Source organism: Streptomyces sp. R41 (assembly GCF_041053055.1).
Lineage (GTDB): Bacteria > Actinomycetota > Actinomycetes > Streptomycetales > Streptomycetaceae > Streptomyces.
Genome location: NZ_CP163443.1, coordinates 6,319,977 through 7,235,861 on the forward strand (window position 1 = coordinate 6,319,977; position 915,885 = coordinate 7,235,861).

803 protein-coding genes, 3 tRNA genes, 17 pseudogenes and 2 riboswitches (1 of these 825 cut by a window edge) are annotated in these 915,885 nt (G+C 70.1%); of the genes and pseudogenes, 487 read left to right on the forward strand and 336 right to left on the reverse strand.

The features are described 5' to 3' along the window. The 27 genes from rplB to truA form a co-directional block, all read left to right on the forward strand. A protein-coding gene (gene rplB, locus AB5J53_RS29020; RefSeq protein WP_099500625.1) for a 50S ribosomal protein L2 crosses the window boundary here: on the forward strand, window positions 1-821 show its 3' portion. It extends 16 nt beyond the left edge of the window; the window shows 821 of its 837 coding nt (coding positions 17-837); its start codon lies beyond the left edge, outside the window; it ends in the stop codon at window positions 819-821. Between the two features lie 12 nt (window positions 822-833). Further along, a complete protein-coding gene (gene rpsS, locus AB5J53_RS29025; RefSeq protein ID WP_010986346.1) occupies window positions 834-1,115 on the forward strand; it encodes a 30S ribosomal protein S19 in 282 nt (93 codons plus the stop codon). A gap of 41 nt (window positions 1,116-1,156) precedes the next feature. Further along, window positions 1,157-1,504 (forward strand): 50S ribosomal protein L22, encoded by a 348-nt coding sequence (rplV, locus tag AB5J53_RS29030; RefSeq protein WP_003974262.1) that lies wholly within the window; start codon window positions 1,157-1,159, stop codon window positions 1,502-1,504. Next, window positions 1,504-2,346 carry a 30S ribosomal protein S3 gene (rpsC, locus tag AB5J53_RS29035; RefSeq protein ID WP_369248583.1) on the forward strand — a complete coding sequence of 281 codons (843 nt, stop codon included), beginning with the start codon at window positions 1,504-1,506 and terminating at the stop codon, window positions 2,344-2,346. The genes rplV and rpsC overlap by 1 nt, the downstream gene beginning before the upstream one ends. 5 nt (window positions 2,347-2,351) lie before the next feature. Further along, on the forward strand, window positions 2,352-2,771 hold the full coding sequence (gene rplP, locus AB5J53_RS29040) for a 50S ribosomal protein L16 (RefSeq protein WP_099500627.1): 420 nt from the start codon (window positions 2,352-2,354) through the stop codon (window positions 2,769-2,771). Further along, window positions 2,771-2,995 (forward strand): 50S ribosomal protein L29, encoded by a 225-nt coding sequence (rpmC, locus tag AB5J53_RS29045; RefSeq protein ID WP_003998824.1) that lies wholly within the window; start codon window positions 2,771-2,773, stop codon window positions 2,993-2,995. The genes rplP and rpmC overlap by 1 nt, the downstream gene beginning before the upstream one ends. Then, window positions 2,995-3,279 (forward strand): 30S ribosomal protein S17, encoded by a 285-nt coding sequence (gene rpsQ / locus AB5J53_RS29050; protein WP_037626988.1) that lies wholly within the window; start codon window positions 2,995-2,997, stop codon window positions 3,277-3,279. Before rpmC ends, rpsQ begins: the two co-directional genes overlap by 1 nt. Before the next feature lie 100 nt (window positions 3,280-3,379). Beyond that, window positions 3,380-3,748, forward strand: coding sequence for a 50S ribosomal protein L14 (rplN, locus tag AB5J53_RS29055; RefSeq protein WP_003998823.1), 369 nt, complete (start codon window positions 3,380-3,382; stop codon window positions 3,746-3,748). 2 nt (window positions 3,749-3,750) lie between these two features. Continuing rightward, window positions 3,751-4,074, forward strand: coding sequence for a 50S ribosomal protein L24 (gene rplX, locus AB5J53_RS29060; protein ID WP_053674523.1), 324 nt, complete (start codon window positions 3,751-3,753; stop codon window positions 4,072-4,074). Next, on the forward strand, window positions 4,074-4,631 hold the full coding sequence (gene rplE / locus AB5J53_RS29065) for a 50S ribosomal protein L5 (protein ID WP_019329632.1): 558 nt from the start codon (window positions 4,074-4,076) through the stop codon (window positions 4,629-4,631). The genes rplX and rplE overlap by 1 nt, the downstream gene beginning before the upstream one ends. Before the next feature lie 5 nt (window positions 4,632-4,636). Next, window positions 4,637-4,822: a type Z 30S ribosomal protein S14 gene (locus AB5J53_RS29070; RefSeq protein ID WP_003956452.1), complete on the forward strand. Its 186-nt coding sequence runs from the start codon at window positions 4,637-4,639 to the stop codon at window positions 4,820-4,822. Between the two features lie 210 nt (window positions 4,823-5,032). Next, entirely contained in the window at window positions 5,033-5,431 is a 399-nt protein-coding gene (gene rpsH / locus AB5J53_RS29075) for a 30S ribosomal protein S8 (RefSeq protein ID WP_004984520.1), read from the forward strand. Window positions 5,432-5,455: 24 nt separating this feature from the next. After that, the gene (rplF, locus tag AB5J53_RS29080) at window positions 5,456-5,995 is read left to right on the forward strand and encodes a 50S ribosomal protein L6 (protein WP_369248584.1); all 540 of its coding nucleotides are present in this window, start codon (window positions 5,456-5,458) and stop codon (window positions 5,993-5,995) included. A gap of 3 nt (window positions 5,996-5,998) precedes the next feature. After that, complete coding sequence (gene rplR, locus AB5J53_RS29085) at window positions 5,999-6,382, forward strand: 50S ribosomal protein L18 (protein ID WP_369248585.1); 384 nt, start codon at window positions 5,999-6,001, stop codon at window positions 6,380-6,382. 40 nt (window positions 6,383-6,422) lie between these two features. Beyond that, entirely contained in the window at window positions 6,423-7,028 is a 606-nt protein-coding gene (gene rpsE, locus AB5J53_RS29090; RefSeq protein WP_006376045.1) for a 30S ribosomal protein S5, read from the forward strand. Then, complete coding sequence (gene rpmD, locus AB5J53_RS29095) at window positions 7,028-7,210, forward strand: 50S ribosomal protein L30 (protein WP_129307387.1); 183 nt, start codon at window positions 7,028-7,030, stop codon at window positions 7,208-7,210. Before rpsE ends, rpmD begins: the two co-directional genes overlap by 1 nt. A gap of 2 nt (window positions 7,211-7,212) precedes the next feature. Then, on the forward strand, window positions 7,213-7,668 hold the full coding sequence (gene rplO, locus AB5J53_RS29100; RefSeq protein ID WP_003974249.1) for a 50S ribosomal protein L15: 456 nt from the start codon (window positions 7,213-7,215) through the stop codon (window positions 7,666-7,668). Window positions 7,669-7,912: 244 nt separating this feature from the next. Further along, window positions 7,913-9,226 carry a preprotein translocase subunit SecY gene (gene secY, locus AB5J53_RS29105; RefSeq protein WP_369248586.1) on the forward strand — a complete coding sequence of 438 codons (1,314 nt, stop codon included), beginning with the start codon at window positions 7,913-7,915 and terminating at the stop codon, window positions 9,224-9,226. Further along, a complete protein-coding gene (locus AB5J53_RS29110) occupies window positions 9,226-9,882 on the forward strand; it encodes an adenylate kinase (RefSeq protein WP_369248587.1) in 657 nt (218 codons plus the stop codon). Before secY ends, AB5J53_RS29110 begins: the two co-directional genes overlap by 1 nt. A gap of 191 nt (window positions 9,883-10,073) precedes the next feature. Then, on the forward strand, window positions 10,074-10,913 hold the full coding sequence (gene map, locus AB5J53_RS29115) for a type I methionyl aminopeptidase (protein WP_369248588.1): 840 nt from the start codon (window positions 10,074-10,076) through the stop codon (window positions 10,911-10,913). A 190-nt stretch (window positions 10,914-11,103) separates the two neighbouring features. Then, window positions 11,104-11,325, forward strand: a complete 222-nt coding sequence (gene infA / locus AB5J53_RS29120) for a translation initiation factor IF-1 (RefSeq protein ID WP_003948620.1) — start codon at window positions 11,104-11,106, stop codon at window positions 11,323-11,325. A 70-nt stretch (window positions 11,326-11,395) separates the two neighbouring features. Further along, the gene (gene rpmJ / locus AB5J53_RS29125; protein WP_003998809.1) at window positions 11,396-11,509 is read left to right on the forward strand and encodes a 50S ribosomal protein L36; all 114 of its coding nucleotides are present in this window, start codon (window positions 11,396-11,398) and stop codon (window positions 11,507-11,509) included. Between the two features lie 189 nt (window positions 11,510-11,698). Next, complete coding sequence (gene rpsM, locus AB5J53_RS29130; RefSeq protein WP_369248589.1) at window positions 11,699-12,079, forward strand: 30S ribosomal protein S13; 381 nt, start codon at window positions 11,699-11,701, stop codon at window positions 12,077-12,079. Between the two features lie 98 nt (window positions 12,080-12,177). Next, window positions 12,178-12,582 (forward strand): 30S ribosomal protein S11, encoded by a 405-nt coding sequence (gene rpsK, locus AB5J53_RS29135; protein ID WP_003956432.1) that lies wholly within the window; start codon window positions 12,178-12,180, stop codon window positions 12,580-12,582. Between the two features lie 140 nt (window positions 12,583-12,722). Next, window positions 12,723-13,745 (forward strand): DNA-directed RNA polymerase subunit alpha, encoded by a 1,023-nt coding sequence (locus AB5J53_RS29140; RefSeq protein ID WP_003966937.1) that lies wholly within the window; start codon window positions 12,723-12,725, stop codon window positions 13,743-13,745. 159 nt (window positions 13,746-13,904) lie between these two features. Next, complete coding sequence (gene rplQ / locus AB5J53_RS29145; protein ID WP_369248590.1) at window positions 13,905-14,423, forward strand: 50S ribosomal protein L17; 519 nt, start codon at window positions 13,905-13,907, stop codon at window positions 14,421-14,423. 175 nt (window positions 14,424-14,598) lie between these two features. Then, on the forward strand, window positions 14,599-15,456 hold the full coding sequence (gene truA / locus AB5J53_RS29150) for a tRNA pseudouridine(38-40) synthase TruA (protein WP_369248591.1): 858 nt from the start codon (window positions 14,599-14,601) through the stop codon (window positions 15,454-15,456). Window positions 15,457-15,498: 42 nt separating this feature from the next. On the opposite strand, the gene AB5J53_RS29155 is transcribed toward truA, so the two are convergent. The 6 genes from AB5J53_RS29155 to AB5J53_RS29180 all read right to left on the reverse strand — a co-directional run bounded on the left by AB5J53_RS29155 (window position 15,499) and on the right by AB5J53_RS29180 (window position 24,401). Next, complete coding sequence (locus tag AB5J53_RS29155; protein ID WP_369248592.1) at window positions 15,499-17,829, reverse strand: acyltransferase family protein; 2,331 nt, start codon at window positions 17,827-17,829, stop codon at window positions 15,499-15,501. Next, window positions 17,807-18,952 (reverse strand): sugar phosphate nucleotidyltransferase, encoded by a 1,146-nt coding sequence (locus AB5J53_RS29160; protein WP_369248593.1) that lies wholly within the window; start codon window positions 18,950-18,952, stop codon window positions 17,807-17,809. The genes AB5J53_RS29155 and AB5J53_RS29160 overlap by 23 nt, the downstream gene beginning before the upstream one ends. A 57-nt stretch (window positions 18,953-19,009) precedes the next feature. Next, complete coding sequence (locus tag AB5J53_RS29165) at window positions 19,010-20,260, reverse strand: hypothetical protein (protein WP_369248594.1); 1,251 nt, start codon at window positions 20,258-20,260, stop codon at window positions 19,010-19,012. A 19-nt stretch (window positions 20,261-20,279) separates the two neighbouring features. Continuing rightward, entirely contained in the window at window positions 20,280-21,641 is a 1,362-nt protein-coding gene (locus AB5J53_RS29170; protein WP_369248595.1) for a glycosyltransferase family 2 protein, read from the reverse strand. Window positions 21,642-21,982: 341 nt separating this feature from the next. Then, on the reverse strand, window positions 21,983-23,374 hold the full coding sequence (locus AB5J53_RS29175; RefSeq protein WP_369248596.1) for a glycoside hydrolase family 26 protein: 1,392 nt from the start codon (window positions 23,372-23,374) through the stop codon (window positions 21,983-21,985). Window positions 23,375-23,513: 139 nt separating this feature from the next. After that, window positions 23,514-24,401, reverse strand: a complete 888-nt coding sequence (locus AB5J53_RS29180) for a hypothetical protein (RefSeq protein WP_369248597.1) — start codon at window positions 24,399-24,401, stop codon at window positions 23,514-23,516. 74 nt (window positions 24,402-24,475) lie between these two features. Between AB5J53_RS29180 and AB5J53_RS29185 the strand changes: the two genes are divergently transcribed. The 4 genes from AB5J53_RS29185 (at window position 24,476) to glmM (ending at window position 28,478) form a co-directional block, all read left to right on the forward strand. Beyond that, window positions 24,476-25,684 carry a glycosyltransferase family 87 protein gene (locus AB5J53_RS29185; RefSeq protein WP_369248598.1) on the forward strand — a complete coding sequence of 403 codons (1,209 nt, stop codon included), beginning with the start codon at window positions 24,476-24,478 and terminating at the stop codon, window positions 25,682-25,684. A 250-nt stretch (window positions 25,685-25,934) separates the two neighbouring features. Then, the gene (rplM, locus tag AB5J53_RS29190; protein ID WP_362511239.1) at window positions 25,935-26,378 is read left to right on the forward strand and encodes a 50S ribosomal protein L13; all 444 of its coding nucleotides are present in this window, start codon (window positions 25,935-25,937) and stop codon (window positions 26,376-26,378) included. 42 nt (window positions 26,379-26,420) lie between these two features. Then, window positions 26,421-26,942, forward strand: a complete 522-nt coding sequence (gene rpsI, locus AB5J53_RS29195; RefSeq protein ID WP_369248599.1) for a 30S ribosomal protein S9 — start codon at window positions 26,421-26,423, stop codon at window positions 26,940-26,942. Between the two features lie 177 nt (window positions 26,943-27,119). Further along, the gene (gene glmM, locus AB5J53_RS29200; RefSeq protein ID WP_369248600.1) at window positions 27,120-28,478 is read left to right on the forward strand and encodes a phosphoglucosamine mutase; all 1,359 of its coding nucleotides are present in this window, start codon (window positions 27,120-27,122) and stop codon (window positions 28,476-28,478) included. Window positions 28,479-28,557: 79 nt separating this feature from the next. On the opposite strand, the gene AB5J53_RS29205 is transcribed toward glmM, so the two are convergent. Then, window positions 28,558-29,505 carry a DUF389 domain-containing protein gene (locus tag AB5J53_RS29205; protein ID WP_369248601.1) on the reverse strand — a complete coding sequence of 316 codons (948 nt, stop codon included), beginning with the start codon at window positions 29,503-29,505 and terminating at the stop codon, window positions 28,558-28,560. Window positions 29,506-29,521: 16 nt separating this feature from the next. After that, complete coding sequence (gene coaA / locus AB5J53_RS29210) at window positions 29,522-30,511, reverse strand: type I pantothenate kinase (RefSeq protein WP_369248602.1); 990 nt, start codon at window positions 30,509-30,511, stop codon at window positions 29,522-29,524. A gap of 167 nt (window positions 30,512-30,678) precedes the next feature. Between coaA and glmS the strand changes: the two genes are divergently transcribed. Further along, window positions 30,679-32,526: a glutamine--fructose-6-phosphate transaminase (isomerizing) gene (gene glmS, locus AB5J53_RS29215; protein ID WP_369248603.1), complete on the forward strand. Its 1,848-nt coding sequence runs from the start codon at window positions 30,679-30,681 to the stop codon at window positions 32,524-32,526. A 54-nt stretch (window positions 32,527-32,580) separates the two neighbouring features. Here glmS and AB5J53_RS29220 read toward each other — a convergent pair whose 3' ends face one another. Both AB5J53_RS29220 and AB5J53_RS29225 read right to left on the reverse strand, forming a co-directional pair. Continuing rightward, window positions 32,581-34,302, reverse strand: coding sequence for a M16 family metallopeptidase (locus AB5J53_RS29220; protein WP_369248604.1), 1,722 nt, complete (start codon window positions 34,300-34,302; stop codon window positions 32,581-32,583). Further along, window positions 34,299-35,276 carry a hypothetical protein gene (locus AB5J53_RS29225; protein WP_369248605.1) on the reverse strand — a complete coding sequence of 326 codons (978 nt, stop codon included), beginning with the start codon at window positions 35,274-35,276 and terminating at the stop codon, window positions 34,299-34,301. The genes AB5J53_RS29220 and AB5J53_RS29225 overlap by 4 nt, the downstream gene beginning before the upstream one ends. A 154-nt stretch (window positions 35,277-35,430) precedes the next feature. Here AB5J53_RS29225 and AB5J53_RS29230 point away from each other — a divergent pair, with 154 nt between their 5' ends. The 7 genes from AB5J53_RS29230 (at window position 35,431) to AB5J53_RS29260 (ending at window position 42,089) form a co-directional block, all read left to right on the forward strand. Beyond that, the gene (locus AB5J53_RS29230; protein ID WP_369248606.1) at window positions 35,431-35,802 is read left to right on the forward strand and encodes a holo-ACP synthase; all 372 of its coding nucleotides are present in this window, start codon (window positions 35,431-35,433) and stop codon (window positions 35,800-35,802) included. Window positions 35,803-36,134: 332 nt separating this feature from the next. Beyond that, window positions 36,135-37,565, forward strand: coding sequence for an NAD(P)H-hydrate dehydratase (locus AB5J53_RS29235; RefSeq protein WP_369248607.1), 1,431 nt, complete (start codon window positions 36,135-36,137; stop codon window positions 37,563-37,565). Window positions 37,566-37,806: 241 nt separating this feature from the next. Beyond that, window positions 37,807-38,685 carry a L,D-transpeptidase family protein gene (locus tag AB5J53_RS29240; protein ID WP_369248608.1) on the forward strand — a complete coding sequence of 293 codons (879 nt, stop codon included), beginning with the start codon at window positions 37,807-37,809 and terminating at the stop codon, window positions 38,683-38,685. Window positions 38,686-38,762: 77 nt separating this feature from the next. After that, complete coding sequence (gene alr, locus AB5J53_RS29245) at window positions 38,763-39,920, forward strand: alanine racemase (protein WP_369248609.1); 1,158 nt, start codon at window positions 38,763-38,765, stop codon at window positions 39,918-39,920. A 55-nt stretch (window positions 39,921-39,975) separates the two neighbouring features. Continuing rightward, window positions 39,976-41,211 carry an alpha/beta fold hydrolase gene (locus tag AB5J53_RS29250; protein ID WP_369248610.1) on the forward strand — a complete coding sequence of 412 codons (1,236 nt, stop codon included), beginning with the start codon at window positions 39,976-39,978 and terminating at the stop codon, window positions 41,209-41,211. Then, entirely contained in the window at window positions 41,177-41,710 is a 534-nt protein-coding gene (gene tsaE / locus AB5J53_RS29255) for a tRNA (adenosine(37)-N6)-threonylcarbamoyltransferase complex ATPase subunit type 1 TsaE (RefSeq protein WP_369248611.1), read from the forward strand. Before AB5J53_RS29250 ends, tsaE begins: the two co-directional genes overlap by 35 nt. Before the next feature lie 199 nt (window positions 41,711-41,909). Beyond that, entirely contained in the window at window positions 41,910-42,089 is a 180-nt protein-coding gene (locus AB5J53_RS29260; RefSeq protein WP_369248612.1) for a hypothetical protein, read from the forward strand. Between the two features lie 3 nt (window positions 42,090-42,092). On the opposite strand, the gene AB5J53_RS29265 is transcribed toward AB5J53_RS29260, so the two are convergent. Continuing rightward, the gene (locus tag AB5J53_RS29265) at window positions 42,093-42,647 is read right to left on the reverse strand and encodes a hypothetical protein (protein ID WP_369248613.1); all 555 of its coding nucleotides are present in this window, start codon (window positions 42,645-42,647) and stop codon (window positions 42,093-42,095) included. A gap of 110 nt (window positions 42,648-42,757) precedes the next feature. Here AB5J53_RS29265 and tsaB point away from each other — a divergent pair, with 110 nt between their 5' ends. The 16 genes and pseudogenes from tsaB (at window position 42,758) to AB5J53_RS29345 (ending at window position 61,071) form a co-directional block, all read left to right on the forward strand. Next, window positions 42,758-43,405, forward strand: a complete 648-nt coding sequence (gene tsaB, locus AB5J53_RS29270; RefSeq protein ID WP_369248614.1) for a tRNA (adenosine(37)-N6)-threonylcarbamoyltransferase complex dimerization subunit type 1 TsaB — start codon at window positions 42,758-42,760, stop codon at window positions 43,403-43,405. A 17-nt stretch (window positions 43,406-43,422) separates the two neighbouring features. Then, window positions 43,423-43,920 carry a ribosomal protein S18-alanine N-acetyltransferase gene (gene rimI / locus AB5J53_RS29275; RefSeq protein ID WP_369252527.1) on the forward strand — a complete coding sequence of 166 codons (498 nt, stop codon included), beginning with the start codon at window positions 43,423-43,425 and terminating at the stop codon, window positions 43,918-43,920. After that, window positions 43,913-45,022: a tRNA (adenosine(37)-N6)-threonylcarbamoyltransferase complex transferase subunit TsaD gene (tsaD, locus tag AB5J53_RS29280; protein WP_369248615.1), complete on the forward strand. Its 1,110-nt coding sequence runs from the start codon at window positions 43,913-43,915 to the stop codon at window positions 45,020-45,022. The genes rimI and tsaD overlap by 8 nt, the downstream gene beginning before the upstream one ends. Next, on the forward strand, window positions 45,019-45,270 hold the full coding sequence (locus tag AB5J53_RS29285) for a hypothetical protein (RefSeq protein WP_369248616.1): 252 nt from the start codon (window positions 45,019-45,021) through the stop codon (window positions 45,268-45,270). The genes tsaD and AB5J53_RS29285 overlap by 4 nt, the downstream gene beginning before the upstream one ends. A 121-nt stretch (window positions 45,271-45,391) precedes the next feature. Further along, window positions 45,392-46,408, forward strand: coding sequence for a LacI family DNA-binding transcriptional regulator (locus tag AB5J53_RS29290; protein WP_369252529.1), 1,017 nt, complete (start codon window positions 45,392-45,394; stop codon window positions 46,406-46,408). 159 nt (window positions 46,409-46,567) lie between these two features. After that, window positions 46,568-47,863 (forward strand): extracellular solute-binding protein, encoded by a 1,296-nt coding sequence (locus AB5J53_RS29295; RefSeq protein WP_369252531.1) that lies wholly within the window; start codon window positions 46,568-46,570, stop codon window positions 47,861-47,863. An 8-nt stretch (window positions 47,864-47,871) separates the two neighbouring features. Then, entirely contained in the window at window positions 47,872-48,903 is a 1,032-nt protein-coding gene (locus AB5J53_RS29300) for a carbohydrate ABC transporter permease (protein WP_369248617.1), read from the forward strand. Window positions 48,904-49,025: 122 nt separating this feature from the next. Further along, window positions 49,026-49,790, forward strand: coding sequence for a carbohydrate ABC transporter permease (locus tag AB5J53_RS29305; RefSeq protein ID WP_369252533.1), 765 nt, complete (start codon window positions 49,026-49,028; stop codon window positions 49,788-49,790). 43 nt (window positions 49,791-49,833) lie between these two features. After that, window positions 49,834-52,377: a glycoside hydrolase family 3 N-terminal domain-containing protein gene (locus AB5J53_RS29310; RefSeq protein WP_369248618.1), complete on the forward strand. Its 2,544-nt coding sequence runs from the start codon at window positions 49,834-49,836 to the stop codon at window positions 52,375-52,377. Between the two features lie 171 nt (window positions 52,378-52,548). Beyond that, entirely contained in the window at window positions 52,549-53,628 is a 1,080-nt protein-coding gene (locus AB5J53_RS29315; protein WP_369248619.1) for a LacI family DNA-binding transcriptional regulator, read from the forward strand. A gap of 143 nt (window positions 53,629-53,771) precedes the next feature. Further along, window positions 53,772-55,127, forward strand: coding sequence for an endo-1,4-beta-xylanase (locus AB5J53_RS29320; RefSeq protein WP_369248620.1), 1,356 nt, complete (start codon window positions 53,772-53,774; stop codon window positions 55,125-55,127). A 157-nt stretch (window positions 55,128-55,284) separates the two neighbouring features. Further along, a complete protein-coding gene (locus AB5J53_RS29325; RefSeq protein WP_369252535.1) occupies window positions 55,285-56,289 on the forward strand; it encodes an LCP family protein in 1,005 nt (334 codons plus the stop codon). A 487-nt stretch (window positions 56,290-56,776) separates the two neighbouring features. Beyond that, window positions 56,777-57,199: pseudogene (locus AB5J53_RS29330) on the forward strand (MFS transporter); the annotation flags it as partial. 42 nt (window positions 57,200-57,241) lie between these two features. Further along, window positions 57,242-57,598, forward strand: coding sequence for a YciI family protein (locus AB5J53_RS29335; RefSeq protein ID WP_369248621.1), 357 nt, complete (start codon window positions 57,242-57,244; stop codon window positions 57,596-57,598). 47 nt (window positions 57,599-57,645) lie between these two features. Then, complete coding sequence (locus AB5J53_RS29340; protein WP_369248622.1) at window positions 57,646-58,935, forward strand: RNA polymerase sigma factor; 1,290 nt, start codon at window positions 57,646-57,648, stop codon at window positions 58,933-58,935. An 87-nt stretch (window positions 58,936-59,022) separates the two neighbouring features. After that, window positions 59,023-61,071, forward strand: a complete 2,049-nt coding sequence (locus AB5J53_RS29345; protein ID WP_369248623.1) for a cell wall-binding repeat-containing protein — start codon at window positions 59,023-59,025, stop codon at window positions 61,069-61,071. On the opposite strand, the gene AB5J53_RS29350 is transcribed toward AB5J53_RS29345, so the two are convergent. After that, window positions 61,061-62,242 carry a methyltransferase domain-containing protein gene (locus tag AB5J53_RS29350; RefSeq protein WP_369248624.1) on the reverse strand — a complete coding sequence of 394 codons (1,182 nt, stop codon included), beginning with the start codon at window positions 62,240-62,242 and terminating at the stop codon, window positions 61,061-61,063. The two genes, AB5J53_RS29345 and AB5J53_RS29350, sit on opposite strands and share 11 nt — an antisense overlap. Window positions 62,243-62,333: 91 nt before the next feature. On the opposite strand from AB5J53_RS29350, the gene AB5J53_RS29355 reads away from it, so the two are divergent. The 4 genes from AB5J53_RS29355 to groL all read left to right on the forward strand — a co-directional run bounded on the left by AB5J53_RS29355 (window position 62,334) and on the right by groL (window position 66,402). Then, on the forward strand, window positions 62,334-63,341 hold the full coding sequence (locus AB5J53_RS29355; protein WP_369248625.1) for a polysaccharide deacetylase family protein: 1,008 nt from the start codon (window positions 62,334-62,336) through the stop codon (window positions 63,339-63,341). After that, window positions 63,338-64,129, forward strand: coding sequence for a polysaccharide deacetylase family protein (locus AB5J53_RS29360; RefSeq protein ID WP_369248626.1), 792 nt, complete (start codon window positions 63,338-63,340; stop codon window positions 64,127-64,129). Before AB5J53_RS29355 ends, AB5J53_RS29360 begins: the two co-directional genes overlap by 4 nt. A 224-nt stretch (window positions 64,130-64,353) precedes the next feature. Further along, window positions 64,354-64,662 (forward strand): co-chaperone GroES, encoded by a 309-nt coding sequence (groES, locus tag AB5J53_RS29365; RefSeq protein WP_077796719.1) that lies wholly within the window; start codon window positions 64,354-64,356, stop codon window positions 64,660-64,662. A gap of 111 nt (window positions 64,663-64,773) precedes the next feature. After that, window positions 64,774-66,402: a chaperonin GroEL gene (gene groL / locus AB5J53_RS29370; protein WP_369248627.1), complete on the forward strand. Its 1,629-nt coding sequence runs from the start codon at window positions 64,774-64,776 to the stop codon at window positions 66,400-66,402. Between the two features lie 100 nt (window positions 66,403-66,502). Here the strand turns inward: groL and AB5J53_RS29375 are convergent, their stop codons facing one another. From AB5J53_RS29375 to AB5J53_RS29385, 3 genes are all read right to left on the reverse strand, one after another. Beyond that, complete coding sequence (locus AB5J53_RS29375) at window positions 66,503-67,210, reverse strand: ester cyclase (RefSeq protein WP_369248628.1); 708 nt, start codon at window positions 67,208-67,210, stop codon at window positions 66,503-66,505. Window positions 67,211-67,340: 130 nt separating this feature from the next. Continuing rightward, window positions 67,341-68,114 (reverse strand): SDR family NAD(P)-dependent oxidoreductase, encoded by a 774-nt coding sequence (locus AB5J53_RS29380; protein WP_369248629.1) that lies wholly within the window; start codon window positions 68,112-68,114, stop codon window positions 67,341-67,343. Between the two features lie 97 nt (window positions 68,115-68,211). Then, window positions 68,212-68,880 carry an MOSC domain-containing protein gene (locus AB5J53_RS29385; protein ID WP_369248630.1) on the reverse strand — a complete coding sequence of 223 codons (669 nt, stop codon included), beginning with the start codon at window positions 68,878-68,880 and terminating at the stop codon, window positions 68,212-68,214. A gap of 80 nt (window positions 68,881-68,960) precedes the next feature. Here AB5J53_RS29385 and AB5J53_RS29390 point away from each other — a divergent pair, with 80 nt between their 5' ends. Then, window positions 68,961-69,857 carry a LysR family transcriptional regulator gene (locus AB5J53_RS29390; RefSeq protein ID WP_369248631.1) on the forward strand — a complete coding sequence of 299 codons (897 nt, stop codon included), beginning with the start codon at window positions 68,961-68,963 and terminating at the stop codon, window positions 69,855-69,857. Window positions 69,858-69,965: 108 nt separating this feature from the next. On the opposite strand, the gene AB5J53_RS29395 is transcribed toward AB5J53_RS29390, so the two are convergent. Next, window positions 69,966-70,295, reverse strand: a complete 330-nt coding sequence (locus tag AB5J53_RS29395; RefSeq protein WP_189190278.1) for a WhiB family transcriptional regulator — start codon at window positions 70,293-70,295, stop codon at window positions 69,966-69,968. 390 nt (window positions 70,296-70,685) lie between these two features. On the opposite strand from AB5J53_RS29395, the gene AB5J53_RS29400 reads away from it, so the two are divergent. From AB5J53_RS29400 to guaB, 3 genes are all read left to right on the forward strand, one after another. Continuing rightward, window positions 70,686-71,297: a response regulator transcription factor gene (locus tag AB5J53_RS29400; protein WP_003948568.1), complete on the forward strand. Its 612-nt coding sequence runs from the start codon at window positions 70,686-70,688 to the stop codon at window positions 71,295-71,297. Between the two features lie 268 nt (window positions 71,298-71,565). Further along, entirely contained in the window at window positions 71,566-72,141 is a 576-nt protein-coding gene (locus AB5J53_RS29405) for a sigma-70 family RNA polymerase sigma factor (protein ID WP_060901477.1), read from the forward strand. Window positions 72,142-72,578: 437 nt separating this feature from the next. Further along, entirely contained in the window at window positions 72,579-74,087 is a 1,509-nt protein-coding gene (gene guaB, locus AB5J53_RS29410; protein ID WP_369248632.1) for an IMP dehydrogenase, read from the forward strand. Between the two features lie 130 nt (window positions 74,088-74,217). Here guaB and AB5J53_RS29415 read toward each other — a convergent pair whose 3' ends face one another. After that, window positions 74,218-74,424: a helix-turn-helix transcriptional regulator gene (locus AB5J53_RS29415; protein WP_369248633.1), complete on the reverse strand. Its 207-nt coding sequence runs from the start codon at window positions 74,422-74,424 to the stop codon at window positions 74,218-74,220. 52 nt (window positions 74,425-74,476) lie between these two features. Between AB5J53_RS29415 and tnpB the strand changes: the two genes are divergently transcribed. The 3 genes from tnpB to AB5J53_RS29430 all read left to right on the forward strand — a co-directional run bounded on the left by tnpB (window position 74,477) and on the right by AB5J53_RS29430 (window position 77,843). Beyond that, window positions 74,477-75,931 (forward strand): IS607 family element RNA-guided endonuclease TnpB, encoded by a 1,455-nt coding sequence (tnpB, locus tag AB5J53_RS29420; protein WP_369248634.1) that lies wholly within the window; start codon window positions 74,477-74,479, stop codon window positions 75,929-75,931. Between the two features lie 81 nt (window positions 75,932-76,012). Further along, window positions 76,013-77,137, forward strand: a complete 1,125-nt coding sequence (locus AB5J53_RS29425; protein WP_369248635.1) for a GuaB3 family IMP dehydrogenase-related protein — start codon at window positions 76,013-76,015, stop codon at window positions 77,135-77,137. Window positions 77,138-77,402: 265 nt separating this feature from the next. Then, window positions 77,403-77,843 (forward strand): hypothetical protein, encoded by a 441-nt coding sequence (locus tag AB5J53_RS29430; protein ID WP_369248636.1) that lies wholly within the window; start codon window positions 77,403-77,405, stop codon window positions 77,841-77,843. A 92-nt stretch (window positions 77,844-77,935) separates the two neighbouring features. Here the strand turns inward: AB5J53_RS29430 and AB5J53_RS29435 are convergent, their stop codons facing one another. Beyond that, complete coding sequence (locus tag AB5J53_RS29435; protein WP_369248637.1) at window positions 77,936-79,144, reverse strand: nucleotide sugar dehydrogenase; 1,209 nt, start codon at window positions 79,142-79,144, stop codon at window positions 77,936-77,938. 270 nt (window positions 79,145-79,414) lie between these two features. Between AB5J53_RS29435 and AB5J53_RS29440 the strand changes: the two genes are divergently transcribed. Beyond that, entirely contained in the window at window positions 79,415-81,121 is a 1,707-nt protein-coding gene (locus tag AB5J53_RS29440) for a glycerol-3-phosphate dehydrogenase/oxidase (protein ID WP_369248638.1), read from the forward strand. A 72-nt stretch (window positions 81,122-81,193) separates the two neighbouring features. Here AB5J53_RS29440 and AB5J53_RS29445 read toward each other — a convergent pair whose 3' ends face one another. Further along, a complete protein-coding gene (locus AB5J53_RS29445) occupies window positions 81,194-82,270 on the reverse strand; it encodes a serine hydrolase domain-containing protein (protein WP_369248639.1) in 1,077 nt (358 codons plus the stop codon). 184 nt (window positions 82,271-82,454) lie between these two features. Here AB5J53_RS29445 and AB5J53_RS29450 point away from each other — a divergent pair, with 184 nt between their 5' ends. The 3 genes from AB5J53_RS29450 (at window position 82,455) to AB5J53_RS29460 (ending at window position 89,503) form a co-directional block, all read left to right on the forward strand. Next, window positions 82,455-84,677 carry a serine/threonine-protein kinase gene (locus AB5J53_RS29450; protein ID WP_369252537.1) on the forward strand — a complete coding sequence of 741 codons (2,223 nt, stop codon included), beginning with the start codon at window positions 82,455-82,457 and terminating at the stop codon, window positions 84,675-84,677. Between the two features lie 170 nt (window positions 84,678-84,847). Then, window positions 84,848-87,715: a protein kinase gene (locus AB5J53_RS29455; protein ID WP_369248640.1), complete on the forward strand. Its 2,868-nt coding sequence runs from the start codon at window positions 84,848-84,850 to the stop codon at window positions 87,713-87,715. Window positions 87,716-87,880: 165 nt separating this feature from the next. Further along, window positions 87,881-89,503 carry a serine/threonine-protein kinase gene (locus AB5J53_RS29460; protein WP_369252539.1) on the forward strand — a complete coding sequence of 541 codons (1,623 nt, stop codon included), beginning with the start codon at window positions 87,881-87,883 and terminating at the stop codon, window positions 89,501-89,503. Window positions 89,504-90,038: 535 nt separating this feature from the next. On the opposite strand, the gene AB5J53_RS29465 is transcribed toward AB5J53_RS29460, so the two are convergent. Together AB5J53_RS29465 and AB5J53_RS29470 are read right to left on the reverse strand one after the other, a co-directional pair. After that, window positions 90,039-90,452: a hypothetical protein gene (locus AB5J53_RS29465; protein WP_369248641.1), complete on the reverse strand. Its 414-nt coding sequence runs from the start codon at window positions 90,450-90,452 to the stop codon at window positions 90,039-90,041. Between the two features lie 201 nt (window positions 90,453-90,653). Then, a pseudogene (locus AB5J53_RS29470) lies at window positions 90,654-90,782 on the reverse strand (IS5/IS1182 family transposase); the annotation flags it as partial. Between the two features lie 159 nt (window positions 90,783-90,941). Between AB5J53_RS29470 and AB5J53_RS29475 the strand changes: the two are divergent. Both AB5J53_RS29475 and AB5J53_RS29480 read left to right on the forward strand, forming a co-directional pair. Further along, window positions 90,942-92,573: a protein kinase gene (locus AB5J53_RS29475; RefSeq protein ID WP_369248642.1), complete on the forward strand. Its 1,632-nt coding sequence runs from the start codon at window positions 90,942-90,944 to the stop codon at window positions 92,571-92,573. Between the two features lie 91 nt (window positions 92,574-92,664). Continuing rightward, on the forward strand, window positions 92,665-94,335 hold the full coding sequence (locus AB5J53_RS29480; RefSeq protein WP_369248643.1) for a protein kinase: 1,671 nt from the start codon (window positions 92,665-92,667) through the stop codon (window positions 94,333-94,335). A gap of 19 nt (window positions 94,336-94,354) precedes the next feature. On the opposite strand, the gene AB5J53_RS29485 is transcribed toward AB5J53_RS29480, so the two are convergent. Beyond that, window positions 94,355-95,185 carry a hypothetical protein gene (locus AB5J53_RS29485; protein ID WP_369248644.1) on the reverse strand — a complete coding sequence of 277 codons (831 nt, stop codon included), beginning with the start codon at window positions 95,183-95,185 and terminating at the stop codon, window positions 94,355-94,357. Between the two features lie 406 nt (window positions 95,186-95,591). Here AB5J53_RS29485 and AB5J53_RS29490 point away from each other — a divergent pair, with 406 nt between their 5' ends. Both AB5J53_RS29490 and AB5J53_RS29495 read left to right on the forward strand, forming a co-directional pair. Next, entirely contained in the window at window positions 95,592-97,391 is a 1,800-nt protein-coding gene (locus AB5J53_RS29490) for a succinic semialdehyde dehydrogenase (protein WP_369248645.1), read from the forward strand. Window positions 97,392-97,433: 42 nt separating this feature from the next. Continuing rightward, window positions 97,434-99,239 (forward strand): GMC oxidoreductase, encoded by a 1,806-nt coding sequence (locus tag AB5J53_RS29495; protein ID WP_369248646.1) that lies wholly within the window; start codon window positions 97,434-97,436, stop codon window positions 99,237-99,239. Between the two features lie 156 nt (window positions 99,240-99,395). On the opposite strand, the gene AB5J53_RS29500 is transcribed toward AB5J53_RS29495, so the two are convergent. Continuing rightward, window positions 99,396-100,382 (reverse strand): LAETG motif-containing sortase-dependent surface protein, encoded by a 987-nt coding sequence (locus tag AB5J53_RS29500; RefSeq protein ID WP_369248647.1) that lies wholly within the window; start codon window positions 100,380-100,382, stop codon window positions 99,396-99,398. A 215-nt stretch (window positions 100,383-100,597) separates the two neighbouring features. Between AB5J53_RS29500 and AB5J53_RS29505 the strand changes: the two genes are divergently transcribed. Beyond that, complete coding sequence (locus AB5J53_RS29505; protein ID WP_369248648.1) at window positions 100,598-101,749, forward strand: hypothetical protein; 1,152 nt, start codon at window positions 100,598-100,600, stop codon at window positions 101,747-101,749. Window positions 101,750-102,329: 580 nt separating this feature from the next. On the opposite strand, the gene AB5J53_RS29510 is transcribed toward AB5J53_RS29505, so the two are convergent. Continuing rightward, the gene (locus tag AB5J53_RS29510; RefSeq protein ID WP_369248649.1) at window positions 102,330-102,614 is read right to left on the reverse strand and encodes a chorismate mutase; all 285 of its coding nucleotides are present in this window, start codon (window positions 102,612-102,614) and stop codon (window positions 102,330-102,332) included. Window positions 102,615-103,066: 452 nt separating this feature from the next. Between AB5J53_RS29510 and guaA the strand changes: the two genes are divergently transcribed. Next, window positions 103,067-104,647 carry a glutamine-hydrolyzing GMP synthase gene (gene guaA, locus AB5J53_RS29515; RefSeq protein WP_369248650.1) on the forward strand — a complete coding sequence of 527 codons (1,581 nt, stop codon included), beginning with the start codon at window positions 103,067-103,069 and terminating at the stop codon, window positions 104,645-104,647. Window positions 104,648-104,656: 9 nt separating this feature from the next. Here guaA and AB5J53_RS29520 read toward each other — a convergent pair whose 3' ends face one another. Both AB5J53_RS29520 and AB5J53_RS29525 read right to left on the reverse strand, forming a co-directional pair. Beyond that, window positions 104,657-105,130, reverse strand: coding sequence for a pyridoxamine 5'-phosphate oxidase family protein (locus AB5J53_RS29520; protein WP_369248651.1), 474 nt, complete (start codon window positions 105,128-105,130; stop codon window positions 104,657-104,659). Between the two features lie 65 nt (window positions 105,131-105,195). Next, window positions 105,196-105,714 carry a hypothetical protein gene (locus tag AB5J53_RS29525; protein WP_369248652.1) on the reverse strand — a complete coding sequence of 173 codons (519 nt, stop codon included), beginning with the start codon at window positions 105,712-105,714 and terminating at the stop codon, window positions 105,196-105,198. Window positions 105,715-105,878: 164 nt separating this feature from the next. Between AB5J53_RS29525 and AB5J53_RS29530 the strand changes: the two genes are divergently transcribed. After that, window positions 105,879-106,673, forward strand: coding sequence for a class II aldolase/adducin family protein (locus tag AB5J53_RS29530; protein ID WP_369248653.1), 795 nt, complete (start codon window positions 105,879-105,881; stop codon window positions 106,671-106,673). Between the two features lie 134 nt (window positions 106,674-106,807). Here the strand turns inward: AB5J53_RS29530 and AB5J53_RS29535 are convergent, their stop codons facing one another. Then, entirely contained in the window at window positions 106,808-107,689 is an 882-nt protein-coding gene (locus tag AB5J53_RS29535; protein WP_369248654.1) for a DUF4429 domain-containing protein, read from the reverse strand. A 214-nt stretch (window positions 107,690-107,903) separates the two neighbouring features. Between AB5J53_RS29535 and AB5J53_RS29540 the strand changes: the two genes are divergently transcribed. Then, a complete protein-coding gene (locus tag AB5J53_RS29540; RefSeq protein WP_369248655.1) occupies window positions 107,904-109,229 on the forward strand; it encodes a hypothetical protein in 1,326 nt (441 codons plus the stop codon). 785 nt (window positions 109,230-110,014) lie between these two features. After that, window positions 110,015-110,545 carry a DoxX family protein gene (locus tag AB5J53_RS29545; RefSeq protein ID WP_369248656.1) on the forward strand — a complete coding sequence of 177 codons (531 nt, stop codon included), beginning with the start codon at window positions 110,015-110,017 and terminating at the stop codon, window positions 110,543-110,545. On the opposite strand, the gene AB5J53_RS29550 is transcribed toward AB5J53_RS29545, so the two are convergent. Further along, the gene (locus AB5J53_RS29550) at window positions 110,542-110,766 is read right to left on the reverse strand and encodes a hypothetical protein (RefSeq protein WP_369248657.1); all 225 of its coding nucleotides are present in this window, start codon (window positions 110,764-110,766) and stop codon (window positions 110,542-110,544) included. The two genes, AB5J53_RS29545 and AB5J53_RS29550, sit on opposite strands and share 4 nt — an antisense overlap. Then, a complete protein-coding gene (locus tag AB5J53_RS29555; RefSeq protein ID WP_369248658.1) occupies window positions 110,753-112,210 on the reverse strand; it encodes a PspC domain-containing protein in 1,458 nt (485 codons plus the stop codon). Before AB5J53_RS29555 ends, AB5J53_RS29550 begins: the two co-directional genes overlap by 14 nt. A 251-nt stretch (window positions 112,211-112,461) precedes the next feature. Here AB5J53_RS29555 and AB5J53_RS29560 point away from each other — a divergent pair, with 251 nt between their 5' ends. Further along, entirely contained in the window at window positions 112,462-113,787 is a 1,326-nt protein-coding gene (locus tag AB5J53_RS29560) for a PspC domain-containing protein (RefSeq protein WP_369248659.1), read from the forward strand. Then, window positions 113,784-114,557 (forward strand): LuxR C-terminal-related transcriptional regulator, encoded by a 774-nt coding sequence (locus tag AB5J53_RS29565; protein ID WP_369248660.1) that lies wholly within the window; start codon window positions 113,784-113,786, stop codon window positions 114,555-114,557. The genes AB5J53_RS29560 and AB5J53_RS29565 overlap by 4 nt, the downstream gene beginning before the upstream one ends. Here the strand turns inward: AB5J53_RS29565 and AB5J53_RS29570 are convergent. Continuing rightward, entirely contained in the window at window positions 114,554-115,384 is an 831-nt protein-coding gene (locus AB5J53_RS29570) for an L-histidine N(alpha)-methyltransferase (protein ID WP_369248661.1), read from the reverse strand. The genes AB5J53_RS29565 and AB5J53_RS29570 overlap by 4 nt on opposite strands. 28 nt (window positions 115,385-115,412) lie before the next feature. Between AB5J53_RS29570 and AB5J53_RS29575 the strand changes: the two genes are divergently transcribed. Next, window positions 115,413-116,975 (forward strand): PLP-dependent aminotransferase family protein, encoded by a 1,563-nt coding sequence (locus AB5J53_RS29575; RefSeq protein ID WP_369248662.1) that lies wholly within the window; start codon window positions 115,413-115,415, stop codon window positions 116,973-116,975. Window positions 116,976-117,007: 32 nt separating this feature from the next. Here AB5J53_RS29575 and AB5J53_RS29580 read toward each other — a convergent pair whose 3' ends face one another. After that, the gene (locus AB5J53_RS29580; RefSeq protein WP_369248663.1) at window positions 117,008-118,072 is read right to left on the reverse strand and encodes an NlpC/P60 family protein; all 1,065 of its coding nucleotides are present in this window, start codon (window positions 118,070-118,072) and stop codon (window positions 117,008-117,010) included. 397 nt (window positions 118,073-118,469) lie between these two features. On the opposite strand from AB5J53_RS29580, the gene AB5J53_RS29585 reads away from it, so the two are divergent. Continuing rightward, window positions 118,470-118,823, forward strand: a complete 354-nt coding sequence (locus AB5J53_RS29585; protein ID WP_369248664.1) for a hypothetical protein — start codon at window positions 118,470-118,472, stop codon at window positions 118,821-118,823. Here AB5J53_RS29585 and AB5J53_RS29590 read toward each other — a convergent pair. Further along, the gene (locus AB5J53_RS29590) at window positions 118,801-119,817 is read right to left on the reverse strand and encodes a tellurite resistance/C4-dicarboxylate transporter family protein (RefSeq protein WP_369248665.1); all 1,017 of its coding nucleotides are present in this window, start codon (window positions 119,815-119,817) and stop codon (window positions 118,801-118,803) included. The genes AB5J53_RS29585 and AB5J53_RS29590 overlap by 23 nt on opposite strands. Window positions 119,818-120,032: 215 nt before the next feature. Then, window positions 120,033-121,211 carry an NlpC/P60 family protein gene (locus AB5J53_RS29595; RefSeq protein ID WP_369248666.1) on the reverse strand — a complete coding sequence of 393 codons (1,179 nt, stop codon included), beginning with the start codon at window positions 121,209-121,211 and terminating at the stop codon, window positions 120,033-120,035. 7 nt (window positions 121,212-121,218) lie between these two features. Continuing rightward, window positions 121,219-121,392, reverse strand: a riboswitch (cyclic di-AMP (ydaO/yuaA leader). A gap of 255 nt (window positions 121,393-121,647) precedes the next feature. Between AB5J53_RS29595 and AB5J53_RS29600 the strand changes: the two genes are divergently transcribed. After that, entirely contained in the window at window positions 121,648-122,730 is a 1,083-nt protein-coding gene (locus AB5J53_RS29600; RefSeq protein ID WP_369248667.1) for a ScyD/ScyE family protein, read from the forward strand. A 164-nt stretch (window positions 122,731-122,894) separates the two neighbouring features. After that, the gene (gene pcrA, locus AB5J53_RS29605; protein ID WP_369248668.1) at window positions 122,895-125,387 is read left to right on the forward strand and encodes a DNA helicase PcrA; all 2,493 of its coding nucleotides are present in this window, start codon (window positions 122,895-122,897) and stop codon (window positions 125,385-125,387) included. A gap of 39 nt (window positions 125,388-125,426) precedes the next feature. Here pcrA and AB5J53_RS29610 read toward each other — a convergent pair whose 3' ends face one another. Both AB5J53_RS29610 and AB5J53_RS29615 read right to left on the reverse strand, forming a co-directional pair. Beyond that, the gene (locus tag AB5J53_RS29610) at window positions 125,427-127,001 is read right to left on the reverse strand and encodes a M23 family metallopeptidase (RefSeq protein WP_369248669.1); all 1,575 of its coding nucleotides are present in this window, start codon (window positions 126,999-127,001) and stop codon (window positions 125,427-125,429) included. 209 nt (window positions 127,002-127,210) lie between these two features. Next, on the reverse strand, window positions 127,211-128,077 hold the full coding sequence (locus AB5J53_RS29615; protein WP_369248670.1) for an esterase/lipase family protein: 867 nt from the start codon (window positions 128,075-128,077) through the stop codon (window positions 127,211-127,213). Between the two features lie 643 nt (window positions 128,078-128,720). Between AB5J53_RS29615 and AB5J53_RS29620 the strand changes: the two genes are divergently transcribed. Beyond that, window positions 128,721-129,137 carry a cobalamin B12-binding domain-containing protein gene (locus tag AB5J53_RS29620; protein WP_369248671.1) on the forward strand — a complete coding sequence of 139 codons (417 nt, stop codon included), beginning with the start codon at window positions 128,721-128,723 and terminating at the stop codon, window positions 129,135-129,137. Window positions 129,138-129,310: 173 nt separating this feature from the next. Here the strand turns inward: AB5J53_RS29620 and AB5J53_RS29625 are convergent, their stop codons facing one another. Beyond that, window positions 129,311-130,933, reverse strand: coding sequence for a DUF5691 domain-containing protein (locus AB5J53_RS29625; RefSeq protein ID WP_369248672.1), 1,623 nt, complete (start codon window positions 130,931-130,933; stop codon window positions 129,311-129,313). A 78-nt stretch (window positions 130,934-131,011) separates the two neighbouring features. Then, a complete protein-coding gene (locus AB5J53_RS29630) occupies window positions 131,012-132,367 on the reverse strand; it encodes an SWIM zinc finger family protein (protein WP_369248673.1) in 1,356 nt (451 codons plus the stop codon). 133 nt (window positions 132,368-132,500) lie between these two features. On the opposite strand from AB5J53_RS29630, the gene AB5J53_RS29635 reads away from it, so the two are divergent. The 7 genes from AB5J53_RS29635 to sucD all read left to right on the forward strand — a co-directional run bounded on the left by AB5J53_RS29635 (window position 132,501) and on the right by sucD (window position 142,569). Continuing rightward, window positions 132,501-133,655, forward strand: coding sequence for an AAA family ATPase (locus AB5J53_RS29635; protein WP_369248674.1), 1,155 nt, complete (start codon window positions 132,501-132,503; stop codon window positions 133,653-133,655). Next, window positions 133,652-136,093 (forward strand): DUF5682 family protein, encoded by a 2,442-nt coding sequence (locus tag AB5J53_RS29640; RefSeq protein WP_369248675.1) that lies wholly within the window; start codon window positions 133,652-133,654, stop codon window positions 136,091-136,093. Before AB5J53_RS29635 ends, AB5J53_RS29640 begins: the two co-directional genes overlap by 4 nt. Next, window positions 136,090-137,304, forward strand: a complete 1,215-nt coding sequence (locus tag AB5J53_RS29645) for a VWA domain-containing protein (RefSeq protein ID WP_369248676.1) — start codon at window positions 136,090-136,092, stop codon at window positions 137,302-137,304. The genes AB5J53_RS29640 and AB5J53_RS29645 overlap by 4 nt, the downstream gene beginning before the upstream one ends. A gap of 130 nt (window positions 137,305-137,434) precedes the next feature. After that, the gene (locus AB5J53_RS29650; RefSeq protein ID WP_369248677.1) at window positions 137,435-138,283 is read left to right on the forward strand and encodes a hypothetical protein; all 849 of its coding nucleotides are present in this window, start codon (window positions 137,435-137,437) and stop codon (window positions 138,281-138,283) included. Between the two features lie 148 nt (window positions 138,284-138,431). Continuing rightward, window positions 138,432-140,057: a hypothetical protein gene (locus tag AB5J53_RS29655; RefSeq protein ID WP_369248678.1), complete on the forward strand. Its 1,626-nt coding sequence runs from the start codon at window positions 138,432-138,434 to the stop codon at window positions 140,055-140,057. A gap of 426 nt (window positions 140,058-140,483) precedes the next feature. Beyond that, a complete protein-coding gene (gene sucC, locus AB5J53_RS29660; protein ID WP_369248679.1) occupies window positions 140,484-141,662 on the forward strand; it encodes an ADP-forming succinate--CoA ligase subunit beta in 1,179 nt (392 codons plus the stop codon). A 22-nt stretch (window positions 141,663-141,684) separates the two neighbouring features. Further along, complete coding sequence (gene sucD, locus AB5J53_RS29665; protein ID WP_369248680.1) at window positions 141,685-142,569, forward strand: succinate--CoA ligase subunit alpha; 885 nt, start codon at window positions 141,685-141,687, stop codon at window positions 142,567-142,569. A 146-nt stretch (window positions 142,570-142,715) separates the two neighbouring features. Here the strand turns inward: sucD and AB5J53_RS29670 are convergent, their stop codons facing one another. Continuing rightward, window positions 142,716-143,834, reverse strand: coding sequence for a sigma factor-like helix-turn-helix DNA-binding protein (locus AB5J53_RS29670; RefSeq protein ID WP_369248681.1), 1,119 nt, complete (start codon window positions 143,832-143,834; stop codon window positions 142,716-142,718). 108 nt (window positions 143,835-143,942) lie between these two features. On the opposite strand from AB5J53_RS29670, the gene AB5J53_RS29675 reads away from it, so the two are divergent. Beyond that, window positions 143,943-145,559 carry a DUF6350 family protein gene (locus tag AB5J53_RS29675; protein WP_369248682.1) on the forward strand — a complete coding sequence of 539 codons (1,617 nt, stop codon included), beginning with the start codon at window positions 143,943-143,945 and terminating at the stop codon, window positions 145,557-145,559. A gap of 274 nt (window positions 145,560-145,833) precedes the next feature. Here the strand turns inward: AB5J53_RS29675 and AB5J53_RS29680 are convergent, their stop codons facing one another. Continuing rightward, window positions 145,834-146,685, reverse strand: coding sequence for a hypothetical protein (locus AB5J53_RS29680; RefSeq protein WP_369248683.1), 852 nt, complete (start codon window positions 146,683-146,685; stop codon window positions 145,834-145,836). A gap of 620 nt (window positions 146,686-147,305) precedes the next feature. On the opposite strand from AB5J53_RS29680, the gene purN reads away from it, so the two are divergent. Together purN and purH are read left to right on the forward strand one after the other, a co-directional pair. After that, on the forward strand, window positions 147,306-147,926 hold the full coding sequence (gene purN, locus AB5J53_RS29685; protein WP_369248684.1) for a phosphoribosylglycinamide formyltransferase: 621 nt from the start codon (window positions 147,306-147,308) through the stop codon (window positions 147,924-147,926). After that, window positions 147,923-149,485, forward strand: coding sequence for a bifunctional phosphoribosylaminoimidazolecarboxamide formyltransferase/IMP cyclohydrolase (purH, locus tag AB5J53_RS29690; RefSeq protein ID WP_369248685.1), 1,563 nt, complete (start codon window positions 147,923-147,925; stop codon window positions 149,483-149,485). The genes purN and purH overlap by 4 nt, the downstream gene beginning before the upstream one ends. A 121-nt stretch (window positions 149,486-149,606) precedes the next feature. Here the strand turns inward: purH and AB5J53_RS29695 are convergent, their stop codons facing one another. From AB5J53_RS29695 to AB5J53_RS29705, 3 genes are all read right to left on the reverse strand, one after another. Then, window positions 149,607-151,160: a protein kinase gene (locus AB5J53_RS29695; RefSeq protein WP_369248686.1), complete on the reverse strand. Its 1,554-nt coding sequence runs from the start codon at window positions 151,158-151,160 to the stop codon at window positions 149,607-149,609. Beyond that, entirely contained in the window at window positions 151,157-151,903 is a 747-nt protein-coding gene (locus AB5J53_RS29700; RefSeq protein ID WP_369248687.1) for an FHA domain-containing protein, read from the reverse strand. The genes AB5J53_RS29695 and AB5J53_RS29700 overlap by 4 nt, the downstream gene beginning before the upstream one ends. A 168-nt stretch (window positions 151,904-152,071) precedes the next feature. After that, window positions 152,072-152,725 (reverse strand): hypothetical protein, encoded by a 654-nt coding sequence (locus tag AB5J53_RS29705; protein ID WP_369248688.1) that lies wholly within the window; start codon window positions 152,723-152,725, stop codon window positions 152,072-152,074. Window positions 152,726-153,080: 355 nt separating this feature from the next. Here AB5J53_RS29705 and AB5J53_RS29710 point away from each other — a divergent pair, with 355 nt between their 5' ends. The 8 genes and pseudogenes from AB5J53_RS29710 to AB5J53_RS29745 all read left to right on the forward strand — a co-directional run bounded on the left by AB5J53_RS29710 (window position 153,081) and on the right by AB5J53_RS29745 (window position 160,931). After that, window positions 153,081-153,935: a bifunctional methylenetetrahydrofolate dehydrogenase/methenyltetrahydrofolate cyclohydrolase gene (locus AB5J53_RS29710; protein WP_369248689.1), complete on the forward strand. Its 855-nt coding sequence runs from the start codon at window positions 153,081-153,083 to the stop codon at window positions 153,933-153,935. 88 nt (window positions 153,936-154,023) lie between these two features. Next, window positions 154,024-154,491 (forward strand): DUF3017 domain-containing protein, encoded by a 468-nt coding sequence (locus AB5J53_RS29715; protein ID WP_369252541.1) that lies wholly within the window; start codon window positions 154,024-154,026, stop codon window positions 154,489-154,491. Between the two features lie 438 nt (window positions 154,492-154,929). Next, window positions 154,930-155,511 carry a helix-turn-helix domain-containing protein gene (locus tag AB5J53_RS29720; protein ID WP_369248690.1) on the forward strand — a complete coding sequence of 194 codons (582 nt, stop codon included), beginning with the start codon at window positions 154,930-154,932 and terminating at the stop codon, window positions 155,509-155,511. 372 nt (window positions 155,512-155,883) lie between these two features. Continuing rightward, window positions 155,884-157,135, forward strand: a pseudogene (locus AB5J53_RS29725) (XRE family transcriptional regulator). A gap of 902 nt (window positions 157,136-158,037) precedes the next feature. Next, entirely contained in the window at window positions 158,038-159,027 is a 990-nt protein-coding gene (locus AB5J53_RS29730) for a malate dehydrogenase (protein ID WP_369248691.1), read from the forward strand. 208 nt (window positions 159,028-159,235) lie between these two features. Then, window positions 159,236-159,649, forward strand: a complete 414-nt coding sequence (locus tag AB5J53_RS29735; RefSeq protein ID WP_369248692.1) for a hypothetical protein — start codon at window positions 159,236-159,238, stop codon at window positions 159,647-159,649. Beyond that, complete coding sequence (locus tag AB5J53_RS29740) at window positions 159,646-160,005, forward strand: hypothetical protein (RefSeq protein ID WP_369248693.1); 360 nt, start codon at window positions 159,646-159,648, stop codon at window positions 160,003-160,005. Before AB5J53_RS29735 ends, AB5J53_RS29740 begins: the two co-directional genes overlap by 4 nt. Window positions 160,006-160,034: 29 nt before the next feature. Beyond that, complete coding sequence (locus AB5J53_RS29745; protein ID WP_369248694.1) at window positions 160,035-160,931, forward strand: hypothetical protein; 897 nt, start codon at window positions 160,035-160,037, stop codon at window positions 160,929-160,931. Window positions 160,932-160,949: 18 nt separating this feature from the next. Here the strand turns inward: AB5J53_RS29745 and AB5J53_RS29750 are convergent, their stop codons facing one another. Continuing rightward, window positions 160,950-161,852: a GNAT family N-acetyltransferase gene (locus AB5J53_RS29750; RefSeq protein ID WP_369248695.1), complete on the reverse strand. Its 903-nt coding sequence runs from the start codon at window positions 161,850-161,852 to the stop codon at window positions 160,950-160,952. A 70-nt stretch (window positions 161,853-161,922) separates the two neighbouring features. Further along, window positions 161,923-162,684, reverse strand: a complete 762-nt coding sequence (locus AB5J53_RS29755) for a hypothetical protein (RefSeq protein ID WP_369248696.1) — start codon at window positions 162,682-162,684, stop codon at window positions 161,923-161,925. Window positions 162,685-162,888: 204 nt separating this feature from the next. Between AB5J53_RS29755 and AB5J53_RS29760 the strand changes: the two genes are divergently transcribed. The 5 genes from AB5J53_RS29760 (at window position 162,889) to AB5J53_RS29780 (ending at window position 170,212) form a co-directional block, all read left to right on the forward strand. Next, window positions 162,889-164,400, forward strand: coding sequence for an aldehyde dehydrogenase family protein (locus AB5J53_RS29760; protein WP_369248697.1), 1,512 nt, complete (start codon window positions 162,889-162,891; stop codon window positions 164,398-164,400). A gap of 131 nt (window positions 164,401-164,531) precedes the next feature. Beyond that, window positions 164,532-166,061, forward strand: a complete 1,530-nt coding sequence (locus AB5J53_RS29765; RefSeq protein ID WP_369248698.1) for a GMC family oxidoreductase — start codon at window positions 164,532-164,534, stop codon at window positions 166,059-166,061. Continuing rightward, a complete protein-coding gene (locus AB5J53_RS29770; protein ID WP_369248699.1) occupies window positions 166,061-167,293 on the forward strand; it encodes a glycine betaine/L-proline ABC transporter ATP-binding protein in 1,233 nt (410 codons plus the stop codon). Before AB5J53_RS29765 ends, AB5J53_RS29770 begins: the two co-directional genes overlap by 1 nt. Continuing rightward, window positions 167,293-169,251 (forward strand): ABC transporter permease, encoded by a 1,959-nt coding sequence (locus tag AB5J53_RS29775; RefSeq protein ID WP_369248700.1) that lies wholly within the window; start codon window positions 167,293-167,295, stop codon window positions 169,249-169,251. The genes AB5J53_RS29770 and AB5J53_RS29775 overlap by 1 nt, the downstream gene beginning before the upstream one ends. Window position 169,252: 1 nt before the next feature. Continuing rightward, window positions 169,253-170,212: an ABC transporter substrate-binding protein gene (locus AB5J53_RS29780; RefSeq protein WP_369248701.1), complete on the forward strand. Its 960-nt coding sequence runs from the start codon at window positions 169,253-169,255 to the stop codon at window positions 170,210-170,212. Window positions 170,213-170,317: 105 nt separating this feature from the next. Here AB5J53_RS29780 and AB5J53_RS29785 read toward each other — a convergent pair whose 3' ends face one another. From AB5J53_RS29785 to AB5J53_RS29795, 3 genes and pseudogenes are all read right to left on the reverse strand, one after another. After that, the gene (locus AB5J53_RS29785) at window positions 170,318-171,070 is read right to left on the reverse strand and encodes an isocitrate lyase/phosphoenolpyruvate mutase family protein (protein ID WP_369248702.1); all 753 of its coding nucleotides are present in this window, start codon (window positions 171,068-171,070) and stop codon (window positions 170,318-170,320) included. A 17-nt stretch (window positions 171,071-171,087) separates the two neighbouring features. Then, window positions 171,088-171,249, reverse strand: a pseudogene (locus tag AB5J53_RS29790) (carboxymuconolactone decarboxylase family protein); the annotation flags it as partial. Window positions 171,250-171,305: 56 nt separating this feature from the next. Further along, entirely contained in the window at window positions 171,306-171,854 is a 549-nt protein-coding gene (locus AB5J53_RS29795; protein ID WP_369248703.1) for a carboxymuconolactone decarboxylase family protein, read from the reverse strand. Window positions 171,855-171,901: 47 nt separating this feature from the next. Between AB5J53_RS29795 and AB5J53_RS29800 the strand changes: the two genes are divergently transcribed. Beyond that, window positions 171,902-173,320: a PLP-dependent aminotransferase family protein gene (locus AB5J53_RS29800; protein WP_369248704.1), complete on the forward strand. Its 1,419-nt coding sequence runs from the start codon at window positions 171,902-171,904 to the stop codon at window positions 173,318-173,320. 161 nt (window positions 173,321-173,481) lie between these two features. On the opposite strand, the gene AB5J53_RS29805 is transcribed toward AB5J53_RS29800, so the two are convergent. Next, a complete protein-coding gene (locus AB5J53_RS29805; protein WP_369252543.1) occupies window positions 173,482-174,306 on the reverse strand; it encodes a hypothetical protein in 825 nt (274 codons plus the stop codon). A gap of 185 nt (window positions 174,307-174,491) precedes the next feature. Here AB5J53_RS29805 and AB5J53_RS29810 point away from each other — a divergent pair, with 185 nt between their 5' ends. The 3 genes and pseudogenes from AB5J53_RS29810 to AB5J53_RS29820 all read left to right on the forward strand — a co-directional run. Beyond that, a complete protein-coding gene (locus tag AB5J53_RS29810; protein ID WP_369248705.1) occupies window positions 174,492-174,842 on the forward strand; it encodes a hypothetical protein in 351 nt (116 codons plus the stop codon). A gap of 58 nt (window positions 174,843-174,900) precedes the next feature. After that, a pseudogene (locus tag AB5J53_RS29815) lies at window positions 174,901-175,546 on the forward strand (glutathionylspermidine synthase family protein); the annotation flags it as partial. Between the two features lie 351 nt (window positions 175,547-175,897). Beyond that, window positions 175,898-176,071, forward strand: a pseudogene (locus tag AB5J53_RS29820) (glutathionylspermidine synthase family protein); the annotation flags it as partial. A 19-nt stretch (window positions 176,072-176,090) separates the two neighbouring features. Here the strand turns inward: AB5J53_RS29820 and rocD are convergent. Continuing rightward, window positions 176,091-177,305, reverse strand: coding sequence for an ornithine--oxo-acid transaminase (gene rocD / locus AB5J53_RS29825; RefSeq protein ID WP_369248706.1), 1,215 nt, complete (start codon window positions 177,303-177,305; stop codon window positions 176,091-176,093). Between the two features lie 363 nt (window positions 177,306-177,668). On the opposite strand from rocD, the gene AB5J53_RS29830 reads away from it, so the two are divergent. Next, entirely contained in the window at window positions 177,669-179,114 is a 1,446-nt protein-coding gene (locus AB5J53_RS29830; protein ID WP_369248707.1) for a glycine hydroxymethyltransferase, read from the forward strand. Between the two features lie 23 nt (window positions 179,115-179,137). Here the strand turns inward: AB5J53_RS29830 and AB5J53_RS29835 are convergent, their stop codons facing one another. From AB5J53_RS29835 to AB5J53_RS29850, 4 genes are all read right to left on the reverse strand, one after another. Further along, window positions 179,138-179,797 carry a hypothetical protein gene (locus tag AB5J53_RS29835; RefSeq protein ID WP_369252545.1) on the reverse strand — a complete coding sequence of 220 codons (660 nt, stop codon included), beginning with the start codon at window positions 179,795-179,797 and terminating at the stop codon, window positions 179,138-179,140. A 156-nt stretch (window positions 179,798-179,953) separates the two neighbouring features. After that, window positions 179,954-180,682, reverse strand: coding sequence for a hypothetical protein (locus AB5J53_RS29840; RefSeq protein ID WP_369248708.1), 729 nt, complete (start codon window positions 180,680-180,682; stop codon window positions 179,954-179,956). 162 nt (window positions 180,683-180,844) lie between these two features. Beyond that, on the reverse strand, window positions 180,845-181,711 hold the full coding sequence (locus AB5J53_RS29845; protein WP_369248709.1) for a hypothetical protein: 867 nt from the start codon (window positions 181,709-181,711) through the stop codon (window positions 180,845-180,847). Next, window positions 181,704-182,318, reverse strand: coding sequence for an RNA polymerase sigma factor (locus AB5J53_RS29850; protein WP_369248710.1), 615 nt, complete (start codon window positions 182,316-182,318; stop codon window positions 181,704-181,706). Before AB5J53_RS29850 ends, AB5J53_RS29845 begins: the two co-directional genes overlap by 8 nt. A gap of 100 nt (window positions 182,319-182,418) precedes the next feature. Here AB5J53_RS29850 and trpS point away from each other — a divergent pair, with 100 nt between their 5' ends. Then, window positions 182,419-183,432, forward strand: coding sequence for a tryptophan--tRNA ligase (trpS, locus tag AB5J53_RS29855; protein ID WP_369248711.1), 1,014 nt, complete (start codon window positions 182,419-182,421; stop codon window positions 183,430-183,432). Window positions 183,433-183,687: 255 nt separating this feature from the next. After that, a complete protein-coding gene (locus AB5J53_RS29860) occupies window positions 183,688-184,269 on the forward strand; it encodes a 2'-5' RNA ligase family protein (RefSeq protein WP_369248712.1) in 582 nt (193 codons plus the stop codon). A 97-nt stretch (window positions 184,270-184,366) separates the two neighbouring features. Here the strand turns inward: AB5J53_RS29860 and AB5J53_RS29865 are convergent, their stop codons facing one another. Beyond that, window positions 184,367-185,122 (reverse strand): decaprenylphospho-beta-D-erythro-pentofuranosid-2-ulose 2-reductase, encoded by a 756-nt coding sequence (locus tag AB5J53_RS29865; protein ID WP_369248713.1) that lies wholly within the window; start codon window positions 185,120-185,122, stop codon window positions 184,367-184,369. A gap of 168 nt (window positions 185,123-185,290) precedes the next feature. Further along, window positions 185,291-186,640: an FAD-binding protein gene (locus AB5J53_RS29870; RefSeq protein WP_369248714.1), complete on the reverse strand. Its 1,350-nt coding sequence runs from the start codon at window positions 186,638-186,640 to the stop codon at window positions 185,291-185,293. 190 nt (window positions 186,641-186,830) lie between these two features. On the opposite strand from AB5J53_RS29870, the gene AB5J53_RS29875 reads away from it, so the two are divergent. The 4 genes from AB5J53_RS29875 (at window position 186,831) to AB5J53_RS29890 (ending at window position 189,836) form a co-directional block, all read left to right on the forward strand. After that, entirely contained in the window at window positions 186,831-187,337 is a 507-nt protein-coding gene (locus AB5J53_RS29875; RefSeq protein WP_369252547.1) for a phosphatase PAP2 family protein, read from the forward strand. Further along, window positions 187,334-188,278, forward strand: a complete 945-nt coding sequence (locus tag AB5J53_RS29880) for a decaprenyl-phosphate phosphoribosyltransferase (RefSeq protein WP_369248715.1) — start codon at window positions 187,334-187,336, stop codon at window positions 188,276-188,278. Before AB5J53_RS29875 ends, AB5J53_RS29880 begins: the two co-directional genes overlap by 4 nt. A gap of 203 nt (window positions 188,279-188,481) precedes the next feature. Continuing rightward, window positions 188,482-188,880: a GtrA family protein gene (locus tag AB5J53_RS29885; RefSeq protein ID WP_369252549.1), complete on the forward strand. Its 399-nt coding sequence runs from the start codon at window positions 188,482-188,484 to the stop codon at window positions 188,878-188,880. Then, window positions 188,868-189,836: a YihY/virulence factor BrkB family protein gene (locus AB5J53_RS29890; RefSeq protein WP_369248716.1), complete on the forward strand. Its 969-nt coding sequence runs from the start codon at window positions 188,868-188,870 to the stop codon at window positions 189,834-189,836. The genes AB5J53_RS29885 and AB5J53_RS29890 overlap by 13 nt, the downstream gene beginning before the upstream one ends. On the opposite strand, the gene AB5J53_RS29895 is transcribed toward AB5J53_RS29890, so the two are convergent. Further along, window positions 189,790-191,070 (reverse strand): D-alanyl-D-alanine carboxypeptidase family protein, encoded by a 1,281-nt coding sequence (locus AB5J53_RS29895; RefSeq protein WP_369248717.1) that lies wholly within the window; start codon window positions 191,068-191,070, stop codon window positions 189,790-189,792. The two genes, AB5J53_RS29890 and AB5J53_RS29895, sit on opposite strands and share 47 nt — an antisense overlap. A gap of 112 nt (window positions 191,071-191,182) precedes the next feature. Here AB5J53_RS29895 and AB5J53_RS29900 point away from each other — a divergent pair, with 112 nt between their 5' ends. The 5 genes from AB5J53_RS29900 to AB5J53_RS29920 all read left to right on the forward strand — a co-directional run bounded on the left by AB5J53_RS29900 (window position 191,183) and on the right by AB5J53_RS29920 (window position 196,547). Further along, complete coding sequence (locus tag AB5J53_RS29900) at window positions 191,183-191,425, forward strand: SCO4848 family membrane protein (RefSeq protein WP_362021718.1); 243 nt, start codon at window positions 191,183-191,185, stop codon at window positions 191,423-191,425. A 31-nt stretch (window positions 191,426-191,456) separates the two neighbouring features. Then, on the forward strand, window positions 191,457-192,914 hold the full coding sequence (locus AB5J53_RS29905) for a metallophosphoesterase (RefSeq protein ID WP_369248718.1): 1,458 nt from the start codon (window positions 191,457-191,459) through the stop codon (window positions 192,912-192,914). 61 nt (window positions 192,915-192,975) lie between these two features. Beyond that, the gene (locus AB5J53_RS29910; protein WP_369248719.1) at window positions 192,976-193,641 is read left to right on the forward strand and encodes a hypothetical protein; all 666 of its coding nucleotides are present in this window, start codon (window positions 192,976-192,978) and stop codon (window positions 193,639-193,641) included. Between the two features lie 844 nt (window positions 193,642-194,485). Beyond that, a complete protein-coding gene (locus AB5J53_RS29915; RefSeq protein WP_369248720.1) occupies window positions 194,486-196,042 on the forward strand; it encodes an ABC transporter substrate-binding protein in 1,557 nt (518 codons plus the stop codon). Between the two features lie 103 nt (window positions 196,043-196,145). Then, window positions 196,146-196,547 carry an ATP-binding protein gene (locus AB5J53_RS29920; RefSeq protein ID WP_369248721.1) on the forward strand — a complete coding sequence of 134 codons (402 nt, stop codon included), beginning with the start codon at window positions 196,146-196,148 and terminating at the stop codon, window positions 196,545-196,547. 25 nt (window positions 196,548-196,572) lie between these two features. Here the strand turns inward: AB5J53_RS29920 and AB5J53_RS29925 are convergent, their stop codons facing one another. From AB5J53_RS29925 to AB5J53_RS29935, 3 genes are all read right to left on the reverse strand, one after another. Beyond that, window positions 196,573-198,648, reverse strand: coding sequence for a sulfatase-like hydrolase/transferase (locus AB5J53_RS29925; protein ID WP_369248722.1), 2,076 nt, complete (start codon window positions 198,646-198,648; stop codon window positions 196,573-196,575). Window positions 198,649-198,917: 269 nt separating this feature from the next. Then, entirely contained in the window at window positions 198,918-200,285 is a 1,368-nt protein-coding gene (locus AB5J53_RS29930; protein WP_369248723.1) for an ATP-binding protein, read from the reverse strand. A 155-nt stretch (window positions 200,286-200,440) separates the two neighbouring features. Continuing rightward, window positions 200,441-201,130, reverse strand: coding sequence for a response regulator transcription factor (locus tag AB5J53_RS29935; protein WP_369248724.1), 690 nt, complete (start codon window positions 201,128-201,130; stop codon window positions 200,441-200,443). A 164-nt stretch (window positions 201,131-201,294) separates the two neighbouring features. On the opposite strand from AB5J53_RS29935, the gene AB5J53_RS29940 reads away from it, so the two are divergent. Continuing rightward, window positions 201,295-203,700, forward strand: coding sequence for an MMPL family transporter (locus AB5J53_RS29940; RefSeq protein ID WP_369252551.1), 2,406 nt, complete (start codon window positions 201,295-201,297; stop codon window positions 203,698-203,700). A 79-nt stretch (window positions 203,701-203,779) separates the two neighbouring features. Here AB5J53_RS29940 and AB5J53_RS29945 read toward each other — a convergent pair whose 3' ends face one another. The 4 genes from AB5J53_RS29945 to AB5J53_RS29960 all read right to left on the reverse strand — a co-directional run bounded on the left by AB5J53_RS29945 (window position 203,780) and on the right by AB5J53_RS29960 (window position 205,992). After that, entirely contained in the window at window positions 203,780-204,556 is a 777-nt protein-coding gene (locus tag AB5J53_RS29945; protein WP_369248725.1) for a TetR family transcriptional regulator, read from the reverse strand. Between the two features lie 10 nt (window positions 204,557-204,566). After that, window positions 204,567-205,082, reverse strand: coding sequence for a thiol-disulfide oxidoreductase DCC family protein (locus AB5J53_RS29950; RefSeq protein WP_369252553.1), 516 nt, complete (start codon window positions 205,080-205,082; stop codon window positions 204,567-204,569). 5 nt (window positions 205,083-205,087) lie between these two features. Next, window positions 205,088-205,495 carry a hypothetical protein gene (locus tag AB5J53_RS29955; RefSeq protein ID WP_369248726.1) on the reverse strand — a complete coding sequence of 136 codons (408 nt, stop codon included), beginning with the start codon at window positions 205,493-205,495 and terminating at the stop codon, window positions 205,088-205,090. A gap of 86 nt (window positions 205,496-205,581) precedes the next feature. After that, entirely contained in the window at window positions 205,582-205,992 is a 411-nt protein-coding gene (locus AB5J53_RS29960) for a VOC family protein (protein ID WP_369248727.1), read from the reverse strand. Window positions 205,993-206,137: 145 nt separating this feature from the next. On the opposite strand from AB5J53_RS29960, the gene AB5J53_RS29965 reads away from it, so the two are divergent. Next, window positions 206,138-206,779 (forward strand): Uma2 family endonuclease, encoded by a 642-nt coding sequence (locus AB5J53_RS29965; RefSeq protein WP_369248728.1) that lies wholly within the window; start codon window positions 206,138-206,140, stop codon window positions 206,777-206,779. A 695-nt stretch (window positions 206,780-207,474) separates the two neighbouring features. Continuing rightward, window positions 207,475-208,215, forward strand: a complete 741-nt coding sequence (locus tag AB5J53_RS29970) for a hypothetical protein (protein WP_369248729.1) — start codon at window positions 207,475-207,477, stop codon at window positions 208,213-208,215. On the opposite strand, the gene AB5J53_RS29975 is transcribed toward AB5J53_RS29970, so the two are convergent. The 8 genes from AB5J53_RS29975 to AB5J53_RS30010 form a co-directional block, all read right to left on the reverse strand. Next, entirely contained in the window at window positions 208,168-208,869 is a 702-nt protein-coding gene (locus tag AB5J53_RS29975; protein WP_369248730.1) for a hypothetical protein, read from the reverse strand. The genes AB5J53_RS29970 and AB5J53_RS29975 overlap by 48 nt on opposite strands. A 48-nt stretch (window positions 208,870-208,917) precedes the next feature. Continuing rightward, window positions 208,918-209,238 carry a hypothetical protein gene (locus AB5J53_RS29980; RefSeq protein ID WP_369248731.1) on the reverse strand — a complete coding sequence of 107 codons (321 nt, stop codon included), beginning with the start codon at window positions 209,236-209,238 and terminating at the stop codon, window positions 208,918-208,920. Then, the gene (locus tag AB5J53_RS29985; protein ID WP_369248732.1) at window positions 209,235-209,816 is read right to left on the reverse strand and encodes a hypothetical protein; all 582 of its coding nucleotides are present in this window, start codon (window positions 209,814-209,816) and stop codon (window positions 209,235-209,237) included. The genes AB5J53_RS29980 and AB5J53_RS29985 overlap by 4 nt, the downstream gene beginning before the upstream one ends. Before the next feature lie 155 nt (window positions 209,817-209,971). Then, a complete protein-coding gene (locus tag AB5J53_RS29990; RefSeq protein WP_369248733.1) occupies window positions 209,972-210,751 on the reverse strand; it encodes a succinate dehydrogenase iron-sulfur subunit in 780 nt (259 codons plus the stop codon). Further along, complete coding sequence (gene sdhA, locus AB5J53_RS29995; protein ID WP_369248734.1) at window positions 210,751-212,505, reverse strand: succinate dehydrogenase flavoprotein subunit; 1,755 nt, start codon at window positions 212,503-212,505, stop codon at window positions 210,751-210,753. The genes AB5J53_RS29990 and sdhA overlap by 1 nt, the downstream gene beginning before the upstream one ends. A 23-nt stretch (window positions 212,506-212,528) precedes the next feature. Next, complete coding sequence (locus AB5J53_RS30000) at window positions 212,529-213,020, reverse strand: succinate dehydrogenase hydrophobic membrane anchor subunit (protein WP_369248735.1); 492 nt, start codon at window positions 213,018-213,020, stop codon at window positions 212,529-212,531. A gap of 5 nt (window positions 213,021-213,025) precedes the next feature. After that, entirely contained in the window at window positions 213,026-213,406 is a 381-nt protein-coding gene (gene sdhC / locus AB5J53_RS30005) for a succinate dehydrogenase, cytochrome b556 subunit (RefSeq protein WP_369248736.1), read from the reverse strand. Between the two features lie 254 nt (window positions 213,407-213,660). Next, window positions 213,661-214,206, reverse strand: coding sequence for a 2-oxo-4-hydroxy-4-carboxy-5-ureidoimidazoline decarboxylase (locus AB5J53_RS30010; protein ID WP_369252555.1), 546 nt, complete (start codon window positions 214,204-214,206; stop codon window positions 213,661-213,663). A gap of 359 nt (window positions 214,207-214,565) precedes the next feature. Here AB5J53_RS30010 and AB5J53_RS30015 point away from each other — a divergent pair, with 359 nt between their 5' ends. From AB5J53_RS30015 to AB5J53_RS30040, 6 genes are all read left to right on the forward strand, one after another. After that, window positions 214,566-216,143: a glycoside hydrolase family 20 protein gene (locus AB5J53_RS30015; protein WP_369252557.1), complete on the forward strand. Its 1,578-nt coding sequence runs from the start codon at window positions 214,566-214,568 to the stop codon at window positions 216,141-216,143. Between the two features lie 158 nt (window positions 216,144-216,301). Next, the gene (locus tag AB5J53_RS30020; protein WP_369248737.1) at window positions 216,302-217,099 is read left to right on the forward strand and encodes a DUF4328 domain-containing protein; all 798 of its coding nucleotides are present in this window, start codon (window positions 216,302-216,304) and stop codon (window positions 217,097-217,099) included. A gap of 113 nt (window positions 217,100-217,212) precedes the next feature. Next, entirely contained in the window at window positions 217,213-217,713 is a 501-nt protein-coding gene (locus AB5J53_RS30025) for a hypothetical protein (protein WP_369248738.1), read from the forward strand. Between the two features lie 85 nt (window positions 217,714-217,798). Next, complete coding sequence (locus tag AB5J53_RS30030) at window positions 217,799-218,371, forward strand: hypothetical protein (protein WP_369248739.1); 573 nt, start codon at window positions 217,799-217,801, stop codon at window positions 218,369-218,371. Between the two features lie 188 nt (window positions 218,372-218,559). After that, window positions 218,560-218,895 (forward strand): hypothetical protein, encoded by a 336-nt coding sequence (locus AB5J53_RS30035; RefSeq protein WP_369248740.1) that lies wholly within the window; start codon window positions 218,560-218,562, stop codon window positions 218,893-218,895. A 91-nt stretch (window positions 218,896-218,986) separates the two neighbouring features. Continuing rightward, entirely contained in the window at window positions 218,987-220,459 is a 1,473-nt protein-coding gene (locus AB5J53_RS30040; protein ID WP_369248741.1) for an MFS transporter, read from the forward strand. A 228-nt stretch (window positions 220,460-220,687) separates the two neighbouring features. Here the strand turns inward: AB5J53_RS30040 and AB5J53_RS30045 are convergent, their stop codons facing one another. From AB5J53_RS30045 to AB5J53_RS30055, 3 genes are all read right to left on the reverse strand, one after another. After that, window positions 220,688-223,405, reverse strand: coding sequence for an FG-GAP-like repeat-containing protein (locus AB5J53_RS30045; RefSeq protein ID WP_369248742.1), 2,718 nt, complete (start codon window positions 223,403-223,405; stop codon window positions 220,688-220,690). 198 nt (window positions 223,406-223,603) lie between these two features. Next, window positions 223,604-226,030, reverse strand: coding sequence for an FG-GAP-like repeat-containing protein (locus tag AB5J53_RS30050; RefSeq protein ID WP_369248743.1), 2,427 nt, complete (start codon window positions 226,028-226,030; stop codon window positions 223,604-223,606). Continuing rightward, window positions 226,030-226,593, reverse strand: a complete 564-nt coding sequence (locus tag AB5J53_RS30055; protein ID WP_369248744.1) for a hypothetical protein — start codon at window positions 226,591-226,593, stop codon at window positions 226,030-226,032. The genes AB5J53_RS30050 and AB5J53_RS30055 overlap by 1 nt, the downstream gene beginning before the upstream one ends. A gap of 428 nt (window positions 226,594-227,021) precedes the next feature. On the opposite strand from AB5J53_RS30055, the gene AB5J53_RS30060 reads away from it, so the two are divergent. From AB5J53_RS30060 to AB5J53_RS30095, 8 genes are all read left to right on the forward strand, one after another. Next, complete coding sequence (locus tag AB5J53_RS30060; RefSeq protein ID WP_369248745.1) at window positions 227,022-235,727, forward strand: DNRLRE domain-containing protein; 8,706 nt, start codon at window positions 227,022-227,024, stop codon at window positions 235,725-235,727. 83 nt (window positions 235,728-235,810) lie between these two features. After that, the gene (locus tag AB5J53_RS30065) at window positions 235,811-236,359 is read left to right on the forward strand and encodes a hypothetical protein (protein WP_369248746.1); all 549 of its coding nucleotides are present in this window, start codon (window positions 235,811-235,813) and stop codon (window positions 236,357-236,359) included. 60 nt (window positions 236,360-236,419) lie between these two features. Continuing rightward, a complete protein-coding gene (gene lepB, locus AB5J53_RS30070; RefSeq protein WP_369248747.1) occupies window positions 236,420-237,151 on the forward strand; it encodes a signal peptidase I in 732 nt (243 codons plus the stop codon). A 440-nt stretch (window positions 237,152-237,591) separates the two neighbouring features. Continuing rightward, entirely contained in the window at window positions 237,592-238,062 is a 471-nt protein-coding gene (locus tag AB5J53_RS30075; protein ID WP_369248748.1) for a DUF5959 family protein, read from the forward strand. Window positions 238,063-238,510: 448 nt separating this feature from the next. Further along, window positions 238,511-239,212: a hypothetical protein gene (locus AB5J53_RS30080; RefSeq protein ID WP_369248749.1), complete on the forward strand. Its 702-nt coding sequence runs from the start codon at window positions 238,511-238,513 to the stop codon at window positions 239,210-239,212. A gap of 3 nt (window positions 239,213-239,215) precedes the next feature. Next, window positions 239,216-239,578: a DUF4241 domain-containing protein gene (locus AB5J53_RS30085; RefSeq protein ID WP_369248750.1), complete on the forward strand. Its 363-nt coding sequence runs from the start codon at window positions 239,216-239,218 to the stop codon at window positions 239,576-239,578. A gap of 9 nt (window positions 239,579-239,587) precedes the next feature. Continuing rightward, on the forward strand, window positions 239,588-240,301 hold the full coding sequence (locus AB5J53_RS30090) for a hypothetical protein (RefSeq protein WP_369248751.1): 714 nt from the start codon (window positions 239,588-239,590) through the stop codon (window positions 240,299-240,301). A gap of 50 nt (window positions 240,302-240,351) precedes the next feature. Further along, window positions 240,352-241,695, forward strand: a complete 1,344-nt coding sequence (locus AB5J53_RS30095) for a hypothetical protein (protein WP_369248752.1) — start codon at window positions 240,352-240,354, stop codon at window positions 241,693-241,695. A 211-nt stretch (window positions 241,696-241,906) separates the two neighbouring features. On the opposite strand, the gene AB5J53_RS30100 is transcribed toward AB5J53_RS30095, so the two are convergent. Both AB5J53_RS30100 and AB5J53_RS30105 read right to left on the reverse strand, forming a co-directional pair. Then, the gene (locus AB5J53_RS30100) at window positions 241,907-243,136 is read right to left on the reverse strand and encodes a DUF4241 domain-containing protein (protein ID WP_369248753.1); all 1,230 of its coding nucleotides are present in this window, start codon (window positions 243,134-243,136) and stop codon (window positions 241,907-241,909) included. 383 nt (window positions 243,137-243,519) lie between these two features. After that, window positions 243,520-243,828 (reverse strand): hypothetical protein, encoded by a 309-nt coding sequence (locus AB5J53_RS30105; protein ID WP_369248754.1) that lies wholly within the window; start codon window positions 243,826-243,828, stop codon window positions 243,520-243,522. On the opposite strand from AB5J53_RS30105, the gene AB5J53_RS30110 reads away from it, so the two are divergent. The 6 genes from AB5J53_RS30110 to AB5J53_RS30135 all read left to right on the forward strand — a co-directional run bounded on the left by AB5J53_RS30110 (window position 243,794) and on the right by AB5J53_RS30135 (window position 248,911). After that, window positions 243,794-244,375, forward strand: a complete 582-nt coding sequence (locus AB5J53_RS30110) for a L,D-transpeptidase (protein ID WP_369248755.1) — start codon at window positions 243,794-243,796, stop codon at window positions 244,373-244,375. The genes AB5J53_RS30105 and AB5J53_RS30110 overlap by 35 nt on opposite strands. Window positions 244,376-244,606: 231 nt before the next feature. Further along, entirely contained in the window at window positions 244,607-245,056 is a 450-nt protein-coding gene (locus AB5J53_RS30115; protein ID WP_369248756.1) for a hypothetical protein, read from the forward strand. Between the two features lie 183 nt (window positions 245,057-245,239). Continuing rightward, window positions 245,240-245,857: an RNA polymerase sigma factor gene (locus AB5J53_RS30120; protein WP_369252559.1), complete on the forward strand. Its 618-nt coding sequence runs from the start codon at window positions 245,240-245,242 to the stop codon at window positions 245,855-245,857. Between the two features lie 60 nt (window positions 245,858-245,917). Next, window positions 245,918-246,760, forward strand: a complete 843-nt coding sequence (locus AB5J53_RS30125) for a hypothetical protein (RefSeq protein ID WP_369248757.1) — start codon at window positions 245,918-245,920, stop codon at window positions 246,758-246,760. 427 nt (window positions 246,761-247,187) lie between these two features. Then, window positions 247,188-247,850, forward strand: coding sequence for an RNA polymerase sigma factor (locus tag AB5J53_RS30130; protein WP_369248758.1), 663 nt, complete (start codon window positions 247,188-247,190; stop codon window positions 247,848-247,850). Next, a complete protein-coding gene (locus AB5J53_RS30135; protein ID WP_369248759.1) occupies window positions 247,850-248,911 on the forward strand; it encodes a hypothetical protein in 1,062 nt (353 codons plus the stop codon). Before AB5J53_RS30130 ends, AB5J53_RS30135 begins: the two co-directional genes overlap by 1 nt. A 418-nt stretch (window positions 248,912-249,329) precedes the next feature. Here the strand turns inward: AB5J53_RS30135 and AB5J53_RS30140 are convergent, their stop codons facing one another. After that, window positions 249,330-250,145: a L,D-transpeptidase family protein gene (locus AB5J53_RS30140; RefSeq protein WP_369248760.1), complete on the reverse strand. Its 816-nt coding sequence runs from the start codon at window positions 250,143-250,145 to the stop codon at window positions 249,330-249,332. Window positions 250,146-250,392: 247 nt separating this feature from the next. Between AB5J53_RS30140 and AB5J53_RS30145 the strand changes: the two genes are divergently transcribed. The 3 genes from AB5J53_RS30145 (at window position 250,393) to leuE (ending at window position 253,349) form a co-directional block, all read left to right on the forward strand. Then, window positions 250,393-251,973 carry a methylmalonyl-CoA mutase gene (locus tag AB5J53_RS30145; RefSeq protein ID WP_369248761.1) on the forward strand — a complete coding sequence of 527 codons (1,581 nt, stop codon included), beginning with the start codon at window positions 250,393-250,395 and terminating at the stop codon, window positions 251,971-251,973. A 92-nt stretch (window positions 251,974-252,065) separates the two neighbouring features. Beyond that, window positions 252,066-252,647 carry a Uma2 family endonuclease gene (locus tag AB5J53_RS30150; RefSeq protein ID WP_369248762.1) on the forward strand — a complete coding sequence of 194 codons (582 nt, stop codon included), beginning with the start codon at window positions 252,066-252,068 and terminating at the stop codon, window positions 252,645-252,647. A gap of 51 nt (window positions 252,648-252,698) precedes the next feature. Then, complete coding sequence (gene leuE / locus AB5J53_RS30155; RefSeq protein ID WP_369248763.1) at window positions 252,699-253,349, forward strand: leucine efflux protein LeuE; 651 nt, start codon at window positions 252,699-252,701, stop codon at window positions 253,347-253,349. On the opposite strand, the gene AB5J53_RS30160 is transcribed toward leuE, so the two are convergent. Further along, the gene (locus AB5J53_RS30160; RefSeq protein ID WP_369252561.1) at window positions 253,330-254,772 is read right to left on the reverse strand and encodes an FAD-dependent oxidoreductase; all 1,443 of its coding nucleotides are present in this window, start codon (window positions 254,770-254,772) and stop codon (window positions 253,330-253,332) included. The genes leuE and AB5J53_RS30160 overlap by 20 nt on opposite strands. A 105-nt stretch (window positions 254,773-254,877) precedes the next feature. On the opposite strand from AB5J53_RS30160, the gene AB5J53_RS30165 reads away from it, so the two are divergent. Continuing rightward, complete coding sequence (locus tag AB5J53_RS30165) at window positions 254,878-255,528, forward strand: TetR/AcrR family transcriptional regulator C-terminal domain-containing protein (protein ID WP_369248764.1); 651 nt, start codon at window positions 254,878-254,880, stop codon at window positions 255,526-255,528. A gap of 326 nt (window positions 255,529-255,854) precedes the next feature. Here the strand turns inward: AB5J53_RS30165 and AB5J53_RS30170 are convergent, their stop codons facing one another. The 4 genes from AB5J53_RS30170 to AB5J53_RS30185 form a co-directional block, all read right to left on the reverse strand. Further along, a complete protein-coding gene (locus tag AB5J53_RS30170; protein WP_369248765.1) occupies window positions 255,855-256,778 on the reverse strand; it encodes a class I SAM-dependent methyltransferase in 924 nt (307 codons plus the stop codon). Window positions 256,779-257,151: 373 nt separating this feature from the next. Then, on the reverse strand, window positions 257,152-258,333 hold the full coding sequence (locus AB5J53_RS30175) for an acyltransferase family protein (RefSeq protein WP_369248766.1): 1,182 nt from the start codon (window positions 258,331-258,333) through the stop codon (window positions 257,152-257,154). Then, window positions 258,330-259,664, reverse strand: coding sequence for an alpha-2,8-polysialyltransferase family protein (locus tag AB5J53_RS30180; RefSeq protein WP_369248767.1), 1,335 nt, complete (start codon window positions 259,662-259,664; stop codon window positions 258,330-258,332). Before AB5J53_RS30180 ends, AB5J53_RS30175 begins: the two co-directional genes overlap by 4 nt. After that, complete coding sequence (locus tag AB5J53_RS30185; protein ID WP_369252563.1) at window positions 259,661-260,641, reverse strand: glycosyltransferase family 2 protein; 981 nt, start codon at window positions 260,639-260,641, stop codon at window positions 259,661-259,663. The genes AB5J53_RS30180 and AB5J53_RS30185 overlap by 4 nt, the downstream gene beginning before the upstream one ends. Before the next feature lie 198 nt (window positions 260,642-260,839). Between AB5J53_RS30185 and AB5J53_RS30190 the strand changes: the two genes are divergently transcribed. The 20 genes and pseudogenes from AB5J53_RS30190 to AB5J53_RS30285 all read left to right on the forward strand — a co-directional run. Continuing rightward, window positions 260,840-262,153, forward strand: coding sequence for a DUF6716 putative glycosyltransferase (locus AB5J53_RS30190; protein WP_369248768.1), 1,314 nt, complete (start codon window positions 260,840-260,842; stop codon window positions 262,151-262,153). Between the two features lie 74 nt (window positions 262,154-262,227). Beyond that, entirely contained in the window at window positions 262,228-263,526 is a 1,299-nt protein-coding gene (locus AB5J53_RS30195) for an NTP transferase domain-containing protein (protein ID WP_369248769.1), read from the forward strand. 14 nt (window positions 263,527-263,540) lie between these two features. Next, window positions 263,541-264,479: an N-acetylneuraminate synthase family protein gene (locus AB5J53_RS30200; RefSeq protein ID WP_189191654.1), complete on the forward strand. Its 939-nt coding sequence runs from the start codon at window positions 263,541-263,543 to the stop codon at window positions 264,477-264,479. A gap of 38 nt (window positions 264,480-264,517) precedes the next feature. After that, window positions 264,518-265,633 (forward strand): hypothetical protein, encoded by a 1,116-nt coding sequence (locus AB5J53_RS30205; RefSeq protein ID WP_369248770.1) that lies wholly within the window; start codon window positions 264,518-264,520, stop codon window positions 265,631-265,633. Between the two features lie 180 nt (window positions 265,634-265,813). After that, window positions 265,814-266,908: a phosphate ABC transporter permease subunit PstC gene (pstC, locus tag AB5J53_RS30210; protein WP_369248771.1), complete on the forward strand. Its 1,095-nt coding sequence runs from the start codon at window positions 265,814-265,816 to the stop codon at window positions 266,906-266,908. A 1-nt stretch (window position 266,909) separates the two neighbouring features. Further along, complete coding sequence (gene pstA / locus AB5J53_RS30215; protein WP_369248772.1) at window positions 266,910-268,211, forward strand: phosphate ABC transporter permease PstA; 1,302 nt, start codon at window positions 266,910-266,912, stop codon at window positions 268,209-268,211. Further along, on the forward strand, window positions 268,211-269,992 hold the full coding sequence (locus tag AB5J53_RS30220; protein WP_369248773.1) for a substrate-binding domain-containing protein: 1,782 nt from the start codon (window positions 268,211-268,213) through the stop codon (window positions 269,990-269,992). Before pstA ends, AB5J53_RS30220 begins: the two co-directional genes overlap by 1 nt. Window positions 269,993-270,051: 59 nt before the next feature. Continuing rightward, window positions 270,052-272,736: a hypothetical protein gene (locus AB5J53_RS30225; RefSeq protein WP_369248774.1), complete on the forward strand. Its 2,685-nt coding sequence runs from the start codon at window positions 270,052-270,054 to the stop codon at window positions 272,734-272,736. Window positions 272,737-272,893: 157 nt separating this feature from the next. Further along, entirely contained in the window at window positions 272,894-274,888 is a 1,995-nt protein-coding gene (locus tag AB5J53_RS30230) for an Ig-like domain repeat protein (protein ID WP_369248775.1), read from the forward strand. 91 nt (window positions 274,889-274,979) lie between these two features. Continuing rightward, the gene (locus AB5J53_RS30235) at window positions 274,980-275,888 is read left to right on the forward strand and encodes a sortase (protein ID WP_369248776.1); all 909 of its coding nucleotides are present in this window, start codon (window positions 274,980-274,982) and stop codon (window positions 275,886-275,888) included. Between the two features lie 318 nt (window positions 275,889-276,206). Then, window positions 276,207-276,971, forward strand: a complete 765-nt coding sequence (gene pstB, locus AB5J53_RS30240; RefSeq protein WP_369252565.1) for a phosphate ABC transporter ATP-binding protein PstB — start codon at window positions 276,207-276,209, stop codon at window positions 276,969-276,971. A gap of 339 nt (window positions 276,972-277,310) precedes the next feature. Beyond that, a complete protein-coding gene (locus AB5J53_RS30245; RefSeq protein WP_369248777.1) occupies window positions 277,311-278,531 on the forward strand; it encodes a M20 family metallopeptidase in 1,221 nt (406 codons plus the stop codon). A 306-nt stretch (window positions 278,532-278,837) separates the two neighbouring features. Then, on the forward strand, window positions 278,838-279,893 hold the full coding sequence (locus AB5J53_RS30250; protein WP_369248778.1) for a BMP family protein: 1,056 nt from the start codon (window positions 278,838-278,840) through the stop codon (window positions 279,891-279,893). A gap of 296 nt (window positions 279,894-280,189) precedes the next feature. Then, window positions 280,190-281,239 (forward strand): BMP family protein, encoded by a 1,050-nt coding sequence (locus AB5J53_RS30255; RefSeq protein WP_369248779.1) that lies wholly within the window; start codon window positions 280,190-280,192, stop codon window positions 281,237-281,239. A 287-nt stretch (window positions 281,240-281,526) separates the two neighbouring features. Next, window positions 281,527-283,194, forward strand: coding sequence for an ABC transporter ATP-binding protein (locus AB5J53_RS30260; protein WP_369248780.1), 1,668 nt, complete (start codon window positions 281,527-281,529; stop codon window positions 283,192-283,194). Continuing rightward, window positions 283,194-284,318: an ABC transporter permease gene (locus tag AB5J53_RS30265; RefSeq protein ID WP_369248781.1), complete on the forward strand. Its 1,125-nt coding sequence runs from the start codon at window positions 283,194-283,196 to the stop codon at window positions 284,316-284,318. Before AB5J53_RS30260 ends, AB5J53_RS30265 begins: the two co-directional genes overlap by 1 nt. Then, window positions 284,315-285,580, forward strand: a complete 1,266-nt coding sequence (locus tag AB5J53_RS30270; protein ID WP_369248782.1) for an ABC transporter permease — start codon at window positions 284,315-284,317, stop codon at window positions 285,578-285,580. The genes AB5J53_RS30265 and AB5J53_RS30270 overlap by 4 nt, the downstream gene beginning before the upstream one ends. Continuing rightward, window positions 285,577-285,990, forward strand: a complete 414-nt coding sequence (locus AB5J53_RS30275) for a cytidine deaminase (protein ID WP_369248783.1) — start codon at window positions 285,577-285,579, stop codon at window positions 285,988-285,990. Before AB5J53_RS30270 ends, AB5J53_RS30275 begins: the two co-directional genes overlap by 4 nt. Before the next feature lie 70 nt (window positions 285,991-286,060). Further along, window positions 286,061-287,344, forward strand: a complete 1,284-nt coding sequence (locus tag AB5J53_RS30280) for a thymidine phosphorylase (protein WP_369248784.1) — start codon at window positions 286,061-286,063, stop codon at window positions 287,342-287,344. Between the two features lie 75 nt (window positions 287,345-287,419). Then, window positions 287,420-287,659 (forward strand): annotated as a pseudogene (locus tag AB5J53_RS30285) (STAS domain-containing protein); the annotation flags it as partial. 39 nt (window positions 287,660-287,698) lie between these two features. On the opposite strand, the gene AB5J53_RS30290 reads toward AB5J53_RS30285, so the two are convergent. Both AB5J53_RS30290 and AB5J53_RS30295 read right to left on the reverse strand, forming a co-directional pair. Continuing rightward, window positions 287,699-288,721, reverse strand: coding sequence for a sigma-70 family RNA polymerase sigma factor (locus AB5J53_RS30290; protein WP_369248785.1), 1,023 nt, complete (start codon window positions 288,719-288,721; stop codon window positions 287,699-287,701). A gap of 280 nt (window positions 288,722-289,001) precedes the next feature. Next, entirely contained in the window at window positions 289,002-290,306 is a 1,305-nt protein-coding gene (locus AB5J53_RS30295; protein ID WP_369248786.1) for an MFS transporter, read from the reverse strand. 62 nt (window positions 290,307-290,368) lie between these two features. On the opposite strand from AB5J53_RS30295, the gene AB5J53_RS30300 reads away from it, so the two are divergent. Beyond that, on the forward strand, window positions 290,369-291,331 hold the full coding sequence (locus AB5J53_RS30300) for a LysR substrate-binding domain-containing protein (RefSeq protein ID WP_369248787.1): 963 nt from the start codon (window positions 290,369-290,371) through the stop codon (window positions 291,329-291,331). Between the two features lie 76 nt (window positions 291,332-291,407). Here the strand turns inward: AB5J53_RS30300 and AB5J53_RS30305 are convergent, their stop codons facing one another. After that, on the reverse strand, window positions 291,408-292,169 hold the full coding sequence (locus AB5J53_RS30305) for an alpha/beta hydrolase family protein (RefSeq protein WP_369248788.1): 762 nt from the start codon (window positions 292,167-292,169) through the stop codon (window positions 291,408-291,410). Between the two features lie 113 nt (window positions 292,170-292,282). Between AB5J53_RS30305 and AB5J53_RS30310 the strand changes: the two genes are divergently transcribed. Together AB5J53_RS30310 and AB5J53_RS30315 are read left to right on the forward strand one after the other, a co-directional pair. Further along, on the forward strand, window positions 292,283-293,437 hold the full coding sequence (locus AB5J53_RS30310; protein WP_369248789.1) for an adenosine deaminase: 1,155 nt from the start codon (window positions 292,283-292,285) through the stop codon (window positions 293,435-293,437). Window positions 293,438-293,579: 142 nt separating this feature from the next. Continuing rightward, a complete protein-coding gene (locus AB5J53_RS30315; protein ID WP_369248790.1) occupies window positions 293,580-293,933 on the forward strand; it encodes an ATP-binding protein in 354 nt (117 codons plus the stop codon). Window positions 293,934-294,013: 80 nt separating this feature from the next. On the opposite strand, the gene AB5J53_RS30320 is transcribed toward AB5J53_RS30315, so the two are convergent. From AB5J53_RS30320 to afsQ1, 5 genes are all read right to left on the reverse strand, one after another. Further along, window positions 294,014-294,217 (reverse strand): PspC domain-containing protein, encoded by a 204-nt coding sequence (locus tag AB5J53_RS30320; protein ID WP_362032264.1) that lies wholly within the window; start codon window positions 294,215-294,217, stop codon window positions 294,014-294,016. Window positions 294,218-294,347: 130 nt separating this feature from the next. Continuing rightward, the gene (locus AB5J53_RS30325) at window positions 294,348-294,899 is read right to left on the reverse strand and encodes a VanZ family protein (protein WP_369248791.1); all 552 of its coding nucleotides are present in this window, start codon (window positions 294,897-294,899) and stop codon (window positions 294,348-294,350) included. 244 nt (window positions 294,900-295,143) lie between these two features. Then, complete coding sequence (locus AB5J53_RS30330) at window positions 295,144-295,722, reverse strand: hypothetical protein (protein ID WP_369248792.1); 579 nt, start codon at window positions 295,720-295,722, stop codon at window positions 295,144-295,146. Window positions 295,723-295,955: 233 nt separating this feature from the next. Beyond that, complete coding sequence (locus AB5J53_RS30335; RefSeq protein WP_369248793.1) at window positions 295,956-297,581, reverse strand: ATP-binding protein; 1,626 nt, start codon at window positions 297,579-297,581, stop codon at window positions 295,956-295,958. Beyond that, entirely contained in the window at window positions 297,578-298,255 is a 678-nt protein-coding gene (gene afsQ1, locus AB5J53_RS30340) for a two-component system response regulator AfsQ1 (RefSeq protein ID WP_099505496.1), read from the reverse strand. Before afsQ1 ends, AB5J53_RS30335 begins: the two co-directional genes overlap by 4 nt. Window positions 298,256-298,552: 297 nt before the next feature. Between afsQ1 and AB5J53_RS30345 the strand changes: the two genes are divergently transcribed. Further along, window positions 298,553-299,332: a SigE family RNA polymerase sigma factor gene (locus tag AB5J53_RS30345; protein WP_369248794.1), complete on the forward strand. Its 780-nt coding sequence runs from the start codon at window positions 298,553-298,555 to the stop codon at window positions 299,330-299,332. A 179-nt stretch (window positions 299,333-299,511) separates the two neighbouring features. On the opposite strand, the gene AB5J53_RS30350 is transcribed toward AB5J53_RS30345, so the two are convergent. Then, entirely contained in the window at window positions 299,512-300,531 is a 1,020-nt protein-coding gene (locus AB5J53_RS30350; RefSeq protein WP_369248795.1) for a hypothetical protein, read from the reverse strand. A 215-nt stretch (window positions 300,532-300,746) separates the two neighbouring features. Between AB5J53_RS30350 and AB5J53_RS30355 the strand changes: the two genes are divergently transcribed. After that, a complete protein-coding gene (locus AB5J53_RS30355; protein ID WP_369248796.1) occupies window positions 300,747-301,154 on the forward strand; it encodes a peptidase inhibitor family I36 protein in 408 nt (135 codons plus the stop codon). A gap of 28 nt (window positions 301,155-301,182) precedes the next feature. On the opposite strand, the gene AB5J53_RS30360 is transcribed toward AB5J53_RS30355, so the two are convergent. Beyond that, window positions 301,183-301,821: a uridine kinase gene (locus AB5J53_RS30360; protein ID WP_369248797.1), complete on the reverse strand. Its 639-nt coding sequence runs from the start codon at window positions 301,819-301,821 to the stop codon at window positions 301,183-301,185. A 403-nt stretch (window positions 301,822-302,224) separates the two neighbouring features. Here AB5J53_RS30360 and AB5J53_RS30365 point away from each other — a divergent pair, with 403 nt between their 5' ends. Beyond that, on the forward strand, window positions 302,225-302,635 hold the full coding sequence (locus AB5J53_RS30365; RefSeq protein ID WP_369248798.1) for a hypothetical protein: 411 nt from the start codon (window positions 302,225-302,227) through the stop codon (window positions 302,633-302,635). 91 nt (window positions 302,636-302,726) lie between these two features. Here AB5J53_RS30365 and AB5J53_RS30370 read toward each other — a convergent pair whose 3' ends face one another. Genes AB5J53_RS30370 through deoC form a run of 3 tightly spaced genes read right to left on the reverse strand, consistent with a single transcriptional unit; the run spans window position 302,727 to window position 306,052 of the window. Continuing rightward, window positions 302,727-303,629 (reverse strand): aldehyde dehydrogenase family protein, encoded by a 903-nt coding sequence (locus AB5J53_RS30370; RefSeq protein ID WP_369248799.1) that lies wholly within the window; start codon window positions 303,627-303,629, stop codon window positions 302,727-302,729. Beyond that, a complete protein-coding gene (locus tag AB5J53_RS30375; protein ID WP_369248800.1) occupies window positions 303,630-305,087 on the reverse strand; it encodes an aldehyde dehydrogenase family protein in 1,458 nt (485 codons plus the stop codon). Window positions 305,088-305,092: 5 nt separating this feature from the next. Next, window positions 305,093-306,052: a deoxyribose-phosphate aldolase gene (gene deoC / locus AB5J53_RS30380; RefSeq protein WP_369248801.1), complete on the reverse strand. Its 960-nt coding sequence runs from the start codon at window positions 306,050-306,052 to the stop codon at window positions 305,093-305,095. Window positions 306,053-306,312: 260 nt separating this feature from the next. On the opposite strand from deoC, the gene AB5J53_RS30385 reads away from it, so the two are divergent. Together AB5J53_RS30385 and AB5J53_RS30390 are read left to right on the forward strand one after the other, a co-directional pair. Further along, window positions 306,313-306,990 carry a PH domain-containing protein gene (locus AB5J53_RS30385; RefSeq protein WP_369248802.1) on the forward strand — a complete coding sequence of 226 codons (678 nt, stop codon included), beginning with the start codon at window positions 306,313-306,315 and terminating at the stop codon, window positions 306,988-306,990. 229 nt (window positions 306,991-307,219) lie between these two features. Further along, window positions 307,220-307,345 (forward strand): hypothetical protein, encoded by a 126-nt coding sequence (locus AB5J53_RS30390; RefSeq protein ID WP_369248803.1) that lies wholly within the window; start codon window positions 307,220-307,222, stop codon window positions 307,343-307,345. A 181-nt stretch (window positions 307,346-307,526) separates the two neighbouring features. On the opposite strand, the gene AB5J53_RS30395 is transcribed toward AB5J53_RS30390, so the two are convergent. The 4 genes from AB5J53_RS30395 to AB5J53_RS30410 all read right to left on the reverse strand — a co-directional run bounded on the left by AB5J53_RS30395 (window position 307,527) and on the right by AB5J53_RS30410 (window position 312,586). Continuing rightward, the gene (locus tag AB5J53_RS30395; RefSeq protein ID WP_369248804.1) at window positions 307,527-308,639 is read right to left on the reverse strand and encodes a hypothetical protein; all 1,113 of its coding nucleotides are present in this window, start codon (window positions 308,637-308,639) and stop codon (window positions 307,527-307,529) included. 317 nt (window positions 308,640-308,956) lie between these two features. Next, window positions 308,957-310,591, reverse strand: a complete 1,635-nt coding sequence (locus AB5J53_RS30400; protein WP_369248805.1) for a phospho-sugar mutase — start codon at window positions 310,589-310,591, stop codon at window positions 308,957-308,959. A gap of 360 nt (window positions 310,592-310,951) precedes the next feature. After that, window positions 310,952-311,776: a purine-nucleoside phosphorylase gene (locus AB5J53_RS30405; protein ID WP_369248806.1), complete on the reverse strand. Its 825-nt coding sequence runs from the start codon at window positions 311,774-311,776 to the stop codon at window positions 310,952-310,954. 372 nt (window positions 311,777-312,148) lie between these two features. Further along, entirely contained in the window at window positions 312,149-312,586 is a 438-nt protein-coding gene (locus AB5J53_RS30410; protein WP_189191684.1) for a gamma-glutamylcyclotransferase, read from the reverse strand. A gap of 53 nt (window positions 312,587-312,639) precedes the next feature. On the opposite strand from AB5J53_RS30410, the pseudogene AB5J53_RS30415 reads away from it, so the two are divergent. Both AB5J53_RS30415 and AB5J53_RS30420 read left to right on the forward strand, forming a co-directional pair. Then, window positions 312,640-314,142: pseudogene (locus AB5J53_RS30415) on the forward strand (NAD(P)H-quinone dehydrogenase); the annotation flags it as partial. Between the two features lie 167 nt (window positions 314,143-314,309). Then, window positions 314,310-315,278 carry a DeoR/GlpR family DNA-binding transcription regulator gene (locus tag AB5J53_RS30420; RefSeq protein ID WP_369248807.1) on the forward strand — a complete coding sequence of 323 codons (969 nt, stop codon included), beginning with the start codon at window positions 314,310-314,312 and terminating at the stop codon, window positions 315,276-315,278. Window positions 315,279-315,371: 93 nt separating this feature from the next. Here AB5J53_RS30420 and AB5J53_RS30425 read toward each other — a convergent pair whose 3' ends face one another. Further along, a complete protein-coding gene (locus AB5J53_RS30425) occupies window positions 315,372-315,917 on the reverse strand; it encodes a TetR/AcrR family transcriptional regulator (RefSeq protein ID WP_369248808.1) in 546 nt (181 codons plus the stop codon). A 298-nt stretch (window positions 315,918-316,215) separates the two neighbouring features. Continuing rightward, window positions 316,216-317,988 carry a biotin carboxylase N-terminal domain-containing protein gene (locus tag AB5J53_RS30430; RefSeq protein ID WP_369248809.1) on the reverse strand — a complete coding sequence of 591 codons (1,773 nt, stop codon included), beginning with the start codon at window positions 317,986-317,988 and terminating at the stop codon, window positions 316,216-316,218. Window positions 317,989-318,343: 355 nt separating this feature from the next. Here AB5J53_RS30430 and AB5J53_RS30435 point away from each other — a divergent pair, with 355 nt between their 5' ends. Beyond that, the gene (locus AB5J53_RS30435; RefSeq protein WP_369248810.1) at window positions 318,344-318,838 is read left to right on the forward strand and encodes a hypothetical protein; all 495 of its coding nucleotides are present in this window, start codon (window positions 318,344-318,346) and stop codon (window positions 318,836-318,838) included. On the opposite strand, the gene AB5J53_RS30440 is transcribed toward AB5J53_RS30435, so the two are convergent. Next, window positions 318,839-319,459, reverse strand: a complete 621-nt coding sequence (locus AB5J53_RS30440) for a nucleoside triphosphate pyrophosphatase (RefSeq protein WP_369248811.1) — start codon at window positions 319,457-319,459, stop codon at window positions 318,839-318,841. It abuts the gene before it with no gap. 22 nt (window positions 319,460-319,481) lie between these two features. Then, window positions 319,482-319,610 (reverse strand): morphogenic membrane protein MmpB, encoded by a 129-nt coding sequence (gene mmpB / locus AB5J53_RS30445; RefSeq protein ID WP_268240534.1) that lies wholly within the window; start codon window positions 319,608-319,610, stop codon window positions 319,482-319,484. 175 nt (window positions 319,611-319,785) lie between these two features. Between mmpB and AB5J53_RS30450 the strand changes: the two genes are divergently transcribed. Next, window positions 319,786-320,919, forward strand: a complete 1,134-nt coding sequence (locus AB5J53_RS30450; protein ID WP_369248812.1) for an SGNH/GDSL hydrolase family protein — start codon at window positions 319,786-319,788, stop codon at window positions 320,917-320,919. Here the strand turns inward: AB5J53_RS30450 and AB5J53_RS30455 are convergent. Then, window positions 320,916-321,125 carry an acyl-CoA carboxylase epsilon subunit gene (locus AB5J53_RS30455; RefSeq protein ID WP_369248813.1) on the reverse strand — a complete coding sequence of 70 codons (210 nt, stop codon included), beginning with the start codon at window positions 321,123-321,125 and terminating at the stop codon, window positions 320,916-320,918. The two genes, AB5J53_RS30450 and AB5J53_RS30455, sit on opposite strands and share 4 nt — an antisense overlap. A gap of 36 nt (window positions 321,126-321,161) precedes the next feature. Beyond that, complete coding sequence (locus tag AB5J53_RS30460; protein ID WP_369248814.1) at window positions 321,162-322,754, reverse strand: acyl-CoA carboxylase subunit beta; 1,593 nt, start codon at window positions 322,752-322,754, stop codon at window positions 321,162-321,164. Window positions 322,755-322,890: 136 nt separating this feature from the next. Between AB5J53_RS30460 and AB5J53_RS30465 the strand changes: the two genes are divergently transcribed. Together AB5J53_RS30465 and AB5J53_RS30470 are read left to right on the forward strand one after the other, a co-directional pair. Continuing rightward, window positions 322,891-323,757 (forward strand): biotin--[acetyl-CoA-carboxylase] ligase, encoded by an 867-nt coding sequence (locus AB5J53_RS30465; RefSeq protein WP_369248815.1) that lies wholly within the window; start codon window positions 322,891-322,893, stop codon window positions 323,755-323,757. 461 nt (window positions 323,758-324,218) lie between these two features. Further along, a complete protein-coding gene (locus AB5J53_RS30470) occupies window positions 324,219-325,301 on the forward strand; it encodes an adenylate/guanylate cyclase domain-containing protein (protein WP_369252567.1) in 1,083 nt (360 codons plus the stop codon). A gap of 92 nt (window positions 325,302-325,393) precedes the next feature. On the opposite strand, the gene AB5J53_RS30475 is transcribed toward AB5J53_RS30470, so the two are convergent. After that, window positions 325,394-326,083 (reverse strand): hypothetical protein, encoded by a 690-nt coding sequence (locus AB5J53_RS30475; RefSeq protein ID WP_369248816.1) that lies wholly within the window; start codon window positions 326,081-326,083, stop codon window positions 325,394-325,396. 204 nt (window positions 326,084-326,287) lie between these two features. Between AB5J53_RS30475 and AB5J53_RS30480 the strand changes: the two genes are divergently transcribed. The 5 genes from AB5J53_RS30480 to AB5J53_RS30500 all read left to right on the forward strand — a co-directional run bounded on the left by AB5J53_RS30480 (window position 326,288) and on the right by AB5J53_RS30500 (window position 332,382). After that, window positions 326,288-327,094: an enoyl-CoA hydratase/isomerase family protein gene (locus AB5J53_RS30480; protein ID WP_369248817.1), complete on the forward strand. Its 807-nt coding sequence runs from the start codon at window positions 326,288-326,290 to the stop codon at window positions 327,092-327,094. 262 nt (window positions 327,095-327,356) lie between these two features. Beyond that, window positions 327,357-328,508, forward strand: coding sequence for a diguanylate cyclase (locus AB5J53_RS30485; RefSeq protein WP_369248818.1), 1,152 nt, complete (start codon window positions 327,357-327,359; stop codon window positions 328,506-328,508). 116 nt (window positions 328,509-328,624) lie between these two features. After that, on the forward strand, window positions 328,625-330,163 hold the full coding sequence (gene hutH, locus AB5J53_RS30490) for a histidine ammonia-lyase (RefSeq protein ID WP_369252569.1): 1,539 nt from the start codon (window positions 328,625-328,627) through the stop codon (window positions 330,161-330,163). A 239-nt stretch (window positions 330,164-330,402) separates the two neighbouring features. Next, window positions 330,403-330,606, forward strand: coding sequence for a cold-shock protein (locus AB5J53_RS30495; protein ID WP_369248819.1), 204 nt, complete (start codon window positions 330,403-330,405; stop codon window positions 330,604-330,606). Window positions 330,607-330,729: 123 nt separating this feature from the next. After that, window positions 330,730-332,382, forward strand: a complete 1,653-nt coding sequence (locus tag AB5J53_RS30500; protein ID WP_369248820.1) for a DEAD/DEAH box helicase — start codon at window positions 330,730-330,732, stop codon at window positions 332,380-332,382. 123 nt (window positions 332,383-332,505) lie between these two features. Here AB5J53_RS30500 and AB5J53_RS30505 read toward each other — a convergent pair whose 3' ends face one another. Together AB5J53_RS30505 and AB5J53_RS30510 are read right to left on the reverse strand one after the other, a co-directional pair. After that, window positions 332,506-333,255, reverse strand: coding sequence for a DUF2625 family protein (locus AB5J53_RS30505; protein ID WP_369248821.1), 750 nt, complete (start codon window positions 333,253-333,255; stop codon window positions 332,506-332,508). A gap of 37 nt (window positions 333,256-333,292) precedes the next feature. After that, window positions 333,293-333,613 (reverse strand): hypothetical protein, encoded by a 321-nt coding sequence (locus tag AB5J53_RS30510; protein WP_369248822.1) that lies wholly within the window; start codon window positions 333,611-333,613, stop codon window positions 333,293-333,295. 110 nt (window positions 333,614-333,723) lie between these two features. On the opposite strand from AB5J53_RS30510, the gene AB5J53_RS30515 reads away from it, so the two are divergent. The 6 genes from AB5J53_RS30515 (at window position 333,724) to AB5J53_RS30540 (ending at window position 342,459) form a co-directional block, all read left to right on the forward strand. Further along, window positions 333,724-334,068, forward strand: coding sequence for a hypothetical protein (locus AB5J53_RS30515; RefSeq protein ID WP_369248823.1), 345 nt, complete (start codon window positions 333,724-333,726; stop codon window positions 334,066-334,068). 207 nt (window positions 334,069-334,275) lie between these two features. Next, window positions 334,276-335,544: an Ig-like domain-containing protein gene (locus AB5J53_RS30520; RefSeq protein WP_369248824.1), complete on the forward strand. Its 1,269-nt coding sequence runs from the start codon at window positions 334,276-334,278 to the stop codon at window positions 335,542-335,544. 199 nt (window positions 335,545-335,743) lie between these two features. Then, window positions 335,744-337,201 carry an ABC transporter permease gene (locus tag AB5J53_RS30525; protein WP_369248825.1) on the forward strand — a complete coding sequence of 486 codons (1,458 nt, stop codon included), beginning with the start codon at window positions 335,744-335,746 and terminating at the stop codon, window positions 337,199-337,201. 204 nt (window positions 337,202-337,405) lie between these two features. Next, a complete protein-coding gene (locus AB5J53_RS30530; RefSeq protein ID WP_369248826.1) occupies window positions 337,406-338,089 on the forward strand; it encodes an ABC transporter ATP-binding protein in 684 nt (227 codons plus the stop codon). Between the two features lie 204 nt (window positions 338,090-338,293). Further along, window positions 338,294-341,587, forward strand: a complete 3,294-nt coding sequence (locus tag AB5J53_RS30535; protein WP_369248827.1) for a S8 family serine peptidase — start codon at window positions 338,294-338,296, stop codon at window positions 341,585-341,587. 101 nt (window positions 341,588-341,688) lie between these two features. Further along, window positions 341,689-342,459: a group II truncated hemoglobin gene (locus AB5J53_RS30540; RefSeq protein WP_369248828.1), complete on the forward strand. Its 771-nt coding sequence runs from the start codon at window positions 341,689-341,691 to the stop codon at window positions 342,457-342,459. A 155-nt stretch (window positions 342,460-342,614) separates the two neighbouring features. Here the strand turns inward: AB5J53_RS30540 and AB5J53_RS30545 are convergent, their stop codons facing one another. Next, on the reverse strand, window positions 342,615-343,529 hold the full coding sequence (locus AB5J53_RS30545) for a helix-turn-helix domain-containing protein (RefSeq protein ID WP_369248829.1): 915 nt from the start codon (window positions 343,527-343,529) through the stop codon (window positions 342,615-342,617). A gap of 175 nt (window positions 343,530-343,704) precedes the next feature. Here AB5J53_RS30545 and AB5J53_RS30550 point away from each other — a divergent pair, with 175 nt between their 5' ends. Then, window positions 343,705-344,745 (forward strand): NAD(P)-dependent alcohol dehydrogenase, encoded by a 1,041-nt coding sequence (locus tag AB5J53_RS30550; protein ID WP_369248830.1) that lies wholly within the window; start codon window positions 343,705-343,707, stop codon window positions 344,743-344,745. Between the two features lie 375 nt (window positions 344,746-345,120). Continuing rightward, entirely contained in the window at window positions 345,121-345,507 is a 387-nt protein-coding gene (locus tag AB5J53_RS30555) for a VOC family protein (RefSeq protein WP_369248831.1), read from the forward strand. A gap of 4 nt (window positions 345,508-345,511) precedes the next feature. Here AB5J53_RS30555 and AB5J53_RS30560 read toward each other — a convergent pair whose 3' ends face one another. Both AB5J53_RS30560 and AB5J53_RS30565 read right to left on the reverse strand, forming a co-directional pair. Beyond that, window positions 345,512-346,360: a hypothetical protein gene (locus AB5J53_RS30560; protein WP_369248832.1), complete on the reverse strand. Its 849-nt coding sequence runs from the start codon at window positions 346,358-346,360 to the stop codon at window positions 345,512-345,514. 815 nt (window positions 346,361-347,175) lie between these two features. Continuing rightward, window positions 347,176-347,829 carry a hypothetical protein gene (locus AB5J53_RS30565; protein WP_369248833.1) on the reverse strand — a complete coding sequence of 218 codons (654 nt, stop codon included), beginning with the start codon at window positions 347,827-347,829 and terminating at the stop codon, window positions 347,176-347,178. A 182-nt stretch (window positions 347,830-348,011) separates the two neighbouring features. Between AB5J53_RS30565 and AB5J53_RS30570 the strand changes: the two genes are divergently transcribed. Further along, on the forward strand, window positions 348,012-349,643 hold the full coding sequence (locus tag AB5J53_RS30570; RefSeq protein ID WP_369248834.1) for a S8 family serine peptidase: 1,632 nt from the start codon (window positions 348,012-348,014) through the stop codon (window positions 349,641-349,643). A 75-nt stretch (window positions 349,644-349,718) separates the two neighbouring features. Here the strand turns inward: AB5J53_RS30570 and AB5J53_RS30575 are convergent, their stop codons facing one another. From AB5J53_RS30575 to AB5J53_RS30585, 3 genes are all read right to left on the reverse strand, one after another. Further along, a complete protein-coding gene (locus AB5J53_RS30575; RefSeq protein ID WP_369248835.1) occupies window positions 349,719-350,312 on the reverse strand; it encodes a DUF4291 domain-containing protein in 594 nt (197 codons plus the stop codon). A 189-nt stretch (window positions 350,313-350,501) separates the two neighbouring features. After that, complete coding sequence (locus tag AB5J53_RS30580) at window positions 350,502-352,937, reverse strand: SpoIIE family protein phosphatase (protein WP_369248836.1); 2,436 nt, start codon at window positions 352,935-352,937, stop codon at window positions 350,502-350,504. 375 nt (window positions 352,938-353,312) lie between these two features. Next, window positions 353,313-354,533, reverse strand: a complete 1,221-nt coding sequence (locus tag AB5J53_RS30585; protein ID WP_369248837.1) for a PP2C family protein-serine/threonine phosphatase — start codon at window positions 354,531-354,533, stop codon at window positions 353,313-353,315. 160 nt (window positions 354,534-354,693) lie between these two features. On the opposite strand from AB5J53_RS30585, the pseudogene AB5J53_RS30590 reads away from it, so the two are divergent. Both AB5J53_RS30590 and msrA (AB5J53_RS30595) read left to right on the forward strand, forming a co-directional pair. Continuing rightward, window positions 354,694-354,982: pseudogene (locus tag AB5J53_RS30590) on the forward strand (hypothetical protein); the annotation flags it as partial. 80 nt (window positions 354,983-355,062) lie between these two features. Then, window positions 355,063-355,575, forward strand: coding sequence for a peptide-methionine (S)-S-oxide reductase MsrA (gene msrA, locus AB5J53_RS30595; protein ID WP_369248838.1), 513 nt, complete (start codon window positions 355,063-355,065; stop codon window positions 355,573-355,575). Window positions 355,576-355,708: 133 nt separating this feature from the next. Here the strand turns inward: msrA (AB5J53_RS30595) and AB5J53_RS30600 are convergent, their stop codons facing one another. The 3 genes from AB5J53_RS30600 to AB5J53_RS30610 all read right to left on the reverse strand — a co-directional run bounded on the left by AB5J53_RS30600 (window position 355,709) and on the right by AB5J53_RS30610 (window position 358,045). Beyond that, entirely contained in the window at window positions 355,709-356,173 is a 465-nt protein-coding gene (locus AB5J53_RS30600; protein ID WP_369248839.1) for a hypothetical protein, read from the reverse strand. Between the two features lie 11 nt (window positions 356,174-356,184). Further along, on the reverse strand, window positions 356,185-356,853 hold the full coding sequence (msrA, locus tag AB5J53_RS30605) for a peptide-methionine (S)-S-oxide reductase MsrA (protein ID WP_369248840.1): 669 nt from the start codon (window positions 356,851-356,853) through the stop codon (window positions 356,185-356,187). A 73-nt stretch (window positions 356,854-356,926) separates the two neighbouring features. Beyond that, a complete protein-coding gene (locus AB5J53_RS30610) occupies window positions 356,927-358,045 on the reverse strand; it encodes a hypothetical protein (protein WP_369248841.1) in 1,119 nt (372 codons plus the stop codon). A gap of 143 nt (window positions 358,046-358,188) precedes the next feature. Between AB5J53_RS30610 and AB5J53_RS30615 the strand changes: the two genes are divergently transcribed. After that, entirely contained in the window at window positions 358,189-359,343 is a 1,155-nt protein-coding gene (locus tag AB5J53_RS30615) for a cystathionine gamma-synthase (RefSeq protein ID WP_369248842.1), read from the forward strand. A gap of 13 nt (window positions 359,344-359,356) precedes the next feature. On the opposite strand, the gene AB5J53_RS30620 is transcribed toward AB5J53_RS30615, so the two are convergent. The 3 genes from AB5J53_RS30620 to AB5J53_RS30630 form a co-directional block, all read right to left on the reverse strand. Continuing rightward, window positions 359,357-359,605 carry a hypothetical protein gene (locus AB5J53_RS30620; protein ID WP_369248843.1) on the reverse strand — a complete coding sequence of 83 codons (249 nt, stop codon included), beginning with the start codon at window positions 359,603-359,605 and terminating at the stop codon, window positions 359,357-359,359. Next, on the reverse strand, window positions 359,602-360,099 hold the full coding sequence (locus AB5J53_RS30625) for a sigma factor-like helix-turn-helix DNA-binding protein (RefSeq protein WP_369248844.1): 498 nt from the start codon (window positions 360,097-360,099) through the stop codon (window positions 359,602-359,604). Before AB5J53_RS30625 ends, AB5J53_RS30620 begins: the two co-directional genes overlap by 4 nt. 218 nt (window positions 360,100-360,317) lie before the next feature. Further along, window positions 360,318-360,824, reverse strand: a complete 507-nt coding sequence (locus AB5J53_RS30630) for a MarR family winged helix-turn-helix transcriptional regulator (RefSeq protein WP_369252571.1) — start codon at window positions 360,822-360,824, stop codon at window positions 360,318-360,320. 164 nt (window positions 360,825-360,988) lie between these two features. Here AB5J53_RS30630 and ilvA point away from each other — a divergent pair, with 164 nt between their 5' ends. The 3 genes from ilvA to AB5J53_RS30645 all read left to right on the forward strand — a co-directional run bounded on the left by ilvA (window position 360,989) and on the right by AB5J53_RS30645 (window position 364,261). Continuing rightward, window positions 360,989-362,218, forward strand: a complete 1,230-nt coding sequence (ilvA, locus tag AB5J53_RS30635) for a threonine ammonia-lyase (protein WP_369248845.1) — start codon at window positions 360,989-360,991, stop codon at window positions 362,216-362,218. Window positions 362,219-362,396: 178 nt separating this feature from the next. Continuing rightward, window positions 362,397-363,407, forward strand: coding sequence for an ATP-binding cassette domain-containing protein (locus tag AB5J53_RS30640; RefSeq protein ID WP_369248846.1), 1,011 nt, complete (start codon window positions 362,397-362,399; stop codon window positions 363,405-363,407). Beyond that, entirely contained in the window at window positions 363,404-364,261 is an 858-nt protein-coding gene (locus AB5J53_RS30645) for an ABC transporter permease (RefSeq protein WP_369248847.1), read from the forward strand. Before AB5J53_RS30640 ends, AB5J53_RS30645 begins: the two co-directional genes overlap by 4 nt. Window positions 364,262-364,325: 64 nt before the next feature. Here AB5J53_RS30645 and greA read toward each other — a convergent pair whose 3' ends face one another. Both greA and AB5J53_RS30655 read right to left on the reverse strand, forming a co-directional pair. Continuing rightward, complete coding sequence (gene greA / locus AB5J53_RS30650; RefSeq protein WP_369248848.1) at window positions 364,326-364,823, reverse strand: transcription elongation factor GreA; 498 nt, start codon at window positions 364,821-364,823, stop codon at window positions 364,326-364,328. A gap of 223 nt (window positions 364,824-365,046) precedes the next feature. Then, complete coding sequence (locus tag AB5J53_RS30655) at window positions 365,047-365,448, reverse strand: DUF4307 domain-containing protein (RefSeq protein WP_369248849.1); 402 nt, start codon at window positions 365,446-365,448, stop codon at window positions 365,047-365,049. Window positions 365,449-365,642: 194 nt separating this feature from the next. On the opposite strand from AB5J53_RS30655, the gene mca reads away from it, so the two are divergent. Then, window positions 365,643-366,503 (forward strand): mycothiol conjugate amidase Mca, encoded by an 861-nt coding sequence (mca, locus tag AB5J53_RS30660; RefSeq protein WP_369252573.1) that lies wholly within the window; start codon window positions 365,643-365,645, stop codon window positions 366,501-366,503. 1 nt (window position 366,504) lies between these two features. Next, window positions 366,505-366,762: a hypothetical protein gene (locus AB5J53_RS30665; RefSeq protein ID WP_369248850.1), complete on the forward strand. Its 258-nt coding sequence runs from the start codon at window positions 366,505-366,507 to the stop codon at window positions 366,760-366,762. Window positions 366,763-367,505: 743 nt separating this feature from the next. On the opposite strand, the gene AB5J53_RS30670 is transcribed toward AB5J53_RS30665, so the two are convergent. Together AB5J53_RS30670 and AB5J53_RS30675 are read right to left on the reverse strand one after the other, a co-directional pair. Continuing rightward, a complete protein-coding gene (locus AB5J53_RS30670) occupies window positions 367,506-370,709 on the reverse strand; it encodes a tetratricopeptide repeat protein (RefSeq protein ID WP_369248851.1) in 3,204 nt (1,067 codons plus the stop codon). Window positions 370,710-370,801: 92 nt separating this feature from the next. Continuing rightward, entirely contained in the window at window positions 370,802-371,185 is a 384-nt protein-coding gene (locus AB5J53_RS30675; RefSeq protein ID WP_369248852.1) for a hypothetical protein, read from the reverse strand. 93 nt (window positions 371,186-371,278) lie between these two features. Between AB5J53_RS30675 and AB5J53_RS30680 the strand changes: the two genes are divergently transcribed. From AB5J53_RS30680 to AB5J53_RS30705, 6 genes are all read left to right on the forward strand, one after another. Next, complete coding sequence (locus tag AB5J53_RS30680; protein WP_369248853.1) at window positions 371,279-371,878, forward strand: ArsR/SmtB family transcription factor; 600 nt, start codon at window positions 371,279-371,281, stop codon at window positions 371,876-371,878. Next, window positions 371,859-373,892 carry a thioredoxin domain-containing protein gene (locus tag AB5J53_RS30685; RefSeq protein ID WP_369248854.1) on the forward strand — a complete coding sequence of 678 codons (2,034 nt, stop codon included), beginning with the start codon at window positions 371,859-371,861 and terminating at the stop codon, window positions 373,890-373,892. Before AB5J53_RS30680 ends, AB5J53_RS30685 begins: the two co-directional genes overlap by 20 nt. Before the next feature lie 184 nt (window positions 373,893-374,076). Beyond that, window positions 374,077-375,339, forward strand: coding sequence for a glycosyltransferase (locus AB5J53_RS30690; protein WP_369248855.1), 1,263 nt, complete (start codon window positions 374,077-374,079; stop codon window positions 375,337-375,339). Beyond that, on the forward strand, window positions 375,336-376,976 hold the full coding sequence (locus AB5J53_RS30695; protein WP_369248856.1) for an ArnT family glycosyltransferase: 1,641 nt from the start codon (window positions 375,336-375,338) through the stop codon (window positions 376,974-376,976). Before AB5J53_RS30690 ends, AB5J53_RS30695 begins: the two co-directional genes overlap by 4 nt. Then, complete coding sequence (locus AB5J53_RS30700) at window positions 376,973-378,178, forward strand: glycosyltransferase (RefSeq protein WP_369248857.1); 1,206 nt, start codon at window positions 376,973-376,975, stop codon at window positions 378,176-378,178. The genes AB5J53_RS30695 and AB5J53_RS30700 overlap by 4 nt, the downstream gene beginning before the upstream one ends. Beyond that, the gene (locus AB5J53_RS30705; protein WP_369248858.1) at window positions 378,175-380,586 is read left to right on the forward strand and encodes a galactose oxidase-like domain-containing protein; all 2,412 of its coding nucleotides are present in this window, start codon (window positions 378,175-378,177) and stop codon (window positions 380,584-380,586) included. Before AB5J53_RS30700 ends, AB5J53_RS30705 begins: the two co-directional genes overlap by 4 nt. 22 nt (window positions 380,587-380,608) lie before the next feature. Here AB5J53_RS30705 and AB5J53_RS30710 read toward each other — a convergent pair whose 3' ends face one another. From AB5J53_RS30710 to AB5J53_RS30725, 4 genes are all read right to left on the reverse strand, one after another. Continuing rightward, window positions 380,609-381,334 carry a Mut7-C RNAse domain-containing protein gene (locus AB5J53_RS30710; protein WP_369248859.1) on the reverse strand — a complete coding sequence of 242 codons (726 nt, stop codon included), beginning with the start codon at window positions 381,332-381,334 and terminating at the stop codon, window positions 380,609-380,611. A 4-nt stretch (window positions 381,335-381,338) separates the two neighbouring features. Beyond that, window positions 381,339-382,034 (reverse strand): TetR/AcrR family transcriptional regulator, encoded by a 696-nt coding sequence (locus AB5J53_RS30715; RefSeq protein ID WP_369248860.1) that lies wholly within the window; start codon window positions 382,032-382,034, stop codon window positions 381,339-381,341. Further along, a complete protein-coding gene (locus AB5J53_RS30720; RefSeq protein ID WP_369248861.1) occupies window positions 382,031-383,659 on the reverse strand; it encodes an MFS transporter in 1,629 nt (542 codons plus the stop codon). The genes AB5J53_RS30715 and AB5J53_RS30720 overlap by 4 nt, the downstream gene beginning before the upstream one ends. A 329-nt stretch (window positions 383,660-383,988) precedes the next feature. Continuing rightward, the gene (locus AB5J53_RS30725; protein ID WP_369248862.1) at window positions 383,989-384,702 is read right to left on the reverse strand and encodes a hemolysin III family protein; all 714 of its coding nucleotides are present in this window, start codon (window positions 384,700-384,702) and stop codon (window positions 383,989-383,991) included. Between the two features lie 323 nt (window positions 384,703-385,025). On the opposite strand from AB5J53_RS30725, the gene AB5J53_RS30730 reads away from it, so the two are divergent. The 7 genes from AB5J53_RS30730 (at window position 385,026) to AB5J53_RS30760 (ending at window position 392,634) form a co-directional block, all read left to right on the forward strand. Continuing rightward, window positions 385,026-386,849: a phosphoenolpyruvate carboxykinase (GTP) gene (locus tag AB5J53_RS30730; RefSeq protein WP_369248863.1), complete on the forward strand. Its 1,824-nt coding sequence runs from the start codon at window positions 385,026-385,028 to the stop codon at window positions 386,847-386,849. Between the two features lie 350 nt (window positions 386,850-387,199). Further along, window positions 387,200-388,186: a serine/threonine-protein kinase gene (locus AB5J53_RS30735; RefSeq protein ID WP_369248864.1), complete on the forward strand. Its 987-nt coding sequence runs from the start codon at window positions 387,200-387,202 to the stop codon at window positions 388,184-388,186. Then, window positions 388,173-388,637, forward strand: a complete 465-nt coding sequence (locus AB5J53_RS30740) for a hypothetical protein (RefSeq protein ID WP_369248865.1) — start codon at window positions 388,173-388,175, stop codon at window positions 388,635-388,637. The genes AB5J53_RS30735 and AB5J53_RS30740 overlap by 14 nt, the downstream gene beginning before the upstream one ends. Window positions 388,638-388,753: 116 nt before the next feature. After that, a complete protein-coding gene (locus tag AB5J53_RS30745; protein WP_369248866.1) occupies window positions 388,754-389,821 on the forward strand; it encodes a hypothetical protein in 1,068 nt (355 codons plus the stop codon). Between the two features lie 42 nt (window positions 389,822-389,863). Next, window positions 389,864-390,625 carry a hypothetical protein gene (locus AB5J53_RS30750; RefSeq protein WP_369248867.1) on the forward strand — a complete coding sequence of 254 codons (762 nt, stop codon included), beginning with the start codon at window positions 389,864-389,866 and terminating at the stop codon, window positions 390,623-390,625. A 51-nt stretch (window positions 390,626-390,676) separates the two neighbouring features. Beyond that, window positions 390,677-391,474 (forward strand): PP2C family serine/threonine-protein phosphatase, encoded by a 798-nt coding sequence (locus tag AB5J53_RS30755; protein ID WP_369248868.1) that lies wholly within the window; start codon window positions 390,677-390,679, stop codon window positions 391,472-391,474. After that, window positions 391,471-392,634 (forward strand): hypothetical protein, encoded by a 1,164-nt coding sequence (locus AB5J53_RS30760; protein ID WP_369248869.1) that lies wholly within the window; start codon window positions 391,471-391,473, stop codon window positions 392,632-392,634. Before AB5J53_RS30755 ends, AB5J53_RS30760 begins: the two co-directional genes overlap by 4 nt. A gap of 7 nt (window positions 392,635-392,641) precedes the next feature. Here AB5J53_RS30760 and AB5J53_RS30765 read toward each other — a convergent pair whose 3' ends face one another. The 6 genes from AB5J53_RS30765 to AB5J53_RS30790 form a co-directional block, all read right to left on the reverse strand. Further along, the gene (locus AB5J53_RS30765; protein ID WP_369248870.1) at window positions 392,642-393,247 is read right to left on the reverse strand and encodes a hypothetical protein; all 606 of its coding nucleotides are present in this window, start codon (window positions 393,245-393,247) and stop codon (window positions 392,642-392,644) included. Next, window positions 393,234-394,838 (reverse strand): substrate-binding domain-containing protein, encoded by a 1,605-nt coding sequence (locus tag AB5J53_RS30770; RefSeq protein WP_369248871.1) that lies wholly within the window; start codon window positions 394,836-394,838, stop codon window positions 393,234-393,236. The genes AB5J53_RS30765 and AB5J53_RS30770 overlap by 14 nt, the downstream gene beginning before the upstream one ends. Then, entirely contained in the window at window positions 394,835-396,010 is a 1,176-nt protein-coding gene (locus tag AB5J53_RS30775; protein WP_369248872.1) for a toxic anion resistance protein, read from the reverse strand. Before AB5J53_RS30775 ends, AB5J53_RS30770 begins: the two co-directional genes overlap by 4 nt. Before the next feature lie 13 nt (window positions 396,011-396,023). Continuing rightward, on the reverse strand, window positions 396,024-397,097 hold the full coding sequence (locus AB5J53_RS30780; protein ID WP_369248873.1) for a substrate-binding domain-containing protein: 1,074 nt from the start codon (window positions 397,095-397,097) through the stop codon (window positions 396,024-396,026). A 255-nt stretch (window positions 397,098-397,352) separates the two neighbouring features. Further along, complete coding sequence (locus tag AB5J53_RS30785) at window positions 397,353-397,775, reverse strand: hypothetical protein (RefSeq protein WP_369248874.1); 423 nt, start codon at window positions 397,773-397,775, stop codon at window positions 397,353-397,355. 103 nt (window positions 397,776-397,878) lie between these two features. Continuing rightward, window positions 397,879-399,090, reverse strand: a complete 1,212-nt coding sequence (locus AB5J53_RS30790; RefSeq protein WP_369248875.1) for a pyridoxal phosphate-dependent aminotransferase — start codon at window positions 399,088-399,090, stop codon at window positions 397,879-397,881. A gap of 126 nt (window positions 399,091-399,216) precedes the next feature. On the opposite strand from AB5J53_RS30790, the gene AB5J53_RS30795 reads away from it, so the two are divergent. From AB5J53_RS30795 to AB5J53_RS30805, 3 genes are all read left to right on the forward strand, one after another. Next, complete coding sequence (locus tag AB5J53_RS30795) at window positions 399,217-399,912, forward strand: hypothetical protein (protein WP_369248876.1); 696 nt, start codon at window positions 399,217-399,219, stop codon at window positions 399,910-399,912. A gap of 46 nt (window positions 399,913-399,958) precedes the next feature. Beyond that, window positions 399,959-401,713, forward strand: coding sequence for a P-loop NTPase fold protein (locus AB5J53_RS30800; RefSeq protein ID WP_369248877.1), 1,755 nt, complete (start codon window positions 399,959-399,961; stop codon window positions 401,711-401,713). A 111-nt stretch (window positions 401,714-401,824) separates the two neighbouring features. Beyond that, window positions 401,825-402,700 (forward strand): serine protease, encoded by an 876-nt coding sequence (locus AB5J53_RS30805; RefSeq protein ID WP_369248878.1) that lies wholly within the window; start codon window positions 401,825-401,827, stop codon window positions 402,698-402,700. 18 nt (window positions 402,701-402,718) lie between these two features. Here AB5J53_RS30805 and AB5J53_RS30810 read toward each other — a convergent pair whose 3' ends face one another. After that, window positions 402,719-404,329: an amidohydrolase family protein gene (locus AB5J53_RS30810; protein ID WP_369248879.1), complete on the reverse strand. Its 1,611-nt coding sequence runs from the start codon at window positions 404,327-404,329 to the stop codon at window positions 402,719-402,721. A gap of 9 nt (window positions 404,330-404,338) precedes the next feature. Continuing rightward, window positions 404,339-405,616 carry an amino acid deaminase gene (locus AB5J53_RS30815; protein ID WP_369248880.1) on the reverse strand — a complete coding sequence of 426 codons (1,278 nt, stop codon included), beginning with the start codon at window positions 405,614-405,616 and terminating at the stop codon, window positions 404,339-404,341. A 290-nt stretch (window positions 405,617-405,906) separates the two neighbouring features. On the opposite strand from AB5J53_RS30815, the gene AB5J53_RS30820 reads away from it, so the two are divergent. From AB5J53_RS30820 to AB5J53_RS30845, 6 genes are all read left to right on the forward strand, one after another. Further along, on the forward strand, window positions 405,907-407,073 hold the full coding sequence (locus AB5J53_RS30820; RefSeq protein WP_369252575.1) for a sugar kinase: 1,167 nt from the start codon (window positions 405,907-405,909) through the stop codon (window positions 407,071-407,073). After that, window positions 407,070-407,828, forward strand: a complete 759-nt coding sequence (locus AB5J53_RS30825; protein ID WP_369248881.1) for an IclR family transcriptional regulator — start codon at window positions 407,070-407,072, stop codon at window positions 407,826-407,828. Before AB5J53_RS30820 ends, AB5J53_RS30825 begins: the two co-directional genes overlap by 4 nt. A gap of 9 nt (window positions 407,829-407,837) precedes the next feature. Continuing rightward, window positions 407,838-408,248, forward strand: a complete 411-nt coding sequence (locus AB5J53_RS30830; RefSeq protein WP_369248882.1) for a RidA family protein — start codon at window positions 407,838-407,840, stop codon at window positions 408,246-408,248. A gap of 273 nt (window positions 408,249-408,521) precedes the next feature. Further along, entirely contained in the window at window positions 408,522-410,006 is a 1,485-nt protein-coding gene (locus tag AB5J53_RS30835) for a GntP family permease (protein WP_369252577.1), read from the forward strand. A 112-nt stretch (window positions 410,007-410,118) separates the two neighbouring features. Further along, on the forward strand, window positions 410,119-411,375 hold the full coding sequence (locus AB5J53_RS30840) for a serine/threonine-protein kinase (RefSeq protein WP_369248883.1): 1,257 nt from the start codon (window positions 410,119-410,121) through the stop codon (window positions 411,373-411,375). Between the two features lie 112 nt (window positions 411,376-411,487). Further along, the gene (locus tag AB5J53_RS30845; protein WP_369248884.1) at window positions 411,488-412,054 is read left to right on the forward strand and encodes a hypothetical protein; all 567 of its coding nucleotides are present in this window, start codon (window positions 411,488-411,490) and stop codon (window positions 412,052-412,054) included. Window positions 412,055-412,197: 143 nt separating this feature from the next. Here the strand turns inward: AB5J53_RS30845 and AB5J53_RS30850 are convergent, their stop codons facing one another. Beyond that, the gene (locus AB5J53_RS30850; protein WP_369248885.1) at window positions 412,198-413,568 is read right to left on the reverse strand and encodes a M14 family metallopeptidase; all 1,371 of its coding nucleotides are present in this window, start codon (window positions 413,566-413,568) and stop codon (window positions 412,198-412,200) included. Between the two features lie 249 nt (window positions 413,569-413,817). Between AB5J53_RS30850 and AB5J53_RS30855 the strand changes: the two genes are divergently transcribed. After that, on the forward strand, window positions 413,818-415,167 hold the full coding sequence (locus AB5J53_RS30855; protein WP_369248886.1) for an Nramp family divalent metal transporter: 1,350 nt from the start codon (window positions 413,818-413,820) through the stop codon (window positions 415,165-415,167). 22 nt (window positions 415,168-415,189) lie between these two features. On the opposite strand, the gene AB5J53_RS30860 is transcribed toward AB5J53_RS30855, so the two are convergent. The 3 genes from AB5J53_RS30860 to AB5J53_RS30870 all read right to left on the reverse strand — a co-directional run bounded on the left by AB5J53_RS30860 (window position 415,190) and on the right by AB5J53_RS30870 (window position 419,144). Next, window positions 415,190-416,455 (reverse strand): hypothetical protein, encoded by a 1,266-nt coding sequence (locus AB5J53_RS30860; protein ID WP_369248887.1) that lies wholly within the window; start codon window positions 416,453-416,455, stop codon window positions 415,190-415,192. 58 nt (window positions 416,456-416,513) lie between these two features. Then, window positions 416,514-417,029, reverse strand: a complete 516-nt coding sequence (locus tag AB5J53_RS30865; protein WP_369248888.1) for a SigE family RNA polymerase sigma factor — start codon at window positions 417,027-417,029, stop codon at window positions 416,514-416,516. Window positions 417,030-417,449: 420 nt separating this feature from the next. After that, window positions 417,450-419,144, reverse strand: coding sequence for a chitinase (locus tag AB5J53_RS30870; RefSeq protein WP_369248889.1), 1,695 nt, complete (start codon window positions 419,142-419,144; stop codon window positions 417,450-417,452). Between the two features lie 366 nt (window positions 419,145-419,510). Between AB5J53_RS30870 and AB5J53_RS30875 the strand changes: the two genes are divergently transcribed. The 13 genes from AB5J53_RS30875 to AB5J53_RS30935 all read left to right on the forward strand — a co-directional run bounded on the left by AB5J53_RS30875 (window position 419,511) and on the right by AB5J53_RS30935 (window position 431,555). Then, window positions 419,511-420,398 carry a hypothetical protein gene (locus tag AB5J53_RS30875; protein WP_369248890.1) on the forward strand — a complete coding sequence of 296 codons (888 nt, stop codon included), beginning with the start codon at window positions 419,511-419,513 and terminating at the stop codon, window positions 420,396-420,398. Window positions 420,399-420,601: 203 nt separating this feature from the next. Further along, a complete protein-coding gene (cpaB, locus tag AB5J53_RS30880; protein ID WP_369248891.1) occupies window positions 420,602-421,315 on the forward strand; it encodes a Flp pilus assembly protein CpaB in 714 nt (237 codons plus the stop codon). A 39-nt stretch (window positions 421,316-421,354) separates the two neighbouring features. Next, complete coding sequence (locus AB5J53_RS30885) at window positions 421,355-422,971, forward strand: CpaE family protein (RefSeq protein WP_369248892.1); 1,617 nt, start codon at window positions 421,355-421,357, stop codon at window positions 422,969-422,971. A 440-nt stretch (window positions 422,972-423,411) separates the two neighbouring features. Next, window positions 423,412-423,939 carry a TadE family protein gene (locus tag AB5J53_RS30890; RefSeq protein WP_369248893.1) on the forward strand — a complete coding sequence of 176 codons (528 nt, stop codon included), beginning with the start codon at window positions 423,412-423,414 and terminating at the stop codon, window positions 423,937-423,939. Window positions 423,940-423,968: 29 nt separating this feature from the next. Continuing rightward, entirely contained in the window at window positions 423,969-425,309 is a 1,341-nt protein-coding gene (locus AB5J53_RS30895; RefSeq protein WP_369248894.1) for a CpaF family protein, read from the forward strand. Between the two features lie 40 nt (window positions 425,310-425,349). Next, window positions 425,350-426,291, forward strand: a complete 942-nt coding sequence (locus tag AB5J53_RS30900; RefSeq protein ID WP_369248895.1) for a type II secretion system F family protein — start codon at window positions 425,350-425,352, stop codon at window positions 426,289-426,291. A gap of 13 nt (window positions 426,292-426,304) precedes the next feature. Further along, window positions 426,305-427,195 carry a DUF5936 domain-containing protein gene (locus AB5J53_RS30905; protein WP_369248896.1) on the forward strand — a complete coding sequence of 297 codons (891 nt, stop codon included), beginning with the start codon at window positions 426,305-426,307 and terminating at the stop codon, window positions 427,193-427,195. Beyond that, on the forward strand, window positions 427,195-428,670 hold the full coding sequence (locus tag AB5J53_RS30910) for a sensor histidine kinase (protein WP_369248897.1): 1,476 nt from the start codon (window positions 427,195-427,197) through the stop codon (window positions 428,668-428,670). The genes AB5J53_RS30905 and AB5J53_RS30910 overlap by 1 nt, the downstream gene beginning before the upstream one ends. Then, the gene (locus AB5J53_RS30915; protein ID WP_369248898.1) at window positions 428,663-429,394 is read left to right on the forward strand and encodes a response regulator; all 732 of its coding nucleotides are present in this window, start codon (window positions 428,663-428,665) and stop codon (window positions 429,392-429,394) included. Before AB5J53_RS30910 ends, AB5J53_RS30915 begins: the two co-directional genes overlap by 8 nt. A 102-nt stretch (window positions 429,395-429,496) precedes the next feature. Further along, the gene (locus AB5J53_RS30920) at window positions 429,497-429,703 is read left to right on the forward strand and encodes a hypothetical protein (RefSeq protein WP_369248899.1); all 207 of its coding nucleotides are present in this window, start codon (window positions 429,497-429,499) and stop codon (window positions 429,701-429,703) included. Continuing rightward, entirely contained in the window at window positions 429,700-430,308 is a 609-nt protein-coding gene (locus tag AB5J53_RS30925) for a pilus assembly protein TadG-related protein (RefSeq protein ID WP_369252579.1), read from the forward strand. The genes AB5J53_RS30920 and AB5J53_RS30925 overlap by 4 nt, the downstream gene beginning before the upstream one ends. A 15-nt stretch (window positions 430,309-430,323) precedes the next feature. Then, a complete protein-coding gene (locus tag AB5J53_RS30930; RefSeq protein WP_369248900.1) occupies window positions 430,324-430,911 on the forward strand; it encodes a hypothetical protein in 588 nt (195 codons plus the stop codon). 2 nt (window positions 430,912-430,913) lie between these two features. Beyond that, a complete protein-coding gene (locus tag AB5J53_RS30935; RefSeq protein WP_369248901.1) occupies window positions 430,914-431,555 on the forward strand; it encodes an OmpA family protein in 642 nt (213 codons plus the stop codon). A gap of 65 nt (window positions 431,556-431,620) precedes the next feature. On the opposite strand, the gene AB5J53_RS30940 is transcribed toward AB5J53_RS30935, so the two are convergent. Further along, complete coding sequence (locus AB5J53_RS30940) at window positions 431,621-432,433, reverse strand: hypothetical protein (protein ID WP_369248902.1); 813 nt, start codon at window positions 432,431-432,433, stop codon at window positions 431,621-431,623. Window positions 432,434-432,437: 4 nt separating this feature from the next. Further along, window positions 432,438-432,632: a hypothetical protein gene (locus AB5J53_RS30945; protein ID WP_369248903.1), complete on the reverse strand. Its 195-nt coding sequence runs from the start codon at window positions 432,630-432,632 to the stop codon at window positions 432,438-432,440. Between the two features lie 232 nt (window positions 432,633-432,864). On the opposite strand from AB5J53_RS30945, the gene AB5J53_RS30950 reads away from it, so the two are divergent. Then, window positions 432,865-433,869, forward strand: coding sequence for a LuxR C-terminal-related transcriptional regulator (locus tag AB5J53_RS30950; RefSeq protein ID WP_369248904.1), 1,005 nt, complete (start codon window positions 432,865-432,867; stop codon window positions 433,867-433,869). Here AB5J53_RS30950 and AB5J53_RS30955 read toward each other — a convergent pair. The 3 genes from AB5J53_RS30955 to AB5J53_RS30965 all read right to left on the reverse strand — a co-directional run bounded on the left by AB5J53_RS30955 (window position 433,804) and on the right by AB5J53_RS30965 (window position 436,860). After that, entirely contained in the window at window positions 433,804-434,805 is a 1,002-nt protein-coding gene (locus tag AB5J53_RS30955) for a DMT family transporter (RefSeq protein ID WP_369248905.1), read from the reverse strand. The genes AB5J53_RS30950 and AB5J53_RS30955 overlap by 66 nt on opposite strands. Before the next feature lie 39 nt (window positions 434,806-434,844). Further along, window positions 434,845-435,573 carry a 2OG-Fe dioxygenase family protein gene (locus AB5J53_RS30960; RefSeq protein ID WP_369248906.1) on the reverse strand — a complete coding sequence of 243 codons (729 nt, stop codon included), beginning with the start codon at window positions 435,571-435,573 and terminating at the stop codon, window positions 434,845-434,847. An 81-nt stretch (window positions 435,574-435,654) separates the two neighbouring features. Beyond that, a complete protein-coding gene (locus tag AB5J53_RS30965; RefSeq protein WP_369248907.1) occupies window positions 435,655-436,860 on the reverse strand; it encodes an argininosuccinate synthase-related protein in 1,206 nt (401 codons plus the stop codon). Between the two features lie 90 nt (window positions 436,861-436,950). Here AB5J53_RS30965 and AB5J53_RS30970 point away from each other — a divergent pair, with 90 nt between their 5' ends. Genes AB5J53_RS30970 through AB5J53_RS30985 form a run of 4 tightly spaced genes read left to right on the forward strand, consistent with a single transcriptional unit; the run spans window position 436,951 to window position 439,577 of the window. Continuing rightward, the gene (locus tag AB5J53_RS30970) at window positions 436,951-437,562 is read left to right on the forward strand and encodes a hypothetical protein (protein ID WP_369248908.1); all 612 of its coding nucleotides are present in this window, start codon (window positions 436,951-436,953) and stop codon (window positions 437,560-437,562) included. A gap of 21 nt (window positions 437,563-437,583) precedes the next feature. Beyond that, entirely contained in the window at window positions 437,584-438,159 is a 576-nt protein-coding gene (locus AB5J53_RS30975; RefSeq protein ID WP_369248909.1) for a dihydrofolate reductase family protein, read from the forward strand. A gap of 40 nt (window positions 438,160-438,199) precedes the next feature. Continuing rightward, window positions 438,200-439,072 carry an LLM class flavin-dependent oxidoreductase gene (locus tag AB5J53_RS30980; protein ID WP_369248910.1) on the forward strand — a complete coding sequence of 291 codons (873 nt, stop codon included), beginning with the start codon at window positions 438,200-438,202 and terminating at the stop codon, window positions 439,070-439,072. 49 nt (window positions 439,073-439,121) lie between these two features. Beyond that, complete coding sequence (locus AB5J53_RS30985) at window positions 439,122-439,577, forward strand: GNAT family N-acetyltransferase (RefSeq protein WP_369248911.1); 456 nt, start codon at window positions 439,122-439,124, stop codon at window positions 439,575-439,577. Between the two features lie 675 nt (window positions 439,578-440,252). Here AB5J53_RS30985 and AB5J53_RS30990 read toward each other — a convergent pair. Further along, window positions 440,253-440,765: a DinB family protein gene (locus tag AB5J53_RS30990; protein WP_369248912.1), complete on the reverse strand. Its 513-nt coding sequence runs from the start codon at window positions 440,763-440,765 to the stop codon at window positions 440,253-440,255. Between the two features lie 86 nt (window positions 440,766-440,851). Here AB5J53_RS30990 and AB5J53_RS30995 point away from each other — a divergent pair, with 86 nt between their 5' ends. Continuing rightward, on the forward strand, window positions 440,852-441,649 hold the full coding sequence (locus AB5J53_RS30995) for a class I SAM-dependent methyltransferase (RefSeq protein ID WP_369248913.1): 798 nt from the start codon (window positions 440,852-440,854) through the stop codon (window positions 441,647-441,649). Between the two features lie 3 nt (window positions 441,650-441,652). Here AB5J53_RS30995 and AB5J53_RS31000 read toward each other — a convergent pair whose 3' ends face one another. Next, the gene (locus AB5J53_RS31000) at window positions 441,653-442,804 is read right to left on the reverse strand and encodes a winged helix DNA-binding domain-containing protein (protein WP_369248914.1); all 1,152 of its coding nucleotides are present in this window, start codon (window positions 442,802-442,804) and stop codon (window positions 441,653-441,655) included. 95 nt (window positions 442,805-442,899) lie between these two features. Between AB5J53_RS31000 and AB5J53_RS31005 the strand changes: the two genes are divergently transcribed. Then, a complete protein-coding gene (locus AB5J53_RS31005) occupies window positions 442,900-443,262 on the forward strand; it encodes a winged helix-turn-helix transcriptional regulator (RefSeq protein WP_369252581.1) in 363 nt (120 codons plus the stop codon). 204 nt (window positions 443,263-443,466) lie between these two features. On the opposite strand, the gene AB5J53_RS31010 is transcribed toward AB5J53_RS31005, so the two are convergent. Together AB5J53_RS31010 and mgrA are read right to left on the reverse strand one after the other, a co-directional pair. Continuing rightward, window positions 443,467-443,802, reverse strand: coding sequence for a DUF192 domain-containing protein (locus tag AB5J53_RS31010; RefSeq protein ID WP_369248915.1), 336 nt, complete (start codon window positions 443,800-443,802; stop codon window positions 443,467-443,469). A gap of 431 nt (window positions 443,803-444,233) precedes the next feature. Continuing rightward, a complete protein-coding gene (gene mgrA, locus AB5J53_RS31015; protein ID WP_369248916.1) occupies window positions 444,234-445,271 on the reverse strand; it encodes an L-glyceraldehyde 3-phosphate reductase in 1,038 nt (345 codons plus the stop codon). Between the two features lie 144 nt (window positions 445,272-445,415). Here mgrA and AB5J53_RS31020 point away from each other — a divergent pair, with 144 nt between their 5' ends. The 4 genes from AB5J53_RS31020 to AB5J53_RS31035 all read left to right on the forward strand — a co-directional run bounded on the left by AB5J53_RS31020 (window position 445,416) and on the right by AB5J53_RS31035 (window position 450,488). Then, the gene (locus AB5J53_RS31020) at window positions 445,416-446,189 is read left to right on the forward strand and encodes an isoprenyl transferase (protein ID WP_369248917.1); all 774 of its coding nucleotides are present in this window, start codon (window positions 445,416-445,418) and stop codon (window positions 446,187-446,189) included. Window positions 446,190-446,487: 298 nt separating this feature from the next. Further along, a complete protein-coding gene (locus tag AB5J53_RS31025) occupies window positions 446,488-447,813 on the forward strand; it encodes a PhoH family protein (RefSeq protein WP_369248918.1) in 1,326 nt (441 codons plus the stop codon). A gap of 427 nt (window positions 447,814-448,240) precedes the next feature. Next, window positions 448,241-448,936, forward strand: a complete 696-nt coding sequence (locus AB5J53_RS31030) for a transglycosylase SLT domain-containing protein (protein WP_369248919.1) — start codon at window positions 448,241-448,243, stop codon at window positions 448,934-448,936. A gap of 136 nt (window positions 448,937-449,072) precedes the next feature. Then, on the forward strand, window positions 449,073-450,488 hold the full coding sequence (locus tag AB5J53_RS31035; protein WP_369248920.1) for an AI-2E family transporter: 1,416 nt from the start codon (window positions 449,073-449,075) through the stop codon (window positions 450,486-450,488). 213 nt (window positions 450,489-450,701) lie between these two features. On the opposite strand, the gene AB5J53_RS31040 is transcribed toward AB5J53_RS31035, so the two are convergent. Beyond that, on the reverse strand, window positions 450,702-451,235 hold the full coding sequence (locus AB5J53_RS31040) for an alkyl hydroperoxide reductase (RefSeq protein ID WP_369248921.1): 534 nt from the start codon (window positions 451,233-451,235) through the stop codon (window positions 450,702-450,704). A 6-nt stretch (window positions 451,236-451,241) separates the two neighbouring features. Next, complete coding sequence (locus AB5J53_RS31045; RefSeq protein WP_369248922.1) at window positions 451,242-451,796, reverse strand: peroxiredoxin; 555 nt, start codon at window positions 451,794-451,796, stop codon at window positions 451,242-451,244. 158 nt (window positions 451,797-451,954) lie between these two features. On the opposite strand from AB5J53_RS31045, the gene AB5J53_RS31050 reads away from it, so the two are divergent. From AB5J53_RS31050 to AB5J53_RS31065, 4 genes are all read left to right on the forward strand, one after another. Then, window positions 451,955-452,932, forward strand: coding sequence for a LysR substrate-binding domain-containing protein (locus AB5J53_RS31050; RefSeq protein WP_369248923.1), 978 nt, complete (start codon window positions 451,955-451,957; stop codon window positions 452,930-452,932). Between the two features lie 182 nt (window positions 452,933-453,114). After that, on the forward strand, window positions 453,115-454,449 hold the full coding sequence (locus AB5J53_RS31055) for a hypothetical protein (protein WP_369248924.1): 1,335 nt from the start codon (window positions 453,115-453,117) through the stop codon (window positions 454,447-454,449). Window positions 454,450-454,532: 83 nt separating this feature from the next. After that, the gene (locus tag AB5J53_RS31060) at window positions 454,533-454,913 is read left to right on the forward strand and encodes a roadblock/LC7 domain-containing protein (RefSeq protein ID WP_369248925.1); all 381 of its coding nucleotides are present in this window, start codon (window positions 454,533-454,535) and stop codon (window positions 454,911-454,913) included. Between the two features lie 4 nt (window positions 454,914-454,917). After that, complete coding sequence (locus AB5J53_RS31065; RefSeq protein ID WP_369248926.1) at window positions 454,918-455,346, forward strand: hypothetical protein; 429 nt, start codon at window positions 454,918-454,920, stop codon at window positions 455,344-455,346. 81 nt (window positions 455,347-455,427) lie between these two features. Here the strand turns inward: AB5J53_RS31065 and AB5J53_RS31070 are convergent, their stop codons facing one another. The 5 genes and pseudogenes from AB5J53_RS31070 to AB5J53_RS31090 form a co-directional block, all read right to left on the reverse strand. After that, window positions 455,428-457,761, reverse strand: a complete 2,334-nt coding sequence (locus tag AB5J53_RS31070; protein WP_369248927.1) for an ABC transporter permease — start codon at window positions 457,759-457,761, stop codon at window positions 455,428-455,430. Beyond that, window positions 457,758-458,447 (reverse strand): ABC transporter ATP-binding protein, encoded by a 690-nt coding sequence (locus tag AB5J53_RS31075; protein WP_369248928.1) that lies wholly within the window; start codon window positions 458,445-458,447, stop codon window positions 457,758-457,760. The genes AB5J53_RS31070 and AB5J53_RS31075 overlap by 4 nt, the downstream gene beginning before the upstream one ends. Then, on the reverse strand, window positions 458,444-458,971 hold the full coding sequence (locus tag AB5J53_RS31080) for a PadR family transcriptional regulator (RefSeq protein WP_362031506.1): 528 nt from the start codon (window positions 458,969-458,971) through the stop codon (window positions 458,444-458,446). The genes AB5J53_RS31075 and AB5J53_RS31080 overlap by 4 nt, the downstream gene beginning before the upstream one ends. A gap of 237 nt (window positions 458,972-459,208) precedes the next feature. Then, window positions 459,209-459,457, reverse strand: coding sequence for a hypothetical protein (locus tag AB5J53_RS31085; RefSeq protein WP_369248929.1), 249 nt, complete (start codon window positions 459,455-459,457; stop codon window positions 459,209-459,211). Then, a pseudogene (locus tag AB5J53_RS31090) lies at window positions 459,454-459,573 on the reverse strand (SPFH domain-containing protein); the annotation flags it as partial. The gene AB5J53_RS31085 and the pseudogene AB5J53_RS31090, both read right to left, overlap by 4 nt. A 345-nt stretch (window positions 459,574-459,918) precedes the next feature. Between AB5J53_RS31090 and AB5J53_RS31095 the strand changes: the two are divergent. Both AB5J53_RS31095 and AB5J53_RS31100 read left to right on the forward strand, forming a co-directional pair. Next, window positions 459,919-462,276 (forward strand): transglycosylase domain-containing protein, encoded by a 2,358-nt coding sequence (locus AB5J53_RS31095; protein ID WP_369248930.1) that lies wholly within the window; start codon window positions 459,919-459,921, stop codon window positions 462,274-462,276. Window positions 462,277-462,824: 548 nt separating this feature from the next. Continuing rightward, window positions 462,825-463,499, forward strand: coding sequence for a peptidase inhibitor family I36 protein (locus AB5J53_RS31100; protein ID WP_369248931.1), 675 nt, complete (start codon window positions 462,825-462,827; stop codon window positions 463,497-463,499). A gap of 66 nt (window positions 463,500-463,565) precedes the next feature. On the opposite strand, the gene AB5J53_RS31105 is transcribed toward AB5J53_RS31100, so the two are convergent. From AB5J53_RS31105 to AB5J53_RS31135, 7 genes are all read right to left on the reverse strand, one after another. Continuing rightward, a complete protein-coding gene (locus AB5J53_RS31105; protein ID WP_369248932.1) occupies window positions 463,566-465,029 on the reverse strand; it encodes a catalase in 1,464 nt (487 codons plus the stop codon). A 185-nt stretch (window positions 465,030-465,214) separates the two neighbouring features. Continuing rightward, window positions 465,215-467,404 carry a SpoIIE family protein phosphatase gene (locus tag AB5J53_RS31110; RefSeq protein WP_369248933.1) on the reverse strand — a complete coding sequence of 730 codons (2,190 nt, stop codon included), beginning with the start codon at window positions 467,402-467,404 and terminating at the stop codon, window positions 465,215-465,217. A 371-nt stretch (window positions 467,405-467,775) separates the two neighbouring features. Next, the gene (locus tag AB5J53_RS31115) at window positions 467,776-468,468 is read right to left on the reverse strand and encodes a DUF402 domain-containing protein (protein ID WP_369248934.1); all 693 of its coding nucleotides are present in this window, start codon (window positions 468,466-468,468) and stop codon (window positions 467,776-467,778) included. A gap of 116 nt (window positions 468,469-468,584) precedes the next feature. Next, the gene (locus tag AB5J53_RS31120; protein WP_369248935.1) at window positions 468,585-469,988 is read right to left on the reverse strand and encodes a class II fumarate hydratase; all 1,404 of its coding nucleotides are present in this window, start codon (window positions 469,986-469,988) and stop codon (window positions 468,585-468,587) included. A 197-nt stretch (window positions 469,989-470,185) separates the two neighbouring features. Then, window positions 470,186-470,983, reverse strand: a complete 798-nt coding sequence (locus AB5J53_RS31125; protein WP_369252583.1) for a DUF2690 domain-containing protein — start codon at window positions 470,981-470,983, stop codon at window positions 470,186-470,188. A 231-nt stretch (window positions 470,984-471,214) separates the two neighbouring features. Further along, a complete protein-coding gene (locus AB5J53_RS31130; RefSeq protein ID WP_369248936.1) occupies window positions 471,215-471,736 on the reverse strand; it encodes an SH3 domain-containing protein in 522 nt (173 codons plus the stop codon). 156 nt (window positions 471,737-471,892) lie between these two features. Further along, window positions 471,893-473,560, reverse strand: coding sequence for a fumarate hydratase (locus AB5J53_RS31135; RefSeq protein ID WP_369248937.1), 1,668 nt, complete (start codon window positions 473,558-473,560; stop codon window positions 471,893-471,895). A 207-nt stretch (window positions 473,561-473,767) separates the two neighbouring features. On the opposite strand from AB5J53_RS31135, the gene AB5J53_RS31140 reads away from it, so the two are divergent. Together AB5J53_RS31140 and AB5J53_RS31145 are read left to right on the forward strand one after the other, a co-directional pair. Further along, window positions 473,768-474,478, forward strand: a complete 711-nt coding sequence (locus AB5J53_RS31140) for a DUF1707 domain-containing protein (protein ID WP_369252585.1) — start codon at window positions 473,768-473,770, stop codon at window positions 474,476-474,478. Window positions 474,479-474,677: 199 nt separating this feature from the next. After that, window positions 474,678-475,049 (forward strand): WhiB family transcriptional regulator, encoded by a 372-nt coding sequence (locus AB5J53_RS31145; protein ID WP_099499641.1) that lies wholly within the window; start codon window positions 474,678-474,680, stop codon window positions 475,047-475,049. 174 nt (window positions 475,050-475,223) lie between these two features. Here AB5J53_RS31145 and glpX read toward each other — a convergent pair whose 3' ends face one another. After that, window positions 475,224-476,258, reverse strand: a complete 1,035-nt coding sequence (gene glpX / locus AB5J53_RS31150; RefSeq protein WP_369248938.1) for a class II fructose-bisphosphatase — start codon at window positions 476,256-476,258, stop codon at window positions 475,224-475,226. Window positions 476,259-476,385: 127 nt separating this feature from the next. Between glpX and AB5J53_RS31155 the strand changes: the two genes are divergently transcribed. Continuing rightward, the gene (locus tag AB5J53_RS31155; protein ID WP_369248939.1) at window positions 476,386-476,904 is read left to right on the forward strand and encodes a DUF4245 domain-containing protein; all 519 of its coding nucleotides are present in this window, start codon (window positions 476,386-476,388) and stop codon (window positions 476,902-476,904) included. Window positions 476,905-476,973: 69 nt separating this feature from the next. Here the strand turns inward: AB5J53_RS31155 and AB5J53_RS31160 are convergent, their stop codons facing one another. The 4 genes from AB5J53_RS31160 to AB5J53_RS31175 all read right to left on the reverse strand — a co-directional run bounded on the left by AB5J53_RS31160 (window position 476,974) and on the right by AB5J53_RS31175 (window position 481,079). Further along, entirely contained in the window at window positions 476,974-477,564 is a 591-nt protein-coding gene (locus AB5J53_RS31160) for a malonic semialdehyde reductase (RefSeq protein WP_369248940.1), read from the reverse strand. A gap of 195 nt (window positions 477,565-477,759) precedes the next feature. Beyond that, window positions 477,760-477,999: an exodeoxyribonuclease VII small subunit gene (locus AB5J53_RS31165; RefSeq protein ID WP_369248941.1), complete on the reverse strand. Its 240-nt coding sequence runs from the start codon at window positions 477,997-477,999 to the stop codon at window positions 477,760-477,762. A 9-nt stretch (window positions 478,000-478,008) separates the two neighbouring features. Continuing rightward, entirely contained in the window at window positions 478,009-479,217 is a 1,209-nt protein-coding gene (xseA, locus tag AB5J53_RS31170; RefSeq protein ID WP_369248942.1) for an exodeoxyribonuclease VII large subunit, read from the reverse strand. Between the two features lie 482 nt (window positions 479,218-479,699). Further along, complete coding sequence (locus tag AB5J53_RS31175; protein ID WP_369248943.1) at window positions 479,700-481,079, reverse strand: APC family permease; 1,380 nt, start codon at window positions 481,077-481,079, stop codon at window positions 479,700-479,702. Between the two features lie 96 nt (window positions 481,080-481,175). Between AB5J53_RS31175 and AB5J53_RS31180 the strand changes: the two genes are divergently transcribed. Both AB5J53_RS31180 and ppgK read left to right on the forward strand, forming a co-directional pair. Next, on the forward strand, window positions 481,176-482,204 hold the full coding sequence (locus AB5J53_RS31180) for a 4-hydroxy-3-methylbut-2-enyl diphosphate reductase (RefSeq protein WP_369248944.1): 1,029 nt from the start codon (window positions 481,176-481,178) through the stop codon (window positions 482,202-482,204). A 29-nt stretch (window positions 482,205-482,233) separates the two neighbouring features. Next, window positions 482,234-482,983, forward strand: coding sequence for a polyphosphate--glucose phosphotransferase (gene ppgK, locus AB5J53_RS31185; protein WP_369248945.1), 750 nt, complete (start codon window positions 482,234-482,236; stop codon window positions 482,981-482,983). An 81-nt stretch (window positions 482,984-483,064) separates the two neighbouring features. On the opposite strand, the gene AB5J53_RS31190 is transcribed toward ppgK, so the two are convergent. Next, window positions 483,065-483,661, reverse strand: coding sequence for a DUF6542 domain-containing protein (locus AB5J53_RS31190; protein ID WP_369248946.1), 597 nt, complete (start codon window positions 483,659-483,661; stop codon window positions 483,065-483,067). A 175-nt stretch (window positions 483,662-483,836) separates the two neighbouring features. Between AB5J53_RS31190 and ychF the strand changes: the two genes are divergently transcribed. Both ychF and AB5J53_RS31200 read left to right on the forward strand, forming a co-directional pair. Next, window positions 483,837-484,925 carry a redox-regulated ATPase YchF gene (gene ychF, locus AB5J53_RS31195; protein ID WP_369248947.1) on the forward strand — a complete coding sequence of 363 codons (1,089 nt, stop codon included), beginning with the start codon at window positions 483,837-483,839 and terminating at the stop codon, window positions 484,923-484,925. Window positions 484,926-485,312: 387 nt separating this feature from the next. After that, the gene (locus AB5J53_RS31200) at window positions 485,313-486,731 is read left to right on the forward strand and encodes an ATP-binding protein (protein WP_369248948.1); all 1,419 of its coding nucleotides are present in this window, start codon (window positions 485,313-485,315) and stop codon (window positions 486,729-486,731) included. A 303-nt stretch (window positions 486,732-487,034) separates the two neighbouring features. Here AB5J53_RS31200 and AB5J53_RS31205 read toward each other — a convergent pair whose 3' ends face one another. Continuing rightward, window positions 487,035-487,484: an SRPBCC family protein gene (locus AB5J53_RS31205; RefSeq protein ID WP_369248949.1), complete on the reverse strand. Its 450-nt coding sequence runs from the start codon at window positions 487,482-487,484 to the stop codon at window positions 487,035-487,037. A 110-nt stretch (window positions 487,485-487,594) separates the two neighbouring features. Between AB5J53_RS31205 and AB5J53_RS31210 the strand changes: the two genes are divergently transcribed. Beyond that, window positions 487,595-489,928 carry a DEAD/DEAH box helicase gene (locus tag AB5J53_RS31210; RefSeq protein WP_369248950.1) on the forward strand — a complete coding sequence of 778 codons (2,334 nt, stop codon included), beginning with the start codon at window positions 487,595-487,597 and terminating at the stop codon, window positions 489,926-489,928. Window positions 489,929-489,935: 7 nt separating this feature from the next. On the opposite strand, the gene AB5J53_RS31215 is transcribed toward AB5J53_RS31210, so the two are convergent. After that, the gene (locus tag AB5J53_RS31215) at window positions 489,936-490,919 is read right to left on the reverse strand and encodes an SMP-30/gluconolactonase/LRE family protein (RefSeq protein ID WP_369248951.1); all 984 of its coding nucleotides are present in this window, start codon (window positions 490,917-490,919) and stop codon (window positions 489,936-489,938) included. A gap of 149 nt (window positions 490,920-491,068) precedes the next feature. Between AB5J53_RS31215 and AB5J53_RS31220 the strand changes: the two genes are divergently transcribed. Further along, window positions 491,069-491,515, forward strand: coding sequence for a MarR family winged helix-turn-helix transcriptional regulator (locus tag AB5J53_RS31220; RefSeq protein ID WP_369248952.1), 447 nt, complete (start codon window positions 491,069-491,071; stop codon window positions 491,513-491,515). A 167-nt stretch (window positions 491,516-491,682) separates the two neighbouring features. Here the strand turns inward: AB5J53_RS31220 and AB5J53_RS31225 are convergent, their stop codons facing one another. After that, window positions 491,683-492,789, reverse strand: a complete 1,107-nt coding sequence (locus tag AB5J53_RS31225; RefSeq protein ID WP_369248953.1) for a threonine synthase — start codon at window positions 492,787-492,789, stop codon at window positions 491,683-491,685. A gap of 274 nt (window positions 492,790-493,063) precedes the next feature. Between AB5J53_RS31225 and AB5J53_RS31230 the strand changes: the two genes are divergently transcribed. Then, on the forward strand, window positions 493,064-494,644 hold the full coding sequence (locus AB5J53_RS31230) for a S8 family serine peptidase (protein WP_369248954.1): 1,581 nt from the start codon (window positions 493,064-493,066) through the stop codon (window positions 494,642-494,644). A 35-nt stretch (window positions 494,645-494,679) separates the two neighbouring features. Here AB5J53_RS31230 and AB5J53_RS31235 read toward each other — a convergent pair whose 3' ends face one another. Next, the gene (locus tag AB5J53_RS31235) at window positions 494,680-495,879 is read right to left on the reverse strand and encodes a serpin family protein (protein ID WP_369248955.1); all 1,200 of its coding nucleotides are present in this window, start codon (window positions 495,877-495,879) and stop codon (window positions 494,680-494,682) included. Window positions 495,880-495,971: 92 nt separating this feature from the next. On the opposite strand from AB5J53_RS31235, the gene AB5J53_RS31240 reads away from it, so the two are divergent. The 6 genes from AB5J53_RS31240 to AB5J53_RS31265 all read left to right on the forward strand — a co-directional run bounded on the left by AB5J53_RS31240 (window position 495,972) and on the right by AB5J53_RS31265 (window position 502,587). Further along, a complete protein-coding gene (locus tag AB5J53_RS31240) occupies window positions 495,972-497,168 on the forward strand; it encodes a DUF4190 domain-containing protein (protein ID WP_369248956.1) in 1,197 nt (398 codons plus the stop codon). 147 nt (window positions 497,169-497,315) lie between these two features. Then, window positions 497,316-498,068 carry a GntR family transcriptional regulator gene (locus AB5J53_RS31245; protein ID WP_369248957.1) on the forward strand — a complete coding sequence of 251 codons (753 nt, stop codon included), beginning with the start codon at window positions 497,316-497,318 and terminating at the stop codon, window positions 498,066-498,068. Window positions 498,069-498,497: 429 nt separating this feature from the next. After that, on the forward strand, window positions 498,498-498,680 hold the full coding sequence (locus tag AB5J53_RS31250; RefSeq protein WP_055618615.1) for an SPOR domain-containing protein: 183 nt from the start codon (window positions 498,498-498,500) through the stop codon (window positions 498,678-498,680). 87 nt (window positions 498,681-498,767) lie between these two features. Beyond that, complete coding sequence (locus AB5J53_RS31255) at window positions 498,768-499,175, forward strand: (deoxy)nucleoside triphosphate pyrophosphohydrolase (RefSeq protein WP_369248958.1); 408 nt, start codon at window positions 498,768-498,770, stop codon at window positions 499,173-499,175. 129 nt (window positions 499,176-499,304) lie between these two features. Further along, window positions 499,305-499,736, forward strand: a complete 432-nt coding sequence (locus AB5J53_RS31260) for an ATP-binding protein (RefSeq protein ID WP_369248959.1) — start codon at window positions 499,305-499,307, stop codon at window positions 499,734-499,736. A 244-nt stretch (window positions 499,737-499,980) separates the two neighbouring features. Continuing rightward, entirely contained in the window at window positions 499,981-502,587 is a 2,607-nt protein-coding gene (locus tag AB5J53_RS31265; RefSeq protein WP_369248960.1) for a SpoIIE family protein phosphatase, read from the forward strand. A 178-nt stretch (window positions 502,588-502,765) separates the two neighbouring features. Here the strand turns inward: AB5J53_RS31265 and AB5J53_RS31270 are convergent, their stop codons facing one another. Continuing rightward, entirely contained in the window at window positions 502,766-504,358 is a 1,593-nt protein-coding gene (locus AB5J53_RS31270; RefSeq protein WP_369248961.1) for a hypothetical protein, read from the reverse strand. Between the two features lie 1,381 nt (window positions 504,359-505,739). Between AB5J53_RS31270 and AB5J53_RS31275 the strand changes: the two genes are divergently transcribed. Genes AB5J53_RS31275 through AB5J53_RS31290 form a run of 4 tightly spaced genes read left to right on the forward strand, consistent with a single transcriptional unit; the run spans window position 505,740 to window position 507,766 of the window. Then, window positions 505,740-506,765 (forward strand): hypothetical protein, encoded by a 1,026-nt coding sequence (locus tag AB5J53_RS31275; RefSeq protein WP_369252587.1) that lies wholly within the window; start codon window positions 505,740-505,742, stop codon window positions 506,763-506,765. Beyond that, the gene (locus AB5J53_RS31280) at window positions 506,762-507,046 is read left to right on the forward strand and encodes a hypothetical protein (RefSeq protein WP_369248962.1); all 285 of its coding nucleotides are present in this window, start codon (window positions 506,762-506,764) and stop codon (window positions 507,044-507,046) included. Before AB5J53_RS31275 ends, AB5J53_RS31280 begins: the two co-directional genes overlap by 4 nt. Window positions 507,047-507,092: 46 nt before the next feature. Beyond that, on the forward strand, window positions 507,093-507,413 hold the full coding sequence (locus AB5J53_RS31285) for a hypothetical protein (protein ID WP_369248963.1): 321 nt from the start codon (window positions 507,093-507,095) through the stop codon (window positions 507,411-507,413). Further along, the gene (locus AB5J53_RS31290) at window positions 507,410-507,766 is read left to right on the forward strand and encodes a hypothetical protein (RefSeq protein WP_369248964.1); all 357 of its coding nucleotides are present in this window, start codon (window positions 507,410-507,412) and stop codon (window positions 507,764-507,766) included. The genes AB5J53_RS31285 and AB5J53_RS31290 overlap by 4 nt, the downstream gene beginning before the upstream one ends. On the opposite strand, the gene AB5J53_RS31295 is transcribed toward AB5J53_RS31290, so the two are convergent. From AB5J53_RS31295 to AB5J53_RS31310, 4 genes are all read right to left on the reverse strand, one after another. After that, the gene (locus AB5J53_RS31295; protein ID WP_369248965.1) at window positions 507,747-508,517 is read right to left on the reverse strand and encodes a succinate dehydrogenase/fumarate reductase iron-sulfur subunit; all 771 of its coding nucleotides are present in this window, start codon (window positions 508,515-508,517) and stop codon (window positions 507,747-507,749) included. The genes AB5J53_RS31290 and AB5J53_RS31295 overlap by 20 nt on opposite strands. After that, entirely contained in the window at window positions 508,514-510,481 is a 1,968-nt protein-coding gene (locus AB5J53_RS31300; protein WP_369248966.1) for a fumarate reductase/succinate dehydrogenase flavoprotein subunit, read from the reverse strand. The genes AB5J53_RS31295 and AB5J53_RS31300 overlap by 4 nt, the downstream gene beginning before the upstream one ends. After that, entirely contained in the window at window positions 510,481-511,302 is an 822-nt protein-coding gene (locus AB5J53_RS31305; protein WP_369248967.1) for a hypothetical protein, read from the reverse strand. The genes AB5J53_RS31300 and AB5J53_RS31305 overlap by 1 nt, the downstream gene beginning before the upstream one ends. Before the next feature lie 109 nt (window positions 511,303-511,411). Then, window positions 511,412-511,699 (reverse strand): hypothetical protein, encoded by a 288-nt coding sequence (locus AB5J53_RS31310; protein WP_369248968.1) that lies wholly within the window; start codon window positions 511,697-511,699, stop codon window positions 511,412-511,414. 481 nt (window positions 511,700-512,180) lie between these two features. On the opposite strand from AB5J53_RS31310, the gene AB5J53_RS31315 reads away from it, so the two are divergent. The 7 genes from AB5J53_RS31315 to AB5J53_RS31345 all read left to right on the forward strand — a co-directional run bounded on the left by AB5J53_RS31315 (window position 512,181) and on the right by AB5J53_RS31345 (window position 523,567). Then, window positions 512,181-514,400, forward strand: a complete 2,220-nt coding sequence (locus AB5J53_RS31315; protein WP_369248969.1) for an ABC transporter family substrate-binding protein — start codon at window positions 512,181-512,183, stop codon at window positions 514,398-514,400. A 419-nt stretch (window positions 514,401-514,819) separates the two neighbouring features. Next, window positions 514,820-516,727: a translational GTPase TypA gene (typA, locus tag AB5J53_RS31320; protein WP_369248970.1), complete on the forward strand. Its 1,908-nt coding sequence runs from the start codon at window positions 514,820-514,822 to the stop codon at window positions 516,725-516,727. 608 nt (window positions 516,728-517,335) lie between these two features. Beyond that, the gene (locus tag AB5J53_RS31325; RefSeq protein WP_369248971.1) at window positions 517,336-518,364 is read left to right on the forward strand and encodes an ABC transporter permease; all 1,029 of its coding nucleotides are present in this window, start codon (window positions 517,336-517,338) and stop codon (window positions 518,362-518,364) included. Between the two features lie 114 nt (window positions 518,365-518,478). After that, window positions 518,479-520,275, forward strand: coding sequence for an ABC transporter substrate-binding protein (locus AB5J53_RS31330; RefSeq protein WP_369248972.1), 1,797 nt, complete (start codon window positions 518,479-518,481; stop codon window positions 520,273-520,275). A gap of 81 nt (window positions 520,276-520,356) precedes the next feature. Then, window positions 520,357-521,334 (forward strand): ABC transporter permease, encoded by a 978-nt coding sequence (locus AB5J53_RS31335; protein ID WP_369248973.1) that lies wholly within the window; start codon window positions 520,357-520,359, stop codon window positions 521,332-521,334. Between the two features lie 20 nt (window positions 521,335-521,354). Beyond that, complete coding sequence (locus tag AB5J53_RS31340; protein ID WP_369248974.1) at window positions 521,355-522,419, forward strand: ABC transporter ATP-binding protein; 1,065 nt, start codon at window positions 521,355-521,357, stop codon at window positions 522,417-522,419. Window positions 522,420-522,466: 47 nt separating this feature from the next. Continuing rightward, a complete protein-coding gene (locus tag AB5J53_RS31345; RefSeq protein WP_369252589.1) occupies window positions 522,467-523,567 on the forward strand; it encodes an ABC transporter ATP-binding protein in 1,101 nt (366 codons plus the stop codon). A gap of 101 nt (window positions 523,568-523,668) precedes the next feature. Here the strand turns inward: AB5J53_RS31345 and AB5J53_RS31350 are convergent, their stop codons facing one another. Beyond that, a complete protein-coding gene (locus AB5J53_RS31350; RefSeq protein WP_369248975.1) occupies window positions 523,669-524,406 on the reverse strand; it encodes a class I SAM-dependent methyltransferase in 738 nt (245 codons plus the stop codon). Between the two features lie 178 nt (window positions 524,407-524,584). Beyond that, entirely contained in the window at window positions 524,585-525,625 is a 1,041-nt protein-coding gene (locus AB5J53_RS31355; protein ID WP_369248976.1) for an amidohydrolase family protein, read from the reverse strand. Between the two features lie 104 nt (window positions 525,626-525,729). Here AB5J53_RS31355 and AB5J53_RS31360 point away from each other — a divergent pair, with 104 nt between their 5' ends. Together AB5J53_RS31360 and AB5J53_RS31365 are read left to right on the forward strand one after the other, a co-directional pair. Beyond that, on the forward strand, window positions 525,730-526,233 hold the full coding sequence (locus AB5J53_RS31360; protein ID WP_369248977.1) for a DinB family protein: 504 nt from the start codon (window positions 525,730-525,732) through the stop codon (window positions 526,231-526,233). Between the two features lie 3 nt (window positions 526,234-526,236). After that, on the forward strand, window positions 526,237-526,629 hold the full coding sequence (locus tag AB5J53_RS31365; RefSeq protein ID WP_369248978.1) for a VOC family protein: 393 nt from the start codon (window positions 526,237-526,239) through the stop codon (window positions 526,627-526,629). A gap of 12 nt (window positions 526,630-526,641) precedes the next feature. On the opposite strand, the gene AB5J53_RS31370 is transcribed toward AB5J53_RS31365, so the two are convergent. The 6 genes from AB5J53_RS31370 to AB5J53_RS31395 all read right to left on the reverse strand — a co-directional run bounded on the left by AB5J53_RS31370 (window position 526,642) and on the right by AB5J53_RS31395 (window position 533,556). Next, window positions 526,642-527,226, reverse strand: coding sequence for a Uma2 family endonuclease (locus AB5J53_RS31370; RefSeq protein WP_369248979.1), 585 nt, complete (start codon window positions 527,224-527,226; stop codon window positions 526,642-526,644). Window positions 527,227-527,412: 186 nt separating this feature from the next. Further along, window positions 527,413-528,447, reverse strand: a complete 1,035-nt coding sequence (locus tag AB5J53_RS31375) for an ABC transporter ATP-binding protein (protein WP_369248980.1) — start codon at window positions 528,445-528,447, stop codon at window positions 527,413-527,415. Between the two features lie 26 nt (window positions 528,448-528,473). After that, window positions 528,474-529,511 carry an ABC transporter ATP-binding protein gene (locus AB5J53_RS31380; RefSeq protein ID WP_369248981.1) on the reverse strand — a complete coding sequence of 346 codons (1,038 nt, stop codon included), beginning with the start codon at window positions 529,509-529,511 and terminating at the stop codon, window positions 528,474-528,476. Window positions 529,512-529,571: 60 nt separating this feature from the next. Beyond that, a complete protein-coding gene (locus AB5J53_RS31385; protein WP_369248982.1) occupies window positions 529,572-530,552 on the reverse strand; it encodes an ABC transporter permease in 981 nt (326 codons plus the stop codon). Between the two features lie 169 nt (window positions 530,553-530,721). After that, window positions 530,722-532,482, reverse strand: a complete 1,761-nt coding sequence (locus AB5J53_RS31390; protein WP_369248983.1) for an ABC transporter substrate-binding protein — start codon at window positions 532,480-532,482, stop codon at window positions 530,722-530,724. 84 nt (window positions 532,483-532,566) lie between these two features. Beyond that, window positions 532,567-533,556 carry an ABC transporter permease gene (locus tag AB5J53_RS31395; protein WP_369248984.1) on the reverse strand — a complete coding sequence of 330 codons (990 nt, stop codon included), beginning with the start codon at window positions 533,554-533,556 and terminating at the stop codon, window positions 532,567-532,569. 529 nt (window positions 533,557-534,085) lie between these two features. On the opposite strand from AB5J53_RS31395, the gene AB5J53_RS31400 reads away from it, so the two are divergent. The 9 genes from AB5J53_RS31400 to AB5J53_RS31440 all read left to right on the forward strand — a co-directional run bounded on the left by AB5J53_RS31400 (window position 534,086) and on the right by AB5J53_RS31440 (window position 545,967). Continuing rightward, window positions 534,086-535,717 (forward strand): ABC transporter substrate-binding protein, encoded by a 1,632-nt coding sequence (locus tag AB5J53_RS31400; RefSeq protein ID WP_369248985.1) that lies wholly within the window; start codon window positions 534,086-534,088, stop codon window positions 535,715-535,717. 57 nt (window positions 535,718-535,774) lie between these two features. Beyond that, the gene (locus AB5J53_RS31405; RefSeq protein ID WP_369248986.1) at window positions 535,775-536,698 is read left to right on the forward strand and encodes an ABC transporter permease; all 924 of its coding nucleotides are present in this window, start codon (window positions 535,775-535,777) and stop codon (window positions 536,696-536,698) included. 100 nt (window positions 536,699-536,798) lie between these two features. Further along, window positions 536,799-537,719: an ABC transporter permease gene (locus AB5J53_RS31410; RefSeq protein ID WP_369248987.1), complete on the forward strand. Its 921-nt coding sequence runs from the start codon at window positions 536,799-536,801 to the stop codon at window positions 537,717-537,719. A gap of 5 nt (window positions 537,720-537,724) precedes the next feature. After that, entirely contained in the window at window positions 537,725-538,744 is a 1,020-nt protein-coding gene (locus tag AB5J53_RS31415) for an ABC transporter ATP-binding protein (RefSeq protein ID WP_369248988.1), read from the forward strand. Then, complete coding sequence (locus tag AB5J53_RS31420; protein ID WP_369248989.1) at window positions 538,737-539,798, forward strand: ABC transporter ATP-binding protein; 1,062 nt, start codon at window positions 538,737-538,739, stop codon at window positions 539,796-539,798. The genes AB5J53_RS31415 and AB5J53_RS31420 overlap by 8 nt, the downstream gene beginning before the upstream one ends. 364 nt (window positions 539,799-540,162) lie before the next feature. Further along, entirely contained in the window at window positions 540,163-540,699 is a 537-nt protein-coding gene (locus AB5J53_RS31425; protein ID WP_369248990.1) for a hypothetical protein, read from the forward strand. A 273-nt stretch (window positions 540,700-540,972) separates the two neighbouring features. Next, window positions 540,973-545,010, forward strand: coding sequence for an SGNH/GDSL hydrolase family protein (locus AB5J53_RS31430; RefSeq protein ID WP_369248991.1), 4,038 nt, complete (start codon window positions 540,973-540,975; stop codon window positions 545,008-545,010). Window positions 545,011-545,062: 52 nt separating this feature from the next. Further along, entirely contained in the window at window positions 545,063-545,584 is a 522-nt protein-coding gene (locus AB5J53_RS31435) for a hypothetical protein (protein WP_369248992.1), read from the forward strand. Window positions 545,585-545,667: 83 nt separating this feature from the next. Further along, complete coding sequence (locus AB5J53_RS31440) at window positions 545,668-545,967, forward strand: hypothetical protein (protein WP_369248993.1); 300 nt, start codon at window positions 545,668-545,670, stop codon at window positions 545,965-545,967. 16 nt (window positions 545,968-545,983) lie between these two features. Here the strand turns inward: AB5J53_RS31440 and AB5J53_RS31445 are convergent, their stop codons facing one another. Next, window positions 545,984-548,101 (reverse strand): prolyl oligopeptidase family serine peptidase, encoded by a 2,118-nt coding sequence (locus AB5J53_RS31445; protein WP_369248994.1) that lies wholly within the window; start codon window positions 548,099-548,101, stop codon window positions 545,984-545,986. Between the two features lie 187 nt (window positions 548,102-548,288). Between AB5J53_RS31445 and AB5J53_RS31450 the strand changes: the two genes are divergently transcribed. From AB5J53_RS31450 to AB5J53_RS31485, 8 genes are all read left to right on the forward strand, one after another. Then, window positions 548,289-548,483, forward strand: a complete 195-nt coding sequence (locus AB5J53_RS31450) for a hypothetical protein (protein WP_369248995.1) — start codon at window positions 548,289-548,291, stop codon at window positions 548,481-548,483. 48 nt (window positions 548,484-548,531) lie between these two features. Further along, on the forward strand, window positions 548,532-549,440 hold the full coding sequence (mshB, locus tag AB5J53_RS31455; RefSeq protein ID WP_369248996.1) for an N-acetyl-1-D-myo-inositol-2-amino-2-deoxy-alpha-D-glucopyranoside deacetylase: 909 nt from the start codon (window positions 548,532-548,534) through the stop codon (window positions 549,438-549,440). Window positions 549,441-549,498: 58 nt separating this feature from the next. Then, window positions 549,499-549,891: a DUF6113 family protein gene (locus tag AB5J53_RS31460; protein WP_369252591.1), complete on the forward strand. Its 393-nt coding sequence runs from the start codon at window positions 549,499-549,501 to the stop codon at window positions 549,889-549,891. A 160-nt stretch (window positions 549,892-550,051) separates the two neighbouring features. Continuing rightward, window positions 550,052-552,322 (forward strand): hypothetical protein, encoded by a 2,271-nt coding sequence (locus AB5J53_RS31465; RefSeq protein WP_369248997.1) that lies wholly within the window; start codon window positions 550,052-550,054, stop codon window positions 552,320-552,322. A gap of 176 nt (window positions 552,323-552,498) precedes the next feature. After that, on the forward strand, window positions 552,499-553,446 hold the full coding sequence (locus AB5J53_RS31470) for an ABC transporter ATP-binding protein (RefSeq protein ID WP_369248998.1): 948 nt from the start codon (window positions 552,499-552,501) through the stop codon (window positions 553,444-553,446). Next, window positions 553,443-554,183 carry an ABC transporter permease gene (locus AB5J53_RS31475; protein ID WP_369248999.1) on the forward strand — a complete coding sequence of 247 codons (741 nt, stop codon included), beginning with the start codon at window positions 553,443-553,445 and terminating at the stop codon, window positions 554,181-554,183. The genes AB5J53_RS31470 and AB5J53_RS31475 overlap by 4 nt, the downstream gene beginning before the upstream one ends. A gap of 5 nt (window positions 554,184-554,188) precedes the next feature. After that, the gene (locus tag AB5J53_RS31480) at window positions 554,189-555,397 is read left to right on the forward strand and encodes a sensor histidine kinase (RefSeq protein WP_369252593.1); all 1,209 of its coding nucleotides are present in this window, start codon (window positions 554,189-554,191) and stop codon (window positions 555,395-555,397) included. Next, window positions 555,394-556,008: a response regulator gene (locus AB5J53_RS31485; RefSeq protein ID WP_369249000.1), complete on the forward strand. Its 615-nt coding sequence runs from the start codon at window positions 555,394-555,396 to the stop codon at window positions 556,006-556,008. Before AB5J53_RS31480 ends, AB5J53_RS31485 begins: the two co-directional genes overlap by 4 nt. A gap of 141 nt (window positions 556,009-556,149) precedes the next feature. Here AB5J53_RS31485 and AB5J53_RS31490 read toward each other — a convergent pair whose 3' ends face one another. Further along, window positions 556,150-557,052, reverse strand: coding sequence for a tetratricopeptide repeat protein (locus AB5J53_RS31490; protein WP_369249001.1), 903 nt, complete (start codon window positions 557,050-557,052; stop codon window positions 556,150-556,152). A 17-nt stretch (window positions 557,053-557,069) separates the two neighbouring features. Next, the gene (locus tag AB5J53_RS31495; protein ID WP_369249002.1) at window positions 557,070-558,215 is read right to left on the reverse strand and encodes a GNAT family N-acetyltransferase; all 1,146 of its coding nucleotides are present in this window, start codon (window positions 558,213-558,215) and stop codon (window positions 557,070-557,072) included. Window positions 558,216-558,355: 140 nt separating this feature from the next. On the opposite strand from AB5J53_RS31495, the gene fdxA reads away from it, so the two are divergent. Both fdxA and AB5J53_RS31505 read left to right on the forward strand, forming a co-directional pair. Continuing rightward, window positions 558,356-558,676: a ferredoxin gene (gene fdxA, locus AB5J53_RS31500; RefSeq protein WP_018089397.1), complete on the forward strand. Its 321-nt coding sequence runs from the start codon at window positions 558,356-558,358 to the stop codon at window positions 558,674-558,676. Between the two features lie 115 nt (window positions 558,677-558,791). Continuing rightward, the gene (locus AB5J53_RS31505; RefSeq protein ID WP_369249003.1) at window positions 558,792-559,889 is read left to right on the forward strand and encodes a bifunctional succinyldiaminopimelate transaminase/glutamate-prephenate aminotransferase; all 1,098 of its coding nucleotides are present in this window, start codon (window positions 558,792-558,794) and stop codon (window positions 559,887-559,889) included. A gap of 272 nt (window positions 559,890-560,161) precedes the next feature. Here the strand turns inward: AB5J53_RS31505 and AB5J53_RS31510 are convergent, their stop codons facing one another. Together AB5J53_RS31510 and AB5J53_RS31515 are read right to left on the reverse strand one after the other, a co-directional pair. After that, a complete protein-coding gene (locus AB5J53_RS31510) occupies window positions 560,162-560,608 on the reverse strand; it encodes an ATP-binding protein (RefSeq protein ID WP_369249004.1) in 447 nt (148 codons plus the stop codon). A 341-nt stretch (window positions 560,609-560,949) separates the two neighbouring features. Further along, window positions 560,950-561,945, reverse strand: a complete 996-nt coding sequence (locus tag AB5J53_RS31515; protein ID WP_369249005.1) for a heavy metal transporter — start codon at window positions 561,943-561,945, stop codon at window positions 560,950-560,952. 149 nt (window positions 561,946-562,094) lie between these two features. Here AB5J53_RS31515 and dapE point away from each other — a divergent pair, with 149 nt between their 5' ends. Together dapE and AB5J53_RS31525 are read left to right on the forward strand one after the other, a co-directional pair. Beyond that, entirely contained in the window at window positions 562,095-563,174 is a 1,080-nt protein-coding gene (gene dapE / locus AB5J53_RS31520) for a succinyl-diaminopimelate desuccinylase (RefSeq protein WP_369249006.1), read from the forward strand. A gap of 108 nt (window positions 563,175-563,282) precedes the next feature. Next, window positions 563,283-564,041 (forward strand): TIGR00730 family Rossman fold protein, encoded by a 759-nt coding sequence (locus AB5J53_RS31525; protein WP_369249007.1) that lies wholly within the window; start codon window positions 563,283-563,285, stop codon window positions 564,039-564,041. Window positions 564,042-564,221: 180 nt separating this feature from the next. On the opposite strand, the gene folP is transcribed toward AB5J53_RS31525, so the two are convergent. Then, entirely contained in the window at window positions 564,222-565,082 is an 861-nt protein-coding gene (folP, locus tag AB5J53_RS31530) for a dihydropteroate synthase (RefSeq protein ID WP_369249008.1), read from the reverse strand. 152 nt (window positions 565,083-565,234) lie between these two features. Between folP and AB5J53_RS31535 the strand changes: the two genes are divergently transcribed. After that, on the forward strand, window positions 565,235-565,585 hold the full coding sequence (locus tag AB5J53_RS31535; protein WP_369249009.1) for a DivIVA domain-containing protein: 351 nt from the start codon (window positions 565,235-565,237) through the stop codon (window positions 565,583-565,585). Continuing rightward, entirely contained in the window at window positions 565,582-566,163 is a 582-nt protein-coding gene (locus AB5J53_RS31540) for a DNA-3-methyladenine glycosylase I (protein WP_369249010.1), read from the forward strand. Before AB5J53_RS31535 ends, AB5J53_RS31540 begins: the two co-directional genes overlap by 4 nt. A 105-nt stretch (window positions 566,164-566,268) precedes the next feature. Here the strand turns inward: AB5J53_RS31540 and AB5J53_RS31545 are convergent, their stop codons facing one another. Continuing rightward, a complete protein-coding gene (locus tag AB5J53_RS31545; protein ID WP_369249011.1) occupies window positions 566,269-567,072 on the reverse strand; it encodes an enoyl-CoA hydratase/isomerase family protein in 804 nt (267 codons plus the stop codon). 363 nt (window positions 567,073-567,435) lie between these two features. Between AB5J53_RS31545 and AB5J53_RS31550 the strand changes: the two genes are divergently transcribed. Then, the gene (locus tag AB5J53_RS31550; protein WP_003966491.1) at window positions 567,436-567,603 is read left to right on the forward strand and encodes a DUF3117 domain-containing protein; all 168 of its coding nucleotides are present in this window, start codon (window positions 567,436-567,438) and stop codon (window positions 567,601-567,603) included. Window positions 567,604-567,758: 155 nt separating this feature from the next. Here the strand turns inward: AB5J53_RS31550 and AB5J53_RS31555 are convergent, their stop codons facing one another. Continuing rightward, window positions 567,759-568,457 carry an O-methyltransferase gene (locus AB5J53_RS31555; protein ID WP_369252595.1) on the reverse strand — a complete coding sequence of 233 codons (699 nt, stop codon included), beginning with the start codon at window positions 568,455-568,457 and terminating at the stop codon, window positions 567,759-567,761. Window positions 568,458-568,684: 227 nt separating this feature from the next. Between AB5J53_RS31555 and sigE the strand changes: the two genes are divergently transcribed. From sigE to AB5J53_RS31580, 5 genes are all read left to right on the forward strand, one after another. After that, complete coding sequence (gene sigE, locus AB5J53_RS31560; protein ID WP_362031899.1) at window positions 568,685-569,383, forward strand: RNA polymerase sigma factor SigE; 699 nt, start codon at window positions 568,685-568,687, stop codon at window positions 569,381-569,383. Then, entirely contained in the window at window positions 569,380-570,363 is a 984-nt protein-coding gene (locus AB5J53_RS31565) for an anti-sigma factor (protein ID WP_369249012.1), read from the forward strand. Before sigE ends, AB5J53_RS31565 begins: the two co-directional genes overlap by 4 nt. Window positions 570,364-570,502: 139 nt before the next feature. Beyond that, complete coding sequence (locus AB5J53_RS31570) at window positions 570,503-572,431, forward strand: trypsin-like peptidase domain-containing protein (RefSeq protein WP_369249013.1); 1,929 nt, start codon at window positions 570,503-570,505, stop codon at window positions 572,429-572,431. A gap of 191 nt (window positions 572,432-572,622) precedes the next feature. Beyond that, the gene (locus AB5J53_RS31575; protein ID WP_369249014.1) at window positions 572,623-573,072 is read left to right on the forward strand and encodes a sec-independent translocase; all 450 of its coding nucleotides are present in this window, start codon (window positions 572,623-572,625) and stop codon (window positions 573,070-573,072) included. Window positions 573,073-573,343: 271 nt separating this feature from the next. Continuing rightward, window positions 573,344-574,000, forward strand: coding sequence for a hypothetical protein (locus AB5J53_RS31580; protein ID WP_369249015.1), 657 nt, complete (start codon window positions 573,344-573,346; stop codon window positions 573,998-574,000). 145 nt (window positions 574,001-574,145) lie between these two features. On the opposite strand, the gene AB5J53_RS31585 is transcribed toward AB5J53_RS31580, so the two are convergent. Genes AB5J53_RS31585 through AB5J53_RS31595 form a run of 3 tightly spaced genes read right to left on the reverse strand, consistent with a single transcriptional unit; the run spans window position 574,146 to window position 577,174 of the window. Further along, on the reverse strand, window positions 574,146-575,279 hold the full coding sequence (locus tag AB5J53_RS31585; RefSeq protein WP_369249016.1) for an Mrp/NBP35 family ATP-binding protein: 1,134 nt from the start codon (window positions 575,277-575,279) through the stop codon (window positions 574,146-574,148). Window positions 575,280-575,322: 43 nt separating this feature from the next. Next, on the reverse strand, window positions 575,323-575,907 hold the full coding sequence (locus tag AB5J53_RS31590; RefSeq protein ID WP_369249017.1) for a DUF1003 domain-containing protein: 585 nt from the start codon (window positions 575,905-575,907) through the stop codon (window positions 575,323-575,325). Beyond that, the gene (locus AB5J53_RS31595; protein ID WP_369249018.1) at window positions 575,897-577,174 is read right to left on the reverse strand and encodes a CBS domain-containing protein; all 1,278 of its coding nucleotides are present in this window, start codon (window positions 577,172-577,174) and stop codon (window positions 575,897-575,899) included. Before AB5J53_RS31595 ends, AB5J53_RS31590 begins: the two co-directional genes overlap by 11 nt. A gap of 289 nt (window positions 577,175-577,463) precedes the next feature. Here AB5J53_RS31595 and AB5J53_RS31600 point away from each other — a divergent pair, with 289 nt between their 5' ends. Next, window positions 577,464-578,171 (forward strand): hypothetical protein, encoded by a 708-nt coding sequence (locus AB5J53_RS31600; RefSeq protein ID WP_369249019.1) that lies wholly within the window; start codon window positions 577,464-577,466, stop codon window positions 578,169-578,171. Between the two features lie 9 nt (window positions 578,172-578,180). Here AB5J53_RS31600 and AB5J53_RS31605 read toward each other — a convergent pair whose 3' ends face one another. Beyond that, window positions 578,181-578,723, reverse strand: a complete 543-nt coding sequence (locus AB5J53_RS31605; protein ID WP_369249020.1) for a hypothetical protein — start codon at window positions 578,721-578,723, stop codon at window positions 578,181-578,183. Between the two features lie 25 nt (window positions 578,724-578,748). Then, window positions 578,749-579,861, reverse strand: a complete 1,113-nt coding sequence (locus tag AB5J53_RS31610; RefSeq protein WP_369249021.1) for a magnesium and cobalt transport protein CorA — start codon at window positions 579,859-579,861, stop codon at window positions 578,749-578,751. 563 nt (window positions 579,862-580,424) lie between these two features. On the opposite strand from AB5J53_RS31610, the gene AB5J53_RS31615 reads away from it, so the two are divergent. Further along, the gene (locus tag AB5J53_RS31615; protein WP_369249022.1) at window positions 580,425-581,009 is read left to right on the forward strand and encodes a suppressor of fused domain protein; all 585 of its coding nucleotides are present in this window, start codon (window positions 580,425-580,427) and stop codon (window positions 581,007-581,009) included. Window positions 581,010-581,076: 67 nt separating this feature from the next. On the opposite strand, the gene AB5J53_RS31620 is transcribed toward AB5J53_RS31615, so the two are convergent. Then, window positions 581,077-582,330, reverse strand: a complete 1,254-nt coding sequence (locus AB5J53_RS31620; protein ID WP_369249023.1) for an MFS transporter — start codon at window positions 582,328-582,330, stop codon at window positions 581,077-581,079. Between the two features lie 184 nt (window positions 582,331-582,514). Between AB5J53_RS31620 and AB5J53_RS31625 the strand changes: the two genes are divergently transcribed. From AB5J53_RS31625 to AB5J53_RS31635, 3 genes are all read left to right on the forward strand, one after another. Then, entirely contained in the window at window positions 582,515-583,156 is a 642-nt protein-coding gene (locus AB5J53_RS31625) for a DUF6758 family protein (protein ID WP_369249024.1), read from the forward strand. Window positions 583,157-583,315: 159 nt separating this feature from the next. Beyond that, the gene (locus AB5J53_RS31630) at window positions 583,316-584,173 is read left to right on the forward strand and encodes a PHP domain-containing protein (protein WP_369249025.1); all 858 of its coding nucleotides are present in this window, start codon (window positions 583,316-583,318) and stop codon (window positions 584,171-584,173) included. A 202-nt stretch (window positions 584,174-584,375) separates the two neighbouring features. Then, on the forward strand, window positions 584,376-584,981 hold the full coding sequence (locus AB5J53_RS31635) for a MarC family protein (RefSeq protein WP_369249026.1): 606 nt from the start codon (window positions 584,376-584,378) through the stop codon (window positions 584,979-584,981). Between the two features lie 119 nt (window positions 584,982-585,100). Here the strand turns inward: AB5J53_RS31635 and AB5J53_RS31640 are convergent, their stop codons facing one another. Beyond that, window positions 585,101-585,253, reverse strand: a complete 153-nt coding sequence (locus AB5J53_RS31640; RefSeq protein ID WP_105968294.1) for a hypothetical protein — start codon at window positions 585,251-585,253, stop codon at window positions 585,101-585,103. Between the two features lie 226 nt (window positions 585,254-585,479). Between AB5J53_RS31640 and AB5J53_RS31645 the strand changes: the two genes are divergently transcribed. Further along, complete coding sequence (locus AB5J53_RS31645) at window positions 585,480-586,376, forward strand: NYN domain-containing protein (protein WP_369249027.1); 897 nt, start codon at window positions 585,480-585,482, stop codon at window positions 586,374-586,376. 53 nt (window positions 586,377-586,429) lie between these two features. Here the strand turns inward: AB5J53_RS31645 and AB5J53_RS31650 are convergent, their stop codons facing one another. Together AB5J53_RS31650 and AB5J53_RS31655 are read right to left on the reverse strand one after the other, a co-directional pair. Then, window positions 586,430-587,296, reverse strand: a complete 867-nt coding sequence (locus tag AB5J53_RS31650; protein ID WP_369249028.1) for an alpha/beta fold hydrolase — start codon at window positions 587,294-587,296, stop codon at window positions 586,430-586,432. Window positions 587,297-587,539: 243 nt separating this feature from the next. Then, window positions 587,540-589,864 carry a DEAD/DEAH box helicase gene (locus AB5J53_RS31655; RefSeq protein WP_369249029.1) on the reverse strand — a complete coding sequence of 775 codons (2,325 nt, stop codon included), beginning with the start codon at window positions 589,862-589,864 and terminating at the stop codon, window positions 587,540-587,542. Between the two features lie 471 nt (window positions 589,865-590,335). Here AB5J53_RS31655 and AB5J53_RS31660 point away from each other — a divergent pair, with 471 nt between their 5' ends. Then, window positions 590,336-591,097 (forward strand): ferritin-like fold-containing protein, encoded by a 762-nt coding sequence (locus AB5J53_RS31660; RefSeq protein WP_369249030.1) that lies wholly within the window; start codon window positions 590,336-590,338, stop codon window positions 591,095-591,097. Between the two features lie 63 nt (window positions 591,098-591,160). On the opposite strand, the gene AB5J53_RS31665 is transcribed toward AB5J53_RS31660, so the two are convergent. The 4 genes from AB5J53_RS31665 to AB5J53_RS31680 form a co-directional block, all read right to left on the reverse strand. After that, the gene (locus tag AB5J53_RS31665; protein ID WP_369249031.1) at window positions 591,161-591,430 is read right to left on the reverse strand and encodes a hypothetical protein; all 270 of its coding nucleotides are present in this window, start codon (window positions 591,428-591,430) and stop codon (window positions 591,161-591,163) included. A gap of 292 nt (window positions 591,431-591,722) precedes the next feature. Further along, window positions 591,723-591,950, reverse strand: coding sequence for a DUF3107 domain-containing protein (locus AB5J53_RS31670; protein WP_095852722.1), 228 nt, complete (start codon window positions 591,948-591,950; stop codon window positions 591,723-591,725). A 135-nt stretch (window positions 591,951-592,085) separates the two neighbouring features. Next, window positions 592,086-592,727 (reverse strand): TetR/AcrR family transcriptional regulator, encoded by a 642-nt coding sequence (locus AB5J53_RS31675; protein ID WP_028801994.1) that lies wholly within the window; start codon window positions 592,725-592,727, stop codon window positions 592,086-592,088. Window positions 592,728-592,960: 233 nt separating this feature from the next. After that, the gene (locus AB5J53_RS31680) at window positions 592,961-593,179 is read right to left on the reverse strand and encodes a hypothetical protein (protein WP_369249032.1); all 219 of its coding nucleotides are present in this window, start codon (window positions 593,177-593,179) and stop codon (window positions 592,961-592,963) included. Between the two features lie 157 nt (window positions 593,180-593,336). Here AB5J53_RS31680 and AB5J53_RS31685 point away from each other — a divergent pair, with 157 nt between their 5' ends. The 12 genes from AB5J53_RS31685 (at window position 593,337) to moeZ (ending at window position 608,812) form a co-directional block, all read left to right on the forward strand. Continuing rightward, the gene (locus AB5J53_RS31685) at window positions 593,337-594,326 is read left to right on the forward strand and encodes an alpha/beta fold hydrolase (RefSeq protein WP_369249033.1); all 990 of its coding nucleotides are present in this window, start codon (window positions 593,337-593,339) and stop codon (window positions 594,324-594,326) included. Beyond that, a complete protein-coding gene (locus AB5J53_RS31690) occupies window positions 594,323-596,014 on the forward strand; it encodes a DUF3152 domain-containing protein (protein ID WP_369252597.1) in 1,692 nt (563 codons plus the stop codon). Before AB5J53_RS31685 ends, AB5J53_RS31690 begins: the two co-directional genes overlap by 4 nt. A 56-nt stretch (window positions 596,015-596,070) precedes the next feature. Then, entirely contained in the window at window positions 596,071-596,163 is a 93-nt protein-coding gene (locus tag AB5J53_RS31695; protein ID WP_324608112.1) for an Ms4533A family Cys-rich leader peptide, read from the forward strand. Window positions 596,164-596,355: 192 nt separating this feature from the next. Beyond that, window positions 596,356-598,074, forward strand: coding sequence for an ABC transporter substrate-binding protein (locus tag AB5J53_RS31700; protein WP_369249034.1), 1,719 nt, complete (start codon window positions 596,356-596,358; stop codon window positions 598,072-598,074). A gap of 4 nt (window positions 598,075-598,078) precedes the next feature. After that, window positions 598,079-599,176 carry an ABC transporter permease gene (locus AB5J53_RS31705; protein WP_369249035.1) on the forward strand — a complete coding sequence of 366 codons (1,098 nt, stop codon included), beginning with the start codon at window positions 598,079-598,081 and terminating at the stop codon, window positions 599,174-599,176. After that, the gene (locus AB5J53_RS31710; RefSeq protein ID WP_369249036.1) at window positions 599,173-600,171 is read left to right on the forward strand and encodes an ABC transporter permease; all 999 of its coding nucleotides are present in this window, start codon (window positions 599,173-599,175) and stop codon (window positions 600,169-600,171) included. The genes AB5J53_RS31705 and AB5J53_RS31710 overlap by 4 nt, the downstream gene beginning before the upstream one ends. Beyond that, entirely contained in the window at window positions 600,168-601,763 is a 1,596-nt protein-coding gene (locus AB5J53_RS31715) for a dipeptide ABC transporter ATP-binding protein (protein WP_369249037.1), read from the forward strand. The genes AB5J53_RS31710 and AB5J53_RS31715 overlap by 4 nt, the downstream gene beginning before the upstream one ends. Window positions 601,764-602,016: 253 nt before the next feature. After that, complete coding sequence (locus AB5J53_RS31720; protein ID WP_369249038.1) at window positions 602,017-603,840, forward strand: DUF3492 domain-containing protein; 1,824 nt, start codon at window positions 602,017-602,019, stop codon at window positions 603,838-603,840. Then, window positions 603,840-605,312 carry a hypothetical protein gene (locus AB5J53_RS31725; RefSeq protein WP_369249039.1) on the forward strand — a complete coding sequence of 491 codons (1,473 nt, stop codon included), beginning with the start codon at window positions 603,840-603,842 and terminating at the stop codon, window positions 605,310-605,312. Before AB5J53_RS31720 ends, AB5J53_RS31725 begins: the two co-directional genes overlap by 1 nt. Before the next feature lie 561 nt (window positions 605,313-605,873). Continuing rightward, window positions 605,874-606,833 carry an NAD-dependent epimerase/dehydratase family protein gene (locus tag AB5J53_RS31730; protein ID WP_369249040.1) on the forward strand — a complete coding sequence of 320 codons (960 nt, stop codon included), beginning with the start codon at window positions 605,874-605,876 and terminating at the stop codon, window positions 606,831-606,833. Beyond that, window positions 606,821-607,570, forward strand: coding sequence for a spherulation-specific family 4 protein (locus tag AB5J53_RS31735; protein ID WP_369249041.1), 750 nt, complete (start codon window positions 606,821-606,823; stop codon window positions 607,568-607,570). Before AB5J53_RS31730 ends, AB5J53_RS31735 begins: the two co-directional genes overlap by 13 nt. 63 nt (window positions 607,571-607,633) lie before the next feature. Then, window positions 607,634-608,812, forward strand: a complete 1,179-nt coding sequence (moeZ, locus tag AB5J53_RS31740) for an adenylyltransferase/sulfurtransferase MoeZ (RefSeq protein ID WP_189189389.1) — start codon at window positions 607,634-607,636, stop codon at window positions 608,810-608,812. Window positions 608,813-608,997: 185 nt separating this feature from the next. Here moeZ and AB5J53_RS31745 read toward each other — a convergent pair whose 3' ends face one another. The 3 genes from AB5J53_RS31745 to AB5J53_RS31755 form a co-directional block, all read right to left on the reverse strand. After that, window positions 608,998-610,554, reverse strand: a complete 1,557-nt coding sequence (locus AB5J53_RS31745) for an alpha/beta hydrolase (protein WP_369249042.1) — start codon at window positions 610,552-610,554, stop codon at window positions 608,998-609,000. A gap of 115 nt (window positions 610,555-610,669) precedes the next feature. After that, window positions 610,670-612,214, reverse strand: a complete 1,545-nt coding sequence (locus AB5J53_RS31750; protein WP_369249043.1) for an alpha/beta hydrolase — start codon at window positions 612,212-612,214, stop codon at window positions 610,670-610,672. A gap of 141 nt (window positions 612,215-612,355) precedes the next feature. Continuing rightward, window positions 612,356-615,181, reverse strand: a complete 2,826-nt coding sequence (locus tag AB5J53_RS31755) for a lysylphosphatidylglycerol synthase domain-containing protein (RefSeq protein ID WP_369249044.1) — start codon at window positions 615,179-615,181, stop codon at window positions 612,356-612,358. A gap of 186 nt (window positions 615,182-615,367) precedes the next feature. Between AB5J53_RS31755 and AB5J53_RS31760 the strand changes: the two genes are divergently transcribed. The 5 genes from AB5J53_RS31760 (at window position 615,368) to nudC (ending at window position 625,764) form a co-directional block, all read left to right on the forward strand. Further along, window positions 615,368-615,733, forward strand: coding sequence for an MGMT family protein (locus tag AB5J53_RS31760; protein WP_369249045.1), 366 nt, complete (start codon window positions 615,368-615,370; stop codon window positions 615,731-615,733). A 302-nt stretch (window positions 615,734-616,035) separates the two neighbouring features. Beyond that, window positions 616,036-619,539 (forward strand): ATP-dependent helicase, encoded by a 3,504-nt coding sequence (locus AB5J53_RS31765; RefSeq protein ID WP_369249046.1) that lies wholly within the window; start codon window positions 616,036-616,038, stop codon window positions 619,537-619,539. A gap of 158 nt (window positions 619,540-619,697) precedes the next feature. Next, on the forward strand, window positions 619,698-623,273 hold the full coding sequence (locus tag AB5J53_RS31770) for an ATP-dependent helicase (protein ID WP_369249047.1): 3,576 nt from the start codon (window positions 619,698-619,700) through the stop codon (window positions 623,271-623,273). Window positions 623,274-623,283: 10 nt separating this feature from the next. After that, window positions 623,284-624,696, forward strand: a complete 1,413-nt coding sequence (locus AB5J53_RS31775) for a dipeptidase (RefSeq protein ID WP_369249048.1) — start codon at window positions 623,284-623,286, stop codon at window positions 624,694-624,696. A gap of 120 nt (window positions 624,697-624,816) precedes the next feature. After that, complete coding sequence (gene nudC / locus AB5J53_RS31780; protein ID WP_369249049.1) at window positions 624,817-625,764, forward strand: NAD(+) diphosphatase; 948 nt, start codon at window positions 624,817-624,819, stop codon at window positions 625,762-625,764. A gap of 12 nt (window positions 625,765-625,776) precedes the next feature. Here the strand turns inward: nudC and AB5J53_RS31785 are convergent, their stop codons facing one another. Further along, window positions 625,777-626,019, reverse strand: coding sequence for a mycoredoxin (locus tag AB5J53_RS31785; RefSeq protein WP_081219297.1), 243 nt, complete (start codon window positions 626,017-626,019; stop codon window positions 625,777-625,779). 193 nt (window positions 626,020-626,212) lie between these two features. Here AB5J53_RS31785 and AB5J53_RS31790 point away from each other — a divergent pair, with 193 nt between their 5' ends. The 5 genes from AB5J53_RS31790 to AB5J53_RS31810 all read left to right on the forward strand — a co-directional run bounded on the left by AB5J53_RS31790 (window position 626,213) and on the right by AB5J53_RS31810 (window position 630,102). After that, window positions 626,213-628,408 carry an ATP-dependent DNA helicase UvrD2 gene (locus AB5J53_RS31790; protein WP_369249050.1) on the forward strand — a complete coding sequence of 732 codons (2,196 nt, stop codon included), beginning with the start codon at window positions 626,213-626,215 and terminating at the stop codon, window positions 628,406-628,408. Window positions 628,409-628,571: 163 nt separating this feature from the next. Continuing rightward, window positions 628,572-628,895 (forward strand): hypothetical protein, encoded by a 324-nt coding sequence (locus AB5J53_RS31795; RefSeq protein WP_369249051.1) that lies wholly within the window; start codon window positions 628,572-628,574, stop codon window positions 628,893-628,895. Window positions 628,896-629,069: 174 nt separating this feature from the next. Next, on the forward strand, window positions 629,070-629,438 hold the full coding sequence (locus AB5J53_RS31800) for a WhiB family transcriptional regulator (RefSeq protein ID WP_099499760.1): 369 nt from the start codon (window positions 629,070-629,072) through the stop codon (window positions 629,436-629,438). Next, on the forward strand, window positions 629,435-629,758 hold the full coding sequence (locus AB5J53_RS31805) for a hypothetical protein (RefSeq protein ID WP_369249052.1): 324 nt from the start codon (window positions 629,435-629,437) through the stop codon (window positions 629,756-629,758). Before AB5J53_RS31800 ends, AB5J53_RS31805 begins: the two co-directional genes overlap by 4 nt. A gap of 119 nt (window positions 629,759-629,877) precedes the next feature. Further along, window positions 629,878-630,102, forward strand: coding sequence for a hypothetical protein (locus AB5J53_RS31810; protein ID WP_369249053.1), 225 nt, complete (start codon window positions 629,878-629,880; stop codon window positions 630,100-630,102). Window positions 630,103-630,120: 18 nt separating this feature from the next. On the opposite strand, the gene AB5J53_RS31815 is transcribed toward AB5J53_RS31810, so the two are convergent. Both AB5J53_RS31815 and AB5J53_RS31820 read right to left on the reverse strand, forming a co-directional pair. Further along, complete coding sequence (locus AB5J53_RS31815) at window positions 630,121-631,485, reverse strand: ABC1 kinase family protein (protein WP_369249054.1); 1,365 nt, start codon at window positions 631,483-631,485, stop codon at window positions 630,121-630,123. Next, window positions 631,478-632,683, reverse strand: a complete 1,206-nt coding sequence (locus AB5J53_RS31820) for a TOMM precursor leader peptide-binding protein (protein ID WP_369249055.1) — start codon at window positions 632,681-632,683, stop codon at window positions 631,478-631,480. The genes AB5J53_RS31815 and AB5J53_RS31820 overlap by 8 nt, the downstream gene beginning before the upstream one ends. A 218-nt stretch (window positions 632,684-632,901) precedes the next feature. On the opposite strand from AB5J53_RS31820, the gene AB5J53_RS31825 reads away from it, so the two are divergent. From AB5J53_RS31825 to AB5J53_RS31840, 4 genes are all read left to right on the forward strand, one after another. Next, window positions 632,902-633,498: a M48 family metallopeptidase gene (locus AB5J53_RS31825; protein ID WP_369249056.1), complete on the forward strand. Its 597-nt coding sequence runs from the start codon at window positions 632,902-632,904 to the stop codon at window positions 633,496-633,498. A gap of 122 nt (window positions 633,499-633,620) precedes the next feature. Beyond that, entirely contained in the window at window positions 633,621-635,351 is a 1,731-nt protein-coding gene (locus AB5J53_RS31830) for a TerD family protein (RefSeq protein ID WP_369249057.1), read from the forward strand. An 11-nt stretch (window positions 635,352-635,362) separates the two neighbouring features. After that, window positions 635,363-636,043, forward strand: a complete 681-nt coding sequence (locus AB5J53_RS31835; RefSeq protein ID WP_189189372.1) for an AIM24 family protein — start codon at window positions 635,363-635,365, stop codon at window positions 636,041-636,043. Window positions 636,044-636,059: 16 nt separating this feature from the next. Then, the gene (locus AB5J53_RS31840) at window positions 636,060-636,815 is read left to right on the forward strand and encodes an AIM24 family protein (RefSeq protein WP_369249058.1); all 756 of its coding nucleotides are present in this window, start codon (window positions 636,060-636,062) and stop codon (window positions 636,813-636,815) included. Window positions 636,816-636,895: 80 nt separating this feature from the next. Here AB5J53_RS31840 and AB5J53_RS31845 read toward each other — a convergent pair whose 3' ends face one another. Both AB5J53_RS31845 and AB5J53_RS31850 read right to left on the reverse strand, forming a co-directional pair. Further along, window positions 636,896-637,411: an NUDIX hydrolase gene (locus AB5J53_RS31845; RefSeq protein WP_369249059.1), complete on the reverse strand. Its 516-nt coding sequence runs from the start codon at window positions 637,409-637,411 to the stop codon at window positions 636,896-636,898. Continuing rightward, the gene (locus AB5J53_RS31850) at window positions 637,408-638,844 is read right to left on the reverse strand and encodes a zinc-dependent metalloprotease (RefSeq protein ID WP_369249060.1); all 1,437 of its coding nucleotides are present in this window, start codon (window positions 638,842-638,844) and stop codon (window positions 637,408-637,410) included. The genes AB5J53_RS31845 and AB5J53_RS31850 overlap by 4 nt, the downstream gene beginning before the upstream one ends. A gap of 191 nt (window positions 638,845-639,035) precedes the next feature. Between AB5J53_RS31850 and AB5J53_RS31855 the strand changes: the two genes are divergently transcribed. From AB5J53_RS31855 to AB5J53_RS31870, 4 genes are all read left to right on the forward strand, one after another. Further along, on the forward strand, window positions 639,036-640,148 hold the full coding sequence (locus AB5J53_RS31855; protein ID WP_369249061.1) for an SDR family oxidoreductase: 1,113 nt from the start codon (window positions 639,036-639,038) through the stop codon (window positions 640,146-640,148). 212 nt (window positions 640,149-640,360) lie between these two features. Then, a complete protein-coding gene (locus tag AB5J53_RS31860) occupies window positions 640,361-640,822 on the forward strand; it encodes a molybdenum cofactor biosynthesis protein MoaE (RefSeq protein WP_369249062.1) in 462 nt (153 codons plus the stop codon). A 174-nt stretch (window positions 640,823-640,996) separates the two neighbouring features. Continuing rightward, window positions 640,997-641,200: a hypothetical protein gene (locus tag AB5J53_RS31865; protein WP_369249063.1), complete on the forward strand. Its 204-nt coding sequence runs from the start codon at window positions 640,997-640,999 to the stop codon at window positions 641,198-641,200. A 119-nt stretch (window positions 641,201-641,319) separates the two neighbouring features. Continuing rightward, window positions 641,320-642,417, forward strand: coding sequence for a PDZ domain-containing protein (locus AB5J53_RS31870; protein ID WP_369249064.1), 1,098 nt, complete (start codon window positions 641,320-641,322; stop codon window positions 642,415-642,417). A 72-nt stretch (window positions 642,418-642,489) separates the two neighbouring features. On the opposite strand, the gene AB5J53_RS31875 is transcribed toward AB5J53_RS31870, so the two are convergent. Continuing rightward, entirely contained in the window at window positions 642,490-643,032 is a 543-nt protein-coding gene (locus AB5J53_RS31875) for a PPA1309 family protein (protein WP_369249065.1), read from the reverse strand. 163 nt (window positions 643,033-643,195) lie between these two features. On the opposite strand from AB5J53_RS31875, the gene AB5J53_RS31880 reads away from it, so the two are divergent. The 4 genes from AB5J53_RS31880 to AB5J53_RS31895 all read left to right on the forward strand — a co-directional run bounded on the left by AB5J53_RS31880 (window position 643,196) and on the right by AB5J53_RS31895 (window position 648,642). Continuing rightward, window positions 643,196-646,120, forward strand: a complete 2,925-nt coding sequence (locus AB5J53_RS31880) for a UPF0182 family protein (protein ID WP_369252599.1) — start codon at window positions 643,196-643,198, stop codon at window positions 646,118-646,120. Between the two features lie 43 nt (window positions 646,121-646,163). Further along, window positions 646,164-646,237: transfer RNA gene (locus AB5J53_RS31885), tRNA-Met, on the forward strand. Window positions 646,238-646,466: 229 nt separating this feature from the next. Next, window positions 646,467-648,326 carry a sel1 repeat family protein gene (locus AB5J53_RS31890; RefSeq protein ID WP_369249066.1) on the forward strand — a complete coding sequence of 620 codons (1,860 nt, stop codon included), beginning with the start codon at window positions 646,467-646,469 and terminating at the stop codon, window positions 648,324-648,326. A 242-nt stretch (window positions 648,327-648,568) separates the two neighbouring features. Then, window positions 648,569-648,642: transfer RNA gene (locus AB5J53_RS31895), tRNA-Met, on the forward strand. Between the two features lie 144 nt (window positions 648,643-648,786). Here the strand turns inward: AB5J53_RS31895 and AB5J53_RS31900 are convergent. After that, the gene (locus AB5J53_RS31900; RefSeq protein ID WP_369249067.1) at window positions 648,787-649,203 is read right to left on the reverse strand and encodes a Fur family transcriptional regulator; all 417 of its coding nucleotides are present in this window, start codon (window positions 649,201-649,203) and stop codon (window positions 648,787-648,789) included. Between the two features lie 125 nt (window positions 649,204-649,328). Here AB5J53_RS31900 and AB5J53_RS31905 point away from each other — a divergent pair, with 125 nt between their 5' ends. Further along, window positions 649,329-650,807 (forward strand): catalase, encoded by a 1,479-nt coding sequence (locus tag AB5J53_RS31905; protein WP_369249068.1) that lies wholly within the window; start codon window positions 649,329-649,331, stop codon window positions 650,805-650,807. A 111-nt stretch (window positions 650,808-650,918) separates the two neighbouring features. Here AB5J53_RS31905 and AB5J53_RS31910 read toward each other — a convergent pair whose 3' ends face one another. Together AB5J53_RS31910 and hisN are read right to left on the reverse strand one after the other, a co-directional pair. Next, window positions 650,919-651,320, reverse strand: coding sequence for a cyclic nucleotide-binding/CBS domain-containing protein (locus tag AB5J53_RS31910; RefSeq protein WP_369249069.1), 402 nt, complete (start codon window positions 651,318-651,320; stop codon window positions 650,919-650,921). A gap of 367 nt (window positions 651,321-651,687) precedes the next feature. Further along, window positions 651,688-652,488, reverse strand: a complete 801-nt coding sequence (hisN, locus tag AB5J53_RS31915) for a histidinol-phosphatase (RefSeq protein ID WP_369249070.1) — start codon at window positions 652,486-652,488, stop codon at window positions 651,688-651,690. A gap of 384 nt (window positions 652,489-652,872) precedes the next feature. On the opposite strand from hisN, the gene AB5J53_RS31920 reads away from it, so the two are divergent. After that, window positions 652,873-653,484: a TetR/AcrR family transcriptional regulator gene (locus tag AB5J53_RS31920; protein ID WP_369249071.1), complete on the forward strand. Its 612-nt coding sequence runs from the start codon at window positions 652,873-652,875 to the stop codon at window positions 653,482-653,484. 27 nt (window positions 653,485-653,511) lie between these two features. Next, on the forward strand, window positions 653,512-653,640 hold the full coding sequence (locus tag AB5J53_RS31925) for a hypothetical protein (protein ID WP_369249072.1): 129 nt from the start codon (window positions 653,512-653,514) through the stop codon (window positions 653,638-653,640). Between the two features lie 30 nt (window positions 653,641-653,670). Here the strand turns inward: AB5J53_RS31925 and AB5J53_RS31930 are convergent, their stop codons facing one another. From AB5J53_RS31930 to AB5J53_RS31945, 4 genes are all read right to left on the reverse strand, one after another. Continuing rightward, window positions 653,671-653,994: a multidrug efflux SMR transporter gene (locus AB5J53_RS31930; RefSeq protein WP_189189358.1), complete on the reverse strand. Its 324-nt coding sequence runs from the start codon at window positions 653,992-653,994 to the stop codon at window positions 653,671-653,673. Between the two features lie 138 nt (window positions 653,995-654,132). Beyond that, window positions 654,133-655,143, reverse strand: coding sequence for a ribosome small subunit-dependent GTPase A (gene rsgA / locus AB5J53_RS31935; protein WP_369249073.1), 1,011 nt, complete (start codon window positions 655,141-655,143; stop codon window positions 654,133-654,135). Between the two features lie 16 nt (window positions 655,144-655,159). Beyond that, window positions 655,160-656,500 carry a 3-phosphoshikimate 1-carboxyvinyltransferase gene (gene aroA, locus AB5J53_RS31940; RefSeq protein ID WP_369249074.1) on the reverse strand — a complete coding sequence of 447 codons (1,341 nt, stop codon included), beginning with the start codon at window positions 656,498-656,500 and terminating at the stop codon, window positions 655,160-655,162. Between the two features lie 157 nt (window positions 656,501-656,657). Then, complete coding sequence (locus AB5J53_RS31945) at window positions 656,658-657,380, reverse strand: M50 family metallopeptidase (protein WP_369249075.1); 723 nt, start codon at window positions 657,378-657,380, stop codon at window positions 656,658-656,660. Between the two features lie 50 nt (window positions 657,381-657,430). Between AB5J53_RS31945 and AB5J53_RS31950 the strand changes: the two genes are divergently transcribed. From AB5J53_RS31950 to AB5J53_RS31995, 10 genes are all read left to right on the forward strand, one after another. Further along, the gene (locus AB5J53_RS31950) at window positions 657,431-658,246 is read left to right on the forward strand and encodes an SOS response-associated peptidase (protein WP_369249076.1); all 816 of its coding nucleotides are present in this window, start codon (window positions 657,431-657,433) and stop codon (window positions 658,244-658,246) included. A 179-nt stretch (window positions 658,247-658,425) separates the two neighbouring features. Beyond that, a complete protein-coding gene (locus AB5J53_RS31955) occupies window positions 658,426-659,001 on the forward strand; it encodes an alpha/beta family hydrolase (RefSeq protein ID WP_369252601.1) in 576 nt (191 codons plus the stop codon). 254 nt (window positions 659,002-659,255) lie between these two features. Then, window positions 659,256-659,939 carry an RNA polymerase sigma factor SigR gene (gene sigR / locus AB5J53_RS31960; protein WP_189189352.1) on the forward strand — a complete coding sequence of 228 codons (684 nt, stop codon included), beginning with the start codon at window positions 659,256-659,258 and terminating at the stop codon, window positions 659,937-659,939. Further along, window positions 659,936-660,238 carry a mycothiol system anti-sigma-R factor gene (gene rsrA, locus AB5J53_RS31965; RefSeq protein WP_369249077.1) on the forward strand — a complete coding sequence of 101 codons (303 nt, stop codon included), beginning with the start codon at window positions 659,936-659,938 and terminating at the stop codon, window positions 660,236-660,238. The genes sigR and rsrA overlap by 4 nt, the downstream gene beginning before the upstream one ends. 237 nt (window positions 660,239-660,475) lie before the next feature. Further along, the gene (locus AB5J53_RS31970; RefSeq protein WP_369249078.1) at window positions 660,476-661,822 is read left to right on the forward strand and encodes an HD-GYP domain-containing protein; all 1,347 of its coding nucleotides are present in this window, start codon (window positions 660,476-660,478) and stop codon (window positions 661,820-661,822) included. Beyond that, a complete protein-coding gene (locus AB5J53_RS31975; protein ID WP_369249079.1) occupies window positions 661,819-663,117 on the forward strand; it encodes an HD-GYP domain-containing protein in 1,299 nt (432 codons plus the stop codon). Before AB5J53_RS31970 ends, AB5J53_RS31975 begins: the two co-directional genes overlap by 4 nt. Before the next feature lie 153 nt (window positions 663,118-663,270). After that, the gene (locus AB5J53_RS31980; protein ID WP_189189349.1) at window positions 663,271-664,251 is read left to right on the forward strand and encodes a hypothetical protein; all 981 of its coding nucleotides are present in this window, start codon (window positions 663,271-663,273) and stop codon (window positions 664,249-664,251) included. Between the two features lie 144 nt (window positions 664,252-664,395). Continuing rightward, a complete protein-coding gene (def, locus tag AB5J53_RS31985; protein ID WP_369249080.1) occupies window positions 664,396-665,046 on the forward strand; it encodes a peptide deformylase in 651 nt (216 codons plus the stop codon). Between the two features lie 374 nt (window positions 665,047-665,420). Continuing rightward, entirely contained in the window at window positions 665,421-666,506 is a 1,086-nt protein-coding gene (gene cyc1, locus AB5J53_RS31990) for an epi-isozizaene synthase (RefSeq protein WP_369249081.1), read from the forward strand. Next, window positions 666,503-667,873, forward strand: coding sequence for a cytochrome P450 (locus AB5J53_RS31995; RefSeq protein ID WP_369249082.1), 1,371 nt, complete (start codon window positions 666,503-666,505; stop codon window positions 667,871-667,873). Before cyc1 ends, AB5J53_RS31995 begins: the two co-directional genes overlap by 4 nt. Window positions 667,874-667,897: 24 nt before the next feature. On the opposite strand, the gene AB5J53_RS32000 is transcribed toward AB5J53_RS31995, so the two are convergent. Then, a complete protein-coding gene (locus AB5J53_RS32000) occupies window positions 667,898-668,863 on the reverse strand; it encodes a GlxA family transcriptional regulator (protein ID WP_369249083.1) in 966 nt (321 codons plus the stop codon). A 94-nt stretch (window positions 668,864-668,957) separates the two neighbouring features. On the opposite strand from AB5J53_RS32000, the gene AB5J53_RS32005 reads away from it, so the two are divergent. Beyond that, complete coding sequence (locus AB5J53_RS32005) at window positions 668,958-669,164, forward strand: hypothetical protein (protein ID WP_369249084.1); 207 nt, start codon at window positions 668,958-668,960, stop codon at window positions 669,162-669,164. On the opposite strand, the gene AB5J53_RS32010 is transcribed toward AB5J53_RS32005, so the two are convergent. From AB5J53_RS32010 to AB5J53_RS32055, 10 genes are all read right to left on the reverse strand, one after another. Next, window positions 669,125-669,586 (reverse strand): hypothetical protein, encoded by a 462-nt coding sequence (locus AB5J53_RS32010; RefSeq protein ID WP_369249085.1) that lies wholly within the window; start codon window positions 669,584-669,586, stop codon window positions 669,125-669,127. The genes AB5J53_RS32005 and AB5J53_RS32010 overlap by 40 nt on opposite strands. A 100-nt stretch (window positions 669,587-669,686) precedes the next feature. Next, complete coding sequence (locus AB5J53_RS32015) at window positions 669,687-671,765, reverse strand: putative Ig domain-containing protein (protein WP_369249086.1); 2,079 nt, start codon at window positions 671,763-671,765, stop codon at window positions 669,687-669,689. Window positions 671,766-672,121: 356 nt separating this feature from the next. After that, on the reverse strand, window positions 672,122-673,135 hold the full coding sequence (locus AB5J53_RS32020) for a ribonucleotide-diphosphate reductase subunit beta (RefSeq protein ID WP_369249087.1): 1,014 nt from the start codon (window positions 673,133-673,135) through the stop codon (window positions 672,122-672,124). After that, window positions 673,135-675,474, reverse strand: coding sequence for a ribonucleoside-diphosphate reductase subunit alpha (locus tag AB5J53_RS32025; RefSeq protein WP_369252603.1), 2,340 nt, complete (start codon window positions 675,472-675,474; stop codon window positions 673,135-673,137). The genes AB5J53_RS32020 and AB5J53_RS32025 overlap by 1 nt, the downstream gene beginning before the upstream one ends. Before the next feature lie 230 nt (window positions 675,475-675,704). Beyond that, window positions 675,705-675,798: riboswitch (cobalamin riboswitch) on the reverse strand. A gap of 87 nt (window positions 675,799-675,885) precedes the next feature. Beyond that, a complete protein-coding gene (locus AB5J53_RS32030) occupies window positions 675,886-676,404 on the reverse strand; it encodes a GNAT family N-acetyltransferase (RefSeq protein WP_369249088.1) in 519 nt (172 codons plus the stop codon). A gap of 528 nt (window positions 676,405-676,932) precedes the next feature. Beyond that, window positions 676,933-678,543 carry a monocarboxylate uptake permease MctP gene (mctP, locus tag AB5J53_RS32035; RefSeq protein ID WP_369249089.1) on the reverse strand — a complete coding sequence of 537 codons (1,611 nt, stop codon included), beginning with the start codon at window positions 678,541-678,543 and terminating at the stop codon, window positions 676,933-676,935. Further along, window positions 678,540-678,803: a DUF3311 domain-containing protein gene (locus AB5J53_RS32040; protein ID WP_369249090.1), complete on the reverse strand. Its 264-nt coding sequence runs from the start codon at window positions 678,801-678,803 to the stop codon at window positions 678,540-678,542. The genes mctP and AB5J53_RS32040 overlap by 4 nt, the downstream gene beginning before the upstream one ends. Before the next feature lie 126 nt (window positions 678,804-678,929). Then, window positions 678,930-679,130: a YbdD/YjiX family protein gene (locus AB5J53_RS32045; RefSeq protein ID WP_369249091.1), complete on the reverse strand. Its 201-nt coding sequence runs from the start codon at window positions 679,128-679,130 to the stop codon at window positions 678,930-678,932. Continuing rightward, entirely contained in the window at window positions 679,102-681,240 is a 2,139-nt protein-coding gene (locus tag AB5J53_RS32050) for a carbon starvation CstA family protein (protein ID WP_369249092.1), read from the reverse strand. The genes AB5J53_RS32045 and AB5J53_RS32050 overlap by 29 nt, the downstream gene beginning before the upstream one ends. A 190-nt stretch (window positions 681,241-681,430) precedes the next feature. After that, window positions 681,431-682,195 carry a GntR family transcriptional regulator gene (locus AB5J53_RS32055; protein WP_189189334.1) on the reverse strand — a complete coding sequence of 255 codons (765 nt, stop codon included), beginning with the start codon at window positions 682,193-682,195 and terminating at the stop codon, window positions 681,431-681,433. 406 nt (window positions 682,196-682,601) lie between these two features. Here AB5J53_RS32055 and AB5J53_RS32060 point away from each other — a divergent pair, with 406 nt between their 5' ends. From AB5J53_RS32060 to AB5J53_RS32075, 4 genes are all read left to right on the forward strand, one after another. Next, a complete protein-coding gene (locus tag AB5J53_RS32060; RefSeq protein WP_369249093.1) occupies window positions 682,602-683,879 on the forward strand; it encodes an extracellular solute-binding protein in 1,278 nt (425 codons plus the stop codon). A 97-nt stretch (window positions 683,880-683,976) separates the two neighbouring features. Further along, a complete protein-coding gene (locus AB5J53_RS32065) occupies window positions 683,977-684,966 on the forward strand; it encodes a carbohydrate ABC transporter permease (protein ID WP_369249094.1) in 990 nt (329 codons plus the stop codon). After that, window positions 684,963-685,793, forward strand: a complete 831-nt coding sequence (locus AB5J53_RS32070; protein ID WP_369249095.1) for a carbohydrate ABC transporter permease — start codon at window positions 684,963-684,965, stop codon at window positions 685,791-685,793. The genes AB5J53_RS32065 and AB5J53_RS32070 overlap by 4 nt, the downstream gene beginning before the upstream one ends. A 10-nt stretch (window positions 685,794-685,803) precedes the next feature. Beyond that, window positions 685,804-687,378 (forward strand): glycoside hydrolase family 3 protein, encoded by a 1,575-nt coding sequence (locus AB5J53_RS32075; RefSeq protein WP_369249096.1) that lies wholly within the window; start codon window positions 685,804-685,806, stop codon window positions 687,376-687,378. A gap of 260 nt (window positions 687,379-687,638) precedes the next feature. On the opposite strand, the gene nagB is transcribed toward AB5J53_RS32075, so the two are convergent. Further along, window positions 687,639-688,424 (reverse strand): glucosamine-6-phosphate deaminase, encoded by a 786-nt coding sequence (gene nagB / locus AB5J53_RS32080; protein ID WP_369249097.1) that lies wholly within the window; start codon window positions 688,422-688,424, stop codon window positions 687,639-687,641. Between the two features lie 274 nt (window positions 688,425-688,698). On the opposite strand from nagB, the gene AB5J53_RS32085 reads away from it, so the two are divergent. From AB5J53_RS32085 to AB5J53_RS32095, 3 genes and pseudogenes are all read left to right on the forward strand, one after another. Then, the gene (locus AB5J53_RS32085; RefSeq protein WP_369249098.1) at window positions 688,699-689,781 is read left to right on the forward strand and encodes an SIS domain-containing protein; all 1,083 of its coding nucleotides are present in this window, start codon (window positions 688,699-688,701) and stop codon (window positions 689,779-689,781) included. A gap of 3 nt (window positions 689,782-689,784) precedes the next feature. After that, window positions 689,785-689,979: pseudogene (locus AB5J53_RS32090) on the forward strand (TetR/AcrR family transcriptional regulator); the annotation flags it as partial. 477 nt (window positions 689,980-690,456) lie between these two features. Then, window positions 690,457-691,923 carry a sensor histidine kinase gene (locus AB5J53_RS32095; RefSeq protein ID WP_369252605.1) on the forward strand — a complete coding sequence of 489 codons (1,467 nt, stop codon included), beginning with the start codon at window positions 690,457-690,459 and terminating at the stop codon, window positions 691,921-691,923. Window positions 691,924-692,122: 199 nt separating this feature from the next. Here the strand turns inward: AB5J53_RS32095 and AB5J53_RS32100 are convergent, their stop codons facing one another. After that, a complete protein-coding gene (locus AB5J53_RS32100) occupies window positions 692,123-692,380 on the reverse strand; it encodes a WhiB family transcriptional regulator (RefSeq protein WP_006380970.1) in 258 nt (85 codons plus the stop codon). A gap of 319 nt (window positions 692,381-692,699) precedes the next feature. Then, on the reverse strand, window positions 692,700-693,668 hold the full coding sequence (locus AB5J53_RS32105) for a diacylglycerol kinase family protein (RefSeq protein ID WP_369249099.1): 969 nt from the start codon (window positions 693,666-693,668) through the stop codon (window positions 692,700-692,702). Between the two features lie 148 nt (window positions 693,669-693,816). Between AB5J53_RS32105 and AB5J53_RS32110 the strand changes: the two genes are divergently transcribed. After that, the gene (locus AB5J53_RS32110; RefSeq protein WP_369249100.1) at window positions 693,817-694,269 is read left to right on the forward strand and encodes a hypothetical protein; all 453 of its coding nucleotides are present in this window, start codon (window positions 693,817-693,819) and stop codon (window positions 694,267-694,269) included. A gap of 16 nt (window positions 694,270-694,285) precedes the next feature. Here AB5J53_RS32110 and AB5J53_RS32115 read toward each other — a convergent pair whose 3' ends face one another. From AB5J53_RS32115 to AB5J53_RS32125, 3 genes are all read right to left on the reverse strand, one after another. Continuing rightward, window positions 694,286-695,449, reverse strand: coding sequence for an RNA polymerase sigma factor SigF (locus tag AB5J53_RS32115; protein WP_369249101.1), 1,164 nt, complete (start codon window positions 695,447-695,449; stop codon window positions 694,286-694,288). Further along, complete coding sequence (locus AB5J53_RS32120) at window positions 695,446-695,859, reverse strand: anti-sigma regulatory factor (protein ID WP_054228129.1); 414 nt, start codon at window positions 695,857-695,859, stop codon at window positions 695,446-695,448. Before AB5J53_RS32120 ends, AB5J53_RS32115 begins: the two co-directional genes overlap by 4 nt. Window positions 695,860-696,166: 307 nt before the next feature. Further along, complete coding sequence (locus AB5J53_RS32125; protein WP_369249102.1) at window positions 696,167-696,427, reverse strand: UBP-type zinc finger domain-containing protein; 261 nt, start codon at window positions 696,425-696,427, stop codon at window positions 696,167-696,169. Window positions 696,428-696,488: 61 nt separating this feature from the next. On the opposite strand from AB5J53_RS32125, the gene AB5J53_RS32130 reads away from it, so the two are divergent. Further along, on the forward strand, window positions 696,489-698,084 hold the full coding sequence (locus AB5J53_RS32130; RefSeq protein ID WP_369249103.1) for a Na+/H+ antiporter: 1,596 nt from the start codon (window positions 696,489-696,491) through the stop codon (window positions 698,082-698,084). Here AB5J53_RS32130 and AB5J53_RS32135 read toward each other — a convergent pair. From AB5J53_RS32135 to AB5J53_RS32145, 3 genes are all read right to left on the reverse strand, one after another. Continuing rightward, window positions 698,066-699,049 carry a 1-aminocyclopropane-1-carboxylate deaminase/D-cysteine desulfhydrase gene (locus AB5J53_RS32135; RefSeq protein ID WP_369249104.1) on the reverse strand — a complete coding sequence of 328 codons (984 nt, stop codon included), beginning with the start codon at window positions 699,047-699,049 and terminating at the stop codon, window positions 698,066-698,068. The two genes, AB5J53_RS32130 and AB5J53_RS32135, sit on opposite strands and share 19 nt — an antisense overlap. 36 nt (window positions 699,050-699,085) lie before the next feature. After that, window positions 699,086-699,676: an N-acetylmuramoyl-L-alanine amidase gene (locus tag AB5J53_RS32140; protein WP_369249105.1), complete on the reverse strand. Its 591-nt coding sequence runs from the start codon at window positions 699,674-699,676 to the stop codon at window positions 699,086-699,088. 136 nt (window positions 699,677-699,812) lie between these two features. Then, on the reverse strand, window positions 699,813-700,046 hold the full coding sequence (locus AB5J53_RS32145) for a hypothetical protein (protein WP_369249106.1): 234 nt from the start codon (window positions 700,044-700,046) through the stop codon (window positions 699,813-699,815). Between the two features lie 188 nt (window positions 700,047-700,234). On the opposite strand from AB5J53_RS32145, the gene AB5J53_RS32150 reads away from it, so the two are divergent. The 3 genes from AB5J53_RS32150 to AB5J53_RS32160 all read left to right on the forward strand — a co-directional run bounded on the left by AB5J53_RS32150 (window position 700,235) and on the right by AB5J53_RS32160 (window position 703,919). Beyond that, complete coding sequence (locus tag AB5J53_RS32150; protein WP_369249107.1) at window positions 700,235-701,641, forward strand: family 2B encapsulin nanocompartment shell protein; 1,407 nt, start codon at window positions 700,235-700,237, stop codon at window positions 701,639-701,641. 217 nt (window positions 701,642-701,858) lie between these two features. Beyond that, entirely contained in the window at window positions 701,859-702,905 is a 1,047-nt protein-coding gene (locus AB5J53_RS32155) for a family 2 encapsulin nanocompartment cargo protein polyprenyl transferase (protein WP_369252607.1), read from the forward strand. 411 nt (window positions 702,906-703,316) lie between these two features. After that, window positions 703,317-703,919, forward strand: coding sequence for a GNAT family N-acetyltransferase (locus tag AB5J53_RS32160; RefSeq protein ID WP_369249108.1), 603 nt, complete (start codon window positions 703,317-703,319; stop codon window positions 703,917-703,919). 38 nt (window positions 703,920-703,957) lie between these two features. On the opposite strand, the gene AB5J53_RS32165 is transcribed toward AB5J53_RS32160, so the two are convergent. After that, window positions 703,958-704,548: a TetR/AcrR family transcriptional regulator gene (locus tag AB5J53_RS32165; RefSeq protein WP_369249109.1), complete on the reverse strand. Its 591-nt coding sequence runs from the start codon at window positions 704,546-704,548 to the stop codon at window positions 703,958-703,960. A gap of 185 nt (window positions 704,549-704,733) precedes the next feature. Here AB5J53_RS32165 and AB5J53_RS32170 point away from each other — a divergent pair, with 185 nt between their 5' ends. The 4 genes from AB5J53_RS32170 (at window position 704,734) to AB5J53_RS32185 (ending at window position 707,288) form a co-directional block, all read left to right on the forward strand. Continuing rightward, complete coding sequence (locus AB5J53_RS32170) at window positions 704,734-705,321, forward strand: dihydrofolate reductase family protein (protein WP_369249110.1); 588 nt, start codon at window positions 704,734-704,736, stop codon at window positions 705,319-705,321. Between the two features lie 26 nt (window positions 705,322-705,347). Further along, window positions 705,348-705,545 (forward strand): hypothetical protein, encoded by a 198-nt coding sequence (locus AB5J53_RS32175; RefSeq protein ID WP_369249111.1) that lies wholly within the window; start codon window positions 705,348-705,350, stop codon window positions 705,543-705,545. Window positions 705,546-705,642: 97 nt separating this feature from the next. Next, window positions 705,643-706,056, forward strand: coding sequence for a YciI family protein (locus tag AB5J53_RS32180; protein ID WP_369249112.1), 414 nt, complete (start codon window positions 705,643-705,645; stop codon window positions 706,054-706,056). Between the two features lie 5 nt (window positions 706,057-706,061). Continuing rightward, window positions 706,062-707,288, forward strand: a complete 1,227-nt coding sequence (locus tag AB5J53_RS32185) for an RNA polymerase sigma factor (RefSeq protein WP_369249113.1) — start codon at window positions 706,062-706,064, stop codon at window positions 707,286-707,288. Window positions 707,289-707,531: 243 nt separating this feature from the next. On the opposite strand, the gene AB5J53_RS32190 is transcribed toward AB5J53_RS32185, so the two are convergent. The 6 genes from AB5J53_RS32190 to sodN form a co-directional block, all read right to left on the reverse strand. Beyond that, entirely contained in the window at window positions 707,532-708,287 is a 756-nt protein-coding gene (locus AB5J53_RS32190; RefSeq protein WP_369249114.1) for a VOC family protein, read from the reverse strand. Beyond that, window positions 708,284-709,156, reverse strand: a complete 873-nt coding sequence (locus tag AB5J53_RS32195) for a hypothetical protein (RefSeq protein ID WP_369249115.1) — start codon at window positions 709,154-709,156, stop codon at window positions 708,284-708,286. The genes AB5J53_RS32190 and AB5J53_RS32195 overlap by 4 nt, the downstream gene beginning before the upstream one ends. A 73-nt stretch (window positions 709,157-709,229) precedes the next feature. Then, window positions 709,230-709,646, reverse strand: a complete 417-nt coding sequence (locus tag AB5J53_RS32200) for a VOC family protein (RefSeq protein WP_369249116.1) — start codon at window positions 709,644-709,646, stop codon at window positions 709,230-709,232. Between the two features lie 72 nt (window positions 709,647-709,718). Beyond that, window positions 709,719-710,099 carry a helix-turn-helix transcriptional regulator gene (locus tag AB5J53_RS32205; protein WP_369252609.1) on the reverse strand — a complete coding sequence of 127 codons (381 nt, stop codon included), beginning with the start codon at window positions 710,097-710,099 and terminating at the stop codon, window positions 709,719-709,721. 340 nt (window positions 710,100-710,439) lie between these two features. After that, the gene (locus AB5J53_RS32210) at window positions 710,440-710,919 is read right to left on the reverse strand and encodes a hypothetical protein (protein WP_369249117.1); all 480 of its coding nucleotides are present in this window, start codon (window positions 710,917-710,919) and stop codon (window positions 710,440-710,442) included. Window positions 710,920-711,119: 200 nt separating this feature from the next. Further along, a complete protein-coding gene (sodN, locus tag AB5J53_RS32215) occupies window positions 711,120-711,515 on the reverse strand; it encodes a superoxide dismutase, Ni (protein WP_023546844.1) in 396 nt (131 codons plus the stop codon). 145 nt (window positions 711,516-711,660) lie between these two features. Here sodN and sodX point away from each other — a divergent pair, with 145 nt between their 5' ends. Further along, window positions 711,661-712,095, forward strand: coding sequence for a nickel-type superoxide dismutase maturation protease (gene sodX, locus AB5J53_RS32220; RefSeq protein ID WP_369252611.1), 435 nt, complete (start codon window positions 711,661-711,663; stop codon window positions 712,093-712,095). Here sodX and AB5J53_RS32225 read toward each other — a convergent pair. Continuing rightward, the gene (locus AB5J53_RS32225) at window positions 711,999-712,628 is read right to left on the reverse strand and encodes an ABATE domain-containing protein (RefSeq protein WP_369249118.1); all 630 of its coding nucleotides are present in this window, start codon (window positions 712,626-712,628) and stop codon (window positions 711,999-712,001) included. The two genes, sodX and AB5J53_RS32225, sit on opposite strands and share 97 nt — an antisense overlap. A gap of 101 nt (window positions 712,629-712,729) precedes the next feature. On the opposite strand from AB5J53_RS32225, the gene AB5J53_RS32230 reads away from it, so the two are divergent. From AB5J53_RS32230 to AB5J53_RS32240, 3 genes and pseudogenes are all read left to right on the forward strand, one after another. Further along, complete coding sequence (locus AB5J53_RS32230) at window positions 712,730-713,488, forward strand: trans-aconitate 2-methyltransferase (protein ID WP_369249119.1); 759 nt, start codon at window positions 712,730-712,732, stop codon at window positions 713,486-713,488. A 146-nt stretch (window positions 713,489-713,634) separates the two neighbouring features. Further along, window positions 713,635-714,123 (forward strand): annotated as a pseudogene (locus AB5J53_RS32235) (sigma-70 family RNA polymerase sigma factor). 118 nt (window positions 714,124-714,241) lie between these two features. Continuing rightward, window positions 714,242-714,889: a hypothetical protein gene (locus tag AB5J53_RS32240; RefSeq protein WP_369249120.1), complete on the forward strand. Its 648-nt coding sequence runs from the start codon at window positions 714,242-714,244 to the stop codon at window positions 714,887-714,889. 63 nt (window positions 714,890-714,952) lie between these two features. Here AB5J53_RS32240 and AB5J53_RS32245 read toward each other — a convergent pair whose 3' ends face one another. From AB5J53_RS32245 to AB5J53_RS32255, 3 genes are read right to left on the reverse strand one after another with little or no spacing between them, the layout of a single operon-like run. Next, window positions 714,953-715,753, reverse strand: coding sequence for an amino acid ABC transporter ATP-binding protein (locus AB5J53_RS32245; protein ID WP_369249121.1), 801 nt, complete (start codon window positions 715,751-715,753; stop codon window positions 714,953-714,955). After that, complete coding sequence (locus AB5J53_RS32250) at window positions 715,750-716,679, reverse strand: amino acid ABC transporter permease (RefSeq protein WP_369249122.1); 930 nt, start codon at window positions 716,677-716,679, stop codon at window positions 715,750-715,752. Before AB5J53_RS32250 ends, AB5J53_RS32245 begins: the two co-directional genes overlap by 4 nt. A 33-nt stretch (window positions 716,680-716,712) precedes the next feature. Then, the gene (locus AB5J53_RS32255) at window positions 716,713-717,678 is read right to left on the reverse strand and encodes an ABC transporter substrate-binding protein (protein ID WP_369249123.1); all 966 of its coding nucleotides are present in this window, start codon (window positions 717,676-717,678) and stop codon (window positions 716,713-716,715) included. Between the two features lie 540 nt (window positions 717,679-718,218). Between AB5J53_RS32255 and AB5J53_RS32260 the strand changes: the two genes are divergently transcribed. The 4 genes from AB5J53_RS32260 (at window position 718,219) to AB5J53_RS32275 (ending at window position 721,607) form a co-directional block, all read left to right on the forward strand. Beyond that, window positions 718,219-719,442 (forward strand): NADP-dependent malic enzyme, encoded by a 1,224-nt coding sequence (locus AB5J53_RS32260; protein WP_369249124.1) that lies wholly within the window; start codon window positions 718,219-718,221, stop codon window positions 719,440-719,442. Window positions 719,443-719,757: 315 nt separating this feature from the next. Then, window positions 719,758-720,723, forward strand: coding sequence for a zinc-binding dehydrogenase (locus AB5J53_RS32265; RefSeq protein WP_369249125.1), 966 nt, complete (start codon window positions 719,758-719,760; stop codon window positions 720,721-720,723). Window positions 720,724-720,825: 102 nt separating this feature from the next. Then, entirely contained in the window at window positions 720,826-721,035 is a 210-nt protein-coding gene (locus AB5J53_RS32270; protein ID WP_121405930.1) for a helix-turn-helix domain-containing protein, read from the forward strand. Continuing rightward, the gene (locus tag AB5J53_RS32275; protein ID WP_369249126.1) at window positions 721,035-721,607 is read left to right on the forward strand and encodes a Clp protease N-terminal domain-containing protein; all 573 of its coding nucleotides are present in this window, start codon (window positions 721,035-721,037) and stop codon (window positions 721,605-721,607) included. Before AB5J53_RS32270 ends, AB5J53_RS32275 begins: the two co-directional genes overlap by 1 nt. A 182-nt stretch (window positions 721,608-721,789) precedes the next feature. Here AB5J53_RS32275 and AB5J53_RS32280 read toward each other — a convergent pair whose 3' ends face one another. After that, window positions 721,790-722,872 (reverse strand): helix-turn-helix transcriptional regulator, encoded by a 1,083-nt coding sequence (locus tag AB5J53_RS32280; protein WP_369249127.1) that lies wholly within the window; start codon window positions 722,870-722,872, stop codon window positions 721,790-721,792. Window position 722,873: 1 nt separating this feature from the next. Then, window positions 722,874-723,833: a DUF4097 domain-containing protein gene (locus AB5J53_RS32285; RefSeq protein WP_369249128.1), complete on the reverse strand. Its 960-nt coding sequence runs from the start codon at window positions 723,831-723,833 to the stop codon at window positions 722,874-722,876. 164 nt (window positions 723,834-723,997) lie between these two features. Here AB5J53_RS32285 and AB5J53_RS32290 point away from each other — a divergent pair, with 164 nt between their 5' ends. Continuing rightward, entirely contained in the window at window positions 723,998-724,825 is an 828-nt protein-coding gene (locus AB5J53_RS32290) for a hypothetical protein (protein ID WP_369249129.1), read from the forward strand. 150 nt (window positions 724,826-724,975) lie between these two features. Here the strand turns inward: AB5J53_RS32290 and AB5J53_RS32295 are convergent, their stop codons facing one another. After that, window positions 724,976-725,158: a DUF6104 family protein gene (locus tag AB5J53_RS32295; RefSeq protein WP_005312030.1), complete on the reverse strand. Its 183-nt coding sequence runs from the start codon at window positions 725,156-725,158 to the stop codon at window positions 724,976-724,978. 152 nt (window positions 725,159-725,310) lie between these two features. Here AB5J53_RS32295 and AB5J53_RS32300 point away from each other — a divergent pair, with 152 nt between their 5' ends. From AB5J53_RS32300 to AB5J53_RS32340, 9 genes are all read left to right on the forward strand, one after another. Further along, on the forward strand, window positions 725,311-725,808 hold the full coding sequence (locus tag AB5J53_RS32300) for a CU044_2847 family protein (protein ID WP_369249130.1): 498 nt from the start codon (window positions 725,311-725,313) through the stop codon (window positions 725,806-725,808). Continuing rightward, entirely contained in the window at window positions 725,805-727,919 is a 2,115-nt protein-coding gene (locus AB5J53_RS32305) for a trypsin-like peptidase domain-containing protein (RefSeq protein ID WP_369249131.1), read from the forward strand. Before AB5J53_RS32300 ends, AB5J53_RS32305 begins: the two co-directional genes overlap by 4 nt. Window positions 727,920-728,106: 187 nt before the next feature. Beyond that, window positions 728,107-729,135 carry an AAA family ATPase gene (locus tag AB5J53_RS32310; protein WP_369249132.1) on the forward strand — a complete coding sequence of 343 codons (1,029 nt, stop codon included), beginning with the start codon at window positions 728,107-728,109 and terminating at the stop codon, window positions 729,133-729,135. A gap of 7 nt (window positions 729,136-729,142) precedes the next feature. Then, on the forward strand, window positions 729,143-732,517 hold the full coding sequence (locus AB5J53_RS32315) for an SAV_2336 N-terminal domain-related protein (RefSeq protein ID WP_369249133.1): 3,375 nt from the start codon (window positions 729,143-729,145) through the stop codon (window positions 732,515-732,517). Between the two features lie 89 nt (window positions 732,518-732,606). Next, entirely contained in the window at window positions 732,607-732,819 is a 213-nt protein-coding gene (gene fxsA, locus AB5J53_RS32320; RefSeq protein WP_369249134.1) for an FxSxx-COOH cyclophane-containing RiPP peptide, read from the forward strand. Between the two features lie 211 nt (window positions 732,820-733,030). Then, window positions 733,031-734,233, forward strand: coding sequence for an FxsB family cyclophane-forming radical SAM/SPASM peptide maturase (locus AB5J53_RS32325; protein WP_369249135.1), 1,203 nt, complete (start codon window positions 733,031-733,033; stop codon window positions 734,231-734,233). Beyond that, window positions 734,230-736,029, forward strand: a complete 1,800-nt coding sequence (locus AB5J53_RS32330) for an HEXXH motif-containing putative peptide modification protein (protein ID WP_369249136.1) — start codon at window positions 734,230-734,232, stop codon at window positions 736,027-736,029. Before AB5J53_RS32325 ends, AB5J53_RS32330 begins: the two co-directional genes overlap by 4 nt. Window positions 736,030-736,283: 254 nt before the next feature. After that, on the forward strand, window positions 736,284-739,295 hold the full coding sequence (gene fxsT / locus AB5J53_RS32335; protein WP_369249137.1) for an FxSxx-COOH system tetratricopeptide repeat protein: 3,012 nt from the start codon (window positions 736,284-736,286) through the stop codon (window positions 739,293-739,295). Between the two features lie 376 nt (window positions 739,296-739,671). After that, complete coding sequence (locus AB5J53_RS32340; RefSeq protein ID WP_369249138.1) at window positions 739,672-740,235, forward strand: tetratricopeptide repeat protein; 564 nt, start codon at window positions 739,672-739,674, stop codon at window positions 740,233-740,235. A gap of 91 nt (window positions 740,236-740,326) precedes the next feature. On the opposite strand, the pseudogene AB5J53_RS32345 reads toward AB5J53_RS32340, so the two are convergent. From AB5J53_RS32345 to AB5J53_RS32360, 4 genes and pseudogenes are all read right to left on the reverse strand, one after another. Then, a pseudogene (locus AB5J53_RS32345) lies at window positions 740,327-744,146 on the reverse strand (multifunctional oxoglutarate decarboxylase/oxoglutarate dehydrogenase thiamine pyrophosphate-binding subunit/dihydrolipoyllysine-residue succinyltransferase subunit). A gap of 291 nt (window positions 744,147-744,437) precedes the next feature. Next, the gene (locus tag AB5J53_RS32350; RefSeq protein WP_369249139.1) at window positions 744,438-745,568 is read right to left on the reverse strand and encodes an ATP-binding protein; all 1,131 of its coding nucleotides are present in this window, start codon (window positions 745,566-745,568) and stop codon (window positions 744,438-744,440) included. 40 nt (window positions 745,569-745,608) lie between these two features. Then, window positions 745,609-746,346 carry a response regulator transcription factor gene (locus AB5J53_RS32355; RefSeq protein WP_054236710.1) on the reverse strand — a complete coding sequence of 246 codons (738 nt, stop codon included), beginning with the start codon at window positions 746,344-746,346 and terminating at the stop codon, window positions 745,609-745,611. Between the two features lie 113 nt (window positions 746,347-746,459). Beyond that, the gene (locus AB5J53_RS32360; protein ID WP_369249140.1) at window positions 746,460-747,155 is read right to left on the reverse strand and encodes a spermidine synthase; all 696 of its coding nucleotides are present in this window, start codon (window positions 747,153-747,155) and stop codon (window positions 746,460-746,462) included. A gap of 340 nt (window positions 747,156-747,495) precedes the next feature. On the opposite strand from AB5J53_RS32360, the gene AB5J53_RS32365 reads away from it, so the two are divergent. Continuing rightward, window positions 747,496-748,689, forward strand: coding sequence for a rhomboid-like protein (locus AB5J53_RS32365; RefSeq protein ID WP_369249141.1), 1,194 nt, complete (start codon window positions 747,496-747,498; stop codon window positions 748,687-748,689). Window positions 748,690-748,702: 13 nt separating this feature from the next. Here AB5J53_RS32365 and AB5J53_RS32370 read toward each other — a convergent pair whose 3' ends face one another. Both AB5J53_RS32370 and AB5J53_RS32375 read right to left on the reverse strand, forming a co-directional pair. Further along, complete coding sequence (locus AB5J53_RS32370) at window positions 748,703-750,244, reverse strand: sulfatase (RefSeq protein ID WP_369249142.1); 1,542 nt, start codon at window positions 750,242-750,244, stop codon at window positions 748,703-748,705. A 146-nt stretch (window positions 750,245-750,390) separates the two neighbouring features. Further along, on the reverse strand, window positions 750,391-751,284 hold the full coding sequence (locus AB5J53_RS32375) for a hypothetical protein (protein ID WP_369249143.1): 894 nt from the start codon (window positions 751,282-751,284) through the stop codon (window positions 750,391-750,393). A 220-nt stretch (window positions 751,285-751,504) separates the two neighbouring features. Between AB5J53_RS32375 and lon the strand changes: the two genes are divergently transcribed. Continuing rightward, complete coding sequence (gene lon / locus AB5J53_RS32380; RefSeq protein ID WP_369249144.1) at window positions 751,505-753,922, forward strand: endopeptidase La; 2,418 nt, start codon at window positions 751,505-751,507, stop codon at window positions 753,920-753,922. A gap of 180 nt (window positions 753,923-754,102) precedes the next feature. Here the strand turns inward: lon and AB5J53_RS32385 are convergent, their stop codons facing one another. Further along, window positions 754,103-754,927 (reverse strand): lysozyme, encoded by an 825-nt coding sequence (locus AB5J53_RS32385; RefSeq protein WP_369249145.1) that lies wholly within the window; start codon window positions 754,925-754,927, stop codon window positions 754,103-754,105. 282 nt (window positions 754,928-755,209) lie between these two features. Here AB5J53_RS32385 and AB5J53_RS32390 point away from each other — a divergent pair, with 282 nt between their 5' ends. Beyond that, window positions 755,210-755,707, forward strand: coding sequence for a MarR family winged helix-turn-helix transcriptional regulator (locus AB5J53_RS32390; RefSeq protein ID WP_369249146.1), 498 nt, complete (start codon window positions 755,210-755,212; stop codon window positions 755,705-755,707). A gap of 268 nt (window positions 755,708-755,975) precedes the next feature. On the opposite strand, the gene AB5J53_RS32395 is transcribed toward AB5J53_RS32390, so the two are convergent. Beyond that, window positions 755,976-756,764 carry a protein phosphatase 2C domain-containing protein gene (locus tag AB5J53_RS32395; RefSeq protein WP_369249147.1) on the reverse strand — a complete coding sequence of 263 codons (789 nt, stop codon included), beginning with the start codon at window positions 756,762-756,764 and terminating at the stop codon, window positions 755,976-755,978. Window positions 756,765-757,123: 359 nt separating this feature from the next. On the opposite strand from AB5J53_RS32395, the gene AB5J53_RS32400 reads away from it, so the two are divergent. From AB5J53_RS32400 to AB5J53_RS32420, 5 genes are read left to right on the forward strand one after another with little or no spacing between them, the layout of a single operon-like run. After that, window positions 757,124-760,108, forward strand: a complete 2,985-nt coding sequence (locus tag AB5J53_RS32400; RefSeq protein ID WP_369249148.1) for a nitrate- and nitrite sensing domain-containing protein — start codon at window positions 757,124-757,126, stop codon at window positions 760,106-760,108. Further along, window positions 760,105-760,608: a roadblock/LC7 domain-containing protein gene (locus AB5J53_RS32405; protein WP_369249149.1), complete on the forward strand. Its 504-nt coding sequence runs from the start codon at window positions 760,105-760,107 to the stop codon at window positions 760,606-760,608. The genes AB5J53_RS32400 and AB5J53_RS32405 overlap by 4 nt, the downstream gene beginning before the upstream one ends. After that, on the forward strand, window positions 760,605-761,006 hold the full coding sequence (locus AB5J53_RS32410) for a DUF742 domain-containing protein (protein WP_369249150.1): 402 nt from the start codon (window positions 760,605-760,607) through the stop codon (window positions 761,004-761,006). Before AB5J53_RS32405 ends, AB5J53_RS32410 begins: the two co-directional genes overlap by 4 nt. After that, entirely contained in the window at window positions 760,987-761,625 is a 639-nt protein-coding gene (locus AB5J53_RS32415; RefSeq protein ID WP_369249151.1) for an ATP/GTP-binding protein, read from the forward strand. The genes AB5J53_RS32410 and AB5J53_RS32415 overlap by 20 nt, the downstream gene beginning before the upstream one ends. A gap of 24 nt (window positions 761,626-761,649) precedes the next feature. Next, window positions 761,650-762,903: a styrene monooxygenase/indole monooxygenase family protein gene (locus AB5J53_RS32420; protein WP_369249152.1), complete on the forward strand. Its 1,254-nt coding sequence runs from the start codon at window positions 761,650-761,652 to the stop codon at window positions 762,901-762,903. Window positions 762,904-762,989: 86 nt separating this feature from the next. On the opposite strand, the gene AB5J53_RS32425 is transcribed toward AB5J53_RS32420, so the two are convergent. Continuing rightward, window positions 762,990-765,302 (reverse strand): FdhF/YdeP family oxidoreductase, encoded by a 2,313-nt coding sequence (locus tag AB5J53_RS32425; protein ID WP_369249153.1) that lies wholly within the window; start codon window positions 765,300-765,302, stop codon window positions 762,990-762,992. Window positions 765,303-765,491: 189 nt separating this feature from the next. Between AB5J53_RS32425 and AB5J53_RS32430 the strand changes: the two genes are divergently transcribed. Further along, entirely contained in the window at window positions 765,492-766,430 is a 939-nt protein-coding gene (locus AB5J53_RS32430; RefSeq protein ID WP_369249154.1) for a Dyp-type peroxidase, read from the forward strand. A 31-nt stretch (window positions 766,431-766,461) separates the two neighbouring features. On the opposite strand, the gene AB5J53_RS32435 is transcribed toward AB5J53_RS32430, so the two are convergent. The 5 genes from AB5J53_RS32435 to AB5J53_RS32455 form a co-directional block, all read right to left on the reverse strand. Further along, window positions 766,462-767,097, reverse strand: coding sequence for a DUF1345 domain-containing protein (locus AB5J53_RS32435; protein ID WP_369249155.1), 636 nt, complete (start codon window positions 767,095-767,097; stop codon window positions 766,462-766,464). A gap of 117 nt (window positions 767,098-767,214) precedes the next feature. Then, complete coding sequence (locus tag AB5J53_RS32440; protein ID WP_369249156.1) at window positions 767,215-768,366, reverse strand: C40 family peptidase; 1,152 nt, start codon at window positions 768,364-768,366, stop codon at window positions 767,215-767,217. A gap of 102 nt (window positions 768,367-768,468) precedes the next feature. Then, entirely contained in the window at window positions 768,469-768,786 is a 318-nt protein-coding gene (locus AB5J53_RS32445; protein WP_369249157.1) for a hypothetical protein, read from the reverse strand. A gap of 34 nt (window positions 768,787-768,820) precedes the next feature. Continuing rightward, window positions 768,821-769,546, reverse strand: a complete 726-nt coding sequence (locus tag AB5J53_RS32450; protein ID WP_369249158.1) for a TetR/AcrR family transcriptional regulator — start codon at window positions 769,544-769,546, stop codon at window positions 768,821-768,823. 198 nt (window positions 769,547-769,744) lie between these two features. Further along, on the reverse strand, window positions 769,745-770,680 hold the full coding sequence (locus AB5J53_RS32455) for a diiron oxygenase (RefSeq protein WP_369249159.1): 936 nt from the start codon (window positions 770,678-770,680) through the stop codon (window positions 769,745-769,747). Window positions 770,681-770,820: 140 nt separating this feature from the next. Here AB5J53_RS32455 and AB5J53_RS32460 point away from each other — a divergent pair, with 140 nt between their 5' ends. After that, the gene (locus AB5J53_RS32460) at window positions 770,821-771,936 is read left to right on the forward strand and encodes a ferritin-like domain-containing protein (protein ID WP_369249160.1); all 1,116 of its coding nucleotides are present in this window, start codon (window positions 770,821-770,823) and stop codon (window positions 771,934-771,936) included. Between the two features lie 187 nt (window positions 771,937-772,123). Here the strand turns inward: AB5J53_RS32460 and AB5J53_RS32465 are convergent, their stop codons facing one another. Beyond that, entirely contained in the window at window positions 772,124-772,639 is a 516-nt protein-coding gene (locus tag AB5J53_RS32465) for a DUF3291 domain-containing protein (protein WP_369249161.1), read from the reverse strand. A 165-nt stretch (window positions 772,640-772,804) separates the two neighbouring features. On the opposite strand from AB5J53_RS32465, the gene AB5J53_RS32470 reads away from it, so the two are divergent. Further along, window positions 772,805-774,760 carry a nitrate- and nitrite sensing domain-containing protein gene (locus tag AB5J53_RS32470; RefSeq protein ID WP_369249162.1) on the forward strand — a complete coding sequence of 652 codons (1,956 nt, stop codon included), beginning with the start codon at window positions 772,805-772,807 and terminating at the stop codon, window positions 774,758-774,760. Between the two features lie 2 nt (window positions 774,761-774,762). Here AB5J53_RS32470 and AB5J53_RS32475 read toward each other — a convergent pair whose 3' ends face one another. The 6 genes from AB5J53_RS32475 to AB5J53_RS32500 all read right to left on the reverse strand — a co-directional run bounded on the left by AB5J53_RS32475 (window position 774,763) and on the right by AB5J53_RS32500 (window position 781,434). Further along, complete coding sequence (locus tag AB5J53_RS32475; protein ID WP_369249163.1) at window positions 774,763-776,235, reverse strand: penicillin-binding transpeptidase domain-containing protein; 1,473 nt, start codon at window positions 776,233-776,235, stop codon at window positions 774,763-774,765. Window positions 776,236-776,254: 19 nt separating this feature from the next. Then, a complete protein-coding gene (locus AB5J53_RS32480) occupies window positions 776,255-777,616 on the reverse strand; it encodes an FtsW/RodA/SpoVE family cell cycle protein (protein ID WP_369249164.1) in 1,362 nt (453 codons plus the stop codon). A 110-nt stretch (window positions 777,617-777,726) separates the two neighbouring features. Further along, window positions 777,727-778,146, reverse strand: a complete 420-nt coding sequence (locus tag AB5J53_RS32485; RefSeq protein ID WP_369249165.1) for an SH3 domain-containing protein — start codon at window positions 778,144-778,146, stop codon at window positions 777,727-777,729. A gap of 146 nt (window positions 778,147-778,292) precedes the next feature. Next, complete coding sequence (locus tag AB5J53_RS32490; protein WP_369249166.1) at window positions 778,293-779,573, reverse strand: ATP-binding protein; 1,281 nt, start codon at window positions 779,571-779,573, stop codon at window positions 778,293-778,295. Then, window positions 779,570-780,634 (reverse strand): sortase, encoded by a 1,065-nt coding sequence (locus tag AB5J53_RS32495; RefSeq protein ID WP_369252613.1) that lies wholly within the window; start codon window positions 780,632-780,634, stop codon window positions 779,570-779,572. Before AB5J53_RS32495 ends, AB5J53_RS32490 begins: the two co-directional genes overlap by 4 nt. A gap of 290 nt (window positions 780,635-780,924) precedes the next feature. Continuing rightward, a complete protein-coding gene (locus tag AB5J53_RS32500) occupies window positions 780,925-781,434 on the reverse strand; it encodes a dual specificity protein phosphatase family protein (RefSeq protein WP_369249167.1) in 510 nt (169 codons plus the stop codon). A 105-nt stretch (window positions 781,435-781,539) separates the two neighbouring features. On the opposite strand from AB5J53_RS32500, the gene AB5J53_RS32505 reads away from it, so the two are divergent. Next, window positions 781,540-782,343 (forward strand): nuclease-related domain-containing protein, encoded by an 804-nt coding sequence (locus AB5J53_RS32505; protein WP_369249168.1) that lies wholly within the window; start codon window positions 781,540-781,542, stop codon window positions 782,341-782,343. Between the two features lie 177 nt (window positions 782,344-782,520). On the opposite strand, the gene ligD is transcribed toward AB5J53_RS32505, so the two are convergent. Genes ligD through AB5J53_RS32525 form a run of 4 tightly spaced genes read right to left on the reverse strand, consistent with a single transcriptional unit; the run spans window position 782,521 to window position 785,938 of the window. Beyond that, window positions 782,521-783,402: a non-homologous end-joining DNA ligase gene (ligD, locus tag AB5J53_RS32510; RefSeq protein WP_369249169.1), complete on the reverse strand. Its 882-nt coding sequence runs from the start codon at window positions 783,400-783,402 to the stop codon at window positions 782,521-782,523. A 39-nt stretch (window positions 783,403-783,441) separates the two neighbouring features. Continuing rightward, complete coding sequence (locus tag AB5J53_RS32515) at window positions 783,442-784,539, reverse strand: sigma-70 family RNA polymerase sigma factor (RefSeq protein WP_369249170.1); 1,098 nt, start codon at window positions 784,537-784,539, stop codon at window positions 783,442-783,444. A gap of 31 nt (window positions 784,540-784,570) precedes the next feature. Continuing rightward, the gene (locus tag AB5J53_RS32520) at window positions 784,571-785,458 is read right to left on the reverse strand and encodes an alpha/beta hydrolase (protein ID WP_369249171.1); all 888 of its coding nucleotides are present in this window, start codon (window positions 785,456-785,458) and stop codon (window positions 784,571-784,573) included. Window positions 785,459-785,506: 48 nt separating this feature from the next. Then, entirely contained in the window at window positions 785,507-785,938 is a 432-nt protein-coding gene (locus tag AB5J53_RS32525) for an SgcJ/EcaC family oxidoreductase (protein WP_369249172.1), read from the reverse strand. Window positions 785,939-786,119: 181 nt separating this feature from the next. Between AB5J53_RS32525 and AB5J53_RS32530 the strand changes: the two genes are divergently transcribed. Beyond that, a complete protein-coding gene (locus AB5J53_RS32530; protein ID WP_369249173.1) occupies window positions 786,120-787,211 on the forward strand; it encodes a Ku protein in 1,092 nt (363 codons plus the stop codon). Window positions 787,212-787,406: 195 nt separating this feature from the next. On the opposite strand, the gene AB5J53_RS32535 is transcribed toward AB5J53_RS32530, so the two are convergent. The 4 genes from AB5J53_RS32535 to AB5J53_RS32550 all read right to left on the reverse strand — a co-directional run bounded on the left by AB5J53_RS32535 (window position 787,407) and on the right by AB5J53_RS32550 (window position 790,208). Next, on the reverse strand, window positions 787,407-789,167 hold the full coding sequence (locus tag AB5J53_RS32535) for a beta-ketoacyl synthase (RefSeq protein WP_369249174.1): 1,761 nt from the start codon (window positions 789,165-789,167) through the stop codon (window positions 787,407-787,409). Between the two features lie 159 nt (window positions 789,168-789,326). Next, a complete protein-coding gene (locus tag AB5J53_RS32540) occupies window positions 789,327-789,527 on the reverse strand; it encodes a hypothetical protein (protein ID WP_369249175.1) in 201 nt (66 codons plus the stop codon). Between the two features lie 56 nt (window positions 789,528-789,583). Beyond that, on the reverse strand, window positions 789,584-789,745 hold the full coding sequence (locus AB5J53_RS32545; protein ID WP_369249176.1) for a hypothetical protein: 162 nt from the start codon (window positions 789,743-789,745) through the stop codon (window positions 789,584-789,586). A 7-nt stretch (window positions 789,746-789,752) separates the two neighbouring features. Further along, window positions 789,753-790,208 (reverse strand): MarR family winged helix-turn-helix transcriptional regulator, encoded by a 456-nt coding sequence (locus tag AB5J53_RS32550; protein WP_369249177.1) that lies wholly within the window; start codon window positions 790,206-790,208, stop codon window positions 789,753-789,755. Window positions 790,209-790,364: 156 nt separating this feature from the next. Here AB5J53_RS32550 and AB5J53_RS32555 point away from each other — a divergent pair, with 156 nt between their 5' ends. Further along, window positions 790,365-791,831: an MFS transporter gene (locus AB5J53_RS32555; protein ID WP_369249178.1), complete on the forward strand. Its 1,467-nt coding sequence runs from the start codon at window positions 790,365-790,367 to the stop codon at window positions 791,829-791,831. A 519-nt stretch (window positions 791,832-792,350) separates the two neighbouring features. Here the strand turns inward: AB5J53_RS32555 and AB5J53_RS32560 are convergent. The 3 genes from AB5J53_RS32560 to AB5J53_RS32570 form a co-directional block, all read right to left on the reverse strand. Continuing rightward, complete coding sequence (locus AB5J53_RS32560; RefSeq protein WP_369249179.1) at window positions 792,351-793,271, reverse strand: hypothetical protein; 921 nt, start codon at window positions 793,269-793,271, stop codon at window positions 792,351-792,353. Between the two features lie 2 nt (window positions 793,272-793,273). After that, complete coding sequence (locus AB5J53_RS32565; protein ID WP_369249180.1) at window positions 793,274-793,819, reverse strand: hypothetical protein; 546 nt, start codon at window positions 793,817-793,819, stop codon at window positions 793,274-793,276. Between the two features lie 468 nt (window positions 793,820-794,287). Further along, on the reverse strand, window positions 794,288-794,854 hold the full coding sequence (locus AB5J53_RS32570; RefSeq protein WP_369249181.1) for an ATP-binding protein: 567 nt from the start codon (window positions 794,852-794,854) through the stop codon (window positions 794,288-794,290). Window positions 794,855-795,017: 163 nt separating this feature from the next. On the opposite strand from AB5J53_RS32570, the gene AB5J53_RS32575 reads away from it, so the two are divergent. Next, complete coding sequence (locus AB5J53_RS32575; protein ID WP_369249182.1) at window positions 795,018-795,614, forward strand: TetR/AcrR family transcriptional regulator; 597 nt, start codon at window positions 795,018-795,020, stop codon at window positions 795,612-795,614. Window positions 795,615-795,627: 13 nt separating this feature from the next. Here the strand turns inward: AB5J53_RS32575 and AB5J53_RS32580 are convergent, their stop codons facing one another. The 3 genes from AB5J53_RS32580 to AB5J53_RS32590 all read right to left on the reverse strand — a co-directional run bounded on the left by AB5J53_RS32580 (window position 795,628) and on the right by AB5J53_RS32590 (window position 799,890). Beyond that, window positions 795,628-797,100: a long-chain fatty acid--CoA ligase gene (locus AB5J53_RS32580; RefSeq protein ID WP_369249183.1), complete on the reverse strand. Its 1,473-nt coding sequence runs from the start codon at window positions 797,098-797,100 to the stop codon at window positions 795,628-795,630. A gap of 17 nt (window positions 797,101-797,117) precedes the next feature. Further along, the gene (locus tag AB5J53_RS32585) at window positions 797,118-798,824 is read right to left on the reverse strand and encodes an aldehyde dehydrogenase family protein (RefSeq protein ID WP_369249184.1); all 1,707 of its coding nucleotides are present in this window, start codon (window positions 798,822-798,824) and stop codon (window positions 797,118-797,120) included. A gap of 142 nt (window positions 798,825-798,966) precedes the next feature. Continuing rightward, window positions 798,967-799,890, reverse strand: a complete 924-nt coding sequence (locus tag AB5J53_RS32590) for a TauD/TfdA dioxygenase family protein (RefSeq protein ID WP_369249185.1) — start codon at window positions 799,888-799,890, stop codon at window positions 798,967-798,969. A gap of 362 nt (window positions 799,891-800,252) precedes the next feature. On the opposite strand from AB5J53_RS32590, the gene AB5J53_RS32595 reads away from it, so the two are divergent. Continuing rightward, window positions 800,253-801,602, forward strand: a complete 1,350-nt coding sequence (locus tag AB5J53_RS32595; RefSeq protein ID WP_369249186.1) for an MFS transporter — start codon at window positions 800,253-800,255, stop codon at window positions 801,600-801,602. Window positions 801,603-801,706: 104 nt separating this feature from the next. Here the strand turns inward: AB5J53_RS32595 and AB5J53_RS32600 are convergent, their stop codons facing one another. Both AB5J53_RS32600 and AB5J53_RS32605 read right to left on the reverse strand, forming a co-directional pair. Next, window positions 801,707-802,312, reverse strand: coding sequence for a TetR/AcrR family transcriptional regulator (locus AB5J53_RS32600; RefSeq protein WP_369249187.1), 606 nt, complete (start codon window positions 802,310-802,312; stop codon window positions 801,707-801,709). Between the two features lie 136 nt (window positions 802,313-802,448). After that, a complete protein-coding gene (locus tag AB5J53_RS32605; RefSeq protein ID WP_369249188.1) occupies window positions 802,449-803,318 on the reverse strand; it encodes a WD40 repeat domain-containing serine/threonine protein kinase in 870 nt (289 codons plus the stop codon). Window positions 803,319-803,669: 351 nt separating this feature from the next. Between AB5J53_RS32605 and AB5J53_RS32610 the strand changes: the two genes are divergently transcribed. Continuing rightward, a complete protein-coding gene (locus tag AB5J53_RS32610) occupies window positions 803,670-803,924 on the forward strand; it encodes a hypothetical protein (protein WP_369252957.1) in 255 nt (84 codons plus the stop codon). A 24-nt stretch (window positions 803,925-803,948) separates the two neighbouring features. Here the strand turns inward: AB5J53_RS32610 and AB5J53_RS32615 are convergent. After that, window positions 803,949-804,155 (reverse strand): annotated as a pseudogene (locus AB5J53_RS32615) (helix-turn-helix domain-containing protein); the annotation flags it as partial. Between the two features lie 539 nt (window positions 804,156-804,694). Here AB5J53_RS32615 and AB5J53_RS32620 point away from each other — a divergent pair. Beyond that, the gene (locus AB5J53_RS32620) at window positions 804,695-805,966 is read left to right on the forward strand and encodes a glycoside hydrolase family 3 N-terminal domain-containing protein (RefSeq protein ID WP_369249189.1); all 1,272 of its coding nucleotides are present in this window, start codon (window positions 804,695-804,697) and stop codon (window positions 805,964-805,966) included. 591 nt (window positions 805,967-806,557) lie between these two features. After that, the gene (locus AB5J53_RS32625) at window positions 806,558-807,025 is read left to right on the forward strand and encodes an SAM-dependent methyltransferase (protein ID WP_369249190.1); all 468 of its coding nucleotides are present in this window, start codon (window positions 806,558-806,560) and stop codon (window positions 807,023-807,025) included. 689 nt (window positions 807,026-807,714) lie between these two features. Here the strand turns inward: AB5J53_RS32625 and AB5J53_RS32630 are convergent. The 3 genes from AB5J53_RS32630 to AB5J53_RS32640 all read right to left on the reverse strand — a co-directional run bounded on the left by AB5J53_RS32630 (window position 807,715) and on the right by AB5J53_RS32640 (window position 810,582). Next, entirely contained in the window at window positions 807,715-808,266 is a 552-nt protein-coding gene (locus AB5J53_RS32630; RefSeq protein WP_369249191.1) for a GNAT family N-acetyltransferase, read from the reverse strand. 526 nt (window positions 808,267-808,792) lie between these two features. Then, the gene (locus AB5J53_RS32635; RefSeq protein ID WP_369249192.1) at window positions 808,793-809,485 is read right to left on the reverse strand and encodes a hypothetical protein; all 693 of its coding nucleotides are present in this window, start codon (window positions 809,483-809,485) and stop codon (window positions 808,793-808,795) included. Between the two features lie 299 nt (window positions 809,486-809,784). Further along, window positions 809,785-810,582, reverse strand: a complete 798-nt coding sequence (locus AB5J53_RS32640) for a maleylpyruvate isomerase family mycothiol-dependent enzyme (RefSeq protein ID WP_369249193.1) — start codon at window positions 810,580-810,582, stop codon at window positions 809,785-809,787. Between the two features lie 1,048 nt (window positions 810,583-811,630). Between AB5J53_RS32640 and AB5J53_RS32645 the strand changes: the two genes are divergently transcribed. Then, window positions 811,631-812,893 (forward strand): PQQ-binding-like beta-propeller repeat protein, encoded by a 1,263-nt coding sequence (locus tag AB5J53_RS32645; RefSeq protein ID WP_369249194.1) that lies wholly within the window; start codon window positions 811,631-811,633, stop codon window positions 812,891-812,893. A gap of 300 nt (window positions 812,894-813,193) precedes the next feature. Here AB5J53_RS32645 and AB5J53_RS32650 read toward each other — a convergent pair whose 3' ends face one another. The 4 genes from AB5J53_RS32650 to AB5J53_RS32665 all read right to left on the reverse strand — a co-directional run bounded on the left by AB5J53_RS32650 (window position 813,194) and on the right by AB5J53_RS32665 (window position 816,757). Beyond that, complete coding sequence (locus tag AB5J53_RS32650; protein WP_369249195.1) at window positions 813,194-814,264, reverse strand: MBL fold metallo-hydrolase; 1,071 nt, start codon at window positions 814,262-814,264, stop codon at window positions 813,194-813,196. A 102-nt stretch (window positions 814,265-814,366) separates the two neighbouring features. Continuing rightward, window positions 814,367-814,897 (reverse strand): carbonic anhydrase, encoded by a 531-nt coding sequence (locus AB5J53_RS32655; RefSeq protein WP_369249196.1) that lies wholly within the window; start codon window positions 814,895-814,897, stop codon window positions 814,367-814,369. Window positions 814,898-815,507: 610 nt separating this feature from the next. Then, a complete protein-coding gene (locus AB5J53_RS32660; protein WP_369249197.1) occupies window positions 815,508-816,131 on the reverse strand; it encodes a hypothetical protein in 624 nt (207 codons plus the stop codon). Between the two features lie 554 nt (window positions 816,132-816,685). Next, window positions 816,686-816,757, reverse strand: a tRNA-Arg gene (locus tag AB5J53_RS32665). A gap of 219 nt (window positions 816,758-816,976) precedes the next feature. Here AB5J53_RS32665 and AB5J53_RS32670 point away from each other — a divergent pair. The 26 genes from AB5J53_RS32670 to AB5J53_RS32795 all read left to right on the forward strand — a co-directional run bounded on the left by AB5J53_RS32670 (window position 816,977) and on the right by AB5J53_RS32795 (window position 845,496). Beyond that, window positions 816,977-817,516 (forward strand): response regulator, encoded by a 540-nt coding sequence (locus AB5J53_RS32670; RefSeq protein ID WP_369249198.1) that lies wholly within the window; start codon window positions 816,977-816,979, stop codon window positions 817,514-817,516. A gap of 483 nt (window positions 817,517-817,999) precedes the next feature. Continuing rightward, window positions 818,000-818,977 (forward strand): ArgS-related anticodon-binding protein NrtL, encoded by a 978-nt coding sequence (gene nrtL, locus AB5J53_RS32675; RefSeq protein WP_369249199.1) that lies wholly within the window; start codon window positions 818,000-818,002, stop codon window positions 818,975-818,977. A 7-nt stretch (window positions 818,978-818,984) separates the two neighbouring features. After that, on the forward strand, window positions 818,985-820,376 hold the full coding sequence (gene lysA / locus AB5J53_RS32680) for a diaminopimelate decarboxylase (RefSeq protein ID WP_369249200.1): 1,392 nt from the start codon (window positions 818,985-818,987) through the stop codon (window positions 820,374-820,376). 144 nt (window positions 820,377-820,520) lie between these two features. After that, window positions 820,521-821,813 carry a homoserine dehydrogenase gene (locus AB5J53_RS32685; RefSeq protein WP_369249201.1) on the forward strand — a complete coding sequence of 431 codons (1,293 nt, stop codon included), beginning with the start codon at window positions 820,521-820,523 and terminating at the stop codon, window positions 821,811-821,813. A 6-nt stretch (window positions 821,814-821,819) separates the two neighbouring features. Beyond that, on the forward strand, window positions 821,820-822,878 hold the full coding sequence (gene thrC, locus AB5J53_RS32690; protein WP_369249202.1) for a threonine synthase: 1,059 nt from the start codon (window positions 821,820-821,822) through the stop codon (window positions 822,876-822,878). A gap of 461 nt (window positions 822,879-823,339) precedes the next feature. Then, window positions 823,340-824,269 carry a homoserine kinase gene (gene thrB, locus AB5J53_RS32695; RefSeq protein ID WP_369249203.1) on the forward strand — a complete coding sequence of 310 codons (930 nt, stop codon included), beginning with the start codon at window positions 823,340-823,342 and terminating at the stop codon, window positions 824,267-824,269. Between the two features lie 388 nt (window positions 824,270-824,657). Further along, window positions 824,658-826,679 carry a transcription termination factor Rho gene (gene rho / locus AB5J53_RS32700; protein ID WP_369249204.1) on the forward strand — a complete coding sequence of 674 codons (2,022 nt, stop codon included), beginning with the start codon at window positions 824,658-824,660 and terminating at the stop codon, window positions 826,677-826,679. Between the two features lie 160 nt (window positions 826,680-826,839). Continuing rightward, window positions 826,840-828,639, forward strand: coding sequence for a trypsin-like serine protease (locus AB5J53_RS32705; protein ID WP_369249205.1), 1,800 nt, complete (start codon window positions 826,840-826,842; stop codon window positions 828,637-828,639). A 209-nt stretch (window positions 828,640-828,848) separates the two neighbouring features. Further along, window positions 828,849-829,988, forward strand: a complete 1,140-nt coding sequence (locus tag AB5J53_RS32710) for an LCP family protein (RefSeq protein WP_369249206.1) — start codon at window positions 828,849-828,851, stop codon at window positions 829,986-829,988. A 169-nt stretch (window positions 829,989-830,157) separates the two neighbouring features. Continuing rightward, entirely contained in the window at window positions 830,158-830,379 is a 222-nt protein-coding gene (gene rpmE / locus AB5J53_RS32715) for a 50S ribosomal protein L31 (protein WP_352052736.1), read from the forward strand. 135 nt (window positions 830,380-830,514) lie between these two features. Further along, window positions 830,515-831,591: a peptide chain release factor 1 gene (gene prfA, locus AB5J53_RS32720; protein WP_369249207.1), complete on the forward strand. Its 1,077-nt coding sequence runs from the start codon at window positions 830,515-830,517 to the stop codon at window positions 831,589-831,591. A 50-nt stretch (window positions 831,592-831,641) separates the two neighbouring features. Continuing rightward, complete coding sequence (gene prmC / locus AB5J53_RS32725) at window positions 831,642-832,487, forward strand: peptide chain release factor N(5)-glutamine methyltransferase (protein ID WP_369249208.1); 846 nt, start codon at window positions 831,642-831,644, stop codon at window positions 832,485-832,487. A gap of 53 nt (window positions 832,488-832,540) precedes the next feature. Next, window positions 832,541-833,188 carry an L-threonylcarbamoyladenylate synthase gene (locus AB5J53_RS32730; protein WP_189189183.1) on the forward strand — a complete coding sequence of 216 codons (648 nt, stop codon included), beginning with the start codon at window positions 832,541-832,543 and terminating at the stop codon, window positions 833,186-833,188. Then, on the forward strand, window positions 833,185-833,850 hold the full coding sequence (locus AB5J53_RS32735) for a protein-tyrosine-phosphatase (RefSeq protein WP_369249209.1): 666 nt from the start codon (window positions 833,185-833,187) through the stop codon (window positions 833,848-833,850). The genes AB5J53_RS32730 and AB5J53_RS32735 overlap by 4 nt, the downstream gene beginning before the upstream one ends. Window positions 833,851-834,090: 240 nt before the next feature. Next, window positions 834,091-835,359 (forward strand): serine hydroxymethyltransferase, encoded by a 1,269-nt coding sequence (gene glyA / locus AB5J53_RS32740; RefSeq protein ID WP_369249210.1) that lies wholly within the window; start codon window positions 834,091-834,093, stop codon window positions 835,357-835,359. A gap of 129 nt (window positions 835,360-835,488) precedes the next feature. Further along, complete coding sequence (locus AB5J53_RS32745) at window positions 835,489-836,841, forward strand: MraY family glycosyltransferase (protein WP_369249211.1); 1,353 nt, start codon at window positions 835,489-835,491, stop codon at window positions 836,839-836,841. A 293-nt stretch (window positions 836,842-837,134) separates the two neighbouring features. Beyond that, complete coding sequence (locus tag AB5J53_RS32750; RefSeq protein WP_369249212.1) at window positions 837,135-837,572, forward strand: hypothetical protein; 438 nt, start codon at window positions 837,135-837,137, stop codon at window positions 837,570-837,572. Between the two features lie 225 nt (window positions 837,573-837,797). Beyond that, window positions 837,798-838,619, forward strand: a complete 822-nt coding sequence (atpB, locus tag AB5J53_RS32755; RefSeq protein WP_369249213.1) for a F0F1 ATP synthase subunit A — start codon at window positions 837,798-837,800, stop codon at window positions 838,617-838,619. 74 nt (window positions 838,620-838,693) lie between these two features. Next, complete coding sequence (gene atpE / locus AB5J53_RS32760; protein ID WP_028804225.1) at window positions 838,694-838,924, forward strand: ATP synthase F0 subunit C; 231 nt, start codon at window positions 838,694-838,696, stop codon at window positions 838,922-838,924. A 41-nt stretch (window positions 838,925-838,965) separates the two neighbouring features. Next, on the forward strand, window positions 838,966-839,508 hold the full coding sequence (locus AB5J53_RS32765; RefSeq protein ID WP_369249214.1) for a F0F1 ATP synthase subunit B: 543 nt from the start codon (window positions 838,966-838,968) through the stop codon (window positions 839,506-839,508). Next, window positions 839,505-840,320: a F0F1 ATP synthase subunit delta gene (locus tag AB5J53_RS32770; RefSeq protein ID WP_369249215.1), complete on the forward strand. Its 816-nt coding sequence runs from the start codon at window positions 839,505-839,507 to the stop codon at window positions 840,318-840,320. Before AB5J53_RS32765 ends, AB5J53_RS32770 begins: the two co-directional genes overlap by 4 nt. Before the next feature lie 122 nt (window positions 840,321-840,442). After that, window positions 840,443-842,035 (forward strand): F0F1 ATP synthase subunit alpha, encoded by a 1,593-nt coding sequence (atpA, locus tag AB5J53_RS32775; protein ID WP_369249216.1) that lies wholly within the window; start codon window positions 840,443-840,445, stop codon window positions 842,033-842,035. 20 nt (window positions 842,036-842,055) lie between these two features. After that, complete coding sequence (locus AB5J53_RS32780; protein WP_369249217.1) at window positions 842,056-842,973, forward strand: F0F1 ATP synthase subunit gamma; 918 nt, start codon at window positions 842,056-842,058, stop codon at window positions 842,971-842,973. Next, window positions 842,973-844,409, forward strand: coding sequence for a F0F1 ATP synthase subunit beta (atpD, locus tag AB5J53_RS32785; RefSeq protein ID WP_369249218.1), 1,437 nt, complete (start codon window positions 842,973-842,975; stop codon window positions 844,407-844,409). Before AB5J53_RS32780 ends, atpD begins: the two co-directional genes overlap by 1 nt. 127 nt (window positions 844,410-844,536) lie before the next feature. Next, on the forward strand, window positions 844,537-844,911 hold the full coding sequence (locus AB5J53_RS32790; RefSeq protein WP_369249219.1) for a F0F1 ATP synthase subunit epsilon: 375 nt from the start codon (window positions 844,537-844,539) through the stop codon (window positions 844,909-844,911). A 138-nt stretch (window positions 844,912-845,049) separates the two neighbouring features. Beyond that, window positions 845,050-845,496 carry a DUF2550 domain-containing protein gene (locus AB5J53_RS32795; protein ID WP_369249220.1) on the forward strand — a complete coding sequence of 149 codons (447 nt, stop codon included), beginning with the start codon at window positions 845,050-845,052 and terminating at the stop codon, window positions 845,494-845,496. A gap of 50 nt (window positions 845,497-845,546) precedes the next feature. Here the strand turns inward: AB5J53_RS32795 and AB5J53_RS32800 are convergent, their stop codons facing one another. The 3 genes from AB5J53_RS32800 to AB5J53_RS32810 all read right to left on the reverse strand — a co-directional run bounded on the left by AB5J53_RS32800 (window position 845,547) and on the right by AB5J53_RS32810 (window position 849,305). Then, window positions 845,547-847,373 carry a glycosyl hydrolase family 18 protein gene (locus tag AB5J53_RS32800; RefSeq protein WP_369249221.1) on the reverse strand — a complete coding sequence of 609 codons (1,827 nt, stop codon included), beginning with the start codon at window positions 847,371-847,373 and terminating at the stop codon, window positions 845,547-845,549. Between the two features lie 106 nt (window positions 847,374-847,479). Then, window positions 847,480-848,121, reverse strand: a complete 642-nt coding sequence (locus tag AB5J53_RS32805; protein ID WP_369249222.1) for a response regulator — start codon at window positions 848,119-848,121, stop codon at window positions 847,480-847,482. Further along, on the reverse strand, window positions 848,118-849,305 hold the full coding sequence (locus tag AB5J53_RS32810; RefSeq protein WP_369249223.1) for a sensor histidine kinase: 1,188 nt from the start codon (window positions 849,303-849,305) through the stop codon (window positions 848,118-848,120). The genes AB5J53_RS32805 and AB5J53_RS32810 overlap by 4 nt, the downstream gene beginning before the upstream one ends. A gap of 152 nt (window positions 849,306-849,457) precedes the next feature. On the opposite strand from AB5J53_RS32810, the gene AB5J53_RS32815 reads away from it, so the two are divergent. After that, the gene (locus AB5J53_RS32815) at window positions 849,458-850,072 is read left to right on the forward strand and encodes a hypothetical protein (protein WP_369249224.1); all 615 of its coding nucleotides are present in this window, start codon (window positions 849,458-849,460) and stop codon (window positions 850,070-850,072) included. Here the strand turns inward: AB5J53_RS32815 and AB5J53_RS32820 are convergent. Genes AB5J53_RS32820 through AB5J53_RS32830 form a run of 3 tightly spaced genes read right to left on the reverse strand, consistent with a single transcriptional unit; the run spans window position 849,989 to window position 852,117 of the window. Then, window positions 849,989-850,561 carry a cob(I)yrinic acid a,c-diamide adenosyltransferase gene (locus AB5J53_RS32820; RefSeq protein ID WP_369249225.1) on the reverse strand — a complete coding sequence of 191 codons (573 nt, stop codon included), beginning with the start codon at window positions 850,559-850,561 and terminating at the stop codon, window positions 849,989-849,991. The two genes, AB5J53_RS32815 and AB5J53_RS32820, sit on opposite strands and share 84 nt — an antisense overlap. 13 nt (window positions 850,562-850,574) lie before the next feature. After that, entirely contained in the window at window positions 850,575-851,324 is a 750-nt protein-coding gene (locus AB5J53_RS32825) for an ABC transporter permease (protein ID WP_369249226.1), read from the reverse strand. A 10-nt stretch (window positions 851,325-851,334) separates the two neighbouring features. Beyond that, complete coding sequence (locus tag AB5J53_RS32830; RefSeq protein ID WP_369249227.1) at window positions 851,335-852,117, reverse strand: ABC transporter ATP-binding protein; 783 nt, start codon at window positions 852,115-852,117, stop codon at window positions 851,335-851,337. A 79-nt stretch (window positions 852,118-852,196) separates the two neighbouring features. On the opposite strand from AB5J53_RS32830, the gene AB5J53_RS32835 reads away from it, so the two are divergent. The 4 genes from AB5J53_RS32835 to AB5J53_RS32850 all read left to right on the forward strand — a co-directional run bounded on the left by AB5J53_RS32835 (window position 852,197) and on the right by AB5J53_RS32850 (window position 857,164). Beyond that, a complete protein-coding gene (locus AB5J53_RS32835) occupies window positions 852,197-852,838 on the forward strand; it encodes a TetR/AcrR family transcriptional regulator (protein WP_369249228.1) in 642 nt (213 codons plus the stop codon). Between the two features lie 124 nt (window positions 852,839-852,962). Further along, window positions 852,963-853,811: a 3-hydroxyacyl-CoA dehydrogenase family protein gene (locus tag AB5J53_RS32840; protein WP_369249229.1), complete on the forward strand. Its 849-nt coding sequence runs from the start codon at window positions 852,963-852,965 to the stop codon at window positions 853,809-853,811. Between the two features lie 214 nt (window positions 853,812-854,025). Beyond that, a complete protein-coding gene (locus AB5J53_RS32845; protein ID WP_189189161.1) occupies window positions 854,026-854,349 on the forward strand; it encodes an STAS domain-containing protein in 324 nt (107 codons plus the stop codon). A 271-nt stretch (window positions 854,350-854,620) separates the two neighbouring features. Beyond that, a complete protein-coding gene (locus AB5J53_RS32850; RefSeq protein ID WP_369249230.1) occupies window positions 854,621-857,164 on the forward strand; it encodes an ATP-binding protein in 2,544 nt (847 codons plus the stop codon). A gap of 68 nt (window positions 857,165-857,232) precedes the next feature. Here AB5J53_RS32850 and nucS read toward each other — a convergent pair whose 3' ends face one another. Further along, window positions 857,233-857,904 (reverse strand): endonuclease NucS, encoded by a 672-nt coding sequence (gene nucS, locus AB5J53_RS32855; RefSeq protein WP_369249231.1) that lies wholly within the window; start codon window positions 857,902-857,904, stop codon window positions 857,233-857,235. Window positions 857,905-858,261: 357 nt separating this feature from the next. Between nucS and AB5J53_RS32860 the strand changes: the two genes are divergently transcribed. Further along, on the forward strand, window positions 858,262-858,654 hold the full coding sequence (locus AB5J53_RS32860; RefSeq protein ID WP_165340641.1) for an SCO5389 family protein: 393 nt from the start codon (window positions 858,262-858,264) through the stop codon (window positions 858,652-858,654). A gap of 145 nt (window positions 858,655-858,799) precedes the next feature. Here the strand turns inward: AB5J53_RS32860 and AB5J53_RS32865 are convergent, their stop codons facing one another. Next, window positions 858,800-859,828 (reverse strand): LLM class flavin-dependent oxidoreductase, encoded by a 1,029-nt coding sequence (locus tag AB5J53_RS32865; protein ID WP_369249232.1) that lies wholly within the window; start codon window positions 859,826-859,828, stop codon window positions 858,800-858,802. A 221-nt stretch (window positions 859,829-860,049) separates the two neighbouring features. Here AB5J53_RS32865 and AB5J53_RS32870 point away from each other — a divergent pair, with 221 nt between their 5' ends. Beyond that, complete coding sequence (locus AB5J53_RS32870; protein ID WP_369249233.1) at window positions 860,050-860,382, forward strand: ATP/GTP-binding protein; 333 nt, start codon at window positions 860,050-860,052, stop codon at window positions 860,380-860,382. A gap of 48 nt (window positions 860,383-860,430) precedes the next feature. Here AB5J53_RS32870 and AB5J53_RS32875 read toward each other — a convergent pair whose 3' ends face one another. From AB5J53_RS32875 to AB5J53_RS32885, 3 genes are all read right to left on the reverse strand, one after another. Beyond that, window positions 860,431-861,276, reverse strand: a complete 846-nt coding sequence (locus AB5J53_RS32875; RefSeq protein ID WP_369249234.1) for an ABC transporter permease — start codon at window positions 861,274-861,276, stop codon at window positions 860,431-860,433. Continuing rightward, window positions 861,273-862,556 (reverse strand): ABC transporter ATP-binding protein, encoded by a 1,284-nt coding sequence (locus AB5J53_RS32880; protein ID WP_369249235.1) that lies wholly within the window; start codon window positions 862,554-862,556, stop codon window positions 861,273-861,275. The genes AB5J53_RS32875 and AB5J53_RS32880 overlap by 4 nt, the downstream gene beginning before the upstream one ends. Window positions 862,557-862,758: 202 nt before the next feature. Continuing rightward, entirely contained in the window at window positions 862,759-863,649 is an 891-nt protein-coding gene (locus tag AB5J53_RS32885) for a hypothetical protein (RefSeq protein WP_369249236.1), read from the reverse strand. Between the two features lie 332 nt (window positions 863,650-863,981). Between AB5J53_RS32885 and AB5J53_RS32890 the strand changes: the two genes are divergently transcribed. Next, on the forward strand, window positions 863,982-864,968 hold the full coding sequence (locus tag AB5J53_RS32890) for a hypothetical protein (RefSeq protein ID WP_369249237.1): 987 nt from the start codon (window positions 863,982-863,984) through the stop codon (window positions 864,966-864,968). Window positions 864,969-865,036: 68 nt separating this feature from the next. Here AB5J53_RS32890 and AB5J53_RS32895 read toward each other — a convergent pair whose 3' ends face one another. From AB5J53_RS32895 to mce, 5 genes are all read right to left on the reverse strand, one after another. Next, window positions 865,037-865,807: an ABC transporter permease gene (locus tag AB5J53_RS32895; protein ID WP_369249238.1), complete on the reverse strand. Its 771-nt coding sequence runs from the start codon at window positions 865,805-865,807 to the stop codon at window positions 865,037-865,039. A 2-nt stretch (window positions 865,808-865,809) separates the two neighbouring features. Continuing rightward, window positions 865,810-866,778 carry an ABC transporter ATP-binding protein gene (locus AB5J53_RS32900; RefSeq protein ID WP_369249239.1) on the reverse strand — a complete coding sequence of 323 codons (969 nt, stop codon included), beginning with the start codon at window positions 866,776-866,778 and terminating at the stop codon, window positions 865,810-865,812. Window positions 866,779-866,991: 213 nt separating this feature from the next. After that, a complete protein-coding gene (locus AB5J53_RS32905; RefSeq protein WP_369249240.1) occupies window positions 866,992-867,927 on the reverse strand; it encodes a cellulose-binding protein in 936 nt (311 codons plus the stop codon). Window positions 867,928-868,110: 183 nt separating this feature from the next. Beyond that, window positions 868,111-871,959 carry a polarized growth protein Scy gene (scy, locus tag AB5J53_RS32910; RefSeq protein ID WP_369249241.1) on the reverse strand — a complete coding sequence of 1,283 codons (3,849 nt, stop codon included), beginning with the start codon at window positions 871,957-871,959 and terminating at the stop codon, window positions 868,111-868,113. Between the two features lie 219 nt (window positions 871,960-872,178). Continuing rightward, window positions 872,179-872,619 (reverse strand): methylmalonyl-CoA epimerase, encoded by a 441-nt coding sequence (gene mce / locus AB5J53_RS32915; RefSeq protein WP_369249242.1) that lies wholly within the window; start codon window positions 872,617-872,619, stop codon window positions 872,179-872,181. Window positions 872,620-872,765: 146 nt separating this feature from the next. On the opposite strand from mce, the gene AB5J53_RS32920 reads away from it, so the two are divergent. The 3 genes from AB5J53_RS32920 to AB5J53_RS32930 all read left to right on the forward strand — a co-directional run bounded on the left by AB5J53_RS32920 (window position 872,766) and on the right by AB5J53_RS32930 (window position 876,545). Beyond that, a complete protein-coding gene (locus AB5J53_RS32920) occupies window positions 872,766-873,968 on the forward strand; it encodes an acetyl-CoA C-acetyltransferase (RefSeq protein ID WP_369249243.1) in 1,203 nt (400 codons plus the stop codon). Between the two features lie 43 nt (window positions 873,969-874,011). Continuing rightward, the gene (meaB, locus tag AB5J53_RS32925) at window positions 874,012-874,968 is read left to right on the forward strand and encodes a methylmalonyl Co-A mutase-associated GTPase MeaB (RefSeq protein WP_369249244.1); all 957 of its coding nucleotides are present in this window, start codon (window positions 874,012-874,014) and stop codon (window positions 874,966-874,968) included. 317 nt (window positions 874,969-875,285) lie between these two features. Next, complete coding sequence (locus AB5J53_RS32930) at window positions 875,286-876,545, forward strand: MFS transporter (protein ID WP_369249245.1); 1,260 nt, start codon at window positions 875,286-875,288, stop codon at window positions 876,543-876,545. Window positions 876,546-876,569: 24 nt separating this feature from the next. On the opposite strand, the gene AB5J53_RS32935 is transcribed toward AB5J53_RS32930, so the two are convergent. From AB5J53_RS32935 to AB5J53_RS32950, 4 genes are all read right to left on the reverse strand, one after another. Beyond that, a complete protein-coding gene (locus tag AB5J53_RS32935) occupies window positions 876,570-877,046 on the reverse strand; it encodes a MarR family winged helix-turn-helix transcriptional regulator (protein ID WP_369249246.1) in 477 nt (158 codons plus the stop codon). Between the two features lie 92 nt (window positions 877,047-877,138). After that, window positions 877,139-877,939: an AIM24 family protein gene (locus tag AB5J53_RS32940; protein WP_369249247.1), complete on the reverse strand. Its 801-nt coding sequence runs from the start codon at window positions 877,937-877,939 to the stop codon at window positions 877,139-877,141. After that, window positions 877,936-878,586 (reverse strand): AIM24 family protein, encoded by a 651-nt coding sequence (locus AB5J53_RS32945; RefSeq protein WP_369249248.1) that lies wholly within the window; start codon window positions 878,584-878,586, stop codon window positions 877,936-877,938. The genes AB5J53_RS32940 and AB5J53_RS32945 overlap by 4 nt, the downstream gene beginning before the upstream one ends. Window position 878,587: 1 nt before the next feature. Continuing rightward, complete coding sequence (locus AB5J53_RS32950) at window positions 878,588-879,220, reverse strand: AIM24 family protein (RefSeq protein WP_369252615.1); 633 nt, start codon at window positions 879,218-879,220, stop codon at window positions 878,588-878,590. A gap of 179 nt (window positions 879,221-879,399) precedes the next feature. Here AB5J53_RS32950 and AB5J53_RS32955 point away from each other — a divergent pair, with 179 nt between their 5' ends. The 8 genes from AB5J53_RS32955 to AB5J53_RS32990 all read left to right on the forward strand — a co-directional run bounded on the left by AB5J53_RS32955 (window position 879,400) and on the right by AB5J53_RS32990 (window position 885,207). After that, complete coding sequence (locus tag AB5J53_RS32955) at window positions 879,400-879,744, forward strand: DUF3817 domain-containing protein (protein WP_369249249.1); 345 nt, start codon at window positions 879,400-879,402, stop codon at window positions 879,742-879,744. Then, window positions 879,741-880,034 carry an MTH1187 family thiamine-binding protein gene (locus AB5J53_RS32960; RefSeq protein WP_369249250.1) on the forward strand — a complete coding sequence of 98 codons (294 nt, stop codon included), beginning with the start codon at window positions 879,741-879,743 and terminating at the stop codon, window positions 880,032-880,034. The genes AB5J53_RS32955 and AB5J53_RS32960 overlap by 4 nt, the downstream gene beginning before the upstream one ends. 149 nt (window positions 880,035-880,183) lie before the next feature. After that, on the forward strand, window positions 880,184-880,936 hold the full coding sequence (locus AB5J53_RS32965; protein ID WP_369249251.1) for a hypothetical protein: 753 nt from the start codon (window positions 880,184-880,186) through the stop codon (window positions 880,934-880,936). Further along, window positions 880,933-881,613 carry a DUF4166 domain-containing protein gene (locus AB5J53_RS32970; protein ID WP_369249252.1) on the forward strand — a complete coding sequence of 227 codons (681 nt, stop codon included), beginning with the start codon at window positions 880,933-880,935 and terminating at the stop codon, window positions 881,611-881,613. The genes AB5J53_RS32965 and AB5J53_RS32970 overlap by 4 nt, the downstream gene beginning before the upstream one ends. Next, window positions 881,610-882,242: a TetR/AcrR family transcriptional regulator gene (locus AB5J53_RS32975; RefSeq protein ID WP_369249253.1), complete on the forward strand. Its 633-nt coding sequence runs from the start codon at window positions 881,610-881,612 to the stop codon at window positions 882,240-882,242. Before AB5J53_RS32970 ends, AB5J53_RS32975 begins: the two co-directional genes overlap by 4 nt. 249 nt (window positions 882,243-882,491) lie before the next feature. Continuing rightward, window positions 882,492-883,001, forward strand: a complete 510-nt coding sequence (locus AB5J53_RS32980) for a MarR family winged helix-turn-helix transcriptional regulator (RefSeq protein ID WP_369249254.1) — start codon at window positions 882,492-882,494, stop codon at window positions 882,999-883,001. Between the two features lie 67 nt (window positions 883,002-883,068). Then, entirely contained in the window at window positions 883,069-883,407 is a 339-nt protein-coding gene (locus tag AB5J53_RS32985) for a DUF3817 domain-containing protein (RefSeq protein ID WP_369249255.1), read from the forward strand. Window positions 883,408-883,506: 99 nt separating this feature from the next. Next, a complete protein-coding gene (locus tag AB5J53_RS32990) occupies window positions 883,507-885,207 on the forward strand; it encodes a methylmalonyl-CoA mutase (RefSeq protein WP_369249256.1) in 1,701 nt (566 codons plus the stop codon). Between the two features lie 119 nt (window positions 885,208-885,326). On the opposite strand, the gene AB5J53_RS32995 is transcribed toward AB5J53_RS32990, so the two are convergent. After that, a complete protein-coding gene (locus AB5J53_RS32995; protein WP_369249257.1) occupies window positions 885,327-885,953 on the reverse strand; it encodes a TetR/AcrR family transcriptional regulator in 627 nt (208 codons plus the stop codon). Window positions 885,954-886,199: 246 nt separating this feature from the next. On the opposite strand from AB5J53_RS32995, the gene AB5J53_RS33000 reads away from it, so the two are divergent. From AB5J53_RS33000 to AB5J53_RS33015, 4 genes are all read left to right on the forward strand, one after another. Then, window positions 886,200-887,183, forward strand: a complete 984-nt coding sequence (locus AB5J53_RS33000) for a tetratricopeptide repeat protein (RefSeq protein ID WP_369249258.1) — start codon at window positions 886,200-886,202, stop codon at window positions 887,181-887,183. Between the two features lie 620 nt (window positions 887,184-887,803). Continuing rightward, window positions 887,804-888,436 carry a DUF6230 family protein gene (locus tag AB5J53_RS33005; RefSeq protein ID WP_369249259.1) on the forward strand — a complete coding sequence of 211 codons (633 nt, stop codon included), beginning with the start codon at window positions 887,804-887,806 and terminating at the stop codon, window positions 888,434-888,436. A 118-nt stretch (window positions 888,437-888,554) separates the two neighbouring features. Continuing rightward, window positions 888,555-889,121, forward strand: a complete 567-nt coding sequence (locus tag AB5J53_RS33010) for a DUF6114 domain-containing protein (protein WP_369249260.1) — start codon at window positions 888,555-888,557, stop codon at window positions 889,119-889,121. Next, on the forward strand, window positions 889,111-890,409 hold the full coding sequence (locus AB5J53_RS33015; RefSeq protein ID WP_369249261.1) for a hypothetical protein: 1,299 nt from the start codon (window positions 889,111-889,113) through the stop codon (window positions 890,407-890,409). The genes AB5J53_RS33010 and AB5J53_RS33015 overlap by 11 nt, the downstream gene beginning before the upstream one ends. A gap of 90 nt (window positions 890,410-890,499) precedes the next feature. Here AB5J53_RS33015 and pyk read toward each other — a convergent pair whose 3' ends face one another. From pyk to pta, 3 genes are all read right to left on the reverse strand, one after another. Then, the gene (pyk, locus tag AB5J53_RS33020; protein ID WP_369249262.1) at window positions 890,500-891,933 is read right to left on the reverse strand and encodes a pyruvate kinase; all 1,434 of its coding nucleotides are present in this window, start codon (window positions 891,931-891,933) and stop codon (window positions 890,500-890,502) included. Between the two features lie 95 nt (window positions 891,934-892,028). Next, on the reverse strand, window positions 892,029-893,240 hold the full coding sequence (locus AB5J53_RS33025) for an acetate kinase (RefSeq protein ID WP_369249263.1): 1,212 nt from the start codon (window positions 893,238-893,240) through the stop codon (window positions 892,029-892,031). Continuing rightward, window positions 893,237-895,327, reverse strand: a complete 2,091-nt coding sequence (gene pta / locus AB5J53_RS33030) for a phosphate acetyltransferase (protein ID WP_369249264.1) — start codon at window positions 895,325-895,327, stop codon at window positions 893,237-893,239. The genes AB5J53_RS33025 and pta overlap by 4 nt, the downstream gene beginning before the upstream one ends. Window positions 895,328-895,593: 266 nt before the next feature. On the opposite strand from pta, the gene AB5J53_RS33035 reads away from it, so the two are divergent. Next, window positions 895,594-896,619, forward strand: a complete 1,026-nt coding sequence (locus tag AB5J53_RS33035; RefSeq protein WP_369249265.1) for an ATP-dependent 6-phosphofructokinase — start codon at window positions 895,594-895,596, stop codon at window positions 896,617-896,619. 126 nt (window positions 896,620-896,745) lie between these two features. On the opposite strand, the gene AB5J53_RS33040 is transcribed toward AB5J53_RS33035, so the two are convergent. The 5 genes from AB5J53_RS33040 to AB5J53_RS33060 all read right to left on the reverse strand — a co-directional run bounded on the left by AB5J53_RS33040 (window position 896,746) and on the right by AB5J53_RS33060 (window position 901,026). After that, the gene (locus tag AB5J53_RS33040; protein ID WP_369249266.1) at window positions 896,746-897,459 is read right to left on the reverse strand and encodes a helix-turn-helix domain-containing protein; all 714 of its coding nucleotides are present in this window, start codon (window positions 897,457-897,459) and stop codon (window positions 896,746-896,748) included. A 197-nt stretch (window positions 897,460-897,656) separates the two neighbouring features. Further along, window positions 897,657-897,785, reverse strand: a complete 129-nt coding sequence (locus tag AB5J53_RS33045) for a hypothetical protein (RefSeq protein ID WP_369249267.1) — start codon at window positions 897,783-897,785, stop codon at window positions 897,657-897,659. Window positions 897,786-897,867: 82 nt separating this feature from the next. After that, a complete protein-coding gene (locus AB5J53_RS33050) occupies window positions 897,868-898,722 on the reverse strand; it encodes a carbohydrate ABC transporter permease (protein WP_369249268.1) in 855 nt (284 codons plus the stop codon). A 1-nt stretch (window position 898,723) separates the two neighbouring features. Continuing rightward, on the reverse strand, window positions 898,724-899,614 hold the full coding sequence (locus AB5J53_RS33055) for a carbohydrate ABC transporter permease (RefSeq protein WP_369252617.1): 891 nt from the start codon (window positions 899,612-899,614) through the stop codon (window positions 898,724-898,726). A gap of 41 nt (window positions 899,615-899,655) precedes the next feature. Next, a complete protein-coding gene (locus AB5J53_RS33060) occupies window positions 899,656-901,026 on the reverse strand; it encodes an extracellular solute-binding protein (RefSeq protein ID WP_369249269.1) in 1,371 nt (456 codons plus the stop codon). 118 nt (window positions 901,027-901,144) lie between these two features. On the opposite strand from AB5J53_RS33060, the pseudogene AB5J53_RS33065 reads away from it, so the two are divergent. The 3 genes and pseudogenes from AB5J53_RS33065 to AB5J53_RS33075 form a co-directional block, all read left to right on the forward strand. After that, window positions 901,145-901,701: pseudogene (locus tag AB5J53_RS33065) on the forward strand (hypothetical protein). A gap of 37 nt (window positions 901,702-901,738) precedes the next feature. Continuing rightward, on the forward strand, window positions 901,739-902,161 hold the full coding sequence (locus AB5J53_RS33070) for a hypothetical protein (RefSeq protein ID WP_369249270.1): 423 nt from the start codon (window positions 901,739-901,741) through the stop codon (window positions 902,159-902,161). A 70-nt stretch (window positions 902,162-902,231) separates the two neighbouring features. Beyond that, window positions 902,232-902,375: pseudogene (locus tag AB5J53_RS33075) on the forward strand (SDR family oxidoreductase); the annotation flags it as partial. Window positions 902,376-902,384: 9 nt separating this feature from the next. Here AB5J53_RS33075 and AB5J53_RS33080 read toward each other — a convergent pair. Both AB5J53_RS33080 and AB5J53_RS33085 read right to left on the reverse strand, forming a co-directional pair. Next, window positions 902,385-903,068: a response regulator gene (locus tag AB5J53_RS33080; RefSeq protein WP_369249271.1), complete on the reverse strand. Its 684-nt coding sequence runs from the start codon at window positions 903,066-903,068 to the stop codon at window positions 902,385-902,387. Between the two features lie 641 nt (window positions 903,069-903,709). Continuing rightward, window positions 903,710-905,296 (reverse strand): annotated as a pseudogene (locus AB5J53_RS33085) (ATP-binding protein); the annotation flags it as partial. Window positions 905,297-905,487: 191 nt separating this feature from the next. Between AB5J53_RS33085 and AB5J53_RS33090 the strand changes: the two are divergent. Next, window positions 905,488-906,903: a cation:dicarboxylase symporter family transporter gene (locus AB5J53_RS33090; protein WP_369249272.1), complete on the forward strand. Its 1,416-nt coding sequence runs from the start codon at window positions 905,488-905,490 to the stop codon at window positions 906,901-906,903. A gap of 183 nt (window positions 906,904-907,086) precedes the next feature. Here AB5J53_RS33090 and AB5J53_RS33095 read toward each other — a convergent pair whose 3' ends face one another. Then, on the reverse strand, window positions 907,087-907,704 hold the full coding sequence (locus tag AB5J53_RS33095; RefSeq protein ID WP_369249273.1) for a TetR/AcrR family transcriptional regulator: 618 nt from the start codon (window positions 907,702-907,704) through the stop codon (window positions 907,087-907,089). A gap of 149 nt (window positions 907,705-907,853) precedes the next feature. Here AB5J53_RS33095 and AB5J53_RS33100 point away from each other — a divergent pair, with 149 nt between their 5' ends. After that, window positions 907,854-909,572: an MFS transporter gene (locus tag AB5J53_RS33100; protein WP_369249274.1), complete on the forward strand. Its 1,719-nt coding sequence runs from the start codon at window positions 907,854-907,856 to the stop codon at window positions 909,570-909,572. A 157-nt stretch (window positions 909,573-909,729) separates the two neighbouring features. Next, the gene (locus tag AB5J53_RS33105) at window positions 909,730-910,503 is read left to right on the forward strand and encodes a DUF2127 domain-containing protein (RefSeq protein WP_369249275.1); all 774 of its coding nucleotides are present in this window, start codon (window positions 909,730-909,732) and stop codon (window positions 910,501-910,503) included. A gap of 56 nt (window positions 910,504-910,559) precedes the next feature. Here the strand turns inward: AB5J53_RS33105 and AB5J53_RS33110 are convergent, their stop codons facing one another. After that, window positions 910,560-911,000 carry a MarR family winged helix-turn-helix transcriptional regulator gene (locus AB5J53_RS33110; RefSeq protein ID WP_369249276.1) on the reverse strand — a complete coding sequence of 147 codons (441 nt, stop codon included), beginning with the start codon at window positions 910,998-911,000 and terminating at the stop codon, window positions 910,560-910,562. Between the two features lie 91 nt (window positions 911,001-911,091). On the opposite strand from AB5J53_RS33110, the gene AB5J53_RS33115 reads away from it, so the two are divergent. Continuing rightward, complete coding sequence (locus AB5J53_RS33115) at window positions 911,092-911,808, forward strand: maleylpyruvate isomerase family mycothiol-dependent enzyme (protein ID WP_369249277.1); 717 nt, start codon at window positions 911,092-911,094, stop codon at window positions 911,806-911,808. 29 nt (window positions 911,809-911,837) lie between these two features. On the opposite strand, the gene AB5J53_RS33120 is transcribed toward AB5J53_RS33115, so the two are convergent. Continuing rightward, complete coding sequence (locus AB5J53_RS33120) at window positions 911,838-912,848, reverse strand: Lrp/AsnC family transcriptional regulator (RefSeq protein ID WP_369249278.1); 1,011 nt, start codon at window positions 912,846-912,848, stop codon at window positions 911,838-911,840. A 656-nt stretch (window positions 912,849-913,504) separates the two neighbouring features. On the opposite strand from AB5J53_RS33120, the gene AB5J53_RS33125 reads away from it, so the two are divergent. Beyond that, complete coding sequence (locus AB5J53_RS33125) at window positions 913,505-914,881, forward strand: MFS transporter (RefSeq protein WP_369249279.1); 1,377 nt, start codon at window positions 913,505-913,507, stop codon at window positions 914,879-914,881. A gap of 51 nt (window positions 914,882-914,932) precedes the next feature. Further along, window positions 914,933-915,814, forward strand: coding sequence for an NAD(P)-dependent oxidoreductase (locus AB5J53_RS33130; RefSeq protein WP_369249280.1), 882 nt, complete (start codon window positions 914,933-914,935; stop codon window positions 915,812-915,814). Window positions 915,815-915,885: the final 71 nt, after the last annotated feature.

Below are 915,885 nucleotides of genomic sequence, written 5' to 3' on the forward strand. Positions count from 1 at the left end.
ACAAGCCGACTACGCCGGGCCGTCGTGGCTCCAGCGTCGCCGACTTCGTCGAGGTCACGCGGTCCACGCCGGAGAAGTCGCTGGTCCGCCCGCTGCACAGCAAGGGCGGCCGTAACAACGCCGGTCGTGTGACCGTTCGCCACCAGGGTGGCGGACACAAGCGCGCCTTCCGAGTGATCGACTTCCGTCGTCACGACAAGGACGGCGTGCCGGCGAAGGTCGCGCACATCGAGTACGACCCCAACCGCACCGCGCGCATCGCGCTGCTGCACTACGCCGACGGCGAGAAGCGCTACATCCTCGCCCCGCGCAACCTGCAGCAGGGTGACCGCGTCGAGAACGGTCCCGGGGCCGACATCAAGCCGGGCAACAACCTGGCCCTCCGCAACATCCCGGTCGGTACCACGATCCACGCGATCGAGCTCCGTCCCGGTGGCGGTGCCAAGTTCGCCCGCTCCGCCGGTACCTCCGTGCAGCTGCTCGCGAAGGAGGGCCAGATGGCCCACCTGCGCATGCCGTCCGGAGAGATCCGCCTGGTCGACGTGCGCTGCCGCGCCACCGTCGGCGAGGTCGGCAACGCCGAGCAGTCGAACATCAACTGGGGCAAGGCCGGCCGCAAGCGCTGGCTGGGCGTTCGCCCGACCGTTCGCGGTGTGGCGATGAACCCGGTTGACCACCCGCACGGTGGTGGTGAGGGCAAGACCTCCGGTGGTCGCCACCCGGTCTCCCCGTGGGGTCAGAAGGAGGGTCGTACTCGTTCGCCGAAGAAGGCTTCGAACAAGTACATCGTCCGCCGCCGCAAGACGAACAAGAAGCGCTAGGAGCGGGTTTAGATGCCGCGCAGTCTCAAGAAGGGGCCCTTCGTCGACGACCACCTGATCAAGAAGGTGGACGCCCAGAACGAAGCCGGTTCCAAGAACGTCATCAAGACCTGGTCCCGTCGCTCGATGATCATCCCGGCCATGCTCGGCCACACGATCGCGGTGCACAACGGCAAGACCCACATTCCGGTGTTTGTCACCGAGTCGATGGTCGGCCACAAGCTCGGCGAGTTCTCGCCGACGCGCACCTTCCGGGGTCACGTCAAGGACGACCGGAAGTCGAAGCGCCGCTAACGCGGGGTGGAATGACCATGACAGACACTGGAAGGACAACCATGGAAGCCAGGGCCCAGGCGCGGTACATCCGCGTTACGCCCATGAAGGCCCGCCGCGTGGTGGACCTTATCCGTGGCATGGATGCCACGGAGGCTCAGGCGGTCCTGCGTTTCGCCCCGCAGGCCGCGAGCGTGCCGGTCGGCAAGGTGCTTGACAGCGCCATCGCCAACGCCGCGCACAACTACGACCACACCGACGCCGACAGCCTCTTCATCTCCGAGGCGTACGTCGACGAGGGTCCGACCCTGAAGCGGTTCCGTCCGCGCGCCCAGGGCCGTGCCTACCGGATCCGCAAGCGGACCAGCCACATCACCGTGGTCGTCAGCAGCAAGGAAGGAACCCGGTAATGGGCCAGAAGGTTAACCCGCATGGGTTCCGGCTCGGCATCACCACGGACTTCAAGTCCCGTTGGTACGCCGACAAGCTGTACAAGGACTACGTCAAGGAAGACGTCGCCATCCGTCGGATGATGACGTCCGGCATGGAGCGCGCCGGTATCTCGAAGGTTGAGATCGAGCGCACCCGTGACCGCGTGCGGGTGGACATCCACACCGCGCGTCCCGGCATCGTCATCGGCCGCCGTGGCGCCGAGGCCGACCGCATCCGCGGTGACCTCGAGAAGCTCACGGGCAAGCAGGTCCAGCTGAACATCCTCGAGGTCAAGAACCCCGAGACGGACGCTCAGCTGGTTGCTCAGGCCGTTGCCGAGCAGCTGTCCTCCCGCGTCTCCTTCCGCCGTGCCATGCGTAAGAGCATGCAGTCGGCGATGAAGGCGGGCGCCAAGGGCATCAAGATCCAGTGTGGTGGCCGTCTCGGCGGCGCCGAGATGTCCCGCTCGGAGTTCTACCGCGAGGGCCGTGTGCCCCTGCACACGCTCCGCGCGAACGTCGACTACGGCTTCTTCGAGGCCAAGACGACCTTCGGCCGCATCGGTGTGAAGGTCTGGATCTACAAGGGCGACGTCAAGAACATCGCCGAGGTCCGCGCCGAGAACGCCGCTGCCCGCGCCGGCAACCGCCCGGCCCGTGGCGGTGCTGACCGCCCGGCCGGCCGTGGTGGCCGTGGTGGCGAGCGTGGCGGTCGCGGCCGCAAGCCGCAGCAGCAGTCCGCGCCGGCTGCCGAGGCCCCCAAGGCCGAGGCTCCCGCCGCCGCTGCCGCTCCGGCTGAGAGCACCGGAACGGAGGCCTGACCGACATGCTGATCCCCCGTAGGGTCAAGCACCGCAAGCAGCACCACCCCAAGCGCCGTGGTCAGGCCAAGGGCGGTACGCAGGTTTCGTTCGGCGAGTACGGCATTCAGGCCCTCACGCCGGCGTACGTGACCAACCGCCAGATCGAGGCGGCCCGTATCGCGATGACCCGCCACATCAAGCGTGGTGGCAAGGTCTGGATCAACATCTACCCGGACCGCCCGCTGACGAAGAAGCCTGCCGAGACCCGCATGGGTTCCGGTAAGGGTTCGCCCGAGTGGTGGGTCGCGAACGTGCACCCGGGCCGGGTCATGTTCGAGCTGTCCTACCCCAACGAGAAGATCGCCCGTGAGGCCCTGACTCGCGCAGCCCACAAGCTGCCGATGAAGTGCCGGATCGTCAAGCGCGAGGCAGGTGAAGCGTGATGTCGGCCGGTACCAAGGCGTCCGAGCTGCGCGAACTGGGTGACGAGGAGCTTCTTGCGAAGCTTCGCGAAGCCAAGGAAGAGCTGTTCAACCTCCGCTTCCAGGCGGCGACCGGTCAGCTCGAGAACCACGGTCGGCTCAAGGCCGTCCGTAAGGACATCGCGCGGATCTACACCCTGATGCGTGAGCGCGAGCTGGGCATCGAGACGGTGGAGAGCGCCTGATGAGCGAGAGCAACGTGACTGAGCAGAAGACCGACCGCGGATTCCGCAAGACCCGTGAGGGTCTGGTCGTCAGCGACAAGATGGACAAGACCGTCGTCGTCGCCGTCGAGGACCGCGTCAAGCACGCGCTGTACGGCAAGGTCATCCGCCGTACCAGCAAGCTCAAGGCCCACGACGAGCAGAACGCCGCCGGCGTCGGCGACCGTGTCCTCCTGATGGAGACCCGGCCGCTGTCCTCGACGAAGCGCTGGCGCATCGTCGAGATCCTCGAGAAGGCCAAGTAATTACCTCAGGGGTTTCCCTGAGGTTCGTTCCGCCAGGCTCGGGGTGGGGTCGCCGTAAGGCGCCCCGCCCCGGGAACCGGCAGACAATCAGGAGATAGACGTGATCCAGCAGGAGTCGCGACTGCGTGTCGCCGACAACACTGGTGCGAAGGAAATCCTTTGCATCCGTGTGCTCGGTGGCTCCGGTCGCCGCTACGCGGGCATCGGTGACGTCATCGTCGCCACCGTCAAGGACGCGATCCCCGGTGGCAACGTGAAGAAGGGTGACGTCGTCAAGGCGGTCATCGTTCGCACCGTCAAGGAGCGCCGCCGTCCGGACGGCTCGTACATCCGCTTCGACGAGAACGCCGCCGTCATTCTGAAGAACGACGGCGACCCTCGCGGCACCCGCATCTTCGGCCCGGTCGGGCGTGAGCTGCGCGAGAAGAAGTTCATGAAGATCATCTCGCTGGCTCCGGAGGTGCTGTAAGCATGAAGATCAAGAAGGGCGACCTGGTCCAGGTCATCACCGGTAAGGACAAGGGCAAGCAGGGCAAGGTCATTGCCGCTTACCCGCGCGACGAGCGCGTCCTGGTCGAGGGTGTCAACCGGGTCAAGAAGCACACGAAGGCCGGCCCCACCGCTCGCGGTTCGCAGGCCGGTGGCATCGTGACCACCGAGGCCCCGATTCACGTGAGCAACGTTCAGCTCGTCGTGGAGAAGGACGGCAACAAGGTCGTCACGCGCGTCGGTTACCGCTTCGACGACGAGGGCAACAAGATCCGCGTTGCCAAGCGGACGGGTGAGGACATCTGATGGCTACCACCACCACTCCGCGTCTCAAGACGAAGTACCGCGAGGAGATCGCGGGCAAGCTGCGTGAGGAGTTCTCGTACGAGAACGTCATGCAGGTTCCCGGCCTCGTCAAGATCGTGGTCAACATGGGTGTGGGCGACGCCGCCCGCGACTCCAAGCTGATCGAGGGCGCCATCCGCGACCTCACCACGATCACCGGTCAGAAGCCGGCCGTCACCAAGGCCCGCAAGTCCATCGCGCAGTTCAAGCTGCGTGAGGGCCAGCCGATCGGTGCCCACGTCACGCTCCGTGGCGACCGCATGTGGGAGTTCCTGGACCGCACCCTGTCGCTCGCGCTGCCGCGCATCCGCGACTTCCGCGGCCTGTCCCCCAAGCAGTTCGACGGCCGTGGCAACTACACCTTCGGTCTCACGGAGCAGGTCATGTTCCACGAGATCGACCAGGACAAGATCGACCGCGTCCGGGGTATGGACATCACCGTGGTGACCACGGCGACCAACGACGCTGAGGGCCGTGCCCTTCTCCGTCACCTCGGCTTCCCCTTCAAGGAGGCGTAAGCGAGATGGCGAAGAAGGCTCTGATTGCCAAGGCTGCTCGTAAGCCCAAGTTCGGTGTGCGTGCGTACACCCGCTGCCAGCGCTGCGGCCGTCCGCACTCCGTGTACCGCAAGTTCGGCCTGTGCCGCGTGTGCCTTCGTGAGATGGCTCACCGTGGCGAGCTGCCGGGCGTGACCAAGAGCTCCTGGTAATCCCCTACTTCGGGATTCCAGAGGCTCTCGGTAAGTAAAGGGCTCTGTCAGGTGCCCTGCTCTCCATGGCTTAGGCTAGGAGGGTTGGGCGCCTGACGCCCGTACGACTTACTACGCCGTAGGTCCCCGCACCGCACCCGTCCCGCCTCTGAGCGGGGAGAGGGATGGCGCATACAGGAAACCCCGGCGAGAGAGGCCGAAGGCCAATTCATGACCATGACTGATCCGATCGCAGACATGCTTACGCGTCTGCGTAACGCGAACTCGGCGTACCACGACTCCGTGGCTATGCCGCACAGCAAGATCAAGTCGCACATCGCGGAGATCCTCCAGCAGGAGGGCTTCATCACGGGCTGGAAGGTCGAGGACGCCGAGGTCGGCAAGAACCTCGTCCTCGAGCTGAAGTTCGGCCCGAACCGTGAGCGCTCCATCGCGGGCATCAAGCGGATCTCCAAGCCCGGTCTCCGGGTTTACGCGAAGTCCACCAACCTGCCGAAGGTGCTCGGCGGCCTCGGCGTGGCGATCATCTCCACGTCCCACGGGCTCCTCACCGACAAGCAGGCCGGCAAGAAGGGCGTAGGCGGAGAAGTTCTCGCCTACGTCTGGTAACGGAAGGGAACGGAGGAAACAGCTATGTCGCGCATTGGCAAGCTCCCCATCACGGTTCCCGCCGGCGTGGACGTCACCATCGACGGCCGTACGGTCCAGGTGAAGGGCCCCAAGGGCTCGCTCTCCCACACCATCGCGGCGCCGATCGAGATCGCTAAGGGCGAGGACGGCGTTCTGAACGTCACCCGCCCGAACGACGAGCGTCAGAACAAGGCCCTCCACGGCCTGTCCCGCACGCTGGTGGCGAACATGATCACCGGCGTGACCCAGGGTTACGTGAAGAAGCTCGAGATCAGCGGTGTCGGTTACCGCGTCCTGGCGAAGGGCTCCAACCTGGAGTTCTCGCTCGGCTACAGCCACCCGATCACCGTCGAGGCCCCCGAGGGCATCACCTTCAAGGTGGAGGCCCCCACCCGTTTCTCGGTCGAGGGCATCGACAAGCAGAAGGTCGGCGAGGTTGCGGCCAACATCCGCAAGCTGCGCAAGCCTGACCCGTACAAGGCCAAGGGCGTCAAGTACGAGGGCGAAGTCATCCGCCGCAAGGTCGGAAAGGCGGGTAAGTAAGCCATGGCATACGGTGTCAAGATTGCTAAGGGCGACGCTTACAAGCGTGCTGCCATCAAGCGTCGTCACATCCGGATCCGTAAGCACATCTCGGGTACGGCTGAGCGTCCGCGCCTGGTCGTGACGCGCTCGAACCGCCACATCGTGGCCCAGGTCATCGACGACGTTAAGGGTCACACCCTGGCGTCGGCGTCGACCCTGGACACCACGATCCGTGGTGGCGAGGCCGACAAGTCCGCGCAGGCCAAGCAGGTCGGCGCCCTGGTCGCCGAGCGTGCCAAGGCCGCCGGTGTCGAGGCTGTCGTATTCGACCGTGGTGGCAACCAGTACGCCGGGCGCATCGCTGCCCTGGCGGACGCCGCCCGCGAAGCCGGACTCAAGTTCTGAGCCGCTTCCGTAGCTAGCGGAAACAGAGAGAGGTAATCCAATGGCTGGACCCCAGCGCCGTGGAAGCGGTGCCGGTGGCGGCGAGCGGCGGGACCGGAAGGGCCGTGACGGCGGCGCTGCTGCCGCCGAGAAGACCGCGTACGTTGAGCGCGTTGTCGCGATCAACCGCGTCGCCAAGGTTGTGAAGGGTGGTCGTCGCTTCAGCTTCACTGCGCTCGTCGTAGTGGGCGACGGTGACGGCACCGTGGGTGTCGGTTACGGCAAGGCCAAGGAGGTGCCGGCCGCCATCGCCAAGGGTGTGGAGGAGGCCAAGAAGCACTTCTTCAAGGTCCCCCGCATCCAGGGCACCATCCCGCACCCGATCACGGGCGAGAAGGCCGCGGGCGTCGTCCTGCTCAAGCCTGCTTCCCCCGGTACCGGTGTTATCGCCGGTGGCCCGGTGCGTGCCGTGCTCGAGTGCGCCGGCGTTCACGACATCCTGTCGAAGTCGCTCGGCTCGTCCAACGCGATCAACATCGTGCACGCGACCGTGGCGGCCCTCAAGGGCCTGCAGCGTCCCGAGGAGATCGCGGCTCGCCGTGGTCTGCCCCTCGAGGACGTCGCCCCCGCGGCTCTTCTCCGTGCGCGTGCCGGGGCTGGTGCGTAATGGCGCAGCTCAAGATCACGCAGGTGAAGTCGTACATCGGCAGCAAGCAGAACCACCGTGACACCCTGCGCTCCCTTGGTCTCAAGGGCATCAACACGCAGGTCGTCAAGGAGGACCGCCCCGAGTTCCGCGGCATGGTGCGCCATGTCCGCCACCTCGTGACGGTCGAGGAGGTCGACTGATCATGGCGGAGAACAACCCGCTCAAGATCCACAACCTCCGTCCCGCCCCGGGCGCCAAGACCGCCAAGACCCGTGTGGGTCGTGGTGAGGCGTCGAAGGGTAAGACGGCCGGTCGTGGTACCAAGGGCACAAAGGCCCGCTACCAGGTTCCGGAGCGCTTCGAGGGCGGGCAGATGCCCCTCCACATGCGCCTCCCGAAGCTCAAGGGCTTCAAGAACCCGTTCAAGACCGAGTTCCAGGTCGTGAACCTCGACAAGCTGGCCGCGCTGTACCCGGAGGGTGGCGAGGTCACCGTCGAGGGTCTCGTCGCCAAGGGTGCCGTTCGCAAGAACAGCCTCGTCAAGGTCCTCGGCCAGGGCGAGATCTCCGTGGCGCTGCAGGTGACGGTCGACGCCGTCTCCGGCTCCGCCAAGGAGAAGATCACCGCCGCCGGCGGTACCGTCACCGAGCTCGTCTGATCTTTTCAGGTGTCTCGATGACTTGAGCGATCCCGACCGGGGATGCCCCACAAATGGGGCATCCCCGGTTGGTCGTTCCAAGGGGGGCAGTGTCGCCGGTAAGGTGGCCTGCACTGCAAATTTTCGTCCGGTGGGCCTCACGGGAACTCCGGACAGCATTTGACTGTTGGTTAGCTGTCAGTTATCCGTCGAACCTCAAGACCGTCACCTCTGACGCACTTGCGCGGGGGTCGCAGGAGGCACCGTGCTCACCGCGTTCGCCCGGGCGTTCAGGACGCCCGACCTGCGCAAGAAGCTGCTCTTCACGCTCGCCATCATCGTGGTGTTCCGGGTCGGTACGCACATCCCGATCCCCGGCGTCGACTACAAGTCTGTCCAGACCTGTATGGATGTGGCCAGCTCGAACCGCGGCCTGTTCAGTCTGATCAATATGTTCAGCGGTGGCGCGCTGCTCCAGATCACTGTCTTCGCGCTCGGCATCATGCCGTACATCACGGCGAGCATCATTCTCCAGCTGCTGACCGTGGTCATCCCGCGACTGGAAGCCCTCAAGAAGGAGGGGCAGGCCGGCACGGCGAAGATCACGCAGTACACCCGTTATCTGACGGTGGCGCTCGCGATTCTGCAGGGCACCGGCCTGGTGGCCACCGCTCGCAGCGGCGCGCTCTTCCAGGGCTGCCCCGTCGCGAACCAGATCGTGCCCGACCAGTCGATCTTCGCCACCATGACCATGGTCATCACCATGACGGCCGGCACCTGTGTCGTCATGTGGCTCGGCGAGCTCATCACCGACCGTGGCATCGGCAACGGCATGTCGATCCTCATGTTCATCTCGATCGCCGCGACCTTCCCGAGTGCGCTGTGGACCGTCAAGCTCCAGGGCAAGCTGGCCGACGGCTGGATCGAGTTCGGCACGGTGATCGCGGTCGGTCTGTGCATGGTCGGCCTGGTCGTGTTCGTCGAGCAGGCCCAGCGGCGGATCCCGGTCCAGTACGCGAAGCGCATGATCGGTCGCCGGGCATACGGCGGAACATCCACGTACATCCCGTTGAAGGTCAATCAGGCGGGTGTCATCCCCGTGATTTTCGCCTCTTCGCTGCTCTACATCCCCAGCCTGGTGGCCCAGTTCGCGGGCGGTAACTCCGGCTGGAAGACATGGATCAGCAACAACCTGACCAAGGGCGATCACCCGATCTACATCGCCACGTACTTCCTGCTGATCGTCTTCTTCGCCTTCTTCTACGTCGCGATCTCCTTCAACCCCGAGGAAGTCGCCGACAATATGAAGAAGTATGGTGGCTTCATCCCGGGCATCCGGGCTGGCCGACCGACCGCTGAGTATCTGAGCTACGTACTCAACCGGATCACCTGGCCGGGTTCGCTGTATCTGGGCCTGATCGCTCTCGTGCCGACGATGGCGTTGGTTGGTTTCGGGGCAAACCAGAACTTCCCGTTCGGTGGCACGAGCATCCTGATCATCGTGGGTGTCGGGCTCGAGACGGTGAAGCAGATCGAGAGCCAGCTCCAGCAGCGCAATTATGAAGGGTTCCTCCGCTGATGCGAATCGTCCTCGTCGGGCCGCCCGGTGCCGGCAAGGGAACGCAGGCCGCGTTCCTCGCCAAGAACCTGTCGATCCCGCACATCTCCACGGGCGACCTGTTCCGCGCCAACATCAGCCAGCAGACGGAACTCGGCAAACTGGCGAAGTCCTACATGGACAAGGGCGAGCTGGTGCCGGACGAGGTCACCATCGCGATGGCCAAGGACCGCATGGAGCAGCCCGACGCGGAGAACGGCTTCCTCCTCGACGGCTTCCCGCGCAACGTCTCCCAGGCCGAGGCGCTCGACGAGATGCTGCAGGCCGAGGCCATGAAGCTGGACGCGGTCCTGGACCTGGAGGTCCCCGAGGACGAGGTGGTCCGGCGCATCGCGGGCCGCCGCATCTGCCGCAACGACTCGTCGCACGTCTTCCACGTCGCCTACAAGGCGCCGAAGAAGGATGGCGTCTGCGACGTCTGCGGTGGCGAGCTGTACCAGCGCGACGACGACTCCGAGGAGACCGTCCGCACGCGCCTGGAGGTCTACCACACGCAGACTGAGCCGATCATCGACTACTACAAGGCCCAGGGCCTGGTCGTCACGATCTCGGCGCTCGGCAAGGTGGAAGAGGTCACGGGGCGCGCCATGGAGGCCCTGTCGCGTCAGGCCGCGTAAGCGGTAGCTGTACGTCGCTCCGGCCGCGGCACCCCGGGAGGGTGCCGCGGCCGAAGTGTGAGCCGGGCCCCTCCGCCCTGCCCGTCACCCTTACCCGTGACCGCGCGTTCGCCTCGCGCCGCGGGGCCGGTGGTGTCCCCCGTATCGTTGGAGAAGTCCGTACTCTCCGGTCCAGAAAGGCCGCAGCCGCCATGGTGCAGATCAAGACCCCCGAGCAGATCGCCAAGATGCGCGAGGCGGGGCTGGTCGTCGCCGCCATTCATGCGGCCACGCGTGAGGCGGCCGTACCCGGGGCCACGACCAAGGATCTCGACGAGGTCGCCCGCAAGGTGCTCGCCGAGCACGGGGCGAAGTCGAACTTCCTGGGGTACGGCGGTTTCCCGGCGACCATCTGCACCTCGGCCAACGCGGTCGTCGTCCATGGCATCCCGAGCGACGAGGTCGTCCTGAAGGACGGCGACATCATCTCCATCGACTGCGGCGCCATCGTGGACGGCTGGCACGGGGACGCGGCGTACACGGCGTTCGTGGGCTCCGGGCACGCTCCGGAGCTGATCGAGCTCTCCCGGGTGACCGAGGAGTCGATGTGGGCCGGCATCGCGGCGATGAAGCAGGGCAACCGGCTCGTCGACGTCTCCCGTGCCATCGAGACGTACATCCGCCGTCAGCCGAGGCCCGGCGGCGGGCGCTACGGGATCATCGAGGACTACGGCGGCCACGGCATCGGCACCGAGATGCACATGGACCCGCACCTGCTGAACTACGTCGAGCGCAAGCGCGGCAAGGGCCCCAAGCTGGTCCCCGGCTTCTGCCTCGCCATCGAGCCGATGGTGTCTTTGGGCACACCGAAGACCGAGGTCCTCGAGGACGACTGGACGGTCATCACGACCGACGGCACCTGGTCCTCCCACTGGGAGCACTCGATCGCGCTGACCGAACAGGGCCCGCTGGTGCTGACGGCTCCGGACGGCGGCAGGGCGAAGCTCGCCGAGTACGGGATCACCGCGGCCCCGGATCCCCTGGCCCACTGACGTCAGCCCGCCCCGCCCATCGCGCATACCGCGTCGATGGGCGGGGCATCGTCATGAGTGGCGAACAGGACCGGGGTAATTCGTCTTTCCGGGTGCGCTGACGTAGACTGACTCGTCGGCTCTCGTGCACCCGCATGTCTTCATGCGCTCGTGCGGAGTCGATCAAGGTAGTCGATTCGAAGGGCGAAGCGTGGCCAAGAAGCAAGGTGCCATCGAGATCGAAGGCACTGTCGTCGAGTCTCTTCCGAACGCCATGTTCAAGGTGGAGCTCCAGAACGGCCACCAGGTCCTGGCACACATCAGCGGCAAGATGCGTATGCACTACATCCGCATCCTCCCTGACGACCGGGTCGTGGTGGAGCTGTCTCCGTACGACCTGACGCGTGGCCGGATCGTCTACCGGTACAAGTAGATCTTGCCTTTACTCCGTGCTCCCGATTCCGGGACGCGGGGGGTGGCACTGACCCGGAGAACCTCACCTAATGAAGGTCAAGCCGAGCGTCAAGAAGATCTGCGACAAGTGCAGGGTGATCCGCCGTCACGGCCGGGTCATGGTCATCTGCGAAAACCCGCGCCACAAGCAGCGCCAGGGCTGACGCACGACCGAACCTTCTGCATCCGCAGATATTCGCGCGACGCAAGCAGTACATGTTCATACGCAGAATCCAGGGCTGAGTTTCAGGCCTGACACCCCCGGTCGGAGGCCGGGGACCCAGTTCGTACCTCATACGGCGGCTGGGAGCCGGTTCTGCGGAAGACCTCCGAACGACAACTGGAGCCATTGAATGGCACGCGTTTCCGGTGTTGACATCCCGCGCGAAAAGCGTGTGGAGGTCGCCCTCACCTACGTGTTCGGCATCGGCCGGACCCTTTCCCAGCAGACGCTGGCCGAGACCGGCGTGAACCCGAACACGCGCGTTCGTGACCTCTCCGAGGAGGAGCTGGTCAAGATCCGCGAGTACGTGGACGCCAATCTGAAGACCGAGGGTGACCTCCGTCGCGAGATCCAGGGCGACATCCGCCGCAAGATCGAGATCGGCTGCTACCAGGGTATTCGCCACCGCCGTGGCCTGCCCGTCCACGGTCAGCGCACCAGCACGAACGCCCGTACCCGCAAGGGCCCGCGTCGCGCCATCGCCGGTAAGAAGAAGCCGGGCAAGAAGTAGTCCTCAGCGGACGCTGCGGATTTTCCGGGTCTGCCCCGGAGCGCCGCAAACCAGCGGTCTTCGCTGTAGGACCGACCACCTCCCCGTAGGAGTAATAGATGCCCCCCAAGGGTCGTCAGGGCGCTGCCAAGAAGGTGCGCCGCAAGGAAAAGAAGAACGTCGCTCACGGGCACGCTCACATCAAGAGCACGTTCAACAACACGATCGTCTCGATCACGGACCCCTCGGGCAACGTGATCTCCTGGGCCTCCGCCGGCCACGTCGGCTTCAAGGGCTCGCGCAAGTCCACCCCCTTCGCCGCGCAGATGGCCGCCGAGTCGGCCGCCCGCCGCGCGCAGGAGCACGGCATGCGCAAGGTTGACGTCTTCGTGAAGGGCCCGGGCTCCGGTCGCGAGACCGCGATCCGCTCCCTCCAGGCCACTGGCCTCGAGGTCGGCTCCATCCAGGACGTCACCCCCACCCCGCACAACGGCTGCCGTCCGCCCAAGCGCCGCCGCGTCTGAGGCTCGGTTGTCTTGAGGATTCGGGCGGTACGGCTTTTCGGCCGTGCCGCCCGTACCCTTGCAATACCCGCACTGTGAAACGTGCGGTTCCGTCGGGCGTCAAATAGCGGGCGTCCACGAAAGAAGGATCTGATCCACACATGCTGATCGCTCAGCGTCCCTCGTTGACCGAAGAGGTCGTCGACGAGTTCCGCTCCCGGTTCGTGATCGAGCCGCTGGAGCCGGGCTTCGGTTACACCCTCGGCAACTCCCTGCGTCGTACGCTCCTCTCCTCGATCCCGGGTGCGGCGGTCACGTCCATCCGCATCGACGGCGTTCTGCACGAGTTCACCACCGTGCCGGGCGTCAAGGAGGACGTCACCGACCTGATCCTCAACATCAAGCAGCTGGTCGTCTCCTCGGAGCACGACGAGCCTGTCGTGATGTACCTGCGCAAGCAGGGCCCGGGCCTGGTCACCGCCGCCGACATCGCGCCCCCGGCCGGTGTCGAGGTGCACAACCCCGACCTCGTCCTCGCCACGCTCAACGGCAAGGGCAAGCTGGAGATGGAGCTGACCGTCGAGCGCGGTCGCGGCTATGTCTCCGCCGTTCAGAACAAGCAGGTCGGTCAGGAGATCGGGCGCATCCCGGTCGACTCGATCTACTCGCCGGTGCTGAAGGTCACGTACAAGGTCGAGGCGACCCGTGTCGAGCAGCGCACCGACTTCGACAAGCTGATCGTCGACGTCGAGACCAAGCAGGCCATGCGTCCGCGGGATGCCATGGCGTCGGCCGGTAAGACCCTGGTCGAGCTGTTCGGTCTGGCCCGCGAGCTCAACATCGACGCCGAGGGCATCGACATGGGCCCGTCCCCCACGGACGCCGCCCTTGCCGCCGACCTCGCGCTGCCGATCGAGGAGCTGGAGCTCACGGTCCGCTCCTACAACTGCCTCAAGCGTGAGGGCATCCACTCCGTGGGTGAGCTCGTCGCCCGCTCCGAGGCCGACCTCCTGGACATCCGCAACTTCGGTGCGAAGTCCATCGACGAGGTCAAGGCGAAGCTGGCCGGCATGGGCCTGGCCCTCAAGGACAGCCCGCCCGGATTCGACCCGACCGCCGCGGCCGACGCCTTTGGCGCCGACGACGACGCGGACGCCGGGTTCGTGGAGACCGAGCAGTACTAAAGGCTCCGCGAGGACCGTTTTGGCTGCGGGCCGGCTCCGGCCGGCCACGCGGTTCCCCGCGGCCCCTTACGGGGCGCGGGGTCTCCGACGGGCAATCGCCCGCTCGGACACTGACCTCGGTACCTGATACGGCCGGGGCAGACACCTAGGAGAAACACCATGCCGAAGCCCACCAAGGGTGCCCGTCTGGGCGGCAGCGCCGCGCACGAGAAGCTGCTCCTCGCGAACCTCGCGAAGTCGCTCTTCGAGCACGGCCGCATCACCACCACCGAGGCGAAGGCCCGTCGCCTGCGCCCGTACGCGGAGCGTCTGGTCACCAAGGCGAAGAAGGGTGACCTTCACAACCGCCGTCAGGTGCTCTCGGTGATCACGGACAAGAGCATCGTGCACACGCTCTTCACCGAGATCGGCCCGCGCTACGAGAACCGCCCGGGTGGTTACACCCGTATCACCAAGATCGGTAACCGTCGTGGCGACAACGCGCCCATGGCTGTCATCGAGCTGGTGGAGGCCCTGACCGTGGCCCAGCAGGCCACCGGTGAGGCCGAGGCGGCGACCAAGCGTGCCGCCAAGGACGCCGAGGCTCCGGCCGCCGAGGCCAAGACCGAGGCTCCGGCCGAGGTTGTCGAGGACGCGGCTCCGGCTGCCGCCGAGGGCGACGAGTCCAAGGACGCCTGAGCTTCGGCTCGCGTCTGAGCGGGTCCGCCCCCTTCGGGGCGGGCCCGCTTTCGCGTTCCGCGGTGGCGTGCTTCTCGCCGCCTGCGTCTGCGGGTCGGCTGTGCCCGCCCGTTACCGCCCCAGCGGAACGACTGCCCACAGCCGGTACGGCGTAAGGGCCTGAGAGGATCTAGGTGTGAGTGACGAAGTACAGCCCGGTTTTGTACGGGTGCGGCTGGACCTTTCCTACGACGGGACCCAGTTCTCCGGGTGGGCCAAGCAGGCCGGTGGGCAGCGGACCGTGCAGGGGGAGATCGAGGACGCCCTGCGGACGGTCACGCGGTCGAAGGACACCACGTATGAGCTGACCGTGGCCGGGCGGACCGATGCCGGGGTGCATGCTCGGGGGCAGGTGGCGCATGTCGATCTGCCGGTCGAGCTGTGGGCCGAGCATCAGGAGAAGCTGCTGAAGCGGCTGGCCGGGCGGCTGTCGAAGGACGTGCGGGTGTGGTCGCTCACCGAGGCACCCGAAGGGTTCAACGCGCGGTTCTCGGCGATCTGGCGGCGGTACGCCTACCGCGTCACCGACAACCCCGGCGGTGTGGATCCGCTGCTGCGCAATCATGTCCTGTGGCACGACTGGCCGTTGGACGTCGATGCCATGAACGAGGCCGCTCAACGGCTGGTCGGGGAGCACGACTTCGCCGCCTACTGCAAGAGGCGTGAGGGCGCGACGACCATTCGTATGCTCCAGGAGCTGAGCCTGGTGCGCGGTGACGACGGGATCATCACCGCCACCGTCCGCGCCGACGCCTTCTGCCACAACATGGTGCGTTCGCTGATCGGGGCGTTGCTGTTCGTGGGGGACGGGCATCGCGGGCCGGACTGGCCCGGGAAGGTGCTGGCCGCCGGGATACGCGACTCCGCCGTGCATGTCGTACGGCCGCACGGACTGACCCTGGAGGAAGTCGGGTACCCCGCCGACGAGTTGCTGGCCGCGCGCAACAAGGAGGCGCGGAACAGGCGGACGCTGACCGGGGGCGGCTGCTGCTGACCGCAGGAGCGGCGGCCGGGCCGGGCGCCCGGCCGCCCGGACTCACTTCTTCAGGGCCGTGGCCAATGACTTCTCCAGCCACGGGGTGACATAGCCCATGCCGACCTTGGTGAGATGCACGCCGTCACCGTCGGGGTAGAGGCGCTTGCCCTTGGCGTTGTACTGCACGCACTCGCCGTCGGGGCAGAGGAAGGCGTCGAGGTTCAGCAGGGAGACTTCGGCCGGGGCCGACTTCACGTACGTGGAGATCACGTCGTTGAAGCAATCGCCCCACTTCTCGATGATGGCGCCGTTGGCGCGTCGCTCGTTCATCAGCAGGATCTTGGTGTTCGGCGCCTGCTTCTGGACCACGGCGACGGCCGCCGTCAACTGCTTCAGATAGCGGGTGCGGTAGGCCGAGTCGCAGGAAGTCAGCCACCTGCCGCCGATCTTCTGCTCGGCGGCGTCCCATCCGACGTGGACGAGGACGGCGTCGGGCTGGGTGTTCTCCAACTGGTCGGCCCAGTAGTTCTTCCAGCCGATGCAGGAGTTCCAGTTCGTCAGGACCTTGCCGACGCGGTCGCGCACCGCCTGCGGGGACATGACGCCACAGCCGCCCTGGCCTCCGTCGATGACCGCGTAGCCGTTGCCGTGCTGGGCCAGGGAGGTTGCGAAGTCCTCCGCCATCGAGTCGCCCAGGGTCAGGACGAGCGGCTTGCCGTCCGGGCGCATCGAGTCGGCGACGTAGGTGGGCAGGTAGTACGAGCCGAGGCCGATGACCAGGGACGCCACGGTGAACACCGGGACGGCCCGCATGGGGCGCCAGTCGCGCACCCGATACTGCTCGATCGAGTAGTGCATGACCATCGACAGCAGCCAGGTGAGCCCGGCACCCAGCAGAAACAGGGCGTACGGCTTCATGTCCGGGTAGGCCATGAGCAGCACCCAGTACACCGGCAGGTGCAGCAGATACATGCTGTACGAGATCTGGCCGATCTCCATCAGCGGCTTCAGGCGCAGGGCCCGTGCCAGCGGGCCGCGGTCCGTGCTCAGGCAGGCGGCGGTCAGCGCGATCAGGAGGGCGACGACGGCCAGTCCGCCCTGGTAGAGCCAGGGCTCGTGGTAGGTGCTCACCTTGATGCTGAGGTACACCACCGCGGCCAGGGACACGATCGCCGTCAGCGAGGCGAGGTGGTACACGAAGCCGCCCCCGGACCCGCCGTCGCCACCGTCCTCGGAGGCGCGGCGGCTCTCCGCGGCCGTGCGCTGCACCAGGTACACGACGAACGCGGCCGCCGCGCCCGCCATGAAGGCCACCGCACGGGTGTGGGTGGCCAGGTACAGGAAGTCGGTGTCGTGGTTGCCGCCGCGCCACAGCACGGGTGCGACCAGCGCCGACGCGGCGAAGAGCAGCACAGCGAGGACGGCGACCGGCAGCACCCGGCGGCGGAAGACCGCGAAGGCGGCGACCAGGACCAGCGGCCACACGACGTAGAACTGCTCGGTGATGCTCAGCGACCACATCGCGGAGAGCGGCTGGATGGCTCCGAAGTGGTCCCAGTAGGAGTCGCCGCGGGCGATCTGGGCCCAGTTGCCCACCTGGAAGAGGGCGCCGAGCGCCTGCTGCGAGACCGCGCGGGACTCCTTCAGCGGGCTCGTGAGGTACGAGAGGGCCACCACCAGGGCCAGGGCCACCATCAGGCCCGGCAGCAGGCGCTTGAAGCGGCGGCGGTAGAACCGCCCGACGCGGATACGGCCGGTGCGCTGCACCTCGCGGATCAGCACGAGCGTGGTGAGGAAGCCGGAGAGTACGAAGAAGGCGTCCACGCCGAACAGACCGTTGCTGAACCAGTTGGTGTGGTACAGCAGCACGGAGAGGATGGCGATTCCGCGCAGGCCGTCCACGGCCTCGAAGCGGGACCGCATGGGCGCGGGCTTCGACGCCTTGTCCGCCGGGGGCTTCTCGCTTCGGGCGGGCTTCGGCGCCGGCTCGGGATCCGACGCGGATACGGCCGGTGCGACAGGGGTCTGGACGACCGCCGTGCCGTGGCCGCCGTACGGCTGGTCCGCCTGTGGCTGCCGGGGGATCTGGGGCGTGTACTGCTGCTGCGGCTGGGCCTGGGGCTGCCCCGGATGCTGCGGGATCAGCTGCCCGACGTACTGCTGGGGCGGCGCGGGCGGGCGGCCGTACTGCTGCCCGTATGCCTGCTGGTCGTACCCCGGGCGGCCCTGCCGGCCGTACGCCTGCTGCTGACCTTGCTGCCCGTACGGCTGCTGTTGCCCCTGCTGCCCGTACGCCTCCGGCTGTCCCTGCTGTCCGTACCCCTGCTGCCCGTAGGGCTGCTGTTCGTGGCCGTCAGGGCCCGGGTGTTCAGTGGGCGGCTGACGATGCATGGGGTACTCCAGAGTGAGCGACGGCCTGCGCGGTGCAGGGAGCGGGGGATGCGGAGGTGCGGACGCCGTGGGCGGGCAGGAAGGCCCCGCAGGCGATGCGCAGACCCGGCGGGAGTTCGTTGCCCTCGGCCACCCGGGCGCCGTCGCCGACGACCACCGCGTCCAGGACGCTGTCCTCGCCGATCACGGCGTGGCGTCCGACCACGGACGCGGACAGGCTGGCGCGGGCGGCGACCCGGGCACCGGTCAGCAGCACGCTGCCGTCGACCACCGCTCCCGCGCCGACCTCGGCGCCGGGGCCGACCACGGTGCCCCCGCTGAGCACGGCGCCGGGGTGCACCCGGGCGCCCGGCAGGACGAGGGACTCGCCGGTCGGGCCGGGCAGCGCAGGGGAGGTGACCCGGCCGCGCACGAGGTCCGCCGAGCCCTGGACGAACGCGGCCGGGGTGCCCAGGTCGAGCCAGTAGCTGTCGTCGACGACTCCGCGCACATGGGCGCCCGAGGCGAGCAGCTCGGGGAAGGTCTCGCGTTCCACGGAGACGTTCCGGCCGGCCGGGATCCGGTCGATCACCGAACGGGTGAAGACATAGCAACCCGCGTTGATCTGGTCGGTGGTGATCTCCTCGGGCGTCTGGGGCTTCTCCAGGAAGGCCCGGACGCGTCCTTCGGCGTCGGTGGGCACCAGGCCGAAGGCGCGCGGGTCGGCCACGCGCTGGAGGTGCAGGGTGACATCGGCCCGCGAGGCGACATGGCTGTCGCGCAGCGCGGCGACATCCAAGCCGGAGAGGATGTCGCCGTTGAAGACCAGCACCGGTTCGCCGGGGGCGCTGCGCAGTCGCTCGGCCGCGTTGCGGATGGCTCCGCCGGTGCCGAGGGCCACCTCTTCGGTGACGTACTCGAGTTCCAGTCCGAGGCGGGAGCCGTCGCCGAACTCCTCCGCGAACAGCTCGGCGAGGTAGGAGGTCGCGAAAACGATCCGGGTGATCCCCGCGGCCGCGGCCCGCGCCAGCTGGTGCGTGAGGAACGGTACTCCGGCCACGGGCAGCAGCGGCTTGGGAATGTGGCTGGTCAGGGGCCGAAGCCGGGTGCCCTGACCGCCGACGAGAAGGATCGCTTCAGTCATGTGGTGTCCGCCTTGGGTCGCGGGGACGGGTCATGGATGCGTGGGGGGATGTCTCCATTACTGGGCGGCCGCGCTGCCGGGCCCGGCGTAGTCGGAGGTGAAACAGGTCTTGACGGCTTTCTCACTCTTGGGGCGCCCGGCGAAGTCCAGGCGGGAGGCCGTTTTGTCGTCCGGTGGGGTGTTGGGGTCGTCGTCGAAGTAGATCGACCACCAATAGACGCCGCTCATTCGGCGTTCCTGGACGACCTTGCAGACGGCCGTGTACCAGTTGGCCTGCACCTGCGGGTTGACGGGATTCTTCGTGTAGAAGTCGCCGGGTGACTTGTACGCGCCGTTCATCGCGCCGATTCCGGCCTCGGCGAGGGTGATGTTGGGCAGGTCGCCCGTGGTCTTCTTGTCGAGCCAGGTGTTCCAGCCCTCCGCGAGCCGGTCGACGGAGGCGTTGTCGGGCACCTTGACGGGAAAGTAGGCGTCTACGCCGAGGTGGCTGACCGGCATGTTGATGCGGCCCGAGACGTAGTTGTCCCAGTTGGCGTCGTAGGCCACCTCACCGGAGAAGACCTTCTCCGCCGAGGCCACCAGAGAGTCCCAGCCCGGGGCGCCCTCCATGGAGTTCAGCTCGGTGCCGATCACGAAGGTGTTCGCCTTGTCCTGGTCGGCGACCTTGAGATACGGGGTGAGGAGCTTCAGGTAGGAGGCGAACCAGGCGGAGCGGGAGGCGGGCTCGATGTTGCCGCGCCAGCCGGTCGGCGGGTCGAGCGAGGCCTCGTCCATGATCGGCCGGACCGTGGTGCGGAAGCCGGCGTCCTCGAACACCTTCAGCACCTTCTGCAGGCGCTCCGCGGACGGCGTCTTCGCGCCGGCCGTCAGGGTGTTGGACGTACGGCCCCCGGTGTAGAAGGGGAACGAGATCGACACCGAGTTGGCGCCCAGGCTGATGAGGTACTTCGCGTGCTTGCGCGCCTGCTCGACGACGAAGTCGTCGGACCGCTTCTTGGTCTCCTCCTCCCAGTACAGCTGCACGCCCCACTGAGGCATGCCCTCCTTCCAGGCCTTGGCGACCTTGAGGGTGTCCTCGGAAGCGGAGCCGGAGGAAGAGGAGGAGTTCGGGGACGCGGACTTCTTGGTTCCGGTCGCCGAGGTGGAGTTCCCAGCGCCGGAGCCGTCGTTGCCGAAGACGAGCCTGGGCAGGACGGAGCCGGAGTCCCAGCGCACCGGCTGGTTGCCGATGAACAGGGGCGTGCCGACCACTACGGCGAGGACGGACAGGGGAAAGACGGCCAGCATCGGCAGTCGCGAGCGCTTCATCACGGGTGCTTTCGTGCGGTCAGGCGGGTTTGGCGATCACGACGAACTTGTTCTCCTCGCGCCGGAGGAACTTCAGGAAGCCCTTGAAGCCTCCGAGCCCTTCCAGTACGGAGAAGACGGGGATGAGGGCGATCACGACGACCGGCTCCCACCACTTGCGCCGGCCGCTCGCCGAGGCGATGGCGTTGAGGCGCAGCCCTTCCCAGTAGGTCCAGATGACGTAGGCGAAGTTGAGGGCCCACAGGATGACGACGGACTGGGTGACGGGCGAGGTGTTGAGGTCGCCGACGAGCAGTCCGATGCAGAGCACCGCGACGATGTGCTGGAGCGGACCGAGGATCCAGGTGGCCACGCACACGGAGAGGAACCAGCGGTAGCGCCACGGAATGGTGCGGTTGAAGCAGAGCGCCACCAGGCCCCAGGCCCAGCGGTCGCGCTGTTTGACGAAGTCCTTGGTGGTGGCCGGGGAGGCGCCGTAGCAGCGTCCGTTGAACCAGTCGCTGCGGCCGGGGTAGCGGCGGCAGAAGCTGAGGGCGAGTTGGGCGTCCTCGACGATCGCCTTCGGCCCGAAATCCCAGCCGATGGTGGCCTCGATGGACGCGCGGAGCACCAGCAGTTCGCCGTGGACTCCGGCCGCCGGGGTGCCCATGCCGGTCAGCGCCCGGAAGCGGGCGATGTCGTCGGCGGGTCGCACCGCGTCGGCGAGCCAGGTGAAGAGGTTGACCGCGTTCTCGCGGGGATACGTGAGGATGCCCTGGGCCATGTGCTTGGCCTCGTCGGGGTGGGCGCGGCGCTGGCGGTTGATGAACTGGGCGAGCGAGGCCGCCGTGTCGGGGCCGACGCCGGTGTCGTCGTCCATGTGCAGCACCCACACGTGGTCGAGGGCCTCGCCCTCCTCGATCCGCAGCTCATGCGCGTAGTTGTTGGCGCGAGCCTTGAAGCGGGTCCCGTTGGCGGTCACGTACGCCTTGGGCGTCTCCACTACGCGGATGAGCGGGTTCGAGGCGGCGAGCCGGTCGATCGACTGGGTGGCCTCGCAGCCCTCCTCGGTGAGGACGTCGACGCGCATGTAGGGGAAGTACTCGGGCAGGTGCTCGACATAGGAGAGCACCGAGCGCTCCAGCGCCGGGTAGGTGTCGTGCCGACCGATCGTCGGTACGAGGACGATCAGGAAGTCCTGGTCGACGGGGGCCGGCGGCACCATACGGTCGCTCTGCCGCACCCGGCGCCGGATGAGCAGGGCGCCCTGGATGCCCACCATCACACCGATCACCGGCAGCGACCAGACGACGGTGAGCGCCCAGCTCAGCGGAGAGGAGCTGGGGCGGTAGGTGTACAGCCCGAAGAACAGCAGCAGCACGAAAGGCAGGAGGAACGGCACGATGCCAGGTCTCCAGGCCTCAGTGCGCTTCGCCAGTTTCGCGTTGTGACGAGAGTGCGAGGCACCCCCGTCGACCATTGTCGACGCCATGACGACTGCTCAGCTCCCGTGAAATCAGTGGCGCGCTGGAGCAGTGGCGATTTCACGGCATGACACAAAAGGCGCGCGTCGGCGCGCCTTTGTTCCCGGGCCCCCACCCTCCAACACCTTCTTCGGTGCGTCGGCCTCTCAGATGCCCCCCCAGGCGCCCGAAGCTCAGGCCGAACAGAAACGTGATTCTGTCACGCAAGTAGTTGAGTATGGAACAGGTGTGAGCAGGATGTGTTCAAGAAGTAACAAACCTAGGGCTTGTGCAGTGATGTCCAGTCGACATCCGACTCAAGGGCCCTCCCACCGCCGGTGATGACCTTTGGTGAGCCGTAGGTCTGCTTCACGTCCGTGGCGGTGTTCTTGCCCCGGGGCGAGGACACGTTGTCGAACGTCAGCGCCTGCCCCCACACCGTCCACAGCACCCACGGAGTCCTGGTCAGGGTGTCCGGCCGGGCCGCGTTGAGCGGCACATGGAAGGACTCGGCCACGATCCGGGGCTTGCGGTACTCCTCCAGGCCGCGGTACCAGACCTCGGTCCAGGCACCGTCGCCGAACGGCTCGGCAGGGGAGTCGCTGTAGTCGTCGACGCCCACGACGTCGACGTAACGGCCGCCCGGGTAGTACGCCCGCGGCTGCCGTCCGTAGGCGCCGTCCCAGGAGTTGGGCGCCCAGACGAAGATCAGGTTGTGCAGTCCGCGGCGGTCCACGAGGTAGTCGTGGGTGAGCCGCCAGAGCTTCCGGTACGCGGACGGGTCCTGGCCCGCCCACCAGAAGCCGTTGCGGTCGGGCGCCGTGTTCATCTCGTGGTACGGGCGGAGCAGGACCGGCACCCCGTGGTCCGCGAGATAGCCCAGGTGATCGGCGAGGTAGTCGAGGTCGCGCAGCAGCTCCCGGTGTTCGGTGCTGCCCGGGGTGACCACCCGGCCGAACCAGCCCGGGTCCTTCGCCCCGGGGGAGTGGCGGCGCAGCGTCGCGTCGAAGCCCTTCACCGTGCTGCCCGGGTACGGCTGGTGGAAGGAGACCCCGACCAGGCCCGCCGGGGCGCCGCCGTTGTCCGGCAGGGTGACCTCGGTGCCGGAGGCGCAGTCCGTGTGCGTGCCGGAGGGGTGGTAGGAGCCGTCCGCCCCTCGGGGCAGGCCCGCCCAGACGCCGAGCGCGAGGTCCACGACGTCGTCGGCGTACCCCCAGTACTCACGGCAGCTCGGCCAGGAGCGGGAGTACGAGCGGGACTCGCCCACCGCCCAGCCCGGCCGGTCGTAGCCGGGACCGAGGTCCAGCTCCACGAAGCCGGGCAGCCGTCCGGTGATGTCGCGCACCTTGCGGTAGTAGTAGCCCGGCTGTTTGGTGCCCTTGTAGTCGCCGTACAGCGCGTTGTACCGCTCGTTGTGCAGCTCGACGTGCTGGCCGATCACGGTGCGGCCCGGGCGGCCCAGGCGCGCGCGGTTCTCCAGGCCCGCCAGCATCGCGTAGACCCGGCGCGCCGCGGGGGTCGCCGCCGGGTCCCGCTGGCGCAGATCGGTGGGGACGGTGCGGGGGCCGGGCGCCGGCTCGTCGCCCTTCGGCCAGGCCCATATCGCGAGCGGAGCCAGCAGCGCCGCCCCGGCCGCGGCCCCGATCAGCCGGACTCTCCCGCGCGCCCGCACGCTGCTACGCCGGTTCCACGATGAGCCGCCCGAAGGGAAGGTGGTGTATGGACGTGTGCTGAGTGGTCAAGGGCCGGTCCCCATGGACAGTTGATCGCTGACTGGCGATTGCCGACTGGGGGGAGAGTGTCACATGCCGCTACTCGTTGGCCGCCGCCGACGCCTGGGCCTCGCCTCGCCTGCGGATCTGCCGGAAGGCGAACTCGGCGATGTCGTCGCCGCTCGTGAAGACCTTGGTGTCCTTCGTCGTCACGTCCTTGCCGTTGGTGAACCCGGCGAGCGTGAAGTAGGCGTAGCGGCCGTAGGAGTTGGTGGTCGAGCGGCAGACGGCGGAGTTGCAGAAGGACTTGACGCCGTTGCCGGACAGGGAGGTGACGATGCTCTTCTTGTCCGCCGCGCCCTTGGCCTTGGCCGCCTGCGCCTCGGTGTCGAAGACGGCCACGCCGACCGTCACCGCGACACCGTCCTTGGTGTAGGTGACGCGCAGGACGCGTGTGCAGCCGTTCTTGGTGAGGACCGCGGGGAGGGTGCCCTTCGTGGCCGAGGCGCAGTTCTTCGTGTCCGCCGTCGGGCCCTTGCGGTAGACGCGGTCACCCATCGTCAGCTGCGTACCGGGGAAGAGGATGTCCGGGCTGAGCGGTGCCGTGTCCTTCTTCGCGCTGGATATGAAGTCCTTCGGATCCAGCGGGGGAGGCGCCGAGGTCGGCTCGAACGAGGGGGCCGGCGCGGTGGTCTCGCTCGGGATGTTCGCGGTGGCGGGCAGGTTCGAGGGCTGGTTCGAGGCCCGGCTGTCCCCGTTCGCGGACACCACGGCCACGGCGACGGCCGCGCCGACCGCCATCGTGGCGAGCGCTCCGCCGCCGATGAACAGCAGTCTGCGGCGTTTGTTGCGCGTCTCGGACGCCTCGGCGAGTGCCGCCCAGTCAGGAGTCCGATCGGCGGTCTGGTTGCCCCATTGAGGCTGCTGAGAACCCGGCTTCCAGGGATCCCACGGGGGCTGCCCCTGCCCACCCTGCCCATAACTCATGCGCCGCATCTTAGACGGGCGTCGGGGGGTGCCGTTCCGCATCACGGCGCACTCGAGCCCCTAGCGTGACCTGCATGAACGAGGGCAAAAGTGACATCTCCGGGTGGTTGGTGCGGCGGGCTTCCTGGCATGCGTGGGCGGTGTTGGCCGTGGTGCTGTGCGTCCCCGTCGTGAACGTCGCGCGCAGGAGCCCGGACGGCGGGATGGACAACGCGATCGTCGTCCGGGCGGCCCGGACCTGGCTGGACGGCGGCTCGCCGTACGCCGACCCGCACTTCCTCTATCTGCCCGGCGCGGTGCTCGCGGCGGTGCCGCAGGCGCTGCTGCCGCTCGCCGCGCTGCGGGTGCTCGTGCCGCTGGCGGTGACCGGGCTGCTGGCGGCGGGCTGGGGCTGTGCGCTCCGCATCCACGGGGTCGCCTGGCGCAGCCGCTTCGCCGTGCTCGGTCTCATCGGGCTCGCGCTGGGCTTCGCGCCCTTCGGGCATCTGGTGACGCTCGGCAACTGGACCGTGACGGCGGCGGTGGCGCTGCCGCTGGGGTTGCTGTGTGCGGTGCGGGGGCGGTGGGTCGCGGCGGGCGTGGTGATCGGTGCCGCGATCGTCCTCAAGCCGCTGCTCGCGCCGGTGGCGCTGCTCTTCGTTTTCGCCCGGCAGTGGCGGGGGCTGGGCTCCCTCGTGCTGCTGCCCGCGGTGGTCTCCGGTGGGGCGGCGCTGCTCATGCCCGACCCTGCGGGGTTTGTCACACGGACGTTGCCGTTTCTGCTGCGGGGGCACGACAGGTTCGTACGGCTGTACGAGGCTTCGCCGGGGGCGGTGCTGGCGCGGCTCGGGGTGCCGCAGGAGCTGGCTTCCCTTGCCGCCTTCGTGGCCGCCGGGGCGGGGGTGTGGTGCGCTTACCGGCGCTGGTGTCGTGCCGACGCCGGGCCATTGCGGGTCGTCGAGACCGCCGTGACGCTGATGCTCTCGGCGTTTGTGGTGTCCCGGCCGTCGTACGACCACTATCTGCTGGTCGTGGTGCCGCTGCTGGTCGCGGGTGTGCCGTTTCCTGGCGCGGTGGCCCGTAGCCCGTGGTTCTGGCTTGCGCTGGTGCCGCAGGTGCCCGGTTTCAGCTGGCCCTGGCTGGAGCCGGTGACCCGGCGGGCCTTTCGGGACTGCCTTACCTTGTGTGTGCTGGCCGCTGCGGTGGCCGTGCGGCCGGTGCTGCCCTTGGCGCGTGTCGCAAGGCGCCCTGCGCTGCAGGCTGTGCCCACCCGTCCCGCCCTGCGGGACGATTGCCCACAGTAGTAACGACAGTCGTAGCCGTACGTGCTCGACCCGCGTTTTGACCCACGCAGGTCGCCGCGGGTAGGCTTGCGGTTCGTTATGTGTATTGGCTTGCTCATTCTCACGTGAGGGGCCCTTACACCGGTCCACCGGGGCCGATGACCAGCGACCAGCACGCGGTATGCGTCACCGCAGTGCGGTCAGGGCTGTCGTGATCGTCCGTGGTGGCCTTGTCAGGACCCACTCACTGAAGAAGCGAAGGCTACGAACCGTGCGTACGTACAGCCCCAAGCCCGGCGACATCACTCGCCAGTGGCACGTCATCGACGCCCAGGACGTCGTCCTGGGACGTCTGGCGACCACTGCCGCCACCCTCCTGCGGGGCAAGCACAAGCCGATCTTTGCCCCGCACGTCGACGCTGGTGACTTCGTCATCATCATCAACGCGGACAAGGTGCACCTGTCCGGCAACAAGCGGACGCAGAAGATGGCGTACCGCCACTCCGGTTACCCGGGTGGTCTGCGCTCCGTCCGCTACGACGAGCTGCTGGACAAGAACCCCGAGAAGGCCGTCGAGAAGGCCGTCAAGGGCATGCTCCCCAAGAACACCCTGGGCCGTCAGATGCTCTCGAAGCTGAAGGTCTACTCGGGCGACCAGCACCCGCACGCTGCCCAGCAGCCGGTGCCGTTCGAGATCACCCAGGTCGCGCAGTAGTTCCGGCCACCCCCTAAGACGAAAAGAAATCTGAGGAGAATCGTGGCCGAGACCACCGTTGAGCAGCCGGTCGAAGAGACTGAGCTCGTCGACATCGACCAGTACACCACCGAGTCCGAGGTCCCCGTCGAGGGCGAGTACACCTCGGAGTCCCTGGCGTCCCGCTTCGGCGAGCCGCAGCCGGCCGCCGGCCTGGGCCGTCGCAAGAACGCCATCGCGCGTGTTCGCATCGTGCCCGGCACCGGCAAGTGGAAGATCAACGGGCGTACGCTCGAGGACTACTTCCCGAACAAGGTCCACCAGCAGGAAGTCAACGAGCCCTTCAAGGTGCTCGAGCTCGACGGCCGCTACGACGTCATCGCCCGCATCTCGGGTGGCGGCGTCTCCGGCCAGGCCGGCGCCCTGCGCCTCGGTGTCGCCCGCGCGCTGAACGAGGCCGACGTCGACAACAACCGCGGCGCCCTGAAGAAGGCCGGCTTCCTCAAGCGCGACGACCGTGCGGTCGAGCGCAAGAAGGCCGGTCTCAAGAAGGCCCGCAAGGCCCCGCAGTACAGCAAGCGTTAATCTTCGCTGCCTGCTCGTACGCGTAGTACGCGTAGTACGTCCGAACGCCCCGGCGGCACGCCACAGTGCCGCCGGGGCGTTCGTTTATCACAGCCATGGGCGTATAACGGCACAAGGTGCTCAAAGGCTCGTGTGATCGGATGACTTCCGAACTCTGAAGCTTCCTCAGGAGGACAAGTGGGACGACTCTTCGGCACGGACGGCGTGCGCGGTGTCGCCAACGCGGATCTGACGGCCGAGCTCGCGCTCGGGCTCTCCGTGGCGGCGGCGCACGTACTGGCCGAGGCGGGCACGTTCGAGGGCCACCGGCCGGTCGCGGTGGTCGGGCGGGACCCGCGCGCGTCCGGGGAGTTCCTGGAAGCCGCCGTGGTCGCGGGCCTGGCCAGCGCGGGCGTGGACGTCCTGCTCGTCGGTGTGCTGCCCACCCCCGCGGTGGCGTACCTCACTGGTGCGCTGGGCGCCGACCTCGGCGTGATGCTCTCCGCGAGCCACAACGCCATGCCCGACAACGGGATCAAGTTCTTCGCCCGCGGCGGCCACAAACTCGCCGACGAGCTGGAGGACCGGATCGAGGGCGTGTACGAGGAGCATCGCACCGGCGCTCCCTGGGACCGGCCCACAGGCTCCGGGGTCGGGCGCGTGCGCGCGTACGAGGAAGGGTTCGACCAGTACGTCGCCCACCTCCTCGGCGTACTCCCGAACCGCCTCGAGGGTGTGAAGGTCGTCCTCGACGAGGCGCACGGTGCCGCCGCCCGGGTGTCGCCCGAGGCCTTCACGCGGGCCGGCGCCGAGATCATCACCATCGGCGCGGAGCCGGACGGGCTCAACATCAACGACGGCTGCGGCTCCACCCACCTGGCCAAGCTCCAGGCCGCCGTCCTCGAACACGGCGCCGACCTCGGCATCGCGCACGACGGCGACGCCGACCGCTGCCTCGCCGTGGACCACACGGGCGCCGAGGTGGACGGCGACCAGATCCTGGCCGTACTCGCGCTGGCGATGCGGGAGCGTTCCGCACTGCGCTCCGACACCGTTGTCGCGACGGTCATGTCCAACCTGGGCTTCAAGCTCGCCATGGAGCGTGAGGGCCTGTCGCTCGTCCAGACGGCGGTCGGTGACCGTTACGTGCTGGAGGAGATGAAGGAGCACGACTACGCGCTCGGTGGCGAGCAGTCCGGGCACGTCATCATCCTCGACCACGCCACCACCGGCGACGGCACGCTGACCGGCCTGCTGCTGGCGGCCCGGGTCGCGCAGACGGGCCGTACGCTCCAGGACCTCGCCTCGGTCATGGAGCGGCTGCCGCAGGTGCTCATCAATGTGCCCGACGTCGACAGGTCGCGGGTGAGGACCTCGGCCGAGCTGGCCGCCGCGGTGGCCGACGCCGAGCGCGAACTCGGATCCACCGGCCGGGTGTTGCTCCGTCCGTCGGGCACCGAGCCACTCGTACGGGTGATGGTCGAGGCCGCCGACATCGATCAGGCGCGCTCGGTGGCCGCGCGGCTCGCGGACGCGGTGAAGTCGGCGCTCGGCTAGGCCCTGTCGTCACATTCCCGTCGTCCGCCCGGAGGGCGGGCCCGGCGTCGCGAGGCAGGCGGGAATGTGACGAAAGGGCCTAGAACCGGCTGAGTACGGCGGTGCGTTCACGCTGTCGGGCCCAGAGCCACTTCTGGGCCAGCAGCGTGAGCGTGCCGGCCATCACGATGCCCAGCAGGTTCAGCAGCAGCTGCTCGGCGGAGCCCCACGCCTGGTGGTATTCGGTGTAGCTGAAGGCGACGGCGGCGTTCGCGGCGGCCGGGACCGTGGTCACCGAGATCGCGACGCCCACCAGGGCGCCCGACTTGGCGGACGTCAGGGACAGCGTGCCCGCGCATCCGGCGAGGACGGCCACGACGAACGAGAACCAGTCGGGCCGGTAGATGAAGTTGGTGTTGGGGCGCTCGGCGTCCAGCTGCTTGGCGCTGAACAGGCCGACCGCGTCCATGAAGTAGCTGAAGGCCACCGTCACCAGCATCGCGACGGCGAAGCCCACGAGCAGCGCGGTCAGCGAGCGCCACGCGAGCCGCGGGGCGCGCCGCACCAGGGCCGTGCAGAAGCCGGCCAGCGGTCCGAACTCCGGTCCGACCGCCATCGCGCCCACGATCAGGATCGCGTTGTCGAGGACCACACCGCAGGCGGCGATCATCGTGGCCAGCGTGATGAACGCGACGTAGGTGACCGAGAGCGTGGACTCCTCGTGCGTCGCGTCCGTCAGGTGCTCCCACAGCACCGCGTCGGCGCCCTCGCCCGGCGCTTCCTCCTCCGCCTTGTCGGCCCGCTTCGACAGCGACAGGTCGATGTTCTCGACGGCGATCGAACCGGTCCGGTCGATCCCCAACTCCTGCAGCCCGGTGAGGAGTTCGTCGCCGGCCTCCCGGGCGACATCGCACATGACGACATCGCCGACGGGGTTGCGGGCCGCCCCCGGCAGCACGGCCAGGTGGGTCGTGCCGACCGTCCGCTCGATCAGTCGTACGACGTCATCGGTGCGGTCGGCGGGGGTGATCAGGCGCAGATGCAGCATGGCCGCAGCGTAATGGTCAGAGTTTGCGCAGGCTCAGGCGCTGCACCTTGTGGTCGGGGCCCTTGCGTACGACGAGGGTCGCCCGGCCGCGTGTCGGGGCCACGTTCTCCAGCAGGTTGGGCTTGTTGATGGTCCGCCAGGTCGTACGGGCGTAGTCGAGCGCCTCCTCCTCGGAGACCTGGGTGTACTTGCGGAAGTACGAGTGGGGGTTCTGGAAGGCGGTCTGGCGCAGCTTCTTGAAGCGGTTGAGGTACCAGCGCTCGATGTCCTCGGGCCGGGCGTCGACGTACACGCTGAAGTCGAAGTAGTCCGCGAGGCCGACGCGGGTGCGGCCGTCCTTGCCGGGCAGGGCCGGCTGCAGCACGTTCAGGCCTTCGACGATGAGGATGTCGGGGCGACGGACCGTGAGCCGCTGGCCCGGGACGATGTCGTAGATCAGATGCGAGTAGACGGGGGCGGTGACCTCGTCCTTGCCCGCCTTGATGTCGGCGACGAACCGGGTCAGGGCGCGGCGGTCGTACGACTCGGGGAAGCCTTTCCGCGACATCAGACCGCGCGCTTCCAGCTCCTTGGTGGGCAGCAGGAAGCCGTCCGTGGTGACCAGCTCGACGCGCGGGTGCTCGGGCCAGCGGGAGAGCAGGGCCTGCAGGAGCCGGGCGACGGTGGACTTGCCGACGGCCACCGAACCGGCGACCCCTATGACGAAGGGGGTGCCCGACTGGGAGCCCTTCTCGCCGAGGAAGGTGTTCAGAGCCCCTCTGAGTCCGTCCGTGGCGCCGACGTACAGATTGAGCAGTCTGGACAGCGGGAGATAGATGTCCCGCACTTCGTCGAGGTCGATGACATCGCCCAGACCGCGCAGCTTCTCGACCTCCTCGGCGTTCAGCGGGAGCGGCGTCTTTTCGCGCAGCGCGCTCCACTCGGCACGGGTGAGGTCGACGTAGGGAGTCGCCTCCGGCTTGGACCGGTGGGCGCTCCGGGATATCGAGGAGACCGGAGAGATCACAGTCCATTGTTACGGGAGTATGGACGGGATGGGGGGTGGGGTCCGTCACGCCGGGTTACACAGGGTCGCGTCGGGGGCTCCGGGCCGGGCGCCGAGGGCGGCTGGAATTTCCGATATCGGGCACGCAGTGCCGGGATCGGGCGGGTGCGGGCCCTTAGGCTGCGGCCATGTGCGGAATCGTGGGATACGTGGGGTCGCAGTCGGCGCTTGACGTGGTGATGGCCGGACTGAAGCGGCTGGAGTACCGGGGATACGACTCGGCGGGCGTCGCCGTGCCGGCGGACGGCGGGCTCGCCGCCGCGAAGAAGGCCGGCAAGCTGGTCAACCTGGAGAAGGAGCTGGTCGACCGGCCGCTGCCGACAGGGACGACGGGCATCGGGCACACCCGCTGGGCCACTCACGGCGGTCCCACGGACGCGAACGCGCATCCGCATCTGGACAACGCGGGCCGGGTCGCGGTCGTCCACAACGGGATCATCGAGAACTTCGCCCTGCTGCGCGCCGAGTTGGCCGAGCGAGGACACGACCTGGTCTCCGAGACGGACACCGAGGTCGTCGCGCATCTTCTCGCCGAGGAGTTCTCGTCCTGCGCCGACCTGGCGGAGGCGATGCGGCTGGTGTGCCGGCGGCTGGAGGGCGCGTTCACCCTGGTCGCGGTGCACGCGGACGAGCCGGATGTGGTGGTCGGAGCGCGCCGGAACTCGCCGCTGGTGGTGGGCGTCGGAGAGGGCGAGGCCTTTCTCGCCTCGGACGTCGCCGCGTTCATCGCCCACACGCGGTCGGCGATCGAGCTGGGTCAGGACCAGGTGGTCGAGCTGCGCCGGGACGGCGTGACGGTCACCGGCTTCGACGGCCGCCCCGCCGATGTGCGCTCGTACCACATCGACTGGGACGCCTCCGCGGCCGAAAAGGGGGGTTATGACTACTTCATGCTCAAGGAGATCGCCGAGCAGCCCAAGGCTGTCGCCGATACCCTCCTCGGCCGTATCGACGCGTCCGGCTCGCTGACGCTGGACGAGGTGCGCATCCCGGCGTCGGTGCTGCGCGAGGTCGACAAGGTCGTCATCGTGGCCTGCGGTACGGCCTTCCACGCCGGGCTGATCGCCAAGTACGCCATCGAGCACTGGACGCGGATCCCGTGCGAGGTGGAGCTGGCGAGCGAGTTCCGCTACCGGGATCCGATCCTCGACCCGCGCACCCTGGTCATCGCGATCTCGCAGTCCGGCGAGACCATGGACACGCTGATGGCGCTGCGGCACGCCCGTGAGCAGGGCTCCAAGGTGCTGGCGATCTGCAACACGAACGGCTCGACGATCCCGCGCGAGTCGGACGCGGTGCTGTACACGCACGCGGGTCCCGAGGTCGCCGTCGCGTCCACGAAGGCGTTCCTCACCCAGCTGGTCGCCTGCTACCTGGTCGCCCTGTATCTGGGCCAGGTCCGCGGCACGAAGTGGGGCGACGAGATCCAGGCCGTCGTCCGCGAGCTGTCCCGGATCTCGAGCGAGGTCGAGCGGGTCCTGGAGACCATGGAGCCGGTACGGGAGCTGGCGCGCTCCCTCGCCGACAAGGACACCGTGCTGTTCCTGGGGCGGCACGTGGGCTACCCGGTCGCGCTCGAAGGCGCCCTCAAGCTCAAGGAACTGGCGTACATGCACGCCGAGGGCTTCGCGGCGGGCGAGCTGAAGCACGGGCCGATCGCGCTGATCGAGGAGGACCTGCCGGTGGTGGTCGTGGTGCCGTCCCCGCGCGGCCGCTCGGTCCTGCACGACAAGATCGTGTCCAACATCCAGGAGATCCGGGCGCGGGGCGCGCGCACGATCGTCATCGCGGAGGAGGGCGACGAGGCGGTCGTGCCGTACGCCGACCACCTGATCCGCATCCCCGCGACGCCCACCCTCCTTCAGCCGCTGGTGTCGACGGTCCCCTTGCAGGTGTTCGCCTGCGAGCTGGCGACGGCTCGGGGCAACGAGGTGGACCAGCCGCGGAACCTGGCGAAGTCGGTGACGGTGGAGTGACCGACGGGTGGGTGCGGTCGCCCGCGGGCGACCGCACCCACCCACCCGGCCGGATCAGCCGCTTCTGCGGCGGCGGTACAGCCGCCACGTCAGGAAGAGGCAGGGCAGCTCCAGCACCCACAGGCCGATGATGGCCTCGGAGTCCGGGTGCGCCGCACCGGCCTCGTCGAGGGTGACGAGCACGCTGAGCAGGCCCCACACCGCGGCCACCGAGCCGACGAGCCAGAGCGCGAGGGTCCAGCCCCAGTGCGCCTTGCCCTGGGAGGCCGGAGCGGGCGTGGGTGCCTCGGGCCGCGGGATGCGGGAGGGGTCCCGCTGCGGCATGCGCACCACCGCCGCGGGCGGTACGGCCGCGTCCACCGCCGCGATCCGCTCGGGCGTCACGCTCCGGTACAGGGTCGGCTCGATGGTGACCGAGAAGCCGTCGTACCCGGTCAGCGTGCGGGCTCCGTCCGGGCGGGCGGTCAGCGCCGCGCAGGCGTCGTACCGGACGGTGACGGGACCGCCCGGGGTCGACAGGGACACCCCTTCCGTCCCGATCGTCAGCGTGACGCGCTCGTCCTCCAGCGAACGGTGCCGGGTGCCCTCCAGCGCGTGCGTCGAGTACTGCGGGGCGAGGAAGAATCCCGCCCAGTCGGCGCCCCGGCCCGGCACCTGGAGCAGCCCGGTCGACCACATCTCGCGGGCGACCTCGCGCAGATCCGCGACGGTCAGCGCGCTCAGCTCGGCCCGGTGCGCGTCCGGGGTCAGGATGCGGTGGCCGAGAAGCAGGCTGAGCGCGTACGAGGGCAGCGAGGCGGCGGCGAGCTCCGGAGTCTCGTACATCTTCAGGGCCTTGGCGCGCGCCGAGTCGAGCTCGGCCTGCTCGATGCGGCCCGCCCGCAGCCGGGCGAGGACGTCGACGAAGCCGCCGACCACCGCGTCCTGCTTCTGCGGCAGTGCGTCGGCGTACGCGGTGAGCGTGGCGAAGTCGGCGTCGCGCGGGGTGTAGTCGCAGTCGGCGGTGTACGAGTAGCCGCCCTTCTGGCGCAGGTCCTGGAAGAGGGCGCGGCCCAGGACGTCGGCGAAGACGGCGCCCGCGGTGGAGCGGCGCAGCACCGCGTTGAAGACGACATGGCCGTCGTCGCCGTGGATGTAGGCGGGGGTGACCGGCAGCGCGTTCGACGCGGCGGGGGCCGGGAGTCGGGTGCCCGCGGGCAGCGTCAGGTCCAGGCCGTCCGGCACGGATTCGCTGGTGATCCACAGCACCGCGTTGTCCCGGGTGAACCGGGTCTGTGCCCAGTGCCGCACCTCGTCCGGGGTCAGCCGCCAGGTGCCCAGCTCGCTGTAGCTCGACAGACCGTAGCCCTGTGCGCCGTAACGCCACAGCGGCATCTGGTGGTTGGGCCCGACACTGCGGCTCGACGCCTCGGTCCGCAGGATCTCCTTCTCGGTCTCCAGGCGGTCGAGCGGCAGGTCGCGCAGGGCGGCGCAGACGCTGTTGAGGTAGGAGACCACCTCATCCTCGCTGCCCGTGACGTGGAAGAGGGTGTACGCGTTCGCCGTCGTGCCGTTGTAGTGCAGATCGGACAGGCCCAGGCGGTGCAGTGCCAGGTGCTCGACGAGATGGGTGATCCCTGCGCTGGCGAGGGTCTCGTCGGCGCGTCCCACCCGGAAGAAGAGCCCGGCGGTGATCTCGCCCTGGCGGGGCGCGTAGAGGGTGGGGATGCCCTGGGTGGTGGTGTGGCCGACGAGCCCCGACAGCTGGGCCACGGGGTTGTTGAGCTCGGTGGTCATCGCGACTCCCCCCAGGCCGCCGACAGCGCGGCCTTGCGGTACTTGATGAAGGCGGCCGACGGGTCGGACATGTACTGCCACGGGAACTCGGCGGCCCGGTCCTCGAGTTCGAGGAAGTGCGGGATCGCGTCGTCGTGATGGCCGCCGAGCGAGAAGGCGAGGGCGAACGCGCTGTGCGCGCCGATGCCGTGGAAGCCGGGCCGGTAGTCCTTGTGCAGCACGGACACCTGGGCCGCGAACCGCAGGTCGTCACGGACGGTCAGACCACGCATGTACGCGGCGCCCTCCGCGCTCTCCAGCTCCAGCCAGTGCTCCAGGTGCGCGAGGGCGACCAGGGCGCCGGAGTGCGAGCCGTCCGGGGCGGCGGCCGCGCACTCGCGGGCGAAGCCGTGCGCCGCCTCCCAGGAGCCGCTCCACTTGGGGCACAGGTTCTGCAGCAGCTGCGTCTGCGCCGGGTAGTGGTGCGGGTGGTGGGCGGCCAGCCGGTCGTAGCGGCGCCGGGCCTCGGTCTGCCCGAGCTCCAGGCCGCGCGCGGTGGTCACGCGGACCGTCCAGGCATGGGCGTACGAAGGGTGCTCCGCGCACACCTCGATCAGCAGCTGCTCCGCCCGCCGCAGCCATTCGTGGAACCGGTCGAACTGGTCCCGCGAGACATGCTGCGCGCGGGCACCGCTGCGGATGTCCCAGCCGATGCGCAGATAGCGGTCGGCGAGCAGCGTACGGGGCAGCGGGTCGCCGGGCAGGGCGGCCGCGGCCTGCTCCAGATATCGCTCCACCCCGTCGATTCCGGCCAGCACGCCCGACGCGAAGGAGCGCTGCTCCTCCGTGCCGAGGCCCGCGAAGAACGCCGCGGTGGCGGGCCAGTCGCCGTACGTCGCCGCGGTGCGCAGCGCGACGAGTTCGGGCAGGGTGTCGAACGGGTCGAAACGGGGTGGCGCGGATATGCCGCCCGCGCCGCCAGTTGTGCTGGTCATGCCTCCGCCCCCATGGCGTACGTGAATGTGTCCGCGCACCGGCAGGCCCCCCGTGCCTGTGCGCTCGATGTGAAGTCGCCGCAGGCTAGCAGGGGGGTGAGACATTCCCGTCGTGCGGACGGGCACCCGTGCCCCGCCCCTTAGGGTGCGAGGCATGAGCATCATCGGGGTCGGTATCGACGTGGCCGAGATCGACCGGTTCCGGGCGTCGCTGGAGCGCACGCCGGGACTGGCCGAACGAGTCTTCCTCGAGCAGGAGTTGTACCTGCCGAGCGGTGAGCGCCGGGGCATCGCGTCCCTCGCCGCGCGCTTCGCCGCGAAGGAGGCGCTGGCCAAGGCGCTGGGCGCCCCGGCGGGTCTGTACTGGACCGACGCCGAGGTCTACGTCGAGGACAGCGGCCAGCCGCGCCTGCGGGTGAAGGGCACGGTGGCGGCCCGAGCAGCCGAACTGGGCGTGCGCGCGTGGCACGTGTCGCTGAGTCATGACGCGGGGGTGGCTTCGGCGGTGGTGGTGGCGGAGGGGTAGGACGGGGGCTGCTGGTTGGGCGGGGCGGTGGTGGAGGGGCGCTTCGGCGGGGCGGTGGTGGGTGCGGCTGTTGTGCCTGGCCGTGGGGGTGCGAGGCCGGCTGTGGGTGCGTGGGTGCTTTGTGCTGGGTGTCGGCGCGGTGGTCCCCGCGGGCTGTGCCGAGTTCGGAAGGGCGCTTCGGCGGGGCCGTGGTGGTGGGCGCGGCTGTGGCTGCTGTGCCTGGCCGCGGGCGTGTGGGCGCGTGGCGGCGTCGCACGCGCCGTGGTGGGTTCGGACCGGCGTCGGTGCCTCGAAGGCGGCACGGCGGGCGTAGGTACGGGAGACTCGGCGGTATGCGTACTGCGTACAGCGTGGAGACCGTAAGAACTGCCGAGCGGGAGCTGATGGCGCGGCTTCCCGAGGGGGCGTTGATGCAGCGCGCGGCCGCCGGACTGGCCGCGGCCTGCGCCGAGTTGCTGGGACGGGTGTACGGCAGCCGGGTCGTGCTGCTCATCGGCAGCGGCGACAACGGCGGCGACGCCCTCTACGCGGGGGCCCGCCTCGCCCGCCGCGGCGCGGGCGTCACCGCGGTGCTGCTCGCCCCCGAACGGACGCACGTCGGGGGGCTGGCGGCGCTGCGGCGGGCGGGGGGTACCTCGGCCGCACCGGCCGCCGCCGAGCGGCTCGTCCGGCGAGCCGACCTCGTCGTCGACGGCATCGTCGGAATCGGCGGCAAAGGCGGGCTGCGGCCCGATGCCGCGCCGCTGGCCGAGCTCGCCGCGGACTCCCGTGCCGCCGTGGTCGCCGTCGACCTGCCGAGCGGCATCGAGGCGGACACCGGGGAGGTCCTCGGCGCGGCGGTGCGAGCCGATCTGACGGTGACCTTCGGGACGCACAAGCCGGGGCTGCTCATCGATCCGGCACGCGGGTACGCCGGTTCCGTACGCCTCGTCGACATCGGGCTAGAACTGCCCGCCGAGGCCGAGCTGGAGGCCCTGCAGCACGCGGATGTCGCGGCGCGGCTGCCGGTGCCCGGGGCGGAGAGCGACAAGTACCGGCGCGGTGTCGTCGGGATCGCCGCCGGATCCGCCCGCTATCCCGGGGCGGCGGTGCTCGCCGTGTCCGGTGCGCTGCGGGGCGGGGCGGGTGCGGTGCGGTACGTCGGCCCCGCGGGGGACGCGGTGATCGCGCGCTTCCCGGAGACCCTCGTCTCCCGCCAGGGGCCCGCGCGGGCCGGGCGGGTCCAGGCGTGGGTCGTGGGGCCCGGGGCCGGGGACGACGCGTCGGCCGTCGCGGAGGTGCTGGGGGCGGAGGTGCCGGTGCTGGTGGACGCGGACGGGTTGCGGCTCGCGGACCGGGACGCCGTACGTGCGCGGAGTGCGCCCACGCTGATGACCCCTCACGCTGGGGAGGCCGCCGCGCTGCTCGGGGTTTCGCGTGAGGCCGTGGAGGGGGCTCGGCTGGCTTCCGCGCGGGAGCTTGCGGGGGTGTACGGGGCGACGGTGTTGCTCAAGGGGGCGACGACGTTGGTGGCCGACGCGGGGGGTGGGGCTGTGCGGGTGAATCCCACGGGGACGGCTTGGCTGGCCACCGCGGGGAGTGGCGACGTGTTGTCCGGTCTTGCCGGGTCGCTGCTCGCGGCCGGGCTGTCCGCGCTGGACGCGGGGAGCGTTGCCGCGTACCTCCATGGGCTCGCGGGGCGCTTTGCCGCGGACGGGGCGCCTGCCGGAGCCCACGACGTGGCCTCCGCCATCCCGGACGCGTGGCGCGACGTTCGCGACTGAACGCCCGGGAGTTTCTTCGCCCCCTCCGCCCCTACCCGTTCCCGTACCTGGGGGGCTTCGCCCCCCAGACCCCCTGGGTTGTTCTTTTGGTGCGGGTGCGTGGGGGCTTGTCGCGCAGTTCCCCGCGCCCCTTACGGGGCGGCAGATCTTAAAGCCTTGGCCGAACGGGGGACCCGGGCCGCGCGGCTCACCCGGATTCGGGGCCCCGTTGCGTATGGCTGATCGCATGATGATCAGACGTATGAGGTGCCGGAGCGCGGCGGCGGTGCTCGCGCTGGTGGCCGTGTTGCCCGTTGAGAGTGCCGTGGCGGAGAGTGGCCCCCCTGCCCCCGGTCCGGTGAGTGAGTTGGTGCCCGGCGTGGCCCCGGGTCCGCATCAGCCGTGGCAGATCGACACACCGGACCAGATGCTCGCGCCGAAGGTGTACACCCCCACCGCCGCGGAGGACGCCGTCGAGCCACGGAACGCGCCGGCCAGAACGGACGCGCTCATCGAGTACGTACCGCTCAGCGACGCCGCCGCGGGCAAGGCCGTGACGTGCAGCAAACGGACGGGGCCGTATCAGCGGCAGGTGGAGCGTTGGCTGAAGCGGAAGGTGGACGGGAAGCAGTCCTCGGCCGATTGTGTGGCGATTCGGGCGTTTCAGACGCGGTATGGGATCAAACCGAACAGCGGGTTCGCCGGGCCCGTCACCTGGGCCCATATGCAGCTGCTCGCGGCGAAGAAGAACCCGAACGCGGCAGGAAAGTGTCCCGTCCGGACGTACCGCGTCGCCTGCGTGGACCTGACCCGTCAGCTCGCCTGGGCGCAGAAGGGGAAGAAGGTGCTGTGGGGGCCGGTTCCGATGCGGAGCGGGCGGGCCGGGTACCGGACCCGTACGGGCTGGTTCAAGATCTACTGGAAGCACAAGAACCACTGGTCGTCGCTGTACAACAGCCCCATGCCGTACAGCCAGTTCTTCAGCGGCGGACAGGCCTTCCACGCCATCTACGGCAGCATCTACAACCCCAACGGCTCGTGGGGCTGCGTCAATCTGCGCCTGGCCGACGCCCGCAAACTGTGGAGCGTCACGAAGACGGGCGACCACGTGTACGTGTGGGGACGCAGGGCCGGCACCTGATGTCGGACGGCCAGACGGCCCCCTACGGGTACCGGCGCCGGGGCGCTGTCAGCCCCCTCTGAGACACTGGGGGCGCGATGAACGAGACAGCACCCCTGCGCGCCCGCGCCGAGATCGACCTGGCAGCCCTGCGGGCCAACGTGCGGACCCTGCGCGCCCACGCGCCGTCCGCGGCCGTGATGGCCGTGGTCAAGTCCGACGCGTACGGCCACGGGGCGGTGCCGTGTGCCCGCGCGGCGCGCGAGGCGGGCGCCACCTGGCTCGGCACCGCCACCCCCGAGGAGGCCCTCGCGCTGCGCGCGGCCGGACTCGAAGGGCGGATCATGTGCTGGCTCTGGACCCCCGGCGGTCCCTGGAGGCAGGCCATCGAGGCCGATCTCGACGTGTCGGTGAGTGGCATGTGGGCGCTTCGGGAAGTGGTGCGGGCGGCCCGGGAGGCCGGCGCGCCCGCCCGCGTCCAGCTCAAGGCCGACACCGGCCTCGGGCGCAATGGATGTCAGCCCGCCGACTGGCCCGAGCTCGTCGCACAGGCCCTGAGCGCCGAGGCCCAGGGGCTGATCACCGTCACCGGGCTCTGGTCGCACTTCGCCTGTGCCGACGAGCCGGGTCACCCTTCCATCCAGGCCCAACTCACCCGTTTCCGCGAGATGGTGGCGTACGCCGAGGAGCAGGGCGTCCGCCCCGAGGTGCGGCACATCGCCAACTCGCCCGCCACGCTGACCCTTCCCGAGACCCACTTCGACCTCGTCCGCACGGGCATCGCGGTCTACGGCATCTCGCCGAGCCCCGAGCTCGGCACCCCGGCCGACTTCGGGCTGCGCCCGGTGATGACGCTGAGCGCGTCGCTCGCGCTGGTGAAGCACGTTCCCGGGGGGCACGGCGTCAGCTACGGGCACCACTACACCACGCCCGGCGACACCACCCTCGGCCTCGTGCCCGTCGGCTACGCGGACGGCATCCCGCGCCACGCCTCCGGCACCGGCCCGGTGCTGGTCGGCGGCAAATGGCGTACGGTCGCCGGCCGGGTCGCGATGGACCAGTTCGTCGTCGATCTCGGCGGGGACGAGCCGGAGCCCGGCGCGGAGGCGGTCCTGTTCGGCCCGGGCGACCGCGGCGAGCCGACCGCCGAGGACTGGGCCCGGGCGGCGGGCACGATCGCATACGAAATCGTCACCCGGATCGGAACCCGCGTTCCGCGCGTCTACGTGAATGTGAATGAGGAACGAGACGGGTAACACCCACTGACAGAGCAGAACCCGGCGGCGAGCGAAGAACGAAGAGGAGCGGGACGTGAGCGAGAGCAGCGCGGAGGTCGTCGCGAGTGCGGCCTCGGCGGCCGCCGCCTCCGCCGGGAACTGGCGCAAGGCCGGTGTCGTGGGCGCCGCGATAGGCGTCGTCGCGGCGGGCGCCGCCGCCGGAGTCGCCATAGAGCGGCTCACGGTCGGCCGCGGCATGCGCCAGAAGGCCCGCCTCGCCCTCGACTCGGCGGGCCCGTACGGCTCGCTGCGCGGCACCCCCGGCAAGGCGTACGCCGATGACGGCACCGAGCTGTATTACGAGGTCGACGACGCCGAGCCGGAGGCCCCGCTCGCCCCGCGCCGCCGCCGGCTCTTCGGCCGCAAGGCCCCGGCCCCCGTCACCGTCGTCTTCAGCCACGGCTACTGCCTCAACCAGGACTCCTGGCACTTCCAGCGTGCCGCGCTGCGCGGTGTGGTGCGCACCGTGCACTGGGACCAGCGCAGCCACGGGCGGTCCGGGCGGGGCGTCGCCCAGACGGATGAGGGAAAGCCGGTCACCATCGACCAGCTCGGGCGTGACCTGAAGGCCGTCATCGACGCGGCCGTGCCGGACGGGCCGATCGTGCTGGTCGGGCATTCCATGGGCGGCATGACCGTCATGGCCCTCGCCGACCAGTTCCCCGAGCTGATCCGCGACCGGGTCGTCGCCGTCGCCCTCGTCGGCACGTCGTCGGGGCGGCTCGGCGAGGTCAACTTCGGGCTGCCCGTCGCGGGCGTCAACGCGGTGCGGCGCGTGCTGCCCGGCGTACTGAAGGCGCTCGGGCAGCAGGCCGCCCTGGTGGAGAAGGGGCGAAGGGCCACGGCCGATCTGTTCGCCGGGGTCATCAAGCGGTACTCGTTCGCCACCCGGGACGTCGATCCCGCGGTCGAGCGGTTCGCCGAGCGGATGATCGAGAGCACTCCGATCGACGTGGTCGCCGAGTTCTATCCGGCGTTCACCGAGCACGACAAGACCGCCGCGCTCACGCACTTCACCGAGATGCCCGTCCTCGTCCTCGCCGGGGTCAAGGACCTGGTGACCCCGAGTGAGCACAGCGAGGCGATCGCCGACCTGCTGCCGGACGCCGAGCTGGTGCTCGTACCCGACGCCGGGCACCTGGTGATGCTGGAGCACCCCGAGGTCGTCATAGACCGTCTCGCAGACCTCCTCATGCGCGCGGGCGCGGTCCCGGCAGGGGCTACCGTGGGTGGCTATGGAAGCACCAGCAGCACCGCACAACCCGGCTGAGTCCGCGCAGGACGGCGTCAGCCTGCAGATCACCGTCAACTCCCCCGAACAGATGCAGGAGTTGGGCCGCCGACTCGCCAAGCTGCTGCGCGCGGGCGACCTCGTCCTGCTGAACGGGGAGCTCGGCGCGGGCAAGACCACGCTGGCCCGCGGGCTCGGCGAGGAGCTCGGCGTCCGGGGCGCGGTCACCTCCCCGACCTTCGTCATCGCGCGCGTGCACCCCTCTCTCGGGGACGGTCCGCCGCTCGTCCACGTGGACGCGTACCGCCTGGGTGGCGGGCTCGACGAGATGGAGGACCTCGACCTCGACGTCTCGCTCTGCGACTCGGTGATCGTCGTGGAGTGGGGCGAGGGCAAGGTCGAGGAGCTGACCGACGACCGGCTGCAAGTCGTCATCCACCGGGCCGTCGGGGACACGACCGACGAGGTACGGCACGTCACGCTGACGGGGCTCGGCGAGCGCTGGGCGGCGGCCGATCTGAGCGTGCTGTCGGCCTGATCGGTGCGGCGTGCTTCCGGCTGCCCGGCCACCGCCTCCCGGCCTGGGCGTTCGTAGGTTCCGACCAGTTCTGCATGAAGGTTCCGACAAGACGTCGGCAAGATATTGCGTTCGGCATCCCGGCCGTGGTCACATGGACATCAGTCCGTAGTTAGGTCTACCTAACCACGCTTGGCCCCCGAAGCCCCAGGAGGCGTCCATGCCGGCTTCAGAACGTGACGTGCCGGCGCAGCCGAGCGTGATGGCCGGGGTGTCGATGCGGGATCTGCTGGCGTCGTGCGCCGCGGCCGAGGCGGTGTCGAGGCCGCCGCGCGAGCCCGCGCCCTGCGCGACGGAGCCCGTGGAGGCGCCGCGCGTACGGCGCCAGGAGGCGGCGTAACCGCTACTGGATGACGACGACCTTCACGCCGATCGTCGCGAACGCCCACATCGCGTTGCCGTCCGCGCGGGACTCGCGGATGCCGCCGAGCTTCTTCGAGGAGTCCGGCGCGGCCGTCGAGCCGTTCACCGCCGCGCTGAAGCCGATCGCCAAGCCGTCGACCAGCGTGAACCGTACGACGTGCTCGATCTCCACCCCGTCCGATCCGGTGACCTCACGGTTGCGCGACGTGACCGCGTAGGTGCCGGCGGCCGGGTCGACCGTGCCCGGGGTGACCTTGAAGGTGCGCTGGACCTTGTTGCTCGCGCCGACCAGCCACACGCGGTCGTCGTCGGTCGAGTAGACGACCCGCTCACCGGTGCCGGACCGGGCGGGCAGCGCCGCGGGGTTCTTCTTGTCCCGGGGGGCCTTGGAGACGGAGGCCTTGGGTGACGCGCTCGTCTGCGGTTTGCCCAAGGTGTCCGGCACGTTCGCGGACGCCTGGTAGGCGAGGAAGCTGACTGCGGCGATCGCCGCCACGGTGAGCCCGGCCACGAATCCCGAGCTGCTCCTAGCCACCTTGTGTGCCCACCTCTCGTACCGCGTACGTCTTTGTTGTGACGGTAGCAGCAGGGGAGCGGCGGACCTGGGCGGCCGTGCCTTGGCCTCCGGCGCCGTAGGCTGTTTGCGTGCTCTTGCTCGCTCTGGATACCGCCACCCCCGCCGTGACCGTCGCCCTGCACGACGGCACGTCCGTCATCGCCTCGTCGAGCCAGGTGGACGCGCGTCGGCACGGAGAACTGCTGCTGCCCGCCGTCGACCGGGTGCTCGCCGAGGCGGGCCTCGGGCTGGACGCCGTGACGGGCATCGTCGTCGGCGTGGGCCCCGGCCCGTACACGGGGCTGCGCGTCGGCCTCATGACCGCCGACACCTTCGGGCTCGCCCTCGGCGTGCCCGTGCACGGCCTGTGCACCCTCGACGGGCTCGCCTACGCCGCCGACATCGAGGGCCCCTTCGTCGTGGCGACGGACGCCCGGCGCAAGGAGGTCTACTGGGCGCGCTACGCCGACCGCCGTACGCGCGTGTCGGAGCCCGCCGTGGACCGCCCCGGCGACCTGGACCTCGGCGTCCTTCCCGCCGTCGGTGCGGGCGCGCTGCTCTATCCCGACACGTTCCCGGACGCCCGCGCGCCCGAGCACGTCTCGGCGGCCGCGCTGGCCGCCCTGGCCGCGGAGAGACTCGCCGCCGGCGAGGAGCTGGAGGCACCCCGGCCGCTGTATCTGAGGCGCCCGGACGCCCAGGTGCCCAAGAACTACAAGGTGGTCACCCCGAAGTGACGGCCGAGCTGCGCGAGATGCGCTGGTGGGACATCGATCCCGTCCTGGAGCTGGAGAAGGACCTCTTCCCCGAGGACGCCTGGTCGCGGGGGATGTTCTGGTCCGAGCTGGCCCATTCCCGCGGGGCGGAGGCGACGCGGCGGTATGTCGTCGCCGTGGAGGGCGGTCGGCTCGTCGGATACGCGGGACTCGCCGCCTCCGGCGACCTCGGCGACGTACAGACGATCGCCGTCGCCCGCGACCAGTGGGGCACCGGGCTCGGCGCCCGGCTGCTGACCGAGCTGCTGCGGGCCGCGACCGCGTTCGAGTGCGCCGAGGTGATGCTCGAATGCCGCGTCGACAACGTCCGCGCGCAGAAACTGTACGAGCGCTTCGGCTTCGAGCCCATCGGCTTCAGACGTGGCTACTACCAGCCGGGGAACATCGACGCCCTGGTCATGCGACTGCACACGGCATCCGACAGCGGCTCCGCCGCGGGCTCCACATCGGTACAAGGAAACGAGATCAATGGCTGACGAACCTCTCGTCCTCGGCATCGAGACCTCCTGCGACGAGACCGGCGTCGGCATCGTCCGCGGCACCACCCTGCTCGCGGACGCGGTCGCCTCCAGCGTCGACGAACACGCGCGCTTCGGCGGTGTCGTGCCGGAGGTCGCCTCCCGCGCCCACCTGGAGGCGATGGTGCCGACCATCGACCGGGCGCTGAAGGAGGCGGGGGTGAGCGCGAAGGACCTGGACGGGATCGCGGTCACCGCCGGGCCCGGGCTCGCCGGCGCGCTGCTCGTCGGGGTCTCGGCCGCGAAGGCGTACGCGTACGCGCTGGGCAAGCCGCTCTACGGGGTCAACCACCTCGCCTCCCACATCTGCGTGGACCAGCTGGAGCACGGGGCACTGCCGGAGCCGACGATGGCGCTCCTCGTCTCGGGCGGGCACTCCTCGCTGCTCCTCTCCACGGACATCACGTCCGACGTACGGCCGATGGGCGCGACCATCGACGACGCGGCGGGCGAGGCCTTCGACAAGATCGCGCGCGTGCTGAACCTCGGCTTCCCGGGCGGCCCGGTCATCGACCGGTACGCCAAGGAGGGCGACCCGAAGGCGATCGCGTTCCCGCGCGGGCTCACCGGGCCGCGTGACCCGGTGTACGACTTCTCCTTCTCCGGTCTGAAGACCGCCGTGGCCCGTTGGATCGAGGCCAAGCGGGCGGCGGGGGAGGAGGTGCCGGTGCGCGATGTGGCCGCGTCCTTCCAGGAGGCCGTGGTGGATGTGCTCACGCGCAAGGCCGTACGGGCCTGTCGCGACCAGGGCGTCGACCACCTCATGATCGGCGGCGGCGTGGCCGCGAACTCCCGGCTGCGCGTGCTCGCCCAGGAACGCTGCGAGGCCGCCGGGATCCGGCTGCGGGTGCCGCGGCCGAAGCTGTGCACGGACAACGGGGCGATGGTGGCCGCGCTGGGCGCGGAGATGGTCGCGCGAAACCGTGCCGCTTCCGACTGGGACCTGTCGGCGGACTCGTCGCTGCCGGTGACGGACCCGCATGTGCCGGGGCGCGGGCATTCTCACGATCACTCGCATGATCATGTGCATGAGGTCAGCAAGGAGAACCTCTACTCGTGACCGTCGCGCTGATGTGGGAGGCCCGGGCGGTCGCCGGGAGGGGCGAGGAGTTGCTCGACTGGGTGCGGCGGCAGCAGCCGGCGGCCCCGCCGCTGCGCCAGGAGATCTTGCGGGCTCCCCAGGACCGTGTGCTCGTCATCACGTGGTGGGACGCGCCGTACGACGCTGATCTGCCCGAACTGCCGGAACCGGATGGGGAGTTGGTGACCCGGGCCGTGCATCGCTGGCGGTTCGAGTCGGTCTCCTGACAACGCCGGTTCCGGCCGGACTTCCCGCCGACCTCGGTTTTCCGGAAGACTCCTGCAAAGTTTCGCTGGTGCGGGCGGCGCGGTAGGGGGAGTCTTGGACACGTCGACGGAGGTGGGCGCAGTGGCCCGGGAGAGCATCAAGAACAAGGTGACGATCACCGAGATCGCCCGGCAGGCCGGGGTCTCGGTGCCCACCGTGTCGCGTGTCGTCAACGGCCGCTCGGATGTGTCCCCGGAGACCCGGGCCCGGGTCGAGGACCTGCTGCGCCACCACGGCTACCGGCGCAAGTCGTCCGCGCCGGGCGACCGGGCCGCCCTCATCGACCTGGTCTTCAACGACCTCGACAGCCCCTGGGCCGTGGAGATCATCCGGGGCGTCGAGGAGGTCGCGCACGCCTCGGGCGTGGGCACGGTGGTCTCCGCGATCCACGGCGCGTCGGGTTCGGCCCAGCAGTGGATGACCAATCTGCGCGCCCGCGCCTCGGACGGGGTGATCCTGGTGACCTCCGTCCTCGAACCCCGGCTGCACGAGGAGCTGCGGCGCCTCGGTGTGCCGCTCGTCGTCGTCGACCCGGCGGGGTCTCCGTCCCTCGACGCGCCCACCGTCGGCGCCACCAACTGGGCGGGCGGCATGGCCGCGACGGAGCATCTGCTCGGCCTCGGCCACCGCCGTATCGGCTTCATCGCCGGACCACCGCGGCTGCTGTGCTCGCGAGCCCGCCTCGACGGCTACCGGGCGGCACTGGAGGGTGCGGACATCGCGGTCGACGACGCCCTGATCGTGCCGGGCGACTTCTACCACGCGTCCGGCTTCGACGGCTGCAACACCCTGCTCGACCTGGACGAGCCGCCGACCGCGCTGTTCGCCGCCAGCGACCAGATGGCGCTCGGCGCGATCGAGGCGCTGCGCCGCCGTGGCCTGCGGGTTCCCGAGGACATGAGCGTCGTCGGCTTCGACGACCTGCCGGAGGTCCGCTGGTCGGCTCCACCGCTGACTACGGTCCGTCAGCCACTGGCGGACATGGGGAAGCTGGCGACGCGGACGGTGCTGCGGCTGGCGCTGGGCGAGGAGCCGGCGTCGCCGAGGGTGGAGCTTGCGACGGAACTGGTGATCCGGGCGAGCACAGGCGCCCTTTAGGGGCGCGGGGAACGGCTCGACCGGCCAACCGCGACCCGCAGCCGAAGAACCACCCGATATTTGTCAGGAGCGTTGACATACCTGCCCCACGCCCGTAATTTCCGTGCGCACTCGACCGATAATTTTCGACACTCTTCCGGAAGGTGCGCGATGCGAGCGTTGGGCAACACCTCTCCTTTCTCCCGCCGAGGATTCCTGGCGGCTACCGCGGCGACCGGCCTCGGCGCGGCCGGGCTGAGCGCGTGCGGCTCCTCGGACGACAGCGGCTCGGGCAAGAAGACGATCGAGTGGTGGAACATCACCACGACCCAGCCCGCGAAGAAGCTGTGGGCCCAGCGCGCCAAGGAGTTCGAGGCCGCGCACCCGGATGTGAAGATCAAGGTCGTGACGCTGGAGAACGAGGCGTACAAGTCGAAGATGACCGCGCAGATCGCCTCGGGCAAGCTGCCGGACATCTTCCACACCTGGGGCGGCGGCGTCCTCAAGCAGCAGCTCGACGCGGGACTGGTCGAGGACCTGACGGACCGGGTCGCCTCGTGGACCGGCAACTACGTACCCGCCTCGATGGCGGCCTACAAGTTCGACGACAAGCTGTACGCCGTCCCCTTCGACATCGGCGCGGTCGGCTTCTGGTACAACAAGGCGCTCTTCAAGAAGGCCGGCATCACCGCACCGCCCACCACCTGGTCCGGCTACCTCGACGCCATCAGGGCCCTCAAGAAGGCGGGCATCACGCCCATCGCCCTGGCCGGCAAGGAGAAGTGGCCCGGCATGTACTACTGGGCGTACCTCTCGATGCGCGTCGCCGGTCTCGACGCGATGCAGAAGGCCTCCGACGACGCCGACTTCACCGGCGACGACTTCGTCAAGGCCGGCCAGCACCTCAAGGACCTCGTCGCGCTGCAGCCCTTCCAGAAGGGGTTCCTCGGCGGTGCCTACTCCGACCCCAACGGTGAGGCGGCCCTGATGGGCAACGGCAAGGCGGCCATGGAGCTGATGGGCCAGTGGGCGCCGATCGTCGAGGCCGACTCCGGCAAGGGCATCGGCAAGGACCTCGGCTTCTTCTCCTTCCCCGCGGTCGAGGGCGGAAAGGGCGCGCTCACCGAGGTGTTCGGCGGAGGCGGCGGTCACGCGCTGCGCAAGGGTGCGCCGCAGGAGGCGCTGGACTTCCTGAAGTTCTTCGCGGAGAAGGAGTTCGCCGAGAAGCTCATCAAGGAGACCGGCCTGATACCCGTCTCCAAGGACACGGCCGGCGCGCTCACCGACCCCAACCTCACCGCCGTCTCCGAGATGCTGACCAAGGCCACCGGCTTCCAGCTCTACCTCGACCAGGCGTACGCCCCCGCCGTCGGCCAGGAGATCAACGACAGCGTCGCCGCGCTCATCGCGGGCTCCAAGTCGCCCGAGCAGGTGACGCGTTCGGTCACCCAGGTCGCCAAGAGCGAGAAGAGCTAGCGCCGCCGATGACCCACTCGACTTCGACCTCCGCGACCTCTTCGGCGGGCTCGGCGCCGTATGTGCCCGAGGTCGGCAAGTATGACGACCAGGACTTCGCCGCCCTCGGCCCGGGGCGCCGCAGGTCGTCGCTGCGCCGGGTGCGCGACTGGCTGTCGGCCGTCGTGTTCACGGTCCCCGCCCTCGTCCTGTTCGGCATGCTCGTGCTGGTGCCGATGGGCTACGCGGTCTACGTCAGCTTCTTCAACTGGGGCGGATTCGGCTCGCCTTCGGACAGCGTCGGCCTCGACAACTACACACGGCTCTTCAAGGACCCGGTGTTCCTGGGCGACTTGGGGCGCGGCGCGCTGCTCATCGGCTTCTCCATCCTCGTGCAGCTGCCGTTCGCGCTCGCCATGGCCGTGCTGCTCAACCAGAAGCTGCGCGGCCGGGCCGTGTACCGGATGCTGTTCTTCGCCCCGTACATCCTGTCCGAGGTCATCACCGGCGTGCTGTTCAGCATGATCTTCGCGCCGGGGGAGGGGCTCGCCGACAAGGTCCTCGACAAGGTCGGGCTCGGCGGGCTGGGCGGCGACTGGTTCGCCGGTCAGCACAGCGTCCTGCCGACCCTTTTCATCGTCATGACCTGGAAGTACTTCGGCTTCCACATGATGCTCTACCTGGCGGGCCTGCAGGGCATCCCGGCCGAACTGCAGGAGGCGGCGCGCATCGACGGCGCCGGCACCTGGCAGCGCTTCTGGCACATCACGCTGCCGCTGCTCGCGCCGACCCTCCGGATCAGCGCGTTCCTCTCCGTTGTCTACTCCATCCAGCTCTTCGACCTGGTCTGGGTCATCACCACCGGCGGCCCTGACCACGCCTCCGAGACCATGGCGATCAGCATGGTCCAGTACGGCTTCAAGCGCTATCAGATGGGCTACGCCGGCGCCCTCAGCGTCGTGATGTTCCTGATCAGCCTGGTCTTCGCCCTCGCCTACCAGCGCTTCGTGCTGCGCCGGGACACCGAAGGAGCCATCACCACCATGCGAGGAAAACGATGAGCGCCACGACGGAGACGGAGACGCGGGAGGGCGCCGCGGCGGAGCTGCGGAAGAGCAGGCTGCGGCGCCGACGGCTGCGCAGCCTCCCCGTGTACGTGATCCTCTGGGTGGTCGGCGTCTTCATGGTCACCCCGCTGCTCTACGCCCTGATCTCCGGCTTCAAGTCCACCGACCAGCTTTCCTCCAACCCGTTCGGGCTGCCCTCGCCGTGGGTGACCTCGAACTACACCTCGCTGCTCGGCTCGGGCTCGTTCTGGCGGTCCATCGGCAGCAGCACGGTCATCGCGGTGGGCGCCACCGCGCTGACGGTGACGACGGCCGCCCTGGCGGCGTTCGCGCTCGCCCGGTTCGCCTTCCGTGGGCGGGAGTTGATGTTCACCCTGTTCACGATGGGGCTGATGTTCCCGTTCGCGGTGGCGATCCTGCCGCTGTTCATCCTGCTGCGCACCTTCGGGCTGCTGGACAACCCGTGGGGTGTGATCCTGCCCGAGGCGGCCTTCGGACTGCCGGTGACGATCATCATCCTGCGCGGCTTCTTCCGGGAGATCCCGGGGGAGTTGGAGGAGGCGGCGACCCTCGACGGCTGCACCCGCTTCGGGTTCTTCTGGCGCATCCTGCTGCCGCTGGCCCGGCCCGCGCTGGGCACGGTCTCCGTCCTCGCGATCGTGAGCAGCTGGAACCAGTTCCTGCTGCCGCTGCTCGTCTTCAGCGAACCCACCTGGTGGACGATCCCGGTCGGCATCCAGCAGTTCCAGGGCCAGTACGCCTCCGACGTGGCCCGCATCTTCGCCTACCTGGTGCTCGCCATGGTGCCCGCCCTCGCCTTCTACGCGGTCGCGGAGCGGCAGCTGATCGGCGGCATCACGCTCGGCGCGACCAAGGGCTGACCGATCTCCGGGGACCGATCCCCCTCTCCACGTGAGGAGTTACATGACCCACCCCTGGCAGGACCCCGCTCTGCCCGCAGGCGTCCGCGCCGCCGATCTGCTCGCCCGCATGACCCCCCAGGAGAAGATCGCCCAGCTCTACAGCGTCTGGCCCGGCTCGAACGAGACCCCGGGCGGTGACATGGCGCCGCTGCAGCACGCCCTGTCCGAGGAGATCGACCTGACGGAGCTGCTCCCGCACGGCCTCGGCCAGTTGACCCGCCCCTTCGGCACCGCGCCGGTCGATCCGTCGGAGGGCGCGGCCCGGCTCGCCTCCCTCCAGGAACGCGTACGCTCCGCGAACCGCTTCGGGCTGCCCGCCCTCGCGCACGAGGAGTGCCTCACCGGCTTCACCGCCTGGCAGGCGACGATCTTCCCGACCCCGCTCGCCTGGGGCGCGAGCTTCGACCCCGCCCTGGTGAAGGAGATGGCGTCCGCGATCGGCGCCTCGATGCGGTCGGTCGGCGTGCACCAGGGGCTCGCCCCCGTCCTCGACGTCGTACGCGATCCCCGCTGGGGCCGCACGGAGGAGTCGATCGGCGAGGACCCCTACCTCGTGGCGACCGTCGGCACCGCCTATGTGCAGGGCCTGGAGTCGGCGGGCATCGTCGCCACGCTCAAGCACTTCGCCGGGTACTCGGCCTCGCGCGGTGCCCGCAACCACGCGCCCGCGTCGATCGGCCCGCGCGAACTGGCGGACGTCATCCTGCCGCCGTTCGAGATGGCCGTACGGGAGGGCGGCGCGCGCTCGGTGATGGCCGCGTACAACGACCTCGACGGCCTGCCCGCCCACGCCCACCACCCCCTCCTCACCCAACTCCTGAGGGAGGAATGGGAGTTCACCGGCACGGTCGTCGCCGACTACTTCGGCGTGTCCTTCCTGGAGTCGGCGCACGGACTCACCGACTCCCCGGCGGGAGCGGCCGCACTCGCCCTCGCGGCGGGCGTGGACGTGGAGCTCCCGGCGGTGCGCTGCTACGGCGCCGGGCCTCTCGATGAGGAGTTCGTGGACCGGGCCGCCCTGCGGGTGCTGACGCAGAAGTGCGAGCTGGGGTTGCTGGACCCGGACTGGGCCTCGCCCGCGACTGCCTCCGGGATCGCAGCGGCCTCCGCTGCGGCCTCCGGTTTGGCTCTCGGCTCCGCCGATGGCTCCGGCTCCGCTGCAACGACTGCGTCCGGCTCTGGCGTCGTGACTGCAGCCGACCCCAGCTCCGCCCCTGGCCTCGGGTCGGACGCAGACTCCGCAGGCCGGGGTCCAGGGGGCGCAGCCCCCGGCGGGGTCCAGGGGCGGAGCCCCGGGCAGGGGACCCGGGAGCAGCGCCCCTTGGCGGGGTCTGGGGCGGAGCCCCAGGTGTCGGGAATGGGCAGGGGCGGCGGGGGCGAAGAAGACCCGCCCCGCCCCACCCCCTCGATAGACCTCGATCCGCCCCATATGCGGGCACTGGCACGGCAGTTGGCGGAAGAGTCGGTCGTGCTGCTGGCCAACCCCAGGGGTGCGCTGCCCCTCGCGTCCGGTGTGCGCCGGATCGCCGTTCTCGGCCCCCTCGCCGACGACCAGGCGGCCATGCTCGGCTGCTACACCTTCCCCCGCCATGTCCTGCTGGACTACCCCGAGGTCCCGACGGGGGTCGCCGTACCGACGCTGCTCGAAGCGCTGCGCACGGAGCTCCCGGACGTGGAGTTCACGGACGACCCGGCGGCGGGCGACATGTGCGTGGTCGCGGTCGGCGATCGCTCGGGCCTGTTCGGACGCGGTACGTCGGGCGAGGGCTGCGACGCGGCGGACCTCGAACTGCCCGATGGACAGGGCGAGTTGGTGGACAAGGCGCTGGCTTCCGGGACGCCGGTGGTGCTGGTCCTGCTCTCCGGTCGCCCGTACGCGCTCGGACGCTGGGCGGACCGTTGCGCGGCGGTGCTGCAGGCCTTCTTCCCGGGCCAGGAGGGCGGCCACGCGGTCGCCGGGGTCCTGTCGGGCCGGGTCAACCCGTCGGGTCGGCTCCCGGTGAGCGTGCCGCGCGACCCCGCCGGGCAGCCGTGGACGTACCTCGCCCCGCCCCTCGGGCAGCGCGGAGAGGCGAGCACCCTCGACCCCACACCACTGTTCCCGTTCGGGCACGGACTGTCCTACACGTCGTACGCCTGGCAGCCGCCGTCGGTCGACGACGGCGCGTTCCCGACGGACGGCGAGACGACACTGCGGCTGACCGTCCGCAACACGGGAGAGCGGGCCGGCACCGAGGTCGTGCAGCTCTATCTCCACGACCCGGTGGGCAAGGTGGCGCGCCCGGTGGCCCGACTGGTCGGCTACGCACGGGTGCCGCTGGAGCCGGGGGCGTCGACGGAGGTCCACTTCACGTTCCCGGCGGACCTGGCCGCGTACACCGGCCCGGACGGCGACCGGATCGTCGAACCGGGTGAGCTGGAGCTGCGGTTGGCGGTGTCCAGCGCCGCGGGCGACGTCCGGTACGCGGTGCCGGTGACGCTGACCGGAGCGGAGCGGGTGGTGGGGCGGGAGCGGCGGATGCGGTGCGAGGTGCGGTTGAAGTGAGACGGACCCTGCCCCCGGCGAGAGCGAGGCCGCTCCGGGGGGCAGGGAAGTCCCCACCCGGGGGCCGGGAGGAGTGGCCCGAATGTTTCGAGTCGCACGACGAATCTTCTGAAAGGAATGTGGCGTCAAAGGGGGTTCGACGCGCGCAGACGCAGGGCTACGATCACGCCCATGAATCCCGCGAAGCCGTCAAAACCCATGGGAACACAGGGAACACGCACGGCGTCGCGCTCGACCGCGCGGTCGACGCAGACCGCGACGCTCGCCGAGATCGCCCGCGAGGCAGGCGTGTCGGCTCCGACTGTTTCGAAGGTGCTCAACGGCCGCGCCGATGTGGCCCCGGCGACCCGCACCCGTGTCGAGGAGCTGCTGCGCGAGTACGGCTACCGGCGCCGCCGGGCCGAGGCGACCCGCTCGCCCCTCATCGACCTGGTCTTCCACGAGCTGGAGAGCGCCTGGGCGATGGAGGTCATCCGGGGCGTCGAGAACGTCGCCCGGGACGAGGGGCTGAGCGTGGTCCTCTCCGAGAGCGCGGGCCGGCTGACCCCCGGCCGCACCTGGGCCGACCAGGTCGCCGCGCGCCGCCCGTACGGCGTGATCCTGGTGCTGTCCGGGCTCGACGAGTCCGGGCGGGCGCTGCTGACCAGCAGATCCATCCCGTTCGTCGTGATGGACCCGGCCGGCGACCCGGGCGACGACGTGCCGTCCATCGGTGCCACGAACTGGCACGGCGGGCTGGCCGCGACGCGCCATCTCGTCGAGCTGGGCCACACCCGGATCGGCGCGATCAGCGGACCGTCGCGGATGATGTGCAGCCGCGCCCGGGTCGACGGCTATCGCGCCGCACTGGAGACGGCGGGGCTGCCGGTCGACCCGGCGCTGATCCGGCCGGGGAACTTCCACCACGACAGTGGGTATCGAGCAGGACTCGAGCTGCTCCGCCTGCCCGACCGGCCCACCGCCGTCTTCGCGGGCAACGACCTGCAGGCGCTCGGCCTGTACGAGGCCGCGCGCGAGCTGGGACTGCGCGTCCCGCAGGACCTGAGCGTCGTCGGGTTCGACGATCTGCCGGTGGCGCGCTGGGTCGGGCCGCCGCTGACGACCGTACGGCAGCCGCTGACGGAGATGGCGGAGGCGGCGGCGAAGCTGGTGCTCGAACTGGGGCGTGCGGAGGGGGCGTCGGCGGCAACCCGAGTGGAGTTGGCGACGACTCTGGTGGTGCGCAGCAGTACGGGGGCGCCTGCGGCGTAGGGCGCGGAATGGTGTTCCTGCATTGACGAGTTGCTGTTCCCGCGCAGACGGGTTGGTGTTCCCGTATTGACGAGTGGTGCGGGCAGCTCCACACTCTCCGAAGCCAATCGGTTGCACGACCGAAACTTTCGGAGGCACCCGCAATGAGATCCCTGAGATCAGGCTTATCCCTGGCGTCGCTGTTCACCGGTATCGCCGCCCTCGGCGCCCTGCTGGTCGCGGCCCCCGCCGCCCACGCCGCCGACACCCCCCTCCGCGACCTCGCCGCCGCCAAGGGCAAGGTCATCGGCACCGCCGTCACCGGCTCCAAGCTCACGGGTACGTACGGCGACATCGCCGGGACCCAGTTCAACTCGCTGACCCCGGGCAACGCCATGAAGTGGGGCTCCGTCGAGCCCACCCGGGGCAGCTTCAACTGGGCGGAGGCCGACCAGATCGTCGCCTTCGCCCAGGCCCACAACCAGCAGGTGCGCGGCCACACCCTGGTCTGGCACAGCCAGAACCCGAGCTGGCTGACCAACGGCACCTGGACGTCCGCCGAGCTGAGCGGCCTGCTCCAGGAGCACATCACCACCGAAGTGACCCGCTACAAAGGCAAGGTGGCCGCCTGGGACGTGGTGAACGAGCCCTTCAACGAGGACGGCACCTACCGCTCGACCCTCTGGTACAACGGCCTCGGCGCCGACTACATAGCCCAGGCCCTGACCTGGGCCCACGCGGCCGACCCGAGCGCCAAGCTCTACATCAACGACTACAACGTCGAGGGCGTGGGCGCGAAGAGCACCGCCCTGTACAACCTGGTCAAGTCGCTGAAGGACCGCGGCATCCCCATCGACGGCGTCGGCCTCCAGGCCCATCTGATCCTCGGCCAGGTCCCCGCGACCCTCCAGCAGAACATCCAGCGCTTCGCCGACCTCGGCGTCGACGTCGCGATCACCGAGCTGGACATTCGTATGCAACTTCCCTCGGACAGTGCGAAGTTGACGCAGCAGGCGGCCGACTACAAGGCCGTGTTCGACGCGTGCGTGGCCGTGTCCAGGTGCTACGGCGTCACCGTCTGGGGCTTCACCGACTCCGACTCCTGGATCCCGGACGTCTTCTCGGGGTATGGCGCGGCGACACCGTACGACGAGAACTACGCGCCGAAACCGGCGTACTACGCGATCGCGACCTCACTGGGCGGTACGTCGACGCCTCCTCCCACGGGCGCGTGCGCGGCGACGTACAGCGTCACGAGCCAATGGAACACGGGCTTCACGGGTCAGGTGAAGATCGCCTGTTCCGGGGCCGCGCTGGCGTCCTGGAAAGTGAGCTGGACGTACGGCGCGGGTCAGCGGATCACCCAGGCCTGGAACGCCACCTGCACCCAGTCCGCAGCCGCGGTGACGTGCGTGAACGCCTCCTACAACGCGGCGGTGCCGGACGGCGGATCGGTGACGTTCGGGTTCAACGCGTCATGGAGCGGGAGCAATCCGGTGCCCACGGTCACACTGGGCTGAGGTCTCCCTGAGAAGTCTGAGAATTTCCGAAGGAAACGCGAGAAGAGGTTCCTGCTCGTAATAATTCGGACTTACGTTCCTCCGCGTGACTGCTGAAGACGAGCACGGGGACGGCAACGAGGACGCCGCGATACGCGGTGGCCGGCGGCGGCGAGGCCTGCTGAAGGCCGCCGGCATCGCGTTCGCCGGCGTCCTCGTACTCTCCGCCGCGGGGGCGGGCTGGGCCTATTGGCACCTGAACCACAACATCAAGAGCGTCGACATCAACAGCGCGCTGGGCGACGACCGCCCGGCGAGGGCCGTGTCGACCCCGTCGGTGTCCGCGTCGGCCTCGGCCTCCGCCTCTCCGCTGCCGAGTGGCGCGCTGAACATCCTCGTCCTCGGCTCCGACTCCCGCAGCGGCAAGGCGAACGCGAAGCTCGGCGGCGGCAGCAGCTCCGGCGCCCGCTCGGACACGGCGATGGTCGTCCACATCGACGAAGGCCGTACGAAGGCGACCGTGGTGAGCATTCCCCGGGACACCCTGGTGACCCGCCCGTCGTGCCCCACGTCGTCTGGCGGGGCGACCTCGGTGGCGTACAACGCGATGTTCAACAGCGCGTACTCGGTGGGCGGCCCGGTCTGTGCGGTGAAGACGGTCGAGTCCCTGACCAATGTCCGCATGGACCACTACATCGAGATCGACTTCTCCGGTTTCGCGGACCTCGTCGACGCGCTCGGCGGCGTCACCGTCACGACGGACGAGGACATCGACGACGACAAGAGCCATCTGCACCTCACGGCCGGCGAACACCACCTCGACGGCACGAAGGCGCTGGCCCTGGCCCGCACCCGTCATGGCATAGGCGACGGCAGCGACCTGGGGCGCATAGGCCTGCAACAGAAACTGGTGAAGGCCCTGTTGAAGCAGATCGCGTCTACCGATCTGCTCACCGATCCCACCAAGCTCTACAAGGTCGCGAACGCGGTAACGGGCAGCCTGACGACGGACACGGGTCTCGACTCGCTGGGTGAGCTGATGAAGCTGGGCCAGAGCCTGAAGGGCCTGTCGTCCGAGGACGTCAAGACGGTGATGATGCCGGTGGTGACGGCTCCGTCGGACCGCAACCGGGTGGTGGCGAACGAGCCGGAGGCGAGCGAGCTGTGGGCGTCGCTGAAGTGAGCGGCGGCTTTGCCACCTCCGCACTGCCGTCGGGGTCTCGAAGCTCAACCCCACCGGCGACGTAACCGAGTTGACCGTCCCGCCTGCTGGGTGTGGCACACCTTCCGACGTGTCGGCCCGGCTCGGCCGTATCGATCCCCGGCTCACGCTGTCGGCGGGGGAGTGCGGGGCGCTGGAGGAGCAGGCCGCCGAATGGCCGGCCCCGGGGCGCGGGCGAGGCGCAGCTCGTGCAGGCGGTGACGGCGGGGCTCCCGGAGCGAGCGGCGCACGCGTATGGCTTCGTACGGGCCCGGCTGCTCGCCAAGCTCCCGCCCGAGCCGTCACAGCAGCCTCGCTACGGTGGGCTGTCGGGTGGGCTGTGCGGGGGCTGCTTGGGGCGGGCGGCCGGCGCCGGCGGCCGACCGGGTGCACGCCCATGCGGGGCGGGTGCGCGCCGCCCTGCGCACAGGGACACGTACCGAGAAAGACGCAGGCGCATGACGACCCTGCAGCCCGGGCCGCCCGTAACCGGGGCAGGCTCTCGGTGCTCGGGCCGAACGCCGTGGCGAGCGTCGGCACCGGGCTGTGCTTCGTGCCCCTGGGTACGGCGGCCACGACCGGGGTCGCCGCTCAGGAGACGGGGATGGCGCCCGGGCTCCTCAACAGCTCGCGGCAGGTGGGCGGGCCCGTGGGGCTCGGGGTGCTCGTCACGGTCGCGGCGGGGGTCGGCGGGAGCGGGGCCCAAGGGCTCGTCGACGGGTTCTCGGCGGCCTACTGGGTGGCGGCCGGACTCCTGACCGTGGGCACCGCGGCCGTCGGCGTTCTGTTCCGGACACCCGCGCTGCCTGCGGAAACGTACTCCTCGGAAAAATCTTCGAAGAAATCCGGTGAGCCTGTCGATCCGACCGGGTCTCATTCGACGCACAGGTGAAAGGCCGGAAAGCCCCGGCCCTCAACCCACCGAGGAGTCACCATGCCCCGCTATCTCTCCCTCGTCCAGATCGACCAGTCCACCATGCCCGCCGAGGGCCCCAGCCCCGAGCTGATGCAGCGCATGGGCGAACTGATCGAGGAGGTCACCAAAGCCGGGGTCATGCTCGACACGGCCGGGCTGACCCCGTCAGAGCAGGGCACCCGCGTGCACTGGAAGGGCGGCGACATCTCCGTCACCGACGGGCCCTTCACCGAGTCGAAGGAGGTCGTCGGCGGCTACGCGATCATGCAGTGCAAGGACAAGGCCGAGGCGCTGGAGTGGACCAAGAAGTTCCTCAAGGTGCACGAGGACTACTGGACGGTCACGTGCGAGGTGCGGGAGATCGCGGAGGGCTGAGCGCTCTTCCTTGGCCGCGCGCCGGTACGGGTGTCGAATGGGGGGCTGTGAGCAGCCCACAGCCCTCCGCCGACGCGCACGACGCCGCGACCGACCCCCGCCGCGCCATCGAAACCGTCTTCCGCATCGAGTCCCCCCGCATCATCGCCGGCGTCGCCCGCATCGTCCGCGACATCGGCATCGCCGAGGAGCTCGCCCAGGACGCGCTGGTCGCGGCACTCGAGCAGTGGCCGCGCGACGGGGTGCCGGACAACCCGGGCGCCTGGCTCATGGCCACCGCCCGGCATCGCGCCGTCGACCTGATCCGGCGCCGGGAGAACTACGCCCGCAAGCTGGCGGAGATCGGCCGCACCCTGGAGACGACGGCCCCGCCCGAGGAGCCCGCCGACCCGGACGACATCGACGACGACCTGCTGCGGCTGGTCTTCACCGCCTGTCACCCGGTCCTCTCCGCCGAGGCCCGCATCGCCCTCACTCTGCGCCTGCTCGGCGGACTGACGACGGCCGAGATCGCCCGCGCGTTCCTGGTCCCCGAGCCGACCGTCGCCCAGCGCATCGTCCGCGCCAAGCGCACCCTCGCCGCCAGGAACGTCGCCTTCGAGGTGCCCTACGGCCCCGAGCGCGAGGCCCGGCTCGGCTCCGTACTGGACGTCATCTACCTGATCTTCAACGAGGGGTACGCCGCCACGGCCGGCGACGACTGGCTGCGCCCCGCGCTGTGCGAGGACGCGCTGCGGCTGGCCCGCGTGCTCTCCGGGCTGATGCCCAAGGAGCCCGAAGTGCACGCCCTGGCCTCCCTCCTGGAGTTCCAGGCCTCCCGCGCCGCCGCCCGCACCGGCCCGAACGGCGAGCCCGTCCTCCTCAAGGACCAGAACCGCCGCCGCTGGAACCGCATGCTCATCGCCCGCGGGATCACGGCCCTGGACCGCGCCGACGCCACTGCCACCGGCGCCCCGGGCGCGTACGCCCTCCAGGCCGCCATCGCCGCCTGCCACGCGCACGCTTACACGTACGAGGAGACCGACTGGAAGAGCATCGCCACCCTCTACGGCCTGCTCGCCGCCCGCGCCCCGTCCCCGGTCGTCGAGCTCAACCGCGCGGTCGCGGTGTCGATGGCGCAGGGGCCGGCCGAGGCGCTGGAGATCGTCGACGCCCTCGCCGCGGAACCCGCCCTGCGCGACTACCACCTGCTGCCCAGCGTGCGCGGGGACCTGCTGGCGCGCCTCGGGCGTACGACGGAGGCGCGCCAAGAGCTCGCACGGGCCGCCGATCTGGCACGCAACGAACGGGAGCGGCAGCTGTTGCTGGCGAGACTCCATTCCCTTCCTGTTCAGTAAGGGTTTACAGTTGCGCGGCTGCCTCGCAACCGGCGTGACACCTTCCGCGGTGTGGGCAGCACTCCGATACCTGTGGGGGGTACATCCTTGCGATCTTCCAGATCCGTCAGATCCGTCAGATCGGCCAGATCGGCCCGATCTTCCGCGCGCCGCAGACTCGTCGCGCTCACCGCCGCCACGGCCCTGGCCGCCGGCACCGTGGCCCTGCTCGCGCCGGGCGCGTCGGCCGACACCCCCGGCTGGGCCGCGGCCAACGGCATCCTCACCGGCGACGTGGACGGCTCCGTCTCGCAGATGTACGAGAACGGCACCGCGCCCGTCCAGCGCCTCAAGAACGCGATGAAGCCCGACTGGTCGCCCGACGGCAGCCGCATGGCCTACGTCAACCAGACCACGGGCCGCGTCAACGTGGTCCGCCACGACTTCACGGGCGCCGTGGAGCTCCCGGTCAAGACGACCAACACGATCCTCGCCGACGACCCGACCTTCTGGGGGCGGGGCAGCCGGGTCGTGTTCACGCTGAGCGGGCGCCTGCGCGTGGCGCCGCCGGACGGCACGCGTGAGCAGCAGCACCTGTTCGCCACCGCGCAGGAGGGCTGCGACACCCAGCCCAGCGGCGCGATCGACGGCAAGCTGGTGTTCATCCGCTCGGGCAGCACTTGCAGCGGCGACTACCGCTTCGGCGCCGTATGGCTCTACGACGGAGCGACCGGTGCCTTCACCAAGCTGGTGGACGGCAAGGCCAACGGCCCGGCCATCTCCCCGGACGGCACCAAGGTCGCCTACACGGTCGGCGGCAAGCTGTACACCGTCGGCGTGGACGGCGCCGGCGCGACCCAGCTGGCGACGGACGAGACCGGCTACATCTGGAAGCCCGCCTGGTCGCCCGACGGCACCTGGCTGGCGTACCACCTGCAGACGCCCTCGCCCGACTTCGCGACGGAGGACCACGTCCTCGACGTCGACACCGGCACCGTCAAGGTCCTCTACGACACGCCCACCACGGCCAAGTGGGACCTCGCCTGGCAGCCGCTGCGCAAGAACGGCGTCGGCCGGGTCTGGGGCGCCGACGTCTACGGCAGCAACATCGCCGCGTCCCGCTGGACCTGGAACACCGTCGGCCAGAGCGAGTCGGGCCTGATGAACGCCTCGTCCGCCGTGCTGGTCTCCAAGGACAGCTCGTCGTACGCGCTGACGGCCCCCGCGCTCGCGGGCAAGAAGCACGGGCCGGTCCTGCTGACCTCGGGCAGCTCGCTGTCCTCGTCCGTGCAGAGCGAGCTCAAGCGGGTCCTCAAGCCCGGCGCGAGCGTCTACCTCGTCGGCGGTACGTCGATCCTGAGCAGCAGCGTCTCCTCGAAGGTCTCCTCGCTCGGCTTCACCCCGAAGCGACTGGCCGGCACGTCCCGCTACTCGACCTCGGTCGCCGTCGCCAAGTCCATCACCAGCGCGCCGGACTACGTCTTCATCGCCACCGGCACGGACTACCACTCGGCGCTCGCCGCCGCGGCGGCCGCCGGCGCGGACGGCACGAGCAGCAAGGCGGTCGTCGTGCTCAACGACGGCAACTCGCTGACCTCGTCCGTGAAGTCGTACCTCAACGGCCTGGACCCGCGCGACACGTACATGATCCCGGTCGGCGGCTCGGCGAAGTACGCCCTGACGCACACGTCGTTCTCCAACTGGCCGTCGACGTACACCTATTACCCGGTCACGGCGTCCACCCACGAGGGCACCGCCGCCGCGCTCGCCCGCTTCTGGTGGGGCGGCCCGGCCAACGCCGCGCTCGCCTCCGTCGACAGCTGGCGGGGCGGCACCTCGGCCGCCTCGGCGATAAACGTCTTCGGCCCCCTGCTGTGGACGAGCGTCGACGCCCTGCCCGCCGACACCAAGAACTATCTGGTCAGAGGCGCCGCGAACCTCAACTACCTGGCGGTCTTCGGCGGCACCGGCTCGGTGTCGACCGCGGCGCTGAACTCCGCGGGCGCGGCGATCAGCGCGAGCAGCAGCCAGTGGGACTACACGCCGTACTACAACGGCCTCGAGCCGACGGCGAGTTCGGCGTACTCGACGGCACCGTCCCCGGAGACCGGAGCTCGCCCGGACCTCGGGTCGCTGCGGACGACGGTCACCCGGTAGCCGACCGGGCGGGGGCGCCGACGAGCATGGTCGGCGCCCCCGCCACCCGCGTGAGGAAGACCGTGGCCGAGTTGGGCCCCTGCGGCTTGACCTTCCTGCGCAATTCCTCCGGCTCCACCGCCGACCCCCGCTTCTTCACGGTCAGCGTCCCGACCTCACGCTCCCGCAGCAGCGCCTTCAACTTCTTCACGTTGAAGGGGAGTTGGTCGGTGATCTCGTACGCGGTCGCGTACGGCGTCGGGCGCAGCTCGTCCGCCGTGACGTACGCGATCGTCTCGTCGATGAGCCCGCCGTCGAGGTCATCGGCCACCTCCGCGACCAGATGGGCGCGGATGACGGCGCCGTCGGGCTCGTACAAGTAGCGGCCCAGTGGCCGGACTCGAGGGTTCGGGAGCCCGCGGCCGCGCAGCTCGCGTGGTCCCGGCAGCAGCGTGGCCCGCACCAGACCGGGTTCGGTGCCGAACCACAGCACGGCCTCCTTCACATCCCCGCCGTCCGAGATCCACTCGGCCTCCGCCTCGGCGGGGACCGCCTCGTGGGGGATGCCGGGGGCGATCTTCAGCGCGGCGAGCGGCGCCTTCAGGGCCGCTGCGACCGCCCAGGACAGCGGGGGCGAATACGCCTCCGGGTCGAAGATCCGGCCACGGCCGCCCCGCCGGGCCGGGTCCACGAAGACCGCGTCGTACGGCGCGGTGTCCACCTCCGTGACATCCGCCTCGCGCACCTCGATGAGGTCGGCGAGACCGAGCGCGTCGGCGTTCGCGCGGGCGACCGCCACCGTCGTCGGATCGCGGTCGACGGCGAGGACCCGGATCCCGGCGCGGGCCAGCGCGATGGCGTCGCCGCCGATGCCGCAGCAGAGGTCGGCGACGGAGCGCATGCCCAGCGCCCGGAACCGCTGCGCGCGGTAGGTCGCCACGCTCGTCCGCGTCGACTGCTCGACCCCGTGCGGGGTGAAGAACATCCGCTCCGCGTCCTTCGCCCCGAACTTCGCCGCCGCCCGCTGGCGCAGCCGTGCCTGCCCGAGGGCCGCCGAGACCAGCTCGGCCGGATACTCGCGGCGCAGCCGGGTGGCGACGGCCAGTTCCTGTGCCGGTTCGGTGCCCCGCACCTCGTCGAGCAGGGCGCGGCCCTCGGGGGTGAGCAGGGAGGCGAAGGAGACGTCGTTCACCGGGCCATTGTGGGCCAGTCGGTGGATGGTGCGCGCTCCGGCGGCGGTGTCGGGGCCTGGTGCGACGCATGACCTGGGAGGATCCGGCGCCATGCGACCTGTACGACAAAATGATAAAAACAGGGCGAAGGGGACGCGGCTTCGCGGTGGATTCGGCGCCCGCGGGGGTGCCGGTTCCCGCGCGGGCGCCGGCTTTTGCGGGTGCGCCCGTTCCCGCGGCGCCGGTTTCCGCGGTGCGGTCGCCGTGCTCGCTCTCGCCGCACTCGTCTCCGGCTGCGCCGACGGTGACGGCGTGCGGCCGGCCCCCGGTCAGCAGGCGATGAAGGCGCCCCCCGCCCGCGCCCTCTACTCGTACGCCGCCAAGCTCCGCCTCGCGCAGGCCCAGCGGGCCGCCGCGGCCAAGCGCTGGGGACTGGCCAGGACGCCGCTGACGGCCCCGCCCGCGCCCGCCAAGAAGCCGGTGATCAGGGCCCGCGAGGGATTCGAGGTCGACGACCAGGAGGAGCTGGACCTGCCCCCGGTCTTCACCACCATCCCCACCAAGGACAAGGTCGTCTTCCTCACCATCGACGACGGCGAGGAGAAGGACCCGAAGTTCCTGCGGATGATGAGCGATCTGAAGATCCCGTACACCGCCTTCCTCAGCAACTACCTGATCAAGGACGACTACGGGTACTTCCGGAAGATGCGCGACCGGGGCATGACGCTGAACAACCACACGCTCCACCACCCCTACCTGCCCGGACTCTCGTACGCGGAGCAGAAGTACGAGATCTGTGGCATGCAGTCCGTGATGAAGAAGCAGTTCGGCAAGCGCCCGACGGTCTTCCGGCCCCCGTACGGCAACTACAACCGGGACACCCTGCGCGCCGCCAAGTCCTGCGGCATCAAGTACGCGCCCATCTGGGACGAGGAAGTCTTCGTCGACCACTGGGAGTACCGCGAGTGGGACCAGGACCTGCACCCCGGCGACATCGTCCTCACCCACTTCCGCGGCCGGAACGACTGGCAGGGCACCATGCCCGACATGGTCCGCCGCTTCATGAAGAAAGTGACGGACGAGGGATACGCGGTGGCCCGCCTGGAGGACTACCTGTGAGGGTGCGGCGACTGGTCGCGGGGCTGCTCGCGGCCGCTCTGCTGAGCGGCTGCGCGCAGTCCGTCGACCCGATCGAGCGGCTGGGCAAGAAGGCGGCGCAGAAAGTACGGCCGCGCGAGTCGGCGTACCGCCGCTGGGGGCTCGCCGCCCCGCTCGCCCGGGCGCCGAAACCACCCGCCCGGACCACCGCCCGCACCGCGGGTCCGGGACTGCCGCCCGTCGTGGACCATGTCCCCACCCGCGACAAGGTGGTCTTCCTGACGTACGACGACGGCGCCGAGCGCGATCCGCGGTTCGTCGACATGGTCCGTGAACTGCGGCTGCCGGTCAGCGTGTTCCTCACGGACAGTGTCGTCGGACCGGGGTACGGACACTTCGCGCAGCTGCGCGCGGTCGGCGCCGACATGCAGAACCACACCCTCGACCACGCCACCCTGCGCGGCCTGCCGTACCTCGGCCAGCGCGCCGAGATCTGCGGCCAGCAGGACAAGCTCAAACAGCGCTTCGGCATCCGGCCCCGGCTGCTGCGGCCCCCGTACGGCCGGTACGACAGCACGACGTTGCGCGCGGCGGGGGACTGCGGGGTCGCGGCGGTCGTACTGTGGCGCGCGTCGATGAGGGCGGAAGGGCTGCGGTACGCCGAGGGTGACCGGCTGCGGCCCGGCGACATCGTTCTCGCCCGTCCGGAGGACACCGACGATGTCACGCTCATCGATTCGACGACCCGGCTGCTGCGCCGCGTCCAGGCGCAGGGATTCACGGTGGCCCGCCTCGAGGACTACCTCTGACGGCGCACACATCCACCCGCGGCGAGCAGAATCCTCGCGGCGCGCCGGAGGCTTCTGGCACTCCGCTTGACCGAGTGCTAATCGCAGTCATAGTCTCAGGTCTGGCACTCCCCCCTGGAGAGTGCCAATAGCGACGGGCAGGTCCGGCACCCGCGACGACGGATCCACCGGTCGCCACCTCAGACAGTTAACCCCGTGAGATCTCCGAAGGGGGAGGTCGGATCGTGACGACCGCCAGCTCCAAGGTTGCCATCAAGCCGCTCGAGGACCGCATTGTGGTCCAGCCGCTCGACGCCGAGCAGACCACGGCCTCTGGCCTGGTCATCCCGGACACCGCGAAGGAGAAGCCCCAGGAGGGCGTCGTCCTTGCCGTGGGCCCGGGCCGCTTCGAGGACGGTAACCGTCTTCCGCTCGACGTCACTGTCGGCGACGTCGTGCTGTACAGCAAGTACGGCGGCACCGAGGTGAAGTACAACGGCGAGGAGTACCTCGTCCTCTCGGCTCGCGACGTGCTCGCGATCATCGAGAAGTAATTCACCCAGTTTTGCAGTGAACTGCGCCCCTGGCCCCCGCGACCTTATGAAGCCGGGCGCCGGGGGCGCAGTTCGTTCTCCCAAGATTTCCGAGAGGGCTGAACCGCTCCTATGGCGAAGATCCTGAAGTTCGACGAGGACGCCCGTCGCGCCCTTGAGCGCGGCGTCAACAAGCTTGCCGACACGGTGAAGGTGACGATCGGCCCCAAGGGCCGCAACGTCGTCATCGACAAGAAGTTCGGCGCTCCCACCATCACCAACGACGGTGTCACCATCGCCCGCGAGGTCGAGGTCGACGACCCGTTCGAGAACCTCGGTGCCCAGCTGGTGAAGGAGGTGGCGACCAAGACCAACGACATCGCGGGTGACGGTACGACCACCGCCACCGTGCTCGCCCAGGCGCTCGTGCGCGAGGGCCTGAAGAACGTCGCCGCGGGTGCCTCCCCGGCGCTGCTGAAGAAGGGCATCGACGCGGCGGTCAAGGCCGTCTCGGACGAGCTCCTCGCCACCGCGCGGCCGATCGACGAGAAGTCCGACATCGCCGCCGTCGCCGGTCTGTCCGCCCAGGACCCGCAGGTCGGCGAGCTCATCGCCGAGGCGATGGACAAGGTCGGCAAGGACGGTGTCATCACCGTCGAGGAGTCCAACACCTTCGGTCTGGAGCTGGACTTCACCGAGGGCATGGCCTTCGACAAGGGCTACCTGTCGCCGTACTTCGTGACGGACCAGGAGCGCATGGAGGCCGTCCTCGAGGACCCCTACATCCTCATCCACCAGGGCAAGATCAGCTCCATTCAGGACCTGCTGCCGCTGCTTGAGAAGGTCATCCAGTCCAACGCCTCCAAGCCGCTGCTGATCATCGCCGAGGACGTCGAGGGCGAGGCCCTGTCGACCCTGGTCGTGAACAAGATCCGCGGCACCTTCAACGCCGTCGCGGTGAAGGCCCCGGGCTTCGGCGACCGCCGCAAGGCGATGCTGGGCGACCTCGCCACCCTCACCGGCGGTCAGGTCATCGCCGAGGAAGTCGGCCTCAAGCTCGACCAGGTCGGCCTGGACGTGCTCGGCACCGCCCGCCGCGTGACCGTCACCAAGGACGACACCACGGTCGTCGACGGTGGGGGCAGCTCCGAGGAGGTCCTCGGCCGCGTCAACCAGATCAAGGCCGAGATCGAGAACACCGACTCCGACTGGGACCGCGAGAAGCTCCAGGAGCGCCTCGCGAAGCTGGCCGGCGGCGTGTGCGTGATCAAGGTCGGCGCCGCCACCGAGGTGGAGCTGAAGGAGAAGAAGCACCGTCTGGAGGACGCCATCTCCGCGACCCGCGCCGCGGTCGAGGAGGGCATCGTCTCCGGTGGTGGCTCCGCGCTCGTCCACGCCGTGAAGGTCCTCGAGGGCAACCTCGGCAAGACCGGCGACGAGGCCACGGGTGTCGCGGTCGTCCGCAAGGCCGCCGTCGAGCCGCTGCGCTGGATCGCCGAGAACGCCGGCCTGGAGGGTTACGTCATCACCTCCAAGGTCGCCGAGCTCGACAAGGGCCAGGGCTTCAACGCCGCCACCGGTGAGTACGGCGACCTGGTCAAGGCCGGCGTCATCGACCCGGTCAAGGTCACCCGCTCCGCCCTGGAGAACGCCGCCTCCATCGCTTCCCTGCTCCTCACGACCGAGACCCTGGTCGTCGAGAAGCCGGCCGAGGAGGAGGCCGACGCCGGTCACGGCCACGGCCACGGGCACTCCCACTGAGGCACCGCTTCATGAAGAAGCCCCCGTTCCGCAGGGAACGGGGGCTTCTTCATGCGTCGGGCCAGGCCTGTCGGGCTACGTCTCCCGGGCGTCGATCGAGTCACGTCTCCAGCGCGTCGAGCGCACCGAGTTGGGCCATCAGCCCCAGCCGGTCGTACTGCCACCAGCCCTCGGCGATCTTCCCGTCCTCCGCGCAGCGGAAGATGGTCGCGCCGGTCATGCCGACCTGCCTCCCGGTCGCGGGGATCCCCATGAAGTCGCCCTTGTGGGTGCCGCTCCAAGTCCACCGCGTGCAGACGCGATCACCCTCGGTGATCTGGTCGTCGAGCGTGAAGGTGAAGTCGAACCCGCCGCGCCACATCCCGATCTCGCGCTGCATCGCGTCGAGTCCGATGGTGTCCTGCTCGTTGGCGGGGTCGTGGTCGTGGTAGCTCTCCGCCATCAGGTCGTTGAGCGGCGGCAGCTCACCCTTGGTGGCCACCGTCTCGAAGAACCTGCGGATGTTGGCCGCGTAGAGCTGCTCGTCCCGGACCACGTCCAGGTCCGTGAACGTCGGCATCTCGTCGCAGAGCGCCACCATCTCCCGGAAGATCCTGTCGGTCTCGGGAAGATTCGAGTTCCGCATCGCCTCTTCGTACGAGGGGAACTCCACGATCTCCACGAAGTGGGTGGCGTCGGACCGGTCCTTGCCGATCAAGTTGTGCGTCGCGGTCCGCTTGCCCTTGGTCTGTTCGACCCATGTGTCCATCAGCCGGTTCATCTCATCGAACCGACTGGTCTTGCAGTCGATGAGCTGTACGAATGTCATGGCGCCGCCTCCGGCCCCCTGGGTCCGGTTGAACACCCTCATCTTCCCACCGGAGGGGCGACACCACCTACCTCATGTGTACTTCACACCGGCTCCCGCCGGACCGTACTTCCGCCTTCAACTTCCGCTGTCACTGCGGTCCGTACTTCCGTCCCGTCTTCGACGTGATTCCGCCCAGCAGCGCCCGCGGCGTCACCTTCACCAAGCCCATCAGCGCCTTGTAGCGCGGGTCCGGGATGGACAGCGACTTGCCGCGGGCCAGGTCCGCGAGGGCGGCCGCGACCAGCTTGTCGGCGTCGAGCCACATCCAGTTGGGGATGTTGTCCGTGCCCATGCCGGCGCGCTCGTGGAACTCGGTGCGCACGAAGCCGGGCGCCAGCGCCATCAGCCGTACGCCACTGCCCGCCAGGTCCTTCGCCGCGCCCTGCGTGAACTGCACGACCCACGCCTTGGACGCCCCGTACGTACCCCGCGGCACGAACGCGGCCACCGACGCGACATTGACGACCCCGCCCCGGCCGCGCTCCCGCATCGCCTCGGTCGCCGCCGAGGTCAGCCGCAGCACCGCCTCGCAGTGCACCTTGAGCATCTTCAGCTCGTCGGCCATCGGTACGTCGAGATAGCGGCCCTTGTTGCCGAAGCCCGCGTTGTTGACCAGCAGGTCGACCGGGTTCTTGCGGTCGCCGAGGCGGGTGGCCACCGCCTCGATGCCGTCGTCGGTCGCCAGGTCCGCCGTCAGCACCTCCGCCTCGATGCCGTGCCGGTCGTGCAGTTCGGTGGCCTGCTCGGCCAGCCGCTTCGTATCGCGTGCCACCAGCACGAGGTTGTGCCCGTCAGCCGCCAGACGCCGCGCGAAGGCGGCGCCGATGCCCGCGGTCGATCCCGTAATCAGAGCCGTTGTCATGGCGCAAGATTAGTGACCTGACCAGGCACCCGGCGCCCTGTGCCACCCAACGCCCGGCCTTGCTCCACGAGTTCTGCGCACGGCGATCGACCAGGTCCTACGCGCCGTACTTCGCCACGTACTTCTCCGCCTTCGCCAGCGACTCCGGATGCAGCGCCTCGCCCGCCGCCAACAGCCGTGGCAGCAGGGCCTGTTCGGTCGTGACGGCGCGGAACTGGACGGCGACCGTGACGTCGTGGTCCGGCCGGTGCACGACTTCGATCGGGTCGCCGGAGCGGATCTCGCCGGGCTCGATCACCCGCAGATACGCGCCGGGCGCGCCCTGCTCCGTGAAGCGCTTCACCCAGCCCTTCTCGCCGACGTGCCCCTGGAAGGTGCGGCAGGGGATGCGCCCGCAGGTGACCTCCAGGACGACCTCGGAGCCGATCCGCCAGCGCTCGCCGATCCGGGCGCCGGACACGTCGAGCCCCTGAGTCGTGAGGTTCTCGCCGAACACGCCGTTCGGCAGGGTCCGGCCGAGCTCACGCTCCCAGTCGTCGAGATCCTCGCGCGCGACCGCGTACACGGCCTGGTCATCGCCGCCGTGATGACGCGTGTCGCACACCGCGTCCCCGGCGAGACCGCTCGCGCCGACCCCCTTCGGCCCGGGCGCGGTCACCCGAACGGGCCCCTCGACCGGCTGTTTGTCGATGCCGGTGACGCCCTCCGGCTGGTCCGTGTACTCGACGGCCCGCGCACGACCCAGGTTCAGGGAAAGAAGCTTCATGCCCACCACGCTAGGCGACAGCCGCCAAAGGGACGACGCAATATTCGGTGCCGTCCCCAAGACTCGCTTATGCTCGCAAGGTGATCGAGGCCCGTCATCTCCGTGTTCTGCGTGCCGTCGCCGCCACCGGCTCCTTCTCGGCGGCGGGGCGCGAACTGGGCTGCACCCAGCCCGCCGTGAGCCAGCAGATGAAGGCCTTGGAGTCGTCCGTCGGCACGCCCCTGCTGATCCGCACAGGCCGCGAGATGCGCCTGACCCAGGCGGGCGAGGCCCTGGTCCGGCACGCGGCGGGCATCCTCTCCGGACTCACGGCAGCCGAGGAGGAGGTCGCCGCGATCGCGGGCCTGCGCGCCGGCCGGGTCCGGCTCGTCTCCTTCCCCAGCGGCAGCTCCACGCTCGTCCCGACGGCCCTCGCCGCGCTGCGCGCCGCCCACCCCGGCACCCGCGTCTCCCTGGAGGAGGCCGAGCCGCCGGAATCCGTCGAGAAGCTCCGCGGCGGCGACTGCGACATCACCCTCGCCTTCCGGTACGAGGGCGCGGCCGGCGTCGAAGAGTGGGACGACCTGGTCGTACGGCCGCTGCTGACGGACCGGCTCGTCGGGCTGGTGCCCGAGCGGCACCGCCTCGCGCGGGCGGAGTCGGTCGCGATCGGCGAGTTCGCCGGGGAGTCGTGGATCGCGGGCTGCCCGCGCTGCCGCGGACAACTGGTCGAGGTCTGCCGCAGTGCCGGCTTCGAGCCCCGCATCGACTTCGCCACCGACGACTACCCGGCCGTGGTCGGCCTCGTCGGCGCGGGTCTCGGGGTGGCCGTCCTTCCGGAGCTCGCCATCGAGTCCGTACGACCCAAGGGAGTGCGCACGGTGACGGTGGAGCCCGCGGTGCGACGGCAGATCGTCGCGCTCACGCTGCCGGATCTGGCCCAGGTGCCGGCGGTCGCGGCGACGCTGGACCGGCTGGCCCGGGCGGCGGCGCGGTAGCGAGGTACCCCTCGCCGTCCCTGTGGCCCGGGAAGCGTCCCTGCAGCGGGGAAAAATAGGGGCACGCGTGTGCGTGCCCGTGTGCGCCCACAGCGCAGAAACGTTCCTTCAGTTGTTCGAAGCGTGACCGCTTCCGGTGGTCGACGCCGAGACCAGCCGGTTGCGCGCCCGCCCCATGAGCTCTTCGCGCTCGTCCTCGGTCAGCCCGCCCCACACGCCGTACGGCTCTCTCACCGCCAGCGCGTGCGCCGCGCACTCCGCGCGTACCGGGCACCTCATGCAGACCTCCTTGGCCGAGTTCTCACGAGCGCTCCGTGCCGCACCGCGCTCGCCCTCCGGGTGGAAGAAGAGCGAGCTGTCGACCCCGCGGCAGGCCGCGAGGAGCTGCCAGTCCCAGAGGTCCGCGTTCGGGCCGGGAAGGCGGGAGAAATCTGCCATTGCGTGTCCCCTTGTTGCCGTTCTGGGCTGCTCTGTGCCCACCGACCGTACATCTACGATCTAAGGAGATGAAAATATGACTCATTGCGAATCTAGCCGCAGACACCAGCAAAGGGGAAGAAAACAGGCTAAATGGGGCATAGGTTGTGATGAAACGTTGAGGGTCCGTCGCGCATGTCTGCACCGTGTCCGTGCCCTCACGTACAGTGCCGATGACGACTGACTGCCCCGTAACTCTTTCGAGTGACCATCGTTGAGAGTGCGGAGGCGGTTGAAGGAACAAGCGCTCGGGCAGGCGGCAGTATCCGTCGGCGAGTGTCGACCGCACAGGTGACGATTCGTACCAGCCTGGAGGCTCAAGGTGACGCGCATCAGCTGCGGAGGGCGGCCATGACATCCGTCCTCGTCTGCGACGACTCCCCGCTTGCCCGAGAGGCGCTCCGCCGCGCGGTCGCGACCGTGCCCGGCGTCGAGCGTGTGACGACGGCGGCCAACGGCGAGGAAGTCCTCCGCCGCTGGGGTGCCGACCGTTCGGACCTGATTCTGATGGACGTACGCATGCCCGGACTGGGCGGCGTGGAGACAGTCAGGCGGCTGCTGTCCGCCGACCCCGGTGCGCGCATCATCATGCTCACCGTCGCCGAGGACCTGGACGGGGTGGCGCTCGCCGTCGCCGCCGGTGCCCGCGGCTATCTGCACAAGGACGCCTCCCGCGCGGAGCTGCGGGCGACCGTGACGCAGGCGCTCGCCGACCCCACCTGGCGGCTCGCCCCGCGCAGACTGCGCTCGGCCGAGATGGGCGCCGCGCCCACGCTCACCGCGCGTGAGATCCAGGTCCTGGAGGGCATGAGCCACGGCCGCTCGAACGCGGAGATCGGCCGTGAGCTGTTCCTCTCCGAGGACACCGTCAAGACCCACGCCCGGCGGCTGTTCAAGAAGCTCGGCGCCTCGGACCGAGCGCATGCTGTCGCGCTCGGATTCCGGTGGGGCCTGGTCCGCTAGGTGAGCCGCGTTGAGGGTATGACGGAAGTAGCCCCTGCCCGCCGTCCGGCGGGTGGGGCCGGGCCCTCAGAGAGAGCCTCTTCGGTGCCCGATCCCCGTTTCCCGGCGGATGACGCATCCTTGAGGTGTGGAGTTCCTCGGGGACAAGTCGGGCGAGCGGAAGGGGAGGGCGCAGGAGATGAGTTCCGGCGCACCTGCTCATAACGCTTCGGTGCACAACTACGGACGCGGTGCCACGGATCGGACGACGCCAAGGCACCATGGACCGATGCGCGACGACGAGACGACGGTGATCGGTGCGCTCGTCCATCGCGCGGTCGACGGCGACGAGCAGGCCACACATGACCTGCTCGCCCATGTACACCCACTCGCGTTGCGCTACTGCCGCACCCGTCTGTCCCGACTTCCGGGTGACGCGCGGCACTTCGTGGAGGACCTGGCGCAGGAGGTCTGCGTCGCGGTGCTCCTCGCGCTGCCGCGCTACAAGGACACCGGGCGCCCCTTCGAAGCGTTCGTCTTCGCCATCGCCGCGCACAAGGTCGCCGACCTGCAGCGCGCCGCGATGCGCCACCCCGGCTCGACGGCCGTCCCCTCGGACGAGATGCCCGAGCGCCCGGACGACTCGTTGGGCCCCGAGGAGCGCGCCCTGCTCAGCAGCGACGCCGAGTGGGCCAAGAAACTCCTGGCCAACCTCCCCGAAAACCAGCGCGAGCTGCTCCTGCTGCGCATCGCGGTGGGCCTCACGGCCGAGGAGACGGGCCAGATGTTGGGAATGTCACCCGGGGCTGTCCGGGTGGCTCAGCACCGGGCGCTGAGCCGGTTGCGGGCGCTGGCGGAGCAGTAGCGGGCCGCGCCGGGCGGCGACGTTTTCAGGGCCGGACGGTAGGTCTTTTTCCGCCGGGACGGCGGGTCTTTCCCGCCGCGACGGCGAGAAGCGAGACGGGCCGGTCCGGTGGTGCCGAGTCCGGCTCAGCCGGAACGGCAAGCTCTTTCCCGCCGCAACGGTGGGAACCGAGACGACGGAGCTCGGCGATGCCGAGCCGAGCTCAGCCAGGACGGCTGGTTTCCCTCCACCACGACGGCGGGGTGCCGGCCGACGAAGACCCACGCTCAGCGGCCCACGAGGGCCCTGGCGCCCCCGGGCACAGGGATGAACGGGGATGACACCAACCCCGTACGAACATACGAAGCCGAAGCCCACCCTCAACCGTGGAATGAGAGAGCCATGCTTCCCGTTAGCATGGACATCCGCACCGATCAAGGCCATTTGGGGAAGGTGTCATGACTGCCAACGTCGACGGAGTGCCCGCCAAATTCGCGACACTCGGGCTGACCTACGACGACGTGCTGCTGCTGCCGGGCGCGTCGGACATGGCGCCCGACCAGATCGACACCGCCTCGTACATCTCCAAGAACGTACGGGTGAACATCCCGCTGCTGTCCGCCGCCATGGACAAGGTCACCGAGGCCCGCATGGCGATCGCGATGGCCCGCCAGGGCGGCGTCGGCGTACTGCACCGCAACCTGTCCATCGAGGACCAGGCCAACCAGGTCGACCTGGTGAAGCGCTCCGAGTCCGGCATGGTCACCGACCCGATCACGGTGCACCCGGACGCGACGCTCGCCGAGGCCGACGCGATCTGCGCCAAGTTCCGCATCTCCGGCGTGCCGGTCACCGACGGCGGCGGCAAGCTGCTCGGGATCGTCACCAACCGTGACATGGCCTTCGAGACCGACCGCTCGCGCCAGGTGCGCGAGGTCATGACGCCGATGCCCCTGGTCACCGGCAAGGTCGGCATCTCCGGCACCGACGCGATGGGGCTGCTGCGCCGCCACAAGATCGAGAAGCTTCCGCTGGTCGACGACGCGGGCGTCCTCAAGGGCCTCATCACGGTCAAGGACTTCGTGAAGGCCGAGAAGTACCCGAACGCGGCCAAGGACGGCGAGGGCCGTCTGCTGGTCGGCGCGGCCGTCGGTGTGGCCGGTGACGCCTTCGAGCGCGCCCAGGCCCTCATCGAGGCGGGCGTCGACTTCATCGTCGTCGACACCGCGCACGGCCACTCCCGGCTGGTCGGCGACATGGTCGCCAAGATCAAGTCGAACTCCTCCGGCGTCGACGTCATCGGCGGCAACATCGCCACCCGTGACGGCGCCCAGGCGCTCATCGACGCGGGCGTCGACGGCATCAAGGTCGGCGTGGGCCCCGGCTCCATCTGTACGACCCGCGTGGTCGCCGGCATCGGCGTACCGCAGGTGACGGCCATCTACGAAGCGTCGCTCGCCGCCAAGCCGGCCGGTGTCCCGGTCATCGGCGACGGTGGCCTGCAGTACTCCGGTGACATCGCCAAGGCCCTGGTCGCGGGCGCCGACACGGTGATGCTGGGCTCGCTGCTCGCGGGCTGCGAGGAGTCCCCGGGCGAGCTGATGTTCATCAACGGCAAGCAGTTCAAGTCGTACCGCGGCATGGGCTCCCTGGGCGCCATGCAGTCCCGTGGCGAGCAGCGTTCCTTCTCCAAGGACCGCTACTTCCAGGAGGGCGTCGCCTCCGACGAGAAGCTCGTGCCCGAGGGCATCGAGGGCCAGGTGCCCTACCGCGGCCCGCTCTCCGCGGTCGTCCACCAGCTGGTCGGCGGTCTGCGCCAGTCGATGTTCTACGTCGGAGGCCGCACCGTTCCGGAGCTGCAGGAGCGCGGCCAGTTCGTACGGATCACCTCGGCGGGTCTCAAGGAGAGCCACCCGCACGACATCCAGATGACGGTCGAGGCGCCGAACTACAGCCGTAACAAGTAGTCGTACGGTGCCGTAAACGGCATCCACGCGCGCGTGGGGCACGTGAATGTGTGACTGAGGGCGGTCCCGGAAGTTCCGGGACCGCCCTCAGCGTGTCTGATGGGGCTGCAAAAGCCCGAGCCAGTGGATCTCAGGTGGATCCGCGGTGGCGTGCGGGGTGTGCGGCACGCCAGGCGTCGAGTTCTCCCTCTGGCCATAGGAGGGTGCGGCCGATTCGGATGGGCTCTGGGAAGCCGTCGAGGCGGCGGGCGAACGTGTATACCGATTCGACCTTGATACCGAGACGCTTGGCTGCCTGCTCGGTGGTGAGCAATCCGTCCATATTCACAGTCACCACGATAAAGCTGGTAGCCTATTCACAGTGACTACGAACAAGGGGGTTCGGCAAGGTGAAGAAGTTCAAGCCGCGCCCCGGCTTCGTTGTCCAGGCGTACCGGTTTGCCCTCGCCCCGAGCGCAGGTCAGGAGAGGGCTCTCGGGTCCCACTGCGGAGCTGCACGAGCGGCGTACAACTGGGCTGTGGCTCATGTGACCGCTTCTTGGTGCCAACGCAGGGCCGAGGAGACCTACGGCGTCCCCGAGGAGCAACTGACTCAGTGGCGCTCGTGGTCGTTGCCCGCTCTACGACGCGCGTTCAACGCGGCCAAGCAAACCGACCCACGGTTCGCATCCTGGTGGGAGGAGAATTCCAAGGAGGCGTACAACACGGGTCTGGCCAACGCGGCTGCCGCGTTCGACAACTATGCGAGGTCGAAGAACGGCAAGAGCAAGGGGCAGAAGGTGGGGGTGCCACAGCGGAAGTCGAAACGGGCGGCGCGCCTGTCCTGCCGGTTCACCACCGGGACCATCCGAGTCGAGGCCGACGGCCGGCACGTGACCCTCCCTCGGCTCGGCACGATCCGGATCCATGAACGCGCCGATGGTTTCCTGAAGCACCTGGTGTCTGGCGCAGCGCGGGTCTTGTTCGCGACCGTGCGATACGAGCGAGGCCGCTGGTTCGTGGCGTTTCAGGTGGAGCGGAAGCGTGACATTGATCGAGTCTCCCGGCCCGATGTCGCGGTGGGTATGGATCTCGGGGTGAAGAACCTCGCGGTCCTCGCGGACAGCATGGGCCAGGTCCGGCATGTCGACAACCCGAAGTACCTTGACGAGGCGCAAGGACTCCTACGCCACCACAACCGCCGTGTCTCCCGTCGGCAGGGCCCTGACCACCGGACAGGGCAGAAACCGTCGAAGCGGTGGGAGAAGGCCAACGCCGAGCGGAACAAGATCCTCCACCGGGTCGCGAACCTCCGGGATGACGCGGTACGCAAACTTACGGCCAGCGTGGCGGCCGAGTACGGCACCGTGGTCGTCGAGGACCTGAACGTTGCCGGGATGCTCAAGAACCGGCGCTTGGCACGTAGCGTCGCTGACGCCGGATTCGGTGAGATCCGCCGCCACCTCACCTACAAGATCCAGAGGAACGGCTGTCGCCTAGTGGTCGCCGACCGCTGGTACCCGTCGTCGAAAACATGCTCCCGGTGTGGCGCGGTGAAAGCCAAACTGCCGCTCAACGTGAGGGTCTTCGACTGCGACGCGTGCGGCCTTGTCCTGGATCGGGATGCCAATGCAGCGCAGAACCTCGCCGCCCTCGCGGCGGTCGCACTGACAGGTACCGGAGTGGCCGGAGACCTGGACGCGACCACGGTTGCGTCGAAGCCCCGTGGAGCCGACCGTAAGACCCGCATCGCCCACCCCGGTCGCAAGGCCGGGGTGGGGCGGGCAGGCGGCGAAAAACCCGCCCAGCGCGGGGAGGAATCGGGAGACCGTCGTCAGGGTGCAGCACGGCTTACGCTGTGGTGACAGCCGTCACGGACCATCCCGCCAGAAAAGCCGGGATTGCTGAGATCCTTTAAGGGTCTGAACAACGGAAAGGCCACACACGTGACTGAGATCGAGATCGGGCGCGGCAAGCGCGGCCGCCGGGCGTACGCCTTCGACGACATCGCCGTCGTCCCGAGCCGCCGTACGCGAGACCCGAAGGAGGTCTCGATCGCCTGGCAGATCGACGCCTACCGCTTCGAGCTGCCCTTCCTGGCCGCCCCTATGGACTCGGTCGTCTCCCCGGCCACCGCGATCCGCATCGGCGAGCTGGGCGGCCTGGGCGTCCTGAATCTCGAAGGCCTGTGGACGAGGTACGAGGACCCGCAGCCGCTGCTCGACGAGATCGCCGAGCTGGACGCGGACACCGCGACCCGCCGCCTCCAGGAGATCTACGCGGCTCCCATCAAGGAGGAGCTGATCGGGCAGCGCATCAAGGAAGTGCGCGACTCCGGCGTCGTCACCGCCGCGGCCCTGTCCCCGCAGCGCACGGCGCAGTTCTCCAAGGCCGTCGTGGACGCGGGCGTGGACATCTTCGTCATCCGCGGTACGACGGTGTCGGCGGAGCACGTCTCGGGCGCCTCCGAGCCGCTGAACCTGAAGCAGTTCATCTACGAGCTGGACGTCCCGGTGATCGTCGGCGGCTGCGCCACGTACACCGCGGCCCTGCACCTGATGCGCACCGGCGCGGCCGGTGTCCTCGTCGGCTTCGGCGGCGGCGCCGCGCACACCACGCGCAACGTACTGGGCATCCAGGTCCCGATGGCCACGGCCGTCGCGGACGTCGCCGCCGCCCGCCGCGACTACATGGACGAGTCCGGCGGCCGGTATGTGCACGTCATCGCCGACGGCGGTGTCGGCTGGTCCGGCGACCTCCCCAAGGCGATCGCCTGCGGCGCCGACTCCGTGATGATGGGCTCCCCGCTGGCCCGCGCCACCGACGCGCCCGGCAAGGGCCACCACTGGGGCATGGAGGCGGTCAACGAAGAGCTGCCGCGCGGCAAGAAGGTCGACCTCGGCACCGTCGGCACCATCGAGGAGGTCCTCACCGGCCCCTCGCACACCCCCGACGGCTCCATGAACTTCTTCGGCGCTCTCCGCCGCGCCATGGCCACCACCGGCTACAGCGAGCTCAAGGAGTTCCAGCGCGTCGAGGTGACGGTCGCGGACTCGCAGCACAAGCGCTAGCAGCGTCGGCTGAGCCGAGGGGCTCGGTCCGGTTCCCGATCGGTCCGAGCCCCTTGGAATCGAGTCTCTCGCGGCGCCAAGGCTCAAATGTTGATCAGATAATTCGATTAAGTTTTCTGGTGTGTCCCTGACATCGATAGTCTCGTTCTGCTGCTCGACCGGCAGCAGAACGAGGGGAAATCCGTTGCGATCAACCAGCCTTTCCATATCCCGCGGCGGACGAGCCGTAGCCGCTACCCTTGCTGTACTCACGGGCACCTTGGGTATGACCAGCGAGGCCAGCGCTGCCTCGAGGACACCGTGCCGGAGCGCGAGGCTTGACTTCAACCCGGCCTTCTGCGGCATCAATCACATCAAGGATCACGGGCTGGTGCAGGGCAAGAAGTCTATCGCCGTAGTTCAGGGACGAGGTCCTATGACTCTCACCCTGACCGCCATGGAAACCGTGAGCAATACGAAGAGCGCGTCGATCACGGTGGCCGCTGAGCCCGTGTCGGCGGCCGTCGGCTTCGATGTCACGAAATCGCGCACGAAGAGCATGGCGGGCAGCTGGAACGTTCCCAGGGGCAAGTTCGGGACTTTGAATGCGTACCCGCTCTACCAGGAGTACTCCTTCAACGTGTACAGCAAGATTACTGGCGAGAGCGTGGGCAAGGGGACTGCTCGTAAGGCGATCGGTTACCGCTACGAGCACTCGGCCAGGTAATTCAGTTGCTCGGTCAAACGGCCTGCCGGTTCAGCCGGTGGGCCGTTTCCGGCTCAGCGGGGTTCCCCGTGTGGGGATCTCACCGGTGACGCTTACAGCCGGTGCGCCGCCCCGGTCGGGGTCGCCCCCCGGGTGTCGAGCAGCAGCTGGGCCTTCACGGACAGTCCTTGCAGGTCGTACGTGCGGTGCTGCTGGAGCAGGATCGTGAGGTCGGCGTCGGCCGCGGCCTCGTAGAGGGAGTCCGCGCGCGGGACCGGATGCCCGAGGACGCGCCAGGCCGGGACGTGCGGGTCGTGGTAGCTGACGGACGCGCCCAGTTCCATCAGCCGCAGCGCGATCTCGTGGGCGGGGGAGCCCTGCTGGTCGGCGAGGTCGGGCTTGTAGGTGACGCCGAGGAGGAGCACGCGCGCGGCGCGGGCCGATTTCCCGTGCTCGTTGAGGAGCGTGGCGGCGCGCTGGATGACGTACTGGGGCATGTGGTTGTTGACCTGCTGGGCCAGTTCGACCATCCGCAGGGTGCGCCCCGAGTGGCCGGCCAGGTCCTGGGGGATGCCGTGGCCGCCGACGCCGGGCCCCGGACGGAACGCCTGGAAGCCGAACGGCTTGGTCTCGGCGCAACGGATGACGTCCCACAGGTCGACGCCCAGGTCGTGGCAGAGCACGGCCATCTCGTTGACGAGTGCGATATTGACGTGCCGGTAGTTGGTCTCCAGGAGTTGCACGGTTTCGGCTTCGCGTGGGCCACGCGCGCGTACCACCTTGTCGGTGAGCCGCCCGTAGAAGGCGGCGGCCGACTCGGTGCACGCGGGGGTCAGACCGCCGATGACCTTCGGTGTGTTGGCGGGAGCGAAGTCGCGGTTGCCGGGATCGACCCGGCTTGGGGAGTACGCGAGGTGGAAGTCGCGCCCGGCGCGCAGCCCCGAGCCCTCTTCGAGGAGCGGGCGGAGGAATTCCTCCGTGGTGCCGGGGTGCACGGGCGATTCCAGGATCACCGTGGTGTGCGGGCGCAGCCGCGCGGCCAGGGTGCGGGCGGCCGCCTCCACCTGGCTCAGATCGAGGCCGCCGTCCGCACCGCGTGGGGTGGGCGCGCAGATGACCGCCGTGCGTACCCGGCCGAGCTCTGCCGGGTTGGTGGTCGGCCGGAAGCCCCCCGAGAGCATCCGGCGCAGTTCGGCGGGGGTGAGGGAGCCGCCTTCCGGCCCCGTTTTGTAGCCGAGTGTGGGGATGCCGGCGGCGACGGCGGCCTGGGCCAGGGGCAGGCCGAGATGACCGAGTCCGATGACGGCGAGATCTGCGGGCATGGCGTGGGCCGTCCTTCCCAATAACCGAAGCGGGACAGGTGCGCAAGCCCTGTGGACAGGATGGACGAGCGCAATGTCAGACTAGGAGTAAATATGACCGATTTGCTGGATTGTTCGACCTTGATTCCTTGCGAGTCGCCGAGAGTTGTCCACAGGCTGAGGGCGGACGGTGGCCGAAGTCGGGCATGACGGTCAGACTTTGAGGAGGGGGATGCGAGCCGGGCCCAGCCGGACAGGTGCGGCCGGCGCGACAGACAGCGGGAGGCAGCGGTGAGGACAGCGACACTGGGGCCGGCGGAGCGCGCCGAGTCACTGGCGGGAATGGCCGAGCGCGAGCTGGACGTGCTGGTCGTCGGCGCGGGCGTGGTCGGTGCGGGTACGGCGCTCGACGCCGTGACACGCGGCCTGTCCACGGGCCTGGTCGAGGCGCGTGACTGGGCGTCCGGCACGTCGAGCAGGTCCAGCAAACTGATCCACGGTGGCCTGCGCTATCTGGAGATGCTCGACTTCGCGCTGGTGCGCGAGGCCCTGAAGGAGCGCGGGCTGCTTCTCGAACGGCTCGCACCGCACCTCGTCAAACCCGTCCCGTTCCTCTACCCGCTCCAACACAAGGGCTGGGAGCGGTTGTACGCGGGCTCGGGCGTCGCCCTCTACGACGCCATGTCGCTTTCGAGCGGCCACGGACGCGGACTGCCCACACACCGTCATCTGACCCGCAGCCACGCCCTGCGCGTCGCCCCCGCTTTGAAGAAGGACGCGCTGGTCGGCGCGTTGCAGTACTACGACGCGCAGATGGACGACGCCCGCTATGTGGCCACTTTGGTGCGCACGGCGGCGGCCTACGGCGCGAAGGTCGCCAACCGCGCGCGGGTGACCGGCTTCCTGCGCGAGGGCGAACGCGTTGTCGGTGCCAGGGTGCAGGATGTCGAAGGCGGCGGGGAGTACGAGATCCGCGCCAAGCAGATCGTCAACGCCACGGGTGTGTGGACCGACGACACCCAGGCGATGGTGGGGGAGCGTGGCCAGTTCCACGTACGGGCGTCCAAGGGCATCCACCTGGTCGTCCCGAAGGACCGGATCAACTCCTCCACGGGCCTGATCCTGCGTACCGAGAAGTCCGTGCTGTTCGTGATCCCGTGGGGGCGCCACTGGATCATCGGCACCACCGACACCGACTGGGACCTCGACAAGGCCCACCCGGCGGCGTCCAGCGCGGACATCGACTATCTGCTGGAGCATGTGAACTCGGTGCTCTCGGTTCCGCTGACCCGCGACGACGTACAGGGCGTGTACGCGGGGCTGCGCCCGCTGCTGGCCGGCGAGTCCGAAGCCACCAGCAAGCTGTCGCGCGAGCACACCGTGGCCCATCCGGTGCCGGGACTCGTCGTCGTGGCGGGCGGCAAGTACACGACGTACCGGGTGATGGCCAAGGACGCCGTGGACGAGGCGGTGCACGGCCTCGACCAGCGGGTCGCCGAATGCGTCACCGAGGACATTCCGCTGCTCGGTGCCGAGGGGTACCGGGCGCTGTGGAACGCGCGAGCGCGGATCGCGCAGCGCACGGGGCTCCATGTAGTGCGCGTGGAGCACCTGTTGAACCGCTACGGGGCACTCGCCGAGGAGATCTTCGACCTCATCGCCGAGAACTCGTCCCTGGGCGAGCCCCTGCCGGCCGCCGAGGACTATCTCCGGGCCGAGATCGTCTACGCCGCCTCGCACGAGGGCGCCCGGCACCTGGACGACGTGCTGACCCGGCGCACCCGCATCTCGATCGAGACCTTCGACCGCGGCACGCGCAGCGCCCGCGAGGCCGCCGAGCTGATGGCGCCGGTCCTCGGCTGGGACAAGGACCAGATCGAGCGCGAGGTGGAGCACTACGAGAAGCGGGTCGAGGCCGAGCGGGAGTCCCAGCGTCAGCCGGACGACCTGACGGCGGACGCGGCGCGGCTGGGAGCGCCCGACATCGTGCCGCTGTAGCCGGCCCCGCCCAGCTGGATGTCACTCGAACGGGTGTCGTGAGCTGGGATCTTTGCTCGGAACCCGTCCGTTCTACGGGGTGCGGGGGCAGAACTCGGCAGCGAGCAGGGCGGGTTCGAGGTCCGGATCTGCCATCCCGTCCGTGTTCACCCGGAAGGTGAGGACACGACGACCGTCGACGGTGGCCGCGGTGCGCACGTAGCTGCCGGAGATGCGGCCGTTGTGCCCCCACACCGTGGTGCCGCACGGCAGCTTCACGGGAAACAGGCCCATGCCGTACGAGCCATGTGCGGTACGGGTGTTGAGCATCTCGCGCAGCCAGCGCAAGGGCAGCAGATCGCCGCCGAGCAGGGCCGCGTAGAAGCGGTCCAGGTCGGCGAGCGTGCTGATGAGCTCGCCCGCCGCGCCGGCCACGCGCGGGTCGAGTTCGGTGACGTCGGATCCGTCGGCGGCGTAGGCACGGCCGTGCGGCCAGGGAAGCGAGGTGCGGGCGCCGGGGAACGAGGTGCTGGTCAGACGGAGCGGAGTGATGATGCGGCGCTCGGCCTCGACGGCGTACGAGTGGCCGGTGACCTGCTCGACAACCATGCCGAGCAGTACGTAGTTGGTGTTCGAGTAGGCGAAGCGGCCGCGGTCGGCCGGGGGGTGGGTGAGCGCGATGCGTACGGCCTGAAGCGGGGTGACGGGGACGGTGCCCTTGGTGTCCGCGGTGAAGTCGTACAGGCCGCTGGTGTGCGTGAGCAGGGCGCGCAGGGTCAGACGGCGCCCGTCATTGCCCGCGCCGCGCACCAGGCCGGGGAGGTGGTCGTCCACGGAGTCGGACAGGGACAGCCGGTGCTCGGCGGCGAGCTGCAGGACGACCGTCGCGATGAACGTCTTGGTGATGCTGCCCGCGCGGAAGTGGTCGGAGCGGGCTATCCCGTCACCGGCCCCGGCGAAGCGTGAGCCGGTCTCCTCGCGGGCCAGCAGGGCGGCGGCCGGGGCCTTGCCACGGGTGACGAGAAGGTCGAGGGCGGCGTCCGAGGCTGGGATGGTGGGGCCTTGGGAGGCGGCAGGGGTCAGGCCCAGCAGACCGGTCTGAGCCAGGCCGAGCAGCGCCAGGGACAGGGGTATGGACACAAGTGTCCGACGTGTCCGGGGTGCAGGCATCGGCGGTCCTTCCTTGTCGCGGCCCATCATGCGGGACGGCGCTGTGCGAACGCCGGGCGGTCCCCCGCGTGACGGGCGGCTCGAGGGTGGCCGGTTGTACGCGTGAAGGGCCCCCTGGGCGCTGAGCGCTTGTCGGGTGAGGGACAATGGAGGCTCTGTCAGGGCGGGTTGCATGAGGGGACGCATGTCGGAGGCGGAGCGGGCGGGAGCATCCCGTCAGGACAAGAGCGAACGTCTCCTCGCCGGGCGCTACCGGCTGGGGGATGTTCTCGGCCGCGGCGGCATGGGCACGGTCTGGCGGGCCCAGGACGAGACCCTGGGCCGTACGGTCGCGGTGAAGGAGCTGCGGTTCCCGTCGAGCATCGACGAGGACGAGAAGCGACGGCTGATCACGCGCACCCTGCGTGAGGCCAAGGCGATCGCGCGGATCCGCAACAACGGCGCGGTGACGGTCTTCGACGTGGTCGACGAGGACAACAGGCCGTGGATCGTGATGGAGCTCGTCGAGGGCAAGTCGCTCGCCGAGGTGATCCGCGAGGACGGCCTGCTCACGCCGAAGCGCGCGGCCGAGGTGGGCCTGGCGATTCTCGACGTGCTGCGTTCGGCGCACCGCGAGGGCATCCTGCACCGGGACGTGAAGCCGTCGAACGTGCTGATCTCCGACGACGGCCGGGTCGTGCTGACCGACTTCGGCATCGCGCAGGTCGAGGGCGACCCGTCCATCACCTCGACCGGCATGCTCGTCGGTGCGCCCTCGTACATCTCGCCGGAGCGGGCGCGCGGTCACAAGCCCGGCCCGGCGGCCGACCTGTGGTCGCTGGGCGGTCTGTTGTACGCGTCGGTGGAGGGCGTGCCTCCGTACGACAAGGGTTCCGCGATCGCGACGCTCACCGCGGTGATGACCGAGCCGGTGGAGCAGCCGAAGAACGCGGGGCCGCTGGAGAACGTGATTTACGGGCTGCTCGCCAAGGACCCCCAGCAGCGGCTCGACGACGCGGGCGCACGGGCGATGCTCAACGACGTGCTGCACGCGCCCGAGCCCAGGGAGACGGTGCCGGAGCCGGCGGACGCGACGAAGGTCGTGGCCTTGCCGCCGGTGCCGGACGAGGTTCCGGGCAAGGGGACTTCGGGCGGTTCCGGGGCCAGGCGGGGCGAGGAGGCGGCGGATCGTTTGCGCGGGGCGCTGCGTTCCGTGCGGAAGGCTGCCTCCGCGGCGGGGGCTGCCACGGCGGCGGCCACCGCGGCGGCGACGGCGCGCGCGAAGGCTGTCGGGTCGGAGGCCTCCGGGTCGGCGGGCGGTGAGGGGACGGGTTCCACGGGTGCGGGCGCCGCCACGGCTGCCTCGCCTTCGGCGCCGTCTCCCTTGGCGCCTTCGACGCATTCGTCCTCGGCGCCCTCGTCGCCTTCGAAGCCGTCGTCCTCGGCTCCTTCGACGCATTCGTTGAGGAAGGCTTCCGGTGCTGGTGCGGCTTCCTCCGGAAAGGCGGGGGTTCGTGACAGTGCGTCGGTGAACTCCAGTTCGGCGGGCGCCGCGGGCTCTGCGGGTGCCGGAGGTGCTGCCGGGTCGGCGGGCCGGTCCTCGGGGTCGGGGTGGCCGGTGGCTCCGGAGCGGCCGCCGCGGCCGGTGCCTCGGGCGCCGCTCACGGATGTGGTGCCGCGGCGGACGTTGGTGATCATCGCGGTGGTCGTGGCGTTGGCCGTGCTCGGCACCGTGCTGGCGCTCACGCTCGGCGGCGGGGACGACGGCGGGTCGAAGGACAACAAGAACGGCGACACCAAGGCGGCCGCATCCAGCGGGGCGACCACCGGCAGCGGTGGCAAGGACAAGGGCGGCAGCGCCCACACGGACAGTGGTGACAAGACGGGCTCCACCTCGGGTTCCGGCCCGGAGGAGACCGCCGGCGCCACGTCGGGCGCGAGTGCCAGTGCGAGCGCGTCGAGCGGTGCGGACAGCGGCGGCAAGGAGTCGGACTCCACCGCCGTGAACACGTACAAGGGCGGTCAGGGGTTCTCGATCGGGCTGCCGAAGGGGTGGAAGTACCAGTCCACGGATGCCGGGGGAGCCCGCTTCACCGGTCCCGACGGGCAGAAGCTCCTGATCGGCTGGACGACCACGCCCAAGGACGACCCGGTCGCGGACTGGAAGAACCAGGAGCGGTACATGACGCGCTCGCAGTACACGCGGGTGCGCATAGAGAAGGTGGACTACCGCGACTGGAACACGGCCGACTGGGAGTTCACGTACACGGACGGTGGCACGAAGTACCGGTCGATCGACCGCGGATTCGTCGTCAACTCGCATCAGGGATACGCGCTGATGTATACGGCGAAAGCGTCCGACTGGGACAGCGAGCTGCGCAAGGACACGTGGAAGACGCTGACCAAGACGTTCCAGCCGAAGTCGTGACGTACCGCTCGCCGATGTGACGTTCCGCCACGGATGGGGGCTCTGAGATCTCGCATCACCGCTTTGCGGGTTGCCTCCGGCACGTATCGTGAGTGGTTGCGGACCGTACGAAGCCACAACGGGACGCAAGGCGAACGGAATTGACCAACCGGTCGGCTGGGGGAGGCATCGTGGACGACTATGCGGGACGGGTACTGGCCGACCGCTACCGCCTGCCGCTGCCGCCGTCCGACGAGTACGAACTCGCCGAGAGCCGGGCCTTCGACACCTACAGCGGGCAGGAAGTCCTGGTACGGCAGGTGCCGTTGCCGGAGGTCGTCGAGGCCGAGGTGCTCGACGCGGACGGGCTGCCCGAGGGTTTCGTGGCACGCGACGGCGGGGTGCGGCGGCCGTCCGCGCGGACCACGCGCCGCCCCACCGAACCGGCTGTGCGGCGGGCGATCGAGGCCGCGCAGGCTGCCGCGCAGATACCCGACCATCCCCGGCTCGACCAGGTCTTCGACGTGTTCGCCGAGGGCGGGTCGCTGTGGATAGTGAGCGAGTTGGTGCCCGCGAGGCCGCTGGCCGCGCTGCTCGCCGAGAAGCCGCTGAGCCCCTATCGGGCCGCCGAGGTCGCCTCCGACGTGCTCACCGCGCTGCGGGTGCTGCACGCGCACGGGTGGGTGCACGGGAACATCACCGTGCGCACGGTGCTCGTCTGCGACGACGGCCGCGTGATGCTCACCGGCCTGGCGGCCGGGGCCGCGGAGGAGGCGCTGTGCGGGTACGACCCGGTACCGGCCCGGGAGGACTTCGGGACTGAGCCCGGGGGCGGGGCCGGGGCGGGCTCCGGTGGTGGCACGGGGCAGGCGGCGAACGGCGGTTCGCCCGGCGCGGGCGGAGGTGCTCAGCGGGGTGCTGGGGCCCGTGCGTCGGGCGGGCCGAGCGGTGCCGGAGTCCGTGGTCCGGGTGGGGCCGGGTTCGGCGGCGGAGGTTCGCATGGTGTGGCCGTGGCGGCCACGGCGCCCGGCGCCGATCCGGAAGCCGCGCGACGGGCCGCGATCGAGGCCCGGGCGGAGCGGGGGACGCCCGCGGGAGGCGCGGCGGGCGTAGGCCGACGTGCGCTCGAAGCGGGCGGAGCGGGCGGGGCAGGCGGCACGGAGGGAGTCGGCGGTGACATCCGCGCGGCGCGCGCCGGGGCCATCGCCGCGTACCGCGCCGGAGCGCGAGCCGCCGCCCGCGTACAGGAAGAGGAACGGAGCAACCAGGTCGCGCTGCCCGCACCCAGGCCCTCGGCACAGGGCGAACACGCCGCCGACGCCTCGGCACCCACGGCCCAGGTTCCCGGACACGGTGGCTCGCCCCTGCTGCCCGGGCAGGACGGTTCGCCCCATGTCACCGGGTACGGCGGCGCACCCCAAGTCACGGGTTACAGCGGCCCGCCCCAGCTCCCGGGCCACGGCACCGAGCAGCGCCCCCACACCGCACCTCCCGGCCAGATAGCCGACCCGTACGGGGTCGGGGGCGGCACCAGCTGGCATGGCGCCCAGCCGCGTACCGGAACCCCTGGTGGCGTCCATGGTCAAGGGCGTGCCGCGCTCCCCGGAGGCGTGAACGGCGCCTCGGCCGGAGGGAACGGCACCCCTGAGCTCGCGCCCGGGCAGCAGTCCGCGGGCGGGCATGGCGGTCCCGGTGCCTCAGCGGCCGTCGGTGGTCCGGACAACACCCAGGGCCAGGGCGGCCGTTGGGACGAGCTCGTCGCCGGGGCGCCGCCGCGCCGGGGACCGAGCACCGCGCTCGCGGCGGAGCGGGCCCGGCAGGCGCGGATGGCCGTGGTCGGGCCCGTGACCGAGCGGTGGGCGCCGGAGCAGGCCTATCCGGTGCAGGAGAACTGGCAGTTGGCGGCGCCGATCGGGTCCGCGACCGACCTGTGGGCGCTGGGCGCGCTGCTCTTCCGTGCCGTGCAGGGGCACGCGCCCTACCCGGAGGAGAACACCGCGGAGCTCGTGCAGTTGGTGTGCGCGGAACCGCCCGCGTTCGCCGAGGAGTGCGGGCCGCTCAGGCCGGTCGTGGAGTCGCTGCTGCGCCAGGACCCCACCGAACGACTCGACTTCGAGGAACTGCGCGGCTGGCTGCGCTCCCTCGTGCGGTCCGCGCCGGAGCCCGAGGCCGGGGCCCATGTCATCGCGGCGCCGCCCGTCGACCCGAGCCGGCTGCCGATCGTACGGCGTCGGGGTGAGCTCGTCCGCAGACGCCGCGCCGGGCTGCCCGCGACCAGCCCGCACGCCCGCCACAAGCGCGCCAAGCAGGAGAAGCCGGCGAGGCCCCGCCGCCTGGGCCGGAATCTGCTCCTGCTGGTCCTCCTTCTGCTGGCCGCGGCGATCACGTACGCCATGGTCTTCATGCCGAAGGCCGAGTCGAGCAGCGGCAGCGGTACGGACGGGGATCGGACCGGTGCCGCCGGAGACGTCAGCCCGGCCCCCGACACCAGCGGCGACAGCAAGGCGAGCAGCGAGCCGCGGCCCGACCAGACCTCCCCCGGCGAGAACAAGAGCCCGTCGGGGGCGTCCAGTTCGACGAAGTCGCAGACCGGCGACCCCGATGTCGCCCAGGGATTCAAGCTCCGCAAGGATCCGGAAGGCTTCAGCGTCGCGGTCGCCGACGGCTGGGACCGTTCGCCGAAGAACGGAAGCGGCCAGGTCGTGTACTCCCACGGGGACTTCGAGCTCATCGTCGTACCCGGCCGGGACAGCACGGCGACGTACGGCAGCGACCCGATGACGTATCAGCGGGAGAGCGAGAAGGAACTGCAGCCGTTCCGGGACTCGACCTGGGCCACGTCCAGCGGGATGCGGCGGATCGACGTGGGTGGACGGACCATGGCCGAGGGGCAGTTCACCTGGCAGGACTCCGCGGGGCGCTCGCTGTACGTGCGCAACCTCGCGATCCTCATCGGCGGGCGCTACCACGTGGTGCAACTGCGCGGTCCGGAGGCCGAACGGGACGAGGTGACGCGGCTGTACGAGCAGGCGTCGGCGACGTATCAGGTCACGGGCTGAGCCGTTCACCGTCCCATCCGGCCCTGAACACCGAATGGTTCCCTCCCGTACCCGGAAGGGAGAACCGTCACAGTGCGGTCTCCGTACGACCCCGCCGGTTCCCTGCGCGGGGGCCGCTCTTTAGTCTGACCCCTGTCAAGACCATTGCGGGGAAACGTGAATCAGATGCAGGGCCTGCTCCTCGCGGGCCGCTACCGGCTTGTCGACATCATCGGCAGCGGTGGCATGGGCCGAGTGTGGCGCGCTCACGACGAGGTGCTGCACCGCGCGGTCGCGGTCAAGGAGCTGACCGCCGCGCTCTATGTCGCCGAGGGCGACCTGGCCCGGCTGCTCGCCCGCACCCATGCCGAGGCGCGGGCCGCCGCCCGGATCAACCACGCGGCCGTCGTCACCGTGCATGACGTCCTGGAGCACGACAACCGGCCGTGGATCGTCATGGAGCTGGTCGAGGGCAACTCGCTGGCCGACGAGGTCAAGGAGCAGGGGCGCATCCAACCGGCCGAGGCGGCGCGCATCGGCCTGTGGGTGCTGCGGGCGCTGCGCGCCGCGCACGCCGCCGGCGTCCTGCACCGTGACGTCAAGCCCGGCAACGTCCTGCTCGGCGAGGACGGCCGTGTCCTGCTCACCGACTTCGGCATCGCCCAGATAGAGGGCGACACCACGATCACCCGCACCGGAGAGGTCGTCGGCTCGGTCGACTACCTCGCCCCCGAGCGGGTACGCGGCCACGACCCGGGCCCGGCCTCCGACCTGTGGGCGCTCGGCGCGACGCTGTACACGGCGGTCGAGGGCAGGTCGCCGTTCCGCCGCACCTCGCCCATCGGCACCATGCAGGCCGTCGTCGAGGAGGAACCCGCCGAACCGGTCAACGCGGGTGCGCTGGGGCCCGTCCTCGCCGCGCTGCTGCGCAAGGATCCGGCCGAGCGGCCCGGCGCGGCGCAGGCCGAGCACATGCTTGCCGAGGCGGCGGCGGGACGACTGTCGAGTGCGGCGCAGTCGTATGCGCCGACGGGGCAGGCGGGGTACGACACCACGGAGACGGGGACCGGCACCGGTACCCGCGCGCAGACGGTCGCCGCCACGCCGTATCCGCCGGTGACGATCGGGCCCGTGCCCGCGCCGCCGAAGCGGCACCGCCTGCGCACGTTCGCCCTGGTCGTCGCCCTCGCGGCGATCGTCGGCGGGGGTGTCGCGGTCGCGCTGCAGCAGTTCGGCACGGGCAGCCCCGGCGACTCCGCCTCTGCATCGTCGACTCCGAGTGTCAGTGCCAGTGCCAGTGCCACGCCGAGCGACGAGGGCGGTCAGGGGGCGGTTCCCGCCGGTTGGGAGCGGCGCAACGACCCGGTGGGCTTCAGCATCTCCCTGCCCAAGGGGTGGAAGCGGTCCGTCTCCATCGACCAGGACGGCCTCCGGCAGGTCGACTACTCGCCCGACAAGGGCAAGCACCTCGTGCGGGTCGCCGTCGACACCGCGCCGGACTTCCGCACCTCGTACGAGCACATGAGCTACCTGGAGCAGCGGGTCTCACAGCGGCTGCAGGACTACAAGCAGCTGAGCCTCAAGGAGGAGCTATTCCGCGACCTGCCGGGCGTCCGCTGGGAGTACACGTGGAACGCGCTGGCCAAGGACCCGCCGCACTACTTCCCGGGGCCCTACCGTGCGATCGACGTCGGGTACATGAACAGTGACGGCACCGAGTACGCCATCTACGCGGCCTCGCCGGCCGACGACTGGGCCACCACCAGAAAGCAGTTCGACTGGATCCTGCGGGGCTTCCAGGAGGGTTGATCCGAGTGGAACAGAAGGTTCCGCTGTCACTGTGGTAGCTCTCATCGCCCCGGAGCGGGTGTTGGGGAAGCGGCCGGGTCCTGCCTCCGATCTCTGGTCGCCCGGCGTGGTGCTGTACGCGGCGACGGAGGCGTCTCGCCGTTCCGTCGCAGCAACACCCCGGTGACCCTGCAGTCCGTCCGACTCCCGGCTGGGGACACCCTGCATACCGTCGGCGTCCTGATAGGGGACGACGACTTCACGAAACGCGGTCGCGTATCGGCCCATCCGAAAATCGCGTGGGCCGATACGTCAACGATTCGAAGTCGACCCCGAGCGCTTCCCGTCCACTCTTAGGTGAGCGAAGCTCGCTGGCGAATGACAGTACAGAGGGCGCCGACAACCACTGTGCTTCAGCGAGGGGTAATCCGCAGTCGGTCGGCGTCACCTTCATCGTTCGCACCGAGGAAGTTCCCGCTTTGGTTCTAACTATTCGATTCCGTGCCCCAATGGCACCTATCTGAATCGTAGTTACGGCGGGTCGTTGTGCGGGGGCTCAGGCATAGTCCGAGCAAGAACGGACTATCGTACTCCCTTCAATGACCGCCACCTGCGCGCCGATGTAGTCGAGATCATCGCCGGAGGGCGACGCGTAAGTGGTGAAGGAGGTAGTCGATCCGTTTCCGTCGTATTCAGAATGCCAGGGCCAATCCGTTACCCATCCAGTGCCGCCGTCTACGGAAAAGAGTCGAATGGCCACATGGTGACCATCGGCAGCGGTGTCCTTGACCCAACCGCTGATGTCCACATGGTTGGCTGTCCAGTTGGTGAACGTGAGACTCCCCGAGGCGCCGGTCACCGAGCACGCGGCTCCGCCACTCGCCGCGCTGGCATTGGTCACTGTGGTCGTAGCGAATATCGCCACCGCCGCGACGCTCGTGACGGAAAGGCGCTTCAATGTGTTTCCCATAAGGAAAATGTAAGGGTTCCATGATCCACGTGACAGCATGATTCAAGCCACTCGTTTTGCCCTGTGTGGCGTGTATACCTTGGTGATTTGCCATGCTTTGTGTCTTTTTCAAAACAGGTTGTGGCCGAAAATGATCGCCCCTGGTCGCCCGGCCGACCTGGTCACGCACGCCGACGAACTGGCCGAAACTTTGCCGGTGGCGAAGTCCGGATGGGCCTCGAGCAGGACCTTCAGCAGACCCGGCGCGCGTTCGGCGAGCAGGTGGATGACCGCGTGGGTGTAGGCGTGGGCGGTGGACTCGCTGATCCCGACCCCGGCAGCGAGCGTTGAGGCGCCGTTCCATCGCGGTGGCCTCGTCGATCCGGCCCAGCATGGTCCGCGCCAAGGCCTGAGTTCCCTGGAGTGTGCCACCGGCAGTCTTGGGGCGGCGGCACACTTGGCCGGTCGGCGCCCCGGAGCCGATCCGTCCGGTGCGGCATGATGGGGCGCATGGGGACCGAGGGGGAGAACGTCCGTGTGATCGCCGGCCGTTACCGGCTGGAGGCCAGGATCGGACGGGGCGGCATGGGCGTCGTATGGCGCGCCACCGACCAACTGCTCGGCCGCCGGGTCGCGGTGAAGGAACTCGCGGTCGACGACTCGCTCTCGGAGGACGAGGCCCGGCAGCAGCGCGAACGCACCCTGCGCGAGGCCCGCGCCGTCGCGCAGCTGCACCACCCGCACATCATCGTCGTGCACGACGTGGTCGTGGACGACGAACGCCCGTACATCGTCATGGAGTTGATCGACGGCGGCTCGCTCGCCGAGCGGATCTCCAGCAACGGCCCTGTCGACGCGCGCGAGGCCGCCCGCATCGGCATCGACCTGCTGGGCGCGCTGCGCCGCGCGCACGACGCGGGTGTTCTGCACCGGGACCTCAAGCCCGCCAACGTCCTGATGGAGGCGGGCACCGACCGTGTCGTCCTCACCGACTTCGGTATCGCCCAGGTCGCGGGTGCGACGACGCTCACCGAGAGCGGGGCGTTCGTCGGCTCGCCCGAGTACACCGCGCCCGAGCGGATGTCCGGGGTCAGGACGGGCCCCGAGTCCGACCTGTGGTCGCTCGGCGCATTGCTGTGCACGGTCCTGAGCGGCGAATCGCCGTTCCGGCGCGACTCGTTGGGCGGCATCCTGCACGCGGTCGTCGTCGACGAGATCCGTCCGCCCGCGCAGGCCGCGCCGCTGCTGCCCGTCGTACGAGGGCTGCTGGAACGCGATCCCGAACGGCGGCTCGACGCGGCGGAGGCGGAGCGGATGCTGCGCGCCTTCCGCGACACGGGCCGTACACCACGGCTGCAAACCCCGTACACGCCCACGCAGCGTGACGTACCCAGGCCGAAGCCCGTGCTCTCGCCGCCACCGCCTCCTGTCGCCGCGCCTGAGCGCCCGACGAGGCCTTCCACGCGGGGCGTCCTCGTCGCCGCCGCGCTGGTGGCCGCGATGGCCGGGGCGGGGGTGTCGGCGGCGGCGCTTCTGATGAACCACGGCGGGGGCGGTACGCCGTCCCCGGCGAGCACGTCCGCGTCCAGGTCCACGCCGGGTACGTCGCAGAGCGCGTCGGAGTCGACGCCGGCGTCCCCGAGCCCCGCGCCCACCGTCACCGTGACCCGGCAGCAGACGCCGACCACCACCGGTCGCAAGGCGCCTTCGGGTTACCGCCTCGCGCCGGATCCAGGCGGCTTCTCGCTCGCCGTGCCCGACGACTTCACGCGCGATCCGCAGGGCGAGCGCGTCTTCTACATGTCACCGGGGCAGACCTTCCGCCTCGGCATCAAGGTCGCCGATCCCGAGACGGGCGGCCCGCTCACGGTGATGCGGCGGGCGGACGCCAAGGGGCCCTCCACGAACCCGGGCTACCGCGACGGCGCCGTCACGAGCACCACGCACAACGGACAGCCCGCCGCGCTCTGGGAGTTCACCTGGAACGGCTTCACCAAGGCGGAGGGCGCCCGGCACACGTACGACCTGTGCTGGGAGGAGGGCGGCCGGATGTACGACGTGTGGGTCTCGGCGCCGGTCGGGAAGGTGACGGAGGCGAAGGAGTACTTCGACGTTGCGGTGGACACGTTCGTGGCGTCGTAACAGGAGATATGGGATGGCGCGCGTCACGGGTCTGTGACCGGAAAGCGATCGGGCTGGAAGCCGAAGCACTTGCCGCGATAGAGATGGACCTATGAGCAACAACGGGGGAGTCCCTTACGGAGCCGACCAGCCAACCAGTTTCGGTCTGCAACCGCCGCGGCCGGGTGTGCCCGCACAGCAGTCGGGCGTGCCGGCGCAGCAGCCCGGCGTCCCGTACCCGGGCAATCCGTATGCCGCGCCCACCCAGGCCGTGCCTGAGCAGCAGGCGCAGGAACCGGGAGCCGGACGACTGATCGCCGGCCGTTACCGGCTCCTCTCCAAGCTCGGCCACGGCGGCATGGGCACCGTCTGGCGGGCCAAGGACGAGACGGTGGACCGTGAGGTCGCCGTCAAGGAGCCGCGCGTCCCGGACCATCTTCCCGAGCGCGAACGCGCCAACGCCTTCGAGCGGATGCGTCGCGAGGCGCGCGCGGCGGCGCGGCTCGACCACCCGGCCGTCGTGAACGTCCACGACGTCGCGGTCGTGGACGGACAGCCGTGGATCGTCATGGAGTTGGTGCAGGGCCGCTCGCTGGGCGACGCCCTCCAGGAGGGCACGCTCGGCGTCCGCGAGGCCGCGCGCGTCGGCCTGGAGGTCCTGGGCGCCCTTGAGGCCGCGCACGCGGCGGGCATCCTGCACCGTGACGTCAAGCCCGACAACGTCCTGCTCGGCCGCCACGACCGCGTCGTCCTCACCGACTTCGGCATCGCCCAGATCGAGGGCGAGACGAACCTGACGGACACCGGCGGCTTCGTCGGCTCACCCGAATACATCGCCCCGGAGCGGGTGTTGGGCCAGCGCCCCGGCCCGGCCTCCGACCTCTGGTCGCTCGGTGTGGTGCTCTACGCGGCGACGGAGGGCGTCTCCCCGTTCCGCCGCAGCAACACGCCCGCCACGCTCCAGTCGGTCCTCAACTCCACGCCCGCACCGCCCGCTCCGGCGAACGGTTCGCTCGCGGAGGTGATCAACGGCCTCCTCGGCAAGGACCCGTCCCGGCGCCCCGACGCGGCCCGGGTCCGCCGGCTCCTGGAGGCGGCCGCGCAGCCGCCCGCAACGGCGCCGACGCAGGTCGTGCAGATCGCGGGGCCGGGCGGCAAGGGCCTGCGGGTCGGCCGTAAGACCCTGTTCGGCCTCGGCGCGGCGTTCGTCGCGGCGGCGGTGGCGGCATACCTGGTGATCGCGAACCCGTTCGCGGGACCGCTGCCGGAGGGCTGGAAGACGCGGCACGAGGCGGACGTCGCCGCGACGCTGGCGGTGCCCAAGGACTACCAGAGATCCACGCCGGACCGGAGTTCGGACAAGACGCACTGGGTCACCTACACCGACTGGAGCGGCAGCATCTGGATCGGCCTGACCCTCGCCAAGAAGTCCGAGGACGCGAGCAAGCAGATCAAGGACTCCGCGCGGGCCGAAATGTACGCCGACGACGGTGAGTTCAAAGACAGCGGTGCGTACCAGCTGAGCATGCCCGAGGGCCCGAGGACGACCCCCGAGGGGAACACGACGTACCACGGCAAGGAGTCCGCCGAGAACACGGTCGTCTACACGACCACCGACAGCCAGAACCCCCGCCCCCGCGAGCTGAAGATCTTCTACTACAAGTCCTCGGCGGGGGACATGTACAAGCTCACGGTCAGCTACCCGGGCAAGGGCGACTTCACGGCCCGGGGCCGTGAAGTCGCCAAGGCGGCGATCGCGAACTTGGACATCGACAAGCTGTAAGAAGCTTCTTCGGATGGGCTCAGGCGAGCTTGGCCGCCTGAGCCTTGATGATCTCGGCCGGGATGGTGTAGTCGCCGGCCGTGGCCTCGTCGGCGAAGGCCGCCAGGCTCAGCGTGTAGTACGTGGCGATGGTGCTGCCGTGGCGTACGACCTCGCCGTGCACCACGACCTTGTCGCCCTCCGCGTCTCCGGTCACGGCGAAGGCCAGCGAATCGTCACCGCTGCCCGAGGCCTTCTCCGCCTCGACCTTGGTGAACTTCTGCGTGTCGCCGTTCCCCGTGGCCTTGAAGCCGCTCGCGCAGCCCTTGATCGCGTCGGAGACGGAGGACATCGTCTCCTTGGCGCCGTCACCCTCGTACGAGGAGAGCGAGACGATCGTCACCGTCGCGCCGAGGGCGTCGGTGATCGACTTCATCGCGTCGTCGAGGTCCTCGTCCGTCATGTCCTCCAGGCTCTTGGTGGAGGACGCGCTGGGCGAGGCCGAAACCTCCTGGGTGGCCATGCGGTTGACGTACGCGGTCGAGTCGCCGGGCGCGAAACCGGTCACGACGTACGCGATCGGCGCGCACTTCTCGTCCACGACCTTCACGTCGTCCTTGGAGGACGTGAACGCCTCGGACTGGTCCGCCGGCCCGACCTTGTACCCGTCGACGTCACCCGCCGCGATGATCCGCTTCGTCAACTCCGCGTCGCTCAGGACCTTCGCGGCGGCGGTCGGCTTGTCGGAGCCCGCGGCCTTGTCGTCGTCCTTCGAGCCGGATCCGCTGTCGGAGCATCCGGTGGCCAGGGTGAGCGAAAGGGCCGACGCGGCCACTGCGATGCCGGTGCGCGACAGCGCGAATCTCTTCATGTTGAGGCTGTTCCTTCGGAGTTCGTGAGGTCAAGGGACTATGAGGCCAAGGTCAAAGAAACGTCAAGTTCTTATATGGTCGGCGTCCGACCCAAGGTCCCGCTCACGACAACTCGGCGTACGGGCCCCTCTGGCGTTGCTTGCTCCGCTGACAGTCGGCGCCGGACCCGACTGGAACTCGGCCTCGTGCGGACGGGCATGGACGGTCGCGTGCAGCCCCGCTCACCGACCGGCCGGGAGATGCCGCGGCGAGATCCGCTCGAAGTGACCAAGCCGTGATCGCCACACGCACAACGCCCTGATCAGCGCATTCGTTGCCAGCGATCACTGGCGCTGTGTGTGTACTCCGTGAAAGGCGATTACCGACGGGTACCCAAAGGGGCCGGGCAGGCATACCCTGCGGCTCATGACGGACTCGCAGGCCGCGGAGCAGGCCACGGAAACGACCAGCGCGGAAGAGGCCGGTACGGCCGGGACGGGTACGGCTGAGACGGGCACCCCCGAGGCGGGTACGGCTGAGACGGGCACCCCCGAGGCCGCTACGGTGGCCGAGACCGATGCGGCCACGGCCGGTACGGTGGCCGAGACCGATACGGCGGCGGCGACCGGTGCCGTCGCGACCGGTACCAACCCCCTCGCCCCCGCCCCCACCGGCGCCCGCACCGCCGTCGACGTCGTCACGCCCGAGCTGGTCGCGCAGCTCACGAAGGGTGTCGTCGGGTCCGGACGGACCGCCAACCACACGCCGTTCACCGGCGAGAAGCTGGCGGACCTGCCCGAGTCCACGCCCGAGGACGTCCAGAAGGCATTCGAGCGGGCCCGCGCCGCCCAGGTCGCCTGGGGAGCCACCCCCGTACGGCAGCGCGCCGCCGTCCTCCTCCGCTTCCACGACCTGGTGCTCGCCCGCCAGGCCGAGGTGCTCGACCTCATCCAGCTGGAGACCGGAAAGGCCCGCCTCCACGCGCACGAAGAGGTGCAGGCCGTCGTCGTGGCCGCCCGGCACTACGGACGCAAGGCGCCCTCGTACCTGCGTCCCAAGCGGCACACCGGCGCCGTCCCCACCCTCACCAAGGTCACCGAGCTCCGCCACCCGCGCGGCGTCGTCGGCCAGATCGCGCCCTGGAACTACCCCCTGGAGCTGTCCGTCGGTGACGCGCTCCCCGCCTTCGTCGCGGGCAACGCCGTCGTGATGAAGCCCGACACCGAGACATGCCTGACCGCCCTGTGGGCGCGTGACCTGCTCGTCGAGGCCGGGCTGCCCGCCGAGGTCTTCCAGGTGGTGATCGGCGACGGTCCGGTCGTCGGACCCGAGGTCGTCAAGCACGCCGACTACGTCTCGTTCACCGGGTCCACGCGGACCGGGCGCGAAGTCGCCCAGGGTGCGGCCGCGCGCCTCGTCGGGGTCTCCCTCGAACTCGGCGGCAAGAACGCCATGGTGGTCCTGGAGGACGCCGACATCGACAAGGCCGCCGCGGGCGCCGTCCGCGCCTGCTTCTCCTCCGCCGGCCAACTCTGCATCTCCATCGAGCGGTTGTACGTCCACGAGTCCATCGCCGACGCGTTCACCGAGCGCTTCGCCGCGCGGACCAAGGCCATGCGGCTCGGCACGTCCCTCGCGTACGGCGCCGACATGGGTTCGCTGGTCGGGGAGCGGCAGCTGGAGACCGTGACGCGGCATGTGGAGGAGGCCGTCGCCAAGGGCGCCAAGGTCGTGGCGGGTGGCGTGGCCCGGCCCGACATCGGCCCCTACTTCTTCGAGCCCACCATCCTCGACGGGGTGGAAGCCCCCATGGCCGTCTGCGCCGAGGAGACCTTCGGGCCCGTCGTCTCCCTCTACCGCTTCAAGACCGAGGACGAGGTCGTCGAGCTCGCCAACTCCACGCCGTACGGCCTCAATTCGTCCGTCTGGACGAAGGACGGCCGGCGTGGGCGCGCGGTCGCCGCCCGGCTGCGCACCGGCACCGTCAACGTCAACGAGGGCTACGCCCCCGCGTACGGCAGCGTCCAGTCGCCCATGGGCGGCATGAAGGACTCCGGTCTCGGCCGCCGCCATGGCTCCGAGGGCATCCTCAAGTACACCGAGGCGCAGACGGTCGCCCAGCAGCGACTGCTGCCGATGGCGCCGTCGCCGGGGATGGACGACGAGAAGTACGCGGCGTTCATGAGCCGCAGCCTCAAGGTCATGAAGGCGTTCCGCCTCCGCTGAGCCTCAACAGTCCTCGACAGTTCTCAATGAGGAGAGCAGCACGTGTCACAGGAGAACTCTGCCCAGAACCAGGGTGACGGCGCTTACGACTACGACGTCATCGTCGTGGGCTCCGGCTTCGGCGGCTCCGTCACCGCCCTGCGCCTGACGGAGAAGGGGTACCGCGTCGGCGTCCTCGAAGCGGGCCGCCGCTTCACCCGCGACGCGCTGCCGAAGAACTCCTGGGACATCAAGAACTACCTCTGGGCCCCGAAGCTCGGCATGTACGGCATCCAGCGCATCCATCTGCTGGGCAACGTGATGGTCCTCGCGGGCGCCGGTGTCGGCGGCGGGTCCCTGAACTATGCCAACACCCTCTATGTGCCGCCGAAGCCCTTCTTCGAGGACCCGCAGTGGAAGGACATCACCGACTGGGAAGGGGAGCTGAAGCCGTACTACGACCAGGCCCGGCGCATGCTGGGCGTGCGGCTCAACCCGACCATGACGCCGTCGGACGTGCATCTCAAGGCGGCCGCCGAGCGGATGGGCGTCGGCGACACCTTCCACATGGCGCCGGTGGGCGTCTTCTTCGGGGACGGGGAGGACGCCGACGGGGCGGTGAAGGCCAAGGCCGGTGACGAGGTCGCCGACCCGTACTTCGGCGGCGCCGGCCCCTCTCGCAAGGCCTGCACCGAGTGCGGCGAGTGCATGACCGGCTGCCGCCACGGCGCGAAGAACACCCTCAACGAGAACTACCTCTACCTCGCCGAGAAGGCGGGCGCCGTCGTCCATCCCATGACGACCGTCGTGTCGGTCACGGACGACTCGCAGGGCGGGTACGCGGTCCAGACCCTCCCCACGGACGAGAAGCGCAAGGGGCGGGGGCGGACCTTCAAGGCCCGGCGGGTCGTCCTCGCGGCCGGCACCTACGGCACGCAGACCCTGCTGCACCGTATGAAGGCGGGTGGCCAGCTGCCGTACATCTCGGGGAAGTTGGGCGAGCTGACCCGCACCAACTCCGAGGCGCTGGTGGGCGCGCAGACCGACAACCGCCGCTACCGCAAGGTGACCGGCGATCCGAAGGTCGACTTCACGCGCGGAGTCGCCATCACGTCATCCATCCACCCCGACGAGAACACCCACATCGAGCCGGTCCGCTACGGCAAGGGATCCAACTCGATGGGCGGCCTCTCCATCCTCCAAGTCCCGTACACGGAGGGCTCGTCGAGGGTCCTGGGCTGGCTGGCCAACGCCGCCAGGCACCCGCTCCTGGTGCTCCGCTCGCTCTCCAACCGCCGTTGGTCCGAGCGGACGATCATCGGGTTGGTGATGCAGTCGCTCGACAACTCCCTGACGACGTATCTGAAGCCCAAGGGCGCCGGAAAAGGCCTGTTGACGGCTCGTCAGGGGCATGGGGCGCCCAACCCCAAGCAGATCAAGGCGGCTTCGGAAGGCGCCTCCGCGATCGCCGCCGAGATCAACGGCTTCGCGGGCAGCAACGTGGGCGAGCTGATGGGTACGCCGCTCACCGCGCACTTCCTGGGTGGCTGCCCGATCGGTGCCAGTGCCGAGGACGGCGTCATCGACCCGTACCACCGGCTGTACGGCCACCCGGGCATCTCCGTCGTCGACGGCGCCGCGGTCTCCGCGAACCTCGGCGTCAACCCGTCGCTCACCATCACCGCCCAGGCCGAGCGCGCGATGTCGTACTGGCCCAACAAGGACGAGGCCGACCCGCGCCCGGCGCCGTGCGCGGCGTACGAGCGTCTCAAGCCGGTGGAGCCGCAACACCCCGCCGTCCCCGCGGACGCGTTCGGCGCGCTGAAGCTGCCGTTCCTGGGGATGCCTACGGTGCCGCCGAAGTCGTAACGCCGTACAAGCAGAGCAGGGCCGTACAAGCAAAGAAGGGCCGTACAAGCAAAGAAAGGCCGTACAGGCAAAGAAAGAAGGACCTGCGCCCCCCTCCGAGCGCAGGTCCTTCTCTTGTACGAGGCGTGATGCCTACGTGTGCTGTGTCCGGCCGCCTTACGCGGTCGCGTCAGCCGACTTGCGGCGACGGACCACGAACACCGCACCGGCACCGGCGACGACGGCGAGACCGCCGGCGAGGCCGATCATCGGCAGGGCGGAGCTGGAGCCGGTCTCGGCGAGGCTGCCGTCGACCTCCGGCGTGTTGCTCTTGTCGGCAGGCTTGTCCGAGACCGGAGCCTTGCCGCCTTCCGTCGGCTTGGTGCCGTCGGTGTCCGTGCCGGCGGCGACGATCTGGAACTTGTACGCCACCTCGCCGAAGCCCGTGCACTCGTCGTCGGCGTCGCCGTAGATGCTGGCACCGAGCGAGAAGCCGGCGCCGACCGGGGCGCTGGACTTGACGTTGATGCGGAGCGGGATGTTGACCTCGTAGTCGGGCTTGAGCTCGTCGGTGTAGCCGACGAAGCCGACCGCGTAACCCTCGGAGTCGACGTCCTCCCAGACCTTGTCGTCCGGGTTGTAGGCCTGGAGCTGGACCTTCTTGCTCTGGAAGAGGTCCTCACCCGCCTTGTCGGAGGACGCGCCGGCGAAGAAGCCGAGGTCACTCAGAGTGGACTCGGAGTTGTTGGCCACGTTCAGGGAGAACTTGTGCCAGCCGCTGCCCGCCGCGATCTTGCCGGGCAGGCCCGTGATGGACACGTCGACCTTGGAGTCCTCGCACTCGGACGGCTCCGGGTCCGGCGACTCCGACTCCTCGGGCGCGGAGGTGCTCGGCGCCGGGGTGGACTCGGAGGCCGACGCGGAGGCGCTCGGAGCCGGAGCGGTCTCGGTCGCGGACTCGGAGACAGAGGCGGAGGCGGTCGGCTCGGGAGTCGTCTCGGTCGCGGACGGGGACGCCGACTCGCTCGGAGACTCGGACGCGGACGCGCTCGCGGTCGGGCTGGGGCTCTCGTCCGTCGCGAACGCGGCCGGCGCCGACAGCAGCGCGAGCGGGGCTATGACAGCCGTCGCGGCCGCAACGGCCATGGCACGGCGAAGCTTCATGAAGACCTCGGAAAGTCCGGGTGCACCGCGGCTTCGCGGCGCTCGTATGGGTGAGGCCTCCGCGTGTGGGGCGCGGGTGTGGCCGTTGGTTCTGCAGGTGTGACCGGTGAAGCGCGTGAATGGTTGCGCCCCGCTTCACAGAATTCTTATGTGGGCTGAGTCACATCCGAGTGCGGCTTGTGGACAGCCTTTCGAACCGCTTAGAACTGACCCTCGTGTCTGACAAGCAGCCTGAGGAGACCGGGGAATCCGGGGAGCCCACCGTCCCTGACGATGTGTGGGAACGGTTCGCCCGCGACAGCGAACGCGACATCCGGCAGTCGGCCCCGAAAGAGCCGTCCGCGCGGGCGCGCATGGTGACGGAGCGGCTGCGGCAGCAGGAGGCGCGGGGCGCTCGGCCGGAGGGCTGGCGGACGGACTCCACGTGGCAGGAAATGAACGGTCGCGCGGCCCGTCGCCGTCGCCTGTGGGCGATCATCGGCGTACCGATCGCGATCGCGGTGGCGGTGGTGGCGATGAAGCCGTCGCTGCTGCCCGGCGATCCGTTCGGTACGTCGTCCGGCGGCCCCGCGGCGGCCGCCTCACTGCCTCCGGAAACGGCACCGCCGACCGCGCCGCCCTCCTCCGCGGCGCCCGACACACCCACCCTGGACCGGCCGTTCGCCGGATCGCCCGCCGAGGGCTGGGCCGACGGCGCGGCCGGCATCGTCGTACCGGAGGCCACGCCGGTCGGCTCGCTCACCCGGGCTCAGGTGGCGACCGCCCTGCGGCAGATGAAGGCCCTGCTCGTGGATGCGAACCTCAACCCGGCCACCCTGCGCGGCGATCGCCCCGAGGCCGCGCTCGCCACCCTCGACCCCGAGCAGCCCAAGATGCTCGCGGACGCGAAGAGCTGGCTGCGCGAACCGGGCAAGGAACACGATCCGCTGTCGCTCTTCAGCCGGTTCGATCCCGACGAGACACGACTGGTCGGGGACGTGGTCAAGACGCGCGGCCGTATGACGTTCAAGGCGGGCGAGCACGCGTCCGTCGCCGTCCACGTCGACTACACCTTCGTCTATCCGGTGGCCCCCGCCGACCGGGGCTCGACCGAGGTGACCCGCACGATCGTGCGCCGCGTCCTCGACGTGGAGGTCGCCGACCCGAGGAAGTACCGGGCCACCCCGGGCAAGTTGTGGATCCTCCGGCACGACCAGGATCTGGCCAACTCCGCCTGTGCCGTCTACGACGGTTTCCTGCACCCGCAGTTCGCCTCGTCCGCTCCCACGGGCGCGTCCCCGACCGGGCCCACCACCGATCCGTACGACCGCAGCCGCGACATCGAGCGCTCCGCCACGGACACCTGCGGGACGGTGTCCCGTACCTGAGCGCCGAAGGCGGCGAGTGACGGGCACGGCGAAGGGCCCCGCGGGATGGAGCCGCGGGGCCCTTCTTCGTCAGCACCGACGTCAGGGCAGCGCCGGTGCCTGGGAGCGGCGCCGGGGGGTGCGCCGCTGGGTCCGGGGGTGACCACCGGGTCGTGCGCCCCGGCGCGCGAAGGGTGCGCACGTGGTGTCGACCATTGGCAGTCGGGACTTGGGGCTGTTCTCATGAGCTGTTCTCGCATCGTGCTGGATGGGCAACGGCCTCCGCAACCGCCTGGACCACCTCTGAACAGATTCCGCCGGTCGGCCCCGGGCGTCCCCGGAGCCGACCGTTCTCTTGAGACCGGGCTGCTGTCCCCTGCCGTCCGGTCACAACCCTGGAGCGAGGTCCCACGACACACGGCACGATCCGTACGTCTCATCGCTCCAGCGGAGCCACGCGTGGTTCTTTCGGGCCCGCCCCTGGCTGACACGGACACCGGGACCAACGAAGCCCGCGGCGAGGCGGTCACGCGCCGTACGGGTGAGTCGGAATGCGTACGTGCGTGCGCCGTGTACGGGGTTCATGTGCCGTGCCGGGGGTTCAGATGCGGCCCCGGCACAGCTCCAGAAGCGTCATGGCCAGCGTGGTGCCCGGCTTGCCCAGCGCGTCCCTGAAGTGGCCGAGGATCTCCATCTCGCGCGAGAGGTTCACCCGGCGGCCGCCTGAGGAGATCCGGGCCTCCTGGATCACCGCCGAGACCGCCATCCGTTCCTGGACGAGGCCGATGATCCGGTCGTCGAGGGCGTCGATGCGCTCACGGGCGCCGGTGATCACGTCGGCGGCCTCGTCGGTGCGGGCGCCGGTCTTGTCGAGTACGTCGGCCATCGTGGGGCTCCTTGGTGGAAGGGGTGCCCCGGAGCGGCAGGGCCCGGAAACGGCAGACGCCCCGGGCCTTGTCGGCCCGGGGCGCCTGGGAAGTCGCTTGTCAGTTGCTCAAGCAGCACGACCATGGCAGCCGGCGGGCCGGTTGCCATAGGTAAACACGAAGGTCTGGTGCGTGAGCATGGGAGCAGTATGCCCGTGGGGGCGGACGGGGTCCAAGCGGGTTCGGATGCTGAGATGCGGGGCTGCGCCCCGTAAGGGGCGCGGGGAACTGCGCGACTGGCCCCCACGCGATCGCACCCAAAAAGAGAACCCGAGGGGGTCTGGGGCGCAGCCCCAGGTACGGGACGGGCAGGGGCGGAGGGGGCGAGAAAAACGGCCGTAGGCGGCCCCGCCCCAGCCCCCGGTAGAATCGGCAGCACACACACCCCTTGCTCACCGCCGGAAGGCAAACCGTGCCAGAAGCGTCCCCCGCCGCCCCCGACACCGTCCTGGTCGTCGACTTCGGTGCGCAGTACGCCCAGCTCATCGCCCGTCGCGTCCGCGAGGCCCGGGTCTACAGCGAGATCGTGCCGAGCACCATGCCGGTCCAGGAGATGCTCGCCAAGAACCCGGCGGCGATCATCCTCTCCGGCGGCCCCTCGTCGGTGTACGCGGAGGCCGCCCCGCGCCTGGACCGCGAGATCTTCGAGTCCGGTGTCCCCGTCTTCGGCATGTGCTACGGCTTCCAGCTGATGGCGACGACCCTCGGCGGCACGGTCGACAACACCGGCGCCCGCGAGTACGGCCGTACGCCGCTGCACGTCTCGAAGTCCGGCTCCACCCTCTTCGAGGGCACCCCGGACGAGCAGTCGGTGTGGATGTCGCACGGCGACGCCTGCTCCGCCGCTCCCGAGGGCTTCACCGTCACGGCCTCCACGGACGTCGTCCCGGTCGCGGCCTTCGAGAACGACGAGAAGAAGCTGTACGGCGTTCAGTACCACCCGGAGGTCATGCACTCCACACACGGTCAGCAGGTGCTGGAGCACTTCCTGTACCGCGGCGCGGGGCTCACCCCCTCCTGGACCACCGGCAACGTCATCGACGAGCAGGTCGCGCTCATCCGCGAGCAGGTCGGCAGCAAGCGCGCCATCTGCGGTCTGTCCGGCGGCGTGGACTCCGCCGTCGCCGCCGCCCTCGTACAGAAGGCCATCGGCTCCCAGCTGACCTGCGTGTACGTGGACCACGGTCTGATGCGCAAGGGCGAGACCGAGCAGGTCGAGAAGGACTTCGTGGCCGCGACCGGCGTACAGCTGAAGGTCGTGGACGCGGAGGAGCGCTTCCTCGCCGCGCTCGCCGGGGTCTCCGACCCCGAGGAGAAGCGGAAGATCATCGGCCGCGAGTTCATCCGGGTCTTCGAGCAGGCCCAGGCGGAGATCATCGCCGAGGCCGCCGAAGGCGAGGACGTCGCCTTCCTCGTCCAGGGCACGCTCTACCCGGACGTGGTCGAGTCCGGTGGCGGCACCGGCACGGCCAACATCAAGTCCCACCACAACGTGGGCGGCCTCCCCGAGGACCTCGAGTTCGAGCTCGTCGAGCCGCTGCGCAAGCTGTTCAAGGACGAGGTCCGGATGGTCGGCCAGGAGCTCGGCCTGCCGGACGAGATCGTCCAGCGTCAGCCGTTCCCCGGCCCCGGCCTCGGCATCCGTATCGTCGGCGAGGTCACCAAGGACCGGCTCGACCTGCTCCGCGAGGCCGACGCGATCGCCCGCGAGGAGCTGACCGGCGCCGGTCTCGACCGCGACATCTGGCAGTGCCCGGTGGTCCTGCTCGCGGACGTCCGCTCCGTCGGCGTCCAGGGCGACGGCCGGACGTACGGCCACCCGATCGTGCTCCGTCCGGTGTCGAGCGAGGACGCCATGACGGCCGACTGGTCGCGCCTGCCGTACGACGTCCTCGCCAAGATCTCGACGCGGATCACGAACGAGGTCGCGGACGTCAACCGCGTCGTCCTCGACGTGACCTCCAAGCCCCCGGGCACCATCGAGTGGGAGTGACGCTCCGGCTCACTTCCGCCTGAGAGCGCGCACCGGCTCTCCTGGCTTCCAGATCTCGACGACCAGATACGTGTCGTCCTCGACGTAGGTCCGTACGACCTCCGTCAGCTCGGTGCGGAAGAGGTGGAACGGCTGCGGCGGTTCCACCTCTTTCACGTACGCGGCCTTCGTCTTCGGATCGTCGACCTCGATCGCCCGCCCGCTGATCCGGACATCGCCTCCCGCCATCTCCGTGCCCGGCCCCGGGTTCGCCTGGAGCGCGAAGCGCGGGTCGCGGCGCAGGTCGAGCGCCTTGAGGGAGTCCGGCATCATGCCGAGCCAGAGATCGCCGTGCAGGAAACGGACTTCGAGGCCGGTGGTCCGCGGCGAACCGTCCTTGCGGAGGGTCGCGAGGACGTGGTGGGTGAAGCTTCCGAAGCGGTCCTCGATCTTCTTGGCGAGGTCGGGTTCGGCGGTGGTGAAGGCTGCCCAGTTCGACGTCATACGGAGAGTCTGGCGTGGATACCCGACATCTTCTGTCTGGATTTCCGGGCTGCGGTCGCCAATGCTCAGACCGCCGCGTGGACACGGCGGGCGAGTTTCCGGCGGCGGACGACCTCCGCATACAGGAAGCTCATGAAAAGGGCCTCCGCGCAGGTGAAGCCGGTGAGCGCCGCCCGCCAGCCGGAGACGAGAAAGCACACGGCGATGAAGAGGGCGCAGCCAGTCATGATCACCACCCGGGACCGCACGCTCGGATCGTCGGCCATGGCGTCGAGTTCGATCCGGTCCTTCAGTCGCCGGACCGCCTGCGCCGCCTCCGGCAGCGGTCTCAGGGTGCCGGGACGCAGCCCGGGGATCGAGGCGGAGTCCGGCGGGCCCGCGTCGGCCCGCTCGATGCGGATGAGCTGGACCTGCAGTGCCCGGCCCACCCGGTGCGCCTCCGCGTAGCGGAATCCGTGCTGCTCGGCGATGTACGTGAGCACGGCGAGCCGGCGCGGGGAGCCGCCGAGATCGCTGAGGACGGCGAAGTCCCGCTCCGCGAGCTGGCGGAGCAGGGCGAGGATCCGCCGCTCTGCGCGGTTCATGCGCGCCTCCTGGGATTCACCGGGTTCCAGGTATCGATTCATCCAGGCAGACAAGTGACCTCGGGCCACGGTTGTGCTCATCTCTTCACCGAACTGCTCTGTTCTCCTGCGCTGACCGGGGGTAACTTCCGCTCCGTACCGAACACGCCAGTGCTGGAGGACATATGCACGGGCCCACCCCGCCGCTGCCCCTGCCCACCGACCGGCTGCGGTTCGCCATGCCGCCGATGCACGAGTCGCCGGAGGACGAACGGCGGCACCGCAAGGAAAGGCTGGCCGGGGCGCTGCGGATCTTCGGGCGGCTCGGATTCGAGGACGGGGTCTCCGGGCACATCACGGCGCGCGACCCGGAGTACAGCGACTGCTTCTGGGTGAACCCCTTCGGGATGCCGTTCAAGCACGTCACCGTGAGCGACCTGGTCATGGCCAACCAGGACGGGCAGGTGATCGAAGGCCGCTACCACGTGAACCAGGCGGCGTTCACCGTGCACGCCCAGGTGCACGCCGCCCGTCCCGACGTCGTCGCCGTCGCCCACTGCCACTCCGTGCACGGGCGCGCCCTGTCCGCGCTCGGCGACCTGCTCGACCCGATCACCCAGGAGAGCTGCGCCTTCTACGAGGACCACGCCCTGTACGCCGCGTACACGGGTGTCGCCGTGGATGCCGACGAAGGGCGCCGGATCGCCGCCGCGCTCGACACCCGCAAGGCGCTCGTGCTGCGCAACCACGGGCTGCTCACCGTCGGCGACTCGGTCGACGCCGCCGCCTGGTGGTTCCTGTCCATGGAGCGGTCGAGCCAGGTCCAGCTCACCGCGAAGGCCGCCGGGCGGCCGATCCTCATCGACCACAAGCAGGCGGTCGCCACCCGCGAACAGCTCGGCGGCGACCTGGTGGCGTGGATCAACTACCAGCCCCTGTGGCAGGACATCAGCCGCAGCGAACCGGATCTGCTGTCCTGAGGGGCTATAGGGCCTTTCCGGCGGATCAGGTCGGAGGAGGCTGCGGTGCCTTATGAGCGCCGGTGAGCGGGGCCTGGTGCGTCCAGATGGGCGTGCCAGGCCCCGCGTCTGCGACGTGGTCCGTCGGACAGGCCCTAGAAGCCGCGCAGTACCGCCGCCTTCGTCGTCGCGAACTCCTCGTCCGTCAGCACGCCGTCGCGGTGCAGCTCGCCCAGCTCCCGCAGGCGGCGCAGGAGCACGTCGTGATGGTCGGACTGCGGCGGTACGGCGGAGGCGAGTCGGGGGTGGTCCACGTACTCGCCGGTGCGGGTGGACGGGTGCGGCAGGCGTGCGGTGACCGCGGTGGCGACGAGAGCCGTGAGGAGGTCGCGGCGGGCGCTGCCCCACAGGTCGAGGGCGTACGGGTCCTTCTCGGGCGGCAGTTTGGAGAAGACCGTCTCGCGCGTCACGAAGCGCAGAAAGCCGTCCTCGTAACCGGAGTTGGGCAGCCACTCCACCTGGACCAGGTCGCCCACGGCGATGATCCGCGGGCCCGTCGCCCGTTTGACCCTCTCGGAGGTGTCCGCCCAGTCGATCCGCACCTGCGCGCCGTCGAAGGAGACCGTGCCGTCGCTGGAACGGACGGACACCGGGACGGGCGGGCCGGACAGGAGATAGGTCTTCGCCGGCTCCTTGGGGATCTGGTCCAGCAGCAGCGCGCGGCGGATCTCCTCGGCGACGTACTCGGCGACCCCGGAACGGTCGATGTCGACCGTGAGTTTGTAGGGGTCCGCCGCCTCGGGCAGCCGGCCCCCGGTCGCCTGCAGGAGCGGGTCGGCGCCCTCGCGGAGCCTGAGGCGCAGGCGGCCGCGCTTGCGTTCGGGTTCGTAGACGATGCCTGATACCGCCTCCAGGGGAACGGCGATCTCTCCGTACGTCTGCCGGAACAGCGGCACGGAGCGGTGGAGTCCCGGCGTGATCCTGACCGTGTTGCCGTCGAAGGCCCAGGTCCCGTCGCGCTGGATGATCTCGGCCATAGAGAAATTCTCGCAGCCGGGTCAACACGGGGTGCTGTGCTTCACCCGCGCTGACCAGACCTGCCCGAAGCGGGCGGTGTTTCGTACGGCACAATGCGCTGTCATCGCGAGGCAGTTGTAAGGCAGTTGTACGGCAAGGCAGTTGTACGGCAGTCAGGCGTACGGAAGGTCTGGCCGCTCGGGAGTTCTCGGCGCGGGGAAGGCGGCAGCGGGCGTGGCGGTGCAGGAGGCGAGACACGGTGCGGGGCGGGGAGCCGGGGGCGGTTCCGGACGTGGTTCCGGGCAGGGGGCGGACCAGGGTGCCCACGAGGGCGGCTGCACCTGTGGGGACTGCCCGCACGGGGCGCGAGCGGGACACCGGCGCGCTGTCGCCGAATTTCTCGCGAAGCGCGACGAGTTGGCGTCCGGGCACGGGCTGCCCGCCGCCGTCGCGCACTCCGCGTCCGCGTCCCGGCAGTGGGTCTCCGACGAGCTGACCCAGTCCGCCGACCTCGTCGCCGAGCGCGGGCGGGTCGAGGGCGAGGCGTGGCTGGGGCGGTTGTGGCGGTACACCGCGTATGCGGTCTGGGGCGGTGCCGTGGCGTTGCTCCTGGTGCAGGCGCTGACCGCGATCGGTGCGGGGTGGACGGCCGCGCGGACGGCCGGGCTGCTCGCGGCGCTGATCATGGCCGGACTGCTGACGGGTGCGGCCTGGCTGCACCGGGCGCGCGGGGGCGCCCTCGCCCCCGTCATCGGCGAGGACAACCGTCTCTCCACCTCGCGTGCGGTGGCGGCCGGGTGGGTGCTCTTCGTGGTGTTCGCGGTGCTCGTGCTGGTGGGGCAGCTCGCGGCGGCCTCCGCGCACGGATCGCGGGACGAACTGATCGCCGGGCTCGATCTCGCCCGGGGCGCCGGTGTGGTCACCGTCGTCGCCGTGGTGTGTGGGATCGCGGTGCTGGTGCGGCGGGTGGTGGGGTTGCGGGTGCTGGGGCAGCGCCTGCAGAAGGTGCGTGCGGACCGGCCGCGCGCCGCCGATCTGCTGACCGACGACTCCGGGCGGGGCAGTTTCGCCGACATCCAGTACGTCGTGATCAGCTGGGTCGCTCTCGCCTTCGCGGCGGTGCGGCTGGCTCGGCGGCCCTCGCAGTTGCCGGATCTGCCGTGGGGGCTGGCTCTGCTGGTGCTGGTGTCGGCCGCCACGTATCTCGCCGGGAAGTACGCCGAGGGCGGGCGTCCCGTGATCCTCTCCGTCGTCCGCTCCCGCGAGGCGGGGGACCTGGACGCGCCGATCCGTACCGGGGACGACATCGAGATCCGGGGGGCCGGTTTCGTTCCGCCCGGCGCGCAGACGGCCGATCGGTTGTCGCGGATGGTGGTCCGGATTGGGGCGGTGCATGTGCATGTGCCGTTGGTGCCGGTGGCCGGGGGGTTCAGCAACCCCACGGATGCGGTGCTGACTGTGCCTGTGCCGGTGGATGTGGAGCCGGGGCGGGTGGAGGTGCAGGTGGTCACGGCTGCGGGGGTCGAGACGAACCGGGCCGCGATCGATGTGACGGACTGAGGGGGCGGGCGCCGGTTTCCGCCCGCCGTCCGGTCGGTGGGTTGGGTTTGCGCGGGTGGCTCCGCCATTCCGCCTTTCCGCCGGTGGGTGGCTCCGCCATTCCGCCCTTCCCCCGGTGGGTGGGTCGGGTTTCCGCCGGTGGGTGGCTCCGCCTTCCGCTGGTGGGTGGGTCGGGGCCGTGCCGGTACATCCGCCCCGTCGCCGGTGGCAGATCGCTTGGCTTGCATGGTCCTGCTTGTTGGCAACCACGTAAGCGACGGGGCATGTGATGTACCGGCACGGCCCCTTCCGTGCGTCGGCGGGTGCGGGTGAGTGGGGGCGTGCGTCCGCGGCTGCGGGTGCTTCCCCACTCCGGCGGTCAGTTCCACTGCGGCGGGCACCGATCAGTTCGTCCGGAGCTTGGTGCTCAGACGGCGACTTGTCCCCCCGGCCTCTCCTCTCCCCGCTCACCCGCCTGTCCGGCTCACCCCTACCCCTTGCCCGCTCACCTCCCACCCGCCCCGACAACCGCCTCCACTCCCGGGGGGTATCTCTCTAGCCCGTCCGGCGTTTGAGGGCGAGGCCGTTCAGGCCGAAGCGGGGGTCTGGGGGCGGCAGCCTCCAGGTACGGGACGGGTAGGGGCGGAGGGGGCGAAAAACGTCTTGGGGGGGCGGTGGTTGTGAAGGTGCGGTGGGATGGGGGAAGGCAGGAAATCGGGCGCCCGGGGATTGAGCGGGGGGCCGCTGTCGTACGTATGGTCTGTTTGAGGGGTCAACGGCACGTGGGCGAGAGGCGGCGGAGAGCGATGACTCACGGTATGCGGACGGATACCCACACCCCCTATCTCGACGAGAGGCGGGACTGGCGGGACTCCGCCACCCGTTACGCCCTGTTGCCACTGCGGGTCTTCCTCGGCGTCACCTTCATCTACGCCGGCCTCGACAAACTCACTGACAGCGCCTTCATGAAGGGCTCCGGCGCGGGCTCGATCGGGGACATGATGCGCACGGTGCGTGACTCCTCGGCCATCCCGGCCCTGGTCGACCTGTCCCTGAAGAACCCCGTCGGCTTCGGCTACGCCATCGCCTTCGGTGAACTGGCCGTCGGTATCGGCACCTTGATCGGCCTGCTGGCCCGCCTCGCCGCGGTGGGCGGAGCACTCATCTCCCTCAGCTTGTGGCTGACGGTGAGCTGGGCCTCCGACCCGTACTACTACGGCAACGACCTTGCTTACTTGATGGCCTGGCTCCCTCTCGTCCTCGCGGGTGCTTCGGTCTTCTCCGTCGATGCGGCCCTGCGAGCCCGGCGCAGGCAGCGCGCCGGGGGGTATCGCTAGGCGTTCATGGCCGGCGGCTTGGGTTCGGCGCGGCGTCTGCGCAGGCCATGGGTCAGCAAGGCGACCGCGCCCGCAAGGCAGAGGCCGCCCGTGACAACGGGGATCACCACGAACCAGGGGGTCTCCCAGGCGCCCCCGGCGTCACCGGCGTAGATGACGCCCGCGAGGGTGAGGAAGAAGCCCGCTACCAGCTTTCCCGGCTGGAACTCATGACGTAGCACGGGTCACCTCCGCCTGTCCCACGCCCACGTGCAGGTCGAGGTCGAGTGTGCCGCCGTTCTTGCTGGCGGTCGTGGGTGACAGCGTCACCTGCTTGGACTTGCCCGGCTCCACGTCCACGTCCTTCTTGTCGTCGCCCGGCAGCTGGATGTCTCCGACGCCCACGTCCACGTTCAGCTTCACCGTCGCGTCCTTGGGGATGACGACCTTGAGCCGGCCCACGCCCACCTCGGCGCTCGTCGTCATCGTCTGGCCCTTGGCCACGTTCAGATGGGTGAGGTCCAGGGTGCCGACGCCCGTGCCGAGGTCGTAGTTCTTCTGGAGCTGGGCTGTGGCAGTGGGTGTCCAGTCCTTTCGTATCCAGTGCGTGCTGATGTCCTTGGGGAGCGCCGCGGAGGCCGCCAGCAGGGCCGCCGTGAGAACCGCCAGGAAGATCGATCCCGCGCCCGTACGTCCGAGGAAGGCGCTGATGGCTATGCCGAGGCCGAACACGATCAGCGCGCAGGCCAGGCCGGTCTGCAGACTGGTGCCGAGCGCATGGTCGTGCCAGGTGAGGCCGGTGCCGAGGCCCCCCGCGAGGAGCGCGAGCAGGAAGACCCAGCCGCCGATCCAGCGGGGACCGCGCGGCTTCGGCCGGCGCGTCGCGCGGAGGTCGCGTATGTCCTGTCGCGTCGTGCCGCGGGCGATGTTGACCGCCGCCGCGACGTCCCGGTCCCGTGCGTCCTGGGGTCCCCACAGGTAGCCGGTGCCGCCCACGTGCGATCCGTCCTTGACGATCGGGTCGCGCCACCAGGAGGGGTAGGAGGCGGGCACGGGCGGTGCCTGCGCCTCGGGCGGGGCGTCGGCGACGGCCTGGGCGGCGAGCGGGTCGGGGTCGGGGGCGCCGCGCTGCTGCGACCAGTACCCCGCGCCGGCCAGGAGGAGGGAGAGGACGACGGCGAAGGTCAGCACCCCGCCGTTGTTGAGCATGGAGAGGAACACTCCGCAGCCGACCAGCGCGAAGAGCACGGCCGCCAGTGCCTGGCCGTCGACGCGGCCGGTGAGCAGCTTGCGTACCTCGTTCTCCTCCTCGTCGTCGTACGGGACGAACAGCCACACGAAGCCGTAGAAGATGAGGCCGATGCCGCCGGTCGCGGAGAGCACCGCGAGCACGATGCGGAAGATCACCGGGTCCATTTCGCAGTGCCGGCCGAGACCGGCGCACACCCCGCCCAGCATCTTCTGCCGGTGGTCGCGCCGGAACTTGCGCGGGACCTCGGGCGCGGCCGGGTCCGCGGGCGGGACCGAGTCGGCGGGCTCGGCCGGGTCCTCGTGCGCGCGCGGCTCCTCACCTCTGGCGGGGCCCGGTGCGGGCGGCACGGCGTCCCGCGGCCCGCTGCCCGGTGGTGGGGCGCCCGGGCCGGGGCCGGGATCCGGCTCCGCTGCCGCGTGCTGCTGATCTGTCATGCGTCCATGGTGACGGGCGAGGAGGCGCGGCGGGAGTCGGGACGACCCTGGCCGAACCCTGATATCGGCCCTGACGGGGACGGGGGGCTTCGACCACCGGCTTTCCGGGCATCGATCACCCGCCGCTTTTCTCGAGCATCGATCACCGGCTTGCGAGGATCGATCAGCGGCCCGCGAGGAGCAATCGCCGGTTTCCCGAGGATCGCTCGATGGTTTTCCGAAGATCAGGGGCGTCTCGGGGGTCGACCCTGATGCCCGGGCCCGCCAAGCGTGTGAACATCGATGGCATGCCGGAAGCCGCAGCCCTGCCCCTCGACGACCCGCGGCCCACGCGCAAGCTCTACCGCAGCAGCGACGGACGCTGGCTCGGGGGCGTGGCGCGAGGGCTCGCCGGGCACCTCGGGCTGCCCGTGATCTGGGTGCGGCTCGTGTTCGTCGGACTGTTCATGGCGGACGGGCTGGGGGCGCTGCTGTATGCCGCGTTCTGGTTCTTCGTGCCGCTCGGCGTCGGCGGTGTCGGCTCCGGGCGTACGCCGGCCTTCAGCACGGAGACCGCCCCCGACGGCCGCCGCAGACTGGTGGCCCGCAAGCCGGACAGGGGCCAGATCGTGGCCCTGCTTCTCATGGTCGTCGTGGCCATGGTCTTCGTCGGCAATGTGAACCTCGGCGGTGGAGCCAAGGCATATCTGTGGCCGACGGTCCTCGTCGGCGCGGGCGTCGCCCTGGTCTGGCGCCAGGCGGACAATGCGCGGCGGGCCCGCTGGGTGGAGGTCGGCCGCCGCCGCCGTACGCTCACGCTGCTGCGTTCCGCGGCAGGCGTCCTGCTGGTGACGGCCGGAGTCTCCGGAATATTCGTCCTCCAGGGCTCGGCCGCCCATCTCGGCTCGGTCCTTCAGGCCGCTCTCGCGGTCCTCGTCGGCATAGCGCTGCTCGCCGGCCCCTATCTCGTCCGTATGACCCAGGACCTCTCCGAGGAGCGCCTGATGCGCATCCGCGCCCAGGAGCGGGCCGAGGTCGCGGCCCACGTCCACGACTCCGTGCTGCACACCCTGACCCTGATCCAGCGCAACGCGGACAATGGCAACGAGGTACGACGGCTCGCCCGCGCCCAGGAGCGCGACCTGCGCGGCTGGCTCTACAAGCCGGAGGGGACAGGGAAGGACGAGGCCGAGGAGCCCGACACCCTCGCGGAGGCGGTCCGGCGCCATGCCGCCGAGGTCGAGGACAAGCACGGTGTCCCGATCGAGGTCGTGGTCGTCGGCGACTGTCCGCTCGACGAGGGCCTGACCGCACAGATGCAGGCCGCGCGGGAAGCGATGGTGAACGCGGCCAAGTACGGTGGCGAGGGCGGCGCGGTGCAGGTCTACGCCGAAGTCGAGGGCAGGACGGTCTTCGTGTCCGTCCGTGACCGCGGCCCCGGCTTCGACCTCGACGCGATACCCGCCGACCGCATGGGCGTTAGAGAATCGATCATCGGCCGCATGGAGCGCAACGGCGGTACGGCGCGACTGCGCGCGGTACCGGACGGCGGCACGGAGGTCGAGCTGGAGATGGAGAGGGCGGAGAAGACGTCATGAGCGACGCGAACAGGCCTGTGGAGTCCGGCAGTTCTGCTGAGGAGACCCCTTCGGCCGCCGCATCCGGAGAGGCCGTCGACGCGGCCGAGTCGGCCGGTGCCGGGGGCGGGCGTCGTGCGCGAGTCGTGCTCGTCGACGACCACCGGATGTTCCGTACGGGCGTGCAGGCCGAGATCGGGCAGACCGAGCGGACCGGCGTCGAGGTGGTCGGTGAGGCCGCCGACGTCGACCAGGCGGTCACGGTCATCACGGCCACGCGGCCCGAGGTCGTCCTGCTCGACGTCCATCTGCCGGGCGGCGGCGGTGTCGAAGTGCTGCGCCGCTGCGCCCCGTTGATGGCCGCCGCCGAGCAGCCGGTCCGCTTCCTCGCGCTGTCGGTGTCGGACGCCGCGGAGGACGTCATCGGGGTGATCCGCGGCGGCGCACGGGGATACGTGACCAAGACGATCACCGGCACGGACCTCGTGGACTCCATCTTCCGTGTCCAGGACGGCGACGCGGTCTTCTCCCCCCGCCTGGCCGGATTCGTCCTCGACGCCTTCGCCTCGACCGACGCCCCGCCCGTCGACGAGGACCTCGACCGCCTCACCCAGCGTGAGCGCGAGGTCCTCCGCCTCATCGCCCGTGGCTATGCGTACAAGGAGATCGCCAAGCAGCTGTTCATCTCCGTCAAGACGGTCGAGTCCCATGTCTCGGCGGTGCTGCGGAAGCTCCAGCTGTCGAACCGCCACGAGCTGACGCGCTGGGCGACGGCGCGGCGGCTGGTCTAGTCGACCGCATCACCGGGGTTCACGGCGAGGGCCTTGAAGAACGTGTAGTGGAAGGTGCCATCGGCGGTGGCCGTGCGGTGCAGGTCCGCGATGCCCCGGTCCCAGTCCGACGGGGTCATCAGGCCCGCGGCGAGGGCGTCTTCGCGTACGGACTCGATCATGGCGATGAAGGTGTTGCGGGTGAAGCCGTTCACCAGGGTGGGGCGGGAGCGGTCCGCGTAGACCGCGCGGGGGCGGACCACGACGTCCGCGTAACCGGCGCCGGTGAGGAGCGGGTGCAGCTCGCGGCCGATCAGCGCGTTGCCGCCCGCCGTGGACTGGAGCTGGACCTGGCAGTCGATCGCCGCGTGGGCGTACGCGCTGTCGGGGTGGAAGAACGTCGAGCCGTGGTCGCCCTCGATGACGGTGAGGGTGCCGCCGGGTCGCAGCACGCGGCGCAGGGCGGTGAGGGCATGACGCGGGGCGGCCAGGTGTTCCAGGACGAAGCAGACGAAGACATGGTCGAAGGAGGCGTCGGGGAAGGGCAGTTCGAAGAGGTTCGCCTGGTGCCAGGACACGTGCGCGTCGGGGTACTGGGCCGTCACGCGGGTGCGGGCCTGGGCGAGGGAGTCGGCCGAGATGTCGACGGCCGTGAAGTGCGCCTGAGGGCTCGCCGCCATCAGGTGCGCCGTCTGAGCGCCCACTCCGCAGCCGACCTCGAGAACCTTGCTGCCCGCTGGGTAGGCCGTGCCCGAGTGCAGCAGCGCGGCCAGCGTGTCGGCCTGGTCGCCGAGGCGGCGGGTCTCGTGGGCGGAGTAGCCGTGTACGTAGTCGATCGGCGTGGTCATGAGCCGAGCTTCGGTCGAGAATGGCTCGGTGAACAGGTCCAATGGTGACCCCGATGACAGGTCCATAGGCGGCGAATCGGCAGGGTCCGACTTTCTCCAACTCGACATCGGTGACGCCCCGTTCGGCGGTCGTGCCGACTGGCTTGCGCGGGAGCTGCGGCGGGCGATCTCCGACGGACTGCTGCCGATCGGGAGCCGCCTCCCGGCGACCCGGGTCCTCGCCGCCGAGCTGCACGTCTCCCGTGGGGTGGTGACAGAGGCGTACCACAGGCTCTCGGAGGACGGGCATGTGGCGGGCCGAGGTCGCAACGGGACGGTCGTCGTGGCGGCACCCGTGCTGCCGGCGGAGCCGGAACCGAAGCCGGCCCGCGCCCCGGAGCGGCGCGCATACCCTGCCGTCGACACCGACACCCTGCCCTCCGGAACCCGCCGACTCGCCGCCTCTGAAGGGGTGTTCGCCACCCCACCCGGCGACGACATCTTCGACCTGATCCGTGCCGCCCCCGCCCGTATCGACCTCTCGCCCGGCGTCCCCGACCTCACCGCGTTCCCGCGGGCGGCCTGGCTGCGTGCCGAGCGGGAGGTGTTCGGTGGGCTGTCCGCGTCGGGGTTCGGGTACGGGGATCCGCGGGGAACCCCGGAGTTGCGGCGGGCCGTCGCGCACTGGCTGGCGCGGAACCGGGGGATCAGGGTCGAGCCCGACGAGGTGATCGTCGTGGCGGGGACCGCGCAGGCGCTGGCGCTGATCGGGCAGGTGCTGCGCGAGGACGGGACCGAGGAGATCGCCGTGGAGGACCCCGGCTCGCTCGGGGTCCGGCAGCATCTGCGGCGCCAGGGGCTGCGTACGCCGCCCGTGTCCGTCGACGCCGAGGGCGTACGGGTGGACGAACTCGGGGCGCACCGAGCCGTGTTGCTCACGCCGGCGCACCAGTTCCCGACCGGGGTCGTGCTCGGGGGCGCGCGGCGCCGGGCGCTGATGCGATGGGCCGGGGACGGCGGGCTGATCGTGGAGGACGACTACGACGCCGAGCACCGTTACGACCGGCCGCCCGTGCCCGCGCTGAGGTCGATGCTGCCCGAGCGGGTCTGCTACGCGGGCAGCGTGTCCAAGCTGCTGGCCCCCGCGCTCCGTACGGGATGGGTGCTCGCGCCGCCCCGCCTCCACGACGCGTTGGTGTCCGCCAAACGCTTCGCCGACCTCGGCAACGCCGCCCTGCCCCAGCTCGTACTCGCCCGGCTCATGGAGTCGGGCGAGCTGGAGCGGCATCTACGGCTGTTGCGCCGTCGCCACCGGCGGCGGCGCGACACCATGATCACGGCGATCCGCGACCACCTGCCGGGGGCGGTCGTGCACGGTGCCGCGGCGGGACTCCACCTGCTGATCACCTTCGAGGAAGGCCCGGCCCCCACGTGGACGGACACCGACCTCGCCGCCGCCTCCCTGGCCCGCGGCGTCAAGACCCACCCGCTCTCCTGGCACCGCCGGCGCCCGGGCCCGTCCGGCCTGCTCCTCGGCTACGCCGCGTCCCCGGCCACGGCCATCGCCGAGGGCGTGGCCGCGATCGGCGACGCACTACGAGACCTCCACTGAGAGTCCACGCGGGGCACCTGGAGGCCCCGGGGTCACACCACCCGAGTAGCCCCCGCGAACGGCATCTCGTCGATCGGAGCCACCCGTACCGGAGCCGTCGGGTTCGGTGCGTGGATCATCATGCCGTTGCCCACGTAGATGCCCACATGGCTGATGCCCGAGTAGAAGAACACCAGGTCGCCGGGGAGGAGCTCGGAGCGTGAGACGCGCCGGCCGGCGTTGATCTGCGCATAGGTCGTGCGCGGCAGGGAGATGCCCGCGGAGCGGTACGCGGCCTGGGCGAGGCCGGAGCAGTCGAAGGCGTCGGGGCCCGTGGCGCCCCAGACGTAGGGGCTGCCGAGCTTCTCGTAGGCGTACGCGACGGCCGCCGCCGCACGGGAGTTGGGGGCGGCGACCGTGCCGGACGACGACGCCTGGGCGAGGTCGCGGGCCGAGGAGCGCGAGGCGTGCTGTCCGACGCCCCCGGACTCCCCGAGCCGCGCGCGCTGATCGGCGCTGAGCTGTGACATCAGCCGCCGTGCCGCGTCGAGCTTCCCGTTGATCGTCTTCTTGTGCCGCTTCAGCTCCGACTGCCGCGACTTGAGCGAGGCGAGCTCGACATGCGCGGCGCCGCGCAACTGCTCGATCTCCCGCAGTTGTTTGCGTACGCTCGCCACGGCCGCCGCCTGCCGGCTGCCCGCCCGCTCGGCGAACGCGGCCCCGTCCAGGTACTGGTCGGGATCGTCGGAGAGCGCGAGTTGCAGCGCGGGGTCGAGGCCGCCGCTGCGGTACTGCGCCGCGGCTATCGAACCCAGCGTGTCCCGCGCCGAGTTGAGCCGGTCCTCCTTGCGCGCCGCCTCGTCGCGCAGCGCGTTCAGCCGCTCCTCCGCCTGGTCGGCCTTCTCCTTGGCGCCGTTGTACTTCTCGGTGGCGACCTCCGCCTCCTCGTACAACTTGTCGACCTTGGCCTTCACCTGCGCCGGAGACAACTGCGGATCGGCGTGCCCGGTCCCGTCGAAGCCGGTCGCCGTCGCCGCGCCCGCGAGGGCGATCGTGGCGGCTGTGCGGGCCGTGTTTCCACCGAGCGAGCGCTGACTGGGCTTGCGGTGCGCTGCCACGAGGGCCCACATCCTTCCGTACGACCGCGAGGGGAGCGCGGTCAAGCGGTGACACGTCCGGCGGCGGCCCACACAGGGGGAGCGGGCCGCCGCCGGACCTTCTCGGCGGTGGTGGCCGACGGCCGCCCCTGGCCCGGGCGGCGGTGGGGAGCCGGTCACCTGGTGGAGGACGCTAAACCTGAGAGTGAGGGGTTGGTAACGCCATGTACGGAACTGGCGCCACTGGACCGCCCAGTGACCGTATGTGACCGTGATCCCGGCCCTGCGCCGCCGACTTCACGCAGTGCGATGACCGATGCGCCGAATCCGGGACAACCGGGGTTGCCCCGGTGCTATGGGTTACAAGGGATGGCCCGGTGACAAGAGGGACCTGGGCGTCCGATTAGGCTCCGGCCTCATGGACGTACTCATCCATCTCTTCGTCGGCCTGCACATCATCGGCATCGCCTCGCTCCTGGGCGGCTTCCTCACCCAGATGAAGGCGATGGGCCAGGGCACCGCCCGCTTCGTCCCGGCGATGCTGCACGGCGCGCTGACCATGCTGGTCACGGGCGTCGTCCTGGTCGGCCTCAACCAGGCCGACGACAACCCGGTCAACAACATCAAGATCGGCGTGAAACTGGCCCTGCTGATCGTGATCCTGGGGCTCGTCTATGTGAAGCGGGACGACGAGAAGGTGGACAAGGGCCTCTTCGGGCTCGTCGGCCTGCTGACCACCGCGAACATCTTCATCGCGGTGCTCTGGACCTGAGCGGGCCGGTCGGCCTGTTCGATCCCGGCGGGCGGTCCGATCCGGCCATGATCATCACGTGGACCGCTCCCGCCGCGACGGCCAGCCACGCCGCCACCGAGATCCATAGCAGCACCTGCCCGGGCCCCTTGAGCCAGAAGACGCCGACCGCGGCCGTGACCGACAGGGTCGCCACGGCCATCATCCCCATCGGGAAGACGGTCGCCCAGCGCCGTACGTCGTAGTCGAGCCTCGGCCACCCCAGCTCCGCGACGGCGAGGACGCAGCAGGAGGCGAAGGCGAGCACGAGGAGCGCGACGGTCGCGGCGCGCAGGACGCCGCTGTCGTCGTCGTTCCACAGGTACGGGTTCACGTGGTGCGCGGCGATGAGCTTGGCCCCGGCCAGCGCCGAAATCGCGAGCGCCCCGCCCGCGACCCAGTGGTCCCCGGGACCCCGGACCACCTCCCGGACGTCGAAGTGCGCGAACGCCACCCCGTACAGCACGATCCCCAGCCAGAACAGCACCAGCCCGGCATGCGCGAGCCACTCCGGGCCCACGGCCGCGGCGAGCGTGGCGCACAGCACCGAGAGCCCCTGCGTGGCCACACACACCAGGAACACCCCTCCCGGCATACGACGCTTCCACTGCCGTAGGACGACGAGGAGCAGCACCGGCCACAGCACGGCCGACAGCGCGAGGAGAGCCTCGGCCAGCTCCTGCCACCCCAGCGCGGACAGCCGAGTCCCCAGCACGGTGGTCGCCGCGACGGCGGTGAGCCCGGGAGGTGTGCACGCCTCCTCCACCCACCGCGCGCGCTCCCACACGAGCCGTGCGACGAAGTCCGCGGCGAGCGCGAGCCAGCCCACGCACGCCAGGGCCAGTGCGATACGAGACAGGGCCTCGTAGCCGGTCAGATGCAGCCCGACCGAGACGATGCCGGTGGCCATGACGGCGGCACCGGCGGCCGGCGGCCGCTGCGCCCACCAGGCGCGGAGCTGGGAGATGGCTGGCATGCGCCTGATGCTAGGGATCTTCGGACGAGTTGCCCGCGGGGCACGCGCGCGTGGAGCGTGAAAACGCCGGGCACGCGCGCGTGGAGCGTGAAAACGCCGGGCACGCGCGCGTGGAGTACGAAAACGGGATGCGAGCGCGCGTGGACCACGAAAACGCGGAGCACGAAAGGCCCCACGCGCGCGTGCCCCGCATCAAGCGTTGCTCGCGGAACGGCTTACGCCGGTCGCACCACACTGTGGATGATCGACTCGCCGGCGTAGTAGACCGACTCCTCGCGGACGTACGCCCCCGGCTTCGGCGCGTGGATCATCATGCCGTTGCCGATGTAGAGGCCGACGTGGCTGATGTCGTCGTAGAAGAAGATCAGGTCACCGGGCTGGGCGTCGGCGAGGGAGACCGTCGTGCCCGCGTTCACCTGGTCCCAGGTGGTGCGCGGGAGAGTGACGCCGGCGGCCTTCCAGGCTGCCTGGGTGAGACCCGAGCAGTCGTACGAGTCGGGACCTGTCGCACCCCAGACGTACGGCTTGCCGATCTGCTCACGAGCGAACGCGAGGGCCTTCGCCGCCTTCGTCGCATACGAGGAGTCCGTGGTCGTCGAGCCGGACGTGTCGCTCGTGGTGCCCGAGGAGTCGCTCGTGGTGTTCGACGACGCCTCCTGTTCGGCCGCCTTCTTCGCGGCCTCCGCGGCGGCCTGCTGCTGCGCCAGCTCCGCCGCCTTGCGCGCGGCCTCCTCCTGCTTCTTCTTCTCGATCGCCGCGAGCCGCGCCTTCTCCTCGGCGGTCAGCTTCGAGAGCAGTTCGCGCGCCTCGGTGAGCTTGCGCTGGACGTCGGCCTTGGACGTCTTGAGCGCGCTCTGCGAGGTGGTCAGCGTCTCCAGGCTCTTGGAGGCCTCCGCGCGCTTCTTGGTGGTGGCGGCCTGCTCGGTGATGTAGTCGTCGACTGCCGCCTTCTGGCGGGTGGTCAGACGGCTCATCAGCTGGGTCTGGTCGAAGTAGTCCTGCGGGTCGTCGGCGAGCAGGAGGGTCGCGGTGTCGGGGGCGGCGGCCCCGGTACGGTACTGCGCCGCCGCGAACGAACCGAGTTCCTCGCGCGCGGTGTTGAGCTTCTCGGTGCGCTTGGCGACGTCGTCGAGGAGGGTGTCGACCTGCTTGCGCTGCTTGGAGGTCTTCTCCTTGGCCGAGTTGTACTTCTCGGTGGCCGTCTCGGCTTGGTGGTAGAGGTCGTTGACCTTCTTCTCGACCTCTTCGAGGCTCGGCTTGGGTGCGGCCGAGGGCGCGGCGTTCGCCGTCTGGGAGAGCAGGGCGACGGAGGTGAGAGCCGCCGTCGCGAGGGCGGGGGTCCGTATGCCTGCTACGCGCGTACCCGTAGGACGCCATTTGCGATGCGACGCCAAGAGAGGCGACTCCTTCCGTCATCCGCCTACCGAGTTAGCTGTCGGGTTCGGGCGGGTGGATCCGGAAGGTTTGCCCTACGGTCCTTGCCTCATAGGGCAGTCGGACCGATTCACCCCAAGGTCGGTTGGGTCCCCGGCTCCGGCTGCCGCAGGGGCGCACCGGATTGAGCGGAGGCCGCACGGCCCGGCGTCGTTCGCCGGTGGGTGTCGAGCGGCCTGCCCGGCACGCTAGCCAACGCGTGGGGCTTCTGTGAAGTTTGATGTGCGATATGCCCGATACATTTTCGTGACCTTAGCCCTGGGCTTTACCCAACGCGGTCAATCCGGAGGGATCTGTGGCGAGTTGTCCGGAGTGGCGACGTCCGCCCTGTTCCGGGCGCTACCTTCCAGCCAGCCACGGTCGGATGCCGTGGAGGTGGGCAAAGGGGGGTACGGCATGAGGAAGCGCACAGCACTCGTCGTCGCCACGGGAGTCGCTCTCGCCGTCACCGGGGGCATCGCACCAGCGACCGCCACCGGCGGCCACGCCGGGGGAAAGCCGGTCGTCCGCGTGATCGCGACCGGTCTCGACAACCCGCGCCAGCTCTCGTACGACAACGGACATGTGTACGTCGCCGAGGCGGGCCGGGGCGGGAAGAAATGCATCGGCGCGGGGCCCGAGAGCGACGAGACGTGCATCGGCACCACGGCCGCCGTCACCAAGGTCTTCTGGGACGGCGGCTCCTGGAAGCACTACCGGGTGGTGGACGGACTGCCCTCGGCGGCGGCCAAGGACGGCGGCTTCGCGACGGGCCTGGACGGCGTCTCGGCACTGAACGGCAGCGTCTGGGGCGTCGAGACCTGGGCCCCGCCCGAGGCCGGGGTCCCCACGGGCAAGCCCTGGAACGCCCTCGGCAAGCTCCTGTGCATCGCTCCCGGCAAGGCGACGATCGCCGCCGACATCTCCGCCGTCGAGCTCAAGTACAACCCGCACAAGACCGCCGTCGACTCCAACCCGTACGCCGTCCTCGCGCTCCCGGACGGCCGCAGGATCGTCGCCGACGCGGCCGGCAACGACCTGGTGGTCGTCTCGCCCCGGGGCAAGGCCCGCCCGTTCACCGTCTTCCCGGACCATGACAAACACGAGTCCGTCCCGACCTCGCTGGCGCTCGGCCCCGACGGCAAGCTGTACGTCGGCGAGCTCAACGGCGAGGCCACGACGCCCACCGCCCGTGTCTGGAAGGTCGACCCGGCCACCGGGAAGATCCTCGGCTGGAAGAGCGGCTTCGGCTCGATCACCGGGATCGCCTTCAACCAGAGCGGCGACCTGTACGTCAGCCAGCTCTTCGCGGGCGCGGTGACCAAGGTCTCGCACGGGAAACGTACGAGCGTGCGGGTGCCGTTCCCGGCAGGCGTGGCCGTGGACCCGTACGACGGGAAGGTGTACGTCTCGGCCTGGTCGATCGCCGATCGTGACGGGACGGTGCTGGAGGGCAAGAAGACGCCGGGCGGCCAGCTCTGGAAGATCCTCGGCTTCTGAGCCGCTTCACGAGACCCGGTCAATGTCTGAGCCGCTTCACGGGCCGGGTCAAGGTCTGAGCCGCTTCACGAGATCCGGTCGCATTCCGATCCGCGTCACGAGATCCGGTCGAGTTTTCAGGGTGGCGGCGGGCTGTCAGTGGGGCGGCCTAGACTCGGAGAGCGATGAGCAGCCTCTTTGATGACAGCTTCCTGGCGGACCTCAAGCCCTCTCGGGCCCACGAGGAAGAGCCCCCGCCGCCGCCCGAGGACGATCACGTACCGGAGCCCGTTCCGGACGATCTGTTCGGCGGGAAGTTCGACGTGCCGCCGGACCGGGACGCGTACTACCGCGACGGCGCGCACCGGCCCGCCGTGGACCCGGCGGCACTGCTGGACGGGCTGAACGAGAATCAGCGCGCGGCCGTGGTGCACTCCGGCTCCCCGCTGCTCATCGTGGCCGGCGCGGGCTCCGGCAAGACCCGCGTGCTCACGCACCGGATCGCGTATCTGCTGGCCGAGCGGAGTGTCCATCCCGGCCAGATCCTCGCGATCACCTTCACGAACAAGGCCGCGGGCGAGATGAAGGAGCGCGTCGAGCACCTCGTCGGCCCGCGCGCGGGCGCGATGTGGGTGATGACCTTCCACAGCGCGTGTGTGCGGATTCTGCGCCGCGAGAGCAAGAAACTCGGCTTCACCTCCTCCTTCTCGATCTACGACGCCGCCGACTCCAAGCGTCTGATGGCGCTCGTCTGCCGTGATCTCGACCTCGACCCCAAGCGCTTCCCGCCGAAGTCGTTCAGCGCCAAGATCTCGAATCTGAAGAACGAGCTGATCGACGAGGAGGACTTCGCGGCCCAGGCCACCGACGGTTTCGAGAAGACCCTCGCTCAGGCGTACGCGATGTATCAGTCGCGTCTGCGCGAGGCCAACGCGCTCGACTTCGACGACCTGATCATGACGACGGTCAACCTGCTGCGCGCCTTCCCGGACGTCGCCGAGCACTACCGCCGCCGCTTCCGCCACGTCATGGTCGACGAGTACCAGGACACCAACCACGCGCAGTACGCCCTGGTGCGGGAGCTCGTCGGCCCGGCGCGCGGTATCCGCGCCGAGGACGAGCCGCCCCGCGAGGACGACCTCGGCCCCGCCGAGCTGTGTGTCGTGGGTGACGCCGACCAGTCGATCTACGCCTTCCGCGGCGCGACCATCCGCAACATCCTCCAGTTCGAGGAGGACTACACGGACGCGACGACGATCCTGCTCGAGCAGAACTACCGCTCCACGCAGACGATCCTGTCCGCCGCCAACGCGGTCATCGAGCGCAATGAATCCCGCCGTCCCAAGAACCTGTGGACCAACGCGGGCGCGGGTTCGAACATCACGGGCTATGTCGCCGACACCGAGCACGACGAGGCGCAGTTCGTCGCCGACGAGATAGACCGTCTCACCGACGAGGGGGAGGCCAAGGCGGGCGACGTCGCCGTCTTCTACCGTACGAACGCGCAGTCCCGTGTCTTCGAAGAGGTCTTCATCCGCGTCGGCCTGCCCTACAAGGTCGTCGGCGGCGTCCGCTTCTACGAGCGCAAGGAGGTCCGGGACGTCCTGGCGTACCTCAGGGTGCTGTCCAACCCGGAGGACTCGGTCCCGCTGCGCCGTATCCTCAACGTCCCCAAGCGCGGCATCGGCGAGCGCGCGGAAGCGATGATCGACGCGCTCTCGCAGCGCGAGAAGATCAGCTTCCCGCAGGCCCTGCGCCGCGTCGACGAGGCGTACGGGATGGCGGCGCGCTCGACGAACGCGGTCAAGCGGTTCAACACGCTCATGGAAGACCTCCGCACGGTCGTCGAGTCGGGCGCGGGCCCGGCCACGGTCCTGGAGGCGGTCCTCGAACGCACCGGCTATCTCGCCGAGTTGCAGGCCTCCACCGACCCGCAGGACGAGACCCGTATCGAGAACCTCCAGGAACTCGCCGCCGTGGCCCTGGAGTTCGAGCAGGAGGCCGGTGAGGGCGAGGCCGCGGGCGGGCTCTCCGACTTCCTGGAGCGGGTCGCGCTCGTCGCCGACTCCGACCAGATCCCCGACGAGGAGGACGGCAACGGCGTCATCACGCTGATGACGCTGCACACCGCCAAGGGCCTCGAATTCCCCGTGGTCTTCCTGACCGGCATGGAGGACGGCGTCTTCCCGCACATGCGCGCGCTGGGACAGGTGAAGGAGCTGGAGGAGGAGCGGCGCCTGGCGTACGTCGGCATCACGCGCGCGCGGGAGCGGCTGTATCTCACCCGGTCGTCCATGCGCAGCGCGTGGGGGCAGCCCTCGTACAACCCGCCGTCCCGCTTCCTGGAGGAGATCCCGGACGCGCACCTGGAGTGGAAGCGCACGGGCGCGACGGCTCCCGTGTCGTCGGGTCCGGTCTCGGGTGTCGCGGCGTCGCTGTCGTCCTCACGTTCGCGGTCCGCTGCCTCGGGTGCCTCCGGGTTCGCGACGCGCCGCGGTGTCTCCGAGAAGCCGGTGGTCTCGCTTGCGGTCGGGGACCGGGTCACGCACGACCAGTTCGGTCTCGGGACCGTCGTCGGTGTGAAGGGGACGGGTGCGAACGCGGAGGCGACGGTCGACTTCGGCGAGGCGAAGCCGAAGCGGCTGCTGCTGCGGTACGCACCGGTGGAGAAGCTGTAGCCGGTACGGGGGTGGTGGGGCCCGGCGGTCGATTACGTCTTACGTCGGGTCCAGGCCGTGGCTGCGCAGCCACGGCAGCGGGTCGATCGCCGAACCGCCGGCCGGGCGGACCTCGAAATGCAGATGCGGGCCGGTGGAGTTGCCGGAGTTCCCGGAGAACGCGATCGGGTCACCGGCCTTCACCGTCGTGCCCGAGGCGACCTTGTAGCTGGAGAGGTGGCAGTACCACGTCTCCGTGCCGTCCTTCGCGGTGACGATCGCCATGTTCCCGTACGCGCTGTTCCACTGCGTGCGGACGGTCCCGTCGGTCGCGGACATCACCGTCGTACCGTACGAGACCGGGAAGTCGATGCCTGTGTGCACGGACATCCAGTTGATGCCGGCCTGGCCGAAGTAGGCGCTGAGCCCCTTCTGCGCCACCGGGAGCGCGAACTTCGGGCGCAGCCGCTCCTTGCGGGCCGCCTCCGCCGCCGCCTTCTGCCTCTCGGCTTCCTGCTGGGCCTTGAGGTCGATACGCTCCTGCGTCCGGCTGGCCCGGTCGGCGAAGTCGTCGGCGCCCGCGGACAGACTCTGGAGCTGGGTGTCCAGCTTGTTGTTGGCGGCGGACGGTTTCACCGAGGTCGCGTCCGCCGCGCTGGCCGTCGTGTCCTTGCTGTCGTCCCCGCCGATGGTGCCCACGGAGGCGGCGGCGATCCCGGCGACCCCCATCACACAGGCCGAGGGCACGGCGACGGTCAGCAGAGCGGAACGTTTCGCGGGGCTGCGGCGACGGGAGCGGGAGCCGGCCCGCGACGCGGCGCGGGGAGCCGGGATGATCTCTTCCATGTCGTCGAGCAGCGGCGTCTCGTGTTCTTCGCCGCTGTCGTCCGCCATCTCGAACTCGTCCTCGGCGGCCCCGGGGTGCTCGTACGAGGTCTGCTCGAAGGTGGCGGTCGCGTGTTCGTCGAAGGGCTCGGGCTGGTGCTCGTACGACTCGGGTTGTGCGTGCTGCTCTTCGTACGACTCCGGTTGCGGGTGCTGCTGCGCGTACGCGTCGGGCTGCGGGTGCTCGTACGCCTGGTACGTGTCATGGCCCGTGTCGTGGCCGGCGGTGGTGTTCCACTGCGTAGCGTCGTACGCGCCCGTTTCCTGGGCCGGGATGCTCCACTGCTGGGTCCCGTCGAGCGACTGCTCGGGCTGGAGCCAGCCGGTCGCGTCCCACTGGCCCGAGGCCTCGGGGCCAGGATGCTGCGCGGGGATGTCGGCGAGCTGCTGGTAACCGGCCGCCCACGTGGTCGTCTCGTAGCTGCCGGTGTCGTACGCGGCCTGGTGCTGCACGGCGTACGGGTCGTAGTGCGGCGTCTGGTGGCTGCCGGTGTTCCACTGCGTGGCGTCGTACGAACCGGTGCTGTTGCCCGGCATGTCGCCGAAGAGGGGGTCGGTCTCGAAGCTCGCGGTCGCGTAGCTACCGGTACCGGTGGCGCCGGTGTCAAAACCGGTGGCGGCGTAGCCGTCGTACGTGGTGAAGTCGCCGTACTGGGCTTCCTGCCCGCCGTACGACGCATAGAGCGCCGAGGCGGCATCGGAAGCCGGAGCCGGGGGAGTTGCAGTCCCCGACGGGTGACGGTCGTTCACCAACTTCTCTTTCGCCTCGACAACAGGGGCTGGCAGAGCAGTGCGGTGACTGTACCCGGCGGTACGCGGGCGCGACAATCTTCGGCAGGTTTCCCCCTCGCAGGAAACGGGCATTCGGCCGTGTTTCGGGGGAGTGTGGGCACGGCCTTGGCCTGGCGTTCGATGAATGTTCGAAGTCGTGGGGGTGTCGGGCGGCTGTGCGGGGGCTGTTACGCCACTGTCAGGCCGCCGGTCTGGGTGGCGACGCCGACTCCTGTCTCCTCGATGTCGAGGGCCTGCCGTATCCCTGCCGCCACGGCGGGGTGCACGGGCAGGGCCAGATGGCCGACGCCGCTCACGCGGACGTTCTGCGCGAGCAGGTCCGGGTGGTCGATGCAGGCCGTCTCCAGCGGGTCCATCAGATGGTCGAGATCGCTCCAGAAACTGACGAAGTGCGTACGGCAGCCTGGTGCGGGCGTGCGCAGCTCCTCGATCACCTCGGAGCCGGGGCGCATCTGACGGACGATCGGGTGTGCGTTCATCAACGGGGCCACGCGGGTGCCCGAGTGCGGGGTGCCGAGTGTGACCAGGGTGCGCACGTGGGTGTCGCCGCCGAGGCACTGCACGTAATAGCGCGCGATCAGACCGCCGAGGCTGTGCCCGACGATGTCGACCCGGTCGTGGCCCGTGCGCTCGCAGATCTCCTCTATGTGCCGGCCGAGCAGCTCGGCGGCGGTGCGGATGTCGCACGTGAGCGGGGAGTAGTTGAGCGACTCTACGTGCTGCCTGCCGTGCTGCGCGAGGTTGCGGCGCAGCAGGAGGAAGACCGAGCGGTTGTCGATGAAGCCGTGCAGCAGGACGACCGGGGGCTTGGCCTCGGTGGGCAGCCGGGCGGCATCGGGTGAGGGAAGTGCGGGGGCGGTGCGGCGCTCCGGGGTGATGCCGGAGGGGTAGAGGAGGAGGTGCCCGGCGAGGATCGCGATCTCCAGGGCCGTCGCCTTCAGGAGAGCCACCGAGAGTCCTGCCAGTCTGCTCGGAATCGGAAACAGACGCTGACAGAGGGGGAGAAAGGGCAACGCTGCCCTGGTGACCTTCATGGCCGACCTCCAGTCGGCACGCGGGAGGACCGCTCTGTCCCCCGTGTGCCCTCGTGGACAGCCGCGGTGGCGGTGACGGCGATGACCGACAGCGCGTGTGCGGCGCGTGATGCGCCGATTACGCTACGGGGTGCCCTGCCGAGGGGTGCGACGCAATTCCAGGCCGTGGGCGGTAGGGCCCGGCGGCGGCCCGGAGTCGTCTTCGTCGTCCCGTCGTCCTTGTGCTGGCGTGGCTCCCCGCTGTCGTGGCCTCGCCGATGTGCCCCACCGTCACGGTGTCCCGCTGACGTCGCGGTGGTGAGGCCACCTGATCGCGGCTCTCCTTGCGCAGGCTCCGGCCGTGGCCCGTGTGCCGCAGGTCCATGCGGCGCGTGTGCCGCGGGACGCGGAACGGTGCGCGGCGAACTTGTCCCACTGTGTGATTTCCCCCTCGGTCTCCACCGTGAAACTGCCGGTTGCGGGATGCTGGCGATAACGTTCGTTCACTTCCCCGGCCGGTACGGCTCGGGGCGCCCGTGCCGCACGGCGCATCCGGTGCGGTGAGCAGCGGAATGTGCGATATGTGTCGTAGTCGTAGTCAAACGTCATGTATCGGTATTCGGTAGTCGGTACAGGTTGATGTAGTCGGTTCATGGAGGCAGTGATGGGTGTGGCAGCCGGTCCGATCCGCGTGGTGGTGGCCAAGCCGGGGCTCGACGGCCACGATCGCGGAGCCAAGGTGATCGCGCGGGCTCTGCGCGACGCCGGTATGGAGGTCATCTACACCGGGCTCCATCAGACCCCCGAGCAGATCGTCGACACCGCGATCCAGGAGGACGCCGACGCGATCGGCCTCTCGATCCTCTCCGGTGCCCACAACACGCTCTTCGCGGCCGTCATCGACCTCCTCAAGGAGCGCGATGCGGAGGACATCAAGGTCTTCGGCGGCGGCATCATCCCCGAGGCGGACATCGCGCCCCTCAAGGAGAAGGGCGTCGCCGAGATCTTCACGCCGGGGGCGACGACGCAGTCGATCGTGGACTGGGTACGGGCGAACGTGAGGCAGCCGGCCGGGGCGTAGCGCGGGCCCGGGTTTTTTGCCCCCGCCGCCCCAGCCCCCCCGCGCCCCGTAAGGGGCGCGGGGAACTGCGCGACAAGCCCCCACCGCCCCGCACCAAAAGAACAACCCAGGGGGTCTGGGGGCGCAGCCCCCAGGTACGGGAATGGGTAGGGGCGGCGGGGGCGATAAACCACTCACGGCACGGCCAGCTCCGAAGCCATGGCCGCGCGCAAGCGAAGCGTGGTGACGAGGCGCTGGAACGCCTCGGCCCAGTAGCCGCCGGCCCCCGGCGCCGCGTTCTCCGACTCGTCGGGAACCGAGGTGAGGCCATCGAACCGCACGGACTCCGCGGGGTCGAGACACCGCTCGGCCAGCCCCATCACCCCACTGAAGCTCCATGGATAACTCCCGGCGTCCCGCGCGATATTGAGCGCGTCCACCACCGCCCGCCCCAAGGCCCCGGCCCAGGGCACCGCACACACCCCGAGCAACTGAAACGCCTCGGACAACCCGTGCGTCCCGATGAACCCCGCCACCCACTCGGCCCGCTCACCGGCCCCCAACGTGGCGAGCAGCTTGGACCGCTCGGCCAGTGACACCGCCCCCGGTCCTCCGGCCTCCGGCGCGGAGGGCGCCCCGAGGAGCGCCCTGGACCACCCGGGATCACGCTGCCGCACGGCCGCCCGGCACCACGCGGCATGCAGCTCGGCCCGCCAGTCGTCGGCCACGGGAAGCGCCACGATCTCCTCCGGCGTACGCCCCCCGAACCGCTCCGGCCATGTCGCGAGCGGCGCCGCCTCGACCAACTGGCCGAGCCACCACGATCGTTCGCCCCGTCCGGCCGGAGCCTTCGCCACCACGCCGTCCCGCTCCATGCCCGCGTCGCACTCGTGCGGCGCCTCGACCACGATCGTGGGCGTGGCCTCCGTACGGTCGACGGACACGCAGGAACCGGCCCGGGCCGCCATCCGTGCCGCGAGCGCGGAACCCGGCAGCGCGGACAGCAGTTCCGCCGCCGTCGCCCGTACGTTGCGGCTCCGGTCGGCCAGCGCCCGCTCCAGGAACGGCTCGTCCGCCGGGCACAGCCCCGACCGCAGTGAGTCGAGGAACATCAGCCGGTCCTCGGCCCGCTCCGTCGCCCATGTGGTGGCCAGCAAGTCGCGTGCGGCGGCGGGGTCCTTGGCCCGTATCGCCGAAAGCAGCGCGACCCGCTCGGCGAACAACCCCTCCTGCCACAGCTGTTGTACGCGCTCCGCGTCCTCCGGGCCCGGCAGCGCGGCGCCGCCGCCCGGTGAGGAGCGCAGCGCGAACCGCCACTCCTGATTCAGCCGCGCCAGCCAGAGTGCCCGTGGCCCGGCGAAGGCCAGGGCCGCCGGCCGCAGATCGGTGCGTCCGCGGGCCGCGTCGAGGAGCGCGGGCAGGGTCTCCGGGGGCGCCGCGAATCCGCGCGCGTTCGCCAGGGTGAGCCACTGGGGCAGCAGCTCCATGAGGTCCGGCGCCGCCCCTCTGCGGCCACCGCCCCCCGTGCCGGGCCGGTCCGCCAGCAGCATCACCAGCCTGCGGGCCGCGGCGGGCGGCAGCGCCGGCCGGGGGTCCCGCGCGGCCGGCTCAGGCCGGGCCGCCGCCGGCGCCGGCCGCACTCCGGCCCGCCGCCGCAGTGTCTCCACTGCGGCCGCGTCCAACAACGCCACCGGAGCCTCCCGCCCCGGCACCCATCCCGGAGGCGTACGCCGCTCGGTCCCGAGCAACGCCACGGTGACGAGCTCCTCCCAGGAGCCACCGGCGGGCGCGCCCGCTGAGGCCGAGGTCGTATTCATGAGCGTCCTTTCCGTACGGAGATCGGCAGGCTGGTCGGTGCGGTCAGCGCGGCCATGGGTTCCCTGTGGTCTCAGCCGTCAGCACAGCGGCACCGCCTGCCCCCTGCCCTCCTCCGCCCAGGCCGTCAGCGGAGTGAATCCGCGGTGTCCGCACTCGCCGAAGACCGTGACAGGGGCTCCGCCGGAGAGGGCGACGAGACGCCACAGGTCGGGGCGGGACCGGGCGGAGGGGGTGAGGGGCAGCGCCAAGTCGCTTTCGGCATCCGCCAGTTGCCAGGAGTCGCCGTCCGGGGTGGGGACGACCCGGTCCAGGGTGACCGGGCAGGAGTCCAGCCAGGGGTCGGCCCGCAGCGCCGCTCCATAGCGGGCGGTCGCCTGCGATGTGGTCAGCCCCGGTGGCCGTATCGACGTGGGTGCGGGAGGCGTGAACTGCTCGCCCAGCGCGGACCGCAGCTGCCCGGCGCCCGGATACGCGGACATCTCCGCCTCGAAGGCCATCCCCACGGGCAGCGCCAGCTCCGGTGCACGGCCGGCCGCCCCGTAGGAGAGGAGCAGGACCGTGCGGCCGGACTCCGCGCCGTACAGCCAGATCCTGCGCGTCGTGAGGCGGGCGTCCGCCGTGTCGTACTGGGCGAGGACCAGCCAGCGGTCGCGCACCGGCGGGCCGTCCGCCGAACCGGAGAGCCCGACCCGTGAACGGACCGTCGCGGCAAGGCCGTCCGGCAGCCGCTCGCGTCGCAGCCAGCCCTGGTCGAGGAGGTGGAGCAGCGCGCACTCCTCAAGGAGCCGCGCCGGCCAGCCCGGACCGGACGACGGGATCGACCCCAACTCCCTTACCCGCGCGGCCAGACCGGGTGCCTGAGCGTCGACCATCCGGGCCGCCGTCTCCTCCCACAGTCCGTACCCCGCCTGCTCGGCCGAGGCGAGGCCGCCGCGCAGCAAGTCGGCCAGCCGCTGCTCCAACTCCGACACCCCCGCCGTGATCCGCTCGGCCCGGCGCTCCGCCCTGCGCCGAGCCGCCTCCGGATCGCCCGACGGCGCGGCTCCAGATGCCCCGCCCGCCGTCCTCTTCTCCGCGCGCTCTCTTCTCCCCTGTATCCACCGCTCCGCCCAGTCCGGTGCCTGCCCCCGCGGCACCGTGCCGTCCGCGCCCGCCCAGAGCAGCAGCAGCCCCAGCGCGTGCTTGCAGGGGAACTTTCGGCTCGGACAACTGCACTGGTAAGCGGGCCCGGCGGAGTCCGCGATGTCGATGACCGTCCGATACGGCTTGCTGCCACTTCCCCTGCACAGTCCCCATACCGTCCCCTCGTCCGAACTGCCCGCCTCCGACCACGGCCCGGCCGCGCCGAGTTTGCTCCCCGCCTTGCGTGACGCGGCGTCAGGCGCCAGTGCCAGCACCTGATCCGCCGTCCAGCGCACCGCCTGCTGAGTCATGCCATCGAAGGTAGATCCCGCCACTGACAATCGGCCCTCGCGAGCACATCTGCGCAGGTCAGCGCGCATTGTCAGTGGCGTGGTGCACGGTGGAACCAGATCCGAACCGGCCGAGCTGGAGGGGGACCGAGCCATGTCCGTGTCCGTTGAACCGACGTCCGTGCCTACGCCTGCGGGGGAGGGGACGGGAGCGACCGCCGACGCGTCGGCCGAGGCGCTGCGGCCGCATGCCGAAGACGCCTTCGCCGCCGAACTCGCCGCGCTGGCCGCGCAGGACGACCGGCCCCGCCCGGCCCGCTGGCGGCTGTCGCCGTGGGCCGTGGCGACGTATCTGCTCGGCGGCACCCTGCCGGACGGCACGGTGATCACACCCAAGTACGTGGGCCCGCGCCGCATCGTCGAGGTAGCCGTCACCACGCTCGCCACCGATCGCGCCCTGCTCCTGCTCGGCGTGCCCGGCACCGCGAAGACCTGGGTGTCCGAGCACCTTGCCGCGGCGGTCAGCGGCGACTCGACCCTGCTCGTGCAGGGCACGGCGGGCACCCAGGAGGAGGCGATCCGGTACGGGTGGAACTACGCGCAGCTGCTCGCGCACGGCCCGAGCCGCGACGCGCTCGTGCCGAGCCCTGTCATGCGGGCCATGGCCGAGGGCATGACCGCCCGAGTCGAGGAGCTGACCCGCATCCCGGCCGACGTGCAGGACACGCTGATCACGATCCTGTCGGAAAAGACCCTGCCCATACCGGAGTTGGGGCAGGAGGTGCAGGCCGTCCGCGGCTTCAACCTGATCGCGACGGCCAACGACCGCGACCGCGGGATCAATGAACTGTCCAGTGCGCTGCGCCGCCGCTTCAACACGGTCGTGCTGCCGCTGCCGGAGAGCGCCGACGCCGAGGTCGACATCGTCTCGCGCCGCGTCGACCAGATCGGCCGCTCCCTCGACCTGCCCGCCGTGCCCGACGGCATCGACGAGATCCGCCGCGTCGTCACCGTCTTCCGCGAGCTGCGCGACGGGGTCACGGCCGACGGGCGCACGAAGCTGAAGTCGCCCAGCGGCACCCTGTCCACCGCCGAGGCGATCTCCGTCGTCACGGGCGGCCTCGCCCTGGCCGCCCACTTCGGCGACGGCGTCCTGCGGGCGAGCGATGTCGCCGCCGGCATTCTCGGCGCCGTCGTCCGCGATCCGGCGGCCGACCGCGTCATCTGGCAGGAGTACCTGGAGGCGGTCGTCCGCGAGCGGGACGGCTGGAAGGACTTCTACCGGGCCTGTCGGGAGGTGAGCGCATGACGGTCTTCACCGCAGGGCCGTTGCTGCTGGGGGTGCGGCATCACGGCCCCGGGTCGGCGCGGGCCGTGCGGGCCGCGCTGGAGGCGGCGGCGCCCCGGGTCGTGCTGATCGAGGGACCCCCGGAGGCGGATGGGCTCATCCCGCTCGCCGCCGACAAGGAGATGCGGCCCCCGGTCGCCCTCCTCGCCCACGTCGTGGACGAGCCCGGCCGCTCGGCCTTCTGGCCGCTGGCCGAGTTCTCACCGGAGTGGGTGGCGATCCGGTGGGCCCTGGAGAGCGGAGTCCCGGCCCGCTTCATCGATCTCCCGGCGACCCACACGCTGGCGTGGGGCAAAGAAGAGCTCGATCAGGAGGACGAACCAGGGGATGCGCCGCCCGTCGATCCCAGTCGGCCCGTCGAGGCGGCCGTGCGGATCGACCCCCTCGCCGTACTCGCCCAGACGGCCGGTTACGACGATCCCGAGCGCTGGTGGGAGGACGTGGTCGAGCACCGAAGCGGGGCGGCGAGCGATCCGTTCGCACCGTTCACCGTGCTCGAGGAGGCGATGGGGGCGCTGCGGGAGGCGTACGGGGTCGGGGGACACGACCGTGACCTGGTGCGGGAGGCGTACATGCGGCTCCAGGTGCGGGCGGCGGAGCGGGAGTTCGGGGACGACGTGGCCGTGGTGTGCGGGGCCTGGCACGTGCCCGCGTTGCGGCAGAGGACGGCGGTCGGCACGGACCGGGCGCTGCTCAAGGGGCTGCCCAAGGCGAAGGCCGACATGACGTGGGTGCCGTGGACGTACCGCCGGCTGTCCCGGGTCAGTGGGTACGGCGCGGGCATCGACTCGCCGGGTTGGTACGGGCATCTGTTCAGTGCCCCCGACCGCCCGGTCGAGCGCTGGATGACCAAGGTGGCCCGGCTGCTGCGCGACGAGGACCGGATGATCTCGCCCGCGCACGTCATCGAGGCGGTGCGGCTGGCCGACACGCTCGCCGCGATGCGTGGCCGCCCGCTGCCGGGGCTGACCGAGACCACCGACGCCGTACGGGCCGTGATGTGCGAGGGCTCGGACGTGCCGCTGGCGCTGGTGCGGGACCGGCTCGTGGTCGGCGATGTGCTGGGGGAGGTGCCGGAGTCGGCCCCCGCGGTGCCGTTGCAGCGCGACCTCGCGCGGCTCCAGCGGCGGCTGCGGCTCAAACCGGAGTCACTGGAGCGGGAGTTGGAGCTCGACCTGCGCAAGGAGACCGACGCCGAGCGCAGCAGGCTGCTGCACCGGTTGCGGCTCCTCGGCGTCGAGTGGGGCGAGCCCGCCGTGTCGCGCGGCAGCACGGGCACCTTCCGGGAGACCTGGCGGCTGCGCTGGGAGCCGGAGCTGTCGGTGCGGGTCGCGGAGGCCGGCGTGTGGGGTACGACGGTACTGGCCGCCGCGACGGCCAGGGCCGAGGCGGACGCGGTCGCCGCGCACGCGCTGGCCGATGTCACGGCACTCGCCGAGCGCTGCCTGCTGGCGGAACTGCCGGACGTGCTGCCCGTGGTGATGCGGGTCCTCGCCGACCGGGCCGCCCTCGACGCGGACGTCGGCCACCTCGCCCAGGCCCTGCCCGCCCTGGTCCGCTCCCTGCGCTACGGAGATGTGCGCGGCACGGACACCCACGCCCTCACCGACGTCGCGGCGGGCCTCGCCGAGCGGATCTTCGTCGGCCTTCCACCGGGCTGCGCGGCCCTCGACACCGAGGCCGCCGAAGAAATGCGACGCCATGTGGACGCGGTGCACGGGGCCGTGGCGCTCCTGGGGGAGACGGCCGCGGCGTCAGCCGCCACCACATCACCCGGCGGTGCCGCGCAGGATGCCCGCCCTACGCCGTCCCCCGCCGGCATACGCGGCCGTTGGCACTCCGTGCTCCGGGTGTTGGCCGGGCGGGACGCCGTGGCGGGGGTGATCCGCGGACGGGCCGTACGACTGCTGCTGGACGAAGGGGAGTTGGCACAGGACGAGGCCGCCCGGCTCATGGGGCTCGTTCTGTCGCCGGGGACGGCACCCGGGGATGCGGCCGCGTGGATCGAGGGCTTCGTCGGGGGCGGTTCCGGGGGCGGGATGCTGCTCGTGCACGACGAGCGGCTGCTCGGGCTGGTGGACACCTGGCTGACCGGGGTGCCGGCGGAGGCGTTCACCGATGTGCTGCCGTTGCTGCGGCGGACGTTCTCGGCGTACGAGGCCGGGGTGCGCAGGACGCTGGGCGAGCTGGTCCGGCGTGGGCCGGGAGCGCGGGGGAGCACGGGGGTCGCGACCTGCGGAATACCAGGGTTCGCCCCCGACCTCGACCCCGAGCGCGCGGACGCCGTACTGCCGGTTTTGCGTCTGCTGCTCGGGCCGGACGGATTCGACGCCGGTGACGATCACGTGACTGACGATCATGTCGGCGACGGCAACGACCTTGTGGGGGTGGCCCGATGATCGCACCGGTGAACGCGAGCGAAGTGAGCGGCGCAACCGACGCAAGCGGCGCGCCCCGCGCAACCGACGCAACGAGCGAGCGGCTCCGGCGCTGGCGGCTCGTGCTCGGCGGCGACGACGCGGACGGCACCGGATGTGCGCTCGCCGGGCAGGACGCCGCGATGGACGGGGCGCTCAGCGCTCTCTACGGGAAGGGGAGCAAGGCGCAGTCGGGGCGGGACCGTTCGGCGGGGCTCGGGGCGTCGGCGCCGTCGGTAGCGCGTTGGCTCGGGGACATACGGACGTACTTCCCCTCCTCCGTCGTCCAGGTCATGCAGCGCGATGCCATCGACCGGCTCGGGCTGTCCACCCTCCTGCTGGAGCCCGAGATGCTGGAGGCGGTGGAGGCCGATGTGCACTTGGTGGGCACCCTTCTCTCCCTCAACAAGGCCATGCCGGAGACGACGAAGGAGACGGCGCGGGCCGTCGTGCGCAAGGTTGTCGAGGACCTGGAGAAGCGGCTCGCCACCCGCACCCGGGCCACGCTCACCGGAGCGCTCGACCGCAGCGCCCGGATCAGCAGACCCCGCCACCACGACATCGACTGGAACCGCACGATCGCGGCCAACCTGAAGCACTACCTGCCCGAGTACCGCACGATCGTGCCGGAGCGGCTGATCGGCTACGGCCGAGCCTCACAGTCCGTGAAGAAGGAGGTCATCCTCTGCATCGACCAGTCGGGGTCGATGGCGGCGTCCGTCGTCTACGCGTCCGTGTTCGGTGCCGTGCTCGCCTCGATGCGGTCCATCTCCACCCGGCTCGTCGTCTTCGACACGGCCGTCGTCGACCTCACCGACCAGCTCGACGACGCGGTCGACGTCCTCTTCGGCACCCAGCTCGGTGGCGGTACGGACATCAACAGGGCGCTCGCGTACTGCCAGTCGCAGATCACCCGGCCCGCCGACACGGTGGTCGTGCTCATCAGCGACCTCTACGAAGGAGGCATACGCAACGAGATGCTGAAGCGGGTGGCGGCGATGAAGGCGTCGGGGGTGCAGTTCGTGACGCTGCTCGCGCTGTCCGACGAGGGGGCGCCCGCGTACGACCGTGAGCACGCGGCGGCGCTCGCGGCCCTGGACGCACCGGCGTTCGCGTGTACGCCCGACCTGTTTCCCGACGTGATGGCGGCGGCGATCGAGAATCGTCCGCTGCCGATACCGGACACCAGGTGAGGGGGATGGAAAATCCGGACATGAATACCCATCGGTAACAGGGGACTTGCGCAACCTCGGGAGTCCCGTGCGAGGATCGACGCGGCCTCAGAGCCTTCTCTTGCCTTCGTACGGGAGGACCCTCCCCCTCTTGACCCCCTCAGTCGCACTGCCCGGTGCCGCTGTGCGCGTGATGCGTACGGCGGCCGGACGACGTGCGCTGCAAGTGGTGCTGCTGGTGGGCGGGTTGTTCGCACTCGGGTTCCTCTGCGGGGAGCAGGCGCAGGCGGCCGACGGAGCGCCGTCGACGACTCCGACGGGGGTCGTGCAGTCGGCGAAGAGCGCGGCGGACCGGGTGGTGACGGCGGGTACGTCGGCCCCCGAGGCCGGCACGAACCGCTCGAGCACTGTCACGCAGGTCACCGACACCGTTCGCCATGTCGCTCAGCCGGCCGCCGACACCGTCGTACGGCCGATCGGTGACGTGGTGAAGACGGTCACCGACGGACTGGGCGCAACCCCGCCGGACGTTCTGCCGTCCGTGCCGGGTTTCCCCGACCTGCCGGGGCTGCCCGCGCTCCCCGGTGCGGGTGCGCAGGCTCCGCCGGTCGGTTCGGCCCCGCAGCCGTCGAGCGGGGTGACGGAGCGGCCGAGCGTCAAGGGCGAGCACGACAAGGCGGTGCGTCGGTCGGACGCACCCGCTGACGCCTCGTACGGACCCAGCGGTCCCGCCTTCGACACCGGTGGTGTCGCCGTGCGCCGTGACCAGGGCGGCGTACGAGCGGGACAGGCGCCTGCTCGTCAGGCGCCCCCCGGCGACTCGACCGGCGCGCTGGGCAACCAGTCCGCGGTCGACAACGGCCCGCCGCGGCCCGGCGATCCGCATGCCGTCACTTCGAACCACCGGGCGCCGCTGCGGCTCGCACCCGGCGCTTTTGCGGTCGCGACCGCGGCCGAGACCCGGGACAGGTACCGGGACATTCCCGTTTTCCCCGGCTAGGGCAGCCCTTCCCCGCTGAGCGACCTGCCGCGCGGGGGCGGAACAGGTCTGCCCGCCGTCCGGACACCCCTCCGATCCCCGGACGGATGCCCCCGGAATTCACCGGAATGTCCCGAACTCTCGGAATCCCGAAGGATCTGACGTACGCATGAACAAGAACATCCGCCGTTCCATCGTCATAACCGCCGGCATCACCGGCGCGTGGGCGCTCGGCTCCGCCGTCGCCAGCGCGGACGAGCTGCCCGCGTCGTCCGTGTCCGCTCCCGACGCGAGCCTCGACATCGCTGACACCGTCGGCTCGGTCACCGGCACTGTCGACGGCGTCGTCGGGAACGTGACGAGCGACGTGCAGAGCACCGTCTCCCATGTCACCGAGGGCGTCACCGACGGCGCCGCTGTCGACGGCGCGACCTCGACCGTCACGGGTACCGCCGCCAAGGCGCAGTCCACGGCCGACGCCGCGACCGCCACTGTCGGGAAGACCGCCACCTCCACCGTCGAGAAGACCGCCACCACCACGACGACCAGGACCGCCGACCACGCCCGCCGCTACGTCGACGCGAAGGTCCCCTCCGTCGCCCACCTCTCGCAGGCGAAGACCGCCGTCGCGGACCGGGCGACGGGCAAGGCCAAGGAGACGGTCGCCGACGTCGGCGCTCCGCAGGACGAGATCGACTACCTCTTCGGCCCGCTCTCGGCCTTCGCTCCCGAGCTGGAGCAGGCCCTCGCGGGGGCGCAGACGAAGCTCGCCGCCGTCCAGCGCACCGCCGCCGGGGTGCCGTCCGCCGCGCAGACGAAGGCCCAGCAGACCGTCGCCACCGCGCAGAAGACCGCGGGCGCGACGGTCACCGGCGCGCCCGCCCGCGCCCAGGGCGCCGTCCAGGGCGCCGCCGGCACCGCCACGGGCATCGCGATCCCGGTCGTCGACGAGACCGCGGCCGCCGCGCTGCCGCCCGTCGCCGGCACCGCCGTCCACGGCGTCACCCAGGTCATGGACCACGCCGTCGGCAACGTGACCCCGCTGGCGTACGGCGCCGTGGGCAACGCGACCGCGCTGGCGTACGACGCCGCCGGTCACGCGGCGGCCCTGGCGCACGGTGCCACGGCGGACGCGACGACCCTGGCGTACGGCGCCACGGGCGACGCGAACACCTTGGCGTACGGCGCCGTCGGTGACGTACAGCCGCTGGCCGGAGGCCTCGCCGGCCAGGTCGTGGGCGACACGGCCGCCTCCGTCCTGCCGCCCGTCGCGGCGACCGCCGTGCACGGCGCCGTCCCGGTCGCCGGGCAGGCCGCCGGGGACGCGGGCGCGCTGGCGTACGGCGTGGCCGACGACGTCCAGCCTTTCGCGGGCGGCGTCGCGGGCCACGCGGGGACACTCGCGTACGGCGTCACCGGCCCGGTCGCCCCGTTCGCGCAGGGTGTCGTGACCGACGACCTGCAGCCCTTCGCCGGGGGCGTGGTCGGCGCGGTGCAGCCGGTCGTCGACTTCGTGCAGCCGGTCGTGGCGCGTGTCGAGGGCAGCGCCACCGGGTTGGCGTACGGCGTCGCGGGCGATGTGCGGCCGTTCGCCGACCACACCGTCGGCCAGGTCGACCCGTTCGCGAGCGGTGTCGTCGGCCAGGCCGGCCCGTTCGCACAGGACCTGAACGCAACCGTCGAGGCGACCGGCGGCCCCCTCGCGGGCAACGCCGTCAGTGGCGTCCAGGGCGTGGCCCAGTCGGTCGCGCCGAGCTACGTGCAGGACGCGCAGTACGGCACCTACAGCATCTGACGGTTCCCCCCTTTGCCGTACGGCGACATCCGGCGAAGCCGACGTACGGCATCCGACCGACTCCGCAGGGCGACGGCCCCGTACGGCCGAAAGCCGTCGGTCCGTGCGACCGGAACCCTGCGGTGGGGCCGGGTGGTCCCCATTGGGGTGGGGATCACCCGCCCTGAGCCCCTCACCAGGGGCTGTTCAAGGGGCCTCACCAGGCAAACCCCAGCCTGGTGAGGCCCTGCTCTGTGACAGGTATCACCGCTCAGGTGTGATCTGCGATTTAGAGACCCTCGTCCAGCGGCGATAACCTGCGAGACGGACATGCCGCGCGCTCGGACACCGTGTGCGCCACCCTTGTGACAGCGGACGTCACGTTGCCCTTCGCGGCACGCCCACGCAGACAACGAACCGCGAGATCACTGATAGGGACGGACGCGCGTGGACCTGTTCGAGTACCAGGCGAGGGACCTCTTCGCCAAGCACGGTGTACCGGTGCTGGCCGGTGAAGTCATTGACACGCCTGAGGCAGCCCGCGAGGCGACCGAGCGTCTTGGCGGCAAGTCCGTCGTCAAGGCCCAGGTGAAGGTCGGAGGCCGTGGCAAGGCCGGTGGCGTCAAGCTCGCCGCCACCCCGGACGAGGCCGTCGCCCGCGCGACGGACATCCTCGGCATGGACATCAAGGGCCACACGGTCCACAAGGTGATGATCGCCGAGACCGCTCCGGAGATCGCCGAGGAGTACTACGTCTCGTACCTCCTCGACCGCACCAACCGCACCTTCCTCGCCATGGCGTCCGTCCAGGGCGGCGTGGAGATCGAGGTCGTCGCGGAGGAGAACCCCGAGGCCCTCGCGAAGGTCCCGGTCGACGCCAACGAGGGCGTCTCGATCGAGAAGGCCCGCGAGATCGTCGCGCAGGCGAAGTTCCCGGCCGAGGTCGCCGAGCAGGTCGCCGAGATCCTGGTGACGCTGTGGGACACCTTCATCAAGGAGGACGCCCTCCTCGTCGAGGTCAACCCGCTCGCCAAGGTCGCCGACGGCCGCGTCATCGCGCTCGACGGCAAGGTCTCCCTGGACGAGAACGCCGAGTTCCGCCAGCCGGAGCACGAGGCGCTCGTCGACCACGCGGCGGCCAACCCGCTCGAGGCCGCCGCCAAGGCCAAGAACCTCAACTACGTCAAGCTCGACGGCGAGGTCGGCATCATCGGCAACGGCGCGGGTCTCGTCATGAGCACCCTGGACGTCGTCGCGTACGCCGGTGAGAACCACGGCGGCGTGAAGCCCGCCAACTTCCTCGACATCGGCGGCGGCGCCTCCGCCGCCGTCATGGCGAACGGCCTGGAGATCATCCTCGGCGACCCGGACGTCAAGTCCGTCTTCGTCAACGTCTTCGGTGGCATCACCGCCTGTGACGAGGTCGCCAACGGCATCGTCCAGGCGCTGCAGCTGCTCGCCGACAAGGGCGAGGAAGTCACCAAGCCGCTGGTCGTCCGTCTGGACGGCAACAACGCCGAGCTGGGTCGCAGGATCCTGTCGGACGCCAACCACCCGCTCGTGCAGCGCGTGGACACCATGGACGGCGCGGCCGACAAGGCCGCCGAGCTGGCCGCGGCCAAGTAAGGGACGAGGGAAAACCAAAGCCATGGCTATCTTCCTCAACAAGGACAGCAAGGTCATCGTCCAGGGCATGACCGGTGCCACGGGCATGAAGCACACCAAGCTCATGCTGGCCGACGGCACGAACATCGTCGGTGGCGTCAACCCGCGCAAGGCGGGCACGTCCGTCGACATCGACGGCCACGAGATCCCGGTCTTCGGCACGGTCGCCGAGGCGATCGAGAAGACGGGCGCCAACGTGTCCGTCCTCTTCGTGCCGCCGGCGTTCGCCAAGGCCGCCGTGGTCGAGGCGATCGACGCCGAGATCCCCCTCGCGGTCGTCATCACCGAGGGCATCGCGGTCCACGACTCCGCCGCCTTCTGGGCGTACGCGAAGGCGAAGGGCAACAAGACCCGCATCATCGGCCCGAACTGCCCCGGTCTCATCACCCCGGGCCAGTCGAACGCCGGCATCATCCCGGGCGACATCACGAAGCCGGGCCGTATCGGTCTGGTCTCGAAGTCCGGCACGCTGACGTACCAGATGATGTACGAGCTCCGTGACATCGGCTTCTCGTCCGCCGTCGGCATCGGTGGCGACCCGGTCATCGGTACGACGCACATCGACGCGCTCGCCGCGTTCGAGGCCGACCCCGACACCGACCTGATCGTCATGATCGGTGAGATCGGCGGCGACGCCGAGGAGCGTGCGGCCGACTTCATCAAGGCCAACGTGACCAAGCCGGTCGTCGGTTACGTCGCCGGCTTCACCGCGCCCGAGGGCAAGACCATGGGCCACGCCGGTGCCATCGTCTCCGGCTCCTCCGGCACGGCCGCCGCGAAGAAGGAGGCCCTTGAGGCCGCCGGCGTCAAGGTCGGCAAGACGCCGACCGAGACGGCGAAGCTTGCGCGTGAGCTCCTTGCGGGCTGAGCCTCTGCTGGGCTGAACGTCCGGTGGGCCCGCACCCCTTGCTGGGGTGCGGGCCCACCGGCGTTTCCTGGACCTCTGTTCGTAAGGCGCCCGGCGCTGGTGGCTGTGCCCACCTGTTCCGCCCCGCGGCACGATTGCCCACAGCACTAACGGTCTTCTGGCACCAGCCTCTCCGGGCCGCTTGCCGTCTCCGACTTGAGCTTGGCCTGGAGCTTCAGTTGGGTCGGGGAGAGGGGGCCCTGGGCGGCGCGGGGTGGTACTCCGTGGACCGTTTCGGCCGGGGACAGGGGGGCCTCGTAGTGGTCCGGGGCCGAGCGGAGCGTCAGGGCCGTGGTGCCGATGAGGAGGACCGTGAAGGCGATGGCCGCGCGGGTCCAGCGACGCGCGCGCTGTTCGCCGTACTGGCGGACGCTGTGGGGCTTCGCCGCCCGCAGCCGCTCCGTGCTCGCGAGTTCGGCGAGCCGCTGGTGCAGCTCCTCCGGCACCGCCAGCTCCGGCAGGCGGGCCGCGACGGCTTTGCGCGCGTGCAGCAGCCGGTTGGCCGCCGCGGGCGTGCTCGCCTCCGTCTCGGCCGCGGTCTCGGGCAGGTCGAGCCCGACACCGTCGTACAGCAGCAGCGTGCGCCGGTACACCGGCGGCAGCTTCAGGAGTACGTCGAGCAGCGCGCGGTCGGCAGCATCGGCGGGCGGTGTCTCCGGGTGCCGGTGGCGCAGGCGCATCCGGTGCCAGGGGGAGAGCGCGTACTCGTACGCGGCCGCCCGCACCCACCCGGCCGGATCCCGGTCCACGGCCACCTCGGGCCAGCGGTGCCAGGCCAGTTGGAAGGCCCGCTCCACGGACTCGCGCGCCAGCTCGCGCCGCCCGGTGAGCAGAAACGTCTGCCGTACGAGGGCGGGTGCGCAGAACGCGTAGAGGGCGTCGAATGCCTGAGCGGGCGTCAGCGCGGGAGTGGGGAGTTCGGGTTCCCCGTCCTCGGGCGGCTTCTCCTCGTAGGAGGGTGGCGCGCCGCCGCCCACCAGTGCGGGAGCGGTCGGCTCCAGACGGACGGTCACCTCGGTCTCCGCGGGCGCCGGCCCGGTCAGCAGCTCTGCGTACGCTTCCCGTTTGCGGCCGCGCGGCGTCGTACGGCCGGTCTCCCAAGAGCGCACCGTCTCACGGGTGACGCCCAGTCTGGAGGCGACCTCGGCCTGGGTCAGCGACTTGGCCTCGCGCAGACGGCGGCGCTCCTCGGGGGCCGGCAGCGGGGTGGTAGGGCTCTGTGTCATGCCGGACTCCACAGGGCGCCCCTTCGTACGAAAAAGTACATAGCTGCATATTGAGCGACACATCCGAGGTTCGCCTGTTACGACGAGAAAGCGCGTGTCGTTGGGAGCATGAGAGTCGTGACCCAAATGACCGACCGCAGGCTGTCGTTGTCGCCCCTGCTCACCCGGATGCGCGACCGATCCCCCGGACTGGCCGCCAGCCTCCTGGGTGGTGCCCTCGCGGCGGGGCTCGGGCTCGGCTCGTTCGCCGTCCTCGTCATGGTGCTGTGGATCAGCTCGCCGTACCCGGACAGCGGGCCGGGCGGAGCGCTGCACGTGGCCGCGGCCCTCTGGCTCCTCGCCCACGGTGTGGAGTTGGTGCGCACCGACACCCTGTCGGGCCTGACCATGCCGGTGGGGGTGACGCCGCTGCTGCTTCTCGTGCTGCCGTTGTGGCTGCTGCACCGGGCGGGGCGTGACGCGTCCGACGCCGAGTCTGAGGCAGGGCCGCGCACGGCGTGGGCGGGGGTCGTCGTGGGCTATCTGTCCATCGGCGCGGCCGCCGCGCTGTATACCTCGGGCGGCGACTTGCGACCGTCCTGGGTGTGGACCGCGGTGTGCCTGCCGCTGCTTGCCGCGGGGGCGGCGGGGGCGGGGGTGTGGACGGCGTACGGGCGTCCGCGGGGGCCGATGCCGTCGTGGGCGCGACGGACCCTGGCGGCGCTGCCTCTTTCCCGCGTACGTCGTTTCGTCAGCGCGTCCGATTCTGTGGCGCCGGAGGCTCCCCGGTTCGTCGGGGGCGTGGTGCGGGCCGCCGGGGCCGGGGTGGCGGTGCTTGTCGGGGGTGGGGCGTTGCTGGTGGCGGCGTCGCTGGTGTGGCACGGGGGGTCGGCCCGCGCGTCGTTCCTGCAGCTCACCGAGGTGTGGTCGGGGCGGTTCGCCGTGCTGCTGCTCTGCCTCGCCCTTGTGCCGAACGCGGCGGTGTGGGGGGCGGCGTACGGGCTCGGGCCCGGGGTCGTCCTCGGTGCGGGGCATGTGGCCGGGCCGCTGTCGGAGGCCGCGCCGGGGTCGCTGCTGCCCGCGTTTCCGCTGCTGGCGGCGGTGCCGGGGGCCGGGGGGCCGTTGAACTGGGCGACTGGGGTGGTGCCGGTGGCCGCGGGGGTGACGGTGGCGTGGTTCGTGGTCGCGGCGGCCGTGCCTGGTTCCGGGGCGGGGGATGCGGGGTGGTCCCGGGGGCGGACGGTTGCCGCGGTCGCGCTGGCCGCCGGGCTGTGCGGCGTTGCGCTTGCGGTGCTTGCCGGGCTGGCCGGGGGGCCGCTCGGGGTGGCGGCGCTCGCCCAGTTCGGGCCGGTGTGGTGGCAGGTGGGGCCTGCGGCGGTGGTGTGGACCGGGGTGGTGGGGGTTCCTGTGGCGGTGGGGGTGCGGGGGTGGCGGCTTCGGGGGGCTCGGGTGGGTGCGTCCGCTGGGCGGGTTCTTCGTGTGCCGCGGCCTTCGTGGCCCTCGTGGCTGTCCTGGCCGTCGCGGGCCCGGCGGACGCCGGCTGACGTGTCGACGGTGACGGTGCCGCCCGCTGCTGCTCAGCCCCAGCCCGGGGCGCTGGACTCCACGCTTGAGCCCGACGAGCCGTACGACTTCCTTCCGGCCGACGCCACGGGTTCGTCTTGGCACGAGGACGTGTCGCGGGAGGCCCGCTGGGCGGCGCTCAAGGAGGCGTCTACGCCTCCGGAGCCGCCGGAACCCGCGTGAGGTTCGTCCGGGGTGAGTTTTTCGCCCCCTCCGCCCCTACCCGTCCCGCCCCCTGGGGGCTGCCGCCCCCAGACCCCCGCTTCGGCCTGAAGGGCCTCGTCCTCAAACGCCGGACGGGCTGAAGAGTGCCGGCCGGCGAAGGATTGAGCCCCTCCGGCGTTTGGGAACGGGGGTCCAGGGGCAGCGCCCCCCGGCGGGGTTGAAGGGGCGGAGCCCCTGGTGACGGGAATGGGTAGGGGCGGCGGGGGCGAAAGACCACCCCCGGCGTCGGCCGTCAGCCGTGTGTTCCCAGCAGGCCCCGGAGGTCCTTCGGGAGGAGGTCGTTGCAGGACTGCTTCGCGGCGTTGGTGAGGGCGTCGTTCGTGCAGGCGTAGTAGTCGCTGTAGACCAGCTGCGCGGTGAAGGTCGCCGCGACCATGATGATGGCGAGCGAGGCGGTGACCAGCCCGCTCACCGCGGCGGTTGTCTGCGGACGGGCATTCTGATCCGGCGCCGGAGTGTCCGGATCCGGAGTCCGGGGCTTGGCGCGCAGGGCGCTGCCGCCCCAGTACAGGGCGAGCGCGCCGAGCAGCAGTGCCACGTACGGCCAGCTGAAGAGGGCGAAGAAGAACGCCCACATCCCGGAGAGCAGCGCATAGCGCGCGCGGCGCTGAGCCGGATCCGTCGGATCCCAGCGCATACCGCTGCTCGGACCACCGCCGGGTCCTTCCGGACCGCCCTGTCCCTGCGGCGCCCCCGGCCGGTCACCGAAACCGCCGCCGGACGAAGGCCCGGGCTGCCGGTCGCTCCACTGGCTGCCCCACGGGGACTGCCCGCTCTGGCCGGCCCCGTCGTTGCTGTCCGTTTCCTGCCCGTTGGCGGGCCGCCGCGGCTGCCAGGGCCGGTCGGGCGTCCCCTCCGGGGGCGGAGCGAACGGATTGTCGTCGGAGTTCGAGGGGTTGGAGGGGGGAGTGGCAGGAGCGTCGGGACCCCGTCCGTCCGAGGAGCCGTTCCCGCCCGCCGAGCCGCGTCCACCTGCGGAGCCGTTCCCGTCCGCGGGCGCGTCCCCGCTCGAGCGCGGCGGGGTGGGCGAAGGACGCTGCTCACGCAGCAGGAGCGGAGGGAGTCGGAGACTGCGGTCCGGCATCAGGTGTGCGTCTTCCCCTTGGTGGTTCTGGTGGGCGGCGTGTCCACACAGCATCGTGCTCGCGACGCGCGCCCCGAGCTTCTTCATCCCGGGCTCGCGGCCCAGGTCTCGAGCCCCGGGCTGACGCCCTGAGCTTCTTACCCCTGGGTTCGCACCCAGGCTTCAACCCTCCGGGCTCAAGCCCGGAGCGTCGTACCCCGGACTCACGCCCAGAGCTTTTTACCTCTGGACTCACGCCCAGAGCGTCGTACCCCGGGCTCGCACCCAGAACTGCTTGCCCCCGGGCTCGCACCCAGAGCGTCGGACCCCGGGCTCGCACCCAGAGCTTCTTGCCCCCGGGCTCATGCCCAGGATGTTCGTCCCCCAGGGCCCGCGCCCCGAGCGTTCGTACCCGTCCCAGGTCAACGTCCCGCGCGCGCAGGGCGTTCCCCCGTGGTGGACGGTGTTCCCGGGTGGATCCTCCCCAGACGCTACCTTCCGGCCACGCCCCCGTCCCGTGGGGGCCGCCCGGTGTGCCGGTATCGTTGCTGACGGTCGGCCGCTTCGTAGACTTCCCCGTATCCCGGGGCGCGAAGCATTCGTACGACCGTACAAACGCTCCCCCGAGAAAGGGCCCCGTCGTGGCCAAGGCCAAGCGCCTCGTCGTGCTGGTCTCCGGATCAGGTACGAATCTGCAGGCACTGCTCGATGCCATCGCGACCCACGGCATCGAGGCCTATGGAGCCGAGATCGTGGCCGTCGGGGCCGATCGGGACGGTATCGAGGGGCTGGCGCGCGCCGAGCGGGCCGGTATCCCCACCTTCGTCCGCAGGGTCAAGGACTACGACAACCGGGACGGGTGGGACCGCGCGCTCGCCGAGGCCGTCGTCGCCCACGAGCCGGACCTCGTCGTCTCCGCGGGGTTCATGAAGATCGTGGGGAAGGAATTCCTGGCTCGGTTCGGTGGGCGCTTCGTCAATACGCATCCCGCCCTGCTGCCCAGTTTCCCGGGGGCCCACGGCGTACGCGACGCGCTCGCGTACGGCGCGAAGGTCACCGGATGCACCGTCCACTTCGTCGACGACGGTGTCGACACCGGACCGATCATCGCTCAGGGCGTGGTGGAGGTCCGGGACGAGGACGACGAGAGCGCTCTGCACGAGCGCATCAAGGAAGTCGAGCGAAGGCTGCTCGTCGATGTCGTGGGGCGGCTCGCCCGCAACGGCTATCGCATTGAGGGACGAAAGGTAGTTATCCAGTGACCGCCGAGAGCAACAAGCGGCCCCTTCGCCGGGCGCTCGTCAGCGTCTACGACAAGACCGGGCTCGAGGAGCTGGCTCGCGGGCTGCACGAAGCCGGTGTCGAGCTCGTCTCCACCGGTTCCACGGCCGCCCGGATCGCCGCGTCCGGCGTCCCCGTCACCAAGGTCGAGGAGCTGACCGGCTTCCCCGAGTGCCTGGACGGCCGCGTCAAGACCCTGCACCCGAAGGTCCACGCGGGCATCCTCGCCGACCTGCGGCTCCCCGATCACCGGCGTCAGCTGGAAGAGCTCGGTGTCGAGCCGTTCGACCTCGTCGTCGTCAACCTCTACCCCTTCCGCGAGACCGTCGCCTCGGGCGCGACGCCCGACGAGTGCGTCGAGCAGATCGACATCGGCGGTCCTTCGATGGTGCGGGCCGCGGCCAAGAATCACCCGTCCGTCGCCGTGGTGACCAGCCCGGCGCGGTACGGGGACGTTCTCGCCGCCGTCAAGACCGGCGGCTTCGACCTCCGTACCCGCAAGCGGCTCGCCGCCGAGGCCTTCCAGCACACCGCCTCGTACGACGTGGCGGTGGCGAGCTGGTTCGCGGACGACTACGCCGCGGCCGACAACAGTGGCTTCCCGGACTTCCTCGGCCACACCTACACGCGCAAGAACACCCTCCGCTACGGCGAGAACCCGCACCAGGGCGCCGCGCTGTACGTCGACGGCACGGGCGGTCTGGCCGAGGCCGAGCAGCTGCACGGCAAGGAGATGTCGTACAACAACTACACGGACACGGACGCCGCGCGCCGTGCCGCGTACGACCACGCGGACCCCTGCGTCGCGATCATCAAGCACGCCAACCCGTGCGGTATCGCGGTCGCGTCCAGCGTCGCCGAGGCGCACCGCAAGGCGCACGCCTGCGACCCGCTGTCCGCGTTCGGCGGTGTCATCGCCGTCAACCGGCCGGTGACGAAGGAGATGGCGGAGCAGGTCGCGGAGATCTTCACCGAGGTGATCGTGGCGCCCGAGTACGAGGACGGCGCCCTCGAAGCCCTCACCAAGAAGAAGAACATCCGCGTGCTGCGCGCCCACAAGGCGCCCGCGAACCCGACCGAGGTCAAGCAGATCGACGGCGGCGCGCTGCTCCAGGTCACCGACCGCCTCCAGGCCGACGGCGACAACCCGCAGAGCTGGACCCTCGCCACCGGCGAAGCCCTGAACGAGGGCGAGCTCGACGAGCTGGCCTTCGCCTGGCGGGCCTGCCGCGCGGTGAAGTCCAACGCGATCCTGCTCGCCAAGGACGGCGCCTCGGTCGGCGTCGGCATGGGCCAGGTCAACCGCGTCGACTCCGCGAAGCTCGCGGTGGAGCGCGCGGGCGCCGAGCGTGCCCGCGACTCCTACGCCGCCTCGGACGCGTTCTTCCCGTTCCCCGACGGCCTGGAGATCCTCGCCGAGGCGGGCGTCAAGGCCGTGGTCCAGCCGGGCGGTTCGGTCCGTGACGAGCTGGTCGTGGAGGCCGCGAAGAAGGCCGGCATCACGATGTACTTCACGGGGACCCGCCACTTCTTCCACTGAGCCCGCCCTGCAATGCCGCGGCCTCCGGCCCTCCCCCGTGGGAGCCGGAGGCCGCCGCGTTGGACACACACAGCCACGGTGGCGCCGGACGCCCGCCGGGGGTACCTCAGAACTCTCAGGGTCACTTCTTCCCGGGCGGGGTGTACTCCTTGAGGTAGTGAGCGACGCGGTCGGCGTAGGCGCGGACCTTCGGGGGAACTCCGCCCGCGTCGTTCACTTTTCGGTACGAGGTCCGGTAGGCGGCGGCGACCAGCACCTGCTGGTCGCCGTCCAGACCCGACCTGAGCCGCGGCACGATCGCACACAGATAGCGGCTCATGGCCGGGATCGACTGGGCGGGCGTGAAGGGGGGCTTGGGGATCTTTGACGTCGGCTTTCCGTCGGAGCGGAGGTAGTAGCGCAGTACGCGCGGAGTCCAGCGGGCGATTCCGTACTCGTCCACAGCGGGATCGGAGAGATGGGCGTCGAAGTTGCTCTCGGACTTCAGCATCGCGGCGATCAGCCCCGGTGTGACGGGCGCCTGCACGCAGTCGTGCGCCGAGTCGACGATCAGGGCCCGGTACGCGACGGGAACGCCCTTGTCCGTACGGAGTTCGGAGGCGCCGTAGTGCGCCGCGCTCACCTTGGCCGTCCGCTTCGCGCCGGGCTCCTGCGCGTCCCCTGCGTCGTTCGCGAGCGCACTGATCCCGTAAGCGAGCGCGGCCACCGCGACCACCCCGGCCGCCGCGCCCAGGACCGCCCGGCCACCGCGACTGGGCCGTCGCGGCAGGCGCGCCGAACGGGCCGCTCCGGCCGCCGCCTCCACCCGCCGAAGCAGCGCCTCTCCGGTGATCCGCTCCTGGTGCGTACGGGCCAGACAGTCCCGCACGATCTCCCGCCAGGCGCCCGGCAGTTGGGGAGAGAGGCGCAGCTCGTCGGTGCCGCGCGCATAGGCGATCGCCGCGTCCCTCCGGGCCGACGGGGTGCCGCCGGGCAGGGGGTAGGAGTCGGTGAGCACGAGGTGGGCCAGCACGCCGAAGGCCCAGATGTCGGCCGACGGTCTGATGCGGCGGCCGCGTTCGCCGATCTCGGCCCAGAGCAGTTCGGGCGGGGTGTAGTCGGGGGTGGAGAAGGCGGGTGTGTACGCGTGGGTGCCCTCCAGCTCGGCGGCCATGTTGAAGTCGGCGAGCCGGGCCGAACCGTCCTCCATCAGCAGCACGTTGGCCGGTTTCAGGTCTCCGTGCACCCAGCCCGCCCGGTGCAGTTGGGCCAGCCCCTCGCAGATCTGCGCGAGCAGCGCCGGACCGGCCGCGGGGCGCGGCGCCCGGGACAGCAGCGTGGCCAGGGAGCCCTCCGCCTTCTCCAGTACGAGGACGGTGGCGCCGTCGAGTTCGGGGCGCGCCGGGTCGTCGACGGTCAGGGTCTCGTACAGCCGGATCAGACGGGGCGCGGAGCGCAGCCTGCTGAGCAACTCCAGTTCACGCTCGGCCAGTTCACGCAGGTGGGTCAGTTGGCGGGGGGTGTGGGTGCCCGTCGGCAGGAACTTGAGGGCGGCGGTGGAGGGGAGGTCCTCGGAGGGGCCGGCCCGCCGTGCTGCGTACACGCTCCCGAAGGCCCCTGTGGCGATCGGCTCGCGCACCTCCCACCTGCCCACCCGATAGCCCTTGGGTACCTGCACGGCGTACGGATCGCTCACTGGCCGGCCCGGGTCGGCGGTGCCGTCAGGACCACCAGATCGTCCTCGCGTACGAGGTCGAAGCGGAGCGCCAGGGAGACCAGGGACTCCTTCTTGCCGTTCAGGCGCGGGCCCGCGTCCGCCGTGTCGGGGCCGGGCTTGAGGCGCAGCTTCACCGCGAGGTAATCGATGTTCCACTGCACGGTGGTGCGGCCGGCGGACGGCCAGACCGGGCGCAGCCGGTCCACGACCTGATCGACCGTGGGGATCGGGGCATGCGGCTCGCCGCGCAGGCGGGGTTCGCACAGGGCGGCGAGGACCGCGAAATATCGCTTGGTGCGGTCGACGGAGAAGGCGGGCGCGGTCGTCGCGCCGTCGAGGGAGCCGGAGGAGCGCAGGTAGTCGTGGCGGGGCGCCCACACCTCGATGGGCAGCAGGTCGCCCGCCGCGGGCAGCACGATCCGGGAGAACTCGAAGGGGACGGGGGCGTCCAGGCGCCCGGGGCCGACCTTGATGTGCTCGCCGGCGCCCTCCGGGTTCTCGACCACGTACGTCTGGTGCGCCGAGAGGTTGCTCAGTACCCAGAAGGCGCTCTGCGCGGTGATCACACCGGCCGCGCGGGAGACGCCCTCGTGCGCGATCGCGAGGTCGTTGTCCGCGGCGGACCGGCCGAAGGTGAGGCGCTCGCCCGGAGCGAGGTGGATCTGCGGGGTGTTGCGCTCGGCCTCCGTGGTCGCCGGAGGTACCACGATGATGCTGTACAAGGTCCGTCTCCCCGTGCACGCGCGGCTACGGGATTCAGGGTAGACAGACGCACCAGGGCCGTGTCCCCCCTTGTGCAGGGTGAGACACGGCCCTTGGAGTGAATGGCGTGAACTGTTAAGTAACGCCGGGCTGTTCAGTGACCAGGTTGTTCGGTGCCGTGGCGCCGTTCAGTAACGCGGGCGCGCGAACCAGGCGGTGCCGCTGGGTACGACCGGTGCCGCCGTGATGATGGCGGCGAAGACGACCCAGATCAGCGGGAGGATGACGGCGGAGGCCATTCCGGAGTCGAGGCCGACGAAGAGCATGATCAGACCGACGATCCCGCCGAGCGCGCCGTAGATGACGGTGGTGATGCGGATGCCCTGGCCGCCCTTGCCGAACTTCACGCCGAGCGTGATCGAAAGGGTCGCGAGGGCCGCCGCGATCAGGCCGATGACCACCAGGACGCCCGTGGCGATGTCGGCACCGTCGCTGAACGAGCTGAACGGATCGTCCGACGACGAGCTGTAGCTGTCCGCCGCGTTCGAGATGTCGTTCGCGAAGGCCGCGACGTAGAACCAGGCGAGAGCCGCGATGATCTGCACCGCGGAGATGATGAACAGGAACACGCGGGCCGTGACCAGAAGGCCCGGCATCGACTGCGGAAGCATCTGGTTGCCGCCCGGGTAGCCGGGGTACGCCGGCTGCTGCGGGTAGCCGTAGCCCTGCGGGGGTACGCCGGGCGGGGCCTGCGGGTAGCCGTATCCGGGAGCGGCCGGCGGAGCGGCGGGGGGCTGCTGGGGCGGCTGCCCGTAAGGGTTGTTCGGGTCGCCGAAACTCATGGCGGGTTTTCCTCCGTTGCCTGGTGCGGGGACGACGCGCGGCACGGTTCGGAGGAATTTCTACAGAGCGGTTCGTCCCCCCGGTACTGCCCGCGGCACTGTCTGCTCATCGTTCTTTAGCCGACTCTTACTTGTCCAGCCGCATTCCTTATGTGTTGTGCAAGTGCAACATCAGTGATCATGGCCGGATACGGCCGAAACGGGCGCCGGAAGGTGGCCGAAGCGGTGCGGTGGGGCCGCCGGGGTGGCGCGGGACGGGCGCTGGAGTGGCGTGGGACGGCCGCCGCAGACGCGTGGGACGGCCGCGGGGTGCCCGGATTGGAACCAGGACCGGGTCATCCGGGAGGATGGGGTCATGACCGCCCAGATTCTCGATGGCAAGGCCACCGCAGCCGCGATCAAGTCCGATCTGACCGTCCGCGTGGCGGCCCTGAAGGAGAAGGGCGTCACGCCCGGCCTCGGGACGATCCTGGTCGGGGACGACCCCGGCAGCCAGAAGTACGTCGCGGGCAAGCACCGCGACTGCGCCCAGGTCGGCATCGCCTCCATCCAGCGTGAACTGCCCGCGACCGCCACGCAGGAGGAGATCGAGGCGGTGGTCCGCGAGCTGAACGAGGATCCCGCCTGCACCGGCTACATCGTCCAGCTGCCGCTCCCCAAGGGCATCGACGAGAACCGCATCCTGGAGCTGATGGACCCGGACAAGGACGCGGACGGCCTGCACCCGATGAACCTCGGGCGGCTCGTGCTGAACGAGCCGGCCCCGCTGCCCTGCACCCCCAACGGTGTCCTCACCCTGCTCCGTCGCTACGGCGTGGAGATCAAGGGCGCCGAGGTCGTGGTCGTCGGCCGCGGTGTGACCATCGGGCGCCCGATGCCGCTGCTGCTGACGCGGCGCAGCGAGAATGCCACGGTCACCCAGTGCCACACCGGCACCCGTGACCTCTCCGCGCACCTGAGGCGCGCCGACATCATCGTCGCCGCGGCGGGCTCCGCGCACCTCGTCCGGGCCGAGGACGTGAAGCCGGGCGCCGCCGTCCTCGACGTCGGAGTCTCGCGCAGCGCCGAGGGCAAGATCGTCGGTGACGTCCACCCGGATGTCGCCGAGGTGGCGGCCTGGATCTCCCCGAACCCGGGCGGCGTCGGCCCGATGACCCGAGCCCAGCTGCTCGTCAATGTGGTGGAGGCGGCGGAGCGCAGTGTCGGCTGAGGGCAGGTCCGAGGACAGTGAGGCGCGGGACGCCGGCGCCGAGTCGGCCGTACGCGCCGAGCCGGCCGTAAGAGATGCGGAGGCGGCCGTGCGGGACGCCGTGAACGCCGGGGACGAGCCGAGCGTCACCGACGCCGTCAGCGCGCCCGACGCCGAGGGGAAGCCGCGGCGCACCACGCGGCGCTTCCCGCGGATCACCCGGGACACCGCGCGGCCCGAGGGCGGCGGCCGGGCGGCGCCCGGGGACGCCCCGGCGCCCGCGCGCCAGTGGCCGATCCTCGCCGTGCTGTCGGCCGTCGGGCTCGGGCTGCTGCTGACCGCGCTCGACGTGTTCCGGTTCGGCACGATCCTGATCGGCGCCGCGCTCCTTGCGGGGGCGGTGATGCGCTGGATGCTGCCGAGCGTGGGCATGCTGGCAGTCCGCTCCCGCTTCACCGACATGCTCACGTACGGCGTGCTGGGCGTGGCCATCGTGCTGCTCGCGATGATGGCTCAGCCCAACCCGTTGCTGGAGATCCCGTTCCTGGACGACACGCTGCACTTCACGGTCCGCTGAACGCCGAGCCTTCGTCTCTGAGATCCGGTCCCTCGCGCACGACGGTGGCCCGCGCCTCCCCCGGAGGACGCGGGCCACCGTGCTTTTCGGGTGCGGGTGCTTGTGCTCGTACGTGACAGCGGCCTGTGCTCGTACGTGACTTCGGCCTGTGCCCGGACATGACCGCGATCCGTCTCCGGACATGATCGTGGCCCGTCCTCTCCCCCGAGTAAGGACGGGCCGCGACCGGGCGGGTGTTCCGCCCGGGGTCAACACTTGTGCACGGGAACAGGCTGTTCAACACCTGGCAGTTCGCTGTGGCACGGAAGTGACCATTCCGCTACGGGGTCCGTGCCGTGTGCCGGGAACCGTCCGCCGGGCGGTGCCGCCGAGCGTTCACGGGAACCGTCCGCCGCCCGGTGTCGTCCCTCGCTCAGGGAACGCCGAGGGAGGTCAGCGATGAGTTCCTGGCAGCCGTTGCCGGAGCAACTTCCGTCGGAGGTACGCCACTTCGTCGAGCAGCTGCGGCAGCTCAAGGACCGCACCGGCCTCAGCCTGGTCGCCCTGGGCGCGCGCACCGCGTACAGCAAGTCCTCCTGGCAGCGCTACCTCAACGCGACCCAGCCGCCGCCCCGGCAGGCCGTCGTCGCGCTGTGCCGGGTCGCGGGTCTCGTGACCGAGGACACGGAACGCTTCGGCGTGCGCTGGGAGCTGGCGGTGCGGGTCTGGCCTCGGGTGCCGGTGGGTGACGGACCGGTGTCCGGTGGTTCGGGGTCTGGCGGTTCGGGGTCTGGCGGTTCGGTGTCCGGTGGTTCGGTGTCCGGTGGTTCGGCTGTGGGTGGGCCCGCGCTCGATGGGGCGTCCGCGGGTGGGGCCGTTCCCGGCGCGTACGAGGACGACCCCACGCTTCCGTGGTGGGACGCGCCGCCGTCCGAGGCATCGTCTTCCGGGGCCTCCATGGGCCGCCTGCCCCTGTACGCCGCCCTGCTTCTGCTCGTTCTCCTCCTCGTCGCCCTCGTCGGGGCCGTCACCCTCGGGTGAGCCGAGGGCTTCCGGGGCTCCTGAGGTCCCGGCTGTGTTGTCGTTGTGTCGATGTCTTGACAAGTTCAAGGATTTGCACTGATCCATTACAACAGTCGGGTTAACGTGGGCAATCGGGACGGTCCGGGACGTCCCGCGCGGAGACCAGGGGTTCGACCGGTCGCACAAGATGCCGGTGGGACACTGGACCGCATCCCAACGGGCGTGCAACGGTGCATGCTCCGGCCCGAATGCTCCCGTGCGCCCCCACCCCGGGAACTGAGATCCTGACCGAGCGCATCCCTGTGGGTAGCCAGAACGGGGACTCGGCGGAGGGGCGCCACGCGCGGGGAGAACAGTCGTGCACGTACGGGGGGAAAGAGGGGGGAAGCAATGCCTCGTTGGAGGGCCTTGCCGGATGAACTCGATCCGCAGGTCAGGGAGTTCGCCAGTCAGCTGCGTCGGCTCGTCGACCGGAGCGGGCTGAGCATCGCCGCCGTGGCCGACCGCACGGGCTACAGCAAGACGTCCTGGGAGCGTTACCTCAATGGGCGGCTGCTCGCGCCCAAGGGCGCGATCGTCGCGCTGGCCGAGGTCACCGGGACCAATCCCATCCATCTGACGACCATGTGGGAGCTGGCCGAGCGCGCCTGGAGCCGCTCGGAGATGCGCCACGACATGACCATGGAGGCGATCCGGATCTCCCAGGCGCGCGCCGCGCTCGGGGAGTTCGGGCCGACTCCGGCGAAGGGGAGCAACGGCCAGCAGGCCGCCCGTAAGGGCGGCAGTGCGACCGCGACGCCCGGGATCGCCGGGCCCGCGGGGGTCTCGCCGACGGTGCCGCCGTCGGTGCCGTCCGTGCCGTCGCAGCCGTCCGGTCCCGACGCGGGGGAGTCGTCTTCGTACGGGGGGTCTGCGTACGGGGGTGGCTCGCGCGGCGGTTCCGGGTACGGCGGGTCCTCGTCCGGGGGATCCCCGTCCGGGGGGTCCTCGTCCGGCGGCGCGGGGCGTGGTGGCAGTTGGGGGGTTGTCGCCTCGCCGTCCGACGGGGGCGGGCAGTTCGGTCCCTCGGCGCCGGCCGGACCGGCCCGGCCGGCCGGGGGGCCGCCGCAGGACGCGCGGCCCGGCGCCGCGGGGCCGGGGGGCGGGGGGGCGGCGGGGGCGGCGGCTCACGATGTTCCTCGCGGGGATTGTCGGCGCGCTCGTGGTGATCGCGGTGGCCGTCTATCTCACCAGTGGCGGGGACAAGAAGAACGCGGGCGACACGCCCAAGACGCCGTCGGCGTCCGCCAGTATCAACACCGACCTGCCGGCCGGGGTGAAGTGCAGTGGCGCGGACTGCACCGGCAAGGACCCGGAGAACATGGGCTGCGGCGGTGAGTTGGCCAAGACCACCACCAGCGTCACCGTCGGTAAGACCCTCGTCGAGGTGCGCTACAGCGAGACCTGTGGCGCCGCCTGGGCCCGGATCACCCAGGCCGCGGTCGGCGACCGGGTCGAGGTGTCCTCGGGCAGCGCGGCCAAGCAGACCGGGTCGGTCATCGCGGACACCGACGCGTACACCCCGATGGTCGCGGTCAAGGACGCCGGCGACGCGACGGCGTGCGCGACGCTGAAGTCGGGCCAGAAGGGCTGTACGAAGTAGCGGTTCGCCCCGATCGCCTTTCCGCTGGTGGGTGGGTCGGGGCCGTGCCGGTACATCCGCCCCGTCGCCGGTGGCAGATCGCTTGGCTTGCATGGTCCTGCTTGTTGGCAACCACGTAAGCGACGGGGCATGTGATGTACCGGCACGGCCCCTTCCGTGCGTGGGCGGGTGAGTGGGGGCGTGCGTCCGCGGCTGCGGGTGCGTGGCGTGTGCGACTGCGGCTGCGTGGGGCGTGCGTCCGCGATTGCGGTTCCGTGGTGGCGTGCGTCCGCAACGGTGGCTGCGTGGTGTCCGCGACTGAGGCTGTGTGGGGCGTGCGTCCGCGACTGTGGCTCCGTGGTGGCGCGCGTCTGCGACTGCGGGTCTGTGCTGTGTGCGTCCGCGGCGGTGGGTGTATCCCACCCACCGCCTGGCCCCTCCACCCCGGCCGGCAAGTTTTTAGCCCGTCCGGCGTTTGAGGACGAGGCCGTCAAGGCCGATTGCGGGGGTCTGGGGGCGGCAGCCCCCAGGTACGGGACGGGTAGGGGCGGAGGGGGCGAAAAAAGCATCGCCCGGCAGGGATTGCTCGCCCTGCTCCGGGGCAGGCGCACCGTACCCCCACGGGATCCGGAGCCGTCCGGGAGGAGTCACCCCCTTCCGGGCCGGACCCCCGGTACCCCTTCAGGCGGCCGCCCCGCCCACTCTCCCGGGCCGGGCGGCCGCCTCTCGGGGGGTTCTGTGGGGTGGGCCACACGGACCCGGACGTCGGGGGTCCCGGATGCGCGATAGCCTGACGGCGGATCTCTCTTGACGCCAAGAGATCGATCATCGGTACCCCTGATCGATCATCGCGGCGGACGCAGGGGAAGATCCTGCACCCGGGGCAGGGACGCCCCACCGCCAGCTGTCATACGGAGAACGCCATGACCCGCACTCCCGTGAACGTCACCGTCACCGGCGCGGCCGGCCAGATCGGTTACGCCCTGCTCTTCCGCATCGCCTCCGGCCAGCTGCTCGGCGCGGACGTGCCGGTCAAGCTGCGCCTCCTGGAGATCACGCCGGCGCTGAAGGCCGCCGAGGGCACCGCCATGGAGCTCGACGACTGCGCCTTCCCGCTCCTTCAGGGCATCGACATCACGGACGACCCGAACGTCGCCTTCGACGGCACGAACGTCGGTCTGCTCGTCGGCGCCCGCCCCCGTACCAAGGGCATGGAGCGAGGCGACCTCCTGTCGGCCAACGGCGGCATCTTCAAGCCGCAGGGCAAGGCCATCAACGACAACGCCGCGGACGACGTCAAGATCCTGGTCGTCGGCAACCCGGCGAACACCAACGCGCTGATCGCCCAGGCCGCCGCCCCGGACGTACCGGCCGAGCGCTTCACGGCCATGACCCGCCTGGACCACAACCGCGCGCTGACCCAGCTCGCGAAGAAGACGGGTACCACGGTCGCGGACATCAAGCGCCTCACCATCTGGGGCAACCACTCCGCCACCCAGTACCCGGACATCTTCCACGCCTCGGTCGCCGGCAAGAACGCCGCCGAGGTCGTCAACGACGAGAAGTGGCTGGCCGAGGACTTCATTCCGACCGTCGCCAAGCGTGGCGCGGCGATCATCGAGGCCCGGGGCGCGTCCTCCGCCGCTTCCGCCGCCAACGCCGCCATCGACCACGTATACACCTGGGTCAACGGCACCGCGGACGGCGACTGGACCTCCATGGGTATCCCGTCGGACGGTTCGTACGGCGTCCCGGAGGGTCTCATCTCCTCCTTCCCGGTCACCACGAAGGACGGCCAGTACGAGATCGTCCAGGGCCTGGACATCAACGAGTTCTCCCGCGCCCGCATCGACGCGTCGGTGAAGGAGCTCGAGGAGGAGCGCGAGGCGGTCCGCGCCCTCGGCCTGATCTGACGATCCGAGCCACCCCCGCACCACATCAGCCCCTGTCCGGGAAGCCGGATGGGGGCTGACGCGTGCGTACGGAAAGTACGTATCGAACGTACGTGCTTTGTCGCCATATAGGGGGGTGCAGCGGGAGTAACCCTCGCTATCGTCGTGACGTACGGTCCGCCGGGGGAACGGGGGCGTGGCCGGGGGAGCACGGCGGGGGTGGGTCCCGATGGCGGGATCGCAGAGACGGTACGCGCGCAGTGAGGCGACACGGCTGCTGTGTGCCGGGGCGCATCTGGACACGGTCTTCCGGGCGCGGGTCATCGACGAACTCATAGGGCACGAAGAGCGTCCCGCGGCGCCGTCCCTCGGTGTCGACGTCGTCGCCGTGCTGGCCCACGCGCTGCGGGCGCGCCGGAAGGATGCCTCGACCGGGATCGCGCTGCTCGTGATCTGGGTCGTCTTCTTCCTGGTGGAGATCGGCCGGGCGGCTTCCGGACTCGGTGGTTTCGGGGCGCTGTTCGGCGCCGTCGCCGTCCTGTACTACGCGTCCGTCTGCTTCCTGCTGTGGTTCGCGCGGGCCGCGTCCGGGTGGGGCATGACGATGTACGCCGCGTCGTACAACGAGGGGGAGCAGGGATGAGCGAGGGCAGGGGCGGACGGGTCGACCGGATCAACCGCAGCGCGGTGAACTTCGGTGACCACGGCAGCGCCGAGTACCACGAGGCACCGCGCGCGGCCGCCGACGAGACGACCGCGGTGCTCCTGGACGCCGTCCGCACCCTGCGCGAGCATCTGCGGCTGCTCACGGAGACGGACGCCACGACCGGGCTCGACGGTGAACTCGCCGTCGTACAGGGGGAGATCGAGCGAACGGGCCGGGCGGACCCGGCGCGGCTCGGCAGGCTGCGTATGCGGCTGGAGACCGCCGTCGCGGTGGTGGCGGGGCTGGCGTCGACGGCGGCCGTGGTGCAGGTGATCGCGCAGCTCGCGGGCTAGCGGGACCGGAGTGGAGCGGGGGTGACGAGGTGGCGCAACGGTGGGACGCGGACCGTCGGCGGTGGGTCGACGACAGCGGCGGGGCTCGGGATGCCGCCGACGCCGGCGGGACACCGCCGGACGCGGCGCAGCAGTGGTGGGCGTCCGTGCCGACCCAGTCGGGGCTCGTTCGGCCGGACTGGTCTCCGGCTCCGGCATCCGTGCCGCCACCGCCACCGCCACCGCCCGGGCCCGGCAGGGGGACCGCGGACTCGCGCCGGCTCCTCGTGGTGATCGTGGCCGTGGCGCTCCTCGCGGGCGGTGTGGGAGGCGGGGTCTGGGCGCTGACCAGGAAGGACTCGGCAGGGCATGCCGACGCCGGCGCGACACGGCCGGCGGTGACCGTCACGGCCACACAGACCGCTCCCTCGCCGGAGACCGGTTACACGTCCGGGAGTGAGGACGCCTACGCCGATCCGGCGGAGTCCCCTGCCCCGGGGCCGTCGCCCGGGTACAGCCGGGCGGTGGATCCGGTCGGTTACACCGTGGATGTGCCGGAAGGGTGGGTGCGCAAGGAGGTCCAGGGCAAGCTGGCGCCGGTCGTCACGTACACGGCACCCGGTGGCAGCAGCAGGCTCATGCTGTTCGAGGTCAAGGAGAGCTCCCTGACCGAGTCGTTGGACCAGGCCGAGGCGATCTGGCAGCAGCTGTCGGGCTACCAGCTCCTGAGCCGGCAGACGGGCCCCGACTGGACGGAGGTCGCCTACCGCTACGACAGCAAGCAGAACGGAGCCACTCACGTCATCGACCACCGCTTCGCGGCCGCCGACGGCACGCTGTACGCGATCAACGCGAGTGGTCCCGAGGGCGAGGACATGACCGGCACGCTCACCACGGCCCTGAACTCCTTCTGCCTCACGGGTGTCGACTGCGCGAGCCGTTCATAGGCGGACGACCGTGAGCAGTTACTGGTGCGAGGCGTCGGGCAGTCGCTTCTCGAACCAGTGGGCGGCATACACGTTCTCGTCGTAGCGCGGGATCTCCGTGTACCCGCACGCCCGGTACATCGCCTGCGCCTCCGTGAGCACCGCGTGCGTGTCGAGCCGTACGGCCTCGTATCCGCGCTCGACGGCCTGCCGTTCCAGGCCGAGGAGGATCCGCCGCGCGAGGCCGAGCCGCCGGGCCGCGGGGTGCACCCACACATGCCGGATCTCGCCCACCTGGGGTTCGAGCCGGCGCAGCGCCCCGCAGCCCACGGGCCGCCCTTCCTCGTACGCGACCAGGAAGGCACCCGAGCCCCCCGACACCTCATCGGGCTGTACCAGGGCGGCGGGGTCGAAGCCCTCAGGGAACCGTTCGTCGATGTCGGCGGCGTACGCGGCGAGGCAGTCCCGCGCGTCGCGGGAGGCGCCGTCGACGAGCTCGACGGTGATCGCGGCCAGCCGCAGCAGCCGCTCGGCGACGGCCACGGCGGCGGTCAGTTCGTCGCGCTGCCGTGCGTCGAGACCGCTGAGCAGCCCTTCGGCCAGCCCGTTGGCCCGCCGGTTCTGCTCCTTGACCTCGACGAGACCGGCCGGCGTGAGCTCCGCCATCCGCAGCCGGTTGTCCGCGGGATGCACGCACACCCGTACGAGACCCTGCGCCTCCAGGGCCCGCACCATCCGGCTCAAGTACCCGGCGTCCAGGCCGAGTCGGCCCCTGAGCTCCCGCAACGAGGCTCCGTCGTCCCCGATCTCGAAGAGCAGCCGTGCCTCGCCGAGGGGCCGGTCCTGGCCGAGGTAGTGATCGTCGAGCACGCCGATGCGGCGCGTGAAGTAGCGGTTGAACCGCCGCAGCGCCTTCACATGGTTCGCTGACACTGGCTCCATATTTCTTTGACTTTAGTCAAAGGAAATGGGGGTGTCCATGAGTCGTCGGAGATGCCGGCGTCCGGGCGCCTCACTGCATCTGCAGCTCGCTCCGCAGCTTCCCGATGTCCACCGACTGGTCCGCCGACGGAGTCGCGGACGGGACCGGCTTGTCGTAGTCCGTGAACGTGAGGGTCGTCTCGGCGCCGTTGCCCGTCTCGGTCGCCCGGAACAGGTGGTGGTCGGAGTCGGTGGTGACGTACATCGTGGTCGTGGTGCCGTCTTCCTTGTGCGTCAGCGGGATCACCTTCGTGCCGTCGACCGTCGTCTCGGCGCCCTTCTTCAGGGACTTCGCGTCACCGGAGTCGCCGGTGGCGGCCTGCTGGAAGGACTTGAGGTCGCAGATGTCGGCCACGCCCTTGAGGAGGGTGTCGGACGTGGAGCCGTGGATGTAGCGGTTCTTGAAGAGCTCGGCGGCCGCCGAGCCCTGGCCGCCCGGCATCTGCGCCTTCCAGAAGTCCGCGTCCGGTTTCATCCACACCTCGGCGCCCCGTTTGACGATCTGGACGCCGCCCCCGTCGGAGCCCATCCGCATGCTGCCCGCGCAGTTGCCGTCCTGGTCGAGCGAGAGGTCTATCGACGTCGGCTGCGTCTTGCTCGTCGCCGCGTCCGCGCTCTTGTCCGTCAGCTTCATATGGACGGACTTCGCTTTCACGAGGCCTTCCTGCGCCTTGTCGGAGAGCTGCTGAGCGGTGAGATCGTTTCCGTCGTCCGCGGTGGCCGCCGTGGCGAGGCCGGTGGAAAGCAGGAGCGCCACGGTCGCTGTCGCGCAGGTCAACGTCTTCCGGGACATCGCGTCACCTCCGGGATGCCGATCACTCTCAGCGTACGTTTCGGGCAATTTGGTCGCATTTTCGACGTTTTTTCAGTGACCCGCCGCACTTTTGGTCACGGGTTGTGCATGTATCCGGGGTCGGGGGGCAGGTGCTCCCGGCCCCCGAGGGTGACACGCGTGTGACGCAGGGGCACTGAACAGGAACGGAAGGCAACACCGATCATGGCCGGACAGCAGGCACAGCAGACCATCCATGTGGGCGGCGAGTGGCGCGAAGCCCTCTCCCGCGCCACCCGCGAGATCCTCGATCCCGCCGATGCCAAGCCGTTCACCGTGGTCGCGGAGGGTGACGAGAAGGACGCGGACGCGGCCGTCGAGGCCGCCCGCCGCGCCTTCGATGCGGGCCCCTGGCCGCACACCCCGGTCGCCGAGCGCGCCGCCCTTCTGCGCCGTGTCGCCGATCTCCTCGTACGCGATCGCGCACAGCTCGGGCTCCTGGAGAGCCGCGACGCGGGCAAGACCCTGGAGGAGGGGTGCGTCGACATCGACTGCGTCGCCGACGCCTTCCGGTACTTCGCCGATCTCGTCGTGGGCGAGGGCGGCGGACGGGTCGTCGACGCGGGCTCCGACGAGATCCACAGCGTCGTGGTGCACGAGCCCGTCGGCGTCTGCGCGATGATCACGCCCTGGAACTACCCGCTCCTGCAGGCCAGTTGGAAGATCGCGCCCGCGCTCGCCGCCGGGAACACCTTCGTCATCAAGCCGAGTGAGATCACTCCGCTTTCGACAATCGCCCTTGTGGACCTGCTCGTCGAGGCCGGGCTGCCCGCCGGGGTCGCCAACATCGTCACCGGTCCCGGCCACTCCGTCGGTGCCCGGCTCGCCGAACACCCCGACGTCGACCTCATCTCCTTCACCGGTGGTCTCATCAGCGGTACGAAGGTCGCGCAGGCCGCCGCCGTGAGCGTCAAGAAGATCGCCCTCGAGCTCGGCGGCAAGAACCCGAACGTCGTCTTCGCGGACGCCTGCGCGACCGAGGAAGGCTTCGACACCGCCGTCGACCAGGCCCTCAACGCCGCCTTCATCCACAGCGGTCAGGTGTGTTCCGCCGGGTCGCGCCTCATCGTCGAGGAGTCCGTGCGCGAGCGCTTCGTCGCCGAACTCGCCCGCAGGGCCCAGAAGATCAGACTCGGGCGCGGTACCGAGAAGGGTGTGGAGTGCGGGCCGCTCGTCTCCGAGCAGCAGCGCGAGAAGACCGAGGCGTACGTCGCCTCCGCGCTCGCGGAGGGCGCGGTGCTGCGGGCAGGCGGCCGACGGCCCGAGCCGTCCGACGTCCGGCCCGCCACCGGGTACTTCTACGAGCCGACCGTCCTCGACCAGTGCCACCGCGAGATGAAGGTCGTCCGCGAGGAGGTCTTCGGGCCCGTGCTCACGGTGGAGACCTTCCGTACCGAGGACGAGGCCGTCGCGCTCGCCAACGACACCGAGTACGGGCTCGCCGGCGCCGTCTGGACCGCCGACGCGGGCCGCGCCCGCCGCGTCGCCGGACGGCTGCGGCACGGCACCGTCTGGATCAACGACTTCCACCCCTACCTCCCGCAGGCGGAGTGGGGCGGCTTCGGCAAGAGCGGGGTGGGGCGCGAGCTCGGCCCGGCCGGTCTCGCCGAGTACCGCGAGACGAAGCACGTGTACCAGAACCTCGCGCCGAAGCCGGTCCGCTGGTTCGCGGGCTGACCCCGAGCCGCTGGTTCGCCGCCTGAACCCGCTCCGCCGGCTGAAGCCCGTCCCCGGCTGAAGCCGCCGTCCCCCGTCCCCCCACCACCGCTACGCGCCGTACCTTGCACGCCCCAGAGGAGCACCACTTCATGTCCCAGCACGAGAACACGTACGACTACGTCGTCATCGGCGGCGGCACGGCGGGCTCCGTCATCGCATCCCGCCTCACCGAGAACCCGGACGTCACCGTCGCCGTCATCGAGGGCGGCCCGAGTGACGTCGACCGCGAGGACGTCCTCACCCTGCGCCGCTGGATGGGCCTGCTCGGCGGGGAGTTGGACTACGACTACCCGACGACCGAGCAGCCGCGCGGCAATTCGCACATCCGGCACAGCCGCGCCCGGGTGCTCGGCGGCTGCTCGTCCCACAACACGCTGATCGCGTTCAAGCCGCTGCCGTCCGACTGGGACGAGTGGGAGGAGGCGGGTGCCAAGGGCTGGGGCGCGGTGCCGATGGAGGCGTACTACGCGAGGCTCCTCAACAACATCGTCCCGGTCGACGAGAAGGACCGGAACGCCATCGCCCGCGACTTCGTCGACGCGGCGCAGCAGGCGCTCGGCGTACCGCGCGTCGAGGGCTTCAACAAGAAGCCGTTCACCGAGGGCGCCGGCTTCTTCGACCTGGCGTACCACCCGGAGAACAACAAGCGGTCGAGCGCGTCGGTGGCGTATCTGCATCCGGTGATGGACCAGCGCGCCAACCTGACGCTGCTGCTGGAGACCTGGGCGTACAAGCTGGAGCTGGACGGGACGCGGGCGACGGGCGTGCACGTCCGCACCAAGGACGGCGAGGAGATCCTCGTACGGGCTCGGACCGAGGTCCTGCTGTGCGCGGGCGCCGTGGACTCGCCGCGGCTGCTGCTGCACTCCGGCATCGGGCCACGCGCCGAACTGGAGGCGCTCGGCATCCCGGTCGCGCTCGACCTCCCCGGTGTCGGCGAGAACCTGCTCGACCACCCCGAGTCCGTCATCGTCTGGGAGACCAACGGTCCCATCCCCGAGAACTCCGCGATGCACTCCGACGCGGGCCTGTTCGTGCGCCGGGACCCGGAGCACCAGGGGCCGGACCTGATGTTCCACTTCTACCAAATCCCCTTCACGGACAACCCGGAGCGGCTGGGCTACGAGCGCCCGGCGCACGGCGTCTCGATGACACCCAACATCCCCAAGCCGCACAGCCGCGGCCGCCTGTACCTGACCAGCGCCGACCCGGCCGAGAAGCCTGCCCTCGACTTCCGGTACTTCACGGACGAGGACGACTACGACGGACGTACCCTCGTCGACGGCATCAAGATCGCCCGCGAGATAGCGAAGGCCGAGCCGCTCGCCGGCTGGCTCAAGCGCGAGGTGTGCCCCGGCCCCGCCGTCACGGACGACGAGGAGCTCAGCGCGTACGCGCGACAGGTGGCGCACACCGTGTACCACCCGGCCGGCACCTGCCGTATGGGTGCGCCATCGGACGAACTCGCGGTCGTCGACCCAGAGTTGCGCATCCGCGGCCTCGACGGCATCCGGATCGCCGACGCGTCCGTCTTCCCGACGATGCCCGCCGTGAACCCGATGATCGGGGTGCTCATGGTCGGGGAGAAGTGCGCCGACCTGCTTGGAGGTGGTGCGTGATGAGTACCGCGACCCTGCGTCAGGACAAGGGCACCGAGCCCGTCTTCTCCGTACACAACCTGTGGAAGGTCTTCGGCCCCAAGGCCGAGCGCGTCCCCGCCGACCCCGAGCTCGCCGCGCTCACCCCCGCCGAGCTGCGCTCCCGCACCGGCTGCACGGCCGCCGTCCACGACGTCAGCTTCGACGTGCGCAAGGGGGAGGTGTTCGTGGTGATGGGCCTGTCCGGCTCGGGCAAGTCCACGCTCGTGCGCTGCCTCACCCGGCTGATCGAGCCCACCTCCGGCGGCCTCGCGATCGACGGCGAGGACGTCCTCGCCATGGACAAGGCCCGGCTGCGCGAACTGCGCCGCCACCGCGCCGCGATGGTCTTCCAGCACTTCGGCCTGCTGCCGCACCGCTCGGTCCTCGACAACGTCGCGTACGGCCTGGAGATCCAGGGCGTCTCGCGTACGGAACGCCGCGCGAAGGCGGCCGAAGTCGTCGCAAAGGTCGGCCTCGAGGGCATGGAGCAGCGCAGGCCGGGTCAGCTGTCCGGCGGCCAGCAGCAGCGCGTGGGCCTGGCGCGGGCGCTCGCCGTCGACCCCGAGGTCCTCCTCTTCGACGAACCGTTCAGCGCGCTCGACCCGATGATCCGGCGCGACATGCAGGAGGAGGTCATCCGGCTCCACCGCGAGGAGGGCCGCACGATGGTCTTCATCACCCACGACCTGAACGAGGCCCTGCGCCTGGGTGACCGCATCGCCCTCATGCGCGACGGCCGCATCGTCCAGCTCGGCACCCCCGAGGAGATCGTCGGCTCACCCGCCGACGACTACGTCCGCGAGTTCGTACGGGACGTTCCGCGCGAGCAGGTGATGACGGTGCGTACGGCTATGCGGGCCGCGTCCGCGGAGGAGGCGGGGAGTGGCCCCGCGGTAGCGCCGGACGCGACCGTGTCGCAGGCCATCGAGGCCGTCGCCCGCACCGGCTCCCCGGCCCGCGTCATGGACGAGGGCCGCTGCGTCGGGGTGGTCGACCACGAGCGCCTGCTGGGCGTGGTCGCGGGGACGGCCACTGCGGCCGACGCGGCCGATGCACCTGCCGTGCCTGCTCCACCCGCGGGCAATCGTGCCGCTGGGGCGGCACCCGTCCCAGAGACAGGTGGCACCGGCAAAGCGCCGTCCCGCGACACCCAAGCCCCGGCCGGCCCTGACGCAGGTTCCCCTGTCGCCCCCGGCGAGGAGGTGGCTTGATGGCTACCGCAACAGCGCCGCTGGGCCATACCGGGCTGGCCGAGCGAGCCAGAACAGTCGTCCGCCACCGCGCCGCAGGCAAGCTGGCCCTGCTCGCCCTGGCGGCAGCCGTGATCGTGCCGATCCTCAACGCCCGCTGGGCGAGCGGAACCTGGCCCCACGCCCTCACGGTCGACCTCACCGACCCCCTCGGCAAGGTCAGCACCTGGATCATCGACAACAGGGACAGCCACCCCCTGTTCCTCTACTTCTTCGGCTACATCAGCAACGCCGTGGTCCTCTCCGTCCGCGCCGTCTACCTCGTCCTGCTCGCCGCGGGCTGGGCCGGCGTCACGGCAGTGGCGGCCCTTGTCGCCTGGCGAACGGCGGGCGTACGCCTGGCCCTCGGCACCGCCGCCGCGTTCCTCACCTGCGGCCTGCTCGGCATGTGGGTGCCCACCATGCAGACACTCGCGCTCATGGTGGTCGCCGTACTGGCGTCCGTCGCACTGGGCGCACTGCTCGGCCTCGCCGCGGGCCTCTCCGACCGCACGTACCGCGCGCTGCGGCCCGTGCTGGACACCATGCAGGTGCTCCCGGCGTTCGCGTACCTCCTCCCCGTAGTCCTGGTCTTCGGCATCGGCGTCCCCGCGGCCGTACTCGCGACCGTCGTGTACGCCGCACCGCCCATGGCCCGCCTCACCGCGCTCGGCCTGCGCGGCGCGGACACCGGTGTGATGGAGGCTGTCGCCTCGCTCGGCGCCACGGCCCGCCAGCTGCTGCTCACCGCCCGCCTCCCGCTGGCCCGCAAGGAACTCCTCCTCGGCCTCAACCAGACGATCATGATGGCGCTGTCCATGGCCGTCATCGCCTCCGTGATCGGCGCGGGCGGCCTCGGCGACCGCGTCTACCAGGCGCTGGCCTCCGTCGACGTGGGCGCCGCGTTGGCGGCCGGAGTCCCGATCGTGCTGCTCGCGGTCGTCCTGGACCGGGTGACGGGAGCGGCGGGGGAGCGGCTCGGGGGCGACTCCCGGGGGAACCCGATGGCATGGGCGTACGCCCTCGGCGCGGCCGTCGTCGTCGCGGTCGCCGGACGCCTCGCGGGCCGCCTCGACTGGCCCGACCCCTGGATCGTGCACATCGCCGAGCCGGTGAACCGCGCCGTCGACTGGATGACCGACCACCTCTACTCCGGCGTTCCCTACATCGGCGGCACCGCCGACTGGGCGGGCCACTTCACGACCTGGATCCTCGACCCGCTCCGGGACGGCCTCCAGTGGCTGCCCTGGTGGTCGGTCCTCCTGATCGTCGCCGCCCTCGCCTGGCTGATCGGCACCTGGCGCACCGCGCTCACCGCCGTCCTCGCGATGGCCGCGATCGGTGTGCTGGGCGTGTGGAAGCCGTCGCTGGACACGCTCTCGCAGGTGCTCGCGGCGGTCGCCGTGACCCTCGTGCTGGGCTTCGCGATCGGCATCGCTGCCGCGCGCAGTGAGCGTGTCGAGCGCCTGCTGCGCCCGGTCCTCGACGTCTTCCAGACCATGCCGCAGTTCGTGTATCTGATCCCGGTGGTGGCGCTGTTCGGCGTCGGCCGCGCGCCCGCCGTGGCCGCGGCGGTCGTCTACGCCCTGCCCGCCGTCGTCCGTATCACCACCCAGGGCCTGCGCGCCGTCGACCCGGCCGCACTCGAATCGGCCCGCTCGCTCGGCGCGACCAGCGGGCAGCAACTGCGCCAGGTCCAGCTCCCGCTGGCCCGCCCCGCACTGCTCCTCGCCGTCAACCAGGGCGTCGTACTCGTCCTCGCCGTCGTCATCATCGGCGGTCTCGTCGGCGGCGGCGCGCTCGGCTACGACGTCGTCTTCGGCCTCGCCCAGGGCGACCTGGCGACCGGCCTGGTCGGCGGCGCCGCGATCGTCTGCCTCGGCCTGATGCTCGACCGGGTGACCCAGCCCACCGAACGCCGCGCGAAGAAGGGAGCGTGACATGCGACTGCGTACGACTTATGTGGTGGCCGGTGCCTCGGCCCTGTTGCTGCTGACCGGCTGCGGCGCCGCCGACATGACCAAGCAGGCCTCGCCCTTCGCGAACGCCCAGGGCGCCAAGACCGTGACCCTGTCCGTTCAGTCGTGGGTCGGCGCCCAGTCCAACGAGGCCGTGGCCCAGTACCTCCTGGAACACGAGCTCGGCTACCGCGTCGACACCGTCCAGGTCGACGAGGTCCCCGCCTGGGACGCCCTCAGCCAGGGCCGCGTCGACGCGATCCTGGAGGACTGGGGCCATCCCGACCAGGAGAAGCGCTACGTCGAGGACAAGAAGACGATCGCGCGCGGCGGCGACCTGGGCGTCACCGGTCACATCGGCTGGTACGTCCCCACGTACTTCGCCCAGCAGCACCCCGACGTGACCGACTGGAAGAACCTCAACAAGTACGCCGACCAGCTCCGCACGGCCGAGAGCGGCGGCAAGGGCCAGCTCCTGGACGGCTCCCCGTCCTACGTCACCAACGACAAGGCCCTGGTCAACAACCTGAAGCTGAACTACCAGGTGGTGTTCGCCGGTTCGGAGGCCGCGCAGATCACCCAGATCAAGCAGTTCGCCAAGGAGAAGAAGCCCTTCCTCACCTACTGGTACTCCCCGCAGTGGCTCTTCAAGAAGGTCCCCATGACCGAGGTGAAGCTCCCCGCCTACAAGGAAGGCTGTGACACCGACCCCAAGAAGGTCGCCTGCGCGTACCCCCACACCCCGCTCCAGAAGTACCTCAACGCGGACTTCGCCAAATCCGGCGGCAAGGCGGCCCAGTTCCTGAAGAACTTCAAGTGGACGACCGAGGACCAGAACGAGGTCTCCCTGATGATCGCCAACGAGAAGCTGTCGCCTCAGGAGGCGGCGAAGAAGTGGGTCGAGTCCCACGAGTCGACATGGAAGACATGGATTCCCTCGTAGCTGTGGGCGTGCGTGCCGCCAGGGGCGGCTCCCGCCCCACAGAGAGCGGCACCTCGTAGGCGTCGAGTTGCGCATTCCTCCGCCCCAGCCCCCACGCCGGGCGCCTCAAGAAGAGGCGCCCGGCAGGCCTTGTCGCAGGCCGGCCACGATGCCCCGCAACGCTTCTGCCGCCCGCCGCTGCAACCCCGGCCCAAAGGTCACGCGGGTGGCCCCGAGCTCCCCCAGCTCGGACACCGAGGGCCCATCAAGCCGGGCGAACACGTTCACCGGCCCCTGAATCCCCGCCCGCACCAGCGGAAGCGCGTCGAGCGGCGCCCCGATCGGATACACGCAGTCGGCCCCGGCAGCCACGTACAACGCGGCCCGCTCGATCGCCCGCTCCGGATCCGAGTCCCCGTGCACGAAGACATCCACGCGAGCGTTGACGAAGAGCTCTGCACCCGCAGCCCCCCGCACCTCGGCGAGCCAGTCGGCATGCCGCGCCGCGTCCTTGAGAACACCCCCGGCGGAGTCCTCAAGATTGCAGCCGACCGCACCCGCTTCCAGCAGCCGCTCCACCAACTCCTTGGGCGCGAGCCCGTACCCGCCCTCGACATCCGCGGACACGGGCACGTCGACGGACCGTACGATCCGCGCGACCGCCGCGAACATCTCGTCGGCGGGCGTGGCCCCGTCCTCGTACCCGAGCGACGCGGCGACCCCCGCGCTGGGCGTGGCGAGCGCCGGGAACCCGGCATCCGCGAACACCCGCGCGCTCGCGGCGTCCCAGGGTCCGGGCAGGACGAGCGGCTCACCCGGGAGACGGCTCTGGTGCAGCGCGCGGAACGTCTCGACCTTGCTCACGACCTCGCTCACCATTCCGTGCTCCCCGTTGGGAGCCGGAGCCGGTCCTCGTCGGCCCCCTGCTCGCGGGCGGGCTTCAAAGGCGTGTCGAGGCAGAACGCGCCTTGGTTGAGCTGCGAGGCGCGGGTCATGACCAGCTCGGCGAGGGCAGGGTCCCCGAGCCCCTTCTTCGCGGCGGCGCCGAGCGCCCGCATCGCGGTACGGATGCCGGCGCCGAGGCGGGTCGTGCGCGGCGCCGCGAGGGCGGCCGTCACTTGTACTGCCCCGCCTGATAGTGCCCGGGAACGAGACGGCAGGTCACGCCGAACCGGTTCCACGCGTTGATCACCGTGATCGCGGCGATCAGCTGGGCCAGCTCGGCCTCCTCGAAGTGCGCGGCGGCGTGTTCGTACACCTCGTCCGGCACGAAGCCGTCCGTCAGGACCGTGACCGCCTCGGTCAGTTCGATCGCCGCGAGCTCCTTCTCCGTGTAGAAGTGCTTCGACTCCTCCCACGCGCCCAGCTGCACGATCCGCTCGACGCTCTCGCCCGCCGCGAGCGCGTCCTTGGTGTGCATGTCCAGGCAGAACGCGCAGTGGTTGAGCTGTGAGGTGCGGATCTTCACCAGTTCCAGGAGCACGGGGTCCACACCCCGCCGGGCCGCCGCGTCGAGCCTGATCATGGCCTTGTAGACGTCGGGGGCGAGCTCGGCCCAGCGCAGACGGGGGCTGTGCTCGGGGGCGTACCGCACGGTCGCGTCGGTCTTCTCGATCGTCTCGGGCTTCGTGCTCTTCGTGATCTCGTCCGTGTGGGTCGTCATGTGATCGACCCTAGGAGCGGAGTAGCCCAGGGGTATGGTCCATTTCTATGGTGAAAACATGGGCCACTTTGGGGGTCGACGGGGTCGACGGGGTCGAAGGGGTGGATCTCCATGTCGAGCTGCCCGGATCCGGTGTCCGCAAAGGCCTGACGGACGCGCTCCGCGAGGCGGTCCGCAGTGGCCGTCTGGCTCCCGGAACCCGCCTCCCGTCCTCCCGCTCGCTGGCCGCCGATCTCGGCATCGCGCGCAACACGGTCGCCGACGCGTACGCCGATCTCGTCGCGGAGGGCTGGCTCACCGCACGCCAGGGCTCGGGCACGAGGGTGGCCGAGCGGACGGTCGTGCGGCCGGCGCCGGAGTCGGCGCCGCCCAGACGAGAGCAGGGGCGCCCCACCTACGACCTGGTCCCCGGCAGCCCCGACCTCGCCTCCTTCCCGCGCACCGCATGGCTCAAGGCGGCCCGCCGCGCGCTGACCGCCGCGCCGCACGACGCTCTCGGCTACGGCGATCCGCGCGGCCGCCCCGAACTGCGCACCGCCCTCGCGGGTTACCTCTCCCGTGCCCGGGGCGTACGGGCCGACCCGGAGCGCATCGTGATCTGTTCCGGTTTCTCGGACGGCGTGACGCTGCTCGGCGCGGTGCTGCGGCAGCGGGGCCTGCGCTCCCTCGCCGTGGAGTCGTACGGCCTGGACGTCCACTGGAACCTGCTGCGCCGCTCGGGCCTGCGCACGACGCCGCTCCCCTTCGACGAACTGGGCACGCGGACAGGGGACTTGTCGGGCGTGCGGACCGTCCTCCTCACCCCCGCCCATCAGTTCCCCATGGGCGTGCCGCTCCATCCGGACCGCCGGGCCGCGGTGGTGGACTGGGCCCGTCGCACCGGTGGGCTGATCCTGGAGGACGACTACGACGGCGAGTTCCGCTACGACCGCCAGCCGGTCGGCGCGCTGCAGGGCCTCGACCCCGACCGCGTGGTCTACCTGGGCACCGCCAGCAAGTCGCTGGCCCCCGCGCTGCGTCTGGGCTGGCTCGTGCTGCCCCCGTCACTCGCGGACGAGGTCATCTCGCTGAAGGGCGGCGGAGGCTGGTCCACCGGCGCCCTGGACCAGCTGACCCTCGCCGAATTCATCACCTCCGGCGCGTACGACCGGCATGTCCGCGCCGCCCGGCTCCGCTACCGGCGCCGCCGGGACGCCCTTGTCGCCGCCCTCGCGACCCGGGCCCCCGCCGTCCACGCCACCGGCATCGCCGCCGGCCTCCACGCCGTGCTCCAACTCCCCCCGGGCACCGAGCAGTCGGTGGTCCAAGCCGCCGCCTGGCAGGGCCTCGCCGTCCACGGCCTCTCGCGCTACCGCCATCCCGACGCGGCCCCCGACCCCCTCGACGCACTGGTCGTGGGTTACGGCACACCACCGGACCACGCGTGGTCGGGCGCGCTGGACGCGCTGTGCCGGGCGCTGCCCTGAGGGTTCCTGTGAGGTGGGACGGTTTTCGCCCCCTCCGCCCCTGCCCGTCCCGTACCTGGGGGCTGCGCCCCCAGACCCCCGCTCAAAAGATTGCGCAGTTCCCACTCACCCGCAGCCGAAAGGCTGGTCGGGACGGGCAGGGGCGGAGGGGGCGAAAAGCCCTACGCCTCCTCACCCGGCGCCTCGCCGAACCGCGCCAGCGCCAACGCCCCCACCACAGCCACCGCAAACCCGAGAACCGCCAACCACGCCAGCCCCTCCCGCGTACGGTCCCCCAGCCACACCACCCCCACCACCGCGGGCCCGATGGTCTCCCCGATGACCAGCCCGGCGGTGGCCGTCGTCACCGAGCCCCGCTGCAAGGCCGAGGTGAGCAGCAGAAACGCCGCCCCTCCACCAAGAAGCAGCGCATACGTCGCCGGATTGCTCAGCAACGCCCCCGGATCGAGGTCGTCGATGAGCCGCACCGCCACCTCGACCACCCCGAACCCGAACCCGGCGCCCAGCCCGAGGGCGAGCGGCCGTCCCCGCTCGGGCAACCGCCCGCCCGCGAGGCTCAACAGCAGCACGGCGACGGCCGTGCCCAACATCGCGTACTTCAACGCCGTGGACCCCGCCACCTCACCCTCCGTCCCGGACGCCAGCCCCAGCATCGCGAGCCCCGCGCACACGACCCCCACCGCGCCCCACTCGACCCGGCTCAACCGCACCCGCAGCAGCCACGAGGCCACCACCGCCGTCACGGCGAGACTCGCGGCGAGCGCCGCCCCGACCGCGTAGATCGGAATCGACCGCAGCGCGGCGATCTGCAGCAGGAACCCGACCCCGTCGAGCGCGAGCCCCGCCAGATACCGCCACTGCCGCAGTGCCCGCAGCAGCAGCGCCGTGTCGCCGCCCGGTCCGCTGTCGGCCGCCGCGCGCGCTGCCATCGCCTGCAACACCGTCGCCGTACCGAAGCAGACCGACGCACCAAGGGCGCACATCATTCCAAAGAGCACGAAGTGACTGTAGGGGACGGTGAATCGCGGGGGGCCACTGCGTGCTCCCCGTAAGTGATCTCTAATCTGATCACCTTCAGCAAGCGAATGAACTGAACAGAACAAGCGCCCCGCTCCGAAACAGCGGCGAACACGCACCACTCAGAAGCCATGGCGACAACGGGGGAACGGACATGGCAGACACTCGACGCCAACTGCGCTCGGGCGCGGTCGTGCTGGGCGGTATGGGACTTCTCGCGGCGGCGCTCACCGCCTGCTCCTCGGACCCCGACAAGCGCTGCGTCGACCGCGACAGCTACAACCTCACCAAGGGGTACAAGGTCGTCGCCGACAAGAACTGCAAGTCCACCAAGACGTCGGTCAACGGCTCCTGGTACTACGGCGGCAAGAAGAAGAGCGGCTGGGTCGACGGCGGCTCCTTCGCCAAGCCCCGCAAGGGGTCCGGCAGTTCGAGCGGCGGCGGCCACGGCAGCAGCGTCGACCGCGGCGGCTTCGGCAGCGGCAAGGGCAGCTCCGGCGGCTGAGCGCGTACGACGCCTTCGTACCCGTACGCGCTCAAGGACCCGATCGGACCCGTACGTCATGGAACGCCGCACCGTCGCGCCCCGCCCCGGCTGGCAGCAGACCGTCGAGGAGCAGGGCCTCATCTACCCGCTCACCCTCCCCCAGTCTCGGCTTCGCGCGACCGGGGGGACCCCCATCCCCGACGACTCCCTGCGCCCCTACTGGGACGAGAGCGCGTACTACGTCTCCTCGCTCCCCGAGGTGGAGGCGCTGGAGGAGGTTGTCGAGGAACTGCACCGCATGTGCCTGGCGGCGGCCGACCACATCGTCGCCGCGGACCGCTTCTCCGGCCTCGGCATCACCGACCCGCGCGTCGCCGAACTCGTCGCCGAGGCCTGGCACCGTCGCGCCGAACTCCCCTCCGTCCACGGCCGTTTCGACCTCCGCTACGACGGCACGGGCCCCGCGAAGCTCCTGGAGTACAACGCCGACACCCCGACCTCCCTCGTCGAGGCCGCGAGCCCCCAGTGGTTCTGGATGGAGGACCGCTTCCCGGGCGCCGATCAGTGGAACTCCCTCCACGAGCGCCTGGTCGCCGCCTGGAAGAAACAGGCCGCCCTCCTCGCTGAGGCGGCCCGCCCTACTCCGCGCACTCCTTCGAGGAACTCGGCGATGACCTAACGAGGTCGAGTCCCTGAAGGGGACCGCGGAGCAGGCGGGCCTAATCACCGACCCATCGAGGAGATCGGCTGGGACCATTCCTGGTCAGTGAGCAGGCTGTGAGCCCGTGCACCGGCACGCCCCGAACGGTGTTGGGCGCACTGGTCGTCCGCTTTCGCATCCCGGGCGGCGCCACGGATCATGTCCGTGGTCCGAGCCGGGCGGGCGGAGTCCCTCACGACCTGGCCTCTGGGAGCGGACAAAGGCGACGGGGAGGCCCTGAACCATCTCTCTGGTGGAGCAGGGGCCCCGCACGCTGGCGCCGCTCCCGGCGTCCCAGATCGCACCGCAACGCTACCCCGACCGGCCTAACGCACCGCAATCCTGTCAGCTGACCGTCACACGATCGAGCTAGCGCGAAGTTCCCTGCTGCTACCAGGAGTTGGCGCCCCTGCCCGCCTTCGACGGCAACCGTGTCGTCCTCGGCGCCTGGGTCGTCGAGGACGAGTCGGCGGGCCTCGGCATCCGCGAGTCCTCCGGCCTGATCACCGACGAGTACGCCCGCTTCCTGCCGCACGTCATCCTCTAGCGCGAAGAGCGCGAAGCCTCTACGCCCCCAGTACGCCCCGGAGTTGGGCGAGCCCCCAGTCCAGATCCTCCTTGCTGATGACCAGGGGCGGGGCGATCCGGATCGTGACGCCGTGCGTGTCCTTGACGAGGACGCCCCGGTCCATCAGCTTCTCGGAGATCTCCCGCCCCGTGCCGTACTCCGGAGCGATGTCGATGCCCGCCCACAGCCCGCGCCCGCGCACCTGTGTGACATGGCCGGTGTCCGTCAGCAGGCCCAGCTCGTGGTGCAGATGCTCGCCAAGCTCGGCGGCCCGCCGCTGGAACTCGCCCGACCGCAGCATCGCGATCACCTCCAGCGCCACCGCACAGGCCAGCGGATTCCCCCCGAACGTCGACCCGTGCTCCCCGGGCCGGAACACCCCGAGCACCTCACTGGACGACACCACGGCAGAGACGGGTACGACCCCACCGCCGAGCGCCTTGCCGAGCACATACATGTCGGGCACTACGCCCTCGTGCTCGCAGGCGAAGGTGCGCCCGGTCCTGCCCAGGCCCGACTGGATCTCGTCCGCGATGAACAGGACATTCCGCTCCCGCGTCACCTCCCGCGCCCCCTGGAGATAACCGGGCGGCGGCACCAGCACCCCCGCCTCGCCCTGGATCGGCTCCAACAGCACGGCGACCGTCTCCTCGCCGACCGCCTCCCGCAGCGCCGCCAGATCCCCGTACGGCACGATGTCGAAGCCCGGCGTGAACGGGCCGAAGTCCGCCCGCGCCTCCGCGTCCGTCGAGAAGCTGATGATCGTCGTCGTACGGCCGTGGAAGTTGTCGCTCGCCACGACGATCCTCGCCCTGCCGTCCGGGACGCCCTTGACGCGGTACCCCCACTTCCGGGCGGTCTTCACCGCGGTCTCCACCGCCTCCGCGCCCGTATTCATCGGCAGCACCATCTCCATGCCGCACAGCGCCGCCAGCTCCCGGCAGAAATCCGCGAACCGGTCGTGATGGAACGCCCGCGACGTCAGCGTCACCCGCTCCAGCTGCGCCTTCGCCGCGTCGAGCAGCCGCCGGTTGCCATGTCCGAAATTCAGCGCCGAGTATCCGGCCAGCAGGTCGAGGAAGCGGCGCCCCTCGACATCCGTCATCCAGGCCCCGTCCGCCGTCGCCACGACGACCGGCAGCGGGTGGTAGTTGTGCGCGCTGTGCGCGTCGGCCGAGGCGATGAACGCCTCCGTCGTCTCCGTAGCGGTCACGGGATCTCCGTTTCTTGACGTGCGGCAGGAGGGCCGCGTCCCCGAGCACGGGGGAGTGGTGCCCGCGAGTGGTGGGTGGCTTGTGGCCTATTTCCTATCGTCGCTCGCATGGTGGACTCGGGAACCCGGCCGTCCGGCGCGCCCGGTAGGCTGACCGGCGGGGCCGTGACTGGCGCGCTGGGATGGGATCGACCATCGGGGAGCGGCCCCACGCTGCGTCTTCCCGGGGGACAACCCCGGACCCCGGGCCGGAAAGACAGGTCGGCCGAGGGGCCCGGAGCGTTCACGCGAGGAGGCCTGGTGACTAAGTGCCGTGCGCCTGGGCCGACCCGTGAACGCTGAACGCCACGTCCGGAGGCCGTCATGCCAGAGCCCCTTTCCACCGAGTCCACCGCCTTCCGCAGCGCCCTCGACGTGATCCGGGCCGTGGAGCCCCGCGTCGCCGACGCGATCGGCCAGGAAATCGCCGACCAGCGCGACATGCTCAAACTGATCGCCTCCGAGAACTACGCCTCCCCGGCCACCCTCCTGGCCATGGGCAACTGGTTCAGCGACAAGTACGCCGAGGGCACGATCGGCCGCCGCTTCTACGCCGGCTGTCGCAACGTCGACACGGTCGAGGGCCTCGCCGCCGAGCACGCGCGCGAACTCTTCGGCGCCGAGCACGCCTACGCCCAGCCGCACTCCGGCATCGACGCCAACCTCGTCGCCTTCTGGGCCGTCCTCGCCGCCCGCGTCGAGGCCCCCGCCCTGGAACGGGCCGGCGTCCGCAACGTCAACGACCTCTCCGAGGCCGACTGGGCCGAGCTGCGCCAGGCCTTCGGCAACCAGCGCATGCTCGGCATGTCCCTGGACGCCGGCGGCCACCTCACCCACGGCTTCCGCCCGAACATCTCCGGCAAGATGTTCGACCAGCGCTCCTACGGCACCGACCCCGCCACCGGCCTCATCGACTACGAGGCCCTGCGCACCTCCGCCCGTGACTTCAAGCCGCTGATCATCGTCGCCGGCTACTCCGCCTACCCCCGTCTGGTGAACTTCCGCATCATGCGGGAGATCGCCGACGAGGTCGGCGCGACCCTCATGGTCGACATGGCGCACTTCGCCGGTCTCGTCGCCGGCAAGGTCCTCACCGGCGACTTCGACCCGATCCCACACGCGCAGATCGTCACCACCACCACGCACAAGTCGCTGCGCGGCCCGCGCGGCGGCATGGTGCTGTGCGACGAGACCCTCGCCGAGCAGGTCGACCGCGGCTGCCCGATGGTCCTCGGTGGCCCCCTTCCCCATGTCATGGCCGCCAAGGCCGTCGCACTCGCCGAGGCCCGTCGCCCCGAGTTCCGCGACTACGCCCAAGCCGTCGTCGACAACTCCCGCGCCCTCGCCGAGGGCCTGATGCGCCGCGGCGCCACGCTGGTCACCGGCGGCACCGACAACCACCTCAACCTGATCGACGTCGCCTCCTCCTACGGCCTCACCGGCCGCCAGGCCGAGTCCGCACTGCTCGACTCGGGCATCGTCACCAACCGCAACGCCATCCCCGCCGACCCGAACGGCGCCTGGTACACCTCCGGCATCCGCATCGGCACGCCCGCGCTGACCACCCGTGGTCTGGGCACAACCGAGATGGACGAGATCGCGGGCCTGATCGACCGCGTCCTCGCCGCCGCCGAGCCCGGCACCACCGCCAAGGGCAGCCCGTCCAAGGCCCAGCACGTCCTGGACCCGAAGATCTCCGACGAGATCGCTCACCGCGCCACCGACCTGCTCGCCGGCTTCCCGCTCTACCCGGAGATCGACCTCGGCTGACGCACCCGGCACTTCACCGGGGGCTACAAGTCGATCAGCTCCTGGCGTGGTTCCCGCGGCGGTCCGGCAGCTTCATGCCGGGCCGCCGCGTGGCGTATCAGAAGGGTGCCGCCGACTCCGATCACCAGGCCTGCCGCCAGCCCGGGTATCGCCCACCACGCACGCGCCACCGCATGCGGGTCCGAGACAGCCACCGACGCACTTCCCGAGCCGAACAGCCTCCCCTGCTTCTCCAACTGCTCGAACACCGAGCGCGGTGCCCGATGCCAGCGGATGTCGTCGTCCTCCACGTCGGGCGAAGGATCACTGCGCACCCACGGCGTCCCGTCCGCCGCGACGAACACCTGGTCCTGGCGCTCTATGGCGACATCGCCGCCGGGCGCCCTGTTGGTCTGAGGCCAGCCCCCGATCCCGGTCAGCCCCCAGACCACCGTGGCCCGCACCTTCGGGAAGCGGCCGGCCACCCATGCCTCGGGCACCCGCTCCGTCCCCGTGTACTTGGGCGACAGCAACCGCCAGAGCCGCACGAAGTCACCCTCGTCGGCGTGCAGGGTGGTCGTCCGGCCCGTGTCACCGGCGATGACCACGGCCAGATCCGGGGTGTCGGCCTTCACATACGGAGTGGTGCCCGTCGAGGCGTGGGCCCCCCGTGCACCGAGCGCGGCCAGCGCCACGGAAACCAGCAACAGGAGCCATAACCTCGCTCTCGCCCATCTGACCTGAAACCTCATCCGGCCCCCGTCATCCGTGCTCCCGCTCATGCGTCCCCCTCGTCATCCATCCCCTCGTGCGTCCCGCACCCCCTCGCGCGTCCCGCACCCCCTCGCGCGTCCCGCACCTCACACGTCCCGGAGCTCCTGCCGAGGCTCCGTCTCGCGCTCCCGCCCGCCCAGAGGCCTGGCTCCCGGCACCCCGGCGACCAGCGGCCGCAGCACCAGGGCCAGCACGGCTCCGGCCGCCGCCCCCGGTATCGCCCACCACCAGTCGGTGCCGTCTTCGGTCGTGGCACTCGCGGCGGTCGTGGTGCTGGGTCGTTCGGTGGGTGTGGGCGCCGGCGCCTTGCCGGAGCCCTCCGGCGTCTGCCAGGGGGCCGGGAAGATTCCCCCGCCGCCCTCGGTCGACGGCTTGCCCAGTACGCCGAGCTTCTTGAACAACGCCCGCACCTGGGCCGGGCGTTCGGCCTTGTGCCAGTAGCCGTTCATACTTGGCAGGTCTGTCGTCGTATGTATCCAGACGTCCTTGCTCCGCGGCGAGTCCGGATAAACGCGGTCGACCCGCCATGGCGACACGTCGTGGACCAGCCACGTGACATTGAGCTGATGTCCGCCGGCGGCTCCCAGCCCCGGCGGCTCCTCGCGCGTGCCCGAGCCGGGCTCGCCCAGCAGGCGCATCAACTGCCCGTACTCCTCGTCCGAGTAGTACAACGCCGTGGTCTCCGCGCTCTCCGGCGAGACCACCAGCACGCTCGTCGGGCCGCCGGCCATCGCGGACGGTGCCCCCAGCAGCACCGCCGCGAGGGCCACCGCCAACGCGCCCATCACCGCGAGCAGTTCACGAAGCCTGCGCATCCGAACCCCCAACCAGCCGGTCGATCCACGTGCGGCCCGCCCGCACGCCGTGTGTCACTTCTGGTACACCGCTCGACCCGCCGGGGTTCCCACTCGACGCCGACCAAATTTCCGGCTGGTCCGGCGCCCTTCATGTCCGACTTCTCCGAACCACTTCTCCGACTACTTCAGCGACTTCGCGATCTCCACCGCCCGTGCCTTGGACGCCACCCCCTCGAGCCGGAGGGTCACCTCACCCCCGTGCATCCACAGCAGCGTGGGCCCCGCGGTCCGCTCGGAGCGGGTGAAGCGATCGCCGTCCGCGTCGATGAGCCAGAAGCTCAGCAGGTGCGGCTTGGGAAACCACAGGGCCGGGTTGGTGTAGTCCTCGTCTCCGCTCAGCGACACCCACTGCGGCTGCTCCCGCACCGTCTTGGAGAAGCCGATGTCGAGGCGGGCGGGAAACTCGTCCAGCCGGATCGTGTGCCCGTGCTCGCGCCAGCACAGACTCATCAGGAGCCGTCCCTTCGGCTCCCGCGTCACCGCCGCCGCGTCCGGCGTCCCGAGGGCGCCGGGCACGAGAGGCGCGAACCCCGCCTGCCGCCCGGCCTGTGCCAGTGTCAGCGAAGGGCCGCACCCCGGCACCCGGGCCCCGGTCGAGGGCACCGCCGACGGGTCGTACCGCACCTCGACCCCGCCGAAGCCGAACCAGTCGACGACCGCGGCGCGCACCGGAGGCGTGAGCACGAGGACAGTCAGCACACCGCACAGGCCCGCGGTCACCGCGCGCCAGCGCACCCGCGCCCAGCGGCGCACCGCCCGAAGCCGCTCGCCGGGCCCCGGCGGCTCGGCCACCGGGACCGGGATCCGCTCGGCGAGTATCTGCTCCAGCACCCGCTCGACCATCGACTCGTTGCCGTCGGCGGCCGGGCCGTCCAGCGAACGCCCGAGCGCCCGCAACTCCTCCGGTAGCCGCGAGACACCCTCACGGGCGGCCCGACCCCGGTCACCGGAGGGCTCCGCGCCCCCCTCCCCGTACGACTCACTCATGCTCATCACCCCCTTCCCGAGGTTCTCCGGGTTCGAAGTCCGGCAGCAGCCGGCCCAGCTTGCGCAGGGCGCGGTTGAGGCGGGACTTCACCGTGCCGCGCGGCCAGCCCAGGGCCTGGGCCGTCTCCGGTTCGTCCATCTCCAGGAGATAGCGGTACGTGACGACGAGGCGGTGCTCCTCGCTCAGCTGATCCAGGGCGGCCAGCAGTGCCGCGCGGCGCTCTATCTCCAGCGCCGCGACCGCCGGGTCCGCCGATTCCGGTATCAGCGGCTCCGCCTCCGCGAACACGGCCTCCCGGCCGGCCAGCGTCCGCTGGCGCACCGCCGTCCGCACTGTGTTCCTCGTCTCATTGGCGACGATCGAAAGCAGCCACGGCTTGAACGCCGCGCCGTCCCGAAAGCGCCCCAGCGAGCAGTACGCCTTGATGAAGGCCTGCTGCACCACGTCCTCCGCGTCCGCACCCGCGCCAAGCGCCCTGGCCGCCCTGATCGCGATGCCCGTGTGGGCACGGACCAGCTCCGCATACGCCTCCGGCTCACCGGCGCGTACGCGTGCGATCACCACGGCCTCGTCGACGACGATGCGGCCCCCCTCCCGCGTCCTCACACTCTTGCTACACCGCTCGAGGCCGATCGGTTCCCACCTGTGTCACATCTGTTTCCGACCAGTTCCGGTCCGGGCCCCGACACCTGAGAGAATGGTGAACATGGCCTCTGATCGTCCCCGCGTGCTCTCCGGAATCCAGCCCACCGCAGGCTCGTTCCACCTCGGCAACTACCTCGGCGCCGTCCGCCAGTGGGTGGCCCTGCAGGAGTCCCACGACGCGTTCTACATGGTCGTCGACCTGCACGCGATCACCCTTCCGCAGGACCCCGCGGACCTGCGAGCCAACACCCGGCTCGCCACCGCGCAGCTGCTCGCCGCCGGTCTCGACCCGGAGCGCTGCACGCTCTTCGTGCAGAGCCACGTCCCCGAGCACGCCCAGCTGGCCTGGATCATGAACTGCCTCACCGGCTTCGGCGAGGCGTCCCGCATGACGCAGTTCAAGGACAAGTCCGCCAGACAGGGCGCCGAGCGCGCCTCCGTGGGTCTCTTCACGTACCCGATCCTGCAGGTCGCGGACATCCTGCTGTACCAGGCCAACGAGGTCCCGGTCGGCGAGGACCAGCGCCAGCACATCGAGCTCACGCGTGACCTCGCCGAGCGCTTCAACGGCCGCTTCGGCCAGACGTTCACGGTCCCGAAGCCGTACATCCTCAAGGAGACGGCGAAGATCTTCGATCTTCAGGACCCGACGATCAAGATGAGCAAGTCGGCGTCGACCCCGAAGGGCCTCATCAACCTGCTCGACGAGCCGAGGACGACCGCCAAGAAGGTCAAGAGCGCGGTCACCGACACGGACACCGTCATCAGGTATGACACGGAGCACAAGCCGGGTATCAGCAACCTGCTGACCATCTACTCGACCCTCACCGGAACCGGTATCGAGGAACTGGAGCAGAAGTACACCGGCAAGGGCTACGGTGCGCTCAAGACGGATCTCGCCGAGGTCATGGTCGACTTCGTGACGCCGTTCCGGGAGCGCACCCAGCAGTATCTGGACGACCCGGAGACACTCGACTCGATCCTGGCCAAGGGTGCCGAGAAGGCACGTGCCGTCGCCGCGGAGACGCTGTCCCAGGCGTACGACAAGGTCGGCTTCCTGCCCGCCAAGCACTGACGGCCGGGGCTGCCGCCGTACGACAGTCGAAACGCTGTCGTACGGCAGCGGCATCGCAGCCCCTACCACACTCCGTTCGGCAGTCAGTACGAGACGAGCGCGACACTCCTACGACCGCCGACAGCGGGCCGCACCGCCGTACAGTCGAAAGCCGAAGAGGCCGAGCAGCCACCCCTGCCCGCGCGGAAACACCGGACCTTCGAAACTTCAGAACTCCAAGACTCCAAGACTTCGACAACAACGACAGGAGACGACGTGGGGACCGTAACGATCGGCGTGTCGATCGCGGTCCCGGAGCCTCACGGCAGCCTGCTCCAGGAGCGGCGCGCGGGCTTCGGCGACCCCGCGGCTTCCGGCATCCCCACGCACGTCACGCTGCTGCCGCCGACGGAGGTCGACGACTCGGCGCTGCCCGCGATCGAGGCGCATCTCATCGCGGTCGCGGCCGCCGGGCGCCCCTTCCCGATGCGGCTGTCCGGCACGGGCACCTTCCGCCCCCTGTCGCCCGTCGTGTACGTGCGGGTCGTCGAGGGTGCCGAGGCCTGCACCTGGCTGCAGAAGCAGGTCCGGGACGGCTCCGGGCCGGTCGCGCGCGAGCTCCAGTTCCCGTACCACCCGCACGTCACGGTGGCGCACGGCATCGACGACGAGGCGATGGACCGGGCTTATGAGGCACTGTCCGGGTACGAGGCCGAGTGGCCCTGCACCGGATTCGCGCTCTACGAGCAGGGCGCTGACGGCGTCTGGCGCAAGCTGCGCGAGTTCGCCTTCGGCATCGCGGTGGTGCCCCCACAGGCGGGCTCGCCGGAGCGGGACAGCACACTGCCGACCCGTTAGGACGATTCGCCGGCAGGATCCTCCTGCGCGAATGTCAGCCGGCAGGACCATAGGCGGAGCGTCGGATCGGCAATCCACCGAACACCGGTCCGGATCGTCAGATCGGCAGTCGCCGGAACACCGGTCGCGGTACGTGCCGCAGCGCCGCCATCACCAGGCGCAGCGCTCCCGGTACCCACACCGTCTCCGAGCGGCGTCGCAGCCCCGTCTCCACGGCCGTAGCGACCGCCTCCGGAGTGGTGGCCAGGGGCGCCTGCGGCAGGCCCGCCGTCATCCTCGTACGGACGAACCCGGGGCGTACGACCATCACGTGCACGCCCGTGCCGTGCAGCGCGTCGCCCAGGCCCTGCGCGAAGGCGTCCAGGCCCGCCTTGCTGGAGCCGTAGATGAAGTTGGAGCGCCGGGCGCGCTCGCCGGCGACCGAGGAGAGCACCACCAGTGAGCCGTGCCCCTGCGCCTGGAGGGCCCGCGCGCACACCAGACCGGCCGACACCGCGCCCGTGTAGTTGGTCTGCGCCACACGTACCGCCGCCACGGGCTCCTTCTCGTCCCGCGCCTGGTCGCCGAGCACGCCGAACGCCAGCAGCACCATGTCGATGTCGCCCTCCGCGAAGAGCTTGCCGAGCACGGTCTCGTGGGACTCGGGGTCGAGGGCGTCGAAGGCGACGGTACGGGCGTCCGCACCCATCCCGCGCAGTTGATCGGCGGCTTGCTCCAGGGCGGGTGACGGCCGTCCCGCGAGCCACACCGTGCGGGTGCGCCGGACGATCAGACGGCGCGCGGTGGCCAGCGCGATCTCGGACGTGCCGCCGAGGATCAGCAGGGACTGGGGGAGACCGAAGGCGTCCTTCATGACAGCTCCTAGGGGCTGGGGCGACCAGAGACTGAGGCGACTGGGGGCCGAGGGGACTGGAGAGCGAGGGGGGCGGAGGCCAAGGGGAATGGAGGCCAAGGGGAGTGGAGGCCGAGGGGACTACAGGCCGAGGGGGTTACAGGCCGAGGGGGCTACAGCCCGAGGGGACTACAGGCCGAGGCGGCGTGACAGGTCCGAGGTGAAGACGCCTCGGGGGTCCAACTCCTGCCGCAGGGAACGGAAGTCACCGAGCCGTGGATACATGGCGGCCAGCAGCTCGGGCCGCAGCCGTGCGTCCTTGGCGAGGTACACCCGCCCGTCCGCCGCGGCCACCTCCTCGTCCAGTTCGTCGAGGAAGGCGCCGAGCTCCGGCAGGTTCGCGGGGATGTCCAGGGCGAGGGTCCAGCCAGGCATCGGGAAGGACAGCCAGCCCGGATCAGCGTCTCCGAAGCGCTTCAGGACGGCGAGGAAGGACGGGCACCGGCGTACGGAGATGCGCTGCACGATCCGGCGCAGGGCCTCCTCCTGTCCGTATGGGACGACGAACTGGTACTGCACGAAGCCGCCGCGTCCGTAGACGCGGTTCCAGTGCGGCACCCCGTCGAGGGGGTGGAAAAAGGTCGAGATCTTCTGCAGTTCACCGGCACGCGCGCGTGGTGCCTTCCGGTACCAGAGCTCATTGAAGAGGCCCACTGTCGTACGCCCCAGGAGCCCCTCCGGTACGAAGGCGGGCGCGGACGGGAACTGCGCGGGGCGGAACGCCAGGGGGTGTCTACGCGCGCGTGGCGGCAGCGCGTCCAGCGGCGCGTGATCGCCGCGGGTCAGTACCGAGCGCCCCATCGACGCCCCGCGCGCGAGCAGGTCGATCCAGGCGACCGAGTACCGGTAGCGGTGGTCCGTGGCGGTGAGGCGGGCCATCAGGTCGTCGAGGTCCGCCGCGCGTTCCGTGTCGACGGACATCAGCGACGTCGCGACGGGCTGGAGCCGGACGGTCGCCGTGAGGATCACGCCGGTCAGGCCCATGCCGCCCGCCGTGGCGTCGAAGAGGGTCGTGCCCCGGCCGACCGTACGGATCCCGCCGTCCGCGGTCAGCAGCTCGAAGGAGAGGACGTGCCGGGCGAACGAGCCCGACACATGGTGGTTCTTGCCGTGGATGTCCGCGCCGATCGCGCCGCCGACGGTGACATAGCGGGTCCCGGGCGTGACCGGCACGAACCAGCCGAGGGGGAGCAGGACTTCCATGAGCCGGTGCAGGGACACCCCCGCGTCGCACAGGACGGTGCCGCCGTCCGCGTCGATCGCGTGGATCCGGTCCAGGCCCGTCATGTCGAGTACGGCTCCGCCCGCGTTCTGCGCTGCGTCCCCGTAGGCCCGTCCGAGGCCCCGGGCGATGCCTCCGCGCGTTCCGCACTCCCGGACGGCGGCCGCGGCCTCCTCGTAGGTGCGCGGGCGGACCAGACGGGCGGTGGTCGGGGCGGTGCGGCCCCAACCCGTGACGGAGACGGTGTCGGCAGGCATGACCGTGACCGTAGCGCCGGTAAGGGTGCATAACGCCGTAATCTCCCCGGCCCTCACGGCTCCTCACCGAAATGGGTGATTAATGGGATGTCGTCCTAGATTGCCGTAATTCTGCGGCCACTCCCTAGAAGAGTGAGATGACATGGACGACCTTGACGACCATGACTACATGGACCGCCGACTCGACGGCATGGACCGCGGGCTCGACGGCATGGATCGCCGGCTGCTGTCGGCAGTCCATGAGTGCGGTACGGATCCGCGCGTCGCGGCTGTCGCACGTGCCCTGTCCTGGAGCGGGGAGCACGGCGCGCTGTGGCTCGCGGCGGGGCTGGCCGGGGCGGCCGTGGACCGGGAGCGGCGCGGCGCGTGGTTGCGCGCGACGGCGCTCACCACCACGGCACACCTCGCCAGCATGGGTGTGAAGCGCATCGTGCGCCGCCCGCGCCCCGCGCACGTGGTGCCGCTGGTGCGCACGGCCGGACGGCACTCCTTCCCGAGCTCGCACGCCACGTCCGCGGCCGCCGCGGCGGTCGCCTACGGCGCGCTCGGCGCGCACGTGGTCCCGCCGCTCGCCGCCGCGATGTGCGTCTCGCGGATGGTCGTCGGTGTCCACTACCCCTCGGACGTCGCCGCGGGCGCCGCCCTGGGGGCCCTGACGGCCCGTCTGGGCGCGCGCTGGGTCGGGGTCGGCCGATGACCGAGCGCACGGCACTCCTGGAGCGCACACCGGCCGCTGCGGTATCCGCGACGGGCCTCACCGGCGTCATCCGTGGCCTGCTCAAGACCGCCCGCCCCCGCCAGTGGGTGAAGAACCTGCTGGTGGTGGCCGCGCCGGCCGCCGCGGGCCAGCTCTTCTCCCGGCACGCGCTCACCCAACTCACCCTCGTCTTCGCGCTGTTCACGGCCTGCGCCTCCGCCGTGTACCTGATCAACGATGCCCGGGACGCGGTCGCCGACCGCGCCCACCCGGTCAAGCGCCACCGCCCGGTCGCCGCGGGCCAGGTCCCCGTCGCGGTCGCGTACGCCGTCGGGGGCGCCCTCGCGCTGCTCGCGCCGAGCGCCGCGGTCTGGCTCTGCTCGCCGGCCGTCGCCGCACTGCTGACGGCGTACATCGGCATGCAACTCGCTTACTGCGTCAGCCTGAAGCACGTCCTGGTCGTCGACCTCGTCGTCGTCACGACCGGGTTCCTGATGCGCGCGATGATCGGCGGTCTCGCCCTCGGCATCCCGCTCTCGCGCTGGTTCCTGATCACCACCGGCTTCGGGGCGCTGTTCATGGTGTCGGCGAAGCGCTACTCCGAGGCCGTGCAGATGGCCGGGAAAGCGGGCGCCACGCGCGCGTTGCTCACCGAATACACCACCGGCTATCTGCGCTTCGTCTGGCAGCTGGCCGCCGGAGTCTCCGTCCTCGGCTACTGCCTGTGGGCCCTGGAGGAGGGCGGCGTGCCCAGTGCCGGGTTGCTGCCCTGGCGGCAGTTGTCGATGGTCGCCTTCATCCTGGCCATCCTGCGGTACGCCGTCTTCGCCGACCGGGGCACCGCGGGCGAGCCCGAGGACGTGGTCCTGCGCGACCGCGCGCTCGCGCTCATCGGGCTGGTGTGGCTGGCGATGTACGGCCTCGCCGTGGCGAACTGGTGAGCGTCGCCCGTGGGCCGGTCGCCGAGGGGCCGGTCGCGGGGGAGCCGGTGTCGGGGAAAGCGGTCGCCCAAGGGCCGGTCTCCCGGAAACCGGTTGCCCAGGAGTCGGTCGCACCGGAACCGGTTGCCCGGGAAGCGGCTGCTCACGAGCCCGTCGCCCGGAGGCGACTCGCGCGGGAACTCCTCGGCTTCGCCACCGCCGGAATCCTCGCCTACGCCGCCGACCTCGGCCTCTTCGTCTGGCTGCGTGGCCCCGTGGGCCTCGACCCGCTGACCGCCAAGGCGCTGAGCTTCGTCGCGGGTTGCTCGGTGGCGTACGCGGGCAACGCGCTCGGCACCTACCGGCACACGACCACGCGGGGCCTGCGCCAGTACGTGATCTTCTTCGCGGTGAACGTCGCGGGTGCTCTCGTCCAGCTGCTGTGCATCGCCGTAAGCCACTACGGCCTCGGGTTCACCTCGCAGCGCGCGGACACCGTCTCGGGCGCCGGAATCGGCATGGCGCTCGCCACTGTCCTGCGTTTTTGGGGTACTCGGACCTTGGTTTTCCGGGGTGTTCGAGGTGTGCGAGGCGAGGGCAGAGTCGGACCATGGACTGGCTGAAAAAGCTTCCAGGCGTGGGACCCTTGGTCACCCGTCTGATGGCCACGCACGCGTGGCGGTCGTACGAGCGTCTGGACCGGGTGCACTGGACGCGGCTCGCCGCGGCGATGACCTTCATCAGTTTCGTGGCACTCTTCCCGCTGCTGACCGTCGCGGCCGCGATCGCCGCCGCCACGCTCAGCACCAGCCAGCAGAAGGACCTCCAGGACAAACTCGCCGAGCAGGTGCCCGGTATCTCCGACCAGCTGAACATCGAGGGCCTGGTCCAGAACGCCGGCACGATCGGCCTCATCGCGGGCGCCGTCCTGCTGTTCACCGGCATCGGCTGGGTCGGCTCGATGCGGGAGTGCCTGCGCGCGGTCTGGGAGCTGCCCGACAGCGAGGAGAACCCCTTCCTGCGCAAGCTCAAGGACGGCGGCGTACTCGTCGGACTCGGCGGCGCCGTGCTCGTCACCGTCGCCGCCTCCACCCTCGCGTCCACGGCGGTGGGGTGGACGGCCCGGCAGCTCGGCATCGACGAGCACGGCTGGGGGAGCGTGCTGCTGCAGGCCGCCGCGTTCACCGTCGCCGTACTCGCCGACTTCCTGCTTCTGCTGTACGTCCTCACGCTGCTGCCCGGCGTCCAGCCGTCGCGGCGTCGGCTGATCGTCGCCGCGCTGATCGGCGCCGCCGGGTTCGAGCTGCTCAAGCTGCTGCTCAGCGGCTATATGAGGGGTGTCGCGTCGAAGAGCATGTACGGCGCCTTCGGGGTGCCGATCGCGCTGCTGCTGTGGATCAACTTCACCGCGAAACTGCTGCTGTTCTGCGCCGCCTGGACGGCGACGCAGAGCGATGAGTCCCCGCCGGACCAGGAGGACCAGGAGGACCCGGCAGCCCCGGCGGACCAGGAGGCCCCGGCGGCCCCGGCGGTCAACGACGGCGGCGCATCAGATCCGGCAGCGGCCAGCGGCGGTTGACCAGGAAGACACCCGCCGCGAGCAGGACGAGGAAGCCGGCCGTGATCGCCAGCGCGATGCCGATGCCGCTCGAACCGCCCTTCGCGGCGGAGGCGGCCGCCACCGGTTTCGTGGACGCGTTGTCCGTGCCGGCCGCACCGGGGCTGGAGGCGTTCGCGCCCGGCTGCGCGCTGGTGTCGACGCCCTTCGGCGGCACCAGCTCACCCACCGGCTCGACCTTGCCCGTGGCCTGGAAGCCCCAGTCGAAGAGCCGTGCGGTCTCCTTGTAGACCTCGTTGTGCTCGTTCTTCTCCGGGTTCATGACCGTGACGAGCAGGACCTTGCCGTCGCGCTCGGCGACACCGGTGAAGGTGGCGCCCGCGTTGGTGGTGTTGCCGTTCTTCACGCCCGCGATGCCCTGGTACGTGGAGATGTCGCTGTCGCCCGTCAGGAGGCGGTTGGTGTTCTGGATCTCGAAGGATTCGCGGTCGGTTTTGCCCTTTTTGTTCTTTGTGGTCTCGCCCGGGAACTTGGCCCGCACCGTGGAGCAGTACTCCCGGAAGTCCTTCTTCTGCAGTCCGGAGCGGGCGAACAGCGTCAGGTCGTACGCCGACGACACCTGGCCCTTCGCGTCGTAGCCGTCCGGGCTGACCACGTGCGTGTCGAGGGCCTGGAGCTCCTCGGCGTGCGCCTGCATGTCCTTGACCGTCTGGTCGATGCCGTCGTTCATCTGGGACAGCACGTGCACGGCGTCGTTGCCGGAGCGCAGGAAGACGCCGAGCCACAGGTCGTGGACCGTGTAGGTCTCGTTCTCCTTTATCCCCACCATGCTGGAGCCCGCGCCGATGCCCGCCAGGTCGGAGGAGACCACCTTGTGCTTCGTGGTCTTCGGGAACTTCGGCAGCACCGTGTCGGCGAACAGCATCTTCAGGGTGCTCGCCGGGGGCAGTCGCCAGTGCGCGTTGTGGGCGGCCAGGATGTCGCCGGACTCCGCGTCCGCGACGATCCAGGAGCGCGCGGTGAGGTCCTTGGGCAGCACGGGGGCGCCGGTGCCGAGATTCACCTGCGTGCCGGCCTCGCCGAGCCGCTCGCCGCCGACGGTCGACATGTTCGCCGGGGGAGTGGCCGACGGGCTCGTCGTCGGGGTCGCTGTCGGGCTCGCGTCCGCGAACGCGGGCGTGGTGAGCGAAAGGGACAACAGGGTGGCGGAAGTGACCAGCAAGGATCGCTTGGCGGTCTTATTCGTGGCGGGCACGGTCGAGAAAGTACAGGGCGTGGGTCGGGAAGTCCCATCAGCCCGTCGGGAAGTTCCCTCACCTTCCCCACCCCGGCGCCGGGTCCCGGCCGACGACGGTGATACTGGACCCATGAAGCTCAGCCGCCCCGTCTCCTGGTTCCTGCTCGCCTTCGGGGTGTGGAGCTGGGTCATCTGGATCACTTTCGTCAAGAACCTGTGGAAGGACGGCAGCGGGCTCGCGTTCGACGACGCGGGGGATCCGACGGCGTACTTCTGGGTGCACCTGACGCTCGCCGTCGTCTCCTTTGTCTTGGGGACGGTCGTCGGCGTGATCGGGTTGCGCGGGGTGCGCGCTTTGCGCCAGACGTCATAACGCGGATACGGCAACCGGGGGATACGGCGTCATGGTCATCGTCTTCGTGCTGGTGGGCGTGGTCGCGCTGGCCGTGCTCGGCGCTCTGCACTGGTACGCGTGGCGGCGCCTGGTGCGCGACACCACGTCCGGGCCTGGGGTGGCCCGTCGGGTGGGCGCGGCCGTTTTCGTCGCCGGGCCGCTGCTGATGTTCGGGGCCGTCGCGAGTGAGCGGGCCGGGGCGCCGTTCTGGCTTCAGCGGGTGCTGGCCTGGCCCGGGTTCCTGTGGATGGCACTGGCGATCTATCTGGTGCTCGCGCTGGTGGTGGGGGAGCTTGTACGGCCGGTGCTGCGGCGCGTTGTCGAGCGGCGGGCGGTCGTCTCGTCTGGGCGTGCCGACTCGTCGTCGGCTGCCGCCTCGTCTGCGTCCGCGTCTGCCGGCTCGTCCGCGCCAGCCGGCTCGTCGGCGTCTGGGCGTGCCGACTCATCTGCGGCGGCCGTCTCGGCTGCGCCTGCTGTCGAGGGTGAGTCGGGGCCGCGCCGGAGCATCCGTCCTCGGTCTGGCGCGGAATCGGTCGGGTTCGAAGACACTGGCGTTGACGCGCCGTCCGCCGCGGGCGGACGTTCCGGCGCGTCCCCTTCGGTCGGATCGGCGGGTGCGGGCCGTCTCCCATCGGCCGAGGGGCCCTCGCGGCGGCTCTTCGTCTCTCGGGTGGTGGGTGGGGCTGCCGCGGCTGCCGCTGTGGGGACCGTGGGGTACGGGACGTACGGCGTTCTGCGGGGGCCCAGGGTGAAGCGGGTCACCGTGCCGTTGGCCAAGTTGCCGCGGTCGGCTCATGGGTTTCGGATCGCTGTCGTCAGTGACATTCATCTGGGGCCGGTGCTGGGGCGCGGCTTTGCCCAGAAGGTCGTCGACACCATCAACTCCACGCAGCCCGATCTCATCGCTGTGGTCGGCGATCTCGTCGACGGCAGTGTGAAGGATCTCGGGCCGGCGGCTGCGCCGCTTGCTCAGCTCAGGGCGCGTTTCGGGTCGTACTTCGTCACGGGTAATCACGAGTACTTCTCCGGGGCCGAGCAGTGGGTACGGGAAGTGCGGGAGCTGGGGATCCATCCTCTGGAGAACGCGCGTACCGAGTTGGCCGGATTCGATCTCGCGGGCGTGAACGACGTACAGGGGGAGAGCGAGGGGCAGGGGCCCGACTTCGGCAAGGCGCTCGGGGACCGGGACACGTCGCGGGCGTGTGTGCTGCTCGCGCATCAGCCGGTGCAGATTCATGAGGCCGTGCGGCACGGGGTCGATCTTCAGCTGTCCGGGCACACGCATGGCGGGCAGTTGTGGCCGGGGAATTTCATCGCCGGCGCCGCCAATCCGACGCTGGCCGGACTGGAGCGGTACGGCGATACGCAGTTGTACGTGTCCCGGGGCGCCGGGGCCTGGGGGCCGCCGACGCGGGTGGGCGCTCCCTCGGACATCACGGTCGTGGAACTGGCATCCCGGGAAGCCTGAGCGAGGACGATCCTCTGCGGAGCCTCTGGTCGGAATGGGGTGCGCGCGGTGTCATGAGCCCATGGGGAGCCCTGCCACGAGGACCAAGGTGCTGCGGTACGCGGCTGTGCTCGTCGGCGCAGTGGCCGTGTGCGTGTTTCTGCTCAGGCCGGGGGCTTGGCTGCTCGCGGGTGACTCGGTGCGAGGGCTGCCCGCGGACAAGCGGGCCAGGGAGCTCGACGAGACCCGCAGGACGCTGGTGGCCGCCGTAGTGGCCGGTTCCACCCTGACGGGTCTGGGCTACACGGTCCGGCACTACCTTCTCGCTCGTCGCGGGCAGGTGACCGACCGCTACGGGAAGGCTGTCGCCCAGTTGGCCTCGGCGCAACTGGTGGAAGTGCTGGGCGGTGTCTACGCGTTGGAACACGTGATGCGTGAGTCGGAGGACGACCACGAGACCGTCGTCGAGGTCCTGGCCGCGTTCGTGCGGACCAAGTCGCCCGTCCGTCCGGGGGCGACAGGGTCCTGGTCGGTGGGAGAAGACGTCGCCGCCATGAAGGTGCTGGCCCGCAGGCCCTCGCGCCCCGAGCGCAACCGCATCGACCTGCGGCGTACCGACCTGACCGGGCTGGCACTGGCCACCGGAGCCGATCGGCGCGCGCCCGTGCTGGCACGCGCCGATCTGTGCGAGGCACGGCTGGTCGGCGTGCGGATGCCGGTCGCCACTCCGGTACACCGCTGCAGGTAGAACACGGAACTCCGCCGCGACGTACGAACGGTGAGGGTGTTGACGCCGGGAGTCGCGCACCGGTCCACCAGGCTGAAGGGGCTCGACAGGGAGTCGCGATAGGGCCCGGTGATCCTGCCACCGCCGGTCTGTACGTACTGATGAGCGGCCTCGAATCCGAGTGCTTCGCTGGTGTCGAACCAGTCGAAGTACGACCCCATGGTGAACCGGAGGGCCGTGGAGCGGTCGTGCGTGTCGGTGGACGCCGGATCGACGCCGAGGAGCCGGAACGAGGGAGCGTCGAAGAAGATTGGGGGGTTTGGCGTACCTGATGACGGCAGCGGAATAGGTGGGGAGGGCCATGTCGTCAAGGGGTGGCCAGTTCTCCGTCAGCCGCCTCCCGGCCGCGACGAAGCTGTCGGTCCGTGGCGCGGAGCAGTGCAGATGGGCATCGTGCGGCGACAGCGGACGGAGCGGTATCCAGCCGGGGCGAGTGAGCAGCGGGATACGGGGATCGGCCATGTGCGCGAGGCGCTGCTCCGCGATGGCCTGCGTGATGAGACACGGGGCCAACCGGCCCACCTATCCGTGAAGTTGACGAAAACGGTCGACGAGGCGAGCGTCGTGCGGGGTGAGTCGTCGAGTCACTGGAGCTCCTGGCGGGAGAGGCCCCGGAACCACTTCTGCAGGCAGTGTGACAGGCGGCGACGCACTGCACATGGTGGACGTGAAACAGGCCTGAAACCCGCCTTCTGAAGGCCTCGTTTCATTCTTCAAGTACCTCTTCCCCCAGCTGAAACTCCTGTGGTTAGGTGATCCGCGTCACTAGGGGAGTGACGTGCGGTGGGCCTGGGGAGGGGCACCGATGCGATCGGTTCGCATACGGATTCTCGCGACGCTGCTTGTGCTGGCGGGCGTGGGTGTGGGCGGCTGGCAGTTGCTGCCGGGGGAAGAGAACAGGAACCGGACCATTACGGTCGGGACGACGGATGCTGTGACGTCCCTCGATCCGGCGGGCGCCTACGACGCCGGTTCCTGGGCGCTGTTCAGCAATGTGTTCCAGTCGCTGCTGACGTTCGAGCCGGGCGCCGCCGCCCCTGTGCCCGACGCGGCGAAGAGCTGCGATTTCGTGGGTACTGGGCTGCGTACGTACCGCTGTACGTTGCGCGACGACCTGACCTTTCCCGGCGGGCGCAAGATGACCGCCGAGGACGTGAAGTTCTCCTTCGAGCGGGTGAAGCGCATCAACTCCCTGGTGGGGCCCGCGTCCCTCTTCTCCACCCTCGGCTCGGTCGACGCGGAGGGCCTCACGGTCACCTTCCATCTGTCCTCGCCCGACGCCACCTTCCCGTTCAAGGTGGCCACCGGCGCCGGTTCGATCGTCGACCGCACCCGCTACCCGAAGCGCGCCCTGCGCACCGACACCGGCGCGGACGGGACCGGGCTGTATCTACTGAAGACGTATACGAAGAACAAGCGGGCCGTGCTCGCGACCAACCCGAAGTACAGGGGCGCCGTCAAGGAGACCGGCCGGCCCATCGTGCTGCGCTACTACGCCGACTCGCAGGCGCTGGAAGCCGGGTGGAAGGCGAAGAAGTTCGACGTGGCCGCCCGTCAGCTGCCCCCCGCGCTACTGGCCGACCTCTCACCGAGCGACCCGAACCAGCGCGTCACGGCGGTCGACAGCGCCGAGACCCGCAACCTCGTCCTCAACGTCCGCGCGAACTCGCCGCTGCACGACCGGCGGGTGCGGCAGGCCATCGCCGCGCTCATCAATCGCGAAGAGCTGGTCAGCCAGACGTACAAGGGCACCACCGATCCGTTGTACGGGCTGATTCCGGCGGGTATCACGGGGCACTCGACGTCGTTCTTCGACAACTATCCCAAGCCCGACCCGAAGGAGGCGCGGGCGCTGCTGACCGAGGCCGGGGTCCAGCTGCCGGTCCGCTTCACCTACGGATACGGCCAGGGGCGGGGCGCCGCGGGGCAGGAGGCCGCCGAGGTCAAGCGGCAGCTGGAGGCGAGCGGGCTGTTCAAGGTGACGACCAAGGGTTATGAGTGGACCGACTTCCAGAAGCGGTACGCCGAGGGCCGGCTGGACGCGTGGGCCGTCGGCTGGGTCGCCGACTACCCCGACCCGGACACCTTCGGCGCTCCGCTCGTCGGCACGGACAACAGCATGAAGAACGGCTACAGCAGCAAGGAGGTCGACCGGCTGATTCTGGCCACGCAGCAGTACAAGGACCGCAGCCGCGTGACCGACTCCTTCCGGCAGCTGCAGGAAGTCGTGGCTCAGGATGTTCCGCTGATTCCGCTGTGGCAGCGCAAGGAGTATGTACTCAGCAGTGAGGACGTCGGGGGCGGTCAGTATCTGTCGGACGGGACCGGTGTCTTCCGCCTCTGGCGGCTGAGCTGGATATGACAACTGACGTGATCTCGCGGGGTGGAGGCCCACCCCAGTGACATCGCGCTCTCACCCAACGCAGCACCATGTGTCGGAGGTGTGTGCGGGGTGAGGAGTGGACGTGGTGAGACGCAACTCCTTCCGGCTGCCCCGGCATCCGGCGTCCGTCGGTCTCGCCCGGCGCCGGGTGCGGGACCATCTGGCCGACTGGGGGCACAGCGCCGACGATCCGGCCCTCGAGGACGCCGTGCTTCTCGTCTCCGAGCTGGCGACCAACGTGGTGCGCCACGGTCCGCTCCTTGAACGGGAGTTCGAGGTCGCGGTGACCGCCCTCGCCGACGGCTCCTGCTTCATCGAGGTCTCCGACGAGGGCCTCGCCGAGCCCCGTCTGCGGCCGGTCGCCGACTGGGAGGAGACCGGCCGCGGGCTCCATCTCGTGGAGAACATCGCCGTGGCGTGGGGGGTGTGGAGCCGGGGGCGTTACGGGAAGACGGTGTGGGCGCTGGTGGCCGCGTCCACGTGACTCACCGGGGCCGCGTCCACGTGACTCACGGCTTGGGCGTGGAGCCGTAGACCGTCAGGAAGCGGTCGCGGAACGCGCTCATCTTCCAGACCGGCGCGTCGTGCTGGGGCTGCAGGCCGTCCGTCCAGCCCCAGTCGGCGATCTTGTCGAGCACCTTCGGGTCCTTGGCGACGATCGAGACCGGCACGTCACGGCTGGCGTTGTTGCCGCTGACCCTGGCGATGGGCTGGTGGTCGCCGAGGAAGACGAGCACGGTGTCCTTGTTGCCGTACTTCACCAGGTAGTCGATGAGGCTGGTCACCGAGTACTGGATGGACTTGCCGTACTCCTGCTTGGACTTGGTGGAGTCGGTGATGATGTCCGCGGGCTTCTTGCCGGCCTTCTGGATGGCGTCGTAGATCGAGCCGTCGCCGACCTGGTCCTGGGGGACCGTCTTGGGGATCGGCGCCCAGGGCTGGTGGCTGGAGGTCAGGATGATCGTCGACATCAGCGGCTTGTCGTGCTTCTTGCCGTGCACCAGGCGCTCGAACGCGGTCAGCGCGTACTGGTCGGGCATGGTCGACCAGCTGAACTTCGGTCCCTTGTAGCCGAGGTCGTGGGAGTCGTAGAGCTTGTCGATGTCGTAGAACTTCTGCTCCGGCCAGGCCTTCTGGACACCCGGCATGACGCCGACCGTGTCCCAGGCGCCGGTCTTCTTGAAGGCGCCGGGGAGGGTCAGGTGGTCGCCCGCGGTGACGGTGCGGTAGCGCTGCTGGTTGTTGATCCACAGGCCCGACATGAAGGTGGAGTGACCCAGCCAGCTGCTTCCGCCGTACGTCGCCGAGGTGAGCCAGCCGCTCTTCGCCGCGAAACCGGCCTTGGTCAGCTTCTCGTTCTCGGCGGTGAGCGTCGCGTCGACGCCCGGCGCCATGACCGGGTCCTCGATCGCGCTGCGGCCGTAGCTCTCGATGAACGTGATCATCATGTCCTTGCCACGCAGCCCCGTGAGCAGCTGGTCCGGCGGGGTGTTGGCGAAGGCGTCCTTCTTGGCGATCTTCGCGAACGCAGCCTCGTCCCGAATCGTGTTCCGCACCCGCTCGGCACGGTCCTGGACGACCAGCGTGGTGTGCTCGGAGGCGATCGGCACGCCGGTGAACTGCACGCCGAGCGCCGCGCACGTCACCCAGACGATGGCCATCACCAGCGTCGTACGCGTCGCCGTCTCGGTGTGCCGGGCCAGCAGGTTGCCCAACCGCACGACCGACAGCGTCATGAGGGCGAGCACGGCGAGCACGATCAGTACGACCACGACGACGATGCCGAGGGCGCCCTTCTTGCCCATCGTGTCCTGAAGGTACGCCTGCGCGTCACCGAACAGCGTCCAGTCGAGGACGACGTTGAATCCTCGCCCGAGGTATTCGTTGAAGCCGATGTCGAGGAAGTTCAGGACGGTCAGCGCGCCGAGGCCGAGCCCGGCGAGCGCCGCCACGGCGATCCGCGGCTTGCGCGGCAGGACGATCAGTACCGCCGCGCCGAAGATCGCCTCCACGGGGATACGGGCGAACTCGGCGGGCCGGAAGCCGTCGATCTTGCTCGGCATGAGCAGCGCGAACAGTACGAGCGCGGCGGACAGACCGGTGGTGGTCCACGCGAGGGTGCGGGCCGCGACCGGGTACTTGTCGCGCCAGCCGCGCCAGCGCCGCCAGCCGCGGGTGGGGGAGGCGGCGGGGGCAGGGGCGGGTTCGGCCGGGGCTTCACTGTCGTCCGAGGCGGGGGGCGGGGCCTCCGCGTCGCCGGGGGTGGCTTCGGGCGGGGTTTCGGGCTCACCGGAGGTGGCTTGGGGCGGGGCTTCGGTGTCACCGGGGGGAGCTGCGACTGGGGTTTCGGGCTCACCGGAGGTGGCTTGGGGCGGGGCTTCGGTGTCACCGGGGGGAGCTGCGACCGGGGCTTCGGGCTCACCGGAAGTGGCCTCGGGCGCGGCTTCGCGGTCACGCGAGGTGGCTTCGGCGCCGGTCTTGCCGTCACCCGGAGCGGGCTCCGCGGGCGGCTCCGGCGCAGGTCCCGCCTCCAGCGGCTCCTCGTCGGTGTTCGTCAGCTGTCGAGAGCTCGTGTTGAACGACAACCCGGCGGTCCTTCCGTGCGAAGCCCGGTGGTGGCGCGGCGGACCAGGCTGGGGACGTCGGGGCCGCCTTCATCTGTACCTGAATCTGTGTACGGCGCCGTGGCGGCCCGTGTTCAATCATCCAGGTCAGCTTCTCCCCAAGTCGGTTCCAGCAGGTCACCGCGCCGAAGGTGTCACCGTCATCGCGCCGGAAGCGTGGCGGCACCATGCCGGGCGTGTCACCGTCACCCCACCGAAAACGTGAGCCCACTGTGCCGCAAGCGTGACCGTCACCGCGCCGGAAGCGTGACCGTCACCGCCAACCCCTCGCCCGGCGCTGTCCGTACCGCCACCTCGCCCCCGTGCGCCGCCACCACGCCCTGCACGATCGCCATGCCGAGCCCGCTGCCCGCGCCACCGCCCGCCCGGAAGAACCGGTCGAAGATGCGCGCCGCGTCCTCCTCCGGGAGCCCGGGACCCTCGTCCGTGACACACAGCCGTACGACACCGGCCGCGCGCTCCAGACCGAGCCGCACCGGCACTTCGGCGGGCGTATGGGTGCGTACATTGCCCACGAGGTTGCCGAGCACCTGGCGCAGCCCCGACTCGTCGGCCTGCACGAGCAGAGTGCCGTCGGCGCCCACGCTCACCGGGCGCCCCGGCTGCTGGGCCCGCAGATCCTCGGCCGCGTCCCGCACCAGTCGGCTCAAGTCGACGTTCCTGAAGCGGAGTTCGGGCCGCTGGTCGAGGCGGGCCAGGGTGAGCAGCTCGTCCACGAGCCGGCCCATGCGGTCGGCCTCCGCGTTCATCCGGTCCCAGGCACGCTTGCGCTCGGCCGGATCGGTCAGCATCCCCTTCTCGTACAGCTGGAGATAGCCGCGTATCGCCGACAGGGGTGTGCGCAGCTCGTGCGAGGCGTCGCCGACGAAACGGCGCAGCTGGGCGGCGCTGCGCTCGCGTGTCCGGTACGCCGACTCGACCTGGTGGAGCATCGAGTTGAGGGCGAGCCGCAGCTGCTCGACCTCCTGGGTCGGATGGTGGCTGGAGGGTACGCGCCGGGTCAGATCCCCCTCGGCGATCGCCGACGAGGTCTCCACCATGTCCTCCAGCGGCCGCATCCGACGCCGCACGCTGAACATCGTCAGGCAGGCGAGCAGCGCCAACAGCAGAGTCCCGATGGTCACATCGAGCTTGAGCGCCTTCGCGATGCCCTTGTGCAGCGCGTCGGTCGAGGTGGCGAGCAGCACGTATGTGCCGTCGGCGAGCCGTGCCCCGGTCGCCCGGTAGGCGGCACCGTGCACCGTGACGTCGTGCGGGTCACTGTCGGCGGCGAGGTCGTGCGGGTCGTGCACGGCGGCGGCCAGGGCGCGCTGGGTGCCGGTCGGCTTGAAGCCCGCTACGGCAACCGCCTTTCCGTTCCCGTCGACCGCCGCGAAGATCGAGTCCGGTTTCGGTGACTCGTCCGTGGGGGGCAGCATGCGATCGCGTACGAACGACAGCGCGCTCAGCGAGTCGATCTCCTGCATCGTGAGCCGCGAACTGCCCAGCGAATCCCGCGTCTTGGCGAGCTCGGTGTCGACCTGATCGAGCAGATAGTGCCGCATGCCCATCAGGCTCACGGCGGTCGCCACGACGATGCCCAGGGCCAGCAGCCCCACGTTCGCGAGCGTCAGCTGGCCGCGGAGGGAATGGATACCGTGCCGGCAGAGCGGGCGCCGCGGCCTCACGCGCGCAGGGCTCTTCACGCGCGCGGGAATCCTCACGCGCGCGGGAATCCTCACGCGAGCCGGGATCTTCATGCGAGGCATGCTCTTCACGCGAGCCCGTATCCGACGCCACGCCGCGTCTGGATCACCGGCGGCCCCAGCGGTTCGAGCTTGCGTCGGAGATAGCTGATGTACGTCTCCACGACGGTCGACTCGGCCGAGTGCTCGTACTGCCACACGTGGCGCAGGAGTTGCTCCTTGGGCACGATCCGGCCGCCATTGCGGACCAGGAAGCGCAGCAGGGCGTACTCGGTCGGCGTGAGCTCCACCGTACGACCCGCGCGATGGACGCTGTACGTCGTCTCGTCCAGCTCCAGGTCGCCGTACCGCAGCGGCGGGCGCTGCGGCAGGACGTCGTCCGGGCGCGTGCGGCGCAGTACGGCCGTGATCCGGGCGACGACCTCGTCGATGTTGAACGGCTTGGTGATGTAGTCGTCGCCGAAGCCGAGGGCGCCCACGATCTCGGCGGGCGCGTCCCGCGCGGTGAGGAAGACGATGGCCAGGTCCGGCTGTCGTACCCGCAGTTCACGGCCGAGCGCCCGGCCGTCGCCGTCCGGCAGCATCACGTCGAGCAGCGCCGCGTCGGGGCGGGTGCGCTCGGCGAGCGTGAGCGCCTGGCGGGCGGTGCCCGCGGTCATTACCTCGAAACGGTGATAACGCAGGGCGATGGCCAGGACGTCTGAGATGCTCGGTTCGTCCTCTACGACGAGCACGGTGGCTCCCTCGTGACCGGTCATGCCCCCAGTATCCGCACTGGCACTGACAGCGAGGGGCGTCCGCCCTTTGGAGTTCCTTGAGAGTCATGGCCACTTCGTGTCCACGCGCGCGTGCCCCCGGAAATCCTGTTGCCCAGGACCTGGGGGACCAACCGACCGACTAAGGAGCGTTGAGCGTGGCGACATTGGCACGGTGGTGCTATCGGCACCGGCTGGTGGTCCTGTTGCTGTGGGTGGCGGCATTGTTCGGACTGGGCTTCGCGGCATCCACCGCGGGCACGGACTACGCGAATGTCTTCTCCCTTCCGAACACGGACTCCAAGCGCGCGTACGACCTGATGGAGAAGGCGTTCCCGGACAGCGCGGGCGACACCGACACGGTGGTGTGGAAGGTCGACGAGGGAACGGTCAGGGACCAGTCCGTACGGTCCCGGATCCAGCCCGCACTCGACGAGATCGGGAAGATGAAGGGAGTCGGCGACGTCGCCGGACCGTACTCGGGCGACCGGGGCGCGGCGCAGATCAGCGAGAACGGGAAGATCGCGTACGCCCAGATCACCTTCACGGAGCAGGCGAACGCCGTACCCAAGGAACTGGTGCAGGACGTCGTCGACACCGCGCAGAACGCCGAGCGCGGCGGTCTGCAGGTCGAGCTGGGCGGTCAGGCGATCCAGCGGGTGCAGGAACCACCCACCGGGCTCGCCGAAATGGTCGGCATCCTGGCGGCGGCCGTCGTCCTGTTCCTGGCCTTCGGCTCGCTCTTCGCGATGCTGCTGCCGATCGCCATCGCCCTCTTCGGCGTCGGTACGGGGCTGTTCTCCACCCAGTTGCTCAGCCACGCCACCGACATTCCCGACCTGGCCCCGCTGCTCGCCACCCTCATCGGGCTCGGCGTGGGCATCGACTACGCGCTCTTCATCGTGACCCGGCACCGGCGCGGCATCCTGCGCGGCATGAAACCGGAGGAGTCGGCGGTCACCGCCCTCAACACCTCCGGACGGGCGGTGCTGTTCGCGGGCGGCACGGTGTGCATCGCGCTCGCCGGGATGCTGGTGACGAACCTGCGGTTCCTGGACGGCGTGGTCATCGGCACCTCGCTCACGGTCGTCTTCAGCGTGCTCGCGGCGGTCACCCTGCTGCCGGCGCTGCTCGGTCTGCTCGGCACCCGGGTGCTCAGCCGCCGCCAGCGGCGCAAGCTGGAGGCGAACGGGCCCGAGCCGGAGCGGACGAGCGGTGCCGCGGCGCGCTGGTCCGCGAACGTCCAGCGGCGCCCTCGTACGATCGCCATCCTGGCCGTGGTTGTCATGGCCGTCCTCGCGCTGCCCGTCCTGTCACTGCGGCTCGGCGCCACCGACCAGGGCAACGACGACGCCTCGACGACGACCAGGAAGGCGTACGACCTGCTCGCCGAGGGCTTCGGGCCCGGTTTCAACGGCCCTTTGCAGGTGGTCGTGTCCAGCGGCGACACGGACACCCTGGTGAAGGGCATCGGCGACACCGCCGGAGTCGCCCGGGTCGCCGCGCTGCCGCCCGCGCAGGGCGTGACGGTGATCCAGGTGGTGCCGACGACCTCGCCGCAGTCGGAGAAGACCGACCAGCTCATCGACACGCTGCGGGACCGGGTGATCCCCGACGCGGGGGCGAAGGCCCACGTCGGTGGCGTGACGGCGGTCTCCAAGGACTTCGCGTCCATCACGGGTGACCGGCTGCCCTTGTTCATCGCCACGATCATCGGTCTCGGCTTCCTGCTCCTGCTGGTCGCCTTCCGCTCCCTCGTGGTGCCGCTGACGGCGGCGCTGATGAACCTGATCGCCGCGGCGGCCTCCTTCGGCGTCCTCACCGCGATCTTCCAGTGGGGCTGGGGCCTCGAGCTGCTGGGCCTCGGCAAGGAGGGGCCGATCAACGCCTTCCTGCCGGTCATCATGCTGTCCCTCCTCTTCGGCCTCTCGATGGACTACCAGGTGTTCCTGGTGAGCCGGATGCACGAGGAGTGGGTGCACACGAAGGACAACGCGCGCGCGGTGCGGGTCGGCCTCGCGGAGACGAGCCGCGTCATCAACAGCGCGGCGCTCATCATGGTCTGCGTCTTCCTGGCCTTCGTCCTGAGCGGCGACGCGGGGGCCGCGATGGCGGGCGTGGGCCTGGCGGCAGCCGTCGCCCTCGACGCCTTCATTCTCCGTACGGCCCTGGTGCCGGCCGCGATGCATCTGCTCGGCAAGTCCAACTGGTGGCTGCCGGCCGGGCTGGAGAAGAGGCTGCCGCATCTGGCGGTGGAGCCGAAGGAGGAGGCCCTGGACGAGCTTCCCGCCGAGGGTGGCGCCTCGGTGGTCCACGGCTTCATCCGCACCGCCGACGGCGATCCGGTCGAGGGTGCGGTGGTGACCCTCCTGTCGAAGGGCGGGCGCCAACTGGACCGCGTCACGTCGCTGGCGGACGGCTCGTACATCGTGTCGGTGCCCGCGCCGGGTATGTATCTCCTGGCGGCGACGGCCGCGTCGTACGGGGCCCGTGCACGGCACGTGGCGGTGGAGGACGGACCGCTGGTGTACGACGTGGAACTCGCGGAGGGGGAAGTCGACGCGGTGAACTGAGTCTCCTACCAAGGCTCGGCGCTTACTGAGCCTGGGCGCTCACTGAGTCTCCTAGGGGACCCGTTTTCTGAACGGGCCCCTAGGAGGAGCCCTTCTTAGCCGGGTCGGGCAGGACCTTGGTCATCCCCGGCAGGAAGTCCGTGAACAGCTCGTGCACCTCGTGGACGAGGGGCCGCAGGACGCGGAAGCGGGCCAGCGAGACGCCCCGAGCGGTCAGCCGGGCGCCGCGCTCGGCCAGCCGGTAGCTGCGCTCGCGCCCCTCGGTCCGGTCGAAGACCCAGTACAGGACGAGCCCCATCTGGGAGAGCCACATCAATTCGGGCAGCGCGTCCCGGAGTTCCTCGGGCACCTTGGTCTTCGCCCCGGCCAGCACCTCCCGGTGGACGCTGATGGCCTCCACGCGCGCGTGCTCCGACTCGGGGGAGAAGGGGCTGAGCGGGCTGTCCGGGTCGGCGGCGTTCTTGAAGAACTGCACCGCGAACTCGTGGTACGGGGTGGCGATGTCCAGCCACGCCTTCAGCACCCCGCCGAGCCGGGCCTCCAGATCCGTCTCGCGGTCCAGCACCTCCCGTACCGCCACCTGGTGCTCGGTGGCGATCCGGTCGTAGAAACCCTGGATCAGGTGCTCCTTGCCGGCGAAGTAGTAGTACGCGTTGCCGACGGAGACCCCGGCCTCCTTGGCGATGGCCCGCATGGTCGTCTTGTCGTACCCCCGCTCCTGGAACAGCCGCATCGCCGTCTCCAGGATCAGGGCACGGGTCTGCTCGCTCTTGGCGGGAGTCTTGCCGGGACCTTTTTCGGGGGCCTCGTCGGAGCCGGAGCTGTCCTGACGGGGGCTGTCTGTTGGTGCTGGCACGGGGACGAGCCTAACGAGTGGAACCGGTGGAGCAGTTGCCGCTGTCGCAGGCGGGAGCTTCGTACGTCCATCCCGCGTTCGGGTCGTAACGCCACCCCTCTCCCCACTGATAGGCGCCGGCACCCCACCGGTCGGCGGCATGGGCCTCCCGCCACTTGGCGGCGGCGAGCGTCGCGCCCTTCGCCAGACGGGCACCCGCAGGGGTGCTCAGCCGATGGGCGAGCGGCCGGTGCTCGCGCAACGCCCACAGGGTGACGACCCAGGCGGCGGCGCCCTGGTAGACCTGCCCGCCGTCCCCCACGACGGTGATCTCGCCGAGGGTGGCCCGGTGATCGAGCCCAGGGAAGCGGTGCCGGGCCTCGTCGGACCCGGCCGGCACGAGCCGGAGCGGCACCAACTGCCGCTGCTTGCCGAGCCAGTCGCTCAGAAAGGTGCACAGCGAGCACTGTGCGTCGTACAGAACGGTGAGCCCGAGGACCGGGACGTGCGCGGCGCCCCGGTCCCGTGTGGCCGCGAAGCCGGTCATCGAGGTCACGCCCCGGCCGTCGGCGCGATCCAGTCCGTCGGCGCGACGGGCGGCATCTGCTCCCGCTCCATCACTCCCCGCCGCCGGATCTTGTTGAGCACGTACACGTTCCCCAGGTGCATGACACCGAGTACGAGCAGGACCACACCGAGCTTGGTCGACAGGGCCTCGAAGATCCCGCGGGCGTTGTCGATCTCGGTGTCCTGGTTCAGATAGAGCGCGACGAAGCCCAGGTTGACGAGGTAGAAGCCCACCACCAGCAGGTGGTTGACGGCGTCGGCGAGCTTCTCGTTGCCGTGCAGCACATCCGCCAGGAAGATCCGCCCGTTGTGGCTCAGCGTGCGCGCGACCCAGACGGTCAGCGCGATGCTGACCAGCAGATAGATGACGTACGCGACGACTGTGAGGTCCATGTCCCCACCCCTTCTTGAACGCGTTCAAAACGCTGTCGAGAAAGAATGTAGACCTGCTTTTGAACATGTTCAAGTCGAGGGTGTGGTCATCCCTTACGGCCCAGCTCGGGCCGCTTGCTGTAGTCCGTGAGTCCCATGACGTTGCCCCAGGGGTCGGCGATCTCGACGGTCCACCCGGTGGCCACGGGGAAGGGGGCGTCGAGCGGCTGAATGCCGGCCGCGGTGAGGGCGACCGCGGCGGCCCGGGCGTCCCGCACCTCCACCCACACTCGCGGCGAGGCCCATGGCGGCGGCCGATGACTCAACTCCTCGTCCAGTCGCAACAACACGCCCGGCGTCTCCTTGCCCACCTTCAGCAGCGCGATCCCGGCCTCGTCGAGCCGAAACGCGATCGGGAACCCGGCCCGCTCGTAGAACGCCACGGCCTCGCCGAGGTCCCCGACGGGCAGGAGTACGTTGTCGAATCCGAGCAGCTCGTATGACACGTCATCTGACATGGCGTCAGATTAGATGTTGCCCGGTACGGGGAACGACGGGACTGACCGCAGGCCGAACATGTGATCACCCGTTGAGGTGAAGCGCCTGTCATTCCCGCTGGGTACGCTGAATCGACAGGCGAGACTCCGTCGCATGGGAGCACCTATGAGCGCCGCATCCGAGAATGGGATGGACGAGGGCCTGCACGACCAGTCGTCGTACCGCTGGCCGATCCCGCCCGCCGAGGGCTGGACCGCGGACGACCTCGACCGGATTCCGGGCCTCCCGCCGCACACGGAGTTGATCGACGGAAGTCTCGTCTTCATGAGTCCGCAGACCCGGTTTCACATGCGCTGCATGCGCCTGCTTGAGCACAGCCTTCTGGACCAGGTGCCGGATCACTTGGATGTCGACCGAGAGTTCACCATCAAGCTGGACCGGAGAAATCGCCCTGAGCCCGACATCCTGGTAGTCCCGGTGAAGGCGGACCTGGGCCCGGACCAGACCTGGCGCAAGCCCGAAGACGTACTCCTGGCTGTCGAAGTCGTCTCCCCCGACTCCTGCGAACGCGATCGCGAGGTGAAACCCCGCAAGTACGCCGAGGCAGGGGTCCCACACTTCTGGCGGGTGGAGAAGGACGAAGACAAGGGTCTGCCCGTCGTCTACGTCTACGAACTGGACCCCGCCACGAAGTCGTACGGCCTCACGGGCATCTTCCACGACCGCCTCAAGGTCACCATCCCTTTCGAGATCGAGATCGACCTGACCGCGGTCGACAGGCGTCGCGGAGGCTCGGAACCCGCGTAGGGCGCCCGGGCCCATGGAGATCGGCGATGTCCAGCAGGGTGCGCACGGCGCGCATCGCCTCGGCGCGGCCGGGCGTGGTGAGGACGGCCGCGGCACGGGAGTCGCTCATGGCCGAACGACAGGGCCGCCGTGCGAGGCTTCGGCCCTTTCGCCGGAGCGACGCCGTGACCGATTGTCAGTGGTGGCTCGTACTGTCGTGGCATGGGAATGGTGACGTTCGTCGACGAGACGACCAGTGGGGACCGGGGCGCGGGCTGGGGGCTCGAGATCGCCGAGGAGCGGCTCGCGTTGGGTGAGCTGGCTATCTCCCGTTCGAAGGCGATCGCACCCTCGCGGTCATCCTCAGCGAGGCGATGCTGCTCGCCGAGGACTCGGAGATCATGGAACCTTCGATCCTGAGCCAGCTGTGAGCGTTCTCGGAAGACGGCCGTGAAACCCATTGTGCAACCGTCATACTGAAGAGCATTCAGATGACTGTGCGAATGCAGGGGTGCGGGACGCGAGGGGGCGGCTCTGTGCGGCGGGTGCTGGCGGTGCATTTCGTGCCGTGCGCGCTCTTTGTCACGTGTGTGTACGGGTTGGTTCGGGCGGGAAGTTTCTCGGGTCGTAGCGACGGGACCGCAGTCCTACCGTCCAGCCCGGCTGCCACAGCCGGTGCCCTTCTTCTGATCGGTGCCTGCGCCGCCGTACTCGGGATGCTGCTGCAGCCCTTTCAGGTGCGGGCGGTGCGAGTGCTGGAGGGGTACTGGGACCGGTGGTCCGTCACGGCGGGATTTGCCGGGGTGCTGATGGAGTTGCAGCGTCGCCGCGGGCAGGTGCTCGCCGATCGAGCCGATGCCGCGACCGATGCCGGCCCCGACGCCCGGCGAGTCGCGGCAGACGCCTCAAGGCGCCTGGCGGCCGCACCGCCCAAGGACGCTCTCCTGCCCACCGCGCTCGGCAATGCCCTCAGGGCCGGAGAGCTCAGCGCGGGTGAGCGTTACGGGCTCACGACCCTCGCCTCGTGGCCCCGCATCTATCCGCAGGTGTCCGCCCCACTTGCCCAGGCGCTGAGTTCGGCCCGGGACATGCTGGATATGGCGGTCAACCTCTGCCACGCCTTCCTTGCCTGCGCTGTCGTCATGGGGGCTGCCTTCTACGACGAAGCCGGTGATTGGTGGCTGGTCGCACTCGCACTGGTGATGGCCGCGGTGGCGTACAAGGGAGCTGTGATCGGGGCACAGGCTTACGCGGGGCTCATGCATGTCGTGTACGACCTGCACCGGTTCGACCTCGTCGAGGCCTTGCACCACCCGCTGCCCGACCGCGACGGCGAGTGGGCGCTCTTCCAGCGTCTCTCGGACCGGTTCGCGGGCCAACGGGTGAACCTGCCGTACATGCACGGGAGTTCACGCCCGAACGAGACTGACGGCCCCGCACAGTCCGAGAAGGTGTAGTTCGGCTTCGTGCGCGACTTCGGCGTCGGAGCCTGCACGCGGACCCGTGTCGATGACGCGGGTGAGGAGGGTGCCGGTGGTGTGCACCGTAATGGGCCAGTCTCGCGGCACAGTCAGATGCACATGACCGGCTACCGCCGTCACCTGGACATCAAGACTGCCGTCGAGGAAGGAGTCAGTGAGATCGGCACGCAACTCACCCGCTACGGCGCGGAGTATCACCTGGGGACAGTTGGTGTGACTGCCGAGCGCATCCGTCGTACGCACCCGGCCGGTCGCCAGTACGCGCGTCCACCGGTAGGAGTCAGCCCGTTGGGAGGAGAGCACCAGAGCCAGCCCGACGACGATCAGCGCGGCGGGTACGACGAAGTCGGCGAGGGTGTGGGCGCTGATGCCGTGCGCCGCCGCCAGCCCGCCGAGGGTCACGGCGGTGAGCAGGCTGGGCGCAATGAGCGAGCCGGGGGTGATGGCCGAGCGCAGCAGGTTCAGCAGGGCGAGGGACAGCAGTAGCCAGGGCCACCAGGCGACGAGCCAGTCCGCGGCGGCTCGGACCCGGTGCGCGCTGTCGCCGACGGTGAAACTGCCCATGGCCAGGACGCTCAGGCCGAACCACAGGCGGGAGCGGTGCCCGCGTCTGCCCCCTGTGTCCGCCACTCGCACCATCGTAGTGGGGTGATCGGCTGAGTTTCAGGGGCGGGGCGGCTACCGGTTGAAGCGCGAGCTGTTCGCCGTCTCGAGCTCACCTACAAGGGAATCGTAGGAGTGGTCGTACGCCACATGCACAGATGGAGGCAGCATGCTGAATTCGCAGCTCACCGCGTGCGCGTCCTTGAACCGGGCGTTGTACGTGGCCAGATGGGCATCCATCGCCTCGGGGCCCGCCTTGATCGCCGCATGCCAGGCGTTTAGCGTGTCACCCTCAAGCACGTCATTGGCGAGAATGACGACCTTGCAGTCCGTGCCTCGGCAGCTACCCCCGCCCGGGAGGCCGTTGCCCGGCAGGGTCATGGCATGGGTGGTCATGCGTTCTCCCTTGGTTTGGCGATCGCGCTGAGCGCGAACCCGCGCTTGACGCCCAGGTGCACGTTCTTGCGGTAAATGGCAATCGTCCAGACCGCTTCAACAGCGGTGCACAACAGCACCAGTCCGCCGGCGGCCCATCGCCATGAGGCTTGTTGGCCGCCGTCCGGTGGAATCAGAGCGGCGCCGACGCCCAACCCCAGCAGGACGGTTCCGGCGCTGAAGCAGTGGACGGCGAGACTCTGGTAGCGGGCCCACACGCTGTAGTCGTCGCCTTGCCATGCGTACAGCCTTTTCAACTGCGCCTCGTTGTCGTTCCCGTACCAGTCGTGGATGTCCTGGCGCGAGTAGAGGTACTGGCGGGCGAAGTAGTGCAGTTGAATGCTGGCGATCAGGGACATGGATGTGGCAACGAGCAGTAGGAGGCTGACCCCGGGCCAGCGAAAGATTCTCTCGTTCGCTCCGGCGACGACTCCGGCAAGGGCCAGAGCTGCCCCCGTCAGAAGCGGGGCGGCGACCGAGTGGGCTTCTTTCGACGCGGGTCCATAGCCCAACGGCACAGGTGCTTGCAAAAGGCCCATGACCCCCCCTGAACAAACCGTCCCTTGATGCGGAGTGTGCCTGCGGAATGCACCCCTCAGAAGCCGCCGAATCAGGCCACAACAACTGAGGACCCCGCCTCCGCGTCACAGCGGAAACAGGGCCCTCAGTACTGCTCACCAGGCGCCGAAAGACGTCAGAACCGACGCGTGATCAGTGCCCTCTTCACTTCCTGGATCGCCTTCGTGACCTCGATGCCGCGGGGGCAGGCGTCCGTGCAGTTGAAGGTCGTGCGGCAGCGCCACACGCCGTCCTTGTCGTTCAGGATCTCCAGGCGCTGCTCGCCCGCTTCGTCACGCGAGTCGAAGATGAAGCGGTGGGCGTTCACGATGGCGGCCGGGCCGAAGTACTGGCCGTCGTTCCAGAACACCGGGCACGAGGACGTGCAGGCCGCGCAGAGGATGCACTTCGTCGTGTCGTCGAAGCGCTCGCGGTCCTCGGCCGACTGGAGGCGTTCCCGCGTGGGCTCGTTCGTGTCCTTGGTGATCAAGAACGGCATCACGTCTCGGTACGCCTGGAAGAACGGCTCCATGTCGACCACGAGGTCCTTCAGGACCGTCAGGCCCTTGATGGGCTCCACCGTGATCGGCTTCTCGGGGTTCAGGTCCTTGATCAGCGTCTTGCACGCGAGGCGGTTCTTGCCGTTGATCCGCATCGCGTCCGAACCGCAGATCCCGTGGGCGCAGGAGCGGCGGAAGGTCAGGGTGCCGTCCTGATCCCACTTGATCTTGTGGAGGGCGTCGAGGACACGCTCCTTGGGGTCGATCTCCAGCTGGAAGTCTTCCCAGGCCGCCTCCGCCGAGACCTCGGAGTTGAAGCGGCGGATGCGGAAGGTGGCCGTGATGTACGGCGAGTCGGCGAAGCCGGGCTCGGGCGTGCCGGCCGCGTCCGCCTTGTCCAGGGTCGGGGTTGCCATCAGTACTTACGCTCCATCGGCTGGTAGCGGGTCTGGACGACCGGCTTGTAGTCGAGACGGATGGACTCGGTGCCGTCGTCGCCGACCTCGCGGTACGCCATGGTGTGGCGCATGAAGTTGACGTCGTCGCGGTTCGGGTAGTCCTCGCGGTAGTGACCGCCGCGGGACTCCTTGCGGGCGAGGGCCGACACCGCCATGACCTCGGCCAGGTCGAGCAGGTTGCCCAGCTCGATCGCCTCAAGGAGGTCGGTGTTGAACCGCTTGCCCTTGTCCTGGATCGAGACGTTCTTGTACCGCTCGCGCAGCTCCGCGATCTTCTCGACCGCCGTCTTGATCGTCTGCTCGGTGCGGAACACCATGACGTTGGCGTCCATGCACTCCTGCAGCTCCCGGCGGATGTCGGCGACCCGCTCGGTACCGGTGGAGCCGCGCAGGTGCTCGACCTGCGAGACGACCTGCGACGCCGGGTTCTCGGGCAGCTCGACGTAGTCGGCCTTCGCCGAGTACTCGGCCGCGGCGATGCCCGCGCGCTTCCCGAACACGTTGATGTCCAGAAGCGAGTTGGTGCCGAGACGGTTGGCGCCGTGCACGGACACGCAGGCGACCTCGCCCGCCGCGTACAGGCCCGAGACGACCGTGGTGTTGTCCGACAGGACCTCACCCTGGACGTTCGTCGGGATGCCGCCCATCGCGTAGTGCGCGGTGGGCTGGATCGGGATCGGGTCCGTGTACGGCTCGATGCCCAGGTAGGTGCGCGCGAACTCCGTGATGTCGGGCAGCTTGGCGTCCAGCTGCTCCGGGGGAAGGTGAGTCAGGTCCAGGTAGACGTGGTCACCCTCGGGGCCGCAGCCACGGCCCTCGCGGATCTCCGTGTAGATGGAGCGCGAGACGACGTCCCGGGACGCGAGGTCCTTCATGACCGGCGCGTACTTCTCCATGAAGCGCTCGCCGTCCTTGTTGCGGAGGATGCCGCCCTCACCGCGGGCGCCCTCCGTCAGCAGGATGCCCATGCGCCAGATGCCGGTCGGGTGGAACTGGAAGAACTCCATGTCCTCCAGCGGGATGCCACGGCGGTAGACCGCCGCCTGGCCGTCACCTGTCAGCGTGTGCGCGTTGGAGGTCACCTTGAAGAACTTGCCGGTGCCGCCGGACGCGTAGATCACGGCCTTCGCCTGGAAGACGTGGATCTCGCCGGTCGCGAGCTCGTAGGCGACGACGCCCGCCGAGTGCTTGACGCCGTCGACCTCGGTGATCAGCTGGTCGAGGACGTAGAACTCGTTGAAGAACTCCACACCCTCCTTGACGCAGTTCTGGTACAGCGTCTGGAGGATCATGTGGCCGGTGCGGTCCGCCGCGTAGCAGGACCGGCGGACCGGGGCCTCGCCGTGGTTGCGGGAGTGACCGCCGAAGCGGCGCTGGTCGATCGTCCCGTCGGGCGTCCGGTTGAAGGGCAGGCCCATCTTCTCCAGGTCGAGGACCGAGTCGATGGCCTCCTTCGCCAGGATCTCGGCGGCGTCCTGGTCGACCAGGTAGTCACCGCCCTTGACCGTGTCGAAGGTGTGCCACTCCCAGTTGTCCTCCTCCACGTTGGCGAGCGCGGCGGCCATACCGCCCTGCGCGGCGCCCGTGTGGGAGCGGGTGGGGTAGAGCTTCGTCAGCACGGCGGTGCGGCTGCGCTTCGTCGCCTCGATGGCGGCGCGCATGCCGGCGCCGCCGGCGCCGACGATGACGGTGTCGTACTTGTGGATCTTCATGAGTGGTTGCCTCAGCCCCGTGCCTAGCGGATGTTCGGGTCGAAGGTGAAGATCACCAGCGTGCCCAGCAGAATCGTGAACACCGTGGCGGTGTACAGCAGGCCCTTCAGCCACAGGCGCGTGTTCGCCCGCTCCGCGTAGTCGTTGATGACCGTGCGCAGGCCGTTGGCGCCGTGCAGCATGGCGAGCCACAGCATGGCCAGGTCCCAGACCTGCCACCAGGGGTTCGCCCAGCGGCCGGCCACGAAGGCGAAGCCGATCTTGGAGACGCCGCCGTCCAGGACGAGCTGGATGAGCAGGTGGCCGATGACCAGGACGACCAGGACGATGCCGGACAGGCGCATGAACAGCCAGCCGTACATCTCGAAGTTGCCGCGGGTCGACTTCGGGGTCTTCTTGGTGCGCTTGCGCGGGGCCTCGATGAGGGGCGCCGGGTTGTCGACGCTGTACGTCGAGAACGCGCCCGCGCCCTCGACGGGGCCGATGCCGGAAGCGGCGGTTTCAGTGGTGGACATCTGTGTCAGCTCCCGAACACTTCGCGGACTGCGTGACCGAGGACGGGGTACAGGGCCCCGACCATCAGGACGACCCAGATACCGACGACGGACCAGAGCATCTGCTTCTGGTAGCGCGGGCCCTTCGACCAGAAGTCGACGGCGATGACTCGCAGGCCGTTGAGCGCGTGGAAGAGGATGGCGGCGACGAGGCCGTACTCCAGCAGCGCGACGATCGGCGTCTTGTACGTGGACACGACCTTGTCGTAGTCCTCGGGGGAGACACGGACGAGAGCGGTGTCCAGCACGTGTACGAACAGGAAGAAGAAGATGAGGACGCCGGTGACTCGGTGAGCCACCCAGGACCACATTCCTTCCCGGCCGCGGTACAGCGTTCCAGCCGGCACGGAAGAACCCTCCGGGAGCGGGGATTGGGGCCTGCCGGCTTCTGTGTCGGTCGGCCCGGCCGGGTACGGTCCACCGGCCCTGGCCATCGTAGCGACGTGTTGTCGGAACGCTTACAGCGGCCCTATCTATGTGATCAAACTGGCAATCAATCAGGCACGTTCGGGCTATTACGGGCGGTCTGTTGCCGGGTGCGGGTCGGTCGTGGCTGGTCGCGCCCACACGGCGGAGCCGTATATGCCGCCGCCCCGCGCCCCTAGAGGGGCCCGTGGAAGTGCTGCACCAGGCGGGTCAGGCGACCCCTGGCCAAGCGGCGCAGCTCGTCCGCCGTTATCACCCGCTCCTCCTCCGGATCGTTTGTCAACCGTGATCGGATGGCGGCGAGTACCTGGTCAAGGGCCTCCTCGGGGGTCGCGTCGTCCAGGCAGATCACGAACACATGTCCGAAGCGGCTCTCGTACGCGGCGTGCGCGGCGCTCAGTGCGGTGTGGGCGGCGGAGTACGTGCCGTCCGGGAGCAGGGTGAGCGATTCGCCGGCCAGCGCCTCGGCGAGGTCGGCGGGAGTCAGGTCGTACGCCGCCTCGTCGGCCGCGGCGAGCAGCGCGTCCAGGTCCGGGTAGGGCCGGTGGTCGGCCAGGCGGTGGGCCCAGCGCAGGCTGCGGCAGCAGGTCAGGAGGGCGTGCTCGGCCGCGTCGGCGGGCGCGGTGTTGAACCGCTCAAGGCGGGCCGGGGACGGCGCCGCGCTCTTCTGCTCGGGGAGGGCGACCTGGCCGGGGAGGCGTGGGAGACGGTGCGAAGGCAGCGTGGGTCCTCGGCGGTGGGATGGAGGCGGGACGACGGTTGGATCCGGAGATCCCGTGACGCCCGTGGACGTCACGTGTGTTTCGGCAGGGGAAGGAGTGAGAGTTGCGTCGCTCACGCTATCGAGGAGTGTCAGCAGCTGTCCGACGGATGCCCGAATTTCACCCGGACGGCAGAGTTTCGGAACGTGTGGTGGACGTGCGGATGGACCTGGGGGCTTAGGTTCACAAAGGAGGTGTACGACGTCTACGACGGGAAGTGGACCTTGGCGGCCGAAGCGAAGGGCGTGATGCGGTGAGCACGGGCAGGCGGCGGGCGCGGGTGCGGAGCAGGAAGCGGCCGGCGCTGATCGCGGCGAGCGTGGTGGCGGCCGGTGCCGTCGCGGCGACCGTCGCGCTGTGGCCCTCCGCCGGCGACGGTGAGCCGACGGGAGCGAGCGTGCCCTCGGCCGCCAAGTCCGCGGCTTCGCCCACGACCCCGGCCAGGGCCACGCCCTCTCCCTCGCCGACCCGGACGTATCCGCTGTCCCAGACCCCGCGCACCATCCCGGCCGTACGCGAGCACACGCCGGCCCGCGGCCCCGGCTGGCGCCCCGCCACCGGAGCCCGTGTCGTGGTGGACGACCCCGACCTCGCCGACGAGGGGCGGCTGCTCGCTGGGGAGCTGAAGCTGACGTACGCGGGGGAGACGGATGCCAGGGACGGCGATGTCGAGCTGGGCCTCGAAGAGGGGTCCGTGGGCCCGGAGTCGTACACCCTGACCGTCCAGAACCGGCGGGTCACCATCACAGCCCCCACCGACACCGGCGTCTTCTACGGCACGCGCACCCTCAAGCAAGAGGTGCACGGCGGCGGTACGGCGTCGGAGGGCGTCGTACGCGACCGGCCCGCGAAACCGCAGCGCGGGTTCATGCTCGACATCGCGCGCAAGCACTTCACGGCGGCCTGGATCGAGGACCGGGTCCGGGAGCTGGGCGACCTGAAGTTCAACCAGCTCGGGCTGCACTTCTCCGACGACCAGGGCTTCCGCATCCAGTCGGACACGCACCCGGAGATCGTGTCGAAGGAGCACCTCAGCAAGGCGGAGGTGCGCAGCATCATCGACCTGGCCGCGAGCCGGCACATCACCGTCGTCCCCGAGATCGACTCACCCGGCCATCTGGGTGCCGTCCTCGCCGCGCATCCCGACCTTCAGCTGCGCAACATCAACGGGGTCCCCACACGTGGTGCCGTCGACATCTCCAAGCCCGCCGCGGCGGACCTGGTCGACCAACTGCTGAATGAGTACGCGGATCTCTTCCCCGGCGCGTACTGGCACATCGGCGGGGACGAGTACCAGGCCCTGACGGTGGCGAATCCGGCGGCGTCGTATCCGCAGCTGGCCGCCGCCGCCACGAAGGCGTACGGCGCCGGCGCGAGCGTCGCCGACCTGGCGACCGGCTGGCTGAACGACCGTGCCGAGGTGGTGCGCGGGCACGACCGGACCCCGCGGGCCTGGAACGACGGGTTCTTCCGCGGGGGCACCGTCCAGGCGGACGGTGACCTGCAGGTGGCGTACTGGACGGGCAAGGAGATCGGGGCGCGGTTGCCCGTCGAGTACCTGAGCACGGGGCGCAAGCTCATCAACTACAACGACGAGTTCCTCTATTACGTGCTCGGGCAGCCGCAGACCTTCGTCTACCCGACCGGGCAGCGCATCTACGAGCAGTGGACCCCGCTCGTGGTGCGCGGGACGACGGCCGTCCCCGCCAAGTACGACGGGCAGATCCTCGGCGGCGTCTTCGCGGTGTGGTGCGATCGCTCGAGCGCGCAGACCCAGGACCAGGTGGCGGCGGGCATCAGGATGCCGCTGCGCGCCACGGTCCAGAAACTGTGGGATCCGCGCAGGCCGGCGCTGTCCTGGGCGGACTTCAAGGGGCTTGCGGACCGGCTGGGCTGAGCCGGTGGACCGCCCGCGCCCGCGAGTCGGCGGACCGCCGTGCGCATGGGCTGGACGTGCGGGCACGCCGAACCGTATGTTCCGCGTGCCGAGCGTGAAGCCCTGGGGAGGGGTGCGCCCGGTTTCCTGTTCCTGGACCCGTGGGGGGCCGCTCAGCCATGCTCTGCACCCATTGCCGGCACTTCGAAGCGACGGCCGGGGACGGCCTCTGCGACCTCTGCATTGTCCGGACGGCCGACACACGGACGGGGGGCTCGTCGGGGTCCGCCGCCCAGCTGCGTTCACCGATCGGCCTCGGGCAGGCCACGGTCGTCATGCTCGTCGTGTGCGCCGCTGCCGGGCTCTTCGGGCTCTACTCGGTCTTCCCGTCGTACGAGATCCTCAGCGCCGTCACCGACGGCGCGTACCAGGACATCTCCGGGCAGAAGATGGACGAGGCGGACCGGCTCCTCGCCATCTCGGGCGGGTTGCAGTTCATGCTGGAGATCGCCACGGCGGTCGTCTTCATCTGCTGGTTCCACCGGGTGCGGGTGAACGCCGAGGTGTTCGCGCCGCAGGATCACCGGATGCGCCGCGGCTGGGCGATCTGGGGCTGGTTCGTGCCGGTGGTGAACCTGTGGTTCCCGCGCCGGATCGCCGCCGACGTCTGGGACGCGAGCGCGCCGCTGCCGACGCTGTCCCTGGAGGACGGGACGCGGATGCCGTCGTCGCCGCATCATCTCCTCAACTCCTGGTGGTCCATCTGGGCGGCCGCCGCCGTGACGGACCGCCTGGCCGGCCAGTCGGTGCGACGTGCCGACACGCCCGCCGAACTGCGCGAGGCCATCGGCCTGCTGGGGGTATCCGAGGTCCTCTTCGTCGCGGCCGCCGTCCTCGCCATCCTCTTCGTGCGGCGCCTCACCCGCATGCAGGACGAGAAGGCGCTGCGCGGTCCCGGCGTCCCCGTGGCCGCCTGACACGGACCGAATCGTCCGTTTCGCTGGCCAACTCACGTGCCCTTGTGGTGTATTCGGCCCCAGCCGAACTGCGAGCCGAACCGCGAGCCGACGAGACACCGGGGGGAACCGGCATGGGCTACTGGGGCTACTACGTCGTGGGCAGAAGCGAGCGCCCGCTCGCGGAGCTGGAGGCGCTCGCGGGGGCGCGGGGCATGGTGCTGCGGACCGCGGCGCCCGACGGCTGGCAGGTGTGGGAGTACCCGAGCGGCGACGGCGACGTCGGGAACATGAACGCGCTCGCCCGGGAGACCGGTGCGCCCGCGCTCTTCGGGTACGTCATGGACAGCGACTGCGTGGCCGTCGAGGCGGCCGCGCCGGACAGTGGCGCGTGGACGGCGTGTCTGGCACGGGAGGCGATGGCCGGCTACGTCGGCGGCGAGGGCGAACTCGGCGTCGACGACTACTTCCTGGAGCCGGCCGACGCCGCCGCACGGGCCGTCTCCTGGGCCGCGGAGGCCGGGCACACCATCACCGTCGAGCCTCTCCTCGACGTGCTGACCGCGGACCCCGACCCGTTGGCCGAAAACCTCTTCTTCCGGTTACTCGACCGGCTCGGTGTGGTGCCGCTGTGACACTCCTGGTCCGTCGCACGCAGTAAGGGGAAGTGCGGGCTCCGTTAGAAACAGGCGCCCTGTCGAGGGATTCGAGGGAGGCGTGATGAGCCTGGTGGAACTGATCGCTCAGGCCGACGAGCGAGGTCTGGCGGCGAGCGGTCTGGCTTGTTTGGATCGGTGCGTACCTCTGCTGGGCGGCGATGACGAGATCCTGCGGCCCTTGTGGGCGAGCCTGGCGGAATCGGATGTGTGGAGCGTGTGGGGCGAACGCCTGGAGCAAGCGCGCGCGAAGCTGGACGCGGACGTTCTCGAGCCGGCCGTCACCGACGAGGACGAGGCCGCCGTACTCGCCCGCCGTATGCTCGGCGCCGTCCCAACGGAGCCGTCGGCGACCGAGCTGCGCTCCTGGGCCGACGCCTGTTCCGTGGCGGCCCTGCAGATCCACCGGCTGCTCGACGTCGCCGACGACGGCGAGTCCTGTGTGACGGCCCGCCGCGAGGGCCGTACGGACGGCATGTCGCCGCTCGTCGCCGCCGAACTGCGCCGCCAGGTCACCATCCTGGAACTGCTCGCGGGCCACGGCACGGGCGGACTCCGGCCGGCGCTGGACGTGTCGACAGAGGGGCGGCGGGTGCTGCGGGCGGTGGTGTCACGCCGGGCGAGGGGAAGGGCATGACGCATCCCGCGCGTCCGGGCGTAAACCTGTTTTCCTGCGAGATTCCTGTGACCGTCCTGCGCTGGAGGTGGCGGTCCTGAGCCGGTGTCGCGAACACCGCCGGGACGGGTGACGAATTCCGCCCGGAAGGCGCTCTTCCCGATGTGAACGCAACTCAGGAAACCAGGCCCTCAGCTGCGACGAAGCCGATGCGCTGGGCCGCGGACACGGTCGCGACGATGCGCGAGGGCGCCCGGCTGCGCCTCGACTACTCGGCGCAGAGCCTGTGGCGCGTCGACCGGATGATCGAGGAGATACGGCGGGACGGGGCACCGTACGCCGCCCTCGAGACCGTGCTGCGCGGTTTTGGCGCGTACGCCGGCGAGGTCGTCGCCCGGTACACGGGCGCGGAGTGGTGGGAGACGGGCGGCGACCACTGGCTGCGCACTCCCGACGGGCGGCTGTGGGACCCGATCGACGAGGCCCGGCGCTGCTACGCGGGCGACGGTTCGCTGCGGCTGCTGTGCCGGGAGGCCACGCGGTAGCGCGCATTACCACCTCTTAGGGTACGCGGCCGTTCCCAATCGGCGGCCACGGCGGGACCATTGAGGGCAACCGCCGGACCCGGGAGGCCTCATGGCCGACAACCGCCGTTGGTGGGCGCTGGTCGTCATCGCGCTCGCGCAGTTGATGGTCATCCTCGACATGACCATCGTGAACATCGCCCTGCCGTCCGCCCAGACCGACTTGCACATGTCGGACGGGAACCGGCAGTGGGTGATCACCTCGTACACGCTCGCCTTCGGCGGGCTGCTGCTGCTCGGCGGCCGGGTCGCCGACCTCGCCGGGCGCAAACTCACGTTCATGATCGGCCTGTTGGGCTTCGCGGCGGCATCCGCGCTGGGCGGTGCGGCGACGGGCTCCGGGATGCTCTTCGGGGCGCGCGCCCTCCAGGGCGTGTTCGCGGCGCTGCTCGCCCCCTCCGCGCTGTCGCTGCTCACCACGACGTTCACCGATCCCAAGGACCGCGGCAAGGCCTTCGGTGTGTTCGGCGCGATCGTCGGCGCGGGCGCGGCGATCGGGCTGCTCGCGGGTGGCCTGCTCACGCAGTACCTGGACTGGCGCTGGTGCCTGTACGTCAATGTCCCCATCGCGTTCGTCGCCTTCGCCGGCGCGTGGGTGCTGCTCGACAGCGGCGGCCGGCACGAGGACGCCCGCCTCGATGTGCCGGGCGCGCTGCTCGGCTCGTCCGGGATGCTCTCGCTGGTGTACGGCTTCTCCGAGGCGGAGTCGAGGAGTTGGGGCGACGGGCTGGTCCTGGGGCTGCTCGCCGCCGGGGTCGTCCTTCTCGGCCTGTTCGGCCTCTGGCAGACCCGCGCCCGGGTGCCGCTGCTGCCGATGTCGGTGGTGAAGGACCGCCAGCGCGTCGGGGCCTTCCTGACCATCCTCTTCGTCACCATCGGGATGTTCGGGGTCTTCCTCTTCCTCACGTACTACTTCCAGCGGGTCCTCGGTTATTCGCCGCTGAAGACCGGGCTCGCCTATCTCCCCATCACCGTCGGCATGATCACCGGCTCCACGCAGGTCGCGGCCCGGCTGCTGAACAAGGTCCCGCCGCGCGCCCTGATCGTCCCCGGGCTGCTGCTGGCCGCTGGCGCACTGGCGCTCATCGCGCAGGTCGGGGTGGAACCGGCGTACGCCTCCCATGTCCTGCCCGGCATGCTGATGCTCGGCCTCGGCATGGGTACGGCGATGATGACCTGCGTCTCGCTGGCCACGGGAAGCGTCGCCCCGCGCGACTCGGGCGCGGCCTCCGCCACCTTCAACACCGCCCAGCAGGTGGGCGGTTCGATCGGTACGGCGCTGCTCAACACGATCGCGGCGAGTGTGACGACGCGGTACGCGACCGCGCACGCCGGGCCCGGCGTCGACCGCCGCGCCCTCGCCTCCCGCGCCGCCGTCCACGGCTTCAACGTCGCCACGTGGTGGGCCATGGGCTCGCTGCTGCTGGCGGCGCTGATCGCCGGGGTCGTGGTGGACGCGCACAGGGTGCCGACTCCCGAGGGGCGCCCGGCGCCGGTGCCGGAGCCGGTGGAGAGCACTGGGTGAGTGCGGGACTCGACGACTCCTACGACGCCGGTGACGCCGGGGAACGCAGACGGCCGAGACCTCGTGCAGTGGTAAGAGGTCTCGGCCGGGTGGCTCTCCCGCCGCGGCGGTCCCGGGGGGAGTCGGAGCGGCGCGGCGGGAGAGCCGGAGGGGGTGCGGATGTTTTCCAGCCGTGGCCGGAAAGCATCCACACCCCCTCCAGCGCGCGCGGCGCCGCGTCCGTCACACCTACGGCGTGAGCAGCTGCCCCAGGTGCGCACCCGTCGGCGTACCGAGCTGGCTCTTGCTGTAGACCGCGGCCTGGGTCAGGCCGAGCCCCGTGCTGTTGCTGGGCACGTACATCAGGATGCCGTCGCCGCCGTCCTCGCCCTCGGTGCCGAGGGTCAGGTCGGTGCGCCCGTACCCGGACAGGTCGGTGAGCGAGACGGCCGAGCCGAGCTTGTCGTCGGTCTCGGTGGAGCCCGGGACGCCCGAGGTGTCCTGCGAGACGGCGATCGCGCCGGAACCGGTGAGGCCCGTCGAGGTGCCCTTCAGGAGGATCGCCGTGCCCGCGTTGGAGCGGTTGACGCCGTCCCGCGTGATGTCCTCGTTCGGGGCGCCCGCGAGGACGTCCGCGTAACCGTCGAGGTTGTAGTCGCCGACCGACACCGAGGTGCCGAGCGCGTCGCCCGACTCGTTGCTGCCCGGGACACCCGTGGTGTCCTGCTGGATCGTCGTCATGCCGGTGGTGGTGAAGCCGGTGCTGGTGCCGGGGACCATGGTGACCTGGCCGCCGGAGGCCGCGCCGGACTCTGAGGTGTACGGCTGGCCGATGACGAGGTCGTCGTAGCCGTTGCCGTTCACGTCGCCCGCCGCGATGGAGCGGCCGCCCTTGACGCTGATCGTGGACACCTTCGTCAGGCCCGACGCGCCGCCCTTGAACCAGGTGACCCGGCCGATGCCGCCCGCGTCACGGTAGTTGAGGGCCACGTCCGCGTAGCCGTCCCGGTTGAAGTCGCCGGTCGTGGCATCGGCGTACGCGATCGCGCTCGTCGACGTGGTGAGGGTGCCGGTCTGGGTGGCACCGCCGGTCAGACGGGCGTTCCAGTTGCCGCCCTTGCCGGTGCCCGCGGCGAACACGTCCGCCTTGCCGTCGGCGTTGAAGTCGCCGACCGTGACGGCGGAGCCGAGCTTGGCACCGGCCGCGGTGACGCCCGACGTGGCGTATGAGAGACCGGAGTTGAGGGCCGGGCCGTACAGCACGGTGACCGAGCCGCGGTCCGCGTTGCCGCTCGTGTCGTCCTCGCCGGGCGCGCCGACCGCGAGGTCCGCGTAGCCGTCGCCGTTGATGTCGCCCCACGCGGTGGCGGCGCCCCAGTTGTCGCCCGCCTCGGAGGAGCCGGGGACGCCCGGGCTGCTCTGGGTGAGCGTCACCTTCGACGCGGTGACCGGGCCGTTGAGGCCGCCGGGAACGAGGGTGACGCTGCCGACGCCGCCCGACGCCTTGGGCGTACCGGCGACGAGGTCGCTGATTCCGTCGCGGTTGAAGTCGGCGGTCGGGATCGCAGAGTTCTTGCCGGCGCTCGCCGCGAACCGGCGGATCTCGGCAAGCTTCGGGTACAGGTTGGCGCCGGGGCAGGCCGTCGCGTTGGTGTCGCGGTGACCGAAGACCGTCGGGAGCGTGATCGACGTGCCCTTGTCGATCAGGTTGCCGTCCTGGCCCTTGGGGCTGCCGGAGACCAGCGTGACCTTGGCGTTCGGGTCGACGCCGTACATGCCGAACTTCCAGGCGACGATCCGGGCGATGGCCTCCAGACCCGCGCGGCTCGGCTTGGCGATCTCGTAGTTGCCGATGTACGAGATGCCGACCGTGTTGGTGTTGAACCCGATGTCGTGCGCGCCGATCACCGGCAGGTCCATGCCGCCGCTGCGGCCCTCGAAGATCTGGCCGCACTTGTCGACGACGAAGTTGTAGCCGATGTCGAAGTAGCCGCGCGAGAAGTGCTCCTGCTGGATGGTGCGCAGCCGGGCCCGGGACTCGCCGCAGGAGATCTTGTTGTCACTGTCGACGCCCGTGTGGTGGACGACCGCGGCCTTGATCTCGGTGCCGTACGCGGGAGTGCCGTCGTAGTCGGTGGAGGCGCCCCACTCCGCCTGCGTGATGATCGGCGGCTTGACGACCGTGGAGGGGCGCGGCGCGGGGACGGTGTCGGAGGGGGAGGGCGTCGGGCTCGGCGGCTGTGTGGTGGGCGGGGCCGTGTCGGTCGGCGTCGCGCTGTCGGTCGGCGACGCGGTGTCGGTCGGGACCGGCGGGTCCGTCGGGCTCGCCGAGTCGGTGGGGGAGGCGGAGTCGGTGGGTATCGACGGGTCCGTCGGCGCGGGCGTGGTCTCCTCCGCCGGAAGGGCGTACGCCGCGGGCTCCGTGCCGCCCTTGGCGGCCGGATCGGTGCCCGGGTCGAGCAGCCTGACGTCCATCCCGGACGGCTGGCCCTTCGCCTCGGCGCCGTCCGCGCCGACCACGCGCACCTCGACGCCGTCCGCGTCACCGGTCCACACGGACGCGGTGCCGCCGCGGGTCCCGGCCCGCTCGGCCTCCGTACCGTCCGCCGAGAACGGGTCGTCGGGCAGCTTCTGCCAGCCCGACCACTTGCCCGTCTCCAGCTCGCGGTAGCGGATCTCCGGCGTGCCCTTCGGCTTCGCGTCCGGGTCGCTCCAGGTCAGCAGGACGGCGCTGAACCGGTCGGTGCCCTGCTGGTCCAGGCCCTTGCGGCCGGCCCCCTTGTCCTTGAGCTTGACCGTGTGCACGGCGGGCTTGCGGCCCTTGGCGTCCTGGTCCGGCTGATCGGTCGGATTCGCGACGGCGTAGGTGACCGCTCCCGCTCCACCCAACACGACCGCCCCGATGGTCAGCCACGCTCTCCGCTTCAGACTCAGCGGCTTGTACGCATGGGTCGTCCTGCGACTCAAATGCCCCACCCCTAGAGAACCTTCACAACTGACCCACCCGCATCAGGGGTGGCTTCTTGTACAGCGCACGGGAATTGCCAAACATCACGTCGCTGGATGTGCCGTACATCACTCCGGAACCGGGCGCCGCGGTGCTTGCTTTGCGCGTGCTCGCTTTGCACGTGCTTGCTTCGCCCAGCGCCGCTGGGCCCCGGTCGCTCATTTCGCCAGTACGCCGCCGATGCCCGCCGCGGCGGACGTACCGAGCGCGGTCGGCCCGTAATAGGCGCCGCTCTCCGGGACGACCCCGTCCGGACCGCCGTTCAGCGTCAGGACGGTGCCGTCGCCCGCGTTCTCGCCGTCGGCGCCGAGCACGAGGTCGGGCCGGCCGTCGCCCGTCAGGTCGGCCAGTGCGACCGCCGAACCGAGCCGGTCGTCGGTCTCGGCGGCGCCCGGCACCCCGGCGAGGTCGGTGTCGTAGACCCCGGCGCCGGTGGCCGTGAGGCCGTCGGGGCCGCCGCGCAGCAGCAGGGCCGCGCCCGCGTCGGTCGCCGTGCCCACGTCCTCGCCGGGCGCACCGGCGAGGAGGTCCGCGTAGCCGTCGCCGTCCGTGTCGCCCGCCGCGAGCGAGGCGCCCAGCCGGTCACCGGACTCGCCGCCGGGGATCGCGGCACGGCCGAGGACCGGAGCCCCTGTGGTGGTGAGCCCGTCCGCCGAGCCGTGGAACGTGGAGATCTCCCCGCCGTCGCCCACATCGGGGCGGCCCACGGCCAGGTCGGCGTAGCCGTCGCCGTTCAAGTCCGCCGAGGCGAGCGCCCGCCCGCCGGCACCGTCCAGAACGGCCGGAGTGTCGGTGCGCAGCCCGCTCGCAGAGCCGCGCAGCACGACGAGGGGCGTGGCACCGCCCGCGGTACGGAAGGTGAGGGCGGCGTCCTCGTACCCGTCGTGGTCGAAGTCTCCGGTCGCGATGTCCGTATCACTCAACGCGCCACCGCCGGAGGCGAGCTGGGCGGGTGCGGAGAAGGTACGGTCCGCGCCGTCGATCGCCCAGGCGCGCGCCGCGCCCGGCGCCACGGCGAGGATGTCGTCGCCGCCGTCCCCGTCGAAGTCCCCGGTCGCGAGGGCCGCTCCGAAGCGGGCGCCGCTCGCCCGTACCCCGCTGGGCTCGTTGACCATCCCGGCCTGTCCCGCGAGGCCGTTCGCGGTGCCGCGCAGCAGGCTCAGCGCACCCTCGTCGCTCGCGCCCGCGGTGACCTCCTCGCCGGGCGAGGCGACGATGAGATCCGCGTACCCGTCGTGGTCGAAGTCGCCGTAGGCGGTGGCGGATCCGAAGCCGTCGCCCGTCTCCGAGCCGCCGGGCACGCCGTCCGACTCCTGGGTGATGACCGCCTTGTTCCCGGCGTACGGCGCCGAGCGCGCACCCGGTACGACGGTGACCTGCCCGGCCGAGGCCGGCCCGTTCGCCGTGGCCTTCGGGACGCCCGCGGCCAGGTCGGCGTGGCCGTCGCGGTTCATGTCGCCTGTCGGAGCGGGGGAGTCGGCGTTGGAGGCGAGCGTGCGGATGGCGGGCAGATCGCCGTAGAGGTGCTCGCCCGGGCATTCGGTCGGATAGCCGTCACGGTGACCGGAGATCCGGTTCAGGGTCACCAACTGGCCCTGCGTGTACTTGCCGTTGTCCGCACCCGCCGCCATCACCACGGTGCCGGACGGGTTGATCCCGTACAGCCCGAGCTTCCACGCGGCGAGCTTCGCGACGGAGTCGCGCACGGCCTGCGGCGCGGTCGCGGTGTTGTAGTCGCCGAGGACCGCGACGCCGCTGGTGTCGGTGTTGAAGCCGTAGGTGTGCGCGCCGTAGACCGGCTTGTCGACGCCGCCCGCGCGGCCTTCGAAGACCGTGCCGCACTTGTCGACCAGGAAGTTGTAGCCGATGTCGTTCCAGCCGTTGCTCTGCACGTGGTAGACGAAGATGCCGCGGATGATCGACGCCGACTCGGCGCAGGTGTAGTCGTTGGTGCCCGCGGTGTGGTGCACGAACACGGCCTTCGTGTCGGTCGTGTACGTCGGCGGGTCCGCGACCATCGACTCGTCGGCGCCCCATCCGGAGCGGGGGACGATGTCCGGCTGACCGGCGGCGGTCGCCGCCCCGGCCGGGGCGGGTGCCGACTCCTTCGCCCCCGACTCGGGATCGACCAGGTCGACCCGGAGCCCGGCGGGCAGCTTCGCGCCGGTGATCCGCGCCTGCACGCCGTCGGAGGGCCCGACCCACAGCGGGTGGGTGCCGCCCCGCAGACCGTCGCCGGCGTGCTCGGGCCCCGACTCCGGGGCGTGGACGTCGAGTTCGAGGTCGCGCCACGGAGACCAGCGCCCAGTCGTGGCACTGCGGGTGCGGATCTGCGCCGTCCCGCCGAGCGTGGCCCGCGCGTCGGACCAGGTGACGCCGACCATGCGGAACGGTTCGGTCGTCCGGGCGGGCAGCACGCGGCGCGCCGGATCCGACCCGGCGGGCACGGCCACGGTGCGCAGGGTGCCCCGGGGAGTCTCGGTGCGTACGCCGGTCGTCCCGGTGCGCACGGACAGGGCGACCGCGCTGAGGACGACGGCGGCGGCGAGCGCGACGCGGACCGCGCCCCGGCCCGCGGACGTCATCAGCTGCCCTCCTGGCCGGTCGCGTTGGCGTCCGACGGCTCCGGCGAGGGCAGCTCGCCCTGGCAGGTGGCGCGCCCGAACTTCCCGAAGGCGGTGGCGGTCTGGACGTGCTTGCCGCGGATGGCCAGCTGGCAGCTGGCCCGTCCGCCCTTCTCGCCCAGGGTGATGGTCACGAGGGGCGCCTTGCCGAGCGGCACGTTCACGGTCTTCTTCCACGGCAGCGTGACCTCGTCCGCCACCACGGCGTCCCCGGACTCGCTGCGCGCCTGGTACGTGATGTCGGCCGTGCCGTCGCCCTCGACCTCGTACGTCACCGCGGCGGTGGGCACGTGGTGCTGCTTCGGCTTCTCGGCGGTGTTGAGCACGCCGTAGACGACGACTCCGGCGCAGGCGGCGAGGAGGACGCCACCCACGGCAATTCCACGGAGGTCCGTGCCCTTCGAGGGCTTTTCCCCGGATGCTTCCGGCGAATTGTCCTTGGCGTCTTCCGGGGTGTCGGCGTCTTCCGGCGTATTGGCGACTTCCGGGGTGTCGGCGTCGTCCGGCTTCTGTGTCGATGGCATGGCGCTCCCGCTTTCGGATCGGCGCGCATTCCGGGAACGAATGCGGGCGGCTGAAGAACCGGGCGGTTATACCTCATGGGAAGCGGCCCGATCCAACGACGGGAAATATCCGGCGAATCGACCGCCCGGTTCGCCGCTCCTGGCCTGCATCGGGCGAGGTGTCCGCATTGTTACCTCCGTTGACATGACCTCGCCCATCTGATTAGAACTCGGGCTGCTGCAAAGTCAGTTCACAGGAAAGAAGGAAAGGCCGTTCGTTCAGGACCGGCCGGGAAATGCCCCGGCTGGTGGTTCGGCGTGCCCGCATTCGGCAGGTGCGTCACGCGCACGCGAAAGGCCGGAATGAGGGTCGCGCCGCAATAGAGAGGGCATTGGACGTGAAAGTCCGATACGGGAGAGTGATCTCCTGCCTTGTGGTGTCCGCAGTCGTGAGTACCGCGCTGCCACAATTCGCCTATGCCGCCTCGTCCAAGGAGGACGACGGTGGCAAGGGTGTCGTCGATACGCTCAAGGGCTGGTTCTCGGACGACGACGGCGGAGGGCACGACAAGCCTCCGTCCCACGACGAGCTGGACATCGCCGACCGGCAGAAGCTGCCGAAGGGCAAGAACGCTCCCAAGGCCACGCGGGTCAAGGAGCTCAAGAGCCGGCGTACGGCGGATGCGCGCTTCTGGCAGATGTCGGACGGCAGCGTCCAGGCGGAGCTGTCGGCGGTGCCGACGTCCTACCGCGACGGCACCGGCAAGAAGGCGGCCTGGAAGTCGATCGACACGGCGGTCCGCGACAGCGGGGCGAAGGGCTTCGAGTTTTCCAACACCACCAACAACGGCCGCAGTTGGTTCGGCAAGAACGCTGATCGCCTGGTGCGCTTCGCGGCACCCGACGGCCGCTCGGTCACCCTCGGCCTCGACGGCGCGGACGGCTCGCTGAAGCCGAAGGCCAAGGGCTCTACGGTCACGTACGAGGACGTGGCGAAGGGTACGGACCTCGCGTACGCCGTCGGCCCCGGCCGGGTGAAGGAGAACATCACCCTCACCGAACGCCCCACCGGTCCACTGAAGTTCACCTTCACCCTGGACACCGACGGGCTGACGCCGAAGGCCCGCAAGGACGGTTCCATCGCGCTGTACGGCGAGCTGCCGCACACGCCGGAACTGGTGATCCCGGCGCCGTACATGACGGACGCGAAGAAGGCGGACAAGTCCGTCTTCGGGAAGACCTACAGCACCAAGGTCAGCCAGAAGCTGACCCGGGACGGCAAGTCCTGGAAGCTGACGGTCGCGCCGGACACGAAGTGGCTGGCCGCGAAGGAGCGGCAGTACCCGGTCGTCATCGACCCGACGATCACCATCGCGCCGTCGCCGACCGACTCCCAGGACACCATGGTCCTGTCGGACCAGGCGTCGACGAACTTCAACACCACCTGGAAGCTGTCGGCGGGCAAGACCGACACGGGCATCTCCCGCTCGCTGATCAAGTTCCCGCTGAGCGAGATTCCTTCGGGTACGAAGATCGATTCGGCGCGTCTGGAGATGTATTTCGACCAGGCGCACACCACCAATGCCAACGATGTCACCATCGGCGCCTACCGGGCGACCGGCGCGTGGACCGAGTCGACGGCGACCTGGACCAACACCAGCTCCCTGGTGGGTGAGCTGTCCGGCACCAGTGTCCAGGTGGACGACGGGGACGCGGGCACCACGGCCGCGGTCGGCAGCTGGCCGGCCTCGACGTCGTCGCTGGCTCAGTACGGCATCAACGCCGACTACCGGTCCAACAAGGACACCGTCGCCGGGGACACCTACACCTGGCAGCCGAACATCAAGGACACCGCCTCCTACCGGGTCGACGCGCACTACGTGGCCGCCACCGACCGGGCCACGAACGCCCCGTACACGGTGACGTCCAAGGACGGCACGGCCACCTACACGGTGAACCAGCAGTCCGGCACCAACGGCGTGTGGACGTCGCTGAACGGCGGCTCGCAGATCAACTTCAACAAGGGCACGGCCGGCAAGGTCGTCCTCGGCGACGGCCCGGCCTCCTCGACGACCGCGGTGATCGCGGACGCGGTGCGGTTCGTGAACCCGGCGTCGATCGTGAAGAACGTCGGCGAGTACAACCAGTGGCACAAGTTCCCGGTGACGGACACCGTTCAGCAGTGGCTCGACGGCACCTCCACCAACAACGGATTCGTCCTCAAGGCCACCGACGAGACGGCCGCCGCCCCCACCGGCGGCCCTCGCTACGAGTCCGGTGACGGCGACTACGGCGGTGAGACGGCCACCATCCCACGGCTGACCGTCACCTACGGCACCGTCGGCACCGCGCTGAACTCACCGACCGTGGTGCACTCCACCGGCCCGGAGCTGAGCTGGAAGGCGTACACGAACACCACCGGTGACTCCGGCCTCGACCCGGTCGAGTACCAGCTGCACCGCTCCACGCAGCAGGTGTTCACGCCGTCCGCGGCGACGCTGGTCGCGCCGATCGACAAGTCGGTCACGGCGTACACGGACACCACGGCGACACCGACCCCGGACTCCTCCTCGGAGGAGATCGGGCGCTCGTACTACTACCAGCTCGCGGTGAAGACGAAGAACGGCCAGCTGCTCGGCTCGCCGACCCGCATAGTCGGTGTCCCGAAGGCGGGGCGCACCATGCGCCTGATCCAGGGCACGTCCGGCGTCACGGACACGACCCTGTCGTCCGGACAGCCGACCACCAACGAGGACACCATCGCCTCCTTCGGCGTCGGCCAGAAGTGGCTGGAGGTGGGCAACAACTCCACCACGTACGGCAAGGCCCGCGCGGCGATGAAGTTCACCACGTCGAGCATCCCGACCACGGCCACCGTGCTGGAGTCGCGCCTGTTCATGTGGGGTGCGGAGACGACGACCGACACCAACGGCGCGATCTATGAACTCCACGGTCTGACCAAGGACTTCGACGAGACGACGGCGACGTGGAACAACGCGACGTCGAGCACCGCGTGGACGGCGCCCGGCGGTGACTTCTCCGGCACGGTCTCGGACACGGTCGCCCAGGTCTCGGAGGTCGGCCGCCACTGGTGGGACGCCACGTCGCTCACCCAGGGCTGGATCAAGACTCCGACCACCAACAAGGGCGCACTGGTCAAGCTCAAGGACGAGACGACCACGGGTCCGCAGGAGCGCTCCCTGTTCCTGTCCTCGGAGGCACCCGACCCGCAGCTCGGCCCGCTGCTGCGCGTGATCTACGTGGACTCCACGACCGACGACACGTACTACGCTCCGCAGACCCCGGCCCGGATGACCCCCAACTCCACCTACACGGTGGACATGACGGTCACCAACACCACCAGTGCCGCCTGGGCCGCCGGTGAGCGCGTGATGTCGTACACCTGGAAGCTCCCCGACGGCACGGACGTGACGACGGGCGGCAACCAGCTCTCCACGGCCATCCCGGCGCTCTCGCCCGGCCAGTCGGCGACGATCCAGGCGCAGGTCAAGACGCCCATCAACTCCGATGAGGGCAACAAGCGCACCGACTACGTCCTCGGCTGGGACATCAAGAAGGTCTCGGACGGCAGCTGGCTGTCGGCCGGCACCGGCGGCATCCCGTCCCTTAAGCAGAACGTGGCGGTCGAGGACCCGACCTCCAACGCGCTGGGCCTGGAGAAGTTCTACTCGTACACGGGCAAGAACACGGGCGCCGGTTCGACGGTGATGAACAACCTGGCGTCGGGCAACAGCGTCTGGTCGTACAACGCGTTCACGAACCCGGGCCGCGGTCTGACGACCTTCGCGCGCTTCGCGTACAACTCTCTCGACACGTCCGACACCGTGCTCGGCGCGGGCTGGTCCGGCCAGGCGGCCGGTCCGATCCGTCTCGGCGCACCGCTGGACTTCCACCCCAACCCGAACCCGACGGAGATCCGTCTCCCGGACGGCGACGGCACGACCCACGTCTTCACCAAGCAGGCGGACGGTACGTGGAAGGCCCCGGCCGGCGTCCACTACAGGGTCACGATGAAGGCGGGCCTGGACTGCACGCCGAACAAGGACCCGATCCCCGACGCCTGGACGCTCACGCGCCCGGACGGGACGCGCTTCCTCTTCGGCTGCGACGGCTACATGACGTCGGCGGTCGACAAGAACGGCAACACGCAGACGTACACGTACGAGGAACGCAAGTCGAACAACAAGCCGACCAAGTTCCTCACCTACATCACCGACCCGGCGGGCCGTCAGTCCCTGACGGTCGACTACTACAAGAAGGGCGACGCGTCGTACGACTACATCGACGACACGGGCGCCAAGGTCACCGGCACCAACCTCACGAACTCGAAGATCTACGACCACGTGAAGTCCATGACGGACATCTCGGGGTCCGTCACCGGTCTCCCGACCCGCAAGGTCTCCTTCTACTACACGACGAAGGGCCTGCTCGGGCAGTTCACCGACGGTGACGGCTCGTCCCAGCCGAAGGTCTTCAAGTTCACCTACGACGCCACGCAGGGCAACAAGAACGTCAAGCTGGTCAAGGCCACGGACCCGCGCGGGCACGGGACGCAGCTGGCGTACTACGCGCCGCAGACCGGTGACGATCCGAAGTACCACTGGTGGACGAAGACGATCACCGACCGTCTGAACGGTGACACCGGCTTCGTCTACGCGGCGGACACGGCGAACACCAAGTTCACCGACACCACCGTCACCGACGCCGAGTCGCATGCCATCAAGTACGTGACGGACGACTTCGGCCGCCCGGTCCAGACCACCAATGCCAAGTCTCAGACGACGAAGATGTCGTGGGACGCGGACAACAACGTCACCTACCTGGAGGAGAACAACGGCGCCAAGACCGCGTACTGCTACGACCAGAAGACGGGCTACCCGCTCTGGCAGCGCGACGCGGAGAACAACAAGGCGGGCGTGCCGGACCAGACGGCCACCTGTGTCTCGGACACCTCCAAGTGGCCGGCGAACGCGGCGAAGTTCGAGTACCAGACGCGTGCGGACGGCTTCTCGGCGGACCTGTTCCGCAAGACGTCGCCGGAGGGGCGTGCCTGGCAGTTCGGCTACGACAGCTTCGGCAACCTGAAGACGGTCACCGACCCCAAGGGTGTCGCGACGACCTCGGTGCCGGACGACTACACCACGAAGTACGACTACGACGCCTACGGTGAGCTGACCAAGGCGACCGACGCCAACGGCAACCCGACGACGTACAGCGGCTTCGGGCCCGCCGGTTACCCGGACACGATCACCGACGCGAAGACCAACGCCACGAAGTTCGTCTACGACGACAGGGGCCAGGTCACTCAGGTCACCGACGCCAACCAGAAGGTGACCACGCAGACGTACGACACGTTCGGGCGTCCGCTGGTCAACACGGTGCCGAAGGGAACCGGCGTCGTGATCACCACCCCGGCGCCGGAGTACGACGAGAACGACAACGTCACCAAGTCGACGGCGCCCAACGGCGCGGTCTCCACGGCGGTGTACGACAACGCGGACCAGGTCAGCTCGGCGACGGCGCCGGCCAACAACCAGACCAGCCCGCGTACCTCGACGTACACCTATGACAAGGTCGGCAACCTGAAGACGACGACGGAGCCCAAGGGCACGGCGACGACTTCGGATGCGACCGACTACGTCACGACGAACAACTACGACGAGATCTACCAGCTCACCTCCGTGGTCAACGCGAAGGACGACAAGATCTCGTACGAGTACGACAACGTCGGCAACGTCACCAAGGTCATCGACCCGAACAAGAACGCCACCGCCGACGCGACCGACTACTCCTCCAAGACCGACTACGACCTGGACCACCGGGTCACGGTCGTCACGGACGCGGCCGGCAAGACCAGCAAGAAGGGCTACGACAAGGACGGCCTGGTCACCTCGGCCACAGACGCCGAGAACAACACCACGCTCGTCACGTACGACGAGCGCGGCAAGCAGACCGAGGTCAAGGTTCCGCACGACGGCACGTCGACCATCACGTACCGCACGTCGAAGTACGAGTACGACCAGGTCGGCAATGTCACCAAGGTGTTCACCCCGCGGGCGACGGCTGCTGGTTCCACCGACGCCTTCACCCAGCGCACGGACTACGACGAGCTGAACCGCCCCACCAAGCGATACCAGCCCTACGACCCGGCGGACTCCCGCTACAACAACCCGAACATCTACACCGAGACCGCCTACGACAAGGTGGGCCGGGTGGCGAAGACCTCGCTGCCCCCGTCGGATGGCGAGACGGTCCGCAACGACACCACCTATGCCTACTACGACAACGGCTGGGTGAGGTCCTCCACGGACCCGTGGGACATCACCACGACGTACGACTACAACGAGCTGGGCAAGCAGACGACGCGGACCATCACCTCGGCGGGCGGCTCTTCGGACCGCACGATGTCCTGGTCGTACTACCCGGACGGCACGCTGAAGTCCCGCTCGGACGACGGCGTCCCGGTGGGCAAGTCGGTGGTTCTGGTGGACAACTCCGACACACAGACCATCGCGAAGACCGGCACCTGGACGAAGGGAGACATCGCCGGCCAGCAGGGCTACAACCACGAGACCCACGCCTCGGGCACGGGTACGGACGCCTTCACGTGGACGCTCAACATCCCCAAGGACGGCACGTACGCCGCGTACGTGAAGTTCCCCAAGGTGACGGGCGCCGCGACGACGGCCAAGTACAGGCTGACGTACGACGGCGGCACGGTCGACAAGACGATCGATCAGAACGCGACCGCGAACCAGGGCACCTGGGTCTCGCTGGGCTCATACGCCTTCAAGCAGGGCAACGCGGCCAAGCTGCAGCTGTTCCAGAACAGCGGCGGCACGGTGGTCGCGGACGGCGTCAAACTCGTCCGTGACACCAGCGGCGACCCGGCGGACACGGAGAAGAAGAACTTCTCCTACTCCTACGACATCAACGGCAATCTGACCCAGATCGGCGACTCGTCGTCGGCGGCGAAGATCGACACCTACGCGATCACCTACACGGACATCAACCAGGTCCAGAAGGTGAGCGAGTCGCTGTCCGGGGTGGAGAAGAAGGCCACGTCGTACACCTACGATCTGGACGGTCTGCTCGACTCGGTCACGCACCCGGACCAGTTCTCCAAGTACACGTACGACCTGCGCAACCTGGTCAAGACGGTCTCGGTCGGCAAGTCCGCCACGGACGCCTCGCCCAAGGTCACGTCGTACACCTACACCGACCGCGGTCTGAAGCTCCAGGAGACCAAGGCCAACGGCAACACCATCGACTACGCGTACTACCTGGACGCGGCGCAGAAGTCGTCGACCGAGAAGAAGCCCAACGGCACCCTCGTCGCTTCGCACGCCTACACCTACGACCCCAACGGGAACAAGTCGCAGGACGTGGCGAAGAAGATGAACGCCGACGACCACACGGCGTACCTGTCGTCCACCACGGACTACATGTACGACCCGGCCGACCGGCTGAAGCAGTCGGTGAAGACGGGCAACGGGGCGGACACGGAGACATACGTCCACGACGCCAACGCCAACGTCATCAGCCAGACGGTCAACAACACCACGACCACCTACAACTACGACCGCAACCGCCTGCTGAGCGCCACCACCGGAACATCCACGGCCAACTACAACTACGACCCGTTCGGCCGCCAGGAATCGGTGACGGCGGACGGAAAGATCGTTTCCCGAAGTGTGTACGACGGCTTCGACCACGTCGTGGAGTCCCAGAAGGCGGACTCGGCGGGTGTGCTGAAGTCGACCACCTACACCTTCGACCCGATGGACCGCACCGCGTCCAAGACCGCCGACGGCAAGACCACCGACTACAGCTACCTGGGCCTGTCCAGCCAGGTGCTGGACGAGGAGGTCGCCGGCACGCTGACCAAGTCGTACCAGTACAGCCCCTGGGGCGAGCGCCTCTCCCAGGAGAAGCACAACACGGACGGTACGACGGAGGACGGCTACTACGGCTACAACGGCCACACCGACGTCGAAACCCTGACGGACAAGAACGGCGACACGAAGGCGACGTACGGCTACACGGCCTACGGCTCCGACGACAAGTCCGAGTTCACCGGCATCGACAAGCCGGATGCGGCCGACCCCACGAAGGAGGCGTACAACCCCTACCGCTTCAACGCCAAGCGCTGGGACGCCCAGTCCGGCACCTACGACATGGGCTTCCGCAACTACGACCCCGGGCTCAATCGCTTCACGAGCCGGGACATGTACAACGGCGCCCTGTCCGACATGAACTTGGGCGCAGACCCGTACACCAGCAACCGGTACGCGTTCGCCGGCGGCAACCCTGCCAGCTGTGTCGAACTCGACGGGCACATGCTCGTCGCGGACGGCGGCGGCGGTGGCGGGGACACCCGCTCGGGTGACGGAGCACCGCCCAAGGACGACACGTACGACAACTGGTTCTGGGGCCAGCTCCGGGACATCGCGAGCGAACTCGCCTCCGAGAACTCGACGGCCATCGTCGGGCGCATCTTCGGGAACGTTCTCGGCTGGAACACCACACCGCGGGGCTCCGGGGAGACCGCCTACGACGAGCTGCACCCCAACTACGACAAGGGGCTGCTCACCCGGCCCGGTTACCAGGCCGAGATCGGCCAGGGGGACACCTGGCCGGTTCACAAGGACAACTGCGAGGCAGGGAACAGCGCGGCCTATTACATGCCGCTGGACGGGATGGGGCGTGCCCAAGGCATTCACGCGTGCCTGACCGAGGGTGACTTCGGTTACGTGACCGGAAAGGGCGAATACCGGGGCAACACCAGTTCCTGGATCTTCGGCAGCCCGACTCCGTTCCCGCCGGACCGCGAGTCGACCCCCCGCGGATTCATCAGTGGCCTGATGCAGCGAGGACATATTCTGGCGAATCAGCTCGGCGGTACCGGGCTTGATAGAAGGAATCTCCTGCCTCTCTACACCGCGGTCAACAGTCCCCGGATGAGCAAGGTGGAGAAGGTGGTTGCCGACCGGATAGCCAACCACGAGACGATGTACTACGAGGTGACCGCGGGATACACGGGAGACAATCTCGTTCCGGATTCCGTGACCATTCAGTGGTGGAGCATGACAACAGGGGAGAGTGATATGGTGCGCCTACCCAACTCTCCGTGACCCGCACTCTTTAAGGGTCGCGGGTGGGGCAGGAGTTCTGCGAAAGAACTCCTGCCCCGCAGGTATGACTCTGAGGAGTGACCGTGTGGATTGATCAGCTGCTCTCCGCCGTTCGCTGGCAGCCCCTTGATCTGCCGATGAACTGGGCGCGGGTCGAGGGTGAACTCGGGGTGGCCCTGCCGAGTGACTACAAGCGGTTGTGCGAGTCGTTCGGGCCCGGCGAGTTCTCGGAATACCTGGACGTCTTTTGCGTGAATGAGGGTCCGGGTCCCGATATCCTGAAGCAGTGGCGCGCGTGTGTCGACGCAGCGGCCGACAGGGAGGTCCCGGAGCGGCCGCATCCCTTGTTCGCGCCGTACCAGATCTTCGAACGGGACCGGCCCGCAGGCCTGATTCCCTGGGGTGTCACCCAGACGGAATGCGAATTCCATTGGCTGGCGGATTCCGGAGATCCAGACAAGTGGCCGATCTTCGCCAGGTTCACGGATTCCGACTGGGATCATTTCGACATCTCGACCGGAGAGTTCGTCGTGCGAGTCCTGACCGATCGGGAATTCCGCCCGTATTCCGTGGCCGGCATCTTTCCCGAGCCGTACTTTCAGCCGCTTCCTCAGCTTCCGGGGAGTGCGTGAGGGCAATGGAAACGCCAACTCCGGCGTTTCGACCAGCATCGATATGAGGGATTTGCTGTGATGGACGGGTGGGGGCCGCAGGCGTACGGGTCTCAGCAACCGGCCGCCGCGCACTACGGGTGGCCACAGCCGCCGGTGGCGCGCCGTGCGGGCAGTCGCGTGCCGTTGGTGGTGGCGTTGGGGGTCATGGTGGTCGGCATGGTGCTCGCGGTGGTCAGCATCCTGGTGACCGGGGGCGAGACGGCGGGCTACCGGACGTGGCACCAGCAGAGCGGGGCGATGGAACCGACGTATCCCGAGGGGAGCGACGTCCCGGTGAAGCCCATCGACGGTTCGGGCGTCCGGCGCGGTGACGTGGTCCTGTTCTCTGCACGTGACTGGGGCGCCGACAGCGTCTTCATGATGCGGGTGATAGCTGTCGGCGGCGATCAGGTCGTCATCGACGAGCCCGGGAGGGTGAAGGTCAACGGCAAGATCCTGCGGGAGCCGTACCTCTTCAAGAGCGGCCCCTATTTCGCCCCTCCCGTGGAGGTCACCGTGCCCGAGAGCCGGCTCTTCCTCCTCGGCGACCACCGTGTGGCTGCGGCGGACTCACGCGCCCACCTCTCTGAGAACAGCGGAACCATCGCCCGCTCTGCCGTCGTCGGCATGGCGGTGGACCACGCGAGTGTTCCCTCCCCCGATCGCCTGTGGATGTGGGTGGGCGCGGCGACGGCCGCCGTGGGCCTGATCGCGGCAGCCGTCGCCACGACCGTCAGGCGCCGCCGCACGGGAGTTGTACAGAGAATCTGACGCGCACTCTCTTCTCCGACTTCCTGCAGATCCTTTCCGTCGCTCCTGGGGGAGCCTTCGATCTCGCCACCACCTGGCAGGGTTTCAGTGCTGATGCTCCTGCCGAGGGGGACGACCCGTTGTACACGCCGTATCGGATCTATCGGCCCGGTCATGTGGGACTGATTCCGTGGGGCTTCGGCCAGAACGAGTGCGAGTATCACTGGCTGGCCAACGGGAAGCCGGCGGATGAGTGGCCCATCGTGACACGAGGGCGGGGGTACCGGGCGTGGCGGCAGTTGGACATGTCCACACCCGAGTTCATCTACCGGGTGGTGGCGGACCCGGAGTTCGAGCCCTTCTCCATCGCCGCCTTGGTGCCCGAGCCGTTTTTCACGCCGGCTCCGGGAATCACGTTCTGAGGGATGCATGCCGACCATGACGAGAGAGCGAGGCCCGCAGTGACGGAACCAGGCACAGCCGACCTGATCCACCTGGAGGATGCGGACGGCAACCGCTGCATCGTCCGCGTCACCGGGCGCTCCAAGCCCGGTGTGCTGCCCGGTCACGACACCCTTCGGGCCGACGTGTTCGCATCGGCGGACTTCGTCGACGCCCGCCTTGATGTCTATGTCTTCCAGCGGGATCTCGATGCCTGGCAGCACGCCTTGACCGGTCTGGCGCCCGGGAAGGATGCGAGGATCGGCAGGGAGCGCGGACTGGAACTCATTCTCCACATGCTCGACGATCGCTCCTTGGCCGTATCCCTCCACGATCCAGACCGCCTCACCACGATGCTGCGGATCCGACCGGAGGAGAACTGGGTCGACGAGCACCTTCAGCGCCTTGAGCAGGTCCGGCGAACCTGGCCCAGCGAGGTTGTGGAGACAGGGCCCATGACCTACGCGTGGAGCCCCGACCGGCAGGCCTGACTCGCCGCCCTGCCGACCGGTTCAAGCGCGGGGCAGGGCACTGCTCTTGAACGCGTCGACGACGGGCGCGTGACAACGGCCGTTCGATCCCGAGGGCGATCGGGCGATTCGTCCGGAAGGTTCCCGTGCTCGTATCCCGCCGCGCGACTGTTGTATAACCGGGCCGCCATCGCACTCCCCGTCCCTGTCGAACCTGCCGAAGGGTTGCTTCGTGCCGTCCGGAATACGTTTCAGCGCGCGTGGGCGCCGTACCGTCGTCGTCGCCCTGGTCGCGACTGCCGTGACCGTAGCCGGGTGTTCCCCGAAGGACGGCAGCCGGAAGTCGTCGGGGAGTCACGGGTCCTCGCGGACAGCGCAGGCCCAGCCAGAGCCGAAGAGGACATCGCGGCCTCCGTCCGCGCCGAAGCCGAGAACGGCCGCCCAGTTCGTCGCCCGGGCCCGGCAGGCCATGGATGCCGAGAAGGGGTGGACGTTCGCCCTGCGCGGCAGTGAGTCCGCCGTCATGCGGGGGCAGGCGCCGTCCAGCGCCACGTTCGCCGCGACCGTGCGCCGCACCACCGCCCCTGAGGCGCTCCAGCAGAACGGCACTATCACCACCGGCAAGGGGGTCCGCAAGGCGGAGGTGGTGTACGTCGTCGGCGGCACCGGTTACGTCAAGGAGGGCGGCGAGGCGTGGAAGAAGGGGCCGCTGTCCGATCGTGACATCGCCAATGATGTCGAGGATCCCGTGGCGGAGCTGGACGCGTTCGGGGCGTACGCCAAGAGCGCGAAGGTGAGTCGTACCGGGGCGGGCGGGGCTGACGTGCGGCTTCAGGTCACCGCTTCCGGCTGGCAGTTGTCGGCGGCCCGTAGTCGTCCCGCGCTGAAGCGGGCGGTGCGGGAGGTGGAGCCGGCGCTGGCTCAGTTGCGTGACGCCGGGGTGACGGCGACCGACGGCCAGATCACGCTCAAGAGCCTCACCGAGACCTGGGACCTGGACGCGGCCCATGGCTACCGGCTCACCTCGCACCGCTATGCGTACACGTTTCTCATCCCGTACCAGGGCGGTGACATCACGGTGAGCCAGGAGGTACGGGCCGACAACCGTGGCGTGTTCACCGGAAGCGTGGCCCTGCCCTCCGGCGCCGCAGCGGCAAGGGAAGCAGCCTGATGAGTGAGAACGGCAGCGGCGGCGAGATCGTCGACGTCGCGTACGGCGAAGGGTGGGATGCCGGGCGCGGGGCCGTGCTCGGGAGTGGACGCGGGCACCGGCGCCTTCGTCGACGCGACCAGGGCCGAGAAGCTCGGCCGGCGGTTCCGGGACGGCCAGGTCGCGGGCACGCAGGACGAGGACGACAACGGCATCGCGACCGTGGACGACCCGGCCACCGGCACCAACCTGATCGCCTGCCCGAGCGGCCGGGGCGACGGCTCCTACCCCGTGTGGATCGGCCGGGACGCGGACGGCGACGTCACGTGCTTCGTGGCGGACATGCTGATCCTCGGCCAGGCGGAGCTACTGCCACAGCAACCTTGAGGTGAGCGGATGTTCGAGAATGAAGTGAGCGAGATGCGGGCGGTGCTGCCTGGCTACGCGATCGACGTCGGAGCCGAGCCGCTGGACCGGCCCGCGCGGAACTCGGTGGGGGGCTGGCCCTTTCTCGACGACGGCGAGGAGTGGCCCGAGTGTTTCTGCGGTGAGCGGCTGGCGCTGTTCTTCCAGTTCGACATACCGCCGAACGTGGAGCCGTTCGGTGGAGACCACCTGTTGGTCTTCCACTGCCGTGCTCACAACGACGCGTCCGAACCTGAGATGACCGACGACGGCCGGCTCGTGCCCGCGTACTGGGACGCTCCGCAGCCGCCCTACCCGCGTCCGTTCTGGCGTGTGCTGCTGCAGCGTCACGCGACGCGGCCGACGCGGAATCGCGAACCGTCCGTGCGCGCCCTGCCGTTGACGCTGCGGCCTCTGGCGGACACCCTCGACGGGCACGGGCGAGGAGCCCCCGGGTTCAAGGTGGGCGGTACGCCGTCCTGGGCGCAGTTCCCCGAGTACTACCGGTGCGCGTGCGGCGCCGATCTGGTGTACCTCTGCCAGGTGCCGGAGGGCTGGTCTTTCGACGTCCACCCCGGCTTGCCGGAGCAGCCCTACACCATCCACGCCGACACCTACCTCCTGTTCCTCGGCAACGAGGTCTATCTGCAGGCCTGCCCGGCCCACTGCGATCCGGCGGCAGTCTGGCCCGTGAACCAGAACTGACGACTGGAGCAATCCTGCATGTGCTCGGGAATGGTGTACATCGGCGGCTGATGGCTGTGAAGGTGCTCGTGGACGCCGCGGTTCTCGCGTCGGTCGTAGCGGCCCTCGCGCTGACCCCGCGTGCTCTGGCCCGCCTTCCCGATCCTGTCAGGGGGGCGGGCCGCTCCGTCTCCCCGCTCGTGGCACTGGCACTCGTGACCGGCCTGATCTACGTCAACCAGGCGCTGTTCACGGTGTACGTGCTGCGCGTGCACGACGGCGACGTGTCGTTCATCGCGCCTTATATGCCCGCCGGGTGGTTCGACCTGGCCACGCACAATCCGGTGCTGCGTTTGCTCGCCCGCGACTTTCCCGCACCGGAACTCCTCGCCCCCTCGGTGTTGCGGGTGCAGGCGTTCCTCGAACTCCCCTTCGTCCTGCTGGCCTTCGCCACGGTGGCGCGCTGGCTGGACCCGGGCCTGTACCGGCGGATCGCCCGGTCCGCGCTGCTGCCGCTCGCCTCGGTGTCGTACACGATCGTGTTCTGCGTCGTCGAATGGGACCTGCGCAACCCCTACACGGCCGACGACATCGCGATCCGAGCCGTCTCCGCCGTGCTCACACCCCTGCTCATCGCCCGCATGGCGGCCCATGACTCCGCCGACGCCCGGCCACTGACCGCCGTGCGCCTTCTGCTCTTCATCGGCTCACTGGGAGCTCTCGGGGTGCTGGTCCTCGTCGTGTACGACACGGCGTTGCTCTACAACCTGGGCAGGCTGCCAGAGCGAACTCCGCTGGCGCTGGCGGGCGTTGGCGCTCTGGGCGTACTCCGGCCGGCGGCTGCCCGACTTCCGGCCCACCTTCCCGGGCCGGGGCCCGCGGTCACCTTGGTGGGGCAGGCCGTGTACCGCTGGCTGGCCCTCTTCTTCGTTCCCGCACTCGCGATCCGGTACGGCGTCACCTTCGGTACGCCCGCATTGGCCGCTGGCGCAGGCTCGTTGACCCTGGCGGTGGCCGGCCTGTACGCCCTGCGGGACGCGTCGACGGTGCAGGATCCTCGCCCGTACCGGCGCGCCTTCAGACTGGTGGCGCAGCTCGGCGGCGCCTCGCTGGTCGGTGCCGGTGCGGCGTACATGGTCGCTCGTTGGGCCTCAGGCTCGTACTACGAGGCGACGCTGCTCCTGGCGAGCGCCGCGTTCCTGGTCGCGGCGATCACGGCGTGCAGGCTCCTCGATGCGGGAAGCCGGCACCGGGCGTCCAGTCCCTCTCGCCCACTCGGCGACCGTCATACCCACGGCACATCGGCCGACCGCAATTGCACGCCGCCTCAAGGGAGGAATCCGGGTGGGTTCGATTCATCGGATTCGATGGGGGACGGACCGGTTGGCGGACGTCTCCCACGCGGGGAGTCGTGAGTTCCTCGCGCGAGAAGGTGTTCCGGAGGCTTCGCTGGTCTTCAGGCGCTCCTGTTCCGCCCCGTGGCGGACGAGGTGCTGTGCCGAGGCTGCCGCCGTGCAGAGGCAACGGAAACGGGGAGCTCCCCGGCGGTCGCGTCCGTGGCGGCGGCCGTGCGGGGCGCGGCAGCAGTGCGTGCCCCGCTCCAGCAGTGAGTTGCTGGTCCGGTCGTCAGTCGCTCAGCAGTTCCTGGTGGCTCAGGATCAGCATGTCGGCGACCAAGCAGGTGACCTCGCCCTCCGCGTCGCGCCCGATCCACACCGGGTAGGTGCCGTCGCCCATGCCGCTCGGGTAGGCGATGAGGTTGCCGTCGGACTCCGGGTCCTGGAGGACGAGGATGCCGTCGGGATCGGCGTCCCGGGCGAGGGTGTTCCCGCGGCCGATGAGCCGCGGAGCCGCCGCCGCGTCGACGAAGCAGCCGGTGCCGCTGTCCACGCCGAAGCCGTAGAACTCGCCGTCCCTCAGGGTGCGCGGGTCCTCGTCGGGACGCAGGGCCAACTCCCACTCCACCGTGGGCTTTTCGGAGATGAGGACGCGTGCCGCGGTGTAGTCCTCCATGTGGAGCGGTGTGCCCTCGTACTCGCTCGCGTAGGACGCGGTCGCGATCTGCGTCGAGTAGTCACCGGGGCGCACGGCGACGGTGAAGGGCTTGCCGGGAGTGACCCAGTGTGGGTCGCAGGCGATGACCTGGCCTGTCGGGAGGCGCAGCACACCGGCGTCGATGATGCGCTCGACGGCGTACGGGCCCGCATCGCCCTCGTACGGCGGTGAGAAGCGCGTGCCGGGCGCGAACATCTCGTCGACGTGGCGGGGGCGCAAGGGGCTGGGCGGCTGCCAGTTCGCGGTGGCGAGGGGCGTCGGGTTCGTCTCGGGCGCCTCCCGGAGGGCGTCCGGGAACTGCCCGTCCGTCACGAGAGCCACCGTCCACTCCCAGGCGCCGAACTCGGGTGCTGGTACCCAGCGCTGTTCCTCCGGCATGTCGGCCAGGGTGTGCAGCGAGCCGCCCCCGCTTCCCTGCGGTTCGGACACCTTGCGGCCGCGACCGTCCGGGTAGAGGTCGACCCGGATCCGTCCCGCCTGCTCCGCGAACTCCGGCATGTCCTCCGTGTCGTACCGCCACCGCGCGACGTGCCGCAGGAAGAGGCGCTCGGGCTCCAGGCGCCGCAGATCGAACTCGCGGGTGCGCCGGCCCCGTTCGTCGTACGCCCAGACGCCGAAGTAGCCGTGCGCCCAGGCGATGTGCAGTACGGCGACGGGCTGCGGGCGGCCCTCCTCGCGCAGCACCACGGCGTACGGCTCGCCCGTCGCGTCCCGGTCCGAGGCCCGCTGTCTGCTCATCGGGCCGAGAACCGTACGGGACGCGGCGTCCCAGTCCTCCCCGTACGTCACATCGATGATCACGTCTCTCCCAGCGCGCCGACGCCCGGAACAGTTACACGCGGCGTGACCTCGGTACGGGGTGATCTCGGGAGCGAGCGGCGGCAACGCCCACGGTTCCAAGGTGCCGTTCAGCCACTCGGTCAGGGACGGTGGTCGGCGAGGGTGATTCGTCCATCAAAGTGAACGTGTGCCCGAAAGGTTCCCGCGCTCGCATCCCCTCGCGGGCCTGCTATATAACCGGGCCGATTCCGCCGAGCACTCATCGGCCGTGCCCTGGTTCCCCCTCACTCGAAGGGTCATTTCGTGCTGCCCTCGTCCCGTATGCGTAAGTTCTCCGCTGTTGCCGTGGCCGCGGCAACGGCCGGCGTGATGGTCTTGGTGTCCGCTTGTGGTCACCAAGGAGGTCAGGACGATCGCGGGGAGGGCGCGTCCGGCTCCGAGACCGTGAAGGCGGACGGGGTCGGCTCGTCCGCCGAGCCGAGCCGCTCGGCCAGTGCCTCCACGTCTCCGTCCGCCTCGGCCTCCGCCTCTGTCTCCAAGTCCCCGAAGCCTTCCGCCGGTACGTCCGGGTCGTCGGCCGGCGCCTCCCGCACCACGGCGGGCAGCGCCGGTACGGGTACCGGCACCGGGACGGGAACGGGGTCGACCGGCGCGGCAGCCGCCGCCCCGAACTTCCCCGTGCCGGTCAGCCCCGGCGACTCGACCCAGCTCATCACCGTCAAGTCGAACGGCTCGTACGCGACCGTGACCGCCTGGGCCAAGGGCAATTCCGGCTGGAAGGCGGTCCTGTCCGACGGTGCCGGGCGGGTCGGCTCCAACGGCGTCGTCGACGGGGCCACGAGGAGGCAGAGCACGTACACCACGCCCGCCGGGACCTACACGATCACCGAGGGGTTCGGGGTCGAGGCGGGCGGGACGAGCATGCCGTACACGCGGGTCAACTCGAGCCACTGGTGGGTGGAGGACCCGGAGTCGAAGTACTACAACTCCATGCACACCGCGGAGGGCGCCGACTTCCCGCTCACCGAGACCGGCGACCGGGGCAGCGAGCACCTCGTCAACTACCCGACCCAGTACGCCAAGGCGCTCGTCATCAACTTCAATCGCTGGCCGGCGACGCCCGGTCGCGGCGCCGGGATCTTCCTGCACGTCAACGGGCAGGGAGCGACGGCCGGTTGCGTCTCCGTGCCGCGCGCGACGATGGACCGGATCATGGCCTGGATCAAGCCGGGCGCGCATCCTCGGATCGCCATCGGTTGATCGCCCGGCCGGCAGAGCCGAGATGGTTCCTGAGCGCTCCGCGACGCCCGAGCGGAGCGAATGGTTGTACGACACCGAGAACCTCACCCCATGACGTTCGTCACGCGCGTCACGCGTGATGTTCGGCGTCCTCGTCCCGCTGGGTCTGGTGGACCGGGACGTGACCACGCCCCGGGCGTGTGCCCCGGATGTACGGGGTCATGTGGACATGGGGACAAGGGGCGGGGAGCCATGGAGGAGCGGACGCCGGCCGAGGTGTGGATGCGGCGGCACGCGGCACAGTTCGTGCGGCAGGTGACGGCGCGGAACCGACTGCCACTGGACTACTCCGTGAACAGCCTGCGGGTCGTCGACTTCATCGTCGACGGGCTGCGGAAGGGGAAGTCCGAGCGCGCCGACGTACAGCAGGTGCTGTTCGGGCTCGGTGCCTACACCGGCGAGGTGCTCGTGCGGCGCGCCGGGGCGCAGTGGGTCGAGTTCGACGCCGACCAGCGGGAACTGTTCGGCCAGCCCGTCGGCGTACGGATGGCGGACGGACGCGTGTGGAATCCGCTCGGCAAGGTCGTGAAGCGTTACGACGCGGGGGAGCGGGAGTCCCTGCGGATGTTCTATCTGCAGCTGCACGGGCGCGCGGCCCGACAGGCGGCCCGGCAGGTGGCTTTCGAGGGACGCTCCGCCTGAGCGACGCGTGAACGCGGTCGCGAGGGCGCGTGAGGTGTGAAGGAGGCGTGCGAGGCCATTGATGCGCCTGACGCTGTGACACTTCTGTGAGCTCTGACGCTGATGACCATGGGGGCGTTCGGATGCGGTCAGTCGCGCTGGACGGTGTGATTTCGGGCGAACTCGGTACGAAATAGGACAGTGTTGGGCCAGGGAGGGGAATCCCGCCGCGTGCAGGCGTACGACGGGGAACTGGGCGTGGCCGTCGCGCGGGCGCAGGACGGGGACGAGGCCGCCTTCGCGGTCGCGTACCGGATCGTGCAGCCCGGACTGCTCGGATATCTGCGCGGAATCGTCGGCGACGACGCGGAGGACGTGGCGTCCGACGCGTGGCTGGAGATAGCGCGGGATCTGGGACGGTTCCGCGGGGACGGCGCCGGGTTCCGCGGCTGGACCGCGACCATCGCCCGGCACCGGGCGCTGGACCATCTGCGGCGGCTGAAGGTACGGCCCCGGGGGACCACGATCGAACAGGACGTCCTGGAGCTGCCCGGCAGGCACAGCACGCACGACGAGGCGCTGGAGACCCTCTCCACGGAGTACGCCCTGGAGCTGGTCTCGCGGCTGCCGCGCGACCAGGCCGAGGCCGTGCTGCTGCGGGTCGTGGTCGGCCTCGACGGGCCGGCGGCGGCGCGGGTGCTGGGCAAGCGCCCGGGCGCGGTGCGCACCGCCGCCCACCGCGGCCTGAAGCGGCTCGCGCGCCAGCTCGGCGCCGAGGGTGTGACGGATGAGCGACCCCAGACGCTGGGGGAGTCGGGATGAACGGCAAGAAGTCTCCGAACGGCAGGACGCCGTCGGGCAGAGAGGGAAATGGAACCGGACATGGGTGAACGACACAGCGACGGCGGATCCCCCGACCGTCGGGTCGCGCACCCGGCGAGTTCCGGTCCCTTGAGTGAAGAGCCCGCCCAGAAGCTTCCGCGGACGCCGGATTCCCGGACCCCGGCTCCCCGGACCTCGTCCCCCCAGGCGCCCGCTTCGGACGTACCCGCGCTGGAAGTGCTGCTCGCCGCCGCCATGCGCGGCCGCGCGAACGACGCCCAGGCGGAGGCGCAGGCAGTAGCCGCTTTCCGTGCCGCGCGGGACGAGGGCGCGCACGCCGCGCGTACCCGGCGGCGGGACGACTGGCGACCGCGCGAGCAGCGGCGGGTGAGCCGCTCGCTGAAGGCCACGTTCGCCGTGCTGCTGGCGAGTGTGACGCTGGGCGGGGTCGCCGTCGCGGCCATCGGTTCGTCGTCGGACGACGACACGGACGACCGGGGCAGGAGCGGGACCCGGCCGTCGAGCAGTGCCCCGGACCGGTCCGCCTCCGAGTCCACGGAGCCCGCGGTTTCCGGTTCCGCCGCCCCCGCTGCCTCCCCGCAGGCAGACCCTTCCGCCCACCCCTCCCAGGCCCAGGACACCGAGGCCCACTGCCGCGCGTACGAATCGGTCAAGGGCCGGGGCAATGCGCTGAACTCGACGGCCTGGCAGCGGCTCATCACCGCAGCGGGCGGCGAGGAGAACGTCGCGGCTTACTGCGCCGAGCAGTTGGCCGAGGCCACCGAGCCGGCGGACACGAACACGAAGAAGGCGGACAGCACGCCGAGCCCGACCGCCACTTCCGCGGCCACCTCGGCGTCGTCACCGGTGCCCAAGCCGACGAAGTCCAGGGGCAAGCAGTAGATTTGTGGACCCGTAGAACCGGATCCAGGAACTTTCACGAGACTCGGCGAACCTTCACAAGTCTCGTCAGCGATCCTTCGGCGCGCCCACGCGCACCCTTCCGCCCTCGCCGATGGCAACGGCCGGGGCCGCCACCCCCCACAGGAGAGGCCCCGGCCGTCGCGCGGCACGGGCCGCGCGGCGGCCCGTACTCTCTACAGCGCCGCGGCTGCGTTTTGTGTCACACCTCGCTCCGTCACGAGGTAGTTGCATGCTGTACGAACATGGACGGGGAGCGGTTTCACGCCGTAACGTGCCTTTCGCGCCGCGGCGCGGACCAGGGCCGGACCAACGAAGGACCCACGACCGCAACCATCAATTGAACGACCACGATGGCGAGCAACCACGTCCGCGAGAGCGGTGCCGGTTCAGGCGCAGAGGGAGTGCGGTGCTGGGGGACGACGCGGAGCTGACCGCCGCGGTGCTTGCGGCACAGGACGGGGACGAGACCGCGTTCCGGACTGTGTACCGCGCGGTGCACCCACGGCTGCTCGGATATGTACGGACGCTGGTCGGCGACCCGGACGCGGAGGACGTCACGTCCGAGGCCTGGCTGCAGATCGCCCGGGACCTGGAGCGGTTCAGCGGCGACGCGGACCGGTTCCGCGGGTGGGCGGCCCGGATCGCCCGCAACCGCGCGCTGGACCACATACGAATGCGCGGGCGGCGCCCCGCGATCGGCGGCGACGAGACCGAACTGACCGGCAAGGCCGCCGAGTCGGACACCGCGGGCGAGGCCATCGAGTCGCTGGCCACCGACAGCACCCTCTCGCTCATCGCCCAGCTCCCGCAGGACCAGGCGGAGGCCGTCGTGCTGCGTGTCGTCGTCGGCCTCGACGCGAAGACCGCCGCCGAGACCCTCGGCAAGCGCCCCGGCGCCGTCCGCACGGCGGCGCACCGCGGTCTGAAACGGCTCGCGGAGCTGCTCGGCGAGGATCCGGAATCCGCCGGCGCACTCGGCGCCGTCCCCCCACAAAGAGGATCGCGCACACGCGCGGTGACGTCCGCCGGTGTGACGCATATGCGTTCGCGGACGCAGAAGGACATGTGATGGCCGACGAGCAGTACAGGTGGCTGGACCGCGATGCCGCGGAGCGTTTGCTGCGCGGAGAGCCGCTGGAAGCCGTCGACGCCGACACCCGCGAGCAGGCGGACCGACTCGCCGACGCGCTCGGTGCGCTGGCCGCCGAACCCGCGCTGAGCAGCGCCGAACTCCCCGGCGAGGCCGCCGCGTTGGCCGCGTTCCGCAAGGCGCGCACGGACGGGAACGGCGACGTCGCCCAGGTCGGACGCCGTGGCCTCGCGCACCCGGCGGCCCATGCTTCCGACGCCGGTCTGGTACGTCTCGGACACGCCGCCGGGAGCCGTCGCCGGGCCCGTTGGGGACGCCCCACCCGCTTCGGACTCGCCGCGGCGCTGGCCGCCGGCATGCTCGGCGGGGTCGCCGTAGCGGCCGGAACCGGAGCGCTGCCGACTCCGTTCAGTAATGAGCGACCGGCCCCCGCCGCCTCGGTCACGGCCGCCGGGACACCGGACCGACCGCTCGTCTCGCCGTCCCCCGGGGCCTCGGGGAACGGCGGCTCCCAGGCGCCGACGCCCGACGGCACCACGAGCGGCCCGTCCGGCGAGGGTTCGTCGAACGATGAGGCGGCCGGTGGCGCCGCGAGCGGGCAGCCGCGCTCGGACAGCACAGGGAAATCCGGCAGCACCCGCGAATGGTGGAGGCGTACCCGCTCGTCCTGCCGTGATGTCCTCGACGGCAAGGATCTGGACGCGGGCCGCAGGCGTGCCCTGGAGGACGCCGCGGGCGGCAGTGGCCGGGTGAGGACGTACTGCACCGGCATTCTGGGCCGGCTGGACGGCAGTTCCGGCGAGGGCCGCAACGGCGGCGACGACGGCGACGACAACAAGGGCTCGGACCATGGCGACCAGGGTGGTGACGACGACGGCAATCACATACTGCCGGGCGGCAGCGACCACCATGACAGCGGCGGCATCCTCACCCCGTCGCCCTCGGACCCGGCCCTGAGCCCGCTGCTGCCGAGGAAGACCATCACGACTCCGGCGCCGTCCCCGACGTACAGCGTGCTGACTCTTCTCGGCGGCAACTGAGTCGCGCGTCTCGTCGCCCACGGAGCGACGAGTCCCACCGGCCAATGAGCCGCGAGCCCGACCGGCTACTCAGTCATGAGCCCGACCGGCCGCGAGCCCGACCGGCTACTCAGCCATGAGCTCGACCGCCTACAGCTCCGCGAGCCCGCCCCGCCGCTCAGCCGCTCAGCCCATCAGCCACCGAACCGCATGGCACCCCGCTGACCTGCGGTTTCGTACTTCTTTGGATTTTCTTCGGCGCGGGTGTGACGTTTTCGGCCGCCGTGGCGCAGTAATGGGTGAGCCGACTGGTCATCGGCCGTCGCACGGAGCCGGGGTTCCCCCCGTACCTTGGCTCTGTGCAATTGGCGCGGGCGGGACACGTTCCCCCGGTCCCGCCCGCGCCCCACTCTCCTTCTCCGCTCTCCCGCCGGGTCGGTCACCAGTAGACGACGACCTTGTCCCCGTTGCGGACCTGCGCGAACAGCGCCGCGATCTTCCCCTCGTCCCGGACGTTGACGCAGCCGTGCGAGGCGCCGTAGTAGCCGCGGGCCGCGAAGTCCGAGGAGTAATGGACCGCTTGGCCGCCGCTGAAGAACATCGCGTAGGGCATGGACGTGTGGTAGATCGTCGACACGTGGTAACGCGACTTGAAGTAGACGCTGAACACACCTTCGCGGGTCGGCGTGTACTGCGAGCCGAACCGCACGTCCACGGTCGAGACCGTCCTCCCGTCGATCATCCAGCGCAGGGTGCGGCTCGTCTTGCTGATGCACAACACGCGGCCTGTCATGCAGCGCGGGTCCGGCCGCGCGGCCGGCTGCCCGCCGTAGGGGTACAGCTCCCAGTCGGCCGGCTTGTGCGTCATCCTCCGCAGCCGCTCCCAGGTGACGGAGTCCAGTTCGCCGGTGCGCGGCAACCCCCGTTTGCCCTGGAAGCCCTTCACCGCGTCGACCGTCGGGGCGTCGTACGTCCCTGTCGGCGCGGTGATGAGCCAGGCGACCTGGTGCAGCCGGGCCTGGACCTCCCGGATGTCGGTGCCCTTGTCGCCGCGGGACCACAGGACCTTGGCGGCGGGGGCGTCCGGCTTGCCGTCCTGGGGCGTCGAGGTGGACGTGGATGTCGGCGTCCGTGGGTGCTTGGCCGCAGGGCCGGTCCGCGCGGGCGGCGGCGTCTTTCCGTGCGCGCCCACGGCCTCGGCCGTACAGCCGCTCACCGCGACGAGAGCCGCGACGGCGGCCAGCGATCTCTTCATGCCTTTCGTCATACCTGTCGTACGCATCCGGACCCCCGTTTCGCCGATGTGTCACCTGAGATGCTCCCCGCGCGTGACCGGTTGCGAACTAGGCGGCATGGTGGAGAGCGAGACTGAAACAGGTCCGTGAACCGGTCTGTGAGGAAGGTCCCAGCGTGGGGCACTCCACCGGGCGCACGGCCGCCGCTACAGTCCGTCGCGAGGGTCGGGTCCTACTAGCAAGTAGCATCAGCGGGAGGCACAGCACATGGCGCGCGAATCCGAGTCCGGTCTGCCCATCGAACCGGTGTACGGGCCGGAGACTCTGGAGGGCTGGGACCCCGCCGAGAAGCTGGGCGCGCCGGGTTCGTACCCCTTCACCCGTGGCGTGTACCCGTCGATGTACACGGGCCGTCCGTGGACGATGCGGCAGTACGCCGGTTTTGGTACGGCCGTGGAGTCGAACGCCCGCTACAAGCAGCTGATCGCCAACGGCACGATGGGTCTGTCGGTCGCCTTCGACCTGCCGACCCAGATGGGTCACGACTCGGACGCCGCCATCGCGCACGGTGAGGTCGGCAAGGTGGGCGTGGCGATCGACTCGGTCGAGGACATGCGGATCCTGTTCGGCGGGATCCCGCTGGACAAGGTCTCCACGTCGATGACGATCAACGCGCCCGCCGCGCTGCTCCTGCTGATGTACCAGCTGGTCGGCGAGGAGCAGGGAGTGCCGGCCGACCAGCTGACGGGCACGATCCAGAACGACGTGCTCAAGGAGTACATCGCGCGCGGGACGTACATCTTCCCGCCGAAGCCCTCCCTGCGCCTGATCGCGGACATCTTCAAGTACTGCAAGGCCGAGATCCCGAAGTGGAACACGATCTCGATCTCGGGCTACCACATGGCGGAGGCGGGCGCGTCGCCCGCGCAGGAGATCGCGTTCACACTCGCCGACGGCATCGAGTACGTCCGTACGGCGGTCGCGGCCGGCATGGACGTGGACGACTTCGCCCCCCGTCTCTCCTTCTTCTTCGTCGCCCGTACGACGATCCTGGAGGAGGTCGCCAAGTTCCGTGCCGCGCGCCGGATCTGGGCCCGGGTGATGAAGGACGAGTTCGGCGCGAAGAACCCCAAGTCCCTGATGCTGCGCTTCCACACGCAGACGGCGGGCGTGCAGCTGACGGCACAGCAGCCGGAGGTGAATCTGGTCCGCGTCGCCGTCCAGGGCCTGGCCGCGGTGCTCGGCGGCACGCAGTCCCTGCACACGAACTCCTTCGACGAGGCGATCGCGCTGCCGACCGACAAGTCCGCGCGCCTGGCCCTGCGTACGCAGCAGGTCCTGGCGTACGAGACCGATGTCACCGCCACCGTGGATCCCTTCGCGGGCTCGTACGTCATCGAGAAGATGACGGACGAGGTGGAGGAGGCCGCTGTCGAACTCATGGCCAAGGTCGAGGACTTGGGCGGCGCGGTCAACGCGATCGAGCACGGCTTCCAGAAGTCGGAGATCGAGCGCAGCGCCTACCGCATCGCCCAGGAGACCGACTCCGGCGAGCGGGTCGTGGTCGGTGTCAACCGCTACCAGCTCGACGAGGAAGAGCCCTACGAGCCCCTCCGCGTCGACCCGGCCATCGAGGCCCAGCAGGCCGAACGCCTCGCCAAGCTCCGCGCGGAGCGCGACCAGGCGGCGGTCGACGCCGCCCTGGCCGACCTGAAGAAGGCGGCCGAGGGCACGGACAACGTCCTCTACCCCATGAAGGACGCCCTCCGCGCCCGCGCGACGGTGGGCGAGGTGTGCAACTCGCTGCGGGAGGTTTGGGGGACTTACGTGCCTTCGGATGCCTTCTGAGCTGGGCAATTACTCCGTATGAGTGATCAGGGGCGAAAGCGGAACGCCCCCGGTTAGGCTCATGAAGAGTGACCCCTGAAAAGGAGGATGCCGTGGCTGTACTGCAACACGAGATGACGTTGGGCGAAGCCGCCGACCTGCTCTCCCATGCACTGCCTGGGCACCGCGTGGAGATTCTCCAGGGGAGGCTCACTGTGACACCGCCGCCGGACGGCTCGCACGCGCTGTCGTTGTCCTGGCTGGTCGTAGCGTTCGACAGGGCAGGGGCACGTGAGGCCGGGCTCAGATATGTCCAGGGCATCGGCCTGTGGCTGCCCACCTTGGCGGACGACTTCGCGATCCCCGATTTCTCCGTCGTCGACGCGGACTTCCGCGACGCCCTCGTCCAGAAGAACTGCTACGCCCCCAACGTTTTCCGCCTGGTCGTGGAAGTGACGTCGTCGAACTGGTCCGACGACCTCGGACCCAAGGTCGAGAGCTACGCCGAGGCCGGTGTCCCCGTCTACGTCGTGGCCGACCGTAAGCACGACGAGGTGCTCCTCTACCAGGACCCGGCCGACGGGAAGTACCCTGTGCCCCAGCGTTACAAGCGGGGCCAGAGCGTGCCGGTTCCGGAGTCCGTGGGTGTCACCCTGGAGCTCTCCGTGGACACCCTGCTCGACGGCGAAGACTGACCGGCGATACACGTAGGTGGAGTGTCGCCCCCCTATGCGACACTCCACCTCATGCTTGGTGTCACCGACCTCCCCACCTATCTCGCAGGCCTGGTCCTGATCGTCCTGCTCCCCGGCCCGAACTCGCTGTACGTGCTCTCGGTCGCGGCCCGCCGGGGCATCCGTGCCGGGTACACGGCAGCCGCGGGCGTCTGGTGCGGGGACACCGTGCTCATGACACTGTCGGCGGCCGGAGTCGCTTCGCTCTTGCAGGCGAACGCCGTGTTGTTCGGGATCGTGAAGTACGCGGGGGCCGGGTATCTGACATGGCTCGCGGTCGGGATGCTGCGGGCCGCGTGGGGGATGTGGCGGACGCGGCGGGAGCGGGCGGCGGAGAGCGAAGAGCCCGTGACCGCCACCGAGGAGCGGCCCTTCCGGCGGGCGCTCGTCGTCAGTCTGTTCAACCCCAAGGCGATCCTGTTCTTCGTCGCCTTCTTCGTGCAGTTCGTGGACCCGGGATACGCCTACCCGGCCCTCTCCTTCGTCGTCCTCGGCGCCTTCGCCCAGCTGGCGAGCTTCCTTTACCTCACCGCGCTGATATTCAGCGGTACGAGGCTGGCGGCGGCCTTCCGTCGGCGCAAGCGGCTCTCCGCGGGCGCCACGACCGCCGCGGGCGCCCTCTTCCTGGGCTTCGCCGTGAAGCTCACGCTGGCCAGCGCCTAAGACTCGCCGGCGCCTGGGCGACGCCCACGCGGGTCGCGTACTCCGCCAGTCCCTCCGCAGTCGCGCCCGCCCAGCCGACGTAACCGTCGGGCCGGACGAGGAAGACCCCGGCCCCGTACGCCTCGTAGGCGGGGATCCGCACCGTGTGGACAGCGGGGAGCGGTGGCAGGTCCTCGGCCGTGGCGACCGTCACCAGCGTCCAGTGCGGCCCCCGGAACGCGTCGAAGAGACGTACGCCGGCGCGGACGCCGTCCGGGGCGCGGTCGCCCGCGTGCAAGGCCTCGTCCGGCAGGCCCGCGCGGGTCTCCACCGCGAGTGAGCGGCCCCGGTAGCCGAGCCCGAGCTGCTGGGTGGCCGCGCCGCGCCGGACATCGCCCCGATGGACCTGGGTGGTCAGGCCGAGCATGGCGGCGGCGTTGGGCAGCCGCTCCTCCTCGTAGGAGTCGAGGAGGGACTCGGGGGCCCCGTCGCGCAGCACCGCGCCGAGCTTCCAGCCCAGGTTGTACGCGTCCTGGACGCTGGTGTTGAGGCCCTGGCCCCCGGCGGGCGAGTGGACGTGCGCCGCGTCCCCGGCGAGGAACACCCGTCCCGCACGGAAGCGGTCCGCCAGCGCGGCCCGCGGCCGGAAGTCCGAGGCCCAGCGCACCTCGGTCACGTCGTCGGGGGAGAGGTGCGAGCGCGCGGCGACGACCTTGCGGATGCCGTCGAGGGAGAGGTCGACGTCCGTGCCCTCCGGGAACTGGGCCACGACCTGGAAGTCCTCCGTGCCGGCCAGCGGGAAGACCGCGAGGAAACCGTCGCCGTCCCCGCGCGGCGGGAAGACGTGCACGTTGTCGCGGTCCAGGCCGGTGATCCGGACGTCCGCCACCAGCATCGGGTTCGGGTCGACCGTCTCTCCCGTCATGCCGATCCCCAGGGTGCGGCGCACGGTCGAGCGGCCGCCGTCCGCGGCGACGGCGTACCGCGCGCGGACCGGGGCGCCGGAGGCGAACTCCACGGTCACGCCGTCCTCGTGCTGCGTGAGACCGACGACCTCCCGCCCGAAGGCGACCCGCCCGCCGAGTTCCGCCAGCCGCGCGAACAGAATCTCCTGGGTGCGCCACTGCGGCACCATCCACGGTTCGGCGTACGGCGAGTCGCCGCTCGTCTCGACCGGGTCGAACATCTGGTGCTCGCCCAGGCGCTTGCCGTCCTGCCAGATCATCCCGACCGGGTAGGGGCCGCCCGCCGCGCGGATCGCGTCCAGCACGCCGAGGTCGTCGAAGACCTCCATCGTGCGCGGCTGGATGCCCTTGCCGCGCGACCCGGGGAACAGCCTCTCGGCCCGTTCCACGACCAGGGCGTCCACCCCACGCCGTGCGAGGTCGACGGCGAGGGCGAGGCCTGTGGGGCCTGCGCCGACGACGAGCACGTCGGTGTTCACGACCGCGTCTGTGTTCCTGATTCCGTCCGTGTCCACGCCAGCCTCCTTAACGCTGTTAAGTTCCATGCCGCCGAGCATGCCCTTAACGGCGTTAAACTGTCAAGCGTGGTTACCCAGAGATCCCCCAAACTGGACAAGAAGCAGGTCGTCGAGACCGCCCTGCGCCTGCTGAACGAGGTCGGTCTCGACGGCCTCACGCTCCGGGCGATCGCCAAGGAGCTGAACGTCCAGGCACCCGCGCTCTACTGGCACTTCAAGAACAAGCAGGAGCTGCTGGACGAGATGGCGACGCAGATGTACCGCCGGATGGTCGAGGACGCGCCGCCCGCCCCCGACGCCACCTGGCAGGAGCGCCTCCTGACGGCCAACCGCGGACTGCGTGCCGCGCTGCTGAGCTACCGCGACGGCGCGAAGGTCTTCAGCGGCTCCCGTTTCACCGGCACCCTGCACGCCTTCGAGATGGAGCGGACCCTGCGCCTCTTGACGGAGGCCGGCTTCACCCTCGCCCAGGCGGTCCGCGCGACGACGACCGCGTACATGTACACCCTCGGCTTCGTCACCGAGGAGCAGGGCGTCCAGCCCCTGCCGGGCGAGCGCCGCGAGGGCTACGACGTCGACGAACGCGCCCGCCGGATGGCCGACTTCCCGCTGTCGGCCGCGGCGGGCGCGGAGATCTTCGAGGACTACGACCGGCACTTCGAGGACGGGCTGGCCCTGGTGATCGCGGGGACCGAGGCGCGATACGGGGTCGGCTGAGCCGACCGCCGTCGCGCGTTCGACCGCCGCGTGGCCGAGCGCCCCAGCCGCGGCGGCCGTTGCGTGCCCGAGCGCCGTAGTCGTGGCGGGTGTTGTGTGGCCGAGCGCCGTAGTCGTGGCGGGTGTTGTGTGGCCGAGCGCCGTAGTCGTGGCGGGTGTTGCGTTGCCGAGCGCCGTAGTCGTGGCGGGTGTTGTGTGGCCGAGCGCCGTAGTCGTGGCGGCCGTTGCGATGCCGACCGCCGTAGCCGTGGCGGGTTTGCGTGGCCGAGCGCCGCAGCCCCGACGACCGGCGCTCGGCAGGTCGCCCCGCCGGTCGCCCCCCTATGTCAACGCGCCCCCGAATCCCTGCCCGCGCGGGCGCCGCGGATCGCGCGGGTGAGGACGGGCGGCAGCAGGTCGGCGGCTATGCGACGGCTGCGGCTGCGGCGCGGGACGGCGGGCCTGCCCGGCCGGGTGAGGGCCTGGTCCACGGCGGGGTCGGGCCCGCTCGCGTGGCGGGACGGCGGGAAGGGCGGTGCCTGCATGCCCTTCTTGGACTTGAGGCGGACGATGCGGTGTCCGGCCGCCTGCTGGACGCTCAGGTGGCAGTCCTCGCGTTCGCGCACCGCCGCCAGCAGCTCCTCCTGCACGGGCCCGGGGTCGTCCCAGGTCCCGTACAGCTTCTGCGTGCTCAGGCAGATCGGGTGCAGGCCCCTGGTGAGCACCGCCTCCCAGGCGGCCACGGAGACGCCGGGCGTGTGTTCCGAGCGGAAGTCGTCCAGGACGACGACTCCGCCGGGCAGCAGCGCGTCGCGGGCGGCGCCGATGTCGTCGTACACGTGCTCGTAGAGGTGTGAGGCGTCGATGTGGACGAACCGGCAGGAGCCGGGGGCGACCTCCGCCGGGACCACGCTGCTGGGGCCCTGCAGGACTCGGGGCAGCGCGTCGTGGAAGGAGAGGTAGTTCTCCTCGAAGGCCCGTCGGGTGAGCGCGCCGTACGACTTCGTCGACTCCGCCTTGTTGGCGTCGTCCGGGGCGGAGCCCTCGAAGAGGTCGCACACCGTGTACCGCTCGTCGTCCTGGAGATGGCGGCCGAGGAAGATCGCGCTCTTGCCCATGTACACACCGACTTCCAGCAGATCACCCCGCATTTCCGATGACTTCTGCCGGCCCAGGAACCATTCGAAGAGCGTCTGGTCGAGAACGGGGAACCAGCCGGGTACGTCGTCGAGCCGACGGGGCGGGCGGGTCGTGTCTGGTACGAGGGTCATATGGAGAGAGCACTCCCTTGTACGGACGGGCCTGTGCGGGACGGGCCTGTACGGACGAGCTCGCGTGGACGAGCCTGTGCGGAACTCCTCGGCGTCTGCCCGACGACGGGTGCCCAAACGGGCGACCAGGTGAACGGGAAACCAATTCCTGTGCGTCGCTTGTGAGGCGTCGGGGGTGCGGGCTCTGGGTTTTCGCCCCCTCCGCCCCTACCCGTCCCGTACCTGGGGGCTGCGCCCCCAGACCCCCGCTAAAAGATTGCGCAGTTCCCCGCGCCCCTTTTAGGGGCGCGGGGAACTGCGCGAACAACCCCCACCCACCCGCAGCCGAAAGGCTGGTCGGGACGGGCAGGGGCGGAGGGGGCGAAAAACCGCTCTATGGCCGCGGCTTCGACAGGGCCGTACGCAGCTTCGGTGTGAGCCACTCCTCCACGTAGCGGTTCAGCAGCCAGGCCAGGAGGAGCATGGTGGCGACCGTCAGCAGGAACGTGCCGTAGGACGGGATGTGCAGGGTCTGGTGGTACGCCTTGATGACGACCCAGCCCAGGTGTTCGTGGACCAGGTAGAAGGGGTACGTCAGGGCGCCGGCGACGCTGAGCCAGCGCCAGTTCGCCCAGTTCAGCCAGCCGAGTGCGATGGCGGCCACCGCCACATAGCCGAGCGTGACGACGAGCATGATGCCGAACGACGTGCGGTAGGAGAAGAAGTCCGGGTTCGGGGCGTGCCACAGCTTCACCACGGCGTAGTGCTGGCCGATCAGCCAGCTCACGCCGACGATGCCCCAGGCGTAGGCGTCCCGCCGGTCGCGGTGGATCAGGTAGAGGCCGACACCGCCGATGAAGTACGAGGCGTACTCCGGCATGAGGACGATGTTCAGCAGGGGCTCGTTCGCGGCCTGCGCGAACGCGGCCGCCAATGTCCAGCCCGCGCAGAAGAGGATCACTCGCTGCCGGTTGGCGCCCGGCAGGACGATGCACAGGGCGAAGAGGGCGTAGAAGCGGACCTCGGCCCACAGCGTCCAGCAGACGCCCAGCACCCGGTCCACGCCCAGGGGTTGCTGGAGCATCGTCAGGTTCGCCAGCGCGTCGCTCGGCGAGACCGCCTTGTACGCGACCACGGGCAGCGCGAACACCGCCGTCACGATGATGATCGCCGCCCAGTACGCGGGGAGCAGACGGGAGGCGCGGGAAGCGAAGAACGAACGCAGGGGCCGGCCCCAGCCGCTCATGCAGATCACGAAGCCGCTGATCACGAAGAAGACCTGGACGCCCAGACACCCGTAGGCGAAGTACGAGTGCAGCATGGGGAACTGGTGCTTCGCGGAACTGCCCCAGGCCTGCGCGACCTCGCCGTCGCGGCCGCCGTAGTGGTACGCGGCGACCATCAGCGCGGCGATGAGCCGCAGTCCGTCGAGCGCACGCAGCCGTGGCGCGTGCGCCCGGGGCAGTATCCGGGGCGGGACCGCGTCCGCACCGGCTTCCGGCGCGGACTTCGGGAGCGAGGTGTCCGCCGGGGCGGATGCGGAGGTGGCGGCCGAAGCCGCGGCGGAGGCCGTCATCCGAGCGTCGCCCGCTTCAACGACCGGGCGCGGCGCGCCACTCGGCGTACCGTCGCGTTGCGCGGAATGAAGGCGAGCTGCGAGGGGACCGCGCCGGGCAGCGCCAGCGAGGTGAGCCGTCGACGCTTGAAGTACCGCCAGGTGTGCTGGTTCAGATGGTGCGTCAGATAGTCCTCGGCGGCCTTGCGCAGGTCCGGGTAGATCTTCGGCTGCATGGCGAATCCAACGGCTCGTACGAGTCCGGTCAGGGCGGTGACGTCCAGGCCGCGCCGCTGCTCGGTGACCGCCGCCTTGTCGGACAGCTCGGGCAGCAGGGCGTCCACGATCGTCACGGGGATGCGGTTGCTGTTCTCGTAGGGCGTGAGGCGGTCGAGGAGCGACTCGGTGCCGATGCGGGCCACCGGCAGGCCGTACAGCGCGGACGCGGTGAGCAGCGCGGTGGAGAAGCAGCCGACGACCAGGGCGGGGCGCATCCGCTGGTAGAGCACCTCGGCGAGGACCGGGGTGTCAAGGACGGTGAGGTCGGCACCGAGCCTCTCGGCCTCCTTCTCCAGCATCCGCGACCAGCGGGCCGGGGCCGAGGGGTGCGGCTTGAACACCACGCGGGTGTGGCCGAGCGCGAGGGCGCCCTTCAGCATCCGTACGTGGAGGTTCTCCTCCTCCTCGGCGGTGAGGATGTCAAGGGCGGAGAGGTACTGGCCGAGCAGCAGCGCCGGTTCGTCGATCGACGGCAACTCGTCGCCGGTGTCGACGAGTTCGGCGAGCACCTTCACGAACGCGTCCGTCGGTACGATCTCCGGCTCGACATCGAACTCCGTGAGGAGCAGCGGCTTGAGACCGGGGACCAGGTCCAGGTGGAGCAGGCGGTCCACCCGGGTGCCGACCAAAGGGTCGATCTTGTTGCGGGTGGGGCCGTAGCTCATCAGACCGTCGGCGTACACGGTGACGGGCGCGCCGGTGAAGATCTGCGAGATGCCGAGCGCCGGGTTCACCTGGATCGACTCGACGGCCAGCTCGATGTCGTCGTCGCCGAGGTTCCAGGCGAGCCGCAGATGCCGCTCCCACAGGGGCACGTCGTCGAGCCGCGGGGCCCAACCGCCCGGGTGGAAGGGCGAGATGGTCTCGTTCCACGAGATCACGTCGTCGAAGCGGCCGCGCAGCCGCTCGAAGCCGGGCATCTCGTCCACGCCGGGCGTCGTCTCGGGTGTCGCCGAGTTGTTGGAGACGAGCAGGATGCGCCGGTCGGCCGGCGCGAAACACTCGGTGTCCAGGGCGGCGGCGAGCGTCGCCGTGCCGTACAGCGTGGACGCCATGAAGATCTGGGTGGTCACGCGGCCACCCCCGCGGCCGCGGCGGGGCGGCGGCGCAGTCGGCGCAGGCGCGTGGCGCGCTGGACGTCCATCGAGTCGAGGGCGTCGTCGAGCACGTCCTGCGGCATGCGTCGCAGGGCGACCGCGCTCATCGACTTGAGTTTCCGTGCCACCGCTGGCTCGAACCTTTCGATGGATCCCAGGTGATGGGAAATAATCGCGCAATACGTGCGCACGGCTTTGGGCAGGAGTTTTTCCGCGTCACGATCCGTGGCGGTTTCGGCCACCACCTGGTCGAACGCGCGAATGAAATCGAGCTGACGCACGTCACCGATCTGGGTGAGAGAGGAGGCTACGCCACGCCGGTAGAACACGCCGAGCAGCCCCACCGTGGCGAAGGATTCCGCCTCCCGGTGCAGCTTCCAGATCCACGGCCGGTCCTCGGCCGTACGCAGCCCGTCGGTGAAGTGGAGCAGGCCGCGGTCGACCAGCCGGCGGTGATAGATGCCCGCCCAGGCGTAGGCGTAGTCGACGGAGGTGGACCGGTCGGCGGGCAGGATCGCGTCGCGCGGACGCATCACCACTCCCCGGCGGCCGTGCGGAACGCGGTGGATGGTGCGGGCGCGGGCGGTGCACTGGACATGGTCCGTACGGACGAAGTCGCAGCCCAAGTCCTCGATGGAGGCGAGGAGCTGCTCGTAATAGCCGGGGGCGAGCCAGTCGTCCCCGTCGAGGAACGTGAGGTAGTCGCCGCGCGCCTTGTCGATCCCGGTGTTGCGCGCGGTGGCCAGTCCTCCGTTCTTCTCGTGTCTGACATACACCGCACCCGGGAGCTCGCGCTCCGCGCGCGCGAGAATGTCCGGTGTCTCGTCGCGCGAGCAGTCGTCGACGAGAATGAATTCGAAGTCTGCGCGGGCGTTCGCACGCAGGCTCTTCAGGGTGTCGGGTGCGTATTGCTGCACGTTGTAGAACGGCACGATGACGGAGAGCTTGACCACCCACGTGACGTTAGGCGGCGGCCCGTCATTCGTCTTGACCGGCGGCTTGATGTCAGGTGAACGGCGCGTGGCGAAGCTGTGAACCGGGCTATTTTCCTGTGCCCAAGCGGCCCGATTCGCCATTCGTCGATGTGCTGTTAACCCTTTGTTGCATTCGGGTTGGGCCGCAACTCGAAATACCTTCCTAGCGTCTTGGACGTGCCAGCAAGTACCACGAAGTCCCTGCGGGTCGCCGTCCTCGCGGATTCCGATACTCGGTGGAAATGGGGTTCGCTCACCGCGAATCGTATTTCTCCTACTGAATCGGACATTCGCCTCGACGGATTCCTCCTGCGCGGCCGTGCCACTCCCACCGCCCGTCAGCTCGAAGAAGTCGGCGTCCGCGCGGATTCCCTCCGCGAGGTCACTGCCGTCGAATTCCTGCGCGAGATGGCGAAGGAGCAGTACGACGTACTGGTCCTCGCCCTCGTCGGCGGCGCCGTCCAGGCGATGCTGCATGGCCTGGCACACGCCTGGCAGGGGCGTGAGAAGCGGCCCGTGGTCGTCACCGGCTATGTCGGCGTCGTCTACGAGAAGCTCGCCGACGGTCTGCTGCTTCGGCACGGCGCGGACCTCGTCCTCGCCAACTCCCGCCAGGACGCGGACCGTTTCCGGGCCGTATACGAGGGAGTCGGCGCCGACGCCTCGTCGGTGACCGAGGTCGCGCTGCCCTTCCTGGGCGGCGAGGCGTACCCCGCCGGGGGGCACGACCCGTACACGGTCGTGTTCGCCGCCCAGCCCTCCGTACCGGAGAGCCGCAAGGACCGTACGTACCTGCTGAACCGGCTGATCCAGCACGCACGGCTGCACCCGGACCGCGAGGTCCTGCTGAAGCTGCGCTCCAAGCCGGGCGAACACACCACGCACATCGAGGAGCTGCCCTACCAGAAGCTGGTGCAGAAGGCGGACCCGCCGGCCAACTTCCGCCTGGTCTACGGGCACATGGGCGAGGTCCTCGACCGCACCGACCTGCTGGTCACCATCAGCTCCACGGCGGCCCTGGAGTCCCTGCACCGTCGGGTCCCCACCGTCGTCCTGAGCGACCTCGGGGTGCGCGAGGCGCTCGGCAACCACCACTTCGTGGGCTCCGGCTGCCTCGCCTCCTGGGACCAGCTCGACGCCGGTCACCGGCCCTCGCCCGACGCGTCGTGGGTGGCCCGGCAGGGCGTCGCCGCCGACGGGTCGTACGAGACGGCCTTCGACGTGGCCCGGTTCCGCATCACCGAGCTGCTGGAAGCGGACAAGCTCCCGGCCCTCGCCCCCTACTACACGCCCGTCACCGCGCCCGGCTATCTGCCCGGCATCCTCGCCCGCCACCACCTCGGCCCGGACGGCAGCCCGCTGCCCGGCGCGCCCGCGGCGGACAAGGAGCCCAGCCCCGTACGGCAGATCGTGCGCAGGGCGGCCCGCGGCGCCTACCGCCACGGCGTCCAGCGGGTGGCACCGGTGATCCGGCGGATGGGCGAGCTGTGAGCGACGCAGCCCAGACGCCTGGGACCCCTCGCCCCCCACGCCTTTCTCGCCTCCCTCGTCAAGGAGAACAGCGCATGACCAACTCCGAAGCGGGCCAAGCGGCGCCAGTGCGCCGCGTGCTCGCGGTGATCCCCGCGCGCGGCGGCTCCAAGGGCGTGCCCGCGAAGAACCTCCTTCCGGTCGGCGGTGTGCCGCTGGTGGCCCGCGCGGTGCGCGAGTGCCGCGCGACGCGGCTCGTCACGGACGTCGTGGTCTCCACGGACGACCAGGCGATCGCCTCCGCCGCCCGCGAGGCCGGCGCCGAGGTCGTGCTGCGCCCCGCCGCCATCGCCGGCGACACCGCCACCTCCGAGGCCGCCGTGCTGCACGCCATGGACGCCCACGAGGCCCTGCACGGCGCGGCGGTCGACGTGGTCCTCCTCGTCCAGTGCACCAGCCCGTTCATCGTCCGCGAGGACATCGACGGCGTCGCCGCGGCGGTCGTCGAGAACGGCGCGGACACGGCCCTGACGGTGGCCCCGTTCCACGGGTTCATCTGGCGGGACGCGGCGGACGACCCCCAGGTCGTCGAGACCACCCGCACCGATGAGGTCGGGGGCGCCACCAAGGTCGCCAACTCCACCACCACGGAGGGCGGTTACGGCGTCAATCACGACAAGTCCTTCCGCCCGCGCCGCCAGGACCGCCCCCAGGACCTCCTGGAGACCGGCGCCGCGTACGCCATGGACGCGGCCGGCCTGCGCGAGCACCAGCACCGCTTCTTCGGGCGTACGGAACTCGTGCGCACCGACCCCGCGCGAGTCCTCGAGATCGACGACCCGCACGACCTCGCCCGGGCAAGGGCGCTCGCGCCCCTGTTCGACGCTGCACGCCCGGGCGCCCTCCCGACCGCCGCCGACATCGACGCGGTCGTCCTCGACTTCGACGGCACCCAGACCGACGACAGGGTGCTGATCGACTCCGACGGACGGGAGTTCGTCTCCGTGCACCGCGGAGACGGCCTCGGTATCGCAGCCCTCCGCAAGAGCGGTCTGACGATGCTGATCCTGTCCACGGAACAGAACCCGGTAGTCGCCGCCAGAGCCCGGAAGCTGCAGATCCCGGTCCTCCACGGCATCGACCGGAAAGACCTCGCACTGAAGCAGTGGTGCGAGGAGCAGGGCATCGCGCCTGAGCGCGTGCTCTACGTCGGCAACGACGTCAACGACCTCCCGTGCTTCGCCCTCGTGGGCTGGCCCGTGGCGGTCGCGAGCGCCCACGACGTCGTGCGCGGCGCCGCACGCGCGGTCACCACCGTCCCCGGTGGCGACGGCGCGATCCGAGAGATCGCCAGCTGGATCCTCGGCCCTTCTCTCGACTCCCTCGACAAGTAAGGAACTTCTCCACCATGAGCACCAACTCCCGTCTGCGCACGTTCGGTTCGAAGACCGCCGGCCCGGGCCACCCCGTCTACGTCGTCGGTGAGATCGGCATCAACCACAACGGCGAGCTCGAGAACGCCTTCAAGCTGATCGACGCCGCCGCCGAGGCCGGCTGCGACGCCGTGAAGTTCCAGAAGCGCACCCCGGAGATCTGCACCCCGCGCGACCAGTGGGACATCGAGCGCGACACCCCCTGGGGCCGGATGACCTACATCGACTACCGCCACCGTGTGGAGTTCGGTGAGGACGAGTACCGCCAGATCGACGAGTACGCCAAGAGCAAGAACATCGACTGGTTCGCCTCCCCGTGGGACACCGAGGCCGTCGCCTTCCTCGAGAAGTTCGACGTCCCGGCCCACAAGGTCGCGTCCGCGTCCCTGACCGACGATGAGCTGCTCCGCGCCCTGCGCGCCACCGGCCGCACGGTCATCCTCTCCACCGGCATGTCCACCCCGAAGCAGATCCGTCACGCGGTCGAGGTCCTCGGCTCGGACAACATCCTGCTCTGCCACGCCACCTCGACGTACCCGGCGAAGGCCGAGGAGCTCAACCTGCGCGTCATCAACACCCTGCAGGCCGAGTACCCGAACGTCCCGATCGGCTACTCCGGCCACGAGACCGGCCTGCAGACCACGCTCGCCGCGGTCGCCCTCGGCGCCACCTTCGTCGAGCGCCACATCACCCTCGACCGCGCCATGTGGGGCTCGGACCAGGCGGCCTCGGTCGAGCCGCAGGGCCTGACCCGCCTCGTCCGCGACATCCGCACCATCGAGGCCTCCCTCGGCGACGGCGTCAAGAAGGTCTACGAGTCCGAGCTCGGCCCCATGAAGAAGCTGCGTCGCGTCACGGGCGTCGTCGCCGAGGCGGAGATCGCCGCCGCCGCGGGCGAGCCGGTCGCGGTCTGAGCGCCCTGATCTCCTTACGACGGGACGGTCGTACGTCGATGAGCCCCCGCGCCGGTTCCGCCGGCTCCCACACTCTCGCCTTCGTCGAGAGTCCGGTACAGCTCCTGAACGTGCTGGAGTGGGCGCACGCGCATGCCCACAGCGCCACGGCGCCCGGCGCGGGGTCCTCCGGGATCGCCGAGCCGGTGTCCGGCGCGGGGCTCACCCTCGTCGTCCTCTCTCCCAACGACCCGATGACCCGCGGCCAGCTGCGCCGCATGGCGGAACTGGCCCGCGACGAGGGCCACGAGGTCCGCTGGGAGGAGGCGCGCGGCGGTACCACGGCCCCCTTCCACACGATCGGCGGCCTGGCCCCGCTGCTCCGCAAGGCCAAGCGCATCGTCATGGGAGACCCCTTCTCCCGTTACGTTCAGCTGTTGCTGACGATCACCCGCGCCCGCGACCTGGTCGTGGTCGACGACGGCACGGCGACGATGGAGTTCGTCGCCCAACTCGCCCGCGGCGAGCGCCTGGTGCGCTGGCACCGGCGCGGTGGCCGCCCGGGCGCCCGCGACGTGATCTTCGCCCCGGTCTCGGCCTCGGCGCGCCGACGTCTGACCCCGAACGACCGCCGCAGCGTCGAGGTCTTCTCCTCCATGCCGATCGACTCGGCACCGGACGGCGTCCGCATCACCGCCAACGACTTCTCCTGGACCCGCGCCCGCTTCGGCCCGCCCCGCATCACCAAGGGCGCGGACCTGGTCGGCACCTCGCTCGTGGAGACGGGCGTGGTGGACCCGGACCGCTACCTGGCGGCGGTCAAGAGCCTCGCGGGGGCGCACGGCGCGACCCGCTACTTCGCCCACCGCCGCGAGAGCACCGACAAGCTGCACCGCCTGGCGGCCGAGACGGGCCTCGAAATAGTCCGCCCCGACCTGCCGCTCGAACTGATCGCCCGCCGTGGCCCCATCGGCCGTACGATCCTGAGCTTCCCGTCGACGGTCGTCCACACCCTCCCGCTGGCCCTGGTCGGCACCGAGGTACGCGTCGCCGTCTGCGACATCGACCCGACCTGGCTGACGGAGAACGCGTCTCCGCGGGCGCAGGGGTTCCTGTCGGGGGTCACGGGGACGGCTCGGGATGTGCATCGGCTGTCGTCGGTGGCGGCGGTGTAAGGGCGCGCTCGCACGCGGACTCGCGGAACCTCCACAGATGACGCACCGAACAGACACATGTTGTTCGCGATCCAGCCATGGATCACGCGTGGGACCGACACGATTCGGCCATTGAATCTCCCCGCGCGGTGCCATTCGGCCGCCGCGCTCTGATTCCGTTTCCGGAATGGGGGGACCGCAGTGGCGTCCGCGCAAGAGGAGTCCGACAGACCGGAGTCCGACAGACCGGAGCACGGCAGACCGAGGACGGGCATACCGGTCTTCGGCACTCTGGTCCCCGGCACCCTGGTTTTCGACAAGCCCGCTCCCCGGCGGCCGAACGCGGCCCGAGGACTCGGTGACCGGATCTTCCGGTACCAGCTGACGGCCACCGGTGTCGCCGTCCTCGCCGTCATGGCGGGGGTCGGGCTCTTCCTGCTCCTGAGGGCCGGTCAGGCGCTGCGCGCCAGGGGCTTCGCCTTCCTCACCACCGCCGAATGGCAGCCGGACGTCCACCGGTTCGGCATCGCGGCCGTCCTCACCGGCACCGTCCTGATCGCCGCGGTCGCGGTGACGATCTCCGTGCCGCTGGCCGTCGGGACCGCGCTGTTCATCTCCGACGTGGCCCCGCGCAAGCTGCGCCGCACCCTGGTGACGATGGTCGACCTGATGGCGGCCGTACCGTCGGTGGTGTACGGGCTGTGGGGGCTGTTCTTCCTCCAGCAGCACGTGATCGGCCTGTCGCGGTGGCTGTCCGAATGGCTCGGCTGGATCCCCCTGTTCAAGGTGGACGGCACTCAGCCGGGAGAGCCGCTCGCCTCCGAGAGCGTCTTCACGGCCTCCACCTTCGTCGCCGGGATCGTCGTCGCGCTGATGGTCGCGCCGATCCAGTGCTCGGTGATGCGCGAGGTCTTCTCGCAGGCCCCGGCGGGCGAACGCGAGGGCGCGTACGCGCTCGGCGCCACCCGCTGGGGAATGATCCGCGCCGTCGTGCTGCCGTACGGCAAGGGCGGCATCATCGGCGGCACGATGCTGGGGCTCGGCCGGGCGCTCGGCGAGACCATCGCGGTCTACCTGATCATCTCGCCGGTCTTCACCATCCAGCCGCACATCCTGCAGACCGGCTCGAACTCGGTCTCCTCGCTGATCGCCCTGCACTACGGAGACGCCTCCGCCTTCGGCATGTCGGCGCTGATGGCGGCGGGCCTGGCGCTGTTCCTGCTCACCCTGGCGGTCAACTTCACGGCCTCCTCCGTGGCGGCCCGCTCCCGGTCCGGCGCACAGAGCGAGGCATGAGATGACCATCGTGGAAACCGTCATACAGGACACCCCCACTCCGATCGCCCAGGCCGCGCCCGCCGGGCCCTCGTCCGGCGTGCCGGAGCGAGTCCTGCCGGCCGACCGGCCGCGCCGCATCGGCGGTGTCAGCCGCTCCGCGGCGCTGTCTCTGTGCGGGGCCACCGCCTCCGGACTCTGCGTCACGGTACTGCTGTTCGGCGAACTCGCCCCGTTCTCCGGTGGGTTGGGGTTCGCGGTTACCGCCTACCTCGCCTTCCTGGCGATCTACGCGGTGCTCATCGGCCTGGAGGAGGACGGTCAGGCCGTCCGCGACCGGGTGATGACGGTCGTGCTGTGGACGGCGGCAACGCTGCTGTTCTCGGGGCTCTTCCTCGTCGTCGGCTTCACGGCCTGGCGTGGCCGGGAGGCACTGCCGCACGGCAACTTCTTCACCCAGGACATGCAGTCCTCCGGTCCGCTCGACCCGCTCACCCACGGCGGCATCGCCCACGCGATGCTCGGCACGCTCACCATGATCGCCATCGCGCTCGCGATCACGGTCCCGCTGGGCCTCGCCTGCGCGGTCTACCTGAACCAGATCCCGGGCCGCTTCTCCCGGTTCGTGCGCACCATCGTCGAGGCGATGACCGCGCTGCCGTCGATCGTCGCCGGTCTGATGGTGTACGCGACCTGGATCCTCGGCCTCGGCATGCAGAAGTCGGGCCTCGCGGCGGGCTTCGCGATCAGCGTGATGATGCTGCCGATCGTGATCCGCGCCTCGGACGTGGTGCTGCGGCTGGTGCCGGGCACGCTCACCGAAGCGGCGGAGGCGCTCGGCGCGCCGCGCTGGCGCACGGTGTGGCACGTCGTGCTGCCCACCGCACGCTCCGGCCTCGCCACGGCCGTCATCCTCGGAACCGCGCGCGGTATCGGCGAGACCTCTCCCGTGCTGCTCACCGCCGGCTTCACGGCGGCGCTCAACGCCGACCCGACGAGCGGGCCGATGGTGTCGCTGCCGCTCGCCGTCTTCAACTTCGTCAAGTCGCCGGAGCCCACGATGATCGCCCGCGGTTTCGGTGCGGCGGCCGTCCTGATGGCCCTGGTCCTGGTGCTGTTCGTGATCGCCCGGGTGATCGGCGGCCGCGGCCCCGGCCACCAGACCAAGCGCCAGGCGCGCCGTACGGCCCGCGCCTCGCGGCGCGACGTGGAGCGCTTCGACGAACTGCACGCCCCCGGGCTGTCCCTGTTCGAGAAGCCCGGCCCCGACGCCGGCCCCATCCCCGCACCCGCCACCGCCACCGCCACCGGAGAGAACGACTGATGCGCAGCCACCTCCATAGCGCCCTTCGGCGCCTGCGTGCCCTTGGCACCCTCGGCGCGCTGTTCGCCGTGATCGCCGGGCTGCTGGCCGGGCCCGCGGCGGCGCCGGCCGCAGCCGAGAGCTACACCCCGATCGCCGGAGCCGGTTCGACCTGGGCGGAGAACGCCGTCGACGAGTGGCGCCGCGCCGTCAACCAGTACGGCATGCGGATCAGCTACGCCGGCACCGGATCCTCCGACGGCCGCCGCCAATTCCTCAGCGGAACGGTCGACTTCGCGGTCTCGGACATCCCGTTCCAGACCCACCCGACCGACGGCTCGGCCGCCGAACGGCCCGCGTCCGGGTCGTACGCCTACATGCCGATCGTGGCCGGCGGCACCGTCTTCATGTACCACCTGACGGTCAACGGTAAGCGGGTCACCAACCTTCGGCTCTCCGGCGACGTGGTCACCAAGATCTTCACCGGCGTCATCAAGGCCTGGGACGACCCGGTGATCAAGGCCGACAACCCGGGTCTGCAGCTCCCGCACCGCACGATCGTCCCCGTCGTCCGCTCCGACGGCTCGGGTTCCACCGCCCAGTTCACGATGTGGATGGCCAACCAGCACAAGTCGCTGTGGCAGGCCTACTGCCGCAAGGTCGGCCGCTCCGGTGCCTGCGGGCAGACCTCGTACTACCCGACCGTGTCCGGCATGATCGCCCAGTCCGGCGACCTCGGAGTGGCGGGCTACGTCGCCCAGAACTACGGCGAGGGCGCCATCGGGTACGTCAACTACTCGTACGCGCTCAACGCCCACTATCCGGTCGCCAAGGTCCTCAACCACGCGGGCTACTACACCGAGCCGACCCCGCAGAACGTCGCGGTCTCGCTGCTCAAGGCGAAGATCAACACCGACAAGAGCTCCGCGGACTACCTCACCCAGAACCTCGACGGCGTCTACAACGACTCCGACCGGCGCAACTACCCGCTCTCCAGCTACTCGTACATGATCCTGCCCCTGAAGGTGCAGGGCACCTTCACCAAGGCCAAGGGCAAGACGCTCGGCGCCTTTTCGTACTACTTCATGTGCCAGGGCCAGCAGCAGGCGCCCCAGCTCGGCTACTCGCCGCTGCCGATCAACCTGGTGAAGGCGGGCTTCGAACAGATCCGCCGGATCCCGGGCGTGCAGGCCCAGAACATCAACATCAAGGGCTGCAACAACCCGACCTTCTCCTCCGACGGACGCAACAAGCTCGCCGAGACCGCGCCCTATCCGGCCGCCTGTGACAAGAAGGGCGCTCCGCCCTGCACCACGGGCAGCGGCGGCGCCAAGGCGGGCGGCGGCTCCGGGGGTTCGGGTTCCACGGGCGGCACGAGCGGCGGCGGTACGACGGGCGGCTCGACGAACGGCGGTACGACGACCGGCGGGAGTTCGGGGGCCGGGGGTGCCGCGGGGGGTGGCGGTACCGGCGGCAGCGCCGAGCCCGTCATCGACCCGGACACCGGGCAGACCCTGTCGCCCGGTTCCAGTGGCGGCTCCGGTGCCGGCTCGACGAGCGGCGGCAGCGGCGGCGGCGCGGACGGCACGGTCGCTCTCGCCCAGCCGGTCGCGGTGGCCGGCAGTCACGGCTGGACCGGCACACAGACGCTGATGCTGCTCGCCGTGTTCATGGTGCTCGGGCTCCTGCTGCTGCCGGCCACCGTCTCCCGGGCGATGGCCGGGCGCGGCGGCCGCAACAACGGCACCGGCACCGGCAACGCCAACGGCAACACGGGCGTCACGGACGGGGGTTCGCGATGAACCGCCGGGCAACGACGGGCGAGTCGAACCGCCCGGGGAACCGGGGGAGCGGGGGCGCCATGAACCGCGTACGACGTCTGCTGCTGCGGGTCGTCGCCGGAGCCGCCGTGGGCGCCCTCGCGGGCCTCGGTGTCGCCCAGGCCGCCGGGCCCGCGACCGCCGCGAGCGGCGCGGACGCAGCCTCCTCCGCCGTCACCGTCTCCGGGCGCGGCGAGTTCAAGGACATGAAGTTCACGGTCGGCCAGACCACCCACCTCACCAGCCAGGCGATCACGGTCTCCTGGTCCGACGGCACCCCGACCACCTTCGCGGGCACGCTGTTCAACACCGACTTCGTGCAGATCATGCAGTGCTGGGGCGACGACGACGGCACCGTGCCGTCGAACCCGGGCCCCTCGCGCACCCAGTGTCAGTACGGCGCCTCCCCGACCACCGACCGGGGCAGCTGGCCGGGCAACGACTACGACGACACCCGCAAGATCTTCTACAGCGCCGATCCCACCAACTACGGCCAGGACGACCGGTACGGGGCGGCCAACCCCAACGCCCCGGGCGAGGTGCCCTTCAAGTCCGTCGACGGCACAGTGATCACCTCCGGCACCCAGAACAACCCGTTGTTCAACCGCAACACCACGAACGAGGTCGACTTCGCCCGCACCGGCGCCGACGGCTCCGGCAAGGAGTTCTTCGAGGTACAGACCGCCAACGAGGCCCCCCACCTGGGCTGCGGCATCCCGGTCACGCAGAACGGCGCCACCGCGCCCCGCGCCTGCTGGCTGGTGATCGTCCCGCAGGGCCACCTGGACCTCGACGGCCGGCCCTACGCGGACCACAGCCAGGTCAACGCGGGCTCCCCGGTCTCCTCCACCAACTGGAAGAACCGCATCGCGGTCAAGCTCGACTTCAACCCGGTCGGCACCAGCTGCGCCCTCGGCGCCGACGAGCGCGCCACCACCGGCAGCGAACTCGCCGCCGACGCCATGACCAGCTGGCAGGCGGCCCTGTGCCCGACCGGCACGGTGTACGGATACACCGAGCTCGGCGAGCCCGACACCCGGGCCCGGCTCACCAACGACGGGGCCTCCGGGCTCGCCTTCACCACCCGGGCGCTCGGCGCCGACGCGGGCACGACGGCGCCCTCCGACACGACGGTGTACGCGCCGGTCGCGCTCTCCGGAACCGTCATCGGCTTCACCGTCGAACGCAGACCCAAGGCGGGCGCCCCCGACTCGGTGCGCAAACTCGCCGGAACCAAGGTCGAGTCCATCGACCTCTCCCCGCGCCTGGCCGCCAAACTGCTCACGGAGTCGTACCGGAACTCGCCCTGGGGAGCCGTGCTCGGCGACCGGGCCGCCACCGGCTACGGCTGGGCGAAGAGCAACCCGGCGGGCCTGGCGAGCGACCCCGAATTCATCGCGCTCAACCCGGAGTTCGCCGATCTGTCGGTCTCCGAGACCCCGGCCACCGACACCGACCTGATCACCTCGCTCGGCCACAGCGACTCGGCCCGCGCGCTGTGGCAGTGGATCCTCGCCGACAAGGAGGCCCGCGGGTTCCTCGCCGGTGCCTCCGACGACTGGGGCATGCGCGTCAACCCGTACTACAGCACCAACGCGGACCTGAACCCGACCGGCGCCCCCTTCGACCCCGGCACCGCCGACGACTACCCCAAGAGCGACCCCTGGTGCACGATCCCGCCGGGCACCGACGCCACCGTCAAGCAGTGCATGACCGACTTCCACCCCTACGTGGAGGACATGCACTCCGGGGCCCTGCACACCCGGCGCGCCGACACTCTGTGGAAGTCCAGCTGGGACGCGCTCGCCAACCCGCCCGCCTTCAAGAGCCCCGGTCCGCAGACGGTCGGTTCCCGGTTCGTGATCACGGTGACCGACGCGGCCTCCGCCGAGCGGTACGGCCTGCAGACCGCCCGGCTGCGCAACACCGCCGGAAAGTTCGTGGCACCGGGCACGGCGTCGCTGACCGCGGCCGCCGCGAGCGCCACCGGCTCCGGCGCCCCCGAGATCACCCAGGCCAAGGCCACCGCGGAGGGCGCCTACCCGCTCGCCCAGCTGGTCTACGCCGCCGTACGCCCGGCCAAGATCGGCAAGACGGCCCGCAAGGACTACGCCGCCCTGCTGCGGTACGCGGCCGGTGCCGGGCAGACCAGCGGCGCCGACCCGGGCCTCCTTCCGGCCGGCTACGCCCCGCTGTCCACGGCCCTGCGCACCAAGGCGACCGACGCCGCCGACGCCCTCGTCCACTACACGGCGCCCGCCCCCTCGTCCTCCGCCGGCGGCGGCTCGGACGGCGGATCGACCGGCGGCTCCGCGGGCGGCAGTGGCGGCAGCGACTCCCTCGGCTCCGGCGGCGGATCGGGCGGCAGTGTCTCCGGCGGCTCCGCCGGCGGCGCCACCGACGGCTCCACCGGCGGCGACAGTGGCACGACGCCGAGCGCCGACGCGAGCCCGACGCCGAGCGACAAGCCCTCCTACGACGGCGGCAAGGCCGTACAGACCACCGCGCTCGGCACCACACCCGACGACCCGGCCAATTCCCTGCGGTACGCGGTCCCGGTCGGCGCCGCGCTCGGCGCCATGGCCGGCATCGGGGCACCCTTCGCGGGCGGCAGCAGACTGCGGCTGCCCCTGCGGATCCCGCTGCCCGGCGGCCGCGGTCTGACCATCCCCGCGCTCACCCTGCCGGAACGGCTGCGCAGGCTGCTGCCACCCGGCCGGGGCTGAGCCCCCGGAGCGCGCGCCCCGCCGGGCCGGCGCTCCCCACAGACGGCCGTCCGCCCCGAAAGGCAGTCGGGGCGGACGGCCCGTACCACCCTGCCAGATCCACCCGACGTCACGTCATCCACCCGACATCACGTCGCACACCCTCTGGAGACTCTCAATGCGCAGAACGCGCTGCACCGCGGCGATGGTCGCCGCCGCCGTGGTGTCCGGCACGCTGGCTCTGGCGAGCCCGGCGTCCGCCGACCCCACCCCCGCCGGGACCTTCCGCAAGCTCGTCGGCGTGGGCTCGGACACCACTCAGGACGTCCTCAACGCCCTCGCCGGCGACACTGTCAACGGCAACAGCTACGCCGGCTCCGCCGTGAAGTCCGCGACCGGTGCGGGCGTCGCCTCCTACGACGCGATCGAGCCCGGCACCGGCTCCACCACCTCGAACATCCAGACCCGCACCGGCGGCCCGACCTTCCAGCGCCCCAACGGCTCCGGCAAGGGCCGCCTCGCCCTGAGCATGTCGCTGACCGGCGACAAGTTTCCCGACAGCTCCGGGGTGTCCATCAAGGACCAGGTCGACTTCGCCCGCTCCTCCAGCGGCCCGAGCACCTCCGGCACCGCCTTCACCTACATCCCCTTCGCGCGTGACGCGGTCGGCGTGGCGGTCCGCGGTTCGGCCCTGAACACCCTGACGGTCGACCAGCTGCACGACATCTACTCGGGCTCGCTGACCGTGGTGAACGGCCAGACCGTGCATCCGAAGATCCCGCAGAGCGGCTCCGGCACCCGCAAGTTCTTCCTCGGCGCGATCGGCCTCACCGACGCCACGCTCTCCCCGAACGTCCCGACCGTCCAGGAGAACCAGGCCAACGGCGCCCTCGACGAGGACGGCGCGCTCGTCCCGTTCTCCGTGGGCAGCTGGATCGCCCAGAACAACGGCATCTCCCCGGACTTCAGCACCACCGCGGCCGCCGGCGGCGCCCACCTGGCCGCCGTGCAGCTGCCCGGCGACACCGGCGCCACCACCCCGGTCGCCACCGTGAACGGCAAGCTCGCCCCCGTCGGCGCCTACTACGAGAACGCCACGTTCGGCCGCGACGTCTACAACGTCGTCCCGACCCGGGCGATCGACCCGACCAGCATCTTCTTCGACAAGGACCTCTACGACGTCTTCGTCACCAGCGGCACCCACGAGGCGGCCCTCGCCTCCGACAGCTCCGAGGGCGTCATCGCCAAGTTCGGCTTCGTGAACGAGTCGTACAACGGCTCGGTCAACCCGGCCAAGCACGCCAAGCTCGGCGGCCTGGAGGAGTCGGGCGTCGACACCTCGACGCCCGCCGCGCCGGTCGTGAGCGGCACCCGCGGCGACGCGAGCGTCAACCTCAGCTGGACCGCCCCGGCCGCCACCGCCCTCCCGGTGACGGACTACCGCGTGACGCTGACCGGTTCGGACGGCGCCGTCGTGGCCACCAAGGACGTCTCGGCCACCACCAGGTCGTACCGGTTCAGCGGCCTGGCCCTCGGCACCTACACGGCCACGGTCTCCGCCGCCAACCTCAACGGCCAGGGCGCCGCCGCCTCCTGGACCGGCATCATCAAGTACACGACCACGACGAAGGCCACCACGGCGACGACCGCGTACGGCAGGACCCCGAAGGTCGCCGTCACGGTCGCCGACACGCACGGCGTCGTCCCGACCGGCACGGTCACCGTCAAGGAGGGCACCACCACCCTCGGCACGGCCACCCTGGACAGCACTGGCAAGGCCAGCGTCAGCCTGTCCAGCCACCTCAAGGTCGCCACGCACGCCCTCACGGTGTCGTACGGGGGCAACAGCAAGCTCCTCACGTCCCACACGAGCGCCAGCCTGACGATCACCAAGGCGACGCCGACCGTCACCGTCACCGCGCCGACCTCGATCAGCCACACCAGCCAGGCCAAGGTCACCATCAAGGTCTCCGCGACCGGCACCACGCCGACCGGCACGGTCCGCATCTACGAGGGCTCCCACGTGATCGGCACCGGCACGCTCAGCGGCGGCAAGGTGACGATCACCCTGCCCAAGCTGAGCCGCGGCACCCACACCATGCACGCGTGGTACATGGGCTCCTCGACGGTGAACTCGAAGAACAGCGCGAACTTCACCATCAAGTCCACCTGAGGTGTGACGAGTTGACCTCCTGCCGGGGCGGCCGCCACCGCCCCGGCAGGACCCCCCTTTCGGTATCCATGAGTGAAGGAGACGTGCCGTCGTGACGGTCGCCGTACAGGCCACGCTCGCAACCCCCGCGTCACGGCCGCGCGTTCCGGGCGTCACCGCCGTCCGGCATCTCGCCCGGGGCGGCCTGCTCACCCTGGCCGCCCTGCTGTTCGGCCTCACCGCACAGCTGCTGCTCCTCAGCGGCCTGCAGGAACGGGCCGCCCAGCACGCCGCGTTCGACGAACTGCGCGCCCAACTCGCCCTGGGCACCGCCCCGGTGGCTCAGACCGACCAGCAGGGCGATCTGCTCGCGCCCGGCACCCCGGTCGCGCTCATCGACATCCCCGCCGTCCATGTGCGCCAGGTCGTCCTGGAGGGCACCGATTCCGCCGTCCTCACCGACGGCCCCGGCCACCGCCGGGACACCCCGCTGCCCGGCCAGGCCGGCACCAGCGTGCTGCTGGGCCGCGCCGCCGCGTACGGCGGTCCGTTCGGACGCCTCGACGAGCTCGCCACGGGCGAGACGTTCACCGTGACCACCGGCCAGGGCAAGGCGAAGTACCAGGTCATCGGCGTACGACGGGCCGGTGACCCCGCGCCCGCCACGCCGGCCACCGGCAAGGGCCGGCTGGTCCTGGTCACGGCCACCGGGCCGAGCTTCATGCCCGGCGGTGTCCTGCGCGTCGACGCCGACCTGGTCTCCGCTCCCGCCCAGACCCCCGCCGCCGTCATCCGCTCCGGCACGCTCCCGGAGGCCGAGCAGCCGCTGGCGCGCCCCTCCGGTGTGCCGTGGCCGCTGGTCATGTGGCTCCAGGCGCTGGTGGCCGTCGCGGTCGCCGCGGCGTGGGCCTGGCACCGCTGGGGCCGCCACCAGACCTGGATCGTGTTCGCCCCCGTCGTTGCGGTCCTGGGCCTTCAGGTCGCCACCCGCACCACCGAACTCCTGCCCAACGTGATGTGACCCCCCGCCGCACCCCGTGCGCGTACACCGTGCCCGTACATAGGGCAGCGAACCGCTCGAAGCCCCGATCGAAGCCCCGCGCCCGCCCCGCCCCTGTCCCCGCCCCGCTCCAGCCCTGCCCCCGTTGAGACCCGACCCCGCCATGAGGTGCCCGACGTGACCGATGCGACCGCCGCGCGCGACAGCGCCGCGACCGAGACCGCCCCGACGACCGACACCGCCGCCGTCCGCACGGGGACCGCCCTGGCCGACACCGTCGTCCTGCCGCCCGTCGCGGCCGGTGCGCCCACCGCGGCCGGCCCGACCGCCCCCGCGACGCTGGAAGCGCGCGCCGTCTCGGCATGGTTCGGCAGCCACCAGGTGCTGGAGCGCGTCTCCCTCACCATGCCCGCCGGGCAGGTCACCGCCCTGATCGGCCCCTCCGGATGCGGCAAGTCGACGTTCCTGCGCACGCTCAACCGGATGCACGAGCTGATTCCCTCGGCGGCGATGGGCGGGGAGGTGCTCTTCGAGGGGGAGGACATCTACGCTCCCCACCGCCGCCTGACCGACGCCCGGCGCCGGATCGGCATGGTCTTCCAGAAGCCCAACCCGTTCCCCGCCATGTCGATCTACGACAACGTCGTGGCGGGCCTGCGCCTGACCGGGAAGCGCGTGAGCCGCCGCGAGAAGGACGAGCTGGTCGAGGAGAGCCTGACCCGGGCCGGCCTGTGGAAGGAGGTGCGGGACCGGCTGCGACAGCCCGGCGGTGCGCTCTCCGGCGGCCAGCAGCAGCGTCTGTGCATCGCCCGCGCGCTCGCCGTACGCCCCCGGGTGCTGCTCATGGACGAGCCCTGCTCGGCACTCGACCCCACGTCCACCCGCCGGGTCGAGGAGACCATCCACGAACTCGCCGGTCAGGTGACCGTCGTGATCGTCACCCACAACATGCAGCAGGCGGCCCGTGTCTCCCAGCAGTGCGCGTTCTTCCTCGCCGAGCAGGGCACCCCGGGGGGCATCGTCGAGCACGGCCCCACGGACCACATCTTCGGCACCCCCGAGGACCAGCGCACGGCGGACTACGTGGCGGGCCGCTTCGGCTGAGCCGCGGGCACGGTCCGTGTCGAAAGCGCCGCGCGGCGGTGACGCTTCCGGAATCCGCGGAGTGAGATCTGTGGGACCGTGGTGTACGGGAATGGGCTCGGGCACGCCGGGCGTTTCGAGGTGGCAGTCCGCGGGTAACCCCGGCGGATTCGGATCATGGGATGCCCGACCGGGCTGATTCAAGATCCAATCGTCCGGAAAGCCGGGCGAGTCTACCCATCCCCGCAGATACCTATGCGCCGTGCGGCCAGATTTTCTTCCCCTAACGGGTTGAACTTTTGTTGATCGTGGGTCAGTTGGCCGCCCGATCGCCTTACCCTTCAGAGGGTGAACCAACTGATGTCCCGAGAGTCCGAGGCCGATCTCCCCGGGGAACCACAGCTCCCCGGCGCGCTGCCCGAGGCACTGCGCGCCGAACTCGTCGCGTTCCGCCGCGACCTGCACATGCACCCGGAGCTCGGCAACCAGGAGTTCCGCACCACGGCGGCGCTGAAGGCGCGCCTGGAGCAGGCGGGCCTGAAGCCGCGCGTCCTCGACACCGGGACCGGCCTCATCTGTGACATCGGCGACTGGGACGGCGTACGGCCCATGCTCGCGCTGCGCGCCGACATCGACGCGCTGCCCATTCCGGACACGAAGACCGAGTGCGCGTACCGGTCGACCGTGCCGGACCGCGCCCACGCCTGCGGTCACGACGTGCACACCACGGTCGTCCTCGGCGCCGGGCTCGTCCTCGCCGAGCTGCACCGCGAGGGGCGACTGCCCCGGCCGGTACGGCTGATCTTCCAGCCCGCGGAGGAGGTGCTGCCCGGCGGCGCCCCGGACGCGATCGAGTCGGGCGTTCTCGACGGCGTCGGCCAGATGATCGGCGTGCACTGCGACCCGAGGGTGGACGCGGGCCGCATCGGCCTGCGGCACGGCGCGATCACCTCCGCGTGCGACCGGCTCGAAGTCTCACTCGACGGCGCGGGCGGTCACACCGCGCGTCCCCACCTCACCACCGACCTCGTCACCGCCGCGGCCCGTGTCGTGACCGACGTACCGGCGCTCGTCGCCCGGCGCGTCGACGCCCGCAGCGGGCTCGCCGTGACCTGGGGACGGATCGAGTCCGGCCACGCCTGCAATGTCATCCCGCAGCACGCCGAACTCTCCGGGACCGTACGGTGCCTGGATCTCGACGCCTGGCGGGCCGCGCCCGACCTGGTGCACGCGGCCATCGACGAGATCGCGAACCTGTACCGCGCCAAGTCCGAGATCAACTACATCCGGGGCGTCCCGCCGGTCGTCAACGACCCGGCCGTCACGGAACTCCTCCGCGACGCCATGACCGCCCGGCGCGGAGCGCACTCCATCGAGGACACGGAACAGAGCCTCGGCGGCGAGGACTTCTCCTGGTACCTGGAGCACGTGCCCGGCGCGATGGCCCGCCTCGGCGTGCGGACGCCGGGCGACCGCACCACTCGTGACCTGCACCGGGGCGACTTCGACGCGGACGAGTCGGCCATCACGGTCGGGGTCGAGATGTTCACGGCGGCGGCACTGCTGGATACCGGGGCATGAGGAAAGCGGGCGCGGCCGGCGACTCCGGTCGCGCCCGCCAACCCCGCGCAGTAGCGTGGCCGCAGCCATTCACAACCACTGGCATCGTCACGCAGACTGTCCCTTCCGGACGCGAAGCGTGACGGCCATGGTGGGCGTTGCATCCCCAGATGCTCCTTTCGGTCCCGTGGTTCACAAGGACGTAACCGGCCATCGGCACGAATGGATAACAGCCACGCGGTACCCCGTTCCCTGGACGGTCTACGCGCGTTAATGTGCGCCGAACTCAGCACCCACTGCGGGGCTTTGGAGAATGGGGAGCTTCAGATGCGTCGGATATCCAGCCTGACCCGCGTCGCGGTGGGGGTCGCGTCGCTCGCACTTGCCGCCACGGCCTGCGGCGGCACCAGTAAGGACAGCGGCAACAGCAGCGGCGACAGCAGCAAGAGCGGCAAGGGCCTCGCCATTGCCTATGACGTCGGCGGCAAGGGCGACCAGTCCTTCAACGACGCCGCGTACGAGGGCCTGAAGAAGGCCAAGGCGGAGTTCAAGTACGACACCCAGGACATCGAGCCCACCGACGGCGAGACCGACGCCGACAAGGAGCAGCGCCTCGCGTCGCTGGCCAAGCAGGGCTACAACCCCGTCATCGGCATCGGGTTCGCCTACGGTCCCGCCCTGGAGGCGGTGGCCAAGAAGTACCCCAAGACCAGCTTCGGCATCGTGGACTCGGTCGTCGCGGGTGACAACGTGGCGTCCCTGGTCTTCGCCGAGCAGGAGTCCTCCTACCTCGCCGGTGTCGCCGCCGCCAAGGCCACCAAGTCCAACACGGTCGGCTTCGTGGGCGGTGTGGACATTCCGCTGATCCACAAGTTCGAGGCGGGCTACAAGCAGGGCGTCCAGGACACCAAGCCCGGCGTCAAGGTCCTGTCGCAGTACCTGACGCAGACCGCCGAGGAGGGCGGCTTCTCCAGCCCCGACAAGGGCAAGGCCGCCGCCGAGGGCCAGATCGAGAAGAAGGCCGACGTCGTCTACCAGGCGGCCGGCCTGTCCGGTCAGGGTGTGATCGAGGCCGCAGCCAAGGCGAAGGTGTGGGCGATCGGCGTCGACTCCGACCAGTACAAGCAGGAAGCGCTGGCCAAGTACAAGGACTACATCCTGACCTCCGCGCTCAAGGACGTCGGCGGTGCGGTCTACTCGCTCGCCAAGTCCGTCAAGGACGGCAAGCCGCTGACCGGTACGCAGACCTTCGACCTGAAGGTGAACGGCGTCGGTCTCGCCGACAGCAACCCGAAGATGGCGGAGATCTCCGGCCTCACCGACGCCGTGGCCAAGGCCAAGGCGGCCATCATCGACGGCTCCATCAAGGTCAAGACCGAGTAGTGACCGCGAGGGCGGTCTGAGGCTCGTTCCCGCCGGAACGGGCGAACGTGGTCGAAGTTACACAGAGCGGGCGGGCACCCACGGTGCCCGCCCGCTCTCGTGCCCCGGCGCAGGTCACCCACCGCCACAACTCCTTTGCGGTCGGCAAGTCTCCGCCCCGCGCGCAAGTGGCGTCGGGCACAGCCGGATAACAAGGTGGACAGAAGGGGTTTTCTAGTTGGTCTACGCGCGTTAATCTGCGGCGAAGCCAGCGCCAAGCCGTACCGTCAGGCGCTTGTACGACAGGAGCACAACACATGCGCCGGGTTCCCCGCATCGCGCTCGCAGGCGCTGCGACCGCCTCTCTCGCCCTCGTCATGTCCGCCTGTGGCGGCACCTCGACCTCCGCCGGCTCGTCGGACTCGAAGGGCGACAAGGGTCTCGCCATCGCCTATGACGTCGGCGGCAAGGGCGACCAGTCCTTCAACGACGCCGCGTACGAGGGCCTGAAGAAGGCCAAGGCGGAGTTCAAGTACGACACCGCCGACCTCGAGCCCACCGACGGCGAGACGGACGCGGACAAGACCCAGCGCCTGGTCTCGCTGGCCAAGCAGGGCTACAACCCGGTCGTCGGCATCGGTTACGCCTACGGCCCGGCTGTCAAGGCCGCCGCCGCGAAGTACCCGAACACGACCTTCGGCATCGTCGACGACTCCACCGTCACGGCGAAGAACGTCGCGGACCTGGTCTTCTCCGAGCAGGAGGCGTCCTACCTCGCCGGTGTCGCCGCCGCCAAGGCCACCAAGACCGACACCGTCGGCTTCGTGGGCGGCGTGGACGTTCCGCTGATCCACAAGTTCGAGGCGGGCTTCGAGCAGGGCGTCAAGGACACCAAGCCCGGCGTCAAGGTCCTCTCGCAGTACCTGACGCAGACCGCCGAGGAGGGCGGCTTCTCCAGCCCCGACAAGGGCAAGACGGCCGCTGAGGGCCAGATCGAGAAGAAGGCCGACGTCGTCTACGCGGCGGCCGGTCTGTCCGGTCAGGGTGTGATCGAGGCCGCCTCCGCCAACAAGGTGTGGGCGATCGGTGTCGACTCCGACCAGTACCAGCAGGAAGCTCTGAGCAAGTACAAGGACTCGATCCTGACCTCCGCGACCAAGAACGTCGCCAGTGCGGTGTACAACCTTGCGAAGTCGGTCGAGGACGGCAAGCCGGAGAGCGGTATCGTACGGGGCGATCTGAAGACCGGTGAGGTCGGCCTGGCCGATTCCAACCCGGAGTACAAGAGCAACACCGCGATCCAGGACGCCGTCAAGGCGGCCAAGGAGAAGATCATCAGCGGCGAGATCAAGGTCAAGACCAGCTGACGAGCAAGACCTCAGGAGCAGCCATGCGGTCCCGAGGAAGTTCAGGCGCATCCCCCTGCCGTCCGGCACGGGAGCGCGCCTGTTCTGCCTCGGCGCCGCTTGGTAACCGCGGGGTTACGTCCGCTCAACGGGATACGAGGAGTCTGGCTCCCCGTATCCCGTTCTCGCGGCGCGTGGCCCCCTTCGTTGCCGTAGGGGCGCTACGCGCGTAGACGACCCCCTTTCCCTCAGGAGAGTGCGCCATCAACGCGTCCAGCAGCCCTCCGGCCGGCGCGGTCAACGGTCAGGTGACCGCAGTCGAACTCGCCGGGATCACCAAGCGATTCCCCGGCGTCGTGGCCAACCACGACATCCACCTCAGCGTCCGCAAGGGCACCGTGCACGCTCTTGTCGGCGAGAACGGTGCCGGCAAGTCGACGCTGATGAAGATCCTCTACGGCATGCAGAAGCCGGACGAGGGCACCATCGCCGTCGACGGCGAGCAGGTCACCTTCTCGTCGCCCGCCGACGCCATCGTGCGCGGCATCGGCATGGTCCACCAGCACTTCATGCTGGCCGACAACCTCACCGTCCTGGAGAACGTCGTCCTGGGCAGCGAGAAGCTGTACGGCATCGGCGCCAAGGCCCGCCGCAAGATCGTGGAGATCTCCGAGCGCTATGGCCTCGGCGTCCGCCCCGACATCCTGGTCGAGAACCTCGGTGTCGCCGACCGCCAGCGCGTGGAGATCCTCAAGGTCCTCTACCGCGGCGCCCGCATCCTGATCCTGGACGAGCCCACCGCCGTACTCGTACCGCAGGAGGTCGACGCACTCTTCGACAACCTGCGCGAGCTCAAGTCCGAGGGCCTGTCCGTCATCTTCATCTCGCACAAGCTGGGCGAGGTCCTGTCCGTCGCCGACGAGATCACGGTCATCCGCCGCGGTACGACCGTCGGCACCGCCGTCCCCTCCGAGACGACGCCCCGCCAGCTCGCCGAGCTGATGGTGGGCAGCGAGCTGCCCACCCCGGAGACCGCCGAGTCCACCGTCACGGACAAGCCGGTCATCGAGGTCAAGGGCCTCACCGCCTTCGCCAGCGGCGGCGCCTCCCTCGGTGAGCTCGCCGAGCCGACGCCGGACAGCGGCCTGGTCGCGGAGGACAAGGCCGAGACCGCCGACGCGGTGAAGCGCGTCCTCGACGACGTCACCTTCACCATCCACGCGGGCGAGGTCATGGGCATCGCCGGCGTCGAGGGCAACGGTCAGACCGAGCTCATCGACGCGCTGATCGGCCTCAAGCGGGCCGACTCCGGCTCCGTCTCCTTCCTCGGCGAGGACATCACCGCCTGGGCCACCCGCAAGCGCCGGGAGCAGGGCATCGGTTACATCCCCGAGGACCGCCACCGCCACGGCCTCCTCCTGGAAGCCCCGCTCTGGGAGAACCGCATCCTCGGTCACGTCACCGAGAAGCCCAACGCGAAGGGCGTCTGGCTCGACATCAAGGGCGCCCAGGAGGACACGAAGCGGATCGTCAAGGAGTACGACGTCCGCACGCCCGGCATCGACGTCACCGCCGCCTCCCTGTCCGGCGGCAACCAGCAGAAGCTGATCGTCGGCCGCGAGATGAGCCACAACCCGAAGTTCCTGATCGCAGCCCACCCCACCCGCGGTGTGGACGTCGGCGCGCAGGCGCAGATCTGGGACCAGATCCGCGCGGCACGCCGTGAGGGCCTCGCCGTGCTGCTGATCTCCGCCGACCTGGACGAACTGATCGGCCTCTCCGACACGCTCCGGGTGATCTACAACGGCAGACTCGTCGCGGACGCCGACCCGGCCACCATCACCCCGGAGGAGCTCGGCTCGGCCATGACCGGCGCCGCCTCCGGACATCTCGAGAACGAAGAGCTCGCAGCGCAGGCGGAGCTCGAAGAGCACGCCGAAACCCCGGCAGACGCCCCGGAAGACGAGGCCCGCTGATGAAGAAGTTCGACAAGGAGCGCCTGCTCCTCGCGGTGGCCGGGCCGGTCATCGCGCTCGTCGTGGCCGTGGCGCTGACCTCGGTCGTGCTGATCGCCTCGGGCAAGAACCCGATCGAGCCGTACACGATCATGTTCGAGCAGGCCACGTTCTCCGACATCCAGGTCCTGATCATCAACCAGGCCTCGCTGTACTACATCGCGGCGCTCGCGGTGGCCATCGGCTTCCGGATGAACCTGTTCAACATCGGTGTGGACGGGCAGTACCAGCTCGCCGCCATGATGGCCGCGATCGTCGGCGCCCACGTCGCGCTGCCCGCGGCGCTCCAGGTCCCGCTGCTGATCCTGACCGCGGTCTTCACCGGCGCGTTCTGGGCCGGCATCGCCGGTGTCCTCAAGGTCACCCGCGGCGTCAGCGAGGTCGTCGCGACGATCATGCTCAACGCGATCGCGACCTCTGTCATCGCCTACCTCTGGCTGCCCAGCGTCTTCGGCGTCAAGCTCGGCAACAACAACACCACCGGCGAGATGCACAAGTCCGGCTGGGTGCCCGGCTTCAACATGGGCGAGGCCGGCGAGATCTACGGCTTCGTGATCCTCGCGGCCGTGCTCGGCATCGGCTACTGGATCGTTCTCAACCGCACCCGCTTCGGCTTCGACCTGCGCGCCTCGGGCGCCTCGGAGAGCGCCGCCTCGGCCAGTGGTGTGGACCCCAAGCGCATGGTGCTCACCGCCATGCTGGTCTCCGGCGGGATGGCCGGCCTCGCGGGCCTGCCGATCCTGCTCGGCGACACGCACACCTACAGCCTGAACTTCCCGACCGGCATCGGTTTCCTCGGCATCGGTATCGCGCTGCTCGGCCGCAACAGCCCGGTGGGCATCGCCTTCGCGGCGCTGCTGTGGGCCTGGCTGGACAAGGCGTCGCCCGAGCTCGACTTCCACGGCTACGACAAGGAGATCGCGGTCATCATGCAGGGCCTGATCGTGATCGCGGTCGTCGTCTCGTACGAGGCCGTGCGCGAGTGGGGTCTGCGCCGTCAGCAGCGCCGCGTCGGCGCGGAACTCGCCGCGGGCCACGTCCTCGGCGCCGCCAACAACACCGAGAAGGAGGTGGCTGGCCGATGACCACCGCAACCGACGTCAACCAGCCCACGCTGCAGCCCGCGGCACCCGGCAGCCGCCGGCTGTCGCTCCCCGTCCTCCTGCTGGTCATCGCGGGCGGCCTGGCGCTGACCTCGATCGTCCGCATCATCACGGGCGCCGACGGCATCACCAACGTCAGTCAGATGTCGACCGCGCTCCAGCTGGCCGTCCCGATCGGCCTGGCCGGTCTCGGTGGCCTCTGGGCGGAGCGCTCGGGCGTCGTCAACATCGGCCTCGAGGGCATGATGATCCTCGGCACCTGGTTCGGCGCCTGGGCCGGCTATCAGTGGGGTCCGTGGACCGGTGTCCTGGTCGGCATCATCGGTGGCGCGATCGGCGGCCTGCTGCACGCGATCATCACGGTCACCTTCAACGTCAACCACATCGTCTCCGGTGTGGCCATCAACATCCTGGCGCTCGGCGCCACCCGCTACCTCGCCCCGCTCGCCTTCGAGGGAGTCCAGGGCGGCTCGGCCAAGCAGTCCCCGCCGGTCGACTCCCTCGGCCACTTCACGGTGCCAGGACTCTCCGACTGGCTCAGCACCCTGAACTCCAAGGGCTGGTTCTTCCTCTCGGACATCGCGGGCCTGCTCGGCGGCCTGGTCACCAACGTCTCCTGGCTGACCCTGATCGCCGTCGCGCTGATTCCCGCCACCTGGTGGATCCTGTGGCGCACGCCCTTCGGCCTGCGCCTGCGGTCCTGCGGTGAGAACCCGATCGCGGCTGAGTCGCTCGGTGTCAACGTCTACAAGTACAAGTACCTGGCCGTGATCATCTCCGGTGGCCTGGCCGGCCTCGGCGGTGTCTTCCTGTCGATCGTCGCCAACCCCTTCTACCTGGAGGGCCAGACCAGCGGCCGCGGCTACATCGGTCTCGCCGCGATGATCTTCGGCAACTGGATGCCGGGCGGACTCGCCCTGGGCGCGGGCCTGTTCGGCTACACCGACAGCCTCAACCTGCGCGGCGGCTCCGAGAACGTCCACGCACTGCTGCTGCTCGGCGCCATCCTGCTCGTCATCGGTGCGATCTGGCTGGTGATCAAGAAGAAGTACGTGACCTCGGTGATCACCCTGGCCGTCGGCGTGCTCGTGTTCCTCTGGTACTCCCTCACCGACGAGGTCCCGAACCAGATCGTCTCGGCCACGCCGTACGTCATCACCCTGCTCGTCCTCTCGCTTTCGGCGCAGCGCCTGCGGATGCCGAAGGCGGACGGCATGCCGTACCGGAAGGGACAGGGCAAGTGACGTCCGCCGACGCGGGTTCCGCGACCGTCGACTGGGAGGCGCTGCGCGAGGTGGCCCGCGCCGCCATGGCCCGCGCCTACGCCCCGTACTCGGGCTACCCGGTCGGCGTCGCCGCCCTCGTCGACGACGGCCGGATCGTCTCCGGCTGCAACGTCGAGAACGCCTCGTACGGGATCAGCCTGTGCGCCGAGTGCGGTCTGGTCTCCCAGCTGCAGAACACCGGGGGCGGCCGGCTGACGCACTTCACCTGCGTCGACGGACGGGGCGAGATCCTGGTGCCGTGCGGACGCTGCCGCCAGCTGCTGTTCGAGTTCGGCGGGCCCGATCTGATCCTGGAGACCCCGGCCGGAATCCTGCCGCTCTCCGAGATGCTCCCCCAGGCCTTCGGGCCGGACCATCTCACCCAGTAACTCCCGTGCGGCCCCTCCTGATCCACTGATGATCTCCGGGAGGGGCCGCTCATCTTTCGGAAGGAAAGCCATGGCCATGGACGCCGTCTCCGTCATCCGCACCAAGCGGGACCGCGCCGAGCTCAGCGACGAGCAGATCGACTGGGTCATCGACGCGTACACCCGCGGCGAGGTCGCCGACTACCAGATGGCCGCCCTCAACATGGCGATCCTGCTCAACGGCATGAACCGCCGTGAGATCGCCCGCTGGACCGCCGCGATGATCGCCTCGGGGGAGCGCATGGACTTCTCGTCCCTGTCTCGCCCGACCGCCGACAAGCACTCCACCGGTGGCGTGGGCGACAAGATCACGCTGCCCCTCGCGCCCCTCGTGGCCGCCTGTGGCGCGGCGGTTCCGCAGCTGTCCGGGCGCGGTCTCGGCCACACCGGCGGCACGCTGGACAAGCTGGAGTCGATCCCGGGCTGGCGCGCGCTGCTGTCCAACGAGGAGATGCTGCACGTCCTCGACACGACGGGCGCGGTGATCTGCGCGGCGGGCGACGGCCTGGCTCCGGCGGACAAGAAGCTCTACGCGCTCCGCGACGTCACGGGCACGGTGGAGGCGATCCCCCTGATCGCGTCCTCCATCATGTCCAAGAAGATCGCCGAGGGCACGGGCTCGCTCGTCCTGGACGTGAAGGTCGGCACCGGCGCCTTCATGAAGACCATCGAGGACGCGCGGGAACTCGCCTCCACGATGGTGGGTCTGGGCACGGACCACGGCGTGAAGACGGTCGCGCTCCTGACGGACATGTCGACGCCGCTCGGTCTGACGGCGGGCAACGCCCTGGAGGTCCGCGAGTCGGTCGAGGTCCTCGCGGGCGGTGGCCCCTCGGACGTCGTCGACCTCACCATCGCGCTGGCGCGCGAGATGCTCGACGCGGCCGGCATCAAGGACGCCGACCCGGCGAAGGCGCTGGCCGACGGCTCCGCGATGGACGTCTGGCGCCGCATGATCGCCGCGCAGGGCGGCGACCCGGACGCCGAGCTGCCCGTCGCGCGCGAGCAGCATGTGGTGAACGCCCCGGCCTCCGGCGTCCTGGCCCGCCTCGACGCGTACGACATCGGCATCGCCGCCTGGCGCCTCGGCGCCGGCCGCGCCCGCAAGGAGGACCCGGTGCAGGCCGGCGCGGGCGTCGAACTGCACGCCAAGCCGGGCGACACGGTGACGGCGGGCCAGCCCCTCCTCACCCTCCACACGGACACCCCGGAGCGCTTCGAGTACGCGCTCCAGGCGGTCGAGGGCTCGTACGACATCGCGGCCGCGGGTACGGACTTCAAGCCGACCCCGATCGTGCTGGACCGGATCGCCTGACCCGGACCTTCCTCGGGTGAACGGGATCGGTGGACCTGCGCCGGTCCCGTTCGGCGTTCCCGGCGATGAGTGGCGATGAGTTCCGGGTCCCCGGCCGGTCTACTGACTGTGGACGCCACGACACCCGCCGTACTTGTGCTGCCCGGACCCGTCACCCGTGACGAGGTGCCGCGGCTCTGTGACGACGTGCGCGCGCAACTGGAGGCGACCGGGACCGGGGTCGTGGTCTGCGATGTCGCGGGGCTCGGCCCGCCCGGTCTGGCCACCGTCGACGTACTGGCGAGACTGGAGCTGGCCGCACGGCGGGCCGGGGGCCGGATACGACTGCGGAACCCGGACCCGGCACTGCGCGCCCTACTGGACCTGGTCGGCCTCCGATTCGACGCCGTCGACGCCATCGAGTCGGAGGGGGAGCCCGAAGAGCGGGAACCAGCGGGCGGTGTCCAGGAAGCAGTGGAACCCGGTGATGCGCCCCTTTGAGATCTCCAGCGCCTGCACCGCCCAGGGCGTGTAGCCCCCCGCTTCGGGATCCGGCTTGTACTGGGCGAAGCCCGGCAGGCCGTTGACCTCGACCGGCACCAGGCGCGAGCCCGCGCACGCGGCGCCCAGCGTCGTCATGAAGCCGGTGATGTCGTCCGTGCCGCGCAGCCACAGGTCGAACGGCGGCATCGTCATGATCGCGTCCTCGTGGAGCAGCGCCGTCAGCGCCGTCATGTCGTACCCCTCGAACGCGGCGACATAGCGGTCCAGGAGCTTCTGCTGCTCCTCGTCGAGCGGATCCGAGGTGGCGGCCTCCGCGCCGGCGCCGTCGCTCTCGGCGAGGGTGGCGCGGGCCCGCTGCAGCGCGCTGTTGACCGACGCCACGGAGGTGCCGAGCAGCTCGGCGACCTCGCTCGCCTTCCATGCGAGGACCTCGCGCAGGATGAGCACCGCCCGCTGCTTCGGCGGCAGTTGCTGCAGGGCCGCCATGAAGGCGAGGCGCACCGACTCCTTCGCGACCGCCGCCTCGGCCGGGTCGCCGGCCGTCGGCAGTACGCGGGCGTCGGGCATGGGCTCCAGCCACGTGTTGTCCGGGCGGGGTGTGAGTGCCGCCTGGGCCAGCGGGGAGGGGGCGGTGAGATCCATGGGGCGAGCCCTCCTATTGCCCGCGTTCAGCATGTCCAGGCATACGTTCGTCGCGATCCGGTACAGCCAAGACCGCATGGAGGAACGGCCCTCGAACTTGTCGTAGCTGCGCCAGGCGCGGACCATCGTGTCCTGTACCGCGTCCTCGGCCTCGAAGGAGGAGCCGAGCATCCGGTAGCAGTACCCGGTCAGCTCGACCCGGTGCTTCTCCAGCCGGACGTCCAGGTCTGTCGTCGTGCCGTCGGTGCTCATAGCCAACCCACCCCTGTGGCCGTGTTCCGTCCCGCGCGTCGTTGCGCCAGCACTTCGGAAGCTACCGCAGCCCACTGACAATGGCGTGCGGAGCGGGGAAAGGTGCAGGTGGGAGGGGGGTTGCCCTGGAGGGTGTTTCGCCCCCGCCGCCCCTGCCCGTCCCGTACCTGCTCCGCCCCAGACCCCGTTCGCGCAGTTCCCCGCGCCCCTCAACAGGGGCGCGGGGAACTGCGCGATCTTTTAAGCGGGGGTCTGGGGGCGGCGGGGGCGGAAGACGCCTTCAGTGGGCCAGGGCCGGCTTCCGGCGGGACTGGACGCGGGCCGCGTGGGAGCCGAAGACCGTGATGGTCACGACGCCGAGGACCGCCAGCAGACCCAGCGTCACCGTGCCGGCCCAACCGCCCGCGTGGAAGGCGACGGCCCCCAGCGTGCTGCCGGCACTGGAGCCGACGTAGTACGCGGACTGGTACAGGGCCGAGGCCTGAGCCCGGCCACGCACCGCGGTGTGGCTCACCGACGACGACGCCACCGCATGCCCCGCGAAGAAGCCCGCGGTGATCAGGACCAGACCGAGCAGCACGAGCGGGAGCGAATCGGCCAGGGACAGCAGCAGACCGGAGGTCGTCGTTCCGCCCGCCAGGTAGAGCGACCCGCGGCGGCCCAGCCGGCCGACGAGCCTGCCCGCCGTGGACGCCGACACCGTACCGACCAGATAGACCAGGAAGATCGAGCCGATGATGCCCTGGGGGAGCGAGAAGGGGGCGTCGGTGAGGCGGTAGCCGATGACGGTGTAGACCCCGCCGAAGACCATCATGAACAGCGCGCCGATCGCGTACAGCCGGCACAGAAGAGGGTTCGCGAGGTGGTCGCGGACCGTGCGCGCCAGGACGCGCGGCCGCAGCGAGCCCGGAGTGAAGTGCGAAGGCGCCGGGAGCAGCAGCCGGAAGGCGACCGCGCACGCCACCGCGATGATCCCGATCGCGCCGACGGCCACGCGCCAGCCCCACTCCTGCGCCACCCAGCCGGTGATGACCCGACCGCTCATCCCGCCGACGCTGTTGCCCGCCACGAAGAGGCCGATCGCCGTGATCAAGGCCTTGGGGCGGACCTCCTCGGCCAGGTACGCCGTCGCCGACGCCGGAAGTCCGGCGAGGGCCGCGCCCTGCACCGCCCGCAGCACCACCAGCGCGCCGATCGACGGGGCGAAGGGGACCAGCAGCCCGACCGTCACCGCCACCGCAAGCGACGCCGTCATCAACGTACGCCGCCCGAAACGCTCCGACAGCGCGCTCATGGGGAGGACGAAGAGCGCCAGCGCACCCGTCGCGGCCGACACCGTCCAGCTCGCCTCGCTCGCGGTGACCCCGAAGTCCGTGGAGACGAGCGGGAGGAGAGCCTGCGTGGAGTAGAGGAGCGCGAAGGTCGCGACACCCGCGAGGAAGAGGGCGAAGCTCATCCGGCGGTAGCCGGGCCCGCCCGGGGCCATACGGGAGTCGACGGACGAAGGCGCGGACGTCACGGAAGGGGCAGAAGCGGCGGTGGCGGCGTCCACGGTGGTGGACGCCCCGGTACTGGCGGAAGGCATACTTCGAAACTAAGGACCCGCCACTCATCCGTCCAATGCATGGAAACTCCATAATCGTTCCCATGGTGCATCAGCAGAGGTCAGAAGCTCACCTGTCACCGTCCAGTGACACAGAAGACAGCGCGGGCATGTCGAGGTTGCTCGCCCCACGCCTCGCGTACTTCGCCGGGGTCGCCCGCACCGAGCACGTCACCCGGGCCGCGCAGGAGATGCGGGTCCCGCAGTCGACCCTGTCGCGGGCCATGGTCCGGCTCGAGCAGGACCTGGGCGTCGACCTGTTCGCGCGCAAGGGACGGACCGTCTCCCTCACGGCCGCGGGGCGTACGTTCCTCGGCTCCGTCGAGCGGGCCCTCGCCGAGATCGAGCGCGCCGCCGACGAGGTACGCGCCGACGCCGACCCGGCCACCGGCAAGGTCGCCTTCGGCTTCCTGCACACCATGGGCTCGGAGACGGTACCGGGCCTGATCCGCGCCTTCCGCGCCGACCACCCCCGCGTCCGCTTCAGCCTCGTCCAGAACTACGGCGAGGCGATGCTGGAGCGGCTGCGCTCGGGCGAGTTGGACCTTTGTCTCACCTCGCCCGTGCCGGACGCGCCCGACCTGGTCGGCCGCCGCCTCGACGAGCAGAAACTCCGGCTCGTCGTACCGGCCGATCACCGCCTCGCCGCCCGTAAACGCATCCGCCTGGCCGAGGCCGCCGACGAGACCTTCGTGACCCTGGAACCCGGCTACGGCATGCGCCGTATCACCGACGACCTCTGCAAGGAGGCGGGCTTCAAACCACGCATCGCCTTCGAGGGCGAGGAGGCGGAGACACTACGGGGCCTCGTGGCCGCGGGTCTCGGGGTTGCCCTCCTCCCGCCACCCGCCGTACCCCGCCCGGGGGTTGTGGAGCTCACGGTGACCGCCCCACGCGCGGCACGCGAAATCGGCGTGGCGTGGCTGGAAGGCCACCCGGACACTCCACCGGTGGCCGCCTTCAAGAAGTTCCTGCTGTCGAGGAGGGGACATCTGCTCCCCGACTGACGGTCCCAGGAGCGCCCTTTCAGGGGCGCGGGGAACTGTGCGACCAGCCCACGGCGACCCGCAGACAACGCACGGCCTAGTGACGTAGAGCCTTCCCGAAGCCGGAGGCCAACGGCATACGCAACCCCAACGGCGGCGGCGCCGCCAGCGCGTCCTCGAGCGGGCGGGACAGAGTCCGGCCGAACAACGCTCCCATGACGAAGTCCTCCGCCAGCGCGTGGACTTCGGCCCGGTGCTGATGCAACGCGTGCCCGTCGGAGTGGACCTCGAACCGACAGATGTCCCGGTTCGCCTTCTTCGCGCGCGCCGCGAGCCGGAAGGACAGCTCCGGGTCGGTGCGCTCGTCGTTCGTGCCGTGCACGATCAGCACACGGCGCCCGGCCAGCTGTTTCACCGGTTCGGGTGGCGCCGCCACGTCCTCCTCGGGCAGCCAAGGGGCGAGCGCCAGTACGGAGTTGACCGCCGTGTGCCCGCCCGCCCGCAGTGCCGCGCGGCCGCCCATGTCCACGCCGGCCAGGCACACCGGGACGTCTCCGTAACGGCGTACGACCTCGTCGGCGGCCCAGGACGCGTCGTTCGCCAGATGCGCCTCGCTGCCGTTCCAGCCGCGAAAGCGGTAGTGCACCACGTGGGTGACCAGGCCTTCCGCGTGTCCCGCGCGGGTGAGGCGGCGTCCCAACACACGTACGGAGGCGGTCGCCATCATGGGGGACGGTCTGCGCGCGGAGGTCTCCTCGCCGCCCGGGAGCAGCAGAACCACTCCGCTGACCGCCGTCGGCTCAGGGCCGAGCGCCCTCCCCAGCCGGGCCCTGCGAACCGGCGTCGCTTGCTGTGCCATGACAGAACAGTGTCAGAAGCGATGGTGTACGCCACCCGTCCGCACGGTCACCGTTACGTATCGACGGATTCGTACAACGGGAGATCTACGCGCGTAGGGCGTACAGTGCGAAAATGACGAGCCAGATCCAGAACACCCCGAGCTCGGAACAGATCCGCCGGGCGCCCAAGGTCCTGCTGCACGATCACCTCGACGGGGGCCTGCGCCCCGGGACGATCGTCGAACTCGCCCAGCAAACGGGCTATTCCAATCTCCCCGAGACCGATCCCGACAAGCTCGCCATCTGGTTCCGCGAGGCCGCCGACTCCGGTTCTCTGGAGCGGTACCTGGAGACCTTCGCCCACACCTGCGCCGTCATGCAGACCCGCGACGCCCTCGTCCGGGTCGCCGCCGAATGCGCCGAGGATCTCGCCGAGGACGGTGTCGTCTACGCCGAGGTCCGGTACGCGCCCGAGCAGCACCTGGAGACCGGGCTCACCCTCGAAGAGGTCGTCGAGGCGGTCAACGAGGGCTTTCGGGAGGGTGAGCGGATCGCCCGGGAGAACGGGCACCGGATCCGGGTGGGTGCCCTGCTGACCGCCATGCGGCACGCGGCCCGCGCCCTGGAGATCGCCGAACTCGCGAACCGCTACCGGGACTTGGGTGTCGTCGGCTTCGACATCGCCGGCGCCGAGGCCGGCTACCCGCCCACCCGGCACCTCGACGCCTTCGAGTACCTGAAGCGCGAGAACAACCACTTCACCATCCACGCCGGTGAGGCCTTCGGTCTTCCCTCGATCTGGCAGGCGCTGCAGTGGTGCGGCGCCGACCGGCTCGGCCACGGCGTGCGGATCATCGACGACATCCACGTCCACGAGGACGGCTCTGTGGAGCTCGGCCGGCTCGCCTCGTACGTGCGCGACAAGCGCATCCCGCTGGAGCTGTGCCCGAGCTCCAACCTCCAGACCGGCGCCGCCGACTCGTACGTCGATCACCCCATCGGACTGCTGCGGCGGCTGCATTTCCGCGCGACCGTGAATACGGATAATCGCCTCATGTCGGGCACGAGCATGAGTCAGGAATTCGAGCGCCTAGTCGAGGCATTCGGTTACACGCTCGACGACGTCCAGTGGTTCTCGGTCAATGCTATGAAGTCAGCATTCATTCCTTTCGATGAACGACTGGCGATGATCAATGACGTGATCAAGCCCGGATATGCCGAGCTGAAGTCCGAATGGCTGTTCCAGCAGACTGCCTCCACCAGGCCTTCTGTAGGGAATCAGGCCTGATCGGAGGGGGTGCGAAGCGGCCGGGTCTTCACTTCTTCTCCATGACTCGGCCGCTTTTTGATGTTTGCGGAGGGTGGCTTTGCGTGTTTACGGTTTTGGACCGCTCACATCCCCGTAACACAGATATAAGGACGCATTCAAAATGAAGCAGTCTGCTGCAAAGACCCTCGGTGTCGCCGCTCTCGGTGCCGCCTTCGCCGCCGCCGGCGCGGGTGCCGCGAACGCCGCGCCGGCCGTGCCGGACGCCTCCTCGGCGCTGGACACCGTCACCAAGACGCTGCCCGCGGAGAACGTCGCCAAGGCGCTGCCCGGTGCCGGTCAGGCGCTCGCTCATGGGCAGAGCGGGCTGGGTGCGGGCATGGCCGCCGCGCAGCCTGCCGCCGCGCGCGCCCTCGCCAACGGGCCGGCCGGGTCGGCGACCGGGCTGCTCGGGGGCCTGCCGGTGCAGGGGCTGCCGACGCAGGGTCTGCCGGTGAACGGGATTCCGCTCGGCTGACTTCCGCCGCGCGCACGAACGCCGATGGGGCGCACCCGGGTTGGGTGCGCCCCATCGGCGTCTGTGCTGCGCCTGCTGGGTCACCAGGCCGTACGGGTGGCCTTGTCCTCGGACGGGAACAGGATCCACAGCGCTATGTAGAGCAGGAACTGCGGGCCGGGGAGCAGACAGGAGAGCACGAAGATCACGCGCATCGTGGTCGCGGAGGTGCCGAAGCGCCGTGCCAGCGCTGCGCACACTCCGCCGATCATGCGGCCGTTGGTGGGGCGGGCAAGGGCGGTCATGGTGGCTCCTTCGCGAACCGTGGTTGAGTGCCGGGCTGTTCGGCTCCGATGCCGTCCGGCTTCGAAGCCTTCGAGGTCTCCGGCTTCGATGTCTTCAACGCTACGGGGACGAAGTGGGCCAAGCGTCGCTCTACGGTGCGATCCCGACCCTGGGAATCGTCGGGGTCCGACCCTGAGCGGTGTCCTCCCGGGGGAGGGCCGCGCGGCGTCGGGTCTCGGCCCGGCGGCGGAGTCGGGCCCTGGCGGCGGGCACGATCGCGAGGTGGGCGAGGGCGACGCCGACCGTGTTGAGCAGGATCGAGTCGATGTCCACGACCTGGCCGGGGACACCGGTCTGCAGAAGCTCGATGCCCAGCGAGATGAGGGCGCCGGCGGCGACCGTGCGGATGAGGGAGCCGAGCGGGGAGACGGCGAGCTTGCCGCCCGCCATCGGGAGCAGGACGCCCAGCGGGGCGAGGAGGCCCAGGCCCTCCGCGATGCGGCGGGCCGCCACCTCTGGGCCCAGTGCGAGGTCGGCTCTGATGCCGGCGAACGGCCGCAGGTTGGCGGCGCTCACCCAGGGGACGTCCAGGGGGCGCAGGGTGATCCAGGCGACGAGGGCGAGGTGTGCGACGAGGAGGACACCTCCTGCCACACGGACGCGGGTCGCGGCGCTGCCGCCGTCTGAACCTTGACGCTGCACGCCCCCCAAGACGCGGGGTCCGGCACGATCGGTTCCGGGGGGAGTGTTTTCGCCCCCTCCGCCCCTGCCCGTCCCGACCAGCCTTTCGGCTGCGGGTGAGTGGGGGTTGCTCGCGCAGTTCCCCGCGCCCCTTTTAGGGGCGCGGGGAACTGCGCAGTCTTTTAGCGGGGGTCTGGGGGCGGCAGCCCCCAGGGACGGGACGGGCAGGGGCGGAGGGGGCGAACAAACCCAACGCCCCGCCACGTCACGACCCTCCGACCGCCGTCGACGGTGGTGACGTGGTGCTGGGGTCCGAGCGCACCTCGGGGGTGCACTCGTAGCTGAGGAGGGGAGACGGGGCAGGGCCGCCGAGGATGACGGAGCCGTCGTCCTGGGCCGCGGCCGAGTCGGAGAAGGTGCAGACGATCTGGGCCAGGGCGGAGGACGTGAGGTTCTCGGGCGGCGTACTCAGCCGGAGTGTGTCCTCGGGGTCCTTGCCCCGGGGACCACTGACCGTCATGCCGCCGCGCACGTCCGTCGTGTACCCGGCCTGCTGCTCCGGAGTGGAGGGCGTCTCCGCGAGCTCGTCGAGGAGCCCCTGGGCCACCAGGACCCGCCGCGCCGCCTCCGCCGTACCGTCGGGGATCCGCACCGAGCGGTCGACCGTGACCAGTTGCCCGGAACAGAGAAGGAAGACCTGGACGGGCACACCCCGGGAGGACTGGGTGGAGATGTCCGTGCCGGACAGCGCACAGGGCACCCGCGACGGCGCCGGACCGAAGTCGGTCGGGACCTGAGTGGACCGGATACCGCAGCCCGCCAGCAGCACGGCGAGCAACGGCACGACCAGCCAGGGCCGCAGGCCCCGGAGACGGGGCAGACCCGCAGGACCCGCCAGACGCGGCAGATCTGCCAGACGCCGGAGACGTGGGAGCCGTGCGAGGCGTCCGCCCCGCGAGCGGAGGGATGGTCCGGGGCCCACGCCTCGACGGCGGAGGAGCCGTGCCGGGCCTGTGCCTCGGCGGCGAAGGAGCCGTGCGAGGCCCGCGCCTCGGCGGTGGAGGAGTCGTGCGGTCGTCATCCGGCGGTGTCCTCCGTGCTGTTCCCGCTCCCGTGGCCGTTCCTGGGGCCGTTCCCGTGCCCGTGCCCGTGCCCGTTCCCATTCCCGTCGCGGAGGTCGTCGATGAGCAGTTCCGACGCGTCCTGCGGCAGGCGCAGCGTGAAGACCGCACCTCCCTTGGGCGCATTCGCCGCGGTGATCTCGCCGCCGTGGATGTGCGCGTTCTCCAGGGCGATGGAGAGGCCGAGGCCGCTGCCCTCGGAGCGGGGGCGGGACGCGCTCGCCTTGTAGAAGCGGTCGAAGACGTGCGGGAGTACGTCCTCGGGGATGCCGGGACCGTGGTCCTGGACCTCGATGACCAGCTCTTCGCCCTCCACGCGCACGGAGACCCGTACCGGCGAACCCCCGTGCTTGAGCGCGTTGCCGATCAGGTTCGCCAGGATCACGTCGAGGCGGCGCGGGTCGAGGCGCGCCGTGATGCCGCGCTCGGCGTCCAGGTCCACCGCGTCCAGCCAGGCGCGCGCGTCGATGCACGCGGTGATCTGGTCGGCGATGTCCACGTCGTCGAGGACGAGCCGGGCGGTGCCCGCGTCGAAGCGGGTGACCTCCATCAGGTTCTCGACGAGGTCGTTGAGGCGCCGGGTCTCGCTGACGACGAGGCGTACGGCAGGCTCGATCATCGGGTCGACGCTGCCGGTCTCCGCGTCCAGTTCCTCTTCCAGGATCTCCGTCACGGCAGTGATGGCGGTGAGTGGCGTGCGGAGTTCATGGGACATGTCCGCCACGAAGCGGCGGGACGCCTCGTCGCGGGCGCTCATGTCGGCCACGCGTTTTTCGAGGGCCTCCGCCGTGTGGTTGAACGTACGGGAGAGATCGGCGAGTTCGTCCGTGCCCGACACGCGCAGTCGGGTGTCGAGCTTGCCCTCACCCAGGCGGCGGGCCGCGGTGCCCAGGCGGTGCACCGGCTTGAGGACCGTGGTCGCCGCGGCCTGGGCCAGCAGCGCCGAGCCGATCAGGGCCAGGCCCGTGGCGATGCCCAGGGACCAGGCCAGCGAATTGAGATCCTTCTCCTCGGGTTCCAGGGACTTGAGCATGTAGCCGGTGGTGGTGCCGCCGATCACCTTCGCGCCGCCGACGAGGTAGGGCTTGTCGTGGTCGGTGATCCGCTGCCAGTAGAGGTGGTACGCGGACTTGTTGTTCGAGGACAGCGGCTGCTCCTTGTTCACCGCCTTCTGGAGGGACTTGGGTACGTCCTCCAGCGTGAAGGTGTCCAGTTCGGAGTTGCCGACGACGGTCTTGCCGTTCGAGTCCTGGGCGACCAGCAGCACGCTGAAGCGCTGGCTGCTGTTCGCCATCTGCCCGGCCGTGCGCTGGAGTTCGTCCTGCGCGGGGTGCACCGGCAGCATGCTCGCGTGGTTGCGCATCTCCTGCTGGAAGTCGCGCAGCACCGCGTCCTGCGTGCGCGTCAGCACGGCCTCGCGGTTGAGCCAGTACGCGATACCCGACGCCGAAACGGCGGCCGTGAGCGCGACAAGTCCGAACACCACGACCAGCCGCAGCCGCAGGCTGGTGAAGCGCAGGCCGGACAGGAGCGCCTTGCGCGCCGCGGCCCAGCCGCGGAGCTCGTCCTGCGGTTTTGTCACTGAGGATTGTCCAGCCGGTAGCCGACGCCACGCACGGTACGGATCAGGGTGGGCGAGGACGGCACGTCCTCGACCTTCGCGCGCAGGCGCTGCACGCATGCGTCCACCAGACGCGAGTCGCCCAGGTAGTCGTGCTCCCACACCAGACGCAACAGCTGCTGGCGGGACAGCGCCTGCCCCGGGCGGCGGCTCAGCTCGAGGAGCAACCGCAGCTCGGTCGGCGTCAGTTGCAGATCCTCGCCGTTCTTGGTGACCGTCATCGCGGCGCGGTCGATGACGAGCGAGCCGAACGTCGCCGAGTCGTTCGCCTCCCGCTCACCGCGTCGCAGTACGGCACGGATCCGGGCGTCGAGCACCCGGCCCTGCACGGGCTTGACGACATAGTCGTCGGCGCCGGACTCCAGACCGACCACGACGTCGATGTCGTCGCTGCGCGCGGTCAGCAGAATGATCGGCAGCTGGTCGGTGCGCCGAATGCGCCGGCACACCTCGAATCCGTCGATGCCGGGCAGCATCACATCCAGCACGATCAGGTCGGGCCGCTGTTCACGCAGCAGCTTCAGACCGTCCTCGCCGGTGGCAGCGGTGGCCACACGGTGTCCCTGGCGCGTCAAAGAGAGCTCCAGGGCCGTACGGATGGCGTCGTCGTCCTCGATCAGCAACAGGGAAGGCACGAACGTCATTCTGGCCCATGTCATGGCCGGGTATCGACCGTTGGAGCGCTCCCACCCATCTCTCGCACAGAAGGAGGGCCCCTCTTGTACGACGGTGAGCCCCCGAGTGGTCATCTGCGTAGTCGTACCGCTCTTCTCTGTGATCGGGCTGTGGCGCGCCTGCGGATGGGCCCTGTGACAGGTCTGTGACAGTCGACGGACACGGCCATGAAGTGGCCCGGGCAAGCTTTTCGACACAAGCAAGGAAGCTCGGCGGAACGAACCGAAGAACCGGGACTCCACGACGGGGGGCGCGAGATGAACACGCTGCACAGCACCAGCACTAGCGCAGTTGTCACGCGGCTCCACGATGTCACCCGGGGCTCGGAGAAGTCCGGTGCCGTGAGCGGGCGGGGGTGCGCTCGCGGCACCGGGCGTCAGCACACCGCGTACATGACGGTGGTTGACGCGTTCACGGGGGAGAGCCCCGCGGCGACAGCCGCTGTGGGCACGGTCGGGGGGAAGGCTCACGGGGGAGCCGCGTACGGGGAGGACACGGGGGAGCGTCGCTCGGTGTCGGAGGTGGAGTTCACCGCCTACGTCCAGGAGCGTCGCGCCTCCCTGTACGCAACCGCCTACCACCTGACCGGTGACCGGTTCGAGGCCGAGGACCTGCTGCAGAGCGCGCTGTTCTCGACGTACAAGGCCTGGGACCGGATCAGCGACAAGGCCGCGGTCGGGGGATACCTCCGCCGCACCATGACCAACCTGCACATCAGCGCGTGGCGCCGCCGCAAGCTGAACGAGTACCCGACCGAGGAGCTGCCGGAGACGCCCGGTGACACGGACGCGATGCGCGGCACCGAGCTGCGCGCCGTGCTGTGGCAGGCGCTCGCCCGGCTGCCCGAACTCCAGCGCACGATGCTGGTCCTCCGTTATTACGAGGGCCGCACCGACCCGGAGATCGCGGAGATCCTCGACATCAGTGTCGGCACGGTGAAGTCCAGCATCTGGCGGTCGCTCCGCCGGATGCGCGAGGACGAGGTCCTCAGCTTCGGCCGTGACGAGGAGGAATCCTTCGGGGAGCTTGTCGCCTGAAGGTCTGGGGGGAGCGGTAGTACGGGGGAGCAGTACCGGGGGAACCAACGGGGTCACGGGGGACCACGGGGGAGCACGGGGGAAATGAGAAAGGTCCAGGCGGACGGGGGGTCCGCCTGGACCTCTTTTCGTTGTCCGCGCCTTGCCGTCCTTTCGTTGTCCGCACCATGCCGTTCGCGCTACCGCGCCGCCTTGTCGGCCGCCACGATCGACTCCGCCTTCTCGACCATGCGCCGCTTGCGCTCCTTCACCGCCGCGAGCGTGTCCGCCTGCTCCTTGATGAGCCGCTGCTGGTGGCCGGACTCGACGGCGTGCCGGATCACGACGTAGTCGGTCGCGCTCTTGCAGCGCACATCGGCCTCGGCCGTACGGATCTCCTTGGCCGAGGGCGCGGGGAAGTTCGGGTGCGGGCCGTTCGGGCTCGTCCGCTGGGTGCGCCAGGTCGAGTCGTCGACGGCGGAGAGCGGGTCCGGGTAGTTCATGCCGGACTTGCGCATGCAGGCGCTCCACCGCTTGTCGAGTGCGACGGTCGCCGGATCCTCGCGGGTGGTGGCGGAGGCCTGGACGAACAGGGTCTGGACCGTCATCAGGTCGTCGGCGGCCCGGTCGGCCAAGGCCTGGCGCTGGGCCTGCCCGTGGCAGCCGCCCTTGGGAACGCCGGCCGGGACCTCGGCAGCGGCCGTCCCGTTCTTCTTGTCGGCCTTCTGCGCTGTACCGGTGTAGACGGCCGCGGCGACGGGAGTGATGGCCTGTTCCCGCGCCGCGTCCTTCTGCTGCGCGGCCACGGCCTCCTGCTTGGTGACGCCGTCCGGCAGCGGCGGCTTGTAGCCGTAGACGCGGACCGATGCCAGGTCCGTCGGCCCGTACTTGCGGGCGTTGGCCGGAATGCTGCCGGGGGGCGCCTCGTACGCGGGCAGGCTCACGCCGAACTTCTTCATGCAGGAACGGGTCAGGACGTCGACCGCGCGATTGACCGTCTCGGTCTCTTGCGTGGTCGGCTTGTACGCGTCCAGGGGGTACGCCTTGGGCGCGTGGGCGAAGGAGGTGGCGACGACCGGTGTGGTGTCCTCGCCGTCCTGTCCGTGCTGTCCGCCCCGGTCCGCCTGCCCGGAGGAGCAGGCCGTGGCCAGGAGCACGAGGGCTGTCGCCGCGGTGATCGTCGCGCCGGTGCGGGGCGCCGGGCTCGTCCTGTTACGCATGTTTCAGGTGATCACTCGTGATGCACACCGTCAAGTGCCCCCAGGGGAAAGGCAGTTCGAGTATGCGCTTTCCGGTCATGGTCGTCGATCTTTCGGCCATTCACAGGAACGCGATCCCGTACGCCGTCGGTTCATGTGCCAGGGTCACGTGCGCATACGGCGCTCCCGGCCCGCGAGGGCGGGGGGCCTCACAGCGCCGGAAGGAAGGGTACGGAATGAAGAGAGCACGTGGCCTCGCGGTGGCATCGGTGATGTCCGTCGCGGCCGTCTTCGCTGCGATGACCCCCGCTCAGGCGGCCAGCAACGACGGCACCTGCAACACCGACGAAGCCTGCATCTACCGCCTCCTGGACTACTCGGGCGGTATCTACGACACGCTGTCCAGCAAGAAGAGCTACAGCGGTCTCGTCTTCCATGGCACGTCGACCACCATCGACAACAAGGCGAGCTCGGCCAGGAACAAGGACCCCGACAACAACCTGTGGTTCTACCAGCTGAACAACTGGGCCGGTGACACCTGGGGTCTGCCGGCCGGCTCCTCGACCAACTTCAACGGTCCGGACGACAACAAGTGGTCCTCCCACTGCTGGACCGGCGCCACCGCGGGCTGCCCGGGCGGCTGACGGAACCGGCGGCCCCGGGAGCCGGCGACTACGCCGCCGTCGGGCGCGGGGTCGCGCGGCGCCCGGCGGCCGCGGCGGTCAGGCGGCCCAGGGCCTCGTCCTTGTCGCAGGGGTGGGCGCCCAGGGCGGCCTGACGGGCCACGATGGAGCGCTCGGCGCGCATCAGACGCCAGCCGCGGCGCAGCAGGAAGGGCACCGACTTGCGGCCCTCCTTGAGATCCCGCAGGAAGCGGCGGCGGAACGTGGTGACCGGGCCCCGCGACAGACACAGCGCGTCGGCCAGCAGGCCCAGTTCCCGGCAGCGCTCGACGATCTCGGCGGCGAAGATCCCCTCCGCGATGAACAGCGGCGTCCGCTCGATGCGCAGGGTCTCCGTGCCGGTCCGGGCGCTCAGCGAGATGTCGTACACGGGGATGGTCGTACGTCCCGTGCGGCACAGCTGCTCGATCGCGGCGACCGCCGTGTCCGCGTCCCAGGACAGCGGGTGGTCCCAGTCGATGTCCTCGCTGCCCTCCACCTGCGGAAGCGTCGGGTCCGTGCCCTCCTTGTAGAAGTCGTCGAGGCGCAGCACGGGGAGCCCGGAGTCGGCCGCGAGAAGGGACTTTCCAGAGCCGGAGGGGCCGCAGAGCAGCACCACGCGGGTGGGTATCGGGGGATGGGGACCCAATTCTCCGTACCTTCTGTGAATCGACCTGGCTTCGCCACGCATCGGACGCCTCCAGGTCATTATCCCCTCCCCCGGGACCCGCCCCGGCCCTGACGGGGATCAGCCCGCCGTCGGCTCCGTCACGCCGTCGGTGGCCGGCTCCGTCACGAAGCGGACCGACGCGTCCGGCTTCCGCGTCAGGGCCCGCGCTTCCTCGGGGTGTCCGAGCCGACCGCGATCAGGGCGACCCGGTTGCCGACCGAGCGGGCGGCTGGATGACGTCGCCCGGGGTGACGTGGACTGGCGTTCATATGCCTGTTGACCCTCACGGGCGAATCGGAAGCCCGGACCACCCGGAAGGCGGATCGGTCAACTACGCTGCGTGTCTTGCCAGTTGCTCTCCGCTCCCTGAAGAGGAAACCTGATGGCGCGACACGCAGCGCAGCAGACCACCGTGACCCGCACGACCGCGCGCATCGCCACCACCGCGGTCGGAGTGGTCGCTGCCGGTGCGGCCGCGGCCACCCCCGCCGTCGCGGACACGGCCCCCGCCGTGGACGTCATGCGCACCCGGCCCACCTCGGTGGGCACCATCGACCCGCAGGCGGGCGCGGCGGCCCTGACCGGCACGGTGGGGTACGCCACCGGCCCCGTCGAGGGCCTCAAGCCCAACCCGCTGGCGGGCACCGGGGTCGACCCGCTCGACAACGGGGTCGGCACCCAACTCGGCGACTTCAAACCGGTGTCCTCGCGGGCGCTGACCGGCCCCGTCGCCCAGGCGTCGTCGATCGGCAGCATTCCCGTGATCGGGCAGGTGGCGGGAGTGCTGCACTGATCGGCGACCTGCTGCTGAACATGAGAGAGCCGCGCTACCCCTGGACGGAGGGGAAGCGCGGCTCTCCGTTCGGTGGGGCGAGCCGGACGCGTCAGTAGGACGAGCCGGAGGCGCCCAGGGAACCCGTCGGGTGCCAGACCGTCTTCGTCTCCAGGAAGGCCGTCAGGCGCTCGATGCCGGGGGTCTCCGAATAATCCACAGGCTGTGGACGAAGAACGCGCTTCAGGTTGTCCGCGGCCGCGATCTCCAGCTCCTTCGCGAGGACGTCGTCCGCGCCGGCGAGGTCGATCGCGTTGACGTCCTGGTGCGCGGCGAGGGGAGCGGCGATCTCCGCCGTCCTGCCGGAGAGCACGTTGACCACACCGCCGGGCAGATCGGAGGTGGCCAGCACCTCGCCCAGCGAGAGCGCCGGAAGCGGCGACTTCTCGGAGGCTACGACGACCACCGTGTTGCCGGTCGCGATCACCGGGGCGATCACCGAGACCAGGCCGAGGAACGACGACTCCTGAGGGGCCAGAACGGTGACCACGCCGGTCGGCTCCGGGGTGGACAGGTTGAAGAACGGGCCCGCGACCGGGTTGCCGCCGCCGACGACCTGGGCGATCTTGTCGGTCCAGCCCGCGTACCAGACCCAGCGGTCGATCGCCGCGTCGACGACAGCGGCCGCCTTCGACTTCGACAGCCCCTCGGCGTCCGCGACCTCGCGCACGAACTGGTCCTTGCGGCCCTCCAGCATCTCGGCGATGCGGTAGAGGATCTGACCGCGGTTGTACGCGGTCGCGCCGGACCAGCCGCCGAACGCCTTGCGGGCGGCGACGACCGCGTCACGGGCGTCCTTGCGGCTCGACTGCGGCGCGTTGGCCAGCCACTTGCCCTTGGAGTCCGTCACCTCGTACACCCGGCCGCTCTCGGAACGCGGGAACTTCCCGCCCACGTACAGCTTGTAGGTCTTGAAGACACTCAGACGCTCGTTGTTGCGGTCAACTGTGCTCATTTATCGCTCGCCCTTCGGGCTCGACGGGGCGAGGTACGCCTCCAGGCCGTGACGACCGCCCTCGCGGCCGAAGCCCGACTCCTTGTAACCGCCGAACGGCGAAGTCGGGTCGAACTTGTTGAACGTGTTGGACCAGATGACGCCCGCGCGGAGCTTGCTCGCGACGGCCAGGATCCGGGAGCCCTTCTCGGTCCAGATGCCCGCCGAGAGGCCGTACTGGCTGTTGTTGGCCTTGGCGACGGCTTCGTCCGGGGTGCGGAAGGTGAGGACCGAGAGCACCGGGCCGAAGATCTCGTCACGGGCGATGGTGTGCGCCTGGGTGACGTTCGTGAAGAGCGTCGGGGCGAACCAGTAGCCGGAGGACGGTAGTTCACAGGCCGGGGACCAGCGCTCGGCGCCCTCGGCCTCGCCCTGCTCGACGAGCGAGGTGATGCGCGCGAGCTGTTCGGCGGAGTTGATGGCGCCGATGTCGGTGTTCTTGTCGAGCGGGTCGCCGAGGCGGAGCGTCGAGAGACGGCGCTTGAGCGAGTCCAGCAGCTCGTCCTGGATCGACTCCTGGACGAGCAGGCGGGATCCGGCGCAGCAGACCTGGCCCTGGTTGAAGAAGATGCCGCTGACGATGCCCTCGACGGCCTGGTCGATGGGGGCGTCGTCGAAGACGATGTTCGCGCCCTTGCCGCCGAGTTCGAGGGTGACCTTCTTGCCGGTCCCCGCCACCTGGCGGGCGATCGCCTTGCCCACGGCGGTGGAACCCGTGAAGGCGACCTTGTTGACGTCGGGGTGCTCGACGAGGGCGGCACCCGTGTCGCCGTACCCCGGAAGGATGTTGACGACACCCTTGGGCAAGCCCGCCTGGCGGCAGATGTCCGCGAAGAACAACGCCGACAGGGGAGTGGTCTCCGCGGGCTTCAGGACGACCGTGTTGCCGGTGGCGAGCGCCGGGGCGATCTTCCAGGCCAGCATCAGCAGCGGGAAGTTCCAGGGGATGACCTGACCGGCCACGCCCAGCGGCCGCGGGTTCGCGCCGAAACCGGCGTGGTCGAGCTTGTCGGCCCAGCCCGCGTAGTAGAAGAAGTGCGCGGCGACCAGGGGGAGGTCGGCGTCGCGGGTCTCCTTGATGGGCTTTCCGTTGTCGAGCGTCTCCAGGACGGCGAGCTCGCGGGAGCGCTCCTGGATGATCCGGGCGATGCGGAACAGGTACTTGGCGCGCTCGGAGCCGGGCAGCGCCGACCACTTCTCGAAGGCCTTGCGGGCGGCCTTCACAGCGCGGTCGACGTCCTCGGTGCCGGCCTGGGCGACCTCGGAGAGGACCTCTTCGGTGCTCGGCGAGACCGTCTTGAAGACCTTGCCGTCGGCGGCCTCGCTGAACTCGCCGTCGATGAAGAGCCCGTATGACGGGGCGATGTCGACGACGGAGCGGGACTCGGGCGCCGGTGCGTATTCGAATGCGGAAGCCATGGTGATCAGTCCACCGTCACGTAGTCGGGGCCGGAGTAGCGGCCGGTGGCCAGCTTCTGACGCTGCATCAGCAGGTCGTTCAGGAGCGAGGACGCGCCGAAGCGGAACCAGTGGTTGTCCAGCCAGTCCTCGCCCGCGGTCTCGTTCACCAGGACCAGGAACTTGATGGCGTCCTTGGTGGTGCGGATGCCGCCGGCGGGCTTCACGCCGATCTGGACGCCGGTCTGCGCGCGGAAGTCGCGGACGGCTTCCAGCATGAGGAGCGTGTTCGCCGGCGTCGCGTTGACGGCCACCTTGCCGGTGGAGGTCTTGATGAAGTCGGCCCCGGCCAGCATGCCGAGCCAGCTCGCCCGCCGGATGTTGTCGTACGTCGAGAGCTCACCGGTCTCGAAGATGACCTTGAGGCGGGCGCTGGTCCCGCAGGTCTCCTTCACGGCGGTGATCTCGTCGTACACCTTCATGTACTTGCCCGCGAGGAACGCCCCGCGGTCGATGACCATGTCGATCTCGTCGGCGCCCGCGGCGATGGCGTCGCGCACGTCGGCCAGCTTCACGTCGAGCGCGGCGCGGCCGGCCGGGAACGCGGTCGCGACCGAGGCGACCTTCACGCCGGAGCCGGCGACGGCCTCCTTGGCGACGGCCACCATGTCGGGATAGACACAGACCGCTGCCGTGGTCGGCGTCGTACGGTCGGTCGGGTCCGGGTGGACCGCCTTGGCGCCGAGCGCCCGGACCTTGCCCGGGGTGTCCGCGCCTTCCAGTGTCGTCAGGTCGACCATCGAGATGGCGAGGTCGATGGCGTACGCCTTCGCGGTGGTCTTGATGGAACGGGTACCGAGCGAGGCGGCGCGCGCCTCCAGGCCGACCGCGTCGACGCCGGGCAGCCCGTGGAGGAAGCGGCGCAGCGTGCTGTCGGACGCGGTCACGTCGCCGAGTGCGTGTGCAGCGTGTGCAGTGGTGGGCATGGTCACCAGACGAGCATATCTACGCGCGTAGCAGCTGTACACCCCCGGGTGCGGAGGTGGGGTTGTTCCGCTCGACGCGGAGCGCCCCGTAAGGGGCGCGGGGAACTGCGCGACAAGCCCCCACCCACCCGCAGCCAAATAAGCAACCCGGGGGGTCTGGGGGGGCGGAGCCCCCAGGTGACGGGAATGGGCAGGGGCGGAGGGGGCGAAAACCCCACCACCCACCAGCCCCGTCGCAGACGTCCGGCACAATCGGGACCATGAGCACCCCCGACCCCCAGCCCCCCGTACCGGACGCCTCGCGACCCGAGTCGAAGGACCGGATCTACCGGTCGCCCGCCGGTATCGCGGGCGGCGCCCTGCTGCTGCTCATCGCGGGCTGGCTCGGCATCGACGCGCTGGTCTCGGGCCACGGCCGCACCCCCTGGCTGGCCCTCGCCGCGCTGATCCTCGTCGTCCCGCTGGTGTCCGCCTTCACCCTGCGCCCCGCGGTCTACGCGAACGAGAACCGGCTGCGCATCCGCAACCCGTTCCGCGTCATCGTGCTGCCCTGGGGCAAGGTCGCCACCCTGCGCTCCAGCTACACGAACGAGGTGGTCGACACCTCCGGCACGAAGTACCAGCTGTGGGCCGTCCCCGTCTCCCTGCGCGCCCGCAAGAAGGTGGCCAAGCAGCAGGCACGGGGCGCGTCGGGCAGCGGCGGCGGCCGTATGTCCGCGATGGGCCGCACGCCCTCGTTCGGCCGTCCGTCCTCGGTCCACGCCGAGCCGACCCGCGCCCAGACCGACCAGATCATGGACGACCTGCGCGAGCTGTGCGAGGCCCGCGCGGCCACCGAGGGCGCGCAGGGCGAGGTCACCGTGCGGTGGGCGTACGAGGTGATGGGGCCCGCGGCCGCGGGGGCGATCCTGCTGGCCATCCTGCTGGCGATGGGCTGACCAGCCCCTCCCCATACGATTCACAGGCTTCTCGGCTAAGCAACGGGAGCGATCTCCCCTCTGGCCCCCTGTCCGGGAAGCGACGCATCGATGGAGGACCGAGCTGAAGCTCGACAGCCACCGCACCTCCTTCTCGGAGTGGACGGCCTCCGGCCCGCGCTGGCCCTGGCTGGAGCGGAAGCCGCGCCTGATCCACCCGTACGAGAGGGCGGCCGCCGAGATCACCGCCATGTGGCGCGACCCGGCGCTGCGGCCGACCGGCGAGAGCGGGGAGCGGGCGCTGGGGTGGCCGCTGTGGCCGCTGACCGTGGTGGGCGCACTCGCGTGGGTGGCGACGCTCGTCCTGCTTCCGTAGCCGCGGTAAGGGCCGCCCGGCTCCCGTCGCCGCGGCCATGCCACACCTTGCTCCCGTGGCCCCCGTCATGGCGCGCTCTGCTCCCGTCGCCGCGGCCATGGCACACCTTGCTCTCGTAGCCCCGGTCATGGCCCGCTCTGCTCCCGTACCCGGTCATGGCGCTCCGCCCCCGCAGCCCTGGTCACGGCGCGCTCGGCCACACCAGTGCCATGTACGCGCTGCAGTACGCCGAGCCCAGTACCGCCGCCGTCAGGCACACGGCGCGGAAGCGGGGCGAGGCGCGGGCGAGGTGCAGGGCCGCCGGGAGCAGGAGCGGGAAGCCGGGGAGGAGGAAGCGGGCGCGGGGGAAGTAGACGCCGCCGCTGCCCAGGACGATCAGCAACAGGACCCCGGTGAAGACGAGCAGGGGGAGCGGCTGGCGGTCCCACGCGGAGAGGACGTAGAGCGCCATCGACGCGAGCAGTGTGACGGTCACCATCACCAGAAACAGTTCAGGAGTCGAGTCGACCCCGAGTACCTCCCGCAGCCGGCGCACGGTCTCCGCGCCGCCGTCCCACTCGTTGTGCCACAGCCGCTGTACGGCGAAGTAGCCGTCCCAGCGGCCCAGGCGCAGGCCCACCCACCCGACGTACACGAGCCAGCCGGCCGGGGCGAGGGCGGCGGCCGTGAGGGCGCGTAGCGAGAAGCCGTTGCGGAGCGAGAGCAGGGCCGTCACGGTGACCGCCGCCGCCAACGCGATGCCCGTCGGGCGGGTCAGCCCCGACAGCGCCGCCAGCGAGCCCGCCCACAGCCAGCGCCCGGTGAGCACCGCGTACAGCGACCACGCGGCGAACGCCGTGAACAGCGACTCCGTGTAGCCCATCCACTCGACCAGGCCCACAGGGAGAGCCGCCCACAGGACGGTCAGCAGCACGCCAACCCGGCGGCCGTGCAGATGACTGCCGACCGAGTGGATCCCCCACGCGGCGAGGAACGAGCACGCGACCGCGATCGCCCATCCCGTCGTCGCGCGCGTGCCCGGCGTCAGCACCGCGACCGCCTTGACCAGCACGGGGTAGAGCGGGAAGAAGGCGAGGTTGTTCGCGTCGTACGCGGTGCCCAGGTGGTGGGTGTAGCCATGGTCGGCGATGCCCAGGTACCAGTCCGCGTCCCAGTGTGTCGCCAGGATCGGCCAGACGCCGTGGTGCCGGCGGTGGGCCCACAGTGCGAGCGCGAGCAGGCCGGTGACGCGTACGGCCGCGTAGGCGACGAGGGCGGGAGCCGCGCGGCGCAGATGGGCGCGGACTCTGGCCACGGGGGTGGCTTTGCGCGACGGGCGCCGGGTCTTCGGGGTCTTCGGTGTCTTCGGGACGAGTCCGCTCGGGGCGTTCCGGGGTGGGGCGGATGTCGGCCGGGAAGCGGTCGAGGGCACGCGGCAGCTCCTGGGACTCGGTGGTGCGCTACCGGTAACCGTTCCTCGGTCTCGCGGCGGCGCACGGGAGCGCTGCGTCAACTGCCGTGCGGAAATCACCCGGCAGAGCGATCAGGTGTGCCTGCGCGGCCCACCGGACAGAGCGATCAGGAGTGCCCGTGCGGGCCCACCGGACAGCTGGGTGGGCCCGCGGCGACGCGTCAGATACCGGCCGCGGCCGACAGGTCCCGCTTGATCGCCGACAGCAGTTCGGCGGCCCTCGCGTGCGCGGCGGGGAGGTTGTCCCGGGTGCCCACGGGCACCACGACCTCCAGGTAGCACTTCAGCTTCGGCTCCGTGCCGCTCGGGCGGACGATGACGCGGGCGCCGTCCAGCGCGTAGCGCAGGCCGTCCGTGGGCGGCAGCTTGTCCGTGCCCTTGGTGAGGTCCTCCGCCTTCGTGATCGCCAGACCGGCGAGCTGCGTCGGCGGCCGCTCGCGCAGGCGCCGCATGGCGTTCGCGATGATCGACAGGTCCTCCACGCGGACCGAGAGCTGGTCGGTGGCGTGCAGGCCGTACTCGACGGCGATGTCGTCGAGGAGGTCGAGCAGCGTGCGGCCCTCCTCCTTGAGCTCGGAGGCGAGTTCCGTGACCAGCAGGGCGGCGGTGATGCCGTCCTTGTCGCGTACGCCATCCGGGTCGACGCAGTAGCCCAGCGCCTCCTCGTAGCCGTACCGCAGACCGTCCACACGGGCGATCCACTTGAAGCCGGTGAGGGTCTCCTCGTACGGCAGCCCCGCCTTCTCGGCGATCCGGCCGAGGAGCGACGAGGACACGATCGACTCGGCGAAGGTGCCCCGCGCCCCGCGGCGCACCAGGTGCTCGGCGAGCAGCGCGCCGACCTCGTCGCCGCGCAGCATCCGCCACTCGCCTCCTTCCCCCTTCACCGCGACCGCGCAGCGGTCGGCGTCCGGGTCGTTCGCGATGATCAGGTCCGGGTCGGTCTCGCGGGCCGTCGCGAAGGCGAGGTCCATCGCGCCGGGCTCTTCCGGGTTGGGGAAGGCGACGGTGGGGAAGTCCGGGTCGGGCTCGGCCTGTTCGGCGACGAGGACGGGGGTGGGGAACCCGGCCCGGGCGAAGGCCGCGAGCAGCACGTCCTTGCCGACGCCGTGCATCGCCGTGTAGACAGTGCGGGCGGTACGCGGCGACCCCTGGGCCAGTACGGCGTCCGTACGGGCCAGGTAGGCGTCCAGGACGCCCTCGTCGAGGGTCGCCCAGCCGGAGTCGGGGCGCGGGACCGTGCCGAGGCTGGTGATGGCGTCGATCTCGGCGGCGATCTCCGCGTCCGCCGGGGGGACGATCTGCGAGCCGTCGCCCAGGTAGACCTTGTAGCCGTTGTCGCGGGGCGGGTTGTGGCTGGCGGTGACCTCCACGCCGGCAGCCGCGCCGAGGTGCCTTATGGCGTAGGCGAGGACGGGGGTGGGGAGCGGCCGGGGCAGTACGGCGGCGCGCAGGCCCGCGCCGGTCATCACCGCCGCGGTGTCCCGGGCGAAGTCCGCGGACTTGTGGCGGGCGTCGTATCCGATGACGACGAGGCCGTCCGTCTGCCCCTTCTTCTTCAGGTACGCGGCGAGGCCGGCGGCGGCGCGGATGACGACGGAGCGGTTCATGCGCATGGGGCCGGCGCCGAGTTCTCCTCTGAGGCCGGCGGTGCCGAACTGGAGGGTGCCCCTGAAGCGGGCGGCGAGCTCTGTGACGTCCTTGGCGTCGATGAGCTTGGCGAGTTCCTCACGGGTCTCCGCGTCGGGGTCCTCGGCCAGCCACGCCGTGGCCCGTGCGATGAGTTCGTCCTGCACCTCGGGTGCACCTCTCTCTTCGTTCGTACGTCGCTGTGTACGCCGGGTCTGTCTCGCCCCCGCCGCCCCTACCCATTCCCGTCCCCCGGGGGCTCCGCCCCCAGCCCCCCGTATCGGCCCGAACGGCCTCGCCCTCAAACGCCGGCCGGGCTGAAAACCTCCGGCCCCGACGGGAGAAAGGCTCGGCCCGGCGGACGAAGGATTCAGCCCCTGCGGCATTCGAGGAGCGGAGCCCCGGGCAGGGGTCCGGAGGCAGCGCCCCGCGACGGGGTCTGGGGCGGAGCCCCAGGAGGAAGGGACGGGCAGGGGCGGAGGGGGCGAAAAACCACTCGCCCTTCGCCCGCGCCCATGGCCCGCCGCCTACAGGCGGTCCAGGACCTGCGTCAGAAGCTCGCCCATGCGGGCGGCCGAGTCGCGGCCCGCCTGGAGGACCTCTTCGTGGTTGAGGGGCTCGCCAGTCATGCCGGCGGCGAGGTTGGTGACCAGGGAGATGCCCAGCACCTCGGCACCCGCCTCGCGCGCGGCGATGGCCTCGAGGGTCGTCGACATGCCGACGAGGTCCGCGCCGATGACCCGAGCCATCCGGATCTCGGCCGGCGTCTCGTAGTGCGGCCCGGGGAACTGCGCGTAGACGCCCTCCTCCAGGGTGGGGTCGACCTCCTTGCACAGGGCCCGCAGTCGCGGCGAGTACAGGTCGGTGAGGTCCACGAAGTTCGCCCCGACGATCGGCGACGTCGCCGTCAGGTTGATGTGGTCGCTGATCAGCACCGGCTGACCCGGACGCATGCCCTCGCGCAGACCGCCGCAGCCGTTGGTCAGCACGATGGTCTTGCAGCCGGCGGCGACGGCGGTCCGCACACCGTGCGCGACGGCGGCGACCCCGCGGCCCTCGTAGTAGTGGGTGCGGCCCAGGAAGACCAGGGCACGCTTGTCGCCGATCCGGTACGAGCGGATCTTGCCGCCGTGGCCCTCGACCGCCGGCGGGGGGAACCCGGGCAGCTCGGTGACCTGGAACTCGGCCTCGGGGGAGCCGAGCGCGTCCACGGCCGGCGCCCAGCCGGAGCCCATCACGAGGGCGACGTCGTGGGTCTCGGCGCCCGTGAGCTCACGCAGGCGCGCGGCGGCGGCGTCGGCGGCGGCGTAGGGGTCGCCCTGGATGTCGTCCGGAAGAAGAGATGCGTTCACGCGCATGAGGGTAGCTGGTCCAGGCCTACGCGCGTAGATGACAGAGCTCACGGTCTTGCGATCGTTGTCTTGTCGTTTCCAACAAGGAGCAGCGAGAGGCGGGGCGGAGCGGCAAGGAAAGAGGGCACCCACTGAACGGGCCGAACGGGTGGGCGGGCGGGAAAACACGCCGCGGAGCGGCGATGGGGCGCGCCTGTCGAGCAGGCCGATCGGGTGGGCGGGTGAGCGACCCCCGCCGCGGAGCGGCGCACAGTGCCTGCTCAGCGGGCCGATCGGGTGGGCGGGTGGGAGCAGCCGGGCGCCTGGTCGGCAGGCCAAGCGGGTGGGCGACCCCCGCCGCGGAGCGGCGCGGCAGGCCCGCGCGGGCAGACCTCAGCAAGGCCGCTTACGGAGCTCCATGACGTAGTCGTGCGGCGCCCCCGCCGACTCCGCCGCATCGGCGATCTCCCCGAGGTACCGCGCAGAGGGGAGCCCCCCCTCGTACCCGTTCAGTACGTACACCCACGCCGGCTCCTCCCCCTCCAGCGTGTGCACACGTACGCGCATCCGCCGGTAGATGTCGAGGCCCACGCCCTCCCACCGGTCCATGGAGTCCTCGTCCAGGGGGGCGATGTCGTACAGCGCCACGAAGACCTGGGACCGCGGTGCCTCGACGATCGTCGCGAGCGCGCCTTCCCAGCCCATGTGCTCGCCCCCGAACGTCAGCCGCCAGCCGTTCAGCCAGCCGGTGGCGCGCAGCGGCGAATGCGGAGCGCGGCGCGTCATGAGCCGCGGGTCGAGATTGCCGGCGTACGCGGCGTAGAGCGACATGGGGTCGAGGGTACGGCAGGTACACGTACGCCTCTCGCGTAACAGAAGCAGCTCGAATGCCCGCTCGTCGCACCCCAGGGCGGAAGCACCTTGAACCGTGCGGGACAATGGAGTACGTGACTCGGATCGTGATCATTGGTGGCGGACCCGGCGGATATGAAGCGGCGCTGGTGGCCGCGCAGCTCGGCGCGGAGGTGACCGTCGTCGACTGCGACGGTCTGGGCGGGGCGTCGGTGCTCACCGACTGCGTGCCGTCGAAGACCCTTATCGCTACGGCCGAGGTGATGACCACCTTCGACTCCTCGTACGAGGAGCTGGGGATCATCGTCGCCGACGACACGCCACCCATGGAGCAGGCGGCCCGGGTCGTCGGCGTCGATCTCGGCAAGGTCAACCGCCGTGTGAAGCGCCTCGCGCTCGCGCAGTCGCACGACATCACGGCCTCGGTGACGCGCGCCGGCGCGCGCGTCCTGCGCGGTCGCGGCCGGCTCCAGGGCATGCAGGCCCTGGACGGCTCGCGCAAGGTCGTCGTACGCGCCGCGGACGGCACCGAGGAGACGCTCACCGCCGACGCCGTCCTCATCGCCACCGGCGGTCACCCCCGCGAGCTCCCCGACGCCCAGCCCGACGGCGAGCGCATCCTGAACTGGACCCAGGTGTACGACCTCGACGAGCTGCCCGAGGAGCTCATCGTGGTCGGCTCCGGTGTCACCGGCGCCGAGTTCGCGGGCGCCTATCAGGCGCTCGGCTCCAAGGTCACCCTCGTGTCGTCCCGCGACCGCGTGCTGCCCGGCGAGGACCCGGACGCCGCCGCCGTCCTGGAGGACGTCTTCCGCCGCCGCGGCATGAACGTCATGGCCCGCTCCCGCGCCGAGTCCGCCAAGCGCGTCGGCGACCGCGTGGAGGTCACGCTCTCCGACGGCCGGGTCATCAGCGGCTCGCACTGCCTGATGGCCGTCGGCGCCATTCCGAACAGCAGCGGGATGGGCCTGGAGGAAGCCGGGGTCAAGGTCAGGGACTCCGGGCACATCTGGACCGACAAGGTGTCGCGCACGACCGCCCCCGGCGTGTACGCGGCCGGTGACGTGACCGGCGTCTTCGCCCTCGCGTCCGTCGCCGCCATGCAGGGACGTATCGCCATGTACCACTTCCTGGGCGACGCGGTGGCCCCGCTGAACCTGAAGACGGTCTCGTCCAACGTCTTCACCGACCCGGAGATCGCCACCGTCGGCTACTCGCAGGCCGACGTCGACGCGGGCAAGATCGACGCCCGGGTCGTCAAGCTCCCCCTCCTGCGCAACCCGCGCGCCAAGATGCAGGGCATCCGCGACGGCTTCGTCAAGATCTTCTGCCGCCCCGGCACCGGGATCGTGGTGGGCGGTGTCGTCGTGTCTCCGCGCGCCTCGGAACTGATCCACCCGATCTCGATCGCGGTCGACAACAATCTGACGGTCGAACAGATCGCGAACGCGTTCACCGTGTACCCCTCCCTGTCGGGCTCGATCGCCGAGGTGGCACGGCAGTTGCACACCCGGAAGACCGCGGGCGAGGGCTGACGCGTATGGCCGACTCTCCGCTGGTCACAGGGAGTTGTCGACCATTCGTACGGCATAGGCGGCGCGAGTAGGCGCGTATACCACTTCGCGCCCTGCCATGCGAACAACTTCTGTTATTCGGCGCAAACTGCTGAAAGCAGACGGTCGTTGGGGTTACTGTCAGTTTCGTGTTCGCTGCAGAACGTCGCCAATTGATCCTCGAAATGGTGCGAGCGAATGGAGCCGTGTCGCTCCGTGAGCTCGCCCGCGTCGTCCAGACCTCCGAAGTGACCGTACGGCGGGACGTGCGCGCACTGGAGGCAGAAGGACTCCTCGACCGCCGGCACGGCGGTGCGGTATTGCCGGGCGGGTTTACGCGGGAGTCCGGCTTTCCGCAGAAATCGCATCTCGCGACCGCCGAGAAGACGGCCATCGCCGATCTCGCCGCGGGTCTCGTCGAAGAGGGCGAGGCCATCGTGGTGGGCGCGGGTACGACCACGCAGGAGCTGGCTCGCCGGCTCGCGCGGGTACCCGGGCTGACCGTCGTCACCAACTCCCTGCTGGTGGCCCAGGCGTTGGCCCATGCCAACCGTGTGGAAGTCGTGATGACCGGCGGCACCCTGCGCGGTTCCAACTACGCCCTGGTCGGCTCCGGCGCCGAGCAGTCCCTCCAAGGGCTGCGCGTCTCCCGGGCCTTCCTCTCCGGGAGCGGACTGACCGCCGAGCGCGGGCTCTCCACGTCCAACATGCTGTCGGCCTCGGTCGACCGCGCGCTGGTCCAGGCCGCCGCCGAGGTCGTCGTCCTCGCCGACCACACCAAGCTCGGTACCGACACGATGTTCCAGACCGTGCCGACCGACTTGATCACCCGCCTGGTCACGGACGAGCCACCCGGGCACGACGACCGCGCGGTCACCGAACTGCAGGCCCTGGCCGATCAGGGCGTACAGATCGCGGTGGCCGGGTCATCGGCTTCGGGCGGCGCGGGAGGCGATCCTGTCCCGGCGGGGCGCCAGCCACGCCGGGACGTACCACTCCCCGGCCCCCGCCGCGGCCAGGCAATCCCCGGCGCAGGCCCCCAACTGCGCAGCGCCACGGCCTTGGGCGACCAGCCCCAGCCCGATCGCGCCAGGGTGGCAGACCTCCGCCGCCGCTGACCCCACCCCCAAGGTGGGAGGGATTGGCAGATTTGGGCCACGAAGTGACCGGAATATCCGGAGTCAAGTGGCCCAGAATTGCCAATGGCCAACTCAGGGCTTCAGGCCCCGCAGCGTCAGGGTCAGGAGTCGGTCGGCCAGTTCTGGCTCGTCCGGAGTCTCCTCGGCTGCCAGCGCGATCGCGTTGGTCAGTTGGAGGAGGTCGCCGATCGACACGTCGGGGCGTACGGCGCCTGCCTTCTGTGCGCGGAGCAGCAGGGCGCTGCCCGCCTCGCGCATCGGGCCGCTGCACCGCGCGAGATCGGAACCGTCGTCCCGCGAGGCCGACATGAGGGCGCGGGAGAGACCGCGGTACTCGCTCGCGTGGGTGATGATGTCGCGCAGCCAGTCCACGAGTGCGGCGCACGGCTGCGGGGCGTCGAGGAGTTCGCGCGAGCGGGCGAGCAGCTCGCCGACCGCGTCCTCGAAGACCGCGCTCATGAGGGCGTGCCGGTTCGGGAAGTGGCGGTAGAGCGTGCCGATTCCCACGCCCGCGCGCCGGGCCACGTCCTCCAGGGACGCGCCGGTTCCGTGCTCGGCGAAGGCGGACCGGGCCTCGGCGAGCAGCCGTTCGTAGTTGCGCCGGGCGTCGGCACGCATGGCGCGCGGCACCCCGGGGCTCTCCACGGGCCCGTGTGCCCCCGCTCTCTCCCGTGCGGTCGCGCCCACCATGGCATCCACCTGCCCTCTCCTGCCGCGCGGCTGCGGTCCAGCATGCCATCGGGGGCTAGCGAGCGGTCTCCCCGGGCTGAGCGCAAGCCACAGCTTCTCCAGTACGTCCCTTGGCGGGAGCGGCGCCGGGAGAGCCACCGGGACGGTGCAGAACGAAGCGCCCGGCGGACTGACTGCTCCAGTCCGCCGGGCGCTTCGGGATGTCACAAGGAGACCCGCCCGCTGATCAGTCCTTGATTTCGCAGATGGCGGCGCCGGAGGTGACGGAGGCGCCGACTTCGGCGCTGAGGCCCTTGATGGTGCCGGAGCGGTGGGCGTTGAGGGGTTGTTCCATCTTCATGGCCTCCAGGACGACGACCAGGTCGCCTTCGTTGACTTCCTGGCCCTCCTCGACGGCGACCTTGACGATGGTGCCCTGCATCGGTGAGGCGAGGGTGTCGCCGGAGGCGACGGGGCCGGACTTCTTGGCGGCGCGGCGTTTGGGTTTGGCGCCGGCGGCGAGGCCGGTGCGGGCCAGGCTCATGCCCAGCGAGGAGGGCAGGGAGACTTCCAGGCGCTTGCCGCCGACCTCGACGACGACGGTCTCGCGGCCCGGTTCCTCCTCGGCCTCGAGGTCCGTGGGGGCGGTGAAGGCGGGGATGTCGTTGACGAACTCGGTCTCGATCCACCGGGTGTGGACCGTGAACGGCGCGTTGGAGCCGGTCAGTTCCGGGGCGAAGGCGGGGTCGGTGACCACCTTGCGGTGGAAGGGGATGGCGGTGGCCATGCCCTCGACCTGGAACTCGGCGAGCGCGCGGGCGGCCCGCTGCAGGGCCTGGGCGCGACTCGCGCCGGTGACGATCAGCTTGGCGAGCAGGGAGTCCCAGGCCGGGCCGATGACGCTGCCGGATTCCACGCCCGCGTCCAGCCGCACGCCCGGGCCCGATGGCGGGGCGAAGGCGGTGACGGTGCCGGGGGCGGGCAGGAAGCCGCGTCCGGGGTCCTCGCCGTTGATGCGGAACTCCAAGGAGTGGCCGCGCAGTTGCGGATCGGTGTAGCCGAGTGCTTCGCCGTCGGCGATGCGGAACATCTCGCGGACCAGGTCGATGCCGGCGACCTCCTCGGTGACCGGGTGTTCGACCTGCAGGCGGGTGTTGACCTCCAGGAAGGAGATCGTGCCGTCCGCGCCGACGAGGAATTCCACGGTGCCCGCGCCGACGTAGCCGGCCTCCTTCAGGATCGCCTTGGAGGAGGAGTACAGCTGCTCCACCTGGGCGTCGGAGAGGAAGGGGGCGGGGGCCTCCTCGACCAGTTTCTGGTGGCGGCGCTGCAGCGAGCAGTCCCGGGTGGAGACGACGACCACGTTGCCGTGGGTGTCGGCCAGGCACTGGGTCTCCACGTGCCGGGGCTTGTCCAGGTAGCGCTCGACGAAGCACTCGCCGCGGCCGAAGGCGGCGACCGCCTCGCGGACCGCGGAGTCGTACAGCTCGGGGACTTCCTCCAGGGTGCGGGCGACCTTCAGGCCGCGTCCGCCGCCGCCGAAGGCGGCCTTGATGGCGATCGGCAGGCCGTGCTGCTGGGCGAACGCGACGACCTCCTCGGCGCCCGAGACCGGGTCCGGGGTGCCGGCCACCAGCGGGGCGCCGGCGCGCTGCGCGATGTGCCGGGCGGCGACCTTGTCACCCAGGTCGCGGATGGCCTGCGGGGGCGGGCCGATCCAGATCAGGCCGGCGTCCAGGACCGCCTGCGCGAAGTCGGCGTTCTCCGACAGGAAGCCGTAGCCGGGGTGGATCGCGTCCGCCCCGGAGTCCTTGGCGGCCTGCAGCACCTTGGCGATGTCCAGGTAACTGGTGGCCGGGGTGTCACCGCCCAACGCGAACGCCTCGTCCGCCGCACGGACATGCAGAGCGTCCCGGTCCGGTTCCGCATAAACGGCAACGCTCGCGATCCCGGCATCCCGGCACGCCCGGGCCACGCGGACAGCGATTTCGCCACGGTTGGCGATGAGCACCTTGCGCACGATGGCTCCCTCCTTGAAACAAGCCGAGTTTAGGGACTGCCGACACGGCTTCTCGACCCGTCCCCAATGGTGAGCTTGCCCACACGGAGCGTGATGCGAGGCTCGCCCGACCCGCGAAATCCCTTGTCGCACCGCGCCACGCAGGAATCCTTCCCTGAACCCTAGCCCTCCGATGTGGTCAAGGTCTCTGTGACTCCGTGCTGCGGCCCACAACGTTTCTTTGTCGAGTCCCTACGAATGGCCCAACGATTCTTTGCCCTCGGTAGAACCCTTGTCCGGGGGTTTACCCGTTAGTAGCGTTCGGGATGTACCGAACGTACTTGGGGTAACAGCACTCGGAAGTGGGTGGGGACCGGTGGTGCGCAGACCGGTGGCGTGGGTGGCGGCGATCGTGCTCTTCGTGGAGGCCATTGGCATTGGCCTGCTGAACTGGTTCCTCGGCGTCGTCGTCGACCGTCAGGACATGTCCTTGGCGGGCCTCGACTCGGACATGATGTCCGTGTCGTCGAAGGTCGGGGGGCTGGTCTTCGGCCTCTACTTCGCGGCGTGCGGCTTCGCCGCCTTGCTGATCGCCCTCCGCGACCGCGCCCCGCGCGTGTTCGGCCGTATCCTGCTCATCAGCGCCGCCGTGGTGCACGGCCTGCTCGGCGCCTTCACGGTGGGCCTGGTGGGCTGGAGCGCGTTCGCCTTCATGATGGTGGTGCTCGGGCTGATCGTGTTCACCCTCATGGCGTACGACCGCCGGGAGGTCGCCGGCGGCCCCGCCGATGCCGCGCCCGAGGACGGCAAGAACGGCGACAACGGAGGGGGAGCCCCGGTCACCGCTCCGCCGGCCCCGTCGGCCTCCTGATCACTTCTCCCGCGGCGTCCACAAATCCGTGATGCCGATGCCCAGTTCGGCCAGCAGACGGCGCACCAGCGGCAGCGAGATCCCGATGACGTTGCCGTGGTCGCCGTCGATGCCCTCGATGAACGGGGCCGAGCGGCCGTCGAGCGTGAACGCGCCCGCCACGTAGAGGGGTTCGCCCGAGGCGACGTACGCGGCGATCTCGGCGTCGGTCGGCTCGCCGAAGCGGACCACGGTGGAGGCGGTCCCGGAGGCGTAGCGCTTGGCCGCCGTGTCGTAGATGCAGTGACCCGTCTGGAGGGTCCCGGCCCGGCCGCGCATCGACTTCCAGCGGGCGGTGGCCTCCTCGGCGTCCGCGGGCTTGCCTAGCGCCTCGCCGTCCAGCTCGAGCACCGAGTCGCAGCCGATCACCAGCGCGCCCTGGACCTCGGGCTTCGCGGCCACGACGGAGGCCTTCGCCTCGGCCAGCGCGAGCGCGAGTTCAGCGGGGGTGGGTGCGGTCACGGCGTCCTCGTCGACTCCGCTCACGATCACCTCGGGGTCGAGTCCGGCCTGCCGCAGCAGGTTGAGCCGGGCGGGGGACTGTGAGGCGAGCACGAGGCGGCGGCGCGGCTGATCGGTCATGCGGTCAGGGTATCGGCGTACCTCACCTGATGCCGAGGACGATCATCGCGAGCACCATGGCCAGCGCCATGAGAACGCCCAGGCGCCGCAACATGTCCTGCATGTCGCGGAGTTCCTTGGGAGGTTCGTCCTCCGGGTCGGACCACAGCATGTATTCGATCGTGCGGCGGTGACGGCCCCGGGCGCCTGAGTACGCGTACTCAACTTGCGTGCGCGGTGTGTAAATGGGGCTGGGGTTTCTTTAGGGGGTGAGGGCCTGCTACGGTCATGAGCATTCCTAAAGGAACTCTGGTCCCTTTTAGTGGGATCGCCGGGAGGCACCTGCCGTGTTCACCACCGCCTGGACCGCATCGCCCCAGCTCCCCAGCGAAGGCTTCACCCCCAACTGGTCGCGGGAGGGCTTCTGGCGCCAGTCGCTGCGCCAGGTCGTACGCCTCACCGCGGGCGGCGACCGGATCCGAGTCCGGCTCTCGAACGCGTACGGAACCTCGCCGCTGCGGATCGCGGGCGCCACCGTGGCCCGCGCGGGGGAAGGGGCCGCCGTCGAGCCGGGCTCGGTGCGGCGGCTCACCTTCGAGGGGGCCGCCTCTGCCGAGATCCCGGCGCGCGGACTCGTCGTCAGTGATCCGGTCGAACTCGCCCTGGAATCCCTGGAGTCGGTGACCGTCACCCTCCACCTCGACGCCGTCACCGGGCCCGCGACCTTCCACGCGCAGGCCTTCGCGACCAGCTACCGCGGTGCCGGGAACCGCCTCGACGACATCGACGGCCGGGGCTTCGGCGAGACGACCGAGTCCTGGTACTTCCTCTCGGCCGTCGAGGTCGACGCGGGCGGTCATGCCGACGCCGTCGCGCTCTTCGGGGACTCCATCACCGACGGCTTCGGCTCGACCCCGGGCGCGAACCGCCGCTGGTCCGACGCGCTCGCCGAACGCACCGGCCGGCCCGTGCTCAACGCCGGCATCGGCGGAAACCTGCTCCTCAACGACTCCGCCTGGTACGGCGAGAGGGGCGTCCAGCGCCTCGGACGCGACGTCCTCGACCACCCTGGCGTGGACACGCTCGTCGTGCTCCAGGGCCTCAACGACATCGGCTTCAGCGAGACGGGCGAGCAGCCGACGTACAAGCCCGCGCCGGTCGTCGAGGCCGACGAACTCATCGACGGCTACCGGGAGCTGATGGGGCAGGCACGGGCGCGGGGTCTACGGGTGATCGGCGCGACCCTGCTGCCCTTCGGCGGCTCCGACCACTGGGGCGAGCACGCCGCGAAGGTGAGCCACGAGGTGAACGAGTGGATCCGCCGCTCGGGGGAGTGGGACGCGGTGGTGGACCTGAACCGCGTGCCGGCCGATCCGGCCGACCCGGACCGGCTGCACCCGGCGTACGACTTCGGCGATCACCTGCACCCGAACGACGCGGGATACGCGGTGATGGCCGAAGCCGTATCAGCCGTGCTCTAACCGGGCCAGTACGTGCGGCTCCACGCCGTCGGGCCCGGCTTGGGCAGCCGGTGCGCGGCGATGCGGGCGGGGTCGGCCCAGGAGTCCCGCGGACCGGGCGCGCCGGACGGGGTGGAGGCCGCCGCCGCGGCGCGCGCCCTGACCACCGCCAGTGCGGCGGCCAGCTCCTCCGGGGTCGGATTGCCCCGTACGACCTTGATCGTCATGTCTGCTCCCAAGAATGATCCGGGTCCACAGGGGGCTCAGAGGGGGATGTTGCCGTGCTTCTTCGGAGGGAGTGATTCCCGCTTTGTGCGCAGCTGACGCAGACCGCGAACGACGTGGGCGCGGGTCTGGGACGGCATGATCACGCCGTCGATGTAGCCGCGCTCGGCCGCCGTGTAGGGGTTGAGGAGCGTGTCCTCGTACTCCTGGATGAGGCGGGCCCGGGTGGCCTCCTGGTCCTCGGCGGCCGCGATGGTGCGGCGGTGCAGGATGTTCACCGCGCCCTGCGCGCCCATCACCGCGATCTGGGCCGTGGGCCAGGCGAGGTTGAGGTCGGCGCCGAGGTGCTTGGAGCCCATGACGTCGTAGGCGCCGCCGAAGGCCTTGCGGGTGATGACCGTGATCAGGGGGACCGTCGCCTCGGCGTACGCGTAGATCAGCTTGGCGCCGCGGCGGATGATGCCCGTGTGCTCCTGGTCGACGCCCGGGAGGAAGCCGGGCACGTCGACGAAGGTGATGACGGGAACGTTGAAGGCGTCGCACGTCCGCACGAACCGCGCGGCCTTCTCGGAGGCGTCGATGTCGAGGCAGCCGGCGAACTGCATCGGCTGGTTGGCGACGATGCCGACCGGGTGGCCCTCCACCCGACCGAAACCGGTGAGGATGTTCGGCGCGAACAGCGGCTGCGTCTCGAAGAACTCGGCGTCGTCCAGGACGTGCTCGATCACCGCGTGCATGTCGTACGGCTGGTTCGCGCTGTCCGGCACGATCGTGTCCAGCTCGCGGTCCTCGTCGGTGAGGGCGAGGTCCGCCTCCTCCGGGAACACCGGGGGTTCGCTGAGGTTGTTGGACGGCAGGTACGACAGCAGCTGCTTGACGTAGTCGATGGCGTCCTTCTCGTCGCCCGCCATGTGATGGGCGACGCCCGACACCGCGTTGTGCGTGCGCGCGCCGCCGAGCTCCTCGAAGCCGACGTCCTCGCCGGTGACCGTCTTGATGACATCCGGGCCAGTGATGAACATGTGCGAGGTCTGGTCGACCATGATCGTGAAGTCGGTGATGGCCGGGGAGTAGACCGCGCCGCCCGCGCAGGGCCCGACGACGAGCGAGATCTGCGGAATCACGCCCGACGCATGCGTGTTGCGGCGGAAGATCTCGCCGTACATGCCGAGCGCGCTGACGCCCTCCTGAATGCGGGCGCCGCCCGAGTCGTTGATGCCGATGACCGGACAGCCGGTCTTCAGCGCGAAGTCCATCACCTTCATGATCTTCTGGCCGAAGACCTCGCCGAGGGCGCCGCCGAAGACGGTGAAGTCCTGCGAGAACACGGCGACAGGCCGTCCGTCCACGGTCCCGTAGCCGGTGACGACACCGTCGCCGTACGGGCGGTTCTTCTCCAGCCCGAAGTCGGTCGACCGGTGCTGTGCGAACTCGTCGAACTCGACGAACGAACCCTCGTCCATCAGCAGCTCGATCCGCTCACGGGCCGTCAACTTGCCCTTGGCGTGCTGCTTTTCGACGGCGCGCTCCGAGCCGGCGTGCGTCGCCTCTTGGATGCGGCGCTGCAAGTCCGCGAGCTTGCCCGCGGTGGTGTGGATGTCGGGGTGTTGCAGCTCTTCCGGCTCGGACATCGGGATGCGGCTCCCTGCCTGCTCTAGGGGGACGTGAGGGTGAGGTGCTCAGAAGGGGGGCTTGCTACTCATCCGTAGCGTAGTGGCGTGCCTACCGTTCGGCAGTGCGGCGTTTACCACACCTAGGGTGGGTTGCATGACGCCGCGAGATGCATCAGACGCGAACGACAATCGCTGGTCCGACCTGGACCGTCCGCCGCTGAACGAGGCCTCATTGCGCCGGGCGCTGGTCCGCGAGGACGGGCTCTGGCGCGATGTCGAGGTGGTCCAGCGCACCGGGTCCACCAACTCCGACCTCGTCGCCCTCGCCACCGAAGGGAAGGCGGACGAGGGCGTGGTCCTCGTCGCCGAGGAACAGAACGCCGGGCGCGGCCGCCTCGACCGCCAGTGGACGGCGCCCGCCCGCTCCGGCCTCTTCTTCTCCGTCCTGCTCAAGCCCACCCAGGTCCCCGTCGAACGCTGGGGCTGGCTGCCGCTGCTCACCGGCGTCGCCGTCGCGACGGGCCTCTCGCGCGCCGCCGGCGTCGACACGGCACTCAAGTGGCCCAACGACCTGCTGGTGACCGTGGGTGAGGAGGAGCGGAAGACCGGGGGCATCCTCGCGGAGCGGGCGGGCACCGATGCCGTGGTCGTCGGCATCGGCATCAACGTCACTCTCCGCGAGGACGAACTCCCCGTGCCCGGGGCCGGATCCCTCGCCCTCGCGGGCGCGGTGAGCACGGACCGCGACACCGTGCTGCGGGCCGTGCTCCGCTCCCTCGAGCAGTGGTACGAGCGCTGGCGCGGCGTCGGGGGCGACCCTGCCGCGTCCGGCCTCCAGGAGACGTACGCCGCCGGGTGCGCGACGCTCGGACGGGTGGTCCGGGCCGAGCTGCCCGGGGGCCGGGCGATCACCGGGGAGGCGGTGGCCGTGGACGGGGACGGGCGCCTGGTCATCGCTACCGGGGAGGGTGTGCAGGAGCCGGTGGGGGCGGGAGATGTGGTGCACCTGCGGGCGGTGTGAGGGACGGGTTTTTCGCCCCCTCCGCCCCTACCCGTCCCGACCAGCCTTTCGGCTGCGGGTGAGTGGGGGCTCGTCGCGCAGTTCCCCGCGCCCCTTTTAGGGGCGCGGGGAACTGCGCAATCTTTTGAGCGGGGGTCTGGGGGCGCGGCCCCCAGGTACGGGAATGGGCAGGGGCGGAGGGGGCGAAAAACCTCCCGGTCTCAGCCCCGGCGTCGGGAGTGAGCCAGCGCACAGCTGCCGTAGAGTTGAGCGCGGTCGATACCTGACCACGGCAGATCGGAAGGGCAGCAGGCGTGACCGTCGACGACACCGGCTCCGGCACGGGTGCCCACCCCGCCCCCGACGGCGAGCCGGGCCGTACCGCCGAGTCGGCCAACGACGCATCCGCCGCACGGACCGAAGGAGGCGCCGAAGCGCGCCCCGACGCCCGGCCCGAACCCCGCCCCGACGCGGACGGCCGCGTGGACGTGCACCCCGACCCGGACTCCGGAGGCGACCCGCTGGCGCTGCGCCTGGAGGGGCTCATCCTCGGTGCGGAGCGCCGCTACACCCCCTTCCAGGCGGCCCGCAGCGCGGGCGTCTCCGTGGAGCTGGCCACCCGCTTCTGGCGGGCCATGGGCTTCGCCGACATCGGACAGGCCAAGGCGCTCACGGAGGCCGACGTGCTCGCGCTGCGCCGGCTCTCCGGCCTCGTCGAGGCGGGACTGCTCAGCGAGGCGATGGCCGTGCAGGTGGCCCGGTCCACCGGGCAGACCACCGCCCGGCTGGCCGAGTGGCAGATGGACTCCTTCCTGGAGGGGCTGACCGAGCCGCCCGAGCCGGGGATGACGCGCACCGAGGTGACGTACCCGATCGTCGAGCTGCTCCTGCCCGAGCTGGAGGAGTTCCTCGTCTACGTCTGGCGGCGCCAGCTCGCCGCCTCGGCCGGCCGGGTCATCCAGACCGCCGACGACGAGGAGATGGTCGACCGGCGCCTCGCCGTCGGCTTCGCCGACCTCGTCGGGTTCACGCGGCTGACCCGCCGCATGGAGGAGGAGGAGCTCGGCGAACTCGTCGAGGCCTTCGAGACGACCGCCGCCGACCTGGTCGCCGCGCACGGCGGGCGGCTCATCAAGACGCTCGGCGACGAGGTGCTGTACGCCGCAGACGACGCCGGCATCGCCGCCGAGATCGCGCTGCGGCTCATCGAGACGATGGCGAACGACGAGACGATGCCGGAGCTGCGCGTCGGCATCGCCTTCGGCACGGTGACCACACGGATGGGTGACGTGTTCGGCACCACCGTGAACCTGGCGAGCCGCCTCACGTCGATAGCGCCACGCGACGCGGTCCTGGTGGACGGCGCCTTCGCGGAGGAACTGATCCACACCGGGGACGCGCCCGCCTCCGAGGCGGATGCCGCCGAGGCCGCTGCCGCCGCGGAGAAGGAGGGCGAGGAACCGCCCTCCTACCGCTTCGTCCTCCAGCCGATGTGGCAGCGCCCGGTACGTGGCCTCGGAGTGATCGAACCCTGGCTGCTCGCCCGCCGGGACGCCGAGTCCTGACGGAGGCCGATCAGCTCTGCCGGGCCGTCGGCGCGTAGCCCGGCGACCGGGCGCGGGTACCCGTGGCTCCGCGCCCGGCGGCACGCCGCGTACTAGCGGGCGCCGATCGGCGCCGCCAGACCGTTCACGCAGATCCCGACGATCGGCACGCACACGCCCGGGGGATCGGGCTGCGGGGCCGGGTCATGGGTCGTCGCGCTCGGGGCGGGATGCGGGGCCGCGGGAGTGGTCGCGGCCGGCGGTGGCGTGGTGATGGGAGCCGTGGGGATGCCGGTGGTGTCCGGAGCGCCGGCCGTGGGGGCGCTCCCGTGCGGCGACGGGATCGACGCGGGCGTCGTCGGTGACGGTGTCGGCAGGAGGCTCACGTCCGCGGTGGGCGTCGCGCTGGAGCGGCCCATCGCGGCGGTCTCCGTGGCGGCCTTGGGGTGTGCGGAGGGTACGGCCTCGACGGTGGTGACGGCGTTGCCCGACGTGTCCGTGACGGTGGCCCCCGTCGGCTCGGCCTCCGCGCTTCCCCCGCCCCCGATCACCGACTCCGGCGTCATCCGCACAAAGCTCAACACCCCCGCGGCGAGCGCGAGTCCACCCACGGCGAAGAGCACCCGGCGCGGACGGGGCCTGCGGTGCCGCCCCCGGACGGGGCGGACCGCCTCGCACTCGTCCGCTGCGTGATGCGCCGATGTGCCGTCGGCCGCCCCCGGCGCCGTCGGCCGCGCCCTTGGAGGCGTGGGTCGCGGCTCCGGACGAGTCCTCGTGGCCTGCGTCGTCTCTCGGTTCGTCATGGTCGTCCCTCCCCAATGTGCCCGCGCCCCCCGAATGCGCCGGCGGTGCGTAGGTTATGTGCCGTTTCGGGGCGGCGGGCGGGAGTTGGGCGGGATGTCACTCGAACGGGGAGGTGGGTGCGCGGGGGGACGGGTTTCGTCGGACGGCGTCGGCTGCGATGATCGGGGCGTCTGTTGTTAACCCGCGTTAACCGGGAGGGTGTCATGGCGGAGCAAGGGGACGAGCGGCGGTTCGGGGAGTTCGTCGTCGTACGGCGGCACGCGTACGTCGCGGAGCTCGCCCTCGACCGGCCCAAGGCCATGAACGCCGTGTCCACGGACATGGCCCGGTCCATCGCCGGTGCCTGCGAGGCGCTCGCCGCCGACCGCGACGTACGCGTGGTCGTGCTGACCTCCACCCATGAGCGCGCCTTCTGTGTCGGCGCCGACCTGAAGGAGCGCAACTCGTTCACCGACGCCGACCTGGTGCGGCAGCGCCCGGTCGCGCGGGGCGCGTACACCGGGGTCCTGGAGCTGCCCATGCCGACCGTGGCCGCCGTGCACGGCTTCGCGCTGGGCGGCGGGTTCGAGCTGGCGCTGTCGTGCGACCTGATCGTGGCCGACCGTACGGCGGTCGTCGGGCTGCCCGAGGTGTCCGTCGGAGTGATCCCCGGAGGGGGCGGTACGCAGCTGCTGCCCCGCCGGGTCGGGGCCGCGCGGGCGGCCGAGCTCATCTTCTCGGCGCGGCGGCTGGAGGCGGTCGAGGCGCGGGAGTTGGGGCTCGTGGATGAGCTCGTGGACGCGGGGCGGGACAGGGCGGAGGCCCTCGCGCTCGCCGCGCGGATCGCCGCGAACTCGCCCGTCGGGCTGCGGGCGGCCAAGCGTGCGCTCCGTCTCGGGCAGGGCCTCGACCTCCGTGCGGGGCTCGAGGTCGAGGACGCCGCGTGGCGATCCGTCGCGTTCTCGGGGGACCGGGCGGAGGGCGTCGCCGCCTTCAACGAGAAGCGCAAGCCGGAGTGGCCGGCGGAGTAGATGTTTTTCGCCCCCTCCGCCCCTACCCGTCCCGTACCTGGGGGCTGCGCCCCCAGACCCCCGCTAAAAGATTGCGCAGTTCCCCGCGCCCCTAAAAGGGGCGCGGGGAACTGCGCGAACAACCCCCACGCACCCGCAGCCGAAGGCTGGTCGGGACGGGTAGGGGCGGAGGGGGCGAGTAAACCCACCCGAACCACCGCCCCGGACCCCTGTTCGCCGTATCAATGTCCCGAAATGCTGCAGTTTTACCTAGCCTGGGGTGATGGGTGAGGACAGACGGCTGAGGGCCGTGGTGGCGCTGGCGCAGGGGATGGCGGCGGCACACACCCCGCGCGAGTCGTGGCGAGCCGCGGCGCTCGGCGCGTGCCACGCGCTCGCCGGAAGCTTCGCCGCGCTCTCCGTGTGGGAGCGGGAACTCGGCCGGCTGCGGGTGCTCGTCAACGTGGGTGAGCGGGCCGAGGACGAGGACGAGTTCCCCGACGGGGAGGCCTACCCCGTGCACCAGTTTCCGGAGATCACCGAGTTCCTGCACGAACGCTGGGCCGGGGGCGGCGGACCCAACGCCTGGGTGGAGACGGCGGACGGCCCGGCGGGGGGCCACGCCGGGTACTGCCATCAACGCGTCGCCGCCCTGCGCCGCCGCGGTCGCGGCTGCTGTGTCGTCGCGCCGATCGTCCTGCACGGCCGCGCGTGGGGCGAGCTGTATGTGGCACGCCCGGCCGGGGCCCCCGTCTACGACCCTGCGGACGCCGACTTCGCGACCGTCCTCGCCTCCGTCGTCGCGGCCGGGATCGCCCAGACCGAGCGTCTGGAGGAGGCCCGGCGGCTGGCCTTCACGGACGCCCTCACCGGGCTCGCCAACCGCCGTGCCGTGGACGTCCGCCTCGACGAGGCCGTCGAGCGGCACAAGGGCGACGGGGTCGTGGTCAGTCTCGTCGTCTGCGACCTCAATGGGCTCAAGCGGGTCAACGACACCCGCGGGCACGCGGTCGGCGACCGGCTCCTCGAGCGGTTCGGATCGGTGCTGTCCCTGTGCGGGGCCATGCTCCCGGGCACCCTCGCGGCCCGTCTCGGCGGTGACGAGTTCTGCCTGCTGGCGGTGGGCCCGGCGGCGGACGAGGTCGTCCGTATCGCCGACGAACTCTGCCGCCGCGCCGCCGAGTTGGAGCTGGGGGAGGGAGTGGCGTGCGGGGTCGCCTCGACCGAGGACCCGATCGGGCCCGTGCGTTCGGCGCGGCGGCTCTTCCGGCTGGCCGACGCCGCCCAGTACCGGGCCAAGGCCGTGCGCGCGGCGAAGCCCGTGGTCGCCGGGCGCGAGGGCCCCGACGATCCGGTCGTACGCCTCGCGGACGCGCCGTCGCCCACGGAAGGCGAGCGCCGCCGCTTCCGCGGACGCCATGAGCCCCGTCCGTGACCCCGGCCGGCGCCCCGCTCCCGGGCGCCCGTTGTGACGTACGTCGAAGTAAGGGGTAAACCGGTGACCCACTAGTGACATCATCGAATTCACTGCGTACGCTCCTGAATATGGATATGCACACTGTGGTGGTGGGGACGTCCGGGGTGACCGCGTCCGACGTTCTCGCCGTGGCGCGCCACGGCGCCCGGATCGAGCTCTCCGACGAGGCGGTGGCGGCCCTCGCCGCGGCCCGCGAGATCGTGGACGCGCTGGCGGCCAAGCCGGAGCCCGTCTACGGCGTCTCCACCGGTTTCGGCGCCCTCGCGACCCGGCACATCAGCCCGGAGCTGCGCGCCCAGCTGCAGCGCAACATCGTCCGCTCGCACGCCGCCGGCATGGGCCCGCGCGTGGAGCGCGAGGTCGTCCGTGCGCTGATGTTCCTGCGGCTCAAGACCGTCTGCTCCGGGCACACGGGCGTGCGGCCCGAGGTCGCGCAGACCATGGCGGACGTCCTCAACGCCGGTATCACCCCGGTCGTGCACGAGTACGGCTCGCTCGGCTGTTCCGGCGACCTGGCGCCGCTGTCCCACTGCGCGCTCACGCTCATGGGCGAGGGGGACGCGGAGGGCCCCGACGGTGTCGTACGGCCCGCGGGTGAGCTGCTCGCCGAGGCCGGCATCGCGCCCGTCGAGCTGCGCGAGAAGGAAGGCCTCGCCCTCCTCAACGGCACCGACGGCATGCTCGGCATGCTGGTCATGGCCCTCGCCGACCTGGAGACGCTCTACAAGTCGGCGGACGTCACCGCCGCCCTCTCCCTGGAAGCCCTCCTCGGGACGGACAAGGTCCTCGCGCCCGAGCTGCACGCCATCCGCCCGCACCCCGGGCAGGGTGCCAGCGCCGCCAACATGCTGGCCGTGCTGAAGGGTTCGGAGCTCACCGGGCACCACCAGGACGGCGCCCCGCGCGTCCAGGACGCCTACTCCGTGCGCTGCGCCCCGCAGGTCGCGGGCGCCGGCCGCGACACCCTCGCGCACGCCCGTACGGTCGCCGAGCGCGAGCTGGCCTCTGCGGTCGACAACCCGGTCGTGCTCCCCGACGGCCGCGTCGAGTCGAACGGCAACTTCCACGGCGCCCCGGTCGCGTACGTCCTCGACTTCCTCGCCATCGCCGCCGCGGACCTCGGCTCCATCGCCGAGCGCCGCACCGACCGCCTCCTCGACAAGAACCGCTCGCACGGCCTCCCGCCGTTCCTCGCGGACGACGCCGGTGTCGACTCGGGCCTGATGATCGCGCAGTACACGCAGGCCGCGCTGGTCAGCGAGATGAAGCGGCTCGCCGTACCGGCGTCCGCGGACTCCATCCCGTCCTCCGCGATGCAGGAGGACCACGTCTCCATGGGCTGGTCGGCGGCGCGCAAACTGCGCACGGCCGTGGACAACCTGACCCGGATCGTCGCGATCGAGCTGTACGCCGCCACCCGCGCGATCGAGCTGCGCGAGGGCCTGACCCCCGCCCCGGCGTCGCAGGCGGTCATCGAGGCCGTCCGCGCGGCCGGCGTCCAGGGCCCCGGCCCGGACCGCTTCCTCGCCCCCGACCTGGAGGCCGCGGACGCGTTCGTGCGCGGTGGCCACGTGGTGACGGCGGTGGAGCCGGTGACGGGTCCGCTGGCCTAGCGGTAGTCCGTCGTACGTGGAGGGGGCCGCCGTCGACTACGGTGGCCCCCGTCACATCAGGGCCTCTCGGTGCCTGAGGGCAGCCAGAGGTGTGCTACTGTCGCGTTGATACGTTTTTGGTACCCATTTACTTTGTGCGCCTGATCGGAATCTTCCGCAGGCGCGTTTTGTTTTACCGGCATCTCCGGCTTTTCCCGGTGCATCTCCGGATGGGGCCTCTACCTGTTCAGGAGAAAACAATGGCTACAGGCACCGTGAAGTGGTTCAACTCGGAAAAGGGCTTCGGCTTCATCGAGCAGGACGGCGGCGGCCCCGACGTCTTCGCCCACTACTCGAACATCGCCAGCAACGGCTTCCGTGAGCTGCTTGAGGGCCAGAAGGTCTCGTTCGACGTCGCGCAGGGCCAGAAGGGCCTGCAGGCGGAGAACATCGTCCCCGCCTGATTCGGGACGCGCTTTTCCAGAGCCGGGACCCGCACCTTCGGGTGCGGGTCCCGGCTCGCGCTGTGAGTGCAGTGAGTGCTGTGCGTGCAGTCCGTGGGCCCAGGAAGGAAATCCAGATCCAGCATGACTCGATCCGAACGTCCCGTCCGTAAGCGGCCGGCAAATGCACGCGGCGCCCAGACCGGCGGCTCCGCGAAGACCGGCGGCTCCGCGAGGAGCGCGGGCCGGAACACCGGCCGGGGCGCCGGCAAGGGCGGTGCCCGCAAGGTCGCGCCGCCGCAGGAGTTCTCGCTGCCCGAGACCATCACGCCCGCGCTGCCCGCCGTCGACTCCTTCGACGCGCTGGACATGCCGGCCGCGCTGACCAAGACCCTCGCCGCCCAGGGCGTCACCGAGCCCTTCCCGATCCAGGGCGCGACTCTGCCCAACTCCCTTGCCGGGCGCGACGTTCTCGGCCGGGGCCGCACCGGCTCCGGCAAGACGCTCGCCTTCGGGCTCGCCCTGCTGGCGCGCACCGCGGGCCGCCGGTCCGAGTCCAAGGCGCCGCTCGCCCTCGTCCTGGTGCCCACGCGTGAGCTCGCGCAGCAGGTCAACGACGCGCTGACGCCGTACGCCACCGCCGTCAACCTGCGCATCGCCACGGCCGTCGGCGGTATGTCGATCAGCAGGCAGGCCGGGGCGTTGCGACGCGGTGCCGAGGTCCTTGTGGCCACCCCCGGGCGGCTCAAGGACCTCATCGAGCGGGGCGACTGCTCCCTCGGCCGGGTCGCGATCACCGTGCTCGACGAGGCCGACCAGATGGCCGACATGGGCTTCATGCCGCAGGTCACGGCGCTGCTCAAGCAGGTCGAGCCGGACGGACAGCGGCTGCTGTTCTCGGCGACGCTCGACAAGAACATCGACCGGCTCGTGCGGATGTTCCTCACGGATCCCGTGGTGCACTCCGTCGACCCGTCGGCGGGCGCGGTGACCACCATGGAGCACCACGTGCTGCATGTCGCCGACGAGACCGACAAGAAGGCCGTCGCCCTGCGGATCGCGGCGCGCGACGGCCGGGTCATCCTCTTCGTGGACACCAAGCGCGGCGCCGACCGGTTCACCAAGCGGCTGCTCGCCAGCGGCGTACGGGCGTCCGCACTGCACGGCGGACGCAGCCAGCCGCAGCGCAACCGCACCCTCGACCAGTTCAAGAACGGTCTGGTCACCGCGCTCGTCGCCACCAACGTGGCGGCCCGCGGCATCCACATCGACGACCTGGATCTGGTCGTCAACGTCGATCCGCCGACCGACCACAAGGACTACCTGCACCGCGGCGGCCGTACGGCCCGCGCGGGGGAGTCCGGCAGCGTCGTCACCCTCGTACTGCCCGAGCAGAAGCGGGAGATGACCCGTCTGATGGCGGACGCCGGCATCACCCCGCGTACCGCCCGCATCAAGTCCGGCGACGAGGAGCTGGCCCGCCTCACCGGCGCCCGCGAGCCCTCCGGCGTGCCGGTGGTCATCGAGGTGCCGCAGCCTGCCGAGCAGCCGAAGCAGCGGCCCAAGTCCCGGCGCGCGACCGGGGGCGGGGCCAGGCGTCCGTCGGCCACCGGTGCGGGTGGCGCGGCCACCGGCACGGCCACAGGCCGCCGTACCGGTGGCGGCGGCGGTGCCACCGGCCGTCGTACCGACACCGGCGGCGGCGCGGCTACCGCCCGCTCGGGCGGCCGCGGGCGCGCCCCGCAGCGCCGCACGGAGCGTGGCGGACAGGGCGGCGGCGGACGCCGGGCCGCGTGACGGCTCTCCCGGGGGCGCGATCTGAACTGCGGGCTGTCCGCGGCTGATCGCGCCCACGCGGCGGCGCCGCACGCTGTCAGAGCACCGCGCCCCTGAAGGGGCACGCCGCAGCCGCCGGAGTCGTCAGACGTTGCCCAAGAACCCCGGATCCACCGAGTCGAGCTTCAGGGCGAAGTCCCGGTGCAGGCTGAGGATCTCGGCCAGTGGCACCGCGCGGCGGCTGGTCGAGTGCATGTCCCGGCGGGCCTCGGCCGACCACAGGAAGGGCACGACGGACAGCCCCTGCGTCCCGGTCAGCGCACCGGACTCGGCGCGCCAGCCGGGCCACCGCAACGTGTCGTAGAAGTGATCCGTGCCCTCGCTGAGGAGCCAGTGGAGCCAGGCTCCGTGGCCCACTTCGAGGGCCTCCCAGCGCAGGGAGTCCGGCGCGAAGTACACGATCTCGCCGGGACGTCCGGGACGGCCCGCAGCCTCCGGGTCGGGCCCGTTCATGACGAAGACCCCGCCGAGGACGTCATGGCCGACGACGAGCCCGTTGAAGGGCCGCCAGGCGGGATCGAACCGCTCGGGGAATCCGTTGACCTCGGCGAGGCTGGGCAGGTCCGTGGACGCCCCCGGCAGCCCCGTCGACGCACCGGCGCCCGGGCTCCCGTAGATCCGCACCCACCCGCTGTCCAGCACCACCCCACCGCAGTTGAGCACCATCCCGCCCAGCCAGGACCGCGCGGTGATCTGCAGTTGGAGCAGGGTGGAGCGGCCCTGTGCCGGGTCGCCGGGCAGCACGTCCATGGACACCCCGCTGGTGTCGAGTGCCTCGGACAGCACCGGCCAGGCAGGTTCCTCGACGTCGGTCAGCTCGGTCAGGTCTCGCATGGATTCCCCGTGGGTTGTCCGGGCCGGAGCACCGCGCTCAGTAGGCCATCGTGCGCTCGCGGCGCACCGAATAGGTGATGAAACCGGCGCCCAGGCCGAGGAAGAGCGTGCCGCCGACGATGTACGGCGTCGTGTCGACGCTTCCGGTGTCGGCGAGCTGGGTGTGCTCCTCACTCGACTCCGTGCCCGACTCTGCGGACGTCTGCACCGTGTTGGTGGTCGTCGTCGCGGAGGTTGACGCCGAGACGCTCGGAATGGGTTCGTCCTGGGTCGCGTTGGCGGACGGGACGAACCACAGGGCCCCCAGGAGGGTCCCCGCGGCGGTGGCGGTCAACAACGATCGACGTGCGGCGGACACGAAATATCGATCCCCTTGTGGCGCTGGCGAATTGGCCGTGTGGGGCGATGCTAATGAAAGGCGCGGGTCGTGGGAAAGTCGCGCAACCCATGGGTCGTACGCTCCGTCCCATGAGTACTCCTGAGACATCACAGTTTGTACGGCTTCGTGTCGAACTGGTGCTGGAAGTCGACGACGCCGACGCCGTCACCAAGGCCGCGCTGCGCCGTATCGCCGACGACGCCGGCATGCCGGCCGACGAGCGCACGCACGCCGAGAGCGCAGTGACAGAAGACACTGCCGAGGCCCTCGCGTATCTGGTGGATCCGTTCGACCTGGTCAGCGAGGTGCCGGGGATCGAGCTCGCCCAGGCTTCCTGGAGCAGCGAACCCATCGACTACGACCCCGATTCGCCGGATTGGGACCTCGACGAGGATGATGCTGCCGAGGACGACGAAGAAGACGCGCGCGGCTGACGCGGCTTGGGGGAATCGTGACCCCGGGCGGCAACCGCCGTCCGGGGTTTCGTCGTCTCAGCAGACGCACTGGCCACTTCCGCACCACTCGGTCCACTCTCTGGACGTGGTGTGTCCCACACATCTGCGGGATGTGGAACGGGACGAAACGGCCGTAGCGTTGATGGTTTCGACGGGGCTCTCGTGTCTTTTGGTGATTCGGCGACGATGGAGAAGCGTGTGATGACGGACAGTAAGCGGCGCAAGGGTCTGATGGCCGCGTCCGCACTGCTCGGCGGGGTGCTGGTGCTCTCTGCGTGCAGCGGAGGCAGCGACAAGGCCAGCGCGTCGGACGGCGGCGACAGCACGTCGCAGGCCAAGGTCGACGAGGCCGCGGCCAAGAAGACCTCCGAGGCCCAGATCAAGATCACGCCCAAGGACGGCTCCGACAACGCCTCGATCAACAACGGCGCGGCGGTCACCGTGAGCAAGGGCACGCTCACGTCCGTCACGATGCAGACCGCGGCCGGCACCGCCGTCGCCGGTCAGATATCCGCCGACAAGAAGAGCTGGAAGCCCTCCGGCCAGCTCGCGCGGGCCACCACGTACAAGATCGCTGCCGAGGCCAAGGACTCCGCGGGCCGCACCGCCCATGAGAACACCTCGTTCACCACTGTCTCCCCGGCCAACAGCTTCATAGGCAACTTCACGCCGGAGGACGGCTCCACCGTCGGCGTCGGCATGCCGGTGTCGATCAACTTCGACAAGGCGATCACGAACAAGTCCGCGGTGCAGAAGGGGATCACCGTCTCCTCCAGCAGCGGCCAGGAGGTCGTCGGGCACTGGTTCAACGCCAACCGCCTGGACTTCCGCCCCGAGAACTACTGGACCGGCGGCTCCACCGTCACCCTCAAGCTGAACCTCGACGGCGTCGAGGGCGCGAGCGGTGTGTACGGCGTGCAGCAGAAGACGGTCACCTTCAAGATCGGCCGCAACCAGGTCTCCATCGTCGACGCCCAGACCAAGACGATGAAGGTCACCCAGGACGGCAAGGTCATCAAGACCATCCCGATCTCCGCGGGCGCTCCGGACCACACGACGTACCAGGGCCAGATGGTGATCTCCGAGAAGTTCAAGGAGACCCGGATGGACGGCTCGACGGTCGGCTTCACGAACGACGACGGCAAGGGCGAGTACGACATCAAGGACGTACCGCACGCCATGCGCCTGTCGAACTCCGGGACCTTCATCCACGGCAACTACTGGGGCGCCAAGTCCATCTTCGGCGCGGTGAACACCAGCCACGGCTGTGTCGGCCTGTCCGACACCAAGGGCGCGGGCGACGCGAACACGCCTGCCGCGTGGTTCTACAACCACTCGCTGATCGGTGACGTCGTGGTCGTCAAGAACACCGGCGACAAGACCATCGCCCCGGACAACGGCCTCAACGGCTGGAACCTGGACTGGGCGGCGTGGAAGGCCGGTTCGGCCGCGTAATCCCGCCTCAGCTCCCGCTTCCGACGGCGGCGGTCCCCTTTCCCGGGGGCCGCCGCCGTCATGGCTTCGGGGGTCGACATGTGGAGCACAGGGTTCCGAGGCCGCGCACAGTCCAATCAACCGGCAAAGCACAGCCTTCTCATCGTTCTCTTATCCCGGCCTTATCGCGCCATCACGAGCCGTACCTAGCTTGCGGCCCATGTTCTTCACCTACCTGAGGCGCGAACTGCGCCGCCGCAGAAAGGCGGCCCTCGTCGTCGCCTCCGGACTCGCCCTGGGCATCGCCCTGGTCATCGTGGTCAGCTCCGTGTCCTCGGGCATGGAGAAGGCCCAGGGCAAGGTCCTCCAGTCGCTGTACGGGCTGGGTACGGACATGACGGTCACCAAGGCCGCGGCGCCCGCGTCGAGCAGCAGCGACCGTCCGCGCTTCAATTTCGACGCCCAGGACAACGGCTCCGACAAGGAGCAGAGCAGCGACCGTGTCATGGTCCAGGGCTTCCAGACCCTGGCCGCCTCGACGGTCTCCAAGGTCGACTCCCAGAAGGGCGTCGCGGACTCCGTCGGCGGGCTGAGCCTCCAAGTCATCCGCGTCAACGGCCAGTTCACACGGGGTCAGTTCCAGCAGAACCAGAACGGCGGCAACCAGCAGGGCGGCCCCGGCGGCGCCCAGCCCTCGCCCCAGGGCACCGTCAAGGGCGGCGGCGCCGACTTCGACGTCAACAACTACTCGGTCTATGGCACCGACGTCACCAAGCCGGCCCTCGGCCCGCTGACCTCGTCGAAGATCACCAGCGGTCGTACGTTCACGACGTCCGAGACCGACGCCAAGGTCGTCGTCGCCGACAAGTCGTACGCCGAGGAGAAGAAGCTCAAGGTCGGCAGCACCGTCACCATCAAGAGCGTCAAGTACAAGGTCATCGGCATCGCGACGCCCGACAGCGGTGACGCGGCGGCCAACCTGTACATCCCGCTCAAGCAGGCGCAGACGCTCAGCGACTCCAAGGACAAGGTCACCACGATCTACGTCAAGGCGTCCGACTCGCAGCAGATCAGCAGCGTCAAGAGCACCATCCAGAAGAACATCTCGGGTACGACGGTCACCACCTCCGCCGACCTCGCCGACACCGTCTCCGGCTCCCTGTCGACCGCCTCCAGCCTCGCCTCGAACGTCGGCAAGTGGCTGTCCATCGCGGTGCTCGTGGCCGCGTTCCTGGTCGCCGGTCTGCTGACCTCCTCCGCCGTCTCCCGCCGGGTGCGCGAGTTCGGCACCCTCAAGGCGCTCGGCTGGAAGTCGGGCCGGGTGACCCGCCAGGTCGTCGGTGAGGCCATCGTCAACGGTCTGGTCGGCGGTGCCCTCGGTATCGCGCTCGGCCTCGCGGGCGCCTGTGTCGTCACCGAGATCAGCCCCACCCTGCAGGCGCAGGTGGGCAGTTCGGGCGGTGGCCAGGGCGGCGGTCCCGGCGGCGGTGGCTTCGGCGGTCCCGCCCGGCAGACCGCTTCCAAGGCCCTCGACGTCGCGCTCACCGCGCCCGTCAGCCTCGACACCATCGTCGTCGCGGTCGCCCTCGCCGTCACCGGTGGCCTGATCGCCGGTGCCTTCGGCGGCTGGCGCGCCTCCCGGCTGCGGCCCGCGGACGCCCTGCGCCGCGTCGAATAAGCCCCGCCCCCTCAGGGGGTGTCGTGTGGACCAGGCCGGGCTCGCGGGGCCTGGCACGCACATCTGCGGCGTTGTCGTCGGTTGCCGACGCTCCGCGTCGTCGCCCTCCTCCGCCTTGCAGCTGCACGCACCAGGCCCCGCTCCCTGATCCGGCCTGATCCACACGACACCCCCTACGTACTTACATATCCCAGGAGTTGCACCATGTACGAACTCAGAGGCGTCACCAAGCGCTATACGCGGGGCAAGGAAACGGTCGACGCGCTCGCCGGTATCGATCTGACCATCGGGGACGGCGACCGGCTCGTCATCCAGGGCCCCACCGGTGGCGGAAAATCCACCCTTCTTCAGATGCTCGGCGGGCTCGACCGCCCCACCGCGGGCAGTGTCGAACTCGACGGCACGGACATGGCGAAACTGTCCGAGGCGAAGCTCACCAAGGTGCGCAGCGAGAACATCGGCTTCGTCTTCCAGAGCTTCAACCTGATTCCCACGCTCACCGCCCAGGAGAATGTGGAGACCGCCCTCGTACCCCTCGGTGTGAAGACGAAGCAACGGCGCGAACGGGCCGCCGCGGCACTGGAGTCGGTGGGGCTGGCCGAGCGGCTCGGGCATCTGCCCGCCGAGTTGTCCGGTGGTCAGCAGCAGCGCGTGGCCATCGCCCGCGCCTTGGTCAAGCAGCCGAAGGTGCTGCTCGCCGACGAACCCACCGGAAACCTCGACGAATCCATGCGCGACGAGATCATGGATGTACTGGAAGCCATGTGGAAGGAGCACGGGCTCACTTTCATCATGGTCACGCACGACTCCGCGATCGCGAAGAAGGCCCCGCGGCTTGCCACGATCCGCAAGGGCAGGATCACTGTCAAGGAGAACGCGGGAGCATAAAGGAGCACAAAGAGGGGAGTGCGGGAGCTTGGCGGAACAAGTCCGTCAACTCTTTACAGCTACCTCTCTATTGAGCGGCCGATCACCCCCCGGCATACTTGCGTTTTCCGGGGGGTGTGCGCGCATGCGTACGGGACGTCCCCCGGCCGGACGAATCGGGAATTCGCCCGGACCTCATCTCCAGGGGGAGACTTGCGCAGACAAGTGAAAAGAGCGTGCGCGGCGACCATCGCCACGGCAGCAGCCGTGGCCCTGGCGGCGGGAATGACCAGCCCGGCGTCCGCGAAGCAGGAACACGCGAGCAGCGCGTCCAAGGCCGGGCTCGTGGCCCGGCACCACATCACGCTGATCACCGGTGACCGGGTGGCCGTCGACGCCAAGGGCCGTGTCGTCGGCTTCGAACGCGCCAAGGGCCGCGCCCACATACCCGTCTCGATCCGCAAGGCGGACGGTCACACGCTCGTGGTGCCGGCCGACGCCCAGCGCCTGATAGCCGGCGGCAAGCTGGACCAGCGGCTGTTCGATGTCACCGAGTTGAACAAGGCGGCGACTCGCAAGGCCCAGAAGCAGGGCCTGAAGCTGATCGTCGGCTACAAGGGAGCCGCGACCGCCGCCAAGGCCGACGTCCGCGAGGCGGGCACGCTCCGCCGGACCCTGAAGTCCCTGAACGCGGACGCGGTGCTGACGCCGAAGCAGGACGCGGCGGAGCTCTGGTCGGCGGTCACCAACGGCGGCAGCGCGGCCTCCGGCATCGCGCACGTCTGGCTGGACGGCGTCCGCAAGGCGAGCCTCGACAAGTCGGTGCCGCAGATCGGCGCCCCGAAGGCGTGGGCGGCGGGCTACGACGGCAAGGGCGTCAAGATCGCCGTGCTGGACACGGGCGTCGACGCGACCCACCCGGACCTCAAGGACCAGGTGATCGCGGCCAAGAACTTCTCCACCTCCGCCGACGCCACCGACCACTTCGGCCACGGCACGCACGTCGCCTCGATCGCGGCGGGCACGGGCGCGAAGTCGAACGGCAAGTACAAGGGTGTCGCTCCCGGCGCGAAGATCCTGAGCGGCAAGGTCCTCAGCGACGACGGCTACGGAGACGACTCCACCATCCTCGCGGGCATGGAGTGGGCCGCCGACCAGGGCGCCGACGTCGTCAACCTGAGCCTGGGCGGCGGCGACACCCCGGAGATCGACCCGCTCGAGGCCGAGGTCAACAAGCTCTCCGAGCAGAAGGGCATCCTCTTCGCGATCGCCGCCGGCAACGACGGCGACTTCGGCGAGCAGACCATCGGCTCCCCGGGCAGCGCGGCCGACGCGCTCACCGTCGGCGCGGTCGACGACAACGACAAGCTGGCGTCCTTCTCCAGCCGCGGCCCCGGCCTCGACGGCGCCATCAAGCCCGATGTGACCGCACCCGGCGTGGACATCACGGCGGCCGCGGCCCCGGGCAGCCTCATCGACAAGGAGGTCGGCGAGAAGCCCCCGGGCTATCTGACGATCTCCGGTACGTCGATGGCGACCCCGCATGTCGCGGGCGCGGCGGCGATCCTCAAGCAGGAGCACCCGGACTGGACGTTCGCCGAGCTCAAGGGTGCGCTGACCGGCTCCGCCAAGGGCGGCAAGTACACGCCGTTCGAGCAGGGTTCGGGCCGTATCGCCGTCGACAAGGCGATCAAGCAGTCCGTGATCGCCGACCCGAACTCGGTGAGCTTCGGCGTCCAGCAGTGGCCGCACACCGACGACAAGCCGGTGACCAGGCAGCTCACCTACCGCAACCTCGGCAAGACCGACGTCACCCTGACCCTCTCGGCGACCGCCACCAACCCCAAGGGCCAGGCGGCTCCTTCGGGCTTCTTCAAGCTCGGCGCGAAGACGGTCAAGGTCCCGGCGGGCGGCAAGGCCTCGGTCGACGTCACCGTCAACACCAAGCTGGGCGGCACCACGGACGGCGCGTACTCGGCGTACGTGACGGCCACGGGCGGCGGCCAGTCGGTGCGGACCGCGGCCGCCGTGCAGCGCGAAGTGGAGTCGTACGACGTCAAGCTGAAGTACCTCGTGCGTGACGGGCAGCAGCCCATCCACCTCACCGACCTCTACGCCTACTCGGGCCTGGCCAACGGGCGGGACTTCTTCTCGCAGGGCACCGGGGCCACGGAGACCATCCGCGTGCCCAAGGGCACCTACATCCTCGACTCCCAGCTGGTCAAGGACCTCACCACCATCGAGGGCGGTATCGACTGGCTGGTCCAGCCCAGGCTGAGCGTCACCAAGAACACCACGGTGACCGTCGACCAGCGCACGGCCAAGGCCGCCGACATCACGGTGCCGGACACCCAGGCGAAGCCGGTGTCCGCGATGGTCTCCTACATGTTCGACCCGGCGGGCGTCGGCGTCGGCGTGGGCCTGGACTCCTTCCAGGACCTGCGGGTCGGCCACATCGGCCCGGCGGTCTCCTCCGGTCTGTTCCAGAGCTGGTCGGGTACCTGGACCAAGGGCGACAGCACCGAGTACGACGTGTTCACCGGCGCCAAGGTCACCAAGCTGCAGGGCGCGCACGTCAAGCACTACAAGGCGAGCGAACTGGCCACGGTGAAGACGAACCTGGGGGCGGCGTCCTCCGGCAAGACGGGTGCGGTCACCGCGTACGGCTTCCTGCCGAGCGACTTCTCCTTCGGGATCGGCGTCGAGCAGAAGCTGCCGGGCACGCGCACGCTGCACGTCTCCACCGGTGACCAGGTCCAGTGGGGCCTCGACTTCGAGCAGTACGGCGGCAAGGACGCCCAGGGCTTCCCGATCAGCGAGGCCTTCTACACACTGGGCGACCCGCAGACCTTCAAGGCGGGCAACAGCTACACGAAGACGTTCAACACCGGTGTCTTCGGCCCGAAGATCGGCGGTCTGTACGGCGTCTACCGCGACGGCAAGTACATCAGTGGCTATCTGCCGGTGTTCGCCGACGGCCAGTCGCACGCCGGGGCCTCGCTCTACACCTCGGTCAAGACCACCCTGTACCGCAACGGCACCAAGGTCGCCGAGACCGACGACCCGCTGGACGGCAGCGGCCAGTTCAAGGTGCCGGACGCGGACGCGGCGTACAAGCTGACCACGTCCATCAAGCGTTCCGTGAAGGTGGCCGCGGCCTCCACGCGGATCGACGCGAGCTGGACCTTCCGCTCCAAGAAGGTCGACACGGCGAAGCTGCCGGTCTCCACGGCCCGCTTCGGCGCGTCCCTCGGCCTGGACAGCCGCGGGCCCGCCGACCAGAAGGTCACCATCCCGGTCACCGTCCAGGGTGCGGCCGCGGGCTCCAACCTCCAGTCGCTGTCCGTGTACGTCTCGTACGACTACGGCCAGACGTGGACCAAGCTCGACGTCAAGAACGGCAAGATCACCTTCAAGAACCCGGCGAAGGGAAAGGGCATCTCGTTCCACGCCAAGATCGCCGACAAGAAGGGGAACAAGTCGACGATCTCGATCTACAACGCGTACTACGGGAAGTGAGGCGTGAGGTGTCGGCGGCCGGGTTTCGCTGAACGCTGACACGACCGGACGGCCCGTCGGAAGGAGCGCTTCCGGCGGGCCCTCCGTGTTTGTGTGGGGGCATGACCGTTTCGACTGTCGAATACATCCGGTACCGGATTCCCGAGCAGCAGTCGGCGGAGTTCCTGGCCGCCTACACCCGGGCCGCCGCCCAGCTGGCCGCGGCCCCGCAGTGCGTCGACTACGAACTCGCGCGCTGCGAGGAGGACTTCGAGCACTTCATCCTGCGGATCACCTGGACGTCGACCGAGGACCACGTCGAGGGCTTTCGCAAGTCCGACCTCTTCCCCGACTTCCTCGCCGACATCCGCCCCTACATCGGCAGCATCGAGGAGATGCGCCACTACAAGCCGACGACGGTACGGGGCACGGGCGCGTCCGTGCCCACGCTCTACGCCTGGGCGGGCGGCGCCGAGGCCTTCAGCCGTCTGACCGAGGTCTTCTACGACAAGGTCCTCAAGGACGATCTCCTCGCCCCGCTGTTCGCGGACCTCGCCCCCGAACACGCCGCGCATGTCGCCCTCTGGCTCGGCGAGGTCTTCGGCGGACCGCCGGAGTACTCCGGGACCCAGGGCGGGCACGGGCACATGGTCGCCAAGCACTTCGGCAAGAACATCACCGAGGTCCAGCGGCGTCGCTGGGTGAACCTCCTCCAGGACGCGGCGGACGACGCCGGCCTTCCCACCGACGCCGAGTTCCGCTCCGCGTTCGTCGCGTACGCGGAGTGGGGGACACGCCTGGCCGTGTACTTCTCGGGGCCGGACGCGGTGCCTCCGGGGGAGCAGCCGATCCCGAAGTGGACGTGGGGGTCGGCCCCGCCGTACCGGGGGTGAGGGATGGGTTTCTCCGCGCCCCGAAAAGGGGCGCGGGGAACTGCGCAGTCTTTTGGCGGGGGCCTGGGGGCGGCAGCCCCCAGGGACGATGGGGGTCCCCCCGCTCGAGCGAAGCCGAGAGTGGGGGAGGGCAGGGGCGGAGGAGCCGAAAAAGATTACGGCGGTGACGCGGCGCCCGCGCGGGTCGCGTCCCTTCCCCAGGACGCCAGCAGGCGCAACGCCTCCGCCGAGGCGGACCCAGGCTCCGCGTGATACGTGATCAACGCCTGCTCGCTGTCGTCGGACAGCCGGAACGACTCGAACTGCAGCGCCAAGTCCCCGACCAGCGGATGCCGCAGCCGCTTCACACCGTGGGTCTTCTCCTTCACGTCATGCGTGGCCCACAGCCGCCGAAAGTCCTCGCTCTTCACGGAGAGCTCGCCGACCAGGGCCGAGAGCTGCGGATCGTCCGGATGACAGCCCGCGTCCATGCGCAGATGGCAGACGATGTCGATCGCCTTCTGTTCCCACTCCACGAACAGCTCGCGGTACTCGGGCTTCAGGAACACCATCCGCGCCCAGTTCCGCTCCTGCGGCGGCAGCTCCGACCAGTCCCCGAAGACGGCCGCGGCCATCCGGTTCCACACGAGGATGTCCGAGCGCCGCCCGGTGATGTACGCCGGGACGCCGTCCAACGTGTCGAGCAGTTGCCGCAAGGCCCCCCGCACCTGCTGCGGCCGAGCCGTCTGCTTCTTCTTGTGCTGCTTGGGTTTCGCGAGGTGGGTGAGATGCGCGTGCTCGGCGTCGGTGAGCCGCAGGGCGCGGGCGATCGCGTTGAGCACCTCGGCCGACACGTTCCGCCCGTTGCCCTGCTCCAGGCGCGTGTAGTACGCGACGGACACCCCGGCCAGCTGCGCCAGCTCCTCGCGGCGTAGCCCGGGCACACGGCGGTGCCGCCCGAAGTCCGGCAGCCCGACGTCCTCCGGCTTCAGCCGGGCCCGGCGGGTGCGCAGGAACTCGCTGAGCTCGGCACGCCGGTCCAGCGGCTGCCCCGTTCCGCCCGCGGGACCCGGAGAGGGATGTTCATCCATACGTCCAGTATTCACGGTCGTACGCAGAGAAGCCTGACCCCGCCAGTAGTAGGACCAGCGAACGTACGCAGAACTGTGGCCTGGGTGAATGCTGTGAGCCGGGGCAAGCTGAATCCTGTGCCCGACCGAAGGCAGCCGGGCACAGGACAGACCACTCCTTAGGAGAACCCCCGGCATGACCACTGTTGCTGCGTACGCCGCTCCCGCCGCCAAGGCTCCGCTGGAGCGCACCACCATCGAGCGTCGCGAGGTCGGCGAGTTCGACGTCCTGATCGACATCAAGTTCGCCGGTATCTGCCACTCCGACATCCACCAGGCCCGCGAGGGCTGGGGCGAGGCCATCTTCCCGATGGTGCCGGGCCACGAGATCGCCGGCATCGTCTCCGAGGTCGGCTCCGGTGTCACCAAGTTCAAGGTCGGCGACCGCGTGGGCGTCGGCTGCCTGGTCGACTCCTGCCGCGAGTGCGAGAACTGCAAGGCCGGCCTGGAGCAGTACTGCACCGGCGGCAACGTCGGCACGTACAACGCCGTCGGCAAGGACGGTGAGCCCACCTACGGCGGCTACTCCGAGAAGATCGTCGTGGACGAGAACTTCACCGTTCGCATCCCCGACGGCCTGTCCCTCGACGAGGCCGCGCCGCTGCTCTGCGCCGGCATCACCACGTACTCCCCGCTCAAGCACTGGAACGCCGGCCCCGGCAAGAAGGTCGCCGTCCTCGGCATGGGCGGCCTCGGCCACATGGGCGTCAAGATCGCGCACGCGCTCGGTGCCGAGGTCACGGTCCTCTCCCAGTCGCTCCGCAAGAAGGACGACGGACTGAAGCTGGGTGCCGACCACTACTACGCCACCAGCGACCCGAAGACCTTCGAGGAGCTGAAGGGCACCTTCGACCTCATCCTGTCGACGGTCTCGGCCCCGCTGAACCTGGACGCGTTCCTGTCCTTGCTGAAGACGGACGGCGCCTTCGTGAACGTCGGCGCCCCTGAGGAGCCCGTCAAGCTCAACCTCTTCTCGGTGATCGGCGGCCGCAAGACCCTCGCGGGCTCCGGCATCGGCGGCATCCAGGAAACCCAGGAGATGCTCGACTTCTGCGCCGAGCACGGCTTCGGCGCCGAGATCGAACTGATCAGCGCCTCCGAGATCAACGACGCGTACGAGCGCGTGCTGGCGAGCGACGTCCGCTACCGCTTCGTGATCGACACCGCCACGATCTAGTTCTCGTGCGCGGAGCACGATCCAGTTCACGTGCGGAGAGGGCGTCGACAGGTCGTACGGCCGGTCGGCGCCCTCGGCGTTCCCGTCGTACGACTCGGGTATCCGCGTCTGCGCGAGTACGTGACCGCCGGGCGCGCCGAGCAGAGTCATCTCGTACGTGAACTCGCCCATGGGCGTGGCCAGTCGGACCGGGCGCGAGGTGAACGCGCCGACGGACCGGCACGCCCACCAGTGGGCCAGGTCGGGTGCGGCCGCTCAACAATGATGAAGGTAAGGCTTGCCTTAGTTGTCGCGCGGAGGGGTCTGGGATCAGCGGGCCGGGATGCCTACTGTGGAAGGGACGGAAGTACAGGCGCGTACGGGGAGGTTTTCGCCATGCCCGTCGAGTTGAACCACACGATCGTCGCCGCCCACGACAAGAAGGCCTCGGCCCAGTTCCTCGCGGACATCCTGGGCCTCCAAGTGAGCCCGCAGTACGGCCCGTTCAGCCCGGTCCCGATCCCCAACGGCGTGACCCTCGACTACATGGACACGACCGGGACGATCACCCCGCAGCACTACGCCTTCCTCGTCTCGGAGGAAGACTTCGACAAGATCTTCGCCCGCATCCGGGCAGCCGGCCTCACCTACTGGGCGGACCCGGCCCACCGCCGCGTCAACGAGATCAACACCAACGACGGCGGCCGAGGCACCTACTTCGACGACCCGAACGGCCACAACCTGGAGATACTGACGCGACCGTACGGAAGTGGAGGCGACTGATCGATCAGGCCACGGTCCTCCTGATCCTGATGAGATCCAGGTCGGGATGGCCATCGGGATCGCCGGCGTCGTCGGCGAGCAGGTCCTCGTGCCTGATGGAGAAGTCCCCGTTGGGCAGAGTGCCACCGAAGTACTGCCCGACCACCCTGTCGGGAAGGAACTGCCGCAGGTCGTGGCGCATGTCCTCGTCATGGTCGACGGGGAAGCCCCACTCCTCCGGTGCCTCGTCGGTGCCGAACAGCACCCAGTGGTCCACCGGGACCTCGGAGTCGAGGTCGGGCACATCTCCCGTGTGGCAGTCCAGGGCCGGAAGCGTGAGCACGTCCGGGTCGATGGGCCTGTACCACATCAACAGCGGTTTGGACTGCGCGGCCTGCGCGTTGTCGAAGCAGCACACGGCGAGGGCACGCCCCGGATACCGCTCCTCGTAGAACCGCAGCAGCGCCTCACTCAGCCGGGGCCGCTTGTGCTCGGGCACCTCCGCGAGGGCCGTCGGCAGTGCGGTCGGAGTATGAGCGAGCAGCACCGTATAGATGTCGTGCTCGAAGACCTGAACCTCCGGCGTGGCATCCCACTCCATCCAGTCCATACCGGCGACTGACGCCACCGCGACGGGCCGCACGGCCTCCACCATCCGGTCAAGAACGTCCGAACTGCTTCCGATGGACAGGAAGTTGCGCGGCCCCATCCGATACGTCGGCAGGTGCAGCACCATGGCATTGGGGCCGTCGGCCAGATTGACCGCGGTGTTCTGGTAGCCCAGCACGTGAATCAAGCCGTGCACGGGATGCCGCAGGCGCCCGCCGTACAAGGTGGTACCGGAGAACTCGGCCTGATCCATTGAGACGCACATGCCGGCAAACTACCGCGCCGGTCGGGTGCGACCAGGCCGTCGACGGGTGAACCCCTGTGGTGACCGGGTCGAAGGCCCGCAGGCCGTCCAGGGTCGGCTCTTCCCTCAGCCCGACCGCACGGACCGGACCCATGAGCCACGCCGAGTGGTCTCCCCGCGCTCAGAACTGCCGACAGCCGCCTCGGAATCGGCCCGGCACTCGGTGATGAGGCTCGTCGTCGGCACGGGCAGCGCCTTCCCCTCGTCATATGAGGCTGCGTCATATCGCGCTGCGTGCGTACCTCCTGGAGCCGCTGGGTCGATGTCGGCGCCCACGCTTCGATCCCACGGCGACAGCCAGAAGCCCTCCGGGCATCTGTTTTTCCTCGGTTTCTCCCAGCCGCCGTACATGGCCGGAGTCGCCTTCGTCGGAATGCCGAGCTACGCCGGCTGTCCAGGGGCGGGCACTGATCCATTCAGAACAGGAACTCCGCTTCGGCATCGCTTCCGTGCCCCGTCGTCCGGCTGACTACCGGGCGCGCAGGGCGCCGCATCGCCGGGTCGGCGTCGATTGTTGCCCACGGCATCCGAACCGGGCGACCGCTGATGTCGGTCGGCGACGCGATCCCCGTCGTAGTGAGCTCCAGCCCGCGGACGATCGCCTGGTCTCGGCGGCGGTTTCGCGGGCCCTGTCCTGGCGGGCGAACCATGCGCGGTTTCCCGTCGGCGATCCGAATGGCGATCGCCTCCCGCCAGGGGCGCATCCGATTGCGGTCGAGGCGACGCCAACTTAGGTTCGAGGCGTCGGATTTTCCCGATAAGGCCGACTTGTGCATTTATGTCGGCTCTCCAGTGATCCATCGAACGGAGCATTCATGTCGGTGATGACCGGTACCCAACCCCTGCAGCAGTTCGGCCAGCAGACCGGTGCCCCGCAGCAGCAGATCGCGCAGCTCGTCCAGCAGACGATCCAGCAGGCGTGTCAGCAGGCGAGCCAGCAGATCGCGCAGCGCATGCAGCAGACGCTGCAGCAGATCCAGCAGGTCCAGCAGCAGCTCCAGCAGCAGGGCATCGCCCACCAGGCGCACCCGTACCTGGCTGTGGCGCTGCAGCACACGCTGCAACAAGGCGTCCGAAGCGCTGTGGAGCAGTCCGTGCAGCAGGCGCTGCCGACCGCGATCGTGGCGCTGCTCCAGCAGGGTCAGCAGGGTCAGCAGGGTCAGCAGGGTCAGCAGGGTCACCAGGGTCAGCAGGGTCACCAGGGTCAGCAGGGTCAGCAGGGTCAGCTGGGCCAGCAGGGCATCCAGGGTCAGCAGGGTCAGCAGGGCCAGCAGTGGGGCGGCGGGTTCGGCCAGCAGTCGTACGGCCAGCAGTTCCCCCAGTACCAGCAGCCTGGCTTCGGCTTCGGCCAGATGAGTCAGCCCTTCGGTATCGGCTGACCTGAGGGCAGAGCGCGATGCGGTGTGCTCCGGGCGCGTTCCCGGGCACACCGCATCACCTTGGAAGCGCGAGCTGCCCCTTGCCGGATCAGGAGCACAAGGACGACGTAGGCGTGGTGAAGGTGGGCGTAATGGTCAAGGAAAGGCCTGGCAACAACGAGACCGGGTCCGCGAGTGCGGGGGCGGGTGGGCCGGTCCCCGCGGGCAAAGAAACGGGGCCACGCAAGAAGGGCGTGCACGCACCGCTCACGGTGCAGCCGCGCCGGCAGCGGTACATGGTGACACCGCTGCCGCAGAATCTGCTCCCACCGGGAGTGCCCGAACTCAGCATGGACGCCATGTGTGACCGGCTGGACCGGATGCCCGAGGTCAAAGTGACCCGCAGGCTCCGGCCCTCGGAGAAGCTCCAGTCGGCGGGGCTGCCCCCCTCCTGCCCGGAAATCGCGGTCGTCGAGGCGGCCGAGGCCCAGGTACCGGCGATGCGGTCGCTGCACGTGCACATCGAGCCGGACCTGCCGCTGTCCGGAACCGGACCCGCCGCCACACCGACCGCGGGGATCCTGCCGCTCCGCGATCCGGGGCTGGTCATGTCGCTGGAACAACCTGTGGAAATCTCGGTGCGCGTCTGCGGCCCGGACGGCGAACCGCTGGCCGGCGCGGGGGTGTTTCTGATCGGGTCGACATGGCCGGGCCAGGGCATCACCGGGGCCGACGGGATGGTCACCATCACGCTGGCGACGGAAACCGAAGAGTCCGTTCAGTCCCTTTACGTTCGGCCCAAGGGCGGTTACACGGACCGCTGGATCCATCACCCCGGCCTGTCGGCGGACCGGGAAAACGTCGTCACCCTCACCCCGTTGACCAAGGTGTACCCGGAGCTGGAGGAGCGGCAGGGGTACGGGTGGGGCCAGCAGGCCATGCGGCTGGACCGGCTGCCCCCCACGTTCCGTGCCTTCGGCGTCAGGATCGCGGTCATCGGTTCGGGTGTCAGTGCCGAGCACCCCGATCTGAAGGAACGGGTGCGCTCCGGGGCCGATCTCGTTCGGGGCACCGAGGAGGGCTGGGCGCACGACATGATGGGCAGCGGTACACACGCTGCGGGGATCATCGCCGGGGCTGACACCGGCACGGGCGTCATCGGAATCGCGGTCGACGCCGAGATCGAGGCCTGTCAGGTGATGCCCGACGGGCATTTCAGCGACCTCATCGCCGCCCTGGACCACTGCATCGAACGCGAGGTCGACATCGCCCACATCGCGGTGGCGACCACGTACCCGTCGGCGCTGGTCTCACGCAAACTCGCCGACGCCAACGCGTCGGGCATCGCCTGCGTCGCCCCGGCGGGCGACACCGGCGGGCCGGTCGCGTTCCCGGGCTCGCTGCCCACCGTGTTCACCGTGGGCGCACTGGGAGTCTTCGGGTCGTACCCGCAGGAGACCTCCCAAGCCACCCATTCGGGGCCTCAGTTGACACCGGAAGGGCTGTTCGCCGCGCCGTTCAGCTGCTACGGGCCCGGTATCGACGCGGCCGCCCCGGGTGTGGCGGTCCTGTCGTGCGCGCGGGAGGGCGGATACACGGCCCTCGACGGTACCGGCACGGCCTCGGCCCACGTCGTCGGCCTTGCCGCACTCGTTCTCGCCCACCACGAGGACTTCCACGGCCAGCTGCTGCCCCGCGGACCTGGCCGGGTGCAGCACTTGTTCGAGATCATCGCCGCCAGCTGCCGTCAGCTGGCCGCCCCGGGCACGGTGGAGGCGGCCCACGTCGGACGCGGCTTGCCCGACGCTCTCGTCGCCCTCGGCCTTGCCCCCGGAGTGCAGCTGGCTCCGGCCTTTTCGCCCTTCGACCTGTCCATGGCCGGTTAGGCCGGTCTTCTTCGTCAGCCCCACAGAACGGCACCCGCCCCGACGAGGGACGGGTGCCGTTCGGCTTGCAGCCCGTCATCCCCGTAGGTGGGCAGGGAGTCCGTCTCCAAGCGGGTACGGACGTTCCTGGGGCAACAGTCGTGCGGCGGAGTCCAGGTCACCGCCGCTGACGAGGGCATGGATCTCGTGGGCGAGCGGGGTCACGTCGCGGATGGAGATCGTCCACTCGTCCGCGTAGCGTCGTACGGCCTCATCGGAGAGGCCGAGCTGCAGAGACCGGTACGGCAGGGGCTGCAGGTGAAGGTCTCGCTCGGGGTCCCACTGCACGCGAGCGGGCGCACGCCTCAATTGGCGCTGCCAGGCGGCTCGGTCGGGATGTATCCCGCGGACGTAGCTCGACAGGCACGCGTGCCGCAAGGCCCACTCGAAGCCCTCGCGGCTGATCTCGACCGCCAGGACGGTCTCCTGACCTGCCTTCGTGCCCCAGCCGCAGCGGTACATCATCCACAGGAACGACGGCTTGATCCACGTCATTCGGTCCCGCTTCCACCCGGCAGGGAAACGACCTTGGCGAACCGCAGGCATGCCGATCTCCGGTGCGTATGCCTGGTAGATGGTGATCGTGGACTCCGTGTGGAGCGCGCGGATCCTGCGTTGCGGTTCTTCCATGGCGTACAGGGTGAGGCTGAACGACTCCCATGGGCCATCGATTTTCGACTGCGCCGGGGGCCGCGACCTCAGGTCCCGCCGGGCGCGATGCCAGTCAGTTGTGTTGTGGCAGTACGGCCCGTGCTGGGAGCAGGGCAGCTTGAACCGCCGCGACAGCACCTGGTGGAACAGACACGCCGTCGTTGCGGGTCATGCGTGCGGCAGAGGCTGCTCCGTCCAAACGGTCTTGCCGTCGTGGGTGTAGCGGGTGCCCCACCGCTCCGTGATCTGCGCGACCAGGAAAAGCCCGCGTCCGCCCTCGTCCGTGGTGAGGGCCCGTCGGAGGTGAGGGGAAGTGTGGCTGGTGTCCGACACCTCACAGATCAGGCAGTGCGTACGGATGAGGCGCAGGGTGACGGGGCCGGCCGCGTACCGGTAGGTGTTGGTGACGAGCTCGCTGGCGACCAGCTCGGTGGTGAAGGCCAGTTCCGTCAGCCCCCATTCGGTCAGTTTCGCCGTGGTCAGCTCCCTGGCACGGGCAGCGGCGGTCGCTTCCAGGGGCAGCTGCCATGTGGCGACATCCTGTGGCGGTAGCACCCGGGTACGGGCGATGAGCAGCGCGATGTCGTCGGTGGGGAGGTGCTCCTTCGGCAGCAGCGCTTCGACCACGGCGTGGCAGGTGTCGTCCAGAGGATCGGCGGAGTGGGTGAGACATTCGTGCATGTGCTCCAGCGCGGCGTCGATGTCGCCGTTGCGCGCCTCCAGAAGACCGTTGGTGTAGAGCGTGAGCAGGCTGCCCTCGGGGAGGTCGAGGTCGTACGTTTCGAAGGGCAGCCCGCCCAGACCCAGTGGTGGACCCGCGGGCAGGTCGAGTACGGTCACCTCGCCGTCCGGGGTGGACGCCAGCGGTGCCGGGTGACCGGCGCGTGCCAGGGAGCAGTGCCGGGAGACCGGATCGTAGACCGCGTACACGCAGGTGGCCCCGAGCATCTGCTCCACTGTGGACCCGCTGTCGTCAGCGTTCGCCTCCAGTTCGGTGGCCAGCAGACTGACCAGATCGTCCAGCCGCGCCACCACCTCGTCCGGTTCCAGGTCGAGGCTGGCCAGGGTGCGCACGGCGGCGCGCAGGCGGCCCATGGAGGCCGCGGCGTGGATCCCGTGGCCGACCACGTCTCCCACGACGAGCGCGACCCGGGCCCCTGACAACGGGATCACGTCGAACCAGTCACCGCCGATGCCCGGTTCACCGCTCGCCGGGAGGTATCGGCAGGCCACCTCGACAGCCGGCAGGTCGGACACCGCGCTCGGCAGGAGACTGCGCTGCAGAGTCAGAGCGGCGCTCTGCTGCTGGGTAAAGCGGCGCGCGTTGTCGATGCAGACGGCCGCGCGCGAGGAGAACTCATGGGCCACCGCGGCATCGTCGTTCTCGAAAGGCTCCGAATGGCGCACTCGCCACAGGCTCACGACGCCCAGCACCAGGCCGCGAGCCACCAAGGGCACCACGATCAGCGAATGAACGCCGAGACCCAAGGCGATCTCGATCCGCCGCCGGTCCATGGCGTACCACTCGGGGCGGAGGGACAGCAGCCGGTCGAGAATCGGGCGACGCTCGGCCAAGCACCGCGCCTGCGGAGATTCCGGAAGGAGCGGGACCACCTCGCCCTCCTGGTACGGGACCCGGCGTTCTGGGGGCGAGAGGGCTACTCGGAGCAGCGGACCTGTCACACCGGGGGGTGGTTCGTCACCAAGTGTCACCGACTGCAGAAGGTCCACCGAGCAGTAGTCGGCCAGGCCGTCGGCGGCCACCTCGGCCAGTTCCCGGGCCGTCTGTGTCACGTCCAGTGAGGTTCCGATCCGGGCGCTTGCCTCGTTCAGCAGGGCGAGCCTGCGTTGGGCCCGGTGGCGGTCGGTCACGTCCTCGATCGTCTCGGCCACGCCGAGCACCCGGCCCGAGGGGTCTTCCATCCGGAACGCCGACACGGACACGATCCGTTCCCGGCCCGGATCGTGGCGTGCCCGGGCCGACTGCTCCGTGAAGATCAACGGCTCGCCGGTCTCCAGGACGTGCCGTACCCGCTCCTCGGTCGGACCCGCGTCCTCGTCGACCATGAATTCGCGGGGGCGACGGCCCACCGGCGCCTCGGCCGGGACACCGCTTGCCTTCTCGACCGCACGGTTGACCCGAATCACTCTCCGGTCCGGGCCGTAAGTGACCAGACCGATCGGGGACCGGCGGTACAGGCCGTCCAGCAGCGCACGGTCCCGCTGCCAGGCACTGACCTCCGAGGCGGGGGCTCCGACGAGGACCCACTCCTGACTGTCCCCGCCCCGCGTGATCGCGCGGGCCCGGAACCCCATCTCCACCCGCCGTCCGTCGCGGTGCCGGACGGGCAGGACCCCGAACCAGCCGCCCGTCCTCATGGCGTCCACAACGACGGACCGCGCGACAGGCAGGTCACGGGCGTCGACCAGGAGGTCCTGCCACGCCCGTCCGATCACTTCCTTGGCCGGATAGCCCAGCAACTCCTGTGCACGGGCGCTCCAGCCGACGACGGTGCCTTGATCGTCGAGCACAGCCGAGGCGCCGCGCCCGAGGGCGAACGGATCCTCAGGACTCTCGCTGAAATGCATCGACGGCGTCCCCATAGCCACCACCTTGCCTACATGACTCCGATGTTCCTCCCCGCGGTCTCCGTTCGCGACCTCCCGTTCCTCTCGGCCCGGCGGTCCGGCAGGAGTGGTACGGCGGCGCGCAGCGCATGCACCGAATGGGGTGGCCACGTTCGCTGCCTCAGCAAGACGACCCGGCCGTGGCACCGCGTCAATGACGATCGGTGCCACGGCCGGTCGGGCTGACTCGGACTGGTTCGGCTACTTCTCCGATACCTCCGGCACCGACGCGATGCCCTCGGGACTTTCCTCGGATTCCCAGCCCGGACACCAGGGGAGGTGGTGCCGACCCAGTACCCGACCGGGCCGAAGACGGCGCACGAGCACAGCGAGGCTCGGCGCAATACCGCGTCACCGGTGCTGCGGACGCCATTCGAAGAGCAGGATGGTCACGTCGTCCCGCAGTTGGTTGCGCTGGTAATCGAGGATGGCGTGGATGAGCAGCCGCAACACCTCGGCCGGGCGCTGTCCGGCCGAGGAGGAGCGGATGATGAAGTCGGTGAACCGGTCGAGGCCGAACTCCGCACCGTCCGCGTCGCGAGCCTCCACGACACCGTCGGTGTAGAGCAGGACGCAATCGCCCGGTTCCAGGGTCGCTTCGTGGACTTGCCTGGCTGCCGGGGCGAGTGGACCAGCCAGGCCGATCGGCGGCTGTGGGGGGCTGTCCAGCGCCCCGGCGAGCACCCGCTCGGCACGGATCAGCAGCGGTGGGGGGTGACCGCAATTGACCCAGCGCAGCACCCCGGTCTCGGCGTCGAGCCGACACAGCACGCCGGTGCAGAAGTGGTCGGGCAGCCACTTGGCAAGCGCCTGGTCGACGGAGCCGACGACGGCGGCCAGGTCGCCACCGCCCCGCCGGGCGTTGCGCGCCGCCGCCATGGCGACCGACGTGGTCAGGCCTGCGTTCAGATCGTGACCCATGGCGTCGAGGATCATGGTGTGCAGGATGTTCTTGACCACCGAGTGGTCGAAGGCGTCGCCGGCGATGTCGTACGCCGGTTCCAGGACCGCGGTCGATACGCATCTGCTGCTGCCGATGGTGCGGGGTGGCAGGAAGGCCCGCAGCATCTCGGCGGGCAACTGCATGGTCGCCGTGCGGGTGCGGGCGGCGAGCCAGTCGCTGTAAGCGCGCTTGGAGGTGATCAGCATGGCGAACAGATGGGCCAGCATCCGGCTGCGGCGCATCCGCACCCCGTCGAGCGAGGCGGTCCGCACCGCCAGCACGCCCAGCCGCTCCGCACCATCGACCAGAGGCATCCAGAGGATCAAGCCGTCCTCGGCCTCGGCCACCCGCGGGGCGACGGTGCGGTACGCCCAGCCGGCCGACGAGCCATCCACCGGCAGCGGCTCCAAAGCCTCGTCGAGTGGGATGAGCTGCTGTTGTTGCAGGTCGACGAGGTAGATCAGCGCGGTGTCCAGGCCGAGGGACGAAGCGCACCGGTTCGCCAGGGCGGGCAGTTCGACCGGCAGGCAGGTCTGCGCCTCGTTGATCAGCTCTTCCAGCCGATTCTCGTCGACGGCCGTGTCGACGGCGGTGTCGGGACCATAGGACGTGTGCGGTGGGTCCGACACGGGGATCACCCCTTCCCTGCCCAGTTTCACACCGATCCCGTCCTCTCTCACGTCAGCCCGCGGCGAGGGCGAGAGCGACGCCAGGGCAGTCAGCTGGGCTCGGCCGGGCACACCCCATGCACCAGCCACGCGATCAGCCGGTCCGGTATCAACGTCACCGCCAGAGGCTGCCGACCGGTTCGTGCTCGTGGCCGCCGTTGATCCGGAGATCAACCCCGACGCGGACCTCTCCGCCTTTCACGGACGCGTATATCCGGCTTCTCGATCAAGGGCTGACCGAACTGGGGCAGCTCGAAGTCTCCGACGGCCGACCTCGCGAGACCGCCTTGGTACTCGGCCCCTACCGTCGAAGGTCCAGCGGCGACTGGGACTTCATCCTCGGCGGCAAGGGCTGCGGCCGCAGGGCCGGTTGGACGGGCACGGAATCGCCTGGAACCCTCGCGCGTTGAGGGGAGTGGGCAGGGGATGCCGGTGGTGTGCGAGCCGAGTAGCCCGAGTGACCGAGCTGACAGATATTGGAGGGGCCACAATGGCTGCGCAGACGCAGAGGGCCGTGCTGGCGGGCGGATGTTTCTGGGGGATGGAGGATCTGATCCGCCGACTCCCGGGCGTGACGGCGACCCGGGTCGGGTACACCGGCGGTGACGTGCCGAACGCGACGTACCGTAACCACGGCACGCACGCGGAGGCCATTGAGATCCTTTTCGATCCCGCGAGGACCGATTTCCGCGCGATCCTGGAGTTCTTCTTCCAGATCCACGATCCGAGCACCAAGAACCGCCAGGGCAACGACATCGGCCTCAGCTACCGCTCGGCGATCTACTACGTGGATGACGAGCAGAAGCGGATCGCCGAGGACACGATCGCGGATGTGGACGCCTCCGGACTGTGGCCGGGCAAAGTCGTCACCGAGGTAGAGCCGGTCGGCCCCTTCTGGGAGGCAGAGCCCGAGCATCAGGACTACCTGCAGCGTTACCCGGACGGCTACACCTGCCACTTCCCGCGCCCGGGATGGCGGCTACCCGCCCGCGCGGAGGGCTGACCGCGAGGCGGCCCGGCGGAAGGCGGAGGCTGACTGGCCGAAGCTCCGCAGCCGGGCCGTGCCCTTGCGGTCCCCAAGGCACTGCTGGTGCCAGTTCCCTCCCGGATATAGAGACTTGGCCGACGGCGTTGCATTACCAGCCAGGTGGCAGGACGGTCGGTTTGCGCAGCCACCACCAGCGGGCTTCGCGGCCTTCCGCGAGGGGCCGCCAGTACAGGGAAAGCTCGGCGCCGCCGTCAGAGGTGGTGACTGCCGTGAATCGCTCGTCGAGAAGGTCGAGCGTCCGGCGGATCTTGACGGCCACATGCTGGGGCAGTGCTTCGACGTACCCCTCCAGCGAGTCGCGCACGGTGAGGTCGTTCAGGTACTCGTAGACCATGTAGTAGTCGGTCGACGGCCAGTCCTGTTCCATTCGTCGGATCAGCACCTGCCAGAGACGGAGGCAGGACAGCACTCCGTAAGTGGGTTCCCGCAACTGGCCGGCGGTCTGCTCGCTGACACCGGCCCGTTCGACCTGAAGTCTTTGCAGGTCGAGCAGACTGACCGCGGCCCGGTCCTCCGGCGTGAGACGACGGACCAGGGCGTCGACCTCTGACAACCTCGCGCTTGTCATCCCTCGGCGGGGGCGACCCCGATGGGGCAGCTCACGCCCGTCCCCCCGATCCCGCAGTACCCCGCGGGATTCTTGTCCAGGTACTGCTGGTGGTACCCCTCGGCCGGATAGAAGGTGCGCCCCTCCGCGGGGAGCAGTTCCGTGGTGATCGTGCCGTGGCCCGAGCCCGTGAGGACCTTCTGGTAGGCCTCGCGGGAGGCGGCCGCGGCAGTGGCCTGGGCCGGGGTGTGGGTGTGGATGGCGGAGCGGTACTGGGTGCCCACGTCGTTGCCCTGGCGGAAGCCCTGGGTCGGGTTGTGGGACTCCCAGAAGACCTGGAGGAGACGCTCGTACGTGATCTTCGTGGGGTCGTAGACCACTCGGACGGCCTCCGTGTGGCCGGTCAGGCCCGAGCAGACCTCTTCGTACGTGGGGTGCTCGGTGAAGCCGCCCTGGTAGCCGACCAAGGTCGTATACACGCCCGCCGGGAGCTCCCAGAACTTGCGCTCGGCGCCCCAGAAGCAGCCCAGGCCGAAGTCGGCGATCTCCAGGCCCTCGGGGTAGGGGTCAAGGAGCGGGGTGCCGAGGACCGTGTGACGGTCGGGGACCGTGAAGATCGGCTCCGGGCGACCGCGCAGGGCCTGCTCAGGGGTCGGGAGCTGCGGTGTACGGCTGTGCGGGAACATGCGCTCTCCACGGGGTTACGGGTTCCGAGGGGGAACTCCTCAACGTGCGAAACGCCTCCGGCATTCCGGCGCCTCAGTGCGGCAGCGTCGCCGGGCTCCCTCCGTTGGCCTCGTACCCCGCCACCGCCAGCGCCCGGTATATCGCGTAGTCCGCGGCCGGGTCGGGGGTCAGTGTCCAGGGGAGCGCGCCGACGTGACCGTCCACGTGCACCAGCTGGTCCATGGCCTCGGCCCAGCGCTCGCTGCGGACCAGGAAGAGGACCAGCAGATGGCGGACGTGGGCCAGCATCGGGTCGTCGGGACGGGCCGCCTGCACCGCGAAGAGCGCGCCGTGGACCGCCTTGGTCACGACCTCGCTCTGGTAGAAGCTGCGGACCAGATTCACCTCGGGGAGGTGCTCGAAGACCGCGAAGAGGGGCATGGCGGCGAGCAGCGACCCCTGCGGGGCACGCGCGGCCGCGGCCTCCGCGAACGAGTACGCCACCTCGCGCGAGCCGTGCCACTTCTCGCACCAGTAGTGCAGGGCGGCCAGGTGCGCTCCCATGTGGGACGGCGCGCGGTCCAGGATCTTCAGCCAGAGCTTCTCGAACTCCGGCTGGGGGTAAGCCAGTCCGCGGGCCACCGACAGCTCGATGATGTACGGGATCGGGTCACCGGGGGAGAGGAGGGCCGCGTCGCCGCAGGCCGCCTTCGCCTCTTCCATGATGATCCGGAACTCGTCCGTCCCCGGTGTCGACGTACGCCACGCCTGCTGCACCAGGAACTCCGCGTGCACCGCCGCGCCGCCCGCGTCCTTGGGCTGCTCGGCCCGCCACACCCGCAGCCACTGCCCGCCGGGCATCTCGCTGACCCCGCCGGGGCGCTGCTGCAGCTCCAGCGACGCGGCACCCGCGAAGGCCTGCACCCGCTGCCAGCGCCGCTCGCCGTCCACCTCAGTGCCCGCGAGCAGCTGCGAGGCGGAGCGGTAGTCCTGTGTGCGCTGCACCAGGTCCAGCACGTCCAGCAGGTCCTGGTCCGGGCCGGGCATGCGGATGTCCAGCTCCTCCTGGCGCAGGAACCCGTAGTTCGCCGGGTCCGCCGCGTCCGGGTCGCCGGGCGAGACCAGCTGAATTCCGGCGCGCCTGCGCCTGAACACCGGCAGCAGGACCAGGCTGAACATGGCCAGCGCCATCAGCACCCAGAGAATTTCCATGCCTCAAGCGAACCAGACGGGTCCGACAATTGGCCAACCCGGTCGGGCCGGACCCTTCGCGGCGGCCCCAACCCGGTCGCCCGGCCCCGCTCCGGCGGGCGTAGGCCGTCATCAGCCCCGCGGGCGCACTACGCTCGGGACCCATGAGCGACAGGCACATCAGTCAGCACTTCGAGACCCTCGCGATCCACGCGGGCAACACCGCCGATCCCCTCACCGGCGCGGTCGTCCCGCCGATCTACCAGGTCTCGACCTACAAGCAGGACGGCGTCGGCGGGCTGCGCGGCGGTTATGAGTACAGCCGCAGCGCCAACCCCACCAGGACGGCCCTGGAAGAGAACCTCGCCGCCCTCGAGGGCGGTCGCCGCGGCCTCGCGTTCGCGTCCGGACTGGCGGCCGAGGACTGCCTGTTGCGTACGCTGCTCAGCCCCGGCGACCACGTGGTCATCCCCAACGACGCGTACGGCGGTACGTTCCGCCTCTTCGCGAAGGTCGTCTCCCGGTGGGGCGTGGAGTGGTCCGTGGCCGACACCAGCGACCCCGACTCCGTACGAGCCGCCCTCACCCCGAAGACCAAGGCCGTCTGGGTCGAGACGCCCTCCAACCCCCTCCTCGGCATCACCGACATCGCCGCGGTCGCGCAGATCGCGCGCGAGGCGGGCGCCAAGCTCGTCGTCGACAACACCTTCGCGACCCCCTACCTCCAGCAGCCGCTCGCGCTCGGCGCGGACGTCGTCGTGCACTCCCTGACCAAATACATGGGCGGCCACTCGGACGTCGTGGGCGGCGCCCTGATCGTCTCTGACCAGGAGCTCGGCGAGGAGCTGGCGTACCACCAGAACGCGATGGGCGCGGTCGCCGGGCCCTTCGACTCCTGGCTGGTGCTGCGCGGCACCAAGACGCTCTCGGTGCGCATGGACCGGCACAGCGAGAACGCCGGCAAGGTCGCCGAGATGCTCACCCGCCACGCGCGCGTGACGCGTGTGCTGTACCCGGGCCTCCCGGAGCACCCCGGTCACGAGATCGCCGCCAAGCAGATGAGGGCATTCGGCGGCATGGTCTCCTTCCAGGTCGAGGGCGGCGAGGAGGCGGCCGTCGAGGTCTGCAACCGCGCCAAGGTGTTCACCCTCGGCGAGTCCCTGGGCGGCGTCGAGTCCCTGATCGAGCACCCGGGACGCATGACGCACGCGTCGGCGGCCGGTTCGGCGCTCGAGGTCCCCGGCGATCTCGTACGCCTCTCCGTGGGCATCGAGAACGTCGACGACCTGCTCCAGGACCTGCAGCAGGCCCTCGGCTAGGCAGCGGCCGCAGTCACCAGCCCGTCAGCGGTGGAGTCGTCTCCGACGGCGGCTCCACCCACGGGCGGGCCATGCTCGCCCAGACGATGAAGGCGACGGCCGCGGCGAACAGCAGCAGCCACATCAGGCGCCGGGCCACCGTCCTGCGGCGCAGCATGCGCCCGCCACGGCGTACGACGTCCGCGTACAGGTCGGGCGGCACCGGGGGCGGCGCCTGCTCCAGCATCCGCCGTACGGCCGCCTCACGCTCGGGCAGATTCACGACGGCGCCACCTCCACCCTGGTCGGTGCCGGGCCCCGTGGCGGGTGCAGCAGCGTCGCCATCGCGCGGGCGCAGATCGTGTGTACACGTTCCGTGGGGAGCCCGAGCAGGGCCGCCGTCTGTTCCTCGGCGACCCCCTCGTACAGCCGCAGGACCAGAATCAGCCGCTCCTGGGGCGTGAGCCGGCCCAGGACGTTGTCGGCGGAGGGGCGCGGCCGCCCGAAGCTCCCGTACTGGTGCCAGGCCGAGCGCGCGAAGCGCACGGCCAGTTGTTGGCGGGCGCGGTCGTACGGGTCCTCGCCGCGCAGCCGGTCCCAGGAGGCGTACGTGTGGGCGAGGGCCAGCGTCAGCAGGCGCCGGGCGCGCGGGTTGGCATCCCGGGGCTCCGCCGTGAGCAGCGTGGCGGCATGCAGCAGCCGCCCTGCCGCGCCCGCGACGAACGCCTCGAACTCCCGGGCCCGGCGGGCGCCTTGGGACGCATGCCGTTCTCGCACCACGCCTCCGCCTGAGGGCGACCTTGAGGGAAACGGGGCCCCGGCCGCGTACGACAGGCCGCACCGCGTACGACAAGGACCCGGTCTCATATGAGGCCAGGCGCCGCCTTCCGGTCAAGAGTCCGGAGCACACGCACGCGCGCGTGGAGAGCGGGGAGATCCGGAAACGGCCTACGCGCGCGTGCCGACCGGGGGCGTGGTGAAGTGGCCCGGGTCGTTCAGGAAGTCGGCTGCGACTCGGCGCCGGGCAGGCCCTGTGTCGCCTGGCGGGCGGAAAGCGCGCTGTTGAAGCGCGTGAGGAGCGTGCAGAACGCCTCGCGCTCCTCCGGCGCCCAGTCGTGTGTCAGCTCGGCCATCAACTGGCGCCTGGAGGAGCGCACTTCGTCGAGGCGGGACTGCCCGCGCGGCGACAGCTGGAGCACCACCGCACGCCCGTCCTCGGGGTGCGAGGTGCGCTTGACGAGCCCGGTGTCGACCAGCGGCGCCACCTGCCGGGTGACCGTCGAGGAGTCGATGCCCATGCTCGCGGCGAGCGCCTTGACGCCCATGGGGCCTTCCTTGTCGAGGCGGTTGAGCAGCAGGTACGCGGCGCGGTCCATGGAGTTGCGCACCTGCCCCACCCCGCCGAGCCGGGTCTGTTCGGCACGGCGCGCGAAGACCGCGACCTCGTGCTGCAGCGTGTCCAGAAGACCGGTGTCACCGACGGTCGTCATGTCCATCGACATTTCAGGTGTTGTGGGCATGGCCGGGGGCTCAATTCATGCGTGGGGAGCTGGGTTGGGGGACAGGGTACGCGGCCGGGGCGCGGGCCGTACCGACGCTGCGCAAACCAGTCTCGGAGCGTGGTCACGGCGGGAGTGCGCCCGCGTGAACTGCGAGACTGGTGGTCATGAGCTACAGCACGGCTGACTCCTTGCACAGCGTGACTCTCGACGACGTACGTGGCGCGCAGAAGATGCTCACGGGTGTGGCGCGGGTGACCGCGATGGAGGGCAGCAGGTACTTGTCCCAGCTGGTGGGCGCGCCGGTCCACTTCAAGTGCGAGAACCTCCAGCGCACGGGTTCGTTCAAGCTGCGCGGCGCGTACGTGCGGATCGCGGGGCTGCTTCCCGAGGAGCGCGCGGCGGGTGTCGTCGCGGCCAGCGCGGGCAACCACGCGCAGGGCGTCGCCCTTGCCTCCTCGCTGCTCGGCGTGCGTTCCACGGTCTTCATGCCGACCGGCGCCCCGCTGCCGAAGGTCGCGGCCACGCACGACTACGGCGCCGAGGTGAGGCTGCACGGACAGGTGGTGGACGAGACGCTGGCCGCCGCGCAGGAGTACGCGGCCGAGACGGGCGCCGTGTTCATCCACCCCTTCGACCACCCCGACATCATCGCGGGCCAGGGCACGGTCGGCCTGGAGATCCTTGAGCAGTGCCCCGAGGTGCGCACGATCGTCGTCGGGATCGGCGGCGGCGGCCTCGCCGCGGGCGTCGCGCTCGCGGTGAAGTCGATCCGTCCGGACGTACGGATCGTCGGTGTGCAGGCGGAGGGCGCCGCGGCGTACCCGCCCTCGCTGGCGGCCGGGCACCCGGTGTCGATCGAGAACCCGGCGACGATGGCCGACGGCATCAAGGTCGGACGGCCGGGCGACGTACCTTTCCGCCTCGTCGACGAACTGGTCGACGAGGTTCGCACGGTCTCCGAGAACAATCTCTCCAGCGCGCTGCTGCTCTGCCTGGAGCGCGCCAAGCTGGTCGTCGAGCCGGCCGGCGCGAGCCCCGTCGCCGCGCTGCTGCGCGAGCCCGGAGCCTTCGAGGGCCCGGTCGTGGCCCTGCTGTCGGGCGGCAACGTGGACCCGCTGCTGATGCAGCGCATCCTTCGCCACGGCATGGCGGCAGGCGGCCGTTACCTGGCGGTCACGCTGCGGTTGACCGACCGTCCCGGAGCCCTGGCCACACTTCTCGGGGTGTTGTCAGTGGCGGACGCTAACGTCCTCGATGTGAGCCACGTACGGACCGATCCACGGCTCGGGCTCACAGAGGTGGAGGTCGAGCTGCACCTGGAGACGAAGGGCCCCGAGCACTGCGCCGAGGTGAACCGGGCGTTGCGCGAGGCGGGTTACACAGTCATCGACTGAGGTCACGAGCCTCCTCGTCTCCCGTCAGAAAAATCTGTTGAGGAACGCGATACATCGCGTTATGGTGTGTCCCGCGCCACAGAACTGCCGGGCGGACGAAGCGTCCGCCCGTTGGGTGGCGTTGAAGCAATAAAAGTAAGACTTTTCGTGAACATCCCCAACGACGTGGAGAACTCACATGCCAGGCGCCATCTATGCCGAAGGCCTGGTGAAGACCTTCGGTGACGTAAGGGCTCTGGACGGCGTCGATCTCGATGTCCCGGAGGGCACCGTGCTGGGCCTGCTCGGGCCGAACGGCGCGGGAAAGACGACCGCGGTCCGCTGCCTGACGACCCTGCTGCGCCCCGACAGCGGCAAGGCGGTCGTCGCGGGCGTCGACGTACTCAAGCACCCCGACGCGGTACGGCGCAGGGTCGGCCTCTCCGGACAGTTCGCCGCGGTCGACGAGTACCTGACCGGCCGCGAGAACCTCCAGATGGTCGGCCAGCTCTACCAGATGAAGGCGAAGGCGGCGAAGACGCGGGCGGACGAGCTGCTGGAGCAGTTCAACCTCGCGGACGCGGCCGACCGCACCGCGAAGACGTACTCCGGCGGCATGCGCCGCAGGCTCGACCTGGCGGCCGCCCTGGTCGTCTCGCCCCCGGTGATGTTCATGGACGAGCCGACGACCGGCCTCGACCCGCGCAACCGCCAGCAACTGTGGGATGTCATCAAGCAGCTGGTCTCGGGGGGTACGACGCTGCTGCTGACCACCCAGTACCTGGAAGAGGCCGACCACCTCGCGCACGACATCTGCGTGGTCGACCACGGCCGGGTCATCGCCCGCGGCACCGCCGACCAGCTCAAGGCGCAGACCGGCGGCGAGCGCGTCGAGGTCGTCGTGCACGAGCGCGAGCACATAGAGACCGCCTCGGAGGTGCTCCGCGGCTTCGGCAAGGGCGAGACCACGATCGAGGAGCACACCCGCAAGCTCACCGTGCCCGTCACCGGCGGTGCGAAGCTGCTCGCGGAGGTCATCCGCGAGCTCGACACCCGCGGCATCGAGATCGACGACATCGGCCTGCGCCGCCCCACCCTGGACGACGTCTTCCTCTCCCTCACCGGTCACGTGGCCGAAGAGCGGGACGAGGTCAACGGAGTGGCGGACGGCGGCAAGGGCCCCAAGCGCAAGAAGGAGGCCGGCAAGTGAGTGCCGTGACCGATGCCGTGCAGGTCGCGGCCCCCTCGAACCCGATCGGCCAGTCCATCCGTGACTCGCTGGTCGTCGCCAAGCGCAACCTGATCAGGATGTCCCGGATCCCGGAGATGGTGATCTTCGGGCTGATCCAGCCGATCATGTTCGTGGTGCTGTTCAGCTATGTCTTCGGCGGCTCCATGATGATCGGTGGCAGCACCAGCCCCACCGACTACCGCAACTTCCTGATGGCCGGCATCTTCGCGCAGACCGTCACCTTCGCCACCGCGGGCGCCGGCGCGGGCATCGCCGACGACATGCACAAGGGCCTGATCGACCGCTTCCGCTCGCTGCCCATGGCCCGCGGTGCGGTATTGACCGGGCGCACGCTCGCCGACCTCGTGCAGACCGCGCTGACCCTGCTGGTCCTCGCGGTCGTCGCTCTGCTGGTCGGCTGGCGGGTCGGCTCGGACAGCGACACCAACGCGGGCAAGGTGCTGGGTGCCTTCGCGCTGCTGCTCCTCGCCGGGTACGCGTTCACCTGGATCGGCGCGCTGATCGGCCTCTCGGTCCGCACGCCGGAGGCGGCCACGTCGGGCGGACTGATCTGGCTCTTCCCGGTCACGTTCATCTCGAACGCGTTCGTGGACTCCAGCAACATGACCCCGTGGTTGCGGCACATCGCGGACTGGAACCCGTTCAGCGCCACTGTGCAGGCCTGCCGCGTGCTGTTCGGCAATCCGGGTCAGTCGACATCGGACGCCTGGCCGATGCAGCACTCGGTCTGGGCCTCGGTGATCTACTCGGTCCTGATCATCCTGATATTCAGGACGCTGGCGGTGCGCAAGTACCGATCCGCCACGGCCTGACCCGGGCATGACGATGCCCCCGGCCGCGCGGCCGGGGGCATCGCCGTAGTCGCTGGTCCTGGGCTCAGCCCTGGTACGGCTCGGCCTTGAGGATCTTCACCGAGGCGAACTTGCCGTTCGGCAGTTCGTACTGGGCGTCCTCGCCGACCTTCTTGCCGTTCACACCGGAGCCCAGCGGGGACTGCGGCGAGTACGTCTCGATGTCGGAGCTGGCGTACTCGCGCGAGGCCAGCAGGAAGTCCAGGGTGTCGTCCTCGTCGCCGTCGAAGGCGATGGTGACGACCATGCCCGGCGCGACCACGCCGTCCGCCGCGGGAGCTTCGCCTACCTTGGCGTTCTCCAGGAGCTGGGTCAGCTGGCGCACACGGAGCTCCTGCTTGCCCTGCTCCTCCTTGGCCGCGTGGTACCCGCCGTTCTCGCGCAGGTCCCCCTCCTCGCGCGCGGCCGCGATCTTGGCGGCGATCTCCGTGCGCGCAGGACCAGACAGGTACTCCAGCTCGGCCTTCAGCTGGTTGTACGCCTCCTGGGTCAGCCAGGTGACGTTCTCGCTGGTCTGGGTCACAGGTGCTCCTCGTAGGTACTGGGAATACAAAGCATCGCCCTACCCAGAAGAATGTTCCTTCACGGGTGGGCGAAACCACGAGCCTAACAATTCAGTGGCTCAAGGGGGAGGACATAAGACATCAGAATTACGTCAATGCAGGTCAGCGGGTAGGTGCTGAGGGTGATGCCGACCCGTGTCGGTGCCCGTATCAGCGCCTGTGTCCGTGCCCATGTCGGTCCGCTCAGTCCGCGTGACAGCCGAGCAGCTCCGCCGTGGAGCCGCGGGCCGTCGTACGCAGGGTAACCACCTTGTCGATGCGTGAGGAGTCCTGGTCGAAACGGAAATCCGCGCGACCCACCTCGGCGCCGTCGGCGTTCTGCGAGCGCAGGGTGCAGTAGCCGTGGGCGTCCGCGTCCTTGCGCACCTCCAGATGCACCTCGACCGCGCTGTCCGAGACCGCCTTGAAGGTGATCACCTCGGCGCTGATCTTGTTGCCGACGACGTAGTGGTACCCGAACCAGCCGACCAGGACGAGCAGGGCGACGCCCAGTGCGGAACCGATGACCTTGAGTTTCCGGTCGGCGCGCTCGTCCGCGGAGCGGCCGTACCGGCCCTCGGGCAGCTGAGTGCTCGCCGTACTCATGATCGTCCTCTCGGCAGGGCCGGGACCAATGTCCTGGAAGGGGCCCGGAGACCGGGCCCTGGAATTATTGGCCCCCCGATTCCGTCACTATAGAAGCCGCCCATCGCGCTGTTTCACGCCGGGCGCCGACAGCCGACCTACGAGGCGACAGCCGACTGACCGAGGATTGAGTCTTGACTGACCAGTTGCGACTGATGGCCGTGCACGCCCACCCCGACGACGAGTCGAGCAAGGGCGCGGCCACCATGGCGAAGTACGTGTCCGAGGGGGTGGACGTGCTGGTCGTGACCTGCACGGGCGGGGAGCGCGGCTCCATCCTCAATCCGAAGCTTCAGGGCGACAAGTACATCGAGGAGCACATCCACGAGGTACGCAAGAAGGAGATGGACGAGGCCCGCGAGATCCTCGGGGTCAAGCAGGAGTGGCTCGGCTTCGTCGACTCGGGCCTGCCCGAGGGCGACCCGCTGCCTCCGCTTCCCGAGGGCTGTTTCGCCCTGGAGGACGTGGACAAGGCGGCCGGCGAGCTGGTCAAGCAGATCCGCTCCTTCCGCCCGCAGGTGATCACCACGTACGACGAGAACGGTGGTTACCCGCACCCCGACCACATCATGACCCACAAGATCTCGATGGTGGCGTTCGAGGGCGCGGCGGACACCGAGAAGTACCCGGAGTCCGAGTTCGGCGGGGCGTTCCAGCCGCAGAAGCTCTACTACAACCAGGGCTTCAACCGCCCGCGGACCGAAGCTCTTCACAACGCCCTTCTCGACCGCGGCCTGGAGTCGCCGTACGGGGAGTGGCTCAAGCGCTGGTCGGAGTTCGAGCGCACCGAGCGCACGCTGACTACGCACGTTCCGTGCGCCGACTTCTTCGAGATCCGGGACAAGGCGCTGATCGCGCACGCCACCCAGATCGACCCCGACGGCGGCTGGTTCAAGGTCCCCATGGAGATCCAGAAGGAGGTCTGGCCGACCGAGGAGTACGAGCTCGCCAAGTCCTTCGTCGATACCTCCCTCCCCGAGGACGACCTCTTTGCGGGCATCCGCGACAATGCCTGACATGAGCGCAAGCCTGGCACTGACACAGCTCGTCCCCCTCGCCAAGGAGGTCGACCAGAACAAGGTCACCCCCGGCGTCCTCGGCTTCATCGTCTTCGCGGTGATGGCCCTGGCGGTGTGGGGGCTGATGAAGTCCATGAACCGGCACATGGGCAAGGTCACCTTCGAGGAGGACTCGGAGAAGGACGCGGGGGCCTCCGGCAAGGCCGCCGACGCCGCGGCCACCGGGAGTGGGAAGGCCTCGCCCGCGAAGGGCTGAGCCCACCCCCGAGTGCGTGGCTCTCGGCGGGAGTGGTCCACCAGTCCGACAGGGACAGGGACGGCAGCAGGTGCGCGGACTCCGGCGGCGGACGCCTGGAGTGCGCGCCCGCCGGGCCGTTCCCGCGGACACGCACCTCGCTCGCTTCGACGCCGACGCCGACGCAGCGGTGGTCGAGGCCGCCGTGCGGATACGGCACCGCGACACACCGGAGCCTGACGGCCGGACGCATCGCAGCCTGACGCCAGCTGCACCGCACCCTGATGGCCGGACGCATCGCATCCTGATGGCCGGATGCACCGCAGCCTGACGGCCGGACATATCGCAGCCTGACGGCCGGATGCACCCGCACCCTGACGGTCGACCCTGCCGCGATCTCGACGGCCGGACGTGCCGGGTTGACGCCCGGACGCGCGGCATTCACTGCTGTCGCAGTACACGCGGCGTCCACTGCTGTTGCTGTTGCTGTTGCTGTTGCTGTACGCGCGGCGTCCACTGCTGTCGCAGTCCGGGGAGAGCACTCGCGCCCCTGACGGCCGCCTCCACGACGGCCGGGCAACGGCCGCCGCGTGCCTGGCAAGGATCCGCAGTACGCGCGGCGTCGTCTTCGCATTGGCGGTGCCGCCGGGGAAGATCCCGTGCCCGGCCTCCGAGCGCAGCCCGTTGGTCAGTGTGGCCGCCGGTGCCGGCTTTCGCCGGCACCGGCCGGTCCACGGCGAACCACCACCCCGTAGGCAGGGCCCTCACCCTCGCCCCGCGCCGACCGCCACCCCCATCACATCCCGCGCATGCCGTCCCGGCACCATCCCGAGTCGCCAGGCCTGCCAGCCGGCGTCCAGGTCCACGCCACGCTCCAGCAGCAGCTGGTACGCCTCGATGTAGTCGTCCAGTTTTCCGTCGCGGGAGGGATGTCCGGAGCGGGAGAGCTGGGTCAGTTCCTCCTGGGCCACCGCGGCGCCGACCTCGTAGCCGCCGGGGGCGGCGTAGGGGAGCAGGGTGCACTTCAGGAACTTGGCCCAGTCCTCGCCCCGGTGGTCGCCGTACGACGTGAAGAGGTCGATCGCTTCCTCGCAGAGGGCCAGGGCCTGTTGCGTACGGGCGTTGCCGGCGTCGACGACCGCCAGTTCCAGGCAGGTCCACGCCTCGCCGTGGGCGACGCCGATGCGCTGGAAGTCGGCGCGTGCGTCGACCAGGAGCTGGCGGGCGAAGCCCGAGTTCCTCAATGAACCCGTCTGGGCGGCCCGTTGGTCGCGGGTGACGCGGGCCGAGTGGTGGCGGGCGCAGGCGAGGCCGTACACGTCGCGCATGCGGGAGAACATCGTGCGGGAGCGCTCCAGTTCGCGGACCGCCTGGTCCAGGTTGCCGGTCTCCTCCAGGGCCTGGCCCAGGTAGTAGATCGTCCACGCCTCGCCGCGCGCGTCCTCGTTCTCCCGGTGGCGGGAGGCCGCCTGGCGCAGGCCGGCGATCGCGGAGGACGGGTCGCCGTCGACGAGGCGGGCGCGGGCCAGCTGGGTGAGGGCCCAGGCCTCGCCGCGGGCGTCGCGGGTGCGGCCGTACAGGTCGAGGGCCTCGCGCAGTTCGCGCTCCGCGCGCGGTACGTCGCCCATGCGCAGCCCGAGCTGGCCGAGCTGGAAGTGGGCCCAGGCCTCGCCGTGCACGGACTCGCCCTCGCGGTGCAGGACCAGTGCCTCGGTGAGCAGGTCGAGGGCCCGGGCGAGCCGGGACCTGTCGCGCTCCACCGCGGCGAGCGCGTGCATCGTCCAGGCGCGGTCGGCCGCGAGGTCGGGGGAGGCCTGGAGATCCATGGCCTCCTGGAGCTTGGCCGCCGCCTCGGTGAGGTTTCCCTGGTGGTGCAGGGTGATGCCGAGGGAGCAGAGCGCCCTGGCGGCGCCCGCGTCGTGGTGGGCCTCGAAGTAGAGGTCCACCACCGAGGCCAGGGTCGTGCGCGCCTTGTCCAGTTCGCCCAGCTGGCGTGCTGCGATGCCGGTGCGCCACTGGACGGAGCGCACGAGCAGGCCCTGGTCGACCGCCTGCGTCAACTCGCTGATCTCGCCCAGGCGGTAGAGGTCGCCGCGCAGGAGGCAGTAGTCGCACAGGGCGCCGAGGAGGTTCAGTACCGCGGCTTGGTTCACGCCCTCCGCGTGCCGCAGTGCCGCCGTGATGAAGCTCGACTCGTCGTCCAGCCAGCGCAGGGCCGCGTCGAGGGAGGTGAAGCCGTGCGGACCGAACTGGTCCGCGCGCGTGGACGTCTTGCCGTCGACCAGGCGGATCACCGAGTCGGCGAGCTCCGCGTAGTTGACGATCAGGCGCTCCTGTGCGGCCGTGCGCTCGGAGGGTTCCTCCTCGTCCAGGAGGCGGGCTCCCGCGAAGGCCCGCACGAGGTCGTGCAGGCGGTAGCGGCTGCCGCGGACGTGGTCGATCAGGCCCGCCTGGGAGAGCGCGGTCAGATGGCGGGTGGCCTCCGGCTCGTCGGTGGCCAGCAGGGACGCCGCCGCGGCCGCGCCCAGGGAGGCGCGACCGGCCAGGGCCAGCCGGCGCAGGAGCCGGCGGGCCATGTCCGACTGGTCGGTGTAGCGCAGCCACAGCACCCGCTCCACCGGTTCCACGGGACCGTATGCCGCGAGGTCCGAGGCCAGTTGGCGCGGGGTGCGGGGGCCGAGGGAGGAGCCCGCGACGCGCAGGGCCAGGGGCAGGCCGCCGCACAACTCCCTTACCTGGTCGGTGGATTCGGCGTCGTACGGTCCGGACTTGTCCTGTCCCGCCGCGTTCAACAGCTCCTCGGCGCCGGCCGCGTCCAGTGCCTCGACGGGGAGCTGGTGCACCCAGGCGGGGAGGTCGGCGGGCAGGTCGAGCGGTTTGCGGGCGGTGACCAGGACCAGGCTCTCCGAGCGCTCGGGGACCAGGGTGCGCACCTGCTCGGCATCGCTCGCGTCGTCCAGGACGATCGTCACCGGCAGGCCCGTCAGGTGCTGGTGGTAGAGCTCGCTCAGCCGCCTGACCTGCTGGTCCTGTGAGGAACGCTCGCGGAAGAGGAGCTGTTCACGCGGTGCGCCGAGCCGGTTCAGGAGGTGCAGCAGCGCGTCGCGTGTGGTCAGCGGGGGGTCGTCCGGGCTGTCGCCGCGCAGGTCCACCACGCAGGCGCCGCGGAACTGGTCCCTGAGGTCGTGGGCCGCCCGGATCGCGAGGGTGCTGCGGCCGGAGCCGGGCGCGCCGTGCAGCACCACGACCGTCGGCTTCGTCTCCGTGCTCGCGCGTGCCGCGTGCACCCACTGTGCGACGCGTGACAGCTCGGTGCGGCGCCCCGCGAACGGGCCGTCGGGCTCGGGCAGTTGACCGAACGACTGCTCCAGCACACTGCGCCGCCGCGCCGCCGCGCTCTTGTCGGTGCGCCGCAGCTGGGGCGCACCCTGCTTCGCGCCCGTGGAGGCGCTGAGCACCCGCTGCTGGTCGAGGAACGGTCGGATGCCCCGTACCTCCAGGGCCGTCAGCCATTGCAGGCGCAGCTGCTCCGCACCACCCGGCTGTCCCAGGGCGCCCGCCCGTCGGCTCGCGGCCGGCACATGAGCGGCCGTCACCTTGAGGACGGTCGCCGCCGCGCCCACCACCCCCACCGTGGCGCCCGCGCCGATCGCCGTCCCCGCGCCCGTGCCCAGCGCCAGGTCGGCGACGATGGCCGCGACCGCCGCGACTGCCGCCACCAGCAAGGGAGTTCCAGCGCCCTCCCGGGCATAGCGCTGCCCGAATGTCAGCCGTCCCGCCTCCGCGTCGTCGAGGGCCTGCGTATACGCCTCGTATTCCTCGGCAGCCGTCTGCCCCATCGCGTCGAGCGCGGCCCGCGCCCGGGACAGCAGCACACCCCCGTCAACGCGCCCACCCGAGCGCCGGACCTCTTCCTCGACGGCCCGGGCCAACAGCCGCTCGGCTTCCGCCCGATGGCTGTCCCGCATGTCACGTCCCCCTCCGGCAGCAACTCCTTTGCTGATGAGTGTCCTTCGTGCGGGACAGGAAGGCGAGAGGCCCTGCGATCATTCGGGCAGGGCTACCCCGCTCCTTCACACACCGCGTGCCCCTTGGACAGCGCGAGATACACGCACGCGCAGGCGAGCCCCGCCTCCGCCACCGCGCAGGCCAAGGCCTGGACGAGGGCGGCGCCCGGCTGCGCGGTGGTTATGTCGAACCAGGCGTCGAGCACCGCGATCGCGGCCGTCGCCGACGCGGTCAGCCGGGCGTGCGGGCTGCGGCGGAAGCCCAGCGCGGCGGTGGCCGCGCATCCCGCGGCCATCAGTACGTCGAGTCCCACCCACGCCACCTGCCAGTTCCGCACCTCGGTGCTTGCCGGGAGCATACGGACGAGGAGCACCATCCACGGCACGAGCGCCACGGCGGTGGCGCCGAGTAACACCAAAGCCCATTTCGTTCGCATGCCACCACGATAGGACCGCAGAGAGAATTCTGCAAAGAAAATTCTGCAGAACTCACTCTGCAGAGGGAAGTGGGCCGGGGATACCGTGGTCGCATGCCCGACCCCGACATGCCCGACCCCGAGCTGACCAGCGTCGAACGCACCGCTCTGTACAAGTCCCTCGGCAACCCGCTGCGCCGCCGCATCCTCGACCACCTCGGCCGGCGCGGCGAGGCGAACTCGACCGTGCTCGCCAAGGAGCTCGGTGAGAGTTCCGGTACGACCAGCTACCACCTGCGCAAACTCGCCGAGCAGCGCCTGATCGAGGAGATCCCGGAGAAGTCGGGCGGCCGGGAACGCTGGTGGCGGGCGCTCCCGTTCAGCCACACCACACCCGACCCGGCCACGATGACCCCCGAGGAGTACGCCGCCGCCGAAGGGGTGGCGATCCTGAAGATCGAGATGGACACGGAGCTCTATCTGCGGGCCCACAAGGAGTACACGGGCCCGGAGGGATGGACCCAGGTCCAGCGCTCCGGCAACTGGATGACCAAGGACGAACTCCTCGACTTCGTACGCGAGTACCGGGCGCTCCTGGACCGGTACGGCCACTCTCGTGAAGATGCCCCCGCCGGGGCACGCCCGGTGCACCTGCGCTTCTACGCCGTCCCGGACACCGTGGGAGAGTGGGAGAGTGAATCGACTGGCCCATGAGACGTCCCCGTACCTCCTCCAGCACGCCGACAACCCCGTCGACTGGTGGCCCTGGTCGGCCGAGGCCTTCGACGAGGCCCGTAAACGCAATGTGCCGGTGCTGCTGAGCGTCGGCTACAGCAGCTGCCACTGGTGTCATGTCATGGCGCACGAGTCCTTCGAGGACGAGGCGACCGCCGCGCATCTGAACGAGCACTTCGTGAGCGTCAAGGTCGACCGCGAGGAGCGGCCGGATGTCGACGCCGTGTACATGGAGGCCGTGCAGGCGGCGACCGGGCAGGGCGGCTGGCCCATGACCGTGTTCCTCACGCCGGACGCCGAGCCCTTCTACTTCGGTACGTACTTCCCGCCCGAGCCCCGTCACGGCATGCCCGCCTTCCGCCAGGTCCTGGAGGGTGTGCGCAGCGCCTGGACCGACCGGCGGGACGAGGTCGCCGAGGTCGCGGGGAAGATCGTGCGGGATCTCGCCGGGCGGGAGATGAGCTTCGGCGACGAGCGGGTGCCCGGCGAGGAGGAGCTGGCCGGTGCGCTCCTCGGGCTCACCCGGGAGTACGACGCCGCGCGCGGCGGATTCGGCGGGGCGCCCAAGTTCCCGCCGTCCATGGTGATCGAGTTCCTGCTGCGGCACCATGCGCGGACCGGCTCCGAGGGCGCCCTCCAGATGGCCGCCGACACCTGCGAGCGCATGGCGCGCGGTGGCATCTACGACCAGCTCGGCGGGGGCTTCGCGCGCTACTCCGTCGACCGCGACTGGGTCGTGCCCCACTTCGAGAAGATGCTGTACGACAACGCCCTGCTGTGCCGCGTCTACGCACACCTCTGGCGCAGCACCGGCTCCGAGCTCGCCCGCCGCGTCGCCCTGGAGACCGCTGACTTCATGGTGCGTGAACTGCGCACCAATGAGGGCGGGTTCGCCTCCGCCCTGGACGCCGACAGTGACGACGGGACCGGCAAGCACGTCGAGGGCGCGTACTACGTATGGACACCCGAGCAACTCCGTGAAGTCCTCGGCGACGACGCCGAACTCGCCGCCCAGTACTTCGGGGTGACCGGGGAGGGCACCTTCGAGGAGGGTGCGTCCGTCCTTCAACTCCCGCAGCAGGAGGGCGTGTTCGACGCCGAGCGGATCGCCTCCATCCACGAGCGGCTGCTCGCCGCGCGCGCCGAGCGGCCCGCCCCCGGCCGCGACGACAAGGTGGTCGCCGCCTGGAACGGGCTCGCCGTCGCCGCCCTCGCGGAGACCGGCGCCTACTTGGGGCGCCCCGACCTCGTGGACGCCGCGATCGGCGCCGCCGACCTCCTCGTACGGCTGCACATGGACGACCGCGCGCGCCTCGCCCGTACCAGCAAGGACGGTCAAGTCGGCGCTAACGCGGGAGTGTTGGAGGACTACGCGGATGTCGCCGAGGGCTTCCTCGCGCTCGCGTCCGTCACCGGGGAAGGGGTCTGGCTGGAATTCGCCGGGTTCCTGCTCGACCACGTGATCGCGCAGTTCACCGACTCCGAGTCGGGCGCGCTCTACGACACGGCCGCCGACGCCGAGCAGCTGATCCGCCGACCGCAGGATCCCACCGACAACGCCACGCCCTCCGGCTGGAGCGCGGCGGCCGGGGCGCTGCTGAGCTATGCCGCCCAGACCGGCGCCGAACCCCATCGCACCGCCGCCGAGCGGGCGCTGGGTGTGGTGAAGGCGCTCGGCCCGCGGGCGCCCCGCTTCATCGGCTGGGGTCTGGCGGTCGCCGAGGCGCTCCTCGACGGGCCGCGCGAGGTCGCGATCGTGGGGCCGGCCGATGATCCGGCGACACATGCCCTGCACCGAACGGCACTTCTGGGCACCGCTCCGGGCGCCGTCGTCGCCGTGGGCGCGCCGGAGAGTGACGAGCTGCCGCTGCTTTCCGGCCGACCGCTGGTGGACGGAAAGCCGGCCGCATATGTCTGCCGTAACTTCACGTGTGACGCCCCGACGATCGATCCCGACCGGCTCCGCGCGGCGCTGAGCGGCGGAAACGGCTGATCCCCAACCGGACCAAACGCCACCAGTGTTCAGATTGTTCAGTTAGTCGACCGAGTGTGATGAAACACGCTCTTCACCAGAGCAACCTGTGCCCTTCACAGATCGCCCATAGTCTCTGCACCATGACGCGACAGATGTGACTCACTGTCGCGAGTGGGGGCTTTTGGGGATCTGGGGGGATCTGTTGCTCACATCTGTCTTCATCGCTGCCGTTTCGCTTGCTCTCTTCTGGATGGCGGCCTTCACCTTGTGGTGGCAGATGCACGCGTGGCGTACGCCCGAGGTGCTGGCCTCCACCCGTTTCAGCAGTCCGGACGGCGGTGAGAGCCTGTCCTTCTCGCTGCTGCTGCCCGCGCGGCACGAGCAGGCCGTGCTCGACCACACGATCCAGCGGCTGCTGGAGTCCAGCCACACCGACTTCGAGATCATCGTGATCGTCGGGCACGACGACCCGGAGACCACCGAGGTGGCCCGGAACGCCGAGGCGCGCGACCCGCGTGTCCGTGTCGTCGTCGACCACCACGAGAAGAAGAACAAGCCGAAGGCCATGAACACGGCGCTGCCGCACTGCCGCGGCGACGTCGTCGGAGTCTTCGACGCCGAGGACCAGGTCCACCCGGAGCTGCTCGCCCACGTCGACCACGCGTTCCGTACGACGGAAGCGGACGTCGTCCAGGGCGGCGTGCAGCTCATCAACTTCAACTCCAGCTGGTACAGCCTGCGCAACTGCCTGGAGTACTTCTTCTGGTTCCGCTCCCGGCTCCATCTGCACGCGCAGAAGGGCTTCATCCCGCTCGGCGGCAACACCGTCTTCGTACGGACGAAGGTCCTGCGGGAAGCCGACGGGTGGGACCCCAACTGCCTCGCCGAGGACTGCGACCTGGGTGTGCGGCTCTCCAGCGTCGGCAAGAAGGTCGTCGTCGCGTACGACTCCGACATGGTGACCCGGGAGGAGACCCCGGGCAGCCTGATGTCGCTGATGAAGCAGCGCACCCGGTGGAACCAGGGCTTCCTGCAGGTCTACCGGAAGAAGGACTGGAAACAACTCCCGAGCTTCGGGCAGCGGTTGCTCGCCCGCTACACGCTCATGACGCCGTACCTGCAGGCCGTCTCCGGCGTGGTCATCCCGCTCAACGTGGCCATCGCGCTCTTCCTCGACGTGCCGGTCGGCATCGCCTTCATCACGTTCCTGCCGGCCGTGACCGCTCTGGTCACCTTCGTCTTCGAGCTTGTCGGACTCCACGACTTCGGCAAGCAGTACGGGCTTCGAGTCCGCTTCATCCACTACCTGAAGCTCATTGTCGGCGGTCCCTTCTACCAGGTGCTGCTGGCGGGCGCCGCCGTGCGTGCCGTGTGGCGCGAGCAACGGGGGCGCAACGACTGGGAGTTGACCAGTCATGTCGGTGCGCATCTCACCGAAGTGATCCGAGAGGACGTTCCTGCGTGACCTCCACTCTTGACGCGGCGACCACACCCACGGTCCCCGCGCAGCGGCCTCGTGCGCCCAAAATCGTCCCCAACGCCCGTCCGGTCCTACGTTTTCGCAGCTCGCGCTCCGATCTGATCCTGTGCGGTGTACTCCTCGCGGCGATCATGGTCGTGCAGGGCTGGAACATCGCCGACTACCCGACCCTCAGCGACGACGAGGGCACCTATCTCGCCCAGGCCTGGGCCGTGCAGCAGGGCAAGGGGCTGGCCCACTACACGTACTGGTACGACCACCCGCCGCTCGGCTGGATCCAGATAGCCGTGCTGACCTGGATCCCCGCGCACCTGAGCCCGTCCCTGATGACCGTCGGCTCGATGCGGGTCGCGATGCTGCTGATCAGCGCCATCAGCGCGGTCCTCGTGTACGTCCTGGCCCGCCGCCTCTCGCTGCCGCAGTGGGCCGCCGGGCTCGCGATGGTGCTCTTCGGGCTCTCGCCGCTGTCGGTCGTGCTCCAGCGCGAGATCTTCCTCGACAACATCGCGGTGATGTGGACGCTCCTGGCGTTCTGCCTGGCCGCGTCCCCGAGCCGCCATCTCTGGCACCACTTCGGGGCGGGCATCGCGGCCGCCGCGGCCGTGCTGACCAAGGAGACGATGCTCGTCATCCTGCCCGCGCTCATGGTCACGATGTGGCGCCACGGCCACCGTGACACCCGAAAGTTCGCGCTCACCGGAGCCATCACCGCCTGCGTCCTGATCGGGATGGCGTACCCGCTCTTCGCCCTGCTCAAGGGTGAGCTGTTCCCGGGCGGGGGTCACGTCTCGCTCTGGGACGGCATCACGTACCAGATGAGCCGCCCCGGCTCCGGCTTCATCCTCGACCGGGGCACCGGCTCCTACGGCGTCCTTCAGTCCTGGCTGTACTACGACCGCGTGCTGCCCCTCGGCGGCCTCGCCGGCGCCCTGCTGCTCCTGGTCACCTGGCGCTGGTCGGTCACCGCGCGCGCCCTGGCCGGACCCGCGCTCACCGTGGCGATCCTCGCCCTGGTGGCGCTGCGCCCGAGCGGCTACCTGCCCGCGATGTACGTCATCCAGGCGCTGCCGTTCCTCGCGCTCGTCCTCGCCGGGGGCACCGCGAGCGTCGCCCACGCGGTGCTGCGCCGCCGGCGGAGCGATGAGGAGAAGGCGTACGTCACCTGGGGGCGCCGAGGTCTTGCGGCCGTACTCGTGGTGGCCGCCGGGGCCTATGTCGTGCCGCGCTGGTACGACGGCGACCACACCGCCGTGACCGCGGATGCCAACGCCCCCTACCGGGCCGCCTCTTCGTGGCTGAAGACCGAGGTCGAGGACCCGAAGGACACCCGGGTCCTGGTCGACGACGCCCTCTGGCTCGACCTCGTCCATGACGGCTACCGGCCCGGGCTCGGTGTCATCTGGTTCTACAAGGCCGACCTCGACCCCGCGGTGACCAAGACGATGCCGCGCGGCTGGAAGGACCTCGACTACGTCGTGGCGTCCCCGACGGTACGGCGCGACGCGGTCGACCTGCCCAACGTCAAGGCGGCGATCGAGCACTCGACGCCGGTGGCCACCTTCGGCGTCGGCGAGGACCGGATCGAGATCCGCCGCATTCAGACCGTGGGAGGCTCCCGATGACCAGTTACGAGTCCACCGTTCCCGAGGAGCTGGGCGATCCGGCCGTACGCGGCTCCGAAGTGCCCGAGCCGGGTGCCGTCACCATCGTCGTACCGACGTTCAACGAGTCGGCGAACGTATGGGAGTTGCTGCATCAGATCACCGAGTCGGTGCCCGCGCGGCTGCCCTGCGAGGTCGTCTTCGTCGACGATTCCACGGACGACACGCCCGATGTCATCTACCTGGCGGCGAAGGACTGCCCTTTCCCGGTCACCGTCCTGCACCGGGAGGAGCCGGTCGGCGGGCTCGGCGGCGCGGTCGTCGAGGGGATGAAGGCGGCAGGCTCCGACTGGATCGTCGTCATGGACGGGGACTGCCAGCATCCGCCGTCGCTGGTACCGGAGTTGGTCGCCACCGGTGAGCGGGCGAACGCCGGGCTCGTCGTCGCCAGCCGCTACATCAAGGGCGGCAGCCGCGCCGGACTCGCGGGCGGCTACCGCATCGCCGTCTCGCGCGGCGCGACCTGGCTGACCAAGACGCTCTTCCCGCGCAGACTGCACGGCATCAGCGACCCGATGAGCGGGTTCTTCGCGATCCGCCGCAGTGCGGTCACCGCCGAGGTGCTCCAGCCGCTCGGCTACAAGATCCTCCTCGAACTCGCCGTGCGCAGCCGCCCCCGCCAGGTCACCGAGGTGCCCTTCGTCTTCCAGGACCGCTTCGCGGGCGAGTCCAAGTCGACCGCGAAGGAGGGCTTCCGGTTCCTGCGCCACCTCGTCGGGCTGCGCACCGTCTCGCCGGTGGCCCGCATGGTGATCTTCGGCCTGATCGGCGCCACCGGCTTCGTACCGAACCTGCTCGGCCTGTACGCGCTGACCGCCGCCGGACTGCACTACGTACCGGCCGAGATCCTCGCCAACCAGCTCGGGGTCGCCTGGAACTTCCTGCTGATCGAGCACCTTCTCTTCCGTGAGCGCCGAAAGCACCGGCACTGGTGGGACCGCGTCGGCCGGTTCGCACTGCTCGCCAACGCCGATCTGGTGCTGCGCATCCCACTGATCGCGCTCTTCGTCGACCGCTTCGGGATGGGCGCACTCTCCGCCACCGCACTGGCCCTGGTGACGACGTTCGTCCTGCGCTTCGTAGGGACCGAAGCGCTGGTCTATCTGCCGCGCCGAGGCAGCGAGTCCGCGGGCGGGAGCCGCACAGCAAGGAGAACCGCATGAAATACCGGACAAGACCACGTCGGAGAACCTCACTACTGGCCGTGGTGGGCCTGGCCGCCGGGATGCTGCTGATCTCGCCGCAGCCGGCGTCCGCCGCCAACCTCGTCAAGAACCCGGGCTTCGAGACCGACGGCGCGGACGGCATGCCGTACTGCTGGGAGAAGTCCGGCTGGGGCGACAACGACTTCACCTTCTCCACCGTCGCCGACTCCCACTCCGGCTCCAAGGCCATGAAGGTCACGCTGACCCGCCGGGCCGACGGCGACCGCAAGGCGCTGATCACCGAGGACACCACCTGTGCGCCGGTGGTCGCCGCGGGCAAGCAGTACGACCTCGGGCTCTGGTACAAGACGACGACTCCCGACGCCGCCATCACGCTCTTCCGGCACGACACCACGGCGGGCTGGCAGTACTGGACCGACCTCAAGACCCTGGACATGGCGGGCAGTTACACCCAGGCGACCGTCCGGACCCCTGCCGTCCCGGCGGGCACGGACCGCATCACCTGGGGCGTCTCGGTCTACGGCACCGGCTCCGCCACCACCGACGACTACACGATGGAACAGGTCTCCGACCCGATCCCGCCGGCCACCTGCACCGGCACGGCCGAGGAGTGCGCCAACGGCAAGTGGACGGTGCTGCCCACGCAGAATCCGGTCCGCTCCATGCACTCCGTCGTCCTCAACAACGGCAAGGTGCTGCTGATCGCCGGGTCCGGCAACAGCGAGGAGAACTTCAACGCGGGCACGTTCACCAGCGCGGTCTACGACCCGGCGAACGGCACGTACAAGACGATCCCCACGCCCAAGGACATGTTCTGCGCGGGGCACGTCCAGCTCGCCGACGGGCGCGTGCTGGTGATGAGCGGCAACAAGGCGTTCCCGGTCGCGGGCGGGCACGGGTACGAGGGCTACAAGGACTCGTACATCTTCGACCCGGTCACCGAGACGTACAGCAAGACCAACGACCTGAACGACGGCCATTGGTATCCGTCCGCCACCGAGCTCGGCAACGGTGACATCATCTCGTTCGGCGGTCTGCGCGAGGACTCCTCCGGCTCGGTGACCGCCGAGCGCTGGTCGGCCGCGGAGCAGAAATGGCTGCCGTTGTACCAGGTCAACCAGACCTGGTCGTTCTGGGGCCTGTACCCGTCGATGATCCTGATGCAGGACGGGCGGCTCTTCTACTCGGGCAGCCATGTCTTCGGCAACGGCACCCCGGGCACGGGGTCGGCGATCTACGACTACGACGCCAACACGACGACCGCGGTCTCCGGGCTCCAGAAGAAGGACGAGCGCGATCAGTCCGCGAGCGTGCTGCTGCCCCCGGCCCAGGACCAGAAGGTCCTCACGATCGGCGGCGGCAACATCGACTCCAACCCGGACGCCAACCGGCTCACCGACATCATCGACCTCAAGGCCGCCAACCCGACGTACACCGTCGGACCGCAGGTCCCGCAGGGCACGGTGGACCTGGGCAACGGACAGGTGGCCGAGACCGGCAACCAGGGCAAGATGTACGTTTCCGCCGTACTCCTGCCCGACGGCAAGGTCCTGGAGACGGGCGGCGGCCTGCACAACCGCGCCAACCCCGTCTACGAGGCGTCGATCTTCGACCCGGCGACCACGACCTTCGACCCGGTGGCAGCGGACCCGGAGGCCCGCGGCTACCACTCCTCGGCGTTCCTGCTGCCCGACGGCCGGGTGATGGCCACCGGCGACAACCCGGGCAACGGCACCTGGAACCACAACGTGTCCATCTACACCCCGCCCTACCTGCTCAAGGGCACCCGCCCGACGATCACTTCGGTGATCGACAACGAGTGGGTGTACGGGGACACCCAGCGCATCACCGTCGACCGTCCCATCGTCAAGGCCGAGCTGATCCGCCCGGCCGCGGTCACGCACTCCTCCGACCCGAACCAGCGGTTCGTGGACCTGCCGCTGTCCGTCGACGGCAACAACGTCGACCTGAACGTGACGAGCAACCCCAACCTCGCCCCGCCCGGCTGGTACATGCTCTTCGCGGTCGACGCCAACGGCGTCCCGTCGGTAGCCAAGTGGGTGCACCTCCAGGGCCCGTCCGCGCTGGCCACGGACACCGCCTCGGCACACGTCCACTCCTTCGCCGACTCCCTTGAGGGATCGGTCACGAAGGCGGGCAAGAAGCGGGTATCGCAGAAGGTGAGCACGACGATCTCCGGCTGCGACCGCCACTACGGCACGATCAACGTCTGCGTGCCGACGGTCTTCCCGGACGGTGTGAAGAAGACGACGGCCTCGCGCTGCGCCTGGCTGAAGAAGAACGACTACGGGCGCCTGAAGGTCAACGGGAAGGACGATCCGCTGGGGCTGGATCCGAACAAGGACGGGGTGGCCTGCGGTGCGAAGGATCTGAAGCACCGCTAGCTCTTCGCGCCGGCTCTGCTCGTCAGCTCCCGAACTCCGCGAGGGCGCGCTCCACGATGGCCTCCAGCTGGTCGTGGTGCGCGCCCTTCCAGTAGGCGCGCCCGCACTCCTCGCACTGCGCGAAGACGTCGTACGACCGCTGCGTGCCGCCTTCCAGCTGGTCGGCGACCTGCTCCTTGGTGGCCTCCTCGAGCAGACCGTTGCACGCCGTGCAGCGCGTCCAGGGCTTCAGCTCGGGCGCGAACCGGGCCAGGACGTCACGGAGTTGGTCGTCGGGCCGGGTGCTGTAGACGAAGCCGCCCGCCCACAGCTCGCGGCGGCGCAGCAGTCCGCGGTCGCGGCTGAGCATCACGCGTCGCTCGGCCGCCGAACGCGCGGCGAGGGCCGGGTCGCCGATGTCCGTGGACTCGTACGCCGTGTCGATGCCGAGCAGGCGCAGGCGGCGGGCGAGGGTGCCGAGGTGGACGTCGAGGAGGAAGCGGAGCGGGGCCCCGGGGACCTGCTGCGGGCGCTCGACCGCACGGACTTCCACGGTCTCGCCGGCCGCCGGGATGTGCGCGAACGGCACCTGACGGCCGTCCACGACCAGGGCGCCGACCTCCGTCAGCGGGACGCCCAGCGACTCGATGACATGGCCGAGCGTGGAGGAGCCGTCGGTGCCGACCCGCGTGGCACCGGTGCGTCGCCCGTGCGGGACGAACAGCCCCAGTTCGGGGGCGAATTCGACGTGGATCTCCGGTCCGTTCACATCGTCAGGATGTCATGCGGGGTGCGCCCGTGGCCTCCGGGTTTCCGGCGGCGGGCACGGCCTGGGCCGCGGGGGTCAGGCCGTGTTCCAGGACGTCCACGGCGCGGTCGACGACGTCGGCGAAGTCCTCCTGGTGGCCGCGCTCGGCCCAGTACAGGGAGGTCTCCATCAGGCCGCCGATCAGCGACATCGCGAAGACGCGTACTTCGAGACTCTCCGGGTCCCGGCCGACGCGCTCCCCGATCGCCCGGCACAGCAGGCGGCCGGTGACCGACATGCTCTCCATCATCCGGGAGCGCACCGCGGGGACCTCGACCATCAGCCGCGTCCGCAGCCGTGTCACCTCGGGCTCCTCGGTGTTCCCGAGGCCGATGGCCTTCCTCAGCACATAGCGCAGCGAGTCGAACCACGGCTCGTCCGTGGGCCGCGCCCGCAGCTCCTGCTCAAGGATCGGGTCGTACTCGTCCGTGAGGACGATGTCCTCCTTGGTCGGGAAGTAGCGGAACACCGTGGACGGGGAGACCTCGGCCGCCTCCGCGATCTGCTCGATGGTCGTCGCGTCGTACCCCTGCTCCTGGATCAGTCGGTACGTCGCGTCGCGGATCGCGATCCGGGTCTTCATCTTCTTCCGCTCGCGGAGCCCCGGCTGGGGCACCGCGGCGGGAGTGGAGCTGTTTGCGCTGGCGGCCATGGTGCTCATTGTCCGGCATCCGCGGGGGACGGGGCCATGTCGGTGTCCTCCTCGGGTGCGGGGCAGGCGTCCTCCTCGGGTGCGGGTCCTGCGGCCTCCTTGGGGTTGGGCAGCAGCGCGGCGGCCAGCAGCGCGGTGACGAGCGCCGCGATCCCGCTGACCAGCAGGACGAGGTCCATACCGTGGATGTACGAGGCGTCCGCGGAGGCGGCGAGCGCGTGGTCCCCGAGCCGCGTGGCGACCACATGGGCGCCGACCACCGAGTCCGAGGCGGTGTCCGCGACCGCGTGCGGCAGGCCGGAGGTGTCCAGCCGGTCGCTGTACGCGCTCGCGAGGAGTGAGCCCAGCAGGGCGATGCCGATCGCGCTGCCCACCTGGCGCACCGTCATGAGGAGCCCGGAGCCGCTGCCGGCGCGGTCGCGGGGCAGGGCGCCGAGAGCGGCGGACATCGCCGGGACCACGGCGAAGCCGAAGCCGAGCCCGGCGATGGACAGCCACAGGGCGGTGAAGCCGTAGCCGTCCTCGACGGACGTACGGCTGCCGAGGAACGCGGCGAAGGCGAGGGCGACGAGGCCGGCGCTGATCACCGCGCGCGGTCCGAACTTCGACAGCAGCGGCCCGGCACCCCTGGAGGCGATCAGCAGTCCGCCCATCATCGGCAGCATCCGCACTCCGGTGGCGAACGCGTCGTGCCCGAGCACCGCCTGCAGGTACTGCGGCAGCACGAACATCAGCCCCGACAGGACGAACATGACGAGGGTCGCGGCGAGCGTGTTGAGCAGGAAGCCGCGCTGGGCGAGGAGGGAGAGGTCCAGCATCGGGCGCACGCTGCGGCGTTCGCGTACGACGAGCAGTGCGACCAGGACGATCGCGGCCGCGAGGAGGCCGAGGATCAGCGGGTCGCCCCAGCCGCGGTGCGGGGCCTCGATGATCGCGTAGATCAGGATGCTGAGGCCGGCCGCGGTGAGCGCGGTGGAGACGGTGTCGACCTTGGGCGAGGCCGGGATGGGGGTCCCCCCGCTCGAGCGCAGCCGAGAGTGGGGGAGGGTCTCGGGGAGCAGGAAGACGCAGGCGGCGATGCCGATGGCGGCCATCGGGACGTTGACCAGGAAGACCGAGCCCCACCAGAAGTGGTCGAGCAGCCAGCCGCCGACGATCGGACCGAGCGGCAGGCCGAGGGCGGAGGCGGCGGAGACCGCGCCCACGGCCTTGGTGCGCTCGTCCGGTCCGAACAGCGAGGGGAGTACGGCCATCGCGAGCGGCATCACGAGCGCGCCGCCGACCCCCATCAGGGCACGGGCGACGATCACCGGCGTGACGTCGTCGACGAGGGAGCCGGCCAGGGAGCCGGCCAGGAAGATGCCGAGGCCGGTGATGAGCATCCGGCGCCGTCCGAAACGGTCGCCGAGCAGGCCCGCCGGGAGCATCAGCGAGGCGAAGACGACGACGTACGCGTCGGCCATCCACTGCTGCTCGCCGGTGGACGCGCCCAGGTCACGGGCCATCGTCGGCAGCGCCACATTGAGGATCGTCATGTCGAAACCGAGCACGAGCATGCTCGCGACCAGGGCCCCGAGAGCCCACCAGCGGCGCGGGTCGCGCCGTTCGGCGCCGTCCTGAGTGAGAGTCACCATGAAATGAAAGTAACTCTCAAAAGATGGTTACTGTCAATCCATTGGTGTGGGTTCATTGTCAGTGCGGCATGTCACTCTGAGATCGGGGTGAGGTACGGAATGTGATCACTGGAGGGGAGGGTGAGGTGAACGTCGTGATGATGAGGGTGGTGGCGCTGCTGGCGGCGGTGCTGTGCGTGGCCGGATTCATCGCCGGGGGTACGCCTGCCGTCGTCGGCCTGGTGCTGGTCGGCGTCGCCGTCCTGACATGCGAAGTGGCCGCGGCTTCAAAGCCACGGCCACGGAAAAGGCGTTGGTCAAAAAGACCCGGCGGACAGCCGGGTCGCGGGTCACCCGTGCTGATAGGCCACCAGTGAGATACCGACGTAGTGCACGACGAACGCCGCGAGGGTGAGGGAGTGGAACACCTCGTGGAAGCCGAACCAGCGCGGTGACGGGTTGGGGCGCTTGATCCCGTAGATCACGCCGCCCGCGCTGTAGAGCAGACCGCCGACGATCACCAGCACAAGGACGGCGATCCCGCCCGTGCGCATGAAGTCCGGGAGGAAGAAGACCGCCGCCCAGCCCATGGCGATGTAGCAGGGGGTGTAGAGCCAGCGCGGGGCGCCGACCCAGAACACGCGGAAGATGATGCCGGCCGCCGCCGCGCCCCAGATGCCCCACAGGAGCCACTGCCCCTTGGCGCCCGGCAGCAGCAGCATCGTCAGGGGCGTGTACGTGCCCGCGATGATCAGGAAGATGTTCGCGTGGTCGAGCCTGCGCAGCAGGCCGTCCATGCGTGGGCCCCAGTTGCCGCGGTGGTAGAGGGCGCTCACTCCGAACAGCAGGCAGGCCGTGAGGACGTAGATCCCGCAGGCGATGCGGCCGCGAGTCGAGTCCGCGAGAGCGGTGAGCACCAGGCCGGAGACGAGTACGGCCGGAAACATACCGAGATGCAGCCAGCCGCGGAGCTTGGGTTTGACCGGGTGCGGCAAGGAGGGCGCGGTGGGACCGTGGCCGGCGGCCGGCGAGTCCGTGGGCGCGTCGGGGACGGGCGCAGTCATGCGCCGAATCGTACCTACGGAACCGTAAGTTACGTATCAGTACGACGCAATGAACCGCCAATAGTGGCCATGCTCTCACGCGAGTGGCCGGGTCTCCCAAGCGGTACCTGGGGTGAACCCGGAGTGTGTGGAAGGAAACCCTCCGGCGAGTGGCGATGCTCACTCCGCTCAGGTGTGACGTCCTCTGGACATATGGGCGGTTCAGTCGGATGATCAAATGAGTGCGGTCGGCACCGGATGAGCGCCAGAGGTAGATCACCTGAAGCATCCGGGTCGCAGCCCCCACGGGGCCCAACAACAAAACCCCTCATTTAGGAGCAATCGTGGCGCGCGACATCGCGGCTCCCAGCGTCGTTCCCACCAACCACAAAGCACTGATCTCGTGGGTCAACGAGATCGCTGAACTGACCCAGCCGGACAGAGTGGTCTGGTGTGACGGATCCGAGGCCGAATACGAGCGACTGAGCGAGGAGCTCGTCCGCAAGGGCACCTTCAAGAAGCTCGATCCGATCAAGCGCCCCAACTCGTACTACGCCGCTTCCGACCCGACCGATGTCGCGCGGGTCGAGGACCGGACGTTCATCTGCTCCGAGAAGGAGGAGGACGCGGGCCCGACCAACCACTGGAAGGCCCCTGCCGAGATGCGCGAGATCTTCGCCGGTGAGCAGGGCGTCTTCCGTGGCTCGATGAAGGGCCGGACGATGTACGTCGTCCCGTTCTGCATGGGCCCGCTCGGCTCGGACCTGTCCGCGATAGGTGTCGAGATCACCGACTCCGCCTACGTCGCGGTGTCCATGCGCACGATGACGCGCATGGGACAGCCGGTCCTCGACGAACTCGGCACCGACGGCTTCTTCGTGCGTGCTGTGCACACGCTCGGAGCGCCGCTGGCCGAGGGCGAGGCGGACGTGCCGTGGCCGTGCAACTCCACGAAGTACATCTCGCACTTCCCCGAGACCCGCGAGATCTGGTCCTACGGCTCGGGCTACGGCGGCAACGCGCTCCTCGGCAAGAAGTGCTACGCCCTGCGCATCGCCTCCGTCATGGCGCGCGACGAGGGCTGGCTGGCCGAGCACATGCTGATCCTCAAGCTCACGCCGCCGCAGGGCGAGTCCAAGTACGTCGCCGCCGCCTTCCCGAGCGCCTGCGGCAAGACCAACCTCGCCATGCTGGAGCCCACCGTCTCCGGCTGGACGGTCGAGACGATCGGCGACGACATCGCCTGGATGCGGTTCGGCGAGGACGGCCGCCTCTACGCGATCAACCCCGAGGCCGGTTTCTTCGGCGTCGCGCCCGGCACCGGTGAGCACACCAACGCCAACGCGATGAAGACGCTGTGGGGCAACTCCGTCTTCACCAACGTCGCGCTCACCGACGACAACGACATCTGGTGGGAGGGCATGACGGAGGAGACTCCGGCCCACCTCATCGACTGGAAGGGCAACGACTGGACCCCCGAGTCCGGTACGCCCGCCGCGCACCCCAACGCCCGCTTCACCGTCCCCGCCTCGCAGTGCCCGATCATCGCGCCCGAGTGGGAGGACCCCAAGGGCGTGCCGATCTCGGCGATCCTGTTCGGTGGCCGCCGCGCCACCGCGGTGCCGCTGGTCACCGAGTCCTTCGACTGGAACCACGGCGTCTTCCTCGGTGCGAACGTCGCCTCCGAGAAGACCGCCGCCGCCGAGGGCAAGGTCGGCGAGCTGCGCCGCGACCCGTTCGCCATGCTGCCGTTCTGCGGCTACAACATGGGCGACTACATGGGCCACTGGATCGACGTCGCCAAGGACAAGGATCAGGCGAAGCTCCCGAAGATCTACTACGTGAACTGGTTCCGCAAGAACGACGCGGGCAAGTTCGTGTGGCCGGGCTTCGGCGAGAACAGCCGTGTCCTGAAGTGGGTCGTCGAGCGCCTCGACGGCAAGGCCGAGGGTATCGAGACGCCCATCGGCATCCTGCCGGCGAAGGGGGCCCTGGACACCAACGGTCTCGACCTGTCCGAGTCCGACCTCGACTTCCTGCTCACCGTCGACAAGGACGTGTGGCGCGAGGAGGCCGCGCTGGTGCCCGAGCACCTCAACACCTTCGGCGAGCACACGCCGAAGGAGCTGTGGGACGAGTACCGCGCGCTGGTGCAGCGCCTGGGCTGACGCCCGCCGTTGAGCTCCGCGGCCGGTCCGGCTTGCCCTGACCTGCGATGTCGTCACGACCGGCCGCGGTGACGCCGATGCGGGGAGGTTTTTTCGCCCCCTCCGCCCCTACCCGTCCCGTACCCGGGGCTGCGCCCCAGACCCTGCCGGGCAGTTCCTTGGCTGCGGACCGGTGGGGGCTGGTCGCGTAGTTCCCCGCGCCCCCGACGGGGCGCGGCCCCAGGGACCGGCCTCTCCTCGCGCCTCGAACGTAATCCCGCCCCCCATTTCCGCCATCACCTCTGCCGCGCACGGCATTTCGCGGGACACTCGGGACATCCTGCAACGAACCCCGAGATGAGGTGAGCGGGGTGCGCACACCGGTCAGCGACCCCATGAAGATCGGGCCGTACCGCATCGTGGGGCGGCTGGGCTCCGGCGGGATGGGATGGGTGTATCTCGGCCGTTCGCCGGCCGGACGCGAGGTCGCCGTGAAGGTGGTGCGACCCGAGCTCGCGGCGGAGGGCGAGTTCAGAGAGCGCTTCGCGCGCGAGGTCGCGGCCGCGAGGGTGGTGAGCGGCGCGTACACCGCGGCCGTGATCGACGCCGACACCGAGGCCGAACTGCCGTGGCTGGCCACGATGTACGTGCCCGGACCCTCGCTCGCCGAGGCCGTCCGTACGGACGGCCCACTGCCCGAGCCGCAGGTACGGCCGCTCGGCGCGGGCCTGGTCGAGGCGCTCCAGGCCATCCACGCCGCCCGTGTGGTGCACCGGGACCTGAAACCGGCGAACGTGCTCCTCGCCTCCGACGGTCCCCGCGTCATCGACTTCGGGATCTCCCGCGTCGACGGTGCCCCCGGGCTCACCCAGGTCGGCGTCGTCGTCGGCACCCCGCCCTTCATGTCGCCCGAGCAGATCAAGGGAGCGCCGGTGGGCCCGCCGAGCGACGTCTTCTCCCTCGGCGGGGTGCTGGTCTACGCCCTGACGGGCCGTCCGCCGCACGGCAGCGGGGAGGCGGTGCGCTACCGGGTCGTCCTCGCCGAGCCCGAGCTCGACGGCGTACCCGCGTCGATGCGGGAGCTGATCGCGCACTGCCTGGCCAAACGGCCCGAGGACCGGCCCCGACTCGACGAGCTGCTCGCCGAGTTGCTGGAACAGACGCCGAAGTCGGCGTCCTGGCCGCCGCCCGCCGTGGCCCACAGCATCAAGGTGCGCACTCGTGAACTGGCCGGCCGCCGCAAGCAGGGTACGAGTGTGTCCGTGCCCTCCTGCCTGCTGCTGCACGCCCAGGCGCTGCTGGACGCCGGGCTGACCGACGCGATGGTCGCCGAGGCGGTGGGCCGTGGCGACGCCTGAGTCCCTTCCCGGCCGCGGCCACGAGATCCTCGAAATAGGCACGCACTGGCGGCAGTTGGTGCAGAACTGGGTGGGGCGGCGGAATTACCACACCGTGACCGACACCGTTTCCGTTTCCATGCAATTCGATCTCAAGGAAACGGGACGCATGGTCACGGTGAGATTCATGACCACCAAAAGGCTCCTTGTCGCCTTTGCGACCGATGGCCATTATCTGCGCCAGGATCAACTGGCCGTCGCCGCGGCGGCGTCGAACGCGTGGAATACCGAACAGTTGAATCCCATGCTGTCCGTGTGGGACGTACGGGGGCCGCGGCCCTGTCTCGCCGGAGTCTGCGATCTCCCGTTGACCTGCCGGATGACGCAAGCGGATTTCGATGCTTTGGCCAGTGATTGGGTGGAACGGGCGCGGCAGATGTTCACCCGCTGCCACCAGGTTTTCAAGTTGTAGAAGTGAAACCCGTCGTGTGCCCAAACCCCTTCCGGGCGCACGCCGGTTGCCCCCACTATGGGCGAGTGCCTTTCAGGGCCACGGGGGTGTGCCTTTCAGGCCACGGGGGGTTTCCGATGCGGCGTTCGCTTTACTTCACCGTGCTATTCGGAGTGCTGGCCGTGCTGGCTCCCGCGGGAGCCGCGTCGGCCGACGAGGTGTGCGGCAAGGACTTCAAGGAGCGCCTCCAGTGCTGGTCCCAGTGGATCGGTCAGGGGACCGTCCGGGTCACCTTGGACGAGGCGGTGGCGTTCGACGGCAGTGCGAAGGAGCGCAAGGACGTCGAGCAGACCCTGTGGCGCGAACGCGCCAAGCTCGTGGTCGAGGTACCGAAGGGCGGGCACACCGGAGCGGGCGGAACCGCGCTCCTCCTGCTGGCGAAGCCCGGCGCCCGTCTCGTCGATCCGGGCGCCACGATCGACCCGCTGACGCCCGAGGCGGTGAACGAGCTGGCGAGCCTCCCGGTCTGCGACCCCAAAAACTCCAAGAACCCCAAGGACCTGTGCGCCCGGCTCGCCAAGGGTCCGCTGAACGGTCATGACCTGATCGCCCTGAGTCAGGCGGCCGACCTCTCCAAGCAGCACGTGTACTCCATCGCCGACGGCCGAGCACCCGCCTCGGAGAGCCCGTCTCCCACAAAGTCCGCGTCGCCTCCGCCAGACGCCACCTCCTCCGGCTCGGGCTGGGACACCACCACCCAGATCCTCGCCGTCCTCTGCGCCGTACTCGTCCTCCTCCTCGCCGTCCTGCTGTTCCTGATCCGGCGGTCTTCCCAAGCGGTGGGCGCGCTGCCGCGCCGTGCCCTCGCCGTGCCCGGCGTGGGCGCCGTGCCCGCCACCGCCCACGCCCGGGCACCGGACGAGACCACCACCCGCCTGCGAGTCACGCCGACGCCCCAGTACGGGCGGCGGGTCGGCAATGTCCCGGGCCCCGCCAGGTCCGCCGTCGTCCGCACCGAACTGCACCCGCAGGGCTATGTCGAGCTGGACCGCGTGCTGTACCGGGCGGTGTGGGCGGAGCCCGGGCGGCCGCCGCCCGCTCCCGGCGGGCTCGTCGACGTCACCGACGCGCGGGAGCGGGACTCCGATGTCCTGTACGCCTTCCCGCCGACCACCGGACGGCACGCCAAAGGCACCCGGACCTGAGAAGAACGGCACCCGGCCGCCCTGAGACCAGGAGAAACAGAGATGCACAGCGAATACCCGCCCACGCTGCCGGCGGAGTACGCCGACATCGAGTTCGAGAACAACGCGCAGCGCCTGCCGCTGGTGCTCTGTCTCGACACATCGAGCTCCATGGCGGGACAGCCGATCCAGACGCTCAACAACGCGCTCATGGAGTGGACCCGGGAGCTGCACGACGACGTCAGCCTCAGCTACAGCGTGGAGGTCGCCGTGGTCACCTTCGGCGGCCTGGGCGTCGCCGCCTGGCGCGGACCCCAACTCCTCGCGCCGCGCGCCCCGGTGAGCCCCTTCGTGCCCGCGCACATGTTCCGGCCGCCGCAGCTCACCGCCGCGGGGGTGACCCTGATGACGGAGGCGCTGGAGCTGTCGATGCACATCGTCGCGGCCCGCAAGGCCGAGCTGCGAGCCTCCGGACTCCAGTACTACCGGCCGCAGATCTGCCTGGTCACCGACGGACTGCCGACCGACGGGACCGGCCATCTCACCGACTCCTGGCACCGGTTGATCCCGGTCCTGGCCGAGGAGCAGCGCGCACGCCGCTTCCGGCTGTACGCGATAGGGGTCGGCGGCATCACCGACATGGGCGAGCAGGTGCTCCAGGCGTTCGCACCGAAGTTCAACGCCCGCCTGCAGGGATTCCCGTTCCGCGAGCTGCTCCAGATGATGTCCGCGAGTGCCAACGCCGAGCAGAAGGGCGCGGGCGACGAGGTCTTCGAGAAGATCTTCAGCCAGTTCAAGACGCAGCGCCCGGCCTGGGAATCCTGACCCATGGCCGGATACGAGTCCTGGCTCACGACCGGATGGGAATCCTGACCGATGACCGCAGTCGACGAGCGTGAGTCGCCGTGGCGGATCCACGGCATGAGTGTCGAGGGCTACCGCCACCGCCGCCAGGGACTGCCTTGTCAGGACGCCTGCGCGTACACGGTGTCCTCGTCCGTGGCGGTGCTCGCGGTCGCGGACGGCGCGGGCAGCAGGCCGCGCTCCGAGGAGGGGTCGCGGCTCGCCGTCGAGCTGGCCGCGGAGCAGTTCGCGCGCCGGGCGGCCGCGGCGGCGGACTGCCATCCCGGGGAGGCCGTGCACGAGTTGCTCGAAGACGCCTTCCATGACGTCAGCAAGATGTTCCTGGACGCCACCGGCGCCGACGCGGCGGACTTCGCGACCACCCTCACCGTCGTGGTGCTCGCGCCCGGCTGGCTGGGCCATCTCACCGTGGGTGACGGCTTCGTCGTACTGCGCGCCGGGACGGAGGACGGGGAGCGCCAGTTCCATCTGCTGCCGCAGGCGCTCGCGGCCAGCGAGTACAGCAACGAGACGGTCTTCCTCACCTCGCCGGACGCGGCCCGCTGGGTGCACACCGACTGCGTGTCCGACGAGCGAATCGACGGGGTGCTGCTGTCCACCGACGGACTCGTGCAGGCCGCGCTCAACCGCGCCGGCGGCGGCGCGCTGTCCCCGAACACGTCCTTCGTCGACGCGGTGTTCCGCTCCCTCGACACCGTGACCGACAACACCCACGAGGGCCTGGCGAACCTGCTGAGGTCGGACCGGCTCACCGCCCTGAACGCCGACGACAAGACCCTGCTGCGGGCCGTGCTCAAGGCGCGGCCATGAGCGGCCTCACGGTGTTCCTGGACGGGAAGCCCGTCACCCTCGCGGAGCTGCCACTCAAGGGCGGCGGCCAGGCGGCCGTCTTCCCGGTCGTCGGCGACGACGGGATCGTGGTCAAGCTCTACCGTGAGCCGCCGGGCCTGGACCAGGAGCGCCGGCTGATGCGGATGCTGACCATGTCCCCGCTCGCCGCCCGGCCCACCGATGTCTCCCAGCCGCCCGAGCTGGCCTGGCCCACCGCCCTGGCCCGTGGCCCCCAGGGTGAGTTCCTCGGCTACGCCATGCGCCGTTTCGGCGAACCCCAACACGTGCAACTGATCGGCCTGTTCACCCGCGCCCAGCGGCTCAAGCTCTTCCCCGACCGGGCCGACTGGCGCTTTCTGCTCGGCGTCGCCTGGAACCTCGCGTTCATGACCGCCCGCATGCACTACGACAACCTCGTCATCGGCGACTTCTCCAGCAGCAATGTCGTCGTCGACGCCAATGGCTTCGTCACCTTCCTCGACTGCGACTCCATCGCCTTCAACGACCCGGTGACCGGGGAGCTCTTCCCCTGTCTGATGCACACCACCGACTACTCGTCCCCCGAGCGTCAGGCCGGCGGCCCCGCCACCCGCGCCACCGACGACTTCGCTCTCGCGGTCCTCGTCTACCAGCTGCTCACCGCCGGCAACCATCCCTTCGGGGGCGTCCCGCACGACAGCGCCTCCGAGTCGACCGTCAAGGACAACATCGCCGCCAGCTGCTCCTACGTCGTACGCCCCGAGCTGGTCGTCATCCCGCGCGGCACCATCGACCCCTCCGTACTGCCCCCCGAACTCCTCACCCTGGCCCGCGCCGCCTTCGGCCCCGGGGTGCACGCCCCCGCCGCGCGCCCCCCGGCGGAGGCCTGGCTGCGCGCCCTCGACAAGGAGCGCTCCCTCGTACGGGTCTGCCAGAACCGCCCGCTGCACACGTACGGCTCCCACCTGACGTCCTGCCCGTGGTGCACGCGGGCGGCGGTGACGGGGCACGACGTGTTCAACGGGCCGGTGCCGGTCCCGGTGCCGGACGCTCCGCCCGAGGAGCGGCAGGGCGGCGGGGCCTGGGCCAAGGCGCTGAAGGTCGCCCTGCTGATCGTGGTGGTGGTGATCCTGATCGTCATCGCCACGCACGCGGGATGAGCCGTTGCTACGAGCGTCCCCGGTCCTCCAGATAGCGCGTGTGCGACTCCTGCCGACGTGTCTCGGTCTCCCGCAGCGAGGCCGCCAGCCGGTCCGACTCCTCGTACAACAGGGCGAGTTGGCGCTCCAGGTGGCGCTCCGGCGGTTCGGTGCCGGGAGCCAGCCGGGTCCACCACCTCGTGCGTACGAAGGTGTCGACGGCCTCGGGAAGGTCCTGCCGTACGGCACGGGACAGCGCGTGCACGCCCTCCGGGTCCTGGGCGAGGACCTCGGCGACCCAGCCGGGGTCCAGCAGGGCGGCCAGGAGTTCGGTCAGCTCGGTGAGCCGGCCGGCCGCGGCGGGTGGCAGCTCGACCCCGCCCAGATACTCCCGTAGCTTGCCGAAGTCGCCGCGCAGTTCGTCGAGTTGGGCCGACGGGTCCGGGAAGTCCGGGAGGGGCGGGCGCTCCGGCGGGGCGATCAGGGCGCCCGCCCCGTACAGACCGGCGACGACGACGGGCCAGTAAGGGCCCGCGAGTCCCGTGAAGGTCAGTACGAGGCCGACGAGCCCGCAGGCGCTGCCGGTGAGGTTCTTGCGGGACTCAAGGAAGCCGATCAGCTTATTGGTAGCCACGGATCTCCTCGAAGGCGCCGTCGAGCGAGCCCTTCTGGGCGTCGAAGAGGCGGCCGCCGGTCAGGTCGGCGATGTGCTGGAGTTCGCCGCGGTCGGAGTCGCCGAACAGGATCGGGAAGACGGGTATCTCCCGCTGCCCGACCGGCAGCCCGGCATAGAAGTCGTCGAAGTGGCCGGGGCTCGCGCCCGTCGTGTTCTCGCCGTCCGTCATCAGCACGATCGACGTGAACGTGTCGTCGTCGGTGCCCAGATGCTCGTACGCCTTCTGCAGCGACGTATAGATCGCGGTGTCTCCCTCGGCGCTGAGCGCACGGGTGTCCTTGCGGATCCCGTCGAGTCCCGCCTTCGGGTTCTCGGGCCGCACCACATGCGTGTGGACGCTCTTGACCTTCGAGCCGAACGGCATCAGCGTCACCTCCTCGCGGTCGCGGAAGTCGCCCGTCAGATCGGTGAGCGCCTTTTTCAGCCGGGTGAGCCGGTCGCCGCCCATCGAGCCCGAGGTGTCGAGAACGTATACGGTCCTGGACGGCCGGCGGAGCTTGTTCTCGTAGGAGTCGAGGAGCCGGTCGGCGACGGATCGGCTGCCGGGGAAGGGGAGTTCGCGGCGCCTTCCCGTGTCGAGGCCCGCCGCCGGAGGCACCGAGGCGACGACCGGACGGCGGTGCGTGTCACGGGTGATCTCGCCCTGCATCTTCGGCGTCCGCAGGGCCTCGGTGAGGCGGCGGACCGTCTCTCGGGTGTCCTTGCTGGACGCGGCCAGGGAGGAGAGGGGGTAGTCGGCGGTCACCACTCCGTCGCGCGGCCGGATGACCGTCAGGCCCTTCATGCCCTTGAGGACCGACTCGTAGTTGAGGAGCGCGTCCACGGTGCCGCGCCGCTCGTACGCGGTCGCCAGCCAGCCCGAGGAACCCGACGTCAGCTTCTGTCCCTTGAAGAACTCCCGCAGTTTCGGCGTGGCCTTGTCGACGTCCGCGTCCGTGAGCGCCGACTGGGCGCCGGAGAGGCCCGAGGCGACCGAAATGAGTGTGGAGAAACCGGAGTTCGAGCGGGCGGGGTCGGTCATGCCGTACGTCAGCTTCCCGTCCGCCACCGCCTTCTCCACCTGGGACCAGGTGACGTCGTCCGGCTTCCAGCCGAGCGCGCTCACGGTGGCCGGCTTGACTCCGATGGCCACCGGGCTCGACATGACGGGCGTCTGCGAGACGACCTTCTTCGCCGCGTCCGGGCGAAGGTGCAGATAGTCGTTGGAGGACAGCCACAGCGCGTCGTACGAGCTGTCCGCCTTGCCCTGCGCGAGCAGGTCCACGGCGGCGAGGGTGCCCATGTAAGTGGGCTTGACCGTGATGCCGGTGTCCTTGTGGATCTGGTCCAACACGGGCTTCATGTCGCTGAGCTCGCTGGAGGCGAGGATGCGGAGGGTGCCGGGTTCGGGCTTGTCGGCCGGGGTTTTCGTCGCCGTCGTGCAGCCTGCCGTCACCAAGGCGAGTGCGAGGGCGGCTGCCGCGCCGTGGGTCGCGTGTGCCCACCCGTTCCGCCCTGCGGAACGATGGCCCACACGCGTCTTCGGCGGTGACCAGTTGCCGTGTCTCATGCGATCCCACCCTCCAACGCACCCTGCGAGCGGCTGCGCTCCAAGTACGCGCTCGCGTGCTGGAGTTCCGACGTCAGGGACTCCACCGTCGTCGCCATCGCCTCGGTCGCCTGGACCTTGTACGTGTCGATCGCGTCGAGGGTGCGGTAGATCTGCTGGAAGGCGGTGCGGAGGGTTTCCGCGCCGACGGCCGGGTCGGCGGCGATGCGCTGGATCTCGCCGCTCTGGGTGGCGAGCATCTCGGCGTTGCCGCGGATGAGGTCCTCCGTGGTGCCGCGCAGGGCGTTGACCTGGTCGACGACCTTGCGCTGGTTGTCGAGGGCGGAGGCCAGCATCACGGAGATGCGCAGGGCCGAGACCGTGGTGGTGGCCGCGCGGTCGACGCCCTTGATCAGCTCGTCGTTGTTGCGCCGGACCACGTCCATGGCCAGGTAGCCCTGGGCACAGACGGCGAGCTGGGTGAGCAGGTCCTGGTGCTTCTGACGGACGGGGAAGAGGACGTCGGAGCGGAGGGTGTCGGCCTGCGTAGGGTCCTGGGTCTCCACGCCCGCGATGTGCTCCTCGACCGCCGTGTCCAGGGCCTGGGTCAGGACGACGTACTCCTGGAGCTTGCCCATCGTCTCCCAGAGCCGTACGCGCTCGGTCTGCAGCGCCGCGTTGTCGCGGCGCAGCTCGTCCTGGCCGCCGCGCAGGGAGCCCACGATCTTGTTCAACGTGCCTTGTGCGGAGGCGTACTTGGCGACGTGGTCGCGCAGTTTGTTGCCGCCGGGGAGCCGGGACAGGAACTTCCTGCCCTTGCTCGCGGGCAGGTCACGCGGGTCCAGGTCCTCGACCACGCGGCGGAGTTCGACGAGCGAGCCCGCGACATGCGACTGGGCGTCCTCGCCCTTGCCCGGCAGACTGCGCAGGGTGCGCTCCAGCATCCGGTTGGACTGCGCGGCGGCGCCCCGCATCTCGCCGGCGCCCAGGCCCGCGATCTCCCCGACCTTGCCGGCGAATTCCGGCGAGCGGGCGTCGAGGGTGGCGAGCCCGCCGACGTAATCGGCGGCGCGCCGCGCCATCTCGTCCCGCACGGACGGGTCGACGGGGACGAGCCCGCCGGCCTTCTCACGGGGCACGGGCGCGACGGCCTCGGGCGGTGTGAGGGTCAACTCGTTCTGTTCGGTTGTCATGTGTCGCTTCCCCCTAGTTCCCGGCCCGGCGCGCCATCTCGTGCAGCACCTTGGAGGCGGGCACGGGCACCTGCCGGACACCGGTCAGCTTCTGGTTGAGATACGCGGTGTGGCTCGCGGTCGCCGCCGTGAACTCGGCGGTCGCGCCCTGCGGCCGGAACCCGTGCCGGACGGCGAGCTTGCGCAACGTCGGGTCACTGCTGAGGAGTTCACCGAGCGCGCGGCCCCGCGGCGTGAGCGGTACGACGGTGTGGTCGCTGTTCGCCGTGGTGTCCGGGTAGAGGACGGTGAGGTCGCCGACGTTCTGGCCCTCGGTGAGCAGCGAGGCGACCTGCGACTCGTACACGAGGACGAGCGGGTTGCCCGCGCCGCTGATGAAGTCCCTGAACGCCGCGTCCGTGCTGGGCTGTTGGGCGCCCTGGACGCTGATCAGCTTGTGCATCAGGGGCGCGGTGCGCTCGACGGCGGCGGTGTCGGCGGCCACGCGTCCGCCGTCGGCGACGTACGAGGCGGCGGCGAGGTAGAGGGCGCCGGAGTTGGAGGTGGCGGGGTCGGTGGTGGCGATGTAGAGCGTGCCGGTCAACTCCCCGTACGCCTTGGCCCCCTTGAGCTGCTGCCACGTCCGGTCGTGCTTGGCCGCGTCGAGGTAGGCGGCCATCTTGAGGGTGCCGGTGTTCTTGTCGAGGGTGGCGAGTCCATTGGCGGCGAGTACTTGGGCCGCGCTGCGATGGGCCACCACGACAAGGGGCGAGTAGAAGGGCCGGGGGAGGGGCTGTTGTGCGTGGTACTTGTCGGCGAGCTCGTCGGCCGGCGCCTGGCTGGACGGGAAGGCGAAGTCGTACCCCTTGAGGTCGAGCCCCTCCATGGCCCAGGACCCGGAGGTCTCCGTCTTCACGGTGTAGCCCTTGGCAGCGAGGGCCTTCACCACGTCGGGATCGGCGAAGAACTCCGCCTTCTCCGAACCGATCACTCCCTGCACGGTCTTCGTTGCCGTGCCCTTGTCCTGACCATTGCGGCCTGCGACGACGGCTGCTACCACTCCGCCGATCAGCAGTACCGCCAGGACGATCCCTGCGATACGTCTCACGCCTGGAGCGTGCACCTCGGAATCCAACGTTCCCCGTCTCGGGGGGTGAACACGGGGTGACCACCGGGTCCCGGCTTGCAACCGGAACCCGGGGTGCCACTATGTGCGGCCGCGAGGCTGTTCAGTGCCTGCCCTCCCCAGCGCCGGGGAGGGCAGGTCTCCCGCGGCTCAGGCCGACGCAGTGTTGTGGCAACCCGGTCCGCGCGTCGCTGCGGGTGCGCGCGGACCGGGGCCGTTCGAGGGGAGCCGTGGGGCTCAGTGGGGTGCGAGTTCGCGGGGGTCGGCGGCGGATGCGTGGGCGTCCATGCGCTCGGCCGCCAGGATCGCGGCGGCGGTGTCGGCGCGGGACGCCGCGACGACGAGGGCGCGCCCGGCGAGCGCGTGCGCCCGCTGGTGGAGCGCCACGACGCCGGGTTCGTGGATGGCGGTGGCCACCGTGGACCGTACGGGCGCCGACCCTCCACGCAGTCGGGCCACCTGCTCGGCGAGCCGCTCGGTGGCGGCGTCCAGGTCGGCGGACGGCGCGAGGGCGCGGATCTCGTCCGTCACCGCGAGCAGCGCCGCGAGGTGACCGGCGAGCTGGATGTCCAGCTCCTCCTCGCGCGACCGGTGGGGGAAGTCGGAGGGGGTGGTGCCGGCCATCGTGTGGACCGACTTGGTGCGGATCGGTTCGTACATGGGACGGCCTCCTGTGCTCTGACAGGAAACCATCCTAGCTTAGATTTCGTCTAAAGTTGAGCCCGGTCGCAGAAGTCGTCACAGCGCACACACAGCGTGAGTGTCACGGCTGGCTGTAGCCGTCCAGGAAGTTCCCGATCCGCGTCACCGCGTCGGTCAGATCCCCGACCGTCGGCAGCGTGACCACCCGGAAGTGGTCCGACTCGGGCCAGTTGAAGCCCGTCCCCTGGACGACCATGATCTTCTCGCGGCGCAGCAGGTCGAGCACCATCTGCCGGTCGTCCTTGATCTTGAAGACCTTCGGGTCGAGGCGCGGGAAGAGGTACAGCGCCCCCTTCGGCTTCACACAGCTCACGCCCGGGATCTGCGTCAGCAACTCGTAGGCGACGTCCCGCTGTTCCTTCAGCCGCCCGCCGGGCAGCACCAGGTCGTTGATCGTCTGGCGTCCGCTCAGCGCGGCGACCACACCGTGCTGACCCGGCATGTTCGCGCACAGCCGCATGTTCGCGAGGATCGTCAGACCCTCGATGTAGGAGTCCGCGTGCGCGCGCGGGCCCGAGATCGACATCCAGCCCACCCGGTAGCCCGCCACCCGGTACGCCTTCGACATGCCGTTGAAGGTGAGCGTGAGCAGGTCCGGGGCGATCGCGGCGGTCGCCGTGTGCGTGGCACCGTCGTACAGGATCTTGTCGTAGATCTCGTCGGAGCAGACGAGGAGGTTGTGGCGCCGGGCGATGTCCGTCAGGCCCCGGATCATCGCCTCGTCGTACACCGCACCCGTCGGGTTGTTCGGGTTGATGATCACGATCGCCTTGGTGCGGTCGGTGACCTTCCGCTCCACGTCCGCGAGGTCGGGCATCCAGTCGGACTGCTCGTCGCAGTGGTAGTGCACGGCCGTACCGCCGGAGAGCGAGACCGCGGCGGTCCACAGCGGGTAGTCCGGCGCCGGTACGAGCACCTCGTCGCCGTCGTCCAGCAGGCCCTGCATCGCCATCACGATCAGCTCGGAGACGCCGTTGCCGATGAAGACGTGCTCGACGTCCGTCTCGATGCCGAGCGTCTGGTTGTGCATGACCACCGCTCGGCGGGCCGCGAGCAGGCCCTTCGCGTCGCCGTAACCGTGGGCCGACGAGACGTTGCGGAGGATGTCCTCCAGGATCTCGGGCGGGCACTCGAAACCGAACGCCGCCGGGTTGCCCGTGTTGAGCTTGAGGATGCGGTGACCGGCAGCTTCGAGCCGCATCGCCTCCTCAAGAACCGGACCCCGGATCTCGTAGCAGACGTTGGCGAGCTTCGTGGACTGGATCACCTGCATGTCCGTGAGCTTACGGCCGCGTAACGCTCCGCGGGGGGTGTTTTCCACCACGTGAGACGTGCCGGTTTGTTCATCTTTGTCCGCCGGCTACGCCGCAAGCCCTTGCGGTCTCTACAATGCGCGGCCATGTCCTGGCAGCCCGGCGAACCCGAAGCCCCGCCGAAGGTGTACCTCCCGCAGAGCGACGGCGAGGCGCCCCCGGCCTATGAGGCGTACATGGACCCGGCCGAGGCGCACGGCTGGAAGAAGGGGTACGAAGAGGGCGGTGACGGTGCCCCCGTCGCCCGGGAGGCGTACGGGGACGGCGACGACACCCTCGTACAGGAGGCCGTTCCCGGCGACCCCTCGGGGCGCCGCGACCGGCTGCTGCGTCGACGCCGTGCCCGGCTGCTGCGCCGGCTGGCCGTGGGCGGCGGGGCGGTGTGCGTCGTCCTCCTCGCCGTCGTGATCTCGGGAGCGTTCGACTCCGGGTCGCCCAAGGGGTCGGGCGGTACGGGCGGGGAGCCCGCTTCGCCCCCGCACCTCGCCACGGGGTCCGCCGCACCCGCGCAGGGCTCCGGTGAGAGCGCGGGAACCTCCTCGGCGGGATCGGCGGGATCGGCGGGATCGGCGGGATCGGCGGGCCCGTCGCCCACCGCGTCGCCGGGGGCGTCCGAGAGCGCGGGCGACGCTTCCTCCTCGCCGAGTGCGTCCCCGTCCGCGAGCGACTCGAATCCCCCCGCGTCCACGGCTCCCGCGACCGCCACGGCCACCTCCACGACCGAGGGCGGCCCGGGCAACTCCAACGGCCACGGCCAAGGATCCACGAAGCGGCCCAAGTAGCCGCCGGTGCCAGTAGGTTGGCCCTGCTGTGAGGGGGAGGCAGGGCATGGAGTTCTCGCTGTTGAACGACGAGCCGGTGATGGAGCCGGGTGAGGATCGACTGGGGACGGAGCGGGCCGCGCACGAGCTCGCCAAGCTCCTGTACGACTCCCGCGCCGCGACCCCGTTCACCCTGGCCGTCGACGCCGGCTGGGGCATGGGCAAGAGCACCCTGATGCGCCTGGTGGACGCGGAACTGCGGAAGAAGTACGACGTCCCGACGCTCTGGTACAACGCCTGGACCTCTACCGGGGCGGACGCGCTGGAAGGCCTGATCAAGTCGGTCCTGGCGAAGTTCGACACGCGACTGCTGCGGCGGGCGGCCCAGCGGGTGTCGGAGCAGCGGGCGGTCATCGGAGTGGCGCGGGCCGCGCTGACGCTCCTCGCCGGGCCGCTCGGGGCCGCCGGACTCGTCGACCGTCTGTGGCGCGACCTCTCCGTCGACGCGCAGTCCCGCAACGCGATGCGGGACGAGCTGCGCAAGCTGGCCACCCAGTGGGCGGAGTCCACGCCGTACGAGCCCCGGAAGATGCTCGTCGTCTTCGTCGACGACCTCGACCGCTGCTCGGAGGAGACGATCCTCGCGGTGTGCGAGGCGGTCAAGGTGTATCTGGATGTCCCCGGGCTGGCCTTCGTCGTCGGCTGCGACCGTTCGGCGCTCGGGCCCTCCGGGCTGCTGAGGGATCTGTCTCCGGCCGGATCCGCGTTCATGGAGAAGATCTTCCAGACGAGCTATCGGGTGCCGGTGCCGGGCGTCGACAAGGTCAAGGAGTACGTCGGCCACTGCGCCGAGCGGTCCGGCATCCAGGATCTGTTGACCGAGAGCCTGGTCGACCTGATCGCCGCTCACTCGTCCCGGAACCCGCGCCGGATCAAGCGGCTCATCAACGGGTTCGGGCTGGAGAGCGCGCTCAACCTCGTGTGGAAGGGGTTCAGTTCGGGGACGGTGATCCGAGTCCTCCTGCTCCAGCAGCTGTACCCGGACTTCTACCGCACACTGCTCGCCCGCGAGGGCGCCGACGTGCACGCGATCCACGAGTTCCTCCGTTACCGCACGGCGCGACAGGTGCTGAGCCGCCCGTCCGTCCGGCCCGCGGACGGCACCTGGGAAGCCGCGGCGAACTGCCTGGCCGCGTATGACCTGGACGCGCCGGATCGGGAACTTCCCGGGGTCTGGGGCACTCGGCTCGCCGAGCTGGAGGGGTATGTGCCCACCGGTTTTCCGGAGCTGGCGCGCGATCAGAACTTCGTGGCCCTGGTCGACGAACTGGTCGTGCTGGCGGAACTGGACGATCTGGTGGAGCGGTTGCAGCAAGGCGTCCCCGGAGTCGCCGCGGCCCGCTCCGAGGAGCCACCGGCGGCCGGGACCTCCGGCTCTGCCGCGCCCTCGTACGCCGGGAAACACGTGCTGTGGATCGACGACCATCCGGACGGGAACGCCGCGTTCGTCGAGCGTCTGGAGTCCCAGGGGGCGAAGGTCTGGCCGGCCACCGACCGGGAACGGGCCGAGCACGTTCTCGGCGTCACCCGCATCGACCTGCTGATCTCCGACGTGCAGCGTGGACTCGACCGCGACGCGGGTATCACCGATCTGCAGGACTGGCGCGACCGCGACCGCTACAAGGGGCCCGCCGTGTTCTTCACCAGCCGCATCACCCCGAACCGCGAGGCCCGGTCCCGGGAACTCGGTGCTTGGGTCGCGACATCCCCGCCGATGCTCTTCCAATACATCGGCGCGGCACTCGAACCAGCCGACCCCTAGGCCAAAAACAACTCCTTGCCCCCCAACCCCCCTCCCCTCACAATGCGCATGACAAATCAACAGGTGACCGGAAAACCTTCGGTCGCCCAAGTCGCAAGAGGGGACCCCCACATGAGAAAGCCTCTCGTTGCCGCGCTCTTCGCCCTGGTGATCGCCGGGGCAGGCGTGGCACCCGCGGTCGCGGCGCCCGTGACCACGAAGACCTCGGCCACAAAGACCTCGGCCACAAAGAGCACGACCGCTCCCACGATCCAGGCCGTCAACTTCGCCGGCACCGTCTCGCTCAGCAACTGCTCCGGCTCCGTCATCCGCTTCCCGAACTCCGAGGACGACGACCCGGCGCTGGTGCTCACCAACGGCCACTGCCTGGAGACCGGCTTCCCGGAGCCCGGCGAGGTCATCGTCGACCAGGCGTCCAGCCGTAGCTTCGGTCTGCTCAACTCCTCGGCCACGAGGGTCGGGACGCTGCGCGCGAGCAAGGTCGCGTACTCGACGATGACCGACACCGACGTCACGATCTACCAGCTCACCACCACCTACGCGCGGATCAAGAGCACGTACGGCATCAGCGCGCTCACGCTTCAGGACACGCATCCGGTCGCCGGTACCGCCATCACGGTCGTCTCCGGCTACTGGAAGCGGACCTACGCGTGCAACATCGACGGCTTCGTCTACCGCCTCAAGGAAGGCGACTGGACCTGGAAGGACTCGGTCCGCTACACCTCCGCCTGCCAGACCATCGGCGGCACCTCGGGCTCGCCGGTCATCGACAACGCCACCGGCAAGGTCGTCGCCGTCAACAACACCGGCAACGAAGACGGCGAGCGCTGCACCGAGAACAACCCGTGCGAGGTCGACGCGAACGGCAATGTGACCGTCCGCGAGGGCATCAACTACGCCGAGGAGACGTACCAGATCGCCCCGTGCTTCGGCCTCGACAACAAGCTCGACCTGAGCCGCACCGGGTGCACCCTGCCCAAGCCGTAAGGAGGTGGGGGCGGGCGGTCACCGGGGAGTACGGCGGACCGCCCGTCCCGCCAGTACGTCCGTCCTGCGCCCGTCCTCGATCACGAAGCGGCCGTCGACGAGGACGTGCGGGATGCCCGTCGGCAGCGTGCGGGGCGCCTCGAAGGTCGAGCCCGCCGCGACCGTGGCCGGGTCGAAGAGGACCAGGTCGGCGCGGTATCCCTCGCGGACGAGCCCGCGGTCGGGCAGGCGCAGGCGGGCGGCGGGACGGCCGGTGAGATGGGCGACGCACTCCTCCAGGGACAGGACGCCCAACTCCCGCACGTACCGCCCGAGATACTGCGGGAAGGTGCCGTACGCGCGCGGGTGCGGTTTGTCGCCCCGCAGGATGCCGTCGGAGCCGCCCGTGTGCACGGGGTGCCGCATGATCGCCTGGACGTTCTCCTCGTGGCCGACGTGCTGGAGGATCGTCGAGCCGAGCCGGTCGTCGAGGAGGAGACGGCGGGCGGTCACCCAGGGGGCCTCGCCGCGCTGGTCCGCGGACTGCCGGACCGTCCTGCCCACGTAGGGCGCGAGCGCCGGGTCGATCACTCCCGAGATCTCGATGGTGTCCCACTCGATGGGCACGCCGTGGCAGCCGTCGGCGCCGACGACCTCCATGTGGTGCCGGATCCGTTCGGCGGTGTCCTCGTCCGCCAGTCGCTCGAGGATCGCCTCCGGGCCGCCCTCGCTCGCCCAGCTCGGCAGCATGGCGACGAGAGTCGTACACCCGGGGGTGTAGGGGTACGTGTCCAGGCTGATGTCCGCGCCCTGTGCCAGCGCCTTGTCCAGGAGGGCGAGCAGGTCCGGGGCCTTCCCCTTGTTCACGCCGAAGTTCATGGTGGAGTGGGCCAGGTGGAGCGGGCAGCCGGCCTCGCGGGTGAGGGCCACCATCTCCTCGTACGCCTCCAGGGCGCCCGCCCCGTACGAGCGGTGGTGCGGGCAGTAGTAGCCGCCGTACTCGGCGACCACCCGGCACAGCTCGGTGAGCTCGGCGTCCTCGGCGTACATCCCGGGCGTGTACGTCAGCCCGGAGGACATGCCGACCGCGCCCTGCTCCATCCCCTCGGCGACCAACTGCCGCATCCGGTCCAGCTCTTGGGGTGTGGCCGCCCGGTCCTCCCAGCCGACGGCGAGCATGCGGACGGTGCCCTGCGGGATGAGGTACGCCGCGTTCACGGCGATCCCGCGATCCAGCCGGTCCAGATACTCGCCGACCGACCGCCAGTCGAAGTCGATGTCGTCGCCGTACCCGTTCCAGCCGGTGATCGCGCGGCGCACCTCGGCGAGCGTCCGGTCGTCCACCGGCGCGTACGACAGGCCGTCCTGGCCGAGGACCTCCAGGGTCACGCCCTGCGCCGCCTTCGCGCTGTGGTCCGGGTCCCGGAGCAGCGCGAGGTCGCTGTGCGCGTGCATGTCGATGAAACCGGGGGAGAGGACGAGACCCTCGGCGTCCAGGACGCGGCGGGCGACCGGGCGCAGACAGCCGGCCGCCGCGGCCTCCTTGACCACGGTGGTGATCCTGCCGCCCTCGATGCCCACGTCGGCGCGGTACGAGGGCTCTCCGGTGCCGTCGACGACCTCCGCGTCGCGGATGACGAGATCCATCACAGGGGCCTCCTAGAAGAACGTGCGGACGTAGTCGACGACCGTGCCGTCCGCCTCCACCACCGGGATCAGCTGCCATTTGTCGAAGGACGTGCACGGGTGGGACAACCCCATGCCCACCCAGTCGCCGACCTGGAGGTCCGCCTCCGAGGACGTGCCGAGCCAGGCGTGCTGGTCGGAGAGGCCGGTGACCGTGATGCCCGTCGCGGGGCGCTCGGCGCCGTCCCGGCGTACGACCTGGGCGAAGGGGAGGTCCAGGTCGTACGCCGCGTCCCGCTTGCCCGCGTTGGTGAAGGCCTGGTCGGGGGAGGGGCGCGAGACGACCTGGGACCAGAGGCGGAAGGCGGGGTGCAGGGCACCCTCCTCCGGGATGCGGGTGAAGGGGGTGATTTTGCGGTAGTGGCCGTCGTCGTGCGAGACGTACGCGCCGGAGCGCAGCAACTTCAGGACGGGGAGGGAGAGTTCGGGGATGTCCGCGAAGACGTCGGCCACCGCGTCGAACCAGGCGCTGCCGCCCGCGCTGACGACGATCTCGTCGAGCCCCGCGAACCGGCCCGCCTTGTCGAAGTCCGCCGCCAGCGCGGTCAGCCGGTGCAGCCAGGCGTGCACGCGCTCGGGGTCCGCCTGCGGGACCTCGCCCTCGTAGCCCGCCACGCCGACCAGGCGGAGCGTCCGCGTCGCGGCCACCGCGTCGGCGACCGCCGCGCACTCCGCCTCCCTGCGGACGCCGGTGCGGGCACCCTCTCCGGCGGCGAGTTCGACGACGACGTCCACGGGGCGGGAGGTCCCGCGCAGCGCCGCGTCCATCAGCTCGACGCCGCGTACGGAGTCGACGTAACAGATGAAGCGGAAGTCCGGGTCCGCGGCCAGCTCGGCGGCGATCCAGCGCAGCGCCGCCGCGTCGACGAGCTCGTTCGCGAGGAAGATCCGGTCGATCCCGAACTCCCTTGCCACCCGCACCTGGTGGGGCACCGCGAGCGTGATGCCCCAGGCGCCGTGCTCGATCTGCTTCCAGAACAGCTGGGGCGCCATCGAGGTCTTGCCGTGCGGGGCGAAGGCGAGGCCGTGGCGGGCCGCGTAGGTCTCCATGAGTTCGAGGTTGTGCGTCAGGCGCTCGGCGGAGAGGGCGAGGACGGGGGTGGTGAAGCCGTCCGTGAAGAGGTTGCGGTGCTCGGCGGCCAGCTCGCCGACGGTCTGGCCCGCGGCGTCCGGGGGGAGGCCCTTGAAGCGGTGGTCGACGCGGTCCGCCGTGAGTGCGGCCAGCTGTGCTGCGGCGGTGTCGGCGCCCATGGGGCCTCCCTTGATGAGGTGCGGTGCGATGCGCTGCGGGTGTCTTGCTGGCAGATTGCACTATGTGCAACGGTCATTGCGTATGTCGCTTACTGCTGTCTAACATCCCAGCCAACGCAGGGTCAACGGTGCACGGAACGCGCCTTTGACCGCGAGAGCAAGGAGCCCCCGTCATCGTGCCCCCCAACGGACCCGCAGGTGCCGCGCCCCACGACGCCGACGACGATGCCGATGCCGTCCGCCTCGACGGCCTCGACGGCCTCGTCGACGTGGTCGCGCTCGGCGAGTCCATGGTCACGTTCCTGCCGTCCCGCCCGGGACGCCTCGCCGACGTGCCGTCGTTCGAGCGGGGGATCGGGGGCGCGGAGTCGAACGTGGCGTGCGTGCTGGCCTCGGCCGGGCACTCCGTGCGCTGGGTCGGCCGGGTCGGCGCCGACGGGTTCGGCGACCACCTGGTGGAGGAGATCGCCGGATACGGCGTCGACACCGACGCCGTACGACGGGATCCGGCGCGCCCGACCGGCGTCTACTTCCGTACGGCGGGCGACCGGGCGAGCGACGCCCACGAGGTGGCGTACTACCGGGCAGGGTCCGCCGCCTCCGCGATGGCGGTCGACACCGTGGACCTGGACGCCGTCCGCGCGGGCCGCGTGCTGCATCTGTCCGGCATCACCGCCGCGCTGTCCAGCGACTGCCTGACTCTGGTGAGGGAGCTGACCGCACCCCGGCCCGCCCGCCCCCTTGTGTCGTTCGACGTGAATCACCGCGTGAACCTCTGGAACGGCCAGGACCCGGGCGCCGTCCTCCTGGAACTGGCCCGCGGCAGCGACCTCGTCTTCGTGGGCGAGGACGAGGCCGAGGCCGCGTGGGGCCTCATGGGCGGCGCGACCGCGATCCGCGCGGCGCTGCCGGAACCGCGGGCGCTGGTCGTGAAGCAGGGGGTGCGGGGGGCGACGCTCTTCGAGCGTGAGGACACGGCCAATGCCGGTGCTCCGGGCGGCGAGTGGGCGACGGCAGTCGCAGCCGGGGCGCCGGTCCTCGACCGTGCGCCCGTCGACGTGGCCCCTGCCGGGGAGCGCGCACATGCCGATGCGGCGCTCGTCCGCGGCCGTGCGCCCGCCGTCGCGGCACCCGCCCGTGACACCGTCACCTTCGTCCCCTCCCTCCGCGTCGACGTCGTCGCCCCCGTCGGCGCCGGAGACGCCTTCGCCGCCGGGTTCCTCTCCGCCACGCTGCGGGGGCTCCCGGCCAAGGACCGGCTGCGGCACGGTCACCTCATGGCCGCCGCCGCGCTCACCGTCCCCGGTGACCTGGCCGCGCCGCCCTCCCGGGACCACGCCGACCGGCTGGCCGCTCTGGACGACGGTGCGTGGGAGACACTTCGACTCGGCCCCGGCTGGACCGAAGCCGTCGACCAAGCCGTCGATCGGGCCGAGGAGGAGGTACGTACCCCATGAGCCAGACCGTCGACCGAGCGCTGAGCATCCTGCCGCTGCTCGCCGAGGGGCCCGCCGACCTAGGGCAGGTCGCCGACCGCCTCGGCGTCCACAAGTCCACGGCGCTCCGCCTCCTGCGCACGCTCCACGAGCACGGTCTGGTCTACCGCCAGTCCGACCAGCGCTACCGCCTCGGCGCCCGCCTCTTCGCCCTCGCCCAGGAGGCCGTCGAGAACCTGGACATCCGGGAGATCGCCCACCCCCACCTCGTAAGCCTGAACGAGCAGTGCGGGCACACCGTCCACCTCGCGGTGTACGAGGAGAACGAGGTCCTCTACATCGACAAGGTGGAGAGCCGCTACCCCGTGCGCATGTACTCGCGGATCGGGAAGCCCGTCGCCATCACCGTCGCCGCCGTCGCGAAGCTGCTGCTCGCCGACCTGCCCGAGGCCGAGCGCCGCGTCCTCGCGGAGAAGCTCGACTACCCCATGTACACGGCCCGTTCGATCCCGAGCGCCCCCGCCTTCCTCAAGGAGTTGGCGACGGTGCGCGAACAGGGCTGGGCCACCGACCTCGGTGGCCACGAGGAGTCCATCAACTGCGTCGCCGCCCCCATCCGCGGCGCCGACGGACGCGTCGCCGCCGCCATGTCGGTCTCCGCGCCCAACGTCGTCGTCACGGCCGAAGAACTCCTCACGCTGCTCCCGCTGGTGCGCCGTACCGCTGACGCCATCAGCCGCGACTACTCCGGAAAGCCCCCGAAGGACCCCAGTTAAGGACCCCGCATGACAGACAAGATCGCGCTCACGCCCAAGACCCACACCACCCCGCCCGCCAAGTTCTCGCACGGCGTGAAGAAGGGGAACATCCTCCAGGTCGCCGGACAGGTGGGCTTCCTGCCGGCCGAGGAGGGCAAGCCCCCGACGCCCGCAGGCCCGACCCTGCGCGAGCAGACCCTCCAGACCCTCGCCAACGTCCGGGCGATCCTCGAAGAGGGCGGCGCGAGCTGGGACGACGCGATGATGATCCGTGTCTACCTCACGGACGTCGACCACTTCGCCGAGATGAACCAGATCTACAACGCCTACTTCGAGGAGCAGGGCCTCACCGCGCCCCCCGCCGCCCGCACGACGGTCTACGTCGGCCTGCCGGCCGGACTCCTCATCGAGATCGACGCGCTGGCCGTACTCGGCTGACGTCACTCCTGAGCCGAGGCTCGTCACTCCTGAGCCGACGCTCATCACCCGTGAGCTGACGCTCATCACTCCTGAGTCGACGCTCATCACCCGTGAGCTGGCGCTCCTTCCTCAACTCACGCACTCCGTACGTCGTCACGGTGCGGCGCCCGTCATCCCGGGGCGCCGCGCCGCGATACCCCCTGCCCGCGACTGTGCCCAGTGGGGGGACACCCCCCAAACCTCCCGGACCATGCACTTACGAAACAGAGGCCCTCCATGCCGTCCCCCTTGTTGTCGTATCCGCTCGCCGCGACAGCCCCAGCCACCCCCGAGACCCCACCCCACACCGGTGGCCTGCTCCTCCTCGTCGACGGCACCGCAGGCCTGCTCACGGTCGCCGCCCTCGGTATCGCCCTCCTCCTGGTCCTCATCATCAAGGCCAGACTCCAGCCGTTCGTCGCCCTGCTCGCCGTCTCCATAGCCGTCGGCCTCTCGGCCGGACTCTCGGTCACCGAGCTCTTCGGTACGGTCCAGCGGTCCACGGCCGTCTCCGTCATCGAGTCCGGCATGGGCGGCATCCTCGGCCATGTCGCGATCATCATCGGCCTGGGCACCATGCTCGGCGCGATCCTCGAAGTCAGCGGCGGCGCCGAGGTGTTGGCGTCCCGGCTGCTCAACCTCTTCGGCGAGAAGCGGGCGCCGCTGGCGATGGGCCTCACGGGCCTGATCTTCGGCATCCCGGTCTTCTTCGACGTCGGCATCTTCGTCCTCGCGCCGATCGTGTACGCCGCTGCCAAGCGCTCCGGCAAGTCGATCCTGCTCTACTGCATGCCGCTGCTGGCCGGCCTGTCGATGACCCACGCGTTCCTGCCGCCGCACCCCGGACCCGTCGCAGCCGCCGGGCTGCTGCACGTGCAACTCGGCTGGGTCATCCTGATGGGCATCGTCTGCGGCATCCCCGCCGTGCTCGCCGCCTGGGTCTTCTCCGCCTGGATCGGCAAGCGGATCTTCGTCGCCGTACCGCAGGACATGGTCGAGGCCGCCGCCGAGGCGAAGCTCGCCGTCATCAACGAACAGCGCGAGGCGGGCGTCGAGCCCCAGGAGAAGCCGGTGCCGCTCGGCACGGTCCTCGGCATCATCGGTACGCCGCTGGTGCTGATCCTCGCGGCCACCTTCTCCTCGATCGCCCTCGACCCCTCCACCGGCCGCTCGGTCATCGAGTTCTTCGGCAGCCCCTTCGTGGCTCTGACGATCGCCCTGCTGCTCGCGTACTACCTGCTGGGCATCCGCCGTGGCTGGTCCCGCAAGTCCCTTGAGACGGTGTCGACCTCGTCCCTGAAGCCGGTCGGCAACATCCTGCTCGTGGTCGGCGCGGGCGGCATCTTCGGCGCCGTGCTGAAGGCGAGCGGTGTCGCCCAGGCCCTCTCCGACACCTTCAACGACGTCGGCCTCCCGGTGATCGTCCTCTCCTACCTGATCTCCGTGGTCCTGCGGGTCGCGCAGGGCTCGGCGACGGTCGCGATCGTCACCACGGCCGGCATCGTGGCGCCCCTGCTCGCCGAGGGCCACCACTCCCAGGCCTTCGTCGCCCTCGTCATCATGGCGATCTCGGCGGGCTCCATCTTCGCCTCCCACGTCAACGACGGCGGCTTCTGGATGGTCGCCAAGTACTTCGGCATCTCCGAGCGCGACACCCTCAAGTCCTGGACCGTCCTGGAAACGGTGCTGTCGGTGGCGGGCTTCGCGGTCGCGGCGGTGCTGAGCCTCTTCGTCTAGGTCCCCGTCCAGGACCTCCCATCTCGCGGGGCCACCCGTCTCTCCGCTCCCTCGGTCAGGCCTGATCGGCAGTACTGTGACCCTTCCGGAGGCAGGGCAGGGGGAGTTGAGGGTGGCCGCCGCACGCATCGGCCCGTACACCGTCGAGCGCGAACTGGGCGCGGGTGGCATGGGCACCGTCTATCTGGCCCGGACGCGCTCGGGCCGCCCCCTCGCGGTGAAGGTGGCGAGGGCCGAACTCGCCGCCGACACCTCCTTCCGAGCCCGCTTCCGCGCCGAGATCGACGCGGCGCGCCGTGTCAACGGCTTCCACACGGCGCCGGTCGTCGACGCCGACCCGGACGGCAGGCCGCCCTGGCTGGCCACGGCCTACGTTCCCGGGCCCACGCTGGCCGCCCTGCTGACCGAGCAGGGGCCCATGGACGAAGAGGAGTTGCGGTCCCTCGGTGCGGCGCTCACCGAGGCCCTCCAGGCCATTCACGCCTGCGGCATCGTCCACCGCGACCTCAAGCCGGGCAACATCATCATGGCCCCGGACGGACCCCGCGTCCTCGACTTCGGCATCGCCCGGGCCGTCGAGAACACCCGCCTGACGGCCACCGGTCACGCCTTCGGCACGCCCGGCTTCCTCGCCCCCGAGCAGGCCCAGGGCGACGACGTCAGCGGCGCCGCCGACATCTTCGCTCTCGGCGCGATCCTCGTCGCGGCGGCGGGCGGGCGCCCCTTCGGCGACGGTACGCCCATGGCGTTGATGTACCGGTCCGTGCATGAGCCGGCGGACGTGTCGACGGTCCCGGCCGGGCTGCGCGACGCGGTCGCGGCCTGTCTGTTGAAGGATCCCGCGGCGCGGCCCGCTCCGGACGCGCTGCTGGACCTGTTCGTCCCCGACGGTGCGGCTCCAAGGGTGTACTCGGCCGCGCGGATGCTCTCCGGACCAGAGGAGTCCCACGGGCCGCGTGACGCCGAACGCCCGGTCCCGGAGCCGGAGCCGCAGGACGCGCGGCCGGGGTTGACGCCCGCGCCGGTAGCTCCGTCGGCGCCTGCGCATCCGCCCGCGCCCGTCCATCCGCCCGCGCCCGTGCAACTGCCTGCGCCCACCTTCGGCGCCGCGGACCGGCAAAACTCCGTGACCGTCGACGAGACCGGCGTCGCCTTGAGGGTCGGCCTGGTCCAGGCCGACTTCTCCTGGGACGAGATCGGCGCCGTCGAATCCACCGGCTTCGGGTTCGGCAAAGGCCTCCGGGTCACCGTGATGCTGTACCAGAGCCAGGAGCCCTTCATCTGTGAGATCAAGGCCCCGAGCCACGCGGTTCGCGACGACTGGATGGCAGGCCTCGATCTCATCCTCGGCTACTACCTGGACAAATGAGGACCGGGGCGGCCATCGGACGGTATCTGTGCGTCCCCTGAGCCCGATTGTGTCCGACGAGGCGTGGGGGGCGACTGTTCCCGACACAGGATCGTCGACCATACTGCCCGCTGTGGAGCAGCGCATAGGTTCGAGCAGCCAGCCCCTGGACGTCCCCGCCGCCGCGGTCGATCCGGCGTACATCCCCGGGCTCACGTCACCAGCCCCGGCGGAGCCGGAGGACGCGGTCGAGGAGACCGTGCCCGAGGAGGCCGAGACGGCCGAGACCGAGGAGGCCGAGACGGCCGAGACCGAGGAGGCCGAGACCGAAGAGGCGGCCTCCGACGAGGTCACGGACGAGGCCGCGGAGGAGGCGGACCCCGACGGTCCCGTCTTCGAGGCGTCCGACCGGCGCGCCTCGATCACGGCCGACCACAAAGGCGTACGACTCCGCCTGGACGACCAGGAGTGCGAGTTCCGCTGGGACGAGATCGGCGCCGTCGAGACGGAGGCGCCGCGCTTCGGCAAGCGGTTCACCGTCACGGTGCACACACCGGACCGCCGCTGGTACCCGGTCGAGATCGAGGCGAAGGCGAAGGCCCAGCACAAGGAGTGGGAGGCCGCGCTGGACGAGGTGCTGGACAAGTACTTCGAAGAGGGCGCGGACGAAGAAGACCCGGCCGAGGAAAGCGCCCCCTGAAGGGGCGCGGGGAACTGCGCGACCGGCCACGAACGGCCCGCAGTTCCCCGCCTGCCTCACTCGCTCGTCACGAGCCATGCTCGCCATGAGCCATGAGCCATGAGCCATGAGCCATGAGCCATGAGCCATGAGCCATGCGCTCGTCACGAGCAGTACTGCGTCTCCTTGCCGATGGACCGGTACATGCAGTCCGCGTTCTCCAGCAGCTGGAGCACGGCGTCCCGGTTGCGCGACGTCTCCCGCTCGATGACCTCGTCGGGCGGGTAGAAGCCGCCGCCGGAGCTGGACGTCGGATACATCTCGAAGGTGTAGCTGAAGATCTTCTGGGTGCCCCAGAGATAGTCGTCGATCGAGCCGTCCGTGATGTACAGGTCGCTGGACTGCTCAGGCGTGTAGCCGTTGCTGGCGGCCATCTTCTGGCCGACGGTCTTGAAGGCGTTGTAGTCGTCCGCCGTCATGCCGGTGGTGGTGTTCGAGTAGGTGTAGCCGAACGGCCAGAGCACCAGCTCGCTGTAGGTGTGGAAGTCGATCCCGGCGGTGATCTGCTGCTTGCCGCCGACGATCCTGCCGCGCACGAAGTCGGCGACGACCTTCACCTCGGGCGCCGACTCGGCGGAGGCGCCGCGGTAGGTCTCGGAGGACGTGGAACCCGAAGAGCCGCCGCAGCACCCCCACTTGTAGTTCCAGTTGCGGTTCAGGTCCGTGCCGACGTACGACGAACCGGAGTTGGGCTGGCGGTTCTTGCGCCACGAGCGGTACGAACCGGTGGCGATGTCGTACTCGCCGCCGTCGGGGTTGAGGTCCGGGACGATCCAGATCTCGCGGCTGTTCACCATGTTGGTGACGCGGGAGTCGCTGCCGTATCCGGCGCCGAGCTCGCGCAGCAGGTACAGCGCCATCTCCACCGTCAGGTGCTCGCGGGCGTGCTGGTGGAAGGTGAAGAGGACCTCGGGCTCGTTCTCGTCGGTCGCGACGTTGTCGCTGACCTTGATGGCGACGATGTCCCGGCCCTGGTACGACTTGCCGATCACCTTCTTGCTCATGATGCTCGGGTACGCCGCGAGGCGTTGGTCGATCTCCGTGTTCATCTCGGCGTAGTTGTGGTACTTCGAGTCCGCCGAGGGGAAGTCGAGGATCCGTACGTCGTCGGCGCCGCTCGAACGGTTCGGCGCCGAGCCCAGCAGGGAGACGTCGTAGCCGAGTTGGCGCAGCTTCTTGATCTGGTCCGCGCGGCCCGAGACGACGACGGTCTCCTCGTCGGCCTCGTCCACGCTGACGCCGGCCCGCTGGATCGCCGTACGGGTCACGGGGGTCGTGCTCTGGTGGATCTCGTACTGGCGGATGTCGTCGGACGAGGGCGCTGGGGCCTTCGTCGCGCTCGCCGTGGCGTCGGTGGCCGTGGCGGTGAGGGGTGCCGCGAGGGCGAGGGCCGCGAGCACGGCGAGGGCGGCGGTGCGTCGCCCACTTCTGCTTTTGCCGTCGGGACTGCCGCTGCCGCGTATGCGAAGTCGCATGAAGTCTCCTTGTTTCTCCAGGAATTCCGGGATCTCCGGAATGTGGGGAGTGGAGCGGGGGGTGGTTCATGGCGACGTGCCTGGTGCGGGTGTGGCGCTCATCGTGAGGCAGTGGCATGAGCAGGTCAAGAGAGGACAAAGAGCCGATGGCGGGAATCGGCCGAAAATCGTCCTGACCATGTGTGCGTCGCGTGGTGATCGCCGCGTGTTCCCTTGTGCCCCCGCCCCCTTTACGCTTTCTTGAACCGCATGACGGAGACCACTGGGAAGCCCGGTAAGCCCGAGAAGTCTGGGGAGTCGGCGTCAGGCGAGACCATCTCCCGCCCCCGAAAGTCCAGTTGGAAGTACATCGGCCCCGGCATCGTCGTCGCCGCGACCGGCGTCGGCGCCGGGGACCTCGTCGCGACGCTCATCGCGGGCAGCAACTTCGGCTACACCCTGCTCTGGGCCGCCGTGATCGGCTGCGTGGTCAAGATCTCGCTGGCCGAGGCGGCCGGCCGCTGGCATCTGTCCACCGGACGCACCCTCTTCGACGGCTGGGCGAGCCTGGGCCGGTGGACGACGTACTTCTTCGTCGTCTACGCGGTCGTCTGGGGCTTCGTCTACGGCGCGGCGGCGATGTCGTCGAGCGCGCTGCCGCTGCAGGCGCTGTTCCCCGACGTCTTCCCGGCCGACTGGTCGATCAAGCCGTGGGCGGTCATCTGCGGGCTCATCGGCCTGGTCTTCGTCTGGTTCAACAAGTACGAGGTCTTCGAGAAGGTCATGACCGTGCTGGTGGGCGTGATGTTCGTGGTCACCGTCTATCTGGCGATCCGCGTCACCCCCAACCTCGGCGACGCCTTCGCGGGGCTGCTCCCCGTCCTCCCCGACGAGAAGGACTCGATCCTCAACACGCTCGGTCTGATCGGCGGGGTCGGCGGCACCATCACCCTCGCGGCGTACGGCTACTGGGTCAACGCCAAGGGTTGGACGAACACCGGCTGGATGAAGGTGATGCGGCTCGACAACCGGGTCGCGTACGCCACCACCGGCATCTTCGTCGTGGCGATGCTCTTCGTCGGCGCGGAACTCCTGCACTCCGCGAACGTGGCCATCGCGAACGGCGACAAGGGCCTGATCCAGCTCGGCGACATCCTGGAGGCGGAGTACGGCACGGCGACCGCGAAGTTCTTCCTGATCGGCTTCTTCGCGACCTCCTTCACCTCGCTGATCGGCGTCTGGCAGGGCGTGAGCCTGATGTTCGCGGACTTCGTGGAGCGCTACCGCAAGCGCGCGGCGACGACCGGGGAGGAGGTCGCCTCCGGCGAGCGGGAGAGGTCGTGGCCGTTTCGCGCGTATCTGCTGTGGCTGACCTTCCCGCCCATCGTCCTGCTCTTCCAGGGCCAGCCCTTCCGCCTGATCATCCTGTACGGCGTCCTGGGCGCGGCCTTCCTCCCCTTCCTCGCCCTCACCCTGATCTGGCTCCTCAACTCCTCCCGCACGCCAAGGGAATGGCGTAACGGCGCGCTGAGCAACTCCATGCTGGCCGTTGCCGGACTCCTCTTCCTGATCCTGTGCGTGAAGCAGATCTGGGACCAGCCGTGGTCGGAGTTCTTCTAGCTCCCGTCGGAGACCCCGCGGGTCACTTGAGCAGCGTGCGCCACTTCGGGCTGAGGGCGATCGTCCTCAGCTCCTCCATGGTGAGCGCGGGGGTGGCGCGGGTCGCGGCGGTCTCCTGATTCCCGGAGTTGAAGGCGCTGACCACCACGCGCATGCCGTCGGTCCTGATGGTGTCGGCGGTCCACATCACGACCCCCGTGCCGCCCTTCTCGCCGGGCTCCTTGCGCGTGGTGACCTTCGTGCCGTCGGGCAGGGTCTCGGCGTCGGAGCCGAAGAGCTGGCCCTCGACGTCGGACATGTCGGCCTGCACGTTGATCTGGACGAGGCTCCTGCCCTTGCCGTCGTCGACGATCACGTACGCGTACTCGCTCTCCTGGCCACCCTGCGCCTTGACCTCGACGCCCTTGGGGAGCAGCGAGACGAGGGTGGACCTGACCGCCTTGCCGTCGGCCGAGGGCAGCGGGGCCGTCGACGGCGCCGTCGTCTTCCCCTTCGCCTTCTTCTCGGGGATGGCGTCGACGGCGGTACGCCACGCCGCCGCCGTGACGACCGTCTTCAACTGCGCGGGCGACAGCGGCGGGTTGGCCCTGCTGACGGGAGAGTCCTTCTCGGCGGCCGCGTTCCACTCGTACACGCTGACCTGCTGGCCCTTCGGGGTGACCAACTGTGCGTACCAGTGCTTCGTGTCCACGCGGCGGTCCGGGTACTCGTACCCCTGGAAGATCATGAGGGCCGAGCCGTCGGCCAGCTTGCTCGCGGTGCAGGCGTCGTAGGACACCAGGTTCTTGTCCGGGCACGTGGTCGACTCCCGAGCCATCTGGCTCCCCGGGTCGATGCGGCCGAGCCCGACCTCGACGGCCGCCTTTCCGTGACCGTCGTCGTACACGAGATGGGCGGTCGGGCCCAGGACGTGGCTGGTGGAGCGCGCCTGCTCCCCGCTGAACTTGCCCGACGGGAGCAGCCCTTCGAGCGTCCGGAGCAGCTCGGCTCCCGACACCTCACTCGCGTGGCTGCCCGTCCGCACCCTCGACGGGCTCGCGGCCGACTGCTGCGGCTGCCCGCCGTCCGCCCCGGGCACCAGCTGCGCCCCGCCCACCCCCACGAGCGCGAGCCCGGCCACGCTCCCGGTGATGGCGATCCGGCGCCGCAGCCGCAGCCTGCGGCCGCGCGTTTGCCCGGCGGCGGCCAGGGCCCGCCGGTCGGTGTCGAAGGTGTCGCCCGCGTGGCGCAGGGCCTCGCCGAGCCGTTCCTCGAAGGGGTCTTCAACGGGGGAGTTCTCGGCATGCATGGGGAACCACCGTTCCTGAAGAGAAGTGAGTGAAAGAGAAGCGAGGCAAGGGGGGCGGTCAGGGTGTCGCGTGCTCGCTGAGGCTGTCGCCCAGCAGTGCCCGCAGCTTGGCCAGCGCGCGGACGCAGCGGGTGCGTACGGCGGCCGAGCTGGTGTGCATCGCGTCGGCGGTCTCCTCGATGCTGCGGTCCTCCCAGTAGCGCAGGACGACCACGGCCCGGTCCTTCGAGGGCAGCCGGCGCAGCGCCTCGACCAGGGTGAGCCGCAGCGGCGTGTCACCGTCGGCGGTGCCCGGGTCCGGGACGTCCGGGATCACGTCGGTCGCACGTTCCCCGCTGCTGCGCAGCCGCCGGTGGGCGAGGAACGTACGCGTCAGGACGGTCTGCGCGTACGCCGCCGGATTGTCGCTGCGGGAGACCCGCCCCCAACTGACGTACATCCGGCCGAGCGCCTCCTGCACGAGGTCCTCGGCCAGGTGCGTGTCACCGCCGGTGAGCAGACACGCCGACCGGTACAGATGCCCCGCGCGGGCCGCCGCGAACTCCGCGTAGTCGTCCGCACGGACCTGTCTCATGCGTTTTCCCCCCGGTTGCCGCCACCGTCCTCACTTCATTGATGCGGTGGACCCCCGGAAATGTTTCACCACAGGTGGACGAGAGGAGCTCTGCGGTTCCTCAACCCCCTGTACGAACGCCCCGGCCCGATCGCCTCCGTTACCTCGACACCTCCGTGAAATCGACGAACCCGACCGGGCCGTCCAGCTGCGCTGGAGGAACCTGCGGGACAGCCTGCTCGCCCAGAGGCCCGGTAGCCGTTGGACTCCACACTCGCGCCGGAGTCGTACGCATCGGCGTCATGTACCACCACGCCCGGAGCTACTGGGCCCCATGCGATTCTCTCGGTGAGTGACGCGGTGAGGGTGGAGAGCGCCCGACCCCGGTCGGCGCTCGGGAGACATCCGTCCGGGGTCGGGCGCTTCGCCGCGTGGACGCCGTCAGCCGAGCCCGTGCACGTGCGGTCCCACCGCGTTCGACCACGCGTTGCCCGCCGACGCGTCCCAGTTCGTCGACCAGGCCATCGCGCCGCGCAGGTCCGGGTAGGTCTTGGACGGCTTGAAGGAGCCGCAGTTGGTGGCCTTGGTCAGGCAGTCGAGGGCGTTGTTCACGATCGTGGGCGAGACATAGCCGCTGCCCGCGCCGCTCGTGGAGGCGGGAAGGCCGAGGCCCACCTGGGACGGGGAGAGGCCGCCCTCCAGCTGGATGCAGGCGAGCGCGGTCAGGAAGTCGACCGAGCCCTGCGAGTACACCTTGCCGTCGCAGCCGAGCATCGAACCACTGTTGTAGTACTGCATGTTGACGACGGTCAGGATGTCCTTGATGTTCAGGGCCGTCTGGAAGTACGCGTTCGACGTCGACTGCATGTCGATGGTCTGCGGGGCCATCGTGATGACGAGGGACGACCCGGCCATCGACGACAGAGACCGCAGGGCCTGCGACATGTACGTCGCGTTGAGTCCGTTCTCCAGGTCGATGTCGACGCCGTCGAAGCCGTACGTCTGCATGAGGGAGTAGACGGAATTGGCGAAGTTCGTCGCGGACGTCGAGTCGTTGATCGACACCGTGCCGTTCTGGCCGCCGATGGAGATGATGACCTTCTTGCCCGCGGCCTGCTTGGCCTTGATGTCGGCCTTGAACTGGTCGACGGTGTAGCCGCCGAGCCCGGCCGAGTCGAGGGTGAAGTTCACCGCGCCCGGTGTGCCGGTGGCGTCCGCGAAGGCGACGGCGATGATGTCGTACTGCGACTGCACAGCCGAGATCTTCTGGACCGTCGCGCCGTTGTTGAAGTTCTGCCAGTAGCCCGTGACGGCGTGCTTCGGCACGGTGCCGCCGCCACCGCCCGAGGACGCGGTCGTCGTGCCGGTGACCGCAGACGACTTCGCCGACTCACCGGCCGAGTTCGTCGCCGTGACCTGGAAGGAGTACGACGTCGAGGCGGCGAGTCCGGAGACGGTCGCCGAAGTCCCCGTCACCGACTGGACCTTCGTACCGCCCTGGTAGACGTTGTAGCCCGTCGCGCCCGACACCGTGTTCCACGAGAGGGAGACGGACGAGGAGGTCGTGGAGGAGACGGCCAGACCGGCCGGCGTCGCCGGGACCGTCGGGGCCGGGTCGCCGCCACCGCCGCCGTCGGGGCCGTACACCGACAGGTCGTCCGCGTAGTACGCGGCCTGTCCGTACCAGCCGTGCGTGTACACCGTCACCGAGGTCGTCGACGCGCCCGTGGTGAAGGTGGTCGTCAGCTGCTTCCAGGAGGAGGAGTCCGGCGTCCACGTCGACACGTCCGTCGTCCCCGTGCCGGTCGCCCCGAGGTAGGTGTAGCCGCCCTGCACCCAGGCACTCAGTGTGTACGTCGAGTTGGGCTTGACCGCGACGGTCTGGGTGCACTTGGCGTTGTCCTGCCCGGCCGGCGTGCCCTTCAACGCGGCCGAGCCGCCGTGCACGGGCGAGGAGACGGTCGTACCGCTGCTCGCGGAACAGGTCCAGTTGCTCAGGCCCGACTCGTAGCCGCCGTTCTTGGCGTTGTTGACGTCCGCGGCCGAGGCGTCGGTGGCGAGGCCGGTGAGGGTGAGGGCTGACGCGGCGAGTGCGGCGGCGAGGAGTCCCGCCCAGCTGCGTCTGCGTCCGGGCATGCCTGATACGCGGTCCACTGGGACCTCCGGTGAGGGGGAGGGGAGGGGGATACGGAACGGTGGCCACCGTTGGATGTACAAGCTGGTCCAGACCAATTCGGTTGTCAAGACCTCTGGAGCCCTCAACACCCTTGTCAGGGCGACGAGTTGTGGCATATGCGCCTCACTCTCCGTTGATCAAGCCCACACCTTCGGTGAGTTGATCTCGGAGATTCGGTGTTGAGCGGGGCATGCCGTGGATATGGTGCTGATGCAAGAGGACGTCACAGTGACGATCTGTGGCCATCTGTGACGGTCCATGGCGAAACAGGGGCGATCTGAGGCGGTGGTTGACCACCCCGCCGCAGCGAACGGGGTGTGTGCAGCGTGCCGACCGCGATAGCCGTCACCAGTCCCGACCTGGTGCTCCCACCGCACGACCGGCAGACCCCGCCCGCAGTCGTCCAACCGCTCGACACCCTCGAAAGCTCCCTCACCGGGATGCACGCGCTCATCGAGCAGCACGGTTACGTCATCTCGCTCTACCCGTCCTCCGTCTCCGGTGACGTCACGCGGCGGCTGCACACCGTCCGCTCCGTCCTGGAGAGCGACCGCATCGCGCTGCTCGGCATCGACCTGCCACCGCTCGGACTCGCCCTGCTGGCCCAGCAGTTGCGGCAGCTCTCGGTCTGCGACTTCAGCCCCGGTGTGCTCGCCTCCTCCGCCCGCCTGCTCGCCCACTACATCTACGCCGGCGCCCTGCTCGGCTCGGTCGCGGGGCTCGACCGGGTCCCGGTGTCCCTGAAGTCCCACGCCAAGTCCTGGATGCCGGGTGCCCAGTTCGCCGTACTGGCCAATCCGCGACCGCAGCTCGTCAGAGTCGGCCAGGAGGAGCTGCCCGGGCCCGAGTTCGGCACCCGGCTGCTCGTCGCCGCGGGTCAGCCGCCCTCCGACTGGGTCACCGCCGAGCTCGCGCCCGCCTGGCGGGTGCAAGGCGTCGCGACCGTGCCGCTGCCGGAGGAGTCGGCCCGCTGGTGGGGCACGTCGCGGCTCGTCGAGTTCGCCGCCGGCCTGTACGACGTCTCCGTGCTCTACCAGCTCGTGTCGTCCGTCCGGCGGGAGGAGTGCCACTGGTGCGGCCTCGAACTCATCGGGGATCGCTGCGGGTTCTGTGCCGCGCCGCTGCCACCGCCGCCTTCACCTTCGCAGGGGCTTCCGGCCACCGCCGTCCGGGCAGCCTCTTCGGTGCGCGCCCTGCCCCGGGGCGCCACGTGAGTACACATGCCACGTAAGCCACGTACGTGCAGCAGAACAACAAGCTGAACAACACCAGGCACGACCGCTCGACCCCGCCGTCCCCGCCCCACGATCGAGGTTGTCCGCGTCATGCTGCATCACCCCGGGGGACAACCCCCGGACCCCCGGCAGGAAAAGCAGCTCGGCCAAGTCCCCGGCACGTCACTACGAGGTGAGATTCAGTGAACTCGCGCCAGCGCCGCGGCGTCATCCTGCTGGTCCTCTCGGCCCTGTGCGCCCTGGGCGCCTTCGCCGGAGTGCTCTCGGTGATCCGTGACGTGAACTCCAAGGTCGGCCCGGAGGTGGCGGCGTACCGCCTGAAGGACGACATCGCGCCCTACAAGGAGCTGTCGGCCGACCAGTTCCAGAGGATCTCGATGCCCGAGCGCTGGCTGTCGGACACGGCCGTCACCAGCCTCTCCCAGATCCGCGGCAAGATCGCGGTCACCCAGCTGGAGAAGGGCTCCCTGCTGCAGACCGACATGATCGTGGACCGGCCCGAACTGGCCGCAGGACAGCAGGAGATCGCGATCATGATCGACGCGGCGACCGGCGTCGCGGGCAAGATCAACCCCGGTTCCCGGGTCAACATCTACGCCACCTTCAAGGCCGAGAACGACAAGGGCACCGACCAGTCCAAGGTCATCGTCGAGAACGCCCGCGTCATCGACGTCGGCAAGCTCACCGCGCTCGACCCGGGCCAGTCCAGCTCCGACCGACGCAACAGCGCCACCCAGGCCGTCCCCATCACCTTCGCGCTCGACACCGCCGACGCCCAACGCGTCGCGTACGCCGAGTCGTTCGCCGAACACGTCCGGCTCGCCCTGGTCGCGGGCGGCTCCGACGCGACCGTCGCGCCCGGCGACCGTACGTACACCCTCGACGAGGACAAGTAGGAGGCCGCGCATGAGGTCCATCCCCGTGGGGCTTTGCCGATGACCACCCGTATCCTCCCCGCCGTCGGTGACATCGACTCGGCCCGCGCGCTCACCACCCTGCTGAGCCAGCTCGCCGACGCCGAACCGGCGCCGCCCGTCCCCGACTCGACGGCGCTGCTGGACACACTGGCGAGGCTGGCCGCCGAGTCCCTCGACGAATTGCCGGAAGTGGTCCTGATCCACGAACGGATAGGCCCCGTCCCGGCGTTGGACCTGATCCGCGACCTGGTGATGCGCTTCCCGGCGGTCGGCGTCGTCCTCATCACCGCCGATGCCAGCACCGGCGTCCTCACCGCCGCCATGGACTCCGGCGCCCGCGGCATCATCGGCCTCCCGCTGGGCTACGACGCCCTCGCCGAACGCGTCCAGGCCGCTGCCGCGTGGTCCCTCGGCATGCGCCGCCACCTCGGCAGCGGTACGCCCGAGCTGTACGCGGGGCCCGGCGGCACGGTCGTCACGGTGACCGGCGCGAAGGGCGGCGTCGGCGCGACGCTGACGGCCGTCCAGCTCGCCCTGGCGGCAGCGGCGTCGGGCCGCACCGTGGCGCTGGTGGACCTCGACCTCCAGTCCGGCGACGTGGCGTCGTACCTGGACGTGCAGTTCCGCAGGTCGGTGGCCGACCTGGCCGGTATCAGCGACATCAATCCCCGCGTCCTCCAGGACGCCGTCTACACCCACGACAGCGGCATCGGCCTCCTGCTGGCCCCCGCCGAGGGCGAACGCGGCGAGGAGGTCACCGACCGGGTGGCCCGCCAGGTCCTGGCCGCCCTGCGCTCCCGCCACGACGTGGTGGTCGTCGACTGCGGCTCCCAGATGAACGCCGCGACCGCCGCCGCCGTCGAGATGGCCGACCAGGCGCTGCTCCTCGTCACCCCGGACGTCGTCGCCGTCCGCGCCGCCAAACGCATGGTCCGCATGTGGGACCGCCTCCAGATCCGCAAGGCGGAGGAGACGACGACGGTCGTGAACCGTTTCTCGAGGGGTACGGAGATCCAGCTCTCCCTCGTCGAACGCGTCACCGGCACCAAGGTCGCCCGCTCCGCGGTTCCCGCCGCCTTCAAGGAACTCCAGTCCGTGGTCGACGCCGGCCGGCTCCAGGACCTGGACACCCGCTCGACGGTCAAACAGGCCCTGTGGGCGCTTGCGGGCGAACTCGGCCTGGTGGCCGCCCAGGAGAGCGGCGGCGGAGGCCGCCGCCGCAGGACGTCGTCGGACCGGGGCGCGCTGGCGCTGCGCCGCCGGGGCGGCGACCGAGGGGCGGTCACTCTGGAGTTCGCGGGCATGTTCCCCCTGCTGCTCGTCGTGATGACGATCCTGTGGCAGTGCGTCCTGTACGGCTACTCGTACTCGCTGGCCGGGAACGCGGCGGACGAGGCGGCCCGCGCGGCGACAGCGGCGTACGCGGTCAACGGCGATGTCGCGGGCGCGTGCGCGGCGGCGGGGAGCAAGCATCTGCCGGGCGCCTGGAGCGGCGCCGAGATCAACTGCACCCCGGCGGGCTCGGTGATGAAGGCCACCGTCAAGGTCGACGTGCCGCTGTTCTTCCCGGGGTTCGACGCGGGGTGGCGTGTGAACGGGGACGCGGGGGCGGCGCTGGAGGGGGACGGAGGATGACCCGCTCGACGCTCCGCCGCAGGCCCGCCGGCCGCATGTCGCCGACTCGCGCCACGAGGCCTACTGCCGGCCTCGCGCCGGTCGGTGGTTCTGGGTCTGCTGCCGGTCTTGTGTCGGTTGGTGGGGCTGGGCCTGCTGCCGGCTTCGTGCCGGTCGGCGGCTCTGCGTCTGCTCCCGGTCTCGTGCCGGTCGGCGGCTCTGCGTCTGCTCCCGGCTCCATGCCGTCGGGCCTCGCGACCGCACCTGCGCCTGGCCTCGCGCCGGCTCGCGGCATTGCGTCGGCTGCCGGTCTCGTGCCGGTCGGTGGCACTGCGCCGGCTCCCGGCACCATGCCGTCGGGCCTTGCCACCGCACCTGCTCCCGGTCTCGCGCCGGCTCGCCGCATTGCGTCGGCTGCCGGTCTCGTGCCGGTCGGTGGCACTGCGCCGGCTCCCGGCACCATGCCGTCGGGCCTTGCCACCGCACCTGCTCCCGGCCTCGCACCCGCTCCCCACCTCCAGCCTGCTCACCCCCTCACCCCCGCTCACCCAATCGCGCCGCGACGGCGAGCAACCACCGCGGCACCGTCCGGCTGTGCCGAACCCGCCGTCACCGCGGCGAAGCCGACCCGCGAGGCCCGGCCGCGGCGGCGCCGCTGGGACGACCGTGGCGTATCCATCCTGGAGTTCGCCGGGTTCCTGCCGATCCTGCTCGTCATCGGGATGGCCGCCATCCAGCTCGGCCTCGTCGGCTACGGCATCAACCAGGCGGGCACCGCGGCACGAGCCGCCGCGCGGGTCGAGTCCCAGGGCGGGGACGGCGCGGCGGCCGGGCAGGCCGCCGTCAGCGGATGGCTCGACCCGAAGGTGACGCCCGTCAAAGGCCCCGATCTCACCACCGCGACCGTCAAGGTCCATGTTCCCGCCGTCATCCCCCTCTTCGGCGACTGGGATGTGACACGCCACGCCACCATGCCCACCGACGACTGACCGACGACCGACCGAGAGGAGCCGATGTCATGAGCCTGCGTTCCCGCATAGCCACCCCCGACGAGTCGGGCCCCGCCCGTGAGGACGGACACCTCGTCGCCGTCTACCGCGCGAAGCTCCTCGAAGAGATCGACCTCGCCGAGATGTCCAGCCTGGCGGCAGCCGAACGCCGCGTACGCCTGGAGCGCGTACTGGGGCACATCATCAGCCGAGAGGGCCCGGTCCTCTCCTCCGCGGAACGCTCCCAGCTGATCCGCAGGGTGGTGGACGAGGCCCTCGGCCTCGGCGTCCTCGAACCGCTCCTCGCCGACGCGTCGATCACCGAGATCATGGTCAACGGGCCCGACTCCATCTTCGTGGAGCGGGCCGGCCGCGTGGAGCAGCTCCCCCTGCGCTTCGCGTCCAGCGAGCAGCTCATGCAGACCATCGAGCGGATCGTCTCCACGGTGAACAGGCGGGTGGACGAGTCGAACCCGATGGTCGACGCCCGCCTCCCCACCGGCGAGCGCGTCAACGTCATCATCCCGCCGCTCGCCCTGACCGGCCCGACGCTCACGATCCGCCGCTTCCCGCGCGCGTACACCCTCCCGGAACTGATCGGCCTCGGCTCCCTCGACGAGCAGATGCTCATGCTGCTCGCGGCCTTCGTCAGGGCCCGCTTCAATGTCATCGTCAGCGGCGGCACCGGCAGCGGGAAGACGACCCTCCTGAACGCCCTCTCCGGCCTGATCCCGTCCCACGAACGCATCATCACCATCGAGGACTCGGCCGAACTCCAGCTCCAGCAGGAGCACGTCATCCGCCTCGAATCCCGCCCCCCGAACGTGGAGGGCAAGGGCCAGATCACCATCCGGGACCTGGTCCGCAACTCCCTGCGCATGCGCCCCGACCGCATCATCGTCGGTGAGGTCCGCGGCGGCGAGACCCTCGACATGCTCCAGGCCATGTCGACCGGCCACGACGGCTCCCTGGCCACCGTCCACGCGAACTCCGCCGAGGACGCCCTGATGCGCCTGCAGACCCTCGGCTCGATGTCCGAGGTCCAGATCCCCTTCGAGGCCCTGAAGGACCAGATCAACTCCGCGGTCGATGTCGTCGTCCAGCTGGCCCGGCACGCCGACGGCTCCCGCAAGGTCACGGAGATCGCCCTGCTCGTCTCGCACGGCCGCGAACAGTTCCGTATCGCGCCCGTCACCCGTTTCGTCCCCCGCCCCGTAGGCGCGGACCGCATCGTCCACGGCCACTTCGAGCACCTCCCGCTCCCGCGCCAGATCGCGGAGAAGCTGTACGTCGCCAATGAGCCGCTGCCGCCCGCCTTCGGCGTCGCGGAGGCCATCGACGTACTCAATACGAGGCAGGCCATCGGATGACATCCCCCACTGTCGACTCCTCCTCCGAAGGGAGGCAGCCATGAACAACCCGGCCCTCCTCGCCCTCGGCACGACCCTCCTCGGCGGCACACTCGCCGTCGCGGGCGTGCACACGTACGCCTCGGGGCGTGCCCAGCGCCAGGCCCTCGTCGACCGCCTCTCCGGCGGCGGCCCGCTGCGTACGGCGGCCGGCCGCGTACGCCGCTTCGCCGGCATCGACCGCCGACTGCGCCGCACCCGCCTCGGCCGCACCATCCACCTGCGCCTGTCGGCGACGGGACTCGACGTGACGGCGGGGGAGTTCTTCACGTACGTCACGGCGGTGGTCGTGGCCCTGTGGCTGATCGCCTCCGCGACCCTCGCCCCCTTCTTCGGCCCGATCGCCGCCGTCCTGGGCGTGTGGAGCGCGGCCATCTTCCTCAACTGGCAACGCCAGAAACGCATCGAGGCCTTCATCAACCAACTCCCCGACGTGGCCCGCCTGCTGGCGAACGCGACGGCGGCGGGCCTTGCCCTGCGCACGGCCCTGGCCATGGCGGCGGAGGAGCTGGAGGCCCCGGCGGGCGAGGAACTCGCCCATGTGGCGGACCAGTTGATGCTGGGCCGGACGATCGACGACGCGCTCGGCGAACTCTCCGAACGCCTGCCCTCCCGCGAGCTCATCGTCCTCGTCACGACCCTCGTCCTCGCCAACAAGGCGGGCGGCTCGGTCGTCAACTCACTCCGCAACCTCACCCAGACCCTGGAAGACCGCAAGGAAACCCGCCGTGAGGTCCGCACGATGCTCTCCGAGGTCAACGCGACCGCCTTCACGGTCCCGTTCCTGGGCATCGGCTCACTCGTGCTGATCAACTCCTCGAACGAGGGAGCGCTGGCCCGTGTCACCGGCTCCCCGCTCGGCCAGGGCCTGGTCCTGCTGGCCCTCGGTCTCTACACCGTCGGCTTCTTCGTCATCCGCCGCCTCGGCAAGATCGAAGTATGAGGGAGGGGTTACGTTGCTGCCGCTGCTGCTCGCCGTCCTGATGGGCGCGGCCGTCGCGGGCGTCCTCCTGGGCATCCGCATGATCCGCGCCGAAGCCAAACTCCCCAGCGACCTCGCGCTCGCCCTGGAGGTCGGCGGAACCCGCGTCTCCAAGGCGGACTCGGCCGTCGACCGCCTCGGCATGCGCTTCGCGCCCACGGTGCTGCGCCTGATGGGCCCCCGCCGCGTCGACGCCAAGCGCCGCCGCATCGACATGGCGGGCAACCCGGGCGGGCTGACGCTGAACCGCTACGCGGCCCGCCGCGCGGTGTACGGCATCTTCGGCGTCGTACTGGCCTTCGTCTTCCTCTCGAACGGCCAGCTCCTCTTCGCCGCCCTGGCACTGGCCTTCGGCCTCCTCGCCGCCGACGCCGCCATCTGGCAGGCCGTCCGCGAACGCAAGGAGGTCATCGACCGCACGCTCCCGGACTTCCTCGACGTCCTTGCCGTCGTCGTCTCGGCGGGCCTCGGCTTCCGCCAGGCCCTTGACCGCGTCGCCGAGAAGTACGAGGGCCCCTGGGCGGACGAGCTGCGCATCACCCTCCGCCAGATGGACATGGGCGTCAGCCGCCGCCAGGCCTTCGACGAGCTCCGCAGGCGCAACTCCTCCGAACAGGTGGCCCAGTTCGTCTCCGCCCTGCAACAGGGCGAGGAGCTGGGCTCCCCCATCGCGGAGACCCTGATCCAACTCGCCACGGACATGCGCCGCACCGACGCCCAGAATGCCCGCCGTCGCGCCGCCAAGACCATCCCCAAGGCGACGATGGTCACTCTGGTCTTCATGCTCCCGGCGACCATGATCCTGATCGCGACGGGGATGTTCTTGGGGTCCGGGACCAACTTCGGCTCGATCTTGGGCCGCTGATGGGCCTCCGGGAGCTGTGGGCGATCGTGCCGCTGGAACGTTCGCAGCTGCGGGCGATCGTGCCGCTCGGGCGGCACCCGTCCCAAAGTGAGCGGCACCCTGCAAGCGCCGGTAAGCACACCCAACCCGAGGGCAACCAGGACGCCGCGGCCCCGGCACAAGGGGCGAGCACAGGTTGGCCCCAGGGCAACGTCGGGTACCTCGCGGACGACGCCCCCGCTCCAGGAAACGTCCGCCTCCAGCTCAACGCCCTCCAGGCCCTCTGCCGCCAGGCCTTCGCCGTACGCCTCGCAGCCATCGCGATAGGCGCCCCCTTCGCGATGAGCAACGCGGCGGACGGCCCGCCCCGCTACGCGGTCCTCGCCGCGGCAGTCCTCGGCGTCATGGGCTCGTACGCCATGCTCAGAGACTGGGACCGCCTGGGCCCCCGTCTCCTCGCGCACCCCACCCTCATGGCAGTGGACCTCACCTTCGGAGCGGTCCTGCTCCTGACGGCGTCCCCCGCTTCCCCTCTCGCCTACGCGACGGTCTGCACCCCACTCCTCGCGGGCCTGCTGTACGGCTGGCGAGGCTCAGGCATCTTCACGGGCCTGCAGCTGATCGTCCTCCTCACGGTCTACCGGGCCTGGGAACACCACCCGGGAGCGGGCGCCAACACCCTCCTCATCGCGGGCTTCTGCGTCGGCGCCGGCATCATCGGCGTAACCCTCCGCAACCTGATGTTCCGCTTCGGCACGGCCAGCCAGGCGCTGTCCGAGGCGACCTCGCGCCTCGCCGTGGCGGAGGCCGTGGAGTCCGAACGGGCCCGCCTGGCCCGCGAGATGCACGACTCCGTGGCGAAGACCCTCCACGGCCTGGCCCTGGCGGCGGAGGCACTGGCCACCTCGGCGGACGAGTCGGACCCGCACACGCTCAAGCGCCAGGCGACGCTGGTGGCGGGCGCGGCCCGCCGCGCCGCGACGGAGTCCCGCGCACTCCTCTCGGACCTGCGCCGCCACACCGACCTCACGACCCCGGACACGGACGTCCTGTCCGAACTCCGCATCCGTACGGCGGAGTTCGAGTCCCGCACGCACCTCACCACGGCGGTACGACACCTGGGCGGGCGCCCGATCCTCCCCTACGCCATGGCCCACCACGTCCTGGCGATCGTGTCCGAGGCCTTGGAGAACGCCCACCGCCACGCGAACGCGAGCAGCGCGACGATCGAACTCGACGTCTCGGAGGCCGAGTTCGCGCTGCGAGTAGTGGACGACGGAGTAGGTCTGCCCCCTTCTCTCGCCCTCGAAGACCTGACGAGAACCGGCCATTTCGGTCTGCTCGGCATGACGGAACGAGCCGCCTCGCTGGGTGGCCGCATCGCCCTGAACCGACCCCCGCAGGGCGGCACCGAGGTCCACCTGACCCTCCCGCTCTCCTCGGCCGCCGCCTCCCCCACACCCCCCACTCCCCAAGAGGAGGCCGCTCATGCCTGACCAGGCACTTACCGGCCCGCCCCTGCGTGTACTCGTCGCCGACGACAACCCGGTCGTCCGGGCGGGCCTGACCGCGCTGCTCGACGGCCACCCGGACATCGAGGTGGTCGCGGCGGCACCGGACGGCGACGAGGCTCTGAGGGCCGCCGCCCGTCTCACCCCGGATGTCGTCCTCCTCGACGTCCGCATGCCCGGCACGGACGGCCTGACCGCCCTCCCCGAACTGGCCCGCCTGGCCCCCGTGATGATGCTGACCTACAGCCGTGAACCCGAGGTCGTGGCCGAGGCCCTGCGCCGGGGCGCGTCTGGCTACTTGGTCCACGGCGAGTTCACCGCCGCCGAACTGATCACGGCCGTACGCGACCTGCGGCACGGCCGGCCAACTGTCCAGGATCCACTCGGAGTTTCGTACGAACCGAACGAACTCGCTTCGCATCTGCAACCATCTATGGCACAGTCGTCAAAGGCTCGATCCGCGTACGCGACGGGGCTGCCCCGGCGCGGCCCCAACCGGCCCGACTTCGGTCTGAGTTCAAGGGAGGTGGAGGTGATGGACCTCATCGCAGCCGGCATGAGCAACCGCCAAATCGCCGCCACCTGCTTCATCAGCGAGAAGACCGTCAAGAACCACATCAACCGCATCTTCGCAAAGCTGCACAGCTCCTCGCGCAGCGAAGCCATCGCCCACTGGCTGGGCACGACCCACGAGGGGTGGAACCGATGACTCCACCCACCAGAAGTTGGGCCCCTGGGCCCACCCGGAGTAGGCGCGTTCTCACGTACGGTGCACGGGTCGGTAGTGGCGTCGGGTGGGAGGGCAGTGACGATGAACAGGTTCGAGAGGTGGACGCGAACCGTTGTCTCCCGGATACAGGGGAAGGAACGGGACGCGGGGGCCGGGTTCGTGGAGTATGCGGGCCTGATGATCATCATTGCGGGGATCTTCACGCTGATCGACCAGTTGGGGCTGGACGGACTGATCTCCGGTGCGATCGGCGACGCGGTCGACCGGGTGATCGGTGGAGGCGGCTGACCACCCATCTCTCGAGCGACGACCGAGGGCAGACTCTCCCGATCTACATCTGGCTGACGGGGATTCTGCTCTTCGCCGCGTTCGCCTTCTTCGCATTCGCCCAAGCAGCGTCCGCCCGCAATGGAGCTCAATCTGCGGCGGACGCTGCGGCGTTGGCGGCGGCGCAGGATGCCCGTGATGAGCTGATGGAGGGTCTGGCGGGGGCCATCGGCAACGACGACCAATGGTTGGACTGGCTCGACGGCGACCTGTTCAAGGGCGCGGGAGCCACGGCTGCCGCCGAGCTGTTGGCCGCTGAGAACGACTCGACTGTGCAGGGCGGCGCCCAGCCCACCACCGTGAACGGATTTCCGGGCTACCGAGTAGCTATCGAGACCCAATACACAGTTGGGGACTCGATCATCCCGGGCACGGAGACCAAGCACGCCAAGGCCCATGCCACGGCGGTCATCGAGCCGCGCTGCACCTTCGCCCAGGACGCGGATCCCAAGAAGCTCGTCGAGCTGGACTGCGGTGGCGACCCCGTGGACATCGATCCCGAAGATTTCAATTCGGACGACCTCCCCGACGCGTCCGTGCTGTTCTCTGTGCATCTGGCCGAATGAGAGGAAGCCGTACCGATGGATCTCCGGCACACCATGAAGGGCCGCAGGGCAATGACCGCGGTGGCGATCACGACTGGGTTGCTCCTCACGGTGGCCGGTTGCGGCGGGGGCGGTGGAGACGGCAAATCAAAGGATGACTCTGCCGCTTCCTCTTCCAAGTCCAGCGAGAGCGACAACGGGAGTCAGTCGCAGACACCGTCTGCCGACAAGGTGCTGGCGACGGCGAAGGACGGAGACATCACCGTCACGATCACTTCGGCCCAGCGTGACCAGGGCGGCTTCGTCACCGTGTCAGGTCAGGTGACGAACGGCGGAAGCAGCTCCTGGCTGGGAGCCGACTGGCAAAGCAACGAGACGGAGTTGGCAGGCAACGGCGGCTCGTTGTCGGGCGCCAGCCTGGTGGACGAGAAGGGCAAGAAGAAGTACCTCGTGCTGAGGGACACCTCCGGCCGCTGTCTCTGCACGAAGTTCTCGCGGGTGCGGCCAGGTGGCTCGGCATCTTGGTTCGCCCAGTTCCCGGCCCCACCCGAAGGAACGACCGCCGTCAACTTCCAAGTGGGCTCATTGCCTCCCACCGCCATCAATCTCACCGAGGGCGAGTAGCCATGGCCCTCACCCCGCGTGCCACCAACACCTTCGCGGCCTTGGCCGTATTGGCCACCCTGAGCCTCACCGGAGGCCCGGCGCACGCCGACGACGATCCCAGCGCTCCACCAGGCAGCGTCACCACCTCCCCACCCCCGAAGGTGGACGCCAACAGCCCCGGTCTCAAGCTCGCCGACGGTGCCACCCTCGCGCCCGCCAAGGTCCTGGACATCAAGTCCGTCGTGGAGGATCTCGGCGGCGAGGAGCGCCGCGAGGACACCAACTCGGACGTGACGTTCGCGCTGCAGGCGGAGGTGCTGTTCCCCAAGGACAGCTCGAAACTGAACCCGGACGCCCGTTCCCGTATCCAGGCGATCGCGGACGAGATCAAGGCCCAGAACGCGACGACGGTCCGAGTCTTCGGCTTCACCGACAACCTCGGTTCGTACGCCCACGGCCTGACCCTCTCCAAGAAGCGCGCGGAAGCGGTCCACGACCAACTGGCCGCCGCCCTCGGCTCGACGGACATCACCTTCGAGGTCCGCGGCTACAGCGAGGACTACCCCATCGCCGACAACACCTCGGAACAGGGCCGCCGCAAGAACCGCCGCGTCGAGGTGACGTTCCCGAGAGGGGCGACGTCAACGTCCAACGCGAGCTGAGGAGGGCAGAGGACGCCGTCGCGATACGGGCGCCTCGGCCGCACGGCATCCCAGGACCCGTGGGGTCAGACGCCCTCCCGCGCCGAGCACACGCTGCCGAGCCGCGACACCCGCCAGCCGTCCCCCAGGACCCCGCCCCCGGCGGCGAGCAGCGCCCCCGAATGCGCCCGTACAGCCTCCGTCAGGGCCGCCCCGCGCAGCGCGGGGTCCGCGCAGAGGGCCTGGGCGAGGGCCGTCACCGCGGTCTCGGCCCGCCGTACCGCGCACACCTGCGGATGTACGGCCCACACCTCGCGGCCGTGCGCCGCCCCGGCCAGAGCGGCGAAGGAAACCAGGCCGCAGTCCACCGGGGTGAGCACCGGGCCGGTGCCCCGTACGAACCGTCCGAACCGTTCCTGCGGAGCCAGTACGGCCAGCACGCCCCCCGACCGCGGCACGAGCCCGGCCGCCGCGGCCACCGTCCCGACCCCGTGCGCGAGCGCAACCCAGTCCGGCCCCTCGTCATGCGCCACCGCGAGCGCCTCCGCCCTCAGCGCCACCGCTCCCTCGACGATCGTGCGGGCCAGTGCGTCCTCGCCGGGTGCCCAGCTCAGCGCGGGGGTCCCGGCCCGTACAAACGGCAGCAGGCAGGGCAGTCCGGCGGCCCGGTACACGGACAGAGCCCGGCGAGCGGTGTCCGCGTCGCTGTGGCCGACGACCGCCGTGTAACCGGCTTCGGCGACGGCATCCGCGACCCCCGGGGTCTCGTCGTGCACGTGCCACTCGGCGGCGTCCGGACACGCGGACCGCGCCCGGTCGACCCGTCCGAGGAGGACCGTGCCCCAGACCGTGCGCGGCCCGGTCAGCGGGGCGACGACGGCGATGCTCGGCCGCGGCACCGGATCAGCCCCAGATGAACGAGTCGTTGCCGTCGGCCGAGACCACGACCTGCGGTTCGGCGTCGGCCGTCGAGGCCGTCCCGCCGAGGACGAGGGCCGCGGCGAGCGCGGCGAACACTCCCCGGAGCAGGTGCGTACGGCGCGAGGACGCGGCAGCGGACGGGGCGGAAGGCGTGGCGGAAGATACGGATTCGGACATGGGAGTCCCCCTGGAAGTGGTCGATCGGTGTGTGACCAGCATGTTCCGGTGAGGTCATCAGCGGCTACGGGCAAGGGAGTTCCGGGACCGGACATGGCCAGGGGCGGACGCCTTCCGCATGCCCTGGTGTCCGCATTTCAGACGGCACTGTCCACGGAACGGGACAGTTCCTAAGATCCTTTGACGCGAGGGCCGCAGGGAGCGCGGCCCACGGAATGGGGGGCGGACAGGGGTGGACGCACGAGCAAGGGCCCAGGAGCTCTATCGGATCGCCCTCGACGATGCCTCCTGGCACCCCGAGCTGCTCACCGAGGACCGCGGCTGGAACGGTACGGAGTTCGCCGAGGCGCTCCAACTGCTCGGCCGACTCGGCCTGTTCGTGCCGTCGCCCGACACCTCCAACGGCTGGACGGCGCTCTCCCCCGACACCGCCCTGCGTAATCTGCTCCTCGAGGAGGAGCAGCACACGGGCGCGCTGCTCACCGCCGTCCAGCAGACGCGATCCGCGCTCGCGCAGGTCGTGGCGGACTTCCAGCCCGTGCACGCCCGCGAGCTCTCCTCCATACAGATGGAGGTGGTCACGGGCGCGGCCAATGTGTCGGCGGCCCTGGAGGACGCCTCGCAGCGCGTCGAGGAGGAGGTCCTGTCGCTGCATCCGGGCCGTGCGCTGCCCGCCGGGATGATCGAGGCGGGCTTCGAACGAGACCGGCTCGCACTGGGCCGCGGCGTACGCATTCGTACGATCCATCTCGGCTCGGCGGCCGCCGTACCGCACATGGCCGCCTATCTGCGCCGCCTCGGCGGCGCGGGCGCCCAGGTGCGCACCACGCACACGCTGCCGCTGCGCCTGATCGTGGTGGACCGCTCGCTGGCGATCGTGCCGGCTCCGCAGCCGGCGGACGGGGAGATCGCCGCGGTGGTGCTGCGCAGCGAGACGCTGGTCGACGTGTTCAGAGGGGTCTTCGAGCACTGCTGGGCGGGTGCGAGCGTGCTGACGGACACGGCCGCCGGAGTCGAACCCGGCGACGGCGACGGCGACTGGCGGCCCACCGGCCGTCACCGCGAGCTGGTGCGGATGCTCGCCGGGGGACTGACCGACGAGGCGATGGCCCGCAAGCTCGCGGTCTCCGAGCGTACGGTTCGCCGCCTCGTCTCCGAGCTGACCGAGAGGCTAGGCGCGGCCAGCCGCTTCCAGGCCGGTGTCTGCGCCGTCCGGCTCGGCTGGCTCGACGACTGACCCCGCCGGCTTCGCCCGGTCCACCGCTGCCTCCCGCTGCTGCGGTACGGCCGCGGTCCGCCCCCACGCCGTCCCCGCGAGGACGAGCAGCGCGCCCACGAGTCCGACCCATCCCGGCCGGTCCCCCGCGAGTGCGATGCCGACCACCGCGGCCCATACCGGCTCCGTGCCGAGCAGCAGACTGACCCGCGAGGGAGACGTCCTGCGCACCGCCCACATCTGCACGAAGAACGCGAACAGCGTGCAGAACGCCGACAGGTACAGCAGCCCCAGCCAGTCCCCGGTCCCGAAGTCCGCCGCGGCCGCCCACGGCGTGCCCCCGGTCCCCGGTGCCGCCAAGAGCAGCGCGAACACCGCGACGGCGCTGCCCAGTTGGACCGTGGTCATCGACAGGGCGTCCGCGGCCTGCACCGACTCCATTCGCGACATCGCGAGGACGTGGACGGTACGGGCGACGGCCGCGCCCAGCATCAGCAGATCGCCGAGCGACGGCTCGCTGAAGCCGGCGCCTTGTGTCAGGAGCAGCACGCCGAGCACCGAGAGCCCCGCCGCGGTGACGAACGACCGGGACAGCTTCGTCCCCCGCATCCGGCTCTCGGCGATCGGCGTGAAGATCATGGTGAGGCTGATGATGAGCCCGGCGTTGGTGGCCGAGGTGTGCACGACACCGTACGTCTCGAGCAGGAAGATCCCGGCCAGGATCAGCCCGAGGACGCCGGCCCCGCGTATCTGCGCGTTGCTCAGCGCCCGCAGCTTCCGCCACCCGGCGACGACCAGCACAGGCAGCACCACGGCGAACCGCAGCACGAGCACCGCCAGCACGGTCTGCGTCGTGGTGACGCCCTTGGCGGCGAGGTAGCTGGAGCCCCACACCACTGCGACCAGCAGGACGGGCAGATCGGTCAGCCAGGCACGGCGGGCCGCGGTGGCGCTCATCGGGAACTCCTCAACAGGCTCGGTCGGAACGGATGCGGCTCAGCGTGCGGTGTAGGCGATGACCAGTACGTCGCGATGGGCGGCGAGTTCGGGGTCCACCGGCTGCACCGGGGTCACCGAGTGCAGAGTGCGGCGGTCGTCGCCGAGCAGCAGGTCCCCCGGCTCGGACAGCGTAGTGGTGAGCAGATGCTCGCCCTCGTCGGTGTAGACGCCGCTCTCGCCGCCGGTGACGTTGGCGCGGCCGATCATCAGCGAGGTGATGAACGTGACCCCGTCGCGGTGCCTGCCTTCCGGCGCGGGCTGGCCCTTCTGGTCGGCGGATGCACTGATGCGGTACGGGTGGAGCTTCACGTTCCACGACCTCGTACCGTCGACTGCGCTGAAGATCCGGCCAAGTTCGACGAGCACGGAGCGCAGCAGCGGGTCGCCCGCGAAGGAGTCGGTCAGCGGGTCGAAGACGCGCTCGATGCCGCCGTTGAGCGGGTTGATGTCGGATTCCTGACGGTACGGAGCGTGCGGCAGGAGCGTGAGCTCGTCGGCGGCCGGGTCGAGCTCGAACTGGCCGTACCGCCGGAAGCGGTAGGTGCCGCCGTCGGCCATGTACGTGTCGAGGGTGAGCTCGTCCCAGTGCGCGGCGAACCGCGCCCAGTCGGCGGTGTCGACGCCGACGAGGGCGGACAGCGCTGCGGCGGGCATGAGGTGTCCGCCGGGCCCGGCGAGGGCGTTGACGGCGTCGACGGCGACGGGGTGGGCAACGGCAGTGGTCATGGAAGTGCTCCGTACGTATCAGTGGTTCGGTGTTCGGTGGTCCGAGAAGTTCGGGCGTCGACGGATCAGGGGATCAGCGGATCAGGCCGCGGCGAGCAGCGCCCCGGTCCGGTCGAACGGTGCCGACTCGGCGTTGATCGCGTGCTCCTCCCAGGCCTCCCGGTCGCGCAGATAGAGCGGCCGTCCTGCGGTGATGGAGCGCGTGTCGGCGCCGCCGGTGCGCAGTCGCCAGGTCACGGACCCGGTGGTACGGGACGCGCAGGCGTCGATGAACGCCTGGACGGTGAGCCGCAGTTCACCGAACCAGCGGCCCTCGAGGGCCTCGCGTGTCCACACCTGCTCCAAGTGCCTTTTCTCCCGGATGAGTTCGGCATCCAGGCAGGCGCTCTCGACGTGCCGGTAGCTGCTGAGCAGCAGCCAGGCGGCGGGCATCTCGCGGATCTCCAGGACCTTCTCGCCGTGGTCGAGGTGCTCGAGCCCGGAGTAGCGGCCCAGTCCGTACGCGCCGACCCGCCGGTTGAGCCGGTCGACGAGGTCGGTCAGCGGCAGCGGCTCGCCGTCGAGGGCGACGGGCAGCCCTTGCGCGAACATGACCGTGAGGTCGTCGGTCTCGCCGAGTGCGGCGGTCGGCCGGCTCCAGGCATACATCTCGTTGGGGACCTCGTGCAGTTCGGGGTCGTCGAGGATGCCCGACTCGAACTCGCGGCACCACAGGTTGGAGTCACCGCTGACGATCCGCCCGGCGAGCAGATCGATGCCGGCGGCCCGCAGCTCGACGAGCTTGTCGTCGCGGGTGACGGGGTCCAGGTCGTACGGGCTGCCGAACGCGCCCTCGTAACCGAGCAGCCGCAGCGCCCCGTTGAGCCGGCGCAGGGTGTTCTGCGAGCGGTTGGCGGTGTGCAGCACGGCCTGGGCGTCGAGACCCCGGGCCAGCTCGACCGCGCTGTGGGCGATCAGCGGGCGGCTCAGCGTGGAGCTGACCGGGTGGATGCCGAGATAAACGGCCTGGGCGGCGATCGCCGGGGCGACGTACCGCGCGGCGAACTCCTCGCGCCGGTCGAGAATGTGGATCGTCGCCCCGAGCGCCTCGGCGACCTGACGCTTGTAAGCACTGGACTCGTCCTCGCCGATGTCGACGCTCACGGCGTGCACCTCGCGCACGCCCATCCGGCGCAGCCGCAACAGCAGGTACGAGCTGTCCAGGCCGCCACTGAACAGGGTCACGACGGGACGGTCGGGGTCGAGCTCTTCGAGCTGCGAGAAGGAACGTATGAGCGGGGGACGCATGGCCTCTCCAACCTCTGCACTGGTCACGGAGGAGGAGACTTCCGTGCGCGACGACCCCGGACAATGGATTCCGGGCGGCCGCGCCCGGCCATGGCCGGACCCGGAAAGCCCGCCGACGCCCATGTCGCGCCATCACGTGGGGGATCTCCTGAACACCCGCGCTGGGACACCGAGGAGTGGCAGGACATCGACGCCTGGGCGCGCTCCTGCGCCGAGCTGTTTTGGCGGTCATACGGACAGGACCCAGGAGAGTCGGGTATCCCCTTTCTCGCGGACACACTGCGGCGCTTCGCGGAAGCCTTCGCACCGGAGCCCTTCGACACGCGCGTATTGCTGCGTATGTGGGAACCGACGAGCATGCCTCTACAGGTCTTCACCGTGGTCAGGCCCGCACAGGGGGACCGCGAGGAGATGGTGCGGTTCCTCGTCGGGGCGGAAGACCAGGACGCCATTGAGCCGCCAGTGGTCGAGTCCTTCCACGCGGAACTGCTCGGCGCGGGGTTGAGGGCATTCCGCTATCTGCGGCAGGAAGACACCCCAGAAGTGCTTGCCGCACTCCGCTCCGCCTGGCGCGAGAAGGAAGTTGGCGCCGGCGTGGTGCTGTGGACCGCCACGCCGTGCGGGACAGGGAGCGACACGGCCCGTCGCATCCTGGGCCGCCGGCTGGGCCTCCTGACACGATGCCCTCGGAATGGCCCGTAAACGACGTCGGCGAGGTCCGTGGTGCGAAAGATCATCCTGATGATGTCGGTGTCCCTCGACGGGTTCATCGAGGGGCCGAACCGTGAGATCGACTGGCACGTGGTCGACGCCGAGTTGCACCGGCACTTCAACAGGGAGATCCGGGAGTTCGGTGCCCTGCTGAGCGGGCGGGTGACGTACGAGCTGATGGCCGGGTTCTGGCCGACGGCCGACAAGGACCCGGAGAGTACGCCCGAGGTGGTCGAGTTCGCCGGGATCTGGCGGAACATGCCCAAGGTGGTGTTCTCGCGGACGCTGCAGCGCGGCGAGGGGCACACCACCATCGTGCGGGAGGTCGTGCCCGAGGAGATCCGGGCGCTCAAGGAGCAGCCGGGCGGGAATCTCGGGCTCGGCGGGGCCGATCTCGCAGCCGCGTTCATGCGGCACGACCTCGTGGACGAATTCTGGGTGTACGTCCATCCGGTGCTGATCGGGCGCGGAAAGCCGCTGTTCCCGGAGGCGGACGCCCTGACCCGGCTTCGGCTCATCGAGGCGCGGGTCTTCGGCAACGGTGTCGTACAGCTGAGGTACGAGCGTGCCAACGCCGCCGAATCGTAAAAAAGTTGTCCCGCGGGTGGGCCCCGGGTAGGAAGAGCGCATGACTGGACTCGGCGCTGTGTTCCGACCCCAACTTCCTCCCGAGCGGCTCCGTGCCATGGCCCGCGTCGCGGACGACGCGGGCCTTGAGGAGCTGTGGCTGTGGGAGGACTGCTTCCTCGAAGGAGGGATCTCCGCCGCCGCGGCCGCCCTCGCCTGGACCGAACGAGTGCGCGTCGGGGTGGGACTGCTCCCCGTCCCGCTGCGGAACGTCGCCGTCACCGCGATGGAGACCGCCACGCTGCACCGGCTGTTCCCGGGGCGCGCCATCGTGGGCGTCGGCCACGGCGTACAGGACTGGATGGGGCAGGTCGGGGCGCGGGCCGAGTCGCCCGTGACGCTGCTGCGCGAGTACCTCGACGCGCTGCGGGCGCTGCTGCGGGGGGAGCGGGTCACCACCGACGGGCGGTACGTGAAGCTCGACGGCGTCGCCCTCGACTGGCCGCCCACCGGGGCGCCCGAGGTCCTCGCCGGCGCCACCGGGCCCCGTACGCTCCGGCTCTCCGGCGAGGCCGCCGACGGCACCATCCTCACCGCCTCCACCACGCCCGAAGGGGTACGGCGGGCACGCCAACTCATCGACGAGGGGCGGCAGTCGGCCGGTCGGACCGACGATCACCGGGTCGTCGTCTACCTCCACACCGCCACCGGGCCCGACGCCGCCGCCCGGCTGCGCGCCGAGATCGAGGCCAACGGGGAGGATCCGGTCCCGGAACACGGAGCCGCCGGTGACGCGGGCGCCGTCGCCAAAGCCGTCCAGCGCCTCGTGGACGCCGGCGCCGACACCGTCATCCTCCAGCCCACCGCCGACGAACCGGATCCCGAAGGGTTCGTACGGTTCGTGGCTCAGGAAGTGCGCCCGCTGATCCCCTGATCCCTGGCGCGGCGGTGAGTGTCAGTGGCCGGTGCCACACTCGGTGAGCATGGATGAGGACGTACGTCTGAGGGACGTGACCGAGGCCGATCTGGAGCCGTTGTACGAGCAGCAGCTGGACGCGGAGGCGGTGCGGCGTTCGAGGTTTCCCTCCCGGGAGCGGGAGGCCTTCATGACCCACTGGGCCACGAAGATCCTCGGCGACAGCACCGTCTTCGTCCAGACGGTCACCGTCGACGGCGAGCCGGCCGGCTCCCTCGTCGCCTGGTGGGAAGGGCAGCGGCGCTACATCGGCTACTGGTTCGGCCGCCCCTACTGGGGCCGCGGCATCGGCACCCGAGCCCTCGCCCTCTTCCTGCGCGCCGAGAAGAACCGCCCCCTGTACGCCGACCCCTTCATCGGCAACACCGCCTCGGTACGCCTCCTGGAGAGGCACGGCTTCCACCACGCGGGAACCATCTACCACGGCGACAACGACCACGCCTTGCTCGTACTCGACGCATGACCGCCCCCGCGATCCCCCGCCCCCACGGCGCCCCCGGGCTTGGGCCACCGCCCGGTTTTTTCGCCCCCTCCGCCCCTACCCGTCCCGTCCCCGGGGGCTCCGCCCCCCAGACCCCCCGTATCGGCCTGAACGGCCTCGTCCTCAAACGCCGGACGGGCTGAAAAGCGCCCCCGCAGCCGCGAACGCACAGAAGGGGGCCGTGCCGCAGGCCCCACCCACCCGCAGCCGCGAACGCACGGGAGGGGGCCGTGCCGCAAGCTCCACGCACCCGCACCCGCACCCGCAGCCGCGAACGCACGGGAGGGGGCCGTGCCGCAAGCTCCACGCACCCGCACCCGCAGCCGCGAGCGCACGGGAGGGGGCCGTGCCGCAAGCTCCACGCACCCGCACCCGCACCCGCAGCCGCGAACGCACGGGAGGGGGCCGTGCCGCAAGCTCCACGCACCCGCAGCCGCGAACGCACGGAAGGGGCCGTGCCGGTACATCGAATGCCCGTCGCTTACGCCCGGATCTGGAAACGGCTCCCCACAACCCAACGTCTGATCCACCGGCGACGGGCGGATGTACCGGCACGGCCCCGACCCCCACCGACCCGCAGGCGCGGCCGCAGGCACCGCAGGCACCGCAGGCACCCGCAGGCACCGCAGGCACCCGCAGGCACCCGCACCACCCCGATCACCCCGGCCGATGATCCCCCGCACTCCCGTCGATCAGCTCCCGCACGATGTCCATGTGCCCCGCGTGCCGGGCCGTCTCCTCGATCATGCGGATCAGGACCCAGCGCAGCGAGACCGTCGTGCCGTTCCACGACGTGCCCAGGTCGTCGAGCGACAGCTCGGAGATGGTGCGGTCTGCGGCGGCGCGGGCACGGCCGTAGAACTCGACGATCCGGGCCGTCGTCTCGCCCTGCCCCGCGCTCATGTCCTCCGCACCGGCCGGGTCGAACCACAGCGGCTCGACCTCGCGCCCGAAGGTCGAGCAGAACCAGCCGTACTCGACGGACGCGAGGTGCTTCACCAGACCCAGCAGGTTGGTGCCCGACGGCGTCATCACGCGTCGTACCTGCTCGTCGTCGAGGCCCTCCAGTTTCCAGAGCACCGCGTCCCGATGCCGGCTGAGACTCGCGTGCAGACTTTCCTTCTCGCCCCCGGTGTACGGCACCCGGACGGCCCCTGGATTCGTCGTCATGCGCGGAACGTAGCAGCGGGCACCGACAACGCCCGGCGGAGGAAATTCCCTCGCGTCCTCGCGTGCCCGTTGAGACGATCCCCGCCATGACCGCCACGTCCCGCACCTTCGAAGAGCTCGTCGCCGAAGCCGAGGCCGCCTCCGTGGACGGCTGGGACTTCTCCTGGTTCGAGGGCCGGGCCACCGAGGAGCGGCCCTCGTGGGGGTACGCGCGGGCGATGGGCGAGCGGCTGGCCCGCGCGTCCGCCGCGCTCGACATCCAGACCGGCGGCGGCGAAGTCCTGGGCTCCGCCCCGAAGCTGCCCCCGCTCACCGCCGCCACCGAGGGCTGGCCGCCGAACGTCGCCAGGGCCACCGCCCTGCTCCACCCGCGCGGCGCCGTGGTCGTCGCCTCCCCGCAGGACGCGCCGCTCCCGTTCGCGGACGAGGCCTTCGACCTGGTCACCAGCCGGCACCCGGTACGGACGTACTGGGACGAGATCGCCCGCGTGCTGCGCCCCGGCGGCACGTACTTCTCCCAGCAGGTCGGCCCGGCGAGCGTCTTCGAACTCGTCGAGTACTTCGTCGGTCCGCAGCCGGAGGAGGTCAAGAACGGCCGCCACCCCGACCGTGCCCGCGCCGCCGCCGAGGCCGCCGGGCTCGACATCGTGGACCTGCGCGCGGAGCGGTTGCGCATCGAGTTCTACGACATCGGTGCCGTCGTCCACTTCCTGCGCAAGGTGATCTGGATGGTGCCCGGCTTCACCGCCGACCAGTACAGACCCCAACTCCAGGCCCTGCACGAGCAGATCCAGGCGAAGGGCCCGTTCGTCGCCCACAGCACCCGCTTCCTGATCGAGGCGCGCAAGCGGGGCAGTGCCACGTCGCGCAAGCCGGGGGCATGAGGCTCAGGCATGCGCTCCCGCCGTCACCTTCCCCACGACCAACTCCGGCTTCGCTTCGAGGACTTCGCCCACCCGCTCCGCCTGCCGCGCCAACTCCCGCTCCCGCGCGGCCGCCAGCCGTCCCAGCGGCTCCACCGTGACCGTCGTACGCCGCCCCTGACGCCGCTGGTGCCAGACCCCGGCGACCACGCCGTCGACCAGCAGCACCGGGTAGTTCCCGGCCTGCCCGCCGGCGAGGGCGCGCCCGTACGCCGCACCGGGGAACAGCAGCTCACGCGGCTGGCAGCCAATGGCGTACGCGTCGAAGTAGGGCAGCAGCCGCACCCCGCGCACCGGCTCCCCCGGAAACTCCGTGTCGCCCGCCGCCACCCACGCCGGACCGCCCTCGAAGCCGACCTCCTCGATCTCCCCGGCGTCCGCCAGCGAAGCGAAGAGTTCCAGAGCCCAACCCCGGGGCGCCGCTGCCCACTTGGCGAAGTGCGGTGCCGTCGAGGGTCCGTAGGCGCGCAGATAGCGCCGTACGAGAAGGGAGAGCCCCTCGTCGGCAGCGAGCGGCTCGAAACGCGGGGGGCGTGTGTACGTCACCTTGCGCCCCCGGTTCGGGCCGAAGCACAGTGCGCCCCGCTGGCCCGCCCGGTGCATCACCTGGCGCCAGCGGGGCCACATCTCCTGGAACGCGGGCATCACCAGGTCCCCGGCCCACGGTCCGGTGCGCGCCACGACCTCCTCGCCCAGCTCGTCGATGGTGAGGGACACGCCGTCCAGGGCGTCACCGATCGCCGCGACGACCTCGTCCGCCTGCGCCTCGGTGACCCGCACGTCCGGCGGGAACGGGCTCGCGCCGGACGGGATCGCCGTCAACGCGGCGGTCCAGAGGGGGAGTTCGGCCGACGGAAGCAGGTGCAGCGTGCCCCGTGGGCCGTATGTCTTCACCAGCGTGCGGTCCTCCCACAACGCCGCGCGTACGTCCGCCCGGGTCACCCCGTCGGCCCGGACCCCCACCGACAGCTCGGCCGCCGACAGCACCTGGGCGTGCGCGCCGAGCATCGCGCCGACCACTTCGGCGACCGGCGTGCCGGCCTTCGCGGGAACGGCCAGGAACTGCCGTTCCATACGCCGCGCGCTCGCCTCGTCCCATGTGATCCTCAAGGTCATGGGGCGACGCTAAACCGCAAAGAGGTCAGATCCTGTCCGCTGTGCCGGACATCCTCATGGCGCGCCATCCTGCCGAACCTGACGAGGAGTTGACCATGTCGAAGGGCAAGGGCCCCTACACCTGCGGTCTCGACGCCGCCGTGGATGTCGTCGGCGGCAAGTGGAAGCCAATGATCCTGTGGGCGCTGCACGCGGGCGGGACGCTGCGCTTCGGGGAGCTGCGACGCCATGTCTCGGGGGTCAGCGAGAAGGTGCTGAGCCAGCAGCTGCGCGAGCTGGAGGCCGACGGGATCGTGCACCGGGAGGTGTACGGGGAGGTGCCGCCCAGGGTGGAGTACTCGCTGACCGACCTCGGTGAGACGCTCAACACCGCCCTGCTGCCACTGGGCGAATGGGGTGATCGACACATGCGTGAGCTGATTGACCGAAAACACCCCAATGAAGCCCACTCCGCGTGAGACGGCCGTCCGTATCGCGGACGTGTGCCGGGTATCACGGGCCACATCTCCACAGGTTTTCCACATCGTTATCGAGGGTGGCTCGCCTCGCCTGTTCGCCTCACGTAAGTTCAGACCAAGGTAATTCGCGTGAGCAAAGCTGCGCGTGTGGCACCGCGCAGTGGAGGGGGCTGCGTGGTGCTGCCTCCACACTCTGACGTGACGTCACACCTCGTGGACCGTGACCCGTACCCCGCGCCGCACCCCCCAGCGCTCCATCGCCCCGGCCTCCGCCTCCAGGACGCGCCGGGCCCGCGGGCGCGGCAGTCCCACCCGGCCCGGACGCATCGTCCGCACCGTCAGGACCCGCGACTTCCGGTCCAGATAGGCGACGTCGATCGCGAACCGCATCCCCACCGTGTGCACCGAACTCGCCGGACTCAGCAGCAGCGCGCCCTCGATCCCGTCGCGCCCGAGCAGTCCGCGCCGACGGGCGCGCGCCGACTCGGCGAGTTCGAGCGGCACCGGCTCGCTCGACTCGGGAGTGGTGAACGTGACCATGGCTGCGAAGTTAGCGGCGGCGTCAAGCGGGCGTGAGCCGCGGGCATCACCCGCCTGGAGTACGTCCGGGCGAGTCGGCGAGGAAATCACAACCGGGCGCAAACCCATCGGATCTCTCCGGATCCTCCGCGATTCCCTTTGAATCGGCTGTGATTCGGCCATGATCAGGCCCTGAATCGGGGCTTCCGGGCCCATCGGGGCGTCGTCGGCCGGTTTCGGAGAGTAGTTGTGGCACGCCGATGCACGCAGCATCACTTACGAAGGGTTATGGTGGAAACCCCCCCTCGGGCCGGTCCGTCTCCCCCCCACGGACCGGCCCGTTTTTTCTGCCCGCACGCGGTGGCCCGACGGGCGCCCCCGTGCGCCCCCGGCCCCGCCGACACACGCACCGGTGACTCAGTGCCCACCGGCGGCCGGCTCGCCGACCGGCGTCAGCTCCGACCGGCCCAGATGTTCGTGCCCGGCGTCGACACCGCGAACGTGTCGATCTCCTTCAGCTCCTCGTCCGTGAGCTTCGGCGCCGACAGCGCCGCCACGTTCTCCTCCAGCTGCGCCACGCTGGACGCGCCGATGAGGGCGGAGGTCATCCGCTCGTCGCGCAGCACCCAGGTGAGCGCGAGCTGGGCGAGGGACTGACCGCGGCGCGCCGCGATGTCGTTCAGCCCGTTCAGTCGGCGTACCACCTCCTCGCTCAGCAGGTTCGGGTCGAGCGACTTGCCCTGCGTGGCGCGCGAGCCCTCCGGGATGCCCTTGAGGTACTTGCCCGTCAGCAGGCCCTGCGCGAGCGGCACGAAGGAGATGCATCCCATGCCGGCGTCCTCGAGCGTGTCGAGGAGTGCGTCGTCCTCCGTCCAGCGGTTGATCATCGAGTACGAGGGCTGGTGGATGAGCGGACGGACACCCATGTCGGTGAGGATCCGGGCCGCCTCGGCGGTCTGCTCGCTGGTGTACGACGACACGCCGACGTACAGCGCCTTGCCCTGCCGGACCGCGGACGCGAGCGCGCCCATCGTCTCCTCCAGCGGAGTGTCCGGATCGAAGCGATGCGAATAGAAGATGTCGACGTAGTCGACGCCCATCCGCTTCAGGGACGCGTCCAGGGACGACAGCAGGTACTTGCGGGAGCCCCACTCGCCGTACGGGCCGGGGTGCATGAGGTAGCCCGCTTTGGTCGAGATGACCAGCTCGTCCCGGTATGGCGCGAAGTCCTGCCTCAGCAGTGTGCCGAAGTTGAGCTCGGCCGAGCCGGGCGGCGGGCCGTAGTTGTTCGCCAGGTCGAAGTGGGTGACGCCCAGGTCGAAGGCGCGGCGCAGGATCGCGCGCTGGGAGTCCAGCGAGCGGTCGTCGCCGAAGTTGTGCCACAGGCCGAGCGAGACGGCGGGCAGCTTGAGGCCGCTGCGGCCCGTACGCCGGTATTCCATCGAGTCGTACCGGTCCGTTGCGGCGCGGTATACAGACGTGTCGTTCATGCACAGGAAACTACGTGAGAGCACTGACACCCCATAGCAACGCCTCAGTTTTCCGGGGGTAGGCTTCGCCCCGGGGGACCGCCATACGGACAGGGACTGTGCTCGCTCGCGCCTGTCCGACCCGCACGGAGGGGCTGACAACACGTGACCTTGCGCGACAACCTGCGCCGTCTGCTGGTCAGGTTCTATGCACGCAGGGTGGAAGGCCACCTCGACCACGACCAGGTGCCCAAGCACATCGGGGTCATCATGGACGGCAACCGGCGCTGGGCGAAGGCCGCGGGCTCCACCACGGCCCAGGGTCACCGGGCCGGCGCCGACAAGATCGAGGAATTCCTCGGCTGGTGCTCCGAGACCGATGTCGAGGTCGTCACCCTGTGGCTGTTGTCCACGGACAACTTCGACCGCCCGCAGGAGGAGCTGGGCCCGCTGCTCGGCATCATCGAGGGCGTCGTCCGCACCCTCGCGGCCGACGGCCGCTGGCGTGTGCACCACGTGGGCACGCCCGACCTGCTGCCCTCGGGAATGCAGACCGTATTGAAGGAGGCCGAGGAGTCCACCGCGCACGTCGACGGGATACTCGTCAACGTCGCCATCGGCTACGGCGGCAGGCAGGAGATCGCCGACGCCGTCCGCTCGATGCTCCTCGACGCCCATGAGAAGGGCACCTCGATCGAGGACCTCGCCGACACGGTCGACATCGACCTCATCGGCAAGCACCTCTACACCGGCGCCCAGCCCGACCCGGACCTGGTGATCCGCACCAGCGGCGAGCAGCGGCTGTCCGGATTCATGCTCTGGCAGACGGCCCACTCCGAGTACTACTTCTGCGAAGTCTTCTGGCCGGCCTTCCGCAAGGTCGACTTCCTGCGTGCCCTGCGCGATTACGCGGCGCGACACCGTCGTTACGGCGGCTGATCCCACCGGCACCCCGGGACCGTACGTCACCAGGAGTTAACGAACGCGCCGTCATATGCCTTGGCATGGCGTGGCCTGTTCGAGGGCATAAGCCTTCCAGGTCGATGCCCGAACCACGGGTGTCGGTTCTCAGCGGACGGCACGGGGCCGTCCGCCCGGGAGGCCCTTTGCACCAGCCCGACCGTGCGGTCAGTACGGACGAGACGGAGGGCCGGTTTCCGGCCCGCGCAATGCGGCCAGGACCGGTCCAGCTCCTCTCCGTCGCTCCCCGACCTCATCCGAGGGGGTACGTCCTTCCGTGGTGACCAGCACAAAGCGCCACAAGCCAGACCGGCGCACTTATGTTCTCGACACCAGCGTCCTGCTGGCCGACCCGAATGCCCTGAACCGCTTCGACGAGCACGAGGTCGTGCTTCCGATCGTCGTGGTCACGGAACTGGAGGCCAAGAGGCACCATCCCGAACTCGGCTACTTCGCCCGGCAGGCGCTGCGCCTGCTCGACGAGTTCCGGGTGCGGCACGGCCGCCTCGACTCTCCCATCCCGATCGGGGACCTCGGCGGGACCGTACGCGTCGAGCTCAATCACTCGGACCCCAGCGTGCTGCCCAGCGGCTACCGCCTGGGGGACAACGACTCCCGGATCCTCGCGGTCGCCCGCAATCTGCAGGCCGAGGGGTACGACGTCACGGTCGTGTCGAAGGACCTGCCGCTGAGGATCAAGGCCTCGTCCGTCGGACTCCTGGCCGAGGAGTACCGCGCGGAACTCGCCATCACGGGCTCTTCCGGCTGGACCGGAATGTCCGAGCTGACCCTCTCGGGCGAGCAGGTGGACGTCCTCTTCGACGTGGGCCACGCCTATGTCCCCGAGGCGGCCGAACTGCCGGTGCACACGGGCCTGACGATCCAGTCGGAGCGTGGCAAGGCGCTGGGGCGCGTGACGTCCGAGGGCAACGTCCGTCTCGTACGCGGCGATCGGGAGGCCTTCGGCATCAAGGGCCGCAGCGCCGAGCAGCGCATCGCCCTTGATCTGCTGCTCGACCCCGACATCGGGATCGTGTCGATGGGCGGCCGGGCCGGCACCGGCAAGTCCGCGCTCGCGCTCTGCGCGGGCCTGGAGGCCGTCCTCGAGCGGCGCCAGCACCAGAAGGTGATGGTCTTCCGGCCGCTGTACGCGGTGGGCGGGCAGGAGCTCGGCTATCTGCCCGGCTCCGAGTCCGAGAAGATGAGCCCCTGGGCACAGGCGGTCTTCGACACCCTCTCCGCGGTCACCAGCCGCGAGGTCATCGAGGAGGTCACCGCGCGCGGCATGCTGGAGGTCCTGCCGCTCACCCACATCCGCGGCCGCTCCCTCCACGACGCTTTTGTGATCGTGGACGAGGCCCAGTCGCTGGAACGGAATGTATTGCTGACCGTTCTGTCCCGAATCGGCGCCAATTCACGGGTTGTTCTCACCCATGACGTGGCACAAAGGGACAATCTGCGCGTCGGCCGATATGACGGAGTAGTCGCGGTGGTCGAGAAGTTGAAAGGCCATCCGCTCTTCGCGCATGTGACCCTCAATCGGTCCGAGAGGTCCCAGATTGCTGCTCTTGTGACCGAAATGCTGGAGGACGGTCAGATCTGACCCTACTCATCCCACCTGGTCAAAGGGTGGCGGATACACGGTAGTTGGCGCCGTCCGGCAAAGGCGAGAGAGCCTAGCCGGGCGGCGTCTTGGCGTGTGCTCGTTTCCGGAAAACTCCTGGGGCAAACGAGGTGTGAGCTTTCACACGCAACTCAGAATTGCCTTGCGGCGTCGGGTTACGGCAGAGTCTCACTCCTGTCAGGCCCCGCATACGACACACCTGTACCCCCAGCGGTACGGCACCACAGGAACCTCAGAACTCCATAGAGCCGTCGTATGCCGCCCGAGCACCACGCGGCGCTCCCCTCGCGGGAGTTGCCCACCGGGCCCGTGCCTCCCGTGACCCCGCAGTTGGGAGGCCAGCGCCAAGGGGCACGATTGCGTCCGCGAGGGTCACCTACAGCGGGCGATGCTGGAAGGAAACCGTGTGAGCCGGATTTCGGTCCGGGGATTCGCAGTGGCCTCGGCCACCGCGGTCACCGCCGTCGGAAGCGTCGTCGGAGTTGCCTCGGGCAGCACCGCCCAGCCGAACGATGCCGAGGCGACGGCAAGTGACTCGACCCTCCTCGCGGACATACCTGCGGGCCAGCAGGCCCAGGTGCAGACCGCGTCCCTGACGCAGCAGGCCGACGCACAGGCCATCGCCGCGGACGCGAGCGCCAAGAAGGACGCGGAGGAGGCTGCCCGCAAGCAGGCGGCCGACGACGCGATCGCGAAGCAGAAGGCCGCGGAGAAGGCGGAGAAGGAAGCCAAGGCGCGCAAGGCGGCGCAGGAAGCTGCGAGCCGCTCCGCGACGCGTGACGCCTCCAGCTTCTCCGTGCAGTCCTCGTACACCACCGCGCAGATCCAGGCGATGGCACGCCAGATGGTGCCGAGCGGCCAGTTCCAGTGCTTCAGCAACATCGTGGACCACGAGTCCAGCTGGAACTACAAGGCGGTCAACGCCTCCTCGGGCGCCTACGGTCTCTTCCAGGCCCTCCCCGGCTCCAAGATGTCGTCCGTCGGTTCCGACTGGCAGACGAACCCGGCCACACAGATCAAGTGGGGCCTCAACTACATGAACAGCCGGTACGGCAGCCCGTGTGAGGCCTGGTCGTTCTGGCAGGCCAACAGCTGGTACTGAGCCCCGCGCCGTACGCCGGCCGCTCAACCTTCCGAAGCCCCTCCCCGTCCTAGGGGGAGGGGCTTCGGCCATGTACGGTCGGAACCGACGACTCCAGGGGGGAGTGGTGGGGAGCAACGGGGGAAAAGGACGGATCATGTCGCGAGTGCCAGGGTGGCTCGGCCGGCTGGGCGCCGGACTGACCGAGCTGGGGGAGCGGTTGGACGAGCGCCGCGCCGAGGTGGAGAAGGAGTCACAGGGCCCCCTCGACTCCGAGGACGGGCTGGGCATCCGTAAGGACGAGGCACCGCAGGACTCGTCGGCGACGCACGTCGGGACGTACGCGCCCGCTGCCGGCAGCCGTCCCGAGGACCCTTCCGAGAACCGCCCCAGGGAGGAAGTTTCCGCGCCTCCCGCCGCGTACGTGCCGGTGGCGGCCGATCGCCCCGACCCCGCCCTCGCCGTGCCATGGGGCGTGCGGGTCGCGGCCGAGGCCGGCTGGCGGCTGCTCGTACTCGCGGGCACCGTCTGGGTGTTGATGCGGGTCATCAGCGCCGTACAGCTGGTGGTGCTCGCCTTCGTGGCCGCGCTGCTCATCACCGCGCTGCTGCAGCCGACGGTGGCCCGGCTGAAGAGGTACGGAGTGCCGCGCGGCCTCGCCACCGCGCTCACCGCGATTCTCGGCTTCGTCATCATGGGGCTGGTCGGCTGGTTCGTCGTCTGGCAGGTCCAGGAGAACATCGACAACCTCTCCGACCAGATCCAGGACGGCATCGACGAGCTGCGCAACTGGCTCCTCAACAGCCCGTTCCACGTGACGGACAAGCAGATCAACCAGATCGCCAAGAACCTGCGCGACGCCATCGGCGCGAACACGGACGAGATCACGTCCGCCGGGCTCGAAGGCGTGACGGTCATCGTGGAGGCCCTGACCGGCATCCTCCTGACGATGTTCTCGACCCTCTTCCTGCTCTATGACGGCAAGCGGATCTGGGAGTGGACGCTCAAGCTCGTCCCGGCCGCCGCCCGGCCGGGTGTCGCGGGCGCGGGGCCGCGGGCGTGGCGCACGCTCACGGCGTACGTGCGCGGCACGGTGATAGTGGCGCTGATCGACGCGATCTTCATCGGCCTGGGCATCTACTTCCTCGACGTCCCCATGGCCGTCCCGCTGGCGGTCTTCATCTTCCTCGGTGCGTTCATTCCGCTGGTGGGTGCGGTGATTTCCGGGGCGTTGGCGGTGGTGGTCGCGCTGGTGACGCAGGGTGTGTTCACGGCGGTGATGACGCTGGTCGTGGTGCTCGCCGTGCAGCAGATCGAGGGGCACATTCTGCAGCCGTTCATTCTGGGGCGGGCGGTGCGGGTCCATCCTCTTGCGGTGGTCCTCTCGGTCGCCGCGGGCGGGATGATCGCCGGGATCGGGGGCGCCGTGGTCGCGGTTCCGCTGGTCGCGGTCACCAACACCGTGGTCGTGTACCTGCGTTCCTACGCCCGCGAGGCGAGCCTCCGCCACTCGCCCGAGCCCCGCGGCGCCACAGCGGTGGACGCGGCCCCACTCCACCGGCCGACGCCGTAGGTTTTTCGCCCCAGACCCCGTTAGCGCACTTCCCCGCTGCCCCTTTTAGGGGCGCGGGGAACTGCGCAGTCTTTTAGCGGGGGTCTGGGGGCGGCAGCCCCCAGGTACGGGACGGGTAGGGGCGGCGGGGGCGAAAAAACCAAGGCCCCGCCCACCCCCAGCGGAGGTGGACGGGGCCGGGGCCGGGGCCCAAGAACGAAACGCCCACGGAGGCTACTGCGCGAGAACCGCCTCGGCATCCAGCGTCGTGCCCACCGCCTGAATGACGGACGCGATCTTGAAGGCCTCCTGGATGGTCTCCCGGTCGACCCCCGCCTTGCGGAGCACCTGCTCGTGGGAGTCGAGGCACTGCCCACAGCCGTTCACGGCGGAGACCGCGAGGGACCACAGCTCGAAGTCGACCTTCTCGACACCGGGGTTGCCGATGACGTTCATCCGCAGGCCGGCGCGCAGGTTGCCGTACTCGGGGTCCGACAGCAGGTGCCGTGTGCGGTAGAAGACGTTGTTCATCGCCATGACGGCGGCGGCCGACTTGGCGGCGGTGTACGCCTCCGGCGAGAGCTGGGCCTTCGCCTCGGGCTCCAGCTCACGCAGCACGCGCGGCGAGCGCGAAGCGATGGCGCACGCCAGCACGGTGCCCCACAACTGCTGCTGCGGGAGTTCCGAGTTGCCGATGACCGAGCCCAGGTTCAGGCGCAGGTCCTTCGCGTAGTCCGGCAGGGCGGACTTCAGTTCGTCGAGGGCCATGGAGGGTTACTCACCCGCCAGGAGCGCCACCGGGTCGAGGGTGTTCTCGCCCTTGGTCCAGTTGCACGGGCAGAGCTCGTCCGTCTGCAGGGCGTCCAGGACCCGCAGGACCTCCTTGGGGTTACGGCCGACGGAGCCGGCGGTCACCATGGAGAACTGGATCTCGTTGTTCTGGTCGACGATGAACACGGCACGCTTGGCGAAGCCGTCCTCGCCCTCGATGCCGAGGTCGCGCATGAGCTCGTGCTTCGAGTCGGCCATCATCGGGAAGGGCAGGTCACGCAGGTCGTCGTGGTCCTTGCGCCAGGCGTGGTGCACGAACTCGGAGTCGCCGGAGAAGCCGAGCACCTGGGCGTCACGGTCGGCGAACTCCTCGTTCAGCTTGCCGAAGGCCGCGATCTCGGTCGGGCACACGAAGGTGAAGTCCTTGGGCCAAGCAAAGACGATCTTCCACTTGCCCTCGTAGGTCTTGTGGTTGATCTGCTCGAACTCCTGCCCCTTCTCCAGCGAGACACAGGCAGTCAGGTCGAACTCGGGGAACTTGTCACCGACAGTGAGCACACGCTCTCCTTGCAGCGAGGAAACGCCCCTTTTGAGCGCGTTTCCCATGGGTTGGACTTGATTGATGTTGGCACACGCTGCATTGATTACGGAAATAGCTACACTCGGTTGTGTTGATCGGTTGCAGCTATCAGTGACTATGAGTAAGAGGTACGGCCATGGCAAGCCCGATGGGCGGCAAGGCGAGCTCCAAGGGGAACGGGCGCCGCCAGCCCAGCCTCGCCCAGCTGCGCGCCTTCGCCGCCGTGGCCGAGCATCTGCACTTCCGCGACGCGGCCGCCGCGATCGGGATGAGCCAGCCCGCACTGTCGGGCGCGGTCTCCGCCCTCGAGGAGACGCTCGGGGTGACCTTGCTGGAGCGTACGACCCGCAAGGTGCTGCTCTCGCCCGCCGGCGAGCGTCTGGCCGTACGGGCGAAGGCCGTACTGGAGGCGGTCGGCGCGCTCATGGAAGAGGCCGAGGCCGTCCGCGCGCCGTTCACCGGGGCCCTCCGCCTCGGCGTCATCCCCACCGTCGCGCCCTACCTCCTGCCCACGGTCCTCAAGCTCGTCCACGACCGCTATCCGGACCTCGACCTCCAGGTCCACGAGGAGCAGACGGCCAGTCTGCTGGAGGGGCTGGCCGTCGGGCGCCTCGATCTGCTGCTCCTCGCCGTGCCGCTCGGTGTGCCCACCGTCACCGAACTCCCGCTGTTCGACGAGGACTTCGTGCTCGTGACCCCGCTGGACCACTGGCTGGGGGGCAGGGAGGGGATTCCCCGCGAGGCCCTGCGGGAGCTGAATCTGCTGCTGCTCGACGAGGGACACTGTCTGCGCGACCAGGCCCTCGACATCTGCCGGGAGGCGGGCCGTGCCGACGCCCCCGTCACCACCACCGCCGCCGGTCTGTCCACCCTGGTCCAACTCGTCGCCGGCGGCCTCGGCGTGACCCTCCTCCCGCGTACCGCCGTCAAGGTGGAGACGACCCGCAGCAACCAGCTCCTCACCGGGTACTTCGCGGATCCGGCGCCCACGCGGCGCATTGCGCTGGCCATGCGCTCCGGCGCGGCACGCGGGGCGGAGTACGAGGAGCTGGCCGCGGCGCTGCGCGAGGCCCTGCGGCCGCTGCCCGTACGGGTGTTGGGCCAGGGGGACTGACTGAACTGCCTTGCACAGTCGGTCATTTGGGCGACCGATGGAGCCTCTTGAGGGGCGGGAGAATTCAACTTCCGTCAGGTAGTGCGACTCTCGCTGAAATATGCGCCCGGACTGATACACATGCCCCCTCAGTGTGACGCATCAGGCGTCTGTACGAGGCTCCAGAGGCTTCAAGGGGAGTGATGTCGGGCATTCGGGATTCCCTTGGCCGGGTCGGATACGACCTGCTGTCACGCGCGTTGGACGAGTGCCATCGCGAGAAGGTGACCGGGGGACTGCGGGTCTCCGGGAAGCCCGGGGGAGTCTTCCACTTCCGCGACGGTCTCGTCGTCGCCGTCGAGAGCCCGGGTGCCCCGGGGCCCGAAGCGCGGATGCTGCGCACCGGCAGGATCAGCGGTGAGCAGTGGGCGGAGCTGCTCCGGGAAGCGGACGGAAGGAGCTGGCCGGAGCCCGAACTGATCGCGCACGGCTATGCGGGGGCCGCCCAGCTCAGGGTCGTCTGCATGATGGCGCTGCAGGACGCCGTCTTCGCCGTCGTCGCGGGGCGTGTGGACGGCTGTGAACGGCTCGGCGCGTCCGAGCCGTTCGCGCCGGTCGCCGTGGGCGAGGCGCCGGGTCGGCTGCTGCAGGACGCGGCCCGCAAGCTGGCCGCCGTCGCCGCGCTCCCGTACCCCGTACGGCCCGATCGTGAACGGCCCGCGCCCGCCACCGGAGCGGACCTCCTGTGCGTCCGACTCTCCTCCGCGCAGCGGGAGTTGCTGGCGCACGCCGATGGCCGGCGTACCGCCCGCGACATCGCCTTCGCGACCGGTCGCGCCGTCTACACCGTGACGGTCGGCATGGCCCGCATGATCGGCGAGGGCCTCCTGGAACGGATGGACGAAACCGGGCCGACCACCCCGATCACCGTCCACCTCCCGCCCACGGGCGCATTGCACCGCAGACCGCCGTCCGCGCCTCGTCCGGCGGAGGGCGGGCCCGAAGCGGATCGTGGCGCGGGGGTCGTACGGGAGTTGCCTGGAGCGGACGGCGGCGCGGGGCTCGTACGGCGGCGGCCTGAAGCGGACGGCGGCGGAGGCCTCGTATCGCGGGAAGGGTCCAGCCCGGTTGGTGCCGACGCGCTCGGGGCGGCGACGCCCGTACCGGATGGTGCCGGGGAGCCTGCGGGTACGGCGTCCGGACCGGCCGGTGCCGAGGGACGGTCCGCTTCCGTGGCGGAGCCCGCCCCCGGGGCCCTGGAACAGGCCCCACGCATGGCTCCCGAGGTGGTCTCGGCGCTGGCCTCCGCGGTGGACGCGGGGGCCGGCGCCTCCACGGCCGCGGACGCGGCCCTCACCCCTCCGTCCGAGGCCGACGCCCCCACCACACCCCCACGCCCCACCACCTCCGAGCTCCCCCGGCGCAATCCCGGGGCGAGCGGAATCACCGAAACTCTCGCCCCGCAAAGAGCCGGGGCGAGTTGGAAAGGGTTCTTCCGTCTGCGCAACCGGATCTGGACCCCGGATTCCGGTACCTGACATTCCCGGGGAACCGCGAAGTGGATCAGCGTTCTTCTGCGCGAGAACGAACAAGTGTGATCAGGCATCAGGGAGTTCAGCACATGGATCACGAGGCACTGGCCATGGAAATGAGAGGCCTGCGGGAGCAGGTGACCGGAATTACCGATACGGCGGTGGCGGCCGCCGACGGACTACTCATCGCGGCGGACACCGCGGAAACCATCGACCCGGAGGGACTTGCCGCGATCGCGGCGGCGGGCCTGGGCATCGCCCGACGCGCCACCGAAACGACGGGCCGGGGAACCTTCCGGCAGACGGTGACGTACGGCAGCCAGGGCTGCGCCGCCTTCTACGCGGTCGGCGACACCGCGTTGATGGTGGTTCTGGGCGACGAGGGCATCGACCTCGACCGGCTCCACGAGGAGACCCGGCCCGCACTGGGACGCATCGGAACGATCCTCACCGCGACCGAAGGGGCCTGACCGCATGGCGACGAAGAGGATGACGCCCGGGTTCTCGGACCAGGTCTTGAGCCTGGTCAAGTCCCTCCGCACCGACGCACCGGACTGTGTGGCCTCGGGTGCGGTCGACATGTCGACCGGCATGCTGCTGGCCTACGAGACCGTGGACAATCACCCGCCCGAGGTCCTGGACCTGCTCGCGGGCGCGACCCTCGACCTTTTCCAGGGGCGTACGGTCGTGATGATCGAGGACGTCTTCAAGGAGCGCCGGGGCGTCAGCAGCGATCAGCACTTCTTCCAGGAGATCCTGGTGAACAGCGACAACCTGACCCACCTGTTCGTGCGCATGAACGATCACCAGGACGTCGTCGCCGTGGTCGTCTGCCGCAAGTCGGTGAATGTGGGCATGCTCTTCGCCCAGGTCAGACGTGTCGTACGGGAGTACACCAGCTGACTGCCGCGGGGCCCGAGCGCCACAGCGCGCGGCGTGGCGGCTCCTTCTCCCGGGCCGGGGAAGGAGCCGCCACGTGGCCGTCTACTCCGTACGCAGTCCGTCCGGCCGCATCAGGCGGATCAGCGGCGGCAGGCTGAGTGCCGTCACCAGCACCACGACTCCCGCGCCGATGCCGGTCATCGCCAGCACGCTCGCCCAGTCCACGCTCACCGGTGTGGCGGTCATCTTCAGCAGGACCGCGCCCAGGGTGAGGCCGACGATCGATGCCAGCGCGAGGCCCAGCGAGATCGGGATCGCGGTCTGCCACAGCACGGACAAGCTCAGTGTGCGACGCCGGGTGCCGAAGGCGACCAGCGACGACAGCAGCTTCTTGCGCTCGCGCAGCTGCTCCAGCTGGGAGACCAGCAGGCTCGCGCCGATGAGGATCAGGACGCAGGTCGCGCCGACGAACAGGCCGGTGCGGATGGAGGTGAAGCGGCGGGACTGCTCGCTGGCCGCCCACACCATCGGGTCCGCGAGCGGACTGACGGACGCCGCGGTGTTCCGGACGAGGTCGCGCACGTCCGGCACGGACTCGTCCAGCTTGAGGTAGATCTGCCCGGAGACGGTCTGCGCGGCCTTCGCGGGCAGGGCGCTCGGAGTGATCAGGAAGCCACCGCGGCGCATGCCGGTCGGGTCCTCGCGCGACTGGGCCTGCTTCAGGTCCCGCGGCACGGTCCAGGCGACCTCCTTGGCCTTCTGGGGTGCGTCGTAGGTGGGGTCGAAGTAGAGCGTCCGGCCGAGCTTGGCCAGTTTCGGCGTGTCGGTGTCGTACTCGGCGCCCCGTAGAGCGAAGACGTCGCCGTCGCGGCACGAGGGCAGCGACGCGACCTCACGCAAGGACGCGCAGTCGCCTACGGTGACCGACGCGGTGAGCTCGGGCCCGTCGGGCCGGTCGCCGAGGTAGCCCTCGGAGAACGCCGAGACATGGCGCACGCCCTTGGTCTCGCTGAACTTCCGGACGGCCGAGGCGAGCGGGACCTCGCGCGGCACGCGTACCTGCATCTGCGCCCGCGAGACGTCCTTGCCCGTCTGCTTGGTGTAGTCGCCCTGGACCCCGGCGAACAGCATCTGCAGGGCGATCGCCCCGGCCACCGCCACCGCGATGCCGTTGACCATCCGGGCCGCCGTACCGCTGCTCAACTGGAGCCTGCGGACGGCCAGCTGCCAGGCCACTCCGCCGGAGCCGAGCCGGGCGACGACCGCCTCGACGATCCACGGCAGCAGTGCGGTGATGCCGACGAGCAGCAGGACGACGCCGCCGGTCACCATGTACTGGTTGAAGTCCCCGTTGTTCCGGCCCTTCCCGAGCATCGGGTAGAGCATCGCGAGCCCGCCCAGCGGCAGCAGCAGCCGCCACCACAGCCGGCGTCGCGCGGGCCGCGCCGTGCGCACCACGCCGAGCGGCTCGATGACCACGCCGCGCAGGGCGAACAGGGTGACCAGCACCGCTGCCGCCGGCACCGCGACGGCCACCAGCGCGGCCAGCGCCGGCGACGGGTTCATGTAGCTCGGGAAGACGCTGACGTCGAGGATCTCGAGGGAGCCGGCGATCTGACGCCCGACCAGGAAGAAGCCCGTGCCGAAGACCAGCCCGAGCAGGGCGCCCGAGAGCGCCTCACCGGCGGCGATCCGGCGGGTCATCCGGCTGTCGGAGCCGATGAGGCGCAGCGCCGCGAGCCGCCGGTCGCGGCGCTCGCCGCCGAACCGCACGGCCGCCGCGATGAAGACCCCGACGGGCATCAGCAGCACCACGAAGACGACGAGGATCAGCAGGATCATGACGGGGTCCATCCGCTCCGACGACGGATGCGGATCCCCGAACCGGTCGATACGGGCCACCCTGGCGCCGTCGACCTGCGGCGCGAGCCCCTCGCCGCCCCGGTAGAAGGCGAGTTCGGCCGAGCCGATGAGGCCGCGCTCGGCGATGGTGGAGACGATGCGGTCCGGCAGCCGCTCCCGCAGCAGCTTCCCGTCGTCCGACGCCAGCAGTTTCTTCAGCGCGGGGGAGACCACCATCTCGCCCTTCGCGGGGAACTTGCCGAGCCCCGGCGGCAGCGGCGCCCGGGCCCCCTCGGGCTCCAACTCCCGTCCCCGGACGTCCTGTTCGCGGAAGGTGGTGTCGACGTTCGCGACGAGGAGGGTGTTGTCGGCCTTGGGCTTCTGGGCGCTGCTGTAGGTGATGTCCGTGCGGGCGCTCTCGCGGTCGTGCCGGACGGACAGCGCGTTCGGAATCGCGGTGGTGAGCAGCAGCAGTGCCACGCCGAGACCGACGCCGACCGCCGTCAGCAGGACCCGGGTCCAGCCCTCGCGCCCGCCGGTGAAGGCGAACTTGGCCCCCATGGCCAGGTCCCTGGACCACTGACGCACATTCATACGACGCGCTCCATGTCCCGGGACTTGCCGTCGCGCACAACGATCTCGCGGTCCGAGTACGCGGCCACCCGCGCCTCGTGCGTGACGAGCACGACGGCGGCGTTGGTCGAGCGGGCCGCGTCGGTCAGCAGCTGCATCACGCGCTCACCGTTGAGCGAGTCGAGCGCGCCGGTCGGCTCGTCCGCGAACAGCACGCGCGGGTTGGTGACCAGCGAACGGGCCACCGCCACGCGCTGCCCCTGACCGCCGGAGACCTCACCGGGCCGCTTGCCCTTGAGGTCGTCGACCTCAAGCTGCTCCATCCACGACAGGGCGGTGCGCTCCGCCTCCTTGCGCCCCGTCCCGTTCAGCCGCAGCGGCAGGGCGACATTCTCGACACAGGTCAACTCGGGCACCAGCTGCCCGAACTGGAACACGAACCCGAACTCGCTGCGCCGCAGCGCACTGCGCTGAGCGTCGCTCATGCCGGCCATCTCCCGGCCGTTGTACGTGATCGAGCCCGAGTCGGGCGGCACGATCCCGGCGAGGCAGTGCAGCAGGGTGGACTTGCCGGAGCCGGAGGGGCCCATCACGGCGACGACCTCGCCGGGATGGATGGAGAACTCGGCGCCGTCGAGCGCGGTGGTCGGTCCATACGTCTTGCGAAGCTCCGACGCGGCGAGCAGGGAGCCGGGGGGAGGAGTCATCGGGTCGTCACCGCCTCGGCGAGCTTGTCGAGGCGCGCGGCGGTGAGCTCCAGCCACCGCAGGTCCGCCTCCAGGTGGAAGAGGGCGTGGTCGCAGATCAGCTGATCCGCGAGGTCGCCCTTGCGCTTGCGGTCGGTCAGGATGCGCATCATGCGCAGGTGTTCCGAGCGCTGCGTGTCGAGGATCTCGCTCGCGTTGCGGTGCGTGAGCAGTGCGAGGACGACCTTGGTGTAGAGGGTCGACTGGAGGTACGGCTCGGGCTTCTCCGGCGTCGCGAGCCACCGCTGTACGTCGGTGATCCCGGCCTCGGTGATCGCGTACCGCTTCCGCTCGGGGCCGCCGCCCGCCTCTATCCCGTCGACCTCGACGAGCCCGTTCTTGAGCAGTCGCGACATCGTCGAGTAGACCTGGCCGTAGTGCAGCGGCCGGTCGTGACCGAACTTCTCGTCGAAGGCCCGCTTCAGGTCGTAACCGTGACGGGGGCCGGACTCCAGGAGCCCTAGGAGGGTGTGACCGATGGACATGCGAGCACTCTACACAGGGCGTATACACCCCGCGTATACACGATGCGAATAGATCATGGAGGACCGCGCGGTTCCGCAGCTCAGGCCCCATTGTCACGGTTCTGTCACTGACTTTTTTCGCCCTCTGCGCCCCGAAAGGGGCGCGGGGAACTGCGCGACCAGCCCCCACGCACCGGCAGCCGAAAGGCTGGTCGGGACGGGTAGGGGCGGAGGGGGCGAAGAAACCCCACGGTTCCCCTAGCTCTCCGGTTCGCCGGAGGTCGGCGGGCGCCCCCTGCGGGGAATCGGCCCGGCCCCGCCGGGCAGGCGGCCGGACTCGGCGAGGGCCCTGCGCAGCAGGAACTCGATCTGGGCGTTGGCGGACCGGAGTTCGTCCCCGGCCCAGCGGGCCAACGCCTCGTACACCAACGGATCCAGCCGCAACAGCACCTGCTTCCGCTGCGGCGGCTGCCGCCGGGGCGAGCCCCCTTCGGTAGGAGCCGTCACTGGTAAAGAGACCCGGTGTTCAGGACCGGCCGCGCCGCACGATCCCCGCACAGCACCACCATCAGGTTCGACACCATCGCCGCCTTCCGCTCGGAGTCCAACTCCACGATGTCCCTCCCCCACTGCCTAAAGGGTGTGGGGGGTACCCCCACGGGCGTTGCCGCGCAGTGAAAGGCCGTCCGGTGACCAGCGCGGCCTTGGCGCCGCTCGCCTGCACCTGTTTCGCCGGTTCCCGGCTAGCTTCGTTCTATCTAAGTGCTAACACTTTACCCGGCACGGCAACCTTCCACCCCTCTTAGTCGTCGGTTTTGTTGGGGCGGGTGCGGATGGCGTGCTGATTGTCACGTCCGGAAAAGACCGGATCGGCGGCCCTTTGTCATAGCGCGCGGTGTTAGCTTTCTGAGCTGACCTGAGCGACGAACCTGTGTGCCACACGAGAGTGAAGCGGAGCGGATCGACCCATGGGACGAGCGGAAGAGAGACGAGCGCGGCAGGCACGGGGCCGCCGCGCGGCGCCCAAGCGCTCGACCCAGGCGACGGCCAACGCGACGGCCAACGCGTCGGCCGGAGCCTCGCCCGGGGGGAAGTCCGGCCGCACCGGCGGCAAGGCCCGCCGCACTGGCATACGCCGGTTCGTCAACTGGAAGACGATCCTCGGCACGTTCTTCGGCTTCTGCCTGCTCGGCATGGGCGCCTTCATCGTGCTCTACATGGTCGTGTCCGTACCCCAGGGCAACGCGGCCGCGAAGCGACAGAGCAACATCTACAAGTACAGCGACGGCAACCTGCTCGGGCGCACCGGCAAGGTCAACCGTGAGATCGTCGACCTGTCCAAGGTGCCCAAGAGCGTCCAGAAGACCTTCGTCGCCGCCGAGAACAAGTCGTTCTACAAGGATTCGGGTGTCGACCTCAAGGGCACGGCCCGAGGCCTGATCAACACCCTCTCCGGCAAGGGCAAGCAGGGTGGTTCGACGATCACCCAGCAGTACGTCAAGAACTACTACCTCAACCAGGACCAGACCGTCACGCGCAAGCTGAAGGAACTGGTCATCTCGTTGAAGGTGGACCGCCAGAAGTCCAAGGAGGACATTCTCGCGGGCTACATCAACACCAGCTACTACGGCCGCAACGCGTACGGCATCCAGGCCGCCGCGCAGGCCTACTACCGCGTCGACGCGAGCGACCTCTCGGTCGCGCAGGGCGCGTATCTCGCCTCGCTGCTGCAGGCTCCGAGCCAGTACGACTGGGCGGTCGCCACGGATACCGGCAAGAGGCTCGTCAAGGCCCGCTGGAACTACACCCTCGACAACATGGTCGAGCAGGGCTGGCTGGACTCCGCCAAGCGCCAGGAGATGAAGTTCCCGACGCCCAAGGACCCCAAGGGCGCGCCCGGCATGGAGGGCCAGACCGGTTATCTGGTGAAGGCGGCCGAGGACGAGCTGGCCAAGCAACTCGTCTCCCAGGGCACGGCGGACGACCTGAACGACGCCCACGCCATGGTCGACGCGGGCGGCTGGACCATCACGCTCAACGTCGACAAGAAGAAGCAGGCGCTGCTCGAGAAGACCGTCAAGGCGCAGCTGACCAGCAAGCTGGACCCGAAGAAGCGCAAGGTCGACGCCGACATCCAGGCCGGTGCCGTGTCCGTCGACCCCAAGACCGGCAAGGTCCTGGCGATGTACGGCGGCAAGGACTACTTCAAGCACTACTACAACAACGCGACCCGCCGTGACTACCAGGTCGCGTCGACCTTCAAGCCGCTGATCCTCGCGGCTGCCCTGGACGACCAGGCCAAGACGCAGAGCGGCAAGCCGATCACGGCGAACACGATCTACGACGGCACGAACAGGCGCCCGGTCGTAGGCAGTGACATCGCCTTCGCCCCGCCGAACGAGGACGAGCACAGCTACGGCGACGTCACCGTCCAGACCGCGACGAACAAGTCCATCAACTCCGTCTTCGCGCAGATGGGCGTCGACGTCGGGATGGACGAGGTGCTGAAGGTCGCGGGCAAGCTCGGCATGGACACCAAGGGACTGCAGGCGGTGCCCGCGCAGACCCTCGGCTCCATGGGCGCGAGCCCGCTGGAGATGGCAGGCGTCTACGCCACGCTCGACAACCATGGCAAGAAGGTCACCCCGGCCATCATCGCCTCGGCCGAGCACAAGGACCGTCAAGTCAAATTCCCCGACCCGATCGGCGACCAGGTCATCAGCGAGGAGGCCGCCGACACGGTCACCTCGGTGCTGACCGGTGTGGTCGACGACGGTACGGCCCGGGTCGCGGTGCGGGACAACCCGGCCCGCGACGGTCAGCAGGTCGCCGGCAAGACGGGTACGTCCGACAACAACAAGTCGGCCTGGTTCACCGGCTACACGCCGAACCTGGTCACCTCGGTCGGCCTGTTCGGCGAGGGCGCGGTCGGCACCGCCAACGAAAGCAAGCAGGTGTCCATGAAGGGCGCCACGGGCCTCGTCGCGGAGAACGGCCGTGTCAACGGCGGTGGCTTCCCGGCCCAGATCTGGGCGGCGTACACCTTCGACGCGATGGGCAAGGTCAGCAAGTTCGACCTGAACACCACGTCGGGCGCCGCGGTGCAGCCCACCGAGACGCCCACGCCCACGTGGACGCCTTCGTCCACCCCCTCCTCGACGCCGACCACCGAGGAGCCGTCGACCGAGCCGCCGACGAGCAGCAGCCCGCCGACTCCGACGGAAGAGCCGACGACGAGCGAGCCGACGACCACGAGGCCGACCACGCCGACGGGCACCCCGACCGACGGAGTCCCGGACAATCCGCTGGATCCGAACAGTCAATAGCGCGCGAAAGGGGCACCCGGATCGCCGGGTGCCCCTTTCCGGCTGCCGCAGCGCGACGGTGTGTTTCGGCCAGCTTTTGGCCAGAGTTGTGGCGTCGAGTCACGTCTGCTTCACGGGATGAACGCAGGTAATTCCCTGGTTGTGCACGGGAGTTGCTCCTGTCGGGACGTGCGCAGCCGTGTGGCCGCCTGCACGCCGACCGCACCCCGACCCGGAAATGACCTTGTCCTCCTCCCGGGGTCTGTGCGTATCGTGGCTGCCGCGCACGGCGGATCTTGACCACTCCGCCTCAGCGCACGTCAGCCTGCGACCGGGGGAACACTGTCGCCACGGGGGAACACATCGTCATGCCGCACATCCGGCTTTTCCTGCGCACCGAACTGTCCTCGTGCGCTCTGCTCCGCTGTACGCGTCGCTCCTGACTTCAGGCGGGGCGTCCCGCGTCGCTCACGTAGACCGCGTCTACGGCTTGCGCTGCGCGAACGCCGACGACTCGCCATCAACTCGACCGGTCTGCACGACTTCAACACCACTGCGGAGCGCACACCTTGATACGTAGACCACTGACCACCGTCCTGCTGGCCGCCGCCGCGACAAGCGCACTTCTGCTCACCACCGGACCGGTGGCGTTCGCGGAGGAAGCCACCCCGGAGCCGTCGGCCACGGCCACGCAGGAGCCGTCGGCGGAGGAACCGTCGAATCCTGTGATCGCCGAATACAACGGGCGGAAGATCAACCTCGCCGAGTCGTGGGAAGGTGCCGACAGCTGCACCGAACTCCCCAACGGGGAAGTCCACTGCTACGACACGACCGAGGAAGCGCAGACCGACCCCGACCTGCCCGCCCGGATCCGGCAGGAGACCCGCAAGACCGCCGCGGTGCGGGCCGCCGCGGCGCCGCCCGACAGGTGCGTCGCCGACTACTGGTGCCTGTACCAGGACGCCAACTACAGGGGGAAGATCATTCGCCTCAGCAGCAGCGGCAAGCACGATCTGAGTGAGTGGGGCTTCCGCGACAAGCTGAGTTCCGTCTACTACTGGGTCGGCAGCTGGTCCCTCAACTACGGGACCGCCACGATCTGGGACTACCGGTCGGGGGTGCTCCACGACCGGCAGCGCGACCTCATTCCGCCCCACGGCTGGGCCGACTTCAAGAACATGGACTACCCGGGCGGCGGCAACTGGAACGACAAGGTCGACAACTTCCAGGTCAAACGCGCCTGATCCGGCAGTAGATCACCGACCGCAACGGCGGACCGGTCCCCGCCGCGCGGGGACCGGTCGGCTGCGTCAGCCTCCGTTGACGTTGTGGGAGATCCGGTCACCGATCTCCTTGTCGATGTTGCGCCAGTACTGCACCGCGCGGTCCAGGACCGGGCGCGACACATCGGCCTTGAGGTGTCCGCTGACGTTCGAGACGAGCCGGTCGCGGGCCGCGTCGTCGAGGACCTGGCGGACCATCGTGCCCGGCTGACCCCAGTCGTCGTCCTCGCGGTGCAGCTTGTACGCCTCGCGCACCAGCTCACCGGCGGTCTGCCAGCTCGCCGGGTCGCCGAACTGCCCGTAGTCGGCCGCGGGGCCGCCGTAGGAGTTGGGCGCGTACGGGCGGGACGCGTTCGACGGCTCGTAGCGCATCGGGCCGTCCTTGGCGTACGAGTTCACCGGGGCGTGCGGCCGGTTCGGCGGCAGCTGGGCGTAGTTGGGGCCGATCCGGTACCGGTGGGTGTCTGGGTACGAGAACAGCCGGCCCAGCAGCATCTTGTCCGGCGAGGGACCGACGCCCGGCACCAGGTTCGAGGGCTCGAAGGCGGCCTGCTCGATGTGGATGAAGTAGTCCTCGGGATTCTTGTCGAGGGTCATCCGGCCGACGTCGATCAGCGGGTAGTCCCCGTGCGGCCAGACCTTGGTCAGGTCGAACGGGTTGAACCGGTAGTCCGCCGCGTCCTCGAACGGCATGATCTGGACCTTCAGGCTCCAGGTCGGCGCGTTCCCGGACTCGATCGACTCGTACAGGTCCCGGCGGTGCACGTCCGCGTCCGAACCGGCCAGCTCGTCGGCCTCGGCCTGGGTGAGGAAGTCGATGCCCTGGTCGGTCTTGAAGTGGTACTTCACCCAGAACCGCTCACCGGCGCCATTGATCCACATATAGGTGTGGGAGCCGTAGCCGTTCATGTTGCGGTAGGTCTTCGGGATGCCGCGGTCGCCCATCAGCCACGTCACCATGTGCGCGGACTCGGGGGACAGCGTCCAGAAGTCCCACTGCATGTCGTTGCTGCGCAGCCCGGTCGCCGGGTGGCGCTTCTGCGAGCGGATGAAGTCCTGGAATTTGATCGTGTCACGGACGAAGAAGATCGGGGTGTTGTTGCCCACCAGATCGTAATTGCCGTGCTCGGTATAGAACTTGAGCGCGAAGCCGCGGGGGTCGCGCCAGGTGTCGGGCGAGCCCTGCTCGCCGGCGACGGTGGAGAAGCGGGCGAGCATCTCGGTGCGCCTGCCCGGCTGGAAGAGATCCGCCTTGGTGAACTGACTGACATCGTTGGTGACTTCGAAGAATCCGTACGCGCCACTGCCCTTGGCGTGCACCACCCGCTCGGGTACCCGCTCCCGGTTGAACTGGGCCATCTTCTCGATGAGGTAGTGGTCCTGGAGCAGGATCGGGCCATCGGGTCCGACGGTGAGCGAGTGTTCGTCGCTCTCCACCGGATTTCCGACGTTGTTCGTGGTGTACGGAGCCTTCTGGGGTGCCTGCGTCACGAGCGTCCTCCCGTCGAAGAAGAGGGTCGGTTAGGTCGCTTCGCTCACCCCAGCAGTCAACTCCGCCGACGGGATGTCGGCAACTTTTGGACGGGGTCTAATTTCGGTACGGTTCTGGGCGACTACGGTTGGTTCGGTTCCTCGGTTCTGAACGACTGCTGGGGGCGCCCCGCACGGGGTACCCCTCAGCCGCGGTTCAATTCGAACCAGACCACCTTCCCGGTACTCAACCGGGTCGCGCCCCACCGTCTGGCCAGTTTGTTCACCAGGTAGAGCCCGCGCCCGCCCTCGTCCGTGGCACGCGCCTGCCGCAGCCGCGGCAGCTGCGGCACGTCGTCGCCGACCTCGCAGCGCAGTACGTCCGTCCGCAGCAGCCGCAGCGTCACCGGCCGTGACGCGTAGCGCACGGCGTTCGTCACGACCTCGCTGACGAGCAGCTCCACGGAGTCGGTCATGTCCTCCATACCCCAGCGGGACAGCGCGCGCCGGGCCAGCCTGCGGGCCCGCCCCGGGGCCGCGTCCTCCGGCTCCAGGAACCAATACGCGACATCGCTCGGCGCGATCCCGTCGAAGCGGGCGGCGAGCAGCGCGATGTCGTCGTCCCGGTCGCCCGGGCCGAGCATGTCGAGCACGTCGTCGCACAGCGCTTCGAGCGGCGGCGGGTGGTCGGGACCGGTCAGCTGCGCGGTGGCCGCGAGCCGCTCCCTCAGCTGCTCTATCCCGGTCCACACGTCACGAAGGCGGGACTCGACAAGACCGTCCGTGTACAGCAGCAGCGTGGCACCCGCGGGCGCGTCCAGCTCCACCGCCTCGAAATCCACTCCGCCTACGCCGATCGGTGCACCCGGCGGCACCCGCAGCACCTCGGCCCGTCCGCCCAGATGCAGCAGGACCGGCGGCGGATGGCCCGCGTTGGCGATCGTGATGCGGTGCGAGACCGGGTCGTAGACGGCGTACAGGCAGGTCGCCATGCGGTCGGTGCCGAGCCGCTGCGCCTGCTCGTCGAGATGGTGCAGCACCTCCTGCGGCGGCAGATCGAGCCCGGCGAGAGTCTGCGCGGTCGTCCGCAGCTGGCCCATGATGGCCGCCGAGGTCATCGAGTGGCCCATGACGTCACCGACGACGAGGGCGACGCGGCTGCCCGGCAGCGGGATCGCGTCGTACCAGTCGCCGCCGACACGCGCGGTCTCCGCGGCCGGCAGATAGCGCGACGCCAGCCGTACGCCCGTGGGCCGGGGCAGCGTCTCGGGCAGCATCGTGCGCTGCAGCTCGTCGGCGATGTACGCCTCGCGCCCGTAGAGCACCGCCTTGTCGATGCCGAGCGCGCTGTGCGTGGCGAGCTGGGCGGCGACCAGTAGATCGTCGGCCTCGAAGGCGAGCCGATCCGGGCGGCGCAGGAACAGCGCCGCGCCGATCACCCGGCGGCGCCCGCGCAGCGGCGCCAGGATCGCGCGCTGCCCGCTCGGCACGGCCAGGTCGTCGCCGAGCAGCTCGGGCAGCGCGGCGCGGGCGGCGGGCGCGTCCGCGAACACAGGCCGTACGCCGCGCAGCACCTCGGCGAGGGCACCACCGGGGCGCACCTCGCACAGCTCGGCGGTCATCGCCTGCATCTCGCTGGGCTCGGGCTGCAACGCGGGCATGAAGCCACCGTCGGTGTCCCGCTCCTCGGGGATCCGGTCGGTGCGCCGCAGCCGCAGCACGACGGGGCCGGTGGGCCGCTCGTCGCCGACGGGCAGCGGGTCGCGCAGATAGACGAGGATCGCGTCGGAGAACGTCGGCACGGTGGCCCGGCACAGGCCCATCACGATCTCGTCCAGGTCGATGCCCCGGGCGATCCGGCGGGTCGCGGCGCCCACGAAGCGCAGCCGGTCCCCGTCGCGCCGCATCGGCATCGGGCCGCCGGGCGGCAGTCCCTGCCCGGTGCGCCGGTCCTTGCCGGCGGGGCTCCCCGACGGCCGGTCCTGCTCCTTGGCCGGCTGGACCGGGATGGCCTCGGGAGCGGGGCGCGGGCGGTGCGGATCGGGCTCGGCGGCCGAGGGCTGGGAGTGCTCGGAGCCGGGGGACGTGGGCGGCGGTGTGGGCACGCTGGTGCCGGGACCCGAGGCGGAGCCGGAGGAAGGGGACATGTCGGTGCCGGCGGAGGCCTGACCGCCGTTGGCGCCGTGCTTGCCGCACGGCGCGGTCGTGCCGGGACCGTTCGGCGCGTCGCCCGTGCGGGCCTGGACGGGTAACGCGGCGGCGCCCGGCAGCGCGGACGGCTGCTCCGGGGTACGCAGGAGCGCCCCGCGAGGGTCCGCGGGGGCGGGCGGCCGGCCGGCGCCGGGCTGGCGGCGCTCGTGCGAGGTGGGGTGCTCCGTCACGCGTGTCGAATCCATCCGTCCGGGGCTGCGCGCCGTGCGTGCAGTTCGTCCCGCAGCCCCGATACCCGGAATGTGTGCCCCAGGAACGGAATCTGCGTGTCGTCGGGGCAGGGCCCGACGACAGGCGCTGCCGCCATGGCGAGCCCGCGCGGTCGGCACGGCCGTCTGCGGGCCGCGCCGTCGTGGCCCTCGTACCCCTCGCTCACGTCCTGCCGCCCCTCGGTGACGTATGGTCAAGCCCGGCTCATACTGCGGGAGTTGTTGCTGCCGTGCGCCCTCCAGTCACCCGACCGCCACCCCTCAACGACGGTGCTGCGCACCGGCCTTGATTGAATTTGACGCGGAAGACGATCCTACGGTTGTACCACGGGGGCGCATCAAGGGTCTCATGAGGACACGTGCGCGGGCGTACGGTCCCAGTCATCGGGCAGGGCGGGAACCGGCCACGACGGATCGGGGCGCCAGTGCTGCCAGCCGTCCGAGAACGGCGCGCCCCAGGCGCGGATCACCTCCACCGCCGACCACCCCGCTTCCCTGACCCGTGCGGCCAGTTGAGTGTCCATCAGACCGGCCCGCTGTGCCATCGCGAACTCGTCCTCGTCGAGCCAGCGCCAACTCCGGTCCGGGTGGACGGAGATGTCCAGGAAGTGATCCTCGGAGTCGACCCCGCCCTCCCAACGGGTCAGCGGGGTCTCAAGGTTCACGTACCAGTTCTTGAAACGCCAGCCCGGCTCCCAGAAGAGCCACACCGACCAGGCGTCGCCGGGCCGCGCCAACTTCAGCACCCCGGTGCCGAACCAGCGGTCGCGCCGCACCGCGCGCGGCTTGGTGTAGCGCGACTCGAGCGGCTCCCCGTGCACCGGCGTACCGTCGGCGAGCACCGGCTTCACACACTCCGTGCCGGGCGCCATCCACACCGCGAGCAGCTCGTCGTCGTCCCGTACGACGGTCACGGGGCGGCAGATGTGGACGCGCGGGCCGGCGTTCTCCCGGTACCGCCACAGGATGTGACTCCCGGGGGCCCAGTGCGCCGTCGACCCGCCCGTTTCCACGTCTCTCACCGCTCCACCGTCTGCCATGACCAGATATTAGGTGCCCCGGGCATACGACGCTGCGGCGCGCGTCACGGTTCTCGCCCCCGGACACATGACGTTACGGAGGCGTCATCAGGCGTCTTCCGAAGGGGCGAACGCCGTTACGGACGCGTCATCCGCAGGACATCCAGCGCCTCGTCGAGCTGTTCCACCGTGAGGTCGCCGCGTTCCACATACCCGGACTCCAGGACAACCTGGCGAATCGTCTTCCGCTCCGCCAGCGCCTTCTTGGCCACCTTGGCGGCCTCCTCGTACCCGATGTACTTGTTGAGCGGTGTGACCACGGACGGTGACGACTCGGCGTACTCGCGGGCCCGTTCGCGGTGCGCGACGATCCCGTCGACGGTGCGGTCGGCGAGCAGCCGCGACACGTTCGCGAGCAGCCGGATCGACTCCAGGACGTTCTTCGCGATGACGGGCAGCATGACGTTGAGCTCGAAGTTGCCGGCCGCTCCGGCCGTGGCGACGGTGGCGTCGTTCCCGATCACCTGAGCGGCGACCATGAGCACGGCCTCGGGGATGACGGGATTCACCTTCCCCGGCATGATCGAGGATCCCGGCTGCAGATCCGGGAGACTGATCTCGGCCAGTCCGGTCCGCGGCCCCGACGCCATCCACCGGAGATCGTTGGCGATCTTGGTGAGCCCGACGGCGATGGTCCGAAGCTGCCCGCTGGTCTCGACGATTCCGTCACGCGCCCCCTGTGCCTCGAAGTGGTCGCGGGCTTCGGTGAGCGGCAGCCCCGTATCCCGGGCCACCTCCGCGATGACGGCGGCGGAGAACCCGGGCGGGGTGTTGATCCCGGTCCCCACGGCCGTTCCCCCGAGCGGCAGTTCGGCCAGCCGCGGCAGCGAGGCCCGGAGCCGCTCGACCCCGTAGCGCACCTGGGCCGCGTACCCGCCGAACTCCTGCCCCAGCGTCACCGGCGTCGCGTCCATCAGGTGCGTACGCCCGGACTTCACGACGTCGGCGAACTCCTCGGACTTGCGCGTGAGCGAGGCGGCGAGGTGCTCCAGCGCGGGGACGAGGTCCCGGGTGACGGCGGCGGTGGCGGCGATGTGGATCGAGGAGGGGAAGACGTCGTTCGAGGACTGCGAGGCGTTCACATGGTCATTGGGGTGTACGTCCCTGCCGAGCCGCTCGGTCGCGAGCGTGGCGATGACCTCGTTGGTGTTCATGTTGGAGGAGGTGCCGGATCCCGTCTGGAAGACGTCGACGGGGAAGTGCGCGTCCCAACGCCCCTCGGCGACCTCACCGGCCGCCTCCTGGATCGCCTCGGCGACATCCTTGTCGATCACACCCAGCTCGCCGTTCACCTTCGCGGCGGCCGCCTTGATCCGGGCGAGGGCCTCGATGTGGGCGCGCTCCAGCTGCTGCCCGGAGATCGGGAAGTTCTCCACGGCCCGCTGCGTCTGGGCCCGCCACTTCGCGTCGGCGGGGACGCGGACCTCGCCCATGGAGTCGTGCTCGATCCGGTACGGGGCTTCTGCCTGTTCATCGGCCATTGCCGATCACCTCCAGTGAGGACAGCATCGCGGACGTGTCCCGTGTTCCCGCGGCAGGGGGACAGGAACGGAGTGTCCTGCGAAGGCTCGGCAGTCCTGCGTGTGACGGGCGGTCAGTGCCGCGGAACGGCAGTGTGCGGCATGTGACCGGTGGCCAGTGCCGAGGAACGGCAGCGCGTGCCATGTGTGATCGGCGGTCAGTGTTGCCGAACGCCGAACAGGCCGGTGCACGTGGCTTTCCCGCCGACCTTGGCGCACGCCTGTGCTCCTCGTGGGGTCGACGCGGCCAGCATCGGGCTGCTGTATCCGTCCGACTTGTCGCCCTGGTAGATGGCGGACAGCTCGTCCTGGCCCGACCTGATCGAGATCTCCCGCGCGCCGCCGGCCCGGGTGCGGACCTCGGACCAGACCGTGGCACAGGACGGGGAGAAGCGCAGCAGCACGACCTGGGCGGCCTTGGCGACGCTGCTTTCCGTACGCGCGTCACGACCGCAGGTCTCGGGGGTCGGGAACTCCCCCTGGCAGCCGCTGCCGCGACAGGAGGCGGCCGCCCGGGGCGCCGCCGCTTCGTCGAAGTCGAGGACGTCCGCCGCGCCCGCGGTGACCGCCACCGTGGCGGCCACCACCGCGAGGGCGGCAAAGGCGCGATTCGGTCGGCGGGTGCGCCGGCTGCCCTCCTGTGCGGGTGCTGCCGCCGGGCCCGGCGGCAGCTGCGGCACGGTCGCCGTTCTGGACTGGGCCCGGGCCGCGCCATCCCAGAGGGAGAGGAGCGGACCGGGGTCGGAGTCCGCGAGCCGGCCGAGCGCCTCGACCGCCGCGCGCGGCGGGAACTGGTCGCCGTTCAGATAGCGATGCCAGGTCGACTTGCTGAACGGGGTGGCGGTGGCCAGTGCGGCCAGACTCAGCCCCGTCCGCTGCTTGAGGGCGCGGAGCCGCTCCACCAGGAGTTGCTCCGCGTCGTGCGACGAGTCGGGCAACGGCTGTCTCTTGACCATCACGTGGCTCTCCATCTCGCTCCCTCGCCGTGCCGGGGTGACCGTCGTGATGTGTTCCCGTGCGAGGCGCCGGGCCACACCGCGATCACCGGAATATGAAGGGGAGTTGACCTGCTGTTTTGCCACCGGGAGGCGGTGTGATCGGCTGATTGACCGGTGGTACCTCCGGACGGGATGTACGTCACCCCGTCCGGAGGTACCGGTGTCATGGGCCGAGCGGCGCGGCGCCTTTCAGCACCAGCGGACGGCGCTGCGGTTGTGCACGTAGCGCGCGGAGACGTAGCCCTTGTGGTGGGCGAGCTTGTACCAGCGCCGGTTGCCCAGGACGTTGGAGCCCCTCTTCTTGCAGGTGATGGTCACGACGTGGCCGATGGGGCGGGAGCCGATGACCCGGTAGCCGGTTCCCGGTCCGGACCTGACGTTCAGTCGGAAGTGGTGAGTGGCCACCCGGCCCCAGGTGTGGGTCGTGACGTGACGCCGGGCGTGCCTCGTGACGTGGTGCCGTACGTGGGTCGTCACGTGGCGTCGGGCGTGCCGCTTCGGCGCCTTGTGCTGGGCGTGCCGGGCGCCGGGCAGGCCCGGGATCGAGGACTGCGGGGCCGTCGGGTACCAGCTCGGCGTCGAGATCTGCGTGGGCGTGACCCAGTCGGGAGCCTGCGCTGCCGGGGCGGCGGAGGCGACGGCCGTCACCGGAAAGACGGCGACGGCCGCGATCGCGGCCACCAGGCCGTTGCGCAAAGTGCGTCGAATCATGGGATTTCCCTCCGAGTTGACCTGCGGATCACAGGCTGTGACCCAGTCAGCACGGAGCTTTTCCGGCATAGTTCGCAAAGATGCTGTCCCACTCGTTCCTGGGACGAAGTGGGACAGCATCCAGGTGGTGCGTCGACGCCGGGGCGTCCCGGGACGCTACGCCAGCCCGGGACCCCGCACCGGAATGTGGGTGAACGTCGGCTCGGGAGCGGGGTTCTGGAAGAAGTCGTTGCCCTTGTCGTCGACCACGATGAACGCAGGGAAGTCCTCGACCTCGATCTTCCAGACGGCCTCCATGCCGAGTTCCTCGTACTCGACGACCTCGACCTTCTTGATGCAGTCCTGTGCGAGCCGGGCGGCGGGCCCGCCGATGGAACCGAGGTAGAAGCCGCCGTGCGCGTCGCAGGCATCCGTGACCTGCTTGCTGCGGTTGCCCTTCGCGAGCATCACCTTGGAGCCGCCCGCGGCCTGGAACTGCTCGACGTAGGAGTCCATCCGGCCGGCCGTCGTCGGGCCGAAGGAGCCGGACGCGTACCCCTCGGGCGTCTTGGCCGGGCCCGCGTAGTACACCGGGTGGTCCTTCAGGTACTGCGGCATCTCCTCGCCCGCGTCGAGCCGCTCCTTGATCTTGGCGTGCGCGATGTCGCGGGCCACGACGAGCGGGCCGGAGAGCGAGAGCCGGGTCTTGACCGGGTACTTGGTCAGCTCGGCGAGGATGTCGTCCATCGGCTGGTTGAGGTCGATCTTGACGACGTCACCCGACTCGTCGAGGTGCTCGTCGGTGGTCTCCGGCAGGAAGCGCGCCGGGTCGGTCTCCAGCTGCTCCAGGAAGACGCCCTCGGCCGTGATCTTCGCGACGGCCTGGCGGTCGGCGGAGCAGGACACGGCGATGGCGACCGGGCACGACGCGCCATGGCGCGGCAGCCGCACCACGCGCACGTCGTGGCAGAAGTACTTGCCGCCGAACTGCGCGCCGATCCCGATCTTCTGGGTCAGCTCGAAGACCTTCTCCTCCAGCTCCTTGTCCCGGAAGCCGTGACCGAGCTCGGAGCCCTCGGCCGGAATCTCGTCCAGGTAGTGCGCGGAGGCGTACTTCGCGGTCTTCAGGGCGTACTCGGCGGACGTACCGCCCACGACGATCGCCAGGTGGTACGGCGGGCACGCGGCCGTACCGAGTGAACGGATCTTCTCCTCCAGGAACTTCATCATGGAGGCCTCGTTCAGAACGGCCTTCGTCTCCTGGTAGAGGAAGCTCTTGTTCGCGGACCCGCCGCCCTTGGCCATGAAGAGGAACTTGTAGGCGCCGCCGTCGGTCGCGTACAGCTCGATCTGTGCCGGCAGGTTCGAGCCCGTGTTCTTCTCCTCCCACATGGTGAGCGGAGCCATCTGCGAGTAGCGCAGGTTCAGGTTCAGGTAGGCGTCGTAGATGCCGCGGCTCAGGGCCGCCTCGTCGCCGCCCTCCGTGAGCACGTTCTGCCCGCGCTTGCCCATGACGATGGCCGTGCCGGTGTCCTGGCACATGGGGAGGACGCCCGCGGCGGCGATGTTCGCGTTCTTCAGGAGGTCGAGCGCGACGAACTTGTCGTTGCCGGACGCCTCCGGGTCGTCGATGATCCGCCGCAGCTGAGCCAGGTGGGCGGGCCGCAGGTAGTGCTGGATGTCGTGGATGGCCTCCTCGGCGAGCTTGCGCAGCGCCTCCGGCTCGACCTTGAGGAACGTGCGCCCGTCGGCCTCGAAGGTGGAGACACCCTCGGAGGTCACCAGCCGGTACGGGGTGGTGTCCTCTCCCTGGGGGAGCAGATCGGTGTACGCGAACTCAGGCATCTCGCCCATTCCTCACTCGACAGACAGCGGCGTGCCTCCATTGGCAGCGTCCACCAGCGTAGAACCTGGCACGGGCACCGAGTCTGTGAGGTAAGGCTCAGTTGCTTGTCCGATAGTTGCCCACACCCCTAGTCGCGATCTATCGCGTTTGGGTACGCTGCTGCCGTGGACCTTCAGAAGAGCCCCGCCCCGACCGCGCCCACATCGGTGAAGCCGACCGCATCCACGGCGGCGGAGCCGACCGAGCTCCGTGCCTCCGACGCCGACCGTGACCGGATCGCCGACATCCTGCGCGAGGCCCTCGCCGAGGGGCGCCTGACGGCGGAGGAGCACGCCGAGCGGGTGGAGGGGGTGCTGGCCACGAAGACGGTGGGCGAGCTCGACCACTTCGTACGAGACCTGCCCGCCGCCCACACGGGCCGCGCGACCCCCGGGTACACCTCGGCGCCCAACCGCCCCACCGCGGACGCGATCCCGGTGGAGGCCGACGAGAACGTGGTGGCGGTCTTCAGCGCCGCCGTCCGCAAGGGCCGCTGGCGCGCAGGGCGCCGTATCCACGCGTACTCGATCTTCGGCAGCGTCGAGATAGACCTCAGTGAGGCGATCTTCGAGTACCAGCACGTCGTGATCAAGGCGATCTCGATCTTCGGCAACGTGGAGATCCGCGTCCCGGAGAACGTCTCGCTGCGGGGCAGCGGCGGCGCGGTCCTGGGCAACTTCGAAGTGGACACGCTGGATTCGGGCGACCCCCACGCACCGGTCGTCTATGTCGACGGACTGTCCGTGCTGGGAAATGTCGAGGCAAGGCCCAAGCGGGGCAAGCTGGTCGCGGACATTCTCGACCGGGTGACGGGCCGTGTGACCGAACGCGTGGCCGACCGGGTGGACAGGAGTTTGCGCAAGCACCTGGACCGTTGACGCTTGTGAATTAGGCGGCTTCGGCAGCGAATTGGTCCAGTTGTGCGGGCCGTGCCGCGTACGAGAATTCCTGGGCTTCGGAACTCAGTGCATAGGCACGCGCACAGCGGGTAGGCCTTGCTGCATCGTCTCTTGGAGGGCGCTGTGGACCTATCCGCGGTGCCCGGCACGCTCGCGAAGCCGTCGTCAGGAGTAGACCGTGCTGCAACCGCCGCATCAGTCCCTGCAGGTAGCTGCCGTTCCGGCCCAGCGGGCGCCAGTGCGGGACAGGGATCAGGAAGCCCCATGGCACACGGAGGCCGTGTGCCGACGAGACGAAGCCGGCCTGTTCTTCGCCCCCTCCAAGGAACCCACTGCCGCTCGGCTGTCCCGTGAGGAGGCGGCGAAGCGCGTCTGTGCCCGCTGCCCGGTGATGGTCGAGTGCCGCGAACACGCGCTGCTGCAACCCGAGCCGTACGGAGTCTGGGGCGGCCTCACCGCCGCCGAGCGCCGCGTGGTGCTCGCCCGACGCCGCCGCCGCGAACTGGAACTCAAGAAGGCCGCGCGGGGGACGATAGCGGCGGCCGGCTGACAGGTACTTACGGGAAAGGGGCGCCCCTCCGCACAGGGAGCGCCCCTTTCCCGCTGCTGTCTCGCGCGCCCGTTGAGGACGCGCCCCGTAAGAGGCGGGGGGAACTGTGCGACCAGCCACGGGCTACCCGCACGTGCCCGTGACCCGCAGTTCCCTGATGCCCCAGTTCGGGAGCTACTTGGCGCGGTCGAAGTCGATCGCGCTGTAGGCGCGCAGCTTGCTGAGCCGGTGCTCGGACGTGATCTGCCGGACCGTGCCCGACTTGGACCGCATGACGATCGACTCGGTCGTCGCGGTCTCGGCGCGGTACCGCACTCCACGCAGCAGTTCGCCGTCGGTGATGCCGGTCGCGACGAAGAAGACGTTCTCGCCGGAGACCAGGTCGTTCGTGGTCAGCACGCGGTCCAGGTCGTGACCGGCGTCGATCGCCCGCTGCCGCTCCTCGTCGTCCTTGGGCCACAGCTTGCCCTGGATGGTCCCGCCGAGGCACTTGACCGCGCAGGCCGAGATGATGCCCTCGGGGGTGCCGCCGATGCCGAGCAGCAGGTCGATGCCGGTGCCCTCGCGCAGCGCCAGGATCGAGCCGGCGACATCGCCGTCGGTGATCAGCTTGATGCGCGCGCCGGTCTCCCGGATCTCCTTGATGATCCCGTCGTGACGCGGCCGGTCGAGGATGACGACCGTGACGTCCTCGGGCGTGGAGCGCTTGGCCTTGGCGACGCGCCGGATGTTCACCGACACGGGCGCGTTGATGTCGACGAAGTCGGCGGCCTCCGGGCCGGTGACCAGCTTGTCCATGTAGAAGACCGCGGACGGGTCGAACATGGTGCCGCGGTCGGCGGCGGCGAGCACGGCGATCGCGTTCGACATGCCCTTGGCGGTGAGCGTGGTGCCGTCGATCGGGTCGACCGCGATGTCGCACTCGGGGCCGGTCCCGTCGCCGACGCGCTCGCCGTTGAAGAGCATCGGGGCCTCGTCCTTCTCACCCTCACCGATGACGACGACGCCGTTCATCGAGACGGTGGAGACGAGGGTCCGCATGGCCCGGACGGCGGCGCCGTCGGCACCGTTCTTGTCGCCGCGGCCGACCCAGCGGCCCGCGGCCATCGCGGCGGCCTCGGTGACGCGGACGAGTTCCAGGGCGAGATTTCGGTCGGGGGCCTCGGAAGGGACCTCGAGTTCGGACGGCAGCTGATGATTCTCGGTCATCGAGACGCACCTTTCTGATACGACGACGGCCGGATGAGGGTGATGGCCCCGACTCTATCGTTAGGCCGACAAAATGAGCAGGGGACCCCACGGATGAGCAGGCCAGGGCACCTGCGACGATATGTACGTGGCAGGTATGAAAGGCAAGCAGTCGGTCCGGGACATGATTCTCTCCCTGGGCCTCATCGGTCTCATGGCGGGTGTCATCTACATCTTCATCCCGCACGACGATTCCGAGCCTCCGCTCAAGCGTGTCGACTACCGTGTCGAGCTGCTCACGGCGCGCCGCGCGGCGAGCTATCCCGTGGCGGCGCCCGAGGGCCTGCCCAAGACGTGGAAGGCGACGTCGGTGCGGTACGACGGCTCGGAGTTCGACGCCTGGCACCTGGGTTTCCACGCCCCCGACGGCCAGTACGTGGCGATCGAGCAGTCCACGCAGAAGCCTGCCGTGTTCATCGACACGGCCAGCCAGGGCGCCGAGGACAGCAAGACCACCCAGCGCATCGGCGACCAGACGTGGCAGCGGTACACGGGCGGTCGCTACGACGCCCTGGTGCTGAAGGGCAAGGGCTCCACGACGGTGGTGACCGGCACGGCGTCCTTCGCCCAGCTGACGAAGATGGCGCAGGCGCTGAAGACGTCCTGAGCCGCACGGACATGCGAGAAGGGCCCCCGGCGCCATTGCCGGGGGCCCTTCTCGTACGTACGGAGGTGATCAGACCGTCGTGACGACCTGGTCGAACTCCAGGCGCGGGGAGCGCGGGAACCAGGCGTCCTCGCCCGGCTTGCCGATGTTGACGACCATCAGCGGGGTGTGGTCGCCGTCCAGGAACTCCTTCTGGACGCCGGCGAAGTCGAGACCGGTCATCGGGCCGGCGGCGAGGCCGGCGGCGCGGACGCCGATGATGAAGTAGGCGGCCTGCAGCGCGGCGTTCAGGGAGGCGGCACCTTCACGGGCCGGGCGCTCCGAGAAGAAGACGTCCTTGGCGGCCGGGAAGTGCGGGAAGAGGGCCGGCAGCTCCTCGTGGAACTCGTTGTCCGCGGAGAGGATCGCGACCAGGGGGGCGGTGGCCGTCTTCGGCTGGTTGCCCTCGGCCATGTGCTTCACCAGGCGCTCACGGGCCTCGGCGGAGCGGACCAGGGTGATGCGCAGCGGCGACTGGTTGAAGGCGGTCGGGCCGTACTTGACCAGGTCGTAGATCGCCTGCACCTGCTCGTCGGTCACCGGCTCGTCGGTGAACGTGTTCGCGGTGCGGGCCTCGCGGAACAGCAGGTCCTGGGCGGCGGGGTCAAGAACGAGAGACATGGTGAAACCTTCTCGGGACGAGCGGGGATCCGGGGGGATCGGCTTGAGGTCTCGAAGGTACGACATGAAGGTTTAAGCTTCAACCAAAGCCCGGCCGAAGTGATCCACTTCACACATGCTTCAACTTTCAAGAACCTACTCGGCCCCGTTCGGGGTCGATCCGCATTCCGGCCCAGGAGTCGGCCGAGCCGCCCGCTAGGAGTCGGCCGAACCGCCGGCGCCCTCTTCTTCCTCCTCCTCGGCCAATGCCGCGTCCAGCCGCGCCCGCGCGCCCTCGAGCCACCGCCGGCACACCTTCGCCAGCTCCTCGCCCCGCTCCCACAGGGCCAGGGACTCCTCCAGGGTCGTACCGCCCGCCTCCAGACGGCGTACGACCTCGATGAGCTCGTCCCGCGCCTGCTCGTACCCGAGCGCCTCGTCCACCTTGCTGGTCATGCGCCCACCCTATGCATCGACTCGTACGGAGAATTCGCCCTCGGCGACCCGCGCCCGCAGCGCCTCGCCCGCCGCCACCTCGTCCGGCCCCCGGACGACATGACCGTCGGCCTTCTGCAGCACCGCGTACCCCCGCTGGAGGGTCGCGGCGGGGGAGAGGGCCACCACGCGCGCGTGGGTGTGCGTCAGCTCCGAGTCGGCGCGGTCGAGGAGGTGCCCGAGGGTGCGCCGGCCGCGGTCCAGCAGGGCGGCGACTTGGTCCGCCCGCTCGTCGACCATGCGGTGCGGATCCTCTATCGAGGGCCGGGCCAGCGCGTGGGCGAGGCCGCGCTCCTCCCGCTCGATGAAGGACTGGACGCTGCGCCGCGCCCGGTCCCGCAGGAACCGCACCCGCTCGTACTCCTCGCCGACGTCGGGCACGACCTTCTTGGCGGCGTCGGTCGGCGTGGACGCACGCAGGTCGGCCACGTGGTCGAGCAGCGGGTTGTCGGGTTCGTGCCCGATGGCCGACACGACGGGCGTACGGCACGCCGCCACGGCCCGTACGAGCTGCTCGTCGGAGAACGGCAGCAGGTCCTCCACGCTGCCGCCGCCCCGCGCCACGATGATCACGTCGACGTCGTCCAGCGCGTCCAGGTCCTTCACGGCCTGCACGACCTGCGGCACCGCGTGCACGCCCTGCACGGCGACGTTGCGGACTTCGAAGCGGACGGCCGGCCAGCGGTGCCGCGCGTTCTCCAGCACGTCGCGCTCCGCCGCCGAGGCCCGCCCGCACACCAGCCCGATGAGCTGCGGCAGGAACGGCAGCGGCTTCTTGCGCTCGGCCGCGAACAGTCCCTCACCGGCCAGCGTCTTCTTCAACTGCTCGAGCCGGGCGAGCAGTTCACCGACCCCCACCGGCTTTATCTCGGCGGCCCGCAGCGACAACTGCCCCCGCGGCGCGTACCACTCGGGCTTCGCGTGTACGACGACACGGGCGCCCTCACTCACCACGTCGGCGACGGCGTCGAACACCTGCCGATAGCAGGTCACGCTCACCGAGATGTCGTACGACGGATCGCGCAGCGTCAGAAAGACGACACCCGCGCCCGGGCGCCGCGACAACTGGGTGATCTGCCCCTCGACCCACACCGCGCCGAGCCGGTCGATCCACCCCCCGATGAGCCGCGACACCTCACCGACGGGCAGCGGAGCGTCCGCGGACGTGTTGTGAGCCATGCGCCCGAGACTAACGGCCACGACTGACAACACCCGCACTCCTGAGACACGGGCACCGCGGCCCGGTCCCACCTCACGTGGGCCCACGCCACCGGCGCTCCCACCGCACCCGGCGCTGGGGCCGCGGGAACGGAACCCGGCGCCCCGGGGTGCCGCCGCGCCCACCAGCGGATTGCCCGCAGCCAAGTCTGTACGGCCCGCAGTCGCCCACCGGCGGAAGGGGCCGTGCCGGTACATCGAATGCCCGTCGCACACAGCAGGCAAGGGCACCCCTCCAGCAGACGCCCACCCCGCGACGGGCGGATGTACCGGCGCGGCCCCGACCCCCCGACGGCGAAAGGCGGTATGAGCCGGCAGCTGCCACGGCGCCGAGGCGAAAGACGGTATGAGCCGGCAGCTGCCACGGCGCCAAGGCGGCAGGCGGTATGAACCGGCAGCCGCCGCGGCACCCAGGCGGCGGGAGCCGGCAGCCGCCCCGGCGCCTAGGCCGGGGATTCGGCTCGCCCGCGCTGGGCGACCAGCACCACCAGCCCCACGACCAGCCAGGTCGCGCCCACCACCTGGGCGGTCCCCGACGCCTCGACGATCACCGCGATGGTGATCGCGGCGCCCACGACCGGAACCAGCACGTGCCGCCACCACACCACGGGCCCGCCCCGCCGGCGCACGGCGAACCACCCCACCACGCTCGCGTGCAGCAACGTGAACGCGGTCAGCGCGCCGATGTCGACCACCGACACCAGCTTGTCGAGGCCGTCGTCGCGCCGAGCCGCCCACACCGCGGCCACCAGCGTGATGACGGCCGCGCACAGCAGCGCCGCCCGAGGCACCCCCGAGTTGGTCCGCGACAGCGCCCGCGGCAGCCGCCGATCGCGAGCCATGGCGAAAACGAGCCGCCCCGCCGCGGCCTGCCCGGCCAGCGCGGCGAACGCGGCCCCGATCGCCTTGCTCACGGCCACCAGGTTGTGCAGCCACGGCCCCACCGAGGAGTCCACGGCGTCGTAGAAGGCCGACCCCTGCTTCCCGGGTTCCGCCGCGAGCTGCGCGGACGACAGCGGCTCAAGGAGCGCCACCAGATAACTCTGGACAACGAACAGCACACCCGCCAGCGCCAGACAGAACAGCACCGCCCGGGCCACCTTCTCCGATCCGCCGGTCACCTCCTCCGCGAACGTCGCGATCGCGTCGAAGCCGAGATACGACAGGACGGCGATCGAGACGCCGCCGATCACCGCAGACAGGGCGAACGCGCCCTGCGAGCCGTCGCCGGACAGCGGGGACAGCCACCCGCGATGGGCCCCGTCACGCGCGAGCATGACGATGGCCGACACGACGAAGACAAGCAGGACCACGATTTCCATCGCGAGCACCAGGAAGCCGACTTGAGCGGCGGCCCGGACACCCCACAGGTTCAACACCGTGGTGATGACCACGGCGAGCGCGGTCCACACCCACCGGGAGACGTCCGGGACAAGGGAGTTCATCGCGATCCCGGAGAACAGGTAGGCCACCGCCGGGATGAGCAAGTAGTCCAGCATCGCCATCCACCCGGCGATGAACCCGGCCTCTTTTCCGAGCGCCGCGCGCGCGTAGGCGAACACCGAACCCGCCTGCGGAACCACGCGGACCATCTGGGCGTAGCTGAATGCGGTGAACGCCATCGCGACGGTGGCGACGACGTAGACCAGCGCCACCGCCCCGTGCGACTTGGCGTCGAGGGTTCCGAAGACACCGACCGGCGCCATGGGGGCGATGAACAGCAGCCCGTAGACGACGAGGTCCCGGAAGCCGAGGCTGCGACGGAGTTCGTGCTCCGCGTCGGCCGCGCCGGCTGTGTCCGCCGCGGGCTGCGTGTCGGACATCGTGCCTCCCGAGGGTCGTGCCCGGCCCCACCCCTCCCGGCTCCCCAACAGTCTCCCCAAGGAGGCGATCTTTGACCCGTCGAGCGCGGCCTTACGATGGGGTGCATGACTGCTTCGCCTGGCCGCCGTGTCCTGCTCGCCGCCCCTCGGGGCTACTGCGCGGGCGTGGACCGCGCCGTGATCGCCGTCGAGAAGGCCCTTGAGCAGTACGGGGCCCCGATCTATGTCCGCCACGAAATCGTCCACAACAAGTACGTCGTGCAGACCCTGGAAAAGAAGGGTGCGATTTTCGTCGAGCAGACGGCGGAGGTCCCCGAGGGGTCCATCGTCATGTTCTCGGCGCACGGCGTCGCCCCGGTCGTCCACGACGAGGCCGCGGCCGGCAAGCTCGCCACCATCGACGCGACCTGCCCGCTGGTCACCAAGGTCCACAAGGAAGCCGTCCGCTTCGCAGGCGAGGACTTCGACATCCTCCTCATCGGCCACGAGGGCCACGAAGAGGTCATCGGTACGTCCGGTGAGGCGCCCGACCACATCACCCTGGTCGACGGCCCCGAGGACGTCGCCAAGGTAGAGGTCCGCGATCCCTCCAAGGTGGTCTGGCTCTCCCAGACCACGCTGTCGGTCGACGAGACCATGGAGACGGTCGACGCGCTGAAGGAGAAGTTCCCGCAGCTCATCTCCCCGCCCAGCGACGACATCTGCTACGCGACGCAGAACCGCCAGCTGGCGGTGAAGCAGATGGGTGCCGAGGCCGACCTGGTGATCGTCGTCGGCTCGCGGAACTCCTCCAACTCCAAGCGGCTCGTCGAGGTCGCCAAGCTCGCGGGCGCGCGCGACGCGTTCCTCGTGGACTTCGCCGACGAGATCGAGGAGGCGTGGCTGGAGGGCGTGACGACGGTCGGCGTCACCTCGGGCGCGTCCGTCCCGGAGGTCCTGGTCGAGCAGGTCCTGGAGTGGCTGTCGCAGCGCGGCTTCGAGGATGTGGAGATCGTCAAGGCGGCCGAGGAGTCCATCACCTTCTCGCTGCCCAAGGAGCTGCGCCGCGATCTGCGCGCGGAGGCGGCCTCGCTGGTGGAGCAGCGGACGGGCACGGCGCCCTCCGAGGCCTCCTCCGAGAAGTGACTGTCAGTCGTACGACGTAACGTAGGGCCATGCAGATCTTCGGTGTTGACATCGGCGGTTCCGGGATCAAGGGCGCTCCTGTGGACCTGGACCGCGGCGACTTGGCGGAGGAGCGCTACAAAGTGCTCACTCCGCATCCGGCGACGCCCGACGCGGTGGCCGACGGCGTGAAGGAGGTCGTCGGCCACTTCGGCTGGACGGGTCCGGTCGGCATCACGTTCCCCGGGGTGGTCACCGGCGGCGCCACCATCCGCACGGCGGCCAATGTCGACAAGAACTGGATCGACACCGACGCGCGTGCCCTGCTGGGCGAGCGGCTGGGCGGCCTTCCGGTGACCGTGTTGAACGACGCGGACGCGGCGGGCGTCGCCGAGATGCAGTTCGGCGCGGGGCGCGACCGCCGGGGCACGGTCATCCTCCTCACCTTCGGCACGGGCATCGGCAGCGCGCTCTTCATCGACGGCGAGCTGGTCCCGAACACGGAGCTGGGGCACTTGGAGCTGAACGGCCACGACGCGGAGAAGCGCGCCTCCACCAAGGCCAAGGAGGACCACGAGCTCACGTGGGAGCACTGGGCCCGACGCGTCACGAAGTACCTCGCCCACGTGGAGATGCTCTTCTCGCCCGAGCTCTTCATCGTCGGCGGCGGCGTCAGCCGCAAGGCCGACAGGTTCCTGCCTCTCATCGAGGGCATCAAGGCGGACATCGTCCCGGCCCAGCTGCAGAACAACGCGGGAATCGTCGGGGCGGCGATGAGAGCGGCGAAGACGGCGACGTAGCCGCGGCTCCCTGGACGCAGACCGGGCCTCTCGCGTTTGTTCCCTGGGGCCCAGGCGTCGCCGTGGTCGTTTCGGGTCGGGCTATCCAGTCGGCCGAGACGGGCGGGCGGGTGGGAAAGCTCGCCGCGAGGCGGCGGCCTGGGCCCTGCGCTGGGCGGCCCGGCGGCTCATGAGCGCGACCTTCCGGACGGTCACGATCAGCCCCGCGACCAGCGTCCCCCCGTACAGCCACCCCGCCTGCGTGGCGAGCGCGGTGAAAAGCCCCATGAGACGGCCCGCGATCCCCCCGCTGTGGTCGGCGACCGCCAGCAGCCCGAAGGCGAACGCGATCGGTACGACGACGGGCGCGGTCACGAGGTCCCCCCGCCGCACCCACACCGCGGTCAGCGCACACACCGGCAGGAACAGCACCCCGTACACCACCAGCGACGCCCCGAACAGCAACTGGTCGAGGGAGCCGAGCGCGAACATCGACGCACCGCAGAACAACCCACTGCCCAGCCCGGTGAGCCGGGGGTTCGGCATCCGCCGCGCCGCCTGGACCAGCGGCGGCGCGGACCGCCGTGCCACCGGGGCGCCCCGCCGGACATCGAAGTCCGCGCCGCGCCCGCCCTGCGCGGGAACGGGCATGCCGCGTCGAGGTCTGGGCCGAGGGGGCCGCGTCCTGTGTTGCTCCACTGGACAAACTTAGGTCGGTTTATGTGTGGAATAGCCCTTCAGACACGCCGATGGGCGGACCTTGGCCATGCGTTCGAAACGTCGCCGGTGCGGGCTCTGCCACGCCGTAGACTGGTGGATCGGCCCGCGCTCTCAGAGGGCCCTTCGCCCATCCTCACGTACGGGAAGTCGCAACGTGTCGCTCACGATCGGAATCGTCGGTCTGCCCAATGTCGGCAAGTCGACCCTGTTCAACGCCCTGACCAAGAACGACGTGCTCGCGGCCAACTACCCGTTCGCCACGATCGAGCCCAACGTGGGCGTGGTCGGCGTCCCGGACGCCCGTCTCACCAAGTTGGCCGAGATCTTCGGTTCGCAGCGCATCCTCCCGGCGACCGTCGACTTCGTCGACATCGCGGGCATCGTGAAGGGCGCCTCCGAGGGTGAGGGCCTGGGCAACAAGTTCCTCGCGAACATCCGTGAGTCCGACGCGATCTGCCAGGTCATCCGCGCTTTCAAGGACGAGAACGTCGTGCACGTCGACGGCAAGGTCTCGCCCAAGGACGACATCGAGACGATCAACACCGAGCTGATCCTCGCCGACCTCCAGACGATCGAGAAGGTCCTGCCGCGCCTCCAGAAGGAGTCGCGCATCAAGAAGGACGTCGCTCCCAAGGTCGCGGCGGTCGAGGCGGCGAAGGAGATCCTGGAGAGGGGCGACACCCTCTTCTCGCAGGGCATCGTCCAGGGCTCCGGCAACGAGGAGCTGCTGCACGACCTGCACCTGCTGACCACCAAGCCGTTCCTCTACGTATTCAACGTGGACGAGGACGAGCTGGTCGACGACGACTTCAAGGCCGAGCAGCGCGCCCTGGTCGCCCCCGCCGAGGCGATCTTCCTCAACGCCAAGCTGGAGCAGGACCTCGCCGAGCTCGACGAGGAGGACGCGATGGAGCTCCTGGAGTCGGTGGGCGCCGAGGAGCCCGGCCTCACGACCCTGGCCCGCGTCGGCTTCAACACCCTCGGCCTGCAGACCTACCTGACGGCCGGCCCCAAGGAATCCCGCGCCTGGACCATCAAGAGGGGCGCCACCGCCCCCGAGGCCGCCGGTGTCATCCACACCGACTTCCAGAAGGGCTTCATCAAGGCCGAGGTCATCTCCTTCCACGACCTCGTCGACACGGGCTCGGTCGCCGAGGCCCGCGCCAAGGGCAAGGCCCGTATGGAGGGCAAGGACTACGTCATGCAGGACGGCGACGTGGTGGAGTTCCGCTTCAATGTGTAGCGGCTGACATATCGCTACGGCGCTGATCTGGCTGACATGCAGGTCAGAAAGGGTCCGACTCCTCGGAGTCGGGCCCTTGGTTTTTTCCCGCGCCGATGGTGCTGGGACGGCTGACCCCTCGTCACCTGTCACTGAGCATCGCCTGACCACCAGGCTCCGTGGTGCCCGGGAGTTCCTCGGCGAGGGGTAGGAGAAGTCTGGGCTCCTCCCTGGCGGGCACCGTGATGCTGGCCTTGGCCCCTGCTTGGCACGACCAGCCCGGTGCCGCACGGCCGGAAGAACGTCAGGTCCACGACTCGTGACCGTGAGCGACAGCTGGCAAAGGCGCCACACTAACGTCAATGTTGCTAACATTGACGTTAGTACCGCGGGTGGAGGTCGGTAGGCATGGTGGCCTTCGTAGGCCGTCGGCAGGAGCTGGCGACGCTGGAGCGAGAGCTGCAGAAGGTGGCGGCAGGGGTTGGCGGGGAGCGGCCCGGTCGGTGCGTGATGTTGCGTGGGCGGCGCCGGGTGGGCAAGTCGCGACTGGTCGAGCGGTTTGCGGAGCGCTCCGGAGCGCCCTTCTTGTTCTACGCGGCGACCGGCGCGTCCCCCAGGGATGATCTGGCACGGCTGGCCCGGGACGCCCAAGCATCGACGCTGCCGTTGGCGGGGCTGGTGGCCGCCGCGCGGCCGGAGAGCTGGGATGCCGCGTTCGACGTGCTGGCCGCGGCGCTGCCCGCCGACCGGGCGAGCGTGCTGGTCATCGACGAAGTGCCGTACCTGATGGATACCGATGGCGCCTTTGAGGGGATGCTGCAGCGGGCCTGGGATCGGGTGCTGGAAACCAAGCCAGTGCTGCTGGTCCTCATCGGCTCCGATCTGTCGATGATGGAGGCACTGAACAGCTACGGACGACCCTTCCATCAGCGCGGCCGGGAGATGGTGCTGGGACCGCTCAATCCCGCCGAGGTGGGGCAGATGCTCGGGCTGGATCCGGCGGAAGCCTTCGACGCCGCGCTGGTCACCGGCGGGTTGCCGCTGATCTGCGCGGAGTGGCCGCGGGGCGCGGGGCTTTGGGACTTCCTGGGCGAGGCGCTGAGTGACCCGGTCTCGGCCCTGCTGGTGTCGGCCGAGCGCTCGCTGGCTGCCGAGTTCCCTCCGCAGGCTCAGGCGCGTACGGTGCTGGCGGCCATCGGCAGTGGCGAGCGAACCTTTACCAACATCGCCCGTGCGGCCGGCGGAATCGGGGCCACGCCCCTGCAGCGAGCGCTGGAGTTGCTCACGGACAAGCGGATCGTCGCCGCGGAACTGCCCGTATCGCTGCGTCCGTCGAAGGATCGCCGCTACCGAGTGACAGATCCCTACCTGCGGTTTTGGCTGCACCTGCTCGGCCCGTCCATGGAGGAGATCGAGCGAGGGCGCGGTGATCTGACGTTGGCGCGGATCCGGGAGAGCTGGACCAGCTGGCGTGGCCGAGCCGTCGAGCCCCTTGTCCGCGAGGCCCTGGCGCGGATACTGCCCGATGACGGGCTGCCCGCGGCCCCCGCAGTGGGCGGCTACTGGACCCGCACCAACGATGTCGAAATCGACATCGTCGGGGCGGACCGCGCCCCTATTGCCAAGGAGCTGCTCTTCGTCGGTTCCATCAAGTGGTTGGAGCAATCCCCCTTCGACCGGCATGACCTGGCAGCTCTCCACCGACACCGGGCCGCCCTCACCGGCGAACCCGTTCCAGTCATGGCGGTCTCGCGCAGCGGAGTCGACTGCCCGGGCCTCGACGCCACCTACGGCCCCGGCGATTTGCTGACCGCCTGGCCGCTGTGAGTAGCGGATGGCAGGCGCGGCACGGGAGTTGGGGAGCGCGGTCAGGCCGAACAGACGTCGCGGAGAAGTCCCTCGAACCTCGGCCCCCTGCCTACCGCTGTTGTGTAGCGCTGGCGGTCCCGAGCCTCTCGTGTTTTGTCGCGAATCCCGTGCTGGGACGGTGCTGGGATGACTCCGCGTTTCCGCAGGTCAGACCAGTTGTGGTGGAGTTCCGGTTCAACGTCTGACGCACTGCAGACGTGGGCCGAGTCCTTCGGGACTCGGCCCTTTCGTATGCCCGAGCTCTGCGCGACTGTCCGAGCTCTACGCGACGCTGCTCTCCAGCAGTTCCTTGAGCTTCTGCTCGTCCCTCAGTATCTCCTTGCGTGCATTCGGACGGACGACCAGCGGCACCAGCAGCTTGCCCATGCCGTGGCCCTCGAAGTCGAGGTCGATCGTCAGACGGGACCGCTCGCCGTCGCCGAGCGGCTCGATCGTGCCCTGGACCTCACCGCGCACGGGCCCGTCGACGCCTCGCATGTGCCAGCCGCGCGGAGGGTCGATGTCGGTGACTTCCATGGTCATCGGAAACTCCCGGCTGCCGACGCGCCGGGTCACGACCACGCGGGATCCCACGCTCAGCGGAAGCTCGCCGAGCGGCCGCACGGATACGACGCTCTCCTGCCACTCCATCAGGTGGGAGGGGTCGGTCACATAGGAGTAGATGTCCTCGGGTCGGCGAGAGATGTCTACGCTCTCCTTGATAGCGGACATGTCGTCCGCCTCCTTCATTGGCTTCTGTCACCCATGATCCCACCGCCCTCGACTGTCAGTGCCGCGTGGAAGGATGCGCGCATCGGTGCGGACGGCACATGAGGGGTGTCATGGCGGGTGTCGAGGAGGCGGTGGGCGGACCGGCCCGGGTCGGCGGTCCCGGCGGGGAGGAACCGCCCGTCGGACGGAAAGCGCGTGCCCTGCTCGCGGAAGCCGCGCGGCTGCACGAGGCCGCACAAACCGTGCTCGCCGATCACACCCGCGCCCTGGAAGCCGTGCGTGCGGCACTGGCGCCGCTCCAGGCCGAACTCGTCGCCAAGGAGCTGGAGTCGATCCCCGTCTCACGGCTGAAGGACGTCACCGAGGGGCGGCTGCGCCTCGGGGCCGTCGAGGCGGCCGGGCTCGCCTCGGTGCGCGCGGTGTACGAGGCGAGTCGCTACGAGCTGCGACAGATCCCGGGGGTCGGTGCCCAGACCGCCGACCAGGCGCTTGCCGCCGCGCGCCAGATCGCCAGGGCGGTCGAGGACACGGTCTCCGTACGCATAGACGTGGACAGTCCTGAGCCCCGCACCACGGCCCTGGTCGTCGCGCTGCGCAGGCTCGTCGAGGCGGGACCCGAGCTGCGGCGCGCGGTGGATGCCGCCCAGCGGCTCGACGAGCGGCTCGGCGCGCTGCTGCCCGACGCCCGTCCTGCCGCCGGATGGCTGCGGCTGGCGTTCACGGGGCGGCGCCGGCGGCGGAGCGCGTTCGCGGCCGTCGCCGGGATCCGCGAGCTGACGGCCGACGCCGCCGCCCGGGACGTACGACTGCTGCTCGCGCAGGCGGCCACGGACCTGCTGCGGGAACCGGCCTCCGACATCGAGGCCTGGGTCGACTTCGAGCTGCGCTCCACGGAGTACTACAGCCAGCTCGCCGAGATCTCCGATCACCCCGCGGACGTCGAGGCCGCCGAGGGCTTTCTGCCGTCGGAGGTCGCCGAGCGTGTTCACGGGCAGTCGCTCGACGACACCCATCGCCGGGTCTCGCTGCGCGGCTACCAGTCCTTCGGCGCCCGGTTCGCGCTGGCCCAGCGCCGGGTCGTGCTCGGCGACGAGATGGGGCTCGGCAAGACCGTCCAGGCCATCGCGGTGCTCGCCCATCTCGCGGGGGAGGGGCACAGCCACTTCCTGGTGGTGTGCCCGGCCAGCGTGCTGATCAACTGGACTCGCGAAATCCGCGCGCGCAGCACCCTGCGGGCCCTGCCGGTGCACGGCGCCGACCGGCAGGACGCGTACGCCGAGTGGCGGGAGCGCGGCGGCGTCGCGATCACCACGTACGACGTGCTGCACAGCCTGCCCACGCCGAACGGCCTGCCTACGCCAAGGAACGGAAACGGCCTGCCCACGCCGAACGGAAGGAACGGCCCGACGCTGCCCAGCGGCGCGAAGCCGCGGACCTCCCACGGCGCGGCGGCGCCCGGGATGCTCGTCGTCGACGAAGCCCACTACGTGAAGAATCCGGACGCCCGCCGCTCCAAGGCCGTCGCGGCCTGGACCGACCGCTGCGACCGCGTCCTTTTCCTCACGGGTACGCCGATGGAGAACCGTGTCGAGGAGTTCCGCAGCCTCGTCCGCTACCTCCGCCCCGAGCTGCTGCCGGAGATCCGGAACAGCAGCGCGGCCGCCGGTCCGCACGCCTTCCGTAAATCCGTCGCCCCGGCCTATCTGCGCCGCAACCAGCGGGACGTCCTCACCGAACTGCCCGCGCTGCTCCAGGTCGACGAGTGGGAGGAGTTCAGCGCGGCCGACCATGAGGCCTACCGGAAGGCGGTCGAGGCCGGGAACTTCATGGCGATGCGCAGGGCCGCGTACGCCGACGCGGAGAAGTCCGCCAAACTCCAGCGGCTGAGCGAGCTGGTGTCCGAGGCGGCGGTGAACGGGCTGAAGGTGGTCGTGTTCTCGTACTTCCGCGATGTGCTCGCCACGGTCCGGGAGACCTTGGACGCCGTTGTCCGGCAAACCCCGGGCAAGGGTGTGTTCGGGCCGATATCGGGGAGCGTGCCCGCCGCTCACCGCCAGCGTCTCGTCGACGAGTTCGCGGCGGCCGACGGGCACGCGGTGCTGCTCTGCCAGATCGAGGTCGGCGGCGTCGGCCTCAATCTGCAGGCGGCGTCGGTGGTCGTCCTCTGCGAGCCTCAGGTCAAACCGACCCTGGAGCACCAGGCCGTGGCCCGTGCCCACCGCATGGGCCAGGTCCGTCCGGTCCAGGTGCACCGCCTCCTCGCCACCGACAGCGTGGACGACCGCCTCCTGCGCATTTTGCGGAACAAGGATCGGCTCTTCGACGCCTACGCCCGCCGAAGCGACATGGCGGAGGCGAGTCCGGACGCGGTCGACGTCTCGGACGACGGGCTCGCCCGCCGCATCGTCGAGGAGGAGCAGCGACGGCTGGCCGCACAGGGCTGAGGGCGGGTCAGATCCCGTGCACCCACGCCACGGTGAACGGCGTCTCGGGAGTGCCCGGCCCCATCGGCCCGCCCTTGTCGAACTGCGAGCGGACGACGAGGGTGCGGCCGTGCCGGCGAACGAGCGTCGTCGGGATCTGGAGCGCGGTGTCGGTGACGCTCCGCTCCAGACGGGCCGCGGTTCCGTCGGCCGACAGGCGCCAACGGGTAATGGTGTTGGTCCTGTTGAGGGCGGCCCACAGGGTGCCGCCGACGAGCTCCAGACCGTCGCCGTTCACCAAGTCGCCGCCGGACAGCGCTACTTGGCGGACGTCACCGGTGGCGAGATCCACCCGGTAGAGGGCGCCCGCGGTCATGTCGACGGTGAGCAGACAGCCGTCCCCCGCGACGATCCCGTTCAGGGTGTAGGTGCCGGACGGGTGCGGGGCGACGACGCCGCTGAGGTCGTAGGCGGTGGTGAGCGTGGAGCGGCCGCCCTGCGCGGCCACCCGCGCCGGCTCGGCCGATGCCACCCGGTAGATGACCTCCCGCACGCTGTCGGTCAGATACGCGCTGCCGTCCGCGGTGATCGCCAGATCGTTGACGAAGCGCGGCGCGTCGCCGGGTACGTCGAAGCGGGCCAGTAGGGCACGGGTGCGCAGGTCGTAGACGTCGACCCCGGACGTCGAGTCGGTCACCCAGAGGCGGCCCGCCCGGTCGACCTTCAGGCCGTTGGCGGTGTTCCGGCCGTCCGTGCCCGCGGGCAGGAAGACCTCGGCCGTGCGCCGGCCGGGCGTCGCCCGGTAGACGGCGCCGGTGGTGTACGAGCCCACGTACAGGTCGCCCGTACGCGGGTCCGCCGCGATGCCCTCGGGGTAGGCGCGGTCGCCGGGCAGCTCGTAGGCGGTGGAGATACGGGGTGCGGCCGTCGCGGGCGGTGCGCCCACGGCGGTCGCCGCCACCGTCAGGGCGGCGGCGGTCAGGAAGGTGCGGCGCTGGATCGAACGGGACACGGCGGTGCCTCTCGGTCGGCTTCTCGAATTCCTGAGGAAGGGCAACGAGTACGAATCTAAGTTAGAGCTCTAATCATCGTCAATGTAATTATGGTTGTGTGGGAGCTCATGGTCGTATCGCCCATACCGTGCGCCGCTACCATGCGGAGATGACGTCCATGCCCGTGTCCGAGCGCCTCGGCTCCCATCTCAAGCGGGCCGAACAGGCTCTCAACGCGACCAAGGCCGCGGTCCTCAAACCGGCGGGCGTGACCGTCGCCCAGTACTCCGCGCTGCTCCACCTCAGTACGAACCCCGGCATCTCGGCCGCCGCACTGGCCCGCCTCTGCGTGGTCACGCCCCCGACCATGAACACGGTCCTCAAGAACCTTCAGGACCGCGGCCTCATCGAGCGCACCCCGCACGCGTGGCACAAGAACGTCCTGGAGACCCGGCTCACCGACGAGGGCCGCGCCGTCATGACCGATGCGGACGCCCGGGCGGTACGGGTCGAGCGCGCCCTGGCCGCCGGGTTCACGGACGAGGAGCGCGACGCCTTGGTCGGGCTGCTGGGCCGGTGCGTCGCACTCCTCGAAAAGGAACGGCCTCAGGCCTGATCGGCGCCACGGTACGGAGCACGCCGGCAGGCCGGGTGGGGAGTGTTGCTGCGCGCCCCCAGGCCCCCTAAAAGATCGGGTCTGGGGCGGAGCCCCAGGGGCGATGGGGCCCCGGCTCGAGCGAAGCCGAGAGTGGGGGAGGGCAGGGGCGGAGGGGGCGAAAAGCTCTACGCTCGCGCCAACCCCGTCTTCACCCCCGCCCCACACAACGGCACCACTCCCGACCGGCCCCCAAGCACCCCCTCCCGAACAGCAGCCCAGCAAGCCACCCCCGTCGACTCCACGTACAGCCCACGCGAAGCCAGGTCCATCTGCGCATGCCGGATCTGATCCTCCGTCACCGTGAGAAACGTGCCGCCCGACTCCCGCACCGCCCGCAGAATCTGCCGCGCCCGCGGCGGCCGGGGAATCGCGATGCCCTCGGCGAAGGTGGGCGCCATGGGCGTGACGCCGACGAGGTCGTCCGCGCCCGCGGACCAGGCGTGGGCCAGCGGAGCGACCGCCGCGGACTGGACGGCGTACAGGGCGGGCCGGCGATCGATGAGGCCCGCCCCGTGCAGTTCAGCGATGGCGAGAGCGGCGCCGAGCAGCAGCGTGCCGTTGCCGACGGGCACGACGACGACATCGGGGAGGCGTCCGCCGAGGTCCTCCCAGAGCTCGTGGACGTAGGTCTTCGTACCGTGCAGGAAGTACGGGTTGAAGACGTGCGAGGCGTAGAAGACACCCTCCTCGTCCGCCGCCTCGCGCGCGGCCTGTGCCGTCGCCTCACGGTCGCCCTCCACGACGCGCAGCCGCGCCCCGTGCGCCTCGATCTGCTCCAGCTTCTTCGATGAGGTGCCCTCGGGCACGTACACCGTGCACGGCAGTGCGGCCCGCGCGCAGTACGCGGCGATCGCCGTTCCCGCGTTGCCGCTGCTGTCCGCGAGCACCTGCCGGGGCTTCAGCCGCAGCGCCAGCTCGGCCAGCAACACCGCCCCGCGGTCCTTGAACGACAGGGTCGGCATGAGGAAGTCGAGCTTCGCGGAGATGTCGTCACGGAGGGGGACGAGAGGGGTGCGGCCTTCGCCCAGGCTGAGCGTGGGCGCGGACAGCGGCAGGCACTCCGCGTATCGCCACAGCGAATTCACTCGCCCGGCAAGGGACTTGAGGGGTGCGGGTGTCGGCGCGAAGTCGAGATCGAGCGGGCCGCGGCAGACCGGACAGCACCAGGCGAGCGAGCCGGCCGGGACGCGGGTGCCGTCCGTGGGGCAGAAACAATCCGGCAGTGGTGTCATGTGCGCAGGTTAAGCGCAGGTCGAGCAGGGTTTGAATGTGCTGGTTGGTGACGTTGTGTCATGGCTGGCATATGGCACCTGCGTTACAGCACTGCAGGGCCCTTGTGCAATTCCTGTGGAGGCCTCAATCTTTCGGCTGACGCACAGGGTTCTCACAGCTGAGCGGCAGGCGAGCGGCTGCCACGCGGCTGCTTGGCATGACCCTGTCTAGTCGATCTCTCGGTTCGTGCACCATCCCCCACCAGCGCACCACCGACTGAGAAGGATCCCTCAGATGGCAGAGATGCGTCATGTCCGTCCTGCCGGCCATGCCCGGCGAAGACTGGCCTGGGCAGGCTCAGCGGCTCTCGTCCTCGGCATCGTCTCCGCGCTCCCCGCGAGCGCCGCGTCCGAGCGGGTGGGCCACATCCAGTACGCCGGCGCCCCGGGCGCGGTCGCGAACAGCTACATCGTGACCCTCGACGCGCACGCCGCGAAGGCGACGTCGGCCAAGGGCAAGGCCCTGGCCAAGGAGTACGGCGCCACGATCGAGCGTACGTACAAGAAGGCCCTGAACGGCTACGCGATCGAGGCCACCGCGGCGGAGGCGAAGCGGTTCGCCGCCGACCCCGCCGTCACCTCCGTCGTGCAGAACCGCACCTTCCACATCGACGCGACCCAGACCAACCCGCCCTCCTGGGGCCTGGACCGCATCGACCAGAAGAACCTGCCGCTGGACAGCAAGTACACCTACCCGGACTCGGCCGGGCAGGGCGTGACCGCGTACATCGTCGACACCGGCGTACGCATCACGCACAGCGACTTCGGCGGCCGGGCCTCGTACGGCTACGACGCCGTCGACAACGACAACACCGCGCAGGACGGCAACGGCCACGGCACGCACGTGGCGGGCACGGTGGCCGGCAACGCGTACGGCGTCGCCAAGAAGGCCAAGATCGTCGCCGTCCGTGTGCTCAACAACTCCGGCTCGGGCACGACCGCCCAGGTCGTCGCGGGCATCGACTGGGTGACCCAGAACCACAGCGGGCCGTCCGTCGCCAACATGTCGCTCGGCGGCGGCGCGGACAGCGCCCTCGACACGGCCGTCCGCAACGCGATCGCCTCCGGCGTCACCTTCGCGGTCGCGGCGGGCAACGACAACGCGAACGCCTCCAACTACTCGCCCGCCCGCGTCGGCGAGGCCATCACGGTCGGCGCGACCACATCGACCGACGCCCGCGCCAGCTACTCCAACTACGGCTCCATCCTGGACATCTTCGCTCCGGGCTCCTCGATCACGTCCTCGTGGAACACCAGCGACACGGCGACGAACACGATCTCCGGTACGTCGATGGCGACGCCGCACGTGACCGGCGCGGCGGCCGTCTATCTGGCCGACCACCCCGGCTCCACCCCCGCACAGGTCGCCTCCGGCCTGGTCGCCGCCGCCTCCACCGGTGTCGTCACCAGCCCCGGCACCGGCTCGCCCAACCGTCTGCTCCAGGTCGGCGCCGGTACGGTGACCCCGCCCGGACCGCGCTTCGAGAACACCGCGGACTACGCGATCAACGACAACTCCACGGTCGAGTCGCCGATCACCGTCAGCGGTGTTCCCGGGAACGCGCCGTCGTCACTGAGTGTGCCTGTGAACATCGTTCACACGTACATCGGTGATCTGCAGGTGCAACTGATAGCCCCCGACGGTTCGGCGTACACGCTGAAGTCGTACGGCACCGGCGGAAGCTCCGACAACATCAACACCACGTACACCGTGAACGCCTCCTCCGAGGTCGCAGGCGGCACATGGAAGCTGCGCGTGAGCGACAACGCGGCGCTCGACACCGGGAAGATCGACTCCTGGGCGCTGCAGTTCTGACCGACGGTCGGTGACCGACGGTCGGTGACCGACGGTCAATTGCTCTCCTGGCCCTCGCGGTACGGCTTCGGGTCCGTGACCCAGCCGGCCGCGAGGACCAGGCGTGAGGGCCGGTGCACGGCGAGGAAGCCGAAGGGGCGGTCGAAGGTGGCGCGGATCGTGGTGGTCACATAGCGCCGTTCGGGTGCCGACGTGAGGCTCACTCCGACGGACGTCACCGCCACGGCCTCGAAACCCAGGGCGCCGAACCTCGCCATGGCGGACTGCTGGGCGGACTCGACGAACAGAGGCGGGTACTCGCAGATGCCGGGAAAGTGCCCCTGACGTGAATCGCTCGCCGCGGTGAGGCCGAACAGCCCGCTCTGCGTCAGCAGATCGTGCTCCGCCCTGACCTCGTACGCCGCCGTCATCACCCGCAAGGTCGTCGGCCGGGGCCGTACACAGCGCTCCTTCTCCACCCGCACACCGGGTCCCACGTCGCCGTACGGGAGTTGAGGACCGGGCACGACCTCATGTGTACCGCCGAGGATGTCCACGCCCGCGCCCAGCACCTGCCCGGGGCCCATCCGTTCCTCGCCGAGCAGGAGATGCACGTCGATGCCGGTCGAGCCGAGGACCTTCAGCTCGGTGACCGGCCCGTCCGGCGTGTCCGCCACGCCGATCCGGTCCAGCAGGACGCTCCTGCGGCGCAGCCCCAGCAGCGCACGCCCCTGCCACGGTCCCGCCTTCGGCCGGAAGTAGCGCTCCTCGAAAGGGCGCAGCCACTTCGTGCGCAGGGCCAGCGCGCTCGCCAGGACCAGCACGGTGCAGTCGGTCAGTTCGACCGGCATGTGGTCGATGAGACCCCCGGTCCGCTCCGTGGCCCACGCGTCGAGCGTCGCGCGGTCCGCCGGGTGATCGCCGCTGAGTTCACCGCGCGTGCCTGCGGGCAGTCCCGCCTCCCACTCCTCCCGCACCTTCAGCCGCCGGTCGGTCCACAGCCCGAGGGCCGAGTCGAGCCCCCGTATCGCGCCGAGCGTGGCCATGAACTCCCTTGCGCGGTACGCCGCTTCCTGCGCCGGGAACCCCACCACCTCCGCCAGCTCCGTGCGCGCCGCGCCGTCGGCCCCGTCCGCCAGGAAGCCGAGCAGAGGCCACACTCCGGCCGCCGAGAAGAGCGTGCCGTCCGACACCACTCCCGCCCAACGGGCCGTCAGGCCGTTGACCGTCCGAATCGTCGCGTTGGTGACCTCCATTACGCCCCCGCCCGTGTCGCGCTTACGATGCGCGCAGCCATTCGGCAGCCGTACGTAGGTTCCACCTCGCCTGGACTAGGAGCAAGGTACTCGTGGCAATACCCCCGCCGCCCGGGCCACAGCCCGAGGGCCAGTACCCGCCTCCAGGGTTGCCGCCGGGCGCGTCCCCCTACCCGAACACCCCCTATCCGGGGCCGTACCAGCCCTGGGGCCAGGGCTACTCCCCGTACAACCGCCCCGCACCCGTCAACGGCCTCGCGATCTCCGCGCTCGTGCTCGGCATCCTCTGCTTCCTGCCCGCCGTCGGGCTGGTGCTCGGGATCGTCGCGCTCGCGCAGATCAAGAAGCGGGGCGAGCGGGGCAAGGGGATGGCGGTGGGCGGCATGGTCATGTCGTCGATCGGCGTCGTGCTGCTCACGGTCGCGGTCGCCACGGGCGGCGTGGGCGACTTCTGGGACGGCTTCAAGGACGCGGCGAACGACTCGGGCGGCGCCGCCTTCTCGCTCAAGAAGGGCGAGTGCTTCGACGCGCCGGGCGGCGCCCTGGAGGGGATGGCGTACGACGTCGACAAGGTGCCGTGCGCGGGTGAACACGACGCCGAGGTGTTCGCGGACTTCAGGATGAGCGGCGGCGCCTACCCGGGGGACGGCGCGATCACCGACTCCGCCGACGAGAAGTGCTACGCCCTGAAGGACGCGTACGCGATGGATGCCTGGGCCGTCCCGGACAACGTTGACGTGTACTACTTCACGCCGACGCGGCAGAGCTGGCGCCTCGGCGACCGCGAGATCACCTGCATGTTCGGGAACACCGACGAGAAGGGCAGCCTGACGGGGTCGCTGCGCAAGGACGCGACGACGCTCGACGCGGATCAACTCGCCTATCTGCTGGCCGCGCAGGGCATCAACGCGGCGATGGACGCGGCGCCCGACGAGGAGTACGTCGAGGACGACCTGCCCGGCCACAAGAAGTGGGCGACCAAGGTCTCGGAGGCGCTCACGACGCAGGCGGACACTCTGCGCGGTCACGGGTTCGCGCCCGCGGTCCGCAAGCCGGTCGACGCCCTGGTCAAGGACATGGAGCTCTCCCAGAAGGAGTGGGCGAAGGCGGCGGCCGCGCAGGACGCGGACACCTTCTACACCCACTACGAGAAGGGCATGAAGCTCATCGACCCCAAGAAGACGGTCACCACACGCAAGGCTCTGGGCCTCGCCACCACCCCGCCGCCGTCCGACGAGAACGGTGACGGCCAGGACGGCGAAGGAAGCGGCACCGGCATGGAGGTGTGACGGCGGCTATACCGGGGAGAAAGTGCCTGCGTAAAGCCCTCGAGGACCACAAGTCATCACATCGAGTGATTCTCTGGCCTTTGCTTGCATGGCACAACCCACGGTTGCCACCCTGTTGCTGTCTGTACAATCTGATGGGAGCGGCCAGTGACTTTCGGTGAGCAGCCGGCGTACCTGCGCGTCGCGGGTGATCTCCGCAAGAAGATCGTCGACGGTTCGCTGCCACCGCACACCCGGCTCCCGTCACAGGCCAGGATCCGCCAGGAGTACGGCGTCTCGGACACGGTCGCCCTGGAGGCGCGCAAGGTGCTGATGGCCGAGGGGCTGGTCGAGGGCCGCTCCGGGTCGGGCACGTATGTGCGCGAGCGGCCGGTGCCGCGCCGGGTCGCCCGCTCCGGGTACCGGCCGGACAGCGGTGCGACCCCGTTCCGCCAGGAGCAGGCCGACATCTCCGCGCGCGGCACGTGGGAGTCCCACAGCCGGCAGGTCGAGGCGAGCGGTGCGATCGCCGAGCGCCTGTCCGTCCAGCCCGGCGACCGCGTGATGTGCACGAAGTACGTCTACCGGGACGGCGGCGAGGCGATGATGCTCTCCACATCCTGGGAGCCCCTCGCCGTCACCGGCCGTACGCCGGTGATGCTCCCCGAGGAGGGCCCGCTCGGCGGTATGGGCGTCGTCGAGCGCATGGCCGCCATCGACGTGATCGTGGACAACGTCACGGAGGAGGTGGGAGCGCGCCCAGGCCTCGCCGAGGAACTCCTCGCGCTCGGCGGCGTACCCGGCCATGTCGTCCTCGTCATCCAGCGGACCTTCTACGCCTCGGGTCGCCCGGTCGAGACGGCCGACGTCGTCGTACCGGCGGACCGGTACCGGATCGCGTATCACCTGCCCGTGAAGTAACCGCGTATCACCTGCCCGTGAGTAACCGGTATCACCAGCCCGCGGAGTAACCACGTATCACTGCCCGTGAGGCAATCGGTGTCGCATGCCGGTGAACTGGCCGACGCCATCCATGGACCGACCCCCGACGTCCGCCAAGTGGACCGCGCGTGAAGCCCGGTTGGAATCTGGCCTTTCTCAAGAGCCCTGCCCGCGCGGGACTTCGCGCTGCTCGGGGGCGCACGGAGGGCGGTCGACAGCGCGTTCGATGGCGTGCGCCCCCTCCCGTCCTGGCTGGTTGCGCACCTACGGCGTACCTCGTGCGTACCTCTTTGTGAAAAGCCGTATTCGCTGCGTGAAGGTAAGGCGTAGGCTCGGGCATATGCGGATTGCGGTTTCCTTAGAGGGCGGGGCACGGCGGGGGCCCGGGGCGGGAAGTGGAGGGGCTCGATGAACGACGGCACGATCACTCTTCCCTGGCTCGTCATACGGCAGGACGACAACGGCAACCGCTACCGCGTGGGCAGGTACGCGACCCGGGCCGAGGCCCAGAAGATCGCGGACAGCCTCGACGACCGCGGGCACAAGCAGCTCTACTGGGTCGAGCGGATCGGGCAGAACGGATCCAAGTGATCGCGCTCGCCCGCGCAGTGATCCCCTTGTCGCCGACAGGTGATCCACGCCGCCGGAGCCCCGCGTCGCTCCCGTAGGCTCCGGCGCATGACGGAACGGATCGTGGTGGTCGGAGCCGCCCTGCTGAGCGGCGGGCGTCTGCTCGCCGCCCGCCGCAGCGCGCCTCCCGAACTGGCCGGGCGCTGGGAGTTGCCGGGCGGCAAGGTCGAACCGGGCGAGACTCCCGAGCACGCTCTCGTACGGGAACTGCGTGAGGAACTCGGCGTCGAGGCGGAGCCGCTGGAGCGGGTCCCCGGCGAGTGGCTCCTGAAGCCGGGGTACGTCCTACGGGTGTGGACCGCACGGCTGCTCCCCGGCTCCGCCGAACCCCGACCCCTGGAGGACCACGACGAACTGCGCTGGCTGACCCCCGGCGAGATCTGGGACGTGGACTGGCTGGACGCGGACGTACCGGCGGTGAAGGGTGCGCTGCTGAGGCTGGACGCGGGGGCGTAGCGGGGCTCCGCGGGGCGTGCGCAGACAGGGCTCCGGATCTCGTACGCCGTTCGTGCCACAGTGCGCCTTCGTGTGCGGTAAGGCTTCCCGGATATCGGGTATGTGCCCATTAACCCCACGAAACCGGACATGGGTGGGTTCCTGGCCTGGGAAGTGATCGGCTTGATCGACACCGAAGGCGACTGCGCCGAGTGGACCTTTCCCGCGGAGCCAGGTGCTGTCCGTACCGCCCGCGCCGTCGTCCGGGGCCAGTTGCGCACATGGGAGCTGGATTCCCTCGGTGACATCGCCGCGCTGCTGGTCAGTGAGCTGGTGACGAACTCCCTGCGGCACGCCGCGGGCCCCATCGGCGTACGGCTGGTGCGTCCTGACGGGGTGCCCGGCGCCCTGCTGGTGGAGGTCTCCGACCCGCTGCCGGATCCGCCCCGCGCACGGGCCGCCGATGTCGACGACGAGAGCGGCCGCGGACTTCAGCTCGTGGCCAGCTCGTCCCGGCGCTGGGGAACGCGCCCCGGGGGCACCGGAAAGACGGTCTGGTTCGAGCTGGCGGTGCCTGGTTGACGGCGCGTCGGCCGGGGGAGCGCACGACCGATTGGTTCAGGCCACTGGTGCCGACGGAACTCTTTGATTCGATGGGGCGCCACCTGGTTAGAAGACTGGGAGTATGTCGCGGCCGGTCCAAAAACCATCGGGACCGTGCTGTGATCGTGAACACCGTGTTGTGCGGCGCCGTAGTGCTGGATACTGCGGGCAGCCGCCCCCGGTGACCGGTGCCGGACGCGGTGAGCTGGAGGGGACGGTTCGCGTGAGCGAGATACCAGCGAAGGCCACGGAGTCCGAGGACCCGTCGGACGGCGCGAGGGCCGACGCCGCGGGCGATGTCGCGCGCATGGTGCCCGGCGAGGGCGCGGGCGACGCGATGTGGCAGAGCAGTCCGCCCGGTTCGATCTACGACTACATCAAGGTCGCCTCGTTCTCCATAGGTGCTGACGGGCTGGTGGACCAGTGGAGCCTGCGGGCCGAGCAGCTCTTCGGCATCTCCTCCGAGCGGGCCGTCGGCATGGATCCCATCGAGGCGTTCGTCGCCCCCGACCGGCGTGAGTTCGGGCAACGCAAGATGGCGGAGATCCTGGACGGCCGGGAGTGGACCGGTGTGGTCCCCTTCCGGATGCCCGCCCCGGGCGATGGCGGCGAGGGAACCGAAGGGCTCGCCGAGGTCTATGTGATGCCCACCACTACGGTGGACGGTGAGCGGGCCGCCGTATGCATCGTCGTGGACGTCCGCACCCTGCGCCGGATCGAGACGGACCTCGCCGCCTCGCAGGCGATTTTCGGCCAATCTCCGTTCGGGTTCCTGCTGATCGACACCGACCTGCGAGTCCGGCGCGCCAACCAGCGGTTCGCCTCGACTTTCGGCGGCACCATGGACGACCACCGCGGGAAGGGAGTCCACGACTATCTGCCGCGCGCCGAGGCCGAGCGCGTCGCCGCGACCCTGCGGCGCGTCCTGGAAACCGGCGACTCCATCACGGACATGCACGTCACCGGCCATGTGCCCGGCTCCGACGAGCGCCGCCACTGGTCCGTCAACCTCTACCGTGTGCACAGTGGCACCGGCCGCCCCATTGGCATCGCCTGGCTCGGAACCGACATCACCGCCCGTCGCGCCGCCGCCCGCGAAGCGGCCGCCGCCCGGCGCAATCTCGCCCTTCTGAACGAGGCCGGCGCCCGTATCGGCAACTCCCTCGACCTGGAGACCACCGCCCGCGAACTCCTCGACGTCGTGGTCCCCGGATTCTGCGATCTGGCGACGGTGGACCTGTATCAAGGCCTCCTGGCAGGCGACGAGACCCCGCCGGGCCTGGCCGACGGCAGCGCCGAACTGCGCCGGGTCGCCTTCGCCAGCGCCGTCTCCGACGCGCCCTTCGTCGGCGGACCGGCACCGGTGGCCGTGGGCGCGGTCCACCACTACCCCTTCAACTCGCCCTGTGCGGACGCCCTGCGTACCGCGCGCCCCCAGCACATCCCCGCCGATGAGGGCGGCCTCATCCAGTCCACGCTGGCGGTTCCGATGGTCGCCCACGACACCGTCGTCGGGCTCGCCCAGTTCTCCCGTACGAAGGGCAGCGAGCCGTTCGGGGAACGCGACCGGGCGCTCGCGGTGGAGTTGGCCGCGCGCGCCGCCGTCTGCATCGACAACGCGCGCCTGTACCGCCGTGAGCACGAGCGCGCGCTGATCCTGCAACGGTCGCTCCTCCCGCCGGGCGACCCGGAGGCGTCCGGCCTGGACATCGCCTGCCGCTACCTGCCGGGCAACGCGGCGACGGAGGTCGGCGGCGACTGGTTCGACGTCATCGAACTCCCCGGCCACCGCACGGCGTTGGTGGTGGGGGACGTGATGGGACGCGGCCTGCGCGCCGCGGTGGCGATGGGTGAACTCCGCACGGCCGTAAGAACATTGGCACTGCTGGACCTGGAACCCGCCGAAGTCCTCTCGGCGTTGGACGAGATCGCCCGCGGCCTCGGCACACCGGGCGGGGTCCAGCAGGCCACCCGCACCGCCCGCCAGCCGCGCGACGCCGACCTCTCCGAGGTGTACCTCGCGACCTGCGTGTACGCCGTCTACGACTCCGTGACGCGTCGGTGCACCTTCGCCAACGCGGGCCATCTGCCGCCGGTGCTGGTCGAACCCGGCGAGAGTGCGCTGATGCTCGACGTGCCGCCCGGGATGCCCCTCGGGGTGGGTGGCGAGCCCTTCGAGGAGGTGGAGGTCGAACTACCCGAAGGTGCGCTGTTGGCGCTCTACACGGATGGACTGGTCGAATCCCGCGACCATCCCCTCGACGAGGGCCTGCAAGCCTTCGTCGGCGCCCTGACGGACCCCTCCAGCCCCCTGGAGGACGTCTGCGACCACGTCCTCAACACCCTCGACACCCACCACGGCGAGGACGACATCGCGCTGCTCATGGCGCGTGTCCAGGGGCTGCCCGCCGAGTCCGTCGGCGACTGGACGCTGCCGCGCGAGCCGCGCAGCGTGGGCCGCGCCCGCGAGTACGCGCGTACGCAGCTGGTGTCCTGGGGCCTGGAGCCCCTCGTCGACACGGCCGAACTCCTGGTCAGCGAGCTGGTGACCAACGCGCTGCGCTACGGCGAGGGCGAGATCCGGCTCCGGCTGCTCCTCGACCGCACATTGGTGTGCGAGGTGTGGGACGCGGGGCTCGTCCAGCCGCGGCGGCGACGCGCCCGTGACACGGACGAGGGCGGGCGGGGGTTGCAGCTCGTGGGGCTGCTGTCCGCGGCCTGGGGGTCGCGGCGGACCCCACGGGGGAAGACCGTGTGGTTCGAACTCCCGTTGCCGGACGGGGAGACGGGGTTGGCGGACCCGGCGGAGGCGTTGCTGAGTCTGTTTTGAGGATTTTTCGCCCCAGCTGCCCCTTTTGGGGGCGCGGGGAACTGCGCAGTCTTTTAGGGGGGTCTGGGGGCGCAGCCCCCAGGGACGATGGGGGTCCCCCCGCTCGAGCGAAGCCGAGAGTGGGGGAGGGTAGGGGCGGAGGGGGCGAAAACCTCGTGCCCCGGGCACCGACGCCGGGTCAGACGGCCGGTGTCGCCCGCCGCGCCCGCGTGCGGGGCCCGCCGAAGCTCGCGGGCCCGCCGCCGTGCCCCAGCAGGATCCCACCCAGCACGGCTCCCCCCACCCCGACACCCTCGTCGCCACCGGCCGGATTCCCGTACGCCCGCACGTCCCGCTCCGCGAGCTCCCGCGCCTGACGGGTGAGGCCATCGGCCCGCTGGACCTCGTAGAGGCCGGGGGAGGGGACGGCGAGGAGACGCTCCGCCTCCGCCTGCCGCGTCCGCGCCTCGCATCCCACAGCCGCCCGATGCGTCGTGACGAGATCCGCCGCGCCTTCGACGGCGCTACGGGCGGGGAGGAGAAAGTGCCCGAGCAGAGCGCGGACGCGCTCGTCGGAAAGGCCGACGTCGCCCGCCTCGGCGAGAGTCGTGCCCGCCTCGGCGACGCGACGAAGGGCGTCAAGGGGGTCGTACGCACCGGCCGCCGTCTCCCGGCGCACGTCGGCGAGAAGCGACTCGGCGTGCGCGACACGCCCGGGCAGCCGACCGACGCCCGCGGTCGCCAGCAGCCTGTGGGCCTCCGCGAGGTCGCCCTCCACCCCGGCGAGCGCGGCGGGCAACCGCTCGGCGGCCGAGGCCAGTTCGGCCGCGAGCCGTTCGACACCGTCCACGAGGGCGGCCGCCTGGTCGACGGCCCCCTCCGCCGTACGCAGATACGCGGCCGCCTTCCCGCCGTCGCCGCGGTCGAGGGACTGCCGGGCCTGGTTGAGATGGACGGTGGCGAACACGAGCCGGTCCTTGGCCTGTTCGACATGGCCCGCGACCGGGAGGGACGCGGAAGGGGCGTACCGCTTGTGGAGGTCGCCGAGCGTCGCCTCCGTGGCCGGGGTGCGCGCGGCGAGCTCGCGGAAGCGGGTCTCCGCCATCTCCAGGGGGGTTGCCGCGTTGCGCTCCAGGGCGCGCAGCAGGTCGAACCCGGCCGCCTCCGAGTCCAGCCGCCGCCCCGCCTCGGTGCAGCGGAGGACGATCTCCTCCAGCATGCCCCGGCCGTCCTCGGGGGCCGCCTCGTCGAGCCGCTGCCGCAGCCGGAAGGCGGCCGCCAGCTCGGATTTCGCGTACGCCAGCGCCTCTGCGTAGGACTTGACCGGCTCGTCCCCGAACTGGGCGGTGGCACAGCCGAGTTCCTCGGCGCTGGTGCGGACGCAGTCGTCCGTGTCGACCAGCAACTGGCGCGTCTGCCGGTCCAGTTCGCGGACCGACGGTACGGCGTGCCGGGTGCCGCCGCCCGGTGTCGTACGCGTCCTCGACCGCCGCTTGCGCCGCGCGTACCCGTACGCCGCCAGTACCACCGCGGCGCCCACCGCGACGAGGGGCAGTACGAGATCCCCGGTGGCCGTCCCGTCCTGACTCGGAGCACCCTCGGCCTCGTGTGCGGCCCCCGCGCTGTCGGCGACCCGCACACTCCGCGCCGCGGTCACCGCATCCCCCGCCCCAGCCAGCGGCAGCACCAGCCACCCCACCGCCAACAGCCCCCCGAGCACGACATGCGCCACCCGCACGGCTATGTGGGACGTGGCTCGGCGCGACCGGTTCCGGCTCTGGGGCGACGTCACATTTGGGAGCGTATGACCGCTCGCGCGCCGACGCGACCGGGGTACGCCGAGGCGGGGGCGCCTAAGGTACGGGGGGACACGGGGGTGTACGGGAGGGGCGCGGGGGATGGACACGGGCGGCACGGAATCGGCAACGGAGAACCACGCGGAGAGCCAGGCGCCACCCGCCGGGCCCCCGACGAACGCGGTCCCAACCCGACGGCAGACCCCGCGGGAGCCGAACCCTGCCGACCACCCAACGGCACCAGCGACCCCGACGAACGAAGAGGGCCAGACGGGAGACAACCAGCCCCCGGCGGCTGACGCCGGAGAGCCGGCGGGCGCCCCTGCGCAGTCGGCGGGGGACTCCGCGCCGCGGTCAGGTCCCCGCAATGAGTCGGCGGGCGGCCCCGTACTGGCGGCAGGCCGGCCCGGGGAGCCGGTGAGCGGCTCGGGGCAGTCGATGGGCGACCGCTCGCTGCCGGAGGGCGAACGCGGTGATCCGGTGGGCGATGCCAGGCAGTCCACGGGCAGCTCGGCCTTGGCGGCGGCCCGGCTCGGAGACTACGCGGGCGGCTCGGGGCGGTCGGCGGGCGACCGCTCGCTGCCGGAGGGCGAACGCGGTGATCCGGTGGGCGATGCCAGGCAGTCCGCGGGCAGCTCGGCCTTGGCGGCGGCCCGGCTCGGGGACCACGTGGGCGGCTCGGGGCAGTCGGCGGGCGACCGCTCGCTGCCGGAGGGCGAACGCGGTGATCCGGTGGGCGATGCCAGGCAGTCCGCGGGCAGCTCGGCCTTGGCGGCGGCCCGGCTCGGAGACTACGCGGGCGGCTCGGGGCGGTCGGCGGGCGACCGCTCGCTGCCGGAGGGCGAACGCGGTGATCCGGTGGGCGACGGCAGGCAGTCCCCGGGCAGCTCGGCCCTGGTGGCAGGCCGGCCCGGGGACCACGCGGGCGGCTCGGGGCAGTCGGCTGCCCCCGCGCAATCGGCAGGACACCCCGGTGAGCTGCCAGGCGACCCCGGCTCGCGGGCAGGCGCCCCCGCACAGCCGTCGGAGGACCCCGGAGTGCCGGCAGCCACCTCCGCCCCGCAGCCAGGCCACCCCGGCGACGACCCCGCAGATGCCCCGGTGCCTTCCGCGGATGCCTCCGGGCTGTCGGCAGGTGTCCCGGTGCCTTCCGCGGATGGCTCCGGGCTGTCGGCAGGTGTCCTGGTGCCTTCCGCGGATACCCCCGGGCCGCCGGCAGGTGTCCCCGTGCCTTCCGCGGATACCCCCGTGCCTTCCGCGGATACCCCCGAGCCGCTGGCAGATACCTCCGAGCCGCCCGCGGATACCCCGTCCCCGCCGCTGTCAGGCGCCCCCGACAAGCCCACGCACCCCGTCGGCCCCGCCCGGACCCGACGGATCGTCCGGGTGTGGCGCAACCCCCGCCTCCGCTGGCCCAAGCGCATCGCCCTCACTCTGCTCCTGGTCCTTCTCCTCCCCTCCCTCGCCGCGGGAATCGCCCTCCGGGTGAACTACGCGGGAGACCCGGCCGCCGGCACCCTGACCAGAAACCGTGATGCGCTGTGGCTGGGGCACGCCTGGGTGGACGGGCGGAAGGGGGACGCGGACGTCGAGGCGCTGGCGGCGCGGCTGCGGAGTACCGGGATCCGGGATCTGTATGTGCACGCGGGGCCGCTGGAGCATGACGGGACGTTGCCGGCGGCGGCGTATCCGGGGGCCGGCCGGCTGATCGCGGCCGTGCACCGGCAGCTGTCCGGCGTACGGGTGCAGGCGTGGCTCGGGGACGAGCTGGCCAGTGAGGGGCCGGTCGGGCTGCGGCTGGACCGGGCGGCGACCCGGTCGGCCGTCGTGCGGTCGGCCCGCCAGGTCCTCGCGGCCGGCTTCGACGGTGTCCACTTCGACCTGGAGCCCCTCCATTCGGGCGACCGCGACTACCTCTCCCTCCTCGACGACCTGCACCGGGTCACCCGGGCCCGCGGTGTCCCGCTCTCCGTCGCCGCCCACCAGATCGACCCGCTCCCGGCGGCCCACGCCATCCGCGGCACCCTCACGGGACACCCCAAGTGGTGGTCCCAGTCGTACTTCGGCCAAGTGGCCCGCCGCGTCGACCAGATCGCCCTCATGTCGTACGACACGGCACTCCCGCTGGAGAGCCTGTACGGCGGTTACGTCGCCCAGCAGACCTCCCTCGCCCTCGAAGTCACCCCGAAGTCCACGGACTTGCTGATGGGCCTGCCGTTCTTCCACGAGGACGACATGAGCCACCACGGGTCGGCGGAAACCGTCGCGGCCGCCGTCCGCGGCACCCGTCTCGGCCTCTCCCGCACGGATCGCCACCGTGAGCGGTTCGGGGTCGCCCTGTACGTGGATTTCGCCGCCACGGAGAAGGACTGGACGGCGTATCGGGAAGGCTGGGTCCGGTGACCGGCACCCGTACGTCTCTCACCCGCCACGACCTGGCCCCCCTCGCCCACGCCGCCGTCGGCCCCGCCCGCACCCTCACCGCGACCACACGACTCCGTGGCGGCAGCAAGAAGGACCGGCTGCGCCTGTACCGCCTGGCGATGCACCTCTCCCTCGTCTCGGGCCCACTGCGCCTGCTCGACGGCGACTTCCCGCAGCCGGGGCCCATGCGCGGGATCGCGGAGTACAACATTCAACAGACGGTCATGTTCCTGGAGGACCCGAATCCCCGCGTGCCATGATCGGAGCGCGCGCCGTGCTCGGCACGCACCGGGAGATGGGGGTCTGATGCACTCGTATCTGGTGGCGTTCGCCGTGCTCGCCGTGGTCGGCCTCGCGGGGATCGGGATCGCGGGCATCACGACGGGCTGGGTGCCGCCGTGGGGCCGTCGCCGGGTCCTGCGGCCGAAGCTGTGGGGGTACGGCTCGGTGGTGGGAGCCGTCGGCATGTCCCTGTACATGTTCCTCGGACCGTTCCGCGGGCCCGACGCCGACATGACGCCCTACGCCATGGCCGGGATGGCCGTGTTCTTCGTGGGGCTCGTGCTGCAGATGGCGGGGCAGCGCCCCGGCCGCCCCGCGAGACCGATGACGGCGGACGAGCGATGACCGCCGACTGGCACTTCGCGCTGGGACTGGCCGAGGGCGTGGTCCTGGGACTGGCGGCCGCCGTCGGGATCGTCGCCGTGCGCGGGGGCCGGGTGCCCGGGTGGGAGCGCCGCCCGGTTTTCCGGCGACGGCTGTGGGGCCAGGGAGCACTGGTGCTGACGGCGTCCGTCGCGCTTCCCTCCCTGGCGCTCGCCCTGATCGGCCCCGGTGCCGTCCAGTTCGCCTTCACCCTCGTGGGCAGCGCTGGAATGCTCACCGGAGCCGCCCTGATGCACCGCGCCCGTCGCGACCGCCGACGCCCCGGCGGCCCCGCGGCAGGCCCGGATTCCGGCCCTACGTCTCCCGCCTCCTGATCTTCGACCCCAGCCACACCAGCGGGTCGTACTTGCGGTCGACCGCGCGTTCCTTCAAGGGAATCAGGGCGTTGTCGGTGATCTTGATGCCCTCGGGGCAGACCTCCGTGCAGCACTTGGTGATGTTGCAGTAGCCGAGGCCGTGTTCGTCCTGGGCGGTGCGCTTGCGGTCCAGGCCGGACTCCGCCGCCGCGTCCAGCGGGTGCATGTCCAGCTCCGCCACCCGCATCAGGAAGCGCGGGCCGGCGAACGCCGGTTTGTTCTCATCGTGGTCGCGGACGACATGGCAGGTGTCCTGGCACAGGAAGCACTCGATGCACTTGCGGAACTCCTGCGAGCGGTCGACGTCCTCCTGCTGCATCCGGTACTCGCCGGGGCCCAGGTCCGCCGGGGGCACGAAGGCCGGCACCTCCCTCGCCTTCGTGTAGTTGAAGCCGACGTCCGTGACGAGATCACGTACGACGGGGAAGGCGCGGAGCGGCGTGACAGTGATCGTCTCCTCGGGCGTGAACACCGACATCCGCGTCATGCACATCAGCCGCGGCCGCCCGTTGATCTCCGCCGAACACGAACCGCACTTGCCCGCCTTGCAGTTCCAGCGCACGGCCAGGTCGGGGGCCTGGGTCGCCTGGAGCCGGTGGATGATGTCCAGCACCACCTCACCGTCGTTCACCTCGACCTCGAAGTCCTCCAGGCCGCCGCCCTTGACGTCCCCGCGCCACACCTTGAAGCGGGCCTCATAGCTGCTCACTCGTACAGCTCCTCTTCGGCGAGGTACTTGACCAGCTCCTCCTTCTCGAAGAGGGCGAGCAGGTCGGGGCGGATGGGTTCGGTGGTCGCGCGTACGAGGTCGATCTGGCCGCGCACCGGATCGGTCGCCGCCAATCCGCCCGTCGGGTCGGTCAGTTGGCACAGCAGGTTCACGCGACGCCAGGCCCGCTCCATCGTCGGGTGGTCCTCGCGGGTGTGGCCGCCGCGGGACTCCGTGCGTTCCAGCGCGGCCCGTGCCACGCATTCGCTGACCAGGAGCATGTTCCGCAGGTCCAGGGCGAGGTGCCAGCCGGGGTTGAACTGCCGATGGCCCTCCACGCCCGCCCGGCGCGCCCGTACCCGCAGGTCCGCGAGCTTCTCCAGGGCCTGCTCCATCTCGGCCTCGCGGCGGATGATGCCGACCAGGTCGTTCATCGTCTGCTGGAGTTCCTGGTGCACGGTGTACGGGTTCTCGGGTGGCCGCCCGTTCTCCTCGCCGGGCTGGGGTCCCTCGGCCGAGAAGGGGCGCAGGGCCTCCGCGGCGGCGGTGTCCACCTGGATGTCGTCGACGGCAGGGCGGTCATCGGAGAGCCCCGCCGCGTACTCGGCCGCGTGCAGCCCGGCCCGCCGTCCGAACACCAGGAGGTCGGAGAGCGAGTTGCCGCCGAGCCGGTTGGAGCCGTGCATGCCGCCGGCGACCTCGCCTGCCGCGAAGAGGCCGGGTACGCCGCGTGCCGCCGCCGTGTCCGACTCGACCGCGATACCGCCCATCACGTAGTGGCAGGTCGGGCCGACCTCCATCGACTCGGCGGTGATGTCGACGTCCGCCAGCTCCTTGAACTGGTGGTACATGGACGGCAGCCGGCGCCGGATCACCTCGGCGGGCATACGGGTCGAGACGTCCAGGAAGACTCCGCCGTGCGGGGAGCCGCGGCCGGCCTTCACCTCGGAGTTGATGGCCCGCGCGACCTCGTCCCGGGGCAGCAGCTCAGGGGGACGGCGGTTGTTGTCCGGGTCCTCGTACCAGCGGTCGCCCTCCTCCTCGGACTGCGCGTACTTCTCCTTGAAGACGTCCGGGATGTAGTCGAACATGAACCGCTTGCCGTCGGAGTTCCGGAGCACTCCGCCGTCGCCGCGCACCGACTCGGTGACGAGGATGCCCTTCACCGACGGCGGCCAGACCATGCCCGTCGGGTGGAACTGCACGAACTCCATGTTCAGCAGGGGCGCGCCGGCAAGGAGGGCGAGCGCATGACCGTCCCCGGTGTACTCCCACGAGTTCGACGTCACCTTGAAGGACTTGCCGATGCCGCCCGTGGCGATCACGACGGAGGGCGCTTCGAGGACGAAGAAACGGCCCGATTCGCGCTCGTAGCAGAAGGCCCCGGAGACGCGGCTGCCCGCGGCGGAGCCGCTATCGGACACAGTTTTCAGGATCCGGGTGACGGTGCACTCCTGGTACACCTTCAGACGACTCTCGTAGTCCCCGGTCTCCTTCATGTCCTCCTGCTGGAGGGACACGATCTTCTGCTGCAGGGTCCGGATGAGCTCGAGCCCCGTCCGGTCGCCGACGTGCGCGAGCCGCGGATACTCGTGGCCGCCGAAGTTGCGCTGCGAGATCCGCCCGTCCTTCGTACGGTCGAAGAGGGCGCCCCAGGTCTCCAACTCCCATACCCGGTCTGGCGCTTCCTGAGCGTGCAGCTCGGCCATCCGCCACTGGTTGAGGAACTTCCCGCCGCGCATGGTGTCGCGGAAGTGGACCTGCCAGTTGTCGTGCTCGTTGACGTTGGCCATCGCCGCCGCGATGCCGCCCTCGGCCATCACGGTGTGCGCCTTGCCGAACAGGGACTTGCAGATCACGGCCGTACGGGCACCGCGCTCCCGTGCCTCGATGGCGGCGCGCAGTCCGGCGCCCCCGGCGCCGACCACGACAACGTCCCACTCCTGCCGGTCGACCACGGACATCAGAAGAACCTCGGATCGTCGAAGGCGCCGGACGCGACCAGGTACACGTAGAAGTCGGCGAGCGCCACGCTCACCAACGACGCCCAGGCGAGCAGCATGTGACGGGCATTCAGCTTCCCCACCCACTGCCACATCCGGTAGCGCACGGGATGCTTGGAGAAGTGCTTGAGCTTCCCGCCGACGATGTGCCGGCAGGAGTGGCAGGAGACGGTGTACGCCCAGATCAGCACGATGTTGACCAGGAACACCACGGTGCCCAGGCCCATGTGACCCCAGTTGTAGTGCTCGTCGCGGAAGGCGAGCACGGTGTCGTAGGTCAGGACACCGGCGACGAGGATCGCGGCGTAGAAGAAGTACCGGTGGATGTTCTGCAGGATCAGCGGGAAGCGGGTCTCACCGGTGTACTTCTTGTGCGGCTCGGGGACCGCGCAGGCCGGCGGCGACGCCCAGAAGCCGCGGTAGTAGGCCTTGCGGTAGTAGTAGCAGGTCAGCCGGAAGCCGAGCGGGAAGATCAGGATGATGATGGCCGGGGAGATGGCCCACCAGCTCCCGAAGAGGTCCGCGTTGGGGCCCGCGTGCATGGTCTCGCAGCGCTCGGCCAGACAGGGCGAGTAGAACGGCGAGACGTACGGCGCCGCGTAGTAGTTCGTGTCCGCGAAGGCCCGCCAGGTCGAGTAGACGACGAAGGCCAGCAGCCCGGCCGCGGTGACGGCGGGCGCCAGCCACCAGCGGTCCGTCCGCAGATGCGGGGCGGTGATCGCGGCCCGTGAGCCGGACCGTACGCCGCCGCTGTTCAGATGGGGTTCCGTGCCAGTGGCCAACGCTGCTGCTCCTCTTCAGGGCTCGGTTCGCCTCCGGGCCGCAACCGCACCGATGGGCGCCCCCCGGCGCATGACTGTGTCGACCCTTCGGCTTGCTCGCCGGGGGTACTCACGGGGCGTGGCGGTCGCGGGCGCCGAGGCCCTCGTCGTCCGAGTCCGTCCACAGGGAGTTGTCGTACGGGGTGTCGGGGATGGCGACCAGGTCGGGCCGGCGTGGCGCGGCCGGCTGGGCGGCGGCCTCGCGCAGCAGCGCGACGCTCTCGCGCAGGTGGTCGGCGTCGGCCCGTACCCGGCGCATCTCCAGGCCCGCGCCTATCTGCTGTTCCAGCCGTCCGACCGACCTCGCGAGGTCGTCGAGACAGCGCTGTACGGACGTCAAGTCGTCGTGCACGGACATGACTTGCCCTCACTTCCGCGGACCCTCCGGCCCAAGGCGGCAACGTTCATGCGCCTGCGAGTGTTGCGCGTCACACCGGGCCGTGTGAAGAGATCTGCACGGATTCCAGGATCGCACCATCCCGAACGCGCCGCCACGCGCCCTGCGCGCGCCGGGGGTTTCTCGCCCGCTCCGCCCCGTAAGGGGCGCGGTGAACTGCGCGACCAGCCCCCACAGGCCCGTAGCGGGGTCTGGCGGCCGAAGCCCCCCAGGTACGGGAACGGGTAGCGGCGGCGGAGGCGAAAACCTCCCTGGGCCGGCCTCGGCGCCGGGTGCCATTGCGCCGCACGGGTGGCCTTCGCGGCCCGCCACGCCGTGTCGCCGCCCCATCGCCGCCCTCCTCCCCTTCAGTGGGCGCATACATCTGATCAACTCCATATACCGCCAAACGTGATCAGAAGCCGACCTGCCCCACAGCGGAGCGCCCCCGGAGGTTGCAGTGATGTCCCACGACGGCGTCGGACTGCGCGCGGTGATGCGCTCGGTCGCGTTCCTGACCGCGGGCGCGCTCGCGGTACCCGCCCTCGCCGCGTGCAGCGCGGAGGACGAGGCGGGCCAGCCCGTGGCCGGGCAGGACATCGCGCCCGCGGCCCGCGACCTGGTCGCCGACGGCGGCACCCTGCGCTGGGCCGTGGACGCCGTACCGGAGACGCTCAACACCTTCCAGGCCGACGCGGACGCCGCGACCTCGCGGGTCGCCGGGGCCGTACTGCCGTCGATGTACCGGCTCGACCGGAACGGGCGGCCGCAGGCCAACCCCGACTACCTGGAGTCCGCGAAGATCGTCGAGACCGAGCCCAAGCAGGTCGTGCTGTACAAGCTCAATCAGCAGGCCGTCTGGAGCGACGGCCGCGAGATCGGCGCCGCCGACTTCGCCGCCCAGTGGCGCGCCCTGTCCGGCAAGGACACCGCGTACTGGACGGCCCGCAACGCCGGCTACGACCGTATCGAGAAGATCGAGCGCGGCAAGAACAACCTGGAGGTCAGGGTCACCTTCAGCCGGCCGTACGCCGACTGGAAGTCGCTGTTCTCGCCGCTGTACCCGAAGGACGTCATGGGCACCCCGGACAGCTTCAACGACGGGGCGCGAAGGAAGCTGAAGGTCACCGCGGGGCCCTTCGCGCTGAAGGAGGTCGACCGCACGGGCGGCGAAGTCCGCCTCACCCGCAACCCGCGCTGGTGGGGCCACCCCACCAAGCTCTCCGAGATCGATCTGATCGCCGTCGCCCGTGACAAGCGGGCCGAGGCGCTCGCCGCGAACAAGCTCGACCTGGCCGAGGTCGACCCCTCCGAGGCCGAGCGGATCACGCTCGCCTCCCGCGACAAGGGCAGCACCCCGCTGCAGGGCCCCGGGGTCGAGATCACACCCGCGACGGCGCTGCGCTCCTGGGCCCTCGCGCACGGCTCCGACGAGAAAGCCGCCTCCGACGAGGCGAGCGCCCGCGAGAAGCGGCGCAAGGCGATGGCGCAGTTCGCCGACCAGCAGTCGGCGCTGCGCGGTTTCGTGGTCCGCAAGTCCCTCGAACCCGCCTACACCCAGCTCGCCCTCAACGGCTCCGAGGGCCCGCTCGCCGACGAGCGCGTCCGCCGCGCCGTGGCCCGCGCCCTCAACCGGGAGGAGCTCGCCCAGGTGGTGCTGAAGCCGCTGGGCCTGCCCGCCGTGCCGGTCGGCAGCCATCTCGCCCTCTCGGGCCAGCAGGCGTACGCCGACAACAGCGGCGCCCTCGGCGGCCAGGACACCGCGGAGGCGCAGGCGCTGCTGACCGACGCCGGGTGGGTGCCCGGCGGGCCCGTCAAGGAACAGAAGAAGACGGAGAAGGCGGCCGGGTCCAAGGGCAAGAAGGCGGACTCCGACGGCACCGGCGACGACGGGACGTACATCGTCGGCGAGGACGACAAGCCCGCCGATGCCGACCGGGAGAAGAAGGACCCCAAGGACCACAGCGAGGGGCACAAGCGGAAGCAGTCGGGGGACTACGCGGACGAGCAGGCCGGCAAGCACCTGGGCGGGAAGCGGTACGCCAGGCAGGGCGGGGCGCCGGGGGCGTACGCGCCCAAGGGGACGGCGGCTCCCGCGGGCGCGGCGGCGGGAGCGCTCGCCAAGGACGGCAAGCCTCTGACGCTCCGTTTCGTGCTGCCCTCGGGCCCGGGCTCCGAGTCCCTGCACGCCGTTGCCGACCGCATCTCGCAGATGCTGCAGCGCATCGGTATCCACACCGAGATGTCGAAGGTCTCGGACGACAGCTACTTCAAGGACCACATCGCGTCGGGTCAGTACGATCTGGCGCTGTACTCGTGGCCCGCGTCCGCCTTTCCGGCCACCGACGCCCGGCCGATCTTCGCCAAGCCAGTGCCGGCCGCCGACGGGTCGCTCAGCGTCGAGCAGAACTTCACCCGGGTCGGCACCGACCAGGTCGATCAGCTCTTCGACCAGGCCATCGCCACGCTGGACGAGGACGAGGAGCGCTCGCTGGTCCGCAAGGCCGACGCCCGCATCTGGGCCGTCGCCGGCTCCATCCCCCTCTATCAGCGCCCCCAGCTCACAGCCGCCCGCTCCAACCTCGCCAACACCGGCGCCTTCGGCTTCCAGACCCCGATCTACGAGGACATGGGCTACCTGAAACCCTCCCCCAAGCCTTCAGCCAGCCCCTCACAGAACTAGCCACGGCTCCCGCTACCGCTGACCGGCTCCAGCTGCCGCTAGCCGCTGTGGGCAATCGTCCCGCTGGGCGATGGGGGTCCCCCCGCTCGAGCGAAGCCGAGAGTGGGGGAGGGTGGGCACAGCCACCAGCGCCGGGTGCCGTTGCAGCAAAGGCCCCCGGCACCGGGGCTGAGGTCGGGGGTAGGTCGCGCAGCCCGGCGCGTACGAGGTGCCGCTCTCTTTGGGACGGGCGCCGCCCCTGGCGGCACGCATGCCCACAGCTATGACGGCTGTAGGGCCCCAGCTCAGGTGGGGGGCGTCGCCCTGCGGAGGCCGGGTCTGTCGGCGGCACGTACCATGGGGTAAGGCCGTGGCGTGTTCAGCCCGGCAGGCCCCGCGCAGCGGAGGCCGTCCACTCACCCCGGGAGAAGCGCCTCAATATGGCCACGCGCCACGACATCCGCAACGTCGCCATCGTCGCCCACGTCGACCATGGCAAGACCACCCTGGTCGATGCCATGCTCAAGCAGGCCGGTGCCTTCGCCGCGCACGCCGCCGAGTCGCTCGACGACCGCATGATGGACAGCAATGACCTGGAGCGTGAGAAGGGCATCACGATCCTGGCCAAGAACACGGCCGTGAAGTACCACCCCAAGGATGGTGGGGAGGTCATCACGATCAACATCATCGACACCCCCGGCCACGCCGACTTCGGCGGCGAGGTCGAGCGGGGTCTGTCGATGGTGGACGCGGTCGTGCTGCTCGTCGACGCCTCCGAGGGCCCGCTGCCCCAGACCCGCTTCGTGCTGCGCAAGGCGCTGCAGGCCCGCCTGCCCGTCATCCTGTGCATCAACAAGACGGACCGTCCCGACTCGCGCATCGACGAGGTCGTGAACGAGGCGTACGACCTCTTCCTCGACCTGGACGCCGACGAGGACCAGATCGAGTTCCCGATCGTCTACGCGTGTGCGCGTGACGGCGTCGCCTCGCTGACCAAGCCGGAGGACGGCACGGTCCCGCAGGACAGCGACAGCCTGGAGCCGTTCTTCTCCACGATCCTGGAGTCCGTCCCGGCCCCGTCGTACGACGAGTCGGCCCCGCTCCAGGCGCATGTCACCAACCTGGACGCCGACAACTTCCTCGGCCGTATCGCGCTGCTCCGCGTCGAGCAGGGCGAGCTGCGCAAGGGCCAGACCGTCACGTGGATCAAGCGCGACGGCACGATGTCCAACGTGCGCATCACCGAGCTGCTGATGACCGAGGCGCTCACCCGCAAGCCCGCCGAGATGGCGGGCCCCGGCGACATCTGTGCCGTGGCCGGTATCCCGGACATCATGATCGGCGAGACGCTCGCCGACCCCGAGAACCCGATCGCGCTGCCGCTCATCACGGTCGACGAGCCGGCGATCTCCATGACCATCGGTACCAACACCTCGCCGCTGGTCGGCCGCGGCGGTACCGGCAAGGGCGCCTCCGCCAAGGCCGCCGTCAAGGACCGCAAGGTCACCGCCCGTCAGGTCAAGGACCGCCTCGACCGCGAGCTGGTCGGTAACGTCTCCCTGCGGGTGCTCGACACCGAGCGTCCGGACGCCTGGGAGGTCCAGGGCCGTGGTGAGCTGGCGCTCGCCATCCTGGTCGAGCAGATGCGCCGTGAGGGCTTCGAGCTGACCATCGGCAAGCCTCAGGTGGTCACCCAGGAGATCGACGGCAAGGTCCACGAGCCCGTCGAGCGCATGACGATCGACGTGCCCGAGGAGCACATGGGTGCGGTCACGCAGCTCATGGGTGTCCGCAAGGGCCGCATGGACAACATGTCCAACCACGGCTCGGGCTGGGTCCGCCTGGAGTTCGTCGTCCCCTCCCGCGGCCTCATCGGCTTCCGGACCGAGTTCTTGACCGGCACGCGCGGCACGGGCATCGCCCACTCCATCCACGAGGGCCACGAGCCGTGGTTCGGCACCCTGACGACCCGTAACAACGGTTCGCTGGTCGCCGACCGCGCGGGCGCCGTCACCGCCTTTGCGATGACGAACCTCCAAGAGCGCGGCGTGCTGTTCACCGACCCCGGCACCGAGGTGTACGAGGGCATGATCGTCGGCGAGAACTCCCGCGCCGACGACATGGACGTGAACATCACCAAGGAGAAGAAGCTCACCAACATGCGCTCCGCCGCCGCCGACTCGTTCGAGGCGATCGTCCCGCCGCGCAAGCTCTCCCTGGAGCAGTCCCTCGAGTTCTGCCGCGACGACGAGTGCGTCGAGGTGACCCCGGAGGCCGTTCGCATCCGCAAGGTCGTCCTCGACCAGAAGGAGCGCGGTCGCACCGCGAGCCGCGCCAAGCACGGCTGATCACGGCTGATCACGGTCGTCCGGTTCGGCTGATTCTCGTCGTCCCGTACGGCTGATCACCGGCAACTGAGCCCGGGTTCCCCCAGGATGGGGGGACCCGGGCTTTTTGCAACCCATTTTCCGGCTCCCCGCTGTCCGAAATGCGGGACCTCCCGCCCGATACGCATGTAACACGTCCGTTTCGCGGGCTTCTCTCTCAGATCATTTTGTCCAGATTTTGGAAGATGTACGCGTCAGCTGTGATGGAACCGAGACCTAAAGGCTGTGGTCGGTTATCTGGCTCATGTCAGATAGTTAGCCGCGTAACGCTCGGGTCAATGGGTCATGCGCTGTGGGGACAGCGCCGACTCACGAGCACAGTGGGGTGTTTGACCCTCCGTCAGGGGTGTCGGAGGTCAGTCAGGGGCCCCTCCTGTCCGTGCACCGGTTGAGTCATGAGGAGGCACCAGATGCCAACTACGCGTGTTCATCTGCGAGTTGTCGCACGCCGCGCCCTTGCGCACAGCGACCGCTAGGCATACGTCTCTCCTGATCCGCATGGTCCGAACCGTGGCCGCCCACATCCTGTGGCGGCCGCGGGATCGGCGTACCCATGAAATGGACGAATCATGACGAGTCCGATCGAGATCGAGGGCGCGGAAGCCTCCACCGAGGTCGACGAGCAGGCCGAGCAGAAGCGTTCCGCCGCGCCGGAGAAGCTGGAGGGCCGATCGCCCGGCCAGCTGATGTGGCGCCGCTTCAAGCGCGACCGCAGCGGTGTCGTCTCCGCGTACATCGTGATCTTCTTCTTCCTGATCGCCGCCCTTGCTCCGCTGATCTCGAAGCTGTACGGCAAGAATCCGTACACGCTCTACGGGCAGGACGACCCCACGCTCCTGAACGACTTCAACATGCCCGCCGGTCCCAACGGCGGCATCACGTCGGAGTTCTGGTTCGGGATCGAACCGACGCTGGGTCGCGATGTGTTCATGCAGCTGCTGTACGGCATGCGCACCTCGCTGTACACGGCGCTCGCGGCGACCATCGCGATGGTGTTCATGGGGGTGGTGATCGGCCTGGTCGGCGGCTACTTCGGCGGCAAGGTCGACTACTGGCTCGGCCGGCTCACGGACTTCCTGCTCGCCTTCCCGCAGCAGCTGTTCATGATCGCGGCGATGCCGGTGATCACCGCGGTGTTCGTCGCCCCCGACGAGGAGACGCCCACCTACATCCACGCGCTCGCGATCATCGGCGTGCTGTGGTTCCTCGGCTGGATGGGCCTCGCCCGGCTGATCCGGGCGGTCGCGCTCTCGCTGCGCGAGCGGGAGTTCGTCGAGGCCGCGAAGGTCGCGGGCGCCTCGCCATGGCGGATCATCCGCAAGGAACTGCTGCCCAACCTCGTCACACCGATCCTGGTGCAGGGCACCTACATGCTGCCCAGCACCATTCTGTCGGTCGCGTTTCTCTCCTTCGTCGGCGTCGGCTACACCGAACCGACCCCTGACTGGGGCCGGATGTTCGCCATCGGGTCGGACATCTACGAACAGGACCCCGTCTACATGTTCTTCCCGGGTGTCGCCATGGTCGTCTTCGTCGTGGCGTTCAACCTCCTCGGTGACTCGGTCCGGGACGCCTTCGATCCCAAGACGGGCCGCTGACACCGAGTTCGGGGGTGCCGCTGCCACCCGGGAGCCGGCGACGACCGGCCGTGCACTGCCAAGCAGCACCAGTGGATCACTGATCACAACTCACAGGCAGGTGGACTCGACTCCATGAGCATCCTCAGTTCCCGCAGAGCGCGGACCGCCGTCGTCGCGGTCGCGGCCGGCGCCCTCGCGCTGGCCGGCTGCAGCAGCAGTGACAGCGGCAGCGGCAAGAACAAGAGCAAGGACAAGGAAGAGGCCGCGTCCCAGGCCGCGGCTGTGAAGATGGGCACCGCGGCCGACTCGACGGGACCTGCCGAAGAGGTCACGGGCGCCAAGCCCGGCGGCACGATCCAGGTGTACGAGGAGGACGACTTCTCGCACCTCGACCCGGGCCAGATCTACGTCAGCGACGCCGGTCTGCTCTCCAAGCTCATCTTCCGCGGCCTGACCACCTACAAGGAGGACGCCAAGGGCGGACTCACGGTCGTCGGCGACCTCGCCACCGACCCCGGCAAGATGTCGGACGGCGGCAAGACCTGGACGTACACGCTGAAGGACGGGGTCAAGGACGAGACCGGTCATGTGATCGACTCGGCCGACATCCGCCACACCTTCGAGCGGCTCTACGACCCGTTCATCACGGACGGCCCGTCGTACATCCAGCAGTGGCTGTCCGGTGCCGGCACCACCTACCGCAAGGCGTACGAGGGCCCGTTCAAGGGCAAGCACCTGCCGGACACGGTCCTCGCGACCCCGGACGACAAGACGGTCGTCTTCCACTTCAAGGACGCACAGCCCGACCTGCCGCAGGCGCTCGCCATGGCCGGCTACTCCGTCGTCCCCGAGAAGACGGACACGAAGGCCAAGTACGACACCAAGCCCGTCGCCGTCGGCCCGTACAAGATCTCGGAGTTCAAGGCCGGCAAGAGCGTGAAGCTGGTCAAGAACACCAACTGGGACCCGAAGACGGACGCGATGCGTCACCAGTACGTCGACGGCTTCAACATCGACATCAACCACGACGACGAGGACCAGACCAAGACGATCCTCGCCGACCGCGGTGACGCCAAGAACGCCATCATGATGACCGGCCAGGTCGCCACCACCCAGGTGCAGAAGGTGGTCTCCGACGCCGCGGCGATGAAGCGCACGATCCAGGGCTACGCCCCGTACGTGTGGCAGATGAACTTCAACATGGACCGCATCAAGGACAAGAAGATCCGCGACGCGATCACCTACGCCATGCCGTCCACCGCGGTCTACAAGGCAGACGGCGGCGCGTACGGCGGTGAGGTCGCCAACAGCCTGATGTCGCCCACCACTCCGGGCTACCAGAAGGACTACGACCCCTTCGACCGGACCAAGCACCCCAACGGTGACATCGCCAAGGCCAAGAAGCTGATCGAGGAAGCCGGCGCCAAGGGCAAGAAGATCGTCTACGCCTACGCCAACATCCCGGTCCGCCAGCAGCAGGCCGTCCTCGTCGAGAACGCCCTCACCAAGATCGGTCTCGACGTCCAGAAGAAGGAAGTCGACGCCGCCACCTGGTACGAGCAGATCGGCAAGGTCGACAACGGCTTCGACATCTACATGACCGGCTGGGGCCAGGACTGGTCCTCCGCCAGCACCGTCTTCCCGCCGCTGTACGACGGCACCCAGATCCAGGACGGCGCGTCGAACTACGCCCACATCAACGACGACCACGTGAACTCCGAGATCAAGCGGATCCTGAAGATCACGGACACGGCCGAGGCCACCAAGGCCTGGACCGCGCTCAACCAGTACATCAGCGAGAAGGTCAACCCGGCGTCGCCGATCTACTACACCAAGGTGTTCCAGATCGCCGGCACCAACGTCGGCGGCCTGCGCTACTCCACGGTGACGAGCTACACCGACCCGACCCGGGTCTTCCTCAAGAGCTGACCACCCTCCCGGGGCGCACTCCGCCGAGTGCGCCCCGGGCGCTCCTGTCCCTGGCCGCCGTCCTGAGAGCAGCGTTCCGCCATGCTTCGATTCATCCTTCGCCGGACGTTCGGCGCGATGCTCATCCTCCTGCTGATCAGCGCCTTCACGTTCTTCATGTACTACGCGATCCCCCAGGACCCGGCCACACTCGCGTGCGGCAAGAACTGCACCCCGGACGCGCTGGCGATCATCCACAGGAACCTGGGGCTCGACGATCCGATCCCCGTGCAGTACTGGAAGTTCCTCTCCGGCATTTTCGTCGGGCGGGACTTCGCCGTGGGCCACTGCCCGGCCCCCTGCTTCGGCGTCTCCTTCCGTGACCAGCAGATGGTCTGGGACACGATCATGGACCGCTTCCCGCTGACGCTGTCCCTCACGATCGGCGGCCTGATCGTCTTCCTCATCGTCGGCCTCGGCACCGGCATGATCGCCGCCCGCTACCGGGGAACCTGGCTCGACAAGGTCTTCAGCTCCATCTCGCTGGTGCTGAGCTCGTTCCAGATCTACTTCCTCGGCCCGATCGTCCTCGGCATCTTCGTCTACAGCACCGGCTGGCTGGACAAGCCCAAGTACGTGCCGTTCACGGAGAATCCGGCGCAGTGGTTCATGGGCCTGCTGATCCCCTGGGTCGTCATGTCCGTGATCTTCACCGCCAACTACACCCGTATGGCGCGCTCGACGATGATCGAGCAGCTCCAGGAAGAACATGTGCGCGCGGCCCGGGCGAAGGGCATGACCGGCAGATACGTCTTCTTCCGCTACGCCTGGCGCGGCTCGCTCATCCCGATCCTCACCATCCTCGGCATGGACCTCTCCGCGCTGCTCGGCGGCGCCGTCGTCACCGAGTTCACCTTCGGACTCGCGGGCATCGGCCGGCTCGCCGTGGAGTCCGTCGTCGGCAAGGACCTGCCGAAACTCATGGGCGTGATGCTCTTCAGCGCCGCGTTCATCCTCCTGCTCAACGTCATCGTGGATGCGTTGTACGCCGTGATCGACCCGCGTGTGCGGCTGTCCTAGTGCTTGAGGAGTTTTCTGAAGTGACCACACTCACCAAGCCCGAGGACGCCGCGGCGCCCGCCGGATCCGATGCGTTCCTGTCGGTCCGCGACCTGCATGTGCGCTTCTCCACGGAGGACGGCGAGGTCAAGGCGGTCGACGGTCTCTCCTTCGACCTGGAGCGCGGTACGACGCTGGGCATCGTCGGCGAGTCCGGGTCCGGGAAGTCCGTCACCAACCTGACCATCCTGGGCCTGCACAACCCACTGGCCACCACGATCGAGGGCGAGATCCTCCTCGACGGCAAGGAACTGATCACCGCCACCGAGGCGGAGCTGGAGAAGCTCCGGGGCAACAAGATGGCGATGATCTTCCAGGACGCGCTGACCGCGCTGTCGCCGTACCACACCGTGGGGCGGCAGATCGGCGAGCCGTTCCGCAAGCACACCGGGGCCTCCAAGAAGGAGGCGCGCGAGCGGGCCATCGAGATGCTGGAGAAGGTCGGCATCCCGCACGCCCAGCGGCGCGTCGACGACTATCCGCACCAGTTCTCCGGCGGTATGCGCCAGCGCGCGATGATCGCCATGTCCCTGGTCTGCAACCCGGACCTGTTGATCGCCGACGAGCCGACGACGGCCCTCGACGTGACGGTCCAGGCGCAGATCCTGGACCTGCTGAAGGACCTCCAGCAGGAGTTCGGCTCCGCGATCATCATGATCACCCATGACCTCGGGGTGGTCGCGAACATGGCGGACAACCTGCTCGTGATGTATGCGGGCCGGGCGGTGGAGCGCGGCACGGTCCGCGAGGTGCTCAAATCCCCGCAACATCCGTACACCTGGGGCCTGCTGGCGTCCATGCCACGTCTTTCGGCGGACGTGGACGAGCCGCTGACCCCCATTCCGGGCGCGCCCCCGTCGCTGCTGAACCCCCCCTCGGGGTGCCCGTTCCATCCGCGGTGCGCCTTCCGCAGCGAGGTCGAGGGCTCCGACCGGTGTGTGGACATCCGGCCCGAGCTGCCGGAGGGTCGGGGAGCGGCCTGCCATCTGACGTTGGATCAAAAGAGCCGCATCTTCACCGAGACGATTCGGCCCAGGCTGGGCTGAGGGGACTGACTGTGAGCGACGCTGTGAGCGACGAGAAGACCGCGGTCGTGGCGGACACGATCCCCGGTCAGCGGGACGCGAACCCGGCCGAACCACTGATGCGGGTACGCGACCTGAAGAAGTACTTCCCGGTGAAGGGAGGCTTTCCGATCAAGCGCACGATCGGCGCGGTGCAGGCCGTGGACGGCGTCTCCTTCGACGTCTTCCCCGGTGAGGCCCTGGGCCTGGTCGGCGAGTCGGGCTGCGGCAAGTCCACGACGGGACGGCTGCTGACCCGACTCATGGAGCCCACGCAGGGCACGATCTCGTACCGCGGAAAGGACATCAGCCGCTCCACCCGGCGCCAGCTGTCCCCGATCCGCTCCGAGATCCAGATGATCTTCCAGGATCCCTACGCCTCCCTCAACCCCCGTCAGACGGTCGGCACGATCATCTCCTCGCCGATGGAGATCAACGGCATCAATCCGCCCGGCGGCCGCGAGGCCCGCGTACGCGAGCTGCTGGAGACCGTGGGTCTCAACCCCGAGCACTACAACCGCTTCCCGCACGAGTTCTCCGGCGGTCAGCGTCAACGCATCGGCGTGGCAAGGGCGCTGGCGCTCTCGCCCAAGCTGATCGTGGCGGACGAACCGGTCTCGGCGCTCGACGTCTCCATCCAGGCGCAGGTGGTGAACCTGCTCCAGGAAGTCCAGCGGGAGATGGGCATCGCGTTCGTCTTCATCGCGCACGACCTCGCCATCGTCCGCCACTTCTCGCAGCGCGTCGCGGTGATGTACCTCGGCAAGATCGTGGAGATCGCGGATCGTACGTCGCTGTACACCGGCCCGCGCCACCCCTACACCCACGCCCTCATGTCGGCCGTTCCCGACGCGGACATCGACGCCGAGAAGAAGGAACGCATCCGTCTGGAGGGCGACGTCCCTTCCCCGATCGCCCCGCCCTCCGGCTGCCGCTTCCGTACGCGCTGCTGGAAGGCGCAGGACAAGTGCGCGCAGGAGGAGCCCCCGCTGATCCAGCTGTCGGGCAACGCCGAGGGCCATTTGACGGCCTGCCACTTCCCTGAGGACCCGACGATCGAGGCCCGCGCGGAGGACATCGTGCTGGACCCGGCGCTGGCGGCGCTGGAGAGCGAGAGCGAGGACGACTAGGGCCTGTCCGGCGGATCAGGTCGGAGGAGAGCTGCGGCGCATTATGAGCGCAGATGGGCGTGCCAAGCCCCGCGTCTCCGACACGATCCGCCGGACAGGCCCTAGCCGCTGGGGCGGGCGACGGTGATGATCTCGGGGGCGGTGGGGGAGAGCGGCCCCCGCCCCCAGTCGCCGAACTGCTCGTGGACGGCGAGCCCCGCCTCGCCGAGAAACCCGGACAGCGCGTCCGCCCCGAGGAAGCGCAGCGTGCTGCGACTGACCCGCGGCCGCTCCCAGTCCGGGTGCTCGAACGTCTCCGTGAACGTCACGCGATCGCCGAGCACGGGTGTGTCGACCTCGTGCCGGACCCGTACGACAGCGCCGTGGGCGTCGCTCACCTCGCGCACGCGCTCCGGGGTCCAGGACTCCCAGGCGCGGGCGGCGGGGTTGCGCGTCTCGAAGACGAACCGCCCGTCGTCGGTGAGGGCTTCGCGGACCGCGGCCAGCGAGGAACGCAACTCCTCGTCGCAGACGAGTACTTGAAAGGCGTGCCCGGTCATCACGACGAGGTCGAACTCCCGCTCCCAGCGCGCGGAGGCGAGATCCCCGAGCACCCACTCGACGGCGGCCCGGCGCCGCGCCTGCACCAGCATGGCCGCGGCGGGATCCAGCCCACAGAGCCGCCCCTCGTGCCCGGCCTCCCGGGCCCGCCCCAACAGCCGCCCCGTCCCGCACCCGACGTCGAGCACCGACCGCGCGGACATCACCAGGTCCAGATAGAAGTCGTCACTCGGCCGCCACGGATTCAGGGCGTCGTACAGGGCGGCGAGCGAGACGTCACTGAACGAACGATCAGCCATCGCAGCAGTCTCTCAGGCGAGGGGCCCGGTCGAACCACCGATCGGGTAGGAAGCGTGGGGACAAGTTCGCTTCAGGGAGAGAAAGTTGAAGCAAATGATCGATGACGGCAGTTCAGTGACCCCCAGAACGCGGACGGCTTCGAGGTGGAGCTGATGGCGAAGAGTCTGTGACGTGGGGTCAGCGCACGACCCGGCCGCGCAGCATGATGCGGCGCGGAAGGCGGAGGGCGCCCGGGTCGAGGCGGGGGTCCGTGTCGTAGACAGTGATGTCGGCGAGGGCGCCCTCGGTCAGACCGGTGAGGCCGAGGAACGCGCGGGCGGTCCAGCTGGCGGCGCCGACCGCCGTCTCGGGAGGGAGGCCGGCGGCGACGAGGTGCTCGACCTCGGTCGCGACGTTGCCGAAGGGCGCGGAGTCCGTACCGGCGAGGACGGTGACACCGGCGTCGTACGCCTCTCGGACGCGTCGGATCATCGTGCGGTGCCCCTCGTGCCACAGGCGGCCCCGGGGGTTGTCCTTGATGCGGAGTGCGCTGTGCGCGAAGGCGGTGAGGGTGGGGACGTACGACGTCCCGTGCGCGGCCATGAGCTCGATGCACTGCTCCGGCATTCCCATGCCGTGCTCGATGGAGTCGGCGCCCGCGCGGGCCGCGCCCAGCACGCCCTCCGCGGACTGGCAGTGCACGGCGACCCGCCCGCCGGCCGCGTGCACGCCGTCGACGACCGCGCGCAGCAGCTCGAAGGGCACCGGCGCCGCCTCGAAGTCCCAGTCACCCATGAGCTTGCACCAGCCGTCGTGGGCCTTCGCCTCCGCCACCGCCGCGGCGACCAGGTCGTCGGTCACCGTGTGGAACCCGGCGCTCTTCGACAGCCCCGCCCAGGCCAGCCAGCGGCCCGCCGTGACCATGCGTGGGGATCCGGGCGCGTCGCGCAGCCCGTCGGGCACCTCGCCGAGCAGCCCCGGGAAGCGCAGGGCCGTGATCCCGGCGTCCCGGTGAACGGCGATCTGCTCGGCGAAGACGTCCGGATCGAAGCGCGGGTCGTCCTCGGCGGCGGAGCCCGGGTGCGTGTGCACGTCGACAAGGCCCGGCAGCAGGAACCCGCCGTCGGCGATGGTGTCGGCCGGGGCCGAGGGGCGCTGGAAGGTGATCCGGTCGCCGAGCGTCCAGAGGTCGCGTACGACGCCGTCGGGCAGGACGGTCCCGCGCAGGTGGAAGGCCATGGCGCGACAGTCTGGTCCCGGTGCCGCGGCGTCGACAACCCCGCACTGCAAGCGGGTACTTAATCGCTCGACATCGAACGGGCGGACGGGGATGCTTCACCCCGATGACTCGAACCGACACGCCTCCCGCCTGGGACGAGCGCACACAGCTGACCACCTTCCTCGACTACGCCCGCGCCACCGCCCACGCCAAGTGCGAGGGCGTCTCCGCGGAGGACGCCGTCAAGGCACCGCTGCCCGGGTCCCCGCTGATGACGCTGTGCGGACTGATCAGCCACCTGCGCTGGGTCGAGTACTCCTGGTTCCAGGTGGTCTTCCTCGGCGAGGAGGACAAGGGGCCCTGGACGGACGAGGACCCCGACCGCGAGATGCGCATCGCCGTCGACATCCCGCTGACCCAACTCCTCGACGACTACGAGGAACAGGCCGCCCGCTACCGCCAGTTGGTCGCCGACCACGACCTGGACACCAAGGCGCAGCGCCCCATCCGCGACGGCCGCCACGTCGACCTCCGCTGGATCCTCCTCCACCTCGTCGAGGAGACGGCCCGCCACAACGGCCACATCGACATCCTGCGCGAACTGGCCGACGGCCGGACGGGGGACTAGCGCATGGCAGAGCAAGGGCCGCTGAACCCCACCATCCGCACGATCACCTTCGACTGCACCGGCGATCCCTACGATCTCGGCCTCTTCTGGAGCGAGTTGCTCGGCCGCCCGCTGGCCGACGACGACAAGCCCGGCGACCCGGAGGCGGTGATCGTGGACCCCGCCGGCGGCCCGACCCTCCTGTTCGTACACGTCCCCGAGGACAAGACGGCGAAGAACCGCAGCCACCTCGACCTGCGACCGCAGGGCCGCACACGGGCGGCGGAGGTCGAGCGGGCACTCGCCCTCGGCGCCCGCCGCATCGCGGACCACACCCGCCCGGACGGCGGCGGCTGGGTCGTCCTGGCCGACCCGGAGGGCAACGAATTCTGCGTGGAGCGCGGGGAGCTGGGCTGAGCCTGGCACCCTCTAGGACTGGGCGTTCCCCGCTTTTCCGTAGCGGCGGAAGGCGTCGGTCTCCACCGACCATGGGCCGAACGGCACGGTATCACCGAAGATGTACGGGTCTTTGTGCTGGTAGCGGTCCTTGCAGGGCTCGGAGTGCACCTCGATGGTGCCCGTGCGAGGGTCGACGATCATGTAGTGGGCGATGCCCATGGATGGGTACTCGGCGAGCTTCTCGCCGTAGACGTTGTCCGGGTTGGACGGGGAGACGATCTCGATGACCGCCAGCACCTGGGTCGCGTCGACGGCGAGGCCTTCTTCGTCGAGCACGTCCTCGGGGATCACGACCGCGTCCGGGCGCCGCATGCGGCCGATCGCCGGGTGCTCGATCTCAGGACCGTTCTCGCAGACGTAGCCGGGGTGGGTGGCGGGGAGCTGCTCGTTGAGCTGGTTGCGGATGCGGCGGATCGTGCCCTGGTGGCGCTTCGAGGGGCTCATCATCGCGAGGAACGGCCCGGAGGGGCCGATCTCGACCTCCCAAGATCCCTCAAGGTGCTCGGCGTACGCCGTGAGCTCCTCGGCGATCGCGCGCATCGTCGCGTAGTCCATGCCTTCAGGGTAGCGAGGCCGATGCCGTGGCCAAGGCGAAGGCCCGTGCTCCCCTCAGGGGCGCACGGGCCTTCGCTGTCCCCAGGAGCCGGGATCGTCTTATGGCTCGGGTCAATGGGCCGACGTTCCGGTCCCGTGAGGCGGCACCCCGACGAATTGGGGTGTGTCGGGGTGCCGCCGGGGGTCTTACAGAGACTTGCGGGCCGCCGGCAGGGCCAGGTCCGCCGTAGTCTCCGGGTAGTGGCACGCCGTCAGGTGGCCTTCGCGGTTGCCCTCGACCTGGACCAGCGGCGGGGCCTCCGTAGCGCACTTCTCCGTCGCCTTCCAGCAGCGGGTGCGGAAGCGGCAGCCCGACGGCGGGTTGAGCGGGGAGGGCACGTCACCGGTGAGGAGGATGCGCTCGCGGGCCGGCACGTCGTCCGCGGTGGCCTCGGGAACGGCGGACAGCAGCGCGCGCGTGTAAGGGTGGCGCGGGTTGTCGTACAGGTCCTCGCGGTTGGCGATCTCCACGATCTTGCCGAGGTACATCACCGCGACGCGCTCCGAGAAGTGGCGCACGATCGCGAGGTCGTGGGCGATGAAGACGAACGCGATGCCCAGGTCCCGCTGGAGGTCCTGGAGCAGGTTGACCACCTGCGCCTGGATGGAGACGTCGAGGGCGGAGACCGGCTCGTCCGCGACGATCAGCTTGGGCTCGAGGGCCAGCGCGCGGGCCACGCCGATGCGCTGGCGCTGACCGCCGGAGAACTCGTGCGGGAAGCGGTTGTAGTGCTCGGGGTTGAGGCCGACCGTCTCCAGGAGTTCGCGTACGCGCTTCTCCTGGCCGCCGGGCGGGTTGATCCCGTTGATCTCCATAGGGCCCGAGATGATCTTGCCGACCGTCTGGCGCGGGTTCAGCGACGCGTACGGGTCCTGGAAGATCATCTGGATCTCGGAGCGGACCGGCGCCAGCTGCTTGCGGCCCGCGTGCGTGATGTCCTGACCGCGGTAGCTGATCTTGCCGCCGGTGGGCTCCAGGAGGCGCGTGATCAGCCGGCCGGTCGTCGACTTGCCGCAGCCCGACTCGCCGACCAGGCCCAGGCTCTCGCCCTCGGCGACCTGGAAGTCGAGTCCGTCCACGGCCTGGACCGCGCCGATCTTCCGCTTGAAGGGGAAGCCTCCCATCACCGGGAAGTGCTTGGTCAGTCCGGTGACGTCCAGGAGGGGGTTCGTGTTGCTCATGATCGTGAAATCCCGTCTCAGTTACGTCAGTGCGACCGGGTCGCGGCGTAGTCGGCGAAGAACTCGCGGCGCTGGTCCGCCGTGAGGTGACAGGCGGCACCGCGCCCGTCCGTGACCTGCAGCAGCGGCTGCTCGGTGGAGCAGAGGCCGCCCTCGATCTTCTCCGTGAAGGTGCACCGCGGGTGGAAGCGGCAGCCCGTCGGCGGGTTCAGCAGCGACGGCGGCGAACCGGGGATCGGGTTCAGCGGTACGTCGACCGGACCGTCCAGGCTCGGCATCGAGCCCAGCAGGCCCCAGGTGTACGGGTGCTGCGGCTCGCGCAGCACCTCCTTCTTGGTGCCGCGCTCCACGCACCGGCCGCCGTACATCACCAGCACGTCGTCCGCGATGTCGGCGATGACACCGAGGTCGTGGGTGATGAAGATGATCGCCGTGCCGAACTCCTGCTGGAGGTCCTTCAGGAGGTCCATGATCTGGGCCTGCACCGTCACGTCGAGCGCCGTCGTCGGCTCGTCGGCGATCAACAGCTCGGGGTCGCAGACCAGCGCCATCGCGATCATCGCGCGCTGGCGCATACCGCCGGAGAACTGGTGCGGGTAGTCGTCCACGCGGACGTCCGGCTGCGGGATGCCGACGCGCTTGAGCATCTCGATCGCCCGCTCCCGGGCCTCCTTCTTGGAGGCACCGGTGTGCTTGCGGTACGTCTCACCGATCTGCTTGCCGATGGTGTGGTACGGCGACAGCGAGGCCAGCGCGTCCTGGAAGATCATCGACATCTTGTTGCCGCGCAGCTGCTCGAGCTCCCGCTCGGAGGCGGTCAGCAACTCCTTGCCGTCGAGCAGGATCTCGCCGTCGATGGCGGTGCGGTCTCGGTCGTGCAGGCCCAGGATCGTCAGGTTCGTGACGGACTTGCCCGAGCCCGACTCGCCCACGATGCCGAGCGTCTTGCCCTTGGCCAGGTCGAAGGTGAGACCGTCGACGGCCTTGACGACGCCGTCTTCGGTGGAGAAGTGGACCTTCAGATCCCTGACGGACAGGAAGGGCTGCTGATCGGTGCTCGTCACGGGGACGCTCCTGAGGGGGGTGATGCCGGGGGGTAGCTGTCGGGGGCGGGTTGCCCGGGGTCAGGCGAGCCGGATCCGCGGGTCGATGAGGGCGTAGACGGCGTCGACGATGATGTTGAAGAACACGATCGCACCGGCCGACAGGATGGTGACGCCGAGCAGCATGGGCAGGTCGCTCTTGTTCACGGAGTCCACCGCGAGGCGGCCGATGCCCTGGATGCTGAAGGTCGACTCGGTGATGATCGCGCCGCCGATCAGCACGCCCAGGTCGATACCGAAGACCGTGACGATCGGGCCCATCGCTCCGCGCCAGGCGAACCGGAAGAAGACGTTCGCACGGGACAGGCCCTTGGCGCGGGCGGTGCGGACGTAGTCCTCGCTGAGCTGTTCGACGAGCTGGGAGCGGGTCATACGGGTGTAGTTGGCGGTGAAGATGATCGCCAGCGTCAGCCAGGGCAGCAGCAGCCCGGAGAACCACGCGACCGGGTCGTCGGTGAAGGGCGTGTACGACGGCTGCGCGAACAGGTGCAGCTTCGAGACCAGGAAGAACATCGCGACGTAGCCGACGAAGTAGATCTGCAGCGAGGAGCCGAACAGCGAGGCCGAGCTGGCGAACTTGTCCAGGAACTTGCCCTGCTTGAGGGCGGCCAGCATGCCCGCGCCGACGCCGAAGATCAGGAAGACGACGGCCGCGCCGAAGGCGAGCGAGAGGGTCGTCGGCAGGCGGTCCAGGATGGTGCCGAGGACGGGCTCGCGGTTGGCGAAGGAGTAGCCGAGGCAGGGGGCGTTGCAGTTCCCGAAGCCGGCGTAGTCGCGCCCGACGAAGACGCCCTTGAGCCAATCCCAGTACTGCACCGGGATCGGGTGGTCGATGCCCAGGTTGTGCCGGATCTGCGCGAGCATGTCGGGCGTGCAGTTCTTGCCGCAGGACATCATCGCCGGGTCACGCGGGATGGCGTAGAAGAGACCGAATGTGATGGCGCTGATGATCAGCAGGATGACCAGTGCGCCGAGGACTCGGCGGACGAGGAAGCGGGACATGGGGGCGTGACTTTCCGGACGGGGCGCCGTCGCCGGGGGCGTGAGGAGGGAGGGCCGGAGGGGGCGGCCGGGCGAACGGCCACCCCCCAAGGGTCCTGCTGCCGGACGTGCGTCCTCCGCCCGGAGGCGGGTTCGGCGGCGTCCGGCGACAGGACCCGGGTCGTACGGCTTACTTCATCGCGTACAGCTTGCAGAGCGCGACGCAGGTGTTGCCGCTGTCGTACACGACGTTGCCGACCTTGGAGCCGTGCATCCAGTTGCGGATCTTGTGGTAGTCGGGGACGACCGCCGCGAGTTCCATGATCTGGCGGTCGACGTTGCCCCAGGCCTTGTTGGCCTCGGCCGCGTCCGTGATCTTGGCGGCCGCGTCGATGGCCTTGTTGACGCTCGGGTCGTTCAGCTGGGCGTAGTTGCTGCGGCCGTCGCCGATGTTCTTGCCGCTCCAGCAGGGGTAGAAGACCGAGTAGCCGTTCGGCCAGTCCGGGCTCCAGCCCGCACCGAAGAGGTCGAAGTCGTTGTCGATCTTGCCGATCTGGGTGTAGAAGGTCGACTTGTCGACCTGCTTGTTGACGACCGTGAAGCCGGCAGCCTCCAGCGCGTTCTTGACCGCGACGGCCACCTTCACCTGGGTGTCCGAGGACTGGTAGGCGATGACCAGCTTCTGGCCGAGCTTGCCGGCCTCCTTCAGCAGGGCCTTGGCCTTGACCGGGTCGCCACCGGGCTTCTTGGTGACGCCGTAGAGGTCGAACTTCTCGTAACCCGGGGTCACCGGGGCGAGGATGGTGGTGGCGATCTCGCTGGTGGAGGCGCCGCCCTGGATCGTCTGGATCTGCTGGTGCGGCCACGCGTGGTTGATGGCCTGACGGACCTTGACGTCCTTGATGCGGGTCATGTTGATCGGCCAGTAGTAGGTGACCGTGTCGACCTGCGTGAGGACGCGCTGCTTGAGCTTGGCGTTGGTGAGGACCTGGGCGATGCGCTCCGGGGCGACCTCGTTGAAGATCGACATCGCGTACTGGTCCTTGCCCGAGTCCGCGATGTAGCGGTCGGTCGAGGCCAGCAGCTCGAAGCCGAACTGGAAGACGTACTTGTCCGGGTAGTTGTTGCGGATCGAGTCGGTCTTCGGGTCCCAGTGCTCGTTGCGCACGTACGTGAGCGACTTGCCGATGGAGCGGGCGCCGATCTTGTACGGGCCGCAGGAGAAGGGGCGCTTGTCGTACTTCTCCTTGGTGTCGTGCTTCTTGTTCACCAGGGAGTAGCCACGCATGGCGAGCGTGAAGTTGAAGTCCGCGCGGGCCTCGTTGAGACGGAAGGTGATCGTCTTGCCGTCGACCTCGATGGAGTCGAGCTTCTTGCCGTCGTAGGGGCCCTTGTACTTGTCGCCGCCGACCAGCCACTGCTGGACGTAGCGGGGACCCTCGGCGATGAAGGAGGCGAAGAGGCGCTCGAAGGTGTGGCGGAGGTCGTCCTCGGAGATGTCCGAGCCGTCCTCCCACTTCAGACCGTCCTTCAGGGTGAAGGTCCAGGTCTTGCCGCCGTCCTTCATGGTGCCCGCGTCCGTGGCCGCGTCGCCGACCAGCGTGGCGCCGCCCTTGTCGTCGATCTTGTAGCCGGTGAGGCCACGCATGATCGGAGCGGTGATGGCGCCCTCGGTCGAGACGTAGATCTGCGCCGGGTCCAGGTGGTCCATGTCGAACTGGTCGAGCGAGTAGATCGTCCCGCCCTTGACCGCTCCCTTGACCTCCGGCGCCGGGCCGGTCGAGTCGGCCTTGGTGCCGACCAGGATCTCCTGGGTCTTGGAACCGCTGACCGAGGGGACCTTACGGCTCGACTTGTTGTCGCTGCCGCTGCCGCCACAGGCGGTCAGCACCGACGACGAGGCCGCGACCACGCCGGTGGCGATCATGAAGTTTCTACGGGAAAAAGACATGGATGAGCCTGCCTTATAGGGACGATCGGGACGGTTGACTCCGGCCGCGCGACGTTGAACGGGCCGGGGTGGAACGGGGTGCGGTTACCGCTTGGACTTCGGGTCGAGCGCGTCGCGCACCGAGTCGCCGAGCAGGTTGAAGGCGAGGACGAAGATCACCATCGACAGGCCCGGGAAGAGCATGAAGGTGAGGTCCTCGGTGTAGAACTGGGCGCCGCGCTGGATCATGACGCCCCAGTCCGGAGTCGGGTCGATGATGCCGACGCCGAGGAAGGCCAGACCGGCCTCCGCGGTCACAAAGGCCGGAAGCATCAGCGTGGACTGGATGATGATCGGCGTCCACAGGTTGGGCAGCAGCTCCTTGAACACGATGCGCCGCGGCGACGCGCCCGTGACCTTGGCCGCCTCGATGTACTCCCGCTCACGCAGACCGAGTACCTGGCCGCGCAGCAGACGGGCGATGGAGGCCCAGCCGAAGGCGGAGAGCACCAGGATCAGGGAGATGGCTCGCAGGGAGGTGGGGATGTTGTCGTCGGGGGCGACGAACAGCCCGTACACGACCGGCATGAAGGCGATGAAGAACAGCGTGGACGGGAACGACAGCAGGATGTCGATGATCCGGCCGACGAGATAGTCCGTCTTGCCGCCCAGGTAGCCCGCGGTGACACCGACGATCACGCCGACGACGGTGGTCAGCAGGGTGGCGGCCACGGCGATGCCCAGCGAGGTGCGGATGCCGTACAGCAGGAAGGTGAAGACGTCCCGGCCCAGTTGCGGTTCGATGCCGAACCAGAACTCCGAGCTCATTCCGCCGTTCGGCCCCGCGGGGTAGGAGAAGGCGTCCAGGAGTTCAGGTCGCTGGCTGGCGTACGTGGTGTACGGGTTCTTGCCGTACAGCTTGGCTATCAGTGGGGCTGCGATCGCGATCACGAAGAAGAAGATCACGATATAGGCCGATATGACGCCCGTGCGGTCACGTTTGAACCGCTTCCAGGCGAGTCGTCCAGGGGAGCGACTCTCGGAGCCCTTGGTGGTGGAAGGAGAGGGCGACTTCTCGACGCTCTCGTCGGTCACCTCTAGCGGGGCAGCCGCGGATGGAGTTGGGGGGGTCATGGTGCTCCAGGCCCGATGCGGTCAAGGACTCCGCAGGGCGCTCCCTACGGGCTACGCCGGACTTTTTCAACGCAATTCATTCAAGGTCAATAAATTCTCGACCCCCTTGGGTTTGTCTTTACCTTCTTTGCCTGGATTTGACCTTAGCGTAACTACGCGTGTAGCGCACTGTGGCCGTTCCGTGTCCGGAATCGGGCTAACTACGCCAATCGGGCAAGGGGTTCGATATGCGGACGCCGGAGTCTCGGAATGCGTACATCTGGTGCACGAAATCCAACGGTTCCGCATCGAACGGCGAAGATCCATTGCGTTGATCATCCGGAGTGGTCGCGTCCAGATGCATCCGGGTGGCGCCGCCACTCGGAAGGGTGGGGCGAAATAGCGATACACCCCGTATGGACCGATATTGGGCGCTAAAGGCACGGCGCACCGGAGCTGAATTCCCGCGCCCCGGCGCCGACCGCACGGCGCACTCTCGAGGAGGCACTCCATGCGTGGAGCCACGCACGCCAAATGGGCCGCTTGCGCGGCGGCGGTAGCCCTCGTGGCGACCGCCTGCGGGGGCGGAGGAAGCAGCGGCGGTGGCGGCAACGGCTCCGGAATCGTCTCCTCCTCCTGGGGAGACCCGCAGAACCCGCTGGAGCCGGCCAACACCAACGAGGTGCAGGGCGGCAAGGTCCTCGACATGATCTTCCGCGGTCTGAAGCGGTACGACGCCAAGACCGGCGCGGCCGAGGACATGCTGGCCGACAAGATCGAGACCTCGGACTCGCAGAACTTCACGATCACGATCAAGGACGGCTGGAAGTTCAGCAACGGCGAGGCCGTCGCCGCCCAGTCCTTCGTCGACGCGTGGAACTACGGGGCCAGCCTCAAGAACAACCAGAAGAACGCGTACTTCTTCGGGTACATCGAGGGCTACGACAAGGTCCACCCCGACTCGGGCAGCCAGAGCGCCGACACCCTCTCCGGGCTCAAGGTGACCGGCACCAACACCTTCACCGTCAAGCTCAACCAGAAGTTCTCTACGTTCCCCGACACCCTCGGCTATGTGGCCTACGCGCCGCTGCCCAAGGCGTTCTTCGACGACCACGCGGCCTGGGTGCAGAAGCCGGTCGGCAACGGGCCCTACACCATCGACTCGTACACCAAGGGCTCGCAGATGGCCCTGAAGAAGTGGGACGGCTATCCCGGCGACGACAAGGCCCAGAACGACGGCGTGACCCTGAAGGTCTACACCGACAACAACACCGCGTACACCGACCTGCTGGCGGGCAACCTCGACCTCGTCGACGACGTGCCCGCCTCTCAGCTCAAGAACGTGAAGAACGACCTCGGTGATCGCTACATCAATACACCGGCCGGCATCATCCAGACGCTCGCTTTCCCGTTCTATGACAAGAAGTGGGACACGAGCGGGGCGGTGAAGGTCCGCCAGGGCCTGTCCATGGCGATCAACCGCGACCAGATCACGAACACGATCTTCCAGAAGACCCGCACTCCGGCCTCCGACTGGACCTCGCCGGTGCTCGGCACGGACGGCGGCTTTCAGGACGGGCTGTGCGGCGACTCCTGCAAGTACAACCCGAGCGAGGCCAAGAAGCTGATCCAGGAGGGCGGCGGCCTGCCCGGCGGCCAGGTCAAGCTCTCGTACAACGCGGACACGGGCTCCCACAAGGAGTGGGTCGACGCCGTCTGCAACTCCATCAACAACGCGCTCGGCAACGACAAGGCGTGCGTCGGCAACCCGATCGGTACCTTCGCCGACTTCCGCAATCAGATCGGCCAGCACAAGATGCCGGGACCGTTCAGGGCCGGCTGGCAGATGGACTACCCGCTGATCCAGAACTTCCTGCAGCCGCTGTACTACACCAACGCCTCCTCCAACGACGGCAAGTGGTCCAACAAGGACTTCGACAAGCTCGTCGACGAGGCGAACGCCGAGACCGACCGGGCCAAGGCCGTCAAGCTCTTCCAGCAGGCCGAGGGGGTCGTACGGGACAACATGGCCGCCATCCCGCTCTGGTACCAGAACGGCAGCGCCGGCTACTCGGAGCGGGTCTCCAACGTGGCGCTCAACCAGTTCAGCGTCCCCGTCTACAACGAGATCAAGGTCAGCTGAACCGCCCACGGGGCGAGCCCATGCCAGGGCTCGCCCCGTACTACCTCCGGAGCCCTCATGGGACGGTACGTAATCCGGCGTCTGCTGCAGATGATCCCGGTCTTCATCGGCGCCACACTGCTGATCTTCCTGATGGTGAACGTGATGGGCGACCCCATCGCGGGCCTGTGCGGCGACAAGCAGTGCGACCCCGCCACGGCCGCCCAGCTGCGCAAGGAGTTCGGCCTCGACAAGCCCGTGTGGCAGCAATACCTGACCTACATGGGCAACGTCTTCACCGGCGACTTCGGCACCGCCTTCAACGGGCAGAAGGTCACCGAGCTGATGGCCGACTCCTTCCCCGTCACCATCCGGCTGACGATCGTCGCGATCCTCTTCGAGATCGTCGTCGGGATCGCGCTCGGCGTCGTCACCGGGCTGCGCCGCGGACGGCCCGTCGACACCAGCGTTCTGCTGCTCACCCTCGTCGTCATCTCGGTGCCGGTCTTCGTCACCGGTCTGGTGCTCCAACTGCTGCTCGGCGTCGAGTGGGGCTGGATCAAACCGTCCGTCTCCCCGGACGCCACCTTCGGCGAACTGATCGTGCCGGGCCTGGTGCTGGCCTCCGTCTCCCTCGCGTATGTGACCCGGCTGACCCGCACCTCCATCGCCGAGAACAAGCGGTCCGACTACGTCCGCACCGCCACCGCCAAGGGCCTGCCCCGGCACCGGGTGATCACCAGGCATCTGCTGCGCAACTCGCTGATCCCCGTCGTCACCTTCATCGGCACGGACATCGGTGCGCTGATGGGCGGCGCGATCGTCACCGAGCGGATCTTCAACATCCACGGCGTCGGCTTCCAGCTCTACCAGGGGATCCTGCGTCAGAACACGCAGACCGTGGTCGGCTTCGTGACCGTCCTCGTCCTCGTCTTCCTGGTCGCCAACCTGCTCGTCGACCTCCTGTACGCCGTACTCGACCCGAGGATCCGCTATGCCTGAGCAGCCGCCGTACGAGCCTGAGGCACTTCGCGGACCTGGGGGGTCGGTGGGGCCTCCCCCAGAAGACCTCGCCATGGCCCCGACCGGCATGGGGGGCACCATGGACCTCGGTACCAGTGAAGCTGAGACGCTCGAGAGGACCCCCGGCGGACCGGAGGGCACGGGCCCGCAGGAGAAACCCAGAAGCCTCTGGTCCGACGCCTGGCACGACCTGAGGCGCAACCCCGTCTTCATCATCTCCGCGCTTGTCATCCTCTTCCTGGTGGTCATCTCCCTGTGGCCCTCGCTGATCGCCACCCAGAACCCCCTCAAGTGCGACCTCGCCAAGGCCCAGGAGGGCTCGCAGCCAGGACACCCCTTCGGGTTCGACGGCCAGGGCTGCGACGTCTACACCCGGGTGGTGTACGGGACCCGCGTCTCGATCAGCGTCGGCGTCTGCGCCACCCTCGGCGTCGCGATCCTCGGTTCGGCGCTCGGCGGGCTCGCCGGGTTCTTCGGCGGGCTGGGGGACTCGTTCCTGTCCCGGATCACCGACATCTTCTTCGCGATTCCCGTCGTGCTCGGCGGTCTGGTCCTCCTCTCCGTGGTGACCAGCAATACGATCTGGCCGGTCATCGGGTTCATGGTGCTGCTCGGCTGGCCGCAGATCTCCCGCATCGCGCGCGGCTCCGTCATCACCACCAAGCAGAACGACTACGTGGCCGCGGCCCGCGCCCTCGGCGCGTCCAACTCACGGCTGCTGCTGCGGCACATCACGCCCAACGCCGTCGCGCCGGTGATCGTCGTGGCGACCATCGCGCTCGGTACGTACATCTCCCTGGAGGCGACGCTCTCGTACCTCGGAGTGGGCCTGAAGCCACCTACGGTCAGCTGGGGCATCGAGATCTCGTCGGCCTCCGCCTACATCCGCAACGCCCCGCACATGCTGCTGTGGCCGGCCGGAGCGCTCGCGATCACCGTGCTCGCGTTCATCATGCTCGGCGACGCGGTGCGCGACGCCCTCGACCCGAAGCTGAGGTGAGCGCCGTGCTGCTCGAAGTGCGCGATCTGCACGTGGAGTTCCGGACCAGGGACGGGGTCGCCAAGGCCGTCAACGGAGTCGACTACAGCGTGGACGAGGGCGAGACGCTCGCCGTGCTCGGTGAGTCCGGCTCCGGCAAGTCGGTGACCGCGCAGGCCGTCATGGGCATCCTCGACATGCCGCCCGGGAAGATCACCGGCGGCGAAATCCTCTTCCAGGGAAAGGACTTGCTGAAGCTCAAGGAGGACGAGCGGCGCAAGGTGCGCGGCGCCGAGATGGCGATGATCTTCCAGGACGCGCTGTCCTCCCTCAATCCCGTGCTCAGCGTCGGCGACCAGCTCGGCGAGATGTTCACCGTGCACCGGGGGCTGTCCCGCAAGGACGCCCGCGCCAAGGCGATCGAGCTGATGGACCGGGTGCGGATCCCGGCGGCCGCTGACCGGGTGCGCGACTATCCGCACCAGTTCTCCGGCGGTATGCGCCAGCGCATCATGATCGCCATGGCGCTGTCCCTGGAACCCGCGCTGATCATCGCCGACGAGCCGACCACCGCGCTCGACGTCACCGTCCAGGCCCAAGTCATGGACCTGCTGGCCGAGTTGCAGCGCGAGCTCAACATGGGGCTCATCCTCATCACCCACGACCTCGGCGTGGTCGCGGACGTCGCCGACCGGATCGCGGTGATGTACGCGGGCCGGATCGTCGAGTCGGCACCGGTCCACGACATCTACAAAGCCCCGGCGCACCCCTATACGAAGGGGCTCCTGGAGTCGATTCCACGGCTCGACCAGAAGGGCAAGGAGCTCTACGCGATCAAGGGTCTGCCGCCCAACCTGATGCACATCCCGCCGGGCTGCGCCTTCAACCCGCGCTGTCCGATGGCCCAGGACATCTGCCGGACCGATGTGCCGCCGCTCGCGGAGGTGGACGAGGACCGCAGGAGCGCCTGCTTCTTCTGGAGAGAGACGCTCGACGCCGGGAGCGGCGGCGGGGGAGCGGGCGGGGCGGGAGAGTCCGATGCCTGAGGCGATTCTCGAGGTCAGCGGCCTGGTCAAGCACTACCCCCTCACCCAGGGCATTCTCTTCAAGAAGCAGATCGGCGCCGTCAAGGCCGTCGACGGCGTCGACTTCCACCTCGGCCGCGGCGAGACCCTCGGCATCGTCGGCGAGTCCGGCTGCGGCAAGTCGACCGTCGCCAAGATGCTGGTCAATCTGGAGAAGCCGACGGCCGGGACGATCAAGTACTACGGCGAGGACATCACCCGGCTGTCCGGCAAGGCGCTGAAGGCCGTACGCCGCAACATCCAGATGGTCTTCCAGGACCCGTACACCTCGCTCAACCCGCGCATGACCGTCGGCGACATCATCGGGGAGCCGTACGAGATCCATCCCGAGGTCGCGCCGAAGGGTGAGCGCAGGCGCAGGGTCCAGGACCTGCTCGACGTGGTCGGGCTCAACCCCGAGTACATCAACCGCTATCCGCACCAGTTCTCCGGCGGTCAGCGCCAGCGCATCGGTATCGCACGGGGGTTGGCGCTGCGCCCCGAGATCATCGTCGCCGACGAGCCGGTCTCCGCGCTCGACGTCTCCGTGCAGGCCCAGGTGATCAACCTGCTGGACAGGCTGCAGGGCGAGTTCGACCTGAGTTACGTCTTCATCGCGCACGACCTCTCCATCGTGCGGCACATCTCCGACCGGGTCGGTGTGATGTACCTCGGGCGGATCGTGGAGACCGGCAAGGACGCCGAGATCTACGACCATCCGACGCACCCCTACACCCAGGCCCTGCTCTCCGCCGTTCCCGTGCCCGACCCGGAGGCCCGCGAGCACCGGGAGCGGATCATCCTCACCGGGGACGTGCCCTCACCGGCGAACATCCCGTCCGGATGCCGGTTCCGCACCCGCTGCTGGAAGGCGCAGGAACGGTGCACGCTGGAGGTGCCGCTGCTCGCGGTGCCCGCGGAGTTCCGGCTCACCGAGGGCCCGGCCGCGCACGACTCGGCCTGCCACTTCGCGGAGGAGAAGCAGGTGGTACCGCCCAAGGAGCCACCAGACGATCATGATGACGGGGCGAAATAGGCGTACAAATGTGCATCAACTGCGTTAACACGCAGGCAACTCAGCTGACCCGATCTCGATATACGGACGAGTCAGTCTGAACAACGTACGGCCGTGCGGGTGCCGTAAACGAGCCGGGGTGCGCCATGTCACCCCGGCTCGTTGCCGTGCCCGCCCCAGTGTGGGGCCGCCGTGCCCGCCCCTGAGTGGAGTTGCCACGCCTGTCCCCGTGTGCGAGGGAAAACACATTTTCGATGCTGTGTGAGTGCTGATAGGTTCCTGTGTGGCTAATGGGGGAGCCGGCAACTGACCAAGTCGCGCCCCCTGTTGACGCAATTACATGGGGGACTTTCACATGCGCGCAAAGATCGCGTTTCGCTCTGTCATGACTGCCGCAACCCTGACGCTGATTGGCACGTCCGTGCCGGGTCAGGCTGTTGCCGCCACCGACACGCCGCCGCCTCGCGCAGCGGCCATCAATGCCGACGACCTCACGTTCGCGTCGAAGGCGTCGAAGGAGACCCGCTCCATCGTGGCCGCGAAGCCGTCGGTCGCCGCCACCGCCTCGACGGTGTGCGGAGCGGGCTACACGCAGATCATCACCGCGGAGCGGCTGCCGAGCGACACCACCCGCTACGCGACCGTCTACGTCTACACCAACGGCACCACCACCGGTGACCTGATCTACGACAAGCCCACCTGCGGCGTGCTGTGGAACGACACCGGTTCCGCCCAGTACATGGGGATCCGGCTGAAGGACAACTACACCGCGACTCCCCACGACGAGGACTTCGGCACCTTCAGCACCTACGCGGGCCCCGTGCGCCAGAAGAAGGGCTACTGCGGCGAGGTGTACTCGTACATGAAGAAGGGCGGCAAGGTCGTCATCGACGACCTCTCCTCGGTCGGCAGCTGCAACTGACAGCCGCCACCGGCACTCACCTTCAGGCCAGGGGCTCGATGATCCCGGCGTGTCGGCTCTGCTCCGACACGTCGGTCTGCTCCGACACGTCGGTCTGATCCAACGCGTCGATCTGAACCGACACACCGAGCACGTCCGCGCTCGTATCGAGCGCTGATTCGGCCTGCCCACATCTCATATCCCCGCGGCCGCCGCCGCATGCCCGGCGGCGGCGCGCTCCGCCGCGCCCGCACGCCGTGCCGGTGCGGCCAACTCGCCGCGAAAGTAGGGAAGTTGAAACGCGACATACTGCGGTATGCGCGCATACCCGTGACGACGGCACTCGCTGTGTCGTTGTCGGCGGGTGTCGCCACCACCCAGGCATACGCGCAGGCCGCGCCACCCGGCACGGCCGACGGATGGTCGGCGCCGGCTTCGCCGGGCGCCGGCGCGCAGCCCGGCGCGATCCCCGCCAAGAAGCGGAAGAGCGTCCTGGGCAAGAACTACGGATCCAGCAAGGACCGGGCGTTCACCACGATCGGTGACGGCACTGGATTCCACGTGCTGGTCGCCGGCGAGAAGGACGGCTACGCCTGGAAGACCGCCGCCTCCCTCTCCGAGCCGGGCTTCGACACCGACACCTGGGTCGGCAACGCCTGCCTCACACAGTCCGGGAAGTACGCGGCCGTGGCCTACGCGCCGCGCACCTTCACCAACAAGCCCGAACTGATGACGCGCGGCGCGTTCACCGCGATCGTCGACCTCTCCACCGGCGACGTGAATAAGCTGCCGTTCACCGCGACGCTCGGCTACTTCTCGCCCGGCTGCGGCACCGGTGAGCAGGCCGTGTTCACCGCGCTGACGGACGACACGGCGAAGAAGGACCGGACCCGGCTCGTCACCGTCGACGCCCGCACCGGCAAGGTGAGTGCACGTCAGACAGTGAACGGGCAGGTCACCTCCGCGATCCCCACCAAGCGGGGCATCGTGGCGGCCGAGGGCAACCACCTCGTGCGCGTCGTCGGCTCCAAGGTGCGCACGGTGGCCACGACGAAGACCACGCCGTTCCAGCTCAAGGCCGACGCCGATGGCGGCGTCACCTTCCTCGACCGCGAGCCGGGCTCCGCCGAGCGGCGCACCGCCGCGGGCGAGAGGGCCACGGCCAACGGCGACAGGGCCACGGTCAACCGCGTCACCGTGGCGCAGATCAAGGCGCCCGAGGCGAAGACGCGCCCCGCCGGCCTCGCGTCGGGCCGGCTGACCGAGTTCGACCTCACCTCGACCCCGGCGGGCGAGGTGTACGTCACCGGCAGGGCGACCATGAACTCCCGGGCCGCGGGCCTCCTGCACAACCCCGGCGGCATCGCCAAGGACGCCCGTGTCTCCAGCCGGGGACAGGCCGCGGTCACCGCACGGTGGGCGGACGGGAAGTCCTCCCGCATCACCCAGGCCGAGGCCGACTCCCCCCGTCTGGTGCGCACCGACATCAAGGCGCTGGACACCGGCAGGACGACGATCGTCGACACCAGCCCCGAGGCCGTGGTGCTCGGCAGCTCGGCGAACTACGGCAAGGGCAACGACCTCACCCCTGCCCTCACGTTCGGCGGGAAGCAGGCCGCGCCGCGGGCCGGTGTCACCACCGTGGACACGGACCGTTCGTGCTCGGTGCCCCGCAACGACCCGAAGAAGCAGGCCTTCCAGCCGACCCCGCGGCAGATCGAGTGGGCCGTGGACCAGGCCGTCGTCGGCAAGCTCAACAAGGGCGCGACGCGGCCGGCGAACTGGAAGAACACCGGCATGGCCGCGTACGCGCCGCAGTCGCTGTTCCCCCTCCGGAGCCTGAACGGCGGCTCCGGTGCGGACTGGCACGTTCCGGCGACGGTGATGCTCGGCATCACGGCGCAGGAGTCCAACATGTGGCAGGCCGCCCGCATGGTCGTCCCCGGCGTCACGGGCAACCCGCTGATCGGCAACTTCTACGGCACGCCGCACACGGCGGACGGCAACCAGTCCGACCCGTTCTTCATCGAGTGGGCCGAGGCCGACTGCGGCTACGGCGTCACCCAGGTCACCGACGGCATGCGGATGAAGGGCAAGGAGAAGCCCAACGAGACCGCGCTGTCCCCGACGCAGCAGGAAGCCGTGGCGCTGGACTACGCGGCGAACATCGCCGCCGGTGTCAACATCCTCATCGAGAAGTGGAACCAGACCCGTGCGGACGGGATCGTCATCAACGACGGCAACCCGAAGTACATCGAGAACTGGTTCGCCGCGCTGTGGACGTACAACACCGGCTACCACCCCAAGTCGAAGCCGGAGAACGGCAAGTGGGGCCTGGGCTGGACGAACAACCCCGCCAACCCGCTGTGGAAGGCCAACCGCACCCCGTTCCTGGAGTCGGTCGGCGGTGGGGACGACTACTCGCACGCGGCGCACCCGCAGGACTGGCCGTACGAGGAGAAGGTGATCGGCTGGGCGTCCCGTCCGATCTCCGCGATGTTCAAGCCCGGTGACTTCCAGCCCGGTTACCGCGCCGCCTGGTGGACGACCACCTTGGACCGCACGAGCGCCAAGCCGCCGGTCGGGCTGTTCTGCGACTCGAGCAACGACTGCGACCCCGGCAAGATCACCGACACGGACAGCAACGACACCGGCAAGGGCGCCTGCAAGCTGCCCGGCGACCCGGACGCCAACAACCCGCTGTACCTGAAGTGCTGGTGGAACAAGCCGGCCAAGTGGAAGGACTGCGGCGCCCGCGCGCAGTGCGGCAACCCGGTCCACCGGTTCGACGACACCTACCCCGAGCAGCCGGACGCGGACTCCTACCCGCCGCGCTGCAACACCGGTCTCCCGGCCGGCTCGATGATCGTCGACGATCTGCCCAACGGCACCATCCCCGCGGGCTCCTCCAACCGGTGTGCGGGCGTGTCCTCCGAGGGCAAGTTCGACCTGACCTTCGCGTACCCCAACGGCCGGGTGGACCTCCACCAGATCGGCGCGGGCAACGGCAACCACTTCTGGTTCTCCCACACCCGGTCCAAGACCGGGGACGCCATGGGTATCCGCATGTACACCAAGGGCACCTGGACCCTGAACAGCAGCAAGCGGGGCTGGATGCGGGTGTACGCGCACATCCCGGACCACGGGGCCCACACCCGGCAGGCCGCCTACGTGGTCGGCGGCACCGACTCCAAGAGCCCGACCCGGGTCCACCCGCAGCGGGTGCAGCAGAACAAGTGGGTCGACCTCGGAGTGTTCAACTTCACCGGCGTCCCGACCGTCTCGCTGGACACCAACACCGCCGACGGACGCGGTGAGGAGGACATCGCCTGGGACTCCGTGGCGTTCACGCCGCTGCCGGGCAAGCCGAAGAACTTCGTGGTCGCCATGGGGGACTCCTACTCCTCCGGCGAGGGTGCCACCGCGCCGGAAGGCAAGGACTACTACCCGGAGACCGACTTCCGCGACAAGGTCAACGAGAAGGCCCACGACGAGGGCAAGGCCGAGGTCGACACGACCACGAAGTGCCATCGGTCCAAGCTCGCCTGGTCCCGCCAGGCGACCCTGCCCGGCGCCTCGAAGTCCATCGGGGCGATGGCCGACGCCTTCGACAACAACATGGACTACCACTTCGTCGCGTGCTCCGGTGCCCGCACCTACGACGTGCGGGACGGCAGCCAGGGCGAGGTCTCGCAGATCGACGCGGGCTACCTCGACCAGAACACCACCTTGGTGACGATGAGCATCGGCGGCAATGACGCCCGCTTCTCGGATGTCATCAAGAAGTGCATCGACCTCCCGATCCCCTCCGTCGTCAACTGCCAGGCGGCGTCGATGCCGAACATCGACCCCGACAACGGCAAGGAGACCAGTGGGGAGACCGGCCGGCTGGACGAGTGGGCGCCGAAGTGGCTGCACGACGCCGTCCGTCCCCGGATCGCGAATCTGATCAAGGCCATTCACACCAAGGCGCCGGGCGCGAAGGTCGTCCTCATGGGTTACCCGCGCCTGTTGGAGAAGGACGGCTCCTGCCTCCCGGCGCTGGACAACGTCGAGGGCCAGTTCATCAACAAGGTCGCGGACACCCTCGCCGGCGAGATGAAGGGCGCGGCGTCCGACGCGGGCTCCTACGCGGTCTTCTCCGACCCGCGCGACGAGTTCGCCGGCAAGGCGATCTGCGGCGACCCCGAGAGCATCCACGGCATCGTCACGAGCGGCCGGTCCCAGGCCGACAACGACGGGCCGGGTCCGTCGATGCAGTCGTTCCACCCCAAGCCGGCGGGTGCCCGACTGTACGCCGACTCCCTGGAACACACCCTCCAGGGCAACTGACACCCCCGAGGGGCCGGGCCCACCGGCCCGGCCCCACCACGAGAGGAATCCCATGCGCAAGACGCTCACCACTGTCGGTCTCGCCGCCTCCGCGCTCGCGACCGGCGTCCTGCTGGCCACCCCGGCGGCCGCCGCCTCGGCCACCACGGACTTCGACGTGATCTTCCCCGGCCAGAAGCCGGAGACGCAGTACCACGTGACGAACACCGCCGACGTCTCGGCCGGCAGGATCACCGCGAAGTCCGTGGTCAGCTGGCAGATCCTGGTCGACCAGGTCGTCGACAACAGCAAGCGGTTCACCAGCTTCAAGGTCACCACCCGGTTGGAGTCCCGCCCCGGCAAGGACAACGCCGACGCCGTCGAGACGTCCAGGACGTGCGACCTGACCAAGCTCGTCAACGACAACTACACCTGGTTCCAGATCGAGCCCGTGAACACCTGCACCGCCCCGTCGATGATCTACGACGGTGACCTCTTCTGGTCGTCGGACTCCACGATCGTCTACGACATCGAGGGCGACGGAAAGGGAGCCATCACCAAGGAGATCCTCGGCTCGCCGCTGGTCCACGGCTGATCCAGGGTGACGGGACCGGGGTCCTGAGCAGATGAGTACGGGTACTCAGGACCCCGGCCCACCGATTACGGAAGGCTCGTCCCATGGAACGCCGGCCACGCCGACACGACGGTCTTTTCGCCGTCCTCGTCGGGCTCTTCGACGTCCTGCTCCTGTTCGTCCTCGGCTACGGACTGGTCGTCGCCGGCATCAGCTTCGGCGCCCCCGACCAGTACGAGGTGCAGCGGACGGCCGACGAGCAGCACGGCATCCTCGTCTTCAGCGCATGGCTGGCCGGCGGCGGCTTCGTGCTCGCCGCGGTGCTGCGCTTGTGGAAGACCGGCGTCGTCCACCTCCTCCTCATCGGCGCTCCCCTCCTGGCCTACCTCGCCTGGCAGCACTGACCGGCGGGTTCCCGCATCAGGCGAGCCCCAGTGAGCGCTTCAGGAAGTCGACCTGGAGCAGCAGGAGGTTCTCGGCGACCTGCTCCTGCGGGGTCATGTGCGTGACGCCCGACAGCGGCAGCACCTCGTGCGGGCGGCCGGCGGCCAGCAGTGCCGAGGACAGCCGGAGGGCGTGTGCCACCACCACGTTGTCGTCCGCGAGGCCGTGCACGATCATCAGCGGCCGGTGCGGCTCGGCGGGCGCGGAGAGCCCCTCGTCGGTGATCAGCGAACTCTTCGCGTACGTGTCCGGGCTCGCCGCCGGATCACCGAGGTACCGCTCCGTGTAGTGGGTGTCGTACAGCCGCCAGTCCGCGACCGGGGCGCCCGCGATGCCCGCGCGAAAGACGTCGGGGCGGCGCAGCACGGCGAGCCCCGCGAGCCAGCCGCCGTACGACCAGCCGCGGATCGCCACCCGGGAAAGGTCCAGGGGGAAGGTCTCCGCGAGGCCGTGCAGCGCCTCGACCTGGTCGTCGAGGGAGAGTGTGAAGTCGTCGCGGATCGCCTTCTCCCAGGCGGGGGAGCGGCCGGGGGTGCCCCGGCCGTCGGCGACGATCACCGCGAAACCCTGGTCGGCGAACCACTGCGAGGTGAGGTGCGCGTTGTGCGCGGCGAGCACCCGGGGGCCGTGCGGACCGCCGTAGGGGTCCATGAGGACCGGGAGGGGATTGTCACCGTCGTAGTCAGTGGGCATAAGCACGGCGCATGGGATTTTCCGTGCGCCCCCCTGTGTGAGGGTCACGCGCAGGGGCAAACCAGGATTTTCGGCGTACGACGGCACCGTTGCCACACGTTTTCCCTCGCGCAGCACCTGTACCTGGGCGCCCGGCCGGTCGAGCACCGACGAGACGAGCACGGTCACGCCCCCGGCGCGCACCGCCGAGTGCACGCCGGGCTCCTGCGAGACGCGCTCCATGCCGAGCTCGTTGACGCGGTACACATGCACTTCGCCCGTTTCCGGGCCGGCCGCGGCTTCGCCCGCCGACGCCGAGATCAGCACATCGTCGTCCGACACATCGAGCACCGCGCGCACGTGCAACTGCGGTCCCGTGAGCGGGCGTTCACCGAACGCGAGCACCCGCGCGCCGCCCTCGTCGGCGATCCGCACGAGCTGTCCGCCGGGGCTCCAGCACGGCACACCGGCGAAAAGATCCAGCCATTGTGGATCTTCGTCCGCGTGCACCATCCGGGTCGCTCCGGTGTCCGGTGCCACGGCCAGGAACAGCTGGCTGCGCTGGTCTCGTGCCTGCACCAGGATCAGCGGCGCACCCGACGCTGACCAGTGCACATGCGCCAGATACGGATAGCGCGCCCGGTCCCACACGACCTCCGTGCGCACCCCGTCGAGGCCGATGACGAAGAGCCGCACGTCCGCGTTGGCGCTGCCCGCCACCGGATACGCGACCCGCTGCGGATCGTGTTCCGGTTGCGCCGGATCGGAGATCCACCAGCGCTGTACGGGCGTGTCGTCGACCCGCGCGACGAGCAGCAGGTCGCTCTCCGGCGACCACCAGAAGCCACGCGAACGCCCCATCTCCTCGGCCGCGATGAACTCGGCCAATCCATAGGAAACGGACTCCGATTCGGGCGCAGCGAGCGCGCGGTCGTCCCCACCCTCGGCGCCGACCACGCGCAGGGCGCCCCCGGCGACGTACGCGACGAGCCGTCCGTCGGGGGAGGGGCGCGGGTCGATCACCGGCCCCGGGACCCGGAGTTCGCGTGCCGTGCCGGCCCGCAGTTCCGCCGTGAAAAGCCGCCCTGACAAGGCGAAAGAGGCCAACTCGACTGCCGTGTCGGTGGCGTAGCCGACGACCCCGGCGCCGCCCTCCCGGCTGCGTTCGCGCCGTGCCCGTTCCTCCGGCGGCAGATGCTCGGTGGCGCCCCCGAGCAGCCCCGCCGGATCGGCCGCCATCCGCTCCTCGCCCTCCGCCACATCGAGAACCCACAGCTGATTCGCCCGGTCCGTACCGGAGCGGGACCGCAGGAACACGACACGGGAACCGTCGGGAGACACGGTGAACGCGCGGGGTGCACCGGAGGTGAACCGCTGGGTGCGGGCATACCGGCGCGGGAAGGAAAGAGGCTCGGTCGTCATGCCCTGACCATATTGGCCATGCGCCCCCTTGTGCGGCCGTGCGCCGATCGATGCGCGCGTACGGATAGTTATGATCACTAGCGCTGCGTGGGTATCAACCTGCTGGCTGTTGTATGGATTTACCGACCCCCCATGTCCGACCCCCATACCGGACCCAAGTCCCTGGGATCTTTGGAGGTGAGCCGCCGTGGCACTCTCGATTTCGGCGGTGGTGCTGCTGGCGATCATCGTCTTTCTTCTGGTCAAGAAGTCAGGACTGAAAGGCGGGCACGCCATCGTGTGCGTCCTGCTCGGGTTCTACCTCGCCTCCTCCACAGTCGCTCCCACGATCAATGAGCTGACCACGAACATCGCGGGCATGATCGGCAGCATCAAGTTCTGAACCGCGCCCGGCCGAGCGGCGGGGCGGTCGCCTCGTAGGGTGGGTTCCATGACGGAACTGCCCGACCGGCGTCTGCTCCTGGTGCATGCGCACCCGGACGACGAGTCGATCAACAATGGCGCGACCATGGCCAAGTACGCGGCCGAGGGCGCCCACGTGACGCTGGTGACCTGCACCCTCGGCGAGGAGGGCGAGGTCATCCCGTCCGAGCTGGCGCATCTGGCGCCCGACCGCGACGGCGGGCTCGGCCCGCACCGGATCGGTGAGCTGGCCGCCGCCATGAAGGAGCTGGGCGTCACCGATCACCGGTTCCTCGGCGGTCCCGGGCGTTTTCGCGACTCCGGGATGATGGGCGTCGAGCAGAACCACCGCACGGGCGCCTTCTGGTCCGCCGATGTCGACGAGGCCGCCGAGTACCTGGTGGAGGTGATCCGCGAGGTACGCCCCCAGGTGCTCGTCACCTATGACCCGCAGGGCGGCTACGGGCACCCGGACCACATCCAGGCCCACCGCGTGGCCATGCGCGCCGCCGAGCTGGCCGCGAGGGCCGCCTTCCGCCCGGATCTCGGCGAAAACTGGGAGATCGCCAAGATCTACTGGAACCGGGTGCCGCGCCCGGTGGCCGAGGAGGGATTCGCGCGGCTGCGCGAGACGCTGCCGCGGCTGCCGTTCACCCAGTCCGCCGCCGTCGACGACGTGCCGGGCGTCGTGGACGACTCGGTGATCACCACCGAGGTCGACGGGACCGCGTACGCCGCCGCCAAGGCCGCCGCGATGCGGGCGCACGCCACCCAGATCGAGGTGGCCGAGCCCTGGTTCGTCCTCTCGAACCAGCTCGCGCAGCCCCTCCTCACCACCGAGTACTACGAGTTGGTGCGCGGCGAGCGGCCGGCGACGCGGGAGAGGGACTTGTTCGCGGGCATCGCGACCGGTCGGGCGGAGGCGGGCGCGCGATGAGGACGACCGATCGGCGAGAGGCAGATGTGCGATGAGTACGACGGGACAGCGCGGGAACATGCTCGCCCAGCCACTGAAGCGGCCCTCGGGCGGGCGGATGGCCGCCTACCTGGGACTCTTTGTGCTCGGAGTAGTGGTCGGGGCCGCCGGGGCGCTGGTGCAATCCGGCTGGTTCCCGGGCGGGTTGCTGCTCGCGCTGGTGGGCGCCGCCGGGCTCTTCCTGGGCGGCGCGCGGGCGACGCAGTCCCGCGCCGGGGCCGTGGCGCCCGCGGCCGGCTGGATGGTCGCCGTCGTCTTGCTCACCGCGAGCCGCCCCGAGGGGGACTTCCTCTTCGGCGCGGGAGTCGTGTCCTACCTCTTCCTGCTCGGCGGGATGGCCGTCGCTGTGATGTGCGCCACCCTTGGACAGGGGCGGCAACCGGACGGTTCCGGCGTCCGACTTGGCAAGTGACGTACCACTTCGCCGTATCCAACAGGTGCGGGTCCCGTGGGGGTTTCCTTCCCGGGCGAGGTTTGCGCGACGGACACGGCCAGTATGGTGGTGCGCGCCGCCGAGCTGCCCGAGATGAGGTCGAGTAAACGGGCGGCGGAGCCAACCGGGAGAACTTGCCTTGAGTCGTGAAACTGACAGTTCGTCCTCCGGGCCCAACGGCCGCGGTGGAGCCGCGTACCCGTCGGGGACGCCGCCGTACGGGACCCCCACGGCTTCCGAAAGCGGCGTTGACGCGGGCCGTTCGGCCACCGGCAACCCGCCGGAGGAGCGCAAGACCGAGACCACGCTGACGACACGGATCCGGATCAACATCCCCGGATCGCGGCCCATCCCGCCCGTCGTCGTCCGCACACCGGTCGCAGACGCGGACGGGTCCGTCGCGTCCACCGAGAGTGCCGACGGCGCGGGCGCACAGGCGCCCCGGGGCGTGAGTTCGCCCACGGGCGCGCCCCCGGCGACGGCCACCCCCGCGTCCACGACCACGTCCACTTCCATGCCGGCGGCCGCCTCCGCGGGCGGTCCCGCCGGGGCGCCCGCCGCGGCCGAGGAGAAGACGAGCGACTGGTTCGCCCCCCGCAAGTCCGGTGCGCCCAAGGGCGGGCCCGGCGGCGGGTCCACCAACGGGGCGGGCCTGCCGGGCGGTTCGGGCCCCGCGGGCGCGGGCGACTCCACGGGAGCACAGGGCGGCCGTCCCGGTGCTCCGGGCGGCGCGCGTCCGAGCTCCACGAACGGTGCCGGTCCGCTGGGTGCCACCGGCGGCGCCCGGCCCGGGGGCGCGAACGCCCCCCGCCCCGGCGGGGGCGGCGGTACGAACGGTGCCGGGCTGCCCGGTGCCACCGGCGCCGGACCCGTGGCGCCCGGCCACGGCGGCGGCACCGGTTCCTTCGACGTCTCCGCGGCGCTGAGCAACACCGGGTCCTTCCCGTCCGTCGGATCCGGCAACGGCGGCGAACCGCGGCGCGACGAACTTCCGTACTTCTCGGAGGGCGGTCAGGGCGGTCAGGGCGGCCCCGCCGGCCCCACTGGCGGTCCGGTCACCGGAGACGGCCCGCTGGTGCCGCCGGCCGGTCCGGGCGTGGCACCGGGCAGCCTGGCCGCGGGCCCGGGCACGGGATACCCGGGAGGTGCTCCCGGTGGTCCCGGCGGCGCTCCCGGCGCGCCGGGCGTCACCCCGCGCGGCGGTCTCAGCGGTGGTCTCAGCGACGACACCGCGATCCTCACGCCGCAGAAGCCGGCCCCCGAGCCGGGCGCCGGTGGCTACGGCGGCCCCGCGGACAACGTCTCCGGGCACACCCTGACCAGCGGCATCCCCGTCGTACCGCCCGCCCAGAACTCCCCGTTCGGGCCGGGCGCGCACACCGACGGCCCGCTGCCGCACACCCCGCCGAAGCTGCCCGAGCCGGTCCAGCAGCCCCCCGCCTCGTCGAGGCCGGCGAAGAAGAAGGGCCGCAGCAAGCTGAAGCTCCTGGGCGTCGGCGTGTTCGTCGTCGCCGGTGGCGCCTATGGCGCCGGGCTGCTCATGAACCACTCGGACGTGCCCAAGGGCACCACCGTGCTCGGCGTCGACATCGGCGGCGGCACCCGGGACGAGGCCGCCAAGAAGCTCGACGACGCCTTCGGTGCCCGTACGAACAAGGCGCTCAAGCTGTCGGTCGACGGCGACACCGTCTCGCTCAAGCCGGACCAGGCCGGGCTCCAGCTCGACAGCCAGGCCACCGTCCGCGCCGCCGCGGGCAGTGACTACAACCCCGTCTCGGTGATCGGCTCGCTGTTCGGCCAGGAGCGCGTCGTCGAGCCCGTGATGCCGGTCGACGAGGAGAAGCTGCAGGCCGCCCTGGAGCGTGCCGCGGGCGGCTCCGGCTCGGCGAGCGACGGCACCATCAAGTTCCAGGCCGGCAAGGCCGTCGCCGTGTACGGCAAGGCGGGCAAGGGCATCGACGTGGAGTCCTCGACGCAGGCCGTGGAGGACGCGTACCGCACCCAGGTGGAGACCGGCACGACCACGCCGGTCAAGGTCGCCACCAAGACCCGTCAGCCGACGGTCTCGAACGCCGAGGTCGACCGGATGATGACGAAGTTCGCGAAGCCGGCGATGTCCGCGAACGTCACGGTGCGCACGGATGCCGTCCACACCATCTCCTTCAGCCCGCAGAACTCCATCTGGAAGTTCCTGAGCGTGCAGGCGGTCAACGGCAAGCTGGTCCAGCACTACGACCTCAAGGTCCTCAAGGAGCTGTACGGGGGAGCCTTCGACGGGGTCACGATCACCAAGGGCGACGGCAGCAAGAAGGCCGTGAGCCCCGAGGACGTGGCCTCGGCTCTCGGCCAGGCGCTGCTCGGGAAGACGACCGCCGACCGCATCGTCACCATCCCCACCAACCCCAGCTAGCGGGCGCGCTCCCGCTTCGCCTTCCGGAGGGCATCCGGCCGTGGTTTCCCCGGCCGGGTGCCCTCTAGTCGTACGCCAGGACAGAACGGGTCAGACGCGCGGTATGACATCTGTCATCCGCGACTGAGGACACGCTGCACTGCCGACGCCCCTTCCGCGCCGCGACGATGGATCACATGACAACGACTGCGGCGGCCACCACTTCGGTGGTCGGGTTCGAATCGGTGACCAAGGCCTACGGGAGCGTCCGGGCCGTCGACGGGCTGACGCTCGACCTGCACCCGGGCGAGACCGTCGCCCTGCTGGGGCCCAATGGCGCGGGCAAGTCGACCACGCTGGACCTGCTCCTCGGCCTCAAGCACGCCGACAGCGGCGCGGTCCGGGTGTTCGGCACCAGCCCGCGCGAGGCGATCGTCGCCGGGCGGGTGGGCGCCATGCTGCAGAGCGGCGGGCTGATGGACGAGGTCACCGTCGGCGAACTGGTGAAGCTCGCCTGCGATCTGCACCCCAAGCCGTTCCGGGCCACCGACGTACTGGCCCGCGCGGGCATCTCGGGGATAGCCGACCGCAAGGTCGACAAGCTCTCCGGCGGCCAGGCCCAGCGCGTCCGCTTCGCCCTCGCCACGGCTGGTGACAGCGACTTGATCGTCCTCGACGAACCCACCACCGGCATGGACGTCTCCGCCCGTCAGGCCTTCTGGGCCACCATGCGCGAGCAGGCCGACCAGGGACGTACGGTCCTGTTCGCCACGCACTACCTGGAGGAGGCCGACGCGATCGCGGACCGCGTGCTGGTCCTGCACCGAGGCCGCCTGCTGGCCGACGGCACCGCCGCCGAGATCAAGGCGAAGGCCGGCGCGCGCCGCATCGCCTTCGACCTGGACGGCCCGGTCGACGAGGGCTCGCTGCGGTCGCTGCCCTTCCTGACGTCGATGACCGTGTCCAACAGCGGCTTCGCCGCGGGGTCGGGTCAGACCGTCCGCATCCAGTCCTCCGACGCCGACGCGACCGTGCACGCGCTGTACGGGCTCGGCGTCTACCCCCGCAATCTCGAAGTGGCCGGGCTCGGTCTGGAGCAGGCCTTCGTCGCCATCACGGCCGCCGAGGAGGCGAAGTCGAAGTGAACGGCCTCATCAAGCTGGAACTCACCCGCGCCCTGCGCAACCGCAAGTTCCTGTTCTTCTCGGTGGTCTACCCCTCGGCCCTGTTCCTGCTCATCGCGGGCAACGCCGACAGCACGGCCGAGGTCGACGGCACCGGCCTCACCGTCCCGACCTACATGATGGTCTCCATGGCCTCCTTCGGCGCCCTGACCGCCGTCCTGATGGGCAACAGCGAGCGCATCGCCAAGGAGCGCGAGAGCGGCTGGGTACGGCAGCTGCGGCTGACCACCCTGCCGGGCCGCGGCTATGTCCTGGCGAAGACCGCCAGTGCCGCCGTCGTCAGCCTGCCGTCGATCGTGATCGTCTTCGTGGTCGCCGCGGCCGTGAAGCACGTACGCCTGGATGCCTGGCAGTGGCTCGCGCTGACCGGCGCGATCTGGGCCGGCAGCCTCGTCTTCGCCGCGCTCGGCGTCGCCATCGGCTACCTCGCCAGCGGCGACGCGGTCCGCCCGATCACCATGATCACCTACTTCGGCCTGTCCATGCTCGGCGGCCTGTGGATGCCGGCGACGACCTTCCCGGACTGGCTGCAGAACATCGCGAAGTGGCTGCCCACACACGCGTACGCTGCCCTGGGGCAGGCCATCGAACAGAGCCGGGCCCCGCACGCCAGGGACATCGCCATCCTCGCCGTCTTCTTCGTCCTGTTCGCGGGCGGCGCGGCGTGGCTGTACCGGAAGGACACGCTGAAGGCGTGAGCGCCATGACGGAAGACCCGCGGTCCGACGCATCCCGGTCGGAGCGGCTGATACGCATGGGGCAGCCGCCCCGCAACCGGGCCGAGCTGCGGCGCAAGGTGCTGTGGATCGGCGTCTGGCTCGTGTTCCTCAGCTCACCGGTGAAGGACCTCGTCTCCGGACACCACACCACCGGCGGCACCGTGGCGGGCTGGCTCGGCCTCGCGGCCTTCGTCGGGGTGTATCTGTCGCTGGTCTTCCGGAACATGGGCAAGCCGTTCACCGGACGGCTCGTCGTCGGCCTCATCCTGGTGCTGGGCGCGCTCGCCACCCTGCTGTGCCTCACACTCGGCGGCGCCTGGCTGGGCCTCTACTGCTACGTGTCCGTCGCCTGCGGGTCCACCCTGCCGCTGCGGCTGGCGTACGGCGCGATCCCGGCGACGACCGGCGTGATGCTGCTCGTGGGCAGCCGGGTCGACCGGGAGGAGGCCCAGAACCTGGCCCTTCTGGTGCTGCTCATCGGATTCGCCATGACCGGTGTCGGCCAACTGGTCCGTACGACCATCGAGTTGCGCAAGGCCCGTGCCACCGTCGCCCAGCTCGCCGCCAACGAGGAGCGGCTGCGGCTCGCCCGCGACCTGCACGACCTGCTGGGTCACTCGCTCTCCCTGATCACGCTCAAGAGCGAGCTGGCCGGGCGGATGCTCCCCGACCACCCCGAGAAGGCGGCCCAGCAGGTCGCGGACATCGAACAGGTCAGCCGCCAGGCCCTCGTCGACGTGCGCGAGGCGGTCACCGGGTACCGTCGGCCCCGGCTGGCCGGAGAACTCGCGGGCGCGCAGGTCGCGTTGACCGCCGCGGGCGTCACCGCCGACCTGCCGGCCGAACCGGACCTCACCGGCGTCTCCGAGGAGAGCGAGTCCGTGCTGGCCTGGGCGCTGCGCGAGGCGGTCACCAATGTCGTACGGCACAGCGGGGCCCGGCGCTGCGCGGTGGAGGTCGCCCGACGTCAGACACTGGACGGCCCGGTGCTCGAACTGTCCGTGGAGGACGACGGTTCGGGCGGTTCCGCGGGCACCCACGGCAACGGTCTGACCGGGCTGACCGAACGCCTGGAGAAGGCGGGCGGATCGCTGGAAGCGGGGAGGGTGCGGCACGGCTTCCGGCTGGTGGCGCGGGTACCGACGGAGGCCCCCCTGGCCACGGGCAGCCACCCCGTAGGATCCGGGGCATGAGCCGCACGATCAAGGTCCTGCTCGCCGAGGACCAGTCGATGGTCCGCGAGGCGCTGGCCGCGCTGCTGGGCCTCGAACCGGACATCGAGGTGGTAGCCCAAGTGGCGCGCGGCGACGAAGTACTGGCCGCGGCCCGTGCCCTGGACGTCGACGTCGCGCTCCTCGACATCGAGATGCCGGGCCGGACGGGCATCGAGGCCGCGGCCGAACTCCACAAGGAGCTGCCGCGCCTCAAGCTGGTCATCCTCACGACCTTCGGCCGTCCCGGCTATCTGCGCAGCGCGATGGAGGCCGGAGCCGACGCCTTCCTCGTCAAGGACGCACCGGCCGCCCAACTCGCCGAAGCCGTACGCAAGGTACTGGCCGGCGAGCGGGTCATCGACCCCACCCTGGCGGCCGCCGCCCTCGCCGAGGGCGCCAACCCCCTGACCGACCGCGAACGCGAGGTCCTCCGAGCCGCAGCCGACGGCTCCACCAACGCGGAGCTCGCCACGACCCTGCACCTGTCGCAGGGCACCGTCCGCAACTACCTCTCCACAGCCATCCAGAAACTGGCAGTCCGCAACCGCGCGGAGGCGGTCCGCACGGCAAGGGAGAAGGGCTGGCTGTAGCCCCGAAAGGGGCGCGGGGAACTGCGCGACAAGCCCCCACCGGCAGGCACCCAAAAGACAACCCAGGGGGATCTGGGGGGCGAAGCCCCCAGGTACGGGAATGGGCAGGGGCGGCGGGGGCGAAAAAGCCCTTCCCCGGCTTCAGTTGAGCATCGCCCGTGCGGCATGGGCCTGTTGGCGTACCCGTGCCGCGGCCGGTTCGTCGACCGCGGCCACCACGTCGGCGTACGCGTCGAGTTCGGCGGCACCTCCCAGGAAGTCACCACGCTGGACGAGGAGTTGGGCGCGCTCGTAGCGCAGCCGCGCCGGGTGCGAGGGCAGCAGCAGGGACAGCTCGACGGCCCACAGGGACACGTCGGAGCGCTCCGGCCGGGCGGCGGCCCAGGCCCGGATGTTGTTCAGAATGCGCAGCACGACGTCGAGCGGATCGGCGGGCGAGAGCATCGACGGGTCGAGCGGGGCACCGGTCGCCCCCGCGACGAGCAGCTCCGCGTCGGAGCCGGTGAGGACACGCCCCCCGTCGAAGGGATCGGCGAGCACCTGCTGCTGGAAGAAATCACTGAGCGAAGCTCCTTGAGGGGTGGCGGTCGGGTGGCGGGTGGGAGGCCCGAAGCCGACGACGAAGTGCCCGGGCAGCGCGACCCCGTACACCGGCGCACCGCCCCGCCGCGCGACCTCCATCCACACCACGGAGAGCAGGATCGGCAGCCCGCGCCGCCGCCGCAGCACCTCGTGCAGCAGCGAGGACTCCAGCCGCTGGTAGTCGGCCGGCGAGCCCCGGAACCCGCAGCGCCCGCCGAGCAGCTCACCCAGCGCGGCCGCCCAGGACCGCGGCCCGCCCGGGCGGAACGGCAGCTGCCCCGCCAGCCGGTCCAGCTCGATCTGCGCCGCGTCCATCCCGGCCTCGTCCAGCGTCCCGTCCGCCGCTGCCCCCACCAGCAGGCACAGCACCGCCAGATCGGGCCGCTCGGCCCGTGCCTCATCGGCGAACCGTCGCCGCACCTCGGCGGCCCGCTCCGGCTCCGGTGGCTGGGGGGAACGCATAGCTGGCTCGTGCCCCTTCACACCGATCGATACGAGTCGCCGACACCGAAACCGCCGCTCTCGCCGTTCCGGAGGCCGGTCGGCTCGTCGGTCCGGCCCGAGGCGCCGCCGCCGAGCGGGCCGAGGCCCCGCTCGTCCGGCCGCTCGACAGCGCCCTCCCCGGCGTCGGTGTCCGGCGCCCACCGATAGTGGTGGTACGCGTGATGCGGCCCGAAGCCCATCTCCGCGTACATCGCCCGCGCCCCGGCGTTCTCCTCCTCCACCTGGAGCCAGGCCGCCGAGGCGCCCTCGTCCAGGGCCCGCCGGGCCAGCGCGGCCATGACGGCGGTGGCCAGACCCTGGCGGCGGTGGGCGGGATCGACCTCGACCGCGGCGAAACCGGCCCAGCGCCCGTCGACCACACAGCGTCCGATCGCCGCCGGAGTCTCCCCCTGCGCACCGGGCACCGTCGCGAACCACACCGAAGGCCCACTGCCCAACACCTTCAGGGCCACCTCGCTCAGCCCCTTCCTCTGATACCGGCCGAGCCACGCGTCGTCCGCCTCGCGGGAGAGCATCACCCCGGGCGCCTCCCGGTCCGCGACCGGCGCGAGCGAGCCGATCCACATCTCGGCCGTCACCTCACGCGTCCAGCCGCGTGCCTCCAGCTCAGCACACAACAGCTCCTGTGTGCCCTCGGCGCCGGTCGCGGTCTGGATGTACGCGGGCAGGTCACGGACGGCGTACCAGTCCCGTACGTACCTCAGCGCCTCGTCCAGCGGCACGCCGGGGTCACCGAGCGGCAGGACGGAGTTGGCGCGCCGGGTGAAACCGGAGGCCGCACGCAGCTCCCACTCCCCGAGCCGCTCGCTCTCCACCGGCCGCCACGCCCGCGCGGCGACCCGCACCAGCTCCTCGTACGAGGCCGCAGGGCCCCGGCGACGCGCCGGAGCGGACGGCACGACCTTGCCCGCGACCAGGGCGGATTCCGCAATCCGGACACGTTCGCCGGTCCGTCGTGTGATGAGCAGCACACCTTCGTTCCATGATGTGAGAACACCAACCGTGTCGGTGAACTTCTCACCCTCGGCGGCATCTTTGATCATCCGCCGAACAGAGACACGTTTGCCCACGTCAGCAGCGGTGATACGGACCTCGAGGCGGCCGGAAGCAGAGATTTCCACAGGTCAGTTCACCCCTCCTGTTCGGATCATGCCCAAGAACGGAGATACTAGGGGCGGGCATCGACGACGCCGCGCTCCCGCGCGCCAGGCGGCGGAGCCTACGGAGGCCCGCCAGCGCCCTATCGAGGAGGAACGACAGCGTGACCTACGTCATCGCGCAGCCTTGTGTCGACGTCAAGGACAAGGCGTGCATCGAGGAGTGCCCGGTCGACTGCATCTACGAGGGCTCCCGGTCCTTGTACATCCACCCGGACGAATGCGTCGACTGTGGAGCCTGTGAACCGGTGTGCCCGGTCGAGGCGATCTTCTACGAGGACGACACTCCGGAAGAGTGGAAGGACTACTACAAGGCGAACGTCGAGTTCTTCGACGAGCTCGGCTCGCCCGGCGGCGCCAGCAAGCTCGGCCTGATCGAGCGCGACCACCCCTTCATCGCAGCGCTGCCGCCGCAGAACCAGTAAGCGGCCCGCACACGCGCCGCCTCGGTCCCGTACGGCCAGATCGCCTTGATCGCCGTACGGGACCGAGGCGTTTGCCGTACGACGGCTCGTACGTACGAGAAAGTGAGCCAGAACCGTGTCCGCAGTCTCCGACCGCCTGCCCACCTTCCCCTGGGACAAGCTGGAGCCGTACAAGAAGACGGCCGCCGCCCACCCGGGCGGCATCGTCGACCTGTCCGTCGGCACCCCGGTCGACCCGGTGCCCGAGCTGATCCAGAAAGCGCTGATCGCGGCCGCCGACTCTCCCGGCTACCCGACCGTCTGGGGCACACCCGAGCTGCGCGACGCGATCACCGGCTGGATCGAGCGCCGCCTCGGTGCCCGCGACGTGACCCACCACCACATCCTGCCGATCGTCGGCTCCAAGGAACTCGTCGCCTGGCTCCCGACCCAGCTGGGCCTCGGCCCCGGCGACAGGGTCGCCTACCCGCGCCTGGCGTACCCGACGTACGAGGTGGGCGCGCGGCTGGCCCGCGCGGAGTACGAGGCCTACGACGACCCGACGCGGCTGGACCCGGCGGGTCTGAAGCTCCTCTGGCTGAACTCCCCGTCGAACCCGACGGGCAAGGTGCTGTCGAAGGACGAACTGACCCGGATCGTCTCCTGGGCCCGCGAGCACGACGTCCTGCTCTTCTCCGACGAGTGCTACATCGAGCTGGGCTGGGAGGCCGACCCGGTCTCGGTCCTGCACCCGGACGTGTGCGGCGGCTCGTACGAGGGGATCGTCTCGGTCCACTCCCTCTCGAAGCGCTCGAACCTGGCGGGCTACCGCGCGGCCTTCCTGGCCGGCGACCCGGCGGTCCTCGGGCCGCTCCTGGAGATCCGCAAGCACGGCGGCATGATGACGTCCGCGCCGACCCAGGCCGCGGTGGTCGCCGCCCTGTCGGACGACACCCACGTCCGCGAGCAGCGCGAGCGCTACGCCGCCCGGCGCACCGCCCTCCGCGACGCCCTCCTGAAGCACGGCTTCCGCATCGAACACAGCGAGGCCAGCCTCTACCTCTGGGCCACCCGCGACGAGTCCTGCTGGGACACGGTGGCCCACCTGGCACAGCGGGGCATCCTGGTGGCCCCCGGCGACTTCTACGGCCAGGCGGGCGACACGTTCGTACGCGTGGCTCTGACGGCAACGGACGAGCGCGTAGCGGCAGCGGTGGAGCGCCTGGCGCAGTAAACAGCTGAGGGCGGCTGCGCTGCCGCTGCTGCGGCTGGTACCGCGGTGGGCAGCCGACCGCTGCCGTTACCGCTACCGCTGTGGGCAATCGTTCCGCAGGGCGATGGGGGTCCCCCCGCTCGAGCGAAGCCGAGAGTGGGGGAGGGTGGGCACAGCCGACAGTGCCGGGTGCCGTGCAAGCGAAGTCGAGTGCGGCTCCGGCCAGGGACGGCAAGCGAAACGGGGGCCCAGGGAACACTTCCCCGGACCCCCGTAGCCGTACGGACCCGGCGTCAGCCGAGCGGCAGAGTCTTCAGCGGCAGCTGGTCGGTCGGCAGCCCACCCTTGGTGACCGAGTCGGTCGGCAGGCCACCCCCGGTGGCAGTCTTCGCGGTGTCACCGAGCAGACCCCCGGCCTGCCCCGCCGCGGCCCCGGCCACGCTCTGCGCGGCCGGCGTCGCCGTCTTGGCGACCTTGCCACCGGTCTTGCCCGCGGCCGGCACCGCCTTCTTGACCGTGTTGCCGCCGGTCGTGCCCGCGAGCCCGGTGACGTTCTGAGCCGCTCCGTCAACGGTGGTGCCGACGCTCGCCCCGTCCAGGGCGGTCAGTCCGCCGAGGTTGGGGGTGGCCGGCAGTTCGGCCGCCGCGCTGGCGGAGCCGGCCGCACCGACCCCGGCTGCCGCTCCCGCTGCGACGAGCAGCGCGGCACGGGCGATCCGGCGGGTCAGGGGGAGGGACATGATGCTCCTTAGACGGGAGAGAACGTGGAAGTGTCCGACCGCGCCCGGCAGTTGACCGGCTGGCTGCCGACCGACCGAAGGTGATCGTTCCGGGCTCGGACGCAGTGACTACCGCTCGAAGCCCACGAAGGTTGCGGTGGCCCGACGTAAAGAGTTGGCAATGCGTCGCATTATCATCTGCGGATAAAAACGGGCAAAGGGTACCCGGTCGGAAAGTCTGCCGAATCCTTACGGCTCTTTGTTTTCAAGGGATTCGACGAATGGGGGAGTGAGTGCGCGAATACCTGCGCACATCGTCGACGCGTCGCGCGACGGGTCCCCTCAACGGGTGAGGCCCCGTACTACTGTCCAGTGACGATTCGGACCTCGGCGGCGGACTCCCGCGCGGCCGAGCCCCCCTGCGCCTCGGACGTGCGCCACTCGCTGTCGGTGCTCCCGGCGGTCCACTCCCGCCCCGCGTACGACACCCGCTCGATGTGCAGCGCCGAGGAGTTGGCCACGGCCCAGTGCGCCAGCTCCCAGCCGCGCTGCCGGACGCCGGTCCCGGAGGTGGCCTCCTTGCGCACGGGGACGGTCACCGTTCGGCCCCCGCCGCCCGCCGGGGAGGGCGAGGCCGACGCCGAAGCGGCTGCCGACGGCGAGGCGGAGGCGCCGTCGGCACTCACGTCGGCCCCCGCCTCCTGCAGCACCTCGCGCCCGAAGTCCCGTACGAGCGCGGCCCGCACCGAGTCGGCGCCGCCGACCGGGGTCGCGTCGGGGCGCCCCTCGCAGGTCAGCGTGGCCGCCGCGCGGCCGGTCAGGGCCGCGGCGAGCAGCGTGGCGTCCGGCTCGTGCTTCGCGTACGCCTGCGGATAGCCGCTGCGCTGCACACGCTGCGCGGCGACGGTGAGCGGAAGGCGCGAATAGCCGGGCACCTTGGCCAGGTGTTCGTAGAACACCCCCGCCGCGTACGTCGGATCCATGATCTGTTTCGTCGTCCCCCAGCCCTGCGAGGGGCGCTGCTGGAACAGGCCGAGCGAGTCACGGTCGCCGTGCTCGATGTTGCGCAGCCCCGACTCCTGGAGGGCGGTCGCGAGGGCGATGGTCACGGCGCGCTCGGGCATGCCGCGGGAAGTGCCGACCGCCGAGATCGCCGCCGCGTTGACCGCCTGCTCCGGTGTGAACTCGTACGACGCCCCGTCGCCCTTGCCCGAGACGACCTTGCATCTCGGAGCGCCCGTTCCTCCCGTGAGGTACTGCACGGTGAGATAGCCCGCGAGTGCGAGCAGGACCACGACGGCCCCTCCGAAACGGAGAAGGCGGCCGCGCCGGACAGGAGTGGGGGACGGCTCTGGCACGTCGTACAAGGTACTGGAGGCCACTGTCGGCGACGCGTGGGGCTGTGGACAACCGGAGTACCGGCCGGGACGTCGGGAGATCCGTCCATATCCGACCGCATCCCGGCCGTCAGCGGGACCGGGCGCCCCGGGGCGCTAGGGTCGAGGGCATGGCCGACACCCCACTTGACCTCGCCCTGGACGCTGCCGAGCTCACCGCGCAGCTCGTCGACTTCCCCTCGGAGAGCGGCAACGAGAAGCCGCTCGCGGACGCCGTCGAGGCCGCCCTGCGCGCCCTGCCGCATCTGACGGTCGACCGGTACGGCAACAACGTGGTGGCGCGGACGAACCTGGGCCGCCCCGAGCGCGTCATCCTCGCCGGTCACATCGACACCGTCCCCATCGCCGACAACGTCCCCTCCCGCCTCGACGAGGACGGCGTGCTGTGGGGCTGCGGCACCTGCGACATGAAGGCGGGCGTGGCGGTCCAGCTCCGCATCGCGGCCACGGTTCCTGCCCCCAACCGCGACCTCACCTTCGTCTTCTACGACAACGAAGAGGTCGCGGCACACCTGAACGGTCTGAAGCATGTGGGCGACGCCCACCCTGAGTGGCTGGAGGGCGACTTCGCGGTCCTCCTGGAGCCCTCCGACGGTCAGGTCGAGGGCGGCTGCCAGGGCACGCTGCGGGTGCTGCTGAAGACGAAGGGCGAGCGCGCCCACTCCGCGCGCAGCTGGATGGGCTCGAACGCGATCCACGCGGCGGCCCCGATCCTGGCCAGGCTGGCCGAGTACAAGCCGCGCTACCCCGTCATCGACGGTCTCGAATACCGCGAGGGCCTGAACGCGGTGGGCATCTCGGGCGGGGTCGCCGGCAATGTCATCCCCGACGAGTGCGTCGTGTCCGTCAACTTCCGCTACGCGCCCGACCGCAGTGAGGAGGAGGCCATCGCCCACGTCCGCGAGGTCTTCGCCGACTGCGGTGTGGAGGAGTTCGTCGTCGACGACCACAGCGGCGGAGCGCTCCCCGGCCTCTCCCACCCGGCGGCCGCCGCCTTCATCGAGGCGGTCGGGGGTACCCCGCTGCCCAAGTACGGCTGGACGGACGTCTCCCGCTTCAGCGGGCTCGGCATCCCGGCGGTCAACTACGGCCCGGGCAACCCGCACTTGGCGCACAAGCGCGACGAGCGGGTGGAGACGGCGAAGGTCCTTGCGGGCGAGGAGCGGCTGCGCGCCTGGCTGACCGCCTGAGCCGTATCTCGGGGCGGTTCATGGCAGACATACTTACGTCCCCCCTCCGTAACCCGCGTAGATCTACGCTGGGGTGGAACGACCGCAAGCGGTGGGAAGGGAGCGGATATGGCTACCGGCAACCCCGAGGGCAAGAAGGTGCCACCCGACGAGCAGCGGCTGGGGCCGGTGCTGCGCAGGCGGAGTCAGGTGCAGGCGAGCACCACGGATCAGCGGCTTCTGGACGCGGGCGGTCCTTCCGACTGGGTGCACACCGATCCGTGGCGGGTTCTGCGCATCCAGTCGGAGTTCATCGAGGGCTTCGGCACGCTGGCCGAACTCCCGCCCGCGATCAGTGTCTTCGGATCCTCGCGTACGCCGGAGGGCTCGCCCGAGTACGAGACGGGGGTCGCCCTCGGCCGGGGTCTCGTCGAAGCCGGTTTCGCCGTGATCACCGGGGGTGGTCCCGGCGCCATGGAGGCCGCCAACAAGGGTGCCTGCGAGGCGAAGGGCATCTCGGTCGGACTCGGCATCGAGCTCCCCTTCGAGCAGGGACTGAACCCCTACGTCGACATCGGCCTCAACTTCCGCTACTTCTTCGTCCGGAAGATGATGTTCGTCAAGTACGCGCAGGGTTTCGTGGTCCTGCCCGGCGGTCTCGGAACCCTCGACGAACTCTTCGAGGCGCTGACCCTCGTCCAGACCCAGAAGGTCACCCGCTTCCCCATCGTCCTCTTCGGCACCGCGTACTGGGGCGGCCTCGTCGACTGGCTCAAGAACACTCTGATCGCCCAGGGCAAGGCCTCCGAGAAGGACCTGCTCCTGTTCCACCTGACCGACGAGGTGGAGGAGGCGGTGGCGCTGGTGTCGAAGGAGGCGGGGAGGTAGTCGGGTCGGGGGCTGCCGCGCCAGGAGCGCCCCGTCAGGGGCGCGGGGCTCTGACATCGTGCGGCTCCGCCGCGTGGGCGCGACCAGCCCCGACCGGCCCGCAGCCGAAGAAAAACCCAGTGGGGTCTGGGGCGCAGCCCCAGGTACGGGACGGGTAAGGGCGGAGGGGGCGAAAACCTTCTACGCCAGCCCCCGCCGGGCCACCGCCGGCGGGCGGTGGCCCGCGATGGAGGCCACCATGTCCAGAACCTGCCGGGTCTCCGCGACCTCGTGGACGCGGTAGACCTGGGCCCCCAGCCACGCGGAGACGGCCGTCGTCGCCAGCGTGCCCACCACCCGCTCCTTCACCGGCTTGTCGAGCGTCTCCCCGACGAAGTCCTTGTTGGAGAGGGAGACCAGCACGGGCCAGCCCGTGGCCACCATCTCACCGAGCCGCCGCGTCGCCTCCAGGCTGTGCCGGGTGTTCTTCCCGAAGTCGTGCCCGGGGTCGATCAACACGGACTCACGAGGTACGCCCAGCGACACCGCACGCTCGGCCAGCCCGATGGTCACCCGCAAGATGTCGGCCATGACATCGTCGTACGTGACCCGATGCGGACGGGTACGCGGCTCGGACTCGCCGGCGTGGGTGCACACCAGCCCGACCCCGTACCGCGCGGCCACCTCCGCCAGCCGCGGATCGACCCCGCCCCACGCGTCGTTGAGCAGATCCGCCCCCGCCTCGCAGACCGCCTCCCCGACCTCATGCCGCCAGGTGTCGACGCTGATGATCACGTCGGGGAAGCGCCGACGCACCTCGGCGACGAAACCGACCGTACGGCGCGCCTCCTCCTCTGCGGTCACCTCTTCCCCCGGCCCCGCCTTGACCCCGCCGATGTCGATGATGGCGGCACCCTCCGACACCGCCCGCTCCACGCGGGCGAGCGCCGGCTCGTCGCGGAACGTGGCCCCCTGGTCGTAGAAGGAGTCCGGGGTCCGGTTCACGATCGCCATGATCACCGGCTCGTGCGGGTCGAATTCACGCTTGCCCAGCCTGAGCATCCCCTGTGACCTCTCCTGGTAAGTCCCGCTGATAAGCCGCCTGCGACCTTAACTGTCAGACTCGCATGGCACGATCGGACCCTGACAGTTTCAGCATCAGTACTTCCGCGCCGACGCGCCCGCGTCGGCACCAGAGCGTGGGGACCTCAGCGATGTTCATGTTCTTGTTCCTGGTCGTCGCGCTCGCCGTCGTGGTCGCCGCGGTGACACTGTCCGTGGTGGGCGGCGGCGAGAGCGCCCCCCTTCCCGAGGCCGCCCCGGAGCGGCTGCAGGACCCGCTGCCGTACGACAGGCCGGTGCACCGCGGCGACGTGGAGGCGCTGCGCTTCCCCGTCGCCGTACGGGGCTACCGCATGGCGGACGTCGACGACGCGCTCGGCCGTCTCGGCGCCGAGATCGCCGAGCGGGACGCCCGGATCGCCGACCTGGAGGACGCGCTGGCCGGCGCCCGTGCGAGCGCCGCCGCCTCGCTGCGGAAGCGGACCGAGGAGGACTCCCGGTGAGTGACACCCTCGCGGGCCCGGACGGCGCGCTGCGCTGCCCCTGGGCGCTGTCGACCGAGGACTACGTGGCGTACCACGACGAGGAGTGGGGCCGCCCGGTTCACGGCGACGACGCGCTGTACGAGCGGCTGTGCCTGGAGGCCTTCCAGTCGGGCCTGTCCTGGATCACCATCCTGCGCCGCCGCCCCGGTTTCCGCGCCGCCTTCGCCGGCTTCGAGATCGCCAAGGTCGCGACCTTCACGGACGCCGACAAGGAGCGCCTGCTCGCCGACCCGGGCATCATCCGCAACCGCGCCAAGATCGAGGCGACCGTCGCCAACGCGCGCGTGCTGGCCGACTGGACCCCGGGCGAGCTCGACGAGCTGATCTGGTCCTTCGCCCCCGACCCGACCGTCCGCCCGGCCCCGAAGAGACTGTCCGACATCCCAGCGGTCACGGACGAGTCGACGGCCCTGTCCAAGACGCTGAAGAAGCGCGGCATACGTTTCGTGGGCCCGACGACGGCATACGCCCTGATGCAGGCGTGCGGTCTGGTCAACGACCACTTGGCGGATTGCGCGGCCAGAAGTACCCCGTGAGGGGCGCGGGGCTCTGACATCGTGCGGCTCCGCCGCGCGGGCGCGGCCGGCGCAGTCGGCCCGCAGTTCCCGTACCGACCTCCGACCGCCGAATCCGGCGAAGCGTCACCGACCCAGGTACTTCGGCTTCTCCTTGTTCACGAACGCCTGCACAGCGATCGTGTGATCCTCCGACGCCCCCGCCCGCGACTGCAGCTCGTCCTCCTTCTCCAGGGTCTCGTCCAGGGAGTGGGAGAGCCCGTACGCGAGGGACTCCTTGAGGGCGGCGTACGCGAGCGTCGGCCCCGAGGCCAGCCCCCGGGCCACCTTCTCCGCCTCGGCGCGCAACTCCGCCGACGGCACGAGACGGTTCGCGATCCCCAGCTCGTACGCCTCCTGCGCGGTGATGCTGCGCGGGAAGAGCAGCAGGTCAGCGGCCCGGCTGGGCCCGATGACCCGGGGCAGCGTCCAGGAGATCCCCGAGTCGGCGGTCAGCGCGACCCCGGCGAACGACGTGTTGAAGGCAGCCGTATCGGCCACGATCCGGTAGTCCGCGGCGAGCGCGAAGCCGAAGCCCGCCCCGGCCGCGACGCCGTTCACGGCGGCGACCACGGGCTTCGCGGCGCCGGTCAGGGCCCGCACGATCGGGTTGTAGTGCTCGCGCACGGTGCTCATCGTCTGACCGGAACCCGACTGCTTGTCGGCGGCCAGCAGCCCGATGTGCTCCTTGAGGTCCTGTCCGACGCAGAAAGCCCGGTCACCGGCTGCGGTCAGCAGGATCGCCCGTACCTCCTCGTCCGCCGCGGCAGCCTGAGCCGCGTCCCGGAAGGCGACCTTGGTCTCGACATTCATCGCGTTCATCGCCTCGGGGCGGTTCAGCGTGATCGTCGCGAGTCCGTCGCTCACCTCGTAGAGCACGGTGTCGGCCATGGTGGGTCCTCTCCGGTGTCGCGGCTCCGTCGTACCGGTCGGTACGTCCTGTGTCCGATGACAGCATGGCGGAGATCACCGGCGGTGGCGCGGACCGGACATGTGACCTGCGTCAAAGAATTCCGTGCTCCGGAAGTCCATGCGGCGGCGCAGTATCGCAGTCACATCGCCGAATTGAGTGGTTTTGCTCAAGCGCGTTGCGCAAGCGATGCCGACTGATGTTGGTCATCGGGTCCTGAGATGCGGGATAATGGCCTGGAAGCAATGTGTTCGATGCCGGTGACGTGTGTCCTATGAGGGGACGTGCGTGCCCTTCAAGGGGCCGTCGGCGACGATGAGCTGGTTTCAGGAAGGGGAACGAGCATGGCGGCCATGAAGCCGCGGACGGGCGATGGCCCGCTCGAGGTGACCAAGGAGGGGCGGGGCATCGTCATGCGCGTTCCGCTCGAAGGCGGCGGTCGGCTCGTCGTCGAGCTGACCCCTGACGAGGCCGACGCGCTCGGCGACGCCCTCAAGAAGGTCGTCGGCTGACGCGGAACGCGACCATACCTTTTCAGCTGCCCCGGCATCGTCATCGGTGCCGGGGCAGTGGTCTGCCAGGGGGTTCTACGGGGTTCCAGGGGTACGTCATCGACGTACCCCTCTAGTGTTCATGCAGGTCAGACGCGTACGAGCCCGGGGTGCAGTCAGCGCTTGACGGCGCAGAGCAGACCGTCGCCCACCGGCAGCAGCGAGGGCACCAGGTCCTGGCTCTCACGGACCGCGCGCAGCAGTTCGCGCAGCCGGCCGACCTCCGCGGGCTGTGGCCCCGAGTCCACCGTGCGGCCGTCCGCGAAGACGCCTTCGAAGACGACGAGCCCGCCCGGCCGCAGCAGGCGCAACGATTCAGCGAGATAGTCCAGGCACTCGAGACGGTCGCCGTCGCAGAAGACGAGGTCGTAGCCGGCGTCCGCGAGCCGGGGCAGGACGTCCAGCGCGCGGCCCGGGATGAAGCGGGCGCGGTTGCTGGCGAAACCGGCCGCGCGGAAGGCCTGGCGGGCGAACTGCTGGCGCTCGGGCTCCGGATCGACGGTGGTCAGTACCCCGTCCGGCCGCATGCCGTACAGCAGATGAATTCCGGAGACGCCGGTCCCGGTCCCGATCTCCGCCACCGCTTTCGCGTCCACGGTGGCGGCGAGCAGTCGCAGCGCGGCGCCCGTGCCGGGCGACACCGAGCGCAGGCCTGCCTCGCGGGCCCGGTCGCGGGCCCAGCGCAGCGCCTCTTCCTCGGCGACAAAGGCGTCGGCGAACGCCCAGCTCGTCTGCCGGTTGCCGGTAATGACCCTCTCCTGTCCCCGTGGTTGCCTGGGCGTGACTGTATCCGTTGGTGCCGGGAACCCGCAGATGGGACCGGGCGTTTAGAGGGGTGGGGAAACAGAGCCGGGGGAAGCCGATGGATCAGGAAGCAGAGCGGGGCGGCGAGCAAGTGCTGACGCAGCCATATGAGCACGTATCAAATTCTCGTAAAACCGCTTATCCGGAGCTAACGGGCGAGGTGGCTATGGTAGGGGCTCCACTGGACACCACCAGAGCCGACAGGGGAGGTGCGGCTGCGCCTGTGGATCGGGGAGGGGTGCTGCGGCGCCTACTCAGATCGGCGGGTGAGCCGAAATCCGTGACCGACATCGCTGACAAGTTCCACGCTGCTGCCCCCGCGCAGACCGCGACGTTCACCACCGACGCGGAGTCGCAGGCGTGGACTCCGCCCACCTGGGAGGAGATCGTCAGCACGCACAGCGGACGTGTCTACCGCCTCGCCTACCGCCTGACGGGCAACCAGCACGACGCCGAGGACCTCACCCAGGAAGTCTTCGTCCGCGTCTTCCGCTCGCTGTCGACCTACACGCCCGGCACCTTCGAGGGCTGGCTGCACCGCATCACCACGAACCTCTTCCTGGACATGGTGCGCCGCAAGCAGCGCATCCGCTTCGACGCCCTCGGCGACGACGCGGCCGAGCGCCTGCCCAGCCGCGAGCCGTCCCCGCAGCAGGTCTTCAACGACGCGCACTTCGACGCGGACGTCCAGCAGGCGCTGGACACCCTCGCGCCCGAGTTCCGCGCGGCCGTCGTCCTGTGCGACATCGAGGGACTCTCGTACGAGGAGATCGCCGCGACCCTGGGCGTCAAGCTCGGCACGGTCCGCTCCCGGATCCACCGTGGCCGCTCCCAGCTGCGCAAGGCCCTTGCCCACCGGTCTCCCGAGGCCCGCGCCGAGCGCCGCTCGTTCGCGGCCCGTGTGCCCGTGCTGGGGGGAGGGGGCGCGACCGCGTGAGTGGATCCCGTCCTACGCCCGCTGAGCAGCACCTCGGCGACCGACTCTCCGCCCTGGTGGACGGAGAGCTCGGTCATGAGTCGCGCGAGCGCGTCCTGGCCCACCTCGCCACCTGTGCGAAGTGCAAGGCCGAGGCGGACGCCCAGCGCCGACTGAAGAACGTATTCGCGGAAGTGGCCCCTCCGCCGCCCTCCGAGAGCTTCTTGGCCCGCCTCCAGGGGCTTCCCGGGGGAGGGGAATCCGACGGCCCCGGCTCGCCGCTGGGCGGGCGAGGATTCGGCGGCAGACTTCCCGGAGCCGACGGGTCCTCCGGCGTCACCGGATTCTTCGGAGTGAGGGGCGAGCCCTTCGGCTACGTCCCCGCCGGACCGCACGCCGACGTGCTGCCCCCCTCCTCGGGCCGCGGCTTCCGCATCCATGACGTCAGCCGTCACGAGGCCGAGCGATCGTCCTCGCGCGGGCTGCGGTTCGCGTTCGCCGCCGCCGGTGCGGTGTCGCTGGCCGCGGTCGCGCTCGGCGGGGTGTCGACCGGTGTGCCGGGTGACACCGCGGACGCGCGGGGCGGTTCCGGGACCGGAAGCAATGTGACGCCGATGCGTTCGCCGGGCACGGGGGCCTCGACGGCTCCCGAGTCGCAGCGTCGCCGGTCCGACACGCCACTGCTCGCGCAGGGCCGCCGGGCGCTGGGCGACGGTCCCGTGGCACCGACCGCGGTGTCCGCGCCGCTGCTGCCCGGAGTCCCCGGTCCGGCGGACCGCGGCCAGGACGCCCTGCACAAGCTGACGACACCGGTGGTCGCCGGTGCCGCCGCGATGTCCCCGCTCATACGTCCGCTCACCGATGCCCAGCCGTTCACGCTGACCTCGTGGTCCACGGCCCCGGACGTCACGACTCCGGGCCTGCTCGCCGCCCCCGAGGCCACCCAGTCCCCCTCTTCCTCCACGTCCCCCACCTCCCCCTCCTCCCGTAGCGTCCGCTGACCCCCGCCCTCTGCGCGGCGGCCCGTGAACCTGGTTGAATCCAGGGTGGGCCGCGTCCGCAGGAGGGATCCCGGACGCGGAGTCGACAATCTGCGGTGACCGTCGGCGAGTTGTGCCGCGGGCCAGGTGTGGGGAGAACATGAACGACGGGAAGCCCACGAAGGCGAAGTGGTGGAGCCGGCCCAGGCCGCCGGTCCCTGCGGGGGATGCCGGGGTGCGCTCGTCCGAGGTCGCCGACGGGCCCGGGAGCGTCGCCGACGTCCGTACAGCCGGCACTGCGGGCGACACCGAGGGGGACGTCGGGACACCTGTCAGTGCGACGGGCGACGCCGGTGGTGACTTCGAGCTGGACCGCCCCGCGGCGCGTCCGGCCACGGGCGGGTCCGGGGCCGGCACCGACGGCGACTTCGAGCTGGAGCGGCCCGCGCCGGTTCGGCGCGCGAGTGCGCAGGGCAACGACGCCGCTCCGGCGGACCGTGTCCCGGCCACCGGGGAGGCGCACGTGCCGTCGGTTCCCACGCAGGTCACCGAAGCCCTCGCGCAGGTCACACAGGGCGAGGCGAGCACGCACCCCGATGCCGCCTCGGAGCGCGCCAGGCCCCTGCACGACCCCGACCCCTACGGCACCCCGCCCTACGGTCAGCCCGGCCCGTGGGCGCCCGCCCCGCAGGTCCAGCACCCCGCGGCCACCCCCGCGCACGGGACACACGTGTCGGCGGGTGCTCCGGCCCAGGGCACGCCCCTCGACGCCCCGCTCTTCGACGCCCCGCCGAACGGCACCGCGCCCGTGGCCCACGCCCCGGCGGTCGCGCCCCCGGCCGCGTACGCGGGAACCGCCCACGAAGCGCCCGTACAAAACCCCCAGCCGCCCACCCCCTGGCAGAACTACGACCCCTGGGCCGCCCCTGGCCCCCTCCAGCAGAACGGCGCGGTCGTGGCGACCGTGACGCAGCGGCGCAAGCGGGCGAAGAAGGTGCTGGTGCTCGGGGCCGTGGTGCTCGCGCTCGTCTCCGGAGGCGTGGGCGGTGCCGTAGGGGCCTATCTGGAGCGGAACGGGGGGGTGGGGGACGTCGAGCTGCCGCAGGCGGGCAAGGAGGCGCCTGGGCGCGCCGCGGACAGCGTGGCCGGGATCGCCGCCCACGCGCTGCCCAGCGTCGTCACCCTGCATGTGCGCGGCTCCCAGGAGGAAGGCACCGGCACCGGGTTCGTGCTCGACAGCCAGGGGCACATCCTCACCAACAACCACGTGATCCAACCGGCCGGCAGCGGCGGCGAGATATCCGTGACGTTCAGCGGCGGGGAGACCGCCAAGGCCAAGGTCGTCGGACACGACAGCGGGTACGACCTCGCGGTCGTCAAGGTCTCCGGAGTCAGCGGGCTCGACCCCATGCCGCTGGGCAACTCCGACAACGTCCAGGTGGGCGACCCGGTTGTCGCCATCGGCGCGCCCTTCGACCTCGCCAACACCGTCACCTCCGGCATCATCAGCGCCAAGGAACGGCCCATCACCGCGGGCGGGGAGAAGGGCGACGGGAGCGACGTCTCGTACGTGGACGCGTTGCAGACCGACGCACCCATCAACCCCGGCAACTCCGGTGGCCCTCTCCTCGACTCCAAGGCCCGCGTCATCGGCATCAACAGCGCCATCCGCTCCGCCGACAGCGGCTCCGACCTGGAGAGCGGTCAGGCGGGTTCCATCGGGCTCGGCTTCGCCATACCGATCAACCAGGGCAAGCGCGTCGCCGAGGAGCTCATCAACACCGGCAAGGCCACCCACCCTGTGATCGGTGTCACGCTCGACATGAACTACACGGGCGACGGCGCCCGGGTCGGCACGAAGGCCAACGGCGGCGGCCCGCCCGTCACCGCCGGCGGTCCCGGCGCCGAGGCGGGCATCAAGGCGGGCGACATCATCACCGAGGTGGACGGCCAGCGCGTGCACTCCGGCGAGGAACTCATCGTGAAGACCCGCGCCCACCGCCCGGGCGACCGGCTCCAGCTGACTCTCCGGCGGGGCGACACGCAGAAGAAGGTCACGCTGGTCCTCGGTTCCGCCGACGGTGACTGACATGAAGTTCACAACTGGGCGCATCGCCGCAGCTCCGAACGGCAAACAACGCGGAAAACCCGTCGTGTACATGAACCGGGAAGCCCCGGGACAGTTCCGGACGGACGGGATCGCCGGGTACCGTGGACACGGCCCGGACCACGGAAGACCCGCCGAGGGCCGAGGACCGAGGACATCGCAAGGAGCTTCAGGTGTTCAATGACATAGGACCGCTCGAGCTGGTGACGCTCGTCGTCCTCGCCGTGCTCGTCTTCGGCCCGGAGAAGCTCCCGAAGATGATCCAGGACGTCACGCGCACCATTCGCAAGATCCGCGAGTTCTCGGAGAGCGCCAAGGCGGACATCCGTGAGGAACTCGGCCCGGAGTTCAAGGACTTCGAGTTCGAGGACCTCAACCCCAAGACGTTCATCCGCAAGCAGCTGGACAACGACGAGCTGGGGCTCAAGGAGATCCGCAACGGCTTCGACCTGAAGAAGGAGATGGCCGAGGTCACGGACGCGGTCCACGGCCGCGACGCCGACACCTCGTCGTCTTCGTCTTCGTCCTCCTCCGGTTCGACCGGCGGCTCCGTCGACATGACGAAGAAGCGCGAGAAGCCCGACCCGGACGAGCGCCCGCCCTACGACGCGGACGCCACCTGAGTCGTACGTCTCACCCGGCGGAGGCCGGCTGAGCCGTACGCCCCCTTCGGCCGTGGCGGACGTCACCTGATCCGCGCGGCCGCTCGCGTACCCGCACATCAGAACGACGCCGCGCGGCCTGAATCCGGTGCGTTCGCGACCCACGCGCCGGGCGGTTTCCCTGCTGCTCGGAGTGGTGTGGCTATGCTGCCCAGTTGTTGTGCGGACCGATAAGGACGCCCGAGGGGGGCGGGCCGCCCGGTCCGACGAGAGCGAGGAGGCGTCCGGGCAGATGGAGACGACAAGTCGGGTAGGCGCGCAGGCGCCGGCCGCGGAGGGCGGACAACAGGTCCCCTCCGCCCGGCGTACGGTCGACGGCTACCTGCTGGCGCCCTTCCCGTGGTACGGCCTCGACGAGGCCTTCACGGGGCCGCGCTGGCTGATGCAGGTGGGTACCTCGGCGGACGGGGCCGTCGAGCACGGTTCGATCGGGCACGGCGACGAGCCCACGGTGCGCGCCGAGTCGACCGAGGACAAGGAGCGCTTCGCGGTGGTGGTCACCGTCGCGGCCAGCCCCGTACGCCGCAGCGCGGACGGTACGGGCCTGTTGGAGGCCACCTCGGTGTCCTCCGCGGCCTGGCTGGCCGGTGTGGGGCTGCTGTCCTTCACCTGGCCCGGGCAGATGGACCACACCTTGCGGGACGACTGGCTGGACCAGCAGACCGAGACGGCGTGGGTCCTCGCGGACGACCTCGAGGGACCGGACTGGTCCTCGCTGTCGCTCCCCGTGGACGGGGTTCCGACGTCCTTCCACTACCGCGAGTCCGAGTTCGGGTGGGTGCTTGCGGGGTCCACTCAGGAGGGTGTGCATGTGGGGGCGTACGGACGGGGGATGAGTGCGTACGGGCTGGGGTTCGCCATGATCAAGGACATCGGCGCGTACGCCTAGCCGGCGGGGTTACGGGGAAGGGGGCGCCGTCCTGATGGACGGCGCCCCCTTCCCCGTATGGAATTGGATTACTGCGGATCGTTCGCCGACTGCGGGTTCCGTCGTGGCTGGTCGCGCAGTTCCCCGCGCCCCTTACGGGGCGCTCCTAGAACTTGTTCCTCGGGGTGATGCCCAGCGACATCCCGGACAGGCCCCGCTGGCGGCCGCCCAGCTTGCCCGCGATCGCGCGCAGGGCGGAGCCGGCCGGAGAGTCGGGGTCCGTGAGGACGACCGGCTTGCCCTCGTCGCCGCCCTCGCGGAGGCGGACGTCGATGGGGATGGAGCCGAGGACCGGGACGGTCGCGCCGGTGGTGCGGGTCAGGCCGTCGGCGACCGACTGGCCGCCGCCCGTGCCGAAGACGTCGACCATCTCGCCGCAGTGCGGGCAGGGCAGGCCCGACATGTTCTCGACGACGCCGACGATCTTCTGATGGGTCTGGACGGCGATGGAGCCGGCCCGCTCGGCGACCTCGGCGGCGGCCTGCTGCGGGGTGGTGACCACCAGGATCTCCGCGTTCGGGACCAGCTGGGCCACCGAGATCGCGATGTCGCCCGTGCCGGGCGGGAGGTCGAGGAGGAGGACGTCCAGGTCGCCCCAGAAGACGTCCGCCAGGAACTGCTGAAGGGCTCGGTGCAGCATCGGGCCGCGCCATACGACGGGTGCGTTGCCGGGGGTGAACATGCCGATCGAGATGACCTTCACGCCGTGCGCGGACGGCGGCATGATCATGTTCTCGACCTGGGTCGGACGGCCGTCCGCGCCGAGCATCCGGGGCACCGAGTGGCCGTAGATGTCGGCGTCGACGACACCGACCTTGAGGCCGTCGGCCGCCATCGCCGCTGCCAGGTTCACCGTCACCGAGGACTTGCCGACGCCGCCCTTGCCGGAGGCGACCGCGTACACACGGGTCAGCGAGCCGGGCTTGGCGAAGGGGACCTCACGCTCGGCCTGCCCGCCACGCAGCGCGGACGTCAGCTCGCGGCGCTGCTCGTCGCTCATCACGTCCAGGGTCACGTCGACGCGCGTGACGCCCTCGACCGCCGAGACCGCCTCCGTCACGTTCTTCGTGATGGTCTCGCGCATCGGGCAGCCGGAGACGGTCAGATAGACGGTCACCGCGACCGCACCATCCGCACCGATCTCCACCGATTTGACCATCCCCAGCTCGGTGATGGGTCGCTGGATCTCGGGGTCGTTCACCGTCGCCAGTGCTTCGCGCACCGAGTCTTCCGTAGCCATAAGGACGATGGTACGGCGACGGGCCCAGGGCCCCGAAGCCCCGTCACCGGTCGTCTACGTCACGTCCGTGCGACCGTTCCGCCGGGAATACGACATGGCCGTCGACCCGGTGCTCATCCAGCTCCTTGATCAGGTCCTGGAGTTCGGAGCGGATCCAGTCGCGGGTGGCGACCTCACCGAGGCCCACGCGCAGTGAGGCGATCTCTCGGGTGAGGTACTCGGTGTCCGCGATGGACCGCTCGTTCTGCTTGCGGTCCTGTTCGAGGTTGACCCGGTCGCGGTCGGCCTGGCGGTTCTGTGCGAGCAGGATGAGCGGGGCCGCGTACGAGGCCTGCAGCGACAGCATCAGCGTCAGGAAGATGAACGGGTAGTTGTCGAAGCGCAGGCCGCCCGGCGCGGAGACGTTCCACACTACCCACAGGATGATGACGACGGTCATCCAGACGATGAACCGTCCGGTGCCGAGGAAGCGCGCGATGCGCTCCGAGAGCCGTCCGAAGGCCTCCGGGTCCCACTCGGGCAGCAGTCTGCGCCGCGGCTGCTTCGGCTGGTCGAGCCGGGTGCGCGGCCGGGTGGCCGCGGTCGCCCCGGAGGCGGTGCGTTCGCGGGTCTCTCGTTCAGGCGCCATCGGGTTCCTCCTCCTCGAGGTGGAACTCGGTCTCGCGCCAGTCCTCGGGCAGCATGTGGTCCAGTACGTCGTCCACGGTCACCGCGCCGAGCAGCGAGCCGCTTTCGTCGACGACGGGCGCCGCGACCATGTCGTACGTCGCGAAGAAGCCGGCCACGATGGGCAGCGCGGCGTCCGGGTCCAGCGTCTGCAGATCGTCGTCGACGAGCGCGCTGACCAGGGTGTACGGCGGGTCGCGGAGCAGCCGCTGGAAGTGCACCGTGCCCAGATACTTGCCGGTCGGCGTCTCGTCCGGCGGGCGGCACACGTACACCTGGGCGGCGAGCGCGGGGGAGAGGTCGGGGTTGCGGACCCGGGCGAGCGCGTCGGCGACCGTCGCGTCGGGCCGCAGCACGATCGGCTCGGTCGTCATGAGCCCGCCGGCGGTCTTCTCCTCGTACGCCATCAGCCGCCGTACGTCGGCCGCCTCGTCCGGCTGCATCAGCTTCAGCAGCCGCTCCACGTCCTCGGTGGGCAGTTCGCCGAGCAGGTCGGCCGCGTCGTCCGGGTCCATCGCCTCCAGGACGTCGGCCGCGCGCTCCTCCTTGAGCTTGCTGAGGATCTCGATCTGATCGTCCTCGGGGAGCTCTTCGAGCACGTCGGCGAGCCGGTCGTCGTCCAGCGCGGCGGCCACCTCCCCGCGCCGCTTCGGAGACAGATGGTGCAGGACGTTGGCGAGGTCGGCCGGGCGCAGCTGCTCGAAGGTGGCGAGCAGGCTCTCGGCGCCCTGTCCGTGCTCCTCCAGCGAGAACCCGGTGACGGCGGACCACTCGACGGTCAGCGTCTCGCCCTTGGTACGCCGGAAGGCCCCGCTGCGTCCCTTGCGCACGAAGACCCGGTCGATCTCCCAGTCCCTGCGGGCCGGCAGATGCTGGATCGCCACGTCGAGCACGGTCACCTCCTCGTCGCTGTCGACGAGGCGTACGCGCCGGTCGAGCAGTTCGCCGAAGACGAGCCGTTCGGTGGGCCGCTGCTCGAAGCGGCGTACGTTGAGGACGCCAGTGGTGATGACCTGGCCGGACTCGATGCCGATCACCCGGGTCATGGGCAGGAAGATGAGCCGCCGCGTGGACAGCTCGACGACGAGGCCGAGCAGCCGGGGCGGTCGCCGTCCGACGCGCAGCATGGCGACGAGGTCCCGCACCCGGCCCACCTGGTCGCCGTTCGGGTCGAAGACGGCGACACCGGCGAGGTGCGAGACGAAGATCCGGGGGGCGCCTGCGGCCATGCCCGCGCCTCCTTCTCCTCGTACGCGCTCATGTGGGCGTTTCTGTACGACTCTCCGTGCGCGCGCTCCTACGCGCGTTCTGTCCCGCTCTGTCCGCTCGGGTGGGCTTCAGGCTAGCCCGTCCCGGTCGGATACGCCCTGGTGAGCGGTCCGGACGGACTGCCTCCGCCGGGCGCCGGTGGCACCGGTACGCTGCCGTACTGCGCCAAGGACCCCCGCACGAAAGGCAGCCCCACCTGTGACTGCAATTCTCCAGGGCCGAACCCGTAGGGCCGCACTGGTGAGCGCGATGTGCGCACTGGTCGTGACGGGGACGGGCCTGACGGGGTGCGGTAGTGAGGACCCCGATGCGGGCACCAACGGGGTGGGCAAGCTGCCCGCCGCCACCATCCAGTCGAAGACGAAGAAGGCGGCCGAGACCGCGGCCACCGTACGGCTCTCCGGAACCGTCGTCAGCAACGGGACGACGTACACCCTCGACATGCGTCTCAAGGCCGACGGCGGCACCGGCTCCGTCACCTCGAAGGGGGCGAGCTTCCGGCTGCTGCGGGTCGGGGAGCACCTCTTCCTCAAGGCCGACGCGGAGTTCTGGACCCACCAGGACGGCAAGAGCGACAACACCTCCGCCGACACCGCCGCGGCCAAGAAGCTGGAGGGCATGTACGTGAAGGTGCCGACCGGCGACCCCGCCTACAAGCGGTTCAGCGGCTTCACCGACAAGGACGTCCTCCTCGACGGTCTGCTCACCCTGCACGGCGCGCTCGCCACGGACGGCCACCACGAGCAGTCCGGCATCCGCACCATCCGCATCACCGGCGACAAGGGCTCCGGCGGCTCCCTCGACGTCTCCCTGAAAGGAACCCCGTACCCCCTCCTGCTGGTCCGCGCGGGCAACGCGGGCACCCTTCGTCTCACCGACTGGGGCAAGGACTTCGCCCTGGAGGAGCCCTCGAAGAAGGAGACCGTGGACTACGGGCGGCAGCTGCCCACGTCGTAGTCGGCGGCCCTAGAGGCGCTTGCGCTTCTTGAGGAGGAGGCGGGGGAGGCCCGCCGGGATCGGCTGGCGTGTGGTCGCCGGCGTCGGCAGTGGCCGCTCGGCGAGCGAGCCGTCGGGCAGCTCGGCGGTGCCGCCCGAGGGCTCCAGGCGCAGCACCCGGCACTCGCGGGCCCAGCGCGCGGGCATGGCCTCACCGTCGGGGGCGTTCAGGCGCTTGCCCTTGAGCTCGGCGACGGCGGCCTCCCACTCCGGAGAAGCGGGGGTCAGCTCCACGACTTTCGCGGACCAGGAGACGAGACGTCCGCCCTTGTCCTTGCTGCGTACGGTGACGATCGCGTCGCCCCCGTCGACCAGGCCCGGCAGCGGCTGCTCGCCGGGCCCGTCGCCGACCAGACAGGCCGCGCCGTCGTGCCACACGTGCCACAGGGCGCGCGAGGGCACCTCGTGCCCCTGGGCCTGGGGCGTCGGTTCGCCGCCACCCCGCACCCAGATCAGCCCGGACTTCTTGGTGGCCTCCTCGACGAGGGCCTGGTCGAGCAGCTCTTCCGTCATGGGGCCAAGACTATCCAGCCCGGATTCACAGCCAGCCGTTGCGCTTGAGGATGCGGTGGATCGAGAGGCAGAGGCCGACCGTGATGCCCATGACCACCGGGTAGCCGTACCGCCAGTGCAGCTCCGGCATGTGCTCGAAGTTCATGCCGTAGACGCCACAGACCATCGTCGGTACGGCGATGATCGCGGCCCAGGACGTGATCTTGCGCATGTCCTCGTTCTGCGCGACGGAGGCCTGGGCGAGATTGGCCTGGAGGATCGAGTTGAGCAGCTCGTCGAATCCGAGGACCTGCTCCTGCACCCGGGCGAGGTGGTCGGCGACGTCCCGGAAGTACTTCTGGATGTCCGGGTCGATCAGCCGCATCGGCCGCTCGCTCAGCAGCTGCATGGGGCGCAGCAGCGGCGACACCGCCCGCTTGAACTCCAGCACCTCTCGCTTGAGTTGGTAGATCTGCCCGGCGTCCGTACCGCGCGGCGTGCCCTTGCGGCCGGGAGAGAACACCTCGGTCTCGACCTCGTCGATGTCGTCCTGCACCGCGTCCGCGACCGCGATGTACCCGTCGACGACGTGGTCGGCGATCGCGTGCAGCACGGCGGAGGGGCCCTTGGCGAGCAGCTCCGGGTCGTCCTGGAGCCGGTGCCGCAGCGCCCGCAACGAGCCCTGCCCGCCGTGCCGGACGGTGATGAAGAAGTCCCGTCCGGTGAAGCACATGACCTCGCCGGTCTCCACGATCTCGCTGGTGGCGGTCAGTTGGTCGTGCTCGACGTAGTGGATGGTCTTGAAGACGGTGAAGAGGGAGTCGTCGTAGCGCTCCAGCTTGGGGCGTTGGTGGGCCTGGACGGCGTCCTCGACGGCCAGCGGGTGCAGCCCGAATTCCCGGGCGATGCCCGCGAATTCGGCCTCGGTCGGCTCGTGCAGACCGATCCACACGAAGCCGCCGTCACGGTGCACCTGGCGCATCGCCTCGTGCGGCGTCAGCGGCTCGCGGCTCTCGACGCGGGCGCCGTCGCGGTAGACGGCGCAGTCGACCACGGCCGACGGGGTCGCGGGGTCGCGGGTGGTGTCGTACGAGCCGCTGTCCTTGCGCAGCGAGGGACGGGGGCGGACCGCGGCACGCAGGTCACGGATCATCGACATGGCAGGCTCCTTCGCAACGGAGGCGGCCGGCGACGGTTGAAACTACCCGGAATGGGGACGTCCTGACTGCGGATGTTTGGCACGTCCACAAAGCGGGGAGCACCGCACCGTCGCGGTGGCAGCTTCGCTACTGATTCAGATCAGACAGATCAGGCGGGAACGAAGCGCTCTTCCGTGGTGCACCGGACAACGCTGACACGTATGCACACGTTTGCAGGAGGCAGCAGCCAGCAGAGCTGGGAAACCAGCGGAACCAGCTACGGAACTCAGCGACCGGAAGAGCGGGTGGTACTGCACGGTCGACTTCGGTCCATTGCAGCCCCACCTCCTCCGGTCGGTCCCCCGTGAGGGACGATCCATCCCCCGAAGGGGAGTCTGTCTCCCGCCGTGGGGGAGTCAGATCAGTCTCAGTGTGTCGGAGCTCGAGAGCGACGCTTCTGCGTGCTGCCCCGACCAGCGGCCAAGACTATCAGCGCACTGAAGCGTCAACGCGCCGCTTTGCCCGTTGTTGACCGCGGGGTCCGGTGCGCCCCAGCGGAATTGACGCGGCCTATGCTCGGCGCATGGCTGATGTTCTTCCTCTGGTCGAGGCCCGTTTGCGCACTGCGCTGGGCGAACCCGACGCGCGGGCCGCTGTCACCTTCCTCGGCACCGACCGCATCGAAGTGCTGCGCTTCACCGAGGGTGACATCGTCCGCTACGCGACGCTCGGCATGTCGGCCCAGCCGATGGCGGACCCCACGGCGGTCCTCGCCGACCCGGTGAAGGGCCCCCGCGCCGAGCTGATCCTGTCGGTGCGCGCGGGCGGCGCCGACACCGACAAGGTGCTCCGCCCGCTCGCCGTGCTCGCCGCGTCCCCGCAGGTCGAGGGGTTGGTGGTGGCGCCGGGCGCCTCGCTCGACGTGGGCGAACCCCTGTGGCCCGGCGCGCCGTTCAGCTCCGTCCTGGTCGCGGAGTCCGGCGGTCTGATCGAGGACCTGGAACTGGACGCGCCCGCCGACCCCGTACGTTTCCTGCCGCTGCTCCCGATGACGCCGAACGAGGCCGCGTGGAAGCGCGTGCACGGCGCGGGTGCCCTCCAGGAGCGCTGGCTGAACGGCGGAACGGACCTGCGCGATCCGCTGCGCAGGTCCGTTCCGCTGGACTGAGCCGGTCCCGGGCGCCGAGTGGGCCATCTCACTCCCTGAGCCCCGGTCAGACCCTGGCCGGAGTCGGTCAGTTGGCGAAGACGGTGACTCTGTCCTCGGTCGCGTGCCTCGGCTGAAGCTCCTCCGCCTCGTGCGTGAGCGCGTTCCGGCGTACGAGGACGACGACGGCGCCGACCACCGCGGTGACCGCCGCGACGACGAACGGGATGTGGATGTCGCTCCACTCCTCGATCTTCGGCGCGAAGTACGGCGCCGCGGCCGCCGCGAACCAGCGCACGAAGTTGTAGCCGGCGCTCGCCACCGGGCGCGGCGCGTCCGAGACGCCCAGGGCCAGCTCCGTGTAGACCGTGTTGTTCACTCCGATGAAGGCGCCGGACAGGATCGTGCAGACGATGGCGGTGGTGTGGTCGCCGTATCCGAGCACGAGCACGTCGGCGGCGAGCAGCACCAGCGAGGCGCCCAGCACCTTCAGCGAGCCGAACCGCTGCTGCATGCGCGGCGCCACGACGACCGAGAAGACGGCGAGCAGGACGCCCCAGCAGAAGAACACCGCGCCGGACTTGTACGGGGTCATGTTCAGCACGAACGGCGTGAAGGCCAGCACGGTGAAGAACGTGTAGTTGTAGAAGAACGCGGAGACGGCCGCCGAGGCGAGGCCGCCGTGGCCGAGCGCCTTGATCGGGTCGAGCAGGGATGTCTTCCTCGCGGGCTTCGGCTGCTCCTTCAGGAACGCCGTGATGCACAGGAAGCCGACCGCCATCAGGAACGCGGTGCCGAAGAACGGGTAGCGCCAGCTGGCGTCACCGAGCAGCGCGCCGAGCAGGGGTCCGCACGCCATGCCGAGGCCCAGGGCGGACTCGTACAGCAGGATCGCGGCCGCGCTTCCGCCGGCCGCGGCGCCGACGATGACGGCGAGGGCGGTGGACACGAACAGGGCGTTGCCGAGGCCCCAGCCCGCCCGGAACGCGACGAGTTCGCCGACCGACCCGGACGTGCCCGCGAGGCCCGCGAAGACCACGACGAGCGCGAGGCCGAGCAGCAGGGTCTTCTTGCCGCCGATGCGGCTGGAGACGAAGCCGGTCACCAGCATCGCGACGGCGGTGATCAGGAAGTACGAGGTGAACAGCAGCGACACCTGGCTGGGCGTGGCGTCCAGGCCCTTGGCGATGGACGGCAGGATCGGGTCGACGAGCCCGATGCCCATGAACGCGACGACGGATGCCCCCGCGGTCGCCCAGACGGCCTTCGGCTGACGCAGGATGCTGCCCGCACCCGCGTCGAGTGTGTCCCCCTCCGCGGGGCCTCCGGTGCTGCTGATCATGCTCGCTCCTTCACTGCGACTGCTGTGTGCGACCGAGATCGTTGTCGTATACACATAATAAGTTAGAGGAGCTAATTAATGCAAGCTACATCTACTTTTCCGGATGTGATCCGCCATGACAGGCACACGCCGGACGGGTGATCGTCCTTGACGCGGCGAGGGACGGGGAGGACCGTTGGGCCCTATGAGGGGCGAACCCAGTTGCCCGAAGTGTGGTGGCCGGGTCAGGGCTCCCGGCCTCTTTGCCGACTCCTGGCAGTGCGATGTGCACGGCAGCGTGCATCCACTGCAGCCCGTGATCCCGCCCAGCGTCGAGGCCCTCGGCGTGGTCGTGCACCACGCACGGGTACCCGTGTGGATGCCGTGGCCGCTGCCCGTCGGGTGGCTGTTCACCGGTGCGACGTTCGCCGGTGACGACCGCAGCGGCGGGCGCGCGACCGCCGTCGCCTGCTCGGGCCCCGGCCCGCTCGGCGGCATAGGGGAGCTGCTGCTCGTCGCCGAGGAACTCGGCGTCGGCCTCGGCGCGCGGTGCGCCGGCATCGACGGGCCCGACCCCGGCCCGTACATGAGTGTCGAGAAACCGCCCCAGGTGAAGGTCCTCGCGGCCGGCCGCCCGACCCCGCTCTGGCATGTCTCCAGCACCCCCGACGACCGTGCCGTCTTCGCGGGAGAGGCGCGCGGACTGTGGCTGTGGGCGGTGGTGTGGCCCGAGCAGTCGGGCCTGCTGATGTACGACGAGCTGGTGCTGACGGATCTGCGGGACGCCGGGGCGGAGATGGATCTGCTGCCGTGCGGGGCGTTGTCGCCGCGGATCCTGGAACCGTAGGCGTGTGATGCCGGGCGCGGAGGCCCGCACGGGAACGCGGAGACCCCTCACAGGAATCTCGTAGGGGGTGCTCCGCAGGAGAGGGTGTGACAGGGGACCCTCGGATTCCCGTTATCCTTGAGCGTCCCCACCCGTCCCGTCACCGCCTGGAGTCACGTCGTGCGCATCGATCTGCACACCCACTCCACCGCTTCCGACGGCACGGACACCCCGGCCGAGCTGGTGCGGAACGCGGCCGCCGCCGGACTGGACGTCGTCGCGCTGACCGACCACGACACCACCCGCGGATACGCCGAGGCGATCGCAGCGCTGCCCGAGGGGCTCACCCTCGTCACCGGCGCCGAGCTCTCCTGCCGCATCGACGGCATCAGCATGCACATGCTGGCCTACCTGTTCGACCCCGAGGAGCCCGCGCTGCTCGCCGAGCGCGAGCTGGTGCGGGACGACCGCGTGCCGCGCGCCCAGGCGATGATCGCCAAGCTCCAGGAGCTCGGTGTGCCGATCACCTGGGAGCAGGTGGCGCGCATCGCGGGCGACGGCTCCGTGGGGCGGCCGCACGTCGCGTCCGCGCTGGTCGAGCTGGGTGTCGTGGACAGCGTCTCCGACGCCTTCACCGAGGAGTGGCTGGCCGACGGCGGCCGCGCCTACGTCCCCAAGCACGAGACCGACCCGTTCGAGGCGATCCGGCTCATCAAGGGCGCGGGCGGCGTCGCCGTCTTCGCGCACCCGGCCGCCGCCAAGCGGGGCCGGACCGTGCCGGAGTCCGCGATAGCGGAACTGACCACGGCGGGGCTCGACGGCATCGAGGTCGACCACATGGACCACGAGCCGGCGACCCGGGCGCGGTTGCGCGGGCTCGCGGCCGAGCTGGGGCTGCTCACCACGGGGTCGTCCGACTACCACGGCAGCCGGAAGACGTGTGTGCTCGGGGAGTTCACGACCGACCCCGAGGTGTACGGGGAGATCACTCGGCGGGCTACCGGGGCGTTTCCGGTGCCCGGTACCGGCGGGGCCTGAGGCTCACGCTTCTGACTTCTGACTCTGTTCTCAGGCACCCGGCGCTGTCGGCTGTGCCCACCCTCCCCCACTCTCGGCTTCGCTCGAGCGGGGGGACCCCCATCGCCCCGCGGAACGATCGCCCACAGCGGTAGCAGCAGGGCACGTACTGCCTCCTGCCCTGCTGCCGTCCTGCTTTCATCACCCTCGCAAGGCCTCACCTGTGTTCGACGTCGCCGTCTTCGGCTCCCTCTTCCTCACCCTCTTCGTCATCATGGATCCCCCCGGGATCACCCCGATCTTCCTCGCGCTGACCGCCGGGCGCCCCGCCAAGGTGCAGAAGCGGATGGCCTTCCAGGCCGTCTGTGTGGCGGGTGGCGTGATCGCGGTGTTCGGACTGCTCGGCCACCAGATCCTGGACTACCTGCACGTCTCCGTGCCCGCGCTGATGATCGCGGGCGGGCTGCTGCTCCTGCTGATCGCCCTGGACCTGCTGACCGGCAAGACGGACGAGCCCCAGCAGACCAAGGACGTGAACGTCGCCCTCGTGCCGCTGGGTATGCCGCTGCTCGCCGGCCCGGGTGCGATCGTCTCCGTGATCCTGGCGGTGCAGAAGGCCGACACGGTCGCCACCCAGGTGTCGGTGTGGACCGCGATCCTCGCCATCCACGTGGTGCTGTGGCTGGTCATGCGTTACTCACTGCTGATCATCCGCGTCATCAAGGACGGCGGTGTCGTGCTGGTGACCCGGCTCGCGGGCATGATGCTCTCCGCGATCGCGGTGCAGCAGATCATCAACGGCGTCATGCAGGTGATTCAGAGCGCCTGAGCCGAACGGCCCCACGCACACGCAGAGCCCCGCACGGCATCCTTTGCCGTGCGGGGCTCTGAAGTCTGAAAAACGCGTCAGTCCGAAAGTGTGTCAGTCCGAAAAGTGCGTCCGCGCTGTTACGAGGCGGACGAGTCGGCCGGGCGGATCCACAGTCGCTGCCCGATGGCAGCGGCTTGCTGAACGATCCGGTTGACGGAGGCGGCGTCTACAACGGTGCTGTCCACGGGCGTGCCGTCGACGTCGTCGAGTCGCATGATTTCGAAGCGCATGGGCTTCTCCCTTCGTCTGGTCATCCTCCTGCGGAGAACTACTGGTGAGTGGCGCGCGAGGCGTCGGTGCCTTCGCTTCCATTCGTAGTCAACGGGGTGCGTGTTACAAACATTCCCTACGCTAAGGAAATTTTTCGAGAACCTAATTACCGACTGGTAAGCGGTATGGCGGAGACTGAACGGGGCCAGTTGTGTTCGCAGCGTGACCGCCGGGACAATGAAGGCGATGAACGACGACCTCGCGGCGCTCGGCGCCCGCATCGACCGCACGAACGAGCTGCTGCAGCGCATGCTCGCCGAGGTGGCGAAGACGCCCTCGACCCACGCGATCTTCGTCGACGCCGGATACCTGTACGCGGCCGCGGGGCGGCTCGTCGCCGGGACGGAGGACCGCCGCTCCTTCGATCTGGACACCGAAGGCCTCATCGAGGCGCTCATCGACCGGGCCCGCACGATCTTCGCGGACAGCAGGCTGTTGCGCGTCTACTGGTACGACGGCGCGCGACGCCGCATCCACACCGCGGAACAGCAGGCGATCGCCGAACTCCCCGACGTGAAAGTGCGGTTGGGCAACCTCAACGCCAACAATCAACAAAAAGGCGTCGATTCACTCATCAGGTCCGACCTGGAGTCCCTCGCCCGGCACCGCGCCATCAGCGACGCCGCGCTGCTCGGCGGCGACGAGGACCTGGTGTCGGCGGTCGAGGCGGCGCAGGGGTACGGGGCTCGGGTCCACCTGTGGGGCATCGAGGCGCCCGAGGGCCGCAACCAGGCCGAGCCACTGCTCTGGGAGGTCGACAGCCAGCGGACCTTCGACCTCGACTTCTTCAAGCCGTACGTGTCACGGCGCACGGCTCTGTCGTACGACGCGACGGCGGCGAGCCGTCCCACCCGCGAGGACGTGCGCTTCGTGGGCGCGCAGGTCGCCGCGAAGTGGCTGGCCGCGCGGGGCCGGGAGTCACTGGCGGAGCTGCTGCCCGGGCACCCCTACCTCCCCGGCTCGGTCGACCAGGATCTGCTGGTCGAGGCCGAGGGGCTGCTCCAGTACTCCCTGCGCGGACAGGCGGACTTGCGCCGCGGGCTCCGGGACGGCTTCTGGGAGCACTTGCAGGCGCAGTACTAGTTGCCTGGCGGCCGTCACGGTGCTCGTCACCGCTTCTGGGCCACTGATTCTCGCTACTGACTCTCGTTCCAGAACTCGAGCAGGGCGCGCGCCGTCTCCGGCGGGTTGTCCGTGTTGGGGGAGTGCTCCGCTCCCGGTACGACCGTGCGCTTGGCCTGGAGCCGTACGGCCATCTCGTCCAACAGGGCGATCGGCCAGGTGTCGTCGAGCGCGCCGGAGAGCACGTGCTTCGGCAGCGGGACGGCGGCCAGTTCGGCGACGCGATCGGGTTCGGTGCACAGCTGGCGGCCCGTGGCTATGAGCTGCGCGGGGCTGTTGGCCAGCCAGCGGCGCCGCAGGTCGGCGAGGTCGTCGAGCCCCGAGTCGAGCCCGCCGGCGTCGGTCTCCTCGGGCGGCTCCATCGACCGCATCGCCTCCCACACCTCGGCCATGCTCATCACGGCGAGCGCGTCGCGCAGCAGCTTGACGCGCTGCTGCTGGGAGACGGAGATCTGGGCGGGGCCCGAGGACATGAGCGTCAGCGACAGAAAGGGGGTGGAGTCCAGGAGCACCGCCGCCCGGGAGATCTGGCCGCCCAGGGAGTGCCCCACGAGGTGCACGGGTGTGCCGAGGGCGGCGGTCTGTGCGAGCACGTCCCACGCCAACTCGCTCTGCGCATAGGCCGATTCGTCGTCCTTGGGCCCCTCGGTCTCGAACTGCCCGCGCCCGTCCACGGCGACCGTCCGGTACCCCTCCCGCGCCAACGGCTCATGCAGCGCGATGAAGTCCTCCTTGCTCCCGGTGAACCCCGGCAGCAGGAGGGCGGTTCCCTTTGGGTGCCCCTGCGGTGCGGCATCGAGCACGGCGAACTCACCGCGGGCGGTGGGGAGCCGGTAGGCACGGACTCCGGCGGGCGGGATGAAGCTGGGCGGCCTGCTCATGCCCCCGAGGCTATCGGGCGGACTTGGGGAGCGCTCCGTGGGTGGGTGCAGGGGGGTGGTTTTTGCGCCCCGTCAGGGGCGCGGGGAACTGCGCGACAAGCCCCCACGCACCCGCACCAAAAGAACAACCCAGGGGGGTCTGGGGGCGAAGCCCCCCAGGTACGGGACGGGTAGGGGCGGAGGGGGCGAAAAACCAATGGCCCGGCCCCACCGAAAGGCGGGACCGGGCCATCAAACAGAGGATCAGCTCTCCGTGGACTCCGCGGCAGCCGCGGCCTTGCGGGTGCGGCGACGCGCAGGCTTGGCCTCGGTGTCCTCGGCAGCCGCCTGAGCGGGAATCTCGACGTCGAGGGCCTTGCGGGTGCGGCGACGCACGGGCTTGGCTTCGACGGCCTCGGCGGTGTCCACGGCAGCGGCGGCCTTGGCGCGCGTACGGCGCGGCTTGGCCTCCGCCTCGGCCGCGACCTCGGCTCCGTCGTCGACGGCGACCGCGGCCTTGCGAGTCCGCCGCGCCTTGGCCGGAGCCTCAGCAATACCCTCAGCGGTCTCGACGGCAGTCTCCGCGGCCTTGCGGGTGCGGCGACGCGCAGGCTTGGCCTCGGCGTCCTCGGCAGCCGCCTGAGCGGGAATCTCGGCGTCGAGGGCCTTGCGGGTGCGGCGACGCACGGGCTTGGCTTCGACGGCCTCGGCGGTGTCCACGGCAGCGGCGGCCTTGGCGCGCGTACGGCGCGGCTTGGCCTCCGCCTCGGCCGCGACCTCGGACACGGCCTCGACCGTGTCGACAACAGCCTCCGCGGCCTTGCGAGTCCGCCGACGCACGGGCTTGGCCACGGCCTCCGCGGCCTCCGACACGGCCTCGACCGTGTCGACAACAGCCTCCGCGGCCTTGCGAGTACGACGACGCGGCTTGGCCGGAGTCTCGGCGACATCCGCAGCGACGGTCTCGACCGCGACGGCCGGAGCCGTCTCCACGGTCTCCACGGACTGCGCCGTCTCGACCGGCTCCGCCGTCTTGCGGGTCCGACGACGGCGCGGCTTGGCCGGCTCGTCGACGACGCCCTCGGCCGTCGCCACGGCGGTCTCCGCGGCCTCGTCCACCGAGGTCACCGACGCGACCGCCTCCGACACCGCCCCGGCGCGGGTACGGCGACGACGCCGCGGCGTACGGGGCTCGACGGCCTCGTTGGCCTCGGCGGAAGCTGACTCGGTCGTCGCCTCAGGAACCGGAGACGCGGACGTCTCCTCCAGCGCCGCGCCGTTGCGCGTACGACGGCGACGACGCGGCGCGCGCTCGCGCTCGGCGGACGGCGCCGAGGAGCGGTCACCACGATCATTGCGATCCCCGCGGCCACCGCGACCGCGCGGGCCGCGCCCACCGGTCTCGCCGAGGTCCTCGACCTCCTCGGCCGCGAGCCCGGCGCGGGTGCGCTCGGAACGCGGCAGGACACCCTTGGTGCCGGCCGGGATGCCCAGCTCCTCGAAGAGGTGCGGGGACGTGGAGTACGTCTCGGGCGGGTCGGTGAAGCCGAGGTCCAGCGCCTTGTTGATGAGCTGCCAGCGCGGGATGTCGTCCCAGTCGACCAGCGTGATCGCCGTACCGGACGCGCCCGCGCGGCCCGTACGGCCGATGCGGTGCAGGTACGTCTTCTCGTCCTCGGGGGACTGGTAGTTGATGACGTGCGTGACGCCCTCGACGTCGATTCCGCGCGCGGCGACGTCGGTGCAGACGAGGACGTCGACCTTGCCGTTGCGGAAGGCGCGCAGCGCCTGCTCGCGGGCGCCCTGGCCGAGGTCGCCGTGGACCGCGCCGGAGGCGAAGCCGCGCTGCTGCAGCTGGTCGGCGAGGTCCGCCGCCGTCCGCTTGGTGCGGCAGAAGACCATCGCGAGACCGCGGCCGTCGGCCTGCAGTATGCGCGCGACCATCTCGGGCTTGTCCATGTTGTGCGCGCGGTACACGAACTGCGCGGTGTTGCGGACCGTCGCGCCCTCGTCGTCCGGCGCGGTGGCGCGGATGTGCGTGGGCTGCGACATGTAGCGGCGCGCGAGGCCGATGACCGCGCCCGGCATGGTCGCCGAGAACAGCATCGTCTGACGGCGGGCCGGCAGCATGTTCATGATCTTCTCGACGTCGGGCAGGAAGCCCAGGTCGAGCATCTCGTCGGCCTCGTCGAGGACGAGCGCCTTGATGTGCTTGAGGTTGAGCTTCTTCTGGCCCGCGAGGTCCAGCAGCCGCCCGGGGGTGCCGACGATGACGTCGACGCCCTTCTTGAGGGCCTCGACCTGCGGCTCGTACGCCCGGCCGCCGTAAATGGCGAGAACGCGTACGTTGCGGACCTTGCCAGCGGTCAGCAGGTCGTTGGTGACCTGCGTGCACAGCTCGCGCGTCGGGACGACGACGAGGGCCTGCGGGGCGTCGGTGAGCTGCTCGGGCTGGGCCCGGCCCGCCTCGACGTCCGCGGGGACGGTGACGCGCTCCAGAAGCGGAAGGCCGAAGCCCAGCGTCTTGCCGGTGCCGGTCTTGGCCTGGCCGATGACGTCGCTGCCGGACAGGGCAACGGGGAGCGTCATCTCTTGAATGGGGAACGGGTTGATGATGCCGACGGCCTCAAGGGCCTCGGCCGTCTCGGGAAGGATGCCGAGATCGCGGAAAGTCGTAGTCAGGGTGCTGCCTCTTCTGTGTATGCGGTGCGAGGCGAGCGCGGGGGGTCGTGTCGGGACCGTGCCGGGGACGTCGGCCGCCTGTCGGGCGGGCCGAGTGGCATGGGACCACTGCCAACGCTCGAGCGCTCGTACCGCTGAGGGTCCCTCCGTATCGTCAGTACGCAATGTGCCGTACGGACGAGGAGGGCTGTCGGGTCGGAGCCGATCGGGCCACCGACCGGGCATCCTCATTCGTGCGGCCCGTCGAATACTCGCCGGGCGCATTACCACCATACCCTGGAATCGCGCACATGCGATGGCCGATTTGGTCACGTAGTCGTCGTCACACTGATTGACCAGGGACTTCCCTGTCGCGGTGAGCGGGCTATTGTGCGCTTCATGACGACGCCTGACAACGCCGCTGACACACCCGCCGAGGCCGCCGACGACACGGCTCCCGCGGCCACCGGAGTCGCCGCCCAGGACTGGGACACGGCCTCCGCCGACCCCCAGTACCGCGCCGCGGTCGTGGACCTGCTCGGAGCGCTCGCGTACGGAGAGCTCGCGGCGTTCGAGCGGCTCGCCGAGGACGCCAAGCTGGCGCCGACGCTGAGCGACAAGGCGGAGCTGGCGAAGATGGCGTCGGCCGAGTTCCACCACTTCGAGCAGCTGCGGGACCGGCTCGCGGCGATCGGCGCGGAGCCGACGCAGGCGATGGAGCCGTTCGTCGCCGCGCTCGACGGCTTCCACAAGCAGACGGCGCCCTCGGACTGGCTGGAGGGCCTGGTCAAGGCGTACGTCGGCGACTCGATCGCCAGCGACTTCTACCGGGAGGTCGCCGCGCGGCTCGACTCCGACACGCGCGGGCTCGTCCTCGCCGTCCTCGACGACACCGGGCACGCCAGCTTCGCCATCGAGAAGGTGCGCGCCGCGATCGACGCGGACCCGCGCGTGGGTGGCCGGCTCGCGCTGTGGGCGCGCCGTCTGATGGGCGAGGCACTGTCCCAGTCGCAGCGCGTGGTCGCCGACCGTGACGCCCTGTCGACCATGCTCGTGGGCGGTGTCGCGGACGGCTTCGACCTCGCGGAGGTCGGCCGGATGTTCTCGCGGATCACCGAGGCGCACACGAAGCGGATGGCCGCGCTGGGGCTGGCGGCCTAAGCACGCGGCTCGGGGCCCTTACGAGCCTTGCGGAACGGGTTACTACGAGCCTTGCGGAACGGGTTACGCGGTCGCCGAGCGGCGGCGAAAGCGTTCCTCCGGGCGGAGCAGCAGGGAGAGCAGGGCCGCGGAGACCGCGGCCGCGCCGAGCAGGATCACCAGGAAGTGGCCGGCGCCCAGCGCGGTGTGCGTCAGGAAGGCACCGAACAGGGCTCCGGCCACTCCGGTCGACAGGACCAGGCTGCGGGCCGGCAGCCGATGCGGCAGCCGGTACGCAGATGCCCATGCCAGCGCGAGACCGAGCATCGCGGAGCCGAGCGCTTCCAAGAACATGGTGGGGGTCCCTCCCGCACGGCCGGTGCAAATCGGTCGTAGCCGGTCTTACCCCTGACGTGCGGAATGCAATCCTCCCCTGTGGCCCATCTGTACTCCATCTGTGTGAGCGAAGGGCCCCGCCCGCTGCGAGCGAAGGGCCCCGCCGGCGTGCGGGCGGGCCGCGCCGCCGTGCGAGTGGGCTGCCCCGCCGTGCGAGCGTGCCGCGCCGCCGTGCGAGCGAAGGGCCCGCTGTGCAAGCCGAGGGGGCCCGGTGGCAGTGCCACCGGGCCCCCTCGCTGCGTCTGTCGCTCTACAGCGCGCTGAATCCCACCTTGCGCTGCGTGGGCTCACCGAGCTCCACATACGCCAGGCGGTCGGCCGGAACCAGGACCTTGCGGCCGTGGTCGTCCACGAGGCTCAGCAGCTGCGACTTACCGGACAGCGCCTCGGACACCGCGCGCTCGACCTCTTCCGGGGTCTGACCGCTCTCCAGAACGATCTCGCGGGGCGCGTGCTGCACGCCGATCTTGACCTCCACGGCTTTGTCCCTCCGACGGTCAGTGATGTGCGCGTGTGTCCGCGCCGTACGCAGCACACATTAGCCCGGTGAGGGGACGTACACCTTCCGCCCAAGAACGCCAGGAGCGAACAGTGGATGGGAACAAAGTGGCGGTCAGTGGTGATCCGTGCCGTGCAGCGGGAAACCCGCGATGCCCCGCCAGGCCAGCGAGGTCAGCAGCTGGACCGCCTGGTCGCGCGGGACGCTGCGGTCGCTGTGCAGCCAGGAGCGGGCCACCACCTGGGCGAGGCCGCCGAGGCCGGAGGCGAGGAGCATCGACTCGGCGCGCGACAGACCCGTGTCCTCCGCGATGACGTCGCAGATCGCCTCCGCGCACTCGTGCGTCACCTTGTCGACGCGCTCGCGGACCGCGGGCTCGTTGGTCAGGTCCGACTCGAAGACCAGCCGGAAGGCGCCGCCGTCGTCCTCGACGTAGGCGAAGTAGGCGTCCATCGTCGCGCGGACGCGCAGCTTGTTGTCCGTGGTGGACGCGAGCGCGGTCCGAACCGCCTGGAGCAGCGACTCGCAGTGCTGGTCCAGCAGGGCGAGGTACAGATCGAGCTTGCCCGGGAAGTGCTGATAGAGAACCGGCTTGCTGACGCCCGCGCGCTCGGCGATGTCGTCCATGGCGGCCGAGTGATACCCCTGCGCAACGAAAACTTCCTGGGCGGCGCCGAGGAGCTGGTTGCGTCGGGCACGGCGCGGCAGGCGAGTGCCCCGCGGGCGTGCCGCCTCTGTCTGCTCGATGGCTGTCACGCCGCCTCCCAAAATTGTCCACATGCGGTGTGCGCCGCGCGGCCATCGTACTTTTCGGTAACCCTGGTGTGCGCGGTGCGAGCGCAGAATTTCACGGACCGGACGCGGGCGATAGTGGCCCAAAGCCTGCCGAACGCGATGAGATGGGCGCTACGCCGCCCCGACTGCCCTGATCAGCGGCGTCCCGTCGCGGGCGATCGCCCTCGTTGATCAACGGTGTGCGTTCCCGTTGATCACCGGTAGTCGTCCTCGTTGAGTTCTACGACCCTGGCCTGCTCGGCGAGGTCCGCCTCGTTGGCGTTGTCGGGGTCGCCGACCGGCTTCGGGTCGACTTCCTCCGACGGGTCCAGCTCGGTGACCTGCTCGGCGGCGGCGGCTTCCGGAGCTTCCGCGTCGAGAATTTCCCGGAACTGGTCGTTGAAGGTCTCGGGGTCTGTCGGGTCGACTGTCATGGTTCCTCTTCCCGAGCGGGCGAGTGCGCTCCTGTATGCGTACGAGTGCCCTCGTCTGAAGCCTAGGAGACACCCGATCGGGGCGCTATGCCATCTGCTCGCGATCTGTGACGGCGAACACATGAGCCACTGCGTGATCGTCTCGTAACATTGCCGCATGTCTTCGACCGAGCTGCCGCCCGTGCTGGCCACCACTGTCACACCGCGGGTCGGTGCCGTCAGGGTCGCGGCGGGGGAGCGGTTGCGATCGGTGGGGCTGCCGGGGATCACGCTGACGATCCGTTCGAGACCGCCGGAGCGGGAGGGGCTGCCGCCCGCGTTGTACGTGCACGGCCTGGGCGGTTCCTCGCAGAACTGGTCGGGGCTGATGCCGCTGCTTGACGGGACCGTGGACAGTGAGGCCGTGGACCTGCCCGGCTTCGGGGACTCGCCACCGCCGGACGACGGGAACTACTCGGTCACGGGGCACGCGCGCGCGGTCATCCGTTATCTCGACGCGGCCGGGCGCGGGCCCGTGCACCTCTTCGGGAACTCGCTCGGCGGGGCCGTCACGACGCGCGTCGCGGCCGTACGCCCCGACCTCGTCCGTACGCTCACGCTGATCTCGCCCGCGCTCCCGGAGATCCGGGCGCAGCGCACCGCCTGGCCGACCGCGCTGCTCGCGGTGCCGGGCGTGGCGCGGCTGTTCACCAGGCTCACCAGGGACTGGAGTGCCGAGCAGCGCGTACGCGGGGTCATGGCGCTCTGTTACGGGGATCCCAGCATCGTGACGCCCGAGGCGTTCCGCGAGGCGGTCGAGGAGCTGGAGCGGCGGCTCGCCCTCCCGTACTTCTGGGACGCCATGACGCGCTCGTCGCGCGGGCTGGTGAACGCGTACACGCTGGGCGGCCAGCACGGGCTGTGGCGCCAGGCCGAGCGCGTACTCGCGCCGACGCTGCTCATCTACGGCGGTCGCGACCAGCTCGTCGGCTACCGCATGGCCCAGCGCGCGGCCCGCGCCTTCCGCGACTCCCGACTGCTGTCCCTGCCGGAGGCGGGGCACGTCGCGATGATGGAGTACCCGGAGACGGTGGCCACGGCCTTCCATGAACTCCTCGCGGACACCGGTGAGTTGGCCTCATCGTCCGCAGCCGGAGCGGGGAGCTGAGGCGGCGCGTGGGACGTCACAGCCGTCGGGGGCGGACAGGCAAGACCGATACCTCCGAGATACCCGCGGTCCCGGCGCAGGACACGGCCAGGGCGCCGGCGCCGGGACCCGCTCCCTCTCCTCGTACGGCGACTCCGCCTCCGGGCGCGCCGGGTCCGCGGCCTCCGCAGGGCGGGATGCCGGCGCGCGGAGTGCCGCGCCCGCCGGACGGAACTCCGGCACAGGGTGTGCCCCGCTTCCCGGACGGGACGCCCGCGCACGGCGTGCCTCGCTTTCAGGACGGCACCCCGGCGCACGGTGTGCCTCGGCTTCCCGACGGGACGCCCGCGCACGGCGTCCCGCGCATGGCCGACGGGACGCCCGCGCGAGGGGTGCCGCGTTTCCCGGACGGAACTCCGGCGCATGGAGTGCCTCGCTTTCCCGACGGGACTCCGGCGCATGGAGTGCCTCGCTTTCCCGACGGGACTCCGGCGCACGGAGTGCCTCGCTTTCCCGACGGAACCCCGGCGCACGGCGTCCCCCGCGCGCGTGGCGGTCACCCCGAGCAGCGTGAACCCGGCGGTGGCTGGGGCGAGTTCGGTGGCGGTGCGCCGCAGGGCGGGCCGCAGGCCGTGCCGCCGGGGGTGCCGCAGGGCGCTCCGTACGGCGTGCCGTCCGGCCGTCCCGGGCCCCGGATCCCCCGTCAGCGCCAGGAGCCCGGGCAGGGTCCCCGGCAGTCCTACGTCGATGCCTTCGACCTCGACGCGGACGAGGACGTCGACGTCTTCGCGCCCCGCGACGCGGCGGCGCACCGCACCGACCCCTACGGCTCCGTCACGGACCGGGACGCGGAGGCTGACGAGAAGCCGCTGCCCGAGGTCGAGGAGCCGCCGAAGGGCAAGGCGGTCAAGGGGCGGGCGTTCACCGGGATCGCGGCGGCCGCAGTCACCACCGTGCTGGCCGTCGTCGTGGCCGGGCAGGTCGCCACCGGGCGGCAGGACGCGAGCGCGAGCGCGCGGTCCGCCGGTGGCAACGGCCGCGAGACCCACGACCCCGCCTCGCGCGGGGACGACCGGCCGACCCAGTCGGGGACACCGGGCGCGACGACACTGACGTACGACCAGAAGATGGCCAAGAAATACGCGCTCGGCGCGACGCTCATGGGGTCGGGGAAGTTCGACGCGGTCCTCGGCTTCGACAAGGCGCCGGGCAAGGGCCGCAAGTACACCTATCGCGTCGACGTGGAGCAGGGCCTCGGCCTCGACGGCGCCCTCTTCGCGCAGGCCGTACAGAAGACCCTGAACGACGACCGGAGTTGGGCCCACAGCGGCGGCCGCACCTTCGAGCGGATCTCCTCCGGCAAGCCCGACTTCGTGATCACGCTGGCGAGTCCGGGCACCACCGCCAAGTGGTGCGCCAAGTCGGGGCTCGACACGACGGAGGACAACGTGTCGTGCGACTCGGCGTCGACCGAGCGGGTCATGATCAACGCTTATCGCTGGGCCCAGGGGTCCAAGACCTACGGTGACAAAATGCACGCGTACCGGCAGATGCTGATCAATCACGAGGTCGGCCACCGGCTCGGATACGGCCACGTCACCTGCGACAAGGACGGCGAGCTCGCCCCCGTCATGCAGCAGCAGACCAAGTTCCTCGACCACGACGGGATCCACTGCAGGGCCAACCCCTGGCCGTATCCCGGGAGTTGACAGGGGCCCCACAGGTCACGTTGACATGCGGCGAAAGTTCGTTCATATTTCTCCGCATGTCGCCTCGTCACGTCTCCGCCCGCGCCGCCATTGAGCTGGCGCTGATCGGCGTGACCGCGCTCTGCGTGGCCGACATTCACTGTCGCTGACGCCCGCCCCTGGCGAGTGCGTCGCTTTCTCCCGTGTTGTCCGTTCGCCGCCGTGTGCCGGCGTGCGGATCTCTCCCGGACTCTGCCGGTCCCTCTCGGTCGGATTTCGACGCCTGACGCCTTGGGCGAGCTCTGCGCTCTTCCGTCTCACTCTGCGTCAATCCGTCTCACCATCCGAGAGGTCGTCTTCCGATGCGTCATCCGTCCGTCATAGCGCGCCGCGTGGCCGCGGCATCCGTCAGCCTGGTCGTGGCAGCGGGCGCCGCCGCCTGCGGGCCGAAGGACAACGATGCCAAGAGCTCCGGTGGCGACGCCAAGCCGCAGAAGGGCGGCACGCTCACCGTCCTGAACGCCAACCCGCAGGAGGACTTCGACCCCGCGCGGCTCTACACCTCCGGCGGCGGAAACGTCCCGTCCCTCGTCTTCCGTACGCTCACCACGCGCAACCGCGAGAGCGGGGCCGCCGGCGCCGAGGTCGTCCCCGACCTCGCCACGGACACCGGCCGCCCGAGCAAGAACGCGACCGTGTGGACGTACACCCTGAAGAAGGGCCTCAAGTACGAGGACGGCACGCCGATCACCTCCGCCGACATCAAGTACGGCATCGAGCGCTCCTTCGCCGCCGAACTCTCCGGTGGTGCCCCCTACTTGAGGGACTGGCTGATCGGCGGCGCCGACTACCAGGGCCCGTACAAGGACAAGAAGGGCCTCGACTCGATCGAGACGCCGGACGACCTGACCATCGTCTTCCGCCTCAACAAGCCCGAGGGCGAGTTTCCGTACCTGGCCACGCAGACGCAGTTCGCGCCCGTGCCGAAGGCCAAGGACAACGGCACCAAGTACGAGGAGCACCCGATCTCGTCGGGTCCCTACAAGGTCGTCAAGAACGAGAACGACGGCGAGCGGCTGACCCTGGAACGCAACACGTACTGGTCCGCGTCGACCGACGCCGAGCGCAAGGCCTACCCGGACAAGATCGACGTACGGTCGGGTCTGGACTCGTCCGTGATCAACCAGCGGCTGTCCGCGTCTCAGGGTGCGGACGCCACCGCTGTCACGACGGACACCAACCTCGGCCCGGCCGAGCTCGCCAAGGTGACGGGTGACAAGGAGCTTGCTTCGCGCGTCGGCACCGGACACTTCGGCTACACCAACTACATCGCCTTCAACCCGAAGGTGAAGCCGTTCAACAACCCCAAGGTGCGCCAGGCGATCTCGTACGCCATCGACCGTACGTCGGTGATCAACGCGGCGGGCGGCTCGTCGCTCGCCGAGCCCGCGACGACGTACCTGCCCAACCAGAAGTCCTTCGGCTACACGCCGTACGACCTCTTCCCGGCGGGCAAGTCCGGCAACCCGGCCAAGGCCAAGGAGCTGCTGAAGGAGGCCGGTTACAAGAACGGGCTCACCATCACGCTCACGCACTCCAACGACAAGGACTTCGAGACCAGCCCGGAGATCGCGACCGCCATCCAGGACGCCCTGAAGAAGGCCGGGATCACCGTCAAGCTCCAGGGCCTGGAGATCAACGACTACAAGGACAAGATCCACAGCGTCAAGACCGAGCCGGGCTTCTTCCTCGCCCACTGGGGTGCCGACTGGCCCTCGGGCGGCCCCTTCCTGGCCCCGATCTTCGACGGCCGGCAGATCGTCAAGGACGGCGCCAACTTCAACACCGGCTTCCTCGATGACAAGTCGGTCAATGACGAGATTGACGCGATCAACAAGTTGACGAATCTTGACGAGGCCGCCAAGCGCTGGGGTGCACTGGACAAGAAGATCGGCGAGCAGGCCCTGACCGTCCCGCTGTTCCACCCCGTCTACAAGCGGCTGTACGGAAGCGCCGTCAAGAACATCGTGATCAGCGACTGGACCGGCGTTCTGGACATCTCCCAGGTCGCGGTGAAGTAGCACCGTGAGCGAGGCACTTGTCGCCTCTCAGGCCCCCGGGACGGACATGTCCGTCCCGGGGGCCTCGGGGGCTCGTCAGTTCTGGCGGCGGCTGCGTGCGCAGCGTGCCGCCCTCGTCGCGGCGGGCATCGTCGCGCTGCTCGTCCTGGTCGCGCTCGCCGCGCCGCTGTTCACGGCGATCGAAGGCCAGGACCCGACCACGTACCACCCTTCGTTGATCGACTCGGCGCGTGGCGGTGTGCCCGTCGGCTCGCTCGGCGGCATCAGCGGCGACCACTGGCTCGGCGTCGAACCGCAGACCGGGCGCGATCTGTTCGCACGGCTCGTGTACGGCGCCCGGGTCTCCCTGGGCGTCGCACTGGCGGCGACGCTGGTGCAGGTCTTCATCGGTGTCGTGGTGGGCGTCGCGGCCGCGCTCGGGAACCGATGGGTTGATCAACTGTTGAGCCGTGCCACCGACATCATCGTCGCGATGCCGCTGATGATCATGTCGCTGGCGCTGCTGGCCATCGTGCCCAGCAGCTTCCCGCGGCCCGTGCTGGTCGCGCTCGTCATCGGCCTGATCGCCTGGGGCAACATCGCGAAGATCGTGCGCGCCCAGACGCTCACCCTCAAGGGGCTCGACTACGTCTCGGCCGCCCGGCTCAGCGGCTGGGGCTCCTGGCGGATCGCCCGCCGCGAGCTGCTGCCCGGCCTTGCCGCGCCCGTCATCACCTACTCCGCGCTCCTCGTGCCGCAGAACATCAGCGTCGAGGCCGCCCTGTCGTTCCTCGGGGTCGGCGTGAAACCGCCGACGCCGTCGTGGGGGCAGATGCTCACCGCCGCCGACGTCTGGTACCAGGCGGCGCCGCAGTACCTGCTGCTGCCCGCCGGCGCGCTGTTCGTCACCGTCCTCGCCCTGACCGTCCTCGGCGACGGCGTGCGCACCGCGCTCGACCCGCGCGCGGCCTCGCGTCTGCGCGTCGGCACGGGGCGCAGGCGTGAGGCGAAGGCGGACGCGGACGCGGGGGCGAGCGCCACGACGGCGGACGCGCGCGCTGGGACCGGCGGCGCGAGCGCTGGGGCGGCCGACGCGAGCGCGACGAAGGAGGTCAAGGCGTGAACGGCTTCGGCGGCTTCGTGCTGCGCCGCGCCATCGGCACCGTGGTCACCCTGTTCGCCATCTCGGTGATCATCTACCTGGTCTTCTACGCCACCCCCGGCAACGTCGCGCAGATCACCTGCGGCCCGCGCTGCTCGCCCGTCCAGGTCCACCAGGTCGCCCAGCAACTGCACCTCGACGACCCGCTGTATCTGCGCTACTGGCACTTCCTGCAGGGCATCTTCGTCGGCCAGGACTACTCGACGGGTACGTCGGTGCAGCACTGCTCGGCGCCCTGCCTCGGCCTGTCGTACCAGACCGATCAGCAGGTCACGCAGCTGATCCTGGCGAAGCTGCCGGTCAGCCTGTCGCTGGTGTTCGGCGCGATGGTGCTGTGGCTGGTCCTCGGCGTCGGCACCGGAGTGCTCTCCGCGTGGCGGCGCGGCCGGCTGAGCGAGCGCGTGCTGACCGGCATCACGCTCGCGGGCGTGGCCACTCCCGTCTTCGTGATCGGTCTGGTGCTGATGATCGTCGTCTGCGGCCAGCTGCAACTGCTGCCCTTCCCGCAGTACGTCGACTTCACCGACGACCCCGAGCAGTGGGCCTGGAACCTGCTGCTGCCCTGGTTCTCGCTCGCCCTCATCGAGGCCGCCGCGTTCGCGCGGCTGACCAGGGCGTCGATGCTGGAGACGCTCGCCGAGGACCACATCCGGACCTTTCGCGCGTACGGCGTCGGCGAGCGGTCGATCATCGGGCGGCACGCACTGCGCGGGGCGTTCGCGCCGGTCATCGCGCTGAACGCCAACAACGTCGGCTCGGCGGTCGGCGGGGCGGTGCTCACCGAGACGCTCTTCGGACTGCCCGGTATCGGACAAGAACTGGTGCACGCGGTGAACGTCGTCGACCTGCCGGTGGTCGTCGGCATGGTCCTGGTCATCGGCTTCTTCGTGGTCCTCGCCAACGCCGTCGCGGACGTGCTGTACGCGGTGGCCGACCGACGGGTGGTGCTCGCATGAGCTTGGTGGAAGTCACCGACCTGACGGTCGGATTCGGGTCGCTGCGCGCCGTCGACGGGCTCTCGTTCCAGCTGGAGAAGGGCGCCGCGCTGGGCCTGGTCGGCGAGTCCGGCTCGGGCAAGTCGACCGTCGCGTCCGCCCTGTTGGGGCTGCACAGGGGGACGGGTGCCGCAGTCGGCGGCGCGGTGCGCGTGGCCGCCATCGACGTGCAGCGGGCGGCCGACGACGAACTGCGGCGGCTGCGCGGCGGGAAGGCCGCCATGGTCTTCCAGGACCCGCTGTCGTCCCTCGACCCCTACTACGCGGTCGGCGACCAGATCGCCGAGGTGTACCGGGTCCATGTGAAGGCGTCCCGGCGAGCTGCACGCGCGCGTGCCGTCGAGGTGCTCGACCGCGTCGGCATACCGGACGCGGCTCGTCGCGCCCGCTCGCGCCCGCACGAGTTCAGCGGCGGCATGCGCCAACGCGCCCTCATCGCCATGGCCCTGGCCTGCGAACCCGACCTGTTGATCGCCGACGAGCCGACCACCGCCCTGGACGTGACCGTCCAGGCGCAGATCCTCGACCTCCTGCACACCTTGCGGGAGGAGACCGGGATGGGCCTGCTGCTGGTCACGCACGACGTGGGGGTCGCCGCCGAGAGCGTGGACGAGATCCTCGTCATGCGCCACGGCCGCGCGGTCGAGCACGGGCCGGTAGGAACCGTTCTCGGGGCGCCCCAGGAGACGTACACGCAGGAGCTGCTGGGCGCGGTGCCGCGCGTGGACGCGTCGCGTGGGTCGGACGGTGGCGTGTCGGACGAGGTCGTCCTCGAAGCGGTCGGACTTCGGCGTGAATTCGGGCGCGGGAAGCGGCAGTTCGCGGCGGTCGACGACGTCTCTCTGGCGATTCACCGGGGCGAGACCCTCGGCATCGTGGGGGAGAGCGGCAGCGGGAAGACGACGCTGGGCCGCATGCTCGTGGGGCTCCTGGAGCCCACGACCGGCGCGGTCCGTTACGAGGGGCGCACGCAGTCCGGCGTAAGCCCCTCAGTGCAGATGGTCTTCCAGGACCCGGTCTCCTCGCTCAACCCCCGGCGCAGCGTGGGCGAGTCCATCGCCGACCCGCTGAGGGCGCGCGGTGAACGGGACGAGGAGCGCGTTCGGGGGCGCGTACGGGAACTGCTTGAGCGCGTGGGGCTTGAAGCGGATCACTATGACCGCTACCCGCACGAGTTCAGCGGCGGACAGCGCCAGCGCGTCGGCATCGCGCGAGCGCTCGCCGCCGAACCGCGCGTCATCGTGTGCGACGAGCCGGTCTCCGCGCTCGACGTCACCACGCAGGCCCAAGTGGTCTCCCTGCTCGGCGAGTTGCAGCGGGAACTGGGCCTCGCGCTGGTGTTCGTGGCGCACGATCTCGCGGTCGTACGCCAGGTCAGCGACCGGGTGGCGGTGATGCGGCGCGGGCGAATCGTCGAGTACGGGCCCGCCGACGAGGTGTACGAATCCCCGCGGGACCCGTACACCGAGCAGCTGCTGGCCGCCGTACCGGCGCTCGACCCGGAGATCGCGGCACGGCGCCGCACCGCCCGCAGGGAGCTGACCGCGGTGTGAGCGGGACGGACGGTGTGGGCGAGACGGACGGTGTGAGCGGGACGTACGCGGGGCTGAGCCTAACGAAACGTAACTGCTTGATCCCTTAGCGCGACGGAACGCGACCCGCACGGGAAAGTTACGACCGTTCACCCCTTTTGGTGGCGCGATGGACAACCGTCCGTCGCGCCACCGTCATGTCCGCATACGTTCGTCCCGCTGCGAGCTGCCGGGTCAACGGCGGCTCACCATACGGGAGATCGGGGGTGTGCTCGTGCGCATCGGACTGCTTACGGAGGGTGGCTATCCGTATGTGAGCGGTGACGCCAGACTCTGGTGCGACCGGCTCGTGCGCGGGCTCGGGCAGCACGAGTTCGACATCTACGCGCTCAGCCGCAGCGAGCGGCAGGAGGACGAGGGCTGGATCCCGTTGCCGCCCCAGGTCAGCCGGGTGCGGACGGCACCGCTGTGGACCGCCGAGGACGACATCTGGACGGGCGGCCCGAAGGGCCTCGTCGGACGGGTGGTGGCGGGCGACGGGCGGGCGTACGGGCGCCGGGCGCGTCGGCGGTTCGCGGACGCATACGGGGAACTGGCCGCGGCGATGTGCGAGGGGCCGGGTACTCCCGACGCCGACGTGACGGCACCCGGCGGGCCTGGGGCCCCCGGCGGCGCAGGGACCGCCGGCGGCTCGGCGGCTTCTGACGGTGTCGAGGCGGACCGTTTCGGCAGTGCGCTGTACGGACTTGCCGAACTCGCCCGGGACGAGGGCGGCCTGGTCGGAGCGCTGCGCTCCGAGGGCGCCGTGCGCGCGTTGGAGCGCGCCTGTCGCGCGCCGGGCGCACTTCGCGCCGCCCGCACCGCGCGCGTACCCGATCTGCTCGCCGTCGCCGCCCACGTCGAGCGCGCGCTGCGCCCCCTGTCACTGGACTGGTACGAGGACGACGGGCTCGACTCGGTCGACCTGTGCCACGCCGCGGCCGGCGGCGCGGCGGCGCTGCCCGGACTCCTCGCGCGGCACTTCTCCGGCGTTCCGCTGCTGGTGACGGAGTACGGGGTGCAGTTACGGACGCACTACCTGGCCGCCGCGACCGTCGGAGAGGCCCCCGCCGTACGGGCGCTGCTCGCAGCGTTCCACGGCAGGCTCGCCGCCGAGGTCTACCGAGCGGCCGCGCTCATCACGCCCGGCAACACGCACGCCCGCCGCTGGCAGGAACGCTGCGGCGCCGACCGAGCCAAGCTGCGCACGGTCTATCCCGGCATGGATGCGTCCCGCTTCGCGGAGGTGGGGGAGAGCGCAGAGGGCAGCAGGTGCGCCGACCCGCACACGCTGGTGTGGGTCGGCCGCATCGAACCGGCCAAGGACCTGATCTCGCTGCTGCACTCCTTCGCCGAGATCCGCAAGGAGGAACCGAAGACCCGGCTGCGGATCGTCGGCGCGCCCGCCGCCGGGCCGGAGGGCGCGACCTATCTGGCCCACTGCAAGGCGCTGGCCGCGCAACTCTTCCCCGACGAGGCGGAGGGCGTGCACGCGGTCGGCGACAACCCGGTGTCCTTCGAGGAGATCGGCGGGCCCGAGGTCCCGAGCCTCGCGGAGGCGTACGCCTCCGGAGCGGTCATCGTCCTGTCCAGCGTCGTCGAGGGCTTCCCGATCAGTCTCGTCGAGGCCATGTTCTGCGGCCGAGCCACGGTCTCCACGGACGTGGGCGCCGTCGTCGAAGTCATCGGCGGTACGGGCCTCGTCGTACCGCCACGCAATCCGCGCGCGCTTGCCGAGGCGTGCGTGGCGCTGCTGCGCGACCCCGAGCGCCGTGAGCGCCTGGGCGCCGCCGCCCGCGCACGCGCCCTCGAACTCTTCACCGTCGAGCAGAACATCGCGGCATTTCACAGCATTTACCTGGAGATCGTCTCGCACTCCCCGGTACGGCGGGTGGTCGTGGACGACGAGGGTGAACCGCTTCCCTTCGGAGTCCCGGCCGAGGCCCACGTACCCGGCCGCTGGACCGAGACCCGCCTCATGGCCGCGGGCCGACCACGCTGGGCGGCCGGGGCACCGGTGCGGGCCGCGGTTCCCCTGGTCGCCGGGGAGGGCGCGTGATGAGCGAACTCGGAGAACTGGACCGCCCAGGGAGGCCGAACAGCCCTGGCGCCTGGGACGCGCGGTCGGAGGAGTGGCTTGTGACGGGGGTCGGGGAGATGGACGTACAAGCGGAGGGGATGTCGGAGGGGGCCGACATCTCCAGTCGGCCCGGACCCCTGTCCCGAGCGGTGGGTGACGATGTGGGGGGTGTGCACGTCGGCGCGGGTGGCTCGCACGTTGGTGCGAGCGGCTCGAGCGGTGCTGATGGCTCAGGCGGTGCTGGCGGCGCAGGTGTCGCAGGTGGTCCCGGCGGTGCTGCCGGTGAGGTCCGCACTGACGGTGGCGCCCGCAGGCCCACTGTCTCCACGGCCTCCCCCGCCCCCACTAACTCTCCCTCTCCTTCTCTCTCTCCTGCTGCTCCCGGCCGTCGTGGTGCCGTGGACCCCGTGAAGGCCCTGATGCATCGGCATCGTGAGCTTTGTGAGCGGGCCGTGGACCCGTTGGAGATCGCGGCGGGTTTGGAGGCGCACGGGGTGACCGACAGGACCGCCGCTCGGTTCCGGCACCGGGACGTGTTCTCGCTCGCCGAGGAGATGTACGCGCGCGTGGCGCGCGACGGGGAGCCCGAGCCCCGCCCGGATACCCCGGGGCGCCCCGGCGCGCGCGCCGACTGGGCGGCGCTGGCCCTGGTGCCCGGTGCCCTCTGCGCGGCAGCCGTGGTGGGGCTGCGGATCACCGACGGCCAGCCGCGCCTCGCGGTCGCCGCGGTCGGTGCCCTCGCCGTGGCACTCGGCCTGCGTTTCGCCCTCCGCCGCGGCCCCCTGAGCACCGGCCATCACACGACGGGCGCCACGCGCGCGTGGACGTGCTGGCTCCTCGCGTACGCCCTCCTCGGCGACGGACTGCTGAGCGCCGGCCTCGACGGCGGCCCCGACGGCCCCTGGCCCCTGGCCACCGCACCCGTACTGGCCCTCGCCCTGGCCTGTGCCCCGGCAGCCTGGTGCGCCCACCTCTTCGCCGTACGCGCGAGTCGAAGGCTGACCGCGAGCCGCGGCCTTGAGGAGTTCGCAGCCTCGGTACAGCCCCTGCTCTTCGGGGTGTTCGGCCTGTTCCTGTGCGTTCTCGACGGGCTCCTCGCGCTGTGCGGCGCCGCGCTGGGCGAGCCCGCGGCGTACGCCGGAGCCGGTGCCCTCGGCGCCCTGCTCCTGCTGGCCCGGCTGCTCACAGCGCGAGGCTTCACACACGCCCCGGCGGTCGTGGTCGGCGCCGCGGGCGCCGCCGAGGCGACGGCCCTGGCCACGGTCTTCGCGGGCCGCCTCCCCGGCTGCTCGTTCCTGACCACCCCCGTCGAGACGGTCGTCGGCGCCTGGGGACCGGGCGCCGTACCAGCCCTGACGTGCGGTGCGGCCGCCCTCGTCCTGCTCATCCACTCGACGCGCACCCTGACCCGGGCCTCGGCCCACGCGACACCGCCGGGCGAGCCGCTGTGACGGGCCACCAGAGCGCGGACGGGCGCCCTGTGACGGCGGCCGCAAACCCCCACGCACCCGCAGTCGCCGACGCACGGAAGGGGCCGTGCCGGTACATCGAATGCCCGTTGCTCACCCCAGCCAAGTCGAGCGTGGCAGAAGCGCCCGCCCCGCAACGGGCGGATGTACCGGCACGGCCCCGCCCCACCCGCCGACGGCAGGCGCCCCGCCACGGCCGCGAAAACGCACGACGGCCGCAACTTCACAAGCCCGCAGGCGCCCCACCACGGCCGCAAGAACGCCAGACGGCCGCAACTTCACAAGACCGCAGGCGCCCCACCACGGCCGCAAGAACGCCAGACGGCCGCAACTCCACAAGACCGCAGGCGCCCCACCACGGCCGCGAAAACGCACGACGGCCGCAACTCCACAAGACCGCAGGCGCCCCACGCCGGAGGCGCCCGCACCCCACTCCCGCGGGGCCGACACCGCGGGCCCTCTCCCCGACCTACGGCATCACCTCGAAGGAGAACGCCAGATGATCACCTCCCGAACCGGAGAATCCGCCCCGGGAGCCGCCCGATGAGGGTCCTGCTGATCGGAGCCAACGGATACCTCGGCCGATTCGTCGCCGACAGACTGCTCGCCGACCCGGCCGTACAACTCACCGCGCTCGGCCGGGGCGACGACGCCGACGTACGGTTCGACCTCGCCTCGGGCAGCCCCGGCGCACTTACCCGCTTCCTCGACGCGGTGCACCCCGGAGTCGTCATCAACTGCGCGGGCGCCACCCGCGGCGGCGCCCGCGAACTGACCCGGCACAACACCGTCGCCGTCGCCACCGTCTGCGAGGCCTTGCGCCGCAGCGGCTGCGGGGCACGGCTCGTCCAGATCGGCTGCGGCGCAGAGTACGGGCCCAGCCAGCCCGGCTCCTCCACCGCAGAGGACGCCGTACCACGCCCGGGCGGCCCCTACGGCGTCAGCAAGCTCGCCGCCACCGAACTGGTCCTCGGCTCCGGCCTGGACGCCGTCGTGCTCCGCGTCTTCTCGCCCGCGGGCCCCGGCACCCCCGCCGGATCCCCGCTCGGCCGCCTCGCCGAGGCCCTGCGCCGCGCCATGCAGTCCGGCGACGGCGAACTCAAACTCGGCGGCCTCGGCGTCCAACGCGACTTCATCGACGTCCGCGATGTCGCCCGCGCCGTCCACGCCGCCTCGCTCTCCGCCGCACAAGGCGTGATCAACATCGGCTCGGGCCGTGCCGTACGCCTCCGCGACGCCGCCGCCGTCCTCGCCCGCGTGGCCGGCTACGGCGGCGCCCTGCACGAACTCGACGGCCCGCCCGGACCCATGAGGCCATCCATCGGCCACCCCCGCGGCGAACCGGACCTCGCGTCCCCGGCCGCCTACCCCTACCCCGACGGCTGCGGCAGCTGGCAGCAGGCCGACGTGCGCACCGCACGCGACCGGCTCGGCTGGCGGCCCCGGATCAACCTCGAGGAATCCCTCGCCGACATCTGGATGGAGGCGGCATGCCGTATCTGACCAGCCCCGCAACAGGCACCGCGAGCACCGACTTAGGCCTTGGCTTCGGCATCCCCGGCTATGCGCACCCCCTCGTCGCTCCCGTGGAGTGGGGCGAACTCACCCGCCCCGGTACCCCCTTGCACTGGGTCGTCCTGAACGTGGCGGGCGGCCCCGGCACGCGCCCCGACCCGCACTGCCTGGAGGCCGCCGGACGGCTGCGCAACGCGGGGGTCCGGATTCTCGGGCACCTGGACACCGCCTACGGCGCACGCAGCTTCGGCGAGCTGATCTCCGACGCCCACCGGTATCTCGCCTGGTACCGGGTCGACGGCTTCCTCCTGGACCGCTGCCCCACAGAGCGCGCCGCGCTCCCCGAGGTCCGCCGCACGGTCAGCACGCTCCGGGCGCTCCGTGACGGCGCGCACATCGTGCTGGGCCACGGCGGCCACCCGTACCCCGGGTATGCGGAGAGCGCCGACCAGTTGGTGACCTTCTCGGGCCCCTGGAGCGACTACCGCTGGTCGCAGGTGGCCGAGTGGACCGCCGACTATCCGCCCGAGCGCTTCTGCCACTTCGTACACGGTGTGCCGCGCGGCCACCTGGACGAGGCGCTGCGCATCGCCCGCTGGCAGGGCGCCTCGACGATCTACTTCACCGACCGCACGGACCACGGCGGGCGAGCCGACCCCTGGGAGACGATGCCCGGCTACTGGGACGAAATCGTCTCGCGGATCGGAACGGGTGTCTCGGAATGAAGAAGGGCGTGGCAGTGTTACGCGGAGAACAACTGTAGTGATTGACCGACCAACGGAGTCCCCGTGTCGCTGCCACCCCTGGTCGAGCCAGCTCCTGAGCTCACCGTAGACGAGGTCCGCAGGTACTCCCGCCACCTGATCATCCCCGACGTGGGCATGGACGGGCAGAAGCGGCTGAAGAACGCCAAGGTGCTCTGTGTGGGCGCCGGAGGCCTCGGATCGCCGGCGCTGATGTACCTGGCCGCCGCGGGCGTGGGCACGCTCGGCATCGTGGAGTTCGACGAGGTCGACGAGTCGAACCTGCAGCGCCAGATCATCCACAGCCAGGCGGACATCGGCCGCTCCAAGGCCGAGTCGGCGCGCGACTCCGTGCTGGGCATCAACCCGTACGTGAACGTGATCCTTCACGAAGAGCGGCTCGAAGCCGAGAACGTGATGGACATCTTCAGCCAGTACGACCTGATCGTCGACGGCACGGACAACTTCGCGACGCGCTACCTGGTCAACGACGCGTGCGTGCTTCTCAACAAGCCGTACGTGTGGGGCTCGATCTACCGCTTCGACGGCCAGGCCTCGGTCTTCTGGTCCGAGTACGGCCCCTGCTACCGCTGCCTCTACCCGGAGCCCCCGCCGCCGGGCATGGTTCCCTCCTGCGCCGAGGGCGGCGTCCTGGGCGTGCTGTGCGCGTCCATCGGCTCCATCCAGGTCACCGAGGCGATCAAGGTCCTCACCGGCACGGGCGAGCCGCTCGTCGGCCGCCTGATGATCTACGACGCCCTGGAGATGCAGTACCGCCAGGTCAAGGTCCGCAAGGACCCGAACTGCGCGGTCTGCGGCGAGAACCCCACCGTCACCGAGCTCATCGACTACGAGGCCTTCTGCGGCGTTGTGTCCGAGGAAGCTCAGGAGGCGGCCGCCGGCTCGACGATCACTCCCAAGCAGCTCAAGGAGTGGATCGACGACGGCGAGAACATCGAGATCATCGACGTCCGCGAGATCAACGAGTACGAGATCGTCTCGATCCCCGGCGCCAAGCTGATCCCGAAGAACGAGTTCCTCATGGGCACCGCCCTGGAGACCCTGCCGCAGGACAAGAAGATCGTCCTGCACTGCAAGACGGGTGTCCGCAGTGCGGAGGTCCTCGCCGTCCTGAAGTCCGCGGGCTTCTCGGACGCGGTCCATGTCGGCGGCGGCGTGATCGGCTGGGTCAACCAGATCGAGCCGGACAAGCCGGTGTACTAGGCGTACACCTTCTTCGCAGGAGGGGCTCGGCACTACTGGTGCCGGGCCCCTTTCCGTTGCCCGCGAGGCGTTGAGCGCCGTCGTCCGTCGTGCGGCGCGCCCCGTTGCCCACAGGACGACCCCCGCCGCTGTACACGGGGCAATCCGCGCGGCCTGGGGCAGGTGTCCCCGACCGGCGGGGGCCGCTACGAGGCGCAGACCTTGCCGTCCTTCGGCACTGTCCCGTCCAGCAGATAGCTGTTCACGGTCGAGTCGACGCAGTCGCTGCCACTCCCGTACGCCCCATGGCCCTCGCCCTTCCAGGTGAGTTCCACTCCGACGCCCTTGCCCAGCTCGTCGGCCATCCTGCGTGCGCCCTCGTAGGGTGTCGCCGGATCCCCGGTGTTGCCGACGACCAGGATGGGCTCGGCTCCCGGTGCGCTGGCCTCCGGGTTGTCGTACTGACCGGCCACCGGCCAGTCGTGGCACCAACCCGCCGTGTCCCAGCCCATGAAGTCCCCGAAGACGGGCGAGATCTTCTCGAACTCGGGCAGCAGCTTCTTCGTCTCCTCGGGCGTCGGCCGCTGCTTGTCGTCCAAGCACGATATGACCCGTTGTGAATGCGTCGTCGTGCCGTAGTGCCCCGCGGAGTCACGTTCGTTGTATGCGTCGGCGAGGTCCAGCAGTTGCGAACCGTCCCCGTCCTCGGCCTCCTTGAGGGCGCTGGTCAGGCGCGGCCAGCCCTCCTTGCTGTACAGCGGCAGGACGATGCCGGTGAGCGCGAGAGTCTGGGTGAGCTTGCGACCACTGGACGTCTGCAGCGGCTTGGCATCGATCCGGTTCAGCAGGTCGACGATTTTCTCGGAGCCCTGCTTCGGGGTCTGGCCCGTCGATTTGAGGTAGTCGTCCAGCGCGCGCTGGAAGCCCAGGGTCTGGTTCTTCGCGTGGCCCACCGTGTCGGCGCTCGGGTCGACGACGGCGTCCAGGATCAGACGTCCCACGTTCTTGGGGAACAAGTGGGCGTACACGCCGCCGAGTTCGGTGCCGTAGGAGATGCCGAAGTAGTGCATCTTCTGGTCGCCGAGGACTTGGCGCATCAGGTCCATGTCCCGGGCCGTGTCCGTCGTCGAGACGTGTGACAGCAGCTTTCCCTCGGCCTTCTCGCAGCCCTTGCCGAAGTCGGCGGCGTCCTTGAAGTAGGCGGCTTCCTCGGCTGCGTCGTCCGGTGTGGCGTCCACCGACTCTGCGGCCTGGATCGCCTTGTCGCTACGGCAGCGCACGCCCTCGCTGGCGGCGACGCCGCGCGGGTCCCAGCTCACCAGGTCGTACCGCTCGTGGAGCGGGCCGACGACGCTTTCGTACGCGGGCATCGTGGAGACGCCCGAGCCGCCGGGGCCGCCGAAGTTGAACAGGAGGGAGCCGATGCGCTTGCTCTGACCGCCGGTGGCCTTCGAGCGGATCAGCGCGAGGCCGATCGTCCCGCCGTCCGGCTTCGCGTAGTCCAGGGGCACCTTCAGCGTGGCGCACTGCCAGCCGCTGCCCGGAGCGGGGGAGTCCGCAGTGCCCTTGCAGCGGCCCCAGTCGAGCTTCTGCGAGGTGAGCGAGGTGGGCAGACCCGAGGCCGTGCCGGACGAAGGCGCGGTGGCCGACGGCGTATCGCTGTTCTTCCCCTCGTCCGTGCCGTCCCCTGACGAGCCGCTGCTGCAGCCGGCCACCAGCAACGCGGCGGCCGCCGCGGCTGTCCACCGTGCCAAACGTGTCATGAGCTTCCCCCTCGCCCGTGATCCGCTCGAAGTCGCGGATCACATGCAAGCCATATTAGGCGTCGGCGGTCAGCCGCCGCCGAGCCCTGTGGATAACGCTTTGACCTGCGATTTTCTATGAGCAGACGGTCCCAGCCGACGGTACGGTCCCCTCCAGCAGATAGCCGTTGACGGCGCTCTGCACGCACTTGTTCTTGCTGTCGTAGGCTCCGTGCCCCTGGCCCTTGTACGTCAGCTCGACGCCGACTCCCTTGCCCAGTGCGTCCACCATCTTCTTCGCACCCTCGTACGGTGTGGCCGGGTCGCCGGTGTTGCCGACGACGAGGATCGGCGCCGCACCGGCGGCGCTGACGTCCGGGTGGTCGGCCGCGCCCGCCACGGCCCAGTCGGTGCAGCTGACCATGCCCCAGGCCAGGTAGTCGCCGAACAGCGGCGAGGCGGCCCGGAACTCCGGAAGCTTCGACTCCACGTAGTTCGAGGTGTAACGCGGCTTGTCGTCGGCGCAGTTGATGGAGATGTTCGCCGGCACGATGTTGCTGTACTGGCCGTTCTCGCTGCGTCCGTTCATCGAGTCGGACAACAGCATGAGCACCTTGCCGTCACCTTCGTACGCCTGCTGAAGGCCCTCCGTCAGGTACTCCCAGAAGTCCTTGGAATACAGCGCCTGAGCGATGCCGTTCGTCGCGGCGGTCTGGGTGAGCTGGCGGGGGAAGACGCCGGGGATCGGCTTGCTGTCGAGGTCCTTCAGCAGTTTGGCGATGCGGTCCTTGACGTCCTGCGCGGTGTCGCCGATCGGGCAGTCCTCGGTCTTCGAGGTGCAGTCCTCGGCGAAGTTGTCGAGGGCGAGCTGGAAGCCCTTGGCCTGCCCGAGCGAGCTCTGCTCGGGGTTCTGCGTCGGGTCGACGACCGCGTCGAAGACGGCGCGTCCCACGTTCTTGGGGAACAAGTGGGCGTAGACGGCGCCCAGTTCGGTGCCGTACGAGATGCCGAAGTAATGCAGCTTGTTGTCGCCGAGCACCTGCCGCATCAGGTCCATGTCGCGGGCCGCGTCAGTCGTGCGCACGTGGGGGAGGGTCTTGCTGGAGTTCTTCTCGCAGGCCGCGTTGAACGACTTGGTGTTCTTCAAGAGCTTCTGCTGCTCGGCGGTGTCGTCCGGGGTGGCGTCCTGTTGGAAGAACTCGTCGAGCTGGCTGTCGTCCTCGCACTTCACGCCCGCGCTGCGGCCGACCCCGCGTGGGTCGAAGCTCACCAGGTCGTAGCGGGTGCGCAGCTTGGCGTAGTCCTCGCCGAAGGCGGGCAGTGTGGTGACGCCCGAGCCGCCCGGCCCGCCGAAGTTGAAGATCAGCGAGCCGATGCGCTTGCTCGGGTCGCCGCTCGTCTTCGCCCGGATCAGCGCGAGCCCGATCGTGTCGCCCTTGGGCTTGGCCCAGTCGAGGGGCACCTTCAGGGTGGCGCACTGCCACTCCGTACCGCCCGGGAGGGGAGAGGGAGCATTGCCTCCACCCTCGGACTCGGACGGTGCCGGGCACTCCTTCCAGTTCAGTTTCTGAGCTGTCAGGTCCTCCTCCTTGGAGCCGTCACTGCAACCCGTCATCAAGGAGAACAGCAGGACTGCGGTGACGGTCAGGGCAGCGGCGCGCAGCTGGGGAGGGTTCGGCATGCTCCCATCCTGCGGGCGTGCGGGGCGGGACGCTCGGGGCGCGAGCCGTGTGGGTGAGGGCTCGCCGTGGACCCGTACGAGATGGCCGCCGGATTTGTGCGGGATGGCGTGTGGACTCGTACGAATGGCCCCGTACTGGGCCTACAGCGCGCCCTTGCGTGTCAGGTGGTTGAAGTACAGCCATCCCGGCAGCACCGGAAGCCACAGCGTCAGCAGCCGGTACAGCAGCACCGCGGGCGCCGCGACCTCCTTGGGGAGGCCGACGGCGATCAGACCGAGCGTGAGGCTGGCCTCGACCGCACCCACACCACCGGGGGTCGGCGCCGCCGAGCCCAGCGCGTTGCCGGCGAGGAAGACGACGGCGACGCTGGCGAGACTGAGTGTGGTGGTCTCCTCGTGGCCGAATGCTCGGATCGAGGCGTCCAGGCACATCACGAAGCAGGCGGTGAGCAGCAGCATGCCGCCGATGCCGGTGACCAGCTTCTGCGGCCGCTGCAGCACGTCGAGCATGCGCGGTACGACGCCCGCGAACAGCGACCTCACGCGCGTGACGATGAATTTGCGCAGGAACGGCACCGATGTCACCACGAGAACCAGCACCGCGACCGTCAGCAGACCCGCGATGACCGTGCGGGACGGCGACAGGGACGGCGTCTTCTCCGTGCCGGTCAGATAGCCGAAGGACAGCAGCATCAGGATGTGGCAGCCGAGCCCGAACAGCTGCGACGCGCCGACGCTCGCCACCGCGAGCCCCGGCCGCACCCCGGCGCGCTGCAGGAAGCGCGTGTTCAGGGCGACACCGCCGACCGCCGCGGGGGCCACGATCTTCACGAACGAGCCGGCGACCTGCGCCGCCACGGTCCGCAGGAACGGCACGCGCTCGGGCACGAAGCCGAGCAGGCTCATCGCCGCCGCGAAGTAGCTGAGCGCCGAGAACAGCACCGCCGCGGCGACCCAGCCCCACTCGGCATTTTCGAACAGGGTCGCGAACTCGATATGGGTGAGCTGGGTCAGCAGGAAGTACGCGCCGATCGCGCCGGCGATGAAACTGATCAGGGTGCGCGGCCGGACGCGCTCCAGGCGGGCCGGTTCGACCGGTGCCTGCGGCCTGATCAGCAGCACCTGGTGACGGATCTGGGTGAGCAGATCCTCCTCGCGCGCCTCGTCCAGGGCCTCGTCGATCGCCCGCTTCTCGGCCCGCTGTTCAGCACGTACGGCCTTCTTGCCGGGCTTTTCCAGTACGACCGCGGTGTCTTCCTTGGCCTCCTCGGCGCGGGCGAGCTTGTCCTGCCGGGAAGCCTCCAGTACGGCGTCCCGCTCGCGCTGGGCGCGCTCCCGGGCCAGTTTCCGCAGCGTCGCGCGCGTGGAGCGCGTCAGCGCGATCGGCTGCAGCATCGGCAGACAGTCGGCGACCGCGTCCGGGCCGAGCACGCCGACCGCCGACGCCACGGCGCGCTCGGCGCCCACGCGCAGTCCGAGCGTGGTGACCAGCTGGGCGATGTCCATGCGCAGCAGCAGGTCTCCGGCCGCGATCTCGCCGCCGCGCAGATCGGTGAGGATCACCGTGCCGGAACGATCCACCAAAATCGCGTCACCAGCCAGCCTGCGGTGCGCGATGCGCCGGGACTGCAGTGCCTGCACCTGATGCCAGGTGTCGCGCAGCAGATCATCGGTGATGAACTCGTCGGGCACCGAGTCGAGGGTGCGGCCACCAGTGTGCTCGTAGACGAGTATCACGGCGTCCGGACCGAGTTCGGAGGTGGCGATCAGCTTGGGCGCGTTCGCCCCGGCCGCGATGGCTGCGTACGCGAGGAGGGCCTCCTGCTCCAGGGCCTGGCGCAGCGACTGGAGACTGCGGCGCGTGGTGATGCCACGCAGCGTCAGCCGGCGCCACACGCGGTAGAAGAAGCCCTGCGCCTGCTGCTCGCGGTCGACCACCGTGACGTCCAGCGGTGGGCCGTCCTCCAGGGTGACGAAGTAGCGCCGGCCGCGGTCGCCGTTCTCCGTGGCCTCCGGTGCCTCTTCGCGGGCCGCGCTCACCGGGTGGAAGCCCACATGCCGCAGACCCGCCATCAGCGTCCGCCCGGTGGGCCGCACGTTCGGCGAGCCGACCGCGTACAGCGTCCCGTATGCGACGGTCCAGCCGATGAGCACCGTCAGGATGATCGAGAACGGCGTCGTATAGCCGGTGACCAGCATGGAGAACGCGTCGAGGAGCAGCACCACCCACAGGACCGCGCGCCAGCGCGGTCTGCGGGACATGCCGACGGCCGTCATGTACGCGATGACCGGCGCGAGATACCCGTGCACGGGGTCGGTGAGGGCATGGATGTCGCCCGGCGAGGGCTGGGTGAGCGCCTCCTGGATGGAGTCCGGGGCGGCCTTCGCGACCCACAGATCCGTGGCGAGAGTCACTCCGTGTGCCAGAACCGCGGCGAGGACACCGTCGGCGATGCGCAGCCCGTCCCGCTTGATCAGCCGCTCGATGGCGAAGGCAACGGGAACCAGGAGGATCGCGATGCTCGACGCCAGACCCGCGATCTTGATCAGGAGATCGGGTGCCTGGCCCGTGCCCTTGTTGATGTCCTGTTCGAGCCCCGAGGTGGTGCCGTGCGCGAACGCGGCGATCGCGAGCAGCACGACGATCGCGAGGAAGCCGACCAGAAGCCGCATCAGGTCGGACGGACGGTGCACGCGCGCGGGGAGCAGAGGTTCGTCGCCCTCGACCTCGTCGGCATGGGCCTCATCGGCGCAGTCGGCGCCCCGCTTGACCTGCTGCTTCTCGTTTTCGTACGTCTTAGGGGTGGGCTCTTCGGACGCCGCGGAGGCGCTCTCGCTCGTCTTGGCGGTCGAGGGCTCGGCCTTCGTCCCGCCCGCGTCCTTCTCGTCGACGCCGTCGGTGTCCGGGCGCGACGAGGCCTCGGAGGTGCCCTCCGCGTCTTCGGGGTGCACGCCCTGCTGCCTCATCGTCTCTTCTTGATCTCGTATCACCAGTCACCGCCCGCACGATGGTGGCATGCCCGACCGACACACGGGGGCATCAGGGTGCAAATGCGGGGGCGCACAGTCTGCCCCAAGCGTCGCCGCGGGGCGAGAGATACGCACAGTCGTGACCGCGTCACATTGTCGGTGGGGTGGGGCAGGATGGGGCGGATGAGCGAGGAGAGCCTTCCGGAGGACGCCCTGCCGGAGTACGCGGAGCGGGTGCTCGAGGTCGCCGAGCTGATCCCGCCCGGACGCGTCATGACGTACGGCGACGTCGCCGAATGGCTGGAGGAGGGCGGGCCGCGCCAGGTGGGCCGCGTGATGGCCCTCTACGGAGGAGCGGTGCCCTGGTGGCGTGTCATACGCGCGGACGGCGTGCTGCTCCCGGGCCACGAACTGGACGCGCTGGCCCACTACCGGGACGAGGGCACGCCCCTGAAGGAGGCGAGCAGAGCCTCCGAGGGGCATCTGCCGCGCGTCGACATGAGACGGGCGCGATGGGACGGCGGCGAGCGCACGGAAGGTCACACCTGACAGCTTCCGGCATCGGACGTGCGGAAGGGGAACCTGTGGCCCGGACGGGGGAAATGAGGCACATCCGTGACATGCCGTACGTTCGTGGAGCGAGGGACGCACGTGGCCTGAGGGAAGAAGGGGAAGCCCTCCTTCCAGGAAGCTCACCGGCGTAGCGTCGTCGACGCGCATCCCCCTCACCCCGCGGCCACCGCCCTCCACACGCGGCAGTCCTCCCACCCGTCGCCCGACCACCACCCCTCAACGACGGCGCCCCGCGCCGGCAGTGACAAACCGCACAACCACCAGGACCGGCGAACCACGTGAGCTCCTCTTCTTCCACCAGGCGCCTGACGCACCTCCCGGTGCGCCAGGGGACCCGCGGCGCGTACCGACTGGTGCGTACCCCGCCGGCCCGGGTGGATCCCCCTCGTCTTGACGCAGGGCAGCGCGCGGTGGTTGACCACAGGAGTGGTCCGTTGCTCGTTCTCGCAGGCCCGGGCACCGGCAAGACGACCACGCTCGTCGAGTCCGTGGCTGCCCTGGTCGCACGGGACGGCGACCCGGAGCGGGTCCTGGTGCTCACATTCAGCAGGAAGGCGGCCGTCGAGCTGCGTGACCGCATGGCGCTGCGCATAGGGGCCGCCCACGCGCCCCAGGCCACCACCTTCCACTCCTTCTGCTACGCCCTGGTCCGCGCCCACCAGGACAGCGACCTGTTCGTGGAGCCGCTGAGACTGCTGTCCGGTCCCGAACAGGACGTGGCGGTGCGCGAGCTGCTCGCGGGCCAGCCCGACCTCGAGCGGCTCGGCCTCGCTCATGTGCGCTGGCCGGACGAGCTGCGCGCCTGCCTGACCACCCGCGGATTCGCCGACGAGGTCCGCGCGGTCCTCGCCCGCAGCCGCGAGCTGGGCCTGAGCCCCGACGCCCTGGACGCCTTCGCCAGGCGCATCGGCCGCCCCGACTGGGGTGCGGCTGCGGCCTTCCTCGCCGAGTACCTCGACGTTCTCGACATGCAAGGAGTGCTCGACTACGCGGAACTGGTCCACCGCGCGGTGCTGCTCGCGCGACGCCCCGAGGTGGCCGAGCGCCTCGCCGCCCAGTACGACGCCGTCTACGTGGACGAGTACCAGGACACAGACCCCGCGCAGGTGCGCTTGCTGCATGCCCTCGCGGGCGGCGGGCGCACACTCGTCGCCTTCGGCGACCCCGACCAGTCGATCTACGGCTTCCGGGGCGCCGATGTGAACGGCATCCTGGACTTCCCCGACGCCTTCCCGCGCGCGGACGGCCGCCCGGCGCCGGTCGAGGTCCTCCGGACGTCCCGCCGCTCGGGAGCCGCCCTGCTGGCAGCCACCCGCCTGCTCACTCAACGTATGCCGCTGACCCGTCTGCCGGCGGAGAAGGTACGCGCCCACCGCGAGCTGTCCCCGGTACGGGACGGCGGCCGCGTCGAGGTCTACACGTACCCGACGTCCGGAACGGAGCTCGACAACATCGCGGACATCCTGCGCCGCGCCCACCTGGAGGACGGCGTCCCCTGGGGCGACATGGCCGTCCTGGTGCGCGCGGGCTCCCGCACCATTCCGACGATTCGGCGGGCGCTCACCGCGGCCGGGGTGCCACTCGATATCGACGGCGACGATCTGCCGCTGCGGCACGAGCCGGCGGTCGCGCCGCTGCTGACGGCGTTGCGGGCGGTGGCACAAGCAGAGCTCGGGGAGCAAGGCGAGCTGGGGGAGGAAGCGGAGCCCGGGGCGGAAGCAGAGCTGGGGGAGGACTCCGGCACCGAACCAGCCGTACCGGCTGACGACGAGCCCGCCGTATCGGCTGACGAGGAGCCCGCCGTATCGGCTGACGACGAGCCCGCCGTATCGGCGGAAGACGAAGGCGCCGGCATCGAGGACGACCCAGGAGAGAGCGCCGACTCCGAAGCACCCGCAGCCGAGTCGCCCTGGCTCGACACCGAAACCGCGCTCACCCTGCTCGCCTCGCCCCTAGCGAGCATGGACGCCGCCGACCTGCGGCGACTGGGCCGCGCGCTGCGCGAGGAGGAGCGCGCCGCCGGCAATCTCGTCCCGCCGCCGTCCGACGACCTGCTCGCCCGCGCGCTGGCTGAGCCGGAGCGGCTCGTCGCGCACGACCCGGCGTACGCCCGAGGAGCCCAGCGCCTGGGCGCGCTGCTGCGCAAGGCACGGGAGCGCCTCGCGGGCGGCGGGACGGCCGAGGAGGCGCTCTGGGACCTGTGGGAGGGCACACCGTGGCCGCAGCGCCTGGAGCGGGCCGCCCGCCGTGGCGGCGCGGCCGGGCGCAACGCCGACCGGGATCTCGACGCCGTGTGCGCGTTGTTCGCGACCGCGGCGCGCGCCGAGGAGCGCACCGGGGGCCGTGGAGCCCTCAACTTCCTGGAGGAGATCGAGGCCGAGGACATCGCCGCAGACACCCTCACCCGTAGGGCCGTACGCCCCGACGCCGTACGCCTGATGACCGCGCACCGCTCCAAGGGCCTGGAGTGGCGCCTCGTCGTCGTCGCCGGTGTCCAGGAGGGCCTGTGGCCGGATCTGCGCCGCCGCGGCTCCCTGCTGGAGGCAGACCGCATCGGACGCGACGGGCTCGCCGAACCCCTCACGCCCGGAGCACTCCTCTCCGAAGAGCGCCGCTTGTTCTACGTGGCCGCCACGCGCGCGCGTGAACGCCTCGTCGTCACCGCCGTGAAGGCCCCCGCCGACGACGGCGACCAGCCGTCCCGTTTCCTCGTCGAACTGGGCGTCGAGCCCAAGGACGTGACCGGCCGGCCGCGCCGCCCGCTGTCCGTCGCCGCGCTGGTCGCCGAGCTGCGCGCCACCACCGTCGACCCGCGCGTCTCGGACTCCCTCAGGCAGGCCGCGGCTGTTCGCCTCGCCCGACTCGCCGCGCTCGCGGACGAGGACGGCCGCCCGCTGGTCCCCTCCGCACACCCCTACCGCTGGTGGGGCATGTACGAGCCGACCGAGAGCAAGGTCCCGCTGCGCGACCGCGACCAGCCCGTCGTGCTCTCCGGAAGCGCCCTCGACCAGCTCGCCAACACCTGTGCGCTGCAGTGGTTCCTGGGCCGCGAGGTGAAGGCCGACGCGCCCGCGACGGCCGCCCAGGGCTTCGGCAACGTGGTGCACGTCCTGGCCGACGAGGTGGCGTCCGGACGCACCCCCGCCGACCTCGCCGTCCTCATGGAGCGCCTCGACTCCGTGTGGAACGCCCTCGCCTTCGACGCCCCCTGGAAGTCGGCGCAGGAGAAGGAGCACGCGCGCGTGGCGCTCGAGCGCTTCCTGAAGTGGCACGTCATGGATCGCACAAGTCGTACGCCGGTGGCCAGCGAGCACGACTTCGACGTGACGCTCGAAGCGGGCTCCTACGAAGTGCGCATCCGCGGCTCCATGGACCGTGTCGAGGCGGACACCGAAGGCCGCGCCTACGTGGTCGACTTCAAGACCGGAAAGCAGGCGCCGAGCGCGGCCGAGGTGGCGCACCACCCGCAGCTCGCCGTCTACCAGCTCGCCGTCAGCGAGGGCGCCGTCGACGACGCCTTCGAGGGCGTACGCCCCGAACCGGGCGGCGCCGAACTCGTCCAGCTGCGCCAGGGCGCCGCCAAGAAGAACGGCGGCGAGACCCTCCCCAAGGTGCAGGCCCAGGAGCCCCTGGAGGGTGATTGGGTCGGCGACCTCCTGGCCACCGCCGCCGGCAAGGTTCTCGACGAACGGTTCTCACCGACCGCGGGACAACACTGCACACACTGCGCGTTCCGGGCGTCGTGCAGCGCTCGGCCGGAGGGGCGTCACGTGGTCGAGTGACTCGACCCGCCGGAGGGGCGGCACATGGTCGTGCGAGATGCCCGCGGGACCTCTTGTAGTCGAGTGATGTACGGCACCACGTGTGCTGACCAGCGGTTCTTCCGCCTCGGCGGCCGATGTGGTCCCCGCTGTCAGTGGGCGCCGCTAGCCTCTCTGACGTGCCCGCCCGTATCACCGATCCCGAGCAGCTCAAGGAGCTCCTCGGCATCCCGTTCACACCGGAGCAGACGGCCTGCATCACCGCACCGCCCGCCCCGCAGGTGATCGTGGCCGGAGCCGGATCGGGCAAGACCACGGTGATGGCGGCGCGTGTGGTGTGGCTGGTCGGCACCGGACAGGTCGCCCCCGAGCAGGTGCTCGGCCTGACATTCACCAACAAGGCGGCGGGCGAACTCGCCGAGCGCGTCCGCAAGGCGCTCATCAAGGCGGGCGTCACTGACCCGGACGTGATCGACCCCGACAACCCGCCGGGCGAGCCCGTCATCTCCACGTACCACGCCTTCGCTGGCCGCCTGCTGACCGACCACGGGCTGCGCATCGGACTCGAACCGACGTCCCGCCTGCTCGCCGACGCCACCCGCTACCAGCTCGCCGCGCGCGTGCTGCGCGAGGCACCAGGGCCGTACCCGGCGCTGACCCGCTCCTTCCCCGACCTGGTCGGGGATCTCCTCACGCTCGACTCCGAGCTCGCCGAACACCTCGTACGCCCCGCGGACCTGCGCGCGTACGACGCCGAGCTGCTGCGCTCCCTGGAGGGCGCCAAACTCACCAACGCCGACCTGCGCAAGGTCCCCGAGGCGGCCGCGGCCCGGCGTGAACTCGCCGAGCTGGTGGGCCGCTACCGCGCGGCCAAGCGTGAGCGCGATCTGCTCGACTTCGGCGACCAGATCGCCCTTTCGGCCGCCCTCGCCCGCACCCGGCCCGAGGTCGGAGAGATCCTGCGCGACGAGTTCCGCGTGGTCCTGCTGGACGAGTACCAGGACACCTCGGTGGCCCAACGCGTCCTGCTCGCCGGTCTCTTCGGCGGCGGCACCGGTCACCCGGTGACCGCGGTCGGCGACCCCTGCCAGGCGATCTATGGCTGGCGCGGCGCCTCCGTCGCCAACCTCGACGACTTCCCCGAGCACTTCGCGCACCCCGACGGCCGCCTCGCGACCCGCCAGGCGCTCAGCGAGAACCGCCGCAGCGGCGGCCGCCTCCTCGACCTCGCCAACGGCCTCGCGGAGCCCCTGCGCGCCATGCACGCGGGCGTGGAGGCCCTGCGCCCCGCCCCCGGTGCCGAGCGCGACGGAGTGGTCCGCTGCGCGCTGCTGCGCACCCACGCCGAGGAGATCGACTGGCTCGCCGACTCCATCGCCCATCTCGTACGCACCGGAAAGGCGCCCGGCGAAATCGCGGTTCTGTGCCGTACGGCCACCGATTTCGCCGAGATCCAGGGAGCGCTGGTCGCCCGCGACATCCCGGTCGAGGTGGTGGGCCTCTCCGGGCTGCTGCACCTTCCCGAGGTCGCCGATCTCGTCGCCGTCTGCGAGGTCCTCCAGGACCCCGGGGCGAACGCTTCCCTGGTGCGCCTGCTCACCGGTCCGCGCTGGCGGATCGGCCCGCGCGACCTCGCCCTCCTGGGGAGGCGTGCTCGCCTCCTCGTGTCCCACGCGCGCGTGGGCGCCGACGACGACCCGGACCGCCGACTCGCCGCAGCGGTCGAGGGGGTCGATCCGTCCGAGGTGATATCGCTCGCGGACGCGCTCGACACGTTCCTGGAGATGCCCATCGGGACCGAAGGCGACGACGACGGGCTGCCCTTCTCGCCGGACGCCCGGGTGCGGTTCGCGCGGCTCGCCGCCGAGCTGCGCGACCTGCGCCGCTCCCTCGCCGATCCGCTGATGGACGTCCTGCACCGGGTGCTCGCCGTCACCGGCCTGGAGGTCGAGCTCTCCGCGTCCCCGCACGCCCTGGCCGCTCGCCGCCGCGAGACCCTGTCGAACTTCCTGGACATCGCCGCGTCCTTCGCCGCGGGCGACGGCGAGGCGACCCTGCTGGCCTTCCTCGGCTTCCTGCGCACCGCCGCGCAGTACGAGAAGGGCCTCGACAACGCGCTGCCCGGCGGCGAGAACACCGTCAAGGTGCTCACCGCGCACAAGTCAAAGGGCCTGGAGTGGGACGTCGTCGCCGTGCCCGGTCTCGTCACCGGCACCTTCCCCAGCACCCAGGGCCGCGAGAAATGGACCGCCCAGGGCAAGGTCCTGCCGCACGAGCTGCGCGGAGACGCCGACACGCTGCCTGACATCGACGCTTGGGACGCCAAGGGCATCAAGGCCTTCCACGAGGCCATGAAGGACCACCAGCACACCGAGGAACTCCGTCTCGGCTACGTCACGTTCACCCGCCCCCGCTCGCTCCTGCTCGGCTCCGGCCACTGGTGGGGCCCCTCCCAGAAGAAGCCGCGCGGCCCCTCGGACTTCCTGCACGCCCTGTACGAGCACTGCGCGGCCGGACACGGTGAGATCGAGGTCTGGGCGGACGAGCCCGCGGAGGACGAGGAGAACCCCGCCCTGCGCGAGGCGGCCGCCGACCACGCGTGGCCGCTCCCGCTCGACGACGCGGCACTCGCCCGCCGTCGCGCGGCCGCGGAGACCGTACTCGCCCACCTGGAGCGGGTGGCGTCGCACGAGGAGGCCCACCCCGGGGCCGCGGGGGACCAGCTCACGGCTGCCCACGATCCATCCTCGTACGACGATCCGGACTGGCCGCCTCCGCCTGAGGACGACGACTCCCTTTACGACGACTCCCCTTACGGAGAGGACGGTTTCCCCGACGGGGACGACCCGGACTCCGACTGGGACTCCTGGACGACGGACCGCCCGATGGCCCGCGCGGAGGACGGCCCAACGGACAGCGCGCCCGACCGCACGAGCGCCCGCCCGACGGTTCCGCACCAGGCGCCGGCCCCGGAGGCTCGTCGTCACCCTGAGGACCCCTCGCACCTCACCCCCGAAGAGGCCCGCACCCTCGCCTCCTGGGACCGTGACCTGGACGCGCTGACCGGAGAGCTCCTGCGCGCCCGCGCGAGCGTCACGGACGTACCCCTGCCGTCGTCGCTCACCGCGTCGCAACTGCTGCGCCTGGCCGCCGACCCGGACGGCTTCGCGCAGGAGCTGGCACGCCCCATGCCACGCCCCCCGCAGCCCGCCGCGCGCCAGGGCACCCGCTTCCACGCCTGGGTCGAGTCCCGCTTCGAAGAGCTGCGGCTGCCGATGCTGGAGCCGGAGGAGCTGCCCGGCAGCGAGGCCGAGATCGCCGACGAGCGCGACCTGGAGGCACTCAAGGACGCCTTCGAACGCACTCCGTACGCGCACCGCACTCCCCACCGCGTCGAGGCGCCCTTCCAGCTCGCGATCGCGGGACGCGTCGTACGCGGCCGTATCGACGCCGTCTACAGGGAGGGCGACGGCGACGGGACGACGTACGAGATCGTCGACTGGAAGACCGGCCGCGGCCGCACCGCCGACCCCCTTCAGCTCGCGCTCTACCGCCTCGCCTGGGCCGAGCAGCACGGCGTGCCCCTGGAGTCCGTCAAGGCCGCGTTCCTGTACGTCCGCAGCGGCGAGGTCGTCCGACCGGACCACCTCCCGGACCGGGCCGCACTGGAGCGGCTGCTCATCGAAGACCCGGCAGGCCCACAGGAAGAGGCTCCCGGGGAACCGCCGGACGAACACGCCTCCGTGGGCGGATAGGCTCGTGAGCATGAGCAAGTCCGTTGACAACGCCGTCAGCACCGTCCGCACGTACATCCAGAACCACCGCACCGCCTTCCTCGACGACCTCGCGGAGTGGCTGCGCATCCCCTCGGTGTCGGCGCAGCCCGACCACGCCGCGGACGTGGCGCGCAGCGCCGACTGGCTTGCCGCCAAGCTCCGGGAGACCGGCTTTCCGACCACCGAGGTCTGGCCGACCGCGGGCGCCCCGGCCGTCTTCGCCGAATGGCCCTCCGAGGATCCGGGCGCTCCTACGATCCTCGTCTACGGGCACCACGACGTGCAGCCCGCCGCCCGCGAGGACGGCTGGGACACGGAGCCCTTCGAGCCGGTCATCAGCGGAAACCGTCTCTACGCGCGCGGGGCTGCCGACGACAAGGGCCAGGTGTTCTTTCACACACTCGGCGTCCGCGCCCACCTCGCCGCCACCGGGCGCACCGCCCCGGCCGTAAACCTCAAGCTCCTGATCGAGGGCGAGGAAGAATCCGGCTCCCCGCACTTCCGTGACCTCGTCGAAGCACGGGCGGAGCGGCTCGCCGCCGACGCCGTGATCGTCTCCGACACCGGCATGTGGTCCGAGGACACCCCCACGGTGTGCACGGGCATGCGCGGTCTCGCCGAGTGCGAGATCGAGCTGTACGGCCCCGACCAGGACATCCACTCCGGATCCTTCGGCGGCGCCGTGCCCAACCCGGCGACCGTCGCCGCCCGACTCGTCGCGGCCCTGCACGATGAGCACGCGCGCGTGGCCGTGCCCGGCTTCTACGAAGGCATCACGGAACTCACCGACCAGGAGCGCGAGCTCTTCGCCGAGCTGCCCTTCGACGAGGAGCTGTGGCTGCGTACCGCCAAGTCGACGGCCACCCACGGAGAGGCCGGACACACCACCCTGGAGCGCATCTGGGCCCGCCCGACCGCCGAGGTCAACGGCATCGGCGGCGGCTACCAGGGCCCCGGCAGCAAGACGATCATCCCGTCCTCGGCCATGGTGAAACTCTCCTTCCGGCTGGTCGCGGGACAGCACCCCGAGCACATCGAGAAGGCCGTCCGCGCCTGGGCCGCCGAGCAGGTTCCCGCGGGCATCCGGTGCGAGATCACGTTCGGCGCGGCCACGCGCCCGTGCCTGACGCCGCTGGACCACCCGGCCCTCCAGTCCGTCGTACGGGCGATGGGAAGGGCCTTCGAGCAGCCGATCCGCTTCACCCGTGAGGGCGGCTCGGGACCCGCGGCCGACCTCCAGGAAGTCCTCGGTGCCCCCGTGCTCTTCCTCGGCATCTCCGTCCCCTCCGACGGCTGGCACGCCCCCAACGAGAAGGTCGAACTCGATCTCCTCATGAAGGGCGTCGAAACCACCGCCCACCTGTGGGGAGATCTGGCCGAAAACTGGCGCAAGGCACACTGAGAAGGCTTCACGAAGAAGGCGATACACGTCCTGAAGAGCGCCCCGCACCACCGCACCGCCGTACGTCCTGCTGAACCGCCCGCCGAAATAACCGTTCCACCGGGGGAGTTGGAAGCACCCGTGACCACCTGGACCGACCGCACCGCCGACCGCCCCATCTCGCTCACCGCCCCGAGCGGCATCGACCGGGCCGCCCACCACCGGCTCGACGAGGCCTGGCTCGCGGCGGCCTGGAGCCACCCCACGACCCGTGTCTTCGTGGTCTCCGGCGGTCAGGTGCTCGTCGACGAGACGGCGGACGGCACCACCGAACTCGTGATGACCCCCTCCTTCGAGGCCCCGCTCACGGAGGCGCACCGCTACTTCCTTGGCACGGACGACGACGGTGTGAGCTACTTCGCACTCCAGAAGGACGCGCTTCCCGGCCGTATCGACCAGTCCGCGCGCGCCGCTGGTCTGCGCGAGGCCGGGCTGCTGCTGTCCCCCCGCGACGCGGGTCTGATGGTGCACGCGGTCGCCCTGGAGAACTGGCAGCGACTGCACCGCTTCTGCTCGCGCTGCGGCGAGCGCACGGTCATCGCGGCCGCCGGCCACATCCGCCGCTGCCCCGCCTGCGGCGCCGAGCACTACCCGCGCACCGACCCTGCCGTGATCATGGCCGTCACGGACGACGAGGACCGCATCCTGCTCGGGCGTCAGGTGCACTGGCCCGAAGGCCGCTTCTCCACGCTCGCCGGCTTCGTCGAGCCCGGCGAGTCCATCGAGCAGTCCGTGCGCCGCGAGGTCTTCGAGGAGGCGGGCGTCACGGTCGGCGAGGTCGAGTACATCGCCAGTCAGCCCTGGCCCTTTCCCTCCAGCCTCATGCTGGGCTTCATGGCGCGCGCCACCTCGTCCGAGATCAACGTCGACGGCGAGGAAATCCACGAGGCCCGCTGGTTCTCCCGGGAAGACCTGCGGGCCGCCTTCGAGTCCGGGGAGGTGCTGCCTCCCTACGGAATCTCGATTGCGGCCCGCCTCATCGAGCTCTGGTACGGCAAGCCCCTGCCGATGCGGGGGAGCGCCGTCTAGCGCCTGGGTCGTTCAGACGCCGATCTTCTGCTTGACCTGTGCCAGCGAAGGGTTCGTGAGCGTCGAACCGTCCGGGAAGAGAACGGTGGGAACCGTCTGGTTTCCGCCGTTCGCCTTCTCCACGAACGCCGCGGACTGCGGGTCCTGCTCGATGTTGATCTCGTTGTACGTGATGCCCTCGCGGTCCATCTGGCTCTTCAGCCGACGGCAGTAGCCACACCACGTGGTGCTGTACATCGTCACAGTGCCCTGCATGTCGTTTGCGCTCCTTCACGGCTTCGGGGTGGTGGTCGCTGGGAGTGCAACGTATGTGACCTGGCCGCCATTCCCGTAGGGGGTACCCCGAGTGCCCCGGCGGGACGTGACGCCTGCCGCATTAGTACGACTGCAGGTGCCTCCCTGTGGACAACCGGCTCATCCGTCTCCGGCGACCTGGCAGCATGGCGGGGTGACAGCAGCAACGCACTCCACCCTCTTCCCGCAGGTTCCGGACACGGCCGACGCGGTGCTCGACGGGCTCGACCCCGAGCAGCGCGAGGTCGCCACCGCCCTGCACGGTCCGGTGTGCGTGCTGGCGGGTGCCGGCACGGGCAAGACGCGGGCCATCACCCACCGCATCGCCTACGGGGTGCGCGCCGGGATCCTGCAGCCCTCCAGCGTGCTGGCCGTCACCTTCACCAACCGCGCCGCTGGCGAGATGCGCGGCCGCTTGCGCCAGCTCGGCGCCGGAGGCGTCCAGGCCCGCACCTTCCACTCCGCCGCGCTCCGCCAACTCCAGTACTTCTGGCCGAAAGCAGTCGGTGGCAGCCTGCCCCGGCTCGTAGACCGCAAGATCCAGCTCGTCGCCGACGCGGCGGCCGCCTGCCGCATCCGCCTCGACCGGGGCGAACTGCGGGACGTCACCGGTGAGATCGAGTGGTCCAAGGTCACCCAGACCATCCCCGCCGACTACGCGGCCGCCGCCGCCAAGGCCGGCCGCGATGCCCCCCGCGCTCCGGCCGAGATCGCCCAGCTCTACTCGACGTACGAGGACCTCAAGCGCGATCGCGCTGTCATCGACTTCGAGGACGTCCTGCTGCTGACGGTCGCCGTCCTCCAGGACCGGCACGACATCGCCGAGCAGGTCCGCTCGCAGTACCAGCACTTCGTGGTCGACGAGTACCAGGACGTCAGCCCGCTCCAGCAGCGCCTCCTGGACCTGTGGCTCGGTGAGCGCGACAGCCTGTGCGTCGTCGGTGACGCCAGCCAGACGATCTATTCGTTCACCGGTGCAACTCCCGACCACCTTCTCGACTTCCGTACCCGCCACCCCGCAGCCACCGTCGTCAAGCTCGTCCGCGACTACCGCTCCTCGCCCCAGGTCGTCCACCTCGCCAACGGACTGCTCGCCCAGGCCCGCGGCAGGGCCGCCGAGCATCGTCTGGAGCTGATCTCGCAGCGCGCCCCGGGCCCCGAGCCCGTCTACGCGGAGTACACGGACGAGCCCACCGAAGCCGAGGGGGCCGCGCGCCGCATCCGCGACCTCATCGCCTCCGGCGTCCCCGCGGGCGAGATCGCGATCCTCTTCCGTACGAACTCCCAGTCCGAGATCTACGAACAGGCCCTCGCCGACGCCGGAGTGCCCTACCAGCTGCGCGGCGGCGAGCGGTTCTTCGACCGCCCCGAAGTGCGCAAGGCGGGTGCCGCCCTGCGCGCCGCGGCCCGCTTCGGGGGCAACGACTCCCTGCTCGATGACGTCGTCGACCTGCCTTCACAGGTCCGCGCCGTGCTCTCCGGCGAGGGATGGACCAGTCAGCCCCCCGCAGGCTCCGGCGCGGTCAGAGAGCGCTGGGAGTCGCTGGCCGCCCTCGTGTACCTCGCACAGGACTTCGCCGCCGCCAAGTCCGGCGCCACCCTCGGCGACCTGGTGGCGGAGCTCGACGAACGCGCGAGCGCCCAGCATGCCCCGACCGTCCAGGGCGTCACGCTTGCCTCGCTGCACTCCGCCAAGGGACTGGAGTGGGACGTCGTCTTCCTGGTCGGCGTCGCCGAGGGCATGATGCCGATCACCTACGCAAAGACCGACGAGCAGATCGAGGAGGAACGCCGCCTCCTCTATGTCGGCGTCACCCGCGCCAGAGAGCACCTCTTCGTCTCGTGGGCGCTGTCCCGCTCACCCGGCGGCAGACCCAACCGCCGGCCCAGCCGATTCCTCGACGGGCTGCGTCCGGGGTCCGTCGCCACCGCGGGCCGCAGTAGCGGCGGCGGCACGGGAGGCATCGAGCGCGGCATCGGAAGCAGCGGCGGCACCGTCGTACGGCGGACGAGCCGGACCCCGGCCCGGTGCCGGGTCTGCGGTCGCACCCTGACCGACGCGGGCGAGATGAAACTGATGCGCTGCGAGGACTGCCCCTCCGACATGGACGAGGGTCTCTACGAGCGGCTGCGCGAGTGGCGCGCGGTGCAGGCGCAGCGCAGTGGGCAGCCCGCGTTCTGCGTCTTCACCGACAAGACGCTGATGGCGATCGCCGAGGCCGCGCCCGACGACGAGGGCGAGTTGGCGCGGATCCCCGGGGTCGGAGTGCGCAAGCTCAACCGCTTCGGAGCCGATGTTCTGGCCATCTGCGCAGGTCAAGAGCTTGAAGGTGACGGCGAAGGTGACTGATACAAACTCGTCGAGAAAATAGTTTGCGCATGCCCCAGCGATCCCCATAGGTTCTAAGCACGGAAACGGCGGCCTTCTCCAAGGCCCTGGTTTCGTGCTGTACTTAATAACCGTCGGACTGGCTCACCCCGGTCCCCTTAGACGCCGAGAGGAGGCGATTCCAGTGATCAGCATCACCACCAGCTCCATCAGCACCGTCAAAATGACCGATCGCTCGGTCGTCTCCACGTGCATGCTCGGCGTCTCGAACCTGGGCACCGGTCTGTCCGGCATTCCTGCCGTCCGGCCGGCGTCCTCCCTGTCCCTCGCGGGTCTTCCCATCCGTGAGCGCAATGAGCGACCGACGCAGGCACTGGAAGCAGCAGTAGTGGCAGAGGCGCAGGCCTATGCCTTTGCGGCAGCCGGTGCCGGAGCCCTGAAGCAGACGACGCAGCACCACACGATGTGGGCCTTCCGTGGGCCTGAACCCTGGAGTGATCCAGCCTGATCCTCGATCAGGCCGGCGCCTTCAGGGCCGCGGAACCCCACCCGGGATCCGCGGCCCTTCTGTTTGTCCCCGACCGGGAACGGCAGAGCGAAGGGGCCTCGGGACAAGAAAAGAACCCGGTACCAGCCGCCAACCGGCCAACCGGCCGGCACGACCAGACGAGGAAGACGAACCGTGCAACTCGAAGCGCACGCCCCGTCCGTACCGCCTTCCGAAACGATCCCCCCGCCCGGCCTCACGGAGGACTCCACCTTGACCCCGCTCACTGCGCTCACCGCGCTCGACGACGCCATCGAGAACCTCGGCGTACCCGTCCCCTGCCGCTCCTACGACCCGGAGGTCTTCTTCGCCGAGTCGCCGGCCGATGTCGAGTACGCCAAGTCCCTCTGCCGCACCTGCCCGCTGATCGAGGCCTGCCTCGCCGGCGCCAAGGAGCGGCGTGAGCCCTGGGGCGTCTGGGGTGGCGAGCTGTTCGTCCAGGGCGTTGTCGTGGCCCGCAAGCGGCCGCGTGGCCGCCCGCGCAAGAACCCGGTTGCGGCATGAACGCCCGAGGAACGATCGACCGCCCCCTGACGCACGACCCCAAGAAGCAGGCCCCGATGAAGCCGTCCACCAGCGAGCCCGCAGGCTCCGCGATCCCAGACTTCACCACCACCGGCGCGAGCGACTCGCGTCAGAACAGGACCCGAGAGATGCAACTCATCCCAGAAGCCCTGGCTCGTGCGCATATGCACGAGCGACTGCACCAGGCCGAGCAGGAACGCCGGGCCGTGCGCCTGGCGACCGCCCGCCGTATGCAGCGCCGGGCCGAGCGCGCCTCGATGCGAGCCCGGCGCGCGCTGGCCATGGCGGTCATGCAGTAGCCCACGGCAGTCGCGGCAGAACCAGGCTGTGAATCCCTCGCGGGGGTCGGTCCGAACGGACCGGCCCCCGCGGTGCGTTGTGCCGAGCGAACCGTCGATCGCGGCGTTATCGTCGCGGGGTGACGAGTCTTCCCGGGGACAGTGACAGCACCGGCTTCGCACCGCGGCCCGACGCGGGCGAGGCCCAGCACATCGTGTGCGCCCGTTGCGGCACCCCGGCCGAGGGCCCCCAGCCGACCTGGACCTGTTCCGTCGAGAACGGCACCCGCCACTACTTCTGCGACAGCTGCGCCCGCACCAACCTCAGAGCGATCGAGGGCCGTCTGGACTCGGCGTGGTGGTAGGCCGGCAGGCCCGCCCACTCACGCCTCAACCGCCGTCTCCTCCTCGTCCAGCAGCTCCTCGTCAGGCAGGAACCCCGGCAGCCATTCCTCCAGTTCGTCTCGCAGGCGGACCTTGGCGCCCAGTTGGCACAGGACGCCGATGGTGCTCAGGGTCACCCGGTGTATCAGGAGGTATGACGGGGGCAGGTTGAGCTGCCTGCCCAGTTGGTGGGCGGGGGACCGGGGGTCGGCCACTCGGGCGGCCTGGCTGCGCATCCAGGTTCGGGTGAAGGTGAACTCGTCCGCCGAGGCCGGTTCGATGATCGGCAGGAGGTAGTCCAGGACCGCGTCGGGTTCGAGGTCTATGGACTCCTTGACGAAGCCCTCTTCGCAGAGCAGTTCGTAGACCGCCTCGGCGTCGCCCTCGAGGGTCATACGGAGGGAGTCGCCGATCGGCATGGGCAGGCCCCCCGGGAGGCGGTCGACCGTTCCGAAGTCCAGGACTCCCAGGCGCCAGCCGTTCTTCTCGTCCGGCAGGAGACGGAAGTTGCCCGGGTGCGGATCGGCGTGCAGCAGGCCCGTGCGAGCCGGTCCCGAGAAGAGGAAGCGGGCCAGCAGCTGGCCTGCGCGGTCCCGCTGCTCCTGGGTGCCGTCGGCGATCACCTCCGACAGGGGTGTCCCGTCGATCCATTCGGTCACCAGGATCTGGTCGCACTGGTGGACCACCGCCGGGACCAGGACATCCGGGTCGCCCGCGAACTCCTCCGCGTGTGCCGTCTGGGCCTGCGCCTCCAGTCCGTAGTCGAGCTCCTCGGACACCCGGTCGCGCAGTTCGGTGATGAGCGGTTTGATGTCCATGCCGGGGATCAGGGGGCCGAGGAGTCTGGCGAATCGGCTGAGTTGGGTCAGATCGGACAGCAGGGCTTCGCCCGCCCCGGGGTACTGCACCTTGACGGCGACCTCGCGCCCGTCGTGCCACACCGCTCGGTGCACCTGGCCGATCGAGGCCGCCGCGGACGGCTTGTCCTCGAATTCCAGGAACAACTCGGACCAGTTCTCGCCGAGCCGCTCCTCCAGCGCGGAGTGGACCGAGCGTGTCGGCATGGGCGGAGCTGCTTCCTGGAGCTTCGTCAGCGCCGCGCGATACGGCCCCGCGACCTCCTCTGGCAGCGCCGACTCGAAGACGGACAGTGCCTGCCCGAACTTCATCGCGCCGCCCTTGAGCTCGCCGAGCACCTTGAACAGCTGCTCAGCCGTGCGCTGCTGGAGCTCGCGGCCCACGATCTCCGCCGACTTCCCGCCGATCCGTTTGCCGAGCCCCCAGGTCGCCCGCCCGGCGAAGCCGAGCGGCAGCGCGGCGAGTTTAGCGGTACGGGTGACCGCCTTCCGGGGAAGATCAGACATGCGCCCTCCAAGTCCCAGACAGCCGTGCCGCGTACGGCTGTTGCCCGGCCATTGTCTCGTGCGGCTCGCCATCCTCGGAGGCGCGCTCCCCCTTAGCTTTCTCCGCCGCCCCGCACGGGCACGCCGGATGCGACCAGACCGGTCTCGCGTGCCAGTCGAGGCCCGGGACCGATGCCTCCCAGCGCGCCCCCGCGCTGGAGGGCAATTCGCCGTCCAGGAAGGCAAGCGCGTGTCCCGCGGCCAGGCCGGCGACGCCTGCCGCCAGCGTGAGGTCGCACGTCGGTACCTGGTGCTGCCGCCCCGAGCGCCACTGCGCGACCAGGCGCGGCCACGTCGGATCCCGGTCGGCGCGTCCCCGGTCGAGGCAGCCCGCGCAGCCGGTGTCGCCGGGCAGGACCATGGGGCCGACGACCCCGGTGCCTTCGACGACGCCCGCGTAGAGATGGGGCGTCCCTGAGGCGATCAGGGCCTCGGCGGCGGCTGGATCGGGCGCGTGGATGCCAAGGCCGTCCCGGGGGGTGAGGATCACCAGCGTCAGTCCCCGTTCCTTGTCCTTGTCCTCCTCGTCCGAGGATGTCCCCTTCGAGGATGCCCGAGGCGGACGGTCCGGTGCCGCTCGGCGCACCGCCCGGCGGGCGGCCTCCTCCCGGCGCTCACCGATCGACTCGGCGGGCAGCCCGCCCGGTGCCACGTCCCACGGCTCGACGCAGCCGACGTCGCGCACATCGATCTCGCCCACGCCCGCGCCCGCGAGCAGCGAGGCCAGGACCACTCCCACCCGGCCGGCGCCGCGCACCTGAACGCGCAGTGAGCGGCGGGCGGCCAGTCGTCCGATGGCGTCACCCGGTTCGCGCGCGACGAGGGAGAGGGAGGCGAGGTCGGGGCGCAGCCGCTCCAGCACCGCCTTCTTCTTGCGCAAGGCGTCCGCGGCCGGCCCGCCTCCGGTCGCGTCGTCCAGCAGGCCGGACCGGGCCAGCCGCTCCACCAGCGCGTCGACATGGCCGTCGGGCAGCCCCATCCTGCGTCCCTCGTCGCGCAGGTGCGGCATCCCTCGTGTCCCGTTGAGCAGGTCGAGGAAGCTGCCGGTCGCCGTGTCCATCGGGCCCAGCACCATCGCGTGTGCGGGCGCCATCCCGAACTGCACGGTGTTGAGATCCCGCCAGCCGCGCCGCAGCGCGGGCTTCACCATCGGATGCATGACCTACCCCCGTAGCCCGTAGAGCGTCCCGGTGTGTCGGCGGCGACGCGTCGTGCGCCGCCGATCGAATGCCAGCATGCCCGTCCGGGCCGAACGGTGCCGAAAGTTGTCCACAGGCTGCACTGTTCGTCGTACAAATCAAGCGCACGGAGTGCGGATCGGCATCGAACCGTCCAGGGGGCGGGACTTCCCCCATGTGCAGCGGGTAACGTCGGGGCGTGCCCGCCGACCCACTGCACCGCGCCGGAAAACCACAGCGCAGTACGACGAGCCCGCCGCCAAGCGGCTCGGGGGCGAGCGCGATCGAGGTCCGCAGGAGCGCGCGACGGCGCAGAACGGTCTCCGCGTACCGCGAGGGCGATCGCACCGTCGTGCTCATCCCCGCTCGGATGTCCGAGGCGGAGGAGCAGCGCTGGGTGACCGTCATGCTCGACAAACTGGCGGCCCAGGAGAACAAGAGGGTGCTCGGCGACGCGCAGCTGGCCGAGCGCGCGGAGCGTTTGTCGGGCCAGTACTTCGACGGCCGGGCCCGGCCCACGTCGGTGCGCTGGGTCACGAATCAGAACACGCGCTGGGGCTCGTGCACCCCGTCCGAGGGCAGCATCCGTCTGTCGCACCGGTTGCAGGGCATGCCCGAGTACGTCGTCGACTACGTCCTCGTCCACGAACTCGCCCACCTGCTGGTACCCGGACACGGGCCCCGCTTCTGGCGACTCCTGGAGGCGTATCCGCGTACCGAACGTGCGCGCGGCTACCTCGAAGGGGTGGTCGCCGCAGACCGGCTGCCCCATCTGCCCGCCGCGCGCGACGAGTAGAGCGGGTCCGCCCTCCGGAGGGCGATTGTGTACCGGGTCTGTACCGGCTTCGTCCACTCCCAGAGTTTGCCGTTAGCCTGACGCGACGCACTCGTATTCGGGATGGGGGACGGTCGTTACGCATGGCCAGGGAATTCCAACGCGGCCACAAGGCCAAGATCAGTGACCTCACCGCGGGCACCGATCTGTACGTAGGCGTGCAGATCACCGGCCCCGGACTGACCTTCGACATCAGTTGCTTCGGTCTTGACGCCGATGAACGGCTGTCGGACGACCGGTACTTCGTCTTCTTCAATCAGCCGAAGACCCCCGAGGAGTCCATCCAGCTCCTCGGCGCCCAGTCGGGCGACACGGAGTCGTTCCGTGTGACCCTCGACCGGATCCCGGCGCAGATCCAGAAGCTGTCCTTCACAGCGACCATCGACGGCGCCGGGCAGATGTCGCAGATCGCCCCCGGATACCTTCGTGTTGTCGCGGGTGGCGAGGAGGTGGCGCGGTACTCGTTCAGCGGCGCGGAGTTCTCCACGGAACGTGCCGTGATGCTGGGCGACTTCTACTTGAAGGACGTCTGGCGGTTCGCCGCCGTGGGACAGGGCTTCGACGGCGGCCTCGACGCGCTGCTGAAGAACTTCGGTGGCGAGGTCGCCGAGGAGGAGCCCGCCGCGCAGCAGCCGCAGGCCGCCGCCGCACCGTCCTTCGCGCCGCCGGCCCAGGCCACCGCGCCGCCCGCCTTCGGCGCCCCGTCCGCACCCGCTCCGGCTCCGGCGCCCGCGCCGCAGCCCGCCGCGCAGGGCTTCGCGCCGCCCCCGGGAGTCACACCGCCGCCCGCTCCGGCGCCCGCCGCGCCCTCGGTGCACGCCGCGCCGACCATCGTCGCGCCCCTGCACACCCCGCCGGGCGGCACCGTGCCGCCGCCGGGCCCCGCGCCGTACGCGCAGCCGCCCGGGCAGCCCGGTCCGCCGCCCGGATACGGCCAGCAGCCTCCCGGCCAGACGGCTCCGATGCCGCCCGGTTACGGCCAGCAGGCCCCGTCCGCGCCGCCCGGTTACGGGCAGCAGGCGCCGACCGCGCCGCCCGGTTACGGGCAGCAGCCGCAGTACGGGCAGGTTCCGGGCCAGGCGCCCGGACAGTACCCGGGCCAGCCCGGCGCGCCCTCCCCGTACGGCGCTCCCCAGGGCACCCCGCAGGGCGGCGCCGGTGTGTCCGCCGCGCTGGGGGCCTTCAAGGAGACGCCCACCGGCCAGCGGTGGACGCAGCAGAACAAGAAGCTCATCCGCGTCGACCTCGGCATCGGCGGCCAGCCCGTGCTGGCCCGCCAGGGCAGCATGGTGCTCTATCAGGGCAAGGTCGACTTCAGCTACAAGGGCGCCGGTTTCGCCGGGCGGATCGTGGGCAACGCGACCGGCCAGGAGATGCAGCTGATGCGCTGTACGGGCCAGGGGCAGGTGTTCCTCGCCGAGAACGCCACCCATGTGCACCCGATCGAACTCCAGGGTGACGCGATCTGTGTGTCCGCGGAGAGCGTTCTCGCCTTCGACGAGTCCCTCCAGTACGAGGTCCGCCGCATCGAGGGACACGGCATCCCCGGTGGCGCGCTGTTCACGATGCAGTTCCAGGGGACCGGCACCATCGTCGTGAAGACCCACGGTGCCCCCGTCGTGCTGCCCGTGACGCCCACGACCTTCGCCGACTGCAACGCCGTCGTCGCGTGGTCCGCGGCCGCCCAGGTGATCGTCTCCAGCCAGGTGCGGATGCGCCGGAACGCCTACCCCGGCGACACGGGAGAGAGCGTGAACCTTCAGTTCCGCGCCGCGCCCGGCAATTTCATCGTCGTCCAGCCGTACGAGGTCTGAGGGAGCCCGTCATGAACCAACCACTAGCGGGCTTTGCCCCGGCACCCGTCACCGCCCGCATGGAGAACCACGGCAACCACATGCTGAAGGTCGCCATGCAGACCGGAAACGACCTCCTCGCGCGCGTGGGGTCGATGGTCGCCTACGAAGGGTTCGTCCAGTACGAGCCCAACCCGCCCGCCGTACGCCAGATCGCGCGCGACTGGGTCACCGGTGAGGGCGCGCCGTTGATGAAGTGCTCCGGTGACGGCCTGCTCTACCTCGCCGACTACGGGGCGAACGTCGTCGTCATCAATCTCAACGGGGACGCGATCTCCGTCAACGCCACCAACCTGCTCGCCTTCGACGCCCACCTCCAGTGGGGCGTCGAGCGGGTGAAGGGGCTCGCCAAGTTCGCCGGACAGGGCCTGTGGAACACCAAGATCTCCGGCCAGGGATGGGTCGCGCTGACCTCCCGGGGCAAGCCGATCGTCGTCGACTGCGGTGGCGGTGAGGACGAGACGTACGTCGACCCGGACGCGCTCGTCGCCTGGTCCCCGAACCTCAAGGTGAAGGGCAAGCGCAGCTTCAAGGCGCAGTCGCTGATCGGACGTGGCAGCGGCGAGGCGTACCAGATGGCGTTCTCCGGGCAGGGCATCGTCGTCGTCCAGCCCAGCGAGGACAGCACCGACCGCCTCCGAGTCCGGGGCTGAGGGGGAGCAGGACACCATGCAGAGCCCGCTTTTCGGCTACAACGAGCAGCAGACCCAGGAGCGTTACAGCCTGCAGAACTCGCAGATGCTGCGCGTCGTCCTGGAGGGCCACGACGACATCCTCGCGCGCAAGGGCACCATGGTCGCGTACCAGGGGCTCGTCGAGTTCGACGCCGAGTACCAGAACAACAGCCAGCACCGCGCGCGTGCGTACACCGGTGAGGGCCTCGACCTGATGCGCTGTCACGGGCAGGGGATGGTCTACCTCGCCAACCTCGGCCAGCATGTGCATGTTGTGGATGTGGACCAGGACGGCCTCACCGTCGACAGCAGCTATGTCCTGGCGATGGACTCCGGGCTGCACTACGAGGTCATCGCCGTGGACAGCCAGTACGGCATCTCCGGCTCCGGCAAGTACCAGCTCAACATCACGGGGCGTGGCAAGGTCGCGCTGATGACGTCCGGGATGCCGCTGATGATGCAGGTCACGCCGGACCGGTACGTCAACTGCGACGCCGACGCGATCGTCGCGTGGTCCACGAGTCTGCGCGTACAGATGCAGGCCCAGACCCACTCCTCCGGAGTGTGGCGGCGCCGCGGCAACACTGGTGAGGGCTGGGAGCTCAGCTTCATGGGCAACGGCTACGCGCTCGTACAGCCCAGTGAACTGCTGCCGCCGCAGAACGCCGCGATCGGCCAGGGCCTGCGCGCCCAGTACGGCATGGGCCAGCACGGCGCCCACGGGCAGAACCAGGGCAACGTCTGGAGCTGACAGCCCAGCAGTCCAGGAAGCAAACGTAAGGGGCGACCGCCAAGGCGGTCGCCCCTTACAGGTTCAGAGCCTGTTGCCGGTCAGAGCCGGGCGCGCGTCGCCTCCAGCAGACGTACGACGGACTCGTCGGCCACGTCCGCCACCTCGTCGTACGCGAACCAGCGCAGGTCCAGCGACTCGTCGCTGATGGCTTCGACCGCCCCGGCCGGGGCGAGCGCTGCGTACTGCACGTCGAAATGCCAGGCGCACGGTGTGTGATGCCGGTCGAGGCGCACCGGACCGCCGGACAGCAGTGTCAGCCCCGGGATGCCCGACTCCTCGGTGCCTTCCCGGAGGGAGGCGTCCGCCAGGGTCGCGTCGTCCGGCTCGCAGTGACCGCCCATCTGAAGCCACAGCCGCAGCTTCTTGTGGAGCGTGAGCAGGACCCGGCCGCGCTCTGGGTCGATCACCAGGGCGCTCGCCGTGACGTGCCCGGAGTGGCACGACTTCCACATGCCGTCCGGGTGCGACTGCAGGTGGTCCAGGTAGGCCTGGCGCAATTCTTCCTGGTCCTCGTAGCTCTTCAGTACGAGGACCGCGTCGTCGTACAGGCTCACTCGGCGTCGTCGCCCTTGTCGTCGTCCTTGGAGGTGTCGTCCTTCGTCAGGTTCGGCTTCTCGGCGGACCCGGAGCCGCTCGCCGCCTCGCCGAGCATCTTGTCGATCTCGGAGAAGTCCAGCTGCTCGCGGTGCACGAAGCCGTCCGGGTCGTCCAGGTCGGACGCGGTGGGCAGCATGTCCGGGTGGGCCCACAGGCCGTCGCGGCCGTCCACACCGCGCGCGTCGGTGAGCGAGGCCCACAGGCGCGAGGCGTCCCGCAGCCGGCGCGGGCGCAGCTCCAGGCCGATCAGCGTGGCGAACGTCTGCTCGGCGGGACCGCCCGTGGCACGGCGGCGGCGCAGGGTCTCACGCAGCGCGTCCGCGGACGACAGGCGCGGCTTGGCGGCCGCGTGCACGACCGCGTCCACCCAGCCCTCGACCAGCGCGAGCGCCGTCTCCAGGCGAGCCAGCGCGGCCTTCTGCTCCGGGGTGTCCTCCGGCTGGAACATGCCCTGCTGGAGCGCCTGCTGCAGCTCCTCCGGATTCTGCGGGTCGAACTGGCCGACCACGTCCTCCAGCTTGGCCGTGTCGACCTTGATGCCGCGCGCGTAGCCCTCGACCGCGCCGAACAGGTGCGAGCGCAGCCACGGTACATGCGCGAAGAGGCGCTGGTGGGCGGCCTCACGCAAAGCAAGGTAGAGCCGCACCTCCTCCTGGGGGACGCCCAGGTCCTTGCCGAACGACTCGATGTTCAGCGGCAGCAGCGCGGCCTTGCCGGCCGGGCCGAGCGGCAGGCCGATGTCGGTCGAGCCGACGACCTCGCCCGCGAGCACGCCGACGGCCTGCCCGATCTGCGTACCGAACATGGCGCCGCCCATGGAGCGCATCATGCCGATGAGCGGGCCCGCCATGGCCTGCATCTCCTCCGGCAGGACGTCGCCCATGGCCGCGCCGACGCGCTCGGCGACCGGGTCGACGAGCTCCTTCCACACGGGGAGGGTCGCCTCGACCCACTCCGCGCGGCTCCAGGCCACGGCGGAGCCGGCGCCTGACGGCAGCGACGTCGCGTCGTCCAGCCACAGGTCGGCCAGGCGCACGGCCTCCTCGACCGCGGAGCGCTCGGAGGGACCGATGCTCGCGTCCTTGGTGCCGTCAGGGGTGCCCTGGGAGACCGTCTGGCGGGCGATCTGCTTGGCCATGTCCCAGTTCACCGGCCCGCCCTCGTACGAGAGCATCTGGCCCAGCTGCTGGAACGCGGCGCCCAGGTCATTGGGGTTCATGGAACCGAACATGGCTGCGAGCGGATTGTCGGCTCCGGGACTACCGGCTCCGGGCAGCCCGAAACCGAACGGTCCCTGACCACCGCCGCTCTCCTGGTCCTTCTTCTTGCCCTCGTCGCCGTTCTCCGGCTCCTCCGGCGGAAGGCCGAATCCGAATGGGGTGTCACTCACGGGATTCCTCGGCTGGTAAGGCCGCCGGTTCGTTCCGACGGCGGCTGCCCGACAACACCACCCAGCGTAGACACCACAGCCCGATCGGGCCTCGATGCTTCGCCGACTCTTGGCCTGCGGCAGGATGGATGCCACCTGGTACGTACGCGTCACGCGCGTCCGTTACTGAAGACAACCGCTGGAGACGCCCGGTGAGTTCCCCAGATCCGCAGGTTCGCGCAGCGCGAAACCACTCAACCAGCCCAGCTCCGCGCGGGCCCGTCGTCGCGGTCACCGGCGCCGCGTCCGGCGTGGGCGCGCTGCTCATCGAGCGGCTCGCCGCCAGCGAGGAGATCAAGCAGGTCATCGCCATCGACGAGCGGCGCGGCGAGTGCGCGGCCGCCCAGTGGCACATCCTGGACGTCCGGGACCCGGCGATCGCCGAGAAGCTGCGCGGGGCGGACGTCGTGGTGCATCTGGCGCTGGACCTCGATCTGGAGACGGATGCGGCGGCGCGGACGGCGTACAACGTCCGGGGGACACAGACCGTGCTCACGGCCGCTGCCGCGGCCGGGGTCCACCGGGTGGTGCTGTGCACGTCCGCGATGGTCTACGGGGCGCTGCCCGACAACGAACTGCCTCTCTCCGAAGACGCCGAATTGCGGGCGACGGCCGAGGCCACGGGGGTCGGCGACCTCCTGGAGATCGAGCGGCTCGCGCGGCGGGCGCCGCGGGCGCATCCGGGACTCAATGTCACCGTGGTGCGGCCCGCCGTGCTCGTCGGGGGCACCGATACCGCTCTGACCAGGTATTTCGAGTCGCCTCGGCTGCTGGTGGTGGCGGGGTCCCGGCCTGCTTGGCAGTTCTGCCACGTCGAGGACCTGTGCAGTGCTCTGGAGTACGCCGTCGTCGAGAAGGTGGAGGGGGAACTCGCCGTCGGGTGCGACGGGTGGCTGGAGCAGGAGGAGGTCGAGGAGCTGAGCGGCATTCGGCGGATGGAGCTGCCGTCCACCGTCGCCCTGGGGGCTGCCGCTCGGCTTCACCGCATCGGGCTCACTCCTTCGCCTGCCGGGGATCTGGCGTACACGATGTACCCCTGGGTGGTGAGCGGGAGCCGGCTGCATGACGCCGGGTGGCGGCCGCAGTGGACCAACGAGGAGGTCCTCGCCGAGCTGCTGGAGGAGGTTGCCGGGCGGCACACCGTGGCCGGACGGCGTCTCGGGCGCAAGGACGCGACTGCGGCGGGGGCCGCGGGCGCGACGGTGGCTCTCCTGGGTGCGGCTGCAGTGGTCCGGCGGGCTCGGAAGGCTCGCCGGCGGGTCTGAGGACCCTGGCATGTCACCCGGGGCGGCGCTCTGGCCGGAGGGCGAGCCCGGCGCCCGCGGGGTGCCGCCGCGCCCACCTGTGCCGCCCCAGCGACACGATTGCCCCCGGCCACGTCAGATGCAGTCCCTGTAGGAGGCTCCAAAGCTGCACGCGCGTGTGCCGGGTGAAACCTCTATTTCGTGTTGTCAGTGGTGTGGGGCACGATGGGCTCATGGCATCCATGAACGACCATCCCGGTGAGCAGGCGGCGCAGGACGCGATCAAGTTGATCGCCGTTCGAGAGACGCCGCTCTCCCTGGACGAGGTCTTCAAGGCCGTGGGGGACGACGCCGCCGGAGGGACCGCGCTGTTCGTCGGGACCGTGCGGAATCATGACGGGGGTGCCGACGTCGATGAGCTGGGGTATTCGTCTCACCCCAGCGCCGAGGCGGAGATGCGACGCATCGCCGAGAAGGTGGTCGCCGAGTATCCGGTGCGTGCGTTGGCCGCCGTTCATCGTGTCGGTGACCTGAGCGTCGGGGATCTCGCTGTCGTCGTCGCGGTGTCGTGTCCGCACCGTGGTGAGGCCTTTGAGGCTTGTCGCAAGCTCATCGACGACCTGAAGCACGAGGCGCCCATCTGGAAGCACCAGAAGTTCTCCGACGGTACGGAGGAGTGGGTCGGAGCCTGTTGAGGCCGACCGGTCTTTCGGCCTGAAGATCCGGCCGCTCGTTCGGCCTTGAGGGTTAACCGACCTCTCATCTGCCCTCCGGTTGCGTAACCGGGCCCCTGCCGTGAGCGTTAACACTGCGGATGGTTAATCTGCTGATCAGTCAGTTGCGGTCGCTCATGGGGTTGGGAGGTCGACATGGCGGCGCTCGCCTGGTTGCTGATTCCGCTTGTGGCTGCGATCGGTGCCGGACTGTGGGGCAGTTGGGTCGGCCGGAACCGCAAGGCGGCCGGAGACGACATGGAGCTCGCGGGATACACGCGCTTCCGTGAAGCCATGGAGAGGACCGACGTCATGGAGAGGCCCGCGGCCGAGGAGGAGTCCCACTCCGACGCGGTCTGAGCCTGCCGTGCTCCGACCCCGTCCCACGGCATCCCTCCGACCTGCGCGCACGGCCCCGTCCAACCCCGTACGGACGGCCCCGACGGTGCGCTGACAGCACCGTCCCGTACTGTCGTTCCATGCCACGCCGCACCGCGACGATGCTCGCCTCCACTCTGATCCTGATCGCGCTCCTGTGCGCGGGAGTGTTCATCAAAGTGCCGTACTCGGAGATGTCACCGGGCCCCACGGTGAACACGCTGGGCGATCACGACGGCGAGCCGGTGCTGCAGATCTCCGGGCACAAGACCTATCCGGCCACCGGGAATCTGAACATGACCACGGTCCGGGTCACCAGCGCCGAGTACAACATGAACCTCGTCGAGGCCGTGTACGGGTGGCTCGCGCATGACAATAAGGTCGTGCCGCACGACACGCTCTACCCCGACGGCAAGACCGAGGAGCAGTCGACGCAGGAGAACGCCGAGGAGTTCAGCCAGTCCCAGGAGAGCGCCAAGGTGGCCGCCCTGAAGGAGCTGAACATCCCGGTGAAGTCCTGGGTGATCGTCTCCACGGTCCTCAAGGGCTCACCGGCCGAAGGCCGGCTGCACGCCGGAGACGTCATCAAGGCCGTCGACGGTACGACGGTGAAGGCGCCGGGCGACGTCGCGAAGCTGGTCACCAAGCACAAGCCGGGCGAAAAGGTCGTCTTCACGATCGTTCCCGCCAAGGAGCAGGCCGCCGCCGAGAAGGAGAACAGGACGGCGACCGCGACCAAGGACGTGACGATCACCACGACCAAGTCCGACGACAGCGGTACGGACCGGGCGATCGTCGGGATCTCCGCCGGGACCGACCACACGTTCCCGTTCACCATCGACATCAAGCTCGCCGACGTCGGCGGACCGAGCGCCGGCCTGATGTTCGCGCTCGGCATCGTGGACAAGCTCACCCCGGGGAACCTCACCGGCGGCACGTTCGTGGCCGGCACCGGCACCATCGACGACGACGGCAAGGTCGGCCCGATCGGCGGCATCGAGATGAAGACGGTGGGCGCGCGCGAGAAGGGCGCCCAGTACTTCCTGACGCCCAAGGACAACTGCGCGGCCGCCGCCAAGGACACCCCGAAAGGGCTCACGCTCGTCAAGGTCAACACCATCGACGACGCGATGAGCGCCCTCAAGGACATCAGCTCCGGCAACACGGCCGACCTGCCGAAGTGCACCACCAAGAGCTGACGGACATCGGGTTGTACGTGGCTGGGGGCGCCCCGGGATCAGGGGGCGCCCCCAGCCACGTACAGCGAGAGATCAGTCCGCGAACGTCGCCGACAGTGCCTCCGCCAGACCCGGCACCAGGCCCGACCCCGTGAGCACCTCCGTCGGCGCGTCCTTCTGGCGCAGGCGGAGCGCCGAGTCGCGGGTGCCGTCGCGCAGGACGCCGACCGTCATGCGTACCTCCTGACGGTCCGGGTGCTCGGCGACCCACTTCGCGAGCTTCTTCTCGCTGAGGCCCTCCGGGACGGAGGCCTCCGCGGACGGCGGCAGCATCAGCCGTTCCACCGTGAGCGCGCAGCCGACCACGGCGTCCGGCCAGGCGATGGTGCCGAGGAATTCGTCCAGCGGCTTGTCGGCAGGGATCTCGTCCTGCTCGATGGGGGTGAGACCGGTGGTCTCCGGTTCGTCCTGCAGGCCGAGCTGGGCCGCGAGGCCGGGTTCCTGGGCCCGCAGTCGCGCGGTGTCTACGAGGGCGAAGAGGCGAGCGGGCTGGTCCCAGCCGAGGCCGGAGGCGTACTCGTCGATCTCGAGTACGGCCCGGGTGAGCGGGCTCGCTGCCATGGGAGTGTTGGACATGGTCACAATCCTGCCTCGTTAATACCCGGAACCGGGAACCGAGTAAAGCGTGAGTAAGTTGCATAGATGAGGCTCCACGATCACGGAGCCTTACGGACGGTCCACCATCACGGGGACCTGACGGATCAACAGCGACTTCGAGGTGCGCACCTTGGCTTTCCAGATGCCGGACCGCGGCGGAGGCCCGACGGGGCCACGGATCAGAGTGGGCCGACCCTCCCGGCGTGTCCGGACCCTGCTCATGACGCTGGGCGTGCTGGCCGTGCTGGCCATGGCCTTCGTCATGTTCGCGGGGTTCTGGACGGACTGGCTCTGGTACCGGTCGGTTCACTACTCGTCCGTCTTCACGACCACCCTGTGGACCAAGATCGGGCTCTTCTTCGTCTTCGGCCTGCTGATGGCGGTCTCGGTCGGCTTGAACATCTGGCTGGCGCACCGGCTGCGCCCGCCGCTGAGCGCCATGTCGATGGAGCAGCAGAGCCTCGACCGGTACCGCATGGGCATCGCGCCCTACAAGACATGGCTGCTGCTCGGCATCACCTCCCTGGTAGGGCTGATCGCCGGTGCGTCCGCCTCGGGCCAGTGGCGCACCTGGCTGATGTGGGTGAACGGGGTGCCCTTCCACCAGAAGGACCCCCAGTTCCACCTCGACGTGTCCTTCTACGCCTTCGACCTGCCCTGGTACCGCTTCCTGCTCGGCTTCGGCTTCGCGGCCGCGGTGCTCTCGCTGATCGCCGCCGCGCTCACGCACTACCTGTACGGCGGGCTGCGGATCACCAGCCCTGGGGCGCGCGCCACGGGCGCGGCCACCGGGCATCTCTCGGTGCTCCTCGGCATCTTCGTCGCGCTGAAGGCGGTCGCCTACTGGCTCGACCGGTACGGACTCGCCGTGAAGTCCAGTGACTTCAAGGCGACCGGCAACTGGACGGGCCTGAGGTACGTCGACGCGAACGCGTATCTGCCCGCCAAGACGATCCTGTTCTGCATCGCCGTCATCTGCGCGCTGCTCTTCTTCGCCACCCTGTGGCGGCGCACCTGGCAGCTGCCCGTCATCGGCTTCGGCCTGATGGTGCTCTCGGCGATCCTCATCGGCGGCCTGTACCCGGCGATCGTCCAGAAGTTCCAGGTCCAGCCGAACGAGCAGGCAAAGGAAGCGCCGTACGTCGAGAAGAACCTCAAGGCGACCCGCGAGGCGTACGGGATCGACGGCACCAAGGTGACGGACTACCCGGGCACGGGCAACACCAAGGACAAGACCAAGCTGCGCGACGACGCGGACACCGCCGCGAGCCTTCGTCTGATGGACCCGAACATCGTGTCGCCCACCTTCCAGCAGCTCCAGCAGGTGCGGAACTACTACGGCTTCCCGTCGAACCTGGACGTCGACCGGTACAAGGGCCAGGACACGGTCATCGGTCTGCGCGAGCTGAACCTCCAGGGCATCCCGAAGAACAACTGGATCAACGACCACTTCCGCTACACCCACGGATACGGCGTCGTCGCGGCCAAGGGCACCACGGCCGACAGCGAGGGCCGCCCCCTCTTCACCGAGTACAACCTGCCGTCCAAGGGCGACCTGGGCACGTATCAGCAGCAGATCTACTACGGCGAGAAGACCACCCAGTACTCGATCGTCGGCGGTCCCCAGAAGGAGATCGACTACTCCGACGACAGCGGCGAGAAGACCACCAGCTACAAGGGCAAGAGCGGCGTCAGCCTCTCCAGCCCGATCAACCGGGCCGCGTACGCGGTGGCGTTCGGCGAGCCGCAGATCCTGTACTCGGGTGCGATCGGCGAGGGTTCGCGGATCCTCTACAACCGCACTCCCAAGGAGCGCGTCGAGGCGGTTGCCCCCTGGCTGACCATCGACGGTGACGCCTATCCGGCGGTCGTCGACGGGAAGATCCAGTGGATCGTCGACGCGTACACGACCACCAACGGCTATCCGTACGCCTCCCGCACCACCCTCGGTGACACGACGGCGGACTCGCTGACGGCGGCCAACAACCAGCGCGCGGTGGTGGCCCAGCAGAACCAGGTCAACTACATCCGCAACTCGGTGAAGGCGACCGTCGACGCGTACACCGGTGAGGTCAAGCTCTACCAGTGGGACACCAAGGACCCGGTCCTCAAGACCTGGATGAAGGCGTTCCCGAACACGGTGAAGTCCAAGAGCGCGATCTCGCCGTCGCTGATGGATCATCTGCGGTACCCGCAGGACCTGTTCAAGGTCCAGCGCGAGCTGCTCACCCGCTACCACGTGAAGGACGCGCAGACGTTCCTCAGCGGCAGTGAGGTGTGGCAGGTCCCGGACGACCCGACCAACAAGTCGGGACCCGTGCCGCCTTACTACCTGAGCATGAAGCTGCCCGGCGAGACATCGCAGTCGTTCTCGCTGACGACGACGATGACGCCGAACGGCCGTGACAACCTGAGCGGCTTCGTGTCCGTCAACGCCGAAGCGGGCAAGCCCGGTTACGGCAAGATCAGCATCCTGAAACTGCCGACGGGCAGAACCGTCGACGGACCTAAACGGGTGCAGAGCCAGTTCAACTCCGAGCCGTCCATCGCCGAGTCCATCAGACTCCTCAAGGGCGGTGACTCGGACATCGAGTACGGAAACCTGCTGACGGTTCCGCTCGATGGAGGACTGCTCTATGTGGAGCCCGTGTACGTACGCGGTGGTGACCTCAAGTACCCGCTGCTGCGCAAGGTGCTGGTGACCTACGGAGGCAGCACCGCCTTCGAGGACACGCTCGACAAGGCGCTCAACAAGGTCTTCGGAGCGGACGGTTCGACCACCCCGCCGTCCGACGAGGGGACCACCAAACCGCCCACGTCGAGCAACCCAACGGTCCAAGAGGCGCTCAACGACGCCCAGAAGGCCTTCGATCAAGGTCAGGAGGCCCTGAAGAAGGGCGACTGGCAGGCGTACGGCCAGGCGCAGAAGGATCTTGAGGACGCGCTGAAACGAGCGGAGGACGCGCAGACCAAGGCCGACAAGACCAGCGGCGGCAGTGGCAGCAGTAGCAGCGGCGCAAGCAAGAGCAGCGACAAGAGTGGCGACAAGAGCTCCGGAAGCGGCTGATCAGGAGCCCACCCCGCGCCGTGGTACGGTTGCAACACAACGGCGCGGGGTGGAGCAGCTCGGTAGCTCGCTGGGCTCATAACCCAGAGGTCGCAGGTTCAAATCCTGTCCCCGCTACTGAAGTCGAAGGCCCGGATCCTGATCATGGATCCGGGCCTTCGACGTGTGCCGCGCCACGCCGAGGCGCCCGTGGTGACCTGGCGTCTTGCGTGAAGTGCTGCGGCATGCGGGGGGAGTTGGGAAATCTGTGTTTGACTTGTCTCTCTGTGGGCATGTCGACAAAACGCTGAAGTGACCTCACTGGCTGCGGTATACCAGGTGTACCCAGGTTGCAGGTGGTGCGACGATGGACGTTATGGGGGACAAGGCAACTCTGTTGGATACAGGGCGGTTTGCGCAGCCTGCCGACTTTGTGCAGCCTGCGGATCTCACGCAGCCTTCCGACCGGGACGAAACCGGCGAGGCTGTCGAGGAAGCGCGCCAGCGGCTGGCCGCCGAAGCCGGCGACGTCGAGGCGATGAGCGTCCTCGGGGCCATGCTGCTGCGCCGCGGTGATCTCGACGGAGCCGAGCCCCAGCTGCGCGCTGCCACCGCCGCCGGTGACCGCGCCGCCGCCAACAACCTGGGTGTCCTCCTGCACCAGCGCGGATACGCCGACGAGGCCGCCGGATGGTGGCGGATCGCCGCCGTCGCGGGTTCCGCGGCCGCCGCGCACGCGCTCGGGCGGCACCACCGGGAGCGCGGCGACGAACCCGCCGCCGAGTACTGGCTGCGCCAGTCCGCCGAGCAGGGGCACGCCCTCGGCGCGTACGCGCTCGCCGACCTGCTGGAGCACCGCAGTGACGTCGGCGCCGAGCAGTGGATGCGGGCCGCCGCCGAGCGAGGGCACCGCGAGGCCGCCTACCGGCTGGCGCGGACGCTTGATCGCAAGGCCGCGGACGCGGTCCAGACCGGCGCTGACAACGGTGTCATCGGTGTCATCGGTGCGGCGGGTGAAGAGGCCGAGCAGTGGTACCGGCAGGCCGCCGCGCGCGGACACCGGCGGGCCGCGCTGCACCTCGGGGCGATCCTGGAGAAGCGGGGCCACCTCAAGGAGGCCGGGCGCTGGTATCTGACGTCCGCCAAGGACGGCGAGGCGCGTGCCGCGTGCGCGCTCGGATTCCTGCTGCGGGACGCGGGGGACACGGAGAGCGCCGCCGTCTGGTGGCTGCGGGCCGCGCAGGACGGGGACGGGAACGCCGCGAACGCCCTGGGCGCGCTGCACGCCGAGCGCGGTGAGACGCAGACCGCCGAGCGGTGGTACCGGGCCGCGATGGACGCGGGCGATGTGAACGGGGCCTACAACCTCGGGCTGCTCTGCGCCGAGCGGGGGCGGACCGCGCAGGCCGAGCAGTGGTATCGGCGGGCCGCGTATGCCGGTCATCGCGAGGCCGCGAATGCCTTGGCGATTCTGTTGCTGCAGGTCGGCGACGCGGCCGGGGCCGAGCCCTGGTTCTCCAAGGCCGCGGAGTCCGGGAGCGTGGACGCCGCGTTCAATCTCGGGATCCTGCATGCCGGGCGGGGGACCGAGGACGACGACGCGGCCGCGCTGCGCTGGTACGAGCGGGCTGCCGCTGCCGGGCACACGGAGGCGGCGCTCCAGGTCGCCATCGCGCGGCTGCGGGAGGGGGACGAGCGCGCGGCTGAGCGGCATCTGCGGGGTGCGGCGGGGGGCGGTAGCGCGGAGGCCGCGTACCGGCTTGCCGCCGTGCTCGACGCCCGGCGGCCGCCGGCGCCCGCTCATGAGCTGGGGGAGCCCGCTCAGGAGAAGAGCGAGTGCGAGGAGTGGTACGAGCGCGCGGCGTCCCAGGGGCACCGGCGGGCGCAGGTGCGGGTCGGGATGCTGGCCGCCGCGCGGGGCGATGTGGTGGAGGCGGCTCGGTGGTACCGCGAGGCTGCCGAGGCCGGGTCTCGGAACGGGGCGTTCAATCTTGGGCTGCTGTTGGCTCGGGAGGGGAGTGAGCCGGAGGCCGCGTTGTGGTGGACACGGGCCGCTGACGCGGGGCATGGGCGGGCCGCGCTTCGGCTGGCGCTTGTCTACGCGCGGCAGGGGGAGCTTGCCGAGGGGCAGCGGTGGGCCGACCGCGCCGTCTCTCTTGGGCCCGCGGAGGTGTCCGAGCGGGCGGCTCGGTTGCGGGATGCCTTGCGGGAGGAGTTGTCCGCGTGATGGTTGGGCTGAGGTGGCGAGGGGCTGGGGTTCAGGTTTCGCCCCCTCCGCCTCTGCCCGTCCCTCCCGTACCTGGGGCTGCCGCAGCCCAGACCCCCGCTTCGGCGCCTTGACGGCCTCGTCCTCATACGCCGGACAGGCTAAACATGATCGTCGGCCGAAGCGGCAAGACCGCCCGCTGGAGCGCTCGATCAAGGGATTTGCGCTGGTCCGCACAGTTGACGTACTGTTCAGTTCATCGACGCGGGGTGGAGCAGCTCGGTAGCTCGCTGGGCTCATAACCCAGAGGTCGCAGGTTCAAATCCTGTCCCCGCTACTGAAGGCCGAGGGCCGGAATCCGACAGGGTTCCGGCCCTCGGTGTGTTCATGGGTGGTGGCGCAGAGGCGCCGCTGTGGACGGTGAAAAGCGGAAAGCCCCGGCACGCGTCGCGTGCCGGGGCTTTCGTGAAAGTGGGGGGTCTCAGCCTGCCGAGCAGTTCGGGCAGACGCCGCGATACGTCACCTCGACGTCCGAGACCGTGAAGCCGAAGCGCTCCGAGGCCGGGAGGTCGGCGAGCGGGTTGCCGGTCGGGTGCACGTCGCGGATGGCGCCGCACTGGGCGCAGACCAGGTGGTGGTGCGGACGGTGCGCGTTCGGGTCGTAGCGCTTGGCGCGCTTGTCCGTGGCGACTTCCAGCACCTCGCCGAGCGAGACCAGCTCACCCAGCGTGTTGTAGACGGTCGCCCGGGAGATCTCGGGCAGCTTGGCGACGGCACGCGCATGTACCTCGTCGGCCGTCAGGTGGACGTGATCGCCGTCGAGGACCTCGGCCACGACACGCCGCTGCGCGGTCATCCGCCATCCGCGTCCGCGCAGCCGTTCCAACAGGTCACTCATACAGACAGCCTAACAGCAAGAGGACCAGATCCCGAACGGGTGTGACTTTGGATCTGAACTTGACTTAGACAATGTCCATTGTAGGATCGAGACCGGCATTGGCCAGGGGACAGGACAGGCCTGGAATGACGCAGGAGGCGCACGTGACGCAGGGACCGCTTACGACGGAGGCCGGCGCGCCGGTGGCCGACAACCAGAACAGCGAGACCGCGGGCGTCGGCGGGCCCGTCCTCGTGCAGGACCAGCTGCTGCTGGAGAAGCTCGCGCACTTCAACCGTGAGCGCATTCCGGAGCGCATCGTGCACGCCCGCGGCGCCGCCGCGTACGGCACCTTCACGCTGACCCGTGATGTCTCACAGTGGACGCGCGCGAAGTTCCTCTCCGAGGTCGGCAAGCAGACCGAGACGTTCCTGCGGTTCTCGACGGTGGCCGGCAACCTCGGGTCCGCGGACGCGGTCCGTGACCCCCGCGGTTTCGCGCTGAAGTTCTACACCGAAGAGGGCAACTACGACCTCGTCGGCAACAACACCCCGGTGTTCTTCATCAAGGACGCCATCAAGTTCCCCGACTTCATCCACACGCAGAAGCGTGACCCGTACACCGGTTCTCAGGAAGCCGACAACGTGTGGGACTTCTGGGGGTTGTCCCCCGAGTCCACGCACCAGGTGACCTGGCTCTTCGGCGACCGCGGTATCCCCGCCTCCTACCGCCACCTCAACGGGTACGGCTCGCACACGTACCAGTGGAACAACGAGGCCGGCGAGGTCTTCTGGGTCAAGTACCACTTCAAGACCGACCAGGGCATCAAGAACCTCACCCAGGAAGAGGCCAACAAGCTCGCCGGTGAGGATCCCGACTCCCACCAGCGCGACCTGCGCGAGGCCATCGAGCGCGGCGACTTCCCGTCCTGGACGGTGCAGGTGCAGATCATGCCGGCGGCGGACGCGGCGACGTACCGCTTCAACCCGTTCGACCTCACCAAGGTGTGGCCGCACGAGGACTACCCGCCCATCGAGATCGGCAAGCTGGAGCTCAACCGCAACCCGGAGAACATCTTCGCCGAGGTCGAGCAGAGCATTTTCAGTCCCGCGCACTTCGTGCCGGGTATCGGGCCTTCGCCCGACAAGATGCTCCAGGGCCGCCTCTTCGCGTACGGCGACGCCCACCGCTACCGCGTCGGCATCAACGCCGACCACCTGCCGGTGAACCGCCCGCACGCCACCGAGGCGCGTACCAACTCCCGTGACGGCTTCCTGTACGACGGCCGCCACAAGGGCGCGAAGAACTACGAGCCGAACAGCTTCGGCGGCCCGTTCCAGACGGACCGTCCGCTGTGGCAGCCGCTCCCGGTCACCGGTGTCACCGGCGACACCGCGGCTCCGCTCCACGCCGAGGACGACGACTTCGTGCAGGCGGGCAACCTCTATCGCCTGATGTCCGAGGACGAGAAGGGCCGTCTGATCGAGAATCTGGCCGGCTTCATCGCCAAGGTCTCCCGTGACGACATCGCCGAGCGCGCGATCGACAACTTCCGCCAGGCGGACGGCGACTTCGGCAAGCGGCTGGAAGCCGCGGTCCAGGCCCTGCGCCCCCTTGGCGCCTGAACCGGCGCCGCTCTCGCGGACGTGGTTGCTCGCCGTGGGGGTTCCTCAATTGATGGTTGCGGTTTAGAACGGCGCCTGTGCGGATCTTGTCCGTACAGGCGCCGACGCGTGTCAGCCCGCCAGGCTGCCCGCGTGGTGCCGTGCCGGGGCCCAGCAGCGGATGATGTCGCGGACCGAGACGATGCCGACCGGGCCGGTCGAGTCGAGCACGATCAGGTGACGGAAGCCGCCGTGCGACATCGCGGTCGCGGCCTCCTCCAGGGTCCAGGCGGGGGCGGCGAAGACGACGTCGGTGGTGGTGTGAGTGCCTGCGGTCTCCGTGTCCGGGTTCTGACCGAGGGCGAGGGAATTGAGGATGTCACGCTCGGTGAGGATGCCGAGGCCGGACGAGTCCTCGTCGAGGACTACGGCCGCGCCGACGCGGCGCGCGGACATCAGACGGGCCGCCTGACGGAGGGTGTGTGCCGGGCCGATGGTCAGAACCACCGTGCTCATGGCGTCGCGGACGAGCATGGGCTGGAGCCACCTCCTTGGTGAAGCGCCAAGAGAAGCGATTCACAAGTTCACAAGTGGGGGGACTCTCAGAGTCGCAGTTAAAGGGAGGGTCAACAAGGGGGCGCACGCGGTGAGTTCGGGGGCGCCCGGGGGGTACTCAGGAGTCCCAGGTCAGCCGGGGTTGCTCAGGAACCCCGCACGGTGGTGCATTCCGCTCAGTGGTGAACCCTGCTCGCTCTGAACACTGCTCAGTGGTGATACATCGCTCAATGGTGATATCGCTCAGGAGTGAAACACCGCTCAGGAGTGAAACACGCTCAGGAGTGAAACACGCTCAGTAGTGGACATCGCTCAGTAGTGAACGCCGCTCACCGTTGAACCATGCTCAGTAGCGCTGGTTCAGGTACCCCAGCATCTCGTCGTGGAGGATGCCGTTCGACGCGGCCGCGTTGCCGCTGTGCGGGCCCGGGCGGCCGTCCAGGCCGGTGAAGGAGCCGCCCGCCTCGGTCACCACGATCGCGTTCGCCGCCATGTCCCACAGGGACAGCTCGGGCTCCGCGCAGATGTCGACCGAGCCCTCGGCGACCATCATGTACGGCCAGAAGTCGCCGTATCCGCGGGTGCGCCAGACGGCCTTCGTGAGGTCCAGGAAGCCGTCGAGGCGGCCCTGGTCCTCCCAGCCGCTCAGCGACGAGTACGCGAACGAGGCGTCGGCCATGCGCGAGACGCTCGAGACGTGGAGCCGGGACGCGGAGGAGAGGCTGCGGCCGGTGAACGCGCCATGGCCCTTCGCGGCCCACCAGCGGCGGCCGAGCGCGGGTGCGGAGACGACGCCGACGACCGGCTGGTAGCCGCCCTCGCCCGCCTCCATCAGGGAGATCAGCGTGGCCCAGACGGGGACGCCGCGTACGTAGTTCTTGGTGCCGTCGATCGGGTCGACGACCCAGCGGCGCGGGCCCGTGCCCTCGATGCCGTACTCCTCGCCGAGGATCGCGTCGCGTGGCCTCGCCCGCTGGAGCTGGCCGCGGATGAGCTCCTCGGCGGCCTTGTCCGCCTCGCTCACCGGCGTCATGTCCGGCTTGGTCTCGACCTTCAGGTCGAGCGCCTTGAACCGGTCCATCGTCGCGGCGTCGGCGGCGTCCGCCAGGACATGTGCGAGGCGCAGGTCATCGCGATAGTCGGGCATGAGTGAACCGTATCTGCCCGCGTCGGGGCGGGGCTACACGGGCCGGGGATCACCCCGGACCCCCGGTTGCCGCCCGTGGCGGGTTCGCCTGCCGCCCGGTGGTGGGTCGGGGCCTTGCCGGAGCGTCCGTCCTCGGTCTGGCGCGGAATCGGTTGAGCTCTGAGGAAACCGGCGGTGACGCGCCATCAGCTGCGGGCGGACGTTCCGGCACGTCCCCCCCGCCGCGGCCGGTTCGGCGGCTTGCGGGGCCGTGGGGGGGGGCTTGCGTCCGTCCACCGATGCGTGCGCTTGGTGGCGTACGCCCCTTCGGGCCGCCGCGAACCCTTGACAGTGGACCTGTGCGCGTCAAATCTGAGCTGCAGACTCGCTCGCCCCAGGGAGGCGATGATGCCTGCAGCGCGGGAATCCCTCTTGGACGCCGCTTATACGGCACTCGCGCGTCGCGCGTGGTCCGTGGTGCGGATGGTCGATGTGGCCGCCGTGGCCGGGGTGTCACGTCAGACGCTCTACAACGAGTTCGGGAGCAAAGAGGGGCTCGCGCGCGCCCTTGTGCGGCGGGAGGCCGATGCGTATCTCGCGGGGGTCGAGCGGGCGCTCGCCGCTCATGCGGATGCCCGGGAGCGGCTGGTTGCCACAGCTGAGTGGACCGCGTCGGCGGCGCGGAGCAACGCCTTGGTGAGGGCGATGCTCACGGGGTGCTGGAGCGAGCGGTTGCCCTCGCCGACGTTGTCTGCCGTACCCTCGTCGTCCGCCGTGCCCGCGCAGCGGCGGGCCGACGGGCCGCTGCCCTCGCCCGCCGACTTCGTGGCGCTGGTCCGGGACCGGGCCGTCGCCACGCTCTCCACCTCCAAGGCGGACACGGCCGAGCTGGCACGCTCATGCGAACTCGTCGTCCGTCTTGCCTTGTCGTGTGTGGCCGCGCCGCCCGGTGAGGGCGGGGTCACGGACCTGGTGAAGGCCGCGCTGACCCCGGCCCACCGGCTTGGTGTCCAGTGACTGCTTTTTGAGCCGGCCGACCTCGACGTGAAGTCGTCGTCGGCGACCCGCGCCGAACTCGCCGACGACGAGCGCAAGCGGTGGGCTCATGATGTGCCCGCCCTGGAAGCGGATGGGGCCGCGCGCCACTTCCCGCGGGTACGGGAGGTGATCTGAAGCAGGGTCAGTGGGCGGAATCCGGCGGCGTCAGTGGGCGGAGCCCGACAGCTGCAGGCCGATGACGCCGATGATCACGAAGCTGATCGAGACGATCTTGAGGGTGGAGACCAGGTCGCCGAGGAAGATCATGCCGTAGATCGCGGTGCCGGCCGCGCCGATGCCGGTCCACACCGCGTACGCCGGGCCGACGTCGAGCTTCTTCAGGGAGAGGGTCAGCAGGCCGAAGCTGCCGAGCGCGAAGATGCAGAACGCGACCGTCGGCCAGAGTCTGGTGAAGCCGTGCGAGAGCTTCAGGCAGACGGCGAAGCCGGTTTCGAGCAGTCCCGCCACAACGACCAGCAGCCACGCCATGTGTTGTCCTCCCGCGTCCGCACGTCGACTGCTTCGTCTGCTTCTGGCCTCTGGCTTCGGTCCGGCTTGGTGCGATTATGCATTTACCGACAGGCGGCTGACGCAAACAACGCGGAGGTCAGGCGGAGACAGTTGGTGTCAGTCGCCCTCGTGCCGCTCCCGCGTCGCGAGCAGCCTCCGCAGGGAATAGAGGCGGGCGGGGTCCGCGTGACCGTCGGCCACCCACTGGTCGAGTGCGCAGTCCGGCTCGTCGTGACTGCACGCGCGCGGGCACCCCTCGGTGCCGGGCTCCAGGTCGGGGAAGGCCTTGATGACACGGGACGGGTCCACGTGGTGCAGGCCGAAGGAGCGGACGCCCGGAGTGTCGATGACCCAGCCGGCCTCGTCGGGGAGCGGGATCGCGCGCGCCGACGTGGTGGTGTGCCGGCCGCGACCGGTGACGGCGTTGACGACTCCGGTGCTGCGCCGCCGCTCCAGGGACACGAGGGCGTTGACCAGGGTCGTCTTGCCCACGCCCGAGTGGCCGACGAACGCCGTGATCTTGCCGTCCAGTTGCTTGCGTACGCGCTCCACCGCCTCGCCGCTCTCCAGCTCCTCGCGGCTGGTCACGACGTAGGGGACACCCAACGCCCCGTACAGCTCCAGGAGTTCGTCGGGCGAGGACAGGTCGGACTTGGTGAGGACGAGGAGCGGGGTGAGGCCGCCGTCGTACGCCGCGACCAGGCAGCGGTCGATCAGTCGGGGGCGCGGCTCGGGGTCGGCGAGGGCGGTGACGATGGCGAGTTGGTCGGCGTTGGCGACGACCACGCGCTCGTACGGGTCGTCGTCGTCGGCCGTGCGGCGCAGCACGGAGGTGCGCGGCTCGATGCGGACGATGCGGGCGAGGGTGTCCTTGTCGCCGGACAGGTCGCCGACGATGGCGACGCGGTCGCCGACCACGGCTGCCTTGCGGCCCAGTTCGCGGGCCTTCATGGCCATCACGACACGGTCCTCGACCAGGCAGGTCAGACGGCCCCGGTCGACGGTGAGGACCAGGCCCTCGACCGCCTCCTCGTGCTTGGGGCGGATGTTCGTACGCGGACGGTTGCCCTTGCGGTTGGGGCGCTGGCGGATGTCGTCCTCGTCGGTGTGCTTGCCGTAACGGCGCATGATCCCGGTCCGCCCGTCAGTTCCCGAGCATTCCGGTCCACATGTCCGGGAAGTCCGGCAGGGTCTTCGCCGTCGTCGCCACGTTCTCGATCTGTACGCCCTCCACCGCCAGGCCGATGATCGCGCCGGCGGTGGCCATGCGGTGGTCGTCGTACGTGTGGAAGACGCCGCCGTGCAGCCGGCGCGGGCGGATGTGCAGACCGTCCGCGGTCTCGGTGACGTCGCCGCCGAGCTCGTTGATCTCCTTGGTGAGCGCGGCCAGGCGGTCCGTCTCGTGCAGGCGGAGGTGGGCCACGCCGCGCAGGGTCGAGGGGGAGTCGGCGAGGGCGGCGACCGCCGCGATGCCGGGGGTCAGCTCGCCGACCTCGCTCAGATCCACGTCGATGCCGTGGATCGCGCCGGAACCGGTGAACTCCAGGCCGCTCTCGGTCAGTTCGCAGGAACCGCCCATCTCCGTGAAGATCTCCCGCAGCTTGTCACCGGGCTGGGTGGTGCGCGCGGGCCAGTCGGGGACGACGACCTTGCCGCCGGTCACCAGGGCCGCCGCGAGGAACGGCTGCGCGTTCGAGAGGTCCGGCTCGACGATCAGGTCGCGGCCGAGCAGGGCTCCCGGCGTGACCCGCCAGACGTTGGGCTCGCCGCCCGACTCCGGGGTGTCCACCTGCGCGCCGACCGCGCGCAGCATGTCGACCGTCATCCGGATGTGCGGCATGGAGGGGAGGGTCGAGCCGATGTGCCGGACCTCCACGCCCTGGTTGAAGCGCGGGCCGGAGAGGAGGAGGGCACTCACGAACTGGGAGGACGAGGACGCGTCGATCTCGACCTGACCGCCGTCCAGGGCGCCGCCGCCGTGCACGGTCAGCGGCAGTGCGCCGCGGCCGTCGTCGTCGATCCGGGCGCCGAGCAGGCGCAGCGCGTCGATCACACCGTTCAAAGGGCGCTCGTACGAGCGTGGGTCGCCGTCGAAGCGGATGGGGCCGTCGGCGAGAGCGGCGACCGGGGGCAGGAAGCGCATCACGGTGCCGGCGTTGCCGACGTCGACCGTGGCCGGGCCGTGCAGGCCCGAGGGGATGACCCGCCAGGCCTCGCCGGAGGCGTCGGGACCGACAGCGACCGTGGAGCTGGACGCCACCGTCTCCTCGATGCCGACGCCCATCGCGCGCAGGGCGCCCGCCATCAGTAGGGTGTCGCGGGAGCGCAGCGGCCGGCGCAGCCAGCCCGGCTCGGAGGCCAGCGCGGCCAGCACGAGGGCGCGGTTGGTGACCGACTTGGACCCCGGCACGTGGACCGTCGCGTCGACGGCTCCGCTCGCGTGCGGGGCGGGCCAGAGGGCGGTGTGGGCGGGGTTAACGGTCATGCGCCCCACTTTAGTGGGGGTTCGCTCCGCTGGGTTTGGCCGGGGAACGCGGGTCGTTTGTCGGCCGCGGGTGCGTCGAGGCTGGTCGCGCCCATGCGGCGGAGCGGCATATGCCACAGCCTCGCGCCCCTTTCGGGGCGCTTCCCGTACTGGGGCTTCAGACCTCCAGCAACCAGCGGCCACCGCCTATGAGCGAGCACAGTGACACCGAGTGGAACAGGAAAAGCCACAGGCCCGCCGGGACGTGGGTGAGCCGCGACAGCTGGTCCGCGTCCGAGTCGCCCGCTCCGCCTCGCATCCGCTTCGCCTGGAGCTCGAAGGCCGGGCGTACGCCGCCGAGCAGCAGGAACCAGACCACCGCGTACGCGAACGCCGCCTGCACCTGGGGTCCGGCGAGCCAGGACACCACCACGAACGTTCCGCCGGTGAGGATCACGGTGAGCGCGCCGTACGCGTTGCGGATCATCACCAGCATCGCGACGAGCAGGGCCGTCGCCAGCCACAGCAGTGCGGTGATGTGGCCCGCGGCGAGCAGCGCGGCGCCGCCGAGGCCGAGCAACGGGGGAGCGGTGTAGCCCGCGGCGGCGGTGAGGATCATGCCGAGGCCGGTGGGCTTGCCGCGGCTGACGGTGAGGCCGCTGGTGTCCGAGTGCAGCCGTATGCCGCTGAGGCTGCGCCCGGTGAGCAGGGCGACCAGGCCGTGTCCGCCCTCGTGCGCGATGGTGATGGCGTTGCGGGAGACGCGCCAGACGCCGTGCGGGACGATCGACGCCAGCGCGGCGACCATGGTGGCGATCACCACCCATAGGTCGGGGTCCGGCTGGCTGCCGAATATCTGGTCCCAGAGGCCGGCCAGCGAAGTGGATGCGGTGCTGTCCATTGTCGGCGGGAGCTCCCTCTCGTAACGCGGAATCTGGCAGTGTGGCACGTATGTGCGGACGGTATGCAGCGAGTCGTAGGCCCGAGGATCTCGCAGGAATCTTTGAGATCGAGAAGTGGCAGCCCGAGGAGACGCTGGCGCCCGACTACAACGTGGCCCCGACCAAAGAGGTCTACGCCGTCCTCGACCGCCCCCTTAAGGACGCGGGCAGCCCGAAGCCGGTTCGCCAGCTGCGCACGCTCAAGTGGGGGCTCGTGCCCTCCTGGGCCAAGACGCCCGAGGGCGGCGCCCGGATGATCAACGCGCGCGCGGAGACGGTGCACGAGAAGCCCTCGTACCGCCGCGCCTTCGCCGCCCGGCGCTGCATCCTGCCCGCCGACGGCTACTACGAGTGGGTCACCGGTGCCGCCGAGCGCGATCTGGAGGTCGAGGGCAAGAAGAAGCGGCCGCGCAAGCAGCCGTACTTCGTGACTCCCGCGGACGGTTCTGTGTTCGCCATGGCCGGGCTGTACGAGTTCTGGCGCGACAAGACGTTGCCCGATGACCATCCGCAGGCGTGGTGGGTGACGTGCTCGGTCATCACGACCGAGGCGGAGAGCTCGCCGCTTGCGGTCGCGCCGGCCGAGGGGCCGCGGGCCCTGGCCGACATCCATCCGCGGATGCCGCTGATGCTCACGCCGGATCGGTGGGACGCCTGGCTGGATCCGGCGAGGACCGATGTCGACGACCTGCGGTCGTTGCTTGAGTCGCCTCCGGCGGGGTTGATGCGCGCGTACCCCGTGTCCACGGCGGTGAGCAATGTGCGGAACAACGGGCCGGAGCTGTTGAAGGAGCTGGAGGGGCCGGAGGAGGTCACGTTGTTCTGACGGTTGTCCCGGGGTGGGGGTTGCCGTCGGGGTGGGTCGCGCGACCCGGCGCTTACGGGGTGCCGCTGTGCCGCCCTTAGCAGCACGCATGCCCACAGCTGGGACAGTGACAGGATGGTCCCGTGACGCGCAGTGAGGCAGTCGAGACGGACGCGGGGACCGCCCGTATCACTTGGCACATGGCTCGGAAGGCGCGGCTTGTGCTTGCCGTGAGTCATGGGGCCGGTGGTGGTATCGAAGCTCGGGACCTTCAGCTGCTGGCTCAGGTGTTGCCCGGGCACGGGGTGAGCGTCGCGCTTGTTGAGCAGCCCTGGCGGGTGGCTGGGAAGAAGGTGGCGCCCGCGCCCAAGACGCTGGATGTGGGGTGGCGGGGGGTGTGGCCCGCTCTCGCGGGACCCGGGCTGCCCGTGGTCTCCGGCGGGCGGAGTGCCGGGGCCCGGGTTGCCTGTCGTACGGCCGTCGAACTGGGAGCCCATGCCGTGCTCGCGCTCAGCTTTCCGTTGCACCCGCCGGGCAGGCCCGAGAAGTCGCGTGCCGACGAGCTGCTCGGCTCCGGGGTGCCCACACTGGTCGTACAGGGCGGCAACGACCCGTTCGGGAAGCCGGAGGAGTTCCCGACGGGCGCGTACGAACTGATCGAGGTGCCGTACGGTGATCATGGCTTCGCCGTTCCGAAGAGGGCGCCGATCGAGCAGGGCGAGGCGTTGACGATCATCAGTGACGGTGTCCTGAAGTGGACCGCGTCACTCGGGTAACGCCCGGGAATGTGGAGTGGCGGGCAACTGTTGTGCGGATCAGACAGCACGGAGCGTGCTGACCGTTCGTACGAGAGGAAGTCCGCCGCATGGGTTCGACCATCTGCCCGAGCCGCAGCAGCCGCGCTGACCTGGACTGGACGGTGCTGCACGCTGCCAAGAACGCCCCTATTCGGGCGGCGGGCGGACCGGATGTTCGTCTATCCTCCGATTCCAGTGGGACCGGTCTCGGTTCCACGACAACGCTGGAGGAGGTGGGTCCGGTCACTGGGACCGACGCAGGGACCGAACACGGCCAGGCGGAGCAGCCCGAGGGCCAGGGCACGAGCACGGAGTCGTCCGCCGAGCGCACCGCGCGCTTCGAGCGGGACGCGCTCGAATTCCTCGACCAGATGTACTCGGCCGCCCTGCGCATGACGCGCAACCCGGCCGACGCCGAGGATCTGGTGCAGGAGACGTACGCGAAGGCGTACGCGTCCTTCCACCAGTTCCGTGAGGGCACCAACCTCAAGGCGTGGCTGTACCGCATTCTCACCAACACCTTCATCAACTCGTACCGCAAGAAGCAGCGCGAACCCCAGCGCTCCGCGGCCGAGGAGATCGAGGACTGGCAGCTGGCGCGTGCCGAGTCGCACATGTCGACGGGTCTGCGCTCCGCCGAGTCGCAGGCGCTCGACCACCTGCCCGACTCGGACGTCAAGGAAGCGCTGCAGGCGATCCCCGAGGAATTCCGCATCGCCGTCTATCTCGCGGATGTAGAGGGCTTTGCGTACAAGGAGATCGCGGACATCATGGGGACACCCATCGGTACGGTGATGTCCCGGCTGCACCGGGGCCGCCGTCAACTGCGCGGCATGCTCGAGGACTACGCGCGTGACCGCGGGCTGGTCCCGGCCGGCGCCGGGGAGTCGAACGAAGCGAAAGGCTCGGGCTCATGAGCTGCGGAGAGCCGCACGAGACGGATTGCAGTGAGGTACTCGACCATCTCTACGAGTTCCTCGACCATGAGATGCCGGACGCGGACTGCACCAAGTTCGAGGTGCACTTCGAGGAGTGCTCCCCGTGCCTCGAGAAGTACGGCCTCGAGCAGGCCGTGAAGAAGCTGGTGAAGCGGTGCTGCGGTCATGACGACGTGCCGACGGATCTGCGCGCCAAGGTCATGGGTCGCATCGATCTGATCCGCTCCGGACAGGTCGTGCCCGAGCACGACGTGACGGCGACGCCTCAGGAGTCCTGAACTCCCGACGCCGACCGTCGAGTCCAGACACCGATCGTCTGTGCTGACGCCGATCGTCAAGCCCTGATGGCGACCGTCAGGTCGCTACGTCGGCCGTCAACTCTTGACGGAGATCGTCCGGTTATCACCCGAACGTGCTAATCCGCGGGCTCCGAGCCCGCGGATTCGGCCATACGTGTCCCCGTGGCGCCCTCGCCGCTCTAGGCTCCGGAGCCTGAAGTCGGGGAGGGGACGAGGATGGGGTCGGTTCCGGCGTGGGCCCGTGTGTACGTGGCCTGTGTCGTTCTCGGGGCCCTGGTCTGCCTGGCTCCCCTGCCGGACCTCCACACTCCCTGGTGGGTCGTCGCACTGCTCGCCGTGCTGTACGCCGGGTGCGAGCGGATCCCGCTGCCCCGTGGTCCCCGGGCCGCCGGTGCCCCCGGTCGCGAGGCCCCCAAAGGGATGGGCACGTTCCTCCCCGTGCTGCTGGCCGGGGCTTTTCTGCTGCCGCCGCCCGCCGCCGCGCTCGTCGCGCTGCCGGGGGCCCTGCTCGCCCCCGTGGAGCAGCGGCCGCGCCGGCTGCGCCGGATCTGGCGCGCGGCCCAGCTCGCCGTCGCGATCTGGGCGGCCTCCCGGGTGCACTGGGCGCTGGGCGGCCGTGACGCGGTGGTCGAGCACCACTTTCCGTACGCGCTCGTGCCCGCCGGGGCCGCGGTGCTCACGTTCTGCCTCGTGCTCACCGTCCTCGACGGCGGGATCCTGGCGCTCGCCGAGCGGGTGCCGGTGCGCGGCGCCTGGCACGGGCTCTTCGCGCGCTCCCTCGCGCCCGTCGCCGTGCACGGGCTCGCGGGGCTGATGATGGCGGTGCTGTGGCGCAGTCCGTACGGGCCTGTCGCCGCGTTGCTCGTGCTGTTGCCGATGTACGTGTCCTGCTGGGTGTTCGCGCAGTACCACCGGGAGCGGGCCGCCCACCAGGCCACGATTCGCGCGCTGGTCCAGGCCGTCGACATCAAGGACGGGTACACCCGCGGGCACAGCGAGCGGGTCGGGCAGGCGTCCATGATGATCGCGCGTGAACTCGGCATGGACGACGAGCGGGTCGAAGTGCTGCGGTTCGCCGGGATTCTGCACGACGTGGGCAAACTCGGCGTTCCCACGCGGTTGCTGCGGAAGGACGGGCCGCTCACCCCCGAGGAGCGGCGGGTCATCGAGCTGCATCCCGAGTACGGGCACGAGATGGTGCGGGGGATCGGGTTCCTCGGGGAGGCACGGTCGGCGATCCTGCATCACCATGAGCGGCTGGACGGGAGTGGGTATCCGTACGGGCTGGTGGGGAGCCAGATCCCGGAGTTCGCGCGGGTGGTGGCCGTTGCCGACGCGTTCGACGCGATGACGTCCACTCGGTCCTACCGGCGGGCCCGGCCCGTGCCCGCGGCGCTGGAGGAGCTGGACCGGTGTGCGGGGGCCCAGTTCGATCCCGGGATGGTACGGGCGCTGGCGCGGGCCCTTTCCCGGCAGGGTTGGCATCCCGCCGTCACCGCCGACAACGGTGTTTACCCGCCCGTTCCGCCCGTTTCCAGCCGGCTGGAAGGGCACCCGACATGAGTACCGCCGCGTCGCGGCGGAGCTTTCCCGCCCGTTCCGCCCGTTTCCGGTTGGCCGGAAAGGCGCCCAGAGCCCTCACCCTCGTGCGTGCTGTCGCCCTCGCCCTCGCCCTCCTCTCCCTCGCCGTCTCCCTCTGGACCGGCCTCGACGAACGCGGCATCGCCCTCGCCTTCGGTCTCCTCATCGCCCTTGGCGAGCTCACCCGCTGGAGCGGTGCCGAGGAGCGGGAGACCGCTCCGCTGGGGGCCGCGGGGGCGCTGTCGTACGCCCTGCTGGGGGAGCAGGCCGGGCAGCCCACGCATCACGGTGCGGCCCAGGTCGTCGCCGTCGTCACCGCGGCCGCGCTCCTGGGGTGCGTGCCCCATGTCGCCGGCGGACGGGGCCCGACCATCGACCACCTCACCCGGCGGATACTGACCGTCGGGTTCGCCGCCGTCTGCTTCCAACCCCTTTACAATCAGGGGAGGTTGCACGAGTGGAGCGGCCCCGCGTACGCCCTGCTGCTGGTCGCGCTGCTCGTGCTCACCGCGCTGTGCGACGCCGTGCTCGCGGCGGCGATGGCGCACTCGCGCACCCGGTGGCCGTTCGGGCCGCTGCTGCGGGACGAGCTGCGGTCCATGCTCGGCATCGGGTCGGCGGTGTGCGCGACCGGGGCCGTGATGTCGCTCGCGGTCGCCGTGGTCGGGCTCTGGGCCCTGCCCGTCTTCTCGCTGCCCCTGCTGCTCACCCAGCTGTCCTTCCGGCGCTATGCGGGCGTGCGGGTCACCTACCGGCAGACCATCGCCTCCCTCGCTCGGGCGACCGAGATAGCCGGGTACACGCCCGCCGGTCATGCCCGGCGGGTGGCCGCGCTCAGCAGTGCGGTCGGGCGGGAGCTGGGGCTTTCCGAGCCCGAACTGACGGTCCTGGAGTACGCGGCGCTCATGCACGACATCGGGCAGCTGAGCCTTGTCGATCCCGTCCCCGCCGGGGCCACCGCAGTGCTCCCCGCCGAAGAGCAGCGGCGGATAGCTCTCCTCGGCGGTGCCGTCGTACGCCAGACCGGCGTGGATGCCGAGGTCGCCGTGGTGGTGGAGCGGCAGGCCGACCCGTACCGGGAGCAGCCGGTCACCGCGCGGATCGTACGGGCCGTGAACGCATACGAGGAGATGGCCAGGGAAGCAGGGCCGGGAGGACCGCTCACCGCCCTGGAGAAGCTGCGTCTCGCGACCGCCCGCGACTATCAGCCGGAGGTCGTGGAGTCGCTGGCCAGGGTCCTGTTGCGGGGCGGCCTTACGCTGCCCCAGGCTGGGTAACCCATGGGTAATGAGCGCCCGTCCGACGGTACGTGGTTGGATGCGAGGAAGAGGGTGTTCGGGGGCACGGGCCAGCCCGGGGCTGCGCTGTCTTCAAGGGACTCTTCAAGGGACCGGCAGGCGGGAAACGCAAGGAACTGGCAGGCGGGAATCGTGAGGATCTTCGGCAAGGGACGACACCGGCCCTCCGCCTCATGGCGGCAGGCCACCGACCGTGCGTTCACGCTGATCGGCGACGGCCGGTACGAGGACGCGGGAGCGCTGCTGACGCGCGCCGCGGACCTGGAGCCTTGGCTGTCCGAGTCCTGGTTCAACCTGGCCCTGCTGCACAAGTTCCGGCACGACTGGGAGCAGGCACGGGCGGCGGGCCTCAGGGCCGTCGCGCTGCTCGACCGCGAGACCGGGGCGCCCGACTGGTGGAACGTGGGCATCGCGGCCACCGCCCTGCAGGACTGGCCGCTGGCCCGGCGCGCCTGGCAGGCGTACGGGCTGCGGGTGCCCGGCGGCGCCGCGGTCTCCGGGGAACCGGTGGGCATGGACCTCGGCAGCGCGGCCGTACGGCTGTCGCCCGAGGGCGAGGCCGAGGTGGTGTGGGGGCGCAGGCTCGACCCCGCCCGCGTCGAGGTGCTGTCCATTCCGCTGCCGTCCTCCGGGCGGCGCTGGGGCGAGGTCGTGCTGCACGACGGTGTCCCGCACGGTGAGCGGACCACCGCTGCCGGGCACGCCTACCCCGTCTTCGACGAGATCGAGCTGTGGGCGCCGTCACCGGTGCCTACCTGGGTGGTCCTCCTCGAGGCGGCCACCGAGGACGACCGGGACGCGCTGGAGCAGCTCGCCGCCGATGCCGGCTTCGCCGCCGAGGACTGGTCGTCCTCCGTACGGCTGCTCTGTCGGATGTGCTCCGAGTCGCGGATGCCGTCCGACGAGGGCGACGGCGAGCACCTGGACCCGCACGACCACAGCGAGCCCGGCCATCCGGGGCCGCTCGGCCACCGCACCGACGGGCAGCTGTGGGTGCCCGAGCGGGAGTGCGGGGTGGCTGCGCCGGCCTCGCTGGTGCGCGGCCTGCTGGACGGGTGGGTCGCGGACAGCCCGGATTCCCGCGACTGGCGGGACCTCGAAGAGGTCTGTTAGCAGCAGAGGGCCGCGGACGGTCCACGGAGGTCTGCCGACGGTCGCCGGCCGGACGTCCGAGGATCGCCGGGAAGCCACCCGGCCGCTCCCCGTAGGCTGTACTCGCAGAATTTCCCATGGTTTGCAGGAAGGCATACGTCGGTCATGGCGCAGCAGGACACCGATCAGCAGCACGCGGGCGTGCTCCCCGTGGACGACGAGGGCTTCGTCATCGACACCGAGGACTGCGAGGAGCGTGAGGAGGCCTACCGCGCGCGCGGCACCTCGCGGCCGATCACGGTCGTCGGGAACCCGGTGCTGCACAAGGAGTGCAAGGACGTCACCGAGTTCGGGGACGAGCTGGACCAGCTGGTCGCCGACATGTTCGCCAGCCAGCGCACCGCCGAAGGCGTGGGCCTGGCCGCCAACCAGATCGGCGTCGACCTGAAGGTCTTCGTCTACGACTGCATGGACGACGAGGGCAAGCGGCACGTGGGCGTCGTCTGCAACCCCGTGCTCGTCGAGCTGCCCGCCGAGCAGCGCCGCCTGGACGACAGCAACGAGGGCTGCCTCTCGGTGCCGACCGCGTACGCGCCGCTGGCCCGCCCCGACTACGCCGAGGTCACCGGGCAGGACGAGAAGGGCAACCCGATCAAGGTGCGCGGCACGGGCTACTTCGCCCGCTGCCTGCAGCACGAGACGGACCATCTGTACGGCTACCTGTACATCGACCGGCTCTCCAAGCGCGAGCGCAAGGACGCGCTGCGGCAGATGGCCGAGAACGAGCCCCGCTACCCGATCGTGGCGAACGGCTGAGACGTGACGGTGACTGTCCTCGCGAACGACTGAGACGTGACGGCGACCGTCCTCGCGAACGACTGAGACAGAAAATGACAGGTGGGGCTCGCAGCGTCTTGTGAGCTTGCTCGAACGGCGCCTGGTCAGGGAACCCTCCTGACCAGGCGCCGTTCGTGTGTACGTCGCACGTTCGATCCCTTGTGCTCCTCTTGTGATCCATATTCAGTCACACAAGGGGAGATTCTCGGCACCATGGGGTAGTGAGTGGAGCAAATCCGTTCCCAGAACGGTCAGTTGTGGTGCTGAATGGGAAGTGCGGGGATACGCAACGGCGCACGCCCGGCACAGCGGGAGGGGTGTAGCGCCAGCAGGCGGCTGAGAGGGGTTTGTTCGTGCATGCTTTCTCACACGGCACTTCATCGACACCGACAGCGGTCGCGGTTCCACCGGCGCTCTCTCTTCCGGTGATCGAGGCGGCGTTTCCCCGTCAACTGCACCCGTATTGGCCCAGGCTCCAGGAGAAGACCAGGACCTGGCTCCTCGAAAAACGGCTCATGCCGGCGGACAAGGTCGAGGAATATGCCGACGGCTTGTGCTACACGGACCTCATGGCGGGCTACTACATTGGCGCCCCCGACGAGGTCATGCAGGCGATAGCGGACTACAGCGCGTGGTTCTTCGTCTGGGACGACCGCCACGACCGCGACGTCATCCACGGCCGCACCGAGGCCTGGCGGAGGCTCAGGTTCCAGCTGCACGCGGCCCTCGACTCCCCCAGGGACCATCTGCATCACCAGGATCCCCTGGTCGCGGGGTTCGCGGACAGCATGGTGCGGCTGTACTCGTTCCTCAGCAAGAAGTGGAACGAGCGGTTCGCGCTCCACTTCCACGCGGTGATCGAGGCGTACGACCGGGAGTTCCAAAACCGCGCCTCTGGCACCGTTCCCACGGTCGAGGAATATCTCGAACTCCGCAGGCTGACGTTCGCGCACTGGATCTGGACCGACCTTCTGGAACCCAGCGCGGGGTACGAACTCCCCACCGCGGTGCGGAATCACCCCGCATATCGGAGGGCGGCACTGCTCAGCCAGGAATTCGCCGCCTGGTACAACGACCTGTGCTCGCTCCCGAAGGAAATCGCGGGCGACGAAGTCCACAATCTCGGAATCAGTCTCATTCACCATGAGGGGCTGACTCTCGAAGAGGCCGTCACGGAAGTGCGGCGGCGGGTCGAGGAATCCATCCATGAATTCTGCGTCGCCGAAAAGGGCGTATTACGGCTCGCCGACACCCTCGCGGACGGGACCGTGCGGGGCAAGGAATGCAGCATCGCCGTGAAGGCGTGCCTCGGCAATATGCGGAACTGGTTCAGCTCCGTGTACTGGTTCCACCACGAGTCGGGCCGGTACATGGTCGACAGCTGGGACGACCGCTCCACACCCCCGTACGTCAACAATGAAGCGGCAGGTGAGAAATGACCGTCGAGTCTGTGCGGCCCGAGGTGCCTGAGACGCTGGAGTTGTCCACCCCGCCCCTCGCGGGAGGAGGCGTGCCGGGTCTCGGCCACGGCTGGAAACTGGTCCGCGACCCGCTGGGCTTCCTGGCCCAGCTACGCGACCACGGCGACGTCGTCCGGCTCAAGCTGGGCCCCAAGACGGTGTACGCCATCACCACCCCCGCGCTCACCGGGGCGCTGGCGCTCAACCCCGACTACGAGATCGGCGGCCCGCTGTGGGAGTCCCTCGAGGGGCTGCTCGGCAAGAAGGGGGTCGCGACCGCCAACGGGCCGCAGCACCGGCGCCAGCGGCGGACGATCCAGCCCGCGTTCCGGGCCGACATCATCCACGAGTACGGCCCGATCATGGAGGAGGAGGCGCGCGCGTTCGCGGCGCGCATGGTGCCGGGGGAGACGATCGACTGCACGTCGGAGTCGTTCCGCGTCGCCGTCCGCATCGCGGCCCGCTGTCTGCTGCGCGGCCAGTTCATGGACGAGCGGGCCGAGCGGCTGAGCATCGCGCTCGGCGCCGTGTTCCGCGGGATGTACCGGCGCATGGTGATCCCGGCCGGGCCGCTCTATCGGCTGCCGCTTCCGTCCCACCGCCAATTCGACCGAGCATTGGCCGATTTGCATGACCTCGTCGACGAGATCATCGACGAGCGGCGGGCATCTGGTCAAAAGCCGGACGATTTGCTGACGGCATTGCTGGAGGCGAAGGACGACAACGGCGACCCCATCGACGAACAGGAGATCCACGACCAAGTCGTAGCAATACTCACCCCCGGCAGCGAAACCATCGCGTCCACGATCATGTGGCTCCTGCAAGTCCTCACCGAACACCCGGAACAGGCGGACAAGGTGAGCAAGGAGGTCGAATCCGTCGCGGGCGACCGGCCCGTCGGATTCGACGACGTCCGGAAGCTGTCGCACACGAACAATGTCGTCGTCGAGGCGATGCGTTTGCGCCCCGCCGTATGGATATTGACGCGGCGCACGGTGACCGAAACCGAGCTGGGCGGCTATCGCATTCCGGCCGGTGCCGACATCGTCTACAGCCCGTTCGCGATCCAGCGCGATCCCCGGTCGTACCAGGAGCACCTGGATTTCGACCCCGACCGCTGGCTTCCGGAACGGTCCAAGGACATACCGAAGTACGCGATGCGCCCGTTCAGCGTGGGCAACCGGAAGTGCCCCAGTGACCACTTCTCGATGGCCCAGCTCAGTCTGATCACGGCGACCGTGGCGTCCCGGTGGCGCTTCGAGCAGGTGTCGGGCTCCAACGACGCGACCCGTGTCGGCATCACCCTGCGACCGCACAAGCTGCTGCTGAAGGCCCAGCCGCGCTGACCGTGCGTGCCTACTGGCGCACGTTCAGGCCGCCCGCGGGCCCCTGAACGTGCGCCGGTACGCCTGCGGGGTCGTCCCGAGGCTCCGCATGAACTGATGGCGCAGCGCTGCCGCGTTGCCGAACCCGGTGCGGCCCGCGATCGCGTCCATCGTCTCGTCCGTGGCCTCCAGCAACTCCTGTGCCAGCAGCACCCGTTGGCGCAGGATCCAGCGGTACGGAGTCGTCCCCGTCTCCTGCTGGAAGCGGCGCGCGAAGGTGCGCGGGGACATATGGGCGCGGGCCGCGAGCTGCTCGACGGTCACCTCCTCGTCGAGGTGCTGCTGCATCCACACCAGCACCTCGCCGACCGTGTCGCACCGGGAGCGGGGCAGCGGGCGCTCGATGAACTGGGCCTGGCCGCCGTCGCGGTGCGGCGGTACGACCATGCGGCGCGCGATGGCGTTGGCGACCTCCGGGCCGTGCTCCTTGCGCACGAGGTGGAGACAGGCGTCGATCCCGGCGGCGGTGCCCGCCGAGGTGATCACCGGGTCCTCGTCGACGTACAGCACGTCCGGCTCGACGATCGCCCGCGGATACTGCCGGGCGAGTGCCTCCGCGTGATGCCAGTGCACCGCGCAGCGCCGCCCGTCCAGGAGTCCGGCCGCACCCAGCACGAAGACGCCGGAACAGACGCTGAGCACCCGCGCACCGCGCTCGACGGCCCGGCGCAGCGCGTCCAGCAGCTCGGGCGGATAGTCGCGCACGGCATAGGTGTCGCCGGCCGGCACGACGACGAGGTCGGCCGCGTCGAGCCGGTCGAGGCCGTGCGGGGTGGAGACGGTGAACCCGGAGACATGGGTGTCGAGCGTGGAGCCTTCGGCCGAGGCGATCGCGAAGTCGTAGACGGGCAGCCCCTCGTCGCTGCGGTCGAGGCCGAACACCTCGCAGACGACGCCGAGTTCGAAGGGATGCACACCGTCGAGCAGCACTGCGGCCACGTTCTTGAGCATGTTCTCCAGTGTGCCTCGGAAGTGGCAGTAATTCGAGGGGGTGCGGCAGCCCTGCCACTGACGGTAAGGAGCAATCGGCGCGACAGTGGTGTCCATGAACACACTCATGGACAACCTCGTCGGAATCCTGACCGTCCTTGGGATCTTCGCGGTCGTGGCGCTCCCCTCGCTGATCGGGCTCGCCCACGAGCGGCGCGTCGACCGTCAGCTCAGGGCGGCGGCCGAGCGCTCCCGGCCGGAGGCCGACCGCCGCACCGGGTCTCACGCCTTCGTCACCACCACCGTGACCGTCCACTCCTGAAGGCCCTTGCACGAGATCCGGGCCGGGTCGCTGGGGCACAACGGGCGGGACGAGGTGAGCTGTGCCGTCCCCGCCGAGACCGCCTTGAAGGCGGAGGAGGCGTCGCCCGCCTGCAGGACGATGCCGCTGTTGGTGGCCTCGAGACCGCTGCCGCCGACCTTGACGGGCGCCCAGGGCCGGCTGGTGGTGCCGTCCAATCTGATGCGGATCACGTCGCCCGTCGTCAGGCAGAACGTGCGGCCGGTGTCGGCGGCGCCGAGCTCCGCCTTCGCCTCCGTACAGCCCTTGTGGGATGTCGTGGGGGACGGTGACACGGTGCCGCTGCCGCCCGCGTCGCTTCCGCTCTGCGTGCCACAGCCCGCGGCCAGGAGAAGCGTCAGTGCCGCGAGGGCGATGGTCCGGTGGTGGGTCGTTCGGCGCATGGGGGCCTCCTCGTCGCTTGGACGTGCCACCCCCGCATCAGGATCCACTTCGGGGCACGGAAAAGCCCTGGCCGCGGGGTGCGGCCAGGGCTTTGGTGGGTCAGCTGGTCGTCACGGCGGTGTCGTCGACGACGAAGCTGGTCTGCAGTGAGGAGTCCTCGACGCCGCTGAACTTCAGCGTGACGGTGGAGCCGGCGAAGGAGGACAGGTCGAAGGTCTTCTGGGCGTATCCGGAAGCCTTGTTGAGGTTGGAGTAGGTCGCCAGCGTGGTGGAGCCGGCGGTGACGGTGAGCTTGTCGTAGGCCGTGCTGGTGCTGGTCTCGGCCGTGTCGATGTGCAGGTAGAAGGTGAGCGACGCCTTGCAGCCGCTCGGGATGGTCACCGACTGGGACAGCGTGTCGGTGTGGGTGGAGCCGTAGCCGTCCAGCCAGGCGTAGTACGAGCCGCCGTGCGCCGCCTCACCGCTGGAGTTGGTGATGACGCCACTGCTCGCGGTCCAGATCGTGTTGCCCGACTCGAAGCCCTGGTTGCCCAGCAACTGCGCCGAGGTGCAGGTGCCACCGCCGGAGGTGCTGACGGTCCAGGTGAAGGAGGCCGAGCCGGAGGCGCCCGTGCTGTCGGACGCGGTGACGGTCACGCTGTAGGTGCCCGCCGTGCTCGCGGTGCCGGAGATCAGTCCGGTCGAGCTGTTGATCGACAGACCGGTCGGCAGGCCGCTCGCGCTGTACGTGAGGGTCGCGCCCGCGCTGTCGGTGGCCCTGATCTGCAGGCTGACCGAGCCGCCGGTCGCGGTGGACTGGCTGCCCGGGTTGGTGACGGTCACCGTGTTGCCGCTGCTCGTGCCCGAGGTGAAGGCGGTCGTGCCGTTGGGGGTGCCCCAGCCGGTCGGACCGTCGTAGCCGGTGGTCGCGGTGCAGAAGTACGAGGTGGAGCAGGAGCCGTTGTTGCCGCTGGTGACGTCGTACAGGTTCGAGGTGTGGGAGTACGGGTACTTCGCCGGGTAGTCGCTGGAGCCCGGGGTGCCCGCGAGGGCGTACACACCCGCGATGATCGGCGCGGAGGCACTCGTACCGCCGTAGACCGCCCAGCCGGAGCCGCCGTAGGTGTCGTAGACGGCCACACCGGTCGCGGGGTCGGCGACCGCGGAGACGTCCGACTCCATGCGCTTGGTGCAGCCGGTGTCGGTCTGCCAGCTCGGCTTGGCGTCGTAGGCGGAGCAGCCGGAGCCGGTGCCCTCGGTGCTGCTGGTCTTCCACACGGACTCGGTCCAGCCGCGGGAGTTGGAGGACGTGGAGAGGGCGGTGCCGCCCACGGCGGTCACGTACTGGGAGGTCGCCGGGTACTCGGCGCCGTAGCCGGAGTCACCCGCGGAGACGGTGATGGCGACGCCCGGGTGCTTGAAGTACGAGGTGTCCTCGCCGGTCTGGGAGGACGACTCGTCGCCGCCCCAGCTGTTGGAGACGAACTTCGCGCCCAGGGCCACGGCCTCGTTCTCGGCGGTGCCGAGGTCGGAGTCCGTCGCCGAGTTGGCCTCGACCAGGATGATGTTGCAGTTCGGGCAGACCGCGCTGACCATGTCGATGTCGAGCGCTTCCTCGCCCGCCCAGCCGGTGTCGTTCGACGGCAGCGAGGTGGTCGAGCCGGTCTGGCTGACCTGCTTGAAGCAGCCGTTGGCCTTGGTGCAGGCCGACAGGCCGAACTGTGAGCGGTAAGTGGCCAGGTCCGACTCGGCGTTGGGGTCGTTGTAGGCGTCGACCACGGCGACCGTCAGGCCGGAGCCGCCGGTCGACGGCAGGTTGTACGCGCTGTGCAGGTTGGCCGGGCTGAGGCCGGACACCGCGGCGGCGGCGTTCGGGGATATCGCCGCGGCCAGCTTCTGCTTGATGTCGGTGCGCCGCTGGGCGAAGCAGGCGGCGTGACCGGGGGTCGGAGTGCCGCACAGGTGCGTGGTGGGCACCTTCTGGCCGGCCTTGCCGGTCGAGTGCACGGCCTGCGCGGCGGGGGCCGTCAGGGCCTTCGCGTTCTGGGTGGCCCGGGAGACGTGCGAGGTGGGCGCTGTCTGCGCACCCGCCGGCGGGGCCGCGGCGAACCCGGCGACACCGAGGGCGAGGGCGGGGAGGGCGGCGGTCAGGAGTCTTCGCAGTCTCCGGGCGGGTCTGGCGGAGCGTGTCTCACGCATGGGGGTGCTGCCTCCATCGGTTTGAGGCCGGTGCCGCGCGGGCCGGGGTAGGGCCGTACGCGGCTCCACAGCCGGAAGTGGGGGTTCTCGGCGTTGCGTGGCGGGCCCGTGACGCGCGTAGCGCACGCACATTCAGGGAGTGTCATGGGCATGCCAATCGAGTCGCCCTGGCATGCCGCTGTGTGTGACATGTCAGGACGGCCAGAACCTAGCCGGGTCCGATGAGGCGCGGATAGCGGCGCCCGAAGAACTTTGCCGCTCCATAGGTGGTCCATGGACGGCCCATGGACGGTCCATGGACGAGACGCGGTGATGCCGGCCCGCGCACGCGGCCCGGCATCACCCTTGAGGTGTCGTCAGAAGTCCTCGTCGAGGTCGACGGTTCCCTCCACCGCGACCTGGTACGCGGACGGCCGCCGCTCGAAGAAGTTGGTCAGCTCCTGAACGCCCTGGAGCTCCATGAAGGAGAAGGGGTTCTCGGAGCCGTACACCGGCGCGAAGCCCAGTCGCTGCAGGCGCTGGTCGGCGACGCACTCCAGGTACTGGCGCATCGACTCGGTGTTCATGCCCGGCAGACCGTCACCGCACAGGTCGCGCGCGAACTGCAGCTCGGCCTCGACGGCTTCCCGCAGCATGTCCGTCACCTGCTGCTCGAGCAGATCGTCGAAGAGCTCCGGCTCCTCCTTGCGGACGGTGTCGACCACCTCGAAGGCGAAGGACATGTGCATCGTCTCGTCGCGGAACACCCAGTTGGTGCCCGTCGCCAGACCGTGCAGCAGACCCCGGCTGCGGAACCAGTAGACGTACGCGAAGGCCCCGTAGAAGAAGAGCCCCTCGATGCACGCGGCGAAGCAGATGAGGTTGAGCAGGAAGCGGCGGCGGTCGGCCTTCGTCTCCAGGCGGTCCAGCTTCTCCACCGAGTCCATCCACTTGAAGCAGAACTCGGCCTTCTCGCGGATGGAGGGGATGTTCTCGACGGCGTCGAAGGCCGCTGCCCTGTCCTCCGGGTCGGGCAGATAGGTGTCGAGCAGCGTCAAGTAGAACTGGACGTGCACGGCCTCCTCGAAGAGCTGCCGTGAGAGATACAGGCGCGCCTCGGGCGAGTTGATGTGCTTGTACAGCGTCAGCACCAGGTTGTTCGCCACGATCGAGTCGCCCGTCGCGAAGAACGCGACCAGGCGGCCGATCATGTGCTGCTCGCCCTGCGACAGCTTCGCCAGGTCGGCGACGTCCGAGTGGAGGTCGACCTCCTCGACGGTCCAGGTGTTCTTGATGGCGTCCCGGTAACGCTCGTAGAAGTCCGGGTAGCGCATGGGGCGGAGAGTCAGCTCGAAGCCCGGGTCGAGCAGGTTCTTGTCGGTGGAGCTCATTACTGGCAGGCCTCGCAGGACTCGGGGTTCTCAAGGGAGCAGGCGACGGCGTCTTCGTCGGGAGTCGCCTGTACGGGGATGGGGGTCCGGGTCTGCGCCTGGGCTTGTGCGGCCCGGGCGATCCGCGTCGCCGGGCGCGAGCGCAGGTAGTACGTCGTCTTCAGACCCGACTTCCAGGCGTACGCGTACATCGAGGAGAGCTTGCCGATGGTCGGCGTCTCCAGGAACAGGTTCAGCGACTGGGCCTGGTCCAGGAACGGGGTCCGGGCGGCGGCCATGTCGATCAGGCCGCGCTGCGGGATCTCCCACGCCGTGCGGTACAGGTCGCGCACGTCCTGCGGCACCCAAGTGAAGCCCTGCACCGAGCCGTTGGACTCGCGCAGCGCCTCCCGGGTCTGCGCGTCCCACACGCCGAGCCTCTTCAGCTCGTCCACCAGGTAGGAGTTGACCTGGAGGAACTCGCCGGAGAGCGTCTCGCGCTTGAAGAGGTTCGACACCTGCGGCTCGATGCACTCGTACACGCCCGCGATGGACGCGATCGTCGCGGTGGGCGCGATGGCGAGCAGGAGGGAGTTGCGCATCCCTGTTGTGGCGATACGTTCCCGCAGCGCCGCCCAGCGCTCCGGCCACGTCAGCTGCACGTCGAAGTGGTCGGGGTGGAGGACGCCGCGGGCCGTACGGGTCTTCTCCCAGGCCGGGAGCGGGCCGTTGCGCTCGGCGAGGTCGGTCGAGGCCTCGTACGCGGCGAGCATGATGCGCTCGGCGATGCGGGTGGACAGGGCGCGCGCCTCCGGCGAGTCGAACGGCAGACGCAGCTTGAAGAAGACGTCCTGGAGGCCCATCGCGCCGAGGCCCACCGGGCGCCACTTGGCGTTGGAGCGGCCCGCCTGCTCGGTCGGGTAGAAGTTGATGTCGACGACCCGGTCCAGGAAGGTGACGGCCGTGCGGACCGTCTCGTCCAGGCGGGCCCAGTCGATGTCCTTCCCGATGACGAAGGCGCCGAGGTTCACCGAACCGAGGTTGCAGACCGCCGTCTCGCCGTCGTCCGTGACCTCCAGGATCTCGGTGCACAGGTTCGAGGAGTGGACGGTGTGGCCCGGCTCCGCCGTCTGGTTGGCGGTTCGGTTCGCCGCGTCCTTGAACGTCATCCAGCCGTTGCCGGTCTGCGCCAGGGTGCGCATCATGCGGCCGTACAGGTCGCGGGCCGGGATGGTCTTCTTCGCGAGGCCCGCCTCCTCCGCCTTGCGGTACGCGGCGTCGAACTCGTCGCCCCACAGGTCGACCAGTTCCGGTACGTCGGAGGGGGAGAACAGGGACCAGATGCCGTTCTCGTTGACCCGGCGCATGAACTCGTCCGGGATCCAGTGCGCGAGGTTCAGGTTGTGCGTACGCCGGGCGTCTTCACCGGTGTTGTCGCGCAGTTCCAGGAACTCCTCGATGTCGGAGTGCCAGGTCTCCAGGTAGACCGCGGCCGCGCCCTTGCGCCGGCCGCCCTGGTTCACAGCGGCGACCGAGGCGTCGAGGGTCTTCAGGAACGGGACGATGCCGTTGGAGTGCCCGTTCGTGCCGCGGATGAGGGAGCCGCGGGAACGGATCCGGCTGTACGACAGGCCGATGCCGCCCGCGTGCTTCGAGAGGCGCGCGACCTGGTGGTAGCGGTCGTAGATGGAGTCCAGCTCGTCCAGCGGGGAGTCGAGGAGGTAGCAGGACGACATCTGCGGGTGCCGCGTACCGGAGTTGAAGAGCGTGGGGGAGGAGGGGAGGTAGTCGAGGCGGCTCATGAGCCTGTAGAGCGCGGCGACTTCGTCCACGGATCGGGAGGTGTCGTCCTCGGCGAGGCCGCACGCCACCCGGAGCATGAAGTGCTGGGGCGTCTCGATGACCTGGCGGGTGATCGGGTGCCGGAGCAGGTAGCGGCTGTGCAGGGTGCGCAGGCCGAAGTAGCCGAAGCGGTCGTCGGCGTGCACGTCGATCAGTTCGTCCAGGCGGGCCGTGTGCAGCCGTACGAACTCCGCCGTGCGGTCGGCGATCAGGCCCTCGCGGTGGCCGGTGGTGATGGACTCGGAGAAGGATCGCACGCCCTGCGAGGCGGCCTCCGCCGCGATGCTGATCGTCAGCAGGCGGGCGGCGAGGCGTGAGTACGCCGGGTCCTCGGAGATGAGGCCCGCGGCGGCCTCGGTGGCCAGTTCGCGCAGCTCCGCAGTGATCTCGGCGGCCCCACGAGCGGACCGCCCCCGCAGCGCGGCGGCTGCGACCCGGCCGGGGTCGGCGTCGGGGAGGTCGACGGTGAGGTCGGTCAGGGTACGCAGCAGCGTGGTACCGGGACCGTCCGTCTCCACCGGGGTCTCCGCCGGGGCCTGCTTCGCGGATGCGGAAGCCGGAACTGAAGCCGGGTCGGTTGGCGCGATGGTCACTTGGGGCTCTCCCTCGCTCGGCACGGGGCCTGTTGGGGAGGAGCGGGGCACACGGGGGCGCTCGTGGGCAGCAGCACACCGCGTCCACCGGCCCATTCCGCGAGGCCCGGACGTCGTCGGCGCCCGGGCCGGGTGGCCGGGGCGCGCTGTCGGCAGGTCCTCGGACTGAAACTCGTACGCGGTTGTGCGGGGCACGAACACGTACAAGTACACCGTTGCGGGACAGTTCCGGATTCGCACCGGATTCCCCTGCGGCGACAGCGAGCATGAGCATACATCTTGTGCCGGGCTGCGGGAGCACCCCCACATGTTGTGTCGCGTCGGCGTCGGGGAGTGCTACGGAGTGTGCTGGAGCGTCAACTCGTAGGTGAGCAGCATGATGTCGTCGATGTCCGGGATGGGGTTCCAGTCGCGGTCGGGGGTGCGGGTGAAGCCGAGGCGTTCGTAGATGCGGTGGGCTGCGTGCATCGTGCGCTGAGTGGAGAGGACGATGCGTACGCAGCCCTCCGTGGCGCGTGCGCGGTCGAGGCAGGCGCGGACCAGGGCCTCGCCCGCGCCTCTGCCGCGGGCCTCGGGTGCGACCGCGAGCATGCGGATCTCGGCCTCGCCCTGGCGGGCTATGTCGGCCAGGGGGCCGCCGTGCGGGACGAAGGTCACGCCGCCCAGTACGCGGTCGTGGGCCACCGCGACGAGTACGTCCGCGGCGGCGGCCCGCTTGGCCACGTCCCGCAGCTCTCCGAGGTACTCGTCGCTCTCCCCGAAGTCGAGCAGGCCATCGCCTAGGTAGGCCTGCGCGGTGATCTCGCCGACGGTGGGGTACTCCTCGGGCTGTGCCCGTCTGATGAGGATGTCCATGCGGGGAGTGTGCCGGACGGGTACGGCAACGGGCCGCCGGATTTGTGCGGCGGCCCGTCTTGTGGTGCCTGCCTGTGCCTGCGTCTGCGGTCGGTGGGTGCGTTCGCGTCTGCGGTCGGTGCCTGTGTACTGCGTCTGCGGCCGGTGGGTGCGTCTGCGCCTTTGCGCCGGTGGGTGGGTCGGGGCCGTGCCGGTACATCCGCCCCGTCGCCGGTGGCAGATCGCTTGCCTTTACAGCTCTGCCTGTTGGCAACCACGTAAGCGACGGGGCATGTGATGTACCGGCACGGCCCCTTCCGTGCGTGGGCGAGTGCGGGCCGTCCCGTCCTAGCTGCGGGCATGCGTGCCGCGACGGGCGGTGCCCCCCGCCCTTCCCAGCTGCGGGCGTGCGTGCCGCGATGGGCGGCAGCTCACCTGCCCTTCCCGGCTGCGGGCAATCGTGCCGCTGGGGCGGCACGGGTGGGCGCAGCAGCACCTTGTCAGCGCCGGTCAGCGCGCCCACCCGAGCTCGGCCCCGGTGCCGGGTGCCTAGTGGGTGGCGCCCGCGGTGGCCGGGGGCAGTTCCGCCTGTACGCCGGGGTCGCCCGCGTCCGCCGTGTAGTCCTCGGGGGACGTCTCGTCGATGCCCTCGGGGGCCTTGAACGCACGGAGGGCGAAGGTGAGGACGACGGTCACGACGACGTTGAGTATGAACGCCGTGAGGCCGATGTAGCCGATCTCCCCGATCCCGGGGATCTCCTTCGCGCTGCCGCCGAAGTGCTTCTGCGTCGGGGAGGCGACCCCGTACGCCGCGAGCGTGCCGTAGAGCATGCCGACGGCCCAGCCCGCGAGGAGCGCCCAGCGGTGGAACCAGCGGGTGAACAGGCCGCCGACCAGGGCCGGGAAGGTCTGCAGGATCCAAATGCCGCCGAGGAGCTGGAAGTTGATCGCGACTGTTTTGTCCATCGTCAGGACGAAGACCAGCGCGCCCACCTTCACCAGGAGCGAGACCAGCTTGGAGACCTTGGTCTCCTGCTGGGGGGTCGCGTCGGGCTTGATGAAGTCCTTGTAGATGTTGCGCGTGAAGAGGTTCGCGGCCGCGATGGACATGATGGCGGCGGGGACAAGCGCTCCGATGCCGATGGCGGCGAAGGCCACGCCCGCGAACCAGTCCGGGAACATGGTCTCGAAGAGCTGGGGGATGGCGAGTTGGCCGTTCGTGACCTTCACTCCGGCCGCGATCGCCATGAACCCGAGCAGGGCGAGCAGGCCCAGCATCAGGGAGTAGAGCGGGAGGATCGTGGTGTTGCGGCGGATGACGTTGCGGCTGCGGCTCGACAGCGTCGCCGTGATCGAGTGCGGGTACATGAAGAGTGCCAGTGCCGAGCCGAGTGCCAGGGTGGCGTACGTCCACTGGCCCGCTTCGGCGGGGACGATTCCGCCCGCGCCCGCCGCCGTGTACTTGTCGCTCGCCGCCTTGAAGATCTCGTCGAACCCGCCCAGCTTGATCGGGATGTAGATGATGGCCACCGCGATCACGATGTAGATCAGGGTGTCCTTCACGAACGCGATCAGGGCGGGGGCGCGCAGGCCCGAGGAGTAGGTGTACGCGGCCAGTACGCCGAAGGCGATGAGGAGCGGGAGGTCCTTCACGAACCAGTTCGTGTTCTCGCCGCCGCCCACGCCCATCACGTCCAGGACGGCCTGGATGCCGACCAGTTGAAGCGCGATGTACGGCATGGTGGCCAGGATGCCGGTGACGGCCACGGCGAGGGACAGACCCTTGGAGCCGAAGCGGCCGCGCACGAAGTCCGACGTCGTCACGTATCCGTGCTTGTGCGAGACAGACCAGAGGCGGGGGAGGAAGGTGAAGATCAGCGGGTACACCAGGATCGTGTACGGCACCGCGAAGAAGCCGGCCGCGCCCGCCGCGTAGATCGCGGCCGGTACGGCGACGAAGGTGTACGCCGTGTAGAGGTCGCCGCCGAGCAGGAACCAGGTGATCCAGGTGCCGAACGACCGTCCGCCCAGGCCCCATTCGTCGAGGCTGTGTTCGTCGTCGGCCCTGCGCCAGCGCGCGGCCAGGAAGCCCATGACCGTGACGGCCAGGAAGAAGAAGATGAAGACGGCGAGTGCCACGCCGTTCACGCCGTCCTTCATGCTTCGGCACCGCCCTTCGTGGTGGCGCGGGCGCGCTGGTCACGCTGCCAGAGCTTGTAGGCGATCATCGTCAGTACCGTGGAGATGAGCACCCACAGCATCTGGTACCAGTAGAAGAACGGGATGCCGATGAAGGTCGGGTCCGTCTTCGCGTACGAGCCGACCCACAGCATCGCCACGAAGGGTACGAGCAGGCAGAGGGCTATCACGACGCGGACCGGCGTGATCGCCGGTGGCTTCACTTCGGGCACATCTGACATTTGGCGGCTCCGTCCCCTCACTGATCACCTGTGTAACGCGCAGGCAATCTAGGCGACGGTTCCGCTTTATGGAACCCCTGTCCGGATAGCGGATGTGGAGGGTTCGTGTGGGTGCGATTCCGGCCGTCAGCAGCAGCGGAACCCCTGGCGCGGGTCCTCCTCCTGACGGTCCGTGCGTGCTCGTTCGAAGTCCCGGCGCGAGGGTATGGGCGCGTCCGGGTGGTCCTTGCGGATATGCGCGACATAGCGGTCGTACGTGGATTCGTCCGTCAACTCGCGTATGTACCAACGGATTCCGCTAGCTGCCCGGTGCAGCGCCGATCGCATCTCGCACCTCCTGCCTCTCCCGCTGGGTGGGGATCAGTCCGGCCGGGGCTACGATCTTCGACTCGACGTACGGCGTCTCGCTCAGCGTGGAGAGGGCCGGGCGGCGTATGTGGCGGACACACACCCGGGCCGCGTCCACGATGACGACGACGATGAGCACGGCCAGGACGGCCGAAAGAACGCCGTCCACCGTGGAGTTGGTGACCACGGTGTGCATGTCGTCCATGCTCTTGGCGGGCGGCAGGACCTTTCCGGCGTCGATGCCGTCCTGGTAGACACTGCGCTGCTTGAAGAACCCGACGCGTGGATCGCTGGAGAACACCTTCTGGTAGCTGGCCGTGAGTGTCACCGTGGCGTCCCAGACGAGTGGGATGCCGGTGATCCAGGCCCACTTGAGGCGTCCGGACTTCACCAGAAGGGTCGTGCAGACGGCGAGGGCGACGGCCGCGAGCAACTGGTTCGAGATGCCGAAGATCGGGAAGAGCTGGTTGATGCCGCCGAGGGGTTCGTGGACGCCGACCCAGAGGAAGTAGCCCCACAGACCGCACACGAGGGCGCTGGTGGCGATCAGGCCGGGCTTCCAGCTCACGTTCTTGAAGGGGCGGTAGACGTTGCCCAGCATGTCCTGGAGCATGAACCGGCCCACGCGCGTGCCCGCGTCCAGCGCCGTCAGGATGAACAGCGCCTCGAACATGATCGCGAAGTGGTACCAGAAGGCGCGCAGGCTTCCGCCGGTGACCTTCGAGAAGATCTCGGAGACGCCGACGGCGAGCGTGGGCGCGCCGCCGGTGCGGGAGAGCAGGCTCTGTTCCTCGACCTGGTGCGCGGCTTTCGCGAGGTCCGCCGGGGAGATGGTGTACCCGAAGTTCGCGACCGCGTGCGACGCCGATTCGACGGTGGTGCCGATGACGCCCGCGGGCGCGTTCATCGCGAAGTACAGGCCCGGGTCGATGATGCACGCGGCGACCAGGGCCATGATCGCGACCGACGACTCCATCAGCATGGAGCCGTATCCGATCATCCGGACCTGCGTCTCCTTCTGGATCATCTTGGGTGTGGTGCCCGATGAGATGAGTGAGTGGAAGCCGGAGAGCGCGCCGCAGGCGATGGTGATGAAGACGAACGGGAAGAGTGAGCCCGCGAAGACCGGGCCGTCGCCCCGCTTGGCGAAGTCCGTGACCGCGTCCATCTTCAGCGTCGGCAGCGCGATGACGACGCCGAGCGCGAGCAGCGCGATAGTGCCGATCTTCATGAAGGTGGAGAGGTAGTCGCGGGGGGCGAGAAGCATCCAGACCGGCAGGATCGAGGCGATGAAGCCGTACGCCACCAGCCAGATGACCAGCGTGGAGGGGGCGAGGGTGAAGGTGTCGGCCCAGGAGGACTCGGCGACCCAGCGGCCCGCGACGAGGGCGAGCAGCAGGAGCGCCACACCGATCAGCGAGACCTCGGTGACGCGTCCCGGGCGCAGGACGCGCAGGTAGAAGCCCATCAGCAGGGCGATCGGGATCGTCATTCCGATGGAGAACGTCCCCCAGGGGGAGGCGGCGAGCGCGTTCACGATCACCAGCGCGAGCACCCCGAGCAGGATGATCATGATGGCGAAGGCGGCGAGCAGCGCTGCCGCCCCGCCGAACGGGCCGATCTCCTCGCGGGCCATCTGCCCGAGCGACCGCCCGTCCCGGCGCGTGGAGAAGAACAGGACCACCATGTCCTGGACCGCGCCCGCGAAGATCACTCCGGCGATGATCCAGATGGTGCCGGGCAGATAGCCCATCTGCGCGGCCAGCACCGGGCCGACCAGCGGGCCCGCGCCCGCGATCGCGGCGAAGTGGTGGCCGAGCAGCACGCGCCGGTCCGTCGGATGGAAGTCGATGCCGTTGTTCAGCCGCTCCGCCGGGGTGGCCCGTGTCCCGTCGACCTTGAGCACCTTGTGCGCGATGAACTTCGCGTAGAAGCGATAAGCGATGGCGTAGGAGCCGAGCGCGGCGGCGACCATCCAGGCGGCCGACACGTTCTCGCCCCGGGCGAGCGCGAGCACGGACCAGCCCGCGGCGCCCACCAGCGCGACGAGGGTCCAGATGACGATGGTTCGAGGCTTGGCGGTACGCACCGTTCGTCCTCCCGTCCATGCGGTGACGGGAGGAACGTAGAGCAGGAAGGTGAGTCGCGCTACACCACGTGCCTACCTCAAGTGGCTTATTTCCGCGGGCGCCCGAGCCTCGATACCCGCGGGTGCTTGAGCCGCATTGCTCCTGCCGGTGCTTGAGCCTCGATTGCTCCTGCAGTCCTTGAGCCTCGGATTACTCCTGCGGGCGCTTCAGGCGTGCCACGAACTTGTACCGGTCGCCCCGGTACACCGAGCGCACCCACTCCACCGGCTCGCCCTGCTTGTCCAGCGAGTGCCGGGAGAGCATCAGCATGGGCAGGCCGACGTCGGTGCCGAGCAGTCCGGCCTCGCGCGGGGTGGCCAGCGATGTCTCGATGGTCTCCTCGGCCTCGGCGAGATGGACGTCGTACACCTCGGCGAGCGCGGTGTAGAGGGAGGTGTACTTGACGAGTGACCTGCGCAGGGCGGGGAAGCGCTTCGCGGACAGGTGGGTCGTCTCGATCGCCATCGGTTCGCCGCTCGCCAGGCGCAGGCGCTCGATGCGCAGCACCCGGCCGCCGGCCGAGATGTCGAGCAGCCCGGCGAGGGTCTCGTCGGCGGTGATGTAGCCGATGTCCAGCAGCTGCGAGGTGGGTTCGAGGCCCTGGGCGCGCATGTCCTCGGTGTACGAGGTGAGTTGCAGCGCCTGGGAGACCTTGGGCTTGGCCACGAAGGTGCCCTTGCCCTGGATGCGTTCGAGGCGGCCCTCGACGACCAGCTCCTGAAGGGCCTGCCGCACGGTCGTGCGCGAGGTGTCGAACTCGGCGGCGAGGGTGCGCTCGGGCGGTACCGGCGTGCCGGGCGGCAGTGTCTCCGTCATGTCGAGCAGGTGCTTCTTCAGGCGGTAGTACTTGGGCACGCGCGCGGTACGGATGGGGGCCCCACCCTCGTTCTCCGCACTGCTGACGTCGGCGCTCATGCTCTGCCTTCCCGGCTCCGGATGCCGAAACGGCCGACATCCCCATCGGCCACGGCTCACATCGTGGCACGGCTTCATGTGCGAGTGTCCCCTCGCACGCTCCGTGATCCCCTCTATATACCGTCGGCGTACCTGTTGGTCTAGTCCACCGCGCTGAACTGGTCCACCCGTGAGCGCGCGAACAGCGCCGTTAATTATGTCGGTTACCTACTTAAAGGTCCCTGCATATGTAGGTCGGATAACGGACGGTCAGAGGGGTCGCGAACTCCTTGACACCCCTCTAGGTCTAGGCCAAGCTCCCCGTACTGGTCTACACCATTGGTCCAGTCCCGGCCCCACGGGCGGTACACCTCATATGTAACCGCGGGGAGCCAGGGGGGTTTGTGGCATCCCTGAGGAGGGTGGCGTGAAGCGCAAGCTGATAGCCGCGATCGGTATCGCGGGAATGATGGTCTCCATCGCGGCGTGCGGGGGCGACGACGGCGACAGCGGCAAGAAGACGGGTGCCGACGGCTTCAAGGGGCAGACCCTGACCGTCTGGGCCATGGACGGCTCGACGCCTCCCGGCTGGACCAAGGACCTGACGGCGGCCTTCGAGAAGAAGACCGGCGCCAAGCTGAAGTTCCAGACCCAGCAGTGGAACGGCATCCAGCAGAAGATCACCACCGCCCTCTCCGAGGACAACCCGCCGGACGTCATCGAGGTCGGCAACACCCAGACCCCCGCCTACGCGGCCACCGGCGGTCTCGCGGACCTGACGGACCTCAAGTCGGAGATCGGCGCCGACTGGACCGAGGCCCTCAACAAGTCCTCGGTCTACGACGGCAAGCAGTACGCGGCCCCGTGGTACTTCGCCAACCGCGTCGTCATCTACAACAAGAAGGTCTGGGCGGACGCCGGCATCAAGGACACCCCGAAGACCCGGGACGAGTTCTTCAAGGACCTTCAGGCCATCGACAAGAAGACCGACGCCGAGCCGATCTACCTGCCCGGCCAGAACTGGTACTTCTTCGACGGCCTGACCATCGGCCAGGGCGCCGACCTGGTGAAGAAGGACGGCGACAAGTACGTCTCCAACCTCGCCGACCCGAAGGTCGGCAAGGCCATGGAGATCTACAAGGAGTACCAGTCCTACTCCAAGGCCCCCAAGGACAAGGACGAGGCGACCCCGCAGCAGGCCGAGGTCTTCGCCAAGGGCAAGACCGGCGCCTTCATCGGCATGGGCTGGGAGGCCGGCACGGCCATCGCGGCCAACAAGGCCATCGAGAAGAACATCGGCTACTTCACCATCCCGGGTGAGACGGCCGACAAGCCCGAGGGCGTCTTCCTGGGTGGCTCCAACTTCGCGGTGGCCGCCGGCAGCAAGAAGCAGGAGCTTGCCAAGGAGTTCCTGAAGCTGGCCCTGTCCGACAAGTTCGAGGGCGCGCTCGCCAAGGAGAACGGCGTCATCCCGAACAAGGAGTCGCTGCAGACCAACCTCTCGGCCAACCCCGCCGCCGTGGCCGCCGCCCCGGCCGCGGCCGGCGGTGGCACCACGCCGCTGATCCCCGAGTGGGCCGCCGTCGAGAACGCCCCGAACCCGATCAAGACCTACATGACCGCGGTGCTGAACGGTAAGTCGCCCGCCGACGCCGCCAAGCAGGTCGAGGCCGAGATCAACAAGCGTCTCTCGCAGACGAGCTGATCACCCGTGCCGGGGCGCCCCAGAAGAGGGCGCCCCGGCGCAGTGGTGCATCGAGCAGTGGTGCATCGACCAGTAGGGCCACAGAGAGATGGCGAGCATGTCAGTGCAGACCGAACGCGCGGACACGGTCCCGGCGGCCGGGATCCGCAAGAGTGACGCGTCCCCACCGGGAGACGGGGAGAGCCGGACGAAGGGACGAGGCGGCGCGTCCGCGCCCTATCTGCTCCTGCTGCCGGCCTTGGCAGCCACCGCGGTGCTGCTGGGCTGGCCCCTGGTGAAGAACGGCATGCTGTCGTTCCAGAACCTCAACCCGCGCCAGCTGATCCTCCACCTCACCGAGTGGAACGGGATCGACAACTACAAGGACGTGCTGTCCGGTTCCGACTTCTGGAAGGTCGTCGGACGGTCGGTCGTCTTCACCGCCGCCAACGTCGTCCTCATCATGGTGCTCGGCACCCTCGTCGGCCTGCTCCTGGCCCGGCTTGGCAGACGCATGCGGCTGACGCTGATGCTCGGCCTGGTGCTGGCCTGGGCGATGCCCATGGTCGCGGCGACCACCGTCTACCAGTGGCTGTTCGCGCAGCGCTTCGGCGTCGTCAACTGGATCCTGGACAAGCTCGGCTGGCACTCCATGGCCGACTACAACTGGCTCGGCACCCAGTTCTCCACCTTCTCCGTGGTCACCCTGCTGATCGTCTGGATGTCCATCCCGTTCGTGGCGATCAACCTCTACGCCGCGACGACCACGATCCCCAAGGAGCTGTACGAGGCGGCCTCGCTGGACGGCGCCGACGCCTGGAAGTCCTTCACTTCGGTGACCTTCCCCTTCCTGCGGCCGTTCCTGTGGGCCACGACCTTCCTTGAGGTCATCTGGGTCTTCAAGTCGTTCACCCAGCTCTTCGCGATGAACGCAGGCGGCCCCGACCGGCTCACCGAGACCCTGCCGATCTACGCCTACGTCGAGGGCGTCGGGAACCAGCACTTCGGCATGGGCGCGGCGATCTCGTTCCTCACCATCCTGATCCTGCTGGCCCTGACCGCGTACTACCTCCGGACCGTCATCAAGCAGGAGGAGGACGAGCTGTGAAGCGCTCCCTGATCGGCCGCCTGTGGCCCAACGCGACGGCGATCGTCCTTTTCGTGGTCTTCGCGTTCCCCGTCTACTGGATGTTCTCCACGGCCTTCAAGCCGACCGGCGACATCATCTCCGAGGACCCCGTCTTCTTCCCGACCGACGCCACGTTCGAGCACTTCAAGAAGGCCGTGGACGCGGACCACTTCTGGACGCTGGTCGGCAACTCCGTGACGGTCACCGTGCTGTCGGTGCTCCTGTCACTCGTCATCGCGCTGCTCGCCTCCTTCGCGCTCGCGCGGATGCGGTTCAGGGGTCGGCGCGGCTTCATCATCACGTTCATGATCGCGCAGATGGCCCCCTGGGAGGTCATGGTCATCGCGGTCTACATGATCGTGCGCGACGCCGAGATGCTGAACAGCCTGGTCCCGCTGACCTTCTTCTACATGGTCATGGTGCTGCCCTTCACCATCCTGACCCTGCGCGGATACGTCGCCGCCGTGCCGAAGGAGCTGGAGGAGTCGGCCATGGTCGACGGCTGCACCCGCACCCAGGCCTTCATCAAGGTGATCTTCCCGCTGCTCGCGCCCGGCCTGATGGCCACCTCGCTCTTCGGGTTCATCACCGCCTGGAACGAGTTCCCCATGGTCCTCATCCTCAACAAGGACATCGAGGCCCAGACCCTCCCGCTGTGGCTGTCCAGCTTCCAGACGACCTTCGGCGACGACTGGGGTGCCACCATGGCAGCGGCCTCGCTGTTCGCCGTACCGATCCTGATCCTCTTCGTCTTCCTGCAGCGGAAGGCCGTCAGCGGCCTTGTCGCAGGCGCCGTGAAGGGATAACGCCACCCCGATGACGACACTCGCCAGTGGTACCGCTGCATCCAATTCAGAAAAAGATGGCCTGACCCGTGACGCCCTGACGGTCCTCCAGCCCGGTTTCCCGGGAACCACGGCCCCCGACTGGCTGCTCCGCCGCCTCGGCCAAGGCCTCGCCTCGGTCGGCCTGTTCGGCCGCAACATCGCCTCGACCGAGCAACTGGCCGCCCTGACGGCCCAGTTGCGCGCCGAACGCGACGACGTGCTCGTCGCGATCGACGAGGAGGGCGGTGACGTGACACGCCTGGAGGTACGGACGGGTTCGTCCTTCCCGGGGAACCACGCGCTGGGGGCGGTGGACGACGTCGAGCTCACGAGGGAGGTCGCCGCCGAACTCGGCCGCCGTCTCGCGGCCTGCGGAGTCAACCTCAACTGGGCCCCGTCCGCGGACGTGAACTCGAACCCGTCGAACCCGGTCATCGGCGTACGGTCCTTCGGCGCCGACACGGACCTGGTGGCCCGGCACACGGCGGCCTACGTCACCGGACTCCAGTCCGCCGGCGTCGCCGCCTGCACCAAGCACTTCCCGGGCCACGGCGACACGGCGGTCGACTCGCACCACGCGCTGCCGGCCATCGACGCCGAGCTGTCGGTGCTCCAGTCCCGCGAACTCGCCCCGTTCCGCGCCGCGATCGCCGCGGGCACCCGCGCCGTGATGAGCGCGCACATCCTCGTCCCGGCGCTGGACCCCGAGCGCCCGGCCACCCTCTCCCGCCGCGTTCTCACCGGCCTGCTGCGCGAGGAACTCGGCTACGACGGCCTCATCGTCACCGACGGCATGGAGATGCAGGCCATCGCCGCGACCTACGGCATCGAACGCGGCAGCGTCCTCGCCATCGCCGCGGGCGCCGACGCGATCTGTGTGGGCGGGGGGCTGGCGGACGACGACACGGTACGCCGCCTGCGCGACGCCCTCGTCTCCGCCGTCCGCACCGGCGAACTCCCGGAGGAACGCCTCGCGGACGCGGCGAACCGGGTACGGGAACTGGCACGTTGGACGGCTTCTTCCGGGGGCGCGCGTGCGGGCGGGGGAGCCGGGGTACTCACGGGTGCTGGTGCCGGTACGGGAGTGGATGCGGAGGCGGGTGCGGGCGCCAGTGATCGTGTCGAGGTCGGCCTCGTGGCCGCCCGTCGTGCACTCACGGTGACCCACTCCGAGACGTACGCGCCGCTCACCGAGGCCCCGTACGTCGCCGCCCTCACCCCGGTCGCGAACATCGCGGTGGGCGACGAGACCCCCTGGGGTGTGGCGGCGGAACTGGCCCGCCTGCTCCCCGGCACGGAGACCGGCAGCTTCACCGGCGAGAACGCGGGCCCCTCGGCCCTCGCCGCCGCGGGCCCCCGCCGGATCGTCGCCGTCCTCCGCGACGAGCACCGCCATCCCTGGATGGCAGCCGCCCTCGACACTCTTCTCGCCGCCCGCCCCGACACCATCGTGGTCGAGATGGGCGTACCCCAGTCCCCACCCCGGGGCGCCCTCCACATCGCCACCCACGGCGCGGCAAGGGTGTGCGGCCGAGCGGCGGCGGAGGTCATCACGGGCGCCTGACCCACCCGACAGCCGGGCTGGTACTGCGAGGCCACCAGCCGAGGATGCCGTGTGCGCGGGCTGGGTGATGTGGGGCGCGCTTGCCGAGGGTGCCGTGTGGGCGGACGTGGTGTGTGGGCAGGCGTTCCGCAAGGGGCGGAACGTGTGGGCACACACCACCCGCCGGGCCGCACCCGCCCGACGACCGTGAGTCCGACATGCGAAGGCGCCGGGGCACCCTGCAAGGGGAGCCCCGGCGCCTTCGCAAAGCGCCAACCGGCCTAAATCCCCTGCCACTCAGGCTTGTTGACAAACGTATGCCGGAAGTAATCCGCAAGCTTCAGCTTGGAAGCCGCCCCCTCGTCCACAACCACCGTGGCGTGCGGGTGAAGCTGAAGGGCCGAAGCGGGGCACACCGCGGCAACCGGCCCCTCCACAGTCGCGGCAACCGCGTCCGCCTTGCCCTCGCCCGTCGCGAGCAGCACCAGATGCCGCGCTTCCAGAATCGTGCCGATGCCCTGGGTGATGACGTGGTGCGGCACCTGCCCGATGTCGCCCTCGAAGAACCGCGCGTTGTCCACCCGGGTCTGCTCGGTCAGCGTCTTGATCCGGGTCCGCGAGGCGAGCGAGGAGCACGGCTCGTTGAACCCGATGTGCCCGTCCGTCCCGATCCCGAGCAGCTGCAGATCGACCCCACCGGCCTCCGCCAGCGCCTTGTCGTACGTCTCGCACGCGGCCTGCACGTCCTCCGCGGTGCCGTCCGGCCCCATGAACGCGGCCATGCCCAGGCCCAGCGGTTCGAGCACCTCCCGCCGCAGCACGGAGCGGTACGACTCCGGATGCTCGGCCGGCAGCCCCACGTACTCGTCGAGCTGGGCGATCCGCGCGCCCGAGGCGTCCACGGCACCGGACTTCACTTTGGCCGCCAGCGCCTCGTAAATGGGCAGCGGAGTCGAGCCGGTGGCCACGCCGAGCAGGGCGTCGGGCTTGCGCCGGAGCAGCTCGGCCATGGCCTCGGCGATCAGCTCGCCGCCCGCCTTGGCGTCCGGGACGATGACAACTTCCACGCTGGGCCTGCCGATCTGGAGAGGGGACTCAGGGGACTCAACTGGAACCCGAAGGGGGACACATGTGGTATAGACCAATCTAGCAGAGCGTCACCCTCCCGTCGCCCCGAAGGCTCCACCCGGACGCGCGAGCCCCCACCCGGGGGAGTGCAATGGAAACCGCACACCGACTCACGCCGCACGCCGCAGCCGCATGACGCACGCACGGCACACGCCGCATCGCACACGCCGCATCGCACACGCCGCATCGCACACCGCGCACAAGGAGGCACCCATGACCGCCACGCCCCCGCACCCCCAGGGCACCTCCCAGGGCGACCGCCCGGGCGGGATCATGGCCCGGGAGATGGCCGAACAGCCCGACATGCTGCGGCGGATCCTCGACGCGGGCGCGCCCCGGATCCAGGACGTGGCCCGGCGGATCGCCTCCCGCAAGCCGCGCTTCGTGCTGCTCACCGCACGCGGCACCTCCGACAACGCGGCCCTGTATGCGAAGTACCTCCTGGAGATCCGCCTGGGCCTGCCCTGCGGGCTCACCTCGATGTCGACGACCACGGCCTACGGCGCGCACCCCGATCTCACCGACGTCCTGGTGATCACCGTCAGTCAGTCCGGCGGCTCCCCGGACCTGGTCGCCTCGACCCGGGCCGCCCGCGAGGCCGGCGCCATCACCCTCGCGGTGACCAACAACCCGGACTCACCGCTGGCCGCCGTCTCCGAGTACCACATCGACATCATGGCCGGACCGGAGAAGGCCCTCCCCGCCACCAAGACCTATACGGCCTCACTCCTCGCCCTCTATCTCTTCGTCGAAGGACTGCGCGGCGGCGACGGCGCCCCCGCGAAGGTGCTGCCCGACCTCGCCGCCGGACTCCTCGCCCGCCAGGACGAGGTCAGGGCCCTCGCCTCGCGCTACCGCTTCGCCGAGCGCATGGTGATCACCTCGCGCGGCTACGGCTACCCCACCGCCAAGGAAGCCGCCCTGAAGCTGATGGAGACCAGCTACATCCCTGCCCTCTCCTACTCCGGCGCCGACCTCCTGCACGGCCCCCTCGCCATGGTCGACAACATCTCGCCGGTCATCGCGGTCGTCACCGACGGCAAGGGCGGCGAAGCGCTTCAGCCCGTGCTCGACCGGCTGCGCGGCCGCGGCGCCGACCTCGTCGTCATCGGCCCCCGGGCCCAGGTCGAACAGGCCTCGGCCGGGTTCGTCCTGCCCACCGAAGGCGTCGCCGAAGAGGTCCAGCCGATCCTGGAGATCCTCCCGCTCCAGCTCCTGGCCTACGAGGTCACCATCGCCCGGGGCCAGGACCCGGACGCCCCGCGCGCCCTCGCAAAGGTGACGGAGACCCACTGAGGCGCGAGCATCGCCGCGTTCGAGAGTCGTACAAAGCCGGGGGTCCCCCAGGGCGGGCTGCGCGCCGACACCGACGCGGCGGCTCTCGCCCGGCACACCGGAGCGATCATCCAGGGCATGTCCCAGCAGCCCCGCGACGGCGCCGGCAGGGAGGAACTGGAGGCCCTCTCCGAAGTCGTTCATGCGCTCTGGTCCCGGCCTCGAGCCGGAGTGGCCGCCGTCACCCGCCGATCCGGCCGACTCATCCGCCAATCCGGCCCGTTCATGAACCGAAGCGGGTTAGTCTGCGTGATGGATGCCGTTGGATGTTGGATAAACAGACAACAACAAACATCCGTCGACGCATGGACAGAAGGCGCATGGACGCAGGACCATGGTCTAGTCCACAATGCTTTGGCAACTGAAGGCATTGAAGGCAAGTGAACAAGCCTCCGTCTTCCCCGCACAGGAAGGCGGACCGAGGAACCGGCGCTCTCTGCCCTGACTGCTCCGGCTCCTCTCTTCGGCCGACCGGGACCGCACACCCCCGCGGCCGTTGTTGCTCCGGGCTGCGGTGCCGGGAGGGTTGAGGGTCCCTCCCAGGCGCCGCGGCCCGCGGGTGTTTCCGGAGCCGGTGCGGGCGGCTGATTTCGAGGCCTGTCGTATCCGCCGGGTACGCTCGCAGACGTGCCCTCCATGAACGACCTCGTACGCCAGCACACCGCCCTCGGTGACTCCGATCTCGAGTGGCTGCATCTGCTGGTCTCGGAGTGGCAGCTGCTCTCCGACCTCTCCTTCGCCGACCTCGTCCTGTGGGTCCCCACGCGCGACGGCACCCGCTATGTCTCCGTCGCCCAGATGCGGCCCAACACCGGCCCCACCTCGTACCAGGACGACATGGTCGGCCACCTCGTCCCGCGAGGCCGCCGTCCGATGCTGGACGCGGCGCTCGACGAGGGCCGGATCGTGCGCGAGGGCGACCCGGAGTGGCGCGAGGAGGTTCCGGTCCGGGTCGAGTCCATTCCCGTACGGCGCGAGGGACGCGTCCTCGGCGTCATCGCCCGGAACACCAACCTCCTCACCGTGCGCACCCCGAGCCGGCTTGAGCTGACGTATCTCCAGAGCGCCTCCGACCTCGCCCAGATGATCGCGGCGGGCTCCTTCCCGTTCCCGAACCAGCAGGTCGACATGGACGCCTCGCCGCGGGTGGGCGACGGGCTGATCCGGCTCGACGCGGACGGCATCGTCCAGTACGCCTCACCGAACGCGCTGTCGGCGTACCACCGCCTCGGCCTCGCCGCCGACCTGGTGGGTCACAACCTCGGTGTGACCACCGCCGAACTCGCTCCGTCCCGTGGCCCGGTGGACGAGGCGCTGTCCAAGGTCGCCAGCGGCTGGGCGCCCCGTGAGTTCGAGATCGAGAGCGGTGACGGGGTGATCCAGCTGCGTGCGATCCCGCTCAAGCCCAAGGGCACCCGCGTCGGTTCACTCGTCCTGCTGCGCGACGTCACCGAACTGCGGCGCCGCGAGCGGGAGTTGATCACCAAGGACGCGACCATCCGGGAGATTCATCACCGGGTGAAGAACAACCTCCAGACGGTGGCGGCACTGCTGCGGCTGCAGGCCCGGCGCATCGACTCGGACAAGGGCCGGGAGGCCCTGGAGGAAGCCGTACGCCGGGTCGGTTCGATCGCGATCGTGCACGAGACGCTCTCCCAGAACCTGGACGAGCGCGTGGAGTTCGACGAGATCGCCGACCGGGTGCTCGCCATGGTCGCCGAGATCTCGCCCGGCAAGGTCACCGGCCGGCGCACCGGCCGTTTCGGCATCCTTGACGCCGAGGTCGCGACCCCGCTCTCCATGGTCCTCACCGAAATTCTCCAGAACGCCCTGGAGCACGGCTTCCGTGAGGGCGACCGGGGCACCGTCGAGGTCTCGGCGGTGCGCGGCGGCACCACCAAGGACGCCCGCCTGCTGGTCACCGTCCAGGACGACGGAGTCGGTCTGCCCGAGGGCTTCGACCCGCACCGCTCGGGCAACCTCGGCCTGCAGATCGTACGGACGCTGGTGGAGGGCGAGTTGGGCGGCACCTTCGACATGGTGGCCGCCCCGGAGCGCGGTACGCAGGTGATCCTGGACATCCCGGTGCCGGCCCACAAGTGACCGCGGCAGTCACACAAGTGACCAGGGCTCAGTAGCAATCCCTGCGGCCGCAAACAGCAATGAGCCCCGGACCACTGGGTGGTCCGGGGCTCACGCTCACGTTGCTATGCGCATCGGGGGTACTGCGCGCTGCGGCTCGGGGGCGGGAGATGCGTACTCGCTGTACGCGCCGCCAAGCTCAGGCTCGCGGGGTGGGGTGTCAGGCGGTGGCCTGACGGGCCCGGTTGCGGGCGGCGCGGCGCTTCATGGCGCGGCGCTCGTCCTCGCTGAGGCCACCCCAGACGCCGGAGTCCTGGCCGGACTCGAGCGCCCACTGCAGGCACTGCTCCATGACGGGGCAGCGGCGGCAGACGGCCTTGGCTTCCTCGATCTGCAGCAGCGCAGGACCGGTGTTGCCGATGGGGAAGAAGAGCTCGGGGTCTTCCTCGCGGCAAACGGCGTTGTGACGCCAGTCCATGGCTGCTACCTCTCCTTGGTATTACATTCAGGTTGCTTGTGAATGTGAACGCTTTCACGAATCCCTCAACAAGTGAAGGGCCGACTACCAGACGGACTGGCGTGGTCCTGTGATTTGAGGAGGGGTTCTGGCTCTCTGTGGTGGCCGATGTTGCGGGCCGTCCCGAGCGCCACGTAGAGACTCGCAAACCTCAGCGGCGGATACAACCCCTTCAGGAAAGTTTTTTTTGATTCCTCGGTGTCGACTAGGTCACAGCCGTACTTCCATGGGGTGGACCCTGGTCTAAACGTTCGAGTGAAAGGACTTTGGGCCCTTCCGCTCACACAATCACACGCAGTGCACGGCGTACGCCTGTGAACGTCACGCTGGTGCGCAGTCCAAGGTGGTCGCCGTCCATCTGAAGGGGTAGCGGCGCCTTCGAATGCAAGGTGAAGTCCGTCAGGTCGTGCAGGGACACGGCGTGCTTGCCATGGGGTCCCCGCTCGGGGGACGAAGTGAGCAACTGCGTGGCATACCGGGCAACCGCGGTGGTCGACATGCGGCTGAGACCGAGTACGTCGAGCCCCGTATCGAACGAGGCCTTAGGCGCCGCGTACACCGGACGATTGCCGAGAAACGTCCACGGCGAGGCGTTGCAAATTATGGACAGGACCAGATCGGTGACCGGGTCCGCGCCGGGGCGCTCCAGTGTGATCGTTCCGTGTCTGCGGTGAGGTTCGTCCAAAAACGTGCGTACCGCTTGGCGGAGATACAGCGCATGCGTGGAGCGCTTGCCGCGCTCGCGCTGCTGCTCGACCCGGCCGATCACGCCCGCGTCGAACCCGAGTCCCGCGCAGAAGGTGAACCAGCGGGAGGGCACGGCTTCGTCCTCCGTGCCGGGAGTGCCCGCGGCCAGGCCCAGGCCGATCGTGCGTTCGCGCTCCTCGCGCAGCGCGTCCAGCAGCGCGCCGGTGGCCTCCACGGCGTCGTTGGGCAGGCCCAGGGCGCGGGCGAAGACATTGGTGGAGCCGCCGGGGACCACGGCCAGGCGGGGCAGGCGCTCCGGATCGGGGCCATGGTGGAGCAGGCCGTTCACGACCTCGTTGACCGTGCCGTCGCCGCCGAGGGCCACGACCAGGTCGATGTCCTTGCTGTCCGCGGCCTGCCGGCCGAGATCCCGGGCGTGCCCGCGGTACTCGGTGGTGACCGCCTCCAGCTTCATCTCGCTGGCCAGCGCGTGGATCAAGACGTCACGCGTGCGCGCACTTGTGGTGGTTGCTGCCGGATTGACCACGAGAAGTGCACGCATGCGATGCAGCGTACCTACTGGGTGGTACTCATCCCAGACCGAGGTAGGGATCAGGTAAGAGACGGGGACGTGAGTCTGCCCACCCGGTGACGTGAGGCTGTACACCCGGAGCGCTCGGCCGCCCAGGGCCGACGGCTACTCTTCAGGGGTGAGCCCTGAGCAGAACCCCACCCCTGACGCCCCCACCGCAGAACCCCGCCCCGGGCGGCTGACCGCCGCGGCGGCACTGGCCGCGCTGGAGGGGCTCGCACTCGTAGCGGGCGGCGGCTACATGCTCGTCCTGGGCCTCACGGGCGACCCCGACGACCGGCAGCAGGCCGTCACCGGCGGCGTCACGCTGATCGTGCTCGCCCTCCTGCCCCTGCTGGCCGCGCGCGGACTGCTGCTGCGCCGCGGCTGGAGCCGGGGGCCGGCCGTCATCACCCAGATCATGGCGCTGCCCGTGGCCTACAACCTGCTTCAGGCCGACAGCATCGCGATCCCCGGCGGCATCGCCCTGGCGGTCGTCGCGATCGCGGCCCTGGTGCTGCTGGTGAACCCGGCAACGACGCGGGCCCTCGGAATCCGAGGGCCCGGCAGGGACGTACAGGACCAGAAGTAACCGGTCTCGGCTGGTCTCACTCCTCCACGAGGAGCTTCTCCCGCAGCTGCGCCAGCGTGCGGGCCAGCAGCCGTGACACGTGCATCTGGGAGATGCCGACCTCCTGCGCGATCTGCGACTGCGTCATGTTGCCGAAGAAGCGCAGCAGCAGGATGCGCTTCTCGCGCGGGGGGAGGTCTTCGAGCAGCGGTTTCAACGATTCCCGGTACTCGACGCCCTCCAGGGCCTCGTCCTCGGCGCCCAGGGTGTCCGCGACGGCCGGGGACTCGTCGTCCGTGTCGGGGACGTCCAGGGACAGCGTGGAGTACGCGTTGGCGGACTCCAGGCCCTCCAGGACCTCCTCCTCCGAGATGGCGAGCTTCTCGGCCAGCTCGTGGACCGTGGGGGAGCGGCCGTGCAGCTGCGAAAGCTCCGCGGTCGCCGTGGTGAGCGCGAGCCGCAGCTCCTGCAGCCGGCGCGGCACCCGCACCGCCCAGCCCTTGTCGCGGAAGTGCCGTTTGATCTCGCCGACGACCGTCGGCGTGGCGTACGTCGAGAACTCGACGCCGCGCTCCGGGTCGAAGCGGTCGACCGACTTGATCAGGCCGATGGTGGCGACCTGGGTGAGGTCGTCCAGCGGCTCCCCGCGGTTGCGGAAGCGGCGGGCCAGGTGCTCGACGAGGGGCAGATGCATGCGGACCAGCTGGTTGCGCAGCTCGGCGTACTCGGCGCTGCCCTCCTTCAGCTTGCGCAGCTCGATGAACATCGCCCGTGCCCCACTGCGGTCCTGGGGGTCGTGCTGGATCTGCTGGGCGCTCGGCCCGTGCTGGATGTGCTGGGCGCTCGGCCCGTGCTGCGCGCCCTGCACGCTCTGCGCTCCCAGCTCGTCGTCTCGCTCGTGCTCGCTCATAGTCCCGCCCGTCACCAGCCGTCGCCCCTCCGAGGACGTGCTCCGCGCGGCACCCTCCGGATCCCGTTGCCCGTCGCCCTGGCCGGAGAGCTTCTCCCGTTCGTCCTCGTCGATCGGCGCCTCGGATACGGCCGAGGAGGCGCCGTCCTCCGGGTGCGGTCGGGCCTGCTCGGGGATGCCGTCGACGCCTTCCGCCGTGCGCCGCGGCCCGCCGAGGCCGTCGACACGCTCGGCGGGAAGCTCCCGTGTGCCGCGCTCTTCGTCCCGCACCGGCCCGTCCCCGTTCCTCACGCCGGCCCGGGTCCCGCGCCGCGCTGTTTGTAGAGGCTGATCGAAACGGTCTTGTCCTCGGCGACGGTCGAGTCGACCTTGCCGGCGAGGGCCGAGAGGACGGTCCACGCGAAGGTGTCCCGGGAGGGGGCGTGACCGTCCGTGGTCGGGGCCGAGACCGTGACCTCCAGAGAGTCGTCGATGAGCCGGAAGACACAGCTGAGCACCGAGCCGGGGACGGCCTGTTGCAGCAGGATCGCGCAGGCCTCGTCCACCGCGATGCGCAGGTCCTCGATCTCGTCGAGGGTGAAGTCCAAACGGGCCGCAAGCCCGGCCGTGGCCGTGCGCAGCACCGACAGGTAGGCACCCGCGGCGGGCAGCCGGACTTCCACGAAGTCCTTCGTCGCGGGCTCGCCTGCGATCTGGGACACCCTCACCTCCATGGTGGTACAAGCTCATTCGAGCTCTTTCGGGGCCGAGGGTCGCCCCCCGGGGTAACGCGGTACGTGGTTCAGCGGTGACGCTACCGCGCTCCCAACTTTCCTGTCCTGGGGACCCCGCCCCTTGCTGTCACTCATAGTAAGCCTATGAGTACGGACAGTGGCTAGGGGTCTGCGGGCCCAAATAGGAAGAGCGCGCGCCGGGTTGACGTACCCAGGCGTCAGACGGTCGAACCGTCCGGATCGAGGGTCGCACGCCTACGTGATCCACGAGTCCTTCCAGTATGCCGCCGACGCGTCAGACGAGGACGTGGTCGACGAAGCACCAACGCCAGTCCTCCCCGGGCTCGAAGGTGCGCATGATCGGGTGTCCGGTGTCCTTGAAGTGCTCCGTCGCGTGGCGCTGCGGTGAGGAGTCGCAGCAGCCGAGGTGTCCGCACTCCAGACACAGGCGAAGCTGCACCGGATGCGTGCCGGCGGCCAGACACTCCAGACAGGTCTCGCTCAGGGGCTCGGGCTCGGGGTGCGGCAGCGCGTGGGCGTGCGTGCACTGTTTCATGATTGCCAGGTTACGTCGGGTGTGCGGGAAGCCGCGCGAAAACGAGGGCGGGCGAAAGACGATGCACGTTTTGCCACTGCTGTTGCTGGTCGCGGGCAGCGCGGCGGTCGCCGGGGCCGCCCGCCGCACCCCGGTTCCCGCGCCGCTCCTGCTCGTCGCGGTGGGCCTGGCGGTCTCGTACGTCCCCGGGGTGCCCCCCTACGAGCTCGACCCCGAGGTCGTGCTCCCGCTGCTGCTTCCCCCGCTGCTGTATACGGCGGCCACCGACAGCTCGTACCTCGATCTGCGGGCGCAACTGCGGCCCGTCGCGCTGTTGTCGGTCGGGTACGTCCTCTTCGCGACCCTCGTGGTCGGCTGGGCCGCGTATCTGATCGTGCCGAGCATGCCGTTGACCGCGGCGCTGGTCCTGGGGGCGGTGGTGGCACCGCCGGACGCGGTCGCGGCGACGGCGGTGGCGCGCCGGGTGGGGCTGCCCTCGCGGATCACCACGATCCTGCAGGGCGAGTCCCTGGTGAACGACGCGACCGCGATCACCGCCTACAAGGTGGCGCTCGCCGCGGCGGTCGGTGAGGGCGCGACCTGGGCGGGCGGCGTCCGCGAGTTCCTGATCGCGGCGGTCGGCGGCGTGGCCGTCGGGCTCGTCCTGATGCTGCCGCTGCACTGGTTGCGCACGCACCTGAAGGAGGCGCTTCTCCAGAACACCCTCTCCTTGTTGATCCCCTTCGTCGCGTACGGGGTCGCCGAGCAGGTGAAGGCCTCCGGGGTGCTCGCGGTCGTCGTCGTCGCCCTCTACCTCGGACACCGCTCCTGGGAGGTGGATTTCGCGACCCGGCTCCAGGAGGAGGCGGTGTGGAAGATGGTCGCCTTCATTCTGGAGTCGGCGGTGTTCGCTCTGATCGGACTGCAGCTGCCGGTCGTCCTCAAGGGGCTCGGGGAGTACGAGGGCACCAATGCCGCCTGGTATGCGGTGGTCCTCTTCCTCGTGGTGGTCGCGGCCCGGTTCCTGTGGGTGTATCCGACGACGTTCCTGCCGCGGCTGTTGTCGGCGCGGATTCGGGGGCGCGAGAAGAACCCCACCTGGAAGGCGCCGTTCGTCATCAGCTGGGCCGGTATGCGGGGCGTGGTCTCGCTCGCCATCGCCTTCTCCATCCCGCTCACCGTGCACGACGGAGGGGCCTTTCCCGATCGCAATCTGATCCTCTTCCTGACCTTCACGACCGTCATCGGGACGCTGGTCGTGCAGGGGCTCACGCTGCCCCCGCTGATCCGCCTCCTGAAGCTGCCGGGACGCGACCTGCAGGCCGAGACGCTCGCCGAGGCCAACGCCCAGGCGCAGGCCTCCCGGGCCGCCGAACAACGCCTCGACGAACTCCTCAGCGACGAGCGCAATGCCCTGCCCCCGCCGCTCGCCGACCGCCTGCGCTCCGTCCTGGAACGGCGCCGCAACGCCGTCTGGGAGCGCCTCGGCGCCCTCAACCCGGTCACCGGCGAGACCGCCGACGACACCTACCGCCGGCTGTCGCGCGAGATGATCGGCGCCGAACGCGAGGTCTTCGTGAAGCTCCGCGACCTGCGCTACATCGACGACGAGATGCTGCGGATCCTGCTGCGCCGACTGGACCTGGAGGAGGCGGCGGCCTATCGGGAAGCGGCCTGAGGTTCCGAGCCCGACTCCGGGAAGGGCGCTCCGGTGATCACCGCCGCCACCGTCGTCCCGCGCGGGAACGCGCCCTCATCCGCCAGGGCGACAAGTCCGTACAGCATCTTGGCGACATAGAGACGTTCGACAGGCAGACCGTGGCGGTGCTCGAAGTCCTCGGCGAAGGTGTCGAGTTCGGGGGTGGTGCGGGCGTAGCCGCCGAAGTGGAAGCGGTCGTCGAGGGACCAGGTGCCGCGGCGGGTGCCGAAGGCGGCCTGCTGGAGGGCCTGTATGTCGGCGCTCAGAAAGCCGCCCTTGAGGACGGGGAAGCCGAGGGCGCGCTGGTCGGGGCCGAGCCCCGCGGCCAGGCCCGCGAGGGTGCCGCCGGTGCCGCAGGCGAGTGCGGCCACGTCGACGCCGTCGTGGCCGCACAGCTCCTCGCCGAGCGCCTGACAGCCGCGTACGGCGAGGGAGTTGCTGCCGCCCTCGGGCACGATGTACGCGTTCTCGGCGCCCACCGTGCGCAGGATCCCGGCCAGCGTCTCCGGCTCCGCTTTGCGGCGGTATGTCGATCTGTCGATGAAGTGCAGCCGCATGCCGTCGGCCGCGCACCGGGCGAGCGAGGGGTTGAGGGGGTGGTCGGCCAGCTCCTGGCCGCGGATCACGCCCAGCGTGGGCAGGCCCAGGAGGCGGCCCGCGGCGGCCGTGGCGCGCAGATGGTTCGAGTACGCCCCGCCGAAGGTGACCACCGTACGGCCGGCCGCCGCCTCCAGGTTCGGGATCAGCTTCCGCCACTTGTTGCCGGTCAGCTCCGGGTGGATCAGATCGTCCCGCTTGAGCAGCAGCCGGACGCCATGGCGGGCGAAGCGCTCGTCCGCGGCCTCGCGCAGCGGCGAGGGGAGTCGCGGCCGCAGGGCGGTCGGGCCGAGCGCTTCGGGAGCGTCGGGGGCGTCAGGGCTGGTCACCCCGCCATTGTCGGGCATCTGTCCGGGGGCGGGGCAGCCACCCGTGCCCGCTCGTCACTTCAGACGGTCGCGGATGCGCTTCCGCATGGAGTCCATCGTGAATCCTCTGGGGTCCACCTTTCCCGGCTGCCACTCCAAGTGGCCGATGACCGAGCGTTCCGTCCAGCCGTGGTGGCGGCAGATCGCGGCGGAGACCTTCTCGATGGTGTCCAGTTGGGCCTCGGGCCAGGGGTCCTTTCCGTCGCCGAGGTTCTCGCACTCGAAGCCGTAGAAGTGGCGGTTGCCGTCGGTGTTCGCCTCGTTGTCGTGCGGTAGCGCCTTCTCCGCGATCACCGCGCGCAGAACGTCGTCGTCGCCCAGGCCCGCGTGATTGGCCCTCCCGTAGCCGACGAGGTGAAGGACGCCGTCCTTGGTGATGACGCCGTGGCACAGCGGCCCGGGCAGCCCCGGGTAGCCGTCGCGGCAGATCTCGACCGTGCGCTCGCTGCCCGAGGTCACCGTGTGGTGGATCATCACGCCGTACACCGGACCCCACGGGCCCTTGTGATTGCGGTTGTGATGCTCCCAGTCGCCGACCTCGACGACGGTGACGCCTGCCTCCCTGAGCCGGTCCAGGAAAGTGCCCGCGGACATGGGTGGGGCCATGGCCGCCTCCTTCGCGCTGCACGCCGGCCACCTGTCGCGGCCGTCTCGTACCGCAGCTTGTACCCGTGATCGGGCGGCCGGGCCTACTCGTTCGCACAGCGTGCGAGCCGATCCGGTCAGGAGCGGAGTGGGCCGGTCAGGCGCGCAGGAACGCGTCCCCGTGCGTCGCTATGTGGCTCTCCAGGGCCTGCAGGGCCTGTTGGGTCGCCTCGGGGGAGCCGCTGCCACGCCGCTCCGCGTAGTACGCCGCGCCCAGTTTCTTGAGGAGGTCGCCGCCGGCGCGCTGCGCCTGCACCTCGTCGATCTTCTGCTTGCCCTGTGTGAGGCCGCGCTGTGCCTGTTCTTTCGCACGGTCCAGGAAGCCTGCCACTGCCGTCTCCTGTCGTTGTCCGTCAAAGGGCGAACGGTTGGCCGGATCTTGAAGTTCCCTGGACAGAATGCAGCTGCGTGCCCACTCGCGGTTGATCCATTCCCGCTCATTCGTGTAATAGCACCGGCACGCTCCGTGATGGAAGGCTTGTCCCCGCAGATCAGTGCACGACCGGGAGGGCAATTTTCATGTCGGTAGGCGAAGAGGTCCGCGCGGAGCAGGGCAGGCCGCAGCAGAGTCTCGGCACATCCGCCGCGCGGAACCTGGCCACCACCACCAAGTCCGCACCCCAGATGCAGGAGATCAGCTCACGATGGCTGCTGCGCATGCTGCCGTGGGTGAACGTGCAGGGTGGCACGTACCGCGTGAACCGGCGGCTCAGCTACTCCGTGGGCGACGGCCGCGTGACGTTCGTGAAGACCGGTGACCGCGTCCAGGTCATCCCCGCGGAGCTCGGCGAGCTGTCCGTACTGCGGTCGTACGAGGATCAGGAGGTGCTCGGCGAGCTCGCCCAGCGCTGCCAGCAGCGGGAGTTCGCACCAGGGGAAGTGCTCGCCTCGTTCGGCAGCCAGGCCGACGAGGTGTTCCTGCTCGCGCACGGCAAGGTCGAGAAGATCGGCACGGGCCCCTACGGGGACGACGCGGTGCTCGGTGTCCTCGCCGACGGCGCTTACTTCGGGGAGCAGGCGCTCATCGACCCGGACGCCATCTGGGAGTACACCGCCCGCGCGGTCACCGCGGTCACCGTGCTCACACTGCCCCGCCAGGACCTCGAGCAGGTCGCGGAACGCGCCGAGTCCCTGCGCACCCACCTCCAGGAGCTGCGTGCGATTCCGGAGCAGCGGACCAACAAGTACGGAGAGAAGGAGATCGACCTCTCCGCCGGCCACACCGGAGAGCCGGACATCCCCGGCACCTTCGTCGACTACGACGCCGCACCGCGCGAGTACGAACTGAGCATCGCCCAGACCGTACTGCGCCTGCACACGCGCGTGGCCGACCTCTACAACCAGCCCATGAACCAGACCGAGCAGCAACTGCGGCTCACCGTGGAGGCATTGAAGGAACGCCAGGAGCACGAGCTCATCAACAACCGTGAGTTCGGACTGCTCAACAACTGCGAGTACGACCAGCGGCTGCAACCGCACGACGGCGTCCCCAGCCCCGACGACCTTGACGAACTGCTCAGCCGCAGGCGCGGCACCAAGCTGTTCCTCGCCCACCCGCGCGCGATCTCCGCGTTCGGCCGCGAGTGCAACAAGCGCGGACTCGTCCCCGAGAGCATCGAGATCGCGGGCAACCGCATCCCGACCTGGCGAGGGGTGCCACTCTTCCCGTGCAACAAGATCCCGGTCAGCGACACCCGTACGACCTCGATCATCGCCATGCGTACCGGCGAGGCCGAGCAGGGCGTGATCGGGCTCCAGCAGGCGGGCATCCCGGACGAGATCGAGCCGAGCCTGTCGGTGCGCTTCATGGGCATCAACGAGCAGGCGATCATCTCCTACCTGGTGACGGCGTACTACTCGGCCGCGGTGCTCGTGCCGGACGCCCTCGGCATCCTGGAGAACGTCGAGATCGGCCGCTGGCGGTGACCTTCCGCGAGCCGGCGGTCGCCGTGTTCCCGCCCTTCGGGGCGGGTACATCGAGGGGGTACGCGCCCAGCGGCCGCGGAAGCGCCACCGTCCGCAGACTCTCCGAGGCGATTCCATGGGTGAGTTGTTCATGGGTGAGTTCACGGGTGACTTCATGACGGAGACGACACAGAGCCCGACCGAGATCCTGCACAGGCTGAGCCCCATCGGGAGGCCCATGGACAGGAAGGGGCCACCCGGCCCGCTCGAGGGGCAGGAAGCGGCGGGCATCCTGGAGCGTGCCCGGGCGTCGGTCGACCCCGAGCTGCGCAGGGCCATCGAGTCGCTGCCCGGCTCGATGCGCCGGATCGCGCTCTACCACTTCGGCTGGGAGCACGCGGACGGCACTCCGGCGGCGGGCAACGCGGGCAAGGCGATCCGGCCCGCGCTCGTGCTGACCGCGGTCCGGGCGCTCGGCGGACAGCATGCGACGGCCGTGCGGGCGGCCGCCGCCGTGGAGTTGATCCACAACTTCACCCTGCTGCACGACGACGTCATGGACCGGGACACCACCCGCAGGCACCGCCCCACCGCGTGGACCGTGTTCGGCGACGCCGACGCGATCCTCGCCGGGGACGCCCTGCAGGCGCTGGCCCAGCGGCTGCTCGCCGAGGACCCGCACCCGGCGTCCTCGGCGTCCGCCGCCCGGCTCGCGTCCTGCGTGGTCGAGCTGTGCGCGGGACAGCACGCGGACACGGCCATGGAGAAGCGCGGCCCCGACGAGGTCACGCTCGACGAGTGCCTCGCCATGGCCGAGGCGAAGACGGGCGCGCTGCTCGGCTGCGCCTGTGCGCTCGGGGCGCTGTACGCGGGGGCGGACGAGGAGGACGTCGAGGCGTTGGACGCGTTCGGCCGGGAGGCCGGGCTCGCGTTCCAGCTGATCGACGACGTGATCGGGATCTGGGGGGACCCGAGCCGTACCGGCAAGCCGGTCGGGGCGGATCTCATCGCCCGCAAGAAGTCGCTGCCCGTGGTTGCCGCGCTCGCCTCGGGCACGCCGGCGGCCGGTGAACTGGCCGAGCTGTACGGAGTGCCCTACGAAGAGGGGGAGTTGGAGCGTACGGTCCTCGCCGTCGAGCGGGCGGGGGGCCGCGACTGGGCACAGGACCAGGCGGCCGAGCGGATGTCCCGGGCGATGCATGAGCTGTCCCGGGCGGTGCCCGATCCGGAGGCGGCGGGTGGGCTCCTCGCGCTGGCGGAGTTCGTGACGCGGCGCAGCAACTGACCGGCTTGGCGCGCCGGTCGAGGACCCCGGAGCCTCCGGTTCCCTACGGCACCTGACCTCCGTACGGCGCCGGGCTCCGGCCGGGCGGGTCCCGCACATCCCCACGGTGTGCGGGGCCCGTTCTTTTTCGCCCCCTCCGCCCCTACCCGTCCCGTACCTGGGGGGCTGCCGCCCCCCAGACCCCCCGCTTCGGCCTTGACGGCCCCGTCCTCAAACGCCGGACGGGCCAAAGAACGAGCGCCGACCGGGGTGGGGAGGCCAGGCGCGGTGGGTGGGGCAGGGCACGCCGCCGACTCGACCTCGGACGCCGGACCGGCTCGATGGTGCCGGTGGGGCTGAAGAGGTCAGCCCCCACCGGTTACGCTTCAACCGCCATACGATCAAGGTCGGTTGGGGCGAAGGGGCGGGCACATGGGCGTGGCGATCCGTACGGCGGGCGAGCGGGACCGGGAGCTGGTCGTCCGGCTGCTCGATGCGGCCTTTCTGGACGATCCGGTGAGTGGGTGGGTCTTCCCGGACGAAGCGCACCGCCGGGCTACGCACCACAAATTGATGGCCGGGTTTCTTGATGTCGTGCTCGCCGAGGGGCGGGTCGATGTGGCCGAAGACGGTGTGGCGTGTGCGCTGTGGCTGTCCGTTCCCGCCGAGGAGCACGGTGACGAGGACGGACCTGCGCAGCTGCGCGAGGCCGTCGACCCGGGGAACGAGCGTGTCGAGCTGATCGGGCGGCTCACGGCGGACGTCCATCCCGCGGGCCGCGACCACGAATACCTGTGGATGATCGCCGTGGCGCCTGAGCGGCAGGGCGAGGGTCTGGGTACCGCGCTCATCCAGTCGGTCCTCGACCGCTGCGATCGTGAGGGCCTGCCCGCGTATCTGGAGGCGAGCAACGCCCGCAGCCGCAAGCTGTACGAGCGTCTCGGATTCGCCGCTGTCGGGCGTCCCCTCGATCTGCCGGACGGGCCGCAGATGTGGCCCATGTGGCGCGAGCCGCGGCCCGGGCGGGAGGGCTGAGCGGCTCCGGAGAAGCGCGGGTGCGTTCCCGGAGCCGCTCAGCCCTCCGGGACGATCGTCGTCACGATCCGTTCGAGCAGCTCGTCCGGGACGGCGACTCCCCGCAGTACGCCGTCCAGCACCCCGGGCAGTGTCAGGTGTTCCAGGAGCAGCCCGAGCATGGCGAGATAGAGCACCGTCACGGTCTCGTCGCCGCCGGGCAGCCCGGCGTCCCGATGGAACTCCATGCCCTGCTCCAGATCGCCGCGTACTGACTTGGTGTACGAGGCGCGCAGGGCGGGGCGGCGGGTGGCCTCCAGGCGCATCTCGAAGAGGGCGAGATGGCCCGTGCGGTCACGGGTCGCGCGGGCCAGCAGGTCGCGCATGAACTCCAGCACCAGGGAGCGGTCCTTCGGTCCCTTCAGCAACTCGGCGAGCACGGCCGGGTCGGGGGCCAGGCGCTGGTGGAGGTGGGCGTCGACCTGGTTCAGCAGGTCGTCGCGGTCGGTGAAGTAGTTCGACGAGGTGCCTACCGGCACGGCCGCCTCGGCGTCCACGGCGCGGAACGTCAGCCCGCGTGCCCCCTCACGCGCCAGCACCTCCGCGGCCGCGTCGACGAGGGCCGCTCTGCGCTCCGGGTTGCTTGCCATCGGGGCTTCCTCCGACTCGTTGCTTCAGTCGCTTTTGGGTCGCAGTCGTTTTTGGGTCGTTTTCAGTTGCTGCTCTTAACCCCTTGTAACCACTACAAGTGAAGCACTATAACTGAAGTGGTTCGGCCGTGGTCATCCACCGCCACGGACGCCCGTGAACGCGCTGCCTACGAAAAGAGACCCGCTTGCGCAAGCTCACGTACTTCATCGCCTGCTCGATCGACGGTTTCATCGGAGCCCCGGACGGCGACGCGCAGTTCTTCATACCGTTCGTCGACGAGGAGTACTTCGAGGACTTCCTCAAGGCGGAGTACCCGGAGACACTGCCGACCCACGGCCGCCGCCCGCTCGGCATCGACGACTTGGAGAACCGGCACTTCGACACGATCATCCAGGGCCGTGCCAGCTACGACCTGGCGCTGGACGCCGGCGTCACCAGCCCCTACGCCCATCTGCGCGAGTACGTCGCCTCGCGCAGCATCGAGGAGTCGCCCGACCCGCATGTGGAGATCGTCGCGGACGATGTCGTCGGCAAGGTCCGCGAACTCAAGGCGGAGGACGGCGAGTTCGGTATCTATCTGTGCGGCGGCGCGCAGCTCGCGGGCGCGCTGATCGACGAGGTGGACGAGCTCGTCATCAAGACCTACCCGGTGGTGCTGGGTTCCGGCATGCCGATGTTCGGCTCCGGGTTCGACGTCGCCGAGTTCGCGCTCGACGAGGTGCGGGTGTTCAAGAACGGGGTCCTCGTGCGGACGTACGGCAGGAAGCGCTGAAGCCCCCGCCGTCCTACCCTGAAGGCATGGGCACCGATGAGCAAGTATGTCCCGAATGCGGGCAGCCGGTCGCCACGGTGGTACGGCGTCACAAGACCCTGGGCGCTTGGGTCCCCCTCTGGCGACCAGGGCCCTGCCGGAATCCGAAGTGCGCGGCGTACGTCGGCGAGCACGTGGAGGAGTCCCCGGGCGAGCCGGAGGAGCCGGTCACGGAGAAATCCTGACCGAACGCGCGCGGCCGTGTAGAGAATGGAGGGTCGGCTCCGACGTCTCCTGTGAGAGCCGCCCACCGAGGGCGGCGGGAGCCGAAGGAGCGGACTCATGAAGTACCTGGTGATGGTGCAGGGCACGCAGGCCGACTACGAGGGCATGCGCGGCAAGGCGTCCGCGCAGGCCCCGGCCTGGACCGAGCAGGAACTGCAGGCCATGTACGCGTACATGGGCGCGATCAACGACGACCTGTCGGAGACCGGTGAGCTGATCGACGGGCAGGGGCTGGCCGAGCCGGCACAGACCCGGCTGGTCGCCCTGGGCAAGGACGGCAAGGCCGTGATCACCGATGGCCCGTACAGCGAGACCAAGGAGCTGATGGCCGGCTACTGGGTGCTGGAGTGCGCGAGCCTGGAGCGGGTCACCGAGATCGCCGAGCGCGTCACGCGGTGCCCCTGCCCGGAGGGTGCCACCGACTACCCGGTCGTCATCCGGCCCATCATGGACGGCGCCGGGGACATCTGACCGGCATGAGCATCGAGGTCGAGGATCTGCTGCGCCGGCACGCGCCGCAGGTCCTCGGCGCTCTCGTACGCCGGTACGGGCATTTCGACGCCGCCGAGGACGCCGTACAGGAGGCGCTGCTCGCGGCGGCCGGGCAGTGGGTCGACAAGGGCGTGCCCGAGAATCCGCGCGGCTGGCTGATCAAGGTCGCCTCGCGGCGGCTGACGGATGCCCTGCGCAGTGAGGAGGCGCGGCGGCTGCGGGAGGAGAGGGCGCTGGCGCTGACTCCCCGGGATGCCTTCACGGCGCCGCCGCCGGGGGCGGACCGGGCGCCGAACGAGGACGACACGCTCTCGCTCCTCTTCCTCTGCTGCCACCCCGATCTGACCCCGCCCGCGCAGATCGCGCTCACCCTGCGGGCGGTCGGCGGTCTGACCACCGCGGAGATCGCCCGGGCGTATCTCGTGCCCGAGGCGACGATGGCCCAGCGGATCAGCAGGGCCAAGCAGCGGGTGAAGGGGGTCCGTTTCGGGCGCCCGGACCAGTGGGAGGAGCGGCTGCCCGCCGTCCTGCACACCCTCTATCTGATCTTCAACGAGGGCTATACGGCGACGTCCGGAGCGGTGCTCCGGCGGGCCGAACTCGCGGGCGAGGCCGTCCGGTTGACGCGTACGGTGCACCGGCTGCTGCCCGAGAACCATGAGGTGACGGGCCTGCTGGCGCTGATGCTGCTGACCGACGCCCGTCGCGTCGCCCGGACGGGTCCGCACGGCGAGTTGGTGCCGCTCGACGAGCAGGACCGCGGCCTGTGGGACAAAGCGGCGATCGAGGAGGGTGTGGCGCTGGTGACGCAGGCGCTGTCGTTGTCACGGGGGAGTGCCGGGCCCTACCAACTCCGGGCCGCCATCGCCGCGGTGCACGACGAGGCGCCGTCCCCGCAGGCGACGGACTGGCGCGAGATCCTCGGCCTGTACGACGTGCTGGTCCGCCGGGTCCCGGGTCCCGTCGAGCGCCTCAACCGCGCGGTGGCGGTGGCCATGGTGGACGGGCCGCGGGCGGGGCTGGCCGAACTCGACCCGCTGGAGGGCGAGTTGGCGGCCGGACACCGGCTGGACGCGGTCCGCGGTCACCTGTTGGAACGCGCGGGAGACACGGCGGCGGCCCGCGCCGCGTACGAGTCGGCGGCCCGCAAGACCCTCAGCCTCCCCGAACAGCGCTATTTGCACGCGCGGTCCGCACGCCTGAAGCCGTAGGGTTTCCGCGGCATGCCTGAACCTTTTGTGCACCTCACTGAGCGCTCCCTGTGGGAGGCGGCCCGCGCGCCCGGCCCGTCGGTGTGACCGCGGTGGGTGTCGCCCCCTCCGCCCCTGCCCGTCCCGTACCTGGGGGCTGCCGCCCCCGGACCTCCGCTGTCGCGCTTCGCGCTCGTCCTCAAACGCCGGACGGGCTGAGAATCAGCTCCCGGCGTTCGAGGAGGTAGGGGGCGGCGAGACCCTCTATTCAGGAAGGCTGCCCGTCCCGGGATCGCGGGGGGTCAGGCAGTACGTGCCGCCGACCGGGTCCCGCATCACCGCCCAGCGGGCGCCGCGGTTGACCAGGGTGGCGCCCAGGGCCTCGTGCCGGGTGCGGACCGCCTCGATGTCCGAGCAGGCGATGTCGAGGTGGGCGGAGGTGGGGCGGTCGGTGTCGAGGCGTTGCAGGAGGATGCGGAAGGGGAGGGCGGCGGGGGGCCTGACCAGGTGGAACTCCGGGAGCGCGCCGGGGTGGGAGTCCCAGCCGGTGAGTTCGCTCCAGAAGGTGATCTCGGTGTCGTACACGGACGGCGCCAGGTCGACGCACACCTGGTCGAGCCGGCTGGTCGCGCCGCTCGGTCCCTCGACCACGGGCGGCCGGGCCGACTCCCCGTGCCAGGGCACCGCGCAGAACAGCTGCCCGCCGGGGGAACGCAGTACGGCCCACCCCTCGTGGTCGGCGACGAGCGTGGCGCCCAGCCGAAGCGCCGACTCCACCAGCGCCGGTACGTCCTCGACGGCGAGGTCGAGATGCGCGCCGCCGTCGTCCGAATCGACGCCCTGCGCCTTCACGCACGCGTCGGCGCCGTCGTGCAGCAGGGTGACGAACTCGCCCTGGTCGCCGCGGGGTTCCGACAGCCGTGTCCCCGTGACCGCCGTCCAGAAGTCGGTGGCCGGCCCGAACTCCTTCATGGGCCGGTCGACGAAGACGTAGGTCCACCGGATCGGTTGTGCGGTCATCGAGGCGCTCCCTGTCGGACGGTCGGTACGGCTCGTACCGTCTCCCGCCCGATCAGCGCGCGCAACGAGGTTTTCATGCTCGCGACGAAGGCGTCCTGGGCGTCGGTGGCGAGGACGTCCAGGGACAGATACGGGTTGAGGTCCTCCAGCTCGACGAGAAGCAGCTCGCCGTCGGGGGCACGGCAGGCGTCCACGCGCTGGATCCCGTACGCGATGTCGTTCCAGTCGACGAACCGCTGAGCGAACTCCAGGTCCCGCTCGGTCGGCACGTACGGTTCCAGGGCCCATCGCTGGTCCGGGCGGGGCGCGTACAGGGCGTACTGGAAGGCGCGGTCGACGAAGTAGAAGGACACCTCGTAGCGGAAGTCGATGCGCGGCTGGACGAGGACGCCGCCGTACACCAGCTCGGGGAGCCGCTCGCGCGCCACGAACTCAAGGCCTATGGAGTCGGCCCCCAGCTTCGGCTTCACCACGTACGTGTCGACCTCGGGCAGCCGCCCCAGGTCCTCCGCGCGGTCGATGGTGGGGATGACCGGATACCCGGCGGCGGTCAGCTCCAGCAGGTATCCCTTCCCCGCCATGTCCCCCTTCCCCGACAGCTCGTTGTACACGCGCACACCGTCCGCGACCGCTCGCTCCCGGAAGGCGTCGTACTGCGCCTGGTAGTTCAGCACCGGCCCGCTGTTGCGTACGAGAACGACATCGAAGCCGTCCATCAACCCCGCCGCGTCCAGCGGATGACACACGGCGACATCGAACTCCTCGCGCAGCCGCGAGGTGAGAAAGATGTCCTCGTCGCAGTAACGGCGCCCCTTGGCCGGATAGGCCAGGTCGCTGACGTACAGGACACGGGGGCGGGCGGACGGCATGGGTGACTCCCGGTGGTCGTGATCAGCCGATGGTAGTTCTGGTCCATCGGGGACCCGGAGGCCGTCCCGTCGCTCACCCGCCGCGGGGTTCGTTGAAGCGCAGGAGGTTGCCCGCCGGGTCGCGGAAGGCGCAGTCGCGCACTCCGTAGGGCTGGTCCATCGGTTCCTGGAGGACTTCGGCGCCGGAGGCGCGGACGCGCTCGAAGAGGGCGTCGCAGTCGGTGGTGGAGAAGATGACACCGCGCAGGATGCCCTTGGCCAGCAGTTCGGCCATGGCCTGCTTGTCCGCGGGGGAGGTGCTCGGGTCCGCCGCGGGGGGCTCCAGGACGATCTCCACGTCCGGCTGGAGCGGCGAGCCGACCGTGACCCAGCGCATCCCCTCGAACCCGACGTCGTTGCGGACCTCCAGGCCCAGCACGTCCCGGTAGAAGGCGAGCGCCTTGTCGTGGTCGTCCACGGCGATGAAGCACTGGGAGAGTTTCACGTCCATACGCCTCACGCTAGGGCCTGCCGCCCCGATCTGCCGCCCAGACCGTCGGGTCCGTCGGCCCGGACATGGACCCTAGAGCCGTGAGCCCGGTTCCGCTTCCGGGTTCGGGTGGCGGGCCGGGCGGGTCAGGCGCCGGGTCACGCAGGACGGGATGGGGGCGCCGTGGTCGTGCGGGCGGGCCCGGTACGCGCTCGGGGTCTCGCCGACCAGCTCCGTGAAGCGGGAGCTGAACGAGCCGAGCGAGGTGCAGCCCACGGCGAAGCACACTTCGGTGACCGTCATGTCTCCCTGTCGGAGCAGGGCTTTGGCGCGCTCGATCCGGCGGGTCATGAGATAGGTGTACGGAGTCTCGCCGAAGGCAGCGCGAAAGCTCCGCTGGAAGTGGCCCGGCGACATCAGCGCGGAGCGCGCGAGCGTGGCCATGTCCAGCGGCTCCGCGTACTCGCGGTCCATACGGTCGCGGGCCCGGCGCAGCCGGACCAAGTCCTCCACAACAGTCACCGCACCAGGATGGCACCTGGCACTGACACGATGGTCCCGGGCGCTGACACCGAGGGGTCCCACGTCCCGCACGCCCGGCACCCGCGCGCGCCGACCTACTCGGATGACCGCCGAGCCGACCTTCCTCTCGCGGGTGTCCTGTCGCGACGGGAGGTCGCCGGGCCCGGCTGCGTGGCCTGCTCGCCCTGCTCGCGGACGATCTGCGCACCGGGTGCGGCACGGCCCGGCTGGTCGAGGGCTGTGGCCCGAGGAGCAGCCGGAGAATCCGACGAAGGCGCTCCAGGTCCTCGTCTCACGGGCCAGTTCCCAGCCCGGCGCCGAGCTGATCGCCGACACCGCCACCGGCTACCGCCTCACGCTGGGCGAGCACAGGTGGACAGCTCCGCCGTCCTGCTCGCCACCGCCGCGAGTTCCCCGGCGGCCCGGGACGGCGACCACACCGCCGCGCCGGCGCACGCCGAGGCCGGCTCGCGCGGGGGGACAGCTCCGCCGACGACCTGGCGGCCGACCCGGTCTCCGCGCTGCGCGCTGCGCGCGTCCCGGCGACACGGCCCTGGTGCGCGCCCGCGCGCTCGCCCGCGTGGTGAGCCGCGCGGCCGAGCAGATCCGTGCACCTCGTGCGGCTCGCCGGTGTCACCTCCTGGGCGACAGCCAGATCGGTTCCGTCGAGGACGACCTGCTCGCCGTACGCCTTGCGCAGTCCGGTCGCCGTGATGGCGTACGACGGTGAGGTCTTGACGGGGTGGTGCGCGGTCGCGGTGTTCGTTGTCATGGCAGGAGCGTGCGGGGTCGCGGATTTGCCGCGGTTTCACGGCGGTTCATGGGGCAGGGAGCCCGCGCGGGGTGGAACCCGCCCTCCGAGGAACGCCGAAGGGGCCCGGCCGAGGGTTCGGCCGAGCCCCTTCAAAAGGCTCGCTGACCTGCGAGGGTGCACCGCTCGCCGGTCAAGGCGAACCGGTAACCGGCCCTGGATCAGGCCTTCTTGGTCTCCCAGAAGATCTTGTCGATCTGGGCGATGTAGTCCAGCGCCTTCTGGCCCGTCGCCGGGTCGGTGGACGCCTTGGCGGCCGAGAGGGCCTTCAGGGCGTCGTTGACCAGCTGGTGCAGCTCCGGGTACTTCTCGAAGTGCGGGGGCTTGAAGTAGTCGCTCCAGAGCACCGACACGTGGTGCTTGGCGAGCTCGGCGCGCTGCTCCTTGATGACGGTGGCGCGAGCCTGGAAGTGCGGGTCGTCGTTGCCGGCCATCTTTTCCTGGACGGCCTTCACCGACTCCGCCTCGATGCGGGCCTGGGCCGGGTCGTACACACCGCAGGGCAGGTCGCAGTGTGCGCTGACCTTGACCTTGGGGGCAAACAGGCGGGAGAGCATTGAGCTGTCCTTCCTCGTGATCGTCTTCTCAGGTGGGACATTACTCCGTAGGAGACCGGTTTTCGCGAGTGCCCCCATGGGCTTAGGACAAAAGTCCAGGGTGAAACTGGGACTGGTGGAGGATCGGACCGGGGAGGTGCCGGTGATGCCGGAGCTGTCGCAGGAGACCGAGCGTGGGAGGGCCGTGCTGCCGTTCGGGGCGGCCGAGGTGACGGGACCGTCCATGGTTCCCACGCTCCAGCACGGGGATCGGCTCGTCGTGCAGTGGGGGGCGCGGGTCAGGCCCGGTGACGTCGTCGTCCTGCGTCATCCGTTCCAGCAGGATCTGCTGGTCGTCAAGCGGATCGCGGAGCGGCGGGAGGGGGGCTGGTGGGTGCTCGGGGACAATGCGTTCGCCGGTGGCGACAGCACTGATTACGGCACGGTTCCCGAAGAGCTCGTCCTCGGGAAGGTGCGGTTCCGGTACCGGCCCCTGAAGGATGATCAGCGGTCGCCGGTCGCCGTCGTCCGGTGGGTGGTGGGGGCCGCCAGGCCCGTGCTGTCCGACCGGTCCGCCTCCAGGCGCTTGCGGGCGCGGTAGGCCGCCACGTTGGCGCGGGTCGCGCAGCGGTCCGAGCAGTAGCGCCGGGAGCGGTTGGTCGAGGTGTCCAGGTAGGCGTTGCGGCAGGGGGACGCCTCGCACAGGCCCAGACGGTCGACGCCGTGCTCCGTCAGGTGGAAGGCCAGGCCCATCGCCGCGATCGCCGCGTAGCCCGCGGTCGCGTTCGACGGGTGGTCCGCCAGGTGCATGTGCCACAGGGGGCGCCCGTCGTCGTCCCGGTAGTCGTGCCCGGAGATCTGCGGGCTCACCGGGAACTCCAGGAGGAGTGAGTTCAGCAGGTCCACGGCGAGGGTCTCGTTGCCGCCGTTCGCCGCTTCGAAGACCGCCCGCAGCCGGGCCCGTACGGAGCGGAAGCGGGTGACGTCCGCGTCCGTGGCGCGGCGGGCCGCCGAGGAGTTGCCCCCGAAGAGGTCGCGGACGGCCTCGACCGAGGTCAGCGAGTCCTTGCCCCGGGCCGGTTCCTCGCTGTTGACGAGACGGACGGCGTAATCCGAGTAATAGGCCAGTTCCACTTGTAGTCCTTACGGGGGCGCTCTATCGTCGTGACTGCGGTCAGGTAACAGATGATCGTGCTTCCAGGGTATTACGTGGGCGAGCGAAGTAAGGGGCTTCCATGACCGTCAGCACCGGAACAGACTGGCGTGCCTGGCAGGAGAGCTGGGACCGGCAGCAGGAGTGGTACATGCCGGACCGCGAAGAACGCTTCCGGGTGATGCTCGACATGGTCGAGGCCCTGGTCGGCCCCGAGCCGCGCGTCCTCGACCTCGCCTGCGGCACCGGCACCATCACGGCCCGGCTGCTCGCCCGCCTCCCCGGCGCCACCAGCACCGGCCTCGACCTCGACCCCGCGCTGCTCACCATCGCCGAGGGCACCTTCGAGGGCGACGACCGGGTCTCCCTCGTCACGGCCGACCTCAAGGACCCGCAGTGGCCCACGCTGCTGCCGTACGACTCGTACGACGCCGTACTGACTGCCACGGCCCTGCACTGGCTGCACAGCGAACCTCTCGCGGCTCTCTATGGTCAGGTCGCGGAACTCGTCCGCGACGGCGGTGTCTTCATGAACGCCGACCACATGATCGACGAGACGACGCCCAGGATCAACGCGGCCGAGCGCGCCCAGCGGCACGCCCATATGGATCAGGCCAAGAAGAACGGCGCCCTCGACTGGGCCGAATGGTGGGAGCTGGCCGCGGGGGACCCCGTTCTCGCCGCGCCCACCGCCCGCCGCTACGAGATCTACGGTGAGCACGCCGACGGCGACATGCCGTCCGCCGCCTGGCACGCGCGCGTGCTGCGTGAGAAGGGCTTCGGGGAGGCCCGGCCGGTGTGGTGCTCGCCCTCGGACACGCTTCTCCTCGCGGTCAAGTAGGCCCCGCGAGACCTCAAGTAACCCCGACGGGGCGGCGATCGAGGCGGTACGGAAAATCCGTACCGCCTCTTCCGCGTCCTGTGGGACCCCCCACCGCACTGGAAGGGTGAGACGGTCCGCGACTGCGGGCCGGGGAAGGGGGCGGGATGACGCGCGGCGAGGAAGCCGCTCTGCACGTCTTCGTGGAGGGCAGACGGACGGCGCTGTTCCGCAGCGCCTATCTGCTGTGCGGCAACCGCGACGAGGCGGAGGACCTCGTGCAGACGACCCTGGTGAAGGTCGTCCTCGGCGCGCGCCGGCACGGACGCCTCGAAAACCTCGAGGCCTACGCGCGCTAGACGCTGGTCAACACCTTCATCTCCGCGCGCCGCCGGTTCTGGCGGCGCGAATAGGCGTACGGCGAAGTGCCGGACGTGGCGGGGCAGTTGATCGACAGCGACACCGGACTCATGGTGCGGGCCGCTCTCGCGCAGCTCGCGCCCAAGCAGCGTGCGGTGCTGGTGCTGCGCTACTGGGAGGACCTGAGCGTGGCCGCCACGGCCCAACTGCTCGGGATGCGGGAGAGCACGGTCAAGAGCCACACGGTCAGGGGGCTCGCGGCGCGGCGGGCCGCGGTGCGGGAGGAATACGCATGAACCAGAAGGAAGTCGAGACCGAGCACGTCAGAGAGCTGCTCGGGCGGGCCCTGGACCAGGTGCCGACGCCCAGGAGCCGCGGCAGCGAGGCCGTGTTCGCCCGGGCCGCGCGGGTCCGGTGGCGGCGGCGACCGGCGTCGCGGCGGCGGCCGTCGCGACCGGCCTGGTCTTGGGACCCGGCGTGCTGAACGACGGCCCGGGGTCGAGCGTGGCCGGCGCGCCCACCGCGGGCGAGTACACCACCAAGGCGGGCCGGTTCGAGAAACTGCTGCCCGCCGGGACCGGCAAGATCAGCGAGGTCTCGCTGATGCGGCTGATCAAGCAGGTGCCGAAGGCCCCGCTTCCCAAGCCCGTCGGGCCGTACGACGGTGACTACGCCGTCAGCCGGGACGGCGGCGTCGGCTACATCTCGGTGCACGTGGCCACCCGCGAGGAGGTCCAGGCGAAGACGGGCGGCAAGGGGATCGAGGGTCCGTGCAAGGACGCGCCCAAGGACGGCCGCGTGGACTGCACCTCTCAGAAGCTGCCCGACGGCAGCCTCCTGGGCATCTGGCAGACGGGCGAGCCCGAGCCCGGCTCCTTTTCGTATCCGACCTGGGGCCCGGAGTTCGCCGCGGCCCTGAAGCTGACGGACGGCAGGATCCTGCAGGTGCGGGACATCGGCGGCTTCCAGGGCAAGGGCCAGCTGGGCCCACTGCTGAAGACGCCGCCGCTGACTCGGGATCAGCTGAACAAGCTGATCCTGAACCCGGAACTGCTGCCGTAGCCGGGCGGGCATGAAGAAGGGGCGGTACGGGAACTCCGTACCGCCCCTTTCTTCCGCGTACCGCTAGAGCACCTTGGACAGGAACGACTGCGTCCGCTCGTGCTGCGGATTCGTCAGTACGTCACGGGGGTTGCCGGCCTCGACCACCACGCCGTCGTCCATGAACACAAGCGAGTCGCCGACCTCGCGGGCGAAGCCCATCTCGTGCGTTACGACGATCATCGTCATGCCGTCCTCGGCCAGGTCTCGCATGACGTCGAGGACCTCGCCGACGAGCTCCGGGTCGAGAGCAGATGTCGGCTCGTCGAAGAGCATCAGCTTGGGTTCCATCGCCAGCGCACGGGCGATGGCGACGCGCTGCTGCTGGCCGCCGGAGAGCTGGGCGGGGTAGTGGCCCTTGCGGTCGCCGAGGCCGACCCGGTCGAGGAGCCGCTGCGCCCGCTCCCGGGCGACGGCCTTGGTCTCGCCCTTGACCTGGACGGGCGCCTCCATGACGTTCTCCAGCGCCGTCATGTGCGGGAAGAGGTTGAAGCGCTGGAACACCATGCCGATGTCCCGCCGCTGCGCGGCCACTTCCTTTTCCTTCAGCTCGTAGAGCTTGTCGCCGCTCTGCCGGTAGCCGACCAGGTGGCCATCGACGTACAGCCGGCCAGCGCTGATCTTCTCCAGGTGGTTGATGCACCGCAGGAAAGTGGACTTGCCGGAGCCGGACGGGCCGATCAGGCAGAACACCTCGCGCGGGTTCACCTCCAGGTCGATGCCCTTGAGGATGTGCGCGAGCCCGAAGGACTTGTGCACGCTCTCGGCCTTGACCATCGGACGGCCGCTCGTGCTTGGGGCGACGTCCTTGCTGAGACTGCTCATCGGGCCACCTCCGGGCGGCGGAAGGAACCGAACAGACGGAGGTTCTTCTTCAGGCGCTGCAACGGGGTCGGCGGCAGGTTGCGCGACGATCCGCGGGCGTAGCGGCGCTCCAGGTAGTACTGGAAGACGCTGAAGATGCTGGTAAGGATCAGGTACCAGATCGACGCCACGAAGTAGAGCTCGACGACCGCGAGCGAGGTGCTGGAGATGTCCGTGGCACGCTTGATCAGTTCGTTGAACTGGACCGCGTAGGCGAGCGACGAGGTCTTCAGCATGTTGATGAACTCGTTGCCGGTCGGCGGCACGATCACCCGCATGGCCTGCGGGAGGATCACGCGTCGCAGCGTCTTGCCCTGGGTCATGCCCAGCGCGTGCGAGGCCTCCGTCTGCCCCTCGTCCACGGACTGGATACCGGCCCGGACGATCTCGGACATGTACGCGGCCTCGTTCAGGCCGAGACCCAGCAGGGCCGCCAGGAACGGCGTCATCACCTGGTTCATCTCGTCCTTGTAGAACCCCAGATTGAGGATGGGGAACACGAGCGCGATGTTGTACCAGAGGAGCAGCTGCACCAGTACCGGAGTGCCGCGGAAGAACCAGATGTAGAACCAGGCCACGGTGCTGGTGACCGGGTTCGACGACATCCGCATCACCGCGAGGATGACGCCCAGGACGAGTCCGAGCACCATGGCGAGCACGGAGATGTACAGCGTGTGCCACACGCCGGACAGGATCGTGTCGTCCGTGAGGTAGTCCGGGATGATGCTGTAGTTGATCTTCGCGTTGGAGAACGCGATCCCGATCAGCACCAGCAGCGCGATGACCACCGCGCCGGCCACCCAGCGGCCGTAATGGCGCACCGGGATGGCCTTGATCTGCTCCGGCGGCACCGACGGCGCCGGAACCTTGTCGACAGTGTCAGTCACAGTGACTGCCCTTCAATGTTGCGTCAGGCAGGGTCAGGAGCCGCCGTTGATCTTGGCCTCGGTCACCGCGCCGTCCGTGACGTTCCACTTCTCCAGGATCTTGGCGTACTCACCGTTCTTGATGATCGCGTTCATGGCCGCCTGGAGAGCGTCCCGCAGCTGGGTGCTCTCCTTGCTGACGCCGATGCCGTACGGGCCGGCCTCGATCTGGTCGCCGACGACCTCGAAGTCCTTGCCGCCGCCCGAGGTCTTGGCGTTGTAGGCCGCGACCGGGAAGTCGTTCAGGTCGGCGACGGACGCGCCCTGCTTCAGGCGGAGCAGGGCCTCGGGGTCGGTGTCGAAGGTCTGCAGCGTGATGGCCTTCTTGCCGTCCTTCTTGCACTTCGCGCTCTGCGCCTTGGCGATGCCCTCGGACGTGGTGCCCTTCTGCAGGGCCACCACCTTGCCGCACAGGTCATCCAGGGACTTGATGCCCTTGGGGTTGCCCTTCTGGACGAGGATCGAGGTGCCGGCGGTGAAGTAGTCGACGAAGTCGATGCCGTTGCCGGCCTTCTTGCCGGTGTCCGAGTCGATGCCGTTCTGGCGGTTCTTCGTGTCGTTCATCGCCGACATGATCGCGTTGAACCGCTTGGACTGCAGACCCACGATGAGCTGGTCGAACTTGCCGTTCTGGAACTCGAACTTCACACCCAGCTGCTTGCCGAGGGCGTCCGCGATGTCCGGGTCGATGCCGACGGCCTTGCCGCTCTGCATGTACTCGACCGGCGGGTACGCGATGTCGGAGCCCACCTTGACGACGCCCGCCTTCTTGATGTCCGCGGGGAGCTTGTCGGCGAGCGGTGCCGAGGACGCGGACGTGTCCGAGCTGCCGCTGTCGCTGCTCTTGTCCGTCTGGTCACCGCAACCGGTGAGGATCAGGGCGCCTGCGACCGCGATCGCGCCGACCGCTGCTGTCCTGGACTTCGCGGCGGTGGTACGACGGGTGGAGCGTGCGGTCATGTTGGGTTCCTCCGGCGGATGAGGGAGTACCGATAGGTCGACGAGAACACACACCTTCGAGTGTCGCGACCTTGTGTGATGACGGCATCCTGCCATTCGGACGACGCCATTCAGGGGACTCGCTATGTCAAAATCGGATAACGGGTGACCCCCGAACCGCTACGGGCCGGTACATCAAGGCCGGACCTTGTGCGGGAATCACTCCTTCCGGCCGGAAGATCTTCGGCGCATCCCGGGATGCGGGCGGCCGCCACTCCGCACTTGCGGGGACATGGGGGCAAGTCGTGGACTTGTCCACATATTCGGCTATGAGTCATGTCACCGGCATGTGACCTTCGCGTTATGGACTCGTCGACGACACCGTCCGTCGGGTAAGAAGGTTCTTTACACCCCTCATCCGGGGCTCAGGGCGCGTGTGCGGCGCGCCCGTCGCGCAAACGCCCGTACGCAACCACGGCGGCTGGGCTTGCGCGGTGCCCGCCCACCCCTCAACCAGGAGTGGTCACCCTCAAACAATGAAGACTTAAGGGGTAAAACAAAGTGGCAGCGGAGATCGTCAATCCTCGCAGCGACAGCAGTACGGATCAGGAAGGCGGGGCCGAGCCCCTCGATTCCTTCGACCCGGCATTCGCGCTGCATCGTGGCGGCAAGATGGCCGTGCAGGCCACCGTGCCCGTCCGTGACAAGGACGACCTGTCCCTGGCGTACACGCCCGGCGTCGCGAAGGTGTGCAGCGCGATCGCCGAGCAGCCCGAGCTCGTCCACGACTACACGTGGAAGTCGTCCGTCGTCGCTGTGGTGACGGACGGGACGGCGGTGCTCGGACTCGGCGACATCGGCCCGGAGGCCTCGCTCCCCGTCATGGAGGGCAAGGCGATTCTGTTCAAGCAGTTCGGCGGCGTGGACGCGGTGCCGATCGCGCTCGACTGCACGGGCGTCGACGAGATCGTCGAGACCGTGGCCCGGCTGGCGCCGTCCTTCGGTGGCGTCAACCTGGAGGACATCTCGGCGCCGCGGTGCTTCGAGATCGAGCGCAAGCTCCAGGAGCGGCTCGACATTCCCGTCTTCCATGACGACCAGCACGGGACCGCGGTCGTGACGCTGGCGGCGCTTCGCAACGCCGCCAAGCTGACCGGGCGGTCGCTGGGCGACCTGCGCGCGGTCATCTCCGGCGCGGGTGCGGCCGGCGTCGCCATCGCCAAGTTCCTGCTGGAGGCAGGGCTCGGGGATGTCGCCGTCACGGACCGCAAGGGCGTCGTGTCCAAGGACCGGGACGACCTGACGGACGTCAAGCGTGAGCTCGCGGAGATCACCAACAAGGCGGGCCTGACGGGGTCGCTGGAGTCCGCGCTCGCGGGCGCCGACGTCTTCATCGGCGTCTCCGGCGGTACGGTGCCGGAGCCGGCGGTGGCGTCGATGGCGGAGGGGGCCTTCGTCTTCGCGATGGCCAACCCGAACCCCGAGGTGCACCCCGACATCGCCCACAAGTACGCGGCCGTCGTCGCGACCGGGCGGTCCGACTTCCCGAACCAGATCAACAACGTGCTGGCGTTCCCCGGGATCTTCGCGGGGGCGCTGCAGGTGCGGGCGTCCCGGATCACCGAGGGGATGAAGATCGCGGCGGCCGATGCGCTGGCTGCGGTCGTCGGGGACGATCTTGCGGCTGACTATGTGATTCCCTCGCCCTTTGATGAGCGGGTGGCTCCGGCGGTGACCGCGGCGGTGGCCGCGGCTGCTCGGGCCGAGGGGGTTGCTCGCCGCTGACGTGGTGTGCGTGGTGGCTCCGCCGGGTTTTCCGGCGGGGCCATTTTTCGCGTGGGGGGGCGTCCGGGTGGGTGGTTTTTCGCCCCCTCCGCCCCTGCCCTCCCCCACTCTCGGCTTCGCTCGAGCGGGGGGACCCCCATCGTCCCTGGGGGCTCTGCCCCCAGACCCCCCTGGGTTGTCTTTCGGCTGCGGGTGGGTGGGGGCTTGTCGCGCCGTTCCCCGCGCCCCTTACGGGGCCCGGGCCAGGTGCGGCGGGACGTGTGTCACAGGGGGACGTGGTTCCGCCGGCCGGGGGTGGAGCCTATCGTCAAGGTCATGTTCGCTGCTTATGCCGCCCGAATCGACCGTGACCAGCCGCTGAACGGCCTGGAGTTGGGGGAGCGCCCGGCCCCCGAGAAGAGGCCGGGCTGGACGACCGTGAACGTACGCGCCGCCTCGCTCAACCACCACGACCTGTGGTCCCTCCGCGGAGTCGGCCTGGCCGAGGACAAGCTCCCGATGATCCTCGGCTGCGACGCCGCCGGGATCGACGAGGACGGCAACGAGGTGGTGCTGCACTCCGTCATCGGCCAGACCGGCCACGGCGTCGGCCCCAAGGAGCCCCGGTCCATCCTCACCGAGCGCTACCAGGGCACCTTCGCCGAGCAGGTCTCCGTACCGGCGTGGAACATCCTCCCGAAGCCCAAGGAACTGTCCTTCGAAGAGGCCGCCTGTCTGCCCACGGCCTGGCTGACGGCGTACCGCATGCTGTTCACCAACGCCGGGGTGCGGCCCGGTGACTCCGTCCTCGTGCAGGGCGCGGGTGGCGGCGTGGCCACCGCCGCGATCGTGCTCGGGAAGGCCGCCGGGCTGCGGGTGTTCGCCACCAGCCGCGACGAGGCCAAGCGGAAGCGGGCCGTCGAGCTGGGGGCCGTGGAGGCGCTCGAGTCCGGGGCGCGGCTGCCGCAGCGGGTCGACGCCGTCATCGAGACGGTGGGTGCCGCCACTTGGTCCCACTCCATCAAGTCGCTGCGGCCCGGCGGCACGGTGGTCATCTCGGGGGCGACCAGCGGCGACCGGCCCTCGCACGCCGAACTGACCCGTGTCTTCTTCCTGGAGCTGAAGATCGTCGGCTCCACAATGGGCAGCAAGGACGAGCTGGAGGACCTGCTGTCCTTCTGCGCCGCCACCGGCGTACGCCCCGTCATCGACGAGGTGCTGCCACTGGACCGGGCCCGCGAGGGGTTCGAACGGCTGGAGGCGGGCGATCAGTTCGGGAAGATCGTGCTGACGAACGCCTGACGGTTTTCTCTGCCGACAACGGCCGGTCCGGGTTTCCGGGCCGGCCGTTGTCGTATGTCAACCGTGATTGACAGATCCGTCCTGTCAACGTAGGTTGACATCATGACCGAAGCAACGGATCTTGCCGAGCGCGCGGGTGATCGCGATCCGCGGGTCGGGCTGCGGGCCGTCTCCGCGCTGCGGAGGCTGCTGGAGCAGTTGGAAGCGGTGCAGGTGCGCAGTGCGCGCAATCAGGGCTGGTCGTGGCAGGAGATCGCCGCGGAACTCGGAGTGAGCAGGCAGGCCGTGCACAAGAAGTACGGGAGGCAGTGATGTTCGAGCGCTTCACGAAGGATGCGCGTGCCGTCGTCGAGGGGGCGGTGGTCCAGTCCGAGCGGGCGGGGGCCGAGACGGTGGAGGCGGAGCACATGCTGTTCGCCCTCCTCGATCGGGAGGGGAGCCGGGGGTCGTTCGCCCTGGCGTCGCTCGGGCTGGCCGGTCGGCGGGACTCGGTGGAGCGGGACCTCGCCGAGGCGCGACGTCGCGGTGGCCTCTCCCGCGCCGATGCGGACGCCCTCTCCGGGCTGGGTATCGACCTGTCGGAGATCGTCTCCCGGGTCGAAGAGGTGCACGGGGAAGGGGCGTTGGGGTCGGAGAGGAGGGGTGGGGGTGGTCGGTGGGTCCGGCGTCGGCCCTTCGCTCAAGGGGCGAAGGATGTGCTGACGCAGTCCCTGCGGATCGCTCTCGCTCGGCGTGACCGCCACATCGGTGATGAGCATCTGCTCATGGCGCTCACCGTGCGCCCCGGCGTTCTGGCGGAGGTGCTCGCCGATCACGGGGTTACGTACGAGGCGGTGACGCGAGTGCTGTACGGCGACGGGGGTGGGGTTGCCGAGGCGGGGTGAGGTGCGTCGGGGTGGGCGGGGGCGGTGCTGGGTACGTTTTCGCCCCCTCCGCCCCTGCCCGTCCCATACCTGGGGCCCGCGGCGGAACCCCATACCTGGGGCCCGCAGCGGAGCCGCTCATGGGTGGAGCGCCCCCGGACCCCCGTATCGCGCTTCGCGCTCGTCCTCAAACGCCGGGCGGGCTAGACACGCTTGCGCAGCGCCGCCCCGATATGTGCCGCCGCCGTCGACAAGTGGCGGCGGGCCTCACGTAGTTGGTCCTCCGTTACGCCGTGGTCGCGGGCCGCGTCGCGGATGTCGTCGCGGAAGCGGTCCAGGAGGCGGTCGAGGTCGCGGGCGGGGTTGCCAGTGGAGTCCTCGTGGGCCCAGGAGGGTTCGTAGTCGGCGGGGAAGTCCTCGGGGGTGACCGTGTACTCCGGTTCCGTGGTCGAACCGGCCTTCGTGTCCGTGCGGCCGAAGCCGAAGTCCTTGCCGAAGTCCTTGCCCAGGTCCTTTCCGAAGTTCTTGCCGAAGTCGCCGAATTCCTTGGCCAGTTCGGTCAATCCCTCGCGGACCCCGGTCGGCCAGTCGCCCCGCGCGAAATGGTCCTGGACCTGCTCCTGAACCCGCTTGGCCATCCGCTGCATCTCCTCCTGGGCCTGGGCGCGGGCTCGCTCCTGGGCCTCCTTGGCCTGGCGGCGGGCGCGCTGGGCCTCGTCGCGGGCGCGGCGGCTCTCGTCCTTCGCGCGGCGGGCCTGTTCCTTCCACTCCTGCCGGACGCGCCGCATCTCCTCCTTCGCGGCCCGCCACGACTCCTTGTCCTGGTAGTCGCCGATGCCCCCGAACTCGCCCGGCTCCGCGTCGTGTTCCCTGGCCCCGGTGCCGCCCTTGGGGCCGCGCCGGGCCTCTGTGGCAGCCGCCCGCATCTCGCGGCGCAGATCGCCCGCCGCTCCCCGTACGTCGGCCCGGATCTCGGCCGCGAGCTCTGCCACGGACTCGCGGATCTCCAGCTCCAGATCGGCCAGTTCGCCACTGCGGTCGGCCAGTTCGGCGCGGCCGGCGTCCGTGATCGCGTACACCTTGCGACCGCCCTCGGTGGTGTGCGTGACGAGTCCCTCGGCCTCCAGCTTCGCCAGCCGGGGGTAGACGGTGCCCGCCGAGGGTGCGTACAAGCCCTGGAAGCGTTCCTCCAGGAGCCGGATCACCTCGTACCCGTGGCGTGGCGCCTCGTCCAGCAGCTTCAGGAGGTAGAGGCGAAGGCGGCCATGCGCGAAGACGGGAGGCATTTCAGAGCACCTTCTTGTCGGTCGGGCCGTCGGTCGGGGCGTTTGTCGGGCCCTCGGTCGAGCCGTCGGTCGAGGTGTTCGTCGAGTCGTCGATCGGACCGTCGGCCGGGGGCGCGTCCCGCGGTGCCGGATCGTCGTCGTACGGCCCGTCCTCGGCCGGTGGCCTGCGGAGCAGTGCGATGGAGCCGGAGGCGGTCATCGCCTTCAGCCTGCCGTTGCCCGCGCCCAGCCGGCCGGTGATCTTCTTGGCGCCCCACTGCCCGCTGACCCGGAGGTCCTCGAAGGCGCTGGAGACGGTGCCGCTCGCGGTGTTCGCCTCCACCTCCGCGTCCGCCGGATGCGGGAGCCGGATGGCGATCTCGCCCGAGACGTTGGTGAGTTGGACGTCGGTCGGGGTACCCGTCGCGTCGAGGTCCACGATCATCGAGCCGCTCACCGAGTCGGCCCGCACGGAGGAGCCCGAGCCCTCGACGACGGTCAGGTCGCCGGAGACGGAGTTGAAGCGGAGGTCGCCGGTGACGGCCTGGGCCTCCAGGTTTCCGGACACCGTGTCGACCCGTACGGGACCCGCGATGCGGACGAGTGTCGTGTCGCCCGTGACGCCCTTGACCTCCACGCGCGCGTCCATCCCGGAGACCACGGCGGCGGCGCCGACCACGCCGACCTCGACCCGGGTGCCGGTCGGGACGGCCAGTGAGACCACCACGTCGCGACGCCAGCCCTTGCGGTCGAGCCACTTGAGGAAGCCCTTCCAGGGCAGGTCCTCGTACGCCACCGTGAGGGTGCCGTCCTTCTGGGTCACCTGGAGCGGTGGGCCCTCCAGCTCGGACACCTCGAGCCGGGCGGAACCCTCGTCGGTGCCCACGACGTTGACAGTTCCATTGACGACGCGCACGTGCAGCGCCGTCACGGGGTCGTCGAAGGTGAGCTTCCTCGGCTCTGCGACGGACCACTCGGACATGGTGCAGACCTCCTCGACCGGACCGGACCCCCGTCGAGTCCGGACTCGACGCGCCATATCGCGTCTTCCGTCATTCACGATATATCGCGGATGCGGAAAGTCAAGACACCCGTTTTGAGGATCAAGGACAAGATGACGGGAGCAAATCGTCCTAAAGTGGGGCCATGTCGACTGCGCCCGGCGAGTCCTCGGTCACGGCCCCCGGCGCCCTGCTCCTGTGCCGGGCGCACCCCGAGTCCGTCGGTCCCGCCGCCCAGCTGCTGCGCGAGCGGATGCTGCTCACCGGAGCCGGTCCCGAGTGGAGCGTGCTGGTCCCCGAGGGCAAGCCCTGGCGGCACGGCGCGGAACCCGTCGACCGTGTGCTCACCGGCTGGGCCTCGGCCCTCGCCGTCGGCGCCCCCTGGCCGGTACTCGCCCTGTGGTGGGACGCCGACCACAGTGGCTGCACTCTCGCCTCGGGCTTCCGTCGCACCGTCGGCTACGAATGGCTGACGAACGGCACCCCGGTCGGCGAGGACGAGGCGATGCGCACCTTCGCCGCGCGGCTCGGTCTCGATCCGGTGCTGGACATGCAGTCCCTGGAGCAGCTGACGAAGCCCGACCCCGCTGCGGACGCACGCGCGCGTGTGCGCGGGCTGCTCGCCGTCCTCACGCGCGCGGGGGTGATGCTTCCGGCCGGGCTCGGCCCCGGCGAACCCACCGACCGGCTCCGTGAGGTGGCCCGGATCCAGCCCGGCGCCGAGCAGATCGAGTGGTCGGGGTGGCGGGCCGCCGTCCGCGCGGAACTCGACGTCATGGAAGGCGGCGGCCTGGCGTCCTGGTTCCGCGGCGAGAAGGCCCGTGCCCTCGCCACGGCCGAACTGGCCGCCGGGCTCCCGCTCACCGCCTGGGGTGTACGGCGCCGCAGTGCCGGCTGGATCGCCGCCGGCGCGCTCCTGGTGATCCACGGGGCTCTCGGCCTGGCATTCGGCCAGCTGCGCGCCTTCGACTGACAGCCCGTGCGTACGAAGCCCCGAGGGGTGAGCCCGCGGGCACGAGGCCCCGAGGGGTGACGCCCGCGAGTACGAAGCCCCGAAAGGTGACGCCTGCGAGTACGAGACCCCGAGGGGTGACGCCCGCGAGTACGAACCGCCGAGGGTGCCCTACTCCTCGTCGTCCTCGTCGTCCAGCCGTGCCAGCCACGTCGCCAGCCGCTCCACCGGCACCTCGAAGTCCGGATTGAGGTCGACGAACGTCCGCAGCTGCTCGGCGAGCCACTCGAAGGTGACCTCTTCCTCGCCCCGCCGCTTCTCAAGTTCCTCGATGCCACGGTCGGTGAAGTACATGGATGGTGCTCCGTCGGTGAAAGTGAAGTGGAACGCTGGGAAAAGGATAGGTGGGGCGGGCGCCGCGCGGAGGTCCTCTGTCGTGGGCGCCCCCCTGCGGCTAGCCTGCAAGGTCGGCGGTACCACGGGGGCGTGGGGGAACGGGGGATGCCATGGGTGACGCAGTGACCCGGATCGCACGGATCGAGATGCCGGACGGGACGCCGGTGTGGGCCCGGATCTCGGGCGCCGAGGAGCTGGAGGAACCGTCCGGCGCGCTGTCGTACACGGACACGGGGTTCGGCGACCGGGTGGAGGCGCAGGTCGAGAGCCTGCAGTCGGTCATCACCAGTGTCGCGCGTTCGCTGGCCGCGCCCCTGCGGGCGGTGCGGCCCGACGAGGTCAGCGTCGAGTTCGGGATCGAGCTGACGGCCAAGGCAGGCAAGGTGGTCGGCCTCCTCGCGGACGGCGAGGCGAAGGCCGGCATCACGGTGACGCTCACCTGGAACGGCGGCCCACCGGACCTCGACTCCACCGAGGGCACCACCCGGCAGGCGGCGACCGACGGAAACACGCAGGCGAACCCGGTGGCCGAACCGCACGCGGGCGCGTCCCCCGGCGCCCCGGCGCACGGCGGCTCAGGTGACGCCTCCGTCGGAGGCGGCGCATGACGGACGGGCACGCCCCGGGCGCACCGGGCGGCCCCGGGAACGCTCACCGTGCGCTGCGTGACCTCGTCATGGCGGCGACGGTGCGCATCCATCGCGCGGGGGCCGGGTATGCCCTGGACGAGCCCGGCACGTTCCTCGGGAGTGGCTTCTTCGTCGCTCCGCACTGGGTTCTGACCTGCGCGCATGTGGCTCGGAGCGGGGAGGGGGGCGAGGTGACCGTGGTCTACGAGACGGGGCCGGGCCGCGGTACGTCCGCCGTCGCGGGCGAGGTCGCGACGGCCCTCCCGCAGCATGTCGAGGGTGTCGTGCGCGGCAGTTGGCCGGCCCCCGACCTCGCGCTCGTCCGGCTGCGCGAGCGCGTCGACCACGACTGCGCCTATGTCACCGAGCGCCCGGCGGCGTACTACGAAGAGGCGAAGGTCTTCTACTCGGGATGGTCCGTGGTCGGCGGTGAGCTGCGCCGGCTGAACGGGACCTGCACGGTGCAGGGCACCCTCGGCGGCTGGTCCGAGGACGAGCAGATCCGGCTGGGCAGCGACGTGCTGCCGCCCGGCGTCTCGGGAGGGCCGGTCGTCGATCCCGTACGCGGTGAGGTCGTCGGCGTCCTGAAGTCGCAGGCGGACCGGGGGCTCGGCGGCACCTGCACGGGGGTGGAGCAGTTACGGTCCCTGCCGGTGCCGACGGGTGAGGTGCGGGGCGAGCAAGAGGATCTGTACCAGGCCGTCTTCCACGCCCACGACCGCTATCACCGCGACCGGCAGCGCCATCCCGACTACGACGGCAACACCTGGGCCGATGTGCAGGGCCAGCTCGGCGCGCGGCCGGGCCGCGCCTTCAGCCCGTTCGAGCGGACCCGGTTGCTCGGCAGGCTCGCCGATCTGCCGCCTCCGGCCAGTACCGGTGAGCTGTTCGGCATCCTTGAATCCCTGCTGGGCAGCCACGCGGCGATCCCGCACCCGGCGCCGCGCGCCTGGCGCGACGGCCTCGGGGCGCTGTACGAGAGCTCGCGCCAGGACGGCGCGTTGGAACTCGTCATCGACTATGTGGTGCAGGTCATGACCGCCGAGCGCCCCTTCGTCACCGCCGACACCCGCAGCGCGGAGCTGGCCTTGTGGAAGTGGGCGTGGCGGGCCGCGGAGGGCCTTGGCGTCAGGTACCGCCGCCAGCTCGCGCAGCAGCCGATCGAGAGCTTCCGGTCCTTGCTGAACCGGGCGGAGCATGTGGCGGAGGCACAGAAGGCGCGCTCCCTGGCGCATGTCGCCGACCGTGCGCCCCACCTCTACGCCCTGCTGGAACTGGAGCAGCGGGGCTGGGAACCGGACCGCTGCGACTGGCGGGTCTCCGTGGGCCGTCCGGACGGGGAGGTGGTGCGGCTGGGTGAGGCCGAGCGCGTTCCGCTGGTCGATCTCCCCGGCGGCCTCGCCGCGCCCCTGGCGGAGGCCTTCCGGCACTGCGACCAGCCCTGGCGGCCCGCGGTCCTCCAGGTGGCGCTGCCTCATCAGCTGCTCGGACTGGACGTCGACGCCTGGCAGTTCGCGCCGGATGCGCCACCGCTCGGCGCCCACCGGCCGGTCGTCGTGCGCTGCGCCGACCGGGAGCAACTGCCTGAGGAGGGCGACTTCGTCGGCGGGCAGCTGTCCGCCGACGAGGAGCAGCACGAGCGCGAGGCCCGCTGGAGGTGGATCCACGCGTACGGCGCGAAGGCCGAAGTCCTGGACTGCGAGGACGGGTTACGGGTACCCGTACCGCCCGCGGAGTCGCTGCGCGGGCTGCCCCACACCACGGTCCCGGTGCTGTGCCGTTACGGCGACCACCGCTTCGAGGACGACCCGGTGGCGCTGTTGCGGATCGTGCACGGCGGCTACGGCGTCGCGCTGTGGCGGCGCCGGCGGGACGGACCGGATGCCTTCTGCGGCGACTTCCACCGGCGGGTGGGCGACACCATCGCGGAAGCGGGCAGCGCAGAGCGGCTTCCCGAAGTCGTCCACGCGCTGCGGGTGGGGCTGCGCGCGGGCTTGCGGGAGACCTACTGGGCCGACGGCATCGCCCTGTTCTACGACGATCCGAGCCAGCCGCTACCCGGTGCCGGTGACCTGTTGGAGGCGCCATGACCGCGGGACCCGGCGCTCTGCCGTACCGGGCGCCAACGAAAGCTAACTGGGCTTTTGCGGCCCTGAATTGGGCCGTTACGAGCCCGTACCGGGCTCTTTCGAGGCCCCCCGAGGGTCGATACGGTGATGCACGCTCCCGCATGTTCGACGGCTGCCGTGGTGGACGAGTGACGACGAGGACTGGGCAATGACCGAATCCAGCGAGTGGCTCATCTACCGAGGCGCCGGTGAACCCCACGACGGCATAGACCGCCTCCCGGCCCCACCCCCCTGGCGCGACTTCGCGAGCCGGGACGCGGCCGGGAGGAACGGCGACGGCTCCGAGGACCGCAGGCTGGGCGCGCACCGGCATCTGGCCGAGCTGCACCGGCCGGGCGCCGAGGAACTCGAAATGATCAACGCGGCGCTCTATCTGCGCCGGCCCCTGCTGGTCACCGGCAGCCCGGGCGCGGGCAAGAGCACGCTCGCGCACTCGGTGGCGTACGAACTGGGCCTGGGCAATGTGCTGCGCTGGCCGATTGTCAGCCGGTCCACGCTGCAGGACGGGTTGTACCACTACGACGCGATCGCCCGGCTCCAGGATGTACAGCTCGCGGCGCCCCAGGGTGCCGATCCGGCCACTCCCGGGGCCCCGGGCTCGGTCGAGGGCATCGGCAGCTACATCCGGCTCGGCCCCCTCGGCACCGCGCTGCTGCCGTCCGACACCCCGCGCGTGCTGCTCATCGACGAGCTGGACAAGAGCGACATCGACCTGCCCAACGACCTGCTCAATGTGCTCGAAGAGGGCGAGTTCGCCATTCCCGAGCTGGAGCGGGTCGCCGACCGGCTGCCCGGCGGCGAGGCCGAGGTGCTCACCGCCGACGGCACCAAGGCGCGGGTGCGCGACGGCCGGGTGCGCTGCCACGCCTTCCCCTTCGTGGTGCTCACCAGCAACGGTGAGCGTGATTTCCCGGCTCCGCTCATGCGCCGCTGCATCCACCTCGAACTGGGGCGCCCGGACCACAAGCGGCTCGCCACCTTCGTACGCGCCCACCTCGGCGACGAGGCCGCGCGGGCCGGAGACGATCTCATCACCCACTTCCTGGAGCGCTCGCGCAGCGAACTCGTCGCGGCCGACCAGCTGTTGAACGCCATCTACCTCACCGACGCGGCCGCCCCGCCCAGTCGCGACCGTCTCGCGGACCTGCTCATCCAGCGACTCGACCGCCCGAGGTGACGCCCTGATGCCCGACGCCGCGGCGCGCCACGGTCCCGACACACCCGGTGGGCCGGGAGGCACCGCCCTGCCCGGCGGCGACCCGATCGCCGAACTCATCGCCCGGATGCGGCAGATCGGGCTCGACCCGGACGCCGAGCAGCTGTGCGACAGTCTGTGGCTGGCCCGCTGGGCGCGCCCGACGGACGCGGTCGAGCCGGCCGAGGGCAGCGTCCCGGCGCGTCGCGCGCTGCCCGGTGCCGGGCGCGACCCGGTCCCGGAGCACACGGAGTCGTCCGACGCCGCTCCGGTGCCGCCCGACGACCGCCCCGAGCCGCTGCCGCACAACGCGGGGGCGGACCGGCGTGTCGCCCTGTATCCGGTGCCGCGGGACGGAGCGCCGCAGGGGCACGGGCAGGGCCGGGTGACGGTGCTGCCGATCGGGGTGCCCGCCGCGCCCGCGTTCCCCGCCCCGCTCGAACTCCAGCGCGCCTTACGGCCGTTGCAGGGCTATCGGACCGCAGCGCCGCCCCTGCGTACGGTCCTCGACGAGACGGCGACCGCGGAGCTGAGCGCCCGGGCGGGCGGTCTGGTCCTGCCGGTGTTCCGCGGGGTGACGCGGGCCGACGCGGCGCTCCAGCTGGTGATGGACGCCTCCTCGTCGATGCGGGTGTGGGACCGGATGTTCGCCGAACTGGAGCAGGTCTTCGGCCAGTTGGGCGCCTTCTGGGACATTGAGGTCAGCCATCTGCACGAAGGCCCGGACGGCGAACCCGCCGTCAGTCGCAGTCCCGAGCCCGGTGCGGCCCCGCTGCACTCCGCCGACCGGCTGAGCGACCCCACGGGCCGCCGGATCACCCTCCTCGTCAGCGACTGCGCGGGCCCCCTGTGGCACAGCGGCCACGCCCACCGGCTGCTGCACCACCTGTCCCGCCTCGGCCCCGCCGCCGTACTCCAGCCGCTGCCGCAGCGCATGTGGAACCGCACCCGACTCCCCGTGTCGTACGGCGAGTTGACGCGCGGCGAGGCGCTCGCGGGCGCGGCCACCCTGAAGGTCCGGCTGCCCACCGGCGCCCCGCAGGAGGCCCGCTCCGGTGCGCTTCCCGTGCCCGTACTGCCGCCGGAGCCCGCCGCGCTCGGCGCCTGGGCGCGGCTGCTGTCCGGGACCGGTGCGGGGCCCGTGGCCGGTGCCGTCGGCTGGGTGCGACACCACCATCCGCCCGCCCGGGCCGCCCGCCCCGGGCGCCGGCTGTCCGCGCTCGAACTGGTCAGCCGGTTCCGCTCCAACGCCTCGAAGACGGCCGGACGCCTGGCCGGCTATCTGGCGGCGGCGCCCCTCAGTCTCCCCGTGATGCAGCTCGTGCAGCGCACCATGCTGCCCGACTCCGGACCGTCCGAACTGGCCGAGGTCCTGCTCAGCGGCCTGGTGTCACGCACCAAGGCGGAGGACTACGGGGCGGACAGCGCTCAGTGGTACGAGTTCGCGCCCGGCGTGCAGGAGGCGCTCCTGTCGCCGCTGGGCCGCGACGAGGCCATGCTGGTGCTCAAGCACTGTTCGGAGTACATCGAGTACCGCTTCGGCAAGGGTGGCCCCAACTTCCCGGCCCTGGCTCTCGCGCAGCTCGGCGAGGGCGCCTCAGGACGGCCGTACGCGCCGGGCGCCGGATACCCGGGCGAGAACGGCGACAACGGCGGCGCCACCCTGGTCCCGCAGCCCTTCGCCGAGGTCGCCGCGCGGGTCCTGGAGCGTTTCATGCCGCTGCCGGAACAGTTCGCGCTGTACGGCGCCCGTGGCCGCACCGACCTGCCCGACGAGCGGCCCACCCACGCGGCGGTGATCCGGGCCCGCTCCCTGGTCGGGCAGTTCGACACCGACGGCATGGTGCAGGACCTCATCGACGCCGTACAGCTGCTGCGCGGCGCCACCGAGCACGAACTGCCCGCGGGCGCCGACCCGGAGCTGTGGGCCGAGTACGCCAACTGTGTGCTGCGGCTGTGGGAGGTGCAGGGCGGCGCCGAGCTGCTGCGCGAGGCGGAGACGGCCGCCGAACGGGCTGTCGCGCACCCGCGCGCGCTGCGCGAACGGGCCGTGCTGGCACGGGTGTTGCACGCCGCCGCCATCGACCGCAGGCGCCGCGGCGACCGGCGTGGCGCACTTGATCTGCTGCAACGCGCCGACCGCGAGTACGCGGTGGCCTGTGCCGCGCCCGACCTGGAAGCCGGGGAAGCCCTGCGGCTCACCCTGGAGCGGGTGCGCGCGCTGGAGACCCAGTGGCGCCTCGGCGGCGACAGCGCGCTGCTCCAGGGCGCGGTCGGCATGCTGGAGGCGTTCGCCGACGCCTGGCCCGACCGGCGCCACCGCCCGCCCGAACTCCCGCTGGCCCACGGCCGCGTCCTGCTGCGCCTGTCCGGCGCCACCGCCGACCACGAACAGGCGCGGCTGTACGCGGAACAGGGCGCCCACTCCTTGCGCGCCGCCCTGGAACCCGGCCCCGAGCCCGGGCTCCCCGTCGCCGGTGAACCGTCCCGCGTCCGCGTCCTCCTCGACCTCGTCGACGCGATCCTGAAGTCGGGCGGCGCGCTGGACGACGCCCAGGCGCACGTCGACGAGGCGCTGGGCCTGACCCGTGAACAGGGCCTGCGTGCGGCGCTGTTGGTGCGCGCGGGGCGCATCAAGGCCGCGCGGTACGCCGAGTCGGGCGACCCGCGTGAACTCCAGGACGCCGCCGAACGCTTCGAGCAGGCTTCCCGGGGTGTGCCGCGGGACGCCCCCGCGCACGCCGACGTCCTCGCCGAGTGGGGCGAAGTGCTGTTGCGCCGGGCGGTGCCGGCCAACGGCACCGGTACGCGCGAGTCGCTGTCCCAGGCCATCCGCGTGCTGCGCGACTGCCGTACCGAAACCCCCGCGGGCAGCGGGGAGCTCGCATACCGCCTGCTCCTGCTCGGCCGCGCCCTGATGCTGCGCCACCGGGCCCGGGGCGACCGCGTGGATCTGCGCGAGGCCGAGCACCTCTTCGGGCTCGCGGCGCTGGAGGCCGGTGAACCGCTGACGGCCGCGCGCTGCTGGCTGGAGCTCGGCCAGGCGCAGTTCGAGGCGTACCAGAGCCTGGGCCGGCCCGCGCGGCTGGACGAGGCGGTCGACGCCTTCCGCGCCGCGGCCGAGTCGGCGCGTGACGCCGAGGCGGAGGCGGAGACGGACCGCCGCCGCGAGGAGGCCGTGGAGCTGGGTGCGCGGGCGCATCACTGGCGGGGTATGTCCTACGAGGCGGCGGCGCGCCCGCGTGCCGCACGCGAGGCCTACCGGGCCGCCCGGGCCGAGTGGTCGAGGCTGCCGGACGGCGCCGTCGGCATGGGCGAGCCGACGGCCCGGCAGACGGCACAGCGGCTGGCCGAGCTGGAGTGAGGGAGCGCCTGCCCGGCGACCGCCGGGGCGGGGTGAGGGAGCGCCTGCCCGGCTGGTGCCGGAGCGGAGTGAGGGAAAAGGGGGAGGACATGGGTGCACGGGACGACGCACCGGATTCCGACGTCGCCGCGGAGCGGCTGCGGGATCTGCCGGATCCACGGGATCTGCCGGATCTGCTGGAGCTGGACCTCGCGGACCTCAGGACGATTCAACACCCGGTGCTGACCGAGGTGTTGGAGGAGCTGACGGAACGGGCCGGGCAGCCGAGCGAGATGCTCTGGGGGTTCAACAACGCCTTCTGAGGGACGATCTGAGGGACAAGGTGAACGTGAAAACGGTCAATCTGCCTTCATAAGGCGTCAGTTCCGGTCCGCCCTATGGTTGAACCGGACAAGTTCGATCGTGCCGCGTTTGCGTCCGGCCCCCGCCAGGGAATGCCGCCCCGTACGGGCAGGGGGCCGTGACGCGGACCGTACCGTGGGATCGCGGGCCGTAGAGCATGGGGGTGCCGGAGTGTCTGACGAGGTGACCTCCGCGACCTCGAGCGCAGTCCGTGCACCCGAACCGCCGTTCCCCTTCCGGCAGTTCATCGTCAAGGCGCACGGCCGCTGCAACCTCGCCTGCCGCTACTGCTATCTCTACGAGGGCCCCGACCGCACTTGGCGCGCCCGCCCCGCCGCCGCGCCGCCCGACGTGCTGGCCCGGACCGCGCTGCGGATCGGCGAGCACGCGGGCGCCCATGGCATGACGGCGCTCTCCCTCGTCCTGCACGGCGGCGAGCCGCTGCTCGCGGGCGTGGACACGCTCGCCCGCTTCACCGATCTCGTACGCGACCGGGTCCCGGACTCCTGCACCGTGCACGCCACCGTCCAGACCAACGCCACCCTGCTCACCGAGCGGCGGCTCGCCGTGCTGGCCGGGCACGGCATCCGTGTCGGCATCAGCCTCGACGGCGGCCTGCCCGCGCACAACACGCTGCGCACCGACCGCGCGGGGCGCCCGTCCTGGCCCGCCGCCTCGCGCGGCGCCCGCCTGATCGCCGACCGCTTCCCCGAGGCGTACGCCGGGATCCTCACGGTCGTGGACCCCACGACGGACCCGGTCGAGCTGTACGAGTCCGTCCTCGCCCTGCGGCCACCGGCCCTCGATCTGCTGCTGCCGCACGGCAACTGGTCGGCCCCGCCGCCGCATTGGGACGGCGCCGATGTCCCGTACGGGGACTGGCTGTGCGCTGTCTTCGACCGCTGGTGGGGGGCGGGGCGGAGGGAGACGCGGGTGCGGCTCTTCGAGGAGTGCCTGGCGCTGCTGTTCGGGCTGCCCGCCGCCACCGAATCGCTGGGGCTGGCCCCGTTCGACGCCGTCGTCGTCGAGACGGACGGGGCGATCGAGCAGGTCGACTCCCTGAAGTCCTGTTACGAGGGGGCGGCGGAGACCGGCCTCGACGTCTTCCGGCACAGCTTCGACGAGGCCCTCGGCCACCCCGGTGTCGCGGCCCGGCAGACGGGCGCCGCCTCGCTGGCCGCGCGCTGCCGTTCCTGCCCGCTTCTTTCCGTCTGCGGCGGCGGCCACTACGCCCACCGCTACCGGGCCGGACACGGCTTCAGCAACCCCTCCGTCTACTGCGCCGACCTCCAGCGCTTCATCCGCCATGTGGCGGGACGGCTCGCCGGAGCCGCCGCGCCCGTCACCGCCTCTCTCGAAGGAGGCATCCAGTGATCCTGCCGGTGGTCCCGGACCGGGCCCTGACCGAACTCGGCCGCACCGAAGGCGGCCCCGAGACCCTGGGCCTGCTCGTACGCGACCAGTACACGCGCAGGTTGCTGCTGCTTCGCGCGGTGCTCGACGCCGTGGAGGCGGCCGACCCCGGGGTCTGCTCCGCCGACGCCCGGGCGCGGCTGCGGGAGGACTGGGGACTGCTGGAGGAGGCGGACCGGATGAAGCCGCCTGTCCGGCCGGACGGTTGGGGGTATGAGATCGGTCCGGGCACCGTGGGCGCGAGCGGCGCCGGCTCCTGGACCGGCGCGGCAGTGCGGGCGCCCGTCGATCGCACCGGTGCCGGCCCGGCGTCGGCCGCGTACGGGCAGGTGGAGGAAGCGGCGCCCTGGGGTGGCCCCCGTGTCGCTCCGGGTCAGGGTGTGTACACGGACCCGGACGGGCCGTGGGTGTACCCGCACGTCGAGGCGGGGGCCTCTAACGGTGATTCCCACGTCGGCCCGGCGTCAGTGGCGTACGGAGCCGTCGAGGCGCCGGTGTCCGAGGGCGGCGCCCATGTCGGCCAGGCGTCCACGACGGGGAGCGAGCGCGCCCTCGCCGGAGTCGCGCTCTCACCGGTCCGTACCCAGCTCCTGCACCCCTTCGTCGGACCGTGGGCCCGGTACTGTCTGCGCGGGCTCGGCGCGGGGGCCGGGCCGAGAGCCGGGCGGGACGCGCGCGAACTCAGCCGCGATCTGGCCTACTTCGGGGCGCTCGCCGCAGTCGTCGCCGCCCGTGCGGGGCTGTCCTACGCGGTGCGGCTGACCGCGCGCGACGGCGTGCTGACCCTGCCCTCCCTCGGCGCACTGCGCACGGCCACGTCCGGAGACGTCCCGGTCGACGTCGTGCACCGCCGGGGGAGTCTGACCTTGCGCCGCCGCGGCGAGAAGGACATCGTCGTGCGCTTGCAGAGCGGCGGCTTCGGCGCCTGGTCCGAGGCCGCCGCGTGGACACCCGCCTACGCGCTGCCCGGTCTGCTGCCCGGCTCGGACCCCGTACCCCTGGACGACCTCGATCCGTACCGCACCGCGCGCGGTGGCCCCCATCACCGCGAGCTCAGCGGACCGGTCACCCTCGACGACACGGAGCGCAAGCGCTGGCTGCAGTCCTGGTCGGGCATCGCGTCCGTGCTCCGGCTCGGCGGCGAGCACCGCGTCACGGAGGCCGTCGCCCTGCTGCGCTGCCTGGTCCCGCTGTCCGCGCCGCCCGGCTCGACGGCCGGCGGCCGGACCACCGGCAGCTGCAGCGGCACCCGGCGTGAGGCCTTCGGCGCGCTCCTCAGCAGCACCCCGCCCACACCCATGACCTTCGCGGCCACGCTGGTGCACGAGCTGCAGCACACCAAACTGGCGGCACTCAGCGACATGCTGACGCTTCACCACGCCGGTACGCAGGCACGTTACTTCGCGCCCTGGCGACCCGATCCGCGCCCGTACGACGGCCTGTTGCAGGGCACGTACTCCCACCTCGCGCTGGCGGAGTTCTTCCAGCGCACCGCGCTCGTCACCACCCACCCGGCCCACCGGGACGCGGCCTGGGCCCAGCACGCCCGTTACCGGGAGCAGGTCGGGGCCGTGCTGCCGACCCTCGTCGGATCGGGGGACCTCACCGCGCAGGGGCGCCGATTCGTCGACCAGATGATCGCGGTCTACGAACGGCTCGCAGAGCATCCCGCGCCGCGCGGGCAGACGGCGCGCGCGGAGGCGTACATACGGGCGGCCCGCGCGCTGTGGACGCAGCGCCACGCGCCGGGCGAATGAGCCGGGAGCCGGGGCGAACCAGCCGCGCGCGGTGCGCGCCGGACCCGGCGTCCACCCACCGAACGCGCCGCGCCACCGGCTCGATTGAGCCATCCTCGCCGAAAGCCGCGGGTTCCCGGACGCGGGACGATCAGTGCGCCAAGATCGTCGCTTGAAAGGATGGAAAGGAACCGTGAAGCAAGCGACTGGTAGCCGTCAGTGCCTATCGCCGGACCTCGCAGCGGTTCTAAAATCTCGCGCGGGGAGGCCGCTGCATGTCTGGAGCTCGTACGCCGGTCGGGCCAACCGAGAGGGGGGCCGCGAAGCAGACCGTCACGATCAGCTTCGCCGGTTTCAACCGGGCCTGGGCGGCCTGGATCGGGGACCGTCTGGAGCGGCGTGGCCATCGCGTCGTGTACCAGCGCTGGGATTCCCCGGCCGAAGTACCGCTCGTGGACCTGCTGCGCGACCTGTCGCTCGCCCAGGGCCGGATTCTGATCATCGTCAGTGAGTGGTACTTCCAGCTGGGCCCGCGCACCCACGACGAGTGGAACACCGCGCTGCGCGAGGTCGTCGCCCCCGACCCGAGCCGTTTCGCGGCCGTCTCCGTCACCACCAGCCCGGTGCCGACCGCAGCCGCCGTACTCGGCGCGGTCGAGCTCAACAACATGGGTGCCGACGAGGCCGAGCGCCGCGTCCTGGACCGCCTCGACCTGCCCGCCGACCCCCTGCCGGAGTCCCTCGAGGGCGCCCGCCGGGGCCCGCGCTTCCCTGCGGCCATGCCCGAGGTCTGGGGCGGCGTACCCCGCCGCAACACCCGCTTCACCGGCCGTGAACCGCTGCTGAACGACGCCTACCACCTCCTCCAGGGCGCCGAGGCGGGGGCCGCCGTGGTCACCCTGCACGGCATGTCGGGCGTGGGCAAGACGCAGCTCGCGGCGGAGTACGTGTACCGCTTCGGCTCCGAGTACGACGTGGTGTGGTGGGTCAACGCCGAGAAACGGGTCACCTACCGGCGCCGACTGGCCGAACTGGCACCGCAGTTGGGGTTGTCGACGGGTGCCGAGTACGGCGAGCGGCTGCGCGCCGTGCGGGACTCGTTGCGCCGCGGCGACCCGTACGCACGCTGGCTGCTGATCCTGGACGGCGCCGACGAGCCGGACCAGATCTACGACCTCGTTCCCAATGGCCCCGGCCACGTCCTGATCACCTCGCGCAACCCCGAGTGGAGCGAGCACAACAGCAAGCTGCTGGAGGTGCCGGTCTACGGCCGTGACGAGTCGGTCGCCTTCATCCGCCGCCGGGCGCCCCGCCTCAGCGAGCCCGAGGCCGACCAGCTCGCCGAGGCGCTGGAGGACCTGCCCCTCCTGCTCGACCAGACAGCGGGCTGGCTCAACGACTCGGACCTCTCCGTCCAGGAGTACATCGCCCTCCTGGAGGGCGGCATCGACCAGGACGTCGTCAAGATCTCCGCCGACTTCCCGGTCGCCTTCCAGACCGCCTGGTCGATACTGCTGAACAAGCTCCGCGACACCGTCCCGGAGTCCGTCGACCTGCTCCGCCTGTGCACCTTCTTCGCGCCGGGCTTCATCCCGGTACGCCTCCTGAAGGAGATGCCGCACGACGAGCTGCCCGAACAGATCGCCGGTCTCCTCAACGACCCGCTCCTGTGGAACAAGGCGATCAACCAGCTCCGCCAGTACTCCGTCGTCCGCCTGGAGTCCCACGAGGCGGCCACCGACGACGCCGCGTCCTCCGGCGAGTCCCTGTATCTGCACCGGATGGTCCACCAGATCGTCCACAAGGACATGCCGGACGAGGACCGGCGGGAGTTCATCGATGTGGTGCGGCGGGCGCTGGCGGCGGCGGATCCGCGGCGGCCCACGGACACCCGGCTGTGGCCCGGATACGCGGAGATCGTCCCGCACCTGAAGTACGCGGACGTGTTGAAGAGCAAGGATCCGGCGGTGCAGACGCTGGTCTTCAACTGCCTTCGGTACATGTACATTTCGGGCGAGTACCGCGCGGGCATCAAACTCGGCGAACGCGCCCTGAAGGCTTGGCGGACGCTGCTCGGCGAGAACCATCCGAGGATCTGGGAACTGACGCACCACTACGCCAATCTGCTGCGCGCAGTCGGCGACTACCAGCGCACCGAGACGATCGAGCGTGCCGCCGTCGAACATCTGCGTGAACAGCGGGGAGAGCAGGACCTGGACCACCTGCGCGCGGTCAGCGGTCTCGGCGCGGACCTGCGCGGTCTCGCCCGCTACGACGAGGCGCTGGAACTCTCCCGGCGGCTCGTGCTGACGTACCGCGACCTCCTGGGCGAACAGGACTCGCGGACCCTCGGGGCCCAGAACAACCTGGCGGTGTCGCTGCGGCTGCTCGGCCGCTACGACGAGGCGCTGAACATCGACCGGCGGACGCTGGAGGCACGCAGGCTGTTGCTGCGGGCACGGCATCCGTGGGCGCTGAGTTCCGAGTGGTCCTACGCGACGGACCTGCGCCTCCTCGGCCGTTACACCGAGGCCGAGTCGATCCAGGCCAAGAACGTGCGTGAGTACCGTCTCGTCATGGGGCCCGACGCACCGCCGACCCTGGAGGCCGAACACAATCTTGCCCTGTGCCACTACCGCAGCGGAGACCGCGCCGCGGCGGGCGCGCTGCTCACCCGCGTGCTGGAACGCTGCGAGCGCGTGCTGGGCGAGGCGGATCCGCAGACACTGAGGTTCGCTGCCACCACGAGCTGTTTCGTGCGCGAACACGGCGACATCGACCAGGGGCGGGAACTCGGCGAGTCCGTCGTCGCCCGCTACGAAGTGATGCTCGCCGAGGGCCATCCCTACATCGCAGGGGTCCGTGCCAACCACGCCCTGGTGCTGCGCAGCGTCGGCGAGCGGGACCATTCCCATGTCCTCATCGAACAGTCGCTGGCCGACATGACCGCGGCGGTCGGCGAGAACCACCCTTGGACCCTGGGCTGCGCCATCAACGCCGCCGCCCTGCGCAACCTCGTCGGTGACCCCGAGGGAGCCGCCGCGCTCAGCCAGCAGGCGGTCACCCGGGCCAGTGAGGCACTCGGCCGCACCCACCCGCTGACCCTTTCCGCCCGCATCGCCCTCGCCGCCGATCTGCGCGGCCTGAGAGACCGCCAACAGGCCGAGAAGATCGAGCAGGAGGCCCTCTCCGACCTGGCCGCCACCCTGGGCGCCCAGCACGTCCACACCATCTCGGCCCGTTCCCGCAACCGGCCCTACTGGGACTTCGAACCTCTGTCGACCTGACCTGAGACGCTCGCCCCGGTGCGCATAACCCCCCGCGCGCCGGGGAATGACCAAGTTCGCTCTCAACAGCCGTGCAATACAAGAGAGTTGAATCAGGGGGACGCGTGGTGATCTTAGTGGGGCCTGTCCCGGCGGGCGCGGACGGACCGATCTGCGCCTGCTCGGCCACCCGCGGGATGCCGCCTCGATCCAGACCGCCGGCGCGGAACGCCACCGCGCGCAGCTCGGCGCCGACCACCCCCAGACCCTGCATGCCGAGTACAACCTGGCCCTGTGCCGATATCAGGCCGGAGAGTTCGAGAAGGCATGGACCCTGTTTGCCTCGGTCCTGGAACGCGGGGAGAGGGTTGTCGGCGAGGACGACCCACTGAGCCTGATGTTCGCCGTTTCCTACAGCTGCCTCGCTCGGGAGTACGAGGTCCTCGACCGGGCGCGGGAGATCGGCGAGCCGATCGTCGCCCGCTACGAGCGGATGCTCGGGCCCGCCCATCCATACGTCGCCGGCGTCCACGCCAACCAGGCCCTGATCCTGCGTGCCGTCGGCGCACGGGAAGAGTCCCGCTTCCTCGCCGACCGAGCACGTACCGAGATGGAGCGGGCAGTGGGGCCCGACCACCCCTGGGCGCTCGGCTGTGCCCTCAATGCCTCCGCTGCGGCTGCCCTCGCCGGTGATCGCGAGACTGCCCTCGCGATGAGCCTTGACATCGCGGCCAGGACCGAGGCCGACGACGTCCTCGGGGCCGCACACCCCTTGACCCTGTCCGCCCGTATCGCCCTTGCCGCCGACCTGCGGTCCACTGGCGACCGTAGGGAGGCCGAGCGGCTGGAAGAAGTCGCCCTCGACGACCTGGCAGCGACCCTCGGCCACGACCACCCCGGCACCCGGGCCGCCCGAAACCGCGAGCGCCCGTTCTGGGACTTCGAACCCCTGACCACATGAACTGCACACGCCGAAGGCCCGGCCCCCTCAAAAGGGAACCGGGCCTCCGCCGCCGTACGGGAAACGCTGTACGTGACCGGTGTGCCGAGACCTACGCCTCGAACACCTCCCGCACCAACTGCTCCTGCTCAGCCTGGTGCCGCTTCGCGGAACCCACGGCGGGGGACGAGGAGTGCGGGCGCGAGATCCGGCGCAGGCGCTCGCCGTGCGGGACGTCCGCGCCGACCGCCAGGTCGAGGTGGTCGATCAGGTTGAGGGCGATGAAGGGCCAGGCGCCCTGGTTCGCCGGCTCCTCCTGGGCCCACAGGTACTTCTCGGCGTTCGGGTACTTGTTGACCTCCGCCTGGAGCTCGGCACCCGGCAGCGGGTACAGGCGCTCGATGCGGATGATCGCCGTGTCCGTGACGCCGCGCTTCTTCCGGTCGGCCTCGAGGTCGTAGTACAGCTTGCCGGCGCAGAAGACGACCTTGCGGACCGCCGCGGCGTCGACGCTGTCGTCGCCGATGACGGGGCGGAAGCCGCCCGTGGTGAACTCCTCCGTCTTCGACGCGGCGGCCTTGAGGCGCAGCATCGACTTCGGGGTGAAGACCACCAGCGGCTTGTGGTGCGGGTTGTGCACCTGCCACCGCAGGAGGTGGAAGTAGTTCGACGGGAGCGTCGGCTGGGCGACCGTCATGTTGTTCTGCGCGCACAGCTGGAGGAAGCGCTCGATACGGGCCGAGGAGTGGTCCGGGCCCTGGCCCTCGTAGCCGTGGGGGAGGAGCAGGGTGACGCCGGACGTCTGGCCCCACTTCTGCTCAGCCGCCGAGATGTACTCGTCCACGACCGTCTGCGCGCCGTTGACGAAGTCGCCGAACTGCGCCTCCCACATGACCAGCGCGTCGGGACGGGCCAGCGAGTAGCCGTACTCGAAGCCCATGACCGCGTACTCGGAGAGCAGCGAGTCGTACACGTTCAGGCGTGCCTGCTCGTCCGACAGGTACTGGAGCGGGGTGAAGTCCTCGCCCGTGACCCGGTCGATCAGCACCGCGTGGCGCTGGCCGAAGGTGCCGCGGCGGGAGTCCTGGCCCGACAGGCGGACCGGGGTGCCCTCGAGCAGCAGCGAGCCGACGGCGAGGGTCTCGCCCATGCCCCAGTCGATCGTGTCGTCCTCGATCATCGACGCCCGGCGCTGCAGCTGCGGCAGCAGCCGCGGGTGCACGGTGACGTGGTCGGGGATGTTGACCTGGGACTCGGCGATCCGCTTCACGACCTCCTGGGAGACCGCGGTCGTCACGGCGACAGGGAACTCGGCCCGCGCGTCCGGGACATGGGCCTCGGGCGCCTGCGAGACGGCCTCGCGGACCTCCGTGAAGACCTTCTCCAGCTGGCCCTGGAAGTCCTGCAGCGCCTGCTCGGCCTCTTCGAGGGTGATGTCGCCGCGACCGATCAGGGACTCGGTGTAGAGCTTGCGCACCGAGCGCTTCTTGTCGATCAGGTCGTACATCAGCGGCTGCGTGAACGCCGGGTTGTCGGACTCGTTGTGACCGCGGCGGCGGTAGCAGATCAGGTCGATGACGACGTCCTTGTTGAACGCCTGGCGGAACTCGAAGGCCAGGCGAGCGACGCGGACGACGGCCTCGGGGTCGTCGCCGTTCACGTGGAAGATCGGCGCCTCGATCATGCGGGCCACGTCGGTGGCGTACATGGAGGAGCGCGACGACTCCGGGGCGGCGGTGAAGCCGACCTGGTTGTTGATGACGATGTGGACCGTACCGCCCGTGCGGTAGCCGCGCAGCTGCGACATGTTCAGCGTCTCGGCGACCACACCCTGGCCCGCGAAGGCCGCGTCACCGTGCAGGGCGACCGGCAGGACCGTGAAGTCCGTGCCGCCCTTGTTGATGATGTCCTGCTTGGCGCGGACGATGCCCTCGATGACCGGGTCGACCGTCTCGAGGTGGGACGGGTTGGCGGCCAGCGAGACCTTGATCTGCTCGCCGTCCAGGCCGGTGAAGGTGCCCTGGGCGCCCAGGTGGTACTTCACGTCGCCGGAGCCGTGCATCGACTTCGGGTCGAGGTTGCCCTCGAACTCGCGGAAGATCTGCGCGTACGACTTGCCGACGATGTTCGCGAGGACGTTCAGGCGGCCGCGGTGGGCCATGCCGATGACGACCTCGTCCAGGCGGGACTCGGCAGCGGAGTCGATGACGGCGTCCAGCAGCGGGATGACCGACTCGCCGCCCTCGAGGGAGAAGCGCTTCTGGCCGACGTACTTCGTCTGCAGGAAGGTCTCGAAGGCCTCCGCCGCGTTCAGCCGGCGCAGGATGCGCAGCTGCTCCTCGCGCTCCGGCTTGGTGTGCGGGCGCTCGATGCGGTCCTGGATCCACTTGCGCTGCTTCGGGTCCTGGATGTGCATGAACTCGATGCCGGTGGTGCGGCAGTACGAGTCGCGCAGCACGCCGAGGATGTCGCGCAGCTTCATCAGGGACTTGCCGGAGAAGCCGCCGACGGCGAACTCGCGCTCCAGGTCCCACAGGGTGAGGCCGTGCTCGGTGATGTCCAGGTCGGGGTGCTTGCGCTGGCGGTACTCCAGCGGGTCGGTGTCGGCCATGACGTGGCCGCGGACCCGGTAGGAGTGGATCAGCTCGAAGACGCGGGCGGCCTTGGTGACGTCGTCGTCGTGGCTGGCGTCGATGTCCTTGAGCCAGCGGACCGGCTCGTAGGGAATCCGCAGCGACTCGAAGATCTCGTCGAAGAAACCACCCTCGCCGAGGAGGAGGTTCGCGACGACGCGCAGGAACTCGCCGGAGGCGGCGCCCTGGATCACCCGGTGGTCGTAGGTCGACGTGAGCGTCATGACCTTCGAGATGCCGAGCTTGTTCAGGGTGTCCTGGGAGGTGCCCTGGAACTCCGCCGGGTAGTCCATCGAGCCGACGCCCATGATCACCGACTGGCCGGGCATCAGACGCGGGACCGAGTGGACGGTGCCGAGGCCACCGGGGTTGGTCAGGGAGACCGTGACACCGGTGAAGTCGTCCATCGTCAGCTTGCCGTCACGGGCGCGGCGGACGATGTCCTCGTAGGCCTGCCAGAACTCGAAGAAGTTCAGCGTCTCGGCCTTCTTGATGCCCGCTACGACCAGCTGGCGGTCGCCGTTGGGCTTCACGAGGTCGATGGCGAGGCCGAAGTTGACGTGCTCCGGCTTGACCAGCGTCGGCTTGCCGTCCTTCTCCTGGAAGGAGTAGTTCATCGACGGCATGGCCTTGATGGCCTGCACCATCGCGTACCCGATGAGGTGGGTGAAGGAGATCTTCCCGCCCCGGGCGCGCTTCAGGTGGTTGTTGATCACGATCCGGTTGTCGAAGAGCAGTTTGACCGGGACCGCGCGCACGGACGTGGCCGTGGGGACCTCGATCGAGGCGTTCATGTTCTTCGCGACCGCGGCGGCGGGGCCGCGCAGCGTGACGAACTCGGGGCCCTCGGGGGCCTCGGCCGCGACCGTGGGCGCGGCCTTCGGCTTGGCGGCGGCCGGAGCGGCCTTCGCGGGAGCCGGGGCGGCAGCGGGCTTCGGTGCCGCGGGAGCGGCCGCCGGAGCGGGCGCGGCGCGCGGCGGCAGGAGCCGCCGGAGCCGGGGCTGCGGGCGCCGCGGGCGCGGCAGGGGCCGCCGGAGCGGCAGGCGCGGCCTGAGGCGCCGTGGTGGTCCCTGCGGCCCCCGCGGCCGCAGTACCCGCCGGAGCCGAGGCGACGGCGGCGCCCGGCTTGTAATCGGCGAAGAAGTCCCACCAGGCTCGGTCTACCGAATTCGGGTCCTGGAGGTACTGCTGATAGATCTCGTCGACGAGCCACTCATTGGGACCGAACGCAGCGGCGGGGTTCTTCCCGGCTTGGTCATCGGTCGAGATGCTCGAGTTACTGGGGGACTGTGGCGACACGGCGGCAACCGCCCTCTTCCGCTTCACAAGGTGATGGACAGCGGAAATAAAGGCTACGCCTCCATGGCCGAGAAGGTCAGGCCGGGCCCGTCCAACGTCGCGCAAGTCACATCGGATCGCAGCTGAAACCGTGTTTCGGCTGTGGAAATGGCGGGAAACAAGCGGGGTTCCGGCCCGGAATGGGTACGTCGATCGGGGCTCGCGGCACGACTCACGCGGCCCTCTGCCTGATCACACGTGTCCGCCAGTGCGGACACCGATGGATCTTGTGGCTCCGGTTCGAACTTTACGTCAACTTGGCAGAGATGGAAGTCCCGGAAGGGTGACCTGGATCCGGCAACCCCGCTGGGATTCGGCCACACCGATCCGGCCGCCGTGCAGATCGACCGCCCAGCGCGCGATGGCCAGGCCGAGCCCCGTACCGCCGTCGCTGCCCGGACCGTGCGGCGAGGGGACCCCGCCCCGGTTGAACCGCTCGAAGACCCGGTGCCACTCCGACTTCGGAATGCCGGGCCCCTCGTCCAGGACCTCCAGGGCCAGCGACTCCGGGAGATCGCCCCGTCTGGCCTTCACGGTCACGCGGCCGTGCGGCGGGCTGTGCTTGACCGCGTTGTCGATGAGATTCGCCACGACCTGGTGGATCCGCTCCGGGTCCGCGTGCGCGGTCAGCTCCGGCGGGGACACGTCGAGGTGCAGATGGACGTCGGTGCGTGTGTGACTGCCGGAGCCCGAGGCGATGCCCGCGCGCGCGGAGGCGACCATGTTGGCCTCCTTGAGCACGCCCGACAGATACGGCCAGACCTCGAAACGGCGCTTGCGCAGTGGTACGACGCCGTTGTCCAGCCTGGACAGGTCGAGCAGCGTCTCGACCAGCCGGCCGAGGCGCTCCGTCTGCTTCAGCGCCGTACGCATCGTCTCGGGGTCGGCGGCGGAGACACCGTCCACGACGTTCTCCAGGACCGCGCGCAGGCCCGCGATGGGGGTGCGCAGCTCGTGCGAGACATTCGCCACGAGTTCCTTGCGCTGACGGTCCTGGGCCTCCAGCTCGTCGGCCATGAGGTTGATCGTCTCGGCCAGGTCGCCCAGCTCGTCGCGGCGGCTGTCGCTCACCCGGCGTGTGTAGTCGCCGTGCGAGATGGACCGGGCGACCGCGTTCATCTCATCCAGCGGGGCGGTGAGCGAATGCGCCACGAACTGCGTTATCAACAGTGTGGCGATCATCGAGAAGACCGTGATGAAGCGCAGCTCGGTCTCGGTGCGCACCGCGATCATCAGCAGACCGGTGGTGATGAAGACCGAGACGACGACCAGTGTGCCGAGCTTGGTCTTGATGGAGAAGGGCCGTACGCCGCCCCAGGGACCCGCGCTGCCGCGCTCCCCGAAACCACGCGCGCCGGCCCCGCGCTGCCCGAGCCCGCTCATCACATCAGCCCCCTCAAGAAGCTCCCGACGAAGGCCCGGCTCAGGGAGTCGGGGTCTCCAGCGCATAGCCCACGCCGTGGACCGTGCGGATCCGCTCGGCGCCGATCTTCCGGCGCAGCGCCTTGATGTGGCTGTCCACGGTCCGGGTACCGGAGGCGTCCGCCCAGTCCCACACCTCGGCGAGCAGCTGCTCGCGCGAGAGTACGGCACGGGGGGTGTTCGCGAGGCACACCAGCAGGTCGAACTCGGTGGGCGTCAGATGCACGTCCTCCGAGCGCACCCGCACCCGGCGCTGCGCGTGGTCGATCTCGAGTTCGCCGAGGCGCAGGATCCCGCTGCGCGGCGTCGAGGCGGCCACGACGGCGCGCTCGACCCTGCGCAGCAGGACATGCACGCGGGCGGCCAGCTCCCGCATCGAGAACGGCTTCGTCATGTAGTCGTCGGCGCCGACGCCGAGCCCGACCAGCATGTCGGTCTCGTCGTCGCGCGCGGTGAGCATCAGCACCGGCACCGGGCGCTGGGCCTGCACGCGGCGGCAGACCTCCAGGCCGTCGAAGCCGGGCAGCATGATGTCGAGGATCAGCAGGTCGGGCTGCCAGGCCTCGGCGGTATCGACGGCGGCCGGACCGTCGCCCGCGGTTTGCACGAGGAATCCCTCGGCACGCAGACGGGCCGCGATGGCGTCGACGATCGTCGGGTCGTCCTCGACCACCAGCACCCGGCGCTGAGCGCCTGGCGTCGCCGCCGTGCCGTTGTGGGAGGTGTGTGTCTGCTCCATCGCCCGCCCCTGAGGTGTGCTTTCCGGAATCCGTGGGGTGATCCCATGACTGCGCTTGACGCTTGAATGATCTGCGTCAGGGAAGCAGGGTACGGGCAGTCACCGTGCCTCGGCTATCCAGGCCTGACTGCGAGGTGCACGACGTCCGGAACGCCCCGGGCAACCGGGATCTCTTCGGTACGCACCCGCTGGAACCCGGCATTCCACAAGGTTCCTTCAAATTCCGGAGAGGGCTGCGCCGACCACACCGCGAGCACCCCGCCGGGCCTCAAAGCCCTTGCGCAGCTGGCCAGTCCGCCCTTCGAGTACAGGCCCTCGTTGCCTTCAGTGACCGTCCAGCCGGGCCCGTTGTCGATGTCGAGACACAGCGCGTCGTACGTGTCGGAAATCTCATTGACGTAGGCGACCAGATCGCTTTCGACGATTTCCGTACGCGGATCGGCGAGGGCCTCGGAGGAGAGCGCGGACAGCGGTCCGTCGAGGTGCCAGTCGATGACGGCCGGCTCGCGTTCGACGACCGTGATGCGCCCCCACCGGGGATCGGCGGCGGCGTGCGCGAGCGAGAACCCGACGCCGAGACCTCCGATCAGCACACTCGGCCGCGCGCGCCCGTCCAGCGCGTCGTACGCGGCGTCCACGAGCAGCCGCTCCGAGCGGCCGTCGGAGGTGTCCATCAGGAAGCACCCGTTGGCGATGATCTGCAGCAGCGCGCCGTGTCGCCGCAGCACGACCTCGCCGTACGGGCCCTGGCGACGGTCGATGACTACCGGGGTGTCGGTGGGTGCGGTGGTGTCGTACGGGATGGACATGGGCCTCATCCTGACCGGCTCTTCGCCTGACGGGCCACCCCATTGCGGCGCGCAGGGTGGGTGGATCAGGAAGTAGCCCTGTTGACCTCCTCCCCGGGTGCACGCCCGAGGATCTTCCGTCTGCCGGCAGTCACCCGCGGGTGACTGCCGGCAGACGGGCGGGTTCCGCTTTCGCGCGAGGCAAGCCGCGGGGCCGGACAGCGCCCACCGACTCTCACCGTTGTCGCGGATCGGCGCGGTGGTCAGCTGATTGCCATGAATCGCCTCTCGCGTGGCGTCGGTCATAGACAGCGACGTGCGGGACACGAAGGGTGGGGCGTGACGGAAGGAGCGCCGCACCGTGGACCCGAGTGCGACCGCGCGGGCTGAGGCCTCGCTCACGGACCCGGAGACGGGTGCGCCACTGCTGGACGGGCTGCCCCGACAGCGCGGCGGTCCCGTCACGGCGCCCGACCGCACGGGCACGCGGGCACCGGCTCCGGGCCCGACGCCCGAACCGGCGGCATCAGCTCCGGGCCCGAGGCCCGAACCGGCGGCACCGGCTCCGGGCTCGACGCCCGAACCGGCGGCATCAGCTCCGGGCCCGAGGCCCGAACCGGCGGCATCAGCTCCGGGCCCGAGGCCCGAACCGGCGGCACCGGCTCCGGGCCCGAGGCCCGAACCGGCGGCACCGGCTCCGGGCTCGACGCCCGAACCGGCGGCATCAGCCCCGGGCTCGACGCCCGAACCGACCACCGCGGCGGCGCCGCATCCCCTCGCGACGCGGCGGAGTGCGGCAGGCGGCTCCGTCTCGCTGGGCGCCCTCGCTCGGCGGCGGCTCCGCGCGCTCCGCCCCTGGCGGCTGTTCCCCACGCCCCTCGGAACGCCCTTCACCTTCGGGTACGCGGCTGTCCTCGTCGTCACGTCGCTGATCGGGGACTACGCGGACCCCTCCCTCGTACACGCCCTGCACCAGGGATCCAGCACGGACGTCGCGCACCTCGTGCAGCACCCGATGCTGGTGCTGGTCGCGAGCGCGCTGTGGATCGTGGGCGGGGTCACCTCGCCGTACGCGGTCGCGTTCCTGGTCGTCCTGACCGCATTGGAGCGGCGGATAGGCGGGCTGCGGACGGCCGGTGTCTTCCTGCTCGGGCATGTGGTCGCCACGCTGGCCACCGAAATGCCCGTCGGGCTCTCGGTGCTGGCCGGCCATCTGCCGGACAGCTCCCTGCACCGCCTCGACTACGGCATCAGCTTCGGCGTCGCCGCGAGCGTCGGCGCGCTCGCGGGACTGCTGTCGCCGTGGCTGCGCTGGCCGGTGCTGATCGGCTTCGGCGCGATGCTCGTCGGCGACCTCCTCGCCTTCACCGACCCGATGACCGACTGGGGGCACCTGATGTCCCTGACGATCGGAATCTCGACGTGGCCGCTGGTGCGGCGGTGGCGGGCGGCGCGGGGCGCCGGTCGGACCGCGCGCACCGACGGTGGGCTGGTGGTGGTTCGAGAGACCGGGCACGGGACGGCGGAGCCCTGCCTGGGAACCACCGCCCTGTAACCGCCCTCGTCGGTCAGCCGCGCCGGGCCGCCGTGAGGCGTCGGGCCAGCTCCGGGATCCCGAGTCGGCGCTCCTGCGCGGCCGTCGACCCGTGCAGCCGGTTCGTCAGCTGGTAGGGGTCGGCGCGCAGGTCGTAGTACTCGCGGAAGACCACCTCCCCGTTGTCGCCGGCGCTGCTCGGCAGGCCGCCCTTCTTGTCGAGGCGCAGGTCGTAGTACTCCGTGTACTGCTCGGTCTTGCCGATGTACGACGCCCAGCTGTGGATCGGCTGCTTGTCCTGGCGGTTCCACCACCACTCGGCGAGCAGATGCTCGCGGTCCTCCGTGCCGAGCAGCGAGTGTCCGTCGTGCGGGGTGTCCGGCCTGATCCCGGCCGCTTCGAGGAGCGTGGGCGCGATGTCGATGTGCGCGGTGAGCCGGTCGTCGGTCCTGGCCTCGCCCAGGCCACCGCCCGGCCAGGACAGGTAGAACGGCACCTCCAGACTCGGCCGGTACGGCACCGACTTGCGCAGCCAGCCGTGGTCGCCCCAGAGCAGGCCGTGGTCGCTCGTGAACAGCACCAGCGTGTTGTCGAGCTGCCCCAGCGCCCGCAGCTTGTCGCGGAAGTCCCGCATCGCGTCGTCGACGGACAGCAGCGTGCGCAACTGCCGCGCCCGCAGGGCCTGTCCGTCGGCGAGCGAGTGGTGCGCCGCGCCCGCACGCAGGAACGGCGGCTTGTCGGCCTTGTCGCTCTCGAAGACGGACGGCCGCCCGTCCCACTCCGGGACCTGGGTCCCCTCGTACTTCTTCTCCGGGATGTTCAGCTCGTGCGCCGCGCGCGTGGCGACGTATGCGAACCACGGGCGCTCGTCGCCCCGGGACCGCTCCATGAAATCGAGCGTCCGGTTCTTGATGACGGTGGTGTTGTAGCCGGGGATGTTCCGGACGGTCCCGTTGTCGTTGTAGTGGCCGTTGTAGTACCGGACCGGCTCCTGCAGCAGCCACTCGTCGAAGTGCGGCGGGTTGATGCCCGTACGCCAGTAGTTGAGGTACTTCCCGAACATCCCCGTGCGGTAGCCGGCCCGGTGCAACTGCCGCTGCACGGTGGTGTTCTGGTCGAGGCGCTCCGGGTGGCGGGTGTCGAGGACGCCGTGGTGGTGGGCGTACCGCCCCGACATGATCGACGCCCGGGAGGGGGCGCAGAGCGGAGTGGTGGCATGCGCCCGCTCGAAGGTCACGCCGTGTTCGCCGAGCCAGTCGAGGGTCCCCGGGGTCGCCCACTCGGTTTCCTTGGGCTGGTCGTCGGTGACGACGAGCAGGATGTTGGGGCGGTGGTCGGGCCGGGTATGGGGGGATGCCCCCGGCGTCGGTGATGTGCCCGGCGTGGTGGCGGGCGCCCGGCCGACGACCGGCGCCGCCGTACGCGCCACCGGAGACTTCCCCTCGGCCCCGCCCCCGTCGCCATCCGCCGCCCGGACCGCCAGCGCGCCGACCCCCGCCACCACCGCCCCGGCCCCGGCGATCACCCCGCGCCGCCCCGGACGCCCCCGCCGCTCCTCGCCCATTTCGTCCCCCATGGTGCCGTTCGCCCCCGTCTTGCGGTCCCACTGGCTGTGAATGAGCCTGCAGTTTGCAGGGGTTGCCTGTGAACGCCGTTGCGGGCGTGTGGCGGTGCCCTTGCGAAGCGTGGTGGCCCGGCTCGCCGCGTGCCGTCCGCGCTCAGTCAGCTCCAGGTCGGTGAGGTGGCGTGGGGCTGCTCGTAGGGCACGGGCCTGCCCGTGAACGCGTCGAGGAGCATGCGGTCGCCGACCGGGCGGTCCAGTTTCACCGTCACCTTCTCGATGAGCAGGTTGTCCGTGCAGGGGCCGTCGGAGACGCCGCGGATCGAGGCCGAGAACACCACGCTGCCCCCGGTCTCCAGTACATCGACGGCGGGGCCGTCGTCGCATGCTCCGTGCTGTGCCCGCAGAGTGAGCGTCCGGCCGTCCTCCGCGACCGTGTCCAGCCCGGCGAGCGGCCCGAGCTCGGCCGTCTGCCGCGGCACGGGCTCGATCGGGGGCCGGGGGAGTTTCGACGGGGTGACCGCGACGCGCTTGAGCGGGGTGTCGTAGCCCTTGATCGTGAAGTGCCAGGCGGGCACCGTCGCCGCCCCCCGGCTGGTCAGCAGGGTCATGTCGGCGAGCCGGGCACCGGTCACGGTGAGGGCCGGACCGGGGTTCCCGCCCCGGTCGAGCTTCTCGTACGCCGCTCGCGCCGAGGCGACCGGGACGGCCAGCGAGTCGCCGCCGGGCCACCGGATCTTCCCCTTCTTCACCGGCGTCTCGGGAAGAGAGCCGCGCAGTTCGAAGTTCTGGGTGATGTACGCGCGCTTGTCGGCGTCGTCGTGGAAGGCCCCCTCGGGGAGCTGAACGGCATCGCCGAGCGGGTAGTAGCCCCGCTGCCACACCCGCGCCGCCTCGGAGCCCTCCCAGGCGGCGGCGACCTGACGGGCGCGCTCCTGGTCGGCGGCGGTGCCGCCGTCACGGACCTTGTCGCCGCCGGATGTCGTTTCGGTGCCGCATCCGACGGCGGCGGCAGTGACCAGGCCGAGTACGACGAGCAGTTTGACGGACCGCATGATGCCCCCCGGAGGCAGACGGTGGAGTGGAGCCGAATCCGGCGCCGCTCCTGTGACGCCCGGGCCGTGCGCGGCGTTCATCCCGATCGCGGGCCTGGCGCGGGCGCGGGGAGAGGTGATCGCAGAGGTGATCGCTGACAGCGAACAGCCCCTGGGGAACAATCGAAGGCTCACGTGCATTGAGTCGGCATAGCTCAACTTGACTGCCGAAGGGGAGATCATGGCTTCGACGTCCACACCGCTCACCCTGCCCGTGCTGCCGCTCGACGACGAGGTCGTGCTGCCCGGGATGGTGGTTCCGCTGGACCTGAACGACACCGATGTACGCGCAGCGGTGGAGGCCGCCCAGGCCGCCGCCCGCTCGACGCCGGGCAAGCCACAGGTGCTGCTGGTGCCACGCATCGACGGGACGTACGCGAGCACCGGTGTGCTCGGCACCGTCGAGCAGGTCGGCCGCCTGGCCGACGGCGACCCGGGCGCGCTGATCCGCGGGCGTGGGCGCGTGAAGGTCGGCGCGGGGACGACCGGTCCCGGTGCCGCACTGTGGGTGGAGGGCACCCGGGTCGACGAGACCGTGCCCGACCCGCTGCCCGGCCGGGTCACCGACCTGGTCAAGGAGTACAAGGCCCTCGCCACCAGCTGGCTGCGCAAGCGCGGCGCCTGGCAGGTCGTGGACCGTGTACAGCAAATTGATGACGTTTCCGCTCTTGCCGACAATTCCGGTTACTCTCCGTTCCTGTCTCTCGAACAGAAGGTGGAGCTGCTGGAGACCGGTGACCCGGTCGCCCGGCTGAAGCTCGCCACCGAGCAGCTCCGTGAGCACCTGGCCGAGCAGGATGTCGCCGAGTCCATCGCCAAGGACGTACAGGAAGGCGTCGACAAGCAGCAGCGTGAGTTCCTGCTGCGGCGCCAGCTCGAAGCCGTCCGCAAGGAGCTGCGCGAGCTGAACGGCGAGTCCTCGGACGCGGAGGAGTCCGACGACTACCGCGCCCGCGTCGAGGCCGCCGACCTCCCCGAGAAGGTCCGCGAGGCCGCGCTCAAGGAGGTCGACAAGCTGGAGCGGTCCAGCGACCAGTCGCCCGAGGGCAGCTGGATCCGGACCTGGCTCGACACCGTGCTCGAACTGCCGTGGAACGAGCGGACCGAGGACGAGTACGACATCCAGGGCGCCAAGGCGATCCTGGACGCCGAGCACGCCGGTCTGGAGGACGTGAAGGAGCGGATCACCGAGTACCTCGCGGTGCGCAAGCGGCGCTCCGAGCGCGGGCTCGGCGTGGTCGGCGGGCGGCGCGGCGGTGCCGTGCTCGCGCTGGTCGGCCCGCCCGGTGTCGGCAAGACGTCGCTCGGCGAGTCCGTCGCGCACGCCATGGGCCGCAAGTTCGTCCGCGTCGCCCTCGGTGGCGTACGGGACGAGGCCGAGATCCGCGGACACCGGCGTACGTACGTCGGCGCGCTGCCCGGCCGTATCGTCCGCGCCATCAAGGAGGCCGGGTCCATGAACCCGGTGGTCCTGCTGGACGAGATCGACAAGGTCGGCTCCGACTTCCGCGGCGACCCGGCCGCGGCCCTGCTCGAAGTCCTCGACCCGGCGCAGAACCACACCTTCCGCGACCACTACCTGGAGGTCGAACTCGACCTGTCCGACGTCGTGTTCCTCGCGACGGCGAACGTCCTGGAAGCCATCCCGGAGGCCCTGCTCGACCGTATGGAGCTGGTCCGCCTCGACGGCTACACCGAGGACGAGAAGGTCGTCATCGCCCGGGACCACCTGCTGCCGCGCCAGCTGGAGCGGGCCGGTCTGCAGCCCGACGAGGTCGCGCTGGACGAGAGCGCGCTGCGCAAGCTCGCCGGCGAGTACACGAGGGAAGCGGGTGTACGCAACCTGGAGCGGGCCGTCGCGAGGCTGCTGCGCAAGGTGGCGGCCCAGCACGAACTCGGCGAGCGGGAGCTGCCGTTCACGGTCACGGACGCGGATCTGCGCGGTCTGATCGGCCGGCCGCACCACGTGCCCGAGTCCGCCCAGGACCCGGCCGAGCGCCGCACGGCGGTGCCCGGTGTCGCCACCGGTCTGGCCGTCACGGGCGCCGGCGGAGACGTGCTCTACGTCGAGGCGTCGCTGGCCGACCCGGAGACGGGCGCGGCGGGCCTGACCCTGACGGGGCAGTTGGGCGACGTGATGAAGGAGTCGGCGCAGATCGCGCTGAGCTTCCTCAGGTCGCACGGCGCTGAGCTCGAACTGCCGGTGGGCGACCTGAAGGACCGGGGCGTGCACATCCACTTCCCGGCGGGCGCGGTCCCGAAGGACGGACCGAGTGCGGGCGTCACCATGACGACCGCGCTGGCCTCGCTCCTGTCCGGCCGCCTGGTCCGCACCGACGTGGCGATGACGGGTGAGGTCTCGCTGACGGGTCGTGTCCTGCCCATCGGCGGGGTGAAGCAGAAGCTGCTCGCCGCGCACCGCGCGGGTGTCACAACGGTCATCATCCCGAAGCGCAACGAGCCCGACCTGGACGATGTCCCGGCCGAGGTCCTGGAGAAGCTCGACGTCCACGCCGTCACGGATGTCCGACAGGCCCTGGAGCTGGCGCTGTCGCCGGCGACGAACGGCGCGACGCCGGAGGTTCCGATCGCGGCGTGACGGACGCGACCGGAAAGGGAAGGCCCGGGTCCCGTGAGGGAGGCCCGGGCCTTCGCCGTACGCGCGGTGCCCACGCACGGGAGTGTCGGCCGTTGGCCGGTGCGACCACCCGGTCGAGGGCCCCGTTGCTGTGTCTTCCCGGGGGGTAACCCCCGGATCCCCGGCCGGGGAGGTGCTGTCTCAGCCGTTGGCCAGTGCGACCACCCGGTCGAGCGCCCCATTGAACTTGTCGTGGTCGCCGACGGTCGGTCCGGACGAGGTGTACTGCCACATCGTGTAGTAGGACCAGCCGGCGGGGAGCGTGCCGGGGTCGGAGGCGTACCGCGCGATCCACAGCGGGTTGGCGGAGGCGAAGCCGCCGTAGTTGCCCGTGCACTGGGTCCACCAACTGGTGGCCGTGTAGATCACCGCGTCGCGCCCGGTGCGCGCCTTGTACTGGTTGAGGAAGCTGCTGATCCAGCTGACCATGGCGCTCTGCGTCTTGCCGTAGCAGGCGGCGCCGTACGGGTTCCACTCGATGTCGAGCGCGCCGGGCAGCGTCTTGCCGTCCTTCGACCAGCCGCCGCCGTGGTCGACGAAGTAGTTCGCCTGCGTGGCGCCGGTCGTCGTGTCGGGGGTCGCGAAGTGGTACGCGCCGCGGATCATGCCGACGTTGTACGAGCCGTTGTACTGCTGGGCGAAGTACGGGTTCGTGTAGTACGTGCCCTCGGTCGCCTTGGTGTAGGCCCACCTGACCCCGCTGCTCCACAGGGTCGACCAGGCGACGTTGCCCTGGTAGCCGGAGACGTCCACGCCTTCCGTCTGCGTGGCGTCACCACTGCTCGGCGTACCGCCCTGACCGTCGTGCGCGACAACACCCATGCCCATGTGGGCGGAACCCCGGGCGGGGGTGTCGGCGGCGGAGGAGGGGAGGGTGAACAGGAGGGAGAAGGCGGTGAGCAGGATTCCTACCGCGAGCGGGCGCAGGCGGTGGGGTGTTGCGGGTCTGTGTCTGTGCACGGGCATGTCGTGCCTCCGAAGAGTTCGGTGGTGCACGGTGGTGCTCGGTGGGGGGAACGCTGACGGCACGCGCCGGCCTGTGTGGGGGGTCAAGTCCTCGTCGACCTGTCGATGGCGTGGGCATGCCAGTGATTGCCTGATAAAGAAGCTACGCACGTAGAAGACGGCGTGGGAAGAGGGCCCGGAGGCTGCCGTTGGTCTACGCCTGCGAAATACTGGCGGAGCTGCGGCAATGGCGGATTTTGGCGGAAACTTTCAGAATCGGGAAACCGGGTCAGGGGTGCTGACGTGCACGACAACGGAAACGGCGGCGGGCAGCGTGTCGAATCCGCGGCGTCGGGAAGTGGTGTGGACCAGCAATTCCCGGCGCTGGAACGCGAGTTGACCGTGTTCCTGCGGCGCGCCCGTGCCTCCTCCGGGGAGATGGCCCGTGAGGTCCATCCCGACCTGGAATCCTCCGCGTACGGGCTCCTCTTCCGGCTGGAGGAGTGCGGGCGGCAGCGTGCCACGGAGCTCGCCGCCTACATCGGCGTCGGCAAGGCCACGATGTCCCGTCAGCTCCGTGCCCTCGAAGACCTCGGCCTCGTCGCCCGCGAGCCCGACCCCGCCGACGGCCGCGCCTGGCTCGTCCACCTCACGGAGGAGGGCCGCGAGCGCTTCCGGAAGGTCCGGGAGGCCCGCCGGGCCCGTTACGTCCGGCAGCTCGCGGGCTGGGACCCTCGCGAGGTCGCGGAACTGGCACGGTTGCTGCACCAGCTGAACACGGGGATGGAGCAGCAGCGCTAGCCGCCGGTCGGGCTCACGCTCACCGGGCCCCGCGCCAACTCACGCTCACCGGGCCCGCGCCAACTCACGCTCACCGGGCCCCGCGCCGGCTCACGCTCACCGGGCCCGGTCCGGCTCACGCTCACCGGCCCCGCTCCGGCTCACGCCTGGCGGGCCCAGGTCCGGCTTGAGGTTCACGGACCCCCGCGCGTCGCCGAGTGGTCCGGCTTGGGCTTCCCGGCATTCCCGGCCCCGGGAATCGGACTCGCCGGCTCCCAGCTCCACGAGCTCACAGTTCCACGAACACCACCGTCGCATCGTCATGTGTCTTGCTCCGCCGCAGATGCACCCGCTCCTGTGCGTCCGCGGTCTCCAGTGCCCGTACGCGGTCGACGAGCGCCTGGGTGCCGTCCTTTCGTACGAGGGTGAACAGGGCGGCCCAGTCGCCTTCGTGGAACTTCTCCACCCAGCGGGTGGCGCCGTCCGTGAGGGCGGTCAGGGCGCGGACGGATGGGCGTGGCAGCCTGCCGGTCACCGCGCGGGAGGCCACCGAGGGGTCCGCCGCCGCCGTGAAGAAGCCGCCGTCCTTGTTGCGGACGGTCGTGTCGGCGACGGCGTCCGTGGCGAGGGAGGCCCGGGGGAGGCGGGAGAGGCGGTCGTCCAGGAGTGCGGTCACCTCGCCCGTGGGGGACTCGACCAGCAGGGCGGAGTCCGAGAGGACCAGGTACTCGACCTCGGCGGCGGACCACCTCGCGAGGACCACGGTTGCCTGGGGTGTTCGTGGGTGAGAAAGGTCACAGGTGTCGGCATGGGTGTCGGCCACCCGGCGAATGGCCCCGGACAGGATCTCCGGGAGGGTCAGATCCCGACGGGAAAGGGACAGTTCGGTCAGGGCTCCGCCGAGGCGCGCGGAGAACCAGGCGACGGAATGCAGACAGCCGTAGTCGCCCTGAGGGGGCGTCACGCCGTCCAGGACGACCAGGGAACCCCCCTGTCCTGAGGCCGGAAGTCCGACCGATGCGAAGTCCTCATTGGGGCGGTCCGGGTCACCGGGCTCCGAGACGAGTTCAGTGCGCATCCGGCCAGTCTGCACGAGCCCTTCACAAGGTCCACGAAAGGCTGGCATCCATTGCCGAACAGGTGCTGAGCACCAGCTCAGGCGCCGGGTTTGGCATGGAATGATCGACTCCGGTGAAGCGTGGCGGCGAATACTGCCAAAGCGCGTCGCCGACGTCCAACCGGCCCGCCGGTCAAGGCCGTCGCACGCGCCGGAGGAACTTGCCCGCCAACTCCGGTCCGAGGTTCACTCCTTCGGGTGGCGGGCCAGATGATGCGGGACCACTGCCCACCGGCACTGGGAGGGTCGGGAGCCGTACCGGGCGGACGCCCCAGTTGACGGGACGTCATTACCCGGGCCCATGGGTACACGAGTCAGGAATGCGAGCACCGGTGCAGAAGACGCGGCCGAGGCGCACAGGCAAGCAGACGGCCTCCAGCTCAACCGGGGGCGGTGCCACCGGCGACACCGCCGACTCCGCGGGCAGGGGCCGACCCGCCCACGTACGCAACCGGCTGATCGTCGCCGTGGCGGTCGTCGCGGCCGCCATCGCCGGTGCCGGGGCCCCGACGGTGCTGGCCGCCTCGGGGCAACTGAACGACTCCCAGAACCTGGTGACGCTCGCGCAGCGGACCCAGCAGGCGCTGACCCTGGCGCACTCGCTGGCCGACGAGCGGGACGAGGTCACCTCGTACGTCGCCGCGGGGCGGCCCAAGGCCAAGGCCCCCTCCGAGCAGCGCGGCGCGCGCGTCGACCGGCAGGTCGAGGAGTTGCGGGCGGACGAGGACGCCCCGGCCACGCTGCTGAAGGACCTCGACTCCATCGCCTCCCTGCGCAGAGCGGCGCTCACCGGGAAGAGCACCGCTCTCGAAGCGCATCAGGCGTACTCCGGCGCCATCACCGAACTCCACGCCCTCGCCGAGGACCTGGCCGACCAGTTGCCGCCCCGCGCGGGCTCCGGCGCGCACGCCCTCGCCGAGCTGGACTCCGCCGTCCAGCAGTCCGCCGCCGCCCGCGGACTGCTCCTCGCTGCTCTCAACATCCCGCGCACCACCCAGACCACGATCAACCCGATCACCGGTCTGGCGGCCACCACGAGCACCTCCTCGGCCGCCGACACCAAGCAGCGCGACGCGCTGAGCGCCGCCGCCCAGCAGGCCCGGCTCCGCTCGGACGCGGCCCTCGCCGACTTCCACGAGACGGCGCCCAAGGCTGCCAAGGACTCGTACGACTCCACTGTCACCGGGCCCGACGTCGGCACCGCCGACAAGTACCTCGCGAGCCTCACCGACCAGCCGACGCTCTCCGACGCCGAACTCGACACCAGCGCCAAGAAGCTGGACGCGGCCCTGTCGGCCCGTGTCGAGCTGATGCGCGGCGCCGAGGCCTCGCTCAACGACCACCGCACCAAGGACCTCGAACAGCTGCGGGACGACGACGTCACCGCGCTGGAGATCCGGATCGCCCTCATCGGCACGCTGCTGCTCGTCGCGGTCGGCGTCTCGATGGCCATGGCCCGCACCCTCACCCGCCCGCTGGCGGTGCTGCGGCTCGGCTCGGCCCGCCTCGCCGCGGACCCGGGTGCCGAGGAACCGGTCAAGTTCACCGGCCGCAACGACGAGTTCGCCCAGGTCGTCCGCTCCGTCAACGCGCTGCACGCGCACGCCGCCGCGCTCCACGAGCGGCTCGCGACGCTCGAAGGCGACCGCAAGCACCTCATCGGGCAGCGTCAGCTGATGGCCGACGAGCGCGACAGGCTGCGTGCCGAACTCGCCGACGCGGCCGCCCACTTGGAGCAGGTACGCGGCACCATCCACGGCACCTTCGTCAACCTCGCGCTGCGCACCCTCGGCCTCGTGGAGCGCCAACTCGGCGTCATCGAGGGCCTGGAGGAGCGCGAGCAGGACCCGGACCGCCTCGCCACGCTCTTCAAGCTCGACCACTTCGCCACCGTCATGCGGCGCCACAGCGAGAACCTGCTCGTCCTCGCGGGCGCGGAGCACGTCCAGCACCACGCGGGTCCCGTCCCGCTCGTCGACGTCGTGCGCGCCGCGGTGAGCGAGATCGAGCGGTACGAGCGTGTCCGCATCGCCGCGCTGCCGCCGCACGCGCACCTCGCCGGTTTCGCCGCCGACGACATCAGCCACCTCGTGGCCGAGCTCCTGGAGAACGCCTCGTCGTTCTCGCCGCCCGACCTCCCCGTCGAGGTCTCCGGCTGGCTCCTGGAGAGCGGCGAGGTGATGCTCTCCGTGCACGACGAGGGCATCGGCATGACCGCCGAGCGGATGAGCCAGCTCAACTCCCGCCTCTCGGACTTCGATCCGGAGGACGCGTACGACCTGGAGGGCGGCGACGGTCTCGGGCTCGGCCTGTACGTGGTGGCCCGGCTCGCCCACCGGCACGGCGTGCGGGTGCAGTTGCGCGAGCAGAAGCAGGGCGGTGTCGCCGCCGTGGTGGTCCTGCCGAAGGCGATGCTCGCCGCCGCGCCCGCGGTCACCGCCCCCACGGCCCCCCGGCTCGTCGGCAGCGCGTCCTCGGTGTCGCTGCCCGGCGCCGACGCGGAGGCCAACTCCAACGTCCTGCGGGGCCGGTCGGCCCTGACGGCATCGGAACCCGCGGGCGACGAGGACCCACTGATCGCCGCGGCGGAAGAGGCCGTACGGGAGGCTTCCGCGGCGGAAGAGACGGTACGCGAGGACGCCCCGGAGCCCGGTGCGGAAGCGGCCGCCCCCGAACTCGAGGCCTCGTACGAACCCGAGCTCACGCGCAAGCCCGAGGCCTCCTACGAACCCGAGCTCACGCGCAAGCCCGAGTTCCCGCCCGAGCCCGAGCCGGCATCCGAGCCCGAGCTCCCGCCCGGGCCGGCGTCCGAGCCGGAGCTCGCCCCCGAGACCACGATGGAGCTTCTGCTCCCGGAGCCCCGGGCGGAAGCACCCGCTCCCGGGCGCGCCCCGGAAGCGGCCCCTGCCCACCCCGCCCCGGAAGTCCACCTCCCCGCCCGGACCACCACCGATCCCTACGCCATCGGCCCCGACACCCACGAACGGATCCCGGACGAGGGCCCGCGGCTCACCGACAAGGGCTTGCCCAAACGGACGCCCAAGATCTCCGCGCCCGCGCCGGTCCCGAGGCCGCGCACGGGCGGCGTGGACGCCGAGGCCCTGCGCCGCAGGCTCGGCGGTTTTCACCGGGGCGCGACGGAGGGCCGACGAGATGTGGAGGCGGAGATCGCCGAACAGACGGCCGAGATGAACGCACCCGCAGCACAGGCGCCCACAGCGCACGCGTCCGCAGGATCCACGCCGGGCGCGCACGCACAGGACGTAGAAGCATCGGGGGGCACAGTCGAGGAGGCAAGCAGTTGACCGCGCCCAGTACCTTCGGCCTGAGCAGTGAAGCCCGCAATCTGCACTGGCTGTTGACGAATCTCGTCGAGGAGGTGCCGGGCCTCCTGTCGGTCGCGGTCGTCTCCTCCGACGGCCTGCTGCTGCTCTCCTCCGACCCCGGCAGAAACGCGGAGGCGAGGACGGCCCAGACGGACCGGCCGACGGGCCCCAAGGGGTCCTCCGCCGACCTCGCCACCATCGTCTCCGGCATCGGCAGCCTCACCATCGGCGCCGCCAAGCTGATGGACGGCGGCAACGTCAAGCAGACGATGGTCGCGATGGACGCGGGCAGCCTCTTCGTCATGTCGATCAGCGACGGTTCGCTGCTCGGCGTGCACGGCTCCCCGGACTGCGACATGAGCGTGGTGGCGTACCACATGGCGCTCTTCGTCGGCCGTGCCGGACACGTCCTGACCCCCGAACTGCGCACTGAGCTCCGAAAATCCCTGGAGACCGAGTCGATGGGGAGCGCCCGATGAGTACCCCCAACAAGCTGCCGGTCCGCGGCGGTGACCGCAAACCCGCCCGCGTACGCCCCTACTCGCTCACCGGCGGCCGCACCCGCTTCGGGCACGTCCTCCTCGTCGAGACGTTCGTGGCGGCGCTCGAGGCCCCCGAGGAGCGCAAGGAGCTGACGAATGGCTCCCTCTCCAACCGGGTGATGCCCGAGATGCGGGCCATCGTCGAACTCTGCCGCCGGATGCGTACGGTGGCCGAGATCGCCGCCCTCCTCAGGATGCCGCTCGGCGTGGTCCGGGTGCTCCTGAGCGACCTGGCGGACCAGGGAAAGATCCGTGTGTACGGAACAGGTCACGGCCCGGGACAGCCGGACCGCGCTCTGCTGGAAAGGGTGCTGAGTGGACTCCGTCGTCTCTGACGCCGCCCCGGGCGTCGCCCCCCTCCTCGACGGCGAGGAGGATCTGCAGGCCTGGCAGACGGATCGCAGCCGCGCGCCGATCGCCACCAAGATCGTCGTGGCGGGCGGCTTCGGCGTGGGCAAGACCACGCTGGTCACCGCGGTCTCCGAGATCACGCCCCTCCAGACGGAGGCGCTGATGACCCAGGCCAGCGAGGACACCGACGACCTCACCGGCACGCCGGACAAGCTGACCACCACCGTGGCCATGGACTTCGGCCGTATCACGCTCGACGACGACCTGGTGCTCTACCTCTTCGGTACGCCGGGCCAGCAGCGGTTCTGGTTCATGTGGGACGACCTGGTGCGCGGCGCGATCGGCGCGGTGGTCCTCGCCGACACCCGCCGCCTGTCGGACTGCTTCCCGGCCCTCGACTACTTCGAGAGCTGCGGGCTGCCGTACGTCGTCGCCGTCAACCACTTCGACGGCAGCGAGCGGTTCGAGCCGGAGGACGTGCGTGAGGCCCTCACGGTGCCCACGCACATACCTGTCATGATCATGGATGCCAGGCGCCGGATCTCGGTTGTCGAGACCCTGCTCGGCCTGGTGGGGCACGCGCTCGACGTGAGCCCCGAATAAGACGTAAGCAGAGTTAGGACGCGCATGCGGAAGATACTCGTCGTCGGAGCCGGCCAGTCCGGACTCCAGCTCGCCCTCGGACTCCAGTCGAACGGGTACGAGGTCACCCTGATGTCGAACCGGACGGCGGACGAGATCCGTACCGGCCGTGTCATGTCGACGCAGTGCATGTTCGACACGGCACTGCAGCACGAGCGCGATCTCCAGCTGAACTTCTGGGAGTCCCAGGCCCCGAAGATCGAAGGACTCGGCGTCTCGGTGGCGGCCCCCGGCTCACACGACCCGGGGCCGACCCAGCGGGCGATCGACTGGGTGGGCAAGCTCGACGGGTACGCGCAGTCGGTGGACCAGCGGGTGAAGATGGCCGGCTGGATGGAGACGTTCGCGCAGCGCGGCGGCCAGTTGGTCATCCACGGCGCCGCGGTCTCCGACCTCGACTACTTCTCCCGTACGTACGACCTGGTGCTGGTGTCGGCCGGCAAGGGCGAGCTCGTGTCCATGTTCGGCCGGGACGCCTCCCGTTCGCCGTACAGCGAGCCGCAGCGGGCGTTGGCGGTCGCGTACGTGCACGGTCTGGGCCCGCGCCCGGAACACCCGGACTACGACGCGGTCCGCTGCAACCTGGTCCCCGGCGTCGGCGAGCTCTTCGTCATGCCGACGCTCACCACCTCGGGGCGCGCGGACATCCTCTTCTGGGAGGGCATACCCGGCGGCCCGCTCGACGTCTTCAACGGCGTCAAGGACCCGGCCGAACACCTCTCCCTGACCCTGGAACTCATGGAGCGGTTCACGCCGTGGGAGTACGCGCGGGCCACGAAGGTGGAACTGACCGACGCGAACGGCACGTTGTCGGGACGGTACGCCCCCACCGTCCGCAACCCGATCGGCCGCCTCCCCGGCGGGGGTCTGGTCCTCGGCGTCGCCGACGTCGTCGTGGCGAACGACCCGATCACCGGACAGGGTTCCAACTCCGCCTCCAAGTGCGCGGCCGCGTACCTCGCCTCGATCCTCGAGCAGGGTGAAAAGCCCTTCGACGAGGAGTGGATGCAGGCCACGTTCGATCGGTACTGGGACACGGCCCAGCACGTCACCAAGTGGACCAACGCGATGCTCGGCGTGCCGCCGGAGCACGTGCTGAACCTGATCGGCGCGGCCGGTCAGCTGCCGCCTGTGGCGGACCGTTTCGCCAACGGCTTCAACGACCCGGCCGACTTCGAGAACTTCTTCTTCGAACCGGAGAAGACGGAGGCGTACCTGGCCTCGGTCGCCGGAGCGTAACGGAAGGTGGGCATCCCCGCTGTGCAGTGGGGATGCCCACCTCGCCACGACGGCTCCTTCCCGGAGACGGTGCGCCCCTTCCGTGCTCAGGCGGCGGAGGTGATGGTCACCTTGACGTGCTTCATGAGCGGCTGGTCGCTCTGGACGCTGTAGTCGCTGATCGCGCACAGGACGTTCATCTCCGGCATGTAGCCGGCTGCGCAGCCGCGCGGAATGTCGTAGGGAAGGGCGAGAAAGCCGTCGAGGGAGCGGGTGCTGCCGTCCTTGGCGATGCTGGTGATGTTGACGGGGCCGAACTCGGAGATGCCGCGTTCGCGCATGTCGTCTTTGTTCATGAAGACGAGCGTGCGGAGGTTCTTGACACCGCGGTAGCGGTCGTTGTCCGAGTAGATGGTGGTGTTCCACTGATCGTGGGAGCGCATGGTGCCCAGCGCCAGGGTGCCCGGGGCGGGGACGACGTCGGGCAGCGGTGCCGTGGAGAACTCCGCGCGGCCGGACGGGGTCAGGAAGACCAGTTCGCGGGCGGGCTGTTTGATGCGGAAGCCGAGCGGCAGCCGCACACGGCGGTTGAAGTCCTCGAAGCCGTCGAGGGCTTGGGCCATGGTGTCGCGGATGCGGTCGTAGTCCTCGACGTACCACTCCCACCGGGTACGGCTGTCGGGCAGGGCCGCACGTGCCATGCCGGCGATGATGGCGGGTTCGGACAGCAGGTGCCGTGAGGCGGGTCGCTTCATGCCGACGGACAGATGAACCATGCTCATCGAGTCCTCGACCGACGTGCTCTGGATGCCGCCCCGCTGATGGTCCTTCTCGGTGCGGCCCAGGCACGGAAGGATGAGGGCCTGGCGACCGTGGACGAGGTGGCTGCGGTTCAGCTTGGTGCTCACCTGAACGGTGAGATCGCAGGAGCGCAGCGCCGCGTAGGTGTACGGAGTGTCGGGTGCCGCGTGGGCGAAGTTGCCGCCCATGCCGACGAACACCTTCACATCGCCGCGGTGCATCGCCTCGATGGTGCCGACCGTGTCGAGGCCGTGCTCACGGGGTGGCTCGATCCCGCAGACCTCGGAGAGCCGGTCCAGGAACTCGTCGGGGGGACGGTGATCGATGCCGCAGGTGCGGTTTCCCTGGACGTTGCTGTGGCCGCGCACGGGGGAGGGTCCCGCTCCTTCGCGTCCCAGATTGCCGCGCAGCAGAAGAAGGTTGACGATCTCCCGGACGGTGTCCACGCCGTGCTCGTGCTGACTGATGCCCAGGCACCAGCTGACGATGCTGCGGTCGGCGTCGCTGTAGACGCGCGCCGCTTTCAGGATGTCGGCCCGGTCCAGCCCTGACTGGTTCTCGATCTCCTCCCATGACGTGGCCTCGCACAAGGCCCGATAGTCCTCGAATCCTGCGGTATGGCGGTCGATGAACTCCTGGTCCAGGGCCTTGGGCTCGGTTCTGGCCTGTTCCAGGACCACCTTCGCCATGCCGCGCAGGAGCGCCATGTCGCCGCCGATGCGCGGCTGCAGGTTCAGGGTGCTGGTGCGGGTCGATTTGAAGAGGGCCATGTCCATGAAGTCGTGCGGGACGATGGTGCGGGTGGCGGCCGCCTCGACCAGCGGATTGACGTGCACGATCCGGGCGCCGCGATGGTATGCCTCAGCCAGGGCGGTCAGCATTCGGGGCGCGTTGGACGCGGCGTTGACTCCCAGGATGAACAGCGCGTCCGCGCTCTCCCAGTCCTTGAGGTCGACGGTTCCCTTGCCCGTACCCAGGGAGGCCTCAAGAGCGCGGCCGCTGGCCTCGTGGCACATGTTGGAGCAGTCGGGCAGGTTGTTCGTGCCCAGTTCGCGGGCCATCAACTGATAGAGGAATGTGGCTTCGTTGCCGAGGCGGCCCGATGTGTAGAACGAGGCCTGATTCGGGTGGTCCAGCTCGCGCAGGGCACGGCCGACCACGGCGAAGGCGTCCTTCCAGCTGATCGGCACGTAGTGGTCCGTATCAGCGTCGTACACCATCGGCTCGGTCAATCGGCCCTGGTCTTCCAGTTCGAAGTCGCTCCAGTCGAACAGCTCGGTCACCGAGTGGGCGGCGAAGAATTCACGGCCGACCCGCTTCCGGGTCATCTCCCAGGTGACGTGCTTGATTCCGTTTTCGCAGATGTCCAGATGCAGGCCCTTGGTGTCGTCCGGCCACGCGCACCCGGGACAGTCGAATCCGGTGTTCTCGTGGTTCATGCGCATGATCGCCCGTGGCCCGTCCACCAGCGCACCCTCACGCACCAGGACCTGGCTCACGCTCTTGGCCGCGCCCCAGCCCGCGGCAGGGTGGTGATAGGGACGGAAATGCGGTTCGCCCTTGGGCTCGGGTCCTGCTGTGGGTTCCGGCCTTTCCGGCTCATCATGCGAGAGGGCCAAGAGTCTCACCCTTTCGCCGTTCAGGGCGTGGTCCACATTCAACGCTTCCACTCAGGCTATGCCGGTTGATCACCCCTCGCCAGGCGGCTTTCGGAGCACACATCACGGGAGCAGGACTGTGGCCTGCGGAGGGCAAGGTCGACCCGCAGGGCGTACCGTCGTTATCGCGATAGGCAGGAGGCCGGCTTCGTGTTTGAGTCGCAGCGCGTGATCGTCCCACCGGCCAAGACCGCCGTTTTCCTCGTGGGCACGATCGTCCCCGGCGGCGAGGCCACCGTCCGTGACCTGCTCGAAGATGTGGCGGGTTTGCTGCGGTCGGTGGGCTATCGCGCCCCGTACGCCGAGCTCAGCTGCGTCGTCGGTGTCGGCTCCCACGCCTGGGATCGGCTGTTCGCCGGTCCGCGCCCTCGTGACCTGCATCCCTTCGTGCCGTTGGAAGGGCCCATCCACAAGGCTCCGTCGACGCCGGGGGATGTCCTCTTCCATCTGCGCGCCCACGAGATGGACCTCTGTTTTGAACTGGCTCGGCTGATCGCCGGGCGACTTGCCGGAGCGGTCACGATGGTCGACGAAGTACATGGCTTCAAGTACTTCGACGAGCGCGACCTGCTGGGTTTCGTCGACGGCAGTGAGAATCCCGGCTACCAGGCGGCCGCCGACGCGGTGCTCGTCGGTGCCGAGGACGAGCACTTCATGGGCGGTAGCTACGTGATCGTCCAGAAGTACCTCCACGATCTCGTGGCCTGGAACGCGTTGACCACACAAGAGCAGGAGAACGTCATCGGCCGAAGCAAGCTGGCCAACATGGAAATGCCCGACGAGGTCAAGCCCCCGGATTCCCATGTCGCCCTCAACACCATCACGGACGAGGACGGCAACGAGCAGAAGATCGTGCGGGAGAACATGCCGTTCGGGACGATCGGCAAGAGGGAATTCGGCACCTATTTCATCGGCTACGCGCGCACGCCTGAGGTGACCGAACGGATGCTGCGAAACATGTTCCTCGGTGACCGTCCCGGGATCCACGACAGGATCCTCGACTTCTCGAGGGCGACCACCGGCTGCCTTTTCTATGTACCGACCGTGGATTTCCTCGACGATCTTCCCCAGCCGCCGGACAGGCCCTAGGTCGCAGCCGAGGTATTCAGGAGCACTGCGCTCACCTGGTGACGATTCCGGTCACCAGATTGATCGTGGTGGCCAGGATGCTGGTACCGAAGACATAGGACAGCAGGCAGTGGCGGAGCACTACTGTACGGATTTGTGCACTTGAGACGCTGGTGTCGGAGACCTGGTAGGTCATCCCGAGGTTGTAACTGAAATAAAGGAAGTCGGCGTACGCAGGGGGGTGTTCGGAGTTGAAGTCGATACCGCCTGCCGGCTTCGCGTAAAAGAGGTATGCGTAGCGGGTGGAGTACATCAGGTGCAGTGATGCCCAGCCCATGAACACACCCGCAGCCGCTGTCGCGGCCGCAGCGTGACTGTCCGCGGATTTCCCGCGCAGGAGCAGGACAACAATGCTGACCAGCGCGAACAGAGCGGCCGTGACGACGATGACTTCCTCGGCGAGGGGGCGGAAGTTCTCGCGCTGGGCGTTGCGGTGAGTGGTGGCTGCGTCCATGGGCCACAACACCTTCAAGCCCGCCACGACGAAGAGCGCCTCGGTGGCGGCGATGCCGGCGAGAATGCCCAGCGGGGCGTCGGTCAGGAAGCCTGCGATCGCGCCGATCGCCACTCCGACGACCACTGCACCGGCGAGTCGAGGCACGGCGGACAACGGCAACCGGGTCTTCATGGGGTCGACGACGTCCTCCTTGTGTGACAGGGGCCTGAGTCTGGTTTCGGGTGCGGGTTCGCTGCGGCTGGTCGCACCCACGCGGCGGAGCCGCATGAGGTCACAGCCCCGCGCCCCTCACGGGGCGCTTCTGTATCCCTCGTTGGATCCACTCGTGGCCCCCTGGGGGAGCTTCGGCGGCCTGTACCGCCGCAGGGGCTGCCCGCCGGGGTCGGGGCGTACCGCGCCCAGCAGCGGATTGGCGGCGATCGGCGAAACCTTGATCTTCGTCCCCGGCCGCGGCGCCTGCACGACCATGCCGTCGCCGAGGTACATCGCCACATGTGTGGCCTCCGGGAAATAGATCACCAAGTCCCCAGGGCGCAGTTCGCTCAGCGGGATTCTCGGGAGCTGGGCCCACTGCTCCTGGCTGGTGCGGGGAATGGGCTGTCCGGCGCGCTGCCACGCCTGCGAGGTCAGGCCGGAGCAGTCGTACGACTTCGGGCCCTGCGCACCCCACTGGTACGGCTTCCCGATCTGGCGCACGGCGTACCGCAGCGCTGCCTCGCCCTCCTGCGAGGGGCGCTTTTTGCTGCTGAGGGCCCCCGAGGCCATGAACTTCTTCTGCGCCTCGGCCGCCCCCGACTTCTCGAACCTGTCCAGCTCGGCGAGCTGGTCGACGGTCAGCGAGGCGAGCAGTTCCTCGACGTCCTTGAGCCGCTTGCGTACGTCGTCGCGCTCCTTCTTCTGCCGCTGGGCGAGGGTGAGTTGACCGTCGAGCGCCTTGCGGGCCGCACGCGCGAGCGCGTCGGCCTTCCGCTCGCTGCCGACCACCCGTTCCACGGTCCCGGCCCGTTCCAGCGACAGCTGCCCGATCAGGTGCCCCTCGTCGAGGGCGTGCTGCGGATCGCGGGCGAGAAGCAGCCGTACGTACGAGGAGATCTCGCCGCTGTTCTGGTACTGCTGCCGGGCGAGCCGCCCCGCGGCGCCGCGGCTGTCGTGCAGCGAGAGGCGGGCCTTGGCGAGGCCGGCGTCGAGCCGGGAGACCTCGGCGCGCTGCTCCTTCAGCTTCTCCGCGGTCCCGTTGTACGTCTCGGTGGCCCGCTCGGCATCCCTGTACAGCCGCTGAAGGTCCGTCAGCAATGCGGCGACGGAACGCTGTCCGGGTTCGCCGACGGCCGCGCCCGTCGCGGGACCGGGATCCGGGACGGCCGTCGCGGGCGTGGGCGCGAGGAGCGCCCCGGCCGTCACCGCCGCCGTACACACCAGGCGCAGAAGCCTTCCTGACACGTCATCACCTCCGGTGCTGGGGTGGTACATCCACCTCGCACCGGCAGGATCGGGCGCTCGCATCCCGAGCGCGCGCGGGCTGGTCGGTTCAGCCCAAGAAGCTCACTCGTCGGCGTGGGGGTCCGGCGTGGCGTCGCTCTGTCCTTCGGCCTTGGTCTCGGTCTTCGACCAGGGCCACTTCGGCCCGCGCCCCTGCTTCCCCTCGGGGTCGTACTCGTACTTCCACCCCTGATGCAGCCCCAGCCGCTTGCTCCGGCTCGCCTGCACGCGCCGGTAGACGAGCACGGTGGGCGGCCCGCCGTGCGCGTCCGGCACCGGAACCCGGTAGGTCTTCGGCGGATGTCCGGTGGGGCCGAGCAGGACGGGCAGCACGCGGCCGTCCAGCGGGCCGCCCACAAAGGGAGTGTCTTCGCTCTTCACGCAACCAGTGTCACAAACACCACGGTCACCGCCGTCACAGCAGACGCGCCGCGTCCCCGATCACCGGGAGCACCCGACGGGCCATCGCTCCCACGGCCCCGTCCGCCGTCTCCAGCGCGAGCGCGGCCTTCACCACCGCCGCGGCCTGCGGATCGCGGCCCGCGGTCGCCGCGAGCGCCGCCACGAACTGTTCGACGAGCCAGTCCCGCAGCTCGTCGAGCGGCGGCTCCTTGTTCTCGTCGAGCCAGATCAGCGAAGCGGCCTCCACGGCGGTGATCCACATCCGAACGGTCATCCGCAGCCGCGGCCCGGGATCGTCGACCGCCAGATGATCGAGAATGTGCTCGGCGGCGGCCCGCCGCACCCCGTCCACTATGGCCGTGGTCCGAGACGTCTCGACGACGCTTCCGCCCTGCAGCAGGGCGCTGAACCCGGCGTCGTGGTGGTCCACGAACGCGAGATAGCGGTCGAGCGCCCGGGACAGCCGCTGGGTGAGCGGTCCCTCCGGGGGTTCCGCGAAACAGTGCTCCAGCTCTTCGGCCGCTGACCGCAGAGCGGCCTCGTACAGCTGCTGCTTGCCGCCCGGGAAATACCGGTAGACCAGCGGCCTGGACACCCCCGCCGCCTCCGCCACGTCGTCCAGCGAGACCTCCTCGGGCGCGCGGTGCGCGAAGAGGGACAGCGCAGCCTCGAGCAGCTGACTGCGCCGCTCCTCGACACTCAGCCGTCGGTACGCGCGGATGGGAGCGTCGGAGGTCATGTCGGCAGCGTATCCGTGTATGCGCCCCCACCGCCCCTGCCTGTCCGGTCCCTCGGGGCTGCCGCGAACGGTGCGCCCCGTCAGCGGCGCGGGGAACTGCGCGACCAGCCCCCACTCACTCGCGGCGGAAGGAGAACCCGGGGGTCTGGGGGCAGAGCCCCCAGGTACGGGACGGGCAGGGTGGGAGGGAGCGAAAACTCAGGCCAGCAACCCCGACGACTTCCACAGCCGCCGCCCGGCCCCCCGCAGCACCCCGATGTCGTCCAGGAAGTCCGTCAACCGCTTCGCCCCGGTCTGCATCACGTCACGCCGATGCCCACTCGCCTTGACCTGAGCGATGGCCTCGCGCTTGTCGAGCCCGACATTCGTGTAGACCTCGGGATTGATGAACGCGACGGAGAAGACGCGCGCGAACTCTCCGGAGGTGACCCGGGTGAACTCCTGCGACCAGCGCGGCGCCGTGACCATCTGCCGCCGCAGCTCCTCCCGCGCGTACCGCACGTGCCGCGCCTCCTCCACGACATGGATGCGCGTGACCCCCCGGATGAGCGTCTGCACCCGCTCGTCCGGGAACGTCAGCCGCTGCATCCAGTCGAGGATCTCCTCGCCGAGCAGCGTCGCCGTGAAGGACCCCGGCGTGGTCGAGATGGTCTTGAACAGACGCCCGAGATTCAGGTGCGCCCGGCTCACGGGGTAGTACGGCGTCTGCCCGCGCGAGATCAGCCGGGCGAACATCTTGGAGTGCCGGCACTCGTCCTCGATCTCGGTCAGCGCGTACCGCACGTGCGCACTCGTGGCCGCCTTGTCGTAGATGTGCCGCACCAGCAGCTGCATCAGGATGATCTCGAACCAGATGCCCAGGGACGCGAGCGCGGCGGCCTCGTGCTGCGACAGCGCGATCCGCTGCTCCTCGCTCATCCGCCGCCACATCGGGGTGTCGTACAGCGACACCAGCTCCGGCGGCCAGAACCACTTGCCCTCCTCGAAGGGCGCGTCCCAGTCCAGCTCCTTGTCCGGGTCGAAGGAGTGCTTGGCGGAAGAATCGAGCAACCGCTCGGCCACCTGCTCCCGGTCCTTGAGCAGACCGAGCGCGTCGCGGAGACCATCGAGTCCGTCTTCCGTCACCGTCGTCATGGCTGTTCCCACCTCGTCGTACGGGATTGCTTCAAGGGTTACCGGCGGTCACGTCTTATGAGACTGCTTGTCAGCAAGCTCGTCAATCCCCTGCGTCCGACTTGTTGACGACGCGTCTACCCCGTGTGAGCCTGCGATGTATGCCGACGCATGAGCTGTACGCCAAGGACTCGGGAGACCCCCTCTGGCAGGTACCGGCCTCCGGGGCGGCACGTTTCAGCTGGGAGTACGACGACGGTCGTGACCGGCTGCTCGCCCTGTACCAGAAGGGCAAGGACAAGCAGTGGGACGGCCAGAAGCGAATCGACTGGGATCTCGAAGTCGACCCGTACGACCCGCTCGGCACGCCCGATGAGTCGATGTCCCTCTACGGCACGAAGCACTGGGCGAAGCTCACCGACCGCGACAAGGGCGAACTGCGCAAGCACTACGCCTCCTGGCAGTTCAGCCAGTTCCTGCACGGCGAGCAGGGCGCGATGATCTGCGCGGCGCGCATCGTCGAATCGGTCCCCGACCTCGACGCGAAGTTCTATTCGGCCACCCAGACCATGGACGAGGCCCGGCACGCCGAGATCTACGGCCGCTTCCTGCATGAGAAGATCGGGATGCTCTACCCGATCAACGACAACCTGCAGTCGCTCCTCGGCGACACCCTCCGCGACTCCCGCTGGGACATGCCGTACCTGGGCATGCAGGTCCTGATCGAGGGCCTGGCGCTGGCGGCCTTCGGCATGATCAGGGACACGACCGACAAGCCTCTGCCGAAACAGATCCTGGCGTACGTGATGCAGGACGAGGCGAGGCATGTCGCCTTCGGCAGGATGGCGCTGCGCGACTACTACAAACAACTGTCCGACGCCGAACTGCGCGAGCGCGAGGAATTCGTCATCGAGGGCTGCTACTTGATGCGCGACCGCCTCCGCGGCGTAGAGGTCCTGGAGAACTTCGGCATCCCCACGGCCGAGGCCGAGGAATACAGCGAACAGTCCGAATTCCTCGCCCTGTTCCGCCAGTTGCTGTTCTCCCGCATCGTCCCCTGCGTCAAGGACATCGGCCTGTGGGGCAAACGCCTCCAAGAGGCGTACGTCGACATGGGCGTCTTCGAGATGGGCAACTCGAACCTCGACCTGCTGATGGCTCAGGACGAGGAGATCGCCGAGCAGCTGGACGCGGAGAGGTTCGCGGCGGAGGAGGGCGAGCGCGTCTCCGAGGTGCAGGACGCGATCGACGCGGGCGCGGCATCGTCGGAGGCATGACCGAGCCGACGATCAGCACGAACCACGCCGCCGCCCGCACCACCAGTGATGCCCGTTGTGCAAGCCCGGCTCCACAGTGCCAGGCAGTCGACCTGGGAGCACGACGACGGCCGCGACTGCCCTCTCGCTTCGTCCCGGCAGCTGCGGCGGGCGGTCATGCGGGCGCAGCAGGGCCGCACGACAGCCGCTAGACGGGGCACTCCACGTCCGCGGCGGCAACCCGTCCCGCGTCGGTGACCGGCTCGGCCCCTTGCGGCGGAAACGGCGTGCGCAGCGTGAAGGCATACGGCGTCGCCCCGTGCTCGCGCAGATGCAGCAGCCGCTCCTCTGCCTCCGTCACTGTGGGCCGGTGCCCGGCCGGCACCCACCACAGGGCTGCCATCGCCTCCTGCAACCGCTCGAACCACTCGCGGCGCCGAGCCAGCAGCTCCCGGTGCTGCCCCTGGTACATGAACGCCGTCAGCGCGTTCGTGTCCCGCCACACCGACATGTTGACGATCAGCCAGTCGTCGCCGAAGACCGGTACGTCCGTGGCGTTGCCCGCATCGCTCTGCAGGCGCCAGACGAAGCCGTCGGCGGCGTCGGCGACCGCGTTCACCGGGTCGAGGGCCTCGACGAAGTCCTTCAACTGAGGTGAGTCCAGCGGGGCCTTGAGGCGGGCGATGTTGACCTGGGCGAGTTCGTACGAGGCGGGTTCCGTCATGGACCGAACGATAGGTCGGTACGACTCGGTGTCCCATCCCCGTCTCGCTACGTGAGCAATGCCTGCCTCTCACAGCACACCCATCGGCCTCGTGAGTACCTGGGAACCGACGCCTTACGGACGGGAAACCACTCCCTGACGGGCCCGCCCATAGCCTCTCTCGGCATGACGGGGAACGTACTGACCACGCTTCGCCTTCCCGCCCTTCCCGGCTGGAACTCCATCCGCGGCCGCATGGCCATCGTCCTGGCCGTCCCGACCTGCCTGCTGCTCGTGCTCACGGGACTCGGCGTCGCCGACCGCGCCGCCGACTGGTCCACCGCCAGGGAGACCGAGGCGCACGTCGGTGTCCTGCTGCACGTGCAGGATCTCGTGCGCGAGTTACAGCGCGAACGCGGGCTCACCAACGGGCTGTTGGGTGGCGCCGACGAGTACCGGGACGACGTGCGCGCACAGCGGAGCCGTACCGACGACGCCCGCTCCACCGTGCGAGCGGCGCTCTCCAAAGAGAGCGGTGATCTCCCGGGCGCCGCCTCCTCCGCCCTCGAAGCCGCACAGGTTCCGCTCGCCGGCCTCGCCACCCTGCGCACCGAGGTCGACTCCGGCACCGTCGACCGCGCCACCGTCCTGACCACCTACACCAAGGCCGTCACCGCCCTCATCGACGCGGAATCCGCCGGCGCGCCGAGCGGCGACCGCCGTACCGCCCAGGGCGTGCAGGCTCTCCAGGCCCTGGCGCGCGCCACCGAAGCCGTCGCCCTCGAACGCGGCTCCCTCAACGGCGTCTTCGCGGCCAAGCGGTTCCGCTCCGGCGAGTACCTCGACTTCACGGAGATCCGTGCCACCCGCGTGGCGGCCCTGGGCCAGTTCCGCGAACTCGCCACTTCCGCCCAGGAGTCCGCTCTCGACGCGGCCTTCAAGGCTGCCGCGGCTCGCCGGATCACCGGCTACGAGGACAAGGCCGAACGCGGAGCCGACGGATCGGCCCTCGACGTCGCCCCCGCCCGCTGGTGGGCCGACATGACGACACTCGTCGACGACCTGCACGGCGTGCAGAAGCGGGTCGGCGACGACGTGCGCGCCCGTGCCGAGGAAACGGGCAGCGCGGCCACCCGTGAGCTCGGCGGCTTCCTGGCCCTCGGCGCGCTGATCCTCGCCGTGGCCGCCGCGCTCGCCGTGATCTCGGCCCGCTCCATCACCCGCCCCCTGGGCGCCCTCGCCGACGAGGCGGACGCGGTCGCGGGCACCCGCCTGCCCGTCGCGGTCAGGCGCGTCCAGGAGGCCGGCCCCGACACCCCGCTCCCCGCCGACGATGGGCGCCCCGAACTCCCGGGCACCGCACGGGAGATCACCCGTCTGGTCGCCGCCCTGCGCAACGTGGAACGCACCGCCGTCGGACTCGCGGCCGAGCAGGCCGTCCTGCGCCGCAACAGCACCGAGTCCCTGGCCAGCCTCGGCCGTCGCAATCAGGCGCTCCTCAACCGCCAGCTCGGCCTGATCACGACCTTGGAGAGCCAGGAACTCGACCCGGACGCCCTCGCCGAGCTGTTCGAACTCGACCACCTGGCCACGCGCATGCGGCGCAACGCCGAGTCCCTGCTCGTCCTGGCCGGCGAGGAGTCCCCGGCCCGCTCCTGGTCCCGTACGGTCACCGTCGCCGAGGTGGTCCAGTCGGCCGTCTCCGAGGTCGAACAGTACCGACGCGTGGCCGTCGCCGAGATCGAGCCGTGCCGCGTCCGCGGTCACTGCGTGGCCGAGCTGTCCCATCTGCTGGCCGAGTTGGTGGAGAACGCGCTGATGTTCAGCCCACCACAGCAGCCCGTCGAGATCTACGGCTGGCGGGACGCCGGCGAGTACTGTCTCGCCGTCGTCGACCGGGGGATCGGAATGACCACGGAACGGCTGGCGCACGCCAACGACGTACTGTCCGGCAAGGGCGCCTCCCCGCACACCAGCGCCACGCGGTTCCTCGGCCACCACGTCGTCGGCGCCCTCGCCGCCCGGCTCGCCGCCCATGTCGAGCTGCGCCCCACTCAGGGCGCGGGGGTCACGGCGTACGTCGCCCTGCCGGCCGGCCTTGTCCATCAGCCGGACTCGTCAACGGCCGTGGTCGGAGGCTGAGTTCAGCTCCCGCCGGAATGCGAGTTCAGCACCGCCTCCATCACCGCCTTCGCGATCGGCGCCGCGTCCCCACCCCCGCTGATCTCCCCGCGATTGGCCGCCGCGTCCTCGACGACGACCGCGACGGCCACGGCAGGCTCCATGGAGTCGTCGGCCTGCGCCCAGGAGATGAACCAGGCATACGGCAGGCCGGAGTTGCCGACGCCGTGCTGGGCGGTGCCGGTCTTGCCGCCGACGGTGGCGCCGGGGATGGCGGCGCTCGTGCCGGTGCCCTCTGTCACGACGTCGGTCATCAGCTCGCGCATGAGCAGCGCGGTCGTCGGGTTCATCGCCTGGTGGAGGGTCCTCGGGCCGTTCGTGGACACCGTGGCACCGCCCTTCGTGGTCGTCCTTTCCACCAGGTAGGGCGACTTGACCGAACCCCCGCCCGCCACGGCCGCCGAGACCATCGCCATCTGGAGGGGAGTCGCGCGGGTGTCGAACTGCCCGATGGAGGAGAGGGCCAGCTGCGCGTTGTCGAGTCGCGTGTCGAAGTTGCTGGGCACGACCGAGAACGGGATCTTCAGCGACCGGTCGTTGAAGCCGAAGTTCGCCGTCGTGTGCGTCATGTCGTCGAGGCCCACGTCCACACCGAGCTTCGCGAAGACCGTGTTGCAGGACCATTCGAAGGCGTCCCGCAAAGACGCGTCCTCGCAGCCCTCGATCTCGTTGGTGAGCCGGGTCGTCGTGCCGGGCAGCCGGTACGGGTTCGGCGACGCCGTCGGCGCGTCGAGATCGGTCACCACACCCGCGTCCAGCGCCGCCGCGGCCGTCACCACCTTGAACGTCGACCCCGGCGGATACGTCTGCCGGATCGCCCGGTTGAGCATCGGCTTGCTCGCGTCCCCGTTCAGCCGCGCCCACGCCCGTGTCACCGCCGAGCCGGTCCCGGACAGCTCCGCGGGGTCGTACGACGGAGTGGAGACCAGCGCCAGGATCCGGCCGGTGGACGGCTCGATCGCGGCGACCGCGCCCCGCCGAGAGCCGAGCCCCTTGTATGCCGCCTGCTGCGCGGCCGGGTCGAGCGTGGTGACCACCTTGCCGGCGGGGTTCTGGGCACGGGTGATGTCGTTCCACAGGGGGAGCGGGGCGAGCATCGGATTGGCGCCGGAGAGGATGTCGTCCTCGGCGTTCTCCAGGAATGTCGTCCCGTACAGCTGCGAGGCGAAGCCGGTCACGGGCGCGTACAACGGGCCGTTCAGGTACGTCCGTTCGTGGCGGAGCTGCTCACCCGTGTCCTTGGAGCCGGTGACCGTGCTGCCGCCGACGACGATGTCGCCGCGCGGCTGGTCGTAACGGGCGATCGTCCGCCGGCGGTTGGCGGGGCTGTCGTCGTACGACTGTGCCTGGAAGACCTGGATGCGGGTGGCGTTGACCAGGAGGGCCACCAACAGCAGGGCGCACAGGACCGAGGCTCGTCGGATGTACTTGGTCACGGCGCGAACTCCCGGGCACTCACGGCGCCGCCGTCCCGTCGTACTGACTGCGGGCCGAGTCGCTGATCCGGATCAGCAGCGCCACGATGATCCAGTTGGTGACGACCGAGGAGCCGCCCTGCGCGAGGAACGGCATCGCCATCCCGGTCAGCGGGATCAGCCCTGTCACCCCGCCCGCGATCACGAAGACCTGGAGCGCCACGATCGACGCGAGGCCGATCGCGAGGAGCCGTCCGAAGGGGTCGCGCAGGGCGAGGCCCGCCCGGTGCCCGCGCTCCACGAGGAGGGCGTAGAGGAGGAAGATCGCCGACAGGCCGACCAGGCCCAGCTCCTCACCCGCGGTCGCCAGGATGAAGTCCGACTTGGCGGCGAAGCCGATGAGGATCGAGTGGCCGAGCCCGAGCCCGGTGCCGAGCATCCCGCCGGCGGCGAACGCGAAGAGGGACTGGGCGAGTTGGTTGGGCCCCTGGCCCGCCTCGATCGAGGCGAAGGGGTGCAGCCAGTCCTGCACCCGGCTGTGGACATGCGGTTCGAGCCAGCCGACGGCCACCGCGCCCACGCAGGCCAGCAACAGCCCGACCGCGATCCAGCCGGTGCGGCCGGTGGCGACGTACAGCAGGATCACGAACAGGCCGAAGAACAGCAGCGAGGTGCCCAGGTCCCGCTCCAGCACCAGTACCAGCACGCTCAGCAGCCAGATCGCGACGATCGGGCCGAGTACGCGGCCGGTGGGCAGCTGGAGCCGTTTGAACTTCCAGATCTGTCGGCCGGTGTACGCGAGCGCGTTGCGGTTGGCGGCCAGGTATCCGGCGAAGAAGACCGCGAGGAGCACTTTCGCGAACTCGCCCGGCTGGATGGAGAATCCGGCGATCCTGATCCAGATGCGGGCACCGTTCACGGCCGGGAAGAGGATCGGCAGGATCAGCAGGGCCAGGGCGGTGACCACGGAGACGTACGTGTAGCGCTGAAGGACGCGGTGATCGCGCAGGAGGAGCACGGCCGCGATGAAGAGAGCGACACCGAGCGTGGACCAGCTGAGCTGGATGGGGGCCGCCCGGGCGCCCGGGGTCTCCAGATCGAGACGGTAGATCAGCACCAGGCCCAGGCCGTTGAGGAGCACGGCGATGGGGAGAAGCAGCGGATCGGCGTACGGCGCCCGCCACCGCACCGCCAGGTGCGCGAGCAGCGCGAGCACACCGAGCCCGGCGCCGTAACCGGCGGCGCCGGGCGGGACGGTGCCGTTCTTCGCGAAGCCGACAGCGCAGTAGCCGTACACGCACAGCAGGACGGCGACGACGATGAGGGTGAACTCGATGCCACGGCGCCTGGGCAGGCGTACAGCGGGGGCGGGCGGTGCCGCTGTCACCCTCGTTTCAGGCATTCCGCGCTGAATCATGACCGGAACGTAGCAAGCGAGGGACCTGATGTCCCGTTATGTGATGACAAACGGGCTGTTCCGGTGTATCTGCTGGGGAATCCGGCGCCGACGGTTCAGCACCAGGGGGGAGTGCTGGAGGTGTCGATGAAGCGTGCGGGTCCCCAGGACCACGTGCCGTCGGCGATCAGGTACCAGAGATCGTCGTCGCGGTCGCCCCAGGTCTGGCAGAAGATGCGGACGGTCTCGCCGTTCCTCGCGATACGGACCAGTCTGCTGCCGGGATCGGGGCGGCTGCGCAGGAACAGCCCGCCGTTCCGGTCGACCGTGCCTCTGGTTGTGTTGGGGTCGTCGCCGAGGCCTTCGTCGCCGTTGTCGAAACGGCGGTCGCCCCCTTCGCCGAACGAGGCGCGGCTGTCGTCGCTCCCGGGGCCCCAGTCGTCGTCGGCCAGGGCGGGGGTCGCACCGGCGAGGGCGACGAGGCTGCCGGCGGCGAGAGCTATGCCGAGACGTGTGTACGTGGATCGCAGGGACATGAAGGACTCCTCCAGGAAGCGGGCGGACCTGACTAATCGCCACATTAGGAGCGGGGGTGGGTGCGCGCAGGTCACACTGCGCCATCGGGGACGCGGAGGCACCCAGGGTCCTCCGGGCGGTCCTTCGGGCTGCTCCGGACGGCCGTTCAGCTTGCTCCGGCAGGCACTACGGAGAGGTCGGGCTGAGAGAGCGTCAGGGTCGCCACCGCGCCACCCTCGGGCGCGTTGCCGAACGTCAGCCGCGCGCCGAGTACCTCTGCCTGGCCGAGCGCGATCGTCAGCCCGAGCCCGTGCCCCTTCGAACCGCCCTCCGTGCGGAAGCGCTGCGGCCCGTGCGCCACGAGGTACTCCGGATACCCGCGACCGTGGTCCCGCACGGTGACGACCGGGCCGTCGACCGTCAGCACCACCGGCCCCGCGCCGTGCTTGTGCGCGTTCGCGACCAGATTCCCCAGCACCCGCTCGAGCCGGCGCCGGTCGGTCTCCACGCGAGCGTCCCGTACGACCCGGACCTCGGTGTCGGTTCCCGACGCCCGCACCACCCGCTCGGCCAGCGGAGCCAGCGGTTCCGAGTCCAGCTCCAGCCGCTCGCTCCGCGCGTCGAGGCGGGAGATCTCCAGCAGGTCCTCCGTCAGCGTGCGCAGCGCGGCCACCCGGTCGCGCACCAGCTCGGTCGGCCGCCCCGGCGGCAGCAGTTCGGCCGCCGCGTGCAGCCCGGTCAGCGGGGTGCGCAGCTCGTGCGCCACGTCCGCGGTGAACCGCTGCTCGCTCAGCAGCTTGCTCTGCAGCGAGGACGCCATCGTGTCGAGGGCCCCGGCGACCGCGCCCACCTCGTCCTGGGGGCGCGTCGGGTCCTGCGTACGCGGGTCGTCGACGCGCGCGTCCAGGTCGCCGGCGCTGATCCGCCGCGCCACCTGAGCCGTCGCGTGCAGCCGGCGGGTCACCCGGGTCACCGAGAACGAGCCCACCAGCAGCGTCGCGCCGATCGCCAGTGCCGAGGACCACACGATCGCCCGGTCCAGGGCGTCGATGGCGTGGGCGCCCTGCGCGTAGTCGTACTGGACGGCGAGCGCGCGTCCGCCGTCCGCGGGCCCGGCCGCCCACATCGTGGGGTGCCCGTCCTGGTCGCCGACCATCGTGCCGCGCTTCCCGTCCGCTGCGAGCTCGCGCAGCCGGACCGGCAGCCTGGGAAGGTCGACGCCCGCGTCCGGCGGCAGCCGGTCTCCCGCCTCGTACCGCGTCGTCACGTCGGTGAGCCGGTCGAGCGCGCGGCCGCGGGCCTCGCCGACGGTCTGGTTGGTCACCGACACGTGCACGAGGACCCCGAGGAGCGCGGCGAGGCCGCAGCACATCACCGTGATGAAGGCGGCCGCCTTCCAGGTGAGGGTGGCGGTCCAATGGGGGAGGCGCTGAAGGGTCTGTCTCATGAGGCGCTCGCGGAGGGCGAGAGCGTGGGGGTCGGCGTCTTCGGAGCAGCGGTCCCCACCCGCAGGATCTCGTCGCGCGTCGCCAGCATCGCGTTCTGGTGCGCGTCCCAGGTCCACACGGTACGGAACTCGTATCCGGGCAGCGTCGAGGGCGAGCGGATGATCACGTCACGGCCCGCCAGCTCCACGCTGACCACGCTGTCCGAGGTGCCCATGACCTGCACCAGCTTGTGGTGCGTGAAGGTGTACACGCGCACCGCCAGCTGGTCCTTGGGGAAGCGGATGCCGAGCACCAGGTCGTCCCTCCCGTCGCCGGTGAGATCGCGGTAGTAGGCCTGGAGGATCGGGCACTTCCTGCCCTGCGCGCCCTTCTTGCCGCAGTCCTTCAGCTGGTCGACGGTCTGCGCGTACATGGCGTGCGGGCCGGTGTACTCGTCCGGGTGCGCGGCGACCTCCGCACGCACCACGGCGACCGGATCCACCCTGTGGATGTCGTCACCCGGTGCCGTGATGCCCTTGATGGTCTCGGTGTCCGCCTCCCCGTAGTCGAGGGCGGGCGTCGAGGCGGGCGGCACCTCGGGCCACAGCTTGGTCGGGCCGACGGCGGTGGGTGTGGCCCCCGCGGCGCGCAGGTCGCCGGAGTCGCCGCAGCCGGCCAGGGTCGCCACGAGTACGGCGGCGACGGCGGCACCGAGGGCCGCGCGCGGGGGCCTTCCGGCTGCCCGCGCGAGGCGGCTGGGGCGGCTGGGGGTCACTGCACTCCTGCGTCCGGGCCGCCCTCGCCCCGCGGGGCGCCACTGCACGAGGTCGGCGTGGAGAATGATGTTGTCGGCGCGGTGACCGTCCACGAGGGGCCCACCACAGGTGATCAGGTGCAGCTCCGGACGGTCGGTCGCCCCGTACACCTTATTCGTAGGGAAGTCCTTTTTGTTCACCCGCTGAATCTCGCGGACGGTGAAGGCCGCCGTGGAGCCGTCCGCGCGTGGCACCTCGATCGTGTCGCCCGTCCTCTGAGGGCGCGCCCTTCGCCCGCGGGGCGGCGGCCGCCGTGTTCGCCGCAGGCGATGAGACCGGCGCCGAGGACCGTGGTCGGGGCCCCGGCCAGGGCGAGGCGGGGGGTGCGGCGGGGGCGTACGGGGTGCTCATGGGTACGACGAGTGCCGGTACGGCTGTGCGGAGCGGGTGCGGCTGTGGGTGCCGGTACGGCTGTGCGGAGCGGGTGCGGCTGTGGGTGCCGGTACGGCTGTGCGGTGCTCGTGCGACCGCGCGGCGCTACGACGGGTGTGCGGAGCGGGTGCGGCTGTGCGGCGCCCATTGCGGTTGTGCGGTGCTCGTACAGCCGGCCGTCGCGTCACGGCTCCGCGAGTTCCTCGAGGAGGCGGGCCGTGGCCAGCCCCGCCCGCAGGTACTCCACGAACAGCTCGTTGTGCAGCGCCCACGGCGAGCGCCGGGCCCGTATCAGCCGTATCGCGTCCTCGGTGGTGTGTCCGGCGAGGACGAGCGCGTGCGCGACGACCAGTCCCGAACGGTTGTACCCGTGGTAGCAGCGCACGAGAACCCGGCGCCCGTCCTCCAGCGCGTCGTCCGCGGCCCGCGCGAGTCGCATCACGCCCGCGAGTTGCGTACCGTCGAGGGGTCCGTCCGGAATGGGCCAGACATGGTGCTCGACGCCCGCGTCGGGGCCGTGCCCCGGCAGCCGCAACAGCGTCAGGACCAGGTCGAACTCATCCCGTACGACAGCGAATTCCGGCTCACCGGAACGGCCCGAGAACGCGTGTCCGCCCATCCACAGGCCGGGCACGATCTCGCTCCAGGGGCTGTCCGGAGCGGGCACATCGGGTTGCCTTCTGCGAGTCCGCAACGGCGCCTCCCTCCGAATCCCAACTCCCCCAACTCCTCCCAAAGGTAACCGGGTTCTTGCCCCTGGAGCACCCCGCCTGTTCCCATGGTCATGGGGTGATGGTGCATGAGCGGACTGCGCGTCATACCGACCTGGCGGCACGGTCAGGAGCGGCTGTACGTCTGTCTGGCGGACGGGAGGAACGTCGCCTGGTACGACCGTGAGGCGGCCCGGGTCAACCTGCTCAGCGAGGACCGGCGCGAGGACGTGCTCGGTGTGCTGGGTCCGTTCCTGACCGGCCCGGTGACGGTGGGGCCGCCGCCGGTCCCGACCCCGGCGGAGCTGGCCCGGCTGACCCTCCACCCGGACGACGACCTCGCGCCGAACCGGCCCGGCGAGGCGCTGATGATCGCCCTCGACCGGGATCCCGGCCCGGCGCACCGGCTGCGTCCCGACCCGCGGCGCCGCGCACTGGCCGCCGAGCAGGCCGTCGGCGAGGCCCTGGACCAACTGGAGGGCGCGGGCTGGCACACCCTCCACTCGATCCCGCTCCCCGGCGGTGACCGTCTCCATCACGTGCTCATCGGTCCAGGGGGCCTGTTCTCCCTCCGCGCCCTCTACGCCCGTAAACAGCGCGTCCTGGTCGCCGACCCCATGGTCACCGTCGGCCGCCACGAGCCGTACCCGCTCCTGCGCGGAGTCCGCGCGGACGCCGACCGCGCGTCCTACGCCCTCACCGCCGAGGTCCACCCCGTCCTCGCCGTGGCCGGCCCCGCCAACCTGGACGTCATGGCACCCCCACGCGAGGTCCGCATCCTCCAGGACACCGACCTCGCCTCCCTGGCCCGCCTCGGCGGCGTCCTGAAACCCGCGGACGTGGAGGCCCTCCACGCGATGGCCCGCGACCGCCATACGTGGTCGCGGGTGTGAGCTCGCCCCGGGCCCCGTCAGGGGCGCGGGGAACTGCGCGACAAGGCCCCCACAGGCCCGCACCAAAAGAACAACCCAAGGGGGTCTGGGGGCGGAGCCCCCCAGGTACGGGAATGGGTAGGGGCGGCGGGGGCGAAAACCGACCTGGCCGACACGAGCGCCGGGTGCGACGCCGACTCAGGGCAGCGCTCCGCCGCGACAGGGATCCAGCAGCGGCGCCAGCAGGTCCCCGTACCGTTCGAGGCGAGGGACGATGTCCGCTGCGCGGAGGCCCAGTTCGGCCGGATCGGTGCACCCCGCGACCTCCTCCCAGGTCACCGGAGCGGACACGGTGGGCTCGGCCCGGGCGCGAAGGGTGTACGGAGTCGCCGTCGTCTTCCGCGCGGCGTTCTGGCTCCAGTCGACGAAAACCCTGCCGCCCCGCAGGCTCTTCGTCATCCGGTGGGTGACACGGCCCTGCAGCGCCCGCTCGGCCTCGACGGCGAGCTCCTTCGCATACGCGGTGACCTCCTTGGAGGGCGTCGGCGCCAGCGCCGCCAGCAGATGCAGCCCCTTCGACCCGGACGTCTTCGCGTACGCCGCGATCCCGTCCGCGGCCAGCCGCTCCCGCAGCCACAGCGCGACCTCGCAGCACTCGACGATCGTCGCCGGCGCCCCCGGGTCGAGGTCGAACACGAGCCGGTCGGCCTCGCCGGGGGCGTCCACCTGCCATTGGGGCGTGTGGAACTCGGTGACGAGGTTGGCCGCCCACATGAGCGAGGCCAGGTCCTGGATCAGGACCATCCGGGCGGGGCCCTCCGAGCGGGGGACCTCGGCGGTTCTGACCCAGTCGGGCGTACCGGGCGGCACGTTCTTGGCGAAGAAGACCTGCCCGTCCGGCCCGTCGGGGTAGCGGAGGAAGGAGAGCGGCCGGTTGTGGAGGTGAGCGAGCAGCGGCTCCGCGACGGTCGCGTAGTAGTGCAGCACCTCGCCCTTGGTGAAGCCGGTCGCGGGGTACAGCACCTTCTCCAGGTTGCTGAGCGCGAGCCTGCGCCCCTCCACCTCCGTGATCGGCGTCATGGATCGAGAATCCCACGAAAGGGGGAGAACGCGAGCAAATCACTGCATCTTGGGCCGATGGACCGGGGGGAGACCGAAAGCGGTGAACAGGGCGGGGTCGGCGAACACCGTGATCCGGGCGATGCCGGTGCCGACAGCGGTGAGCACGACGATCCCGTACGCGTGATGGGTGCCGTCGTCGCCGCGCAGGTAGGCCGCCGCGGCGGGCTGCCCATTGGCGGCCGTCGCGACCATCCGCCAGTCGCCGGGCGAGCCGAGACCCGCGACGGCGTGCGCGGCGGCGTCGCCGCCCGTGTACCACCGAGGCGGCAGCTCCAGAGTGGCGTCGGCGCGCAGCAGCCGCTCCAGGGCCGCCGCGTCGGAGTGCTCGAAGGCGGCGATGTACCGCTCAAGGAGCGCGCGCACCTCGGGTTCGGCGGGTTCACGGATCCGCTCCGGGGTCGGTGCCACCTGCTCGAGCCGGGCCCGGGCCCGCTGCAGGCTGCTCTTGACCGCCGCGGTGCTGGTGCCGAGCATTCCGGCGACCTCGGCGGCCGGGAAGGCCAGCACGTCCCGCAGGAGCAGCACGGCCCGCTGCCGGGGCGGCAGGTACTGCAGCCCCGCGATCAGCGCGAGCCGGAGGCTCTCCCGCGAGACGGCAACAGCCGCCGGATCGCCGGTCTCCGGCGCCACGAGCGCGTCGGGCACCGGCTGCAGCCGGCCGGCCTCGGAGCCGCCGGCCGACGCCGGTTCCGCGTCGTCGCCGGGAGCGCCGAGCCCGGACGGCAGCTGACGCCGGGAACTGTGCCGCAGCGCCGTCAGGCAGGCGTTGGTGGCGATCCGGTACAGCCAGGCGCGCACCGAGGACCGGCCCTCGAAACCGTCGTACGAGCGCCACGCCCGTAGGTAGGTCTCCTGGACCAGGTCCTCGGCGTCGTCCACCGATCCGAGCAGCCGGTAGCAGTGGGCGAGCAGCTCCCGCCGGAACGGGGCGGTGAGCTCGGCGAACTCGGCGCCGTCCGAACCGGTGGTACCGCTCGGCTCGGCGATACCACTCGGCCTGGTGGTGCCGCTGGGGCCGTCCGGTCCGGTGGTGTCGCTCGGGCCGTCGGGTCCGGTGGTACCGCTGGGACGCCCGGTCGCTGCCCGCCGCGCCATCATCGCTCCCTCGCTCGGCTGCCCGGCCCGGTCACAGGCCCAGTAGCGGCCTGACCCACTCCGCGAACCGGCGGATCGCGTCGTCGGCCTCGGGCGCGCGGCCGGCCATCATCTGGAAGGTGTGCTGCTGCTCCGGGAAGACGTCGAGCCGGACCGATACGCCGGCCTTCTCGGCGTGTTCCGTGAGTCGGCGGCTGTCGTCCATCAGCAGCTCCTGGTCGCCCACCTGGGTGTAGATCGGCCCGAGGCCCGTGAGGTCGGCGTGGAGCGGATTGGCGTGCGGGTCCCGTGGGCTGCCGCCGCCCAGGAAGTTGGCCGCCAGCTCCTTCACCCACGGCTGGTTGAACAGCGCGTCCTTCCCGCTGTTCGACAGCATCGTCTCGCCGGTGACCTCCATGTCCACCCAGGGCGAGATCAGCAGCGTTCCCGCGGGCAGCGGCAGCCCCTGGTCCCGGGCCCGCAGCTGTGCGGTGACCGCGAGCCCGCCGCCGGCCGAGTCTCCCGTGAACGCGATGCGCCGGGCGTCGACTCCTTGGCCGAGGAGCCACCGGTAGGCGGCGACCACATGGTCGACGGGGAGCGGATGCACGCCTTCGGGGAGCAGCGGGTAGCCGACGATCAGCGCCCGGACGCCCGCGGCCTTGGCGAGGTGGCCGAACATCTTGCGGTGGGTGTGGATCGACCCCGAGACGAAGCCGCCGCCGTGCACGCACAGCAGCACCCGGTCCTCGGCGCACCCCTTCGGGACCGCCCACATCGCCGCCGTACCGCCCGCGTCGGTCTCCAGGTGGTCGATGCCGCCCGGCTCGGCCGTCAGGACGTCCCACTGCGACTGGTCCCGGACGACGTCGCCCTCGGCCGGGTTCCCCAGCCAGATTCCATAGAGCTTGGCCACAGCGCCTGATTCCGCACTCGCCATCTCGGTGTCTCCTGTCCGTCTCTGTGTCTTCCGTCCCCTTTCCGAGGCTCAGGCCGTGTGCTCCGGGCAATTGTGGAAGCCCTGGACGCGCCAGGCCCCGTCCTGCTCGGAGAGCACCCAGCTGTCCAGCGCCCGGTTCTCGCTGCGCGGCTCGGTCTCGCCCGCCAGGAGGATGGCGCCCTTGCTGATCACGAGGGCCGTCCCCGGCCCAGGGAACCGGACGCTCTGCACGTCGTGGACGGCCCGGGAGCCCTTGAGCGGCCCGGCGAAGGCGGCCGCCATGGCGGCGCGGATCTCCTCCTTGTCCCGCAGGTGGGTGCCCGGCAGCAGTGCGGTCGCGTCGGCCGCGTAGTCCGCGACGAACGCGTCCGGGTCGTTCGCCGCCCAGGCGGTGTAGACGCCGTCGAGCACGGCGAGTACGGCCCGCTCGGCGTCGCTCCGCGCGGTCTGGACGGGCGTGGTGTCGGTGGTGCTGGTCATGGTCTTCCCTCTCGTCGTTCAGGCGTTTGGTTATGAAGACCAGCCGTGTCATCAAAAGGAATCGGGGCCCGGGGCATCGGGGGAAGGCGCCTGCGGATGTGCCGTCGCGAACGTCCGTTTAGCCTGGCTTTAGCCTGGATTTCCCGCTTCCACACGCACCTCTCGAATCGATGTCAGGAAGGTGCTGCACGTGCGATCCATATGGAACGGCGCCATCTCCTTCGGCCTGGTCAGCATCCCCATCAAGCTCGTGAACGCCACGGAGAGCCACTCGATCTCCTTCCGCCAGATCCACCTCGACGACGGCGGCCGCATCCGCTACCGCAAGGTCTGCGAGCTGGAGGACCGCGAGGTCTCCACCCCGGAGATCGGCAAGGCGTACGAGGACGCGGACGGCACGCTGATCCCGATCACGGACGAGGACCTGGCCGCGCTGCCGATCCCGACCGCCAGGACCATCGAGATCGTGGCCTTCGTACCGGCCGACCGGATCGACCCGCTCCAGATGGACACGGCGTACTACCTGTCCGCGAACGGCGTCCCCGCCGCCAAGCCGTACGTTCTGCTGCGCGAGGCCCTGAAGCGCAGTCAGAAGGTCGCCGTCGCGAAGTTCGCGCTGCGCGGGCGGGAGCGGCTCGGCATGCTGCGCGTGGTCGACGACGTGATCGCCATGCACGGGCTGCTCTGGCCGGACGAGATCCGCGCCAGCGACGAGGTCGCCCCGGACACGAGCGTCACCGTCCACGACAAGGAACTGGACCTGGCGGACGCCCTGATGGACACCCTCGGCGAGGTCGACCTCGAAGACCTGCACGACGACTACCGCGACGCCGTCGAGGAACTCATCGCCGCCAAGGCGTCCGGCGTGGAGGCGCCCGCCGTCCCCGCGGGGGAGCGCCCCGGCGGCAAGGTGCTCGACCTGATGGCCGCCCTGGAGAAGAGCGTGCGCGAGGCCAAGGAGTCGCGTGGCGAGGAAGCGGGCCAGCCCGGCGAGCCCGCCGAGGTCACGCCTCTCCCGGCCCGCCGTGCGGCCGCCGGCAAGTCCGCCCGTACGGCCCCCAAGGAGGTCGGCGGCAAGAAGTCGACGTCCGCGGCGAAGAAGACGGCGGCCAAGAAGACGACCTCCAAGAAGACCACGGCGAAGAAGTCGACCACCAAGACGGCCACCAAGGAGGCGGCCGGCACGGCCACCAAGCAGTCGGCGGCCAAGAAGACCGCCGCGAAGAAGACGGCCGCGAAGAAGGCCGCCCCGCGGAAGCGGGCGTCGGCCTGAGCCGGGCGGCGCTGGAAATCTTCCAGCCCGTCCAGCGTTCGAGGACGAGCGCGTCAGCGCGATACGGGGGTCTGGGGGCGGAGCCCCCAGGGGCGAAGGGTGTCCCCCCGCTCGAGCGAAGCCGAGAGTGAGGGAGGGCAGGGGCGGAGGGGGCGAAAACCAACCCAGCGCCTCACACCCGTCCGCCCCCCGAAGTCAGCCGGTACGCCGCAACGCCAGCACCGCGTTGTGCCCGCCGAACCCGAACGAGTTGCTGAGCGCGAGGTCACCCAGTGCGGGCAGCGTGCGGGGGCCCTTCGTCACCACGTCCAGCTCGATGGCGTCGTCCTGGTCCTCGCACCCGATGGTCGGCGGGATGACCCCGTGATGCAGCGTGAGCACGGTGGCGACGGCCTCCACGCCGCCCGCCGCGCCCTGCAGATGGCCGAGGTGGCCCTTGAGCGCGGTCACCGGGACGTCGCCGCCCAGCACGGCGCGCAAGGCTCCGGCCTCGGCGAGGTCGCCGTCGGTGGTGGCGGTGGCATGGGCGTTGACGTGCACGACGTCCACGACATGGGCGCCCGCGTCCCGTACGGCCCGCCGCAGCGCGAGCGCGACCCCGCTGCCGGACGGGTCGGGAGCGGCCATGTGGTGGGCGTCGGCGGACAGTCCCCACCCGGCGGCCTCGCAGTAGATGCGCGCGCCACGCGCCCTCGCGTGTTCTTCGGACTCCAGCAGCAGGAAGCCCGCTCCCTCGCCGTTCACAAAGCCGTCGCGGTCCTTGGCGAAGGGCCGGGACGGGCTGGTGGACCCCAGTTCGTGCGTGGACAGCGCGCGCATCGCGGCGAACGAGGCCATGATCGCCGGGGTCACCACGGCCTCCGCGCCACCGGCGAGCGCCACGTCGACATGCCCGTACCGGATGCGGTCGATGGCCTGCCCGATGGCCTCGGTCCCGGAGGCGCAGGCGCTGGTCACGGTGCGGGCCTCACCGGTGATCCGCAGCGCGAGCGACACCTGGGACGCGGCCTGCGAGGGCACGGTCATCGGCGTGGTCAGCGGCGACACGGCACGCGGCCCCTTGTCCCGCAGCTTCCGGTCACCGCCGACGAGTACGGAGGCGTCACCGAGGATGGCGCCGACGCTGACGCCGACCCGCTCGGGGTCGAGCCCGCTCTCGGCCGTACCTGCCGCGTCGAACCCGCCGTCCTGCCACGCCTCGCGCGCGGCGAGCACCGCGAACTGCGCGGCCCGGTTCATCCGCCGCGCCTGCGGCCTCGGCAGCAGCCCGGCGGGATCCACTGGAACGCTCCCGGCGACCCGTACCGGCAGCTCGGCGAATTCCTCGCCCTCCAACTCCCGTATCCCGCAACGGCCCTCCACCAGCCCCTGCCAGAGCTCGTCCACGCCCACACCGAGCGGCGTGACGGCCCCGAGCCCGGTGACCACGACCCGCCGGGGCGCGGCGCCGGTGGGCGTACGACGTGGCCGGGGGAGGTGTCGTACGACATGTCCTTCCTCGACGGCGCGCGCGACGTGCTCGCGCAGCCCGGCGTCCGAGACGGGCTCCTCGGCCCGGCTCTCCAGGTCCCGGTGCCAGCGGCCCCACCTTCGGGTGTACGACTCCTCGACGGCCCGGGGGTCGACGGCGCGCAGCGAGGTGACGCGGTCGCCGTCCCGGAATTCCACCGCCGCGAGATCGGCCGGCGCGATCTCGGGAATTCCGGTGATGTCCATGCGCCGACAGGCCACGGTCACCCGGTGGCCGCGCTCGAATACCTGGTCGTGATCAATTCCACCGAGGGGCGGTCGGAGGGTCAGTCGAATGGTGTGCGGAGTCTCGGGGAGTGTGTGCATCACCACATACCACTTGTCTTCCGTCACATCCTGTTCGGAGAGGGCGAGAAGATCGCCGGGAATCACTTCGGCGACGGTGACGGCGTGGGGCTGTACGGGGACGTCGGACGAATTGCGCATGGGGCGAGAGCCTTCGGTGCATGGGGGTGGGGGGAATGCCAGGCTCAACTGTCGACGACAAATCGCCAGTTGCCTAGGTGTCCCCACCATCGATGTGCGCAACGTCACGGAAAGCGTTCCCCAATTCCCGCTCCGGAAAAGGGAAATCGAAGGCGGCCGTCAATCGATGTTGAAGAGTGGACCAGTCATCGTCAGTCCCAGGTCATCGCCGGTGTGGGCGATCGGAGCGAACAGGATGAGTGCCGCTCCGGCGCGTGCGAGACCTTTCTGGAAGTGGATCATTTCGAGCTGACGGGACTGGGCGTCAGTTTCCTTCCAGAACCCGTGCATCAGTACCGCGGTCGGCACCAGGAAGATCACCAGAAGCAGTGCCCCGAGATCGGCCCGGACGCCGAGCAATACGCTCAGTCCACCGGTCAGGAGCAGAAGTCCGCGGCGAATACCGCGGGCACGGCCGTGGGGACGCCTTTGGCGGAGGCGTATCCCGCCATCGCTTTGGTCTGCGTGAGACGGCCGACGGCCGAGGAGTGGAAGAGCGCCGCGAAGAGGGTGCGGCCGATGAGTGCCAGGACGTCCATGACGACCTCAGCGGCGCGGCCAGGGGCGCCCGTCCAGGCGCTCGATGTCGCGGTTCAGGCGTCCGAGGTAGCCGGCGAATTCGGCCACCTCGTCCGGCGTCCAGTCCTCCATCACCTTCTCCAGGCCCTGCAGGTTCGCGGCGCGGTCGGCGGCCAGCCGGCGCTCGCCCTCGGCGGTGATGGCGAACTTGCGGGCGATGCCCCCGTCGGGGTCGGGGATGCGCTCGACGATCCCGGCCCGCAGCATGGCACCGGTCTGCCGGTTGAGCGTGGAGGTGTCCAGGCCGAAGGCCTCGCTGAGCTGGCCGATGGACATCGGGCCGTCCACCTGGATGCGGCTGAGCAGCAGGTAGGCGCTGCGGTCGAGCCGCCGGTCGCCGTCGCGCATGCGCGGTGTCAGCAGGTGCATGTACCGCCCGAGCAGCATGGTCTCGAATTCGATCAGATCAAGGGGCTTGTCCATGCGGGGTTCCTTCGGCTCCTGGTCGGCCTCCCCCTTCCTTCTCAGGGAGACCGCCTACCAGTAGGTATACCACGCATGTGTATGATGCACTTCACGTGCATGATGCATATCAAATGTATAGTGCATACGGATCTGAGAGAGCACGAGGGAGTACCCGTGGACAGTTCCAAGCCCGAGGCAGGCTCCGGCAGAGTCGTCGGCATCCTTGCCTTCGGGGGCATCGTGGCCGCGATCACGCAGACCCTGGTGGTGCCGCTGATCGGTGAACTGCCGACGCTGCTCGACACCAGCGCCTCGAACGCCTCCTGGGTGATCACCGCCACCCTGCTGGCGGCCGCGGTGATGACGCCGGTCGCCGGTCGCCTCGGCGACATGTACGGCAAGAAGCGCATGCTGCTGGCCTCGCTCGTCCCGCTGATCCTCGGCTCGGTGGTCTGTGCCCTGTCCTCCTCGGTGATCCCGATGATCGCCGGACGCGGTCTGCAGGGCATGGGCATGGGCGTGGTGCCCCTCGGCATCAGCCTGCTGCGTGATGTGGTGCCGGCGGAGAAGCTGGGCACGTCCATCGCGCTGATGAGCGCGTCCATGGGTGTGGGCGGCGCGCTCGGCCTGCCGTTCTCCGCGGCGATCGCCGAGAACGCCAGCTGGCGGGTGCTTTTCTGGGTCGTTGCCGCGCTGAGCCTCGCGGTCGGCACCCTGATCTGGTTCTTCGTGCCCGCGGACCGTGCGAGCACCGCGTCGAGCGGCTTCGACCTGCTCGGCGCGCTGGGTCTGGGCACCGCGCTGGTCTGTCTGCTCCTCGCCGTCTCCAAGGGCGCCGACTGGGGCTGGGGCAGCGGCACCACGCTCGGCCTGTTCACCGCCGCCGTCGTCGTGCTGCTGGCCTGGGGCTGGTGGGAGCTGCGGATCACCGACCCGCTGGTCGACCTCCGGGTGACCGCGCGCCCGCAGGTGCTGACGACGAACGCGGCCTCCATCCTGGTCGGCTTCGCGATGTACGCCCAGTCGCTGGTCGTACCCCAGCTGCTCCAGCTGCCCGAGGCCACCGGCTACGGGCTGGGCGAGTCCATGCTGGCCATGGGCCTGTGGATGGCCCCGGCGGGCCTGATGATGATGCTGATCTCACCGGTCGGCGCCAAACTGTCCGCCGCGAAGGGCCCCAAGGTCACCCTCATCGTCGGCTCCCTCGTCATCGCCCTCGGCTACGGCATCTCGCTGCCGCTGATCAGCTCCGGTTCCCCCTGGGGCCTGCTGCTCGTGACCGTCGTCGGCAGCTCGGGTGTCGGCTTCGCCTACGGTGCGATGCCGGCCCTCATCATGGGCGCGGTGCCCCAGTCGGAGACCGCCTCGGCCAACAGCTTCAACACGCTGATGCGCTCCATCGGCAGCTCCGTGTCCGCCGCCGTGATCGGCGTGGTCCTGGCCCAGATGACCACCAAGTTCGGCGTCTACTCCCTGCCGTCCGAGAACGGCTTCCGGGTCGCCATGATGATCGGCTGCGGCGTGGGCCTGGCGGCCGCGGCCGTCGCCTCCCTCATCCCCGTCCGCCCGGCGGCCGCCGGGCAGTCGGAGCCCGGCGTCGTGTCGGACTCCGCGCCGGAGGCGTCCGGGGCGACGGCGTGATCTGAAGCTCCACAGGAGCAGGGCTCAGGGGCGGCCTCGGTGAGGCCGCCCCTGAGCCCTGTGATCGGAAGCTCCACAGGACGATGCTGAGCGACTGTTCCTGTTCAACTCCCCGCTTTTCGCGCCAGGTTGGGCCCTACTGCGAGAAGTCCACCCCTTGAGCGTAGGCAGCGGCGACGGCGTTTTCCGCCTTGCGCCGTTCTGCAGTACTTGCCATGGAGACCAGCGCCTTGGCAGCGCGATTGCGTGTGTGCCGGACGCTGCTGCCCGTCGGCGGAGGAACAGAGCCAGGAGAAGGACGGCGAGTCCGACTGATCGAGGAGTGAGTGTTCGAGCGGGCCTGCGGCGGCTCCGGGGCTTCTGATACGGCAAGCAACCCCCGCGATCGCGGGGCCGAGCGCGTTGTGGGCACTCTCAACCAGCTCCCCTTCATGGGGAGTTTCGCGGGTGAGAGAACGAACCGCCGCAGCCCCCAGGGGGGACGGGGGCCGCGGCGGTCGGTCGAAGGGGACGCGGCGGCTAGCTCTGGCCGAGGATGGCCCTGGCGGCTTCGATCATCTTGGCGTTGCGGGCCTTCTCGGCCTCCAGCTCCGCCTTGTGGTCGCCGATCTGCTGCGTCTGGCGGCCGGTCTCCGCGCTGAACCAGTTCTTCACCAGGCCGGAGGACTCCTTGCAGTCGACATCCGCGACAGCCGTGTCGATCTCTGTCTGGGACGGCTGTGTTCCCGCCGACTCGGCGAAGGCCTCGCCGGCCTGCAGCGGCTCGGGGAAGTTCTTGTAGTTCTTCCTGGCCATGCACGCCGACCAGTTGCTCATGGCCGCCTGGACCTTGAGGCTGCTCTTCGTGGCCTCCAGCGACTCGGCGGCCAGGTCACCGGCGATGTCGGTCTCGTAGAGGATGCCGACCTTCTTGTTCGCCTCTGGGATGCAGGTGTTCTCCAGGGCGTCGTACCAGTTGTCGGTGCGGCCTTCCTCGGCCTCCTCCGCGGCGGTGTCGTCCGCGGGCTCCGCGGCCGCTCCGGGCACGTGGTAGCCGTACGTCCGCGCGGTCTTGGCGTCGGTGATGCCGTAGCGGCGCTCCATGTTCATGCCGTCGTACGACAGGGCCGGTGTCGTGCCGGAGGCGGGCGGGGTGAAGGTGAACCCGAGCCGTGCCATGCACGCGGTCTTGACCTTGTCCTTGGCGTTCTCGACGTCGACCTCGTCCGGGTACGACACCATGTAGTCCTCGAGCGGCAGCCGCATCCCGGCCGCGAGGCCGCTCTGCACCCGCGCCGTCGGCCACTTCGCTCGGCTCTCGGTGTCCGGCAGCGAGCGGGCTTCGGTCCTTGTCTTCACCGTCTGCTGATCCTGCGCGTGCTGGGTGCCGCAGGCAGCGGTCAGAGCGAGCGCCGAGCACGAGGCGGCCAGCACAGCGGAATGTATCCACTTCTTGGTCATAGCTAGTTCCTCTTGCTCGACGAGTTCTTGTTCTTCAGGCCGTTGCCCAGGTTGCGGGCGATGCCGTCGTACTTCGGGATCGTCTTCTTGCTGCCGCTGTATCCGGCGTTGCTGTAGACCGTGTACGAGTGGGACGGGTCCTGGTTGTAGGCGGAAGCGGCGTTGTCCGCGGCGTACTGCCCGTCGCCCGTGTTGTCGCACGGGTTGGACATGCCCTTGTGGGTGTCACGGTCGGGGTCCGTGTAGTAGCCGGGGAATCCGCTGAAGACATACCGGACGATCGAGGTCCCGTTCGGGGAGTAGCCCCAGTGATCCTTGATCGACTTGTTGCTGATGAAGCAGGCGCTCTGGGACAACTGCGTCGTCTCGGAACGGGAGTTGAATTGAATGCGGAAGCAAGCCCGGTTGTAGGCGGAGCTGCACTCGTCGGCCGCGTAAGAGGTCGCGGCGGATGCGGACGGCGCAGTCGCGAGCACGGCGGCGAACGAGGCCACCGCAGCGGCGAGCGCGGCTACGGGTCTGGCAGGACGCAACGGTGTTTCCCCCATGTCCTTCTGCTGCAAGGCAGGGGTGTCCCGTCGCGCGCGGTCCGGCGCTGATAGACGTTCCCCCGTGCATGGTCAAGCCCTCGAGCGGCCTGGTCTGGACCAACCCTTCGGGCCTGGTCACTCTAGCCATGGCATGAGTGCGGGCGGCAAGGGCTGGTCGAGGACATGGCAAGAAAGTGATCCGCGCGCACCAGGGGCGGACGAGGCCTCTCAACGGCGACCGCGGACCCAACGTGCGTGATTCCTGCGAAGAGTTGTGAAAGAAGGTGCAGTGACGCAGGGGATCTGCTCGATCGGGTTGGCCGGATTCCGATCCCTGTCGAGGGGGCCTTGAGGGGCCTTGAGGGGGCCGCACAGGCTCCGGGGCGTGAACCTGTGCTCGTCGATGGGTTCGGCAGGTCGGGCGCGCGGCGTCCTCCTCGCCGGCGAAACGCGTCTCCGAACCCCGTCGCGGTGCTGTCGGACCGGTCAGTCGGAGGCAGGCGAGTCCTTGGGCGAAGAGGTCTTCGCCGACAGTTCGAACCATATGGTCTTGCCGGTGGCCGTGCGGGTGTTGCCCCAGGCGTCGGCGAGCAGATCGAGCAGTTCGGTGCCGCGCCCGCCTTCCGCGTCGGCGTCGATGATGTGGCGTACGGGGCCCGTGGTTTCGGTGTCCTCGACCTCGCACCGCAGGCGGGAGTCGCGCAGCTGCAGGTTGAGCCGCAGAGGGCCTCGCGTGTGGCGCAGGGCGTTGGTGACCAGTTCGCTGACCAGGAGCTCAGTGGTGTCTGCCAGGGCCTCCAGAGCCCAGTCGCCCAGTTGCGCGGTCACCACTTTCCGAGCCCGACGGACCGAGGTCAGTTCCCGTGACAGGGGCCAGGAGGCGTCCCAGTCGGTGGCGCGACCGCGCGGCGCGCCAAGCGGCCGCGGGGGTTCAAGGGTGCGTGACCACAGAGCCCTCTGCCGGGCGAACCACGATGCGGGTGCGACCTCGGGGGTGAGGCCGATGGCCTGGGGGGCCACGGTGATCAGTCCCTTCTGAGCTGCTGGGGTCATGTGCCGGGCGTTCCCGTTCCCGTAGCGTTCGCTACGCCTGAACGTATACGTAGCGGGTGCTACAAGAAATATATAAGAAGGGGTGTATGTACCGAATAAGTACGATTCAGTCGATATAAGTGAGATCCAGTCGACTCTGCGTAACTCCAGTCAGGGAGCCCTGATGCCGCGCCCGCCCGATCCGGCCAAACGACGTGACCTGCTGGACCGGGTCCGGGAGTATGTGATCCGCAACGGCTTGGCCGACCTGTCCCTGCGCCCACTGGGGCGGGCCCTGGGCACCAGCGACCGCATGCTCCTGTACTACTTCGGCACCAAGGAACGCATGGTCGCAGAGGCACTCGCCCTGTACGCGAGGCGCCCGCTCCTGCGTGCCCGGACCCTGCTCGACACCGTCGGCTCCCTGACGAGCCCTGCGGGACTCCGCCGTTTCATGGAGGAAGTCTGGCGGCAGTTCGGTGAACCCGACATGCGGGACGCGCTCCCCCTCTACCTCGAGATCATGACCGCCAGCGTGCTCCATCCCGACCGGTACGGGCCCGTGATGCACGACGTCGTCACCGATTGGACAGGCCTGTTCACCTCCGTCTTCCGTGACCTGGGCATGGCCGAGGCACGTGCCCGAACCGAGGCCACCCTCCTGGTCGACGCCACGTTCGGCCTGCTCTTCGCACCCCTGGCCGACGGCGACTGGGACCGGGCCGACGCGGCCTTCCGCACCTTCCTCGACCGCATCGAACCCGGCTGGCAGGCCACGTAGCGAACCATTGACGTCAGTGGCGGACGTCAGGGATCTCACGCTTGAGGATCTTGCCGGTGGGTCCCTTGGGCAGGGCGTCGACGAGCCGGATCTCGCGCGGGTACTTGTACGGTGCCACGCGTTCGCGGACGAACTCCCGCAGTTCGTCGGCGTCTGCCCGGGTGCCCGGGCGCAGGGCGACCACGGCGGCGACCTCCTCGCCGAGAGAGCGGTGGCGGACGCCGATCACGGCGGCCTCGGCGACGGATGGGTGTTCGTAGAGGACCTCTTCGATCTCTCTCGGGTAGACGTTGTAGCCGCCGCGGATGATGAGGTCCTTCTTGCGGTCGACGATGTAGTAGTAGCCGTCTTCGTCGACCCGTGCCAGGTCACCGGTGTGCAGCCAGCCGTCCACGATGGTCTCGGCGGTCGCGTCGGGGCGTCCCCAGTAGCCGGCCATCACGTTGTGGCCGCGCACGCACAGTTCGCCGACGCCGTCCCGCGGGTCGAGGATGCGCATCTCCACGCCGTCGATGGGGGTGCCCACCGAGCCGGGTTTGCGGGGCCGGTCCGGGTGGTTGAAGGAGGCGACCGGGGAGGTTTCGGACAGGCCGTAGCCCTCGAGAATCGCGCAGCCGAAGACGGCTTCGAAGCCGTGCAGCAGCTCGACCGGCAGGGAGGCTCCGCTGGAGACGCACAGGCGCAGCGAGCTCGTGTCCCGTTGAGGGTTGCGCCGGTGCTCGGCGAGCACGGCGGCGTACATGGTCGGTACGCCCTCGAAGACAGTGATCTTCCGGTGCTCGACCGCGCGCAGTGCCTCGCCCGGATGAAAGCGGGAGAGGAGGGCGAGACGGGCGCCCGCGATCACGGCGGCGTTCATGGCACAGGCCTGTCCGAAGGCGTGGAACAGCGGCAGGCAGCCCATCATGACGTCGTCGGGGGTGAGCTGCAGGACGCGCGCGGAGATCTGGCAGTTGCGTGCCAGTCCGGCGTGGGTGAGCATCGCGCCCTTCGGGACGCCGGTGGTGCCGGAGGTGTAGAGGATGACGGCGATGTCGTCGTCCTTGCGGGAGACGCTCGGCTCCGGGTCGGGGTGCTCGGCGAGCAGGCCTGCCAGACCCTCGGGCGTGACCGGCACGATCGGGGTCGCGGTGCCCTCGGCGCCGAGTCGCGCCTCGTCGGCAGCGTCCTGGTGGGCGAGAAGCAGGGCCATACCGCAGTCGCGCACATAGTGCGTGATCTCACGCTGCTTGAGCAGGGGGTTCATCGGTACCACGACGGCCCCGGCGCGCAGGATGCCGTAGTAGAGGACGGGGAACTCCGGCACGTTGGGCAGCATCAGGCCCACCCGGTCGCCGGGTCGGACGCCGCGCGCGGCGAGGAGCGCGGCCGTACGTCCGGCGAGGGTGTGCAGCTCGGCATAGGTGAGCTGCTGGTCGTCGAGCTCGACTGCGAGACGGTCGCCGTGGATGCGGGCGGCGCGGGTGAGGAAGTCGGCGAGGTTCATGTGTGGGGGTTTCCTGGTCAGCCGCGCAGGGCGGAAGCGAAGACGGCGGGGAGCTGGGCGAGGCTCGGCGCGGTGGTGAAGCGGGTGACGCGTTCGAGCGTGGTGCGGCCGGAGCGATGGGTGACGAAGTACGGCGGCTTGGGGGACAGGGAGGGGGAGCCGGTGAACAGGCCGCGAGGGGCGGGGGCGAACGGGGCGCGCAGCACGGTCTTCTCGACGTCCTCGAGCATGAAGGCGTTGTTGACGAAGCCGATGCCGCTGCCGATCGCCTGCCGGGTGTGGCCGGGGTAGGCGCCCCAAGGGGTGTAGCCGAGCAGGAAGTTGACGCCGGACCAGGAGTTGACGCCGAGGGTGCCGTAGCGCAGCTCCGCGATGGCCGACTCCACCGCGGCGGACTGGGCCCTCTCGGTCCTGGGATCGACGATCAGGGTCGCCCCGAGGGTGCCGGGGAGGATGTCGTTGGCGAAGTCGACGGCGTGGCGCAGGAAGTGCGCGGGGGTCTCGCCGGGGAGGCGCACCACGCCCAGGGCGCTGGCGAAGACCTCGCCGGTGAGCAGTACGTCGTCGTGGTCGGTGATGTCCGGAACCAGGATCCGGCAGCCGTCGGCGTGGCGTTCGGCCTGCGGGTGGGCCTCGAGTACGGCCTGGAGCCGCTGGTCGGCGCCGGGGTAGTAGTCCGTGCGCGGCGGCAGGGCGTGCAGCACCCGCCGGATCTCCTCCAGGAGCCGTTCGGTCCCGTGCCAGGAGCGGGGCAGCACCAGCACCTGGCCGGCGATGCAGTTGTGGCCGGAGTTGTTCATCTTGCTCGTGACGATGTGCTCGGCCTGGAAGCGGAAGTCCGCCCGGCTCCATCGCCCCGGCACCACGATGCACGGGCTGACGCCGCCCAACTCGCTGGTGAACGGCTTGTCGATCAGCGGGGTGTCGTCGCGGCGGCGCTGCTCCGCGTGCTCGTCGGTGCCCCAGACGATGGCGTCGTGCGTGCGGTCGCTGCCGGTCACGTGGACGGAGTCCACGCCGTCGTGGGCGGTGAGGTAGGTGCCCTCGGCGGGGCCGCCGTCCACGAACCGCACCCAGCCGCGCTGGACGAACTCGTCGAAGATCCGCTCGAAGTGCGGGCGCAGATAGGCATTGACCGGGTTCATCTTGGCGATGACGACCTGGCCCTCGGAGTAGAGCTTGTGCACGATGTCGGTCGCGGTGAGCGCGGCGACGTTGCCGGCACCCAGGACGAGCGCCACACCGGCGCGCTGCCCGCGGCCGCTATACGGTTCGGCCGCACGCTCTCGTACCTGCTCGGCGGTGACGCCGGACTGTATCCGGACCTGGGCCGAGTAGCCGTTGAGCAGCAGGCGGTCCCAGCCGGTGGCGGGGAAGACGTCCACCCAGGTACGGCCGCCCTGCTCGTGCACCGTCCCCGCGGGCATCGGGTCCCGGCCGGCGGCCAGGCGCCGTAGCACGTGCAGCCGCGCGGTGACGTTCTGGGCCAGTGACCACGGGCCTCCGGCCCAGTCCTCGCCGGCCCACGGGGAGTCGGGTCCGTATCCCTTGGCGTGTGCGGCGGCCGCGACCAGGTCGGTCGCGCCGTCGTGGATCCTGGGCATGAGCCGCTCCAGCAGGCCGATGCGTTCGGCGAGCGGCGCGGCGGCCCAGGACGGGGCGTTCTCACGCAGCTGTCTCAGAGCGCGGTCGAGGGCGGTCTTGTCGAGGGCGGGGCTGTTCACATCACTCCTTGGCGGGGCGAACAAGCGGAGTCGGAAAAGGGGAGCCACCACGCGGCGCGACGGCGTGGCGGCGGAGGTCGTACCGCTGTGCGGAGCGGCACGACCGCCGCGAGCAGCTGGGCCGGCCGGCGGGGCGAGGGGCTCAGGACAGCGGGACGCCGGCGATCGCGATGCGCTCCATCACGCGGCGCTGGGGGTAGTAGTCGTTGATCGCGTAGTGCTGGACGGCGATGTTGTCCCAGATAGCGACCGAGTCGGGCTGCCAGCGGAACCGCACCTGGAGCTCGGGGACACGAGCCTGCAGGCCCAGCTCATGGAGTAGCTCACGGCTCTCGTCCTCGGGCAGGCCGACGATGCGGGTGGTGAAGGGCTCATTGACGTACAGCGTCTTGCGTCCGGTGTGCGGGTGTCGCACGACGACCGGGTGCTCGACCGGCGGCAGGTTCTGGCGCATCGCCGCGATCTGCTCCTGCGTCATGAACGCACCCCAGCTGGGCTCCCAGTCGTGTACGGCGGTGAGGCCGTCGATGCGCTGCTTCATCTCGTCGGTGAGGTTGTCGTAGGCGGCACCCATGTCGGCCCACATGGTGTCGCCGCCGGCCGGTGGGACCTCGACCGAACGCAGCACCGAGCCCATGGCGGGCGCGGCCATGAACGAGTGGTCGCTGTGCCAGATGTTCTCCTGGCCGATGGCGTTCGCGTCCTTTGCGAGCCGCGAGACGCCGACAGTGTCGCCCTTGGGGAAGAACGGGTTCGGCTCCGGCTCCCCCCACACCGCGGCAAGGGCCAGGTGTGATGCCGCGTCGAAGTCGTGCTGGTCGCGGAAGAAGATGACCTTCCACTCGAGCAGCACCTGCCGCAGCTCCTGCGCCAGCTCCTCGTCGATCGGCCGGGACAGGTCCACGCCGCCGATCTCCGCTCCGATGTGCGGAGTCATCGGCGCGATCTCCAGCAGCCGGTACTCGGCCTGCGGTGTACCGGCCACGGTTCGGTCCAGCACACGCCGGCCGGCGTGGAACAGCGGCTTGGCCAGGAGGGGGTTCTTGTCGGTTCCAGTGGTGTCCATGCGGTCCTCCACGGTCGCATCGGAGAAAATCGTTACTGGAAGTATCGATATCTGGCCGGGGAACGGCAAGAGCCTCTCCGTGATCATTTCGCCGCGGCGTACGACGGCTGCCGCGCTGGCGGGCGCAGCAGCGTTCGGGGCCGCGAACGTCAGCCCCTCGTGCGGGTGGGGGGGCTGTGCCCGTGTGTCTTTCGCCGTGACCAGGTCTTGTGGTCACGCCCATGGGTATCGATACTGCACGTAACGATTTCTCGTTGCTGAGGTCGGCTCGTGTGAGCGCGTCCCGATCGCCGGCGTTCCACTCTCCCGTGTTGCACGCCGACCACGCCTGCCACAAGGCAGCTACCTACGCGGAGCCCCCGTTGCCCAACACCGATGTCACACCCGTCACGCCCGCCCACACCGCCGAGACGAGCCGGAGGCACAAACGCCGGGCGTGGACTGTCACCGGGTTGCTGGTGGTCTTCATGATGGTCAATTTCGCCGACAAATCCGTCCTCGGACTGGCAGCCGACCCGATCCGCCGCGACCTCGGCCTGTCGGCGACCGGCTTCGGACTGGCCAACAGCGCGTTTTTCCTGCTTTTCTCGGTCTGCGGCGCCACGGTCGGGCTGCTGTCGGACAGGGTGCGGGCGCGGTGGCTGCTGCTGGGCATGGCGCTGCTGTGGTCGCTCGCCCAGACGCCCATGGCCCTGGGCGGAGGACTGGTCGCGCTGGTCACCTCGCGGATCGTGCTGGGGGCCGCGGAGGGGCCTGCCTTCCCCGTGGCCCAGCACAGCGCCCTATCGTGGTTCCCGGACCGTGAGCGCAACCTTCCCGGCGCACTGATCAACATCGGCGTCACCCTCGGCGTGGTGGTCGCGGCCCCAGGGCTGACCTGGATGATCCAGCACCACGGCTGGCGCTCCGCCTTCGCCGCCGTCGCGATCGCGGGCGGGGTGTGGGCGGCGGGCTGGGCCCTTTTCGGCAAGGATCGGGAGGCCGAGACGCCGACCGGGACCCAGGCCGAGACCCATGGCGAGGCCAGTGGCTGGACCGCCGTTCCCCGCTCCGGCAGCGCTGACGAAGAGACCTCGCCTGCTCCCTCGTACCGGCGCATCCTGGGCACCGGCACCTGGATCGGCGCCACGATCGGCTACTTCAGCACCTACTGGATGATCGCCCTGTCACTGGTGTGGGTGCCCTCCTACCTGCACGACGGCCTGGGCTACTCCGCCACCACCGCCGCCAACCTCGTCGCCGGGATCTGGGCGATCAACGCCATCGCCCTCCTCGGGCAGGCGGGAGTGACCGGGTGGCTACTGCGACGCGGCGTGACAAGTCGGTGGGCCCGTGCCCGTGTCGGCGGCATCACTCTGCTGGCCTCCGCGCTCGGCTGCGCGACCCTTTCGCAGGCCACGCGCGGGCCGATCATCGTGCTGCTCCTGCTCGTCGGCTTCGGCCTGTGCGGGGCGATGTCGACCATCGCGGTCACGACCGTCGCCGAACTCGTCCCTGCCCGCCGGCGCGGCGGCGCCCTCGGCCTGATGAACGCCGTGGTCACCACGGGCGGCCTGATCGCCCCCGCCCTGACGGGCTACCTGGTCGACATCCAGGGCAGGGCCGGCTACCAGCACGCTGTGCTCCTTGCGGCCGTGCTGCTCCTGCTGGGCGGCACGGCAGCAGTCACCCTGATCGACCCGGCCCGCGACGCGCGTCGCCTGTCCTCATGACAGCCGACGCCGAGCGCTGAGCCGGCTGTCCCGTCCCACCGGGCCGATGGGCCGATGGGCGCAACGGTGGGGTGCGACCCCGGAACTCTCCAGCCCGGCAACGCTCAGGTTGCCGGTTGGCCGACCGCCCGAACGACGAGGTCGACCAGATCGTCCACGAAGCGCGCGTTGGGCAGTTCGCTTTCCGCCAGCAGGCGGTACACCAGCGGCGCCGCCACCAGCGTGGCGGCCGACCGGATGTCGATGTCGGGCCTCACCTCGCCGCGGGCGATGCCCCGCTGAAGGACGGTGCGCGTCTCGGCCATCATCCGGTCGGTGTATTCCGCGTACTCTCCCCGCGAACCGCCCTCCTCGGTTGCAGTGGCGATCAGTTCCGCCAGCAGCCGGGCCGTGCCCGGCAGCCGGTACGCCGTCAACCGCGCGGTCAGTACCTCGCGCAGTTCGGCGCGAATGTCACCGAGGTCCGGCACCGAGAGGGGGCCGATGCGTGTCTCGGCCGCCGCGATGATCAGGGCCTGCTTGGAGGGCCACCGCCGGTAGATGGCGGGCTTGCTCACCCTGGCACGCGCGGCCACCGCGTCCATCGTGACCGCCTTCACGCCCTGCTCGGTCACCAGCTCGATGACCGCCTCAAGGGTGTCGTCCGTGACACGCTCCTGTCGCGGTCGCCCCGGCCCACGTTCGGCCTTCTGTGTCTGTGCGCCGACCATGCTCCAGAGAATACGGGGCGCTGAAAAAAACGGACCCGAGACCCTGGGGCAGTGCTTGGTGGGCGATGAGCGGTCGGCTCCGGCCCCGTACGACTTCGCTCCCCCCAGTGGCTTCCTACGTTCTCTTTGTTGCCGATCAGGCTGGTGCGTTGTTCGCGGTCGGCCACGTCCCACAGCCCTCCTCACCGCTGCCAACGGCGAGTGTCTTGCCGTCCGGGCTGAACGCCACACTGTTGACCGTATTGGCGGGGTCGCCGGGGATCCTGGCGACCTGCCGGCGCTTGGCCACGTCCCACAGTCCCACCTCCCCCCTGTCCGTGCCGATGGCGAGCAGTTGGCCGTTGGGGCTGAAAGCGAGACAGGGGACCCCGACCACGGTAGTGCCGGATTTTTCGCGCTGGGTGAAGGTGGCGCGTCGCTTGCGGCTGGCCACACCCCACAGCTGCACCCTGCCGTCCCCGCCGGCGGCGATGGTCCGCACGGGTTCGGGGCAGTCGTCGAGGTCAGGAGCCTGTTCCAGGATGCGGTACGTCACGCTGTGGTGGCTGCCACCGCCGAAGGCAGGCCGTCCGGTGGCGGCGAAGCGGGCGACGACTCCGAAGGCGAAGACATCGACGGCTTCGGTGACGGTCTGCCCCTTGATGTATTCGGGCGCCATATACGCAGGCGTCCCCGTAAGCATCCCCGTGCGGGTCACCGACGTGACGTCCGTGGCCCGGGCGATGCCGAAGTCGATGACCTTGGGCCCCTCGGGGGTGAGGATGATGTTGGAGGGTTTGAGGTCACGGTGGATCACGTCAGCGGCGTGGATGGACTGCAAGGCCTCGGCCACATGGGCAATCAGTCCCACAGCCGCGTCGACCGGCAACGGTCCGCATTCGGCCACCGCGTCGTGCAAGGACGGCCCGGGGACGTAAGCCGTGGCCAGCCAGGGCTCGTCAGCCCGCAGGTCCGCATCGACCACCGGCACGGTGTAGAGGCCCTGGACCCGCCGGGCCGCGGCCACCTCCTGCTCGAAACGCTTGCGGAAAACCTGTCGCCCGCATACTCGCGGTGTGCGACCTTGACCGCCACCGCGCTACCGGCCGGAGTACGCCCCAGGTAGACGTGGCCCATTCCCCCTGCGCCCAGTTACGCCTCCAGCCGATACGGTCCGGCCTCGGTGGGATCACCAGGACCGAGTGGGCGATGCGGCGGAGGGGTTGTCGGCCACCCCGGCTGTTCCCGTCTGGCGGGCGGAACTGCGGGCGGACCATAGCCCGGTTGGGACATGCCGACTGTCACCCCTCGCTGGTCTGCCACCCACGCCGCGCCATCCGCTGCCTCACACAGCGCTGGATCTCAGCGGTTCCCCACCATGACCCGTCTCACCGCCCAGGCCCGCGACGCTCCGAGCGAGCAGCGTAAGGGAACCCGCCGCGCCCGAACAGACCTGTCCGGTGTCCCGGAGCCGGAGGTCGCCGCCCGCGAGGGCCACTCGGTCGACGTCCTTCTGAAGATCTACGCCAAGTGCGTCGACGTCCAGAAGAAGCCCCAGAGGCCCGTTCAGATTGCGCTACAAGCTGCGGAGCGCTGCAGTCGTCCGCGTCCGCTGCGGTCAGCGATGCTGTAACTCGCCGCCGGCGTCCGTCGGTCGCTACCCCGCGTGGGTGCGACGGGCGGTGCCGAAGCGACGCTGGTAGGCAGCGGGACTGATGGACAACTCCCGCGCGAAGACGCGTCGGAGACTCTCGTAACTCGGGAATCCGGCCAAAGACGCCGCCCGTGTCGCGGTGTGCCCCTGGTCGAGCAGGGCCTTCGCGATGTCGAACCTGATCGACTCGACGTACCGGGCCGGTGTGGTGGAGGTCTTCTCGGCCGTCTATGTCATCAGTTGCGCCGCAAGCGCGAGAACAGGGGCCAGTCACCGCGCACCGGCAGCCCCCTTGAGGCAGGTGGAACACCTCGCCAGGCAGACGCCGACCCTGCCCGCCTCGCCGCCACGCGCCGAAATCCCCCCAACAGCTCACACGCCGCCCCACACCTTTCCCTCCCGAAGTGAGCGCCTGGCCAGTAGGAGGGAGGATGGCGTGCTCAGGGGGTGCAGGCCGCGCTGGGAGCCTGTCCTGACCTGCCGTTTCCCGGCCTGAGGGCGCCCTCGCCCGACACCCCGTCCCACGGTGAACTGCGCTGCGACCTGGGTGAAGCGCGCTCGAAGGCAAGTCCTGACTCACATCGGCTGGACTTTCGGGCGGCTCCGAGGCGCGAGATCCTGTTACTCCGACCGTGGACCAGCGAACAAATGCGGGCTGGTGCGCGTCTCACGCGTCGTAAAGCCCACCTCATGCTCATACGCCCTCAGCGCGACGGGTACCGTCGCGCCTTCCGGAAGGAGGCCGGGCGATGAAGCTCCTGTCGTACCGTGACCGCAGAAGCGCGACACCACCGCCGCGGCTCCCCGGCCGGGCCAGGAACGCACGAAGACTGAGCACTGCTGCCGCCGTGGCGGCGATGCTCCTGGCGGGCTGTGGCACGAGCACCCCCAAGGCGGCCCCGCACTCCAGTGGTCCCGGCGTGTCCCCCGCCCCGCCCGCCACGCCTTCCCCCTCCGCTTCGTCCGTCGCTCCGGACCTCACCGCCGCCACCGCGTGCACCAACAGCTCAAAGTTGGCCGGGTGGTCGAACCGCCGGCTGGCCATGTTGACCATCGCCGTCCCGGTGTCGGAGACCTCGGTGTCCGACGTCACCTCCGAGGTGAGCGCCGGTGCGGGCGGTGTGCTGCTGTTCGGCAGTAAGGCGCCGTCCGACCTCGGCTCCCGGCTGACCGCCCTGAAGTCCCATGTACCCGGCCACCTGGGCCTGCTGGTGATGACCGACGAGGAGGGCGGCGGCATCCAGCGCATGGCGAACCTCGTCGGATCCCTGCCCTGGCCCGCATACATGGGCACACACTGGACCCCGGCCCAGATCCAGCAGAACGTCACGAAGGTCGCCACCAAGATGGCGGCCGCCCAGGTCAACATGGACCTCGCGCCGGTGGTCGACGTAGACGGCAGGAACGTGGCCCCCAGTCGGACCAACCCCGACGGATGGCGGTCCTTCAGCGGCAGCACCTCGGTGGTCTCCAAGGACGGTGTCGCGTACATGAACGGGTTGCGCGCCGGACACGTGATACCTGTCGTCAAGCACTTCCCGGGCCTTGGCGGCTCCAGCTACAACTCCGACTTCGGCCCCGCCCACACCCTGCCCTGGTCCACCCTGCAAAAGGTGGGCATCCCGCCGTTCACAGCGGCCATCAAGGCCGGTGCCCCGGCCATCATGGTCTCCAACAACATCGTGCCGGGCCTGGGCACCAATCCGGCGAGCCTGTCACCCACCGCCATCAGCTACGAGCTGCGCGGCAAGCTGGGATTCAAGGGGCTGGTGGTCACCGACTCGCTCAGCGCCAAGGCGATCTCCGCCGCCGGCTTCAGCGTCCCCGCCGCCGCCGTCCAGGCCCTGCGCTCCGGCGCCGACATGGTCATGTTCGACCTGGGGAGCAACGTCAGCTCCCAAACGTCCTCGATCGCCACGGCGATCACCAACGCGGTGGCCGGCGGACACCTCGCCCGCAGCCGCCTCATCGACGCGGCGGGGCACGTCCTGGCCGTCCGGCACGTGAATCTCTGCTCCTGAGCGCGAGCGGAGCGCAAGGAGCTCTTGGCTCACCCGACTGCCCAGTGGGAGGCGCCCCTTGATGCCCCACAGGTGTGCGTGGTTGTCCCGCCGGTGTACGCAGGCGTTGTCACGCAGTCAGACACGCCCACGGCAGGCGTGGCACGAGCTTCAGTCGCCCGCGAACCACAAGTAACTGCCTGGGGTGGCCGCGCAATGCTCCAGCATCGTTGCGAGGTCGTCCAGTGCGGCGAGCTGACGCTCATCACCGCATCGTTGCCTTAGATCGTGGACCCCCCGGAGGGCGGCGGCGGACTCCTGCTCGTTCATCAACGTATCCCCGTACGGATCGACGGCAGTGAGCCTCCCGGATACTCCAAGGAGCTGGAGCGAGCCGAGTGCATCGGACAGCGCGTCGCCGTGCCCGTAGGAACCCCGCAGGAGTGTGGCGCGGGACCTGCGCCAGTTGTTGAAGGCCGGCCGTGATGAGTGCAGCTCCAGATCAATCCCCACGCTTCATGATGCACACGCTGTGCTGCTGCACAGCCACAACTGACCGACGGCGGCCGTGACGGCGGTGTCCGCCGCTGTCCGTGGGGATAGCCTCTAGCCATGCCGCGCTTCGAGATCACACCGATAGGTACGGTCCGGAACGACAGGACGGATGTCCAGCACACGGACAACTGGGGTGCCGTCCGCAGCACGATCACCATCGACGAGCGCTTCGGCGAGGCGTGCCTCCAGGGTCTGGAGGGCTTCTCCCACGTGGAGGTCCTCTTCATCTTCGACCAGTTCCCGGAACACGACGATTACCGCGAACCCCGCCCCTACCGCGGCCGCTCCGACCTCCCGTCCGTTGGCGTATTCGCCGGCCGCGGCCCCCGCAGACCGAATCGCATCGGGGTAACGAGCTGCTCTATCGAATCCGTCCACGGCCGCGAATTGACGGTGGTGGGCCTCGACGCGGTCTCGGGCACCCCGGTCATCGATCTGAAGCCGACGATGGCGGAGTTCCGCGCGGTGAACATCAAGCAGCCGGAATGGGTCAGCCGCCTGATGTCGGAGTACTTCCAGCCGTAAGCAGGGCCTGGGGGCATGCTGTTGATCGGGCCGCGCTACGCGGTGATCGGCTCATGGCCACCGGCCCTATCCACATGTGGGCGCGCGTCGGCGCAGCGCGGGCGGAGCGGGACGGAGGCAGGAGCGGCGCCCGCAGCGGAGCCGGGAAGCGCGTGGTGGACTTACGTGGGAGGGATGTTGTGCACGCTACGCCGAAGGACTTGGCCTCGAATCAGCCGGGGGATGCTGAGCGTGTGACTGGCCGCCGGCTCAACGGACTTACACGCCACGGGTGGTACGTGCTGCGTGCTGTCCAGTGGGGGAGCGGCGCCGACACTGATCACCTGGCGATCGGGCCGCGGGGGTTTTCACTGTCAACTCCAAGCGCCACAAGGGGAAGGCAGTTTGGTCTGGCAACACGGCCATCACGGTCAATCGTGCACCCACTCGCCACATAGCCATCAGCCGGCATGAGGCTCGACATGCCTCGCGAGCCCTGTCCAGGCAATGTGGCACGGACGTGCCTGTGCGCCCGGTGATCGCTGTGGTCCACGCGGCCAAGCCGTGCCTCCCGTCATGGTCCTGTCGGCCGATCAAGTTGATGGGACGCTGTCCGGACTCTCGCCCACTCTCTCCAGAGACCGGATCGAGCGCATTTACGCAGCGGCGCGCAGCTCCCGGACATGGGCGCAGGAGTGATCGCGCCTGGCTCAACCCGACGGCGTGACCGAGGACCACTCGCCGAACCACTGCTCGGCGCCGTACTCCTCGAACCGCTCCACCTCGGTGAACCCCAGCTTCGCCGCGAGGCGCATCGAGCGGGCGTTGGCGGTCTGGGTGGTGAGCACCACCGGCTCGCCAGGAAGCGCGCCGGCGAACCAGTCGAGTGCCGCTGCGCACGCCTCGGCGGCGTACCCGTACCCCCACGCCTCCGGCAGGAACATGTAGCCGAGCTCGGCCTCGCCGCCCTCCGGCCGGACGTGACCCGGACGCTCCGCGTCGCGCCGATCGAGCAGCTGGATGAAGCCGATCATCGCCCCGTCGAGTTCGACCACGAAAAAGCCAGGGCGCCGCCCAGGCACCTCAGGCACCACGCGCTCGAGCTCGTCACGCGGTCGAGCGCCACCGACATAGGTTCCCACCTCCGGCGAGGCGGACAGCTCGATGCACACCGCACGGTCCCGCGCCTCGGACTCACGGAGCACGAGCCGCTCGGTCTTGATCGGGGCAGGTGGCCAGGCGACGGGTCCGAGTCCAGTCATGGCGGGCAACCTAGCGCACGCCCGTGAGAGTGATCCGAAAGAGAAGGCCCAGCGCGCCAGTACCTTGAGGTTCCTGAAACTCACTCGCTGCTCACTCGCGAGCAGTGCGTGACGACGACAAAGAGCCGGACCCAGTAGGACTGGGTCCGGCTCTCGATGTCTGGCACTTTGGCTGGTCAGCGGGTTGATCACGCTGGTCCGGCTTCTGTGCCCCCGGCAGGGTTCGAACCTGCGCACACGGCTCCGGAGTGTTGCGCTGTCAAAGGCCGATATAGCCTTTGACCTGCAACGGAAAGCCACCGAGGTTGTACGGTGGCCCTGGTTGTGTCGCAGGTGTGTCGGATGACGGCTGAGCGGCCCCTGGACACCCCGACCGTCGAAACGAGCCCACCCTGACCGCGAGACGGCGGTCCGAACGGCTTTCGCGCTCCTGGAACGGGGCTGGCCCAAAGGCCCGGAGCCCGACCCCCAGACCGCACGGCCGACCGTGGACAGCGGGTAATTGCTGGTGGCGAATGGCTGGTCATCAATCCAGACTCGGGGACGCGGGAACCCGAACGGCGGCCTGAAGGCAGTGAACGACCCGCCGATGCGTGTCCCCGACCTGGTCCGTGGCGTCCACCTGGATCAGGAGATCCTCGATCTCGGCCATGGCCCGACGGGTGAAGAGGGCGAGTATCCCTTGCTTCTGACTGGAGTTGGACAGCGGAAAGGACGGCCCGAGCACGCGCAGCGAGTAGTCCTCCCCGTGCACCAGCCCCGCCTCGCCAAGCACGGACACGGCGTCGTCCCGGGACATCCAAGCGGACGCGGCCACCCGGGCACCCTGCTGCCGGTCGCCCCGGAGGACAACCCGGTACTTCGGATCGTGGAACTGCGCCGCCGCCCCCGCTCCGTTGACCAGCCGGACCATCCAGGCGAGCGGTTCGGAGAGCTCGGACACCTCAACGACGTATCCCACCCAGCCGATCATCGGCCGTACGGCGGAGGCGTATTGGGCCCGCGCGAAGATGAGCCCGGCGGTGACGGTGGTGGCGGTGGTGGCGGACTGGACATCGAGCAGTTCGAGCTTCCAGGGCCAGGAGTCCCGAGCCGAAGCCGGCACGTTGACCCGCACGACGCTCCACACGAGCACCAACGTGGTCAGACCAAGAAGGATGACCGGAACCTTGAAGAGAGCCGTGTTCCGAAGCACCCGCCGCTGCGGCTCGTTGTCCATGCCTCTCCTGCCCCTGGGGAGATCACTGACGCGAGCGTCGATGGTAGGGGGCGGGGTGTGGGTGCGAAAGGGGGCGGTTGCGGGTGGGGGAGCCCGTATGTCATGCCAAGGAACTGATAGTCCGCGCGGACGCGCTGGCCGTTCACCGCCGCGCTCCAATCAGTGCGGGCGCTCCTTGGTCAGCTGCTTCGCAGCCGTGGCGGTCTGCTCGCTCAGCGGCCCCGAGGCCACCACGGCGTGGCTGTAGCCGTTGGCGGGAGGCATGCCTCGGGGCGTACGAGGTGGCGCATCGTCACGTCCTACTCATCCGGGTCCCACGCGCGGAGCAGGTCGAACAAACCTGCGTCTCCCTCGATCTGCAGGGAGTCCGCCGGGATACGGTCGTACACGAAGAGAACCAGCTCACTGGCCGTGCCGCGAACGGAGACGCCAGCCGCGTTCGGGCCCTCGTCGGCAGCGGCGACAGGCGTCGTGCCGGGCGCGGAGATACGGGTGGAGCGTGCGCCGTCGCCGTCGACCGTGAGGCGCCAGGAGTGACCCTCGGTGGCGTGGAAGTCGAAGGCAGTGGGCTTGTGCGGCCAGGCACTCGTCGTTCCGACGCAGGTGGACAGGAACTCCTCGACACCGTCGAGTGCCACCTCATCCGGCAGCGGCTCCGGGGCACCCACAGTGACCTGGGCGTCGTAGGTGTGCACCGCGATCTGCTGGAGCTGGTGCCGGGCGACGGCGCCACAGGTCTGCGGTGATTGGGACGCACCCCACCACGTCCAGCAACCGCGATCCGGGCCGGCCTCCCGCAGTGCGTCCAGCAACTCCTGCGTCGACGCGGCCAACCAGGCCGGCACGGCCTCGCGCTCCCGAGGCGCAGCCGGGGCGCCCTCCGCTGCGGACTTGGCCGGAGCAGGCCCTGCGGCGACGGTGGCGGCCCAGTCGCGGCGCCCCTCGCCGATGTGCTGCGCGAGATCGAACAGCGTCCACTCGGGGCAGGTCGGCACCTGTACGTCGAGGCTGGGCGCGGAGGCGACCGCGGCGCGGAAGGCGGTCGACCGTTCGTCGATCAGTCGCAGCAGAACGGGGAACTCAAGTGTCGTTGTCACCCTGACTCTCTATCACCGTGTTCCGACAATCGGACAGCGATTTTCACAGCCGCCGCGGGCGGACCCGCACCACCACGGAGTAACGATGAAGGATCCCGCGTCGCGGTAGACCCGCTCCCTCTCTCCAAATATCAGGCGATCGCTCCGCCTGTCGTGGCGGATGGTCCTCTGCAACTGAACCCCTCCCCGAGCGGCGGTCCGCCGGCGGCAGTCACGCTCTGAGTCGCCGGGGCCCGCGGGCTCTGTGGCCGTGCGTAGCTGACCTCTGTCGCAGGTCTATCGCAACCCGTGCGTACCAACGACAAAGAGCGGGACCCAGTGAGACTGGTTCCCGTTCTCTCATGTCGGCATCCGCCCTGGTCAGCACTTGATTTCTGCTGATCCTCGGCCAGTGCCCCCGGCAGGATTCGAACCTGCGCACACGGCTCCGGCGATCGCGGGCCGCGGCCATGAGCACTGGTCACAGTGCTGACGCGTCGCGTCGGTGTGTCGCTTGGCCGCGAATAGGCCGCTTCTCTTCCATTGCCGTTCCCCGTGGCTCCCCGCTGGTTCTGGCACGGGTGCGGCACGGGGAGCTTCTGATCCGTAGCTATGTGCGTAACTCTTGCCGATCCCGCCCAGACCGTGCACCGTCCCGCTCTGGGTGATCGCACCTTCCCGCCGGTCGGTCAGGGTACGGCGCAGCCAGGCCAGTTCTTCCTCAACTTACGTTCACGGACGAGCACCTGCGGCGGTGCCCAACGCGCCATCTCTGAGCAGGGGCAGAGCCGTCGACAACTGTCATCGTCTGTCGTCGTGGGCCGTCCTCGGACAGTGCCGGATCACGGCCCTCGACGCCACAGCCCCGCACTAGGAGCGAGGTTGGGCGGTTGCCGGCGTGACCTGCGGAGACCTGTACTCTTGCCCGGCTCCTGCAGGGGAGGTGAAGATCCCTGAGCCACCGGGTCACGGTGACCAGGGGCAGGGCCTGTGGGGGGCTGTCGTGGCGCAACGGATGAATTTGCTGGGAGAACCAGGGGTGGGACTGCCAGGGGGACCGGGCAGGCCTGTGCCGAGCCACGCGGCCCTGCAGATGGCCCGCGGCCGCGTGTGGGGAGTGCTCTTCCTGCTGGTCCTCGCCGCGACCGTTCAGCTGGTGGACTGGTACCAGTCACGGGACGTGGTCACTGGATCCCACGGCCCCTTTCCCGCCGTGTTCGCCGCCGGGGCCCCGATCGCGCCTGAACGCGTCATACAACGGACGACGGATGACGAAGCTCTGGTCCACGGACTGTCCATACGGCGGACGCGCTCCGGCGTGACGGCGGTGAACCTGCGGACCGGCAAGGAGTACTGGCGCTACGAGCGGCGGGACTCAAACGCCGTTGTGTGTTCGTTCGAGGTGTCGGAACGCACCATCGTGACGGGCTTCGACGACGGGAGGCTCGTCGGCATCGATCTGCGCACGGGCAAGCCGCTGTGGCGCGTAGAGATCCGGCATGACCCGGGCTATCGCTCCGCGGAGCTCGCCGGCGGACAGGCCGTCACCGAGGCACCCGGCGCCGTGCGCGCCTTCGACGAGCGCGACGGCCGGAGCCTGTGGACGGTGAAGACACCTGAGTCTTGTCCCGAGGTACTCGTCTTTACCGTGTACGCCCTGCCGGACCACCTGAGCGTCGTCCCTGTGATCTGCAACGCGTCGAGCCTCGACAGGGACGAGTACAACCTCCTGCTCGGCGTCGACAACCGCACGGGCAAGGTCCTCTGGCAGCAGCGCACCGCGGACCCCAAGCTGACGGTCAGGGGCGACGGGCACACGCTGGTCGCTCCGGACCCGGACCGCCCGCCGACCATCCAGCTGCTCGACGTGAACCGCCAAGGGATCTCTCCACGCGCCACCTTCTGCCCGGATGCGTGGGATGCGGTCGCCTCCGGAGGCGGCACCGTATTGTCGGCCACCGACCCGAAGGACCGATCCGAGGACCACGACACCCTCCTGCGCGCCTACGACACCCGGCACGGACACCTCGCCTGGCAGCTGCGGGCGCCAACCGGCCGGGAGTACGGGATCCCCAAGATCGCCGACGGCCGGGTGTACGTCGTACGCCAGCCATTCCTCGCCGAGGCAGACGCCGGTCGTCGGATCCGCGCCGACCTGCTCATCCTCGACGCGGGCACCGGGCGCCTGCTCCACACCCTACGGCTGCCGACCATCACCGTGCCGGACGACTATGACTACTTCGTGAAGCTCGACGTCCGCGACATCGCCGACGGGGCGGTCAGCATCGGCTGGCGAGACGATGAGGGGGACCTGCTGATCGCCACGGACTGACCCCAACCGCGTGGCGGGTACCTCGCCATCACCCTGCGCACTGGGCCTGGTGGCACGCGACAGTTTTCCCGAATGAGGTCAGCGGAGTCTCAACGGCGAGGTGAGGCTGTCAACGGCCTTGAGAACCGTCGTGGCGCGAGTCACCGTTCGACGCCCTTCACAGAAGGGGACGGTGCTATGCCAAAGCCGGCTGGCTTCCACCGCCCCGGGTGCCATCCGAGGTTCCCCCGGAGCCTGTTCGCGTACCGCCGACGCTGCACTTCCTGTTGCACCGGTTGAGCCGGGACTGCTGAGCCGGGATCAGGCATCACCCGCCTGTGGGGCGCTGAGTGTGTAGGTGGTTCCGACGCTGGTCTGCACCCATGCGTCCGGGAGGGCTGCGGCGAGGGTGTGCTGGGCGCGCCAGCCGGTGCAGTGACCGGGGACGATCAGCTCGGGTGCGAGTTCGGTGAGCGCGGCCACCGTCGGGCCGATGACCGGCTCGAAGGCGGGGCCGATCAGGTGGAATCCGCCGATGAGGGCCAGCAGTTTGCTGACGCCGGTCAGCCTCATGGCGTGCCGGATGATGTTGACCACTCCGGCGTGGCCGCACCCGGTGATGATGACAAGTCCCCGGCCGCGCACGTTGATGACGAGGGCCTGGTCGTCGATGACGGCGGGGTCGTGTCGCCAGCCGTTCCCGTCCCAGGCTTGGTGTGCCTGCGGCATGCCGTGCTCGAACTCGGTGACGCGGTCCACCTCGCCGGTGATCAGGATGCCGCCGGCCAGCAGCGACGGCTGCCGCCGCTCGATCACCTCGAACCCTTCGCGTTCCAGGGCACCCCGTGACAGCGTGGGCATCTCCAGACCCTGACCGGCGGGTAGTTCCAGGCGGCGGCGGGTCCAGACCGCGGGGTGGACGGTCAGCGGCAGGCCGGAGCGCCCGCGGAGCCGGGCCAGGCCGTCGAAGCCGCCCGCGTGGTCGAAGTGTCCGTGGCTGAGCACGACGCCCTGCAGGCCGCCGACATCGATGCCAAGACGCTCGGCGTTCACCGCCAGCCCGTCCGGCGACGCGCCGGTATCGAACAGCAGCGTGCTGCTCGCGTTCCCGCTTTGGACGGTGACCAGGGCAGAGAAGCCGTGCTCGGCACGCAGCCCCGCGAGGGCCTCGCCGCCGGCGAACTGCCGCGCGGCGGTCCGCCCGGCGCCGATCGACGCCCGGGTGACGCCTTCGGCAGAGGCCAGCAGGGCGTCGAAGGTGTTGTCGACCATCGTCGTGACCCTGACCTCGTCGACCTCGGGCAGCGTCACCGGGTCAACAGCCGGTCCCTCCACGACGCGAGGCGCTGACCACGCCGCCTCGGCCGCCGAGTGCCCGTGATCGTCGCACATGCTAGAAAGCGCCTCCCCGCCGATACGACCGACCAGGGAAGCAGATCCCGGTACAAGCCGCAGGCCCACGGCGGTCGCGCCGCCGGCAGGCACCGCGCGGTGTCATGCTTCCACTCGCGCGGGCGGGACGACGACGTCGATGAGCCCGGTGGCCACGTCGTACACGAGCCCTGAGACGAAGACTCCGGCCGGAAGCTTCTGCTTGAGGATTTCGACGTCGACGCGGACGGCGGCGACCGGGTCGGTGACCGCCTTGGCGTCCAGGTCTCCGGCCGGAACTTCGAAGTAATCGGCCAGCAGCTCGGGGAACGCGGCCAAGTCCGTGATCCCGCAGTCGGTGTGGTGCAGGACCGCATAGTGGACGTCGCCCGGGCGAGGGCCGCCCGTGCGGGCCTGGACGACCTTCGAGAGCATCTCCAGCGTCCGGAGTGTCGCGGGCGTGACCCGCCCTCCGACGTTGCGGATCACCGCTGCCTCGCCGAGCTTGAGCCCGAGCACGTCGGACGGGTCGACACGAGGGTCGACGCATCCGATGACCGTCAGACTGCCACTGGGCATGAGCTTGAGGTTGGCGAATGATCCGCCGTCGGCGAACCCGGCGTTCCGCTTGGTTAGCTCGTCCGTGTCGATCACTGTGACGGTAACCCCTTGTTGCTCTGAGCCTGGACCCCGGTGACGCCGACGGCGACATCCAGTTGCCGCCAATCTTGGCCCGCCGCTGCCTCCCATGCCACTCGACTTTGCGGCAAATCGTGATCACGCAGGTCATCGCCTTGCGTGATCCGACACGGCGAGTCGGCGCCGAGATGCCACCCCAACCCAACAATTCCCCCAGCTCCCATCCCGTCCGCCGTCGAGCCACGCCCGCTCGGCTCTGCCTGGGTCGACGGCGGACGGGATGGGTGCTCCCCGCGCACGCCACTCTCCGGCCGGCACTCGCGAACGGCGCCCCCTCCATCTCGGAGCCTGAGCGCCCCCGCCGGAGGCTCGAGGTGTCGACCCGACAGAGGTCGCCGAACGAGCGGGCAACAGGGTTGAGGTCCTGCTCGGCCGTTATAGTGCCTCGACGGTCGGCAAGAGGTGGCGAACCGCCGGATCGAAGACCTGCTGGGTGAGTACGAATGATCAACTGGCGTGATCTTGATCCCTTTGAATAAAGCGGGGATCTGAAGCGTGCCGCTACGCAGCCCCCGAAAAGGCTTGCGGCGTTCTCATGAGTGGAGGACACCGCAAGCCTTCACGACTACTGCGAGTTGTAGGCCTTAATGCTCACCGCCGGGCCGTTGGAGTTGCGTGCCACCGCGGCGGCCGCCTTCCCGGTCACGTGTACGACTGCGGTGCCATGGGCCGGCACTCGCGTCAGGTCACCAATCGCTGTGACCTCGATGGCTTGCTGGGTGACGCCCTTGGGTGGCTGGTCCCAAAGAATGTAGGCGATCCGTACGGAGACGGGGATGTCATCCTCATTGGTGAGCCTGACCGCCGAGAAGCGCTCGAACCTGACGATCTCGCGCCCTTGGCTGTCCAGCGCCTGTGTCGTCACCTCGTGCAGTCCGGCGGGTATCGAGGCGATCGTCGTGTTCCGCACTGTCACACGGACATCCGCCACGTCATGTTTGCCTGGACCGGAGAACCGCAGGATGTCGTTGCTCGCTCCATACGGCGCCACCAGTTCTCCCCGGTCGCTTCCGTACACCGTGCTCACCTTCACTTGGCGCAGCACATGATCATGCTTGTCCAGTGCCTGGAACGACAGTTCTGGGACCACGGAGGCGGGGTAGTTGTTCGTGAGCTCCAAGATCTGGTTCATGGTCTCGTCTACGCCGGAGTCGCCCACGTAATGGAATGACAGCGCCTTGGACGCCACGTCGTTCTCGTAAGAGGCCCCGGAGTGGCGTGCATCTCGGGCCTTCCCTGCGTCTACGCTCGGCCCGCACGCGGCCAGGAGTGCCCCGCTCGCAGCCACTGCCACACTCGCGGCAGCCAGTCTTCGCCGGCCCACCTTCACGACAAGCCCCCCTCCCCATTTATCACTGTCGGCGGGACGTTATACGACCGTCGTCCCCTGGCGTCCGGTGCCCCCGCTTGGGCTTCAGGGTTGATCCACCTCAGTCGCAAGCGACGGGAGTGTGTTCCGCGTGGGCGGTGCGAACAATCCACGTGGGCAGAGCACTGAAAGTGGGCGTCTGTCTGCCCTTCACGCACGGGCGAGGAGGGCTAAGGGCCTGCTCAAGGCGCGGGTCCTTGCTATTTCCGGGGCTGAGCTGCGCGGATGCTTCAAGATCCTTTCCACGAGTAGTCCACAGGCGCCGACATAGGGCCGCTCAGGGCGGCATACGGCTGCGCAGGGCTATAGATACGCGAAGACCCCGGCCTCAGCGTTTCCGCTGGTGACGGGGTCTTTGGGCACCTCATACAGGGTGCCCCCGGCAGGATTCGAACCTGCGCACACGGCTCCGGAGGCCGTTGCTCTATCCCCTGAGCTACGGGGGCGTGTCGGGCGCGGTGTTCGCGGCGACGGGTAGAACCCTACCAGCTCTTTCGGGGGTGATTGCCATGGGTTTTGGTGGGGGAGGGGTGGGGTTCCGGGAAGGGTGTGGTGGGTCTGTTCCGGGGGCTGCGGTGTCGCTCCGCCGGAGTTGTGGCGGGGTGGTGGCGGGGGCCCGCGAGGCCCCCGCACAGGGTGGAACCTGACCCCCGCACGGGGTGGAAGTGGGGAAAACCCGGACGCGGCGGCTGGCGCGGACCTACTCTCGAGTTGTGCCAGGCGCGTCCGGTCGGGTGCTTGTTGTGGACGACAACAAGGTCATCCGGCAGCTGATCAGGGTCAACCTCGAACTGGAGGGTCTCGAGGTCGTGACCGCGGCCGACGGTGCCGAGTGCCTCGACATCGTGCATCAGGTGCGGCCCGATGTCGTGACCCTCGACGTGGTGATGCCTCGGCTCGACGGGCTGCGGACCGCCGCCCGGCTCCGTGCCGACCCCCGGACCCGGAATCTGCCCCTCGCCATCGTGAGTGCATGCACTCAGTACGAGGTCGAGAGCGGGCTGGATGTGGGTGTCGACGCTTTTCTCGCCAAGCCTTTCGAACCTGCCGAACTCGTGCGGCTCGTACGACAGTTGATGGAGCGGCGGGGGCGTGGGGGCAGTGCGGGGGTTGGTGGCGAGGATGGCTCGCCGTCGTTCGAGGGTGCCTTCGGGGGCACCGCCGGGGTCGAGGAAACCGAGCGCGCCGGACGCGCCGGTCATTGAACGAGTACGGGTACGGGTTCGGGTTCGGGTACGGGTACGGGTACGGGTACGGGTACGACTGTCCCCGATAGATCCGACGGTCACCGATGGATGCGCGGGTCATCGGACACGCGGGTCATCGTCCACGCGGAGTCACTGACGCGACGGCCACCAAAGCCTGAGCGGTACGGCCGCTCAGCCGGACGCCCGCCACACCGCGCAGACGCCTTCACACCGCACAGACCCGTCACACGGCGCAGACACCCGTCACACCGCACAGACCCGTCACACGGCGCAGGCACCCGTCACACGGCGCAGGCACCCGTCACACCGCGCAGACCCGTCACACAGCGCAGACACCCGTCACACCGCACAGACGCCCATCACAACACCGCACAGCCGCCTCTCCCGTCACCACCCCGCAGTCCAAGCCCCCGTCCACATCCCGGACCCTCGCCCAAACCGACTCGCCTACCCACCCCCCTCCTCCCCTACGCTTGTCCCGTGACCCCCGTCGAGCTCTCCCGTACCGTGCTGCGCGCGGTGCGTCGTGCTGTCGACGCGGGGGAGCTGAGTGTCGCTGTGCCCGCACGGGCCGTGGTCACGTTGCCGGGGCCGGGTGGGTGTGGGGATTACGCCACGAACATCGCCCTCCAGCTGGCGCGCCCGGCCGGGCGGCCGCCCCTGCAGGTCGCCGAGATCCTGCGGCCGCACATCAGCGGCACCCCCGGTGTCGCGGACGTCGCGATCACCGGACCCGGGTTTCTGAACATCAGCCTCGGAGGCGGGGCGTCCGCCGCCCTGGTACGAGACATCGTCACGCGGGGCGGGCGGTACGGGCACAGTGACGTCCTCGCCGGCCGGGTCGTCGAGTTGCGCGTGCCGTACGACACCCGTGCCGAGGTCGTCGCAGACACCCTCGTACGGATCGTCGCCACCCAGGGCGGCCGCGCCGAGGTGCGGCACGCCGAGCCGGTGAACCTGCGGCCCGTACCGGCGCCGGAGGATCCCGCCCCGCTCGGCCCCGACGCCGCCCGCTGGGCCCTGCTCCACCCCGCACCCCATGACCGGCCCCGGATCACCGCCGACCACCTCGTTCAGCGCGAGAGCAACCCTCTCTTCCGTATCCGGTACGCCCACGCCCGCACCCGGGCCCTCGGCCGCAACGCCTCCTCGCTCGGATACGTCGGCGACCCCGGTGACGTACGCCACGAGGGTGAGCTCCTCGACCTCCTCGGCGCCCTCGCCGAGTACCCGCACGCCCTGCGTGTCGCCGCGACCCAGCGCACGCCCGACCGGCTCGCCCGGCACCTCGTCGTCACCGCCGACGCCTTCCTCGCCCACCAGCACACCGTGCTGCCGCTCGGCGACGAGAAACCCTCGGCCGCCCACCGCGCCCGGCTCGCGCTCGCCGAAGCCGCCGGGACGGTGCTGGCCGGCGGCCTGTCCCTGCTCGGCATCAGTGCCCCTGACTATCTGTGAGAGAAGAATGAGCCGTTCCGCACACCCCGCCGGGCCCCGTCACGCCGACGTCCTTCCCGAGGGCCACTACAGCGCCCCGCCCGCCGACCTCAACGCCCTCGACCCCAAGGTCTGGGCGCACACCGTCACCCGTGACCAGGACGGTGTGGTCAGTGTCGGAGGGATCGAAGTGACGCGGCTCGCCGAGGAGTTCGGCACTCCCGCCTACTTCGTCGACGAGGCCGACTTCCGCGCCCGGGCGCGTGCCTGGCGTACCGCCTTCGGTCATGACGCCGATGTCTTTTACGCCGGCAAGGCGTTCCTGTCGCGTGCCGTCGTGCGCTGGTTGCACGAGGAAGGCCTCAATCTGGATGTGTGTTCGGGTGGTGAGCTCGCCACCGCCCTGTCCGCCGGCATGCCCGCCGACCGCATCGCCTTCCACGGCAACAACAAGTCCGCGCAGGAGATCGAGCGGGCCATAGAGGCCGGCGTCGGACGTATCGTCCTCGACTCGTTCCAGGAGATCGTGCGGGTCGCGCACATCGCCTCGTCCCTCGGCAAGCGGCAGCGGGTGCAGATCCGGGTGACCGTCGGCGTCGAGGCGCACACCCACGAGTTCATCGCCACCGCCCACGAGGACCAGAAGTTCGGGATTCCGCTCGCCGGGGGGCAGGCCGCCGAGGCCGTACGGCGTGCGCTCCAGCTCGACGGGCTTGAGCTGATCGGGATCCACTCCCACATCGGCTCGCAGATCTTCGACATGTCGGGCTTCGAAGTCGCCGCGCACCGCGTCGTCGGGCTGCTCAAGGACATCCGTGACGAGCACGGCGTCGAGCTGCCCGAGATCGACCTCGGCGGCGGTCTCGGCATCGCGTACACGAGTGACGACGATCCGCGTGACCCGCACGAGATCGCCAAGGCCCTCACCGAGATCGTCACCCGTGAGTGCGAGTCCGCCAAGCTGCGGACTCCGCGTATCTCCGTCGAGCCCGGGCGCGCCATCGTCGGCCCGACCGCCTTCACGCTCTACGAGGTCGGCACCATCAAGCCGCTCGACGCGCTGCGGACGTACGTCTCCGTCGACGGCGGCATGTCCGACAACATCAGGACCGCGCTGTACGACGCCGAGTACAGCGTCTCCCTCGTCTCGCGGACGTCGGACGCCGAACCCATGCTCGTACGCGTCGTCGGCAAGCACTGCGAGAGCGGTGACATCGTCGTGAAGGACGCCTTCCTGCCCGCCGACCTGGCCCCGGGTGACCTCATCGCGGTCCCGGCGACCGGTGCGTACTGCCGCTCCATGGCCAGCAACTACAACCACGTACTTCGCCCGCCCGTCGTCGCCGTGAACGACGGCGAGGCCCGGGTGATCGTCCGCCGTGAGACGGAGGAGGACCTGCTCCGCCTGGACGTCGGCTGACGCATGCTCCAGGGGCGGAAGATCTCCTGTCTTCCGCCCTCGTTCAAATGAAATAGACATCTCACGATCCGGACAAAGGACAGAAACCCCCGTCCGGTGAGTGAGACTGGTCAAACCGAAGACGGTATGAGGAAACGAGGTCGGATGATGCGTACGCGTCCGCTGAAGGTGGCGCTGCTGGGCTGTGGGGTTGTCGGCTCAGAGGTGGCGCGCATCATGACGACGCACGCCGAAGACCTCGCCGCGCGCATCGGAGCCCCCGTCGAGCTGGCAGGTGTCGCCGTCCGGCGGCCCGCCAAGGTCCGCGAGGGCATCCCGGCCGACCTCATCACCACCGACGCCACGGCCCTCGTCAAACGCGGCGACATCGACGTCGTCGTCGAGGTCATCGGCGGTATCGAGCCGGCTCGCTCCCTCATCACCACCGCGTTCGAGCACGGCGCCTCCGTGGTCTCCGCCAACAAGGCGCTGCTCGCCCAGGACGGGGCCGCGCTGCACGCGGCGGCGGAAGAGAATGGCAAGGACCTCTACTACGAGGCCGCCGTCGCCGGTGCCATCCCGCTGATCCGGCCGCTGCGCGAGTCCCTCGCCGGCGACAAGATCAACCGTGTGATGGGCATCGTCAACGGGACGACGAACTTCATCCTCGACAAGATGGACTCCACCGGGGCCGGCTATCAGGAGGCCCTCGACGAGGCCACCGCCCTGGGGTACGCCGAGGCCGACCCGACCGCCGACGTCGAAGGCTTCGACGCCGCCGCCAAGGCCGCGATCCTGGCCGGAATCGCCTTCCACACGCGCGTGCGCCTCGACGACGTCTACCGCGAGGGCATGGCCGAGGTCACTTCCGCCGACTTCGCCTCGGCGAAGGAGATGGGCTGCACCATCAAACTGCTCGCCATCTGTGAGCGGGCGGCTGATGGGGGCTCGGTCACCGCGCGCGTGCACCCCGCGATGATTCCACTGAGCCACCCGCTCGCCTCCGTGCGCGGTGCGTACAACGCCGTGTTCGTGGAGTCGGATGCCGCCGGGCAGCTCATGTTCTACGGGCCGGGCGCCGGCGGCTCCCCGACCGCCTCCGCCGTCCTCGGCGACCTCGTCGCCGTCTGCCGCAACAAGCTCAGCGGTGCGACCGGGCCCGGCGACTCCGCGTACACCCAGCTGCCCGTGTCGCCCATGGGCGACGTCGTGACGCGCTACCACATCAGCCTCGACGTGGCAGACAAACCGGGTGTTCTCGCCCAGGTGGCCACCGTCTTCGCCGAGCACGGTGTCTCGATCGATACGGTTCGCCAGCAGGGCAAAGACGGTGAGGCCTCCCTCGTCGTCGTCACCCACCGTGCGTCCGACGCGTCCCTGAACGGGACCGTCGAGGCGCTGCGCAGCCTCGACACCGTGCGGGGTGTCGCCAGCATCATGCGGGTTGAAGGAGAGTAACCAGCAATGACCCACCAGTGGCGCGGAATCATCGAGGAGTACCGGGACCGGCTGCCGGTATCCGACAGCACGGAGGTCGTGACGCTCCGCGAGGGCGGTACGCCGCTCGTGCCCGCGCAGGTGCTCTCCGAGCGCACGGGCTGCGAGGTCCACCTCAAGGTGGAGGGCGCCAACCCGACCGGGTCCTTCAAGGACCGCGGTATGACCATGGCCATCACGAAGGCCAAAGAGGAGGGCGCGAAGGCGGTCATCTGCGCCTCCACCGGCAACACGTCCGCCTCCGCGGCCGCCTATGCCGTACGGGCCGGGATGGTCTCCGCCGTCCTCGTCCCGCAGGGCAAGATCGCGCTGGGCAAGATGGGCCAGGCCCTCATCCACGGCGCGAAGATCCTCCAGGTCGACGGCAACTTCGACGACTGTCTGACGCTGGCGCGGGCGCTGTCCGACAACTACCCGGTGGCGCTGGTCAATTCGGTCAACCCGGTGCGCATCGAGGGCCAGAAGACCGCCGCCTTCGAGATCGTGGACATGCTCGGCGACGCGCCCGACATCCACGTCCTGCCGGTGGGCAACGCGGGCAATATCACCGCGTATTGGAAGGGCTACACCGAGTACGCCGCCGACGGCATCGCCCAGCGGACGCCCCGCATGTGGGGTTTCCAGGCCTCCGGATCCGCCCCCATCGTGCGCGGCGAGGTCGTCAAGGATCCCTCGACGATCGCCACCGCGATCCGTATCGGCAACCCGGCCTCGTGGAAGTTCGCACTGGCCGCGCGGGATGAATCGGGCGGTCTCATCGATGAGGTGACGGACCGTGAGATTCTGCGCGCCTACCGGCTGTTGGCCGCGCAGGAGGGCGTCTTCGTCGAGCCGGCCTCCGCCGCGTCCGTCGCCGGCCTGCTGAAGGCCGCCGAGCAGGGCAAGGTCGACCCGGGCCAGACGATCGTCTGCACGGTCACCGGCAACGGCCTCAAGGATCCCGACTGGGCCGTCGCGGGCGCCCCGCAGCCGGTCACGGTCCCGGTGGACGCGGTGACGGCGGCGGAGCGGCTCGGTCTGGCGTAAAGCGGAGCGGCTCGGGCCGGCGCAAGGCCCAGCGGTTCGGCCTTGCGCAACGCCGGGCGGCTCGATCTGGCGTAAAGCCGCCTGGCGTAAACCCGCCAGAGCCGGCCGGTGGCAGACAGACCTTGTCCCAGGCGGGCGGAAACCTCGTCGGAGGCGGGCGGAAAATCGCCAGAAGCCGACGAAAACCGCCCGACGCCGGGGTCACCCCCACGGCAACCCGACGGGGGGTGCACAGGGGGCTTACGACACGCATCGTGCGCCTCCTGTGCGCCCTATGTCGCCACAGAACCTTCCTTCGATAGGCTGTACCGAACCCGCCCGCCGCATATGCCGCGGTGCCACGCCGTCATCACGGCCTCCGGGTCTTCCGCACGTATCGCAACTCATCGCAAGTCATCGCAGTTCATCTCAATTCATCGAAAATCTCGTACATCACGCAGCTCAAGGAGAGTCATCGAGCGATGGCCGGTCCAGCGTTCCGCGCCGCCGCCGTCCGGGTGCGCGTCCCCGCCACCAGTGCCAACCTCGGCCCGGGCTTCGACGCCCTCGGCCTGTCACTGGGGCTGTACGACGACGTGGTCGTCCGGGTGGCCGACTCCGGGCTGCACATCGACATCGCAGGTGAGGGCAGCGAGACGCTCCCGCGCGACGAGAGCCACCTCCTCGTACGCTCCCTGCGCACCGCCTTCGATCTGCTGGGCGGACAGCCGCGCGGCCTCGAGATCGTCTGCGCCAACCGCATCCCGCACGGGCGGGGCCTCGGCTCCTCCTCCGCCGCCATCTGCGCCGGCATCGTCGCCGCGCGCGCCGTGACCATAGGCGGGGACACCAAGCTCGACGACACCGCGCTGCTGGAACTCGCCACCGAGATCGAGGGACACCCCGACAATGTCGCGGCCTGTCTGCTCGGCGGTTTCACGCTCTCCTGGATGGAGGCCGGCGCGGCGCGGGCGATCAGAATGGAGCCCGCCGATTCCATCGTTCCGGTGGTTTTCGTACCGGGAAAGCCGGTGCTCACCGAGACCGCGCGGGGACTGCTGCCGCGCACCGTGCCGCATGTCGACGCCGCCGCCAACGCGGGCCGCGCCGCACTGCTCGTAGAGGCCCTGACCCGGCGCCCCGAGCTGCTGCTGCCCGCCACCGAGGACCGGCTGCACCAGGAGTACCGCGCCCCGGCGATGCCGGAGAGCGCGGCCCTCGTGGAGCGGCTGCGCGCCGACGGCATCCCCGCGGTGATCTCCGGCGCGGGCCCCACCGTCCTCGCCCTTGCGGACCGGGCTTCGGCCGACAAAGTCGCCGATCTCGCAGGTCAGGGGTGGGCCGCCAACCGGCTGGATCTCGACGCCCAAGGGGCGAGTGTGCTGCCGCTCGCACCCCTCGGGGTCAATTAGCGGCGCACGGTTGCCGGATTTGGAGAGGGGGAATGTTTGTTGGATCCGGTAGTGTTAACCTCAAGTCTGCACCCGAACCCACCATGTCGAGGTGCTTCGTGTCCCCGTCCGGGACAACCATTCTTCCGGGAGCCTCCCAAACTGCTTTGTGCCATGCATTGGGTGCTATGCGCTGAGCAGTACTGAGCACGCTCCGGAACCGGCGTGACCGTGCCGATGACACCGCAAATCAGTGCCACGGCTCCGGAATCGTCATCACTTGATATTTCTTCCGCCTCTTTGGCGGACCACCGCCCCGGCACGGTCCACACAGCAAGGACCAAAGCCGGACAGCACAACCGGTCGCCGAGCCAGACAGGCCGACGTCCGCTCCAGGGAAGGACCCTTCGTGAGCGACACCACCGATCTGATGGGCGCACGTGTCGAGGAGACCGCTGCCGCGCCCGCCACGGACGCCTCCGCGCCTGCCACCGGTGCCGGCTCCCGGCGGCGCCGCGGTACCGGCCTCGAGGGCATGGTGCTGGCCGAGCTGCAGCAGGTCGCATCCGGCCTCGGCATCAGGGGCACCGCGCGCATGCGCAAGAGCCAGCTGATCGAGGTCATCAAGGAGGCGCAGGCGGGCGGGGGAGCCCCGGCGAAGACCGCCGAGGCAGCCACCGAGACCAAGCCGAAGCGCCGGGCCACCTCGAAGGCTCGTACGGGCGACGAGGCCGCCGCTCCGGCCGAGAAGAAGGCCGAGAAGGCCGCCGCCGAGAAGGCCGTGGCCCAGCAGCAGATCGAGATCCCCGGCCAGCCCGCCAGCGACGACGCCCCCGCTGAGCGCCGTCGTCGCCGTGCCACCGCCGAGGCCGGCAGCCCCGAGACGGTCGCCGCCGAGGCGAAGAGCGAGCCGAAGGCCGAGGCGCCGGTTCAGACGCAGGGCGAGCCCAAGGGCGACACCGCTGAGGGTGCCGACGGCCGTCAGGGCCGCCGTGACCGCCGTGACCGCGACCGTGACCGCGGTGGCCGTGACCGCGACCGCGACCGCCGTGGCAAGGGCGACGAGCAGCAGGGCGGCCAGGGCGGTGGTCAGCAGCGTCAGGACCGCCAGGACCGGCAGCAGCAGGGCGGCGGCCGTCAAGACCGCCAGGACCGGCAGCAGCGTGACAACGGGCCGCAGGACGACGACGACTTCGAGGGTGGCCGCCGCGGCCGCCGCGGGCGCTACCGTGACCGCCGTGGCCGTCGTGGCCGCGACGAGATCGCCGAGCCGCAGGTCGCGGACGACGACGTCCTGATCCCCGTCGCGGGCATCCTGGACATCCTCGACAACTACGCGTTCATCCGTACCTCGGGTTACCTTCCGGGTCCCAACGACGTGTACGTCTCCCTCGCCCAGGTCCGCAAGAACGGGCTGCGCAAGGGCGACCACGTCACCGGCGCGGTCCGTCAGCCCAAGGAAGGCGAGCGCCGCGAGAAGTTCAACGCGCTCGTCCGACTGGACTCCGTCAACGGCATGGCGCCCGAATCCGGGCGTGGGCGGCCGGAGTTCAACAAGCTGACGCCCCTGTACCCGCAGGACCGGCTCCGTCTGGAGACCGACCCGGGTGTGCTGACGACCCGCATCATCGACCTCGTCGCGCCGATCGGTAAGGGCCAGCGCGGTCTGATCGTGGCCCCGCCGAAGACCGGCAAGACCATGATCATGCAGGCGATCGCCAACGCGATCACGCACAACAACCCCGAGTGCCACCTGATGGTCGTCCTGGTCGACGAGCGTCCGGAAGAGGTCACCGACATGCAGCGGTCGGTCAAGGGCGAGGTCATCTCCTCGACCTTCGACCGCCCGGCCGAGGACCACACCACGGTCGCCGAGCTCGCCATCGAGCGCGCCAAGCGTCTGGTGGAGCTGGGCCACGACGTCGTCGTACTGCTCGACTCGATCACGCGTCTGGGCCGTGCGTACAACCTCGCCGCCCCGGCCTCCGGCCGCATCCTGTCCGGTGGTGTCGACTCGACCGCGCTGTACCCGCCGAAGCGCTTCTTCGGTGCCGCGCGCAACATCGAGGACGGCGGCTCGCTGACCATCCTGGCCACCGCGCTCGTCGACACCGGCTCGCGCATGGACGAGGTGATCTTCGAGGAGTTCAAGGGCACCGGCAACGCGGAGCTCAAGCTCGACCGGAAGCTCGCCGACAAGCGCGTCTTCCCGGCCGTCGACGTCGACGCGTCCGGTACGCGTAAGGAAGAGCTCCTGCTCGGCAGCGACGAGCTCGCCATCACCTGGAAGCTGCGTCGTGTGCTGCACGCGCTCGACCAGCAGCAGGCGATCGAGCTGCTCCTCGACAAGATGAAGCAGACGAAGTCGAACGCCGAGTTCCTGCTGCAGATCCAGAAGACGACGCCGATGCCGGGCAACGGCAACGACTGAGGTCAGCACGGCAGAGCAGCACTGAGGGCCGCCCCCGTCACGCAGGTGACGGGGGCGGCTCTTTGCGCGGAATGGGGCACGTGTACGATCGCGCCCTTGAACTTCTGCTGACGCAGATCTGAACTCTTGACTCTGAGGGGGGACTTGAGTGGGTACACCCATGTCCGGGGGCGGTCGCCACAGACGCCGCATACGGATCGCCGTCCCGGTCGCGGCCGCCGGTCTGGCCGCCGCTGTCGCGGGGGCACTGCTGATGTCGTCCGCGAACGCCGCCACGGCCCTGCCGACGCCGACCACGAAGCCCAGCATCGCCGCGCCCAGCGTGGCCGAGCTGCAGAAGCGCGTCGCGGGCGCCCTCGCCGGTGACGACACCGCGGGTCAGGCGGCCAAGAAGTCGTCGCTGAGCGCCGGCACGAACACGTCGAGCGTCGACCCGAAGATCATCGGTGGCAGCGAGACCACCATCAGCACGGCCCCGTGGATGGCACAGCTCTGGTACTACGACGACAAGGGCACCACCGACGAGAGCGACGACCTCGGCTTCTTCTGCGGCGGCTCCGTCGTGTCGCCGACGAAGATCCTCACCGCCGCGCACTGCGTCAAGGGCTACAACTGGTACAAGTACGGCGCCGTCGTCACCGGCACCGCCCAGCTGCCCACCAGCGACAGCTCCGGCAACACCGACCTGCACGGCGGCACCGTCTCCCTGCCCCTGCGGCAGTGGAACCACCCGTCGTACAGCTCGACGACCATCGACAACGACATCGCGGTCATCACGCTGGACAGACCCGTCACCGCCAAGCCGATCCGCATGACGACGTCCGGTGACACGGCCTCGTACGCGGCCGGAACCCAGGCGACGCTCTACGGCTGGGGCCGCACCAGCTCCACCACCCAGGACATCTCCGAGACCCTGAAGACGGCCACGCTGCCCATCAACTCCGACAGCACCTGCACCGGTGCCTACGGCAGCGAGTTCATCAAGGGGCACATGGTCTGCGCGGGCAAGCCGGCGACCGGCAGCGACACCGGCACCACCACGGCGTGCAACGGCGACTCCGGCGGCCCGCTGATCGTCGGCGGCCGCATCGTCGGCGTCGTCTCCTGGGGCGTCCAGGACTGCGTGGCGGAGGGCGCCTACAGCGTCTTCTCGAAGGTCAGCACCTATGTGGGCGCGGCCTACCCGAGGGTGGACGACACCAACCTCAGCCGTGACCACAAGGCCGACCTCTGGGTGCGCAACTCCTCCACCAAGACGGGCTACGAGAAGGACTCCACGGGCACGTCGTTCGCCGCGCGCGAATCGTTGGGCGACTGGGACGGCGTCAACGTCGTGCTGCAGACCGACCTGAACCGGGACGGCGTCCAGGACTTCGTGGTCCGCCAGAGCGGCACCGGAGACGTCTACTGGTCGCACTACGTGTGGGCGAGCCAGAGCTGGTCCACCGACAAGATCTTCAGCGGCTGGAACACCCGTACCCGCATCGTCGCCCCCGGTGACGTCACCGGCGACTACCTGCCCGACCTGCTCTCGGTCGACTCCGGCGGCACGCTGTGGATCTACCCGGGCAAGGGCAACGGCACCTTCTCCAGCCGGGTGAGCGTCGGCACGGGCTGGAACCAGTACAACTCCCTGCGCGGCCACGGCGACTTCACCGGCGACGGCAAGACCGACCTGATCGCGCGCAGCAAGACCGGCTCGTACGTCTACCTCTACAAGGGCACCGGCAAGTCCGGCAGCGGAGCCTTCTCCAGCCGCGTCAAGGTGCGCACCTGGGACGGCTACAACGCCTTCGACGCCCCCGGTGACGTGACCGGCGACGGCAAGGCCGACTTCCTGGCCCGTACGCCCGGCGGCACGCTCTACCTGTACCCGGGCACCGGCAAGGCGACCAGCGAGATCTTTGCCACAAGAATCTCGGTCGGTACCGGTTTCCAGCAGTACGACATCTTCGGCTGAAATCGCAGGTGAGCGGGGTTTCCCCGGATTCGCCGATGACGCAGCGTGCCCATCGCTTCACGTGGTGGGCACGCTGCGTTGTGCAACCCTTTCCCGAGTTTCCCCGTCTGACCGTACGGAGTGACCATGAGGCGGTACGCATCGTCACGGCCAGATGGGCTTGGCCCTGAAAGCAGGGGGTAACCGACCGCAGAGGGACTGAGGAGCACATGCCTGCCGAGAGCACGCCGGAACCCGCCATACCCGGGGAGCCCGGCACGAGCGCCCCGCGCCACCGCGGGAAGGGCCGCCGCCGCAAGACGCGCAGCACGCGTAGCAAGGCCCTCCTCATCACGGCCTGGACCGCCGCGGGCATCGTCGTACTGGGGGGCACGGGCGCCGGGATCCTCTACTTCAAGCTCAACAGCAACCTGAAGAACGTCGACATCAACCAGGCCCTCGGCACCGACCGGCCGACGAAGGTCGACAACGGCTCCGCGAACATCCTGGTCCTGGGCTCCGACACGCGCTCCGGCAGCAACAAGAAGCTGGGCGGCGGCACCGACGACGGCAGCGCCCGCTCCGACACGGCGATGATCGTGCACGTGTACAAGGGGCACAAGAAGGCCAGCGTGGTCTCCATACCCCGCGACACCCTCGTCGAGCGGCCCTCGTGCACCGACACCAAGGGCGTGACGCACGACGCGGCCTCCGACGTCATGTTCAACTCCGCGTACTCCACCGGCGGCGCCGCCTGCGCGGTGAAGACCGTCGAGTCCATGTCCGGTATCCGCATGGACCACTACATCGAGGTCGACTTCAGCGGCTTCGAGAAACTCATCGACGACCTCGGCGGTGTCACGGTCACCACGACCAAGGACATCAAGGACTCCGACAGCCACCTGAACCTGACGGCCGGCACGCATACTCTCAACGGCAAGCAGGCGCTCGGCCTCGTCCGCACCCGGCACGGTGTCGGCGACGGCTCCGACCTCGGCCGCATCCAGCTCCAGCAGGCGTTCATCAAGGCCCTGGTGAACCAGGTGAAGCACATCGGCGTCCTCTCCAACCCGAAGAAGCTGTACGACCTCGCCGACACCGCGACCAAGGCCGTCACCACCGACTCCGACATCGGCTCGGTCACCGACCTCGCGTCCTTCGCCAACGGCCTCAAGGGCATCAGCTCGTCGAACATGAACATGGTGACGATGCCGGTCCAGTACGACGCCGCGAACGCCAACCGCGTGCTGGTCAGCAAGGCCAAGGCCGAGCTGGTCTGGAAGGCGCTGAAGGACGACCGGCCGATCCCGAAGGCGGCCACCGAGGGCACGGCCACCGGCACCGCGAAGGGCGTCGTCAGCTCGTCCTGAGCCCCCTGAAGCCCGTCGTGAGCCCCTTTGACGGAGCCCGGGAATAGATCGCGGCGCCCCCCGGTTTTGGGGGATGCGGTCAGTCCTGGCAGACTGGTACGTCGGCTCCGGTTCACGCTCCCGCAATCCGCGGCGGCGACCCGGCGCCCTCCCGAAACTAGGAGACACCTTGAAGCGCGACATCCACCCCGAGTACGTCGAGACGCAGGTCAGCTGCACCTGTGGCGCGTCGTTCACCACCCGTAGCACGATCTCCAGCGGTGCCATCCGCGCCGAGGTCTGCTCCGAGTGCCACCCGTTCTACACGGGCAAGCAGAAGATCCTCGACACCGGTGGCCGTGTGGCCCGCTTCGAGGCCCGCTTCGGCAAGGCTGCCGCTGCCAAGAAGTAGCGAGCCCACAGCGCCGGTCTCCGGCGTCCCCTGCTCGGGGGCGCCGGGACCGGCGCTTTGCGGTGCAGCCCCCATTCGTCGTACCTAAGTCCCCGAGCCCATCATGGAGCTGGGGACAGTCCATTGGAGCCGGAGATGTTCGAGGCGGTCGAGGAACTCATCGGCGAGCACGCCGATCTGGAGAAGAAGCTCGCTGACCCGTCGGTCCACGCCGACCAGGCCAACGCGCGCAAGCTGAACAAGCGCTACGCCGAGCTGACCCCGATCGTCGCGACGTACCGCTCATGGAAGCGATCCGGGGACGACATCGAGACGGCGAAGGAGTTCGCCGCCGACGACCCGGACTTCGCCGCCGAGGTCAAGGACCTGGAGAAGCAGCGCGAGGAGCTCACCGAGAAGCTCCGGCTGCTGCTGGTCCCGCGCGACCCCAGCGACGACAAGGACGTCATCCTCGAGATCAAGGCGGGCGCAGGCGGCGACGAGTCCGCCCTGTTCGCGGGCGACCTGCTGCGCATGTATCTGCGCTACGCCGAGCGCGTCGGCTGGAAGACCGAGATCATCGACTCCACCGAGTCCGAGCTCGGCGGTTACAAGGACGTCCAGGTCGCCGTGAAGACCAAGGGCGGCCAGGGCGCCACGGAGCCCGGCCAGGGCGTCTGGGCGCGCATGAAGTACGAGGGCGGCGTGCACCGCGTGCAGCGCGTGCCCTCGACCGAGTCGCAGGGCCGTATCCACACCTCCGCGGCCGGTGTCCTCGTGACCCCCGAGGCCGAGGAGGTCGACGTCGAGATCCACGCGAACGATCTGCGCATCGACGTCTACCGCTCCTCCGGGCCCGGCGGCCAGTCCGTCAACACCACCGACTCCGCGGTGCGCATCACGCACATTCCCACCGGAGTCGTCGCCTCCTGCCAGAACGAGAAGAGCCAGCTGCAGAACAAGGAGCAGGCGATGCGTATCCTGCGCTCCAGGCTCCTCGCGGCGGCACAGGAGGAAGCGGAGCGGGAAGCCGCTGACGCCCGTCGCAGCCAGGTCCGTACCGTCGACCGCTCCGAGAAGATCCGTACGTACAACTTCCCGGAGAATCGCATCTCGGACCACCGAGTCGGCTTCAAGGCGTACAACTTGGACCAGGTGCTCGACGGGGACCTCGACGCGGTCATCCAGGCCTGCGTCGACGCGGACTCGGCCGCGAAGCTCGCCGCCGCGTAAAAGCCGTCCCGTAAAGCCGTACGACAACAGCTCAGCCCCGGAGGACCAGCGTGAACCTGCTGCTCGCGGAAGTGGCCCAGGCCACCCAGCGGCTGGCCGACGCCGGCGTGCCCTCGCCGCGCAACGACGCGGAGGAGCTCGCGGCCTTCGTGCACGGCGTGAAGCGGGGCGAGCTGCACACCGTCAAGGACGTGGACTTCGACGCCCGTTACTGGGAGGTGATCGCGCGCCGCGAGGCCCGCGAGCCGCTCCAGCACATCACCGGGCGGGCCTACTTCCGCTACCTGGAACTCCAGGTCGGGCCAGGGGTGTTCGTGCCCCGGCCCGAGACCGAGTCCGTGGTCGGCTGGGCCATAGACGCCGTACGCGCGATGGATGTCGTCGAGCCGCTGATCGTCGACCTCTGCACGGGCTCGGGCGCCATCGCGCTCGCCCTCGCGCAGGAGGTCCCGCGCTCCCGTGTGCACGCCGTGGAGCTGTCCGAGGACGCCCTCCAGTGGACGCGCAAGAACGTCGAGGGGTCCAGGGTCGATCTGCGCCAGGGAGACGCCCTGGAGGCCTTCCCGGACCTCGACGGGCAGGTGGACCTGGTCATCTCCAACCCGCCGTACATCCCGCTCACGGAGTGGGAGTACGTGGCGCCGGAGGCCCGGGACTACGATCCTCAACTCGCCCTGTTCTCGGGGGAGGACGGACTCGACCTCATCCGCGGCATCGAGCGCACCGCGCACCGGCTGCTGCGCCCCGGCGGTGTCGTCGTCATCGAGCACGCCGACACCCAGGGCGGGCAGGTGCCGTGGATCTTCACCGAGGAGCGGGGCTGGGCCGACGCGGCCGACCACCCGGACCTCAACAACCGGCCGCGGTTCGCGACCGCCCGCAAGGCGATGCCGTGAGTACGCGCATCGCGTTCCCCAGCCAGCAGTACGTGTACGAGGAGGCCCGCTAAATGGCACGGCGATACGACACCAACGACGCGACCGACCGCACCACCGGTCTGCGTGAGGCCGCGTCCGCCGTCCGCCGTGGCGAGCTGGTGGTCCTCCCGACCGACACCGTGTACGGCGTCGGCGCCGACGCGTTCTCCTCGGAAGCCGTCGCCGACCTCCTCGAAGCCAAGGGCCGGGGCCGCAACATGCCCACCCCTGTCCTCATCGGCTCCCCGAACACGCTGCACGGCCTGGTCACGGACTTCTCCGAGATGGCCTGGGAGCTCGTCGACGCGTTCTGGCCGGGCGCGCTCACGCTCGTCGCCAAGCACCAGCCGTCCCTGCAGTGGGACCTGGGGGACACCCGTGGCACCGTCGCCGTGCGCATGCCGCTGCACCCGGTGGCCATCGAACTGCTCACCGAGGTCGGCCCGATGGCCGTCTCCTCCGCGAACCTCACGGGACACCCGGCTCCCGAGGACTGCGACGCCGCGCAGGAGATGCTCGGCGACTCCATCTCGGTCTACCTGGACGGCGGCCCGACCCCGGGCATCGTCCCGTCCTCGATCGTCGACGTGACCGGCAAGGTGCCCGTGCTGCTGCGCGAGGGGGCACTGTCGGCGGAGGAGCTCCGGAAGGTCGTACCCGACCTCGAGGTGGCGAATTGACAGCCCCTGACGCGGGGCGTGGCATAGGCACGGGGATCACGGGGGCCAATGGGTCCCCCAGGGGGTCCTTCCGCATCCTCCACGTCAGCACCGGCAACGTGTGCCGCTCGCCGATCACCGAGCGGCTGACCCGGCATGCCCTGGCGGACCGGCTCGGCGACCCGCTGTGGGGCGGCCTCATCGTGGAGAGCGCGGGCACCTGGGGGCACGAGGGGGCGCCCATGGAGGCCAACGCCGCGACGGTCCTCACGGACTTCGGCGCGGACCCTTCGGGCTTCGTCGGCCGCGAACTCCTCGACGACCATGTCATCCGCGCCGATCTGGTCCTGACGGCCACCCGTGACCACCGGGCCCAGGTCATCTCCATGGGGCACTCGGCGGGGCTGCGCACCTTCACCCTGAAGGAGTTCACCCGGCTCGTACGGGCCATAGACACGGCGACGCTTCCGCCGTTGGACGGGGGCGTGATCGAACGCGCCCGCGCCCTCGTGCAGGCTGCCGCGGCTCTACGCGGGTGGCTTCTCGCGCCCACCGCGGAGGCGGACGAGGTGTACGACCCGTATGGGGCGCCGCTGCCGTTCTTCCGGTCGATCGGGGACGAGATCAACGAGGCGTTGGATCCGGTGGTGACCGCGCTGACGGGGGTGCCTGCGCGTACGTAGGCTGCGTAGGCCCTCGCCGGGTTTCTTTGCACGGCACCCGGCGCCGCAGGCTGTGCCCACCCTCCCCCAAGCTCTCGGCTTCGTCGCTCGAGCAGGGGCCCCCATCGTCCCGGCGGAACGATTGCCCACCGCAGTAGCGGTAGCGGCTCGGCCACCCGGCAGGGCGTAACACCGGGCGTCCCATCGGCCTCGGGCCTACATTGGACGTAGCGCACCCCCCGCTCAGGCCCGGAGCTCACCATGTCGGTCACGCATGCTCAGGAAGCCGTACGGCCCGCCGTTGCCGGGCCCGAGTTCGACGTGCTCCGCCGTCAGGACCCCGAGCTCGCCGAGATCCTCATCGGGGAGCTGGACCGCCAGTCGACGACGTTGCAGTTGATCGCGGCCGAGAACTTCACCTCGCCGGCCGTGCTGGCCGCGCTCGGGTCGCCGCTGGCGAACAAGTACGCCGAGGGGTATCCGGGCGCCCGTCATCACGGCGGCTGCGAGATCGTCGACGTCGCGGAGCGGCTCGCGGTGGACCGGGCCAAGGCCCTGTTCGGTGCCGACCACGCCAATGTGCAGTCGCACTCCGGGTCTTCGGCCGTCCTCGCCGCGTACGCCGCCCTGCTGCGCCCCGGTGACACCGTGCTGGCGATGGGCCTGCCCTTCGGCGGTCACCTCACGCACGGGTCGCCCGCGAACTTCTCCGGCCGCTGGTTCGACTTCGTCGGCTACGGCGTGGAGGCGGAGACGGGGCTCATCGACTACGAGCAGGTGCACGCCCTGGCTCGTACGCACCGTCCGAAAGCCATCGTCTGCGGGTCCATCTGCTATCCCCGGCACATCGACTACGCCGCCTTCCGGGAGATCGCCGACCGGGTCGGCGCCTATCTCATCGCGGACGCCGCCCACCCCATCGGGCTGGTCGCGGGCGGAGCGGCACCCAGTCCGGTGCCGTACGCCGATGTCGTGTGCGCGACGACGCACAAGGTGCTGCGCGGGCCGCGTGGCGGCATGATCCTGTGCGGGAGCGAGCTGGCCGAGCGCGTCGACCGGGCCGTCTTCCCGTTCACCCAGGGCGGCGCGCAGATGCACACCATCGCCGCCAAGGCCGTCGCGTTCGGTGAGGCGGCGACTGAGGCCTTCGCGGCGTACGCCCATCAGGTGGTCGCCAATGCGCGGGTGCTCGCCCAGGAGCTGGGCGACGAGGGGCTCGCGATCACCACCGGTGGCACCGACACCCATCTGCTGACCGTCGACACCGCGCCGCTCGGCGTCGACGGGCGGACCGCCCGGGGCCGGCTCGCCGCCGCCGGGATGGTGCTGGACTGCTGTGCGCTGCCCCACGGGGACGCCCGTGGCCTGCGGCTCGGTACGGCGGCCCTGACCACCCAGGGGATGGGCGAAGCGGAGATGGCGCGGATCGCCGTACTGTTCGCGGGGGTGCTGCGGGAGGACCTCGACGGCAGGGACGTGCGTGAAGAAGTGCGGGAGCTGACCGGAAGATTTCCGCCCTATCCCGACTAGAGAGGGGTACGCGCACCCGTGTGCACAGCCACTCGTGCAACCATCGTCGCTACCCGGAAGTCCCCAACCATATGCGCGCATCGCTAGGGTGTGGGGCTGAGATGGCCAGCGAGACCTGTGGGGAAGCCCGTGCGTGAATACCTGCTGACGCTCTGCATCACGGCCGCGGTGACGTATCTGCTGACAGGGCCGGTGCGGAAGTTCGCGATCGTGGCCGGAGCCATGCCGGAAATCCGTGCGCGCGACGTGCACCGGGAACCCACTCCGCGGCTCGGCGGCATCGCGATGTTCTTCGGGCTGTGCGCGGGCCTGCTGGTCGCCGACCACCTGAAGAACCTCAACGCGGTGTTCTCGAATTCGAACGAGCCGCGCGCGCTGCTCTCCGGGGCGGCGCTGATCTGGCTGATCGGCGTCCTGGACGACAAGTTCGAGATCGACGCGCTGATCAAGCTGGGCGGCCAGATGATCGCCGCGGGCGTCATGGTCATGCAGGGTCTGACGATCCTGTGGCTGCCGATCCCCGGCGTCGGCCTGGTCGCGCTCACCCAGTGGCAGAGCACCCTGCTCACCGTCGCACTCGTCGTGATCAGCATCAACGCGGTGAACTTCGTCGACGGCCTCGACGGCCTCGCCGCCGGCATGGTGTGCATCGCCTCCGCCGCGTCGTTCCTGTACGCGTACCGCATCTGGTACAGCTACGGCATCGAGGCCGCCGCCCCGGCGACGCTGTTCGCGGCGATCCTCATGGGCATGTGCCTCGGCTTCCTGCCGCACAACATGCACCCCGCGCGGATCTTCATGGGCGACTCCGGCTCGATGCTCATCGGCCTGGTGCTCGCCGCCGGTGCGATCTCCATCACCGGACAGGTCGACCCCGACGCGATGAACCTGTTCTCCGGTTCGGAGCGCAACACCGTGCACCAGATGGTGCCCGTCTACATCCCGCTGCTGCTGCCGCTGACGATCATCGCGGTGCCGGCCGCCGACCTGGTGCTGGCCATCGTGCGGCGCACCTGGCGCGGACAGTCCCCGTTCGCCGCCGACCGCGGACACCTGCACCACCGTCTGCTGGAGGTCGGCCACTCGCACAGCCGTGCCGTGCTGATCATGTACTTCTGGTCGGCGCTGATCGCCTTCGGAGCCCTGGCCTTCTCGGTCAACTCGGCGTCCATGTGGATCGTGCTCGGCATCGCGGCGCTCAGTGCCGTCGGTCTGGTCCTGCTCCTGCTGCCGCGCTTCACGCCGCGCGCCCCGCGCTGGGCCGAGCACCTCGTGCCGCCGCGCTACCGCCGCCGCAGGGCCGCCTCCGCGGCCGAGGCCGAGCCGTCCGTCACGCATGGGACGGCGGTGGCCGAGGAGCCGGAGGAGGCCCGCGAGCACCGCACGCCGGTCGTGGCCGGTGTCTCAGGAGTCAACGGAGCGACGGCAATTGGCCCTCGCTCGCGCTTCCTGGATCGGCGCAAGGCCGGATCGTCGCGCTGACGCAAGGTAAGAATCTGACTAACGCGTTGCCAAGTCGTGGGGGTGCAAAGCGCCCTAATACCAGACAACTTGGCATTCTGGGTGCACAGACGCGCAGCGTCACTCTCATGTGTGACAGCAAGCACACCTTCTAGGTAAAGACCGCATCAAATAGTTTGTGATACGGTTCACGAGAACCCGGGACAGAGCCGAAGGACCCTAGTGCGATGGTCCCTTGGCGTGAGGTTCTCTCTCATCCCGGGACTACGCTCGTCCATGACGACACGCCCCCCTTAGCAAGCGGAGTTGCCGCCATGCCGTCCAATGACGCCCGGATTCTCCTTCAGGCCGCTGTGCCCACAGCTGCCGTCGGCGCGATTGCCGCCGTCGTCAGTGGTGTGGTCGCGGGCGGCAAGGGAGCCATCGGGGCGATCGTCGCGACGCTGGTCGTGATCCTCTTCATGGGCATCGGGCTCTACGTTCTGCAGCGCACCGCCAAATCGCTTCCGCACCTGTTCCAGGCGATGGGCCTCATGCTCTACGCGGCACAGATTCTTCTGCTGTTCATCTTCGTCGCCGCGTTCAAGAACACCTCGCTGTTCAACCCCAAGGCCTTCGCGCTCACGCTCGTCGCCACCACGCTCGTGTGGATCGGCGCACAGGCGCGCGCCCACGTGAAGGCCAAGATCCTTTACGTCGAACCCGACTCCTCGAACGGCGACAAGCCCGAGAAGACGGGGCACTCGTCGTGAGGGGTAGGGCCGGGATAAAGGCGCGAAAGAGATCCTGCTATCGTCCGGTGCCAACTGCGGCATCGCGGGCGCGGGCATCTGAGCTGACGCCTGCTCAATCGCGAGGCTTGATGCCCCACAGCCGCCCCCACATCCGTAACACCAGTCCAGTGCCGAACCGCGGCTGTGCGCCGCGCCGACACAACGAGGTTGCCGTACCTATGCGCCACGCTGAAGGAGCCCGCGGTGAGTGCTGACCCGACGCAGGTGCTCGCCTTCGAGACCGATTGCCACATCTTCGACGGCTGTGGCTTCCCGGCTCCCGGCCTGCACTCGTTCCTGTTCGAGCCCCTCTGGGGCGACGGGGACAGCAACTTGTACTTCAACAAGACGATGCTCTTGGCGCTGCTCGGCTCGATCATCGTTGTCGGCTTCTTCTGGGCCGCCTTCCGTAAGCCGAAGGTTGTCCCGGGCAAGCTGCAGATGGTCGCCGAGTCGGGCTACGACTTCATCCGCCGCGGCGTCGTCTACGAGACGATCGGCAAGAAGGAAGGCGAGAAGTACGTCCCGCTGGTCGTCTCGCTGTTCTTCTTCATCTGGATGATGAACCTCTGGTCGATCATTCCGCTCGCCCAGTTCCCGGTGACGTCGATCATCGCGTACCCCATCGTCCTCGCGGCGATCGTCTACATCACCTGGGTCTCGCTGACCTTCAAGCGGCACGGATTCGTCGGCGCGTTCAAGAACTTCACCGGCTACGACAAGTCGCTCGGCCCGGTTCTCCCGCTGGCCATGTTCATCGAGCTCCTGTCGAACCTGATCGTCCGGCCCTTCACGCACGCGGTGCGACTGTTCGCGAACATGTTCGCGGGTCACACGCTGCTGCTGCTCTTCACGATCGCCAGCTGGTACCTGCTCAACGGCATCGGGATCGCCTACGCGGGCGTCTCGTTCATCATGGTGATCGTGATGACGGCGTTCGAGCTGTTCATCCAGGCCCTGCAGGCGTATGTGTTCGTGCTGCTGACCTGCACCTTCATCCAGGGCGCGCTGGCCGAGCACCACTGAGCGCCCCCCCTCTCGACCCCGCAGTCGTCCGGTGGCCAACCCCCACCGGTCCGTAAAGAAAAGGAAGAACTGGCATGTCCCAGACCCTTGCCGCTGTCTCCGGCTCGCTCGGCTCGATCGGTTACGGCCTCGCGGCCATCGGCCCCGGCGTCGGCGTCGGCATCATCTTCGGTAACGGCACCCAGGCGCTCGCCCGCCAGCCTGAGGCCGCCGGTCTGATCCGCGCCAACCAGATCCTCGGCTTCGCCTTCTGTGAGGCGCTCGCCCTCATCGGCCTGGTCATGCCGTTCGTCTACGGCACGTGATCGTCGGATCCACGACAGCCCACTAGACGAAAGGCACTGAAATGAGCCAGCTGCTCATTCTGGCGGCCGAGAAGGAAAACCCTCTCGTCCCGCCGATCCCCGAGCTTGTCATCGGCCTGATCGCCTTCGTCATCGTCTTCGGCTTCCTCGCCAAGAAGCTCCTTCCGAACATCAACAAGGTTCTGGAGCAGCGCCGCGAGGCCATCGAGGGCGGTATCGAGAAGGCCGAGGCCGCTCAGACCGAGGCCCAGAGCGTTCTTGAGCAGTACAAGGCTCAGCTCGCCGAGGCCCGTCACGAGGCCGCGCGGCTGCGCCAGGAGGCGCAGGAGCAGGGCGCCACGCTCATCGCCGAGATGCGCGCGGAAGGCCAGCGGCAGCGTGAGGAGATCATCGCCGCCGGTCACGCGCAGATCGAGGCCGACCGCAAGACCGCCGCTCAGTCGCTGCGACAGGACGTCGGCCACCTGGCCACCGACCTGGCCGGCAAGCTCGTCGGTGAGTCTCTCGAGGACCACGCCCGGCAGAGCCGCGTCATCGACCGCTTCCTCGAGGACCTCGAGGAGAAGGCCGAGGCCGCGCGATGAACGGAGCGAGCCGCGAGGCCCTGGCAGCCGCACGTGAGCGTCTCGACGCGCTGACGGACTCGACGTCCGTGGACGCGGCGCAGCTCGCCGACGAGCTGGCCGCCGTCACCGCGCTGCTCGACCGCGAGGTGTCGCTGCGTCGGGTCCTCACCGACCCGGCGCAGCCCGGCGAGGCGAAGGCCGAGCTGGCCGGGCGTCTGTTCGGCGGTCAGGTCAGCGGGTCGACCGCCGATCTGGTGGCCGGCATGGTGCGCTCCCGCTGGTCGCGCTCGCGTGACCTGGTGGACTCCATCGAGGAGCTGGCCGCCACCGCCGACCTCACGGCGGCGCAGCGGGCGGGCACGCTCGACGATGTCGAGGACGAGCTGTTCCGGTTCGGCCGGATCGTCTCTTCGAGCACCGAGCTGCGCTCCGCGCTGACCGACCGCGCCGCCGGCAAGGCGGCCAAGAGCGAGCTGCTGCACAGCCTGCTCGGCGGCCGGGCCAATGCGACGACCGAGCGTCTGGTGACGCGCCTTGTGACCGCGCCGCGTGGACGTAGCCTGGAGGCGGGACTCGAGTCCCTGTCCAAGCTCGCCGCCGAGCGCCGCAACCGCATGGTCGCCGTGGTCACCACGGCGGTCGCGCTGAGCGACGGACAGAAGCAGCGCCTCGGTGCCGCTCTGGCGAAGCTCTACGGCCGTCAGATGCACCTCAACCTCGACGTGGACCCCGAGGTCCTCGGCGGGATCCGGGTGCGGGTCGGCGACGAGGTCATCAACGGCTCCATCGCGGACCGGCTTGAGGACGCCAGCCGCCGCATGGCCGGCTAGCAGCAACTCAATACGCAGTACGTACTTACGGCCCTCGTTGGGCCGTGCAGAGGATTCCTGGGGGTCGCCCCCAGACCCCCAAAGTGAAACTTCGGGCCCAACAAGGAGAGCAGGGAACCCAGATGGCGGAGCTCACGATCCGGCCGGAGGAGATCCGGGACGCGCTGGAGAACTTTGTCCAGTCGTACAAGCCGGACGCGGCCTCGCGCGAGGAGGTCGGTACGGTCACCCTTGCCGGCGACGGCATCGCGAAGGTCGAGGGCCTGCCCTCGGCCATGGCCAACGAACTGCTGAAGTTCGAGGACGGCACCCTCGGCCTCGCGCTCAACCTGGAAGAGCGCGAGATCGGCGCCATCGTCCTCGGCGAGTTCAGCGGCATCGAGGAGGGCCAGCCGGTGCAGCGCACCGGTGAGGTTCTGTCCGTCGCCGTCGGCGAGGGCTACCTCGGCCGTGTTGTCGACCCGCTCGGCAACCCGATCGACGGCCTCGGCGAGATCGAGACGTCGGGCCGCCGCGCCCTCGAGCTGCAGGCACCGGGCGTCATGGTCCGTAAGTCGGTGCACGAGCCGATGGAGACCGGTTACAAGGCCGTCGACGCGATGACCCCGATCGGCCGTGGCCAGCGTCAGCTGATCATCGGTGACCGTCAGACCGGCAAGACCGCCCTGGCCGTCGACACGATCATCAACCAGCGCGACAACTGGCGCACCGGCGACCCGAAGAAGCAGGTCCGCTGCATCTACGTCGCCATCGGTCAGAAGGGTTCCACCATCGCCTCCGTGCGTGGTGCCCTGGAAGAGGCCGGCGCGCTCGAGTACACGACCATCGTCGCCGCCCCGGCGTCCGACCCGGCCGGCTTCAAGTACCTTGCGCCGTACACCGGTTCGGCCATCGGCCAGCAGTGGATGTACGACGGCAAGCACGTCCTCATCATCTTCGACGACCTCTCGAAGCAGGCCGACGCCTACCGCGCCGTGTCCCTGCTGCTGCGCCGCCCGCCGGGCCGCGAGGCCTACCCGGGTGACGTCTTCTACCTGCACTCCCGTCTGCTGGAGCGCTGCGCGAAGCTCTCCGACGACATGGGCGCCGGTTCGATGACGGGTCTGCCGATCGTCGAGACCAAGGCGAACGACGTGTCGGCGTTCATCCCGACCAACGTCATCTCCATCACCGACGGCCAGTGCTTCCTGGAGTCCGACCTGTTCAACGCCGGCCAGCGTCCGGCCCTGAACGTCGGTATCTCGGTCTCCCGCGTCGGTGGCTCCGCCCAGCACAAGGCGATGCGCCAGGTCTCCGGGCGTCTCCGCGTGGACCTCGCCCAGTTCCGTGAGCTGGAGGCGTTCGCCGCCTTCGGTTCCGACCTGGACGCCGCGTCGAAGGCCCAGCTGGAGCGCGGTCAGCGCATGGTCGAGCTGCTCAAGCAGCCGCAGTACCAGCCGATGCCGACCGAGGACCAGGTCGTCTCCGTGTGGGCCGGTACCACCGGCAGGATGGACGACGTACCGGTCAAGGACATCCGGCGCTTCGAGAAGGAGCTCCTGGAGTACCTGCACCGCAAGGAGCAGGGCCTCATGACCTCCATCAAGGAGGGCGCCAAGATGTCGGACGACACGCTGCAGGCCATCGCCGACGCCATCGCGGACTTCAAGAAGCAGTTCGAGACCTCGGACGGGAAGCTTCTCGGCGAGGACGCTCCGGCCGCCGCCGGTAAGTGACGACGGAAGGGACCTGACTCATGGGAGCCCAGCTCCGGGTCTACAAGCGTCGCATCAAATCCGTCACCGCGACCAAGAAGATCACCAAGGCGATGGAGATGATCGCCGCCTCGCGCGTCGTCAAGGCGCAGCGCAAGGTGGTGGCCTCCACGCCGTACGCGACCGAGCTCATCCGCGCGGTCACGGCGGTCGGTACCGGCTCGAACACCAAGCACCCGCTGACCACGGAGGCGGAGACGGCGACCCGCTCCGCGGTGCTGCTCCTCACGAGCGACCGCGGACTGGCCGGCGCCTTCAACTCCAACGCCATCAAGGCCGCGGAGCAGCTGACCGCGCGTCTCGAGGCGGAGGGCAAGGAGGTCGACGTCTACATCGTCGGCCGCCGCGGTCTGGCCCACTACAACTTCCGTGAGCGCAAGGTCACGGAGTCGTGGTCGGGCTTCACCGACGAGCCCAGCTACGCGGACGCGAAGAAGGTCGCCGTTCCGCTGATCGAGGCCATCGAGAAGGAGACGGCGGACGGCGGCGTGGACGAACTCCACATCGTCTACACCGAGTTCGTCTCGATGATGACGCAGACGGCGGTCGACAGCCGCCTGCTGCCGCTTCGCCTCGAAGAGGTGGCGGAAGAGGTAGCGCCCAAGGGCGAGATCCTTCCGCTGTACGACTTCGAGCCGTCGGCGGAGGACGTCCTCGACGCCCTGCTGCCGCGCTACGTCGAGAGCCGTATCTACAACGCGCTGCTCCAGTCGGCTGCTTCCAAGCACGCCGCCACGCGCCGCGCGATGAAGTCGGCCACCGACAACGCGGGAGACCTGATCAACACGCTCTCCCGACTTGCCAACGCGGCCCGCCAGGCCGAAATCACCCAGGAAATCAGCGAGATCGTCGGTGGCGCCAGCGCCCTCGCCGACGCGACCGCGGGGAGTGACAAGTAATGACGACCACTGTTGAGACGGCCGCTGCCACGGGCCGCGTCGCCCGGGTCATCGGCCCGGTCGTCGACGTGGAGTTCCCCGTCGACGCGATGCCGGAGATCTACAACGCCCTGCACGTCGAGGTGGCCGACCCGGCCAACGCCGGCGAGCGGAAGACGCTGACCCTGGAGGTCGCCCAGCACCTGGGTGACGGCCTGGTCCGCACCATCTCGATGCAGCCCACCGACGGTCTGGTCCGCCAGGCCACGGTGACCGACACGGGCGCGGGCATCAGCGTCCCGGTCGGCGACTTCACCAAGGGCAAGGTGTTCAACACCCTCGGTGAGGTGCTGAACGTCGACGAGCAGTACGAGGGCGAGCGCTGGTCCATCCACCGCAAGGCCCCCGCGTTCGACCAGCTCGAGTCGAAGACCGAGATGTTCGAGACGGGCCTGAAGGTCGTCGACCTTCTCACCCCGTACGTCAAGGGCGGCAAGATCGGTCTGTTCGGTGGTGCCGGTGTCGGCAAGACCGTGCTGATCCAGGAAATGATCATGCGTGTCGCCAACCTCCACGAGGGCGTCTCCGTCTTCGCGGGCGTCGGTGAGCGCACCCGTGAGGGCAACGACCTCATCGCGGAGATGGAAGAGTCCGGCGTTCTGGACAAGACCGCCCTGGTCTTCGGTCAGATGGACGAGCCCCCGGGCACCCGTCTGCGTGTCGCCCTGGCCGGTCTGACCATGGCGGAGTACTTCCGCGATGTGCAGAAGCAGGACGTGCTGTTCTTCATCGACAACATCTTCCGCTTCACCCAGGCCGGTTCCGAGGTGTCCACCCTGCTCGGCCGTATGCCGTCCGCGGTGGGTTACCAGCCGAACCTGGCCGACGAGATGGGTCAGCTGCAGGAGCGCATCACCTCGACGCGTGGTCACTCGATCACCTCGATGCAGGCGATCTATGTCCCCGCGGACGACCTGACCGACCCGGCCCCGGCCACCACCTTCGCCCACCTCGACGCGACGACGGTTCTCTCCCGTCCGATCTCCGAGAAGGGCATCTACCCGGCCGTGGACCCGCTGGACTCCACGTCCCGCATCCTGGACCCGCGTTACATCGCGCAGGACCACTACGACGCCGCCATGCGCGTCAAGACGATCCTGCAGAAGTACAAGGACCTCCAGGACATCATCGCGATCCTCGGTATCGACGAGCTCGGCGAGGAGGACAAGCTCGTCGTCCACCGTGCCCGTCGCGTGGAGCGCTTCCTGTCCCAGAACACCCACGCCGCCAAGCAGTTCACCGGCGTCGACGGTTCGGACGTTCCGCTGGACGAGTCGATCGCGGCCTTCAACGCGATCTGCGACGGCGAGTACGACCACTTCCCGGAGCAGGCGTTCTTCATGTGCGGTGGCCTCGAGGACCTCAAGGCCAACGCCAAGGAGCTCGGCGTCTCCTGAACCTCGTGTTCATGAAGAGGGGCGGGGTGTCACCTCGCGGGGTGCGTCCCGCCCCCCTTCGTACGCCTACTAGACTTTGACCCAACACCCGGCATCAAACGCCGGGTGGTGACCCGAGGAGCCCACCTTGGCTGCTGAGCTGCACGTCGAGCTCGTCGCCGCGGACCGCAGTGTCTGGTCCGGCGAGGCCACCCTGGTCGTCGCGCGCACCACGTCCGGCGACATCGGCGTCATGCCCGGTCACCAGCCGCTGCTCGGTGTGCTGGAGTCGGGCCCGGTGACCATCCGTACGAGTGATGGTGCAACGGTCGTCGCCGCGGTGCACGGCGGTTTCATCTCGTTCGCGGACAACAAGCTGTCGCTGCTGGCCGAGATCGCCGAGCTGTCGGACGAGATCGACGTCCAGCGCACGGAGCGGGAGCTCGAGCGCGCGAAGGCGGAGGGCGACGCCACCGCCGAGCGCCGCGCGGACGTCCGACTGCGTGCGGTGGCGACGCGCTGAACCCAGCGCGCACGGAATGACGTGACTCAGCCGCGGCCGGGACTGGATAAAACCAGACCGGGCCGCGGCTGAGGCGATGCGGGTGCTTTTTTCCGTTTCATTACCTGCTTTACCTAGGAGACGAGGAGGTCGGTGTCGATGGTCCTCGCTCTGACTGTGTGCGGGTTGGTAGTGGCGCTCGTGGTGGTGGGGCTGTTCGTCTTCGGCCTCCGCCGCCGGCTCATCCAGCGCTCCGGCGGCACGTTCGACTGCAGCCTGCGCTGGGACGTGCCCGAGAAGGGCGACCCCAGCGGCAAGGGCTGGAGCTATGGAGTCGCCCGCTACAACGGCGACCGCATCGAGTGGTACCGCGTCTTCTCCTACGCCCCCCGCCCGCGCCGCGTCCTGGAGCGCTCGGCGATCGAGGTGGCGGGCCGCCGGGCCCCCGAGGGTGAGGAGGAGCTGGCGCTGCTCTCCGACGCGATCATCCTCGCCTGTCTCCATCGCGGGACGCGGCTCGAACTGGCGATGAGCGAAGACGCGCTGACCGGATTCCTCGCGTGGCTGGAAGCAGCCCCGCCCGGTCAGCGCGTCAATGTCGCCTGAGTCGCAGTCGATCGACTTCTGGTCGGTCAACTCGTAGCCGGGTGATCCGCCTACGAGAGACCGCTGTTGATGGCGCTCACCAGCTCGCCATTGCTGGTGTCACCGCTGAACTCCCAGAAGAACGCGCCGCCCAGGCCCTGGTTCTTGGCCCAGGCCATCTTCGTACCGATGGTGGCCGGTGTGTCGTAGCTCCACCAGTTGGTGCCGCAGTGCGCGTACGCCGTACCGGCGATCGTGCCGGTGGCCGGGCAGGACGTCTTGAGGACCTTGTAGTCCTCGATGCCCTGCTCGTACGTGCCCGCCGCGGGCCCGGTCGCCGTGCCGCCCGGCGCGTCCTGTGTGACGCCGGTCCAGCCGCGTCCGTAGAAGCCGATGCCGATCAGCAGCTTCTTCGCGGGCACGCCCTTCGCCTTGTACTTGGCGATCGCGTCGGCCGTGGTGAAGCCGGCCGTCGGGATGCCGCTGTAGGAGGTGAGCGGGGAGTGCGGGGCCGTCGGGCCCTGGGCCGCCCAGGCGCCGAAGAAGTCGTACGTCATCACGTTGTACCAGTCGACGTACTGGGCCGCGCCCGCGTAGTCCGCGGCGTCGATCTTGCCGCCGGAGGAGCCGTCGGCGGTGACGGCCGAGGTGACGAGGTTGTTGCTGCCGAACTTCGAACGCAGCGCGGACATCAGGTTCTTGTAGGCCGCGGCACCACTGGTGTCACAGCTCAGACCGCAGGCGTTCGGGTACTCCCAGTCGATGTCGATGCCGTCGAAGACGTCGGCCCAGCGCGGGTCCTCGACCAGGTTGTAGCAGGACTGCGCGAAGGCGGCCGGGTTGGCCGCGGCCTGCGCGAAGCCGCCGGACCAGGTCCAGCCGCCGAAGGACCACAGCACCTTGATGTTCGGGTACTTGGCCTTCAGTTCGCGCAGCTGGTTGAAGTTGCCGCGCAGCGGCTGGTCCCAGGTGTCCGCGACGCCGCTCACCGACTGGTCGGCGGTGAAGGCCTTGTCGTAGTCGGCGTAGGAGTCGCCGATGGCGCACTGGCCGTTGGTGACGTTGCCGAAGGCGTAGTTGATGTGCGTGATCTTCGCCGCGGAGCCGGACGTCACCAGGTTCTTGACGTTGTAGTTGCGGCCGTAGATGCCCCACTCGGTGAAGTAGCCGAGCTTGACGGCGTTGCCGGTGGGCGGGGGAGTGGTGCCGCCGCCCGTGGTGTGCACGGCGACCGCACCGCTCGCCGGACCGGTCTGGTCGGCGGTGTCCCGGGCCTGGACGGTGTACGAGTAGTCGGTGCCGGCGGTCAGACCGGTGTCGGTGTACGACGTCGTCGTCACCGTCGCGACCTTGGCGCCGTCGCGCAGGACGTCGTAGTTCTTGATGCCCTTGTCGTCGGTGGCCGCCGTCCAGGAGAGCTTCACCGAGGTGTCGGTGATGGAGGACGCGGTCGGAGTGCCCGGTGCGGAGGGCGCGTTGTCGCCGGGGACGGTGGTGCCGCCGTCACAACTGCCGCCGTTCAGTGTGCAGTTGGAGGGTGAACCCGCTCCGGCGCCGTTGAAGCCGAAGGACACCGAGGCGCCCGCGGCGAGGGTGCCGTTGTAGGACTTGTTCTTGGCGGTCCAGTGGGTGCCGGAGTTGGTGACGTCGGCGTCCCAGGCCGAGGTGACGGACGTACCGGAGGGGAAGTCCCACTCGATGGTCCAGGAGCTGATGGCCGTGGTCCCGGTGTTCTTGACGGTCCACTTGCCTTCGAAGCCGGTACCCCAGTCCTGGGTCTTGGTGTACGTGGCGGTGGCGGTGGTGGCCGCCGAGGCGGGGCTCGCGAGCCCGACGAGGGCGGCGAGCGGAAGCAGCAGGGTGGTGAGCCCTGCGACGGCTCTATGTCTGAAACGCATCCTGCGTCTCCTCCGGGGGAGTTGATGAGGTGCGGTGGACAATAGAAAGGTCTGGACCATAGGTCAATAGGTCCAGACCAGTGAGGCGGCTGCTTGTCGTTACTTGTTACACGCCCAACTCCTGTGCCAGCACCGCCGCTTGGACTCTGCTCCGCAGCTCCAGCTTCCCCAGCAGTCGGCTGACGTGGGTCTTCACGGTCGCCTCCGCCATGTCGAGACGGGTCGCGATCTCGGCGTTGGAGAGCCCCTCTCCGAGGCAGGACAGCACCTCGCGCTCCCGTCGGGTGAGGGCGTCCAGGACGGACGGATCGGCCGTCGGCTCCCGTACGGGTTTCGTGGCGAACTCGGCGATCAGCCGACGGGTGACGGCCGGGGCGATGAGGCCCTCCCCGCGCGCCACCGTCCGGACCGCCTCCAGCAGATCCTTCGCCTCGGTGTTCTTCAGCAGAAAGCCGGAGGCGCCCGCGCGCAGCGCCCCGAAGACGTACTCGTCGAGGTCGAAGGTGGTGAGCACGAGGACGTCGGCGAGCCGCTCGGCGACGACCTGGCGGGTGGCGGACACCCCGTCCAGGCGGGGCATCTGGACGTCCATCAGGACGAGATCCGGCCGCAGTTCACGGGCGAGCGCGACCGCCCGCTCCCCGTTCTCCGCCTCACCGACCACCTCGATGTCGGGCGCGCTGCGCAGGATGAGGATCAGCCCCGCGCGTACCGCGGACTGGTCCTCGGCGACGAGCACCCGGATCATGCCGATTCTCCTTGGGACAGGGGCAGGGTGGCGCGTACGGCCCAGACCTTGCCGGTGGGGGAGTCCTCGGGGCCGGCCTCGAAGGTGCCGTGCAGCAGCGCGACCCGCTCCCGCATGCCGACCAGACCGGCGCCCGACCCCGGAGCCCGCGGCTCGTCCCGGTCGCCGTACGGACTGCTGACGCACGCCGTCAGGCAGCCGTCCCGCTGGGCGACGCCCACCGTGACCGCGCCGGGGGAGGCGTGCTTGAGGGCGTTGGTCAGAGATTCCTGGACGATGCGGTAGACCGCCAGCTCGACCGGTGCGGGCAGTCCGTCGGCGTGGTCGGTCTCCAGCACGACATCGAGTCCGTTGGTGCGGGCGCTGTCCACCAGCGAGCCGAGTCCGTCGAGTGTGGGGGCCGCGGCCGGCTCGCGGTCGCCGCTGCCGTCGCGCAGGATGCCGATCAGCCGGCGCATCTCCGCGAGTCCGTCGACGCTGTTCTCGCGGATGACCGAGAGGGCCTCCTTGGACGTCGTCGGGTCGTCGAGGGAGAGCGCGGCGGTGGAGTGGATGGCGATGGCGGACAGGTGGTTGGCGACCATGTCGTGCAACTCCCGTGCCATGCGGGCCCGTTCGGCGGTGACCGCCTGGGTGCGGTCCATCTCGGCGAGCAGGGCGGTCTGTTCGGCGCGCAGGCGTTCGGCGATGGCGGTGTCGCGGTGGTTGCGGACGATCCAGCCGGTCGCGGCCGGGGTGAAGGTCACCAGGCCGGTGAACGCCCCGATCAGCAGTCCCTCCGGTTTCCGCCAGGCCGCGACGGGCCACACGGTCGCGATCACCGTGATCAGCCCGGTGATCCAGGGGATGCGCCGGGCCGCACCGGGAGAGCCGTACAGGACGGCCGCGTACACAAGGTCCGTGAACATCACCACGGTGACCAGGCTGCCGCGGGTGAGCAGGTCGGCGGTGAGGGCGACCGTGCCGATGAGCAGCGCGGCGCGCGGCCGGGTACGGCGCATCAGCTCGCAGCCGGCCATCACGACGAGCGGAATGAGCACCACCCAGCCGGGATCGACCAGGGAGATCGGGTCGTCCGGCGTACGACTGAAGAGACCGACGCCCCACAGGGCGAATCCGCCGAGCAGCCCGCCGACCGAGATACGCACGTCGTCGCGGTGCGGGCGGGGGAGTCGTACGGCCATGACTCCATCCAACACGGCGTACCGGCGGCGCGCGTGCTTCCCCGGGACGGTCTGCGACTACATCGAAGGATGCAGTCGCACTTCCTCACCGGCGACGACGAATCGGGCGGATACGGCCGGGAGCCTGGAGGGGTGACCGAGAGGAGTCAGCCGTGACTGTCGCACTGATCGTCGCCTGTGAGGTCGGATTCTGGGTGCTGCTGGCGGCGGGCCTGGCGGTCCGCTACCTGCTGAAGTGGCGCCGCATCAGCGTGGCCCTGCTGCTGAGCGAGCCGCTCCTGGAGGTCGTGCTGTTCGTGGTGACGGCGATCGACCTCAAGAACGGCGCCGAGCCGAGCTGGGAGCACGGACTCGCCGCCCTGTACATCGGCTTCACCGTGGCCTACGGCCACTACACGATCCGCCGGCTCGACGGCCACGCCGCGCACCGGCTCGCCGGGGGCCCGCGCCCGACCGGGCCACCCCGTTACGGGATGGCCCGGGCCAGGCACGAGGGCAGGCTGTGGCTGCGTACGGTGCTGGCGGCCGCCGTCGCCTGCGCCCTCCTGCAGGCCGCGATCTGGTACGTGGGCGACGGCAACACGGAGTCGCTGCGGTCCTTCCAGTGGGTGGCGCTGCGCGCGGCCGCGATCCACGGCGTGGTCGCCCTCACCTACGCGCTGTGGCCGAAGAAGGCCCCGGCGTCAGCGCTCCCCGCCCGGGACCCACAGCACGTCCCCGACCTCACCGTTGGCCGTACGGGCCAGGATGAACAGCAGGTCCGATAGCCGGTTGAGGTAGGTCGCGGTGAGCGGGTTCATGACCTCCGCGTGGGCCTCCAACGCGGCCCACGTCGACCGCTCCGCGCGCCGCACGACCGTGCACGCCTGGTGCAGCAGCGCCGCGCCGGGCGTGCCGCCGGGCAGGATGAAGGAGCGCAGCTTCTCCAGCCGCTCGTTGAAGCGGTCGCAGTCCGCCTCCAGCTTGTCGATGTAGAACTGCTCCACCCGCAACGGCGGGAACTGCGGGTTCTCGACCACCGGCGTCGACAGGTCCGCGCCCACGTCGAACAGATCGTTCTGGACGCGGGTGAGCACCTTGACGATCTCCTCGTCCAGGCCGCCGAGCGCGATCGCCGTCCCGATCACCGCGTTCGCCTCGTTGGCGTCCGCGTACGCCGAGATCCGCAGGTCGGTCTTGGCGACCCTGCTCATGTCGCCGAGGGCGGTGGTGCCCTGGTCGCCGGTCCTGGTGTAGATGCGCGTCAGATTGACCATGAGGTCAGCGTAGTTACGCTCCGGCCTTCCGGAACACTCGTGTGCCCACCGTCACGGCGAGCGCCGCGAAGCCGAGGGCGACGAGGACGCCGTACAGCATGGCGGCGGTCGCGTACTGGCCGACGTACGCGTCCCGGATCGCGTCCACCAGATAGCGCAGCGGCATGAAGTGGGACAGGAAGTCCAGCCATCCGGGGGCCAGCGTCATCGGGAGCATCAGGCCCGACAGCAGCATCGACGGCATGGAGACCGCGTTGACGATCGGGCCGAACTCCGAGGGCCTGTCGACCTTCATCGCCACCGTGTACGACAGGGAGCCGAGGGAGACCGTCAGCAGCGCGATGAACGCGAACCCGATGAGCACCCCGGCGAGCGGTGCGCGCAGGCCCACGAGCAGCGCGGCGAGCACGAGAAGCACCGCCTGGAAGACGAACAGGGCGGCATCGCGCAGCACCCGGCCCAGGAGCAGGGCGAGACGGCTGACCGGTGTGACGCGCATCCGCTCCATGACTCCGTAGTTCTTCTCGATGATGATCGAGAAGCCCGCGAACAGGGAGCCGAACAGGCCGAGTTGAAGCAGCAGCCCGGGCACCAGCACCTGCCAGGAACTGCCCCGCGATCCCAGCGGCAGACGGGTCAGCAGCGGCCCGAAGAGAAAGAGGTAGAGCAGCGGCATCAGCACGCCGAAGAGGATCTGGAACTTGGAGCGCAGGGTCTGGCGGGCATAACGCCCGAAGATCAGCGCGGTGTCGTGCAGCAGCATGTCGTACGTCCTATACGGCTACGGGGGCGGAGTCGGCCGGCGCCGGGCCGCGGCCGGTGATCGCGAGGAACGTGTCCTGGAGGGTGGCGTCGATCGAGCCGCCGTGCGCCAGTTTCAGCGCGCCCGGGGTGCCCTCGGCCACCACGACACCCTTGTCGACGATCACCAGCCGGTCGGAGAGGGCGTCCGCCTCGTCGAGGTAGTGCGTGGTCAGGAAGACCGTGGTGCCGTGCTCGTGGCGCAGGCGGCGGACCAGGTTCCACAGATCGGCCCGGCTGCCGGGGTCGAGACCCGTCGTGGGCTCGTCGAGGAACAGGACCCGGGGGCGGTGCGTGAGCCCCATCGCGATGTCGAGGCGGCGTCGCTGACCGCCCGAGAGCGCCGCCGTCCTGCGGTCCAGCAGTTCGACGAGATCCAGGTCGCGGGCCAGCTCGTCGGCGCGCTCGACCGCCTGGGACTTGGTCAGTCGGTACAGCCGCCCTTGCGTGACCAGCTCCTCCCGCACGGTCACATTCGGGTCGACGCCCCCGGACTGGGCGACGTAACCGACGGCCCTGCGCACACCGGCGGGGTCGGAGGCCAGATCGCAGCCGGCCACGGTGGCGGCACCGCCGGTGGGCGGCAGCAGGGTCGTGAGCATGCGCAGGGTCGTGGTCTTGCCGGCTCCGTTCGGGCCGAGGAAGCCGAGGATCTCGCCCGGCGCGACGGTCATGTCGATGCCGCTCACCGCCTCCACCGGACCGCGCTTCGTCTGGAAGGTACGGGCCAGGCCGGCCGTACTGATGATGGTCATGACCCCAGAAAAACAGAGTCCCTGAAATTTTGCAATGACTCCAAAAATTCAGCAGCCCCAAGGAAGCTAGGATTCGGCCATGACCGAGGGACTCAGGGAGCGCAAGAAGCGGCAGGCCAGGCAGCGCATCTCGGACGTGGCCACGGGGCTGTTCCTGGAGCGCGGGTTCGACTCGGTGACGATCGCCGAGGTGGCCGAGGCGGCCGATGTCTCGGTCAACACCGTCTACAACTATTTCCAGGCCAAGGAGGACCTCTTCCTCGACCGGGCCAAGGGCAGCGTCGCCCGGCTGTCGCGCTTCGTGCGCGCCCGCGACAAGGGCGAGTCCGCGGCCGCGGCGGTGCTGCGCGAGCTGCGTGACGAGGTGGAGGCGGTCTCGCCGCAGGTCGGCCTCATCGAGGGGTACGACCGCTTCATGAAGGTCGTCGAAGGGGCGCCTGGACTCCGCGCCCGCCTGTGGCACATGAATCAGGAGAGCCTCGTCCTCCTGGAGGAGACCCTGCGCGAGGAAACAGGGGCGGAGCCGGACGACCCGCTGCCATCGCTGATGGCCGGTCAGATCAACTGGGTGCACACCACGCTTTTGGGGCTCATCGGGCGCGCGATGGTGGCCGGCCGTTCCCCCGACGAGGTCTCCCGCGAAGCTCTCGGTCTACTCGACGACATGGAGGACCTTTTGAGTGAGAAGGTCCTCAACTACGCCGTACGGGCGGTGCAATGACCCGCCCCGGTGTGATGTCCGTCGGTTGAGACGTGACGCGCATTACTTACCGGTCACACAGGCACGCCCGAGCGCTAAGGTCCGCCGAAGAGGCAACTTAAACAGCGTGTTAAGGGGAGTCGGAGTGGCACGTAAGCTCGCGGTCATCGGAGCCGGACTCATGGGGTCCGGTATCGCCCAGGTCTCCGCCCAGGCGGGCTGGGACGTCGTCCTGCGCGATGTCACCGACGAGGCGCTGACCCGTGGCCTCGACGGCATCAGGGCCTCGTACGACAAGTTCGTGAGCAAGGGCAAGCTGGAAGCCGCGGACGCGGACGCGGCGCTCGCGCGCATCACCGCCACCACCGACCTGGACGCGGCAGCCGACGCCGACATCGTCGTCGAGGCCGTCTTCGAGAAGCTCGAGGTCAAGCACGAGATCTTCCGGACGCTCGACAAGATCGTCCGCGACGACACTGTGCTCGCCTCCAACACCTCCGCCATCCCGATCACCAAGATCGCGGCGGCCACCGAGCACCCGGAGCGGGTCGTCGGCGTGCACTTCTTCTCGCCGGTGCCGATGATGCAGCTCGTCGAGCTGGTCCGCGGCTACAAGACGAGCGACGAAGCGCTCGCCACCGCACGGGAGTTCGCCGAGTCCGTCGGCAAGACCTGCATCGTCGTCAACCGCGATGTCGCCGGTTTTGTGACGACCCGTCTCATCTCCGCGCTCGTCGTCGAGGCGACAAAGCTGTACGAGTCGGGCGTGGCCACGGCCGAGGACATCGACCTCGCTTGCAAGCTGGGCTTCGGCCATGCCATGGGCCCCCTGGCCACGGCCGACCTGACGGGCGTCGACATCCTGCTGCACGCCACCAGCAACATCTACACCGAGACCCAGGACGAGAAGTTCGCCCCGCCGGAGTTGATGCGCCGGATGGTTGACGCCGGTGACATCGGGCGCAAGAGCGGGCAGGGCTTCTACAAGCACTGAATGATCAAGCGGCGCCCGGAACACGGGCGCCGCACTTGGCACGGAAACCGCACGCGCCTCTGGAGTATCACTCCATGAGGTGAATTCGGTATCGGTTCGCTTACAGACGGCAACCTCTGCGGCCTTTCGGCCGTCAGACCGTGCACAACAGACAGACAGACGCGAACGCGAACAGACACACGCGGAGTACGAGACGCACTCTCGGGGAGCGCATATGTACATCAGGGGCGACCACGCCGAGCTGGTCGTCGGGGGCCGCCTCGACGTACGCAGCGCGGCGGACGCCCGTACGGTCCTGCACTCGGCCGTCGACGACGGAGTCGGCGACCTGGTGCTGGACCTGTCCGAGCTGGACTCCTGGGACGCCACCGGCCTCGGTGTCATCATGGGGGCCCACCGACGGGCCGGGCGGTGCGGCCGACGGCTCGTGCTGCGCGGCGTACCACCACAGATGCAACGCCTGCTGGTCGCCACCCGGCTGCACCGGATCCTGGCGATCGAGGGCGGCATCGGGGTGGACTCCCTGCCCCGGGTCTGAGCTGCCGGGGGCGTGTCACCACCCCGGGAGTGAGTCCTCGTACACGCGTCCTGACCGGCGTACGAAACGCACCACGCGCACAATCCTCACGAAGCTGTGACGTCTCGGACGGCGCGGTACCCCGGCTGTTCGTAGATACTGTGCGAAGGTTTAGGGTTCGGCTGCCCGCCACCCGAAACCCTACGAGCGGGCACCGGACCAGAAGCGACAGCGCGGTGTGCAGCAAGGCCGGGAGGGGCTCGGCACACGACGCTTTTGGGGGGCTTGGAACATGGACCCGAACAACCGGGGACCCGAAGAGTACGGCCATGACGACGACGGCCAGGCGCCTCGCTCGCGCCCGCCGCGCGACCCGCTCACAGCTGACCTGGGTCAGCACTCGCCCGCGCTCGCCCGCACGGTTCAGCTCGTCTCGGGCGACTTCCTGCTCACCGTCAACCCCGTCGACGGCAGCGAGATCGAGAACTGCCCGCCGCACGAGCGGCCGCGGCCGCCGGCGAAGTTCAGGGCCGCCGAGCGCGTCGAGCTGGCCCGCGCGGCGCAGCCGCCCGTCCCGCCGGGACCGGCGCAGCCCCGGCTGCCGCTCCTGGAGCGCCAGGAGGAGCGCGAGCGGCTCGTACGCCTCCTCGCGCGCGGGCGCTCGGTGCGCCTCACCGGACCCTCCGGCTCGGGCCGCACCAGCCTGCTCGACGCGGTCGCCGAGGACTGCGCGGACCTCGCGCCCGACGGCGTCGTACGCCTGTCCGGCTACCGGCGCACGGCGAGCGACCTGCTGCACGACCTGTTCACCGCCGTCTACGACGCACCCCTGCACCGCCCGGAACAGGACGAACTGCTCCGGCTCGTCCACGAGATCGGCGCGGTCGTCGTCCTCGACGACGTGGAGTTCGGCGGCAGCGCGCTCGACGAGCTGCTCGACGCCACCCCCGAGTGCGCCTTCCTGATCAGCGCGACGCCCGACGTCCCCGCGCCGTCCACCGACTCCCTCCTCGAAGAGGTGTTCCTCGGCGGGCTCGACCGCAGCGGCGGCCTCGAACTCCTGGAGCGGGCCGTCGGACGCGTCCTGACCGAGGACGAGTCGAACTGGGCGGGCGACCTCTGGTTCGAGTCCGAGGGTCTTCCCCTGCGCTTCATGCAGGCCGGGGCGCTGCTGCGGCAGCGCGACCAGCTGCGGGCCAGTGAGGGCGCCGTCGACGAGTTCGGCGTCTTCCAGGAAGTGCCGGTCGACGCGCCCTTCGACGCCGAGGACGGCCACGCGGTACCGCTGCCGTCGCTCGCCGAAGGGGCCGCGCCCGCCTCGCTGCTCGCCTCCCGGCTGAGCGACTCGGCCCGCGCCACCTTGCGGTTCGCGGTCGCGCTCGGCGGCGAGGTGCCGCACCAGGCGCATCTGCCCGCGCTCGTGGGCGACACCCACGCCGACGCCGCACTCGCCGAACTGGCGAGCTGCGCGCTGGTCTCCCCGGTCGGTTCCCGCTACCGGCTCGCCGCCGGAGTGCACGCCCAGCTGGAGGCCGCCGGATACGCGGACGGCATCGACGAGCAGGCCCGCGCCGCGGCCCAGCACTACAGCTGGTGGGCCGGGCACCCCTCGGTCACCCCGGAGCGGGTCTGCGCCGAGGCCGACGCGCTGCTCGCCGCGCTCACCGTGCTGGTGCCGCTCACCACGGCCCCGCTCGGCGAAGAGGAGGAGAGCATCGCCGTGCGGCTGGCCCGCACGGCCGCGCCCGCGTTCGCCGCGGGCCTGCACTGGAGCGCCTGGGAGCGCGCGCTGCGCTCCGGCGCCGAGGCCTCCCGGCTCTCCGGCGAGGTCGGCGAACAGGCCTACTTCCACCACGAGTTGGGGATCCTCGCCCTCTGCGGCGGCCAGCTGGACCGGGCGCGCGCCGAGCTGGAGGCCTCCATCGGGCTGCGTGGCGCCCTCGCCGACAAGCGCGGCACCGTCGCCGGCCGCCGCGCCCTCGCGCTGGTCGCCGACCGCTCCGGTGACACACCCGGCCTCGGGTCCACCGCGGGGGAGGAGGTGCCCGACGCGCGGTACGAGGAGTCGGCGTCGCCCCCCGGTGGCGTACCGGCCGCCTTCACGATGGCCGCACCGCCCGACGAGCCCTCCACGCTGGTCACCCACCGGGCCGACCCCGGCCGCCCCGCGCCGAAGCGCTCGGGCGTCGCGGGCCGCTTGGTGAGCGGTACCCGGCGCAACCTGGTGGCCGCGGGCGCGGGGGCGCTCCTCGCCGCCGTACTCGGCACCGTGGTGACGCTCGGCGCGACCTCGGACCACAACAACGACACCCCGTCCGAGAAGGTCGGCGTCAACCCCTCGGCCAGTCAGGGCAGCGACGACGACAGCCTGGGCGCGGACAAGGCGAAGAAGGGCGGCGACTCCGACACCGGGGTCGTGGCGACGCCCACGGATCCGGGTCCCGACGGGACGTACGGGACGTCGGACGATCCGACGCCTTCGGACACGGGCAGCGGTGAGCCGTCCGACAAGCCGAGCGGCACGCACAGCTCGGGTCCGTCGTCGAAGCCGCCTTCCTCGTCGTCCAAGCCGCCGTCGTCGACGTCCAAGCCACCGACCTCGACGTCGAAGCCGCCGACGAGTAAGCCGCCGACCAGCGAGCCGCCGACGAGTGAGCCGCCGACCTCACCCGACCCGACGCCCACCACGTCGACGGAGCCGTCCACATCGGACTCCGCGAGCGGCCCAGCGTCGAGCAGTGCCCCGGCGAGCACCACCGCCAGCGCACCGGAGAGCAGCGCCTCCGCTCCGGCGAGCAGCACCGGCGTCGGGTCGCCGAGCGGCGCGGTGATCTGACCGTACGACGCGAGAGGGGCGGGTCCGATGATGCGGACCCGGCCCTCTCGCTGTCGTCGTACGTACGGTCAGAACAAGCGCAGCTTGTCGTCCTCGATCCCCCGCAGCGCGTTGTAGTCCAGGACCGCGCAGCCGATGCCGCGGTCGGTGGCGAGGACGCGGGCCTGCGGCTTGATCTCCTGGGCGGCGAAGATGCCGCGGACCGGCGCGAGGTGCGGGTCGCGGTTCAACAGCTCCAGATAGCGCGTGAGTTGCTCCACGCCGTCGATCTCGCCGCGCCGCTTGATCTCCACCGCGACGGTCTGCCCGTCGGCGTCCCGGCACAGGATGTCGACCGGGCCGATGGCCGTCATGTACTCGCGGCGGATGAGCGAGTAGCCCTCGCCGAGCGTCTCGATGCGGTCCGCGAGGAGCTCCTGAAGGTGTGCTTCCACGCCGTCCTTGATCAGGCCGGGGTCCACGCCCAATTCGTGCGAGGAATCGTGGAGGATCTCCTCCATCGTGATGATGAGCTTCTCGCCCGCCTTGTTGATGACGGTCCAGACGCCCTCGTCGTCGCCGGAACCCTCCTTCAGCGTGCAGGGCGGCGACATCCAGTTGAGGGGCTTGTAGGCCCGGTCGTCCGCGTGGATCGAGACGCTGCCGTCCGCCTTCACGAGGATGAGACGGGGGGCCGACGGGAGATGGGCGGTGAGCCGGCCCGCGTAGTCCACGGAACAGCGGGCAATGACGAGACGCATGGTCGGCAACGCTACTCGACGGGCAGTGGTGCACGCGATTCTCCCACCCGTCTCACACCACCACCCTCAACCGAGAACCTTCGGTTCGCCCCTTTTATCCCGTCGCCTCCCCGCCACCACCCTCAACCGAGGGCCCTCCGGTCCCGCCCCTTTCTTCCTGGAAGAAGCCTGTTCGGTCGTGGCTGATTGTGTGCCTACTGGGAGTTCGCTATGTGCGCATTCTCCTGGTGCCGTCACCGTCCGTTGCTTACCGTATAAACGGGAGGTCGCGATGCGTGTACTCAGCGTGTTCGATATCGCGAATTCCCTATCCCTGTCCGGCAACCCCCGAGGTCTGGGGGTGCGAGAGGAGTACCCATGTCGCTCGACGTCTCACCGGCCCTACTCGAACAGGCCGAGCGAGGCGAGGTCGACGAAGCTGAATTCGTCGACTGCGTCCGGACCTCCCTGCCCTACGCATGGGAGATGATCAGCTCCCTGGTGGCCCAGCTGAAGGTGGACGGCGGCAACTTCGCCGACAACCAGACGCCTCCGCCGGACGAGCAGGCACGTGGCCAGCTGCTGCGTGCGCTCGCGAGTGACGCGATACGCGGCGCGCTTCAGCGGCACTTCGGAGTGCGGCTGGCCTTCCAGAACTGCCACCGGGTGGCGGTGTTCCCGCTGGACGCCTCAGTGGACGACACGCTGGCACGCTTCACCTCGGTCCGCAGTCAGCTGCTGAACCAGTCCCCGGAGTTCCGGGACTGCTGACGCGGTGATGCCGCTTTGCTTGCCGCTCCGTACGCGGGAGGTGCATTTGTACTGGGGCGGCAAGCTCCCCGCGCGCCCGGCCCGTGGAAGGGGCTGGACGGCCTGTCGGCCGGGCTGCAGGGCCCGTCGGGCCGACGGCGTCCGATCACCTGAGGCGCGGCAGCACCTCGGCTCCGAGACGTCGTACGTTCTCCTCCGTCGCCGCCAGGTCACCCGAGCCCTCGACGAGCAGGGCGAAGCGTGAGATGCCGGTCCGCTCCGAGGTCGCCGCGAGCCGGTCGGCGCACAGCCGGGGGGTCCCCACCGGGTGCAGTCCGCAGAGGAGTTCGGTGTACGCCAGTGGGTCCCGCATCGAGCGGGCGCGGCCGTCGACCGTCACATGGGCGTCCAGCCCCTGCTTCAGCCAGCCCGGCATCGCCTTGAGGAGCGTCTCGACGGCCTCGGTACGGCGGTCGGCGATCTGGCAGACGCCGGCGGACACATGGGCCGCCGCGAAGATCTCGTCCGCCGGGTGTCCGGCCGCGCGCGCGTACTGCCGCCACAGCGCGACCATTTCGGCCTTCTCCTCGTCCCCGACATGCATCCCGAGGAGCATCGGCAGCCCGCGCTCTGCCGCGAGCCGTACGCTCGCCGGTGAAGTGCAGGCGACGACGACCTCGGGCCCCGGGGCGCCGCTCAGCGCCTCCGACGGCCGGGGGACGACCGGGACTTCACGGAAGCCGAACCGCTCCGAGGTGCCTTGCACGGACGGCTCGCGCAGCCAGCGCAGCAGCAGATCGAGTGATTCCGGGAACCCCTTCTCGTACGCCTCCAGTCCTGAACCGAAGACCTCGAGGTCGACCCAGGGGCCGCCGCGCCCGACGCCCAGCGAGAACCGTCCGCCGGACGTCAGATGCAGCAGCGCGGCCTGCTCACCGAGCGCCACGGGGTGGACGGTGGGCAGCACGCTGACGGCCGTGCCGACCCGGATGCGGCTGGTGCGGCCGAGCAGGAACGCGGCGAACGTGACGGCCGACGGGCACGTGCCGTACGGCACGAAGTGGTGCTCGGCCAGCCATACCGAGTCGAGTCCAGCCTCCTCGGCGACCTCGGCGGACCGCACCGCCCGGTGGAGGGTCTCCCCCTGGCCCTGTCCCGGGAACTGGGCCGCCAGTACAAAACTTCCTACGTGCATCGCACTTCCTGCTTCCTCGGCTCCGACACGGAGCTCCCCCACCGGGCATAACCGCATGACACGTGCCGAAGTCACGGCCTGGCGGAGAGATTTGCGGATTGTCTGCGAATTGGGCCGTCCGGTGGGGGATCTGTGCGGGTTGGTGGAGTACGCGTACCCCGGTGCGCGCCGCGTAGGCTGGACATGGCCCCTGCTCCCTGTATAGCTCCGTGAGGTGTCCTGTGTCCCCGCGTCGCAACCGTCCGAAGGCCGCCGGCTCGTCCGGTCAGAGTGCGGACGAGGACCGCTCGGGCCGTTACGGCGGCTGGCAGTCCACGGAGAGCTGGCAGGGCGAGGAGTGGAGCGTGCGCCATGTGGCGGGCGCGAGCGCCGAGGGCAAGACCTACCGCTGCCCCGGCTGCGACCAGATGATCCCCTCAGGTGTCCCGCACGTGGTGGCCTGGCCGGAGCACTCGGGCGTCGACGAGCGGCGCCACTGGCACAAGGCCTGCTGGAACGCGAAGGACCGCCGCACCTCGCAGGTGCAGCGGTCCCGTAACGCGCCCAGGTTCTAGGCGGTCAACGCGCCCAGGTTCCGGGCGACTTCGGAAATCGGGGCAGGGTCAGACGTCCCTGCGCTCCAGCAGCACGAAGGCGCCGACGATCGCCGCCGCCGTCACCCCGGCGAGCAGACCGAGCTGCGCGCCGCCGTGACCGCTCTCGGTGTCCAGCCGGAAGATCCTGGCGAGGGCGTTGGGAGCGTTGTACTCCTGCATCTTCTCGCCGATGGTGCGCATGCTGTCGGACATCATCAGGAACGCGGGCATGATCGCGGGCACCAGCACGACACCGAGCATCGTGGTGATGGCGCCGGCCGAGTGGCGCAGCATCGAGCCCACCGCGAGCGCGAGGACACCGAGCAGCGAGACGTACAGCGCGCCCATGACCACCGTGCCGCCCCACGAGACGTTCGAGGAGCCGCCGTGCATGCCCGAGGTCATCAGGCCGACCAGGCCGATCGCGAAGGCCGACACGACGAACGCCACCGCGAAGAAGATGATCAGCTTCGCGGCGAGCACCCGGTGCCGCTGCGGCGAGGCCGTGAACGTCGTACGGATCATGCCCGTTCCGTACTCCGAGGAGACCACCAGGACGCCCAGCGTGATCAGGCAGATCTGCCCCAGCATCAGGCCGAAGAAGGCCGGAATCGTGTACGGGACGTCGGTGAAGTCGGCGTTCGTGGTCTGCGCGGCGACCAGGAAGCCGATGCCGATCACCAGGAGCAGGAAGGTGCCGAGCGTCCACATCGTGGAGCGCACCGACTTGATCTTCGTCCACTCGGAGGTGAGCGCGTGACCGAGGTGGGTGCGGGTGATCGGGATCGGCGAGGTGTACGAACTGCCGGGCGCCGCCTGCCAGTTGGGGGCAGCGACGGCCTGCTGCGGCATCGGGGGCTGGGGCGTGCTCATCGGGCGTCCTCGGGCTTGGTCAGGTCGGGGGCGGCGGGTGCGGCGGCGGGCGCCGCGGGCGGCTGCGCCGGGGCCTGGGGCGCGGCCTGGGCGTACGGATTGGCGTCCGCGGCACCAGGAGCGGCCGGGGCGGCCGGAGCCCCGTACGGGCCCGGCTGACCCGCACCAGGGGCGCCCGGAGCACCCGGGGCGCCGGGAGCACCGTACGGGCCCGGCTGTCCCTGCGGCATCGCGAACGGCTGCCCGCCCTGCTGGGGCGGCGGCGGTGCGTACCAGCCCGGCTGGCCCTGACCCGCCACCGGCATCTGCGGCGGCGGGATGGCGCCCGGCGGCAGCTCCTGCTGGAGCCCGGCCTTCTGGTCGATGGTCGAGCGGTAGTCGACGGCGCCCTGCGTCATCCGCATGTACGCCTCCTCCAGCGAGGCCTGGTGCGGCGACAGTTCCCACAGGCGTACGTCGGCGGAGTGCGCGAGGTCGCTGATGCGAGGCAGCGGCAGGCCGGTGACGCGCAGCGCGCCGTCCTGCTCGGGCAGCACCTGGCCGCCCGCCTCGGTCAGCGCGGCGGTGAGCTTCTCGCGCTGCTGCGGCTCGGTGTCCGGGGTGCGGACCCGGGCGAAGTCGGCCGAGTTGTGCGAGATGAAGTCCTTGATGTTCATGTCGGCGAGCAGCTGGCCGCGGCCGATCACGATCAGGTGGTCGGCGGTCAGCGCCATCTCGCTCATCAGGTGCGAGGAGACGAAGACCGTACGGCCCTCCGCCGCGAGGGACTTCATCAGATTGCGCACCCAGAGGATGCCCTCGGGGTCGAGACCGTTGACCGGCTCGTCGAAGAGCAGCACCTGCGGGTCGCCGAGCAGCGCGGCGGCGATGCCGAGCCGCTGCCCCATGCCGAGCGAGAAGCCCTTGGAGCGCTTCTTGGCCACGTCCTGGAGCCCGACGACACCGAGCACCTCGTCCACGCGGCGGGCCGGGATGCCCGACAGCTGGGCGAGGCACAGCAGGTGGTTGCGGGCGTGCCGGCAACCGTGCACGGCCTTGGCGTCGAGGAGCGCGCCGACCTGGCGGGGCGCGTTCGGCAGCTTGCGGTACGGGAAGCCGCCGATCGTCACCTGCCCCGAGGTGGGGTTGTCCAGGCCGAGGATCATCCGCATCGTCGTCGACTTGCCGGAGCCGTTGGGCCCCAGGAAGCCGGTGACGGCGCCCGGCCGCACCTGGAAGGAAAGGTTGTACACGGCCGTCTTGGCGCCGTAGCGCTTCGTCAGGCCGACTGCCTCGATCATGCTCCGCACCCATCGAAAGGTTCAGGACGTCGGGGCGCACGCCCCCGTAAGGGTTAGGAGGATATCGGGGCGCTGACGGTTCCACTCAAGAGAAAGTAAAACCGCGCAGGTCACCTGGGAAAAGATCGAGTAAGGGACCTTTCTGCGGACCGCTGCATTTGTCAGGTACCCGTCGCGCCTGGTCAGGCCGGAAACGGAAGTCTCACACCCGGTACGGCAACGAGTCGTCCAGCGGCGGCAGGTCGTCGTACAGCCGCAGCTCCGCCGATTCGTCGACGTACGGCAGGAAGTCGGTCTGGGGCAGCACCCAGCCTTCCTCGCCGAAGATCCGCGTGCCCCGCTCGCGCAGCGACCGGTCGCCCCCGGCGCGCCGCACCCAGGTGGCCGGATCGGGGCCGAGCAGGTCGCGCAGCCGCGCGGAGTCGGCGAGCAGCGAGGCGAGCAGCTCGGACTGGTCGCCGCCCCCGGGGCGGGGCTGTCCCGTGACCGGGTCGGCCAGCACGCCGTGCGCGCTGAAGTAGATGTAGGCGGCGCCGAGCCGCTCCCCGGACGGCATGGTCATCGCGAACGTGTCGCCCGGGAGTATCGCCCGCCGGTAGTCCGGGAACTCGGTGTCGTCGACCGCCTTCAACTGCGTCGAGTCCAGCCAGGTCACCACGAGCGTGGTCTCGGCGCCCCGGGCGACGTACGGCGTGCCGGCCACGTAGCCCGCAGGGCTGATGTGCCCCGAGCAGCCGACCCCGATGCCCTGCACGCGCACCGGCACCATCGGCACCGTCGCCGGGATGCCGAGCCGGGTCAGCTTGTGGGCGACCTGCCCGGGAGAGGCGTTCGAGCCGACCGCGATGACCGGGTGACGGCGCCCGGTGCCGACCTGGCCGAGATCGGCGAGCGCTTCGTCGAGCCGCTGTTGCGCCTCCTGCTCCTCCACGTACCACTCGCCGAGCCTGAGCGGCCGTACGTCGAGCTGGAGCAGCTCGCCGCCGGTCAGCAGGGAGGGCTCGGTGGTGGGACGGCCGGGATAGGTGAGCGGCTTCTTGGCGGGCACGTCGTCCAGGCCCAGTGCCTCAAGGCTTCGGTCCTTCGTCGTCACGGTGACGCCCTTCGGGGGGTGGTCGCGCGATACGGGCTGGGGGTGTCCTGTGGATCAGGCCGGATCAGGGAGCGGGGTCTGGTGCGTGCAGCTGCAAGGCGCAGGAGGGCGACGACGCGGAGCGTCGGCAACCGACGACAACGCCGCAGATGTGCGCACCAGACCCCGCGAGCCCGGCATGGTCCACAAGACACCCCCTGAGCCTTCCACGCGAGATGTACCCGGGGCGGGGCCTGGTCTCCCCGTCTGGACGGGGTTGGCCGGAACGGACACCGGGAATCATGCCGTCCCATTGTACGAGTGGGAGCGAAGTCGGTTACGGGGGTGGCGAGTTGGGTTTACTGAGTCAGCCGGGGCGGCGCCGGGCGCATCCGCGCTTCCGTACGTCCGTTCGCTGGTGGATCGCCGGACGCACCGTCCACGCCCTGCTCCTCATGACACTCGGCGCGCTGGCCGGACTCTCGCTGGTCATCGCGACCGCCTGGACGCTGACCGAGCACTCGCCGCGGTCGATGGCCGAGCGGTTCTCGAACGAGGAGCGGCTCTTCGACCTCAGCCTCACCGTGCTGCGCGCCTGTGTCGGCACGGACAACCTCGAACCCGAACCGGACAGCACCGCGCACCAGCTGCTCGCCACCCTCGCCTCGGTCACCGGCTCGCTGGTGCCCGCGGTGCTCCTCGGCATCGTCCTGATCAAGATGTTCGCGCTGCGGCCCTTCGTCTGGCGGCAGCGGGCCAGCATCTCGCAGGCCTGGACCGCGGACTTCCCGGGCTACTCCCGGCTGCACGCGAGCAGCGAGGACGCGATCATCGCCGTCCGCTTCTACAACCGCTTCGACAATCTGTCGGTCGTGGACCTGCGCGCCCGCGCCCATCTGCGCTACCTGGAACGCTCCCCGCACGACGGCAGCCTCGTCATCTACAAGCAGTGGCTGAAGGTCCTGGACGCGAAGGGCGAGCCGGCCGACGAGCGGTCCTGGCTCGCGGTCGAGCGCGGGGCACCGTTCACCGTGTGGATTCCGGTCGAGGCACCGGTGGCCGAGCTGCCGTTCCGCCGAATCCAGGGCAAGGACCTGTCCGGGTCGTACGGCGTGAAGCTGCTCGTGCGGCTGACGGCGCGCACCGTGGGTCTCGGCACCGAGGTCGCCGACGAGCGCTGGTTCGACCTGGAGGCCGGCGACTTCGAACTGGGCCGTTTCGTGCCGCTCCAGCCGGACCTGGACAAGGACGTGTGGCGCTGGGAGGGCTGGACGGACTTCGACGGGCTGATCCACCGGCCGCCGCCCGACGAGGGTCAGGTCACGCGCCCGGGTGCCTGAGTCGGGTCACGCACCCAGGCTCCTGAGTCAGGTCACTCGCCTGGGCTCCTGGAGCATCGCACGGAGTCTCAAGCGTCGCGTTTCTTGAGCAGCGCATACCCCCCGAGGAGCGCCGCGATCACCCACAGCACCATGATCGCGAGGCCGCCCCAGGGCCCGTACGGAGTGTCGTCGCCGATCGGGGTCACGACCCGCATGATCTTGCTGCCGGCCTGGTCGGGCAGATAGCGGCCGACCTTCTTCGTCGCGGAGACGGCGCCCAGGATGTTGGAGATCAGGAAGAAGAACGGCATCAGGATGCCCAGCGAGAGCATCGGACTGCGCAGCATCGCCGCGACGCCCATCGAGAAGACGGCGATGAGCGTCATATAGAGCCCGCCGCCGATCACCGCGCGCAGCACACCCGGGTCGCCGATGGACGCCCTGTGCGCGCCGAGCACCGCCTGGCCCAGGAAGAAGGCGACAAAGCTGGTGATCATGCCGACGGCGAGAGCGAGGCCCGTCGCCACCGCGATCTTGCTGAACAGGAACGTGCCGCGCTGCGGGACCGCGGCGAGCGAGGTGCGGATCATGCCGGTGCTGTACTCGTTGCCCACGACCAGCACTCCGAACACGATCAACGCGAGCTGACCGAGCGTCATGCCCGCGAAGCTGATGAACGTCGGGTCGAAGGAGAGCCGCTCCCGCACGGGCATCCTGTCGAACTCGTTCTTCGACAGCAGCGAGATCAGGATGCCGAGGGCGATCGTGACGACCGCGGCGAGACTGAGCGTCCAGACGGTGGACGCGACGGACCGGATCTTGGTCCACTCCGACTTGAGAACCTGGGTGGCCGCCATGGTCAGCCCCTCTTCCATTCGCCGCCCCATTGCGGGGCCGGCCGCGGGGTCAGTGTGTGCGGCGTGTCGGCATGCGCGTGGTACTCCACCGACTCCGCGGTCAGCTGCATGAACGCCTCCTCCAGGGAGGCCTGTTGGGGGCTGAGCTCGTGCAGCACGATCTGGTGCTGCGCGGCCAGCTCACCGATGTGCTCCGGTTTGCCGCCGTCCACCTCGAGCGTGCCGCTGCCCGTCTCGACGACGGTGATCCCGGCGCCGTGCAGCACGTCGAGGAGCCGCTCGCGCTGGGGGGAGCGGATACGGATGTACGACCGCGAGTTCTGCTGGATGAAGTCGGCCATGGAGGTGTCGGCGAGGAGTCTGCCCTGGCCGATGACGACGAGGTGGTCGGCGGTCAGCGCCATCTCGCTCATGAGATGGGAGGAGACGAAGACCGTACGGCCCTGAGCCGCGAGAGACTTCATCAGATTACGGATCCAGTGGATGCCCTCGGGGTCGAGCCCGTTGACCGGCTCGTCGAACATCAGGATCCGCGGGTCGCCGAGCAGCGCGCCCGCGATGCCGAGCCGCTGGCCCATGCCGAGCGAGAAGCCCTTGGCCTTCTTCCTCGCCACCGGGGTGAGCCCCACCGTGTCGAGAACCTCGTGGACGCGTGCCTTGGGAATGCCGTTGCTCTGGGCGAGGCAGAGGAGGTGATTGAAGGCGCTGCGGCCGCCGTGCATGCCCTTGGCGTCCAGCAGGGCGCCGATGTATTTGAGCGGGTCCCTGAGGTGGTCGTAGTGCTGACCGTCGATCCGTACGTCGCCCGCGGTGGGGTGGTCGAGCCCGAGCACCATCCGCATCGTCGTGGACTTTCCGGCGCCGTTGGGGCCGAGGAAGCCGGTCACGATGCCGGGTCTGACGGCGAAGGTGAGGTTGTTCACCGCCACTTTCTCGCCGTACCGCTTGGTCAGCCCCTCGAGCTCAATCATGCGGCCACGCTAAGTCGGGCCCTGGGGCCGTGCCACTTGAGCGGGGAGGGGGAGCCCGCTTGTTCGCCGTGGCCGGCTGCCGCGCCGGCGTGGCTTGTCGCGCCCACGCGGCGGAGCCGCATGATGTCACAGCCCCGCGCCCTACGGGACACGGCAAAGGCCCGCACCCCGGCGGAGGGTGCGGGCCTCGGTTGTCGCTAACCGGTCGGGCGGTTACCGGGACTGCTGGGCCGGAACCCCGCGGGAGATCGGCTCGTCCTCGGCCGGCGTGCCGGCGGCGGCCACCGCGGCGCCCGTGAGCGTCGCGAGCATCTCGCGGACGTTCGTGAGCTGGGCGTTGATCGAGTCGCGGCGGTTGGTGAGTGCCGCGAGCTCGCGCTCGGATTCCGAACGGATGCGGTCGGCCTTGGCGTTCGCGTCGGCCACGATGTCCTCGGCCTGGCGCTGAGCCGTCTCGACCGTCTGGCGGGCGCGGCGCTCGGCGTCCGTGCGCAGCTTCTCGGCCTCCAGGCGGAGCTGCTCCGCGCGGTGCTCGATCTCCGCGAGGCGCTTCTCGGCCTTGGCCTGACGCGAGGCCAGGTCGCGCTCCGACTGCTCGCGGCGCTTGGCGAGGTTCGTCTCGAAGTCGGCGGCGGCCTGCGCGGCCTTGGCGCGGGTCTCCTCGAAGAGGGCGTCCGCCTCCTCGCGCTTGGACTGTGCGTCCTTCTGCGCCTCGGTACGCAGCTGAGAGGCGTCGCTCTTGGCCTTCTCGACGATCCGGACGCCCTCGTCCTCCGCCTTGGCCTTGCGCTCCGCAGCGAACGATTCTGCGTCGTTGCGCACCTGCTGGGCCGCCGACTCGGCGAGCTCACGGTGCTGCTCGGCCGCGCGACGGGCCTCCTCGCGCAGGTCCTTCGCCTCCTCCTCGGCGAGGCGGAGGATCTTCTCGACGCGCGCGCCGAGACCCGCGTACGACGGCTCTGCGTCGCTGACCTGGGCCTGGGCGTTCTGCGTCTCGAGGTGGAGCTCCTCGATGCGCTTTTCCAGAGCAGTGATACGGGCCAGAGCGCTGTCACGGTCGGAGACGAGCTTCGAGATGCGTTCGTCCACCTGAGCGCGGTCGTATCCACGCCGCACAAGCTCGAAGCCGTAGGGGGAAGTGTCGCTCATGGGGTTCCTGTCGAATGAGACCGGTGAGGTGATAGGGGGAATCCTAGGGGTCAAAGCGGTGTGTCATCGAGCGGATACGTGTTTGATCTGGAGAATGACACTCCTTTTGGGTGGCTAACTGTCGGAGGGCTTGCCAGATCCTGTGCCAAAGGTCCCCGCAAAGCATGGAATCGGTGCTTCTGGCTAGCCCTCGGACGACTTGCCACCCGAACGAGTTGCGCCCGCGGCGGCGCCCGCTTTGACCCCACCGTCCTTGTTGCCGGACGGGGCCTCAAAGGACTCCAACGCCTCCAGGACGTCCTGGACACGGGAGATCTCCGCATTGATGTCCTCGCGGCGGCGCACCAGGATCTCCAGGTCGCGCTTGCCCTCCTCGACCGCGGCCTTCGCCTCCTGGATCGCCTCGGACCTGATCTTCTCGGCCTCGGTGACGAGCGAGTTCTTCTTCTGCTCGGCCTCCTTGAGGAGACCCTCCGCCTTCTTGACCGCGGCGATACGCACCTTGCTCGCCTCGGAGTTGGCCTCCGACACCAGGTCCCTGGCCTTCGCCTCGGCCTCGGCCAGCTGGTCCTCGGCCGCCTTCACGAGCACGTCGCAGCGCTCGCCGGCCGTCTTCATCGCCTCGGCGGACTCGCGGCGGGCCCGCTCGTGCAGCTCCTCGATCTCCGTGGTGATGCGGTCGCGCAGCTCCTCCGCGCGCTCCCTTATCGCCGTCGCGTCCCGGCGCGCGCCGACCAGCAGCTCGTCCGCGTCCGTACGGGCCCGCTCCACCAGGGAGTTGCCCTCCACGGTCGCCTCGGAGACCAGCCGCTCGGCCTCGTTGCGCGCCGCGCCGACCATGGTGTCGGCCTGCGACTCGGCCTCCGCCGTCGTCTTCTGCGCGCCCTGCTGCGCCTCGGAGAGCAGCTTGTCCGCCTCGGACGCGGTCTCCGAGATGAGGGTGTCGACCTGCTCGGCTGCCTCGGAGCGTCGCTTGTTGGCCTCCTGGCGCGCCTCGTCCAGGGTGCGCTCGGCCTCTTCGCGCGCCGACGACGTGAGCCGCTCGGCCTCCGCCGCCGCCTCGGCCTTGACGCGCTCCGCCTCGGTGCGGACGCGCTCGGCGTGCTGCTGCGCGGAACCGACCGTCTCGGCGGCCTCGGCCCGCAGCCGCTCCGCGTCGCCGGTCGCGTCCGAGATGAGCTGCTCGGCCTTGGCCACGGATTCGGCCCGTACGCGCTCGGCCTCGGCGGCGGTCTCGTTCGCGAGCCGCTCGGCCTCCGACGCCGCCTCGGTGATGAGGGTGTCCGCCTGCGTGGCCGCGTCCGAACGGATCCGGTTGGCGTCGTCCCGGGCATCCGCGCGGGTCCGCGAAGCGTCCTGCTCGGCGTTCGCGATGGCGTCGGACGCCTCGGTGCGGACGCGCTGGGCGTGCTCGGCGGCGTCCGAGCGCAGTCGCTCGGACTCGGCGATGGCCTCCGAAACCGTGCGCTCCGCGAGCGACTTGGCGGCCTCCGTCTCCTGGGCCGCCTCCCGCCGGATGCGCGCCGCGTCCTCGGACGCCCGCTCCCGCTCCGCGTACGCGTCGGCGCGGACCCGGTCCGCCTCCTCCTGCGCCTCGGTCCGCGTACGGTCCGCCACGTGTTCGGCGGCGCTGCGCAGACCCGCGATCTCCTCCTGGGCCTGCTCGTGCAGCCCGGCCACGGAGTCGCGCACCTGCTGCGCGGTCTGCTCGGCGTTGGAGACCATCTCGGTCGCCCGCCGGTCCGCCTCCTCGACCAGGCGTACGGCCTCCGCCTGCGCCTCTTCGACACGGTTGCGGGCGGAAGCCAGCAGCTCCTCGCTCTGCTCGCGGGCCCGCTCGCGCTCCTGGTCGGCCTCCTGGCGCGCGGAGCCGAGGAGTTCCTCGGCCTCGCGGCGGCGCCGGGCGGCCTCCTCCTGCGCGGCGGCCAGCGTCTCGGCGCCCTCGGTCGCCAGCCGCTCGGCCGCGGCCTGCGCCTCCGCCCGTACGCGATCGGCGCTGTCCTGGGCCTCCGACTTCAGCCGCTCGGCCTCCGCCGCGGCCTCCGAACGCAGCCGTACGGCGATGGCCTCGCCCTCGGCGCGTGAGGTGGACGCGTCCGCCGCCGCTTCGTTGCGCAGCCGCTCGGCCTCGGCCTCGGCCTGCGCCTGGAGCGTACGGATCCGCTCGGCGGCCTCCGTGCGCAGTCTGTCCGTCTCCTCGGCGGCCTCACGGCGGATCCGCTCGGCCTCCGCGCGCGCGTCCGTCAACGCCTGCTCGGCGGAGGTGAGACGCTCCTCGGCCTCCGTGTGGCGCCGGGTCAGCTCTTCGGCGGCCTCGGCCTGGCGAGCCGCTATGGCGCGCTCGGTCTCCTCGCGCAGCAGCCCGGCGGCGCGCTCGGCCTCCGCCTTGATCGCCTCGGACTGCTCGACCGCCTCCGCCCGATGCCGCTCGGCCTCGGCGCGGGTGCGCTCCAGGGTCTCCTCGGCCTGCCGGCGCAGCGTCGTGGCGCGCTCGATGGCCTCGGTGCGGACCTTCTCGCTGTCCGTCGTGGCCGCCGTACGCAACTCGTCCGCGTCGGCCTTCGCCTTGGAGAGCAGCTCCTCGGCGGTCTTGGCCGCCTCCTCGATCTGCTGGACGGCCTCGCGGCGGGCCTCGGCGCGGATGCGCTCGCCCTCGGAGACCGCGTCGGCGCGCAGCTGCTCGGCCTCGCCGCGCAGACGGCGCGCCTCCTCCTGCAGCTCGACCGTCTTGGCGCGGTACTCCTTGGTGTCGTCCTTCGCCGTGCCCTTGAGCTGCTCGGCGATGTCGTGCGCCTCGGCGCGCAGCCGGTCGGCCTCGGCCTCCGCCTCGGTGCGGATCCGCTCGGCCTCCTCGGCGGCGGCCTTGGTGGTCGTCTTGGCTTCCTCGGACGCCTTGTTGAGCACGTCCTCGGCGGTACGGGCCGCCTTGGCGAGCTGGGACGCGGTCTCCTCGGCGGTGAGACTGCGGGCGTTCTCCTCGGCCTCCGCGACGATCTTCTCGGCCTTGGCCTGAGCCTCCGCGACAACCTGTTCGGCCTCGGACTTGGTGGTCTCGGCCTCCTTGGTGGCCTCGCTGACCAGCCGGGCGACCTGCTCCTTCGCGGTCCGCGTGCGCTGCTCGTTCGCCGACTCCGCGCTGGAGAGCGTCTTGGCCGCGGCCTCCTTCGCCTCGGCGACGACCTTGTCGGCCTCGGCCCGCGCCTCGCGCAGCGCCGCCTCCGCCTCGGTCATGCGCTGCTCGGCGGCCCGGCTCAGCTCGGTGGCCTGGCGGCGGGCGGTGTCCGACTCGGTCGCCGTGGAGCTGCGCAGCTGCTCGGCGTGGTCGGTGGCTTCCTGGGCCTGCGTGGAGGCTGCGTTCAGCAGCCGCTCGGCGTCCGTGCGGGCCCGGCGCAGCAGCTGTTCGGCCTCCGCGCGGGCCCTCTCGGCGTCGGTGGTGAGCCGCTGCCGCGCCTCGGCGGCGATCCGCTCGGCCTCCGCGCGGGCTGCGGCCAGCGCCTGGTCGGCCTCGGCGCGCGACTCCTCCAGAAGACGACGGGCCTGCGACTCGGTACGGGCGCGCAGCTGCTCCGCCCACGCCACGTTCTCGTTGACATGCGACTCGACGGTCTGCCGACGCTCGGCCAGCTCCTGGTCGAGCTGCTGGCGCCGCGTGACCGCTTCCTGGTGCAGCTCCGCCTGAAGGCGCGCGGCCTGCTCGGCGTGCTCCTGGAGGATGCGCTGCGTCTGCGAGCGGGCCTGGCTCAGCTCACGCTCGGCGTCCGCGCGCAGCTGGTCGGCCTGGATCTGGGCATTGCGGAGCAGCTGCTCGGCCTGGTACCCGATGTCGCCGCCGTCGTAGGCAGGACGGGTCGCCAGACTGCGCCGCGCCTCGTGCAGCTTGGCGCGCAGCACCTCGACCTGATAGCCGAGGTCCTCGGCGTGCTGGACGGCCTTCTCCCGCTCGGTCTTCAGCCGCTCCATCTCGGCCTCGAACCGAGAGAGGTGGTCGACGTCAGCCGCCGGCTCTCGCTCCTGGCGTTCGTAGCCCCGCACTGCGCGGTCCCATCCGTCCCCTGGTCGCAAGTCTCTCCAAACGAGCTCCGTCCATCCGCCGAACGGGGCCCCCGGGGAATGGTGTCAGATCAACGGCGGAGCATGGGCTGCTGCCCCGACGCTCGTCCCGCCCGTTCCCCGAAAACCTGGACCCCGGCCCTCGGTCGCCCCGACGTGGCGGCGACCGCCCCCAACCCTACCGGCCCAGATATACGGAGGTCAGTGCTCAGCGGACTCAACAGGCGCCGAAGTGACCAGTTCTGTCAGGACTCCATGGCAATCCTTTGGATGCAGGAAGGTGATCCGGGAGCCCATCGAGCCCCTGCGCGGCTCCTCGTACAGGACGCGTACGCCCTTGTCCTTGATGTCGGCCGCGTCCGCGTCCACATCCGCCGTACCGAAAGCGATGTGGTGAACGCCCTCGCCGTTCTTGGCGAGCCACTTCGCCACGGTCGAGTCGTCGCGGGTGGGCTCCAGGAGCTGGAGGTACGAGGCGCCGCCGTCGGACGTCTCGTTGATCTTGAGCATGGCCTCGCGCACGCCCTGCTCCTCGTTGACCTCGGAGTGGAAGACCTCGAAGCCGTACGTGGCCCGGTAGAACTCGACGGTCTTGTCGAGGTCGAAACAGGCGATCCCAATGTGGTCGATTCGCGTCAGCATGGAATTAGTGCAGCGCTCCGGAGGTGGTTACGCAACGTGCGCGCGATCACACTCGCCGCCGGATGACGGGTGGCTTACCGCTCAGTACATTCAAGTAAACCCTCGTTCACTCCTCAGCTGTGCAAGCTGGAAGGGGATCGCACCTCATGTCTGGAACGAACAGCACGACTTCCGTGATCGTCGCGGGTGCCCGCACCCCGATGGGGCGGTTGCTCGGCTCCCTGAAGTCCTTTTCCGGAGCCGACCTCGGAGGCTTCGCGATCAAGGCCGCCCTCGACCGTGCGGGGATCGGCGGCGACCAGGTGCAGTACGTGATCATGGGCCAGGTGCTCCAGGCCGGGGCAGGGCAGATCCCGGCACGCCAGGCCGCGGTCAAGGCGGGCATCCCGATGAGCGTCCCGGCGCTCACCATCAACAAGGTGTGTCTGTCGGGCCTGGACGCGATCGCGCTCGCGGACCAGTTGATCCGAGCGGGCGAATTCGATGTCGTGGTCGCGGGTGGCCAGGAGTCGATGACGAACGCGCCGCACCTCCTCCCCAAGTCCCGTGAGGGCTACAAGTACGGGGCGATCGAGATGCTCGACGCCATGGCGTACGACGGTCTGACGGACGCCTTCGAGAACATCGCCATGGGCGAGTCGACGGAGAAGCACAACTCCCGGCTCGGCATCGCCCGTCCGGAGCAGGACGAGATTGCGGCTCTCTCGCACCAGCGTGCGGCCGCCGCCCAGAAGAACGGAATCTACGAGGCGGAGATCACACCGGTCGAGATTCCGCAGCGCAAGGGCGAGCCCGTCGTCTTCAGCAAGGACGAGGGCATTCGCGCCGAGACGACGGTCGAGTCGCTCGGCAAGCTGCGCCCCGCCTTCACCAGGGACGGCACGATCACCGCCGGCACCTCGTCGCAGATTTCGGACGGCGCCGCCGCCGTGGTCGTGATGAGCAAGGCCAAGGCGCTGGAGCTGGGCCTGGAGTGGATCGCCGAGATCGGCGCGCACGGGAACGTGGCAGGGCCGGACAACTCTCTGCAGTCGCAGCCCTCGAACGCGATCCTGCACGCCCTCAAGAAGGAGGGCCTGGAGGTCGAGGACCTCGACCTGATCGAGATCAACGAGGCCTTCGCGGCGGTCGCCGTGCAGTCAATGAAGGACCTCGGGGTGTCCACGGAAAAGGTGAACGTCAACGGCGGGGCCATTGCCCTCGGTCACCCGATCGGGATGTCCGGCGCCCGGCTCGTGCTGCACCTCGCCCTCGAACTCAAGCGGCGCGGCGGCGGCGTGGGCGCGGCCGCGCTGTGCGGCGGCGGTGGTCAGGGTGACGCGCTGATCGTGCGGGTACCCAAGGCCTGACACGCGTTCTCCACTTGCGGAATCTCGACTGAACGGAGCTGTGATGCAGGACGTCTCCTCGCTGGTGGCCCAGGCCAGGGAAGGGCGGCCACGGGCCGTGGCCCGGCTGATCTCCCTGGTGGAGGGGGCGGCACCGCAGCTCCGTGAGGTCATGGCGGCGCTGGCGCCGCTGACCGGCAACGCGTACGTGGTGGGGCTGACGGGGTCGCCGGGCGTCGGCAAGTCGACGTCGACGTCGGCGCTGGTGACGGCGTACCGGCGGCAGGGCAAGCGTGTCGGAGTGCTGGCCGTCGACCCCTCCTCGCCGTTCTCCGGAGGCGCGCTGCTCGGCGACCGTGTGCGCATGTCCGAGCACGCGTCCGACCCCGGGGTGTACATCCGCTCGATGGCCACGCGCGGCCACCTGGGCGGTCTCGCGTGGGCCGCGCCGCAGGCGATCCGCGTCCTGGACGCGGCGGGCTGCGATGTGGTGCTGGTGGAGACGGTGGGCGTCGGCCAGTCCGAGGTCGAGATCGCCTCCCAGGCGGACACCTCGGTCGTACTCCTCGCCCCCGGCATGGGCGACGGGATCCAGGCGGCCAAGGCCGGGATCCTGGAGATCGGTGATGTGTACGTGGTCAACAAGGCCGATCGGGACGGGGCCGACGCGACGGCGCGTGAGCTGAACCACATGCTGGGGCTGGGTGAATCCCGGGGCCCGGGGGACTGGCGGCCGCCGATCGTGAAGACAGTCGCCGCCCGCGGCGAAGGGATCGACGAGGTCGTCGAAGCCCTGGAGAAGCACCGGGCGTGGATGGAGGAACACGGGGTGCTCGGCGAGCGGCGTCTCGCCCGTGCCTCCCAGGAGGTCGAGACGATCGCGGTCACCGCCCTGCGTCAGCGCATCGGTGACCTCCATGGCGACCGCCGCCTCAGCGCCCTCGCGGAGCGCATCGTGGCGGGAGAACTCGACCCGTACCGTGCCGCGGATTCGCTGGTGGAGGGCCTGACAGAGGGCTGAGCCGAGGGGGCTTCGCCCCTACCCGGTGGGTGCTTGTCGCGCAGTTCCCCGCGCCCCTTTTAGGGGCGCGGGGAACTGCGCGATCTTTTAGCGGGGGTCTGGGGGCGGCAGCCCCCAGGGGACGGGAATGGGCAGGGGCGGCGGGGGCGAAAACCCTCCTGGTCAACTCCCACCGCCCGCTGTTAAGTTGGGCCGCATGTTCCTCCTCTTGGCATAGGGCCCGCCCAGGCCCGCGACGGACAAGCAGCAATTCGGCGCTGCGTCGTCGCGGCACTCAGGCGTCCCCTCGTCCGCCTCGAAGTTGAGGAACCCTTCGCATGTCTGCGCCCCTTTCGCGGCCCTCGTACGCCGCGCTCTTCCGCATCCCCCACACCCGCCGCACCTTCACCGCCGCCCTGATCGGCAGGCTGTCGTACGGCATCGTCTCCCTGGCCATGATGCTGACGGTGACCCGGGCGACCGGGTCGTACGCCGTGGCCGGCACGGTCATGGCGCTGTTCGGCGCGATGAGCGTGTTCCTGTCGCCCGCGAGGGCGGCCCTGATCGACCGGTACGGCCCGCGCCGTGCCCTCATCCCGATGGCCTCGCTGTACGCGGGCCTGCTCACGGCCTTCGCGGCGGCAGCCTGGCGGCCGGGAGTACCGGCGGCGGCACTCGGCGTGCTGGCCGTCGCCGCGGGTGGCTGCACCCCGCCCCTCGGCCCCACGATGCGCGCCGTGTGGGGCGAAGTCGTCGAGGACAGACTGCTGTTGCAGCGCGCGTACAGCCTGGACGGTGTCGCGGAGGAGATCCTCTTCGTCTCGGGGCCGTTGCTGGTGGGCGCGGTCGTGCAGTTCGCGCCGCCGGCCGCCGGGGTCGCGCTCAGCGCGCTGCTGGTGTGGGCCGGAACCCTCGGGTTCGTGCTGTCGCCGGTCGTGGCGGGCGTACGACCGGCCGCGGAGAAGAAGTCCGCCCGCTCCGGGGGCCGGTTGCGAGGCGGGCGCGCGCTCGTGCAGCCCGTCGTCGTCGCGGCGGGCGTAGGGCTGTCCCTGGGATCCCTCGACCTCCTCGTCATGGCTTTCGCCCAGCAGCGCCATCATGGGGACGACGTGGTGGCCTGGGTGCTCGCCGCGCTGTCGGTGGGCAGCGCGGTCGGCGGCCTGCTGAACGGCGCCGTCAACTGGCGCAGGTCCGCGCGGGTGCGGCTGCCGCTGCAGGCCGGCGGTCTGGGCCTCGCCCTGCTCGCCGCGGGGCTCGCTCCCGGCCTCGGCACACTGACCGTCGCCGTGGCCTGCGCGGGCTTCTTCGTCGCCCCGGCCCTGACCACGTCCTACCTGATCGCCGACGAGGCGGCCCCGCCCGGCTTCCGCACCCAGGCGGGCGCCTGGGTCAACACCGCGGTGAACGCGGGCAATTCGGGCGGCGCCGCCGGGGTCGGGCTCCTGGTGGGCCACCTGTCCCTGGGCCTGTGCTTCGCGGTCTCGGGTGCGGTGGCCGTCGCGGCGGGCCTGATCTCCGTCCGGGGCACACGCACGTCTCCGCGCCCCGTCGAGGGCGCGGAGAACTGCGCGGCCAGCCAGGAACAGCCGGCAGCCTGAGGACGTCCGGCAGCTTCCGGACCGCTACGGCTTGCCTCGCTGCCCCCGCAGATGCTCGGCGATCGGCCGCAGTGACTTGTGGAGGTCTTCCAGCGCCTCCGGGGAGAGCAGATCGATGAAGTGCCTCCGCACAGACGCCACGTGATACGGCGCGACCTTCTTCATCGTCTCCATGCCGTGCTCGGTGAGGACGGCGTACAGGCCCCGGCGGTCGGACTCGCAGTTCTCGCGACGCACCAGATCCGCGTTCTCCATGCGCGTGATCTGGTGCGAGAGGCGGCTCTTGGACTGGAGGGTGGCGGACGCGAGGTCGCTCATCCGCATCCGTACGCCCTCCGACTCGGAGAGGTTCACCAGGATCTCGTAGTCGTTCATCGTCAGCCCGAACGGCTGGAGGTCCCTCTCGAGCTGGTACGTCAACAGCCTGTTGACCTCCAGGTGGGTGCGCCAGGCGCACTGCTCCGCATCGGTCAGCCAGCGCGTGGCCGTCTCGGTCTCCATAAATGAAGTCTACCTAAAATGTTGAAAGGCGAACTAGTGAGGGTGGTGTGACTGTGCGCACGCGTTCGATGTCACACTCCGCAGACTACCGCTCACAGCCCGAAGCGACGCTGGAGGTCCCCCAGCTGTCCGGGAAGGCGCGGTGCGCCGGCTTGCTGTCCCTGATGACCGGGTACCCCACCCGCGCCCGGTACTCCGGGCTCGTGCGGAACCGCGCCCGTGGCCTGCTCGGCCATGAGCGTTTCGGTGGACTGGAGCAGCACCGTGCCGGCCCCTACGAACTCGAACTGGTGCTCCTCTCCGGAGGCCCCGCCAAGGCCCGTCATCGCACGTAGACCGCCCATTACACCTGTCATGTACCCGTGGTCGTAGTGATGGCACGGGGACGGGCAGTCGGCCCAGCCGACCAGGGCCTGCGGGTCCACCCGGATCGGGGGTTCCATGAACACCACCGGACCGTTGGATGCGGCTACGAACTTGCCGGTTCCGATCAGGGTCAGAAAGCCCGGCACGATCGACTGTTTGAGGGCAAGACTTGGCTGAAAAGCGAGCAGGTTGCCCGAGCGAATGGTCAGGTTGCCGTCGTCCAGGTCGTACGAATTGACGTCGAAGGCCCGGTCGGCGAGCAGCATCTTGCCCGAGCCCTCCGCCACGACCCAGTCGCTTGCGTGCAGAGGCGAATGGAACGACGTACGGACGAGACGGTCGAGCCGGCCGTGTCCGACGCCGTTGAATTCCATCGACCCGTAGTAGGCGATCATCTTGCCCTTCTGCAGGAACCACTGGCTCCCCTTGAGCTCGACGCAGAAGGTGTAGTTGTTGACGTTGTCGTCGACCGGCAGCGACATCGGGTCGTAGATCACCGGGCCGCCCGGAGTCCCGTACGCGCTCACAGCTTCTCCTCCGAGGCCTGGACGTACACCGCACCACTGCCGCTCAGTTCCAGCTGGAACGCCTCGCCCGAGCCGCGGCCCACCATGTCGCGCCAGCCCAGCGCCGTGGACAGCTTGTTGCGTACGTCGCCGTGGTGGGCGACGTAGGCCTGCGGGTCGACATGGACCGGGCGCTGCGGGGTGATCGGGATCTCGAAGACGCCGCCGTGCGCCATGACGGCGACCGCGCCGTGCCCCTTGAGGGTCGTGGTGAAGAGGCCCTGGCCGGTCACCTGGCCGCGCACCATGCCCATGACCCCGCCCTGCGAGCCGAGGAACATCGTGCCCTGCTGGAGGGTGCCGTCGAAGGCGAGCAGTCGGTCCGCCTCGACGCACAAGGTGTCGCCCGTGAGATTGATCACGTGGACGTGGTGGCCGCCGTGCCCGAAGAGCACCGTGCCGGAGCCCTCGACGGTCATCAGCGGGGTGGCCTCGTTGGCCAGGCGGCGGCCGATCATCGACATCACACCGCCCTGGCCGCCCTGGATGTTGGGTGTGAAGGAGACCTCGCCCTTGTAGGCGAGCATCGCGCCGCGCTGGCTGAACATCCGCTGGCCCGGCAGGACCGCGGCCTCGACCATCTTCGAGTTCACTTCGCGAAAGGGCATGTCACACGTCCCCCGCGATCGTGTTGCGCTCGCTGGGCTGTACGTAGACCAGGCCGTCGCCCTCGAAGCGGATCTGGAACGCCTCGCCGCCGCCCTCTCCGAGCAACGTGCGGAAGGTCACACCGGACTGGAAGGACTGCCGCACATTGCCCTGGTGCGCGATGTACGCGCCCGGGTCGACCGTCAGCGGGTACTGGGAGCTCACCCGCAGCACCACCGCCGGGCCATCGGACATGATCGCCGCCTGTCCGTGCCCCTCGACGGTGGTCGTGAACAGTCCGTTGCCCTGCGAGGCGCCCCTCAGTCCCGTGAAGGACGTGCCGGTGCGCAGTCCCGCGTCCGTCGCGAGCAGATTGCTCGACTCCACGTACAGCTTGTCCCCCTGGAGATTGACGAGGTTGATCTCGGAGGCCCGGTCCGCGAACCAGCAGGTCCCGTGCCCCTTCACCTCCATCACCGTCATCTGCTCACCGGTGAGGCGCCGGGTCACCATCCCCCGTATGCCCTCACCGCCCCCGCTCAGCTTCTTGAAGGCCATCTGGCCGTCGTACGCGACCATCGAGCCGTTCTTCGCCTTCACGGCGTCCCCGGTCATGTCGACGGCCAGCACCTTGCTGCCTTGAAGTCGAAACATCGCCACGCTGTGAAGGTAGCCGCCGGGTGGGGTCGCCGACAGAGCCTCCGGGATGATCCGGACCCCGAAGACACCCCGAGACCCCCTGCCGGGACGCGCGGAGCCCGAGTGCCACAATGGGCGGACGCTTGTGCTTGCGTTCACAAAGCGTTTGACGACTCTCCCACCGAAGGTGACCCGTGGACATAAAGACCGCCACCGCCCTCCGCCGCCTCCGTCTGGTCTCGGCCCCCGAAGCCGTCTCCTTTCTGCTGCTGCTCGTCTGCTCGGTGCTGAAGCGGACCACGGACTTCAACGCGGTGCCCGTCATGGGCTCGATCCACGGTGTCCTCTTCATCCTGTACGTGATCTTCTGGCTGGACGCCTGGAAGCGCTCCCAGTGGAGCACCGGGACCGGACTCCTCTACTTCGTCCTCTCCGTGCTGCCCACCGGCGGCTTCTTCGCGGAGCGCAAGCTCAAGCGCGAGGCCGAGAACGCGGTCATCGCGTCCCGCGCCCGCAAGGAAGGGATCGTGAACGCATGATCGTCGCCTTCTCCGTGACGCCGCTCGGCGTCGGCGAGGACGTGGGGGAGTACGTCGCCGACGCCGTCCGAGTGGTCCGCGAGTCGGGGCTGCCGAACCGCACCGACGCGATGTTCACCTCGATCGAAGGCGAGTGGGACGAGGTGATGGACGTCGTCAAGCGTGCCGTCGCCGTCGTCGAGGAGCGCGCGCCGCGCGTCTCGGTCGTCCTGAAGGCGGACATCCGTCCCGGCGTGACGGACGGGCTGAACTCCAAGGTGGAGACGGTGGAGCGGCACCTGTCCGCCTAGGCCTCCGCGACTCAGCGACGAAACCCCGGTCCCCAGGGCCGGGGTTTTTCGCGCCCCGGGCAATTGAGCGATCGCTCAAACCGCTGTAGTCTCCGTGCCAGCCAATTGAGCAGTCGCTCAAAAGGCCCACTGATCTGGGGGGTACGGAGATGGGGCTCTACGTAGAGGCGCATATACGCGGCGATCTCGACGACCTGTGGGCGCGGACGCAGGACCCCGCGCAACACCGGCGCTGGGACCTTCGCTTCACCGAGATCGACTACCTCCCGCGCACGGAGGGCGAACCGCAGCGCTTCCGTTACGGCACACGGGTGCTGCCGTTCCTGACCGTCGCCGGCACCGGCGTCTCGGCCGGCGAGAAGGAACGCCCGGACGGCACCCGAACCTCCGCACTGCGGTTCGCCTCACCGCATCCGCTCTCGCTGCTGGCCGAGGGCAGCGGCTATTGGCGGTACGTCCCCGACGGCGACGGCGTCCGCTTCCTCACCGGGTACGACTACCGCCCGCGCTGGGGCCGCCTCGGAGCCGTGGCCGACCGACTGCTCTTCCGCCCCCTCATGGGCTGGGCCACCGCCTGGTCCTTCGACCGGCTGCGGCTGTGGCTGGAGCGGGGGATCACCCCGGAGCGGGCGCTGCGGAATTGGCTCGCCGAGACATCGGTACGCGCCCTCGTCCTGCTGGCCGCCTGCTCGGGACTGGTGTGCGGGGCGCTGGTGGACGCCGCAGGGCCGCCGGCACCGCTCGTGCTGTTCGCGGCCCCGGTGCTCGCCGTACTGGCCGCCCTGTCCGCCCTCCTCGCACCCCCACTGGCCGGCACCCCGGCGGCCCGCCGCTGTCTGCGCACGCCACCCGCCCGCCTCCGGGCCCCGCGCCTCCTCACCACCCTGGAGCTCCAGCGATGACCTCGATCTTCCGTACCGTGATGGGCGCCGACTTCGAACGCCTCCACCCCGAGCTGCAACGGCGCTTCTCCGTCGGCCTGGCCGGCGGCGAGGCGTGCACCGGGCGCGGCGTCATGGACCGGATCTGGCACGGGCGCGGCTTCGTGAAGCCGTTCCTGGCGCTGGGCACCACCCGCAACATCCTGGTCCCGCGCACGGGCCGGAACGTCCCCTTCACCATCGAGAACGTGCCGTACGCCGACAGCTTCGGGCGTGAGACGGTGACGTTCGTGCGCACCTTCGATCTGCCCGGCCGCTCCCGCCGCTTCGACGCCCAGATGGTGCTGGGCCCCAAGGGCGACCGCGTCCTCGACTACCTCGGCACCCATCAGCACCTTGCCAGCGACCTGTTCTTCCGTGCCGAGCCCGACGGCTCGCTGCTGATCCGGTCCGGCGAGCACCGCTTCCGGGAGGGCCCCGTGGACGTCCGGGTCCCCGACCTCATCGGCGGCGAGGCCGAGGTGCGGGAGTCCTTCGACGACTCCACGGGCCGCTTCCGCATCCAGGTCCGCGTCGTGAACCGCCACTTCGGGCCGCTCTTCGGCTATGAGGGCTCCTTCCGGGCGACGTACACCGACATCCGTACCTGCGGTGTGCGCCCCGGACTGCGCCCCGTGCGCGAGGAGGCGCGGGCGTGAGCGAGGCGACCAGGGCGAAGCTCCTGGAGGGCGCGCTGCGGACGCTCACCGAGCAGGGGATCGCGAAGACCTCGGCCCGTTCGATCGCGGCGACCGCCGGGGTCAATCAGGCGCTGGTCTTCTACCACTTCGGGTCCGTGGACGAGTTGCTGTCGGCGGCGTGCCGGGACGGGGCGGAGCGGCGGGTCGCTCGCTACCGGGACCGGCTCGGGGAGGTCTCCAGCCTGGCCGAACTGCTGGCGTTCGGACGGGAGATGCATGAGGTCGAGCGGGCGGAGGGGTATGTCGCCGTTCTGGGGCAGCTGCTTGCCGGGGCGCAGACGCATCCCCGTATCGCGCCCGCCACGGCGGCCGGTCTCGATCTCTGGATCGCGGAGATCGAGAAGGTCCTCACCCGTGTCCTGCCGCTGAGCCCCCTCGGCGAGTTCGCCGACCCCGCCGGCCTCGCTCGCGCGGTCGCCGCCTCCTTCGTCGGCATTCAGCTCTACGAGGGCGTCGACCCCGAGGGCGCGAACTCCGCCCTCGCCGCCCTCGAACAACTCACCGTCCTCATCACCGCCCTCGAGTCCCTCGGCCCGGTCGCCCAGAGGGCGGTCCGCCACCACTTGCGCCGCACGGCCGCCGGCTGAGTGCAGGGAGGGTTTTCGCCCCCTCCGCCCCTACCCGTCCCGACCAGCCTTTCGGCTGCAGGTGGGCAAAAGGGGGCGCGGGGAACTGCGCGATCTTTTAGGGGGGTCTGGGGGCGCAGCCCCCAGGTACGGGAATGGGCAGGGGCGGAGGGGGCGAAAAACCCCATGGGCCGCACCCTCGGCAGGCTGTCGGGACCGATGGGCGAGACGGGGCTGACCACGATGTGACCGGCCGGTAAGGTCTTTGGCGTGCCGAAGCCGCTCAGTCTTGCCTTCGATCCCATCGCCCGCGCCGACGAACACTGGAAGCAGCGCTGGGGATCCGTGCCGTCCATGGCCGCGATCACGTCGATCATGCGCGCGCACCAGATCCTGCTCGCCGAGGTGGACGCGGTCGTCAAGCCGTACGGACTGACCTTCGCGCGCTACGAGGCACTGGTGCTGCTCACCTTCTCCAAGGCCGGCGAGCTTCCGATGTCCAAGATCGGCGAGCGGCTCATGGTGCACCCCACGTCCGTCACGAACACCGTGGACCGGCTGGTGAGGTCCGGGCTCGTCGACAAGCGGCCCAACCCCAACGACGGGCGCGGCACCCTCGCCTCCATCACCGACAAGGGCCGCGAGGTCTGCGACGCGGCCACCCGCGACCTGATGGCCATGGACTTCGGGCTCGGGGCGTACGACGCCGAGGAGTGCGCGGAGATCTTCGCGATGCTGCGGCCGCTGCGGGTCGCCGCGCGGGACTTCGAGGACGAGTAGAGCCTCGCTCGGCGGACGGGTGGGGGCGCGCGAAGATCGCGCAAAAGGGGTCGTTACGCTCGTACCCATGAAGAAGAGCGTGCTGACCAGGTACCGCGTGATGGCCTACGTCACCGGTGTGCTGCTGGTCCTGCTGACCCTCGGCGTGATCGCCAAGTATGTGCTCGACATGAACGGCGCCGCGGACTTCACGCGCGTCGTCGGCATCGCGCACGGCTGGCTGTACGTCGTCTACCTGGTCTTCGCCTTCGACCTGGGCTCCAAGGCGAAGTGGCCGGTCGGCAAGCAGCTGTGGGTGCTGCTCGCCGGGACGATCCCCACGGCCGCCTTCTTCGTGGAGCGCAAGGTCTCCCGCGAGCTGGAGTCCAGGGTCTCCGACGACGCTCCCGCGGTCGCGAAGGCGTAACCTCCACCGCCGTACGGACAACGTGCGGCGGTGTGACATTGGCTGCTCCGCAGCGTGGGCCATCGACATTTACTAGGACGTCCTAGTAAATTCGATGGTATGGACGCTGACGCCATCGAGGAAGGCCGCCGACGCTGGCAGGCCCGTTACGACGCTTCGCGCAAGCGCGAGGCCGATTTCACGACGCTCTCCGGTGACCCCGTGGAGCCCGTGTACGGGCCGCGGCCCGGGGACGAGTACGAGGGCTTCGAGCGGATCGGCTGGCCGGGCGAGTACCCCTTCACCCGCGGCCTCTATCCGACCGGCTACCGGGGGCGTACGTGGACCATCCGGCAGTTCGCCGGGTTCGGCAACGCCGAGCAGACCAACGAGCGCTACAAGATGATCCTCGCCAACGGCGGCGGGGGACTGTCCGTGGCCTTCGACATGCCCACGCTCATGGGGCGCGACTCCGACGATCCGCGCTCGCTCGGCGAGGTCGGGCACTGCGGGGTCGCGATCGACTCGGCGGCCGACATGGAGGTCCTGTTCAAGGACATCCCGCTGGGTGACGTGACGACCTCGATGACCATCAGTGGTCCGGCCGTTCCCGTCTTCTGCATGTACCTGGTGGCCGCCGAGCGCCAGGGTGTCGATCCGTCCGTGCTCAACGGCACCCTGCAGACCGACATCTTCAAGGAGTACATCGCCCAGAAGGAGTGGCTCTTCCAGCCCGAGCCGCACCTCCGCCTCATCGGCGACCTCATGGAGCACTGCGCGTCGAAGATCCCGGCGTACAAGCCGCTGTCCGTCTCCGGGTACCACATCCGGGAGGCGGGGTCCACGGCCGCGCAGGAGCTGGCGTACACGCTGGCGGACGGCTTCGGGTACGTGGAGCTGGGCCTGTCGCGCGGAATGGACGTTGATGTCTTCGCGCCGGGTCTGTCCTTCTTCTTCGACGCGCACGTCGACTTCTTCGAGGAGATCGCCAAGTTCCGGGCGGCGCGGCGGATCTGGGCCCGCTGGATGCGCGACGTGTACGGGGCCACGTCCGAGAAGGCGCAGTGGCTGCGGTTCCACACCCAGACGGCGGGCGTCTCGCTGACCGCTCAGCAGCCGTACAACAACGTGGTGCGTACGGCCGTGGAGGCGCTGGCGGCGGTGCTCGGCGGGACGAACTCGCTGCACACGAACGCGCTGGACGAGACGCTGGCGCTGCCGAGCGAGCAGGCCGCGGAGATCGCCCTGCGCACGCAGCAGGTGCTGATGGAGGAGACCGGCGTCGCCAACGTCGCCGACCCGCTGGGCGGTTCCTGGTACGTCGAGCAGCTCACCGACCGGATCGAGGCCGACGCGGAGAAGATCTTCGAGCAGATCAAGGAGCGGGGGCTGCGGGCGCACCCCGACGGGCAGCACCCGATCGGGCCGGTCACCTCCGGGATCCTCCGGGGGATCGAGGACGGCTGGTTCACCGGAGAGATCGCCGAGTCCGCGTTCCAGTACCAGCGGGCGCTGGAGAAGGGCGACAAGCGGGTGGTGGGTGTCAATGTCCACCATGGCTCGGTGACGGGTGACCTGGAGATTCTGCGGGTCAGTCATGAGGTGGAGCGGGAGCAGGTACGGGTGCTGGGTGGCCGCAAGGCCGGGCGGGACGACGCGGCTGTCCGGGCCGCTCTGGACGCCATGCTGGCGGCCGCGCGGGACGGGTCCAACATGATCGTGCCCATGCTGGACGCGGTGCGGGCCGAGGCGACGCTCGGCGAGATCTGTGATGCCCTCCGGGACGAGTGGGGGGTGTACACGGAGCCTGCGGGCTTCTGAGGGGTTTCTTCGCCCCCTCCGCCCCTGCCCGTCCCGTACCAGCCATTCGGCTGCGGGCGGGTGGGGGCTTGTCGCGCGGTTCCCCGCGCCCCTGAAGGGGCGCGGGGAACCGCGCACGCTCAGGCCTGCTCCGTCGCCCCCGTCAGGCCCAGCAGCAGTACTCGGGTGAAGCTGCGGACCCACTCCTCGTCCGCGGGCTCCGCGCTGACCAGGGTGCGGTGGACCACCGCACCCGCGACCACGTCGAAGATCAGATCGGCGGTGCGCGCGGCGGCCGCAGGGTCGGACTCCGGGGGAAGCTCGCCTCGGGCGGTGGCGCGGGCGCGACCCTCCAGGACGAGGCGCTTTTGGCGGTCGACGATCGACGTGCGGATCCGCTCACGGAGGGGCTCGTCACGGGTGGATTCCGCGATGACGGCCATCAGCGCCGTCTTCGCCTCCGGGCGGCCCAGGATCGCCGCGAACTGGAGCACGACGCCCTCGATGTCCGCCGCCAGGCTGCCCCGGTCGGGGAGCTCCAGTTCGTCGAAGAGGACGGCCACCGCGTCCACCACGAGTTCGTTCTTGCCCGCCCAGCGGCGGTACAACGTGGTCTTCGCGACCCCGGCGCGGGTCGCCACGTCTCCCAACGTCAGCTTGGACCAGCCCAGTTCGACCAGTGCCGCGCGCGTCGCCTCCAGGATCGCGGCGTCCGCGGCTGCGCTGCGCGGGCGCCCCGTACGGGGGGCGGAAGTGCGACTCTGCATGTCAGTGACCATATCCGGCCGTTCTGTGAAGTCGTGAGGGAGATCACCGGGGTATGACACACACAGGTGCCTTCCGACAGTTACGCTACGACCCGTAGCGAAAGCTCGTGCGGCATGACGCGTACACGAGCGACAACCACTGGCGCCAGGTGGGGACCCGGCGCCGAGCATCACGTATCAAGTCGTAAAACGCCTGGCTTTCGGAACGCTTTTCACGCGCGCGCACAGAAGGGGGAGGATGTACTCATGCAGCCACGGAACATGTCCATGAGCGGAGTCGTCGACCTCGCCGCGGTGAAGGCGGCCCAGGAGGCCAAGGCGAAGGCGGAGCAGGCGCGCGCCGAAGCGGCCAGGCAGGGCGGCGGCGGTGGGAGCGGGGCCGTGTCCCCCGCCAGTCTCGTCATCGACGTCGACGAGGCGGGGTTCGAGCGCGACGTCCTGCAGCGCTCCACCGAGGTCCCGGTCGTCATCGACTTCTGGGCCGAGTGGTGCGAGCCCTGCAAGCAGCTGAGCCCGGTGCTGGAGCGGCTGGCCGTCGAGTACAACGGGCGCTTCGTCCTCGCCAAGGTCGACGTCGACGCCAATCAGATGCTGATGCAGCAGTTCGGGATCCAGGGGATCCCGGCCGTCTTCGCCGTTGTCGCCGGACAGGCGCTGCCGCTCTTCCAGGGTGCGGCCGGCGAGGCGCAGATCCGCGGGACCCTCGACCAGCTCGTCCAGGTGGCCGAGGAGCGCTTCGGCCTCACCGGCGTGACCGTCGACCCGGACGCCGAGCCCGGCAGCGCCCCGGCGGCGCCCGAGGTGCCGGCAGGCCCGTACGACGCGCTCCTCGAGGCCGCCGTAGAGGCCCTGGACGCGGGTGACTTGGGCGGTGCCGTCCAGGCGTACAAGAACGTCCTGAGTGACGACCCGGGCAACACGGAGGCCAAACTGGGCCTCGCCCAGGCCGAGTTGCTCCAGCGCGTGCAGAGCGCCGACCCGCAGCAGGTGCGCAAGGACGCCGCCGACAATCCCGGGGACGTACAGGCGCAGATCACCGCCGCCGACCTGGACCTGGTGGGCGGCCATGTCGAAGACGCGTTCGGGCGGCTCATCGACACGGTGCGTCGCACGGCGGGTGACGACCGTGATGCCGTACGACTGCGGCTGCTGGAGCTCTTCGAGGTGGTCGGCGCCGACGATCCGCGGGTGATCGCGGCGCGCCGGGCGTTGGCCAGGGCCCTGTTCTGACCTGTCCCTAAACGCTGGGGCTTGTGATGCCCAGGTGAAAGATTGGCCGAGGGAGCTACACGTGGCCGCGCTTTACCAAATCTTGGTAAACGCGGCCGCTGTTACTTGGAGTAAGTCGGGGGCGTTGATCTGTCGGATTCCGTCCGACAATCAACCGTTGTGTCACCCGGCCTGACACCACCCTGCGTCGCCGACCGATACCGACGGGTCGTTGTTCGGTTATCCGGCCGTTACTAGTGAGTAACGAACCCCCTTGTGCGGGCGGCGAGAATGCACCACGATCGGCGACGCTCGGTCCATTCCCCCTACCCCGACAGCCAATCGGGTCAAGGGGTTTTCTGGGTCCCCACCGAGTAGAGCCGGCGGCAGTGGCGTCGGCTCTTGGGCAGGGGGGTCTTTGCCGTTCGGCAGAGCCTGTCCAGCAGGTTGTGCGTGATGTGTGTCAGGCGCGACCAGTGGTTGTCGCTCGGGGGTGATCGCCGGTGATTCGGGCGCTTTGGCGCCTCCGAGTACGGGCGCTCTCCTTCCCGAGGACGTAGCACTTCTCCCATCCCTGCCCGGCTGAGCCGCCGACATGGGGCAGTCAGGGCCAGGAGATGTACGTCCGAGAAGGAGGAAATATGGAGTCCCAGGTGCGTGGCGGGACCAGATGGAAGCGGTTCGCCGTCGTGATGGTGCCCAGCGTGGCCGCCACGGCAGCGATAGGTGTCGCCCTCGCGCAGGGCGCTCTCGCCGCGTCGTTCAGTGTGTCGGGTCAGTCGTTCAAGGTGACGGCGGACCAGCTCCACGGCGAAGGCTTCTCGCAGTACGGAGCCATCGACTCGGGGTACACCCTCGACGGCAAGAAGACGGCTCACCCCGTCGCGGTCTCGGCGTTCAAGTCCGCGTCGATCACCAACATGTGCCAGTCGGTGGTCACCCCGGACATCCCGCTGCTCGGATCGGTCAGCCTGATCCTGAAGGCGGGCGGCGGTGGCACGCCGGTCCAGGCCGAGAACCTGTACATCGACGTCGAGGACCTCGAGGCCAACGCGACGTTCCACAACATCGACATCGGTGTTGCGGCCAAGGACGCCAGCAAGGGTCCGGGCATCGCCAAGGGTGACACGGCCAACCCGTACGGGTTCGCACAGCAGGCCGACTCGGCCGACCTGAGCGATGTCAAGCAGACGGCGTGGGCGACCACCGCCGGCACGTTCAAGCTCAGCGGCCTGAAGATGTCGCTGTCCAAGGGCGTCAAGGAGTGCTACTAGGCACTCCGGGGGCGGGTGAGGGGGCCTCGGCTGCCTCACCCGCCCCGCTCCTCACCGCCGTACGCGCATCACTCACGCGTACTTCTCACAGCAAAGCCGTTCCAGGGAGCTGTTTTCCATGAGCGCCGAGACTCCTGCCGCGCCCGGCCAGAACGAGCACTACCTCCGGGTCTTCCGGCGGAATTTCCGTACCTGGAGGGGCGACCGCCCGTTCTGGGCCGGTCTGTTCGTCCTGCTCGGCGGTTTCCCCATCGCCTACTTCCCGTATGCGAACCTCCAGATCGGCCATCTGACGCTGGCCATGGCCACCACCGCGGGCGCGGGCTCCCTGATCATCGGCGTGCTGCTCGGCGTGCTGGGCGTCAGCCTCTGGTTCCAGAAGCACGTACGGACCTTCGCCGGAGTCGCGGCGATTCTGCTGGCCCTGGTGTCCATCCCGGTGTCCAACCTGGGTGGCTTCCTCATCGGCTTCCTGTTCGCCATGATCGGCGGCGCGATGGCGGTCTCCTGGGCTCCGGGCGAGTCCGAGACGGAGCCGGCCAAGACGGTGGCCAAGGGTGAGGGCGATGCCCCCGAGGGGGCACCCGTGGGGACCGCGGACAGCGTGAGCGAGCTGAGCGAGCCGAACGATCTGTCAGGAACGAGCCCGGCGAACGGGGCGAACGGGAGGCACAGTGCCGGCTGACGAGGTGACCCACGGGACTGATGTGGAGGAGTCCCGTGTGAGAACCGGGCCGCGCCACGCGGCCCCCAGGAAGCCGCTGTTCACCAGGTTCCACATGCCTGCCGGGAAGGCCGTCGCCATCGCGGCGATGCCGACAGCGGTCCTGATGGGGATGGGGTTCACCCCGACGCTCGCCCTCGCCGACGACCACGGGTCGTCGAAGAGCCTGACGGCCGACGAGTACAAGGACTGCGTCGCGGCCGTGACCGGCTCCGAGGACGGAGCCGGCGCCTCGGCCACGCCGTCGCCCTCCGCCTCTCAGAGTTCGGGCAAGTCCGGCGACACGGCGGAGCCGACTCCTTCGGCCTCGGCGTCCTCGGGCAAGACCTCTTCGCCGGATTCAGGTTCCGACGACAAGGCCGAGCCCACGCCGTCGGCTTCCTCGTCCTCCGCGAGTACGTCGGACAAGTCGTCCGACAGCGGTACGTCGTCCACGCCGACCCCCTCGGCGTCCGCGAGCAGCGGCAACGTGCTGGACACCATCGGCAACGCGATCGGCGACGTCCTCACGGGCGGCGGAGACTCCACGGCGAGCTCCAGCCCCACGCCGTCCGCCACGGCGAGCGCGTCCGCGAGCAAGGACACCTCCGGCAGCACCTCCGACACCGTCAAGGACACGACCGACAAGGTCACCGAGACGGTCAAGGACACCGTGAAGGACACCACCGACACGGCGTCCAAGGCGGCCTCGGACACCACGGAGAAGGTCCAGGAGGCCGCCGACGCGGTCACCGCGACCCCCAGCCCGTCCGCGAGCTCCAGCACCGACCCGTCGGACTGCCCGGTCGCCACGGACGAGGAAGGCGGTGTCGACAACGCCTCTCCGCTGCCCGACGACCCCTGGTATCTGAACGCCAGCTCGCTGCTGCTCAAGGGCGCCGACTACCAGGGCATCGTGAAGGTGAAGACGGCCAACGGGACGACCAAGAAGGTCCTGAAGTACGTCATCTCCGACGGCACCGACATCGGCGACCTGCACCAGACGGTGAAGGACAAGCAGTCCGGCAAGACCTACCACGTGCAGGCGGCCGACGGCTCGACGTCCACGATCCGCGACGGCAAGACGATCATGTACACGGAGAGCATCTCCGGCAATCTGCTCGGCCTGATCCCGATCACGTTCAGCCCGGACAACCCCCCGCCGCTGAACATCCCGCTGATCTACTTCACCAAGGTGAAGGTCGTCCAGGCCGGCCAGTTCGGGGGATCGCTGACCGTGCCGGGCCTGCACTCGTACATCACCGACTGAGCGCCCACCAGAGCCCGTCCGGGAGCCGCACACACTGAGGGCGCCCCCTGTTCGCAGGGGGCGCCCTCAGCGGCGTATGCGGACCGTGGGTCAGGCGCCGCGGTTGCCCTCGCCCAGGTGGTGCACCCGGACCATGTTGGTGGTGCCGGGGACGCCGGGGGGCGAGCCGGCGGTCATCACGACGACATCGCCGTCGTTGAAGCGCTTGAGCTTCTGGAGCTCCTGGTCGACGAGGTCGACCATCTCGTCGGTGCTGTTCACGAACGGCACGACGTGGGACTCGACGCCCCAGCTCAGCGTCAGCTGGTTGCGGGTGCCCTCGTCCGTGGTGAAGGCCAGGATCGGCTGGAGCGCGCGATAGCGGGACAGCCGGCGGGCGGTGTCACCGGACTTGGTGAAGGCGACCAGGCCCTTGCCGCCGAGGAAGTCGGCGATCTCGCAGGCGGCGCGGGCGACCGAACCACCCTGCGTGCGCGGCTTCTTGCCGGGGACCAGCGGCTGCAGGCCCTTGGAGAGGAGCTCCTCCTCGGCGGCGACGACGATCTTCGACATCGTCTTCACGGTCTCGATCGGGTACGCGCCCACGCTCGACTCGGCGGACAGCATGACCGCGTCGGCGCCGTCCAGGATCGCGTTGGCCACGTCGGAGGCCTCGGCGCGCGTCGGGCGGGAGTTGGTGATCATCGACTCCATCATCTGGGTCGCGACGATCACCGGCTTGGCGTTGCGGCGGCACAGCTCCACGAGGCGCTTCTGCACCATCGGGACCTTCTCCAGCGGGTACTCGACGGCCAGGTCGCCACGGGCCACCATGACCGCGTCGAACGCCGCGACGACGCCCTCCATGTTCTCTACCGCCTGCGGCTTCTCCACCTTGGCGATGACGGGGACCCGGCGGCCCTCCTCGTCCATCACCTTGTGGACGTCGGCCACGTCGTTGGCGTCGCGCACGAAGGACAGGGCGACCATGTCGCAGCCCATCTTCAGGGCGAAGCGCAGGTCCTCGACGTCCTTGTCCGACAGCGCCGGCACGTTGACGGCCGCGCCGGGCAGGTTGATGCCCTTGTGGTCGGAGATCACGCCGCCCTCGATGACGACCGTCTTGACCCGGGTGCCGTCGACCTCGACGACCCGCAGCTCGACGTTGCCGTCGTTGATGAGGATCTGGTCGCCCTTGGAGACGTCACCGGGCAGGCCCTTGTAGGTCGTGCCGCAGATGGTCTTGTCGCCGGGCACGTCCTCGACGGTGATGGTGAACTCGTCACCACGCTCCAGCTCGACGGGGCCCTCGGCGAAGGTCTCCAGACGGATCTTCGGACCCTGCAGGTCGGCGAGCACACCGATGGCCTTGCCGGTCTCGGCCGAGGCGGCCCGGACGCGGTCGTACCGCCCCTGGTGCTCGGCGTGCGTGCCGTGGCTGAAGTTGAAGCGGGCCACATTCATGCCGGCTTCGATCAGCGCGACGAGCTTCTCGTGGGAGTCGACCGCGGGGCCGAGAGTACAGACGATTTTCGAACGGCGCATGGGGCGATCCTATCGGTTTGTTTCGCTACGGAATATTCCGTCTGGTGGAAGATACAAATGGGCGGGCAGGTGCTCAGGCGTTGCTCTCCGCGAACTCAGACATTGCTCTCTCCGACCAGCGCGTACGTCTGCGTGGCGATCTCCAGTTCCTCGTCCGTCGGCACCACGGCGACCGCGACCCGCGCCTCCCGCGGCGAGATGAGCCGCGGCTCGTCACTGCGTACGGCGTTCAGGTCGTCGTCGACCGCGAGGCCCAGTTCCTCCAGGCCGGCGATCGCGGCCTCGCGCACCGGGGCGGCGTTCTCGCCGACTCCGGCCGTGAAGGCGATGGCGTCCACCCGGCCGAGGACCGCGTAGTAGGCGCCGATGTACTTCTTCAGGCGGTGAATGTAGATGTCGAAGGCGAGCCGAGCCTGCTCGTCACCCTCGTCGATACGACGGCGGATCTCGCGCATGTCGTTGTCGCCGCACAGGCCGATCAGGCCGCTCTTCTTGTTGAGCAAAGTGTCGATCTCGTCGGTGGACATCCCGCCAACGCGCATCAAATGGAAGATGACCGCGGGATCCATGTCGCCGGACCGCGTACCCATCACCAGCCCCTCCAAGGGCGTGAGCCCCATGGAGGTGTCCACGCAGCGGCCGTTCCTGACCGCCGAGGCCGAGGCGCCGTTGCCCAGGTGCAGCACGATGACGTTCACGTCCTCAGGCGCCTTGCCCAGGAGCCGCGCGGTCGCGCGGGACACGTAGGCGTGCGAGGTGCCGTGGAAACCGTACCGGCGGATGCGGTGCTCGTCGGCGGTCTTCACGTCGATCGCGTAGCGCGCCGCCGACTCCGGCATCGTCGTGTGGAAGGCGGTGTCGAAGACGGCGACCTGGGGGAGGTCAGGGCGCAGCGCCATGGCGGTGCGGATGCCGGTGAGGTTCGCCGGGTTGTGCAGCGGGGCGACCGGGATGAGCCGCTCGATCTCCGCGAGGACGCCGTCGTCGATGACGGTCGGGTCGGTGAAGAACTTCCCGCCGTGCACGACCCGGTGGCCGATCGCGGCCAGCTCGGGGGAGTCCAGGCCGAGCCCGTCCGCGGCCAGCTCCGCGGCCACGGCCTTCAGGGCGGCCTCGTGGTCGGCGATCGGACCGAGCTGCTCGCGGGATTCCCCGCCGGTCAGCGGCGTGTGCTTCAGCCGGGAGGTCTCCTCGCCGATCCGCTCCACCAGACCGACCGCGAGCCGGGAGCTGTCGCGCATGTCGAGCAGCTGGTACTTCACCGACGAGGAGCCGGAGTTGAGGACGAGGACGCGGCTGGCACTCACTGCTGGGAAACCTTCTGGTCGGGGGTCTGGGCCTGGATCGCCGTGATGGCGACGGTGTTGACGATGTCCTGGACGAGCGCGCCGCGGGACAGGTCGTTGACGGGCTTGCGCAGGCCCTGCAGGACCGGGCCCACGGCGATCGCGCCGGCGGAGCGCTGTACGGCCTTGTAGGTGTTGTTGCCGGTGTTGAGGTCGGGGAAGATCAGCACGGACGCCTGCCCGGCGACCTCCGAGTCCGGCAGCTTGGTCGCCGCGACCGTCGGCTCGACGGCGGCGTCGTACTGGATCGGCCCCTCGATCTTCAGATCGCCGCGGCGCAGCCGCACCAGCTCGGTCGCCTCGCGCACCTTGTCGACGTCGGCGCCGGAGCCGGACGTACCGGTCGAGTACGACAGCATCGCGATCCGCGGCTCGACGCCGAACTGCTCGGCAGTGGTGGCCGACTGGATGGCGATGTCGCAGAGCTGCTCGGCGTTCGGGTCGGGGTTCACGGCGCAGTCGCCGTAGACGAGGACCTTGTCGGCCAGGCACATGAAGAAGACGGACGACACGATCTTGGCGTCCGGCTTGGTCTTGATGATCTCGAAGGCGGGCCGGATGGTCGCGGCCGTGGAGTGCACCGAGCCCGACACCATGCCGTCGGCGAGGCCCTCCTGCACCATGAGCGTGCCGAAGTAGTTCACGTCGGCGACGACGTCGTACGCCAGCTCGACCGTGACGCCCTTGTGGGCGCGCAGCGCGGCGTACTTCTCGGCGAAGGCGTCGCGCAGCACGGAGGTGGCCGGGTCGATCAGCTGGGTGCCACCCAGGTCGATGCCGAGGTCGGCGGCCTTCTTACGGATGTGGTCGACGGGCCCGAGCAGCGTCAGATCGCAGACACCCCGGCGCAGCAGCACCTCGGCGGCGTGCAGGACGCGCTCCTCGGTGCCCTCGGGCAGGACGACGCGGCGCTTGTCGGAGCGGGCCTGCTCCAGGAGCTTGTGCTCGAACATCATCGGAGTGAGGCGGTCGCTGCTCGGCGCGGAGACCCGCTTGAGCAGGTCACTCGTATCGACGTACCGCTCGAAGAGGCCGAGCGCGGTCTCCGCCTTGCGGGGCGTGGCCGCGTTCAACTTCCCCTCCATGCCGAAGAGTTCGGTGGCGGTGGGGAAGGAGTTGCCCGCCACCGAGACGACCGGGGTGCCGGGCGCGAGACGGGCGGCGAGGGTGAGGATCTCGTCGCTGGGCGTCTCGTTCAGGGTGAGCAGCACGCCGGCTATGGGCGGGGTGCCCGCGCTGTGCGCGGCGAGCGAGCCGACGACGAGGTCGGCGCGGTCGCCGGGGGTGACCACGAGACACCCCGGGGTCAGGGCGTTGAGGAAGTTCGGCAGCATCGCGCCGCCGAAGACGAAGTCGAGCGCGTCCCGGGCCAGTCCCGCGTCGTCGCCGAGGATCACCTTGCCGCCGAGGGCGTGGGTGATCTGTGCGACGGTGGGCGCGGAGAGCGCGGGCTCGTCGGGAAGGATGTAACAGGGCACGGGGAGACGGGAGTCGAGCCGCTCGTGGATCTCGGCGCGGTCCGACCGGGCCACCCGGTTCACGACCATGGCGAGGACGTCGCAGCCGAGGCCGTCGTACGCGCGGTAGGCGTTGCGCGTCTCGGCGCGGACCGACTCGGCGGTCTGGCCCCGGCCGCCGACGACCGGGATGACCGACGCGCCGAACTCGTTCGCGAGACGGGCGTTGAGCGCCAGCTCGTCGGGGAACTGGGTGTCGGCGTAGTCGGTGCCGAGGACGAGGACGACGTCATAGTCCCGCGCGACCGCGTGGAAGCGGTTCACCAGGGAGGAGACCAGCTCGTCCGCTCCCTGCTCGGCCTGGAGCGCGGACGCCTCGTGGTAGTCCATGCCGTACACCGTGGCCGGGTCCTGCGCCAGCCGGTAGCGGGCGCGCAGCAGCTCGAAGAGCCGGTCCGGGCCGTCGTGCACAAGGGGACGGAACACCCCCACCCGGTCGACCTGGCGGGTCAGGAGCTCCATGACCCCCAGTTCGACGACCTGGCGGCCGTCGCCGCGGTCGATCCCGGTCACGTACACGCTGCGCGTCACGCGTGCTCTCCATCCGTTGCGTCGCTGGGGTTGCTTCGGTGCTGTGCTCTTGAGGGCGCGGGGTCGCTTCCGCGCTCTTGGCGGCGCGGCGCGACGAGATGGCCCGCTGGGGTGAGCAGAACCCTCTTGACAATACCTCTGCGGGTAGCTAAGGCGCCCGCCAGGACAAACGTCCTGGTGGGGCGGAGGGAAGCGACGGACCCCGTGGGCCGTGAAACAATCGGACTGGCTCACCGGTACCAACAGCGAGCAGGAGACACAGCACGATGCGCATCGGAGTTCTCACCGCAGGCGGCGACTGCCCGGGCCTGAACGCAGTGATCCGATCGGTCGTGCACCGAGCGGTCACCAACTTCGGGGACGAGGTCGTCGGCTTCGAGGACGGCTACGCCGGCCTGCTCGAAGGCCACTACCGCAACCTCGACCTCGACGCGGTCAGCGGCATCCTTGCCCGCGGCGGCACTATCCTCGGCTCCTCGCGCCTGCAGCGCGACCGGCTCCGTGAGGCCTGCGAGAACGCTCAGGACATGGCCCGCGAGTTCGGCATCGACGTGCTGATCCCGATCGGTGGCGAAGGCACCCTGACGGCGGCGCGGATGCTGTCGGACGCGGGCCTGCCGGTGGTCGGCGTCCCCAAGACGATCGACAACGACATCTCCTCGACGGACCGCACCTTCGGCTTCGACACCGCGGTCGGCGTGGCCACGGAGGCCATGGACCGCCTCAAGACCACGGCCGAATCCCACCAGCGCGTGATGGTCGTCGAGGTCATGGGCCGCCACGCCGGCTGGATCGCCCTGGAGTCCGGCATGGCCGCCGGTGCCCACGGCATCTGCCTGCCCGAGCGTCCCTTCGACCCGGCCGACCTGGTCAAGATGGTCGAGGAGCGCTTCGCCCGCGGCAAGAAGTTCGCCGTCATCTGCGTCGCCGAGGGCGCGCACCCCGCCGAGGGCAGCATGGACTACGGCCACGGCGAGATCGACCAGTTCGGCCACGAGCGCTTCCAGGGCATCGGTGCGGCCCTCGCGTACGAGCTGGAGCGCCGCCTCGGCAAGGAGGCCAAGCCGGTCATTCTCGGCCACATCCAGCGCGGGGGCACGCCGACGGCGTACGACCGGGTGCTCGCCACCCGCTTCGGCTGGCACGCGGTGGAGGCCGCCCACCGGGGCGACTTCGGCAGGATGACGGCGCTGCGCGGCACGGACGTCATGATGGTGCCGCTCGCGGAGGCGGTCACCGAGCTGAAGACGGTGCCGAAGGATCGGATGGACGAGGCGGAGTCGGTGTTCTAGGGGACGGGGTCCCTCCGGAGTTGTACGAGGTCTCTCCGGGGGTTATAGGGGACTGGCTCCCTCCGGGGCCTCCGGGCCCTCTGGGTGGGGCTTGCGTACGAATTTCCCCTGACCTCAGTAGGTGCTTCAGTACGTGCTCCTCTGGACCATCGACCAAAAGTGGTCGACGATCCGGTCGAGGAAGTCCCGGCCCGAGTCGCTGGAGTCGGCGGCGGCCGAGCCACCGCCCCAGCTGAGCGTGGCGACCATCTGCCCCTGGTAGTCGGTGTGCATCTCCTCCAGCACGTTCTCCAGGAGGTGCCGGTCCAGGGGCACCATCTTCCCGACCGGGCGCACATACGCCTGCCAGCGCGTCGTGACCGCGCTGCGCAGCAGGTCCGCGAGCTTGTCGTCGCGCCCCGTCACCGTGATGAAGTCGGGCAGCGAAAGCTCGAGGACGTCGGCGAGCGCGGCCGACTGCCGCTCGTTGCCGCGCCACTCGCCGGTCTCCTCCATCCGCTGGTACGCGAGGAGTTCGAGGCCGACGGCGCGTGCGACGTCCTCCGGGGCGAGGCCGCGGGCGACGCGGTGTTCGCGCAGGGTGCGGGGCGCCCCGATGAGCTCGCCCGGCGAGCACCACAGCACGCCCGCGAGCGCGGTGAGCTCGGGTCCGCTCGGCGAGGTGATCCCGCGCTCCCAGGCGGCGACGAGGTCGGGGGTGACATACGGCAGCCCGTACGAGGCTCTCATCCCGTACGCGACATGCTCGGGCCCCATGCCGAGCGCCGCCCGCAGTCTGCGGGCGGCCGGAGCGTTGAAGGGCGGGGTGGGCTGATGGGCTTGCGGTGGGTGCACGCGCACAAAGTATGGGTCCGGGGCAGCGGTGACTACGGTCTGTTCGGCCACAATTACGGATTGTAGGAACATACGGTTTCGGCCGTCGGCCCAGGTGGCTGAAGGCTACTTCGTGACTGGCGGGCGGGGCTGCCCTAGGGGATTTTCGGCCGGGTGCGGCCCGTGGGGGCCGGTGTGCCCGGTGTTGCCCGGTGCGGCCGGGGTCAGCCGGTGTAGCCCGCCAGCGCCTTGGTGAAGGCGTACGTCGTCTGGTCGATGCCGCTGCACTCGTCCGCCTCGCTGCCGGCGGCGCAGGAGCGGTCGCGGTCACGATCGGCACGGACCTGATCCACACCAAGGTGTGGATCATGAGTTCCCTCTCAGGTGGATGAGGGCATGGGGAAGGGGGCCGACCGTCAGTGAAGCAACCCTCCCTCAGCCCTTGACCGCCCCACCCAACGCAAACCCCCCACCCAACCGCCGGGCAACCAACACATACAAAACCAACACCGGTGTCGAATAGATCACCGAAAACGCCGCCAGCTGCCCATACACCACCATCCCCCGATTCCCGAAGAACTCATTGATGCTCACCGACGCCGGCATCTGATCCGGCGTAAGCAGCAGCATGAACGGTACGAAGAAGTTCCCCCACATCATCACGAACGAGAAAACCGTCACCACGGCCACGCCCGGTCCCATCAGGGGCAGCACGATCCGCACCAGGGACTGAAACGGCGAAGCCCCGTCCGTCCAGGCCGCCTCCTCCAGCTCCTTCGGCACTCCATCCATGAAGTTCTTCATCAGCCAAATGGCAAAGGGAAGTTGAGACGCCGCGAAGAAGAAGATGGTGCCCTGCATGGTGTCGATCAGATTCACCTGCACGAACAACGCGTAAACCGGAACCATGATCGCAGTGATCGGCAGACTCGTGGCGAACAGAATCGTCAGCAGAAACGGTCGATTGAGTCGCGACCGGAACCGGGACAGCGGATAAGCCGCCAGCGCCGCGCACACCACCGTCAGCAGCGTCCCGCCCCCGCACAGAATGAGGCTGTTGAGCAGCGGGGTGAAGGTGATGTCCGGTTTGAGCACGGCATCGAAGTTCGACAGCGTGACCCCGTCCGGCACCTTCACCGTCAGGTCGGCGTGCGCGTCGAGCGACGACAGGACCACCCAGGCGAGCGGCAGCGCGAACGCGGCGGCCACGACGAGGAGCCCGGCGTCCGCCGCCAGGCGCCGCCCCGTGCGGCGGGACTTGAGAGTCGCACCCCGAGTCGACACGGCCATCTCACACCTCCGTCCGGAGCAGCCGCATATAGACCACCGAGAACAGCGAGCCGACCACCAGAAGCAGAAGTGCCACCGCGGTCCCGTACCCGATCATGCTTTTCTGGAAAGCCTGCTCGTACATGAAGAGGGGGAGGGTCTGGCTGCGATTCCCCGGCCCGCCACGCGTCATCACCCAGATCAGCCCGAACACCGACAGCGTCTGCAGCGTGTTGAGCATCAGGTTGGTGCCGATCGACCGGCGGATCATCGGCAACGTGATGTGCCACATGCGGCGCCAACCGCCCGCCCCGTCCACCTCCGCCGCCTCCGTGATCTCCTTCGGGATTTCGTTCAGCGCCGCCGAATAGACCAGCATCGAGAAGGCCGTGCCCCGCCAGACGTTCGCGAACGACACCGCCAGGATCGGTAGCGTGAACATCCAGTTCTGGGAGGGGAGATGGAGCCAGTCGAGGATGGCGTTCAACGTTCCCTCGCGGCGGAAGAAGGCGTACAGCAGGAAGCCTGCCACCACCTCCGGCAGTACCCACGCCGTGATGACGATGCCGCCGACCAGCGTGCGGACCGGCTTCGACGCGCGCTGCATCAGCGAAGCCAGCGCCAGGCCCAAGGTGTTCTGGCCGACCAGTGACGACAGCACCGTGAACACCAGCGTCAGCCATACGGCGTTGAGGAACGCGTCGTCCTTGAATGCCGCCCGGAAATTGTCGAAGCCGACGAAGGACGAGTGGGCCTGGCCAGTCAACTGCAGGTCCGTGAAGGCGATGTACGCACAGTAGGCGATCGGGCCCGCGAGGAAGAGGAGCAGCAGGACCACGGCCGGGGTGACCGGCAGCGCGCGGGCCAGGGAGCGGCGCGCCCCTCCCCGGCGCCGGGCGGCGCCCTTCGGCACCGCGGAGCGGACGGGCGGCGCCGCCGTCCCCGTACCCACACTCACTTCTTGATCACTTGGTTGTCGGTCGCCGTCTTCAGCTCCTCGTCATAGCCGCTCGCCGCCTTGTCGACCGAGCTGTCACCCGTCGTCACGCCCTCCATGGCTTCCTGGATGGCGGTCGAGACCTTCGGATACGCCGGATACGCGGGCCGGTAGTGTGTGCTGGCGACCAGGTCCGTGAAGAACTTGATGCCGGGCTGTGCCTTCACGTACGCGGGGTCGGCGGCGACGTCCTTGCGCACCGCGATGCCGGAGTTGGCGATGTACCACTTCTGGGCGTTCGCCTTGGTCTGCATCGTCTCGATGAACTTGAACGCCAGATCGGGGTTGCCCGCCTTGGAGGGGATCGACCAGGTCCAGCCGCCGGACATGCTCACCTTGCCGGGGGCCTGGCCGTGCTGGGTCGGCATATAGGCGAGGCCGAGTTTCTGCGACCACTTCGGCCACTCGTGACCCGAACCCTTCAGCCAGTCCTGCGGGAGCCAGCTGCCGTCGAGGTTGATGCCGAGCTTGCCCTTGGGGAGCAGCTCACCGCGGATCCTCGTCTGGATGTTGGGGTCGAGGGCGTCGGCGACATCGAGGCCGAGCTTCTCCTTGTAGACCCTCTCCACGAAAGTGAGGGCGTCCTTGAAACCCTGGCTTCCGGCGATCCACTTCTTCGTGGCGGTGTCGTACAGGGGGTCCGTCTTCCCGTCGCCCGTCCCGTACAGCAGCATCTCGAAGCCCTGCATGGTGGCGGCCTCGCCGGCGGGTTTGCCCGTGTAGATGTTCAGCGGGGTGACGCCGGGGACTTTCGCCTTGATGGCGCGCGCGGCACTCAGCACGTCGTCCCATGTCTTCGGCTGCCAATCACCGGGCAGGCCGGCCTTCTTGAAGATGTCCTTGTCGAACCAGAGCCCCCGGGTGTCCGTCCCGTCCGGGACGCCGTACGTCTTCCCGTCCTGGGCCTTGGCCGCCGCCTTGGCCGTGTCGATGAACTGGCCCCAGTCCCGCCACTTGTCGAGGTACGGGTCGAGAGGCTTCAAGTACCCGCTCGTGATGTCCGAGTTGATGAGGAACGTGTCCTCGTAGACCAGGTCGGGCGCCGTCTTGGGCGACCTCAGCATCTGCTGGAGCTTCGTGTAGTACTCGGAGTCCGGGGCCTTGATCGGGACGAGTTCGACCTTCTTTCCCGGGTTCGCCTTCTCGAACTCCTTCTTCATCTGGCCCAAGTAGGTGTCCATGACGCGGATCGAGTTGTCCGTGGACTGTTTGAAGGAGATCTTCACGGTGTCCGGATCGCTCCCGGATCCTGATCCACAGGCGGTCAGCGCGGTGGCGGCGAGAAGCGTTGCGAGGAGAAGTGGGGCGGCGGTGGGGCGCACGGGCACGACCTCCTACTTGCCGACATCGTTGTCGGCCGAGCCGAGTTGTCTGCCTGGTGAACGTAAGAGCGTGGAGTATGTCAGGTCAATGACCTTGCAGAGGCCGGAGTGAAGGGGGAACGAGATGCAACAAGGCGTCACCGTCGGGCAGTTGCTGCTCGCCGCGTATCAGAGTGTCAAGGATGAGCGAAGGCGCGGATCGGCTTCCGGGACAACCTGTTGTATGTGACGCTCGCCGTCGTGGCCGCTGTCGTCGCCCTGGCCACGACGGCCAAGCACGCGTCCATGTTGCCGGCGCTGCCGCCCGTGTGCGTCGTTCTCGGGCGGACCTACCTGGTCAACGACGAGAAGATCTCCGCCATCGGGGCCTATGCGCGCGGCGAGTTGGGTCCGCGGCCCGACGAACTCCCGTGGGCCGAAGCCGTCTTCAGGTGGGAGACAGCTCATCGCGGTGACGCGCGCAGGGGCTCGCGCAAAGTCATTCAGTGCGGGGTCGATCTGCTCCCTTTCTGTGTCGTGCCGTTCGCGGGGCTCGTCGTGTATTGGGGGAGTGGTCAAGTGGGCGCGGGGCTGCCGGCGTTGTCGGTGATCGAGGCGCCGGCGCTGGTGGGGCTGGGAGTCCAGGTGGTGCTGTATGCGCAACCTTTCGCCGCGGCTGCGGGTCCATCTGGTGTGAGTTGACGGCCATTGTCCGCTTCGTATGTCTGGGGGAGACGTCATGTCGGACGACACGGATCGCGGCTTCGTCGAGAGTGTGCGCCGGTTCTTCTGGTTGCCGCGGGAGGTCCCGCGAGATCCCGCGCCGGCCTTGCCGCTGGCGCGTGTGGGGATCTTCAACGTCGCCGCGGGGGCGGGTATCGCCGCCCTCGGGTGGGGTGACCTGCTGGTGCTGATCGTGATGGGCTCGGTGTTCGCGATGGTCGACGACGTGATCAGGGGCGTGCGCCATCGGTGGCCGGGATTCGTCGTCGGCCTGGCGGCCGCGTGGGGCGCCGACAAGCTCGTGCGGGCCGCGACCTCCGTCCCCGCCGATCCCGACTGGGCCGACTATCCCGCCCTCGCCACCGGGAGCCTGGCCGCTCTCGTCGCCTTCGCGGCGATCACCCGCCTGCCCGGCCGGCAGGGGGCCGCACTTCGCTGAGCGTGTCCCGGTGGGACTTGTGTCTCATGGGGACTCATGTCTCAGTGGGGCATCGGACCGGGCCCAGTGCGACGGTCTGGTCGGACTGGGCCCGGTCGGCCGCCTCGGCCGCGCCGAGGAGGTCGCCGAGCTGATCGCGTTCCTGCTCTCCGAGCGCGCCTCGTTCGTCCACGGCAGCTACCACCTGGTCGACGGCGCCAACACCGCGGGCTGAACCGCGCGGCTACCCCTTCACCCACCGGTACTGCAACTCCGGCCGCCCCACCTGCCCGTACTGCGGAGCGCGCGCCGCCCGTCCCGCGTCCACCAGGTGCTCCAGGTACCGCCGGGCCGTGATCCGGGAGATGCCGACCGCCTCGGCGACCCCCGCTGCCGTCAGGCCGTCGGCGCAGTCCCGGAGGGCGACGGTGACGCGTTCGAGGGTCGGTGCGCTCAGGCCCTTCGGCAGGGCGGCCGGGCCCGGGGCGCGCAGGGTGGCCAGGGCGCGGTCCACCTCGTCCTGGCCGCTCGCCTCGCCCACCGCCGCGTGGAACTCGGCGTACCGGATCAGCCGGTCCCGCAGTGTCGCGAAGGTGAAGGGCTTCAGGACGTACTGGACGACGCCGAGCGAGACCCCTTCCCGTACGACCGCGAGGTCCCGCGCGGACGTCACCGCGATCACGTCCGCGTGGTAGCCGGCGGCCCGCAGGGAGCGGGCGAGCTGCAGTCCGTGCACGTCCGGCAGGTGCAGGTCCAGCAGGAGCAGGTCCACGGGCGTACGGTCCAGGGCGCGGCGTGCCTCCGCGCCGGTGTGCGCCTTGCCGACCGCCGTGAACCCGGGCACCCGGCCGACGTACATGACGTGCGCGTCGGCGGCGACCGGGTCGTCCTCGACGACGAGTACGCGGATCGGCTCGGGGTCGGTCATACGTCGCCTCCAGGCAAGGCGGGTTGGGCAGGCTGGGCGGGCTCGGACGGAGTGGGCTCGCGCCCGGACTCGGACTCGGACTCGGACTCCGACTCGGGCCGGCGCCGACGCTCGGGATCGCGTCCAAGCCCGCGCCGGGGGTCGTGCTCGGGTTCGCGTCCAGGACCGTGCTCGGGATCGCGTCCAGGTTCGGGCCGGCGTCGAGGGTCGTGGTCGGGTTCGCGTCCAGGGTCGTGCTCGGGATCGCGTCCAGGTTCAGGCCCGCGCCGGGGGTCGTGCTCGGGTTCGCGTCCAGGGTCGTGCTCGGGATCGCGTCCAGGTTCAGGCCCGCGCCGGGGGTCGTGCTCCGGTTCGCGTCCAGGGTCGTGCTCGGGTGCGCCCTCGCGCCCGGGGCTGTCCCCCGGCTCGCGCCCGGACCGGGGCTCGGCAGCAGCCTCCCCCACGTCCGACGCCGGAGCCGGAGCCGGGTCCGACGCCGTGGCCGATGCCGGAGCCGGGTCCGGAGCCGATGCCGAGTTCGACGCCGGAGCCGGAGCCGGCTCCGGAGCCGACGCCGTGGCCGATGCCGAGTTCGACGCCGGAGCCGGGTCCGATGTCTGGGCCGACGCGGGGTCCGACGTCTGGGACGGCGACACCGTAGGCAACGGCAGCCGTACCTCGAACTCCGCCCCGCCCCCGGCCGCCTCCCGCACCGTCAGCGTGCCGTCGTGACGGCTCACGGCCTGTCGTACGAGTGCCAGGCCGAGGCCACGGCCGCCGGGCCCCGCCGGTTTCGTGGACCAGCCGCGCTCGAAGACCTGCTCGGCGTGGGCCGGGTCCACCCCGGCGCCGGTGTCGGCGACCCGCAGCACCAGGACGGACTCGTCCGTGAACGCCGTCACCGTGACCCGCGCGCCCACCGTCCCCTGCGCCGCGTCCACCGCGTTGTCGATCAGGTTGCCGAGGACGGTGACCAGGTCGCGGGCGGACAGGGAGGCCGGGAGCAGCCCGTCGTCGATGGCGCTGTCGTCGGACACCACCAGCTCCACGCCCCGCTCGTTCGCCTGCGCCGCCTTGCCCAGCAGCAGCGCGGCGAGGACCGGTTCGCTGACCGCCGCGACCACCTGGTCGGTGAGCGCCTGCGCCAGCTCCAGCTCGGCCGTGGCGAAGTCGACGGCCTCGTCGGCGCGGCCCAGCTCGATGAGGGACACCACCGTGTGCAGGCGGTTCGCGGCCTCGTGGGCCTGTGAGCGCAGCGCCTGGGTGAAGCCGCGCTCCGAGTCCAACTCGCCCATCAACGCCTGGAGTTCGGTCACATCGCGCAAGGTCACCACCGTGCCCCGGCGTTCGCCTCCCGAGACCGGGGAGGTGTTCACGACCAGGACGCGCGAGGCGGTGAGATGCACCTCGTCCACCCTCGGCTCGGCGGACAGCAGCGCGCCCGTCAGCGGTGCGGGCAGGCCGAGTTCGGCCACCGAGCGGCCGACCACCTCGTCCGTCACGCCGAGCAACTCCCGCCCGCCGTCGTTCATCAGCGCCACCCGGAACTGCCCGTCCAGCATCAGCAGCCCCTCGCGTACGGCGTGCAGCGCGGCCTGGTGGTAGTCGTGCATACGGCTGAGCTCGGCCGCGTTCAGGCCGTGGGTGGAGCGGCGCAGCCGGGCGTTGATGACGTAGGTGCCGATGCCGCCCAGTATCAGGGCGCCCCCGGCGACCCCGATGAGGGCCGTGACCTGGTCCTGCACGCGCTTGGTGATCGCCTCCACCTTGATGCCCGCGCTGACCAGGCCGACGATGTGGCCGTTGTCCGAGATCGGGGTGACGGCGCGTACGGACGGGCCGAGGCTCCCGGTGTACGTCTCCGTGAAGGATTTGCCGTTCAGGGCGGGGCCGATGTGGCCGAGGAAGTGCTTGCCGATCAGCGTCTTGTCGGGGTGGGTCCAGCGGATGCCCCGCGGGTCCATGATCGTCACGAAGTCCACGCCGGTGTCCCGCTGCACCTGGAGGGCGTACGGCTGAAGGTCCTTCGTGGGGTCGCTGGTGTGGATGGCCTCGCGGACGGACGGGGCGTCGGCGACCGAGCGGGCGACGGCCATGGCCTGCCGGCCCGCCGCCTCCTCGGCCTGGCTGCGGTCGCTGACGTAGGTGAACAGCGCGTACCCGGCGACGAGGACCGCGATCAGCACGGCCTGCATGGCGAAGAGCTGGCCGGCCAGGCTGCGGGGTCTCGGGACGCGGGGGAAACGCATGTCGTCAGTCTGCCTCTCCTGATCAGGCTCCTTTGATCAGTGTGCTTATAAGTGTGAACTAAATGAACGGAAGGGTGACCGCCCTCACAGGCCGGGAGATAGTCACCGCATCCCCCCGGGAGTCCACGCCTCCCGGATCCCCCGGTCGTGAGCCGCACGCCGGGTTCCCCCGGTCGTGAGCCGCACGCCGGATGATGCCGACGACGTCGTCAAGGAGGGCAGCCGTGGCCAGCACACCGCACACCGCACCTGCCGCACCCGCCGCAAAGCGGGACCGCACCCACTATCTGTACATCGCGGTGATCATCGCGGTCGCCCTCGGTATCGCCGTCGGGTTCGCCGCGCCGGACTTCGCCAAGGAGCTCAAGCCGATCGGCACGGGCTTCGTGAGCCTGATCAAGATGATGATCTCGCCGATCATCTTCTGCACGATCGTGCTCGGCGTCGGCTCCGTACGAAAGGCCGCCAAGGTCGGCAAGGTCGGCGGGCTCGCGCTCGGCTACTTCATCGCCATGTCCTTCGTGGCCCTGGCCATCGGCCTGGTCGTGGGCAACATCATCCACCCGGGCAGCGGGATGCACCTGACCGAGGCCGTGAAGGGCGTCGGACACACGCAGGCCGAGGCCGCCGCCGAGGGTCCCGTCGACTTCCTGCTCGGGATCATCCCGACCACGTTCGTCTCGGCCTTCACCGAGGGCCAGGTGCTGCAGACGCTGCTGATCGCGTTGCTCGTGGGCTTCGCGCTGCAGGCCATGGGCCGCACCGGCGAGCCGGTGCTGCGCGGCGTCGAGCACATCCAGCGACTGGTCTTCCGCGTCCTGGGCATGATCATGTGGGCCGCGCCCGTGGGTGCGTTCGGCGCGATGGCCGCCGTCATCGGCGAGACCGGCATGGACGCGCTCAAGGCGCTGGCCACGATCATGTTCGGCTTCTACATCACCTGCTTCCTCTTCATCGTGATCGTGCTCGGCACGCTGACGAAGCTGGTGGCCAAGGTGAGCCTCTTCCAGCTGCTGAAGTACCTCGCCCGGGAGTTCCTGCTGATCGTCTCCACCTCGTCGTCCGAGTCCGCGCTGCCGCGGCTCATCGCGAAGATGGAGCACCTGGGTGTCAGCCGCCCGGTCGTCGGCATCACCGTGCCGACCGGCTACTCCTTCAACCTCGACGGCACGATGATCTACCTGACGATGGCGTCGCTGTTCATCGCCGACGCGATGGACCAGCCGATGAGCATCGGCCAGCAGATCGGGCTGCTGCTCTTCATGATGGTCGCGTCGAAGGGGGCCGCCGGTGTCTCCGGTTCGGGTATCGCGGTGCTGGCCAGCGGGCTGCAGTCGCACAAGCCCGCCCTGGTCGACGGGGTCGGCCTGATCATCGGTATCGACCGGTTCATGAGCGAGGCTCGCGCCGTGACCAACTTCGCGGGGAACGCGGTCGCGACGCTGCTGATCGGTACGTGGACGGGTGAGGTCGACAAGGAGCGCGTGAACCGGGTTCTCGCCGGTGAGCTGCCGTTCGACGAGAAGACCCTCCTGGACGACGACGAGGCCGACGCGCACGTGGACGTGCCCGAGCAGGGTGGCGAGAAGGAGCTCGCCAAGGCGTAGGTCTTGTAGGGGCGCCGTTCGGCAGCTGCATGTCCGTCGTGGCTGGTCGCGCAGTTCCCCGCGCCCCTTACGGGGCGCTCCCTGGCCGGGGCGTGCCCTCCTGAACAGGGCGCGCCCCCTACGCCGAGCGGCTGGGTCCTCCCCCCGTGGACCTGGCCGCTCGGCCCTTTTGGCGCCGTGGGCTCAGTCGGTCAGCTTCGTCACCAGTTCGGTGGCGCGGGAGGCGGGTACGCCCGCCGTGGTCAGCATGGTGACCGCGGCGGAGCGGCCCGCCTCTTCGGCTGCCAGGAGGCCGTCGTTCACGGCCTCCATGAGGGCGAAGAGCATCTGTTCGTGCACGTACGCCAGTGCCGGTGCCGGCAGCGGCGACTCGAACACGCCCTGGTCCAGGCCGCGTTGGAGCACCTTCGCGCAGGCTTCGCGCACGGGCGTGAGCCGCTCGCGGATGCCCTGGACCGTGACGCTGCGCTGGGCGAGCGCGACCAGCAGCCGGTAGCGGTCGGCGACCTCCCACACCGCGAGGGTCGAGCGGACCAGCGACTCCGCAGGGTCCTCGATGCCCTCCCGGCCCTCGGCATGCGCCGTCTCCACCGCCTCCGCGGCCCCTTCGAAGAGCGTCCCGATCAACGCCTCCCGGCTCGGGAAGTGCCCGTACACCGTGCGCCGTACGACGCCCGCGGCCCGCGCGATCTGGTCCATGGACGCGTCGGGGTCGCGGAGCAGCTCGGCGAGCGCCACGTCGAGGATGCGGCGGCGGTTCGCATCGGCGCGGCTGACGTTACCCGTGGTCATGGCTGCCATTGTGCATGCCCTTCGCCGAGATCCCGCCCTGCGTCCACAGGCCCTCCACCTCATCAATTTGCACAGCACTGTGCAACGTCGTACATTGCACATGGTCGTGCAGTTGCACGCCACTGTGCAAATCGAGCGAGGAAAGGGCGACCGTACCCATGCGTCTCGTCATGAACGAACCGGTCGAGAGGATGGACCGGCCCTACGCCCGGCGCTGGTGGGCACTGCTGGTGCTCTGCCTGAGTCTGCTGATCATCGTGATGGCGAACACCGCCCTCACGGTCGCGGCCCCCGACATGACCCAGGACCTGGGCCTGTCCAGCGCCGACCTGCAGTGGGTCATCGACGGCTACACCGTCCCGTACGCCGCGCTGATGCTGCTGCTCGGCGCGATCGGCGACAAGTACAGCCGCCGCGGCGCGCTCGTGCTCGGCCTCGTCGTGTTCGGGGCGGGCGCCGTCGCGGGTTCCCTCGTCGACAGTTCCACGGGGGTCATCGCGGCGCGCGCGGTCATGGGCGTCGGCGCGGCGATGATCATGCCCGCCACGCTCTCCCTGCTCGCCGCGACCTTCCCGCGCGCGGAGCGGGCGAAGGCGATCACCCTCTGGACCGCCACCGCCGGACTCGCGATCGCCGCCGGTCCGCTGGTCGCGGGTGCGCTGCTGCAGCACCACGCCTGGTCGTCCACGTTCCTGATCAACGTGCCCGTCGCCGCGCTCGCGATCATCGGCGCCCTCGTCCTCGTGCCGCCGTCCAAGGCCGCGCACCACAACCGCATCGACTACGTCGGTGGCCTGCTGTCCGTGGTCTGGATCGGCTCGCTGGTCTACATGATCATCGAGGGTCCGCACTTCGGCTGGGGCGTGAAGGCCGTGACCGCCGCGGTCGTCGCGGGCGTGGGCCTCGTGCTCTTCGTGGTGTGGGAACTGCGCCACCCCCGCCCGGTCGTCGACGTACGACGCTTCGCGAACCGCCGCTTCGCCGGCTCGAACCTCGCCGTCGCGCTGTTCTTCCTGGCCGTCTTCGGTGCCTTCTACTACCTCACCCAGCACCTCCAATTCGTCCTCGGATACGACGCGTTGGACACCGGAGTGCGCATGCTGCCGCTCGCCGGGGCCGTCTTCGTCGGCTCGGCGCTCACCGGCTACCTCACCCCGCGCATCGGTATGAAGATCACGGTCACCGCGGGCATGGTCGGCGGCACGGCGGCGCTCGCGCTGCTCACCCGGGTGGACGCGTCATCGTCGTACGGCGATTTCGTCCTGCCCCTCGTCATCCTGGGCCTCGCGATCGGGCTCGCGCTCTCGCCCTGCACGGACGCCATCATGGGCGCCTTCCCCGAGTCCGAGCTGGGCGTCGGCGGCGCGGTGAACGACACCTCGCTGGAGCTCGGCGGCTCACTCGGCATCGCCATCCTCGGCTCGGTGCTGGCGAGTTCGTACTCCTCGCACCTCTCGGACGCGACGGCGGGCAGCAAGCTTCCCGCCGGTGCCCTCTCCACGGCCCAGGACTCGGTGGGCGCCGGGTACGCCGTCGCCCAGGGCATCGGCGACAAGGCCCGCCAGGCCGGCGAACAGGCCGCGCACGCGAGCAGCACCCAGCAGGCCGCCCAGCTGAAGGCCCAGGCCGACCAACTCGCCCACGGCGCACGGCAGATGGCGGACGCGGTCGGTTCGTCCTTCGCGGACGCGGTCGCACACACCAGCCTCGTCGGCGCGGTGATTCTTGGGCTGGGGACCGTGCTGGTGGCGGTGCTGCTGCCGCGGAACGGGCGTGCGGCGGAGGCTAAGACCGAGGCGGAGGCCGATGCCGCGGCCGAGGCGGCGTCGGTCGATTCCGATTCCGAGCCCGAGCCCGCGAGCAGCGCGACGCGCTGACCGCGTCCGGAGCCCCGGCAAGCGGTGGTGCGTATGGGCGACGCGCTGCTCGTCCCCGGAACCGCGACCCTCGGGCCACCGTCTCGTAGAACATGCACTACCGTGCCGTGCCGGACAGACCGGCACGGCACGGCACGTTCTGCGGAGGACACCGAGCATGAAGATCGACTGGGACCGGCGTACGTGCGCGCGGCGCGGCCACGTGACGTACGCGCCCGACGAGTCGGCGCTGCGGGCGCGGCTGCGTGCCGAGACGAGCCTCGGCGAGGCCTGGCGCTGTCTGCGCTGCGGTGACTTCGCGCTCGGCGACCCGCACGGCTCGGGGCCCGCGGAGGAAGCCCCGCTCGTGCCGCGCGGCAAGGTGCTGCGCGATCTGTTCATCCTGCGCTTCCTGGCCGTCGAACGTGCCGTGCGCGGCGTGTTCATCGTGCTGGTCGCGGCCGCCGTGTGGAAGTTCAGCAACAGCCAGGACTCGGTGCGCCGGCTCTTCGACGAGTACCTCGACGTCTTCCGCCCGGTCTTCAGGCACTTCCACTACGACCTCGACCACTCACCCGTGGTCGGCACCATCCAGAAGACCTTCGGTTACAAGCACTCCACCCTGGTACTGGTGGCCGTCCTGCTCCTCGTGTACGCCCTGATCGAGCTCGTCGAGGCGGGCGGGCTCTGGTACGCCAAGCGCTGGGCGGAATACCTCACGGTCGTCGCCACGGCCGCCTTCCTCCCGCTGGAGATCTACGAACTCACCGAGCACGTCAGCTACTTGAAGATCGCGACGCTGGTCCTCAACATCCTCGCCGTGCTCTATATCGCCCTCGCCAAGCGCCTGTTCGGACTGCGCGGGGGTCGGAAGGCCTTCGAGGAGGAGCGGCAGAGCGCCTCGCTGCTGGAGGTGGAGGAGTCGGCGGGTCTGGAGCCTTCTCACGCGTAGAGGTCGGCGGGTCTGGAGGCTTCTCACGCGTAGGGGTTCGGCAGCCTCGAGCCGGCTTACGCGTACGGGTCGGTGATCTCCCGCAGCATCGTCAGTGCCTGCCTCAGCTGCGTCATCCGGCGCTTGCCGAGGTACGTCTCCCACTCCCTCTCGACCTCGGCGACGACGCCGGCGGCGACGGGCTGCGCCGCCAGTGCACGCTCGGCGAGGCACACCAGCCGGGCCCGCTTGTCCGTCGGGTCCGGCATGCGCCGCACATAGCCCGCCTTCTCCAGCTGGTCGACCAGGAAGCCCGCGGTCTGCTTGGTGACCTGGGCCTGTTCGGCGAGGTCGGTCAGCCGCGTGCCGTTCGGGCCGATGCGCTGCATGACCCGGGCCTGGGCGGGCGTGAAGTCGTCGAAGCCCGCCTCGGCGAGCGCGGCGAAGATGCGGTTCTCCAGGGCCCGGTACGGGATGAACAGGAGCAGCCCCGTGTTGAGCTCGCTCTCCGTCACCATGGTCGGTGCTCCCTCCGCGGCTTGACAGTGGTCAGAGTCTCTGACTAATTTGGTCAGAGAAGCTTACCACTTTGAGTAGGTGGTGATCCCTGTGGGGCGCGTGACAGGTGTCGTACTGGTCGTGGACGAGTGCTGGCGGGTCATCGACGGCGAGCGGGCGAGCCTGGTGGATCTGCTGGAGGGCCTGAGCCCCGAGGAGTGGGAGATGCCCACACAGTGCGGCGATTGGCGGGTGCGGGACGTCGCCGCCCACCTGACGATCGCCGCGCGCGTCTCGTACGGGACGGTCGTACGTGAACTCGTGCGCGCCCGCGGCAACTTCGACCGCATGATCCACGACACCGGGATTCACGAGGGGCAGCGGCCCGTGACCGAGATCGTCGCGAACCTCCGTTCGATCATCGGCTCCCGACGCCTCGCGCCCGGCACCACCCGTCGCGAACCGCTGCTCGACATCCTCGTGCACGGCCAGGACATCGCGCTGGCCCTCGGGCGGGAGCGCGAGATGCCCGTCGAGGCCGCCCGCGACGCCGCGGACCGGGTGTGGACCATGCGCTTCCCGCCCCGGCCCTGGCCCCTTCCGCGGGGCCGGCTCGTCGCCACCGACGTGGAGTGGACGCGCGGCGAGGGGGCGGAGATCAGGGGTCCGATCGCGGCCCTGCTCCTGCTGCTGACCGGGCGCCCGGCGGCGGCCGAGGTGCGACTCGAGGGCCGGGCAGGGGGACCACGAAGGTCGTGGTCGACCGGCCAGTGCCGGCTGGGGGGCGAGCCGCCCACGGCCGACAAGGCCGAACCGGTGGGTGATTGAGCCCACGGGCGGGCGAACGGTGCCCGTTTTCAGCGGGCCGGCCGGCGCCCGGGGGAGGCGCCACGGGGGAGCGAAGCGGCGGGCCCGGCCAGTGGGCCCGCCGCTTTGACCGTACGGAGGACCGGCGCCGTCTCCAGCGTGCGGATCGCGTCGAGCGCGCCCAGGCGGCGGGTCAGGTAGTCGTGCAGGGCGGCCGGGTCCGGGCAGAGAGCCTGGGCGACCAGGTTGGTCGGGCCGGTGGTCGCTGCGACGAAGGCCAACTCGTCGTGCCCTGCCAGGGTGTGGGCCACCGCGTCGAGATGGGCCGGGGCGACCGACATCCACAGGAGGGCCTGTGCGGTCGCCCCCAGCAGTGTGTCGTTCATATCGACGTCGAAGAAGAGGGCTCCTGAGGACTGCAGGTCGGCCAGGCGGCGGGCGACCGTCGCGGGGGACCAGCCGGTGGCCGAGGCGAGGTCGGCGTGGCTCGCGCGACCGTCGTGCGCGAGGGCGGTCAGCAGGGCGTGATCGGCGTCGGTGAGCGGCCGGGTTCCGGCCGACTCGCCGCCGGCAGGCTCCAGTTGACGCCGCTGGCCCTCGCTCAGGGCTCCCGCCCGGCCGCGCCACGCCGTCGGCCCGCCGAGGTAGGTGTACAGCAGACAGTGCGCCGAGACCGCGGTGATCCCCGCCGTGCGCGGGATGTCGTGCAGCAGCAGCGTGTGGCCGTCCGAAGCGTCGGCCGGGGTCTGGACCACGGCCAGGATCTCCGTGCCACCCGACGCCAGCCGCACCCACGACGTGTCCGAGCGGCGGGCCAGGGCCTGCGCCAGGTCCTGTGCGGTGTGCGGCCCCGCGGTCAGCCGCACCAGCCACTGGGTGCGCCCCGCATGCCGCGGATCGGCCAGCCCGACCACCCGCAACGACGCCTCCGCGCACAGTCGCCGGTAGCGCCGCGCCGCGGTCTGCGTCGATACGCCCAGCACCGCACCGATCCGGCTGAAGGGCGCCCGGCCGTCGATGTGCAGCGCCTGCACCAAACCGCGGTCGATGTCGTCGAGCATGAGCGGATCCCTCACTGTGTGGTGACGGGTGGAAGAAATCAGCAAGTGTTCCTTTGAAAGTGGAACACGGAGGGTGCGGGCGAGCAGGCTCGTTGGCGAACGCGCCGGAGTGGGACGGGGCGCGGCGGGCGTGGCGACACCGGCTGCGCACGCCGCACCGCAGCCGTGGGCGGTGAGGTGTCAGCACGGGTCGGCCTGGGGCCGAGCGTGCGCGCGCCGGCCGCGGCAGCGACCTGACCGTGTGGGGCGGCCCGGCCGGCGCCGGCGGACTGGTTCGCGACGGCAGACCGACCCGCGAGTGCGGCCGGTCCGGTGTGTGGCGGGCCGATTCGCGACTGGGCCGGTCCGGTCGGTGTGTGGCGGGCCGACCCGTGATGGCGGACCGGTTCGTATGTGGCGGATCGGCACGTGATGGCGGACCGGCCAGTGTGCGCCGGCCCAACCCGTTAACGGGGCCCAACCCGCGTACGGCGGACCGGCCGGCCAGGCAATGAGCGGCCGTCGGCCCGTGTATGGCAGTCGGCCGTACGTCGGCCGCCGGCCCGCCCAGGACGGTCGGCCGCCCCCGCACGGCGGCCGCCGACCCGCCACCCCGCTCGCACCACCGAACCCGCTCCCACCACTGACCTCGCTCCCCGAACCGAAGGAGTCCACCCATGCCCATGTCGAACACCTACCGCCACCGCTGGCCGGCCCTGGCCGTCCTCCTCGTCGCCGAGGCGATGAATCTGCTCGATGCCACGATCATGACCGTGGCCGCCCCGGCCATCCACGCCGACCTGGGCGGCCCGGTCTCGGACATTCAGTGGTACGGCGCCGCGTACACGTTGCCGTTCGCGGTGCTGCTCATCGCGGGCGGACGCCTCGGTGACATCGCCGGGCGCAGGCGGGTCTTCGGGATCGGCGTCGCGGGGTTCGTCCTCGCCTCGCTGGCCTGCGCCTTCGCACTGTCGGCCGGGCTGTTGATCGGCGCGCGGGCCGTGCAGGGGGCCGCCGCGGCGCTCGTCATCCCGCAGACGATCGGACTGATCCGCGTGATGTTCGACGGGGACGAACTGGCCCGGGCCATGGGCAGCATCGGCCCGGTCATGGGCCTCGCGGCCGTCTGCGGACCGGTGGCCGGCGGGGTGCTGACCCATGCCGCCTCGTGGCGCGCGGTGTTCTTCGTCAACGTGCCGCTGGGGCTCGGGGTGCTCATCGCGGCACCGCTGCTCAGGGAGGACCGTTCGGCGCGCCGCCCGCGCCTCGACCTCGTCGGCACGGTGCTGGTGAGCGGGGCGGTCGGATCGATCACGTACCCCTTGATCCAGGGTGCCGACTTCCGCTCGTACGCCGCTGCTTGGGGACTGGGCCTCGCACTCTTCGCGACCTTCGCCGTGCACCAGCGCCACCGCACCCGCCGCGAGCTCAGCCCCCTCGTCGAACCGAGCCTCTTCGGCAACCGCGGCTTCTCCGCCGCCCTGCTCTGCTCGGTGCTCTTCTTCGCCGTGGTCAGTGGACTGATGCTGGTGGTCGTGGTGCAGCTCCAGCTGGGTCCGCACATCGGGGTCTTGGCCGCCGGCCTGACTCTGCTGCCCTGGTCCTGCGCGATGGGGATCTCCTCGTGGACGGCGGGCCGCCGCCTGGTCCCGCGGCACGGGTCCCGTGTGATGTACGCGGGCCTCGCCGCGCTGCTCACCGGTGTCCTCGGTGCCGTCGCGGCGTACACCACCGCGCCGGACACCGGTTATGCGTGGCCGCTGCTCGCCGCGCTCGCCGTGTGCGGTGCCGGCCAGGGCCTGTTCGCGGTGCCGTTCTTCACGACGGCTCTCCACCGGGTCCGTCCGCACGAGACCGGTTCGGCGGCCGGGCTGCTCAACGCGGTGCAACAGCTCGGCTCCACGCTGGGCGTCGCGCTGCTCGGCAGCGTGTTCTTCCGGGGCGGGGCCGAGGAGGCGTTCTGGGTGGCGGCCGGGCTGCTGGTCGCCACGGGCGCGGCGACGGTCTTCATGACGCCGAAGCGGGCGGCCACTTACCTTTCGGTGAGTAGCTGACCAAATAGTCGGTACTTGTGGGAAGTTGTCCCCTTCGGAACCATGACCAACATGACAAATGACCTTGAAACCAATCCGGTTGCCGTCCTCGGTCTCGGCGCGATGGGGCAGGCACTAGCCGCCGCTTTCCTCCGCGCGGGCCACCCCACGACCGTCTGGAACCGCTCGCCCGGCAAGGACGGCAACCTGCTCGCACAGGGCGCCGTCCGGGCCACGAGTGCCGCGGAGGCCGTTCGCGCGGCCGATCTGGTGGTCGTCTGCGTGGTCGACTACGGCGCGGCCCAGGCCGTCCTCGATGCCACCGCCGACGACCTGCCCGGCCGGGTCCTGGTGAACCTCACCTCCGACACCCCCGAGCGGTCCCGCACCACCGCCGCCTGGGCCAACGAGCGCGGCATCGACTACCTCGACGGCTCGATCATGGTGCCGATCCCGGTCGTCGGACAGCCGGAGGCGCTGATCTTCTACAGCGGTCCGCGGGCGGCGTACGAGAAGTACGAGGGCACGCTCAAGTCGCTGGGTGGCCGCCCCGCATACCTCGGTGAGGACCAAGGACTCGCCGCAGTCCACGACTTGGCGCTGCTCGACTTCTTCTACTCCAGCATGGCCGGACTCGTGCACGCCTTCGCGCTGGCCGAGGCGGACGGGGTTCAGGCGGCCTCGCTCGCCCCCTACCTGGACACGATCGCCGCCATCCTTCCGGCCATCGCGGCCGGTACCGCCCAGGACATCGACGCGGGCAGCTATCCGGGCACCGCCGCGAACCTCGGCATGATGGCCGCGGGAGCGGGCCATGTGCTGGAGGCCGCCGAGCACCGCGGGCTCGACGTGAGCACCCTGCGCTCGGTGAAGGAGATCGCCGACCGGGCCATCGCCCGGGGTCACGCGGCCGACAGCTGGTCGAGCACGATCGAGGTCGTGCGAGCGGGGTGACCGGTGACCGGTGACCGTTGAGGAAAGACCGTTGAGGAAAGACCGGCGAGGAAAGACCGGCGAGCGTCGAC

Bases quoted from the DNA above. Each gene is read 5' to 3' on its own strand.
- lon (WP_369249144.1), top strand. From the start codon at position 751,505: ATGGCTTCGACGTCCACACCGCTCACCCTGCCCGTGCTGCCGCTCGAC.
- AB5J53_RS32780 (WP_369249217.1), top strand. From the start codon at position 842,056: ATGGGAGCCCAGCTCCGGGTCTACAAGCGTCGCATCAAATCCGTCACC.
- thrB (WP_369249203.1), top strand. From the start codon at position 823,340: ATGGCCGGTCCAGCGTTCCGCGCCGCCGCCGTCCGGGTGCGCGTCCCC.
- AB5J53_RS30545 (WP_369248829.1), bottom strand. From the start codon at position 343,529: ATGGATGAACATCCCTCTCCGGGTCCCGCGGGCGGAACGGGGCAGCCG.
- def (WP_369249080.1), top strand. From the start codon at position 664,396: ATGGCGCAGCAGGACACCGATCAGCAGCACGCGGGCGTGCTCCCCGTG.
- rplV (WP_003974262.1), top strand. From the start codon at position 1,157: ATGGAAGCCAGGGCCCAGGCGCGGTACATCCGCGTTACGCCCATGAAG.
- AB5J53_RS29490 (WP_369248645.1), top strand. From the start codon at position 95,592: ATGACGGACTCGCAGGCCGCGGAGCAGGCCACGGAAACGACCAGCGCG.
- AB5J53_RS32965 (WP_369249251.1), top strand. From the start codon at position 880,184: ATGGGGCTCTACGTAGAGGCGCATATACGCGGCGATCTCGACGACCTG.
- AB5J53_RS30985 (WP_369248911.1), top strand. From the start codon at position 439,122: ATGGATGAGGACGTACGTCTGAGGGACGTGACCGAGGCCGATCTGGAG.
- AB5J53_RS29240 (WP_369248608.1), top strand. From the start codon at position 37,807: ATGAGGTGCCGGAGCGCGGCGGCGGTGCTCGCGCTGGTGGCCGTGTTG.
- AB5J53_RS31775 (WP_369249048.1), top strand. From the start codon at position 623,284: ATGAGCAAGTCCGTTGACAACGCCGTCAGCACCGTCCGCACGTACATC.
- AB5J53_RS32275 (WP_369249126.1), top strand. From the start codon at position 721,035: ATGTTCGAGCGCTTCACGAAGGATGCGCGTGCCGTCGTCGAGGGGGCG.
- AB5J53_RS29655 (WP_369248678.1), top strand. From the start codon at position 138,432: ATGAACAAGAACATCCGCCGTTCCATCGTCATAACCGCCGGCATCACC.
- AB5J53_RS32095 (WP_369252605.1), top strand. From the start codon at position 690,457: ATGAACGACCTCGTACGCCAGCACACCGCCCTCGGTGACTCCGATCTC.
- AB5J53_RS32580 (WP_369249183.1), bottom strand. From the start codon at position 797,100: ATGAACCTCGCCGACTTCCTCACCCGCGCCGCCCGCATCCACGGCGAC.
- thrC (WP_369249202.1), top strand. From the start codon at position 821,820: ATGACCCACCAGTGGCGCGGAATCATCGAGGAGTACCGGGACCGGCTG.
- AB5J53_RS31235 (WP_369248955.1), bottom strand. From the start codon at position 495,879: ATGGAGGTCACCAACGCGACGATTCGGACGGTCAACGGCCTGACGGCC.
- AB5J53_RS29620 (WP_369248671.1), top strand. From the start codon at position 128,721: ATGGGTGTGGCAGCCGGTCCGATCCGCGTGGTGGTGGCCAAGCCGGGG.
- AB5J53_RS32560 (WP_369249179.1), bottom strand. From the start codon at position 793,271: ATGACCAAGAAGTGGATACATTCCGCTGTGCTGGCCGCCTCGTGCTCG.
- rplR (WP_369248585.1), top strand. From the start codon at position 5,999: ATGGCATACGGTGTCAAGATTGCTAAGGGCGACGCTTACAAGCGTGCT.
- AB5J53_RS29800 (WP_369248704.1), top strand. From the start codon at position 171,902: ATGGTGAAAACATGGGCCACTTTGGGGGTCGACGGGGTCGACGGGGTC.
- AB5J53_RS31725 (WP_369249039.1), top strand. From the start codon at position 603,840: ATGAGCGAACTCGGAGAACTGGACCGCCCAGGGAGGCCGAACAGCCCT.
- AB5J53_RS31820 (WP_369249055.1), bottom strand. From the start codon at position 632,683: ATGCATCCGATGGTGAAGCCCGCGCTGCGGCGCGGCTGGCGGGATCTC.
- AB5J53_RS30770 (WP_369248871.1), bottom strand. From the start codon at position 394,838: ATGAGACACGGCAACTGGTCACCGCCGAAGACGCGTGTGGGCCATCGT.
- AB5J53_RS32155 (WP_369252607.1), top strand. From the start codon at position 701,859: ATGGACAGGAAGGGGCCACCCGGCCCGCTCGAGGGGCAGGAAGCGGCG.
- AB5J53_RS29525 (WP_369248652.1), bottom strand. From the start codon at position 105,714: ATGAACCGCGCAGAGCGGCGGATCCTCGCCCTGCTCCGCCAGCTCGCG.
- AB5J53_RS29465 (WP_369248641.1), bottom strand. From the start codon at position 90,452: ATGGGAAACACATTGAAGCGCCTTTCCGTCACGAGCGTCGCGGCGGTG.
- AB5J53_RS29730 (WP_369248691.1), top strand. From the start codon at position 158,038: ATGACCCGCACTCCCGTGAACGTCACCGTCACCGGCGCGGCCGGCCAG.
- AB5J53_RS31310 (WP_369248968.1), bottom strand. From the start codon at position 511,699: ATGTCCGTGCACGACGACTTGACGTCCGTACAGCGCTGTCTCGACGAC.
- nucS (WP_369249231.1), bottom strand. From the start codon at position 857,904: ATGCGTCTCGTCATTGCCCGCTGTTCCGTGGACTACGCGGGCCGGCTC.
- AB5J53_RS29380 (WP_369248629.1), bottom strand. From the start codon at position 68,114: ATGACAACGGCTCTGATTACGGGATCGACCGCGGGCATCGGCGCCGCC.
- AB5J53_RS31405 (WP_369248986.1), top strand. From the start codon at position 535,775: ATGGGACGGTACGTAATCCGGCGTCTGCTGCAGATGATCCCGGTCTTC.
- AB5J53_RS30485 (WP_369248818.1), top strand. From the start codon at position 327,357: ATGGGTGAGGACAGACGGCTGAGGGCCGTGGTGGCGCTGGCGCAGGGG.
- AB5J53_RS33070 (WP_369249270.1), top strand. From the start codon at position 901,739: ATGTCGGACGACACGGATCGCGGCTTCGTCGAGAGTGTGCGCCGGTTC.
- AB5J53_RS32140 (WP_369249105.1), bottom strand. From the start codon at position 699,676: ATGGCCCCACCCATGTCCGCGGGCACTTTCCTGGACCGGCTCAGGGAG.
- fxsT (WP_369249137.1), top strand. From the start codon at position 736,284: ATGTCTGGAGCTCGTACGCCGGTCGGGCCAACCGAGAGGGGGGCCGCG.
- AB5J53_RS30935 (WP_369248901.1), top strand. From the start codon at position 430,914: ATGGCCCTCACCCCGCGTGCCACCAACACCTTCGCGGCCTTGGCCGTA.
- AB5J53_RS29305 (WP_369252533.1), top strand. From the start codon at position 49,026: ATGGTCACCCCGCTGCTCTACGCCCTGATCTCCGGCTTCAAGTCCACC.
- AB5J53_RS30855 (WP_369248886.1), top strand. From the start codon at position 413,818: ATGACGGAGACCACTGGGAAGCCCGGTAAGCCCGAGAAGTCTGGGGAG.
- AB5J53_RS30745 (WP_369248866.1), top strand. From the start codon at position 388,754: ATGCGGCGTTCGCTTTACTTCACCGTGCTATTCGGAGTGCTGGCCGTG.
- AB5J53_RS30725 (WP_369248862.1), bottom strand. From the start codon at position 384,702: ATGACTGCGCCCGTCCCCGACGCGCCCACGGACTCGCCGGCCGCCGGC.
- AB5J53_RS30455 (WP_369248813.1), bottom strand. From the start codon at position 321,125: ATGACGATCAAGGTCGTACGGGGCAATCCGACCCCGGAGGAGCTGGCC.
- AB5J53_RS30225 (WP_369248774.1), top strand. From the start codon at position 270,052: ATGAACCGCGTACGACGTCTGCTGCTGCGGGTCGTCGCCGGAGCCGCC.
- trpS (WP_369248711.1), top strand. From the start codon at position 182,419: ATGGCCTCTGATCGTCCCCGCGTGCTCTCCGGAATCCAGCCCACCGCA.
- AB5J53_RS32285 (WP_369249128.1), bottom strand. From the start codon at position 723,833: ATGTCCGAGTGGTCCGTCGCAGAGCCGAGGAAGCTCACCTTCGACGAC.
- AB5J53_RS32230 (WP_369249119.1), top strand. From the start codon at position 712,730: ATGACCGTCAGCACCGGAACAGACTGGCGTGCCTGGCAGGAGAGCTGG.
- rpmD (WP_129307387.1), top strand. From the start codon at position 7,028: ATGGCGCAGCTCAAGATCACGCAGGTGAAGTCGTACATCGGCAGCAAG.
- AB5J53_RS30970 (WP_369248908.1), top strand. From the start codon at position 436,951: ATGGCCGGACCCGGAAAGCCCGCCGACGCCCATGTCGCGCCATCACGT.
- AB5J53_RS33080 (WP_369249271.1), bottom strand. From the start codon at position 903,068: ATGACCGACCCCGAGCCGATCCGCGTACTCGTCGTCGAGGACGACCCG.
- prfA (WP_369249207.1), top strand. From the start codon at position 830,515: ATGTTCGAGGCGGTCGAGGAACTCATCGGCGAGCACGCCGATCTGGAG.
- AB5J53_RS32875 (WP_369249234.1), bottom strand. From the start codon at position 861,276: ATGAGCACGCCCCAGCCCCCGATGCCGCAGCAGGCCGTCGCTGCCCCC.
- AB5J53_RS31080 (WP_362031506.1), bottom strand. From the start codon at position 458,971: ATGTCCATCGGTCACACCCTCCTAGGGCTCCTGGAGTCCGGCCCCCGT.
- AB5J53_RS31350 (WP_369248975.1), bottom strand. From the start codon at position 524,406: ATGGCTGATCGTTCGTTCAGTGACGTCTCGCTCGCCGCCCTGTACGAC.
- AB5J53_RS32460 (WP_369249160.1), top strand. From the start codon at position 770,821: ATGCCGACGCATGAGCTGTACGCCAAGGACTCGGGAGACCCCCTCTGG.
- fxsA (WP_369249134.1), top strand. From the start codon at position 732,607: ATGGGTGCACGGGACGACGCACCGGATTCCGACGTCGCCGCGGAGCGG.
- AB5J53_RS30295 (WP_369248786.1), bottom strand. From the start codon at position 290,306: ATGCCTTCCGCCAGTACCGGGGCGTCCACCACCGTGGACGCCGCCACC.
- AB5J53_RS32185 (WP_369249113.1), top strand. From the start codon at position 706,062: ATGAGCATCGAGGTCGAGGATCTGCTGCGCCGGCACGCGCCGCAGGTC.
- AB5J53_RS29435 (WP_369248637.1), bottom strand. From the start codon at position 79,144: ATGCCCGCAGATCTCGCCGTCATCGGACTCGGTCATCTCGGCCTGCCC.
- AB5J53_RS29710 (WP_369248689.1), top strand. From the start codon at position 153,081: ATGACCGCCCAGATTCTCGATGGCAAGGCCACCGCAGCCGCGATCAAG.
- AB5J53_RS30320 (WP_362032264.1), bottom strand. From the start codon at position 294,217: ATGACCGCCCTTGCCCGCCCCACCAACGGCCGCATGATCGGCGGAGTG.
- AB5J53_RS29570 (WP_369248661.1), bottom strand. From the start codon at position 115,384: ATGACCACGCCGATCGACTACGTACACGGCTACTCCGCCCACGAGACC.
- AB5J53_RS29565 (WP_369248660.1), top strand. From the start codon at position 113,784: ATGAGCGACGCGAACAGGCCTGTGGAGTCCGGCAGTTCTGCTGAGGAG.
- mctP (WP_369249089.1), bottom strand. From the start codon at position 678,543: ATGAAGGACGGCGTGAACGGCGTGGCACTCGCCGTCTTCATCTTCTTC.
- AB5J53_RS32310 (WP_369249132.1), top strand. From the start codon at position 728,107: ATGACCGAATCCAGCGAGTGGCTCATCTACCGAGGCGCCGGTGAACCC.
- AB5J53_RS32820 (WP_369249225.1), bottom strand. From the start codon at position 850,561: ATGGTCAATCTGACGCGCATCTACACCAGGACCGGCGACCAGGGCACC.
- folP (WP_369249008.1), bottom strand. From the start codon at position 565,082: ATGCTCAGGCTGGGCAAGCGTGAATTCGACCCGCACGAGCCGGTGATC.
- AB5J53_RS30960 (WP_369248906.1), bottom strand. From the start codon at position 435,573: ATGACCACTGCCGTTGCCCACCCCGTCGCCGTCGACGCCGTCAACGCC.
- AB5J53_RS32935 (WP_369249246.1), bottom strand. From the start codon at position 877,046: ATGGAGACCGAGACGGCCACGCGCTGGCTGACCGATGCGGAGCAGTGC.
- AB5J53_RS29900 (WP_362021718.1), top strand. From the start codon at position 191,183: ATGAAGCTCAGCCGCCCCGTCTCCTGGTTCCTGCTCGCCTTCGGGGTG.
- AB5J53_RS31075 (WP_369248928.1), bottom strand. From the start codon at position 458,447: ATGACTCCTCCCCCCGGCTCCCTGCTCGCCGCGTCGGAGCTTCGCAAG.
- AB5J53_RS32575 (WP_369249182.1), top strand. From the start codon at position 795,018: ATGCCGCGCCCGCCCGATCCGGCCAAACGACGTGACCTGCTGGACCGG.
- AB5J53_RS31750 (WP_369249043.1), bottom strand. From the start codon at position 612,214: ATGCCGAACCCTCCCCAGCTGCGCGCCGCTGCCCTGACCGTCACCGCA.
- AB5J53_RS32350 (WP_369249139.1), bottom strand. From the start codon at position 745,568: ATGAGCGGGCTCGGGCAGCGCGGGGCCGGCGCGCGTGGTTTCGGGGAG.
- AB5J53_RS32210 (WP_369249117.1), bottom strand. From the start codon at position 710,919: ATGACAACGAACACCGCGACCGCGCACCACCCCGTCAAGACCTCACCG.
- AB5J53_RS32465 (WP_369249161.1), bottom strand. From the start codon at position 772,639: ATGACGGAACCCGCCTCGTACGAACTCGCCCAGGTCAACATCGCCCGC.
- AB5J53_RS30475 (WP_369248816.1), bottom strand. From the start codon at position 326,083: ATGACGAACCGAGAGACGACGCAGGCCACGAGGACTCGTCCGGAGCCG.
- AB5J53_RS31785 (WP_081219297.1), bottom strand. From the start codon at position 626,019: ATGCAGGGCACTGTGACGATGTACAGCACCACGTGGTGTGGCTACTGC.
- AB5J53_RS31890 (WP_369249066.1), top strand. From the start codon at position 646,467: ATGGACGTTATGGGGGACAAGGCAACTCTGTTGGATACAGGGCGGTTT.
- AB5J53_RS31830 (WP_369249057.1), top strand. From the start codon at position 633,621: ATGGCCAGGGAATTCCAACGCGGCCACAAGGCCAAGATCAGTGACCTC.
- AB5J53_RS30200 (WP_189191654.1), top strand. From the start codon at position 263,541: ATGAGCACCAACTCCCGTCTGCGCACGTTCGGTTCGAAGACCGCCGGC.
- AB5J53_RS29315 (WP_369248619.1), top strand. From the start codon at position 52,549: ATGAATCCCGCGAAGCCGTCAAAACCCATGGGAACACAGGGAACACGC.
- AB5J53_RS31335 (WP_369248973.1), top strand. From the start codon at position 520,357: ATGCTTCGATTCATCCTTCGCCGGACGTTCGGCGCGATGCTCATCCTC.
- AB5J53_RS30990 (WP_369248912.1), bottom strand. From the start codon at position 440,765: ATGACGACGAATCCAGGGGCCGTCCGGGTGCCGTACACCGGGGGCGAG.
- AB5J53_RS33125 (WP_369249279.1), top strand. From the start codon at position 913,505: ATGCCCATGTCGAACACCTACCGCCACCGCTGGCCGGCCCTGGCCGTC.
- AB5J53_RS29180 (WP_369248597.1), bottom strand. From the start codon at position 24,401: ATGAGTTATGGGCAGGGTGGGCAGGGGCAGCCCCCGTGGGATCCCTGG.
- AB5J53_RS32450 (WP_369249158.1), bottom strand. From the start codon at position 769,546: ATGACCTCCGACGCTCCCATCCGCGCGTACCGACGGCTGAGTGTCGAG.
- AB5J53_RS32685 (WP_369249201.1), top strand. From the start codon at position 820,521: ATGATGCGTACGCGTCCGCTGAAGGTGGCGCTGCTGGGCTGTGGGGTT.
- AB5J53_RS31655 (WP_369249029.1), bottom strand. From the start codon at position 589,864: ATGACGCTCCCCGTTGCCCTGTCCGGCAGCGACGTCATCGGCCAGGCC.
- AB5J53_RS30515 (WP_369248823.1), top strand. From the start codon at position 333,724: ATGAGTACTCCTGAGACATCACAGTTTGTACGGCTTCGTGTCGAACTG.
- AB5J53_RS31730 (WP_369249040.1), top strand. From the start codon at position 605,874: ATGAGGGTCCTGCTGATCGGAGCCAACGGATACCTCGGCCGATTCGTC.
- AB5J53_RS32990 (WP_369249256.1), top strand. From the start codon at position 883,507: ATGGACGCTGACGCCATCGAGGAAGGCCGCCGACGCTGGCAGGCCCGT.
- AB5J53_RS31755 (WP_369249044.1), bottom strand. From the start codon at position 615,181: ATGAGGCAGCAGGGCGTGCACCCCGAAGACGCGGAGGGCACCTCCGAG.
- mgrA (WP_369248916.1), bottom strand. From the start codon at position 445,271: ATGAACGACACGTCTGTATACCGCGCCGCAACGGACCGGTACGACTCG.
- AB5J53_RS30885 (WP_369248892.1), top strand. From the start codon at position 421,355: ATGACCACCCGTATCCTCCCCGCCGTCGGTGACATCGACTCGGCCCGC.
- AB5J53_RS30895 (WP_369248894.1), top strand. From the start codon at position 423,969: ATGAGCCTGCGTTCCCGCATAGCCACCCCCGACGAGTCGGGCCCCGCC.
- AB5J53_RS32525 (WP_369249172.1), bottom strand. From the start codon at position 785,938: ATGACCAGCACCACCGACACCACGCCCGTCCAGACCGCGCGGAGCGAC.
- AB5J53_RS32570 (WP_369249181.1), bottom strand. From the start codon at position 794,854: ATGACCCCAGCAGCTCAGAAGGGACTGATCACCGTGGCCCCCCAGGCC.
- AB5J53_RS33090 (WP_369249272.1), top strand. From the start codon at position 905,488: ATGATGCCGACGACGTCGTCAAGGAGGGCAGCCGTGGCCAGCACACCG.
- AB5J53_RS30890 (WP_369248893.1), top strand. From the start codon at position 423,412: ATGCCGTCGGGCCTTGCCACCGCACCTGCTCCCGGCCTCGCACCCGCT.
- AB5J53_RS31930 (WP_189189358.1), bottom strand. From the start codon at position 653,994: ATGGCGTGGCTGCTGGTCGTTGTGGCGGGACTGCTCGAAACCGGCTTC.
- rplX (WP_053674523.1), top strand. From the start codon at position 3,751: ATGAAGATCAAGAAGGGCGACCTGGTCCAGGTCATCACCGGTAAGGAC.
- mmpB (WP_268240534.1), bottom strand. From the start codon at position 319,610: ATGCTGTGGTCCGACCCGGAGGACGAACCTCCCAAGGAACTCCGCGAC.
- AB5J53_RS30440 (WP_369248811.1), bottom strand. From the start codon at position 319,459: ATGACCGATCAGCCGCGCCGCCGCCTCGTGCTCGCCTCACAGTCCCCC.
- AB5J53_RS32150 (WP_369249107.1), top strand. From the start codon at position 700,235: ATGTCGGTAGGCGAAGAGGTCCGCGCGGAGCAGGGCAGGCCGCAGCAG.
- AB5J53_RS30145 (WP_369248761.1), top strand. From the start codon at position 250,393: ATGGCGCGCGAATCCGAGTCCGGTCTGCCCATCGAACCGGTGTACGGG.
- AB5J53_RS31815 (WP_369249054.1), bottom strand. From the start codon at position 631,485: ATGTCTGATCTTCCCCGGAAGGCGGTCACCCGTACCGCTAAACTCGCC.
- AB5J53_RS31205 (WP_369248949.1), bottom strand. From the start codon at position 487,484: ATGTCCGCTATCAAGGAGAGCGTAGACATCTCTCGCCGACCCGAGGAC.
- AB5J53_RS31070 (WP_369248927.1), bottom strand. From the start codon at position 457,761: ATGAATGTGCGTCAGTGGTCCAGGGACCTGGCCATGGGGGCCAAGTTC.
- AB5J53_RS31065 (WP_369248926.1), top strand. From the start codon at position 454,918: ATGGCGACGAAGAGGATGACGCCCGGGTTCTCGGACCAGGTCTTGAGC.
- groL (WP_369248627.1), top strand. From the start codon at position 64,774: ATGGCGAAGATCCTGAAGTTCGACGAGGACGCCCGTCGCGCCCTTGAG.
- AB5J53_RS31840 (WP_369249058.1), top strand. From the start codon at position 636,060: ATGCAGAGCCCGCTTTTCGGCTACAACGAGCAGCAGACCCAGGAGCGT.
- AB5J53_RS32650 (WP_369249195.1), bottom strand. From the start codon at position 814,264: ATGTGCGACGATCACGGGCACTCGGCGGCCGAGGCGGCGTGGTCAGCG.
- AB5J53_RS29875 (WP_369252547.1), top strand. From the start codon at position 186,831: ATGGACCGCGGGCTCGACGGCATGGATCGCCGGCTGCTGTCGGCAGTC.
- AB5J53_RS32805 (WP_369249222.1), bottom strand. From the start codon at position 848,121: ATGATCCGGGTGCTCGTCGCCGAGGACCAGTCCGCGGTACGCGCGGGG.
- AB5J53_RS31685 (WP_369249033.1), top strand. From the start codon at position 593,337: ATGTCTTCGACCGAGCTGCCGCCCGTGCTGGCCACCACTGTCACACCG.
- AB5J53_RS30910 (WP_369248897.1), top strand. From the start codon at position 427,195: ATGGGCCTCCGGGAGCTGTGGGCGATCGTGCCGCTGGAACGTTCGCAG.
- AB5J53_RS30785 (WP_369248874.1), bottom strand. From the start codon at position 397,775: ATGTACGAACCGATCCGCACCAAGTCGGTCCACACGATGGCCGGCACC.
- AB5J53_RS31715 (WP_369249037.1), top strand. From the start codon at position 600,168: ATGAGCTTGGTGGAAGTCACCGACCTGACGGTCGGATTCGGGTCGCTG.
- AB5J53_RS32485 (WP_369249165.1), bottom strand. From the start codon at position 778,146: ATGTCCCTGCGATCCACGTACACACGTCTCGGCATAGCTCTCGCCGCC.
- rpsM (WP_369248589.1), top strand. From the start codon at position 11,699: ATGGCACGCGTTTCCGGTGTTGACATCCCGCGCGAAAAGCGTGTGGAG.
- AB5J53_RS30035 (WP_369248740.1), top strand. From the start codon at position 218,560: ATGCGCTGGGCCGCGGACACGGTCGCGACGATGCGCGAGGGCGCCCGG.
- AB5J53_RS30815 (WP_369248880.1), bottom strand. From the start codon at position 405,616: ATGGGCGCCGACACCGCCGCAGCACAGCTGGCCGCACTCACGGCGGAC.
- AB5J53_RS32290 (WP_369249129.1), top strand. From the start codon at position 723,998: ATGTCGACTGCGCCCGGCGAGTCCTCGGTCACGGCCCCCGGCGCCCTG.
- AB5J53_RS31680 (WP_369249032.1), bottom strand. From the start codon at position 593,179: ATGACAGTCGACCCGACAGACCCCGAGACCTTCAACGACCAGTTCCGG.
- AB5J53_RS32995 (WP_369249257.1), bottom strand. From the start codon at position 885,953: ATGCAGAGTCGCACTTCCGCCCCCCGTACGGGGCGCCCGCGCAGCGCA.
- AB5J53_RS30300 (WP_369248787.1), top strand. From the start codon at position 290,369: ATGGTGCATCAGCAGAGGTCAGAAGCTCACCTGTCACCGTCCAGTGAC.
- AB5J53_RS32850 (WP_369249230.1), top strand. From the start codon at position 854,621: ATGGACCCGAACAACCGGGGACCCGAAGAGTACGGCCATGACGACGAC.
- AB5J53_RS31440 (WP_369248993.1), top strand. From the start codon at position 545,668: ATGGAACGCCGGCCACGCCGACACGACGGTCTTTTCGCCGTCCTCGTC.
- mshB (WP_369248996.1), top strand. From the start codon at position 548,532: ATGACGGAACTGCCCGACCGGCGTCTGCTCCTGGTGCATGCGCACCCG.
- AB5J53_RS29235 (WP_369248607.1), top strand. From the start codon at position 36,135: ATGCGTACTGCGTACAGCGTGGAGACCGTAAGAACTGCCGAGCGGGAG.
- AB5J53_RS31220 (WP_369248952.1), top strand. From the start codon at position 491,069: ATGACGTCCATGCCCGTGTCCGAGCGCCTCGGCTCCCATCTCAAGCGG.
- AB5J53_RS30345 (WP_369248794.1), top strand. From the start codon at position 298,553: ATGAACACGCTGCACAGCACCAGCACTAGCGCAGTTGTCACGCGGCTC.
- AB5J53_RS31645 (WP_369249027.1), top strand. From the start codon at position 585,480: ATGAACGACGACCTCGCGGCGCTCGGCGCCCGCATCGACCGCACGAAC.
- AB5J53_RS31230 (WP_369248954.1), top strand. From the start codon at position 493,064: ATGGCAGAGATGCGTCATGTCCGTCCTGCCGGCCATGCCCGGCGAAGA.
- AB5J53_RS29475 (WP_369248642.1), top strand. From the start codon at position 90,942: ATGGGGACCGAGGGGGAGAACGTCCGTGTGATCGCCGGCCGTTACCGG.
- AB5J53_RS31115 (WP_369248934.1), bottom strand. From the start codon at position 468,468: ATGGCAGACGGTGGAGCGGTGAGAGACGTGGAAACGGGCGGGTCGACG.
- AB5J53_RS33095 (WP_369249273.1), bottom strand. From the start codon at position 907,704: ATGGCAGCCATGACCACGGGTAACGTCAGCCGCGCCGATGCGAACCGC.
- AB5J53_RS30310 (WP_369248789.1), top strand. From the start codon at position 292,283: ATGACGAGCCAGATCCAGAACACCCCGAGCTCGGAACAGATCCGCCGG.
- hisN (WP_369249070.1), bottom strand. From the start codon at position 652,488: ATGCCCGACTATCGCGATGACCTGCGCCTCGCACATGTCCTGGCGGAC.
- glyA (WP_369249210.1), top strand. From the start codon at position 834,091: ATGTCGGTCACGCATGCTCAGGAAGCCGTACGGCCCGCCGTTGCCGGG.
- AB5J53_RS30930 (WP_369248900.1), top strand. From the start codon at position 430,324: ATGGATCTCCGGCACACCATGAAGGGCCGCAGGGCAATGACCGCGGTG.
- AB5J53_RS30425 (WP_369248808.1), bottom strand. From the start codon at position 315,917: ATGCGTGCCGACGCCCGGCGCAACTACGAACGGCTGCTCGCCGAGGCC.
- AB5J53_RS29220 (WP_369248604.1), bottom strand. From the start codon at position 34,302: ATGACCACCGAGCTCAACAACCCCGTGGCCCAGCTGTCGGGGCTCGTC.
- AB5J53_RS31610 (WP_369249021.1), bottom strand. From the start codon at position 579,861: ATGTCGATGATCCGTGACCTGCGTGCCGCGGTCCGCCCCCGTCCCTCG.
- AB5J53_RS30865 (WP_369248888.1), bottom strand. From the start codon at position 417,029: ATGAGACAGGTCCGTGCGGACGACTACGCGGAGTTCGCGGCGGCCCGC.
- AB5J53_RS31900 (WP_369249067.1), bottom strand. From the start codon at position 649,203: ATGAGTGACCTGTTGGAACGGCTGCGCGGACGCGGATGGCGGATGACC.
- AB5J53_RS31955 (WP_369252601.1), top strand. From the start codon at position 658,426: ATGGCTCGGAAGGCGCGGCTTGTGCTTGCCGTGAGTCATGGGGCCGGT.
- AB5J53_RS31875 (WP_369249065.1), bottom strand. From the start codon at position 643,032: ATGTCCAACACTCCCATGGCAGCGAGCCCGCTCACCCGGGCCGTACTC.
- AB5J53_RS32180 (WP_369249112.1), top strand. From the start codon at position 705,643: ATGAAGTACCTGGTGATGGTGCAGGGCACGCAGGCCGACTACGAGGGC.
- AB5J53_RS29635 (WP_369248674.1), top strand. From the start codon at position 132,501: ATGTCCGTGTCCGTTGAACCGACGTCCGTGCCTACGCCTGCGGGGGAG.
- AB5J53_RS31360 (WP_369248977.1), top strand. From the start codon at position 525,730: ATGACTCGAACCGACACGCCTCCCGCCTGGGACGAGCGCACACAGCTG.
- AB5J53_RS32065 (WP_369249094.1), top strand. From the start codon at position 683,977: ATGTCAGTGCAGACCGAACGCGCGGACACGGTCCCGGCGGCCGGGATC.
- AB5J53_RS32520 (WP_369249171.1), bottom strand. From the start codon at position 785,458: ATGGCGAGTGCGGAATCAGGCGCTGTGGCCAAGCTCTATGGAATCTGG.
- AB5J53_RS32930 (WP_369249245.1), top strand. From the start codon at position 875,286: ATGTCTGCGCCCCTTTCGCGGCCCTCGTACGCCGCGCTCTTCCGCATC.
- AB5J53_RS32480 (WP_369249164.1), bottom strand. From the start codon at position 777,616: ATGCCTGAAACGAGGGTGACAGCGGCACCGCCCGCCCCCGCTGTACGC.
- mca (WP_369252573.1), top strand. From the start codon at position 365,643: ATGGCCGTGCACGCCCACCCCGACGACGAGTCGAGCAAGGGCGCGGCC.
- AB5J53_RS31290 (WP_369248964.1), top strand. From the start codon at position 507,410: ATGACCGCCGACTGGCACTTCGCGCTGGGACTGGCCGAGGGCGTGGTC.
- AB5J53_RS30700 (WP_369248857.1), top strand. From the start codon at position 376,973: ATGACCAGTTACGAGTCCACCGTTCCCGAGGAGCTGGGCGATCCGGCC.
- AB5J53_RS29585 (WP_369248664.1), top strand. From the start codon at position 118,470: ATGGACGTACTCATCCATCTCTTCGTCGGCCTGCACATCATCGGCATC.
- AB5J53_RS29770 (WP_369248699.1), top strand. From the start codon at position 166,061: ATGAGTACCGCGACCCTGCGTCAGGACAAGGGCACCGAGCCCGTCTTC.
- AB5J53_RS32905 (WP_369249240.1), bottom strand. From the start codon at position 867,927: ATGAGCGACACTTCCCCCTACGGCTTCGAGCTTGTGCGGCGTGGATAC.
- AB5J53_RS32550 (WP_369249177.1), bottom strand. From the start codon at position 790,208: ATGGACAAGCCCCTTGATCTGATCGAATTCGAGACCATGCTGCTCGGG.
- AB5J53_RS30365 (WP_369248798.1), top strand. From the start codon at position 302,225: ATGGCGCGACACGCAGCGCAGCAGACCACCGTGACCCGCACGACCGCG.
- rplF (WP_369248584.1), top strand. From the start codon at position 5,456: ATGTCGCGCATTGGCAAGCTCCCCATCACGGTTCCCGCCGGCGTGGAC.
- AB5J53_RS29750 (WP_369248695.1), bottom strand. From the start codon at position 161,852: ATGGAGCCAGTGTCAGCGAACCATGTGAAGGCGCTGCGGCGGTTCAAC.
- AB5J53_RS30265 (WP_369248781.1), top strand. From the start codon at position 283,194: ATGAAGAAGTTCGACAAGGAGCGCCTGCTCCTCGCGGTGGCCGGGCCG.
- AB5J53_RS31010 (WP_369248915.1), bottom strand. From the start codon at position 443,802: ATGGTCACGTTCACCACTCCCGAGTCGAGCGAGCCGGTGCCGCTCGAA.
- AB5J53_RS31365 (WP_369248978.1), top strand. From the start codon at position 526,237: ATGGCAGAGCAAGGGCCGCTGAACCCCACCATCCGCACGATCACCTTC.
- AB5J53_RS32165 (WP_369249109.1), bottom strand. From the start codon at position 704,548: ATGGCAAGCAACCCGGAGCGCAGAGCGGCCCTCGTCGACGCGGCCGCG.
- rplP (WP_099500627.1), top strand. From the start codon at position 2,352: ATGCTGATCCCCCGTAGGGTCAAGCACCGCAAGCAGCACCACCCCAAG.
- AB5J53_RS30680 (WP_369248853.1), top strand. From the start codon at position 371,279: ATGCCCGACCCCGACATGCCCGACCCCGAGCTGACCAGCGTCGAACGC.
- AB5J53_RS29910 (WP_369248719.1), top strand. From the start codon at position 192,976: ATGGGGAGCCCTGCCACGAGGACCAAGGTGCTGCGGTACGCGGCTGTG.
- AB5J53_RS32195 (WP_369249115.1), bottom strand. From the start codon at position 709,156: ATGCCGTCCGCCCGCCCCCGTGTCCTGTACGTCAGCGACCTGGCCTAT.
- AB5J53_RS30410 (WP_189191684.1), bottom strand. From the start codon at position 312,586: ATGTCGCTCTACGCCGCGTACGCCGGCAATCTCGACCCGCGGCTCATG.
- AB5J53_RS31535 (WP_369249009.1), top strand. From the start codon at position 565,235: ATGTTCATGTTCTTGTTCCTGGTCGTCGCGCTCGCCGTCGTGGTCGCC.
- AB5J53_RS32635 (WP_369249192.1), bottom strand. From the start codon at position 809,485: ATGGACAACGAGCCGCAGCGGCGGGTGCTTCGGAACACGGCTCTCTTC.
- AB5J53_RS29480 (WP_369248643.1), top strand. From the start codon at position 92,665: ATGAGCAACAACGGGGGAGTCCCTTACGGAGCCGACCAGCCAACCAGT.
- glpX (WP_369248938.1), bottom strand. From the start codon at position 476,258: ATGACCGAGAATCATCAGCTGCCGTCCGAACTCGAGGTCCCTTCCGAG.
- AB5J53_RS29630 (WP_369248673.1), bottom strand. From the start codon at position 132,367: ATGACTCAGCAGGCGGTGCGCTGGACGGCGGATCAGGTGCTGGCACTG.
- AB5J53_RS32175 (WP_369249111.1), top strand. From the start codon at position 705,348: ATGGGCACCGATGAGCAAGTATGTCCCGAATGCGGGCAGCCGGTCGCC.
- AB5J53_RS31400 (WP_369248985.1), top strand. From the start codon at position 534,086: ATGCGTGGAGCCACGCACGCCAAATGGGCCGCTTGCGCGGCGGCGGTA.
- AB5J53_RS31650 (WP_369249028.1), bottom strand. From the start codon at position 587,296: ATGAGCAGGCCGCCCAGCTTCATCCCGCCCGCCGGAGTCCGTGCCTAC.
- AB5J53_RS31410 (WP_369248987.1), top strand. From the start codon at position 536,799: ATGGACCTCGGTACCAGTGAAGCTGAGACGCTCGAGAGGACCCCCGGC.
- AB5J53_RS31605 (WP_369249020.1), bottom strand. From the start codon at position 578,723: ATGACGGAAGAGCTGCTCGACCAGGCCCTCGTCGAGGAGGCCACCAAG.
- AB5J53_RS31175 (WP_369248943.1), bottom strand. From the start codon at position 481,079: ATGTCCGACACGCAGCCCGCGGCGGACACAGCCGGCGCGGCCGACGCG.
- AB5J53_RS32895 (WP_369249238.1), bottom strand. From the start codon at position 865,807: ATGGCGGCCACCCAGGTTCTCAAGTCGGAGTGGACCAAGATCCGGTCC.
- AB5J53_RS31580 (WP_369249015.1), top strand. From the start codon at position 573,344: ATGGAGACGACAAGTCGGGTAGGCGCGCAGGCGCCGGCCGCGGAGGGC.
- AB5J53_RS29615 (WP_369248670.1), bottom strand. From the start codon at position 128,077: ATGAAGGTCACCAGGGCAGCGTTGCCCTTTCTCCCCCTCTGTCAGCGT.
- AB5J53_RS30245 (WP_369248777.1), top strand. From the start codon at position 277,311: ATGTCCCGAGAGTCCGAGGCCGATCTCCCCGGGGAACCACAGCTCCCC.
- AB5J53_RS33110 (WP_369249276.1), bottom strand. From the start codon at position 911,000: ATGGTGACGGAGAGCGAGCTCAACACGGGGCTGCTCCTGTTCATCCCG.
- AB5J53_RS32280 (WP_369249127.1), bottom strand. From the start codon at position 722,872: ATGCCTCCCGTCTTCGCGCATGGCCGCCTTCGCCTCTACCTCCTGAAG.
- rpsE (WP_006376045.1), top strand. From the start codon at position 6,423: ATGGCTGGACCCCAGCGCCGTGGAAGCGGTGCCGGTGGCGGCGAGCGG.
- AB5J53_RS31285 (WP_369248963.1), top strand. From the start codon at position 507,093: ATGCACTCGTATCTGGTGGCGTTCGCCGTGCTCGCCGTGGTCGGCCTC.
- AB5J53_RS30055 (WP_369248744.1), bottom strand. From the start codon at position 226,593: ATGCCATCGACACAGAAGCCGGACGACGCCGACACCCCGGAAGTCGCC.
- AB5J53_RS29600 (WP_369248667.1), top strand. From the start codon at position 121,648: ATGAGGAAGCGCACAGCACTCGTCGTCGCCACGGGAGTCGCTCTCGCC.
- AB5J53_RS29810 (WP_369248705.1), top strand. From the start codon at position 174,492: ATGGCAGACACTCGACGCCAACTGCGCTCGGGCGCGGTCGTGCTGGGC.
- AB5J53_RS32985 (WP_369249255.1), top strand. From the start codon at position 883,069: ATGAAGAAGAGCGTGCTGACCAGGTACCGCGTGATGGCCTACGTCACC.
- AB5J53_RS30465 (WP_369248815.1), top strand. From the start codon at position 322,891: ATGACGCCGCGAGATGCATCAGACGCGAACGACAATCGCTGGTCCGAC.
- AB5J53_RS29755 (WP_369248696.1), bottom strand. From the start codon at position 162,684: ATGTCCCGGAAGACGTTGACCTGCGCGACAGCGACCGTGGCGCTCCTG.
- AB5J53_RS29185 (WP_369248598.1), top strand. From the start codon at position 24,476: ATGAACGAGGGCAAAAGTGACATCTCCGGGTGGTTGGTGCGGCGGGCT.
- AB5J53_RS31805 (WP_369249052.1), top strand. From the start codon at position 629,435: ATGAACGCCCGAGGAACGATCGACCGCCCCCTGACGCACGACCCCAAG.
- AB5J53_RS31600 (WP_369249019.1), top strand. From the start codon at position 577,464: ATGTGCGCACTGGTCGTGACGGGGACGGGCCTGACGGGGTGCGGTAGT.
- AB5J53_RS32130 (WP_369249103.1), top strand. From the start codon at position 696,489: ATGCACGTTTTGCCACTGCTGTTGCTGGTCGCGGGCAGCGCGGCGGTC.
- AB5J53_RS32865 (WP_369249232.1), bottom strand. From the start codon at position 859,828: ATGCACGTAGGAAGTTTTGTACTGGCGGCCCAGTTCCCGGGACAGGGC.
- rimI (WP_369252527.1), top strand. From the start codon at position 43,423: ATGCGCTGGTGGGACATCGATCCCGTCCTGGAGCTGGAGAAGGACCTC.
- AB5J53_RS30520 (WP_369248824.1), top strand. From the start codon at position 334,276: ATGGAGAAGCGTGTGATGACGGACAGTAAGCGGCGCAAGGGTCTGATG.
- AB5J53_RS32400 (WP_369249148.1), top strand. From the start codon at position 757,124: ATGCGAGCACCGGTGCAGAAGACGCGGCCGAGGCGCACAGGCAAGCAG.
- AB5J53_RS33050 (WP_369249268.1), bottom strand. From the start codon at position 898,722: ATGGCCGTGTCGACTCGGGGTGCGACTCTCAAGTCCCGCCGCACGGGG.
- AB5J53_RS32385 (WP_369249145.1), bottom strand. From the start codon at position 754,927: ATGCCCGTGCACAGACACAGACCCGCAACACCCCACCGCCTGCGCCCG.
- AB5J53_RS30955 (WP_369248905.1), bottom strand. From the start codon at position 434,805: ATGAGCGCCACCGCGGCCCGCCGTGCCTGGCTGACCGATCTGCCCGTC.
- mce (WP_369249242.1), bottom strand. From the start codon at position 872,619: ATGCTGACGCGAATCGACCACATTGGGATCGCCTGTTTCGACCTCGAC.
- AB5J53_RS29845 (WP_369248709.1), bottom strand. From the start codon at position 181,711: ATGAGTGAGTCGTACGGGGAGGGGGGCGCGGAGCCCTCCGGTGACCGG.
- AB5J53_RS31300 (WP_369248966.1), bottom strand. From the start codon at position 510,481: ATGTCCGTGGTCGACCGGCAGGAGTGGGACGTTGTCGTGGTCGGCGCC.
- AB5J53_RS31260 (WP_369248959.1), top strand. From the start codon at position 499,305: ATGGGTGGGTTCCTGGCCTGGGAAGTGATCGGCTTGATCGACACCGAA.
- AB5J53_RS31745 (WP_369249042.1), bottom strand. From the start codon at position 610,554: ATGACACGTTTGGCACGGTGGACAGCCGCGGCGGCCGCCGCGTTGCTG.
- AB5J53_RS30125 (WP_369248757.1), top strand. From the start codon at position 245,918: ATGGGTGAACGACACAGCGACGGCGGATCCCCCGACCGTCGGGTCGCG.
- AB5J53_RS33035 (WP_369249265.1), top strand. From the start codon at position 895,594: ATGCGCATCGGAGTTCTCACCGCAGGCGGCGACTGCCCGGGCCTGAAC.
- AB5J53_RS31460 (WP_369252591.1), top strand. From the start codon at position 549,499: ATGCTCGCCCAGCCACTGAAGCGGCCCTCGGGCGGGCGGATGGCCGCC.
- rplE (WP_019329632.1), top strand. From the start codon at position 4,074: ATGGCTACCACCACCACTCCGCGTCTCAAGACGAAGTACCGCGAGGAG.
- AB5J53_RS31255 (WP_369248958.1), top strand. From the start codon at position 498,768: ATGACGGAACGGATCGTGGTGGTCGGAGCCGCCCTGCTGAGCGGCGGG.
- AB5J53_RS32770 (WP_369249215.1), top strand. From the start codon at position 839,505: ATGAACGGAGCGAGCCGCGAGGCCCTGGCAGCCGCACGTGAGCGTCTC.
- guaB (WP_369248632.1), top strand. From the start codon at position 72,579: ATGACTGCCAACGTCGACGGAGTGCCCGCCAAATTCGCGACACTCGGG.
- AB5J53_RS32435 (WP_369249155.1), bottom strand. From the start codon at position 767,097: ATGAAGACCCGGTTGCCGTTGTCCGCCGTGCCTCGACTCGCCGGTGCA.
- atpD (WP_369249218.1), top strand. From the start codon at position 842,973: ATGACGACCACTGTTGAGACGGCCGCTGCCACGGGCCGCGTCGCCCGG.
- AB5J53_RS30655 (WP_369248849.1), bottom strand. From the start codon at position 365,448: ATGAGTACGGCGAGCACTCAGCTGCCCGAGGGCCGGTACGGCCGCTCC.
- AB5J53_RS31510 (WP_369249004.1), bottom strand. From the start codon at position 560,608: ATGTCCCTCCCCCTGACCCGCCGGATCGCCCGTGCCGCGCTGCTCGTC.
- AB5J53_RS30870 (WP_369248889.1), bottom strand. From the start codon at position 419,144: ATGCCCGGACGCAGACGCAGCTGGGCGGGACTCCTCGCCGCCGCACTC.
- AB5J53_RS30560 (WP_369248832.1), bottom strand. From the start codon at position 346,360: ATGTGCGTCTCAATGGATCAGGCCGAGTTCTCCGGTACCACCTTGTAC.
- AB5J53_RS31485 (WP_369249000.1), top strand. From the start codon at position 555,394: ATGAGCCGCACGATCAAGGTCCTGCTCGCCGAGGACCAGTCGATGGTC.
- AB5J53_RS31425 (WP_369248990.1), top strand. From the start codon at position 540,163: ATGACTGCCGCAACCCTGACGCTGATTGGCACGTCCGTGCCGGGTCAG.
- AB5J53_RS31435 (WP_369248992.1), top strand. From the start codon at position 545,063: ATGCGCAAGACGCTCACCACTGTCGGTCTCGCCGCCTCCGCGCTCGCG.
- AB5J53_RS29500 (WP_369248647.1), bottom strand. From the start codon at position 100,382: ATGAAGCTTCGCCGTGCCATGGCCGTTGCGGCCGCGACGGCTGTCATA.
- AB5J53_RS30390 (WP_369248803.1), top strand. From the start codon at position 307,220: ATGTGGCGCGACCCGGCGCTGCGGCCGACCGGCGAGAGCGGGGAGCGG.
- hutH (WP_369252569.1), top strand. From the start codon at position 328,625: ATGCACACTGTGGTGGTGGGGACGTCCGGGGTGACCGCGTCCGACGTT.
- AB5J53_RS31970 (WP_369249078.1), top strand. From the start codon at position 660,476: ATGGGGTCGGTTCCGGCGTGGGCCCGTGTGTACGTGGCCTGTGTCGTT.
- ligD (WP_369249169.1), bottom strand. From the start codon at position 783,402: ATGACGCCGATCACGGAGGTGGAGGGGCGCAGGCTCGCGCTCAGCAAC.
- AB5J53_RS29520 (WP_369248651.1), bottom strand. From the start codon at position 105,130: ATGACGTCGAACTGGGCAGCCTTCACCACCGCCGAACCCGACCTCGCC.
- AB5J53_RS29670 (WP_369248681.1), bottom strand. From the start codon at position 143,834: ATGACACAGAGCCCTACCACCCCGCTGCCGGCCCCCGAGGAGCGCCGC.
- AB5J53_RS30995 (WP_369248913.1), top strand. From the start codon at position 440,852: ATGACCGCCACGTCCCGCACCTTCGAAGAGCTCGTCGCCGAAGCCGAG.
- AB5J53_RS32395 (WP_369249147.1), bottom strand. From the start codon at position 756,764: ATGCGCACTGAACTCGTCTCGGAGCCCGGTGACCCGGACCGCCCCAAT.
- AB5J53_RS30280 (WP_369248784.1), top strand. From the start codon at position 286,061: ATGGCCATGGACGCCGTCTCCGTCATCCGCACCAAGCGGGACCGCGCC.
- AB5J53_RS32950 (WP_369252615.1), bottom strand. From the start codon at position 879,220: ATGTTTCGACTTCAAGGCAGCAAGGTGCTGGCCGTCGACATGACCGGG.
- AB5J53_RS29405 (WP_060901477.1), top strand. From the start codon at position 71,566: ATGCGCGACGACGAGACGACGGTGATCGGTGCGCTCGTCCATCGCGCG.
- AB5J53_RS31445 (WP_369248994.1), bottom strand. From the start codon at position 548,101: ATGACGACCGAGCCTCTTTCCTTCCCGCGCCGGTATGCCCGCACCCAG.
- sodX (WP_369252611.1), top strand. From the start codon at position 711,661: ATGCCGGAGCTGTCGCAGGAGACCGAGCGTGGGAGGGCCGTGCTGCCG.
- AB5J53_RS31005 (WP_369252581.1), top strand. From the start codon at position 442,900: ATGTCGAAGGGCAAGGGCCCCTACACCTGCGGTCTCGACGCCGCCGTG.
- AB5J53_RS32075 (WP_369249096.1), top strand. From the start codon at position 685,804: ATGACGACACTCGCCAGTGGTACCGCTGCATCCAATTCAGAAAAAGAT.
- AB5J53_RS29310 (WP_369248618.1), top strand. From the start codon at position 49,834: ATGACCCACCCCTGGCAGGACCCCGCTCTGCCCGCAGGCGTCCGCGCC.
- ilvA (WP_369248845.1), top strand. From the start codon at position 360,989: ATGAGCTACAGCACGGCTGACTCCTTGCACAGCGTGACTCTCGACGAC.
- AB5J53_RS32710 (WP_369249206.1), top strand. From the start codon at position 828,849: ATGCCTGCCGAGAGCACGCCGGAACCCGCCATACCCGGGGAGCCCGGC.
- AB5J53_RS29960 (WP_369248727.1), bottom strand. From the start codon at position 205,992: ATGTCAGATGACGTGTCATACGAGCTGCTCGGATTCGACAACGTACTC.
- AB5J53_RS32000 (WP_369249083.1), bottom strand. From the start codon at position 668,863: ATGCTCAAGAACGTGGCCGCAGTGCTGCTCGACGGTGTGCATCCCTTC.
- AB5J53_RS30505 (WP_369248821.1), bottom strand. From the start codon at position 333,255: ATGCGAGACCTGACCGAGCTGACCGACGTCGAGGAACCTGCCTGGCCG.
- ppgK (WP_369248945.1), top strand. From the start codon at position 482,234: ATGCAGATCTTCGGTGTTGACATCGGCGGTTCCGGGATCAAGGGCGCT.
- glmS (WP_369248603.1), top strand. From the start codon at position 30,679: ATGTGCGGAATCGTGGGATACGTGGGGTCGCAGTCGGCGCTTGACGTG.
- AB5J53_RS32205 (WP_369252609.1), bottom strand. From the start codon at position 710,099: ATGGACCGCGAGTACGCGGAGCCGCTGGACATGGCCACGCTCGCGCGC.
- AB5J53_RS29430 (WP_369248636.1), top strand. From the start codon at position 77,403: ATGACCAGCGAGGCCAGCGCTGCCTCGAGGACACCGTGCCGGAGCGCG.
- AB5J53_RS30020 (WP_369248737.1), top strand. From the start codon at position 216,302: ATGCTCTGCACCCATTGCCGGCACTTCGAAGCGACGGCCGGGGACGGC.
- AB5J53_RS31595 (WP_369249018.1), bottom strand. From the start codon at position 577,174: ATGGCCGCAGGCGCCCCCCGGATCTTCGTCTCGCACCTCGCCGGTGTC.
- AB5J53_RS29375 (WP_369248628.1), bottom strand. From the start codon at position 67,210: ATGACATTCGTACAGCTCATCGACTGCAAGACCAGTCGGTTCGATGAG.
- AB5J53_RS32190 (WP_369249114.1), bottom strand. From the start codon at position 708,287: ATGACCGCACAACCGATCCGGTGGACCTACGTCTTCGTCGACCGGCCC.
- AB5J53_RS32505 (WP_369249168.1), top strand. From the start codon at position 781,540: ATGAGCGGACTGCGCGTCATACCGACCTGGCGGCACGGTCAGGAGCGG.
- rplO (WP_003974249.1), top strand. From the start codon at position 7,213: ATGGCGGAGAACAACCCGCTCAAGATCCACAACCTCCGTCCCGCCCCG.
- AB5J53_RS29535 (WP_369248654.1), bottom strand. From the start codon at position 107,689: ATGGCCGAGATCATCCAGCGCGACGGGACCTGGGCCTTCGACGGCAAC.
- AB5J53_RS31120 (WP_369248935.1), bottom strand. From the start codon at position 469,988: ATGGCCGATGAACAGGCAGAAGCCCCGTACCGGATCGAGCACGACTCC.
- AB5J53_RS31000 (WP_369248914.1), bottom strand. From the start codon at position 442,804: ATGACCTTGAGGATCACATGGGACGAGGCGAGCGCGCGGCGTATGGAA.
- AB5J53_RS31625 (WP_369249024.1), top strand. From the start codon at position 582,515: ATGAGGGGCGAACCCAGTTGCCCGAAGTGTGGTGGCCGGGTCAGGGCT.
- pstA (WP_369248772.1), top strand. From the start codon at position 266,910: ATGACCATCGTGGAAACCGTCATACAGGACACCCCCACTCCGATCGCC.
- AB5J53_RS31355 (WP_369248976.1), bottom strand. From the start codon at position 525,625: ATGGCCTTCCACCTGCGCGGGACCGTCCTGCCCGACGGCGTCGTACGC.
- AB5J53_RS32610 (WP_369252957.1), top strand. From the start codon at position 803,670: ATGACCCGTCTCACCGCCCAGGCCCGCGACGCTCCGAGCGAGCAGCGT.
- AB5J53_RS29445 (WP_369248639.1), bottom strand. From the start codon at position 82,270: ATGCCTGCACCCCGGACACGTCGGACACTTGTGTCCATACCCCTGTCC.
- AB5J53_RS31110 (WP_369248933.1), bottom strand. From the start codon at position 467,404: ATGGATTCGACACGCGTGACGGAGCACCCCACCTCGCACGAGCGCCGC.
- AB5J53_RS32295 (WP_005312030.1), bottom strand. From the start codon at position 725,158: ATGTACTTCACCGACCGTGGCATCGAGGAACTTGAGAAGCGGCGGGGC.
- AB5J53_RS29990 (WP_369248733.1), bottom strand. From the start codon at position 210,751: ATGGCAACCCCGACCCTGGACAAGGCGGACGCGGCCGGCACGCCCGAG.
- AB5J53_RS29400 (WP_003948568.1), top strand. From the start codon at position 70,686: ATGACATCCGTCCTCGTCTGCGACGACTCCCCGCTTGCCCGAGAGGCG.
- AB5J53_RS32900 (WP_369249239.1), bottom strand. From the start codon at position 866,778: ATGATTGAGCTCGAGGGGCTGACCAAGCGGTACGGCGAGAAAGTGGCG.
- tsaE (WP_369248611.1), top strand. From the start codon at position 41,177: ATGGAAGCACCAGCAGCACCGCACAACCCGGCTGAGTCCGCGCAGGAC.
- AB5J53_RS31040 (WP_369248921.1), bottom strand. From the start codon at position 451,235: ATGGCCCTCGACGAACTGAAGTCCGCCCTGCCGGACTACGCGAAGGAC.
- AB5J53_RS32315 (WP_369249133.1), top strand. From the start codon at position 729,143: ATGCCCGACGCCGCGGCGCGCCACGGTCCCGACACACCCGGTGGGCCG.
- AB5J53_RS30000 (WP_369248735.1), bottom strand. From the start codon at position 213,020: ATGTCCACCACTGAAACCGCCGCTTCCGGCATCGGCCCCGTCGAGGGC.
- AB5J53_RS29915 (WP_369248720.1), top strand. From the start codon at position 194,486: ATGCGATCGGTTCGCATACGGATTCTCGCGACGCTGCTTGTGCTGGCG.
- AB5J53_RS30090 (WP_369248751.1), top strand. From the start codon at position 239,588: ATGTTCGAGAATGAAGTGAGCGAGATGCGGGCGGTGCTGCCTGGCTAC.
- AB5J53_RS31060 (WP_369248925.1), top strand. From the start codon at position 454,533: ATGGATCACGAGGCACTGGCCATGGAAATGAGAGGCCTGCGGGAGCAG.
- AB5J53_RS30270 (WP_369248782.1), top strand. From the start codon at position 284,315: ATGACCACCGCAACCGACGTCAACCAGCCCACGCTGCAGCCCGCGGCA.
- AB5J53_RS32565 (WP_369249180.1), bottom strand. From the start codon at position 793,819: ATGGGGGAAACACCGTTGCGTCCTGCCAGACCCGTAGCCGCGCTCGCC.
- AB5J53_RS32015 (WP_369249086.1), bottom strand. From the start codon at position 671,765: ATGCGTGAGACACGCTCCGCCAGACCCGCCCGGAGACTGCGAAGACTC.
- AB5J53_RS30615 (WP_369248842.1), top strand. From the start codon at position 358,189: ATGAGCGACAGGCACATCAGTCAGCACTTCGAGACCCTCGCGATCCAC.
- AB5J53_RS31525 (WP_369249007.1), top strand. From the start codon at position 563,283: ATGGCTACCGGCAACCCCGAGGGCAAGAAGGTGCCACCCGACGAGCAG.
- AB5J53_RS32030 (WP_369249088.1), bottom strand. From the start codon at position 676,404: ATGGACATCCTCATCAGACGGGCACAGCCCGAGGAGTACCCCACCGTC.
- AB5J53_RS30775 (WP_369248872.1), bottom strand. From the start codon at position 396,010: ATGACAACCGAACAGAACGAGTTGACCCTCACACCGCCCGAGGCCGTC.
- rpsC (WP_369248583.1), top strand. From the start codon at position 1,504: ATGGGCCAGAAGGTTAACCCGCATGGGTTCCGGCTCGGCATCACCACG.
- AB5J53_RS30715 (WP_369248860.1), bottom strand. From the start codon at position 382,034: ATGAGCACCATGGCCGCCAGCGCAAACAGCTCCACTCCCGCCGCGGTG.
- AB5J53_RS30555 (WP_369248831.1), top strand. From the start codon at position 345,121: ATGCCCGTCGAGTTGAACCACACGATCGTCGCCGCCCACGACAAGAAG.
- AB5J53_RS29740 (WP_369248693.1), top strand. From the start codon at position 159,646: ATGAGCGAGGGCAGGGGCGGACGGGTCGACCGGATCAACCGCAGCGCG.
- AB5J53_RS32625 (WP_369249190.1), top strand. From the start codon at position 806,558: ATGCCGCGCTTCGAGATCACACCGATAGGTACGGTCCGGAACGACAGG.
- AB5J53_RS29560 (WP_369248659.1), top strand. From the start codon at position 112,462: ATGCCCGGGCCCGCCAAGCGTGTGAACATCGATGGCATGCCGGAAGCC.
- rplQ (WP_369248590.1), top strand. From the start codon at position 13,905: ATGCCGAAGCCCACCAAGGGTGCCCGTCTGGGCGGCAGCGCCGCGCAC.
- AB5J53_RS31870 (WP_369249064.1), top strand. From the start codon at position 641,320: ATGCCACGCCGCACCGCGACGATGCTCGCCTCCACTCTGATCCTGATC.
- AB5J53_RS30550 (WP_369248830.1), top strand. From the start codon at position 343,705: ATGACCACTGTTGCTGCGTACGCCGCTCCCGCCGCCAAGGCTCCGCTG.
- AB5J53_RS32835 (WP_369249228.1), top strand. From the start codon at position 852,197: ATGACCGAGGGACTCAGGGAGCGCAAGAAGCGGCAGGCCAGGCAGCGC.
- AB5J53_RS33120 (WP_369249278.1), bottom strand. From the start codon at position 912,848: ATGCTCGACGACATCGACCGCGGTTTGGTGCAGGCGCTGCACATCGAC.
- AB5J53_RS30175 (WP_369248766.1), bottom strand. From the start codon at position 258,333: ATGACGGCCTCCGCCGCGGCTTCGGCCGCCACCTCCGCATCCGCCCCG.
- AB5J53_RS31905 (WP_369249068.1), top strand. From the start codon at position 649,329: ATGACGCAGGAGGCGCACGTGACGCAGGGACCGCTTACGACGGAGGCC.
- AB5J53_RS32490 (WP_369249166.1), bottom strand. From the start codon at position 779,573: ATGAGACAGACCCTTCAGCGCCTCCCCCATTGGACCGCCACCCTCACC.
- AB5J53_RS29450 (WP_369252537.1), top strand. From the start codon at position 82,455: ATGTCGGAGGCGGAGCGGGCGGGAGCATCCCGTCAGGACAAGAGCGAA.
- AB5J53_RS30830 (WP_369248882.1), top strand. From the start codon at position 407,838: ATGACAGACAAGATCGCGCTCACGCCCAAGACCCACACCACCCCGCCC.
- AB5J53_RS32085 (WP_369249098.1), top strand. From the start codon at position 688,699: ATGACCGCCACGCCCCCGCACCCCCAGGGCACCTCCCAGGGCGACCGC.
- AB5J53_RS32960 (WP_369249250.1), top strand. From the start codon at position 879,741: ATGATCGTCGCCTTCTCCGTGACGCCGCTCGGCGTCGGCGAGGACGTG.
- msrA (WP_369248838.1), top strand. From the start codon at position 355,063: ATGGCTGCGCAGACGCAGAGGGCCGTGCTGGCGGGCGGATGTTTCTGG.
- AB5J53_RS30580 (WP_369248836.1), bottom strand. From the start codon at position 352,937: ATGGGGACGCCGTCGATGCATTTCAGCGAGAGTCCTGAGGATCCGTTC.
- AB5J53_RS31975 (WP_369249079.1), top strand. From the start codon at position 661,819: ATGAGTACCGCCGCGTCGCGGCGGAGCTTTCCCGCCCGTTCCGCCCGT.
- AB5J53_RS29935 (WP_369248724.1), bottom strand. From the start codon at position 201,130: ATGACCGGTCACGAGGGAGCCACCGTGCTCGTCGTAGAGGACGAACCG.
- AB5J53_RS31945 (WP_369249075.1), bottom strand. From the start codon at position 657,380: ATGGACAGCACCGCATCCACTTCGCTGGCCGGCCTCTGGGACCAGATA.
- AB5J53_RS29765 (WP_369248698.1), top strand. From the start codon at position 164,532: ATGTCCCAGCACGAGAACACGTACGACTACGTCGTCATCGGCGGCGGC.
- AB5J53_RS32620 (WP_369249189.1), top strand. From the start codon at position 804,695: ATGAAGCTCCTGTCGTACCGTGACCGCAGAAGCGCGACACCACCGCCG.
- AB5J53_RS30795 (WP_369248876.1), top strand. From the start codon at position 399,217: ATGTCCTGGCAGCCCGGCGAACCCGAAGCCCCGCCGAAGGTGTACCTC.
- AB5J53_RS32880 (WP_369249235.1), bottom strand. From the start codon at position 862,556: ATGATCGAGGCAGTCGGCCTGACGAAGCGCTACGGCGCCAAGACGGCC.
- rpsQ (WP_037626988.1), top strand. From the start codon at position 2,995: ATGAGCGAGAGCAACGTGACTGAGCAGAAGACCGACCGCGGATTCCGC.
- AB5J53_RS32970 (WP_369249252.1), top strand. From the start codon at position 880,933: ATGACCTCGATCTTCCGTACCGTGATGGGCGCCGACTTCGAACGCCTC.
- rsgA (WP_369249073.1), bottom strand. From the start codon at position 655,143: ATGCGCCGTTACGGCAAGCACACCGACGAGGACGACATCCGCCAGCGC.
- AB5J53_RS31200 (WP_369248948.1), top strand. From the start codon at position 485,313: ATGGTGGCCTTCGTAGGCCGTCGGCAGGAGCTGGCGACGCTGGAGCGA.
- AB5J53_RS29155 (WP_369248592.1), bottom strand. From the start codon at position 17,829: ATGCATCGTCAGCCGCCCACTGAACACCCGGGCCCTGACGGCCACGAA.
- AB5J53_RS30370 (WP_369248799.1), bottom strand. From the start codon at position 303,629: ATGAGCACAGTTGACCGCAACAACGAGCGTCTGAGTGTCTTCAAGACC.
- AB5J53_RS33105 (WP_369249275.1), top strand. From the start codon at position 909,730: ATGAAGATCGACTGGGACCGGCGTACGTGCGCGCGGCGCGGCCACGTG.
- meaB (WP_369249244.1), top strand. From the start codon at position 874,012: ATGCAGGACGTCTCCTCGCTGGTGGCCCAGGCCAGGGAAGGGCGGCCA.
- AB5J53_RS29110 (WP_369248587.1), top strand. From the start codon at position 9,226: ATGCGAATCGTCCTCGTCGGGCCGCCCGGTGCCGGCAAGGGAACGCAG.
- AB5J53_RS32370 (WP_369249142.1), bottom strand. From the start codon at position 750,244: ATGGGGGACGAAATGGGCGAGGAGCGGCGGGGGCGTCCGGGGCGGCGC.
- AB5J53_RS30500 (WP_369248820.1), top strand. From the start codon at position 330,730: ATGACTCGATCCGAACGTCCCGTCCGTAAGCGGCCGGCAAATGCACGC.
- AB5J53_RS31165 (WP_369248941.1), bottom strand. From the start codon at position 477,999: ATGACCAGCAAGGTGGACGAGGCGCTCGGGTACGAGCAGGCGCGGGAC.
- AB5J53_RS30800 (WP_369248877.1), top strand. From the start codon at position 399,959: ATGGAGTTCTCGCTGTTGAACGACGAGCCGGTGATGGAGCCGGGTGAG.
- AB5J53_RS32545 (WP_369249176.1), bottom strand. From the start codon at position 789,745: ATGGACGTCCTGGCACTCATCGGCCGCACCCTCTTCGCGGCGCTCTTC.
- rpsS (WP_010986346.1), top strand. From the start codon at position 834: ATGCCGCGCAGTCTCAAGAAGGGGCCCTTCGTCGACGACCACCTGATC.
- AB5J53_RS31160 (WP_369248940.1), bottom strand. From the start codon at position 477,564: ATGTCTCTCGTTCTTGACCCCGCCGCCCAGGACCTGCTGTTCCGCGAG.
- AB5J53_RS31865 (WP_369249063.1), top strand. From the start codon at position 640,997: ATGGCGGCGCTCGCCTGGTTGCTGATTCCGCTTGTGGCTGCGATCGGT.
- AB5J53_RS29805 (WP_369252543.1), bottom strand. From the start codon at position 174,306: ATGATGTGCGCCCTTGGTGCGTCGGTCTGCTTCGGTACGGCGACGGTG.
- AB5J53_RS31250 (WP_055618615.1), top strand. From the start codon at position 498,498: ATGAACGACGGCACGATCACTCTTCCCTGGCTCGTCATACGGCAGGAC.
- AB5J53_RS29385 (WP_369248630.1), bottom strand. From the start codon at position 68,880: ATGAAGCTTCTTTCCCTGAACCTGGGTCGTGCGCGGGCCGTCGAGTAC.
- AB5J53_RS30705 (WP_369248858.1), top strand. From the start codon at position 378,175: ATGAAATACCGGACAAGACCACGTCGGAGAACCTCACTACTGGCCGTG.
- msrA (WP_369248840.1), bottom strand. From the start codon at position 356,853: ATGTTCCCGCACAGCCGTACACCGCAGCTCCCGACCCCTGAGCAGGCC.
- AB5J53_RS29905 (WP_369248718.1), top strand. From the start codon at position 191,457: ATGGTCATCGTCTTCGTGCTGGTGGGCGTGGTCGCGCTGGCCGTGCTC.
- typA (WP_369248970.1), top strand. From the start codon at position 514,820: ATGGCCACGCGCCACGACATCCGCAACGTCGCCATCGTCGCCCACGTC.
- AB5J53_RS30040 (WP_369248741.1), top strand. From the start codon at position 218,987: ATGGCCGACAACCGCCGTTGGTGGGCGCTGGTCGTCATCGCGCTCGCG.
- AB5J53_RS29795 (WP_369248703.1), bottom strand. From the start codon at position 171,854: ATGACGACCCACACGGACGAGATCACGAAGAGCACGAAGCCCGAGACG.
- AB5J53_RS31390 (WP_369248983.1), bottom strand. From the start codon at position 532,482: ATGTCTTTTTCCCGTAGAAACTTCATGATCGCCACCGGCGTGGTCGCG.
- AB5J53_RS29880 (WP_369248715.1), top strand. From the start codon at position 187,334: ATGACCGAGCGCACGGCACTCCTGGAGCGCACACCGGCCGCTGCGGTA.
- dapE (WP_369249006.1), top strand. From the start codon at position 562,095: ATGGCCGACACCCCACTTGACCTCGCCCTGGACGCTGCCGAGCTCACC.
- AB5J53_RS32920 (WP_369249243.1), top strand. From the start codon at position 872,766: ATGTCTGGAACGAACAGCACGACTTCCGTGATCGTCGCGGGTGCCCGC.
- AB5J53_RS29760 (WP_369248697.1), top strand. From the start codon at position 162,889: ATGGCCGGACAGCAGGCACAGCAGACCATCCATGTGGGCGGCGAGTGG.
- alr (WP_369248609.1), top strand. From the start codon at position 38,763: ATGAACGAGACAGCACCCCTGCGCGCCCGCGCCGAGATCGACCTGGCA.
- xseA (WP_369248942.1), bottom strand. From the start codon at position 479,217: ATGGCTCACAACACGTCCGCGGACGCTCCGCTGCCCGTCGGTGAGGTG.
- AB5J53_RS30900 (WP_369248895.1), top strand. From the start codon at position 425,350: ATGAACAACCCGGCCCTCCTCGCCCTCGGCACGACCCTCCTCGGCGGC.
- AB5J53_RS32045 (WP_369249091.1), bottom strand. From the start codon at position 679,130: ATGCGATCGGCGCTGCACCGGGCAGCTAGCGGAATCCGTTGGTACATA.
- atpA (WP_369249216.1), top strand. From the start codon at position 840,443: ATGGCGGAGCTCACGATCCGGCCGGAGGAGATCCGGGACGCGCTGGAG.
- AB5J53_RS32270 (WP_121405930.1), top strand. From the start codon at position 720,826: ATGACCGAAGCAACGGATCTTGCCGAGCGCGCGGGTGATCGCGATCCG.
- AB5J53_RS33100 (WP_369249274.1), top strand. From the start codon at position 907,854: ATGCGTCTCGTCATGAACGAACCGGTCGAGAGGATGGACCGGCCCTAC.
- AB5J53_RS29780 (WP_369248701.1), top strand. From the start codon at position 169,253: ATGCGACTGCGTACGACTTATGTGGTGGCCGGTGCCTCGGCCCTGTTG.
- AB5J53_RS32515 (WP_369249170.1), bottom strand. From the start codon at position 784,539: ATGGCGCGGCGGGCAGCGACCGGGCGTCCCAGCGGTACCACCGGACCC.
- AB5J53_RS32040 (WP_369249090.1), bottom strand. From the start codon at position 678,803: ATGTCAGATGTGCCCGAAGTGAAGCCACCGGCGATCACGCCGGTCCGC.
- aroA (WP_369249074.1), bottom strand. From the start codon at position 656,500: ATGACCGTTAACCCCGCCCACACCGCCCTCTGGCCCGCCCCGCACGCG.
- AB5J53_RS30305 (WP_369248788.1), bottom strand. From the start codon at position 292,169: ATGGCACAGCAAGCGACGCCGGTTCGCAGGGCCCGGCTGGGGAGGGCG.
- AB5J53_RS31135 (WP_369248937.1), bottom strand. From the start codon at position 473,560: ATGCCTGAGTTCGCGTACACCGATCTGCTCCCCCAGGGAGAGGACACC.
- AB5J53_RS30170 (WP_369248765.1), bottom strand. From the start codon at position 256,778: ATGACCCTCGTACCAGACACGACCCGCCCGCCCCGTCGGCTCGACGAC.
- AB5J53_RS29735 (WP_369248692.1), top strand. From the start codon at position 159,236: ATGGCGGGATCGCAGAGACGGTACGCGCGCAGTGAGGCGACACGGCTG.
- AB5J53_RS32200 (WP_369249116.1), bottom strand. From the start codon at position 709,646: ATGGACGTGAAACTCTCCCAGTGCTTCATCGCCGTGGACGACCACGAC.
- AB5J53_RS29830 (WP_369248707.1), top strand. From the start codon at position 177,669: ATGCCAGAGCCCCTTTCCACCGAGTCCACCGCCTTCCGCAGCGCCCTC.
- AB5J53_RS30640 (WP_369248846.1), top strand. From the start codon at position 362,397: ATGCCAGGCGCCATCTATGCCGAAGGCCTGGTGAAGACCTTCGGTGAC.
- AB5J53_RS32600 (WP_369249187.1), bottom strand. From the start codon at position 802,312: ATGGTCGGCGCACAGACACAGAAGGCCGAACGTGGGCCGGGGCGACCG.
- AB5J53_RS29705 (WP_369248688.1), bottom strand. From the start codon at position 152,725: ATGAGTTTCGGCGACCCGAACAACCCTTACGGGCAGCCGCCCCAGCAG.
- AB5J53_RS32055 (WP_189189334.1), bottom strand. From the start codon at position 682,195: ATGAGCGCCGACGTCAGCAGTGCGGAGAACGAGGGTGGGGCCCCCATC.
- AB5J53_RS30530 (WP_369248826.1), top strand. From the start codon at position 337,406: ATGTACGAACTCAGAGGCGTCACCAAGCGCTATACGCGGGGCAAGGAA.
- AB5J53_RS29720 (WP_369248690.1), top strand. From the start codon at position 154,930: ATGAGTTCCTGGCAGCCGTTGCCGGAGCAACTTCCGTCGGAGGTACGC.
- leuE (WP_369248763.1), top strand. From the start codon at position 252,699: ATGCTTGGTGTCACCGACCTCCCCACCTATCTCGCAGGCCTGGTCCTG.
- AB5J53_RS30495 (WP_369248819.1), top strand. From the start codon at position 330,403: ATGGCTACAGGCACCGTGAAGTGGTTCAACTCGGAAAAGGGCTTCGGC.
- AB5J53_RS29625 (WP_369248672.1), bottom strand. From the start codon at position 130,933: ATGAATACGACCTCGGCCTCAGCGGGCGCGCCCGCCGGTGGCTCCTGG.
- AB5J53_RS31095 (WP_369248930.1), top strand. From the start codon at position 459,919: ATGGGACGAGCGGAAGAGAGACGAGCGCGGCAGGCACGGGGCCGCCGC.
- AB5J53_RS32305 (WP_369249131.1), top strand. From the start codon at position 725,805: ATGACGGACGGGCACGCCCCGGGCGCACCGGGCGGCCCCGGGAACGCT.
- AB5J53_RS30540 (WP_369248828.1), top strand. From the start codon at position 341,689: ATGACCGTTTCGACTGTCGAATACATCCGGTACCGGATTCCCGAGCAG.
- AB5J53_RS29680 (WP_369248683.1), bottom strand. From the start codon at position 146,685: ATGCCGGACCGCAGTCTCCGACTCCCTCCGCTCCTGCTGCGTGAGCAG.
- AB5J53_RS32795 (WP_369249220.1), top strand. From the start codon at position 845,050: ATGGTCCTCGCTCTGACTGTGTGCGGGTTGGTAGTGGCGCTCGTGGTG.
- lysA (WP_369249200.1), top strand. From the start codon at position 818,985: ATGAGCCGTTCCGCACACCCCGCCGGGCCCCGTCACGCCGACGTCCTT.
- AB5J53_RS32255 (WP_369249123.1), bottom strand. From the start codon at position 717,678: ATGACCGCACGCTCCACCCGTCGTACCACCGCCGCGAAGTCCAGGACA.
- AB5J53_RS30760 (WP_369248869.1), top strand. From the start codon at position 391,471: ATGAGCGGCCTCACGGTGTTCCTGGACGGGAAGCCCGTCACCCTCGCG.
- AB5J53_RS29070 (WP_003956452.1), top strand. From the start codon at position 4,637: ATGGCGAAGAAGGCTCTGATTGCCAAGGCTGCTCGTAAGCCCAAGTTC.
- AB5J53_RS30115 (WP_369248756.1), top strand. From the start codon at position 244,607: ATGGAGGAGCGGACGCCGGCCGAGGTGTGGATGCGGCGGCACGCGGCA.
- AB5J53_RS30980 (WP_369248910.1), top strand. From the start codon at position 438,200: ATGACTGGACTCGGCGCTGTGTTCCGACCCCAACTTCCTCCCGAGCGG.
- AB5J53_RS29675 (WP_369248682.1), top strand. From the start codon at position 143,943: ATGAGAGTCGTGACCCAAATGACCGACCGCAGGCTGTCGTTGTCGCCC.
- AB5J53_RS30675 (WP_369248852.1), bottom strand. From the start codon at position 371,185: ATGCGAACGAAATGGGCTTTGGTGTTACTCGGCGCCACCGCCGTGGCG.
- AB5J53_RS31950 (WP_369249076.1), top strand. From the start codon at position 657,431: ATGTGCGGACGGTATGCAGCGAGTCGTAGGCCCGAGGATCTCGCAGGA.
- AB5J53_RS32535 (WP_369249174.1), bottom strand. From the start codon at position 789,167: ATGCGCAATTCGTCCGACGTCCCCGTACAGCCCCACGCCGTCACCGTC.
- AB5J53_RS32860 (WP_165340641.1), top strand. From the start codon at position 858,262: ATGTCGCTCGACGTCTCACCGGCCCTACTCGAACAGGCCGAGCGAGGC.
- AB5J53_RS31330 (WP_369248972.1), top strand. From the start codon at position 518,479: ATGAGCATCCTCAGTTCCCGCAGAGCGCGGACCGCCGTCGTCGCGGTC.
- AB5J53_RS33010 (WP_369249260.1), top strand. From the start codon at position 888,555: ATGAGCGCCGAGACTCCTGCCGCGCCCGGCCAGAACGAGCACTACCTC.
- AB5J53_RS29205 (WP_369248601.1), bottom strand. From the start codon at position 29,505: ATGCTGCATCTGCGCCTGATCACCCCCGCCGACCGCACCGATGACGTC.
- pyk (WP_369249262.1), bottom strand. From the start codon at position 891,933: ATGCGCCGTTCGAAAATCGTCTGTACTCTCGGCCCCGCGGTCGACTCC.
- AB5J53_RS31700 (WP_369249034.1), top strand. From the start codon at position 596,356: ATGCGTCATCCGTCCGTCATAGCGCGCCGCGTGGCCGCGGCATCCGTC.
- AB5J53_RS30965 (WP_369248907.1), bottom strand. From the start codon at position 436,860: ATGCGTCCCCCGCTCATACGTTCCTTCTCGCAGCTCGAAGAGCTCGAC.
- AB5J53_RS31570 (WP_369249013.1), top strand. From the start codon at position 570,503: ATGAACGACGGGAAGCCCACGAAGGCGAAGTGGTGGAGCCGGCCCAGG.
- tsaD (WP_369248615.1), top strand. From the start codon at position 43,913: ATGGCTGACGAACCTCTCGTCCTCGGCATCGAGACCTCCTGCGACGAG.
- AB5J53_RS30610 (WP_369248841.1), bottom strand. From the start codon at position 358,045: ATGGAAATTCTCTGGGTGCTGATGGCGCTGGCCATGTTCAGCCTGGTC.
- AB5J53_RS29230 (WP_369248606.1), top strand. From the start codon at position 35,431: ATGAGCATCATCGGGGTCGGTATCGACGTGGCCGAGATCGACCGGTTC.
- AB5J53_RS29775 (WP_369248700.1), top strand. From the start codon at position 167,293: ATGGCTACCGCAACAGCGCCGCTGGGCCATACCGGGCTGGCCGAGCGA.
- AB5J53_RS31860 (WP_369249062.1), top strand. From the start codon at position 640,361: ATGGCATCCATGAACGACCATCCCGGTGAGCAGGCGGCGCAGGACGCG.
- AB5J53_RS31760 (WP_369249045.1), top strand. From the start codon at position 615,368: ATGAGCGAGGAGAGCCTTCCGGAGGACGCCCTGCCGGAGTACGCGGAG.
- AB5J53_RS29865 (WP_369248713.1), bottom strand. From the start codon at position 185,122: ATGAAGGACGCCTTCGGTCTCCCCCAGTCCCTGCTGATCCTCGGCGGC.
- AB5J53_RS30755 (WP_369248868.1), top strand. From the start codon at position 390,677: ATGACCGCAGTCGACGAGCGTGAGTCGCCGTGGCGGATCCACGGCATG.
- AB5J53_RS31225 (WP_369248953.1), bottom strand. From the start codon at position 492,789: ATGACACCACTGCCGGATTGTTTCTGCCCCACGGACGGCACCCGCGTC.
- AB5J53_RS30230 (WP_369248775.1), top strand. From the start codon at position 272,894: ATGCGCAGAACGCGCTGCACCGCGGCGATGGTCGCCGCCGCCGTGGTG.
- AB5J53_RS31420 (WP_369248989.1), top strand. From the start codon at position 538,737: ATGCCTGAGGCGATTCTCGAGGTCAGCGGCCTGGTCAAGCACTACCCC.
- AB5J53_RS29985 (WP_369248732.1), bottom strand. From the start codon at position 209,816: ATGGGCCTTTTGCAAGCACCTGTGCCGTTGGGCTATGGACCCGCGTCG.
- AB5J53_RS31055 (WP_369248924.1), top strand. From the start codon at position 453,115: ATGTCGGGCATTCGGGATTCCCTTGGCCGGGTCGGATACGACCTGCTG.
- AB5J53_RS31325 (WP_369248971.1), top strand. From the start codon at position 517,336: ATGACGAGTCCGATCGAGATCGAGGGCGCGGAAGCCTCCACCGAGGTC.
- AB5J53_RS32825 (WP_369249226.1), bottom strand. From the start codon at position 851,324: ATGCTGCTGCACGACACCGCGCTGATCTTCGGGCGTTATGCCCGCCAG.
- AB5J53_RS29785 (WP_369248702.1), bottom strand. From the start codon at position 171,070: ATGGTGAGCGAGGTCGTGAGCAAGGTCGAGACGTTCCGCGCGCTGCAC.
- AB5J53_RS29355 (WP_369248625.1), top strand. From the start codon at position 62,334: ATGCGACCTGTACGACAAAATGATAAAAACAGGGCGAAGGGGACGCGG.
- atpE (WP_028804225.1), top strand. From the start codon at position 838,694: ATGTCCCAGACCCTTGCCGCTGTCTCCGGCTCGCTCGGCTCGATCGGT.
- AB5J53_RS32125 (WP_369249102.1), bottom strand. From the start codon at position 696,427: ATGAAACAGTGCACGCACGCCCACGCGCTGCCGCACCCCGAGCCCGAG.
- rsrA (WP_369249077.1), top strand. From the start codon at position 659,936: ATGAGCTGCGGAGAGCCGCACGAGACGGATTGCAGTGAGGTACTCGAC.
- AB5J53_RS31490 (WP_369249001.1), bottom strand. From the start codon at position 557,052: ATGCGTTCCCCCCAGCCACCGGAGCCGGAGCGGGCCGCCGAGGTGCGG.
- AB5J53_RS29260 (WP_369248612.1), top strand. From the start codon at position 41,910: ATGCCGGCTTCAGAACGTGACGTGCCGGCGCAGCCGAGCGTGATGGCC.
- AB5J53_RS29965 (WP_369248728.1), top strand. From the start codon at position 206,138: ATGAGCGCCGCATCCGAGAATGGGATGGACGAGGGCCTGCACGACCAG.
- AB5J53_RS30135 (WP_369248759.1), top strand. From the start codon at position 247,850: ATGGCCGACGAGCAGTACAGGTGGCTGGACCGCGATGCCGCGGAGCGT.
- AB5J53_RS30050 (WP_369248743.1), bottom strand. From the start codon at position 226,030: ATGACGTCCGCGGGCCGGGGCGCGGTCCGCGTCGCGCTCGCCGCCGCC.
- AB5J53_RS31735 (WP_369249041.1), top strand. From the start codon at position 606,821: ATGCCGTATCTGACCAGCCCCGCAACAGGCACCGCGAGCACCGACTTA.
- AB5J53_RS29320 (WP_369248620.1), top strand. From the start codon at position 53,772: ATGAGATCCCTGAGATCAGGCTTATCCCTGGCGTCGCTGTTCACCGGT.
- AB5J53_RS32300 (WP_369249130.1), top strand. From the start codon at position 725,311: ATGGGTGACGCAGTGACCCGGATCGCACGGATCGAGATGCCGGACGGG.
- AB5J53_RS30665 (WP_369248850.1), top strand. From the start codon at position 366,505: ATGAGCGCAAGCCTGGCACTGACACAGCTCGTCCCCCTCGCCAAGGAG.
- AB5J53_RS29160 (WP_369248593.1), bottom strand. From the start codon at position 18,952: ATGACTGAAGCGATCCTTCTCGTCGGCGGTCAGGGCACCCGGCTTCGG.
- AB5J53_RS29485 (WP_369248644.1), bottom strand. From the start codon at position 95,185: ATGAAGAGATTCGCGCTGTCGCGCACCGGCATCGCAGTGGCCGCGTCG.
- AB5J53_RS32005 (WP_369249084.1), top strand. From the start codon at position 668,958: ATGAACACACTCATGGACAACCTCGTCGGAATCCTGACCGTCCTTGGG.
- AB5J53_RS30140 (WP_369248760.1), bottom strand. From the start codon at position 250,145: ATGAAGAGATCGCTGGCCGCCGTCGCGGCTCTCGTCGCGGTGAGCGGC.
- pcrA (WP_369248668.1), top strand. From the start codon at position 122,895: ATGAGCAGCCTCTTTGATGACAGCTTCCTGGCGGACCTCAAGCCCTCT.
- AB5J53_RS29165 (WP_369248594.1), bottom strand. From the start codon at position 20,260: ATGAAGCGCTCGCGACTGCCGATGCTGGCCGTCTTTCCCCTGTCCGTC.
- AB5J53_RS31835 (WP_189189372.1), top strand. From the start codon at position 635,363: ATGAACCAACCACTAGCGGGCTTTGCCCCGGCACCCGTCACCGCCCGC.
- AB5J53_RS33005 (WP_369249259.1), top strand. From the start codon at position 887,804: ATGGAGTCCCAGGTGCGTGGCGGGACCAGATGGAAGCGGTTCGCCGTC.
- AB5J53_RS29590 (WP_369248665.1), bottom strand. From the start codon at position 119,817: ATGCCAGCCATCTCCCAGCTCCGCGCCTGGTGGGCGCAGCGGCCGCCG.
- AB5J53_RS32375 (WP_369249143.1), bottom strand. From the start codon at position 751,284: ATGCGGTCCGTCAAACTGCTCGTCGTACTCGGCCTGGTCACTGCCGCC.
- AB5J53_RS30850 (WP_369248885.1), bottom strand. From the start codon at position 413,568: ATGCGACTTCGCATACGCGGCAGCGGCAGTCCCGACGGCAAAAGCAGA.
- AB5J53_RS31180 (WP_369248944.1), top strand. From the start codon at position 481,176: ATGGGGTGCATGACTGCTTCGCCTGGCCGCCGTGTCCTGCTCGCCGCC.
- AB5J53_RS30825 (WP_369248881.1), top strand. From the start codon at position 407,070: ATGAGCCAGACCGTCGACCGAGCGCTGAGCATCCTGCCGCTGCTCGCC.
- AB5J53_RS30025 (WP_369248738.1), top strand. From the start codon at position 217,213: ATGGGCTACTGGGGCTACTACGTCGTGGGCAGAAGCGAGCGCCCGCTC.
- AB5J53_RS32455 (WP_369249159.1), bottom strand. From the start codon at position 770,680: ATGACGACGGTGACGGAAGACGGACTCGATGGTCTCCGCGACGCGCTC.
- AB5J53_RS30250 (WP_369248778.1), top strand. From the start codon at position 278,838: ATGCGTCGGATATCCAGCCTGACCCGCGTCGCGGTGGGGGTCGCGTCG.
- AB5J53_RS32355 (WP_054236710.1), bottom strand. From the start codon at position 746,346: ATGGAGCAGACACACACCTCCCACAACGGCACGGCGGCGACGCCAGGC.
- map (WP_369248588.1), top strand. From the start codon at position 10,074: ATGGTGCAGATCAAGACCCCCGAGCAGATCGCCAAGATGCGCGAGGCG.
- AB5J53_RS32470 (WP_369249162.1), top strand. From the start codon at position 772,805: ATGACGGGGAACGTACTGACCACGCTTCGCCTTCCCGCCCTTCCCGGC.
- AB5J53_RS31375 (WP_369248980.1), bottom strand. From the start codon at position 528,447: ATGAGCAACACGAACCCCCTCCTGGACGTCACCGGACTGACCAAGCAC.
- AB5J53_RS32420 (WP_369249152.1), top strand. From the start codon at position 761,650: ATGCGGAAGATACTCGTCGTCGGAGCCGGCCAGTCCGGACTCCAGCTC.
- AB5J53_RS30385 (WP_369248802.1), top strand. From the start codon at position 306,313: ATGAGCACCCCCGACCCCCAGCCCCCCGTACCGGACGCCTCGCGACCC.
- AB5J53_RS30220 (WP_369248773.1), top strand. From the start codon at position 268,211: ATGCGCAGCCACCTCCATAGCGCCCTTCGGCGCCTGCGTGCCCTTGGC.
- AB5J53_RS30480 (WP_369248817.1), top strand. From the start codon at position 326,288: ATGGCGGAGCAAGGGGACGAGCGGCGGTTCGGGGAGTTCGTCGTCGTA.
- AB5J53_RS33000 (WP_369249258.1), top strand. From the start codon at position 886,200: ATGCAGCCACGGAACATGTCCATGAGCGGAGTCGTCGACCTCGCCGCG.
- AB5J53_RS31590 (WP_369249017.1), bottom strand. From the start codon at position 575,907: ATGGCGCCTGAACGAGAGACCCGCGAACGCACCGCCTCCGGGGCGACC.
- AB5J53_RS30805 (WP_369248878.1), top strand. From the start codon at position 401,825: ATGAGAAAGCCTCTCGTTGCCGCGCTCTTCGCCCTGGTGATCGCCGGG.
- AB5J53_RS32245 (WP_369249121.1), bottom strand. From the start codon at position 715,753: ATGAGCAGTCTCAGCAAGGACGTCGCCCCAAGCACGAGCGGCCGTCCG.
- AB5J53_RS31545 (WP_369249011.1), bottom strand. From the start codon at position 567,072: ATGGCCGACACCGTGCTCTACGAGGTGAGCGACGGACTCGCGACGATC.
- AB5J53_RS31480 (WP_369252593.1), top strand. From the start codon at position 554,189: ATGACGGAAGACCCGCGGTCCGACGCATCCCGGTCGGAGCGGCTGATA.
- AB5J53_RS29950 (WP_369252553.1), bottom strand. From the start codon at position 205,082: ATGACCGGCTTCGCGGCCACACGGGACCGGGGCGCCGCGCACGTCCCG.
- AB5J53_RS32160 (WP_369249108.1), top strand. From the start codon at position 703,317: ATGGGCGTGGCGATCCGTACGGCGGGCGAGCGGGACCGGGAGCTGGTC.
- sodN (WP_023546844.1), bottom strand. From the start codon at position 711,515: ATGCTCTCCCGCCTGTTTGCCCCCAAGGTCAAGGTCAGCGCACACTGC.
- AB5J53_RS29395 (WP_189190278.1), bottom strand. From the start codon at position 70,295: ATGGCAGATTTCTCCCGCCTTCCCGGCCCGAACGCGGACCTCTGGGAC.
- AB5J53_RS32730 (WP_189189183.1), top strand. From the start codon at position 832,541: ATGGCACGGCGATACGACACCAACGACGCGACCGACCGCACCACCGGT.
- AB5J53_RS30920 (WP_369248899.1), top strand. From the start codon at position 429,497: ATGAACAGGTTCGAGAGGTGGACGCGAACCGTTGTCTCCCGGATACAG.
- AB5J53_RS30255 (WP_369248779.1), top strand. From the start codon at position 280,190: ATGCGCCGGGTTCCCCGCATCGCGCTCGCAGGCGCTGCGACCGCCTCT.
- AB5J53_RS30460 (WP_369248814.1), bottom strand. From the start codon at position 322,754: ATGTCCGAGCCGGAAGAGCTGCAACACCCCGACATCCACACCACCGCG.
- AB5J53_RS32105 (WP_369249099.1), bottom strand. From the start codon at position 693,668: ATGCGTGCACTTCTCGTGGTCAATCCGGCAGCAACCACCACAAGTGCG.
- sdhA (WP_369248734.1), bottom strand. From the start codon at position 212,505: ATGAAGATCCACAAGTACGACACCGTCATCGTCGGCGCCGGCGGCGCC.
- AB5J53_RS30095 (WP_369248752.1), top strand. From the start codon at position 240,352: ATGGCTGTGAAGGTGCTCGTGGACGCCGCGGTTCTCGCGTCGGTCGTA.
- AB5J53_RS31370 (WP_369248979.1), bottom strand. From the start codon at position 527,226: ATGGACTACGCGACGATGCGCGCGATCGCCGAGGAGCTCACGGCGTAC.
- AB5J53_RS32340 (WP_369249138.1), top strand. From the start codon at position 739,672: ATGTTCGCCGTTTCCTACAGCTGCCTCGCTCGGGAGTACGAGGTCCTC.
- AB5J53_RS31995 (WP_369249082.1), top strand. From the start codon at position 666,503: ATGACCGTCGAGTCTGTGCGGCCCGAGGTGCCTGAGACGCTGGAGTTG.
- rpsH (WP_004984520.1), top strand. From the start codon at position 5,033: ATGACCATGACTGATCCGATCGCAGACATGCTTACGCGTCTGCGTAAC.
- AB5J53_RS32100 (WP_006380970.1), bottom strand. From the start codon at position 692,380: ATGGACTGGCGTCACAACGCCGTTTGCCGCGAGGAAGACCCCGAGCTC.
- AB5J53_RS30195 (WP_369248769.1), top strand. From the start codon at position 262,228: ATGACCAACTCCGAAGCGGGCCAAGCGGCGCCAGTGCGCCGCGTGCTC.
- AB5J53_RS32135 (WP_369249104.1), bottom strand. From the start codon at position 699,049: ATGCCCGACAATGGCGGGGTGACCAGCCCTGACGCCCCCGACGCTCCC.
- AB5J53_RS32360 (WP_369249140.1), bottom strand. From the start codon at position 747,155: ATGTCCATCCCGTACGACACCACCGCACCCACCGACACCCCGGTAGTC.
- AB5J53_RS31620 (WP_369249023.1), bottom strand. From the start codon at position 582,330: ATGATCAGCAGCACCGGAGGCCCCGCGGAGGGGGACACACTCGACGCG.
- AB5J53_RS29870 (WP_369248714.1), bottom strand. From the start codon at position 186,640: ATGCCTGCCGACACCGTCTCCGTCACGGGTTGGGGCCGCACCGCCCCG.
- AB5J53_RS30375 (WP_369248800.1), bottom strand. From the start codon at position 305,087: ATGGCTTCCGCATTCGAATACGCACCGGCGCCCGAGTCCCGCTCCGTC.
- AB5J53_RS29545 (WP_369248656.1), top strand. From the start codon at position 110,015: ATGACTCACGGTATGCGGACGGATACCCACACCCCCTATCTCGACGAG.
- AB5J53_RS31470 (WP_369248998.1), top strand. From the start codon at position 552,499: ATGACAACGACTGCGGCGGCCACCACTTCGGTGGTCGGGTTCGAATCG.
- AB5J53_RS29510 (WP_369248649.1), bottom strand. From the start codon at position 102,614: ATGGCCGACGTACTCGACAAGACCGGCGCCCGCACCGACGAGGCCGCC.
- AB5J53_RS31035 (WP_369248920.1), top strand. From the start codon at position 449,073: ATGTCGCGAGTGCCAGGGTGGCTCGGCCGGCTGGGCGCCGGACTGACC.
- AB5J53_RS31910 (WP_369249069.1), bottom strand. From the start codon at position 651,320: ATGCTCGTCCGCGACGCCATGAGCACGGTGGTTCTGACCATCGGCCCG.
- AB5J53_RS31125 (WP_369252583.1), bottom strand. From the start codon at position 470,983: ATGGTCAAGAGACAGCCGTTGCCCGACTCGTCGCACGACGCGGAGCAA.
- AB5J53_RS29645 (WP_369248676.1), top strand. From the start codon at position 136,090: ATGATCGCACCGGTGAACGCGAGCGAAGTGAGCGGCGCAACCGACGCA.
- AB5J53_RS32630 (WP_369249191.1), bottom strand. From the start codon at position 808,266: ATGACTGGACTCGGACCCGTCGCCTGGCCACCTGCCCCGATCAAGACC.
- AB5J53_RS30350 (WP_369248795.1), bottom strand. From the start codon at position 300,531: ATGCGTAACAGGACGAGCCCGGCGCCCCGCACCGGCGCGACGATCACC.
- AB5J53_RS31210 (WP_369248950.1), top strand. From the start codon at position 487,595: ATGGCGGGTGTCGAGGAGGCGGTGGGCGGACCGGCCCGGGTCGGCGGT.
- AB5J53_RS29970 (WP_369248729.1), top strand. From the start codon at position 207,475: ATGCTGCTGCAGCCCTTTCAGGTGCGGGCGGTGCGAGTGCTGGAGGGG.
- AB5J53_RS30290 (WP_369248785.1), bottom strand. From the start codon at position 288,721: ATGAGCACCGACGGCACGACGACAGACCTGGACGTCCGGCTGGAGAAG.
- AB5J53_RS32590 (WP_369249185.1), bottom strand. From the start codon at position 799,890: ATGGACACCACTGGAACCGACAAGAACCCCCTCCTGGCCAAGCCGCTG.
- AB5J53_RS29140 (WP_003966937.1), top strand. From the start codon at position 12,723: ATGCTGATCGCTCAGCGTCCCTCGTTGACCGAAGAGGTCGTCGACGAG.
- AB5J53_RS33130 (WP_369249280.1), top strand. From the start codon at position 914,933: ATGACAAATGACCTTGAAACCAATCCGGTTGCCGTCCTCGGTCTCGGC.
- AB5J53_RS29840 (WP_369248708.1), bottom strand. From the start codon at position 180,682: ATGCGCAGGCTTCGTGAACTGCTCGCGGTGATGGGCGCGTTGGCGGTG.
- AB5J53_RS30315 (WP_369248790.1), top strand. From the start codon at position 293,580: ATGAAGCAGTCTGCTGCAAAGACCCTCGGTGTCGCCGCTCTCGGTGCC.
- AB5J53_RS32830 (WP_369249227.1), bottom strand. From the start codon at position 852,117: ATGACCATCATCAGTACGGCCGGCCTGGCCCGTACCTTCCAGACGAAG.
- AB5J53_RS30575 (WP_369248835.1), bottom strand. From the start codon at position 350,312: ATGGAAGAACCGCAACGCAGGATCCGCGCGCTCCACACGGAGTCCACG.
- AB5J53_RS30860 (WP_369248887.1), bottom strand. From the start codon at position 416,455: ATGCATGCCGAGAACTCCCCCGTTGAAGACCCCTTCGAGGAACGGCTC.
- AB5J53_RS29555 (WP_369248658.1), bottom strand. From the start codon at position 112,210: ATGACAGATCAGCAGCACGCGGCAGCGGAGCCGGATCCCGGCCCCGGC.
- AB5J53_RS29530 (WP_369248653.1), top strand. From the start codon at position 105,879: ATGCACGGGCCCACCCCGCCGCTGCCCCTGCCCACCGACCGGCTGCGG.
- AB5J53_RS32020 (WP_369249087.1), bottom strand. From the start codon at position 673,135: ATGAGCTCCACCGACAAGAACCTGCTCGACCCGGGCTTCGAGCTGACT.
- AB5J53_RS30670 (WP_369248851.1), bottom strand. From the start codon at position 370,709: ATGCGGGACAGCCATCGGGCGGAAGCCGAGCGGCTGTTGGCCCGGGCC.
- AB5J53_RS30080 (WP_369248749.1), top strand. From the start codon at position 238,511: ATGGATGCCGAGAAGGGGTGGACGTTCGCCCTGCGCGGCAGTGAGTCC.
- AB5J53_RS31050 (WP_369248923.1), top strand. From the start codon at position 451,955: ATGGCAAGCCCGATGGGCGGCAAGGCGAGCTCCAAGGGGAACGGGCGC.
- AB5J53_RS32845 (WP_189189161.1), top strand. From the start codon at position 854,026: ATGTACATCAGGGGCGACCACGCCGAGCTGGTCGTCGGGGGCCGCCTC.
- AB5J53_RS29335 (WP_369248621.1), top strand. From the start codon at position 57,242: ATGCCCCGCTATCTCTCCCTCGTCCAGATCGACCAGTCCACCATGCCC.
- AB5J53_RS31615 (WP_369249022.1), top strand. From the start codon at position 580,425: ATGGCTGATGTTCTTCCTCTGGTCGAGGCCCGTTTGCGCACTGCGCTG.
- AB5J53_RS31385 (WP_369248982.1), bottom strand. From the start codon at position 530,552: ATGTCCCGCTTCCTCGTCCGCCGAGTCCTCGGCGCACTGGTCATCCTG.
- AB5J53_RS30525 (WP_369248825.1), top strand. From the start codon at position 335,744: ATGTTCTTCACCTACCTGAGGCGCGAACTGCGCCGCCGCAGAAAGGCG.
- AB5J53_RS30355 (WP_369248796.1), top strand. From the start codon at position 300,747: ATGAAGAGAGCACGTGGCCTCGCGGTGGCATCGGTGATGTCCGTCGCG.
- AB5J53_RS31880 (WP_369252599.1), top strand. From the start codon at position 643,196: ATGCCGGACCGCGGCGGAGGCCCGACGGGGCCACGGATCAGAGTGGGC.
- rpmC (WP_003998824.1), top strand. From the start codon at position 2,771: ATGTCGGCCGGTACCAAGGCGTCCGAGCTGCGCGAACTGGGTGACGAG.
- AB5J53_RS30720 (WP_369248861.1), bottom strand. From the start codon at position 383,659: ATGGTGACTCTCACTCAGGACGGCGCCGAACGGCGCGACCCGCGCCGC.
- AB5J53_RS29225 (WP_369248605.1), bottom strand. From the start codon at position 35,276: ATGACCAGCACAACTGGCGGCGCGGGCGGCATATCCGCGCCACCCCGT.
- rpmJ (WP_003998809.1), top strand. From the start codon at position 11,396: ATGAAGGTCAAGCCGAGCGTCAAGAAGATCTGCGACAAGTGCAGGGTG.
- AB5J53_RS31640 (WP_105968294.1), bottom strand. From the start codon at position 585,253: ATGCGCTTCGAAATCATGCGACTCGACGACGTCGACGGCACGCCCGTG.
- AB5J53_RS32810 (WP_369249223.1), bottom strand. From the start codon at position 849,305: ATGGCCGTACGACTCCCCCGCCCGCACCGCGACGACGTGCGTATCTCG.
- AB5J53_RS32800 (WP_369249221.1), bottom strand. From the start codon at position 847,373: ATGCGTTTCAGACATAGAGCCGTCGCAGGGCTCACCACCCTGCTGCTT.
- AB5J53_RS29955 (WP_369248726.1), bottom strand. From the start codon at position 205,495: ATGGACCTCACAGTCGTCGCGTACGTCATCTATCTGCTGGTCAGCATC.
- AB5J53_RS29980 (WP_369248731.1), bottom strand. From the start codon at position 209,238: ATGACCACCCATGCCATGACCCTGCCGGGCAACGGCCTCCCGGGCGGG.
- AB5J53_RS31315 (WP_369248969.1), top strand. From the start codon at position 512,181: ATGTCCCACGACGGCGTCGGACTGCGCGCGGTGATGCGCTCGGTCGCG.
- AB5J53_RS29640 (WP_369248675.1), top strand. From the start codon at position 133,652: ATGACGGTCTTCACCGCAGGGCCGTTGCTGCTGGGGGTGCGGCATCAC.
- AB5J53_RS30105 (WP_369248754.1), bottom strand. From the start codon at position 243,828: ATGAGCTGGGTCGAGTCGCCGGGGCTGACCGGCACGGGGAAGTTCGGG.
- AB5J53_RS30030 (WP_369248739.1), top strand. From the start codon at position 217,799: ATGAGCCTGGTGGAACTGATCGCTCAGGCCGACGAGCGAGGTCTGGCG.
- AB5J53_RS31660 (WP_369249030.1), top strand. From the start codon at position 590,336: ATGACGACGCCTGACAACGCCGCTGACACACCCGCCGAGGCCGCCGAC.
- AB5J53_RS31920 (WP_369249071.1), top strand. From the start codon at position 652,873: ATGATGCCTGCAGCGCGGGAATCCCTCTTGGACGCCGCTTATACGGCA.
- AB5J53_RS30820 (WP_369252575.1), top strand. From the start codon at position 405,907: ATGGTCACGTTCCTGCCGTCCCGCCCGGGACGCCTCGCCGACGTGCCG.
- AB5J53_RS31550 (WP_003966491.1), top strand. From the start codon at position 567,436: ATGGCGGCCATGAAGCCGCGGACGGGCGATGGCCCGCTCGAGGTGACC.
- AB5J53_RS29890 (WP_369248716.1), top strand. From the start codon at position 188,868: ATGGACTGGCTGAAAAAGCTTCCAGGCGTGGGACCCTTGGTCACCCGT.
- AB5J53_RS32765 (WP_369249214.1), top strand. From the start codon at position 838,966: ATGAGCCAGCTGCTCATTCTGGCGGCCGAGAAGGAAAACCCTCTCGTC.
- rpsK (WP_003956432.1), top strand. From the start codon at position 12,178: ATGCCCCCCAAGGGTCGTCAGGGCGCTGCCAAGAAGGTGCGCCGCAAG.
- AB5J53_RS31695 (WP_324608112.1), top strand. From the start codon at position 596,071: ATGTCGCCTCGTCACGTCTCCGCCCGCGCCGCCATTGAGCTGGCGCTG.
- AB5J53_RS30915 (WP_369248898.1), top strand. From the start codon at position 428,663: ATGCCTGACCAGGCACTTACCGGCCCGCCCCTGCGTGTACTCGTCGCC.
- AB5J53_RS32705 (WP_369249205.1), top strand. From the start codon at position 826,840: ATGTCCGGGGGCGGTCGCCACAGACGCCGCATACGGATCGCCGTCCCG.
- AB5J53_RS32010 (WP_369249085.1), bottom strand. From the start codon at position 669,586: ATGCGCCGAACGACCCACCACCGGACCATCGCCCTCGCGGCACTGACG.
- AB5J53_RS31130 (WP_369248936.1), bottom strand. From the start codon at position 471,736: ATGATTCGACGCACTTTGCGCAACGGCCTGGTGGCCGCGATCGCGGCC.
- lepB (WP_369248747.1), top strand. From the start codon at position 236,420: ATGGACGGGTGGGGGCCGCAGGCGTACGGGTCTCAGCAACCGGCCGCC.
- AB5J53_RS32945 (WP_369249248.1), bottom strand. From the start codon at position 878,586: ATGCCCTTTCGCGAAGTGAACTCGAAGATGGTCGAGGCCGCGGTCCTG.
- AB5J53_RS30205 (WP_369248770.1), top strand. From the start codon at position 264,518: ATGAGCCCCCGCGCCGGTTCCGCCGGCTCCCACACTCTCGCCTTCGTC.
- AB5J53_RS30750 (WP_369248867.1), top strand. From the start codon at position 389,864: ATGCACAGCGAATACCCGCCCACGCTGCCGGCGGAGTACGCCGACATC.
- AB5J53_RS32410 (WP_369249150.1), top strand. From the start codon at position 760,605: ATGAGTACCCCCAACAAGCTGCCGGTCCGCGGCGGTGACCGCAAACCC.
- AB5J53_RS29300 (WP_369248617.1), top strand. From the start codon at position 47,872: ATGACCCACTCGACTTCGACCTCCGCGACCTCTTCGGCGGGCTCGGCG.
- AB5J53_RS31585 (WP_369249016.1), bottom strand. From the start codon at position 575,279: ATGGCTACGGAAGACTCGGTGCGCGAAGCACTGGCGACGGTGAACGAC.
- AB5J53_RS30790 (WP_369248875.1), bottom strand. From the start codon at position 399,090: ATGCAGGTGATCCAGTCCACGAAGCTCGCCAACGTCTGCTACGAGATC.
- AB5J53_RS30630 (WP_369252571.1), bottom strand. From the start codon at position 360,824: ATGTCGATGGACATGACGACCGTCGGTGACACCGGTCTTCTGGACACG.
- sucD (WP_369248680.1), top strand. From the start codon at position 141,685: ATGGCTATCTTCCTCAACAAGGACAGCAAGGTCATCGTCCAGGGCATG.
- AB5J53_RS29460 (WP_369252539.1), top strand. From the start codon at position 87,881: ATGCAGGGCCTGCTCCTCGCGGGCCGCTACCGGCTTGTCGACATCATC.
- AB5J53_RS31665 (WP_369249031.1), bottom strand. From the start codon at position 591,430: ATGTTCTTGGAAGCGCTCGGCTCCGCGATGCTCGGTCTCGCGCTGGCA.
- AB5J53_RS32750 (WP_369249212.1), top strand. From the start codon at position 837,135: ATGCCGTCCAATGACGCCCGGATTCTCCTTCAGGCCGCTGTGCCCACA.
- AB5J53_RS32265 (WP_369249125.1), top strand. From the start codon at position 719,758: ATGTTCGCTGCTTATGCCGCCCGAATCGACCGTGACCAGCCGCTGAAC.
- AB5J53_RS30945 (WP_369248903.1), bottom strand. From the start codon at position 432,632: ATGTCCGAATCCGTATCTTCCGCCACGCCTTCCGCCCCGTCCGCTGCC.
- deoC (WP_369248801.1), bottom strand. From the start codon at position 306,052: ATGCCCACCACTGCACACGCTGCACACGCACTCGGCGACGTGACCGCG.